This is a genomic window from Neorhizobium fuzhouense, from assembly GCF_042611105.1.
Taxonomy (GTDB): Bacteria; Pseudomonadota; Alphaproteobacteria; order Rhizobiales; family Rhizobiaceae; genus Neorhizobium; species Neorhizobium galegae_A.
The window spans coordinates 1-766,706 of record NZ_JBHFFP010000001.1; the positions used below are offsets into that span (position 1 = coordinate 1).

Annotated in this window: 748 protein-coding genes, 10 tRNA genes, 4 pseudogenes and 2 riboswitches; of the genes and pseudogenes, 348 read left to right on the forward strand and 414 right to left on the reverse strand. The window is 62.8% G+C overall.

Going from position 1 to position 766,706, the window contains the following annotated elements; all coding sequences use genetic code 11:
* From ACEXP3_RS00005 to ACEXP3_RS00015, 3 genes are all read right to left on the reverse strand, one after another.
* Positions 1-533 (reverse strand): GTP-binding protein (locus tag ACEXP3_RS00005; RefSeq protein ID WP_377295455.1); only part of this gene is annotated, 533 nt, incomplete at its 3' end.
* A 167-nt stretch (positions 534-700) separates the two neighbouring features.
* Positions 701-774, reverse strand: a tRNA-Gly gene (locus ACEXP3_RS00010).
* A gap of 28 nt (positions 775-802) precedes the next feature.
* Positions 803-887, reverse strand: a tRNA-Tyr gene (locus ACEXP3_RS00015).
* Positions 888-1,092: 205 nt separating this feature from the next.
* Between ACEXP3_RS00015 and rlmB the strand changes: the two genes are divergently transcribed.
* On the forward strand, positions 1,093-1,977 hold the full coding sequence (gene rlmB, locus ACEXP3_RS00020) for a 23S rRNA (guanosine(2251)-2'-O)-methyltransferase RlmB (protein ID WP_210102785.1): 885 nt from the start codon (positions 1,093-1,095) through the stop codon (positions 1,975-1,977).
* A gap of 28 nt (positions 1,978-2,005) precedes the next feature.
* Here rlmB and ACEXP3_RS00025 read toward each other — a convergent pair whose 3' ends face one another.
* The 5 genes from ACEXP3_RS00025 to ACEXP3_RS00045 form a co-directional block, all read right to left on the reverse strand.
* Complete coding sequence (locus ACEXP3_RS00025) at positions 2,006-2,437, reverse strand: response regulator (RefSeq protein ID WP_281067707.1); 432 nt, start codon at positions 2,435-2,437, stop codon at positions 2,006-2,008.
* 56 nt (positions 2,438-2,493) lie between these two features.
* Positions 2,494-3,555 carry an HD-GYP domain-containing protein gene (locus ACEXP3_RS00030; protein ID WP_210102787.1) on the reverse strand — a complete coding sequence of 354 codons (1,062 nt, stop codon included), beginning with the start codon at positions 3,553-3,555 and terminating at the stop codon, positions 2,494-2,496.
* A gap of 13 nt (positions 3,556-3,568) precedes the next feature.
* Entirely contained in the window at positions 3,569-5,863 is a 2,295-nt protein-coding gene (locus ACEXP3_RS00035; RefSeq protein ID WP_377295456.1) for an ATP-binding protein, read from the reverse strand.
* Complete coding sequence (locus tag ACEXP3_RS00040) at positions 5,863-6,369, reverse strand: putative pterin-binding protein (protein WP_210102789.1); 507 nt, start codon at positions 6,367-6,369, stop codon at positions 5,863-5,865. The genes ACEXP3_RS00035 and ACEXP3_RS00040 overlap by 1 nt, the downstream gene beginning before the upstream one ends.
* A gap of 69 nt (positions 6,370-6,438) precedes the next feature.
* Positions 6,439-6,891 carry a chemotaxis protein CheW gene (locus ACEXP3_RS00045; RefSeq protein WP_210102790.1) on the reverse strand — a complete coding sequence of 151 codons (453 nt, stop codon included), beginning with the start codon at positions 6,889-6,891 and terminating at the stop codon, positions 6,439-6,441.
* Between the two features lie 432 nt (positions 6,892-7,323).
* On the opposite strand from ACEXP3_RS00045, the gene ACEXP3_RS00050 reads away from it, so the two are divergent.
* Positions 7,324-7,399, forward strand: a tRNA-Thr gene (locus ACEXP3_RS00050).
* A 151-nt stretch (positions 7,400-7,550) separates the two neighbouring features.
* Positions 7,551-8,324 (forward strand): NAD kinase, encoded by a 774-nt coding sequence (locus ACEXP3_RS00055; RefSeq protein ID WP_210102791.1) that lies wholly within the window; start codon positions 7,551-7,553, stop codon positions 8,322-8,324.
* A 75-nt stretch (positions 8,325-8,399) separates the two neighbouring features.
* On the opposite strand, the gene prfB is transcribed toward ACEXP3_RS00055, so the two are convergent.
* From prfB to ACEXP3_RS00070, 3 genes are all read right to left on the reverse strand, one after another.
* Positions 8,400-9,531 (reverse strand): peptide chain release factor 2 gene (gene prfB, locus ACEXP3_RS00060; RefSeq protein ID WP_377295457.1). Its coding sequence is split into 2 segments (ribosomal slippage): positions 8,400-9,461 and positions 9,463-9,531, totalling 1,131 coding nucleotides; the frame shifts between segments, so codons are not numbered across the junction.
* Between the two features lie 112 nt (positions 9,532-9,643).
* Positions 9,644-12,097, reverse strand: coding sequence for a penicillin-binding protein 1A (locus tag ACEXP3_RS00065; RefSeq protein WP_377295458.1), 2,454 nt, complete (start codon positions 12,095-12,097; stop codon positions 9,644-9,646).
* A 270-nt stretch (positions 12,098-12,367) separates the two neighbouring features.
* The gene (locus ACEXP3_RS00070) at positions 12,368-13,561 is read right to left on the reverse strand and encodes an N-acetylmuramoyl-L-alanine amidase (RefSeq protein ID WP_377296043.1); all 1,194 of its coding nucleotides are present in this window, start codon (positions 13,559-13,561) and stop codon (positions 12,368-12,370) included.
* An 859-nt stretch (positions 13,562-14,420) separates the two neighbouring features.
* On the opposite strand from ACEXP3_RS00070, the gene ACEXP3_RS00075 reads away from it, so the two are divergent.
* From ACEXP3_RS00075 to aat, 6 genes are all read left to right on the forward strand, one after another.
* Positions 14,421-17,465, forward strand: coding sequence for an Rne/Rng family ribonuclease (locus ACEXP3_RS00075; RefSeq protein WP_377295459.1), 3,045 nt, complete (start codon positions 14,421-14,423; stop codon positions 17,463-17,465).
* A gap of 281 nt (positions 17,466-17,746) precedes the next feature.
* Positions 17,747-18,511, forward strand: a complete 765-nt coding sequence (locus ACEXP3_RS00080; RefSeq protein ID WP_377295460.1) for a DsbA family protein — start codon at positions 17,747-17,749, stop codon at positions 18,509-18,511.
* Between the two features lie 123 nt (positions 18,512-18,634).
* Positions 18,635-19,072 (forward strand): type II 3-dehydroquinate dehydratase, encoded by a 438-nt coding sequence (aroQ, locus tag ACEXP3_RS00085; RefSeq protein ID WP_210102797.1) that lies wholly within the window; start codon positions 18,635-18,637, stop codon positions 19,070-19,072.
* Positions 19,073-19,097: 25 nt separating this feature from the next.
* Entirely contained in the window at positions 19,098-19,568 is a 471-nt protein-coding gene (gene accB / locus ACEXP3_RS00090; protein WP_377295461.1) for an acetyl-CoA carboxylase biotin carboxyl carrier protein, read from the forward strand.
* A gap of 9 nt (positions 19,569-19,577) precedes the next feature.
* On the forward strand, positions 19,578-20,927 hold the full coding sequence (accC, locus tag ACEXP3_RS00095) for an acetyl-CoA carboxylase biotin carboxylase subunit (protein WP_210102799.1): 1,350 nt from the start codon (positions 19,578-19,580) through the stop codon (positions 20,925-20,927).
* 3 nt (positions 20,928-20,930) lie between these two features.
* Positions 20,931-21,548 (forward strand): leucyl/phenylalanyl-tRNA--protein transferase, encoded by a 618-nt coding sequence (aat, locus tag ACEXP3_RS00100; protein WP_377295462.1) that lies wholly within the window; start codon positions 20,931-20,933, stop codon positions 21,546-21,548.
* Positions 21,549-21,578: 30 nt separating this feature from the next.
* Here the strand turns inward: aat and ACEXP3_RS00105 are convergent, their stop codons facing one another.
* The 7 genes from ACEXP3_RS00105 to ACEXP3_RS00135 form a co-directional block, all read right to left on the reverse strand.
* Positions 21,579-21,818 (reverse strand): hypothetical protein, encoded by a 240-nt coding sequence (locus ACEXP3_RS00105; protein ID WP_377295463.1) that lies wholly within the window; start codon positions 21,816-21,818, stop codon positions 21,579-21,581.
* Between the two features lie 83 nt (positions 21,819-21,901).
* Positions 21,902-22,339: a DUF2155 domain-containing protein gene (locus ACEXP3_RS00110; protein ID WP_377296044.1), complete on the reverse strand. Its 438-nt coding sequence runs from the start codon at positions 22,337-22,339 to the stop codon at positions 21,902-21,904.
* Positions 22,340-22,424: 85 nt separating this feature from the next.
* The gene (locus tag ACEXP3_RS00115) at positions 22,425-22,823 is read right to left on the reverse strand and encodes an NADH:ubiquinone oxidoreductase subunit NDUFA12 (protein WP_377295464.1); all 399 of its coding nucleotides are present in this window, start codon (positions 22,821-22,823) and stop codon (positions 22,425-22,427) included.
* Between the two features lie 100 nt (positions 22,824-22,923).
* Positions 22,924-23,391: a GNAT family N-acetyltransferase gene (locus tag ACEXP3_RS00120; protein WP_377295465.1), complete on the reverse strand. Its 468-nt coding sequence runs from the start codon at positions 23,389-23,391 to the stop codon at positions 22,924-22,926.
* Positions 23,392-23,502: 111 nt separating this feature from the next.
* Positions 23,503-24,003, reverse strand: a complete 501-nt coding sequence (locus tag ACEXP3_RS00125) for a GNAT family N-acetyltransferase (protein ID WP_377296045.1) — start codon at positions 24,001-24,003, stop codon at positions 23,503-23,505.
* Between the two features lie 86 nt (positions 24,004-24,089).
* A complete protein-coding gene (gene gatB, locus ACEXP3_RS00130) occupies positions 24,090-25,592 on the reverse strand; it encodes an Asp-tRNA(Asn)/Glu-tRNA(Gln) amidotransferase subunit GatB (protein ID WP_377295466.1) in 1,503 nt (500 codons plus the stop codon).
* A gap of 150 nt (positions 25,593-25,742) precedes the next feature.
* Complete coding sequence (locus tag ACEXP3_RS00135) at positions 25,743-26,252, reverse strand: GNAT family N-acetyltransferase (protein WP_377295467.1); 510 nt, start codon at positions 26,250-26,252, stop codon at positions 25,743-25,745.
* 272 nt (positions 26,253-26,524) lie between these two features.
* Between ACEXP3_RS00135 and ACEXP3_RS00140 the strand changes: the two genes are divergently transcribed.
* From ACEXP3_RS00140 to ACEXP3_RS00150, 3 genes are all read left to right on the forward strand, one after another.
* A complete protein-coding gene (locus ACEXP3_RS00140; protein WP_377295468.1) occupies positions 26,525-26,782 on the forward strand; it encodes a YjhX family toxin in 258 nt (85 codons plus the stop codon).
* Between the two features lie 81 nt (positions 26,783-26,863).
* Positions 26,864-27,172 carry a BrnT family toxin gene (locus ACEXP3_RS00145; RefSeq protein WP_377295469.1) on the forward strand — a complete coding sequence of 103 codons (309 nt, stop codon included), beginning with the start codon at positions 26,864-26,866 and terminating at the stop codon, positions 27,170-27,172.
* A complete protein-coding gene (locus ACEXP3_RS00150) occupies positions 27,153-27,374 on the forward strand; it encodes a BrnA antitoxin family protein (protein WP_377295470.1) in 222 nt (73 codons plus the stop codon). Before ACEXP3_RS00145 ends, ACEXP3_RS00150 begins: the two co-directional genes overlap by 20 nt.
* A 45-nt stretch (positions 27,375-27,419) precedes the next feature.
* Here the strand turns inward: ACEXP3_RS00150 and ACEXP3_RS00155 are convergent, their stop codons facing one another.
* The 4 genes from ACEXP3_RS00155 to ACEXP3_RS00170 form a co-directional block, all read right to left on the reverse strand.
* Positions 27,420-27,911 carry a GNAT family N-acetyltransferase gene (locus ACEXP3_RS00155; protein WP_377295471.1) on the reverse strand — a complete coding sequence of 164 codons (492 nt, stop codon included), beginning with the start codon at positions 27,909-27,911 and terminating at the stop codon, positions 27,420-27,422.
* Entirely contained in the window at positions 27,905-29,386 is a 1,482-nt protein-coding gene (gatA, locus tag ACEXP3_RS00160; protein WP_377295472.1) for an Asp-tRNA(Asn)/Glu-tRNA(Gln) amidotransferase subunit GatA, read from the reverse strand. The genes ACEXP3_RS00155 and gatA overlap by 7 nt, the downstream gene beginning before the upstream one ends.
* A 61-nt stretch (positions 29,387-29,447) precedes the next feature.
* On the reverse strand, positions 29,448-29,735 hold the full coding sequence (gatC, locus tag ACEXP3_RS00165) for an Asp-tRNA(Asn)/Glu-tRNA(Gln) amidotransferase subunit GatC (RefSeq protein ID WP_210102810.1): 288 nt from the start codon (positions 29,733-29,735) through the stop codon (positions 29,448-29,450).
* A gap of 160 nt (positions 29,736-29,895) precedes the next feature.
* Positions 29,896-30,600 (reverse strand): metal-dependent hydrolase, encoded by a 705-nt coding sequence (locus ACEXP3_RS00170; RefSeq protein WP_377295473.1) that lies wholly within the window; start codon positions 30,598-30,600, stop codon positions 29,896-29,898.
* Positions 30,601-30,790: 190 nt separating this feature from the next.
* Here ACEXP3_RS00170 and ruvX point away from each other — a divergent pair, with 190 nt between their 5' ends.
* Entirely contained in the window at positions 30,791-31,276 is a 486-nt protein-coding gene (ruvX, locus tag ACEXP3_RS00175; protein ID WP_377295474.1) for a Holliday junction resolvase RuvX, read from the forward strand.
* Here the strand turns inward: ruvX and ACEXP3_RS00180 are convergent.
* The 3 genes from ACEXP3_RS00180 to ACEXP3_RS00190 form a co-directional block, all read right to left on the reverse strand.
* Positions 31,222-31,545, reverse strand: a complete 324-nt coding sequence (locus ACEXP3_RS00180) for a DUF6105 family protein (protein ID WP_377295475.1) — start codon at positions 31,543-31,545, stop codon at positions 31,222-31,224. The genes ruvX and ACEXP3_RS00180 overlap by 55 nt on opposite strands.
* Entirely contained in the window at positions 31,542-31,727 is a 186-nt protein-coding gene (locus tag ACEXP3_RS00185; protein ID WP_377295476.1) for a hypothetical protein, read from the reverse strand. The genes ACEXP3_RS00180 and ACEXP3_RS00185 overlap by 4 nt, the downstream gene beginning before the upstream one ends.
* A gap of 143 nt (positions 31,728-31,870) precedes the next feature.
* Positions 31,871-33,523, reverse strand: coding sequence for an acyl-CoA dehydrogenase family protein (locus ACEXP3_RS00190; RefSeq protein ID WP_210102814.1), 1,653 nt, complete (start codon positions 33,521-33,523; stop codon positions 31,871-31,873).
* Between the two features lie 124 nt (positions 33,524-33,647).
* Between ACEXP3_RS00190 and ACEXP3_RS00195 the strand changes: the two genes are divergently transcribed.
* From ACEXP3_RS00195 to dprA, 4 genes are read left to right on the forward strand one after another with little or no spacing between them, the layout of a single operon-like run.
* The gene (locus ACEXP3_RS00195) at positions 33,648-34,604 is read left to right on the forward strand and encodes an aspartate carbamoyltransferase catalytic subunit (protein WP_377295477.1); all 957 of its coding nucleotides are present in this window, start codon (positions 33,648-33,650) and stop codon (positions 34,602-34,604) included.
* Positions 34,601-35,893 (forward strand): dihydroorotase, encoded by a 1,293-nt coding sequence (locus tag ACEXP3_RS00200; protein WP_377295478.1) that lies wholly within the window; start codon positions 34,601-34,603, stop codon positions 35,891-35,893. The genes ACEXP3_RS00195 and ACEXP3_RS00200 overlap by 4 nt, the downstream gene beginning before the upstream one ends.
* 12 nt (positions 35,894-35,905) lie before the next feature.
* Positions 35,906-36,535, forward strand: a complete 630-nt coding sequence (gene plsY / locus ACEXP3_RS00205; protein ID WP_377295479.1) for a glycerol-3-phosphate 1-O-acyltransferase PlsY — start codon at positions 35,906-35,908, stop codon at positions 36,533-36,535.
* 6 nt (positions 36,536-36,541) lie between these two features.
* Entirely contained in the window at positions 36,542-37,693 is a 1,152-nt protein-coding gene (dprA, locus tag ACEXP3_RS00210; RefSeq protein ID WP_377295480.1) for a DNA-processing protein DprA, read from the forward strand.
* On the opposite strand, the gene ACEXP3_RS00215 is transcribed toward dprA, so the two are convergent.
* A complete protein-coding gene (locus ACEXP3_RS00215; protein ID WP_210102818.1) occupies positions 37,673-37,876 on the reverse strand; it encodes a hypothetical protein in 204 nt (67 codons plus the stop codon). The two genes, dprA and ACEXP3_RS00215, sit on opposite strands and share 21 nt — an antisense overlap.
* 245 nt (positions 37,877-38,121) lie before the next feature.
* On the opposite strand from ACEXP3_RS00215, the gene topA reads away from it, so the two are divergent.
* The 6 genes from topA to rpmG all read left to right on the forward strand — a co-directional run bounded on the left by topA (position 38,122) and on the right by rpmG (position 45,935).
* Positions 38,122-40,827: a type I DNA topoisomerase gene (gene topA, locus ACEXP3_RS00220; protein WP_377295481.1), complete on the forward strand. Its 2,706-nt coding sequence runs from the start codon at positions 38,122-38,124 to the stop codon at positions 40,825-40,827.
* Positions 40,824-43,187, forward strand: a complete 2,364-nt coding sequence (gene rnr, locus ACEXP3_RS00225) for a ribonuclease R (protein ID WP_377295482.1) — start codon at positions 40,824-40,826, stop codon at positions 43,185-43,187. Before topA ends, rnr begins: the two co-directional genes overlap by 4 nt.
* Positions 43,188-43,294: 107 nt before the next feature.
* Positions 43,295-43,765, forward strand: coding sequence for a DUF983 domain-containing protein (locus tag ACEXP3_RS00230; RefSeq protein WP_377295483.1), 471 nt, complete (start codon positions 43,295-43,297; stop codon positions 43,763-43,765).
* Positions 43,762-44,457 (forward strand): NUDIX hydrolase, encoded by a 696-nt coding sequence (locus ACEXP3_RS00235; RefSeq protein ID WP_377295484.1) that lies wholly within the window; start codon positions 43,762-43,764, stop codon positions 44,455-44,457. Before ACEXP3_RS00230 ends, ACEXP3_RS00235 begins: the two co-directional genes overlap by 4 nt.
* Positions 44,458-44,489: 32 nt before the next feature.
* A complete protein-coding gene (locus ACEXP3_RS00240; protein WP_377295485.1) occupies positions 44,490-45,674 on the forward strand; it encodes an MFS transporter in 1,185 nt (394 codons plus the stop codon).
* 93 nt (positions 45,675-45,767) lie between these two features.
* Positions 45,768-45,935 (forward strand): 50S ribosomal protein L33, encoded by a 168-nt coding sequence (gene rpmG, locus ACEXP3_RS00245; RefSeq protein ID WP_015915679.1) that lies wholly within the window; start codon positions 45,768-45,770, stop codon positions 45,933-45,935.
* A gap of 997 nt (positions 45,936-46,932) precedes the next feature.
* On the opposite strand, the gene ACEXP3_RS00250 is transcribed toward rpmG, so the two are convergent.
* Entirely contained in the window at positions 46,933-48,300 is a 1,368-nt protein-coding gene (locus ACEXP3_RS00250) for a PleD family two-component system response regulator (protein WP_377295486.1), read from the reverse strand.
* Between the two features lie 16 nt (positions 48,301-48,316).
* Positions 48,317-48,688, reverse strand: coding sequence for a response regulator (locus ACEXP3_RS00255; protein WP_210102824.1), 372 nt, complete (start codon positions 48,686-48,688; stop codon positions 48,317-48,319).
* 127 nt (positions 48,689-48,815) lie between these two features.
* Between ACEXP3_RS00255 and ACEXP3_RS00260 the strand changes: the two genes are divergently transcribed.
* Together ACEXP3_RS00260 and ACEXP3_RS00265 are read left to right on the forward strand one after the other, a co-directional pair.
* Positions 48,816-49,124: a DUF3572 domain-containing protein gene (locus ACEXP3_RS00260; RefSeq protein ID WP_377295487.1), complete on the forward strand. Its 309-nt coding sequence runs from the start codon at positions 48,816-48,818 to the stop codon at positions 49,122-49,124.
* Positions 49,121-49,765 (forward strand): hypothetical protein, encoded by a 645-nt coding sequence (locus ACEXP3_RS00265; RefSeq protein ID WP_377295488.1) that lies wholly within the window; start codon positions 49,121-49,123, stop codon positions 49,763-49,765. The genes ACEXP3_RS00260 and ACEXP3_RS00265 overlap by 4 nt, the downstream gene beginning before the upstream one ends.
* A 78-nt stretch (positions 49,766-49,843) precedes the next feature.
* Here the strand turns inward: ACEXP3_RS00265 and ACEXP3_RS00270 are convergent, their stop codons facing one another.
* The 4 genes from ACEXP3_RS00270 to ACEXP3_RS00285 form a co-directional block, all read right to left on the reverse strand.
* Positions 49,844-51,220, reverse strand: a complete 1,377-nt coding sequence (locus ACEXP3_RS00270) for an FtsX-like permease family protein (RefSeq protein WP_377295489.1) — start codon at positions 51,218-51,220, stop codon at positions 49,844-49,846.
* Positions 51,217-51,903: an ABC transporter ATP-binding protein gene (locus ACEXP3_RS00275; protein WP_377296046.1), complete on the reverse strand. Its 687-nt coding sequence runs from the start codon at positions 51,901-51,903 to the stop codon at positions 51,217-51,219. Before ACEXP3_RS00275 ends, ACEXP3_RS00270 begins: the two co-directional genes overlap by 4 nt.
* Before the next feature lie 3 nt (positions 51,904-51,906).
* Positions 51,907-52,371, reverse strand: a complete 465-nt coding sequence (locus tag ACEXP3_RS00280) for a hypothetical protein (RefSeq protein WP_377295490.1) — start codon at positions 52,369-52,371, stop codon at positions 51,907-51,909.
* 74 nt (positions 52,372-52,445) lie between these two features.
* The gene (locus ACEXP3_RS00285) at positions 52,446-54,200 is read right to left on the reverse strand and encodes an alkaline phosphatase (RefSeq protein WP_377295491.1); all 1,755 of its coding nucleotides are present in this window, start codon (positions 54,198-54,200) and stop codon (positions 52,446-52,448) included.
* 263 nt (positions 54,201-54,463) lie between these two features.
* Between ACEXP3_RS00285 and ACEXP3_RS00290 the strand changes: the two genes are divergently transcribed.
* Together ACEXP3_RS00290 and ACEXP3_RS00295 are read left to right on the forward strand one after the other, a co-directional pair.
* Entirely contained in the window at positions 54,464-55,756 is a 1,293-nt protein-coding gene (locus ACEXP3_RS00290) for a DNA polymerase IV (RefSeq protein ID WP_210102831.1), read from the forward strand.
* A gap of 129 nt (positions 55,757-55,885) precedes the next feature.
* A complete protein-coding gene (locus ACEXP3_RS00295; protein WP_377295492.1) occupies positions 55,886-57,175 on the forward strand; it encodes a L,D-transpeptidase family protein in 1,290 nt (429 codons plus the stop codon).
* A 48-nt stretch (positions 57,176-57,223) separates the two neighbouring features.
* Here the strand turns inward: ACEXP3_RS00295 and dnaE are convergent, their stop codons facing one another.
* Positions 57,224-60,730, reverse strand: coding sequence for a DNA polymerase III subunit alpha (gene dnaE, locus ACEXP3_RS00300; protein ID WP_377295493.1), 3,507 nt, complete (start codon positions 60,728-60,730; stop codon positions 57,224-57,226).
* Positions 60,731-61,419: 689 nt separating this feature from the next.
* On the opposite strand from dnaE, the gene ACEXP3_RS00305 reads away from it, so the two are divergent.
* On the forward strand, positions 61,420-62,028 hold the full coding sequence (locus ACEXP3_RS00305; protein WP_377295494.1) for a DUF2026 family protein: 609 nt from the start codon (positions 61,420-61,422) through the stop codon (positions 62,026-62,028).
* 269 nt (positions 62,029-62,297) lie between these two features.
* On the opposite strand, the gene ACEXP3_RS00310 is transcribed toward ACEXP3_RS00305, so the two are convergent.
* From ACEXP3_RS00310 to ACEXP3_RS00435, 26 genes and pseudogenes are all read right to left on the reverse strand, one after another.
* Positions 62,298-62,981: an ABC transporter ATP-binding protein gene (locus ACEXP3_RS00310; protein ID WP_377295495.1), complete on the reverse strand. Its 684-nt coding sequence runs from the start codon at positions 62,979-62,981 to the stop codon at positions 62,298-62,300.
* A 16-nt stretch (positions 62,982-62,997) separates the two neighbouring features.
* Positions 62,998-64,308: a lipoprotein-releasing ABC transporter permease subunit gene (locus ACEXP3_RS00315; RefSeq protein ID WP_210102836.1), complete on the reverse strand. Its 1,311-nt coding sequence runs from the start codon at positions 64,306-64,308 to the stop codon at positions 62,998-63,000.
* A gap of 47 nt (positions 64,309-64,355) precedes the next feature.
* On the reverse strand, positions 64,356-65,681 hold the full coding sequence (gene proS, locus ACEXP3_RS00320; RefSeq protein WP_377295496.1) for a proline--tRNA ligase: 1,326 nt from the start codon (positions 65,679-65,681) through the stop codon (positions 64,356-64,358).
* A gap of 471 nt (positions 65,682-66,152) precedes the next feature.
* Complete coding sequence (locus tag ACEXP3_RS00325; RefSeq protein WP_210102838.1) at positions 66,153-66,428, reverse strand: DUF1467 family protein; 276 nt, start codon at positions 66,426-66,428, stop codon at positions 66,153-66,155.
* Between the two features lie 143 nt (positions 66,429-66,571).
* The gene (gene mce, locus ACEXP3_RS00330) at positions 66,572-66,976 is read right to left on the reverse strand and encodes a methylmalonyl-CoA epimerase (protein WP_377295497.1); all 405 of its coding nucleotides are present in this window, start codon (positions 66,974-66,976) and stop codon (positions 66,572-66,574) included.
* Between the two features lie 346 nt (positions 66,977-67,322).
* Entirely contained in the window at positions 67,323-68,990 is a 1,668-nt protein-coding gene (locus ACEXP3_RS00335; RefSeq protein WP_377295498.1) for a ribonuclease J, read from the reverse strand.
* A 19-nt stretch (positions 68,991-69,009) separates the two neighbouring features.
* Positions 69,010-69,771, reverse strand: coding sequence for a biotin--[acetyl-CoA-carboxylase] ligase (locus ACEXP3_RS00340; RefSeq protein WP_377295499.1), 762 nt, complete (start codon positions 69,769-69,771; stop codon positions 69,010-69,012).
* Positions 69,771-71,213, reverse strand: coding sequence for an NADH-quinone oxidoreductase subunit NuoN (nuoN, locus tag ACEXP3_RS00345; RefSeq protein WP_377295500.1), 1,443 nt, complete (start codon positions 71,211-71,213; stop codon positions 69,771-69,773). Before nuoN ends, ACEXP3_RS00340 begins: the two co-directional genes overlap by 1 nt.
* Before the next feature lie 18 nt (positions 71,214-71,231).
* On the reverse strand, positions 71,232-72,743 hold the full coding sequence (locus ACEXP3_RS00350) for an NADH-quinone oxidoreductase subunit M (protein WP_377295501.1): 1,512 nt from the start codon (positions 72,741-72,743) through the stop codon (positions 71,232-71,234).
* Entirely contained in the window at positions 72,743-74,746 is a 2,004-nt protein-coding gene (gene nuoL / locus ACEXP3_RS00355; protein WP_377295502.1) for an NADH-quinone oxidoreductase subunit L, read from the reverse strand. Before nuoL ends, ACEXP3_RS00350 begins: the two co-directional genes overlap by 1 nt.
* Before the next feature lie 7 nt (positions 74,747-74,753).
* Entirely contained in the window at positions 74,754-75,062 is a 309-nt protein-coding gene (gene nuoK / locus ACEXP3_RS00360; protein ID WP_377295503.1) for an NADH-quinone oxidoreductase subunit NuoK, read from the reverse strand.
* 22 nt (positions 75,063-75,084) lie between these two features.
* Positions 75,085-75,699, reverse strand: coding sequence for an NADH-quinone oxidoreductase subunit J (locus ACEXP3_RS00365; protein WP_210102846.1), 615 nt, complete (start codon positions 75,697-75,699; stop codon positions 75,085-75,087).
* Between the two features lie 146 nt (positions 75,700-75,845).
* A complete protein-coding gene (nuoI, locus tag ACEXP3_RS00370) occupies positions 75,846-76,337 on the reverse strand; it encodes an NADH-quinone oxidoreductase subunit NuoI (RefSeq protein WP_377295504.1) in 492 nt (163 codons plus the stop codon).
* Between the two features lie 37 nt (positions 76,338-76,374).
* Entirely contained in the window at positions 76,375-77,418 is a 1,044-nt protein-coding gene (gene nuoH, locus ACEXP3_RS00375) for an NADH-quinone oxidoreductase subunit NuoH (RefSeq protein ID WP_377295505.1), read from the reverse strand.
* A 10-nt stretch (positions 77,419-77,428) separates the two neighbouring features.
* A complete protein-coding gene (gene nuoG / locus ACEXP3_RS00380; protein WP_377295506.1) occupies positions 77,429-79,510 on the reverse strand; it encodes an NADH-quinone oxidoreductase subunit NuoG in 2,082 nt (693 codons plus the stop codon).
* Between the two features lie 62 nt (positions 79,511-79,572).
* Positions 79,573-80,295 (reverse strand): helix-hairpin-helix domain-containing protein, encoded by a 723-nt coding sequence (locus ACEXP3_RS00385; protein WP_377295507.1) that lies wholly within the window; start codon positions 80,293-80,295, stop codon positions 79,573-79,575.
* Between the two features lie 4 nt (positions 80,296-80,299).
* Positions 80,300-81,604: an NADH-quinone oxidoreductase subunit NuoF gene (nuoF, locus tag ACEXP3_RS00390; RefSeq protein ID WP_377295508.1), complete on the reverse strand. Its 1,305-nt coding sequence runs from the start codon at positions 81,602-81,604 to the stop codon at positions 80,300-80,302.
* Positions 81,605-81,780: 176 nt separating this feature from the next.
* Positions 81,781-82,608: pseudogene (gene nuoE, locus ACEXP3_RS00395) on the reverse strand (NADH-quinone oxidoreductase subunit NuoE); the annotation flags it as partial.
* Between the two features lie 16 nt (positions 82,609-82,624).
* Positions 82,625-82,873, reverse strand: a complete 249-nt coding sequence (locus tag ACEXP3_RS00400; protein WP_210102853.1) for a hypothetical protein — start codon at positions 82,871-82,873, stop codon at positions 82,625-82,627.
* A complete protein-coding gene (locus ACEXP3_RS00405; protein WP_210102854.1) occupies positions 82,873-84,063 on the reverse strand; it encodes an NADH-quinone oxidoreductase subunit D in 1,191 nt (396 codons plus the stop codon). The genes ACEXP3_RS00400 and ACEXP3_RS00405 overlap by 1 nt, the downstream gene beginning before the upstream one ends.
* 60 nt (positions 84,064-84,123) lie before the next feature.
* Positions 84,124-84,443, reverse strand: a pseudogene (locus tag ACEXP3_RS00410) (four helix bundle protein).
* Between the two features lie 113 nt (positions 84,444-84,556).
* Complete coding sequence (locus tag ACEXP3_RS00415; protein WP_377295509.1) at positions 84,557-85,159, reverse strand: NADH-quinone oxidoreductase subunit C; 603 nt, start codon at positions 85,157-85,159, stop codon at positions 84,557-84,559.
* A 17-nt stretch (positions 85,160-85,176) separates the two neighbouring features.
* Positions 85,177-85,758, reverse strand: coding sequence for a NuoB/complex I 20 kDa subunit family protein (locus tag ACEXP3_RS00420; RefSeq protein ID WP_210102856.1), 582 nt, complete (start codon positions 85,756-85,758; stop codon positions 85,177-85,179).
* Positions 85,749-86,114 (reverse strand): NADH-quinone oxidoreductase subunit A, encoded by a 366-nt coding sequence (locus ACEXP3_RS00425; protein ID WP_210102857.1) that lies wholly within the window; start codon positions 86,112-86,114, stop codon positions 85,749-85,751. Before ACEXP3_RS00425 ends, ACEXP3_RS00420 begins: the two co-directional genes overlap by 10 nt.
* A gap of 624 nt (positions 86,115-86,738) precedes the next feature.
* A tRNA-Asp gene (locus ACEXP3_RS00430) sits at positions 86,739-86,815 on the reverse strand.
* 63 nt (positions 86,816-86,878) lie between these two features.
* Positions 86,879-86,955, reverse strand: a tRNA-Asp gene (locus tag ACEXP3_RS00435).
* 336 nt (positions 86,956-87,291) lie between these two features.
* Between ACEXP3_RS00435 and ACEXP3_RS00440 the strand changes: the two genes are divergently transcribed.
* Positions 87,292-87,367 (forward strand) — tRNA-Val (locus tag ACEXP3_RS00440).
* 136 nt (positions 87,368-87,503) lie between these two features.
* On the opposite strand, the gene ACEXP3_RS00445 is transcribed toward ACEXP3_RS00440, so the two are convergent.
* From ACEXP3_RS00445 to clpP, 8 genes are all read right to left on the reverse strand, one after another.
* Complete coding sequence (locus ACEXP3_RS00445) at positions 87,504-87,932, reverse strand: type II toxin-antitoxin system HicB family antitoxin (protein WP_210102858.1); 429 nt, start codon at positions 87,930-87,932, stop codon at positions 87,504-87,506.
* Positions 87,933-87,996: 64 nt separating this feature from the next.
* A complete protein-coding gene (locus tag ACEXP3_RS00450; protein WP_210102859.1) occupies positions 87,997-88,194 on the reverse strand; it encodes a hypothetical protein in 198 nt (65 codons plus the stop codon).
* A gap of 282 nt (positions 88,195-88,476) precedes the next feature.
* Positions 88,477-89,508, reverse strand: coding sequence for an NAD-dependent epimerase/dehydratase family protein (locus ACEXP3_RS00455; protein ID WP_377295511.1), 1,032 nt, complete (start codon positions 89,506-89,508; stop codon positions 88,477-88,479).
* Positions 89,509-89,631: 123 nt separating this feature from the next.
* Positions 89,632-90,534, reverse strand: a complete 903-nt coding sequence (locus ACEXP3_RS00460; protein WP_377295512.1) for a DMT family transporter — start codon at positions 90,532-90,534, stop codon at positions 89,632-89,634.
* 183 nt (positions 90,535-90,717) lie between these two features.
* A riboswitch (FMN riboswitch) is annotated at positions 90,718-90,877 on the reverse strand.
* A gap of 270 nt (positions 90,878-91,147) precedes the next feature.
* Positions 91,148-91,423 carry a DNA-binding protein HupB gene (gene hupB / locus ACEXP3_RS00465; protein ID WP_245365502.1) on the reverse strand — a complete coding sequence of 92 codons (276 nt, stop codon included), beginning with the start codon at positions 91,421-91,423 and terminating at the stop codon, positions 91,148-91,150.
* 191 nt (positions 91,424-91,614) lie between these two features.
* Positions 91,615-94,035 (reverse strand): endopeptidase La, encoded by a 2,421-nt coding sequence (lon, locus tag ACEXP3_RS00470; protein WP_377295513.1) that lies wholly within the window; start codon positions 94,033-94,035, stop codon positions 91,615-91,617.
* Between the two features lie 372 nt (positions 94,036-94,407).
* On the reverse strand, positions 94,408-95,685 hold the full coding sequence (gene clpX, locus ACEXP3_RS00475; protein WP_210102863.1) for an ATP-dependent Clp protease ATP-binding subunit ClpX: 1,278 nt from the start codon (positions 95,683-95,685) through the stop codon (positions 94,408-94,410).
* A gap of 282 nt (positions 95,686-95,967) precedes the next feature.
* Complete coding sequence (gene clpP / locus ACEXP3_RS00480; RefSeq protein WP_210102864.1) at positions 95,968-96,600, reverse strand: ATP-dependent Clp endopeptidase proteolytic subunit ClpP; 633 nt, start codon at positions 96,598-96,600, stop codon at positions 95,968-95,970.
* 243 nt (positions 96,601-96,843) lie between these two features.
* Between clpP and ACEXP3_RS00485 the strand changes: the two genes are divergently transcribed.
* The 4 genes from ACEXP3_RS00485 to ACEXP3_RS00500 all read left to right on the forward strand — a co-directional run bounded on the left by ACEXP3_RS00485 (position 96,844) and on the right by ACEXP3_RS00500 (position 100,141).
* Positions 96,844-98,073 (forward strand): GGDEF domain-containing protein, encoded by a 1,230-nt coding sequence (locus ACEXP3_RS00485; protein WP_377295514.1) that lies wholly within the window; start codon positions 96,844-96,846, stop codon positions 98,071-98,073.
* 74 nt (positions 98,074-98,147) lie between these two features.
* Positions 98,148-99,422, forward strand: coding sequence for a cytochrome P450 (locus ACEXP3_RS00490; RefSeq protein ID WP_377295515.1), 1,275 nt, complete (start codon positions 98,148-98,150; stop codon positions 99,420-99,422).
* A 69-nt stretch (positions 99,423-99,491) separates the two neighbouring features.
* Entirely contained in the window at positions 99,492-99,740 is a 249-nt protein-coding gene (locus ACEXP3_RS00495; RefSeq protein WP_377295516.1) for a type II toxin-antitoxin system Phd/YefM family antitoxin, read from the forward strand.
* Complete coding sequence (locus tag ACEXP3_RS00500; protein ID WP_377295517.1) at positions 99,740-100,141, forward strand: type II toxin-antitoxin system VapC family toxin; 402 nt, start codon at positions 99,740-99,742, stop codon at positions 100,139-100,141. Before ACEXP3_RS00495 ends, ACEXP3_RS00500 begins: the two co-directional genes overlap by 1 nt.
* Positions 100,142-100,153: 12 nt before the next feature.
* Here ACEXP3_RS00500 and ACEXP3_RS00505 read toward each other — a convergent pair whose 3' ends face one another.
* The 3 genes from ACEXP3_RS00505 to ACEXP3_RS00515 form a co-directional block, all read right to left on the reverse strand.
* Positions 100,154-100,498 carry a cupin domain-containing protein gene (locus ACEXP3_RS00505; RefSeq protein WP_377295518.1) on the reverse strand — a complete coding sequence of 115 codons (345 nt, stop codon included), beginning with the start codon at positions 100,496-100,498 and terminating at the stop codon, positions 100,154-100,156.
* A 219-nt stretch (positions 100,499-100,717) separates the two neighbouring features.
* Entirely contained in the window at positions 100,718-101,665 is a 948-nt protein-coding gene (locus tag ACEXP3_RS00510) for a DUF3829 domain-containing protein (protein ID WP_377295520.1), read from the reverse strand.
* A gap of 131 nt (positions 101,666-101,796) precedes the next feature.
* Positions 101,797-103,083: an O-acetylhomoserine aminocarboxypropyltransferase gene (locus tag ACEXP3_RS00515; protein ID WP_377295521.1), complete on the reverse strand. Its 1,287-nt coding sequence runs from the start codon at positions 103,081-103,083 to the stop codon at positions 101,797-101,799.
* Between the two features lie 264 nt (positions 103,084-103,347).
* On the opposite strand from ACEXP3_RS00515, the gene ACEXP3_RS00520 reads away from it, so the two are divergent.
* Positions 103,348-103,773 carry a DUF6455 family protein gene (locus ACEXP3_RS00520; RefSeq protein ID WP_377295522.1) on the forward strand — a complete coding sequence of 142 codons (426 nt, stop codon included), beginning with the start codon at positions 103,348-103,350 and terminating at the stop codon, positions 103,771-103,773.
* 35 nt (positions 103,774-103,808) lie between these two features.
* On the opposite strand, the gene ACEXP3_RS00525 is transcribed toward ACEXP3_RS00520, so the two are convergent.
* Positions 103,809-104,243 (reverse strand): CoA-binding protein, encoded by a 435-nt coding sequence (locus ACEXP3_RS00525; protein WP_377295523.1) that lies wholly within the window; start codon positions 104,241-104,243, stop codon positions 103,809-103,811.
* 111 nt (positions 104,244-104,354) lie between these two features.
* On the opposite strand from ACEXP3_RS00525, the gene ACEXP3_RS00530 reads away from it, so the two are divergent.
* From ACEXP3_RS00530 to rpsI, 3 genes are all read left to right on the forward strand, one after another.
* Positions 104,355-104,708 carry a hypothetical protein gene (locus tag ACEXP3_RS00530; protein WP_210102873.1) on the forward strand — a complete coding sequence of 118 codons (354 nt, stop codon included), beginning with the start codon at positions 104,355-104,357 and terminating at the stop codon, positions 104,706-104,708.
* A gap of 275 nt (positions 104,709-104,983) precedes the next feature.
* Positions 104,984-105,448 carry a 50S ribosomal protein L13 gene (rplM, locus tag ACEXP3_RS00535; protein ID WP_210102874.1) on the forward strand — a complete coding sequence of 155 codons (465 nt, stop codon included), beginning with the start codon at positions 104,984-104,986 and terminating at the stop codon, positions 105,446-105,448.
* A gap of 2 nt (positions 105,449-105,450) precedes the next feature.
* The gene (gene rpsI / locus ACEXP3_RS00540) at positions 105,451-105,918 is read left to right on the forward strand and encodes a 30S ribosomal protein S9 (RefSeq protein WP_377295525.1); all 468 of its coding nucleotides are present in this window, start codon (positions 105,451-105,453) and stop codon (positions 105,916-105,918) included.
* A gap of 101 nt (positions 105,919-106,019) precedes the next feature.
* On the opposite strand, the gene ACEXP3_RS00545 is transcribed toward rpsI, so the two are convergent.
* Positions 106,020-106,736 carry a carbonic anhydrase gene (locus ACEXP3_RS00545; protein WP_377295526.1) on the reverse strand — a complete coding sequence of 239 codons (717 nt, stop codon included), beginning with the start codon at positions 106,734-106,736 and terminating at the stop codon, positions 106,020-106,022.
* A 412-nt stretch (positions 106,737-107,148) separates the two neighbouring features.
* On the opposite strand from ACEXP3_RS00545, the gene speB reads away from it, so the two are divergent.
* The 5 genes from speB (at position 107,149) to ACEXP3_RS00570 (ending at position 111,326) form a co-directional block, all read left to right on the forward strand.
* Positions 107,149-108,102, forward strand: a complete 954-nt coding sequence (speB, locus tag ACEXP3_RS00550) for an agmatinase (RefSeq protein ID WP_377295527.1) — start codon at positions 107,149-107,151, stop codon at positions 108,100-108,102.
* A gap of 71 nt (positions 108,103-108,173) precedes the next feature.
* Positions 108,174-109,106 carry an N-acetyl-gamma-glutamyl-phosphate reductase gene (gene argC, locus ACEXP3_RS00555; RefSeq protein ID WP_377295528.1) on the forward strand — a complete coding sequence of 311 codons (933 nt, stop codon included), beginning with the start codon at positions 108,174-108,176 and terminating at the stop codon, positions 109,104-109,106.
* A gap of 53 nt (positions 109,107-109,159) precedes the next feature.
* Positions 109,160-109,558, forward strand: coding sequence for a VOC family protein (locus tag ACEXP3_RS00560; protein WP_377295530.1), 399 nt, complete (start codon positions 109,160-109,162; stop codon positions 109,556-109,558).
* Between the two features lie 2 nt (positions 109,559-109,560).
* Positions 109,561-110,421: an aminoglycoside phosphotransferase family protein gene (locus tag ACEXP3_RS00565; protein ID WP_377295531.1), complete on the forward strand. Its 861-nt coding sequence runs from the start codon at positions 109,561-109,563 to the stop codon at positions 110,419-110,421.
* 77 nt (positions 110,422-110,498) lie between these two features.
* Entirely contained in the window at positions 110,499-111,326 is an 828-nt protein-coding gene (locus ACEXP3_RS00570) for a DODA-type extradiol aromatic ring-opening family dioxygenase (protein ID WP_377295532.1), read from the forward strand.
* An 8-nt stretch (positions 111,327-111,334) separates the two neighbouring features.
* Here the strand turns inward: ACEXP3_RS00570 and ACEXP3_RS00575 are convergent, their stop codons facing one another.
* Positions 111,335-112,429: a COX15/CtaA family protein gene (locus ACEXP3_RS00575; protein ID WP_377295533.1), complete on the reverse strand. Its 1,095-nt coding sequence runs from the start codon at positions 112,427-112,429 to the stop codon at positions 111,335-111,337.
* Between the two features lie 141 nt (positions 112,430-112,570).
* Between ACEXP3_RS00575 and ACEXP3_RS00580 the strand changes: the two genes are divergently transcribed.
* Positions 112,571-112,780: a DUF2842 domain-containing protein gene (locus ACEXP3_RS00580; protein WP_210102882.1), complete on the forward strand. Its 210-nt coding sequence runs from the start codon at positions 112,571-112,573 to the stop codon at positions 112,778-112,780.
* 186 nt (positions 112,781-112,966) lie between these two features.
* Entirely contained in the window at positions 112,967-114,196 is a 1,230-nt protein-coding gene (locus ACEXP3_RS00585; protein WP_377295534.1) for a GNAT family N-acetyltransferase, read from the forward strand.
* A gap of 18 nt (positions 114,197-114,214) precedes the next feature.
* Here the strand turns inward: ACEXP3_RS00585 and ACEXP3_RS00590 are convergent, their stop codons facing one another.
* Positions 114,215-116,347, reverse strand: a complete 2,133-nt coding sequence (locus tag ACEXP3_RS00590; protein ID WP_377295535.1) for a GumC family protein — start codon at positions 116,345-116,347, stop codon at positions 114,215-114,217.
* A gap of 198 nt (positions 116,348-116,545) precedes the next feature.
* On the opposite strand from ACEXP3_RS00590, the gene ACEXP3_RS00595 reads away from it, so the two are divergent.
* The 8 genes from ACEXP3_RS00595 (at position 116,546) to ACEXP3_RS00630 (ending at position 122,380) form a co-directional block, all read left to right on the forward strand.
* Positions 116,546-117,124: a polysaccharide biosynthesis/export family protein gene (locus tag ACEXP3_RS00595; RefSeq protein ID WP_377295536.1), complete on the forward strand. Its 579-nt coding sequence runs from the start codon at positions 116,546-116,548 to the stop codon at positions 117,122-117,124.
* A gap of 3 nt (positions 117,125-117,127) precedes the next feature.
* Complete coding sequence (locus ACEXP3_RS00600) at positions 117,128-118,285, forward strand: glycosyltransferase family 4 protein (RefSeq protein ID WP_377295537.1); 1,158 nt, start codon at positions 117,128-117,130, stop codon at positions 118,283-118,285.
* Between the two features lie 110 nt (positions 118,286-118,395).
* Positions 118,396-119,940 (forward strand): undecaprenyl-phosphate glucose phosphotransferase, encoded by a 1,545-nt coding sequence (locus ACEXP3_RS00605; protein WP_377295538.1) that lies wholly within the window; start codon positions 118,396-118,398, stop codon positions 119,938-119,940.
* Positions 119,941-119,945: 5 nt separating this feature from the next.
* Positions 119,946-121,187, forward strand: a complete 1,242-nt coding sequence (locus tag ACEXP3_RS00610; RefSeq protein ID WP_377296047.1) for an O-antigen ligase family protein — start codon at positions 119,946-119,948, stop codon at positions 121,185-121,187.
* Between the two features lie 31 nt (positions 121,188-121,218).
* On the forward strand, positions 121,219-121,506 hold the full coding sequence (locus ACEXP3_RS00615; protein ID WP_377295539.1) for a helix-turn-helix domain-containing protein: 288 nt from the start codon (positions 121,219-121,221) through the stop codon (positions 121,504-121,506).
* A gap of 269 nt (positions 121,507-121,775) precedes the next feature.
* On the forward strand, positions 121,776-121,925 hold the full coding sequence (locus ACEXP3_RS00620) for a hypothetical protein (protein WP_210102888.1): 150 nt from the start codon (positions 121,776-121,778) through the stop codon (positions 121,923-121,925).
* A 105-nt stretch (positions 121,926-122,030) separates the two neighbouring features.
* Positions 122,031-122,219, forward strand: coding sequence for a hypothetical protein (locus ACEXP3_RS00625; RefSeq protein ID WP_377295540.1), 189 nt, complete (start codon positions 122,031-122,033; stop codon positions 122,217-122,219).
* An 84-nt stretch (positions 122,220-122,303) separates the two neighbouring features.
* Positions 122,304-122,380 (forward strand) — tRNA-Pro (locus ACEXP3_RS00630).
* Positions 122,381-122,572: 192 nt separating this feature from the next.
* On the opposite strand, the gene ACEXP3_RS00635 is transcribed toward ACEXP3_RS00630, so the two are convergent.
* The 6 genes from ACEXP3_RS00635 to ACEXP3_RS00660 form a co-directional block, all read right to left on the reverse strand.
* Positions 122,573-123,109: a MerR family transcriptional regulator gene (locus tag ACEXP3_RS00635; protein WP_210102891.1), complete on the reverse strand. Its 537-nt coding sequence runs from the start codon at positions 123,107-123,109 to the stop codon at positions 122,573-122,575.
* A 175-nt stretch (positions 123,110-123,284) separates the two neighbouring features.
* Positions 123,285-123,623, reverse strand: a complete 339-nt coding sequence (locus tag ACEXP3_RS00640; protein ID WP_210102892.1) for an integration host factor subunit alpha — start codon at positions 123,621-123,623, stop codon at positions 123,285-123,287.
* 86 nt (positions 123,624-123,709) lie between these two features.
* Entirely contained in the window at positions 123,710-124,681 is a 972-nt protein-coding gene (locus ACEXP3_RS00645) for a beta-ketoacyl-ACP synthase III (RefSeq protein WP_377295541.1), read from the reverse strand.
* Positions 124,682-124,700: 19 nt separating this feature from the next.
* On the reverse strand, positions 124,701-125,750 hold the full coding sequence (plsX, locus tag ACEXP3_RS00650; protein ID WP_377295542.1) for a phosphate acyltransferase PlsX: 1,050 nt from the start codon (positions 125,748-125,750) through the stop codon (positions 124,701-124,703).
* 95 nt (positions 125,751-125,845) lie between these two features.
* Positions 125,846-126,412 (reverse strand): YceD family protein, encoded by a 567-nt coding sequence (locus ACEXP3_RS00655; RefSeq protein ID WP_377296048.1) that lies wholly within the window; start codon positions 126,410-126,412, stop codon positions 125,846-125,848.
* Positions 126,412-126,960, reverse strand: coding sequence for a ubiquinol-cytochrome C chaperone family protein (locus ACEXP3_RS00660; protein ID WP_377295543.1), 549 nt, complete (start codon positions 126,958-126,960; stop codon positions 126,412-126,414). Before ACEXP3_RS00660 ends, ACEXP3_RS00655 begins: the two co-directional genes overlap by 1 nt.
* 274 nt (positions 126,961-127,234) lie before the next feature.
* Between ACEXP3_RS00660 and ACEXP3_RS00665 the strand changes: the two genes are divergently transcribed.
* A complete protein-coding gene (locus ACEXP3_RS00665) occupies positions 127,235-127,726 on the forward strand; it encodes an outer membrane protein assembly factor BamE (RefSeq protein ID WP_210102897.1) in 492 nt (163 codons plus the stop codon).
* A gap of 114 nt (positions 127,727-127,840) precedes the next feature.
* Here the strand turns inward: ACEXP3_RS00665 and ACEXP3_RS00670 are convergent, their stop codons facing one another.
* The 4 genes from ACEXP3_RS00670 to ribH all read right to left on the reverse strand — a co-directional run bounded on the left by ACEXP3_RS00670 (position 127,841) and on the right by ribH (position 132,346).
* Positions 127,841-129,979, reverse strand: coding sequence for a sodium-translocating pyrophosphatase (locus tag ACEXP3_RS00670; protein WP_377295544.1), 2,139 nt, complete (start codon positions 129,977-129,979; stop codon positions 127,841-127,843).
* A gap of 192 nt (positions 129,980-130,171) precedes the next feature.
* Positions 130,172-131,395 carry an MFS transporter gene (locus ACEXP3_RS00675; RefSeq protein ID WP_377295545.1) on the reverse strand — a complete coding sequence of 408 codons (1,224 nt, stop codon included), beginning with the start codon at positions 131,393-131,395 and terminating at the stop codon, positions 130,172-130,174.
* Positions 131,396-131,407: 12 nt separating this feature from the next.
* Positions 131,408-131,887, reverse strand: coding sequence for a transcription antitermination factor NusB (gene nusB, locus ACEXP3_RS00680; protein WP_377295546.1), 480 nt, complete (start codon positions 131,885-131,887; stop codon positions 131,408-131,410).
* Between the two features lie 3 nt (positions 131,888-131,890).
* On the reverse strand, positions 131,891-132,346 hold the full coding sequence (gene ribH / locus ACEXP3_RS00685) for a 6,7-dimethyl-8-ribityllumazine synthase (RefSeq protein ID WP_377295547.1): 456 nt from the start codon (positions 132,344-132,346) through the stop codon (positions 131,891-131,893).
* Positions 132,347-132,514: 168 nt separating this feature from the next.
* On the opposite strand from ribH, the gene ACEXP3_RS00690 reads away from it, so the two are divergent.
* Positions 132,515-133,051 carry a GNAT family N-acetyltransferase gene (locus ACEXP3_RS00690; RefSeq protein ID WP_377295548.1) on the forward strand — a complete coding sequence of 179 codons (537 nt, stop codon included), beginning with the start codon at positions 132,515-132,517 and terminating at the stop codon, positions 133,049-133,051.
* Between the two features lie 25 nt (positions 133,052-133,076).
* Here the strand turns inward: ACEXP3_RS00690 and ACEXP3_RS00695 are convergent, their stop codons facing one another.
* From ACEXP3_RS00695 to ACEXP3_RS00725, 7 genes are all read right to left on the reverse strand, one after another.
* On the reverse strand, positions 133,077-133,691 hold the full coding sequence (locus ACEXP3_RS00695; protein WP_377295549.1) for a riboflavin synthase: 615 nt from the start codon (positions 133,689-133,691) through the stop codon (positions 133,077-133,079).
* A complete protein-coding gene (gene ribD / locus ACEXP3_RS00700) occupies positions 133,673-135,097 on the reverse strand; it encodes a bifunctional diaminohydroxyphosphoribosylaminopyrimidine deaminase/5-amino-6-(5-phosphoribosylamino)uracil reductase RibD (RefSeq protein ID WP_377296049.1) in 1,425 nt (474 codons plus the stop codon). Before ribD ends, ACEXP3_RS00695 begins: the two co-directional genes overlap by 19 nt.
* A gap of 78 nt (positions 135,098-135,175) precedes the next feature.
* Positions 135,176-135,655, reverse strand: coding sequence for a transcriptional regulator NrdR (gene nrdR / locus ACEXP3_RS00705; RefSeq protein ID WP_210102905.1), 480 nt, complete (start codon positions 135,653-135,655; stop codon positions 135,176-135,178).
* A gap of 15 nt (positions 135,656-135,670) precedes the next feature.
* Positions 135,671-136,960, reverse strand: a complete 1,290-nt coding sequence (glyA, locus tag ACEXP3_RS00710; protein ID WP_377295550.1) for a serine hydroxymethyltransferase — start codon at positions 136,958-136,960, stop codon at positions 135,671-135,673.
* Positions 136,961-137,219: 259 nt separating this feature from the next.
* Positions 137,220-138,551, reverse strand: coding sequence for a L,D-transpeptidase family protein (locus ACEXP3_RS00715; RefSeq protein WP_377295551.1), 1,332 nt, complete (start codon positions 138,549-138,551; stop codon positions 137,220-137,222).
* Positions 138,552-138,930: 379 nt separating this feature from the next.
* Positions 138,931-139,443, reverse strand: a complete 513-nt coding sequence (gene ldtR / locus ACEXP3_RS00720; RefSeq protein WP_210104074.1) for a transcriptional regulator LdtR — start codon at positions 139,441-139,443, stop codon at positions 138,931-138,933.
* A gap of 232 nt (positions 139,444-139,675) precedes the next feature.
* On the reverse strand, positions 139,676-140,116 hold the full coding sequence (locus ACEXP3_RS00725; RefSeq protein ID WP_210102907.1) for a DUF6163 family protein: 441 nt from the start codon (positions 140,114-140,116) through the stop codon (positions 139,676-139,678).
* 146 nt (positions 140,117-140,262) lie between these two features.
* Between ACEXP3_RS00725 and hemB the strand changes: the two genes are divergently transcribed.
* The 5 genes from hemB to ACEXP3_RS00750 all read left to right on the forward strand — a co-directional run bounded on the left by hemB (position 140,263) and on the right by ACEXP3_RS00750 (position 143,494).
* On the forward strand, positions 140,263-141,276 hold the full coding sequence (gene hemB / locus ACEXP3_RS00730) for a porphobilinogen synthase (RefSeq protein WP_377295552.1): 1,014 nt from the start codon (positions 140,263-140,265) through the stop codon (positions 141,274-141,276).
* A gap of 122 nt (positions 141,277-141,398) precedes the next feature.
* A complete protein-coding gene (locus ACEXP3_RS00735) occupies positions 141,399-141,857 on the forward strand; it encodes an RDD family protein (protein WP_377295553.1) in 459 nt (152 codons plus the stop codon).
* Positions 141,858-142,048: 191 nt separating this feature from the next.
* Positions 142,049-142,831, forward strand: a complete 783-nt coding sequence (locus ACEXP3_RS00740) for an arginyltransferase (protein ID WP_377295554.1) — start codon at positions 142,049-142,051, stop codon at positions 142,829-142,831.
* A gap of 52 nt (positions 142,832-142,883) precedes the next feature.
* The gene (locus ACEXP3_RS00745) at positions 142,884-143,105 is read left to right on the forward strand and encodes an AbrB/MazE/SpoVT family DNA-binding domain-containing protein (protein ID WP_377295555.1); all 222 of its coding nucleotides are present in this window, start codon (positions 142,884-142,886) and stop codon (positions 143,103-143,105) included.
* Positions 143,102-143,494: a type II toxin-antitoxin system death-on-curing family toxin gene (locus tag ACEXP3_RS00750; RefSeq protein WP_377295556.1), complete on the forward strand. Its 393-nt coding sequence runs from the start codon at positions 143,102-143,104 to the stop codon at positions 143,492-143,494. Before ACEXP3_RS00745 ends, ACEXP3_RS00750 begins: the two co-directional genes overlap by 4 nt.
* Before the next feature lie 21 nt (positions 143,495-143,515).
* Here ACEXP3_RS00750 and parC read toward each other — a convergent pair whose 3' ends face one another.
* Positions 143,516-145,777: a DNA topoisomerase IV subunit A gene (gene parC / locus ACEXP3_RS00755; protein WP_377295558.1), complete on the reverse strand. Its 2,262-nt coding sequence runs from the start codon at positions 145,775-145,777 to the stop codon at positions 143,516-143,518.
* A gap of 189 nt (positions 145,778-145,966) precedes the next feature.
* On the opposite strand from parC, the gene ACEXP3_RS00760 reads away from it, so the two are divergent.
* Positions 145,967-147,154, forward strand: a complete 1,188-nt coding sequence (locus ACEXP3_RS00760) for an aq_1923 C-terminal domain (protein WP_377295559.1) — start codon at positions 145,967-145,969, stop codon at positions 147,152-147,154.
* An 89-nt stretch (positions 147,155-147,243) separates the two neighbouring features.
* Here ACEXP3_RS00760 and ACEXP3_RS00765 read toward each other — a convergent pair whose 3' ends face one another.
* From ACEXP3_RS00765 to ACEXP3_RS00785, 5 genes are all read right to left on the reverse strand, one after another.
* Positions 147,244-149,331: a putative bifunctional diguanylate cyclase/phosphodiesterase gene (locus tag ACEXP3_RS00765; protein WP_377295560.1), complete on the reverse strand. Its 2,088-nt coding sequence runs from the start codon at positions 149,329-149,331 to the stop codon at positions 147,244-147,246.
* Positions 149,328-149,978 (reverse strand): glutathione S-transferase family protein, encoded by a 651-nt coding sequence (locus ACEXP3_RS00770; protein WP_377295561.1) that lies wholly within the window; start codon positions 149,976-149,978, stop codon positions 149,328-149,330. Before ACEXP3_RS00770 ends, ACEXP3_RS00765 begins: the two co-directional genes overlap by 4 nt.
* Before the next feature lie 334 nt (positions 149,979-150,312).
* On the reverse strand, positions 150,313-150,642 hold the full coding sequence (locus tag ACEXP3_RS00775) for a DUF1236 domain-containing protein (protein ID WP_377295562.1): 330 nt from the start codon (positions 150,640-150,642) through the stop codon (positions 150,313-150,315).
* 88 nt (positions 150,643-150,730) lie between these two features.
* On the reverse strand, positions 150,731-152,521 hold the full coding sequence (gene aspS / locus ACEXP3_RS00780) for an aspartate--tRNA ligase (protein WP_377295563.1): 1,791 nt from the start codon (positions 152,519-152,521) through the stop codon (positions 150,731-150,733).
* A gap of 141 nt (positions 152,522-152,662) precedes the next feature.
* Positions 152,663-153,286 carry a TetR/AcrR family transcriptional regulator gene (locus ACEXP3_RS00785; protein WP_377295564.1) on the reverse strand — a complete coding sequence of 208 codons (624 nt, stop codon included), beginning with the start codon at positions 153,284-153,286 and terminating at the stop codon, positions 152,663-152,665.
* A 102-nt stretch (positions 153,287-153,388) separates the two neighbouring features.
* Between ACEXP3_RS00785 and ACEXP3_RS00790 the strand changes: the two genes are divergently transcribed.
* The 8 genes from ACEXP3_RS00790 (at position 153,389) to ACEXP3_RS00825 (ending at position 162,507) form a co-directional block, all read left to right on the forward strand.
* The gene (locus tag ACEXP3_RS00790) at positions 153,389-153,820 is read left to right on the forward strand and encodes an ABA4-like family protein (RefSeq protein ID WP_377295565.1); all 432 of its coding nucleotides are present in this window, start codon (positions 153,389-153,391) and stop codon (positions 153,818-153,820) included.
* 4 nt (positions 153,821-153,824) lie between these two features.
* Positions 153,825-154,655, forward strand: coding sequence for a hypothetical protein (locus tag ACEXP3_RS00795; protein ID WP_377295566.1), 831 nt, complete (start codon positions 153,825-153,827; stop codon positions 154,653-154,655).
* A gap of 142 nt (positions 154,656-154,797) precedes the next feature.
* A complete protein-coding gene (locus tag ACEXP3_RS00800) occupies positions 154,798-156,054 on the forward strand; it encodes an MFS transporter (RefSeq protein ID WP_377295568.1) in 1,257 nt (418 codons plus the stop codon).
* Positions 156,055-156,146: 92 nt separating this feature from the next.
* On the forward strand, positions 156,147-157,556 hold the full coding sequence (locus ACEXP3_RS00805) for a multicopper oxidase family protein (protein WP_377295569.1): 1,410 nt from the start codon (positions 156,147-156,149) through the stop codon (positions 157,554-157,556).
* Between the two features lie 33 nt (positions 157,557-157,589).
* Positions 157,590-158,501, forward strand: a complete 912-nt coding sequence (locus ACEXP3_RS00810) for an MBL fold metallo-hydrolase (RefSeq protein WP_377295570.1) — start codon at positions 157,590-157,592, stop codon at positions 158,499-158,501.
* A gap of 111 nt (positions 158,502-158,612) precedes the next feature.
* The gene (gene rnd / locus ACEXP3_RS00815) at positions 158,613-159,764 is read left to right on the forward strand and encodes a ribonuclease D (protein WP_210102925.1); all 1,152 of its coding nucleotides are present in this window, start codon (positions 158,613-158,615) and stop codon (positions 159,762-159,764) included.
* Positions 159,765-159,933: 169 nt separating this feature from the next.
* Positions 159,934-161,292: an esterase-like activity of phytase family protein gene (locus tag ACEXP3_RS00820; RefSeq protein ID WP_377295571.1), complete on the forward strand. Its 1,359-nt coding sequence runs from the start codon at positions 159,934-159,936 to the stop codon at positions 161,290-161,292.
* Between the two features lie 138 nt (positions 161,293-161,430).
* Positions 161,431-162,507, forward strand: coding sequence for an adenylate/guanylate cyclase domain-containing protein (locus ACEXP3_RS00825; protein WP_377295572.1), 1,077 nt, complete (start codon positions 161,431-161,433; stop codon positions 162,505-162,507).
* A 6-nt stretch (positions 162,508-162,513) separates the two neighbouring features.
* Here the strand turns inward: ACEXP3_RS00825 and ppx are convergent, their stop codons facing one another.
* The 4 genes from ppx to ACEXP3_RS00845 all read right to left on the reverse strand — a co-directional run bounded on the left by ppx (position 162,514) and on the right by ACEXP3_RS00845 (position 168,177).
* Positions 162,514-164,034 carry an exopolyphosphatase gene (gene ppx / locus ACEXP3_RS00830; protein WP_377295573.1) on the reverse strand — a complete coding sequence of 507 codons (1,521 nt, stop codon included), beginning with the start codon at positions 164,032-164,034 and terminating at the stop codon, positions 162,514-162,516.
* Between the two features lie 6 nt (positions 164,035-164,040).
* Positions 164,041-166,224 carry an RNA degradosome polyphosphate kinase gene (locus ACEXP3_RS00835; RefSeq protein WP_377295574.1) on the reverse strand — a complete coding sequence of 728 codons (2,184 nt, stop codon included), beginning with the start codon at positions 166,222-166,224 and terminating at the stop codon, positions 164,041-164,043.
* Between the two features lie 85 nt (positions 166,225-166,309).
* Entirely contained in the window at positions 166,310-167,020 is a 711-nt protein-coding gene (gene hdaA, locus ACEXP3_RS00840; protein WP_210102930.1) for a DnaA regulatory inactivator HdaA, read from the reverse strand.
* On the reverse strand, positions 167,017-168,177 hold the full coding sequence (locus tag ACEXP3_RS00845; RefSeq protein ID WP_377295575.1) for an AI-2E family transporter: 1,161 nt from the start codon (positions 168,175-168,177) through the stop codon (positions 167,017-167,019). Before ACEXP3_RS00845 ends, hdaA begins: the two co-directional genes overlap by 4 nt.
* A gap of 312 nt (positions 168,178-168,489) precedes the next feature.
* Between ACEXP3_RS00845 and purM the strand changes: the two genes are divergently transcribed.
* Both purM and purN read left to right on the forward strand, forming a co-directional pair.
* The gene (gene purM, locus ACEXP3_RS00850; RefSeq protein ID WP_377295576.1) at positions 168,490-169,563 is read left to right on the forward strand and encodes a phosphoribosylformylglycinamidine cyclo-ligase; all 1,074 of its coding nucleotides are present in this window, start codon (positions 168,490-168,492) and stop codon (positions 169,561-169,563) included.
* The gene (gene purN / locus ACEXP3_RS00855; protein ID WP_377295577.1) at positions 169,560-170,216 is read left to right on the forward strand and encodes a phosphoribosylglycinamide formyltransferase; all 657 of its coding nucleotides are present in this window, start codon (positions 169,560-169,562) and stop codon (positions 170,214-170,216) included. The genes purM and purN overlap by 4 nt, the downstream gene beginning before the upstream one ends.
* A 7-nt stretch (positions 170,217-170,223) precedes the next feature.
* On the opposite strand, the gene ACEXP3_RS00860 is transcribed toward purN, so the two are convergent.
* The 7 genes from ACEXP3_RS00860 to ACEXP3_RS00890 all read right to left on the reverse strand — a co-directional run bounded on the left by ACEXP3_RS00860 (position 170,224) and on the right by ACEXP3_RS00890 (position 176,323).
* On the reverse strand, positions 170,224-171,006 hold the full coding sequence (locus tag ACEXP3_RS00860; protein ID WP_377295578.1) for a sulfite exporter TauE/SafE family protein: 783 nt from the start codon (positions 171,004-171,006) through the stop codon (positions 170,224-170,226).
* Positions 171,006-171,437 (reverse strand): DUF6691 family protein, encoded by a 432-nt coding sequence (locus tag ACEXP3_RS00865; RefSeq protein ID WP_377295579.1) that lies wholly within the window; start codon positions 171,435-171,437, stop codon positions 171,006-171,008. Before ACEXP3_RS00865 ends, ACEXP3_RS00860 begins: the two co-directional genes overlap by 1 nt.
* Positions 171,434-171,841, reverse strand: a complete 408-nt coding sequence (locus ACEXP3_RS00870) for a YeeE/YedE family protein (RefSeq protein ID WP_377295580.1) — start codon at positions 171,839-171,841, stop codon at positions 171,434-171,436. The genes ACEXP3_RS00865 and ACEXP3_RS00870 overlap by 4 nt, the downstream gene beginning before the upstream one ends.
* Positions 171,838-172,185, reverse strand: coding sequence for a sulfite-sensing transcriptional repressor BigR (bigR, locus tag ACEXP3_RS00875; RefSeq protein ID WP_210102937.1), 348 nt, complete (start codon positions 172,183-172,185; stop codon positions 171,838-171,840). The genes ACEXP3_RS00870 and bigR overlap by 4 nt, the downstream gene beginning before the upstream one ends.
* The gene (blh, locus tag ACEXP3_RS00880) at positions 172,179-173,471 is read right to left on the reverse strand and encodes a bifunctional sulfur transferase/dioxygenase Blh (protein WP_377295581.1); all 1,293 of its coding nucleotides are present in this window, start codon (positions 173,469-173,471) and stop codon (positions 172,179-172,181) included. Before blh ends, bigR begins: the two co-directional genes overlap by 7 nt.
* Before the next feature lie 138 nt (positions 173,472-173,609).
* Positions 173,610-174,203, reverse strand: a complete 594-nt coding sequence (gene nudK / locus ACEXP3_RS00885; RefSeq protein WP_377295582.1) for a GDP-mannose pyrophosphatase NudK — start codon at positions 174,201-174,203, stop codon at positions 173,610-173,612.
* Complete coding sequence (locus ACEXP3_RS00890) at positions 174,200-176,323, reverse strand: molybdopterin-containing oxidoreductase family protein (protein ID WP_377295583.1); 2,124 nt, start codon at positions 176,321-176,323, stop codon at positions 174,200-174,202. Before ACEXP3_RS00890 ends, nudK begins: the two co-directional genes overlap by 4 nt.
* Positions 176,324-176,409: 86 nt before the next feature.
* Between ACEXP3_RS00890 and ACEXP3_RS00895 the strand changes: the two genes are divergently transcribed.
* The 4 genes from ACEXP3_RS00895 (at position 176,410) to ACEXP3_RS00910 (ending at position 179,639) form a co-directional block, all read left to right on the forward strand.
* On the forward strand, positions 176,410-177,276 hold the full coding sequence (locus ACEXP3_RS00895) for a 23S rRNA (adenine(2030)-N(6))-methyltransferase RlmJ (protein ID WP_377295584.1): 867 nt from the start codon (positions 176,410-176,412) through the stop codon (positions 177,274-177,276).
* Positions 177,277-177,397: 121 nt separating this feature from the next.
* Positions 177,398-178,015: a ribonuclease T2 family protein gene (locus tag ACEXP3_RS00900; protein ID WP_377296050.1), complete on the forward strand. Its 618-nt coding sequence runs from the start codon at positions 177,398-177,400 to the stop codon at positions 178,013-178,015.
* Positions 178,016-178,041: 26 nt separating this feature from the next.
* The gene (locus tag ACEXP3_RS00905) at positions 178,042-178,638 is read left to right on the forward strand and encodes a glutathione S-transferase (protein WP_377295585.1); all 597 of its coding nucleotides are present in this window, start codon (positions 178,042-178,044) and stop codon (positions 178,636-178,638) included.
* Between the two features lie 410 nt (positions 178,639-179,048).
* A complete protein-coding gene (locus tag ACEXP3_RS00910; protein WP_210102944.1) occupies positions 179,049-179,639 on the forward strand; it encodes a glutathione S-transferase N-terminal domain-containing protein in 591 nt (196 codons plus the stop codon).
* An 85-nt stretch (positions 179,640-179,724) separates the two neighbouring features.
* Here ACEXP3_RS00910 and ACEXP3_RS00915 read toward each other — a convergent pair whose 3' ends face one another.
* The gene (locus ACEXP3_RS00915; protein WP_210102945.1) at positions 179,725-180,363 is read right to left on the reverse strand and encodes an outer membrane protein; all 639 of its coding nucleotides are present in this window, start codon (positions 180,361-180,363) and stop codon (positions 179,725-179,727) included.
* A gap of 367 nt (positions 180,364-180,730) precedes the next feature.
* Between ACEXP3_RS00915 and ACEXP3_RS00920 the strand changes: the two genes are divergently transcribed.
* The 5 genes from ACEXP3_RS00920 to ACEXP3_RS00940 all read left to right on the forward strand — a co-directional run bounded on the left by ACEXP3_RS00920 (position 180,731) and on the right by ACEXP3_RS00940 (position 184,995).
* Positions 180,731-181,492, forward strand: a complete 762-nt coding sequence (locus ACEXP3_RS00920; RefSeq protein ID WP_377295586.1) for an SDR family oxidoreductase — start codon at positions 180,731-180,733, stop codon at positions 181,490-181,492.
* Positions 181,489-183,540, forward strand: a complete 2,052-nt coding sequence (gene uvrC, locus ACEXP3_RS00925; protein ID WP_210102947.1) for an excinuclease ABC subunit UvrC — start codon at positions 181,489-181,491, stop codon at positions 183,538-183,540. The genes ACEXP3_RS00920 and uvrC overlap by 4 nt, the downstream gene beginning before the upstream one ends.
* Positions 183,541-183,630: 90 nt before the next feature.
* Positions 183,631-184,218 carry a CDP-diacylglycerol--glycerol-3-phosphate 3-phosphatidyltransferase gene (gene pgsA, locus ACEXP3_RS00930; protein WP_210102948.1) on the forward strand — a complete coding sequence of 196 codons (588 nt, stop codon included), beginning with the start codon at positions 183,631-183,633 and terminating at the stop codon, positions 184,216-184,218.
* Positions 184,215-184,472: a molybdopterin converting factor subunit 1 gene (moaD, locus tag ACEXP3_RS00935; protein WP_210102949.1), complete on the forward strand. Its 258-nt coding sequence runs from the start codon at positions 184,215-184,217 to the stop codon at positions 184,470-184,472. Before pgsA ends, moaD begins: the two co-directional genes overlap by 4 nt.
* 58 nt (positions 184,473-184,530) lie before the next feature.
* Positions 184,531-184,995 (forward strand): molybdenum cofactor biosynthesis protein MoaE, encoded by a 465-nt coding sequence (locus ACEXP3_RS00940; protein ID WP_210102950.1) that lies wholly within the window; start codon positions 184,531-184,533, stop codon positions 184,993-184,995.
* Positions 184,996-185,016: 21 nt separating this feature from the next.
* On the opposite strand, the gene ACEXP3_RS00945 is transcribed toward ACEXP3_RS00940, so the two are convergent.
* Positions 185,017-185,913 carry an ABC transporter permease subunit gene (locus ACEXP3_RS00945; protein ID WP_377295587.1) on the reverse strand — a complete coding sequence of 299 codons (897 nt, stop codon included), beginning with the start codon at positions 185,911-185,913 and terminating at the stop codon, positions 185,017-185,019.
* Between the two features lie 70 nt (positions 185,914-185,983).
* Between ACEXP3_RS00945 and ACEXP3_RS00950 the strand changes: the two genes are divergently transcribed.
* The 3 genes from ACEXP3_RS00950 (at position 185,984) to ACEXP3_RS00960 (ending at position 188,239) form a co-directional block, all read left to right on the forward strand.
* Positions 185,984-186,532, forward strand: coding sequence for a CGNR zinc finger domain-containing protein (locus tag ACEXP3_RS00950; RefSeq protein WP_377295588.1), 549 nt, complete (start codon positions 185,984-185,986; stop codon positions 186,530-186,532).
* Entirely contained in the window at positions 186,529-187,026 is a 498-nt protein-coding gene (locus tag ACEXP3_RS00955) for a hypothetical protein (RefSeq protein WP_377295589.1), read from the forward strand. Before ACEXP3_RS00950 ends, ACEXP3_RS00955 begins: the two co-directional genes overlap by 4 nt.
* A 328-nt stretch (positions 187,027-187,354) precedes the next feature.
* A complete protein-coding gene (locus tag ACEXP3_RS00960; RefSeq protein WP_377295590.1) occupies positions 187,355-188,239 on the forward strand; it encodes a dihydrodipicolinate synthase family protein in 885 nt (294 codons plus the stop codon).
* Positions 188,240-188,304: 65 nt separating this feature from the next.
* Here ACEXP3_RS00960 and ACEXP3_RS00965 read toward each other — a convergent pair whose 3' ends face one another.
* Positions 188,305-189,318, reverse strand: a complete 1,014-nt coding sequence (locus ACEXP3_RS00965; RefSeq protein WP_377295591.1) for a zinc-binding alcohol dehydrogenase family protein — start codon at positions 189,316-189,318, stop codon at positions 188,305-188,307.
* Between the two features lie 104 nt (positions 189,319-189,422).
* Between ACEXP3_RS00965 and ACEXP3_RS00970 the strand changes: the two genes are divergently transcribed.
* Complete coding sequence (locus ACEXP3_RS00970; RefSeq protein ID WP_210102955.1) at positions 189,423-189,806, forward strand: winged helix-turn-helix transcriptional regulator; 384 nt, start codon at positions 189,423-189,425, stop codon at positions 189,804-189,806.
* 86 nt (positions 189,807-189,892) lie between these two features.
* Here ACEXP3_RS00970 and ndk read toward each other — a convergent pair whose 3' ends face one another.
* Positions 189,893-190,315, reverse strand: a complete 423-nt coding sequence (ndk, locus tag ACEXP3_RS00975) for a nucleoside-diphosphate kinase (protein ID WP_377295592.1) — start codon at positions 190,313-190,315, stop codon at positions 189,893-189,895.
* 115 nt (positions 190,316-190,430) lie between these two features.
* Positions 190,431-191,114, reverse strand: a complete 684-nt coding sequence (locus ACEXP3_RS00980; RefSeq protein ID WP_377295593.1) for a glutathione S-transferase family protein — start codon at positions 191,112-191,114, stop codon at positions 190,431-190,433.
* A gap of 141 nt (positions 191,115-191,255) precedes the next feature.
* On the opposite strand from ACEXP3_RS00980, the gene ACEXP3_RS00985 reads away from it, so the two are divergent.
* The 5 genes from ACEXP3_RS00985 (at position 191,256) to ACEXP3_RS01005 (ending at position 196,496) form a co-directional block, all read left to right on the forward strand.
* Positions 191,256-191,765: a DinB family protein gene (locus ACEXP3_RS00985; protein WP_377295594.1), complete on the forward strand. Its 510-nt coding sequence runs from the start codon at positions 191,256-191,258 to the stop codon at positions 191,763-191,765.
* A gap of 48 nt (positions 191,766-191,813) precedes the next feature.
* Complete coding sequence (locus ACEXP3_RS00990; RefSeq protein WP_377295595.1) at positions 191,814-193,697, forward strand: ABC-F family ATP-binding cassette domain-containing protein; 1,884 nt, start codon at positions 191,814-191,816, stop codon at positions 193,695-193,697.
* A 64-nt stretch (positions 193,698-193,761) separates the two neighbouring features.
* Complete coding sequence (locus tag ACEXP3_RS00995; RefSeq protein WP_377295596.1) at positions 193,762-194,007, forward strand: type II toxin-antitoxin system VapB family antitoxin; 246 nt, start codon at positions 193,762-193,764, stop codon at positions 194,005-194,007.
* A complete protein-coding gene (locus tag ACEXP3_RS01000; RefSeq protein WP_377295597.1) occupies positions 194,007-194,399 on the forward strand; it encodes a type II toxin-antitoxin system VapC family toxin in 393 nt (130 codons plus the stop codon). The genes ACEXP3_RS00995 and ACEXP3_RS01000 overlap by 1 nt, the downstream gene beginning before the upstream one ends.
* A 36-nt stretch (positions 194,400-194,435) precedes the next feature.
* Positions 194,436-196,496: a prolyl oligopeptidase family serine peptidase gene (locus ACEXP3_RS01005; RefSeq protein WP_377295598.1), complete on the forward strand. Its 2,061-nt coding sequence runs from the start codon at positions 194,436-194,438 to the stop codon at positions 196,494-196,496.
* A 157-nt stretch (positions 196,497-196,653) separates the two neighbouring features.
* Here the strand turns inward: ACEXP3_RS01005 and ACEXP3_RS01010 are convergent, their stop codons facing one another.
* The 4 genes from ACEXP3_RS01010 to ACEXP3_RS01025 form a co-directional block, all read right to left on the reverse strand.
* The gene (locus ACEXP3_RS01010; protein WP_377295599.1) at positions 196,654-197,058 is read right to left on the reverse strand and encodes a host attachment family protein; all 405 of its coding nucleotides are present in this window, start codon (positions 197,056-197,058) and stop codon (positions 196,654-196,656) included.
* A gap of 297 nt (positions 197,059-197,355) precedes the next feature.
* Positions 197,356-197,961: a nitroreductase family protein gene (locus tag ACEXP3_RS01015; RefSeq protein WP_210102964.1), complete on the reverse strand. Its 606-nt coding sequence runs from the start codon at positions 197,959-197,961 to the stop codon at positions 197,356-197,358.
* A gap of 106 nt (positions 197,962-198,067) precedes the next feature.
* On the reverse strand, positions 198,068-198,517 hold the full coding sequence (locus ACEXP3_RS01020; RefSeq protein ID WP_210102965.1) for a DNA polymerase III subunit chi: 450 nt from the start codon (positions 198,515-198,517) through the stop codon (positions 198,068-198,070).
* Positions 198,518-198,524: 7 nt separating this feature from the next.
* Complete coding sequence (locus tag ACEXP3_RS01025; protein ID WP_377295600.1) at positions 198,525-200,015, reverse strand: leucyl aminopeptidase; 1,491 nt, start codon at positions 200,013-200,015, stop codon at positions 198,525-198,527.
* Between the two features lie 170 nt (positions 200,016-200,185).
* On the opposite strand from ACEXP3_RS01025, the gene ACEXP3_RS01030 reads away from it, so the two are divergent.
* From ACEXP3_RS01030 to rsmA, 7 genes are all read left to right on the forward strand, one after another.
* Positions 200,186-200,962 carry a phosphatase PAP2 family protein gene (locus ACEXP3_RS01030; protein ID WP_377295601.1) on the forward strand — a complete coding sequence of 259 codons (777 nt, stop codon included), beginning with the start codon at positions 200,186-200,188 and terminating at the stop codon, positions 200,960-200,962.
* Between the two features lie 97 nt (positions 200,963-201,059).
* Positions 201,060-202,241: an LPS export ABC transporter permease LptF gene (lptF, locus tag ACEXP3_RS01035; RefSeq protein WP_377295602.1), complete on the forward strand. Its 1,182-nt coding sequence runs from the start codon at positions 201,060-201,062 to the stop codon at positions 202,239-202,241.
* On the forward strand, positions 202,238-203,326 hold the full coding sequence (gene lptG, locus ACEXP3_RS01040; RefSeq protein ID WP_210102968.1) for an LPS export ABC transporter permease LptG: 1,089 nt from the start codon (positions 202,238-202,240) through the stop codon (positions 203,324-203,326). Before lptF ends, lptG begins: the two co-directional genes overlap by 4 nt.
* Positions 203,326-205,656 carry an LPS-assembly protein LptD gene (locus tag ACEXP3_RS01045; protein WP_377295603.1) on the forward strand — a complete coding sequence of 777 codons (2,331 nt, stop codon included), beginning with the start codon at positions 203,326-203,328 and terminating at the stop codon, positions 205,654-205,656. The genes lptG and ACEXP3_RS01045 overlap by 1 nt, the downstream gene beginning before the upstream one ends.
* 178 nt (positions 205,657-205,834) lie before the next feature.
* Complete coding sequence (locus tag ACEXP3_RS01050) at positions 205,835-206,782, forward strand: SurA N-terminal domain-containing protein (RefSeq protein WP_377295605.1); 948 nt, start codon at positions 205,835-205,837, stop codon at positions 206,780-206,782.
* The gene (gene pdxA / locus ACEXP3_RS01055) at positions 206,779-207,852 is read left to right on the forward strand and encodes a 4-hydroxythreonine-4-phosphate dehydrogenase PdxA (protein WP_377295606.1); all 1,074 of its coding nucleotides are present in this window, start codon (positions 206,779-206,781) and stop codon (positions 207,850-207,852) included. The genes ACEXP3_RS01050 and pdxA overlap by 4 nt, the downstream gene beginning before the upstream one ends.
* A 2-nt stretch (positions 207,853-207,854) precedes the next feature.
* Entirely contained in the window at positions 207,855-208,682 is an 828-nt protein-coding gene (rsmA, locus tag ACEXP3_RS01060) for a 16S rRNA (adenine(1518)-N(6)/adenine(1519)-N(6))-dimethyltransferase RsmA (RefSeq protein WP_210102972.1), read from the forward strand.
* A gap of 86 nt (positions 208,683-208,768) precedes the next feature.
* On the opposite strand, the gene gmk is transcribed toward rsmA, so the two are convergent.
* From gmk to ACEXP3_RS01100, 8 genes are all read right to left on the reverse strand, one after another.
* Entirely contained in the window at positions 208,769-209,440 is a 672-nt protein-coding gene (gene gmk, locus ACEXP3_RS01065; RefSeq protein ID WP_210102973.1) for a guanylate kinase, read from the reverse strand.
* A 3-nt stretch (positions 209,441-209,443) separates the two neighbouring features.
* Positions 209,444-210,331 (reverse strand): YicC/YloC family endoribonuclease, encoded by an 888-nt coding sequence (locus ACEXP3_RS01070; protein ID WP_377295607.1) that lies wholly within the window; start codon positions 210,329-210,331, stop codon positions 209,444-209,446.
* Between the two features lie 47 nt (positions 210,332-210,378).
* Entirely contained in the window at positions 210,379-211,569 is a 1,191-nt protein-coding gene (gene mltG / locus ACEXP3_RS01075; RefSeq protein ID WP_210104077.1) for an endolytic transglycosylase MltG, read from the reverse strand.
* A gap of 141 nt (positions 211,570-211,710) precedes the next feature.
* Entirely contained in the window at positions 211,711-212,973 is a 1,263-nt protein-coding gene (fabF, locus tag ACEXP3_RS01080) for a beta-ketoacyl-ACP synthase II (protein WP_210102975.1), read from the reverse strand.
* A 118-nt stretch (positions 212,974-213,091) separates the two neighbouring features.
* Positions 213,092-213,328, reverse strand: a complete 237-nt coding sequence (locus ACEXP3_RS01085) for an acyl carrier protein (protein ID WP_003502080.1) — start codon at positions 213,326-213,328, stop codon at positions 213,092-213,094.
* A gap of 289 nt (positions 213,329-213,617) precedes the next feature.
* Complete coding sequence (gene fabG / locus ACEXP3_RS01090; protein WP_210102976.1) at positions 213,618-214,355, reverse strand: 3-oxoacyl-[acyl-carrier-protein] reductase; 738 nt, start codon at positions 214,353-214,355, stop codon at positions 213,618-213,620.
* Between the two features lie 17 nt (positions 214,356-214,372).
* Complete coding sequence (gene fabD / locus ACEXP3_RS01095; RefSeq protein ID WP_377295609.1) at positions 214,373-215,317, reverse strand: ACP S-malonyltransferase; 945 nt, start codon at positions 215,315-215,317, stop codon at positions 214,373-214,375.
* Between the two features lie 78 nt (positions 215,318-215,395).
* Entirely contained in the window at positions 215,396-216,682 is a 1,287-nt protein-coding gene (locus tag ACEXP3_RS01100) for an Nramp family divalent metal transporter (RefSeq protein ID WP_377295611.1), read from the reverse strand.
* 214 nt (positions 216,683-216,896) lie between these two features.
* Here ACEXP3_RS01100 and ACEXP3_RS01105 point away from each other — a divergent pair, with 214 nt between their 5' ends.
* Complete coding sequence (locus ACEXP3_RS01105) at positions 216,897-217,940, forward strand: aldo/keto reductase (protein ID WP_210102979.1); 1,044 nt, start codon at positions 216,897-216,899, stop codon at positions 217,938-217,940.
* 4 nt (positions 217,941-217,944) lie between these two features.
* On the opposite strand, the gene ACEXP3_RS01110 is transcribed toward ACEXP3_RS01105, so the two are convergent.
* Together ACEXP3_RS01110 and ACEXP3_RS01115 are read right to left on the reverse strand one after the other, a co-directional pair.
* The gene (locus ACEXP3_RS01110) at positions 217,945-218,304 is read right to left on the reverse strand and encodes a hypothetical protein (protein ID WP_377295612.1); all 360 of its coding nucleotides are present in this window, start codon (positions 218,302-218,304) and stop codon (positions 217,945-217,947) included.
* A 99-nt stretch (positions 218,305-218,403) separates the two neighbouring features.
* The gene (locus ACEXP3_RS01115; protein WP_377295613.1) at positions 218,404-218,919 is read right to left on the reverse strand and encodes a hypothetical protein; all 516 of its coding nucleotides are present in this window, start codon (positions 218,917-218,919) and stop codon (positions 218,404-218,406) included.
* Positions 218,920-218,996: 77 nt separating this feature from the next.
* Here ACEXP3_RS01115 and ACEXP3_RS01120 point away from each other — a divergent pair, with 77 nt between their 5' ends.
* The 6 genes from ACEXP3_RS01120 (at position 218,997) to ACEXP3_RS01145 (ending at position 224,406) form a co-directional block, all read left to right on the forward strand.
* A complete protein-coding gene (locus ACEXP3_RS01120) occupies positions 218,997-219,845 on the forward strand; it encodes a LytTR family DNA-binding domain-containing protein (protein ID WP_377295614.1) in 849 nt (282 codons plus the stop codon).
* A 311-nt stretch (positions 219,846-220,156) separates the two neighbouring features.
* Positions 220,157-220,630, forward strand: a complete 474-nt coding sequence (rpsF, locus tag ACEXP3_RS01125) for a 30S ribosomal protein S6 (protein ID WP_210102983.1) — start codon at positions 220,157-220,159, stop codon at positions 220,628-220,630.
* Positions 220,631-220,652: 22 nt separating this feature from the next.
* Entirely contained in the window at positions 220,653-220,901 is a 249-nt protein-coding gene (rpsR, locus tag ACEXP3_RS01130) for a 30S ribosomal protein S18 (RefSeq protein WP_210102984.1), read from the forward strand.
* Between the two features lie 146 nt (positions 220,902-221,047).
* The gene (locus ACEXP3_RS01135; RefSeq protein ID WP_377295615.1) at positions 221,048-222,013 is read left to right on the forward strand and encodes a DUF2232 domain-containing protein; all 966 of its coding nucleotides are present in this window, start codon (positions 221,048-221,050) and stop codon (positions 222,011-222,013) included.
* Between the two features lie 72 nt (positions 222,014-222,085).
* A complete protein-coding gene (gene rplI / locus ACEXP3_RS01140; RefSeq protein ID WP_210102986.1) occupies positions 222,086-222,661 on the forward strand; it encodes a 50S ribosomal protein L9 in 576 nt (191 codons plus the stop codon).
* Between the two features lie 248 nt (positions 222,662-222,909).
* Complete coding sequence (locus tag ACEXP3_RS01145) at positions 222,910-224,406, forward strand: replicative DNA helicase (RefSeq protein ID WP_377295616.1); 1,497 nt, start codon at positions 222,910-222,912, stop codon at positions 224,404-224,406.
* A gap of 90 nt (positions 224,407-224,496) precedes the next feature.
* On the opposite strand, the gene ACEXP3_RS01150 is transcribed toward ACEXP3_RS01145, so the two are convergent.
* Positions 224,497-224,889: a hypothetical protein gene (locus ACEXP3_RS01150; RefSeq protein ID WP_377295617.1), complete on the reverse strand. Its 393-nt coding sequence runs from the start codon at positions 224,887-224,889 to the stop codon at positions 224,497-224,499.
* A 537-nt stretch (positions 224,890-225,426) separates the two neighbouring features.
* Between ACEXP3_RS01150 and alr the strand changes: the two genes are divergently transcribed.
* The 16 genes from alr to ACEXP3_RS01230 all read left to right on the forward strand — a co-directional run bounded on the left by alr (position 225,427) and on the right by ACEXP3_RS01230 (position 240,466).
* Positions 225,427-226,584: an alanine racemase gene (gene alr, locus ACEXP3_RS01155; protein WP_377296051.1), complete on the forward strand. Its 1,158-nt coding sequence runs from the start codon at positions 225,427-225,429 to the stop codon at positions 226,582-226,584.
* Between the two features lie 65 nt (positions 226,585-226,649).
* On the forward strand, positions 226,650-226,940 hold the full coding sequence (locus ACEXP3_RS01160) for a type II toxin-antitoxin system ParD family antitoxin (RefSeq protein WP_377295618.1): 291 nt from the start codon (positions 226,650-226,652) through the stop codon (positions 226,938-226,940).
* On the forward strand, positions 226,936-227,253 hold the full coding sequence (locus ACEXP3_RS01165) for a type II toxin-antitoxin system RelE/ParE family toxin (protein ID WP_377296053.1): 318 nt from the start codon (positions 226,936-226,938) through the stop codon (positions 227,251-227,253). Before ACEXP3_RS01160 ends, ACEXP3_RS01165 begins: the two co-directional genes overlap by 5 nt.
* Positions 227,254-227,259: 6 nt before the next feature.
* The gene (radA, locus tag ACEXP3_RS01170) at positions 227,260-228,663 is read left to right on the forward strand and encodes a DNA repair protein RadA (RefSeq protein WP_210102990.1); all 1,404 of its coding nucleotides are present in this window, start codon (positions 227,260-227,262) and stop codon (positions 228,661-228,663) included.
* A 129-nt stretch (positions 228,664-228,792) separates the two neighbouring features.
* Positions 228,793-229,383, forward strand: coding sequence for a CvpA family protein (locus tag ACEXP3_RS01175; protein ID WP_210102991.1), 591 nt, complete (start codon positions 228,793-228,795; stop codon positions 229,381-229,383).
* A gap of 178 nt (positions 229,384-229,561) precedes the next feature.
* Positions 229,562-231,052, forward strand: coding sequence for an amidophosphoribosyltransferase (gene purF / locus ACEXP3_RS01180; protein ID WP_210102992.1), 1,491 nt, complete (start codon positions 229,562-229,564; stop codon positions 231,050-231,052).
* A gap of 54 nt (positions 231,053-231,106) precedes the next feature.
* A complete protein-coding gene (locus ACEXP3_RS01185) occupies positions 231,107-231,847 on the forward strand; it encodes an SDR family NAD(P)-dependent oxidoreductase (RefSeq protein ID WP_377295619.1) in 741 nt (246 codons plus the stop codon).
* A gap of 48 nt (positions 231,848-231,895) precedes the next feature.
* Positions 231,896-232,783 carry a DMT family transporter gene (locus ACEXP3_RS01190; RefSeq protein WP_377295620.1) on the forward strand — a complete coding sequence of 296 codons (888 nt, stop codon included), beginning with the start codon at positions 231,896-231,898 and terminating at the stop codon, positions 232,781-232,783.
* Between the two features lie 241 nt (positions 232,784-233,024).
* Complete coding sequence (gene cysS / locus ACEXP3_RS01195) at positions 233,025-234,563, forward strand: cysteine--tRNA ligase (RefSeq protein ID WP_377296054.1); 1,539 nt, start codon at positions 233,025-233,027, stop codon at positions 234,561-234,563.
* Between the two features lie 297 nt (positions 234,564-234,860).
* Positions 234,861-235,343: a GFA family protein gene (locus ACEXP3_RS01200; protein WP_377295621.1), complete on the forward strand. Its 483-nt coding sequence runs from the start codon at positions 234,861-234,863 to the stop codon at positions 235,341-235,343.
* Positions 235,340-235,810, forward strand: a complete 471-nt coding sequence (locus ACEXP3_RS01205) for a GFA family protein (RefSeq protein ID WP_377295622.1) — start codon at positions 235,340-235,342, stop codon at positions 235,808-235,810. The genes ACEXP3_RS01200 and ACEXP3_RS01205 overlap by 4 nt, the downstream gene beginning before the upstream one ends.
* Complete coding sequence (locus tag ACEXP3_RS01210) at positions 235,807-236,286, forward strand: GFA family protein (RefSeq protein WP_377295623.1); 480 nt, start codon at positions 235,807-235,809, stop codon at positions 236,284-236,286. Before ACEXP3_RS01205 ends, ACEXP3_RS01210 begins: the two co-directional genes overlap by 4 nt.
* 14 nt (positions 236,287-236,300) lie before the next feature.
* Positions 236,301-237,257: a prolyl aminopeptidase gene (gene pip / locus ACEXP3_RS01215; protein WP_377295624.1), complete on the forward strand. Its 957-nt coding sequence runs from the start codon at positions 236,301-236,303 to the stop codon at positions 237,255-237,257.
* A 213-nt stretch (positions 237,258-237,470) separates the two neighbouring features.
* Positions 237,471-239,087, forward strand: coding sequence for a citramalate synthase (gene cimA / locus ACEXP3_RS01220; protein WP_377295625.1), 1,617 nt, complete (start codon positions 237,471-237,473; stop codon positions 239,085-239,087).
* A 123-nt stretch (positions 239,088-239,210) separates the two neighbouring features.
* Positions 239,211-240,122: an EamA family transporter RarD gene (gene rarD, locus ACEXP3_RS01225; RefSeq protein WP_377295626.1), complete on the forward strand. Its 912-nt coding sequence runs from the start codon at positions 239,211-239,213 to the stop codon at positions 240,120-240,122.
* 14 nt (positions 240,123-240,136) lie between these two features.
* Positions 240,137-240,466 carry a DHCW motif cupin fold protein gene (locus ACEXP3_RS01230; RefSeq protein ID WP_377295627.1) on the forward strand — a complete coding sequence of 110 codons (330 nt, stop codon included), beginning with the start codon at positions 240,137-240,139 and terminating at the stop codon, positions 240,464-240,466.
* Between the two features lies 1 nt (position 240,467).
* On the opposite strand, the gene ACEXP3_RS01235 is transcribed toward ACEXP3_RS01230, so the two are convergent.
* Positions 240,468-241,088, reverse strand: coding sequence for an LOG family protein (locus ACEXP3_RS01235; RefSeq protein ID WP_377296055.1), 621 nt, complete (start codon positions 241,086-241,088; stop codon positions 240,468-240,470).
* 154 nt (positions 241,089-241,242) lie between these two features.
* Here ACEXP3_RS01235 and ACEXP3_RS01240 point away from each other — a divergent pair, with 154 nt between their 5' ends.
* From ACEXP3_RS01240 to ACEXP3_RS01260, 5 genes are all read left to right on the forward strand, one after another.
* A complete protein-coding gene (locus tag ACEXP3_RS01240; protein ID WP_377295628.1) occupies positions 241,243-243,015 on the forward strand; it encodes a LysM peptidoglycan-binding domain-containing protein in 1,773 nt (590 codons plus the stop codon).
* A gap of 108 nt (positions 243,016-243,123) precedes the next feature.
* Entirely contained in the window at positions 243,124-245,010 is a 1,887-nt protein-coding gene (locus tag ACEXP3_RS01245; protein WP_377295629.1) for an ABCB family ABC transporter ATP-binding protein/permease, read from the forward strand.
* A 211-nt stretch (positions 245,011-245,221) separates the two neighbouring features.
* On the forward strand, positions 245,222-245,920 hold the full coding sequence (locus tag ACEXP3_RS01250; RefSeq protein WP_210104082.1) for a phosphatidylserine decarboxylase: 699 nt from the start codon (positions 245,222-245,224) through the stop codon (positions 245,918-245,920).
* 18 nt (positions 245,921-245,938) lie between these two features.
* Entirely contained in the window at positions 245,939-246,793 is an 855-nt protein-coding gene (gene pssA, locus ACEXP3_RS01255) for a CDP-diacylglycerol--serine O-phosphatidyltransferase (RefSeq protein ID WP_377295630.1), read from the forward strand.
* 219 nt (positions 246,794-247,012) lie between these two features.
* Entirely contained in the window at positions 247,013-247,144 is a 132-nt protein-coding gene (locus tag ACEXP3_RS01260; protein ID WP_281067709.1) for a hypothetical protein, read from the forward strand.
* A gap of 24 nt (positions 247,145-247,168) precedes the next feature.
* On the opposite strand, the gene ACEXP3_RS01265 is transcribed toward ACEXP3_RS01260, so the two are convergent.
* Positions 247,169-247,930: an SOS response-associated peptidase gene (locus tag ACEXP3_RS01265; protein WP_377295631.1), complete on the reverse strand. Its 762-nt coding sequence runs from the start codon at positions 247,928-247,930 to the stop codon at positions 247,169-247,171.
* A gap of 57 nt (positions 247,931-247,987) precedes the next feature.
* Positions 247,988-248,314 (reverse strand): YnfA family protein, encoded by a 327-nt coding sequence (locus ACEXP3_RS01270; RefSeq protein WP_210103009.1) that lies wholly within the window; start codon positions 248,312-248,314, stop codon positions 247,988-247,990.
* A gap of 70 nt (positions 248,315-248,384) precedes the next feature.
* On the opposite strand from ACEXP3_RS01270, the gene ACEXP3_RS01275 reads away from it, so the two are divergent.
* From ACEXP3_RS01275 to ACEXP3_RS01310, 8 genes are all read left to right on the forward strand, one after another.
* Positions 248,385-248,837, forward strand: a complete 453-nt coding sequence (locus ACEXP3_RS01275; RefSeq protein WP_377295632.1) for an NUDIX hydrolase — start codon at positions 248,385-248,387, stop codon at positions 248,835-248,837.
* 7 nt (positions 248,838-248,844) lie between these two features.
* Positions 248,845-249,336 (forward strand): TIGR02301 family protein, encoded by a 492-nt coding sequence (locus ACEXP3_RS01280; RefSeq protein WP_377295633.1) that lies wholly within the window; start codon positions 248,845-248,847, stop codon positions 249,334-249,336.
* 106 nt (positions 249,337-249,442) lie between these two features.
* On the forward strand, positions 249,443-249,700 hold the full coding sequence (locus tag ACEXP3_RS01285) for a hypothetical protein (RefSeq protein ID WP_137132827.1): 258 nt from the start codon (positions 249,443-249,445) through the stop codon (positions 249,698-249,700).
* 91 nt (positions 249,701-249,791) lie between these two features.
* A complete protein-coding gene (locus tag ACEXP3_RS01290) occupies positions 249,792-250,523 on the forward strand; it encodes a hypothetical protein (RefSeq protein ID WP_377295635.1) in 732 nt (243 codons plus the stop codon).
* Between the two features lie 109 nt (positions 250,524-250,632).
* Positions 250,633-251,487, forward strand: a complete 855-nt coding sequence (gene ygfZ / locus ACEXP3_RS01295) for a CAF17-like 4Fe-4S cluster assembly/insertion protein YgfZ (protein ID WP_377295636.1) — start codon at positions 250,633-250,635, stop codon at positions 251,485-251,487.
* Between the two features lie 38 nt (positions 251,488-251,525).
* Complete coding sequence (locus tag ACEXP3_RS01300) at positions 251,526-252,107, forward strand: HD domain-containing protein (RefSeq protein ID WP_377296056.1); 582 nt, start codon at positions 251,526-251,528, stop codon at positions 252,105-252,107.
* Complete coding sequence (locus tag ACEXP3_RS01305; RefSeq protein ID WP_377295637.1) at positions 252,104-252,616, forward strand: tyrosine phosphatase family protein; 513 nt, start codon at positions 252,104-252,106, stop codon at positions 252,614-252,616. The genes ACEXP3_RS01300 and ACEXP3_RS01305 overlap by 4 nt, the downstream gene beginning before the upstream one ends.
* A 97-nt stretch (positions 252,617-252,713) precedes the next feature.
* A complete protein-coding gene (locus ACEXP3_RS01310) occupies positions 252,714-253,559 on the forward strand; it encodes a mechanosensitive ion channel family protein (protein WP_377295638.1) in 846 nt (281 codons plus the stop codon).
* 36 nt (positions 253,560-253,595) lie between these two features.
* Here ACEXP3_RS01310 and ACEXP3_RS01315 read toward each other — a convergent pair whose 3' ends face one another.
* The 3 genes from ACEXP3_RS01315 to ACEXP3_RS01325 all read right to left on the reverse strand — a co-directional run bounded on the left by ACEXP3_RS01315 (position 253,596) and on the right by ACEXP3_RS01325 (position 256,431).
* Positions 253,596-254,414: an ABC transporter permease gene (locus tag ACEXP3_RS01315; protein WP_377295639.1), complete on the reverse strand. Its 819-nt coding sequence runs from the start codon at positions 254,412-254,414 to the stop codon at positions 253,596-253,598.
* Complete coding sequence (locus tag ACEXP3_RS01320; protein ID WP_210103014.1) at positions 254,411-255,199, reverse strand: ABC transporter ATP-binding protein; 789 nt, start codon at positions 255,197-255,199, stop codon at positions 254,411-254,413. The genes ACEXP3_RS01315 and ACEXP3_RS01320 overlap by 4 nt, the downstream gene beginning before the upstream one ends.
* A gap of 200 nt (positions 255,200-255,399) precedes the next feature.
* Positions 255,400-256,431: an ABC transporter substrate-binding protein gene (locus tag ACEXP3_RS01325; RefSeq protein WP_377295640.1), complete on the reverse strand. Its 1,032-nt coding sequence runs from the start codon at positions 256,429-256,431 to the stop codon at positions 255,400-255,402.
* A 254-nt stretch (positions 256,432-256,685) separates the two neighbouring features.
* On the opposite strand from ACEXP3_RS01325, the gene ACEXP3_RS01330 reads away from it, so the two are divergent.
* Genes ACEXP3_RS01330 through ACEXP3_RS01340 form a run of 3 tightly spaced genes read left to right on the forward strand, consistent with a single transcriptional unit; the run spans position 256,686 to position 260,932 of the window.
* Complete coding sequence (locus tag ACEXP3_RS01330; protein ID WP_377295641.1) at positions 256,686-259,421, forward strand: DUF2339 domain-containing protein; 2,736 nt, start codon at positions 256,686-256,688, stop codon at positions 259,419-259,421.
* Positions 259,414-260,076, forward strand: a complete 663-nt coding sequence (locus ACEXP3_RS01335) for an HD domain-containing protein (protein WP_377295642.1) — start codon at positions 259,414-259,416, stop codon at positions 260,074-260,076. Before ACEXP3_RS01330 ends, ACEXP3_RS01335 begins: the two co-directional genes overlap by 8 nt.
* A gap of 10 nt (positions 260,077-260,086) precedes the next feature.
* Positions 260,087-260,932, forward strand: coding sequence for an MOSC domain-containing protein (locus ACEXP3_RS01340; protein WP_377295643.1), 846 nt, complete (start codon positions 260,087-260,089; stop codon positions 260,930-260,932).
* A 78-nt stretch (positions 260,933-261,010) separates the two neighbouring features.
* On the opposite strand, the gene ACEXP3_RS01345 is transcribed toward ACEXP3_RS01340, so the two are convergent.
* Entirely contained in the window at positions 261,011-261,589 is a 579-nt protein-coding gene (locus ACEXP3_RS01345; protein ID WP_210103019.1) for a LabA-like NYN domain-containing protein, read from the reverse strand.
* 286 nt (positions 261,590-261,875) lie between these two features.
* Here ACEXP3_RS01345 and rpoZ point away from each other — a divergent pair, with 286 nt between their 5' ends.
* The 8 genes from rpoZ (at position 261,876) to era (ending at position 268,549) form a co-directional block, all read left to right on the forward strand.
* The gene (rpoZ, locus tag ACEXP3_RS01350; protein WP_210103020.1) at positions 261,876-262,289 is read left to right on the forward strand and encodes a DNA-directed RNA polymerase subunit omega; all 414 of its coding nucleotides are present in this window, start codon (positions 261,876-261,878) and stop codon (positions 262,287-262,289) included.
* Between the two features lie 134 nt (positions 262,290-262,423).
* The gene (locus tag ACEXP3_RS01355) at positions 262,424-264,661 is read left to right on the forward strand and encodes a RelA/SpoT family protein (RefSeq protein ID WP_210103021.1); all 2,238 of its coding nucleotides are present in this window, start codon (positions 262,424-262,426) and stop codon (positions 264,659-264,661) included.
* A gap of 134 nt (positions 264,662-264,795) precedes the next feature.
* Complete coding sequence (locus ACEXP3_RS01360; RefSeq protein ID WP_210103022.1) at positions 264,796-264,948, forward strand: DUF3563 family protein; 153 nt, start codon at positions 264,796-264,798, stop codon at positions 264,946-264,948.
* A 61-nt stretch (positions 264,949-265,009) separates the two neighbouring features.
* Positions 265,010-265,591 (forward strand): DUF2062 domain-containing protein, encoded by a 582-nt coding sequence (locus ACEXP3_RS01365; RefSeq protein ID WP_281067717.1) that lies wholly within the window; start codon positions 265,010-265,012, stop codon positions 265,589-265,591.
* Positions 265,592-265,623: 32 nt separating this feature from the next.
* Complete coding sequence (gene acpS / locus ACEXP3_RS01370; RefSeq protein WP_210103024.1) at positions 265,624-266,031, forward strand: holo-ACP synthase; 408 nt, start codon at positions 265,624-265,626, stop codon at positions 266,029-266,031.
* Between the two features lie 84 nt (positions 266,032-266,115).
* A complete protein-coding gene (lepB, locus tag ACEXP3_RS01375; RefSeq protein WP_377295645.1) occupies positions 266,116-266,862 on the forward strand; it encodes a signal peptidase I in 747 nt (248 codons plus the stop codon).
* Positions 266,862-267,578: a ribonuclease III gene (gene rnc / locus ACEXP3_RS01380; protein ID WP_377295646.1), complete on the forward strand. Its 717-nt coding sequence runs from the start codon at positions 266,862-266,864 to the stop codon at positions 267,576-267,578. The genes lepB and rnc overlap by 1 nt, the downstream gene beginning before the upstream one ends.
* 8 nt (positions 267,579-267,586) lie before the next feature.
* The gene (gene era / locus ACEXP3_RS01385; RefSeq protein WP_377295647.1) at positions 267,587-268,549 is read left to right on the forward strand and encodes a GTPase Era; all 963 of its coding nucleotides are present in this window, start codon (positions 267,587-267,589) and stop codon (positions 268,547-268,549) included.
* A 261-nt stretch (positions 268,550-268,810) separates the two neighbouring features.
* Here era and ACEXP3_RS01390 read toward each other — a convergent pair whose 3' ends face one another.
* Entirely contained in the window at positions 268,811-269,200 is a 390-nt protein-coding gene (locus ACEXP3_RS01390; protein ID WP_377295648.1) for a hypothetical protein, read from the reverse strand.
* A gap of 143 nt (positions 269,201-269,343) precedes the next feature.
* On the opposite strand from ACEXP3_RS01390, the gene recO reads away from it, so the two are divergent.
* The gene (gene recO / locus ACEXP3_RS01395; protein ID WP_377295649.1) at positions 269,344-270,096 is read left to right on the forward strand and encodes a DNA repair protein RecO; all 753 of its coding nucleotides are present in this window, start codon (positions 269,344-269,346) and stop codon (positions 270,094-270,096) included.
* A 30-nt stretch (positions 270,097-270,126) separates the two neighbouring features.
* Here the strand turns inward: recO and ACEXP3_RS01400 are convergent, their stop codons facing one another.
* Complete coding sequence (locus ACEXP3_RS01400; RefSeq protein ID WP_377295650.1) at positions 270,127-271,347, reverse strand: MFS transporter; 1,221 nt, start codon at positions 271,345-271,347, stop codon at positions 270,127-270,129.
* Positions 271,348-271,540: 193 nt separating this feature from the next.
* On the opposite strand from ACEXP3_RS01400, the gene ACEXP3_RS01405 reads away from it, so the two are divergent.
* Positions 271,541-271,807 carry a hypothetical protein gene (locus ACEXP3_RS01405; RefSeq protein ID WP_210103030.1) on the forward strand — a complete coding sequence of 89 codons (267 nt, stop codon included), beginning with the start codon at positions 271,541-271,543 and terminating at the stop codon, positions 271,805-271,807.
* 58 nt (positions 271,808-271,865) lie between these two features.
* Here ACEXP3_RS01405 and ACEXP3_RS01410 read toward each other — a convergent pair whose 3' ends face one another.
* The gene (locus ACEXP3_RS01410; protein ID WP_377295651.1) at positions 271,866-272,837 is read right to left on the reverse strand and encodes a flagellin N-terminal helical domain-containing protein; all 972 of its coding nucleotides are present in this window, start codon (positions 272,835-272,837) and stop codon (positions 271,866-271,868) included.
* 403 nt (positions 272,838-273,240) lie between these two features.
* On the opposite strand from ACEXP3_RS01410, the gene ACEXP3_RS01415 reads away from it, so the two are divergent.
* The gene (locus ACEXP3_RS01415) at positions 273,241-273,528 is read left to right on the forward strand and encodes a hypothetical protein (protein WP_210103032.1); all 288 of its coding nucleotides are present in this window, start codon (positions 273,241-273,243) and stop codon (positions 273,526-273,528) included.
* An 86-nt stretch (positions 273,529-273,614) separates the two neighbouring features.
* Here the strand turns inward: ACEXP3_RS01415 and smpB are convergent, their stop codons facing one another.
* On the reverse strand, positions 273,615-274,091 hold the full coding sequence (smpB, locus tag ACEXP3_RS01420; protein ID WP_210103033.1) for an SsrA-binding protein SmpB: 477 nt from the start codon (positions 274,089-274,091) through the stop codon (positions 273,615-273,617).
* A 139-nt stretch (positions 274,092-274,230) separates the two neighbouring features.
* On the reverse strand, positions 274,231-275,115 hold the full coding sequence (dapA, locus tag ACEXP3_RS01425) for a 4-hydroxy-tetrahydrodipicolinate synthase (RefSeq protein WP_210103034.1): 885 nt from the start codon (positions 275,113-275,115) through the stop codon (positions 274,231-274,233).
* Positions 275,116-275,332: 217 nt separating this feature from the next.
* Between dapA and ACEXP3_RS01430 the strand changes: the two genes are divergently transcribed.
* Together ACEXP3_RS01430 and ACEXP3_RS01435 are read left to right on the forward strand one after the other, a co-directional pair.
* Positions 275,333-277,399: a lytic transglycosylase domain-containing protein gene (locus tag ACEXP3_RS01430; protein WP_377295652.1), complete on the forward strand. Its 2,067-nt coding sequence runs from the start codon at positions 275,333-275,335 to the stop codon at positions 277,397-277,399.
* Between the two features lie 87 nt (positions 277,400-277,486).
* Positions 277,487-278,359 carry an alpha/beta fold hydrolase gene (locus ACEXP3_RS01435; protein WP_377295653.1) on the forward strand — a complete coding sequence of 291 codons (873 nt, stop codon included), beginning with the start codon at positions 277,487-277,489 and terminating at the stop codon, positions 278,357-278,359.
* A 230-nt stretch (positions 278,360-278,589) separates the two neighbouring features.
* Here ACEXP3_RS01435 and ACEXP3_RS01440 read toward each other — a convergent pair whose 3' ends face one another.
* The 4 genes from ACEXP3_RS01440 to ACEXP3_RS01455 form a co-directional block, all read right to left on the reverse strand.
* Positions 278,590-279,663: a porin gene (locus ACEXP3_RS01440; RefSeq protein ID WP_377295654.1), complete on the reverse strand. Its 1,074-nt coding sequence runs from the start codon at positions 279,661-279,663 to the stop codon at positions 278,590-278,592.
* An 889-nt stretch (positions 279,664-280,552) separates the two neighbouring features.
* Positions 280,553-281,584 carry a porin gene (locus ACEXP3_RS01445; protein WP_377295655.1) on the reverse strand — a complete coding sequence of 344 codons (1,032 nt, stop codon included), beginning with the start codon at positions 281,582-281,584 and terminating at the stop codon, positions 280,553-280,555.
* A 397-nt stretch (positions 281,585-281,981) separates the two neighbouring features.
* Positions 281,982-282,071: transfer RNA gene (locus ACEXP3_RS01450), tRNA-Ser, on the reverse strand.
* A 115-nt stretch (positions 282,072-282,186) separates the two neighbouring features.
* On the reverse strand, positions 282,187-283,404 hold the full coding sequence (locus tag ACEXP3_RS01455; RefSeq protein ID WP_377295656.1) for an NAD(P)/FAD-dependent oxidoreductase: 1,218 nt from the start codon (positions 283,402-283,404) through the stop codon (positions 282,187-282,189).
* A 245-nt stretch (positions 283,405-283,649) separates the two neighbouring features.
* Between ACEXP3_RS01455 and ACEXP3_RS01460 the strand changes: the two genes are divergently transcribed.
* Together ACEXP3_RS01460 and ACEXP3_RS01465 are read left to right on the forward strand one after the other, a co-directional pair.
* On the forward strand, positions 283,650-284,003 hold the full coding sequence (locus ACEXP3_RS01460; protein WP_377295657.1) for a hypothetical protein: 354 nt from the start codon (positions 283,650-283,652) through the stop codon (positions 284,001-284,003).
* A gap of 120 nt (positions 284,004-284,123) precedes the next feature.
* On the forward strand, positions 284,124-285,236 hold the full coding sequence (locus ACEXP3_RS01465) for a pyridoxal phosphate-dependent aminotransferase (protein ID WP_377295658.1): 1,113 nt from the start codon (positions 284,124-284,126) through the stop codon (positions 285,234-285,236).
* Positions 285,237-285,312: 76 nt separating this feature from the next.
* On the opposite strand, the gene ACEXP3_RS01470 is transcribed toward ACEXP3_RS01465, so the two are convergent.
* Positions 285,313-285,579 carry a sel1 repeat family protein gene (locus ACEXP3_RS01470; protein WP_210103042.1) on the reverse strand — a complete coding sequence of 89 codons (267 nt, stop codon included), beginning with the start codon at positions 285,577-285,579 and terminating at the stop codon, positions 285,313-285,315.
* A 505-nt stretch (positions 285,580-286,084) separates the two neighbouring features.
* On the opposite strand from ACEXP3_RS01470, the gene ACEXP3_RS01475 reads away from it, so the two are divergent.
* Entirely contained in the window at positions 286,085-286,426 is a 342-nt protein-coding gene (locus ACEXP3_RS01475; protein ID WP_377295659.1) for a DUF2147 domain-containing protein, read from the forward strand.
* A 152-nt stretch (positions 286,427-286,578) separates the two neighbouring features.
* The gene (gene amn / locus ACEXP3_RS01480; RefSeq protein WP_210103044.1) at positions 286,579-288,078 is read left to right on the forward strand and encodes an AMP nucleosidase; all 1,500 of its coding nucleotides are present in this window, start codon (positions 286,579-286,581) and stop codon (positions 288,076-288,078) included.
* Positions 288,079-288,188: 110 nt separating this feature from the next.
* Here amn and ACEXP3_RS01485 read toward each other — a convergent pair whose 3' ends face one another.
* On the reverse strand, positions 288,189-289,103 hold the full coding sequence (locus ACEXP3_RS01485; RefSeq protein ID WP_377295660.1) for a lysylphosphatidylglycerol synthase domain-containing protein: 915 nt from the start codon (positions 289,101-289,103) through the stop codon (positions 288,189-288,191).
* A 285-nt stretch (positions 289,104-289,388) separates the two neighbouring features.
* On the opposite strand from ACEXP3_RS01485, the gene ACEXP3_RS01490 reads away from it, so the two are divergent.
* From ACEXP3_RS01490 to ACEXP3_RS01500, 3 genes are all read left to right on the forward strand, one after another.
* Positions 289,389-290,963, forward strand: a complete 1,575-nt coding sequence (locus tag ACEXP3_RS01490; RefSeq protein WP_377295661.1) for a glycosyltransferase family 39 protein — start codon at positions 289,389-289,391, stop codon at positions 290,961-290,963.
* Positions 290,964-291,125: 162 nt separating this feature from the next.
* Positions 291,126-292,118 (forward strand): glycosyltransferase family 2 protein, encoded by a 993-nt coding sequence (locus ACEXP3_RS01495; RefSeq protein ID WP_377296058.1) that lies wholly within the window; start codon positions 291,126-291,128, stop codon positions 292,116-292,118.
* Positions 292,099-293,619, forward strand: a complete 1,521-nt coding sequence (locus ACEXP3_RS01500; protein WP_377295662.1) for an ArnT family glycosyltransferase — start codon at positions 292,099-292,101, stop codon at positions 293,617-293,619. The genes ACEXP3_RS01495 and ACEXP3_RS01500 overlap by 20 nt, the downstream gene beginning before the upstream one ends.
* Before the next feature lie 19 nt (positions 293,620-293,638).
* Here the strand turns inward: ACEXP3_RS01500 and ACEXP3_RS01505 are convergent, their stop codons facing one another.
* Positions 293,639-295,006 carry an aspartate aminotransferase family protein gene (locus ACEXP3_RS01505; RefSeq protein WP_377295663.1) on the reverse strand — a complete coding sequence of 456 codons (1,368 nt, stop codon included), beginning with the start codon at positions 295,004-295,006 and terminating at the stop codon, positions 293,639-293,641.
* A 144-nt stretch (positions 295,007-295,150) separates the two neighbouring features.
* Between ACEXP3_RS01505 and ACEXP3_RS01510 the strand changes: the two genes are divergently transcribed.
* Positions 295,151-296,503 (forward strand): glutamine synthetase family protein, encoded by a 1,353-nt coding sequence (locus tag ACEXP3_RS01510; protein ID WP_377295664.1) that lies wholly within the window; start codon positions 295,151-295,153, stop codon positions 296,501-296,503.
* 6 nt (positions 296,504-296,509) lie between these two features.
* Here ACEXP3_RS01510 and ACEXP3_RS01515 read toward each other — a convergent pair whose 3' ends face one another.
* Entirely contained in the window at positions 296,510-297,469 is a 960-nt protein-coding gene (locus ACEXP3_RS01515) for a diacylglycerol/lipid kinase family protein (protein WP_377295666.1), read from the reverse strand.
* Positions 297,470-297,735: 266 nt separating this feature from the next.
* Between ACEXP3_RS01515 and ACEXP3_RS01520 the strand changes: the two genes are divergently transcribed.
* Both ACEXP3_RS01520 and ACEXP3_RS01525 read left to right on the forward strand, forming a co-directional pair.
* On the forward strand, positions 297,736-298,965 hold the full coding sequence (locus ACEXP3_RS01520) for an MFS transporter (protein WP_210103051.1): 1,230 nt from the start codon (positions 297,736-297,738) through the stop codon (positions 298,963-298,965).
* A gap of 108 nt (positions 298,966-299,073) precedes the next feature.
* Positions 299,074-299,487 (forward strand): DoxX family protein, encoded by a 414-nt coding sequence (locus tag ACEXP3_RS01525; RefSeq protein WP_377295667.1) that lies wholly within the window; start codon positions 299,074-299,076, stop codon positions 299,485-299,487.
* A 33-nt stretch (positions 299,488-299,520) separates the two neighbouring features.
* On the opposite strand, the gene ACEXP3_RS01530 is transcribed toward ACEXP3_RS01525, so the two are convergent.
* From ACEXP3_RS01530 to ACEXP3_RS01545, 4 genes are all read right to left on the reverse strand, one after another.
* The gene (locus ACEXP3_RS01530; RefSeq protein ID WP_210103053.1) at positions 299,521-300,147 is read right to left on the reverse strand and encodes a L,D-transpeptidase; all 627 of its coding nucleotides are present in this window, start codon (positions 300,145-300,147) and stop codon (positions 299,521-299,523) included.
* Positions 300,148-300,266: 119 nt separating this feature from the next.
* A complete protein-coding gene (locus ACEXP3_RS01535; protein ID WP_377296059.1) occupies positions 300,267-300,989 on the reverse strand; it encodes a pentapeptide repeat-containing protein in 723 nt (240 codons plus the stop codon).
* Between the two features lie 133 nt (positions 300,990-301,122).
* Positions 301,123-302,781: an electron transfer flavoprotein-ubiquinone oxidoreductase gene (locus ACEXP3_RS01540; RefSeq protein ID WP_377295668.1), complete on the reverse strand. Its 1,659-nt coding sequence runs from the start codon at positions 302,779-302,781 to the stop codon at positions 301,123-301,125.
* Positions 302,782-303,004: 223 nt separating this feature from the next.
* Positions 303,005-303,529 carry a DUF4334 domain-containing protein gene (locus ACEXP3_RS01545; RefSeq protein WP_377295669.1) on the reverse strand — a complete coding sequence of 175 codons (525 nt, stop codon included), beginning with the start codon at positions 303,527-303,529 and terminating at the stop codon, positions 303,005-303,007.
* A gap of 200 nt (positions 303,530-303,729) precedes the next feature.
* On the opposite strand from ACEXP3_RS01545, the gene ACEXP3_RS01550 reads away from it, so the two are divergent.
* From ACEXP3_RS01550 to ACEXP3_RS01585, 8 genes are all read left to right on the forward strand, one after another.
* Complete coding sequence (locus ACEXP3_RS01550) at positions 303,730-303,996, forward strand: hypothetical protein (RefSeq protein ID WP_377296060.1); 267 nt, start codon at positions 303,730-303,732, stop codon at positions 303,994-303,996.
* 132 nt (positions 303,997-304,128) lie between these two features.
* On the forward strand, positions 304,129-304,917 hold the full coding sequence (locus tag ACEXP3_RS01555; RefSeq protein WP_210103056.1) for an SDR family oxidoreductase: 789 nt from the start codon (positions 304,129-304,131) through the stop codon (positions 304,915-304,917).
* 162 nt (positions 304,918-305,079) lie between these two features.
* On the forward strand, positions 305,080-306,447 hold the full coding sequence (locus tag ACEXP3_RS01560) for an efflux RND transporter periplasmic adaptor subunit (protein ID WP_377295670.1): 1,368 nt from the start codon (positions 305,080-305,082) through the stop codon (positions 306,445-306,447).
* Positions 306,444-309,578, forward strand: a complete 3,135-nt coding sequence (locus ACEXP3_RS01565) for an efflux RND transporter permease subunit (RefSeq protein WP_377295671.1) — start codon at positions 306,444-306,446, stop codon at positions 309,576-309,578. The genes ACEXP3_RS01560 and ACEXP3_RS01565 overlap by 4 nt, the downstream gene beginning before the upstream one ends.
* Before the next feature lie 198 nt (positions 309,579-309,776).
* A complete protein-coding gene (locus ACEXP3_RS01570) occupies positions 309,777-311,072 on the forward strand; it encodes an Hsp70 family protein (RefSeq protein ID WP_210103059.1) in 1,296 nt (431 codons plus the stop codon).
* Positions 311,073-311,142: 70 nt separating this feature from the next.
* On the forward strand, positions 311,143-312,018 hold the full coding sequence (locus tag ACEXP3_RS01575) for a uracil-DNA glycosylase (RefSeq protein ID WP_377295672.1): 876 nt from the start codon (positions 311,143-311,145) through the stop codon (positions 312,016-312,018).
* A 151-nt stretch (positions 312,019-312,169) separates the two neighbouring features.
* Positions 312,170-312,361: a hypothetical protein gene (locus ACEXP3_RS01580; protein WP_377295673.1), complete on the forward strand. Its 192-nt coding sequence runs from the start codon at positions 312,170-312,172 to the stop codon at positions 312,359-312,361.
* 95 nt (positions 312,362-312,456) lie between these two features.
* On the forward strand, positions 312,457-312,600 hold the full coding sequence (locus ACEXP3_RS01585) for a hypothetical protein (protein ID WP_210103062.1): 144 nt from the start codon (positions 312,457-312,459) through the stop codon (positions 312,598-312,600).
* A gap of 21 nt (positions 312,601-312,621) precedes the next feature.
* Here ACEXP3_RS01585 and ACEXP3_RS01590 read toward each other — a convergent pair whose 3' ends face one another.
* Entirely contained in the window at positions 312,622-313,560 is a 939-nt protein-coding gene (locus tag ACEXP3_RS01590; RefSeq protein ID WP_377295674.1) for a DMT family transporter, read from the reverse strand.
* A gap of 270 nt (positions 313,561-313,830) precedes the next feature.
* Between ACEXP3_RS01590 and pepN the strand changes: the two genes are divergently transcribed.
* Complete coding sequence (gene pepN / locus ACEXP3_RS01595; RefSeq protein WP_377295675.1) at positions 313,831-316,479, forward strand: aminopeptidase N; 2,649 nt, start codon at positions 313,831-313,833, stop codon at positions 316,477-316,479.
* A gap of 227 nt (positions 316,480-316,706) precedes the next feature.
* The gene (locus ACEXP3_RS01600; RefSeq protein WP_377295676.1) at positions 316,707-319,079 is read left to right on the forward strand and encodes a PAS domain-containing sensor histidine kinase; all 2,373 of its coding nucleotides are present in this window, start codon (positions 316,707-316,709) and stop codon (positions 319,077-319,079) included.
* On the opposite strand, the gene ACEXP3_RS01605 is transcribed toward ACEXP3_RS01600, so the two are convergent.
* The 21 genes from ACEXP3_RS01605 to ACEXP3_RS01705 all read right to left on the reverse strand — a co-directional run bounded on the left by ACEXP3_RS01605 (position 319,003) and on the right by ACEXP3_RS01705 (position 341,680).
* A complete protein-coding gene (locus ACEXP3_RS01605; RefSeq protein WP_377296061.1) occupies positions 319,003-321,999 on the reverse strand; it encodes a bifunctional [glutamine synthetase] adenylyltransferase/[glutamine synthetase]-adenylyl-L-tyrosine phosphorylase in 2,997 nt (998 codons plus the stop codon). The two genes, ACEXP3_RS01600 and ACEXP3_RS01605, sit on opposite strands and share 77 nt — an antisense overlap.
* A 30-nt stretch (positions 322,000-322,029) precedes the next feature.
* On the reverse strand, positions 322,030-323,439 hold the full coding sequence (locus ACEXP3_RS01610) for a sensor histidine kinase (protein WP_377295677.1): 1,410 nt from the start codon (positions 323,437-323,439) through the stop codon (positions 322,030-322,032).
* A gap of 7 nt (positions 323,440-323,446) precedes the next feature.
* The gene (locus ACEXP3_RS01615) at positions 323,447-324,199 is read right to left on the reverse strand and encodes a response regulator transcription factor (RefSeq protein WP_281067718.1); all 753 of its coding nucleotides are present in this window, start codon (positions 324,197-324,199) and stop codon (positions 323,447-323,449) included.
* 90 nt (positions 324,200-324,289) lie between these two features.
* The gene (locus tag ACEXP3_RS01620; RefSeq protein WP_377295678.1) at positions 324,290-325,870 is read right to left on the reverse strand and encodes a Do family serine endopeptidase; all 1,581 of its coding nucleotides are present in this window, start codon (positions 325,868-325,870) and stop codon (positions 324,290-324,292) included.
* 241 nt (positions 325,871-326,111) lie between these two features.
* On the reverse strand, positions 326,112-326,555 hold the full coding sequence (locus tag ACEXP3_RS01625) for a cytochrome c-type biogenesis protein (RefSeq protein ID WP_377296062.1): 444 nt from the start codon (positions 326,553-326,555) through the stop codon (positions 326,112-326,114).
* A gap of 146 nt (positions 326,556-326,701) precedes the next feature.
* Positions 326,702-328,690, reverse strand: coding sequence for a heme lyase CcmF/NrfE family subunit (locus tag ACEXP3_RS01630; protein WP_377295679.1), 1,989 nt, complete (start codon positions 328,688-328,690; stop codon positions 326,702-326,704).
* Complete coding sequence (gene ccmE / locus ACEXP3_RS01635; RefSeq protein ID WP_210104093.1) at positions 328,687-329,136, reverse strand: cytochrome c maturation protein CcmE; 450 nt, start codon at positions 329,134-329,136, stop codon at positions 328,687-328,689. Before ccmE ends, ACEXP3_RS01630 begins: the two co-directional genes overlap by 4 nt.
* An 8-nt stretch (positions 329,137-329,144) precedes the next feature.
* A complete protein-coding gene (gene ccmI / locus ACEXP3_RS01640) occupies positions 329,145-330,317 on the reverse strand; it encodes a c-type cytochrome biogenesis protein CcmI (RefSeq protein ID WP_377295680.1) in 1,173 nt (390 codons plus the stop codon).
* A gap of 284 nt (positions 330,318-330,601) precedes the next feature.
* Positions 330,602-331,030 carry an RT0821/Lpp0805 family surface protein gene (locus ACEXP3_RS01645; RefSeq protein ID WP_377295681.1) on the reverse strand — a complete coding sequence of 143 codons (429 nt, stop codon included), beginning with the start codon at positions 331,028-331,030 and terminating at the stop codon, positions 330,602-330,604.
* 146 nt (positions 331,031-331,176) lie between these two features.
* A complete protein-coding gene (locus ACEXP3_RS01650) occupies positions 331,177-332,574 on the reverse strand; it encodes an ATP-binding protein (RefSeq protein WP_377295682.1) in 1,398 nt (465 codons plus the stop codon).
* Positions 332,564-333,235: a response regulator transcription factor gene (locus tag ACEXP3_RS01655; RefSeq protein WP_377295683.1), complete on the reverse strand. Its 672-nt coding sequence runs from the start codon at positions 333,233-333,235 to the stop codon at positions 332,564-332,566. Before ACEXP3_RS01655 ends, ACEXP3_RS01650 begins: the two co-directional genes overlap by 11 nt.
* Before the next feature lie 48 nt (positions 333,236-333,283).
* The gene (locus ACEXP3_RS01660) at positions 333,284-333,538 is read right to left on the reverse strand and encodes a hypothetical protein (RefSeq protein ID WP_210103074.1); all 255 of its coding nucleotides are present in this window, start codon (positions 333,536-333,538) and stop codon (positions 333,284-333,286) included.
* Positions 333,539-333,666: 128 nt separating this feature from the next.
* Positions 333,667-333,879, reverse strand: coding sequence for a hypothetical protein (locus ACEXP3_RS01665; protein WP_377295684.1), 213 nt, complete (start codon positions 333,877-333,879; stop codon positions 333,667-333,669).
* Entirely contained in the window at positions 333,879-337,688 is a 3,810-nt protein-coding gene (locus ACEXP3_RS01670; RefSeq protein WP_377295685.1) for a baseplate multidomain protein megatron, read from the reverse strand. Before ACEXP3_RS01670 ends, ACEXP3_RS01665 begins: the two co-directional genes overlap by 1 nt.
* 313 nt (positions 337,689-338,001) lie before the next feature.
* Complete coding sequence (locus ACEXP3_RS01675) at positions 338,002-338,442, reverse strand: NlpC/P60 family protein (protein ID WP_377295686.1); 441 nt, start codon at positions 338,440-338,442, stop codon at positions 338,002-338,004.
* Between the two features lie 8 nt (positions 338,443-338,450).
* Positions 338,451-339,326, reverse strand: coding sequence for a phage/gene transfer agent baseplate hub protein (locus tag ACEXP3_RS01680; RefSeq protein WP_377295687.1), 876 nt, complete (start codon positions 339,324-339,326; stop codon positions 338,451-338,453).
* A gap of 13 nt (positions 339,327-339,339) precedes the next feature.
* Positions 339,340-339,978, reverse strand: a complete 639-nt coding sequence (locus ACEXP3_RS01685; RefSeq protein WP_377295688.1) for a phage distal tail protein, Rcc01695 family — start codon at positions 339,976-339,978, stop codon at positions 339,340-339,342.
* A gap of 37 nt (positions 339,979-340,015) precedes the next feature.
* Positions 340,016-340,567 (reverse strand): phage tail tape measure protein, encoded by a 552-nt coding sequence (locus tag ACEXP3_RS01690; protein WP_377295689.1) that lies wholly within the window; start codon positions 340,565-340,567, stop codon positions 340,016-340,018.
* 32 nt (positions 340,568-340,599) lie between these two features.
* The gene (locus tag ACEXP3_RS01695; protein WP_377295690.1) at positions 340,600-340,797 is read right to left on the reverse strand and encodes a rcc01693 family protein; all 198 of its coding nucleotides are present in this window, start codon (positions 340,795-340,797) and stop codon (positions 340,600-340,602) included.
* 29 nt (positions 340,798-340,826) lie between these two features.
* Complete coding sequence (locus tag ACEXP3_RS01700) at positions 340,827-341,273, reverse strand: gene transfer agent family protein (protein ID WP_377295691.1); 447 nt, start codon at positions 341,271-341,273, stop codon at positions 340,827-340,829.
* Complete coding sequence (locus tag ACEXP3_RS01705) at positions 341,273-341,680, reverse strand: phage major tail protein, TP901-1 family (RefSeq protein ID WP_377295692.1); 408 nt, start codon at positions 341,678-341,680, stop codon at positions 341,273-341,275. Before ACEXP3_RS01705 ends, ACEXP3_RS01700 begins: the two co-directional genes overlap by 1 nt.
* A gap of 279 nt (positions 341,681-341,959) precedes the next feature.
* On the opposite strand from ACEXP3_RS01705, the gene ACEXP3_RS01710 reads away from it, so the two are divergent.
* On the forward strand, positions 341,960-343,189 hold the full coding sequence (locus ACEXP3_RS01710) for an MFS transporter (protein WP_377295693.1): 1,230 nt from the start codon (positions 341,960-341,962) through the stop codon (positions 343,187-343,189).
* On the opposite strand, the gene ACEXP3_RS01715 is transcribed toward ACEXP3_RS01710, so the two are convergent.
* The 10 genes from ACEXP3_RS01715 to ACEXP3_RS01760 form a co-directional block, all read right to left on the reverse strand.
* Entirely contained in the window at positions 343,155-343,553 is a 399-nt protein-coding gene (locus ACEXP3_RS01715) for a DUF3168 domain-containing protein (RefSeq protein ID WP_377295694.1), read from the reverse strand. The two genes, ACEXP3_RS01710 and ACEXP3_RS01715, sit on opposite strands and share 35 nt — an antisense overlap.
* Positions 343,550-343,885 carry a phage head closure protein gene (locus ACEXP3_RS01720; protein ID WP_377295695.1) on the reverse strand — a complete coding sequence of 112 codons (336 nt, stop codon included), beginning with the start codon at positions 343,883-343,885 and terminating at the stop codon, positions 343,550-343,552. Before ACEXP3_RS01720 ends, ACEXP3_RS01715 begins: the two co-directional genes overlap by 4 nt.
* Complete coding sequence (locus ACEXP3_RS01725) at positions 343,885-344,454, reverse strand: head-tail connector protein (protein ID WP_377295696.1); 570 nt, start codon at positions 344,452-344,454, stop codon at positions 343,885-343,887. The genes ACEXP3_RS01720 and ACEXP3_RS01725 overlap by 1 nt, the downstream gene beginning before the upstream one ends.
* Positions 344,455-344,531: 77 nt before the next feature.
* Positions 344,532-345,857 carry a phage major capsid protein gene (locus tag ACEXP3_RS01730; RefSeq protein WP_377295697.1) on the reverse strand — a complete coding sequence of 442 codons (1,326 nt, stop codon included), beginning with the start codon at positions 345,855-345,857 and terminating at the stop codon, positions 344,532-344,534.
* Positions 345,858-345,861: 4 nt separating this feature from the next.
* The gene (locus ACEXP3_RS01735; protein ID WP_377295698.1) at positions 345,862-346,434 is read right to left on the reverse strand and encodes an HK97 family phage prohead protease; all 573 of its coding nucleotides are present in this window, start codon (positions 346,432-346,434) and stop codon (positions 345,862-345,864) included.
* 65 nt (positions 346,435-346,499) lie between these two features.
* Entirely contained in the window at positions 346,500-346,823 is a 324-nt protein-coding gene (locus ACEXP3_RS01740) for a DUF6107 family protein (protein ID WP_377295699.1), read from the reverse strand.
* 267 nt (positions 346,824-347,090) lie between these two features.
* Positions 347,091-347,390 (reverse strand): type II toxin-antitoxin system RelE/ParE family toxin, encoded by a 300-nt coding sequence (locus tag ACEXP3_RS01745; protein WP_210103090.1) that lies wholly within the window; start codon positions 347,388-347,390, stop codon positions 347,091-347,093.
* Positions 347,390-347,653 (reverse strand): CopG family ribbon-helix-helix protein, encoded by a 264-nt coding sequence (locus ACEXP3_RS01750; protein ID WP_210103091.1) that lies wholly within the window; start codon positions 347,651-347,653, stop codon positions 347,390-347,392. Before ACEXP3_RS01750 ends, ACEXP3_RS01745 begins: the two co-directional genes overlap by 1 nt.
* Positions 347,654-347,746: 93 nt before the next feature.
* The gene (locus tag ACEXP3_RS01755) at positions 347,747-348,925 is read right to left on the reverse strand and encodes a phage portal protein (RefSeq protein ID WP_210103092.1); all 1,179 of its coding nucleotides are present in this window, start codon (positions 348,923-348,925) and stop codon (positions 347,747-347,749) included.
* Between the two features lie 120 nt (positions 348,926-349,045).
* Positions 349,046-349,693, reverse strand: a complete 648-nt coding sequence (locus ACEXP3_RS01760; protein ID WP_377295700.1) for a hypothetical protein — start codon at positions 349,691-349,693, stop codon at positions 349,046-349,048.
* 312 nt (positions 349,694-350,005) lie between these two features.
* Here ACEXP3_RS01760 and ACEXP3_RS01765 point away from each other — a divergent pair, with 312 nt between their 5' ends.
* Positions 350,006-350,140: a hypothetical protein gene (locus ACEXP3_RS01765; RefSeq protein WP_377295701.1), complete on the forward strand. Its 135-nt coding sequence runs from the start codon at positions 350,006-350,008 to the stop codon at positions 350,138-350,140.
* Positions 350,141-350,271: 131 nt separating this feature from the next.
* On the opposite strand, the gene ACEXP3_RS01770 is transcribed toward ACEXP3_RS01765, so the two are convergent.
* Positions 350,272-351,813: a DNA-packaging protein gene (locus ACEXP3_RS01770; protein WP_377295702.1), complete on the reverse strand. Its 1,542-nt coding sequence runs from the start codon at positions 351,811-351,813 to the stop codon at positions 350,272-350,274.
* A 52-nt stretch (positions 351,814-351,865) separates the two neighbouring features.
* The gene (locus tag ACEXP3_RS01775) at positions 351,866-352,465 is read right to left on the reverse strand and encodes a hypothetical protein (protein WP_377295703.1); all 600 of its coding nucleotides are present in this window, start codon (positions 352,463-352,465) and stop codon (positions 351,866-351,868) included.
* A gap of 371 nt (positions 352,466-352,836) precedes the next feature.
* Between ACEXP3_RS01775 and ACEXP3_RS01780 the strand changes: the two genes are divergently transcribed.
* Genes ACEXP3_RS01780 through ACEXP3_RS01795 form a run of 4 tightly spaced genes read left to right on the forward strand, consistent with a single transcriptional unit; the run spans position 352,837 to position 357,819 of the window.
* Positions 352,837-353,361: a (2Fe-2S)-binding protein gene (locus ACEXP3_RS01780; RefSeq protein ID WP_377295704.1), complete on the forward strand. Its 525-nt coding sequence runs from the start codon at positions 352,837-352,839 to the stop codon at positions 353,359-353,361.
* Positions 353,358-354,389: an FAD binding domain-containing protein gene (locus ACEXP3_RS01785; RefSeq protein ID WP_377295705.1), complete on the forward strand. Its 1,032-nt coding sequence runs from the start codon at positions 353,358-353,360 to the stop codon at positions 354,387-354,389. Before ACEXP3_RS01780 ends, ACEXP3_RS01785 begins: the two co-directional genes overlap by 4 nt.
* Positions 354,386-356,671 (forward strand): xanthine dehydrogenase family protein molybdopterin-binding subunit, encoded by a 2,286-nt coding sequence (locus ACEXP3_RS01790; RefSeq protein ID WP_377295706.1) that lies wholly within the window; start codon positions 354,386-354,388, stop codon positions 356,669-356,671. Before ACEXP3_RS01785 ends, ACEXP3_RS01790 begins: the two co-directional genes overlap by 4 nt.
* Entirely contained in the window at positions 356,668-357,819 is a 1,152-nt protein-coding gene (locus ACEXP3_RS01795; RefSeq protein ID WP_377295707.1) for a catalase family protein, read from the forward strand. The genes ACEXP3_RS01790 and ACEXP3_RS01795 overlap by 4 nt, the downstream gene beginning before the upstream one ends.
* Before the next feature lie 256 nt (positions 357,820-358,075).
* Here ACEXP3_RS01795 and ACEXP3_RS01800 read toward each other — a convergent pair whose 3' ends face one another.
* Positions 358,076-358,504 (reverse strand): endonuclease domain-containing protein, encoded by a 429-nt coding sequence (locus ACEXP3_RS01800; RefSeq protein WP_377295708.1) that lies wholly within the window; start codon positions 358,502-358,504, stop codon positions 358,076-358,078.
* A gap of 398 nt (positions 358,505-358,902) precedes the next feature.
* Positions 358,903-360,393, reverse strand: coding sequence for a protein adenylyltransferase SelO (locus ACEXP3_RS01805; RefSeq protein ID WP_377295709.1), 1,491 nt, complete (start codon positions 360,391-360,393; stop codon positions 358,903-358,905).
* Between the two features lie 234 nt (positions 360,394-360,627).
* Here ACEXP3_RS01805 and ACEXP3_RS01810 point away from each other — a divergent pair, with 234 nt between their 5' ends.
* Complete coding sequence (locus ACEXP3_RS01810; RefSeq protein ID WP_377295710.1) at positions 360,628-361,263, forward strand: outer membrane protein; 636 nt, start codon at positions 360,628-360,630, stop codon at positions 361,261-361,263.
* Positions 361,264-361,379: 116 nt separating this feature from the next.
* Here the strand turns inward: ACEXP3_RS01810 and ACEXP3_RS01815 are convergent, their stop codons facing one another.
* The 7 genes from ACEXP3_RS01815 to ACEXP3_RS01845 form a co-directional block, all read right to left on the reverse strand.
* Positions 361,380-362,204: a glycosyltransferase family A protein gene (locus ACEXP3_RS01815; RefSeq protein ID WP_377295711.1), complete on the reverse strand. Its 825-nt coding sequence runs from the start codon at positions 362,202-362,204 to the stop codon at positions 361,380-361,382.
* Positions 362,205-362,677: 473 nt separating this feature from the next.
* Positions 362,678-362,884, reverse strand: coding sequence for a heavy-metal-associated domain-containing protein (locus ACEXP3_RS01820; RefSeq protein WP_377295712.1), 207 nt, complete (start codon positions 362,882-362,884; stop codon positions 362,678-362,680).
* Positions 362,885-362,950: 66 nt separating this feature from the next.
* Positions 362,951-363,385 (reverse strand): Cu(I)-responsive transcriptional regulator, encoded by a 435-nt coding sequence (cueR, locus tag ACEXP3_RS01825; RefSeq protein ID WP_377295713.1) that lies wholly within the window; start codon positions 363,383-363,385, stop codon positions 362,951-362,953.
* Positions 363,382-365,967, reverse strand: a complete 2,586-nt coding sequence (locus ACEXP3_RS01830) for a heavy metal translocating P-type ATPase (protein WP_377295714.1) — start codon at positions 365,965-365,967, stop codon at positions 363,382-363,384. Before ACEXP3_RS01830 ends, cueR begins: the two co-directional genes overlap by 4 nt.
* 75 nt (positions 365,968-366,042) lie before the next feature.
* A complete protein-coding gene (locus ACEXP3_RS01835; protein ID WP_377295715.1) occupies positions 366,043-366,804 on the reverse strand; it encodes a class I SAM-dependent methyltransferase in 762 nt (253 codons plus the stop codon).
* Positions 366,805-367,069: 265 nt separating this feature from the next.
* Positions 367,070-367,963: an NAD-dependent epimerase/dehydratase family protein gene (locus tag ACEXP3_RS01840; protein WP_377295716.1), complete on the reverse strand. Its 894-nt coding sequence runs from the start codon at positions 367,961-367,963 to the stop codon at positions 367,070-367,072.
* Positions 367,964-368,390: 427 nt separating this feature from the next.
* Complete coding sequence (locus tag ACEXP3_RS01845; RefSeq protein WP_210103105.1) at positions 368,391-368,861, reverse strand: YcgN family cysteine cluster protein; 471 nt, start codon at positions 368,859-368,861, stop codon at positions 368,391-368,393.
* 183 nt (positions 368,862-369,044) lie between these two features.
* On the opposite strand from ACEXP3_RS01845, the gene ACEXP3_RS01850 reads away from it, so the two are divergent.
* Both ACEXP3_RS01850 and ACEXP3_RS01855 read left to right on the forward strand, forming a co-directional pair.
* Complete coding sequence (locus ACEXP3_RS01850) at positions 369,045-371,240, forward strand: transglycosylase domain-containing protein (RefSeq protein ID WP_377295717.1); 2,196 nt, start codon at positions 369,045-369,047, stop codon at positions 371,238-371,240.
* A 32-nt stretch (positions 371,241-371,272) separates the two neighbouring features.
* Positions 371,273-371,458, forward strand: coding sequence for a hypothetical protein (locus ACEXP3_RS01855; RefSeq protein ID WP_377295718.1), 186 nt, complete (start codon positions 371,273-371,275; stop codon positions 371,456-371,458).
* Between the two features lie 18 nt (positions 371,459-371,476).
* Here the strand turns inward: ACEXP3_RS01855 and ACEXP3_RS01860 are convergent, their stop codons facing one another.
* Positions 371,477-371,797: a HigA family addiction module antitoxin gene (locus ACEXP3_RS01860; RefSeq protein WP_377295719.1), complete on the reverse strand. Its 321-nt coding sequence runs from the start codon at positions 371,795-371,797 to the stop codon at positions 371,477-371,479.
* Between the two features lie 126 nt (positions 371,798-371,923).
* On the opposite strand from ACEXP3_RS01860, the gene ACEXP3_RS01865 reads away from it, so the two are divergent.
* Together ACEXP3_RS01865 and ACEXP3_RS01870 are read left to right on the forward strand one after the other, a co-directional pair.
* Positions 371,924-372,511 carry a DUF1214 domain-containing protein gene (locus tag ACEXP3_RS01865; protein WP_377295720.1) on the forward strand — a complete coding sequence of 196 codons (588 nt, stop codon included), beginning with the start codon at positions 371,924-371,926 and terminating at the stop codon, positions 372,509-372,511.
* The gene (locus ACEXP3_RS01870; protein WP_210103111.1) at positions 372,504-373,052 is read left to right on the forward strand and encodes a DUF1254 domain-containing protein; all 549 of its coding nucleotides are present in this window, start codon (positions 372,504-372,506) and stop codon (positions 373,050-373,052) included. The genes ACEXP3_RS01865 and ACEXP3_RS01870 overlap by 8 nt, the downstream gene beginning before the upstream one ends.
* Positions 373,053-373,094: 42 nt before the next feature.
* Here ACEXP3_RS01870 and ACEXP3_RS01875 read toward each other — a convergent pair whose 3' ends face one another.
* The gene (locus ACEXP3_RS01875; protein WP_377295721.1) at positions 373,095-373,295 is read right to left on the reverse strand and encodes a hypothetical protein; all 201 of its coding nucleotides are present in this window, start codon (positions 373,293-373,295) and stop codon (positions 373,095-373,097) included.
* A 796-nt stretch (positions 373,296-374,091) separates the two neighbouring features.
* Between ACEXP3_RS01875 and ACEXP3_RS01880 the strand changes: the two genes are divergently transcribed.
* Positions 374,092-375,141, forward strand: coding sequence for a DUF2336 domain-containing protein (locus ACEXP3_RS01880; RefSeq protein WP_377295722.1), 1,050 nt, complete (start codon positions 374,092-374,094; stop codon positions 375,139-375,141).
* Here the strand turns inward: ACEXP3_RS01880 and ACEXP3_RS01885 are convergent, their stop codons facing one another.
* Positions 375,142-375,480 (reverse strand): DUF1491 family protein, encoded by a 339-nt coding sequence (locus ACEXP3_RS01885; RefSeq protein ID WP_210103114.1) that lies wholly within the window; start codon positions 375,478-375,480, stop codon positions 375,142-375,144. It lies immediately after the preceding gene.
* Between the two features lie 140 nt (positions 375,481-375,620).
* Here ACEXP3_RS01885 and ACEXP3_RS01890 point away from each other — a divergent pair, with 140 nt between their 5' ends.
* Positions 375,621-375,854: a hypothetical protein gene (locus tag ACEXP3_RS01890; RefSeq protein WP_377295723.1), complete on the forward strand. Its 234-nt coding sequence runs from the start codon at positions 375,621-375,623 to the stop codon at positions 375,852-375,854.
* Positions 375,855-375,890: 36 nt separating this feature from the next.
* On the opposite strand, the gene ACEXP3_RS01895 is transcribed toward ACEXP3_RS01890, so the two are convergent.
* A complete protein-coding gene (locus tag ACEXP3_RS01895; protein ID WP_377295724.1) occupies positions 375,891-376,871 on the reverse strand; it encodes a peptidoglycan-binding domain-containing protein in 981 nt (326 codons plus the stop codon).
* Positions 376,843-378,423, reverse strand: coding sequence for a sensor histidine kinase (locus tag ACEXP3_RS01900; protein WP_377295725.1), 1,581 nt, complete (start codon positions 378,421-378,423; stop codon positions 376,843-376,845). The genes ACEXP3_RS01895 and ACEXP3_RS01900 overlap by 29 nt, the downstream gene beginning before the upstream one ends.
* A 447-nt stretch (positions 378,424-378,870) precedes the next feature.
* Between ACEXP3_RS01900 and ACEXP3_RS01905 the strand changes: the two genes are divergently transcribed.
* Together ACEXP3_RS01905 and ACEXP3_RS01910 are read left to right on the forward strand one after the other, a co-directional pair.
* Complete coding sequence (locus ACEXP3_RS01905; RefSeq protein ID WP_377295726.1) at positions 378,871-379,305, forward strand: DUF5330 domain-containing protein; 435 nt, start codon at positions 378,871-378,873, stop codon at positions 379,303-379,305.
* A 204-nt stretch (positions 379,306-379,509) separates the two neighbouring features.
* Positions 379,510-379,944 carry a SufE family protein gene (locus ACEXP3_RS01910; RefSeq protein WP_377295727.1) on the forward strand — a complete coding sequence of 145 codons (435 nt, stop codon included), beginning with the start codon at positions 379,510-379,512 and terminating at the stop codon, positions 379,942-379,944.
* 111 nt (positions 379,945-380,055) lie between these two features.
* Here the strand turns inward: ACEXP3_RS01910 and ACEXP3_RS01915 are convergent, their stop codons facing one another.
* The 10 genes from ACEXP3_RS01915 to ACEXP3_RS01960 all read right to left on the reverse strand — a co-directional run bounded on the left by ACEXP3_RS01915 (position 380,056) and on the right by ACEXP3_RS01960 (position 388,993).
* Complete coding sequence (locus ACEXP3_RS01915) at positions 380,056-381,009, reverse strand: DUF6456 domain-containing protein (protein ID WP_377295728.1); 954 nt, start codon at positions 381,007-381,009, stop codon at positions 380,056-380,058.
* Positions 381,002-381,511 carry a helix-turn-helix domain-containing protein gene (locus tag ACEXP3_RS01920; protein ID WP_377295729.1) on the reverse strand — a complete coding sequence of 170 codons (510 nt, stop codon included), beginning with the start codon at positions 381,509-381,511 and terminating at the stop codon, positions 381,002-381,004. Before ACEXP3_RS01920 ends, ACEXP3_RS01915 begins: the two co-directional genes overlap by 8 nt.
* Before the next feature lie 671 nt (positions 381,512-382,182).
* Entirely contained in the window at positions 382,183-382,611 is a 429-nt protein-coding gene (locus ACEXP3_RS01925) for a Ros/MucR family transcriptional regulator (protein WP_210103121.1), read from the reverse strand.
* A 417-nt stretch (positions 382,612-383,028) separates the two neighbouring features.
* The gene (gene mnhG, locus ACEXP3_RS01930; protein ID WP_377295730.1) at positions 383,029-383,367 is read right to left on the reverse strand and encodes a monovalent cation/H(+) antiporter subunit G; all 339 of its coding nucleotides are present in this window, start codon (positions 383,365-383,367) and stop codon (positions 383,029-383,031) included.
* Positions 383,364-383,738: a cation:proton antiporter gene (locus ACEXP3_RS01935; protein WP_377295731.1), complete on the reverse strand. Its 375-nt coding sequence runs from the start codon at positions 383,736-383,738 to the stop codon at positions 383,364-383,366. Before ACEXP3_RS01935 ends, mnhG begins: the two co-directional genes overlap by 4 nt.
* A complete protein-coding gene (locus tag ACEXP3_RS01940; RefSeq protein WP_210103124.1) occupies positions 383,738-384,211 on the reverse strand; it encodes a Na+/H+ antiporter subunit E in 474 nt (157 codons plus the stop codon). The genes ACEXP3_RS01935 and ACEXP3_RS01940 overlap by 1 nt, the downstream gene beginning before the upstream one ends.
* On the reverse strand, positions 384,208-385,800 hold the full coding sequence (locus tag ACEXP3_RS01945) for a Na+/H+ antiporter subunit D (RefSeq protein ID WP_377295732.1): 1,593 nt from the start codon (positions 385,798-385,800) through the stop codon (positions 384,208-384,210). Before ACEXP3_RS01945 ends, ACEXP3_RS01940 begins: the two co-directional genes overlap by 4 nt.
* Positions 385,801-385,818: 18 nt before the next feature.
* Positions 385,819-386,196 (reverse strand): Na+/H+ antiporter subunit C, encoded by a 378-nt coding sequence (locus ACEXP3_RS01950; protein ID WP_210103126.1) that lies wholly within the window; start codon positions 386,194-386,196, stop codon positions 385,819-385,821.
* Positions 386,196-386,615, reverse strand: a complete 420-nt coding sequence (locus ACEXP3_RS01955; protein WP_210103127.1) for a Na+/H+ antiporter subunit B — start codon at positions 386,613-386,615, stop codon at positions 386,196-386,198. Before ACEXP3_RS01955 ends, ACEXP3_RS01950 begins: the two co-directional genes overlap by 1 nt.
* Positions 386,615-388,993 (reverse strand): putative monovalent cation/H+ antiporter subunit A, encoded by a 2,379-nt coding sequence (locus tag ACEXP3_RS01960; protein ID WP_377295733.1) that lies wholly within the window; start codon positions 388,991-388,993, stop codon positions 386,615-386,617. The genes ACEXP3_RS01955 and ACEXP3_RS01960 overlap by 1 nt, the downstream gene beginning before the upstream one ends.
* Positions 388,994-389,200: 207 nt before the next feature.
* Here ACEXP3_RS01960 and msrB point away from each other — a divergent pair, with 207 nt between their 5' ends.
* On the forward strand, positions 389,201-389,608 hold the full coding sequence (gene msrB / locus ACEXP3_RS01965; RefSeq protein ID WP_210103129.1) for a peptide-methionine (R)-S-oxide reductase MsrB: 408 nt from the start codon (positions 389,201-389,203) through the stop codon (positions 389,606-389,608).
* A gap of 9 nt (positions 389,609-389,617) precedes the next feature.
* On the opposite strand, the gene ACEXP3_RS01970 is transcribed toward msrB, so the two are convergent.
* The 5 genes from ACEXP3_RS01970 to ACEXP3_RS01990 all read right to left on the reverse strand — a co-directional run bounded on the left by ACEXP3_RS01970 (position 389,618) and on the right by ACEXP3_RS01990 (position 392,227).
* Positions 389,618-389,920 carry a type II toxin-antitoxin system RelE/ParE family toxin gene (locus ACEXP3_RS01970; RefSeq protein ID WP_377295734.1) on the reverse strand — a complete coding sequence of 101 codons (303 nt, stop codon included), beginning with the start codon at positions 389,918-389,920 and terminating at the stop codon, positions 389,618-389,620.
* On the reverse strand, positions 389,917-390,183 hold the full coding sequence (locus tag ACEXP3_RS01975) for a type II toxin-antitoxin system ParD family antitoxin (RefSeq protein WP_377295735.1): 267 nt from the start codon (positions 390,181-390,183) through the stop codon (positions 389,917-389,919). Before ACEXP3_RS01975 ends, ACEXP3_RS01970 begins: the two co-directional genes overlap by 4 nt.
* Positions 390,184-390,391: 208 nt before the next feature.
* Positions 390,392-390,895, reverse strand: a complete 504-nt coding sequence (locus ACEXP3_RS01980; protein ID WP_377295736.1) for a GNAT family N-acetyltransferase — start codon at positions 390,893-390,895, stop codon at positions 390,392-390,394.
* 85 nt (positions 390,896-390,980) lie between these two features.
* The gene (gene trhA, locus ACEXP3_RS01985) at positions 390,981-391,649 is read right to left on the reverse strand and encodes a PAQR family membrane homeostasis protein TrhA (protein ID WP_377295737.1); all 669 of its coding nucleotides are present in this window, start codon (positions 391,647-391,649) and stop codon (positions 390,981-390,983) included.
* 167 nt (positions 391,650-391,816) lie between these two features.
* Positions 391,817-392,227 (reverse strand): universal stress protein, encoded by a 411-nt coding sequence (locus ACEXP3_RS01990; RefSeq protein WP_377295738.1) that lies wholly within the window; start codon positions 392,225-392,227, stop codon positions 391,817-391,819.
* Positions 392,228-392,424: 197 nt separating this feature from the next.
* Here ACEXP3_RS01990 and ACEXP3_RS01995 point away from each other — a divergent pair, with 197 nt between their 5' ends.
* Both ACEXP3_RS01995 and ACEXP3_RS02000 read left to right on the forward strand, forming a co-directional pair.
* On the forward strand, positions 392,425-393,294 hold the full coding sequence (locus tag ACEXP3_RS01995; RefSeq protein ID WP_377295739.1) for a VOC family protein: 870 nt from the start codon (positions 392,425-392,427) through the stop codon (positions 393,292-393,294).
* A gap of 67 nt (positions 393,295-393,361) precedes the next feature.
* Entirely contained in the window at positions 393,362-394,528 is a 1,167-nt protein-coding gene (locus tag ACEXP3_RS02000) for an AI-2E family transporter (RefSeq protein WP_210103136.1), read from the forward strand.
* An 88-nt stretch (positions 394,529-394,616) separates the two neighbouring features.
* On the opposite strand, the gene ACEXP3_RS02005 is transcribed toward ACEXP3_RS02000, so the two are convergent.
* A complete protein-coding gene (locus ACEXP3_RS02005; RefSeq protein ID WP_210104101.1) occupies positions 394,617-395,006 on the reverse strand; it encodes a DUF930 domain-containing protein in 390 nt (129 codons plus the stop codon).
* Between the two features lie 347 nt (positions 395,007-395,353).
* Here ACEXP3_RS02005 and ACEXP3_RS02010 point away from each other — a divergent pair, with 347 nt between their 5' ends.
* The 4 genes from ACEXP3_RS02010 (at position 395,354) to ACEXP3_RS02025 (ending at position 401,201) form a co-directional block, all read left to right on the forward strand.
* Positions 395,354-396,460 (forward strand): hypothetical protein, encoded by a 1,107-nt coding sequence (locus tag ACEXP3_RS02010; protein ID WP_377295740.1) that lies wholly within the window; start codon positions 395,354-395,356, stop codon positions 396,458-396,460.
* Between the two features lie 184 nt (positions 396,461-396,644).
* Positions 396,645-398,750: a S9 family peptidase gene (locus ACEXP3_RS02015; protein WP_377295741.1), complete on the forward strand. Its 2,106-nt coding sequence runs from the start codon at positions 396,645-396,647 to the stop codon at positions 398,748-398,750.
* A 309-nt stretch (positions 398,751-399,059) separates the two neighbouring features.
* On the forward strand, positions 399,060-400,763 hold the full coding sequence (locus tag ACEXP3_RS02020) for a GGDEF domain-containing protein (protein WP_377295742.1): 1,704 nt from the start codon (positions 399,060-399,062) through the stop codon (positions 400,761-400,763).
* Between the two features lie 159 nt (positions 400,764-400,922).
* Positions 400,923-401,201, forward strand: a complete 279-nt coding sequence (locus tag ACEXP3_RS02025) for a hypothetical protein (protein ID WP_377295743.1) — start codon at positions 400,923-400,925, stop codon at positions 401,199-401,201.
* Positions 401,202-401,248: 47 nt separating this feature from the next.
* Here the strand turns inward: ACEXP3_RS02025 and dmeF are convergent, their stop codons facing one another.
* From dmeF to ACEXP3_RS02040, 3 genes are all read right to left on the reverse strand, one after another.
* On the reverse strand, positions 401,249-402,355 hold the full coding sequence (gene dmeF / locus ACEXP3_RS02030) for a CDF family Co(II)/Ni(II) efflux transporter DmeF (RefSeq protein WP_377295744.1): 1,107 nt from the start codon (positions 402,353-402,355) through the stop codon (positions 401,249-401,251).
* Positions 402,356-402,415: 60 nt separating this feature from the next.
* The gene (gene dmeR, locus ACEXP3_RS02035) at positions 402,416-402,688 is read right to left on the reverse strand and encodes a Ni(II)/Co(II)-sensing transcriptional repressor DmeR (RefSeq protein WP_210103142.1); all 273 of its coding nucleotides are present in this window, start codon (positions 402,686-402,688) and stop codon (positions 402,416-402,418) included.
* Between the two features lie 131 nt (positions 402,689-402,819).
* Positions 402,820-403,611 (reverse strand): cation efflux transmembrane domain-containing protein, encoded by a 792-nt coding sequence (locus tag ACEXP3_RS02040; RefSeq protein ID WP_377295745.1) that lies wholly within the window; start codon positions 403,609-403,611, stop codon positions 402,820-402,822.
* 83 nt (positions 403,612-403,694) lie between these two features.
* Between ACEXP3_RS02040 and ACEXP3_RS02045 the strand changes: the two genes are divergently transcribed.
* Positions 403,695-404,108, forward strand: a complete 414-nt coding sequence (locus tag ACEXP3_RS02045; RefSeq protein ID WP_377295746.1) for a MerR family transcriptional regulator — start codon at positions 403,695-403,697, stop codon at positions 404,106-404,108.
* A 37-nt stretch (positions 404,109-404,145) separates the two neighbouring features.
* On the opposite strand, the gene ACEXP3_RS02050 is transcribed toward ACEXP3_RS02045, so the two are convergent.
* Together ACEXP3_RS02050 and ACEXP3_RS02055 are read right to left on the reverse strand one after the other, a co-directional pair.
* On the reverse strand, positions 404,146-404,856 hold the full coding sequence (locus ACEXP3_RS02050; RefSeq protein ID WP_377295747.1) for a nucleotidyl transferase AbiEii/AbiGii toxin family protein: 711 nt from the start codon (positions 404,854-404,856) through the stop codon (positions 404,146-404,148).
* 37 nt (positions 404,857-404,893) lie between these two features.
* Positions 404,894-405,112, reverse strand: coding sequence for a hypothetical protein (locus ACEXP3_RS02055; protein WP_377295749.1), 219 nt, complete (start codon positions 405,110-405,112; stop codon positions 404,894-404,896).
* Positions 405,113-405,347: 235 nt separating this feature from the next.
* Between ACEXP3_RS02055 and ACEXP3_RS02060 the strand changes: the two genes are divergently transcribed.
* Positions 405,348-405,836 carry a GNAT family N-acetyltransferase gene (locus tag ACEXP3_RS02060; protein ID WP_377295750.1) on the forward strand — a complete coding sequence of 163 codons (489 nt, stop codon included), beginning with the start codon at positions 405,348-405,350 and terminating at the stop codon, positions 405,834-405,836.
* A 25-nt stretch (positions 405,837-405,861) separates the two neighbouring features.
* Positions 405,862-406,434 carry a type 1 glutamine amidotransferase family protein gene (locus ACEXP3_RS02065; protein ID WP_377295751.1) on the forward strand — a complete coding sequence of 191 codons (573 nt, stop codon included), beginning with the start codon at positions 405,862-405,864 and terminating at the stop codon, positions 406,432-406,434.
* A gap of 9 nt (positions 406,435-406,443) precedes the next feature.
* Here the strand turns inward: ACEXP3_RS02065 and ACEXP3_RS02070 are convergent, their stop codons facing one another.
* The 9 genes from ACEXP3_RS02070 to ACEXP3_RS02110 form a co-directional block, all read right to left on the reverse strand.
* Complete coding sequence (locus tag ACEXP3_RS02070; protein WP_377295753.1) at positions 406,444-406,782, reverse strand: hypothetical protein; 339 nt, start codon at positions 406,780-406,782, stop codon at positions 406,444-406,446.
* Positions 406,779-407,585 (reverse strand): CbtA family protein, encoded by an 807-nt coding sequence (locus tag ACEXP3_RS02075; protein ID WP_377295754.1) that lies wholly within the window; start codon positions 407,583-407,585, stop codon positions 406,779-406,781. Before ACEXP3_RS02075 ends, ACEXP3_RS02070 begins: the two co-directional genes overlap by 4 nt.
* Positions 407,586-407,708: 123 nt before the next feature.
* Entirely contained in the window at positions 407,709-407,885 is a 177-nt protein-coding gene (locus ACEXP3_RS02080) for a CbtB domain-containing protein (RefSeq protein WP_377295755.1), read from the reverse strand.
* A 25-nt stretch (positions 407,886-407,910) separates the two neighbouring features.
* A riboswitch (cobalamin riboswitch) is annotated at positions 407,911-408,126 on the reverse strand.
* An 80-nt stretch (positions 408,127-408,206) separates the two neighbouring features.
* Complete coding sequence (locus ACEXP3_RS02085) at positions 408,207-409,076, reverse strand: c-type cytochrome (protein WP_377296063.1); 870 nt, start codon at positions 409,074-409,076, stop codon at positions 408,207-408,209.
* A gap of 147 nt (positions 409,077-409,223) precedes the next feature.
* Complete coding sequence (locus ACEXP3_RS02090) at positions 409,224-409,667, reverse strand: c-type cytochrome (RefSeq protein ID WP_210103153.1); 444 nt, start codon at positions 409,665-409,667, stop codon at positions 409,224-409,226.
* A 100-nt stretch (positions 409,668-409,767) separates the two neighbouring features.
* Positions 409,768-410,655: a metallophosphoesterase gene (locus ACEXP3_RS02095; RefSeq protein WP_377295756.1), complete on the reverse strand. Its 888-nt coding sequence runs from the start codon at positions 410,653-410,655 to the stop codon at positions 409,768-409,770.
* A gap of 149 nt (positions 410,656-410,804) precedes the next feature.
* A complete protein-coding gene (locus ACEXP3_RS02100; protein ID WP_377295757.1) occupies positions 410,805-411,407 on the reverse strand; it encodes a superoxide dismutase in 603 nt (200 codons plus the stop codon).
* 225 nt (positions 411,408-411,632) lie between these two features.
* Positions 411,633-412,508, reverse strand: a complete 876-nt coding sequence (locus tag ACEXP3_RS02105; RefSeq protein ID WP_377295758.1) for a branched-chain amino acid aminotransferase — start codon at positions 412,506-412,508, stop codon at positions 411,633-411,635.
* 228 nt (positions 412,509-412,736) lie between these two features.
* Positions 412,737-412,895, reverse strand: a complete 159-nt coding sequence (locus ACEXP3_RS02110) for a hypothetical protein (RefSeq protein ID WP_210103158.1) — start codon at positions 412,893-412,895, stop codon at positions 412,737-412,739.
* A 147-nt stretch (positions 412,896-413,042) separates the two neighbouring features.
* Here ACEXP3_RS02110 and ACEXP3_RS02115 point away from each other — a divergent pair, with 147 nt between their 5' ends.
* A complete protein-coding gene (locus tag ACEXP3_RS02115) occupies positions 413,043-414,599 on the forward strand; it encodes a phospholipase D-like domain-containing protein (protein WP_377295759.1) in 1,557 nt (518 codons plus the stop codon).
* 37 nt (positions 414,600-414,636) lie between these two features.
* Positions 414,637-415,284, forward strand: a complete 648-nt coding sequence (locus ACEXP3_RS02120; RefSeq protein ID WP_377295761.1) for an exopolysaccharide biosynthesis protein — start codon at positions 414,637-414,639, stop codon at positions 415,282-415,284.
* Between the two features lie 22 nt (positions 415,285-415,306).
* On the opposite strand, the gene ACEXP3_RS02125 is transcribed toward ACEXP3_RS02120, so the two are convergent.
* A complete protein-coding gene (locus tag ACEXP3_RS02125) occupies positions 415,307-416,215 on the reverse strand; it encodes a LysR family transcriptional regulator (RefSeq protein ID WP_377295762.1) in 909 nt (302 codons plus the stop codon).
* Between the two features lie 134 nt (positions 416,216-416,349).
* Here ACEXP3_RS02125 and ACEXP3_RS02130 point away from each other — a divergent pair, with 134 nt between their 5' ends.
* The 3 genes from ACEXP3_RS02130 to ACEXP3_RS02140 all read left to right on the forward strand — a co-directional run bounded on the left by ACEXP3_RS02130 (position 416,350) and on the right by ACEXP3_RS02140 (position 419,580).
* Positions 416,350-417,537, forward strand: a complete 1,188-nt coding sequence (locus ACEXP3_RS02130) for an MFS transporter (RefSeq protein WP_377295763.1) — start codon at positions 416,350-416,352, stop codon at positions 417,535-417,537.
* 40 nt (positions 417,538-417,577) lie between these two features.
* Positions 417,578-418,615 (forward strand): aldo/keto reductase, encoded by a 1,038-nt coding sequence (locus ACEXP3_RS02135; RefSeq protein WP_377295764.1) that lies wholly within the window; start codon positions 417,578-417,580, stop codon positions 418,613-418,615.
* A gap of 137 nt (positions 418,616-418,752) precedes the next feature.
* A complete protein-coding gene (locus ACEXP3_RS02140) occupies positions 418,753-419,580 on the forward strand; it encodes an aldo/keto reductase (RefSeq protein ID WP_377295765.1) in 828 nt (275 codons plus the stop codon).
* A 51-nt stretch (positions 419,581-419,631) separates the two neighbouring features.
* Here ACEXP3_RS02140 and ACEXP3_RS02145 read toward each other — a convergent pair whose 3' ends face one another.
* Both ACEXP3_RS02145 and ACEXP3_RS02150 read right to left on the reverse strand, forming a co-directional pair.
* Positions 419,632-420,219 carry a YqaA family protein gene (locus ACEXP3_RS02145; protein WP_377295766.1) on the reverse strand — a complete coding sequence of 196 codons (588 nt, stop codon included), beginning with the start codon at positions 420,217-420,219 and terminating at the stop codon, positions 419,632-419,634.
* A 724-nt stretch (positions 420,220-420,943) separates the two neighbouring features.
* The gene (locus ACEXP3_RS02150) at positions 420,944-421,402 is read right to left on the reverse strand and encodes a MarR family winged helix-turn-helix transcriptional regulator (RefSeq protein WP_210104102.1); all 459 of its coding nucleotides are present in this window, start codon (positions 421,400-421,402) and stop codon (positions 420,944-420,946) included.
* A 202-nt stretch (positions 421,403-421,604) separates the two neighbouring features.
* Here ACEXP3_RS02150 and ACEXP3_RS02155 point away from each other — a divergent pair, with 202 nt between their 5' ends.
* The 3 genes from ACEXP3_RS02155 to ACEXP3_RS02165 all read left to right on the forward strand — a co-directional run bounded on the left by ACEXP3_RS02155 (position 421,605) and on the right by ACEXP3_RS02165 (position 423,255).
* Entirely contained in the window at positions 421,605-422,027 is a 423-nt protein-coding gene (locus ACEXP3_RS02155; RefSeq protein WP_210103166.1) for an organic hydroperoxide resistance protein, read from the forward strand.
* A gap of 102 nt (positions 422,028-422,129) precedes the next feature.
* A complete protein-coding gene (locus tag ACEXP3_RS02160) occupies positions 422,130-422,534 on the forward strand; it encodes an antitoxin Xre/MbcA/ParS toxin-binding domain-containing protein (RefSeq protein WP_377295767.1) in 405 nt (134 codons plus the stop codon).
* Positions 422,494-423,255 carry an RES family NAD+ phosphorylase gene (locus ACEXP3_RS02165; RefSeq protein ID WP_377295768.1) on the forward strand — a complete coding sequence of 254 codons (762 nt, stop codon included), beginning with the start codon at positions 422,494-422,496 and terminating at the stop codon, positions 423,253-423,255. Before ACEXP3_RS02160 ends, ACEXP3_RS02165 begins: the two co-directional genes overlap by 41 nt.
* 6 nt (positions 423,256-423,261) lie before the next feature.
* Here ACEXP3_RS02165 and ACEXP3_RS02170 read toward each other — a convergent pair whose 3' ends face one another.
* On the reverse strand, positions 423,262-423,708 hold the full coding sequence (locus ACEXP3_RS02170; protein ID WP_377295769.1) for a MarR family winged helix-turn-helix transcriptional regulator: 447 nt from the start codon (positions 423,706-423,708) through the stop codon (positions 423,262-423,264).
* Between the two features lie 66 nt (positions 423,709-423,774).
* Between ACEXP3_RS02170 and ACEXP3_RS02175 the strand changes: the two genes are divergently transcribed.
* The 4 genes from ACEXP3_RS02175 (at position 423,775) to ACEXP3_RS02190 (ending at position 426,695) form a co-directional block, all read left to right on the forward strand.
* Positions 423,775-424,512: a DUF899 domain-containing protein gene (locus tag ACEXP3_RS02175; RefSeq protein ID WP_377295770.1), complete on the forward strand. Its 738-nt coding sequence runs from the start codon at positions 423,775-423,777 to the stop codon at positions 424,510-424,512.
* A 17-nt stretch (positions 424,513-424,529) separates the two neighbouring features.
* Positions 424,530-425,339: a VOC family protein gene (locus ACEXP3_RS02180; RefSeq protein WP_210103171.1), complete on the forward strand. Its 810-nt coding sequence runs from the start codon at positions 424,530-424,532 to the stop codon at positions 425,337-425,339.
* A gap of 305 nt (positions 425,340-425,644) precedes the next feature.
* On the forward strand, positions 425,645-425,947 hold the full coding sequence (locus ACEXP3_RS02185) for an alkylphosphonate utilization protein (protein ID WP_377295771.1): 303 nt from the start codon (positions 425,645-425,647) through the stop codon (positions 425,945-425,947).
* Positions 425,948-426,056: 109 nt separating this feature from the next.
* Positions 426,057-426,695 (forward strand): glutathione S-transferase family protein, encoded by a 639-nt coding sequence (locus ACEXP3_RS02190; RefSeq protein ID WP_377295772.1) that lies wholly within the window; start codon positions 426,057-426,059, stop codon positions 426,693-426,695.
* Positions 426,696-426,748: 53 nt separating this feature from the next.
* On the opposite strand, the gene ACEXP3_RS02195 is transcribed toward ACEXP3_RS02190, so the two are convergent.
* Positions 426,749-428,302, reverse strand: coding sequence for a helicase HerA-like C-terminal domain-containing protein (locus ACEXP3_RS02195; RefSeq protein WP_377295773.1), 1,554 nt, complete (start codon positions 428,300-428,302; stop codon positions 426,749-426,751).
* A gap of 147 nt (positions 428,303-428,449) precedes the next feature.
* Here ACEXP3_RS02195 and ACEXP3_RS02200 point away from each other — a divergent pair, with 147 nt between their 5' ends.
* From ACEXP3_RS02200 to ACEXP3_RS02210, 3 genes are all read left to right on the forward strand, one after another.
* Positions 428,450-429,418: a YihY/virulence factor BrkB family protein gene (locus ACEXP3_RS02200; protein WP_377295774.1), complete on the forward strand. Its 969-nt coding sequence runs from the start codon at positions 428,450-428,452 to the stop codon at positions 429,416-429,418.
* 194 nt (positions 429,419-429,612) lie between these two features.
* A complete protein-coding gene (locus tag ACEXP3_RS02205) occupies positions 429,613-430,002 on the forward strand; it encodes a hypothetical protein (RefSeq protein ID WP_377295775.1) in 390 nt (129 codons plus the stop codon).
* Between the two features lie 303 nt (positions 430,003-430,305).
* The gene (locus ACEXP3_RS02210; protein WP_377296064.1) at positions 430,306-431,751 is read left to right on the forward strand and encodes a serine hydrolase; all 1,446 of its coding nucleotides are present in this window, start codon (positions 430,306-430,308) and stop codon (positions 431,749-431,751) included.
* Positions 431,752-431,760: 9 nt separating this feature from the next.
* Here ACEXP3_RS02210 and ACEXP3_RS02215 read toward each other — a convergent pair whose 3' ends face one another.
* Positions 431,761-432,654 carry a LysR family transcriptional regulator gene (locus ACEXP3_RS02215; RefSeq protein WP_377295776.1) on the reverse strand — a complete coding sequence of 298 codons (894 nt, stop codon included), beginning with the start codon at positions 432,652-432,654 and terminating at the stop codon, positions 431,761-431,763.
* A 101-nt stretch (positions 432,655-432,755) separates the two neighbouring features.
* Between ACEXP3_RS02215 and ACEXP3_RS02220 the strand changes: the two genes are divergently transcribed.
* Positions 432,756-433,400: an NADPH-dependent F420 reductase gene (locus ACEXP3_RS02220; protein ID WP_377295777.1), complete on the forward strand. Its 645-nt coding sequence runs from the start codon at positions 432,756-432,758 to the stop codon at positions 433,398-433,400.
* A 62-nt stretch (positions 433,401-433,462) separates the two neighbouring features.
* Here the strand turns inward: ACEXP3_RS02220 and ACEXP3_RS02225 are convergent, their stop codons facing one another.
* Both ACEXP3_RS02225 and ACEXP3_RS02230 read right to left on the reverse strand, forming a co-directional pair.
* Entirely contained in the window at positions 433,463-434,191 is a 729-nt protein-coding gene (locus ACEXP3_RS02225; RefSeq protein ID WP_210103179.1) for a L,D-transpeptidase, read from the reverse strand.
* Positions 434,192-434,351: 160 nt separating this feature from the next.
* The gene (locus ACEXP3_RS02230) at positions 434,352-435,158 is read right to left on the reverse strand and encodes a L,D-transpeptidase (RefSeq protein WP_508436193.1); all 807 of its coding nucleotides are present in this window, start codon (positions 435,156-435,158) and stop codon (positions 434,352-434,354) included.
* A gap of 194 nt (positions 435,159-435,352) precedes the next feature.
* Between ACEXP3_RS02230 and ACEXP3_RS02235 the strand changes: the two genes are divergently transcribed.
* A complete protein-coding gene (locus ACEXP3_RS02235) occupies positions 435,353-436,066 on the forward strand; it encodes an SDR family oxidoreductase (RefSeq protein WP_377295779.1) in 714 nt (237 codons plus the stop codon).
* Positions 436,067-436,326: 260 nt separating this feature from the next.
* Here the strand turns inward: ACEXP3_RS02235 and ACEXP3_RS02240 are convergent, their stop codons facing one another.
* The 4 genes from ACEXP3_RS02240 to ACEXP3_RS02255 form a co-directional block, all read right to left on the reverse strand.
* A complete protein-coding gene (locus ACEXP3_RS02240; RefSeq protein WP_377295780.1) occupies positions 436,327-437,274 on the reverse strand; it encodes an alpha/beta hydrolase family protein in 948 nt (315 codons plus the stop codon).
* A gap of 70 nt (positions 437,275-437,344) precedes the next feature.
* Positions 437,345-438,985 carry a cisplatin damage response ATP-dependent DNA ligase gene (locus tag ACEXP3_RS02245; RefSeq protein WP_377295782.1) on the reverse strand — a complete coding sequence of 547 codons (1,641 nt, stop codon included), beginning with the start codon at positions 438,983-438,985 and terminating at the stop codon, positions 437,345-437,347.
* A gap of 244 nt (positions 438,986-439,229) precedes the next feature.
* Complete coding sequence (locus ACEXP3_RS02250; protein WP_377295783.1) at positions 439,230-440,240, reverse strand: ligase-associated DNA damage response exonuclease; 1,011 nt, start codon at positions 440,238-440,240, stop codon at positions 439,230-439,232.
* A 48-nt stretch (positions 440,241-440,288) separates the two neighbouring features.
* On the reverse strand, positions 440,289-441,797 hold the full coding sequence (locus tag ACEXP3_RS02255) for an MDR family MFS transporter (RefSeq protein WP_377296065.1): 1,509 nt from the start codon (positions 441,795-441,797) through the stop codon (positions 440,289-440,291).
* 193 nt (positions 441,798-441,990) lie between these two features.
* Here ACEXP3_RS02255 and ACEXP3_RS02260 point away from each other — a divergent pair, with 193 nt between their 5' ends.
* Positions 441,991-442,530 carry a MarR family winged helix-turn-helix transcriptional regulator gene (locus ACEXP3_RS02260; protein ID WP_377295784.1) on the forward strand — a complete coding sequence of 180 codons (540 nt, stop codon included), beginning with the start codon at positions 441,991-441,993 and terminating at the stop codon, positions 442,528-442,530.
* Between the two features lie 52 nt (positions 442,531-442,582).
* Here the strand turns inward: ACEXP3_RS02260 and ACEXP3_RS02265 are convergent, their stop codons facing one another.
* Positions 442,583-444,109, reverse strand: a complete 1,527-nt coding sequence (locus tag ACEXP3_RS02265; RefSeq protein ID WP_377295785.1) for a sensor domain-containing protein — start codon at positions 444,107-444,109, stop codon at positions 442,583-442,585.
* A gap of 483 nt (positions 444,110-444,592) precedes the next feature.
* Between ACEXP3_RS02265 and ACEXP3_RS02270 the strand changes: the two genes are divergently transcribed.
* Positions 444,593-445,258, forward strand: a complete 666-nt coding sequence (locus ACEXP3_RS02270; protein ID WP_377295787.1) for a glutathione S-transferase family protein — start codon at positions 444,593-444,595, stop codon at positions 445,256-445,258.
* Here the strand turns inward: ACEXP3_RS02270 and ACEXP3_RS02275 are convergent.
* Positions 445,206-445,862 carry a DUF2087 domain-containing protein gene (locus ACEXP3_RS02275; protein ID WP_377295788.1) on the reverse strand — a complete coding sequence of 219 codons (657 nt, stop codon included), beginning with the start codon at positions 445,860-445,862 and terminating at the stop codon, positions 445,206-445,208. The two genes, ACEXP3_RS02270 and ACEXP3_RS02275, sit on opposite strands and share 53 nt — an antisense overlap.
* Before the next feature lie 175 nt (positions 445,863-446,037).
* Positions 446,038-446,961, reverse strand: coding sequence for a LysR substrate-binding domain-containing protein (locus tag ACEXP3_RS02280; protein ID WP_377295789.1), 924 nt, complete (start codon positions 446,959-446,961; stop codon positions 446,038-446,040).
* A 101-nt stretch (positions 446,962-447,062) separates the two neighbouring features.
* Between ACEXP3_RS02280 and ACEXP3_RS02285 the strand changes: the two genes are divergently transcribed.
* The gene (locus ACEXP3_RS02285) at positions 447,063-447,284 is read left to right on the forward strand and encodes a hypothetical protein (RefSeq protein ID WP_377295790.1); all 222 of its coding nucleotides are present in this window, start codon (positions 447,063-447,065) and stop codon (positions 447,282-447,284) included.
* A 35-nt stretch (positions 447,285-447,319) separates the two neighbouring features.
* Here the strand turns inward: ACEXP3_RS02285 and ACEXP3_RS02290 are convergent, their stop codons facing one another.
* The gene (locus ACEXP3_RS02290) at positions 447,320-447,943 is read right to left on the reverse strand and encodes a glutathione S-transferase family protein (protein WP_377295791.1); all 624 of its coding nucleotides are present in this window, start codon (positions 447,941-447,943) and stop codon (positions 447,320-447,322) included.
* Between the two features lie 61 nt (positions 447,944-448,004).
* Entirely contained in the window at positions 448,005-448,364 is a 360-nt protein-coding gene (locus tag ACEXP3_RS02295) for a DUF4406 domain-containing protein (protein ID WP_377295792.1), read from the reverse strand.
* A 98-nt stretch (positions 448,365-448,462) separates the two neighbouring features.
* On the opposite strand from ACEXP3_RS02295, the gene ACEXP3_RS02300 reads away from it, so the two are divergent.
* Both ACEXP3_RS02300 and ACEXP3_RS02305 read left to right on the forward strand, forming a co-directional pair.
* Positions 448,463-449,218: a DeoR/GlpR family DNA-binding transcription regulator gene (locus tag ACEXP3_RS02300; RefSeq protein ID WP_377295793.1), complete on the forward strand. Its 756-nt coding sequence runs from the start codon at positions 448,463-448,465 to the stop codon at positions 449,216-449,218.
* Positions 449,219-449,376: 158 nt separating this feature from the next.
* Entirely contained in the window at positions 449,377-449,793 is a 417-nt protein-coding gene (locus ACEXP3_RS02305) for a hypothetical protein (RefSeq protein WP_377295794.1), read from the forward strand.
* Positions 449,794-450,075: 282 nt separating this feature from the next.
* On the opposite strand, the gene ACEXP3_RS02310 is transcribed toward ACEXP3_RS02305, so the two are convergent.
* Positions 450,076-451,083, reverse strand: a complete 1,008-nt coding sequence (locus ACEXP3_RS02310) for an asparaginase (RefSeq protein WP_377295795.1) — start codon at positions 451,081-451,083, stop codon at positions 450,076-450,078.
* Positions 451,084-451,245: 162 nt separating this feature from the next.
* Between ACEXP3_RS02310 and ACEXP3_RS02315 the strand changes: the two genes are divergently transcribed.
* Positions 451,246-451,983, forward strand: a complete 738-nt coding sequence (locus tag ACEXP3_RS02315) for a DUF3750 domain-containing protein (RefSeq protein WP_377296066.1) — start codon at positions 451,246-451,248, stop codon at positions 451,981-451,983.
* Positions 451,984-452,314: 331 nt separating this feature from the next.
* On the opposite strand, the gene ACEXP3_RS02320 is transcribed toward ACEXP3_RS02315, so the two are convergent.
* Positions 452,315-453,313 carry an NAD(P)H-quinone oxidoreductase gene (locus ACEXP3_RS02320; protein ID WP_377295796.1) on the reverse strand — a complete coding sequence of 333 codons (999 nt, stop codon included), beginning with the start codon at positions 453,311-453,313 and terminating at the stop codon, positions 452,315-452,317.
* 94 nt (positions 453,314-453,407) lie between these two features.
* Positions 453,408-455,213: a bifunctional diguanylate cyclase/phosphodiesterase gene (locus ACEXP3_RS02325; protein ID WP_377295797.1), complete on the reverse strand. Its 1,806-nt coding sequence runs from the start codon at positions 455,211-455,213 to the stop codon at positions 453,408-453,410.
* Between the two features lie 238 nt (positions 455,214-455,451).
* On the opposite strand from ACEXP3_RS02325, the gene betI reads away from it, so the two are divergent.
* Positions 455,452-456,063 carry a transcriptional regulator BetI gene (gene betI, locus ACEXP3_RS02330; RefSeq protein WP_377295798.1) on the forward strand — a complete coding sequence of 204 codons (612 nt, stop codon included), beginning with the start codon at positions 455,452-455,454 and terminating at the stop codon, positions 456,061-456,063.
* Positions 456,060-457,523 carry a betaine-aldehyde dehydrogenase gene (gene betB / locus ACEXP3_RS02335; RefSeq protein WP_377295799.1) on the forward strand — a complete coding sequence of 488 codons (1,464 nt, stop codon included), beginning with the start codon at positions 456,060-456,062 and terminating at the stop codon, positions 457,521-457,523. The genes betI and betB overlap by 4 nt, the downstream gene beginning before the upstream one ends.
* 223 nt (positions 457,524-457,746) lie before the next feature.
* On the opposite strand, the gene ACEXP3_RS02340 is transcribed toward betB, so the two are convergent.
* Both ACEXP3_RS02340 and ACEXP3_RS02345 read right to left on the reverse strand, forming a co-directional pair.
* Positions 457,747-458,097 carry a helix-turn-helix domain-containing protein gene (locus tag ACEXP3_RS02340; protein WP_377295800.1) on the reverse strand — a complete coding sequence of 117 codons (351 nt, stop codon included), beginning with the start codon at positions 458,095-458,097 and terminating at the stop codon, positions 457,747-457,749.
* Positions 458,098-458,100: 3 nt separating this feature from the next.
* Positions 458,101-458,298, reverse strand: a complete 198-nt coding sequence (locus tag ACEXP3_RS02345) for a type II toxin-antitoxin system RelE family toxin (RefSeq protein WP_377295801.1) — start codon at positions 458,296-458,298, stop codon at positions 458,101-458,103.
* A gap of 98 nt (positions 458,299-458,396) precedes the next feature.
* On the opposite strand from ACEXP3_RS02345, the gene betA reads away from it, so the two are divergent.
* The gene (gene betA / locus ACEXP3_RS02350) at positions 458,397-460,046 is read left to right on the forward strand and encodes a choline dehydrogenase (RefSeq protein ID WP_377295802.1); all 1,650 of its coding nucleotides are present in this window, start codon (positions 458,397-458,399) and stop codon (positions 460,044-460,046) included.
* 3 nt (positions 460,047-460,049) lie between these two features.
* On the opposite strand, the gene ACEXP3_RS02355 is transcribed toward betA, so the two are convergent.
* Together ACEXP3_RS02355 and ACEXP3_RS02360 are read right to left on the reverse strand one after the other, a co-directional pair.
* Positions 460,050-460,415: a type II toxin-antitoxin system VapC family toxin gene (locus ACEXP3_RS02355; protein ID WP_377295803.1), complete on the reverse strand. Its 366-nt coding sequence runs from the start codon at positions 460,413-460,415 to the stop codon at positions 460,050-460,052.
* On the reverse strand, positions 460,409-460,630 hold the full coding sequence (locus tag ACEXP3_RS02360; protein ID WP_377295804.1) for a ribbon-helix-helix domain-containing protein: 222 nt from the start codon (positions 460,628-460,630) through the stop codon (positions 460,409-460,411). The genes ACEXP3_RS02355 and ACEXP3_RS02360 overlap by 7 nt, the downstream gene beginning before the upstream one ends.
* A gap of 269 nt (positions 460,631-460,899) precedes the next feature.
* Here ACEXP3_RS02360 and ACEXP3_RS02365 point away from each other — a divergent pair, with 269 nt between their 5' ends.
* The 5 genes from ACEXP3_RS02365 to ACEXP3_RS02385 all read left to right on the forward strand — a co-directional run bounded on the left by ACEXP3_RS02365 (position 460,900) and on the right by ACEXP3_RS02385 (position 465,324).
* Positions 460,900-461,451, forward strand: coding sequence for an RNA polymerase sigma factor (locus ACEXP3_RS02365; RefSeq protein ID WP_377295805.1), 552 nt, complete (start codon positions 460,900-460,902; stop codon positions 461,449-461,451).
* Positions 461,441-461,947 carry a hypothetical protein gene (locus tag ACEXP3_RS02370; protein ID WP_377295806.1) on the forward strand — a complete coding sequence of 169 codons (507 nt, stop codon included), beginning with the start codon at positions 461,441-461,443 and terminating at the stop codon, positions 461,945-461,947. Before ACEXP3_RS02365 ends, ACEXP3_RS02370 begins: the two co-directional genes overlap by 11 nt.
* Positions 461,944-462,393, forward strand: coding sequence for a periplasmic heavy metal sensor (locus ACEXP3_RS02375; RefSeq protein ID WP_377295807.1), 450 nt, complete (start codon positions 461,944-461,946; stop codon positions 462,391-462,393). Before ACEXP3_RS02370 ends, ACEXP3_RS02375 begins: the two co-directional genes overlap by 4 nt.
* Before the next feature lie 76 nt (positions 462,394-462,469).
* Positions 462,470-464,098: a DUF1800 domain-containing protein gene (locus ACEXP3_RS02380; protein WP_377295808.1), complete on the forward strand. Its 1,629-nt coding sequence runs from the start codon at positions 462,470-462,472 to the stop codon at positions 464,096-464,098.
* A 2-nt stretch (positions 464,099-464,100) separates the two neighbouring features.
* Positions 464,101-465,324 carry a DUF1501 domain-containing protein gene (locus tag ACEXP3_RS02385; RefSeq protein ID WP_377295809.1) on the forward strand — a complete coding sequence of 408 codons (1,224 nt, stop codon included), beginning with the start codon at positions 464,101-464,103 and terminating at the stop codon, positions 465,322-465,324.
* 71 nt (positions 465,325-465,395) lie between these two features.
* Here the strand turns inward: ACEXP3_RS02385 and ACEXP3_RS02390 are convergent, their stop codons facing one another.
* Complete coding sequence (locus ACEXP3_RS02390; protein ID WP_377295810.1) at positions 465,396-465,821, reverse strand: hypothetical protein; 426 nt, start codon at positions 465,819-465,821, stop codon at positions 465,396-465,398.
* On the reverse strand, positions 465,818-466,072 hold the full coding sequence (locus tag ACEXP3_RS02395; RefSeq protein WP_377295811.1) for a type II toxin-antitoxin system Phd/YefM family antitoxin: 255 nt from the start codon (positions 466,070-466,072) through the stop codon (positions 465,818-465,820). Before ACEXP3_RS02395 ends, ACEXP3_RS02390 begins: the two co-directional genes overlap by 4 nt.
* A gap of 291 nt (positions 466,073-466,363) precedes the next feature.
* Here ACEXP3_RS02395 and ACEXP3_RS02400 point away from each other — a divergent pair, with 291 nt between their 5' ends.
* From ACEXP3_RS02400 to ACEXP3_RS02415, 4 genes are all read left to right on the forward strand, one after another.
* Positions 466,364-467,707: a chloride channel protein gene (locus tag ACEXP3_RS02400; RefSeq protein WP_377295812.1), complete on the forward strand. Its 1,344-nt coding sequence runs from the start codon at positions 466,364-466,366 to the stop codon at positions 467,705-467,707.
* 248 nt (positions 467,708-467,955) lie between these two features.
* On the forward strand, positions 467,956-468,990 hold the full coding sequence (locus ACEXP3_RS02405; protein ID WP_377295813.1) for a TRAP transporter substrate-binding protein: 1,035 nt from the start codon (positions 467,956-467,958) through the stop codon (positions 468,988-468,990).
* A gap of 117 nt (positions 468,991-469,107) precedes the next feature.
* A complete protein-coding gene (locus ACEXP3_RS02410) occupies positions 469,108-469,647 on the forward strand; it encodes a TRAP transporter small permease (protein ID WP_377295814.1) in 540 nt (179 codons plus the stop codon).
* The gene (locus ACEXP3_RS02415; protein ID WP_377295815.1) at positions 469,647-470,957 is read left to right on the forward strand and encodes a TRAP transporter large permease; all 1,311 of its coding nucleotides are present in this window, start codon (positions 469,647-469,649) and stop codon (positions 470,955-470,957) included. Before ACEXP3_RS02410 ends, ACEXP3_RS02415 begins: the two co-directional genes overlap by 1 nt.
* A gap of 262 nt (positions 470,958-471,219) precedes the next feature.
* On the opposite strand, the gene ACEXP3_RS02420 is transcribed toward ACEXP3_RS02415, so the two are convergent.
* The 6 genes from ACEXP3_RS02420 to ACEXP3_RS02445 form a co-directional block, all read right to left on the reverse strand.
* Entirely contained in the window at positions 471,220-472,611 is a 1,392-nt protein-coding gene (locus ACEXP3_RS02420) for a GNAT family N-acetyltransferase (RefSeq protein ID WP_377295816.1), read from the reverse strand.
* 376 nt (positions 472,612-472,987) lie between these two features.
* Complete coding sequence (locus tag ACEXP3_RS02425) at positions 472,988-474,037, reverse strand: sulfate/molybdate ABC transporter ATP-binding protein (RefSeq protein WP_377295817.1); 1,050 nt, start codon at positions 474,035-474,037, stop codon at positions 472,988-472,990.
* Positions 474,038-474,052: 15 nt separating this feature from the next.
* Positions 474,053-474,913: a sulfate ABC transporter permease subunit CysW gene (cysW, locus tag ACEXP3_RS02430; RefSeq protein WP_210103214.1), complete on the reverse strand. Its 861-nt coding sequence runs from the start codon at positions 474,911-474,913 to the stop codon at positions 474,053-474,055.
* Positions 474,906-475,757, reverse strand: coding sequence for a sulfate ABC transporter permease subunit CysT (cysT, locus tag ACEXP3_RS02435; protein WP_377295819.1), 852 nt, complete (start codon positions 475,755-475,757; stop codon positions 474,906-474,908). The genes cysW and cysT overlap by 8 nt, the downstream gene beginning before the upstream one ends.
* A 106-nt stretch (positions 475,758-475,863) precedes the next feature.
* Positions 475,864-476,886, reverse strand: coding sequence for a sulfate ABC transporter substrate-binding protein (locus ACEXP3_RS02440; protein ID WP_377295820.1), 1,023 nt, complete (start codon positions 476,884-476,886; stop codon positions 475,864-475,866).
* 236 nt (positions 476,887-477,122) lie between these two features.
* Complete coding sequence (locus ACEXP3_RS02445) at positions 477,123-477,572, reverse strand: RrF2 family transcriptional regulator (protein ID WP_377295821.1); 450 nt, start codon at positions 477,570-477,572, stop codon at positions 477,123-477,125.
* 365 nt (positions 477,573-477,937) lie between these two features.
* Here ACEXP3_RS02445 and ACEXP3_RS02450 point away from each other — a divergent pair, with 365 nt between their 5' ends.
* The 3 genes from ACEXP3_RS02450 to cysN all read left to right on the forward strand — a co-directional run bounded on the left by ACEXP3_RS02450 (position 477,938) and on the right by cysN (position 481,257).
* Entirely contained in the window at positions 477,938-478,681 is a 744-nt protein-coding gene (locus ACEXP3_RS02450) for a phosphoadenylyl-sulfate reductase (RefSeq protein ID WP_377295822.1), read from the forward strand.
* A 129-nt stretch (positions 478,682-478,810) separates the two neighbouring features.
* A complete protein-coding gene (cysD, locus tag ACEXP3_RS02455) occupies positions 478,811-479,767 on the forward strand; it encodes a sulfate adenylyltransferase subunit CysD (RefSeq protein WP_210103219.1) in 957 nt (318 codons plus the stop codon).
* The gene (gene cysN / locus ACEXP3_RS02460) at positions 479,767-481,257 is read left to right on the forward strand and encodes a sulfate adenylyltransferase subunit CysN (RefSeq protein ID WP_377295823.1); all 1,491 of its coding nucleotides are present in this window, start codon (positions 479,767-479,769) and stop codon (positions 481,255-481,257) included. The genes cysD and cysN overlap by 1 nt, the downstream gene beginning before the upstream one ends.
* Positions 481,258-481,349: 92 nt before the next feature.
* On the opposite strand, the gene ACEXP3_RS02465 is transcribed toward cysN, so the two are convergent.
* Complete coding sequence (locus ACEXP3_RS02465) at positions 481,350-482,375, reverse strand: LacI family DNA-binding transcriptional regulator (protein ID WP_377295824.1); 1,026 nt, start codon at positions 482,373-482,375, stop codon at positions 481,350-481,352.
* Positions 482,376-483,266: 891 nt separating this feature from the next.
* Here ACEXP3_RS02465 and ACEXP3_RS02470 point away from each other — a divergent pair.
* The 5 genes from ACEXP3_RS02470 (at position 483,267) to ACEXP3_RS02490 (ending at position 485,851) form a co-directional block, all read left to right on the forward strand.
* The gene (locus ACEXP3_RS02470; protein WP_210103221.1) at positions 483,267-483,620 is read left to right on the forward strand and encodes a hypothetical protein; all 354 of its coding nucleotides are present in this window, start codon (positions 483,267-483,269) and stop codon (positions 483,618-483,620) included.
* A gap of 226 nt (positions 483,621-483,846) precedes the next feature.
* A complete protein-coding gene (locus ACEXP3_RS02475) occupies positions 483,847-484,557 on the forward strand; it encodes a hypothetical protein (RefSeq protein ID WP_377295825.1) in 711 nt (236 codons plus the stop codon).
* Positions 484,558-484,827: 270 nt separating this feature from the next.
* Positions 484,828-485,037, forward strand: coding sequence for a cold-shock protein (locus tag ACEXP3_RS02480; protein WP_210103223.1), 210 nt, complete (start codon positions 484,828-484,830; stop codon positions 485,035-485,037).
* A gap of 178 nt (positions 485,038-485,215) precedes the next feature.
* On the forward strand, positions 485,216-485,437 hold the full coding sequence (locus ACEXP3_RS02485; protein ID WP_377296067.1) for a hypothetical protein: 222 nt from the start codon (positions 485,216-485,218) through the stop codon (positions 485,435-485,437).
* Positions 485,438-485,470: 33 nt separating this feature from the next.
* Positions 485,471-485,851, forward strand: a complete 381-nt coding sequence (locus ACEXP3_RS02490) for a DUF6481 family protein (protein WP_210103224.1) — start codon at positions 485,471-485,473, stop codon at positions 485,849-485,851.
* A gap of 39 nt (positions 485,852-485,890) precedes the next feature.
* Here the strand turns inward: ACEXP3_RS02490 and ACEXP3_RS02495 are convergent, their stop codons facing one another.
* The 18 genes from ACEXP3_RS02495 to ACEXP3_RS02580 all read right to left on the reverse strand — a co-directional run bounded on the left by ACEXP3_RS02495 (position 485,891) and on the right by ACEXP3_RS02580 (position 506,214).
* Complete coding sequence (locus ACEXP3_RS02495; protein WP_377295826.1) at positions 485,891-487,084, reverse strand: ABC transporter permease; 1,194 nt, start codon at positions 487,082-487,084, stop codon at positions 485,891-485,893.
* Between the two features lie 4 nt (positions 487,085-487,088).
* Positions 487,089-488,231 (reverse strand): ABC transporter permease, encoded by a 1,143-nt coding sequence (locus tag ACEXP3_RS02500; protein WP_377295827.1) that lies wholly within the window; start codon positions 488,229-488,231, stop codon positions 487,089-487,091.
* On the reverse strand, positions 488,231-488,983 hold the full coding sequence (locus tag ACEXP3_RS02505) for an ABC transporter ATP-binding protein (protein ID WP_377295828.1): 753 nt from the start codon (positions 488,981-488,983) through the stop codon (positions 488,231-488,233). Before ACEXP3_RS02505 ends, ACEXP3_RS02500 begins: the two co-directional genes overlap by 1 nt.
* Positions 488,980-490,050, reverse strand: coding sequence for an efflux RND transporter periplasmic adaptor subunit (locus tag ACEXP3_RS02510; RefSeq protein ID WP_377295829.1), 1,071 nt, complete (start codon positions 490,048-490,050; stop codon positions 488,980-488,982). Before ACEXP3_RS02510 ends, ACEXP3_RS02505 begins: the two co-directional genes overlap by 4 nt.
* A gap of 58 nt (positions 490,051-490,108) precedes the next feature.
* Complete coding sequence (locus ACEXP3_RS02515; protein WP_377295830.1) at positions 490,109-491,131, reverse strand: helix-turn-helix domain-containing protein; 1,023 nt, start codon at positions 491,129-491,131, stop codon at positions 490,109-490,111.
* A gap of 172 nt (positions 491,132-491,303) precedes the next feature.
* On the reverse strand, positions 491,304-492,035 hold the full coding sequence (locus tag ACEXP3_RS02520) for a glycosyltransferase family 2 protein (protein ID WP_377295831.1): 732 nt from the start codon (positions 492,033-492,035) through the stop codon (positions 491,304-491,306).
* Between the two features lie 135 nt (positions 492,036-492,170).
* On the reverse strand, positions 492,171-493,100 hold the full coding sequence (locus ACEXP3_RS02525; protein ID WP_377295832.1) for a glycosyltransferase family 2 protein: 930 nt from the start codon (positions 493,098-493,100) through the stop codon (positions 492,171-492,173).
* A complete protein-coding gene (locus ACEXP3_RS02530; RefSeq protein ID WP_377295833.1) occupies positions 493,097-495,262 on the reverse strand; it encodes a glycosyltransferase family 4 protein in 2,166 nt (721 codons plus the stop codon). Before ACEXP3_RS02530 ends, ACEXP3_RS02525 begins: the two co-directional genes overlap by 4 nt.
* Before the next feature lie 90 nt (positions 495,263-495,352).
* Positions 495,353-495,835 (reverse strand): hypothetical protein, encoded by a 483-nt coding sequence (locus ACEXP3_RS02535; protein WP_377295834.1) that lies wholly within the window; start codon positions 495,833-495,835, stop codon positions 495,353-495,355.
* Complete coding sequence (locus ACEXP3_RS02540) at positions 495,832-496,839, reverse strand: hypothetical protein (RefSeq protein ID WP_377295835.1); 1,008 nt, start codon at positions 496,837-496,839, stop codon at positions 495,832-495,834. The genes ACEXP3_RS02535 and ACEXP3_RS02540 overlap by 4 nt, the downstream gene beginning before the upstream one ends.
* Before the next feature lie 459 nt (positions 496,840-497,298).
* Complete coding sequence (locus tag ACEXP3_RS02545) at positions 497,299-498,273, reverse strand: class I SAM-dependent methyltransferase (protein WP_377295836.1); 975 nt, start codon at positions 498,271-498,273, stop codon at positions 497,299-497,301.
* A complete protein-coding gene (locus ACEXP3_RS02550) occupies positions 498,266-499,090 on the reverse strand; it encodes an FkbM family methyltransferase (protein WP_377295837.1) in 825 nt (274 codons plus the stop codon). Before ACEXP3_RS02550 ends, ACEXP3_RS02545 begins: the two co-directional genes overlap by 8 nt.
* A gap of 7 nt (positions 499,091-499,097) precedes the next feature.
* A complete protein-coding gene (locus ACEXP3_RS02555; protein WP_377295838.1) occupies positions 499,098-500,474 on the reverse strand; it encodes a glycosyltransferase in 1,377 nt (458 codons plus the stop codon).
* Entirely contained in the window at positions 500,471-502,414 is a 1,944-nt protein-coding gene (gene asnB, locus ACEXP3_RS02560; RefSeq protein ID WP_377295839.1) for an asparagine synthase (glutamine-hydrolyzing), read from the reverse strand. The genes ACEXP3_RS02555 and asnB overlap by 4 nt, the downstream gene beginning before the upstream one ends.
* On the reverse strand, positions 502,402-503,337 hold the full coding sequence (locus ACEXP3_RS02565) for an FkbM family methyltransferase (RefSeq protein WP_377295840.1): 936 nt from the start codon (positions 503,335-503,337) through the stop codon (positions 502,402-502,404). Before ACEXP3_RS02565 ends, asnB begins: the two co-directional genes overlap by 13 nt.
* On the reverse strand, positions 503,331-504,044 hold the full coding sequence (locus ACEXP3_RS02570; RefSeq protein WP_377295841.1) for an O-methyltransferase: 714 nt from the start codon (positions 504,042-504,044) through the stop codon (positions 503,331-503,333). The genes ACEXP3_RS02565 and ACEXP3_RS02570 overlap by 7 nt, the downstream gene beginning before the upstream one ends.
* Positions 504,044-505,348 (reverse strand): ABC transporter ATP-binding protein, encoded by a 1,305-nt coding sequence (locus ACEXP3_RS02575; RefSeq protein ID WP_377295842.1) that lies wholly within the window; start codon positions 505,346-505,348, stop codon positions 504,044-504,046. Before ACEXP3_RS02575 ends, ACEXP3_RS02570 begins: the two co-directional genes overlap by 1 nt.
* On the reverse strand, positions 505,348-506,214 hold the full coding sequence (locus tag ACEXP3_RS02580) for an ABC transporter permease (RefSeq protein ID WP_377295843.1): 867 nt from the start codon (positions 506,212-506,214) through the stop codon (positions 505,348-505,350). Before ACEXP3_RS02580 ends, ACEXP3_RS02575 begins: the two co-directional genes overlap by 1 nt.
* Before the next feature lie 321 nt (positions 506,215-506,535).
* On the opposite strand from ACEXP3_RS02580, the gene ACEXP3_RS02585 reads away from it, so the two are divergent.
* Positions 506,536-507,642: a glycosyltransferase gene (locus ACEXP3_RS02585; RefSeq protein WP_377295844.1), complete on the forward strand. Its 1,107-nt coding sequence runs from the start codon at positions 506,536-506,538 to the stop codon at positions 507,640-507,642.
* A 496-nt stretch (positions 507,643-508,138) separates the two neighbouring features.
* Here ACEXP3_RS02585 and ACEXP3_RS02590 read toward each other — a convergent pair.
* Positions 508,139-508,213: transfer RNA gene (locus ACEXP3_RS02590), tRNA-Gln, on the reverse strand.
* Between the two features lie 272 nt (positions 508,214-508,485).
* Here ACEXP3_RS02590 and ACEXP3_RS02595 point away from each other — a divergent pair.
* Complete coding sequence (locus ACEXP3_RS02595; protein ID WP_210103241.1) at positions 508,486-508,782, forward strand: cupin domain-containing protein; 297 nt, start codon at positions 508,486-508,488, stop codon at positions 508,780-508,782.
* A gap of 164 nt (positions 508,783-508,946) precedes the next feature.
* Entirely contained in the window at positions 508,947-509,858 is a 912-nt protein-coding gene (locus ACEXP3_RS02600; protein ID WP_377295845.1) for an MBL fold metallo-hydrolase, read from the forward strand.
* Positions 509,859-509,917: 59 nt separating this feature from the next.
* Here ACEXP3_RS02600 and ACEXP3_RS02605 read toward each other — a convergent pair whose 3' ends face one another.
* Positions 509,918-510,871 (reverse strand): DUF1499 domain-containing protein, encoded by a 954-nt coding sequence (locus ACEXP3_RS02605; protein WP_377295846.1) that lies wholly within the window; start codon positions 510,869-510,871, stop codon positions 509,918-509,920.
* 128 nt (positions 510,872-510,999) lie between these two features.
* Here ACEXP3_RS02605 and ACEXP3_RS02610 point away from each other — a divergent pair, with 128 nt between their 5' ends.
* Positions 511,000-511,269, forward strand: a complete 270-nt coding sequence (locus tag ACEXP3_RS02610; RefSeq protein WP_377295847.1) for a hypothetical protein — start codon at positions 511,000-511,002, stop codon at positions 511,267-511,269.
* A 28-nt stretch (positions 511,270-511,297) separates the two neighbouring features.
* Positions 511,298-512,380, forward strand: a complete 1,083-nt coding sequence (locus tag ACEXP3_RS02615; protein WP_377295848.1) for a glycosyltransferase family 4 protein — start codon at positions 511,298-511,300, stop codon at positions 512,378-512,380.
* On the opposite strand, the gene ACEXP3_RS02620 is transcribed toward ACEXP3_RS02615, so the two are convergent.
* The 9 genes from ACEXP3_RS02620 to ACEXP3_RS02660 form a co-directional block, all read right to left on the reverse strand.
* Positions 512,335-513,900 (reverse strand): GMC oxidoreductase, encoded by a 1,566-nt coding sequence (locus ACEXP3_RS02620; protein ID WP_377295849.1) that lies wholly within the window; start codon positions 513,898-513,900, stop codon positions 512,335-512,337. The genes ACEXP3_RS02615 and ACEXP3_RS02620 overlap by 46 nt on opposite strands.
* Positions 513,890-514,696, reverse strand: coding sequence for an aldo/keto reductase (locus ACEXP3_RS02625; RefSeq protein WP_377296068.1), 807 nt, complete (start codon positions 514,694-514,696; stop codon positions 513,890-513,892). The genes ACEXP3_RS02620 and ACEXP3_RS02625 overlap by 11 nt, the downstream gene beginning before the upstream one ends.
* Positions 514,697-514,901: 205 nt before the next feature.
* Positions 514,902-517,580 (reverse strand): pyruvate, phosphate dikinase, encoded by a 2,679-nt coding sequence (gene ppdK / locus ACEXP3_RS02630; protein WP_377295850.1) that lies wholly within the window; start codon positions 517,578-517,580, stop codon positions 514,902-514,904.
* A gap of 834 nt (positions 517,581-518,414) precedes the next feature.
* A complete protein-coding gene (locus ACEXP3_RS02635) occupies positions 518,415-518,879 on the reverse strand; it encodes an Ivy family c-type lysozyme inhibitor (protein WP_377295851.1) in 465 nt (154 codons plus the stop codon).
* A gap of 39 nt (positions 518,880-518,918) precedes the next feature.
* Positions 518,919-522,380, reverse strand: a complete 3,462-nt coding sequence (locus ACEXP3_RS02640) for a chromosome segregation SMC family protein (protein WP_377295852.1) — start codon at positions 522,378-522,380, stop codon at positions 518,919-518,921.
* A 195-nt stretch (positions 522,381-522,575) separates the two neighbouring features.
* Positions 522,576-523,280, reverse strand: coding sequence for a DsbA family protein (locus tag ACEXP3_RS02645; protein ID WP_210103251.1), 705 nt, complete (start codon positions 523,278-523,280; stop codon positions 522,576-522,578).
* Between the two features lie 203 nt (positions 523,281-523,483).
* Positions 523,484-523,981: a DUF721 domain-containing protein gene (locus tag ACEXP3_RS02650; RefSeq protein ID WP_210103252.1), complete on the reverse strand. Its 498-nt coding sequence runs from the start codon at positions 523,979-523,981 to the stop codon at positions 523,484-523,486.
* Positions 523,978-525,222: an O-antigen ligase family protein gene (locus tag ACEXP3_RS02655; RefSeq protein WP_377295853.1), complete on the reverse strand. Its 1,245-nt coding sequence runs from the start codon at positions 525,220-525,222 to the stop codon at positions 523,978-523,980. The genes ACEXP3_RS02650 and ACEXP3_RS02655 overlap by 4 nt, the downstream gene beginning before the upstream one ends.
* A gap of 126 nt (positions 525,223-525,348) precedes the next feature.
* Complete coding sequence (locus ACEXP3_RS02660; RefSeq protein ID WP_377295854.1) at positions 525,349-526,101, reverse strand: glycosyltransferase family 25 protein; 753 nt, start codon at positions 526,099-526,101, stop codon at positions 525,349-525,351.
* A 71-nt stretch (positions 526,102-526,172) separates the two neighbouring features.
* Here ACEXP3_RS02660 and mutY point away from each other — a divergent pair, with 71 nt between their 5' ends.
* Positions 526,173-527,258 (forward strand): A/G-specific adenine glycosylase, encoded by a 1,086-nt coding sequence (mutY, locus tag ACEXP3_RS02665; protein ID WP_377295855.1) that lies wholly within the window; start codon positions 526,173-526,175, stop codon positions 527,256-527,258.
* Between the two features lie 53 nt (positions 527,259-527,311).
* Positions 527,312-527,926 carry an HAD family hydrolase gene (locus ACEXP3_RS02670; RefSeq protein WP_377295856.1) on the forward strand — a complete coding sequence of 205 codons (615 nt, stop codon included), beginning with the start codon at positions 527,312-527,314 and terminating at the stop codon, positions 527,924-527,926.
* Positions 527,927-527,937: 11 nt separating this feature from the next.
* Here the strand turns inward: ACEXP3_RS02670 and ACEXP3_RS02675 are convergent, their stop codons facing one another.
* Positions 527,938-529,029, reverse strand: a complete 1,092-nt coding sequence (locus ACEXP3_RS02675) for an acyltransferase family protein (protein WP_377295857.1) — start codon at positions 529,027-529,029, stop codon at positions 527,938-527,940.
* 664 nt (positions 529,030-529,693) lie between these two features.
* Complete coding sequence (locus ACEXP3_RS02680; RefSeq protein ID WP_377295858.1) at positions 529,694-530,824, reverse strand: site-specific DNA-methyltransferase; 1,131 nt, start codon at positions 530,822-530,824, stop codon at positions 529,694-529,696.
* A gap of 144 nt (positions 530,825-530,968) precedes the next feature.
* Between ACEXP3_RS02680 and ACEXP3_RS02685 the strand changes: the two genes are divergently transcribed.
* Positions 530,969-531,265, forward strand: a complete 297-nt coding sequence (locus ACEXP3_RS02685) for a nucleotidyltransferase family protein (RefSeq protein ID WP_377296069.1) — start codon at positions 530,969-530,971, stop codon at positions 531,263-531,265.
* A 44-nt stretch (positions 531,266-531,309) separates the two neighbouring features.
* Positions 531,310-531,612: a HepT-like ribonuclease domain-containing protein gene (locus ACEXP3_RS02690; protein WP_377295859.1), complete on the forward strand. Its 303-nt coding sequence runs from the start codon at positions 531,310-531,312 to the stop codon at positions 531,610-531,612.
* 6 nt (positions 531,613-531,618) lie between these two features.
* On the opposite strand, the gene ACEXP3_RS02695 is transcribed toward ACEXP3_RS02690, so the two are convergent.
* Together ACEXP3_RS02695 and ACEXP3_RS02700 are read right to left on the reverse strand one after the other, a co-directional pair.
* Complete coding sequence (locus ACEXP3_RS02695; protein WP_377295860.1) at positions 531,619-531,951, reverse strand: antibiotic biosynthesis monooxygenase family protein; 333 nt, start codon at positions 531,949-531,951, stop codon at positions 531,619-531,621.
* Positions 531,948-532,277, reverse strand: a complete 330-nt coding sequence (locus ACEXP3_RS02700; protein WP_377295861.1) for an NIPSNAP family protein — start codon at positions 532,275-532,277, stop codon at positions 531,948-531,950. Before ACEXP3_RS02700 ends, ACEXP3_RS02695 begins: the two co-directional genes overlap by 4 nt.
* Before the next feature lie 72 nt (positions 532,278-532,349).
* Here ACEXP3_RS02700 and ACEXP3_RS02705 point away from each other — a divergent pair, with 72 nt between their 5' ends.
* Positions 532,350-533,045: an ArsR/SmtB family transcription factor gene (locus ACEXP3_RS02705; RefSeq protein WP_377295862.1), complete on the forward strand. Its 696-nt coding sequence runs from the start codon at positions 532,350-532,352 to the stop codon at positions 533,043-533,045.
* A 130-nt stretch (positions 533,046-533,175) separates the two neighbouring features.
* Positions 533,176-533,862: an HAD family hydrolase gene (locus tag ACEXP3_RS02710; RefSeq protein ID WP_210103263.1), complete on the forward strand. Its 687-nt coding sequence runs from the start codon at positions 533,176-533,178 to the stop codon at positions 533,860-533,862.
* A gap of 51 nt (positions 533,863-533,913) precedes the next feature.
* On the opposite strand, the gene ACEXP3_RS02715 is transcribed toward ACEXP3_RS02710, so the two are convergent.
* Together ACEXP3_RS02715 and ACEXP3_RS02720 are read right to left on the reverse strand one after the other, a co-directional pair.
* The gene (locus ACEXP3_RS02715; RefSeq protein ID WP_377295863.1) at positions 533,914-536,625 is read right to left on the reverse strand and encodes an autotransporter outer membrane beta-barrel domain-containing protein; all 2,712 of its coding nucleotides are present in this window, start codon (positions 536,623-536,625) and stop codon (positions 533,914-533,916) included.
* A gap of 307 nt (positions 536,626-536,932) precedes the next feature.
* Positions 536,933-537,502, reverse strand: coding sequence for a PilZ domain-containing protein (locus ACEXP3_RS02720; RefSeq protein WP_377295864.1), 570 nt, complete (start codon positions 537,500-537,502; stop codon positions 536,933-536,935).
* Between the two features lie 271 nt (positions 537,503-537,773).
* Here ACEXP3_RS02720 and thrC point away from each other — a divergent pair, with 271 nt between their 5' ends.
* Genes thrC through ACEXP3_RS02740 form a run of 4 tightly spaced genes read left to right on the forward strand, consistent with a single transcriptional unit; the run spans position 537,774 to position 544,070 of the window.
* A complete protein-coding gene (gene thrC, locus ACEXP3_RS02725; RefSeq protein ID WP_377295865.1) occupies positions 537,774-539,171 on the forward strand; it encodes a threonine synthase in 1,398 nt (465 codons plus the stop codon).
* A 27-nt stretch (positions 539,172-539,198) separates the two neighbouring features.
* Positions 539,199-540,497: a M16 family metallopeptidase gene (locus tag ACEXP3_RS02730; protein ID WP_210103267.1), complete on the forward strand. Its 1,299-nt coding sequence runs from the start codon at positions 539,199-539,201 to the stop codon at positions 540,495-540,497.
* A gap of 58 nt (positions 540,498-540,555) precedes the next feature.
* Positions 540,556-541,170, forward strand: a complete 615-nt coding sequence (locus ACEXP3_RS02735) for a GNAT family N-acetyltransferase (protein ID WP_377295866.1) — start codon at positions 540,556-540,558, stop codon at positions 541,168-541,170.
* On the forward strand, positions 541,167-544,070 hold the full coding sequence (locus tag ACEXP3_RS02740) for an EAL domain-containing protein (RefSeq protein WP_377295867.1): 2,904 nt from the start codon (positions 541,167-541,169) through the stop codon (positions 544,068-544,070). The genes ACEXP3_RS02735 and ACEXP3_RS02740 overlap by 4 nt, the downstream gene beginning before the upstream one ends.
* A gap of 106 nt (positions 544,071-544,176) precedes the next feature.
* Here ACEXP3_RS02740 and ACEXP3_RS02745 read toward each other — a convergent pair whose 3' ends face one another.
* The 3 genes from ACEXP3_RS02745 to ACEXP3_RS02755 form a co-directional block, all read right to left on the reverse strand.
* Positions 544,177-545,238, reverse strand: a complete 1,062-nt coding sequence (locus tag ACEXP3_RS02745; protein WP_377295868.1) for a zinc-binding metallopeptidase family protein — start codon at positions 545,236-545,238, stop codon at positions 544,177-544,179.
* Positions 545,239-545,330: 92 nt separating this feature from the next.
* A complete protein-coding gene (locus ACEXP3_RS02750) occupies positions 545,331-545,522 on the reverse strand; it encodes a CsbD family protein (RefSeq protein ID WP_210103271.1) in 192 nt (63 codons plus the stop codon).
* 92 nt (positions 545,523-545,614) lie between these two features.
* Complete coding sequence (locus tag ACEXP3_RS02755) at positions 545,615-546,256, reverse strand: YqgE/AlgH family protein (RefSeq protein ID WP_377295869.1); 642 nt, start codon at positions 546,254-546,256, stop codon at positions 545,615-545,617.
* Positions 546,257-546,447: 191 nt separating this feature from the next.
* Between ACEXP3_RS02755 and ACEXP3_RS02760 the strand changes: the two genes are divergently transcribed.
* From ACEXP3_RS02760 to ACEXP3_RS02780, 5 genes are all read left to right on the forward strand, one after another.
* On the forward strand, positions 546,448-547,266 hold the full coding sequence (locus ACEXP3_RS02760; protein ID WP_377295870.1) for a protein-disulfide reductase DsbD domain-containing protein: 819 nt from the start codon (positions 546,448-546,450) through the stop codon (positions 547,264-547,266).
* Positions 547,267-547,393: 127 nt separating this feature from the next.
* Positions 547,394-547,879: a peroxiredoxin gene (locus ACEXP3_RS02765; protein WP_210103274.1), complete on the forward strand. Its 486-nt coding sequence runs from the start codon at positions 547,394-547,396 to the stop codon at positions 547,877-547,879.
* Positions 547,880-548,087: 208 nt separating this feature from the next.
* Positions 548,088-548,945: a hypothetical protein gene (locus tag ACEXP3_RS02770; RefSeq protein WP_377295871.1), complete on the forward strand. Its 858-nt coding sequence runs from the start codon at positions 548,088-548,090 to the stop codon at positions 548,943-548,945.
* Positions 548,946-548,956: 11 nt separating this feature from the next.
* On the forward strand, positions 548,957-549,415 hold the full coding sequence (locus ACEXP3_RS02775; RefSeq protein WP_377295872.1) for a hypothetical protein: 459 nt from the start codon (positions 548,957-548,959) through the stop codon (positions 549,413-549,415).
* 334 nt (positions 549,416-549,749) lie between these two features.
* On the forward strand, positions 549,750-551,438 hold the full coding sequence (locus ACEXP3_RS02780) for an FAD/NAD(P)-binding protein (protein ID WP_377295873.1): 1,689 nt from the start codon (positions 549,750-549,752) through the stop codon (positions 551,436-551,438).
* On the opposite strand, the gene ACEXP3_RS02785 is transcribed toward ACEXP3_RS02780, so the two are convergent.
* On the reverse strand, positions 551,423-552,178 hold the full coding sequence (locus tag ACEXP3_RS02785) for an MOSC domain-containing protein (RefSeq protein WP_377295875.1): 756 nt from the start codon (positions 552,176-552,178) through the stop codon (positions 551,423-551,425). The genes ACEXP3_RS02780 and ACEXP3_RS02785 overlap by 16 nt on opposite strands.
* 190 nt (positions 552,179-552,368) lie before the next feature.
* Between ACEXP3_RS02785 and ACEXP3_RS02790 the strand changes: the two genes are divergently transcribed.
* The 6 genes from ACEXP3_RS02790 to ACEXP3_RS02815 all read left to right on the forward strand — a co-directional run bounded on the left by ACEXP3_RS02790 (position 552,369) and on the right by ACEXP3_RS02815 (position 556,224).
* Entirely contained in the window at positions 552,369-552,503 is a 135-nt protein-coding gene (locus ACEXP3_RS02790; RefSeq protein ID WP_377295876.1) for a hypothetical protein, read from the forward strand.
* Entirely contained in the window at positions 552,500-553,249 is a 750-nt protein-coding gene (locus tag ACEXP3_RS02795; RefSeq protein ID WP_377295877.1) for a metal ABC transporter ATP-binding protein, read from the forward strand. The genes ACEXP3_RS02790 and ACEXP3_RS02795 overlap by 4 nt, the downstream gene beginning before the upstream one ends.
* Positions 553,246-554,118, forward strand: coding sequence for a metal ABC transporter permease (locus tag ACEXP3_RS02800; RefSeq protein WP_377295878.1), 873 nt, complete (start codon positions 553,246-553,248; stop codon positions 554,116-554,118). Before ACEXP3_RS02795 ends, ACEXP3_RS02800 begins: the two co-directional genes overlap by 4 nt.
* A 17-nt stretch (positions 554,119-554,135) precedes the next feature.
* Positions 554,136-555,032: a metal ABC transporter substrate-binding protein gene (locus tag ACEXP3_RS02805; RefSeq protein ID WP_377295879.1), complete on the forward strand. Its 897-nt coding sequence runs from the start codon at positions 554,136-554,138 to the stop codon at positions 555,030-555,032.
* A gap of 338 nt (positions 555,033-555,370) precedes the next feature.
* Positions 555,371-555,931, forward strand: coding sequence for a hypothetical protein (locus ACEXP3_RS02810; RefSeq protein WP_377295880.1), 561 nt, complete (start codon positions 555,371-555,373; stop codon positions 555,929-555,931).
* Positions 555,928-556,224, forward strand: coding sequence for a hypothetical protein (locus tag ACEXP3_RS02815; RefSeq protein ID WP_377295881.1), 297 nt, complete (start codon positions 555,928-555,930; stop codon positions 556,222-556,224). The genes ACEXP3_RS02810 and ACEXP3_RS02815 overlap by 4 nt, the downstream gene beginning before the upstream one ends.
* A 54-nt stretch (positions 556,225-556,278) precedes the next feature.
* Here ACEXP3_RS02815 and ACEXP3_RS02820 read toward each other — a convergent pair whose 3' ends face one another.
* From ACEXP3_RS02820 to ACEXP3_RS02850, 7 genes are all read right to left on the reverse strand, one after another.
* Positions 556,279-556,587, reverse strand: coding sequence for a Dabb family protein (locus ACEXP3_RS02820; protein ID WP_210103282.1), 309 nt, complete (start codon positions 556,585-556,587; stop codon positions 556,279-556,281).
* 83 nt (positions 556,588-556,670) lie between these two features.
* Positions 556,671-557,114 carry a ribonuclease HI gene (gene rnhA / locus ACEXP3_RS02825; RefSeq protein WP_377296070.1) on the reverse strand — a complete coding sequence of 148 codons (444 nt, stop codon included), beginning with the start codon at positions 557,112-557,114 and terminating at the stop codon, positions 556,671-556,673.
* Positions 557,111-558,091, reverse strand: a complete 981-nt coding sequence (locus tag ACEXP3_RS02830; protein ID WP_377295882.1) for a homoserine kinase — start codon at positions 558,089-558,091, stop codon at positions 557,111-557,113. The genes rnhA and ACEXP3_RS02830 overlap by 4 nt, the downstream gene beginning before the upstream one ends.
* A gap of 128 nt (positions 558,092-558,219) precedes the next feature.
* Positions 558,220-558,654: a type II toxin-antitoxin system HicB family antitoxin gene (locus tag ACEXP3_RS02835; protein ID WP_377295883.1), complete on the reverse strand. Its 435-nt coding sequence runs from the start codon at positions 558,652-558,654 to the stop codon at positions 558,220-558,222.
* A gap of 5 nt (positions 558,655-558,659) precedes the next feature.
* On the reverse strand, positions 558,660-558,848 hold the full coding sequence (locus ACEXP3_RS02840; RefSeq protein ID WP_377295884.1) for a type II toxin-antitoxin system HicA family toxin: 189 nt from the start codon (positions 558,846-558,848) through the stop codon (positions 558,660-558,662).
* 263 nt (positions 558,849-559,111) lie between these two features.
* Positions 559,112-560,116, reverse strand: coding sequence for a 4-hydroxy-3-methylbut-2-enyl diphosphate reductase (ispH, locus tag ACEXP3_RS02845; RefSeq protein ID WP_210104112.1), 1,005 nt, complete (start codon positions 560,114-560,116; stop codon positions 559,112-559,114).
* Between the two features lie 159 nt (positions 560,117-560,275).
* Positions 560,276-560,881, reverse strand: a complete 606-nt coding sequence (locus tag ACEXP3_RS02850; RefSeq protein ID WP_377295885.1) for a TetR/AcrR family transcriptional regulator — start codon at positions 560,879-560,881, stop codon at positions 560,276-560,278.
* A gap of 72 nt (positions 560,882-560,953) precedes the next feature.
* Here ACEXP3_RS02850 and bdcA point away from each other — a divergent pair, with 72 nt between their 5' ends.
* Positions 560,954-561,667 carry an SDR family oxidoreductase gene (gene bdcA / locus ACEXP3_RS02855; protein ID WP_377295886.1) on the forward strand — a complete coding sequence of 238 codons (714 nt, stop codon included), beginning with the start codon at positions 560,954-560,956 and terminating at the stop codon, positions 561,665-561,667.
* Between the two features lie 39 nt (positions 561,668-561,706).
* Here the strand turns inward: bdcA and ACEXP3_RS02860 are convergent, their stop codons facing one another.
* From ACEXP3_RS02860 to coxB, 8 genes are all read right to left on the reverse strand, one after another.
* On the reverse strand, positions 561,707-562,429 hold the full coding sequence (locus ACEXP3_RS02860) for an SURF1 family protein (RefSeq protein ID WP_377295888.1): 723 nt from the start codon (positions 562,427-562,429) through the stop codon (positions 561,707-561,709).
* A gap of 16 nt (positions 562,430-562,445) precedes the next feature.
* A complete protein-coding gene (locus ACEXP3_RS02865) occupies positions 562,446-562,829 on the reverse strand; it encodes a DUF983 domain-containing protein (RefSeq protein ID WP_377295889.1) in 384 nt (127 codons plus the stop codon).
* A 74-nt stretch (positions 562,830-562,903) separates the two neighbouring features.
* Positions 562,904-563,779 carry a cytochrome c oxidase subunit 3 gene (locus ACEXP3_RS02870; RefSeq protein ID WP_210103290.1) on the reverse strand — a complete coding sequence of 292 codons (876 nt, stop codon included), beginning with the start codon at positions 563,777-563,779 and terminating at the stop codon, positions 562,904-562,906.
* A 58-nt stretch (positions 563,780-563,837) separates the two neighbouring features.
* Positions 563,838-564,443 carry a cytochrome c oxidase assembly protein gene (locus ACEXP3_RS02875; RefSeq protein ID WP_377295890.1) on the reverse strand — a complete coding sequence of 202 codons (606 nt, stop codon included), beginning with the start codon at positions 564,441-564,443 and terminating at the stop codon, positions 563,838-563,840.
* A 31-nt stretch (positions 564,444-564,474) separates the two neighbouring features.
* Positions 564,475-564,609 carry a cytochrome c oxidase system small membrane protein gene (locus ACEXP3_RS02880; protein WP_508436194.1) on the reverse strand — a complete coding sequence of 45 codons (135 nt, stop codon included), beginning with the start codon at positions 564,607-564,609 and terminating at the stop codon, positions 564,475-564,477.
* 2 nt (positions 564,610-564,611) lie between these two features.
* Positions 564,612-565,562, reverse strand: coding sequence for a heme o synthase (locus ACEXP3_RS02885; RefSeq protein WP_377295891.1), 951 nt, complete (start codon positions 565,560-565,562; stop codon positions 564,612-564,614).
* Between the two features lie 66 nt (positions 565,563-565,628).
* Positions 565,629-567,326, reverse strand: a complete 1,698-nt coding sequence (ctaD, locus tag ACEXP3_RS02890; RefSeq protein ID WP_377295892.1) for a cytochrome c oxidase subunit I — start codon at positions 567,324-567,326, stop codon at positions 565,629-565,631.
* A 15-nt stretch (positions 567,327-567,341) separates the two neighbouring features.
* Positions 567,342-568,214 carry a cytochrome c oxidase subunit II gene (gene coxB / locus ACEXP3_RS02895; protein WP_377295893.1) on the reverse strand — a complete coding sequence of 291 codons (873 nt, stop codon included), beginning with the start codon at positions 568,212-568,214 and terminating at the stop codon, positions 567,342-567,344.
* Positions 568,215-568,534: 320 nt separating this feature from the next.
* On the opposite strand from coxB, the gene ACEXP3_RS02900 reads away from it, so the two are divergent.
* From ACEXP3_RS02900 to ACEXP3_RS02920, 5 genes and pseudogenes are all read left to right on the forward strand, one after another.
* Complete coding sequence (locus tag ACEXP3_RS02900) at positions 568,535-569,209, forward strand: invasion associated locus B family protein (RefSeq protein ID WP_377296071.1); 675 nt, start codon at positions 568,535-568,537, stop codon at positions 569,207-569,209.
* A 135-nt stretch (positions 569,210-569,344) separates the two neighbouring features.
* Positions 569,345-570,760 carry a metalloprotease TldD gene (tldD, locus tag ACEXP3_RS02905; RefSeq protein ID WP_377295894.1) on the forward strand — a complete coding sequence of 472 codons (1,416 nt, stop codon included), beginning with the start codon at positions 569,345-569,347 and terminating at the stop codon, positions 570,758-570,760.
* A 9-nt stretch (positions 570,761-570,769) separates the two neighbouring features.
* Positions 570,770-571,237 (forward strand): annotated as a pseudogene (locus ACEXP3_RS02910) (GrpB family protein); the annotation flags it as partial.
* A gap of 12 nt (positions 571,238-571,249) precedes the next feature.
* A complete protein-coding gene (locus ACEXP3_RS02915) occupies positions 571,250-571,684 on the forward strand; it encodes a bleomycin resistance protein (RefSeq protein ID WP_377296072.1) in 435 nt (144 codons plus the stop codon).
* 11 nt (positions 571,685-571,695) lie between these two features.
* Complete coding sequence (locus ACEXP3_RS02920; RefSeq protein WP_377295895.1) at positions 571,696-572,382, forward strand: HAD family hydrolase; 687 nt, start codon at positions 571,696-571,698, stop codon at positions 572,380-572,382.
* Here the strand turns inward: ACEXP3_RS02920 and ACEXP3_RS02925 are convergent.
* On the reverse strand, positions 572,369-572,671 hold the full coding sequence (locus ACEXP3_RS02925) for a nucleoside triphosphate pyrophosphohydrolase family protein (RefSeq protein ID WP_377295896.1): 303 nt from the start codon (positions 572,669-572,671) through the stop codon (positions 572,369-572,371). The genes ACEXP3_RS02920 and ACEXP3_RS02925 overlap by 14 nt on opposite strands.
* A 217-nt stretch (positions 572,672-572,888) precedes the next feature.
* Here ACEXP3_RS02925 and ACEXP3_RS02930 point away from each other — a divergent pair, with 217 nt between their 5' ends.
* Both ACEXP3_RS02930 and ACEXP3_RS02935 read left to right on the forward strand, forming a co-directional pair.
* A complete protein-coding gene (locus tag ACEXP3_RS02930) occupies positions 572,889-573,680 on the forward strand; it encodes a sulfite exporter TauE/SafE family protein (protein WP_377295897.1) in 792 nt (263 codons plus the stop codon).
* Between the two features lie 82 nt (positions 573,681-573,762).
* The gene (locus ACEXP3_RS02935) at positions 573,763-574,818 is read left to right on the forward strand and encodes a polysaccharide deacetylase family protein (RefSeq protein WP_377295898.1); all 1,056 of its coding nucleotides are present in this window, start codon (positions 573,763-573,765) and stop codon (positions 574,816-574,818) included.
* A 67-nt stretch (positions 574,819-574,885) separates the two neighbouring features.
* Here ACEXP3_RS02935 and pdxH read toward each other — a convergent pair whose 3' ends face one another.
* The gene (gene pdxH, locus ACEXP3_RS02940; RefSeq protein ID WP_377295899.1) at positions 574,886-575,506 is read right to left on the reverse strand and encodes a pyridoxamine 5'-phosphate oxidase; all 621 of its coding nucleotides are present in this window, start codon (positions 575,504-575,506) and stop codon (positions 574,886-574,888) included.
* Positions 575,507-575,660: 154 nt separating this feature from the next.
* Here pdxH and ACEXP3_RS02945 point away from each other — a divergent pair, with 154 nt between their 5' ends.
* The 4 genes from ACEXP3_RS02945 (at position 575,661) to ACEXP3_RS02960 (ending at position 579,363) form a co-directional block, all read left to right on the forward strand.
* Complete coding sequence (locus ACEXP3_RS02945) at positions 575,661-576,023, forward strand: RT0821/Lpp0805 family surface protein (RefSeq protein ID WP_210104115.1); 363 nt, start codon at positions 575,661-575,663, stop codon at positions 576,021-576,023.
* Between the two features lie 290 nt (positions 576,024-576,313).
* The gene (locus tag ACEXP3_RS02950; RefSeq protein ID WP_377295900.1) at positions 576,314-577,603 is read left to right on the forward strand and encodes a DnaJ C-terminal domain-containing protein; all 1,290 of its coding nucleotides are present in this window, start codon (positions 576,314-576,316) and stop codon (positions 577,601-577,603) included.
* A gap of 143 nt (positions 577,604-577,746) precedes the next feature.
* The gene (fabI, locus tag ACEXP3_RS02955) at positions 577,747-578,565 is read left to right on the forward strand and encodes an enoyl-ACP reductase FabI (RefSeq protein WP_210103305.1); all 819 of its coding nucleotides are present in this window, start codon (positions 577,747-577,749) and stop codon (positions 578,563-578,565) included.
* A gap of 207 nt (positions 578,566-578,772) precedes the next feature.
* Positions 578,773-579,363, forward strand: a complete 591-nt coding sequence (locus ACEXP3_RS02960) for a histidine phosphatase family protein (protein ID WP_377295901.1) — start codon at positions 578,773-578,775, stop codon at positions 579,361-579,363.
* A gap of 28 nt (positions 579,364-579,391) precedes the next feature.
* Here ACEXP3_RS02960 and ACEXP3_RS02965 read toward each other — a convergent pair whose 3' ends face one another.
* A complete protein-coding gene (locus ACEXP3_RS02965; protein ID WP_210103307.1) occupies positions 579,392-579,655 on the reverse strand; it encodes a DUF1344 domain-containing protein in 264 nt (87 codons plus the stop codon).
* 328 nt (positions 579,656-579,983) lie between these two features.
* Between ACEXP3_RS02965 and ACEXP3_RS02970 the strand changes: the two genes are divergently transcribed.
* The 3 genes from ACEXP3_RS02970 (at position 579,984) to ribB (ending at position 585,474) form a co-directional block, all read left to right on the forward strand.
* A complete protein-coding gene (locus tag ACEXP3_RS02970; RefSeq protein ID WP_377295902.1) occupies positions 579,984-583,079 on the forward strand; it encodes a bifunctional diguanylate cyclase/phosphodiesterase in 3,096 nt (1,031 codons plus the stop codon).
* Between the two features lie 160 nt (positions 583,080-583,239).
* Positions 583,240-584,352: a chorismate synthase gene (aroC, locus tag ACEXP3_RS02975; RefSeq protein WP_210103309.1), complete on the forward strand. Its 1,113-nt coding sequence runs from the start codon at positions 583,240-583,242 to the stop codon at positions 584,350-584,352.
* 21 nt (positions 584,353-584,373) lie between these two features.
* A complete protein-coding gene (gene ribB / locus ACEXP3_RS02980; protein WP_210103310.1) occupies positions 584,374-585,474 on the forward strand; it encodes a 3,4-dihydroxy-2-butanone-4-phosphate synthase in 1,101 nt (366 codons plus the stop codon).
* A gap of 303 nt (positions 585,475-585,777) precedes the next feature.
* On the opposite strand, the gene ACEXP3_RS02985 is transcribed toward ribB, so the two are convergent.
* The 3 genes from ACEXP3_RS02985 to ACEXP3_RS02995 are packed head-to-tail and all read right to left on the reverse strand — an operon-like array spanning position 585,778 to position 587,947.
* Positions 585,778-586,251 (reverse strand): DUF5680 domain-containing protein, encoded by a 474-nt coding sequence (locus tag ACEXP3_RS02985; RefSeq protein ID WP_377295903.1) that lies wholly within the window; start codon positions 586,249-586,251, stop codon positions 585,778-585,780.
* Positions 586,252-586,265: 14 nt separating this feature from the next.
* On the reverse strand, positions 586,266-586,706 hold the full coding sequence (locus ACEXP3_RS02990) for a GNAT family N-acetyltransferase (protein ID WP_377295904.1): 441 nt from the start codon (positions 586,704-586,706) through the stop codon (positions 586,266-586,268).
* Positions 586,703-587,947 (reverse strand): winged helix-turn-helix domain-containing protein, encoded by a 1,245-nt coding sequence (locus ACEXP3_RS02995; RefSeq protein ID WP_377295905.1) that lies wholly within the window; start codon positions 587,945-587,947, stop codon positions 586,703-586,705. Before ACEXP3_RS02995 ends, ACEXP3_RS02990 begins: the two co-directional genes overlap by 4 nt.
* Positions 587,948-588,122: 175 nt before the next feature.
* Here ACEXP3_RS02995 and ACEXP3_RS03000 point away from each other — a divergent pair, with 175 nt between their 5' ends.
* The 6 genes from ACEXP3_RS03000 to ACEXP3_RS03025 all read left to right on the forward strand — a co-directional run bounded on the left by ACEXP3_RS03000 (position 588,123) and on the right by ACEXP3_RS03025 (position 591,925).
* Positions 588,123-589,049, forward strand: coding sequence for a manganese catalase family protein (locus ACEXP3_RS03000; RefSeq protein ID WP_377295907.1), 927 nt, complete (start codon positions 588,123-588,125; stop codon positions 589,047-589,049).
* 203 nt (positions 589,050-589,252) lie between these two features.
* Positions 589,253-589,933 carry an energy-coupling factor ABC transporter ATP-binding protein gene (locus tag ACEXP3_RS03005; RefSeq protein WP_377295908.1) on the forward strand — a complete coding sequence of 227 codons (681 nt, stop codon included), beginning with the start codon at positions 589,253-589,255 and terminating at the stop codon, positions 589,931-589,933.
* Entirely contained in the window at positions 589,927-590,532 is a 606-nt protein-coding gene (locus ACEXP3_RS03010) for an energy-coupling factor transporter transmembrane component T family protein (RefSeq protein WP_377295909.1), read from the forward strand. The genes ACEXP3_RS03005 and ACEXP3_RS03010 overlap by 7 nt, the downstream gene beginning before the upstream one ends.
* Before the next feature lie 39 nt (positions 590,533-590,571).
* Positions 590,572-591,135 carry a biotin transporter BioY gene (locus tag ACEXP3_RS03015; protein WP_377295910.1) on the forward strand — a complete coding sequence of 188 codons (564 nt, stop codon included), beginning with the start codon at positions 590,572-590,574 and terminating at the stop codon, positions 591,133-591,135.
* 39 nt (positions 591,136-591,174) lie between these two features.
* On the forward strand, positions 591,175-591,498 hold the full coding sequence (locus tag ACEXP3_RS03020) for a type II toxin-antitoxin system MqsR family toxin (RefSeq protein ID WP_245365528.1): 324 nt from the start codon (positions 591,175-591,177) through the stop codon (positions 591,496-591,498).
* Positions 591,499-591,502: 4 nt separating this feature from the next.
* Positions 591,503-591,925 carry a type II toxin-antitoxin system MqsA family antitoxin gene (locus tag ACEXP3_RS03025; RefSeq protein ID WP_245365529.1) on the forward strand — a complete coding sequence of 141 codons (423 nt, stop codon included), beginning with the start codon at positions 591,503-591,505 and terminating at the stop codon, positions 591,923-591,925.
* A gap of 13 nt (positions 591,926-591,938) precedes the next feature.
* Here ACEXP3_RS03025 and ACEXP3_RS03030 read toward each other — a convergent pair whose 3' ends face one another.
* Positions 591,939-592,340, reverse strand: a complete 402-nt coding sequence (locus ACEXP3_RS03030) for an acyl-CoA thioesterase (protein WP_377295911.1) — start codon at positions 592,338-592,340, stop codon at positions 591,939-591,941.
* A 148-nt stretch (positions 592,341-592,488) separates the two neighbouring features.
* Here ACEXP3_RS03030 and ACEXP3_RS03035 point away from each other — a divergent pair, with 148 nt between their 5' ends.
* The 3 genes from ACEXP3_RS03035 to ACEXP3_RS03045 all read left to right on the forward strand — a co-directional run bounded on the left by ACEXP3_RS03035 (position 592,489) and on the right by ACEXP3_RS03045 (position 593,876).
* Positions 592,489-593,424, forward strand: a complete 936-nt coding sequence (locus ACEXP3_RS03035; protein WP_377295912.1) for a histone deacetylase family protein — start codon at positions 592,489-592,491, stop codon at positions 593,422-593,424.
* 2 nt (positions 593,425-593,426) lie between these two features.
* Positions 593,427-593,681 (forward strand): exodeoxyribonuclease VII small subunit, encoded by a 255-nt coding sequence (locus ACEXP3_RS03040; RefSeq protein WP_210103318.1) that lies wholly within the window; start codon positions 593,427-593,429, stop codon positions 593,679-593,681.
* Between the two features lie 66 nt (positions 593,682-593,747).
* A complete protein-coding gene (locus ACEXP3_RS03045; protein ID WP_281067712.1) occupies positions 593,748-593,876 on the forward strand; it encodes a hypothetical protein in 129 nt (42 codons plus the stop codon).
* Between the two features lie 61 nt (positions 593,877-593,937).
* Here the strand turns inward: ACEXP3_RS03045 and ACEXP3_RS03050 are convergent, their stop codons facing one another.
* Complete coding sequence (locus ACEXP3_RS03050; RefSeq protein WP_377295913.1) at positions 593,938-595,206, reverse strand: ROK family protein; 1,269 nt, start codon at positions 595,204-595,206, stop codon at positions 593,938-593,940.
* Between the two features lie 179 nt (positions 595,207-595,385).
* On the opposite strand from ACEXP3_RS03050, the gene xylF reads away from it, so the two are divergent.
* The 3 genes from xylF (at position 595,386) to ACEXP3_RS03065 (ending at position 598,650) form a co-directional block, all read left to right on the forward strand.
* A complete protein-coding gene (gene xylF, locus ACEXP3_RS03055) occupies positions 595,386-596,426 on the forward strand; it encodes a D-xylose ABC transporter substrate-binding protein (RefSeq protein ID WP_377295914.1) in 1,041 nt (346 codons plus the stop codon).
* 110 nt (positions 596,427-596,536) lie between these two features.
* The gene (locus tag ACEXP3_RS03060; protein WP_210103321.1) at positions 596,537-597,850 is read left to right on the forward strand and encodes a sugar ABC transporter permease; all 1,314 of its coding nucleotides are present in this window, start codon (positions 596,537-596,539) and stop codon (positions 597,848-597,850) included.
* Between the two features lie 14 nt (positions 597,851-597,864).
* Positions 597,865-598,650 (forward strand): ATP-binding cassette domain-containing protein, encoded by a 786-nt coding sequence (locus tag ACEXP3_RS03065; RefSeq protein ID WP_210103322.1) that lies wholly within the window; start codon positions 597,865-597,867, stop codon positions 598,648-598,650.
* A gap of 306 nt (positions 598,651-598,956) precedes the next feature.
* Here ACEXP3_RS03065 and ACEXP3_RS03070 read toward each other — a convergent pair whose 3' ends face one another.
* Together ACEXP3_RS03070 and ACEXP3_RS03075 are read right to left on the reverse strand one after the other, a co-directional pair.
* A complete protein-coding gene (locus tag ACEXP3_RS03070; RefSeq protein ID WP_377295915.1) occupies positions 598,957-599,877 on the reverse strand; it encodes a homocysteine S-methyltransferase family protein in 921 nt (306 codons plus the stop codon).
* 890 nt (positions 599,878-600,767) lie between these two features.
* Positions 600,768-602,750, reverse strand: coding sequence for a DEAD/DEAH box helicase (locus ACEXP3_RS03075; protein ID WP_377295916.1), 1,983 nt, complete (start codon positions 602,748-602,750; stop codon positions 600,768-600,770).
* A gap of 262 nt (positions 602,751-603,012) precedes the next feature.
* Here ACEXP3_RS03075 and ACEXP3_RS03080 point away from each other — a divergent pair, with 262 nt between their 5' ends.
* On the forward strand, positions 603,013-603,936 hold the full coding sequence (locus ACEXP3_RS03080) for a pirin family protein (protein WP_377295917.1): 924 nt from the start codon (positions 603,013-603,015) through the stop codon (positions 603,934-603,936).
* A 102-nt stretch (positions 603,937-604,038) separates the two neighbouring features.
* A complete protein-coding gene (gene dxs, locus ACEXP3_RS03085) occupies positions 604,039-605,955 on the forward strand; it encodes a 1-deoxy-D-xylulose-5-phosphate synthase (RefSeq protein WP_210103326.1) in 1,917 nt (638 codons plus the stop codon).
* Positions 605,956-606,184: 229 nt separating this feature from the next.
* On the opposite strand, the gene ACEXP3_RS03090 is transcribed toward dxs, so the two are convergent.
* The 3 genes from ACEXP3_RS03090 to ACEXP3_RS03100 all read right to left on the reverse strand — a co-directional run bounded on the left by ACEXP3_RS03090 (position 606,185) and on the right by ACEXP3_RS03100 (position 609,352).
* The gene (locus ACEXP3_RS03090) at positions 606,185-607,639 is read right to left on the reverse strand and encodes a hypothetical protein (protein ID WP_377296084.1); all 1,455 of its coding nucleotides are present in this window, start codon (positions 607,637-607,639) and stop codon (positions 606,185-606,187) included.
* A gap of 664 nt (positions 607,640-608,303) precedes the next feature.
* On the reverse strand, positions 608,304-608,912 hold the full coding sequence (locus ACEXP3_RS03095) for an NAD(P)H-dependent oxidoreductase (protein WP_377295918.1): 609 nt from the start codon (positions 608,910-608,912) through the stop codon (positions 608,304-608,306).
* Between the two features lie 41 nt (positions 608,913-608,953).
* On the reverse strand, positions 608,954-609,352 hold the full coding sequence (locus tag ACEXP3_RS03100; protein ID WP_377295919.1) for a RidA family protein: 399 nt from the start codon (positions 609,350-609,352) through the stop codon (positions 608,954-608,956).
* A 134-nt stretch (positions 609,353-609,486) separates the two neighbouring features.
* Between ACEXP3_RS03100 and ACEXP3_RS03105 the strand changes: the two genes are divergently transcribed.
* The gene (locus ACEXP3_RS03105) at positions 609,487-610,080 is read left to right on the forward strand and encodes a TetR/AcrR family transcriptional regulator (RefSeq protein ID WP_377295920.1); all 594 of its coding nucleotides are present in this window, start codon (positions 609,487-609,489) and stop codon (positions 610,078-610,080) included.
* Between the two features lie 660 nt (positions 610,081-610,740).
* Here ACEXP3_RS03105 and ACEXP3_RS03110 read toward each other — a convergent pair.
* Positions 610,741-612,690, reverse strand: coding sequence for a methyl-accepting chemotaxis protein (locus ACEXP3_RS03110; RefSeq protein WP_377295921.1), 1,950 nt, complete (start codon positions 612,688-612,690; stop codon positions 610,741-610,743).
* Between the two features lie 541 nt (positions 612,691-613,231).
* Complete coding sequence (locus ACEXP3_RS03115; protein WP_377295922.1) at positions 613,232-615,268, reverse strand: methyl-accepting chemotaxis protein; 2,037 nt, start codon at positions 615,266-615,268, stop codon at positions 613,232-613,234.
* Positions 615,269-615,470: 202 nt separating this feature from the next.
* Between ACEXP3_RS03115 and ACEXP3_RS03120 the strand changes: the two genes are divergently transcribed.
* Together ACEXP3_RS03120 and ACEXP3_RS03125 are read left to right on the forward strand one after the other, a co-directional pair.
* Positions 615,471-616,277 carry a TlyA family RNA methyltransferase gene (locus tag ACEXP3_RS03120; protein ID WP_210103334.1) on the forward strand — a complete coding sequence of 269 codons (807 nt, stop codon included), beginning with the start codon at positions 615,471-615,473 and terminating at the stop codon, positions 616,275-616,277.
* The gene (locus ACEXP3_RS03125) at positions 616,274-617,533 is read left to right on the forward strand and encodes a class I SAM-dependent RNA methyltransferase (protein ID WP_377295924.1); all 1,260 of its coding nucleotides are present in this window, start codon (positions 616,274-616,276) and stop codon (positions 617,531-617,533) included. Before ACEXP3_RS03120 ends, ACEXP3_RS03125 begins: the two co-directional genes overlap by 4 nt.
* Before the next feature lie 345 nt (positions 617,534-617,878).
* On the opposite strand, the gene ACEXP3_RS03130 is transcribed toward ACEXP3_RS03125, so the two are convergent.
* From ACEXP3_RS03130 to ACEXP3_RS03140, 3 genes are all read right to left on the reverse strand, one after another.
* Positions 617,879-618,136, reverse strand: a complete 258-nt coding sequence (locus ACEXP3_RS03130; protein WP_377295925.1) for a hypothetical protein — start codon at positions 618,134-618,136, stop codon at positions 617,879-617,881.
* Positions 618,137-618,213: 77 nt separating this feature from the next.
* Complete coding sequence (locus ACEXP3_RS03135; protein ID WP_377295926.1) at positions 618,214-618,978, reverse strand: crotonase/enoyl-CoA hydratase family protein; 765 nt, start codon at positions 618,976-618,978, stop codon at positions 618,214-618,216.
* Between the two features lie 11 nt (positions 618,979-618,989).
* Positions 618,990-620,780, reverse strand: coding sequence for an acyl-CoA dehydrogenase (locus ACEXP3_RS03140; RefSeq protein ID WP_377295927.1), 1,791 nt, complete (start codon positions 620,778-620,780; stop codon positions 618,990-618,992).
* A gap of 273 nt (positions 620,781-621,053) precedes the next feature.
* Here ACEXP3_RS03140 and ACEXP3_RS03145 point away from each other — a divergent pair, with 273 nt between their 5' ends.
* The gene (locus ACEXP3_RS03145) at positions 621,054-622,055 is read left to right on the forward strand and encodes a transporter (RefSeq protein ID WP_377295928.1); all 1,002 of its coding nucleotides are present in this window, start codon (positions 621,054-621,056) and stop codon (positions 622,053-622,055) included.
* Between the two features lie 76 nt (positions 622,056-622,131).
* On the opposite strand, the gene ACEXP3_RS03150 is transcribed toward ACEXP3_RS03145, so the two are convergent.
* From ACEXP3_RS03150 to ACEXP3_RS03165, 4 genes are all read right to left on the reverse strand, one after another.
* Positions 622,132-622,638: a BA14K family protein gene (locus ACEXP3_RS03150; protein ID WP_377295929.1), complete on the reverse strand. Its 507-nt coding sequence runs from the start codon at positions 622,636-622,638 to the stop codon at positions 622,132-622,134.
* A gap of 230 nt (positions 622,639-622,868) precedes the next feature.
* On the reverse strand, positions 622,869-623,354 hold the full coding sequence (locus ACEXP3_RS03155) for a BA14K family protein (RefSeq protein ID WP_377295930.1): 486 nt from the start codon (positions 623,352-623,354) through the stop codon (positions 622,869-622,871).
* Positions 623,355-623,501: 147 nt separating this feature from the next.
* The gene (locus tag ACEXP3_RS03160) at positions 623,502-624,584 is read right to left on the reverse strand and encodes an FAD-binding oxidoreductase (protein ID WP_377295931.1); all 1,083 of its coding nucleotides are present in this window, start codon (positions 624,582-624,584) and stop codon (positions 623,502-623,504) included.
* 128 nt (positions 624,585-624,712) lie between these two features.
* A complete protein-coding gene (locus ACEXP3_RS03165; protein ID WP_377295932.1) occupies positions 624,713-625,957 on the reverse strand; it encodes an aromatic ring-hydroxylating oxygenase subunit alpha in 1,245 nt (414 codons plus the stop codon).
* A gap of 480 nt (positions 625,958-626,437) precedes the next feature.
* Here ACEXP3_RS03165 and ACEXP3_RS03170 point away from each other — a divergent pair, with 480 nt between their 5' ends.
* The 3 genes from ACEXP3_RS03170 (at position 626,438) to ACEXP3_RS03180 (ending at position 629,649) form a co-directional block, all read left to right on the forward strand.
* A complete protein-coding gene (locus tag ACEXP3_RS03170; protein WP_377295933.1) occupies positions 626,438-627,049 on the forward strand; it encodes a DUF6656 family protein in 612 nt (203 codons plus the stop codon).
* 45 nt (positions 627,050-627,094) lie between these two features.
* Entirely contained in the window at positions 627,095-628,072 is a 978-nt protein-coding gene (locus ACEXP3_RS03175; protein ID WP_377295934.1) for an L-threonylcarbamoyladenylate synthase, read from the forward strand.
* Between the two features lie 143 nt (positions 628,073-628,215).
* The gene (locus ACEXP3_RS03180; RefSeq protein ID WP_377295936.1) at positions 628,216-629,649 is read left to right on the forward strand and encodes an FAD-binding oxidoreductase; all 1,434 of its coding nucleotides are present in this window, start codon (positions 628,216-628,218) and stop codon (positions 629,647-629,649) included.
* A gap of 6 nt (positions 629,650-629,655) precedes the next feature.
* On the opposite strand, the gene ACEXP3_RS03185 is transcribed toward ACEXP3_RS03180, so the two are convergent.
* On the reverse strand, positions 629,656-631,959 hold the full coding sequence (locus tag ACEXP3_RS03185) for a DUF1217 domain-containing protein (RefSeq protein WP_377295937.1): 2,304 nt from the start codon (positions 631,957-631,959) through the stop codon (positions 629,656-629,658).
* 339 nt (positions 631,960-632,298) lie between these two features.
* Here ACEXP3_RS03185 and ACEXP3_RS03190 point away from each other — a divergent pair, with 339 nt between their 5' ends.
* Positions 632,299-632,865, forward strand: coding sequence for a DUF6101 family protein (locus tag ACEXP3_RS03190; RefSeq protein WP_210103348.1), 567 nt, complete (start codon positions 632,299-632,301; stop codon positions 632,863-632,865).
* A 96-nt stretch (positions 632,866-632,961) separates the two neighbouring features.
* On the opposite strand, the gene ubiA is transcribed toward ACEXP3_RS03190, so the two are convergent.
* From ubiA to ACEXP3_RS03205, 3 genes are all read right to left on the reverse strand, one after another.
* Positions 632,962-633,924 carry a 4-hydroxybenzoate octaprenyltransferase gene (gene ubiA / locus ACEXP3_RS03195; RefSeq protein WP_377295938.1) on the reverse strand — a complete coding sequence of 321 codons (963 nt, stop codon included), beginning with the start codon at positions 633,922-633,924 and terminating at the stop codon, positions 632,962-632,964.
* A 336-nt stretch (positions 633,925-634,260) separates the two neighbouring features.
* Positions 634,261-635,517, reverse strand: a complete 1,257-nt coding sequence (locus tag ACEXP3_RS03200) for a cyclopropane fatty acid synthase (protein WP_377295939.1) — start codon at positions 635,515-635,517, stop codon at positions 634,261-634,263.
* Between the two features lie 169 nt (positions 635,518-635,686).
* Positions 635,687-638,002, reverse strand: coding sequence for a Tex family protein (locus ACEXP3_RS03205; RefSeq protein WP_377295940.1), 2,316 nt, complete (start codon positions 638,000-638,002; stop codon positions 635,687-635,689).
* 195 nt (positions 638,003-638,197) lie between these two features.
* On the opposite strand from ACEXP3_RS03205, the gene purD reads away from it, so the two are divergent.
* From purD to ACEXP3_RS03220, 3 genes are all read left to right on the forward strand, one after another.
* Complete coding sequence (gene purD, locus ACEXP3_RS03210) at positions 638,198-639,466, forward strand: phosphoribosylamine--glycine ligase (protein WP_377295941.1); 1,269 nt, start codon at positions 638,198-638,200, stop codon at positions 639,464-639,466.
* A 126-nt stretch (positions 639,467-639,592) separates the two neighbouring features.
* Entirely contained in the window at positions 639,593-640,096 is a 504-nt protein-coding gene (locus ACEXP3_RS03215; protein ID WP_377295942.1) for a plant virulence effector HPE1-like domain-containing protein, read from the forward strand.
* Positions 640,097-640,337: 241 nt separating this feature from the next.
* Positions 640,338-642,179 carry a methyl-accepting chemotaxis protein gene (locus tag ACEXP3_RS03220; protein WP_377295943.1) on the forward strand — a complete coding sequence of 614 codons (1,842 nt, stop codon included), beginning with the start codon at positions 640,338-640,340 and terminating at the stop codon, positions 642,177-642,179.
* Positions 642,180-642,230: 51 nt separating this feature from the next.
* Here the strand turns inward: ACEXP3_RS03220 and ACEXP3_RS03225 are convergent, their stop codons facing one another.
* The 6 genes from ACEXP3_RS03225 to aroA all read right to left on the reverse strand — a co-directional run bounded on the left by ACEXP3_RS03225 (position 642,231) and on the right by aroA (position 647,191).
* The gene (locus tag ACEXP3_RS03225; protein ID WP_377295944.1) at positions 642,231-642,725 is read right to left on the reverse strand and encodes a 2-thiouracil desulfurase family protein; all 495 of its coding nucleotides are present in this window, start codon (positions 642,723-642,725) and stop codon (positions 642,231-642,233) included.
* Between the two features lie 4 nt (positions 642,726-642,729).
* Positions 642,730-643,029, reverse strand: a complete 300-nt coding sequence (locus ACEXP3_RS03230) for a type II toxin-antitoxin system RelE/ParE family toxin (protein WP_210103356.1) — start codon at positions 643,027-643,029, stop codon at positions 642,730-642,732.
* Positions 643,022-643,273: a type II toxin-antitoxin system ParD family antitoxin gene (locus ACEXP3_RS03235; RefSeq protein WP_377295945.1), complete on the reverse strand. Its 252-nt coding sequence runs from the start codon at positions 643,271-643,273 to the stop codon at positions 643,022-643,024. The genes ACEXP3_RS03230 and ACEXP3_RS03235 overlap by 8 nt, the downstream gene beginning before the upstream one ends.
* A 100-nt stretch (positions 643,274-643,373) precedes the next feature.
* Complete coding sequence (glyS, locus tag ACEXP3_RS03240) at positions 643,374-645,581, reverse strand: glycine--tRNA ligase subunit beta (RefSeq protein ID WP_377295946.1); 2,208 nt, start codon at positions 645,579-645,581, stop codon at positions 643,374-643,376.
* A 115-nt stretch (positions 645,582-645,696) separates the two neighbouring features.
* Positions 645,697-645,831 (reverse strand): hypothetical protein, encoded by a 135-nt coding sequence (locus ACEXP3_RS03245; protein WP_377295947.1) that lies wholly within the window; start codon positions 645,829-645,831, stop codon positions 645,697-645,699.
* A 79-nt stretch (positions 645,832-645,910) separates the two neighbouring features.
* Complete coding sequence (gene aroA / locus ACEXP3_RS03250; RefSeq protein WP_377295948.1) at positions 645,911-647,191, reverse strand: 3-phosphoshikimate 1-carboxyvinyltransferase; 1,281 nt, start codon at positions 647,189-647,191, stop codon at positions 645,911-645,913.
* Between the two features lie 295 nt (positions 647,192-647,486).
* Between aroA and ACEXP3_RS03255 the strand changes: the two genes are divergently transcribed.
* Positions 647,487-648,212: a pentapeptide repeat-containing protein gene (locus ACEXP3_RS03255; protein ID WP_377295949.1), complete on the forward strand. Its 726-nt coding sequence runs from the start codon at positions 647,487-647,489 to the stop codon at positions 648,210-648,212.
* 26 nt (positions 648,213-648,238) lie between these two features.
* Here the strand turns inward: ACEXP3_RS03255 and ACEXP3_RS03260 are convergent, their stop codons facing one another.
* Together ACEXP3_RS03260 and ACEXP3_RS03265 are read right to left on the reverse strand one after the other, a co-directional pair.
* A complete protein-coding gene (locus tag ACEXP3_RS03260) occupies positions 648,239-648,622 on the reverse strand; it encodes a hypothetical protein (RefSeq protein WP_377295950.1) in 384 nt (127 codons plus the stop codon).
* A gap of 96 nt (positions 648,623-648,718) precedes the next feature.
* Positions 648,719-649,654, reverse strand: a complete 936-nt coding sequence (locus tag ACEXP3_RS03265) for a glycine--tRNA ligase subunit alpha (RefSeq protein ID WP_210104121.1) — start codon at positions 649,652-649,654, stop codon at positions 648,719-648,721.
* Between the two features lie 161 nt (positions 649,655-649,815).
* On the opposite strand from ACEXP3_RS03265, the gene ACEXP3_RS03270 reads away from it, so the two are divergent.
* Positions 649,816-650,097 carry a hypothetical protein gene (locus ACEXP3_RS03270; protein ID WP_377295951.1) on the forward strand — a complete coding sequence of 94 codons (282 nt, stop codon included), beginning with the start codon at positions 649,816-649,818 and terminating at the stop codon, positions 650,095-650,097.
* A 69-nt stretch (positions 650,098-650,166) separates the two neighbouring features.
* A complete protein-coding gene (locus ACEXP3_RS03275) occupies positions 650,167-650,418 on the forward strand; it encodes a type II toxin-antitoxin system RelE/ParE family toxin (RefSeq protein WP_377296073.1) in 252 nt (83 codons plus the stop codon).
* A gap of 5 nt (positions 650,419-650,423) precedes the next feature.
* Here ACEXP3_RS03275 and ACEXP3_RS03280 read toward each other — a convergent pair whose 3' ends face one another.
* The 4 genes from ACEXP3_RS03280 to ACEXP3_RS03295 form a co-directional block, all read right to left on the reverse strand.
* Positions 650,424-650,615, reverse strand: coding sequence for a hypothetical protein (locus ACEXP3_RS03280; protein ID WP_377295952.1), 192 nt, complete (start codon positions 650,613-650,615; stop codon positions 650,424-650,426).
* Between the two features lie 70 nt (positions 650,616-650,685).
* Positions 650,686-651,576, reverse strand: a complete 891-nt coding sequence (locus ACEXP3_RS03285) for a S49 family peptidase (RefSeq protein WP_377295953.1) — start codon at positions 651,574-651,576, stop codon at positions 650,686-650,688.
* 89 nt (positions 651,577-651,665) lie between these two features.
* A complete protein-coding gene (locus ACEXP3_RS03290) occupies positions 651,666-652,448 on the reverse strand; it encodes a tRNA1(Val) (adenine(37)-N6)-methyltransferase (RefSeq protein ID WP_377295954.1) in 783 nt (260 codons plus the stop codon).
* 3 nt (positions 652,449-652,451) lie between these two features.
* The gene (locus tag ACEXP3_RS03295; RefSeq protein ID WP_210103366.1) at positions 652,452-652,685 is read right to left on the reverse strand and encodes a putative signal transducing protein; all 234 of its coding nucleotides are present in this window, start codon (positions 652,683-652,685) and stop codon (positions 652,452-652,454) included.
* 105 nt (positions 652,686-652,790) lie between these two features.
* On the opposite strand from ACEXP3_RS03295, the gene ACEXP3_RS03300 reads away from it, so the two are divergent.
* The 4 genes from ACEXP3_RS03300 (at position 652,791) to moaB (ending at position 657,563) form a co-directional block, all read left to right on the forward strand.
* Positions 652,791-653,807 carry a polyprenyl synthetase family protein gene (locus ACEXP3_RS03300; RefSeq protein ID WP_210103367.1) on the forward strand — a complete coding sequence of 339 codons (1,017 nt, stop codon included), beginning with the start codon at positions 652,791-652,793 and terminating at the stop codon, positions 653,805-653,807.
* A 159-nt stretch (positions 653,808-653,966) separates the two neighbouring features.
* Positions 653,967-656,087, forward strand: a complete 2,121-nt coding sequence (locus tag ACEXP3_RS03305; protein ID WP_377295956.1) for a tetratricopeptide repeat protein — start codon at positions 653,967-653,969, stop codon at positions 656,085-656,087.
* A 16-nt stretch (positions 656,088-656,103) separates the two neighbouring features.
* Positions 656,104-657,015, forward strand: coding sequence for a 4-(cytidine 5'-diphospho)-2-C-methyl-D-erythritol kinase (locus ACEXP3_RS03310; RefSeq protein WP_377295957.1), 912 nt, complete (start codon positions 656,104-656,106; stop codon positions 657,013-657,015).
* Positions 657,012-657,563: a molybdenum cofactor biosynthesis protein B gene (gene moaB, locus ACEXP3_RS03315; protein WP_377295958.1), complete on the forward strand. Its 552-nt coding sequence runs from the start codon at positions 657,012-657,014 to the stop codon at positions 657,561-657,563. The genes ACEXP3_RS03310 and moaB overlap by 4 nt, the downstream gene beginning before the upstream one ends.
* 4 nt (positions 657,564-657,567) lie before the next feature.
* Here the strand turns inward: moaB and ACEXP3_RS03320 are convergent, their stop codons facing one another.
* Entirely contained in the window at positions 657,568-658,080 is a 513-nt protein-coding gene (locus tag ACEXP3_RS03320; protein WP_210103371.1) for a glycosyl transferase, read from the reverse strand.
* Positions 658,081-658,211: 131 nt separating this feature from the next.
* On the opposite strand from ACEXP3_RS03320, the gene ACEXP3_RS03325 reads away from it, so the two are divergent.
* Entirely contained in the window at positions 658,212-659,369 is a 1,158-nt protein-coding gene (locus ACEXP3_RS03325) for a PA0069 family radical SAM protein (RefSeq protein ID WP_377295959.1), read from the forward strand.
* Between the two features lie 232 nt (positions 659,370-659,601).
* Positions 659,602-660,255: a ribonuclease HII gene (gene rnhB, locus ACEXP3_RS03330; protein WP_377295961.1), complete on the forward strand. Its 654-nt coding sequence runs from the start codon at positions 659,602-659,604 to the stop codon at positions 660,253-660,255.
* Between the two features lie 272 nt (positions 660,256-660,527).
* Here rnhB and ACEXP3_RS03335 read toward each other — a convergent pair whose 3' ends face one another.
* From ACEXP3_RS03335 to ACEXP3_RS03385, 11 genes are all read right to left on the reverse strand, one after another.
* The gene (locus tag ACEXP3_RS03335) at positions 660,528-661,013 is read right to left on the reverse strand and encodes a F0F1 ATP synthase subunit B (protein WP_377295962.1); all 486 of its coding nucleotides are present in this window, start codon (positions 661,011-661,013) and stop codon (positions 660,528-660,530) included.
* 5 nt (positions 661,014-661,018) lie between these two features.
* Positions 661,019-661,642 carry a F0F1 ATP synthase subunit B gene (locus ACEXP3_RS03340; protein WP_377295963.1) on the reverse strand — a complete coding sequence of 208 codons (624 nt, stop codon included), beginning with the start codon at positions 661,640-661,642 and terminating at the stop codon, positions 661,019-661,021.
* A gap of 79 nt (positions 661,643-661,721) precedes the next feature.
* Entirely contained in the window at positions 661,722-661,949 is a 228-nt protein-coding gene (locus ACEXP3_RS03345; RefSeq protein ID WP_137132375.1) for a F0F1 ATP synthase subunit C, read from the reverse strand.
* Between the two features lie 71 nt (positions 661,950-662,020).
* Positions 662,021-662,770 carry a F0F1 ATP synthase subunit A gene (locus ACEXP3_RS03350; RefSeq protein WP_210103376.1) on the reverse strand — a complete coding sequence of 250 codons (750 nt, stop codon included), beginning with the start codon at positions 662,768-662,770 and terminating at the stop codon, positions 662,021-662,023.
* A gap of 61 nt (positions 662,771-662,831) precedes the next feature.
* Positions 662,832-663,182 (reverse strand): AtpZ/AtpI family protein, encoded by a 351-nt coding sequence (locus ACEXP3_RS03355; protein WP_377295964.1) that lies wholly within the window; start codon positions 663,180-663,182, stop codon positions 662,832-662,834.
* A gap of 229 nt (positions 663,183-663,411) precedes the next feature.
* Positions 663,412-664,569: a cell wall hydrolase gene (locus ACEXP3_RS03360; RefSeq protein ID WP_377296074.1), complete on the reverse strand. Its 1,158-nt coding sequence runs from the start codon at positions 664,567-664,569 to the stop codon at positions 663,412-663,414.
* A gap of 241 nt (positions 664,570-664,810) precedes the next feature.
* Positions 664,811-666,724, reverse strand: a complete 1,914-nt coding sequence (locus tag ACEXP3_RS03365) for a potassium transporter Kup (RefSeq protein ID WP_377295965.1) — start codon at positions 666,722-666,724, stop codon at positions 664,811-664,813.
* A 15-nt stretch (positions 666,725-666,739) separates the two neighbouring features.
* Positions 666,740-667,711 (reverse strand): magnesium transporter CorA family protein, encoded by a 972-nt coding sequence (locus ACEXP3_RS03370; protein WP_377295966.1) that lies wholly within the window; start codon positions 667,709-667,711, stop codon positions 666,740-666,742.
* Between the two features lie 136 nt (positions 667,712-667,847).
* Positions 667,848-669,026 carry an Mrp/NBP35 family ATP-binding protein gene (locus tag ACEXP3_RS03375; protein WP_377295967.1) on the reverse strand — a complete coding sequence of 393 codons (1,179 nt, stop codon included), beginning with the start codon at positions 669,024-669,026 and terminating at the stop codon, positions 667,848-667,850.
* A 379-nt stretch (positions 669,027-669,405) separates the two neighbouring features.
* A complete protein-coding gene (locus ACEXP3_RS03380; RefSeq protein WP_210103380.1) occupies positions 669,406-670,137 on the reverse strand; it encodes a LuxR family transcriptional regulator in 732 nt (243 codons plus the stop codon).
* Between the two features lie 224 nt (positions 670,138-670,361).
* Positions 670,362-671,147 carry an IclR family transcriptional regulator gene (locus ACEXP3_RS03385; protein ID WP_377296075.1) on the reverse strand — a complete coding sequence of 262 codons (786 nt, stop codon included), beginning with the start codon at positions 671,145-671,147 and terminating at the stop codon, positions 670,362-670,364.
* A gap of 172 nt (positions 671,148-671,319) precedes the next feature.
* On the opposite strand from ACEXP3_RS03385, the gene ACEXP3_RS03390 reads away from it, so the two are divergent.
* The 5 genes from ACEXP3_RS03390 to ACEXP3_RS03410 all read left to right on the forward strand — a co-directional run bounded on the left by ACEXP3_RS03390 (position 671,320) and on the right by ACEXP3_RS03410 (position 675,352).
* On the forward strand, positions 671,320-672,093 hold the full coding sequence (locus ACEXP3_RS03390; RefSeq protein ID WP_377295968.1) for an SDR family NAD(P)-dependent oxidoreductase: 774 nt from the start codon (positions 671,320-671,322) through the stop codon (positions 672,091-672,093).
* Complete coding sequence (locus ACEXP3_RS03395) at positions 672,093-673,031, forward strand: 2-dehydro-3-deoxygalactonokinase (protein WP_377295969.1); 939 nt, start codon at positions 672,093-672,095, stop codon at positions 673,029-673,031. Before ACEXP3_RS03390 ends, ACEXP3_RS03395 begins: the two co-directional genes overlap by 1 nt.
* Positions 673,028-673,666, forward strand: coding sequence for a 2-dehydro-3-deoxy-6-phosphogalactonate aldolase (locus ACEXP3_RS03400; RefSeq protein WP_377295970.1), 639 nt, complete (start codon positions 673,028-673,030; stop codon positions 673,664-673,666). The genes ACEXP3_RS03395 and ACEXP3_RS03400 overlap by 4 nt, the downstream gene beginning before the upstream one ends.
* Positions 673,663-674,547, forward strand: coding sequence for an SMP-30/gluconolactonase/LRE family protein (locus ACEXP3_RS03405; RefSeq protein WP_377295971.1), 885 nt, complete (start codon positions 673,663-673,665; stop codon positions 674,545-674,547). The genes ACEXP3_RS03400 and ACEXP3_RS03405 overlap by 4 nt, the downstream gene beginning before the upstream one ends.
* 196 nt (positions 674,548-674,743) lie before the next feature.
* Positions 674,744-675,352 (forward strand): PRC-barrel domain-containing protein, encoded by a 609-nt coding sequence (locus tag ACEXP3_RS03410; RefSeq protein WP_210103386.1) that lies wholly within the window; start codon positions 674,744-674,746, stop codon positions 675,350-675,352.
* Positions 675,353-675,465: 113 nt separating this feature from the next.
* Here ACEXP3_RS03410 and ACEXP3_RS03415 read toward each other — a convergent pair whose 3' ends face one another.
* Together ACEXP3_RS03415 and ACEXP3_RS03420 are read right to left on the reverse strand one after the other, a co-directional pair.
* Complete coding sequence (locus tag ACEXP3_RS03415; protein WP_377295972.1) at positions 675,466-676,833, reverse strand: putative bifunctional diguanylate cyclase/phosphodiesterase; 1,368 nt, start codon at positions 676,831-676,833, stop codon at positions 675,466-675,468.
* A gap of 73 nt (positions 676,834-676,906) precedes the next feature.
* Positions 676,907-678,601: a response regulator gene (locus ACEXP3_RS03420; protein ID WP_377295973.1), complete on the reverse strand. Its 1,695-nt coding sequence runs from the start codon at positions 678,599-678,601 to the stop codon at positions 676,907-676,909.
* A gap of 289 nt (positions 678,602-678,890) precedes the next feature.
* Between ACEXP3_RS03420 and mutL the strand changes: the two genes are divergently transcribed.
* Together mutL and ACEXP3_RS03430 are read left to right on the forward strand one after the other, a co-directional pair.
* Complete coding sequence (gene mutL, locus ACEXP3_RS03425; RefSeq protein ID WP_377295974.1) at positions 678,891-680,819, forward strand: DNA mismatch repair endonuclease MutL; 1,929 nt, start codon at positions 678,891-678,893, stop codon at positions 680,817-680,819.
* 88 nt (positions 680,820-680,907) lie between these two features.
* Complete coding sequence (locus ACEXP3_RS03430) at positions 680,908-681,141, forward strand: DUF2093 domain-containing protein (RefSeq protein ID WP_210103390.1); 234 nt, start codon at positions 680,908-680,910, stop codon at positions 681,139-681,141.
* 297 nt (positions 681,142-681,438) lie between these two features.
* Here the strand turns inward: ACEXP3_RS03430 and lpxK are convergent, their stop codons facing one another.
* The 6 genes from lpxK to ACEXP3_RS03460 all read right to left on the reverse strand — a co-directional run bounded on the left by lpxK (position 681,439) and on the right by ACEXP3_RS03460 (position 687,221).
* A complete protein-coding gene (gene lpxK / locus ACEXP3_RS03435; RefSeq protein ID WP_377295975.1) occupies positions 681,439-682,488 on the reverse strand; it encodes a tetraacyldisaccharide 4'-kinase in 1,050 nt (349 codons plus the stop codon).
* 87 nt (positions 682,489-682,575) lie between these two features.
* A complete protein-coding gene (locus tag ACEXP3_RS03440; RefSeq protein WP_377296077.1) occupies positions 682,576-683,310 on the reverse strand; it encodes an HAD family hydrolase in 735 nt (244 codons plus the stop codon).
* A 2-nt stretch (positions 683,311-683,312) separates the two neighbouring features.
* A complete protein-coding gene (gene waaA, locus ACEXP3_RS03445; protein ID WP_377296078.1) occupies positions 683,313-684,629 on the reverse strand; it encodes a lipid IV(A) 3-deoxy-D-manno-octulosonic acid transferase in 1,317 nt (438 codons plus the stop codon).
* A 142-nt stretch (positions 684,630-684,771) separates the two neighbouring features.
* On the reverse strand, positions 684,772-685,011 hold the full coding sequence (locus tag ACEXP3_RS03450) for a DUF4170 domain-containing protein (protein WP_210103392.1): 240 nt from the start codon (positions 685,009-685,011) through the stop codon (positions 684,772-684,774).
* A gap of 60 nt (positions 685,012-685,071) precedes the next feature.
* A complete protein-coding gene (locus tag ACEXP3_RS03455) occupies positions 685,072-685,872 on the reverse strand; it encodes a 3'(2'),5'-bisphosphate nucleotidase CysQ (protein WP_377295977.1) in 801 nt (266 codons plus the stop codon).
* Positions 685,873-685,874: 2 nt separating this feature from the next.
* A complete protein-coding gene (locus tag ACEXP3_RS03460; protein ID WP_377295979.1) occupies positions 685,875-687,221 on the reverse strand; it encodes a TldD/PmbA family protein in 1,347 nt (448 codons plus the stop codon).
* 106 nt (positions 687,222-687,327) lie between these two features.
* Here ACEXP3_RS03460 and ACEXP3_RS03465 point away from each other — a divergent pair, with 106 nt between their 5' ends.
* Entirely contained in the window at positions 687,328-689,121 is a 1,794-nt protein-coding gene (locus tag ACEXP3_RS03465) for a monovalent cation:proton antiporter-2 (CPA2) family protein (RefSeq protein ID WP_377295980.1), read from the forward strand.
* Between the two features lie 76 nt (positions 689,122-689,197).
* Here ACEXP3_RS03465 and ACEXP3_RS03470 read toward each other — a convergent pair whose 3' ends face one another.
* The 3 genes from ACEXP3_RS03470 to ACEXP3_RS03480 are packed head-to-tail and all read right to left on the reverse strand — an operon-like array spanning position 689,198 to position 692,750.
* The gene (locus ACEXP3_RS03470) at positions 689,198-690,076 is read right to left on the reverse strand and encodes a patatin-like phospholipase family protein (protein ID WP_377295981.1); all 879 of its coding nucleotides are present in this window, start codon (positions 690,074-690,076) and stop codon (positions 689,198-689,200) included.
* Between the two features lie 10 nt (positions 690,077-690,086).
* Positions 690,087-690,647, reverse strand: a complete 561-nt coding sequence (rsmD, locus tag ACEXP3_RS03475; protein WP_210103397.1) for a 16S rRNA (guanine(966)-N(2))-methyltransferase RsmD — start codon at positions 690,645-690,647, stop codon at positions 690,087-690,089.
* A 3-nt stretch (positions 690,648-690,650) separates the two neighbouring features.
* A complete protein-coding gene (locus tag ACEXP3_RS03480) occupies positions 690,651-692,750 on the reverse strand; it encodes a pseudouridine synthase (RefSeq protein WP_377295982.1) in 2,100 nt (699 codons plus the stop codon).
* A 156-nt stretch (positions 692,751-692,906) separates the two neighbouring features.
* Between ACEXP3_RS03480 and ACEXP3_RS03485 the strand changes: the two genes are divergently transcribed.
* Positions 692,907-693,368, forward strand: a complete 462-nt coding sequence (locus tag ACEXP3_RS03485) for a nucleoside deaminase (RefSeq protein WP_377295983.1) — start codon at positions 692,907-692,909, stop codon at positions 693,366-693,368.
* A gap of 115 nt (positions 693,369-693,483) precedes the next feature.
* On the opposite strand, the gene ACEXP3_RS03490 is transcribed toward ACEXP3_RS03485, so the two are convergent.
* Positions 693,484-694,128 carry a hypothetical protein gene (locus ACEXP3_RS03490; protein WP_377296079.1) on the reverse strand — a complete coding sequence of 215 codons (645 nt, stop codon included), beginning with the start codon at positions 694,126-694,128 and terminating at the stop codon, positions 693,484-693,486.
* A 138-nt stretch (positions 694,129-694,266) separates the two neighbouring features.
* Positions 694,267-697,230 (reverse strand): isoleucine--tRNA ligase, encoded by a 2,964-nt coding sequence (ileS, locus tag ACEXP3_RS03495; RefSeq protein ID WP_377295985.1) that lies wholly within the window; start codon positions 697,228-697,230, stop codon positions 694,267-694,269.
* Positions 697,231-697,534: 304 nt separating this feature from the next.
* Here ileS and ACEXP3_RS03500 point away from each other — a divergent pair, with 304 nt between their 5' ends.
* Positions 697,535-697,819, forward strand: a complete 285-nt coding sequence (locus tag ACEXP3_RS03500) for a hypothetical protein (protein WP_377295986.1) — start codon at positions 697,535-697,537, stop codon at positions 697,817-697,819.
* The gene (locus ACEXP3_RS03505) at positions 697,816-698,103 is read left to right on the forward strand and encodes a type II toxin-antitoxin system RelE/ParE family toxin (RefSeq protein WP_377295987.1); all 288 of its coding nucleotides are present in this window, start codon (positions 697,816-697,818) and stop codon (positions 698,101-698,103) included. The genes ACEXP3_RS03500 and ACEXP3_RS03505 overlap by 4 nt, the downstream gene beginning before the upstream one ends.
* A 4-nt stretch (positions 698,104-698,107) precedes the next feature.
* Here the strand turns inward: ACEXP3_RS03505 and ACEXP3_RS03510 are convergent, their stop codons facing one another.
* From ACEXP3_RS03510 to chrA, 3 genes are all read right to left on the reverse strand, one after another.
* Positions 698,108-699,088, reverse strand: a complete 981-nt coding sequence (locus tag ACEXP3_RS03510; protein ID WP_377295988.1) for a bifunctional riboflavin kinase/FAD synthetase — start codon at positions 699,086-699,088, stop codon at positions 698,108-698,110.
* 12 nt (positions 699,089-699,100) lie between these two features.
* Positions 699,101-699,949, reverse strand: a complete 849-nt coding sequence (locus ACEXP3_RS03515) for a TIGR01459 family HAD-type hydrolase (protein ID WP_377295989.1) — start codon at positions 699,947-699,949, stop codon at positions 699,101-699,103.
* A gap of 129 nt (positions 699,950-700,078) precedes the next feature.
* Complete coding sequence (gene chrA, locus ACEXP3_RS03520) at positions 700,079-701,476, reverse strand: chromate efflux transporter (RefSeq protein ID WP_377295991.1); 1,398 nt, start codon at positions 701,474-701,476, stop codon at positions 700,079-700,081.
* Between the two features lie 198 nt (positions 701,477-701,674).
* Here chrA and groES point away from each other — a divergent pair, with 198 nt between their 5' ends.
* From groES to ACEXP3_RS03540, 4 genes are all read left to right on the forward strand, one after another.
* A complete protein-coding gene (gene groES, locus ACEXP3_RS03525) occupies positions 701,675-701,971 on the forward strand; it encodes a co-chaperone GroES (protein WP_210103405.1) in 297 nt (98 codons plus the stop codon).
* Positions 701,972-702,040: 69 nt separating this feature from the next.
* Positions 702,041-703,681 (forward strand): chaperonin GroEL, encoded by a 1,641-nt coding sequence (groL, locus tag ACEXP3_RS03530; protein ID WP_377295992.1) that lies wholly within the window; start codon positions 702,041-702,043, stop codon positions 703,679-703,681.
* Positions 703,682-703,904: 223 nt separating this feature from the next.
* Complete coding sequence (locus tag ACEXP3_RS03535) at positions 703,905-704,273, forward strand: hypothetical protein (protein ID WP_377295993.1); 369 nt, start codon at positions 703,905-703,907, stop codon at positions 704,271-704,273.
* A 180-nt stretch (positions 704,274-704,453) separates the two neighbouring features.
* Complete coding sequence (locus ACEXP3_RS03540) at positions 704,454-704,906, forward strand: DoxX family protein (protein ID WP_210103408.1); 453 nt, start codon at positions 704,454-704,456, stop codon at positions 704,904-704,906.
* Positions 704,907-705,200: 294 nt separating this feature from the next.
* Here the strand turns inward: ACEXP3_RS03540 and hisG are convergent, their stop codons facing one another.
* From hisG to hisS, 3 genes are all read right to left on the reverse strand, one after another.
* Positions 705,201-705,896, reverse strand: coding sequence for an ATP phosphoribosyltransferase (gene hisG / locus ACEXP3_RS03545; protein ID WP_377295995.1), 696 nt, complete (start codon positions 705,894-705,896; stop codon positions 705,201-705,203).
* Positions 705,893-707,017: an ATP phosphoribosyltransferase regulatory subunit gene (locus ACEXP3_RS03550; protein WP_377295996.1), complete on the reverse strand. Its 1,125-nt coding sequence runs from the start codon at positions 707,015-707,017 to the stop codon at positions 705,893-705,895. Before ACEXP3_RS03550 ends, hisG begins: the two co-directional genes overlap by 4 nt.
* Before the next feature lie 220 nt (positions 707,018-707,237).
* A complete protein-coding gene (gene hisS / locus ACEXP3_RS03555) occupies positions 707,238-708,794 on the reverse strand; it encodes a histidine--tRNA ligase (RefSeq protein WP_377295997.1) in 1,557 nt (518 codons plus the stop codon).
* A gap of 154 nt (positions 708,795-708,948) precedes the next feature.
* On the opposite strand from hisS, the gene ACEXP3_RS03560 reads away from it, so the two are divergent.
* The 5 genes from ACEXP3_RS03560 to ACEXP3_RS03580 all read left to right on the forward strand — a co-directional run bounded on the left by ACEXP3_RS03560 (position 708,949) and on the right by ACEXP3_RS03580 (position 711,848).
* The gene (locus ACEXP3_RS03560; RefSeq protein ID WP_377295998.1) at positions 708,949-709,128 is read left to right on the forward strand and encodes a hypothetical protein; all 180 of its coding nucleotides are present in this window, start codon (positions 708,949-708,951) and stop codon (positions 709,126-709,128) included.
* A gap of 181 nt (positions 709,129-709,309) precedes the next feature.
* Complete coding sequence (locus ACEXP3_RS03565) at positions 709,310-710,065, forward strand: hypothetical protein (protein WP_377295999.1); 756 nt, start codon at positions 709,310-709,312, stop codon at positions 710,063-710,065.
* A gap of 85 nt (positions 710,066-710,150) precedes the next feature.
* A complete protein-coding gene (locus ACEXP3_RS03570) occupies positions 710,151-710,543 on the forward strand; it encodes a hypothetical protein (RefSeq protein ID WP_377296001.1) in 393 nt (130 codons plus the stop codon).
* 69 nt (positions 710,544-710,612) lie between these two features.
* Positions 710,613-711,035, forward strand: a complete 423-nt coding sequence (gene copM, locus ACEXP3_RS03575) for a CopM family metallochaperone (protein ID WP_377296002.1) — start codon at positions 710,613-710,615, stop codon at positions 711,033-711,035.
* 96 nt (positions 711,036-711,131) lie between these two features.
* Positions 711,132-711,848: an HAD family hydrolase gene (locus tag ACEXP3_RS03580; RefSeq protein ID WP_377296003.1), complete on the forward strand. Its 717-nt coding sequence runs from the start codon at positions 711,132-711,134 to the stop codon at positions 711,846-711,848.
* Here ACEXP3_RS03580 and ACEXP3_RS03585 read toward each other — a convergent pair.
* A complete protein-coding gene (locus tag ACEXP3_RS03585; protein ID WP_377296004.1) occupies positions 711,845-712,474 on the reverse strand; it encodes a DNA-3-methyladenine glycosylase I in 630 nt (209 codons plus the stop codon). The genes ACEXP3_RS03580 and ACEXP3_RS03585 overlap by 4 nt on opposite strands.
* A 207-nt stretch (positions 712,475-712,681) precedes the next feature.
* Between ACEXP3_RS03585 and ACEXP3_RS03590 the strand changes: the two genes are divergently transcribed.
* Both ACEXP3_RS03590 and ACEXP3_RS03595 read left to right on the forward strand, forming a co-directional pair.
* Complete coding sequence (locus ACEXP3_RS03590) at positions 712,682-713,503, forward strand: L,D-transpeptidase (protein WP_377296005.1); 822 nt, start codon at positions 712,682-712,684, stop codon at positions 713,501-713,503.
* 95 nt (positions 713,504-713,598) lie between these two features.
* The gene (locus ACEXP3_RS03595) at positions 713,599-714,261 is read left to right on the forward strand and encodes an outer membrane protein (RefSeq protein ID WP_377296006.1); all 663 of its coding nucleotides are present in this window, start codon (positions 713,599-713,601) and stop codon (positions 714,259-714,261) included.
* Here the strand turns inward: ACEXP3_RS03595 and glcF are convergent.
* Genes glcF through ACEXP3_RS03610 form a run of 3 tightly spaced genes read right to left on the reverse strand, consistent with a single transcriptional unit; the run spans position 714,258 to position 718,285 of the window.
* Positions 714,258-715,562, reverse strand: a complete 1,305-nt coding sequence (gene glcF, locus ACEXP3_RS03600) for a glycolate oxidase subunit GlcF (RefSeq protein WP_377296007.1) — start codon at positions 715,560-715,562, stop codon at positions 714,258-714,260. The genes ACEXP3_RS03595 and glcF overlap by 4 nt on opposite strands.
* A gap of 6 nt (positions 715,563-715,568) precedes the next feature.
* Positions 715,569-716,774 carry a glycolate oxidase subunit GlcE gene (gene glcE / locus ACEXP3_RS03605; protein WP_377296080.1) on the reverse strand — a complete coding sequence of 402 codons (1,206 nt, stop codon included), beginning with the start codon at positions 716,772-716,774 and terminating at the stop codon, positions 715,569-715,571.
* Between the two features lie 56 nt (positions 716,775-716,830).
* Positions 716,831-718,285: an FAD-linked oxidase C-terminal domain-containing protein gene (locus ACEXP3_RS03610; RefSeq protein ID WP_377296008.1), complete on the reverse strand. Its 1,455-nt coding sequence runs from the start codon at positions 718,283-718,285 to the stop codon at positions 716,831-716,833.
* A gap of 305 nt (positions 718,286-718,590) precedes the next feature.
* Here ACEXP3_RS03610 and ACEXP3_RS03615 point away from each other — a divergent pair, with 305 nt between their 5' ends.
* From ACEXP3_RS03615 to ACEXP3_RS03635, 5 genes are all read left to right on the forward strand, one after another.
* On the forward strand, positions 718,591-719,058 hold the full coding sequence (locus ACEXP3_RS03615) for an NUDIX hydrolase (protein ID WP_377296081.1): 468 nt from the start codon (positions 718,591-718,593) through the stop codon (positions 719,056-719,058).
* A 196-nt stretch (positions 719,059-719,254) separates the two neighbouring features.
* Positions 719,255-720,787: an inorganic phosphate transporter gene (locus tag ACEXP3_RS03620; RefSeq protein ID WP_377296082.1), complete on the forward strand. Its 1,533-nt coding sequence runs from the start codon at positions 719,255-719,257 to the stop codon at positions 720,785-720,787.
* A 44-nt stretch (positions 720,788-720,831) separates the two neighbouring features.
* The gene (locus ACEXP3_RS03625; protein WP_377296009.1) at positions 720,832-721,569 is read left to right on the forward strand and encodes a 16S rRNA (uracil(1498)-N(3))-methyltransferase; all 738 of its coding nucleotides are present in this window, start codon (positions 720,832-720,834) and stop codon (positions 721,567-721,569) included.
* Between the two features lie 152 nt (positions 721,570-721,721).
* Complete coding sequence (locus ACEXP3_RS03630) at positions 721,722-723,095, forward strand: glutamate--cysteine ligase (protein ID WP_377296010.1); 1,374 nt, start codon at positions 721,722-721,724, stop codon at positions 723,093-723,095.
* Positions 723,096-723,209: 114 nt separating this feature from the next.
* The gene (locus ACEXP3_RS03635; RefSeq protein WP_377296083.1) at positions 723,210-724,103 is read left to right on the forward strand and encodes a DUF937 domain-containing protein; all 894 of its coding nucleotides are present in this window, start codon (positions 723,210-723,212) and stop codon (positions 724,101-724,103) included.
* A 107-nt stretch (positions 724,104-724,210) separates the two neighbouring features.
* Here the strand turns inward: ACEXP3_RS03635 and ACEXP3_RS03640 are convergent, their stop codons facing one another.
* The gene (locus tag ACEXP3_RS03640) at positions 724,211-724,522 is read right to left on the reverse strand and encodes a DUF1127 domain-containing protein (RefSeq protein ID WP_377296011.1); all 312 of its coding nucleotides are present in this window, start codon (positions 724,520-724,522) and stop codon (positions 724,211-724,213) included.
* 214 nt (positions 724,523-724,736) lie between these two features.
* Between ACEXP3_RS03640 and ACEXP3_RS03645 the strand changes: the two genes are divergently transcribed.
* Complete coding sequence (locus ACEXP3_RS03645; RefSeq protein ID WP_377296012.1) at positions 724,737-725,690, forward strand: LysR substrate-binding domain-containing protein; 954 nt, start codon at positions 724,737-724,739, stop codon at positions 725,688-725,690.
* A 436-nt stretch (positions 725,691-726,126) separates the two neighbouring features.
* Positions 726,127-728,868, forward strand: a complete 2,742-nt coding sequence (locus tag ACEXP3_RS03650; RefSeq protein WP_377296013.1) for an autotransporter outer membrane beta-barrel domain-containing protein — start codon at positions 726,127-726,129, stop codon at positions 728,866-728,868.
* Positions 728,869-728,922: 54 nt separating this feature from the next.
* On the opposite strand, the gene ACEXP3_RS03655 is transcribed toward ACEXP3_RS03650, so the two are convergent.
* The 7 genes from ACEXP3_RS03655 to ACEXP3_RS03685 all read right to left on the reverse strand — a co-directional run bounded on the left by ACEXP3_RS03655 (position 728,923) and on the right by ACEXP3_RS03685 (position 736,604).
* The gene (locus tag ACEXP3_RS03655) at positions 728,923-729,801 is read right to left on the reverse strand and encodes a dienelactone hydrolase family protein (protein ID WP_377296014.1); all 879 of its coding nucleotides are present in this window, start codon (positions 729,799-729,801) and stop codon (positions 728,923-728,925) included.
* A gap of 153 nt (positions 729,802-729,954) precedes the next feature.
* On the reverse strand, positions 729,955-730,737 hold the full coding sequence (locus ACEXP3_RS03660) for a 3-hydroxybutyrate dehydrogenase (RefSeq protein WP_377296015.1): 783 nt from the start codon (positions 730,735-730,737) through the stop codon (positions 729,955-729,957).
* A 68-nt stretch (positions 730,738-730,805) separates the two neighbouring features.
* Positions 730,806-731,918 (reverse strand): DUF3734 domain-containing protein, encoded by a 1,113-nt coding sequence (locus ACEXP3_RS03665; RefSeq protein ID WP_377296016.1) that lies wholly within the window; start codon positions 731,916-731,918, stop codon positions 730,806-730,808.
* A gap of 361 nt (positions 731,919-732,279) precedes the next feature.
* Positions 732,280-733,308 carry an alcohol dehydrogenase AdhP gene (adhP, locus tag ACEXP3_RS03670; protein ID WP_377296017.1) on the reverse strand — a complete coding sequence of 343 codons (1,029 nt, stop codon included), beginning with the start codon at positions 733,306-733,308 and terminating at the stop codon, positions 732,280-732,282.
* A gap of 134 nt (positions 733,309-733,442) precedes the next feature.
* Positions 733,443-733,862, reverse strand: a complete 420-nt coding sequence (locus ACEXP3_RS03675; protein ID WP_245365535.1) for an MAPEG family protein — start codon at positions 733,860-733,862, stop codon at positions 733,443-733,445.
* A gap of 174 nt (positions 733,863-734,036) precedes the next feature.
* On the reverse strand, positions 734,037-735,527 hold the full coding sequence (gene guaB, locus ACEXP3_RS03680) for an IMP dehydrogenase (RefSeq protein WP_377296018.1): 1,491 nt from the start codon (positions 735,525-735,527) through the stop codon (positions 734,037-734,039).
* Between the two features lie 225 nt (positions 735,528-735,752).
* Positions 735,753-736,604 (reverse strand): helix-turn-helix transcriptional regulator, encoded by an 852-nt coding sequence (locus ACEXP3_RS03685; RefSeq protein WP_377296019.1) that lies wholly within the window; start codon positions 736,602-736,604, stop codon positions 735,753-735,755.
* 98 nt (positions 736,605-736,702) lie between these two features.
* On the opposite strand from ACEXP3_RS03685, the gene ACEXP3_RS03690 reads away from it, so the two are divergent.
* Positions 736,703-737,590, forward strand: coding sequence for an SDR family oxidoreductase (locus ACEXP3_RS03690; RefSeq protein WP_377296020.1), 888 nt, complete (start codon positions 736,703-736,705; stop codon positions 737,588-737,590).
* 60 nt (positions 737,591-737,650) lie between these two features.
* On the opposite strand, the gene ACEXP3_RS03695 is transcribed toward ACEXP3_RS03690, so the two are convergent.
* Positions 737,651-738,655: an MBL fold metallo-hydrolase gene (locus tag ACEXP3_RS03695; RefSeq protein WP_377296021.1), complete on the reverse strand. Its 1,005-nt coding sequence runs from the start codon at positions 738,653-738,655 to the stop codon at positions 737,651-737,653.
* 197 nt (positions 738,656-738,852) lie between these two features.
* Between ACEXP3_RS03695 and ACEXP3_RS03700 the strand changes: the two genes are divergently transcribed.
* Positions 738,853-740,262 carry a DHA2 family efflux MFS transporter permease subunit gene (locus ACEXP3_RS03700; protein ID WP_377296022.1) on the forward strand — a complete coding sequence of 470 codons (1,410 nt, stop codon included), beginning with the start codon at positions 738,853-738,855 and terminating at the stop codon, positions 740,260-740,262.
* A gap of 21 nt (positions 740,263-740,283) precedes the next feature.
* On the opposite strand, the gene ACEXP3_RS03705 is transcribed toward ACEXP3_RS03700, so the two are convergent.
* Both ACEXP3_RS03705 and ACEXP3_RS03710 read right to left on the reverse strand, forming a co-directional pair.
* Positions 740,284-741,072, reverse strand: coding sequence for an RlmE family RNA methyltransferase (locus tag ACEXP3_RS03705; protein WP_377296023.1), 789 nt, complete (start codon positions 741,070-741,072; stop codon positions 740,284-740,286).
* Positions 741,069-742,112: pseudogene (locus tag ACEXP3_RS03710) on the reverse strand (Ppx/GppA phosphatase family protein); the annotation flags it as partial. The gene ACEXP3_RS03705 and the pseudogene ACEXP3_RS03710, both read right to left, overlap by 4 nt.
* Positions 742,113-742,517: 405 nt before the next feature.
* On the opposite strand from ACEXP3_RS03710, the gene ACEXP3_RS03715 reads away from it, so the two are divergent.
* The 3 genes from ACEXP3_RS03715 to ACEXP3_RS03725 all read left to right on the forward strand — a co-directional run bounded on the left by ACEXP3_RS03715 (position 742,518) and on the right by ACEXP3_RS03725 (position 744,999).
* Entirely contained in the window at positions 742,518-742,823 is a 306-nt protein-coding gene (locus ACEXP3_RS03715; RefSeq protein WP_377296024.1) for a hypothetical protein, read from the forward strand.
* An 800-nt stretch (positions 742,824-743,623) separates the two neighbouring features.
* A tRNA-Gln gene (locus ACEXP3_RS03720) sits at positions 743,624-743,697 on the forward strand.
* 180 nt (positions 743,698-743,877) lie between these two features.
* On the forward strand, positions 743,878-744,999 hold the full coding sequence (locus ACEXP3_RS03725; RefSeq protein ID WP_377296025.1) for a hypothetical protein: 1,122 nt from the start codon (positions 743,878-743,880) through the stop codon (positions 744,997-744,999).
* Between the two features lie 65 nt (positions 745,000-745,064).
* Here the strand turns inward: ACEXP3_RS03725 and ACEXP3_RS03730 are convergent, their stop codons facing one another.
* Together ACEXP3_RS03730 and ACEXP3_RS03735 are read right to left on the reverse strand one after the other, a co-directional pair.
* Positions 745,065-745,631, reverse strand: a complete 567-nt coding sequence (locus ACEXP3_RS03730) for a recombinase family protein (RefSeq protein ID WP_377296026.1) — start codon at positions 745,629-745,631, stop codon at positions 745,065-745,067.
* Between the two features lie 419 nt (positions 745,632-746,050).
* Positions 746,051-746,965 (reverse strand): LysR family transcriptional regulator, encoded by a 915-nt coding sequence (locus tag ACEXP3_RS03735; RefSeq protein ID WP_377296027.1) that lies wholly within the window; start codon positions 746,963-746,965, stop codon positions 746,051-746,053.
* A 118-nt stretch (positions 746,966-747,083) separates the two neighbouring features.
* Here ACEXP3_RS03735 and ACEXP3_RS03740 point away from each other — a divergent pair, with 118 nt between their 5' ends.
* Both ACEXP3_RS03740 and ACEXP3_RS03745 read left to right on the forward strand, forming a co-directional pair.
* Complete coding sequence (locus ACEXP3_RS03740; protein ID WP_377296028.1) at positions 747,084-747,620, forward strand: hypothetical protein; 537 nt, start codon at positions 747,084-747,086, stop codon at positions 747,618-747,620.
* Positions 747,621-747,631: 11 nt separating this feature from the next.
* Positions 747,632-748,618, forward strand: a complete 987-nt coding sequence (locus ACEXP3_RS03745) for an NAD(P)H-quinone oxidoreductase (RefSeq protein ID WP_377296029.1) — start codon at positions 747,632-747,634, stop codon at positions 748,616-748,618.
* Between the two features lie 370 nt (positions 748,619-748,988).
* Here ACEXP3_RS03745 and ACEXP3_RS03750 read toward each other — a convergent pair whose 3' ends face one another.
* The 5 genes from ACEXP3_RS03750 to ACEXP3_RS03770 all read right to left on the reverse strand — a co-directional run bounded on the left by ACEXP3_RS03750 (position 748,989) and on the right by ACEXP3_RS03770 (position 755,343).
* A complete protein-coding gene (locus tag ACEXP3_RS03750) occupies positions 748,989-749,792 on the reverse strand; it encodes an inositol monophosphatase family protein (RefSeq protein ID WP_377296030.1) in 804 nt (267 codons plus the stop codon).
* A 31-nt stretch (positions 749,793-749,823) separates the two neighbouring features.
* Entirely contained in the window at positions 749,824-750,882 is a 1,059-nt protein-coding gene (locus tag ACEXP3_RS03755) for an ABC transporter ATP-binding protein (RefSeq protein ID WP_377296031.1), read from the reverse strand.
* On the reverse strand, positions 750,879-753,110 hold the full coding sequence (locus ACEXP3_RS03760) for an ABC transporter permease (RefSeq protein WP_377296032.1): 2,232 nt from the start codon (positions 753,108-753,110) through the stop codon (positions 750,879-750,881). The genes ACEXP3_RS03755 and ACEXP3_RS03760 overlap by 4 nt, the downstream gene beginning before the upstream one ends.
* Before the next feature lie 77 nt (positions 753,111-753,187).
* The gene (locus ACEXP3_RS03765) at positions 753,188-754,213 is read right to left on the reverse strand and encodes an ABC transporter substrate-binding protein (RefSeq protein ID WP_377296033.1); all 1,026 of its coding nucleotides are present in this window, start codon (positions 754,211-754,213) and stop codon (positions 753,188-753,190) included.
* 107 nt (positions 754,214-754,320) lie between these two features.
* Complete coding sequence (locus tag ACEXP3_RS03770; protein ID WP_377296034.1) at positions 754,321-755,343, reverse strand: ABC transporter substrate-binding protein; 1,023 nt, start codon at positions 755,341-755,343, stop codon at positions 754,321-754,323.
* Between the two features lie 214 nt (positions 755,344-755,557).
* On the opposite strand from ACEXP3_RS03770, the gene ACEXP3_RS03775 reads away from it, so the two are divergent.
* Both ACEXP3_RS03775 and ACEXP3_RS03780 read left to right on the forward strand, forming a co-directional pair.
* Entirely contained in the window at positions 755,558-756,298 is a 741-nt protein-coding gene (locus ACEXP3_RS03775; RefSeq protein ID WP_377296035.1) for a response regulator transcription factor, read from the forward strand.
* Positions 756,295-758,445, forward strand: coding sequence for a sensor histidine kinase (locus tag ACEXP3_RS03780; RefSeq protein ID WP_377296036.1), 2,151 nt, complete (start codon positions 756,295-756,297; stop codon positions 758,443-758,445). The genes ACEXP3_RS03775 and ACEXP3_RS03780 overlap by 4 nt, the downstream gene beginning before the upstream one ends.
* A gap of 711 nt (positions 758,446-759,156) precedes the next feature.
* On the opposite strand, the gene ACEXP3_RS03785 is transcribed toward ACEXP3_RS03780, so the two are convergent.
* The 6 genes from ACEXP3_RS03785 to ACEXP3_RS03810 all read right to left on the reverse strand — a co-directional run bounded on the left by ACEXP3_RS03785 (position 759,157) and on the right by ACEXP3_RS03810 (position 765,608).
* The gene (locus ACEXP3_RS03785) at positions 759,157-759,621 is read right to left on the reverse strand and encodes a ricin-type beta-trefoil lectin domain protein (RefSeq protein ID WP_377296037.1); all 465 of its coding nucleotides are present in this window, start codon (positions 759,619-759,621) and stop codon (positions 759,157-759,159) included.
* A complete protein-coding gene (locus tag ACEXP3_RS03790; RefSeq protein WP_377296038.1) occupies positions 759,618-760,706 on the reverse strand; it encodes a hypothetical protein in 1,089 nt (362 codons plus the stop codon). The genes ACEXP3_RS03785 and ACEXP3_RS03790 overlap by 4 nt, the downstream gene beginning before the upstream one ends.
* Positions 760,707-760,848: 142 nt before the next feature.
* A complete protein-coding gene (locus ACEXP3_RS03795) occupies positions 760,849-762,681 on the reverse strand; it encodes a cell wall hydrolase (RefSeq protein ID WP_377296039.1) in 1,833 nt (610 codons plus the stop codon).
* Positions 762,668-764,002 carry a hypothetical protein gene (locus ACEXP3_RS03800; protein ID WP_377296040.1) on the reverse strand — a complete coding sequence of 445 codons (1,335 nt, stop codon included), beginning with the start codon at positions 764,000-764,002 and terminating at the stop codon, positions 762,668-762,670. The genes ACEXP3_RS03795 and ACEXP3_RS03800 overlap by 14 nt, the downstream gene beginning before the upstream one ends.
* A complete protein-coding gene (locus ACEXP3_RS03805) occupies positions 763,999-765,096 on the reverse strand; it encodes a hypothetical protein (protein ID WP_377296041.1) in 1,098 nt (365 codons plus the stop codon). Before ACEXP3_RS03805 ends, ACEXP3_RS03800 begins: the two co-directional genes overlap by 4 nt.
* Positions 765,093-765,608, reverse strand: a complete 516-nt coding sequence (locus ACEXP3_RS03810) for a hypothetical protein (RefSeq protein ID WP_377296042.1) — start codon at positions 765,606-765,608, stop codon at positions 765,093-765,095. Before ACEXP3_RS03810 ends, ACEXP3_RS03805 begins: the two co-directional genes overlap by 4 nt.
* Positions 765,609-766,706 lie beyond the last annotated feature (1,098 nt).

The following is a 766,706-nucleotide window of genomic DNA, read 5'->3' on the forward strand; positions in this document are numbered from 1 at the left end:
TCCGAATCTTCAAGAGCAGCCAGAGCCGAACCCTTGACGATCGGGATATCGTCGCCCGGGAAGTCGTAGGACGACAGAAGTTCGCGAACTTCCAGCTCGACGAGCTCGAGAAGTTCGGCGTCGTCAACCTGATCGACCTTGTTGAGGAATACGACGATGGCCGGAACGCCAACCTGACGGGCGAGCAGGATGTGCTCGCGGGTCTGCGGCATCGGGCCGTCGGCGGCGGAGCAAACCAGGATCGCGCCGTCCATCTGGGCAGCACCGGTGATCATGTTCTTGACGTAGTCGGCGTGGCCGGGGCAGTCAACGTGCGCATAGTGACGGTTGGCCGTCTCATACTCGACGTGCGCCGTCGAGATGGTGATGCCGCGCGCCTTTTCTTCCGGAGCAGCGTCGATCTGGTCGTACGCCTTGAACTCGCCGAAATACTTCGTGATCGCTGCCGTCAGAGACGTCTTGCCGTGGTCAACGTGGCCAATCGTGCCGATGTTCACATGCGGCTTGTTGCGCTCAAACTTGCTCTTTGCCATTGATGCTTCCTGTGATCAAAAAGAATGATGGACCCGCGCGTGCGGATTTGGTGTCGCCGTGTACGGCTTTCCCGTTCGATGCGCAAGATATAATTACGGTGTCGCCGTCTACAAGGCCCGGCGCTTCCGGCGCATCGTCAGAGTGGGTCTGTGGTGCCTGGGGAACTTGGAGCGGGTAGCGGGAATCGAACCCGCGTATTCAGCTTGGAAGGCTGCTGCTCTACCATTGAGCTATACCCGCGGGGTGGCTTGTCGGTCGAAGATCAGAATGGTGGAGGGAGTTGGATTTGAACCAACGTAGGCTGAGCCAACGGATTTACAGTCCGTCCCCTTTAACCACTCGGGCATCCCTCCAGTATTCTGTCTGGACCGAAGACCAAGCTCGTCTGTGTCTGCGGCGAAGTCGTTTGCCTCAGTCACGGCGGCGTATATGACTGCCCCGTTCGCCTCTGTCAACACGACTGGAAACGAAAAATGACAGAAAATTTAAATCTCTCCGGCGGCCTGTGGACAGAGGCCGGGACTATGCCGGATGGCGGCGCATCTGTATAAGGCGGCCATGAGCAAGGAAGATCGCCCCGACAAATCCGCCCGCGACACCCATTACGCGACGCTACGCCGACAGGTGCGCGACGCCAAGCGTGAGCGTGGCGAAATCCCGACCCCGCAGCAGGACCGCCGCAGTCGCCGCAAGGAAGACTGGACGCCGCCGCAACTGGCGCCCGACGTCGTCTATCTCTACGGCCTTCACACCGTGCGTGCCGCCCTCGACAACCGCGCGCGCAAGCTGATCAAGCTGTCGGTCACCCAGAACGCCTTTGCGCGCCTCGATATCGGGCAGCCCGAAAGCCTGCCCTACCCCGTCGAGTTCGTGTCGCCGCAGGATCTGGACAAGGTTCTGGGTCCTGATGCCATTCACCAGGGCGTCATGCTGGAAACCCGGCCGCTTCCGATGCGCCGGCTGGAGGCGCTGAAGGAGAGCCCGCTGCTGCTCGTGCTCGATCAGGTGACCGATCCGCACAATGTCGGCGCCATCATGCGCTCGGCTGTCGCCTTCGAGGCAGGCGCCATCATCACCACGCAGCGCCACAGCCCGACTGAATCCGGCGTGCTGGCAAAATCCGCCTCCGGCGCTCTTGAAATGATCCCCTATATCCAGGTGACGAATCTTGCCGATGCGCTCGGCGAACTGCATCGGCTCGGCTTCCAGACCATTGGTCTCGATTCGGAAGGACCGCAGCCGCTCGAGGGCACCTTTGCCGGATCGAAGGTGGCGCTGGTGCTGGGTTCCGAAGGCAAGGGACTTCGCCAGAAGACCCGCGAGACCTGCACAGCGCTTGCGCGTCTCGACATGCCCGGCGCCATCAAGTCGCTCAATGTCTCCAATGCCGCCGCGATTGCGCTCTATGCATCACGCCGGCATCTTGCCCAACCCACGGATTGATCGGCGCAGTCGCGCGCTCGACTGTCCATCACGCCGAAAAACGACGCATCCGCTCCGGCGGCAGCGCGTCGTTTCCGGCGCGCACCTCTGCGGCATACTGGATGGAGCCGATCAGCTCCAGATCGAACAGGGGTTTGGAAATGACGCCGAGCGCGCCGGGCACGCCGCCCGAAAGCGCTTCCGGGTTGGCCGTCATGAACACGACGGTCGCGCCCTTGGCGGCGAGGCTCCGACCGATGTCGGGGCCGGTCGGGCCATCCTGCAGCTGCACGTCGACAAAGGCGATATCGCAGGCATCGGAGTAGCGCAGCGCATCGGCGCGATTGGCCGCAATCCCGGCCACCTCGTGGCCGAGTGCAAGGACCGCTTCCTCAATGTGAAGCGCAATCAGCAGCTGGTCCTCTACGACCAGAATTCGAAACGCCATGGCCCCCTCGTTTTGCCTTATTTGTACGCGCAACGCGTGATCCCGGCAATGGTTCCCGCAACGGTTTGACCGTGGGCCGGCTTGGCCGGCTAGCCTGCCTCCGCCAGATCCTCGGACGCTTGATCCGGGTGGACGGCCATGATCTGGCGGATTGCCGGCAGGCTCTTGATGAAGGCGGCCACGCAGAGCGGATCATATTGCGATCCGGCGCGCTCCTGGATGTGCTGGACGGCGCGCTCCAGCGTCCAGGCTGCCTTGTAGGGTCGCGCAATGGTCAGCGCATCAAAACTGTCGGCGATCGCGACGATGCGCCCGGCAAGCGGGATCTCGTCTCCGGCCAGCCGCTCCGGATAGCCCTGGCCGTCATAGCGCTCATGATGGGCGCTGGCGATATCGGCGGCCAGCTGCAGCAGGCTGATGCGTGACTGGCCGAGGATATGTCCGCCGATGGCGCTGTTGCTTTTCAGATAGGTCACTTCCGGATCGACATAGGTGCCGCGCTTCAGCAGCATGGCATCGGGAATGCCGACCTTGCCGATATCATGCATCGGGGCGGCAATGCGGATATCGCTGCAGATGGCGGCAGGCAGGCCATAGGCCTTGGCGATCGCCTCCGCATAGGCGCCGACGCGCAGCGTATGCAGGGCCGAATCGGTATCCTTGTAGGTGGCGGCAAGCGTCAGGCGATAGATGATTTCCTGCTCGCGCTCGCGCAGTTCGTCCACCGCCTTTTCCACCTCGGTCTTGATCCAGATCGCCTTCTCCGCCAGCTGGTTGCGCGCCTGAACAAGCGCCACCAGATTGCGGATGCGCGCCTGGAATTCCGCTGGATTGATCGGCTTGGTCAGGAAATCGATCGCGCCGGCATTGATCGCCGTCATGCGGGTTTCCGTATCGCCATCGGCGGTCACCACGACGAAGGGCTTGTCGCGGTATTTTTCGAAGCGGCGGATTTCGACAAGCAGATCGACGCCGTTATAGACCGGCATCTGGAAATCGATGACGCCGATGTCGAAATCGAGATCCGGCATGGCGCCGAGCGCCTCTTCCGGGCCTGAAAAGGCGATGGCCGTGCAGCCGGACACTGTGCTGGCGAGCTTCTTCAGAAGGATGAGGTTTGTTTTGTTGTCGTCGACCACGAGAATTTTCATCGTCTCTCTGTCCTTAAGCAGCAACGGTCTGGTCTTGGGCGGCAAGGGACTGGCGCGCGGCGTTCACCATCTGCGCCAGCAAGTCGATATCGGCAGGCGACGGATCCGAGTGGCGCAGCGCCTGCGACAGGTCGGAAATGTCCATCAGCCCGATATTGGAGGCGGAGCCCTTCAGATTGTGCAGCAGCGGATCGAGCTTGTGCCGCTCGCCGCTTGCAAGCATCGCCTGAAGACCCGCCAGAATGTCCACGGCATCCTCGAAGAACGCATCCAGCAGTTCCTGGAACCCGTCCTCGCCGAGGATCTCGGCGATCTCCTGCCGGCGCGCCGAGACGGTGGCTGTGACAGAAGGCGTGGTTACCGGCGCAGCGGACACCACGGGCGCGGCGGGCGGCGCAGCGACCTGCGGTCTTGATACCGCGGCAGGCGGCGCAGCGGACACAATTCCCGCATCCTCGCCCAGTTCACGCTCCACCTCGCGGATCAGCCGGTGCAGAACGGCGATGCCGATCGGCTTTGCCTGAAAGCCGGTCATGCCGGCCTCCAGGCACAGGCGACGGTCTTCTTCCGAGGCATTGGCGGTAAGCGCCACCACCGGCACATCGCGGCATGGTCCACCGCCGGCGCGCACCTGTCGCGTCGCCTCGATGCCGTCCATCACAGGCATCTGCATGTCCATGAGGATGAGGTCGAAAGGTTCGGCCGCGGCCCTTTCCACGGCCAGCGCGCCATTTTCCGCAAGCGTCGCGTCCTGGCCGAGATGATCGAGGTAACCCAGAATCACCTGCTGGTTGACCTTGTTGTCTTCCGCCACGAGGATTCTGAGGCGCCTCAGCGCCGCAAGCGGTGCATTGCCCTTTTCGCCCTGCTGTGAGGTGACGGCCTCGGTGGCCTCGATCGGCATGTCGAACCAGAACGTACTGCCCTCGCCCACCGTGCTGTCGACGCCGACCGAACCACCGAAGCGGTCGATGATCTCCTTGCAGATGATGAGGCCAAGCCCGGTTCCGCCATAGCGGCGACTGATGCTAGCATCGACCTGCGAGAAGGGCTGGAAGAGTTTTGCCTTGCCCTCCTCGTCGATGCCGATGCCCGTGTCCTGCACCTCGACGCGCAGCCAGAGCCCGCCCTTGCGCCGTGTCTGGGACAGGCGCAGGGTCACCCGGCCGCCCTGGGTGAATTTCACCCCGTTGCTGATGAAGTTGAGAATGACCTGGCGCAGCCGCGTCGGATCGGACAGCACCGTGCGGGCATGCCACTCTCCGGCAATTTCCAGCGTCACGGTGTTTCCCGCTTCCGCCGCACGGCCGCGCATCATGTCGGTGCAAGTTTCGGCGAGCGCCTGCAGATCGACCGGGCGTCGTTCGAGTTCCAGCTTTCCGTGCTCGATCTTGGCGTAGTCGAGGATCTCGTTGATGATGTCGAGCAGTGCCTCGCCGGAACGGCGGATGGTGCGGATATGGGCGGACGTTTCTGCCGAAAGCCGGCCGAGTTCCAGGAGCTCCACCATGCCGAGGATGGCGTTGAGCGGGGTCCGGATCTCGTGCCCCATGGTGGCCATGAACTGCGATTTTGCCCGGTTGCCGGCCTCGGCCGCCTGGTAGGAAACGCTGAGTTGCTCGGCCATGGCCTCAAGACTGACGCCGGCGGCCTGGACACTGCGCAACTGGCGTTGCAGCGTCAGAATGAGGAAGGCGACCGACAGCACCAGCAGGCCGATCAGCACGATCGACTTGCGCTGCAGGCCCTCCAGCTCGATGCGGGCTTTCGCGCGTTCGCTCGAGACGAATGTATTGGTATAGACGAGAAGTTCGCTGGTGGAATCGACAAGCCGCGACCACTGGCCGCTGAGACCCTGCAGTTCCTCCAGCGACACCGGCTGGCCGGCTGCGATGGCATCGAAGACCGGCTGGCTTTCAAATATGATCTTCTGGATCTGGTTGAGGTGCTTGCCCACCTGGACATCGATGGCGAAATTCTTCTCGAACTGCGCCTTCTTCAGCATGTCCATGCGGGAAAACACAACGTCATAGCGCAAGGACAGTCCCTGCAGCCGATCCTCGCCCAGATTTCCGCTGGACAGCATCAGCTGCAGGTCGTGAACGAGTTCGCCGCTTTCCCGATTCAGCTGGTAGACGGACCACATGGCGTTTTCCCGCACCGCATCGCGCATGTCGCGCTGGCGGGTGGAAATATCCACATAGACCGAGACGAGGATCGCCAGCAGGACGACTGCGAATATCTGCAGTATCGCCGTGATCCGGCTCGCCTTGCGGATCACGTCACCGCTGAAAAGGGTGTGAGCCATCAGGGTTTTACCTCGATCTCCTTGATCTGCCAGACGGAGCGGGAGAAATAGGCTTCGTTGTAGAGGCCCGGCTCCAGATCGAAGGGATAGATGAGGAAGAGCGGCCCCTTGTCGCGCACCGACATCAGCTTGCCATTGGCGCGGGTGGCGAGAATCGTCTCATGCTTCAGCGCGTCCTCGGCCGGAACGGTGGCGAAATAGTCATTGATGGCGCGCACCAGCAAGGTATTGCCCTGTGCGCCGGCAGCCGTCAGCACCGAGCGCACCAGAGGTCCGGAAAACTCCGTTTCGCCTTCTGTCCACGGTGTCTTCATCTTGCCGGTGCGCCCGGCAAGCTTTTCCAGCATGGCAAGATCGAACTGGGCCGTTTCGCCGACATTGGGCGTGGCAAGTTTCCCCTTCACGGTGAGGATGACCGGCCCGGTCGGCTTGTCGAGCGACCAGGCGGCAGGGGCGGACACGGACAGGGCGGCAAGGAGAACGGCAAGATGTGCAAGGATACGCATGAGTCACTCGCTCGGGTCGATGGTTCGGGGAACAGGGTCAGGACAACCGCCATCCTGGCGGCAGCAGCGTCAGGCAGCGTCCGACAGGCCGTCGACGCCAAACAGGCGCTGGACATTGATGAAGCAGATCATTCCGTCTGCATGGGTGATGATGCCGTCGCAAAAGCGGCTGTCGAAGGAGGAGACGACATCGGGCACCGGCTGCAATTGGTCTTGCGAAACCGACAGCATGTCCGTGACGTGATCGACGAGCAGGCCGATGATCTCGCTTCCGGCCTCCACCACCACGATAGCGCTGCGTTCGCTGCGCTCGGCGGGCGACATGCCGAGACGATAGGCCAGATCGATGGTCGGGATGACGGTGCCACGCAGGTTCATCACGCCCAGAACATGCCCGGGCGCATTGGGGATCGGCATGGAGGGCGCCCATCCGCGGATCTCGCGCACGCTGGTGGTGCGAATGCAGAAGTTTTGCTCCCCGAGCCGAAAGGCAATGATCTCGAATATGTCGGATGACGCCATGGCGGACAGTCCCTCTCGTGTCGTTCGCGAACCGGTACCGCCGCAAGGCGGGCAGATCGGCGCAGGGCAGCGACCGCTCACCGGCCGCAGAAGCGCTTGCGAAAACTGTTGAAAAGCGAATGATCTGGGCGGCGCTCCGCTCTCCCGCCGGCCCGCGGTAAAAGGGCAGGCTCGTGCAGAGCATTCTCCAGGCCGGGTCCGCATTCATCTCGGAAGGGACGCAAGACCGCATCACCCGGCTTTCCAAATCTAGGGCAAGGTCTCTAACCAAGAGTGAAGGAAAAGCCTCAACTGCCTCTTTTTCTCAGTATTTCCTAATATGACACAGTCTGCGACATCGTCCCGGCACAGCCCCCTTCGCCGCTGCCGGGCCGGACTGGTGAACTTTCCTCTTTACACACACGCAGAATATGGTAACTCGCACCTCGGAATGCCCTTGTAGCTCAGTTGGTAGAGCACCTGATTTGTAATCAGGGGGTCACGAGTTCGAACCTTGTCGGGGGCACCATTCCACTTCCCAGTCCGGCGCCTCACCCTTTTACGCCCCTTCCGCTACCGCGTTTCAGGCGCGCACCGGCGACCACCTGCATTCCCCTGCCCAAGCACTTGTTTCCACCGCCGTTTTTCCTGTACCAAGGTGCACCAGAAGAGGTGCGCCAATGTCATCGAATTCCAAACGTCTTTGCTTCATGGCATCGTCGGCGCCCGAAGCGCAGATTGCGCTGTCGGAACTGACCGGGCTTTACGGCAATGCCAGCGTCGAGGACGCCGATGTCATCATTGCCCTTGGCGGCGATGGCTTCATGCTGCAGACGCTTCACCAGACGATCAACAGCGGCAAGCGGATCTACGGCATGAACTGCGGGTCGGTCGGTTTCCTGATGAACGATTACCGCGTCGACCTTTTGCAGGAGCGCATCGACAACGCGCTGGAAAACGACTTTCACCCGCTGCAGATGACGACAGTGAATGCCGACGGCACAAGCTCGGTGGCGCTTGCCATCAACGAGGTCTACCTGTTTCGCCAATCCTATCAGGCGGCGAAGCTCCGGGTCACCATCGACGGCCATGTGCGTCTGTCCGAACTGATCTGCGACGGGCTGATGATTGCCACGCCCGCCGGATCCACCGCCTACAACCTCTCCGCCCACGGACCGATCCTGCCGCTCGAAGCACCGCTTCTGGCCATGACGCCGGTGTCGGCCTTTCGTCCGCGCCGCTGGCGCGGTGCACTTCTGCCCAACAAGGTCTGCGTGGAAATCGATGTGCTGGAGCCGGAAAAGCGGCCCACCAATGCGGTGGCCGACAATACCGAGGTCAAGGACGTGCTGCATGTGCGCATCGCCCAGTCAAATGCGCGCACGGCCCGCATCCTGTCCGACCCCGACCATTCCTGGTCGGAACGCATCCTGGCCGAGCAGTTTTCCGACTGAGCAAGGCGCGCATGAAAAAATGGCGCGTCGCCCTTTCAGGAGACGCGCCACCTTGATGGATCAGGTCGAAGACCCTCAGTCGATATCGGCCACTTCGGCGCCGGCGCCGCCGCTGATGCGGTGGGCAAGGGCTGCCTCCATGAAATCGTTCAGCTCGCCGTTCAGCACGCTGTCCGGATCGGTGCTTTCGACACCCGTGCGCAGGTCCTTGACCAACTGGTAGGGCTGCAGCACGTAAGAGCGGATCTGGTGGCCCCAGCCGATATCCGTCTTCGATGCGGCTTCGGCGTTTGCGGCCTCTTCGCGCTTCTTCAGCTCGGCTTCGTACATGCGCGCACGCAGCATGTCCCAAGCCTTGGCCTTGTTCTTGTGCTGCGAGCGTTCCTGCTGGCAGGCCACGACAATGCCCGTCGGAATATGCGTGATGCGCACGGCCGAATCGGTGGTGTTGACGTGCTGGCCGCCGGCGCCCGACGAGCGGAACGTATCGATGCGGCAATCGCTCTCGTTGATCTCGATATTGATCGAATCGTCGACCACCGGATAGACCCAGATGGATGAGAACGAGGTGTGGCGGCGCGCATTGCTGTCATAGGGCGAGATGCGCACCAGGCGATGCACGCCCGATTCGGTCTTCATCCAGCCATAGGCATTGTGGCCCTTGACCAGAATGGTCGCGGACTTGATGCCGGCCTCGTCGCCGTCATGCACTTCGAGCAGTTCCACCTTGAAGCCCGAACGCTCGGCCCAGCGGGTGTACATGCGCAACAGCATGTTCGCCCAATCCTGGCTTTCGGTGCCGCCGGCGCCCGAATGCACTTCCACATAGGTGTCGTTGCCGTCGGCTTCGCCCGACAGCATGGCTTCCACCTGCCGGCGCGCCGCTTCGGACCGTAGCGCCTTCAGCGCATCCTCGGCCTCGCCGACGATGCCGTCGTCGCCTTCTTCCTCGCCAAGCTCGATCAGCTCGACATTGTCCTTCAGGCGCTGTTCGAGCGCCTTGACGCCGGCAATCGCATCGTCCAGCTGCTGGCGCTCACGCATCAGCTTCTGGGCTTCGCCCGCATCATTCCAGAGGCTCGGGTCCTCTGCCTTGTTGTTCAACCAGTCCAGTCGTCTTACCGCCTGATCCCAGTCAAAGATGCCTCCTCAGCAGGCTTATGGCCTGCTTGATTTCGTCGACAATATTCAGGGTTTCATTGCGCATCTGTGTATGCTTCGTCCTTTCGGGGGAAATTGCGCCGTCAATAGTGGCAGGCGCGGGCGAAGTAAACCCCGCGCGAGCCCGTGAGGCCGGCGCGGGGGGTGTCCGGTGGGGCTCAGAAAAGCCCGCCTGCCCCGGATGTCACCGCCTGCTGGGCCTGCGGCGACGTCTTCAGGATCTCTTCCGGCGGCAGCTGGTCGCCCATGCCGATGACCGAAAGCGAATCGGCCGGGCCGGTGCCGGGCTTGAAGGCTTCGATGATCGAGTCCGGCTCGCCTTCATAGGCAAACATGCCGGTCTTGCGGTTCACCGGAATGAGCTGCATGCCGGCCGGCACGATGAACTTGCTCGGCGCCGTCACCTTGGCGGCCTGGGCGAGGAAATCGCCGAAAATCGGCGCGGCAAGGCCACTGCCGGTGCCGGCACGGCCAAGCGGTGCGGGCGTGTCGAAACCGACGTAAAGGCCCGCCACCAGATCCGGCGTGAAGCCGACGAACCAGGCGTCCTTCTCGTCATTGGTCGTGCCGGTCTTGCCGGCGACGTCACGGTCCTTGACCGGGATCTTTCCGGCGGCGGTACCGCGGGTCACGACCCCTTCCATCATCGAGGTGATCTGGTAGGCGGTCATGGGATCAAGCACGCGTTCGCGGTTGTCCACCAGCGTCGGCTCGTCCTGATTGGCCCACTGGCTGAAATTGCAGCCCTCGCAGCCACGCTCCTCATGCCGGAAGATGGTCTTGCCGTAGCGGTCCTGGATGCGGTCGACGAGCGTCGGCTTGATCTGCTTGCCGCCATTGGCAATGACCGAATAGGCCGAGACCATGCGCAGCACGGTGGTTTCACCGGAACCCAGCGACATCGCCAGCACCGGCAGCATCTTGTCGTAGATGCCGAAGCGCTCGGCATATTCGGCGACAAGATCCATGCCCATGTCCTGCGCCAGGCGCACGGTCATCTGGTTGCGGGATTTTTCGATGCCGGTGCGCAGCGTCGAGGGACCGGCGCTGTCGCCGCCATAGTTTTCCGGACGCCACACCTGGCCGCCCGAAACCATTTCGATCGGCGCATCGAGAATGACGGAGGCCGGCGTATAGCCATTGTCGAGCGCTGCCGAATAGACGAAGGGCTTGAACGACGAACCCGGCTGACGCATGGCCTGCGTCGCGCGGTTGAATTCCGACTGGGCGTAGGAAAAGCCGCCGACCATGGCAAGCACACGGCCCGTATGCGGATCCATGACCACCATGCCGCCCTGCACCTTGGGCGGCTGGCGCAGCCGGAAGCTGCCGGTCTTGCCTTCAATCGGCTCCACATAGACCACATCGCCGGCTTTCAGCACGCCGTCCGGCGACCGGGCGGTTTTGCGCTCGCCCTTGGAATCGCGATAGGCCCACTTCATTTCGTCGGCGGGGATCTGGCCACGCACGCGCTCGTCGGCCACCTTGCCGGCCACGGTTTCCGGCTGCAGGCCGATGTCGACGCCGTTTGCCGAAACCGCGGTCACAACCGCCAGCTGCCATTCCGGCACGTCGCGCAGCGGCTGCAGCTTTGCAAGTTCCACGCCCCAGTCGCCGGTAACGGCGATCGTCGCAATGGGACCATGGAAGCCGCGGCGCTGATCGTATTCCACCAGCCCGTGCTGCAGCGCGGCGCGCGCCATGATCTGCATCTGCGGGTCAAGCGAGGTGCGCACCGAAAGGCCCCCCTCGTACAGAGCCTTTTCGCCATACTTACCGATGATCTGGCGGCGGACTTCCTCGGAGAAATAGTCCGAGGCAAACAGCGAGGTGCCGCCGCGACGCAGTTTCACGCCGAGCGGCTGGGCCTTGGCGTCGGTCGCATCGCCAACCGTAATGTAGCCGTTCTCGGCCATGCGATCGATGACCCAGTTGCGGCGCTCAAGCGCTGCCTTTTCATGCCGGAACGGATGGTAATTGGCCGGGCCCTTGGGCAGCGAGGCAAGATAGGCGGTTTCGGCAATCGTCAGCTCCGTCACCGACTTGTCGAAATAGGTGAGCGCTGCACCGGCAATGCCGTAGGCGTTGAGGCCGAAGAAGATTTCGTTGAGATAAAGCTCGAGGATCTTGTCCTTCGAATAGGTCTGCTCGATGCGGAAGGAGAGAATCGCTTCCTTGACCTTGCGGTCGATGGTCTGGTCGGCCGAGAGAAGGAAGTTCTTGGCCACCTGCTGGGTGATGGTGGAGGCGCCCTCCGGACGGCGGCCGGACCCGATATTCTGCACGTTGTTGAGGACGGCGCGGGCCAGGCCCCAGAAGTCGACGCCCGGATGATTGTAGAAATTCTTGTCTTCCGCCGACAGAAAGGCTGCCTTCACCCGGTCGGGAATGGCCTGGATCGGCAGGAAGAGGCGCTTCTCACGGGCATATTCCGACATCAGCGCGCCGTTTCCGGCATGCACGCGGGTCGCCACCGGCGGCTCGTAGGAGGCAAGCACCTCGTAATTGGGCAAGTCCCTGGATACGCCGCCGAGATAAACGGCAGCGACGGCGGCCACCACGAGGAACCCCGCGCAGGCCAGTCCGAACAAGTATCCAAGCAATCTGATCATCAGCAGCTACCGCTTTAATATCGTCTGGCGCACAACAGCACCATCTCATGTTTCGAGGCGTTTTGCACGGGCGGCCGGACAAGCGCAAGCCTGAAGCCTTGAAAACCGGGCCATCATCCGTGACGGTTAAGATCCGAGTAACCTTTCGAATGTGAGTAAAATAGGGCTCCCGCGCGCCTTTCACAGATCGTGACCGACACGCGGCGGTTTTAAAGGCCCATTTAATGGCTCGCTGTAGCAGCGGAAGCACGGTGCATGCGCTGCCCTTTGTCAGCCGCCGCCAGCCACCGTCTCGGCACGGTAGCGTCCCACCGCATCGGCCATCCGGTCGGCCACCTTCTGGCGCCAGGCCGGGTCGAGCAGCAGCGCCTCATCGGCCGGGTTGGACAGGAAGCCGAGTTCCAGAAGGATGGACGGCATGTCCGGGGCGCGCAAGACTTGGAAACCCGCCTGGCGATGCGGATTGTTGATGAGACCGATCTGGCCGTCGAAGGACTTCACCACCCGCTCCGCCAGCGAGATCGAAAAGGCCTGGGTTTCCCGCCGCGCCAGATCAAGCAGGATATCGGCGATTTCCGGCGGCCCGCTTTCGATCGAATAGCCGGCGAGCTGGTCGGACAGGTTTTCACGCGCCGCAAGCGCTGCCGCCATCCGGTCGGAGGCGGTGTCGGAGAGCGTATAGACGGTGGCGCCGCGGATGTTCTTCTGGCCGAGCGTGTCGGCATGCAGCGAGATGAACAGGTCGGCGCCGCCCTGGCGCGCCAGCGTCACGCGCTCCGAAAGCGACAGGAAGGTGTCGCTGTCGCGGGTCAGAAACGCCTTAACGCCCTTTTCCTGGTTGAGCCGGGCGGCCAGCGTTTCGGCAAAGGCCAGCGTGATCTCCTTCTCCGGCGTCTTCGACGTCGCCCCCATCGCGCCGGTATCGATGCCGCCATGGCCCGCATCGACGGCAATGGTGAACACGCCATCCGTTGCCGGATCGCGGGCGCTGGCGCCGAGCCCCTCGATGGCGGATCCCGATTGCGGCTGCACCCATTTCTGCTGCGCCACCAGATCGGCAAAAGCCTTCGGCGTTGTCATCTCCGCATCCAGGACCAGCCGGTAGCCGTGCCCCTCGTTCTTCTGCACTTCGGCCAGAACGAGCCGCACCGGGCGAATGCCGGTCAGGACGATACGTGCACTGCCCTGCCCCATCGTGCCGTAGCGGATGTCCTTGAACAGGCCGCGCGCGGAAAGGTCGGCGGCGGGAAAGCCGAAGGCGGTGGCCGGAAGATCGATGACGATGCGCTCGGGCGAGGCGACGTAATGCGCGCTGAATTCCGGCTTTCCGTCAAAATCGATCACCACACGCGTGCGGGCGTCGTCGCCGGCAATGCGGGCGCTGAAGGCCAGAAGCTTTTCGCCCTCGCCTGTCGCCGGCTCCGTCTCCGTGGCATGAGCGCGGGCGACGCAGACGACCATCATGAGCAACGCCAAAAGCAGCGCAGACAGCCGGGTGAAACGAAGCGATCCGCGAGCGGAACCGTGCCAAGCGCCCAAGAGGCCCGCCTGCCCGACTGGAAGTGCCGTCGAAAGCCGTTTCATCCGCGCGTCCGCTCCCCGTATCCGCCTGTCCATGCGCCGCAATTCTGAACGCCTGCTGTCAAGAACGCCTGCCCGAAGCGTTCCCTTCCGGCTTTTTCAAGGCCATTGCCATGCCTGGCGAAAGGCCGGCCGAAGCCCAACCATAAGGCGCGATTGGCCCGGCTCCTGCCCATCCCGGCCCGACGGCCGGGGGTCAGAGGCACAGCATGCGGCGCCACCGCCCGTTTGACCTCTGGCTTAAGGCGCGCAAATTGATCCATAATAAGGCAGAACCGGCTTTCCCCTTGCTATTGTTATCGAGAAAACATACAAGGCTTATGAGGGTTTAAGTGTCGACGGGATAGTATGTTGATAGGCTGCCAGCAAGTCAGTTCTGGCGCCAAAGACCGACAGACATCCGCCGTCTCTACATTTGGCCTGAAACTCTATCCGAACCGGCGGTGGCCGGAGACAGTACCGGATGGCTCGCCATCCACGCTCATCGGGAGCAAATTCATCGGACCCCTGGTCGGGTCTATTGTATCGTCTTTCTCGTCTGGTCTTTGATGTCGCGGCACGGATTGCATAAACTGGAACAGCGGAGGGAGCCCATGGCTCCGGTCTGCGTCCGGTTGATCCCCTCGCCGAGACGGCCGACGGGAATATTCTTATCCGGCGCCCCGTACGCGACGCATGATCGGCCTGTCCCTGCGACACGCCCCTCTGCCTCTGCGCGTCCGCGCCGAGGAGCAGAACTTTCATGGCAGACAAAATGCTTATCGATGCGTCTCACGAAGAGGAGACGCGCGTAGTCGTCGTTCGGGGAAACCGGATCGAGGAATTCGACTTCGAGTCGCAGCACAAGAAGCAGATACGCGGCAACATCTACCTGGCGAAAGTGACCCGCGTCGAGCCGTCACTGCAAGCCGCGTTCGTTGATTACGGCGGCAACCGCCACGGCTTTCTCGCCTTTGCGGAAATCCATCCCGATTACTACCAGATCCCGCTGGCCGATCGTCAGGCCCTGATGCAGGCGGAAGCCGAAGACCAGCGCCGCCACCCGGATTTCGATGTGGCCGATCCGGTCGTCGACCTTTCGAAGGAAGAGCAGCCGGACGTCGGCCCCGGTATTGGCATCGTGGCCCAGGTGGATGCCGCCCTCGGCTCCGAGACGCCTGAGCCCGCGGTTGCCGACGAGGCCGCCGTTGAAGCCGTCTCCGAAGTTTCCGAACCGTCTGCCGAAGAAAAGCCGAAGGCCAAGCCGCGCCGCAGCCGTTCGCGCAAGAAGCCGGCGGCCGAGGAACTGGCCGAAGCCGGCAGCGCTGCCGCCGACGCAGCCGACGAACAGATCGCAGCCGTTGGCCAGGACGACGACACCACGCCGGACACCATGGCGGCCATGGTGGAAACCGACGCCATTTCCGAAGAAGTCTCCGACCGTCGCAGCCGCGACGACGATGATGACGACGACGATGACAACCAGGAAAAGGAAGTCATCGAATCGGTCGGCGCCGAAGATGCGATGGAAGAGGTTCCGGATCGCGTCTACCGCAAGCCCCGCAAGCAGTACCGCATCCAGGAAGTCATCAAGCGCCGGCAGATCCTGCTCGTGCAGGTGGCCAAGGAAGAACGCGGCAACAAGGGCGCGGCCCTCACCACTTATCTGTCGCTTGCCGGCCGCTACTCGGTCCTGATGCCGAACACGGCGCGTGGTGGCGGCATTTCGCGCAAGATCACCCAGCCGACCGACCGCAAGCGTCTGAAGGAAATTGCCCGCGAGCTGGAAGTTCCGCAGGGCATGGGCGTCATCCTGCGGACCGCTGGTGCCAACCGCACCCGCGTCGAGATCAAGCGCGACTTCGAATATCTGATGCGCCTTTGGGAAAACGTCCGCACGCTGACGCTGAATTCGATTGCGCCGTGCCTCGTCTATGAGGAAGGCTCGCTGATCAAGCGTTCGATCCGTGACCTCTACAACAAGGACATTTCCGAGATCGTCGTCTCGGGCGAAGAAGGCTATCGTGAAGCGAAAGACTTCATGAAGATGCTGATGCCGAGCCATGCCAAGGTGGTTCAGCCCTATCGCGACCTGCATCCGATCTTTGCCCGCTCCGGTATCGAGGCGCAGCTTGACCGCATGCTGCAGCCGCAGGTGACGCTGAAGTCGGGCGGCTACCTGATCATCAACCAGACCGAAGCGCTGGTCGCCATCGACGTCAACTCGGGTCGCTCGACCCGTGAGCACTCGATCGAGGAAACCGCGCTGCAGACCAATCTCGAGGCCGCCGATGAGGTTGCCCGCCAGCTGCGCCTGCGCGACCTTGCCGGCCTCGTCGTGGTCGACTTCATCGACATGGAAGAAAAGCGCAACAACCGCGCTGTCGAGAAGCGCCTGAAGGACTGCCTGAAGAACGACCGCGCCCGCATCCAGGTCGGCCGCATCTCGCATTTCGGCCTTCTGGAAATGTCGCGCCAGCGCATCCGCGCCAGCGTGCTGGAATCGACCACGCAGATCTGCTCGCATTGCGGCGGAACGGGCCACGTCCGCTCGCAATCTTCGGTTGCCCTGCATGTCCTGCGCGGCGTTGAAGAGTATCTTCTGAAGAACACCACGCACGACATCACCGTGCGCACCACGCCCGACATCGCGCTCTATCTGTTGAACCAGAAGCGCGGCTCCGTGGTGGATTATGAGCGCCGCTTCGGCGTGTCCATCTTCATCGAATCCGATGCCGGCGTGGGCGCTGCCCACTTCGCCATCGATCGCGGCGAGCCGGTCGAAAACCCGGTCCGCATCGAAAGCCTCATGCAGTTTGCCGCCTTGCCCGTCGAGGACGAGGATGACGACTACGTGCCGGAGGTGGACGAAGACGAGGAAGAGGAGGTTGTTGCCGCAGCGCCTGCTGCAGCGCAGGCCTCTGCATCCACGTCCCAGGAAGCCCGTGGCGATGACGACCAGAACGGCCGCAAGCGCAAGCGCCGCCGCCGTCGTCGCAACCGCGATCGCAATGGCGCCGACCTTTCGCAGACAGCCCGCGGCGATGCAGAGGGTGACGAGGACGAGACGGACGAGGACGATGCAGCCGATGCCGGCGATGCATCATCCGAACGCGCCGAGGCAGGCGAAACCAGCCTCAACGACACCGAGGAAGGCCAGCGCCGCAAGCGCCGTCGTCGCGGCAAGCGCGGTGGTCGCCGCAATCGCAGCGAAGACGAGGAAAACGGCCTCTCTGCAGAGGGTCAGGACACGACCGGTGACGAGGGTGGCGAAGACAGCGGCGACGACGCCGATGACGCATCTGCCTCTCTCGACACCGCGGCGGATGCCGCCGTTGTCGTCGACGCCGAAGCATCTTCCGTTGAAGAAGCGGTTGCCGACGCGGACGTTGCAGCACCGGAAGCAAAGGCCCCACGGCCGCGCCGCAGCCGCAAGGCGAAGGTCGCCGAGGCTGCCCCGGCGGACGTTGCCGTCGCTGAAGACGTTGCCGTGACAGAAACGGCCGCTTCGGAAACGACGGAAGCCGCACCGGTCGAAGCACCGGCCGCCGTTGAAGCACAGGCCGCGCCTGTCGCAGAACCTTCCGCTGTTGAAACGGCCCCGGCCGAAGGCATCGAGCAGCAGGCAGAGACGCCAGCCGACACTGCATCGTCAGACGATGGCGAGTCCAAGCCTGCCCGCGCCAATCGCGCCTCCACCATCACCGCATCCGAACCGGTGATCAAATCCGCCGCCGCCCCCGAAGGCGATGGCGATCCGTCGAAGCCGAAGAAGGCCGGCTGGTGGCAGCGCCGCGGTTTCCTCTGAGAGACCGGATAGAGTGAGACGACAAGACGGCCGCGCATCCCGCGGCCGTTTTGTTTGGAAGCGGCTCCCCCCGCCGCTCTCGCACAATAGCTTTGCGCCCGTCTTGGCCGCCAAGTGTCTGCGAAATCCGCGCCATCTGCCTGCCATACACAGATGTGAGTTTATTTCGGGCGTTTTGTGCCTTTATGGTGGCCCGATTGGCGGTAGAACAAGACTTCCGGCCCGATTCGTCCTGGCGCGCGCCAGGCAGCGCCGGACGACGATGACAGACGAGGACAAAGATGAAGCCTTTTTCCAAAACCCTTTCGGCCCTTCTGATTGCCGGCACCGCCATGGTCCCCTTCGCGGGTGCAGCCTTGGCGCTGGACGACCAGCAGAAGAAGGAAATGGGTGCCTTCATCCGTGAATATCTGATCGCGAACCCGGAAGTCATGCTGGAAGTGCAGGATGCGCTGGAGAAGAAGCAGCAGGAGGCACGCGTCTCGCAGGCCACCAGCGGCATCGAGGCCAATCGCGAGGCGATCTATGCCTCGGCGAGCGACATCACGCTCGGCAATCCGAAGGGCGATGTCACGGTGGTCGAGTTCTTCGATTACAATTGCGGCTACTGCAAGCGGGCTTTGTCCGACATGGAAGACATTCTTTCGGAGGACAAGAAGGTCCGCTTCATCCTCAAGGAATTTCCCATTCTCGGCCCCGATTCGATGGCGGCGCACCGGGTTGCCAATGCCGTGCGCCTGACCGCGCCGGAAAAATATCCCGAGTTCCACCGGGCCCTGCTCGGCGGCCAGACGCGTGCCACGGAAGCGTCGGCCATTGCAGTTGCCGGTTCGCTCGGCATTTCGGAAAAGGCCTTGCGCGCCTCGATGGTGCAGAACCCCAATGACGCGCAGGTTCGCGCCACCTATGAACTCGCCAACAATCTGGGCATTACCGGCACCCCCTTCTATGTGGTCGGAAAGGAGGCGGTGTTTGGCGCGGTCGGCCATCAGGAACTGTCGGAAAAGATCGCCAATATCCGCGCCTGCGGCAAAGCCTCCTGCTGAACGTCGCGCTTCCCCTGTCAGAAACTGCCGCTCCCCCCGGTTATCAACGGCTTTCGTGGCCGGGGGCTTTCCCTTGGCGGCTGGCCGGTCTATAGGTGGCGCTGATTTTCTGACGGGTATTCCATGAGCAAAACGATCTTTGTCCTCAACGGACCGAACCTCAACATGCTGGGCAAGCGCGAGCCCGGCATTTATGGCGGCAAGACTTTGAAGGACATCGAAGAGGATTGCATCACGGCAGGCCAGGCACTCGGCTTTACCGTCGAGTGTTTCCAGAGCAATCACGAAGGCGCGCTGGTCGACCGGCTGCATGAGGCTGATGAGCGCGCCGTGGGCGTGATCATCAATCCCGGTGCCTATGGCCATACCTCCATTGCGCTGCATGATGCGATCCGGGCCATTTCCGTGCCGGTCGTGGAAGTCCATATTTCCAACATCCATGCGCGCGAGGAATTCCGTCATAAATCCATGATCGCGGCGGCCACCAAGGGCATGATCTGCGGATTGGGTCCGGGCGGCTACGTGTTGGCCTTGCAGGCCCTGCGCGACATCACCAGCTAAGAACAACAGAACATATAGGTTGACCATGTCTGAGAAGAAAACCGGTATCGACAAGGGGTTGATCCGCGATCTGGCGAACATCCTCAAGGATACCGATCTCACCGAAATCGAAGTGCAGCAGGACGAGCTGCGCATCCGCGTGTCGCGCAACATTCCGGCAGCACAGTATGTGCAGGCCGCCGTGCCGCAATACGCAGCGCCCGCCGCTGCCGCTGCAGCACCCGCTGCTGCCGCTGCACCAGCCGAAGCCGTCAAGGACCGCAGCAATGCCGTGACGGCCCCGATGGTCGGCACGGTCTACCTGTCGCCGGCACCCGGCTCGCGTCCCTTCGTCGAAGTCGGCGCTATGGTCAAGGAAGGCCAGACGCTGCTGATCATCGAAGCCATGAAGACCATGAACCAGATCCCCGCGCCCCGTTCGGGCAAGGTAACGGAAATCATCGTCAATGATGCGCAGCCCGTCGAGTATGGCGAACCGCTCATCGTGATCGAATAAGGCGGATCCATGATCTCCAAGATCCTCATTGCCAATCGTGGCGAAATCGCCCTGCGCGTGCTGCGCGCCTGCAAGGAACTCGGCATTGCAACCGTCGCCGTCCATTCGACGGCCGACGCCAATGCCATGCATGTCCGCCTTGCCGACGAAAGCGTGTGCATCGGCCCGCCGCCCTCGCGTGACAGCTATCTGAACATTCACCAGATCGTTGCCGCCTGCGAAATCACCGGCGCCGATGCCGTTCATCCGGGCTACGGCTTCCTGTCGGAAAACGCCAAGTTCGCCGATATTCTCGACGCCCACGGCATCACCTTCATCGGACCGACCGCGGAGCATATCCGCCTGATGGGCGACAAGATCACTGCCAAGAAGACGGCGGTCGAGCTTGGCATTCCGGTCGTTCCGGGCTCCGATGGCGAAGTGCTGCCGGAAAACGCGCTCGAGATTGCCCGCCAGATCGGCTTCCCGGTCCTGATCAAGGCCACCGCCGGCGGCGGCGGACGCGGCATGAAAGTGGCGCGCACCGAAGCCGAGCTGGAAGAAGCCGTCTCGACTGCCCGTTCCGAGGCGCTCGCCGCCTTCGGCAACGACGCCGTCTACATGGAAAAATATCTCGGCAAGCCGCGCCATATCGAAGTGCAGGTCGTCGGTGACGGCGCCGGCAATGCGATCCATCTCGGTGAGCGCGACTGCTCGCTGCAGCGACGTCACCAGAAGGTCTGGGAAGAGGCGAACTCCCCTGCCCTCAATGTTGAGCAGCGGATGAAGATCGGCGAGATCTGCGCCGCCGCCATGCGCAAGATGAAATATCGCGGCGCCGGCACGATCGAGTTCCTCTATGAAAACGGCGAGTTCTATTTCATCGAAATGAACACCCGCCTTCAGGTGGAGCACCCGATCACCGAGGCGATCACCAATATCGACCTTGTGCACGAGCAGATCCGCGTCGCCTCCGGCGCCGGCCTCTCCGTCACGCAGGACGAGATCGTCTTTTCCGGTCACGCCATCGAATGCCGCATCAATGCCGAGGATCCGCGCACTTTCGTGCCGTCTCCGGGCACGATCACGCATTTCCATGCGCCGGGTGGTCTGGGCGTTCGCGTCGATTCAGGCGCCTATGCCGGCTACAAGATCCCGCCTTACTACGACAGCCTGATCGGCAAGCTGATCGTGCATGGACGCACCCGCGTCGAATGCATGATGCGCCTGCGCCGCGTGCTGGATGAGTTCGTCGTGGACGGCATCAAGACAACGCTTCCGCTGTTCCAGGACCTCGTTTCCAACCAGGATATCGCCAATGGCGACTATGATATCCACTGGCTGGAAAAGTACCTGGCGGGCGACAAGCCCGAAGCTTGACGCATGGCAGGGCGGCGCGGCAGATACTATCCAGCCATCAGCCCGGATGTTCTGCTGCGCGCCTATTCCATCGGTCTCTTCCCGATGGCCGAATCGGCGGACGACCCGGAAATCTTCTGGGTCGAGCCGGAAATACGCGGCATCCTGCCGCTCGACGCTTTCCACGTCTCCCGCAGCCTGCAAAAGGCGATCAAACGCTCCCCCTTCACCATTCGCGCCGATACTGCCTTCGAAGCCGTCATGGCGGGCTGCGCGGCCGAAGCGCCCGCCAGGCCGAGCACCTGGATCAACAGCACCATCCGCACGCTCTATACGGAACTGCACCGCATGGGCCACGCCCATAGCGTCGAAGCCTTCGAGGGCGAGGAACTGGTCGGCGGGCTTTACGGCGTGTCGCTTGGCGCGGCCTTCTTCGGCGAAAGCATGTTCTCGCGCCGCACCAACGCATCCAAGATCTGCCTTGTCCATCTTGTCGAGCGGTTGCGCGCCAAAGGCTTTCGCCTCCTCGACACGCAGTTCACCACCGAGCATCTGAAGACATTCGGGGCAATCGATGTGCCGAAGGCTGACTATCTGAAGCTTCTGGCAAGCGCGATGGAAGGCGAGCAGCGGCAGTTCTGAAGGCGGCCGCTCAGGGAGAAGTGTCGGCCTTCAGTTGGCCGCCAGATCCGCCGTCTCGCCAAAACCGATGATCAGCTTGGGGCTCGACATGTCGCCGCTTTCCTCGTCCACCTGAACGGAATAGGCGGCAACGCCGATATGGCGGGCGGACATTGCCGTTGCGATCTTTTCCGCCGACGCTGCACTGGAGGCCTGGCGCATTTCACCGGGCACGATCTGGCCGCGGGTCTTCTTGAACGGCAGCACGATGAATTTTTCGGCGAGTGGCATGGGAAGGCTCCTTGGTGTCCCGATCGTCTTGCGCATCGCAATGACGAAATGACGACGCGCGGCGAGTAACGGGATCCGGGGCCTTACTTGCGGGCGGCAGCCGGTGGCGGAACGTCGGACTTCTGCTTGCAGCCGGTCAGCCACACGTCATAGATCGGATGCTCCAGGGCATTGAGGCCGGGGCTGTCGGCAAACATCCAGCCGGTGAAGATGCGACGGATCTTACGGTCGAGCGTGATCTCGTCGACCTCGACAAACCCGTCGATGCGCTGCGCCTCGCTATCATCGCGCGAATAGCAGACTTTCGGCGTCACCTGCAGCGCGCCATACTGCACCGTCTCGTTCACATAGACATCGAATTGGGTGATGCGGCCGGTGATCTTGTCGATGCCGGAAAATTCGGCCACCGGGTTTTCAATCCGCGCGGCAGAGGCCGGGGCAAGGCTGGACAGCAAAGTCGCCCCCACCGTCAGGCCCAGAAACAGCGGTCGAAGGAAAGTCTGTCGCATCGGCGATCTCACCACGATTAAACACCCATCCCGATCGAGAACCGGGACAGGCAGGGGTTATGCCGCAAATGTGGCGCGAAGGCGGAGAAAGAAAAGATCAGCCGCCGGGTGTCCAGGCGTCATAGTCGCCGGTCACGCGCGGACGCTCGCCGGTGGCTTCGAGCGAGCCCTTGGGACGGTAGGCAAGCGGCGAGCCGGTGAGGTTCGGCACATGCGACTTCTGCCACTCGCGGGCAACGTAGTTTTCCTTGCTCGGCGGCACGTCCGTGCGGTGATGCATCCAGCCATGCCAGCCGGGCGGAATGGCGGAGGCTTCCGCGTAGCCCTTGTAGATCACCCAGCGCTTCTGCACGCCGTAAGACGCCATCGGGCCTTCGTAATAGACATTGCCGAACTCGTCTTCGCCGACGCGGGTGCCCTTGCGCCAGGTAAACAAGCGGGTGCCCATGGTCTGGCCATTCCACCAGGTAAAGATTTGCAGGAGGAGATTTTTCATGCTGTTTTCCAACGTCCTCGCGAGAGACAAGGAATGTTTCCTTGATCTGCTTATGCAATCTCGGGCAGGCGATGTCCAGTGGTTCGGCGGCCACGCACTCTTATTTGAGCTTCATCTTGAAGCCTGCATGGGTGCGGGAAAAGCCTGCCCGCTCGTAGAAGCGATGGGCATCCGTGCGCGCCATATTGGAGGTCAGCTGCAACAGCCGGCAGCCGCGTCGGCGCGCCTCCTGCTCGGCATGGACCATCAGGGCCGCGCCAATGCCCTTGCCGCGCCAGTCGGCGCGCGTATGAACCGCCTCCACCTGCGCATCCACGGCGCCGCGTCCGCGCAAGGTGCGCAGAAACGTCATCTGGTAGGTGGCAACGATTTCGCCATTCTGCTCGGCAACGAAGAGCTGCTCCTGCGGCGCCTGATCGATCGCGTGAAAGGCACGCAGATAATCCTCGAAGGCTTCCGGCTCCGCCGTATCGCCATGCGAGCCGACCGTATCTTCCGCCAGAAGATGGATCAGCTGGGCAAGATCGTCTTCCCGCGCCTTGCGGATCACCAGGGTCTCGGCCGTCATTCGTCCACTCCTCCAGTTGCGAACACTGCTCAGCTTTTACCCCGTCCGCCGCCACACCTCCACCCTTGATTGCCGCCGGCAGCATTTAAGAGTGTTGGCCAGCCGGCCGGCTCAGCCGGCGAGCGGTTTTTCCATGATCACCGCCTCGATGCCGCTATCGGCGCTGCCGCAGTTTTGCGTGCGATCCACCTCGACGAAGCCGAGGCGCGTGTAGAACGAGATGGCGCGCGCATTGCGCGGCTCGACTTCCAGCCGCATGATCTCCGCATCGGGAAAGCAGGTTTCCAGTTCGGCAAAGAGATCGCGGCCGATGCCCTCGTTCTGGCAGGCTGGGCGCACGTAAAGCTGATGCAGGACGGCGGTCTTCGTCATCTTGGGCGACATGGCGGCATAGCCGACACCGCCGAGCTTGCGCCCGTCATCGGCCACCAGAAATTCGCCGTCGCGCCTGCCAATCTGCGCCTTGATGGCAGCAGCAGTGTGCCAGGCGGCGGTAAGCTCGCGCACCTTGTCGGCACCGTAGAACCCGTCATAGGTTGCATGCCAGGTTTCCTTGAGGAGCGCGCGGATGGCCTCCACATCCTCGTCACCGGCGGTGCGTACGAAAAACACCATATCCGTCATCCTTCTTCCTGAAACGACGGCACCGGCCCCGCGGCAGGCGCGGACCGGTGCCAGAGCAGTCCATAGAGGCCTGATCAGTCTTCGAGGCCGAGCTTTGCCTTCACCAGCGCCTGCACCGCCTGCGGGTTTGCCTTGCCGCCCGTTGCCTTCATCACCTGGCCGACGAACCAGCCGGCAAGCGTGGGCTTGGCCAGAACCTTGGCAACCTGATCCGGGTTGGCGGCGATGATCTCGTCCACGGCCTTTTCGATGGCGCCGGTATCGGTCACCTGGCGCATGCCGCGGGCTTCGACGATCTCGGCGGGGTCGCCGCCTTCGGCAAAGACGATCTCGAAGAGGTCCTTGGCGATCTTGCCGGAGATGGTTTCCGACTTGATGAGATCGATGATGCCACCGAGCTGGGCCGGTGATACGGGAGTCTCTTCAATGCCTTTGCCGGCTTTGTTCAAGGCGCCGAGCAAGTCGTTGATAACCCAGTTTGCCGCCGTCTTGCCGTCGCGACCGGTTGCCACGGCTTCGAAATAGGCGGCAATCGACTTTTCCGAGACAAGCACCGAGGCATCATAGACCGACAGGCCGAGTTCGGACACGAAGCGGGCCTTCTTGTCGTCCGGCAGTTCCGGCAGATCCTTTTTCAGCGCCTCAACAAACGAATCATCGAATTCAAGCGGAAGCAGATCAGGATCGGGGAAGTATCTGTAATCATGCGCATCTTCCTTCGAGCGCATCGAGCGCGTCTCGCCCTTGCCGGGATCGAACAGGCGTGTTTCCTGGTCGATGGAGCCGCCCTCCTCGAGGATTGCGATCTGCCGGCGTGCCTCGTATTCGATGGCCTGGCCGATGAAGCGGATCGAGTTGACGTTCTTGATCTCGCAGCGCGTGCCAAAGCCTTCGCCGGGACGGCGCACGGAAACGTTGACGTCAGCGCGCATCGAGCCTTCGTCCATGTTGCCGTCGCAGGTGCCGAGATAGCGCACGATGGAGCGCAGCTTCGTCATATAGGCCTTGGCCTCGTCCGAGGAGCGCATGTCGGGCTTCGACACGATTTCCATCAGCGCCACGCCGGAACGGTTGAGATCCACATAGGACATGGTCGGATGCTGGTCATGCATCAGCTTGCCGGCGTCCTGCTCCAGGTGCAGGCGCTCGATGCCGATCTCGATATCCTCGAAATTGCCCTGACGGTCGGGGCCGAGCGAAATCACGATCTTGCCCTCGCCGACGATCGGGTCCTTGAACTGCGAGATCTGGTAGCCCTGCGGCAGGTCGGGATAGAAATAGTTCTTGCGGTCGAAGATCGAGCGCTTGTTGATCTTGGCTTTGAGGCCAAGGCCGGTGCGCACCGCCTGCGCCACGCATTCCTCGTTGATCACGGGCAGCATGCCCGGCATGGCCGCATCGACCAGCGACACATTGGCGTTCGGCGCCTTGCCGAATTCCGTCGAGGCGCCGGAAAACAGCTTGGAATTCGACAGCACCTGTGCATGCACTTCCATGCCGATGATGACTTCCCAGTCGCCGGTGGCGCCGGGAATGAAGCGTTTCGGATCGGGCGTGCGAACATCGACAAGGGTCATGGAAAAAGCTCTTCATGCGGACGGATTGACGTCCCTGTCAGGTAGAGCAAATGGCGAAGGCGTGCAAGCTTTCCGGGCCGCCACAGCGCCCCATCCCGCCAGCCCCTTGTGCTTCTGACGTCTCCGGCCAGAGCGTCCGCGCTTGGTGGCTCAAAATTCCTGCCCGTAGGCCCGGGCCTGCGGCTCGACCAGTTGCTTCGACATGCCGACCGACTGCACATCCTGGTCCAGCTTTGGCGCATAGGCAACCGACAGCCAGTTGACGGCATAACCGCTCTTTTCAAAGAAGCTGACGGCATCGGTATTGTGGGCGTGCGTTTCGAGCCGTGCCGTCTCAAATCCCTGGTGGACGATCTCCTTTTCCACCTCGCCGATGAGGGCGGCGCCCAGCCCGCGCCGCTGGTGATCGGGATCGATCCAGAAGTCGCTGATCGTCTCGTCCAGCCCCTCGCGCGCCGCCCAGCCGGCGACGATACCATTGTCCTCGATGACGGTGATGGTCAGCCAGGAGGACTGGACGAAATTGGAAAAGGCGGACAGGGCACTCTCCTGCAACGCATCGCTGCCACCGATCGCGCCCATGGCCTGCGCCCAGGCGCGCAGCCCGATCTGCGTCAATAAGCCAGCTTCGTCTTCCCGAGCGTTGCGAATGGTCAGCATGACAGCCTCTGTGCGACGTCACGATTAGACCATCCGGGCTACGCTATCTCAAGAGGCTCGGCGCGCCGACCGCTTGATGGCCGGCAGCTTTCCCGGTAAATCTTAACAGTCAGCAGGAGTTTTGATGTTCAATTCGTCCGAGTCCCGGCACGGGGCAGCCTGAGAAGCCCTCTTCTCACGGCCGCCCGATGAAAACACCACGCCCCGGCGCAAGCCTTGCGTCCGGACCTGTTTTCTTGCGTCCCCAAGGGGACCTGTCGGACTTCACGACCATGGATATTTCCCGCGCCGAACAGCGCATTCTCCACCTGCTCGCCCAGGGCGGCAGGATCGACCTTATCCGCAATGACAACCGGAAGATCGAGGCGCTGCGGCTCATCACCCGCGAAGGCTGGGTCTTCTACGGGCTCGACCTCGAAACCTTCCGCAAGCTGAAGCATAAGAAGGCCGTCTCATCGCGCAACGGCCAGCCCTACCGCATCACCGAGCGCGGTCTGTTTCTGGTGCGCGCGCAGCAGGACAATTGCTGAACCGGAGGCCGGCGCCGGACACGTCCGCGCGCCGGTCTTCACCCGCCTTGCGAACAAGCCGCCGTGTCGTTACATTTGACAATGCATTTTGAATGGGACGAGGCCAAGAACGCGGCAAACTTGCGCAAGCACGGGCTTTCCTTCGAGGAGGCGCGGCTGATTTTCGACGGGCCTGTGCTCACGGTGCAGGATCGCCGCCAGGACTACGGCGAAGATCGTTTCATAACGCTTGGTGCCATCGCCGGATTGATCGTCGTCGTCGCCGTCCACACGGATCGCCACGGCATCACGCGGCTCATCTCGGCCAGACTTGCAAACAGGAAGGAACGGATACGCTACCATGTCCATATCACCGCAGAGACTGAAAGCCTTGGCGGACCGGACCGATGACCGGATCGACTACAGCGACATTCCCGAACTGGACGATGCCTTCTTCGAAACGGCACGTCTGGTGCAGCCATCGCAGAAGACACAGATCACCATGCGGCTGGATGCCGAGGTGCTGGACTGGTTTCGGGCGCAGGGAAAGGGATACCAGACCCGCATGAACGCGGTGCTGAAGGCCTATATGCTGACGCACGGAAAGCGCTGAAGCGCGGTTAACAGGTACCCCGGTTTTAACGACCAAGCGCCACCGCTACCCCAGCCCCTTCTCCATATGCACTTTCTCGAGCTCCGTCCCGGCGCTTTTGGAAAACTCCATGCCCCTCCAGACGATGCGAAAGCCCAGCCGCTCATAAAGCCGGATCGCGCCGGAATTGCTGGCATGGGTGTGGATGGTGACGCGGGAAATGCCTTGCCGGATCATCCGCTGCAGCAGGGTGTCGATCAGCGCCCGGCCGATCCCCTTGCTCTGATGCTGCGGATGCACCCACAGGTCGGAAATGTGGTTCTTATCGCCGTTCAACGCCGCCCAGCCGACGATCTGTCCGTCGAAGGCGGCGACCGTAATCCGGTCCGGCGCCTCCGCCGGAAAGGCATCGAAGGCGCATTTCACATGAGCAATGAGAGTCTCGTCCGGCCGGCCGGCATGCCAGGCGTCGCTGCTCATCCACGCGGCAAAGCCGATCTCTGCGACCGCCTGATGGTCGGCGGTCGCCATGTCACGAATGGTGAGGCCCGTTACCACCACACCTTCGGCGAAAACGTGCCCGCCGCCTGTTCGATGACATGCGCCGTCTTGAACAGCGTTTCCTCTTCAAACGGCTTGCCGATCAGCTGCAGGCCAAGCGGCAGTCCCTTGTGGTCAAGCCCCGCCGGAACCGAAAGCCCGGGAAGGCCCGCCATGTTGACGGTGATGGTAAAGACGTCCTGCAGGTACATTTTCACCGGATCGGCGGCCAGTTCCTTGTCGCCGATGGCAAAGGCCGAAGACGGCGTGATCGGCGCGAGGATGGCATCGACGCCGGCATGGAACACGGTTTCGAAGTCGCGCTTGATCAGCGTGCGCACCTTCTGAGCCTTCAGGTAATAGGCGTCGTAATAGCCGGCCGACAGCACATAGGTGCCGATCATGATGCGGCGTTTCACTTCCTTGCCGAAGCCGGCTGCACGGGTCTTCTCATACATGTCGGCAATATCGCGGCCCTCGACGCGCAGGCCGTAACGCACGCCGTCATAGCGAGCAAGGTTGGACGAGGCTTCGGCCGGTGCCACGATGTAATAGGCCGGCAGCGCGTATTTGGTGTGCGGCAGAGAGATGTCGACGATTTCGGCACCGGCCTCCTTCAGCCAGGCCATGCCCTGCGCCCACAGCTTTTCGATCTCTTCCGGCATGCCCTCGACGCGGTACTCCTTCGGAATGCCGATCTTCATGCCCTTCAGCGACTGGCCGAGCGCTGCCTCATAGTCCGGCACCGGCAGATCGACGCTGGTGGAATCCTTGAGATCGACGCTCGCCATGGATTTCAGCAGGATGGCCGCGTCGCGCACGTCGCGGGCGATCGGGCCTGCCTGGTCGAGCGAGGAGGCAAAGGCGGCAATGCCCCAGCGCGAGCAGCGGCCATAGGTGGGCTTGATGCCGACGGTGGCGGTAAAGGCGGCCGGCTGGCGAATGGAGCCGCCGGTATCGGTGGCGGTCGCGCCGGCGCAGAGGCGGGCGGCAACGGCTGCGGCCGATCCGCCGGACGAACCGCCCGGCACCAGCTTCTCGTCGGAGCCTTCGGCCTTCCACGGATTGACCACCGGACCGTAATAGGAGCTTTCGTTGGACGAGCCCATGGCGAACTCGTCCATGTTGAGCTTGCCGAGCAGCACGGCACCGGCGTTCCACAGGTTCTGCGTCACGGTCGATTCGTATTTCGGCTTGAAGCCATCGAGAATGTGGCTGGCAGCCTGCGTGTGGATACCTTCGGTGGCAAAGAGGTCCTTCACGCCAAGCGGAATGCCCTCCAGCGCACCGCCCTTGCCGGCTGCAAGGCGCTCGTCAGAAGCCTTGGCCATGGCAAGCGCCGTGTCGGGCGTCACGGCCACATAGGCGTTCAACGCGCCATTGGCCGCATCGATGGCGGACAGATAGCTCTCGGTCAGCTCGACGGCGGAAATGGCGCGGCTCTTCAGTCTGTCGCGGGCATCGGCAATGGTAAGGCTGGTCAGGTCGGTCATGATGTTCTCAAGGCTCGTTCGGGTGCGGATCGGGGCTGGAGCGTCGCTTCAAAGAGAGCGCTTACTCGACAACCTTGGGCACGAGGAAGAAATTCTGGTCGGTCGCCGGCGCATTTGCCACCACGGCAGCGGCCTTGTCGCCATCGGTCACCGCATCGCTGCGCTCTCTCATGCGGATCGGCGTTACCGACGTCATCGGTTCGACATCGGACACATCCACTTCCGACAGCTGTTCGACGAAACCGAGAATGCCGTTCAGTTCCCCCATCATGCGCTCGGCCTCCTCTTCGGTGACGGCGATGCGGGAGAGGCGCGCGACGCGCTTGACGGTTGCTAGGTCGACGGACATGCATTTTCTCCGGATGGAATTTCACTCCCGCTATAATGGCCCGCTCCGGCCTTCGCAACGGGTTTGGCCGCATCACGACCATTCGGACACGCAGAAACGGAAAAGGCGGCCGCAGGCCCTCGACCCGCAACCGCCTTCGACAGTCGTCTTCTGACAAAAATCAGAACGACAGCGTCGTGCCGACCTTCGGCGCTTCGACGCGCGTCTTCAGGCCTTCCATGCCCTTCACGAACTTTTCCGGCGTCTGGTCGATGATCGGGAAAGTGCCGTAATGGCAGGGAATGGCATGCTTGAAATCGAAGAAACGCTGGCAGGCAAGGGCAGCCACGGCACCACCCATGGTGAAGCGATCACCGATCGGCACGAGGCCGATATCGGGCTGGTGCAATTCGTTGACCAGGCCCATGTCGGTGAAGATGTCGGTGTCGCCCATGTGAAGCAGCGAGGGCTCACCTTCAAAGTGCAGCATCAGGCCGTTGGCACTGCCGAGCGCATGCGACACGCCGTCTTCGGTAATCTGCGCCGAGGAATGCAGTGCCTGGGTAAAGGTCGCGGTGAAACCGCCAAAACCGACGGTGCCGCCGGTATTGCCCATCTCGATCTTCTTGACGCCCCTGGAGCCGAGCCAGGCGGCAAGATCGGCATTGGCCAGCACCACGGCACCGGTGTCTGCGGCCAGAGCGATCGTATCGCCCACATGGTCGCCATGGCCGTGGGTCAGAAGAATATGCGTTACGCCGTCGGCCACATCCTTGCGGTCGAGGTCGGCGAAGGAGGCATTGCCAGTGAGGAAGGGATCGATGAGGATTTTGGCATCCTGGATTTCGATCTTGAAGGCGGAATGGCCAAGCCATGTGATCTTCATGAAAAACTCCTCTTTCTGCTAAAATGAAACTTGGGCTGGGAAAGCCGGACTTTACGACAGGGGACGCTGCGGTTACGCATCGCGCCGGCGATCGGATCTCAACGAACCACGCCCAAGGGTTAGCACATAGGGTTCCCCGGTGTTAATGGAAAGCAGCGCCCGGGCATTTCCGGCACGCGAAGGAGACACCATGGCAGCACTGACCATCGAGGAACTGGCAGAGATCCTGCAGCCGGGACAGGCCGTGGCCGGTCTCGACCTCGGCACCAAGACCATCGGCCTTGCCATGTCGGATCTCGGCCGGCGCTTTGCCTCGCCGCGTCCGGTCCTCAAGCGGGTGAAGTTCACGCAGGATGCGTTGACCCTTCTTGCCTTTGCCGAAAAGGAAAAGGTCGCGGCCTTCATCATCGGCCTGCCGACCAATATGGACGGATCGTCAGGCCCGCGCGTCCAGGCCACGCGCGCCTTCGTGCGCGCCATGGGAGAAAAGACCGACATTCCCTTCGTCTACTGGGACGAGCGGCTGTCGACGGTTGCCGCCGAACGGGCGCTCCTGGAAATGGATGTGTCGCGGGCCAAGCGCAAGGAGCGCATCGATTCGGCGGCCGCAAGCTTCATTCTTCAGGGGGCTCTCGACAGGCTGTCGTCGCTCGCCACGGCTGCGACCGAAAGCTGACGCGCCCACCACCAGGCGGCAATCTGCTTACGCTTGCGGAAGGCAACGATCGACAGCACGATCAGGCTGTCGACGGCAATGGCGCGTGCCACCAGCGGCGGCAGGTTTTCCGGCGGAATGCCGAGCACATTGCCATAGATCTGGAACACCAGGTCATGGGTCTGGCGCGTCAGCATGAAGAAGCCAAAACTCATGTCGTAGTAGGACAGGCCGTACCAGGCGCCCAGCAGCAGCACGGGCCCGGCCCAGAGGATGAGAAACCACTTCATGCGGCCTGCCCTTTCATCGGGAAATCATGCGGTGCGAGGTTTTCGGCAATGACCAGCGCCCACCGGATCGCCGCCATCAGCGTCAGCACCAGCGCCGGAACGGCAATGTCGAGCGCCAGCGTGGCAAAAAATGCCAGCGACACCAGAAGCAGGCAGGCATTGTATAGACGGTTGGCGGCCAAGGGCGTCACGCTCGCGGATGGTTAACAATCTGTTAACGCCACTTTAGCCCTCACCGCCGCCCACGCAACGCAAACCCCGCGACATGGTTAATCGCGGGGCGAAGACTGTGGACAAGACGGGTTTTGCCTGACCGGTGAAACAGTCAGCTGGCAGCGGGATAAAGCAGATCAACGATGTAGGAGGCATCGAAGCGCGAATCGAGCATGCCATAAGTGGCGCGCCATCCGCCGGCGAGACGCGTTTCCAAAAACGCATCGGCAATCTTGCCGGCACCGAGGCGAAACAGTTCGGCAGCACCCGCCGCCAGCGCCAGTTGCTCGACCAGAAGGCGCGAGGCGCCCTCGTCGCGTTCGGCAAGCGCCATGGCAGCGCGCAACACGTCGGTGGTCTTTCGTCCGCTCGGCCCCAGGTCGCGCTCGATGCCGGCAAGAACCAGATCGAACAGATCCTTGCCGCGCCCGAGAACGCGCAGCACATCGAGCGCCATCACATTGCCCGACCCTTCCCAGATGGCATTGACCGGGGCCTCGCGGTAATGGCGCGCCAACGGGCGTTCTTCCACGTAACCGTTGCCGCCGAGGCACTCCATCGCCTCGTAGATCAGCGAAGGGGCGATCTTGCAGGTCCAGTATTTGATGACGGGCGTCATCACGCGGGCATAGGCCGCATCGGTCGGGTTGCTGCCGGCCTTGTCGAAGGCTTCCGCCAGCCGATAGGACAGCGCCGTCGCGGCCGCCACGTCGAGCGCCATGTCGGCCAGCACCCGCGTCATCAGCGGCTGGTCGATGAGGTTCTTGCCGAACACCGAGCGTCCCCGGCAGTGATGCACGGCTTCCGCGAGAGACGCACGCATGATGCCGGACGAGGCCAGCGCGCAATCGAGGCGCGTCAGCGTCACCATGTCGAGAATGGTGCGCACGCCGCCGCCCGCTTCGCCGAGCAGATAGCCGAAGGCATCGGTGAACTCGACTTCCGACGAGGCGTTGGAGCGGTTGCCGAGCTTGTCCTTCAGCCGCTGGAACTGCAGGCCATTGGCGGTGCCGTCTTCCAGAAGGCGCGGCACCAGGAAGCAGCCGATGCCCTCATTGGTCTTGGCCAGCATGATGAAGCCGTCGCTCATCGGCGCCGACATGAACCATTTGTGGCCGGAGAGCCGGTAGACGCCCTCGCCCACCCGTTCGGCGGTGGAGCGGTTGGCGCGTACATCGGTGCCGCCCTGCTTTTCCGTCATGCCCATGCCGATGGTGATGGCATTCTTCTGCATGGCCGGGCGGTTGGACGAATCATACTTGCGCGACAGGATGCGCGGCGCCCATTCCTTGTGAACCCGGGGCGAGGCCATCATCGCAGCGACCGAGGCGCTCGTCATGGTGAGAGGGCACAGATGCCCGCATTCGAGCTGAGCGGTCAGGTAGAATCGGGCGGCGCGCGCGCGGTGCTGGGCATTGCGCGATTCGGGCGCGTTTTCCCAGATCGAGGAATTGAGCCCGCTCGCCATCGAGCGACGCATCAGCGCGTGCCAGGCCGGATGGTATTCCACCATATCCAGCCGCTCGCCGCGCGGGCCGTGCGTCTTGAGCTTCGGCGGGCTTTCATTGGCCATGCGGGCCAGTTCCTGCGCCTCCGGCGAGGTGACGTAACGGCCGAGCACGTCGAACTCTTCGCGCACAGCGCGGTGCAACCCGGCCGTCAGATCCACCATCAGCGGATCCGTGCGATAGGCATTGATACCGGACCAGAGGCTCGGCTGGTTCAGCTCGGATAAGGTGTCGTCGGTCCGGGTCATCTGATTCATGAGGGTGCTTCTAATCGAATTTTCGGCAAATTGCATGGGGATCGGAATTTCTGGTCGCCTGCTCCGCTTGCTCCCCGCGCACTCGTTCTCTATAGACCGCGGGAAACCAGCGGAGGACAATTTCGTGGTCTTCTTTCCCCACCGCCATCTCCTCGGGATCAAGGGCCTGACCGAGCAGGACATTACGTTCCTTCTCGACAAGGCAGACGAGGCGGTCAAGATCAGCCGGCAAAGAGAAAAGAAAACCTCGACGCTGCGCGGTCTGACCCAGATCAATCTCTTCTTCGAAGCCTCGACCCGCACACAATCGTCTTTTGAACTGGCAGGCAAGCGTCTTGGCGCCGATGTGATGAACATGTCGGTCGGAAACTCGTCGGTCAAGAAGGGCGAGACGCTGATCGATACGGCCATGACGCTGAACGCCATGCGCCCGGATGTGCTCGTCGTGCGCCATTCCTCGGCGGGCGCCGCAGCGCTTCTCGCGCAAAAAGTCGCCTGCTCGGTGGTGAACGCCGGCGATGGCCAGCACGAGCACCCGACGCAGGCGCTGCTCGATGCGCTCACCATTCGCCGCGCCAAGGGCAAGCTGTCGCGCATCATCGTCGCCATCTGCGGCGACGTGCTACATTCGCGCGTTGCCCGCTCCAACATCCTGCTTTTGAACGCCATGGGTGCTCGCGTGCGCGTCGTTGCCCCGTCCACGCTTCTGCCCTCGGGCATTGCGCAGATGGGCGTCGAAGTCTTCCATTCGATGGAAGAGGGGTTGAAGGATGCCGATGTGGTGATGATGCTGCGCCTGCAGCGCGAGCGCATGTCCGGTTCCTTCGTGCCGTCGGTGCGCGAATATTTCCACTTCTACGGGCTTGATGCCGAAAAGCTGAAGGCCGCCAAGGAGGATGCGCTCGTGATGCATCCGGGCCCGATGAACCGCGGCGTCGAAATCGCCTCGGAAGTCGCCGATGGCCCGCAGAGCGTCATTGAAAGCCAGGTCGAAATGGGCGTTGCCGTGCGCATGGCCGTGATGGAAACGCTGCTGGTCTCTGAAAACCAGGGTCCGCGCAGCGAGGGATGGAGCGCATGAATACTCCGCTTGTCTTGAAGAATGCCCGCATCGTCGATCCCTCTCGCAACCTCGATGAGACCGGCACCATTATTGTCGGCGCCGATGGCGTGATCCTTGCCGCCGGTCGCGATGCGCAGAACCAGGGCGTGCCAGACGGCGCAACCGTGCGCGATTGCGGCGGCCTCATCGCCGTGCCCGGCCTCGTCGATGCCCGCGTCTTCGTTGGCGAGCCCGGCGCCGAGCATCGCGAAACCATCGAATCGGCCAGCCGCGCGGCAGCTGCCGGCGGCGTCACCAGCTTCATCATGATGCCCGATACCGATCCGGTGCTGGATGACATCGCGCTCATCGAATTCGTCAAGAAGACGGCGCGTGACAAGGCGCTGGTCAATGTTCACCCGGCAGCCGCCCTGACCCGCGGCCTGAAGGGTGAGGAAATGACCGAGATCGGGCTTCTTGCCGAAGCCGGTGCCATTGCCTTCACCAATGGCCGCCATTGCCTTGCCGATACGCAGGTGCTGCGCCGCGCCATGACCTATGCCCGCGAATTCGGTGCCGTTGTCTCGCTCGAAGCCCGCGACCCCTATCTTGCCGTCAACGGCGTGATGAACGAGGGCCTCTATGCCAGCTGGCTCGGCCTCTCCGGCGCGCCGAAGGAAGCCGAGCTTCTTCCGCTCGAACGGGATCTGCGCATCGCACAGCTGACCGGTGCCGATTATCATGCGGCAAAGATTTCCGTGCCCGAATCGGCAGAGGCCATGCGGCTTGCCCGCAAGCGTGGCGCAAACGCCACCTGCGCCATCTCGATCAACCATCTGTCGCTCAACGAAAACGACATCGGCGAATACCGCAGCTTCTTCAAGCTGTCGCCGCCGCTGCGCACCGAAGACGATCGCCAGGCCATGGTCGATGCGCTCGCCGATGGCACGATCGATATCATCGTTTCCTCACACGATCCGCAGGACGTCGATACCAAGCGGCTGCCGTTTGCCGATGCCGCCGATGGTGCCATCGGGCTTGAAACCATGCTGGCGGCGGCCCTTCGGCTGCACCACGCCGGCCGGGTGCCGCTGATGCGGCTGATCCATGCGCTGTCGACGCGCCCCGCCGAAATTTTTGGCCTGCCCGCGGGCACGCTGAAGCCGGGGGCGAAAGCCGATATCACGCTGATCGATCTCGATGAGCCGTGGCTCGTCTCCAAGGACACCATCATCTCGCGGTCGAAGAACACGCCATTCGAGGATGCGCGCTTCAGCGGCCGGGCTGTCGCGACCTATGTCGCCGGCCGGCTCGTCCATTCGCTTTAAGAGGGCGCCACCATGACCGATCTTTTCACCTGGCAGATCACGGCGCCGATTGCGCTGGCAGCCCTTGCCTTCGGCTACCTGCTCGGCTCCATTCCGTTCGGCCTGATCCTCACGAAGGCGGCCGGCCTTGGCGATATCCGCGCCATCGGGTCGGGCAATATCGGTGCGACCAATGTGCTGCGCACCGGCAACAAGAAGCTGGCTGCCGCAACGCTTCTGCTCGATGCCTTGAAGGCAACGGCGGCCGCCTTGATCGTCTCGGCCTATTTCGGGCCGGAGCTTGGCCGGGAAGCAGGCGTCCTTGCCGGCTTTGCCGCCTTCCTCGGCCACCTCTTCCCCGTCTGGCTCGGCTTCAAGGGTGGCAAGGGCGTCGCGACCTATATTGGCACGCTGCTCGGCGTAGCACCTGCCATGGTGCTGGTCTTTGCCTTCGTCTGGCTGACGATCGCAAAACTCAGCCGCTATTCGTCGCTTGCCGCACTGGTTGCAACGCTTGTCATTCCGGTTGCATTGTGGATAGTGGGCGAACAGAAGATTGCCGTGATCATGGCCGTGATGACACTGATTTCCTACTGGAAGCACAAGGCCAATATCGAGCGTCTGATCAACGGCACCGAGAGCAAGATCGGCCAGAAGGGATAGACATTCATGCCATCCGACAGCGCAAGACGAAAGGGAGTTGCGCTATCGGACAAGCAGAGGATCGCCTGGCTGAGGCTGATCCGCAGCGACAATGTCGGCCCGTCCACCTTCCGCGACCTGATCAACCATTTCGGTTCGGCGGAAGCTGCCCTTGCGGCACTGCCGGAGCTTTCAAGGCGCGGTGGTGCCGCCCGCGCCATCCGCATTGCCTCGGTGGAAGACGCCGAGCGTGAACTGGACCGCGCCCGCGCCTTCGGCGCCCGCCTTGTGGGCATCGGCGAGCCGGATTATCCGGCAGCACTTCGCCAGATCGATGGCGCCCCGCCGCTTCTCGCCATGAAAGGCAACCGGACGCCCGCCTCTCCGCCCTCCGTCGGCATTGTCGGCTCGCGCAACGCCTCGATCAACGGAGTGAAGTTTGCAAGCCTGATTGCCCGCGATTGCGGCCGCGCCGGCTATGTCATCACCTCCGGTCTTGCCCGCGGCATCGATACGGCAGCGCACCGCGCAAGCCTGGAGACGGGCACGATTGCCGTCCTCGCCGGCGGGCTCGACAAACCCTATCCACCGGAAAATGTTGGCCTGCTGGATGAGATCACCTCCGGCAACGGCCTGGCGATCAGCGAAATGCCCTTCGGCTGGGAACCCCGCGCGCGCGATTTCCCGCGCCGCAACCGTCTCATTGCCGGCGTTTCGCTGGGTGTGGTCGTAATCGAAGCGGCGGAGCGTTCCGGCTCGCTGATCACCGCGCGCCTTGCCGGCGATTTCGGTCGCCTTGTCTTTGCCGTACCCGGCTCGCCGCTCGATCCGCGCTGCCATGGCACCAACGGGTTGCTGAAACAGGGCGCCATCGTTACCACCGGGTCCGCCGACGTCATCGATGCGCTGGCGCCGCTGTCGCAACTGGATCTACTCGACCAGCCGGTGATCGAGGAACCGGGCGGAGAGCGCCCGCCCGGCGACATGCTGCCCCCTGATGACAGCGACCGCGAGCGTATCGCCTCGGCACTCGGGCCGACGCCAGTGGAAATCGACGATATCATCCGACACACGGGACTTGCCCCGGCCACCGTCTATCTGGTTCTCCTGGAACTGGATCTCGCCGGTCGCCTGCACCGGCATGTCGGCGGGCTCGTCTCACTGGCCATGATGGATTGACAGACGACGGCGGCCCTGCTGCAGGTCCCCCGCCTCAACATAGGCCATCTCGATCAGGTAGCAGAGCATATCGGCGCCTTCTTCATGGGCGACGCGGTGCAACTCGCCCAGCATCTGGCGAATATATGCGATCTTGGCGCGGCTCTGATCATTGCTGCTGAAATCGCCTCTCTCTGAAACCATCGTCCCACCCACGCTTCGGGCAAAGATTTCCATCTTTGCGTGTATTTAACAAACAACACCCGCAAATCTACATTGTTTATTCTTGATTGCAATACTGATTATAGCTTGTAATGGTTGCAATGTCGCAGTGCATAAAATCAGGCCACCCTCTTGACCGCGAGGCAAACGCCCTCCATGTCGGGAGGTCAGTTTCCCGGCGAAGGCGTTGAGTGACACCGCCGTTTTGCCCGCTTCAGAGAACAAAGATGAATGTTGTAGTTGTAGAATCTCCGGCCAAGGCCAAGACGATCAACAAGTATCTTGGCCCCGGCTACAAGGTTCTCGCTTCGTTTGGCCACGTGCGCGATCTGCCCGCCAAGGACGGATCGGTGCTTCCCGACCAGGATTTTGAAATGTCCTGGGAGGTCGATGCCGCGTCGGCCAAGCGCATGAAGGATATTGCCGATGCCGTGAAAGGCTCCGACGGCCTCTTTCTCGCAACCGACCCGGATCGCGAAGGGGAAGCGATTTCCTGGCATGTGCTGGATCTGTTGAAGAAGAAGAAGGTGATCGGCGACAAGCCGGTCAAGCGCGTCGTCTTCAACGCCATCACCAAGAAGGCCGTGCTGGACGCCATGGCCAACCCACGCGACATCGACACGCCGCTGGTGGATGCCTATCTTGCCCGCCGCGCGCTCGATTATCTCGTCGGTTTCAACCTGTCGCCGGTTCTGTGGCGCAAGCTGCCCGGCGCGCGTTCCGCCGGCCGCGTGCAGTCGGTGGCGCTGCGTCTCGTCTGCGACCGCGAAAGCGAGATCGAGCGCTTCGTGCCGGAAGAATACTGGAACATTTCCGCCCTCCTGAAGACCCCGCGCGGCGACCAGTTCGAAGCTCGCCTCGTCTCGGCCGACGGAAAGCGCGTGCAGGCCCGGGGCATCAAGAACGGCGAGGATGCCGGTCGCATCAAGGCCATGCTCGAGGGTGCCGCCTATACGGTCGATACCGTCGAGGCAAAGCCGGTCAAGCGCAATCCCGGCCCGCCCTTCACCACCTCGACGCTGCAGCAGGCGGCCTCCTCCAATCTCGGCTTCTCCGCTTCGCGCACCATGCAGGTGGCGCAGCGTCTTTATGAAGGTGTCGATATCGGCGGCGAAACCGTCGGTCTCATCACCTATATGCGTACCGACGGCGTGCAGATGGCGCCGGAAGCGATCGATGCGGCGCGCCGCGCCATTGGCGACCAGTTCGGCGCGCGCTACCTGCCGGAAAAGGCCCGCTTCTATTCCACCAAGGCCAAGAACGCCCAGGAAGCCCACGAAGCCATCCGCCCGACCGATTTCAACCGCTCGCCGGACAAGGTGCGCCGCTATCTCGACGCCGACCAGCTGCGCCTTTACGAACTGGTGTGGAAGCGCGGCATCGCGAGCCAGATGGCGTCGGCCGAAATCGAACGCACCACCGTCGAGATCCTGGCCGAGAACGCCGGTGATCGCGCTGGCCTTCGCGCCGTCGGCTCCGTCGTGCGTTTCGATGGTTTTCTGGCCGCCTATGTCGACCAACGCGAGGAGGGCGAAGGGGGCGATGACGATGAGGACGGCCGTCTGCCGGAAATCAACGCCCGCGAAAAGCTCGACAAGAACAAGGTGAATTCCAGCCAGCACTTCACCGAACCGCCGCCGCGCTATTCGGAAGCCTCGCTGATCAAGAAGATGGAAGAGCTCGGCATCGGCCGCCCTTCCACCTATGCCGCCACGCTGAAGACGCTGAGCGACCGCGAATATATCGTCATCGACAAGCGCAAGCTGGTGCCGCATTCCAAGGGCCGGCTGGTGACGGCCTTCCTCGAGAACTTCTTCACGAAGTATGTGGAATATGATTTCACCGCCGACCTCGAAGCCAAACTCGACCAGATTTCGGCCGGCGAGCTGAACTGGAAACAGGTTCTACGCGAATTCTGGAACGACTTCTTCGCCCAGATCGAGGACACCAAGGAGTTGCGCGTCACCAATGTGCTTGATGCGTTGAACGAGGCTCTGGCGCCTCTGGTGTTTCCGAAGCGCGACGACGGGTCCGATCCGCGCATCTGCCAGGTCTGCGGCACCGGAAACCTGTCGCTGAAGCTTGGCAAATACGGCGCCTTCGTCGGCTGCTCCAACTATCCGGAGTGCAACTATACCCGCCAGCTGTCGTCGGACGGCAACGAGGCGGAAGCGTCGGGTCTTAACGAACCGAAGGCGCTCGGCGCCGATCCGATGACGGGCGAGGAACTGACGCTGCGCTCGGGCCGCTTCGGGCCCTATATCCAGCGCGGTGACGGCAAGGAGGCCAAGCGCTCATCGCTGCCGCGCGGCTGGAAGCCGGAGGATATCGATCACGAAAAGGCACTTGCCCTCATCAACCTGCCGCGTGACGTCGGCCAGCATCCGGAAACGGCCAAGATGATTTCCGCAGGCCTTGGCCGCTATGGGCCTTTCCTGCTGCATGACGGCGCTTACGCAAATCTCGAAAGCATCGAGGACGTGTTCTCGATCGGGCTTAATCGCGCCGTCACCGTCATTGCCGAAAAGCAGTCGAAGGGCGGCGGCCGTGGCCGGACGGCCGCAGCGCTGAAGGAACTGGGCGAGCATCCGAGCGGCGGCGCCATCACCGTGCGCGAGGGCAAATACGGCCCCTACGTCAACTGGGGCAAGGTCAACGCGACCCTTCCCAAGGGCCGGGATCCGCAGGCCGTCACCGTTGAAGATGCGCTGGCCATGATCACCGAAAAGGCCGGCAAGGCGCCGGCGGCCAAGGGCAAGGCGAAGAAGCCCTCCGCCAAGGCCGCCGCCTCTGCCGAGGGTGCCGAGAGCGCGCCCAAGGCCCGCAAGCCGGCCGCCAAGGCTGCAACGAAGACGGCGACCAAGGCCGCACCGAAGACGAAAGCAGCCGCCAAACCGAAGGCGGCCCCCAAGGCAAAGAAGACAGGCACGTGACGAGAGAACCGCGCGAAGGCAAACGCATCAAGGCCGGTGGCCGAACCCTTTCCCTTCGTGCGGAGAAATCCGCGCCAACCGAGCGGGCGACCATCATCCAGGGCGTCGTGCCGCCGCGCGACGTGCTTCTGGAATTCATCGCCGATAATCCGGACCGCGCCTCCAAGCGCGAGATCGCCAAGGCCTTTGGCCTGAAGGGCGAGACACGCGTCGAGCTGAAGGACGTGCTGCGCGATCTCGAGGACGAAGGTCTTCTGCAGAAAAGCCGCAAGACGCTAACGCGCCCTGGCGCGCTGCCGCCGATGACCGTGCTCGACATCACCACCCGCGACAAGGATGGCGATCTCATCGCCCGTCCCACCGATTGGCCGGAAGAGGCAGGCGTTGCCCCTGCCGTGCTGATCCGCCAGTCGTCGGACGCCCGCAGTAAAAGCAAGGCACCGGCTGCCGGCCTTGGCGACCGCGTGCTGGCGAAGATTTTTCCGAACAAGGATCGCGCCGGTCCGGCCTATACGGCCCGGGTGGTCAAAGTCATCGACAAGCGCCGCAATGCCGGCCTTGGCGTCATCCGCCTGATGCCGGAGGGTGGCGCGCGCCTGATGCCGATCGACCGGCGCGGCGAGGAAATGCAGATTGCCGCCAGTGACCTCGGCGATGCGAAAGACGGTGACCTGATCGAAGCCGATGTACTGACCGGCGCCCGCTTCGGCCTGCCGCGGGCCAAGGTGCTTTCGGTCGTCGGTTCGGTGGCGAGCGAAAAGGCGATCTCGATGATCGCCATCTATTCGCACGGCATTCCCCACATCTTTCCGCAGGCGGTGATGGATGAGGCAGACGCTGCAAAGCCTGCCAGCATGGCGCATCGCGAGGACTGGCGCCACGTGCCGCTCGTCACCATCGACCCCGCCGATGCCAAGGACCATGATGACGCGGTTTATGCCGAACCAGACCCATCACCCGACAATGAAGGCGGCGTCATCGTCACAGTCGCCATTGCCGATGTCGCCTATTATATCCGCACCGGCTCGCCCATCGACCGCGAGGCGCTGAAGCGCGGCAATTCGGTCTACTTCCCCGACCGCGTCGTGCCCATGCTGCCGGAGCGTATCTCTAACGATCTTTGTTCGCTGCGCGAAGGCGAAGACCGCCCGGCACTTGCCGTGCGTATGGTGTTTTCCAAGGATGGCCGCAAGGCAAGCCACACCTTCCACCGCGTGATGATGAAGAGTGCCGCAAAGCTCTCCTACCAGCAGGCACAGGCCGCCATCGACGGGAAGCCCGACGACAAGAGCGGCCCGCTTCTGGAGCCCATCCTGAAGCCGCTGTGGAGCGCCTACGAGATCATGAAGCGCGGCCGCGACCGTCGCCAGCCGCTCGAGCTTGATATGCCCGAGCGCAAGATCAAGCTGAAGCCGGATGGCACGGTCGACACCGTCATCATTCCCGAACGCCTCGATGCCCACAAGCTGATCGAGGAAATGATGATCCAGGCCAATGTCTGCGCCGCCGAAACGCTGGAAAAGAAACGCCAGCCGCTCGTCTACCGCATCCACGATGCGCCGACCCTCTCCAAGCAGGAAGTGCTGCGCGAGTTTCTGGCAACGCTTGGCATTCCCATGGCCAAGGGCGGCCAGATGCGCTCCAACTCGTTCAACGGCATCTTGGCGAAAGCGCAGGATACGCCGCACCAGATCATGGTCAACGAGATGGTGCTGCGCAGCCAGAGCCAGGCCGTCTACAGCCCCGACAATATCGGCCATTTCGGCCTCAACCTGATGAAATACGCCCATTTCACCTCGCCGATCCGCCGTTACGCCGATCTTATCGTGCATCGGGCACTGGTCGGTTCCCTCGGCCTCGGCGAAGGCGGCATCACGCCGGAACAGGAAGCCCAGCTCGAGGATATCGCCGCTGAAATTTCCACCTTCGAACGCCGCGCCATGGCCGCCGAGCGCGACACCATCAACCGGCTGATCGCACATCACCTGGCAGAACGCGTCGGCCAGTCCTTCGAGGGCCGCGTCTCGGGTGTCACCAAGGCGGGACTGTTTGTCGCACTGCCCACCTATGGCGCCGATGGTTTCGTACCCATATCTACGCTGGGCACCGATTATTTCCATTATGACGAAAGCCGTCAGGCGCTGATCGGCGACAGAACGGCCCTTGGCTTCCAGCTGGGCGATACGGTGGACGTGAAGCTGGTGGAAGCCATTCCGCTCGCCGGCGCGCTGCGGTTCGAAATGCTGAGCGAGGGCCAGAAGATGGGCGTCGCCACGCGGTCCTTCCACAAGTCGGGCCGCAAGCCCGGCCAACGCACCGGCAGAACGCCCGGAACGCGTCCGCCACGCCGCGGACGTTAAGGCATTTCGAAGTTGCCTGTGGCACTCTGCCGGCGCCGGAATGCGAAAAGCACATCAAGGACAGGGCGAGCGCCGCACGTCGGCGCATTGGCCCGGGAGAACGCGACATGACAGGTCACCAGGCATCCGCACCTCAGGCGCAAAAGCCGATCCTGCACTATGGCGAGGCCGAACGCCCCGAGCGTCCGCTCGGCCGCTCGATCTGGCGCGGCCTCTGCTGCACCTGCCCGGCCTGCGGCGAGGGAAAACTGTTTCGCGGCTTCGTCAAGCCGGTGGATCGCTGCGCCGCCTGTGGCGAGGATCTGCACCACCAGCGCTCCGACGACCTGCCGCCCTATCTCGTCATCTTCCTCATCGGCCACGTCACCATCGGCGGCTTCATGATGACGGACATGGTCTGGCAATTGTCGATGTGGACGCATCTTGCCATCTGGACGCCGATCACCATCGCGACAGCGCTTTTGTCGATGCAGCCGATCAAGGGCGGCGTCATTGGCCTGCAATGGGCCTTGCGCATGCACGGCTTCGGCAACGAGGACGAGACCTTTGATCCCGGCCGCGGTGGCCCTCTCGAATGAGCAAGCCCGACGGGCCCGAAACGACGGCGTCCGGGCCAAAACCCCGGCCGGGCCTTCGCCCGCGTCCCTCCGCCTCGCTGATCCTGATCGACCGTGCGGCGTCAACCCCGCGCATTTTGGTCGGGCGGCGCGGCAGCGGCCACGCCTTCATGCCGGATGTGTACGTCTTTCCCGGCGGGCGGCGTGATCCACGCGATTTCATCCTCCCCTTTTTCCGCGATCTTGCGCCGGCGGTTCTCCAGAAACTGCAGGCGGGACCTTCCGCTCCCCAGTCAACGGCCGGCGCCCGTGCGCTCGCCCTTGCCGCCGCACGCGAGCTTCACGAGGAAACCGGACTGACGCTCGGCCACCCGGATACCGTGGCAGAACGCGGCGTCGATCTCTCCAGCCTGCGCTACCTTGCCCGCGCCGTCACGCCACCCGGTGCCGTCAGGCGTTTCGACAACCGGTTCTTTGCCACATTTATCGACGAAGCTGAGATTGATCTTTCCCGATTGCGGGAAAGCGACGAGCTCAGCGACTTCCGCTGGCTCGATCTTTGCGACCTCCGGGCGGTGAAACTTCCGGAAATCGTTCTCGCCGTAGCCGATGACTTAAAAAAATCACTTGAGTCCGGCCGCTGTTTGCCGTTTGGAAGCGATGTGCAGGTATACACCAGTCGCAACGGCGCGTTTCTCCGGAGTCGGTTGTAAGAACGATGGATATTCATACGAAGGATCGTCAGATGTCCCAGGCGGCAGGTGGCCGTGATGACCACCCCGAAGAGATCCACTGGCCGTCCCTCGTCGCTGCCATTTCCGCCATCAGTGCGGTCGGCATCGCCATTGGCCTCGGGCTTCCGCTCCTCAGCATCATTCTCGAAAAGCGCGGCATCTCGTCCACGCTGATCGGGCTCAACTCGGCCATGGCCGGTGTTGCGGCCATGATTGCAGCCCCCATTACCACCCGCCTTGCCCATGAGTTCGGCGTGGCCCGCACCATGCTGTGGGCGGTGGTACTGTCGGCCATCAGCGCGCTCGGCTTCTATTATGCCAGCGCCTTCTGGATGTGGTTTCCGCTGCGCCTCGTCTTCCACGGCGCCACCACGACGCTGTTCATCCTGTCGGAATTCTGGATCAATGCGGCGGCACCGCCAAGGCGGCGCGGCCTGGTGCTGGGCATCTACGCGACCGTGCTTGCCATCGGCTTTGCCATGGGGCCGCTGATCTTTTCCGCCATCGGCAGCGAGGGCGTGCTTCCCTTCATCATCGGCGCCTGCGCCATTCTGCTGGCCTTCATTCCGATCTATATCGCGCGGGCCGAAAGCCCGGTTCTCGACGAGAAGCCGCAGAGGCATTTCCTGCGCTATGTCTATCTGGTGCCGATGGCTACCGCTGCCGTCTTCGTCTTCGGGGCCGTCGAAGCCGGTGGCCTGTCGCTGTTTCCGATCTATGCCAGCCGCATGGGCCTTCCCGAATCCAGCGCGGCCCTTCTCCTGACGGTGATGGGCATTGGCAACATGGTCTTCCAGATCCCCTTCGGCATGATTTCCGACCGCCTGAAGGACCGCCGCCCCATGCTCTTCCTGATGGCGCTTGCCGGCCTTGCCGGCGCTCTGGCACTGCCGTCGCTGATGGGCAACTGGTGGCTGATGGCGGGGGTGCTGCTGGTCTGGGGCGGTTGTGTGTCCGGTCTCTACACGGTGGGCCTTGCGCATCTCGGCTCCCGACTCACGGGTGCCGACCTTGCAGCCGCCAATGCGGCCTTCGTTTTCTGCTATGCCATCGGCACGGTTGCCGGCCCGCAGGCGATCGGCGCAGCCATTGATATCAGTGGAAATGACGGCTTTGCCTGGGCCCTGACGGGCTTCTTCGGCCTTTATGTGCTGATATCCGTCGGCCGGATGGCTTTCGGACGAGATGAGGCTTGACTTTTCGGGCGCGATTTGTAGTTTCGCGCCAGATTTGGCCGGGGACCGCGTGAGGCGTCCGCGGCATGATTTTTATTTAGAGGCAGGAAGACCATGGCGAAAGCTACGACCATCAAGATCAAGCTGCTGTCGACGGCCGATACCGGTTTCTTCTACGTCACGACGAAGAACAGCCGTACGATGACCGACAAGATGACCAAGACTAAGTACGACCCGATCGCACGCAAGCATGTCGAGTTCAAGGAAACCAAGATCAAGTAAGCCTGATCTTTTTCCTTTCTTCAAAAAGGCGTGGGTGCCACCGGCTCCCGCGCCTTTTTCGTTTTGATGCCTCTGCGATCACGCCCGCCTCGGCAGTTGATGGAGGTGCGCCCAGCCAGCACGGATCAGCCGCGCACACGCCAATAGCCGCCACTACCGCCCGTCTTGCTTAAGCACCCGCCATAGACCGCAAAGCCCCAGTGGCGCGCGACAGATGGCAGTTGGTGCAAACTGCCTCTCCGAGCCGCCTTACCCTGTGCCGGGCCCGTCCGAAGCCACCGCGACGGTTTCGTCACGGCAGCGTCCATTCCTGCGGCCTTTTCCGATCCGGTTCCCTATGGAGGCAAGCAGCGCACCTGCCGCCCACAGCGCGCCGCGCTGCCTCTCCAATCATCAGGTTTGGACTGCAGCGCCCGTTTCGTCAGAAAATGTCGACAGCAACTGGCGCGTATAAACCGGCTTAATTTTTATCAGTCTGAGGGAAAAGCCTTAGGGGGTCGGTCGGCGCGCAAAGCGGCACGAGGAACCGCGTGACATGCGAACCGACCGACCGACCCCACGACCCAGGAGATGCGGCGGACCTGAGCATCATGGGGTATTTGAGTTTCCGCACCCCCGAAAGAGGCAGAAACAATCTGGCTTGTCCTAGACTTGCCTAATTCAGATTTAAAATCAACCTATTCTTAACCAGCCAACACTTTTCCCCACGACATGGTTAAAAACATCACGGCCATTGCTATATTCAATCTGAATATTGGTAAGTATTATCTTGCCGGTCCTTGCCATCGCAGAGCGGTTCAAAGATCACTGCAGGCTGTAGAAAGCGCTAAAAAGCAAGCAGGGCGGGTTTGGCAACATCAGGAAAAGGTATTCAGAAAATAGAATATCGCTCGACATTCCGCAAACCTGTCTACCCGACGGTTTTTAGTTGTCAAAACCTGATGCACAATAATTTCGCCTGCCCGCCGACAGCGCTGCATTAATTTGAGGCGAATCGCTATGCTGCTGCGGCCACCACGCGATTGCGCCCGCCCGTCTTGGCGGCATAAAGGGCGCGGTCGGCCTGTTTCAGCAATTGCTCGGGCGTCTCGATGCCCTGCAGATTGGTGGCGATGCCGAGCGAAGCGGTGATGGAAAGGCGAAGCCCGGAGCGCTCGAGCACGAAGGGCGCGTTTTCAATGGTCGCGCGCAGGCGCTCGGCAATCGCTGCGGCCGTGATGGCATCCGTATCCGGCATCACCACGACGAACTCCTCGCCGCCATAGCGACAGGCAAGATCGGCCCCGCGCACCGTGGAGCGGACGCGGCGGGCAAACTCGCGCAGAACCTCGTCCCCCACATCATGGCCGTAAGTGTCATTCACCTGCTTGAAGCGATCGATATCGATCATGCAAAGCGAGAGAGCCCGGCTGCGGGCGGCGGCACGGGTAAACATCACCTTCAGCTGGTTGTCGAGGTAGCGGCGGTTGTTGAGGCCGGTGAGCCCGTCGGTGACTGCGAGTTCGATCGTCTGGCGCACATTGGTGCGCAGCCGGTCATTGTAGCGCTTGCGCTTGATCTGTGTCAGCGTGCGGGCCACCAGTTCGTTCGGATCGATCGGCCGCACGATGTAGTCGTTGACGCCGAGATCGAGCGCCCGGACGATCGCGTCCTCGTCGCCGAGGTCCGTCACCAGCAGCAGCGGCAGGAAGCGCGTGCGTTCCAGAAGACGCAGTTGTGCGCACAGCCGCAGCGGGTCGTAATCGTCGCCGGTGCCGTTGATGATCACCATGTCGATGGGATCTTCCGCCGCCTCGAACAGCGCCGCCTGCGGGTCGGACATGGCCGTCACCTCCGCCACCGGCTTCAGCGCCTTGACGATGCGTTCCTGGCTGCTGGCGCGGCTATCGACCAGCAGCACCTGCCCCGGCCCTTCCATCGCGTCCAGCCGCAGCGGTTCTTCCATACCGATGGTGCGGGCGGTTTCGGCCCGAAGGCGCAGCTCGTCGCCCAGCATCTTCAGCCGAACGAGGCTTTTCACCCGCGACACCAGTTGCAGATCGTTGACGGGCTTGGTCAGAAAATCGTCGGCACCGGCCTTCAGCCCCCGCACGCGATCGGCCGGCTGATCCAGAGCCGTCACCATGACGACCGGGATATGGGCGGTGCGCTGGTCGGCTTTCAGCCGCTCGCAGACCTCGAAACCGTTCATGCCGGGCATCATCACGTCGAGAAGGATGATGTCGACATGGGTTGCAAGCGCAATCTCGAGCGCCTTGAAGCCGTCCTGCGCGGTCAACACATCGAAATATTCGGCAAGCAACCTGGCTTCCAGCAGCTTCACGTTCGCCGGTATATCGTCGACCACCAGGATCCGTGCCGTCATCTGTCAAAAGTCCTGTTCAGGCGTCGCCCAGGTAAGTCTTGATGGTTTCAATAAACTTCGGCACGGAAATCGGCTTTGACACATAGGCTTCGCATCCGCCCTGGCGGATCCGTTCCTCGTCTCCCTTCATGGCAAAGGCCGTGACGGCGATGACCGGGATGACGTGCAGCTCATCGTCTTCCTTCAGCCATTTCGTCACTTCGAGCCCCGAAACTTCCGGCAGCTGGATATCCATGAGGATCAGGTCCGGCCGATGTTTGCGCGCCAGATCCAGCGCTTCCATGCCATTGCGCGTCTGGATCGTCGTATAGCCCGAGGCTTCGATCAGATCGCGGAAGAGCTTCATGTTCAGCTCGTTGTCTTCGACAATCATGACCCTTTTGGGCATAACATCATCCCCATCCAGCCTTGCAAGCCTCACCTTGAGATATAAGCTCGCATCATGGCCGATTCCATTCATTCGGTAGCGGTGACCTTAAGGCCATTTGGTTGAAGAAAAGGTAATTTATATAGCTATGCGCCTCGACACGGGAAAAACATCGGCTCTGCCCAAGCCGGAGGAAACGGCAGCTGCCGTTCTTCAATGGCTGGCAGAGGAGCCCGACATGTTCGGCCGCTTTCTGGCGCTGTCCGGCCTGCAGGTGGACCAGTTGCGCCATGCGGTCGGCGATCCGGGCTTTCTCGCCGGCATGATCGATTTCGTCATGGCGCATGAGCCGACGCTGCTTGCCTTCTGCGAAGCCCGCCAGTGGAAACCGGAGGCGGTGGTGGCCGCCTGGCATCACTATTCGGGGCCGGGCCTTGGTTCGGGAGAGTATGAATGAGCGAAATCGTCGATCTCGATCACGTGCGCCTTGCCGACCGCCCGCTTGCGGTGTGCGACGTCGATGACGTGGTGCTGGAATTCTTGACGCCGTTCGAAAGCTACCTTACGAGCCTTGGCCACCGGCTGGTGCCGCGCTCCTACCGGCTGCACGGCAACATCGTCTCCGCGCTTGATGAGGCGCCGCTTGCGGATCCGCTGGTGAGCAAGCTGATTCTCGATTTCTTCGAGGCGCAGGAAGCCTGGCAGGTGCCCTTCGGCGATGCGGTGTCCTCCTTGAAGCGCATCGGGGAAAATGCCGACGTGGTGTTTCTAACCGCCATGCCGCCGCGTTATACCGAGATGCGCCGCCGCCTGCTCGACCGCCTGGACCTGACCTTTCCGCTTCTTGCCACCGAAAGCCCCAAGGGCCCGGTGATCGAGCGGCTGCACGCCGGCCGCGCCCTGCCGCTCGCCTTCATCGACGACATGGCGCACAACCATGTCTCGGTGGCAGACGCCGTGCCGGACTGCCTGCTCGTCCACCTGATGCCGGCAAGCGAGATGCACCGCCACGCGCCGAAGCCCGGCCCGCATGTGGTGCAGGCGAGCGACTGGGCCGATGCGGAAGGCCATATCCTTCGCCATTTCGGCCACCGCTGAACCGGCGCCTCGCTCTCCTCGTCGCGGATCAAGACGCGGGATCAAGACGGGGGAGGCAAGCGGGCTGCTTCGAATGCCTCAGGACCGCAGGGCTGCCGCCGGGCTGAGGCGCAGCGCACCAAGAGCCGGCACCAGCGACACCACGGCTGCCGCCACCACGAAGCCGATGGCAAGGCGCCAGTCCTCCTGCGCAAATTCCACCGGCAGGTGCACCGCGGTTGCGGCGGTGAGTCTGGCGGAAATCAGCTGCGCTGTCGCAAGGCCGATCAACCCGCCAAGCCCGATGCCGGCAAGGAACAGCACGAACAGCTCTCCCCAGACGAGGATAACCACCGCACGCATGGGGGCGCCCAGCGCCCGCAGCGCACCGATCTGGCGCTTGCGCGCGCCGATATGCATGGTGGCCACCAGCAGGATGGCGGCAATGACGATGCCCTGCGTGCCGACGGCAATGGCCAGCAGCAGGCTTCGCGCATCGCCAAGTGTGGCATAGAGCCTCGTCAGCACCTCGGCCGGAAACACCGCAAGCGTCGTTTCGGAGCGGTATTCCTGCCGCAGCCGGTAGGCATCGGCGATGGTTTTCGGCTTGACGAGAACGGCGGGCACGCCCGGTGTCTGCGCATCGAAGTGCTCATCCAGCGGCGCATCGGCATCGACATGGCCGTGGACATGGCCATGCTCATCCGCTTCGTCATCCTCCTGCGGGCCGTGCGCCTCCGGATGGGCCGGCAGCCCATGCTCGCCGGCAGGTTCGCTGCCCGCCGGATGCTCGTCCCCTTGCCCATGCCCATGCGCATGCCCCGGTTCCTCATCGCCGTGCGTTTCTCCCTCATGGGCGTGCGCCTCGGCGCCCGCCATGCCGTGAAGGCCCCAGACGGCGCGGATCGGCACGAGGATGGCCCGGTCCCAGGCAGTTCCGGTCGGCTCCATGCGCCCCACCACGCGATAGACGATCTGCGTATGCGTCTCGCCGCCCGTCTCGACGCTGCCATGCATCGGCTTTACCTCGGCACCGGTCTTCAGCGGCACGTCGGCACCGACCACGGCGTCTGCGAGACGCGAAAACGGCAGGCCATCGGCAAGTTGCGGCGAGAGCGCCGAAATCAGGGCGGTGGTGGTTCCGACGATGGGGAAACCGAAACTGGAATCGCCGAAACCGACGGGGGCTGCAAGCGCGACACGCGGATCTGCGGCAAGCTTCGCCAGCACCTTGCCGGACATCAGCGGTAGGGGCGCCGGCTGCAGGAACACCGCCGACAGCGCAAGCTGCGTCTCGCTGCCCGGCGCCCCGACCAGCAGATCGAATTTTTCCGCCGCGCGGGCGCTTCCGAGCCGCACGGCCCTCTCCTGCAGCGTCACCGCAACGGAGAGAGCGACGGAGAGCGCAATGAGGATGACGACCGACAGCGCACCACCGCCAAACCGCCTGAGATCGGCGAGGATGAACCGGATCATGGCGACTGCACTCCTTCTTTGTCTTCCACGATGGCGCCGGCGACAAGCCGGATATGGCGGTCGAGCCGCGCAGCCAATGCCGGATCATGCGTGACGACGATCAGCGTTGCCCCCTCCTCGCGCGACAGCCGCACCAGAAGTTCGCCCACCTGCTCGCCCGCCTGGCTGTCGAGGCTTGCCGTCGGCTCGTCGGCGACAATGACGCCCGGCTTCAACAGCAGGGCGCGTGCCACGGCAACGCGCTGCATTTCGCCGCGCGACAGAGTTTCGATCCTCTGCTGCGGACGTGCAATGCCCGTCACGTCCAGCAGAAAGCGTGCGCGCTGCGCTTCCGTACTCGTCAGCCGGCGCGCCAGTCGCACCGGCAGCACGACATTTTCGAAGGCGGAAAGGCCGGGAAACAGATGGAAATCCTGCATGACCAGCCCGATATGGCGGGCCCGGAAGGCGTCGCGTCCGCCCGCAGACAGGCGGGTCAGGTCTGTTCCGTTCCAGGAGACGGATCCGTGGCGGATGCGCTCGAGCCCGGTCATGGCGTTGACGAACGTGCTTTTTCCCGAGCCGGACGCCCCGGTGATGCACAGGCGCGTGCCGGCCGGAACCTGCAGCCGGTCTATCGCAAGGACGGGCGCTGCAAGTCCCGGATACCGCATCTCCAGTCCATTGATATCAAGGGAAAGCATCACCTAGACCGTCTTGAATGAGGCATTGCGCAGGCGGATCTGGCTGACGAAGCCGGTTTCAGGATCCGACCAGGAGCCCAGGTCCAGGACGCCCTCGACCAGGATCGGCGCGTTGAACTGCACGAAGGTCTGCTTGCGCGCCAGATAGACAACCAGAATATTGTCCGGCCAGTCCGCATCGGAGGAGCAGAACGGGCAGAGCGACATCGGAATTTCGCTCAGCACGAAAAAGGCGGCCTCCGCCTTCAGTGGCGGGGCCATGAAGCCGGTGATGGACACGTCCTGTCCCTTGAGGCGATTGACCTTGTCGGAAAAGGACAGCCCGAGCACGCCGAAGCTCTTGTAGAGTTCGCCGAACCCCAGCCGTTCCTCGGCCCTCGCGCTCAACGGCGATGCAAGACAGGGCAATGCAGCCATTGCCCCGAGCACCTGCCGGCGCTTCAGCCCGCCTCTCACTGTCTGATTCATGACCGCACCTCTTTTAAAAGCGACAGGGACAGGCGGCAGATGCCGCCTGTCCCGTTCCTGAAGGCCTTTAGATTTTACTTCTTCACGGCACCGAGGGCAAAGGCATCGGCCAGTACGCGGTAGACATCGCTCTGCTCCATGTAGCCACGGAAGCCTTCGGCGCCCGGGCCGGCGGCCTGCAGCACGACATCGTCGACGGCATGAACGCCGCTGTCGCCATCCTTGGGGATATTGCCCTGCACAAAGACGGCGCCGGGAACATCCTTGTAAGCTTCGTTGGCGATGTATTCGCCCTTTTCATTCTTGATGGCCGGAACGAACGGACCGTCGAGCTTCGGACGGAAGGTTTCGTAATGGTCCGGGCCGTTGTTGGCGGCGATGAACAGGCGACGCGAAACGTCGATCTTGTCCGGATAGCCGTCGCCGTTCTTGTCTTCGTAGTTGGGGAAGCCGGCGGCGTCATAGGTGCCGACCTTTTCGCGCATTTCGGTGCCCGGCTTGTCGTCATCGACGGTGCCGATGATCGAGACGCCATGCGTATGGTCACCGGTGACGACGATCAGCGTATCGGGGTTCTTCTCGGCAAATGCGCGGGCAACGCCGATCGCCTTGTCGAACTCGATCGTATCGACAACCGCGCGGTCCCAGTCCAGCGGATGGCTCATCTTGTCGATCGATGCACCTTCCACCATCAGGAAGAAGCCGTCCGGGTTCTTCGACAGCTTGTCGAGGGCAGCCTTGGTCATGTCGACCAGGCCGGGCTGGTCGGGGAACTTGTCGACGGTGCCCTTCTTCAGGAACTCGCGGTCGAGCGTCACATCCATGTTGCCGGTATGGAAAAGGCCAAGCAGCTTGTCCTGGTTCGAACCGGACGCGGCAGCCAGTTCGGTCTTGTTGATCGCCAGGCCGTAGCCGGCCTCCTTGAACAAGGCGATGTAGTCCTTGTCGTCCTTGCGCTTGGAGCCGGGCACGTCCTTGGCGAGGAAGTAGGCAGAGCCGCCGCCGAGCAGGACATCGGGCTTCACGCCATACAGCATGCCGACGATCTCGGCCTTGTCATTGCGCGAGCGGGTATGGGAGACGAGGGCAGCCGGCGTCGCATCCTCGACTTCGGCCGTCGACACGATGCCGATCGACTTCTTCGTGGTGCGGCGCAGCGCTTCCGCAATGGTTTCGACCTTCGGGTCGTCCAGCGAAGCCGGCGTGCGGTCGGCATACACGCCAAGCGCGTTGACGCGCGACTTGTGGCCGGTCATGTAGGCCGACATCGTATTGGCGCTGTCGGTTGCAATGGCATGCGTCGAGGACGTGCCGATGAAGGCGACCGGGGGAACGTCATCCATGGCCAGACGACCGTTGGCCTTGCCCTCGGTCATGCCCTTCGACATGATGCGGGCAGCGGTGCGATGGGCAACCGACAGACCGTCACCGAGCAGGAAGATGATGTTCTTGGCCTTCGGGGCGGCAGCGGTGCCATACACATCCCAGCTGACCGTCTTCTTCTCGTCGCCGGCCGAAACGTCAACCTTGTAGGTACCGGCCTTGGCGATGGTCAGGTCGCGCAGGATGAGAGCGGAGCCCAGAACCTTGTCTTCCTTGCCATTCTCCTCGGCAACGAAATTCGCTGCCTTGCCGAAGACGGTCTCGTAGGCTTCGCCGTTGACGGTGACCTTGACGTCTTCCGGCTTCACGACCTTGGAAAACTCGACCTTGAAATCGAACGGCGAACCGACCAGCACGGTGGCGCGGTCAAGCGGATAGACCGTTGCGGCGCTGGCTGCACCGGCAAGCATGGTCGCAGATGTCAGAGCTAGAAACAGTTGGCGCATTGTGGTGTCCCTCTCACAAACTTGTGTCCGCTCCTTCCTAGAAAGTCGGGATGACAGTTATGTAACGGATGCGGCCTAAACGCGTAAAAAGTGCAGGCGGGGATGCAAATGGCCATCTGCTGATGCACACTGCCTTTGCCGGAAGCCGCCAGCGAGGGGGCTGTGCGGCCATCCACAGGCAGGCCTCGCGGCGCCGGCTGCGGTCGCTTGTGCGGCCACCTTTTCAGCGTTATGGTGCGGATGTTCAACATTTGTTCCTTGCGATGACGACTGCTGCGTCCCATGATCCAGGCTTCTGCCGCGACTGCCTGACCGGCCAGCCGGTCGGCAACCGGCGTTGCCGCGCCTGCGGCAGCCCGCGTCTCGTCTATCATCCGGAACTCTACGACCTGACGCTTGCCCATATCGACTGCGATGCCTTCTATGCCTCCGTCGAAAAGCGCGACAATCCGGAGCTTGCGGACAAACCGGTGATCATCGGCGGCGGCAAGCGCGGCGTCGTCTCCACCGCCTGCTATATCGCCCGCATCAGCGGCGTGCGTTCGGCCATGCCGATGTTCAAGGCGCTGGAGGCCTGTCCCGATGCAGTGGTAATTCCGCCCAATATGGAAAAATACGTCAAGGTGGGCCGCGAGGTGCGCCGGCTGTTCGAGGAGCTGACGCCACTGGTGCAGCCGATTTCCATCGACGAGGCCTTTCTCGATCTTTCCGGCACCGAGCGCCTGCATCACGATCCGCCGGCAAAGATTCTTGCCCGGCTGGCAAGGCGGGTGGAGAAGGAGATCGGCATCACGCTCTCGGTCGGGCTCTCCTATTGCAAGTTCCTCGCCAAGGTCGCGTCCGACTTGCAGAAGCCCCGCGGCTTTTCGGTGATCGGCCAGGAAGAGGCCGTGGCCTTTCTCGCCCCGCGCCCGGTCACCACCATCTGGGGTGTGGGCCGCGCGCTTGCCGCAACGCTCGAGGCCGACGGCATCCGCACCATCGGCCAGTTGCAGGTGATGCAGGAGGCCGACCTGATGCGCCGCTATGGAGCGATGGGCCAGCGGCTGTCGCGGCTGTCGCGCGGCATTGACGAGCGCACGGTGCATGCCAATGAGGCCGCAAAAAGCGTCTCTGCCGAAACCACCTTCTTCGAGGATATTTCGCGCTTCGAGGATCTGGTGCCGATCCTGCGCCGGCTGTCGGAAAAGGTTTCGGGCCGGCTGAAGCATCAGGAAATCGCCGGCCACACCGTGGTGCTGAAGCTGAAGACGGCCGACTTCAAGAGCCGCACCCGCAACCGGCGGCTGGAAGACCCGACTCAGCTCGCCGACCGGATCTTTCGCACCGGCCTCAGCCTGCTGGAGAAGGAAACCGATGGCGCCAAGTTCCGCCTGATCGGCATCGGCGTCAGCGACCTCACAGACCCGGCGCGCGCCGATCCGCCGGATCTCGTTGACGAGCAGGCCGGCCGACGGGCGGCGGCGGAAGCGGCCATGGACAAGCTGCGCCATAAATTTGGCAAGACCGCCGTCGAGACGGGTTATACCTTTGGGGTGATACGGCCAAAACGGTGACGGCGTGTTCCATCACCGGAACGTGATACCTGCCCCACAATCCGGCGCGGCGCTCGGAGGGCGTCCTAAAACTTCGTTAAACTTGTCTGCATAGGCTGGCTGCCTGTTTACTGCGTTATGAGGTTTGCCATGTTGAGATCTGCCACGCTGGCGCTTGTGCTGGTGTCGGGGACAGCCCTTCCGACCACGGCGGCCGAGGAAGCCCGCACCCTGCAGATCATCGTGTCGACCGACAGCCAGCAGCTGACGGTCTATGACGGCGACCGGATCGTGGCGCGTTCGAATGTTTCTACCGGCAAGCCGGGCCATGACACGCCGACGGGCATCTTTTCCGTGCTCGAGAAGCGCAAGTACCACGAATCCAATATCTATTCGGCAGCGCCGATGCCGTGGATGCAGCGGCTGACCTGGTCGGGCATTGCGCTGCACGAATCAAACAGCGTGCCGCGCTATCCCGCTTCGCATGGCTGCGTGCGGATGCCGGCGGAATTTGCAAGGCAGCTGTACCGCATGACAACCCGCGGCGTACATGTGATCATCAGCGACAGCGCCGTTGCGCCGCAGCCGGTGCGCCATGCCGCGCTGTTTTCGCCGCTCGCGGAAGCACCGCCCGACGAACTGCTGTCGGACGTGTCCCTGCGTTCGTCCGCCGCCCATGGCGGTGCGGGCGAGGTTCAGGTGGCGATGAACATGCCGCCCGCGCCGGTCCCCGTATCAGGCGCTCCGGAGAAGACCGTGACGCCACCGCAAGCGGGCAATCCCCCGCAGGCTGCCGCCGCGAGCGAACCGGCCCCTTTGCGCATTCTGATTACCCGGCGCGACGCCAAGGACACAGTGCGCGACGTACAGGACATGCTGAGCGAACTCGGCTTTGATGCCGGCACCGCCGATGGCATCATGGGGAGTGCGACGCGCAGTGCGCTTGCCGGTTTCAAGCGCTGGAAGGCGCTGCCGCTCAAGGGGCCGCAGCTGACCCCCGATCTTCTCGCCGCCCTCTATGCCTCGGCCGGCCGCACCCCACCGCCCGCCGGGCAGATCCTGGTGCGCCAGGGTTTTCAGGACATTCTCTCCGAACCGGTGGCCTTCAAGGATCCCGAGCGGGCGCTCGGTACGCATTTTCTGAGCGTCATCGGCATCGACCGCGACAAGGGCGATGCGGAGTGGCGCGGTCTTTCGCTGCAAAACGATCTCTCCGACGCCGACCGCAAGCGGCTTGCCATCACGCAAGCGGCGCCTGAGGGACCGGGTGCCTTGAGCGCCGTGCTCGACCGGATCAGCATTCCCGAAGATGTGCGGATGAAAATCAGCACCACGATGTCGACCGGCACGTCGCTGACGATCACCGATACCGGCAACGGCATCGAGACGACAGCCGGCACGGATTTCATCACCCTCACCCATCGCGGCCCCAGGGCCTGATACACAGCCGGATATCGGCATGCCCGGCACCGCGCCGAGCCGCGCCGATCAGACCAGTTCGACATCCAGCACGCCGGGGGCGGCGCGCAGGGCGGCGGCAATTTCCGGCGAGATGCGGTATTTCTCCGTCAGTTCCACCTCGATCTCGCGCCGCCCGTCTTCCTTGATGACGACGAAGGAGACAAGCCCGTCGCCACGGGCATTGAGATGGCGCGCGACGGTTTTGAGCGGGCCGGAATCGCGCACATAGACCCGAAGCGCCTTCTGCATCTGCACCGACTTTTCCTCAAGCGACTGCGCCGTCTGGATGCGAAGGCCGATGCCTTCCGGCCGCTCGTCGGCCTGTACGGTGATCACCAGCGATTTGCCGGGCTCCAGGAGGTCGCGGTACTGGGCAAGCGCCTCGGAAAACAGCACCGCTTCGAACTGGCCGGTGGCATCGGAGAAGGTGACGATGCCCATCTTGTTGCCGGTGCGGGTCTTGCGCTCCTGCTTGCCGGTGACGGTGCCGGCAAGGCGCCCGGCATTGGCACCGGCTTTGACGGCGGCGGAAAACTCGGCAAAGTTCTGTACCCGCATCTTGGCGAGCACGTCCTTGTAGCTGTCGAGCGGATGCGCCGAGAGGTAGAAGCCGAGCACCTGGTATTCGCGCATCAGCTTTTCAGACGGCAGCCACGGATTGAAGGCGGGCAGGCTCAACCGTTCCGGCGAAGCGCTGCCGCCGCCCGAGCCGAACATGTCGGACTGGCCGCTGGTCTTGTTTTCAGCCGCCCGCTGCGCATAGCCCATGATGCGCTCCATGCCGCCGATCAGTTCGGCGCGGTCGCGGCCAAAGCAGTCGAAGGCGCCGGCATAGATGAGGCTTTCCAGCACGCGGCGGTTCACCTGCTTCGGATCGATGCGCAGGCAGAAATCCTCGATGCTCTCGAAGGGTTTGTCGCCGCGCACGGCCACGATGTGCTCGACCGCCGATTCGCCGACCCCCTTGATGGCGTTCAGCGAGTAGAAGATGCAATTGTCGCCCGTCTCGAACATGCGAAACGAGGTCTGGATGGAGGGCGGCACGACCTTGATGCCGAGACGCGCCGCATCCTGACGGAAATCGTTGAGCTTTTCGGTGTTCGCCATATCGTAGGTCATCGATGCGGCGAGAAACTCGACCGGATAATGCGCCTTCATATAGGCCGTCTGGTAGGAGACGATGGCGTAAGCGGCGGCGTGCGACTTGTTGAAGCCGTAATTGGCGAATTTTGCCAGAAGCTCGAAAATGTTCTTCGCCTGCGGCTTCGACACGCCGTTCTTGACGGCGCCATCGATGAAGCGCTCGCTCTGCTGGTCCATCTCCGCCTTGATCTTCTTGCCCATGGCGCGGCGCAGAAGATCGGCTTCGCCAAGCGAATAGCCGGACAGGACCTGGGCGATCTGCATCACCTGTTCCTGGTAGACGATGACGCCCTGCGTTTCCTTCAGGAGATAATCGATCGTCGGATGAACCGATTCGATCTCTTCCTCGCCGTGCTTGCGGGCGTTGTAGGTCGGAATGTTTTCCATCGGGCCGGGCCGATAGAGCGCGACCAGCGCAATGATGTCCTCGATGCAGTCCGGCTTCATGCCGAGCAGCGCCTTGCGCATGCCGACACTTTCCACCTGGAACACGCCGATGGTTTCGCCGCGCGACAGCATCTCGTAGGTCTTCTGGTCGTCGAGCGGGATGGTGGCGAGATCGACATGGATGTTGCGCTTGGCAACGAAATCCACCGCCGTCTTCAACACCGTCAGCGTTTTGAGGCCGAGAAAGTCGAATTTCACGAGGCCGGCCTGCTCGACCCATTTCATGTTGAACTGCGTGACCGGCATGTCCGAGCGCGGATCGCGGTACATCGGCACCAGTTTCGACAGCGGACGGTCACCGATCACGATACCGGCGGCGTGGGTGGAAGCGTGGCGGTAGAGCCCCTCGATCTTCTGGGCGATATCGAGAAGACGGGCAACGACCGGCTCGCGGTCTGCCTCCTCCTGCAGCTTCGGCTCCTCCTCGATCGCCTTCGACAGCGGCGTCGGATTGGCCGGATTGTTGGGCACGAGCTTGCAGATCTTGTCGACCTGGCCATAGGGCATTTCGAGCACGCGACCGACGTCGCGCAGCGCCGCGCGGGCCTGCAGCGATCCAAACGTGATGATCTGCGCCACCTGCTCGCGTCCATACTTCTGCTGCACGTAGCGGATCACCTCTTCGCGGCGATCCTGGCAGAAGTCGATGTCGAAGTCGGGCATCGACACGCGTTCCGGATTGAGGAAGCGTTCGAAGAGCAGCGAGAAGCGCAGCGGATCGACATCGGTGATGGTGAGCGCATAGGCAACGAGCGAGCCGGCGCCCGAGCCCCGGCCCGGCCCGACGGGAATATCGTGCTGCTTTGCCCATTTGATGAAGTCGGAGACGATCAGGAAGTAACCGGGGAACTTCATCCGCTCGATGACCGACAGCTCGAAATCGAGCCGCTCGCGATATTGCTCCTCGGTATAGCCCGGCGCCATGCCGAGCGCCTTCAACCGGTTTTCCAGCCCTTCGATGGACTGGCGGCGAAGTTCCGACGATTCGGCACGTTCTGCCTCTTCGGCATCATCGGTGGCGCCGGTGAAGCGCGGCAGGATCGGCTTTCGCGTCTTCAGCACGAAGGAGCAGCGGCGGGCGATCTCGATCGTATTGTCGAGCGCTTCCGGCAGGTCGGCAAACAGCTTTGCCATCTCAGTGCGGCTTTTCAGATAATGGTCCGGCGTCAGGCGAAAGCGGCTGTCATCGGAGACGATGGCATTGTGCGCCACCGCCATCAGCGCATCATGGGCATCATAATCGGACTTGGCCGGAAAGAAGGCCTCGTTGGTGGCAACGATCGGCACGTCATGGGCATAGGCAAGATCGAGCAGCCTGCGCTCGTGGCGGCGGTCGTAATTGCCGTGGCGCTGCAGCTCGACATAGAGCCTGTCGCCGAAGACGGCGCGCAGGCGCAGCAGCCGCTGTTCGGCCTGAGCCCGGTGGCCATCCTTCAGCAGCGGATCGATCGGGCCGGAGGCGGAACCGGTGAGCGCAATGATGCCCTCCGCACCGGCCTCCTCCAGCCAGGACAGGCGGATATGCACCGCCTGGTTGCCGCCCTCGCCGCCGAGATAGGCGCGGCTGACGAGATCGACCAGACGCTCATACCCCGCGGCATTGGCCGCCAGCAGCACCAGCGATGGCAGCTTGACGAGTCCATGATTGGGACCGCCGCGCTTTTCATCGCCCTGGTCTTCCATGTCGATGGAGACCTGGCAGCCGATGATCGGCTGGATGCCCTCGCCCACCGATTTTTCGGAGAATTCGAGCGCGACGAAGAGGTTGTTGGTATCGGTGATGGCAATGGCCGGCTGGCCGTCCGCCGTTGCCTTGCCGAGGATTTTTTTCAGCGGCAGCGCGCCTTCCAGAAGCGAGAAGGCGGAGTGGACACGCAGATGCACGAACTGCGGCGTCGTCTCCGTCTGCCCGCCTGTTTCCGTCACTGCTGCTGCATCCGCCATGTCTTGCCGTCCCGCATTTCTGAATCGGCGCAATTGTCGGGCGGCAGCGTCCAAGAGTCCAGCGGAGCTTCAGACCATCAACGGAAAACGGCTGTCAATGACGGCGCTTTCACATGGCCATGACGAGAATGCCAAGGCTCGCGACGAAGGTCATGATGGAGGCGAAGGCTGCGACATCGCGGAGGAAATCAGTCATGATACATTCTCCTTTTCCGTTATGTTCACATTTGTTCTTATTTTGTTTCCGTTGTCAACAGCAATCTTTAAACAAGCAAAAGGAGAGATTTCAAACCTGTATCAGTTTTTTTTCGCGGGCCATCCGAGACGGGGAATTCGCCCCCGAGGAAACGGAAAGGACCTGTCCGGGGCCTGCCATTTCCCCCGTGTCGCCGGAGGGAGACCAGTTTCCGCGAACCCGGTGCATGAGGTTTTGCGTCTGACCCTTACGCCCCGCGCCGGCCCCGCATCGCCAGAACGCCTTATGGTGTATCCGCTGCGAGACGGAGCCATTGTAGGCGAGCCTCTGGGGGTGGGGACGGAAATAATGTATCCCGCTGATTTCAAAGGCAGGGCGTGCGCGGATATTCCCGCCCTGCCTGGCGGGCGACGGAAACGGACGTTTACATCAAGCCTCGCCTCGCCTACTCAACAGCCTTTCAGAAACACGACAATCAGGCGAGCCCCAGAACATGCTGATCAAGCAGAGCGACTACCAGCGGATCTACCGCGTCATCAACAGCCTGCTGATCAACGAAAATGCCGATCCGGCAAGTGCTGCCATGTATTTTTCGACCTTCGGGGCCTTTATCCTGAAGCAGCATTTTGGCGTCAGCGCCACGCCGAAGGGCGGGCTTGCGGCCTATAATCTCGGCGGCACGGTGGTGCTGTTTGCCGATCACCGCGAGGACGGCTTCGTGACCGGCGCGGGCGAGAATTTCCACTGCTGGGTGGAAGCCGAAGGCTGGGTACTCGATTTCATGGCTCCGGCCTTTCCCGAGCGGGCAGCCGGTTTGTCCGTGCCATCAAAAATGTTCCAGAAGCCGCTTGCCGCCATGGCAGCCTCGATCAACGAACTGCACCAGTCCGGCGATTTCTTCTACCAGTCGGAGCCCGAGGCGACGGCTGCCCGTTTTGCCGGCTGGCGCAACCAGGCGATGATCGGCGACCTCGCCACGATCGCCGCGCAATGGTTCCGCAAGGCGCCGAAACAGATGCAGACGGCGCTTGCCGTCAGCGACCGCGGCGGCGTGAAGCGCAGCATTCCGCTGGTGGGCAACGGGCTTTCCGGCAGTTGGTGAAGTTGGGCGGCGGGGTGTAACAAGCCCCCTCTGCCCTGCCGGGCATCTCCCCCACAAGGGGGGAGATCAGCAGAGCGGGAACCGTGTTGTGCTCAAAGTGGCTGTCCATTCGCGATGGCTAGCGATAGGGCAACATCAACTAGCCGGTGCTGGGCTGCGTAATCAACCTCCTGCGGTCTCCCCCCTTGTGGGGGAGATGGCGGCAGCCAGAGGGGGTCTTGTCCGCAAAAATCCAGAGACGGCCTTACTTCAAAGCCCCAACGCCCGTCTCAGAACTCGACGATCTTGCCGCCATCAATGGTGACGCGGCGGTCCATGCGGGAGGCAAGCTCGTGGTTGTGGGTGGCGATCAGGGCTGCAAGGCCGGATTGGCGCACCAGCGCCTCCAGCGCATCGAAAACGTAGGATGCGGTTTCCGGATCGAGATTGCCGGTCGGTTCGTCGGCCAGAAGCACCAGCGGCGCATTGGCAACGGCGCGGGCAATTGCCACGCGCTGCTGCTCGCCGCCCGACAGTTCCGACGGACGGTGCGAAGCACGGTGGCCGATGCGCATGTAATCGAGGAGCTGGGCTGCCCGTTCCTGCGCTTCCTTTTTCGACAGCCCGCCGATCAGCTGCGGCATCATGATGTTTTCAAGCGCTGAAAACTCCGGCAGCAGGTGGTGGAACTGGTAGACGAAGCCGATATCGCCACGGCGGATTGCCGTGCGGCGCTCATCGGGAAGATTGCCGCAGCTCTCGCCATTGATGAAGATCTCGCCGGCATCGGGATGCTCGAGCAGGCCGGCCAGATGCAGAAGCGTCGACTTGCCGGTGCCCGATGGTGCGACCAGCGCGACGATCTCGCCGGCCCGCAGCTCGAAATCCGCCCCCTTCAGGATCGACAGGACAGTATCGCCCTGACCATAATGACGGTCGACGCCGGAAAGCTTCAGAACTGTTTTGCGTGCCATGGACTTAAACGGAATCCTATTCGTAGCGCAGCGCCTGCACCGGATCGAGCCGGGAGGCCCGCCATGCGGGAAAGATGGTCGCGATGAACGACAGGACAAGGGCCATGATGACGACGGTGACGGTTTCACCCAGGCTCATTTCCGCCGGCAGCTGGCTTAGGAAATAAAGCTCCGGATCAAACAGGACCGTGCCGGAGATCCAGGAGAAGAACTGCCGGATCGATTCGATGTTGAGACAGACGAGCACGCCGAGCACCACGCCGGCAATCGTGCCGACAATGCCGATGGCCGCCCCGGTCATGAAGAAGATGCGCATGATGGCGCCGGCAGAGGCCCCCATGGTGCGCAGGATGGCGATATCGCTGCCCTTGTCCTTCACCAGCATGATGAGGCCGGAAATGATGTTGAGAGCCGCCACCAAGACGATCAGGGTGAGGATCATGAACATCACGTTGCGCTCAACCTGAAGGGCGGAGAAGAAGGTCTGGTTGCGCTGGCGCCAGTCGGTGATGAAGATCTGCCGTCCGGCCGCCTCCTCCACCTTGGGACGCAGCTCATCGACCGATTCCGGATGCTCGAGGAAAAGCTCGATCGACTGCACGAGGCCATCGGCATTGAAATAGGCCTGCGCTTCGGCCAGCGGCATATAAACGATGGAGGCATCATATTCCGACATGCCGATCTCGAAGATCCCGGAGATGACATAGGATTTGACGCGCGGGCTGACGCCCATCGGCGTCACATCGCCTTCGGGAGAGACGAGCGTGATGCGGTCGCCGGCGGCAAGGCCGAGCGAGGCGGCAAGCCGCGACCCGACGAGCACGCCGTCGCCCGTGGCAAAGCCGGTGAGATCACCCGAGCGGATATTGCCCGAGACTTCCTTCAGCTTTTCGAGATCTTCCGATCGGATGCCGCGCACCAGCGCGCCGGAACCGGCGCCCTGCTTGCCGGATGCCAGCGCCTGCCCCTCCACCAGCGGCAGCGCCATGGTGACGCCCGGAATGGCGGAGAAGCGCTTGGCGAGATCGGCATAATCATTGAGCGGCTGATCGATCGGCTGAATGATCATATGGCCGTTGATGCCGAGGATGCGCGAGATGAGTTCCGTGCGAAAGCCGTTCATCACCGCCATGACGATGATGAGCGTGGCCACCCCCAGCATGATGCCGACGAAAGAAAAGCCGGCAATGACGGAAATGAACGCCTCCTTGCGGCGCGAGCGCAGGTAGCGCCAGGCCACCATGCGCTCAAAGGCCGAAAAGGGCCCGGCGGAGGGAATGACATCCGCCTGCTTTACCGTTTCGGTCACCTTTGCGGCCTTGGCCATTGTCACTCCTGTCGCTCCCGCCTCAAGGCGGTGTTGTCGTCCTGGCCTCAGGCCGCCGTTAGGCGGTTGAGGGCTGCTTCGACGGTCATCGTCTCGCGCGCGCCGGTCTTGCGGTCCTTGACCTCCACCTCGCCGGTGGCGGCCGAACGGGGTCCGACGATCAGCTGCACCGGCAGACCGATGAGGTCTGCGGTTGCGAACTTCGTGCCGGCGCGATCATCCGTATCGTCGTAAAGCACGTCGAGCCCGGCTTTTGTGAGGCCGGCGTAGAGATCTGCGCAGACGCGGTCGCAGGCCTCGTCGCCGGGCTTCATGGTGATCAGCATGGCATCGAAGGGCGCAACGGACGCCGGCCAAATGATTCCGTTCTCGTCATGCGAGGCTTCGATGATGGCGGGAACAAGGCGGGTCGGCCCAATGCCGTAGGATCCCATGTGGACAAGGTGTTCCTTGCCATCGGGACCCTGCACCTTGGCGCCCATCGGCTCGGAATATTTCGTGCCGAAATAGAAGATATGACCGACTTCGATACCGCGGGCCGAGAGGCGGTCGCCTTCCGGGATCGCAGCAAACGCGTCGGCATCGTGCATTTCGGACGTGGCGGCATAGACCGAGGTCCACTTGTCGAACACGGCCTGCAGGCCGGCGACATCGTCGAAATCGGTGTTTTCGGCAGGGATTTCGAACTCGGTGAAGCTTCTGTGGGAAAACACTTCCGATTCGCCTGTATCGGCCAGAATGATGAATTCGTGGCTGTGATTGCCGCCGATGGGGCCGGTATCGGCGCGCATGGGGATGGCGCGCACGCCAAGGCGGGCGAAGGTGCGAAGGTAGGCCACGAACATCTTGTTGTAGGAATGCAGCGCGCCTTCCTTGGTGAGATCGAAGGAATAGGCATCCTTCATCAGGAATTCGCGCGAACGCATGGTGCCGAAGCGCGGACGGATCTCGTCGCGGAACTTCAGCTGGATATGGTAGAGGTTGAGCGGCAGGTTCTTGTAGGACTTGACCGACGAGCGGAAAATGTCGGTGATCATTTCCTCGTTGGTGGGACCGTAGAGCATGGGGCGCTCCTGGCGGTCCTTGATGCGCAGCATTTCCTTGCCGTAATCGTCATAACGGCCGCTTTCCTGCCACAGCTCGGCCGATTGCAGCGTCGGCATCGACAGCTCGATGGCGCCGGCGCGGTTCTGCTCTTCGCGAACGATCTTGTTCACCTTGTCGAGCACCCGCTTGCCGAGCGGAAGCCAAGAATAGATGCCCTGGCTCTGCTGGCGGATCATGCCCGCCCGCAGCATAAGGCGGTGCGAGACGATTTCCGCTTCCTTGGGATTTTCCTTCAGGATCGGCATGAAATAGCGGGATAGACGCATCACGGGTTCCGGGTTCTGGGGCCGTTCCTAAAGGCTTCAGGAATCGGCGCATGACTGGATGATAATGGGCTGGCTTCATAGCGGTTTCGCGGCTGCAAGGGAACCCGCATCGTGGGACCCCACAACCGCCAAGCAAATCAGCTCAGCTGTCGGCCGCCCCGATTGCGCCACGAATGTGACAAGGGGACATTTATTTTCGTCAACAGAATAATTTTAGCAAAGTGTAGCAAAACTGCCAAAAATCCTAGTGACAAAGCCCAAACGTTAAGCTAACTTCGGCTCATAAAAGAGGCAGGGAGTTCAAATTTCTGCCATTCGCGGTCAAGTCTTGGGAGGATCAGATCTTAGGCGCGCATGCACGCTGCCCCGGCAACGGTTAAGGATCACGCGACATTTAAACAAGGCTGCAAAGCCTTGTTTTTTTTTGATTATCACAAACCCGACCGAGTGATAGATCAGGCTTTTCGCACCTCAGGTGCGGCCGAAATCGGGAACGATGCGCGGCAGCGAATTCATCGAAAATCCGAAATAGGTCGAAGCCAAATACCAGGCGCCATAAATGAGCGCCGAGGCAATCGTGGTCATCAACACCACACGCCCGCCGCGAAAACGCGCCGGCGCACTTTCCACCGTTCCAAGCACCACGTCCTGCTCATCGCCCTGCGTGCGAAGGCCAATCGGCAGGATGGCAAACAGCGTGATCCACCAGATGACGAAATAGACGGCGAAGGCCGATAGGAACTGCATTTTTCTGAAATCTCCTGCCCGGGCGATCTGTAGCACGAGGCAGACAGACGGCGAAAGAGCGGATGGGTGGACGCGGTGTCACAGCTGCGTCAGTGCCGCCGGATGCGGCCACACCTTGGGGTGAGGCCTTCCCTTGCGTGAGGTCACACCTCTTCGAGTTCCACCAGCGTGCCCAGGAAATCCTTGGGATGCAGGAAGAGCACGGGCTTGCCATGGGCGCCGATCTTCGGGTTTCCATCGCCAAGCACGCGGGCACCCGCGGCCACCAGCTGGTCGCGGGCGGCCAGAATGTCGGCCACTTCGTAGCAGATATGGTGCATGCCGCCGGCGGGGTTCTTGGCGATGAAACCGGCAATCGAGGATTGGTCGCCGAGCGGTTCCAGGAGCTCCACCTTGGTATTGTCGAGCTCGACAAAGACGACCGTCACGCCATGCTCCGGCAGCGCCTGTGCCTGCGAGACGCGGGCGCCCAACGTATCACGATAGACGGTGGTGGCAGCCGCCAGATCCGGGACGGCGATGGCAATGTGATTGACGCGGCAGAGCATGGTGTTTTTCCTACAATCCTTTGGTCGAGGCGTTGGAGTACGACCAGTCCCAAGGCTGCCCCAAGTCCCTGGCCTTGCAAGGTCAAGTCAACAGCATAGGGGCAAAGACCCCTCCCAAACCCTCCCCACAAGGGGGAGGGCTTAACCCAGTCGCCCCCTCTGATGCAGGGCCAGACGCCTGCCGCGTCTGATCTCCCCCCTTGTGGGGGGGGCCGAAGGACGGGGCGAGACCCGTGGCTCGACCCCGGTTGGTCCGGCAGGCCGAGAGGGCCTTCTTTCCCGTGCTGTACCCCACACACGGGGAGATCAGATCGGGCAGTCCTTCAGCTCACCCACGGGCAAAGTATCAAACCTTGCTGACAAACACCGTGACCACCGGCTTCTTGCCCCAGGCGACGTTGGCCGTGGAGCGGATGGCGCGGCGCACGGCCTCCTTCAACGTGGCGAGATCCTTGCGGCGGCTGCGCGGAATGCTTTCGACGGCACCCAGCACGGCATCATAGAGCGTATCGGCCATGTCCTCGCCCTCGTCATCGAATTCCGGCAGGCCGAAGGGTTCGACATCGGGATCGGCGAGGAAGTCATATTTGGCGTCGAGGAGGATATTGACCGAGACATGGCCAACATAGGCCAGTTTCTTGCGGTCGGATATTCCCATTTCGTCGATATCGCCGATGAGCTTGCCATCCTTGAAGATGCGGCCGTGCGGCACATCGTCGACGACTTCGACCGGGCCGGGAGCAAGACGCAGGAGATTGCCGTTGCGCACCTTCGGCACGGTCTTGATGCCGGCAGACAGCGCAAGCTCGGTCTGCGCCGACAGATGCGCTGCCTCGCCGTGGACCGGCACGAGAACGGCCGGGCGCACCCAGTCATACATCTGCAACAGCTCGTTGCGGCGCGGGTGACCGGAGACGTGGACGAGGCCCTGCTGGTCGGTGACGATCTTGATGCCCTGCTCGATGAGGCCGTTCATGATTTCAAGGATCGGCTTCTCGTTGCCGGGAATGGCGCGCGAGGAAAACACCACCGTATCACCGGCCGTCAGCGCCACATGGCGCATCTCGTCGCGGGAAATCTTTGCCAGTGCCGCACGCGCTTCGCCCTGGCTGCCGGTGAGGATGATGACCACCTTGTCACGCGGGATATAGCCGTATTCGTCTTCGGCGATGAAGGGTTTAAGGCCCTCCATGATGCCGATATCACGCGCGACGCCGACGACGCGCTTCAGAGAAGAGCCGAGCAGCAGAACTTCGCGGCCGGCCGCTTCCGCCGCCTGGGCAATCGAGCGGATGCGCCCGACATTGGAGGAGAATGTGGTGATCGCCACGCGCCCTTCGGCACCCTCGATGATCTGGCGCAGGCCCTCCGACACTTCCTGTTCCGATGGCGAGACACCTTCGCGCATGGCATTGGTGCTGTCGCACATCATCGCCAGCACGCCCTCGTCCCCCACGGCACGGAAACGCGCCTCGTCAGTGAGCGGGCCGAGCGACGGATCGGCATCGATCTTCCAGTCACCGGTGTGGACGACATTGCCGAGCGGCGTGCGGATGACCAGCGACATCGGCTCGGGGATCGAGTGATTGACGCCGATGGCCTCCACCTCGAAGGGACCGACCTTGATGCGGTCTCCGGCGTTAAACAGCGTGATCGGGATTTCGGCGCGCGAGCCTTCATAGTCGCGCTTGGCTTCCAGCATGCCGGCGGTGAAGCGCGAGGCATAGACCGGCACGTTGAGACCCGGCCACAGATCGTTCAGCGCGCCATAGTGGTCTTCATGGGCGTGGGTGATGATGATGCCCTTCAGGCGGTCGCGCTGCTTTTCGAGAAAGCGGATATCGGGCAGCACGAGATCGACGCCGGGCAGATCGAGCCCCGCAAAGGTGACACCGCAGTCGACCATGATCCACTGGCGCTGGGAGGCTGGCCCATAGCCATAGAGCGCGAGATTCATGCCGATCTCGCCCACTCCGCCCAGCGGCAGAAAAACCAGTTCGTCCTGTTTGGCCATTCACATACTCATTTCGAATTCAAAGGAAAAAGACATCGCCGGCCGCAATCGGCATCGTGGCGTTTCCAGTATCGAGTAGCAGAAGTCCCCGATCATCGATACCGGCAAAACGCCCCTCGATGGAACGATCCGGCAAATTGACGCGAATCGGTTCCCCGATACCACAGGCGACACGGCGCCAGCGGGCCGTGACCTGATCCACCGCCCGCCCCTCGTCCCAGAGGTTCAGAACCTCGGTCACCTCGCGGTAGAGATGGGAGAACAGTTCCTCGGGCAGAAGATGAGCGCCCTGCTCCTCGAGCGAGGTGACGCCATAGGGTGCATCGGCCGGCCGGTGGCGCATATTGATGCCGATGCCGGCGACCAGCGCCCGGCGGCCATCCGAAAGCCCCTCACCTTCAAGAAGAATGCCGCAGGTCTTCTTGCGGCCGATCAGCACATCGTTCGGCCATTTGATCTCAAGCGCCTCGGCCCCTTCCGGCAGCACGGAGCGCAGCGCGCCATGAACGGCGAGTGCGACCGCAAGCGGCAGGGAGGCCAGCTGTTCGGGCGGGGCGGGATCGATGAGGAGAAGCGAGGCGTAAAGATTGCCGGTCTCGGAGGACCAGGAGCGGCCGCGGCGGCCGCGGCCTGCCGTCTGGCGCGTTGCGGTGACCCAGAGATTGCCCGGGTCACCCTGCCTGGCGCGCTCCAGGCATTCGGTATTGGTGGAGGTCACCTCACCCAGCGCCACATGGCGGAAGGCGTCGAGGGAGTAACGGCTCCCTCGTCTCGTCGTCATCAAAAGAAGGCCCTTGCCGCAGCCGTGGCCGCCGTGCCGACCGGTCCGCCGAAGAGGACATAGCCGGTGACGAAGAGGCCCGACAGGCCGAAGACCAGCCGCAGTTCGCCGGCCGTGCGGCCAAACTCGCCGGTGGCGGCATCGAACCACATGACCTTGATGACGCGGATATAGTAGTAGGCGCCAACAACAGAGGCCAGAACGCCGATGATCGCCAGCATGTAGAGCTTGGCTTCGATGGCCGGCAGGATGACGAACCACTTGGCCCAGAAGCCTGCGAAGGGCGGAATGCCGGCAAGCGAGAACATCAGCGCCGTCATGACAAGCGCCATGAAGGGATTGGTGGACGACAGGCCCGCCAGATCGTCGATGTTTTCGACAGCACCACCATCCTTGCGGCGCATCGACATGATGCAGGCAAAGGTGCCAAGCGTCATGACCATGTAGATGAGCATATAGAGGGCGACGCCGGAAATGCCGGTTTCGGTGCCCGACGCCAGACCGACCAGCGCATAGCCCATGTGGCCGATGGAGGAATAGGCCATCAGGCGCTTGATGTTCTTCTGGCCGATGGCGGCAAAGGAGCCGAGCAGCATGGAGGCAATCGAGATGAACACGATGACCTGCTGCCAGTCATGGAAGATCGGCATGAAGGCTTCGGTGACGACCCGCACCAGCACCGCCATGGCGGCGACCTTGGGGCCCGAGGCGAAGAAGGCCGTGACAGGCGTCGGAGCCCCTTCGTAAACGTCCGGCGTCCACATGTGGAAGGGCACGGCCGAGATCTTGAACGCAAGGCCTGCCAGCATGAAGACGAGGCCGAAGACGACGCCGAGCGAACGGGTTTCCGCCGTCAGAACCGAGGCGATGTTGTCGAGGCCGGTATTGCCGGTGAAGCCGTAGATCAGCGACATGCCATAGAGCAGCATGCCCGAGGACAGCGCGCCCAGCACGAAGTATTTGAGGCCCGCTTCCGTGGAGCGCAGGCTGTCGCGGTTGATGGCGGCGACGACATAGAGCGCCAGCGACATCAACTCGAGGCCGAGATAGACGGCGATCAGGTCGTTTGCCGAGATGAGCAGCATCATGCCCAGCGTGGCAAGGACGAGCAGGACCGGGAATTCGAAGCGGTCAAGCTGTTCCGAGCGCGCATTGCCGACCGTCATCACCATGGCGGTGATGGAACCGATGAGCGCGATCACCTTCATGAAGCGGCTGAAGGAATCAAGGATGAAGACGCCGCCCCAGGCTTCGCCTTCCACAGGCACGAGAACGAGCCAGAGGCCCGCGGCAATCAGAATTGCCACGGCAAGGCCGGTGACCGTCGGCGCCGACCGGTCACCCGAGAAGACGCCGATCATCAGAAGCGCCAGCGCGCCGACCGCAAGGATCAGTTCGGGCGTCGAGATCTGCAGGCTCGCAAGCAGGATTTCAGCAGTCATGTCCAGTCGTGTCCCGTCTCAGTGCACCAGGAGTGCAAGTTTCCCGGCTGCCTGCAGGGCAGCGGAGTAGTTATTGATCAGCATGTCGACCGAGGCGGCCGTCGCATCGAAGACCGGTGCGGGATAGACGCCGAAGAAGATGGTGAGCACGACCAGCGGATAGAGAATGACCTTCTCGCGGGTGGACAGATCCAGGAGCCCCTTCAGGCTTTCCTTTTCGAGCGCACCGAAGATCACGCGGCGATAGAGCCAGAGCGCATAGGAGGCCGAGAGGATGACGCCGGTGGCGGCAAACAGGGCGACCCAGGTGTTGACCCGGAAGATGCCGATGATCGTCAGGAATTCGCCGACGAAACCGGACGTGCCCGGCAGGCCGACATTGGCCATGGTGAAGATCATGAAGGCGACGGCATATTTCGGCATGTTGTTGACGAGGCCGCCATAGGCCGCGATGTCGCGGGTGTGGAGCCGGTCATAGATCACGCCGACGCAGAGGAAGAGTGCGCCCGACACGATGCCGTGCGACAGCATCTGGAAGATGGCGCCCTGCAGGCCCTGCTGGTTTGCCGCAAAGATGCCCATGGTCACGTAACCCATATGGGCGACCGAGGAATAGGCGATCAGCTTCTTGATGTCTTCCTGCATCATCGCGACCAGCGAGGTGTAGATGATGGCAAGCACCGACAGCGCAAAGACGAAGGGCGCGAAGTGTTCGGATGCCAGCGGGAACATGGCGAGCGAGAAACGGATGAACCCGTAACCGCCCAGCTTCAGCATGACGCCGGCCAGAATGACCGAGCCTGCCGTCGGCGCCTGCACGTGGGCATCCGGAAGCCAGGTATGCACCGGCCACATCGGCATCTTGACCGCAAAGGAGGCGAAGAAGGCAAGCCATAGCCAGGTCTGCAGACCGGCCGGGAAGCCGAACTTCAACAGTTCCGTTACGTCCGTCGTGCCGGCCTGCCAGTACATGGCCATGATGGCGACCATCATCAGCACGGAGCCGAGCAGCGTATAGAGGAAGAACTTGTAGGAGGCGTAGACGCGATCCTTGCCGCCCCAGACACCTATGATGATGAACATCGGCACGAGCGTCGCTTCGAAGAAGACGTAGAAGAGAACGATGTCGAGCGACACGAAGACGCCGACCATGACCACTTCCAGAAGCAGGAAGGCGATCATGTATTCCTTGAGGCGCTTCTCGACCGATTCCCAGCTTGCCAGCACGCAGAACGGCATGAGGAAAGTGGTGAGGATGACGAACAGCATGGAAATGCCGTCGACGCCGAGATGGTAGGAAATGCCGGTGCCGAGCCAGGAATGCTTTTCCACCATCTGGAAACCGGGGTTGGAATTGTCAAACCCGATCCAGATGAACAGCGAGACGAGGAAGGTGAAGACCGTCGTCAGAAGCGAGACGTTCAGAATATTGCGGCGGCCGAACGGGCCGTCCTCCCGGGTGAGCAGGAGAAGCACCACACCGACGAGCGGCAGGAAGGTGACCGTGGAAAGAATAGGCCAGTCGGTCATCAGATTGAACTCCCGAGCATCATCCAGGTGACGAGGGCGGCGATACCGATCAGCATCGCGAACGCATAGTGATAAAGGTAACCGGTCTGCAGGCGAACCACACCGCGGGTGATATCCGCAACGCGCGCCGCAATGCCGTTCGGACCATAGGCGTCGATGACGCCGACATCGGCCTTCTTCCAGAGGAACCGGCCAAGGGCCTTGGCGGAGCGTACGAAGAGGAAGTCATACAGCTCGTCGAAGTACCACTTGTTCAACAGGAACTGGTAGAGGACGCGGTGGTTTTCGGCCAGGCGCTTCGGGGTGGAAGGCGACTTGATGTACATGTACCAGGCGGTGACGAAACCGGTCAGCATGGCAATGAACGGGCTCCACTTCACCCAGACGGGCACGTGGTGGAACTCTTCGAGGATCTCATTGTGTTCCGAGGTGAAGAGCGCGCCCTTCCAGAACTCGGAATATTCCTCGCCGAAGAAATGGCCTTCGAAGACGACGCCGGCGAGAACCGCACCGATGGTGAGCACGGCGAGCGGGAACAGCATGATCATCGGGCTTTCGTGCACGTGATGCATGACATCCGACGAGGCGCGCGGCTTGCCGAAGAAGGTGAGGAAGGCGAGACGCCAGGAATAGAAGCTGGTGAAGAGCGCAGCAACCACAAGCAGCGTGAAGGCAAAACCCGACAGCGCCGAATGCGAGGCATAAGCCGATTCGATGATGACGTCCTTGGAGAAGAAGCCGGCAAAGCCGAACATCGTACCCGGGATGCCGACGCCGGTGAGCGCCAGCGTGCCGATCGTCATCGCCCAGAAGGTATAGGGGATGTGCTTCCTGAGGCCGCCCATATAGCGCATGTCCTGCTCGCCATCGACCGCGTGGATGACGGAGCCGGCGCCCAGGAACAGCAGGGCCTTGAAGAAGGCGTGCGTGAAGAGGTGGAAAACAGCCGCGCCGTAAGCCCCGACGCCGAGCGCCACGAACATATATCCAAGCTGCGAACAGGTGGAATAGGCGATGACGCGCTTGATGTCGTTCTGCACGAGGCCGACGGTTGCCGCAAAGAAGGCGGTGATCGCACCGATGAGGGTAACGAACAGCAGCGCGTTCGGCGACAGTTCGAAGATCGGCGACATGCGGGCGACGAGGAAGACGCCGGCGGTCACCATGGTTGCGGCATGGATGAGCGCCGAAACCGGCGTCGGGCCTTCCATGGCATCCGGAAGCCAGGTGTGCAGCAGGAACTGCGCCGACTTACCCATGGCACCCATGAACAGCAGCAGGCAGACGCCGGTGATCGCATGGGCCTTGTCGAGCTGCATGCCGAAGAGCGTGATGACGGCCTGACCGGCGTCAGCGGCACCTTCCGCCGGCAGATAGGTCGCGGCCGAGGCAAAGATCGTGTCGAAGTTGATCGAGCCGAACAGCACGAAGACGCCGGAAATGCCGAGCACGAAACCGAAGTCGCCGACGCGGTTGACGATGAAGGCCTTCATGGCGGCCGCAGAGGCCGAGGGCTTCTTGAACCAGAAACCGATCAGCAGATAGGACGCCAGACCCACGCCTTCCCAGCCGAAGAACATCTGCGCCAGGTTGTCCGACGTGATCAGCATCAGCATGGCGAAGGTGAACAGCGACAGATAGGCGAAGAAGCGCGGCCGATGCGGATCGTGGTGCATGTAGCCGATCGAATAGAGATGGACGAGCGTCGAGACGGTGTTGACCACGACGAACATAATCGAGGTCAGCGTATCGATGCGGAAGGACCAGTCGAATTCGAGGCCGCCGGACTGGATCCAGCGCAGGACCGAGACCTTGATGACCTCGTGGCCTTCGCCGCCATGGGCGAGCGCCACGTTGAAGAAGACCACCCAGGAAAGGATGGCCGCAACGATCATCAGACCGCTGGTGACATATTCCGATGCCTTGGCGCCGATCTGGCGGCCGAACAGGCCGGCGATCAGGAAGCCGATCAGGGGAAGAAAGACGATAGCCTTGTAGATCATGACCTGATCAGCCCTTCATCATATTGATGTCTTCAACCGCGATGGAGCCACGGTTGCGGTAGAAGACCACGAGAATTGCAAGACCGATCGCCGCTTCCGCTGCGGCAACGGTCAGGATGAACAGCGCAAAGACCTGGCCGGCAATGTCGTTGAGGAAGGACGAGAACGCGATCATGTTGAGGTTGACCGACAACAGGATCAGTTCCACCGACATCAGGATGATGATGACGTTCTTCCGGTTGAGGAAGATGCCGAAGACGCCGAGCGTGAAGAGAATGGCGCTAACCGTCAGGTAATGAGAAAGTCCGATTTCCATATTCGCTGTTCCTTGATCGCGCTCAGATGCCCTGGCCCGGCTTGACCTTGACCACCTCGACAGCCGTTGCCGGCGTGCGGGCGACCTGCTTGGAGATATCCTGGCGCTTGACGTTTTCCCGGTGACGCAGCGTCAGCACGATCGCGCCGATCATGGCGACGAGCAGAACGAGGCCGGAGACCTGGAAGAAATAGACGTAGTGCGTATAGAGCACGTCGCCGAGGGCTGCCGTATTGGTGCGCACCGCCGGCGACGGGATCGGCATGGTGATCGATTTGGCCGCTTCCGGCGACAGCACGCTGCCGCCGATGACCAGCACCAGCTCGGCGGCGAGGATGAGCCCGATCAGCGCGCCGACCGGCGCATATTGCAGGAAGCCGGAGCGCAGCTCTGCAAAGTCGATGTCGAGCATCATCACGACGAAGAGGAAGAGAACCGCGACCGCGCCGATATAGACGACGAGCAGGATCATGGCGAGGAATTCAGCCCCGGTGAGCAGGAAAAGCCCGGCGGAATTGAAGAAGACCAGGATCAGGAAGAGCACGGAATGCACCGGGTTCCTGGCCGAGATGACCATGAACGCCGACGCCACCGCGACGAAGGCGAACAGATAAAAGAAAACAGCCTGCAAACCCATTGTGGTGCCTTTTCGTCTTCCCCGGAAGGGCTCTTATCCCCGCCGTCAAAACCCGGCGGTCGCATACCAGCCAGGCCTCATGCTTGTGGTCGATCCGGCACCTTTTTCAAGCACCGGCAGTGTCAATCAGAACCGCGATCGGGCGATCAGCGGTAGGGTGCATCGATCGACAGGTTGCGCGCGATTTCGCGCTCCCAGCGGTCGCCATTGTCGAGAAGGCGCTGCTTGTCGAAGTAAAGCTCTTCGCGCGTTTCCGTCGAGAATTCGAAGTTCGGACCTTCGACGATGGCATCCACCGGGCAGGCTTCCTGGCAGAAGCCGCAATAGATGCACTTTACCATGTCGATATCGTAACGCACCGTGCGGCGGGTGCCGTCGTTGCGGCGCGGGCCGGCTTCGATGGTGATCGCCTGGGCAGGACAGATCGCCTCGCACAGCTTGCAGGCAATGCAGCGCTCCTCGCCATTGGGGTAGCGGCGAAGGGCATGCTCGCCGCGGAAGCGCGGGGAGACGGGTCCCTTTTCGAAGGGATAGTTGATCGTGGCCTTCTGCTTGAAGAAGTAGCGCATCGACAGGAAAAACGCCCCGACGAACTCCTTCAGAAACAGCGAACTGACGGATTGTGCCAGACTTGCCATGTTAGTCTCCAATTCAGCCGGGAGGCGGCGCCAGAAATCAGGCGCCGGCCGTCAGCTTCAGAACGAATGCAGTAATGATGACCATGACCAGCGACAGCGGCAGAAACACCTTCCAGCCGAGACGCATCAACTGGTCATAGCGATAGCGCGGAACGAAGGCCTTCACCATGGCGAACATGAAGAAGATGAAGGTGGCCTTGATCAGGAACCAGATGATCCCCGGAACCCAGTTGAGGAACCAGACATCCACCGGCGGCAGCCAGCCCCCGAGGAACAGGATGGTCGTCAGTGAGCACATGAGGAGGATGGCGGCATATTCGCCGAGCATCAGCATCATGTAGGGAGCCGAGGCATATTCCACCATGTAACCGGCGACCAGTTCCGATTCCGCTTCCGGAAGGTCGAAGGGCGGACGGTTGGTTTCGGCAAGGCCCGAGATGAAGAAGATGATGAACATCGGGAAGAGCACGAGCCAGTGCCAGTCGAGGAAGGACGGCGGCAGGCCGATCATGGTGCCGATGCCGGTCTTCTGGGCGAGCACGATGTCGCTGAGGTTCAGCGAACCGACGCAGAGCAGCACCGTGACGATGACGAAGCCGATCGACACTTCATAGGACACCATCTGCGCGGCAGAGCGAAGCGCACCCAGGAACGGGTACTTGGAGTTCGACGCCCAGCCGGCCATGATGATGCCGTAGACTTCAAGCGAGGAAATCGCAAAGACGTAGAGGATGCCGACATTGATGTTGGCGATCACCCAGTTCTCGTTGAGCGGAATGACTGCCCAGGTGGCGAGCGCCAGCGTCACCGAGACGAGCGGCGCCAGCAGGAACACGCCCTTGTTGGCGCCCGACGGAATGATCGGCTCCTTGAAGACGAACTTCAGAAGGTCGGCGAAGGACTGGAACAGGCCGAAGGGGCCGACCACATTCGGGCCGCGGCGCAGCTGGACGGCTGCCCAGATCTTGCGGTCGGCCAGAAGGATATAGGCGATGAAGACCAGAAGGCAGACGAGCAGCAACAGGGACTGACCGATCATCACGATCGCCGGCCAGAGATAGGTCGAGAAGAAAGAGTCCATGATTGTGCCTTTACTCTGCCGCAGCCTGGAAATTGTTGCGGGCCAGTGCCGAACACTCCGCCATCACCGCCGAAGCGCGTGCGATCGGGTTCGTGAGATAGAAGTCTTTGATGACAGACGCAAACCCGGACTTGCCCAGGCTCACCGGTTTTTTGGCAAGCGTTGCAATATCGTCCGCAGCACTGGCCGCGATCTCGTCGAGTTCGGCGAAATGCGGGTATGCGGCATAGAGCTTGGCGCGCAGCTGCGACAGCGAATCAAACGGCAGCTTCTTGCCGAGCACGTCCGACAGGGCGCGCAGGATGGCCCAGTCTTCGCGCGCCTCGCCTGGGGCGAAACCGGCTCGGTTGCCCATCTGGACGCGGCCTTCGAGGTTGACCCAGGTGCCGGACTTTTCCGTATAGGTCGCGCCCGGCAGGATGACGTCGGCATGGTGGGCACCGGCATCGCCGTGGCTGCCGATATAGACGGTGAACTTGGCGTGCTTGGAGGTGAATTCCATTTCGTCGGCGCCGAGCAGGAAGAGCACGTCCATGGAGCGCAGCATGGTGGCAGCATTGGAACCGTTCGGACCCGGCACGAAGCCGAGATCGAGACCGCCAACGCGCGAGGCTGCGGTGTGGAGGACGCCAAAGCCGTTCCACTCTGCCGAGACAGCGCCAACCGAGGCGGCAAGGCTTGCGGCTGCGGCCAGAACGCCTTCCGCATCGTCACGCACCAGCGCGCCGGAGCCGACGATGATCATCGGCTTCTTGGCGGCACGCAGTTTCTCGAGGAAGCCATGCGAACCGTTGACGAGGTCCGACAGGGTTTCGGTGCCGGCGCCGAGATACTCGTAACCGTAGCGCATGTCGCCCCCCTCCCCGATCACGCCGATCGGGAAGTTACCGCGACGCCAGCGCTTGCGGATGCGGGCATTCATCACGGCCGCCTCGTAGCGCGGGTTGGCGCCGATGAGGAGAAGCGCGTCGGCCTGTTCGATGCCTTCGATGGTCGGGTTGAAGATGTAGCTGGAGCGGCCGAGCGACGGATCGAGCTTGGCGCCGTCCTGGCGGCAATCGAGGTTCTGCGAGCCGAGCGCGGTCAGCAGTTCCTTCAGCGCATACATTTCCTCAACGGAGGCGAGATCACCGGCAATCGCACCGATGCTGTTACCGTTCGTGGCCGATACGGCCGTCTTGATGGCGGCGAAGGCTTCGCCCCAGGTTGCCGGCTGCAGGCGGCCGTCGCGGCGCACGTAAGGCCGGTCGAGGCGCTGCGTCTTCAGGCCGTCCCAGATGAAGCGGGTCTTGTCGGAAATCCATTCCTCGTTCACCGCCTCGTTGACGCGCGGCATGATGCGCATGACTTCGCGGCCACGCGTATCGACGCGGATGGCGGAGCCGACGGCATCCATGACGTCGATCGATTCGGTCTTGCCGAGTTCCCAAGGACGCGCCGTAAACGCGAACGGGCGCGAGGTGAGCGCGCCGACCGGGCAAAGGTCGATGACGTTACCCTGCAGTTCCGAGGTCATGGCATGTTCGAGATAGGTGGTGATTTCGGCATCTTCGCCGCGGCCGATCAGGCCGAGCTCGGAAATGCCGCCCACTTCCGTCGTGAAGCGGACGCAGCGCGTGCAGTGAATGCAGCGGTTCATCACGGTCTTGACGAGCGGGCCGATATACTTGTCTTCGACCGCACGCTTGTTTTCCGTGTAGCGCGAGGCATCCATGCCAAACGCCATGGCCTGGTCCTGCAGGTCGCATTCGCCACCCTGGTCGCAGATCGGGCAATCCAGCGGATGGTTGATGAGCAGGAATTCCATCACGCCTTCGCGGGCCTTCTTGACCATCGGCGTGTTGGTGTAGACTTCCGGCAGTTCGCCGTTCGGGCCGCCGCGGATGTCGCGCACGCCCATGGCGCAGGAGGCTGCCGGCTTCGGCGGGCCACCCTTTACCTCGACCAGACACATGCGGCAGTTTCCGGCCACCGAAAGGCGTTCATGGAAACAGAAGCGCGGCACTTCGGCGCCGGCTTCCTCGCACGCCTGCAACAGCGTGAAGTGATCCGGAACCTCGATCTCTTTACCGTCAACCTTGAGCTTTGCCATCGTCACTTACGTCCTGTTTCCAGTCCCCTGCCCTCATTGAGAAAAGGCAGCGACACATTCCGTCACCGCAGCAGTTTTTTTGCCTGCGCGATCCAACCATCTTTCGCAATGCGGCCATCGAGCTCAAGCTCGCGGTCGAAATGCGCTACGTCCTCGTCCGTCCAGGCGGCGATCTGCGCAAAGCGCGTCACGCCCATGCCGTTCAGCAGGTCTGCCAGTTTCGGACCGACGCCGGCGATCGTCTTCAGATCGTCGGCGGCCTTCTGTCTTTTCGGTGCAGCCTTTGCTGCGCCCTTTGTTCCTGCCAGCTTTTCCGGCTTTTCCGCCTTGGCCGGGGGAGCCACGGCGACCTTCGCCTTTGCCTTGGCGACGCGGACCGGCTTCGGCTTTGGCGCAGCCTTTGCAGTTTCAACCGCACTCTCGGCCTTGGCGGCAGGCTTTGCCGCCTTGCGCACCGGGGCGGGCTTTGCCGTGACCGGCGTCACCTGCGTCTCGGGCGCCGCGGCCTCCACCTTCGCTTCCGGCTGAGGCGCCGTCTCCGGGGCCTTCGCCTTTGCCTCCGGCCCGGGCCGGGTGGCTGCCTCCATGGAGGCCTGCATCATGCCGAAGAAGGCATTGGCAAACTGCGCGCCGATCGCCATGCCGGCGGCCGTTGCAGCCGCCATCGCCGCCATCGGATTGTGGAGAGACTTGGCAGAGGCCTCGTCGGCAAAAGGCAAGGTGAAGCCGAGCGGCGGTTTCTCCGCTGCCTGATCCTTGTCCTTCTTGTCCGGGCCGTCCGCCATGATCTTACTCCGCAGCCTCCAGAACGGCACCCTCGCGGGTGGCGTTTGCCGTGTACTGATCGATGCGTGCCTCGATTTCCGGACGGAAATTGCGGATGAGGCCCTGGATCGGCCAGGCCGCCGCATCGCCGAGCGCGCAGATGGTGTGGCCTTCGATCTGCTTGGTCACCTGCAGCAGCATGTCGATTTCGCGCTTCTGGGCATGGCCCTTCACCATGCGCTCGACGACGCGCATCATCCAGCCGGTGCCTTCGCGGCAAGGCGTGCACTGGCCGCAGCTCTCATGCTTGAAGAAGGCCGCGATGCGCCAGATCGCCTTGATGATGTCCGTCGACTTGTCCATGACGATCATGCCGCCGGTGCCGAAGGAGGATTTGACTTCGCGCATGCCGTCGAAGTCCATGATGGCATCCTTCATGTCCTCGCCCTTGACGACAGGACAGGAGGCACCACCGGGGATGACGGCGAGAAGATTGTCCCAGCCGCCGCGGATGCCGCCGCAATGATGCTCGATGATCTCACGGAAGGTGAGGCCCATCTGCTCTTCGAAGGTGCAGGGCTTGTTGACGTGGCCAGACACCATGAACAGCTTGGTGCCGACATTGTTCGGGCGGCCAAAGGACGAGAACCAGGAAGCGCCACGACGCAGGATGGTCGGGGCAACGGCAATCGATTCGACGTTGTTGACGGTGGTCGGGCAGCCGTAAAGGCCCATGTTCGCCGGGAACGGCGGCTTCAGGCGCGGCTGGCCCTTCTTGCCTTCGAGGCTTTCGAGAAGGGCTGTTTCTTCGCCGCAGATATAGGCGCCGGCGCCGTGGTGGACGTAGATGTCGAAATCCCAGCCGCACTTGTTGTTGGTGCCGAGAATGCCCGCGTCATAGCACTCGTCGATGGCGGCCTGCAGGGCTTCGCGTTCGCGCATGTATTCGCCGCGCACGTAGATATAGGCGGTGTGGGCACCCATCGCGAAACCGGCGATCACGCAGCCTTCGATCAGCGTATGCGGATCATGGCGCATGATTTCGCGGTCCTTGCAGGTGCCAGGCTCCGATTCGTCAGCGTTGACCACGAGATAATGCGGCCGGCCATCCGATTCCTTCGGCATGAAGGACCATTTGAGACCGGTCGGGAAGCCGGCGCCGCCGCGGCCGCGCAGGCCCGACGCCTTCATCTCGTTGATGATCCAGTCCCGGCCCTTTTCGATGATCTCGTTCGTGCCGTCCCAGTGGCCACGGCTCATGGCGCCTTTCAGCGACTTGTCCTTGAGCCCGTAGATGTTGGTAAAGATGCGATCCTGATCTTTCAACATGACCTATTCCACCAGTCCGCCGCCACTTTCGGCCGGCTTTTCAATTCTGTGATGCGCCCGGAGGCCGGGCGCGGTGCAAGGTTTTCTAAAAAACCTTACGCTCCGTCTGTCTTCGGCTTGTCGGTGCCGGCAACCTTGCTGCCTTCGGCAGGCGCGCCTTCGCCGGTGCTGCCGACCGCCTTCGGGTCCGGCTCGCTCTTCTTCGTGGCGGACGCCGCTTCTGCCGCCGTGTCGTTGGCCTTGGAGGCGGCAGGTGCCGTCACCGGCGTCTTCACGGCCGGGTTGGTTTCAGTTGCCGTATCCTTCGGCCGGCCGGCTTCCGCCGGCGGAACGGCGGCACCTTCGGCGGCCGGTGCGGCCGGCTGCGGATCGAGATTGGTGCGAACCGGCTTGATCTCGTCGTTGAGCGTCACCGGGCCACCTTCCGGCGCCGATGTCAGGCGGTCGATCTGCGGGCCGGTCTTCACCTCGGCGCCCTTGCCTGCCTCGAACGCATCGATGATCTCTTCCAGACGCTCGGGCGTCAGGTCCTCATAGGCATCCTTGAAGATGATGACCATCGGCGCGTTGACGCAGGCGCCCTGACATTCCACCTCTTCCCAGGACAGCGTGCCGGCCTCGTTGCGGTGCAGCGGCTCGTGATGGATCTTGCGCTTGCACACATCCATCAGCGCTTCGGAACCACGCAGCATGCAGGGCGTTGTACCGCAGACCTGGATGTGCGCCTTGGTGCCGATCGGCTTCAGCTGGAACTGGGTGTAGAAGGTCGCCACTTCGAGCACGCGGATATAGGGCATGTCGAGTTTCTGTGCGACGAACTCGATCGTCGCACGGGTAACCCAACCCTCCTGTTCCTGGGCGCGCATGAGCAGCGGGATGACCGCCGATTGCTGGCGGCCTTCGGGATATTTCCGGATCGTCGCCTCAGCCCACGCGGCGTTTTCCGCAGTGAAGGCAAAGGCTGCCGGCTGGAACTGATCTTCGGCTAGTCGACGAACGGACATTCTTTCTCACGCCTTATCAATTGACAGAACCGCACCGCGATTTCGTGAGAGTCACGAATTCGCAGGCATAGGCAGATGTACCCTTTTGCAGGAAAACGATGAACTTCGTTCCATTGGGCACGGCTGCCTTGATTTCATACTCTCTGGAAACGAGTTCCGCCATGGTCGTCGTCGATCTGCCTGTCTCGGTCGACGGCTGCACCGTCTGCGCCACGGCAGACGAGGCAAGAGCGACAAGACAGAGCGCAATCGACAGGCGTCGCATCAGCGGTCCACCTCTCCAAACACGATATCGATCGAGCCAAGGATGGCCGAGACGTCGGCCAGCTGGTGGCCGCGGCAGAGGAAATCCATCGCCTGGAGATGCGCATAACCCGGGGCGCGGATCTTGCAGCGATATGGCTTGTTGGTGCCGTCGGCCACGAGATAGACGCCGAACTCGCCCTTCGGCGCTTCGACGGCCGCATAGACCTCGCCTTCCGGCACGTGGAAACCTTCGGTGTAGAGCTTGAAGTGGTGGATGAGCGCTTCCATCGAGCGCTTCATCTCGCCGCGCTTCGGCGGAACCACCTTGCCATCCACAGACGAGACCGGACCGGTCTTGGCATCCGACAGCAGGCGGTTGACGCACTGCTTCATGATCTTCACCGATTCGCGCATTTCGATCATGCGGATGAGGTAACGGTCATAGCAGTCGCCGTTCTTGCCGATCGGGATGTCGAAATCGAGATCCGCATAGCACTCATAGGGCTGCGACTTGCGCAGGTCCCAGGCAGCGCCCGAGCCGCGCACCATCACGCCCGAAAAGCCCCAGGCCCAGCAGTCTTCCAGCTTCACCACGCCGATATCGACGTTGCGCTGCTTGAAGATACGGTTGCCGGTGATCAGGCTGTCGATATCGTCGAGCGCCTTCGGGAAGGCATCGCACCACTTGCCGATATCCTCGACCAGTTCCACCGGCAGATCCTGATGGACGCCGCCGGGACGGAAATAGGCGGCGTGCATGCGCGAGCCGGAGGCGCGCTCATAAAACACCATCAGCTTTTCGCGCTCTTCAAAACCCCAGAGCGGCGGCGTCAGCGCACCGACGTCCATGGCCTGCGTGGTGACGTTCAGAAGATGCGACAGGATACGGCCGATTTCCGAATAGAGGACGCGGATGAGCTGGCCGCGGATCGGAACCGTGATGCCGAGCAGCTTTTCCACCGCCAGACAGTAGGCATGCTCCTGGTTCATCGGCGCCACGTAGTCGAGGCGATCGAAATAGGGCAGCGCCTGCAGATAGGTCTTGCTCTCGATCAGCTTTTCCGTGCCGCGATGCAGAAGCCCGATATGCGGATCCACACGCTCGACGATCTCGCCGTCCAGCTCCAGCACAAGACGCAGAACGCCGTGCGCGGCCGGATGCTGCGGGCCGAAGTTGATGTTGAAATTGCGAACGTCGTGTTCAGTCATGGGCGCGCTCCGCGCTGGTGATTAGCGAATAGCGAATAGCGAATAGTCGATCTATGCCGCTCATGTCTTCTCCTGCAGGCTTCTGATCAACGCACGCATCATCCGGCCAATTTCGTCGCATTGTTGCATCAAGCTCTGAAACTGTTCCTGCGCAAGGATATCCACCCTTTGCGCGATGATCATATGCGTTTCCAGCTCTTTCAGCGACCCTTGAGAAACTCTCAGAAACTGCACGAAACTTCCGGTGTTGTCCCGACCATGCCTTCGGCAATGTTGGCGGCCACCGAGGTGGAGGCGCGCCTTATCTGGGATGTCAGTCCGTAAACTTCGCTCTTCGGGAAAGTCTCGGTGCAGCGGCAACACTCAACGGCCAGTTCAATAGCCTGCTTCCACACCTTGAGGTCCTTGTAGGAGCTGATCGTCTGCCTCTTCCTTTCGTTGTGGCGACAACTATTCGCTATTCGCTACTCGCTATTCGCCTCTAAACTTCAGTTTAGACCTTTGCCTTCTCATCCCCCGGCAGCACGTAATCCGTGCCTTCCCAGGGGCTCAGGAAGTCGAAGCTGCGGAATTCCTGGCGCAGTTCCACCGGCTCGTAGACCACGCGCTTGGCGCTGTCGTCGTAGCGGACTTCGACGAAACCGGTCGTCGGAAAATCCTTGCGCAGCGGGTGCCCCTCGAAACCGTAGTCTGTGAGGATGCGGCGCAGGTCCGGGTGGCCGGTAAACAGGATGCCGTAGAGATCCCAGGCTTCACGCTCGAACCAGTCGGCGCCCGGAAAGAGACCGGTGAGCGACGGCACGGGCACATCTTCGGCGGTTTCGACCTTGACCCGCACGCGCATGTTCTGGCGCGGCGAGAGCAGGTGATAGACCACGTCGAAGCGCTTTTCGCGCTTTGGCCAGTCGACGCCGCAGATGTCGATGAAATTGATGAACCCGCACTGCACGTCGTCACGCAGGAAGGTAACGAGCGCGATCAGCTTATCGGCATCGGTCTTCAGCGTCAGTTCGCCATAGGCAACCGAAGCCGAGGTGACCAGACCCGGCCGGGCTTCGGCAAGGTAGGCGGCAAATTCGTTCAGGGCTTCACTCATGATGCGTCCTCAAGCCCTTAGCGTTCGATCGTGCCGGTGCGGCGGATCTTTTTCTGCAGCAGAAGCACGCCGTAAAGCAGCGCTTCTGCCGTGGGGGGACAGCCGGGCACATAGATATCCACAGGCACGACACGGTCGCAGCCACGCACCACCGAATAGGAATAGTGGTAATAGCCGCCACCATTGGCGCAGGAGCCCATGGAAATGACGTAACGCGGCTCCGGCATCTGGTCATAGACCTTGCGCAGCGCCGGCGCCATCTTGTTCGTCAGCGTGCCGGCCACGATCATCACGTCGGACTGGCGCGGCGAGGCGCGCGGGGCAAAGCCGAAACGCTCCACGTCATAGCGCGGCATGGACACCTGCATCATCTCGACAGCACAGCAGGCCAGACCGAAGGTCATCCACATCAGCGAGCCGGTGCGCGCCCAGTTGATCAGCTCATCCGTCGAGGTGACGAGAAAGCCCTTGTCGGCAAGCTCGTTGTTGATCTCGCCAAAGAATGCGTCGTCGCTGCCGATGGGCTTGCCCGTGTTGGGATCGATGATCCCCTTGGGGCTTGGCGCGATCATGGTCGTGTTGTTATCCACTACTCCCATTCCAGCGCTCCTTTCTTCCATTCATAAATGAAGCCGATGGTGAGGACACCGAGGAACACCATCATGGACCAGAAGCCGAACCAGCCGATTTCACCGAAGGACACGGCCCAGGGAAACAGGAAGGCAACTTCCAGATCGAAAATGATGAACAGGATCGACACCAGATAAAAGCGAATGTCGAACTTCATGCGCGCATCGTCGAACGCGTTGAAGCCGCACTCATAGGCCGACAGCTTTTCCGAATCGGGCGCCTTGTAGGCAACGGCAAACGGCGCAATCAGAAGCGCCAGGCCGATCACCAGGGCAATACCGATAAAAATCGCGATCGGGACATAGGAACTGAGGAGCTCTGTCATGGTATTCGATCCCTGCTTGCCAAGCAGTGCCCGGGCGGCACTTAAGCGAATGCGCGGCAAGCGAACGTGCATTGCAACAAGCCGTGACTAGCGCAGCCACGAGCCGCGCGCAAGACTTTTGACGGCCACACCTCGAACCAAAACGGGACAAAATGTTGCGGCCGGAATTTGTTGATTCAGACTCACGCGCCCTGCCGCGGCAAAGGGCGCCGACGCAAGGCCGACAGGAGGAAAGTTGATGTTGTTCATCAAGTTGAAACGCCCGCCGCCGGAGAGCGACACGGGCAAGGATGCGGCGGGCCGACCAGATCGGAAAAGCCCTGCCCTCGCCGCAAAATGCAGATAGGGAAATTCGAGAGGCTCTTCAAGTCCGGTTGCGCCGCATTATTCGAATATTCTGATAAACACTTAGCTCCGGCGTTCGTAGCACCTCTGCCGCGCCCGCGAACGAGCAGCAACATTGGGTTTACGCCTGGTGAAGGCATCTTCGACGCCGACCGAGGCTGCAGCACAATCACGACAATATGAATGGGAAGGCCCCGGCATCCGCAGCGCTTGCGGCATAACGACACACCAGCGATGCTGGCGTCCACTTTGATGACAGTTACGCAGAGAAGTAAAAAATGGCGCGAGTGACGGGGCTCGAACCCGCGACCTCCGGCGTGACAGGCCGGCACTCTAACCGACTGAGCTACACCCGCGCATTTTGCAGACACCGTTCAGCGTCTGTTCGGCCAAAAGGCCTGTTTCTTTTTATCCAGGAATGGCGCGAGTGACGGGGCTCGAACCCGCGACCTCCGGCGTGACAGGCCGGCACTCTAACCAACTGAGCTACACCCGCTTATTCCTGAGTGAGGAAGAAACTTCCCCGGCGACCGGCGTAACCAGTCGATGAGCGGCTCTCTAAGGGGTTCGCCAAAGGGTGTCAAGCAGGTTTCAAGACAAAACGGTGACGCGATGCGCTTTCTCTTATCCAGTCCCGGACCTGCCCCTCCTGCCCTGTGGATGAATGATTATCCGCATTCGCTTAAATCCCCGTGTTTGCAGGGCTTTTGACGTTTTGCGGTCGGCATACGGCGAAAAAAATCAAAAAATCTTCACAAACACACTTGCGTCTTTTCCGCGATCCGCATAGATCACGGCCACCGACGCAGCGGACACGAACCGCAAGACGTCAGGGCGATTAGCTCAGTTGGTAGAGCGCCTCGTTTACACCGAGGATGTCGGCGGTTCGAGTCCGTCATCGCCCACCATTTTTCCTTTCTATTTGCTTGTGGACTTTGTGGCTTGGGCGCTGCGCACGTGGGCGCTTATGTGTGCCGTTTCTGCCGTGTGCACCCGGAAAACACGCTCCTGCGACAGGAGGAGCCTTGAACGCCCGCGCAGAACCTATTCTGCGGCCTCCAGTCCGATCACCAATCGTTTTCCCATGGCGGAAAGCGCCTGTGTGAGCGACTGCAGTTTCGTTCCGTGATTCGGATCAAGGATGCGCCGGACTTCCTTTTCATCCTTGCCAAGCTGACGCGCCAACTGCGTGCGCGTCATCCCACTTTCCCGAAACGTCTCGATCACGGCGATCTTTGCCGCGACATCGGGATCCGGCGTGATGAAGGTGCCCGTCGCGCTTGCCGGCGGCAAGGGCCTTCCCAGTTCGATATAGGTGAGGAGCGCCACACCCAGCGCGTCTGCCGCCATTTCGCGTGCATCGCGCAGGGTCTCGCCTTGGGTAATCGCTTCCGGAACATCCTCGAAGGTCACCAGAAAACCGCCTTCGGGCGCGAGTGGTTCGAAACATGCCGCATAGGCATAGATCTTCATGGCAGTCTCCTGTCTCCTGTCTCCAGCCTTGCCGATCCGCTTCCGGAGCGGCTGAAGGTCATGGTTATTTCAGCCCGAGCCCCTTGCGGATCTTTGCTGCCGTCTTCGGGTCGATGTCACGGCTGGGTAGCGTTGTGAACCGGTCACCGACAAAGACCGTGGCATGGCCACCCTTGCCCTTGGACTTATTGACCCGGAAGGACAGGTGCAGGGCCTTCGCCTCCTCCCGCAGTTCGGCAATAAAGCGATCGCGTTTGTCCATGCCTTCCCCCAAAGCATGGCACATGATATCGGACATTTTTGACCGAGTCAAAGCTGTCGGTTTGGTTTGCGCCCGCAGAAGCCTTCCCGACGCCCCCACTGGACACTCCACCCCGCCTCTGGCACAAGCGCGCCAGAACGCGACTGCCGTTATCTTTAGAATGGGGTCGGGCGGCAGATTGACGTCACGCTGCTGCCACGAGGATACGTGGCCGTTCTTTCATCCCGATTTCCTGATTCGATTCGATATGACTCGCGCGGCCGCTACCGGCAGCCGACTCGTTTACAGCTGAAGCGCTGCCCGGTGTTCCACATACCACTCGACAAAGGCCCGAACGCCCTCTTCCAGGCCGATCTGCGGCTTGCGGCCGGTGAGCGCCACCAGAAGGTCCGGGCAGGCATAGGTGCGCGGCACGTCGCCCTGCTGCATGGGCAGCATTTTCTTGGCGGCCGGCTTTCCCATCACCTTTTCGATCGTATCGATGAAATCCAGGAGCCCGACCGGCTGGCCACCACCGATATTGACGACGCGGAACGGCGCCTGGTGCGACAGCGTATCCTCGATGCCGGCGGTGGTCACGCGGGTGTCTTCCAAGGGCACCACATGCGACAGGTCGATAATGCCGGAGACGAGATCGTCGATATAGGTGAAATCGCGACTCATCAGGCCTTCGCCATAGATCTCGATTTCACTGTCTTCCAGCATCGCCTTGACGAACTTGAACAGCGCCATGTCCGGCCGGCCCCAGGGGCCGTAGACGGTAAAGAATCGGAAGGCGGTCGTCGGCACCCGGTAGAGATGGGAGTAGCTGTGCGCCATCAGCTCCATCGCCTTCTTGCTCGCCGCATAGAAGGTGAGCGGCTCGTCGGCCTTGTCGCCCTCGCTGAACGGGATTTTCTCGTTGGCGCCATAGACCGAGGAGGTGGAGGCGAGCATCAGGTGGCGCACGCCGGCGTTCTTGGCCAGTTCCAGCACGTTCCACGAGCCGACGAGGTTCGAATCAAGATAGGCCTTCGGATTTTCCAAGCTGTAGCGCACGCCCGCCTGGGCGGCGAGATGGATGATCACCTCCGGCGCCCCGACATCCGCAGAGGCCTCCAGCGTGCTCTCCAGCAGGCGCTGGTCCTCCAGCATGCCGATCACCGGCCGAAAGGCGGGAAACTGCGACAGCGCCGCGTGGCGGGCTTCCTTCAGGCGCAGGTTATAGTAGGGCGTCATGCCGTCAAAACCGGTGACGCTGTGCCCCTCCTCCAGAAGACGGCGGGCAAGATGAAAGCCGATGAAGCCCGCGGTTCCGGTGATGAGGTAATGCATGGGTCACTCCAGTCTTTGCGCGCGAATAGAAAGCATTGGCCACCGATGCGCAACCAGCCGGCCTGCGATTAGAACGACAGTCCCCGCTTACGGGCGCCTCCTTAGAGGCCGCAGGCGTCGTTCCTAGGCCCTGCCCGGCTCGCCGCGCGCCTCCTTCAGCATCAGCGTCAGCGAGGCCGACAGAATGAGAATCGCGCCGATCCACAGCGAGCCGCTCGGCGCATAGCCGAAAACGACGAAACCTGCGAGCACGTTGAGCGGCAGCTTCAGATCGTCGAACGGCTGCACATAGGCGGCATCGGCGGCATTATAGGCAAGGGTAAGCAGATACTGGCCAAAAGCCGTCAGCAAGCCCGCCAGAAGCAGCAGCCAGAAGACCGGGCCGGTGGGCACGACAAAACCTTCCGCCAGCGCCAGGCCGGCATTGATCGGCGTCAGCAGCACCAGCAGCCAGACGGTGACGGTCTCGGCACTTTCATGGCGCGTCAGGTTCTTCATGATGAGCGACGAGCCGCCCCACAGAAGCGCCGACAGGATGGGCAGGAAAGCGGCCGGCGAAAACTGATCCGACCACGGCTGCAGGATGATCATGGCGCCACAGAAGCCGGCAAGCGTCGCCAGCCAGCGATAGAGCCCCACCTGTTCGCCGAGAAACAGCCGCGCGCCGACGATGACGAAGAAGGGTGAGGTCATCACGAGCGCGATCGCCTGCCAGATCGGCACCGTCGCAAGTCCCATGATCCAGGCCTGCACGCCAAGCGCTGCCAGCACCACCCGCACCACATGGCGGCCGGGATAGCGGGTGCGCATGGCCGACAGGCCGAGACGCCGCAGAAGCGGCAGCGACAGCACAAGCGCAAATCCGTATTGCCAGAAAGCGATAGAGGCAGGCGCCACGGCAAGCTGCATGGAGAGCCACTGCGTGACGACATTCAACGCGGCAAAGGCCACGCCAGCGGCCACCATAAAGGCTGCGCCGGCAAAGGCGCGCGAGCGAAGGAGCGATGCGAATTTTGGCGGATTCATGCCATTCCTCTTCCAGTCTGTCGAAAAACGTCAACAGAAACGGCGAGGAGGATAGGGCCTGCGATTGCCGCCTCCACCGTCGTGGACGTTGGCGTGCGCAAAAAGACCCGAAAGCCTGTCGTTGCCGGTAAAGCCGGGACGACAGACCGAACAGGTAATGCCGGGATACCGGCAGGCCTTTCTCCCCGCTCTCTTTCATCCGGACTGTGACCGTCGGCTCCGGCATTCGACCGGATCTGCTGACCCCGCACGGCATCCTGAGACACCGTTCGGGCGCTCGCGGGCTTGAAGCCTCATGCTTCCTACCGCCGGTGGGGAGTTTCACCCCGCCCCGAGAACGTACCGGACAACCGGCCTTTGCATGATTAAGGATCGTGGCGGTGAAACACAAGGCGGGCGCGCCCGCGCGCGGCGCCACCCGCGCAAAATTCGACCGGGCGGCATCCGGCCAGGGGGTATAAAAAACTTCGGCCCAGCGAACGGTCGAACCGATCCTGGGCCGAGCTTTTGCCATGGTCTGGCAGGGTCACAGACGGGCGACATCGAAGTCGCGCCCATTCCCTGCCGAAGAGGCGGCCGGGGCTTTACGCCGCCGGCGGCCGCAGTCGACAGCTTAGCTGTTGACGGCGTCCTTCAGGCCCTTGCCGGCCGAGAACTTGGGAACGTTGCGGGCCGGGATATCGACCTCGGCGCCGGTCGAGGGGTTGCGGCCCTTCGAAGCTTCACGGCGGGAGACGGAGAAGCTGCCGAAGCCGGCGAGGCGGATGTCGCCACCGTTCTTCAGTTCGCCCTGGACCGTCTCGAACACGGCGTCAACAGCAGAAGCCGCGTCAGCCTTGGAAAGACCAGCCTTTTCAGCAACAGCGGTCACCAACTCGTTCTTGTTCATGTTTCCACCCCTTTCAATGGTTTCACACAATGGATCTGACGGGGCGACAACGGAACGCCGACCCCTTCGCAAACCCAAAAGCTCCGCGATTGCCTGAAAAACAAGGGCCTTTAGCGAATTTGCACAAAAAAGGCCGGCGTTTTGCCGGCCTTTTTGTCGTTTGGCTGTGATTTCCACAGGCGTCGCCCCGTTCAGTGGGCGACGGTTGCCCCGGTGTCGTCCACCCCGTCCACCGTTGCGATGACCGGCGTTTCCACCGTGCCGTCCCATTCTATGGCCTGCGGCTCGCGAACCAGCGCGTGGCGGATGACCTCGCCCATGCGCGAGACCGGGATGATCTCCATGTTGTTCTTCACGTTATCCGGAATATCCGCCAGATCCTTGGCGTTCTCTTCCGGGATCAGAACCGTCTTGATGTTGCCGCGAAGGGCAGCCAGCAGCTTTTCCTTCAGGCCACCGATGGGCAGCACCCGGCCGCGCAGCGTGATCTCGCCCGTCATCGCGACATCCTTGCGGACCGGAATACCGGTCATGATCGAGACGATCGCGGTTGCCATGGCAACGCCGGCCGACGGACCATCCTTCGGGGTTGCCCCTTCCGGCACGTGCACGTGGATATCCGACTTGTCGAAGCGCGGCGGCTCGATGCCGAAATCGACGGCGCGCGAGCGGACGTAAGAAGCCGCTGCCGAAATCGATTCCTTCATCACGTCCTTCAGGTTGCCGGTCACCGTCATGCGGCCCTTGCCGGGCATCAGAACGCCTTCGATGGTCAAAAGCTCGCCACCGACTTCCGTCCAGGCCAGACCCGTGACAACACCGACCTGATCCTCGCCCTCGGCCTCGCCATGGCGGAACCGGGGAACGCCGAGATAGTCGTGGATGTTTTCGGCCGTCACCTCGATCGACGTCGACTTGCCCTTGATGATCTCGGTGACCGCCTTGCGGGCGAGCTTCATCAGTTCACGTTCGAAGCTACGCACGCCTGCTTCGCGGGTGTACTGCTGGATGATCACCATCAGGGCCTCGTCCGTCACCGAAAATTCTTCCGGCTTCAGGGCGTGCTCCTTGATTGCCTTCGGCAGCAGGTGACGCTTGGCGATTTCGCGCTTCTCGTCTTCCGTGTAGCCGGCAATCCGGATGATTTCCATGCGGTCCATCAGCGGCGCCGGAATGTTGAGCGTGTTGGCCGTGGTGATGAACATCACGTCCGACAGATCGTATTCCACTTCCAGGTAATGGTCCATGAAGGTAGAGTTCTGCGCCGGATCGAGCACTTCGAGCAGGGCCGAGGACGGATCGCCGCGGAAATCCTGGCCCATCTTGTCGATTTCATCGAGCAGGAAGAGCGGGTTGGACTTCTTGGCCTTCTTCATCGACTGGATGACCTTGCCGGGCATCGAGCCGATATAGGTGCGACGGTGACCGCGGATTTCCGCTTCATCCCGCACGCCGCCCAATGCCACGCGGACATATTCGCGGCCGGTTGCCTTGGCGATCGACTGGGCAAGCGAGGTCTTGCCGACGCCCGGAGGGCCGACGAGGCACAGGATCGGACCCTTGATCTTGGTCGCACGGGCCTGAACGGCGAGATACTCGACGATGCGCTCCTTGACCTTGTCGAGGCCGAAATGATCGACTTCGAGGATCCTTTCGGCGCTGTTCAGGTCCGTCTTGATCTTCGACTTCTTCGACCACGGGATCGACAGCAGCCAGTCCAGGTAGTTGCGCACGACGGTGGCTTCCGCCGACATCGGGCTCATCTGCTTGAGCTTCTTCAGCTCCGCATCGGCCTTTTCCTTGGCTTCCTTGGACAGCTTCGTCTTGGCGATGCGGTCTTCCAGTTCGGCCATCTCGTCGCGGCCATCCTCGCCGTCGCCAAGCTCCTTCTGGATCGCCTTCATCTGCTCGTTCAGGTAATATTCGCGCTGGGTCTTTTCCATCTGGCGCTTGACGCGCGAGCGGATGCGCTTTTCCACCTGCAGGACGGAAATCTCGCCTTCCATGAAGCCGAGCGCCTTTTCAAGGCGCTGCTTGACGCTCACCGTTTCCAGCATTTCCTGCTTTTCGGTGATCTTGATGGAGAGGTGCGAGGCCACCGTATCGGCAAGCTTCGAATAGTCCTCGATCTGGCTGGCGGCGCCGACGACTTCTGGCGAGATCTTCTTGTTGAGCTTCACGTAGTTCTCGAATTCCGAGACGACGGAGCGCGACAGGGCTTCCACCTCGACGGCTTCATCCTCGGGTTCGGCCAGAACCTTGGCATGGGCTTCGTAAAACTCCTCGCGCTCGGTATAGGTGCTGATTTTCGCACGCGCGCGGCCCTCGACCAGAACCTTGACGGTGCCGTCGGGCAGTTTCAGAAGCTGGAGCACATTGGCAACCGTGCCTACCGTGTGGATGGCGGACGGTGCCGGATCGTCGTCGCCGGCGTTGATCTGGGTGACAAGCATGATCTGCTTGTCGGAACCCATGACTTCCTCCAGAGCGCGAATGGATTTTTCACGCCCGACGAACAGGGGTACGATCATGTGGGGGAAGACCACAATGTCGCGCAAAGGCAGGACCGGATAGGTATCACCGCCAGGTGCCGCAGACGCTGTATTCGTCATGTCATTTCCTTTCACTCGTCCCGCTTTGCGGGCTCTGGTCCAGAACAGATCCGGACTCATCTTGTCCCTCCAAACGTGGAGGTTTCGAATGGAGTTTTCAAGCCTTGAACGTCTGCACAATTGCGACGCACACCAGACAGCCATGATTAGAACAGGATGCTTACGCGTAACTGTAGGCTGCCGTGCCGCATCAGGCGGCCGTCGGTCCTCAAGGACCATGCCGGGATCGCAGCGCTACAGGAAGACAACAGACACATAGCCTGGGGAGCCAAACCCGAGGAGGCTCGATTACCACCCGATCTTTCACCGCAACCGGCAGAGCAAGGCGGAGTGGAGAAGGAGGCAGGCGCCCCCTTCCCCGATCATCGTTCATCAGGCCGAAACGTTCGCCTTCTCATCCTGGCGGTCGGCATAGATGTAGAGCGGACGCGCGGTGCCGCGCACCACGTCATCGGAGATCACCACTTCGCGCACGCCTTCGAGCGTCGGCAGTTCGAACATGGTGTCGAGCAGGATCTTTTCCATGATCGAGCGCAGGCCGCGCGCGCCGGTCTTGCGGGTGATCGCCTTGCGGGCAATCTCGCGCAACGCGTCCTCGTGGAAGTTCAGCTCCACGTCTTCCATCTCGAACAGGCGCTGGTACTGCTTGACGAGCGCGTTCTTCGGCTCCGACAGGATCTGGATCAGCGCATCCTCGTCGAGATCCTCGAGCGTTGCCAGAACCGGCAGACGGCCGATGAATTCCGGGATGAGGCCGAACTTGACCAGATCTTCCGGCTCCAGCTCGCGCAGCACCTCGCCGACGCGACGATCATCCTCGGCCTTCACGGTGGCGCCGAAACCGATCGAGGTCTTTTCGCCACGCGCCGAGATGATCTTGTCGAGGCCTGCAAAGGCGCCGCCGCAGATGAACAGGATGTTGGTCGTATCCACCTGCAGGAATTCCTGCTGCGGGTGCTTGCGGCCGCCCTGCGGGGGAACGGAAGCAACCGTGCCTTCCATGATCTTCAGAAGCGCCTGCTGCACGCCTTCACCCGACACGTCGCGGGTGATCGACGGGTTGTCGGACTTGCGGGAGATCTTGTCGACTTCGTCGATGTAGACGATGCCGCGCTGCGCCCGCTCGACATTGTAGTCGGCCGCCTGCAGAAGCTTCAGGATAATGTTTTCCACGTCCTCGCCGACATAGCCGGCTTCGGTGAGCGTGGTGGCATCGGCCATGGTGAAGGGCACGTCGATGATGCGGGCGAGCGTCTGGGCAAGATAGGTCTTGCCGCAGCCGGTCGGGCCGACGAGCATGATGTTGGACTTCGCCAGTTCCACGTCGCCGTTCTTGGAGGCGTGTGCGAGGCGCTTGTAATGGTTGTGGACGGCAACCGACAGGATCTTCTTGGCCTGTCGCTGGCCGATCACATATTCATCGAGAACCTTGATGATGTCCTGCGGCGTGGGAACGCCGTCACGGGATTTCACCATGGAGGTCTTGTTCTCTTCGCGAATGATGTCCATGCACAATTCGACGCATTCATCGCAGATGAACACGGTCGGTCCGGCAATCAGCTTGCGGACTTCGTGCTGGCTCTTGCCGCAGAACGAACAATACAACGTATTCTTGGAGTCGCCGCCGTTGCTGCCGCTGACTTTGCTCATATCACTTCCCTTCCAGCACACCGCTCACCCGTCATCGGGGCGCGGACACTTCTTTCGCCGGCTGGCAGGTTTCCACCGGAAATCCTGCCTGCTCCGCTCTTAAGGGTACTCTGCCGGTTGGGAACCATCGTCCCAGGCCCGGCGGCAACGAACCCCTTCCAGACCGATGCTATGTCATAAGAGTTCAACACAGCCTTAATATCAACTATTAGCGCTTTCCTCGCGAGATAAAACCCCTGTTTTCGGTCACAACGGGGTGAGACTGCGCGCGGCCCCGCCGCCTCAGGCGGCCGGAGCGCCTTCCAGTTCGAGCCGTGAGGTGAGGATCTTGTCGACCACGCCCCAGGCAAGCGCTTCGTCGCTGTCCATGAAGTGGTCACGATCAAGGGTCTTTTCAATCTCCTCGTAGGTGCGGCCGGTATGCTTCACGTACACGTCGTTCAGACGCTTCTTCATCTTCAATATGTCACGGGCATGGCGTTCGATATCAGACGCCTGGCCCTGGAAACCGCCCGACGGCTGGTGAACCATGATGCGCGAGTTCGGCATGGCAAAGCGCATGCCCTTTTCGCCGGCCGCCAGAAGCAGCGAGCCCATGGAGGCAGCCTGGCCGATGCACAGCGTCGACACGGCCGGACGGATGAACTGCATCGTATCGTAGATGGACATGCCGGCCGTCACGACGCCGCCCGGCGAATTGATGTAGAGCGCGATTTCCTTCTTCGGGTTTTCCGATTCGAGAAAAAGCAGCTGCGCGCAGATCAGCGAAGCCATGTGATCTTCCACCGGCCCCGTCACGAAAATGATCCGCTCCTTCAGGAGGCGCGAATAGATGTCATAGGAGCGCTCGCCGCGATTGGTCTGCTCCACGACCATCGGCACCAGAGCCATGGCGGTATCAACGGGATTTCTCATGTTGTTCCTTTGTTTCATCGGGCGCCCGACGGCGTTGCCGCGCCAGGAATCGTCTACACTTGGTCAACTCCCTACATAGAGTGTGGAAGGCCCGTACTTCAAGACGCGCGAGTGGATATCCTTAATCGCCGAGCGACGCAGCTAACAATTCGAAAACGACGACCGCGGCCTTTTTTGATACAAGGGGTTCTTAAGTGACGGCCGATTATGTTACGCAGAGTTATATTCGGGCGGGATATTTACTTGGACATCAAAACGGCAATGCTCCTCTGGGCAGTGGAATCGCTGACGCTTGCAGTCTTGCTGCTGGCGATGTGGTTCCGCGACCGCAGCATGAAGGTCGTTCTTGCCTGGAGTTTCGGATTTGCTGCCCACGGAACCGGTATAGCGCTGGTCGGCGCGCGCGGATTTGTTCCGGATATTCTGTCGATCATCCTGGGAAACCAGATGATGCTGTTCGGTATTATCTGCTGGTGCGCCGGGATGCAGCTCTATGACGGGAAAAAACTGCACGCCATGCTTCTTCTGCCGCTGATCATCTGGCTGGCGGCCATGCAAGTGCATCTGATCAACGCGCAGTTCTGGACACGGGTGCTGGTTTTCCAACTCTGTGGTTCCATCTGCTACGGGATGCTCGGATATCTGATGCTGCGCGCTTCAGCACCACCGCGCGGGCCGCGGCGCATTTTTGCCGGCGTCTGCGCCCTGCAGGCTGGCACGATGCTGGTGACGGCCCTGCGCAGCCCGATCGTCAGGCCGCAGAATTTTACCGAACTGCCGAACGTCACGCTCTACACGGTCATCGGCATTTTCTGTCTTGTTTCAGGAATCCTGCTCGGCGCCCAATTGCTGATGGCGCGTGGCGAGGAAAGGCTGCGCCAGCTCGTCATCACCGATCCGCTGACCGGCGTCCTCAACCGGCGCGGCTTTCTGGAAAAGTTCGACGACATGCGCCAGCGCCCGCCGGCCGGCAAGCTGATGCTGGCGCTGGCGATCTTTGACCTCGACCATTTCAAGGACATTAACGACCGTTTTGGCCACGTGTGCGGCGATGCCGTGCTGCTCGCCTTCTGCCACCTGGCACAGGAACAGATCGGCACGCGTGGCATCTTCGGGCGCTTGGGCGGCGAGGAGTTTGCCGGGCTCCTGCATGTGGCAAGCGCCGAGGAGGCGGTGGAACTCACCGAATCAATCCGTCTGGCGCTGCAGCGCCTGCCGATCCCGACCGGCAGCAACCTGCCCGCCATCTCGGCAACGGTAAGCGCCGGGCTGACGGCCGCTCCGCTGATGACCGCCGGGATCGATCAGCTTCTCGCCGTCGCGGACCGGGCGCTTTATGCGGCCAAAAGTGCGGGGCGCAACTCCACCGTGCTGGATGACGGGATGACCATCGCCGTGGTCAGCGGTCAGGAACTACGCCCTGCCGACTCGCAAACCGTGACGCCCTTTCCGGCCCAGACGCTTACGGCCTGACCCGGAGCGTTCGGCAGTGCGTTTCGGCAAAATCCCAATTCCGGTCCTGTGCATTTTGCAGTAGACCGGCTGCCATGACCCAGATTGCAGCCCTCTCCTCACCGCCCGCCCTCACCGACGTTCTGGCCATTGATCGACGGACGCGCCGCGTCCGCCTCGACGGGCGCAACCCCGCCTTCTTTTCGCAGCCGAACGCCGTCTACGCGGCTCTTCATGCCGAATGTCCGACCTTCTACTGGGAAGAGCAGCGGCAATGGTTCTTCACCGGCTATGACCATGTCAACGCGCTGCTGCGCGACCGCCGGTTCGGCCGGCAGATCCTGCATATCGCAAGCCGCGAGGAACTCGGCCTGCCGGAGCCGGCCGATCACACCCGGCATTTCGATCTTGCCGAGCGGCATTCGCTCCTGGAAATCGAACCGCCGGAGCACACACGGCTGCGCACGCTCGTCAACCGCGCCTTCGTGTCGCGCCATGTGGAGAAGATGACCGGCGAGATCGAGGACCTTGCCAACCGGCTGATCGACGGCTTCGAGAAGGATGGCGAGACGGAACTTCTGTCGCGCTTTGCCGACATCATTCCGGTTACCATGATCGCCCGCATGATCGGCATCCCCGAGGAGATGGGGCCGCAGTTGCTCAAGTGGAGCCATGACTATGTCGGCATGTATATGTTCAAGCGCTCGCGTGCCGACGAGGAGGCCGCCGACCGCTCGGCCAAGGAATTTGCCGATTACGTGAAGACGGTGATCGCAGAGCGGCGGGAGAACCCGCGCGACGACCTCCTGAGCCACATGATCCATACCGAGCACAAGGGCCAGTACCTCACCGACGACGAACTGGTTTCCACCACGATCGTGCTGCTGAATGCCGGCCACGAGGCGACCGTTCACCAGATCGGCAATTCGGTGCGGGTGATCCTCGACAGCGGGCTTGATCCGGCCGCGATGTTTGCCGATGCCAAGGCGACCGAGCGCACCGTAGAGGAAACGCTGCGCATCTGCGCGCCTGTCCACATCTTCCAGCGCTGGGCTCTGGAGGATGTCGAGGTCGATGGCGTGAGCCTCAAGAGAGGCGACAAGGTGAGCCTCATTCTCGCCGCCGCCAATCTCGATCCGCAAAAATTTGCCGATCCGCTGACCTTCAAGCCGGACCGCAACGAAGGCGCCAACCTTTCCTTCGGCGCAGGCATCCATTTCTGCATCGGCGCGCCGCTTGCAAGGCTCGAACTCAACATCGTGCTGCCGCTCCTCTTCCGCCGGCTTCCGGGGCTTCGCATCGCCCGCCCACCGGTCGTCAAGGACGTCTATCATTTCCATGGTCTGGCGCGGCTTGATCTGGCGTGGTGAGAGGTCGGCACATTTTGCCAGTTTTCCGCTTTGCGTGTAATCTGCCGCCACGCAGAGCGGAGAAGAGACATGCGCCATGTTTCGATTGCAGAGGCCCGGAAGCACTTCGATGAACTGATCGCGCTTGCGCGCCAGGGCGAGACCATTGTGCTCACCGAAGACGGGAAGACCGTGGTGGAACTGAAGGCGGCACCGGCGCCGCGCCAGCCGGTGGATATTGAGGCGCTGCAGCGGGATCTGGCGGAGCTGCGCAGTTCGATGCAGGGCGTCACGCTCGAGGAACTGATGAGCTATCGCCATGAAGGGCATGATCGTTGATGCCGCTGGTCATCGACGCATCCATTACCGCCTCCTGGCTTCTTCCCGACGAGCAGAGCGCGGGAGGACAGGCCTGGTTCGTGCAGACCCTGCGCCGGAGCGCGGCCGTGCCGGCCATATGGCAATATGAGGTGCGCAATATTTTGCGGGTCTGCGAAAAGCGGGGAAGGCTCGGTCCCGTCGGTATCGGCAAGGCACTGGAAACGCTTTCAACCCTTCCGATTGTCACGGCTGCCATGCAGGGATGGGATCATATCATGTGGCTGAGCGCGCACCACAACCTGACCATCTACGATGCGTGCTATCTCGAACTGGCGCTTCGGCTGGACGGCCAGCTTGCCACCTTCGACAGGGCGCTCGCCGCCGCCGCGCAGCAAAATGGCGTGCTGGCGACGGTCTAGGCGCGGCCGTTATTACAGCCGGATGACATAGTCCTTGCGGGTGGTTTCCACCACCTCCCAGGTACCGCGAAAACCCGGGCGCAGGATCATGCGGTCGCCGGCCTTCAGGTGGTGTTGCGTACCATCCTCTGCCGTGACGATCGAATGGCCCTCGAGAATATGAAAATATTCCCACTCGTCATAGACGATGCGCCAGGTTCCGGGCGTTGCCTCCCAGACGCCGGCATAGAGCCCGCCATCGGCTTCTTCAATGTTCCAGGTGCGGAAGACGGGGTTGCCGGAGATCAGCCGGTCGGGTGCAGGAGCTCCCTCTTCCGGCGTGATGGCCGCGAGATCGAAAGAAAGGCTGAGCGTCATGGTCTCCTCGTGCATGGTTGAGGACCGGCGGCGGAACCTTGGCCGTCCGGCGCGTCGTCATCCGGCAGAATGCCGCGTCCATCCATGGCAAAATCCGCATGGCAAGAAAAGCCGGCACAGCGGTTACGCCCTGCCGGTGATGGTTGACACAGCCGCTCCACCGGCCGGACACGCGGAAGGTGCCCGCGAGCCCAGCCGTGGACGTGCAGCGACGGGAGTTCAGTCCTTGGCGAAGGTCGTTGCGGTCTGCGATGTCGAAACCATGGTGTTGTAGTCCGAGATCAGCCATTCGAGATCGGCACCGGCGCCCTTGCGCGCATCGCCCTTGGCCTTCCGCAGCTTCTCGTCGAAATCGCGCAGCTTGGACAGAAGCGAGGCGGGCCGGGATTCAAAGACATGGAACGAATCCGGGTGCTCGAGCGCGTAATCGTCGAAATCCTTCACCGCTGAAGCATAGGCGTCGAGGCTTTTCTCGAACTCCGGCATGGCAACGACCGGCTTTTCGTTGGTCGGCATCAGGTCCATGATGGCTTCCGCGCGGAACATGACATTGCGCACGTGCCAGCGCGACTTGCGGCCTTCCGCCTTTTCAAGCGCCTCCAGACCGGCAAAGTCGAGCTTGACCTTTTCCGTTCGAAGCGCGGCGTCGGCCCTGGCGCGCCGTTCCGTGTAGACGGGAGCAAGGGCGGCGATCTCCTTGTGGAAAGCTTTGCCCGCTTCCATCTTGTCCGACTTGTAGTCCTGCCGTTCGTAATACTTGTTGGCGCGCTCAATGACCGGTGCCAGTTGCTGGTAGGTCTCGACATAGGCGACCATTGCCGCATCCAGATCCGGCATCTTCGGTTCGGCCCCCGCGGCAGCGGTGACGGCGGTTGCCTGCGCGCGCACGTCGTAGAGCGAATAGAGCCCGTAAATGATCCGCTCCTTGCCGGTCGGCCCCTTCTTCATATCCACCCAGCTGTCGTAGCGCTGCAGCGATTCCGAAGCGCGCAGGGTCCGGTTGAGGAACTCGACATAGGTGTTCATCTTGACCGTTGCCGCTTCCATGTCGGAGAGATCCTGCGCGGTCTGGGCAAACGCGGCGCTGCCGCCGAAGACCATGGGCAGCGGGGCCAGAGCCGAGAGGGAAAGGAACATGGCGGCGATCGCGGTTGTGCGCTTGAGCATTCAATCATCCCTGAACGTGACGTTTGGGAGGATTTGTAAGGCGGATCAAGGATTTCAAGCTCGCAGACGAAAGTTGCCCGCCGCAGTCGCATGACCACGGCGGGCGCAGACGGAGCAATCGGCAAGATGCCTCAGGCGATCCTCGCCAGCGACTGGTCGAGATCGGCGATGATATCGGCGATATCCTCGATGCCGACCGACAAGCGCACGACATCCGGGCCGGCGCCTGCGGCCACCTGCTGCTCGGCCGTCAGCTGGCGGTGCGTGGTGGAGGCCGGGTGGATCACCAGCGAGCGCGTATCGCCGATATTGGCAAGATGCGAAAAGAGCTTCAGCCCCTCGACAAAATTCTTGCCGGCCTCATAGCCGCCCTTCAGGCCGAAGGTGAAGACGGCACCGGCCCCTTTCGGCGAATAGCGGGTCTGCAATTCGTGGTTCGGGTCGTCTTCCAAGCCGGCGTAATTCACCCAGGACACCTTGTCATGGCCCTTCAGCCACTCAGCAACCGCGGCCGCATTGTCGCAGTGGCGCTGCATGCGAAGCGGCAGTGTTTCGATGCCGGTCAGAATCATGAAGGCATTGAACGGCGAGATCGCCGGCCCAAGATCGCGAAGGCCGAGCACGCGGGCGGCAATGGCAAAGGCGAAATTGCCAAAGGTCTGGTGGAGGACGAGGCCGGCATATTCGGGGCGCGGTTCCGACAGCATCGGATAACGGCCCGACGCCGACCAGTCGAACGTGCCGCCATCGACGAGGATGCCGCCCATGGAATTGCCGTGACCGCCCAGAAACTTGGTCAGCGAGTGGATGACGATATCGGCGCCGTGTTCGAGCGGGCGCACCAGATAGGGGCTAGCCATCGTATTGTCGACGATGAGCGGCAGGCCATGCGCCTGCGCGACCTCGGCAATGGCTGCGATATCGACAAAGGTGCCGCCGGGATTGGCAAGGCTTTCGATGAAGAAGGCCTGCGTGTTCTCATCGACCAGCGCGGCAAAGCTTGCCGGATCCGCGGGGTCTGCCCACCGCACCTCCCAGCCGAAATTTTTGAAGGCATGGCCGAACTGGTTGATCGAGCCGCCATAGAGGCGCTTTGCCGCGACAAAATTGCTGCCCGGCTTCATGATCGTGTGAAAGACCAGCATCTGTGCCGCATGGCCGGAGGCGACGGCAAGCGCTGCCGTGCCGCCTTCCAGCGCGGCCACCTTCTCTTCCAGCACCGCCTGCGTCGGGTTCATGATGCGGGTATAGATATTGCCGAATTCCTTGAGGCCGAAGAGGGCGGCCGCATGGTCGGCATCGTTGAACACGAAGGAGGTCGTCTGGTAGATCGGCGTGGCGCGGGCACCGGTTGCCGGGTCGGGCTTGGCGCCCGCATGGATGGCGAGCGTGGAAAAGCCCGGATGATTCGTCGTCATGTCTGTCCTCCCGAAATGTCGTGTCGCCTGCCCTTCGTTGGCTGCAAGCCCGGCAGGTCGCGCTGGACTATAGCCCGCCCCCTTCCCCGGCGACAGCGTTCTCAACGGCCAAGTGGCGGGATGCAGAAGAAGGATTTTGCGGCAAGGTGCGGCCGGCCGGAAAAATCGCTTCAACCGCGACCACAGCAACCCGTTGCTTGATGCGGATCAATGCAATCGCCTTAGCCTCTTTCATCCTGCAGAAAAGATGAAGGGAGAACGGCCATGACAGCATCAATCGAAGGCTCCACAGGCTTTGCCGCGCGACTTGCGCATCTTTACGGTCAATTCCGCAACTGCTTTACCGTCGAGGACGGTTTCGAGCGTCTCGACCGCGATCTTCAACGGCAGACGGCGCTCGATATCGGCGTGGCGCCCGATCGGCTTGCCGCCATCGCCGCCAAGGGTCCCGGCAGCGCCGAGGAGATGGATCGGCTGATGCATGCGCTTCATATCGATCCAGTGGAAGTGCGCCTGCTGCAGCCGGCCGCCTACCGCGAGATGCAGGCCAACTGCGCGCTGTGCGCCTCCAAGGCGACCTGCCGGCACGACCTCACCGAGGGCACCGCCGCTGCGGAATTTTCTACCTATTGCAACAATGCCGATCACATGAACGGCCTTCGCGCCGAGCCGGATCTTCTGGAAGACTGACCGGGCGACGTTGCGACCGCCCCGATGCGCTGCCTTCAGAAGAAATGGCGAAGGCGCGGATATTCCATGGCCGGGCAGCGGTTCATCACGACCTTGATGCCGGCCGCTTCCGCTCTTGCCGCCGCCGCATCGTCGCGCACGCCAAGCTGCATCCAGACAACCTTCGGCAGCGCTTCCAGCGCCAGCAGCTCGTCCATCAGGGCGCCGACATGGGCTGACGCCCGGAAGACATCGACCATGTCGACCGGTTCGGCAATATCCGCAAGGCGCGCCACCACCGTCTGGCCAAGGATGACCTTGCCCGCCTGCCCCGGATTGACGGGGATGACATGATAGCCTTTCGCCAGCAGGAAGGCCGAGACGCCGTGGCTCGGACGCGAGGGGTTGAGGGAAGCACCGACGACGGCAACCGTTTTCACGGTCTTCAGAATGTCGGCCAGATAGGCATCGTCATACTGGTCATGGTTCATGGTTATTCCTCCCGGCACATGAGGTTTGATCGCCACCCTTTTGGCACCACCCTTGGCCGTCAACAGAGTGTGCGCTAGTTACGTTCCCGGAGCCTTAAAAGGGAATAGACAATGCGAAAGATTCTCGCGACCGCAGTGCTTGCCGTGCTCGGCACCGCTTTCCTCGCCGGCGCCGAGGCGCAGGCCATCTCGCGCTACAATTCCACCGCCATGTCCTGCGCTGCCGTGCAGGATGCGATCGCCCGCGAAGGTGCGGCCATCCTGCGCTATCCCGGGCGCAACGGCATTACGCTTTACGACCGCTACGTCGCCTCCGGCCGGCTTTGCGCCTCCGGTGAATTTGCCAAGGCTTCCAGCGTTCCGACGACGGATCTGCGCAATTGCCCCGTGCGCCACTGCGAACGCCGGCCGGACCCGGAAGATTGCCGCAACTTCCTTGAACCCGGCTGTTTCGGCCTCGATTGAGCCGCGTTCCGCCGCGAAAACACGGATTTTGCCAGCCGAATTTGTGGTAACACAAAACCACACACCTAGGTCATTGATTTCATTGACCTATATTTCCACCAGCAAAAAGCCGGCTGCTTGACGCTTGCCGGCACCATCCGTATAAGCCGCGCCAGGCAGCGCCTCCCGAACCGGAGGTGCGCCATTGGCGTGAAAACGCCTTTTCAAGACAAGCAACAAGAAACGCCTGGGGTCGGGGCTTGCTCCACCTGGGATTATCGAGAAGAGAGCAACATATGTCTACCTTCGTTCAGAAGCCCGCTGAGGTGGAGAAGAAGTGGGTGCTGATCGACGCCGAAGGTCTCGTCGTCGGACGCCTCGCCACCATCATTGCAAACCGCCTGCGCGGCAAGCACAAGGCTACCTACACCCCCCACGTTGACGACGGCGACAACGTCATCGTCATCAATGCCGACAAGGTCGTCTTCACCGGCAAGAAGTACACCGACAAGACGTACTACTGGCACACCGGTTATCCGGGCGGCATCAAGGAGCGCACCGCGCGCGCCATCATCGAAGGTCGTTTCCCGGAACGCGTCGTTGAAAAGGCTGTCGAGCGCATGATCCCGCGCGGCCCGCTTGGCCGTCGCCAGATGAAGAACCTGCGCGTTTACGCCGGCTCCAACCATCCCCATGAAGCACAGCAGCCGGTCTCGCTCGACGTGGCCAAGCTGAACAGCAAGAACGTAAGGAGCGCCTGATCATGGCCGATCTCTCCTCCCTGAAGGATCTCGCTTCGGCGACCGAATCCCAGGCTCCGGTTCACGTCCGCAAGGTCGATGCCCAGGGCCGCTCCTACGCCACCGGCAAGCGCAAGAACGCCGTTGCCCGCGTATGGGTCAAGCCGGGCACCGGCAAGATCATCGTCAACGGCAAGGAATTCGCGGAATACTTCGCCCGCCCGGTTCTGCAGATGATCCTGCAGCAGCCGATTGTGGCTGCAGCCCGCACCGGTCAGTTCGACATCATCGCAACGGTTGCCGGCGGCGGTCTTTCCGGCCAGGCCGGTGCCGTTCGTCACGGCCTGTCCAAGGCCCTCACCTACTTCGAGCCGGGCCTGCGCGGCGTTCTGAAGAAGGGCGGCTTCCTGACCCGCGACAGCCGCGTGGTGGAGCGCAAGAAGTACGGCAAGGCCAAGGCCCGTCGTTCGTTCCAGTTCTCCAAGCGTTAATCGCTCGGGTCTGTCACAGACATGGAAAAGGCGGGGCTTCGGCTCCGCCTTTTTTGTTTCATCGCTTCCGAACCTGCGCCGGGCGGGACGAAAGCCGCGCGCTAGCCCAAAAACTCAACCGTTCCGGTGTCGAGGTCGTAGCGGCCGTAGACCACTTTCACCTTGCCCTCGTGCACGAACTCGGAGACGATCGGGCTTTCGGTGGCGATTTTCTGTGCGGTCCGGCGCGCGCTTTCCTTCACGACATTATCGACGAAATCGCCCGGCTTGCCGAGAAGATCGCGGGCGGCCGGCACCATGGCCTCCACCATCGGCCCGATGGAGCCAGGCAGTTTCGTGCCCTTTTCCGCCACTTCGCAGGCAGCCGAAATGGCGCCGCAGCGCTCGTGGCCAAGAACCAGAATCAGCGGCGAGCCGAGATGTTCGACACCGTATTCGATGGAGCCCATCACCGCCGTATCGGCGATATTGCCGGCATTGCGGCAGACGAAGAGTTCGCCGAGATTGACGCCGCCAAACAGAAGTTCCGGCGACAGCCGGCTGTCGGCACAGGTGAGCACCGTTGCCCACGGCTTCTGCCCCTTGGCGACCGTCGCGCGCGTGGCGCCGATATCGGCGGCGCAGAGCTGCGGGGCCGAGACGAATTTTGCATTGCCGGCCTTCAGGCGCGCCAGCGCCTCATCGGGCGACAGGCCCTTGGCAGCCTCGGCCGCTGCCGCCGGGCGGCCCAGACCACCGAACAGCGCAAGCCCCATGCCCGCCGCTCCCGCAACCGTCATCATCCGACGACGGCTCATCGTCACACAATCAAGACACATGGATGTTTCCCCCGGAAAATTGAGCGGCCCCCAACATCATGCCGCCGATGACAGAGTGTATCTGGCCCGCCGCCCATGTAAATCTGTTTTTCCAGTGCATAGTTTCCGATCTATTATTAAATACATTACGACCAACTATCGCATTACAACGTAATTATTTGTCATGTTTTCTATTTAATTTTATAAATCGGATTATATTTTTTGAAATTACTTACCAACAAAGTCTCACCTTTTGCGGTCGAAGCCGTCCCCGCAAGGAATGGCGGAGAACAGGCGCAACCCGCTGCAGCCGTCGCCCACCCTCACCTCTTCCAGCAATCGCCTGAGACGGCTAAAAACGGCGCTGGCGCGTCGGCAACCTTGCCGCCCCGCGCAGCCTGCAGCACTCCGGCGCCCTTTCAAGGATATCGTTATGGCCAGCAAAAGCATCGACCACGCCTTTTCCGCCACCGGCAACCGGGGCGCCGCGACAGACCCGACCTATGCCGGGGCGCTGTCCTTCATGCGGCGGCGCTTTACCAAGGATCTTGCGGGCGTCGATGCGGTGGTGCTGGGCATTCCCTTCGATGCGGCGACCTCCAACCGGCCGGGCGCGCGCTTCGGGCCGCAGGCGATCCGGCGCGCCTCGGCGATTTTTGACAACGACCCGCAATACCCGTTTGCGCGCGACCTGTTTGAGGACATGGCCGTCATCGATTACGGCGATGTACTGCTCGACTACGGCAATCACCAGACGACGCCGGGCCGCATCCGGGACGAGGCGGAGCACATTCTTGCCGCGGACGCCTATCTCTTAGGCCTCGGCGGAGACCATTTCGTCACCTGGCCGCTCTTGCAGGCGCAGGCGGCAAGACACGGACCGCTGGCGCTCGTGCATTTCGATGCCCATCAGGACACCTGGGAGGATGACGGGCAGCGGATCGACCATGGCTCCTTCGTGGCGCGCGCCGTGCGCGAAGGGGTGATCGATGCGACACGCTCGATCCAGATCGGCATCCGCACGCAGGCGCCGGAGGATTTCGGTATCCGCATCATCAAGGGCGATGCGGTGGAGGACATGCGCGCTGGCGAGATTGCCGACGCGATCCTTGCCCATGTCGGCGATGGCCCCTGCTACCTGACCTTCGACATCGACTGCCTCGACCCGGCCTTTGCACCCGGCACAGGCACGCCGGTGTCCGGCGGGCCGTCGTCGGCGAAAATGCTGTCGGTTCTGCGCAAGCTTGGGCGTCTCGACATCCGGGGCTCGGACGTGGTGGAGGTGGCCCCTGCCTATGACCATGCCGATATCACCGCCATTGCCGCGGCAACGGTCGCCATGTATATGCTGGGGCTGAGAGCCGAGCGTCTTGCGGCACGCCGTTAACAAACTGAATCAAGACGCGGGTAAACTGAATCCGGACCCTTTTGTAACACGCTGATTTTACAGGTAGAGACATGAGCGCGAAAATCTTCATCGATGGCGAACACGGAACCACGGGGCTGCAGATCCGCACCCGCATGGCCGGCCGCCGCGATGTGACGCTGCTCTCCATTCCCGAAGCCGAGCGGCGCAATGCAGCACTGCGCGAGGACCTGCTGAACAGCGCCGACATCGCGATCCTCTGCCTGCCGGACGACGCCTCGAAGGAGGCCGTCGCCATGCTTTCCGGCAATAACAGCGTGCGCATCATCGACACCTCGACGGCCTATCGCGTCGCCGAAGACTGGGCCTATGGTTTTGCCGAGATGGATGCCGCGCAGGCCGGCAAGATCCGTTCGGCGCGCACGGTCGCCAATCCCGGCTGCTACCCGACCGGTGCCATCGGCCTCATCCGTCCGCTGCGGGCCGCAGGCCTGTTGCCGGACGGCTATCCCGTCACGGTGAACGCCGTGTCCGGCTATACGGGCGGCGGCAAGCAGTTGATCGCGCAGATGGAAGACCAGACGCGCGCAGACGCGATCACCGCCAATAATTTTCTCTACGGGCTGACGCTGAAGCACAAGCACGTGCCGGAAATGAAGACGCATGGTCTTCTGGACCGCGCGCCCCTCTTCTCGCCCTCCGTCGGCCGCTTTGCCCAGGGCATGATCGTGCAGGTGCCGCTCTTCATCGACCAGCTTGCCGAAGGCACGACGCTGAAGACAATTCATGCGGCACTCGTGGCGCATTATGCCGGCCAGTCGATCGTGACGGTCGTGCCGCTTGAGGACAGCACCACGCTCGCGCGCATCGATGCCGAGGAACTGGTGGGTGAGGACACGATGAAGCTTTACGTGTTCGGCACCGAAGGGGGCGCGCATGTGAACCTGGTTGCCGTTCTCGACAATCTCGGCAAGGGAGCCTCGGGTGCTGCCGTGCAGAACATGGACCTGATGCTGTCAGCCTGATGCCGTTTGCCTGATTCTGGCGGCATGACGCCTCATCGGGAGGGAGGACCCGCATGATTGATCATCTCGGACTTTCGGTCGCAGACTTTGCCCGCTCGCGCGCATTCTATGATGCGGTGATGCCGACACTCGGCGCCGCCTGCGTGATGGCCGTGACGGCCGAGGAGACCGGCTGCACCTATGAGGGAGCCGGCTATGGCCGAGGCGGCAAGCCGTCCTTCTGGATCGGCAGCGGCGGCCGCACCAAAGGCAGCCTGCATGTGGCCTTCGTGACCGACAGCCGGGACGCCGTCGATGCCTTTTATGCGGCAGCCATGGCGGCGGGTGCCACGGATAACGGCGCGCCGGGCGTGCGGGAGCATTATCATCCGAACTACTATGCCGCTTTCGTGCGGGATCCGGACGGCCACAACATCGAGGCCGTCTGCCATCTGCCACCGGCCGACGCCTGACCATGGACGAGGGCCCGCAGCCCGCTGAAGCGCTGCTGCGCGCCGATCTCATGGCTGCCTGGCGGCTGCAGGCGCCGAGCCTGCTTGCCGATACGCATTCGAGCCTGCTCTATCGCGTGACACGCACCGATGGCCGCGGCGCGATCCTCAAACTGCTGAAGCCCGAGGGGCTTGGCGAACGCGCAGGCTTTGCCTATCTCGGCTGGCGCGACGGCCTGGGCGCCGTGCGTCTGCTGGAGCAGACGGATGATGCCTGCCTGCTGGAGGATGCCGGCCACCAGAGCCTTGCCGACCTGCACAGAACGGCAGGTGACGACGCCGCAACGCCGATCCTCTGCGAGCTTCTGCCGCTGCTGCATGCGCCGTCCGACCGGGTGCCGCCGTCGGATCTCATCCCGCTGGAGCGGCATTTCCGCAGCCTGTTCCAACTCGCGGAAAAGGACGGCCCGTACCGGGAGATGGCGGTCTGGGCAGCCTGTCACGCCCGCGAGCTCATCGATCACCAGAGGCGGCAGATCCCGCTGCATGGCGACCTGCACCATGACAATGTGATGCGGGACGCAGGCGGCAACTGGCGCGTCATCGACCCGCAGGGGCTTTTCGGCGATCCGGCCTATGAGGTGGCCAATGTTTTCGGCAATCCCGGCGGCGCGCATCTGTTCGACCCGGGCCGCGTGATGCGGCTCGCCAAAACCTTCGCCCCGGTGTTGGGCTGCGAGCCCCTGACCGTGCTGCGCTACGCCGGCGCCCATGCCATGCTGTCGACCGCCTGGTCGCTCAACGAACCGGACAACGCGAATGCGGCGGAGAATATCCGTGAGCGGGTCGCCGTTGCAGGCTATGTTCGTTCACTGATCGCGTAACAATCTGTTTGAAATTTGTGTTGTAGTGTGAACAGCAGATCGTCGCTATGATCGTGTCAGGATCGGAGAGCACTTTCATGCCACAAACGCGGTTTCCCGTTTATTTCATCCCCCATGGCGGTGGCCCCTGGCCCTTCATGGAGTTTCCGAAGGACAGCGCGGGCAAGGGCCCATGGGACGAACTGGGCGCCTTCCTGCGCGGACTGGAGGGAGAAATCGGCCGGCGTCCGAAGGCGGTTCTGGTCGTTTCCGGCCACTGGGAGAAGGAACCGGTGCCGACGCTCAGCACTGCGCCGAAGCCGCCGATGCTGTTCGACTACTATAATTTCCCGCCGCATACCTACGAACTTTCCTACCCAGCGATGAACTCGCTGGAGCTTGCCGCCCGCGCGCGTCAATTGCTGTCGGACGCGGGTATTGCCTCGGCGGAAGATCCGGCGCGCGGCTTCGACCACGGCGTCTTCATTCCCTTCATGCTGATCTATCCCGATGCGGATGTGCCGATCACCATGATTTCGCTGAAGAACACGCTCGACGTGGAAAGCCATGTGGCGATCGGCGAGGCGCTGGCACCGCTGCGCGACGAGGATGTGCTGATCATCGCCTCGGGCATGACCTATCACAACATGCCGAAATTCCGCAAAGCCGATGCCGAGCATGTGGCCGAGGCGGTGCGCTTCGACGACTGGCTGGCCGATGTGATTGCCGAGCCCGACCCGAAGGCCCGCGCCGGCCGTCTGGCGACCTGGCAGGACAATCCCGATGCGAGGGCCTGCCATGTGCCCGACCATGACCATCTGGTGCCGCTGTTCGTGGCGGCAGGTGCTGCCGGCGGCGATCAGGGCGCCCGCATCTTCACGACGGATTTCCTCGGCAAACCCTATTCGGCCTATCGCTTCGGTTAATACCAAGCTCAGAGGCGGCGCGGCACCGCCTCGTCGCGGGGGAATTCACCGTAAAAGCCACGCCAGTGGCTGATGGCATAGGCGAGCACGATAAGGCCACCTGCCTGATGCAGCAGCCCGGCCTCGATCGGTACGTGCGTCAGAAGCGTGATGATGCCGATCGTCGCCTGGGCGCAGACAAGACCGAACAGCACCATGGCGCCCTTGGCATGCGTGCTGCCTGGCGCCTTGTTCACCGAAACGATCATGTGGATGAAGGTGAGCGTCAGCAGCAGATAGGCGCCGCAGCGGTGGACGAACTGCACCGTCTTGGGGTTTTCGAACAGGTTGATCCAGGCCGGCGTGTGGGTGAACAGATCGCCCGGAACCAGCGCGCCATCCATCAGCGGCCAGGTATTGTAGGAAAAGCCGGCATCGAGCCCTGCCACCAGCGCACCGAGATAGATCTGGAACAGCACGAGGAAGGCAAGGCCGGCAGCGGCCAGATGCGACTTCGGCGTCGGCGGCACATCGACCTTCTGCGGTGTGAGCCCGCGCATGATGAAGGTGGAGGCGGCAAAGATCAGGCAGGCGATGGTCAGATGCGTGGCCAGCCGGTACTGCGAGACATCGACGCGCTGCGTGAGGCCCGACGAAACCATCCACCAGCCGACAAAACCCTGAAAGCCGCCAAGCGCCAGAAGCCCGACCAGCGGCCAGCGCAGCCGCTTCTCGACGCGGCCCGTCAGCCAGAAGTAGGCGAGCGGCAGGGCAAAGACGAGGCCGATGGCGCGCGCCAGCAGCCGGTGCGCCCATTCCCACCAGAAGATCGTCTTGAACTCGTCGAGCGACATGCCGCGATTGATCTGCTGGTATTGCGGAATCTGGCGGTAAAGCTCGAGTTCCTCTTCCCATTCCTTCACAGAGAGCGGCGGAATGACGCCGTGGATCGGCTTCCATTCGGTGATCGACAGGCCCGAATCGGTGAGCCGCGTGGCACCGCCGACCAGCACGAGACAGAAGAGCGTGAACAGCACGACCTGCAGCCAGCGCCGAAGCGCGGTGCGATTTTCCGCCACGCGGCGGTCCGTGCCGCCAAGGCCGATGACATCCGAGGTCGCCATGTGATCTCCTGCCTGTTGCAAGCCTGACATTTATCAACATTGTCCGCTTGCCGTTGATTTGCCTGAGGCGCCGGTGCAAAACAAGCCCTTGCGGTTTGCGGCATGCCGTCGCGCCCCTTAAAGACCAGAGCGAGGATCACGATGCCCCTGCGGCTCAAAAAGTTCATCGGCACCATCCTCATCATCATCCTCGTGCTGACCTATGCGCTGCTCGCCACAACCATCGCCTCGCTGACGCTCGCAGCCTCGCCCTGGTGGGTGCATTTCCTCTATTTCCTGCTCACCGGACTGTTGTGGATCCTGCCGGCCATGCTGATCATCAAATGGATGGCCGGCCCGCGCCCGCGCTAGAGTATTTCAGGACGGAAAACCGTTTCACGCTTTTCCTGGAAATGCTCTAAGCGCGCATTTACCCTTCCTTCACCACGGGCGGCGGCTGCAGGGCCCAATGCGCACCTGATAAACATCTTGTTTCCCCAGACCTTCTAGGCTGCGCCGGTTGAGACGGATCCGGCATCAGACGAAGGAATGGAAATGATGGCGCAAGACCTTGTCCTGGAAGCGGACGCGGGCCGGGACAGCGCCGCAGCAAAGGCCATTCCCGTCGAGCAGGCTCGCATGGGAGACATGGTTCTGTCGCTGGCCGAGCGGATGGAGGATCTCGAGCCCGCCTGGCGCCGGCTGCAGGCGCTGCCGCGCAATTCGCTGCATCAGGGTTATGACTGGTGCAAGGCGTGGGCTGACAGTGCGGGCTCTGAGCTTGCGCTGGTCGAGGGACGGATCGATGGCCGCACGGTGATGATCCTGCCGCTGGACATCCACAGGCGTGCCGGCCTGCGCATCGCCTACCCCCCGGCGCATGGCTACAACAATTTCAACAGCGGTCTGTTTGCGCAGGATTTTCAGCTGACGGCGCAGGAGCAGGCGCAGTTCTGCAGAAAACTTGGCCAATGCCTTGCCGGTCGCGCCGACCTGGTGGTGATCGATGCGGTGCCGCTTGTCTGGCGCGGGCTTCGCCACCCTTTCGCCGATCTCGCCACCATTCCCCACCCGAACAATTCGTTCCAGCTGCCGATCCTCGACACGTTCGAACGGACGCTCAGCCAGCTGAACGCCAAGCGGCGGCGCAAGAAATTCCGCATCCAGACGCGCCGGATGGAAGAGGCCGGCGGCTTTGAACACTACATTCCGGCCACGCGCGACGAGAGCCATGCGCTGCTTGATATTTTCTTTGCCCAGAAGCGCCGGCGCTTCGAGGCGCATGGCCTGCCGGATGCCTTTGGCCGGCCGGCGGTGCGCGCCTTCTTTCACGCCCTTCTCGACGCGCCGGCGAATGGCTCTGACCAGCCGCTCTTCCTGCATGCGCTGAGGCTTTCGGGCGATGCGGAAAAGCCGGTCGTTGCGGTCTCCGGCATGTCGCGCAAGGGCGACCACCTGATCTGCCAGTTCGGCTCCATCGACGCGGTGCGGGTGCCAGACGCCAGTCCCGGCGAACTGTTATATTGGCTGATGATCGAGCAGGCGGGGGCGCAGGGCATCGGCCTGTTTGATTTCGGCGTCGGCGACCAGGGCTACAAGCGCAGCTGGTGCCCGGTGGAAACGGAACTGTCCGACATCCTCATACCGCTCACGGCAATGGGCCGGCTGGCGGCCCGTCTCCATGCCGGTGTCGTGCGCCTGAAGGGCCGCGTCAAGCGGAGCCCGATGCTCTACCGGCTGCTGCAGCGGCTGAGGGCCGGCAAAGGCCGTGCCGATTCCGAGGCGTGACCGGCGGCCGCAAGGCCGTCAGGCGGCATCGCGACCCCGGCGCCTTGGATCATCCGACGGATCGGCCATCATCACCAGCGCGTCCGGATAGCCGGCCGTGGCATAGCGCGCGGACACGGCCGCGATTTCGTCGGCGGATGCATTCGCCACCGACAGAATGACTTCGGCGGTGCTTGCCCGTGTGAGGCGCTCGAGCATGGTCATGTCGGTCGCGCCGCAATCGACGAGGACGATTTCATAGGCGCCCGCAAGCGCATCGATGATCATGCCGAGGCGGTCGGCGGCGCGCATCGCCTCGACCGGATCGGCATTTCCGGCCGGGATGATGTGGACGCCGGACAGGCGGTCCGGATGAATGGTGTCGCCAAAGGCTGCAGCACCGCAGAGAAGATCGGTAATGCCCGGCAATTGCGCCGACTGCGCCATCAGGCGGGTGGCACAGGCCGTGCCCGACAGATCGAGAAGCACGACGGAGCGGCGCGCGCCGGCGAGGTGGCGCGCCAGGCTGACGGTCGTCGCCGAGCCATCGTCACCCTTGGGCGAGACGATGACCGCCAGCGCATCGCGACGGCGCATCAGATAATCGCTGACCGATGCCAGACCGGATGGCTGAACGCCGTCGCTTGGGAGGCCGGACAGAGCGAGCTCCGGAAGGGGTGGCGGGATCGGCACCGGACCTGCTGTTTTTTCCTGAAGCACCACGACCGGCTCCGCCACGGCCGGCGCCGGTTGCAGCGGCCGGGCGGCCGGAAGCCGGCTCTCCGTCGGACGCAGGCCGCGGCCGGAAAACAGCGCAACGACGATGATGCCGATCACCTGCAGGAGAAGGCTTGCGAGCGCAATGACGATGGTGATCGGGATCACCTTCGGGAAATAGGGCTCGGGCGGCTCCATCGCAGTCGAGACGATACGCGCATCGGCGGGCGTTGAATTGCCATCGACGCGCGAGGCGGCGGCCCGGTAGCGGGCGAGATAGGTTTCGAGCAGCTGGCGTTCGGCGGCAGCCTCGCGCTCGAGCGCCCGAAGCCCCACTTCCTCTTCGCCGGCCTGCGCCGACTGGGCCTTCAGACCACTCAGCTGCTGCATCAGCTCCTGTTCACGCAGGCGTGCCACGGAGGCTTCGTTTTCGAGGCTGGCGAGGATCTTGCGGCTTTCCGTCTCGATCTGCCGGCGGATGCCGGCAAGCTGCGCCCGCAGCGCCTTCAGCCGCGGGTGGCCGTCGAGAAGCGCGATGGACGCCTGGGCGATCTCGCCCTCCACCTGCGACTGGCTTTCCTTCAGCCGCTGGATCATCGCGGAGCCGACGATATCGCCCAGCGTATCATAGCCGCTGCCGGCCTGCAGGGCCGCGCGCACGTTCTCGGCACGCGCCTGCGCATTGGCGCGCTCGCCGCGCACGCGGGCAAGCTCGCTCGACATGCCGCTCAGCTGCTGTGCGGTAAAACTGGTATTGTCGCTCGACTGGAAGAGGCCCGCCGAAGCCCGGTAGTCGGCGACCTTCTTTTCCGCATCCGCCACCCGGGTGCGAAGGGTGGCGATTTCCGGCTCCAGCCAGCCGGCTGCCTGCGAATGCGTGTCGCGCTTGGCGCCGCTCTGCATGGAGAGATAGAGATCGGCCATGCGGTTGGGAATGTCGGCCGCAAGTTTCGGATCCTGCGAACTGAATTCGATCGCGATGACTCGCGACCCCTCCAGCGGATAGACCTGCAGCTTGTCGCGGAAGGTTTTCACGATGCGGTCTTCTGCCGGAAGCGAAAGCGGGTTCTGCTTGAGCCTCAGAAGCGCCAGCGGATCCGGCAGCAGCGAATAGGCCTCCGGATCGAATTCCTTGCGCGAGGCCAGATCAAGATCGCGCACGATCTGGCGGATAAGATCGGCCGACTGCAGGAGCTGGGCCTGGCTTGCAATGTTGAGCTGGTCGAGAACCGGTTCGCTCGCCCCCTGCCCCGTCTCTCCGGTCACGCCCCCGCGCGCTTCGATGAGGATGCGTGTCTCGGCCTTGTAATCGGGGGTGAGCAGGCTCGACACCCCGAAGGCAAGCACTGCAGATAGCGCCGTGGTCGCGACAATGCGACGCCGCCTTTGCCACACTGCGGCAAACAGCTGTCCGATATCGATATCCGCATCCTGATGGCCATCAATGCCGGACATCACGCACTCCCATTCCATGTCATCGGCGGAGATTATGCGATCATGGTAACCCCGACGTTAATGGGTGAATAAGAATGTTCGCACACACGAACTGAGCGGGGCTTGCGTGCAAAACTTGCACAGGTTCTTTACCCGCCATTAACCATAACCGGAGGATAAGGATGACACTTGCCCTTCCCATCCGGAGTTACCCGCGACATGCGGTTTGCACGACAAAGACCTGTTTTGTCCATGGCTCTTGCGGCCTGCATTTCGGCAGGTCTTGCCAGCTGCTCGTCCTATGCGCCGGCACCGAAGGCGTTTCACGAGGCAACCATCCAGCCCTACCGGCTGGACAGCGGCGACCGGCTGCGGGTGACCGTTTTCGAGCAACCGAACCTCTCCAACACCTATACGGTGGACCAGGCGGGCTATCTCTCCTTCCCGCTCGTCGGCCAGGTGCCGGCACGCGGCCAGACGATCGCGGCGCTGGAAGGTGCCATTGCCGCAAAGCTGAAAAAGGGCTTTCTGCGCGATCCGGACGTCACCATCGAGGTCGACCGCTACCGCCCCGTCTTCGTGATGGGTGAGGTTGGCCGCCCGGGACAGTATTCCTATGTGCCGGGGATGACGGCGCAGAATGCCATTGCCGTTGCCGGCGGCTTTACCGCGCGCGGCAACCAGCGCGACATCGACGTGACACGCAAGATCAACGGAGAGGTTCTGACGGGCCGCACCACGATTTCGAGCCCGGTTCTCGCGGGCGACACCATCTATGTCCGCGAACGGCTGTTCTGATCCATGGATGCCGGCCGGCCGCTTCGCATCATTCACTGTTTCCGCTCGCCGGTCGGCGGCATCTTCCGGCATGTGCGCGATCTGGTGGAGGAACACCACGCCGCCGGCCACGAGATCGGCATTCTCTGCGACAGCTCGACGGGCGGGGCGCATGAGGAAAAGCTTTTCGAGGCGATCCTGCCCAAGCTGTCGCTCGGGCTGACGCGCCTCCCCATCCGGCGCTCCATCAGTCCTTCGGATCTGGCGGCGCTCTACAGAAGTTACAGGCATATCAAAAGTTTGCGGCCGGATGTCTTGCACGGTCACGGCGCCAAGGGTGGCGTCGTCGCAAGATTGATCGGCTCAGGTCTGCGGGTGAACAGGTATTGCGTAGCCCGCCTCTATTCGCCGCATGGCGGCAGCCTGCATTACGACCGGGCAAAGCTGTCCGGCCAGGTGGTGCTGCGGCTCGAACGCTTCCAGGAGCGGCTGACCGACAGCCTCGTCTTCGTCTGCGATTACGAGAGACGCACCTATGCGGCAAAGGTCGGAACGCCGAGAACGGCGTCGCAGGTGATCCTGAACGGCATCAGCGACACGGAATTTTCGCCCGTGCCGGCAGCCCCGGATGCGGCCGATTTTCTCTATATCGGCATGATGCGCGACCTCAAGGGACCGGACGTGTTCATCGATGCCTTTGCCCGCACCGAGCGTGCGCGGGGGCGGCCGCTTGCGGCCGTGATGGTGGGCGACGGTCCGGACAAGGAGCGCTACCAGGAGACCATGACGCGGCTCGGCCTTGGCCGGCGCATCCGCATGCTGGACGCCATGCCGGCGACGCAAGCCTTTGCACTTGCCCGCACCGTGATCGTGCCCTCGCGCGCCGAGGCCATGCCCTATATCGTGCTGGAGGCGCTCGCGGCCGAAAAGCCGCTGATCGCCAGCCGCGTCGGCGGGATTGCGGAAGTTCTGGGCAGTGACAGCCGGGCCCTTGCCATCCCCGGCGATGCGGCGGATCTGTCTGCCCGCATGGTGGAGACAATGACCGAACCCGGCTGGCAGGCCGAGGTCATGCCGAAGCCGGAAGCGTTTCGCGCCACCTTTTCCGCCTCCGTGATGGCGCGCGACATGCTGGCGCTCTATCGCAGCCTTCAGCGTAACGCCCCCGCAAAGCTTTCTTAGCTTCTTGCTGCTAATGCTCGGCCAAGCCGCCCCGTGCGACCCCGTGCCCGCGCGCGGAGGCCGGACGCGGGCGCCAAGGGCGCTTTGATGACGGGCGGGATCTACAGACGATGAGCGAACCGGCACAACAGGACGACCGGGCCCGTGACACCGTGGCGGAGCGCCTGCGCCGCAGCCCTGCGGTGGCGGCAGATACCGGAGCCGCAGACGCCGCGCAGCTCAACCCGTTCGCCCGCGAGATCGCCGAGCAGTTCCGCCAGACCGCAACCGCGCCGGCGCTTCTGATCGGCCAGATCCGCCTCCTGGAATTCCTGCTGCTGCTCGCGCTCAACCTTGCCATGGGACTTGTCTTCGGCGAGGAGACATTCCTTATGCACGCCGGCCTCAGCGCCGGTTGCGCCGGCCTCACCATTCTTCTCCTGCAGATCACGGATGCCTATCAGATCCCGTCGCTGCGCGCGGCTGGCCGCATGACGCGCCGGATCGTTGCCGCCTGGAGCATCGGCTTCCTGGTTCCGCTCGCCGGTGTCTGGCTTGGCCTTGCCGGCGCCTTCCCCTCGACCTTCCTTGCGATCTGGTATGGCGCGGGCCTGCTGCTGCTTCTGGCGCTGCGCCGGCTGATGGCCTTTGCCATTCGCCACTGGGCGCGCAACGGCACCATGGAGCGGCGCGCCGTGATCGTCGGCGGCGGCAAGCCGGCGCGCGATCTCGTGCGGGCGCTGGAGCGGCAGGCCGACAACGACATCCGCATCTGCGGCATCTTCGACGATCGCGGCGATGACCGCTCTCCCGACGTGGTGGCAGGCTACCCGAAGCTCGGCACCTTTGCCGAACTGGTGGAATTTGCCCGGCTGGCCCGCATCGACATGCTGATCATCGCGCTGCCGGCAACGGCCGAAGAGCGCATCCTGCAGCTGGCGCGCATGCTCTGGGTGCTGCCGGTGGATATTCGCCTTGCAGCGCATGCCAGCCAGCTGCGCTTTCGGCCACGCGCCTATTCGCGTATCGGCACCGTGCCGATGCTCGACATGTTCGACAAGCCGCTGCGCGATTGGGACGAGGTGGCCAAGCGCATCTTCGACATCGGCTTTTCGCTTTTGGCGCTCGCCCTTGCCTGGCCGATCATGCTGGCCGCCGCGATTGCCGTGAAGGCAAGCTCGAAGGGGCCCGTGCTCTTCGTGCAGAAGCGCCATGGCTTCAACAACGAGGTCATCAACGTCCTCAAATTCCGGTCGATGTATACGGAAATGTCGGACCCTACGGCAAAGCGCGCCGTGACGAAGAACGATCCGCGCGTCACCCCTGTCGGGCGCTTCCTGCGCAAATCCTCGCTGGACGAGCTTCCGCAGTTCTTCAACGTGCTGCGCGGCGAGCTCTCGCTTGTCGGCCCTCGCCCGCACGCCGTGCATGCCCAGACCGGCGACCGGCGCTATGTCGACGTGGTGGAAAGCTATTTCGCCCGCCACCGGGTGAAACCCGGCGTCACCGGCTGGGCGCAGATCAACGGCCTGCGCGGCGAACTGGACAGCGACGACAAGATCCGCGCCCGCACCGCCTTCGACCTCGACTATATCGAGAACTGGTCGCTGCTGTTTGACCTGAAGATTCTCTTCCTCACGCCGATCCGCCTTCTCAACACGGACAATGCCTATTGAGCCCGCTGGTGCCGGAACAGCTGCCGGAGCGGGTATTTTACCCGCAAAGGGCAGCGCTGCGGCTGATCGGCTCGGCGCTGCTCGCCCTCGGCGTCTTCCTCTCGGGCTTCGTCATTTCGGAGCCTGCGCCCTACGAGCTGATGCTCTCGGTGCAGATCGCCCTGTTTTTCCTCGCCGGGCTTAAAATCTCGCGGGCGGTCGGGCCGCTTCTCATCCTGCTTCTGCTGTTTAACGTCGGCGGCATGCTGTCGCTGATGGTGATGGCGGATCTGTCCGGCGCGCCGATGTATATGGCGGTGTCGCTGTTCCTGGCGCTCACCGCCGTCTTTTATGCCGCCATGATCGAGGACGACCATCGCCGGCTGGGGCTGATCTTCCGGGCCTGGGTTGCGGCTGCGGTGATCACGGCGCTGCTGGGCATTCTCGGCTACTTCCATGCCTTTCCCGGCGCAGACGTGTTTACGCTCTATGACCGGGCGAAGGGCGCCTTCCAGGACCCGAATGTCTTCGGCCCCTATCTGGTCGCTCCAGCGCTCTATCTGATGTACCGGCTGCTGACGGGCGGGCTTGCCGCAGCGCCGCTGACGCTTGCGGGCCTGCTGGTGCTGACGCTTGGCATCTTCCTGTCTTTTTCGCGCGCCGCCTGGGGCCTCTATCTGTTTTCGGCGCTGGCGCTCATTGCCGTCATGTTGCTGAAGGAACGTACGGCCGCCTTCCGGCTCAAAATCTTCACGCTGGCGCTTGCCGCCCTGCTTCTCGCCATGCTGTCGGTGGGGCTCGCCCTGCAGTCGAAGAAGGTCTCCGACCTCTTCCTCAACCGCGCCAAGCTGGTGCAGGATTATGACGGCGCGCGGCTTGGCCGTTTCGAACGCCACAAGATGGGCTTCCTGATGGCCATGGAGCGGCCGCTCGGGCTCGGCCCCATGGTGCTTGGAAAAATGTTCGGCGAGGACGAGCACAATATCTGGCTGAAATCGCTCACCACCTATGGCTGGCTCGGCTTCGTGTCCTACCTTCTGCTGGTGTGGTCGACGCTTGTCATCGGCTTTCGCGCCCTCCTGCGCGACAGACCCTGGCAACCCTACCTGATGATCGCCTGGATCGTGCTGGCCGGCCATACCATGATCGGCAATGTCATCGACCTCGACCACTGGCGCCATGTCTATATGCTGTTCGGCCTGATCTGGGGCTGTTTCGCCCTGGAACAGGCGCATGGCCGCAAGGCTTCGGCAGCGCATCCGGCTTGACTTTGCCGCAGACCGTTCCACATTTTGAAGCATGATCACAGCAGAGCAAATTCGCGCCGCGCGCGCCATGATCGGGATGCCGCTTGAGACACTCGCCCGCGAAAGCGGCCTGTCCGTTTCCGACGTCGAAGGCCTCGAACGCGGGGTGGCGGTGGGGGTCGATACGGCGCGCCTGCGCCAGTGCCTGGAACATCATGGCATCGTGTTCCTCGCCACCGGTGAGGACGATCCGGGCGTCGGGCCCGGTCTTCGCCTGCGCCACGCCCCCGCCGACGAAGGCATGCGCCCGGAAAACCTCAACGCCGATAACGACGGCTAAGGCGAGCGAAACGCTTCGCTTTCCCGAAAAAGAGCGAGCAGCGGCCGAAGTGCCGCCGCGTCCCCTTGCCTGCGCCGAAAATTGCGCGGCTCGGCGCAGCCGTCCCGCATCCCGAAATCTCCCCCTGCCCTGTCCTTTCGTGAGCAGCTCCCCTCGGTGTCCTGTAAGTCCCGCCGTGCAAAAAATCCTTTTCAACCGGGCCGTCGAATGCGCGGGAACAAAATCGCCGGATCGTCGTTGTCGCACGCAAATTACGAAAAGGATTTCCCATGGCACGCAGCAACAGCCTCTACTTCGTCATCGGTGCCCTCGTCATCGCGGTGGCCGGTCTTGGTGCCTATGTCATCCGCGAGGAGACGAAGCCCAAGGGCGTCGAGATGAGCATCACCGGCAACGGCGTCAAAGTGGAACAGAATTGATTTCCCGCAAGGAACCCCGTTTGCGTAGGTGCAAATATTCGGATATACAATCAACCGGGGAATAAATGAAAGCTTCAACGGCTTTCCAACAAAAGAGGGTGGCAGATGACCAAGCATATCGACCAGCAATCGACGGAAAAATCCGCGTTCAAGAAGGTCTGGAACGTCAGCGAATTTGCGCGACGCTACCGGCTGGATGCGCGCGAGGAAAACCGTCTGTTAAAGCTGCTCGGTCCGTTTGCCTCCGAACAGGAACTGCTGATGAACGCCACCCGCACGCCGATCTTTCGCTAGGCATTCTTTCCACAGCCCGCCACTTTTGCCCTTGCACCCTGCGCGGCAAGTCAGTAATGAGAGCGTGCTTCGAAAGAAGCGGGTCGGGGCGTAGCGCAGCCCGGTAGCGCACTTGACTGGGGGTCAAGGGGTCGTCGGTTCAAATCCGGCCGCCCCGACCAATTTAAAGAACCGCAGCATCCCCCAGATGTCGGTTCACTCTCTCCCAGAAAGACAAGCTTCTTCCGCCACGGGGCAATAGCCAGCGCGGCAGGCATTGATACGCCGACGCCTCACTCGCAGGCAGACGGCCACAGTCGTGTGTCAGGCGGCCACATCGGCGCAAAAATCGAAAATCTATGGCGAAACAGGAATCAGCGAACCTGATCGAGCAGGCGCTTGCATTCCAGAAGGTCGAACAGCGCTTCCTGCAACAGCGCGCGGTCTTCCTTGGCAATCGAGCTTTTGCCGATGGAGACTTCCAGCCCGTCATCCTCCGAGCCGCCGCCGAAGCCGAAGAAACGGCCACTGGGCTTTGCCTTCGGGCGCCCGACGATCTGGTCGTCCTCGGGATTGGCAACCTTCGGTTCGGCCGGGCGGTCGCTGTTGGCCGCCATGATGGCTTCCATCGTGGCAAGATCGCCGGACGCGATGGCGGAGACGAACTTGTTGCCATTGGTGCGCAAGAGCTTCTGCACGCCCTTGATCGTATAGCCATGGTCGTAGAGCAGGTGGCGGATGCCTTTCAGAAGATCGACATCTTCCGGGCGATAGTAGCGGCGCCCGCCGCCGCGCTTCATCGGCTTGATCTGCGGAAACCGGGTTTCCCAGAAGCGAAGCACGTGCTGCGGCAGGTCGAGGTCGTCGGCAACTTCGCTGATGGTGCGAAAGGCGTCCGGGCTCTTGTCCACGTCTTCATCTCCGGCAGTCAGCGACTCAACGCCACGTCAAATGTATTCGTCAGACCGCATTTCAACGGTTTGCAGCGTCGAACTCAAGCGATTTGAGAGAGAATGAACAGCTAAGTGGCCGCAGGCTCTGCGATGCCGGGACAGATAGACCGGCCGGACTGAAAAGGCAGGCCGATCAGCTTGCCGGATTCGCGGGCTTGGCCTTCGCCTTGCGCTGCAGATGCGACTTCAGGATGCGCTGCTTCAGCACGTTGGAGGCCTTGAACGTCATCACCCGGCGCGGCGAGATCGGCACTTCTTCACCGGTCTTCGGATTGCGGCCGATGCGCTCGTTCTTCGAGCGCACCTGGAAGGTGGCGAAGGAGGAGAGCTTGACCATCTCGCCCCGCACGATGGCGTTGCAGATCTCGTCGATCACCGTTTCGACAAGCTCGGCCGACTCGGTCCGCGAAAGACCGACCTTGCGAAATACCGATTCCGCCAAGTCTGCTCGTGTCACTGTCTTGCCGGCCATGAGCCCCGCCCGTCAAAGTTCGATTTCAAACGCGTGCAAACTCTATGTCCCTTGGAGTTCGGGGTCAAGCGCTTGTAAACACGAGATTACCAGCGAACGAGCAGCGCCCCCCAGGTGAAGCCGCCGCCCATGGCTTCCAGCATCACCAGATCGCCCTTCTTGATGCGTCCGTCCGCTGCCGCCACCGAAAGCGCCAGCGGAATGGAGGCGGCCGAGGTGTTGCCGTGCAGGTCGACGGTGACGACGACCTTTTCGGTCGGAATGCCGAGCTTCTTGGCCGAGCCATCGATGATGCGGCGGTTGGCCTGGTGCGGCACCAGCCAGTCGAGGTCGTCGGCGGTGGTGCCGGTCGCCGTAAAGGCCGCCTCGATGACGTCGGTGATCATGCCGACGGCATATTTGAACACCTCACGGCCTTCCATGCGCAGATGACCGACGGTGCCCGTGGTGGAGGGGCCGCCATCGACATAGAGCTTGTCCTTGTGGGAGCCGTCCGAGCGCAGATGCGCCGTCAGGACGCCGCGATCGGCAATCGTTCCCTCGCTCTCCTGCGCTTCGAGAACCAGCGCGCCCGCACCATCGCCGAAGAGCACGCAGGTGGTGCGGTCCGTCCAGTCGAGAATGCGCGAGAAGGTTTCCGCGCCGATGACCAGCGCGCGCCTCGCAAGACCGGCCTTCAGATGCGCATCAGCCGTCGCCATGGCATAGACGAAACCGGTACAGACGGCCTGCACGTCGAAGGCATAGCCCTGCGTCATGCCAAGCCGGTTCTGGATATTCACCGCCGTTGCCGGGAAGGTGTTGTCGGGCGTCGATGTCGCGACAATGACGAGATCGATATCGGCGGGCGTCAGGCCGGCCTTGTCAAGGGCCGCGCGCGCCGCCTGCTCGCCAAGGGAAGCCGTGGTTTCGCCTTCGCCGGCGATGTAACGCTGGCGGATGCCGGTGCGCTGCACGATCCAGTCGTCAGACGTTTCCACCAGGCTTTCGAGTTCCTTGTTGGTGACCTGGCGCTGTGGCAGCGCGGCACCGAATCCCAGAACCACTGAACGGATCATGCGCGTCATTCCTGATTCCTTACGCCGCTTCTTCCGGACCTGCCGGCGGCAGACGGCGGGCATGATAGTCTTTGAGATCCTGCAGGATCTTGTCATTCAACTGATTGCGCACCATGTCATAGCCGACGTCGATGGCAGAGGCATAACCTTCCGCATCCGTGCCGCCATGGCTCTTGATGACGATGCCGTTCAGCCCGAGAAAGACGCCGCCATTGACCTTGCGCGGGTCCATTTTCTCGCGCAGGCGATCGAAGGCGCCCTTGGCGAAGAGATAACCGATCTTCGACATCAGCGTGCGCGACATGGCAGACCGCAGAAGCTCCGCCATCTGCTTGGCGGTGCCTTCGGCGGTCTTCAGCGCGATATTGCCGGTAAAGCCTTCGGTCACCACCACATCGACCACGCCGCGGCCGATATCGTTGCCCTCGACAAAGCCGTGATAGGCGATGGTCGACAGGTTCGCCTCGCGGATCATGCGGCCGGCCTCGCGCACCTCTTCCTGTCCCTTGACCTCCTCGACGCCGACATTGAGGAGGCCGACGGTCGGGCGCTCGATCTCGAAGAGCGAGCGGGCCATGGCGCCGCCCATAAGGGCAAAATCGAGCAGCTGTCGGGCGTCCGCCCCGATGGTGGCGCCGATATCGAGCACGATGCTTTCGCCGCGCAGCGTCGGCCAGATGCCGGCAATGGCCGGACGCTCGATGCCGGCCATGGTGCGCAGGCAAAATACGGCCATGGCCATCAGCGCGCCGGTATTGCCGGCGGAGACGGCCACATCGGCATCGCCGCTTTTGACCGCATCGATCGCCCGCCACATGGACGAGACATGCCGGCCGCGGCGCAGCGCCGCACTCGGCTTCTCATCCATGGTGATGGCGACGTCACAATCGTGAAACACCGTCTTTGCGGCAAGTTTTGGATATTTCGCAAGCAGCGGCTCGCACACCGCCTTCTGCCCGAAAAGCAGGAAGGTCACATCCGGGTGCCGGTCGAGCGCCTTGGCCGCGCCGGGGATGACGACTTGCGGACCAAAATCGCCGCCCATGGCATCGAGAGATATCCTGATCACGCGTTCCTGATCCTTCTGTCCCGCGCTTGGCGAAATCGCGGCCAAAATACTGTTTCTGCCGCCGCATACAACTCATTGCTGGAGAAATGCAAACGCTATTCCTTGGTTTTCCAGTCCTTGAGCACGGCAAAGGGGTTCGGCTTGCCCCCGTTTGGCGTGTCGTCGGCCTCGATATGGTCGGCAAATTCCGAGCCAGGCTTGCGCGGGTAAGGGTTGATCGCAAGCGCTGCAAACTCCGCCACCACAGCACCGGCATCGATCGTATCGCCGACGAAGGTCTCGGGAAGGTCGGGGCCTTCCGGATCGAGCACCATCTCGGCCGTATCACTGGTGATCAGGCGGGCAAGCTTTGAACCTTCCGGCACGAAGATCTGTTCCAGAACCTCGTCGATATCGGCTTCCACCGGCTCCAGCGTCACGACGCAGGCCTGCACGATATGGGCCTCGACTCGGCCCTTCAGCCGGACGCCATCCTTCTTCCAGCGGGCAATCTGCAGATCGGCCTTCAACGACGTGACCGACAGCACCTGCCACAGCTCGGCAAGCGCCGCACGCTCGCGCTCATCCGCCTCGACATGGACGGTGACGGCATTGGCTGAAATATGGCCGACCTTGACCAGATAGGAAAAGGGCGGCTTTTCGCTGGGATCGTGCGGTGTCATCATGACTGTTCTTTCTTTCCGGGCTCAGGCAGCGTCAGAAGGCCACGCGCGATATCGTCTTCGGTGACGGCGGCAAGCGCGACCTGCGCCCGCATCATCCAGCCACCCAGACCATCCATCGACGGGGCATCGGCGTCCGAGGGATAAAAATTGCGCCGCAAGGCGGCAGACAGAGCCGGCGCATCGCCGGCCTCGAGGGCTTTTCCATAGGATTCCAGCCGGCCATAGAACATGCCGGCGAGCTTCTTCATGCGCTTCGGCACCGCCTGATCGCCAATGCCCAGTTCCCGGATCGAATGGTCGATGTCCTGGAAGAAGGCATCCATGATCTCCTGGGCCAGTTCCTGACCGCTGATGCCCGACTTCGCCGTGCGGCGGAAAAACAGGATCATCACCACGGACAGCATCTCGAACCGGCCCATCACCGTGTCCGGCACATCAAGATCCGTATAGAAGAAAGGAATGCGGGCTGCCGAGGTCAAGCTGGCATATTGCCGGTCGACGATGGCGCGATTGCGATTTTTCTTTGCGAAAAGACCGAAGATCATGAAAGCCTGCACTTCTTGGCCGCCAAAGCGGATGCTGGTCAAGCCAGCCGTGTTGCATGGAAACGAAAGCTGGTTTACCGAAGCAGGCACGAATTGCAATGCCGTTCCGGCGTCGCAGCGATGAGGCGGGCGGATTTCAGGCCCTCGCCGACCGAAACATGCCGGTGTTCGCGGAATAGCCACAATGCTATCGCAGCACGGACCAACCGGTTGGCGGGATGGAACACATGAGGACAGGGTGTTGAAGAAGCAGGTGTTTGGGTCTCATTTGGGTATGGCCGGCAAGGCTGCGATCGTGGCGGTCACCGTGACACTGGGACTGTCCGGCTGCACGACGGGGATCGGCGAAACCCTGCACAACGGCTACGTGCTGGACAAGGATGCGCTGGACCTGACGCCGGAAGGTTCGAGCCGCGAGCAGGTTCTGCTCTCCATGGGCACCCCCTCGACGACCGCGACCTTCGACGGCGAAGTGTTCTACTATATCTCTCAGAAGCGCGAACGGCCGGTGGCCTTCATGAAGCCGCGCCTTGTTGAACAGACCGTGGTGGCCTTCTACTTCAACAAGGATGGCGTGGTTGCCCGGCGCGCCGTCTATACGCTGAAGGACGGCCAGGTGTTCGACACGATTTCGCGCACGACGCCGACGGGCGGCCGCGACCTCACCTTCCTGCAGCAGCTGCTGTCCGGCGGCACGGGCGGTGGTGCCGGTGCGGCGGCCAACACTTTCCGCAATATGATGGGCGGCGGCAACAACGGCATGTAAGCGGCATCGGGGGCGCCCTGCCCCGACGACCGATGCGCAAGAAACCGACATACGAAAGGCCCGCGGCTTCGTTTCAAAGCCGCGGGCCTTTTTTTCAATGCTGAGCGTCAGGCGTCAGGCCGCCAAGATCGCCAGCAGCAGCAGCGCCACGATATTGGTGATCTTGATTGCCGGATTGACCGCCGGGCCTGCCGTATCCTTGTAGGGATCGCCCACCGTGTCGCCGGTGACGGAAGCCTTGTGGGCGTCCGAGCCCTTCAGATGCCGCTGGCCGTCCTTGTCGACAAAGCCATCCTCGAAGCTCTTCTTGGCATTGTCCCAGGCGCCGCCGCCGGACGTCATGGAAATGGCGACGAAAAGGCCGTTGATGATGACGCCGAGCAGCGAGGCGCCGAGCGCCGCGAAGGCCGAGGCCTTGGAGCCGGAAATCAGGAGAACGCCGAAATAGACGACGACCGGCGCCAGCACCGGCAGAAGCGACGGCACGATCATTTCGCGGATCGCGGCCTTTGTCAGGATATCCACGGCGCGGCCGTAATCCGGCTTCTCCGTGCCGGCCATGATGCCCGGGCGGTTGCGGAACTGGGCGCGCACCTCCTCGACGATCGAACCTGCCGCCCGCCCGACGGCCGTCATCGCCATGCCACCGAAGAGATAGGGAATGAGGCCGCCAAAGATGAGGCCGGCCACGACATAAGGATTGGCCAGGCTGAAGGAGATATCGCCGACATCGGCGAAATACGGATACTGCGCCCCGTTTGCGGCGAAATAGGCAAGATCGTTCGCATAGGCGGCAAACAGCACCAGCGCGCCAAGGCCGGCCGAGCCGATGGCATAGCCCTTGGTGACGGCCTTGGTGGTGTTGCCGACCGCATCGAGCGCGTCGGTCGACTTGCGCACTTCCGGCGGAAGGCCCGCCATTTCCGCGATGCCACCGGCATTGTCGGTGACGGGGCCGAAGGCATCGAGCGCCACGATCATGCCGGCAAGGCCGAGCATGGTGGTGACGGCGATGCCGGTGCCGAAGAGGCCACCGAGCTGATAGGTGGTGATGATGCCGCCGACGATGACGATGGCCGGAAGCGCGGTTGATTCGAGCGACACCGCCAGCCCCTGGATGACATTGGTGCCGTGGCCGGTGACGGAGGCCTGCGCGATGGAATTGACCGGGCGCTTGTTGGTGCCGGTATAATATTCGGTGATCACCACGATGAGCGCGGTGACGACAAGGCCGAGGATGCCGCAGAAAAACAGGTTGGTGCCGGTGATATCCATGCCGGCGACCGTGCCGATCGAACCCCAGCCGATGGTGAAGGACGTGGCAACCGCAAGGCCTGCGATCGACAGAGCGCCGGTGGCGATCAGCCCCTTGTAGAGCGCGCCCATGATGGAGCCGTTGGTGCCGAGCTTCACGAAGAAGGTACCGGCAATCGAGGTGAGGATGCAGACCGCGCAGATGGCCAGCGGATAGGCCATGATGACCCCGAGCGTCGGCACACCGGCAAAGAAGATTGCCGCGAGAACCATGGTGGCAACGACGGAGACGGCGTAGGTTTCAAAGAGGTCTGCCGCCATGCCGGCGCAATCGCCGACATTGTCGCCGACGTTATCGGCAATAGTTGCGGGATTGCGCGGATCGTCTTCCGGGATACCGGCCTCGACCTTGCCGACAAGGTCGCCGCCGACGTCAGCGCCCTTAGTAAAGATGCCGCCGCCGAGACGGGCGAAGATGGAGATGAGCGAGGCACCGAAGCCGAGAGCCACCAGCGCATCGATCACGTGCCGGCTGCCCGGCGCATTGCCGAGACCGTAGACCAGGATGGCGTAGTAGATGGAGACGCCGAGAAGTGCGAGGCCTGCCACCAGCATGCCGGTGATGGCGCCGGACTTGAAGGCGATGTCGAGGCCGGCGGCAAGGCTGTGCGAGGAGGCCTGGGCCGTGCGCACATTGGCGCGCACCGACACATGCATGCCGATAAAACCGGCCGCCCCTGAGAGAACCGCGCCGATGACGAAACCGATGGCCGCAAGCCCGGACAGAAGCGCCCAGGTGCCCACAGTCACCACCGCGCCGACGATGGCGATGGTCATATACTGGCGCGTGAGGTAGGCCTGCGCCCCCTCCCGGATATAGCCGGCAATTTCCTGCATGCGCGCGTTGCCCTGATCGGCCGCCAGCACCGAGCGCGTTGCCCAGGCCGCATAAGCGATCGACAGGAGACCGCAAACGATCACACCCACTATCACTGTCATACGATTTTCCTCTCCCAAAATACCGGCCACAGCCTGTGTGCCGGACGAGAACCGCGCGCCTCCCCTCCCAAGGAGCCTGTGACACGGTTCACCACCCAAGAGTGCGGTGATGAGGAAAGGGCGTCAAGGGTTTACCCGGCAAGGGTTGCTCAACAGCCTAACTTCGTCTGTATTTGAAGGATGTGAGGCAGATCAAACGGCGCGCGAGGGCTTCTGCCGGAGAATCAGCGCGCCGATCAGCAGCAGGCAGAGGATGGCAACCGGCCAGATGGCAAGGTTGATGAAGGACCAGCCATAGGAGGTGAAAACCTTGCCGGAGGAAAAGGACGACAGGGCCACCGAGCCGAACAGCACGATATCATGAAAGCCCTGCACCTTGTCGGCCTCGTGGGGGCGATAGGTGGAGGCGATGATGGCGGTGGAGCCGATGAAGCCGAAATTCCAGCCGATGCCGAGCAGCACCAGCGCACCCCAGAAATTCCAGAGCTCGATGCCGAGATGGGCAATGACGGCGCAGGCCATCAGCGTGACGAGCCCGAGCGCCACGACCCGCTCTGCCCCGAGCCGCGCGATGATCATGCCGGTAAAGAAGCTCGGGCCGAACATGGCCAGCACATGCCACTGAATGCCGAGCGTGGCGAGTTCCGTCGGAAAACCGCAGCCCACGACCATGGCAAGCGGCGCCCCGGTCATCACGAAGGTCATCAGCGCATAGGTGCCGATGCCGCAGATCATTCCGGTGGCGAAGCGCTGCGTCGCGACGATTTCGCGCAGCGGCCGTGCCGCACCGCTCTTTTCCGTCACCTTCGCCGGCTGCGGCAGCTTCAGGAAGGCAAGAATGGCGATGGCGATGAGGCTCAAGGGCAGGATCGCGAGGAACGTGCCGGCAAAGGTGACCGGCGAAAAGAGATCCTTGGCCCAGATGGCCAGCTGCGGGCCGATGATGGCCGAGACGATGCCGGCGCCGAGGATCCAGGAAATCGCCTTGGGCTTGAACATCGAGGGCGAGGCATCGGCGGCGGCAAAGCGGATCTTCTGGGTAAAGCCGCCGCTGATGCCGATCATCATCAGGCCAAAGGCGAACAGCCAAAAATTGCCGTTGAACAGCGCGATGGCGGCAAGCGTGCCGCCACAGGCACCGATCAGCGCCCCGGTCATGAAGGCGGCCTGGCGTCCGAGAACGCGCGAGACAAGGGCAATGCCGATCGCGCCAAGCGCAGTTCCGACATTAAAGCCGGTGACCGGTGCCGTCGCCAGCGACTTGTCGGCGGCAAGCAGCTGGTAGCCGGCCAGTGCGCCGACGGAGATGGACAGAGGGGCTGCCGCCCCCATCACCGCCTGGGCGCCGGCCAGAAGGAAAACATTGCGGCGCGCCGCCGAAAGCTGCCGTTCCAGTCCCTCGCCGCCCGTATCCATCTGCCTTACCGCCTATTTCCTGGCTTCGACCCGAACCTGCTTTGCAATGCGATCGAGAACCGCATTGACGATCTTGGGCTCTTCGCCGTCGAAGAAGGCCTGCGCGATCTCGACATATTCCGTCACGATGACCGCGACCGGAACATCCTTGCGCTCGAGGATCTCGAAGGTGCCGGCGCGCAGGATGGCGCGCAGCGTCGAATCGAGGCGCGACAGCGGCCAGCTTTCGAGAAGCGAGGAGCGCACGAGCGGATCGATCTTCGTCTGGTCGCGCACGACGCCCGAGACGATGGAGCGGAACCAGGACGGATCGGCCTTCAGATAGGTGTCGCCGTCGAGCTCCTGGCCCAGACGATGCGCCTCATATTCCGCCACGACTTCCAGAACGCCAGTGCCGCCGATATCCATCTGGTAAAGCGCCTGCACGGCCGCCAAACGGGCCGCGCCGCGCTGGTTGGCCGGTTTTACCGGCTGCTGCAGATCCTTCGCCATGGCTCAGGCGCCCAGCTTTTCGCGAAGTTCGATCATGGAAAGCGCCGCGCGCGCCGCAAAGCCGCCCTTGTCCTTCTCGCTCTTCTTGACGCGCGCCCAGGCCTGATCGTCGTTTTCGACGGTCATGATGCCATTGCCGATGGCAAGCGATTCCGACACGGCAAGATCCATCAGGGCACGGGAGGATTCGTTGGAGACGATATCGAAGTGATAGGTCTCGCCGCGAATGACCATGCCGAGCGCGACAAAGCCGTCATAGTTGACGCCGCCCTGCTCGGCCGCGTCAAGCGCCATGGCAATCGCCGGCGGGATCTCGAGCGCGCCTGGAACCGTCACCACGTCATAGGTCGCACCGGCTTCGGTGAGCGCGGACGTCGCGCCATCGAGCAGCGCATCGGCCATGTCGTCATAGAAACGAGCTTCGACAATGAGGAGGTGAGGCTTCAAAGAATCGGTCATGGGTCGTCCTGGTCGCAATTCTGCGAAATGATCTGTTGGGAATTGCGGCGGTCAAACCACGCCACGCGCGCCTTGGCAAGCGATTTTCGAGTTTGGCTGCTGTTCAGCGCGCCCGCAGGTCCTATAGAAAGGCGCCAAAGCCTGCCATTGTTCAACCGGAATGACCTCATGTCCCCGATCCCGACGATCGAAACGCAGCGTTTGACGCTTCGCCCCCACCACCTTGATGACTTCGACAGTTTTGTTGCGCTCTGGGCCGATCCGGCCGTTTCGCTCTATGTGGGCGGCAGGCCGGCGACGCGCGAGGAAGTCTGGCAAAAGCTGATGCAGCGCACCGGCATGTGGCACCACATGGGTTTTGGCTTTCTGGTCATCGAGGAGAAAGAAAGCGGAAAACTGGTGGGCGAAGCGGGCTTTCACGAGGCGCGCCGCCCGCTCACTCCTTCGATCGAGGGCACGCTCGAAACCGGCTGGATGGTTTCGCCCGAGCATTGGGGAAAAGGCTATGCCAGCGAGGCGGTGGCCGCCCTCATCGCGTGGGGCGAGCAGAATTTCAGCGCCATGGACATGAGCGCCATCATCCATCCCGATAACGGCGCCTCGCTTGCCGTGGCGCGCAAGGCCGGCTTCTTCGAAATCGCCCGCACCGAATACAAGGGCCCGTGCGTGGTTCTCCTGCGCCCACGCCGGGAAGACGCCGCCTGAGGCGGCGGCGTAGCCTCAGTCTGCCTCAGCGGCTTGCCGGAAACTCCGCAAGGCGTGCGGCATAGCGCGCCATCGTATCGACTTCGAAATTGACGAAATCGCCGGCCTTGAGATCGCCCCAGGTGGTAACTTCCAGCGTGTGGCGAATGAGCAGGACATCGAAATCAGCGCCATCAACGGCATTGACGGTGAGCGAGGTGCCGTCCAGCGCGACGGAGCCTTTTGGCGCGACGAAACGGGCCAGCGCCTCGGGCGCGCGCAGGCGGATGCGCACGGCCTCGCCTTCGGCGGTGATCGACAGTACTTCCGCCTTGCCGTCGACATGGCCGGAGACGATATGGCCGCCCAGTTCGTCGCCGATCTTCAGCGCCCGTTCCAGGTTGATGCGGCGCCCGGGAGCCCAGGAGGAAATCGTCGTCAGGCGCAGCGCCTCTTCCCAGGCTTCCACCTCGAACCAGCGCTCGTTGCTGCCGTCCTCGGGCAGTTTCGTCACCGTCAGGCACACGCCCGAATGGGAAATGGAGGCGCCGATATCGATGGTTTTCGGATCATAGGCGGTGTTGACGCGAAGGCGCACGCCCTCATCGAGCGGCGAGAGGTCGGCGACAGTGCCGACATCGGTCACGATACCTGTAAACATTGAAAGTCCCTCTCATATTCCGAGCAGCAGTCCTCGCCGAAGCGAAGCCGGCGGACGGCGCTGTATTCCTGCGGGATATCGGTGCGGGCAAGCGGCGATTCAATGCCGCCCTCGCCGATCTCGACCGGCCCTTCGAGAAGAAGGATGCGATCCACCAGCCCGGCCTCCAGGAAGGCGCGGGCAACAGTGGCGCCGCCCTCCACCAGAACGGAGGACAGGCCGCGCGTGGCAAGCGCCGTCAGAAGCGATGCGAGATCATCTACCTCAAGGATTTCGACCCCGGCCTCGACCAGATGCTGGCGGCGGGTGGAAAGTGCCTGCGCGGTGTCAGACGCCGGCGTTGGTGCAGGTGCGGCATCGGCTGACGGATGGGCCGGCGTCGGCGCAAGTACGCCCTCGGCCGATGGATACGCAGGCGTCGGTGCAAGCGCGCCCCCCTCTGCCCTGCCGGGCATCTCCCCCACGGAGGGGGAGATCAGGGAGGACATGACCTGCCCGTCTGCAGGCGTGCGTGCGGCGGAAACGGCTGACGGGTTCGCGGAAGTGGGGTGCGGGGTGGCGGACGAAGCTTGCGCCGAGGGGGCGGAAGCGGCGTGGGGGCTATTGGGGGACGGACGCGCTGGCGGCGGGGTGATCTCCCCCCGTGTGGCGGAGATGCCCGGCAGGGCAGAGGGGGGTGTGCGCAGCGCAGCCACGATGACCGGGACATTGCGCGCGCTCTTCACCAGCTTCGACGTCAGCGGCAGGCGCAGGTGGTGGTCGAGCACGATGCGCATCGGCGAGCGATGCTCCAGCCCGTGCAGACGCACCGTCAGTTCGGGATCATCAGCGATCGCCGTGCCGATGCCGACGAGGATGGCATCCGTTTCGGCCCGCAGCGCCTGCATGTTGGCGCGCGAGACGGGTCCGGTAATGGCGACCTGCCCGGCCCCCGTGCGGCCGATCATGCCATCCTTCGACACGGCAAGCTTCAGCGTTACATGCGCCCGCGCGCGGGTCTGGCGCATCAGATAGGCGGCAAGCGTCCGGCGACCTTCGGCCTCCAGCACGCCCGTCTCCACGGTGATGCCGGCCTCGCGCAGAATGGCAAACCCGCGACCGGAGACACGCGGATCGGGATCGGCAAGGCACACGACCACGCGGGCGATGCCGGCGGCGACCAGCGCATTGGCGCAGGGCGGCGTGCGGCCATAATGGGAGCATGGTTCCAGCGTGACATAGGCGGTGGCGCCGCGCGCCGCCTCCCCCGCCTTGGCAAGCGCCTGGGTTTCGGCATGCGGGCGACCGCCGACGGCGGTCACGGCAGCGCCGATGATGACGCCGTCCTTGACGATCACACAACCGACGGAGGGATTGGTGCCGGTCTGGCCGGTGTGCTGGCGCGACAGCGCAAGGGCTGCGGCCATGAAGCGCTGGTCGTCCGAATAATTGTCGTCAGCATCCGGCCCCAAGGGCCGGCAATCTGCGGCCGCCCCGCCCATGGCTCAGGAATCCACGGTGGAATCGCGGCCGATACGGGCGCTGATCTCGGCAATCACCTTTTCGAAATCCTCCGCATGGGAGAAATCGCGATAGACCGAGGCGTAGCGGACGAAGGCCACGTCATCGAGGCTTTTCAGGGCCTCCAGAACCTGAAGGCCGATCTGTTCGGACGAAATCTCGCTTTCGCCCGAACTTTCGAGCCGCCGCACGATGCCCGACACCGCCCGCTCGATGCGGTCGTTGTCGACGGGCCGCTTGCGCAGCGCGATCTGGAAAGACCGCACCAGCTTGTTGCGGTCGAAAGGCACCTTGCGGCCGGTCTTCTTCGTCACCATGAGCTCGCGCAACTGCACGCGCTCAAACGTGGTGAAGCGACCGCCGCAATCGGGGCAGATGCGCCGCCGGCGGATGGAGGTGAAATCCTCGGCCGGACGCGAATCCTTGACCTGGCTGTCTTCGGAACCGCAATAGGGGCAGCGCATCCGTTCAAAGGCCTCTTACATATAGGGGTACATCGGGAAACGATCGGTGAGCGTGACGACCTTGTCGCGCACCGAGGCTTCCACGGCGGCATTGCCCTCATCCGAATTGGCAACCTTCAGGCCATCGAGAACTTCGACGATCAGATTGCCGATTTCGGCGAATTCCGCTTCCTTGAAGCCGCGCGTCGTGCCGGCCGGCGTGCCGAGACGGATGCCGGAGGTGACGAAGGGCTTTTCCGGATCGAACGGGATGCCGTTCTTGTTGCAGGTGACGAAGGCGCGGCCAAGCGCTGCTTCCGCCCGCTTGCCGGTGGCGTTCTTCTTGCGCAGATCGACCAGCATCAGGTGGTTGTCGGTGCCGCCGGACACGATATCGAGATTGTGGCTGATCAGGGTATCGGCCAGAACCTTGGCGTTCTTCACCACCTGGGCGGCATAGTCCTTGAATTCAGGCTGCAGCGCTTCGCCGAAGGCAACGGCCTTTGCGGCAATCACATGCATCAGCGGGCCGCCCTGCAGGCCGGGGAACACGGCCGAATTGAACTTTTTCGCCAGCGCCTCGTCATTGGTGAGGATCATGCCGCCACGCGGGCCTCGCAGAGACTTGTGCGTGGTGGTGGTGGCCACATGGCAATGCGGGAACGGCGACGGATGCACGCCACCGGCCACGAGACCTGCGATATGCGCCATGTCGACCATCAGGTATGCGCCGACGGAATCGGCGATCTCGCGGAACCGCTGCCAGTCCCAGATACGGGAATAGGCGGTGCCGCCGGCAATGATCAGCTTCGGCTTGTGTTCTTCGGCCTTGCGGGCGACTTCATCCATGTCGAGCTGGTTGTCGTCTTCGCGCACGCCGTAGGAGACGACGTTGAACCACTTGCCGGACATGTTGACCGGCGAACCATGCGTCAGGTGACCGCCGGAGTTCAGATCGAGGCCCATGAAGGTGTCGCCCGGCTGCAGGAGCGCCAGGAACACGGCCTGGTTCATCTGCGACCCGGAGTTCGGCTGAACGTTGGCAAAGCCGACGCCGAACAGTTTCTTCGCGCGCTCGATGGCCAGTTCTTCGGCAATATCGACAAACTGGCAGCCGCCATAATAGCGCTTGCCCGGATAGCCTTCCGCATACTTGTTGGTCATGATCGAGCCCTGGGCTTCGAGCACGGCGCGCGAGACAATGTTTTCGGACGCGATCAATTCGATCTCGTGACGCTGGCGACCCAGTTCCTTCTCGATCGCACCAAAGATATCCGGATCTGTATCGGCGAGCGAACGGGAGAAGAATGCATCTCTATGCGACATGTCGGGGCTCCTGGAAGAAACTGATGCGAAGGCGTCTTAGCGGCACGCCTTCAGAAGGGCAATACGCAGCGCGATATTTGCAGATCAATCCGCCGCATCGGGCTCTCACAAAGGCGCTTTCGCGCCCGATTGCGACACCATGACCCGGCCCGGCCGGTTTTCGCTGAGGAGAGCCGACAGTCGCGCCGCAACCACAAACGGCGGCCCCTTTCTTCAAGGAACCGCCGTTCGGGGCGTGCCTGAGGCAACAGGCCGCGTCTTATTGCGGCAGCATGTCGTCGTCGAGCGAGCCAGCCGGCTGCTCGATGCCGGTCTTGGTCTGCAGTGCAAGCTCGGTTGCACCGTCGCGCTGGTAGATGTCGTCGCGGAACTGCACGACGCCATCCTTGGCCGACCAGGCGGTGATGTAGACGAAATACACCGGCACTTCCTGCGCAAGCTTGATCGGGTTGTTCTGGCGAAGCGCAATGACGCGCTCGATTTCCTGGCGCGTCCAGGGGGCCGTGTCGCGCAGCAGCCAGGTGACGAGGTCGCGCACGTTCTGCACGCGCACGCAGCCCGAGGATTCAAACCGCATCAGCTTGTTGAACAGGCCCTGCTGGGGCGTGTCGTGCATGTATTCGTTGTTCGGGTTGTGGAAGTTGATCTTGGTGGACGCCATGGCGTTGTTCTTGCCCGGATCCTGACGGAACATCAGGTTCGGAGCCTTCGGCGCATTCCAGTCCACCGCTTCCGGCGGCACTTCCGTGCCCTTGCCGTCAAACAGGCGAATGTTGTTGCGCGTCAGATAGGTCGGATCCTTGCGCATCAGCGGCACGATGTCCTTCTCGATGATCGAGCGGGGCGCCGTCCAGTAGGGGTTGAGGATGACCTCGTAGATCTTGGAATTGATGATATGTGTCGGGCGGTCGATACGACCGACCACGGCGGTGTTGCGCAGCACGACGCGCTCATTTTCCACCGCCTCGATGGAAGCCGCGGGAATGTTGACCATCACATGACGCAGACCCAGATCACCCGACATCGACTGCAGGCGCACGAGATTCGTCTGCAACTGGCCAAGGCGGGTTTCGGCCGGGATATTGAGCGCCTTCAGCGTGTATTCGCCAAGAACGCCATCCACCGGCAGGCCGTGGCGGGCCTGGAAGCGCTTGACTGCGCTATCGACATAGCTGTCGAAAGACGAAGACATGCCCGCCGAGCGCGGCAGGTCACCCACAACCATCAGGCGCTGGCGAAGCTGCTGCACGACGGGATCGGCCGTGCCAATGCGCATGCCGGCCTGGCCCGGCATGACCTGCGGCCAGCCGCCATTGGCGACAATGTTCTGGTATTCGACAATCGCCTGCTGGATATAGGCAGGCGAGCCTTGGCCGAGCACCGGATTGTTGGACATGACGTTGACGGCCGAACGGGAGGATGCATTGGCGTCGAACTGGTCATCCCAGGTGCCGCGTTGCGGTGCGGAGATGATATCCTGCAGGGCGCTTTGGGCCAGCGCTGGCGCCGCCAGCGACACCGCGCCAAGCGAGGCTGCCGAGCGCAGGATCGCGCGACGGGAGAAAAATTCGGATTCGCTCTTTTTCGACATCATTCGATCCACGTTATCCGTCTTCACTTCAGGGAAAGTGACTACAGGGATATGGTTAACAAAGCGTCGCGAACATTCTTGTCCGCGTGCCCCCGGCGGCCCCGGCCAGGGCTTTGACAAGCCCCTGGGCAGCCGGATTTCCCACCACATTTAAACTTCGCGGTCCCATAGCAATATGGCCAATTCTTGTCAGCAGCCATGCACTCACGGCAGCGTGTGCAACCGTGACTTTTTCGCTTCAGTTGCAGACGTGCACAGGAGGACCGGAAACGGAAAAACCGGACGCGCGGGCGCATCCGGTTTGTGCGGCGACTGGAGGGTGCCGAAAAGCTGGCCTGGCGGTCCGGTGGATCGAAGGCGCCGGCCGGAAGGAGACCGCTCAGAGGCGGTACATGATCTGGTCGTTCCAGAAACGGTCGAGGCGCTGCAACAGCTTGTTCATCTGGGCAAACTCGCCCTCGCCGATGCCGCCGACCTTTTCGATGGAGCCGATATGGCGCTCGTAGAGCTTGGCAACCACTTCGGCAATGTCCTGACCGGCCTTGGTGAGGCTGATGCGGACCGAGCGGCGGTCGATGCGCGAGCGCTGGTGGTTGATGAAGCCGAGATCGACCAGTTTCTTGACGTTATACGAAACGTTAGAACCGAGGTAGTATCCACGGGAGCGCAGTTCGCCGGCGGTCAGCTCGGAATTTCCGATGTTGAACAGCAGGAGGGCCTGCACGGCGTTGACATCGTCGCGACCCTGACGGTCGAACTCGTCCTTGATGACGTCGAGTAGACGGCGGTGAAGGCGCTCGACCAGATGCAGCGACTCCATGTAGAGACCGCGAATGGTTTCGTCCTGGGCATCGGCCACGGGTGCAGCCTGCGGCTTGATCTTGGTGTTCAACATGTCTGCCTCACTGTTTGTTTGGCGGTGTGTTTGTTGTCTCCCGCCTTGTGAGTGACACTACCGGCAGCCCATAAAATTCGACTTAAAACATACGACTAACGGTCACTTAACAGGATAAAACCGCCAGATGGCCGGCTGTCGACCGCGCTTGCCGATCCTCGTCGATATTAGTAATATCAATGGCTTATCCTGAAATTCCGCGCGGAATATCCGCTAAAAGGCGTGACAATCAGGGTAAATCAACCCTTACCCTTTCCTCCATCTTGCGGCGTTCATCGAGAAAAATCGCCAGACGGAAGACGAGATAGAGCGCCGCCACCAGCCCATGCAGCAGCGGCACCAGGATATTGTGGCCGAAGATATCGGGCCAGACCTGGTACATCAGCAACTGGCAGCCGGCGGCAATCACCCAGAGCACCGGGCCCCAGGAGACGGCAAGCCAGAGACCGAGGGCCGCCACGGGAAAAACCACCGCCAGCACCGAGGCCGCCGCCCGCCAGGGCAGGTTCAGGAGATCAAAGCGCGCCCGTCCCTCGAAGGAATAGCCGACCAGCATCGCCCAGTATTGCAGGCCGAACCACAGGCATACGGCTGCAATCAGCCGCAGGAAGATCACGAACAGGATTTCGGTGAGGCTGAGTTTCGGCTGGGCGGGTGAATCAGGTTCCATGCGGCAAAGGATAACCCGGTTTGATGCCCCCCGCCAGACATGCCGTCCGCCGAGGCCCGGCCTGCGGCAGGCTGTCCCTTCGCAAATCTTTCCCCATCGTGTTAAGCCACGGACAAAATCGAACTGCACGAAAGCGAGCCCCCGCCATGACCGACAAGACCCATCTCGTGGACGAAATCACCGGCCACCGCCGCATGCGCCGCAACCGCAAGGCAGACTGGACGCGGCGCATGACGCAGGAGAACCGGCTTTCGGTCGATGACCTGATCTGGCCGATCTTCATCGTGCCGGGCGAAAACATCGTGGATCCGATCCGCGCCATGCCGGGCGTCAACCGGATGAGCGTCGACAAGGCGGTCGAAGCGATCCGGGAAGCGGCAGACCTCGGCATTCCCGCCATTGCCCCCTTCCCCGACGTGGAAATGGACAAGCGCGACGAGACCGGATCGGAAATTCTTGAGCGCGACAACCTGATCAACCAGTTTACCCGCGCGGTCAAAAAAGCCGTGCCCAATATCGGCCTCATCACGGACGTCGCACTCGACCCGTTTACTAGCCATGGCCATGACGGCATCTTGCGCGACGGCATCATCGTCAACGACGAGACGGTGGACCAGGTGGCGCGTGCGGCCGTGATGCAGGCGGATGCCGGCGCCGACATTATTGCGCCCTCAGAAATGATGGACGGGCGCATCGGCGCGATCCGTCGCGCGCTCGATGCGGCGGGTCACCAGGATGTCGGCATCATGTCCTATGCGACGAAATTCTCCTCCGGCTTCTACGGTCCCTATCGCGAGGCGATCAACACCGGTGGCCTGTTGAAGGGCGACAAGAACAGCTATTACATCAGCCCCGCCAATGGCACGGAAGCGCTGCGCGATGCGGCACTCGACGTGGAAGAAGGCGCCGACATGCTGATGGTGAAGCCCGGCATCGCCTATCTCGACATCTGCTGGCGCATGAAGGAAGCCTTTGGGCTTCCGACCTTCGCCTATCAGGTGTCGGGCGAATATACCCAGATCAAGGCCGCCGCGATGAACGGCTGGATCGACGGCGAGCGGATCATGATGGAAACGCTGCTCTGCTTCAAGCGCGCCGGCTGCGACGGCATCCTCAGCTATTTCGCCGTGGAAGCGGCCCGCAAGCTGAAGGGCGCCTGAGACCGGCCGCGGACTTTTCACAGCAGGCCTGCCCAAAAAGCCGGCCTGCAGCCGCAGGGCCATTGTGCACGGGGCGGGTATTTCCCATATTGTGGTCGGGAACACACGAAGGAGACCCGACAATGTCGTTCGACAATACGCCTGTGGTTGCAGCACCGGAAGACTGGCGCGCCTATAGCGGTGTGCTGTCGCGCCGGGTGTTTGCCTTCATCATCGACTACATGATGGTGCTGCTTCTATGCATTCCCGCCGCCGTCGTTGTCTTCTTCCTCGGCATCATCACGCTGGGCCTCGGCTTTTTCCTCTATCCGGCGCTCTTCGTCATCGTGGCCCTGCTCTATTTCGGCCTGTCGCTCGGCAGCAGCGCCCAGGCAAGTCCCGGCATGCGCATGATGGGCATTGCCATCGTGCGCCTCGACGGCCGTCGCATGGATTTCCTGACGGCCGTGGTGCACATGGTGCTGTTCTGGATCCTGAACTCGGTGCTGACGCCGCTCATCCTGCTCGCCGGCCTGTTCATCGACCGTTCGCGCCTCGTGCATGACCTCCTGCTCGGCACCGTGGTGGTGCGTACAACCTGACATCTGCACGATAGCGCAGAGAGCCCGGTTGACGTTTTGCGAAGTTGCGCCATGCTATCCTTGGGAGCGGCAAAGCAAATCAGTCACGATTGCGCGTGGCCACGGCCCGAATTCTTGTCGGGGCCTCTTTCTTGCAGCGGCTCCACGTCTTGCAGCGGCCCACTTCTTGCAGCGAAGGTGATATTGCGCGGATGAACACCCAGGCGACGCCATCTCCGCAGTTCTATCTGACGGCTCCGGCAGCATGCCCTTACCTGGCCGGCGAAATGGAGCGGAAGGTTTTCACTCACCTCGTCGGCCATCGCGCCGCCGAAATGAACGACCTTCTGACGCAAGGCGGTTTTCGTCGCTCGCAGAATATCGCCTACCGGCCGGCCTGCGAAGGCTGCCGCGCCTGCGTGTCCGTGCGCATCCTGGCGGGCGAATTCGAGCCCGGCCGCACCATGCGCAAGCTGATCGCCAGCAATCGTGACATCGTCGGCACGATGCTGCCGCCCCAGCCCACTACAGAACAGTTTTCGCTGTTTCGCCGCTATCTCGACGACCGCCACCAGCGTGGCGGCATGTCGGACATGTCCGCACTCGATTATGCGATCATGGTGGAGGATACCCACGTCAACACGCGGTTGATCGAATATCGTATCCGCGCGCCCGGCGACGGCATCGGCGACAAGCCGAAGGGCGAACTGGTCGGCGTGGCGCTAACGGACATGATGAGCGACGGCCTGTCCATGGTCTATTCCTTCTTCAACACCAGGCTCGAGAAGCGCTCTCTCGGCACCTACATGATCCTCGACCATATCAGCCGCACGAAGACGCTCGGCCTGCCGCACGTCTATCTCGGCTACTGGGTCAAGGGGTCGTCGAAGATGAACTACAAGACCCGCTACCAACCGCAGGAGCACCTGACGCCGCGAGGCTGGGAACGCTATCGGCCGGAAGAAGACGCGCTGGAAAACGCGTTCCTGCGCTGATTGCAGGCGGGACTCCCCCATGTTATAATCACGTTATAACATGGAGGTTCCGATGAACATCGTCGTGCGCAAGATCGGCAATTCCGAAGGCATCATCATCCCGAAGGAGGTTCTGGACCGCGTTGGCGTGCGCGCCGGCGACAGCCTGGAACTGCGCGAAGAGGATGGGAAAATCATTCTTGTCTATCAGGACGCGGATCTGGCGGAGCAGTTGAAGGCTGCCCGGCTCGGCATGGAAAAATACAAGGTTGCCTTGCGCGAGCTTGCCAAATGAGCGCCGTCCGGTGGCTCAGTCGGGATGCCGTCGAGCGGATGCACGACGAGCAACTTGCCGAACATGGCGGGCTTCCCGGCCTGAAGGACGACAACGCGCTGGAAGCAGCGTTGGCGCGGCCGCGGCACAAATATGCCTATGGCGAGGAAGACATCGTGACGCTGGCGGCGGCATACCTGTTCGGTTTGGCCCGCAACCACCCGTTTTCCGATGGCAACAAACGCATCGCCTTTCTCGCAGCCTTCACCTTTCTCTACCTGAACGGCTTCCTGCTGGAGGCAGAACAGGCTGAGGTCATTGCCTTCGTCCTCGCCGTCGCCGCCGGCGAGATCGACGAGGACGGTGCCACGCGCTTCCTGCGCGATCACATCGTTCCGCTCGGCGCCTGACAGGGCCGAGCGGCCAAAACGTCAGCCGCTGAATTTTCCGCTGCGGGGAAAGCCCTTCGGTACGGCGCGGCCGGCGGTGGCGCGGTCGCCGAGCCATTCCAGGAGTTCGTCCTTGTTGCGGGTAAACACTCGGCCTGCCGTATCTTCCCAGGTCAGCCCCTCAGACAGCGCAAAGCATTTCACATCGGAAATGCCGCCATCCTTGTAGCGTTGCAGGCGCACGCCCTTGCCGCGGGTCATTTCCGGCAGCTGCGCGAGCGGGAAGACCAGAAGCTTGCGGTTCTCCCCAACGACTGCGACATGGTCGCCCGAGACGGGCACGACCAGCTTTGCCTCGTCGGGCATGGCGACATTCATCACCTGTTTGCCCTTGCGGGTATTGGCGACCAGTTCCGTTTCGGCCACCACAAAACCGTTGCCGGCGGTCGACGAAAGGATGAGCTTGCGCGACGGATCATGCACGAAGGCGGTGAGCACGTCCTGGTCGTTTTCCATGTCGACCATGATGCGGATCGGCTCGCCATGGCCGCGCCCGCCGGGCAGCTTGTCGGCGCCGAGCGTATAGGCCTTGCCGCCGGTGGTGAGCAGCAGCAGCTTGTCCGTGGTCTGCGCCGGGAAAGCCAGCCGCAGCGCGTCGCCCTCCTTGAAGGTAAGCGCGGCGGTATCGGCGATATGGCCCTTCAGCGCGCGGATCCAGCCCTTCTGCGAAATGACGACGGTGACTGGCTCCTTCTCGATCATCGACTGCTGGATGGCGTCGAGATCGGCTTCCGGTGCGTCGGCAAACTGCGTCAGGCGCGCAAACGGCTTGCCGCGCCCCTTGGCAAATTTCTTGCGCACGTCCTGGATCTCGTGCTCGACCACCTTCCACTGCTTCTCGTCGGACGCGAGCAGCGATTCGATATCGGCCTTCTCCGCCGTCAGCTCGTCGAATTCCTTGCGGATCTCGAACTCTTCCAGCTTGCGCAGGTTGCGCAGGCGCATGTTGAGGATGGATTCGGCCTGCACGTCGGTGAGCTGCCACTTGGCGATCATCACCTGCTTGGGCTCGTCCTCCTCGCGGATGATGCGGATCACCTCATCGAGGTTGAGATAGGCAATCAGCAGGCCGCCGAGAATTTCCAGGCGCCTATCGATGGCGGCCAGACGGAAGCGCGAACGGCGGATCAGCACCTCCTTGCGATGCGCCAGCCATTCCAGCAGCACCTCGTTCAGCGCCATCACCTTTGGCACGCGCCCCATGGAGAGCACGTTCATGTTGAGCGGGATGCGGTTTTCCAGTTCCGTCAGCCGGAACAGCGATTCCATCAGGAGCGTCGCGTCCACCGTGCGGCTCTTCGGCACCAGCACGACGCGGATGTCTTCCGCCGATTCGTCGCGCACGTCTTCCAGAAGCGGCAGCTTGCGGGCAATGAGCAGTTCGGCGATCTTTTCAATGAGCCGCGACTTCTGCACCTGATAGGGAATTTCGGTGATGACGATCTGGTAGCCACCGCGCCCGAGATCTTCCATCTCCCACTTGGCGCGCACGCGAAAACCGCCGCGGCCGGTGCGATAGGCCTCGATGATCGCTTCGCGGCTGTCGATGATGATGCCGCCGGTCGGCAGATCGGGGCCGGGTATGAAATCGACGAGCTTTTCGATCGTCGCATCCGGGTGGCGGATGAGATGAAGCGCCGCATCGCACAGCTCATGGGCATTGTGCGGGGGTATGGAGGTCGCCATGCCGACAGCAATGCCGGAGGCGCCGTTGGCGAGCAGGTTCGGGAAGGCGCCCGGCAGAACCGTCGGCTCCTCGTCTTCCTCGTTATAGGTGGCGCGAAAATCCACCGCATCCTGGTCGACGCCTTCCAGCAGAAGGGCCGCAACCTCGGTCATGCGCGCTTCGGTGTAACGATAGGCGGCCGCACTGTCGCCGTCGATATTGCCAAAGTTGCCCTGCCCGTCGACGATCGGATAACGCTGCGAAAAATCCTGCGCCAGACGCACCAGCGCGTCATAGACCGACTGGTCGCCATGCGGGTGGAACTTACCGATGACGTCACCGACAATACGGGCGCATTTTTTGAACGCCGAGTTGGGGCGGATGCCCATCTCGCTCATGGCGTGGATAATGCGCCGATGCACCGGCTTCAGCCCGTCGCGCACATCCGGCAGCGCACGGTGCATGATGGTCGACAGCGCGTAGGCGAGATAGCGCTCCTCGAGCGCCGCCTTCAGGTCAACCGGCAGGATATTGTCGCCGCCATCGTCACCGGGCGGAGGTGTCAGATTTTTTCCCATGGGTCTTGACTATCGGAAAGCCTGATTCCCGGCAAGAAATCCGGGCAAAGCGCCTGTGGATGACCGGCCCGGATTGACCGCTTCGCGGCATTTTTTGTCTTTGAAAAGCCGTGGACGTTAACCACCCTAAGCATATAAGAGTTTTGACGAAGAACCGCCGCCTAAAAGGCGGTCCCCAAGGAGGACCAGATGACGTTTACCCGTTCGACCCGCCTGCTGCTTGCCAGCGCCGCCCTGGCCATTGCAGCAACGCCGGCCCTTGCCCTGGATGGCAACGACCTTCTGCGCAAGCTGTCGGCAGCGGCCAATCTGCAGCCGGGCAATCTGGATGTGAAGGGTATCGACGTCACCGGTTCCACTGTCACTCTGAAAGGGCTCTCCGTCGGCGAAGCGGACCCGGCCAAGCGCGTGACCGTCGGTGACGTGACCCTTCAGGGCGTGGTGGAAGAGGACGACGGCAGCTACTCGATCGAGAAGGCGGTCTTCCCCAACGTCAACTTTTCCGAGGAAAATACGACGATCACGGCATCGGACATGTATCTCTCGGGGCTGGTCGTTCCGGCGGAACCGGGCACCTCGCCTGATGCGATGCTGTTCTACGAGGAAGCCCATGCCGGCCCGATGAACATCACCGTCGAGGGCCGCCAGGTCGCCGCCATCAAGGAGATCCAGGCCACGATGGAGCGCACGGAAGACAATTCCGGCATCAGCTTCGACGCCACGGTCGATGGCTTTGCAGCCGATCTGTCCACCGTCGACGATGCGAAATCGCGCGAGGCGATCGACAGCCTCGGCCTCCAGACCATCAAGGGCACCATGACCATGAAGGGCAGCTGGGAAGCGGAGCCCGGCACGGTGGATGTGGAAGAATATGCGATCGATCTGGACAAGGTCGGACGGCTCAACATTGCATTGAGTCTGTCCGGCTACACGCCCGCCTTCATCAAGTCGATGCAGGACATGACGCGCGCCATGGAGGACAATCCCAACAAGGAGGCCGCCCAGCAGGCGCAGATGCTGGCTCTCTTCGGCCTTCTCCAGCAGCTGACTTTCAACAGCGCCGAGTTGAGCTTCACCGATGCCGGCATCACCAAGCGCGGCCTCTCCTATGCCGGCAAGCAGCAGGGCGTGAGCGGCGACCAGATGGCCCTGATGCTGAAGGGCATGGTACCGCTGGTGGTGGCGCAGTGGAACATTCCCTCCCTGCAGAACAGCCTGTCTTCAGCGCTGAACAGCTTCCTCGACAAGCCGAAGAATTTCACCGTGACGGCTCAGCCTGCAGCACCGGTGCCGCTGCCGATGATCCTTGGAGCGGCACAGGCTGCTCCCAACACGCTGCCGGACGTTCTGGGCGTGACCGTTTCGGCAAACCGCTGAGATCCTGTTTCAGCGCCGCGGCACCCTGCGGCGCTGAACAACGGGCAAGCCGCCAGAGGCGCGACTTGCGCCTTTGACAGGAGGCGGGCTCAGTCGACGGTTTCGGGCATGGGCCGCCGGCAGGCCGCCTGTCGATCGCGCTCCAGCATGATTTCCAGTTCCGCCACCGGCACCGGCCGGCTGTAGAGATAGCCCTGCAGTTCATGACAGCCATTGGCGCGCGCCCAGTCGGCAGCACACTGGTTTTCGATGCCTTCGGCCACGATTGTCACCTGCATGAACTTGCACATGGCAATGACCAGCCGGACGATTTCCTCATTGCGCGGCAGGCCGCTGATCAGGCTGCGATCGATCTTGATGCAATCCACAGCCATGTCGTTGAGGCGGGCAAGATTGGAATAGCCGGTGCCGAAATCGTCGATGGCGATGCGGATGCCGAGCGCGCGCACCTGATCGAGATTGTCGTGCACCGTCGGATTGCTTTCCAGAAGCAGGGTTTCCGTAAGCTCCAGCTCCAGCATGGTGGGATCGGCGTCGTAAAAGGCGAGCAGGCGCCGCACCATGCCGGCGAAATCGGCTTCGCAGAGCTGACGGACCGACACATTGACGGACACCGAGATGGGAAAGCCCGCCTTCGCCCAGAGGCTCTGCTGGCGGATGGCCTGTTCCATCATGCAGGCGCCGACCTGTGCGATGAGTCCTGCCTTTTCGGCCAGCGGAATGAACACATCCGGGGCCACGATCCCCTGTTCCGGATGCACCCAGCGCGCCAGTGCCTCGGCCGACACGATGCGGCCATCGCCGGGCGCGACACGCGGCTGGTAATAGGCGACGATCTGTCCGCGGCGCAGGCCTTCGCGAAGATCTGCCAGCAAGGCGACCTCGTCTTCCCGGCGGTTGCGCATGCCGTCGTCATAGGTGCAGGCCTGGTTGCGCCCGGCAGCCTTGGCCTCGTACATGGCAAGGTCCGCCCTTCGCATGAGGATCTGCACATCCGCACCGTGGTCGGGATAGCGCGCGATGCCGACACTTGGCGTCACCATCAGCTTGCGCCGTTCCGCCTGCACCGGAAGCGCCAGACGCTCCAGAATACGCCCGGCAAGCGCTTCGATGCGGCCTTCCTCAGTTCTCTCCTCGGTGGCCAGGAACAGGAACTCGTCGCCGCCGAGCCGGATGACGGCATCATCCTTGCCGCGCAGTTCGAACAGCCGGCGGGAGACCTCCATCAGCACGGCATCCCCCTGCAGGTGGCCGAGTGTATCGTTGATGGCCTTGAACTGGTCGAGATCGATGAACAGGACGCCGATGCGCGCCCCGGACCGTTCCGCCTGACGCGACAGGCGCTCGAACAGGGCCGGCATGGCGAGACGATTGGGCAGCCCGGTCAGAGGGTCGTGGTTGGCGCGCATATGAGCAAGCGCCTCCGCTTCCTTCAGCTCGCTGACATCCGTCTCGCTGACAAGAACCGACGGGCGCCCGGAGGCCGGATCGTGGCAGGACCGGGCGGTCAGCTCATGCCAGCGAATGCCCTTCGACGTATAGACCTCGGCGATCAGGCTGATTTCGCCGGCATCGCGGATGGCTGCCAGCAAGCGCCGCAGATCATCGGCGTGCACGAAGCGCGAGGCGAGATCGTCGCTGCCTTCGAAACTCGCCCGGGCGGCGGGATTGCAATAGAGCGTGCGCCCATCCAGATCGTGCAGGGAGATCATCAGCTGCGTGTGCAAAAGCGCATCGGCACTGCGGATCGCCTCGGGCAGCTGGCCGGTCTCGTCGAGGCCCTCGCACAGCATTGCCATGCGTCCGTCGCTGAGGCGAATGCCGCTGAACCGCACCCGAAGCGGACGCGGCACACCGCGCGGATAGAGCGTCCACATCTCGGAAAAGCTCGCGTCGCGCTCGATGAAATCGGTCTGGTACTGCGCCAGGCGCCGGGCGACGGCCGGCGACATTCCGGGCTTCATCTGGCGGGCGCGCAATTCATCCAGCGTGTCGGCCGCCCAGATATTGAGCGCCGAGGCATTCGCCCAGACCACCTGGCCTGCGTCGATATCAAAGACCCAGACGGCTGTATCGAGCCGGTCCAGCATGAAACGGCTGACATCGTGCGCGTCGCACCGCTGCATGACGCAGGCCGGCAGCGGCGGATGCGCTGTCCCGGTCCCGGGCGGTGTCATGCGACGCGCTCGCGCTCGAGAAATGGGCGTGCCCGGGCGCAAAGCTTTGCCAGCGGCACGAAGCCGGGCGTCTGACTGACCCGGTCGATCCAGGCCTGCACGCTCGGGAAGATGCGCATGTCGATGCCTGCCTCGTCGGCCACATGGACATAGCCGAAGAGGGCGACATCGGTGATGCCATAGCGATCGCCGACGAGAAAATCATGCCTGCGCAGATGCGCATCCAGAACGGCGAGGCCGGCCTTGGCCTTGTCCCGCCAGGCGCTGATCTCCGCCTCGCGACCGACGCCGAGATGCGGCGCGATATGGCCGAGAAAACGGGCGGGCGAAATGAACGGCTCGAGCTTGGATTGTTCAAAGAACATCCACTGCAGGCTCTTTGCCCGCAAGAGCGCCGTCTCAGGCACGAGGTGGGAGCCATCGGCAAGCAGCCACAGCATGGCATTGGATTCCCCGACGCCGACCCCATCCTGCGTCATCAGATAGGGAACGGCACCGGCCGGATTGACGCCGAGATACGCGTCGCCACGCGTTTCACCGCGCAGCACGTCCACCTCAAGAACATCGAAGTCAATTCCAAGCTGACACATGATCAGGAACGGCTTCATGCAATTGCCGGAACCCTTCGTTGCGTACAGCGTATACATAAACCACCTCCGGAATTTCTTAGTCCCGGAATATACACGTTGCGTCTTGAACATTCATTGTGAAATCTTGTCGATCACAAGTGAGGTCCGCCAGCTTTTATTAAGCATCGTGCACGAAAACACAGACAATCAGCGGTTTTATTTTCCAATAACGTCGCGCCCTGTACAGGGTTGCGATAGCGATTGGCTGGGCGATCTGGGGGTGGTTCATGCCACGGCCCGGATGGCGCGTCATTGGAACGGGTGGAGCCGAACCGCCCCTCACCTGTCCGGACATGAAAAAGGGGCGGCCTGCGCCACCCCTGCTCATCCTTGCCGTATCGGCCAGAAAAAATCAGTCGAGAACCTGGATCACTTGCCGGGTCTGCGGATCGACCACGACGCGGCGCTGGTTGACGACGGTATAGGCGTAATCGCCATAGCCATCCACGACATGCACTTCGACATCCTGCGGCAGAACGCGGCCAACCATGATGTCACCCTCGTACGGAATGGACTGCACGTCCTGCTCCATCACATAGGTGCGCACTTCGCGCGGCATTTCGCGCACGACGACGGTGCCCGCCGGCGGAGCCGGCTGCTGCGTGACGATGACGGTCTGCTGCGCAAAGGCGGCAGTGGAGATAAAAATGGCCGCAGATGCGGCCATGAGGGTCTTCAGCATGATGCTCTCCTCGGGGGCGTGATTGCTGGGCAGACAATGCCCGGCCCCGAAGAAGGTTCCCGCCCGTAAAACCGGGCGGGAAGAGAGATCAATCCTTTTTCTGCGGCGGCAGAACCCGAAGCGACAGCTCCATCAACTGCTTCGGCTGGGCCGGTGCAGGCGCGTTCATCAAGAGATCCTGTGCCTGCTGGTTCATCGGGAAGAGCGTGATTTCGCGCAGGTTCTTCGCCCCGACGAGCAGCATGACGACGCGATCGATGCCGAAAGCACAACCGCCATGCGGAGGCGCGCCATACTGGAAGGCCCGGTACATGCCGCCAAAGCGCTCTTCCACATCCGCCTTCGACAGGCCGACCATTTCGAACGCCTTGACCATCAGCTCCGGCGACTGGTTACGGATCGAGCCCGAGGCGATTTCGAAGCCGTTGCAGACGGCATCATACTGGAAGGCCTTGATCGTCAGCGGATCCTGCGTTTCGAGCGCCTCAAGCCCGCCCTGCGGCATCGAGAAGGGGTTGTGGGCGAAATCGAGCTTCTTGTCCTCGTCGCTCCATTCGAAGAACGGGAAGTCGACGATCCAGCACAGTTCGAACCGGTCGCGGTCGACGAGGTTCAGCTCCTCGCCGGCGCGCGTGCGGGCTTCGCCGGCAAACTTGTAGAACTTGGACGGTTCGCCCGCGACGAAGAAGCAGGCATCGCCAGCGTCAAGGCCGAGCTGGGTGCGCACGGCTTCGGTACGTTCCTCGCCGATGTTCTTGGCAAGCGGGCCGGAGCCGGCAATCTTGCCGTCTTCTTCCTTCCAGAAGATGTAGCCGAGACCGGGCTGGCCCTGCCCCTGCGCCCAGGCATTCATGCGGTCGCAGAAGGCGCGGGAGCCGCCGGTCTTTGCCGGAATGGCCCAGATTTCGACCTTCGGGTTCGACGCGATCATGCCGGCAAACACCTTGAAGCCGGAGCCGGCAAAATGTTCGGTGACATTTTCCATGACGATCGGGTTGCGCAGGTCCGGCTTGTCGGAGCCATACTTGCGGATCGCCTCGTCATAGGGGATGCGCGGCCAGTCCTTGGTGACCGGCTTGCCTTCGGCGAATTTTTCGAACACGCCCGTCATCACCGGCGCCATGGTGTTCCAGACGTCTTCCTGGGTGACAAAGCTCATTTCGACGTCGAGCTGGTAGAATTCGCCCGGCAGGCGGTCGGCACGCGGGTCTTCATCGCGGAAGCACGGCGCGATCTGGAAATAGCGGTCGAAGCCGGCGACCATCAGCAGCTGCTTGTACTGCTGCGGCGCCTGCGGCAGCGCAAAGAACTGGCCGGGATGGATACGGCTCGGCACGAGGAAGTCGCGCGCGCCTTCCGGCGACGAGGCGGTGAGGATCGGCGTCGTATATTCGGCAAAACCGGCCCCGTTCATGCGGTTGCGCATGTCGGAGACGATCTGCGTCCGCTTGACGATGTTCTTGTGCAGCGTATCGCGGCGCAGATCGAGGAAGCGGTATTTCAGGCGCACGTCTTCCGGATAGTCGGGCTCGCCGAAGACCGGCAGCGGCAGTTCCTTGGCGGCGGACAGGATCTCGATTTCCTGGGCGTAAAGTTCGATTTCGCCGGTCGCCATCTGCTTGTTGACGGTTTCGTCGGAGCGGGCCTTGACGACGCCGTCGATGCGGATGACCCATTCGCCGCGCACGGTTTCGGCCACCTTGAAGGCCGGGCTGTCCGGGTCGGCCACGACCTGCGTCATGCCGTAATGGTCGCGCAGATCGATGAAGAGCACGCCGCCATGGTCACGGACGCGATGAACCCAGCCGGACAGGCGAACGGTCGCGCCGACATCGGACTTTTTCAGGGCGGCACAGGTGTGGCTGCGGTAACGGTGCATGTGGAGTTCCTGGAATCACGTGTGCCGGCACGAGAAACGGGTCCTGACCGGCAAGGGGAAAATCGGGCGGAAAAGCGCATGGCCGGCCGCCTTTGTCAAGCACAAGTGCCCAAAGCGTGCCAGATCTGCGCATCCTGCGGTTTATGTCTTTGCGTCCGCCGGCTCGCCCGGCAGCAGAAAATTCACCAGATCGGGCAAAGGCACGCTGTTTGGCGCGTGGCAGGCGCTATCGACCTCGATTTTCCCGTCGATGACGAGATGGGCGTATCCATGCGCCTGCGACCAGACGAGATGCTCGATCGACACGCGCCCCTCCGGCGTCTCGATCCCGAGGCGATCTGCGACCGGGCGACAGATCGCGGTCAGCACCTGGCGCGCCGCCTCCCCGGCCGCACCCAATGCCGGATCTTCCCAGTCCAGCCGGTTGCGGTTGAACATCAGCCGGAAGAGATGCGGCTTTTCTGTTGCAAAGGCCAGATACCCGCGGAGCGCTGCGCGCAGCTGATCGGCGGGGTGCAGCGGGGCGGCCTGCATGTGCGACAGCATCCCCTCGCGAAAACTGCCAAAACCTTCCGCCGCCAGCGCATTCAAGAGATGCCTGAGGCTCGGGAAGTGATGTTCCGGCGCCGCATGCGATACGCCGATGCTTGCTGCGATCTTGCGCAGCGAAAGATCTTCCAGACCGAGTTCCTCCAAGAGGGAGAGCCCCGTGTCCACCAGCGCCTTGCGCAGGTCGCCGTGATGATATGCCGTGCGTCTTGCCATGCCCCCTTCATAACGGCCCCCGCCGCAGCCTGTCAAAAGTAATCTTGACAATGCCTGGATTTGCGCCATGTTCAATCTTGTCACCGCCAAGATGAGGGTTTCATGCCGTTCGATACCGTCTTTTCCGCAGCCAGCACGGCGGCCATGGCCGGCTGGATCGCCCTCATCCTCCTGCCGCGCTGGCCGCTGCTGATCGCTGTCCTGCGCCATGCGCTGATCGGTCTTTTGTCGGCCCTCTATGCGAGCCTGATCTTCGTCTATTTCTTCCGCGTCGAGGGCGGCGGCTTCGGTTCCATCGGCGAGGTCCGTGCGCTGTTTGCAAGCGATCCGGTGCTGGTGGCCGGCTGGGTCCACTATCTCGCCTTCGATCTCTTCATCGGCAGCTGGATTGCCGTCGAGGCCGACAGTCGTGGCTTTAACCGGGTGCTGCAGGCGCCGATTCTAGTCGCGACATTTATGTTCGGGCCGCTCGGTCTGCTTTTGTTTTACGTGACCGCTGCCGTGCAATCGGCGCTGCCAACGGGGAAGGCCTGATCCGATGACACTGCTTTTAAATGACGCACCGGTGCTGTCGGGCATCAAAACCCAGTCCGCAAGCCGCATCCTGATCGTGGCGATCGGTCTCTCGGCCGCACTCGCGGTGCCAAGCCTTGCCGCGCTTGTGGTGGATGATCGCCTGTTGAACGGCATCAGCGTCTGGTCAAAGCCGCTGAAATTCCAGGCGTCGATGCCGCTGATGCTGGCAACCTTGCTCCTGCTGTTGCCGCTGATCGCGCGCGCCAGCAGGACCGGCTGGGGCGTCTGGCTGGCGTGCCTGACGGCCGCCGTGACCGCAACCGGCGAGGTTGCCTACATCACCCTTCAGGCGGCCCGCGGCCGTGCCTCACACTTCAACTCCGAGACGTCCCTTGAGGCGATGGCCTATGGCATCATGGGGATTGGCGGCGTCTTGCTGGTGTTGTCGAGCCTCGTCATCGGCCTCTACCTCATGATGCGCCCCGCGCCATCTGCGCCGCGGGGCCTGCGGCTCGGCGGTGCCTGGGGCCTGATCCTCGGCAGCCTGCTGACGCTGGTGACGGCGCTTGCGCTGGGCAGCGGCGAGATCGCCGGTCCCGGCCACTGGGTGGGCGGCGTCAGAAGCGATGCGGGCGGGCTGTTTCTGTTCGGCTGGTCGCGCAGCGGCGGAGATTTGCGCGTGCCCCATTTCTTTGCGACCCACATCATGCAGGCGCTGCCGCTCATCGGGCTGATGCTTGATCGTTTCGCCAGTCGCTGGGTCACGCCCGCTCTCGTCGCAAGCTCTCTCCTTGCCATCGCCGTCGTCGGGTTCACCTTTGCCCAGGCGGTCAGCGGGCGGGCGTTCTTCTGACCAGCGCCATCGACCGATTGAATTTCCTGATCGAACTATTCACGCTTCGGTCTGTCGCGACCAGCGTTTGATCGGTAAGACAGCAGTAGCGCTTCGGGGACGAACCCCGAGTCGTGCCGTTCCTGCAGGAAAATCGATCCCGATGTCGACCATCCGCCCGCTCGTTCCCCTTCTCGTCACCGCGGGCATCCTGATCGGCGGCAATGGCCTGCAGGGCACCTTCATTGCGCTGCGCGGCACGGCGGAAGGGTTTTCCCCCTCCACCATCGGCCTGATCGGTGCCGGCTACAGCATCGGTTTTGCCATCGGCTGCCTTTACGTCACCCGCATCCTGCGCGCCATCGGCCACATCCGCACCTTTGCCGCCATGGCCGCCATTGCCGCCTGCTGTTCCATCCTGATGCCGCTTGTCACCTCGCCTTTGTTCTGGGCGCTGATGCGCTTCATCATCGGCATTTCGGTCGCCAGCCTGTTTGCCGTGGTGGAAAGCTGGATCAATGCCAAGGTGACCAACCAGAACCGGGCGCGAACGCTCTCGGTCTATCGTCTGGTGGATCTCAGTTCCGTGACGGCTGCGCAATATCTCATCCCGACCGTCGGCATCGAGGGACCGGTGATCTTTTCGCTGGTGGCGATGGCCATGGCGCTGTCGCTGGTGCCGATTTCGGTTCTCGACCGCTCAAGCCCTGCCCCGCCGGAAGCGATCAGCACCGATATCCGCGCCGTCTGGCGCATTTCGCCGTTGTCGGTTGTCGGTGTCATCGCGGTTGGTCTCAGCATGGCGGCCTTTCGCAATATCGGACCGATCTATGCGCAGGAGATCGGCATGAGCGTGACGGCAATTGCCACCTTCATGAGCGCCGGCATCATCGGCGGCGTCGTGCTGCAATATCCGCTGGGGATTTATTCGGATCGTCTTGACCGGCGAAAGGTGATCATCTGGGCGACGATCGGCGCCATCCTCACCGGCGGATATCTGTCGTTCTTTGCCGGCACGGATGAGACGGCCAATATCATCGGCATCTTCGTCTACGGCGCCTTTGCCATGCCGCTCTATTCGCTGTGTTCGGCGCATGGCAATGATTTTGCAAAGCCCGGCGAACATGCGCTGGTTTCGGCGGGCCTTCTGTTCTTCTGGTCGATCGGCGCCACCATCGGGCCCCTGCTCGCCTCGCTTCTCCTGCAGTTCATCGGCCCTTCGGTGTTCTTCATCTACACCTCCTTCATCTTCATGGGCTTTCTGTTCTTCACCGTGGTGCGCATGCGCAGCCGCCCCGCCGTGCCGCCGCAGGAGCGGCCGGGCCGCTTTCGTGCGCTGTTGCGCACCTCGGCCTATTTCAACCGGCTGGCCGGCGGCGCCGCGGACGAGCGCAAGGACAACCGCAGCGACCGGCGGTAGTCCCCTGCGGCAATATCGCGGATCGCACTCCATTGATGATTGCCGCACTCAGCTTTAAGAGGGGGAACACAAACAGTTCCAGAGCAAGTCCCATGGTCTCCCTGTCGCGCCGAACCCTCCTGAAGTCTGTCGCCGGCCTTGGCGGTGCCTATGGATTGGGGCTTGGCGCGGCCTCCCTGTTCGGTGGCCCGGCTTCGGCGGAAAATGCGGTGCATCTGGAAGCGCGCCTTACCGATGCCCTGCTCGACGGCCAGCACCTGACACGCGGCGTCATGAGCTACGGCATGGCCGGATCGCCCGACACCGCCATGCCGCCAACGCTTCGCCTGCGCCGTGGCGCACCGTTCAACGCCCGGATCACCAACCGGCTGGACGAGCCGACCACCATCCACTGGCATGGACTGCGCATCGACAACCGCATGGATGGCGTGCCCTTCCTCACCCAGCCTTACGTCTATACCGGCGATACGTTCGACTACAGTTTTACGCCGCCCGATGCTGGCACCTTCTGGTATCACCCCCATTGCAATACGCTGACCCAGATGGGCCGCGGCATGACGGGCCTGCTGATCGTCGAGGACCCGAAGGACCCGGTTTTTGATGCGGAAATCGCGCTCAACCTGCGCGACTGGCGGCTCGGCGGCGACGGCCAGTTCATCGAGCAGTTCAAGCCGCGCGATGCCGCCCGCAACGGCACATTCGGCACCGTGCGCGGCGCCAACTGGCAGCTGGAGCCGGCCTTTGACGCGCCGAGCGGCGGGCTTGTGCGGGTGCGGATCGCCGATACGGACGTCACGCGCCTCTACCAGCTGACGCTCTCGGGCGCGCAGGCGCTGATCGTCGCACTCGACGGACAGCCGCTACCAAAGCCTCTGGCGCTTGAGACGAGCGTCATCGGTCCCGGCCAGCGGCTCGATCTCGTTCTGCGGATGCCGGAGAGCGAGGGCGAAGTCGTGACGCTCACCGATACACGGCCATCGACCGCGAAAACCGTCGCGACCTTTCGCAGCGTTGGTGCGAATCGCAAGCGCAGCCTGGGCGACGTGCCGCCGCTTGCCGAAAATCCGTTCGAAAAGCCGGATCTCGCATCGGCTGAGGAAATTCCGCTCGTCCTCAGCGCCACCGCCGAAAATGCTGCGCGCGATTCGATCTGCGGCACGCTCGGCTATTCCTTCTGGGCGATCAACAAGGTGCCGTGGCCGGGCGATGTGCCCGATCCTTCGGCGCCGCTTGCCGAGATGAAGCGCGGCAAGTCGTATGTGTTGAACCTCGTCAACAACACGCCGCACCTGCATCCCATTCACCTGCACGGCATGAATTTCCAGGTGGTTTCATCCTCTGCGCGACCGGTGAGCCCGCTGATTTCCGATACCTATCTGGTGGCGCCGGACGAAAAGGTGCAGCTTGCGCTGGTGGCAGACAACCCGGGCGACTGGGTTCTGCACTGCCACATCATCGAGCACCAGAAGACCGGCATGACAAGCTATGTCCGCGTCGTCTGAGGCCTCCTGCCCTCTCCGCCCGTGGATGCTGCCATGACCGACCTTTGCGCCACCCTTCGCATCCTGGAGCCCTATCCGGGCCTTTACGCCTATTATGACGGCCGCATCGCAGGAAAGCGCCTGCATTCGCCGAAGCGGAACTGGCTGGACGACGGCGCCTATGCGCTCGGTATCGCCAGCTACGCGCTCGTCTCGGGCGATCAGGCGCTGGTCTACGACACGCATATGTCGCTCAGCCACGCTCGCGCCATCCGCACCCATCTTGAAGCGCAGGGAGTATCCGACATCACCGTGATCCACAGCCATTGGCACACCGACCACATTGCCGGAAACGCCGTCTTTGCCGATTGTGAGATCATCGCCAACCGGCTGACGCTCGACACCATGACGTTGAATGCAAAGGCGCTTGCCGAACGCGACCCGCCGATCCATCCGCTCATCCTGCCGAACCGGATCTTTGAGGACAGGCTGGAGCTTGCGCTTGGCGATCGGTCGGTCCATCTCCTGCAGTTTGACATTCACAGTGCAGATGGCACGGTGCTGTGGCTTCCCGCAGAGCAGCTGCTGCTCGCCGGCGATACGCTGGAAGACACCATCACCTATATTTCCGAACCTCTCGGCGTTGACCGCCACATTGCCGAGCTCGGCAGGCTCGCGGCGCTGCCGATCCAGCGCATCCTGCCCAATCACGGCAGCGAGGCGCGCATTGCCGCAGGCGGATACGGGCCGGACCTCATCGACGCCAACCGCGCCTATCTGGAGCGGCTCACCGCCCGGATCGCCGATCCGGCACTCGAAGAAGAGCCTCTCTCCGATTTCGTCGCGGCGGAAATCGCGTCCGGCTCAATCGACTATTTCGCGCCCTACGAGACCGTTCACCGCGACAATATCGAGGCACTGCGCACCGGCCGCTCCGATGAAGGCCCGCCGGCTCTTGCGCAATAATGGCGGCGCGGCCGCAATGACGGTGCGCAAGGCGGCTGTCTCTGTTGACATCTTCTGGCGAAAGAGAAAGGAAGGTTGAACGATTTTTCTCCCATCCGACGACCGAAGCTGATGATTGAAACAACTGCCGCTCTTCAAGACGCCTGCCGCAAACTGGCCCAATCGGAATTCGTGACTGTCGATACGGAGTTCCTGCGCGAAACCACCTTCTGGCCGATCCTCTGTCTCATTCAGATGGCAAGCCCGGATCTGGAAGTGATTGTCGATCCGATGGCCAAGGGCATCGATCTGACACCCTTCTTCGAACTGATGGCCGATACGTCCGTCGTGAAGGTGTTCCATGCGGCGCGCCAGGATCTGGAAATCGTCTATCATCTCGGCAAGCTGATCCCGCATCCGATCTTCGACACGCAGGTTGCCGCCATGGTCTGCGGCTTTGGCGATTCGATCTCCTACGACCAGCTCGTGCAGCGCACGAAGAATGTCCAGATCGACAAGTCCTCCCGCTTTACCGACTGGAGCCGCCGGCCGCTGTCGGACAAGCAGCTGGATTATGCGATGGCCGACGTCACGCATCTGCGCGATGTCTATCTGAGCCTCAAGGCCAAGCTCGAAAGCGAAGGCCGCACGACCTGGGTCGCCGAGGAAATGGCGGTTCTGGAATCGACCGAAACCTATGACATGCATCCCGACGATGCCTGGCTTCGGCTGAAATCGCGCCTGCGCAAGCCGCAGGAACTGGCGGTGCTGAAATATGTGGCGGCCTGGCGTGAACGCGAGGCGCGCAGCCGCGACGTGCCGCGCTCGCGCGTGCTGAAGGACGATGCGATCTTCGAGATTGCCCAGCAGCAGCCGAAGGACAGCGAGGCGCTGGGGCGGCTTCGCACCATCCCCAAGGGCTGGGAACGCTCGTCGTCCGGAACTGCCATCCTCGATGCCGTCAACACCGCTTTGGCGCTGCCGAAGGCCGAGATGCCGCAGGCGCCAAAACATTCCCATACGCCGGAGGGCGCCCAGTCGGCGGTCGAGCTTCTGAAGGTGCTGCTGCGCCTCATCTCGGAAAAGCATGGCGTTGCGGCCAAAGTCATCGCCAACAGCGACGATCTCGACAAGATCGCCACCGAAGGCGAAAAGGCCGAGGTGGCAGCACTGACCGGCTGGCGGCGCGAGCTGTTCGGCGAACCGGCCCTGAAGCTCATCTCCGGCGAGGTTGCCCTCCGCTTCATCGACAAGAAGGTCGAGACGGTCGACATGCCAGCCTGAACGGGGCGGGTGCGCGATCCGGATCAAGCCCGCAGGCCTGTGCCTTCGGACCGGCCCGGTATCTTGCTCTGTCATTGAAACTTCATTGGAATTTCAATCGGGCGTGATCGCGCCGTCATCTGCTGCACGTAGGAGGATAGTGTTCTTCTCCCTCATGCACAGGTGTTCCATGACCCGAACTCTCCTTGCCTCCGTTGCGCTCCTTGCCGTTCTGGCAGGACAGTCCCACGCCGAAGAAAAGGCCTTTCCGGCCAAGCTCGTCTCGCAGGCGATCCTTCCTTCCGATACGATGGTAGCGGCTCCTGCCGATGCACCGGCAACGCTGAAGACCTCCGGCAAGTTCACCACCGCGGACCGCAAGCGCACCGACAAGCTGGGCACCATTCCCGGCAAGGACGGCGCGCGCCTGACCGGTCTTTCGCTTCCCTTCGACGGCCAGCCCCTGCAGGGCTTTTCCGGCATCAAGACCATGGCCGACGGCACGTTCTGGACACTGTCGGACAACGGCTTCGGCTCGAAGAACAATTCGAGTGACGCCATGCTGATGCTGCACCACATCAGGATCGACTGGGCCGCCGGCAAGGTCGAACGTCTCGGCACCCTCTTCCTCTCCGACCCGGACAAGAAGGCCCCCTTCCCGATTGCCATGGAAGGCGCCGACAAGCGCTATCTCACCGGCGCCGATTTCGACGTCGAATCGATCCAGCCGGTGGCGGACGGATTTTGGGTCGGCGAGGAGTTCGGCCCCTACGTGCTGAAGTTCGACACCGAAGGCCGCCTGACCGCCGTGATCGCAACCGTGGTCGACGGCAAGCCGGTAACGTCTCCGGACAATGCCCTGATCAGCCTTCCGGCCAACCCCGCCGCCAAAATGCCGGTGTTCAACCTGAAGCGCTCCGGCGGCTTTGAAGGTCTTGCCCTGTCGAAGGACGGCGCCAAGCTTTACGGCCTGCTGGAAGGTCCGCTGTTCCTCGAAGACGGGTCCGGCGAAAAGACCGACGGCCAGACGGCGCTGCGCATCATCGAGCTGGATGCCGCCTCCAAGGCCTGGACCGGCCGCAGCTGGCTTTACCCGCTGAGCGAAGGCGGCGTTGCCATCGGCGATTTCAACATGGTGGATGCAACGACCGCGCTCGTCATCGAACGCGACAATGGCGCGGGCTCCGCGGCCCTTGCCTGCGCCGACCCGAAGAAGCCGGAACCGACCTGCTTTGATGCGCCGGCCAAGCACAAGCGCATCTACAAGATCGAAATGTCGGATGAAAACGTCGGCAAGGCCGCCCGCAAGATCGGCTATATCGACCTCATGAACATTGCCGATCCCGACAAGAAGGCACTGCAGGGCAGCAAGGATGGTATCTACACCATGCCCTTCGTCACCATCGAAAATGTCGATGTGGTCGATGCCAGCCACATCGTTGTCGGCAATGACAACAACCTGCCCTTCTCGGCGGGTCGTGCCGTCGACAAGGCCGACGACAACGAATTCGTGCTGCTGGATGTCGGCGCGTTCCTCACCGCCAAGTAAGGTTCTGGCAAACACCGCATGACGATGGGCGCCGGCTTCCGGCGCCCACCTGGTATTACGCACTTGCGCAAACCCTTATCGCTCGTATCGTGGCGCGACCGGCTGGCGAACGCCCGACGGGGAGGATAAGGGATGGGCATGCGCGAACCTCACCGAAAGACGCTGCGGGGCGGGCCGCTGCTCGCCGGCCTTCGCTGGCTGCTGCTGGCGCTGCTGATCGCCTTTACCGGCGTTCTCTATATGCTGCTGTTCGAGATCAACGGCCCCCTCCTCATTGGCGCCGTCTATGCGCTCGCCTGCAGCATGCCGCTCATCGCCTTCGAAAGCGGACGGCTGATGCCGCGCCTGCAGGTGCGTCTGCGGCGTTTGGCGACGCCGGCCTATTTCCTGTCGACGCTTGCCCTCTACCTCCTGCTGTCCGGCCTCGGATTTGCGCTTGCGGGTGTGGTGCTGAAGACAACCGGGATTTTTGAGGCGGGCTGGAAGCAGGTTCTCGTCATCCGCCCGCCGGCCTTTCTCTACACGCTGGTGATGTTCTTCTTCGGCATCACCGTGTTGCGCGTCCTGCAGTTGCTGGGGCGTCGCGTGTTTCTGAGCCTACTGACGGGCCGCTATCGGCACCCGGTCGAGGAGGAGCGCGTGTTCCTGTTTCTCGACATCGTGGGGTCGAGCGCCTATGCCCGCCAGTACGGCGACCTGAAGGCGCAGGCGTTTATCGGCGCGGTGTTTGCCGCCCTTGCTTACCACGTGCGGCGCCATCGGGGCGAGATCGATGACTATGTCGGAGACTGCGCCATCATCACCTGGCCGATGAAGGAGGGCGTGGAAGAGGCGCGCTGCGTGCGCTGCATCTATGACATGCTCAACGAAGTCGACCACGAGCGCGACTGGTGGATGGCGCATTTCGGCCTTGTTCCGCAGCTGTCGGCCGCCCTGCATGGCGGCTCCATCGTCACGGCCGAGATCGGTGTCTTCCACCACAAGATCACCTATTTCGGCGATGTGGTGAACACGACCTCGCGCATCGAGGGGCTTTGCAAGACGCTGAAGAAACCGCATCTGATCTCGGCGGATCTTCTCGCGCGGCTGACACTGCCGCCGGATATCGTAGCAGAACCGCAAGGCGAGCACATGGTCAAGGGCCGCGACGAACCGGTCTGCGTTCTGGCACTGCGGCGTCTGACGGCGGGCGCGCAGTTCTCGCGCGCCTCCTGATCGGCTCTATTCGAAGACGAAGGCCAGGCGCTTGCCGGTGAGCTTCGACAATTGCTGCAGGCGCCCATCCAGACGCTCGCCGGCGAAATCGGCATAGTCGTGCGGTACGACGAATTCCAGATCGAGATCCGGATTGCTCGAGCGGCGGAACGACAGGTGGTCGACGATGCCCGGCATCGAGGCGGAGAAGAGATAGACGACGCGCAGAAGACCGCCCAGCAGCTTGGCGAGGCTGAGCAGGCGCGGCGTCGAGATCTGCGCCAGCGGGCCGGTCGCGCCATCGTCGTGCAGGCCTTCGAAGCGGTAGTAATTGGCGAGCGCCAGATAGGCCCGCCCCGGATGGGTGATGCCGGCAAGCGAGGAATGGGCAATCAGGTTCAGTGCCTGCAGGCCGCGGTAATCGGGATGCGCGCGCCAGCTGATATCGGCGAGAAGGCAGGCGGCCTGGCGGTAGCGGGCTTCCTCGTCGGTTTCCTCGATGCCGAAATGGGAGACCATGCGGCCGGTCCAGTCGGCAAGCTCGCGCGCATGTTCGGGCGAGCGGGCTCTGAGGATCGCCAACTGATCAGCGGCTTCCAGAAGCGGGTCCAGCTGCTGCTCGCTTTCGGAAAGCTGCGCGTAGAGATAGCCTTCGCGCACGCCTTGCGCGGAAAACACTACGCGGGCCGGCTTCATGACCGACAGCACTTCCTGCATGGCAATGGCGCCGAACGGCAGAAGCGCGCGACGGTTCTTCGACACCGACTGCCAGGCGGGATCCTTGCTGTCCTTGGCCGTCAGAACCAGTTCGAGGAAATTGAGCATGTCGCCGGTCGGCAGTTCATAGCCCTGCATCATGTGCAGCGGATACTGCGTCATTTCCATGTGCAGCTTGGCAATGTTGCGCCAGGTGCCGCCGACGGCATAGAAGGTGCGCCCCTCGCCGTTGGCGAGAAGCTTTGCATCCTTCACCAGGCTGCGCGCCAATGTGCGCGCCTTGGCAAGAGAACCGCCGGAGGTTTCCGACAGGCGCAGGCCACCGAGCGGCAGCGTGATTCCCTTGCCGCATTCGCGGCCCTTGATATCGATGAGTTCGAGCGAGCCGCCGCCGAGATCACCGGCAATGCCATCCACGCCGTTGAAGCCGCTGATCACGCCGAGCGCCGAATAAAGCGCTTCCTCCTCGCCGGAGAGTACCTGAACCGGCTGTCCGAGAATGGCCTGCGCTTCGGCAATGAAGGCTGCACCATTGCTCGCTTCGCGGGCGGCAGCCGTGGCCAGCACGTAGACATGCGTGGCACGCGCCTGGTCCGACAGGGCGCGGAAACGACGAAGAGCATGCAGAGCGCGCGCAACCGCTTCCTCGTCCATGCGGCCGGTGGAGCCAAGCCCTTTGCCGAGACCACACAAGACCTTCTCGTTGAAGAGAACCGCAGGCGCGCGCGACAGGTCTTCGTAAACGACCAGGCGAACCGAATTGGAGCCGATGTCGACAACGGAGACAGGAGCGCTTCCGGGGAGACGCCCCTGAGCTTCAGATCGTACCATGCATCACTATTTCTTGCGTCCGGACATAACGCCAGCAATCAGCTTCGGCGCGCTTGACTTCAGGGCTTCCCCGCGCCCCGAAAGGCTGGGATTGGTCATAAAATAGTGTTGCGCGTTGAAAGGTTCCTCGCCCTTTCGGACCTCCATACGGCGCGACGTACCATCCGGCAATATCTCGTAGCTCTGCTGGTTGTCAATCAGGTTGCCGAGCATGATCTGCGAAAGCACCTGCTCATGCACAGTCGGGTTGGTGAGCGGCACCAGCGTCTCGACGCGCCGGTCGAGATTGCGCGGCATCATGTCGGCCGAGCCGATATAGACGAGCGCATTCTCCGAGGGCAGGCCATGGCCGTTGCCGAAGCAGAAGATGCGGCTGTGCTCGAGGAAACGCCCGACGATGGATTTGACGCGGATATTGTCCGACAGTCCCGGGACCTGGGGTCTGAGGCAGCAGATGCCGCGGATGACGAGATCCACATCGACGCCGGCGCGGCTTGCGCGGTAAAGCGCATCGATGATTTCCGGATCGACCAGCGCATTCATCTTCATCCAGATGGCAGCCGGCCGGCCTTCCTGCGCATGCACGATCTCCTCCTCGATATGCTTGAGGATGCGCGGGCGCAGCGTATAGGGCGAGACGGCGAGCTTCATGCTTTCGGCCGGCTCGCCATAGCCGGTGATGAAGTTGAAGATGTTGGACATGTCATGGGCAATCTTCGGATTGCAGGTGAAGAAGGACAGGTCAGTGTAGATCTTGGCGGTGACCGGATGGTAATTGCCGGTGCCGAGGTGGCAATAGGTGCGCAGCTTGCCGTCCTCGCGGCGCACGACCATCGACATCTTGGCATGCGTCTTCAGTTCGATGAAGCCGAACACCACCTGCACGCCGGCGCGCTCGAGGTCGCGCGCCCAGCGGATATTGGCCTCTTCGTCAAACCGCGCTTTCAGTTCGACCAGCGCCGTCACCGACTTGCCCATTTCGGCCGCGTCGATGAGGGCGCGCACGATCGGGCTGTCATTGGATGTGCGGTAGAGCGTCTGCTTGATGGCGAGCACGTCCGGATCGCGGGCGGCCTGGATCAGGAACTGCACAACCACGTCGAAACTTTCGTACGGATGATGGACCACCATGTCCTTTTCGCGGATGGCGGCAAGGCAGTCGCCAGCGTGTTCACGGACACGCTCGGGAAATCGGGCGTTGTAAGGTTCAAACCGCAGGTCGTCGCGCGGCGCCTTGGTGATTTCCGACAGCGTATTGAGCGCAAGAAGCCCCGGAAGGACGGCGACGCGATTGTCGGGGACGCCCAGTTCCTGCACGACGAACTGGCGCAGCGAGGCCGGCATTTCCGAATCGGTCTCGATGCGGATGACCTTGCCGCGGCGGCGGCGCTTCAGCGCCGTCTCGAAGAAACGCACGAGGTCTTCGGCCTCTTCCTCCACCTCGATATCGCTGTCGCGGATGATGCGGAAGGTGCCGGCGCCCTTCACGACATAGCCGGGGAACAGCCGGTCGATGAACATCGACACGACGTCTTCCAGCGTGATGTAACGAATGGTCTGGCCCTCGTCGGGCAGCCGGATGAAGCGGTCGAGCGCCGGCGGCAGGCGCAAGAGGCCGGTCATCGGCTCGCGGCCGCTCTTGCTGTCGAGCTGCAGGCCCATGGTGAAGCCGAGATTGGGGATGAAAGGGAACGGATGGGCCGGATCGATGGAAAGCGGCGTCAGAACCGGGAAGAGGTCGTCCTCGAAATCAGTCGCCAGCCAGTTTCGATCCTCTTCGGAGAGCGCTGCCGGACGAACGATGAGAATATCTTCCTTGGCCATATACTGCTGGAGAACGGCAAGCGAGGCCTGCTGCTCCATCTGCAGGTTGTCGATTTCCTTCAGGATGTCTTCCAGCTGCTCGGCAGGTGTCTTTCCGTCATGGCTGCGCACGACGATACCCTGGCGGATCTGGCCTTCGAGACCGGCGACGCGCACCATGAAGAATTCATCGAGATTGGCAGCGGAGATGGACAGGAAGCGCACGCGCTCCAGCAGCGGGTGGGCCGTGTTCAGTGTCTCTTCCAGAACGCGGCGGTTGAACTGCAGCCAGGAAAATTCACGGTTGACGAACCGTTCCGCACTGTTCAGCAGATCGACGGCCTCGGATGCGGACTCTGCCGGCTGCGTTTCGGAAATCTGGTCCATCACTACCCCCTCTGTAAGCCGGGCACCGGCCAAACGGATTGCCCCAGCGCCCGCCTACAATGTTTCAACGACGAAACAATGACAGTCAATCATCGCCGTCGCGTCTGGCGAAGCTTTCCAGCACTTCGGCCGCCAGCATGCGCGTGATGCGCGTGCCGCGCGCCAGCGCCAACCGGTCGAGTCGGTCGACCACGCCCTGTGCTGCCTCCATCGAGCGCTCCATGCGCTGGACGATATAGGCGACAATCCGGTCGTCGATGTGGAGCTGGCGGTCGGCAAAGAGCTTGATGATCACCTGCCCGAGCAGGTCCTCGTCCGGCTCGCCGATCTCGACCACGGTCGCCGCCTTCAGCCGCGAGCGCAGGTCCGGCAGGCTGACCGACCATGACATCGGCCAGAGCCGCGCCGTCATCAGAAGGCTGGTGCGATGTTCCTTGACGCTGTTGATGACGTGAAACAGGGCGTTTTCGTCAAAGCCGCTGCGGTCGGCATCCTCAAACAGCACCGGTCCGGCCGCTGCCTGCATGGCCGCGTCGCCGCCCGCCATCGGATGGATGGCGGTGGCGCCGGATTTTTCGCGCCAGATGCTGGCGAGATGCGACTTGCCGCTGCCGGCGGGCCCCGTCAGGATCACCACCGGCGACGGCCAGTGCGGCCAGGCATCGATGATGGCGACGGCGGCGCTGACGGGCGCTGCAATCAACAGGTCGTCGCGGCCGGTTGCCGCATCATGGGTCAGCGCCAGCGGCAATTGTTCCGCGCGCTGACGCTTCAGTTTGTCCAGCGTCTCTGTCATGTGGATGTCGGGGGCTCGTCACGCTCACTGAGGACCCTGCCCTCCACACTGCGCTTGTCGTCCCAGGGCAGCGCGGAGGAATGGCCGAAATAAATGTCGCTTTGAAGATATCGCGAGATCGCAAACCGGACAAGCACGCCGACGACGGCGGCCGCCGGCACGGCGATCAACAGGCCGACGAAGCCGAACATGGCGCCAAAGGCCAGAAGCGCAAACATCAGCCAGACCGGATGCAGGCCGACGCTGGAGCCGACAAGCTTCGGCTGCAGAATATTGCCCTCAATGAACTGGCCGAGGAAGAAGACGCACATGGTGGCAATGACCCACCCATAGTCCGGCCAGAACTGCATGAGCGCCACGCCGACCGCCATAACCAGCCCGACAAGCGACCCGATATAGGGAATGAAGGAGATCATGCCGGCGACGAAACCGATGAGCAGGCCGAAATTGAGCCCGACCAACGACAGGCCGACCGCATAGAAAATGCCGAGGATGAGGCAGAGCGAGCCCTGCCCGCGGATGAAGCCCGACACCGCCTCGTCCATCTCGTGGGCGAGCTGGCGCACGGTAGCCACCTGATCGCGCGGGATCCAGCTGTCGACCTTGGCGACCATGCGGTCCCAGTCCAAGAGGATGTAGAAGGCAACGACGGGCGTGACAACGAGCAGCGAAATGATGTCGACAATGGTCTTGCCGGAATTCCAGATCTGGTTGAGCAGGCTGCCGAGGAAGCCGGCACCCTCCGTCATCAGGCTGGAAAAGTTTTCCTTCACCGCCTCGATCTGCGTCACCATCCACTTGGGCAGGAAGGAGTTCTGCGGGCTTGCGATCAGCTGCTGCAGCTGCGTCACATATTGCGGCAGGCTCTGGGCGAACTGGTTGAACTGGCTGATGATGAGCGGGATCAGCACCATCAGCGCCACGGTGAACATCAGCACGAAACTGATGAGGATGACGACCGTTGCCATCAGGCGGCTCAAGCCCCGCCGCTCCAGCCAGTCGGCTACCGGATCGAGGAAATAGGCAAGCGCCATGCCCGCCACGAAGGGCAGGAGGATGGTGCGGAAGGCCAGGAGAAAGATCACGAAGGCAAGAAGCGCCGCGAGCCAGAACAGCACGTAACGCCTGAGGCTTGCGCCACTGATATGATAGGCCATGTGCATCCGGTCCCTTTGCGTCACTTCACGAGAAGTGGGATAGGCCGGTGCCGACGGCAAGGTCAAGACGGTTGCGAAATGCCCCGGCAATCACGATTGGACACCTTGGAAAACAGGGGTTTCGCCGGCCAGGTGCTTGCATATCGCCGCGTCCCGTGCAATGGCGACCGCTTCCGGGCAGATCCCGCGACCGGCCGGCCGTTTCAGTGCAGGCTTCCGGAGGCGGAATGGCCTTTTTCATTGGCGCAGGTTCTTGTCGCACCCGCGAGCGCTGCCTTTCGAGAACCTGCCGGGCACGAGCGGAGACAGGCGATGAGCACAGCAGGCAAGAACGGTCTCACCTACAGCGATGCGGGCGTCGATATCGATGCCGGAAACCTGATGGTGGAAAAGATCAAGCCGGCCGTGCGCTCCACGCGCCGCCCCGGCGCCGATGGCGAAATCGGCGGTTTTGGCGGGTTGTTCGACCTGAAGGCTGCAGGTTTTACCGATCCGGTTCTGGTGGCTGCCAATGACGGCGTCGGCACCAAGCTGAAGATCGCCATCGACGCCGACCGCCACGACACCGTAGGTATCGATCTGGTGGCCATGTGCGTCAACGACCTCGTCGTGCAGGGTGCAGAACCGCTGTTCTTCCTCGATTATTTCGCAACCGGCAAGCTGAACCCTGACCAGGGTGCGGCGATCGTTCTCGGCATTGCCGATGGCTGCCGCCAGGCCGGCTGCGCGCTGATCGGTGGCGAGACCGCCGAAATGCCCGGCATGTACCGCGATGGCGATTACGATCTGGCAGGTTTTGCCGTCGGCGCTGCCGAACGCGGCCAGCTTCTGCCGACCGGCGACCTGCAGGCCGGCGACCTCATTCTCGGCCTTGCCTCCTCGGGGGTACATTCCAACGGTTATTCGCTGGTGCGCAAGATCGTCGAGCTTTCGGGCCTTGGCTGGGATGCGCCGGCCCCGTTTGCCGAAGGCAAGACGCTTGGCGAAGCACTGCTGACGCCGACCCGCATCTATGTAAAGCCGCTCCTGAAGGCGATCCGCGAGACGGGAGCGCTCAAAGCGCTGGCCCATATCACCGGCGGCGGTTTTCCCGACAATATTCCGCGCGTCCTGCCGGATCATCTGGCCGCCGAAATCGATCTCGACAGCATTCCTGTGCCGCCGGTGTTCTCGTGGCTTGCCAAAACCGGTGGCGTCGAAGCCCATGAAATGCTGCGCACCTTCAACTGCGGCGTCGGGATGATTGCCGTCGTTGCGCCGGAGAATGCGGCTGCCGTGACCGAGGTTCTCAACGCAGAAGGCGAGATCGTCGTGCCGCTCGGCCGCATGGTGGCGCGCACGGAAGGGGCCGCCGGCACGATCTACACGGGCACGCTTGCCCTATGAGCCCGGTCCGCAAGCGCGTCGTCGTTCTGATTTCCGGCGGCGGCTCCAACATGCTGGCGCTGGCGGAGGCGATGGCGGCTGCCGATTTTCCAGCCGAGATCGTCGGTGTGATCGCCGACAAGAAAACCGCCGGCGGTCTTTCGAAGGCCGAGGCGCGCGGCATAAAAACCTTTGCCTTCGAGCGGCGCGATTTTGCCGACAAGGCAGCCCATGAGGCGGCCATTCTTTCCGCACTTGCCGGGCTTCAGCCGGATCTCGTCTGCCTTGCCGGTTATATGCGGCTTCTGTCGGCGGATTTCATCCGGCCCTATGCGGGCAAAATTCTCAACATCCACCCGTCGCTGCTGCCGCTGTTTCCCGGCCTGCACACCCATCAGCGGGCGCTCGATGCCGGCATGCTGGTCACCGGCTGCACGGTGCATTTCGTCACCGAAGGCATGGACGAAGGCCCGGTGATTGCCCAATCCGTCGTGCCGATCCTGCCCGGCGACACCGCCGAGACGCTGGCGGCGCGACTGCTTGCCGTCGAACACCGCACCTATCCGCTGGCGCTGAAACTGGTGGCGGAAGGCCGCGTGCAGATGCTGACGGATGGCAGCGTCCAGCGCGACGGCGCCGTGGTGGATGCCGGCGCAAGCCTGATCAGCGCCTGAGAAAACCTCAGGCGCCAAGCGCGCCAAGGCTGCGATAGATCACATAGGCGGCGACGACAAAGATGACGCCGGCAAAGATACGGTTCAGCACGTTTTTGTAGGTGCAGAGCCAGGTTGAGGCGATTGTGCCGATGACACCTCCGATCACGCCGCCCAGAATGAATTCGCCGGCCAGCGGCCAATCGACCAGCCCCGAGAGCGCGTAATTGAACGCCGTCGCAAGCCCGAACGCCGTAACCGCCATCAGCGATGTGCCGATGGCATCGATCATCGGCATGCCCGTTGCAAACATCAGCGCCGGAACGATGAGAAAGCCGCCGCCGATGCCGAAGAAGCCGGAGGCTGCCCCGGTTGCGACGGCAACGGCTGCCGTCAGCGCGCAGGTGGCAAGATCATCCTTGCGCACAAGGGTTTCCACCGCGACAGGTCGCTTGCGCAGCATCAACACGCCGACGACAATCATCACGAGGCCGAAGAGCAGCAGAAGCTTGGAGCCGTCTATGGCCTTGCCAAGCGTGGAGCCGCCAAAGGCGCCCGCCACGCCGAACACTGAAAATACCAGCCCGCAGCGCCAGCGGACATGGCCCTTCATGGCATGGTTGGCAAAATTGGCCGCCGCGTTGACAGCAACCGCGAGCGCACCGGTGCCGATCGCCACATGCGGTGAGGTGACCCCCACCACGTAGAGCAGGAGCGGCGTGGCAAGGATCGAACCGCCACCGCCGAGAAGTCCGAGCGTGAAGCCGACGAGACTGCCCGAGCCGATAGCGGCAACCAGCATATCCGTCATCACACGCGCCCCGATAGGAAGCGGTCGTGGATGACCATGCCGGCGATCATGGCCAGAACGAAGACGGCAATCGGCATGAGGCCGAGCGAGAGCGCCGCAAGCGCCGGCCCCGGGCAGAGGCCGCCAAGCCCCCAGCCAATGCCGAAGATGGCCGAGCCGAGAACCAGCGGCCGGTCGATCACCCGATTCGTCGGGATCTGGAATTTTTCAGAAAGCACGGGCTTTGCCATGCGGCGCACCAGAACCATCCCGGCCATGGCGACCGAAACGGCACCGCCGAGCACAAAGGCAAGGCTAGGATCCCAGGCGCCGAACAGATCGAGGAAGCCCTGGACGCGAGCCGGATCGAGCATACCCGAGAGCGACAGCCCGAAGGCAAACAGAGCGCCGCAGCCGAGGGCGGCGAGAGGTTGGCGAAGATCCACGCTCATCCGACGATCCTCAACAGGGTGACGGTGGCGATGCCGCTTGCAAGAAAAGTTGCGACGGCCACCATGGAGCGGGGCGAGAGCCGGCCAAGGCCCAAAACGCCATGGCCGCTGGTGCAGCCCGAGCCCATGCGCGAGCCGATGCCGACGAGAAGTCCCGCAACGATGAGAAGCGGCGTCGAGGCGACAAGCGTGACGGAGGGCAACGCCCCGAAGACCAGCGCATACAGCAAAGGACCGATGACGAGCCCCAGCACGAAGGCACCGTTCAGGAGAACGGTATGACCGCCGGCCAGTCGGCCCAAAATGCCGCTGATGCCGGCGATACGACCGGTCAGGATGAGATAGGAAATGGCGGACAATCCGATCAGCAGGCCACCGCAGAGGGATGCAACATAGCCGATCATGGCGACACCTCATCGGCGCAGAAGATCGTGAAGAGGGCAGCGATCAGCTGCGCCGTCTTTGCCTCCGTCAGGCGGTAGAACACCTGCTTGCCCTCCTTGCGTGTTTCCACGATGCCGGCTTCCCGAAGCACGGTCAGCTGCTGGGAGAGTGTCGGCTGGTGCAGGTCGAGTTTTTCTTCGAGCGCGCCGACGGAGTATTCACCCTCGACCAGGGTGCAGACCAGCATCAGGCGCGCCGGATGGGCGAGCACCTTCAGATGGCCGGCCACTTCCGTGGCGCGCGCCTCCATGGCCTGCGGGGTCATGCCGGACATGGCCTTAAGGCTTGAAAAGTCCATCACCATACGGCCCCTTCCAGTGCGTCGAGCGGGATCTTCAGATAGCGCCGGCCATTGTCTTCCGGTTCCGGCAGGCGTCCGCCGCGCACATTGACCTGAAGCGCATGCAGGATGAGCTTGGGCATCGGCAGGGTGCGGTCGCGCGCCTCGCGCAGTTCAACGAAACCTGCCTTGTCGATTCCCGCCAGATGCGGGTTCTGCGCCTTCTGCTGCGCAACCGTGCTTTCGTAGCGCACATGGCGCCCGCCCGGCTGGTAGTCATGGCCGGTAAACAGCCGGGTCTCGTCCGGTAGGGCAAGGATTGCGGAAATCGATGCATACAGGGCTTCGGAACTGCCGCCCGGGAAATCGGCGCGCGCCGTGCCGCTGTCGGGCATGAACAGCGTATCGTGGACGAAGGCGGCATCGCCGATGACATAGGTGATGGAAGCCAGCGTATGGCCGGGCGAAAACATGACCCGCGCAGAAAGCGTGCCGATGGAAAAGGTTTCACCGTCGCCAAACAGCCGATCCCATTGCGAGCCATCCGTGGCGAGAGAAGGCCAGTTGTAAAAACCCTTCCAGAGCTTTTGCACCTCGACCACATGATCGCCGATGGCAGACGGTGCGCCGGTTTTTTGCTTCAGGTAGAAGGCTGCGGAAAAATGATCGGCATGGGGATGCGTGTCGAGGATCCACTCCACCGTCAGCCCTTCGGCGGCAATGTAAGCGAGGATTCGGTCGGCGTTTTCGGTCGAGGTCTGGCCGGATTTTTCGTCATAATCGAGAACCGGATCGATGATGGCGCATCGGCGGGTCGCCGGATCGGAGACGACATACTGGACGCTCCAGGTGCGCGGATCGAAGAAGGCCTTCACCCGGGGGCTCTTGCCGGCGCGGTTTTGCAGCCAGTTGACGGCAGGTGACAGGTCGAAACCGTGGGTCTCGCCAAAGGCCGTAACATCCGCCAACGCCATGCGCCCGTCGATCACCTCGACCAGAACATAAAGCAGAAGCGCCCGCATGCCGCTTTTGCAATGGGCAAGCACCGGCCCCTTGCTCTCAGCAAGGGCTGCGCGAAAGGCATCGACATCAGCTTCGGTCAGATCGGCAACGGTCACGGGAATGAAGCGGTAGTTGAGGCCTGAATCCTCGGCCGCCCGCTTTTCCGCCTTGCTGCCGGGCGCACCCTCCTCCGCATCCGGCCGCAGGTTGATCAGGCAACGGGTGCCGTTTGCGCCAAGGTCTGCAATCTCCGCCAGCGCCGGCTGGTCGGAAATGCTGAAGAGTAAGTTGACGACAATGGTCTTCATGGCGACGTCCTCAATATACATTATATAATTTCATATAATGTATATTGACATGAGGCGCAACCACGATGTCAAACGAAAAAGGTCCGCCGGGGGGCGAGCCGCAGACGGCAAAACGAGTGCGGCGCGCCGCCCTTGAACTCAGGCCAGCGTCTGGCGGTTCAGCACCAGCCAGTGCAGGAGCATGATGGTCTTGCCATCACAGATTTCGCCGCTCTCGATCATCGAAAGCGCCTGCGAGACCGGAACTTCCATCACTTCGATATCCTCGTTTTCGTCGTCCAGGCCACCACCCTCAGCAACCCGGTCGCTGGTATCGATGGCGGCCGCAAAGAAATGCACGAGTTCCGTGACGGCACCGGGCGACATGAAGCACTTGAACAGGAACTTGACGTCGCGCACCTGATAGCCGGTTTCCTCGATCGCCTCGCGGCGGATCGCCTCTTCCGGCTGGTCGCCGTCCAGAAGGCCGGCCGGCGTCTCGATCATCCAGCCGGAATGGCCGTTGAGGAAGGCGGGCATACGGAATTGGCGCACCAGCACCACCACATCGCGCCTGAGATCATAAAGTAGGATGGTGGCGCCATTGCCGCGATCATAGACCTCGCGGTCGAGCCGATGGGTGCGGCCTTTGGCATCGGTGTAATCGAAGGTCACCTTGTTCAGAAGATACCAGTTGTCGGAAAGAAGCTTCTTCTCGACGATCTCGATCTTCACCTTATCCGCATTCGTCATGCATTGTCCTTTAAAAGCCAGACGCGATTGTCGTGGACTGCCGCGCCACCATAGGGGGCAACCGGATCGGCACCGGTCAGGATGTTGATGCCCTCGCCATCGAGATGCGCCTTGTTCGGCCAGAGCCCTTCGGCCACCAGAACGCCGCGCCGGGCGCCGGATGTGATCTTCGCATGGATGCGGAGCGAGCCGCGGGGATTGCCGATGCGGACAATATCTCCATCAGCGATCGAAAGCGCTGCGGCATCATCGGGATGCACCATCACCTCCGGGCGGCCTTCCTTGTCGCGCGAGGTCTTCGTCTCGGCAAAGGTGGAGTTCAGGAAATTGCGCGCGGGCGACGTTGCCAGGCGGAAGGGATGCGCCGCGTTGGCCACCTCGATCACGTCCACCTGGTCGGGGAACGTCGGCAGTTGCTGATAGGGGCCAAGCGCCCCAAGGCTTGCCGGCGTCTTGTTGGGAGACGGGCCATTTTCCCAATCTGGGCAGAAGCGGAATTTCCGGTCCGCATAGCCAAAACCGTTCAGATAATGCGCGTCCTCGAAGGCCGGCTGACAGTCGATCCACTTGTCGACAAGAAGCTGTTCATAGCCCGGATAGCCGTTGGGCAGCAGCATGCGGTCAATATGTTCGCGCTCGGTGAGGCCGAATCCCGGATAGTCCGAGACGCCGAGGCGCTTTGCCAGTTCCTCGATGACGAAGAGATTGGTGCGCACCGTCGCCGGCGGCTCGACCAGTTTCGGGCCGAGAAGGATGTGGTTCTGCCCACCGGCGCGGTAGAGATCGTCATGTTCGACGAACATGGTGGCGGGAAGCACGATATCGGCCATCTCGGCCGTTTCGGTCATGAAATGCTCGTGGACGGCGGAAAACAGGTCCGGCCGGGCAAAGCCCTCGCGCACCAACCGCTGTTCCGGCGCAATATTCATCGGATTGGTGTTCTGGATGAGAAGCGCCGTCACCGGGCCGCGATGGCGAAGCGCCACAGCATCACCGGTCAGCACGCGGCCGATCTGCGACTGGTCGAGCATGCGCACGTCAGGGTCCATGTAGGACGTGCCCATCAGTTCGCGCTTGTCGAGCTTGAAGATTTCGCCATTGTTATGAAAAGCGCCGCCGCCTTCATATTGCCAGGAACCGAGAACGGTGGCGAGAGACAGCGCCGCATGCATGGCAACGCTGCCGTTGCGCTGGCGGGTAAAACCGTAGCCGAGGCGGAAGAAGGTCTTTTTCGTTGTGCCGACCAGCCGGCCGAACGCCTCGATCTCTTCCACCGAAAGCCCTGTTATGGCCGAGGCCCAGTGCGGCGTCCGGGTTTCAAGATGCGCTTCAAGCCCTGCCGGATCGTCGGCGAATTTCTGCATATAGGCGTGGTCGGCATACCCGTCGCGGAAGGCGATATGCATGAGCGCGCAGGCAAGCGCTGCATCCGTGCCGGGCTTCAGCACGATCTTCACGTCCGCCTGCTTCATCGTCGGGCTGTCATAGACATCGACCACGACGATCTTTGCGCCGCGCTCCTTGCGGGCCTTGATCGCGTGGGTCATCACATTGACCTGGGTGGCGACCGGATTGGTGCCCCAGATGACGACGCAATCGGATTTCGCCATTTCGCGCGGATCGGGGCCGCGCAGCGCACCGGTTCCCATCACATAGCCGGTCCAGGCCATGTTGGTGCAGATCGAGCCGAAGAAGCCGGAATAGCGCTTGGCATGGCGCAACCGCTCGATGGAATCGCGCTGCACCTGCCCCATCGTGCCGGCGTAGAAATAGGGCCAGATGGCCTCAGGCCCGTGTGCGGCCTCCGCCTTGACGAAGGCATCTGCAATCTCGTCGAGCGCGGCTTCCCAGGAAATCTCCTGCCAGGCGCCCTCCCCCTTGCCGCCCAGCCGACGCTTCGGCGTCATCAGGCGGCCGGGATGGTAGAGACGCTCGGCATAACGGGCGACCTTGGCGCAGATGACGCCGGCCGTATAGCTGTTGGCGTTCGCGCCCCGCACCCGGCCGATGCGGCCATCGGGCGTCAGATCGATATCGAGCGCACAGGCGGAGGGACAGTCATGCGGGCACACCGTATGACCAATGGCAGATTTGGCGGAGATCGGGGTCGTCACGTTCATGCCTTTCCTATAGGACAGGACAAGCGTCGCCAAAAGCGCCTTTTGCGATGCATCAATTCTATTGACGCCACCCAGCAGGCTTTCTCATGAACTATCGGCATATCTATCACGCCGGCAATTTTGCCGATGTCCTCAAACACGCGGTGCTGTGCCTTCTGGTGCGCCACATGCAGAAGAAGGACAAGGCCTTTCGCGTGCTCGATACCCATGCCGGCATCGGCCTCTACGACCTGTCGTCGGAAGAAGCGCAGAAGACCGGCGAATGGCGCGACGGCATCGGCCGGCTGATGGCGGCTGATCTGCAGGCGCCGGTCGCCGCCGTTCTGTCTCCCTATCTCGACGCCGTGCGCGAACTCAATCCAACCGGCGACATCTCCCGTTATCCCGGCTCGCCAAAAATTGCGCGCATGCTGTTTCGTCCGCAGGACCGGCTGGCGGCGATGGAACTGCACCCGGAGGATTACGGCCGCCTGTCGCGCCTGTTCGAGGGGGATTATCAGGTGCGCGTCACCGAACTGGATGGCTGGCTGTCGCTCGGCGCCCATCTGCCGCCAAAGGAAAAGCGCGGCATCATCCTCGTCGATCCGCCCTTCGAGATCGACGGCGAGTATGACCGGCTGGTGAACGGGCTTGCCACCGCCTATCGCCGTTTTCCCGGCGGCACCTATTGCCTCTGGTATCCGCTGAAGAAGGGGGCGCCGATCCGCCGCTTCCACGAGGACCTGCAGGCGCTTCAGATTCCAAAGATGCTGTGCACGGAGCTTTCCGTGAAAAGCGACCGCGACGGCACCGGTCTCTCCGGCTCCGGCCTTGTCATCGTCAACCCGCCGTTTACGCTGAAAGCCGACCTGCATGTGATCCTGCCGGTGATCAAGGATGTGCTGGCGCAGGATCGCTATGCCTCGCAGCGCGCCTTCTGGCTGCGCGGCGAAGAGGCGCCCGAAGAGACCTGACCGGCCGACCTCATCGCGCGGCCCGACCGGTGGCTTGACCGGGCGGGCCGGGCTGGGACATGGTGCCGGCATTTCCTGGGAGGTTTTCATGGTGTTCCGTCCCGTTTGCGCCCTGCTCGTGATGCTTCTTGCCGCAATTGCCCTGCCGGCGAGCGCTCAGGATCGCCCGTCCGGCTTCGACTTCTATGTGCTGTCGCTGTCGTGGTCGCCGTCCTATTGCGGTTCGGCCAAGGGCAAGACCAGCCCGGAGCAATGCGGGCCGGACAAGGCCTTCGGTTTCATCGCGCATGGTCTGTGGCCCCAGAACGAAAAGGGCTATCCGGAAACCTGCGCCACGAAAGAGCCGCGGCGCGTACCGGAAGAGCTTGGCCGCGCCTATTTCGACATCATGCCGTCGATGGGGCTGATCGGCCATGAGTGGCGCAAGCACGGCTCCTGCTCGGGCCTCTCCCAGAAAGCCTATCTCGACACCACCCGCGCAGCCTTCGAGCGCATCAGGCTTCCTGCCGAGATTGTCGCCGCAGACAGCGCAAAAACCTATTCGGCAGAAGCCATCGAGCAGAGTTTTATCGCCGCCAATCCGGGGCTTCGCCCGGAAGGCATTGCGGTGACCTGCGAGGCAAGCCGCCTTGAGGAAGTGCGCATCTGCCTTGCCAAGGATCTTTCCTTCCGCACCTGCCCGGAGGTGGATGCCAAGGCCTGCTCGCTCAAACGCATCACCGTGCCGCCGGCACGCTGACCTTTACGACCCACAGGACAGACAAGATGAAACTGCTCTACTCCCCCGCCTCGCCCTATTCGGCCAAATGCCGCATGGCTGCCCGCCATCTCGGCATCACGATAGACGAGGTGAAGACCGACACCGGCGCTGCGCCGGCCGAACTGATCGACAACAACCCGCTCGGCAAGATCCCCGTCCTGATCCGCGACGGCGAAAGCCCGATCTATGACAGTGTCGCCATCATGCATTATCTCGACCGGCTGTCGGAGGGTAAGCTCTATCCGGCCAAGGACGAGAAGCGCACCGATGCGGAAGTGCTGGAAGCGCTCTGCGACGGTATTACCGACTGCCTGCTTGCCATCGTTTATGAACGGCGCGGCCGCCCGGCCGAGATCGTCCACCAGCCATGGATCGACAAGCAGTGGTCGAAAGTGGAGCGCGGCCTGGATTACCTTGAAAACAACCTGCCGAAGACGGAGAAGAAGCTGAACGGCGGCCATTTCGCGCTTGCCGCGCTGATTGGCTATCTCGATCTGCGCTTTGCCGGACAATGGGCCGATGGCCGCCCCAACCTTGCCGCCTGGCCGCAGAAGTTTTCAAAGCTGTTTGCCGACTACGACAGCATGAAATCGGTCGCATAAGACCCATTGCGCCTCCCGGCGCCCCATCTCTTGCCGGTACCGTCATCTTGAGGTGCAGACATCCGCAAAGGTGAAGGCAGTGCGTGGCATCGCCTTCACCTCGCGCAATTGATCGCCGCAACAGGCACCGGACAACCGCGCGCAACTCAAATGGCACAGAAGGCCTCAAGCGCAGCAGCAGACCGGGCCGCCCCTGTCGATTCTTGACACATGGGGCGGCAGCATAAGCGCCTTAAGTATTATTCCGAAACATTCATATATAACTAAAACATTATTTGGTGATGCACAATAAATTTGAATATTAATGGCTATCTAGAAGTATAAATTGCGACTCATTGAAAAGAGTCGTATTCCTTCTTGCGTACCCGTTCTATAAAGGCCGACAGAGCAACAATTGCCAGGATCCTGTCGTGCGTCTTCTCTACACCCCCGCTTCGCCATTTTCGGCAAAGTGTCTTATGGCAGTTCGCCATTTAGGAATTGCGGTCACGGAAGTGAATGCAGCCGTTTCCGCGCCACCGCCGGAACTTATCGGCAGTAATCCTCTTGGCAGGTTTCCCATGCTGATCCGCGATGGGGAACTGCCGCTTTGCGACAGTGTCGCCATCATGCATTTCTTCGACCGGCTGACGGATGGGCAGCTCTATCCGCGCAACCCGAAGAAGCGGGCAGAGGTCGACATGCTGGAGGCGCTCTGCGACGGCATTACCGACAGCCTGATGCAGATCACCTATGAGCAGCGTTTTCGCCCGGAAGAGAAAGTTTACCAGCCCTGGCTGGACCGCCACTGGGTGAAGGTGGCGCGGGGCCTGGATTTTCTGGAATGCCATGTTCCCCGGACCGACAAGAAGCTGAATGGCGGCCATTTTGCGCTGGCGGCCCTGATCGCCTATCTGCACGTGCGCTATGCCGGACGGTGGGATGTCGGTCGCCCGCGGCTTGCCGCATGGCCGCGCGCCTTCTCGCAACTGGTCCACACGCGCACCAAGGCGGCCGCCTGAGGCAACCGGACACAACGCGCGCGAGACAAAAAGAAAGGCCGGAGGCTTCCCCCCGGCCCTTTTTCGTCGATCCGAAGATCGAAGATCAGAACTTCACGCCGATGCCGAGCTTGACCGACTGGTCGTCGAAGCCGCGCGAAACGTTGGTGCCGCCCAGGTTGTAGTCCTTGTCCTGGTAGTCGGTGTAACGGTATTCGACGCGTGCGGTGATGTTCTTGGTGACCATGGTTTCGACACCGGCGCCGACCGTGTAGCCGACCGAGGTGTTGCTGTCGGAACCGGCAGCGCTCGAGACCTTGTGATCGGCAATGGCGACACCGCCCGTGCCATAGATCATGAAGGGGTTGAAGTCATAGCCGAGGCGGGCGCGAACCGAGCCGTTGAGCTTTTCTTCGCCGGTGATGCCGTTCGAAGTGCCCTTCTGGTCGTTGTAGCCGAGGTCGGCTTCCGCACCGTAGACGATCTGGCCGCTCTGCCAGTTGTAACCGCCGTAGATGCCACCGCCCCAGCCGTCAGCGCTCGGCTCACCGGCGCCGCCCTTGACCTTGCCCCAATCGTAGGAGCCGGTGCCGCCGAGGTAGAAGCCGGACCAGTTGCTGACGGGAGCCGGGGCGTCATAGGCGGCCGGGGCTTCCGGAACCTGGGTGACGGCGTCAGCGGCCTGTGCCGATACGGCTGCAAGGCTGGCTGCGGAAACCATCAGGGTAGCAATGAGAGTACGCATAATTTTCTCCTTTTCGATGCCGGCCGGGAGGCGCTGTTTCAGTCAATGACAACGCCATTGCTCCCTGCTCGTTGAGATCGAATTTGGTGGGCAATTGAGGAATTGAAAGTACCGAATTGTGAATTGATTGCGGCAACGGGATGGCCGAATCTGGATGTTGCTTTGCCGCCACAGGCACTTTATTAACCCTAACCAAAGGTTAAACTCAGTATAAAAATGCCAATATTTCTCACGCCCGCGTGAATACATAAATACATTCCCGTAATGAAAAGCCTCGCGCATTCCGGCAATCCAGCCTCTTGATCCCGGCGTAAAGCACCGGCAAGCAATGGTGCATGCGCAACAGGCAAAAGAGGCGGGACAGACCATGGAACATTTGCCGACCGTACTTGTAACCGGCGCCGCCAGACGCATGGGACGGGCGATTGCCGAGGATCTGGCCCGCCATGGCTATGGCGTTGCCATTCACGCCGACCGCTCGTTTGCCGAGGCCGAGCAGCTTGCAGCGGAGTTGAGGGCGGAAGGTCACCGCGCCGCAGCCGTCGAGGCCGATCTTCTCGATTCGCAGGCGACGGACTCGCTGATCGATCAGGCGGCACAACAGCTCGGGCCGATCACCGGCCTCGTCAACAATGCCTCGCTGTTCGTGAGCGATACCGCAGATGCCTTCGACGCGCAGTCGTTCGACCGCCACTTTGCCATCCATGTGCGGGCGCCCTCCATCCTGTCGGCGGCGCTGCTGCGCCAGTTGCCGGAGGCGGCGAACGCCCTCATCGTCAACATCATCGACCAGCGGGTGTGGAAGCTCACGCCGCAATTCTATTCCTATACGCTCTCCAAGACGGCGCTCTGGACGGCCACGCAGACGCTGGCGCAGGCCTATGCGCCGCGCGTGCGCGTCAACGCCATCGGCCCCGGCCCCTCCTTCCGCAGCGCCCGTCAGGCGCCCGAGGATTTCCAGCGGCAGATCGATGCGCTGCCGCTGAAACGCGGTCCCGGCCCCGATGAATTCGGCCGCACGATCCGATTTCTTTTTGACACTCCGTCCATCACGGGCCAAATGATAGCCTTGGACGGAGGCCAGCACCTGGCCTGGCAAACGCCGGATGTGGCGGAGATCATTGAATGAATGGAACGAAACTGCCTGACGGTGGCGTTCTTTACGACGAAACGGACGAGGATGACGACGAGGTTGTAGCGGCCCCGGGCGAGGCTGCGCGCATGCTCTCCGGCATCGAATGGCATGCGGGGCTTCGCAACGAAAGCGGCCTCAAGGGCGCCGATCTGATTGCCGAATTCGTCAAGCACCTGCCGAACGCGCCGGGCGTCTACCGCATGTTCAACGAGGCGGGCGACGTGCTCTACGTGGGCAAGGCCCGCAGCCTGAAGAAGCGCGTGACGAATTATGCGCAAGGGCGCGTGCATTCCAACCGTCTGACCAAGATGGTGCGCGAGACCGTGCAGATGGAGTTCGTCACCACCCGCACCGAGACGGAAGCGCTGCTGCTCGAGGCGAACCTCATCAAGCGCCTGCGCCCGCGCTACAACGTGCTTCTGCGCGACGACAAGAGCTTTCCCTATATCATGCTGACCGGCGACCATCGGGCGCCGGCCATCTACAAGCATCGCGGCGCGCGTGCCCGCAAGGGCGATTATTTCGGCCCCTTTGCCTCGGCAAGCGCCGTCGGGCGCACCATCAACTCGCTGCAGCGCGCCTTCCTGTTGCGCACCTGCACCGACAGCGTCTTCGAGGCCCGCACGCGGCCCTGCCTGCTCTACCAGATCAAGCGCTGTTCCGGCCCCTGCACCCACGAGATCTCGGATGCGGACTATGGCGAGCTGGTCAACGAGGCCAAGGACTTTCTCTCAGGCCGCAGCCAGGCGGTTAAGGCAACGATTGCCCGCCAGATGACGGAAGCCTCCGACGACATGGATTTCGAGCGCGCCGCCGTCTACCGCGACCGGCTGTCAGCGCTGTCGCATGTGCAGAGCCACCAGGGCATCAATCCGGCGGGCGTAGAGGAAGCCGACGTGTTTGCCATCCATCACGAGGGCGGGCTCACCTGCATCCAGGTGTTCTTCTTCCGCGCCGGGCAGAACTGGGGCAACCAGGCTTATTTTCCGAAGGCGGATCCGCAGCTCACCGGATCGGAAGTGCTGAACGCCTTCCTCGCGCAGTTTTATGACGACAAGCCGGCGCCGCGCCAGATCCTTCTGTCCGAAACGGTCGAGGAACAGGACCTGCTGAGCCTTGCGCTGTCGGAAAAATCGACCGGCAAGATCACCATCCAGGTGCCGCAGCGCGGCGAGAAGAAGGATCTGACCGACCATGTCCTGGCCAATGCCCGCGAGGCGCATGGCCGGAAGCTGGCCGAAACGGCCTCGCAGGAGCGGCTGCTGAAAGGCTTTGCCGAGACCTTCGGCCTCGCTTACGTGCCGCGCCGCATCGAGATCTACGACAACTCCCACATCATGGGCACCAATGCGGTGGGCGGCATGGTGGTGGCGGGGCCGGAAGGGTTCGTGAAGGGCCAGTATCGCAAGTTCAACATCAAATCGACCGACATCACCCCCGGCGACGATTTTGGCATGATGCGCGAGGTGATGACGCGGCGCTTTTCGCGCCTCCTGAAGGAGGAAGGCCTGCCGGACCGCAGCGCCGCCGCCACGCAGACGGCGGACGGGCCGGACGAGGTGATCGACAGCGGCTTTCCCGCCTGGCCGGATGTCATCCTCATCGACGGCGGACAGGGCCAGATGTCGGCGGTTCGCAAAATCCTGGACGACCTCGGCATCCGTGACGTGGTGACCGCTATCGGCGTTGCCAAGGGTGTTGATCGCGATGCCGGGCGCGAGCGATTCTTTGCCGACGGCCGCAGTGATTTTTCGCTGCCGCCGCGCGATCCCGTTCTCTACTTCGTCCAGCGCATGCGCGACGAGGCGCACCGCTTTGCCATCGGCTCGCACCGGGCGCGGCGCAAGAAGGAGATGGTCAAAAATCCGCTGGACGAGATTTCCGGCATTGGCCCCGGCCGCAAGCGGGCGCTTCTGCAACATTTCGGCACCGCCAAGGCCGTGTCGCGTGCCGGCATCTCCGACCTCATGGCAGTGGAAGGGATTTCCGAAACGGTGGCCAAACAGGTCTACAACCACTTCCATGAAAACCGTACCGGCTGAGGATGCAAAGCCGCCACATTTCACACCGAGGGTGTTGACGCCTCGTCTCTGGCGTATCACTTAACAGCACATATCAGGGTAAGGTCCGTCATGGCTTCGCGCGCATACAACATTCCCAATCTTCTGACCTATGCGCGCATCCTGGCGGTTCCGCTGATCGTGGTCTGCTTTTTCATCGAGGGCCGGCTGGAAAGCTCGGATTTTGCCCGCTGGACGGGGCTTGCCATCTTCGCGGTCGCCTCGATTACCGATTATCTCGACGGTTATCTGGCCCGCATCTGGAACCAGACATCGAATATCGGACGCATGCTCGATCCGATCGCCGACAAGCTGCTGGTCGCCTCGGTGCTGCTGCTGATGGCCGCCGACGGCACGATTGCCGGCTGGTCGCTCTGGGCGGCGATCACGATTCTCTGCCGCGAAATCCTCGTTTCGGGCCTGCGCGAATATCTGGCGGCGCTGAAGGTGGCGGTGCCGGTGACGCGGATTGCCAAGTGGAAAACCGCCATCCAGATGGTGGCGATCGCCTTTCTGCTGGCCGGTCCCGCCGGCGACAAGTTCGGCTTTTACACCACCGCCACCGGCATCACCCTGCTGTGGCTTGCCGCAATCCTGACGATCTACACCGGATATGATTACTTCAAGGCCGGCCTCAAGCATGTGGTGGACGAAGAATGAAGGTTCGCATCGTCTATTTCGCCTGGGTGCGCGAGCGCATCGACAAGCCGGAGGAAGAACTGGACCTGCCGGAGACGGTGGTGACGGCGGGCGACCTTCTGCTTCATCTGAAGACGCTGGGTGATGGCTACGAGGCGGCGCTGCAATATCCCGACGTTATCCGCGTTGCCGTCAACCAGGAGCATGTCGACCACGACGAGCCGATTGCCGGCGCCCGCGAAATCGGCATCTTTCCACCGATGACGGGCGGATGAGGCCGCAAGACGCATCGCACAGAACGGCCTATCGCCGCACAACGCTGAGGCATTGTCCATGACGACCCCGATCATCCATGTCCAGCGCGAGGATTTCGACCTGCAGACGGAAATCGACCGACTGACGGCCGGGCGCATGGATATCGGCGCGGTCGTCACCTTCAGCGGCCTCTGCCGCGATGAAGGCGGCAGTCTCGACGCGCTGGAACTGGAACATTATCCCGGCATGGCAGAGGCCGAAATGCGCCGGATCGGAGCGCTTGCGATCGAGCGTTTTTCGCTCATGGGCATGACCGCCATCCACCGCTACGGCAAGATTCTGCCGGGCGAAAACATCGTTCTCGTCATCGCCTGCGCCCCGCACCGGCAGGCCGCCTTCGACGGCGCCAATTTCGTGATGGACTTCCTGAAGACCGCAGCGCCCTTCTGGAAGAAGGAGCATCTGGCAGACGGTACCGCCGGCGGCTGGGTCTCGGCCAAGGATGCCGACGATGCGGCGCGCGACAAATGGGCAAAGGGCTAAGCCCGCTCACACCGGCCTCCCTCACACCGGCCCCCTTTCCCGCCGGCTGATCACCAGCAGCGTTGCAAGAGCCGCCAGCATCGCCGCATCGCGCCAGAGGGCCGGGCCGTATCCGCTCCACAGCGTTTCGCAAAGGCCGAAGAGGGCGGCACCGGCGGCCGATCGGAGCGGCTGGCTGTGCCCTCCCACGGCGGCGATCAGCACCACTTTCAGGCCAAAGGCGAGGCCGGCGCCAAAATCCATCGTGCCGTAATGGGCCGTCGCCAGGAGCCCGCACAGGGCAGCAAAGAGCGCCGCCAAGCCGTAGGCGCCGGCGCAGATGCGGGCCGAGGCCACGCCGCAAAGTTCGGCCGCCAGCGGATCGTCGCAAACCGCACGCCAGTTGCGCCCGAAGCGGCTCACCGCCAGAAACCATCCGCCGCCGGCCACCAGCATGAGAAGCAGAACACTGTTCAACGCCTGTAGGAGCGTGAGGCTCACCCGCATGTTTCCCTCGGTCCAAAGGATGAGCGGCCCGTTGAAAAAGGGGGCAAGCCAGAGTTCGCGCGTTCCGGACAACAGGCGCGCCCCCTCCATCAGCACCAGAAGCAGGCCGAGCGCAGCAACGGTCAGTGCATTGGGCGACGTCCGCGACAAGGGCGCCACCACCTGCCGTCCGATCAGCACGCCGCTTCCCGTTCCAACGAGCACCGCCAGAAGCGCACCGAGCCCCAGGGCCGCCGGAAAGTTGAGGAACAGCCGGTTCCAGCCCCAATGGGCGCCCAGCAGGAAGACGTGGCCGGAAAAGGCAAACAGCGCACCATAGGTGATATCCGCCCGCTTCGTGACGGCAAAGGCAATGACATAGCCAAAGGCGAGCGCCGCATAGAGGCTGGCGATCGGCAGGGCATTGAGCAGCTGTTGCAGGGCGTAGAGCATGGCACCTCCCCGTTCGACCGGCTTGATGAATTATAACTGGTAAAATGCCTTTTACCAGTTATATTGGCGCATGAGTTTTTCCTGGACCCCTCACCGTTTTGCCGGCGGCGCACTGGCGCTCGATGTCGCCAACAGCGTGATCCTGCGCTTTGACGCTGCCCGCAGCATCGACCGTTTCGCGGAGCCGGCACAGCTCCATGCATTTCCGCAGGCGGCACGGGAATTCTGCGCCGAACGGGCGTTGTTCGGCGAGGTGAAGCCGATCGATCCGGCAAGCAGCGAAACCTTCCTGGCGTTTCGCGAGGCGATCGACCGTCATTTCCGCGCCGACGTGCTCGGGACGCCGCAAGTGCCGCTTCTCGCCGATCTTCTGGATTGCGGCGCCCGCCTGCTGCGGCAGAACCCGGATCCGCTTGCGCTGGAATCGGCCACAGTGCATTCGGCGCTGCGGCTGCTTTCCCTGCCGCAGAAGGATCGGCTGAAGATCTGCGGCCATTGCGGCTGGCTGTTTGTCGACCGCTCGAAGAACAGGAGCCGCTTCTGGTGCGACATGACCGTCTGCGGCAACCGCGCCAAGGCCGCCCGCCATTATCGTCGCCAAAAAGGGGAACCGGAATGAACAAGAAGATGACCGTTGCGGCTCTGTGCCTGCTGATGCTTGGCGGTTGCCAGCGCGAGGTGGAAAAACTGGCCGAATTTTCCGGCCACATCTTCGTCTTCAACTACCGACTGTCGAAGGCCAATTACGTGGTGACGCTACGCCCGACAGGCCCGCTTCCGCAGGGAGGCGTGGCGATTGCCCGGTTCGACAACCCGCGTGGCGGCGCGGCGCTGGAGACACGCCAGACGCTTTACCCGGCCATGGAAAAGATCGTGCTCGAAAGCCCGGATGTGCAATGCGTGCGCGAGGGGCGATCCTACGGCGTCCACGTCGAGCTTGCCGACGGCAGCGGCAAGGTGTTGCAGCAGATGGACACGAAGGTTCTCGCCACCATCGACCAGAGCATTCTGCCGGCCCATTCCATCGTGGTCGGCCCAGCCTATGACATGAACCCGAACGTGTTCAAGGCCGGTGGCGTGATGGACCTTTCACCGGTTGAGTGCCCCTCATAAGCTGTTTCACCGCGCCCCGGCGCGGTGTTATACCAAGTGTCGATGATAGAAACCTATAGGACAGGTTTATCGAGTTTTCTGGCTAGGAGGGGTTTGAAGAGCGATGCTTTCGCATCGGTCAAGAACCTCGACAACGCCAGAAAGCTCGATAAGCCTGCCGACGGTGGGTCACGACCGGCCCCTGCCGTCGTTGCGGCGCTTGCCCGATGCGGCAGCATCGCGCTGCGCACCGCGCCTAGCCAGAAACCGGTCGTGACCCATCCTATAGGTTCCTATCATCGACACTTGGTATTACGATGGAGCGGCAAACCGCATTTGAGGAAGCATCATGCTGCGTGGCCTTTCCGCCTTCCCCCCGACACCGACCGACACGAACGGCACCGTTGACACGCAGACGCTGGCGCGGCTGATCGAACGCCTGAGCGCGGCCGGCGTCGATTCCATAGGCCTTCTCGGCAGCACCGGCGGCTACGCCTATCTGTCGCGACAGGAGCGTCGCCGGGCGGTGGAGATTGCCGCTGAGACGCTTCAGCGCCGCACGCCGCTCATCGTCGGCATCGGCGCGCTTCGCACCGACGAGGCGCAGGCGCTGGCGCGCGATGCGGCAGAGGCCGGCGCAGACGGGCTTCTGCTGGCGCCTGTCTCCTATACGCCGCTCACCGAGGACGAGGTTTTTGCGCATTTTTCCGCGGTCGCCGAAGCGACTGACCTGCCGCTCGTCATCTACAACAATCCCGGCACGACGAAATTCACCTTCAGCCCGGACCTCATCATCCGGCTGGCGGCCCTGCCGAGAATTGCCGGCGTGAAAATGCCGTTGCCGGTGGATGTAAGCTTCGAGGCCGAGATAGCCGTGCTGCGGGCGCGCCTGCCGAGCGGCTTTCCGATCGGCTATAGCGGCGACTGGGGTGCGGCCGAGGCGCTGCTGTCCGGCGCCGATGCCTGGTACAGCGTGGTTGCCGGACTTCTGCCCGCACCAGCACTGGCGCTCACTCGAGCAGCACAGGCCGGCGATACGGCAGAGGCGCACCGGCTGAACGACAGCTTCCAGCCGCTTTGGACCCTGTTTCGCCAGTTCGGCAGTTTTCGGGTTATGTATGCGATCGCCGCGGAACTTAACCTTTTCCACGCTGCCCCGCCCCGGCCGGTGCTGCCGATCCCGGCAGAGGCGATGCCGCGGGTGGTCGAGGCGCTCTCGGCCCTTAATGCCTGACAGTTTTGCAGGAGGCGGTGCACCCGCCTCCTGCCTTTGCGTCTGCTGGCCAGCAACCTTACAGCTCAAAACCCTTCCAGCACGATCTTGCCGCGTGCCTTGCCGCTTTCGAGGATCGCATGGGCGGCCTTGAGATTGGCGGCATTGATTGGCGTCAGCACCTCGGTGACGGTGGTTGCAATGCGGCCGGCATCGATGAGCGCCGAGACCTCGTCGAGGAGCTTGCCCTGCGCGTCCATGTCTGCGGTCTGGTAGAGCGAGCGGGTAAACATCAGCTCCCAGTGCAGCGAGACGGATTTGCGCTTGAAGGGCGTTGCATCCAGAACGGCCGGATCATCGATCAGACCGAAGCGGCCCTGCGGTGCGATGAGATCGGCGATGTCGGCGACATGCAGATGCGTTTCGGTGGTGGAAAACACAAAGGCCGGCGCTCCAAGCCCCAGCGCCTCGACCTGTGGCGCGAGCGGCTGCGCGTGATTGACGACATGATGCGCGCCAAGCTCGCGCACCCAGGCCTGCGTTTCCGGCCGCGATGCGGTGGCAATCACCGTCACGTCGGTCAGCGCCCGTAGCAACTGGATGGCGATGGAACCGACCCCACCCGCCCCGCCGATGACGAGAATGGCATTGGCGGCACCCGGCACCGGCCGGCGCACATCCAGTCGCTCGAACAGTATTTCCCAGGCGGTAATGGCCGTCAGCGGCAGGGCGGCCGCCTCTGCGTCCGAAAGTGTCTTGGGCTTGTGGCCGACCAGCCGCTCATCCACCAGATGAAACTGGCTGTTGGCACCCGACCGGTCCAGCGCGCCGGCATAGAACACCTGGTCGCCCGGCTTGAAGCGGGTCACCGCCTCGCCTGTCTCGACGACCTCGCCGACCGCATCCCAGCCGAGCACCTTCCAGCCATCGGGAGCGGCCGACACGCCACGACGGATCTTCGTATCGACCGGATTGACCGAAACGGCGCGCACTTCCACCAGCAGGTCCCGCCCGCTGGCCACCGGCCGTTCCTGTTCGATATCGACAAGGGCCTCCGGCCGATCGAGGGCTCCTGCGGCCTGATATGCAACTGACTTCATCGGATAGTTCCTTTCTAGGCGTTGTGTCAGCCCTCATATGTTTCTATGTTTCCAAAAAGCCAATACGTACAAAACAAGCCTATAGTGTCGAAAAGGATACCGTCATGGCCAAGGCACGCCATTCCCGCTTCGATTGCAGCCCCGGCTGCGCCGTGGAGGCGGCCGTCGGCCTTATCGACGGCAAATGGAAGTCGGTGATCCTCTTTCATCTTCTCTCCGGCACGCTGCGCTTCAACGAGATCCGCCGCATCATCGCCAATGTCACGCCGCGCATGCTGACCAACCAGTTGCGCGAACTGGAGGAGGATGGGCTGATCATCCGCACCGTCTATGCGCAGGTGCCGCCGAAGGTGGAATACAGCCTGTCGCCGCTCGGGCGCAGCATGGAGCCGGTGCTGCTGGCGCTGAAGGGATGGGGCGATGCCCATATCGGGCTCTACGGCAAGCCGAAGGGGCATGATCCGCGCGAGACGGACGTGGCCGCCTGAAATGCAAAACGCCCGCGACAGGCACTGTCACGGGCGTTTCGAAAAGCCTGAAGGCGCCGGTGAAACGACGCCTGCGACTGACACAATCAGCCGACGATTTCGGTTTCGGCGAACCAGTAGGCGATTTCCTGGGCAGCGGTTTCCGGAGCATCCGAACCGTGAACCGAGTTTTCGCCGATGGACAGCGCGAAGGTCTTGCGGATGGTGCCTTCGTCGGCGTTGGCCGGGTTGGTGGCGCCCATGATTTCGCGGTTCTTCAGGATGGCGTTTTCGCCTTCGAGAACCTGAACAATGGTCGGGCCGGACGTCATGCCTTCAACCAGTTCGCCGAAGAAGGGGCGTTCCTTGTGAACGGCGTAAAAACCTTCGGCTTCGCGCTTGCTCATCCAGACGCGCTTGGAGGCGATGACGCGCAGGCCATTGTCTTCGAAGACCTTGGTGATGGCGCCGGTCAGGTTGCGCTTGGTTGCGTCGGGCTTGATCATGGAGAAGGTGCGTTCGATCGCCATTGCCAGAAATCCTTGTTTTCTAGGGATAAGTGGGCGGTGTTTAGCCGCCCCGAATCACGAAGACAAGAGGGCCTATTGGAATTTCACGCCGCTGTCATGTGAAAGCCCGGCGCGATCAGGCAACCGCCCGGCCGACGGCGCCGTGCAGATCCAGGCACCGTTCGAACCAGAGGCTCACCGGATCATCCGCGCGAAGAGCGGCAAGCCCGGTCGTGATGCGCAGCCACTGCAGCGCGCCGAAGAGGATGTAATCGGCAAACAGCGGGCCGTCGCCGCCAAGGAAGGGCTGGAATTTCAGCATATGCCGCAAAGGCTGCAGCCGCGCCGAAAGAACTTCCGTTTCCGCCTCGCGCTCCGCCTCGAAGTCTTCAAGCTTGCGCCCGAGATACTGCTCGCGGCTCTCGCGGAAATAGACCTGATCGGTTTCGGCCAGCATGTCGTGGATGTTCTTCACCGCAAGCTTCGAGAGCACCGGATGCACCAGCGTCTGCGAAACGCCCTCGACAAAGCGCGACAGCGCCTTGCCGCCCTCCCCGGCAAACAGCGTCGGGCGATCCGGATAGGTATCTTCCAGATAGAGCGCGATGTCGAAACTGTCGCGCACCAGCAACTGCCCGTCGCGCAGGATCGGCACGGTTTTCGAAAAGCCGTTTTCGATTTTCGGCACTTCGGTAAACGGCACCGGCTTTTCGACGAAATCGAGCCCCTTGTGGGCAAGCGCCATCGACACTTTCCAGCAATGGGGCGAAAATGGCCGGCGCGGATCGCTGCCGCAGAGCGAGTAGAGAATTCTGGTCATCGGGCACCTTTGCTGTTCCTGCGTGCCATTGGACCGCGCTCACTTGCAAAGATCAAATCAGGAAATTTCATAGCAACCATCACACCTGTTTGACCGTGCCCGCGATAGGTTCGGATCCTTCAACCGACACTGGAGCCCCCCATGCCCGATCATTTCCGCATGTTTGCCGATTATAACCGCTGGGCCAATGACCGTCTCTATGAGGCCTGCGCGACGCTCAGCGACGCCGAATTTCGCGCAGACAAAGGCGCGTTCTTTCGCTCCGCCGCCGGCACGCTCAACCATCTTCTGGTCGCGGACCGGATCTGGCTCAAGCGCTTTACCGGGCAAGGCTCTGCCCCGACCTCGCTTGACGCCCCGCTCTACGAGACATTCGCCGACCTGCGCGCCGCCCGTGCAATCGAGGACCAGCGCATCATCGACTGGGTCGATACCTTGAGCGAAGCCGATCTTGCCGCCACCATTTCCTATTCGCCGGTCTCGATGCCGGGCAAGGTCGAGCTACCGCTCGGCCCGCTTCTGTCGCATGTCTTCAACCACCAGACCCATCATCGCGGCCAGGTGCACACCATCTTCACCGCCCTTGGGCACCCTTCGCTGACGCTCGATCTCGTCTATTTCCTGCTCGGGGACGGCAAGCGCTGGCAATAGGCGTGTGCCTCTCTTGCATCGCAGCAGGACTTCGGCCAAAACGCCGTCATGATCACCATTACCGACCTTTCCGCCCGCATTGCCGGCCGCCTGCTTCTCGATCACGCCAGTCTCAGCCTGCCGACCGGCATCAAGGCGGGGCTGGTGGGTCGCAATGGCGCTGGCAAATCCACCCTGTTTCGCGTCATCACCGGCGATCTGGGCTCCGAAAGCGGTTCGGTCACGCTGCCCAAGGCAGCACGTATCGGCCAGGTGGCGCAGGAGGCGCCGGGCACGGAAGATCCGCTGATCAACATCGTTCTGGCCGCCGACAAGGAGCGCACGGCGCTGATGGCGGAAGCGGAAACCGCAACCGACCCGCACCGCATCGCCGATATCCAGATGCGGCTTGTCGATATCGACGCGCATTCGGCCGAAGCGCGGGCCGCCAGCATTCTGGCCGGCCTCGGCTTCGATGCCGCAGCCCAGCTTCGCCCGGCCTCTGCCTTTTCCGGCGGCTGGCGCATGCGCGTGGCCCTCGCCGCCGTGCTCTTTTCCGAGCCCGACCTTCTGCTGCTCGACGAGCCGACAAACTATCTCGATCTCGAAGGCACGCTGTGGCTCGAAGATTACGTGCGCCGCTATCCGCACACCGTCATCATCATCAGCCATGACCGCGACCTGTTGAACAATGCGGTCAACGCCATCGTGCATCTCGACCAGAAGAAGCTCACCTTCTATCGCGGCGGCTATGACCAGTTCGAGCGCCAGAAGGCCGAGAACGACGAATTGCAGATGAAGTCCAAGGCGAAGAACGAGGCCGCGCGCAAACATTTGCAAAGCTTCATCGATCGCTTCAAGGCAAAGGCGACCAAGGCCAAGCAGGCCCAGAGCCGCGTCAAGGCGCTGGAGCGCATGGGAACGGTTGCCGCCGTCATCGAAGACCATGTGCAGCCGATCACATTTCCCGAACCGGAAAAGCAGCCCGCCTCGCCGATCATCGCCATCAATGGCGGCGCCGTCGGCTACGAGCCGGGAAAGCCGATCCTGAAAAACCTCAACCTGCGCATCGATGCGGACGACCGCATTGCGCTTCTCGGATCGAACGGCAACGGCAAGTCCACCTTCGCCAAGTTCATTTCCGGCCGCCTGCCGCCCGAAAGCGGTGACCTGCGCCTGGCGCCGAGCCTGAAGATCGGCTTTTTCGCCCAGCACCAGCTGGATGATCTCGTGCCGGAAGACACGCCGGTGGAACATGTGCGCCGCCTGATGCCGGCCGCGCCGGAAGCCAAGGTGCGCGCCCGCGTGGCGCAGATGGGCCTTGCGACGGAAAAGATGAACACCGCCGCCAAGGATCTGTCGGGTGGCGAAAAGGCGCGGCTTCTGATGGGTCTTGCCGCCTTCCACGCGCCGAACCTCCTGATCCTCGACGAGCCGACCAACCATCTCGACATCGACAGCCGCCGCGCCCTCATCGAGGCGCTCAATGATTACGATGGCGCCGTCATCCTGATTTCGCATGACCGCCACCTGATCGAGGCGACCGTCGATCGGCTCTGGTTGGTCAACAACGGCACCGTCACCACGTTCGAAGGCGATATGGAGGAATACCGCGACCTCATCGTGTCTTCGGGCAAAAAAAAAGACGAAAAGGTTGAAGTCTTAGCCGACGCCGGCAACAAGGCCGATCAGCGCAAGGCGAATGCCGAAAAGCGCGCGTCGCTTGCGCCATTGAAGAAAAAGATCAACGAAGCCGAGGCCTTGACGGCGAAACTGGAAAAACTGATTCAGGCGCTTGATCAAGAACTTGCAGATCCGGCGCTCTACGAGAAGTCTCCGGCGAAGGCGGCCGAAAAGGTCAAGCAACGGGGCGAGGCCGCCGCCAAGCTTTCGCAGGCGGAAGAGCAGTGGCTTGAACTGTCGGCCGAATACGAAGAGGCGATGGCCGGCTGAGCCTTGCTTGTGGCAGGGCCGAATATACACTACCTTGTACCTGTATATTCAAAGGGGTGAGGCCATGCCGCTTTATGTGCGCGACGAACGGGTCAACCAGCTCGCCGAACAGGCCCAGAAAATCCTGAAGGCGCCGACCAAGACCGACGCCATTCGCCAGGCGCTGGAGCGCGTGGTGAAAGAGGACGAGCAGCGCCCGCCGCTGGCCGAGCGGCTGGAGAAGATCAAGCAGCGCTATCAGGGCATGGGAACGGTCGATCCTGATTTCGATGAGAAAGCTTTTCTCGATGAAATGTGGGGCGACATCTGATGTTCCTCGATACATCGGCCATCATCGAATATTTTCTGGATGGGCCGGAATATGACCGGATTGCCGCGGCCTTGGCAAAAAGCGAAGCCGGCTTTTACGTATCGCCCACGGTCATTTTCGAGGCTACGACAGTTTTGGCCGGAAAACGTCAGATCGCCGTCGATGATGCCACAAGGCTGATCGCCAATTTTCTCGATGAACTGAACGCCGAAATCCTGCCGATCACCGGCGAAACGGCGCGCTCAGCACTTGAGGCCTTTTCGCGCTACGGCAAGGGTCGCCATCCGGCGCGCCTCAATTTCGGCGACTGTTTTTCCTATGCAGGCGCCAAGGCATCCGGTGCGGCCCTCATCTATGTCGGCGAGGATTTTCGCCGTACCGACCTCGCCTGAGCCGATACACCTCATACTTCTACAAGGAGACGCGCCATGGATCTCTTTCTCGAAAAGGACGACGATCCGCAGACGCTGGCCTTCGTTGCCGAGCGAAACGCACGCTCCGAAGAGGTGCTGACGACGCCGCAGATGCAGGCTGATGCGGCGGCCATTCAGGCCATGCTGGAGCGGCAGGACCGGTTGATCATCCCCACCCGGCGCGGCAACTGGCTGTTTGATTTCAACCGCTCGGCGGACAATCCGCTCGGCGTGCTGCGTCGCCTGCCGGCGGATCTCGCACCGCGTGCCGATGCGCCGTGGGAGACCGTCCTGGATGTGGACCAGTTCTGCGCCCGCGAAGGCAAGCGCTGGATCTTTGGCGGCTGCGTCACCTGCCCCTTCGAGCCGACGCGAGTGCTGTTGCGCCTGTCGGACGGCGGATCGGATCTGACGCGCTTTCTGGAATTCGACCTGGAGACGAAACAGGTGGTGGATGGCGGCTTCGACACACCGACCGTGCGCGCCCATGCGAGCTGGCTGAGCCGCGACGAAATCGCCTATTTCGGCTCGATCGATGCCTTTTCCGCCACGCAGTCCGGCTGGCCGCGCGTCGGCCGGCGTCTGCGGCGCGGCGAAGCACCGGCAGATGCCGAGATCCTGTTTGAAGCCGCCGAGAGCGATGTCACCGGTTATGGCTTCGTCATCGACCCGGCGCTCGGCGGTTATGAGGGGGCAGACCCACGGCAGATCCTTGTGTTCGTGAAAAGCCATGAGATCGGCAAGGTCAGCATCCATGTGGTGGATGGCGAAGGCGATGCGCGTCGCCTGCCGCTCCCGACCGAGATCGGCTTCGACATCAACCACAGCCATTGCCTGTGGCTGGCGAAGAACGACGAACAGGTGCCAGGCGGCAGTCTCGTCCTGCAGTCGCTGACGCCATTCGGTGCGCAGCCGCTGTCTTCCGAGCGTCGCATTCTGGTCGCGCCTGCGCCGGGACGTTCGGTCCATCATTTCGCGCTCCTGCGCAATTTCGCCGTCTATTCGGTCAACGACCGTCTCACGCCCTCGCTCTACGTGCTGGACATCACGCGACCGGACGCGGAGCCGCAGCGCATTGCCTTGCCCGACGGCGTCGAGGCGCTCTATTTCACGCCGCTCTATGCGGATCTGCATCTGGGCGACGACACGCTGTCGGTGATCGGCTCGGGTTTCCTGACGCCGCCCACCCGCTATACGCTGTCTTTATCCGATGCGAGTGGGCGCCCGATCACGACGCCACCGCTCCTGGTGCCGGAAGACACTTCGCCCGCCTATTTCGATGCCGAGGGCATGACGAGCGAACTTCTGGAAGCCACGTCGGAAGATGGTACCCAGGTGCCCTATCACCTCGTCCTGCCCAAGGCGTGGGCGAAGGGCGATCTGCCGGTGCTGATCTATGGCTATGGCGGCTTTTCCGCCTCGCTTGGCCCGCATTACTCCGGCACCATCGGCCGGTTTGTGGAACAGGGCGGCGCCTATGTGCAGGCCTATATCCGCGGCGGCGCGGAACTCGGGCCGCAGTGGCACACGCCCGTCAAGCGCCATGGCCGTCACAAGGCTTACGAGGATTTCGTTGCCATCGCCCGTGATCTGGTGAAACGCGGCTATTCAAAGCCGTCGCGCATTGCCGCAACTGGCGCCAGCAATGGCGGCCTGCTGACCGGCGTCATGCTGACGCGCTATCCGGACGACTTCGGCGCCATCTGGTGTCGCGTGCCGGTTCTCGACATGACGCGCTTTCATCTCTTCCCGGCCGGAAAAGCCTGGATGGACGAATATGGCAATCCGGACGATCCGGACGACCGCGCCTATCTCTTGAGCTATTCGCCGCTGCATCAGATCACGCCGGCATCGGACAAGGCCTATCCGCCGCTCTACATCGAAAGCTCGAGCAATGACGACCGGGTGCATCCCTCGCATGCGCGCCGCTTTGCCAAGGCGCTGGAAGCGGCCGGTCATCAGCCCCTCTTCCACGAATTCGGCTCCGGTGGCCATGGCGGCGCCGGCAACTCGGCGGAAATGGCGCGGCGCACGGCGATGGGCTACAGTTTCCTGCGTCAGACCATTTTGAAATGACCATCTGCCTGCGGCAGCTTACACTTGTGCATCGCCATTTCGGCCGATGAGTATTAGCCAGATGCGCGTCAGGCCAACGGCCTGACGCCGCTTTGCATCCCGTTTGCGGCGCTACCCTCTGTCTGAGAAGGAGGAAGGCCGAACGCGGATCCTTCGCCTAGGCCGCAGCCAGCGCTTTCTCGATATCCTGGATCGAATGGCCGGTCAGGTCCTTGTCGACTTCGCCGATCAGCACATCCGTGAGTGACTTGTGATAGCCCTTGCGCATTTCGCCAAGTGTGCGTGGCGATGCGACGATCACGAGGCTCTTGATCTTGCCGCTGAGCACATGGCTGTTCAGCATGGATACGACGCCGGAGCCGAACGCATCCTCGTTCTGCTGGCTGTCATCCGGATTGGCAGCGCTGCTGGGATGGCGGGCGCCGGATGAAATGACCGAATCATCGATCTCCTGCGAGTCCATGGACTTCAGCTTCGGATTTTGCGCGTCGCCATTGTTCTGGAAAAGGCTGAGTTTTTCGCCGTCTGCGACCGCAATAACCGTGTTCTGGGGAAGTTGCATCTGGGTTCTCCCTGTTCAGCAAGGCGCGTCCCGACGGGGCGGCCTTTGCCAAGTATCGATGCAAATGTAATCCCCGGGATCGTGATCCGTTCCCTGCGCCCGGTCGTTTCCCAGCGTGCATACCCGTCGAATGCGGCTGATGCGTTAGCCGCCTGCTTTGAAACGGCGCGCGCGACCAGAAGGATTTCTGCGCAGGCGCCTGCAGAACTCGTGCAAGCGAGTTCATACCGGGATGGAGAACCGGAAACCGGTTCTCCATCCCGTCCCAACGATCTGTTATGCTCCCGACGATCCGGCTCAGGCCTTGAAGACGCCGTGGACGGCAAGGGCCGACAGCGGCTGGCGCGGGCTTGGCACTTCGCGGGCTTGCAGCCCTTCAGGCAGAAGATCGGCCGGACCCTGCGTGCCGATGGCAACGGCTGCGTGCAGCACATGGTCTTCCGGCAGGTTGACGGCCTTGGCCATGGCGGCCTTGTCGAAACCGGCCATGGCATGGGCGGCAAAGCCTGCGATATGGGCCTGCAGGGCAAGATAACCCCAGGCAGCGCCGGCATCGAAGGTATGGCTGCCGTTGTCGCTGGCTTCCGTCTTGCCGGGGGCGATGAATTTCGTCGCGCTGGCAATGATCACGAGCGCCGAGGCCGTCTTTGCCCAGGTCTGGTTGAACGGCATGATCGCATCAAGGATCGGCTGCCAGACGTCATCGCCCCTCAGCGCATAGATGAAGCGCCAGGGCTGGGCATTGAAGGCGGACGGCGCCCAGCGGGCGGCTTCGAGAAGGGCCAGCAGCTCCTTCTCACTCATCGTCGCATCGGTAAAAGCCCGCGGCGACCAGCGGGCGGGAAAGACGTCTGCGACCGGGTGATCGGCCTTGCGGGTGTTGACCGGGATATTCGCGTTCATGGCATCCAGCTCCGAATGGAAAACGACCCATCAGCTAGCAAGCCCTATTGCAGCGCACAAGGGGAAAGCCGCGCGACGGGCGAACTCAGAAACGCCCCGCCGCCGATCAGGCCTTCTTGACCCAGCGCCCTTCCTGCGACTGCTGCCAGTAGGTGAGCTGGTGGCCTTGCGCCTTCAGCACCTTCCAGTGGCCGCGCGCGCCCGAAAGCTGGGCCGCGTCATACCCGTCGAAAAGGAAGACGACGCGTTCATAGGCGGAAAGATCGGCCGGCTCGGCGCCATCCACCAGAAACCGCACCGTTGCCCCATTATGGTTGGCGTCCGTCACGGTCAGGAGAACCGGCTGATGCTCGGCCATCTCCCCCTGGTCGGTGCCATGCGGGAGAAAACTTTCCTCCCGATAGGTCCACAGATGCTGGTCGAGCGCATCGCGGCGCGCCTCTCCCACCGTCTGAAGCACGACGCGCCAGCCCCGTTCGACGCTTTTTTCGAGAAGCGCCGGCAGCGCTTCTTCGAGCTTCGATTCGGTCAGATGGTAGAAGAGGACTTCGGTCATTCAGCCATCACGCCTCGTAGCGGTCGCGCACCAGCTGGTCGAGCAGGCGCACGCCATAGCCGGATCCCCAGGACTGGTTGATCTCGTTCAAGGGCGAGCCCATGGCGGTGCCGGCGACATCCAGATGCGCCCAGGGCGTTTCGCCGACGAAGCGCTTCAGAAACTGCGCAGCGGTGATCGAGCCCGCATAGCGCCCGCCACTGTTCTTCATGTCGGCGAATTTCGAATCGATGATCTTGTCGTAATCCTTGCCGAGCGGCATGCGCCACAGCTTCTCGCCGCTTTCCTCGCCGGCGGCGATGAGGCTGTTGGCCAGGTCGTCGTCGTTGGAAAACAGTCCCGCCTGCAGGTTGCCGAGCGCCACCAGGATCGCGCCGGTGAGCGTCGCCAGGTTGATCATGAAGCGCGGCTTGAAGCGCTCCTTGGTGTACCAGAGCGCATCGGCCAGAACGAGGCGGCCTTCCGCATCGGTGTTGATGATCTCGATCGTCTGCCCCGACATCGAGGTGACGATATCGCCGGGGCGCTGGGCATTGCCGTCAGGCATGTTTTCCACAAGCCCGATGATGCCGATGGCATTCACCTTCGCCTTGCGGGCGGCAAGCGTGTGCATGAGGCCGGTGACGGCGGCAGCGCCGCCCATATCGCCCTTCATGTCTTCCATGTTGGCGGCCGGCTTGATCGAGATGCCGCCGGTATCGAAGACGACGCCCTTGCCGACAAAGGCAAGCGGCGCCTCGCCGTCTGCCCCGCCGTTCCACTGCATGATGGCCATGCGGGCGGGACGCGCCGAGCCCTGGGCAACGCCGAGCAGCGCGCCCATGCCGAGCTTCGCCATCTCGGTTTCCGTGAGGATTTCCACCGCAACGCCCAGCGATTCGAGCGCCTTGGCGCGCTCGGCAAATTCGACGGGACCGAGCACGTTCGGCGGAAGGTTCACCAGCTCGCGGGCGAGATTGACGCCATCGGCCACCGCCTGCGCCGAGACCATGCGCTCCGAGGCCGCCTGATGGGCCGCCGTGACGATGGTGACGGTGACGGATTTTGCCGCCTTGTCCTCGTCATCCTTCTTCTTTGTCTTGTAGGCGTCGAAAGCATAGGCGCGCAGCAGGAGGCCGGTTGCGAAATCCACAGCCTTTTCCGGCGTGATGTCCGTGCCCGGGGCGTCGAGAAACACAGTGACAGTCTCGGCGCGCTTGACGACGCTCGATGCCTTGCCACCAGCGCGCAGCCAGTCATAGGCCGTCAGTTCGTCCGCCTTGCCAAGCCCGATCACCACGACCCGGTCGAAGGGCGACTGATGCGGCGCCAGAAGGTCCAGCACGCCCATCTGCTTGCCCGAAAAGCCCGCAATACCGGCCGCACGCGTGATGACACCGGCGGGATCAGTGACGGAATGGCCTGACGGCGCGTGATCACCCGACAGCTGCAGCGCGATGGCAAGGCCGCCATCGGCAGGAGCGGAGGGCGCGAAACGGATCGTATACTGAACAGACATGGTATCTCCGGAGGCAGAGGATATGGTCACTCGCAAGGGGCCAATCTGGGACGATGGCGCGTGAACGGCAAGGGTTGCGGCAAAAAGGTTCCACACCGGCGTCGCAATATTGTCATCGAGCTCTCTTACCCGCTAATATGACGTGCACCGATTTCCGAGGCTTACCTGTTTTGACATACACGTTCCAGTCACGCGGTCAGTTTTCGGGACGCCGCGTCCTCGTCCTCTTCCGGCGACCTGCAACCTGGCTGATGACGCTGATGGCGGCCTGGTGGTTTCTGCTTGCGATCTTTTATGCCTTCCCCACGCTCGACATTCACGTGGCGCGCACCTTCTTTACCGAAACCGCCTGCGGCGGCGAGCTGGTCGCCGGGCGGATCTGCGGCCTGTTTCCCTATTCGCAGCAATGGCTGCTGATCATCCTGCGCAAGGTTTTCTTCTACCTGCCGGTCACGGTCGCCGGTCTGCTGCTGATCCTGCTCATCCGCAACCTGCAGCACCATGGCGCGACCTATGACGCGGGCGCGACACGCCGCTATTCGATTGCGCTCTTGTCCTTCGTTGCCGGCCCCTATGTGCTGGTCAACCTCGTCCTGAAGACGATTTCCGGGCGGCCACGTCCTTACCAGACGGACCTGTTCGGCGGGGCGGACATCTTTACCGCTGCCGGCACGCTCGATGGCGCCTGCACCAACAATTGCTCGTTCATCTCGGGAGAAGCGGCCGGTGCCGGCTGGCTCGCCTGTCTGATCGTCCTGATGCCGCCGCCGCTGCGCCCGATCCTCGGGCCGCCGCTGTTTGCCATCTGCCTGATCCCGCCGGCGCTCAGGATTTCCTTCGGCGGCCACTATCTGTCGGACGTGATGCTCGGCTTCCTGTCCTCCTGCGTCGTCTATGCCGCCGTTGCCACCTATTTCCAAATGACACAGCCGGAAAAAAAACAGTGAGCACAAACGGCTTTGTGAAAAAGTCACTGTCGCCATGGCGGCGCAAATTGCATAGAACGCACATCGTGGCCGCAGTGAAGCGACGTACCGGATCAGAATGAAGCTCCTCGAACTCTACATATTGCGGCGATCCTTCCAGATGTTCCTGGTCACCCTCGTTCCGGTGCTGACCATCATCTGGACCATCCAGGTTCTGGGCCGCATCAACCTCGTCACCGATACCGGCCAGTCGATGGGGTCGTTCGCGACGCTGGCGACGTTCATCCTGCCCACCATCATCCCCGTCGTCCTGCCTTTTGCCGTGGTCATCGGCATCACGCAGACGCTGAACGCCATGAACAACGATTCGGAAATGGCCGTCATCGACGCCGCCGGTTCGCCCCGCATGGTGCTCTATCGGCCGGTGATGATGATGGCTGTCGGTCTTGCGGCACTTTCTTTCCTCATCACCAATTTCGTCGAGCCGGCCTCGCGCACCAGTGCCCGCGAAATGGTGGCAGAAGCCTATGCGGACCTTCTATCCTCGGTCATTGAGGAAAAGACCTTCCGCAGCATCGAGGACGGTCTGTATGTCCAGATTTCCGAGCGCCATTCGGGCCGCGTGCTGAAGGGCCTGTTCCTCGTCGATTACCGCGATCCCAACTGGGATCTCATCTATTATGCCCGCGAAGGCTCCATCGACGACAGCGGAACGACGCTGACCATGCGCGACGGCGAGGTGCACCGCAAGGCAAAGGACGGCCGCATTTCCGTGGTCAAGTTCCTGTCCTATGCCTTCGACCTCTCTTCCATGACCGAATCGACAGGTAACGCCACCGTCTATGCCGGCGACCGCAGCCTCCGCTTCCTGATCAACCCGGATCCGACCGACAAGGCCTTCCTCGCCTCGCCCGGAAGCTTCCGCGCCGAGTTTCATCGCCGCATGTCCGACTGGATGCTGCCGGTGGTGTTCGCGCTGGTCTCGCTGGTGGTGGCCGGCAGCGCCCGCTCCAGCCGTCGGGCGCGCCTGCATCCGATGGTGTCTGCGCTGATCATCGCCTTTGCCATCCGCTGGTTGAGCTTTTACGTGTCGAACGGCGCAAAGAACGACGCAAGCTTCGTGCCGCTCGTCTATCTGGTGCCGATCGCCTCGGCGCTGATTGCGATTTTCATGCTGGCCACCAACCGCCAGCTGAAGATGCCCGCATTCGTCTCCCATGCCGCCGGCCACTGGATGAACCGCGCCGAACGGCGCCTCACACGGGTGATGGCCGGCACAAAGGGGAGCGACAGCCGATGATCTCGCGCACCCTCAGCTGGTATTTCTTCAAACGCTACATCATCACCGCGCTCTGGTTCTTCCTCGGCGTCTGCGGCATCATTTTCCTCGCCGACTTTTCCGAGACGAGCCGGCGCATGTCGAATTTCGTCGGCTATACGGTGCCGGGTGGCCTGCTGATGAGCGCGCTTCGCCTGCCGCTGATCTTCCAGCAGACGGTTCCGACGCTGACCCTCTTCATCGGCATGACGACGCTGATCACGCTCAACCGCCGCTCCGAATTGGTGGTGGCGCGCGCGGCCGGGCTTTCCGTCTGGCAGTTTATCATGCCCTTCGTCGCCGGTGCTTTCCTGATCGGGCTGTTTGCCACCATGGCCATCAATCCGCTCGCCGCCTGGGGGCAGAATCAGGCCTCGAACATCGAGACGGACTGGCGCAAGGCAAGCAATGCCGAACGCAGCAGCAATTTCCTGCCCTGGCTGCGCCAGATCAGCAAGGATGACGACACGATCATTGGCGCAAAAAGCTACACGAAGGGCGGCAGCGAACTGAACGGCGTGGTGCTTTTCCACTTCGACCGCAACGCTCGCGTCATTCTGAGACAGGATGCGGCGACGGCGACCTTGGAGAATGGTTACTGGAAGCTTAACGACGTTCTCGAAACGCGCAGCGACGCGCCGCCGTCCCGCAAACCGGTCGTCGAAGTGCCGACAAATCTTCGCAAGGAATTCCTGCAGGAATCGCTCGCCAAGCCGGATAGCGTTGCTTTCTTTGACATTTTAAGAAAAATTGAGGTAGCCCGCTCGTTCGGTATCTCCACCAAACCGCTGGAAACGCAATTTCATTCGCTTCTGTCGATGCCACTTCTTCTGGTGGCAATGACATTGATCGCCGCAACCGTTTCTCTCCGTTTCAGCCGTATGGCGCAGTCGCGCTCGGTGATTCTGGGTGGCATCGTCTGTGGCTTCGTGCTTTATGTTGTAACCGTGCTCGTAAGGGCATTCGGGAGCAGCGGGGTTGTTCCGCCATTCGTGGCCGTCTGGATTCCAGTCGTCGTCGCAATGGCGCTCGGGGCAACGATCCTGCTTCATCAGGAGGATGGCTAGTGGCGGTAATTGACCGCGGGAATATCAGACGGCTTTTTGCGGCCCTGCTGACCAGCACGGCTGTGACACTTGTCGTTGTTGGCCCCTCACCTGTCATGGCCCAGAGCGCGCCTCTGGTGCCGGAGGCCGCGGATGGAGCGAAGATGCTCCTGCGCGCCAATGAACTGACCTATAACCAGGATATCGAGCGCGTCACCGCCGTGGGCGGCGTGCAGATCTATTACAATCGCCACCGCATGGTCGCCCAGCGGGTGGAATATGACCAGAAGACCGGTCGCGTCATGGCGACGGGCAATATCGAGCTGATCGAGCCCGACGGCGCGCGCATCTATGCCGATTCGATGGACGTCACCGACAATTTCGGCGAAGGCTTCGTCAATGCGCTGCGCGTCGAGACGACAGACAATACGCGCCTGGCTGCCGAAAGCGCCGAACGCCTGCCCGACGACAAGATGGTGCTGAACAACGGCGTCTATACCGCCTGCCTGCCTTGCGCGCAGCGGCCGGACAAGGCGCCGCTCTGGCAGGTGAAGGCGCAGCGCGTCATCCGCGACGGCAAGAACCACACGATTCGCCTCGAACACGCCAAGTTCGAACTGTTCGGCATGCCGATCGGCTATGTGCCCTTCGTCACGGTTCCCGATGAAACGGTCGAGCGCAAGTCGGGCTTCCTGTTTCCGCGCATGAGCCTGACCGACAAGCTCGGCTTCGGCACGACGGTTCCCTATTACCAGGTCTTCTCGCCCAGCATGGACGCGACGATCAGCCCGACCTACTATACCAAGCAGGGGCTGCTGCTGCAGGGCGAGATCCGCAACCGCTTCGAGACGGGCGACCACATCCTGCGCTTTGCCGCCATCGATCAGCAGAGCCGCAACACCTTCGACGCGGGCACCAGTGACCAGCGCGCCAGCACGCGCGGCATGATTGCCTCCAAGGCGCATTTCCAGATCAATCCGCGCTGGGCCTTCGGCTGGAACGTCATGGCGCAGACGGACAACAACTTTTCCAAGACCTACCGGCTGACCGGCGTCAACTCGACGCCGTTCACCAACGACATCTACCTGACGGGCCTTGGCAACCGCAATTCGTTTGATCTGCACAACTACTATTTCGACGTGCAGGACAACACCTATTCGCGCTTGGCCGAAAAGCAGCAGGCGATCGTCTACCCGGTCATCGACTACAAATACTATTCGCCGGAGCCGGTGCTGGGCGGACAGCTGTCGATCACATCGAACTTCACCAACCTGTCGCGCCGCGAAGACGACTTCTACCAGGAAGGCGGGGCGACCCGCTTCCGCGGCCTGGAGGGCAGCTACAGTCGCTTCACCACCGAGGCGGAGTGGGAGCGCACCTTCACATCGGACGAAGGCCTGCTGCTGACACCGCTTCTGGCAGCCCGCGGCGATGCGCTGCGCGCCACCGGTTCCTCGACGCCGAGCTTCAACGGCGTGACCTATGATGGCGATTACAGCGGCGACAATGCCGACACGCGCTACATGCTGACGGCTGGCCTGGAGGCTCGCTACCCGATCCTGATGACCACCGGCAGCAGCACGCATGTGATCGAACCGATCGCCCAGCTGTACGTCCGTCCCGACGAGCAGCTGGCCGGCGGCCTGCCCAACGAGGACGCGCAGAGCTTCGTCTTTGATGCGACCTCGCTTTTCGAACGCGACAAGTTCTCCGGCTACGATCGCATCGAGGGCGGCACGCGCGCCAATGTCGGCCTTCGCTACAACGGCTCCTTCGACAATGGCATCGGCCTTCGCGGCATCGTCGGCCAGTCCTACCAGCTGGCGGGCCTCAATTCCTTCTCGACGCCGGATCTCGTCAATGCGGGCGCCGAATCGGGCCTTGAATCGGATGTCTCCGACTTTGTCGGCATGGCTGCCATCGACCTGCCCAAGGGCTACAGCCTGTCGCTGCAGGGACGCTTCGATGAAAAGAGCCTCGACCTTCGCCGCGCCGACGCCGCCTTCAGCTACAACATGGCGCGCATGAGCGGATCGCTGGTCTACACCAATATCCAGCCGCAGCCGGAATACGGCTCGGTGGACAAGGGCGAATACCTGAAGTCCAGCAACAACCTGCGCGTCAACGAAAACTGGTCTCTGGCGACGTCTGCGACCTGGGACATGAACAAGCAGGAAGTGATCCGCCGCGGCATCGGCATGACCTATGCCGACGAGTGCACGGTCTTCACGCTGGCCTATAGCGACGAGCCGGCCAATACCGATCCGAATGACTGGACGATCACGGCACGCCTCACCTTCCGCACGCTCGGCGAAATCGCCGTTGGATCGGAAGACAGCAGCGATAACTGACCGGCCTTGGCAAAGACCGGCGCTTTTGCGGAGCCTTCGGGCAAAACGCAGGGCACCGGTCCTGCGGGCCTTGCGAAGGTCATTGTTTCGCCGCATGAATTATGCAATCGAACGCCATGGACAATACCGCATGAGCGGGCGGCCCCTGAAGGGGACGCCCCACCGCAGGAAGGGACGAATGATGTTTGCCAGCATAGCCTTGCGCCGGATGGCACTTGCCGCGACCGCACTCGCTGCCTCCCTCGTCGTGGCACCGCTAGAGCAGCAGGCTCTCGCCGCAAGCCAGATCGCGGCCGTCGTCAACAAGACGCCGATCACCAGCACCGATGTCAGCAAGCGCGTCGCCTTCCTGAAATTGCAGCGCAAGACCGGCAATCTGCAGAAGATGGCCCGCGACGAACTGGTTGACGAAGCGCTGAAGCGCGAAGAGATCGCCCGCGTGCGCATGTCGGTGAGCACCGACGAGGTGGACAAGGCTTTTGGCCGCTTCTCGGCCAGCAACAAGATGTCGCCGGACCAGATGGCGCAGATCCTCGACAAGGCCGGCGTCGGAGTCGATCACTTCAAGGCCTTCATCGCCGTGCAGATGAGCTGGCCACGCCTCGTCAACGCGCGCTACGGCTCGGGCGGCAAGATGTCGTCGGAAGAACTGGTCAAGCGCATGATGCAGAACAAGGAAAAGCCGGTTACCACCGAGTATTTCCTGCAGCAGATCATTTTCGTCGTGCCGCCGGCCAAGCGCGGAGCGATCCTCGGCAAGCGCAAGGCGGAAGCCGAAGCCTCGCGCTCGCGCTATCCGGGTTGTGATCAGGCCAAGGACTTTGCCAAGAGCATGCGGGACGTGTCCGTGCGCAGCCTCGGCCGCGTGATGGATCCGGAACTGCCGGGTGAATGGCGTCCGCTGATCGAAAAGGCCTCTGCCAACGGCACGACGGCCACGCGCGAGACGGAGCGTGGCATCGAGTTCCTGGCGATCTGCAACAAGCGCCAGGTGTCTGATGATGCCGCCGCCGAAGTCGTCTTCCGCGCCGAAGATATCGGCAAGCAGGAAAAGAACGGCGCCAACCCGAACGACGCCAAATACCTCGAGGACCTGCGCAGCAAGGCGCAGATCGTCTATCCTTGAGCGCGCTCAAGGACGTCTCGTCCGGGGCTCTTGAAGGCGACGACCGGCCGCTGGCGCTGAGCCAGGGCGATCCGGCCGGCATCGGCCCGGATATTGCGCTGGCCGCCTGGGCACGGCGCCTCGAACTCGGCCTGCGACCTTTCCTTTACATCGGCGATCCGTCAGTGCTGGCGGCGCGCGCCCATCTCATCGGCATGGACGTGCCGTTTCGCGAAGCGGATACCGGGAGCGCCACCTCGCACTTCGCCGATGCGTTTCCCGTGCTTCCCGTGCCGATCGGTGCAGAGATCGAGGCGGGACGGCCGCATGTCGCCTCCGCCCGCAGCACGATTGCAGCCATTGAAACCGCCGTCAGCCTCTGCCTTGCCGGCAAGGCCTCGGCGGTCGTCACCAATCCGATTGCCAAGTCCGTGCTCTACGAGGCTGGTTTCGGCTTTCCCGGCCATACGGAATTTCTCGCCGATCTCGCCGCAAAAGCGACCGGAACGCCCGTCACTCCGGTAATGATGCTGGCCGGCCCGAAGCTGCGCGCCATTCCGGTGACCATCCATATTCCGCTGAAGGACGTGGCAACGGCGCTGACGCAGGATCTCCTGCTTGAGACCTGCCGCATTGCCGATCACGATCTGCGCCACCGCTTCGGCATGGCGCATCCACGGCTGGCGGTGGCCGGGCTCAACCCGCATGCGGGCGAGGATGGCGCCATCGGCCTTGAGGATCGCGATCTCATCGAGCCCGCCATCACGCTGCTGCGCCAGGAGGGCATCAATGCCTTCGGCCCCCTTCCCGCCGACACGATGTTCCATGACGAGGCGCGCGGCCGCTATGACGTGGCGATCTGCATGTATCACGACCAGGCCCTGATCCCGGCCAAGGCGCTCGGGTTTGACGATTCGGTGAATGTCACGCTCGGCCTGCCCTTCATCCGCACCTCGCCCGACCACGGCACCGCCTTTGGCCTTGCCGGCAAGGGTGTGGCACGCGAAACGAGCCTCGTTGCCGCGCTGAAACTTGCAAGCCGGCTGAGCGATACCGCGCTCCACAGCGGCGCACCGCAGGGCCAATCCTGACAATGGCGACACTCGACGGTCTTCCGCCGCTGCGCGATGTCATCGATCGCTTCGGCCTTGATGCGAAAAAGGCGCTCGGGCAGAACTTTCTGCTCGATCTCAACCTCACCCAGAAGATTGCCCGCACGGCAGGCCCGCTGGAGGAGACAACCGTCATCGAGGTCGGCCCCGGCCCCGGCGGTCTCACGCGCGCCATCCTGTCGCTTGGTGCCAAGAAACTGATCGCCATCGAGCGCGATGCGCGCTGCCTGCCGGCGCTTGCCGAAATCGGTGCTCACTATCCCGGTCGCCTCGAGGTGATCGAGGGCGATGCGCTGAAGACGGATTTTGCGTCGCTCGTACCGGAAGGCCCGGTCAAAATCATTGCAAACCTGCCCTATAATGTCGGCACGCAGCTTCTGATCAACTGGCTGCTGCCACCCGTCTGGCCGCCCTTCTGGCAATCGCTGACGCTGATGTTCCAGAAGGAAGTCGGCCAGCGCATCGTTGCCGGCGGCAATGACGACCATTTTGGCCGGCTCGGCGTCCTCTGTGGCTGGCGCACGCAAGCGCGCATGGCCTTCGACGTGCCGCCGCAGGCATTTACGCCGCCGCCGAAAGTCACCTCCACCGTGGTGCATCTGACACCGCGCGAAACCCCGATGCCCTGCGACGTCGCAAAGCTGGAGCGTGTGACGCAGGCCGCCTTCGGCCAGCGCCGCAAGATGCTGCGCCAGAGCCTGAAGCCGGTTGGCGGCGAGGCGCTTCTCAACCGCGCCGGCATCGATCCGGCCCGGCGCGCCGAAACGCTGTCGGTCGAGGAATTCGTCACGCTCGCCAACCTGATCTGAGCCTTGATGTCTTACGGAAAAGGGCACCGCATCGCAGGATGCCGGTGCCCTTTCTATTTGTGGCGGAAACGATGTGGCTGGACCTCTCAGCGGGCGGAAAGCTCCGGCTCTTCCTGCAGAAGACTTTCGACAAAATCGAACAGGCCGTAGCGGCGGTCGCGGCGGATGCGCTCTGCCTTGACGATGCAGCTCACATGGCCGAATGCCTCATCCAGGTTGTCATTGACAATGACATAGTCGTATTCGCGCCAGTGGGCTATTTCGGCGCGCGAATTGAGGAGACGGGTGCGGATCACCTCCTCGGTATCTTCCGCCCGCCGGTGCAGGCGCGACTGCAGCTCCGCCATCGAGGGCGGCAGCACGAAGATCGAGACGATGTCGGCCTTCATCTTGTCCTGCAGCTGGAGGGCGCCCTGCCAGTCGATGTCAAACAGCATGTCGCGGCCGGCCGCCATGGCGGCTTCCACGGGCTCGCGCGGCGTGCCGTAGAAATTGCCGTGCACCTCGGCCCATTCCAACAGTTCGCCGTTGTCCCGCATGCGCTCGAACTGCGGGATGGTGATGAAGTGGTAATGCTTGCCGCCGATTTCGCTGGAGCGCTTGGCGCGCGTCGTGACGCTGACCGAGATTTCCAGGCTATGGTCGTCGCGCAAGAGATTTCCGGCGATCGTCGACTTGCCCGCCCCCGATGGCGAGGACAGGACCAGCATCAGGCCGCGACGGGCAATCTTGACGGGTGATGATGGCGCCTGGCTCATGCGCTACTCCAAATTCTGGATCTGTTCGCGAAACTGGTCGATGACCACTTTCAGCTCTATACCAGCAGCCGTGACCTGAGCCGAGTTGGATTTGGAACAGATCGTGTTGGATTCACGGTTAAATTCCTGGGCCAGAAAATCGAGCCGCCGGCCGATCGGGCCGCCCTTGGCCAGAAGCTCGTCGGCGGCTGCGACATGCGCCTTCAGCCGGTCCAGTTCCTCGCGCAGATCGGCCTTGGTGGCCAAAAGTGCGGCTTCCGCGTAGAGCCGGTCGCGGTCAAGGCCGCTTCCGGCGTCGAGCAGCGGCGCAAGCTGCGCAGACAGCCGACGCAGCGCCTCCTCGGGCGTGCGCGACGGGTCCTTCTCGATCGCCTGCGTCAGGCTCTCGATGCTGCGAACCTGCTGGTCGAGAATGGCGGCAAGGGCTGCCCCTTCCCCAAGCCGCATGTCCACCAGATCATTGAGCGCCGCTTCGAGCCCGGCCATGACGGCAAGGTTGCGCGCCTCGGTGGCGTCCGGTCCGTCTTCGGCTTCGCGGATATCCACCAGTCCGCGGATCGACAGAAGGCTGTCCAGCCTGAGCGGCGAAGCATCGACGAGATCGCCAAGCTCGGTGCGCAGCGCCAGAACCGCGTCGAGCGCCTCGCGGTTGACGACCGCCTCCATGCGCGCCTCGGCAACCGACAAGGACAGGCTTGCCTGGACATTGCCGCGGTTGAGGCGCGCCGAAATGGCCTTGCGGATGTCGTTTTCCAGAGGCTCGAGGCCGGGCGGCAGGCGCAGGCGCACATCCAGCCCCTTGCCATTGACCGAGCGCAGCTCCCAGGCAAAGCGATAGCGCCCGACCGCGCCCTCATGCCGGGCAAAGCCGGTCATGGACTGAACGTTCATGCGATAGTCCTCAAAACGCTGGCGGCAGCCACAGGGCTGCCGCACTGTTAATTGTTGGCGGGCTTTTCCGCCTCGGCGCCGCCGGGCTGGCCGTCAATCACTTCCGAATCGGCCGTGCCGGCGGCGGGGCGCTGCGCCTCGATCTGGCGCCAGCGGCGCACATTGGCATTGTGCTCGTCAAGCGTTGCCGCAAAGGCGTGGCCACCGGTGCCGTCCGCCACGAAATAGAGGTCCTTGGTGCGCCACGGATTGGCGACGGCCTCCAGGGCGGCGCGTCCCGGATTGGCGATCGGGGTCGGCGGCAGGCCCTTGATCTGATAGGTGTTATACGGCGTCTGCTTGTCGAGATCGGCGCGCGTGATCGGACGGTCGGCCGGTTTCCCGGCCCCTCCGAAGATGCCATAGATGATCGTCGGATCGGACTGCAGGCGCATGCCCTTGTTCAGACGGTTGATGAAGACGGAGGCGACATGGGCGCGCTCGTCGTCCTTGCCGGTTTCCTTCTCGACGATCGAGGCCAGCACGATGAATTCCTGCTTGGACTTGATCGGCAGATCCGGATCGCGCTTGGCCCAGATCTGGTCGATCAGGCGCTCCTGTGCGGCCTTCATCTGCGACAGGATTTCCGCGCGCTTGGTGCCGCGGGAGAATTTGTAGGTGTCCGGACGCAGGCTGCCTTCCACCGGCTTTTCCTGGGGCAGATCGCCTTCCAGGACCGGATCTTCGGCAAGGCGCGCAAACATCTGCTGCACCGTCAGGCCCTCGGGCAGAGAGACGGAATAGAGAATGGACTTGCCCGATTCGAGAACTGCGGCGACGTCCTTCATCGAGGCGCCGGCCTTGATCTCGTATTCGCCGGCCTTCAGCGTCTTGGTATCGCCGAGATAGGTATCGGTGACGTAGCGGAAGATGCGCGCATCCGAGATGATGCCGTTGCGCTCCAGCGTCTGGGCGATCTCGACGAGGCCTGCGCCCTGGCGGATCACTACATGGCTGTTGGTCTCCAGCGGGCCGGGCTTCTGATAGGTGTTGATGATGTAATAGAACCCGGCAATGCCGACGACGCAGGCCAGCACCACCATGGTCATCAGGAAATTCAGGAAGATGACGATCTGGCTGCGGGCCTTCTTCGAACGCCGCGGCGGCTCCGGCACGCGTTCCGGCTTCAGCGCCTCGTTCGGCGATTTCGGAATGATGGGGCCGCGGCCGGTCGGATCGGCGGCGCGCCCTGAAGCCATCTCGCTGCTGTTGTTCGGATCAGTCACCGGCACTCCTTCTGAGACTTGCGCATTGCATGAGCTCTTGCTCAAGCAATGCGGCAAAAACAGGGTTCAGAAGACGACAGCCCGGCAGAGACGTCTACCAGACCCGTCTGTCGTTCAGCCTTCGTAACGGCGCAGCACGAGCGAAGCGTTCGTGCCGCCGAAACCGAAGGAGTTGGAAAGTGCCACATCGATCTGGCGCTTGCGCGCCACATGCGGAACGAGGTCAATCTTCGTCTCGACATCGGGATTGTCAAGATTGAGTGTCGGCGGAGCGACATTGTCGCGAATGGCGAGCGCCGAGAAGATCGCCTCGATGGCGCCTGCCGCCCCCAGAAGATGGCCGACGGCCGACTTGGTGGACGACATCGACACCTTCGACGCCGCATCGCCGACAAGACGCTCGACGGCGCCAAGCTCGATCGTGTCGGCCATGGTCGAAGTGCCGTGGGCGTTGATATAGTCGAGATCGGACGCCTTCAGCCCGGCGCGCTTCAAAGCAGCGGTCATGCAGCGGAAAGCACCATCGCCGTCCTCGGAGGGCGCGGTGATGTGATAGGCATCGCCCGACAGGCCGTAACCGATCACTTCGGCGTAGATCTTGGCGCCGCGTGCCTTGGCATGCTCCAGCTCCTCCAGAACCACGATGCCGGCGCCCTCGCCCATCACGAAACCGTCACGGTCACGGTCATAGGGGCGCGAGGCCTTGGTCGGATCGTCATTGTGCTGGGTGGAGAGCGCCTTGCAGGCGGCAAAGCCCGCGAGCGAAATGCGGCTGATCGGGCTTTCCGCACCGCCGGCCACCATCACGTCCGCATCGCCAAAGGCAATAAGACGGCTGGCATCGCCGATGGCATGGGCGCCTGTCGAGCAGGCCGTCACCACCGAATGGTTCGGGCCGCGCAGCTTGTGCTTGATGGAGACGTGGCCGGAGACGAGATTGATCAGGCGTCCCGGAATGAAGAAGGGTGAGATGCGGCGCGGGCCCTTGTCGCGCAGCGTATAGCCGGCCTCGACAATGCCTTCGATGCCGCCGATACCCGAACCGATCAGCACGCCGGTGGCACACTGGTCCTCGTTGCTTTGCGGATGCCAGCCGGCATCGGCCAGCGCCATGTCGGCGGCGGCAATGCCGTAGACGATGAACGGATCGACCTTGCGCTGCTCTTTCGGCTCGACCCAGTCGTCGGCGATGAAAGCGCCTTCAACCGCGGCATCCGTGGGGATGCGGCAGGCAATCTTTGCCGGAAGATCGTCGGTTTCGAATTCGGTGACCCGGCGCGCGGCATTCTGGCCAGCGATCAAGCGTGACCAGCTGATTTCCGTGCCGCAGCCAAGAGGAGATACCATCCCGGTACCGGTGATAACGACACGCCTCATGCCAGCGTCCCACCCCCGCATGTACTAGCTTATATCAGAATATCGAAGCGGCCCGAGCATGCCGGGCCGCCCATGAACCATCACCCGAAAGGGCGTGTTCTTCAGATATCGATCGAAATCAGGCCTGGGCCTTCTCGATGAACTTGACGGCGTCGCCGACCGTCAGGATCGAGTCAGCAGCGTCGTCCGGAATTTCAACGCCGAATTCTTCTTCGAAAGCCATGACGAGTTCGACGGTGTCGAGCGAGTCGGCGCCCAGATCGTCGATGAAGCTCGCGCCTTCGACAACTTTGTCGGCATCGACGCCGAGATGATCAATGACAATTTTCTTAACGCGCTCTGCGATATCGCTCATGTCGGTTTCCTCGACCTTTATCTTTCCGGACTGCCACACAGGCATCCGCACCCTGTTGAAACCCTTGACCGCCTTTTGCTGAGGCCGGCTCGAGGGCAAACTCGCTCACCCGAAACAAGACTTTAAACTTTCAATGCGCAATTTGCACCAAGTCCGTCAATATTCGGGGTGACTGTTCACAGTCATGGCCCGCTTAACACGGTTTTAACGTACCGCAAAGCCAGAAATTGTCCCGCCGCCCCGCCACCAACAGGCAATGCTGCTCGAGCGCGCGGCAGGTCCAACCCATTCAGATCATTGCCATGCCGCCGTTGACGTGCAGCGTCTGACCCGTGACGTATCCGCCTTCGTTGGAGGCAAGATAAAGAACGGCGGCAGCGATATCGGCGCCGACGCCCATGCGCTTCATCGGGATGACACCGAGGATGCCTTCCTTCTGCTTGTCGTTGAGCTTACCCGTCATCGCGCTTTCGATGAAGCCGGGCGCCACACAGTTGACCGTGACGTTGCGGGTGGCAATTTCCTGGGCGAGCGACTTCGAAAAGCCGATCATGCCGGCCTTGGAGGCGCAGTAATTGGCCTGGCCCGGATTGCCCGTCACGCCGACGATGGACGTGATGTTGATGATGCGGCCAAACCGGCGGCGCATCATCGGATGCGTCAGTTCGCGCGTCAGGCGGAAGGTCGCCGTGAGGTTGACTTCCAGCACCGAATCCCAGTCCTCGTCGCTCATGCGCACGAAGAGGCCATCCTTGGTGATGCCGGCATTGTTGACGAGAATGTCGACGCCGCCCATCTCCGCTTCGGCCTTTTCGCCGAGTGCCTTGACTTCGGCGCGGTCGGCAAGGTTTGCCGGGAAGACGAAAACGCGCTCGCCAAGCTCGGCGGCAAGCGCCTCGAGCTTTTCGGCGCGCGTGCCGTGCAGGCCCACAGTCGCGCCCTGCTTGTGCAGCATGCGGGCGATTTCTTCGCCGATGCCGCCGGTTGCACCCGTTACCAGGGCCTTGCGGCCGGTCAGATCAAACATGGTTTATCCCTTTGCAATCAGCCGAGGAGTGTCTTCAGAACGGTGTCGATATCGGCCGGCGTGTTGACGGCGATGCCGGTCACCGACTTGTCGATGCGTCGCGCAAGGCCGGTCAGCACCTTGCCGGTGCCGATCTCGTAGAGCGTCGTGACATCGTTTGCGCCGAACCATTCGACGGTTTCGCGCCAGCGCACCTGGCCGGTCACCTGGCTGACCAGAAGCTGGGCAATCTCGTCGGCATCGCGAACCGGGGCCGCGCGCACATTGGCAATCAGCGGCACGACCGGATTGTGCTTTTCCACCTTGTCCAGCGCATGGCGCATGGCATGGGCCGCCGGCGCCATCAGGTCGGAATGGAAGGGTGCCGAGACGGGCAGCATGATGGCGCGCTTGGCGCCCTTTTCGGTGGCAAGTGCTGCGGCCTTTTCGACGGCAGCCTTCGAGCCGGAAATCACCAGCTGGCCGCCGCCATTGTCATTGGCGATCTGGCAGATGCCGGCATCGCGGGCGGCTGCGCAGGCAGCTTCGACATCGGCATGCTCCAGCCCGATGATGGCGGCCATCGCGCCTTCGCCGACGGGTACCGCCGACTGCATGGCGTCACCGCGGATGCGCAGGAGCCGCGCCGTATCCGAGAGCGAAAACGTGCCGGCGGCACACAGCGCCGAATATTCGCCGAGCGAATGGCCGGCCACGTAGGACACCTTTTCGGCAAGCTTCAGGCCACCGGCCTCCAGCACGCGCAGGACGGCGATCGACACCGCCATCAGGGCCGGCTGGGCATTGGCGGTGAGCGTCAGGGTTTCTTCCGGTCCGTTCCACAGAATGTCGGAGAGCTTCTGGCCCAGCGCCTCATCGACTTCGTCAAAGACGGCACGGGCTTCAGGAAAGGCCTCGGCCAGATCCTTGCCCATGCCGACAGTCTGGCTGCCCTGGCCGGGAAATGTGAATGCAATGCTCATGGGATGTAATTCCTTCCCTTTTTTGCCTTTCCATTCACATTCTGCGCGCCCAAGTCAAGGCCGGAGGGCATTTCCGCCCTATGCGACGAGCCCGATCACCTCGTTGATGCACAGGACAATGAACAGAAGGGCGGCGATCCCCAGCAGGCCGTTCGACAGCCAGCCGCTGCGCCATTCCTTCGGCACACGCGAGGAATTGAGCAGCCAGATCAGGGTAAGCGCCAGAAACGGCATGAAGAAGGCCCCGAGCGCGCCATAGATGATGACGAGCAGGAAAGGCCGGCCAAAATACAGAAGCACCATCGGCGGGATCGTCAGCCAGAACAGGTAAAAGCGAAAGGCGGGCGTCTTTTCCAGGCCCTCGCGCGTGCCGGTCTCGCCGTGGATATGATTGCGCACGAAATCGGCAAACAGCAGCGAGACACCGTTCCACACGCCGAGGATCGACGAGACGGAGGTGGCAAAGAAGCCGACGAGGAAGAGTTTTGACACGAAAGGCCCGAACCGTTCCTCCAGCACCCGGTCGAGATCGAGCAGGCCGCGATCACCCGTCGAAAGCGCAATCTGCGCCGTATAGAGCATTTCGGCACCGATGATCAGCATGGCGATGACGAAAATGCCGGTGACGATATAGGCGACGCGATTGTCGAGACGCATGATGCCCATCCAGGCCGGCGTGCGCCAGCCCTTGGCATTCACCCAGTAGCCATAGGAGGCCATGGTGATGGTGCCGCCGACGCCACCGATGAGGCCGAGCGTATAAATGGCCGAGCCTTCCGGGATGGTGGGGATGAGGCCCGTGACGGCTGCGCCGAGATTGGGCACGACCATGATGGCCACGCCGACAACGATGACGAACATGATGCCGATCAGCACCTTCATGACGTTTTCGAACATCTCGTAGCGATTGAAGGCAACGAAGGTCGCGCAGGCGAGACCAGAGATCATCGCCCAGGCCCAGAGCGGCAGGATGGGAAAGAGCGCCGCCAGCGGCAGCGCCGTGGCGCTCATCGCCGTTGCGCCATACACGAAACCCCAGACGATAATGTAAAGGCCGAAATACCAGCTGGTCCAGCGCCCGAGCGAGCGCCAGCCGTCGAGCATGGTGGAGCCGGTGGCGAGATGATAGCGCGCCGAGCCTTCGGCCAGCGCGATCTTGACGATACAGCCGATGACGGCGGCCCACAGCAGCGCATAACCAAAGCGCGATCCGGCAATCAGCGTTGCCACAAGGTCACCGGCGCCGACGCCCGTGGCAGCGGCCACGATCCCGGGTCCGATCAGCTTCCACTGCCCCCGCGACGGTGGTGCCGACAGATCCGGCCGCTCTGCGGAAACATTGCCCGATGTATTCACATCCGCCATTCAGTCCTCCCATTTCGATGGGGGCGGTCATCGCCCCAAATGGACAGAATGTGCACCCCATGGAATGGTTGCATCTGTCAAGGCAGTCCATCTGCGCGATTGCGCATCTCGCCGGGAAATGCTCCGAGACCTCGTCAGTTTGTCTTGCGTTGCAGCAAAAGCGGCCTACATTCGCCTCGCCTTTCACCACAGCCTGCCAGGACGGGAACCTCTCATGAAATTCAAGACACTCGGCCGCACGGATATCAGCGTGTCCGAAATCTGCCTCGGGACGATGACCTGGGGCTCGCAGAACAGCCAAGCCGAAGCCTTCGAGCAGATGGATTACGCGCTCGACCACGACGTCAACTTCTTCGACACCGCCGAACTTTACCCGACGACGCCGCTTTCACCGGAGACCTATGCCGACACCGAACGGCTGATCGGCAACTGGTTCGAAAAGACCGGCAAGCGCGACAAGGTGGTTCTTGCCACCAAGGTGGCCGGTGCCGGCCGGCCTTACATCCGCGGCGGCGCGCCGATTACCGCCAAGGCCATTCACGAGGCGGTGGATGCGAGCCTTGCGCGCCTCAAGACCGACTATATCGATCTCTACCAGATCCACTGGCCGAACCGCGGCCATTTCCATTTCCGCGGCGCCTGGGGCTACAATCCCTTCAACCAGGACAAGACGCAGACGCTCGCCGAGATCTCGGAAAAGCTGGAAGCGCTCGGCGACTGCGTGAAGGCCGGAAAGATCCGCGCCATCGGGCTTTCCAACGAAACCACCTGGGGCACGCAGAAATTCCTGACGCTTGCCGAACAGAAGGGCCTTCCCCGCGTCGCCACCGTGCAGAACGAATACAGCCTGCTCTACCGGCATTTCGATCTCGACATGGCGGAGCTGTCGCATCACGAGGATGTCGGGCTTCTGGCCTATTCGCCGCTTGCCGGCGGCATTCTGTCCGGCAAATATCTCGACGGGCAGCAGCCTGCGGGGTCGCGCGGTTCGATCAACGGCAATATCGGTGGGCGCCTGGTGCCCGAACAGGAGCCGGCGACGCGCGCCTATGTGGAGCTTGCCCGCGCCCATGGCCTTGATCCCTCGCAGATGGCGCTCGCCTTCTGCCTGACGCGGCCGTTCATGGCGGCCGCCATCATCGGCGCGACCTCGATGGAGCAGCTGAAGCTCAACATCGGTTCGGCCGACGTCAAGCTCTCGGATGAGGTGATGAAGGCGATTGCCGCCATCCACCGCCAGTATCCGATGCCGATCTGAGGCCTCACGCCACCTGCCGCCGGGCCGCCTCGCTGGCCCGGCGCTCTCCGTACTCAAGCCACAGTGCGCGGACCGTGGCCCAGTCCGGCATCCGTTCGGCCTCGAAGCCGAAGGCATAGCCGGCGCCGATCTCGGGAAAGACCCGCATCGCCTGCCGGTGTGCACCGGAGGTCATGAAGGCCAGCATGGCGGCGCGGTCCGTCCAGGCCGAACGCGTGTGCTGGACGCCCGCCATGCTGCGGGCATCCGCCTTGACAAGGCCGGGCGCTGCCTTCACCTGCTGCATCGCCGCGACGGCATGCCACCAGAAGCGAGGCATGTGCCAGACGGAATGGGCCCGGAAACCGGTAATCGAAACATACATGCGCAGTCGCCCTCGCGGATGGTGATGCACCTGTCTACGACGGCTTCGGCCTGCCGGACCTGCGGCTCCGAGACTGGCGCTCGGCGGACTGGCGCTCCCTCATCCCTTTGCTGCCTCGGGAGGCTGCAGGCGCTGCGCCTTGCGCAGATGGGCGAGGCTGCGGCAGAGCATGAACCCCGTGGAGAAGAAGTTGAGGAGCGACAGGACCAGCCGGGCGGTCGGCGTCGCGATCGCAGCCGGCGCGATCACCGCCATCACCGCATAGGCATAGTTCGTCCAGAACAACAGCAGGATCAGCGCCAGCGAGTGCCATTCGCCGGCGATGAGCATGCGGCCGTCCGGCAGCAGCGCCGTCTGGCGCTCGGGCTTGACCACGGCCACTGCCGTAGCCCCGATGAGGGCGCCGAGAAAGGCACCGGCCAGCGCCGCGGGATCGCCGTGCGTGGCGATCAGCTTGCTGCAGGCGAGCAGCACGAAGATCACCGAGGGCAGAAGCAGGCGCAGCGGCGACACCCGGCTGTCGCGCAGACGCGCGGCACCGAGAAGGCATAGAAAAACCAGCAGGAACCACACCCAGACCGGGGCGCCCGTGATGACTTTGACGAGGAATTGCATTTTATACTCCCTGCACAGCAGCCGGCGGCCGCAACCGGCGGCAGACAGCAGGAAAGCGGGACGGGAATCAAAACGGCATGCGTGAACAGCCGGAAAAATCCGCAGGCGGAAGCAGTCTGCGACTGGCGCTTCGTGAAATGCAGGCCGATCTCGCCTCGGCAAAGACGCATGTGCTACTGGCCGGCGCGATCATCATCCTCAGCCTATCCGGCCCTTTCGGCACCTATGAAGCTCTGTCGCCGGTCGGGCGACTTCTTTACTGGGCGGCGATGGTTCTCCTCACCTTCGGTCTGGCGAATTTCGCCGGCACGCTGACGGGCATTACCCTTTCCCGCCGCGGCATCCGCCGACGAAGCGCGCTGGTGCCGATCGGTCTGGCGGCCGGGCTTGCCGCCGGTCTCGGCGTCACGCTCATCGAAGGTGTGGTCTTCGGCTTGAGGCCCGATCCGCTGCGCACGCTAACCACCATGTTCGGTTATGCCCTGGTAATCGGCATGACGATCACCGTGATCTCCTTCGTGTTCCGGCGCGCCGATGCGACGCGGCAGGAAAAAGAGCGGGAGATGACGGTGGCGCAACCGGACAGGCCGGCGGCCCCCGCTGCGGCCCCCACCCCGGCTCTGGTGCGCCGCCTGCCGCTCGACAAGCGGGGACGCATCGTCAGCCTCACCGTGCGCGACCACTATGTCGAGGTTACCACGCTGAAGGGCAAGGCGCTGCTGCTGATGCGCCTCAGCGACGCCATCGAGGAAGCAGGCGCGGTGAACGGCGTGCAGCTGCATCGCTCGCACTGGGTGGCCGTCGATGCGATAAGAGCAATCCACCGGGTCAACGGTCGCCTCGAGGTGGAGACGCTGACCGACGAGCGACTGCCCGTCAGCCGCACCCATGCGGCCCGCCTGCGCGACGCGGGCCTGCTGCCCTGACGACCGGACATCGGGCGTGGCATTGCCGCACGCGGCGGAGAAAATCGACAAATGCCTTGCGTTCCGGGAAAATGCGCGTATAAGCGCGCCTGTTCGAACCGCCCGGTCTTCTGGCTGGTGGCTGTACGGAGGGCAGGTGCGCCGACAAGGCGAACCGCAGGAACCAAAAGGTTCCGGTCTCCCGTGTCTCCGCTCTCGACCGTCTCGATCACACGCTTTTCTTGCCGGGGGCAACCCCATCCAAGACCAGTCGTTGAGGCTTAGCCGCCGAATTCCGGGCACACGACAACAGCAAGAAAGGCAAAGCTACCATGGCTCTTTACGAACATGTATTCCTTGCCCGGCAGGATATGTCCGCACAGCAGATTGACGCCCTCGTCGAACAGTACAAGGGTGTTATCGAAGCAAACGGCGGCAAGGTCGGGCGCGTAGAAAACTGGGGCCTCAAGTCCCTGACCTACCGCATCAAGAAGAACCGCAAGGCTCACTACGCCCTGATGGACATCGATGCACCGGCAGCCGCCGTGCATGAGATGGAACGCCAGATGCGCATCAACGAAGACGTTCTTCGCTACATGACGATCGCCGTCGAGAAGCACGAAGAAGGCCCGTCTGCCATGATGCAGAAGCGCGACCGCGACGACCGTCCGCGTCGTGACGGCGACCGTCCGGAACGTTCGTTCGGCGACCGCGATCGCGGCCCCCGCTCCGACCGTGGCCCGCGCGAAGATCGTGGTCCCCGCGAAGGTGGCTTCGAGCGTCGCCCGCGCGAAGACCGCGCGTAATTGAGCACAAGGAGAACACACAATGGCTGATACATCCTCTGCTCCGGCACGCCGCCCGTTCCACCGCCGTCGCAAGACGTGCCCCTTCTCCGGCGCAAACGCTCCGAAGATCGACTACAAGGACGTTCGTCTCCTGCAGCGCTACATTTCCGAGCGTGGCAAGATCGTACCGTCGCGCATCACGGCCGTTTCCCAGAAGAAGCAGCGCGAACTGGCCCAGGCCATCAAGCGCGCCCGTTTCCTCGGCCTGCTGCCCTACGTTCTGTCCTAAGACCTGATTTTGGGGATGGCATTCGTGCCGTCCCCGTCTCTCCCTTCCGCGTTGGGCGCGGATCGGAACCCTTCTAGAAAACCCATGTTGGGGACGACCGGCCAAAAGGCCTCTCCCCTAACTGCTCGACAGCAGGACAGCGAGACGTGACCGGATTGAACCAGACAGTGCTGACCACCGGCATCCTTGCCGGCATTGCCGCCGCCCTGCTTGTGCTGGGCGCCAATGCGCAGCCGTCCTTTGCCTCCGTGCTCTACGCCTCCTCCGCCCTTCCCGTTCTCGTCGCCGGCCTTGGCTGGGGCAACCGCACCGCCATCATCGCGATCCTAACGGCTGCCTTGATCGGCGCGTTACTGATCTCGCCGCTCTTTGCGCTTGCCATGGCGATCTTCACGCTGATCCCGGCCGGCTGGCTGTCGCATCTGGCAAATCTTGCGCGCCCGGCCTCCGAACTCGGCGGCCCGGACGATCTCGTTGCCTGGTACCCGATCTCTGACATCCTCCTGCACCTCTGCGGCCTCGTCACCGTCGCCGTCATCATCCTGGGCGCCGTCATCGGCTACGGCCCCGAGCTGACCAACCGCATGGTCGATGCCATGGTGGAAAACTTCAACCAGCAGAACGCCGATCTGGTGCCGGATGCCGCAGCGCTTACGCAGACGAAATCGATGATCGTGCTGATGCTGCCGCTGATCCAGGGCGGCATCTGGGTGCTGATGTTGTTTGCCGCCTTCTATTTTGCCGTGCGCATCGTGTCGCGCAGCGGCCGGGCACTGCGCCCGCGCGAGGACATGCCGTCTGCGCTGCGCATGAACCGCAATGCCATCTTCGTTTTCCTCGCCGGCATCGTTCTGACCTTTGTGGGCGGCGTGCCGGCAATGATCGGCGCCACCATCTGCGGCACCTTCGGCGCGGGCTTTCTGATGGCGGGTTTCGCCGGCCTGCATTTTCGCCTGAAGGGCAAGGATTGGCGCGTGCCGGGCCTCATCCTCGTCTATCTGTCGACGATGCTGCTGTTTCCGCTTCTGGCCATTCTTTTTGTCGGCCTTTCCGATACCCGCCGCACGATTGCGCTGACGCCGACGCGCAATCCGGACAAACCGCTTCCCTGACAGGACAGGCACCGCCCCCTCTCAGGACAGACCACACACCAACACACCGATTGACACCGAAAGGATACCAAAATGGACGTCATTCTTCTTGAACGCATCGCCAAGCTTGGCCAGATGGGCGAAACCGTCAAGGTTCGCGATGGCTACGCCCGTAACTACCTGCTGCCGCTCGGCAAGGCTCTGCGCTCGAACGCTGCCAACAAGGCCCGTTTCGAAGCCGAGCGTTCGACGCTCGAAGCCCGCAACCTGGAACGCAAGTCGGAAGCCCAGAAGGTTGCCGACGTTCTCGACGGCAAGTCCTTCATCGTCGTACGCGCTGCCGGCGAAACTGGCCAGCTCTACGGTTCGGTTGCTGCCCGTGACGTCGTCGACGTTCTGGCTGCCGAAGGCTTCAACATCGGCCGCAACCAGGTCGACCTCAACAACCCGATCAAGGCCATCGGCCTGCACAAGGTTGTTCTGCACCTGCATGCCGAAGTCGAAATCTCCGTCGAGCTGAACGTTGCCCGTTCGGCCGAAGAAGCCGAGCGCCAGCTGAAGGGCGAAAGCCTCACCTCCGCTGATGCCATCTACGGCGTTGACGAAGACGCTCTGCGTCCGGAAGACTTCTTCGATCCGGAAGCCGACCTGGACGGCGACGACGAATAAGACCTGGCCTCTTAGGCCGGATCGGGCGCCCGGAGTTTTCTCCGGGCGTTTTTTTTGTGGGCGATGTATAAATATCCGTGCAGCCTCAGCCGATTCGCGGGCCCTGACAACAGTCAAACGGAATCGTGCAGGATGCCAATAATGCCGTGGATGGCCTGTGAATCCCTGTGGGTAGAGGATCGGGACGTATCCCGCCTCGGCCTCTGGGTCTAGGGTGCCGCCGGCAACCGATGAAATGGAAGATCTCGATGAATGAAGTAGCGCGCAAGCTTGGCAATGCCGCGCCGGCAGAGCCGCATTACCGCGAAGCCCCGAACAATCTCGAGGCGGAGCAGGCTCTTCTGGGTGCGATCCTCGTCAACAACGACGCCTATTACCGGGTGTCGGACTTCCTGAAGCCCGTGCATTTCCACGAGCCGCTGCACCGTCGCATCTTCGAGGTGGCCGGCGACATCATCCGCATGGGCAAGATCGCCCATCCGGTGACGATCAAGACCTTCCTGCCGGCCGACACAAAGGTCGGCGATCTGACGCTTGCGCAATATCTCGGGCGCCTCGCCGGCGATGCCGTCACCATCATCAATGCCGAAGACTATGGCCGGGCCATCTACGATCTGGCGCTGCGCCGAGCGCTGATCACCATCGGCGAGGACATGGTCAACATCGCCTATGATGCGCCGCTCGACATGCCGCCGCAGACGCAGATCGAGGATACCGAGCGGCGGCTGTTCGAGCTTGCCGAAACCGGCCGCTACGACGGCGGCTTCCAGGCCTTTTCCGATGCGGTGGCGCAGGCGATCGACATGGCCGGCCAGGCCTTCGAGCGTGACGGCCACCTGTCGGGCATTTCCACCGGCATCATGTCGCTCGACGGCAAGATGGGCGGGCTGCAGCGCTCCGACTTGATCGTGCTGGCGGGACGCCCGGGCATGGGCAAGACCTCGCTTGCCACCAATATCGCCTACAACATTGCCGCGGCCTACGAGCCGGAGGTGCAGCCGGACGGCTCGTTCAAGGCCAAGAACGGCGGCGTCGTCGGCTTCTACTCGCTCGAAATGTCCTGCGAGCAGCTGGCAACCCGTATCATTTCCGAGCAGACGGAAGTCTCCTCGTCAAAAATCCGCCGCGGTGACATTACCGAGGCCGATTTCGAAAAGCTCGTCGCCTGCAGCCAGATGATGCAGAAGGTGCCGCTCTATATCGACCAGACCGGTGGTATCTCGATTGCGCAGCTTTCTGCGCGCGCGCGCCGCCTGAAGCGCCAGCGCGGCCTCGATTGCCTGGTGGTGGACTATATCCAGCTGATGACGGGGTCTGGAAAATCCGGCGAAAACCGCGTGCAGGAAGTGACCCAGATCACGACGGGCCTCAAGGCGCTCGGCAAGGAGTTGAACGTCCCGATCATCGCGCTCTCGCAGCTGTCGCGTCAGGTGGAAAACCGCGAGGACAAGCGTCCCCAGCTCTCCGACCTTCGCGAATCGGGCTCGATCGAGCAGGACGCCGACGTGGTGCTCTTCGTGTTCCGCGAGGAATATTACGTCAAGAACCTCGAACCGCGCGACATCAACGACCCGAAATATCCGGAATGGGAGGCGCTGATGGACAAGGTGAAGGGCACGGCCGACGTGATCATCGCCAAGCAGCGTCACGGACCGACCGGCACCGTCAAGCTCGCCTTCCAGTCGGAATATACCCGCTTTGCCGATCTCGCCGATCCGAGCTTCACCCAGTACGAGGAACACTGATCCTGAAGACAGCGCCCCGCCGAAAAGCGGGGCGTTTTCATAAGAGGCGAACGTCAGGCGCGCGTCTGACGCTTCAGGCAGTGCCAGCGCTTAGCCGGCCTTGCACTTCGTGGAGCCGGAGGCCCAATCAACGATGTTGTCGATATAAGCCTGCTTGACCCAGTTGTTGCCGCTGTAGATCGTGACCTTCGAACCCGTGCCCGCCTTTTCGATTCTGGCGGAGAAGGTGTACTTGGGCGCAATGCCGAAGGTGTTGATCAGGTCCACTTGCCCATACGCCTGCTCGGGATAGAGCGTGCCTGAGGCGACATGGCAGAGAAAGCCCTGCTTGGCGATGCGCGCATAGACGACCTCATAGCTTTCGGGAAAGGTGTGAACCGCCTTCAACGTGGCCGGATCATTGCGCAGGCTGTCCAGACTCGAGCCCGTCGAGCAAGCGGCCAGCAGGGCGAAGATGGGAACAAGGGGGATAAGGCGTTTCATCGGCAAACATCTCTCACGCAACGGAAACAACAGGCCTGCCGGCCGCGTGAGCCTTGCGGCGGACAGGATCCCTGCAGGGCAAACGGCGCCCTGCCCCCGCAGAAGGGCATAAGCGGCCTTACAACTTTGAAAACAGGCGGGCGCCAGATCTTGCAATCAGGCCATAAGGACCCGGCCTGCGCAGGGCGGCAAGCGCCTCGACGGAGCAGGCCAGGGTTTCGCCATGCCGGCGGCAAACGCACTGGCTGCCACCACCACTGTCAGCACGGCATGCGGAATGATGGATGCGGCAAGGCGTTCCAGATGGCCGAAGCATCGATCGCGCCAGAAGCGGGTCCGGTCCGTGGCCGGGGCTCTCCGCCAGCCTGCCGCTCAGAAACCTTGTGCATAGACACAGTTTCTCCTGCTTCGTCATGACCGTCTTCAACAAAAGTGATAGCCTTAAGCCATTGCCCGAACAGGGCGCCAGACTGACCAGACGGATAATGCCAGGCCATGACCGAATTTGACGACGCCGATTTTGACGAGACCGATGCGATGGCTGCCCTCATCGACGAGGCCGATAATTTCGATGTCGCGCCGCTGAGGCTGACGGTCGATCTGGCAGCACTCTGCGACAACTGGCGCGATCTTTCTCGCCTCTCGGGACGGGCGCGGGCTGGCGCCGTTGTCAAGGCCGATGCCTATGGGCTCGGCATCGAGGACTGCGGGGCAAGCCTCTACCATGCCGGTGCCCGCGACTTCTTCGTGGCCGCGGCAAGCGAGGGGGCAACGCTTCGCGCCTATGCGCCGGAGGCCCGTATTTTCGTGCTCTCCGGCATCTGGCCGGGCCAGGAAGAGCATTTCTTCGACAACGATCTGGTGCCCGTCCTTGCTTCGGAAGAGCAGTTGGCCTTCTGGATGTCGGTCCTTGCGGATCGCGGCGACCACCCTTGCGCGCTGCAGGTGGATACCGGCTTCAACCGTCTTGGGCTTTCGGTGGAAGAAGCGATGGAATTGGCTGAGGACGTGTCGCGCCCAGCCAGTTTTTCCCCCGTTCTGGTGCTCTCCCATCTTCACAGCGGCGACACCCCCTCGGCCGAGGCCAACCGGGCGCAATTGCAGCGGTTCCGGGAGGTGAGCACCGCGTTTGAAGGCGTCGAGGCCAGCCTTTCGGCCTCGGCCGGCATTGCGCTTGGGGCAGACTACCATTTCGATCTCACCCGTCCGGGCATTGCCCTTTACGGCGGCGAGGCCGTGAACAGCGTAGCAAACCCGATGCGGCCTGTGGCAACCGCCGAAGCCCGCATCCTGCAGATCCGCACCGCAAGCGCCGGTGAAACGGTAAGCTACGGCGGTGCGCACCGCCTCGCTCGCGACAGCCGTCTTGCGGTGGCAAGCGTCGGTTATGCCGATGGTTACCTGCGCAATCTCTCCGGCGCCGGCATCGCCCTGCGCGACAGCGTCAAAACCGGGGCTTTCGGCTTCATCGCCGGCCACCGCGTGCCGGTCGTTGGCCGCATCACCATGGATCTTACCATTTTCGACGTGACTGACCTGCCGCAGGGCGCCATCGCGGCCGGCGACTACATCGAGCTCTTCGGACATAACATGGCGCTGGACGAGGTGGCGCGCGCCGGCGGCACCATCGGCTACGAACTTTTGACCTCCTTGGGGCTGCGCTACGAGCGACGTTATCTCGACGGCAAGATCTGAGACTTGAAATGCCCTCTGGTCAGCGGCCTGAGGCCGCGCTATAAAGAGAACAAAAGGAGATCGAAATGACTGAGATCCAGCTTTCCGACGAAGACCGCGCCTTCATCGAGGCCAAGCTGCGCAGCGGCGTCTACAAAAGCGCCGAGGACGTGGTGCGTGCCGGCCTGCGCTTGCTTAAGCGTCAAGAGAACGAAGCCGAGGAACTGCGCCGGCTCGTTGGGCAAGGCCTTGAGGATCTTGAAGCCGGGCGGCTGCACGAATATGCGACGGCATCCGACCTGCTGCAGGATGTGAGGCAGCGGGCCGCGGATGACGCTCCGGCAAAAAGACTGAACGCGAAGGGACGCAGCTATTAAATCGCGCCGCCTTTTCTGGACCGAGACAGCCAGGGCCGATCTGGCCAGTGCCCATCGCTACATTTCGCAAGACAATGAAAAGGCGGCCGATCGGCTCATTCTCGATCTTGAGGCCAAGGCGAGAGCGCTGGCAAAAAGTGGCCTCAGCGGCCGCGACCGCAGCGAACTGGGCCCAAACATCCGCAGCGTTGTCCATCGGTCGCGCATCCTGTTTTTTCATGTGACGAAGGACGCCATCGTCATCCTTCGCGTCCTGCACGGCCACCAGCAGCTGTCCTCCGATCTATTTCCGCAAGAACAACAACAAGACTGACATTTCATGGCAAAGCCCAAAACCCAATTCGTCTGCCAGAACTGCGGCACGGTGCATTCCCGCTGGGCGGGCAAGTGCGATGGCTGCGGCGAGTGGAACACCATCGTCGAGGAAGACCCGATGGGCGGCATCGGGTCGGGCCCCGGCAAGGTGCCGAAGAAGGGGCGTGCGGTCACCCTCACCACGCTGTCGGGCGAGACCGAGGAAGCGCCGCGCATCTTCACCGGCATTGGCGAACTCGACCGGGCAACCGGCGGCGGCTTCGTGCGCGGGTCGGCCGTGCTGGTCGGCGGCGATCCGGGCATCGGCAAGTCGACGCTTTTGATGCAGGCGGCCGCAGCCCTCTCGCGGCGTGGACACCGCATCATCTATGTCTCGGGCGAAGAGGCCGTCGCCCAGGTGCGCCTTCGCGCCCAGCGACTGGGGGCCGCCTCCACCGACGTGCTGCTGGCGGCCGAGACCAATGTCGAGGACATCTTGGCCACCATCGGCGAAGGCAAGCGGCCGGACCTCGTGATCATCGATTCCATCCAGACGCTGTGGAGCGATACCGCCGATTCGGCGCCCGGAACGGTGACCCAGGTGCGCACCGGCGTGCAGGCGATGATCCGCTTTGCCAAGCAGACGGGGGCGGCCATGGTGCTGGTCGGCCACGTGACGAAGGAAGGCCAGATCGCCGGTCCGCGCGTCGTCGAACACATGGTGGACGCGGTTCTTTATTTCGAAGGCGACCGCGGCCATCACTACCGCATCCTGCGCACGGTGAAGAACCGCTTTGGCCCGACCGACGAGATCGGCGTGTTCGAAATGTCGGATATCGGTCTTCGCGAAGTGTCGAACCCGTCGGAACTGTTTCTGGGCGAGCGTAATTCCAAGGCGCCGGGGGCTGCCGTCTTTGCCGGCATGGAGGGCACGCGGCCGGTTCTGGTAGAGGTACAGGCGCTCGTCGCTCCGACCTCGCTCGGCACGGCGCGCCGCGCCGTCGTCGGCTGGGATTCCTCGCGGCTGTCGATGATTTTGGCCGTTCTGGAAGCCCATTGCGGCGTCCGGCTTGGCCAGCACGACGTCTATCTCAACGTCGCCGGTGGCTACAGGATTACCGAACCGGCCGCCGACCTCGCGGTCGCGGCCGCTCTCGTCTCCTCGCTTGCCAATACGCCGCTTCCGGCCGAATGCGTCTATTTCGGCGAAGTGAGCCTGTCGGGTGCGGTGCGGCCGGTGTCGCAGACGGCGCAGCGGCTGAAGGAGGCAGAAAAGCTCGGCTTCTCCTCGGCGGTCCTGCCCGCCTCGTCGGCCGAACTGCCCAAGGGCAGCAAGAGCCGCTGGGGCGAGATCGAGGGACTGCCGGATCTCGTCGTAAAAATAGCCGGTTCCGCGAAGAACCTGGGGAAGCAGCCGGAGGAGGATTGATCTTCCACCGGCGGGCGCGCTGTTGTAAGAGGAGCCGCAACGGCGGGCCGCAGCCATGGCCTTGCCCCCGTGCAGCCACCCGTGTACCCCTTGGCCGGAAGGCCGGGTCCGTCTTGGAGTAGACCATTTATGCCCATCACGATTTTCGACGGCATTGTCATCGGCGTCACCCTGTTTTCGGCAGTACTCGCCATGGTGCGCGGCTTCTCCCGCGAGGTGCTGTCGATTGCCAGCTGGGCAGGCGCGATCGCCGCGGCCTATTACCTGCATCCGCTGCTTCTGCCCTATGCCAAGAACTACACGACCGATGATCGCATCGCACTTGCCGGTTCGGCCGGCGTGATCTTCCTCATCGCGCTCATCATCATCACCTTTATCACCAGCCGCATTGCCGATTTCATCATCGACAGCCGCATCGGGGCGCTGGATCGCACGCTCGGCTTCCTGTTCGGGGCTGCCCGCGGCATCCTGCTTCTGGTCGTCGCCGTCGCCTTCTGGAACTGGCTGGTGGATGCGCGCTCGCAGCCGGCCTGGATCACACAGGCGAAATCAAAGCCCTTCCTCGATGGCCTCGTCGGGCGTCTGGAAGCCGTGCTTCCGACCGATATGGAACCGCAGATCCGCGCCCGCATTCTCGGCCGTGGCGACAAGGTGCAGGCGCCGGGCGCCGAACAGACGCCCTCTGATGACGCTCCGGCAACCACGACGCCAAATAATTGACGCTTTGTTACCGTTCTAAGGGAAGCCAAGCATCGTCGCTTGTGATATAGCGCAGCTTAAGAAGGCCGGATGAGAGGATGAAGCGATAGCGCTCCCCGCCGGCCTATTTCCGTTTCAACCGACAACACCCATATTCGCGACACACCCCGTTCCGAACCAGCCCCAAGGACCTGCAGACATGAATCAGCCGGTTGCCCATGATGTTTTTCTCGATCTGGATGGTGATACCCTGCATGAAGAATGCGGCGTATTCGGCATTCTCGGCCATCCCGATGCGGCAACGCTGACGGCGCTTGGCCTGCATGCGCTCCAGCACCGTGGCCAGGAAGCCGCCGGCATCGTGTCTTTCGACGGTACGCAGTTTCATACCGAAAAGCATATGGGACTGGTCGGCGATCACTATACCAACCCGGTGACTCTGGCAAAACTGCCCGGCGCCATGGCAATCGGCCACACGCGCTATTCGACGACCGGCGAAGTGGCGCTGCGTAACGTGCAGCCGCTGTTTGCCGAACTGGAAGTCGGCGGCATTGCCGTTGCCCATAACGGCAATTTCACCAATGGCCTGACGCTGCGCCGCCAGCTGATTGCCGGTGGTGCCATCTGCCAGTCCACCTCCGATACGGAAGTGGTGCTGCACCTTATCGCCCGCTCGCGCTACGCCTCCACCACGGACCGCTTCATCGACGCGATCCGCCAGATGGAAGGCGGTTATTCGATGCTCGGCATCACCCGCACCAAGCTGATTGCCGCACGCGACCCCACCGGCATCCGCCCGCTGGTGATGGGTGAACTCGACGGCAAGCCGATCTTCTGTTCGGAAACCTGCGCGCTCGACATCATCGGCGCAAAGTTCATCCGCGACGTGGAAAACGGCGAAGTCATCATCTGCGAGATCCAGCCGGATGGCTCCATCGAGATCGAATCGCGCAAGTCCACCAACATGCAGCCGGAACGGCTCTGCCTGTTCGAATATGTCTATTTCGCCCGTCCCGATTCCGTCGTCGGCGGCCGCAGCGTCTATGTGGCGCGCAAGAACATGGGCATCAATCTGGCGAAGGAATCGCCGGTGGAAGCCGATGTCGTCGTGCCGGTGCCCGATGGCGGCACGCCGGCAGCGCTCGGTTACGCCCAGGAAAGCGGTATTCCCTTCGAATACGGCATTATCCGCAATCACTATGTCGGGCGCACCTTCATCGAGCCGACGCAGCAAATCCGCGCCTTCGGCGTGAAGCTGAAGCACTCGGCCAACCGCGCCATGATCGAGGGCAAGCGCGTCGTTCTGGTCGATGATTCGATCGTGCGCGGCACGACCTCGCTGAAGATCGTGCAGATGATCCGCGACGCCGGCGCCAAGGAAGTGCATCTGCGTGTGGCCTCGCCGATGATCTTCTATCCGGATTTCTACGGCATCGACACGCCGGACGCCGACAAGCTGCTCGCCAACCAGTATGACGGCGCAGAAGCCATGTGCCGCTATATCGGCGCCGATTCCCTGTCCTTCCTCACCATCGACGGGCTCTACCGCGCCGTTGGCGGCGAAGCCCGCAACCCGGCCCGCCCGCAGTTCACCGACCACTACTTCACCGGCGACTATCCGACGCGCCTGCTTGACAAGCATGGCGAACCGATGGGACGGAAGGTCTCGGTTCTCGCCAGCAACGGTTGAGGAGGACCGGCGAAGGCAAAAACCTTCGCCGGACAGGACGGTACGGGACGGGTAATGACGATTGATCTCAAGGGACGCATCGCGCTAGTCACTGGCGCCTCGCGCGGCATCGGCTATTTCACGGCACTTTCGCTTGCAAAGGCCGGCGCGCATGTGATTGCCTGCGCGCGCACGGTGGGCGGGCTCGAAGAACTGGATGATGCCATCCAGGCGGCAGGCGGCACGGCGACCCTCGTTCCGTTCGATCTGACCGACATGGCCGCCATCGACCGGCTGGGCGCCTCGATCCACGAGCGCTGGGGCAAGCTCGATATCCTGGTCGCCAATGCCGGCATTCTTGGCGTCATCTCGCCGGTCGGCCACATCGAAGCAAAGGTCTTCGAAAAGGTGATGCTGACCAATGTGACGGCCACCTGGCGGCTGATCCGCTCCGTCGAGCCGCTGCTCCTGCAATCGGATGCCGGCCGCGCGCTGATCCTGTCATCGGGCGTTGCCAATGATGCGCGTCCCTTCTGGGGCGCCTATGCCGCCTCCAAGGCAGCCGTCGAAATGCTCGGCCGCATCTGGGCTGCCGAAACGCAGAAGTCGAAACTGCGCGTCATCAACGTCAATCCGGGTGCCACCCGCACCGCCATGCGCGCCCAGGCCATGCCCGGCGAAGACCCGGCAACGCTGCCGCACCCCTCGGAGGTCGCCGCGAAACTCCTGCCGCTCTGCGCACCCGAGATGACGGAAACCGGCCGGCTTTTTGTCGTGCGCGACAATACATTCCGTGATTACCGACTGCCGGAATAGTTTTGCCAGCAGTCCTCGTCGCCTCCTCACTCCAGCGGATTTTCCCGCATGCGCCCCCGTGACATTGCTGCCTATCTGTTTCTGGCTCTCGCCTGGGGCCTTTCCTTCCTGCTGCTCCTGAAGGTGGTGGCAGCCTTCGGCTGGGTGGGGGCCGTGACGTTTCGCTGCTTCATCGCCGCTGGCATCCTTCTGGTGCTGGCCCGCAGCACCGGGCGAAAGCTTTGCTTTCCCGCAAGCTGGGTGCCGCTTGCCGTGGTGGGCGCCACCACCGTTGCCGGCCAGCTGATCGGCCTCTCCTACGCCACCCCGTTGATCGGCACCGCGATGGCGGCGATTTTCGTCGCCTCCATTCCGCTGTTTTCGATGGTGATCGCGCAGGTCTGGGGGCTGGAGCGGATCACGCCGGTCAGGGTCGCGGGCCTGCTGCTCGGCACGCTCGGCATCGTCATGCTGGTCGGATTTCCGGCCGTGCCTGTCACCTTCGCGTTCGTGCTCGGCTGTCTGGCCATGGTGTTTTCCACCTTCTGCGCCGCCTTCGGCAGCAATTATGCCAGCCGATTCCTCAAAGATACCGGCCCCTGGGAAGTGACCATCGGGGCGTTTCTGGCGGGCGGCGTCATCGCGCTGCCGCTGATCTGGGTCGTGCCGGTGCCGGTTGCGCCGCAGCCGATCGATTATCTCTATCTGGTGGCGCTTGCCGGCCTCATGAGTTCGCTCACCTACGTGCTCTATCTCGGGCTTGTGGCGAGCATCGGCGCGACGCGGGCGATCAGCGTCGAATTTGCCGTCACCGTGGTTGCGGTGCTCGTCGGCGCGCTTGTCCTTGACGAGCCGCTGACGCTCGTGCAGCTGGCGGGCGGCGCCGTCATCATCGCCGGCTGTGCGCTGGTGCTCGGCCTTCTGCCGGCCAAGGACAAGATCCCGCTGCAGCCCTGAACCGTGTGGAGCGCGGCTGAACGAATATTTCACGCGCAAGCCCCGGCGCGAACAAATGCGCCTTGCCCTCCCCTTGACCGCGGCAGGCGCGCGCGCCATAACCGTTTCCATGAAAAACGGCCTCTGCATCATCTGCGGGAAGATTATTCGCTAGCGCACCGCTGGCCTGGCCGTTCTCGTCTCTCGAAATTCAAAGAAGACACAGGAACCGGTCCGGCCGGATCATACCTGTTTCGGGAGAATTTCGATGAGCGACACGCTCAAGCTCTATAATACGCTGACCCGCGAGAAGTCGGATTTCCAGCCCATCGACCCGGACAACGTGCGCCTCTATGTCTGCGGCCCGACAGTTTATGATTTTGCCCATATCGGCAATGCCCGGCCGGTCATCGTGTTCGACGTGCTCTATCGCCTGCTGCGCCATGTTTACGGTGAAGACCACGTCACCTATGTGCGCAACATCACCGACGTCGACGACAAGATCAACGCGCGGGCGCTGCGCGATTTCGGCCAAAACATCGCCGATGGCTCGATGAGCCTCAACGAGGCGATCCGCGCCGTGACCGGCACGACGGAAAGCCAGTTCAAGGCGGATGTGGCGCGCCTCGGCTGCCTTGCCCCGACGCATGAACCGCGTGCGACCGAAAACATTGCCCAGATGATCGCCATCATCCAGCGCCTGCTGACGCAAGGGCACGCCTATGTGGCCAAGGGCTCGGAAGGCCATGAGGTGCTGTTTGCCACCGCTTCCATGGCCGATTACGGGCAATTGTCGAAACGCCGGATGGAAGACCAGCAGGCCGGCGCGCGCGTGGCCGTGGAAGCCCACAAGACGAACCCGGGCGATTTCGTGCTGTGGAAGCAATCGGCCGATACCGAACCCGGCTGGACGGCGGAATTTACCTTCGAGGGCGAAACCTTTGCCATCTACGGCCGCCCCGGCTGGCATATCGAATGCTCCGCCATGGCCGACCGCTATCTCTGGGAAGAGATCAAGGACCGGCTGTCGCCGAAGGGCAAGGCGCTCCCGCACCAGTTCGACATTCACGGCGGCGGCCTCGACCTCATCTTCCCCCACCACGAAAACGAAATCGCCCAATCCTGCTGCGCCTTCGACACCGACGTGATGGCAAGCGTATGGATGCACAACGGCTTCGTGCAGGTGGAAGGCCGCAAGATGTCGAAATCGGACGGCAATTTCGTCACGATCAACGAACTGCTGGAGACGGAAAAGTTTGGCGGGCAGCGGTGGCACGGCCATGTCTTGAAACTGGCAATGCTGATGACGCATTACCGGCAACCCATCGACTGGACGGCCGATCGCTTGTTCGAAACAAGAACGATGCTCTACGATTGGCACCGCCAATGTTTTGCGGCGCCTATGCAGCCTGTTCCTCAGGCTCTGCTCACTGCGCTCATGGATGATTTGAACACGTCGGCTGCGATCGCCGTGCTTCATACTCTCAGCAAGGCAGTCAGAACTGCGGCCAGCGGAGCGGAGCAAGCGACTGCTGCCGGAGAATTGCGGGCCGCGTTAGCGTTTTTGGGAATTTACGAAGAGACCGACTCTGGGACGCTTCTGGCCCAAACTGTTGTTGATCGCGTTCTTGAGAATGAAGTCAAGGTTGCCGTTGCGGCCCGCCTCGAACTCCTCAAAGCCAAAAACTTCGCCGAAGCCGACAAGATCCGCGACGAGCTGCTGGCACAAGGCATCCAGTTGAAGGACGGCAAGGATCCGGCAACCGGCGAGCGGGTGACGACCTGGGAGATGAAGCGCTAGCCATGGCTGCTTCGCCCCGCCATACCCCCCTCTGCCCTGCCGGGCATCTCCCCCACACGGGGGGAGATCAGCAGAACGGCTTGCCTTCTGCCACGCAAGACGGAGATCGGCAGAGCGGACGGCCTTCTGCCGCCCAAGAGGCGGGCCGGCGGAGCGGATGGCCTTTTGCCACAGACCGACAAAGCGCCTTGCCCTCTCCCGAGCAAATGGAAGCAGGACGGCGCGGCACGATAATCCCCCCCGTGTGGGGGAGATGTCCGGCAGGACAGAGGGGGGAAACCACGGAGGAGAGACGACATGACCAGCAGCTATTCCGGCGGATGCCAGTGTGGCGCCATTCGATTTCGGGTGAGCGGCCCGTTGAGGGATGCCTCGATCTGTCATTGCCGCATGTGCCAGAAGGCCTTTGGCGGTTACTACGCGCCACTGGTTTCGGTGCGCGGCACCGATTTTGAATGGACGCGGGGGACGCGAAAAATCTTCCGGTCCAGCAATGTCGTCTCGCGCGGCTTCTGCGGGGATTGCGGCACGCCGCTCACCTACGAGGCGCCGGATGGCGTGGCGGTGGCGGCCGGTGCGTTTGACGATCCGGCGGCCTTTCCGCCCACCACGCAGTTCGGCATCGAATGCAAAATCGCCTTTGTCGATCATCTGCATGCGCTTCCCGGGCATCCGACGGAGGAGGACCTCGAACAGGCGCCCTACCTTGCCGACATCGTCTCCTACCAGCATCCCGACCATGACACGGCCGATTGGCCAGAACAGGGACTTGAGCCATGACCATGACAGGCGTGTTTACCGGCGGATGCCAGTGCGGCGCAGTAAGGTTTCGGGCGGAAAAGCTCGGGCGCCCGTCGATCTGCCACTGCCGCATGTGCCAGAAGCAGTTCGGCGGCTTTTTCGGTGCCTTCGTCACCGCCGATCAGGCGCATCTTGCCTGGACTCGCGGCCAGCCGAGCCTCTACCGCTCGTCTGCCAAGGTGAAGCGCGGCTTCTGCAGCAAATGCGGAACGCCGCTTGCCTATCTGCATCCCGGCGGCGTGGAACTGGCCATCGGCGCATTCGATCATCCGGCTGCGCTGGAGCCGCAGGTGCAGGTCAACCACGACAAGCGGCTGCCGTGGATCGATCATCTGTTCGAAAAGCCGGCCTATACCAGTCCCGAAATGGAGGCCTTCTTTGCCTCCATCGAAAGCTATCAGCACCCCGACCACGATACGGACCAGTGGCCACCGGAGGAGGCATGAGCACGTATTTATCCGGCGGCTGCCAGTGCGGCGCCGTGCGCTACCGCATCCGTGGTGTACCGACCAATCCACATCTGTGCCATTGCCGCATGTGCCAGAAGGCGTCCGGCAATTATGCCCTGCCGCTCGGCTTCGTGGCGCACCAGGATTTTGAGCTGACGCGCGGCACACCGGCCTGGTTTCACTCGTCCGGCCTGGTGCGGCGCGGCTTCTGCGCCGCCTGCGGCACGCCGCTGTTCTTCGAGCCGCTCGACGGCGACGGGCTGAATGTGACGCTTGGCGCGCTGGACGAACCGGAACGGGCCAAACCGGCCTTGCAATCCGGTCAGGATTCACGCCTCTCCTTCTTTCATGCGCTGGCGGACCTGCCCGAGGAGGCGGCGACGGTGTCCGCCGACTGGATGGCGGCGGTCGCGAGGAAGACCCACCAGCACCCCGATCACGATACGGCGGCATGGCCGCCGAAGGACGACTGAGCAGGACAACCGACATGAGCGAATTGCGCACCTTCTATCCCGAGATCGAACCCTATGAGACCGGCTTCCTGGATGTCGGCGATGGTCACCGCGTCTATTTCGAGCGCGTCGGCACGAAAGGCGCAAAGCCGGCCGTCTTCCTGCATGGCGGCCCGGGCGGCGGCAGCGGCCCGACGCAGCGGCGCCTGTTTGACCCGGCCCTTTACGACGTGATCCTGTTTGACCAGCGCGGCTGCGGCAAATCCACGCCCAATGCCTCGCTGGAAGCCAATACGACCTGGCATCTGGTCGCCGATATCGAGCGGCTGCGCGAGATGATGGGCGTGGAAACATGGCTGGTGTTCGGCGGCTCCTGGGGATCGACGCTGGCGCTCGCCTATGCAGAAACCCATCCGCAACGGGTGTCGGAACTGGTGCTGCGCGGCATCTATACGCTGACGAAAGCCGAGCTGGACTGGTATTATCAGTTCGGCGTCTCGGAAATGTTTCCCGACAAGTTCGAGCGTTTCCAGGCCCCGATCCCCGAAGACGAGCGCCACGAAATGATGGCCGCCTATCGCCGCCGCCTGACCGGCGACGACCGCAAAGAGCAGGTGCGGGCAGCACTGGCCTGGAGCCTCTGGGAAGGCGAAACCATCACGCTTCTGCCGAACCCCGAATATTCCGGCGGTTTTGGCGAGGAAGATTATGCGCTGGCCTTTGCGCGCATCGAAAACCATTACTTCGTCCATGCCGGCTGGCTGGAGGAAGGCCAGCTGCTGCGCGATGCCTACAAGCTCAAGGACATTCCGGGTGTCATCATTCACGGCCGCTACGACATGCCCTGCCCGGCGAAATATGCCTGGGCGCTGCACAAGGCCTGGCCGAAAGCGGATTTCCACCTGATCGAAGGCGCCGGCCATGCCTATCTCGAGCCCGGCATTCTCGACCAGCTGATCCGCGCCACGGACCGGTTTGCGGGCAAGAACTGAATTCTGGGATAACCCCCTCTGCCCTGCCGGGCATCTCCCCCACAAGGGGGGAGAAACCATGCCGCGGCGCCCTCCCCCCGGAACGGGAAGGGACGCTTGTGGTGTTGGGTGAACGGCAGCCGCTCTGCGGCTCTCCCCCCCTTGTGGGGGAGATGGCCGGCAGGCCAGAGAGGGAAATACGGCAAGACAAAAGCTGCCTGGGGAGGCACCGACATGACACGGGAAAAGATCTATCTCTTCGACACCACGCTGCGTGACGGCCAGCAGACGCCGGGTATCGATTTTTCCGTCGAGGACAAGATTGCCATCTCCACGCTGCTCGATAATTTCGGCATCGATTACGTCGAGGGCGGCTATCCGGGAGCAAACCCCACCGATACGGCCTTCTTTGCGCAAAAGCGTACGCAGACCGCAAAATTCACCGCCTTCGGCATGACCAAGCGGGCGGGCATTTCGGCTGCCAATGATCCGGGGCTTGCAACGCTTCTGCAATCGAAAAGCGATGCCATCTGTCTTGTGGCGAAAAGCTGGGATTATCACGTGCGCGTGGCGCTCGGCTGCACCAACGAGGAAAATCTCGGCTCGATCCGCGACAGCGTTGCTGCCGTCATCGCGTCCGGCCGCGAGGCGCTGATCGATTGCGAGCACTTTTTCGACGGCTACAAGGCCAATCCCGATTACGCGCTCGCCTGCGCGAAGGCGGCCTATGAGGCGGGCGCCCGCTGGGTGGTGCTCTGCGACACCAATGGCGGCAGCCAGCCGCAGGAGGTGCGCGACATCGTTTCTGCCGTCATCGCTGCCGGCATTCCCGGCACCTCGCTCGGCATCCACGCCCATGACGATACCGGCCAGGCCATCGCCAATTCGCTTGCCGCCGTCGAGGCCGGCGTGCGCCAGATCCAGGGCACGCTGAACGGCATCGGCGAGCGCTGCGGCAATGCCAATCTCATTACCCTGATCGCGACGCTTGCGCTGAAGGAAGCCTATGCCGAGCGCTTCGACACATCGATCGACCGCGAGCGGCTGAGCGGCCTTACCCGGCTGTCGCATGCCTTCGACGAACTGCTCAACCGCTCGCCCAACCATCAGGCGCCGTATGTCGGTGCCTCCGCCTTTGCCACCAAGGCTGGCATCCATGCCTCGGCACTGCTGAAGGACCCGCGCACCTACGAACATGTGCCGCCGGAAACGGTCGGCAATTTCCGCAAGGTGATGGTGTCGGATCAGGGCGGAAAGTCCAACTTCCTCAACGCCCTGAAGCGGCGCGGCATCGAGGTGGCCAAGGACGATCCGCGCCTCGATACGCTGATCACCATCGTCAAGGAGCGCGAGGCTGAAGGCTATGCCTATGAAGGGGCCGATGCGAGCTTTGAGCTTCTGGCACGCCGCACGCTCGGCACCATCCCGGATTTCTTCGCCATCGAAGGGTTTCGCGTCATGGTGGAGCGTCGGTTCGATGCCAATGGCCAGATGAAGACCGTCTCGGAAGCCGTGGTGCGCCTCGTGATCGATGGCGAACGGGTGATGTCGGTTGCCGAAGGCGATGGCCCGGTCAATGCGCTCGATCTGGCGCTGCGCAAGGATCTCGGCAAGTTCAACGCCGAAATCGTCGATCTGGAGCTGGTGGACTACAAGGTGCGTATCCTCAACGGCGGCACCGAGGCAATCACCCGCGTGCTCATCGAATCGACCGATGGCGAGGGCACCCGCTGGTGGACGGTCGGCGTATCGGAAAACATCATCGACGCCTCCTTCCAGGCGCTGATCGATTCCATCGTCTACAAGCTGATGAAGAACCGCCACATGGCCGGACGGCTGGCGGCGGAGTGACCAGTCAAGCGCCTGCCCCTGCGGCTTATTCACACCTGCGAATAGACGCTTCAGCGAAATGAATTGGTCAGCGGCCCGCTTGGGTCGTAGACGGACGTCACTGACGTGAAGGAATGACCAATCATGGCGACCGAAACCGCTCCACCCCAGGCTCAGACGGGCGACGCGCCACAGGGCTTTGCCTATGCGTTTGCCGCCTATGCGTTCTGGGGCGTCATGCCGCTGTACCTGAGGGCGCTCGGCCATATGCCGCCCTTCGAGGTGCTGGCGCACCGGATCCTGTGGTCTGTGCCTTTTGCGGCCCTTATCCTGCTCGTCACCCGCCGCTTCGGCGATATTCGCCGGGCGGTCAGTTCCCCGCGCACCATGGTCATGGCGACCGTCACCGCGCTGCTGATCACCGTCAACTGGCTCACCTACGTCTATGCCGTCGGCTCTGGCCAGGCGATCGAAGGAGCGCTCGGCTATTTCATCAATCCGCTGTTCAGCATCCTCCTGGGCGCCATCCTGCTCAAGGAACGATTGGCGCCGGTGCAGATGGCGGCCATTGCGCTCGCCTTCGTCGCCGTCGGCATCCTGACCTATGACGCAGGGCGCCTGCCCTGGATCTCGCTGACGCTGACCGTGAGCTGGGGTGCCTATTCCTTCCTGCGCAAGACGCTGCCGGTCGGCCCCAACCAGGGCTTCTTCCTGGAGGTGGCGCTGCTGTCGGTGCCCGCCCTTCCCTATGTCATCTGGCTTGAAATGAACGGCGTCGGGCACCTGACGCGCGGCACCGCCAGCGATGCGTGGCTTCTGGCGGCCGCGGGCCTCGTCACCTCGGTGCCGCTGATGCTCTATGCCAATGGTGCAAAACTGCTGCGCCTCTCCACCCTCGGCATCATGCAATATCTGACGCCGACCATCATTTTCCTCCTCGCGGTCTTCGTGTTCCACGAGCCGATGAACCCGGTCAAACTGTTTGCCTTCGCGCTGATCTGGGTGGCGCTTGCGCTCTATACCTGGTCGATGCTGCGTGCCTACCGCGCCCGCTGAGAAAGGAACTTTCGATGCGCATGACCGACATTCCCTTCGGCACCACTGACTGGACAACCATCACCCCCACGCAGCATGCCGGCGACACCGGCATGGCAAGCTGGCGTACCCAGACGTTTGGCGATATCCGCGTGCGCATGGTGGAGTATACGCCGGGCTATCTGGCAGACCACTGGTGCGAGAAGGGCCACATTCTGTTGTGCCTTTCCGGTGAACTGACGACGGAACTGGCCGATGGACGCATCTTCGTGCTGAAGCCCGGCATGAGCTATCAGGTGGCGGACGGGGCCGAGCCGCACCGCTCGTCGACAGAGATCGGCGCGACCCTGTTTATCGTGGATTAGCTCAAAGCTTCCCGATCACCGCTGGCGTGCCATCATCGACCGGGGCGTCGCCCTGCGCGTCGAGGATGGCCGGTACGATGTCTTCTACCGCGTCGATGACAAGCGGGCGTACCAGATTGGCGTTGTGGATGAAACCTTGCGCGCGCATGTGATCGACCAGTTCCAGCATCGGATCCCAGAAGCCGCCGATATTGGCAAACACCATCGGCTTGCGGTGGCGGCCGAGCTGGCCCCAAGTCATGATCTCGACGATTTCCTCCAGCGTGCCGATGCCGCCGGGAAGCGTGACGAAGGCATCGGCGCGCTCGAACATCGCATGTTTGCGCTCATGCATGTCCTTGGTGATGATCAGCTCGCTCAATTGTCCGAGAGAATGGCGCGTTGCCTCCATATCGACAAGAAATTCCGGAATGATGCCGGTAACCTTGCCGCCGTTCGACAGGGTGCCGGCCGCCACGGCACCCATGATGCCCTTGGTGCCGCCGCCGTAAACGAGTCGCAGACCATGGGCCGCGATGGATTTGCCCAAAGCCCGACCTGCCGCGACATAGGCGGGATCACGACCGGGCTGCGAGCCGCAGTAAACACAAATGGATCGAATTGGCACAAGAGTCTCCGTGATGCATGCGAGGCGGACGCAAAGCAGCGGTCCGCCCTGTAAAAGTGACGGGAAATCAAGTCCCGGGCAAGCGAAAAGGGCCTAAAAGCTTGTTAATACGGCATGAAACCTGTAATTCCGTGTTGTTTGGCGGGTTTCCGTCTGGAGAGGTCTGATAATGAAGAACCGCGCCGTCTGGCTGGCTATTTCCGCACTCGCGATTGCAACCCTGCTCATGGTTTTCTTCGTCATGCCGCGTCTGTCGACGAACGATCATCCGGTGGGCGAAGCCATCAACGATGCCGGACGCGAGATCAAGGAAGCGGTTAACGGACAGGCCGATGCGACCCGCGAGCTGGTCGATCCGACACCGGACACGCCGCCGGCCAAGGCGCCCGCAACGACGGCCAAAGGCGACGTGCCGGCAGAACCGAAGGCCGCCACAGCGTCCGCCGAGCTGAAGCCGTTGATCGTGCCGACCTTCGACGTGCTGCGCGTCGAACCGGACGGCACGGCCGTCATTGCCGGGCGCGCCGAACCCGAAGCCCGGCTTGACGTCAACGACCAGGCCCTGACGGTTGCCACCACGGCCGTGGACAAGGCCGGTGAATTCGTCGCCATCATCGACAAGCCGCTGGCCCCCGGTGACCATCAGCTGGTGCTGAAGGCAACCGCCAAGGATGGCCGCACGGTGATCTCCGAAGAAATCGCCACCATCTCCATTCCCGACAACAAGGCCGGCGAACTGCTGGCCATGGTAACCAAGCCCGGCGAGGCGAGCCGCCTGATGGCGGTGCCGAACATCAACCAGAAAACCAAGACGGAGCGCGTGGCGCTGTCTGCCGGCGATGCAACGGCAGCCCCCCAGGCGCCGGCTTCTTCAGCCACCGTGCCTGCCCCGGCCGCAGCACCTGCCCAACCGGCACCCTCCGGCACGAACGTGGCAACCGCTCCGATACCCGCGGCACCGGCCACCGCCCCTTCGGAAAAGCCGGCACTGCAGGTCAGCGCCGTCGAAATCGAAGGCGACCGCATTTTCGTCGCCGGCATTTCCAAGCCCGGTGCCAAGCTGAAGGGTTATGCCGACTCAAGCATCATCGGCGAAACGCTTGCCGGCGCCGACGGTCACTTCGTCATCGACGGAACCCTTTCTCTGACGGTTGGCCAGCACCGCATCGCGGTCGACCAGATCGGCCCGAACGGCCAGGTGATCGTGCGCGTCGAAGTGCCGTTCAACCGGCCGGCCGGCGATCAGGTGGCCGCCGTTGCAAGCCCGCTTGGCGCAACGAACAGCCTGTCGCCCATTGACGACGGCGCGTTTGATCGTCTGCGCAACGAGGTGTCGCGCGGCTTCGACCTCTTGCAGAAGCTCTATGCCAATGGCGCAACGCCGACGGACGAACAGGTGGCTGCTGCCCGCTCCTCGACCAGCATCGCGCTGCGTTCGCTGACCGAATACCGCCTACCGGCTGGCGCCGACGAAACGACGCGGATGATTGCCGACAACACCGTGCGTGAAGCGGCAGCCGCCCTCTCCGCACTCGACGCCCTGCCGCGCGATGTGGGCTCGGTTGGCGCCAAGCTCGGAACGATCGGCGAGATGATTGCCCGCGCCGTTGGCCCCATCCTGCCGAACGGCACCGTCGCACCGCTGCCGGCCGCAGCCGCTGAAGCACAGGTCGCGGCTGGCGCCCGCACCATTGCGCAGGCGCCGCTGACCCAGAGCGAGGCCTCCTCCGTCATCATCCGGCGCGGCGATACGCTGTGGCAGATCTCCCGCCGCGTCTATGGCGGCCAGGGCGTGCGCTACACCACGATCTATCTCGCCAACCAGGACCAGATCGCCAATCCCGACGTGATCCAGCCCGGCCAGATTTTTGGCGTGCCGAAAGAGGCGCTGCCGGACCCGGAAGCGGAAAAGATCCACCGCCAGCGCCTGAAGAAGGGCTGATCGGGAAACGACCGGCCGGCAGAGAGAGGATCTTTGCCGGCAAGGCCAAAGCTGCGTTGCAATGGCCGCCCATGCAGCCTATGTGCTGGTCTCCTTGCGGAGGCATTCATGGCAGACAGACGAAAGACCGTTGCGGCGGACACCAGCAATCCGCTGGCGACCATCGTGAACCTTTGGCCCTATATGTGGCCCGCCGACAGGCCGGACCTCAAGGCGCGCGTGGTCTGGGCAACGCTTCTGCTACTGGCGGCAAAATTCGTTCTGATCGGCGTGCCCTATTTCTTCAAATGGGCAACCGATGCGCTGAACGGCAAGCTGGACATGGCGGGCCTGGTGCCGGCCTTCCTGCTTGGCGCCGTGGTTCTGGTCATTGCCTATAACCTCACCCGCATCATCCAGCTTGGCCTCAACCAGCTGCGCGACGCGCTGTTTGCCAGCGTCGGGCAACATGCCGTTCGCCAGCTGGCCTACAAGACCTTCGTGCACATGCACCAGCTCTCGCTGCGCTTCCACCTGGAGCGCAAGACGGGCGGCCTGTCGCGCATCATCGAGCGCGGCACGAAGGGCATCGAGACCATCGTGCGCTTCACCATCCTCAATTCGGTGCCGACGCTGGTCGAATTCCTGCTGACGGCGGTGATCTTCTGGCTGTCCTACGGCTTTGCCTACGTGGCGGTGACGGCGGTGACGGTTGCGGCCTATATCTGGTTTACCATCCGTGCCAGCGACTGGCGCATTGCCATCCGCCGCTCGATGAATGCCAGCGACACCGACGCCAACACCAAGGCGATCGATTCGCTGCTCAACTTCGAAACGGTCAAATATTTCGGCAACGAGGACATGGAGGCGAGCCGCTTCGATGCCTCCATGGCACGTTACGAAAAAGCCGCCACGCAGGTCTGGACCTCGCTCGGCTGGCTGAACTTCGGCCAGGGCCTGATCTTCGGCGCCGGCACGACGGTGATGATGGTGATGTCGGCGCTTGCCGTGCAGCGCGGCACGCAGACGATCGGCGATTTCGTCTTCGTCAACGCGCTGCTCATTCAGCTCTCGGTGCCGCTCAATTTCATCGGTTTCGTCTATCGCGAAATCCGCCAGGGCCTGACTGATATCGAGCAGATGTTCGATCTGCTGGAGGTGGACGCCGAAGTCGTGGACCAGCCGGGCGCCGCACCGCTTGCCGTACGTGACGCCAGCATTGCCTTCCGCGACGTGCATTTCGCCTACGATCCGGAACGCCCGATCCTGAAGGGCATTTCCTTCGTGGTGCCGGCCGGCAAGACGGTCGCCATCGTCGGGCCGTCGGGCGCCGGTAAATCCACGATCTCGCGCCTGCTCTACCGGTTCTACGACGTGCAGCAGGGCTCCGTCGAGATCGACGGCCAGGACGTTCGCGACGTGACGCAAAAGAGCCTGCGCGCCACGATCGGCATGGTGCCGCAGGATACGGTTCTGTTCAACGACACGATTGCCTACAACATCCGCTACGGCCGCCTGAGCGCGACCGAAGAGGAAATGCTGGCGGCGGCAGACATTGCCCAGATCGGCCATTTCATCACCAGCCTGCCGGACGGGTTCCAGACCATGGTGGGCGAGCGCGGCCTCAAGCTGTCGGGCGGCGAAAAGCAGCGCGTGGCGATTGCCCGCACCGTCCTGAAAGCCCCGCCGATCCTCATTCTCGACGAGGCAACCTCGGCGCTCGATACGACGACGGAACAGGAAATCCAGGCGGCTCTCGAACTCGTGTCGAAAAACCGCACCACGCTGGTGATCGCCCACCGCCTGTCGACGGTCATCAATGCCGACGAGATCATCGTCCTGCGCCACGGCGAAATTGCCGAACGTGGCACGCATGCCGGCCTTCTTGACCAGAACGGCCTCTACGCCTCGATGTGGAACCGCCAGCGCGAGGCAACGCAGGCCGAGGAACACTTGCGCCAGGTGCGCGAAAGCGACGAAGAAGGCGTGGTGGTGCGCAAGACACCGGCGGTCTGAGGGGCGTCAATCGTTCCCTGGGGCTGCGGGCTCGGTCCTGTGTTCGGACGACTGGATGATGAGACCATGCTTGCCATCACCCGCTCGCTTGCGGTGTTTCTCGGCATCGGCTGAAAGGCGCGCCACGGAACCACATTGCTCCTGAAACGGTTTGCCTGTAGTCACCTAGGTTCGTGATCCAAGGCTGGACAATCTGGAGAGACACCCGTTGATCAATCTGTTCGACACCATTCGCAACACGCTCGTGCCGATCCACAAGGAAGGCTATATCTTCGTTATCGCCTTTTTCGTCGTATCTCTGGTCGCGGGCCTGATTGCGGCACCCCTGTTCTGGATCGGCCTCGTGCTGACGCTGTGGTGCGCCTATTTCTTCCGTGACCCCGAGCGCGTCGTTCCGCAGGATGACGACGTGATCATCAGCCCTGCCGATGGCCGCGTGTCCTCCGTTCAGATGGTGGTGCCGCCGGTGGAGCTTGATCTGGGAAGCGAGCCGATGCTGCGCATTTCCGTGTTCATGAACGTCTTCGACTGCCATGTGAACCGCGCGCCGGCGCGTGGCCGCGTGTCGCAGATCGTCTATCGCCCCGGCCAGTTCGTCAACGCGGAGCTCGACAAGGCAAGCGTCGACAACGAGCGCAACGGCATGGTCATCGAAACCAAGCACGGCAAGCTCGGCGTGGTGCAGATCGCAGGCCTCGTCGCCCGCCGTATCCTCTGCTTCGTGCATGCCAACGAGCCGCTCGATGCGGGCGAGCGTTTCGGCCTCATCCGCTTCGGCTCGCGTCTCGACGTCTATGTGCCGGAAGGTGGCCAGCCCCGCGTGTCACTCGGACAGCGCACCATCGGTGGCGAAACCGTGATTGCCGAATTCGGCTCGTTCAAGGGCCCGACCATCAGCCGCCGCAGCTGATAAAACCTGGAGAATGCCATGCAGCCGCTGGACGATCACCGCGACGCAGACCACGATGTGCATCCGAAAAGTGCCGAACACCGCACGGATGACGATGCGGCCCGTGGGCCTCGCCTGCGGGAAATTCCGCTGAGGCTTATGGTGCCGAACTTCATCACGGTTCTTGCCATCTGCGCGGGCCTCACCGGTATACGGCTCGCGTTTGAAAATCGATTCGAGCTCGCCGTCGCCATGGTTCTGCTGGCGGCCTTCCTCGACGGCATCGACGGGCGCGTGGCGCGGGCGCTGAAGGCCACGTCGAAATTCGGCGTGCAGATGGATTCGCTCGCCGACATCATCAATTTCGGCGTAGCCCCTGCCCTCGTTCTCTATGTCTTCGTGCTCGATCAGGTCGGCTCCATCGGCTGGATCGCCGCGCTCATCTATGCGATTGCCGCCGGCCTGCGTCTTGCCCGCTTCAACGTGATGGCGGATCGCGAATACAAGGCGAAATGGCAATCGGAATTCTTTGTCGGCGTTCCGGCGCCGATGGGCGCGCTTCTGGTTCTGCTGCCGGTCTATCTCGGCTTCTTGGGCCTCGAAACCAATCGCGGCATCGCCTGGTGCGCGACGGCCTATACCGTGCTGATCGGCTATCTTCTCGTCTCGCGCCTTCCCGTCTGGTCCGGCAAGTCGGAAACTCGTGTGCGCCGCGACCTCATGCTGCCGGTGATCCTGTGCGTCGTCATCTATGTCGCTTTGCTGATGAGCTATACGTGGCAGGTGCTTGCAGTGACTACAGTTGCCTATCTCCTGGTTCTGCCGTTCAGCGCGCGGGCCTGGAAGCGTCGCTACGGCACGCTCACCATCGAAGACGACCACGCCAACGTCTGATCCTCCGGCGGATCGCCGATACTGCTGCGTTGCAAGATCAGGTTGCAACGCAGCATAACTGCGCTTTTTCGACAACAGTTTCCCGCAAGCTCGCCGGTGCAGGATCACGTATGATCGGTTCGCGTGCGCAGCGCCAAATTTCCGCCCTGTTTTCTGCCGAGAGCCGCTGTGACGCACGGATGCGATCACGAAAAGTGCTTTATGGGGAAGGAAACCGACATGACTGAACAGAAGACCACCACGACGGCTGCCGCCAAGCAGGACCTGCATGCACCGCAGCGCCCGCTCGCCATCAAGGCCGTCGTTGCCGCAGCCCTGATGCTGAAGCGCACGACGCTGAAATCCGCCTGATCTGAAAAGGCCTCCGCCGGGGCATCAGAACAGCGAGAGCTGCCCGTCGCCCTTTTCGGGCGGCGCCGATTTCGGGGAAACGACCGGCATCACCGGCACCTGGATCTCAGGCCCCATATTGGCGACCTTGTTGACCCGGTCCGAGACCGGGATCATCTCGAACAGATCCTCCTGCGCCGGCGTCATCAGGTCGGCGACATCGCGCGGCTCCTGCGTCTTGCAATCGAGCCAGCGGGAAAAAGCCTGCGGATCGATCACCACCGGCATGCGATCATGGATCGTTCCGACCAGCCGGTTGGCCCGTGTCGTCAGGATCGCGGCGGTATCCACTTCCGAGCCGTCAGCGGAGGACCAGGTTTCCATGAGGCCGGCAAAGGCAATGAGACCGCCCTGCTTGGGGCGAATGTAATAGGCCTGCGCCTTGCCGCCCTCGTCCTTTTGAGGCCTGTGCCATTCGTAAAAGCCGGTTGCCGGAATGAGCACGCGGCGATGGCGCATGGCGGCGCGAAACGAGGCCTTGCCGATGGCGGTTTCGGCCCGGGCATTGATGAGAAGCGGAAACTCCTTCGGATCCTTCACCCAGCCGGGCAGGAAACCCCAGCGGGCAAGCACGGCCTGGCGCGCTGGAAGATTGCTGCCGGGCACCTGTCGATCCGTGGCCATGACGAGAAGAATCGGCTGCGTCGGCGCGATATTGTAGCGCCGGGGAAAATCGTCGATCTCGATGACGCTCAGGAATTCGAGGATCTCGTCCGGCGTCGCGGTCAGGGCGTAGCGTCCACACATGCTCTGTTGATCGCACCCGAAGACGGAGGCGTCAAGCAAAGGGGACCGTCAGCAATGTCAGCTGCTGCGCGGCGCAAACAGGATAACGGCGCAGCCGATGAGGCAGAGTGCGCCGCCTGCGAGGTCGAACCGGTCGGGCGCCTTGCCTTCCACCAGATAGAGCCACAGGAGCGAAGCGGCCACATAGAGGCCACCATAGGCGGCAAAGGTGCGCCCTGCCGCATTGCTATCGACCAGCGAGAGCAGCCAGGCAAACAGAACCAGAAACAGCAGGCCGGGCGCCAGCCACCACGCCGGTTTCTCCAGCCGCCACCAGGCGTAGAAGGCAAAGCAGCCGGAAATTTCCGCAAAGGCTGCAAGGACGAAGAGGAAGGTGCTTTTCATGGACGACAGTCGTTGCAGAGCGCGGCTGCTTGCGCAAGACGCGTCAGCCGGTCAAGGTGGCACTATGACGATGACTGACAAGACCGCACACCTTCCCCGCCCGCGCGCGGCCTCCTCCGCCATTCTGGAACGGGAGGGCCGCTATCTCCTGATCCGGCGACGCAATCCGCCCTCGGCTGATCTGTTTGCCTTTCCGGGCGGACGAGCCGAGCCCGGAGAGACGCCGGCTGACACAGCAGTGCGGGAATTTTTCGAGGAAACCGGAATCATGGCCCGCGAGCCGGAGCTGTTTGCCACCTATGACCTGGAAACCCGCGACACCTCCGGTGCGTTGCAAAGCCATTTCTTTCTGTCGGTTTTTCGGGTGAAGGCCGATGCGGATCGCGCGGCGATTGCCGCCGATGACGCTGCCGACGCCGGCTGGTTCACGCTGGAGGAGATCCGTGCGCTGCCGGTGCCAGAGAGCGTGCTGGATTGCGTCGAACGGCTGGCCGCGCAGCGCAAACTCCCCTCCGCGTCTTGATAGACCCATGGCGCGCCTCACCGGGAACATCATGATATTGAAAGCCTTTTGCCGCCCGATCCTGCCGTCTCTGCTCCTGAGCCTTGCCCTCGCCTGTCCTGCATCGCTTCTGCCGGCAACTTCCATTGCGGCGCCGGCGCAGAAGAAGGGCGCCGAATCGCAGCCCATAAGCCCGCCGCAACAGCCCGTGGAGCGGCCGGCGCCCTATGATGCGCAACTGCTGCGGCTTGCGGAAATCCTCGGCTCCGTCCAATACCTGCGCACGCTGTGCGCCTCCGATTCGGATGAGTGGCGGGCATCGATGCAGTCTTTGCTGGACGCGGAAACCGGCGCGGAACCCAAGCGGCGCGAGCGACTGACGGCGGCCTTCAACCGCGGATATCGGGCGTTTGCTGCGGTGCACAGTACCTGTACCCCGGCTGCCCGGGTTGCGGAAGAACGCTACCGTAACGAAGGTGCAACACTGTCGGGCGAAATTGCTGCACGCTACGGAAATTAGGCTTTTATTTACCTCTTTCGCGCTGGGGGCGTGTGGTTTTGATAAAAGGCTGCTAGTGTTGTTAACGTGCCGGTAACAACGGACACCCCTTGCAAGAGGAATACACATGCAGACAGCGCGCAACGACATCGACGACATGATTGTGCACGAGAAGATGCAGGCGGCGCTCGAATACCAGAATGAAGCCTGGGCCGACGGACGTGCAGACGGCATCGAGCCGGAGATCATTGCCGACGCAGCCATCGCGCTCGCCATGCGGGAAACCATCCGCATTCACGGCGAAGACGGCGCGGAAGCCATGCTGGAATCGCTGCGCGCGCGCATGCTTGCCGGCGAATTCTCCCCTGAGCGTACCGTTCAGTAAGCGTAAGGGCCGGGCACGCATGGTGCTCGCATCCCGTTCTTGCGAATCATGCCACCCACGGCCCAAGCCCGAAGAAACCGAGGCTTTTTCCATGAAGACCCAAGCGGCGAAGATTGCTCGCCCCTCAGCCCTGCAGATGGCGCTGGCTGCGGCAGGCGTTCTGCTGTCCGTGACCGTCGTAACGGACACCGCCTTTGCCCTGTCCGGCGCAAGCGTGACGGAGGCAAGCGGCCCCGCGCCGGCCGCCGGAACCGGTTCAGGCGCTGACCCGGCCTCCGGGCCGTTATCGAACCCGCCGGGCAATGGTGCCGCCGCCCCTGAGGCCGCGCCCCAGGATGCGCAGGCGGCAACGCCGGCACCGGCAGAGATCATTCGCGACCTCGAGCTTCTTCCCGAACCGGTGAAGGCCGCCCGGCGCGCGCTTGTCGAAGCGGCAACCTCCGGCGAGTTCGAACGCCTGCGTCCGCTGGTGCATTTCGACGTGGACCAGATGCGCCAGCTCGGTGCCGATGGCGCCGACGCGCTCGATGCGCTGAAAAGCCTGTCGGGCGATCCGGAAGGGCTGGAAATCCTCGCCATCATGCTGGATCTTCTGCAGACGGGTGCCGCCCGTATCAATGCCGGCACGCCGGACGAGATGTATGTCTGGCCCTATTTCGTCGGCAAGCCGCTCGATACGCTGTCGGCGCCCGAGCGCGTCGAACTCCTGCGGATCATCACCGCGGGTGATCTCGCCGCCATGGAAGAGACCAACAATTACAACTTCTACCGGCTTGGCATTACGCCTTCCGGCGAATGGAAGATGTTTACCGGCGGCGATTGAGCCGCAGGTTCGCTCCGCGCACCAGACCCGGCTCCGCCTCGGCCTGCCGGCATTTTGAAAAATGTCGGCGGCGCTGTATGTCTGGAAGGCAGAACCAGACAGGATTGCCATGACCACCGCCACTCTCTTCACCCGCCGCCTGATCCGCATCGAAGGTGCCGACGCGCAGTCGTTCCTGCAGGGCATCGTCACCACCGATATCGACGGGCTTGCCGAAGGCGAGGCCCGGCCCGGCGCGCTTTTGACGCCGCAGGGCAAGATCCTCTTCGATTTCATTATCTGGCGCGCCGATGGCGGTTTCCTGGTGGAATGCGATCAGGCGCTCTCAGAGGCATTTTTGCGCCGGCTGACGATGTACCGGCTGCGGGCTGCGGTAACCCTTACGCAGGAGGAGGCAAGCGTTAGCGTCACCTGGGGAGAAGCGGCAGACTCTGCGGCAGGCGTGACCGACATGGCATTTGCCAAGGCCGGCCGTCTTCTGAAGCGCGCACCCATCGCCCTGGTCGAAGCGGCCGATGCGGAGAGCGAAGCAGCCTATGATGCGGTGCGCATCGAGGCAGGCCTTGCCCAGTCTGCCAAGGATTATGCCCTGCAGGATGCCTTTCCGCACGATATCCTGCTGGATCTCGATGGCGGCCTGTCCTTCCGCAAGGGCTGCTATGTCGGCCAGGAAGTGGTCTCGCGCATGCAGCACCGGGGCACGGCCCGCCGGCGTCTGGTGAAGGTCACGGCGACAACCGACCTTCCGGCGACCGGCACGGAGCTTTTCGCCGGCGGCAAGCCGCTTGGCACGCTCGGAACCGTGGTCGGCGGCAAGGGGCTTGCCATTGTGCGCACCGATCGGGTGGGCGATGCGCTGTCTTCGGACCTGCCGATCCTTGCCGGCGATGTCGCCGTCGATCTTGCGCTGCCGGCCTGGACCGGCCTCTCCTTCCCGACGGGCGCAGCCGAGGCGGACGCGTGACCACCACTCCGTCTCCTTCCGTGCGCGCCTGGCAACGCATGCTGTCGGGCCGCCGTCTCGATCTTCTCGACCCCTCGCCGCTCGATGTGGAAATCAGCGACATCGCCCATGGCCTTGCGCGCGTGGCGCGCTGGAACGGCCAGACGCGCGGCGACCACGCCTTTTCGGTGGCCCAGCACAGCCTGATGGTGGAGACGATCTTTCGCGAGGCAAATCCGAGTGCTTCCGCCTGTGACCTGATGATGGCGCTTTTGCACGACGCGCCGGAATATGTGATCGGCGACATGATCTCGCCGTTCAAGGCCGTGGTCGGCGGCGGCTACAAGGTGGTGGAGAAGCGGCTGGAGGCGGCCGTGCATCTGCGCTTCGGCCTTTCGGCCCATCCGAGCCGCGATCTGAAGGCGCGCATCAAGAAGGCCGATACGGTGGCGGCCTTTTTCGAAGCAACCGAGCTTGCCGGATTTTCCGTTGCCGAGGCGAGGAAATTCTTTGGCCTGCCGCGCGGCATCACCCGCGACCGGCTGCCGGTCGAACCGATGGCGGCGACCGAAGCGCAGGCACGGTTCCTCGAGCGTTTTCACGCGCTCGATGCGCTTCGTCCAAGGGCCACGACACCATGACCGGCATCGTCGTTGGTCCACTTGAGAAGATCGCGGAGCTTGCCGTGCGCCACAAGGCGCGCGAGATGGTGAGCCTGATCGCCGAGGGCCATGATTTTCACCGCCCCGGCGTCATCCGCGCCGAGCGACACCTGACCCTTGCGATGAACGACATAACGTTTGCCGGCACCGGCAATCTGGTGGCGCCGAGCGAGCGGCATGTGACCGACCTCATCGCCTTTGCCCGGGACTGGGACCGCACCGCCCCGCTCCTCGTCCATTGCTGGATGGGCGTGTCACGCTCGCCGGCCGCCGCGGTGATCGCAGCACTGGCGGTCGATCCGGATCAGGATGAATTTGAACTTGCCGCGCGCCTGCGCTCGGTTGCACCGCACGCCACCCCCAATACGCGTCTTATCGAGATCGGCGACCGCGCCCTTCAGCGCGACGGCCGCCTGACGGCCGCGATAAAATCCATCGGGCGTGGTGCCGAAACGGACGGGCGGGCAAGCTTCGTCCTGCCGCTTTAACGCCCGAAGAGGTGCGGCAGCCTGCATCCTCAGAACTTGACCTTGCCGGCGCTGGCGCCAGTTATGTTTCGTCTAGCAAGATGGAGCAGTTTCACGCATGGACGAACAGGCCTCGCAAATCGTGGTCGCCACACAGGCGGCCCTCGCACAGCTTTCGGCGCTTGCCGTGCAGTATTCCTTTTCGGTGATCGGGGCGGTGGTGCTGCTGGCCATCGGCTGGTTTGCATCGGGCATGCTGAGCCGCTGGGCGCGGGAAGGCCTCGGCAAGATCCACGGCATCGATGCGACGCTTGCGCAGTTCTTCTCCAATATCATCCGCTATGCGATCCTGGTCATCGTTCTCGTGATGGTGCTCGGCCAGTTCGGCGTGCAGACCGCCTCGATCCTGGCGGCCCTCGGCGCCATCGGCCTTGCAATCGGTCTTGCCCTGCAAGGCACGCTGCAGAATATCGCCGCCGGCATCATGCTTCTGGTGCTGCGGCCCTTTCGCATTGGCGAATACATCGAAACCGGCAATGTCAGCGGCACCATTGTCGATGTCGGCCTTTTTGCCACGGAACTGAAAACCGCAGAGGGCGTCTACCGGCTGGCGCCCAACCAGACGCTGTGGAACGTGCCCATTACCAATTACAGCCGCCTGCCGAACCGCCGCAACGATATCAGCATCGCAACCAACGACACCCTGACCATCGAGAAAGCGCAAAAGATCCTGATCGGGACGGCCGAGGCGGATGACCGCGTGCTGAAGGCCCCGGCGCCCACCGTCTTCGTCGCCGAATTCGGTGAGACCTCCGCCACCGTCACCCTGCGCTACTGGAGCAAGAGCCGCGACTGGTGGACCGTCAGCCGCGACCTTTCCCAGGCGGTGAAATTCGCGCTCGACCGCGAGCGCGGTGTGGGCAAGGTGCAGGTGGACAATCACGCAGACGGCGGTAACGGCTGAGAGCCGCCCGCCGCACAGGCAGTTTCCCAATCGCTTCTACTGCGCCATCGTCGAGCGATGCGCCCAGCCGGTCATGCGGCGCTCCAGAAGAGCCATCAGCGCATACATGACGATGCCTTCGACGGCGAGCATCAGCAGGCCGGCAAAGACCAGCGGCACGTTGAACTGGCTCTGCGCCGAACTCATCATGTTGCCGAGGCCGTAATTGGAGGCCACCGTCTCCGACACGACGGAGCCGACGAAGGCGAGCGTGATGGCGATCTTCAGCGAGCCGAAGAAATAGGGCATGGAGCGGGGAATGCCGACCTTCAGCATGATATCCATCTTGCGGGCGCCAAGCGCGCGCAGCACGTCTTCCGTCTCCGGCTCGATGGTGGCAAGGCCGGTCGCCACATTGACGACGATGGGGAAGAAGGAAATCAGGAAGGCCGTCAGCACGGCCGGCACTGTGCCGATGCCGAACCAGATGACGAGGATCGGCACCAGCGCCACCTTGGGGATGGCGTTGAAGCCAATCATCAGCGGATAGAGCCCCGCATAGATCGTCTTCGACCAGCCGATGAAGAGGCCGATGGCAAGGCCCGCCACCACGGCAATCGCAAAGCCGACCGTCGTGGTGTAGAGCGTCTGCAGGGAATTCTTCCAGATCGGCGACCAGTATTGCACGATCGCCTGGAACACCCGCGTCGGCGACGGCAGAATGGTGAGCGGCATGTCGAGCGCCAGTACCAGGAGTTCCCAGAGAAGGAACAGCGCCAGCGTATAAAGGAAAGGGGCGGCGCGCACCCAGTTGATGCGCGCGAGAAGCGGCTTCTTCGCAACGGGCGTGACGGCGGTTTCGATGATGCTGGTCATGCCACAGCCCTCGCCTTGGCTATTTCGCCGTGCAATTCATGCACCATGTCGTTGAATTCGGTCTGATACATGATGTCGAGGTCGCGCGGGCGCTGGAATGGAACGCGGTGCTCCTTCAGGATGCGGCCGGGCCGTGCGCTCATTACGAAAATCGTGTCGGCCAGGAACACCGCCTCGCGCAGATCATGGGTGACCAGCACAATGGTCACCCCCTGCGCGGCATGGAGGTCGCGGATGACGCACCAGAGTTCCTCGCGCGTGAAGGCATCGAGCGCGCCGAAGGGTTCGTCCAGCATCAGGAGATCCGGCTCGTGGATCAGCGCCCGGCAGAGATTGGCGCGCTGCTGCATGCCGCCCGATAACTGCCAGGGAAATTTCTGGCCAAAGCCCTTGAGGCCGACCGTTTCCAGGAGGTGTTCGGCCTTTTCGACATATTCCTTCTTGTTCGCCCGCAGGCGATGGCGATGCCGTTCGACGATTTCGAGCGGCAGGAGAATGTTGTCGAGCGTGGTGCGCCACGGCAGCATGGTCGGGTTCTGAAACGCCATGCCGACGATGGACACTGGCTTCGTCACCTGGGCGCCAGCCACCACCACGACACCGGTTTGGGGAATATGCAGGCCGGTCACAAGCTTCATGAGCGTGGATTTTCCGCAGCCGGAGGGACCGACGACGGCAGCAAACTCGCCCTTGTCGACGCGCATGGTGAGGCCGGAGACGGCAAGCGTGCCATCGGCACCGCCATAGCGCATGTCGACCTGATCGATGGAAACGAGATGGGACATGTGTTCTCCGTCCGTGATCGTGCGGGGGGGGGCAGCAAGACCCCCTCTGGCCTGCCGGCCATCTCCCCCACAAGGGGGGAGATAAGGCGTGGCACCGTCCAAACCCGTCATGCAGACTTACGTCAGATGGCTACGCAAGGACCGTGCGGCAGGGTAAGCCCCTCCCCCTTGTGGGGAGGGGTTTGGGGAGGGGTCTTGGTTCAAGGCAGCATGCGCTCGGCCTTGGCCGGCAGGTAGCTGGCATCGAACACCTGCTCGGCCTTGACCGCGCCCTTGAGGCCCATCGACACTTTCAGCGTCTCGATGGAGGCAGCAAGACGTGCCGGATCGACGCCGCCGAATCCGTTTTCGACGACATAGGGCGTCTTGATGTTCATGGCGTTCGCCATGTTGAGGCGTTCGAGTTCGATCGCGCTGTCGAGCGTCTCGTTGCGCTTCAGGACGGCGGCGACACCCTCTTCAGGCTTGGCGACGGAGGCGATGAAGCCCTTGGTCAGCGCCTTCAGGAAGCCCTTGACGGCCTCCGGATTCTTGGCGGCGAAATCGGAGTTCACCAGAACTGCGTTGCCATAGAGGTTGAGGCCATGCTCGGCCATCAGGATGGTGGCGATATCCTCGTCCTTGATGCCCTGCTTCTTGAGGTTGAGGATCACCGAGAAGGCAAAGCCGAAGACGGCATCGACATCGCCCTTGGCGAGCATTGGTTCGCGCACCGGAAAGCCGATCGATTCGATCTTGATCTTGCTGTCGTCGATCTTGGCGACCTGCTTGAAGGCCTTCCACTGGGCAAAGGCGCCATCCGGCGGCGGTGCGCCGAGCTTCTTGCCTTCCAGCGATTTCGGATCGGTGGTGATCCCGAGCGACTTGCGGCCGACAACCGCAAAGGTCGGGCGCTCATAGACCATCAGCACGGCCTTGATCTTCTGGCTCGGGTCCTCGTCGAGGAACTTGATCAGGGAGTTGATGTCGCCAAAGCCCATCTGATAGGCGCCGGTTGCGACGCGCGGAATGGCCTCCACCGAGCCGTTTCCGCTATCGATCGTCACATCAAGGCCTTCCGCCTTGAAATACCCCTTGTCGAGCGCCAGCAGGAAGCCGGCGGCCGGGCCTTCGAATTTCCAGTCGAGCGTGAACTTGATCGCCGTATCGGCATGCGCCGGCGCGGAAAATCCGGTGGCAAGCGCCAAGGCGGCAATGGCCGGAAGGCGGGTAAAGAGGCGGCGCGTGATCATTGAGTGTTTCCCCCTGGAATGATGCGGATGCACGCCATCAAAGCCAGTCTTTCGCCGAGTTGCAAGTCGAAATTGCACATAATATGATCACGACAACTTGCCTGCGCATCCTTTGGGCAGTCTGCCCGCAAGCACTCCGGAACCTGCCCACATATTAAGCCAGCGGCGCACCAGACCGGCATCAACAGCGCCGGCCTTCCCTTTATCGGCGCGGCAACGATATAAGCAGGCCCAACCTCTATGGCGGAGCAATCATGCTGGAACTTTTACTTCTCGTCCTGCTGCTGGCTCTTCTGGCATCGCATCGACGGCTGGGCCAACGGCTGCAGGCGCTGGAAAAGGACGTATCGGCGCTTCGCGCGGCCCAGACTGACGGCGTGGGGCAGGCTGGCGAGATCGCCTCTGCCACCTCGCCCGCGATGACCGACAAGGATGAGACGCGCCTTATAACCGCGCCAATGGAAGAGGTCGCCGCGCAAGAGCCAAATATTGCGGACGATGAAGCGCCGGCAGCGCCGGCAAAGCCCGCCACCGCCAAGCCGGCCGAGAGCTTCGAAAACCGGCTCGGTGCGCGCTGGACGGTGTGGGTCGGCGGGCTTGCGCTGGCGCTCGGCGGTGTCTTCCTCGTGCGCTATTCGATCGAGAGCGGGCTGCTAGGCCCGGAAGTTCGGCTGATGCTTGCCGCCGTGTTCGCCTTGTTGCTCGCAGCTTTCGGCGAAATCCTGCGGCGGCGGTCCTTTGCCCACCGGCTGGAGGCCTTTTCCAATGCAATGATCCCGGGCGTGCTGACGGCTGCTGCGAGCGTCACGTTGCTTGCAACCATCTACGTCGCCTATGGCGTCTATGGGTTCATCGGCCCCCTGCCCGCCTTCCTTCTGCTCGCAGCCGTTTCCCTGGCAACACTTGCCCTGTCGCTGCTGCACGGGCAGGCGCTGGCGGGCCTTGGCCTTGCCGCATCGCTCGTCACGCCGGCGCTCGTCTCCACCGAGGCGCAGAATATCGCCGCCCTGTTCGGCTTCCTCTCGCTCGTCTGGCTTGCCGCCAATGCCGCCGCCCGCCTGCGCCGCTGGCATCTGCTGCCGATCCTCTCCAATGCCGGCCTGTCGATGTGGGTCATCGGCTATTGCCTCTATGCCGACCTGCGCGATCCTATACCGCCGGGCATCGCGCTTCTGGTGATGATCGCCGGCACGGCCTTCCTCTGGCCCGGCAGCCTGTTTGAGGATGCAGCCGAAGCGCAAGCGGCAGCGGCCGGCAGGTTTCGGCGCATTCGCCATCTGCTTGGCCGCCGGCCGCGCGGCATCATGCTGTCGGTGTCGCTTGGTACGCTTTTGTCCATCATGACGCTTCTAGCCACCGCCAACGGGACGAACGGCGACCCGATGCTGATCTTCGTGGCAGCAACAGGCCTGCTGGCAAGCCTTGGCGCAGGCCGCAGGCCCGGCGCCTGGCCGGCCCTGTTTTCGACCCTCGCGGCTCTTTGGGGGATGACGCTGGTGACGCTGATGAACCTCAGCGTTGATCTCACCGACCCTCTGCAGCTTACCGATACGGCGGCCCGGCTGCCGCTGCCGGGCAGCACCGTTCTTGGCGGCCTCACCCTTGCCGCCATTCTCGCCGCCTGCGGCCTGCTGTTCCAGCACCGCCGTGGCCACACGGACCGGGAGATGGCGGGCCTGTGGGCCATCATCGTGGCAATCGTTCCGGTCACGCTTGCGACAATCACCTTTCTGGCCGAGGGGACGCTGGGCCGCGACTGGCTACATGGCGCGTTTGCGCTGGCCCTCGGGCTCGCCATCCTGTGGAGCGTTGACCGCGAGGCCCGACGGCAGCCAGCGGGCGCGGGCGACCTTCTGGCACGCGACATCCTCATTCTGGGGGCGTTCGGCGCCTTCACGCTTTGCCTGCACACGCTGACTCACGGCCTTGTCACGACGCTCGGCGTGGCCATGCTCGGCTTTGCCTTCGTTCTTGCCACGCGCCGTCGCGCCTGGCGGGGCCTACCCTGGGCCATGGTGGCAGCAAGCCTGGTGGTGATGGCGCGCATCGCCTATGAGCCGACCATCGTCGGCCCGCAGAACCTGTCCACGACGCCGGTCTTCAATGCGCTGCTGCCCGGCTATGGCGTGCCGGCGCTGCTTCTCGTGGCCGCCTGCTGGCTGTTGCGCCGCTGGCCCGGCCGGCGCGCGCTCAATGCGCTGCAGGGCCTGGCCGCCCTGATGGGGTTGCTGACGCTTGCCATTCTGGTGCGCCACGCAGCCTCCGGCGGCGTGCTGGATGACCGTGTGCCGACGCTTGGCGAGCAGTCGATCTACACGCTTCTGACCATCGGTCTCTCGGGTGTGCTGATGACGCTCGACATCAAAAGCCCGAGCCGCGCGCTGCGTTACGGCTCGATGCTGGCGGGCATCATCGCCACGCTCAATGTGCTGACGCTGCATCTGGGGGCGCTCAACCCGTATTTCTCAGGAGAAAACACCGGAGGCTGGCCGCTCCTCAACCTGCTGGCGCCGGGCTATCTCCTGCCGGCACTCGCCTATGCGGGGCTTGCCACCTTTGCACGCCAGAGGCGGCCGGCGCCCTATGTCACCCTCATTGCCATCACCGCCGCCCTTCTCGGCTTTGCCTGGGCGACGCTTTCCGTGCGCTGGTTCTGGCAGGGGGAAAACCTTGCCTCCTGGAAAGGATTTATCGAGGGCGAGACCTATACCTATTCGGTGGTCTGGCTGCTGATCGGCGTCGGACTGCTCGTCATCGGCTCCTGGCGCAATCTGCGCAGCCTGCGGCTCGTTTCGGCGGGCCTGGTGCTGGTTACCGTGCTCAAGGTGTTTCTCATCGACATGGCCAATCTGGAAGGGATCCTGCGCGCCTTGTCCTTCATCGGCCTTGGCGGCGTGCTGATCGGCATCGGGCTTTTCTATCAGCGCATTCTGGCGCAAAAGAGCGACACGGAAACTCTGGCCGACAAGAAAGAAGCAGCCGATGCCTGAGGCAGAATTGAGCCCCATCGTTCAGCGTTTTGCACCGTTCGAAGCGCTGGCGGAAGGGCTTCTCGCCCACGCCGTGGAAGAGGCAGACGGCGCCCACGATCTCGCCCATCTTCTGCGCGTGTTCCACAACGCCCTTCGCATCCAGGCGCAGGAAGGCGGCGACGGTGAAATCCTTGCCGCCGCGGTCCTGTTGCATGATTGCGTATCCCTGCCCAAGAACCATCCCGAGCGGGCGCAGTCGTCACGGCTTGCCAGCGAAAAGGCGAGCAGCATCCTGCGGGACATGAACTGGCCTTCGGAAAAAATCGCGGCGGTGGCCCATGCCATCCTCACCCACAGTTTTTCGGCAGGCCTTGCGCCGCAGACGCTGGAGGCGAAAATCCTGCAAGATGCCGACCGGCTTGATTCGCTCGGCGCCATCGGCATTGCCCGCACCTTCTATACGGCCGGCCGCATGGGCTCGAAACTCTATGAGCCGGCCGATCCGAAAGGAGAATACCGCGTGCTGGACGACAAGGCGTTTTCGCTCGATCATTTCGAGTTGAAGCTGCTGCGGCTGGCCGATGGTTTCCAGACCCCGACCGGACTTCAGCTGGCAAGCGAGCGGCACCGGCGCCTTGCCGAGTTCCGCGATCTGTTTCTCGACGAAATCTGAGGATTTTTTCATGCGCATCTCAGCCCTTGGCATCTATCCCTTGAAGAGCGCGCGCGGCGTGGCGCTCGCCGAAAGCCCGATCGATGCCTGGGGGCTTGAGCATGACCGCCGCTGGATGCTGACCGATCCCTCCGGCACCTTCATCACGCAACGGCAACTGCCGGCGCTGGCGCAAATCTCGGCAGCTCTGGGCGACGCGCGACTGACACTGTCCATCGACGGGCAAGAGGCCTTGGACGTGAAGACGCCGCCGGTCGATCGGCGGCTGGACGTGACGGTCTGGGATACGCCTGTCAGCGCGGCACTTGCCGATGATGCGGCGAATGCCACGCTGTCGCAGTGGCTCGGCCGCCCGGTCAAGCTTGTCCATTTCGACGCGATGTCACGCCGCAGCGCCAGCGCGGACTGGGCCGGCCCTGACACCCCGGTTGCCTTTGGCGATGGCTACCAGATCCTGGTGACCACAACCGGATCGCTGGCCGCGCTCAATGCCGACATGGCAGCCCATGGCGAGGAACCGGTCGGCATGGACAGATTTCGCGCCAATGTGGTGATCGACCATGACGAGCCCTTTGCCGAGGACGGCTGGGGCTCGATCGAGATCGGCGGCGTGGTGCTTTACCTCGTCAAACCTTGCGCACGCTGCATCATGACGACGCAGGACCAGAAGACCGGCTCGCGCGAGGGCGCAAGCCCGATGCCGGCCATGGGCCGCATCCGCATGTCGGCAGACCGGCGCGTGCCGGGACCGCTGTTCGGCTGGAACGCCGTCCCGGTGGGCTCGGGCAGGATTGCCGTCGGAGATGCCGCAAAAGTCCTCGACCGGCGCGCGCCCTGGCCGATCAAGCGCCGCTAACACCTGTCCCAACGCCATGCGGCATGCTGGGATAGGCGCTCTCCCGTATAAGACGCATTTTGCGCCTGACGCCGACGATCAGACCTCGGCCTGCTCGGGCGTCGGCTCCACCGGGCGCTGCACGCGCTCGGAGGGATCGCGCCCGATTTCGGCCTTCAGCGAGATGAGGTCGATGAAGTGGTCGGACTGGCGGCGCAGGTCGTCGGCGATCATCGGCGGCTGGGTGGCCATGGTCGAGACGACCGAGACCTTGCGGCCCTTGCGCTGCAGGGCTTCCACCAGCGTGGTGAAATCGCCGTCACCGGAAAACAGGACCAGGTGATCGACGGTTTCCGACTGCTCCATGGCATCGATGGCCAGCTCGATATCCATATTGCCCTTCACCTTGCGGCGACCCATGGAATCGGTGAATTCCTTGGCGGGCTTGGTCACGACCTTGTAGCCATTGTAATCCAGCCAGTCGATGAGCGGCCGGATGGACGAGTATTCCTGATCCTCGATCAGCGCCGTATAATAATAAGCGCGCAGCAGATAGCCCCGCTTCTGGAACGCCTTCAGAAGCTTGCGGTAATCGATATCGAATCCAAGACTGCGCGAGGCGGCATAAAGATTGGCGCCGTCGATAAAAAGGGCAATTTTTTCCCTGGGGTCAAACATGGTTTCCTCCATTCATTCTCAAATTAATTATGAGTCACCGGCCTCTCCCTGGCGCCCCCTACGCAAAATGGGCGAGGCTGGATCTGCAACATTACTATATCTTCATATAAAAGACGTGTAATTCACGATTCGGCTTTATCAAAGCAATTTCGAACGCTTATCCCGGCCTCATTTGGTCGTGGGCGGGATGGAGCGCAAGGGCGGACGAGGAAAAACTTGAATTCCTCGCCCATTGCCTGTATCCGGCGTCCTAATCATCTGAATACCGATCGTAGAAGGACAGGCAATGGCCCGCGTCACCGTAGAAGATTGCATCGACAAAGTCGATAACCGTTTCGAGCTGGTGCTGCTCGCCAGCCATCGCGCCCGCCAGATTTCGCAGGGCGCCTCGATCACCATCGACCGCGACAACGACAAGAATCCGGTCGTGGCCCTGCGCGAAATCGCCGACGAGACGCTCTCGCCCGACGACCTGAAGGAAGACCTGATCCACTCGCTGCAGAAGCATGTGGAAGTGGACGAGCCCGAGCCCGATCCGTCGACGCTGATCGCCGCCAATGCCGGCGCATCGGCTGGCGCCGACAAGGGTCTGGACGAAGACGACCTGCCGGAAACGCTGACCTTTGACCAGATGTCGGAAGAAGACCTGCTGGCTGGTATCGAGGGTCTGGTCCCGCCGGAAAAAAGCGACGACTATTGAGGATCGGTGACGATTACCGATCGTCAATGATCTCGCCATAATCTTGTTGTCTGAATAATGATGGCTGCGCCAATCTCACGGTTGGCGCGCCTTTTTCTTTTTTGTCCGGGCCATATCAAAGGATCTTCTACAGCATGATGCGGCAATACGAGCTTGTCGAGCGGGTCCAGAAATACAAGCCCGACGCAAACGAGGCTCTGCTCAACAAGGCCTATGTCTATGCGATGCAGAAGCATGGCCAGCAGAAGCGCGCGAGCGGCGATCCCTATATTTCGCATCCGCTGGAAGTCGCCGCGATCCTCACCGAGATGCATCTCGACGAGTCCACCATTGCTGTCGCACTGCTGCATGACACGATCGAGGATACGACCGCCACGCGCGCCGAGATCGACGAACTGTTCGGCGAGGACATCGGCCGCCTGGTCGAGGGCCTGACCAAGCTCAAGCGGCTTGATCTCGTCTCGAAAAAGGCCAAGCAGGCGGAAAACCTGCGCAAACTGCTGCTCGCCATTTCCGACGACGTGCGCGTTCTCTTGGTAAAGCTTGCCGACCGTCTGCACAACATGCGCACGCTAGAGCATATGCGCGACGACAAGCGCGCCCGCATTTCCGAAGAGACGATGGATATCTATGCGCCGCTTGCCGGCCGCATGGGCATGCAGGACATGCGCGACGAGCTGGAGGATCTCTCCTTCCGCTATCTCAACCCGGAAGCCTATGAAACGGTGACCAAGCGGCTGGCCGAACTGTCGGCCCGCAACGAAGGGCTGATTGCCAAGATCGAGGATGAGCTGCGCGAACTCATGGTGGCGAACGGCCTGCTGAACGCCACCGCCAAGGGGCGACAGAAGAAGCCTTATTCGGTTTTCCGCAAGATGCAGTCAAAGTCGCTGTCCTTCGAACAGCTGTCGGATGTCTATGGCTTCCGCCTGATCGTCGATGACGTGCCAGCCTGCTATCGGGCGCTCGGCATTGTCCACACCCGCTGGCGCGTCGTGCCGGGCCGGTTCAAGGATTATATCTCGACGCCAAAGCAGAACGACTACCGCTCCATCCACACCACGATCGTTGGGCCGTCACGCCAGCGTATCGAGCTGCAGATCCGCACGCGGCGCATGCATGACATTGCCGAATACGGCATTGCCGCCCACAGCCTCTACAAGGATGGCGAGGGCGGCGAGCCGGGCGAACTGCTGTCGCGGGAGAGCAATGCCTATTCGTGGCTGCGCCATACCATCGAGGCGCTGGCCGAAGGCGACAACCCGGAAGAGTTTCTCGAACACACCAAGCTCGAACTGTTCCAGGACCAGGTGTTCTGCTTCACGCCGAAGGGCAAGCTGATCGCCCTGCCGCGCGGCGCAACGCCGATCGATTTTGCCTATGCCGTTCACACCAATATCGGCGACACCACGGTCGGCGCAAAGATCAACGGCCGCATCATGCCGCTCGTCACCCGACTTGCCAATGGCGACGAGGTGGAGATCATCCGCTCCGGCGTACAGGTGCCGCCGGCGGCCTGGGAAGAGATCGTCGTCACCGGCAAGGCCCGCGCGGCCATCCGCCGCGCCACCCGCATGGCGATCCGCAAACAATATGCCGGGCTTGGCCACCGCATTCTGGAACGCACCTTCGAGCGGGCGGGCAAGGCCTTTTCGCGCGAGGTGCTGAAGCCTGCGCTGCACCGGCTCGGCCAGAAGGACGTGGAGGATGCCATCGCCTCCGTCGGGCGCGGCGAATTGTCGTCGCTCGACGTGCTGAAGGCTGTCTATCCGGATTTCAAGGACGAGCGCACGACGATCAAGCCCGCCGCCGACCAGGGCTGGTTCAACATGCAGAGCGCGTCGGGCATGATGTTCCGTCTGCCGGGCGGCGAGCGTACGGCCCATGATGCGACAAAGGCCGCAAGCGAGATCGACGGCCCCGATCCCCTGCCGATCCGCGGGCTCTCCGGCCATATGGAGGTACATTTCGCGCCCGCCGGCGCCGTTCCGGGCGACCGTATCGTCGGCATCATGGACGAAGGCAAGGGCATGACGATCTACCCGATCCAGGCCTCGGCCCTGCAGCGCTTCGACGACCAGCCGGAGCGCTGGATCGACGTGCGCTGGGATCTGGACGCCGCCAACAAGCAGCGGTTCTCGGCCAAGATCGCCATCAATGCGCTGAACGAGCCGGGCACGCTTGCCACCATCGCCCAGAAGATCGCCGGCCTCGACATCAATATCCGCACCATGACGATGGGACGGGTGGCGGCCGATTTCTCCGAGCTTGCGCTGGAAGTCGAGGTCTGGGACCTGCGCCATCTGAACCAGCTTCTGACACAGTTGAAGGATCTCGACTGCGTTTCCACGGTCAAGCGTGTCTACGACTGACCACCTGTTAAGCACTGCGGCAGGATGATGTCCTGCCGCTATGCACTAGACGCAAGGCTGATGAGGGAAGGTCGCGTTGGTGGAACGCACGGGCATCGACTATATGTTGTGCAACGCAACATTAGGAGATAACAATGTTCAAGCCGCTTCGCACTATCGCCCGCGCCCTTCGCGCTCCCACTGTTCAGGATCGTGAAATGGCCTATCTGAATGAATCGAACGATGCGATCGAACTCGAATATCGCATGCGCCAGGTCGATCGCGGCATGTTCCGCAAGGGCCTCTGATCGCGCAAGCGAAGCGCCGGGCCCTGCCGGCAAGGACCGGTAGACACCCATGCGCGCTTTCATGCCGTTCAGTCTTTTCAAGAAAGCTCATCCCGCCCCTTCCCGCGGGCTGAAGAACAGACGTCGCAAGGGCCTCTTGCGAACCTGGCGCTATGTCCGGGCAAGAGCCTTGCGAATGGGTGGATCCCCCCATGCGGTAGCCGCAGGTCTGTCCATCGGACTGATGTCCGCCTGGACGCCGTTTTTCGGCTTTCACATTGCCATGGCGCTCGCGCTTGCCTTCCTGTTTCGGGCAAGTCTCATTGCCGCGACGCTCGGCACCGCGTTCAGCAATCCGCTGACCATTCCCTTCATTCTGCCGATCACCTGGCAGATCGGCCACGAAATGCTCGGTCGCGCGCCCAACGCCGCGACCTCCACGAGCGATCTTCTGCATCTGCTTGAAGGCTTTCATGTGCGTGAATTGTGGCAGCCGGTGTTCGAACCGCTGGCCATCGGCGCACTTCCTCCCGCGATTTTGACCGGCCTCTGCTGCTATATCGCCACTTTTGTGGGGATCAGAAGGTACCGTGCCGCGCGACGGGCAAATTTCCTCGCGCGCAGTCACGCCACCCAGGCGGTGGACAATGAGCGCGCGCCCTGACATCAGTCAGACCGGCCGCAGGGAGAACGGGCATGATCATTGGCATGGGAAGCGACCTCATCGATATCCGGCGGGTGGAAAAATCCATCGCACGCTTTGGCGATCGCTTTACACATCGCTGTTTCACCGAGATCGAGCGGAAAAAATCCGACGGGCGCAAGATGCGCGCGGCCTCCTATGCCAAGCGCTTTGCCGCCAAGGAGGCCTGTTCCAAGGCGCTCGGCACCGGCCTTGCGCAGGGCGTGTTCTGGCGCGACATGGGTGTCGTCAACCTGCCCTCCGGCAAGCCGACCATGGCGCTGACCAACGGCGCGGGCGAGCGCTTGCAGAGCCTTCTCCCCGAGGGCCACGAAGCCATCATCCACCTCACCATCACCGATGAATTTCCCTATGCGCAGGCCTTTGTCGTGATCGAGGCCCGGCCGCTTCCGGCGGTGTGAAAAGGCCCTTACGGTCAAGCCCATTGCCCGCCTTGGGTTAAGAGTTTAGAGAAGCGCAAAACGCTGGAAACGAAAGACGCACACGTGGCAGAACGAACCGACAAGAAGCAGAACGCCCTCTGGGAAAACATCAAGGTCATCGTCCAGGCGCTGCTGCTCGCCATGGTGATCCGCACCGTGCTGTTCCAGCCCTTCACCATTCCCTCCGGCTCGATGATGCCGACCCTGCTCGTGGGCGACTACATCTTCGTCAACAAGTTCGCCTACGGCTATTCGAAATATTCGCTGCCGTTCTCGCCGAACCTGTTTTCCGGCCGCGTGCTTGAGTTCTCGCCTCCCAAGCGCGGCGACGTCATCGTCTTCCGCCTGCCGACCGATCCGGATGTCGATTACATCAAGCGCCTCGTCGGCCTGCCCGGCGACCGCATCCAGATGATCAACGGCGTGCTGCACATCAACGGCCAGCCGGTTCCGAAACAGGCCGATGGCACCTTCACCTCCGATTACCGCCTGGATCCGGGCGCCGACGTGCCCGTGTTCCGCGAGACGCTCGACACCGGCAAGACCTATGACACGCTCGACCAGTCGCCCGTCTCGCGCGGCGACAACACCCGCGAATTCATGGTGCCGGAAGGCCATTACTTCTTCATGGGCGACAACCGCGACAACTCGCTCGATAGCCGCTTCGATGTCGGCTATGTTCCGGCGGAAAACCTCGTCGGACGCGCCAGCGTGATCTTCTTCTCGCTCGGCAACGATACCTCGTTCCGCGAGATCTGGAACTGGCCGGCCAATATGCGCTGGGATCGTCTGTTCAAGGTGGTCAACTGATGAAGTCGACATCGCTATCCGGGGAAGAACGCCAGAGGCTTGAGAAAGTCATCGGCCACGCTTTCTCGGACAAGCAATGGCTGGACAGGGCGCTGACCCATGCCAGCACCGGCAGCGCAAAGGTCGCGAATTATGAGCGCCTGGAGTTCCTGGGCGACCGTGTTCTCGGCCTCTGCGTGGCGGAAATGCTGTTCACGACCTTTCGCAGCGCCACCGAAGGCGAGCTTTCCGTCCGCCTGAACCAGCTGGTAAGCGCCGAAAGCTGTGCGGGCATTGCCGATGAGCTTGGTCTGCACGAGTTCATCCGCACCGGCGCCGACGTGAAGAAGCTCACGGGAAAGCGCATGTTGAACGTGCGCGCCGACGTGGTTGAAAGCCTGATTGCCGCACTTTATCTCGATGGCGGCCTGGAGGCTGCGCGCGGCTTCATCCTGCGCAACTGGCAGGCCCGCGCCACCCGCGCCGATGCGGCCAAGCGCGATGCCAAGACCGAGCTGCAGGAATGGTCGCATGCCCGTTTCGGCACGACGCCGCTTTATACGGTTGACGACCGCTCCGGCCCGGATCACGATCCCCGCTTTACCGTCACCGTGTCGATCAAGGGCGTTGCCCCGGAAACCGGTGTGGAACGCTCCAAACGCGCGGCCGAACAGGTGGCGGCGACGAAAATGCTCGAACGTGAAGGCGTGTGGCAAAAGCCCGCCAACGAAGGCTGAAGGACTTGATGACGCAAGAAGACAACATTCCCGCCGAAGACGCGGTGAGCGAAACCGATACGCCCGTGGACGAGCGCCCGACGCGCTCCGGCTTCGTGGCGCTGATCGGCGCCACCAATGCCGGCAAGTCGACGCTCTTGAACCGCCTGGTGGGCGCAAAGGTATCGATCGTCAGCCACAAGGTGCAGACGACGCGCGCCATCGTGCGCGGCATCGCCATTCATGACCGCACGCAGATCGTCTTCATGGACACGCCCGGCATTTTCAAGCCGCGCCGCAGGCTCGATCGCGCCATGGTCACGACCGCCTGGGGCGGTGCCAAGGATGCCGACCGCATCATGCTGCTGATCGACAGCGAGCGCGGCATTCGCGGCGATGCGGAAGCCATTCTGGACGGGCTGAAGGATGTCCACCAGCCGAAGATCCTCGTTCTCAACAAGATCGACCGGGTGCGCCCGGAAGACCTGTTGAAGCTGGCGCAGATCGCCAATGAAAAGGTCGCCTTCGAGCAGACCTTCATGATTTCGGCAACAACCGGTTCGGGCTGCACGCACCTCATGGATTATCTGGCCAAGGAATTGCCGGAGGGACCGTGGTATTATCCGGAAGACCAGATTTCCGATCTTCCGATGCGCCAGCTTGCCGCCGAAATCACCCGCGAAAAGCTGTTCCTGCGCCTGCACCAGGAGTTGCCTTACGCCTCCCACGTCGAAACCGAAAAGTGGGAAGAGCGCAAGGACGGATCGGTGCGCATTGAGCAGGTGATCTATGTGGAGCGCGACAGCCAGAAGAAGATCGCGCTTGGCAAGAACGGCGAGGCGATCAAGGCGATTTCCACCGCATCGCGCAAGGAAATCTCCGAAATCCTCGAGCAGCCGGTGCACCTTTTCCTGTTCGTGAAGGTGCGCGAAAACTGGGGCGACGACCCGGAGCGTTTTCGCGAAATGGGGCTGGAATTTCCGCGCGGCTGATGGGTTGGTTGGGGTGGCAAACGCCAGCCCCGCCCTTCAGGCAACTGGCCATGCTCGCAATCATGGATCATGCGCCTTGCGGCCCGTTAGATTGCTGATACGGTCGTCTCATTCCCCCGGCGTCATCCTCGGCCTTGTGCCGAGGATCCATAAAGTTCAATGATATCATGGCGTTGCAGATGCTCGGGACAAGTCCGAGCATGACGGAAGAAAGCTGAAAGCTCCTTCTGCCAGCAGTCTGACGGCGTCTTGCGGCCCGTTTTACTTCTGACGGTCCATCAGCGCCTTGACCTCCAGATAGCGGCGGCGATGTTCCGGCTCTTCCTCAGTGGACGAATAGCAGGTGCTGGAGATGCAGAAGCGCGTAAGGCCGTACGGTGGCTCGGCCTTGTTGAACTCGCATTCGATTTGATTGGTGAAATCGACCGGCTGCGGATTGTCGCGCGTCGCATAGGTGAGGCGCGCGCCGGGCGGATCGAGTTCCGGGAAGGACTGCACGACGCCGGTGGTCAGCTTGGGCGACAGGAGAAAGTTCTTCGCGACATTGACGCAGGCCTGTTCAAGCCCGGCAGATTGGGCGGATGCCGGCGGTGCGGCGACAACGATGGTCGGCATGGCGAAGAGAAAGGCGGCGGCAATGGCGTGGCGCATGGGAACTCCCTGTCTTGTTTTCGCGCCAGCAACACCCGGCACCGGCTTTTTGTTCCATGGCTCCAGCCGATGCCGGACAAATCGGTTCAATGCCGTATCGCGATGGGCTAACATGCGGATAGACTGACAGGAATTTGGCCGGCATGCAGTGGCAGGACGAAGGCATCATCATCGGCGTGCGTCGCCACGGCGAAACCAGCGTCGTGGCCGAACTGATGACGCGCACGCGCGGCCGCCACATGGGCCTGGTGCGCGGCGGGCGCTCGCGCAGCATGCAGCCGGTGCTGCAGCCGGGCAACCGCGTGGAGGCCGTGTGGCGCGCCCGGCTCGACGAGCATCTGGGCGATTTCAAGCTGGAACCGGTCAATCTGCGCGCCGCCCGCCTGATGGAAAGCGCCACCGCCCTTTACGGCGTGCAGGCCATGGGCTCGCTGCTGCGGCTTCTGCCGGAACGCGATCCGCATCCGCATCTTTTTGAGGCGCTCGATCTCATCCTCGACCACATGGACGATCCGGCCGGCGCCGGCGAACTCTTCGTGCGCTTCGAGCTTGCGGTGCTGAACGATCTCGGCTTCGGGCTGGATCTTGCCGAATGTGCGGCGACGGGAACGCTGGAGGATCTGGTTTATGTGTCGCCGAAAAGCGGGCGGGCAGTCAGCCGTGCCGCCGGCGCGCCCTATGCGGACCGGCTTCTGGCGCTGCCGGCCTTTCTTGCGCCGCAGGCAAAACTTAGCGCCGATCCGCAAAGCCTCGCCGCCGCCTTCCGCCTCAGCGGCTTCTTCCTCAACCGGCATGTCTATGAGCCGCGCGGCATCACTGAAAACGCCGCTCGCCACGGTTTCGTGCAGGCGGCGCTGAAGGCGCTTTCACGCCTTCCCGCCGCGCCGCCTGAGTGAGTCTTCAGGAGTAAGGCTTCGGAGCGAGGCTTAGAGCGCCGGCACCAGGGGCCGCTCCACCGGCCGCTCGCGGATCGGCCAGTGGACGACCGCTGCAAACAGGCCGAGGGCGACGCCGAGCCACCAGACCGCATCGTAGGAGCCAAAGCGGTCATAGAGAAAGCCGCCCATCCAGACGCCGAGGAACGAGCCGATCTGGTGCGACAGGAACACCATGCCGCCGAGCAGGCCGAGATGGCGCGTGCCGAACATGATGGCGACCAGCGCATTGGTGGGCGGCACGGTGGAAAGCCACAGCAAGCCCATGACGATGGCAAAGACGACGACGGAGGTGGGCGACTGCGGCAGAAGCAGGAAGGCCGTCACGGCAATCGACCGGGCGACATAGATCAGCGCCAGAAAGTAAGGCTTGGAATAGCGCTGGGCAATGACGCCGGCGGCGAGCGATCCGATGATGTTGAAGAAGCCGATACAGGCCATGGCGATGACCGCATAGCGCGCATCGATGCCGATATCGCCGAGATAGGCCGGGAAATGCGCGGTGATGAACGCCACCTGGAAGCCGCAGACGAAAAACCCGCTGACAAGCAGGAGAAAACTTTGGTGGGCAAAGGCTTCCTTCAGCGCGCCCGCCACGCTCTGCTCGAACTGCGCCTTGCTCTGCGTGCCCGAGAGCGCATTGCCGCGCAACGGATAGGCGAGAAGCGGCACGGCCAGCATCATGACGCCCATGATGACCAGACTGTCCGACCAGCCATACAGGCTGATCAGCGTCTGGCTGATCGGCGCAAACAGGAACATGCCGGCAGAGCCCGCCGCCGTGCCGATGCCGAACGCCATGGAGCGTTGCTGTGGCGTGACATTGCGGGCAAAGGCCGACAGGATGACGCTGAACGAACCGGCGCCGATCGCCGTGCCGACCAGAATGCCGCCGCCGACATGCAGCCAGAGAGGGGCCGCCGCATGGGCCATGACGAGAAGGCCCAGCGCATAGAGCACGCCGGAAGCGGCAAGGACGCGCCCGGTGCCGTATCGATCCGCCATGGCGCCGAAAAACGGCTGGCTCAATCCCCAGAACAGGTTCTGGAAGGCCATGGCGAGCCCGAAGGTCGAGCGGTCCCAGCCCTTGTCCGCCAGCATCGGCAGCTGAAAGAAGCCCATGGCCGAGCGCGGCCCGAAGACCAGCAGCACGATCAGCGATCCGCTGGCGATGATTGGCCAGGGCAGGCCCGGCGCCGTTCTGTCCGACATTTTTGAAGCTCCCGTTTGCGCGAACAATAGCGGAACATGCAGCGGGGCTAAAGCAAGTTTTGCTGGCGCATCCATCAGCGAAATTGATTGCAGACACGAACCGTGCCGCGCAAATACAATTTATAATTGCGTTAATGGTTGTAAATCACTATAGAGAGTGTGGGCGGATCCACTCCCACAAAAGGAAAGCCAGATGGTTTGGGTCCAAATCTATTTCAGAAATTTCAACGTGGCGCCGCTGACGCTTGGCGGAGTTGCGGTGAACGATGGCGTGGCTGTTCAGATCGACGAGCAGCCGACGCCGTGCACCTGGAACAACAATCACAGGTTCAACTACGCGGCGGGCACTTTTACCGGCAACAGCCGGCAGCCCGGCACCTATCAGATCACGCAGGCGGATGATGCGGGGCTCGTCTTCACGCCCAACGGCTCCGGCTCAAAGGTGACCTACCGACCGTAATCGTCATCGAGGGGCCGTCATCGGCCCCTCACCTTCCCGATGGCGCGTGGACCGCCGGTCAGCGGAACAGCGACAGAACGTTTTGCGGCTGGGTATTGGCGATGGAGAGCGCCTGGATCGCCAGTTGCTGCTGCGTCGTCAACGCCTTGAGGCGGGTGGTTTCCTCGTCCATGTTGGCATCGATCAACGTGCCGATGCCGCCCTTCATCCAGTCGCGGAGTTTAAAGGTATAGTCGAGCTGGGTATCCACCCGCGACTGCACCGAACCGATGGTCGCGCCGGCATCAGCCATCATCTGCAGCATATCCTCGACGACCGTGATCATGTCGTCCAGCTGGGCGTTGGTGGTGCTGCTGGTGAGCGCGATTTCCACACCCGACGTGCTGTTGCTCTGGTTGACGACCAGAACATAATTGGCGCTTGCCCCCGCATTGATGGCAAACTGCGTGTTGGTGAAAATGCCGGCACCGCCATTGGTACCGGTCGAGCGGTTGTCGACCAGCGTGGTGATGGTACCGTCTCGGGCCACCAGATCGAATTCGATCATATCCATGAAGACGCTGCGGTTGAGGTCGCGGTAGAAGGAGGCGGCGACCTTTGCCGTGGTGGCGGCACCATCGTTGAGCTTCAGCCAGTTGACGCCGTTGAAGCTTGCCGAATCGGTAATCGAGACGAGCTGCTGTTTCAGCTGGTCGATTTCCTTGTTGACCTTTTCCTTGTCGACGCCGGGCTCTCGGGCGGCAATCAGCTTGGACTTGATCTCATCGACCACATCGATGGAGGCGGTGAGGCCGGCATAGGCGGTGTCTGCCGTGGCCGCGCCAAGATTCATCGCGTCCTGAACGGCCGCCAGCGCCTTGTCGTCGGATTTCATCGTGGCGGCAATCGACCAGTAGGCGGCATTCTGCTTCGACTGGCCGATACGCTGACCACTGGCCATCCGGTCTGCCGTCGTCTCCAGACCGCGATTGATGTCGCGCAAGGTGGCAAGCGCCGCCATGGCGCCCGTATTGGTCATGATACTCGTCATACGACACTCTACTCAAACGATACACGAACACAGGGGGGCCGAACCGGTAAAAAAACATGGTTACCGGTTCGGTAATTTGCTGATGTCCAAATTTATGCATCGCTAACCTTAATGGCCGTTTAAAGCGTGACGAGAATTCTGATCGCAGACAGGTCCGCCGTGCTCTGTGTGGTGACCGGCCCGGTGCCTGCGCCCCTTCCTCGTCGGGTGACGGCCCGGGAGCAGGATCAATCCGGCTGATGGATATCATTCAAAACATTTGCTGGACGAATGGGTCCTTCTGCGACAATTTCCCGCAGCCGCCCTGAGGCGATACCCGCAACCCCCAACCCATCACCGTTGCCCGCTGCCCCACCGGCAGAACGGGAACACTATTTCGTGCCTCATCGACAAGGAGTGAGCCATGCGCACGATCGACCAGACCGCAGAAATCTTGCCAGCAACCGAGACGATGCCGGGCAACCGCATCCGTCGCCTCTTTGCTTTTCCCGGCCTGTTCTGGATCGTTCGCCGCCGCACCAAACGCAATTCGACCGTGGGGCTCAATGATTATCAGTTGCGTGATATCGGGCTTGAGGACGGCCGCGAGGGGTTTCACGACGCAAGAGACCGCGCCCGCCGGCAGGATGAACTTCTGCGCGAGGCACACCGGGCCGCATCGATGATGGCGATGGGGTTTGGCGGGCGTTAAAAGGAGCCAGCTCCAAAAAACATGAAAAAGGCCGTGGGGCACATCGCACCACGGCCTTGATGATGACATGGAAAGCGGCAGAAGCGTCAGCCGGTTTTCAAGAGCCGGCTCTTCTGCCGGTTCCAGTCGCGTTCCTTCTCGGTCTCGCGCTTGTCGTGCAGTTTCTTGCCCTTGGCCAGCGCCAGTTCCAGCTTCGCCCGACCCTTTTCGTTGAAATAGATCTTCAGCGGCACGAGCGTCATGCCCTCGCGGTTGATGCCGACGCGCAGCCGGTTGATCTCGCGCTTGTTGAGCAGAAGCTTGCGGCGTCGGCGCGGCTCATGGTTGAAGCGGTTCGCCTGCAGATATTCCGGCAGATGCGAATTGATCAGCCAGATTTCCTCGCCTTCATCGGACGCATAGGATTCGGCGATATTCGCCTTGCCGTCCCGCAGGGATTTGACCTCCGTGCCGGTCAGCACGATGCCGGCCTCGTAGGTGTCGATGATCTCGTAGTTGAAGCGCGCTTTGCGGTTTTCCGCAACGATCTTGTTTACGACGCGCTGGCTGCCCCTGGGTGCCATGGAAGCTCATCCGATCCGTCTGAGTGTCTGAGGAAGTCCGTTTGGGCCGCCGGAGCGGCCGTCCTCCCCTATGTAGTGTGGCGCAGGGCGGAAGAAAAGCCGGGCCGCAAAACCGCGGCCCTTCTGCGCGAAGACGCCGTCAGTTCAACAGGCCGGCATGGCGCAGGGCGTTATCGATGGCCGCTTCCGTGGACGCTTCGAGGCTCGACATGAGCGGCGAGCGCACCGTGCGGTTCAGCCCCCGGATACGCCAGAGGGCATATTTTGCCCCGCAGACGCCAGGCTCCATGAAGATCGCCTTGTGCAGCGGCATCAGCCGGTCCTGATAGTCGAGCGCGCGCGCGTAATCACCGGCAAGCGTCGCCTGCTGGAATTCGGCACAGAGCCGTGGCGCGACATTGGCGGACACGGAGATGCAGCCGACGCCGCCATGGGCGTTGAAGCCGAGCGCGGTCGCATCCTCGCCCGAGAGCTGCACGAAGGACGGGCCGCAGGTCATGCGCTGCTCAGAGACGCGCTCGATCTTGCCGGTCGCATCCTTGACGCCGACGATGTTCGAATGCGCCTTCACCAGCGCACCCATCGTCTCCGGCGTCATATCGATGACGGAACGGCCGGGGATGTTGTAGATGATGATCGGAAGCGACACGGCATCGGCGATTGCCGCATAATGGGCGATCAGCCCCTTCTGCGTCGGCTTGTTGTAATAAGGGGTGACGACCAGCAGGCCGTCGGCGCCGGCCTGTTCGGCATGCTGGGCAAGCTCGATCGCCTCGCGCGTGTTGTTGGAGCCGGCGCCGGCCACGACGGGCACGCGCTTTGCCGCAACCTCGATGCACAGTTCGATGACGCGCTTGTGCTCCGCATGCGACAGCGTCGGCGATTCGCCGGTCGTGCCGACCGGCACGAGGCCGGTGCTGCCCTCGGTGATCTGCCACTCGACGTGAGCGGCAAAAGCATCCTCGTCCACCGCGCCTGCGTCGGTGAACGGCGTGACAAGCGCGGGCATGGACCCCTTGAACATGCGATAACTCCCGAACGACCGCTCTTCATGCTTCGGCCGTATTGTCTGATAATGTGGCGGGCACCATAGTGCGGCCAATAGGTTGAAACAAGCAGGGTCTTTCCGGTTTCTGAGCGGATCGTGATCGGGAAATCCGCCCCCCGCCGTGTTTTGGTAAGCCTCTGTTAATCATCACGTCAACTAATAGGATAGAAGAATTCTTGCCGCGGATTGAGGGATGAGAAAGTCGTTTCTGTCAGGAGGCCTCGGGCTTTGCCTTTGCGCGGGAAGTCTTCCGGCCGCACCGTTGCCGGATGGGTCCGTGCCGCTGCCGATCGAGCGGCCGGCGGCGCTGGAGCGCGTGTCCGTGCCGGAATATACCGGTTCCATTTCCCGCACCGCCGTGCGTCCCGAAGCCACGCTACCGACCACCCAGCTGAAGGCGGGGCTGGACTTTCTGTCGGCCAATGACGTTGCCAATGCGCTTGCCGTGCGCGACGGGCTTCCGGAGGGATCGCTCGACCGCCATCTGATGACCTGGGCGATCGTCACCTCCGGCCTTCGCACCGTGCCTTCGCAGGAGATTGCAGCCGCCGAAAGCGAGCTGCAGGGCTGGCCGGGTCTTGGCCGGCTGCGCGGCGCTTCCGAGCGGGCGCTGTTTAACGAGAACCCCTCGACCGGCGAGGTGCTGGCAGCCTTTGGCCGCACTGCGCCGGAAACGCCGCAAGGCGCCATTCTTCTTGCCCGCGCGCTGGTTGCGACCGGAAAGGCGGCGCAGGCATCCGCGACCCTTCGGCCGTTCTGGACGGGCTACGGTCTCGACAAGGATCTGGAGGATCGCATCCTTGCCGAATTTCTGCCTTTGATCTCGATCTCCGATCACCGGGCGCGGATGGATTACCTGATGTATCGCGGCCGCACGGCGCAAGCGAAGCGGTTTGCCGGGCTTGGCCATGCCCAGCCGCTCTACGCCGCCTGGAGCGCGGTGATCGGCAAGGCCAAAAATGCCGGTGCACTTCTTGATGCGGCCGGCTCCGGCTTTGCGCGCGATCCGGCCTACCAGTTTGCCCGCATCGAGTATCTGCGCCAGCAGGATCGCTATGCCGAGGCGGCGGCCGTGATGGAGCGGACACCGCGCGACCACAGCGAGCAGGTAAACTCCACCGAATGGTGGAATGAGCGACGCATCATCGCCCGCGGCCTTGCCGACAAGGGAGACCTCCGCGAAGCCTACCGCATCGCGGCCGGTCATGACGCCAAAAACACGGTGGATGTCGTCGACGCCGAATTTCATGCCGGCTGGTATGCGCTGCGCGGGTTGAACGACCCCGCCACGGCTGCAAAACATTTCGAACGCATCCTTTCCGCCTCCTCGCGACCGCTATCGGCCTCGCGCGCGCTCTACTGGCTGGGCCGCGCGGCAGAACAGGGCGGCACGGGCCACGCGTCGGAATTCTACGCCAAGGCTGCCCGCTATCCGGCAACCTTTTATGGTCAGCTGGCGGCGGCGCGCCTGAAGACGAAATCGATCAACGTCTCCTATCCGGTGCCGACGCCGAGCGACCGGCGGACCTTTGATGCGCGCGAGGCGGTGCGGGCGATCGACCGGCTGGATGCGAGCGGCCACAACGAGCGGGCCGACGCCCTCTACCGGGCCCTTGCCGACCAGCTGACGAGCCCCGGGGAACTCGCGATTCTCGCCGCCCGCGCCGAGCGCAATTTCAACCATGCGCTCTCGCTGCAGATCGGAAAGTCCGCCTTCAACCGCGGCATCGATGTGGCGGCACTCGCCTTTCCGATCGGCGTCATTCCGGCGAGCGCCCATATCGAAGGCTCCGGCAAGGCGCTGGCCTATGCGATCGCGCGCCAGGAAAGCGCCTTCAACCCGGCCGCTGTTTCATCCGCCGATGCACGCGGCCTCCTGCAGATCCTGCCGGGCACGGCAAAGGGTGTCGCCACCCGTCACGGCATGACGTTCACACCGGCAAGGCTGACCAACGACCCCGGCTATAACGCCACGCTCGGCGCGCATTATCTCGGCGAACAGATCGACAGTTTTGGCGGCTCCTACATCCTCACCTTCATTGCCTATAATGCCGGCCCGCGCCGCGTTCCCGAATGGATCGAGCGATACGGCGATCCGCGCGGCAAGTCCCTGGACGAGGTGGTCGACTGGATCGAGCGCATTCCTTTTCCGGAAACCCGCAACTATGTGCAGCGCGTGATGGAAAACTATCAGGTCTACAAGACACGCCTTGGCCAGAGCGCCGATATCGAGGACGACCTCCGATTCGGCCGGCGCTGACGCCATCCCTTACGCGATCAAATTCGCCCTGCCCTTCCAGCCTCTGATCGGCTAGCCTTGGGGAATGGCAATGGGAGGCAGCGTGTCATGGAATGGCTGCAGCAGTATGTCACGGCCGGGGACGGCTTGAGGCTCGGCTACCGGATCTACGATGCGCGCGCCGGATCGGACGGGCTTCCCCTCGTTTGCCTTCCGGGGCTCACCCGTAACGCTCGCGACTTTCACGAGATCGCCGAAACGATTGCAGAAGATAGCGAGAAGCCGCGCCGGGTGATCGCCATCGATTACCGCGGGCGCGGCAGTTCGCAGCGCGCCACCGACCCGGCCACCTATACGCCGGTCGTCGAAGCGCAGGACCTGCTCACGGTGCTCGACCGCTGCGGTATCGACAAGGCCGCCTTTATCGGCACCTCGCGCGGCGGTCTCATCCTGCATGTGCTGACGGGTCTTGCGCCGCAGCGGATCTCTGCCGTCATCCTCAATGATATCGGACCGGAACTGGGTGTGGAGGGACTGCGCCAGATCCAGGACTATCTGCGCTCACCGGTACGGCCGACATCCTGGGCCGAGGCGGCGGCGCTGCTGAAAAGCATACACGGAACCGACTTCCCGGCCCTTGCCGAGGCCGACTGGAGAACCTTCGCCCACGCAGTCTATGTGGAGCGAGAGGGCGGACTGGAGCCCGACTGCGACCCGGCGATTGCCGAAGGCTTTGCAAGTCTCGACCTCACCCAACCGCTCCCGGCGCTCTGGCCCCAGTTCGATGCGTTTCCAGACGTGCCGATGATGGTGATTCGCGGTGCGCATTCAAAGCTTCTGACGCCGGAGACGGTTATACGCATGAAAGAGCACCGCCCTTCCCTCACCGTTATCACGGCATCGGGCCAGGGCCACGCTCCGCTGCTGCATCTTGGCGAGTTGCCCGCCGCGATCAGAACCTTTTTGTATCAGGTGGACTGACGCCCGGCGCATGAGGTCGCGGCGCCACGACGATCAGGGAGCCGAAATTGCCTTTGCATTCCTCCGTCATGCTCGGGCTTGTCACGAGCATCTCCAACGCTTTGCCTTTATTGGGCCGTCGCAACGCCGAGGATCACATCGCGGTAGGAGATAACAACAAAAAACCCGCCCTTGTGAGGCGGGTTTCGAAGTTTGGGCACTGAAGGCATCAAGCCTTCCTGAGGCTGACCTCAGAAGCCGCGCTGCAGACGGAAGAAGCCCGTCCAGGAGTCGCCGCCGCCGTTTGCACGCGAACCATCGATATCCTGATAGTTGGCAGCAATCTTGGTGGTGAGGTTTTCAGCCAGCTTGTAGTCCAGCGTTACGCCAGCGCGCCATGCATCGCGGCTGCCGGTGAAGTCGCCCGAAGAATTGACGTCAACCGTGCCGAAGTACTGGAAGCCGGGGGTGATGCTGAGCTTGTCGTTGACGGCAAGAGCGTATTCAGCTGCAACCGTCCACTCGGATTCTTCGTAGTAGGCGTTTGCGCCGCTTGCCCATGCAGCAGCGATGCTTGCCGTGCCGGGGCCGATCTTGGCCGAAGCGATACCGCGGATCGCGCCGTTTTCAGCGTCGGTGTCGTAGGAGCCGATCAGGTTAGCCGTGACCGGGCCTGCAGCAAAGCCTACCGTGCCGCTGATGCCGACATTGTTATCAGCCTTAGCAATGTATGCGCTCGGAACGCCGAGGTTGTTGAAGCTTCCCGTCACGTCGCCAGCAAGGCGGCCTTCCAGCTCTTCAGCAGCGATACCAGCGTAGAAGGCGCCAGCCGTGTAGGTGTAACGAACGGCATTGTACTGCGTCGTGTTGGACGACAGGATATCCGTTTCGCCGGACAGATCGTCATCCCACCAGCTGTAGAAGTAACCAACCTTCAGGCCAGCAACTTCGATGAAGGCCTGGTCGACGTTGACGCCGCGATCGGACGAATTGTCGGCATTGCCGCGCAGGCCAATGAAGCCACGAACGGCACCGAGTTCGGTGTCAGAGCGGGTATCGAGCTCAAGCTGAGCGCGGGTGAAGGAGTTCCAGTCAGACGTGCCCGACAGAGCGCGGCCGAAATCGGTCTGGAAACGAACGTAACCGCCGATCTTGAGGCAGGTTTCCGAGCCCGGGATGTAGAAGAAGCCGGCGCCGAAGGCGTCGCAAACACGGACATATTCCATGGGCTCAGGTTCTGCAGCCACGATGGCATCAGCGGCGTAGGAGACGGAGCCGAACGACAGTGCGGCAACCGAGCTCAGGACGACAGCTCTAAAGTTCATGATTTTTCCTCGGGACGTTGTTTAGAAACAATCAGGTAACGAACCGTCGCCTGAATTGCTGTTATCTAACCACCGATCGCCGGACGGGGAAAATTAAAAACGTCCCGAATTTGTCGCTCCACGTTCCGCAGCAGACAATGTGTTGCGCTTTCGTGACAGAGTCACCCACCGCCGCCTTTTTTTTAGGCATTCAGCCTTACTGCAGCGCACAGTGCCGCCACATTTGCGCCTAACCTGTTAAATTCCTTAAGGATATCGTTCACCCTCAGCACATTGTGACGGCAATTCGTTCATCAATAGCGGACGCATTTTCGCAAAATTGTCAGCCGACTCGCGGGCTGCGGCTCTGGCTGCCGACTCAGTTGCACGACTCACCGGTGAGTTCAGCAAGCGGCAACGCATGCACCAGCCTCTGGCGCTCAGCCGCAAACGCATGACGTTCGTCATGCACGGCTCTCCACGCGCAACCTGCACCGCGAAGAATCGATGCCAAACACTCGACAAGATGTCATACATCCACGTGGACCCTGAACAAGAGCAAAATCCGTAAGCGTGAATTGCATGGTCCTCGTCCACGAGGTCGCAGGTGTCGGGTAAGCAAGCGTCATGGGCCTGAGGTAGCTTCGCAATGGACGCAGCCAGGCGTCTACGCGCACGACCCATTGGACACGCCGCTGCCAGCTTTTACGAATCTCAAGGGCGCCCACCAAAAAGCAGCCGATAATATTCCTCGATCTAGCCAGAGTGGCCAGTTTTGGCCTACAGGCTGGCGTGAGGGCCGCCGCGCAATCGGGATTTGCGTGCGACATCCCGCCCGACGTGCCCCGATCCAAAAGCAAAAAGCCCGGCATGAAGCCGGGCTTTCCGTTCATCCGATGGTGAGATCAGATTAGAATGCGCGCTGCAGGCGCAGGTAGCCAGACCAGCTTTCCGAAGCGTTGTCCGGATCGAGGTACTGAACCGAAGCCTTGGCGGACAGGTTCTTGGCGAGCTGGTAGTCGAACGTCAGACCAGCCTTCCAAGCGTTGTTGTCGCCGAAGTCAGTGCCGGCAGCATTCTTCAGGCTGTCGTAGTACTGGAAGCCGGGGGTGATCTTGAACTTGTCGGTGACCTTCACAGCGTATTCAACAGCGACTGCCCACTCCGACGTGTCGTAGTAAGCGTTCGGGCCACTTGCCCATACGCCAGCCAGGCCGAGAGTGCCCGGGCCGAGGTCAGCCGTAGCGATAATGCGAACGGCGCCTTCGCTCTGGTCGGTGTCGTAGCCGCCGAGCAGCGCAACAGCAGCCGGACCGAACTTGCCACCAACGATGGCTTCGATGCCGACGTTGTTGTCGGTTTCGCCCGGACGAGCAACGCCTTCGAGTTCGTCAACAGCCACACCAGCGTATGCAGCGCCAGCCGTGTAGGTGTAACGAATGGAGTTGAAGCGGGTCGTGCCAGCTGCCAGATCGTCGGTTTCGCCAGAGAGACCATCGTCCCACCAGTTGTAGTAGTAACCAACCTTCAGACCACCGATTTCGATGAAGGCCTGATCGACGTTTACGCCGCGGCTCGAAGAGCTGTCAGCATCGCCACGCAGGCCGATGAAGCCGCGCAGGGCACCGAATTCGGTGTCCGAACGGGTGTCGATTTCGAGCTGGGCGCGCGTGAAGGAATCCCAGTCCGACGTGGAAGTGGCGCTCGGCGTACCACCGTTGGAAGCGTCACGACCGATGTTCGTCTGGAAACGAACGTAGCCGCCGATCTTGAGGCAGGTTTCAGAACCCGGGATGTAGAAGAAGCCGGCGCCGAAAGCGTCGCAAACGCGAACGTATTCCAGGGGCTCGGGCTCAGCAGCCACGATAGCGTCAGCAGCCTGTGCGCCAGATACTGCAGCGAGGGCTGCAGCGGAGCCGAGAAGAAGGCTCTTGATGTTCATATTGACCTCCAGTCAAAGTTTCGTAAGGGTCTGGGTTTTTTGGCTGAAGGACAGCATTCCCTGCCCCATCCCCGTCGGTTCTTTAGAAGACAACGATCCACCGCCGCTTCTGATGGTGAACATACAAGAGAGACTTACTCATGCAATCGTGAACTGAACCCGTTCCGTTCCGATGCAGATGCTTAAGAAACCCCTGTTGCGAAAAGGACACAAAAGCGTGAGGCGACGGGGAGAGAAATTTACGTTTGCTTAAGAAAGTCCTTAAGCCACAGGATGTTACGCGCGACGCGCGATATCCGGGTTTACGGATGGCGCACTATCAGTGGCACGGAACAACTAAAGAAACAGGAAAATGGAGAACCGCGTTCTGGCGGGCTTTTGCCACGCAAAAATTGCGTGGCGGAGAGGATGGGATTCGAACCCACGATACCATTTCTGGTATACTCCCTTAGCAGGGGAGCGCCTTCGACCACTCGGCCACCTCTCCGGTGGGGAGGTGATTATTGCGGTCGGCCGGCGATTGCAAGGCATTTTCCGGCGTTTCGACACAAATCCCAAAGGAAAGCCCGCAAATCCCGGGAAAGCACCAGACCAAAAGGCTTTCAGGCGAGCAGCAGCTTCAGGTCTTGCGCCGCATCGGCCAGAATCGCTGCATCCGGCTGCCGGCCAAGCTCGAGCAGTTTCTTGCCCGTCACATAGGCTTTCGCATCATTGATGGCATCAACGGCGATGAACCGGCCCTCTCGAAAATACCAGACGGAGGCTGCCCCCTCGCGTGCGCCCGGGCGTAGGCGCGTTTCATCATATCCCTGGTTGAAGCCGGCAATCTGCAGCTTGACGTCATACTGATCCGACCAGAACCAGGGCTTGGGCAGATAAGGTGTTGCGGCACCGGCAAGCGTGGCCGCGGCTGATTCGGCCTGGTCGACGGCGTTCTGCACTGATTCGAGCCGAATCTGCGCCCCTTCATAGGGAAGGCTCACGCAATCTCCGACCGCAAGGATCTGCGGATCGGAGGTGCGGGCAAACGAATCGACCGAAATCCCGTTGGCCATCTCAAGGCCGGCGGTCTTTGCCAGCATGTCGTTCGCCGTCACACCGATGCCGACAATGACGAAATCCACGTCGAGAACCGTTCCATCGGAAAGCTCGGCGCCGCTGACATGGCCGTTCGTACCGATCAGGCGGCGAAGCCCGGTCGATTCGCGCAGATCCACGCCGTGGTCCAGATGAATGGCGCGGATGATGTCGGCGGTTTCGCGGGCGGCGACGCGGTTGAGGATGCGCTCGGCCATTTCGATGAGTGTCACCTCGAGCCCCTTGTGACGGGCAACCGCCGCCGCCTCGAGCCCGATATAGCCGCCGCCGATGACCAGCACCCGGCGTCCGGCGAGCATTTCGCCGGCGAGACGGTCTGCGTCGCGCTTGTCGCGCATGACATAGACACCGTCGAGATCGCCGCCGATGGCCGCCGGCAGGGTGCGCGGCGTTGCCCCCGTTGCCAGAACCAGCGTGCCGTAATCGAGCCGCGTGCCATCCTGCAGGCGCACCGTGCGGGCGGCCCGGTCGATCTCCTCGACAAAGGTTGCAAGCCGCAACTCCACGGCATTCTCATCAAACCAGCTTGGCGGACGCAGCAGCAGTCTTGAAAACTCCATCTCGCCCAGGAGATATTTTTTCGACAGCGGCGGGCGCTGGTAGGGCGGCACGGCTTCCGCGCTGATCATGGTAATGGGACGTTCGTCCTTCAGCGCACGCAACTTTGCGGCCAGCGAAAAGCCTGCCTGCCCGCCCCCGATGATCACCAGCTTGTCCGACACTGTCTTTTCTCCTTGGCAAAGCCGGTGCCGAACCGCGCGGCAGATGGCGTGCACGGCCTCTGGGGTACCGCCCTGCCCGGCCTTCGTCAACCGCGCCGCTCAGAGACAGTCAAGGCATGGAAACCACTGACAAAAACTGACCTGTTCAGCGGTATTTTATCATTCACCTTCAAGATGTATCATCACTATACGGTCAAGATCGGATCGTCGCAGTCATTGGATTGTCGCAGTCATGGGAGGGTTCCATGCCCTTGAACATCGTCAGAGATACAAAACCGTTCATTCCTCATGACGAGGTGTTTGAAAAATTCGACATCGACCGCCCCGGCAAGATCATTTTCGTCGGGCATCGCCTCAGCACCGCGCAGCAACTGCGCTGCCTGGTGCGCAAGATCTCGCTGTATGGCGCCCAGCTGGAGGTGAGCCCCAGCCTCTCGGTGCCGAAGAACTTCTTCCTGGAGATCCTCGGCATTCGCGACGAGATCGGCTGCACGCTGATTCGCCGCGAAGAGGAGAAGGTCACCGTCGGCTTCAACATGCTGATCGACGCCGATTTTCTCCACCATGTCATCCGCGTGAGCTTCGATTTGAATCATTGATGCGCTGATGGGAGGCCGGTCTTGCGACGTTGGGCGAACCGCCCAGCGCCACAGCGGCCTTGCACGGGCGTCAAACGCACCTATGCTGGCGTCAGGTCTTCCTTACATCGGACGTTCAGCATGTCGGCGTTTACGCGTTTCACTCCCCTTGTCAGCCAGCTGCCCGCAACCGTGCCCTTTGTCGGCCCTGAAGCCATCGAGCGCAGCCGCGGACTGAGCGTCAAGGCGCGCATCGGGGCCAATGAAAGCGGCTTCGGCCCGGCGTCTTCCGTGCTGCGGGCCATCGGCGAGGCGGCGTCCGAGACGTGGAAATATGCCGACCCGGAAAACTTTGCGCTGAAGCAGGCGCTTGCGGCGCATCTCGGCTGCGGGGCAGACAATATCGCCGTGGGTGAAGGCGTCGATTCGCTGCTCGGCCACATCGCCCGCATGATCGTTCAGCCGGGAACGCCGGTCGTCACTTCGCTCGGCGCCTATCCCACCTTCAACTTTCATGTGAACGGCTATGGCGGCCGACTGGTGACGACGCCTTATGTGGAGGACCGCGAGGATCTCGCCGGCCTCCTCGACCTGGTGCGCCGCGAAAATGCGCCGCTGGTCTATCTGGCCAATCCCGACAATCCGATGGGAAGCTGGTGGGATGGCGAAAGCGTTGCAGCCTTTGCCAGGGCCCTGCCGGAAACCTGCCTTCTCATCCTGGACGAAGCCTATTGCGAAACGGCGCCTGCGGGCACGACGCCATCCATCGCCTCCCTTCTCGATCAACCGAACGTCATGCGCACGCGCACCTTCTCCAAGGCCTATGGGCTTGCCGGCGCGCGTGTCGGCTATGTGGTGACGACGCCGGAGAATGCGAAATCCTTCGACAAGATCCGCCACCATTTCGGCATGGCGCGCATCAGCGTGGCCGCAGCACTTGCGGCGTTGCAGGACCAGGATTATCTCGCGGAGGTGACGGCGCGCATTGCCCGCTCGCGCGAAACGATTGCCGCGATCGCGCTTGAGAACGGGCTTTCGCCGCTGCCGTCCGCCACCAATTTCGTGGCGATCGATTGCGGACGCGACGGCACCTATGCGCGTGCGATCGTCGATGGGCTGATGGACCATGGCGTGTTCATCCGCATGCCGGGTGTCGCCCCGCTCAACCGCTGCATCCGGGTGAGCACCGGGCCGGAAGCGGATATGGCTCTGTTGGCAGAGGCGCTGCCGCAGGTTCTGGCCTCGTTCGGCTGAGTATCCCCAAACAGGCAAAAGCCGCGACGATGCGCGGCTTTTGAACAAGATCCGATCCGGGCGGTTGTCGCCCGGTTCAGTGCATGGTCATCCAGTCGCGGGCGGCCCGCAGCGCTTCGGCCAGCTGCATCTTCGTCATCGACTGCGACAGATCGGCGCGAAGCTCGGCCGCCCGGTCGGAGCCGCGGATCGCGGCGATGTTAAGCCACTTGTGCGCCGCCACCAGATCGACCGGACAACCGCGCCCGGTCGCATATTTCAGGCCCATGTCGCAGAAGGTCTCGGCGCGAGCTTCCGTGCCCATGGCGGTTATATCCGAATTGTTCATGTCAAAGTGTGCCATTGCGTCGATCCCTGTTTCAGTGCCTGTTGTAACGAACCCTGTTTGTCTTGCCCTTGAAGGGCGCCGTCCGGATCTGCCGTCTCTGCGGCTTTTGCGATCCTTCCGACCGGCAGGTTTTCCTGCTCGTTTGATGACTTCAGTGTGCCGTACGGGCTTCAAAATTTGTCTAAAATGCATGCTTAATTTGCTGAAAACAAAATCTAAACGGCTGGTAAACCTCGCTTTTCGTTAAACATCGCAGCCCTTGCAAATTAAGGATTTTCGGATCCGGTTTACCCGCTGTTCACCATGGCATCTTTACCCTTTGCTCACCGTGTTTTGCGCCGGGCCGGCAAAGGCGAGGCGCGACACCATCGCAAAGGGCTGAAACCGCCCGCAATTCCTGTTTACCTTTACGTGAGCGTCAGCTAGCTTTTTGACGTCGCGCGGGGACGATCTTCTGGAGGAGAGGAACGGCCACACGCGTCGATGCCGGAAGGCGGGGATATCAGAGAGGAGAGACGGGATGTTTCGCAAAGCAATGCTGGCCGCTGGCCTTGTCCTGGCACTGGCCCCGGTTTCGCAGGCGGCGGAGCCGATCGAGGGCAGCTGGAAAACCGCAAGCGGCGAGACGGCCGTCATCGCCCCCTGCGGCAAGTCCTTCTGCGTGACGCTGAAGACGGGCAAGTTCGCCGGCCGGCAAATCGGCCGCATGGACGGCAAGGGCAACGACTATACCGGCGAGATCACCGACCCGGAAAACGACAAGACCTATGCCGGCTCCGGCGCCATCACCGGAAATGCGCTGAAGATGAAGGGCTGCGTGCTTGCGGTCTTCTGCAAGGCGCAGACCTGGACCCGGCTTTAAGGGCCATCGCGGGACCCGGACGTAGAAAAGGCGTGAAGCGCGCCGTGGCCGTCCTGTTACACGGCCAGCGTCACGCAAAGCGCCATCAAAGATCCTACAAAACGACGGAAAAGCGTAATTTGCTTGTTAGCAAGAGCGCCTTATAATGCATCATGAGCAAACACATCCTGCCTTTCGCACCCGCCCACTGCATCAGCCCGGAGCCTTTCGAGGCGCAAAGCTTTGACGATCCCGTCAAGGCGGTCGATGCCCTTGCCGCCCTTTACGAGCGCAACACGGCCTTCCTGATCAGCGGCTTCGATGATCTGGCGCAGGGCGGTGCCGTGCGCGGCCGCTACCGCGCCTGCTATCCCCAGGTCAGCATCGAAACCAGCAGCTTCGGCCATGTCGATTCGCGCCTGTCCTATGGCCATGTCACGGCGCCCGGCGTCTACACCACCACCATCACCCGGCCCAAACTGTTCCGCCATTACCTGAAGGAGCAGTTGGGCCTTTTGATGCGCAACCACCATGTGCCGGTGACGGTGTCGGAATCGACCACGCCGATCCCCCTGCACTTTGCCTTCGGCGAAGGCGCCCATGTCGAGGCCTCGTCTTCGACGGTGCTGAACGATATGCCGCTGCGCGACCTGTTCGATACGCCGGACCTCAATACGACCGACGACCTGATTGCCAATGGCGAATATGACCAGGTGCCCGGCGAACCGGCGCCGCTTGCGCCGTTTACCGCCCAGCGCATCGATTATTCGCTGGCGCGCCTCAGCCATTATACGGCAACCAGCGCGGAGCATTTCCAGAATTTCGTGCTGTTTACCAACTACCAGTTCTACATCGACGAATTCGCAGCCTTTGCCCGCGAACTGATGGCGAATGGTGGCGAGGGCTATACGGCCTTTGTCGAGCCGGGCAATCTCGTCACCCTGCCGGGCAGCGGCACGGCACCGGAGCCGATTGCCCGCCTGCCGCAGATGCCGGCCTATCACCTGAAGAAGAAGGGCCATGCCGGCATCACGCTGGTCAATATCGGTGTCGGGCCGTCCAACGCCAAAACGATCACCGATCATATCGCGGTGCTGCGCCCGCATGCCTGGCTGATGGTCGGCCACTGTGCAGGCCTTCGCAACAGCCAGCGCCTGGGCGATTACGTGCTGGCGCATGCCTATATGCGCGAGGACCATGTGCTGGACGACGACCTGCCCGTCTGGGTGCCGATCCCGGCACTTGCCGAGGTGCAGAAGGCGCTGGAGGATGCGGTGGAGGAAATCACCGGTCTTGAAGGCTTTGAGCTGAAGCGCATCATGCGCACCGGCACCGTTGCCACCATCGACAACCGCAACTGGGAACTGCGCGACCAGCGCGGACCGGTGAAACGCCTGTCGCAGGCGCGCGCCATCGCACTCGACATGGAATCGGCAACGATTGCGGCCAACGGTTTCCGCTTCCGCGTGCCCTATGGCACGCTGCTCTGCGTCTCCGACAAGCCCCTGCACGGCGAACTGAAGCTGCCGGGCATGGCGACGGAATTTTACCGCACGCAGGTGCGCCAGCACCTGAAGATCGGTATTCGCGCCGTGCAGAAACTGGCGGCCATGCCGACGGAAACGCTGCACTCGCGAAAACTGCGCAGCTTTTACGAGACGGCATTCCAGTAAGCGACGGCCGGTGCGGCTAAGGCGTGGGGATCACGCCCGGCCGCCTCCCGCGTCTGCCGTTGCGAAAGACGGAACCACGCGGATGACGAAGAGGCGTGGGCCCGCCGAGCCTATGGCGCGGTTTTCGTCCGCCCGGCGACCATCATCGCCAGCAGGGTTCCGGCAACGGATGTCATGATGATCATCAGATGGGCGTTGACGGCGGCCTTGCCCAGCGCCGCCATCGCCTCCCCGTCATGCGGGCTGCCGAAGGCCAGCGCACCGGCGGTGATGCCGGCCGGATAGGTTCCCACGCCGCCCGGCGCATGGAGCGGCAGGACGGAGGAAAGCTCACCGCCGAGCGCGCCGCCGAAGCCGGCGGGAACGGCAAGTCCGCCCAGAAGCACCAGCACCCAGGCCACCACGATGATCTTGACGAACCAGTTGATCAGCGTCGCCGCCCAGGCGCGCAGGAAGGCGGTGGTGGTGGGCGGCAGGCCCGCCTCGATTTCCACCAGCAGCGCCTCGAGCCTTGCCGGCAGGCTGCCGTGCAACAGGCGAAACAGCGGCCTTCGGGCGGCAAAGCCCAGGGCTGGCATCAGCGCAAACAGGCACCACGCCAGCCAGGCGACGGCATGCGTTGCCTGGAGCGCAAGGCCGATGCCGGCCGCCGCCAGCAGCGCATGCAGGTCCAGCAGCCGCATGACCAGGAGCGCCGAACTGGCTCTGGCAATGGAAAGGCCAAATTCGCGCTTCATCAACAGCGGAAAGCTCATCTCGCCGCTTCGAAAGGGCAGCATGATGTTGAGGAGGTTGTGGACCTGCACCAGCCGCAGCAACAACCTGAAATGCCCGCCCGTCTCGCGCGGAAAATAATCGCGAATGCGCCAGGTGCGCAGCACATAGGTGACGAGGAGAAGCGCCATCGCAACCAGCGGCGTCGTCCAGCCGGTCTCCCGCCAGAGCCCGATGATCTGCCCCCAGCCAAAGAACCACTGGATGAACAGGATATAAGCCACGATGGCAATGACCGTCACGAGGGTCATCGCATGGCGCACTATCCAAGGGTTTTGGCTCGCAAGCCCATCACTCTTCATATAAAAGCCGCCTGGAATGTCAGATCGGAGATCGACGGGGACTGGCAATAGCAAAACGCCCCACCATGTATCACTGACCTTTAGGAGAAAGGCAGGGCATCGACAACTGCAGCCGCGCAGAGAGCGTGGACGGTTTTGACGCCCAAGCCGTCTTCCACCCCTGGATGCTTGCGACAAGGCCGGTGAATGCCGGATGAAGAGCCTTGTCCGCAGACGTCAAAAAGAACTGTGCTGATGAAACCTGACTTGTCTTCTCCCGCCTCCTCCGCGGACGCTTCGCCGGAACAGGCCTCTCGCCCTGCAGCGGGCGCCGGCGGTTTCGTTTCCTGGGATATCCTTCTGCCGCTGCTGCTTGCCGGTTATTTTCTGGTGAACCTGCTGGTGCGCCTGACCGTGTCCGATTCACTGGAATATGACGAGGCCGAACAGGTCCTCGTCACGCAATGGCTGGCGCTCGGCTATGCCACCCAGCCCCCGCTCTACAACTGGCTGCAACACCTGGTTTTTTCGATCGGCGGCATATCCATCGCCACGCTTGCCATCTGGAAGAACACCATCCTCTTCAGCCTTTACCTGATCTCGTGGAAGACGGCCAAGCTGCTGCTGCCGCGCAAGGAGCATGCGGCCATCGCGACGCTCGGGCTTTTGACCATCCCGCAGGTAGCGTTCGAATCGCAGCGCGACCTCACGCACACGGTCGCCGTGATCTTCTGCGCGGTCCTCTTCCTGTCCGGCCTGTTCTTCACGTTGAAAAAACCGAGTCTCGCGAGCTACGCCATCACCGGCCTTGCCACCGGGCTCGGGCTTCTGGCGAAATACAATTTTGCTCTTCTGCCGGCTGCCGCCTTTCTGGCGGTGCTGTCCCATCCGCAGTGGCGCCGCCGCATCTTCGACCGACGCTTCCTCCTGACCGCCGTACTGACCGTGATCGTCGTTGCGCCGCATGGCTGGTGGCTTCTGCAAAATCTCTCCGTCGCGTCGCAGGGCACCCTGTCGAAATTGCAGGACACAGGCGCGACCGCGACACGCTTTCCCTTCCTTGAGGGACTGACCTCGCTGGTCATCGCCATCATCGGCTTTGCCGGCCTCACTATTCTCGCCTACTGGATTGCCTTCGGCCGTGATTTCGTGGCGAGCCTGCGCGCCGGCGGCAACGACTGGACACGCTTTATCGAACGCATGCTGCTTGCCCTGGCCTTCGTTCTCATCCTGATGCTTCTCGTGACAGGCGCCGAACACATCAAGGACCGTTGGCTGGCCCCCCTGCTCGTCGTGCTGCCGCTTTACCTGACGCTGAAGCTTTCGGCCGCCGGCCGGCTTTCGGAGACCGGGGCACGGCGCTTCCTCACGATTGCGCTCGCCGTCATGGTCATCATCCCGACCATCCTCGGCGTGCGGCTTCACCTGCCGCAATGGACCGGCTCCTACGAGAAGCTGAACTACCCCCAGCGTGAACTTGTCGAACGGCTGGTCAACGAGGTGGGCACGCGCCCGGGCCTGCTGATTGCAAACGATTCCCACATCGGCGGCAATATGCGCCTCTACCTGCCGGATGTGCCCGTCTACTCGATCTATTTTCCGGCCTTCCAGCCGAAATACGAGTTCAGCGCGCAAAGGCCGATCCTTGCCGTCTGGAACCGCCGCACGGCAGACCCGCTCACACTGCCCGACAATCTGCGCCCGTCCATCGACCGCTTTGCCGGTGCCGGTGCGCGCATGAAGACCGGCGTTGTCGACGTGCCCTACATCAACGGACGGCCGGGGGACGTGTATCACTTGGGTTACGCCGTTCTCTATCCGGCAAATTGACGATGGCCTGCGCTGGCAAGAGCGATGCTCTTGCTATACAGGGCGTCAACAAAGACGTGGCAGGCCTCGGGCGCCTGAGCCGCAGCGTGAGCCTGTGGCGGAAAGAGCAGCCCGGCGGATCAAGGAGAATGTCAGGTGCAGACAGTTGCGGAACGGGCCGGGATGCCGGCGACGGATGCTTCGGCCGTGGAGCTTTCCCTGGTGGTGCCGATCTTCAATGAAGAGGAAAGCGTTGGCCCGCTGATTGCTCGCATCGAGGAGGCCATGGCCGGCATCGCTTACCGCTGGGAGCTGATCCTCGTGGACGACGGCAGCACCGATGCCACGCTTGCCAATGCCCGCTCGGCTATCGGCCGTCCCGGCCTTGACCTGCAGGTGGTGGCGCTGCAGCGCAATTTCGGCCAGACGGCCGCCATGCAGGCCGGCATTACCCAGGCCCGCGGACGCCTGATCGCGACCCTCGACGGCGACCTGCAGAACGATCCGCGTGACATTCCGGAGATGGTGAAGGAACTGGAGCGGCGCGAGCTGGATCTTCTGGTGGGCTGGCGCAAGAACCGCCAGGACGGACTTGTCCTGCGCAAGATCCCCTCCTGGATCGCCAACCGACTGATCGGTCGCATCACCGGCGTGCGTCTGCATGATTATGGCTGCAGCCTGAAGATCTACCGCGGCTCGGTGATCAAGCAGGTGCGGCTGATGGGTGAAATGCACCGCTTCATCCCCGCCTGGGTGGCCGGCGTCGTGCCAAGCTCGCGCATCGGCGAAATGCCGGTGACCCATCACGCGCGCCAGCACGGCACCTCCAAATACGGCATCTCGCGCACCTTCCGCGTCATCCTCGACCTCCTGTCGGTGATGTTTTTCATGCGCTTCAAGGCACGGCCGGGGCATTTCTTCGGATCGCTGGGGCTGGCACTGGGCGCGCTCGCCGGTCTGATCCTCGCCTACCTGTTCGTCGACAAGTTCATCATGGGCAACAATATCGGCACGCGGCCGCTGTTTCTCGTCGGCATCATGCTGTTTCTGTCGTCCATGCAGCTGATTACCACGGGCATCCTCGCCGAAATGCTGGCGCGCACCTATTACCGAGACGAAAATTCCCTGAGCTATATCGTGAGAGATGTTTTCAGCGGTGAGCACCCGAATTCATAAATTCCTCGTCCGCCGCCCGGACATCGTCATCTGGCTTGTTCTTGGCTATTTCGTGCTGTGCGTGCTGCTGCGGGTCATCCGTTCCGACAGCCTGCAGAACGACGAGGCCGAGCAGGCCTTCCAGGCGCAGATGCTGCTTCTCGGCTATGGCCGGCAGCCACCGCTCTACAACTGGCTGCAATATGGCGTGGTCCATGTCTTCGGCCTGTCGGTGGCCACCATCTCCCTATTGAAGAACGGGCTTCTCTTTCTCTGTTGCCTGTTTTATCTCGTCGCCGCCCGCATCGTGGTGCGCGACAGGCGCCTGCCCTTCGTCGCCATGCTCGGCGTGCTGGCCGTTCCGTCGGTGACGGTCCTTGCGCAGCGTGACCTGACCCATGCGGTGGGAACGCTCTGTCTGGTCTCGCTGTTCCTGTGTGCCCAGCTCTCCGTTTTGAAGCGCCCGGGCCTCTTCGGCTATCTCGCCCTGGGCGTGACGGTCGGCTTTGGCATCATCACCAAGTACAACTTCGTCATCCTGCCGGTCGCGGCCATTCTCGCCATGCTGACAGATGCACAGTTTCGCCGCCGCCTCTTCGATTGGCGCGTCATCCCGGCGGTTCTCATCGCAATCGCCATCGTCACGCCGCATCTGGTGTGGGTTCTCTACCACCTCGACCTTGCAACCACCGGCACCGTACAGGCCATGCACGATGGTGCATCGGGCAATGCGGCAAAGGATACGATGCGGGGTCTCATCTCGATTCTCGAATCAACGCTTGCGGGCTCCATCCCGGTGCTCGCCGTCTTCGCTTTGGTATTTTATCGCGATATCGGGGCCGCCTTTCGGGCGCAGAGCCGCTGGACGCGCCTCATTGGCGGCATGATCATCGCCTCGCTCGTTCTGGTGGCCTTGATCGGCATCGGCTTTGGCGCGTCCAGCATCCGCCAGAAGTGGCTGTCGCCCTTCCTCCTGCTCCTGCCGCTATACCTCGTGCTGAAGCTCGATGCGATCGAAGGCGACATGCGCCAGAGCGTGGCGCGCATGGCGCCGCCGCTCCTTGGTATCGTCACCGCCTTCTCCCTCTATCTGGCGCTCAGCAACCTGATCGGTCCTCTGATCGGCGACTATGGCAAGGAACACATTCCCTACCGGTCTTTTGTGGAGCAGGTCGTCAAAGAACGGGGCGAACGGCCCGCCTATGTGATCACCGACGACCTGATGCTTGCCGGCAATCTGCGCCTGCAATGGCCAGACGTGCCGGTGATCATGCCGGACACGCCGCTTCCGGTCTCGCTTGAGGCCGCGGCCCAAATCGGTAGCGGCCTGATCGCTTGGCCGGCGAAGGCGGGCGAGCCGCTTCCCGTATCGGCGGCCGCCCTTCTGGCGGCGCATGGCCTCATTCTAGAGGCGAACGGCAACGCCCGCCAGATGGCGGTGCCCTACCTGTTCTCGCGTGGCCGGGCGACCTTTCCCTTCGGCTATGCTTTCGTAAAGCAGGCACCCTTGCCCGTTCGTTGAACCGTGGTGCTCCGCCAGCTTACCGGGAAACCGTGTCGCGCAGATGGTCGAGGCCGGCCCGCAGCGTCTCGATGATCTGGTCCACCTCGCTACGCGTGATGACGAGCGCCGGCGAGGCCAGCATGCGGTCACCGGTGGCGCGCATCACGAGCCCGTTCTCCAGGCAATGGTTGCGCACGGTCATGCCCGCATCATCGGGCTTTTCAAAGCGCCGGCGCGTTGCCTTGTCGCTCGCAAGCTGTACGCCGGCGATCAGCCCGACCGCATCGACCGCCCCGACGACCTCGTGATCCTCCAGCGATTTCAGGGCGGCAGCGAAATAGGGACCGATATCGGTTGCCACACGCTCCACCAGGCCCTCCTCCTCGATGATGCGCAGGTTTTCGAGCGCTGCGGCAGCACAGACCGGATGGCCGGAATAGGTGAAGCCGTGGTTGAAATCGCCGACCTCCTCGATCATCACCCGCGCGACGCGGTCGCTCACCAGCACGCCGCCGATCGGCAGGTAACCGGAGGACAGGCCCTTGGCGATCGGCGCCAGATCCGGCTCGAAGCCGAAATGCTGGTGGCCGAACCAGCGCCCGAGCCGGCCGAACCCGCAGATCACCTCGTCGGCCACCAGAAGAATGTTGCGCGCCTTGCAGATGCGGGCCACTTCCGGCCAGTAGCTGTCCGGCGGCACGATGACGCCGCCCGCCCCCTGGATGGGTTCGGCGACGAAGGCGGCGACATTCTCCTCGCCCAGCTCGTCGATCCGCGCCTCCAGTTCGCGGGCCATCTTCAGGCCGAATTCGTCCGGCGTCAGATCGCCGCCATCGGCATACCAGTAGGGCTGGCCGATATGGGAAATGCCCTCGATCGGGAGGTTGCCCTGCTCGTGCATGGGCTTCATGCCGCCGAGCGACGCGCCGGCAACGGTTGAGCCGTGATAGCCGTTGCGGCGCGCAATCACATGGGTCTTCGTCGGATGGCCGAGCGTCTTCCAGTAGACGCGCACCATGCGAAACCAGGTATCCGTCGCTTCAGACCCGGAATTGGTGAAGAAGACGTGGTTGAGGCTTCCCCCGGCATGGCCGGTGATCTTTTGCGCGAGAAGCGTGGCGGGCTCGTTCGTTGTGCCGAAGAAGGTGTTGTAATAGGGCAGTTCGTTCATCTGCCGCGACACCGCCTCTGCGATCTCCCGGCGGCCATAACCGACATTGACGCACCAGAGGCCGGCAAAGGCATCCAGATATTTCTTGCCCTGCGCATCCCAGATGTGAACGCCCTCGCCGCGTGCGATGATCCGGGTGCCCTTCTCGTTCAGCTGTTTCATGTCGGAGAAGGGATGCAGATGATGGGCGGCATCGATGGCAGACAGGTTGGACAGGGTGGTCAAGGCGGTCACGGCATCCCTCCACACATGCGCCTTTCCGCACGCAGGCGGCGGGCGATGTGCCTGATTGTAAGGCGGTTTCTGATCGGCTACGAACATGGCCTGACGACACCATGTTTGGCAAGGCTGAGCCTGCCCGACGAACCGGGGCACCGCATGACCGACACGCCTTTGTCCACACCGACCATAGCGCCCGAACCGCGCATCGAAATCCTGCTGGTCGGAATGAACGGCGACCTGCGCGGCAAGCAGATCCCGCTTTCGGCGCAGAAGAAGGTGTGGGACGGGACCGTGCGGCTGCCCTCCTCCACCCAGTCGCTCGATATCTGGGGCGACGACAATGACGACATTACCGGGCTTTCCCTGACGATCGGCGATCCGGACGGGCTCTGTATCCCCGATCCACGAAGCACCGCCCCCATGCCTTGGGCGCCCGAGGGGTCGCTGCAGGTGCTGGCCACGATGCACGAGATGGACGGCAGCCCCAGCTTCATGGATCCACGCGCCATCCTTGCCGCCATGCTCAACCGCTACAAAGCGCGCGGGCTGACGCCAGTCGTGGCGACGGAACTGGAATTCTATCTGGTGGAAGATGATTTTCGCGAGACGGGACGGCCGCGCCCGCCGCAGCGCCTCACCTATCGCGGCGATCCGAACGGGTTTCAGCTCTACGACATGGGTGCAGTCGACGCGCTTGCCGACTACCTGACGACGCTGCGCGCCTGGGCAAAAGCGCAAGCCCTGCCTGCCGATGCGACGACGGCCGAATTCGGACCCGGCCAGTTCGAGATCAACCTTCTCCACCGCGCCGATGCGCTGGCGGCCGCCGACGACTGCATCTACTTGAAACGGCTTGCCGAACAGGCAGCCCGCCGGCATGGCCTCAAATCCACCTGCATGGCCAAACCCTATGGCGATCATGCCGGGTCCGGCCTGCATGTGCATGCCAGCCTCATTGATGCCGACGGCCACAATATTCTGGACGCAAAAGGCGGCGAACCGGTGCGGCTGAAATCCGTCTGCGCCGGCATGCTCGACACGATGCGCGAGGCGCAGCTGATCTTTGCCCCCTTTGCCAATTCCTACCGGCGCTTCCAGCCCGGCTCTTTTGCGCCTGTCGATATCGACTGGGGCTTTGGCCATCGCGGCACCGCGATCCGCATCCCCGACAGCAACGGACCGGCAGCCCGCATCGAGCATCGCGTCGCCGGTGCCGACGCCAATCCCTACCTGCTGCTGACGGCCATTCTCGGCGGCATGCTGCGCGGCCTCGATGAAACGCTCGATCCGGGGCCGGCGACGGAACCGGGCGGCGAGCCGCCCGGCAGCCGCAAGCTGACGCATGATTTCCTGACGGCGGTCGACGAATTTTCGGCCTCGCCCTTCATCGCGGATATTTTTGGCGCCCGCTATGCGAAGCTTTATGGCGACACCAAGCGCAAGGAAGCCATCGCCTACCTGCGCACGGTGTCGGATTTCGACTATCGCACCTACCTGCCGCGCATCTGATCGCCGTCAGAGTGCTGCCGGTGCATCCGCCTGGCCTTCCTGGGCCTGAACCTGGATGCCCGGCTGCTGCGGCTGGCGCACCAGCACCTTCAGCTCGCCGGCATGGATCTTCAGAGACACATCCGGGTCCATCGGCAACAGCTCGCCATCCATGACGCAGCGGATGTCCTTATGGGCGCGCGGAAAATGCAGCTCCAGCTCCGTCACCGTTACGGCCGTTACTGCCTCATTGTCCGTCATGCGCCCGCGCAGGATATCGAAGGTCAGGCGCGCAACGCCGATCGGCGTCAGCGCATCGGCCGTGTAGAAGCCGAGATGGCCGCCCGTGACGCTTTCGGCATACATCAGCGAATCGCCGCCGAACTCATTGTTGGACACCGAGATGGCCGATACCTTGCGCACGCCGCGCTTGCCTTCGGCATTGAATTCCACCTCGAAGACCGGCGGGTTGAACATTACGCCGAGCGCTGCCCGGGCGCTCGCCCGCATTTTTCCAAGCCGCGAGGCATAGGTCATCTTGTTACGATAGCGGATCATGCGCGAATGCAGGCCGGCGGAGAACTGGTGGACGAAGCTGCGACCATTGGCGCTGGCAATATCCACCGCCAGAACCTCGCCTTCCGCCAGCACCTCCAGAGCCTGCCAGATATCGAGCGGCAGTTTCAGCGAGCGCGCAAAAAGGTTCATGGTTCCGGCCGGCACGATGCCGAGCGTCAGCCCGCTTCTCCAGGCAATGCCGGCGGCCGCCGAAATCGTGCCGTCGCCGCCACCGGCGATCAGCCCGTCGATGCCGGGCGTGTCCGCCACCCTCTCCATCGCCTCCACCACCTCGTTACCGGCAACGACGCGGCACTCGATATCGTGGCCTCCGTCCCGGAACGCCTGTTCGGCGCGTGCACAATAAGCCTCCATGTCTGTCGTCTTGAAGGTACCGCCGTCGCGGTTGAAGATGGCAATGAGCTTCATGGCAGGGTTCCGAGTTGGCAGCGCCACAGAACGGCGCAGCCTGGGAAATGGTTGCGTCTGCCGGTCGGGGCAAGGGCCCGACAGATATAAGGCATGATCATGATAATCTCGCGATTGTCATTTCGGCTCTCCCGCACTGCAAAATAGTATGGTAGCCTTAGCAAATACTGACATATCTCTCCGGCCGCCTGCCAATTTCGGCCAGATCCCAATCACGGACAGCCCCTGAACGCCGGCCCGGCGCTCGGCTCATGCTTGCGAACATCATGACAGATATCACTGCCCCCTCCGCCACCGCTTCCGAAACGGCACGCCCCTCTGCCCCCGGCACGCTTTCGCCCCTCACCATCGCCCTGATCGAATGCGCGCTGGCCGTCGGCGGCTTCGGCATCGGCACGGGCGAATTCGCCATCATGGGCCTGCTTCCGGATGTCGCCGACACCTATGGCGTCACCATCCCGCAGGCGGGCCACGTCATTACCGCCTATGCACTAGGCGTGGTCATCGGTGCGCCGGTGATTGCGGCGCTTGCCGCGCGGCTCAGCCGGCGCACCCTGCTGCTGATGCTGATGTCGCTGTTTGCGCTGGGCAATATCCTGAGCGCGGTTGCGCCGGAATTTTCCAGCTTCACGCTTCTGCGCTTCATCTCCGGCCTGCCGCACGGCGCCTATTTCGGCGTGGCGGCGCTGGTTGCGGCCTCCATGGTGCCGCCGAACCGGCGGGCGCGGGCAGTCGGCCGCGTCATGCTGGGGCTGACCATCGCAACACTTGCCGGAACGCCGGTTGCCACCTTTGCCGGCCAGATGCTGAGCTGGCGGGCCGCCTTCCTGCTGGTCGGCGGCATCGGGCTTGTGACCATGGCGCTTCTCTGGTTCTTCCTGCCGCAGGACAAGGTGCAGGAAGGAGCAAGCATCCGCCGGGAACTGGGGGCGCTGAAACGCGTGCAGGTGTGGCTGGCGCTCGCCGTGGCCGCCACCGGCTTTGGCGGAATGTTTGCCATCTTCAGCTATATCGCCGCCACGACGACCCAGACGGCGATGATGCCGGTCGCCATGGTGTCCATCGTGCTTGCCCTCTTCGGCATCGGCATGAATGTCGGCAATGTCGTCGGCTCGCGGCTGGCAGACCTGTCGCTCACCGGCACGATCGGCGGCGTGATGGTGTTCAACATCGTCGTGATGACCGTCTTTGCGCTGACGGCGAGCAATCCGATCATGCTGTGCCTCTGCGTCTTTCTGATCGGCTGCGGCTTTGCCGCCTGCCCTGCCGTCCAGACGCGGTTGATGGACGTGGCCGCCGATGCGCAGACGCTGGCAGCCGCCTCCACCCACTCCGCCTTCAACATTGCCAATGCGCTCGGTGCCTGGCTTGGCGGGCTGGTGATTGCCTGGGGCTACGGCTTTGCCGCCACCGGCTATGTCGGCGCCGCCCTCTCCGTCATCGGCCTTCTCGTCTTCCTGGTCTCTGTGGCGCTTGAGCGCCGTCAGGCCGCCTGAAAGGGCGGTTTCCGGCGGATTTTCTCGCGCTCAGTGTGCAGTTACCCTTTTGCAATCTGAACATTTGTCATTTATGATGTCCTCATAGAGCAGAGGGGGACAACTGCCATGGCAATTTCAGAGAGCGCAAGCCTGTCGCCGGTCGCGGGCCTGTTCGGCACACGCTGGTTCGGCTACGTGGCGCGAACTGTGCTGACATTCATGTTCTGGGGAAGCGGCCTGTCGAAACTGATCGACTTTCAGGGCGGCGTGGCGGAGATGGCCCATTTCGGGCTCCAGCCGGCCGTGCTGTTCAACATCGCCGTCATCATCACGCAGCTTGGCGGATCGGCGCTGATCATCCTCAACCGGCATGCCTGGATCGGTGCCGGCGCGCTTGCCGTCTTCACCCTGCTCACCATTCCCATCGCCCATAACTTCTGGGCGATGCAGGAGCCGCTGAAGACGCTCGAATTCTACGTGGTGGTCGAACATGTCAGCATCGTCGGCGCGCTGATGCTGGTGGCCTGGAAAAGCCGCTGAGGCACCCGGCAGAGCGGGCGCCTCCCGTCTTGGTCAGACCTTCGCTTCCTGAATGACCACCACGCGGTCGCCCACCTTGACGTGGGTGTAGAGATCGATGACGTCGTGGTTCATCATGCGCACGCAGCCGCTCGACATGGCGTGGCCAATCGATTCCGGCTGGTTGGTGCCGTGAATGCGGAAATGCGTGTCATTGCCGGCGCGGTAGAGATACATGGCGCGCGCGCCGAGCGGGTTGTTGGGTCCGCCCGGCATGCCGGCGGCATATTTCAGGTTCTTGTGCGGATCGCGGCGGATCATGTTGGCGGTCGGCGTCCAGCTCGGCCATTCGGCCCGGCGACCCACATAGGCATTGCCGGACAGGGCAAGCCCTGCGCGGCCGACACCGATGCCGTAGCGCAGCGCGCGGCCGTTTTCCAGCACGTAGTAGAGCCGGCGCGCCGGCGTATCGACAACGATCGTGCCCGGCTTTTCGGTCGTGACGTAATCCACTTCCGTGCGGCGCAGCTCAGGCTTGATCTTGTCAATCGGAACCTGGCGCAGGGGAAATTTTTCATCCGGCAGGGCGGCGTAGTTCAGTTGCGGATTGATGGTCGTTGAAGAGCAGCCAGCCAGAAACAGCGGAAGGCCGAACATCAGGCCGCGGCGCGAGATCGACATGAATGTGTCCTTGTTGCGGTGATTTCGTGATCCGCCGCAACTTAAGGACTTCATGGTTAACGAATATCTAACGGTGGCAGGCTCGAGCGCCCGACCGTTAATTTTCTTGGAGGCCAGCCCTATTCGTCAGGGCACGGCCACCCGGCTGGTGCGGTAAGGCCCTGCGGCAGCTTGGTGGTCTCGTCGCCGCAGGCAAGGGCGATCTGCTCCTGCTTGAGGCCTGTCGCGCGCGTCAGGTCGACGCCCTCGATGCGGGTGAGGAACATGAAGGCGTCGGTGAAATCCACCGGGCCGGCAAAGCTCGTATTGTGGAACAGCGCCCGCGACAGATTGGCCATGGCAAAATGGGTGTTTTCGAAGGTCGCGCGATAAAAGATGGCACGGCCGAGTTCCGCCTTGGTGAAATCGGAGTTACGCAGATCGGCGCTGCTGAAATTGCCGCGCTGCAGCTCGGCGGCCACGAAGCTTGCCCCCGTTGCCTTTACCGCCGTGAAATCGCTGCGATAGCCTTCCGCCTTGGAGAAATCGGCGCCGGTGAGGTCCGACTGGGCAAGCGAGGTGCGCACGAGGCCTGCCTTGGTGACGTTGGCGCCCTTCATGCTGCTGCGGCCGAGATCCGTCATGCTGAAATCGGCATTGGAGAGATTGGCCCCGTCGAAATTGCTGCCGTCGAGCATCAGCATGCGCTTCTTGCAATCGCTCCAGTCGATGGAGGGTCCGGCATCCTGGCGGCACTTGCCGACGGCGCTTGTCTGCTTGGCGGGAAAGATCACCAGAAGGCCGCCGGCCACGGCAATGACCGGCACGAAAGAGCGCAAGCGGCTGCGGCGACATGTTGCCATCCACAGCCTGAACCGTCTGCCGAACACCGCCTTTTTCACGCCAACCGTCCCTTTCAGGTTCTTGCCGCTACCTCATATCCTGTCGTCATGAAGATCTTACGGCATTAATTCCGATCTGCATAATTCTCTCGCGTCACATGCTCGGATAGACAGGACCTTCGCCGCCCTGCGGCGGCACCCAGGTGATGTTCTGGTTCGGATCCTTGATGTCGCAGGTCTTGCAGTGAACGCAGTTCTGCGCGTTGATCACAAAAACCTCGTCGCCATCCTTTTCCACCCATTCATAGACACCGGCCGGACAGTAACGCGCCGAAGGGCCGGCATAGACCCCAAGCTCCGAACGCTTCTGAAGTTCCATATCCTTGACCTTCAGATGAACCGGCTGGTCTTCCTCATGGTTGGTGTTGGAGAGGAAAACCGAGGAAAGCCGGTCGAAGGTCAGGACGCCGTCGGGTTTCGGATAGGCTATTCTGCTGTGCTGTGCCGCCGGCTCCAGCGAGGCCGCATCGGTCTTGCCGTGCTTCAGCGTGAACGGCGAGGAGCCGAAAATCTGGTTGATCCACATGTCGATGCCGCCAAGCGCCACGCCGAGCGCCGTGCCGAATTTCGACCACAGCGGCTTGACGTTGCGCACCCGCTTCAGGTCACGCCCGATATCGGTCGAACGCCATGCATTTTCGATCTCGACCGGTTCGTCATTTGCCCGGCCCGCGGCAATCGCTTCGGCAATCTTGTCGGCCGCCAGCATGCCCGACAGAACGGCATTGTGGCTGCCCTTGATGCGCGGCACGTTGACGAAGCCGGCGGAACAGCCGATCAGCGCGCCGCCCGGGAAGGACAGCTTCGGCACCGACTGGTAGCCGCCTTCGGTGATCGCGCGCGCGCCATAGGAGAGGCGCTTGGCCCCCTCGAACGTGTCGCGAATGGCCGGATGCGTCTTGAAGCGCTGGAATTCCTCGAAGGGCGACAGGTAGGGGTTCTTGTAGTTGAGGTGGACGACAAAGCCGACGGCCACCAGATTGTCGTGCAGGTGATAGAGGAAGGAGCCGCCGCCGGTCTTCATGCCGAGCGGCCAGCCGAAGGAGTGCTGCACAAGGCCCTCTCTGTGGTGCTCCGGCTTGACCTCCCACAGTTCCTTGAAGCCGATGCCGTATTTCTGCGGCTCGCGGCCCTCGTCCAACTTGAACTTCGCGATCAACTGCTTGGCCAGCGACCCGCGCACGCCCTCGCCGATCAGCACATATTTGCCGAGCAGCGCCATGCCGCGGGTGTAGTTGGGGCCGGGCTCGCCGTTCTTTTCGATGCCCATGTCGCCGGTTGCCACGCCGATGACAGCGCCGTCGTCATTGTAGAGCACTTCGGTGGCGGCAAAGCCGGGATAGATGTCGATGCCAAGGCCCTCGGCCTTTTCGGCAAGCCAGCGACAGACAAGTCCGAGCGACACGATGTAATTGCCGTGATTGTTCATCAGCGGCGGCATCAAGGCATTGGGCAGCCGGACCGAACCGGCCGGGCCGAGAAACAGGAAATGGTCGTCGGTCACCGGCGTCGTGAAAGGATGCCCCTCCTCCTCGCGCCAGCCCGGCAGAAGCCGGTCGATGCCGATCGGATCGACCACGGCACCGGACAGGATGTGGGCGCCGACTTCCGCCCCCTTCTCGAGCACGACGATGGAAAGCTGCGGATTGACCTGTTTGAGGCGGATCGCTGCCGACAGGCCTGCCGGCCCCGCGCCGACGATCACCACGTCGAATTCCATGCTCTCGCGCTCAGGAAGCTCCATATCGCTCATTCTTGTACTCCGCTCGACCTGTTCCCCATTTTGTGCCCTCCTCCTTGTCAAAACAAACACCGCTTGTCGAGCCAAGTTGCGACAGGGGCTCGCAGTTGTGGACAGGCTCCTCCTCGTTTTCCATAAAAAGCTATCTTACGTTTACGTCCACGTCAATATTGCGCAACGGCGAAGGTGTTGACCGGCGCCAAAGCCTGCAATGCCTTGCGGTAGCGAGTTTTCCTTACGCCTCCTCGCCCTTCACGCGATCAAGCCAGAAAAAGTAATGCCGCGTATCGCCCGCAATGCTCATGACGCCGAGGAGACGGTCATCATCGAGTTTGCGGAAATGATCGATAATCGGCTGGCGGTCATAGGCCATGGCCGCGCTTGCGACGCCGCGAAAGCGCTGGGTTCTGAGGGCAGCGACGGTTGTTCGCGCACGCAGCGCCTTTATCAGATAGGAAAACAGGTTTCGCGCGATCGGGCGGCGCCCGAACCGGGAAAAGCGCAGGCCAAGGCGCAGCGGCACGCCGGCCGGATCGACCGGGATCAGCCGACGATCATCCCAGAAGAACAGCAGCGCGTCGGCGCGCCCGTCAGGATGGAACCGCTTGCCGTACCAGCCCAGATTTTCGAGAACGCCATCGAGCGGATGGCCGGTCGCAAGACCACGGCCGCGCCAGAGCCCGTGGATCGCGCCGGGCTCGACCGGCTGAAGACTGTCGAATAGCGCAAATGCCTCGTCTTCGTCTTTCGGGATACTCATCCTCACCCATGTCCGTTTGATGTCGCCCGTGCCGCAAACGAGCTCTATGAACGAGGCCAAACGCGCAGGCCCTCGAAAAGATGCGCGACCCTCTTGGCATTTGGCGGATGATAACCGGGTATCGCGTCCGCTTGCAGCTTGCAATCGTCGGGCGTTTTGCCTCCTATCGCAGCACCTATGAAATTCAGGAACGCCCCCTCATGGCCAAGGAACCGAAACTCGAACATTCCGAATTCTCCGGCGAATTCGAAGATGACGGCATCACGGTGCTTGTGGATATCTTCCGCCCCGCCGGCACCCAGCAGGACTGGCAAATGGAGGTGGTGAGCCAGGATGATGACGTCACCTCCTGGGAAGAACCCTTTGCCACGGACCGCGACGCCTGGGAGGAATTTCTGGCAACCGTGGAGCGCGACGGCATTCGCTCGTTCCTCGATGCCGACGAGCCATCCGGCTCCACCCATTGATCGCAGCAGGACACCGTCCTATGCCCCCGGCTGACGTGCCGCTGCACCGTTAGCGGGGCTGGCCGCGTTGAAACCGGAGCTGCCGCTTGGTAAGCTTGGCGCAGCAGATTTAGTCTCAGGAAGGATTATTTGATGGATTTCGGCATTTCCGGCAAGCGCGCCCTCGTGCTTGCCTCTTCGCGCGGCCTTGGCCTTGGCATTGCAACCGCTCTTGCCCGCGAAGGCGTACATGTACTTCTGAGCGGACGAAGCGGCGACCGGCTTCAGGCCAATTGCGATGCGATCAACGCCGAGGGCAAGGGCAAGGCTGACTGGATCTGGTCCGATCTCGCCGAACCGGATGCGGTCGAAGCCCTGAAGAAGGCCGTTTCCGAAAAGCTCGGCGGCGTCGACATTCTCGTCAACAATACCGGTGGCCCGACGCCGGGCACGGCCGAAGACATGAATGCCGACAAGCTGGAACTGTTCTTCCAGAGCATGGTGCTGAGCGTGATTTCGGTCACCAACGCCTTCCTGCCGGCCATGAAGGAACAGGGCTGGGGCCGCATCCTCACGGTCGCCTCATCCGGCGTCATTGAACCGATCGGCAATCTTGCGCTCTCCAACACGCTGCGCGGGGCGCTCGTCGGCTGGAACAAGACGCTGGCAACCGAAATCGCCGGCCATGGCGTCACCGCCAACCTGATCCTGCCCGGCCGCATCCATACCGACCGTATCGATGAACTGGACGGCGCCAATGCCAAGCGCCAGGGCAAGTCGCTGGACGAGGTGCGCAGCGCCTCCATCAAGACCATCCCCGCCGGCCGGCTCGGCACGGTCGAGGAATTCGCCTCTGTCGGCGCCTTCCTCTGCTCTGCGCCGGCCGCCTATCTGACGGGTTCGATGATCCGCGTCGACGGCGGTGCAGCAAAGTCTCTCTGACGAAAGTAACCGCCGCGAAAGCACATTTCGCGGCGGCCGTTCATCTTTCTACGACATTACCGGAATTTAAGGTGATTTCGCCAGGCTTTGGGCGTTTTCTTCTGTCGACGTTTCGCAGTGCGGAAATGTCGACAGAAGATCATCGACGCACCGGGCCCCTTCATGAAAAAGCTCTGGACCTTTACCGGCATTATCGCAATCGGCGCAGCGGGCGCCTGGTATTTTCAGGATGCCCTGCCATCCTACCTGCGCATCCCCTCCGTCAAGCAATTGGCCGCAGCCGCCGGCTTCGGCAGCATTCCGGGCGACAGCTCAGCGGCGGCTTCGAAGGGCGACGGCGGTGAACAGGCCCAGGGCCAGCGTCGCAAGGGCGAGCAGGCAGCAGGCCAGGGCGGAGAACAGGCGCAAAATCAGGGCCAGGGTCAGGGCGGTGGCAAACCCGCAGGCCAGGGCCGGCGTGGCGGCGGACCATCCGTCGTCAAGACCATTCCCGCCACCACCGGCATTCTTGCCCTCGACGTTGCCGCAACCGGCTGGGCCGAGGCCGATGAAACAACCACGATTGCAGCGCTTCAGCAGGGTCTCGTCGTCTCTGTTGCCGCAAAGGACGGCGACGAGGTGAAAGCCGGCACGCTGATCGCAAAGCTTGACGATCGCACTGCTGCTGCAACCGTTGCCAAGGACAAGGCCAATATCGTCAGCGATGAGGCAAGCCTTGCGGAACTGGAAGCCGCGCTTCAGCGCGCTGAAAACCTGCTGAAGCAGAATGTCCAATCGCAGCAGAGCTTCGAACAGGCCAAGGGAGCGCGCGACCAGGCCGCGGCCAAGGTGGATGCCGACCGCGCAACGCTTGTGGTCGATGAGGTCGCACTCGAGCACACCGATATCCGCGCCCCGTTTGACGGGCGCCTCGGCGACATCGCCGTCAGCCAGGGCGCCTATGTCAGTGCCGGCGCCACCATCGTCACCATCACCCGCTACGACCCGATCTCGGTCGCCTTCCAACTGCCGCAGCGTTACCTGCCGCAGTTGCGTGTCGGCATCGATACGGGCGCCGCGGTCGATGCAGATCCGGCCGCAACGGGCGGCGTGGTCGACAGCGGCAAGCTGATCTTCTTCGACAATGCCGTCAACCAGAGTTCCGGCACCGTGCTGGTCAAGGCACAGTTCAAGAACGACAAGGGGCTTCTCTGGCCGGGCCAGAGCGTCAATGTCACCGCCCATTTCACCCCGAGCGACCGCTCGATCATCGTGCCGACAGTGGCCGTACGCCCCGGCGCCGACGGCTCCTTCGTCTATACGGTGGATGGCACCGGCAAGGTGCATGCAACGCCAGTTACCGTGATCCGCGCCAATGGCGACAAGACGGCGATTGCCGAGGGTCTGCGCGACGGCGATCATGTCGTGGTGGAGGGTCAGGTCCAGCTCGCCAACGGCCAGTCGGTCATTGAGCAGTTCTCCGGCGACGATGCCAACCGGCCGCTGCCCGTCGCCGATGCGACCTCCATGACGGGAGGCATCAAACCATGATCCCTGCCTTCTGTATCAACCGGCCGGTTGCCACCATTCTTCTGGCCGTCGGCCTTGTTCTGGCAGGCCTTGCCGGCTACCGGCTGCTGCCGGTCGCAGCCCTGCCGAAGGTCGATTTTCCCACCATCAACGTGTCGGCCTCGCTGTCGGGTGCCTCGCCGGAAACCATGGCAACCTCGGTTGCCACGCCGCTCATCAAGAAATTCGAAACGATCCCGGGTGTGAGCGAAATCAGCGCCACCAACTCGCTCGGCAATACGTCGATCGTCCTGCAGTTCGATCTCAACCGCGACATCGATGCCGCCGCCGCCGACGTGCAGGCCGCCATCTCCCAGGCCACCCGCCAGTTGCCCAGCAACATGACGACGGCCCCGAGCTATCGCAAGACCAATCCGGCCGATGCGCCGATCCTGCTGCTGACCATCAATTCGAATGAAATGCCGCGCTCGAAGGTGGATGATATCGCGCAGAACGTCATCTCTCCGCTTCTGTCCACCCTGTCCGGCGTCGCAGAAGTCAGCATCTACGGCTCGCAGACCTATGCCGTGCGCGTGGAACTCGACCCGGCCAATCTGCAGGCCCGCGGGCTTGGAGTCGATACCGTCACCTCCGCCATTTCCGACGCCAACAGCCAGACCCCGGTCGGCTCGCTGCAAAACACCAGCCAGCAGCTGACGATCAACGCCCATACCCAGCGCACCAATGCCGACGAGTTCAAGTCGCTGGTGATCGCCACGAAGAACGGTTCGCCCGTCCATCTGGGCGATGTCGCCGTGGTGAAGGACAGTGTCGAGAATCTCGATGCCGGCAGCTGGTATGACGGCAAGCAGGCGATCGTTCTCGCCGTCCAGCGCCAGCCGGACGCCAACACGGTGGATGTGGTCAACGAGATCAAGGCCAAGCTGCCGGCGCTCATGCAGCAACTGCCGCCATCCGTTCATATCAACGTGATGAACGACGCCTCTACGTCCATCAAGGACGCCATCAGCGACGTGCAGTTCACGCTATTCCTCACCATTGCCCTGGTGGTGCTGGTGATCTACCTCTTCACCGGCCATCTGACGGCAACCCTCATTCCGGGCCTTGCCGTGCCGCTGTCGCTGATTGCCACCTTCGGCGCCATGTATGTGATGGGCTACAGCATCGACAACATCTCGCTTCTCGGGCTGACGCTCTCCGTCGGCCTTGTCGTGGACGATGCCATCGTCATGCTGGAAAACATCCTGCGGCTTTCCGAAGAGGGCATGTCGATGCGCGAGGCGGCGCTGAAGGGCGCCTCGGAAGTCAGCTACACCATCCTGTCCATGTCCATCTCGCTGGTGGCCGTGTTCATCCCGATCCTTCTGATGGGCGGCGTCGTCGGGCGCCTGTTCAACGAGTTCGGTATGGTCGTCACGCTTGCCATCATGGCATCGGCGCTGGTGTCGCTGACCGTGACGCCGATGCTCGGCGCACGGCTGTCCGCCCATTCCAGCCGCCCGCCCGCCATCATCCGCTGGTTCGATGCGGGCTTCAATCGCACGCTTGCCGGTTACGGGGCAGCCGTTGCCTGGTGCCTGCGGCACCGCTTCATCGTGCTGATGAGCTTTCTCGCCTCGCTTGGCGCGTCCGGCTGGCTGTTTGCCACCCTGCCCTCCAGCTTCTTCCCGCAGGAAGATATTGGCCGCCTGTCGGTGTCCACCCGTTCGCGCGAAGACATTTCCTACACGGCCATGCGGGATCTGCAGGCACAGGTGGCGGCCATCATCGGCAAGAACCCGGCGGTCAAGCATGTCACTTCCATCGTCGGCGGCAGCTCGCGCAGCCCCCTCAACAATGGCTCGATGTTCGTCGAACTGAAGGACAAGGATGAGCGCGCGCCGCTTGCCCAGACCATTGACGAGCTGCGCCGGGCAACCGGCAAGATCGCCGGCATCAAGACCTTCATCACGCCACAGCAGAGCCTGCGCTTTGGCGGCCGCAGCACGGCCAGCCAGTACCAGCTGGTCATCCAGGCGCTGAATGCCAGCGCCACCGACGAATGGGCCGATAAGCTGCAGACCGCCATGCGTCGCGACGGCAGCTTCACCGACGTCACCTCGGACGCGCAGAATGGTGCGATTGCCGCCGACATCACCGTCGATCCGGAAAAGGCAGCCGCCTATGGCGTTGCCAACAACCAGCTGCGCCAGACGCTCGAAATGGCGTTCGGCGGCTACACGGCCGCGCAGATCCAGTCCACCGGCGACAGCTATGACGTCATCGTCGAATTCGACAAGGACAAGCCCTGGAACGACGAGTTCCTGCGCGACATCAATGTGCTGTCGTCCAATGGCAGCCTGGTGCCGCTCTCCAACTTCGCCTCCGTGCAGCGCAAGAAGGCGCCGGTGACCATCAACCAGACCGGCCAGCTGGTCTCCACCACCGTCTCCTTCAACCTGCCCGACGGCGTTTCGCTCAGCCAGGCAACCGCTCGCATCGACGAGATCAAGGCAGGCCTTGCCATGCCGGCGGACGTCTTCACCTCCTATGGCGGCACGGCGGCGATCTTCAAGGATTCGCAGGGCAATACCGGCCTTCTGATCCTTGCGGCCGTGCTGACCATCTATGTGGTGCTCGGCGTGCTCTATGAAAGCTTCATCCACCCGCTTACAATCCTGTCCGGTCTTCCGGCGGCGGCCTTCGGTGCACTGCTCGCCTTGAAGATCATGAACTTCGACCTCTCCGTCATCGCGCTGATCGGTCTTCTGATGCTGATCGGCATCGTCAAGAAGAACGCCATCATGATGATCGACGTGGCGGTCGAACTGATCCGCGACAAGGGCGAGACGGCAGCCGTTGCCATCCACGAAGCCTCCGTGCGGCGCTTCCGGCCCATCATGATGACGACGTTCTGCGCGCTGCTCGGGGCACTGCCCATCGCGCTCGGCTCCGGCGCCAGCTCGGAACTGCGCCAGCCGCTTGGCATTGCCGTGGTCGGCGGCCTGCTCGTCTCGCAGCTGCTGACGCTGTTCATCACCCCGGTCATCTTCGTGGAGATGGACCGCATGGGGCGGGCGGTGACGCGCCTGTTTACGCGCCGGCCACATTCCGAAGCCCCGGCCAATTCCGAAGGACTTGGCCACCACACGCCGGCAGCCGCCGCCGAATAGGGGAGCCCCCAAGTCAATCCGCGCCGTCTTGGAACAAGCGCGGATTGACGCCCTTTGCAAAGAGAGCGACTTGCCAAGTCCCTTGTCCTGTGCGATCAGCGCCCCCTCACCATAAAGGCGGGGCGCCGGTCGCCCCTTTGCGTTCGGCGCGCTTGCGGCGCGCCGCCTCAGGCATATTTGACAGGAAGGATGACGGCCATGGCACGTGCGCTCGGGCTCGACTTCGGCACGACCAATACCGTTCTGGCGCAGGCTGAAGCCGGCGGTAGCACCACCCGCTCGCTGGATTTCACCAGCAGTGCCGGCGTGACGGACAGCATGCGCACGGCGCTATCCTTCATGAAGGATCAAAACCTCGGCGCCCAGGCCTTGAAAGTGGAAGCGGGACAGGCGGCGATCCGCATGTTCATCGACAATCCGGGCGATTGCCGCTTCCTGCAGTCGATCAAGACCTTTGCCGCCAGCGCCGCCTTCCAGGCCACCCAGGTGTTTGCGCGCCGCCAGCAGTTCGAGGATCTGATGGAGATCTTCCTGCGCCGCCTGCAGACCTATGCCGGCGACGGCTGGCCTGAGGAGATCTCGCGCCTGATGGTCGGGCGTCCCGTGCGCTTTGCCGGCGGCAATCCGGATGAAAAGCTGGCGATCGAGCGCTACCAGGCGGCGCTGACCCGCTTCGGCTTTCCCGAAATCCATTATGTCTACGAGCCGGTGGCGGCCGCCTACTACTTTGCCCAGTCGCTGGAGCGGGATGCAAACGTGCTGGTCGCCGATTTCGGCGGCGGCACCACCGACTATTCGCTCATCCGCTTCGAGCGCCACGCCGGCCAGTTGCGCGCCGTGCCCATTGGCCATTCCGGCGTCGGCATCGCCGGCGATCACTTCGATTACCGGCTGATCGACAATCTCGTCTCGCCGGAGATCGGCAAGGGCAGCCATTTCAAGAGCTTTGGCAAGCTGCTCGACGTGCCGGCCGGCTACTATGCCAATTTCGGCCGCTGGAACCAGCTGTCGATCTTCAAGACGACGCGCGAATTTGCCGATCTGCAATCGCTGGTGCGCTCGGCAAGCGAGCCGGAAAAGCTGGAACTCTTCATCGAACTGATCGAGCACGATGAGGGCTATCCGCTCTACCAGGCGATCTCGGCCACCAAGATGGCCCTGTCGAAGGAGGAGGAAGCGGAGTTCAATTTCTCGCCGCTTGGCAAGGCCGGCAGAAAGCTGGTGAAGCGCGCCGATTTCGAAACCTGGATTGCCGACGATCTGGCCCGCATCGAAGAGGCGCTGGACGAGGTTCTTCAGAAGACCAATACGCCGGCCGATGCCGTCGACAAGGTCTTCCTAACCGGTGGCACCTCCTTCGTGCCCGCCGTGCGCCAGATTTTCACGCGCCGTTTCGATGCCGGGCGTATCGAAAGCGGCGGCGAGCTGTTGTCGATTGCCCATGGCCTGGCGCTGATCGGCGAGAGCGGCGACATTGCGCAATGGGCCGCCTGAGGCAAGTTCGCCGGGGAGAACGGCTGCCAGGCGGGTTTAACCGGCAGGGCAGATCGGCTAGAGTGGCCGCATGATCGAAGCCAGCCACCTTGCCCCGGCAGAACTTGCAGCCCTTTTGCATTTCTATGCCGATTCCGGAGTCGAATGGCTGCTTGAGGATGCGCCCGTCGATCGCATTGCAGCCTTTGCCGAGCAACAGGCGGCCCGCGCCGCCCAGATGCGCGATCGCACGCCGCCGCCGGCAGCGGCGCCTTCGGACAACGGCCGCCGTGGCCCGGGACAGACAGAGGCGCGGGCGCCTGCGCCGCGGTCGCCGGCACCGACGGCCGCCGTTGCCATTCCCGATGCGGAGGCGGTCGCCGCGGCGCGCCTTGCGGCTGAGGGCGCAAGCTCGCTGGAGGAGTTAAAGACCGCGCTTGAAGCGTTTTCCGGCTGCAACCTGAAGAACGGCGCACGGTCCACCGTCTTTGGCACCGGCAATCCGTCCTCCGGCATCATGGTTATCGGCCCGATGCCGTCTGCCGACGATGACCGTGACGGCACGCCGTTTGCCGGACGCCAGGGCCAGTTGCTGGACCGCATGCTGGCCGCCATCGGGCTGTCGCGCGAGAGTGTTTATCTATCGAACGTCGTGCCGTGGCGCCCGCCGGGCAACCGTCCGCCCTCTCCCGCCGAAATCGAAATCTGCCGGCCCTTCATCGAGCGACAGATCGCGCTTGCTAGGCCGCAGCACCTGCTGCTGCTCGGCAATTTCACCGTGCGCTTCTTCTTTGACAGCGACGGCACGATTTTCAGCCTGCGCGGCGAATGGCGCGACCTCGTCCTGGGCGGCCTTTCGGTGAAAGCGCTTGCCAGCCTGCACCCGCAGGATCTTCTGACGGCGCCGGCCAACAAGGCGCTCGCCTGGCAGGATCTTCTCAGCTTCAAGCAGGGCCTCGCAGGCTGATTGCCGCGAAATTGCGCAGCGTTAATGTTTTATGAAGCGAGCCATGCGCTAAACGCAGGGCAGCGAACCGTTCTCTCCCGTTGCCGAATCCATACCGCAGTGCAATATAAGCACTGTGTCTTGGGAGGAAAACGGTACAGGAACCAAGGCCATGACCACGCGCATTCGCCCCATTCATTCCGGCTTCGAGACCCTTCGTCTCGCCGGTCTTTCGCCCCGCTCCACGCAAGGGTATCACAGCTTCGGCTCTGCGACGCATGAGCAGCTGACCGCGCGCGCCTTGTCGCGCCGTGGCAGCTTGACGCGTCCGACCGCAGTCTTTGCCGATTTTCGCGAGCGCTGAAACCGGTCGAAAAGACTGAAGCGCCGCAGTGGATTGCAATTTAAGGTCCGGACTAGGCTTATCAGCGCTGCCGGACATGCCGGAGACCACAGTCGATGAAGCATTCGATCCGCCCCCTGTTGCGCATGTATGATGCCTTTGCCTCTATCGGCGCCGCCGTGCGCGCCAGCCGCGAGTTCACCTGCGCGGCCAGCGCCTGCGAGCGCACCGTGACGCAGTCGAGCGGCATTCCACTCTGAACAATTATCCCCTGTGAAAAGTCAGGCAGGCGGCGCGGATGCCTTTCGCGCTGCTTTGCGTTCCAGCCCCAGCTGGTGTTCACGGTAGATGATGAAGATGCCGGCCGAAATGGTGATCGCCGTCCCGATCAGCATGGAGATCGTCGGCACGTCGCCAAACAGCACATAGGCAATGATAATGCCGAGAATGATCGAGGAATAATCGAACGGCGCGACGGTGGAGACATCCGCATGCCGATAGCTTTCCGTGAGAAAGATCTGTCCCAGGCCGCCGAAGAAGCCGGAGGCAATGAGAAAGATCTTGACCTCGGTCGACAACTCCGCCCAGCCGAAGGGCAGGCTCAGCAGCGAAAGCACCGCAGCCGTCAGCGAGAAATAGACGACGATGGTCGAGGTTTTCTCGGTGCGCACCAGCTGGCGCGTCTGCACCATGGCGAGCCCCCCAAGCACCGCCGCCAGCAGCACGGAGGCCGCCCCCATGGCCGGACCGCTTTCCATGCCGCCATGGCTGAACAGCGAAAGCTTCGGCCAGGAAATGATCAGCACACCGAAGATGCCGATGGCAACCGCCGTCCAGCGATAGACGCGCACCGTCTCCTTCAGGATCAGCGCAGCGAAGATGACCGCCATCAGCGGCGAGGCATAGCCGATGGCAATCGCATCGGGCAGCGGCAGATGAATGAGTCCGTAAAAGCCGCAGGCCATGCCGCCAATCCCGAGCACGCCCCGCTTCAGGTGTCCGAACGGGCTACTGGTGCGAAAGGCGGTATTGAGGTCGCCGCGCATGGCGAGATAGATCAGGATCGGCACCAGCGCAAAGGCGGACCGGTAGAAGGTGATCTGGCCGGCGGGAATGCCGTCGCCGGCCGCCTTGATGCATGTCTGCATGCCGAGAAAGACGATGACGGACAGAATTTTCATGGCAATCCCCCGCAAGGGATCATGGGCCTCGGGACTCATAACGCTAACTCGCCGCCGGACCTGACAGAACCGACCAAAGAAATATAAGGACTCAGGAAGTCTCGACAGTAACCCAAACTGCCGCCCTGAATCATCATCTCTTGTGATGAATCGATCAATCTGGAAAAATTGCGGCTGCAGGCCTCGACATCGGTCGCCTTTGGGCCGAGTTTTAGCAATCATTCAGTTTTCAGTGCAATATTCGTGGCCGCTTCCTCACCGTCGACGAAATATTCGGCCCCATTTGCCAAGTCCAGACCAGGAAATAACATGCGCACAGATACGGGTCAGATCGTCCATCTGGCAGACTACCGCCCCACTGACTTCGTTCTGGAACGTGTCGATCTGACCTTCGAACTGGATCCGACGGCCACGCGACTGGAAGCCCGCCTGATCTTTCACCGTCGGCCCGGTGCGGACGGCAAAGCACCGCTCATCCTCGATGGCGATGAGCTGACGCTTGCCGAACTGCGGCTCGACCAGAACGAACTGCCGGCCGCCCAATTCGACGTGACGCCGGATAGCCTCGTGATCCGCGACCTGCCGGAGACGGCTCCCTTCGAGGTGACGGTCATCACCGTCATCAACCCTGAAGCCAATACGCAGCTGATGGGGCTTTACCGCACCAGCGGCGTCTATTGCACCCAGTGCGAGGCGGAAGGCTTTCGCCGCATCACCTATTTCCCCGACCGGCCGGATGTGCTGGCGCCCTACACGATCACCATCATTGCCGACAAGGCGACCAATCCGGTGCTGTTGTCGAACGGCAATTTCCTCGGTGGCGGCAATTATGACGAGGGGCGCCATTTCGCCGCCTGGTTCGATCCCTTCCCCAAGCCGAGCTATCTGTTTGCGCTGGTCGCCGGAGATCTCGGCGTCGTCGAAGATACCTTCACCACGCAATCCGGCCGCGAGGTCGCGCTGAAGATCTATGTGGAGCACGGCAAGGAGCCGCGCGCCGCCTATGCCATGGATGCGCTGAAGCGCTCGATGCGATGGGATGAGGAACGCTTCGGGCGCGAATATGATCTCGACATCTTCATGATCGTCGCCGTGTCCGACTTCAACATGGGCGCCATGGAGAACAAGGGCCTCAACGTCTTCAACGACAAATATGTGCTGGCCGACCCGGATACGGCAACAGACCAGGACTATGCCAATATCGAAGCGATCATCGCGCATGAGTATTTCCACAACTGGACCGGCAACCGCATCACCTGCCGCGACTGGTTCCAGCTCTGCCTCAAGGAAGGCCTGACGGTTTACCGCGATCACGAATTTTCAGCCGACCAGCGCTCGCGCGCCGTCAAGCGCATCGCCGAAGTGCGCCACCTGAAGTCGGAGCAGTTTCCCGAGGATGCCGGCCCGCTGGCGCATCCGGTGCGCCCGACGACCTATCGCGAAATCAACAATTTCTACACGACGACCGTCTATGAAAAGGGTTCGGAAGTCACCCGCATGATCGCCACCATTCTCGGTCGCGATCTCTTCAAGCAGGGCATGGACCTCTATTTCGACCGGCACGATGGCGAGGCGGCGACCGTCGAAGATTTCGTCGCGTGTTTTGCAGAGGTGAGTGGTCGCGACCTGTCGCAGTTCTCGCGCTGGTACCATCAGGCGGGAACGCCGCGGGTCACCGTCTCGGCACGCTACGATGCCGCAGCCCAGAGTTTCAGCCTGTTGCTGGAGCAGGCGATTCCCGCCACGCCCGGCCAGCCGGTCAAGGAGCCGATGCACATCCCCCTCTCCTTCGCGCTGCTTCTGGACAATGGCGCCATTGCCGAGCCGGCTTCGGTGTCGGGCGGCGAGGCAACAGGCGACGTGCTGCATCTTCAGGAGCGCGCGCAGACCTTCACCTTTGCCGGCATCGCCACGCGCCCGGTCCTGTCGCTCAACCGCGGCTTTTCGGCGCCAATCAATCTCGATTTTGCCCAGACGCCGGAAGACCTTGCCCATATCGCCCGCCACGACAGCGACCTGTTTGCGCGCTGGCAGGCGCTTACGGACCTGGCCCTGCCGAACCTGATGCAGGCCGCGCGCGATGCCCGCGCCGGCAACGACATCACCTGCGATCCGGCTTTGCTGTCGGCCCTACTGGAAGCCGTCGGTGACGAGAGCCTGGAGCCGGCCTTCCGCGCGCAGGTTCTCGCCCTGCCGAGCGAAGCCGACATTGCCCGTGAACTCGGCGGCAATACGGATCCGGACGCGATCCATGCCGGTCGCCAGGCCATCTTGGCCCTGGTGGCAGAGGCCGGCGCGAAAACCTTTGAACAGCTGTTCAACACCTTGCGCGGTTCGGGCCCGTTTACACCCAACGCGGCAAGCGCCGGCAAGCGGGCGCTGCGCAACAGCGCCCTCTCCTACCTGTCCTATCTGGATGGCGGCGTCGATCGTGCGTCGAGCGCCTTTGCAGAGGCCGACAACATGACCGACATGGTGCAGGCGCTGACGGTGCTTGCGCATCGCTTCCCCGGTCAGGCCGCCACGGCCAATGCGCTCGGAGCCTTCCTCAAGCGGTTCGAAGGCAATGCGCTGGTGCTCGACAAGTGGTTCTCGCTGCAGGCGACCATTCCCGGCAACGCCGCGCTGGCGCGCGTGCGCGCGCTGATGGAAGATCCGAACTATGTCGCCGGCAACCCGAACCGGGTGCGTGCGCTCATCGGCGCCTTCGCCTTCTCCAACCCCACCGGCTTCAACCGTGCCGATGGCGAAGGCTACCGCTTCCTTGCCCGCCAGATCCTTGCCATCGATCCGCGCAATCCGCAGCTTGCCGCACGCCTCCTGACGGCCATGCGCTCGTGGCGGTCGCTGGAACCGGCGCGCGCCGAGCATGCGCGGGCGGCTCTTTCAGAGATCAGCGGCACGGCCGGCCTCTCCACCGATGTGCGCGACATTGTCGAGCGCATGCTGAAGGAATGACGTTCAGCGGGCTCCGACTGCAATCTTTTCAGTTGTAGCGCCCGTTTCCGCAGCCTCTGATTCCGCGAAAACACGCGAAATTGCGCGAAAACGACTCAAACGCAAAAACCGGACCATATGGTTAAGATTTTATGACCACATGCTCTGGACAAGGCGAATCGGCTTTGATTCACTGTGCATAGTTCGCAAGCGGCATTGCGAATCACGACGAGGGATCAATCAGAGCTATGGCGAACGTGCAGCGGGAGACCGCAGCCGAGGAACGGCTGCGCTTCAAATTTCCGGACGGCCTCACTCTACCGGCCATGGATGGAAGCATGCTGTCGGCGCTCAGGCATCGGCTGGACCGCCTGCCGAGCGCCGAGCTTTGGCTCAAACGCTCGATCCCGATCCTGATCATTGCCTTTCTGGCCGTCGTTGCCGCCTCGCGCCTGCTCGGGCTCGTGTCGGAACGGGCGCGCATGGAAGAGGCCGCGCGCCAGTCGACGGCGCTTCTTGCAGCGGCGAGTGCCGCCGCCTTTGCCGGTCACGAACAGCCCTTTGCCAGCGCCGATCGCAAGGCGGCCGAGGAGCGGCTCGCCCTCTTCCTGCCGCAGACCAAGCTGCAGCCGGGCGCCTTCATCGTCCTGGTCGATGCAACGGGACGCATTTTCGGCAGCAGTTTCCAGGCACGCCCCTATATCGGCGAGCGCCTCGACACGCTCCTGCCGGAAATGGTGGCGCTTCGCCGCTTCGGCGACGATGACGGTGTCATCGAGACCCGGTTCAACGACATTCCCCATTATGCCGCCATCAAGGCCATTGGTGGTCCGGCCGGCGGGCTCGTGGTCGCCGGCCACTCGCTGGAAGCCGCCGATCAGTTCTGGCGCCAGCAGGTTTCGCTCAACGTCACGCTGTTTACCGGCATCTCCTCGGTGCTACTCGTCATCCTCTATGCCTATTACATGCAGGTAAAGCGCGCCCGCGACGCCGACGAAATCTTTCTGGAATCCAACATGCGCGTGGAAACGGCGCTGTCACGCGGCCGTTGTGGCCTCTGGGATTTCGATCTCGCCAACCGCCGCCTGTTCTGGTCGCGCTCCATGTATGAAATGCTCGGCCTGCCGCCGGGCAACAACATGCTGTCCTTCAGCGAAGCGGCCCGCATGATGCACCCCTCCGACGGAAATCTCTTTGCGTTGGCGCGCTCTGTCGGGCGCGGCCATGAAAAGCAAATCGACCAGGTGTTTCGCATGCGCCATGCCGCCGGCCACTATGTGTGGATGCGCGCCCGTGCCCAGGTGATGAAATCGAGCAGCGGCCGCACCCACGTCATCGGCATCGCCATGGACGTGACGGAACAGCATCGCCTTGCCCAGCGCTATGCCGAGGCCGACCAGCGCCTGGCGGACGCCATCGAGTGTACGTCGGAAGCTTTCGTGCTCTGGGACAAGAACGACCGTCTGGTCATGTGCAACACCCACTTCCAGCAGGCCTATGGGCTGCCGGACAGCGTGCTGGTGCCCGGGACGGAAAAGAACGTCGTCACGGCGGCCGCGGCCCGCCCCGTCATCGAACGGCGCATTGCCGACCCCGATCACAACGGCTTTTCGCGCACCACCGAAGTGCAGCTGGCCGATGAACGCTGGCTGCAGATCAACGAGCGGCGCACAGCAGATGGCGGCATGGTTTCCGTCGGCACCGATATCTCGCTTCTCAAGCGCCACCAGGAGCGCCTGCGCGAATCCGAGCGCCGGCTGATGGCAACCATCGGCGACCTCTCGTCGTCGCAGAAGAAGCTCGAGCGCCAGAAGGCGGAGCTTTCGGTCGCAAACGCCAATTATCAGGCCGAGAAGGAGCGCGCCGAGGCCGCCAACAAGGCAAAATCGGAATTTCTGGCAAATATGAGCCATGAGCTGCGCACGCCGCTCAACGCCATCCTGGGCTTTTCGGAAATCCTGCTGAACGGCATGTTCGGCCCGGTCGGCTCGCCGAAATACAGCGAATATGCTCGCGACATCCACGACAGCGGCAAGCACCTGCTGAACGTCATCAACGACATCCTCGATATGTCGAAGATCGAGGCCGGCCACATGAAGATCGTCTGCGAGACGATCGATCTGGCGCCGCTGATCGAAGAGAGCATCCGGCTGACCTCCATGCCGGCCGAGGAGAAGTCGATCACCGTAACCCAGCGCGTCGATGCGGGCCTGTGCATGAGCGGCGATCGGCGCGCCATGAAGCAGATCCTGCTCAACCTTCTGTCCAATGCGGTGAAGTTCACCAACGAGGGCGGCCGTGTCGAATTGCGCGCCCATCAGTCGGAGCGTGGGCTGCAGCTTACCATTGCCGATACCGGCATCGGCATCCCGCGCACGGCCATCGGCAAGATCGGCCAGCCTTTCGAGCAGGTGCAGAGCCAGTATGCCAAGAGCAAGGGCGGCTCGGGTCTCGGCCTTGCCATCTCCCGCTCGCTCGTGGCGCTCCATGGCGGCTCGATGCGCATCCGCTCCAAGATCGAATGCGGCACCGTCGTCGGCCTGTTCATCCCCCAGGAGAAGACCGCCGCGGCGATAGCGCAGACAGCAGAATTGCCCGAACCCGCTTCGACAGCCGCTTGATCTCGGCTTCGACAAGCTTGAGGCTCGGGGCGTCGGCCGCCGTCAGCAACCGCTCGATCAGCCCTGCCGGCGCGTCCTTCGGCTCGAAGGAGCCCTCCACGCACAGCCGCACGATCTGCGAGAGCTCCGTGTAGAGGTGCAATGCCGCAAGGCAGGTCTCCAGGTCGTCGGGCGACAGAACCGAAGGGCCGTGATGCTTGAGCGCCGCCTCGGTGCCGTTCGTCTGGCTCTCGTCCCCGCTTTCATCGTCGCCGAGCGGGGGTTCGCTGCCGGCCACCAGCCGCAGATATTGCGCCAGAAACTCGATATCGATCAGCCCCCCGGGGATGAGCTTCAGATCCCAGAGGTCGCGCGGCGGCTTCTCCTTGTCGATGAGCCCACGCATCTCGGCGACGTCCGCTGCAATTTTTGCCCGATCCGCGGGCTCTGCCAGCACCTCGGCAATGACGCCGGACGCCTCGGCCATCAGGCTTTCCTCGCCGCACACCATGCGCGCCCGCGACAGCGCCATATGCTCCCAGGTCCAGGCCTCTTCCAGCTGGTACTTGCGAAAAGCGTTGATGCGGGTGGCAACCGGCCCCTTGTTGCCGGAAGGGCGAAGCCTGAGGTCGACCTCGAATATGATGCCCTCGGCGGTCGGCGCCGACAGCGCCGCAATCAACCGCTGCGTCACCCGGGTAAAATAGCGCATCGCATCGAGCGGCTTTGCGCCGTCCGATTCCGCCACGTCGTCGGGATAGTCGTAGAGCAGGATGAGGTCGACGTCGGAACCGGCGGTCAGCTCGAAACTGCCGAGCTTGCCCATGCCCATAACGGCCACCCGTCCGCCCGGATAGCGGCCATGGGTCTGTTTCATCTCCCGCAGAACGGCTGAAAGTGCCGCATCGATGACAAGGTCGGCGAGATCGGTGAAAGCGCGCCCCGCCTGTCTTCCGGTAATGGCGCCCGTCAGCAGCCGGATGCCGATCAGGAAGCGCTGCTCGGCGGCAAAGATGCGCAGCCGGTCCAACACCTCCTCGTAATGGCGGGCCGCGCCAACGAAGGATGCCAGCCGGTCCGAGAGATAGGTCCGCGTCGGGATTTCCTGCATCAGCCCCGGATCGAGCATGCCGTCGAAGACATGCGGGCGCGCCGCCACGATATCGGCCAGCCGCGGCGCCGCCGACATCACCATAACGAGCAGCGAGAGAAGACCCGGATTGGTGTTCAGCAGCGAAAACAGCTGGATGCCGGCTGGCAGCGCCTTCAGGAAGCCGTCGAAGCGCAACAGCGCATCGTCGGCTCTTTTGCTGCGCCCGAACGCGCTCAGAAGCTCGGGCATCAGCTCCGTCAGCCGCTCGCGCGCCTCCACCGATTGCGTCGCCCGATATCGCCCGTAATGCCAGGTGCGGATCACCCGCGACATGTCGGCCGGTCGCTCGAAGCCGAGGCGTGACAATGTCTGCAGCGTTTCCGGATCGTCGTTCTGCCCGGTGAACACCAGATTGCCATCGCCCGCCGAGAGCTTGTTTTCCTGCTCGAAGAGTTTGGCATAGCGGCGCTCCACCGTGCGCAGCACCGCCTCCAGCCTTTCCGAGAAGGCGGCCGTATCGGCAAAGCCCAGCATGAAGGCGATGCGCTTCAGCTCCGCTTCGCTCTCGGGCAGGCGATGCGTCTGCTCATCGCGCACCATCTGGATGCGGTGCTCCACATCGCGCAGGAACCAGTAGGCCTGCGTCAGCTCCTCGGCGATCTCGGGGCGGATCCACCGCGCATCGGCAAGGGCCTTCAACGCCTTCTCGGTCTCACGCTCGCGAAGTTCCGGCATGCGGCCGCCGGCAATCAGCTGCTGGGTCTGGGCGAAGAACTCGATTTCGCGGATGCCGCCGCGTCCGAGTTTCACGTCATGCCCCTTCACGGCAATCGCGCCATGCCCCTTGTGGGCGTGGATCTGCCGCTTGATCGAGTGAATATCGGCAATCGCGGCGTAGTCGAGATATTTGCGGAACACGAAGGGCACCATGTCGCGCAGAAAGGCCTCGCCGGCAGCAAGATCGCCCGCCATCGGGCGTGCCTTGATATAGGCTGCGCGCTCCCAGTTCTGCCCGCGTCCTTCGTAATAGATGAGGGCGGCCTCCACCGGCACGGCAAGCGGCGTCGAACCGGGATCCGGGCGCAGCCGCAGATCGGTGCGGAACACATAGCCGTCGCCGGTGCGCTCCTGCAGGATGCGGATCAGCCGGCGCATCATGCGCCCGTAAAGCTCCGTCACCTCCAGCGGATCAATGACGCTCGCCGCATCCGGATCGAAAAATACGACGATGTCGATATCGGAGGAATAGTTGAGCTCGTAGGCGCCGAGCTTGCCCATGGCGAGCACGATCAGCCCGGAATTTTCCGCAGGATTTGCCGGATCGGGCAGTCTCAGCTTGCCGCTCTGGTGATGGGCAAGCAACAGGTGGTCGATGGCAGCGGCTACCGCGGCATCTGCCAAGAGGCTCAGCCACCGGGTCGTTTGCCTGCATTCGATGAGGCCTGCAAGATCGCCGAGCGCCAGCAGAAAGCTCACCTCCCGCTTGGCGTGGCGCAGGGCCGTCATCACCTCGCCCTCGCCAGGTATCCTGTCTTGTCCATCGGGCTGCCAGCTCACACGCGCGCGCCGGATCGCCTCTTCGATCAGGACGTCCAGCGGAGCTTTAAGCGCGCGTGCCAGAAGCTCCGGGCTGATCGCTGCAAGGTCGCGCAGATAAGGCGATAGCGAAAAGGCGGCGACCAAAAAATCCTTAAGCGCCCCGGCCTCAGCCAGCATGCCGGCAATCGCAGGCTCCCGGCTTCCCATCTCCTTCAAGGCGGCAAGAGCCGCCTTCGCCTCCGTCTGGTTGAACGGCTTCAACGCATCCGCCGCCACGTCGCCGAGGCCTATCGCCTGTGTCGCCACGATCTCTTCCTCCCTGATCCCTTGCGGGATTAGTTAGGGCTTTTGGGCGGGAAAGACCATCGTTACGGTCAAACCGGGGCGGCCTGCATCCTCGCCATGCGTGTCGGAGAGCTCCAGCCGCCCGCCATGCAGTTCCATTACGGCCTCGACGAGCGAGAGGCCAAGGCCGGTGCCGGGCTTGGAACGGCTCTCGTCCAGCCGCACGAAGCGTTTCTTGACCTCCGTCCGCTTGTCGGCCGGGATGCCGGGGCCATTATCGGCGACCGCAAGCTGCAGACTGTCGCCGGAGCGCGACAACAGGACACGGATTGCCGGCTCGTGCCCGCCGTCGCAGGCATATTTGATGGCATTGTCGAGCAGGTTGAAGATCGCCTGCCCGATCAGTTCGCGATTGCCCTGCACGATCAGCCCCGGCTCGATCTCGGTCGTCAGCAAAAGCCCCGCCTCCTCGGCCACCGGCTCGTAGAGTTCGGCACTGTCGGCTGAGATCGCCGACAGATCGACGGCGCTCATTTCGGCGGCGATCGAACCTGCCTCGACGCGGGAAATCATCAACAGCGCGTTGAAGGTGCGGATCAACTGGTCGGATTCGCCGATAATGCCCTCGAGCGCCTGGCGGCGAATGTCGGCGCTGTCCTCGGAGAGGGCATCGGCTGCCTTGTTGCGCAGGCGTGTGAGCGGCGTCTTCAGGTCGTGGGCGATGTTGTCGGAAACCTGACGAAGGCCTTCGTTCAGCTTTTCGATGCGCTCCAGCATCAGGTTGAGCGATTCCGACAGACGGTCGAACTCGTCGCCGGAGACGCCGACTGGCAGGCGCTGCGACAGGTCACCCGCCATGATCTTGGTGCTGGCTGCCGACATCCGGTCGATGCGGCGCAGCGCATTGCGGCCGATGCCGAACCAGATGAACAGCGCACCAAGACCCATGATGGCAAGCGCCACCATCAAAGCGCGGCGCACGATGCCCCGAAACCGTCCCGGTTCGCCAAGATCGCGGCCCACCATCACGCGCAGGCCATTGTCGAGAAAGAACACGTTGGCGGTTGCCAGATGCGGACGCGGCGGGCCGTTCTCGGTATAGGGCTCGTAGCGGAACGGCATGCCCGTCCAGCCCTCCTTGTCGAGAACGCCCGGCTGCACCGATTGCACGTTGCCGGCGAGCATTTCGCCGGTCGGACCGGCAATGACGTAGAGATTGGCGCCGGGCTGGCGCGCGCGCCGCTCCATCATGCGCAGCAGCAGATTGATGCCGCCGCGATCATAGGCCCCGCGTATGTCGGTGATTTCCTGGTTCAGGCCCTCGCGCACCTGCTGCGCCAGAATCCGCTCGGACATCGCCGTCACATAGACGACGAGAAAGACGGCGCAGAGCGCAAAGAGGACGATGTAGAGCGCCGACAACCGCACGGCGGTGGAGCGGAACAGCATGCGCAGGCGGCTCATGACGGGATCACGCCTCGTCCTTGATCATGTAGCCGGCGCCGCGAATGGTCTTCAAAAGCGGCTTGTCGAACTCCTTTTCGATCTTGGAGCGCAGCCGCGACACATGCACGTCGATGACATTGGTTTGCGGATCGAAATGGTAATCCCAGACATTTTCCAGGAGCATGGTGCGCGTCACCACCTGGCCGGCATTCTTCATCAGATATTCCAGCAGGCGAAACTCGCGCGGCTGCAGGAGAACCTCCTTGCCGCCACGGCGCACCTCATGCGACAGCCGGTCAAGCTCCAGGTCGCCGACCCGGTAGATCATGTCCTGCTCGGGTGCACCCTTGCGCCGTCCCAGCACCTCGACGCGGGCCAGAAGCTCGCTGAAGGCATAGGGTTTCGGCAGGTAGTCATCGCCGCCGGCGCGAAGCCCGGTCACCCGGTCATCCACCTGTCCGAGCGCCGACAGGATCAGCACCGGCGTGTTGATGTTGCGCTTGCGCAGCTCGCTGATGACGGAAATTCCGTCGCGGCGCGGCAGCATGCGGTCGATGACCATCACGTCATAGGTGTTCTCGCAGCCCATGAAGAGGCCGCTTTCGCCATCGCTGGCGTGGTCCACCACAATGCCGGCCTCACGAAAAGCCTTCGTCATGTAGGCGGCCGCTTCAAGATCGTCTTCAATCACCAGAATCTTCATGTGCGGAACAATAGACCGAGGCTGGCCCTCGGTAAAAGCGGTTTCACCGCTCAACGGGGTCTCGGGCGAATTCATCTGCATCTGTGAATGTCTCCTCGACTGACGACAAGGGGGCGCCGCGCTGACCAGCCCGACGCCCCCGCCTTTAACCGTTGACGGGACCGGTCAGCCTTCGTTGATCGGCAGTGCGATGAAGCGGCTGCCGTTATCGGACTGCACCTGGAACAGTGCCCGGGTGCGGCCATCCTTGCGGGCCTGCTCGATCGCCTTGCTGATATCGGCGGCCGAGGAAACCTCCTGGTTGTTGACCGAGGTGATCTTTTCGCCCTGACGCAGGCCCTTGGCGGCAGCATCGGAGTCGGGATCGACATCGGTCACCGCAACGCCGGTGCCGTCTTCGGCGGGGGCAACCGTGATGCCGAGGCTTGCCAAAGCCTTTTCAGTCGAGGGCTGTGCCTGTTCCGGCGCCTTGCCGCTGTTTTCCGCCTTGGCGGCATCGTCGCTCGCAAGATTGCCGAGCGTGACGGCGACCGACTGCGCCTTGCCGTTGCGCCAGATGGAGACATCCACCTTATGGCCGGGGCCGAAGGCTGCCACCTTCTTGGCCAAGTCGCGGGCATCCTTGATCGGCTCGCCGTTGACGGCCGTGATCACGTCACCCTGCTTGATGCCGGCCTTGGCGCCCGGGGAATTCTCCTGCGGCGACACGACGAGCGCGCCCTTGGCTTCCGAAAGGCCAAGCGAATCGGCGATATCCTGCGTCACCGGCTGGATCTGCACGCCGAGCCAGCCGCGTTCAACCTTGCCATCCTTCATGAGGTCGGCGATCACGTCCTTGGCGGTGGAGGCGGGAATGGCAAAGGCAATGCCGACGCTGCCGCCGGACGGCGAGAAGATCGCCGTGTTGATGCCCACCACTTCGCCGTTCAGGTTGAAGGTCGGGCCACCGGAATTGCCGCGGTTGACGGCCGCATCCACCTGGATGAAATCGTCATAGGGACCGGAGCCGATGTCGCGACCGCGGGCCGAAACGATGCCCGCCGTTACCGTGCCGCCCAGACCGAAGGGGTTGCCGACAGCCACCACCCAGTCGCCGACGCGGGTCTTGCTGTCATCGGCAAACTTCACATAGGTGAACTTGCGGTTGGCATCGACCTTCAGGAGAGCGAGATCCGTGCGGCTGTCCTTGCCGACCAGCTTGGCGTCAAGCTCGGTGCCGTCTTCGAGCACGACCGTATAGGCCGAACCGTCGGAGACGACGTGGTTGTTGGTGACGAGATAGCCGTCTTCGGAGATGAAGAAGCCGGAGCCCTGCGCCGTCGGGCGCAGATGATGCGGACGGTTGGGGTTCTTGTCGGCGCGCTGCTGGTTGCGGCCGCCCTGATCGCCCTTGCCGCCCGGGCCATTCTGACCGCCGAACTCGCGGAAGAAGCGCTTCAGCGGATGGTCGTCCGGCAGCTGGTCGAGGCCGCGACCGCCGAAATTGAACGAGAAATTGCCCGGGTCATCATCGGATACCGGCGTTGAATCCGACTGAACACGCACGGACACGACGGCAGGCGAGACGGCCGACACGACATCGGCAAAGCTCGGAGCCTGCGGTGCATTGACGGTCACCGGGTTCGCATAGGTCTGCGCGACATAGGCGGGAACACCGGTGGAGAGCATGACAGCCGCGAGGCCCGCCACGGTCGAGCCCTTCAGCACTGTCTTCAACGAGGGACGTCCGATCTTGCTCTTGAGCATTGTGAGATACCTTCTTCTTCAGGTCATTCAGACTGGGGTGCCGGAGGTCCGGCGGCGGTGGATGACTGAAGATATAGGAGCCCCGACCTTAACTGCACGTGTCCGACCCATGAATTGTTTGTAATGTTTGCCGACAACCGGAGGGACTGCCGGCTGGCCGGTGAAAACTTTGCGCAAGCCAAGGCGCAGTGCGCAGTTAAGCGGCTGTATCGAAACGACTTTATGAATGGGCAGGTAAAAATCAGTCGCCCAGCAGTCTGTCCAGTCGGCCCTGCTCGTCGGAGCTCAGCGCGCGTTCCTCGGGCGCCTCTCTGCGGCGCCTCGACATCATCACCACCGTCACGCCGCCGATCATCAGAAGCACCACGGGCATCGCCCACAGCGCCATTGTCTTGCCGCTCAGGCGCGGCTTCAACAGCACGAACTCGCCGTAGCGGGAAACGACGTAATCGATCACCTGCGCGTCGCTGTCGCCGCCTTCGATCCGCTCGCGGACCAAGAGCCGCAGGTCGCGCGCCAGTTCCGCGTTGGAATCGTCGATGGACTGGTTCTGACACACCATGCAGCGCAGCTGTGCCGACAGATGTCGTGCCCGCTGCTCGAGCGCCGGATCCTTCAGCACCTCGTCCGGATTGACCGCAAGCGCAGGAAGCGCCGTCAGCCCGATGAGCGCAGCAATCGCCAGTCCATTCCACCACCCCCTGATTTTGTGGCGCCTCGTTAAACGCGAAAAATCCCCTCTCCCCGCCTGCGGGGAGAGGGTTAGGGTGAAGGGCACCCTCGGCGTCAGGTACAATAGGAGAGTAAGAGGCAGGCGCCCGATACGAAGCATCATTCGGCCGGCTCCAGTGCAACCTTTGCCATCTTGGCGCGGCGACTGGGCGCACCGACGCGCAGGCGGCGGTCCGACAGCGACACGAAGCCGCCGATCATCATGATGACTGCGCCGCCCCAGATGCACAGGATGAACGGCTTCCACCAGATGCGCACGACAAGGCCGCCGTCTTCCATGTGGTCGCCCAGCGAGACGTAGAGCTGGCTTGCGCCAAAGCTCAGAATGCCCGCTTCCGTCGTCGGCATGCGGCGCGCCGTGTAAAGCCGCTTCGACGACCAGACATCGGCGACCGCGACGCCGCCGCGGCTGACGGTAAAGTGCCCGCGCTCCTCGGTGAAGTTTGGTCCGACCGCCTCGCGCATGCCGTCAAACAGCAGCGTGTAGCCGCCCGCCTCTGCCGTCTCGCCCTGGCGCATCTCCACCACATGTTCCGTCTGGAAGGTGGTGACCGCAACGATGCCAAGCACGGTGACGCCAAGCCCCAGATGCGCCAGTGCCGTGCCGAACGCCGAGCGCGGCAGGCCCTTCAGGCGCGCAAACGCCACCTTGAAGGAAAGCTTGCCGAAATTGGCGCGGTACCAGAGATCCGCCAGCGCCCCGAAGACGAGATAGAAGCCGATGGCAAGGCCGAGGGCGGCCAGAACGGGGCCACCGCTTTGCGCATAAAGCAGGCCGAATCCTGCCGCGAGCGCAAGTCCCGCCGCCACGTAGAGCCGCTGCAGCGCGCCCAGAAGATCACCACGCTTCCAGGCGAGCAACGGCCCGAAGGGCACGGCAAGCAGCAGCGGGATCATCAGAAGCCCGAAGGTCAGGTTGAAGAAGGGCGCGCCGACCGAGATCTTTTCGCCCGTCAGCGTTTCCAGCACCAGCGGATAGAGCGTGCCGGTCAGCACGGTTGCGGTCGAAACGGTCAGGATGAGGTTGTTCAGCACCAGCGCCCCCTCGCGCGAGATCGGTGCAAACAGGCCGCCGCTTTTCAGCGTCGGCGCGCGCCAGGCAAACAGCACGAAGGCGCCGCCGATGAAGAAGGTCAGAATCGCCAGAATGAAGATGCCGCGCGACGGATCGGTCGCAAAGGCATGCACCGATGTCAGCACGCCCGAGCGCACCAGAAACGTGCCGAGCAGCGACAGCGAAAACGTCATGATGGCCAGAAGCACGGTCCAGATCTTCAGCGCCTCGCGCTTTTCCATCACCAGCGCCGAATGCAGAAGGGCCGTTCCGGCGAGCCAGGGCATGAAAGAGGCGTTTTCCACCGGATCCCAGAACCACCAGCCGCCCCAGCCCAGTTCGTAATAGGCCCAGTAGGAGCCCATGGCGATGCCGGCGGTCAGGAACGTCCAGGCGGCGAGCGTCCAGGGCCTCACCCAGCGCGCCCAGGCTGCATCGATGCGTCCTTCGATGAGGGCCGCGACGGCAAACGAGAAGCAGACCGAAAAGCCGACATAGCCGAGATAAAGAAGCGGCGGATGGATGGCGAGGCCGAAATCCTGCAGGACGGGGTTCAGGTCCTGTCCTTCCGCCGGTGCCGGGTCCAGCCGCAGGAAGGGGTTGGAGGTCAGCAGAATGAACAGCAGGAAGGCAACCGTGATCCAGGCCTGAACGGACAGCACCGTGGCGCGCAGCGTGTCGGGCAGGTTACGGCCGAACAGGGCGACCATGGCGCTGAACAGCGTCAGGATCAGCAGCCACAGCAGCATCGAGCCCTCGTGATTGCCCCAGACGCCGCTCACCTTGTAGATCATCGGCATCAGCGAATGGGAATTGTCCCAGACGTTCAGTACCGAAAAATCCGAGACGGCATAGGCCCAGGTCAGCACGCCGAAGGCAAAGGCCACCAGCACGAATTGCACCACGGAACCGACCGGCGCAAAGGCCATCAGCGCCGCATCGCCGCGCCGCGCCCCCATGAGCGGCAGCACCGACAGCAAAAACCCCGTCGCCAGCGCCAGAACCAGCGCATAATGGCCGATCTCGATGATCATGGCTTCGCCCCCTCGCCTTCCTTCCAGACGCCCTTCTTCTTCAGGCCGTCCGCCACTTCCTTGGGCATGTAATTCTCGTCGTGCTTGGCAAGCACCGAATCGGCGACGAAGGCATGGCTCCCGTCGAAGGCGCCTTCGGTCACCACGCCCTGTCCCTCGCGAAACAGGTCCGGCAGGATGCCGGTATAGGTGACGGGAACGCTTGCGCCGCCATCGGTCACGTGAAAGCTGACGGTCGAGCCCGCGCCACGCTTCACCGAGCCCTCCTCCACCAGTCCGCCGAGCCGGATGCGGGTGCCCGGCTGCACGGCGGCCTTCTGCAGGTCGCTCGGCATGAAGAAATAGGCAACCGACTGGCTGAAGGCGAACATCACCAGAAGCACGGCGACCAGGATGAAGCTCATGCCGCCGAGGATCACGGCAAGGCGCTTCTGCTTGCGGGTCATCCTGCGGCTCATGGCGTCACTCCCTCGGCGGAAAGGCCGGTTTCTTTGGCCAGCGCCAGCAGGCGCCTGCCGGCCTCCTGATCAGTCGGAAAGGTTTTGAGCCCGGCCTTCAGCGCATCGGATGCCTTCGCCTTGTCGCCCAGCACCATGTAGGATCGCACCAGCCGCAGCCAGCCCTCGATATTGTCGGGATCGTCGCGAAGCCTCGCCGCAAGCGTGTCGACCATGCCGGCAATCATCTGCTGGCGCTCCTGCGGCGAAAGCTGCTGCATGGCCTCGACCTGTGCCGCGTTCGGATTGCCCGGCGCCTTCTGAGCGGCCGCAGGCGCGGTCGGGGCCGCGGCAAGCGGCGCACCGCCATTCTTGCCAATATGCTCGCTGACGAGTGCAATCCAGGCGGCACCGGGCGGCGAATCCTTCAGGATCGCCTCGAAGGCGCGGCGCGCGTCATCGGTGCGGCCGGCCTGCTCCAGCGCAAGGGCTGCATAAAAGCGGGCGCGCATATTGCGGCCGTCGAGCGCCACCGCCCTGTCGAAGGCGTGGCGGGCATCCTCCGTCACCACGCCTTCATTGGACGCCACCAGCGTCTCGCCCAGACCCGCCAGCCGTTCGGAGCTTTCGCCATTGAGGCGGATGGCGTTGCGATAGGCCATTTCGGCGTCGCCGAGCCGCATGGCGCGGAAATAGATCGGCGCCAGAAGGTCCCAGCCGGCACCGTCATCGGGTTTTTCGGCCAGATGACGCTCGGCCTTGGCCACCAGAAGCGCCATGTTATTGCCGGGATTGGCCAGCCGCGCTTCCAGCGGCTGGGCGGGAAGGTCGGGATTTCCGAGAAACAGATAAAGACAGAGCCCGATGAGCGGCACACTGAGGATCACCGACAGCGGCGCCAGGCGATGGCGTGCGCGGGATGCGGCCCCGCCACCTGTTCCCTTGTCATCGGCGCGCTTGTCGGCCAGCGCCAGCAACCGCCGGCCGATCTCGGCCTTGGCATAACCCGCCTCCTCGACGCCGATCAGCCCTTGCGCCCGGTCGCGGTCCACCTCGCGCAGCTGGTCGCGATAGACCGCCGCCTCATCCTCGCGCAACTCTTCAACGGGCCGCGCAGAGGTCATCAGCGGCCAGATCAGAACCGCCGAAACGCCCGCGGTGATAACTGCAAGAAGGATCCATAAAGTCATGAAGGCCAATTACTGCACTCGGGCCCCCATTCCAATCGGAAGGCAGGCGATGACACGAATTTGAGGCCATGACGACACCGGCCCCCCTCCGGCATGTCCACCGGACACGCCGGGCCGCGAGGCCCGCACAGGCTCACCCCACCTCTTGCCACCGACTGTGACGGCAGCCTTGATCTACGTCAATTGGCAAGAACGCCTCACGCGCTTTGCGCGCATCACTTCGGATAAAAACAACCCAGAATTTCGCGAGCAGAGCCGGTCCTCGTGGCCAAGGCGGCACCGCCTCAGGTCAGCGGCGTCCAGGTGCCATCCTCGTTGCGGCAGGCGGCGCCCCGTTCCTTGGCTTCGCGCCCGTCGATCGTGACGGTATGGGTATACTGGCGGCAGTTTTGCGATCCCACCTGATAGGGGGCGGCCGCCACCACCTCGCCGCGCACATTGCTGCCGGTCCAGGCGACCGGCTGGCCGACGGCGGCCTGTTCCAGGGCGCGATATTCCGCCTCGAGCGCGCGCTGCCGGTCGCTGCTGGAGATCTTCACCGGAATGCGCCCGATGATGCCGCCCTGCAATGCACTGATATAGTCGACGCCGGGCGCGGCACGGCCGAAGAACATCCCGCTGCGGGAACCGCTGGTTCCCGTGGTGGAACAGCCGTTCAGAATGCTGACTGACACAAGGGCGGACAAGACGAGTGTGGCAAAGCGCAAGTGCATTCTTCTCCAACATATTCTCAAAAACAGCGATGCGGACCAGACGTCCGAACCTGCCTCACCAGTTCTTTTAGCGTTTTCGTGGGCAAGGTCGAGCCCGAACCTGCCTTACCCCGTGCTGGCACCGTGTTTATCGGCACCGCTCTTGCTCAGACGATCTCCCTGGCGGGCCCCGGCAGCGTCAATCGGGCGCGCAACCCACCGCGCTCGCCGCGCGACAGTTCGAAGGCGCCCTGATATTCCCGGGTAATTTCGCCGACAATCGACAGGCCGAGCCCGGTGCCCGGCTTGCTCTCGTCCAGCCGCCGCCCGCGCTTCAGCGCCTCCTTGATCTCGTGCGGCTCAAGACCGGGCCCGTCGTCCTCGACGATGATCTCGACCCAGCTGCGCTTGGCGGCTTCTGCCCCTTCCGGCCCCTGCGCCGGATGAACCGACAGCCAGACCGTGGTTGACGCATGGCGCGCGGCGTTTTCCAGAAGGTTGCCGACGGTTTCCTCGACGTCCTGCTGCTCCATGGCCAGCGCCAGACCGGGCGGGCTCACCTCCAGCTGGAACTCCCGCTCGGAGTTCAGCCGGCGCATCACCCGCACCAGCCGTTCCAGAACCGGCTCGGCTTCGGTGCGCGCCAGAAGCGATTCGCGCTGGGCGGCAATGCGGGCGCGGTTCAGATAGGATTGCACCTGCCCCTGCATGGCCTCGGCCTGGCTGCGCACCAGCTCGCCCTGCGGCCGTTCCAGAAGGCGCGATTCGTTGAGGAGAACCGCAATCGGCGTTTTCAGCGAATGGGCAAGATTGCCGACCTGCATGCGGGCGCGCTCCACGATGCGCCGGTTGCTGTCGATGAGGGCGTTCATCTCGACGGCAAGCGATTGCACCTCGCGCGGGAACTTGCCTTCCAGGCGCTCCACCTCGCCGCGCCGCACCTTTTCGAGAGCCCGGCGCGCCTCGTCGAGCGGGCGAAGGCCGAAGAGAATGGCAAGGCCGTTCACCACCAGGCTGCCCAGCCCGAAGACGATGAGGGCGATATAGAGATTGCGGGTAAAGCCGCTGATATCCTCGTCCACCACCGAGAGATTGCCGGAGACGCGAAAGCGCGCCGCGCGTCCATCGGCATCCAGCACAACCTCCGTCTCGGCCACCAGCACATGGTTTCCATAGGCGTCGGTGGCCGGGTAGAAGCGCTCGTAGCGATTGTTGAACGGCACGCTGAGGATCGACGGCACCTGGATATTGGAGGTGCCGAGCGAGGAGGAGGACAAAGGCGTGGCGGCAAAGGTGCCGAGCGGTTCGACGATCCAGTACCAGCCGGTCTCGGGCTGCGAGAAGCGCAGGTCGCCGAGCTGCGGATTGCCGGCAAGGCTGTTGTCGTCGCCGATGGTGATCGAGTTGATCACGTTGTAGAGCTGCGCCCGCAACAGGTCGGTAAAGGCGCGTTCCGAGGATTTGGCATAGAGCGCCGAGATCACCAGCGCGATCACCACCAGCGCCAGCGCCGACCAGGCGGTCGCCAGCAGCAGAACGCGCGCTGTGACCGATTTAATGTACATCGTCGGGCGCTTGCATCCGGTATCCCAGCCCGCGCACCGTATCGATGAGGTCAACGCCGATCTTCTTGCGAAGCCGACCGACAAAAACCTCGATCGTATTGCTGTCTCTGTCGAAATCCTGGTCATACATGTGTTCGATCAGCTCGGTTCGCGACACCACCTGGCCCATATGGTGCATCAGGTAGGAGAGAAGCCTGAATTCGTGGGAGGTGAGTTTCAGCGTAACGCCGTTGACCGTTGCCTTGGACGCCTTGGTGTCCAGACGCACCGGCCCGCAGGCAAGCTCGGAGGAGGAATGGCCGGCGGCGCGGCGGATGAGCGCCCGCACCCGCGCCAGCACTTCCTCCACATGGAAGGGTTTTGCCACGTAGTCGTCGGCGCCCGCATCGATGCCGGCCACCTTGTCGCTCCAGCGGTCGCGCGCTGTCAGCATCAGCACCGGCATGCCCTTGCCGGCCTGCCGCCATTTTTCCACGACCGTGATCCCGTCCATTTCCGGCAGGCCGATATCGAGAATCACCGCGTCATAGGGCTCTGTCTCGCCGAGAAAATGCCCCTCTTCGCCGTCGAATGCCTGATCCACCACATAGCCGGCCTCCCGCAGCGCATCGGTGAGCTGCCGGTTGAGGTTGACGTCGTCTTCGATCACCAGAATGCGCATGTGAGACCTTTGGAAGGCTTGGGCGTGAGGGTTGCGAGCCGTCTTCTACTACATCGGCACCCGGACCGTCACCTTGCGGGGACGCTCGCCGCTGCCCTGGACCAGAACGGTGACGATGCAGGTGCGGCCATCGTTGGAAGGCTGGGCGGAGAGGAGTTGCCCACCGGTGTCACGCACCACTTTGGAGGCGGCATCACCGCAATCACCGGCAACCAGAACGAGGTAATCGCGTGCTGAGGCTTGCCCTGTCGAAAGGGTAAAGAGGGCCGCGGCAAGTATCGCGATCATCCTGTTTGATGCCATGACTACAACTTTCACTCGCGGTGACGCACGGTTTATGAACCGAACCATTGGTGGAATTATGTAACGAAAGGCGGCTGAATGGCAAATGAATGCGCCATTCAGCCGTCCAACTTTGGGTCACGAATGCATTAATTCCCTGTAATGCTTGTCTTGGCCGAGAGGCGCCCGTAGACGGCCAGAAGGCCGCCGACCGCACCGGCAAGGCTGGTGGCCGCCGCCGTGAGATCGCCCTGGGCAACCGGCGAAACCTCCGTGCCTGTGGCCTGAAGCACGGAGGCGGCAATCGCGATCAGGCCACCCCAGACGGCCTTCGACTGATACCAGGCTTTCGAACTTTCCATCATTCATCTCCTTGGTTTTTCACGATGATGTCCGTGACGAGAGGAAGTCCGAGCGGCACGGCCCGCCCCAGTTGGCAAAGCCTGATGCGAAACGTGCTCGCGGCTGCGCCAAAGTCGCCGATTTCATCTGCTGCCGGATAGAGGAAGGCAGGCTCTGCCACCTCCACCATCCGCACCACGGTTGCGCCGGACAAAAGTTCGAGCCGGTAGCGTTCATCCGGCTCGTCGAGCGGAATGTCGCTGGCGTCCCAGTCGTCGGCATTGACGCGTCCGCGCCGCACCCAGGAAAACAGCACGCCGGCACCCTGGCGCACCGCCCTTGGATGCACAGGCGAAAGCGGCGTTTCGGCGCGCACCCCGCCGGCAAACGAATAGGGGCCGGCCCGTCCGCCGGAGGATGCAATGGCTTCGGCAATCCAGTTGTAGACGACGCCGCGCTCGTCGCTGCCAAGGGAGAGCGACCCAACGCCCGCCCCGAGCACCACCACCGGCGCGCCGATGACGGCACCGGCCGCCATCGCATCCTCCGTGCCGGCAAGTCCCCGCAGCAGCACCGTCAGGCGAAAATGTCCCGGCGCCGTTTCCAGCGCCTCGGCAAACGACAGGATCTCCCAGGCGCCGTTGGCAGAGAGGATCGCCAGGCGGTTTTCGCCCGAAAGCACCCCCGCCTCGCCCACCGATGACAGGCCGTCGAAGAAGAGATCCAGCTCGACGGTATTCGTCCGATCGAAACGACCGGAGACGCCGCCCGCAAGCGCCGCCGTCAGCCGCCCCATCTGCGCGGGCCGGTCAAGGGTGGTGCGGGCACGGTATCCTTGCGTGGTTGCCGAACTCGAGACAAGAATGCGCCGCCACGGGCTGCCATAGGCGGCCACGCGGGCAAAGCTTTCCGCCTCCCCCGCCTCGAAGCGCGGCAGGTCCATCAGGTGAAGAATCGGTGAGAACCCGGCAGAGACCGCCCCGCCGCCCGTCGAGCGGCCGCCGGCCGCCGCCGCGCTGGCCAGAAGTGCGGCAGGCTCATGGCGCTTTGCCTCGACCCGCCGCACCGCCCCTTCCTCGATCCGCGTCACCAGATAGACACCGTCCGGTCCGTCGGTCAGCCGCAGCGCATCGCCGGGCGCAAGTGCCACATCGGCGGGCGAGAGGGCAAAGCTCAGGCTGCGCCGCGACAGATGATTGTCGCGCAACAGGCTTTCCGCCGCCGCCTGTGCGGCTTCCTCGTAAAGTGTCGCGGCAAGGTCGGCGCGCAGGATACGGTTGCTCGTGCCGGCAATCTTGCGCGAGCGCACGGCAGCCTGCTCGTAATCCAGAACCGGATTGGCAAAGCTTGCGACGGCCTCTGCGGCAAAATCGCTGTCATGGCCGCGCACCTCTGTCCAGGCCGGCTCCTCCTCCTGCTCGGCCAGCACATCGATGACGCGGGCGACGCGGCTTGCCCGCGTGCGCGAGCGGAACCGCAAGCCTTCCGGCTCCTCGATGACATCGATGAGGAAAGCATTGGTCAAGGGTTCGATCAGCGCCCGCGCCGAAACCGTGTCCCCCTGCACATAGCCGATCAGGTCGCCGCTCACCTCGGAGACGTCGAAGGCGGTGAATCCGTGGTCGGTGAGGATGGCGGCAATCGCATCGGCAAGCGTGGTGGCGCCCAGCCGCCCGTTCAGCCAATGCCCGGTCTTCCAGTTGTCGCCGTCGCTCCAGACGGACAGCTCGTTGGGAAAGGCCGGGTAAGGCCGCGTATCCCAGGACCAGAGAAAGATATGGTTCGGGTCCACCATTCCCGCTGGCGCCTGCGTGCCCTGCCACCAGCCGTGGTGGGCCTCCAGAAAGCGGCGCTGCATGCTGTCGCTGCGCGCGCCGTTCGAAAAATGCGGCGTGCCGCTGTCGGCCGATTTGGCGTCCGGAAACAGGTTCGGCTGGTTTGCCGCCTTGTCGATGGCAGAACAGCCAAGCTCGGTGAACCAGATCGGCTTTGCGCCGGGAACCCAGGCGGTCGGAACCGTCTTTTCGACGCCGCCCACCCGCTCGTAATGGTAATGGCTCCACCAGCCGGCAAGGTCCTTGTAGCGAAACACCCAGGGTTTTGCCGCAAGCCCGTCAGTGATCGGTGTGCGCGCACGCAGCGTTCGCGCTGTGTCGCTTGCATAATACCAGTCAAATCCCTCGCCGCCGGCAATGGCGGCGGTCAGGGCCACCGGATCGTCCGCGAGGCGCGCGCCGTCGGGATTGGCATTGCCGAGATCACTGTCGCGCCAGTCGCTAAGCGGCATGTAATTGTCGATGCCGACCGCATTGATGGCACTTGCGGCCCAGAGCGCATCCAGCGGAAAATAGACGTCACCCGAACCGTCGGCCGGATGATAGCCGAAATATTCACTCCAGTCGGCGGCATAGGTCAGCTTCGTGGCGGTTCCGAGCAGCGCGCGCACGTCACCCGCCAGTGTGATCAACTGCTCGACAAAGGGAAAGCGGCCGCTTTCGCCCCTGATCCGCGTCAGCCCGACAAGTTCGGAGGCCAGGATCAGTCCGTCGATGCCGCCCGCATCTCTTGCAAGCGTTGCGTAATGCAGCACCATGCGGCGGTAACCATCGGTCCTGTTGCAGAAGGTCTCCACCTGCAGCCGGGCGGCACTTGTCTTGTCCGGCGAGCCCGCCACGCCCGGCGCCGGATGGCAGGTGATGCGCCCGCGCCAGGGATAGGCGGCCTGCCGGCTGCCGCCATAGGGGTCCGGCAGGCTGTTTGCGGCCGGCACATCCATCATCACGAAGGGATAGAGATAGACCTTGAGGCCTCGCGCCTTGAGGTCGCGGATCGCCTGGGTGACGCTCTGATCACAGGGCGTACCGCCAAAAGCGGGGCCATCGCCGCTGTCGCTCACCAGATGCGCACCGGCGCGCGAGATCCCTACCACCTGCCAGGGCATGCTGAGCCCGGATCGAGCGGCAACCTCGACGCCCGGCAGGATACGGCACTCGCCGGCGCGCAGGTCCGTGCCGAACCAACTGACCACCAGCGCCACCCGCTGCAGATTGGGGCAGACCGCCTGCAACTCGTCGAGCGAGGCCTGCCAGTCGGTCGCCGCCGTCAGCGTGTGGCGGTTGAGCAGCCGTGCCGTGCCCGAGCCGTCGTCATCGCTGACGGCCACCGTCGCATAGCCGAATTCGGTCGCCCCGGGGATCAGCGTGACGGCCCGCACCTGGCTTTCCAGCACCCCGACCGGTCGCACCACCTCGAACTGCAGGAGCGGAATGCGGTTGCCGAAATCGTCGATCGGCAGGCGCTCGAACACCACATAGGCAAGGCCACGATAGGCGGGCGCCTTGCCGGTGCCCTGCTTGGCCTCGATGAGGGGGTCCGGCAACTGGCTGTCGGTGCCGCGATAGACGCGCATCTCGATCGCCGTCAGGTCCAGTTCGCGCCCGTCAGCCCAGACGCGCCGCACATGACCGATCTCGCCCTCGCACAGCCCGACGGCAAGGTTGGCATAGTATTTGAAGTTTTCCACGCGCGAGCCGCTGGCCTTGCCGCCCTGCCGCTCTGTCGTCACCTCCTCCTCGAAGCGCGTGGCCCAGATCAGCGTACCGGCAATGCGCGCGGTACCGTAGACGCGGGCAATCGGCGTGCCCTCGTCGGCCCCCGGTACACGGGCGGTGGAAAGCCGTGATCCGGTCACCGTCGTAAAGCTTGAAATGAGCGCCTGGTCGACGGCGGCGCCGGCAAGACCGCCCGCCGCCCTTCCGAGTACAGCCCCGATCGGTCCGAACACGGAACCGAGCGCAGCCCCTGCCGCCTGAAACAGAATGGTGGCCATGGCTCATCCCCCGCACGTCTTTGCGCACGCTAAAATTGTGTTAATCTGGAAAAACTCGGCAGCATGAAGCAGCACGCGGCGCGCCAGCCGCCGCATCAGCGAGGACGGGCCACGCTGACCTCGGCATAGGCCTTGCTGTCGATCATGGAGGAAGTGCTATGAGGCTCACGCCGATTGGTATTTCGCTTATGCTCAGAAAAACCCGGACGGGCTGGTTACTCTCCGTCCGGATAATAGTCTGGGTATAAAGAAAGGGTGGGCGGGCTAGCCCCCGCTCACCACTCCATCACCATACCCCCGAAACCCCTTGTTTTCAAGCATCCAGCGGGTCTGGAAAGCGATGCACCGCTGCAATGCGCCTGCGCCAGGAAGGCACCAGAACGGAGCGGATGACCGATCCCTGCTCATAGGCGTGGATGAAGTGCTGCGGCCCGGCAAGGATCCCGGCATGCTTTGCCGCGCAGCCCACCCGCCAGCGAAACAGGAGGAGATCGCCCGCGGCCATCTCCGACGGCGGGATCGGCGCCCCGAAAAGCCGGATGCCTGCCGCAAGCAGCCGCTCCTCGCCGGATCGTTCCGCCCAGTCGGGCGCATAGGGCGGCACCGTCTCCTGTTCCTCTCCATAAAGCTCCCGCCAGATGCCGCGGATGAGGCCGATGCAGTCGCAGCCGATCCCCTTCGTGGCGCCCTGATGACGATAGGGCGTGCCGAGAAAACCCTCGGCAATCGCCACCACTCTATCGCCGGTCGTCATCGGCCCGCTCATTCAAACAGCGCGCCGCCGTCGTGCACGCGCTCCCCGTCCACATAGGAATAGGCAAAATCACTGCCGGGCACATGCGGAAAGCCGCGAAAGTTCAGCCCATTGCCATAACGCGTGCGACAGGTGGCAAAGCTCTTGTCGCAGCCGGCGGTGATCGAGAAACTTTCGCCGGCAGAAACCGCCCGCTCGAGCGGCAGCCACAGCGTCAGGCGTGCCGTGCCGTCCGCCTCGCGCACATGCGCCTCCACCTCGGCACTGTCGCCGGAGGTGAGCGTCAGCACGCCCCGATCGAAGAAGCCGGTCGCCGAAGCGCCAAGGCCGCCGACGACGAGATGGCTGCGGTCGTTCATGGCAAGAATGGTGCCGGTGCCGCGATAGGGCGCAAGGTTCACACCGCAGCGATTATCCCCCAGGCTTGCATCGCAGCGGCGATTGTAAAGCCTGCCCTGCGGCTGGTCGAGCCGGTTGGCGCGGCTGCGCAGCTCGGCGCTGAATTTGTCGCCCGCCCGCGTTACCTCGCCCACCTCACGTACGCTGAGCAGCACATGCTGTGTCGGATCGGCCCAGTTGACGCGGAAAAGTTCCACCATAGCGCCGTCGTAGCGCCCGGCAGAAAGATCCGCCGCATTGATCACCTCGCTCGAGAAGCCGCCGGCGACATCGCTCGCGCTTGCGGAAAAGCCCTGCTCCTCCTCGCCGTCGCTGGCCAGAAAGCCGCTTGCGGCGGCAAAGACGGTCGAGGCGAAGGAGAGGTCTCGGTCGTGGTCGGTAAAGCCCTGCACCACGCCATCGCGCCGCGTCAGGCGCCAGGCATTGCAGGTGGTCGTCGCATCGCCGCCCAGATGGGCGGCAAGCGCCGGCGGGATCGTTCTCATGGCAGGATCCTCCTCAAGGCAGGATTTCGGTGATCGGGATGGCGGGAATGCTGCCGGCGTTGAAGTTCGACAGGTTCACCTCGATACGGTCGGTCGCAAACCGCACCGGCACGTCGAATTCGTAACCGGCGCGCACCGCAGCCCCGGCTGCCGGCACATGGCCTGCCGCAAAGGTCACGAGACCGGTTGTTGTGTTGCAGGTAAAGGCGGTTGCGGCTTTCGTCACCCCGTTGACCGAGACGGTCACCGTGCCGGCCACCGGCTTTGCAATCAGCCGTACCGATCCTGCCGCCGCATCCGCATAGGTCTTCGACAGCGCAAAGGCCGCCGTCACGCCGTCGCCGGTGCCGATCAACTGATCGACGGAGGTGATCGTTGCGGCCGGTGCACAGGATTTCCAGTCAAGCGGATCGCGAAAGCGAAAGCCGTAAAGCTCGCCGCAGCGCGCCTCGAAAAACGCCAGCACCTCGTAAAGGTCACCGAGCGACTTGATCCCGGAACCGGCGTCATAGCTGCGTCTCGAAAAGCGCCAGCGGGCATTGCGCTGCTCGCGGCCGTTCGACAGGTTGACGATATCGGTGCGCCGCACCGGCCCGCCGGTCACCCCCAGCGCCAGCCGCAGCGGAAACCGCACCTCGTGAAAGCCGCTCATCCAAACCCTCCGTCCTGTTCCGCTTCAAGGCCCGCCCTCAAAGCCCGCGCCGCCCGCGCGACACGCTGCGCGCCAGCATGGCCGAGATCTGCCCTTCGCTTTTTCGAAAGCTTGCCGCATCCGTTGCCGTCACGTTGAAAACGATCTGCGAGGCCCCGGCTCCGCCGCCGGCTGCAACGCCCAGGCTGCCATCAGCACCGCGCTGCAGGGGCAGAATGGCCTCTGCTCCCGCCTCGCCCATCAGGCCAATATTGCCACCCATTGGAAAATAGCTCGGCGCGCGCACCACGCCGCCATCGGCAAAGGCCGTCACCGATGATCCGGAAGCGGACCCGAACAGGCTGCCGACAGCGCCGGAAAGCGCCGTATCCAGCGGTTTCAGCGCGGAAGACAGGGCGATATCGGTCAGCCGCGTACCAAGCCCCTTCAGCACATCCTCCAGGCTCTTGCCGCTCACCGCCGCCGATTTGAGCGCGCCGGACAGTGCCGTGCCGAAGCGCTGCGAGCGGCCCTCCAGATCGCTGATCGCCGTTGCCAGCGCCTGCGTCGAGGCAAGGGTCTCTGCAACGGAACCTTCATCCGTTTCCATGGTGGTCTCCAAAGATCATGAGAAAGCTGCAATCAGGCCTTGGCCAACCCATCATCGGGATAGGCCCGCATCAGTGCCGCAAGCCCGTCGCGGGAAAACGCCGGTGCGCGCGGCACAACCCCACCAGATGCGGCAAAGAACTCGCGCGGCGTCATCGCCCAGAAGTCTTTCGGGGAAAGCCGCAGCAGGCAAAGGCCGGTGTGGATCACCCGCGCCCAGGGAAACGGCACGACCGCCGTTCCTTCACCCGCTGCGGCTCTCAAGGGTTTGCCCCGACACCCCTGGCGCCGGCTGCGTCCGCTGCCGGCTGCTCCGAAGCTCGCCGCACCTCCGAAGCGCCGGAGGCGCTGGAGACCGGGTCGTCCTCGCCGCCAAACGTTGCCGCCAGAAGATCGGCCACCACGCGCGCATAGGCCGGAACGCCGCCCTCGATGCTCATCGCCGCCACGTCCTCGTCGGACAGAAGATTGCCGCCGCCGCGCAGGCCGGCGCCGATGATGCGGGCAAGATCGAGCGCCTTGAGCCGCCCCTCGGCAAAGCGCATGGCGAGCCCCGTCAGGTCGTCGACGGCAAAGGCCGTTTCCAGTTCGGCAAGAGCTGCAAGCGTCAGGCAGAGGATGCGCCGCTCGCCGTCGATCACCGCCTCGATCTCGCCCCGGCGCCGATTGGCCCGGCCGAGGACGCCTCCGGAAAAGGTCGCGCCCATCAGATCGCTCCGAAGGTCAGGCTGCCCGCCGATTCCAGCGCCAGCTCGAAACGGATTTCGCCGTTGTGATCGCCGGAATATTCGAGCGCCGTGATCTGGAACGGGCCGCTCACCGTGCCGAAGGCCGGGATCAGCACCTGCCAGGACAGGATCGTGCCTGCAAAGAAGGTCGACCGGACCAGCAGATCAGACGTCTGATCCTTGAAAATGCCACCGCCCGACAGCGCGGCCCGCTGCACGCCCGCGCCCGCCAGCAGTTCACGCCAGCGGCCGGCGCTTTCGGCATCGGTCACATCCACTGTCTCGGCATTGAAGGCGAGCCGCCGCGACCGCAGCCCCGCCACCGTCAACCAGCTGCCGCCATTATCCACCTTCAACAGCAGATCCTTACCCTTCTGCGCCACCATGCGATCTCTCCATCTGTTTCCGTTGCGTCATCGCGTGCCATCGGTCACAAGGGGCTAAGGCAGGGCGCCCGCAGCAAACGCAGGCACAGCGAGACGAGCGCAACAAGCCAAGCCCCGCATTTCCCGCTTCCTCACTCAGACCGAATCCGCTAGCCCATCGTCCGGACAGCTATTCGCTATTCGCTATTCGCTATTCGCTATTCGCTATTCGCTATTCGCTATTCGCTACTGCCTACTGCCTACTGCCCACCCCCTGCCCCTTTCCCCCGGAACCTCCCCATGTCCCTCACCTTTCGCCGTATCCGGCTGATCGCGGCCGTTTCCGTCTCGCAGATCATCGGCTGGGGCACGAGCTTCGACATGCCGGCGGTGCTGGGGCCACGCATCGGGGCAGAGCTTGGGCTGTCCAATGCAGTCGTCTTTTCCGGCCTCACCATCATGATGCTGACGAGCGGGCTTGCCGGTCCCGCGGTCGGGCGCCTGCTGGCGCGCCATGGCGCCGCACGGGTACTTTCCATGGGCTCGGTCTCGCTGGCGCTCGGGCTGCTGCTCTTGAGTGCCTGCCATTCGCTGCTTGCCTATGCGGCAACCTGGCTGGTTTTCGGCTGGGGCGGCGCGCTTTCGCTCTCCACCGCCGCATATGCGGCCATCGTCGAGCGGGAAGGTGCCGACGGAAAGCGTGTCATCGCGCTCACCATGATCTTTACCGGCCTATCGGCCACCGTCTTCTGGCCGGTCAATACCTGGCTTGCGGATGGCTTCGGCTGGCGCAATACGCTGATGGTGCTTTCGGCGCTGCAGCTTTTCGTCTGCCTGCCGCTGCATCTGTTTGCCCTGCCCAAGCCCGTCGCGAGCCAGGCGGAAAAGACCGCGCAGGACATGGCACCCGTGGCGCTATCACCTGCACAGGCTAGCTTTGCCTTCCTGCTGATTGCCGCCGCCATCACCATGGCCGCTTTCGTGTCCTTCGGCCTGTCGGCCACTTTCCTGCAGTTGCTCCACCAGTCGGGCGCAACGCCGGCGCTCGCGCTACAGCTCGGCATGGCGCGCGGCGTGCTTGCCATTCTGGCGCGCGGCGTCGATTTCCTCTTCGGCCGGCGCGGAAATCCCATCCTGACGGCGCTTGTCGGCATGCTGCTGACGCTTGCCTCCTACATCCTGCTTCTGGCGCTTCCCGCCTCGTCACCCGTCCTCGTCACCTTTGTCGTATTGCAAAGCCTCGGCTCCGGCATCATGGCGGTGGCCCGCGCCGTCCTGCCGCTTGCGGTGTTCTCGCCCGCTGCGTTCGGGCTGCAATCGGCGCGCATCTCGCTGCCGCAGAATTTTGCCATCGCGGCGGCCCCCGTCGCCTTTGCGGCGCTGATGGATGGCGCCGGTGCATCGGCCGCCCTTTTCATGGCAACCCTCCTCTCCGGCATCGTCATCGTCCTGCTTCTCCAGCTTCGCCGGCTGGCAGAGGCCGCTCGCGCGGCGCCTATTCCGTCACCGCCCGAAACCGAAGATCGATGACGAAGAGCCTCGTCTTCGGCTCGCGCCGGCTACGGCTCGATTGAAAGGTAAGGCTCACCAGAACAGCCGCTTCCAGCGCAAGCGCCTGATCGGCCAGCAGCAGTTTTACGCGTGCGGCAAGCGCTTGCGCGGTCCGGCGTCCCTCGCCGTCCGCCCAGACTTCAAGGGTCAAAAAATGCTCGGCCCCGGGTTCGGTGGCGGTCGAGTAGTCACGCGTCTCGATTTCGCCGAAGACGATCGCCGGCAGGCGCATGCGGGGCAGCAGACGGTCGAAAATGCCGTCAGCCCCCACCTGGGCGCTCAGCGTCGCATCGGTCGAAAGCCGCGCAAAGACTGCCTTCATCAATGCGTTTTCGGCACTCATGTCGCCTCCTCCTCGCAGTCGCAGACGAGATAGCGACCGCTTTCATCCGGGTCGCGCACCAGAAGAATGGAAAAGATCCGGGCCCCCTTGCGCAGCCGCTGTCCGGCCGCCACGCCCGTCTGGGCCGCGATCCAGATGCGATGGGTCACGACCTGTCGTTCGGCACCGGCAAGTTCCGAGCCGGTATGCGACACCGGTTCCACCCGCGCCCAGAGCGCCCCTGATTGGGCCCAGGTCACGGTCGCGCCACCCTGCCCGTCCGCGGTGGTTGCCATCACCTCGCGGATGAGGCGCGTCGTCCGCTGGCCGGGATCGAGAAACAGCGCGCCCATCACAGCCTCCGCAGCCGGTAGGCGGCGATCAGCCGCTCATAGCCGTCGGGAATGCCGGCCGGCTGCTGGTCGCTCGACAGCACGCCGCGAAAGGCGTGCATATAGCCGACATGGATCAGCATGGCGCGTTTGAGCGGCCCCGGCACGTCGGTTGCCGCCTCGCCGAAACCGGCGGCAAACGTCACCTCGATGCCGTTCAACGCCCGCCCCGGCAGCGGCCGGTTCTTCAGCCACAGCCGCGCCGGCCTCTTCTGGCCGTCGAGCACATGGCCTTGAAGCGACACATGAACGACGGTGCCATTTTCATCGTAATAGCAAACGTCCTCAATGGCTTGCACCGGCCCCCTGGCAATCTGAATCACGCCCGTCGCCGGCCAGTCGTCGAGGATGAGGCGCAGGGTCTGCGCCATCAGGCAGAGGCCCGTCTCGCGCTCCAGATGTTGGCGCGCGACGGCAATCAGCGCCTGAAGGCCCGCATCCTCGTCCGTCTGGTCGATGCGCAGATGCGCCTTCACCTCGGCAAGCGTCAGCGGCTCCGCCTCCGGCGGTTCGGTCAGCATAATGGTCATGACAGGTCCTTGTCGATCGAAGGAGAAAACCGGCGGGCCGCAACCCGGCCCGCCAGACAGCAGACGACAGCCGGCCGTCAGCTTGCGGAAAACTTCACCAGCTTGATCGCCTCAAAGTTCTGCACGCCGCCCCCGACGCGCTTGGTGGTGTAGAACAGCACATAGGGCTTGGCCGAATAGGGATCGCGCAGGATGCGCACGCCGGCGCGGTCGACGATCAGATAGCCGGCACGGAAATCGCCGATGGCAATCGACAGCGAGCTTGCGGCGATGTCGGGCATTTCTTCCGCTTCGGCCAGAGGATAGCCCATCAGCGTTGCCGGTTCGCCGGCCGTTGCCGGCGGGCGCCAGAGGTAATTGCCCTGGGCATCCTTGAACTTGCGGATCTCCCCTTGTGTCTTGCGGTTCATCATGAAGCTGGCGTTCTGGCGATGCCCGGCCTTCAGCGCATAGACGGCATTCAGCAGAAGATCGGAGGGATTGCTGGCCGCAAAGCCGCCGGCCACGCCGGTTGCCAGATAGCCGAGGCTCCCCCAGGTCCAGCTCGCATCGGCAACCGTGGTGTAGGAGAGGAACCCCTTCGGCTTGTTGGTGCCATCGCCGCGAATGAAGGCATCGCCTTCCTGCTCGGCAAACACGATGTCCACTTCGCTGGCAATCCAGTCCTCGACATCGACGGCAGCGTCGTCGAGCAGCGCCTGGGTGGCGGCCGGCATGGCGTAAAGCTCCATCGTCGGGAAGGCCAGTTCCACCAGCGCATTGGTCGTGGTCTGCGGCCGGCTTGCCGTTTCAGCCACCCAGCCGGTGGAAAGCCCGGCGGTGGAAAACGGCTTCTTCAGCACGGAGGCAGATACCGTGCGCACGCTGGACAGCGCCCGCATCGGCGAAACCACCGAGACGCGCCGGCCGATCTCGCTGTCGGTCTCGGCCGGCACCAGATAGCCACCATCGGCAGAGGTGCCGACGGAAAACGCCTTGGCCTCGATCTCGCGCAGCGCGCCCTCGTCGCCGCGGCGCATATAGGCCTCAAACGCCGCCTTGTGCTCAGCCGCATCCGGGCCCTGTTCGCCGCGGCCCGACAGCGGCGGGCGCGCCTTCTTCAGCACCAGCTGATCCAGCACCTTCTTCTGCTCGTCCATGGCGCGGTTGATGCGGTCCATCTTGTCGCGCGTCACCACGTCGGCCGTCAGCTTCTGCTCGATTTCGCCGAGCCGTCGGTCGTTGACGTCCTTGAAGCTCTCGAAGGCTTCCATGAAGTCCTCGAAGGCCGCCGTCACCGTGTCGGGCACCGCCTTCACCTCAGGCGCAATCTTTTCGGCCCGGCCCGCCTTGGTGCCCGTCTTGGCGCCCGTCTGTGAGCCCGGCACGGCCTCGGGTTCGCGGTTCATCATCATCTCGCTCATGTCGTCATCCCTTGAAGGTGGTTGCCATCATCAGTTTCGCCGTTCGCCGCAGGCTGCGGACGAGTTCGGTTTCACGGTCGCGGAAGAACCGCGCATGCTTGACGTCGGAGACCCTGGCCGATGGCAGCATCGGAAAGGTCACGACGGAAATTTCCCAGAGATCGGCTTCCAGAATGCGCCGCACGCCGGTCTTGGCGTCCTGTCTGGCCTTGACCGTACGAAAGCCGATGGAGAGCCCGTCGAGCGCGCCGCTCTTCATCAGCGCAAAGACCTCCCGCGCCCGCTCGACGCCGGGCGACAGCATGCCCTCGACATAGAGCCCACGGCTGTCCTCGCGGATGGTCGTCCAGCAGCCGATCGGCTCGTTCGGATCGTGCTGGTAGAGCATGCGCACGCCCGACGCGCTGCGCTCGACGAGCGAATTGGCAAAGGCGCCATGCTCGATCGTGTCCTTGCCGAGATCCACCTCGCCGAACACGCTGGCATAGCCGGAAAACGTCCCGTCGCCGCCAAGCCCCGACAAAGCGAGGCTGGCAAATTTGCGCGCATTGGGCCGTGGCCCGCGATAAACGTGCATGACATGCTCCAAAATCGTGATGAGAGAAAAACAGCCCGCGCGGGGCCGGACCCGAAACGCTGCCGTCAGCCCTCGCCGGGCTTTGCCCCATAACGGCTGGCGATGCGCCCGAGCGCGCCGAGCACCCACCAGGCGGAGAGGCTTGCCGCCGCCGATCCCGTCAGCGTCACCTCAAGCGGCGACAATTGCCCGACAAGGTCCAGACGCGCCTCGAGCCAGAGCCCGGCCGGTCCGCCAAAAATCAGCCCGCAGGAAAGGCCGGTCAGAAACCGGCTTGCCGCCTCGCGCCGCCCCTGCGGCAGCATGTAGACGAGCGATACCCAGGCGCCGGCGGTCGCCCCGATCACCTTTGCGGCCATCAGGCCGCCATCATGGCCAAGATCCGCCATTGCCTCACCTCATGATTTTCGATGAATGCCCGCCTGCCGCGGCAAGCAGTGACCGCCTGGAAAACGCCGCACGCGCTGGCCGCGGCCGGGCAAGACCGGCGCGTTTCCAAAAAATCCTATGATTTCAAGGATGCTGCGGCCCGTTGCTGACAGGTTGAGTCCGCATGTTCAGAAGTTGATTCAATTCGTAAGCCCGGACCGACAATTGAAGGCGGCCACCCTCCCCCGTCAGGCTGTGGCCCCGTGCGGCCGGTCGTCATCCTGGCCTCAGTCGGCCAGGTCGTCGTCCCGCTCGAGGTCCGGATCCAGCTGGCGTCCATGACGCATGTGGGAGATGAGGATGCTCTTGGCATCGACGCGGTAGTCAATCACGTAAGCGCCGGATACGAACCGCCGCCGGCCCGGCAGGGGCAGCGGCGCCCCGATGCCGGGATAGTCCCCGATCATCCTGATGCTTTCCCGCAGCTGCTGCAGCGTGGCGACTGCCGCACGCGGGTTCTGGCTCTCAAGGTACTCTGCTTCCCGTCGCAGAAACTGCCGGACACTCTTCGACAGAAGGGTGCGCATCAGGCAGCATCGGATCTGGAGGTGCCGAGCAGTTCGTCGAACACATCCTCCGCGTCGCTGAACTCACCGTTTCGGATCTGCTCCTCGCCCTTCAGGATCTGGAGAATCTCGTTACCCTCCGCCATCAGATAGTATTTCAGCGCCCGCACGATCACCCAGCTGCGGCTGCGTTCCGTGGCTTTGGCAATCTGTTCCACCTCGGCCAGAATATCCTCGGGAATGCGAAGTGTGATCGGGTCGGAAAGTGCGGCTTTGTCGCTCATGACGGGCTCCTCTGTCATACGCCGTATTACAAGAGAATACGCCTTCACCGCCGATGTCTCAAGGCCCGCGCTTCCGGCGCGCCCGGCGCCTCGTCAATAGCCCACCGCCTGGCGCTTTTCATCATCCGTCAAAAACTCGGCAGCGCCCACCCGTGCCCAGAGCGCATCGCGTTCGCCGGAAAGCCCCGGCACCTGGTCGAGATCCGGGCGAAGGCTTAAACGATCGCCGTAAGCCTCGGAAAGCCATGCAGAAAAGCTCGCCGCCGTGCGCATCAGCAATGGCACCACCGTCAGCCGGTAGAAGGCGCGGTTGGCCTCCTGGTAATTGGCGTAGGTGGCATCGCCGGGAATACCGAGCAGCATCGGCGGCACGCCGAAGGCGAGCGCGATGTCGCGCGCGGCGGCATTTTTGGCCTCGATGAAATCCATGTCCTTCGGCGAAAGTCCCATCGCCTTCCAGTCGAGCCCGCCTTCCAGGAGAAGCGGGCGCCCGGCATTGACGGCGCCGCTATAGCCGCTCTCCAGCTCCGCCCGCAGCCGCTCATACTGGTCGGGCGACAGGTTGCCGCCTTCCTTGGGCTGGTAGACGAGCGCGCCGGAGGGACGCGCCGAATTGTCCAGCAGCGCCTTGTTCCAGCTGGCGGCGGCATTGTGCAGGTCAAGTGCGGCTCCTGCCGCCCCAAGCGGCGAAAAGCCGCCATGGTCGTCGAGCGGGTGAAACAGTTTCAGATGCAACAGTCCCAGCCCGTGGTCGCCACCGGCCGCCAGACGCCGCACGGCGCCGCCGACGCGGTATTCATAGGCAACCGGCCAGCCATCGGCCCCCACCACCACGCTCACCCGGTCGGGCCGCAGCAGATGCAGCTCGGCCGGCCTTGCGCCTAGAACCACCCCGTCCACATAGGCATTGCCGGAGAGCAGCAGATGGCCAAACAGCGTTTCGAGAAAATCCGGGCCGCCCATGCGCGGGTTCGGTCTTGCCAGCAGTGCCAGCGCCGGATGCGTCGACATTTCCCGGTCGCCCTCATAGGCGAGAAACGGCACGGAGGCGGAGGCTTCCGAAATCATCCGGATGGCGCGGTAGACCACCGGGTTCTTCATGAAACCCGCACGCGACAGCGCCCCATAGGACCGCCCGGACCAGTGCGCCGCCCCCTCTGCAGAGACGATGGCAAAGCCTGCGCCCTGCGCTTTTGCGTCGGAAACCGGCGTCTCGCGCACGCGCCTGTCCACCGCGGCGCGCCGCCACGGCAGGGAAAACATCGATGTCATGGAAGCTCTCTCTTTTTTCGAAGGAGAATGGTCTTGCGGGAGAACGGCCCGGACCCTCATCCGATTGACCGCCTTCTTCCCGGGAAAGAAGCGGCCGTCAGCCGGTTGAGGGGAAAACCGTCACGCCGCCTTCGTGTAGCTTATGCTGGCATAGAAGGCGCGCGCATAGCGGGCCACGTCATCGGCGCGGTCCATGCGGTTGATGATCTGGCGGGCGCCACTCCAGTCCTCGGTTCTGTCGTTGAAGAAATCGCCGAGCGATTTTCCGGTAAACCGTCCATGGATCATCCCGTCGAACAGGATGCGGGTGGCGGTAGCGTCATCGAGCGCCGCATCGGGCGTCTGTTCGATGCCATAGGTGCGGTAGTTTGCCCGCCCGGTGATCTGCACCAGGCCGCGCCCGCGAAAGGTCCAGCCATCGCCGCTTGCCTCATTGCCATTGCCCAGCCGGTTGGCATAGGCGCGATTGGCGATCTTTTCCGGCTTGCGGGCATAGGCTGCGGCTTCTGCCGGCGTGAAGTAGCGCGGAAACGTCTTCAGCAGGCCCGGCGCGCCATAATTCAGGTTCTCGCTCACCGGCTGCATGGCAGCACCGGTTTCGTGATAGGCCGTCGCCAGCACATAGGCCAGCCAGCGGTCGTCGCTCTGTGCATGCTGGCCTTCCCAATAGGCGAGGATGGCCTCAAGCCCCTCGCCCTGGCTCGGCGACATTCCCGTCTTAAACAGCGTATCGGCAATGTGATAGAAGAAAAACGTGTGGTTGATCATTGCTCCCATCCCCTTTATCGCGCCTGCCTCATGCAGGGTCGTCCGGCGCCCGGCGCCGCAACCATGATGCCACATCTGCGGCCGTTTGCACGCACCATTGCGGGACGTCCGCTGCCTCTTTTCCGGTCAGCCACCTGTCTCTTTACAAGGCAGATGCCGCAGCGCAGCATTCATCGAAAAATTTCAATCGATTTTTAATTTTGCTAATCGGTTTAGACCCTTAGTCGTCCTTTACAAACTCCTAACGCTATGGAACCTAGCGGTCACAGGTTCGTTATATGGCCCGGCAATCACCAGAAGGAGATCATGATGATGCAGCAGACCGTCCCCGCCGCAGGCAGTGCCTCCAGCACCAAGCAGCAGATCCCCCAGCATCTGGTCGAGCGTCTGGAATCCGAATGGAAGCAGATGCGCGAAACCGCAGCCGTGCCGGTCCCCGCGCGCTGATTTCCAGCCTGAGATCGTCCGTTGCCGGCCCGCCTCGTGCGGGCCGTTTCCGTTTGGGTGGGGCCGCCTCGTGCGGGCCGTTTCCATTTGTGGTGCCGTCTTGTTGTGGGCTGTTTCCCTTGGCCGGGCCATCACAGCCCGCGCACCCGCGGCTCGCCCTGCCCGTCCAGCATCAGCGCCGTCAGTGCCCAGACCAGCGCATCCAGCCGGTCGGGGGAACGGCCGGACGACAGCCCGTCCGGGCCGAAGTCGCACATCTGGTCTTCCAGTTCGCGAAAGCGCGCCGCATGCAGCACGCGGCCCTGCTCGTAGAGCGCGGCCACCGGCTCGGCGCGCAGGAACTTGCCGCGCGTCGCCCTCACCTGCGTCAGCGGCAGCTGTTCGTCGATGCTTTTCAGCATGGCCGCCACCATCTCGCCACCCTGGTTGACTTCGGCAACGACGCGATCGGCGCCGAAGCGGTGAAACACCTTCACCACCGCCCGTGCCCAGCCGGAGGGGCTGAACCCCTCGACCGAACAATCGGCCAGCACCACCGCCCTCTGGCTGCCCTTTGCGCCTGCCCCGCCTTCCGCAACGGCCGCCGTCTCGAGCCCCGCCACGACAATGCCGCAGCACGACGCAGCCCCCATGCCGGACGGCGGGTCGACCGCAACCACGATCCGGCCGAGCGCTGCCGGCACGCGCTGCGTCAGCGCCTCCAGCTGCGCCCGTTTCCACAGCGCATCGTCCCGGTCCTCGATCAGGTCGCCATCCAGTTCCTGGCGTCCGAGCCGCGTGCCGCCATAGCGTCCTTCGAGCGCCGAGAGGAACCCGGGAGCGAGGTTTTCCGCATTGTCCCGCGTCGAGATCTTGACGAGCCGCGTGCCGGCATCGGCGATCAACTGTTTAAGGATCGGCACCGGCCGCGGCGTCGTCGTCACCAGCTGGCGCGGATCCTGCCCGAGCCGCAGCCCGAACTGCAGCATGTCGAAGGTTTCCTGCGCATGCTTCCACTTCGCCAGCTCATCGCACCAGGCATAGTGGAACTGCGGCCCGCGCAGACTTTCCGGATCTTCCGAGGAAAAGATCTGCGCCACAGCCCCGTTTCGCCAGACAAGCCGGCGGCGGGAAATCTCGAAATCCGGCGCCTTGCTGCCGGCAATCCGGCAGATGCCGGACACGCCGTCGATCATCACCTCGCGCGCGTCGCCCAGCGTCTCGGCCACCAGCGCAATGCGCAGGTCGGAGCGGGATCCGGCACTGGCCAGCGACTGGACCCATTCGGCGCCAGCACGCGTCTTGCCGGAGCCGCGCCCGCCCATGATCAGCCAGGTGCGCCAGTCGCCTTGCGGCGGCTGCTGCTCTGTGCGCCCGGCAACGGACCAGCTCCGCTGCACGCGAAGCGCATGCCGCTTGACGAGCGCCGGAAGGTAAAGCACCTCGGCAACCGCCTCGACGGCGGGACCGGCAGGCACCGCGCAGGCATTTTTCGCGCTCCCGCCACCCGCCGCCTGAGCCGCTTGAGCCGCCTGAGCCGCCTGAGCCGCCTGAGCCTCCGGCTCTTCCGATGCACCAGCCGTTGCGACAGGATTGGCCGTGACAAGGGTCGCGCCATGCATCTCCTGGGCAAGGGTGCGGCCGGCGTCTTCCGCCGCCCTCTCCTGCCGCCAGACCTCCTGAAACGTCGTCATGTCCCGCCTATACCCGGCCAAAAGGTCCAACACGTCGTCCAGTCGTTTCTGCTCATCCGCTGTCAGCGCCACCGGGCAGGGCCCAAGCCGCACCGCCCGGCTCGCCACCATCAGCGCTCCGTGCGCGCTGCCATTCCAGAAAGAGCGCATGCGCCCGCTCGCCGGCCCTAGCCTCGATAAGCGCCTCGATAGTGCGCATGGCTTCCTCATAATCGCCCTCGTCCGCTTGCCGCTCCGCCTCTGCGGCCCGGTCGCGCGCCAGCTGGCGCTGCAGGCTGTCGACCTTTTCGAGCGTGCGCACGATGAGCGACATGGCATCGGTTGCCGCCTTCAGGTCGGCGCGCGCCAGCTTCTGCGCCGCATCGTCGCCCCCTTCGGTGCCACCTGCGCCCGTCGTCTGTTCGGCAGCGGTGCGAAGCGCGCGAAACGCTAGAAACTGCGCCCGCATTTCGCGCGTCATCTCGTTCAGCAGCAGCCGAAGCTCCTCGGCGCCGGAGGCGTCGCAGGCCGCAGCCAGCGCATCGGCCGATTTTTTCTCAAGCTGCACGCGCTCGGACGTCTGCGCCGCCGTCTCGATGGCAAGGGGCGCCGGCACCGCGTCTGCGTCAAAGCAGCCGAACAGCGAAAGATCCACCGTCGCAAAGTCCTGCATGACCCCCGCATCCTTCCTTCGATCCACAGCCCACCCTCCGACACGGCCGAACGCCGGCCGCGCACCACCGCACGCACCCTGCCATTGCCGATATCGCTGGATAAAAAAAACGGCCCCAGGTCGGGAAAACCTGAAGGCCGTAGACTGGAAGCATCTGGCGTCCGACGTCTGCGGCCGGTCGCAATTCTTCGACTATGGCAAGACCCTATCAAACCACCGTCACGCCGTCAAGGATTATTTTCCTATCACGGAAAAGTTTTTTTGTGAGCCTCAATCACGACCAATGCCATTTCCGCCGGAACAAAGCCGCCGGACCTCCCGTTCTGGCTTCCATGACCCCCAAGCGCAGACCTCAAGAAAAGGATGATGCCATGGATCTCGGCCCGGCGCGTGCGCCCTCGCCCACCATTCCCGTCACACTCACCGTCAATGGCAGGCGCCAGCAGCTGGAGCTTGCGCCCTTCGTCACGCTGCTCGATCTGCTGCGGGGCGATCTGGCGCTGACCGGCACCAAGAAGGGCTGCGACCACGGCCAGTGCGGCGCCTGTACGGTGCTGGTCAACGGCGTGCGCATCAATTCCTGCCTGAAATTCGCCGTCAGCCTGGATGGCGCCGAGATCACCACGATCGAAGGGCTCGGCACACCGGATAACCTGCATCCGCTGCAAAAGGCCTTTGTCGAGCATGATGCCTATCAGTGCGGCTATTGCACGCCCGGCCAGATCTGTTCCGCCGCGGGCCTTCTGTCGGAAGGTCACGCGCATTCGCGGGAAGAGATCCGCGAACTGATGAGCGGCAATCTCTGTCGCTGCGGCGCCTATACCAACATCGCCGATGCGATCGAGGAGGTGATGGCTGCGGACAGCGGGACCACCGTGCGGGAGGCTGCCGAATGAGACAGTTCAGCTATCTGCGCCCGACAGGCATTTCCGATGCCGTGGCAGCACTTGCCGCCGAACCCACCGCCCAGCTTCTGGCCGGCGGCACAAACCTCGTCGATCTCATGAAATACGATGTCGCCCAGCCAAGTGCCGTCATCGACATCAACGGCCTGCCGCTGAAGGAGATCGAGGTGCTGGAGGACGGCGCCTACCGCATCGGCGCGCTGACCACCAACAGCCAGGTCGCCTATGATGCGGGCATCGCGCGCGATGTGCCGCTTCTGTCCTCGGCCATCCTTGCCGGCGCCTCGCCGCAGCTGCGCAATGCCGCCACCTCCGGCGGCAATCTCCTGCAGCGCACCCGCTGCTATTATTTCTACGATCCGTCGACGCCCTGCAACAAGCGCGAGCCGGGCTCCGGCTGCTCGGCCATCGGCGGCGTCAACCGCATCCACGCCATTCTCGGCGCCTCCGATGCCTGCATCGCCACCCACCCCTCCGACATGTGCGTGGCGCTTGCCGCACTCAACGCCACCGTCGAAGTCACCGGCCCGACCGGGGCCCGCACCATTCCCTTCCTCGATTTCCATCGCCTGCCCGGCGATCATCCCGAGCGCGACAACACCCTTCAGACCGGCGAGATCGTCACCGGCATCCGCGTCGAGGGTGGCCGCTTTGCCGCCCACCACAGCTATCTGAAACTGCGCGACCGGCTCTCCTACGCCTTTGCGCTGGTCTCGGTCGCGGCAGCGCTTGATCTCGATGGCGACACGATCCTCGACGCCCGCGTGGCGCTTGGCGGGGTCGCCCACAAGCCCTGGCGCGATCCGCTTGCGGAGGCGGAACTCTCGGGACAGCCCGCCACCCGCGACACCTTCGAGGCCTTCGCAAGCCGTCTTCTCTCCGGCGCCAAGGGCCAGGGCCACAATGATTTCAAGATCCCGATGGCGAAGAAGGCCATCGTGCGCGCCCTGATGCAGGCAGCCTGCGGCCGTCCACAGGTGCAGTCGGAAAAGCGCGTGCGCGAAGGAGAAAGCCTATGACCAGACAGCCCAGAACCGGACCGCTCGAGACCGCCGATCGCGTCATCGGCTTTCCGCTGTCGCGCATTGAGGGGCCGCTGAAAGTCACTGGCACGGCACCCTATGCCGCCGAACACCAGAGCGCCGACATGCTGCACGGCTTCGTGGCACTTGCCACGATCGCCAGCGGCGGCATCGCCCGCATCGACACCGCCGATGCGGCGGCCTTCCCCGGCGTCGTGAAAATCTACACCCACGACAACCGCCCGCGCACCGCCTGGTGGGACAGCGCCTGGAAGGATGAGGTGGCGCTTCCCGGCCATCCGTTCCGCCCGCTTGAAAACGACCGCGTGCTGTTTGACGGCCAGCCCGTCGCCTTCGTCGTCGCCAAAACCTTCGAGGCCGCCCGCGATGCGGCCGCCCTCATCCGCATCGCTTACGAGGCAGATCAGCCGAAGACCAGCATCGAGGTCGAAAGCGAAAAATCCTACGTGCCGAAGGAAAAGCGCTCCGGCATCGCGCCGCCGCCTTCTCCGCGCGGCAATGCCGACGAGGCCTTCGCGGCCGCCCCCTTCAAGCTGTCGTCCACCTATACGCTGGAAGGCGAGCACCACAATCCGATGGAGCTGTTCGCCACCACCGTCCTCTATGAGGGCGAGGGCCGCCTCACCATCCATGACAAGACGCAAGGCTCGCAGAACAGCCAGGGCTATGTCTGCGGCATTTTCGAGCTGAAGCCGGAGAATGTGCGGGTGTTCAACACCTATGTCGGCGGCGCCTTCGGTTCGGGCCTTCGCCCCAAGCACCAGCTGTTTCTCGCCACCATGGCCGCGCTGGATCTGAAACAATCGGTGCAGCTGGAACTCAGCCGGCGCGAGATGTTCTATCTTACCTGGCGCCCGGCCACGGTGCAGACGGTCAAGATGGCCGCCGATGACAACGGAAGGCTCACCGCGATCCTCCACCACGCCGTGCAGGCCACCTCGCTCTACGAGGATTATCAGGAAGTGGTCGTCAACTGGTCGGGGCTGCTCTACCGCTGCGACAACGTCAAGCTCACCTATGAACTGGCCGAAATGACCGTCTCCACCCCCGGCGATATGCGCGCGCCCGGTGCCGCCACCGGCGTTTTCGCGCTGGAATCGGCCATTGACGAGCTGTCCTACCAGGTCGGTCTTGATCCGCTCGACATGCGCGTGCGCAATTTCGTCCATGTCGACCAGAACCAGGATCTGCAGCTAACCTCGAAGGCGCTGCATGCCTGTTACCGTCAAGGCGCCGAACGTTTCGGCTGGGAGAAACGCCTGCACGCCCCCCGCTCCATGCATGACGGGCCAGATCTCGTCGGCTGGGGCATGGCAACCGGGGTGTGGGAGGCACAGCTGACGGAGGCGACCGCCCGGGCGCGGCTCAGTGCGGATGGCAGCGTCACCGTCTCCGCCGCCGCTTCCGATATCGGCACCGGCACGATGACGATCCTTGCCCAGATCGGCGCGGAAGCTTTTGGCGTTGACGCCGAACACGTCACCGTTCGGATCGGCGACAGCCAGTTGCCCAAGACCTCGGTCGAGGGCGGTTCATGGACGGCAGCCTCCACCGGATCGGCGGTTGCCGCGGCTGCGACTGCCGTGCGCCAGACGCTTCTCGATGCGGCAAAGGACATGGATGCCTCGCCCTTCGGCAAGGACGTGACGGTCGAACAGACCGCGATCCGCGACGGCCGCCTCGTGCTTGATGTCAACGATCAGGTCGGCATTGCGCTCACCGATATCCTGGCATCGAAAAACCTTACCTTCATCGAGGAAGAGGCAAAGGTAGCGCCGGATGCGCAGCAGGCGAAGAAATTCGTCAGCTACACCCATGCTGCCCATTTCGTCGAGGTGATGATCGACGAGGAGCTGGGCGTCATCCGCGTCACCCGCGTCGTCACCGCCGTGGCCGCCGGCCGCATCCTCAACCCGAAGACCGCGCGCAGCCAGATCCTCGGTGGCGTCGTCATGGGCATCGGCATGGCGCTGCATGAGGAGGGCATGATCGACCATCGCACCGGCCGCATCATGAACCACAATCTCGCCGAATATCATGTGCCGGCCCATGCAGACATCCACGATATCGAGGTGATCTTTGTCGAAGAGCATGACGACAAGGCAAGCCCGATCGGCGTCAAGGGGCTCGGCGAGATCGGCATTGTCGGGATCGCCGCCGCCGTCGCCAATGCCATCTACCACGCCACGGGCACGCGCGTGCGCCACCTGCCCATCACGATCGACAAGGTATTTTACGCCAAGGAGGCAGCCGAATGACCCGCCATCTCCCGGACAATCCGCTGCGCTACACGCCCGATGTCGAGGATATCCACCCCGACGAACCGCAGCTGGCGCAAGCGCTGGCAGACACGCTGCTGTCGATTTCCTACAAGACCTATGCCGACAGCGCCCATGCCATCCGCGCCGTGCATGCCAAGAGCCACGGCCTCTTGAGCGCCGAGGTGGAGGTGCTGGACAACCTGCCGCCCGAGCTCGCGCAGGGCGTGTTTGCCGAACCCGGCACCTATGAGGCGATCATCCGGCTCTCCACGACGCCCGGCGATATCCTGCATGACAGCGTCTCGGCCCCGCGCGGCATGGCCTTAAAAATCCTTGACGTGACGGGCGAGCGACTGCCGGGCTCGGAACGGTCGCGGTCGCAGGATTTCGTCATGGTGAACGGCAAGGTTTTCAACTCACCGAGCGGCGAGGCGTTTCTGGCGAGCCTCACGCCGCTTGCCGCCACCACCGACCGGATGGAAGGCGCCAAGAAACTCGTCTCGAAAGTGCTGCGTGGCGTGGAAGGCGCGCTCGAAGCCGTCGGACGCGAAAGCACGACGCTCAAGGTCATGGGCGGCCAGCCGCTCACCCATATGCTCGGCGAAAGCTTTTTCACCCAGGTGCCGGTCCGCTTTGGCGATTATATCGCAAAGCTCGGCGTGGTGCCGGCTTCCGACAACCTGAAGGCGCTGGTCGACCGCAGCATCAGCGTCGGAAACGATCCCGACACGCTGCGCCACCTCATGGCGGAGTTTTTTGAAACCGAAACGGCGGTCTGGCACCTGCAGGTGCAGCTCGCCACCGACCTTGAGGCCACGCCGATCGAGGCGCCGATGACGCCGTGGGACGAGGAGAAAAGCCCCTACATCACCGTCGCCACCATCACCGCCGGCCCGCAGACCGCCTGGAGCGAGGAGCGCTCCCGCCAGGTGGATGACGGGCTGAAATTCTCCCCCTGGAACGGCCTTGTCGCCCACCAGCCGCTCGGCCAGATCATGCGGCTGCGCAAGCTCGCCTACGAACGCTCCTCCGCCTTCCGCTCCGAGCGCAACCCCACCGCCGTCACCGAACCCATCACCTGCCCCTTCGCCCCCAAGACACCGGCAAGCGTGGTGGAGGAAACGGGGGCAAGGGTGTTTCCGTAAGGCATATCGCCCACAGCCGGCTTTGCTGCCCCTCACCCTAACCCTCTCCCCGCCTGCGGGGAGAGGGGACGAGATTGCCGAGACCGCGGCAGCCCAGCTGAAACCTCTCGATACCTGGAAAGCCATCAATCGCAAGATCAGAAGCGGGAGCCGGGAGTTAGGAGTTAGGAGTTAGGAGTTAGGAGTTAGGAGTTAGGAAACAAAGCAGTAACCCCCACCGCAACAGGTCCCCTCTCCCCGCCAAGCGGGGAGAGGGCTAGGGTGAGGGGCAATCCTCACCCCGCAGCTCTTCGAAAGCCGGATAGAACCGCAGGTCATAAGCGTCGACCTTCTCAATCAGGCGTCCATCGAGCACCGCAAGAACAGTCTCCAGAACCTGCGGCATCGCGCGCAAGACATCGACATTCCAGAACCGCAGCACCGACCATCCGCAACGGCCCATGAACGCGTTGCGAACCACATCCCGGTGATTGCCGGCATGCTGACTTCCATCCACCTCCACGACCAGCAGCTTTTCGCGACAGGCAAAATCCGCGAAATAGGGACCGATCGGAAGCTGTCGCACGAACTTGCATCCGCCCAGTTGCCGATTGCGCAACTGCGACCACAGCTTCAGTTCCCCATCATTCTCCACCTGCCGCAATGCCCGCGCCCGCGCCGTGGTCGTCTCCCGTCGCCCCCGCATCCGCTCCCCCTTCCATCGCAGACCGAAGGGTACGCCGGCCCAGCCTTTTCGCAAGTGGGCACGGCATCGACGCGCTGAAGACTGCATCCTTCCGAAGCCGGCCCCTCACCCTAACCCTCTCCCCGCCTGCGGGGAGAGGGGACGAGATTGCCGACACCGCGGCAGCCCACATGAACGTCTCCACAGCAGGACAACCGTCACCCGTCAGGCAGGACGTAGGACGTGGATCGTAGGAGGTGGGAGGCAGGAGGTAGGAAGTAGGAAGTAGGAAGTAGGAAGCAGGAAGCAGGAAGCAGGAAGGGGAAACCGAACGGCGGCGGCAACCGCAACAGGGTCCCCTCTCCCCGTGGTGACGGGGAGAGGGCTAGGGTGAGGGGCAATCTTCAGCAGGCAGGAAATCACGTCCCGCAGAATGTCCGCAGCACCCGCTCCTCGTCGCGTGGTGCCTGCGTCAGGGCGGTAAATTCCGGCCGGTCGGTATAGGGGTCGGCGACGGCTGCAACCAGCGTTTCGAAGGGTGACAAATCGCCGGCCATGGCGGCCACGATCGCTTCCTCGATGCGGTGGTTGCGGGCAATGAGCGCCGGATTGACGCGGCGCATCAGGGTGCCGGCGTCGCCGGCCTCTCGGGCAAGGCGGGCGCGCCAGAGGGGGAGGAAGCGTTCCGCCTTGTCCCAGGGCGCAAAGCCTTCGAGGAAGGAGGCTTCCGCGTCCAGCCGCACCTTCTCGTCGCCACCCTGCGCATCGGCAAGCGCAAGCTTTGTCAACCGCCGGAAGGTGAGCGTAAAATCCGCCCGCCCTTCGTGCATGGCAGACAGCAGCGCCTGGATGAGTTCGCCATCGCCCTCCTCGGGCGCGCCGGCAATGCCGATCTTTTGCGAAAACACCGACAGCCAGGCGGCCTGGAACCGTTCGCCGAACGCTTTCAGCACGCCGTTTGCCGCCTCCACCGCCTTTTCCTCGTCGGCATCAAGCAGCGGCAGCAGGCATTCGGCCAGCCGCGCAATGTTCCATTGGCCGATGCCGGGCTGGTTGCGATAGGCATAGCGGCCCTGCTGGTCGATGGAGGAAAATACCTTCATCGGGTCGTAGTCGTCGAGAAAGGCGCAAGGGCCGAAATCGATCGTCTCGCCCGACACGGTCATGTTGTCGGTGTTCATCACGCCATGGATGAAGCCGACGCCGAGCCAGCGCGCGATCAGCTCCGCCTGGCGGGCCGAGACGGCATCCAGCAGCGCAAGATAGGGATTGTCCGCCTGCTTCAGCGCCGGATAATGCCGCTCGATGACATAATCGGCAAGCGTGCGCACTCCGTCCGTGTCGCCCTGGGCGGCAAAATACTGGAATGTGCCGATGCGCACATGGCTTGCCGCCACCCGCACGAAGACGGCGCCCGGCAGAACCGTTTCGCGCTGAACGCCCTCGCCGGTCAAAACGGCGGCAAGCGCGCGCGTTGCCGGGATGCCAAGGCCCGCCATGGCTTCGGAGACGATATATTCGCGCAGCACGGGGCCAAGTGCTGCGCGCCCATCGCCCCGTCGGGAAAACGGCGTCGGCCCGGCGCCCTTCAGCTGGATGTCGCGCCGCACGCCCGTCTCATCCACCACCTCGCCCAGAAGAATCGCCCGGCCATCGCCCAGCCGCGGCACGAAATTGCCGAACTGGTGGCCCGCATAGGCCATGGCAAGCGGTTCTGCGCCCGGCGGCAAGACATTGCCGGAAAAAATTGCCGCCAGCCGCGCCGTATCCGCCTCGTCAAGGTCGAGCTTCAGTTTTTTCGCAAGCGGCGCGTTGAATTTGATCAGCACCGGCCCTTTGACGGCTTCGGGATAGACCGCTGAGTGAAACTTCTCCGGCAGGCGCGCATAGGAATTATCAAAAGGAAACAATGAATTACTCCTTGATCGGCAAGAGTGGCCGCAACCCTTCCGCCCTCTGGTTCACCCCAGCATATGGGGTCGCGCGGCCCGCCCGCAAGCCATGGGTGGCGGCGCCCGCCGTCGCCTTTTTCTTGGGCGTTCGATTCATTTTCGGGCATTCATGACACCCTGTTGTATTTTAGCTACAGCTTTTTCTTCGGCGTGCACTACATGCCCCCTTGTCTCCAAGAAAGGGAATGCACCATGAAAAAGATCCTCTTCCTCGCATCGAGTGTCGCACTCTTCGGCTCTTCCGCTGCCTTTGCCGCTGATGCCATTTACGAAGCACCGCAGGCGCCTGTGGCTCAGGAAGTTGCCGCACCGGCCTTCTCCTGGACCGGCGCGTATATCGGTGTTCTCGGCGGTTACGGCTGGGGCAACGGCGATTTCGACGGCGGTGTCAACGGTTCGGAAGATTTCGACGGCGGCCGCATCGGCGGTTTCGTCGGCTACAACTGGGAACTGTCCTCGGGCTTCCTGGTCGGTCTTGAAGGCGACGTGAACTACGACTGGAACGAAGAAACCGTTGCCGGCGCCGATGTCGGCACCGACTTCTCCGGCTCCGTACGTGGCCGCGTTGGCTACGCCATGGACCGTGCAGTGATCTTCGCAGCCGGCGGCTGGACGGCCACCAACGGTTACGTCGATGGCGCAGGCGTTGATGAAAACAAGACCTTCAGCGGCTGGACCGTTGGCGGTGGCGTCGATTACGCCTTCACTGACAAGATGTTCGGCCGTCTGGAATACCGTTACAACGATTACGGCGACAAGAACATCGCCGGCACCAATGTCGATTTCGACCAGCACGTGGTCAATGTCGGCCTCGGCGTCAAGTTCTGATCGCCTGACGTCAGGCATCTGAACAGAATCGGAAAAGCCGGGCCGGCACTTGCAGGCCCGGCTTTTTCGCGTCCGGATTTTTTTCCGCGGCGACGCCTCAGACCAAGGCCCGGGCCTCACATCTCCATGCCGAACTGCGCCCGGCGCGCGTAATCGAGACGGCGAAGGGCAAGCGCATTGCGCAGCAGGCGGCGCGGATGCGACAGCGTCTCGCGGTTGAGGAGATGCGCCCGCAGCACCCCTTTCGAGCGGCTATGCGCCTCGCCATGGCCGACGCGGTAGATCGCCCCGGCAAACGGCAGCGGCTCAAGAGCGCATCCGCGCGCGCGCAAAATACTCTCTATCTTGATATGGCTGCCCATCATCGCCTTCACCCAGTCGATCGGTGCGTCCTCGGCGCGCTCCGGCAGTTCGTAAAGGTCGGCGCGCACCAGATGCGAGGTGCCGCAGAGCGTGTTGAAGCCGCTCTGACGCATCAGGAAGGAGCTGCCCTCACTCCACAGATAGCCGTGGTCGACATACCAGCCGGGCAGGTCGGGCTGGCCTTCGGCAAAGGAGACGATGTCGCGGCTGACGAAATCATCATCGTCCACCACCATGAAGAAGCGCGCGCCGCGCGCCGCCAGCATGCCGGCCAGCACCCGCCTGCCCTTGTCGGTGCGCACGGCCTCGTAGATCGCCTCGCGGTTGGAATGATCCATCTCGTAAAGCGGATTGGGCGGAAGATCGACGCGCACGGCAAAAAACCCAGCAGGCAGCTCCGGCAGTTGCGCCTCGCGATTGGCAACGATCACGCACAGCCAGTCGGGCGAGCGCTGCGCGGAAATCGATCGCATCGTCTCCGACAGGCGCTCGATCAGCCGCGGCCAGTCGCGGGCATTGGCGGGATGGCGCACCGGAATGATGAAGGCAACGCTCTTGCCGGCGGCAAGCCGTGGCATCGGTGCAGGAGTTGCAGGAGTTTCGCTTCTCGACAGGACATGAACCATAGGCACTTCCCCGGGTTTGCGAAGGCGACAGGCAGCAACGGGCCGCAGAGAGCCGTCGCCGGCGCGCGGTCGCACCGACGGGAAGACGGCCTGTCGTCCTTCAGAACATCCTTGGCCACAAGGGGCATCGCGGATGGGTTGCGCTTCGCCACCGGATACGCGGCATGAAATATCGTACCCGAAGCAGGCAGATGAAGCCGCCGGAATACGTCAAAATCATGCCGATATAGAATTTCTATTCTAACGCGATGTGGCAGCGGACGTCCGCTTGCCGCAGATTGCAGGCCCAGGCAGTAAGAAGAGCGTCGTGGGAGGGGTGCCGAAAGGCGGCTAACCCAGCGTCGCGCCGCAAGATCCGGGCGGAGGGTGTCGCAAGAAAAATCCCTTCCCCCGTCGACACGGGGAAAGGGCAACGAGATTGCCGTTCAGGCGTTGGCGAGCTTCTCCGGCGTATAGCCGGCCTCGCGAATGGCCGCTTCCGCGACCGCGGCATTGCCGCCGTCGAGCGTCACCCGGTGTTCGGCGAGATCCACCGCCACCGGCACGCCGGGAAGCGCCTCGGAAAGGGCTACCTTCACCGCCTTTTCGCAATGGCCGCAGCTCATGTCCGGCACGAGGAAAGTTGTCGTCATGATCGATGTCTCCTGTTCATGGTCGTCTGTGTGTGTTCGCGTCTAGTCCCTGCCCTTGCGGCAAGGTCAACCGTCCCGCGTGTGGGCGAAAGATGGCTCTGCGCCTTCCGCCCCGTTGCCGGCGAGATCCTCCAGGATGGGGCAATCGGGCCGCGAATTGCCGCTGCAGCAATGGGCGAGATGTTTCAAACTCTTGACCATGGTCTGCATCTCGCCGATGCGCCGTTCCAGATCGGCAATATGGCTTGTCGCCACCGCCTTCACGGCGGCACTTTCCCGCTCGCGGTCCTGCCAGAGCGCCAGCAGGCGTTCGGTTTCCTCCAGCGAAAAGCCGAGCGAACGGGCCCGCTTGATGAAGCGCAGCACATGCACCTCATCCTCGCTGTAGATCCGGTAATTGTTGGCGGTGCGGGCACTTGGGCGGATCAGCCCGATCTCCTCGTAATAGCGGATCATCTTGGCCGAAACGCCCGATGCGCTTGCTGCCTGCCCGATATTCATGCGACCTCCTTCTGGATCGTGAGGCGCTTCAGCCTCAGCGCGTTGGAGAGAACAAAGATGCTGGAGAGCGCCATGGCGCCCGCCCCGATCATCGGCGATAGCTGGATGCCGAAGGCCGGATAGAGCGCGCCGGCCGCCAGCGGGATCAGCGCGACATTATAGCCGAAGGCCCAGAACAGGTTCTGGCGGATGTTCTTCATCGTCGCCCGGCTAACCGCAATGGCCGAGACGACGCCCGTCAGCGCGCCGTTCGACAACACCACGTCGGCGCTTTCGATGGCGACATCCGTACCCGTGCCGATGGCAATGCCGATATCGGCAAAGGCAAGCGCCGGCGCATCATTGATGCCATCGCCGACAAAGGCGATTTTTGGCTCCGCGCCTGCCGCGCCCTGCGCGGCACGGATCGCCCGGATCGCCTCCACCTTGCCGGCCGGCAGAACCTCGGCCACCACCTCTTCGATGCCGACCGCACGGGCAATCGCCTGCGCCGTGCGGGCATTGTCGCCGGTCACCATGGCAACCGATAGGCCCATGGCCTTCAGCTCAGTAATCGCCGCCATGCTTGTCGGCTTCACGGGATCGGCAACCGCCAGGATCGCCGCAAGCCTGCCGCCGATTGCCGCATAAAGCGGTGTCTTGCCCTCGTCGCCGAGCCGCGCCGCCCCTTCCGCAAACTCTGCCACCGAAAGCCCGAGTTTTTCCATGAAGCGATCAGCACCGACGGCAACGGTGACCCCATCCACCACGGCTTCGATGCCATAACCCGGTTCAGCCTTCACCGCCTGTGCCTCGCTGATCGCAAGCCCGCGCCTTTCAACCGAGGCGACGATCGCCTCTGCGACCGGATGTTCCGACCGCGCCTCGACGGCGGCCACTTGGACAAGAACCGCGTCCGTCTGGAACCCGTCCGTCACCACGATATCGGTGAGTTCCGGGCGCCCTGCCGTCACCGTGCCGGTCTTGTCGAGCACCACGGCGGTCACACCGGAGAGCGCCTGCAGCGCATCGCCCTTGCGAAACAGCACGCCGAGATCGGCCGCCCGCCCGGTGCCAACCATGATCGAGGTCGGCGTTGCAAGCCCCATGGCGCAGGGGCAGGCAATGATCAGCACGGCCACGGCCGCCACCAGCGCATGCGGCAGCACCGGCTCCGGCCCGACCAGCATCCAGATGGCGAAGGTGAGGACTGCCACCGCAATCACCGCCGGCACGAACCAGCCGGTCACCCGGTCCACCACCGCCTGGATGGGCAGCTTTGCCCCTTGCGCCTGTTCCACCAGCGCGATGATCTGGGAAAGAACCGTGTCTTTGCCCACCTTTTCGGCGCGAAAGCGAAAACTGCCGCTGCCATTGATGGTGCCGCCGATGACGATCGTGCCGACCGTCTTTTCCACCGGCAGCGGCTCGCCGGACATCATCGATTCGTCGACAGAGGAGGCGCCGTCGATCACCGTGCCATCCACCGCCACGCGCTCGCCCGGCCGCACGATCACCACGTCGCCCGGCACCACCTCGTCGGTTCCAATGTCGAACACGGAACCATCGCGCTCCACCCGCGCCGTCTTTGCCTGCAGGCCCATCAGCCGGCGGATGGCGGCACCCGTGCGTCCGCGGGCACGCGCCTCCAACAGTCGTCCGAGCAGGATCAGCGTCACGATGACGGTTGCTGCCTCATAATAGACGAAGCGCGATTGTTCCGGCAAAAGCCCGGGCAGGAAGGTCACCACCAGCGAATAAAGATAGGCGGCGGTTACCCCGACAGCCACCAGCGAATTCATTTCCGGATGACCGCGGAAAAGGGCCGGAAAGCCGGCCTTCAGGAAACGCCATCCCGGCCCGAAGATGACGGCCGTCGCAAGCGCCGCGTAGATAGAATAGAGCACCTGCGTGTCCACCGCCCCCATCAGGACATGGTGGAACGGCGGATAGAGGTGGCCGGCCATTTCCAGCGCAAAGAGCGGCAGCGTCAGCACGGCGGACAGTACGAGATCACGCTTCAGAAGGCCCGCATCCTCGTCATGATGGTTGCGCGCGTGGCCCTCTGCCGTTCCGTCATGACCTTGGCCGTGAGACGATCCGGCGGGCATGCCCGCCTCCGCCGCGGCGGCAGCTTTTGGCGCGGCGAGCGCAAACCCCGCCGCCTTGAGTGCCGTAATTAACGCCCGCTTGCCGTCGCGGCCAAACATTTCGGCTGCGATCTCGGCCCGTCCCGGCGCAATGTCGGTCAAGACAACGCCCTCAACCGCCCTCAGCGTTGCCTCCAGCCGGGCAACTTCCTCGGCCTGCGGGGCGTTGGCAAGCGTCAGCGCGATACGCTCCGCCTTCGGCTCATAGCCGGCCTTGCGGATGGCGGCGGCAAGTTTTTCGGCGGAAAAGCCGGCGCCGGGCTCCACCGTCAGGCTTTCGGTGGCAAAATTGACCGCGCTTGCGGCGACCCCTTCCACCTTGGCCGCCGCCAGTTCCACGCGGCGCACGCAGGAGGCGCAGGTCATGCCCTCGACCGGGATGACGATCGGGTCTTGCGCGGGGCGGCCGGCGGGCGCGGCAGTGAGGGATAGGTGAGACGGCACGGAAGTCATGGGCGGGGTCCTTGGATTACCCGCCCCATGTAGGGCTTCCCATCATGGGAAGGTCAAGGGCACCCGGCGCAAAAACTATCCCATGCGATAGAGAAAGAGCTGCGTGCGGCGCCGGTCGGAAAGCTCCCAGACTTCGTCCGGCTCGACACCGTCCACGGCAAAGCTGTTGGAGACGAGCAGGCTCTCGGGCTTCATTTCGGCGCGGGCCTTTATGTAAAGCGCCGCCATCGGCTCGGGGGACAGAAAGGCGTAAGCGACATCGATCTCGGCAAGATCGGCCGCCCAAAGATCCTGCCGCCGGATCGTGCCCCGGTGCGTCAGCGCCGACAGCGCGCGCGCAATCATGAAGGCCATGGGCGCCGTCTCGACGCCCGACGCCTGAAATCCCGCCGCATCGAGCGCCCGCACCACGCCGCCAAAGCCGCAGCCGAGATCGATGAAGCGGTCTGCCCCCCGGTCGCGCATCAGCTGGCAGAGCGCCTGCGCGGTCGCACGGTTGCTGAGGTAGAGCGGCACGCGCTCGCGCGCCGTGTTGGAAAAGAACAGGTAGAGCAGCACGAACCCTGCCGCAAACGGCCAGGCCGGCAGATCGCCGAGATGAAGCCCGAGAAAAACCGCCGGCGGAAACAGAAGCGCAATCCACAGCCACCAGACCGGCAGGCGCAGCAAGACACTCACCCCCGCAGCAACGCAGGCCTGCACGGCAACGAGCACCGCCATCCCCACTCCCGGCCCCATCCGCCCCGCCAGCATCACCGCCAGCCCAAACGTCACCACCCCCGCCATCAGCTGGGCAAGGGTTGCGGCAAGGATAGGATAGCGGCGAATCGTGTTCATCGGGCAACCGGCGTGTGTCTGCCACGGTTGTGCGAAAACGCAGGGCGCAACACAAGGGATTTTGCGGCTGCCGCTCTTCGGGGTGACCGCGCGGGCCTAAGGTGACGCATGGTAACCGAACAGGCGTTCGTGGCAGAGGCTACCCCGCAATGCCAACCAAACTGGCCTTCGCGCGAGAGGTTACCCCCTCTGCCTTGCCAGGCATCTCCCCCTCAAGGGGGGAGACAGAGGGGGCACCCTTACGTTTCCCCCGACACGTTCCTCATTAGTCGTTCACATAATTCCGCCAGTCATGCTCCTCGACAAAGCCCAGCACAGTGCGGATCTTGGCATTGCTGATCGGCGCGGCATAACCTTCGAGTTCGCCGGTGATCGGCGTGCCGGGGGCGTATTTGGCCAAAAATTCGCGGGTGGGTTCGCGCGCGGTGATGGTGTCGTTGACCGCGTTGAACACCTGGAAACCCAGGCCGTCCGTCTCGAGGCCGCGCCAGACGATCTGGCCGAGATCGCGCGCGTCGATATAGCTCCAGGCATTACGCTTGCGGCTTTCCGGCTTGGCGAGGAAGCCCGGGAAATTCGCGTAATCCTCCGGCGAGATGACATTGCCGATGCGAAGCGCGTAGATATCGGACTTGTAGCGCATGGCAAAGGCGCGGGCGGTCTTTTCGTTCACCACCTTGGAGAGGCCATAGCTGTCCATCGGGTCGACATCATACTCTTCGGTGAGCGGAAACTGGTGGTAATCCTTGTCGCCCTCGGCAAAGCACACACCAAAGGTCGTCTCGCTGGAGGCGATGATGACCTTGCGGATACCAAGCTTCATCGCCGCCTCGATGACGTTGTAGGTGGAGAGCGTGTTGGCGGCAAAGGTGGTGTTGTCGGGCTTCAGCAGAATGCGCGGCACGGCGGCAAAATGCACCACCGCATCGACCGGCGCCGGCCCCTTGCCGGTTTCGAGGCCTGAAAAATCAAAATGCATGGAGAGCGCATTGAACACCTGCCCGCTGTCGGTCAGGTCCACATTCAGCGTCGTCACGCCCTCGCAGTCGAGTGGCACGAGATCGAGGTTGAACACCTCATAGCCCTTGGCCGTGAGATAAGGCACCGCATGACGCCCCGCCTTGCCGCTGCCGCCGGTAAAAATGACCCGCTTGCCCATCACCAAAAATCCTCCCGTATGTGTCTGGCTGGGCAAGACATAGGGTGCCGGGCGCAAAATGGGAATGGCCGAGCGGCGGATGATCGCTTGCCATGGACGCGAGCGGCCAGCCGCTCTGCCGATTTCCCTCCTTGTGGGGAGATGTCCGGCAGGACAGAGGGGGGTGGACCCCGCATGCCAACCCAACAGACGTTCGCGCCAGACGTTAACCCCCTCTGCCTTGCCAGGCATCTCCCCCACAAGGGGGGAGATCACTGTGCCGAAGCCTCTTCAGCCTCTTTGGCCGGGGCGCAAAGGCCTCGTTGCGTGGGCCCTAATCACTTCATCTGCCATGGACGCGAGCGGCCAGCCGCTCTGCCAATCTCCCCCACAAGGGGGGAGATCAGCGTGCCGAAGCCCCTTCAGCCTCATTGGCCGGGGCGCACTCTCATCGCCGCGCCTGCGCCGTTTCGCCCACATGCAGCGGCCAGTCGATGAGGTAGTCTTCGAAATCCTCGACATCCACGTCCAGCTCGCTCACCGTGCGGTTCCTCGCCGAAATGCCGGCCTGGTGGACGGTGTCGGGGCTGCCGGAGACGAGCGGGTGCCACCAGTAGAGATCCTCGCCGTCGCGCACCAGCCGATAGCCGCAGGTGGGCGGCAGCCAGCTGATTTCGTCGACGGCCGAAGGCGTCAGCTGGATGCATTCGGGAACGGTCGCCTGGCGGTTCTCATAGTCGGAGCAGCGACAGCTTTCCCCGTCCAGCAACCGGCAGGCAACGGAGGTGAAGGCCACTTCGCCGGTGTCCCAGTCCTCCAGCTTGTTCAAGCAACAGAGACCGCAGCCGTCGCAGAGGCTTTCCCATTCCGCCTGGCTCATCGCCTCCAGGCTTTTCGTTTTCCAGAACTGATTTTCCATCTTGTCTTTTTTAGCACCGGCTGAACATAGTTTGCCGAACGGTTTTGTGAATGGCTCGCGCCGGCGGCATAAACCCCGCGTCAACCATTTATCAGCCATTGCTGCCTAAAGCAGTCCCCGAGGCTTTTCGTCGTTTGTTTGCCAAGCGTCAAGCTCTTGAGGTCCAGACGAGGAAGATCCACGGTGCAGGACGATCCCGCTCCCCCGCAACGATCGAAGAGACCGCGCACCCGGCGCCACCTTCTGCTGCGCGCCGACAGCTGGATCGATTCCACCGTCTGGAACCTCGGCTTCAAGCTGTCAGAACTCTGGGAAGAGATCACCATCTTTTCCCGCAAGTTTCGCGTGCGCGGCTGGAAGCGCGTGGTGGTGGAGCTCGCAGACGAGGCGATGACGTTTGGCACGGCCGGCTTCGTGCTGCTTTTGGCCTTGGCGCTTCCGGCCTTTGAGGAAACCAAGGAAGACTGGCGCTCGCGCGGCGATTTTGCCGTAACGTTTCTCGATCGCTACGGCAACACGATCGGCCATCGCGGCATCATCCATGAGGATTCGGTGCCCGTCGACCAGCTGCCGGATCATCTGGTAAAGGCGGTTCTGGCCACCGAAGACCGCCGCTTCTTCACCCATTTCGGCATCGATTTCTTAGGTCTTGCCCGCGCGCTCAATGAAAATGCCAAGGCCGGCGGCGTCGTGCAGGGCGGCTCGACGCTGACGCAGCAGCTGGCGAAAAATCTCTTCCTCACCAATGAGCGCTCGCTGGAGCGCAAGATCAAGGAGGCCTTTCTGGCGCTCTGGCTGGAAGCGAACCTGTCGAAAAAGGAAATCCTGTCGCTCTATCTCGACCGCGCCTATATGGGTGGCGGAACCTTTGGGGCGGCGGCCGCCGCGCAGTTCTATTTCGGCAAGAACATCACGCAGGTGAACCTCGCCGAGGCTGCCATGCTTGCCGGCCTCTTCAAGGCGCCGGCGAAATACGCTCCCCATGTCAACCTGCCCGCCGCGCGCGCCCGCGCCAACGAGGTTCTGACCAATCTCGTGCAGGGCGGGCTGATGAGCGAGGGACAGGTGATCGCCGCCCGCCGCAACCCGGCCAGCGTCATCGACCGGGCCGCGACCACCGCGCCCGACTATTTTCTCGACTGGGCATTCGAAGAGGTGCAGAAACTTGCCGATGCCGGCAAGCTGAAGAAGCATTCCGTCATCGTGCGCACCACCATCGACATGGGCCTGCAGCAGGCCGCCGAAGAGGCGATGGAATCGGGCCTTCGCGAATATGGCGAGAGCTACCGCGTCAAGCAGGGCGCGCTGGTGATGATCGAAAACGGTGGTGCCGTGCGCGCCATGGTCGGCGGGCGCGACTATGGCGAAAGCCAGTTCAACCGCGCCACCAAGGCACTGCGCCAGCCGGGCTCCTCCTTCAAGCTCTATACCTATACGGCCGCCATGGAGAAGGGCTTTACACCGGAAACGATGATTTCGGATGCGCCGATCACCTGGCGCGGCTGGTCGCCGCAGAATTATGCCCGCTCCTACAAGGGCCGTGTTACGCTTCTGTCGGCCATGGCGCAATCCCTGAACACCGTGCCGGTGCGCCTTGCCAAGGAGGAGCTCGGCACGGAAATCATTGCGGAAACGGCGAGGAAAATGGGCGTCGAGACGCCGCTTCGCACCGACAAGACGATTCCGCTCGGCACGTCGGAAGTCACCGTCATGGATCAGGCGACCGCCTATGCGGTGATGCCGGCCGGCGGCGTGCAGTCACGCCGGCACGGGGTGGCGCAGGTGGTCGATTACGACGGCGACGTGCTCTACGATTTCGAGCGCGACGAACCGGCGCCGGCCCGCGTCGTCTCCGAACAAGCCACATCGTCGATGAACCGCATCCTCACGCAGATCCCGGTCATCGGCACCGCCAAGCGCGCAGCCCTTGACGGCGGCATCGTCACCGGCGGCAAGACCGGCACCTCGCAGAGCTACCGCGATGCCTGGTTCATCGGCTTTACCGGCAATTACACCGCCGCCGTCTGGTTCGGAAACGATGATTTCACCTCGATGAACAACATGACCGGCGGCTCGCTGCCGGCCATGACCTTCAAGAAGCTGATGGATTACGCCCATCAGGGCATCGAGCTGAAGCCCATCCCCGGCATCGACAATCCGTTGCCGTCGGGCACTCATGTCAAAGGTCCGGCGCTCGCCGACAAGGGCGAGGCAAACGGCCTGCCGGCGCTGTCCCGCCCCCGCTCGCTCTCGGCCGATACCACGCGGCTCTTGCGCCGCATCGCCCAGTCCTTCGCAGCCGCCCCTCCGCTCAAGGCCCCGCCGCAGACGCTTGCCGGCGGCAAGGCGCAGGTGGTGAAGGTGAAGAGCGCGCCGTGAGGGGATGATGCCGTGGCACAAAGGAGATCCGCATGACAGACCGCAAATCGAAAGAATTTCGTGCTGACTCCGGCTATAGCCGCGAGGAATGGGAAAGCGTCGATTTCCCTGAACTCACCGACGAGGAGCTCGCCGCCATGCGTCCGGCCCGCGAGATGATGCCTGAAGCCTTCTTCAAGGAACTGGAGGCACGGCGGCGCAAGACAACCGGGCCTTGAGCCAGGTTGACGCTCACCTCACGCTGCGCAGGGCTTGATGCGCTCCAGTTGTGCCCCAAGCGCGCGGCGGCGGTTCATCAGGTCGTAATCGCTCTGCAGGCCGAGAAAAAAACCGTCGGACATGCCAAACAGACGCGCCAGCCGAAGATCCGTGTCGGCCGTCACCGCCCGCTTTCCAAGCACGATCTCGTTGATCCGGCGCGGCGGCACGGCAATGGCGCGGGCAAGCAGGTACTGGCTGAGCCCCATGGGCTTGAAGAACTCCTCCAGCAGGATTTCGCCCGGATGCGGGTTGGGCAAGAGTTCGTCATCAGCCATGATCATCGACGATTTCGACATGTGAGGCGCTTCCGGATCTCCAGAATGACGCATCGCCTTATCAATGGCAAACGCTCCCTTCGCCATTTTCTCGACCCGTAAACAGTGCTATCCGTCTGAGCTGATTTGCAAAAGGTTTTGCCGCGCTTGTTTCGCCTTCCCTTTCTCGTGCTCGTCGCGCTGGTCGTCGCCTTTGGTGGTGGCATCTGGTCGACGCTGGTGGCGCTCGATGCCACCACCGGCTTCGGCGCGATCAGGCTCGGGGCCTGGGAGGCGTTTCCGCAGGCGCAGACGGCCGATGCCGATCCTTATGCCAAGGCGCACCGCGCCAATGGCGGCCGCCTGCTCTATGGCACGGCCGAGGGCTTGAGCTTTACCGCAAGTGTCGATCAGACCGGTCAGCGGCTGTCCGGCCGCTGCACCTATCTCCTCTCCGGCCAGACGCCGGTGGCCCGTGCCTGGACGCTGTTTGCGGCCACCGTCAAGGGAGCGGCGCCGCTGACCGGTCAGGATCTGCCGGTGGCGCTCAATTCACGCACGGTTCTGCGCGATGCAACGGGCGCCTTCATCATCACGCTGTCGCCAGACGCCAGCGCCGGAAACTGGCTGGCGGTGCCGCGGGACGGATCGTTTTATCTGACGCTTACCCTGCTCGACACGCCAACCGCCGGCAGTTCCGGCCTCATCGACCTTGCCATGCCGCGCATCGACCGCATCGGATGCGCCCATGCTTAAGCTTATGCTGGCCGTCATCATCGGGCTTGTCGGGGCGGGCCTGCTGCATCTCGTCATCATCCTGTCGCTGCCGGCCTTCAGCGAACGCGATGCCTATAGCCGGGTGCTCGGCGAAGGGCCGCCGCACCGCTTTCATGCGCTTGCCGCGCGGGAGGATGCCGCCGGCCTGCAAAAGACCGATCCGTTTCTGGATCTGGCGGTCTGCGCCTTTGATCTTTCGGAAAATCCGGTGCGGCTGACGGCCCGCGGCGCCCTGCCCTTCTGGTCGCTCTCCGCGTTCGACAGCGCCTCCAACGAGATCTTCAGCATCAACGACCGCACCTCGGTCGGCAGCGGGCTCGATGTGCTGCTGGCAACGCCGGTGCAGGCAACGGCCCTGCGCAAGGCGCAGCCTTCGCCGCTTGCGCAATCGATCATCGTCGAAACCCGCGCCGTCCAGGGCTATGCGGTGCTGCGCGCCATGGCGCCTCAGGCAAGCTACCGGCCGATGACGACACAGTTTCTCGCCGGGGCGGATTGCAGCCCCGTGGAACTGCGCTGACCCAGCAACGCAGCGCGCAGATGACGATCCCCGCGGCAGCGCTCAATGGCTGTCGAGGCGCAGCGCCGTCTCGTCGAGGACGCGATGCGTCAGTTCCGCCGGCCGCTCGTAGCGCACGCCGGTAAACATCAGCAAGGCCGCCCCCGATCGGGTGGTCACCACCGTCTTGTCCTGCCGCTGCGGCAAGGCTCCCCGCTGCGGGTGAGCATGCCGCCATGTGTTCATGCAAACAATTTCTGCCATGCTCGTCTCCTCAAAAGGGTTCGAGACGGATGAAGGACAAGAACCGATTTCACCCTGCCCGCAAGGGGCCGGCGCATCCTCCTCAAGAGGCATTCTGCGCCTTTCTCGTCGGGCCCGTGGCAAATTCTGCCACAGGCACCAGCGACTCCAACAACACATGAAACGGCAGGCGGTTTCACCGGGATGACGCGGGACAGGCGACCGGGTTCAAACCGGGTCTCTTGCCGCGCTGCAAGGCTTTTTAAGCCCTCATCCAGGCCCGAACGGCCTTGATTCGTGTCATGCTGTCTGTCGCGGATTGGGCCACAGGCAGGTTAACGACAAGTAAATGCTCATAAACCCCGGCGCACCCGTGAGAACTTGGGGAGAGCGATGTTGCCGGGCTTATCCCAAGGCCGTTTCGCCGCTGCCCTGCCTGTCCTGCCGCGCGATCGTCGGCGTAATCCCCTCATGCGCATCAAAGAGGACGGCACATGTCGGTAAAAATCGCTGACGCGCTTTGATACGGCGGCTGGGGATAAGTCCCGCTCTGCCACACTCCTTCACCAGACATTAACCTCGTTCCGGTAGCGTGTTTTTAACCATGCCGGAATGTGAAGGACGCCGTGCCGCGCCGCCTGTCGGCCGCCCCAGTGCTTCCTTCGGCCGGCATGCCCGCATGAGCGTCTTCGTGGCGGTCCCCGCCACGCCGAACCTTGAAGTCTGTATCTTGTGTAGTGCGTCGGTGGATATGACCGTGGATCGGTATCGTGAACTTGAAAGGCCGCAGGCCATGCGCAGGAAGGATGTGGTGCTCATGGCGACCGTCACGAGTTTCGAGGAACTCGAGCATCCGACACGATCCGAACTGCGCCAATTCGCCGAGCTGTTCCTGCCGCTATTTCACGCCTCCAGCGACGAGGCAAGACGCCAGGCGGTGGCGGCTCTGTCGCAGTCGCGCCATGTGCCGCCGGCCGTTGCCTTTTTCATTTCCAGCCAGCCAATCTCGATTGCCGCCCCCTTCCTCGTCAGTTCCGCCTGCCTCGACGACGAGACGCTGATTGCCATTGCCCGCATGCAGGGGGCAGAACATGCCCGCGCCATCGTGCGGCGCGAAAACCTGTCGCCGATGGTGATCGATGCGCTGGTCGGCATGCGCCATGCCCGCCAGACGGTGGCAGAGATCCAGGACGACCTGACCGGCCAGCTGGCTGCCGGAACGCAGGGAACGCCAGACGCCAGCCTGACCAACGTAAGCCTGACAGATGTAAGCCTGCCGGATGTTGCCCCGCCAGAGCGGACAGCCGAGGAGGCAGAAGCCGAGGCGCGGCGTGAGCGCGAAGAGGTCCTTCGCCAGCAGATCAAGCGCATGGCAGCCCATCTTCACCGCGCCCCGGAGGATCGGCTGGGGCTGCGCACGCTGACCGACGTGCAGGAGGCGCTGCTGGTGCGCTTTGCCCGCGCCCGCGAAGCCGATGGCTTTGCCACCACGCTTGCCGATACGCTGTCGGCCAGCCGCTGGCTTGCCGAACGCATCATGCTCGATCTGTCCGGCCTGCAGCTTGCGACCACGCTGAAGGCGCTCGGCATGCGCGAGCCCGAAGCGCTTGCCGTGCTTCAGCGCTTTTACGAGCCCCTGCAGGAAGAGATCGGCGGCACGCGCCGCAGCCAGATCCTTTGGCAATCGCTGCAGGAAGACGAATGCGCACGGCGCGTGGAAGCCTGGCGCCGCGCCGACCGCCACAGCACGGCGGATCCGGCAACCGGCGCGGAAGATCAGGGCTTTGCCGGCACTGCGCCGGCCAATCGCGGCACGGTCATCCGCACCGAGGCAACGCCCGTCCCCCGCCTGCGCGCGGCGCGCTGATCACGTCCCGTCGATCACCGTCAGCAGATCGCCCAGCGCATCCGTCTCGATTTCCACCAGCCAGAGATCGCTGTCGAAGCGGCGCTCGCGCGCGATTGCCGCATCCACCTCGTCCCGCTCGGCAAGGCTCAAGCGCTTCTCGAAGCGGCGCTCGCCATCCTCCTCGATCATCATCTGCGGCGCCGGGCCATACAGATCCTCGCGGCCGTCGCGGAAACGCAGGCGCACGAAAATGGCGCCGGCCTGATCGGCGCCACGCTGTTCGACGGCGGCAAAGCCGCCTTGAGAAAACACGCGGCGGGTGAGCGCTGCCACAAAGATATCGGATCTCAAACGCATGAGGTTACGCTTTAGAGGCTTTTGAAGGCAAAGGAAATGCCGGCGCCGCCCCCCCGCATCGCGCGCCTCGCGCCTCGGGCAAGCTTCGACCGCTATGGCAGGGAAAGCCGCAGGCTCCGCATCCCGAACCAGGAGGTGACATGGCGAAATTCAAATATGACGAGCATCTGGTCCAGACCAATGTTCCGGCCTTCGACAAGCAGTGGCTGCCGGGCCAGACGCCGCCGAATGCCGGCATCTATCGCTGCAAGAACTGTGGCGACGAGGTTGCCGTGGCAAAAGGTCAGCCGCTGCCGAACAGCCATCACCAGCATACGGTGCTTGGCCCCGTCATCTGGACCATGCTGGTCTTTGCCCAGGAACACCCGAAATAACGCCAGCGCCTTATACCAAGTGTCGCAAAGCCGGCGTCAGAGCGCGCCGATGGATTTCAGCTTGGCCAGCACCGCCTCGGAGGGCTCACCGTCCACCGGTAGGCGGTAATGCTTCTGGAAGTGGCGGATGGCGGCACGGGTCTGCTCGCCGGCCACACCATCGATCGAGACATCCGAATAGGCGATGTTGGAGAGGCCCTGCTGGATCTGCAGCACAAGCTCGGCTTGCGAGCCCATCGAAACCGGCATGGCCTTGAGATCGGCGCTCTCGCGCGCCTTGCTGGCACGGGATGCGGCCGGAATGTCGGCGGGCGGCACGCCAGCCGATTGGGCAAGAGCGGCTTTTGGAGAGGACGGCCGCTGAGATTGGCCAGCCGGTGAAGTGGTGGTTCCTGATCCGGTGCGGGCGACCGGCACCGGCAGATTTCCGGCAGCCCGGATGGCCGCAGCCACCGGATCGGCATCGGCAGGGGCGTGTGCGCCGGCCGATTTTGCAGCCGGGGCCGCAGCCCCGGCGGGCGCCGCATTCGCCACAGCGGGGCGCGGCAGCGGAACGACCGAGGCACCGGCAGCCGGCGTATCGTCGCCGATCACCGTCTGGGACGTCATCGGCGCTGCATGGCCGGACGTCCCGCGTGCGCCTGTCCCGGAAGGATCCGTAGACGGCGATGCCGGGACGCCCGCCACCTCGTCCGTCGGCAGATCCGCTGCCCGCTCGATGCGGAATGTCGTGACGGTTTCGGGCGCTGCGCGCCGCTGCGGCCGGTAGCCGGCAATCGCGTTCGGATCCAGCGGATCGCGCGTGGCGAGGAAGGGGTGGGGATGGTTGCGCGGCTGATACCAGAGCGCATTGGCGGCGATGAAGGAAAAGATCACGAAAAGCGCGGTGCTTCCGCCGAGCGTGCGCGGATAACGCGCGCCAAGCCCTGCCACCCCCGAAAGGGCCCGCAGGACAAGACCCGGCCGCTTGGCCGGCGCCCGTCTGCGTTCAGCCGGTTTTCGCTTTCGCGCGGTCATGCGCCAATCCCTGTCTACCCGTTACGCTGCCCTTTGCCGGTTGGCGCAGGCGTGGCGGAAACTCCAGCGGCTCCACGCTCCGTGGCAGGCCGTCCGGCGCATCCGCACCGTCGAGCGGCCGCTCATCGGCCGGTTTTCCATCGAGTGGAAAGCTCACCGTTACCACAGTTCCCTCGCCAAGGCGACTTTCGATGCGCATCTGTCCACCGTGCAGAGAGACGAGGCCCTTGACCAGCGACAGGCCAAGCCCGGTTCCCTCATAGGCGCGGGCAAGGCTGCCTTCCACCTGCATGAAGGGCTGGCCGAGAAGCTCGATCTTGTCGCTTGCAATACCGATGCCGGTATCGCTGACGATGAGCTTCAGCAGACCCTCTTCCGCAAGCGCATCGATGGTCACGGCGCCGCCGGCCTCGGTAAACTTGATGGCATTGCCGGCCAGATTGATGAGGATCTGCTGCACGGCGCGGCGATCCGCCACCACATCGCCCAGCCCGCGCGCGATGCGGGTGGCAAGCGTGACGCCCTTGGTGCGGGCCTGCAGGTCGAGCATCGCCCGGCAACTTTCCACTGCGTCCGCAATCCGGAACGGCTCGGTCAGCAGCGCATAGCGGCCGGCCTCGATACGGCTCATATCCAGCATGGTGTTGACGACGGAGAGAAGATGCGCGCCCGACTGACGGATCAGCGCCACATATTCCCGCTGACGGTCATTTTCGAGCCGGCCGAAATATTCGCCCGCCAGCACATCGGAAAAGCCGAGAATGGCATTGAGCGGCGTGCGCATTTCATGGCTGACGGCGGCGAGGAAGCGCGATTTCGCCTCATTGGCCGATTGTACCTCGATGGCGCAGGCTTCCACCTCGTCGCGCAGGCACTGCTCTTCGGACATGTCGGTCAGTTGCACCAGAACCTGCTGCAGGCACCCGTCGCTGCCGGCAATTGGCGACAGGTCGAGCCGCACCGCCAGAAACTGCCGGCCGCCGATGGGGCAGATGCCCTGCTCGATGCGCACATCCGCAACGGCAGACGCCTCCCCCTGGCGCAGGCTGTCCAGCGCCTGCAGAACGGTAATGCGATCCGAGACATGCACGAGTTCGGCAAGGACCAGCCCCTGGCGCTCGCTCAGCGCAGAGGGCAGGAGATAGCGGTCGCGGCCGCCGGTGCGCAGAATGCTTCCCTGCGGATCGCAGGCGAAAACAACGCCGGGGCAGGCTTCAAAGACAAGATCAGAGAAGTCAGTCGGCTCGGCGGCCCCATCCGCCGGCTCGCTGCGGCAAAGCCTGGACAGGGCAAGGGCGGCGGCCGAAGCGGAGAGCATGCCGGCCACCACGACGGCCGCCCCGAGCGGCAGCGCAAGGGCTGGACTGACGACAAGGGCGAGCGTCGACGGCACGGCGATGAGGCAGGCAATCCCCGCGCCCGCCACCACGCGCAGTGTCGTCACGTCGGATGCACGCGGTGCATCGCGATCGCCAACCTGCTGCAGCCAGCCGAGCGCCAGATGATCCAGACCCTGGATTGCCCTTGCGCCGATGGAATTGAATACGCGCACGCCTATACCTTACCGCGAACTCTGTAAGGCCCGACCATAGGCGTCATCGACTTAAGGAAACTATAAAAATCCGCGCCCCGCGGGCCCCGAAAGCCGCCAAACCGGCGCTTTGGCTGTTTCGGTACGATGCAGTTTCCAATATGGTTAACAGGGCGTAAGCATTGGAACTTTTTCAGTTTTATCGATCGTGTTAGGTTTTGGAGCAGGCGGCGAAAAGAATCCGATTGTTTTTTGGGACAACTGCCATAAATATGGTGAACATGGATGTGTAAAGTTTGATTGAAATGCCGCTTGAAAGGGTTCGGGCGGCGGATATTTAAAATGCAGATCAAATTGCGATTAAACTTTAGCGGGCGTTGTAACGGCGTGTTTTTCCAATGTTCCTAAGCTTCACGAAAGGGTTCCGGGTGAGACCGGAGGGCTTCTGAAGCGGGCAGGTGAAGGCGGATGTGGTTTCTGATCAAGGGTAGCGTGTTCTTTGCGATGGGTCTGGTGGTGCTGTCTTATTTCAGCACGAACCCGCACATCGCTGCGCCCGACGAGAAGCCGGTTCCGCTGACCGACACGCTGTCTGCGTTAACCGATGCCTATCACTATGTCAGCGCGCTCTGCGTCCAGAAGCCGGATGTCTGCGAAAAAGGTGCCGAAACCTTCACCGCTCTCGGCTACCGCGCCAAGGAAGGCGCCCGCGTTGCCTTTGAATTGCTCGACAGCCAGTTCTCCAGCGGCGAGACCGCCAAGCCCGATGCCCGCGGCCAGGCCGTTCGCCAGCCCATGCCCGACAAACTGGTGAGCAACCAGAGTTTTGGCCAGGCGGCCGCGACCGGCGATGGCCTGTTGACCGGTTCCGTGCCGGTGCCGCTGAAGCGCCCGCTGCACTAAGGAACGCGCGTCGCCCATATCGCGCCCTTCGGCGCAGCTTTCCTCTTTTTCATTTCCGTCTCAGGCTTTGGTGCCTATATGAACGTCAAACCCAAGACCGCGCAGCCATCCTGCGGCGACGCCTTCCACTTGGGACCGTGACGTGACTGAGGCCCGTTCCGCCCGATGCGGCGTGAAGGGGTGCGCCCAAAGCTGGAGCCTTGCATGACGACCGCTTCCCTTCCTGGCATCGACCAGATCATCGACGATTTCGCCTATCTGGAGGAATGGGAAGACCGCTATCGCTATGTGATCGAGCTCGGCAAGGCGCTGCCGGACTTGTCCGAGGACAAGCGGACGGCGCAGAACAAGGTGAACGGCTGCGCAAGCCAGGTCTGGCTCGTATCCCATCGCGGCGAAGGCGAGGATCCCATTCTGACTTTCGAGGGCGATTCGGACGCCCATATCGTGCGCGGTCTGGTGGCCATCGTGCTGGCCGCCTATTCCGGCAAGCATGCCTCCGAGATCGCCGAGCATGACGTCATCGACACGTTCAACCGCATCGGGCTCGTGGAAAACCTGTCGGCGCAGCGGGCGAACGGACTGCGTTCGATGGTGAAGCGCATTCGCGACGAAGCCCGGCTGGCAGCGGCCGCCTGATAGTGGAATGCGGCCGGTGCGCGCCCTTCCGCCCCGGCCCTCCCGACCTTCGACACCTCTTCCACCGCCTTCATCCCACTCGCCCTCACGCGGCCCGTCACGCTCCTGCCGTCAAAGCTGCGGGCGAAAACCGTCCGCACCCCAGCTGCGGGTGCCGGTCCGCACCGGTGGCGGCGCATAATGGCGCGCAAGCGCCAGAAGTGCGGTGCGCAGCATCAGCTTTGCCGAGCGCACCGGCCAGCCGCGCTCCCGCTCCACCAGTTCCAGCCCTTTTTCGAAGCAGCAGATATCGAGCGCCACGCCGGCAAGCTCCGGCCCCATGGCATCGATGGCGCGGTTGACGCGCGCCCTTGCCGCCATGGCGCTTTCGGCAAGCTCCACCTTGCCCCCTGCCCCGCCCTTGCCGCGCACCGACAGCCGCGGCTCCCAGCGGGCGGTGATGCCGGGCTGCAGATGGCCGCGGTCGAAATCGCGCGCCAGCCGCTCGCCGGCGGCGATAGCATCGGCGCTCAGAAACGGCGCGCCGTCGCGGTCCTTCAGACGAACAAGCGCTGACAGCGGCGATTCCAGGCGGTTGCGCCGCACGGTTTCGCGCCGCCCGTCGTCCAGCGCCACCGTGTCGGGAACGATATCGCGGTGCTGGTCGCCATAGAGATTTTTGGCTGTTTCGGAAGAGATGTCCGCCGTCAGGCTTTTGGGCGGGCGTCCGCTCACGGCCCTGCTGCGGGACGTCCCGGCAGAGTGTTTCCCCGTGGCATGCGCCGCGGTCGTCTGGTCCGCGCCGGGATAGCCCGGATCACCGAGATGCCGGCGCAGATAGGTCAGGGTTTCGGGGCGGCGGAGAAGTTCCGTGCCCCGCCGCTCGGCAAGACCTGCCGTCACCGCCGCCTCGATCAGCCGCGCGGGATGCCTGTGACGGACATCGCCGCGCGAGAGGATCACCTCCGCTGTCCCTTCGCCCGCCTCGATCCTGCAGGTGCCGCGCGAGACCTGGCGCAGGAGGCGCAACAGCGGGCGGCTCGGCTGCAAAAGCCCGCTTTCGGGCGCGTCTCCTCGCCTAGTCATGCCGCGGCACCTCGCTCAACCCGAACATGGCGTTCGCGATCCGCTCGATGGTGGCGACGAAATCGTCGAAGGCGGCATTTTCACGCCGCTCCTCCACCACGGCGCAGGCATGGCCGACGGTGGTGCGATCGCGCCCGAAGGCCTCGCCGATCTCGCTCTGCGGGATGCCGAGCGACACATGGCAGACATACATCGAGATCTGGCGGATATGGATGAGCGCGCGGCGACGGTCGCGCCGCATCTGCGGGCGGTCGCCCATCAGCATCAGCACCTCGCCGACGAGGTGGCGCACGACGCCGCAGGCCCGCTGCGGCGGCATGGCAGAGGGCACGGCAAGCGGCACCGGATCCGAGAGGCCAGTCGCATCGCTTTCTGCGCGCGCCTGGCCGGCAAGATCAGACACCGGCCCCTCATCGGGGATGGCAAAAGCCGCACCGCCATGGGGAACGGGCGGGCCAGGGCGGGGGGAGACAAAGGCCTCCGATTTTGCTTCAAGAGACATGAACAACTCCTTTGATAGGAATTAATTCATACACCCTATGCACAGAGCGGGGATGAACGAAAGCCCTGCTCTGAAATTTCCCATTGTTTTTCGTGAACTATTTCGTCCGGCGCGTGAAAAGTATGGGATTATTTTCCTCACCCTCGCAAGCCACCTCCGCGATCGCCGCTCTTCTCCCTCTCGTCCGGATCAGTAGGCACAGGGCCCGCCGTGGGGGCGCGGGACCGCACGGTCAAGCCGTTGGCGGCCCTCGGCCATCAATCGAACGTGAGGCGCAACGGAGCGGGAACGGGCACTGCCCAAGGGATCGGCAGGCACGACAAAGGGACGAGCGGGCTGGACGCGGCAGATGTATCAACCGTTCGATGCCGGCCGCTTCCGCCGTTGCGGCAAGGGCGCTGGTGCGCAAAGACAATGAGGTAGAACGAGCCGTCGTCAGGACAACGACCAGCGAGCGGAGCATGCTGACCTGCGGTGTACACGACCGTGCCGCCCGCCTTCACTGCTGGACCGACTTCGCCAAAAATCTCGCCGGCCAGTTTGCCTGGTCCGGGCGCGCGACGTGCGAAAAATCTCGCATGCGGCGGAAGAGAACCGTGTGCTGGCTTCAGAGCCAGCACCGGCGATTGTCAAAAACAGCGCGGTTATTGGGCGCTGTTTACTGGCACGACTTACTTGGCGCGCTTGCGGCGCTGGCCGAGGCCCATTTCCTTGGCAAGGCGCGAACGGGCTTCGGCATAGGCCGGTGCCACCATCGGATAGTCGGACGGCAGGCCCCACTTTTCGCGATATTCTTCGGGCGTCATGTTGTAATGGGTCATCAGGTGGCGCTTCAGCGACTTGAACTTCTGGCCGTCTTCCAGGCAGATCAGGTAGTCGTCTTCGATCGACTTGCGGATCGGCACGGGCGGCTTCGGCTTTTCGACGGTGGCGGGAACCGCAACCGGCGATGCCGTATTGTTCAATGCGCCATGAACGTCCGAGATCAGGCCGGCCAGATCGCCGACCGGTACAACGTGGTTGCTGACATAAGCAGCAACAATATCGGCGGTCAGTTCAACGAGAAGATCCGACGCCTTGCCTGCAATTGATTCTGTCATGTGTTATCTCCTGTTCGTTCCACTGGAGTTGTATCACCTTGATACACAAACTCCGTAGAGCGACGCTGGAAAGGCCTGAACCGCGTTCCGTTCTTCCCGCAGGAAGCGGGATCCACCCCTAGATCCCGACTGATACGGCCGTTCTTACCAACGTTTTCGGCAATATCGACCTTTTGAAGGCCTCGTCTTTGCTTCAGACCATCGCGCAGGATGCCAATTCCGCAGAGAGAGGCACGGCGAATGTCATCGATATTCGTGCTCTACTGACATGCGATTAACATTGTTTGCCGCAAAGTCCAAATACAATCTTCGAATATTTGCTCTATTGTGGAGATGAGCGGGCGTTCTCCACACTTACTGATTGATTATCGGACAGGAGCGGGAGGGAACAAGTAATTGTGTCAGGACCCCCGATAATCAAGGGGAGCCATTCCTCAGTTCATCGATCACCGTCGAGGAATGCAGCGGATAGCCCACGTGATGGGCGGCGCGGGCGAGCAGATGGGCCGATATCGGGGCTGTCAGGATGAAGAAGACGAAGCCGGCCAAGGCTCTGACAAATATGGATATATCGCCTGAATGAACGCCAACGGCAATCAGCAACAGCCCCGAAGCGACGGTTCCCGCCTTCGAAGCGGCATGCATGCGCGAAAAGACGTCGGGCAGCCGCAAAAGCCCGATGGAGGCAACAAGCGCAAACAAACCGCCAGTAATAATCAAAAGGACTGTCAGAAAGGTAAAGAACCAGCTTATCATCTGTGATCCTGTATCGTTTTGACGCGATCCGGCGCCGGAGAACCGGCCGATCCGCCGTCGAGCGGGCGGCCGTGCGCCTCTCCCTCCTCGTCGGCGGTGCGGCGCGACAGGATAAAGCGGGCAAAGGCGACTGTCGCCAGGAAGCCAACAAGGCCAAGGGCTATTGCAACATCGATATAAAGCACGAAGCCGGTCTTGATGGCGATGAGCGCAATGAAGCCGATGGCGATCCCCACCAGCATGTCGAGCGCCACCACCCGGTCGGCGAGCGTCGGGCCGCGCACCACGCGCGCCACGGTAAAGAGGAAGGACAGCGCCAGCAGGCCGTTGGCGACAAAGATGGCGGCGGTCAGCAGACCCTGTTCGGTCATCAGCGGAAGGCCTCCATGATCTTGGCCTCGAAGCCGTCGCGAATGTCGCGCCTGGTGCCTTCGACATCGGAGCAGTCGAGCGCGTGCACATAGAGAAAACGGCGATCGGACGAGACATCGACCGACAGCGTGCCGGGCGTCAGCGTGATGAGATTGGCAAGAAGCGTAATCTCGAAATCGCGGTCCACCGTCAGCGGATAGGCAAAGATGCCGGGCTTCACGTCAAGCTTTGGCCGCGTGACGAGCACGGCGACCTTCCAGGCCGACAGCGCCAGTTCCTTGAGGAAGAGAATGAGCAATGAGACGATGCGCCGGATGCGCTTCAGATAGCTGACGCCCTGTGCCTGCTCGCGGATGAGGCCGATGGATAGCGCGGCGATGAGGAAGCCGAAGGCGAAATTGAGCAGCGTCGCGCTGCCGCTCACCGCCACCCAGACCACAGCAAAGACAACATTCATGGTAAAGGCGGTCATGGGCGCCCTCCTGCGGGAAAGACCGAGCCGATATAGGCGGCCGGTTCCATGAGCCCGATCGCCGCCGTCTGCGACAAGGACATCGGCGCTTCGGGAAACAGGCCGAACAGGGTGATGATCACGGTGAGGCCGACAAGCGGCCCGAAGGAGAGCCAGCCGGCGCTACCGCCCGGGCGATCCGGCCCGGCCGCCGCCGCCGGCATTTTCCCCTCAGCCTGCGCCGGGGCCGGTCGCCAGTAGGCGATGAGAAACACGCGCCCCAGCGCGACCGTCGACAGGAAGCCGGACACGAGAATGCCGGCCGCCAGCCACCAGGCGCCGATATCGATCGAGGCCTTCACCAGCATGATCTTCGGCCAGAGCCCGGAAAACGGCGGCAGACCGGCAACCGCCAGCATCAGCGCCAGCGAGACGAAGGCAAAGCCCGGCGCGCGCTGATAAAGCCCGCCAAGCGACGAGAGGGTAAACTGGCCGGAGAGCGCCGCAGCGCGGCCGACGGCTAGATAAAGCGCGGTCATGGCGAGGATCGAATGCAGCGCATAGAGCACGGCACCGGCCAGCCCGGACACGGTGCCCGTCGCAATGCCGGCCAGCATGTTGCCGATGCCCAGAATGACGGCATAGCCGGCGAGCTGGCGCAGATCGTTCTGCGCCAGCATGCCAAGGCTTGCCAGCACCATGGTCAGAAACGCCACCACGCCGATCACGAAGCTCCAGGCCTCATGCTGCACCGGAAACAGCATGATCATCACCCGCATCAGCGCATAGATGCCGACCTTGGTCAAAAGTCCGCCGAACAGCGCAGACACTGTGATACGCGGCGTGTGATAGGAGGCCGGCAGCCAGAAATTGACCGGAAAGGCGGCCGCCTTCATGGCAAAGGCCAGAAGAAACAGCCCGGCAAGCGTCATCAGCGGCGCGCCGGACATCTCCCGCGCCCGCACCGCAAGATCTGCCATGTTGAGCGTGCCGAAGATCGCATAGGTATAGCCGACGGCAATCAGGAAGAAGGTCGTGCCGAGCAGGTTGAGCACGGCATATTTCAGCGCCCCATCGATCTGTTCGCGCTCCGATCCCAGGATCAGGAGACCGAAGGAGGAGATCAGCAGAACCTCGAACCAGACATAGAGGTTGAACAGATCGCCCGTCAGGAAGGCGCCGGAGACACCCGCCATCAACAGCATCAGGAAGGGAAAGAAGCCGTAGCGACGTCCCGTCTCGCTGATGTCGGAGAGGGCAGCGATGCCCGCGGCAAGGGCGGCCATGGCCGAGACGAGCGCCAGCAGTGCCCCGAACACATCCACGGTAAAGGCAATGCCGAAGGGCGGCAGCCAGCGGCCCATCACCATTGTGATCGGTCCCTCCACCGCGACCTTCCACAACAGAAGCGCATCCAGCACCACCAGCGCCGCAAGGCCCGGCACGGCCACCAGCCCGTGCAGGCGGGTGGCGTGGCGCATCATCATCAGCACGGCGCCGAGCGTAATCATCAGCACCGGCGGCAGAATGACCAGCCAGTTGCCGAGCGGCGGCGGCGTCAGGACGAAGGCGAGAGACAGGTCGACGGGCGTCGAAGGCGTGGCAGCCATGGGTGTGTGAAAACCTCCTCAGTAGCCGATGGGCGGCATGGGTTCATCCTTCGGCTCGGCCAGCCGCATCTCGTCGGTATTGTCGGTGCCAAGCTCCTGATAGGCGCGGTAGGTCAGCACCAGCAGGAAGGCAAAGAAGGAAAACGAGATGACGATGGCCGTCAGGATGAGCGCCTGCGGCAGCGGATTGGCGGCACCGGCCGGCAGCGTCTCCATGCCCGCCCCGATGATCGGCGGCACTTCGCGCGTCAGCCGCCCGCCGGTAAACAGCAGAAGGTTGACGGCATTGCCTAGAATGGCGATGCCGAGCAGCATGCGCACCGAATGTTTGGACAACATCAGATAGATGGCGGCGGAAAAGAAGGTGCCGACCAGGATGGCGAGCGGAAACTCCATCAATCGCTCTCCTTTTCTTCAAGCGCCAGCGCAATCGAGGTGATGGCGCCGACCACGACGAGATAAACCCCGATATCGAAGGACATAACGCTCGACAGCGCGATTTCGACGCCGAACAGATGCGGTGTGATCCAAAGGCCCGTCATGAAGGGCACGCCGGCAAGGATCGACAGCAGGCCCGACAGGGTCGAGACGAAAAGCCCGAAGCCGGCAACCGCCATCGGATGAAACCAGAGGGCCCGGCGCACGGCGGCCACGCCATAGGCAATCCCGTAGATGGCAAAGGCAGAGGCGGCGATCAGCCCGCCGATAAAGCCGCCGCCCGGCTCGTTATGGCCGCGCAACAGCACGAAGACGGAAAAGACCAGCATCAGGGCGGTGAGAAATGGCGCGATGGTGCGAAAGATCAGCGTGTTCATCAGCGTCCTCCCGCCTGCCCGGCCGGCTCTGGTCTATGGTCCGGTTCATGGGCATCCGGATCGTTGTCGGCCGGCTTCTGTGCACCGACGCGCACACGGATGAGCGCCAGGATGGCAAGTCCCGTCACCATGACCACGGCGATCTCGCCCAGCGTATCCGTGCCGCGGAAATCGACGATGATGACGTTGACCACATTGGCGCCGTGGGCGATCACCTTCGAATAGGTGTTGAAGAAATCGGTGAGCGCCGTGTTGAAGACGCCCTCGACGGATTTCATCAGGAGAAGCATGAAGCCCAGCCCGCAGGCAATGGCGATCGCTGCATCCCATAGCATCTGGCCGATCGGCCGGTGATCCGACGGCAGGAGACGAAGCCGCGTCATAGCAAGCGCCAGAATGACGACCGACAGCGTCTCCACCATGAACTGCGTGAACGACAGGTCCGGCGCGCCAAACAGCAGGAAGATGACGGCCACGGCAAAACCCTGGATGCCGAGCGAGACGATGGCCGTCAGCCGGTTGCTGGCGCGCAGCACCGCGACAAGCCCGATCAGCGCAATCGCCAGGAAAGCCCATTCCTGCACCATCATGTCGCCCGGCCAGGAGGGCATGGCCGGCAGTTCGCCATAAAGCACCGGTGGCACGAGAAGGGTGAGCGCCAGAAGCAGGAAGGTCGCCGTCACATAGATCTCGAGGCGTCCGGGCTGGACAAAGCGCGTCACCTTGACCGAAAGCTTCACCAGGCCCGCGATGGCCGCATCGAAACCACGGTCCGGCCCCGGCCCCAGCGCATCGATGAAACGCACCATCAGGGCGCGGATGCGGGCAAGCTGCAGATAGACGACAAGGCCGAAGGCAACCGTCACCAGCGACAGCGCAAGGGCTGCCCCCCAATGCGGAATGGTCGAGATCGTCACTTCGACCGGCACGCCCTTGACGGCGCTTGCCATGGGCGAAGAGACGAAGCGGTGCGCAAAGCTTGAAAAGACGCCCGCCAGCAGGCCGAGGGCGGAAAGCACCAGCGGCCCGATCCACAGGAGCGCCGGCCCCTCATGGGCGTGCTTCGGGGTTTCGCGCTTTTTGCCGATGAAGGGTTTCAGGCCGACGGCAAAGGCGAGCGCAAACATCAGCCCGTTGCCGATGACGGCAACCGTGGTGAAGAGGATGGAGCGCAGGTCGCCGGCATAGAGCGCATGATAGATTTCTTCCTTGGCAAGGAAGCCGAAGAACAGCGGCAGTCCGCCCATCGACAGCGCTGCCAGAACGGCCGCCACGAAAGTGATCGGCATGGCCTTCGCAAGTCCCGACAATCTGGTCGCGTCGCGCGTGCCGGTCTCGTGATCGATGAGGCCCGCCACCATGAACAGCGCACCCTTGAAGAGAGAATGCGCCACCAGATAGAGCACGGCGGCTGCAATGGCATGTTCGGAATCAAAGCCGGTCAGCATCACCAGAAGCCCGAGCGAGGCCATGGTCGTATAGGCGAGCATCAGCTTCAGATCGGTTTGGCGAAGCCCGAGAAACGTTCCGACGATCAGCGTCACGCCGCCGAAGAAGGGCAGAAGGATTTCCCAGGCGGGCGTGCCCCCGAGCGTCGGGTTGAGCCGCATCAGGAGATAGACGCCGGCCTTCACCATGGTCGCCGAATGCAGATAGGCAGACACGGGCGTCGGCGCTTCCATGGCGTTCGGCAGCCAGAAATGGAAGGGAAACTGCGCCGACTTGGTAAAACAGCCGCCGAGCACCAGCAGAAGGGCTGCCAGATAGAACGGGCTCTGGCTGACCACATCGCCCTGGTGGACGATGAGCGACAGCTGCGTGACGCCGGTGATGTTCCACAAAAAGATGAGGCCGGCGAGCAGGCAAAGCCCGCCGCCGCCGGTCACCACCAGCGCCTGAAGCGCCGAACGGCGTGCTGCTTCGCGTGTGTGATCAAAGCCGATCAGCAGGAAGGAGGTGATCGAGGTCAGCTCCCAGTAGACGAAGAGCATCAGGAAACTGTCGGAGACGACGACGCCCAGCATGGCGCCCATGAAGAGCAGGATAAAGGCGAAGAACCGGCCCTGCTGCGGATGACCCTTCAGGTAACCGCCGGAATACAGCACGATCAGCGTGCCGATGCCGGTGATGAGCAGCGCAAAAGTGAGCGACAGGCCGTCGATGAACCAGGAAAACGACAGGTTGAAGCTCGGAACCCAGGCATAGCCGCCCGTCACCACCTCGCCTGCGGCAATTTCGGGAAGGTATCCGGTGAAATAGGCGAAGGAGACGGCCGGCGCCAGCGCCAGAACCCAGGCGGCATTCGCGCCGAGCGCGCGCGTCAGAAAAGGAGCAGCCAGCGCCGCGACGAATGGCAGAAACAGACAGACCATGGTCATTGCGGCGATATCGGCCTCCTGTCGGCACGCGGCATCATGCTTTCAATCTCCGCAACCGGGCAGCGAGAGGCAACCGGACCGAGACAGCGTGGCCCTACTTAAGCCAAGGGTTTGCCAGCCTCAACGCTTGTTCGATGAAAAACGACGGAAACACCACCTTTTTGATCGATCCGTGAACGCCTATATCAAGACAAACAGGAGTGACCGATGACAGACATCAACACAACCAAGGTTGAAAAGAGCGATGCGGAGTGGCGCGAACAGTTGACGCCCGAGCAATACCGCATCCTGCGTCAACAGGGCACGGAGCGAGCCTTTACGGGTCCTTACTGGAACAGCAAGGACAAGGGTCTTTACCGCTGCGCCGGCTGCGACGCGCCGCTGTTCATTTCCGATACGAAGTTCGATTCCGGCTGCGGCTGGCCAAGCTATTTTGCGCCGGTGACACCCGATGCGGTGGTGGAACTGAAGGACATGAGCCACGGCATGGTGCGCACCGAAATCCGCTGCGCCACCTGCGACGGCCATCTCGGCCACGTCTTCCCGGACGGCCCGAAACCGACCGGCCTGCGCTACTGCATCAACGGCCATTCGATGGTGTTCGAGCCGGTGTGAAGTGGCGGCTCACTCGCCTTCGCCAAACAGCATGCGGTCAATGTCACGGGCCGCATGCAGCACATGGATGATCTCGATGCGATCGGCCAACACCCGGTAGAAGATCAGATAATTGCTGTGCGGCACGCGGCGAATGCCGCTTGCCGAATAGCGCCTGACTTCGGCAAAGCGAAAAGGCATCGTGGCGAGGCTTTCCGCAAGATCGATCAGTTCTTCGACGAAGCTCGTCGCACGGCCCGGATTTTCGTGAGCAATCGCCTGCCAGATTGTCTCCAGATCGTCTCTGGCACGATCTGAAAAGACGACCGTCATCGGGTTGTCCGGGTGACCGCGCTCTGGCGCCGTTTCGCGCGAAAATGGGCCCGCATATCCGCAGACGCGGTGACGCGTCCGGCTTCTGCGTCGGAAATCCCCTCCGCGATGGCAGCATCAAGCTCTGAAAGACGTTTCTCCTGCATCTCCAGCAACCGGACGCCCTCCTGAAGCGCTTCGTCGCGCGAGCGAAACCGCCCTTCCCTGACGAGGGAGGCTACAAAGTCTTCCAGCGGTGGACCAAGATCTGCCTTGATGCTCATCTGAAGCTCCTCAGAGCGCCTGACGTCGTTTTTGACGCGCAAAGGTCGGTCCGATATTCTCACTCACGCATCGTGCTTTCAAAATCGATTGGATTTTCGCGCCGATCCGCTGGGAGCAAGCGTAACACCAAAGGCAATAGCGTCAAAGCGCTCGTGCACCGCGCTGTGCACCCCGTCAATGAAACTACGGGACGCCTCGTCCCCCTGATCAGCCCAGTCGCTTCTCCATGCAGGTCAGATCGAGCCAGCGGCCGAACTTGGTGCCCACTTCGAAAAACGTGCCGGTGGTGCGAAAGCCGAGGCTTTCGTGGAGCCTGATGGAGGCGTGGTTTTCTGCCTCGATGCAGGCCACCATCACATGGATTTGGCGCTCCGTGGCGCGCACGATCAGCGCCTGCATCAGCTGCCGGCCAAGGCCGAGGCCCCGGTGATCCTTCTCGACATAGATGGAATGCTCCACCGTATGGCGAAAGCCTTCGAAGGCCCGCCAGTCGCCATAGGAGGCGTAACCGCCAATCACCCCGTCCACCTCTGCCACCAGAACCGGAAAGCCGCGCGCCATGCGCGCCGCATACCAGTCGCGCCGGTTGTCCAAATCGACAAGCGTGTCGTTCCAGATCGCCGTCGTGTTGGCGACTGCATCATTGTAGATGTCGCGGATCGCGTCGAGATCTGCCGGGGTCGCGTCGCGGATGAGAAGGTCGGCCGCCATGGGGTGTCCACTATCGTTTACGGATCGTCTCCCATAGCAGACGATCCGCCCGCGCGTCCAGCGGCGTGCGGCAGAACCGCTCCGGTCAGATGGTGGGAGACGGCAGGCTGAAGCAGGTGATGACGGCCGAATAATGCACGGCGGCGGCAGCGATGACGAAGGCATGCCAGATGGCGTTCTGGAAGCGCAGCCGTTCCCAGACGTGGAAAATCACGCCGAGCGAATAGATGATGCCGCCCGCCACGATCAGCCACAGCGTGATCGACGGCAGCAGTTCCGACAAGGGGGAGATCACCACCACGCCGCTCCAGCCCATGCCGAGATAGAGCAGGATCGTCAGCCGGTCGAAGCGGCCGGGAAAGACGCATTTGATCGTGATGCCGAACAGCGCCACCGCCCAGACGAAGATCAGCATGAAGAAGACCAGCGGATCGGACGAACCACGCTCGAGAAAGGGCGTGTAGGTGGCCGCGATCAGCACGAAGATCGCCGAATGATCGAAGCGCCGCAGCAGCCATTTGGTGCGCGAATGCGGCCAGATATTATAGGTAAACGACACGGAGAGGCACAGGACGAGGCCGATCCCGTAGGTCCAGGCGGCAAACAGCTCGCCATGGCTCGACCAGACGGTCGCATAGAAGATGAGCGCCGTTGCACCGATCAGCGCCAGCACGATGCCGATGCCGTGGACAACGCCATCGGCAACGATCTCGTGAAAATCATAGGTCCGTCCGAATCGCAACAGGTCGCTCATGAATGCCAGGTCTCCTTGCCCCCACCATGAAGGTCGGGGGCCAAAGACGCAACCGGCGCGGCGCGACCGGCGCCATCACATTCGGTAATCAGCGTTTACGACACTTCAACAGACCGTGAGGTTTCTTTCAGGCTGTCTTCATAATGCCGTCATGAAGGGTCTGCCGTTCAGCGCTCCACCAGCACCGAGCAGCGGGCATGGCGCACGACACGGTCGGCCGTTGCCCCGATCAGGTAGTTGGAAAAATCTGGCACATGCGAGGCGAGCATGATCAGATCGGCGTCGTTGGCGGATGCGGCGGCAAGGATTTCATGGGCGGGCGCGCCCTGCCGTATCTCGACCTGTGCCTTCAGACCGAATTTGTCACGCAGGGCCGTCAGCTTTGCCTGGCCATCGGCCCGCGCCTGTCCCATCAGATCGGCAGGAATGTCGATGCTGAGATAGCCGGGCACCTCCTCCACCACATTGACGAGCGTGATCTTGCCGCCCGCATCGACCAGCGTCGCCGCCTTGACGATCAGCCGCTCGGCCTTTTCCAGTTGCGCGACATCGACGGCAATGAGGATGGATTGGTACATGGTTCGCTCCCTTGACTGTATGCCGGGATCTTGCGCGCCTTGCATGCCTGCGCCTTGAGCCAAGTCAAACATCGGGAAACGTCCCCGCGAAGACCGTTCTCTATTGCTGAACGATTCGTCTTCCACTCGGGATCTTCCGTGAACGACGGTGAGCAGGCATAGTGAAGGCTGACCCTCTCTCGAGTGAGACCTGCCGCATGACCGAGACCGCCGCTGCCAAAGCCTTTGCCCTCACCCGCCCTGCCCATGTCGGCACGGCCCATCTGCAGGTGACGGATCTCGACCGCACGGCCGCCTTCTATCGCCAGATCATCGGCCTGTCGGTGCTGGAGGAAGCCCCAAGCGGCACGGTGCTCGGCGTGGATGGCACGCCGCTCCTGACGCTGTCGACGGGCAAGGACGTCGCGCGCGCCCCGCGCAACGCCGCCGGCCTGTTCCACACCGCCTTCCTCGTGCCGGACCGGGCCGAGCTCGGCGCATGGCTTGCCCATGCGGTGCATCACGGCGTGCGCCTCGACGGCGCCTCCGATCATCTGGTGAGCGAAGCGATCTACCTGTCGGACCCGGAAGGCAACGGCATCGAGATCTACCGCGACCGCGCGCCGCTCGAATGGTCCTACCAGCAGGACGGCACGGTGACCATGGCGACCAACCGGCTCGACCTGCAGGCGCTCTACGACGGCGCCCGCAAGGAGGGCTGGGCCGGCATGGCGGCGGGCACCGCCATCGGCCATATCCATCTGCAGGTGGGCGCCATTCCGGAAGCCGACGCCTTTTACCGCGACGTGCTGGGACTGAAGATCATGGCGCGATATCCGGGCGCCAGCTTCTTTGCAACCGGCGGCTACCACCACCATGTCGCGGCCAATATCTGGAACAGCCGCGGCGCCGGTACCCGGCAGAAGACGATGAGCGGCCTTGCCGGCTACACGCTGAAATTCGAAGACAAGGCAGCGCTTGAAACAGCCCGCCAGGCGCTCGAAAAGCTGGAGATTGCCACCAGCCGCAGCGCCGAAGGCCTCTCGCTCGTCGATCCCTGGGGGATCGGTCTCACGCTTGCCGCCTGAACCTTTCGCAGCCTCTGGAACCGCTGCAACCCTCGCGCGTTGAGGGCGCGCAAGAGGGATCCCGAACATGGCAACCATAGCGGCCCGACAGGGCAGGCAGAACGTCAAGAGCAAGCGGCGCACGATCGAGCACGAAGGTGCGCGCCAGGACGAAATCGCCGGATACAGTAGCGACACCACCGAATTCATGCCGCTTGGCCGCGATGCGCTGGAAGTGGCCAAGGCCTGGGCGGTGATCGGTATTTTCCTCGTCATCGGCTTTTCCGTCATCCACCAGTTGTCGCTGGTGATGAAGCCGGTGGCGCTTGCCATCGTCATCGGCATGATCCTCGGCATGGTGGCGGACCGCATGGGCGAGTTCGGCATTCCCCGTTTCGGCATTGCCCTTATCCTGTCGACGCTGGTCATGGCCTGCCTGTTTTTCCTCGCCAATGCACTGGCCGAGCCGGTCGGCACACTGATCCAGGACGGGCCGCGCGTCGTGCAGGAAACCCTGGATCGCGTGACACCCTTCCTGGAGCGTCATCACTGGCTGAACATCACGCCGGCAAGCTTCAACAGCGGCCCGATGTCGATGGACAAATTCCTCGAAAACAGCGGCAATGTGCTGAGCGTGCTGTCGGCCAACCTGACGCCGGCGATCGTGCAGGGGTTGATCTTCTTTGCCGCCCTGCTGCTCTTCCTCTATGGACGCCTGCGCCTGCGCCGCACCATCATCATGGCCTTCCCGACGCGCCGCCAGCGCCTGCTCGCCATCCGCATCTTCAATGCGGTGGAAGAAGTGCTCGGCTATTATTTTGCCACCGCCAGCATGATGTATCTCGGGCTTGGCGTGGTCATGACGCTGATTGCCTATGCGGGCGGGCTTGCCATGCCGCTGCTCTGGGGCGTCTTTGCCTTCCTGTCGAGCTTCATCCCGTTTCTCGGCATTACCGTGATGACGCTGTCGGTTGCGATTGCGGGCATCATCACCCATGACACGCTGATCATTGGGCTTCTGCCGGCAGCCATATTCTTCCTCGTCCACCTGGTGATGGAAAACCTGCTGTTTCCGGCCGTCATGGGCCGCCAATGGGAAATCAACCCCTTCGTGGTCTTCGTCGGCATCCTGTTCTGGACCTGGATGTGGGGGGCGGTCGGCGCGATGCTCGCCCTTCCCATCCTGCTCATCATGATGACCATGTTCAACGAGCTGTTTCCCGACCGCAAGACCGTGCCGCAACTGCCGGCCTGAGACGACAAATCTCTCGACGACAAAGCCCGGCGATCCAGATGGACCGCCGGGCTTTCGTTTTGCGTGCCCCTGCCTGAGGCGGCAGAGCTCAGTCGTAGAGATAATATTCCGGCCACTGGTCGCGCGGAATTTTCGAGCCCACCTTGTAGTCGAAGGTGGTAATCGCCAGGCCATCATTGGCCGTCTGGCACTTGTATTTCAGGCGATACCAGTCGCCGCCGCTGCGAAACACCGCACCGGGCGCGCGGATCAGGTCACCTTTTTCGATCGTGTCGCCAAACGTGTAGGCGATCACCTTGTCGGGCTTGAAGCCGGCTTCCTCCTTGGCGATGCGGTTCATCGCTTCGATATCGCACCGCTGCTCGCGCCGCTCCTCCGGCGTCAGGGCATCGAGCTGACGGGCAATGCGGCTGTCGATGGCATGGGCTGGAAGGGCGGCAAAAGATGCGATCGTCAGGAGGACGATCCTTGCGGTCATTGTCATGGCATTCTCATCCAATAGAGGTCGGACGCGGGGGAAACTAGGAAAGCGATGGCCGCTTGACCACCCACCGGAGCGAGAATTCCCGCCTTGACACCCGCTTTGCACCGGAAACTGCAAGAGGTCCGGCAGAGCCCGCTTACGGCGCGCCGCCAGCTCGGACAGCCGGACGACACGTCTTATTTCAGCCGAATGGAATACAAAGACGGCCATATTGAGATCACCGGTTGTGCCTCTATATGCCGCCGCTCCTGCCTTTGCACACAACCGCCCGGCTGCCGTTCAGGCCGGGTCATGCCCTTCTCGCGGGGAGCTTTCCCTGCTGCATATTCGTGGCCAGACCTATGACAGTTCATATTCCGGACCTTCCCTCGCGCCCGCTGCGGCTCAGCCGCAGCGCCGTTTCCATCCCCCTTGCCAGCTATTTCGCGACGCCCGTCCTCATCGTACTCATCGTCTTCATGGTGGTGAGCGAAGGCCCCGGCCTGCTGCGCGATTACGAGATCAGCCGTAATCCTGTCGTCGTCGAGAATGCAACCATCGTCGACGGCAAATGCACCACGCGGAAGGCGGTCTTCACCACCTGCAAGGCGGGCCTTGTCTATGACCGGGACGGGAAGCGTCAAGAAAGCGATGTGGAGATCATGTTCGTCGATCTCCATTCCGGCGATTACGAGACGGAGGTGGTGGTCTCTGGCGACAATCCGGCGCTGGCCACCTTGAGCCTTGGTCTCGACAAGCTGGCAAACCGCGCCATCAGCTTTGCGATCCTGCTGTTCCTGCTGGTGTTCGGCATCATCGCGCTTGTGCTGCAGGCGTTGCGCGCAGCCGCGACACGTCGGCGCATAGCCACGCCGGCTCTGCTTACGCCCATTCCGGTGCTCCTCACCTCCGTACAGCGCAAGAACGGCCGCTTTGCCGTGGCCTATGCCGACCGGCTGGCGGCGGACAAGACCGGCCGGGTCGCCAACACCCGGTTCGCGCGGGGCGAGGAACCGCTGATCATCGGCGAGGAAGGCAACACGCCGGTGGCGCTTGCCGTGCGCCATCCGGCAGCGCCGCTTCCCGTTCTCCTCGACAGCGACCTCAAGCGCATCGACCTCACGGACCAGGAGCGTCGCGCCCTCATCGGCGCCGAAGAGATCGGCGACACGGCCGAACAACCGGTGCAGCTGTCGCAGACGAAGCAGTACCGCAAACCGGGACAGACGATCGGCCAGCGCATCGGCGTGTTTTTCGGCGTCCTCCTGATGATCTTGGTCGGCGTCATCGGCTACTGGCTCTGGTATGTGCTGGCCTCGCCCTCGCAGTTCAATTCGCCGGGCATGGATATCAACCACATGATGCCTGCGCCGATCAACCGCTGGGGCTGCGAGCGGCTGCAGAGCCGGTTCGGCTCCGAGCGGGCGCCCTTCGGCTGTACCGCGCCCGATCACATGAACTGGAAGTAACGCGAAATGCCGGCCTCCCGCACCTTCATGAAAGCCGGAGGCCGGCAGCCGCCGCGCTTGAAAAAAATCTCCTTACCCGACACAGCCGGCCATGCTTTTGGCCGGCGGCAGCAGCGGGCGCCTTGCCCTTCGTGTCCGCCCCGCCTATCTCTGGCTCTCCCGATCCCTGATGCCGGAGTGTCCCTTGGCCCGTTCCAAAGCCGTTTTCCAGAACCTCCCCACCCCGCCGAATGCCCCGAAGAAGCCGGTGAGCGATACCCATCACGGGATCACCCGCACCGACGACTATGCCTGGATGCGCGCCGACAACTGGCAGGCCATGTTCAAGGATCCGAGCCTGCTCGATCCAGCGATCCGCGCCCATCTGGAGGCGGAAAACGCCCATATGGAAGCAGCACTCGGCGATACCAAAGATCTGCAGAAGACGCTGTTTGCCGAGATGAAGGGCCGCATCAAGGAGGATGACAGCTCGGTTCCGATGAAGGATGGGCCCTATGCCTATGGCACGCTGTTTGTGACCGGCGGCGAGCAGGCGCATTACTTCCGCACGCCCCGCGACGGTGGCGACCGCGAACTGCTTCTCGACGGCGACCGCGAGGCGACGGGCAAGGATTATTTCCGCCTGTCCGGCATCGACCATTCCTCCAACCATGCGCTCGGCATCTGGGGTTATGACGACAAGGGTTCGGAATATTTCACACTGCGGGTGCGTGACCTCTCGACTGGAGAGGATCTGCCGGATGTCATCGAAAACACCGCCGGCGGCGGCGTCTGGGCGCCCGATGGCAAAAGCTTCTTCTATACGCTTCAGGACGAGAACCACCGTCCTTCCAAGGTTTTCCATCACATTATCGGTGAGCCGCAATCGGCCGACCGGCTGGTGTTCGAGGAAGCCGATCCGGGCTTCTTCATGGGCGTCGGCGGCTCGCTGCTCGACGATGTCATCTATATCGACATCCACGACCACGAGACGTCGGAATACCGCATTCTCTCGACAAAGGATCTGACCGCCGAACCGGTTCTGGTGGCCGAGCGCGAAGAGGGCATCGAATATTCGATGACCGAGGGCGGCGATGTCTTCTACATCCTCACCAATGCCGATGGCGCCAAGGACTTCAAGATCGTCGAGGCCCCCTTCGAGGCGCCGGGCAAGGAGAACTGGAAGGATCTGGTGGCGCACGAGCCGGGCCGGCTGATCCTTTCCCACATGGCCTTTGCCCGCCACCTCGTCTGGCTGGAACGCCGCGACGGCCTGCCCCGCATCGTCGTCCGCGACCGAAAGAGTGGCGAGGAGCATTCGATCGCCTTTGCCGAGGAGGCCTATTCGCTCGGCCTGTCGGGCGCTGCCGAATACGACACCGACGTCATCCGCTTTTCCTACTCTTCGATGACGACGCCCTCGCAGCTCTTCGACTACGACATGGCGACGCGCCAGCGCACGCTTTTGAAGACGCAGGAAGTGCCCTCGGGCCACAATCCGGACGACTATGTGACGCGCCGGGTGATGGCAACATCGCATGACGGCGCGCTGGTGCCGATCTCGCTGCTTTACCGCAAGGACACGCCCCTCGACGGCTCCGCGCCCTGCCTGCTCTACGGCTACGGCGCCTATGGCATCAGCATTCCCGCCTCGTTTTCCACCAACAACCTGTCGCTGGCCGATCGCGGCTTCGTCTACGCCATCGCCCATGTGCGCGGCGGCAAGGACAAGGGGTTTTCCTGGTACGAAGACGGCAAGATGGCGCTGAAGGAAAACACCTTCAAGGACTTCATTGCCGCAGCCGACCATCTCGTGGCGGAAGGCTTTACCGCCTATGACAACATCATTGCCGAGGGCGGCTCTGCCGGCGGCATGCTGATGGGGGCGATTGCCAACATGGCGCCGGAAAAATTTGCCGGCATCATCGCCGCCGTGCCCTTTGTCGACGTGCTCACCACCATGCTCGACGACACGCTGCCTCTGACGCCGCCGGAATGGCCGGAATGGGGAAATCCGCTCGAATCGGAAGAGGAATACCGCTGGATCGCGGCCTACTCGCCCTATGACAACGTAGGAACAAAATCCTACCCGCCCATTCTCGCCATTTCCGGGCTCACCGATCCGCGCGTGACCTACTGGGAACCGACGAAGTGGGTGGCCAAGCTGCGGGAAAAGGCCCCGGAGGCTGGCCCCTACCTGCTGAAGACCAACATGGCGGCAGGCCATGGCGGAAAATCCGGCCGCTTCCAGCGGCTGGAGGAAATCGCCTTCGAATATGCCTTTGCCCTGAAGGTGGCCGGCCGGATGTAATCCGGACCACAGCAGCCGGTGGCGCCCGCCACCGGCCGAACCGCCGAACGACCATTTTTCTCGCCCCGGGACAGGTGGCCGCGGCCACCCGTCCGCCCTGAGACACACGCCCTACGCTTGGCTGACGACCTGTCTGCAACCTTGCCGATCCGGCACCCTGTGCCGCAAGGACACCTGTCTTGACACAGCCATCGCCGAGGCATGTACTCGGCAACGTTCCAACAAATCATGCAGTGATTCATCGGCCGTGCTATAGGGCTGGCAAGACACGACCGGATCAACGGTTGGACAAGGGCGGGGTTCAAGGTTTTGGGTGGTGTTTCGATCTGGCTGCTTGTCGCAGCGATCGTGATGGGCTTGGTGATCATTGCCGGCACACTGCGTGCGCCGAATGCACCGGGGCGCAAGGCCTTTGCCCTGTCGATCCTGATGGCGCTCTGGTGGATGAGCTGCGTCCTGCTGCGCCACAGCGTCGAGGATTTTTCAACCAAGCTCTTGCTCCTGAAGCTCACCTGGCTCGGCATCACGGGCACGCCGCTGTTCTGGTCCCTGAGCTTCCTGGCCTATGCGCGCGGCCGTGATTCGGAAAAGCCGTGGCAGCTGCTGGCCATTGCCGTCACCGCGGTCTTCTTCTGCGTCATGGCGCTCACCAATGACTGGCACCATGGGCTTTACCGCGAACTGATCGATCCAGCCAGCATGCTCTACCGCCACGGCTGGGTCTATTCCCTGGCCATGCTGGTTGCCTATTCCGCCATGGCGATCTCCTGCTGCTCCGGCATCGTGCTGACCTTGCGCTCGCGCGGCATTCATCGCTGGCAGCTCTGGGCGCTTTTGATGTCGGCGCTGTTACCGCTAACGGCCAATGTGTCCTACACGGCCTATGGCTTCATGCTGTTCAACGACGACCCGACGCCCTTCGTGTTTGCCGGCACCGGTGCCTTCATGCTGGGGGCGCAGCTGTTCGGCCGGCTGTTTGTGCTGCCGCCCATCGGCCGCGATGCGATCTTTGCGCTTCTGCCCGATCCGGTGATCGTGCTGGACGAGGCGGGGCGCATTCTGGAACTCAACCCCGCGGCGGCACGCCTGCCCGGAATTCCGGCTCAGCCAATCGGCAAGTTCCTGCGCGAACCTTTTGAAATCACCCGCTTTCTCTTTACCCTTGCAAACGGCGACGGCGAACGCCACGAGCTGAAACTCTCCAGCAATGGCTGCACCTACGAACTCTCCTGCCATTCGCTGAGGCCCTGGGGCCGCATCGGCGGACGCATGCTGGTGATGCGCGATATTTCGCTGCGCAAGGCCGACCAGTTGCGGCTTGCAGATCTGTCGCGCGATCTGGAGGAGCGGCTTTCGGACAATCTGCGCCTGCAGGCGCTGTTGCGCGAAGAGGCCATCCGCGACCACCTGACCGGACTTTACAACCGCCGCCATGCCCAGGACATTCTGCCGGCGGCGATGCGGCAGCCTGTCGAACCGGTGCCGGCGGGACAGCAAGCGGCCGCGTCTCCGCTGCTTGCCCTTGCCATTGTCGACATCGATCACTTCAAGTCGTTCAACGACCGCTTCGGCCACCAGACCGGCGACCAGGTGCTGCAGGTGTTTGCACGCCTTCTGCAGGAGAAGCTCGGGCCCCTCGACAGCCTGTTTCGCTGGGGCGGCGAGGAGTTTCTGGTGCTGATGCCGCAGACCAGCCGCCTTGAGGTGGAAGCGCGCTGCGCACAGTGGAAGGCAAGCCTTGCCCGGACAAGCCTTGCCGGTCTCGACGATGCGAAGCTGACCTTCTCCGCCGGCATATTCCTGTCTGCCGGTGGCGCAACCACCATGGACGAGGCCGTGAAGGCCGCAGACATGGCGCTTTACCGCGCCAAGGCGACGGGACGCGATTGCTACTGCATCCACGGCGATGAAGAACCGGCCGCCGAGCCGGTGTGCGGCCCGGCTTTGTCCGTGGTGCCGGCACTCGCCATGATAAACGACGATGCCGCAGCCACCCTTGCCGCATCCGGCTGATCGCCCGCCCCTCACCGATCCTGGCGAAGCAGGCCGCGCAACCGTCAGAAGCGAGCGCCTGTCAATGGCCGCTTCCTTGCGTTTGCAAGCACCCGCAAGCCTCGCACAAGCTTGATCCATTAACACATTCTTAACGATAACAACCACGGACAGACCGCCATGCAGATTGACAGCGGACTGAGCGGGTATGGATATTCCGGGCGAACCTATGGTGTCGACCGCCGGACCGAAGAACCCGCACAAAGCCAGCCGGAAACGCGCAAGCGTTCCGCCTCAGCGCTCACCGGCAGCAGCACGCTTCTGTCGTCCTCGCTGTCCAACGCGCTTTGGATGGTCGAAAACGCGCGTGCCGGAACGGATGCAGCCGACGCCTCCTCGATCCACCAGGCCCCTGCGCCATCGGTGGCGCAGGTGGAAGACGTCTATTCCGAATTCTGACTGAAGACAGGCCTTGGCGGATACCGGTCGCCCCGGCCTGCGGCGCGTCATCCCGGCTGCAGGACCCCACCGGCCGGCACGCCACCAACCTCCCCATCGTCTGAAATCCGCGTCACCTCCACGGTGACATGCGACAGGCTTTCGAGATCCCGCAGCCTTTCCTTGTAGACTGAAGGCTGCAGCGGTTCGCGGGCGCAGACCGCAAGAATGGCCGCGTGATGGCCCGGCCCCACCTGCCAGACGTGCAGGTCCGTGATCCTCTCATCAGGATTTTCCACGAGGGCGCGGATCTGGTCGGCAAGCCTGCCTTTTCCCGGCACGGCATCAAGCAGAACCGACGACGTATCGCGCACCAGCCCGAAGGACCAGCGGGCAATCACCAGCCCGCCGACAATCCCCATCACCGGATCAAGCCAGATCCAGCCATAGGCACGCCCGGCAAACAGCGCGACGATCGCCAGAACAGAGGTCAGCGCATCCGCCAGCACATGGAGATAGGCCGCCCGCAGATTGTTGTCGCCGGGCCTGGCGGCGCCATGATGCCCATGGTGACCGTGATGGCCGTGGTGGCCGTGGTGGCCGCCGTGATCGCGGTGTGGGGCGGACGCATGAGGATCATCGGCGTGGTCGTGGGCGTGATCTTCGGCGTGGCCGTGATGATGGGCATGATCGTCCTTCAGCAGCCGGGCGCTCACAAGGTTGACGCCAAGCCCGAGGGCGGCGACGATGATGGCCTGATTGAATTCGATGGCCACCGGATCGGCGAGCCGCACCAGGCTTTCGCCGGCAATCAGAAGCGCAATCAGGGCGAGCACGACGGCGCTGGCAAAACCGGCCAGATCTCCCAGCTTGCCGGTGCCGAAGGTGAAGCGGCCGCTCTCAGCCTCGCGCCGCGCATACCAGTAGGCAAGCGCTGCAATCAGCATGGCGCCGGCATGGGTGGACATGTGCCAGCCATCGGCCAGCAGCGCCATGGAGCCGAACAGCGTGCCGGCGACGATTTCCGCCACCATCATGGTGGTGGTGAGCCCGATCACCAGCCAGACCTTTTTGGCATTGCGGTCATGGTCCTCGCCCAGGAAGACGTGGTCGTGGGACGCGGGATCGAACTTCCGGGAGGCTTCCGGCCGGTGCGTGTGCGGGGTGGAGTTCATGGGCAGTTCTCCGGACATGAGCGCGGATTGAATGGGTGAGGTTCGGGCACGGACAGGGCGTCAGCGGATATAGCTGCGCAAGGCGGCGGCCAGTTCCTCGGCAGCATGGGCCCGCTCGACCTCGTCGCCGGCATGCAGCACATGCTCGTGCAGATGCGCCTGCATCACCTCGCCGGTGAGGCCGTTCAGCGCGCCGCGAATGGAGGCGAGCAGTTGCAGCACTTCCCCGCACGGCTTTTCCGCTTCGAGAGCCCGCTCCACGGCCTCCATCTGGCCCTTCAGGCGGCGCACCCGCGCCAGAAGCTTTTCGCCATCGCGAATGGTGTGGGACATGCGGCCTTCTCCAATAATATACCCCCCTACCCTATCAGCCCGATCAGACCGCGCAAGGATTTTCCCCTCACCCGCAAACGGCAACGCCTCCCCCGATGAGGGAGAGGCGCTGGCTGCCGGGGCAAAGCTGATCAGTGTTGGTGGGCGTGGCCGTCATGGCCGGCACGCGCGTGACCTGAATGATCGTGGCTGGCGTGATTGTGGGTGGCATGATCGTGGCCGGCATGATCATGACCGGCGCAGCAGGCATCGGCATGGCCGGCAGCCTCGCTGCCATGGTCATGCGGATCGAGATTCGGGTCGATGCTGCCCTTGGCTGTCCACTCTGCCCAGGACTGGCGCACGATCTGCACCGCCGAGGTCAGGAAAAGCCCGGCCATGACGCCGGCAACCACCAGATCCGGCCAGGCCGACGCCGTGCCCCAGACGCCTGTTGCCGCCAGCATGACGACGACATTGCCGATCGCATCATTGCGCGAGCAGAGCCAGACGGAGCGCACATTGGCATCGCCATCCTTGTAGTTGATGAGCAGCAGCACGCTGAAGAGGTTGGCGGCGAGCGCCAGAAAGCCGATGACGCCCATCACTTCCGCCTGCGGCACCCCCACCGCAAAGACGCGGTAGACGGTCGATCCGAACACCCAGAGGCCGATGAAGAACAGGCTCGCACCCTTGGCGGCGGCGGCCAGCGTGCGCACCTTGAGAGACGCGCCGATCACCGCAAGCGAGATGCCGTAGGTGACGGCATCGGCAAAGAAATCCAGCGCATCGGCCTGCAGCGCCTGCGAGCGGGCCATGTGGCCGGCCGTCATTTCGACGAAGAACATTGCCGCGTTGATGATGATGACCGCCCAGAGACGGCGCCGATAATCGTCGGAAAGCCCCTCGAACGTGCCGTGATGATGCCCGCAGGACGCACTCATGATGTCACCTTTTGCTTGATCTCTCGTGGTGACAGCCTACATAATTGCTCTAGCCACTAGAGGTTCAAGCGGAATTTTTAAAAATGCTGTCGATTGGCGAACTTTCCAAACGCACCGGCGTCAAGGTGCCGACCATCCGCTACTATGAGCAGATGGGACTGCTGGCCGCGGCCGAACGCTCCGGCGGCAACCAGCGCCGCTATAGCCGCACGGATCTCGAACGGCTGGCCTTCATCCGCCATGCCCGCGACTTAGGCTTCGAGATCGAGCGCATCCGCGAGTTGATCGCACTCAGCCACCACCCGAAGGACGCCTGCGAGGGCGCCGACCGCATCGCGCTTGCACATCTCTCAGACGTGCGCGACAAGATCGACCGGCTGAAGAAGCTGGAACACGAACTGGAACGCATCGTCTCCCACTGCTCCGGCCACACGGTGGAGGACTGCTATGTGATCCGCGCGCTGTCGGATCATGGCCTGTGCGACCACGAGCATTGAGGTTTTTCGCAGCGGCGCAGCCGGGCGTCAGAGCCCGTCAATCAGCATCGCGGAAATGCGCGTCCACCTCTTGCCTCAGGGCCGCAATGGCCTCCAGCGCAACCGCCGGATCCATGTCCAGCGTCGTTGCGGCATATGCCACCTCGCCTGGGTTCTGGCCAAGGTGGTGGACGATGCCCCTCAGCTTGCGGCCGATATCGGCGCCGTAAGCATCCTCAGCCTTTTCACGCGCAACCGGCGGAATGGTCCCATGCATGCGAATGAGGCGGCCAAGATCGATCGCATCCCGATAAGCAACCGCCCGGTCGTAGCAGCGATCGGCATTGGCCAGAAGCTTTTCCGTAAACATGTCGTCAAGCGACAAGGTCGGCACATGCAGCAGACCGTGGCGGCTGCCGCTGAGATCGACACGCCCCTCGCGGACGATTTCGAACTTCAGCACCAGCCCCTGATAGTCAAGAAGGGTACGGATCCCATAGGTATCGGCGATCGGCTCACGCAACAGCGTGACCGTGGAGGGAAACAACGTTCCGTCTTTCATCTCGAGAAAGCGGCTGCGCAACTGCCGATAGCCGTCGCGGTCGGCGCAGAGGAAATCGACGTCGAGAGACCGACGATATTCTCCATGCGTCAGGACGATTGCCGTGCCGCCGCCGAACCAGCACCGGCAGTCCATCAGGAGGTCATGATCCAGCGCCCGCAGGAGAGATGCGATCACCATATGCTCGGGGCGATGAAACTCTGTCACGGGCAGCTTTCCGGCATAGGCCGACGAAGGATGTGGATCAGATCAGCAGCCGGCCATGGCCGAACCGGTTGGCAAGGTCGCGAATGAGACCGCTCTCCCTGTCGGTCAGCCGCTGGCGATCGACGAAACGCCAGTTCCGCTCGTAAAGCGCAAAGGCCTCGGCGGCGGGCAGCGGACGCTGCGGATCCCGGCTCCAGGCCAACAGTTTCAGCTCGGGAAAATCGTCAGGGACGATATACTGCAACTCCGCTCTCATGGCACATATCCTATCATCGATCCGGGGCGAAGTCAGCACCCCCTTGACATCCACCCTAATCCGGCGCATCAATCCCGCCATGATGATCGTACACGCACCCATCGCTGCCATGTATTTTTGGGCCTACCGGTAACGGGCGGCTCGGACAGATCACAATGTCAACAAGCCGCCGTCAGGCGGCTTTGTTGTTTCAAGACGGCACCTGACGGCACGAATGAACCAGAGGATGCCGCACATGCCTGAAGATACCGAAATTTCGCTGATCCGCCCGCCCGTGGTCAATATCCGGGCTGCCAAGCCGCGTGACCTGCCGCAACTGAACGAGATGATTGCGCTTCTCGCAGCCCATCACGGCGATGCCGCCGCCATGACGCCGGAAACGCTGGAGCGCGACCTGTTCGGCGCCCATCCCTGGATCCAGGCTCTGGTGGCCGATACCGGTTCGGAGCTTATCGGCTATGCCATTCTCGTGCCGCTCTACCGCGCCCAGGAAGGCAAGCGCGGCATGGACCTGCACCATCTCTTCGTGCGCGACGGCCATCGCGGCCACGGCATCGGCCAGCATCTGGTCAACCGGGCGCGCGATTGTGCAAGGGCACTGGGCTGCGGCTACCTGTCGGTGAGCGCCGCCACCGGCAATTTCGCTGCCCACCGCTTCTACGAACAGATGGATTTCACCGCGCGCCCGGTGACGGGCATGCGCTTCCTGCAGGCGCTCGCCTGAACGTCGATACCCCCAGGAGGACGACATGACACGGATTGCGATTGCTCTGACGCCCGACTATGCGGATTGGGAAATCGGGCTGCTGACCGCCGTTGCCCGCAGCTTTCTCGGCACCGATATCCTCACCGCCTCGCCGGACGGTGCGCCGCTCACCTCGATGGGCGGCTTGCGGGTGACGCCCGACCTTGCCTATCGCGACCTGGCAGTGGGCGACTTCGACGCGCTGGTCATTCCGGGCGGCATGAGCTGGGAAAAGGGCACTGCCCCGGATCTTACCGACCTGGTCGCGGATTTTGCCCAGCGCAAGGCCGTCATCGGCGGCATCTGTGCCGCCGCAAGCGCGCTTGCCGGCACCGGCCTCCTCAATGACGTAGCCCATACCGGCAACGCGCTTTTATCCCACAAGGCCTATCCCGCCTACCGGGGCGAGGCGCTCTACCGCGACCAGCCGCAGGCCGTCAGCGACAAGGGCATCATCACCGCTCCCGGCACCTCCCCCTTCACCTTTGCCGTGGAAATCCTGAAAGCGCTCGATCTGTGGACGCCGGATGCGCAAGCGGAAATGGTGGGCTTTTCCGCCGAGCATCATCCGGGCTGATAGCCCGTCTCAGCCGGTCAGCACCCGGCAGGCCTTCGGTACACCATCGGAAACGTCACCCGCTATTGCGCGACGGATATCGCGACTATTGAGATGAAGGTTATGGCCGGGGGCCAAGCCGAGGCGCGTCACTTTTGACTTGGCGGCAGCTTCGAAATGTCGGCTTTCCCTGAAGAAAAATTCAAGGCAGGCCTGCCGGGAAAGACCTTCCGCTGGGGCTGACGGCAGAAGTGCCCTAAAGGCGAGCCGATGCACAAGGCAGAGACTGCCCTCTCCCGGCACGCCAAATTGCAGGGCGTCAAGATCGTCGCGCCAGATGGCGCGCCGATCCGGCTCGGTCTGGCTCACCGCGCCGCCTCGAAACGCTGCATCAGGAAGCCGCTCAGCGAACCGAGAAGCGCCCAGAACAAGAGGCTTGTGAGCGTTGCCGCCACGATGAACTGGCGTTCGAGCCCAAGCGGAGCAAGCGCATGCTCGCCATCTGGCGGCAGCGGTGCGCCGATGGCATGTGGTGCCGCGATGAGCGCGATGGCCGCGACCGCCGATACCGCATCGCGTCGAAACGCCAGCAGCGCGATGCCGAGTGCAGTAGCAAAGGCCGTCGACAGCCACCAGATCTGCCGCGCGCCAAGATCGCCGGCCGGAGATCCCGGCAGTTCCGGCGGAAGCCCCACCATGGGCGCCAGCATCACAGAGGCAAAACCGGCAAGGCCGAAGAATAGACCCGTGCGCCAGTCGATAGTTTTGGCAAGCCCGCTCTGGCTCGCAACCGCCAGCAGCCCCGAAAGCACCAGCGCATAGCCGATGGCCGTCAGGATATTGGCCGCGGCCGTATAGGACAGCCGTTCCAGACCGTCGGCGGGCGTCCAGCCTGCCCCGTGGTCTTGCCCCCCATGATCATGACCTTCCTGATCATGACCTTGTGCATGTTCATGCGCTGCCGTTCCGGCGGCATGGCTATGAGACGTGGAGTTTTCGGCAACAAGCGGGGCCTCTGCCGCCGGCGCGTGATCATGACCGACGGAAGCCGCACTTTCATAGGTTTCGGCAGACAGAATGAGCGGCGTGGTGCCGACCATCTGAATCAGCGAGACGGCAATACCGCTCACGATCCCCACCATCACGGCGGAGAATACAATGGATCTGAACATGGAGAAAAACCTTATCCCCGGCGGCACCGGCCTTGACCGCGCTCGGCCTCAACAGGCGCGATGCCCCGAAATCACAATGCAGGAATGGACTTCAAACCTCTTTAAAAGAGGCAGTGGAGCGCGCTAGTGGCAGGGAAAGGCATTGGCGTGGCGCGTATCGTGGGCGGCATTGTGAACAACCTCCGCGTGGGAGAAACCGACGAAGCCGACGATGAACAGGCCAAGCGCGACCGCAAAGACGGCCTGAAGCTGGGATGTGGATTTCGCCGAAGTCCCGGCGACGGATGTTTGGATCGACATGCAAAAACCCCTCGTTGCATATGCGTTGACGACAGATGCGGCGGCAGGTCTCCTGGCTCGCGGGTCACCGTTCAACGACCAGACCTTCCCGGTTTCCCAGTGGCCAGAACAGTCGATGAACTCACCGCTCACAGTTGCGGGGGCAGCCACGAATGAGGCACCGCTGACAATGCCCTATCGTATTCCCTTTTCATCCCGACGGATCTTTCATCCGGCAGGAACCGTCACACGCCCTTCTTGTCGCCTGCCACCGGGGGTCTGTCAATACGCGTCGCAACCCTCCGGCTTCTTCGCTTGTGCGCAGGTCCGCAGTTGCGCTGTTCAGCGCGCCGGAACCGCCTTCAGATAGGCCGCGATTGCCGCAAGATCGCTCTTGGGCAGGTGCGACAGGTTCTGCTGCACCTCGACCATCGAGCCGCCGGCGCTGTCGAAGTCGGGCGTGAAGCCGGTTTCCAGATAGTTGGCGATGTCACCCTCGCTCCAGCTGCCGATGGTCTGCGAGCCCGGCGTGATGTCGGGGATGCGTCCCTCGCCTTCCGGGTTGGGGCCGCCGGCCAGCCACTGGTCCGTCTGCAGCCCGCCCAGCGCATTGCGCGGCGTGTGGCATTCGCCGCAATGGCCGGGGCCTTCGACGAGATATTGCCCGCGCTTGACGATGTCGCTCGGGGCGTTCAGCGCCACCCGCGGTTCGGCACTGAAGAACAGCAGTTTCCAGCCGCCGAGCGTCACGCGCAGGCTGAACGGAAAGGAGAGATCATGCGGCGGCGCGACATTCGGGCTTGCCGGCAGCGTCTTCAGGTAACCGAAAAGGTCGTTGACGTCTTTTGGCGTCATGCGCGCATAGGAGCTGTAGGGGAAGGATGGATAAAGGTGCTCTCCCTCCGGACCGACGCCGCGCGTCATGGCATTGCCGAACTCCGCCAGCGTCCATGCGCCGATGCCGGCCTTTGGGTCGGGTGAAATATTGGGCACGTGGAAGGTGCCGAACGCCGTCGGCAGCGCCCGCCCGCCTGATAGCACCTTCTGCTCTTCGCCCTTGGCATCCTTTTGCGCATGACAGCTGACGCAGCCGCCCGCCCAGAACAGCGTTTCGCCATTGGCGACATCCGGCGCCCCAAGCCCTGCCCAGTGCTCGGCGGGATAAGGCTGCGGCCGCGTCAGCCCATAGGCGACGGCAGCACCTGCCACCACGACAATTGCGCCGGCCAATGCCAGCTTGGCTGTTATCGATGCCACGGCCGCACTCCGCTACCGAGAAAGATTTACTGTGAAAGGATTGGCAGACGGGCACCCCGCCGCGCAAGACGAAAATGCGCGGCGGCGATGGCAGGAGAGCCCTTACCGCTTCAGGCGATAGGCCTGGTGGCAGGTGCCGCAATCGGCGCCCAGCGTCTGCAGGGCCTGGCCGACGGAGGCCTGGTCGGTCGGCATGGAGGCGAGAACCGTATCGGCATCGGTGGAAAGCTTCATCGCCTTGGCCTTGAAGTCCGCCATGTTCTGCCAGATCGCCGGCGAGGCAGCCGTGTCCATGCCGGTTTCGGAGCCGGCCGGGAAATGGTTGGGAAAATCCTTGGCCGAAGCGCTGATTGTCGAGACGGCCGTCTTCACGGTTGCCGCATCATAAGGCTTCTGCCCCTTGGCGATGGCGCCCAGTTCGCCCATGGAACCGCCGATCTTCTTCATCAGCGCCTGACGCTCTGCCTGCGGCTCGCCGGCGGCAAAAGCCATGCCGGCGCCAAGACAGAGGGCCATCACGGCCGTGGAAACCCGCTTCAAATTCATGTCCATACTCCCTTGTGCGCAAGCCATAGTGTGGCGCGACGCTCTGACGACGGCGCCATGATTACACCGTATGCATTTGAGAGAAATGGCATTTCAGTGCTCACACAGAGATGTGAAGAGCTGCGACATCATGCATCAGGCTGGCCGGGCGGCAGGCCAGCACGTGGGTGCCCTGACGCCCGTAACCCTTGATTTCAAGCCGGTCGCCATACACGTCCACGAGCGCAAAGGCATTGCTCGCCTCGGTATCCACCATGCCGCAGAAATTGACGAACCAGCAGCCGCCGGCGCGGGCGATCCGGCCCGCATGATAGTGCCCGCAGAGATAGGCGATCACCTGCGGCGAGGCGGTGAGAAGATCGACCAGTTCGCCGCTGTCCCAGAGCGCATGGTCGCTTTCGGGATAAAGCGGAAAATGCCCCATGACGATCACCGGCTGGGACTTCTCCTCAGCCCGCTGAAGCTCGCGGCGGATCCAGGCAAACTGCCGGCGGGAAATCCCCGCATTCCAGTCCATGGCATTGATGGCGCCGCAGGCACGCAGCCGCGACAGCCGGGCCTTGGCTGCCGCATGCGCCTGCGGATCGGCAACGGTTGAAAACAGGCTTTCCTCGCAGCCGTCGATGACCAGGAAGCGGATGCCCGAGCGGGTAAAGGCATAGTACGGCGCCGGCATGCCGAGCTTTTCAAACACCTGCGGCAACCGGTCGGGTGCGACGAGAAAATCGTGATTGCCGGGCAGGAACAGGCATTCGTGGCGCGAGCGGCCATAGATTTCGAGCGGCGCGTCAAAACTTGCGAAATCGCGGTCGATGAGGTCGCCGAGCGTCATGACGAAGGAGAGATCCTCCCCCTCGAAGGTCGCGATCGCTTCGGCAAGCTTGCCGAGGCTGTTGCGAAAATGCCGGTCCAGACCCGTGTTCGGCTCCAGATCGGCATATTGCGGGTCGGCGATCACGCCGAAGCGAAGAAGCGGCTGATGTGACATGGCGTTGCAATAGCCGGGCGGCGTGACAGGGACATGACAGGCGGTCGGATGTGGGGGCGTTGCGCCGGTGGGCGGTGGCCTCCGCCAAGACGCAAAACGCCCGGCGGGAAAACCCGCCGGGCGTTTTGCATTCGACAGAAACGAGCGACTTACTTGGAAGCGGCTTCGTACATTTCCAGAACGTGGTCCCAGTTGATCAGGCTGTCGACGAAGGCTTCGAGGTACTTCGGACGGGCGTTGCGGTAGTCGATGTAGTAGGAATGTTCCCACACGTCGACGCCGAGGATCGGGGATGCGCCGTGGACCAGCGGGTTCTCGCCGTTCGGGGTCTTCGAGATGACGAGCTTGCCGTCCTTCACCGAAAGCCAGGCCCAGCCGGAGCCGAACTGCGTGGTGCCGGCGGCGATGAAATCGGCCTTGAACTTGTCGTAGCCGCCGAGATCGCTGTCGATGGCGGCCTGCAGCTTGCCGGGCAGCTTGTTGCCGCCGCCGTCCTTCTTCATCCACTTCCAGAAGTGGATGTGGTTGTAGTGCTGGGCGGCATTGTTGAAGAGGCCGGCATTGGTGCCAAACGACTTCTTCACGACTTCTTCGACCGACAGATCGCCATAGCCTGCTTCAGCGGCCAGCTTGTTGCCGTTGTCGACATAAGCCTTGTGGTGCTTGTCGTGGTGATATTCGAGCGTTTCCGCCGACATGTAGGGGGAAAGCGAATCGTAGGCATAGGGGAGTTCGGGAAGTTCAAAAGCCATGATCTTACTCCTTTTCGGCAAAACGGCGGTCTGAGTGGTGATCGGGAACATAGGTGTGCGCGTCCCAAGAGGCAACGGGCCACGGCGCAAAATTACCGGACGGAACTGTTCTTTAGAGAACGCTGCAACGGGCGTTCGGTTCACCCGGTGTCTGCCGATTTTCCTGGCGCCTGGACGCAAGGGTCGAAGGCGGCGGCCACCTTCGCTCCGTCTGCCGTCAGGCGATCAAGCCGCCGCGCGGGCCCAGTCCATGTACAGTTCCAGAGCCTTGCGGGCGAACGGCCCCTCCTGGAATTCCTGGTCGTCGAGCCGGTTGACCGGCACGATCTTGGAATAGTTGCCGGAGGTGAAGATCTCGTCGGCGGCCTTGAAATCCTCAACCGTCAGCGTGCATTCACGCACTTCGACGCCGGCGCTGCGCAAGAGGTTGATGATGCGCGAGCGGGTGATTCCGGCGAGGAAGGTGCCGTTGGCAATCGGCGTCATCACCACGCCGTCCTTGGCGAGGAAGACATTCGACGAGGCGGTTTCGGCGACATTGCCGTTCATGTCGCGCGCCAGCGCATTGTCGAAGCCGCGGCCGCGCGCCTCGATGATCATGCGGCCGCTGTTGGGATAGAGGCTGCCGGTCTTGGCGCCGGTCATGGCCACTTCCGGGTTGGGGCGGCGATAGGGCGAGACGGTGAGCGAAGACGGCTTTGCCGTGTGCATCGGCGCCTCGAACAGGCAGAGCGCAAAGCGGGTCGATTCGGGATCCGGCGCCACAACCGAATAAGGCAGACCATGTTCGGCCCAGTACATCGGCTTGATGTAGATCGCCGTCTTGCCGTCGAACTTCTTCACCCCTTCCAGCGCCAGCGCCTCGATGGCCTTGGCTTCCATCACCGGCGTCATGCCCATGTTGATGGCGGACCGGTTGACGCGCTCGCAATGCAGGTCGAGATCGGGCGAAATGCCGTCGAACCAGCGCGCGCCGTCAAACACCGTGGAGCCCAGCCACATGGCATGCGAGGTGGGGCCGATCAGCGGCGGATTGCCGGCCACCCAGTCCCCATCGACAAAGGTGAAGGTGGCACTGCGGGGCGCGGTATCGACGGGCATGTCATTCTCCTTGAAGCGGCTATTTTGGCGAGGATGAAGGCGCGCACCGGCCGCAAGGTCAAGGATTTTTTAATCCCGCCGCAGTGATCGAAAGATTATTGCTTAAAGCATGCCGCCGGCGTTCAAGGACGTGCATAAGCCAGCAGCCACTCACAGGAAACCATCACCGAATGTGATGGTGTGGCGCCCGCCGCTTCGGGCCGCCCCAGGCCGCCGCTTCAGGCCGCCTCAGGGACGTTGCTGTTGCGGCACGGGCAGAAGCGGCGCTTCCTGGCCCGGCGCCGTCACCGTCGAGCGGGATGGCAGCACGCCCCGTTCGATCAAGGGAATACAAAGGACAATGGCGATCAGCACCGCCAGCCACACAATACACCAGGAAATCCTCATCAGCCCTCATGCTTTCTCATCAACGCCACCCTAGCCGCCTCATGCGGCATAAATTCGATGGTCCCGTCTGATTTCCCGGAACAAAGCTGCAGCGATGCGCGTCTTGGCACCAACCTCCGGTTCACCATAGCAGCTTCGGAACCCATCATGACATGCTTTCCCGCAAAGGGAACATCCGATCCGGCCAAGGCGACGCCCGATTTGTCCCCCGAGAGCCTTGTCGTGGAAAACGAGACCTGCTGGCGCATCGCCCGAGCCGACAAATTGTCGGTGATCGTCGATGCCGCAGACTTCTTTCGCCATGCCAAGGACATGATGCTGCAGGCGCGCCGCTCCATCCTGCTGATCGGCTGGGATTTCGACACGCGCATCCGCCTCGTGCCGGACGCCAAAACCAGGGACCATCCGGATAAGCTCGGCCGGCTTTTCGAGCATCTCTCGAAACGGAATCCGGACCTGCAGATCCGCATTCTCAAATGGGATGTCGGGCTCGTCCACTCCATCACGCGCGGCGAAACGCCGCTGCACATGCTGCGCTGGATGTTTTCAAAGCGCATCAACCTGAAACTCGACCGCGCCCATCCGGCAATGGCCGCCCACCACATGAAACTGCTGGTCATCGACGATGCCGTGGCCTTCTGCGGCGGCATCGACATGACCGTCGGGCGCTGGGATACGCGCGACCACATGGACGACGATCAGAACCGCCTCTCGCCCTATGGCCGGCCGGAGCCGCCGTGGCATGATGCGACGAGCTGCTTTTCCGGCCCCGCCGCAAAGGCACTCGGCGACCTTGCCCGCGCTCGCTGGCAGACGGCAACCGGCGAGACGCTTCAGCCGGTGTCCGCCACCGGCCCGCTCTGGCCAAAGGACCTGCCAGCCGATTTCAACGGCATCGATATCGGCATTGCCCGCACCGCCCCCGAATATGGCGAGCATCGGCAGGTGGTGGAAATCGAAACGGCGACACTCGCCATCATCGCGGCGGCCCGAAAGACGCTCTACATCGAGAGCCAGTATTTTGCCTCGCGCCGTATTGCGGAAGCCATGGCCAAGCGGCTGGAGGAGCCGGACGGCCCGGAAATCGTCATCGTCAACCCGATGAGCGCCAGCGGCTGGCTGGAGGAAAAGACCATGGATACGGCCCGCGCCCGGCTGATCAAGCTGGTCAAGGCCGCCGACCGGAACGGCCGGTTCCGCATCTTCTATCCGGTCAACCATGCCGGCAAGGAGATCTATGTCCATGCCAAGATCATGATCGCCGACGACCGTATCCTGAAGCTCGGCTCGGCCAATCTCAACAACCGCTCGATGGGTTACGACACCGAATGCGACATTCTGGTGGAGGCCGCAGAGGGCGGGACGGCGGACAGCCGCACCATCCTTGCCCGCCGCAACGACCTTATCGCCGAGCATCTGGGCCAGCCGGCCGAGGCTGTCGAGGACACGCTTGAGCGGCATGGCGGATCGCTCATCAAGACCATCGCCGCCCTTAATGCGCCGGCACCAGGCCACCGCGGCCTGAAACCGGTCGAGGAGCGCGAGATGGGGATCGACGACGAATGGGTGGCCGAATCGGACCTCGTCGATCCGGAGCGCCCGGCCGGCCTGCGCTACCGCACCTCCGCCTATCTGCGCCAGCGCTTCGGCCGTCGCCTGTTTGGCCGGCACAGCGAAAAGCCGATTGCCGAGGCAAAGACCTGACGCCCGTCCCGGCGCACTCAAAAGGATGACGCCTGCCATGGACGCAAGGACGAACGACACTGCGCCCGGACAAGCCCCCGGCCGCCCGCGCGAAGACGCTCACGAGCCGCAAAGCCTGACCGAGGTGCTGGATGCGATTGCCGGCCTTGCGGATGACAGGGACACGGTCAGCATCCATGACGTGCGCGAAGAAATCGGCGAGCGCAGTTTTGGCCCCTTCCTGCTGGTGCCGGCGGTGATCGAGATCAGCCCGATCGGCGGCATTCCGGGACTTCCGACGGCCATCGCCGTGGTCATCGCGCTGTTTGCCGTGCAGATCCTCATCGGGCGAAAGCACCTGTGGCTGCCGGGCTTCGTCGAGCGGCGCACCATCGGTGCAGGCAAGCTCGGCAAGGCGATGGAGAAACTGCGGCCGGTGGCGCGTGTCACCGACAGGCTGTTCAAGCCGCGGCTGAAATGGCTGACGAAACCGCCATGGCTGCAGGGCATGGCCGCACTCTGCATCGCGCTCTGCTTCACCGTACCGCCGCTCGAACTGATCCCCTTTGCGAGCACCGCCCCGATGGGCACGATCGCCCTCTTCGGCCTCTCGCTCGTCGCCCGCGACGGCCTGATTGCAAACCTTGCCGCCCTCACCTCGCTTGCGGCGATCTATCTCGTCTCGACGGTGGTCTTCGGCGGCTGAGGCCAGTCGAGCTTGCGTCCGCTCATGGTCCGACGCGGCCGTGCTCGGCCAGGAAATCGAGAAGCGCGCGCACCCGCGACGGCAGCGGACCGCCCTGCCCGACATAGACCGCATAAAATGCCTCGCGATGGCCGGGATCATACTCTTCGAGCAGAGGAACCAGACGCCCGGCCGCGATGTCACCGGCGACGGCAAAGGCGCCCATGCGGGCAATGCCGATGCCGGACAGCGCCAGCTGTCGCATGCCCTCGCCATCATTCACCTGCACGGCGCCCGCCGGCGAGATGGAAAACTCCTCCTCCTTGAGCCTGAACGTCCAGTCGCGAATGCTGCGCGTATAGGAAAAGCGCAGGAGCGAATGATGGGCAAGCTCTGCCGGATGGCGCGGCGTGCCGGCCCGGTCCAGATAGGCCGGAGCGGCCACCAGCACGAGGGGCGTTTCGCCAAGCTTTCGCGCCACAAGGCTGGAAGTCTTGAGCGGCCCGGTGCGCACCGCCACATCCGCATGGTCGGCCAGAAGGTCGATCACCGCATCGGTCTGGGCGATATCGAGCGTCACGCCCGGATAAAGCGCCAGGAATTGCGGCAGCAGGCGGTTGAGCACATGGGTGCAATAGACCGAACTGCTGTTCAACCGGATGCGTCCCACCGCCTCGACGGCCGCGCCGGCCGCCCGCTCGGCATCCTCGATGCTGGCCAGAATGGCCGTGGCGCGATCAAAGAAATCCTGTCCCTCCGGCGTCAGGCGGAACTGGCGGGTGGAGCGGGCGATCAGCCGGGCGCCAAGCCGCTTTTCCAGCCGCATCACCAGCTTGCTGATCGCTGACGGCGTCATCGACAGGCGCCGGGCAGCCGCCGAAAAGCCTTGCGCCTCCACCACCGCGACAAACACTTCCATTTCGCCGGAGCGGTTGATGTCGGGACGCGCCATTGGTGAACCCATGTCACAAGTGCTGTTCTTGACGGCATTCTAGTTCACATCGCGTTCCGGGTCTATCTCAAGCCTCGAACCCGATCTCTGCGCCCCCGAAACGGAGCGTTTCCTCATCGTTTGAGAGAAATCCGATGCCTGCTGCCCTTCTTGCGCTGACGATCGCCGCTTATGCGATCGGCACCACCGAATTCGTCATCGTCGGCCTTTTGCCGACGGTCGCCTCCGATCTTCACATCACCCTGCCGCTTGCCGGCATGATCGTCTCCATCTATGCGCTCGGCGTCACCTTCGGTGCGCCGGTGCTGACGGCGCTGTCCGGACGGATCGCGCGAAAGCCGCTGCTGCTTGGCCTGATGGCGCTGTTCGTCCTCGGCAATCTCGTCGCCGCCTTTGCCTCCGGTTACGGCATGCTGCTCGTCGGGCGGGTGCTGTCGGCCTTTGCCCATGGCGTGTTCTTCTCCGTCGGCGCCACGATTGCCGCTGACCTCGTGCCGGAAAACCGCCGCGCCTCGGCAATTGCCCTGATGTTCATGGGGCTGACGGTTGCCATCGTCACCGGCGTTCCGCTCGGCACGCTGATCGGCCAGAATTTTGGCTGGCGCGCGACATTCCTCACCGTTTCCGGCCTCGGCGTCATCGCCTTCCTCGCCATCCTGGCGCTCTTGCCGTCCAAGCTGTCGAAGGCGGCGCCGGCAAGTCTCTTCGACCAGGTGCGTGCGCTCGGCTCCGGCCGGCTGCTCATCGTCTACGCAATGACGGCCTTCGGCTATGGCGGCACATTTGTCACCTTCACCTATCTCGCCGTGATGCTGCAGGAGGTGACCGGCTTTTCGGAGGCAAGCGTCAGCCTCGTGCTGGTGCTCTACGGGCTTGCCATTGCGTTCGGCAACCTGGCCGGCGGGCGCATTGCCGACCGCAATCCGGTAAAAGCGCTCGCAATCCTGCTTGCGCTGCAGGCGCTGGTGCTTGCCGTCTTTACCCTCACCGCCCATTACGCCGTGCCGGCCCTCGTCACGCTTGCAGCGGTTGGCTTCCTCTCCTTCGCCACCGTGCCGGGCCTGCAGCTTTACGTCGTCCAGCTTGCCCGCATCCATCGCCCCGGCGCCGTCGACGTCGCCTCCGCGCTCAACATCGCCGCCTTCAACCTCGGCATTGCCGGCGGCGCGTGGATCGGCGGGCTGGTGGTTGCCTCGCCGCTCGGCCTTGGCGCCACGCCGGCGGTCGGCGGCGCCCTCGTTGCCATCGCCTGCGCACTGACGCTCGTCAGCGGCGCCCTCGACAGACTGCCTGCCAAGGCTGCCGCCGCCCCCGCCGCCTGACCTTTCGTCACGCCCATTCCCTTAAGAGAAGGATCCTGCCATGGAGTATCGCAATCTCGGAAAATCCGGCCTGAAAGTGCCGGTCTTGAGCTTTGGCGCCGGCACGTTCGGCGGCTCCGGGCCGTTGTTCGGCGCCTGGGGCAACACGGATGTCGAGGAGGCAGGCCGCCTCATCGACATCTGCCTGGAGGCGGGCGTCACCCTCTTCGATACCGCCGACGTCTATTCCGACGGCGCCTCCGAAGAGGTGCTCGGCAGTGCCATCAAAGGCCGGCGCGACCGCGTGCTGATCTCCACCAAGGCCGGCCTGCCGACAGGGTCTGGCCCGAACGACTGGGGCACCTCGCGCGCCCGCCTCATCGCAAGCGTCGATGCGGCACTCAGGCGGCTCGGCACCGACCACATCGATATCTTCCAGCTGCACGCCTATGATGCCTCGACCCCCGTCGAGGAGGTCGTCTCGACCCTCGACCAGCTGGTGAAGGCCGGCAAGCTGCGCTATATCGGCGTCTCGAACTTTTCCGGCTGGCAGATCATGAAATCGCTTGCCGCAGCCGATCGCCACGGCCTGACGCGCTATGTGGCCAACCAAGTCTATTATTCGCTTGCAGGGCGCGATTACGAATGGGACCTGATGCCGCTTGGGCAGGATCAGGGGCTCGGCGCGCTGGCCTGGAGCCCGCTTGCCTGGGGCCGCCTCACCGGCAAGATCGGCCGAGCCAAGCCGCTGCCGGCCGGCAGCCGCCTGCACGAGACGGCCGGTTTCGGCCCGCCCGTCGAAGAGGACTACCTGTACCGTGTCATCGATGCGCTGGAGGAGATCGCGGCTGACGTCGAAAAGACCGTACCGCAGGTGGCGATCAACTGGCTGACGCAGCGGCCGACCGTATCCTCCGTCATCATCGGCGCGCGCAACGAGGCGCAGCTGCGCCAGAACCTCGGCTCCATCGGCTGGCAGCTGACGGGCGAGCAGATCGCAAGGCTTGATGCCGCAAGCGCGGTGACGGCGCCCTACCCGCATTTCCCCTATCGCCGGCAGGAAGGCTTTGCCCGCCTCGATCCACCGCTTGCCGGCTGAGCCACGGACTTATCCCGGGCCGAACGGGGTAGGGCCCGCGCGGGCCGGGTTGAAGTCCGGCCCCGCCTGCCCATGTAGAACACACCGCCTTTCCTGCGGCAAAGTGCAGGAAAGGCCAATTCCCGAGGAGCATATTCATGCATACAGTCACCGCCAATGGCGCCCATATTCCAGCGCTCGGCTTCGGCACGTTCCGCATGCCGGGCGCCGATATCCTGCGCATCCTGCCAAAGGCGCTCGAGCTTGGCTTCCGCCATGTCGATACCGCCCAGATCTATGGCAACGAGGCTGAGGTAGGCCAGGTGATCGCCGGCTCCGGCATCGCCCGCAGCGATATCTTTCTCACCACCAAGGTCTGGGTCGACAAATATGCCAAGGCCGACTTTGCAGCCTCCGTCAATGAAAGCCTCAAGAAGCTGAAGACGGATTATGTCGACCTTCTGCTGCTCCACTGGCCGCAGAGCGATGTGCCGCTTTCCGAGCGGATGGAGAGCCTGAACGCGGTGAAGAAGGCCGGCAAGGTGAAAAACATCGGCATTTCCAACTTCAACATCGCCATGATGGAAGAGGCCGCAAAGCTTTCGGAGGCGCCGATTGCCACCAACCAGGTGGAATTCCATCCCTATCTCGACCAGTCGAAGCTTCTTCAGGCCGCACGGGAAAAAGGCATTGCGCTCACCGCCTATTACCTGATGGCCGACGGCAAGGTGCCGAACGATCCGCTGCTGAAGGATATCGGGGCGCGCCACGGCAAGACGGCGGCGCAGGTGGTTCTGCGCTTTGCCGTGCAGCAGGAGGGTATCATCGCGCTCTCCAAGACGGCGACGGAAAGCCGCCTTGCCGAAAACTACGACATCTTCGACTTTACCCTGTCAGCCGACGAGATGGCGGCGATCGAGGGGCTGGCACGGCCCGATGGCCGCATCGTCAATCCCGGCCATCTGCGCCCGCCGCACTGGGATTGATCGACGTCGAAGCCTTTTTCACGCGGCAGGCCCTGCCGCGTGAAAAGCCGCTCAATGCAGCAGGACGTAGGCGCCGTAGATGACGATGAGCGCCCCGGCGACGATGGCCGAGATCAGCGACAGGCGCTTTTCGATGAAATGGCGCATCTCCTCGCCATAGGTGTTGAGCAGCCAGGCGAGCGCGAAGAAGCGGCCGCCGCGCGCGATGATGGCCGAGAGGATGAACAGGCCGAGATTGAAATTGGCAACGCCCGACAGGATCGTCACCACCTTGATCGGCGGCAGATGCGCAAGGCCTGACGTGACGAGCAGGATGAGAATGGTCTTCCAGTCCACCGACTGCGCCAGCCCCTCGAACGTCTCCAGCTTGCCGTAGAAGACAAGCACCGGCCGGGCAATCGCCTCGAAGGCATAATGCCCGATGGTCCAGCCGAGAATGCCGCCCAGAACCGAGGCGATGGTGGCAATGGTGGCATAGAAATAGGCCCGGCGCGGCCGCGCCAGCACCATGGGCACAAACAGCACGTCGGCCGGCACGAGGAAGAACGAACTTTCGACAAAGGCAATGATGGCCAGCCACCAGGCGGCGGCCTTTCGCGCGGCAAGCGCCATGGTCCAGGCGTAAAGATTGCGAAGCATCGGGAAAAATCCTCTGGCATGGGCTAAAAGGCCGCAACGGCGCTTGGGCTCACCGGCGGCGGTTTCATCATCAAAAACGCATGGTCACGGTTACCTGCCGCTCCGGCCCGATGCAAGACGCCACGGCGAAGAGCGGCCGGTTGGCCGCAATTTCGACTTTTGCGGCGGGATGCAGCTCGGCACAGACTTCCCCGTGAGGCAGAGCGGGCCATTATCGAGACAGAAAGAAAGTCCCCTCCCAAACCCTCCCCACAAGGGGGAGGGCTTAACCCGGCCGCACCGTTTGATGCAGGAAGAGGAGGCTTTTGACGCCGCTTCTCCCCCCTTGTGGGGGAGATGCCCGGCAGGGCAGAGGGGGACCTGTCTGAAATGCAACAGCCCTTCCCCTGTTTTGGGAGGGGACCTTCTTGCTAGGGCTTAACCCGGCCGCACCGCTTGATGCAGGAAGAGGACGCTTGTCACGTCGGTTCTCCCCCTTGTGGGGGAGATGCCCGGCAGGGCAGAGGGGGACTTGTCTGAAATGCAACAGCCCTTCCCCTGTTTTGGGAGGGGACCTTCTTGCTAGGGCTTAACCCGGCCGCACCGCTTGATGCAGGAAGAGGACGCTTGTCACGTCGGTTCTCCCCCCTTGTGGGGGAGATGCCCGGCAGGGCAGAGGGGGACTTGTCTGAAATGCAACAGCCCTCCCCTGGTTTGGGAGGGGACTTTCTGCGTGGCCGCGCCCCTACCGGCTGCCGCTTTCGACCAGCACCGTCTTCAGCGTCGCAAGGCTTTCGCGCAGATCCTCCGCCTCCTGGCGGGTGCAGCCCGTGGCAGCGGCGATGGCCGAGGTGACGCCCGCCGCCTCCTGTTGAAGGCGGCGCCCCTTGTCGGTGAGGAAGATGATCACCTGCCGCTCGTCCTGTTCGGCGCGGGTGCGGGTGACGAGGCCCGCCTGTTCCAGCCGCTTCAGAAGCGGCGACAGGGTGCCGGAATCGAGATCGAGTGCGGCGCCCAGCCCCTTTACCGGCTGGCCATCCGCCTCCCAGAGACTGACCATCACCAGATATTGCGGATAGGTGAGCCCGAGCGGCTCCAGGAGTGGCTTGTAGGCGCGCGAAAAGGCGTGCGAGGCGCCGTAAAGCGCAAAGCACAGCATCTCATGCAGGCGGATGCCGCTTTTTTCTGCCAGATCCTCGTCCATGTTTTCCCAATCTTTCCGGGCATTTGCCGGCGCTTGGCCGCACTTTTGCATGCATGCGTCCTGACATCCGGCCAAAGCGCCCTAACTTTCCGATTGTCGCAGGCTTGACGCGGGACTTCAATGCGCATAATTATATTGCGCGCAATTCAATAATACACAACACATCATCCCGCGACAACGGACATCAACCAAGGAGACGATCATGGCTATCCTCTACACGACCAAGGCATCCGCAACCGGTGGCCGCGCCGGCCGCGCCGTATCCGAAAACGGCGTCCTCGACGTCACGCTGACGGTTCCGAAGGAACTCGGCGGTGACGGCGCAACCGGCACCAATCCCGAACAGCTGTTTGCCGCCGGCTATTCCGCCTGCTTCCTCGGCGCGCTGAAGAATGTTGCCGGCAAGGCAAAGGTGAAGGTGCCGGAAGACACCAAGGTCACGGCTTCCGTCGGCATCGGCCCGCGCGATGACGGCACCGGCTTCGGCATCGAAGTCTCGCTCGTCGTCGATATCCCCGGCATGGACAAGGCACAGGCCGAAGACCTCATCGCCAAGGCCCATATCGTGTGCCCCTACAGCCACGCCATGCGCACCTCGACCGAAGTTCCGGTCTCGGTTGCCTGAGCGAAAAACTCCGCATGATTTCGGAAGGGCCGCCCTACGCGCGGCCCTTCTTGCATTTGAAGGCTTTTGCTCTACATTCTTTCTGAAGAAAGAAGGTGGCCGATGAACGACCCATCCCTTGTTCACAAACCGGACACACCGGCGCAACGGCAAAAGCTTGCGGATGCTGCCGTGGTCGGCAAGGCTGCGGTGCGCGCGGCAGAGCGGCTTGGCCTCAACGGTCGGCGGCTCGGCGCCATTCTCGGCCTGTCGGAAGCCTCGATCTCCCGGCTGAAGCGGCAGGAGCTGGCGCTCCAGCCGACAGACAAGGCCTTCGAACTGGCGCTTCTGTTCATCCGCCTGTTCCGGTCGCTCGATGCCGTCACCGGCGGCGACGAAGCCACGGCACGCGCCTGGATGCAGAACCGCAACACCGCACTGGAGGCCGTGCCGGCCGACAAGATCCTCACCGTTTCCGGGCTCATCGATGTCCTTGCCTATCTGGACGCCAGACGCGCTCTCGTCTGAAAAGTCACCCGTTCACGGATGTTTCTGGCGCCTGGTCGAAGCTCAGCATCAGGTGTCGACGATGAAGCTGGTCGATACCACCGACGAGCAGTCACGCCTGGAGGACCTGCTGGAGAACACCAAGCCGACCCTGCCGCCGGATGCCCGCGGGCTTGATTATCTGCTGGCAACCCCCTTCCGCTACGGCGCGCCCTACCCGACCGGATCGCGCTTTCGCCGGGCGGGAAAAACACCGGGCGTCTTCTACGCTGCCGCCACGCTTCAAACGGCTGTGGCGGAAATGGCCTTTTACAGGCTGCTGTTTTATGCCGAATCTCCGGCAACCCCGCTTCCGGCCAATGCCAGCGACTACACGGCGTTTTCTGCCCGAATCGACACGGAAAACGGCCTCGACTTGACCTTGCCGCCGCTCTCACGCGATGCAAAGGCCTTCGAGCATCCGACCGATTATACCGCCTGTCAGGCGCTTGCCGATACGGCCCGCGCGGCAGGTCTCGACGCCATTCTCTATCGGTCCGTGCGCGACCCTTGCGGCGGGCAGAACCTGGCGCTTCTCGAGCCGCGTGGCTTTGGCGCCCGCGAACCGGTGGAGCGGCAGGCCGTGCGCCTGCACCTGTCGGCGCACCACGTGCAGGTGCTTTGCGATTTTCCACGTCAGCGCTTCGGCTTTGCGCTCGCCGATTTTCGTGCCGATCCGCGCATCGCCGCCCGATTTGGCTGAAATACCCTAGCGGATATTGGAAAGATCGCCGCGCAGACGCTGCGGGCCGCCCTCGCCCAGCCCCTCATCCACCTGCGCATGCGTGGCCGTCCAGATCGGCACGGCAGCGGCAAGGACTGCCATGCCCTCCGGCGTCAGCGTCAAGAGCCGGCTGCGGGCATCCTTCGGATCGGCGATCACATGGACCAGCCCGCGCCGCTGCAGCGGCTTCAGCGCGGCCGTCAGCGTCGTGCGGTCCATGTCAAGCAGCGTCGCGACCGATCCCATCGGCGCCGGCTGAGGCCGGTTGAGCGACATCATCAGCGAGAACTGACCATTGGTGAGACCGAGCGGGCGAAGCGCCGCATCGAATCTGCGCGCAAGCGCGCGGGCGGCGCGCTGCACATGCAGACAAAGGCAGGTGTCGCGAACATGAAGGGTTGTCGAAAAAGGAATCACTTGGGGGTTTGACATGACTGATTTATGTTGATATCAACCTAAATGTCAAGACGAGCCACACATCATTGCCGGGAGGGCGATATGGAGCATGCCGTAGTCTCGAAGGAAGAATGGCTGGAGGCGCGCAAGGCGCTTCTGCTGAGGGAAAAAGAGGTGACGCGCCATCGCGACGCCGTCAACCGCGAGCGCCTGGCGCTCCCCTGGGTGAAGATCGACAAGGACTACCGTTTCGAGACGCCCAAGGGGCAAAGGTCGCTCGCCGACCTCTTCGACGGGCGCAGCCAGCTGATCATCTACCATTTCATGTTCGGCCCCGACTGGGAGGCCGGCTGCCCCGGCTGCTCCTTCTTTGCCGATCATGTCGACGGCACGCTGGTGCATCTCAACCATCACGACGTGACGCTCGTCTCGGTGTCTCGCGCACCGCTTGCCAAGATCGAGGCCTACAAGCGCCGCATGGGCTGGCAATTCCCCTGGGTCTCGTCCTTCGGCAGCGATTTCAATTTCGATTTCGGCGTGTCGTTTACCAAGGAACAGCTGGCGAGCGGCTCCGTCATCTACAATTACCGAGAAACGCCGAGCGACAAGGCGCATGACGAGCTGCCGGGCACATCGAGCTTCTACCGCAACGACAAGGGCGAGATCTTTCACACCTATTCGAGCTATGCCCGCGGCGGCGAGGAAGGGCTCGGCACGCTGATGATCCTCGATCAGGCGCCGCTCGGGCGCAACGAAAGCTCGACGATGAATTTCGTCCGGCGCCACGACGAATACGAGCCCGCGCCCGTCTTCATTCCCCCCGCCAGCTGCTGCCAGTGACAAGAGGATCCCGCTCCATGCCGTCTGAAACCCACGGAAAATTCATCTGGTGCGAGCTGATGACCAGCGACACCGACGCCGCCGCCCGCTTTTATCAAGCCATAACCGGCTGGACAGTGGGCTCCATGCCGATGCCGGCCGCAGCCGATGGCATGCCCGGCATGACATACCACATCTTCAACACGCAAGCCGGAAGCCAAACCTGCGGCGTGGCGGGCATGATGGACATTCCCGAAGCGATGAAAGGCCAGCTGCCGCCGAACTGGACGGGCTACGTTGCCGTGGACGATGTCGACGGCATGGCCCGGGACTTTGCGCAGGCCGGCGGCGCGATCATGCGGCCGCCGGAGGATATTCCAGGCGTCGGCCGCTTTTCGGTGGTGGCCGATCCGCACGGCGCAGTTCTCTGCCTGATGACGCCGGCCCCGATGGACACGCCGCCGCCCGAACCGGAACCGGGCACGCCCGGCACCTTCGGCTGGCACGAACTGATGGCCGGCGATGGCGAGGAAGCCTTTGCCTTCTATAGCAAGATGTTCGGCTGGACGCTGGACCATGCGATCGATATGGGCGCGATGGGCCGATACCTGATCTTTGCCCATCAGGGCCAAGCCATTGGCGGCATGATGACGCGACCGCCGCATGTGCCCGTTGCCTGCTGGTCCTATTACATCAACGTCCCCGCCATGGCCCCGGCCGTCGCGGCCATCACCGAAGGCGGCGGCCAGGTGGTGAACGGCCCGATGCCGGTGCCCGGCGGCAGCGTCATCGTCAATGCGCAGGACCCGCAGGGGGCCTATTTCTCACTGGTGGCAAGCGCCGCGTAAAACCTTCGGGCAGACCGGTGATGCCGCTTGTAGCGACTTTGCGCCTGCGGCCATCACCGCCCCACCCGAAGCGCATGCCCCGACCGCCCGCCGTTTGCATGTTCTGACGGCCCGAGCAATTCCCCGCCAGTCTGCCCGCACCCCCTTGTCGGTGTGGGCACCGCGCTGTGTCCCGCTGCCCCCAGATCTCTCCTGCGCCCTCCCCGGGCCATCCTTGCAAAAAGCCCGCTTTGACTTCTGCCCTTCAGGCGCTTAAGGCCGCTTATCCGATTTTTTCAAACAGGCGATCAGGGAGCACGCGGGCCATGGCAGGCGATGACGACGACTATATCTATGACGAAGCCACCGGCGAATGGCGTCCGGCCTCGGAACTGGCCGCAGCGGCGGCAAAAGCTGCCCAGGTGGTCGATGCCGTCGGCACCGTGCTGCAGAACGGCGACAGCGTCACCCTCATCAAGGACCTCAAGGTGAAGGGCGCCGGCCAGACCCTGAAACAGGGCACCGTGATCAAGTCGATCCGCCTCACCGACAACCCGGAAGAAATCGACTGCCGCCACGACGCCATCAAGGGCCTCGTTCTGCGCACGGAATTCGTGCGGAAGCGGTAAAGCGTGGAATTTGGGGCGGGGGTGATGTCTGAGCTGCCTTGGCATGAACGATCATGGATGCGGCTTACCTTGGATCCCAAGGCATTCGCAACGACACGAAGGTAAGCAAATGACAGCACCGCCGCGCCTCTTCGGAGCAGATTACAGCGTTTACGTCCGGATTGCTCGACTGTGCCTTATCGAGAAAGGCATCGAATACCAGCTTGTTCCGATCGATATTTTTGCAGCTGATGGACCTCCAGCCGACTACCAGGCAAGGCACCCGTTCGGGCGTATTCCGGCCTTCGAGCATCAGGACATCAGCCTCTATGAGACGAGTGCAATCACTCGATATATCGATGAAGCTTTCGGGGGGCCGCACCTTCAGCCCTCGGACCCGCTGCAGCGCGCAAGATGCAATCAGCTCATCAGCATTGCTGACAACTATGCCTATCCTCACCTGGTGTGGGGAGTTTATGTGGAGCGGGTATCGAAGCCCGGCAGAGGCGTTCCCACAGACGAGGACACGTTGGTCGCGGCGCTCCCGAAAGCACGAAACTGCTTGATGGCGATGTCTCAGTTGATGGGAGATGCCCGATGGCTCGTTGACGAGCAACTGACGCTCGCCGATTTGTATGCCGCTCCCATGTTCGACTATTTCCTGATGGCACCCGAGGGAGCAGACCTCATCCGCGAGCACGCAAACCTGCAGGAATGGTGGGCCCGCATGGCATTGCGGCCCTCAATGGCCGCAACTCAACCGTCTTAGTTTTCATACGGTGAGTGATCTCGCACATCTGACAGCCCGCCCTTAAGGCTAGCCTACCGCTTCAAGCTCCCCAAGATCCCGCGCACCAGTGCCCGGCCCACCTGGCTTGCAACGGAGCGGGCAGCACTTTTCATGGCGGCCTCTATGATGGTTTCGCGTTGAGAACCGCCGCGTCGGGCGGGTGGGGTGCGGCCGTCCGGCTGTTCGTCGCCGGTGTCGAAGCCGGGCAGTTTCCAGCGGCTGGCAGCGCTCTCGTCTTTCGCGAGTGCCTCCTCGCCGGTGGCGGTGCCGGAGTGCGCGGCTTTTCCCGCCCGCGCCGCCAGGATCTCGAAGGCCGATTCCCGGTCGAGGTCTTCGTCGTAGAGGCCGGCGACCGGGCTTTTGCCAAGGATTGCGGCGCGTTCAGTGTCCGTCAGCGGCCCGATGCGGGCCGACGGCGGGCGGATCAGCGTGCGGGCAACGATCGAGGGAGCGCCCTTGTCCTCGAGCGTCGAGACCAGCGCCTCGCCGGTGCCAAGCGTGGTGATTACCTCTGCGGTTGAAAAGTCCGGATTGGCGCGAAACGTCTCGGCGGCCGTCTTCACCGCCTTCTGCTCGCGCGGCGTATAGGCGCGCAGCGCATGCTGCACGCGGTTGCCGAGCTGCGCCAGCACGGTTTCGGGCACATCGAGCGGGTTCTGCGTGATGAAATAGACGCCGACGCCCTTGGAGCGGATGAGGCGCACCACCTGTTCCACCCGCTCCAGGAGCACCTTCGGCGCCTCGGAAAACAACAGATGCGCCTCGTCGAAGAAGAAGACGAGCCGCGGCTTTTCCGGGTCGCCCACCTCCGGCAGTTCCTCGAAGAGTTCCGAGAGAAGCCAGAGCAGGAAGGTGGCATAGAGCCTCGGGTTCATCATCAGCCGTTCGGCGGCAAGCACGGAGACTACGCCGCGCCCATCGGGCGCCACGCGCATGATATCCTCGATCCTCAAGGCCGGTTCGCCGAAAAACTGCGCGGCGCCCTGCTGTTCCAGGACGAGCAGACCGCGCTGCAGCGAACCGATCGAGGCTTTCGAGACGAAGCCGAAGCGCGCGGAAATCTCCGACGCCTGTTCGGCCATATAAGAGAGCAGCGCCTGCAGATCCTTGAGATCCATCAGCGGCAGGCCACCCTCGTCGGCTATTCTGAAGGCGATGTTGAGGACGCCCTCCTGCGCCTCGCTGGCATCCATCAGGCGGGCCAGCAGCAGCGGGCCCATTTCGGCGACGGTCGAGCGGACGCGGTGGCCCTTTTCGCCGTAGAGATCCCAGAAGATCACCGGAAACGCGGCATTGTCATAGTCCGAAAAGGCAATCTCCTCGGCGCGCTTCAGCAGAAAATCCTTCGGCTCGCCAAGCGCTGCGATGCCCGACAGATCGCCCTTGATGTCGGAACAGAAGACCGGCACGCCGGCCTCTGAAAAACCTTCGGCCAGCACCTGCAGCGTCACGGTCTTGCCGGTGCCGGTGGCGCCGGTCACCAGGCCATGGCGGTTGGCGAATTTCAGCGCCAGATACTGCGCCTTTGCCAGCGTATGATCGGGATTGCGGCTGGCGCCGATGAAGAGTTTTCCCTGATTGACCATGCAACCGGCCTCCTGACGTAAGCGTTAGCGCGTATTCGGTTTTATAGGGGCGACAGGCATGTTCGGCAATGTGAGGTGTTTTGGAGACAGGGCGTTTCGGCGCGGCACGGCCGGCGGCGGCGTTTCGGATGTGAGAGGGACGCGCGCATGAACCAGACAGGCGAGGCCGATCTTCGCGGACGAAGCGCCAAAACCCCCTCGGCGATCCCCTGGAAGGGGCTTCTCGATGTCGCCTACCGCGTCTATCTGTCGATCATCGAGGACCGGGTGATGCTGGTCGCCGGTGGCGTCACCTTCTATCTGCTGCTCGCCGTCTTTCCCGCCATGACGGCGCTCGTCTCGCTCTATGGCTTCGTGTCCGATCCGGCAGCGATCACCGAGCGCCTGGGCTTCTTGCGCGAGGTCATGCCGTCGGACGGGCTGGAGATCTTCTTCAAGCAGTTGCAGACGCTCGCCGGCGAGGAGCGCAGTTCCTTAAGCTACGGTCTGGTGATCGGTCTTGGCATTGCGCTGTGGAGCACCAACAATGGCGTCAAGGCCATGTTCGAGGCCATGAACATCGCCTATGGCGAGGATGAGAAGCGCAGCTTCATCCGCCTCAATCTGGTGTCGCTGTTCTTCACCTTCGTGGCGCTGATTGCCGCCATCGTGCTGCTTGTCGGGCTCGGCGTCATCCCCGCCATGATCGCCTTCCTGCCGCTCGGCGGCTTTGCCGAAACGCTCCTGTCGCTCGCACGCTGGCCGGTGCTTCTCCTCATGGCCGCTATCGGCATCAGCCTGCTCTATCGCTATGGTCCGAGCCGCGAGCCGGCCAAGAAACGCTGGATCAGCTGGGGGGCGTCGCTTGCCGCCCTCTTCTGGCTCGGCGGTTCGCTGGGCGTGTCCTTCTATCTCTCGCATATCGCCAATTTCAACGTCACCTACGGGACGCTCAGCGCGCTCATCGGCTTCCTGTTCTGGGTGTGGATCTCCTCGATCATCATCATCCTCGGCGCCGAGATCAATGCCGAACTTGAGCACCAGACGAAGCGCGACAGCACCACCGGCCCCGAACAGCCGATGGGCCGGCGTGGCGCCTATATGGCCGACACGCTTGGCAAAAGCTGGGGCAGTTGATCCGGTGGCCGCCGTACCGGCACTGTGCTTGAGATCGAGATGGGGATCGCCGCCTCTCGTCCCCTGATCGCGGTGGCAGGATAGGCCCGGCGGTGATAGCACGCATTATTCGCAAGCCACAGGCGGCCTTCGGCTTGCATCCGGTCGCGCCATAATTTACGTTGACGTTAACGTCAAACATCGAGGAGAATGTGATGAACGAACTGGTCACCCGCGTGGCGGACAAGGTGGGCATTGCGCCCGAAATCGCCGAAAAGGCCGTCGGCATGATGCTGGGTTTTCTCCAGCGCGAAGCCGATGACGCCGCCGTGGCGCGCATGATCGAGGCGATCCCCGGCGCGCCCTCGCTGGTGGCGCAGTTCAACGGCGAAGGTTCTGGCGGCGGCGGTCTGCTCGGCGGTCTGATGTCCACCTTCGGCGGCGGCGTCATGGCGCTTGGCCAGCAGCTGATGTCGCTCGGCCTCGGCATGGGCGAAATCACCGCGCTCGCCCGCGAAACCATCGCCGTTGCCCGCCAGCATGCCGGCACCGAGACCGTGGATGAGGTGGTCAATTCCGTTCCGGGCCTTTCCCAGTTCGTCTGACACGCCGACCGTTGCGCGCCTGTCCGCTCAAGTCGCGGGCGGGCGCTGCCCTTGCGACAGGACGTCCAGGAGCGCCTTTCGCACGACGGGCGATGATCGACCCCGCCAGGGGCCGGCGGATGCGGCATCACGGTGCCGAAAAGCACCAGAATGAAACAGCGTCCCGGCCTGGTTCATCCTTTATTAAGCCCATCAATAATCTCTAAAATTGTTTCTACTGTCCCGCCATATTGTGCCGTTATGCGTCGTATTGACGTCACAGCGGGGTATGGAATGTCGATCACAGCGCGCGCCTACGCGATCATGCCATCGCTTGCCCTCGGGCTTGCCTTGATGTTGAGCGCGCTTGTCGCCTTTGCCGGTCCGGCACGGGCCGGTTACGCGCATTTCGTCGTGGATGCGGCAACCGGCAAAGTGCTTGCGGCGGAAAATGCCGATACGCTCAACCATCCGGCCTCGCTCACCAAGATGATGACGCTCTACATGGTGTTCGAGGCGCTGCGCGATGGCCGTCTGCGCTGGGACCAGCAGATCGTCATGTCCCGCAATGGCGCAGCCACCATCCCCACCAAGCTCGGCGTTCCGGCGGGCAAGACCTACACGGTGCGCGAGGCCGTCTATGGCATGGCGGTCAAATCCGCCAATGACGTTGCCGAAGGCATCGGCGATCATCTTTACGGATCGCAGGAAAAATTCGGTCAGGCCATGACGCGCAAGGCGCGCCAGCTCGGCATGAGCCGCACGGTGTTCCGCAACGGCTCGGGCCTGCCCGACGAAAGGCAGGTGACGACGGCGCGCGACATGGCAACGCTCGGTCTGGCGCTGATGCGGGATTACCCGAAGGAATACCAGGTCTTTGCGCTGCGCTCCTTCAGCTTTCGCGGCAAGACCATTCGCGGCCACAACAATCTCATGTACCGCTACAAGGGCATGGACGGCATCAAGACCGGCTTCATCAATGCGAGCGGCTTCAATCTGGTGAGCGCCGTCAACGACAGGGGCCGCCGCGTGGTGGGCGTCGTGTTGGGCGGACGCACGGCAAGTGCCCGCGATGCCCGCATGGCCGCCCTTCTGGACGATGCCATGCCGCGCGCCACCGTGCGCGGCGGGGCTCTGGTTGCCGCGATCGGCGCGCCCAGCCTGCCCCGCTCGGGCGTGCCGAAACCGGTCGGGCGGGCGGTTTCGGAACCGGACGCCACGCTCACCGACGCCATGGATCCGGTGGCCGCACAGATCGCCCATGCCGAAACGCTTGCCCGCACGCAAGCCGGGGAAAACCTCGGCATGACGGCCGGCGCGACCGATCATTTCCCCGCCGTGCCGGATCGCCCGGCCGCCGAGACGCGGATGCGCAAACGCGCGCCCGCCGCCCGCACCGTCGCCATCGAACCGACCGCGCCGTCGGCGGGACAGGCCTTTGCCTATGCGAGCGGGCCGGTGCCGCAGGCTGCCATTCCAGCCCCGCCCGGCGGCCTGCCCTTTGCGATCGCCTCCCATGCCGGCTGGACCGTGCAGCTTGCCGCAGCCCCAAGCCAGGCGGAGGCGATTGCACTTCTGTCGCGGGCGCTTCCGGCGCTCGATCACCGCTTTTCCGGCATCACGCCCTATACGGAAAGTGTCCAGGGCCGCTCCGGCCTGCTGCACCGAGCCCGGCTCTCCGGCTTTGAGGATCGCGCCGCCGCCCAATCCGCCTGCAAGGCGCTCACCGCCCGATCCTTCTCCTGCCTGGTGGTGGACGGCAACGGCTGACAGTTCGGTTCAGGCTGCGCCGAATTCCTCAACGACGGCCTCGACAAAGCTGCGCACCTTGACCGTCGGGCGGCGTCCGGCCGGATAGAGCACATGCATCGGGCGCACCGGCCCTTCATAATCGCCCAGCACCCGCACCAGCCGACCGGCGGCAATTTCACCGCTCAGCACGCTTTCCGGCCCAAGTGTTACGCCAAAACCCTCGATCGCCGCATGCAGAAGCGCCTTCCAGTCATTGCTGCGCATGCGCCCGCTGGCGCGCACCTCTTCTTCCCGGCCGTTGCGGGTAAACACCCAGCGGCAGGGAATGGACGGCGACCAGTAGGCATAGGCCAGACAATCATGGCGTTCGAGATCGGTCGGCGTTTCCGGCACGCCGCGGGCGGCCAGATAGGCGGGGGCGGCACAGGCGATCACCCGGTAGGGCGCCAGGGCATGGGCGATCAATCCGCTTTCCTCGACAGGGCCGATGCGCACCATTACATCGAACCCCTCCTCCAGCGGATCGACAAAACGGTCGTTCAGCGTCAGATCCACCTGCATGTCCGGATAGCGGGCGAGATAGCGGGTGACGAAGGGCGCCAGGCTGAAGGCACCAAAGGTCATCGGCGCATTGACGCGCAGCATGCCCTGCGGGCGCGAGCGCATGTCGCTTGCCAGCGCATCGGCGGCATCCGCCTCGGCCAGCACCAGCTTGCATCGATCGTAATAGGCGCGCCCGACATCGGTGAGGCTCTGGCGCCGCGTGGTGCGGTGAATGAGGGCGGCGCCGACACGGTCTTCCAGAAACACCACATGCTTGGCCACCATCTGCGGCGACATTCCCATGGTTTCGGCCACCGCCGCAAACGACCCCAGATCGGCCGCGCGCACGAATACCGCCATACTGGTCAGGCGATCCATGCCATTATCCCCTCTGAGTTTTGAATGTCGGTTGATCTTGACGATTTATCACCATCTGGAAGGCAATTAAAGCTCTCTCATCCAAGCAATGGAGAGACAAGATGAACATCGGAATTATCGGCGCCGGCTTTGTCGGGCGCGCCATCGGCAAGCTTTCTGTTAAGACCGGCCATCGGGTCATGCTCAGCAATTCACGCGGGCCGCACACCCTGTTCAGCCTGCGCCACGGCGTGGGAGCGGAGGTCGGCACTGTGGAGGAGGCGATTGCGTTTGGCGACATCGTCGTCATCGCCATCCCGCTTGCGGCCTACCGCAGCGTGCCAGCAGATGCGCTTGCGGGGAAAATCGTCATCGACACCAACAATTATTACCCGGACCGCGATGGCCGGATCGCAGAACTCGATGCGTTGGAAACAACCACCAGCGAACTGCTGGCAGCGCACCTGCCACAGTCGCGCATCGTCAAAGCCTTCAATGCGATCACCATGAACGACCTGGAAAAGGACGACCGCGCCCCAGGCTCCGCCGACCGGCGCGCGCTACCGCTTGCCGGTGACGACGCGGATGCAAAGACCGTAGCGATGCGCCTCTACGAGGAATTCGGTTACGACGCGGTGGATGCCGGCCCGCTCGCTGAAGGATTTCGTTTCGAACGCGCCACACCGGCCTATTGCGTGGCGATGACGAAACTGCAGCTTCAACAGACGCTTGCGCAAACCACACGCGCGGGCAAGCGCGCCGCATGATGCGCCGCACAGTAAAAAGGCGCCACGCGGCGCCTTTTTATCTATCTGGGGAAATCTCTGGCTTACTGCCAGACGACGATGCGGGCCTTGTTCGGCACGCGTTCGTAGAGGTCGATGATGTCCTGGTTCATCAGGCGCACGCAGCCGGACGAGACGGCCTTGCCGATGGAGTTCCATTCGGGATTGCCGTGCAGGCGGTAAAGCGTGTCCTGGCCGTTGCGGAAGATGTAGAGCGCGCGCGCGCCGAGCGGGTTCATCAGGCCGGGCGCCATGCCGCCATTGCCGGCGGAGTATTTGACCAGTTCCGGCTGGCGGGCGACCATTTCCTGCGGCGGGGTCCATTTCGGCCATTTCTGACGCCACTGGATGACGCCCTCGCCTTCCCAGGCAAAGCCTTCGCGACCGATGCCGACGCCGTAGCGCATGGCCGAACCGCCGGCTTCCACCACATAGAGAAACCGCGAGGCCGTATCGACGACGATGGTGCCGGGACGCTCGCCGGTCGGGTCGACGACGCGCTGGCGATAGAAGCGCGGGTCGATGCGCCAGTAGGGAATGGCCGGAATGACGAAGCCGCCATCCACCATTTCGCCATACATGGCGTCGAGTTCAGGCGTGCGGCCGCGCATGGGCGGGCTTGCCGGCGCAAAGGCCTCACCGCCATCGCGGTAGGTGATGCTGAGGCCGCCCGGACCGGGTCTGGACGAGGCGCAGCTCGCAAGTGTGGAAGCAGTGCCGACGGCCAGAAGACTGAGGAGGCGGCGGCGGCTGAAAAGATCGGATGTGGTCATGAGGGCGGTTTTACTTCTTTACTGGAAAGGCAGGGCACTCGGAATGCGCATCAACGAACGTTCCCGAAACTTGTTCCCGCATTATGTCTGAAAGAAGTATAGGCAGCCACAGTTTGGCGGCCAGTGTGGCCGCCAGCACCTTATCGTGACGCAGGTGTGATCAGATAACCACAATCGGCGTGCCGGCCGGCACCCGCTCGAACAGGTCGATGACATCCTGGTTGAGCAGGCGCACGCAGCCGGACGAGGTTGCGCGCCCGACTGATTGCCAGTCCGGCGTGCCGTGGACGCGGTAGAGCGTGTCCTTGCCATCCTTGAAGATATAAAGCGCGCGGGCGCCGAGCGGATTGTTGAGGCCCGGCATGGCGCCACCTTCGGCGGCGGCAAACGGGCGAAGATCCGGCTGGCGCGCCACCATCTCGGCCGGCGGCGTCCAGCGCGGCCATTTTGCCTTCCACTGGATGACGCCGCGTCCCTTCCAGGCAAAGCCGTCGCGGCCAAGGCCGACGCCGTAGCGGATGGCGCGGCCATTCGGCTGCACGAGATAGAGGAAGCGATCCTTCGTATCGACAACCAGCGTGCCCGGCGCCTCCTGCGAGGCATAATCCACCTCCTGGCGCAGATAACGGGCATCGATGCGCGAGAAGGGAATGGCCGGCAGCGTATGCCCGTCATCCCGGATGGCGGCGTAATAGATGCGGTGCACGGGGTTGGACACCGGCAATCCGTAACTCTGGTGGAACTGCGTCTGGTAAAGCTGGCGTTTCTGCGGAATGGCCTGCTGTTTCTGTGTCGGCTGCGGCTGCGCTTCCGGCGGCGCGGAGGGATTGTAGAACACAGGCGCGGTTTCCTGCACGAAGACATCCGGGTTCATGCGGCTGGTATCGGTCACCAGAATGCAGCCCGACAGGCTTGATGCGCCAAGGAGAAGAAGCGCAAGCGGGGACAGTCGGGCGATACGGCGCAGGATCTGGAACATGAGAACGGAACTTCCGGCAGATGACATCGAGCTCCACCCTGCACGCTGCGGCTGGCGCGAGGCTTTCCATCACCCCGTGGGCGACCTTCGGCCAAGTGTGGGCAGAAAGTTTCATGCCGCATTCAGGCTTGCCTGCCGGCGCCGGCGGTGAAACAGTCCGCCTCAAAACGGAGGACGACAGCATGAGCGATACGACGGGCGACAAGGTTGCCATCATCACGGCGGGCGGAAGCGGCATGGGTGCGGGGGCGGCGATAAAACTCGCAGCCGACGGCTTCAAGGTTGCCATCCTCTCCTCCTCCGGCAAGGGCGAGGTGCTCGCCGCCGAACTCGGCGGCATCGGAGTCACCGGCTCCAACCAGTCGAACGACGACCTGAAGCGGCTGGTCGATCTCACCATGGAGCGCTACGGCCGCATCGATGCGCTGATCAACAGCGCAGGCCACGGTCCGCGGGCGCCTCTGCTGGATCTTTCCGACGAGGACTGGCATCGCGGCATGGAGGTGTATTTCCTGAATGTCGTGCGCCCCACCCGGCTGGTGACGCCGATCATGCAGGCGCAGAAATCCGGCGCCATCGTCAACATCTCGACGTTTGCCGCCTTCGAGCCGGATCCGGTTTTTCCGACCTCCGGGGTTTTCCGCGCCGGTCTTGCCGCCTATACGAAACTGTTTTCGGACCGCTATGCGCCCGACAATATCCGCATGAACAATGTGCTGCCGGGCTTCATCGACAGCCTGCCGGAAAAGGCGGACTTCAAGGCACGCATTCCGATGGGCCGCTACGGCACGGTGGATGAGGTGAGCGAGCTGATCGCGCTGCTTGCCTCGGACCGCGCCGCCTATATCACCGGGCAGAATATCCGCATCGACGGCGGCATCACTCGCTCCGTCTGATAAAGACGCCGGGCGGGAATTCCCCGCCCTAAGACTGCTGACAAAGGGCTTCGTGCATCTTCCGTCATGCTCGGGCTTGTCCCGAGCATCTACAACATATTGATTTGATTGGCCCTCGACTGATTTTGTTGGACCTTGGCAGATCCTCGGCACAAGGCCGAGGATGACGTCGTGGTCGGAGGCAGCTTTGTCAGCAAGCTGCGAGCGGGAAATCCCCGCCTCTCCTTTTCCGCAATACCGAGGCGGCGGCCGGTGCGATCTCAGGCGCCGTGGCTCTTGAAGAAGCGGATGCTTTCGGCAACGGCCCCCGGCACGACGCCATTATGCGTGCCGGGCAGGATCTTCTTGTCGATGGAGATGCCGGCCGATTGCGCCCGCTCGATGAAAAGCAGGTGGTTCTGGTCGAACGGCCGCTCCTCGCTGCCGCGCAGAAGCAGCGTCGGGCATTTGAGGCTCGGGGCAAAACACACCGAGGAGCGCATGACGAATTCGCGCGGATCGTCCCAGTCGAAGCGGATTTCCTTCTCGTAGCGGCCGAAATAGCGCCAGGCATCGACGCCGGCCGACATCGGCGCTGCCGCCTTGAAACGGCGCGTCATGGCCGCGAGAAGCGCCAGCGTGCCGCCATTGCTGTGACCGGCGAGGAAGAAACGGTTCTTGTCGACGCCGGGCAGGTTTTCGAGGTAATCGGCGGCCGCCAGCGCATCGGCCGTTTCGTCATAGAAGCCGGAATAATTGCCGGCCTGGCCGTTTTCGCCGCGAAACGACGGCAGCATGGTGACGAAGCCCGCCTCCGCATAGGCCCGGATCTGCTCCCAGTGTCCATCGCCGGTGGCATTGCCGCCATGCAGGAAGAGCACCGCCGGCTTCAGATCGGCCGACGGCTCGTAATGCGACACCCAGCCGACCAGTTGCAGCGAGCGATCCGGCCCGCCGGGATAGGTAACGCGGGTGGCGCCGGGCGGCGTGCCAAGCGGCGGCGCCGTCTCGGGCGACGGCCCCTTGCGCAAAAGATTGGTGCGAAAGGCGCGGCGCGCCTCACCGTAATCCGTGGCCTCAAGCGGCGGCACCTGAGGGACCGGAAAAGGCGTATCGATGACCGGCGGCGGTGAAGCCGTCTGCGCGCGCGCCCCATGGCTCACCAGGGAAGGCGCAAGGGCTGCGGTGGCACTCAATCCGAAAATCATCTGTCGGCGGGAAAACGGCATGAAATCACCATGTTGAACACGATAGGCCGGATCGTAGCATTCACATTTACGCTCGCAAGTGCTTGCCGGATCACGCTTTCTCGATGGGCGGAGGCTGGGCATCCATCATCGCAATCAACGTCGACAACCGGTCGGCATCGCGGGGCTGCTTGTCGGCGCGAAGCCTTGCGATGCGGGGAAAGCGCATGGCGACGCCGGATTTGTGGCGCGTCGAGCGGTTGATGCCCTCGAAGGCGACTTCCAGCACGAAGCCGAAATCCGGTTCGGCGCGCACGGCCCGCACCGGTCCAAACCGTTCCGTCGTATTGTCGCGCACGAATTTGTCGAGCACGTCGAGTTCGGCATCGGTAAAGCCGAAATAGGCCTTGCCCACCGGCACCAGCTGGTCGCCCGCCTCGCCTTCGGCCCATACGCCGAAGGTGAAATCGGAATAATAGCTCGACCGCTTGCCGTGGCCGCGCTGGGCATACATCATGACGGCATCGACATTGAACGGATCGCGCTTCCACTTGAACCACGGGCCTTTCAGGCGACCGGCCTGATAGACGCTGTCCTTGCGCTTGATCATCACGCCTTCGACGACGGGATCGGGCGGGGCAAGGCGCAACCGGTCGAGGGTTTGCCAATCGCTGAACGGCACGAGGGCGGACAGATCGAAACGGTCATGCGGGGCCTTGTCGATGAGGGCGGACAGGCGTTCGCGCCGGGCAAGAAAGGTCTCGGCCCGGATATCCTCGCCGCCCGCGAACAACAGGTCATAGGCGCGCACGAAGGCCGGATACTCGGCCAGCATGCGGGCATTCACCGTCTTGCGGTTCAGCCGCTGCTGCAGGTCGGAAAAGCTGCGCGTGGCGCTGTTGGAGCGCGCGGTGCCTCCGACCAGCAGTTCGCCATCCACGACGCCCTCGAAATTGATCGCCGCGATGATATCGGGAAAGGCGCCGGAAATATCGTCGCCGGAGCGGGAATAGAGTTTTCGGGTGCCGCCATGGCTCGACATCTGCACGCGGATGCCATCCCATTTCCACTCGGCGGCGTAATCGGCCGGATCGAGCTTTTCCAGATCGCCGTCCTCCACCGGATTGGCGAGCATGACGGAGTGGAAGATGGCGGGACTTGCCAGAACCGGCTTCTCCGCCCTGCCCTCCAGCCAGGAAAACAACGAGACGTAGGGCGGCTCCAGCCCGTGCCAGAGCGTTTCGATTTCGGTGACATCGCGCCCGCTCATCTGCGACAGCGCCTGCTTGGCAAGCCGGGCCGAGACACCGATGCGAAGCCCGCCGGTTGCGAGTTTCAGGAAGGCAAAGCGGCTGGAATGATCGAGGTGATCGAGCAGATCGCGCACGGCGGCGCGCACTTCAGTGCGCCCGAGCGCATTCATCCGCGCCACCACGTCGCCGAGCCGCGGCTGACCGCCTTCCGCCACTTTTTCCTTGGCACCTCCATCCCAGACCAGCGCGATCGTTTCGGCAAGGTCGCCGACATAATCATAGGAATACTGGAAGAGAACCGGATCGAGCCGCTCCAGCGCCAGCTCCTTCAAGAGCGCCGGCTTGACGCCCTTGAGGTCCAGCGTTCCGGCAAGCGCAGCCAGACCATAGCCGCGATCCGGATCGGGTGTGTCGCGAAAATAATCGGCCAGCAGCGTGAGCTTGCCGTTGCGCGATGGCGTGAGGACGAGGCGGTCGAGGAGGGTTGCGAAGGGTTTCATGGGCGCCTCCGGGTGGCCGCCAGCGACAGGGGATGTTGGGAGATGTGAGCGCGAGAAAGATTGCCCCTCACCCTAACCCTCTCCCCGCACGCGGGGAGAGGGGATGCGTTGTGCCTGAGGAAAAGTCTTCTCCTGCAAAGAGCGGTGCTGGAGAAACACGGTGCGGCATATCCCCTTCTCCCCGTCAAAACGGGGAGAAGGTGCCGGCAGGCGGATGAGGGGCTAAGCCGAACTGGAGCCATCCTCAATCCCCCTCATCCTCGTAGCCCACCAGATGCAGCGGTTTGGCGGCGATGCCCTGCATGTCGCACCAGCGCACCAGCGCTTCCTCGCGCCCATGCGTCACCCACACTTCGGAAGGTGCGATTTCGGTGATGGTGTCCAGAAGTTCCGGCCAGTCGCAATGGTCGGAAATGACCAGCGGCAGTTCCACGCCACCCTGCTTTGCCCTTTGCCGCACCATCATCCAGCCGGAGGCAAACGAGATCAGCGGTTCGTTGAAGCGGCGCGCCCAGCGATCCTGGAAGGCAGATGGCGGGCCAACGACGATGGCGCCGTGGAAGGCCGAAGGATTGCTCTTTTCAAGCGTTGCCGGGCGAAGTTCGCCAAGGTCGATCCCTTGGGCCCCATAATAATCGCAGAGCTTTTGCAGCGCGCCGTGGATGAAGATCGGCCGGTCATAGCCACAGTCGCGGATGAGGCGGATCACCCGCTGCGCCTTGCCGAGCGCATAGGCGCCGACCATGTGGGTGCGCTCGGGAAACTGCAGAAGCGAGGCGAGCAGCTTTTTCGTCTCGGCCTTCGGGTCCGGGTGGTGGAAGACCGGCAGTCCAAAGGTCGCTTCGGTGATGAAGACATCGCAGGCGACGGGCTCGAACGGCGCGCAGGTCGGGTCGATGCCGCGCTTGTAATCGCCAGACACGACGATGCGCAGCCCATCCTTTTCGAGCGCGATCTGTGCCGAGCCCAGCACGTGGCCGGCCGGATGAAAGGTGACCGCAACACCGTTGACGTCGATCGCCTCTCCGAAGGCTGCAGCCTGCTCGGCGCCGGCAAAATCGCTTCCGTAGCGCAGCGCCATGATATCGAGCGTCTGGCGGGTGGCCAGCACATAGCCATGGCCGGCGCGGGCATGATCGGAATGACCGTGGGTGACGAGCGCCCGTTCGACCGGGCGCACCGGATCGACATAAAATCGGCCGGGCGGGCAATAGAGCCCGGCCGGTGTGGGGTGAAGGAGCGCCTCGGGTTTCATGCCTTCAAAGATAGGCCGAAATTGCCCGAGGAAAAGACGCGGCGCGGCTTATCCGGCGCGTTTCGCATCCGCCGTCGGCAGGCGCACCGGCTTCAGCATCAGGGCGGCGATGAGGCCGACGGCTGCAAAGCCGGCCGCGGTCAGGAACATCGGCTCGAAGGCCTGGCCATAGGCGGTGGCGATCGCAGCGCGTGCCGCCTGCGGCAGCGCCGACAGCTGGTCGGGCGTCATGGCGCTGGGATTGCTGACACCCTCCACCTGAACGCCTTCCATATGCGCCGCAATGACCGCGCCATAGACCGAGATCGCAATGGCGGCACCGCCCATGCGCGTCAGCGTCACCGCGCCGGTGGCCGAGCCCATGTCGGCCCGCGGCACGGAATTCTGCACGCCGATGATCGGGGCCTGCTGGCCAAGGCCAACGGCAAGCCCCTGGAACAGCAGCACGAGCGCCACCAGCCAGAGCGGGGTTACCGCCGAAAACTGCGAGAACACGACAAGCATCGCAACATTGAGGATGAGGCCCGCCACGCAGAAGGGCTTGTAACGGCCATGGCGGGAAATGATGCGCCCGGCCGACAGCGAGCCGACGACCATGCCGCCGGTGACGGCAATGAAGAACAGGCCGGCATGGGTGGGCGAGAGGCCGCCCGTCGTCTGCAGGAAGAGCGCGAAATAGTTGACCATGCCGATCGCCACTCCGCCGGTCATCAGCGACACGATGAGAAACAGCGAAAACGTGCTGTCCCGGAACAGGCGAAGCGGAATGATCGGTTCCGGCGCGCGCCGTTCAACCACGATCCAGGACAGGATCGCAGCGACCCCGATCGCAAGCACCGTCAGGCTCTGCCAGGAGACGAGCGAGCCGAACAGCGACAGGCCGTCGGTCAGGAGCACCACGGCGGTGCTGGCCATCGCCAGAAGCACGGCGCCGAGATAATCGATCTTCGGCTGGCGGGCAGGCCTGCGGTTCGGCAACAGGAAGATGAGACCGGCCAGCACGAACAGTCCGATCGGCAGGTTGATCAGAAAGATCGAACGCCAGCCGAAGAGATCGCTCATCGTGCCGCCGATCAGCGGCCCGACGCTGCCCGACGCCATGATGACGAGGCTGGAATAGCTCTGGTAGCGGGCGCGCTCGCGCGGCTCGAAGAGATCCGCATTGACGGCAAAGATCGACACCATGATGCCGCCGCCGCCGAGGCCCTGGAAGACGCGCGCGGCAATCAGCGAATTCATCGACCAGGCAAAGCCGCACAGCGCCGACCCGATGGTGAAGATGGTGACGGCCGCGATCATCACGTATTTGCGGCCGAACAGATCGCCGAGCTTGCCATAGACCGGCATGACGGCCGAGGTAGCAAGCAGGAAGGCCGAGCCGACCCAGCCAAACCGCTCGAAGGCGCCGAACTCGCCGACAATGGTCGGCAGCGCGGTGGAGACGATCTGGTTGTCCAGCGTTGCCATGAACATGGCCGTCATCAGAAAAAGAAAGAGGGTCAACCGCAGGCGCTTGTCTGTGACGAGCGGTTGCGGGGCTTGCAGCGGCATATCCATGGGGCGTTCCTGGGCGGCGGTCTTGAGGCAGGGGCGACGGGATGTCGTCATGGCACGCAGCCAGCCACGGGGCTGGCCACTGTGGTCCTGCGCTGCGCAAATTCATGTGCTTTTAGCATATAATTGTCAACCGCAGATTTTTGATGAGGGCATGTGCTTGAATGCGGGCAGACATCTGATATACGACAAACCCATGACGCAGGATCACGCCACACTCGAGCCACTGGAGCTCTCAGAAGACATCGCTCGCATCGGGCACAGCATGTCGATGATGCGCGTGATGATGGGCCGCCGGGTGATCGGCCGCATGGCAATTGCCCGTGCCGCTCCCGGCATAGACCTGTCGCAGCTCGATATCCTCGACGCCGTCAATCGCATCACGTCAGACGGCGGTGAGCCGACCGTCGGCGCCATTGCAGAGGCCATGCGCATAGACCCCTCGCGCGGCAGCCGGCTGGTGGCGGAACTGGTGACGCGCGGTCTTCTGAAACGCGATGCCTCGCAGGAGGACGGCCGCCGTTCGCTGATCCTGCTCACCCCGTCGGGTGCGGCCGTGCTCGCCGAAATCCGCGCTGTCAAGCATTCCATTATCGAGACGGCAACGGCCGACTGGACGGCCGAGGAACGCGCCATCTTCGGCGAGCTGTTCGAACGCTTCATCGCCGGCTTCTACCAGGCCGCACAGGGCACGGACCGCAGCGAGTGCGAGGAGACGGTGCAGGCCGCCTCCTGACCCGACGGGGATTGCCGTCATGCAATAGGCAAGCGGGAGCCGGCCCACGCCCTTAGCCGAAGGCTGGATCCGGGGTGCGGCTCACCTGCAGCGCATCGCGGCCCATGGCCTTTGCCGTGTACATGGCGCGGTCGGCGGTCGCCAGAAGCTCTTCCGGTGTGTCGCCGTCGCGCGGATAGAAGGCGACCCCCATGCTGCAGGTGATGGGGATCTCGATGCCGTCGACATCGACCGGCTGCGACAGGATGGAGCGGATTTCGCGCAGGCGCTTCAGCACGCTCGCCTCGTTCTGGTAGATATGGCTGAAGACGATGGCGAATTCGTCGCCGCCGAGCCGCACCACCAGATCGGCCGCCCGCACCAGATGGGTGAGGCGCCCGGCAAGCTGCTTCAGCACTTCGTCGCCCAGCGCATGGCCAAAGCTGTCGTTGATCCCCTTGAAATTGTCGAGATCGACATAGGCGACCGTCACCTTGCGGCTTTCGCGCGCGGCCTCGCTCAGCGCGCGGCTGAACTGCGCCCAGAACAGCGTGCGGTTGGGCAGGCCCGTCAGCGGGTCGTGATAGGCCATGTGCTGGATGCGCGCTTCGTTCTGCGCCCGCTCGATGGCAATGCCGCCGAGATCGACCGCCACGGCGGTGAGATCCATCTCGCGCTGCGTCGGCTGGCGGATCGTTTCGGAATAGAGCGCAAACGTGCCGAGCAGCCGCCCGTCGGCACTCATGATCGGCGTGGACCAGCAGGAGCGCAGGCGAAACACGGCCGCCAGGTCCCTGAAATCCGACCAGAGCGGATCGGTCTCGATATCATCGACCACGACGGCGGCGCGCCGCCAGGCGCAGGTGCCGCAGGAGCCGACGCGCGGGCCGATCGCCACCCCGTCGACAAGCTTGGTATAGGCCATCGGCAGGCTCGGTGCTGCACCATGGCGCAAATGCTCGCCGGCGTCATCGAGCAGCAGAACGGAAGCGGAAATGCCCTCGAGCTGGCCTTCGATCACCTGGCAGAGGGCATCCAGCACCAGAGGCAGCGGCTTGCCGCGCGCCACCATTTCGAGCACGCCCGCATGGCCGCGCTGCAGGTCCGCATGGCGCCGCGCCTCGGTGATGTCGCGTGAAAGGACCATCAGGCCGGCGATGGCGCCATCGCTGTCGCGCAGGCAGGTGCGGGTCGTCGCAAGCCAGAGTTCGCGGCCGTCCGCCAGCCGCAGCAATTCCTCGCGCTCGCTGTTTTCGCCGCTCGACATCAGCTGCTGTTCCAGCGTGAAGCGTTCGCGGGCAACCTCATCATCCAGAAAATCGAATTCGGTGCGCCCGATCACGCCGGACAGACGGTAGCTGCCGGCAAAGGCCAGCACCGCGGCATTGGCGAAGATGAAGCGACCACGGCGATCCTTCAGGCAGAAGAATTCCGGAAAACTATCCAAGAGCGTCGTAGTCTCGAGCGAACGCAGCAGCGAGGCACTGTCGATCCCGTCGATATCATGGGAGGTGGCGACCTGAACGAGATACCGGCAAAGCGGATCGAGCAGATCGGCAGACGCATCCTGCCCCGCCCGCTGCCCCATGGGTTCGTTCATCCCTCAGTCTCCCTCATTCGTCTGCCTTGTCCCCGCGCACCAGCCTTGTGGTCGGTGCAGGGTTACATGAGAAGTCCGAAATAAGTCTTAGGCTCCATGGTTTGCCGAAGATTGGGATGGAATGGCTTATGCTTTCTTAACATCCGACCACCCCGGACCGGCCGCTGCGGCGCGGCCGGGGGAAGGACTAAGCGGTGCCGTACCGGATCGGCACAGCGGCGCGGGCGCCAGTGCCTGCCCGTGCCCGACCGCCCGCCGGAACCCGACGCATCATTCGAAACATTGAAGATGATTCGCGCCCCGCAGCGACGATCCGGCATGAAAAAATCCTGCCGCATGGGAGAGCGAGGCGGGGTTTCCCGGCTTGCGATCCGGCGCCAAACATTCTCTAACACTGTTTCGCGCCGGCACGCTGCGACAGCCGGCTCCGGCTCTTGCGCCAGACCGTAACGACCGGCGACAACTGACATGAGGGTGTGATCCATGCTGAAAATCTATGGTGCCTATCGTTCGCGGGCCACCCGCACGCTGTGGCTTGCCGAGGAACTGGGCCTTGCCTTCGAGCATGTGCCGGTGCTGCAGGCCAAGCGGCTCCCCGACCCGACAGGCGCCGATGCGCCGATCAACACGGCCTCTGCCGCCTTTCTTTCCATCAACCCGATGGGCACCATCCCCTCGATCGATGATGACGGCGTGATCGTGCATGAATCGCTTGCCATCAACCTTTACCTTGCCCGCAAATATGGCGGCGCGCTTGGGCCGAAGGATCTCGTCGAAGAGGCCGCCATGCTGCAATGGTCGCTGTTTGCCGCAACCGAAATCGAGGCGGTGGCGCTGAAGATCTCGTCCGCATCGACGCTTGCGCCCTCCGAGGAGACGCGCGCGGTGATCGAGACGGCAGCAAAAAGCCTCGTGAAGCCGTTCGATGTTCTGGAAAAGCATTTTGCCGACAAGAGCTTCACCGTCGGCGACCGCTTTACCGTCGCCGACGTGAACCTTGCCGAAATCGTCCGCTACGCCCAGCCGCACGCACCGCTGTTTGAGGCACGGCCGGCGCTGAAGGGCTGGCTGGAGCGGGTGCAGGCCCGCCCCGCCTTCAAGGCGATGTGGGCAAAGCGGCTGGCCGAGCCGGCGGCCGGGCCTGTCTGAACTCCGCTCTCCGGTCCAGCCGGTTTGACACCCTTGGCACCGCCCTTGCCCTTATCCGCGCTTGCAGATGCTGGATCAGCACAAGGGCATCGGCCGGCGGCCGGACTTCCGTTCGCCGGTAGAGCCTGCAATCGGTCGAGCGGGTCATCATGCCCCAGTCGACCATTTCGCGGCGCATCAGCACATGATCGCCAAAGCCGTTCAGCCGCTTGAGGAGCTCGTTGACCTGCGGTTCCGGCAGTTCGGTGCGCCCCGGCATCAGCGACCAGCACCACCAGAGCGCCAGTTTCTGCTGCTGCGTTTTCTTCGGCCAGCGGACAAGGACGCCGTTCTGGTCGAAGCAGCGCAGCACCTGCTCGATGCGCCGGTGATCGACCGCCTCCGGTTCCGGCTGCGGAGGCGGCTCGGGCGCGGCAAGGCGCATTTCAGCACTGTGCGAGGCCTTCAGGTGCTGGAAATTGCGAAAGCCTGCACCGCGCGCCAAAATGTTGAGCAGCTCGACATGGCCGGGCTTTCGGCTCTCGTCGGCCTCCAGCGCATGGCGGATGGCTTTCGCCAGTGCCGACACGTCGGGCACGGTGATGGACAGGGGAATTCTCGACATCGTTTCATCCTCGATATCGTGCCGGACATTCTGTCGGTGGTCACCGTCTTTCCGACCCGGCACGCGGGGACAAACCTCATGCGTTTTCGGGAAAAGATCCTGGCAGGTTTAGCACTTGACTCTGCGACAAGCGGTGACGCCTGGGTGAACTGCCGACCCCTGGACGAGGATGTTTTTACAAGGTGGCGGCCTTTGCGTCAATCTGGGCCCAGTCGGCCATGGCGTCTGCGAGTTCCTGACGCAGCCAGGCGTCGAAAACGCGCACCTTCTGCGGCCGCCGCGCACCGGCGCGGGTCACCAGATAATGGCCCATTCCCGTCGGCGCCCGTTGCGGGAAGGGCACGACAAGGCAGTTCTGCCGCACGGCCGCCAGCGCCAGCAGATGCCAGGCGAGCATCACGCCCTGCCCGGCAATCGCCGCTTCCAGGCAGAGCGATGCCTCGCTGAACACATGGCGCGGCGTCACCCGGCAATCGCCAAGGCCGGCCGCGTGAAGCCAGAGATCCCAGGAGAACATGGCCTGCCCATCCATCAGGATCGGCAATGTCAACAGATCAGCCGGCTGCGTCAAACCTTTGGCAAGCGCCGGCGCGCAGACCGGAAACACCACCTGCGGCAGCAGCAGATCCGCCGTGACGCCGGGCCATTCCCCGCGCCCGATCCGCACCCCCACATCGACATCGTCACGGGTGAAATCGGCAAGCTTCGACGTCGCGTCGAGCCTGAGGCGGATATCCGGGTAAAGCGCTGCGAACCGGTCGAGCCGCGGCAGGATGAAACGGGAGGCAAAGACCGGCGCGACCGTGACGGTGAGCAGCGTATCATCCGTTTCCCGCCCGATGGCGACGGCCTGCGACAAGGCTTCGAAGCCGTCCCGCAGCCGCGCCACGAGCGGTTCGGCACCGGGCGCCAGCACCAGCCCGCGCGAGGTGCGGGCAAAGACCGGCCGGCCCAGCTGCGCCTCGACCTTGATCACCTGCTGGCTCACGGCGCCGACGGAGACCCCAAGCTCGGCGGCGGCCGCCTGCATCGAGCCGAGACGGGCAACGCTTTCCAGCGCCCGCAGACCGTTGAGATGGACGAGGTTGAGGTTCTGCATATAGTTTTTCTACAGCAGACGCCTGCTTTCTTCAATTGAAGACGATGCCCGGTTCGCGGATAACGAGCCTGCAAATAACTCTTGTTTGCGAGGTAGCCGCGATGGCAATTTCAACCCTTTTCCGCAACATCCTGACCTTGGCAACGTGGGCGACCCGCATCGACGGCGCGAACGGCGAGGACATCCTGCAACATCCGCAGATCCGCCGCATGAGCCTGCGCGATCTCGCCGATCTTCCGCTCGGCCAGGTCGCTTTTCAAGTCACGTCTCAGGCCGCGCCGCCGGCCGCGCAAAACACTCTGCCGCTGTCACGCTGCGCCTGAAGAAAATCTGAACCGCCCGACGGACACCTGTCCGCTCAGGCAGCCGCCTCGTCGGCGAGCGCCTTCTGCACCGACGGACGCTCCTGCATGCGCCGATAGTGATCCTCGACGCGCGGAAACTCGGCGATATCGACGCCATCGCCCTTCAGCCAGCCAGACATCACGAAGAGATAGGGGTCGGCGACGGAATAGGCTTCGCCCAGCACCCAGGGGCCGGCCAGCATGCCCTCCTCGATCAGGCGGAAGCAATCGCGCATGGTGGCGGGCACCTTGCGCTTCATGTCCTCGATCGAGGTCGGCTCATCGGCCCAGCGGGTGGCGCGGCGGCCATGCGCGTGGTTCACATGCACGGTGGAGGCGATGAAGCTGTTGAAGCCCTGCAGCCGCGCCAGCTCGAAAGGATCGTCGAGCGGGGCCAGCCCCTTGTCCGGCGCCGTCTGGGCGATGAACAGCAGGATCGCCAGCGTTTCCGTCAGCGTGCCCTTCTCCGTCACCAGCGCCGGCACGCGGCCCTTCGGGTTGACCTTCAGATAATGTGCCGAACGCTGCTCGTTTTCCGCAAATTTCAGCCGATGCAGCGCAAACGGCAGGCCGGAATCGATCAGCGCGATATGGGCGGCGAGCGAACAGGCGCCGGGCGAGAAGAAGAGCGTCAACATCAGCAGTCCTCCAGAATATCGAGGGCAAGGAGTAGCCCATCACCCGGCGCCGGGAAAGTGCCTATTCCGTGACGCCCGGAACATCCTCCAGCCGGTACCAGACGGGCAGGCCCCGCTCCCGGGCGATGCGCACGTCATTGTCGGCCCCCTTGGATTCGCCCGGAAGGCGCAGCACGCCCTCGCAAAGCGCCAGAAGCCGGTGCGCCACGGGATAGAAGATTTCCTCGTAGAGCGCATCGCCCACCCTCTGTCCGCCGGCGGAGCGCCAGATCGGCAGCGCCACCCATTCGCCGATCATCGGCACATGGCCTGCCTTGAACAGGGCATGCGAGGGCGCTTCGAGGCGATGCAGGTTTTCCGCCATCTTCCGGGGATCATCCCCGGTTCCGGAACGATAGGGGCCGGCAATCAGGATCAGCATGGTGTGTATCTCCGCACGAAAAATCTTGTTTTCTTGCCTTCAGGACTCAATTCAGGCAATATCACTAGGTTTCGTGCAATTTCGTGAAGAGTCAAGCCATGCTGACCAGCCAACGCAAAGCCGTGATCCTCGACCTGCTGCGCCGCGACGGCCAGGTGATTGCCCGCGATCTGGCGCAATCGCTCTCTCTGTCGGAGGATACGATCCGCCGTGACCTGCGCGAGATGGCGGCGGAGGGACTGTTGACCCGCGTGCATGGGGGGGCGCTGCCGCTAGCGCCGGGGCTGCCGGACCTGACGGCCCGGCGTGGCCTTGCAAGCGACGTGAAGGATCGGCTCGGCCGCGCCGCCGTGGCGCTGGTCCGGCCGGGCATGACGATCTTTGTCGATGGTGGTAGCACGCATGCCGCGCTGCTGCGGCACCTGCCGCGCGACATGGCCGTCACCATCCTCACCCACAGCCCGACGATTGCGGCGGATCTGGAGCATCATGCGGCCAGCGTGGTCCTGATCGGCGGCACGCTCTACAGGCATTCCATGGTGGCGGTCGGCGCGCAGGCCGCCGCGCAGATCGCGTTTCTCAGCCCAGACATCTTCTTTCTCGGCGTGACCGCGATCCATGCGACACGCGGCCTCTCGACCGGCGATTTCGAGGAAGCCGCGATCAAGCGGCAGATCGCCGGCCGCGCCGGGGAAACAATTACGCTTGTTACACCGGAAAAGCTGGATGCCACCTCACCGCACGTGATCATGCCCACCGCGCAGCTTTCGACCCTGGTGGTGCCGGCGGAGACCGGCGAGGATCGCCTTCTCCCCTATCGGCAGGCCGGCATCAAAATCATCGCCGCCGACTGATCCGGCACCGCAACGTCTGCGTTAGTGAGCGCATCCGGATGGTTTGCGACGCCTGGCCCCAGGTCGGCGATGGCATGGTGTCCGGACGATCCGCGGCGCATCGGGACGTCTGCCCCGGACCGCGGCGCATGATGCGCCCCTGCCACAGGAGATTGCCGATGTTGACCCGCCTGCCGCCCCTTCTTCGCACCCTGCCGCTGGTGCTTGCCATTCTCACCGCTCTTGCGCTGCCGGCGCGGGCCGAGGGGAACCGATTTTCCAACAGCGACATAGAGCGACTGATCGTCGGCAAGCGCATCTATCTGGCCGCACCGCTGGGCGGCGAGTTTCCGCTCAACTATCGCCGCTCCGGCACGGTGGATGGCTCCGGCGAAGCGGTCGGCCTCGGGCGCTTTGCGAAGCCGAACGACACCGGCAGATGGTGGATTCGCGAAAACCGCCTCTGCCAGCAGTTTTCCACCTGGTACAAGGGCGCGCCGATGTGCTTTGAACTCTACCGGACCGGCGAGCGGACGCTGAAATGGATCCGCGACAACGGCCAGACCGGCACGGCGCGGATTGGCGGGGAAATATGAGATTTGGGCCGTGACGTGGCGTGGCCGTCAGAACTCTGTGACACCCCCCTCTGTCCTGCCGGACATCTCCTCCTCAAGAGCACCTGTTGCATTTAAGACAAGACCCCTCCCAACCCTCCCCACAAGGGGGAGGGCTTTAACCCAGCCGACCCGCCGAAGCAGGGGAAGCCGGGTGGGTGCCGCAGCGCGCCCCTCGTGGGGAGATGGCGGCAGCCAGAGGCGGCAAACCACACGACACAACGCCACCCTGGTGCGGCCGATCACGCCATCCCGGCTAAAACCTCACGCAAACAGCGCATCCGTCACGCGGATATCGCCCACGGGAATACCGTTCCAGTTCTTCATGGTGCGGTTGGCCATGCCCAGCAATGTCTCACGGATCGTGCTGCCCGGCTCGAACTGGCGGGCGATGAGCGCAAAGATCATGGCCTCGGCGGCGCGTGTCGTGCCGTCCTCGCATTTGACGGCAATGGCCACGCCCTGGTCCGGCAGCGCTGCGACGAAGACGCCTTCGGCACCGGTCTTGGCAAAGATCTTTCCGGGCGCCACCTGCATCAGGCGCGTGCAGGCGCGCCCGGTGCCGGCCACGTAAAAGGGTTCGGCCATGCAGGCCTCCATCAGCCGGCGCGAGGCCTTTGCCCGAGAGGCTGAGATCCCCTCGCCCGTCAGCATCCTGGCAAAGCCATGCGCAAGGCCCTTCAACGGCACGGCATAGGTCGGGATCGAGCAGCCGTCGGTGCCGCAATTATCGGTGTCGAGGGATGCACCGGTCAGATCCGCCATCACGGCGCGGATTTCCACCTGCAGCGGATGATCGTAGCCGACATAGCCCTTCGGATCGAAACCGGATTGAACGCAAGTACAAATGAAGCCGGAATGTTTTCCCGAACAATTGTTGTGCAGCGCCGTCGGCGCATCGAGCGTGCGGGCCTGGTGGATCAGCGTCTGCTGGTCGGACGACCAATGAGCGCCGCATTCCAGCACGGTGAGATCATGGCCGGCCTTTTTCAGCATGCCGGCGGCCGCTGCCACATGCGCCTCCTCGCCCGAATGCGAGGCACAGGACAGCGCCAGTTCCGACGCCGTGAGCCCAAAGGCATCGGCCGCGCCGCTTTCGATGAGCGGCAGCGCCTGCATGGCCTTGCAGGCCGAACGGGGAAACACCGGCTGATCGACATCGCCGAGCGAAAAGACGTTTCTGCCCGCTCCATCCACCACCACGGCAATGCCGCGATGGCGGCTTTCGACGCGATTGCCGCGGGTGACTTCGACGGTAACGGGATTTTGCATGGGAATGCCCTGATGTTGCTGCTTTCGTCAGGTCATAGCGCGATTGCGTAAGCGGCGCAAAACGATATGGCGGCTGCGCTGGACCTTTCCCTGAAGGCAAAGGCCGGACGGTTGCCCGGACCGCGCGGCTGTCAGCGAAGAACGGACATGGAAACGCTCAAGATGAAGGCTGTGAAGCGGTTGTTGCTGGCCATTCTGGTGATCTATCTTCTGCCGACCTTTGCGGCTGCCGGCTGGTGGGCGCTGCAGGACCGGCCGGCCCGCTGGAGCGAGGCGAACTGGAGTTCAGCCGGCATTCTGCCGAGGCCGGATGCCGACGAGGACGCCGCCATCTACGTGTTTTCGGCCGCAACCGGCGGGCTGAAGGGCTCCGTGGCCAGCCATGCCTGGATCGTCACGAAGGAAAAGGGCGCGAAGGCCTATATGCGCTACGACAAGGTGGGCTGGGGCAATCCGATCCGCCGCAACCATCGCCCCGCCGATGCCTTCTGGTATTCCAACCGGCCGCAACAGGTGGTGGCCATCACCGGCCGGCAGGCCGAACTGCTGATCCCGAAGGTCGAAAGCGCCATTTCCGCCTATCCGTATGCGGAACCGGGTGGCTATACGATCTGGCCGGGGCCCAATTCCAACACCTTCGTTGCCTTCGTGCTGCGCAGCGTGCCCGAGCTTGGCGCGGTGCTGCCGCCGCATGCGGTGGGGCGCGACTATCTGCCCGACGGCGAATTTTTCCACATCGACGATGACTGGCGCGACGTGCATGTGACGCTGCGTGGCCTCATCGGCCTGTCGGCCGGTCTGCGCAGCGGTTTCGAGGTGCATTTTATGGGGCTTGTCGCCGGTCTCGATCTTGCCCGTCCCGGCATCAAGATCCCGGCCTTCGGCCGGATCGGCGTGTAACACTGCCAAACGGGAAGCCTGAAAAAGGAAAAGGGCCGCTTTCGCGACCCTTCCATGAGTTTGGTCTGTATCACCAGACCGGGACGGCAGCCAGGCTGCGGGCCCCGAGGAAAGTGTGGATCAGGCCGAGGGCTGCCCCGTCAAAACCGTAACCTTTCCATTGTCCGACTTGCAGACCGAAATCTCACTCGACATTGGATCACCTTCCTTTCGTTACGTTACTGTTGAGAAGAAGGTAGGATCGATCGGGCTTCCATGCAAGGCACGTTATATGACAAAGTTCGGAAAGGCGTTACCGACCGATCCGGCGCGCCCTCTGCGGGGGCGCTGATTAAAGTTTCAGCACGATCTTGCCGATATGGTTGCTCGTCTCCATCAGCTCATGGGCTTCAACGACGGCTTCGAACGGCAGCACCGTATGGATGACCGGGGCAACGGTTCCGGCTTCCAGAAGCGGCCAGACATGGGTGGCGAGATCGTCGCGGATCGCGCGCTTTTCTTCTGCCGTGCGCGGGCGCATGGTGGAGCCGGTCACCGTCAGGCGCTTGACCATGATCGGCGACAGATTGACCTTGTCGGCCACTGCTCCGCCGAGGAAGGCGATGATCGAGAGGCAGCCGTCCTTGGCCAGCAAGGAGAGGTTCTTTTCGAAATAGGCCGCCCCGATCATGTCGAGCACCACATCGACGCCGGCGCCGCCGGTCGCATCCTTCACCACCGAGACGAAATCCTCCGTCTTGTAGTTGATCGCCTTCGTTGCGCCGATGGTTTCGCAGGCGGCGCATTTTTCCGCGGAACCCGCGGTGGTGAAAACGGTCGCGCCAAACGCCCGCGCCAGCTGGATCGCGGTGGTGCCGATGCCGGAGGTGCCGCCATGGATGAGCACGCTTTCGCCCTCCGTCAGCCCGGCCATCTGGAAGAGGTTTGCCCAGACGGTGAAGAAGGTTTCCGGAACGGCCGCGGCCTTTACCGCATCATAGCCCTTGGGAAAGGCCAGCGCCTGGCCGGCCGGAATGACCGCATATTCGGCATAGCCGCCGCCGTTCGCCAGACCGCAGACCGGATCGCCGAGGGAAAAGTCGCTGACGCCCTCGCCAAGCGCTGCCACCGTGCCGGCAACTTCAAGCCCCAATATCGGGCTTGCATCCTTCGGCGGCGGATAGGTCCCCTGCCGCTGGGCGACATCCGGGCGGTTCACGCCCGCCGCCTCGACCTTCACCAGAATTTCGCCGGCGCGCGGACGCGGCACCGGCCCCGTGGCAAAGGTCATCACCTGAGGCGCGCCGAAAGACGGCAGGTCGACATGGCGCATGGTGTCGGGAAGGGTCATCAGCTTGTCCTCTCGTTCGGCTTCCTGATGTAGGACAGGGGGGACCGGTTGAAAAGGCGGCGCGCTGACGCGGGGGGCAGCCGGCGGTGTCGCGCTAGCCTGCCCCGTGCAGGAGCGAAAACACCAGCCCGCTCTCGCAATCCTTGGCCTGCGCCTTCACCGCGGCAATGGCCGCGCTGATGCGCCCGACATCATCGAGCAGCAGGCCGGCCGGCAGTTCCACCACGCCGATGGAGCAGCGCAGAAGCGGAAAGTCCCGTTCCGTGCCGCTGCGGTCATTGGCGCGAATGCTGCCGGCAACGCGATCCTCGGCCGAATACAGCTCCACGACATCCGCATGGAAATCCGACAGCAGGCGCCCGAGGATTTCCGACAGTTCCTCCCGCGTCCAATCGGAAAGGCCGATGAAGAAATCGTCGCCGCCGACATGGCCGAGAAAATCGCCTTCGGAGAAGAAATAGCGCTTCATCAGCGCGGCAAACAGCGACAGCGCATGATCGCCCCTCTGGAAGCCGTAATGATCGTTGAACGGCTTAAAGTGGTCGAAATCGCAGTAGCAGAAGAAGCGCGTCTGGTCGTCGTCGCGGCCCACTTCCTGCATGAAATCGCGGATGGCGCGATTGCCGGGAAGGCCGGTCAGCGGGTTCTGGTCCTGCGCCACCTTCAGCTGCTTCTCGTTGATGACCTTGATCAGCGAGGCCGCCGACACAATGCCGGCATAGCGCATGTTTTCGGTGAGGATGACGCAATCGCTGCCATCCATATTGGCAAAGATATGCATCAACCGCTCGGCATTGGCATCGAGCCCGACAATCGGCGCGCCCTCGACGAAATGGGCGATGGAGCGTTCGTAGATCTTGTTCTTCAACAGGTCGCGGCCGAAGGGACGGTAGATATATTCCTTCAGGTGATATTCGCTGATGATGCCGCGCGGCTCGCCATTGGCGTTGAGCACCGGAAAGAAGGCCTGGCGCGGATTGGCGCGAAACAGCTCGAACACCGTATCGACGCTGTCGTTCTCAAATACCGTCGGCAGCATCTCGATCTGCTTGCGGATGAGGATCTCGTCCAGCGACTGGCTGGAACGGCGCCCGCGCCCGAGATGGACGAGATGGGGAAAGGCCGGCTGCAATTCGCTGAGAAAGGCGGTGGGCCGGGCAATGAACCAGCCCTGCACCAGATCCACCCCGAATTCGCGGCAGGCCAGGCACTCCGCCTCGCTTTCCACCCCTTCGGCAATCACCCGCACGCCGAGCACATGCGCAATGTTGACGATGTTGCGCACCAGGTGGCGCTTGCGCGGGCTGGTCTCCAGTCCGTTGATGAAATGTCGGTCGATCTTCAGGTAATCGACGGGAAATTCGCACAGGAGCTTCATTTCGGCGTGGCCAACGCCAAAATCGTCGATGGCAAGCTTGAAGCCCGATTTGCGCATGGTGGCAATCAGGGCGGCAAATTCCGGCGCGCTGGTGTTGTCGAACCGCTCCGACAGTTCAAAGCAGATGGAGGATGGCGGAATATCGGCCTTCGAGAGGTGGTGCACCAGCTTTTCCACCACGAGCTGGCCCTCGCGGATGAGGCGCGCATCCAGATTGATGAACAGCGTGTGGCTGGCAAAATCGGGCAGCGTGGCAAACTTGGCAAGCGCCCGCCCGGCCATCATCTGCTCCAGCCCGAGCAGCTGGTTGGCTTCGGCTGCCGTATCCAGAAGCTCCAGCGGCGAGCGGAAGCCCAGCCGCTCCTGTCCGCGCATCAGCGTTTCGTAACCGAAGACCCGGCCGGTCGCCAGTTCCACGATCGGCTGGAAGGCGTTTTCCAGCGCAAGCTTGGCAAGCGGCAACAGCTGGTCGTTCGCATAGCGTCTCAAGACAGGGTCTTCCGGCGTGACAACGCGCGACATAACGATCTTCCAAGCTCGGACGCAAACGATAAAAATACGACAGACAATCACCTGCCATTCGTCAAAGAAGTCTTGCCGCCAGATGAAGGTTTGATGACAGTCCCCAGTTTCGTTCGAGCATGCCGGCCCTCCAGCGGAAGCGGGAAGGCTGCGGCCGCCTGACAAGCCGAGAACCTGCGCGATTTTTATTGATTGATCAGTCAATCAAAAATATACTGCCGGCCATCAGGAGACACACATGCCCAAGCTTGGAATGGAACCGGTGCGCCGCAAGGCGCTGGTGGAAGCGGCCCTGCGCACCATCGGCAGCCAGGGTTCGCTGGATGTCACGATGTCGCAGATCGCCCGCGAGGCCGGCGTTTCGGCAGCGCTTGCGCATCATTATTTCGGCAGCAAGCAGCAGCTGCTGATCGCCACCATCCGGACGCTGCTCAGCCAGCTGCGCGCCGATGCGGTTTCGGCGCTCGCTCAGGCATCGACACCCCGGGAGCGCATCTCGGCCGTCATTCGCGTCTCCTTCGACGCCGACCAGTTCGCCCCTGATGTGGTGGCCGCCTGGCTTGCCTTCTATTCGGAGGCGCAGCGCTTTGAAGAGGTGCGCCGCCTGCTGGTGCTTTACGCGCGCCGGCTTCATTCCAACCTGATGTCGGGCCTGACGCCAATCTGCGGCCGCGCCGAGGCCGGACGCATCGCCGAAGGGGCCGCAGCCCTCATCGACGGGCTCTACATTCGCCGCAGCCTGCGCACCGCCACGCTCTCCATCGAAACCTCCGTCACACTGGTGGAGGATTATGTGAGCGGGCAGCTTGCCCAAAAGACCGCCCCTTCCCCGTCTGGAGACCGGATATGAAAGCCCAACCGCCCGCCTCCCATTTCATCGATGGCGCCTATGTCGAGGATACCGCCGGCACGGTGATCGAGAGCATCTACCCGGCAACCGGCGAGGTGATTGCCCGCCTGCATGCGGCAACGCCGGGGATTGTCGATGCGGCCGTCGCGTCCGCAAAACGGGCGCAAAGGGAATGGGCCGGTTTCAGCCCTGCCCAGCGCGGCCGCGTGCTGAAAAAGGCCGCCGACCTCATCCGCGAGCGCAACCGCGCGCTGTCGGAACTCGAAACGCTCGACACCGGCAAGCCGATCCAGGAAACCATCGTCGCCGACCCCTCCTCCGGCGCCGACAGCCTGGAATTCTTCGGCGGCATCATCGCCACGGCGCTGAACGGCAGCCAGATCCCGCTCGGCGGCGACTGGGCCTATACGAAACGCGTGCCCTTGGGCGTGGTTGTCGGCATCGGCGCCTGGAACTATCCCCAGCAGATCGCCTGCTGGAAGGCAGCACCAGCGCTTGCCGCCGGCAATGCCATGGTGTTCAAGCCCTCCGAAGTCACGCCGCTCGGCGCCCTGAAGATTGCCGAGATCCTGATCGAGGCCGGCCTGCCGAAGGGCGTCTTCAACGTCATCCAGGGCGACCGCGATACGGGGCCTCTTCTGGTGAACCACTCAGACGTCGCGAAAGTGTCGCTGACCGGTTCCGTGCCGACGGGCCGCAAGGTAGCGGGTGCCGCCGCGGCCCAGCTCAAACACGTAACGATGGAGCTTGGCGGCAAGTCGCCGATCCTCGTCTTTGACGATGCCGATCTGGAAAGCGCCATTTCCGGCGCCATGCTCGGCAATTTCTATTCGTCGGGCCAGGTCTGCTCCAATGGCACCCGGGTCTTCGTGCAGAAAAACCTGCGCGACACATTCCTCGCGCGCCTGAAGGAGCGCACCGAGGCGATCGTCATCGGCGATCCGGAAGACGAAGCCACCCAGATTGGGCCGCTCGTTTCGTTCACGCAGCGCGAAAAGGTGCTGGCCTATATCGAAAAGGGCAAGGCGGAAGGCGCAACGCTCATCTGCGGCGGCGGCATTCCCAACACCGTATCCGGCGAAGGTTTTTACATCCAGCCGACGGTATTTGCCGATGTGACCGACGAGATGACCATCGCCCGCGAGGAAATTTTCGGGCCCGTCATGTGCGTTCTGGATTTCGAGACCGAAGAAGAGGCCATCGCCCGCGCCAATGCCACCGAATTCGGCCTGTCGGCCGGCGTCTTCACCCGCGACATCACCCGCGCCCACCGCGTGGTGGACAGGCTGGAGGCGGGCACGCTGTGGATCAACACCTACAATCTCTGCCCGGTGGAAATCCCCTTCGGCGGCTCCAAACAATCCGGCTTCGGCCGCGAGAATTCGGCAGCAGCGCTGGAGCATTATTCGGAACTGAAGACGGTCTATGTCGGCATGGGCCCGTGCGAGGCGCCGTATTGAGATGACGGGGAGCGCCGGAATGCCCCCTCTGTCGGCGACGCCGACATCTCCCCCACAAGGGGGGAGATCGGGCTGGATTGGCCGTTTCGGCTCCGTCGAAAGTCCGGTCGAATGGCCGGCGAGAGGTCTTCAAGGCACAACGTCGGCGGCCAGTCTCCCCCCTTGTGGGGGAGATGTCGGCGTCGCCGACAGAGGGGGCACCGCCGGTCACGGCACCCGCCCCTCACATCACGATATCGTCGAGATCCACTTTCAGGACCGCCGCAATGCGCTTCAGCACATCGACGGAACCGGTCTTCTTGCCGCTTTCGATCTCGGACAGGTAGGGCTGCGAAATGCCGGCGGCTTCGGCAAGCTCGGAGACGGTGAGTTTGCGGTAGGTGCGGTAGGTGCGGATGCGGCTGTCGGTTTGGCTGAGTTCGTAAACGAGTTCCGCCGGCCAGGTCTCCTCTCCGGCTTCGATCCGAGCCATGATTTCCTTGGCCATAATGATATCCATCATGTCCTCGAACTCTTCCTCCGGGACGAGGACAAATGGCTGACCGTCGATGACCGTTCTGTTGAAAACACCCATGGCCTAATCCTTGTAGATCCCACCTCTCGGGCCGACATTGACCACGAGGACGAGGTTCGTACGTTCGTCGATGATGACCCGGTCGTCGCCGATCCGGATCCGCGCCAGCGAGCTTCCGGCCAATCGCTTCAGATCGACACGCTCCCCACGGGCGAACGCATCGACCTTCGCCTTGATGGCAGCCTCTCGCTTCGGCTGCATCCGGCTCAGGCTCTTCTTCGCGGCGTTAGAATACTCAACCGGCTTCATCGCATCAACATAGCTCCGAGCTATAATTAACGCAACCATGGATTGCTGACATGCAGGCAGATTTCGTCATTATCGGTTCCGGCTCCGCAGGGGCGGCCATGGCCTACCGCCTGTCGGAAGATGGCAGGCACACCGTCATCGTGCTGGAATTCGGCGGTTCCGATGTCGGACCCTTCGTGCAGATGCCGGCAGCGCTTGCCTATCCGATGAACATGGAGCGCTACAACTGGGGATACCTCTCCGAACCCGAACCGCATCTCAACAACCGGCGCATGATCGCGCCGCGCGGAAAGGTGGTCGGCGGGTCCTCCTCAATCAACGGCATGGTTTACGTGCGCGGCCATGCGGAGGATTTCAACCGCTGGGAGGAGATGGGCGCGCAGGGCTGGGCCTATGCCGATGTGCTGCCCTATTTCAAGCGCATGGAACATGCCCATGGCGGCGATGACGGCTGGCGCGGCACCGACGGACCGCTGCATGTGCGCCGCGGCGAGATCCGCAACCCGCTGTACCGCGCCTTCATCGAGGCCGGTCGTGAGGCCGGTTTTCCGGTGACGGACGATTATAACGGCAGCCGGCAGGAAGGCTTTGGCCTGATGGAGCAGACGAGTTGGCAGGGCCGCCGCTGGTCCACCGCCAATGCCTATCTGAAGCCGGCGCTGAAACGCGACAATTGCCACCTGATCCGCTGCTTTGCCCGCAAGGTGGTGATGGAAGGCCGTCGGGCCATCGCCGTGGAAGTCGAGATGGGCGGCAAGATCGCGATGATCCGCGCGAACCGCGAGGTCATCGTCGCGGCCTCCGCCTTCAACTCGCCCAAAATCCTGATGCTGTCGGGCATCGGGCCCGCCGCCCATCTGAAGGACATGGGAATTTCCGTCGTGGCGGACCGGCCGGGCGTGGGTGAGAACCTGCAAGACCATCTCGAATATTACCACCAGTTCAAATCAAAGCTGCCGATCACGCTGCATTCGAAGAACAACTGGTTCTGGAAGGGCGTGGTCGGGGCCGAGTGGCTGTTCTTCAAGACCGGGCTTGGCACGTCGAACCAGTTCGAAGCCGCCGCCTTCATCCGCTCGGCCGCCGGCATCAAATGGCCTGACATTCAGTATCATTTCCTGCCGATTGCGGTGTCCTACGACGGAAAATCCTCGGCCGAGGGCCATGGTTTCCAGGCCCATGTCGGCTACAACATGTCGAAATCGCGCGGCACAGTCACGCTTCGCTCGCCGGATGCGAAGGACGCGCCGGTGCTGCGCTTCAACTATATGAGCGACCCGGACGACTGGGTGAAATTCCGCCATGCAGTGCGGGTGACCCGCGAGATCTTTGGCCAGAAGGCGTTCGATCCCTACCGCGAGGCGGAATTGGCGCCGGGCGACCGTGTGCAGAGCGACGAGGAGATCGACGCCTATCTCGCCGAACATCTGGAAGGCGCCTACCACCCCTGCGGCACGGCGAAAATGGGCCGCGCCGATGATCCGATGGCGGTGGTCGATCCGCAGTGCCGGGTGATCGGCGTAGAAAACCTGCGCGTCGCCGACAGCTCCATCTTCCCCCACGTCACCTACGGCAACCTCAACGGCCCCTCGATCATGACCGGCGAAAAGGCCGCCGACCACATTCTCGGGAAAGATCCCCTGCCGCGCAGCAATCAGGAGCCGTGGATCAACCCGCGCTGGCAGGTGAGCGACCGGTAAGGGTTACAGACGGTAGGGAATTCGAATGCCGGGATGTTCTGTCGGCATATCCTTGATATCGCGGGTTACCAGAAGGCGATCCTGCACCTGGGCGCTGGCCCACACGATGGCATCCGGCAGTTTCAACCGATGCTGACGGCGCAGGGCCACGGCTTTGTCTGCAACAGCCCGGTCGATTTCCACCAGATGAAAACGGGCGAGAAATGCCTCGGTTGCCTCGCGGTGAGGTTCCCGCGCGCCCACCATCACCTCCATCCAGGTGATCATGCTGATGGCACGGTCGTCGTAGAGACCTATTTCGTGTCGCGCCGCCTCGATGCCATTGAGGTAATCGATCAGGATATTGGTGTCGAAAAGCGCCTTCACCATTCTGCCCTGAGCGCGCGCTGGTACTGCAGGCCATCCGCGCACGCATCATCCGATGCCCAGAGGCCGAACGCTTCATCGAAATCGGGCCTCAGGCGTTTTTCAAGGAGTGCCGCAACGGCCTCGCGCACCAGCGCGCTGCGAGACACGTTCTCGTCGCGGGCGATGCGATCGAGAGCCGCAATGGCGGTATCGTCAAAATCGATGAGCGTGCGCATCACAGTCTCCATAACATATATCAGCATATGATATACACATTCTGCATCCGCTCTCAAGTACATCATTTTTCCTGAAATCCGCCGACGGAATTTTGTGTTTGCTGCGTTCAATAGGCATGATGCGGACCCAAGAGGTCATGACGCGGCAGGAGAATGCAAATCGCCATCCAGTCGAGACGGATGCAAGAGACACGTTGCCTGCGGTCCGCCCGCCAGCGCGCTGGACAGCGCTGCCCGCTTGGCGCACGCGTGGCATCGGGCAGCATCCGATGACCGCCGATCCCGATGCAGATCTCGTCAAGGCCGTGGCGTCAGGCGATGCGGCCGCCATGCGGGCGATGGTTCACAAAAAGCTGCCGCGGCTGCTGGCGCTGGCCAGCCGCATGCTGGGCGATGCGGCGGAAGCGGAAGATGTGGCGCAGGAAACTTTTTTGCGCATCTGGAAACAGGCGGGCAGCTGGCGGCAGGGGCGTGCGCGGTTCGATACCTGGGCGCACCGGGTGGCGCTGAACCTCTGTTACGATGCGCTGCGCAAGCGCCGCGACGTGCTGGTGGCAGAGCCGCCCGAGCAGATCGATGACGCCCCCCTGCCGGATGACGGCATTGCGGGCCGGGAAGCGGAAAGCCGGCGGGTGGAGCGCGCGCTGCAACAAATTGCGCCGCGCCAGCGCGAGGCGATCATCCTGGTCTATTATCAGGAGATGTCGAATATCGAGGCGGCCGAGGTGATGCAGGTGCGCGTCGATGCGCTCGAAAGCCTGCTGTCGCGGGGACGGCGCGCATTACAGGCCATCCTGAAGGGAGAAGACGATGACGAATGAGACGCCCCCAATGACCCCGCAGGAATTTTACGCGCTTGTCGATGCCTATGGGGCAGAGGAGCGCCGCTGGCCGAAGGAGAGGCGCGCCGCCGCCGCGCGATGTGCCGAAACCCCGGAGGGTGCGGCCTATCTGCAAAAGGCCGCAGGGCTGGATGCAATCCTGTCGCGTTATCAGGCACCCTCGCCTTCGCCCTCCCTTGTCGCCCGCGTGCTGCCGCCGGAAGCGCTTGCCGCAGCCTCCCGGCGTGCGACCTGGCAGAGGCGGCTGCGCGCCTCATGGATGGGGGCGGGCCTTGTCGGCCTTGGCCTTGCCGGCGGGCTAACGGGGGCTGTTGCGGTCTCCGTCATCATGCCCGGCCAGCCGTTGCCGTTTTCCGATGGCGTGGTGCCGGCCGCACTGACGCTCGGAACGGCCGGCACGGCCGAAACCGCCTTCGGCACGATTGCCGGCGACCCGGCCGGCGAGACGAATGGGATGATCGGAACGATGCAATGAACGAGACGCGTTTTCGCCGCCTGGCCGTCGGACTTCTTCTGGCCAATACCTTTCTTCTCTGCGCGCTTGCCGGTGCAGGCGCCGTCTACCTCAACGCCCGCGGTGCAGCCCCCCTCACCCGTATGCCGCTCGCCGGCGAGCAGTTGCCGAGCGATGTGCGGGGCGACTTCCAGAAGGCGCTGTCGGATGCGCGCCGCGAGGTGCGTTCCACCGTGCAGGAGGCCCGTCAGGCCCGCGTCGAGGCTGCTGCCCTGATGGGCAAGCCGGTTCTGGATGCGCAGGCTCTGTCGGATGCGCTGGAGCGGGCGCGCGATGCGGAAATGGCCGTGCGGGCGGCCACAGAAAAGCGCGCCGTGGATTTTGCCGCCGGCCTCACCCTCGATGAGCGCCGGCGCCTCGCCGACGGGCTGGTCCAGCGCGAGGCACCGCGCCCCGCCACGAAATGATCACATTTCAGAACCGACGGATTTTTGGCGCGCTGCCCGTTGAAGGAGCAGTCACGCAACGGAGTTCGGTTCTCTCATGGCCAATCCTCAGGATATCGATGCCGCCCTTGCGCTCTGGCGTTTTGGGCTCGGCGCACAGGAAGGCAGCATTGCTGCGATCAAGGCGGATCCGCGCGATCTGCTGAGACAGGAAATCGTCGAACAGGCGGTACCGACGCCTGTCGGCGCGGAGCTTCGTTCCCATGCCGATCTGCTGGTCTCGCTTTACGACTACAACGAACAGGTCAAGGCCGAGCGCGAGCGCCCGCAACCGACCCAGGTTTCCGCAAAACCCGGCGAGGCGGCAATGGCGGCTGCCGGATCTCCTCCTCCCCCATCTGCCGCAAAACCCGCAAACGCCGGCCCCGGAATGGGTGGTGCGGACATGGCCGCGGGCGCCATGGGGGCTGGGGGAATGGGCGCTGGCGGAATGGCCGGGGGTGGAATGGGTGGAGGCGCAGCGGCTCCCGGCAACAGCGCGGGGCAGACCATGCCCGGCGCAGGGACTGCGAAACCCGCCGGGCAACAGGCCGATTCCGTCTCAAAACGCCCCTATTATCCCCAGCAGATCCTGCTTGCCGAAGCCGACGCCCGCTTCAACGGCACCATTCACCAGCCGCTGATCGGTTTTGGCGAGCGGCTGGCGCAGTTCTGGGCGAACCACTTTTCCATCGCTGTCTCCAAGGGCGGCGAGGTGCACATCCTTGCCGGCTGTTTCGAGCGGGAAGCCATCCGCCCGCATGTCTTCGGCCGTTTCGAAGATATGCTGGTGGCGGTGGAAACCCATCCGGCCATGCTGGTCTTTCTCGACAACCGCCAGTCCATCGGCCCCAATTCGCCCGCCAACAAGAACGGCAAGCGCGGCCTCAACGAAAACCTCGCCCGCGAAATCATGGAACTGCACACGCTCGGCGTCGGCAGCGGTTACTCCCAGGCCGATGTCACCTCGCTTGCCCGCATCATCACCGGCTGGACGGTGTTTCGCGATGAGAAGAAGCCGGGCCCGCAGGGCACCTTCGTCTTTAATGCCTATGCGCATGAACCGGGCGACCATGCGGTGATGGGCATCACCTATGCGGAAGGCGGCGAGGAACAGGGGCGCGCGGCGCTGCGCGATCTTGCCCGCCACCCGGCAACCGCCCGCCATCTCGCCACAAAACTGGTGCGCCATTTCGTGGCAGATCAGCCGCCACCGGCGCTCGTGGCAAAACTGGCCGCTGCCTATACCAAGACCGGCGGCGATCTCTCGGCGGTCTACATGGCACTGGTCGATGCCGAAGAGGCATGGAACCCGCAACTGACAAAGATCCGCACGCCGCTGCAATATGTCACGGCCGTGCTGCGCACCACCGGCATCAAGCCGAAACCGCAGCAGATCATCTCGGTGCTGAATGCACTCGGCCAGCCGCTGTGGAACCCCTCGGGGCCGAACGGTTTTTCCGACGCAAGCGACGCCTGGGCCTCCTCCGAAGGGCTTGCCACCCGGATTGATGCGGCAAGCCTGTTTGCCGGCCAGGTGCCGGGAGCCATTGATCCACGCGCCTTTGCCGGTGACCGGTTCGGGCCGCTTCTCTCCGATGACACGCTGCAAGCAATCTCCCGGGCGGAAACGCGGCCACAGGGCCTCTCCATCGCCTTCCTTTCCCCCGAATTCCAGAGGGCCTGATCATGCTGTGCGAAAACATTTCTCCCACCCGCCGTGCCGTGCTCGGTGCTTCCGGCGCTCTCTTTGCCTGGGCCTTCATGCCGCGCTTTGCCCATGCGGCGGGCGGGCGTGATCCGCGCTTCGTCACCATCATCCTGCGCGGCGCGCTGGATGGGCTGACCGCGGTGCCGCCGATCGGCGATCCGAACTATGAGGGCCTGCGCCAGCAGATCGCGCTGCGGTTCGATGGTGACAAGCCGGCGCTGCCGCTCGACGGCTTTTTCGGGCTCCACCCGTCCATGCCGAAATTCCAAAAGATGTTTCAGGCGAAGGAGGCAGCCGTCGTCCATGCCAGTGCCACCGCCTATCGCGAGCGTTCGCATTTCGACGGGCAGGATGTGCTGGAATCGGGCTATTCAACCCCCGGCCATGTGGAAACCGGCTGGCTGAACCGCCTGCTGGAAGGCCTGCCGGCCGGCGAAAAGATCGCTCCCGGCGCCTCTGAGCGGGTGCGCGGCCTGTCGGTCGGCGCCAATGCGCCGCTCGTCATCCGCGGCAAGGCGCCGGTGCTCGGCTGGGCGCCCTCTGTGCTAAAGGCCGCCGATGGCGATCTTGCCCCGCGCCTTGCCCAACTTTACGGCAGGACCGATCCGCTCCTGTCGGAGCTTCTGAAGGAAGGCATCGAAACCGGCAAGATCGCCTCCGGCCTTGACGTGAAGGCACGCGGCGGACCGGGCGATCCGAACGGCATGGAGCAGATGGCACGCGGGGCGGCACGGCTTCTCGCACAACCGGAGGGACCGCGCGTCGCAGCCCTTGCCTTTGAAGGCTGGGACACGCATGCGCAGGAAACAGAGCGTCTGGCAAAACTCCTGTCAGGCCTCGATAATTCGCTCGCCGCCTTCCGCGAGGAACTGGGGCCGGTGTGGAAGGATACCGCCATTGTGGTCGCCACCGAATTTGGCCGCACCGCCCGCATCAACGGCACCGAAGGCACCGACCACGGCACCGGCACCACGGCCTTCCTGGCCGGCGGAGCGGTGGCCGGTGGCCGCGTCATCACCGACTGGCCGGGCCTCAAGGACAGCCAACTCTTCGAAGCCCGCGACCTTGCCGCCACCACCGATATCCGCGCGGTGGTGAAGGGCATGGCGGTCGATCTCTTAGGCGCCAGCGCCGGTCATCTGGCCGATGTTGTCTTCCCCGGCTCGCAAGCCGTTCAGCCGATGAAGGGGCTGATCGTCTGACGGGAGGCCGCTGCCGGTCTCATCCCCTGCCCCGAGACCGGCAGCCGCTCACGTGGTCAACGCCAACAGGTTCAGCGTCTTGTCGAGGGGATGCGCCCCCTCATCATCGCCTGATAGAGCCGGGCCCTGATCTCCTCGTAGAATTCCTGGGGAATCATACCGTAATCGAAGCGGCTCGGGTCAGAAGGCAGGGAGCGCAGGTGAATGCCGGGCCATACGAACCTGTTGACCTCGCTCATACGTACCCAGCTAATCTCATCATCCAGACCGAGCTGTCGCCTCAGTTCCGCGGGAACCTCAATGGAAAGCTCCTCCTCGCCGGGCTCTGGAGGCGAATGGGTAATCGGCACGACAATGGTGTCCTGGCTCTTCGAATGATAGAGGATGATGGCGCAGGGCCTGTCCTTGCGCCCAGCCGTCCGACCCTCTTCTTTTTCCTGATCCCAAAGATAGTTGTAGCGGATGACAAGACCGGGAACCGGGATCGGAGGCTTCACGGGGATGCTTTGCCGTATTGGGCGCCCATGATCTGTGCCATGGTATCATCATCGATATCGCCTGCGCGGATGACCTCGCGTTCGCGCTTCTTCATGTCCTGATAGTGCTTAAGTTCAGCCGCAGACAGGAAGGCGCCGATCGTGCGATTATGCGCCGTGACCTCGATCACCCCGGCCGTCTGCACCTGCTCACGGAATGTCGTGAACTTGCGGGCAAATTCTGTGGCGGAAACTTTAAACGGCTGCGCCATGATAACGTGTCTCCTGTCGTTGTAAAATACGCAATTTACAACAATTGGTCAAGGACAGAGGCACGGAGAAGACCGTCCCACCGTTCCTTCAGAAGGCCTTATCCTCCTGGCGCGGTACCGGCAGGTGGATAAGGGGAGGATGCCATTCGGAGGCTATTTCCCTCTGAAAAGGGCAAATCTGCCTTAAAGATCCGTCATATAAGCCGCATCGCTGCGGGATAAGGCTTGCATCCCCCTGCATCGGAGGCGTTAAAGGGGCCTGCCTTTCCGAAAATAAGCCCCGAGCCTGCCATGCCCCTCTCCTATCGCAAGTCCCGAATGTTTCGCCGGTCACGCGTCATGCGCGGGTCATGGCGGGTGTGGAAGCCGCGCATCGTATTCTGGATCGGGGCGGTGGCGATCGGGGTGGTAAGTGTCGGCTTTGCCATGGCAGCCGATCAGGCGCAGCATCTGTTCAAGGCGCTGACCTCGGCCGGGCCATACGCCTTCCTGCTGCCGCTTCTTCTGACGCCGGCGGGGTTTGCGCTGAGCGCCTTCATGGCGCTCTCCTGGTTTCCCAATGCGCAGGGCAGCGGCATTCCGCAGGCGATTGCGGCCCGGCACCTGAGCCATGAGGCGGCGCGCGGTGCCCTGTTGTCGCTGAAACTTGCCGTCGGCAAGGTCATCCTCACCATTGTCGGCCTGTTCTGCGGAGCCTCCATCGGACGCGAGGGGCCGACCGTGCAGGTGGGCGCGGCAATCATGCTGGCAAGCGGGCGCATCGGCGGCATGGCGCAGGCGAAGGGGCTCATTCTTGCCGGTTCTGCGGCCGGTATCGCTGCGGCCTTCAACACGCCGCTTGCCGGCATCGTCTTTGCCATCGAGGAAATGAGCCGCAGTTTCGAATCCCGCGCCAACGGGCTGGTGCTGGCCGCCGTCATCCTGTCCGGCCTTGCGGCCCTGGGTCTAGTCGGCAGCTACACCTATTTTGGCGAAACCTCCGTTGCCGCCTCGGGCACGCGCGACTGGCTGCTGGTGCTCGTCTGCGGACTGGCGGGCGGCGGACTGGGTGCCTGCTTCAGCGCCGGCGCACTCTCCGTTGCGCGCCGCGTGCGCCGTTTCGTGCAGCCGAACCCGCTGAAGAAGACAGTGATGCTGGCGGCCGTCTGCGGGCTGGTCGTCGCCGTCATCGGCATTCTCTCGCACGGGCAGACCTTCGGCACCGGCTATGAACAATCGCGCGCCATCCTGAACGGCGAGGCGCCCGATCCCTTGCTCTTCCTGGAAAAATTCGCCTCCACCTTCCTCTCCATGGCCTCCGGCATTCCCGGCGGCATCTTTGCCCCGTCGCTGACGGTCGGCGTCAGCCTCGGGGGAACGCTGGCCGGCCTCATCGGCGGCAATATCGCGCTCGGTGCCATTCTCGGCATGGCCGGCTATTTTGCCGGCGTCGTGCAGGCACCGATGACCGCCTTCGTCATCATCATCGAAATGACCGGCAATCATCAGGCCGTCATCCCGATCATGGCCGCCTCGATGCTCGGTTATGTGACGTCCCGCATCATCAGCCCGGAACCGCTCTATCACGGCCTGTCGCGGGCGTTTCTGGCTCAGGCCCTGCGCGCCCAGCGCAACGAGCAGCGCGCCCTCCCGTGACGGCAGCGGCCGGCCATCGCCCGGCTCTACCGGTAATACATATCCATATCGTTATGTATTGCGTGATTGTTTTTATTTGCGCGGCGGGTTTGCTTCTGTAAGCATAACCAGCATGGGGGAAGGATGCGACCGTGGAGGGGTCCGTCCGGTTCGGGATATGGCACGGGGCCCATCGAGGCGCCGGAAGCCGCCGGCAGGATGGGACCGCAGCAGATCTCCCCTGACATTCAGCGCGAATGGAGGAGATCATGTTGCGCAAGTTTCTGTTGGCCGGGCTAGCCGGTGCCGCCGTTTCCCTGACATCCTACGCGGCCTTTGCCGCTGACGTGGTGCTGAAACTGCACCATTTCCTGCCGCCGCAGGCGACCATTCCCTCCAAGGTGCTGACACCGTGGGCGGAAAAGATCAAGGCCGACAGCGGCGGCCGCCTGCAGGTGGAAATCTATCCGGCCATGCAGCTGGGCGGCAAGCCCGGTGAAATCGTCGACCAGGTTAAGGACGGCGTGGTGGATCTCGGCTGGACGCTGATCGGCTATACGCCGGGCCGCTTCCCCAAATCTGAAGCCTTCGAGCTGCCCTTCATGGTGACGACCGGCGAGGCGACCTCGCTTGCCTTCAACGATTACTACGAAAAGCACCTGAAGGACGAGTTCAAGGACTTTCACGTTCTGGCCGTCCACACCCACGGGCCGGGCCTTCTGCACACGATTGCCGCCAAGCCGATCAAGTCCCTGTCCGACATGAACGGGCTGAAACTGCGCGGCACCTCCAAGGTGGTCAACCAGATGCTGGAAGCCATGGGCGCCTCTGCCGTCGGCATGCCGGTGACGACGGTTCCGGAATCGCTGTCGAAGAGCGTCATCGATGGTACCGTCGTTCCCTGGGAAGTGACGCCGTCGATCAAGATTGCCGAACTTGCGCCCAACCATACGGGCTTTTCCGGCAAGACCGGGCTTTACACGGCCGCCTTCGTCTTTGCCATGAACAAGGACAGCTATGACGCGCTGCCGGCGGATCTGAAAAAGGTGCTGGACGACAATTCCGGTGCAGCGCTCGCCGCCAAGTTCGGCGCGGCCATGGATGCCGGCGACGTGCGCGGCAAGGAACTGGCCGACAAGGCCGGCAACAAGACCTATATTCTGGACGAGGCCGAAACCGCCCGCTGGAAGGCCATCGGCGACAAGGTGACCCAGAAATGGGTGGCGGAAATGGATGGCAAGGGCCTCAATGGCACCGCGCTTTACAAGGACGCCGTCTCGATGATTGCCGCCCACTCCAAGTAAATCCGCCCTCTCCCCTGTCCAGGCGCCACCCCGCGCCTGGACAGCCGTGTGCGGACCGACCTTTTTCGACACTCACGTTTCGACACACTCAGGTATCGACAATCAAGGATGTCTCCGATGGCAACCGAAACTTCCTCTTCCTTCGCCGCCCTGGAGCGCGCGGCCCACCGCCTGGCGGGCGTGCTCGTCGGTTTCGGCGGGGTCTGCCTCGTCATCGCCTGCGCGCTCACCGGCTTTTCCATTCTGGGTTCGCTCACCATCCGGCCCATCCCAGGCGAGATCGAACTGGTGGAAGCCTTTTGCGGCCTCGCCGTCTTTGCCTTCCTGCCCTATTGCCAGCTGAAGCGCGGCCATGTCGGGGTCGACCTGATGATCGCCCCCTTCGGCACGCGGGCGATGAACGCCACGCAGCTTGCCGGTGACATCATCATTGCCGTTCTCTTTGCGCTTCTCACCTGGCGCCATGGCGTCGGCCTCATGGACAAGTTCGGCAATGGTGAAACCACGCCGCTGCTGCTCCTGCCGGTCTGGTGGGGGCTTGCCATCGCCATGGTCCTGCTCGTCGCCAATGTCCTCATTTGTCTTTTCGTTCTTGTGGCCGACCTGCGCGACATCCGCCGGGGCCGGGCCATCACAGTCTCCATGGGAGCCCATTGATGAGCAGTATCGAAATCGGGCTCTGGTCGTTTCCGGTTCTCATTCTCCTGATTTTCCTGCGCGTTCCGATCGGGGCCGCCATGCTCGGCACCGGCATTGTTGGCACCTACATCGTGCTCGGCAAATGGATGCCGATCCTGTCGCAGCTGAAATCGATCAGCTGGGCGACCAATGCCAATTACTCGCTGTCGATCATTCCGCTGTTTTTGCTGATGGGCCAGTTTGCCGCGCGCGGCGGCATGAGCCAGGCCCTGTTCAACGCCGCCGCGGCCTTTGTCGGCCACCGCAAGGGCGGCGTTGCCATGGCAGCCGTGGGCGCAAGCGCCGGCTTCGGCTCGATCTGCGGCTCGTCGCTGGCAACGGCTGCCACGATGGCGCAGGTCGCCCTGCCGGAACTGCGCCGCCACGGCTATGCCGGCGGTCTTGCCACGGCAACGCTTGCCGCCGGCGGCACGCTCGGCATCCTCATTCCGCCCTCCGTCGTGCTCGTCATCTATGCGATCCTTGCCGAGCAGAACATCGCAAAACTATTTCTCGCCGCCTTCGTGCCCGGCATCATTGCAGCGATCTCCTATCTCGTCGTGATCGCCATCTATGTGCGCCTGAAGCCGGAAAGCGCCGGCCAGGCGCCGCGCGTGCCATGGTCTGAACGGCTGCCGGCCGTGATCGCCGTCTGGCCGGTCGCCGCCATCTTCTTCCTCGTCGTCGGCGGCATCTATCTCGGCTGGTTCACGCCGACGCAGGCCGCAGCGGTCGGCGCCGCCAGCGCCGGGCTCGTTGCCTGGAAAAACGGCGGGCTCGACCGCGCCTCGCTGCTTGCCTGCTTCAAGGAAACCGCCGTCTCCACCGGCATGATCTTCTTCATCGTGCTCGGCGCCTCGGTGTTCAACTCGTTCCTCGCCTTCTCACGCCTGCCGCAGGTGGGCGCCGAATGGGTGACAGCGCAAGGCTTTGCGCCGATGACGGTGCTGATCCTCATCCTCGTCCTCTACATCATCTTCGGCTGCATCATGGATTCGCTGTCGATGATCGTGCTCACCATCCCGATCTTCTTCCCGATCGTGACCGCGATGGACTTTGGCCTCTCGCCGGAACATTTCGCCATCTGGTTCGGGATCCTGGTGCTGATGGTGGCCGAGATCGGCATGATCACGCCGCCTGTCGGGCTCAACCTCTTCATCATCTCGGCCATGTCGCGGGAAGTGCCGGTGCGCGAAACCTACAAGGGCATCGTCCCCTTCGTCACCGCTGACCTGTTGCGCATCATCCTGCTCACCGCCTTTCCGATCATCTCGATCTTCCTGGTGTGAGGGGGCCGTAGCGTAGCGGCTGGTGTTTTACCCCCCTCTGCCCTGCCGGGCATCTCCCCCACACGGGGGGAGATCAGCCTGAAGCCGGCGCAGAATTCCAAACCTACCTCAGCAAGTGCCGCAAACGCTCATAAGGGACGCAGACATCGGCCGCACGATAATCTCCCCCCGTGTGGGGGAGATGGCCGGCAGGCCAGAGGGGGGTACGGCAAACGCAACGGCAACGGCAGCAGCAACCGCCGCACCCTGCGCGCCCAAACCCTCACCGCCGAAGCATGTTTTTCAACCCGCCGCCGATCAGCATGGTGACGTCGTAGAGCGAGCCGATCGGCACGTCGCCGCCCACGGCGAGGTAGCGCGGCTGCCAGGCGGGATCGAATTTCGACTTGAACGACAGCACGCCCTGGAAATTGTAGAAGCGCTCGCCGTGGCGAAAGATGCGGCGGCCGATATGGTTCCACAAGGGGGCGGCCTGGTGGTCGCTGAGGCCGGCAAGCGGCGCCATGCCGAGGTTCATCGTCGAAAAGCCGTTTGCCTTCAGGCGCTCCATGGTGCGCACGAAGAGAAGGTCCATCATGCCGCGATGGGTGCCGGGCACATGGCGCATCAGGTCGATGAAGGCTTCGCGGCCGTTATTGGCGGTGAGGATATTGGCGAAGGCGACGATCCGGCCTTCGATGCGCACCACAGCCACCGGACTTGCCGCCACATAGGCCGGCTGGAAGGTGCCGAGCGAAAAGCCCTTTTCGCCGGCCTTGTGGGCCGCCAGCCACTGGCGCGAGACCGACAGAAGCTCGTCCAGCACCGCCGGCACCTCGCACGGCTGCAGAAAGGCGAATTCCAGGCCGTCGCGTTCGGCGCGGTTGATCGAGCGGCGCAGTTTCAGCCAGGCGCCGCCCTTGAGGTCGAAGCGCGTGAGATCCACCACCGCCTGTTCGCCGAGCTTGTAGGGCTTGAGCCTTGCATCGACGGCCGAGGGCAAAAATTCCGGCGAGACCTGGTAGAAGACCGGCCGGCAGCCATCGGCACGGGCGGCATCCATGAATTTCATCACAAGCGCCGGCCATTCGGACCGCGGCCCGACCGGATCGAACAGCGCAACCCACGAGCGGCCATGGCAGGCATACATGATGAAGGTTTCGCGGCTATCGGAAAACAGCACATGCTTGTCGCCCAGCCGCACGAGGCCGGCGCTGGCGTTGGGCTGGCCGGCGACGATTTCGGCGGCGCGCGCCAGATCCTCGGGCGCGGGGCCGCGTTTTGGCTCCGGCGCCGGGCGCAGGAAGCGCCGTCCCGCCCAGGCGCCGGCGAGAAGGGTCAGCGACAGCGTCGGACCAGTGCCATCCGGCAGCGTCTCGGAAAGATTGAGCGGCAGGGCAAGCACGCCCTCATCCAGAAAGAGGTCGCCCAAGACGCTTGCGGTAAAGGCCAGAAGACAGGCAAAGCCAAAAGTGGGGCGGCCGGGCCGCACACGCAGCAGCAGGGCGGCGAAAGCCAGCAGACCTGCGACCATGCGCAGCGCCTGGCTCGGCGGTCCAGATGGCGCGCGAACCGGACGGCCACGCGCAAAGCCCGATTGCCGCCCAGGCGCCTGCTGGTCGTGCATGTCATCCAGCAGCATTATCTCGTCAGGATCTGTCGAAAGCATATCCATGTCTGGCCCGTCAAAGCGTCAAGTCCGGCAGTGGCCATAAAGGTCCTGCATGGTCTCAAGCTTATCGCACGCAGACGTAAACCAAGGCGTAAGCGCCAAGGTTTCGAATGCGTGAAAGCCGGCCGCCAGCATGGTCCCCATACGCCGCGTCACTGGTACTGCGCCATTCCCCCAAGTCTTGGCCCGCGACAATGCTGTGGCAGAACACGCGCAGACAGACCGTCACCAGGCGCTATAGGCATAAGACATCGTTAAAGACAGTCAATATCTGACCACCGTCGATCTTGAACATCTTATACTGCGCTGCACGCTTGGACGCCGTGCGACACCCCGCCAAACCCGGCGCGAGACACGCCCAAGACCGGCTGCCCGCAGATCAGCTTTCGAGAAACAGGCGCCAGCGGGTCGGGCGGAAAGACAGATCGCCGCCCAGCGTCACCGGTGCATCGAGCGGCACCTCGATTTCGACGTGATGCGCCTTGTCGGGACTTCCCGCGCCATGGGCGATGTCGATCTCGGCAATGCGCGTGCCGGCAAGGCGGCGACAGGCGGTGACCTTGCCCGACAGCGCCTCCGCGCCATCGGTCAGCACCACATCCTGCGGGCGGAAGAACAGGCGCGCGCGCCCCTCTCCCTGATCGGCGATGCCGATCGGACGATCGTTGAAATGAACGGCACCCTGCTTCAGCGTTACCGGCAGTTCCGACGAGGATCCGATGAAGGAGAAGACGAAGGGTGAGCCCGGCCGGTCATAGACATCGTCGGCAGTGCCCACCTGCTCGATCTTGCCCTGGCTCATGACGACGACGCGGTCGGCAAGCTCCAGCGCCTCTTCCTGGTCATGGGTCACGAAGACGGTGGTGTGGCCGGTGCGGTCGTGAAACTCGCGCAGCCAGCGGCGCAGTTCCTTGCGCACCTTGGCATCCAGCGCGCCAAAGGGCTCATCCAGCAAAAGCACGCTCGGCTCGATCGCCATGGCACGCGCGAGGGCCACGCGCTGCCTCTGGCCGCCGGAGAGCTGGTTCGGATAGCGCTTTTCCAGCCCGGACAACTGCACCATGTCGAGAAGATCGGTCACACGTTTGCGGATCTCGGCCTTTGGCGGACGGGTGGCGGACGGGCGCACCTTGAGACCGAAGGCGATGTTTTCGGCAACCGTCATGTGGCGGAAGAGCGCATAGTGCTGGAAGACGAAACCGATATTGCGCATCTGCACGCTTTTCAGCGACGCGTCCTCGTTGCCGAAGAAGATCTGGCCTTCGGTGGGCTGTTCCAGGCCGGCGATGAGCCGCAGCAACGTGGTCTTGCCCGAACCGGAGGGCCCCAGCAGCGCGATCAGTTCACCGGAGGCAATGTCGAGCGACAGGTCATGCAGGGCCGGAAAGCGCGCGAATTCCTTGCGGATATTCTTGATTTTAACGTCCATCGTCTTCAAAAATCCTCAGTGTTTCCGGCCAGCCGCGATCTCGTCGCCATAGCGCAGTTCCAGAACGGTCTTCAGCGCAAGCGTCACGAGGGCGAGCAGTGCAAGCAGGGTCGCAATCGCAAACGCGGCCGCGAAGTTGTACTCGTTGTAAAGGATCTCGATGTGCAGCGGCATGGTCTCGGTCAGGCCGCGCACATGGCCGGAGACCACGGACACGGCGCCGAACTCGCCCATGGCGCGCGCATTGCAAAGCAGCACGCCATAGAGCAGGCCCCATTTCACGTTCGGCAGCGTCACGTACCAGAAAGTCTGCCAGCCGCTGGCGCCCAGCGACAGCGCCGCCTCCTCATCGCCGGTGCCCTGCTCCTGCATCAGCGGGATCAACTCGCGCGCGATGAAGGGAAAGGTGACGAAGATGGTGGCGAGCACCATGCCCGGCAGGGCGAAGATGATCTGGATGCCCTGCGATTTCAGGATCGGCCCGAGATAGCTCTGCGCGCCGAACAGCAGCACATAGACCAGACCGGAAATGACCGGCGAGATGGAAAACGGCAGGTCTATCAGCGTGACCAGAAAGGTCTTGCCGCGAAATTCGAACTTGGCGATCGCCCAGGCGGCGGCCACGCCGAAGACGAGGTTGAGCGGCACGGCAATCGCCGCAACCGTCAGCGTCAGCCGGATGGCCGCAATGGCATCCGGCTCGTCAAAGGCCGCGATGAAGGCGCCTGTTCCCTTGCGGAAGGCCTCGTAGAACACGGTCACGAGCGGCAGGACGACGACGATGCCGAGAAAGGCGACCGCAAGCAGGATGAGGATCAGGCGCCATGACAGCGTTTCGCTGGCCGGATCGCGGTAGCGGGAGGCGACCTTAGACATTCGAGTACCTCCTGCGGCTCCACATCTGCAGCATGTTGATGATCAGCAGCATGACAAATGAAATGATCAGCATGATGCAGGCAATCGAGGTGGCGCCCGCATAATTGAACTCTTCCAGCCGGATGACGATCAGGAGCGGGGCGATTTCCGACACGTAAGGCACATTGCCGGCAATGAAGATGACGGAGCCGTATTCCCCCACGGCCCGCGCGAAGGCGAGCGCGAAGCCGGTCAGAATGGCCGGCACCAGCGTCGGCAGCACAATTCTCGTCAGGGTCTGCAGGCGGCTGGCACCCAGCGTGGCCGCGGCCTCTTCCATCTCGCGGTCCAGTTCCGCCATGACCGGCTGCACCGTGCGCACCACGAAGGGCAGACCGACGAAGATCAGCGCGATCACGATGCCGAGCGGCGTGAAAGCGATCCTGATGCCGAGCGGCGCGAAGATTTGCCCGATCCAGCCCTTGGGCGCATAGAGCGCGGCAAGAGAAATGCCGGCGACGGCGGTCGGAAGCGCAAACGGCAGATCGATGATGGCATCAAGCAGACGACGGCCCGGAAACTGGTAACGCACCAGAACCCAGGCGACGACAACACCAAATATGACATTGATGGCAGCGGCGATGAGGGCCGCCCCGAAACTGACGCGCAGCGCCAGAAGCGTGCGCTGATCGAAGGCGAGCGCCCAGAAGGCATCCCATCCGATCCCGGTGGAACGCCAGACCAGGGCTGCCAGGGGAACCAGGATGATCAGCGTCAGATATAATACGGTGTATCCCAGCGTCAGACCAAAGCCTGGAAGGATGCTCGGCTGGCGCCAGCTTTTCATCAATCTACCTGTCGTCATGGATCGGGGGGCCGCAGCCCCCATATTGCCCGTCTTTACACTTGCGACAAGACCCGGCTTGACACCGGGGCTTCTCGCGTTTTGCGATGGGAGGCGTTTGGAAGGATTACTTGCCCGGCTTGTACAGCTGGTCGAAGACGCCGCCGTCGTCGAAATGCTTGGCCTGCGCCGTCTTCCAGCCGCCGAACAGCGGATCGTCGATGGACACAAGATCAACCTTGGGCAGCGCCGCCGCACCGGCCTTCACCAGTTCCGGCTTGGAGGGGCGATAGAACCACTTGGCAGCCAAGGTCTGGCCTTCGGCGGAGTAGAGGTAGTTTAGATAGGCTTCCGCGACCTTGCGCGTGCCCTTGGCGTCGGCATTGCCATCGACCAGCGAGACTGGCGGCTCGGCAAGAATCGAAAGCTTCGGTACGACGATCTCGAAATCGCCATCGCCGAATTCCTGCTTGGCGAGATAGGCCTCGTTTTCCCAGGCAAGCAGGACGTCACCCAGCTGGCGCTGCGCGAAGGTGACCGTGGAGCCGCGCGCACCGGTGTCGAGAACCGGGGAGTGCTTGTAGATGTCGCCGATATAGGCCTTAATCTTGGCATCGTCATTATTGTACTGCTTGGCAGCCCAGAGCCATGCGGCCAGATAGTTCCAGCGGCCACCGGCAGAGGTCTTCGGGTTCGGCGTGATGATCTGCACGCCATCCTTGACCAGGTCCGACCAGTCCTTGATGCCCTTGGGGTTGCCCTTGCGCACCAGGAAGACGATGGTGGAGGTGTAGGGAGCCGAAGCATTCGGCAGGCGCTTGCGCCAATCGGCCGGAATCTTCTTGGTCTTCGAGGCGATGGCATCGATGTCGCTTTCCACACCAAGTGTTACGACATCGGCATCAAGACCATCGATGACGGAACGCGCCTGCGCGCCGGAACCGCCATGCGACTGCTGGATGGTGACGGTCTCGCCCGTCTTCGTCTTCCAGTCGGCGGCAAAGGCAGCGTTGAATTCCTTGTAGAACTCGCGGGTCGGGTCGTAGGACACGTTGAGCAGCGTGGTGGCGGCAAAGGCCGGTGCGGCAGCACCTGCGATCAGCGAAACGCCAAGGGCCAAGACGCCCAGTCCTTGGATGAAATTGCGCATGTGGAACCTCCGGTTGACGTGACGGTAATGTCTACCGGAGTGGTCGACTTGGTCAATCGGGGGCCGGAAGAAGGCAAAACTGTTTCCCCCCGTCCGTGAACGCGGCAAAGAATGCCGTGGGGGATCTGCCGATCACGGAAGATATATTCGCGAAACGAAGCGGGAGTGCAAAGTCTATCCGGCCAGCCGGCGGGTTTTGCCCGTTCTCGCAGAAGATTTTTCCGCAAAATGACCGTTCAGGCGCTCATCAGCTCTGTTGCCTTGGCCTCTTCGACGCCGCCCAGCGCATCGGCGATGGTGGTGGAAAACAGCACGTCACGGCTGGCCGTCGCGACCCGGGCAAAGACGTGGCGGATTTCGCAGAGATGTTCGCCATCGCAATCCTCGCAGCGGCGATAGGCCGTCTGCGACAGGCAGGGCAAGGGCGCGATCGGTCCATCGATCAGCCGCAGGATTTCGCCGAACGTGATGTCGCCGGCCGGCTTCAGCAGCAGATAGCCGCCCTGCTTGCCGCGCCGGCTGTCGACGATGCCGTTGCGCTTCAGCTCCAGCAGGATCTGCTCGAGGAATTTTTTCGGAATGGCCTGCTGCGTGGCGATCTCTGAAATCATCAACGGCCGTTCGGTATCGGCTTGCGCCAGGGCCGTCAGCGCCCGCAGGGCATATTTGGCTTTCTGCGAAATCATCAAAATTCCATCAGCGAGATCGACATGCACCTGACCTCAAGAGGACTCCGGCGACGGCATCGGCGGAGGGACTGTCGGCAGGGTGTGGAGAGGCATGCGGACGGCCCGTCCTGCGCCGCCGGGCTGCTGCCGGACACGCATTTGAACCGCGACTTCGCACTAACCCAAATCCGCCGGAAATACAAACGGATCAAGCCCCTCAAATCTAAGGGATGCGGGCTTTTGCGTGCAGCGCCCGAAGTTTTCTCGCCAAGCGGCGTTTTCTAGAGATATTTGCTCTCGCGCACGTATGCATGAAATCCCTGTTTCTGTCCGCGCCGGCCGCCCCATGGCATAAGGTCAGGCAACACAGCGGATTTGACCTCATGACCTTGCATCAGACATTGCCGGATATCGCCTCACTCGATGCACAACTCGCAGCCCTTTCCCTGGCCGGCCGGCTGTCGCTCGCCGCAAGCCTGGGGCGGGCGGTGTTTACCACCTCTCTCGGCATCGAGGACCAGGTGATCACGGCAGAGATCGGCACGCACCAGCTGCCGATCGCGGTCTCGACGCTTGAAACGGGCCGTCTATTTGCCGAGACGGTGGCGCTGATCGGCGAGACCGAGGGGCGCTACGGCCTTGCCATACAGCGTTTTTATCCCGATGAGGCCGATGTCGACGGCTTTGGCGCGCAATACGGCCTCAACGGCTTTTACGACAGCATCGAGGCCCGTCATGCCTGCTGTCACGTGCGCAAGCTGAAGCCGCTTGCCAAGGCTCTGGCTGGCGCCGAGATCTGGATCACCGGCCTTCGTCGCGGCCAGTCCGACAACCGGGCGACCACGCCCTTTGCCGAGTATGACGCCGAGCGCGGCCTCATCAAGATCAACCCGCTGGCCGACTGGTCGCTCGAGGCCATCAAGGCCCATGTGGCAGCACTCGACATTCCGGTGAACCCTCTGCACGCCCGCGGCTATCCCTCCATCGGCTGCGAGCCCTGTACGCGCGCCATCAAACCCGGCGAAAGCGAACGCGCCGGCCGATGGTGGTGGGAAAACGACGAAAAGCGCGAATGCGGCCTGCATGTAGCAGAGCCCGCCGGCTCAAAAATCCCTACACCCGCCTGACGAGGCCAGATTTTACTGTCCTTCCCTCCCCCTCCCGCCGGGATCTTGTCCCGGGCGACACGAGGCCGGCGCAGCGGAGGGGCTTCACTGAACACGACATGGGGGCGAAAGCTCTTAAGGAAAGCAAAGATGCATATCCATACATCCGAATACGATCCGCATTCCAAGGACCAGATTGCCAAGCCGCCGCTCGATCCGCACCTCAAGGCACTTGAAAACGAAGCGATCCACATCTTTCGCGAAGTGGCCGCCGAATTCGACAAGCCGGTCATGCTCTATTCCATCGGCAAGGATTCCTCCGTCCTCCTGCATCTGGCGCGAAAGGCCTTCTTTCCCGGTCGCGTGCCCTTCCCGCTCCTGCACATCGATACCGGCTGGAAATTTGCCGAGATGATCGCCTTCCGCGATCTGATGGCGGAAAAATACGATCTCGACCTTGTCACCCACACCAATCCGCGCGGCAAAAGCGAGGGTGTAACCCCGTTCACCCACGGCTCGGCGCTCTATACCGACATCATGAAGACCGAGGCGCTGCGCCAGGCGCTCGATGCCGGCGGCTATGACGCAGCCTTCGGCGGCGCGCGCCGCGACGAGGAGGCAAGCCGCGCCAAGGAGCGCATCTATTCCTTCCGCACGCCCGAGCATCGCTGGGATCCGCGCAACCAGCGCCCGGAACTGTGGAACATCTATAACGGCATGATCCGCAAGGGCGAAAGCGTGCGCGCCTTCCCGCTGTCCAACTGGACGGAAGTGGATATCTGGCGCTACATCCAGGCGGAAAACATTCCGCTGGTGCCGCTCTATTACGCCGCCGAACGCCCTTACGTGGAACGCGACGGCATGATGATCCTGGCCGAAGACCCGCGCCTAGAACTTCTGCCCGGCGAGACCGTGCAGCACGGCATGATCCGCTTCCGCACGCTCGGCTGCTTCCCGCTGACCGGCGCCATCCGCTCGACGGCAACGACGCTCGACGCCGTCATCGCGGAACTCGAAATCGCAACCGTCTCCGAACGGCAGGGCCGCGCCATCGACCGTGACCAGTCCGGCTCGATGGAAAAGAAGAAGCGCGAAGGATATTTCTGATGACAGCCCCGAAATCCGCAACCGCGCCGCTTTCCGCCAGCAATGTCGTACCCTTCGTTGAACCTGCAAAGGCCGTGCGCGACAGCCGCCCGCTGCGCCTCATCACCTGCGGCTCCGTCGACGACGGCAAGTCGACGCTGATCGGCCGTCTACTGTGGGACACGAAGGCGGTGAAAGAAGACCAGGCGGCCACGCTGAAGCGCGACAGCGGCAGCCAGAACGATCTCGGCCTGCCTGATTTTGCCCTGCTGCTCGACGGCCTTCAGGCCGAGCGCGAACAGGGCATCACCATCGATGTCGCCTATCGCTATTTTGCGACCGACCGCCGTTCCTTCATCGTCGCCGATACGCCCGGCCACGAACAGTATACCCGCAACATGGCAACCGGCGCCTCGACGGCGGATCTGGCCATTCTGCTGGTCGATGCACGCGCCGGCCTTCTCGAACAGACCCGCCGCCATGCCACCATCGCCTCGCTGATGGGCATCAAGCAGTTCGTGCTTGCCATCAACAAGATCGACCTCGTCTCCTACGACAAGGCGATCTTCGAGAAGATCAGCCATGACTTCAAGGAACTGGCGCTGTCGCTCGGCGTGCGCCACGTGACCGCCATTCCGATGTCGGCGCTGAAGGGCGAAAACGTCGTCTATGACGGACGCGCCGCCATGCCCTGGTACGACGGCCCGACGCTCGTCGAAACGCTGGAGCTTGCCACCACGCGCTCGGCGCAGGCCGGCGCCTTCCGCCTGCCCGTGCAGCGCGTCTCGCGTCCCGGCGAAAGTTTTCGCGGCTACCAGGGCACGGTTGCCGGCGGCTCGGTGAAGCCCGGCGACAGCGTCACCATCCTGCCATCGGGCATGGTGGCAAACGTCAAGCAGATCGTCACCTTCGACCTCGTGCGCAATGCGGCCGTGGCGGGCGATGCCATCACGCTGGTGCTCGACCGCCAGGTTGACGTGTCGCGCGGCGACATGATCGTTTCCATGGACGGCCAGCCGATGACCGGCCTCAATTTCGATGCGCATCTGGTGGCGCTGCAGCCGGGCGGCATCGAGCCTGCCAAGCGCTACTGGCTGAAGAGCGGCGCGCGGCGCCAGCGCGTCACCATCACGCCGGTCTCGCAGCTGGAGCTTTCCTCGGGCAAGTGGAAGCCGCATCACGAAACGCTCGCGATGAACGCCATCGGCAAGGTGCATCTGAGTTTTGACGAAGTGGCCGTCTTCGACCCCTACGAGCAGAACCGGGCGACCGGCGCCTTCATCATCATCGATCCGGACACCAACAACACGGTGGCCGGCGGCATGGTGACGGCCAAGCGCGCCGATCTCGGCGGCATTCACCGCGAAGGCGAGCGCGTTCTGCTGTCGCTTCCGGCCGATCTCGCCGACGAGCTGATGGCAAGCGAGGCCTTTTCGGCCCGCCGCGACGACGTCGACATCCGCCGCGTAAGCGCCGCCCGCGCCGCCGACATCCTGGACGAGATCGAATAGGGTCTGCCACCGAATGATCAAGCCGGCCGCAGCAGTGCTTCGGCCGGTTTTTGTTTCCGACAGAAAAAATTCAAGTTGCCGGTCGCGTGCCTTTACCCGGCAGGGCGGCGGGTGGTGCGGCGCTCGATCAGTTCGAAGCCGAGCCTGATTGTCTGGCGTTCCATGGTGCGGCCGTCGGCGCTGCGGATCAGAAGGTCGCCGGCGCGGTATCCCATTTCGAAGAGCGGAAGCCGCACGGTGGTGAGCGGCGGGTTCATCACGGTGGCAAAGTCGAGATCGTTGTAGCCGCAGATGCCAAAATCGTCCGGCACGCGCCTGCCCAGACGCTGCGCCTCAAACAGCACGCCGAGCGCCAGGTCGTCGTTCTGGCAGAAGACGGCATCTATATCCGGGCGCGCCTTCAGGGCCCGGCGCAGCAGGCGGCAGCCCATTTGCGTGGATGTCGCGGCATTTTCCGTGTGGATGAGGTCGGGGTCATAGAGGCCGGCCTGCTGCAGGACGCGGGCATAGCCTTGCGTGCGGCGGCCTCCACGCACATCCGGCGCCACCCCGAGAAGCGCGATGGCGCGGTAGCCGCAGGCGAGCAGATGCCGGGTCGCCGCTTCGGCAGCGGCGGCGTGATCGACGGCGATCGCCGTGGCTGCCGTCTCGATGCCGACATCCACCACCTGGATGACCGGGCAGTTGGCACGGCGGATCAAGTCGCTGACTTCCTCGAGGCCCTCAAGACCGCCGAGCACGATGCCGGCGGTGTTCTGCGACATCAGGAGACGCACCTGCCGCTTTTCCTCCTCCACGGAATTGTGGGTATTGGCATACTGGATGCGAAACGTGCTGTCGCGCACCCGCTCCTCGACGCCCTGCATGAAATTGAGGAAGGCACGGCTGGTCAGCGAGGGAACGAGGACGCCAAAGGTGGAATTGTGGCGGCTGGCCAGCGCCCGCGCCGCCTGATCGGGCACATAGCCCATGTCCTCGATGAGATCCAGAATCCGCTGGCGAAGGCTGGGGGAGACCTTTTGCGGTTCCCGCAGAACCCGCGAGACGGTGATGGCGCTCACCCCGGCCCGAACCGCCACATCCATCAATGTCGTGCGCTCGCTGCGTCCCCGCCTCACCGCACACTCCCGTTGCTGCAGGAGCGACCGATTCGCGGAAAGCGAGCGATCCCACCCGCATGGCAACGCGCACTCACGGCGGAAGATGAAGGCCGCTCGGGCGCCAGTGAACAAAGTCTATCGAACATGCGTTGCCTACCGAACCATCATCGCAACCATAGGTGATTGCAACCAGTATCTCCGGAAGCCGGCAATACGCAACGCTAAGCTGGAAGAAAAAAACAGGACCCTCAGTAATCCTGTTGACAACAACGTGAATATTAATATGTAATTTTACAATTACGTATCCGTGATGCACTTGTATCGGTCAAGAATGTTCGCCATTCACGAGTATTGACACAGTCTGCATCACGGAAACTTGGCATTCACTGTCAGACATGCACCGCGGTCAAAAGACCAAACGGTACAGGGACCATATGATCACCGCCCACATCAGAATCGAGATGTTGAGCGAGAGAACATAGGGGGAGTGGTAAAGTTTCAGCATCATGATTTATCCTCCTCCGCAACGGCACGCCTCCACACGACGCCGTCACAGAAATGAAATATAGCCGCAAAGGTTCCACGACGCAACAATAAGAGCCTTACATAGCAGTCATTTCGACACAGCCACAGCCGGCGATTGCCTCAGTGTGGTACGGCCATCCGCCGGGCGGAAATGTCAACCAGCGCGACAAAAATGCGCCAGCGCCCAATAAAAATGCAGAACCTGCAGTTTATTTTCCGTGAGCGCCCGTCGCCCCCTCGGCAAGCCCGCCTCAAATCTGCTAGTGCGCCTGATCCGGCGCGACGGCCGGGCGCCGGCATCCCTTGCGCCCTGCCCTGCCGCGTCGATGCGCTGCCGACGGCATTATGAGCGCCGTCTTACGAGATGAGAAGGGTTTCCAGGACATGAACTACCGCTTGATCGCGCTTGCAACGCTTGCCGGCGTGCTGACCGGCTGCGCCACCACGCCGACGCCACCCTCGCCGATCGAGACGCGCTGGAAAGGCCAGTCGGCCGGCGCCTTCTTTGCCCGATTCGCGCCGCCCTACAGCGACACGACGGAAGGTGGCGAGACGACCTATAGCTGGCGCGGCGGTTTCCAGCGCATCAAGACGAAGGAAGGCCAGTCGATCAGCGTCAGCTGCAGCGCCCAGATCGTCACCGACAAGGACTACCGCATCCGCGCGATCCGGGTGCTGGCCGACCGCCCCGGCGCCAACGGCCCGAGCTACTGCACCGAACTTCTGACCGCACAGTAAGTCTTGGACGACCTCCGGCGGCGCGAGACCTTGCGCCGCCGGAGGCCGGTTCAACCACCGGCCGGCCGGCGGCCACGAAAAAGCCCGGAAGTCGCCGATGCTGGCTCCAAGCGAAACGGCCGCAACCGCGCCCAAAAAACGCCCTGCAGAGGTGGAGATGGCGTATAGTCCTCTATGCATTCGGCAAGACTGCGTGGCAGATGCTGCGGCAGAAGAGGACCAAGGCTTGACGCCGGAGCCTGTCGCCACCGGACGCCCTGCCTCACGCCCGACCCTCGGACAGGCAGCCCAGAAGGGCGGCCTCGTCGGCTTTGCTCTGGCCACTCTCGCCCTGACCGCTCTGATCCCCCTCCCCGGCCTTACATCTACGGCATGGTCCGCCGAGGTGTCGGCGCAGGAGATTGCCCCGAACTTTGCCCTGATCAGCCTTCGCGGCCCAATCGAATCCGGCGACGACAAACGCTTTGCCGCCATTGCCGGCCGCTACCGGGCAGCAACGGTGAGGCTCGAGAGCCCGGGCGGCGAGCTGGAACCGGCGCTTGCGATCGGCAGGCTGATTGCGGGCAAGCGGTTTGCCACCAGCGTTGCCCCCTCCCGCCTATGTGCCTCGGCCTGCGCGCTTGTGTGGCTCGCCGGCGCACCGCGCATCCTGTCCACCACATCGCTGATCGTCTTTCACCGATCCTACCGCCTGCAAGCCGACGGTCAGGCCGTGCGCAGCGAACGCGGCATCGCCCGCACCCGTCAGTATCTTTCCCGCCTTGGCCTGCCACCGGCCGCCATCGCCTTTGCGACGCAGGAGGATGCCCGGCGCGCGCCCGACGAAAGCCTTGCCGCACTTGACCCGCGCACGGCAAAAACCCTTGGCCTTGCCGTCACCCTGCAGGAGGCTCCGATGAGCGGGGCGCCCTTTCCCGAGCGACCGGCGCGGCGCTGACCGGGGCGTGACCGGCTGCGGCTTGCCCGCCTTCAGGCGATGGACCGACGGCCGCCTCATCCGGCATTTTCGAAAATAGCGAAATAAAAATTTGACATCGGCACCTCAAGCCCTTAGGTATGGGTCATCGATATTTTGCTTGCTGAGCTTTGGTTACTGCGCGATTGGCACCGCGCCCTGAACGAACCTTTCCTTTCAAAACAATCGCTATCACCGTCCGCAGGGCTTTCTGTCCTGTGGTTCCTCACGCATGCTTTGAAAGGGTTCATCATGACCACGGGCACAGTTAAATGGTTCAATTCCACCAAGGGCTTCGGCTTCATTCAGCCTGACAACGGCGGCGCTGACGCCTTCGTTCACATCTCGGCTGTCGAACGCGCCGGAATGCGCGAAATCGTCGAAGGCCAGAAGGTGTCCTACGAACTGGAGCGCGACAACAAGTCGGGCAAGATGTCGGCCTGCAATCTCCAGGCTGCTTAATTCGGTATCTGCTTTCCCTTGACCACGGATGTACTGGCACTGTTGAAAGCACGGGTACCAAGCGAGGTCAGGCAAATCATTGCCTGGCCTTTTTTATTGCCGTGGCCGCCAAGGCCCGGCCCTCCTCCTGGATACTTCGGCCGCGCGCCTTCGCCGGCCCTCCCGGGAAAGGACCATGATGACACAAACATACAGCAAATCCCGCCAGCGGGCCGAAATCGCCTTTGGCGCCACGCAAACGCAGGTCCTTGCCAAGGCTCATGCCGTGGACGAACAGACCTCGCTTGCGAAGTCCCGCGAGGACAAGACGGCGCGGTTGCGCCAGGCGCGCCTCGAGCGGGATAGCATCGAGAGCCAGAAGCCGGCGGCAACGCCATCGAAACGTGTCAGGACCCCCTGATTTTTGGTCAAGACACACAACCGGGATAGAGATTTGAAAAACATTCGAAACAAAGAGATATCCGAGCGTCGCGGCACGGCCGCCGAGGCAAAGGCGGCCCAGCTTGCTGCTTACCGGGCCGCAAAGGAAGCCGCAGAACCGAACCGCGAAGCGCGCATGGCTGAACAGCGTGCCATTGCCGAAGCCCGCGACGCGCGCCGCGCCGAACGCGAGCAGGCAAAGCGTGACGAAAAGAACCGTCTGGAAGCGGAAGCTGCCGAACGCGCCGCAGCCCTCGCCGCTGCCGAAACGGCAGAAGCCGATGCCCGCGAAGCCGCCAACAAGACCCGCGTCAGCCGCGTACTCGACGACGAAGCCGCCCGCAAGGCAGAACGCGACCGCCGCTATGCCAACCGCAAGGCGCGCCAGCGCTGAAGCGTCAGGGCCTGAAAACGTCAGCCCCTTCGCCAAAGGTCAGCCCCTTCCCCCCAAGGCCGCCGCAAGCGGCTGGCGCGTGGCGGCAAGGGCTGGCAAGGCCCCGCCGACGAGGCCGATCACAAGGCCGATGAGGCCGGCCGACAGCATCACGTCGGGCGTGACGGCGAGATCAAACGCCATGCGCGCATTGTTGGCGCCAATCGTGCTGGCCTGCCAGTCGTTGAAGGCGATCAGCGAGAGACCAAGCCCGAGCACCGTTCCCAAAAGCGCCAGCACCATGGCCTCCACCCCGGTGGCAATGAAGGCGGCAAGCCGGCTGAAGCCGAGCGCCCGCACGGTTGCGATCTCCACGGCTCGCTCGGAGACAGAACTCATCATCGTGTTGAGCGCCCCCGCACTGGCGCCAAAGCCCATCAGCCCGGCAAGCGGCCAGCCGAAGAGGCGGATGAGGCTTGCCGTTCGCTCCGATTGCCCCGCATAGAGATCCGCTTCGCTGACAGCGACAAGCGGCGTTTCGGCAAAGCCCGCAAGGCTTTGCTGCAGCTGTTCGAGCGCCATCGGATCGTTCAGCCGCAGCTTGACGCTCTGCACCTCGCCCTGCCGGTCGAAGGCGGCGCGCACAGCCTCCAGATCCGCCCAGATTTCACTTTCAAACGCACTGCCGCCGGCCGAGAATTCGCCCGACACCGTCCAGTCGACCGGGCCGAGCCGCAGCACATCCCCGACATGCAGGCCAAGGGCGCGCGCGATCTTAGCGCCGATGACGATATCGCGCCGACCGCCTGAAAACATCAGCCCCTGGGTCAGCGTGACGGTATCGCGGATGGCGGCACCGGTCGCATCCATGCCGCGCAGCGCAAGCGTGCGGGAAGCGCCGCTCATGACGTCTGCCACATCGACGGGAACGACGATTTCCCGCGACAGGAGAAGATCACCGGCGGCATTGCGTGCAAGGCCCGGATCACCGCTCAGCGCCGACAGCGCGTGCAGGGCGCCCGGCGGAATGGCAGAGCCGCTTTCCTGGTTGGTGCCGCCGCCCAGCATGACGGCCACGCGTGGCGAGCCGGCGCCGGCAAGCGCCACCTCAAAACCCTTGGCCATGGCGAGAAAGCCGGCAAGGGTCATCACCACCAGAGCCACCGATAGCGCCATCGACGCCGAGAGGGCAAAGCGCCGGGGAAGGCTTGCAAGGCTTGCGTGGATCATCACGCGGGTTTGCTGGAAGAGCATGCGGTCACCTCGTTCTGAAAGCGGAAACAATGGGCATGCGCCAGGCGCCAAGCGCCGGAAGGGCGCCCGCCGCAAGGCCAAGCCCGATGATGAGGCCAAGTGCCCGGGCGAGGATGGCGGGCGTCAGCACAAGGCCAAGTGCCGGCCCGGCGGCAAGCGTGCCGAGCTTTGCAAGCACGAGGCCGATTGCGCCGCCAAGCGCCAGCAGGAACAGCGTTTCGAAGAGGATAAGCGTCAGGATCGCGCTTTGCGAAAAGCCGAGCGTCTTCAGAACGCCGATCTCGAAGCGGCGTTCGCGCACGGCAAACACCATGGTGTTGACGACGATCATCATCAGCGTGACGAAGGCCGCCCCCACGACAAGGTTCACGATGAGCCCGACATCGGCATACTGGCGCAGGAACGCCTCGAGAAACTGCTTTTCCGACTGCGTGCGCGTCGGCGAGGCGGAGTTTCGAAACAGCGCATCGATGCGCGCGGCAAGGTGCCCCACATCGGCGCCGGCCTTCGGGCGCACCACGAAGGCATCCACCGTATCGCTGCCCCTGGCGCGTGCCGCATTGACGTAATCCAAGCGGGCAATGGCGAAATAGGTGTCGGTGGAGGCGTTTTCGCCCTCGAAAATGCCGGCAATGGTGAAGCGCCAGTCGCGCCCGCCCTCCTTTTTCAGCATGTCGAAGGCGCTCACCGTCACCGACTGGCCGACCTTGAACCCTTGCGCCTCGGCAAGCGCCCGCCCGACCAGCAGCGTATCGCGCGCCGCGCCCAAGGCTTCGACCTGAGGCGTGCCGAGGCCGAGGCCCTTGCCGTTCACGGCCATCATCCGCGCCGGATCGGCAGCGCTGACGGCCACAACATTCCTTTCCGTGCCGACAAGACCGCGCATCCGCACGAGGGGGGCAATATCTGCGACATCGGGATCACCCTTCAGCCGCTCGCCAAGAGCCATCGGCAACGCCTGGCCGCGTCCGCCCGCACTCATGACGCCGAGAATATCCTCGCTTGCGGCCGAGGCACCTTGCGAGCCGGCGAGAAAGCTCGACGTCAGCCCGTAGATCAGGAAGGCAATGGCGATGCAGACGAGGAGCAGCACGGTGCGCAGCGGCTTTCGCCAGGCATTGCGGCGGGCAAGATCAAACAGCGTCATCAGGCGGCCCTCGCCTCTTCGATGAAACGGCCCTTGTCGAGGATGAGCGTGCGGCGGGCATAGAGGGCGGCCTGCGGATCATGCGTCACCATCACGATGGTCTTCTTCATCTCGCTGTTGAGGAAGCGCAGCATGTCGAGCACCGCATCGGCCGAGGCCCGGTCGAGATCGCCGGTCGGCTCGTCACAGAGCAGAAGCGGCGGATCGGACACGATGGCGCGCGCAATGCCGACACGCTGCTGCTGGCCGCCGGACATCATGCCCGGTCGATGGTTTTCCCGCCCGGCAAGGCCAACGAGATCAAGCACCTTCTCAACCCGTGCCCGCCGCTCCCGGCGCGACAGCGGCTTCAGGAGGAGCGGCAATTCGACGTTTTCCGCCGCGCTCAGCATCGGCAAAAGATTGTAGAACTGGAAGACGATGCCCATGTGATGCGCCCGCCAGGCCGCCCGCGCGCCCTCCCCCATCTGGTCCAGACGGCTGTTGCCAATGCGCAAGATGCCGCCATCCGGCCGGTCGATGCCGGCGAGCAGATTGAGAAGGGTCGACTTGCCGGACCCGGACGGCCCCATGATGGCGACGAAATCACCTTCCGCTATGGCAAGGTCGAGGCCGGCAAAGATCGGGATCGCCTGCTGGCCGATCCGATAGGCCTTCCGCAGGTTTTCCAGCGCAATGTAGGGCGCGTCCGGCAGCGGTTCCGGCACGGGCGACGCGGGTGAGAGGGTATCGATGGTGTCCGGTTGGCTCATGGCAGTCGGTCTCCGGTGTCGTTGAGGAAAAGGCGGATGCGCGCGGCCATGTTCGGCCGGATGCCCGCCGGCGGATTGGTGAGGGAGAGGCGCAGCGACAGCGTGCCCTTCTCCGCCGAGGCAACGGGGGAAAGCCGGCGGACGGTGACGGCAAACGGCCGGTCTGGAAATCCATCCAGCACCGCCTGCCCGGCAAGGCCGGGTGCCAAGGTCGCGATCTGGCGTTCGGCCACATCGGCATCGATCACCAGATCCGTCATGTCGGTGAGTGCAAGAAGGTTCTGGCTTTCGCGCACGCTGTCGGACCGGGCGAGAACGCTATCGCCGACATGGGCATCGAGCCGGGTGACGGTGCCGGCAAAGGGCGCGCGCACGGTGAGCGCATCGACCCGTTCCTGTGCGACCCGAATGGCAAGATTCGCGCTGTCGATCGACTGGTGCGCCTGCGCCACGGCGTTTTCCGCCTTCAGCATCGCCGTCTGCGCCTCTTCCAGCGCCTGGCGTGTGGCCGCATCGCGCAAGGCAAGAGTTTTGATGCGCGAGAGGGAGGCGTCAGCCTGGGCAAGATCAAGAGCAGCCGCCTTGGCCTGCAGCTCTGCCTTGTGCCGATCAAGAAAAGCCTGATCGAGGGCCGAGCGGGCGGTGGCATCGTCGAGCACGACCAGCACGTCACCGGCCGAGACGAGATCGCCTGCCGCCACCGCGACCCGGACGACCTGCCCCTCATATCGGGAAAACACTAAAGTCTTCTGCGGCGCCGTGACGAAGCCGGACCCGGTGATTTCACGCGCGGCAGGCGGCGTGGACACTGCCGCTGCGGGTCTCTCCGCCACCGGCACCGGCTCCGGGACGGGTTTGCGCAGGGGCAGGATAGGCGGCTGGAGGATCAGCACAAGGCCGGCGGCAGCACCGGCAAGCGCCATGGCCAGAGCAGCGAGAGAGAGGCGCCGTGCCGGCGGCTTGGGTTTTGGTGAAACGGGCTCTTCAAACAGAGACCGGAGTGCCGCATCGCGCGACACGTCGCGCGGCGGGACACAGGGGTGCGGAGTGCGGTTTGGCGTGTTCATGCCGCAAGACTGGCGGCACGGCGGCCGCTGCGCGACCTGAAACGCGATGTGCTGCGTGCTAGATCGCGTTCGAGGACGCCCTCTCGGCGCGCCATTCGAGCGGCGTCCTGTCGGTCACGCGGCGAAATTCGCGGTTGAAATTGGATTTCGTCTGGAAGCCGACGGCAAACATGATCTCGGTCACCGGCCGGTTGCTCTCCTCCAGAAGCGCGCAGGCTTCCGCGATCCGCTGCTCGTTGACATATTGCGAGACATTCTTGCCCGTCGCCCGGTTGATGGCCGCAGAAATCTGCCGGGACGGAATTCCGGCCTTGCGCGCCAGCCGGTCGAGATTGAGATCGGCATCGCGATAGACGCGCTTGACGCGCATCAGGCTCTCGATCGCGGCAAGCGTCTCTGCATCCTCCGGCAGGGCGACGTCTGCCACGGGCTCGGCCTTTTCCACCGGCACGGCGGGGGCGCCGGCGCTTGCTGCTGCAACAGCGATGATGGCAAGCAGCGCCAGATTGCCGACGGCCACCACCGGGCGCACATAGGCACCCTGGGTCATGGCGAAATCGAGAAAGACCAGCGTATCGATGGTGGCGGAAAACAGGAGGGCAAAGGCTGCAAACAGAATGGCGCGATAGGCCCGCGCGCTGCCCTCGAACGGCGCAAGCTTCAGCGCATCCGCCCCCTTGCGCATCAGGAGAAGAATGGCCACCGCATACGCGACAAAGATCGCCACCAGCACAAGGTCGATCCGCTCGCGGCCGAACAGCAGAAGCACGATGATGATGAGCGCCGGAAGCGCATGCAGGAGAAGCCGGCGCGTGACCGGTGCCCGGCTCTGGCGCACCAGCCGCAGCACGCCCGCATAGGCAAGCGGCGGAACAAGCGCCGCCCCGACCGGCGCCAGATACATGACCGCCGTCACCCCATAGCCCCAGCGCAGGCCCGAGAGGATCGACTGGAAGACGCTCAGCAGAATGAGCGCCAGGAAGGGCCCGTTGCGCACGCCTTCCTCGTCCCGCCGGATGACGTGCACGAAGACGAGGGTGAGAAGAATGGCAACGACAAAGGGAAGCGGAATGAACGGCATGAAGGACACTGTGACGAAAGCGATCCGCCCATAATGACCGCGAACCGAGCCGAAGGCGACCTCAAACGTGATCGAGAACTTTTAGGCGACCATTCAGCGACGTCGGGAAAGGAGCAGGTCTGTCACTTTGAACCAAGGGCCTGCACAAGCTCAGACTGTCGCTTGAGATCGGTCAGTACGGACGGATTGACTTGAACCAGACAGCGTAAGGTTGGGCGAGCCACCACTTCAGCGGAACGGATCCATAGTGACGACGCACCACATCGATGGCTTCTCGATAGTGGCGGGCACGTTGCGTATTGGTCTTCGTCTCGGCGTGAACCCGGTTGACCGCAATGAACTCGTCCGAGAACCACGGCGTCCCGAATTGTTTGTAGATTCTCCACCACAGATCATAATCCATGGCCATGTGCAGTTTTCCGTTGGCGCCGCCGACTGCATTCCAAACGCTGCGCCGAATGAGTGTCGCAGGCTGAGAAATGATGCAACGCAAGGCCATTCGCCTCTTGGAGAATGGCTCTACCCACACCGGATAACGCCTCTCTGAACCGTCTACGACATTGAGGGCGCGACCGTACACCATGGGAGCCTGTGGATGGCTTTCCAGGTCCCTGACCAGACGCGGGAGCCCCCCGGGAAGAAACCAATCGTCGCTGTTGAGCCAGCAGACATAGGGCGCGCTGCCCTTTGCGATACCTTCGTTGATGGCAGCGGCCTGGCCATCATCCCTGTGACTGCGCCAGCCCGCAAGGCGGTGCTCCCACCGTTGGATAACCTCTTGCGTGTTATCCGTGGAACCGCCGTCCAGAACAAAAACTTCCACGGGTATGTCCTGCTGGAAGATCGAGCCCAGCGCGTCGTGAAGAAAACGTCCCTGATTGAATGACGGTACGACGACCGTCACCACCGGCTCCTGCCCCATGGCGTCACGCCTCTCTCATCGCAAGAAAGCCCTTACAGGCGACAAACCCATCCTGAAACGACGCCCTACGAGGCAAGCGCCATCCTGGCGAGAAGCGCCGGTGATGAGGGGTCCCCCTCATATCGATTCACCCTGTTTGAGCGCCTTATCAAACGCTGCATCCGCGATCCGATGGGCATAGAGAAACCGTCCATGGTGCAGAAGACGCGCCATTTTTCCCTGGGTCGCTCCATAGCTGCCGCGGCGCAGGGTGCCGATTTCATGGGCGCCATGCCGGACGAAATCCGCCTGTGACTTCTGCGCGCCGTGAACCCTGAAGACACCGATCAGCCGCGGGACATGACGGAAAACAGCACCTGCGTCCGCAAAACGCAGAATGAGTTCCCAGTCCATGGCAAAGCGCAATCCCGCATCGACCCGCGAACCCGCCTTGTCCCAAATTCGCCGTCGCCAGAACATCGATTCCTGCGGGACATAGTCAATATGGCGCAACACCTGCCCGTCATGTCCGGGCAGGATCCATCGCCCGATTTCCCTGCCCTGCTCATCTATGATGAGCCTGTTGCCGTAAATCACATCCACTTCGGGATGATCCCTGAAATATGTGCCGACGGTGTGGAGCATGCCGGGCAGCAGCAGGTCGTCCGAGTTGAGATAGCCCATGATTTCGCCAGACGTACGAGCAAAGCCACGATTCAACGCGTCCGCTTGACCGCTGTCACGCTCGATATGGATTTCGAGAGGGCGACCATCGAAGCTCCCGAGGATTTCGGCGCTGCCGTCGTTCGAGCAGGCGTCTTGCACAATATATTCAAGGTCCGGATAGCCTTGAGACAAGACGCTTTCGATGGTTTTTCCGACGAAGCTCGCCTGATTGAACGAAGGCGTCACCAAGGATATGCGCGGCAGCCCTCCGATATCTCCCGCAAAGCCGATCGCCGTCACGGACATCGGCTGTGGACGGTGCTGATGCAGGCGACCGAGGCGCACGCCAAGAAGTCGGCGCAGGTGGCCACCGAGGCCCCAAGCGGAAAGCCGTGTTCTCATTGAGGCTGCTCTCCCAGCAATTCGGCATACAATGCCGAGTACCGGGCGCTCATCACGTCAAGACTGTATTCATCCAGCGCCTTCCGGCGCGCAGCATTGCGCAACCCCTCACGATCGGGATGATGCGTGAGCCACTCTATCCCTGCGGCCAGATCGGCGGGATCGAACGGCTTTGCCAGCCAGCCGTCCAATTTATGCGTGATCATGTCCGGCAGCCCGTTTGCCGCGAACGCCACGCAAGGTGTTCCGCATGCCATGGCTTCGGCAACCGTGTTGGGCAGGTTGTCCTCGCGCGAGGGACAGATGAACACGTCGGCTGCCGAATACATCACGGCCAGGCTGACATCGTCCTGCAGTGTGCCGAGCGCCCTTACGGTGAGGTTCGGGTTGCCATCCAGAAAAAGCCGCCCTTCGCCGAAGGTGAGGAGTGTGCAGCGGAATTTTAGATTGCCGAGAGCTTCGGCGAGCAGGTCACCGCCCTTGCGACGATCCGTCAGCCACTGAGCACCAAACAGCAGAACGGGTTCTTCGGTATCTATGCCGAGAAACGCCTTTGCAGCACGTCTGTCGAGCGGACGGTACACGTCTGTATCCAGGCCGTTCGGGATCACCTCGATGCGCCGGCCAGCAAACAGACTGCTCTGCCGGGCGACATCGGCGAGCCAGCGGCTCGGGGCGACGACCGTGAGGTTAAGGTCGGCATAGGTATCCCGCTTCCGCTTCCAGATCCTGCGGGAGAGGTCGTCATCGCGGGCACTGACGAGTTGTGGACACTGGCCACATTGCTGTCGAAAGCCGCCACACTCGCCGGTGTAGTGGCAACCGCCGGTAAAGGCCCAGGTGTCGTGCAGGGTCCACACAACCGGCGCCTTGATACGCTTCAGATCCTCGATCCGCAGCAGGCTCGAGGCCAGCCAGTGCAGGTGTACCAGGCGTGGCCTGAAGCGGCGCAGCGGCACGCGCAACGGGTTGATCCATGCGGCGGGCGTAAACGTCACCGGCAGTCGGTTTGGGTAGCGCAGCATGGGAAGCCGGTCGAGCGACGCGAAACGGACCGCCAACAGGCCCTTGATAGACCACTGGTAACGACCGAAGACATCGGGCCGCAGGTCTTCCTTCACCAGCGTCAGGTAACGGGCGCGGGGATAAAGGCGGCTTATCCCCAGATAGGTTCGCCATGCAGCCCGTGCCGCACCGCCGTTTTTCTGCACCGTATTGACGACGAGGATGTCCACATCCTGTACCGGAGGAAACAGCTGACGGCGAACGCGGCCGGCAAAATACCGTCCGCGATCCCGCATGATGCGTGCAAGACTGCGAGCCTTGCGCAGCACCACCCGTGGCGTCAAACGTTCCGGCTCGGGCGCCGGGGGGCAAAAGGCCTGATAGAAGGCGGCGCTGATCTCCGGCACGATCTTGCCCGCAGGACAGAAGGCCTTGGGCTGGAAACTCTCGTCCAGAGCTTCATGCTGCCGTCCCGGGTCCACGCCGCAATGCACGCCGCTATTGTCCAGGCCGATATTGTTGACCAGGGTTTTGACCGGGTAGATGCAGTTCATGTCATTGGAAAAATGCGCATGGCAAAAGCGGATCGCCCAGGAATCGATGCGTCCTTGATGCTGATGCATCAGCATCTGAGACATGTCCGGACCGCCACGATCGAAGCGCGCCTGAGCCTGCGGATCCGCCATGAAGGCATCGAAATACCCCATGTCCCAATCGACTTTTTCCCACCGATCCTGCCAGGTTGCCCATCCCCAGGAGCAGCCACGATACGACGAATAGGTATCGTAACCATAGCCTTTCGGGATCGCCATGGTGCGATCCGGGAACTGGTAGCCACCAATGGAGAACGCCTTCGGATCGCTTTCGTAGTGATTGAGAGTGTCGTTCATGTACTGCAGGAAAAACCGCGAGGTCACGAGATCATCTTCGAGAACGATCACCCGTCCGTGCGCCTTGATGATCTCGGTCACGCCGGCAATCACGGATCTTGCAAGGCCCATATTACGCTCGCGCCGCACGATGCGCACGGAGGCAAAGCCCTTGAGATCGGTCAGCAGAGCGCGCACGGCATCGACGCCCGCAGCTGCGGCATCGTTCTTTGGCGCATCGGAAAAGACGATCAGGTCCGACTGACCGGCAAGCGTGTTGAGCGCCAATGCCTCCAGTGTGGCTTTGGTATGATCCGGCCGATTATAGACAAAGAGGACAACGGGGGCCGTCATGACAACTTTCAAGTGGTTTCTCTCTCAAGGAGCTCGCAACACGTAATAGCCTGTCCAGCCGGTTATGCCACTGCGAATTGTTGCCATGGCCGGACTGTCAGCTGCGAAAGTGCGGCCCTGGTCTGATCGATACCCGGAGTCGATATTGAGCCAATCGCTTTCATCGACAAGGTTTCCGAGAATATTCCATTGCGATACCTTGATAACGCCGAACAGAATCGTCGTCTGGCGCGGTGGTGATTCCGAGTTCAGATTGCTGCAATACAGGTGAAGGTTGAAAACGGGAAACCATGTCGTCGCGGAGAACTCGCCAAAATCTTTTCCGAGAACCGTCAGGGGCAGGACGGTTTGCGTACCCCAGTTCTTGCTCAACCGGATTTCTTCATCACCATTGAAGCCTGATGCCGAAAATGTGATGGTGTAACGGACGGGAAGGACCAGAGCAGCCCCGACAGCGAGGGAAATCGCAAAGAAAGCGACGAAAACAATCAGTAGCCTACCGGTCATAGCGGCAATCTGACTTCGACATTATTGGCGCTTGAAGCCCTATCATGACCGGTCAGCGAGACTATCGGAAGGCAGTTCTGAGGTTGGAAGACGGCGAGGCCAGGATTGCCCTCGCCGGCGAGCCGACATAGCGAAGAAGGGTGCCAATCGCCGCCCGCGCTCCATCTTTCCAGCATCTGCGGCAGTTCGTATGCGAGGCCATTGATTGTCACGTCATAGACGCGCAAGGCATTGCTGGACGCCCAGTTTTCGAAGTCGGACGAAACACCGGTCGCGCTCGCAAAATACAGCGGGAACTGCTTCATCTGTTCGTCGAGCAAATCAAGACGGGCCGGCACATCGCTGTCTGAGAGAATGTCAATGAAGCCAGTCCCCTCGTCCTGCGTTTTGGCGGCTGCCATGAGGTTGTTGGTTGGATCCAGAAAATAGGCTTTGCCTTCCTCCGGATCATACGCATCCACGAACATATGCCCTTCGATTGCGGGAGTATTCCACGCGATGGCCCTTGCCTGAATGGAAAACAGGTCGAGAAGCATCAGCAGGCGAACGGTCAGATCTCCGCAATTGCCTTCCTGCGAAGTCAGGAGCTCGGTGAGCGAGCCGGACAAGGGGCGAACCTCGAAGTTTGGAAAGCTGCCGTTCACTCTGATCATCAGGTAAGCGATGAAACGTTCCCGATCGGAACTGAAAGTGGCCCATTGATCAAGGAGCGGACCATCCTTCTGATAGCCGGCCAGAAGCGCCTGGCGAATATCCTTTTTGTGTTTCAGATCGAAGGGGCCGGAGTCGGAGAAAACCGGCATTCGCATCCGGGAGACGAACGCGGCCTGCTCCTTGCTGAGGCCAAACTGGTCGAGCGGCACCGGCACAACCCGGTTATCCTGGTCGACAATGTATTTTTCTGCACTTCCGGCATCCAGAAATCGGCTGGAAGCCCATGTTCCCGTAAAGAGACCAGCCAAGCCGAACAGAACCAAGAGCAGATAATGAACTGGCTTTTGCATATGACCTGCCACCATATTCCTGGGATGAGCCAAGCCAGCAATAACGTTCCGATTTTGTATCAATCCACTTTGCCTTGCTGCTGAAATGCGTGGTCCTGACCTTCATGAAGACAGAATTTATTTTTAGAAAAAATCGGGCGTGGAGCACAGCCACACGGCAGTCTGTCGTCGGACAAGTCTCTCATCTCGACCTGTCATGTTAGCGCAATCACGGAACGATGTCTGAAGGTCTCCGCCCGCCCCTCGCGATGCCTCCGAGGGGATTTCGCGCTATCCATGCACGGCATCCGTTCTTCGAACCAACGTCATTGCCACCTTCCATTTATGAACGGCAAGCGCCTGCCGCAGACGCTGGATAGATGTACATCCGGCGGTGCCTCTCCTGCCCGCCTAGAGAGGTCCGCCAGGTCGAATAAACCAGCGTAGAGATTATAAACCGATTTTTGTACGGCGATATTCTCAGATATAGGGGTTTCGCGGCAGATCGGCGACATCCCATCCCGCGTTGGAAAAACTCCGTTTGGTCTCGTTGTTCATCTGTTCAACGAAAAACCCGGCCATGATCAGGTTGGAATCCGACTTTCCCGTCCGGCATAATTCGTCTTTTCCGCGAATAACGGAGACCCATTCGCGAAACACCGATGAGCGTTTCTCGTCCGCCGGCTCAAATTCGCAACCTTTGATATAGTGGTCGTTCAGGCCCTTCACGACGGTTTGCGGCAAGTTCAGTCCCAGAGCGATCTTTTCAATTTCACGTCTGGAAATCGCATAAACATAGTTGCCGCTGGTTTCCCAATCTGCAGGATTGTAGACAACAGGAGGGCGCTTCTCTTCCTCTTTAGGGCGTTCAGGCGGGATCCCCCGAAGCAATAGCCGCAATCCAGCGATTATTCGCGTCTTTCGTCCAAAACGGGGTGCTGCGTGGCTGAGGGGCAGAACGACATCGTAGGTATCGTTTGGTTCAATGATGAATACCGCTTTGCGAGCAACCCGTATCATTTCGTAGAGCGCGACGTATGGGCGGGGAAAGTGATGCAATGCTTCCTTGCAAAACACATAATCGAAGGAATTGTCGGGAAAGCTCAGCCGTTCGGCATTTTCAACAGCATATTCCTCAATCAGCCCCTTTTCGCTGGCGGCCGACAGAAGTGCTTCACTGATATCGGTCGCCATGACGGAGGAAAAGCCATGCTTTCGAATGCGGATCGAATCCAATCCCCATCGACCGTCGCCAACCGTGAGCCAGGTGCTGTCGGTGTCTCCACCCGCAAGAATCTGCGCGCATTCATAGGCACGGGAATGTCGCCAATAATCGGCAGTCGTTTCATCGAACCAGGATGCGGATATCCGCTTTCGTTCTTCGTCAACGAGATCGTTTTGGAAGTGGGTTGCGTGCCGCGCGTAATGCTGCTGGATGAAGCTTTCCTTATCCATGGGAATTCTCCGTTCTGCGAACCAGCGTTATGTTGCTGCCTTCAGCCGCGATGCACCGCATTCCGGCGTCCACGAGCATCCCGATATGCTTGCCGATCCGTCCAAGCGCGCCCGCGTCCTGGGGAACATGCGTTTCATCGAACTCGATCAGCAAGATACGCGGAAGTGGGCCGGCCGAGGCAAGGTCGCTGATCACATCGTATTCGCCGCCTTCGATGTCCATCTTCATGAGATCGATATGCGTGTCGCCCTGCTGGGCCATCAGGGTAGACAGGCGGTGGCACTGCGCAACGAAATAATTGTCGGTCTTCTGCAGGTTAGCGGTGGAGCACGATACGTGACTGGGGTCTTTCGGCATGTAGAACTTCAGTTCCACGTCCTGACTTGCGAGCCCCACCGGCAGGAAGGTTAGTCGAGCCAGTTGTTCCGGCGTCAGGTCATAAAAATCGGTTGTGCTGTTGTTGACCGGAAAGCGGTTGCCGGCGCGTACAGCCTCGCTCAGCTGACGAAAATGCTCGATGGCGCGTGGCGTCGGATCTACGATGCGCGCCTTGCAACCGAACTGCTTGACCAGCGCGCAATCGAAACTGATATCCTCTCCGGCTCCTGCCAGATAGCAGATGCTGTCCGGTCCGAGAGCCGCATCAGCCGGAATGATCCAGCCGCCATACTTGGTGCCGAGGCGGGCAAGCGCCTGCTGTGGCAGAAGGTCTTTGGGATTGACAAGGGCAAGCAGTGGCGAGGCGTCCTGAAGGGGTGCCGCCGCGCTGACGCGGTGGAACAAGGAACCCACGAGCTTTTTGACATGATCCTTCATGATGACCTCACTTCGAGCATTTTTGGAGGAAGTTCTCGAGCCGGTGCACCAATTCCTTGGCGCTGAAATCTGCGCGGTAGCGAGAAAAGCCCTCTTCTGACGGTGGATGACTGATAGCAGTGACAAGGCCGGACAGAATGGAAGCGGCGTCGTCTTCGTCGACGGCACAGCCAATACCATATTGCCTGACCCTCTGCCCCAAAAGATACCTGTCGCTGACGAGGATCGGTTTGCGAAAATGCGCCGCCTTGCCGAGCAGGTTGCTGCTGATACGGAAGTCTCTGTAAACAGCGAAGATCACGTCCGAGACGTTGATGGCTTCGTTGAAAACCTTTTCATCCGCAAGATACTCGGGATGAAGAAGAAGATTATCCGGAGGTGCGGCAAGGGTCTTATCCAAAGCGGCAATATCGTCTGCAGTGAGCGTATTCCGGTGGATCTCGCCAAGCTGGACGAAAAACCATTTCTGCGGATCGGCCAGGTCGATCAACTCGATCCAGCGCGCTAGGTTCTTCTGACCGCCGATGGAACCGCCGAGGAAGACAATCCTGCGACCGTTGGCCCGTCGAACGATCTCCTGCGTGATGGCGGATTGCCGCTCCGGCAAGGCCGCCTCCGTAATATCCGGCAGATACTCGAAGCACTTGTCCGGCAATGCCTGGGAATAGCTGCGGCACACCTCCTCGTCGAGCACGCACGCTCCCCGCCACAACGGTACGCCATACCAGGGATCCTCAGCCTCGGCCGGTGGGACAAAACGAATTCCAGCCCAGCGCAAATTGTTTACCCGGCCGAATTCACTCCATCGCGATGGGCTCCTGCTGTAGGTGTCCATATACATGTTGAAGGCTACAGCGGGAGACCAACGGGCCTTGCCCAAGGCCCGGACGACACGCTGGGACATGACCAACGGGCAATCCCCGTAGTCTTGGCGGGTGTCCGACGTCTCTTGCCCATTGTTGCGCGTACGCAGACGCAGGTAGCGCGTGTAGATAAAATAGGAGAGGCGAAACAGGAAAGGTACGGTCGCCTGAAAGAATCTGCGCTTCCAGATCTCGAGAAAGGGCAGATCCGCAGATGCTTCCGATCCGGGCCTGCGATAGAAATACAGATCGCCGAACTTGTCCCAGCGCTTCCACAGGTCTCTCAGAGAGTTGACCAATCGGTGGCGGTCAGAGTTCCAGTCCAGTATTTGCAGGTTGCGGCTGGCCGCCAGCCCTTTTTGCTCCAGTCGTTGGGAAAGGGCAACGGGATCCGGGGTCAGCGCAAGAACACGCCATCCGCGCTCGAGCAGCAGTGCGACGAACAACGCGTTCCACGAATCGAGATGGCCATGCCCCGAGACCGGATTATAGATCAGTACGGCTCGGCGTGCAGATGTCATCCCGCCACGACCTTTCGAAACCACATTTCGAGCAGAACCAGTTTGTAGGCAAAGAAAAGCCCGGGCCAGCCCTGCTTCACCATGTCGGCCAGAATCCGGTCGACCTTTGCCGCGCTGATGATGCCCTCCTTTACGAGTTCCCCATCGCGCAGGCTCTCACCGTATGCCTTGACCACACCGGACAGCCAATCATGCACCGGCGGCTGGAAACCGGCCTTGGGACGGGAGAGGACTTCGTCTGGCAGAACGCCTTTCAATGCAGCACGCAACCAGGTCTTCTGACCCAGCTTGTGGTCCGGGGTTTTCTCCCGCAGGGCCATCACTCTTTCGATCAGTTCGACATCCAGAAACGGCAGTCGGGACTCGACGCCCACACTCATGCTCACGCGGTCGCCAAGGGTGACGGCGTTGGAAACCATCCAGGTGTCGAAAAGCATGCGAATAATGGCCGCAGGGATTTCTTCGGCCCTGCGAAGTCCGATCTCGGTCGGCCGGAACGGATTGTCGGCCGGCAGTGCTTTCATCGCGTCGCCGTAGACGGTCTGCTTGAAATCGAACGCGGCGGGGAAGTTGCTTTCGGCCATGTAGAAGCGCAGTTGGTCTTTCGGCGTGCGAGCGTCTCCCAGATCACGCAGCAGCCCGGCCCAACGGCGCATGCTGCCGGGCATGCGAGGATGGGACGCCAGTTGCGACAGTCTGCGCTGTGCGACAGGAGACCCTGCCCATACAGAAAGCGTCGCCAGTGATGGTCTTTGGACAAGCAATTGGTTCGTAGAGGCCGTCTGCGTGACCCAGTTGTATCCCCAGAAAATCTCGTCACCGCCGATGCCGGTGAGCAGCACCTTGATGCCGTTTTCCGCCGCGGCCTTCGGAACCGAGTAGTGGCCGAAGGCAGCAGGATCGGCAATCGGCTCGTCCATGATGCGCACGAGCTCCGGGAAAAAGTTAACGAAACTCTCCACCGGCAGCTCGACCTCGTGTACGATCATGCCGAGCGTTTCGGCCAGCGCACGCGCCTGTTCGCGTTCGTCGTAATGCGGACGCCCGGGATAGCCAACGCAGAACGCGTGCATGGGTTCAGGATATTGCTTCTGAGCCATCGCGGCGATCACGCCGGAATCGATGCCGCCGGACAATGCAACCGCCACGGGGACATCGGCACGCAACGTCATCTTGACCGCGTCTTCAAGGCCATTCTTGATGGATGCGAGAATGCCCGCGGTATCGGTCGGAACCTTTTCATTGAACTGCGAAGCGCAGGTTTCCACGTTCCAGTAGGGCTTTGGAGCAGCCTGCCAATCGGCGGAGGACAGTATCAGCGTGTGCGCGGCAGGCAGCTTGTAAACGCCGCTGAGCAATGTGTAGGGCTCCGGGACAAACTGGTAGTGCAGATACATGTCGACGACGGCCGGATCCAGTGCCGGACGTGTGTCCAAGAGCGGAACCAGCGCCTTGATCTCGGATGCGAAAACCAGCTGCTTCTCGTCCCTGTAGTAGAACAGGGGCTTTTCGCCGCACCGGTCCCGGGCAAGGAAGATGGTTTTTTCGACCTCGTCCCAAAGGGCAAAGGCGAACATTCCGCGGAAGCGGCAGACACAGTCAGCCCCCCAGACCTTGTAGGCGACCAGCAGCACTTCCGTATCCGATTGGGAGTAGAACTGCTCTCCCAGTGCCTCAAGTTCGGCACGCAATTCGAGATAGTTGTAAATTTCGCCGTTAAAGGTGACGACGTACCGGCCATCGCTGCTCGACTTCGGCTGCCGCCCACCTTCAGAAAGGTCGATGATGGACAGTCTCACATGGCCAAGCTGAACCTGACCGCTTGCAAAGATCCCTCGGGCATCTGGACCACGATGAGCCAGGGGCACCAGGTCGGCGTCATCGAGCCGCTTGTGAGATGAGCCTGGTGCAGAACTGACGAGACCGATTATGCCGCACATGTGTCTTCGAGCCGCGTGAGAATGATGGAGTTGAAAAGCCTGGCCGTTGGAACGAAACCTTTCTCGTGGAGAAAAGCTATGACCGGGTTCTCGTTCAGGTTGGAAAGGGGCGTATCGAGCGCTTCAACGATCACGATGCCCGGCTTGTACTTGTTCCAGTCGTTTGATCTGAGCACATGCAGTTCCTCGCCTTCGACATCGATGCTCATGACGTCGATCTCCTGTCCGGTGCCAACATGCCTGTCCAGGACATCTGCCAACGTCTCCGGAATGATATCGACCGTTCCACGCGCTTCCCAGCCACTGGCGACGTAGCTTTGCGCCAGCTCCCTGTCGAAGGTATTGAGTGCGCCCTCCTTGAACATGTTGAAGGACAGTGGATCCTTCTTGTCCGAGATCGCAAGCTCAAGGTTTGTGTCATCCGGCCGGAAGGCATTGAACGATACCATACTACCCGGAGTGGCGTCGATGTTCACGCCACGCCAGCCCTTCCTATAAAGGGCATAGGTGTTGGAAAAGCGTCTGGCGTGATGAGCGCCGATATCGACGAAGAAACCGTTTTTTTTCTCGCCGACGAGGCGTTCCAGCAGGATGTCCTCTCCCTCCTGGCTATAATGCACGCTGCCGCCCAAGGCCGCCTGGCAGGCGGTAACGGCTTCCTCTGAAATAGGTGTGCCTTCGAGCGCGCGGCAGGCGATCAAGAACAGCCGTTCTTGTTCCGAGGTGCTGAGTTCCTGCCTGGACATTTGATCGGTGATGACGTCGATAAATACCGCCTTCTCCGCACGTGATAAGTTTTCCAGAAGACGCTGGATGAAAGCAACCCTTTGCTCATCAGATGAAGCACGGACGACCCGATTGACCAGACGCAAGACCAGACTTTCAGCCCGTCTCTGCAGAGTGTGTTTGAGAAGGGTCACCATTTATCGTTCTTGCTTGCCTCGATACCGCCCACCGGCTTCGGCTGATGAATGCGGTCTTTCAATGAAGAGTTGAAAGGAAACAGGATCGACGTCGTCCAGCAGTAGTTGTTGATCGGACCGAACCCATTGAAATCGATCTGAAAGAACCCCTCACCCTTCAGGTGGTCGGAAACGTCCGTATACCAGTCGGAATTGTCCAGAATGATCGCGCCTCCGGAGCGCAGGAACGGAAGTGCTGCCTTTGCGCACGCATTGCGCCACACGCCATCGACGATGATCACGTCGAAATCGCCGCCGGGTTCGGTGATGGCGGCAGCATAGTCCTCTGGCGTCTGCCTAAGATAAAGGCCCTTCAGCTGCGCAGACCGAGCCGACATATTCTCATACCATTCCGGATCGTGCTCGACCGACCAGACTTCGGCGCCTCGCCTTGACCAGTAGAGTGAGGAATGGCCACTGCCATATTCGAAGACCCTCAGGTTTCGCGCATCCCACTGATTAAAGTATTCTATCGCTGGGTAGGTGTACCACGGAATCGGTGCGCCATCGACGCCGACCGGCAGCTTCGTTGCAAGCGTGCGCGCATAGCCCTGACGCTCAAACAGGATCTCGACGGCATCCGGAACCGGTTTCTCTTCAACCTTGGGCATCGCATCGGCGACAACGCGGTCTATGTAATTGCGTAGTTTTGCCTTGATGAAAAACATCAGCGTTCCTTCGTGCTGCCGGCGTCGGTGTCAGAGCGTGATTGTTTGAGCTGATATTCAGCGTTCAACTGCAGCGATGCACGATACTCGGCGTAGAAAAATATGTCTGCCGGATGGGCGATAACGAGCGACGCGTGATTCTGCTCGTAAAAAATGTGCACCCCCACATCCTTGTCGACGATCGCGGCACTGAAATAATAGAGGCCCGGGCGGAGATTGGGAGCGCGTACGTGGATATCGATGACATGAGATCCCTGCTCCATGTCGATCAGTTTTCGATGAACCTCGTAGTTATCGATAATCGCCAGCGCCTTGTTGATTTCGCTGTCGATAAGAACACGCAGGATTCCCTTTTCGATCCGCTCTCTGATCGTCAGGTGATAGCGAAGAATGAAATCCTCTGAATAGGTAATGGTGTCCGTGGCAGTGCCATTGCCGTCCAGGACCTCAACCTTTTCGATAAATGCGGTTCCGGCCCCGCCGCGCAATCCACCATAGTCTTTCGGCACCTCGGTCGATTTGTGGCCGGCATCCCTGTTCAGGCGATCGAGGACATTGTTGTGCTCGTAAAGCTTGCATGCGTCCTCTACCGAGGTGATCCCGAGGGAATGTCCCTTGTGTATGACGATGCCCTTGTTGCAAACGGCCCAGACCTGGCCCGGAGAATGGGAAACGAGCAGGATGGTCGTGCCATGTTGTTTCAGCATCCGGATCCGTTCGAAGCATTTCTTCTGGAAGGAAATGTCGCCGACGGCCAGCACTTCATCCACGAGCAAAATCTCCGGCATGCCGATCACCGCGATGGCGAACCCCAGCCGAACGGACATGCCGCTGGAGTAGTTGCGGACCGGCATGTCGATGAATTCGTCGAGTTCCGAAAAATTGACGATCTCGTCGAACTTTGCGTTGATTTCGCGCGGGGTCATCCCCAGCAGGGTGCCGCTGATGTAGATATTCTCCCTGCCGCTCAGCATCGGAGAAAAACCGGCCCCCGCAGCGATCAGCGCACCGATGCGACCTCTCATCGTCACCTTGCCGAGATTGGGGCTGTACGTGCCGTTCAGAATGCGCAGCAACGTGGTCTTGCCGGAGCCGTTCACGCCCATGATGCCCAGAGCGTCACCTGGTTCAAGGCTGAAGTTTATGTCTTCCAGGGCCCAGAACTCGCCGTTGCGCAGATGGTGAGCCGTTTGCCGCCCTGTCATGCGGCTCATGCTGTCCATCAGGCCGTATTTCAGTGCGCTTTTGAGCGATAGCCCGAATTTCTTGCTGACACCTTCGACCAGAACGCTGGGTTTGCTCATTACAGCCGCTCCGCAACAAGGTCTTCAAGAAGATAAAACACCCGCAATCCGAGCGTGACCATGACCACTGTGGCGAGCGCTACCAGCATATATGTCGCGGCATTGTCGGCGGTCCCCAGGCAGATCAGCGAGCGGGGGATATCGACGAGGTAGGTGACAGGATTCCAGTTGATAATCGTCTTCACCAACGGGTTCTGAATGGTGGACTGCAGGTAGATGACCGGCGTCACATACATGGCAAGCGACAGGGCTTGCGTGACAAGCGGTGTCAGATCTCGTGCAATGGTTCCCAGCACCGACAGGACAAGGCCCATGGCGGTGCCCAAAAGAACCATCGGCAGCACAAGCAGGGGGTAAAGGAGAAACCACCACGTCGGCGTCATGCCAACGAACAGCAGAACGATGGTCATCGTTATCATGCTGATGGCGATGCTGTAGACCACGCCAGCCAGCGAGCTGATGGCCAGCGCCAGTTTCGGAATTCGCGTGCGCAGGATCAGGTCGGCCTGATTCTGCAGGCCGCTGCTCACGGCACCCATGGCGCCGGGAAGACAGCCCCAGATGGTGCTTCCGATCAACACATACACAGTGTAGGGGATCTCGCCTTCGCCCGGCTTGAGCACCCCGATGAAGAAAAGAAACAGAAAACTGACGATGCCGAACAATGGTCCAAGCAGCGCCCAGAAGTACCCCAGGATTTTCTGCCGGAACTGGGCGATAAAATCCCTCCAGAACAGCTTCGTGATGACGTGACGGGAGGCCGACACATCTTCGATTGCTTGCCTTATTCCCCAAAGCAGGCCGCCTCGCCGTTCATTCGGCTGATAAACGGTCACCGGAATACCATCGTCGTCTATATACCGCATATCTCTCGGATCTCGAATATGCCATTACAGGCGGGAACTTAGCTGGGGTAGATACCCCGTTTCACCACCGGGGCCAAACATTAATTTCCTGCCTGCCATGTGGGCGCCGGGAAAGGCGAGGGCGAAAGGTGCGTTCCACAGGCTTTCGAAAAAAGGGGCATGCACGCCTTGGGAACAAAGCTTATGGATGCATCATGACATGGGCACACGCACGAGCCACGCTTTTGCTTGGCAGGCCTGGTGTAATCCTCTAGGTATCGTGCCTTCAGGTTTCGATCCGCATCGCCGGTGCGGAGACCGCATCGGAAGCCGAATGCCGGAATGAACGTTCTCCATTTTTTCAAGACCTACTGGCCGGACACGTTCGGAGGGATCGAGCGCACAATCCATGCCATCGCCACGGGAACAAGGCAGTACGGCATCGAAACGACCGTCCTGTCGCTGAGCCGCAAGCCTACGGAGAATTCTGTCGATTTCGACGGTCACAGGGCGCTGAAATCAAAACTCGACCTGGATGTCGCCTCGACCGGATGTTCGCTGAGCGTGTTCCGTCGGTTCAAGGAGCTGAGTGCACAAGCCGACATCATTCACTACCATTTTCCGTGGCCGTGGATGGACCTGGTTCATCTTGCCGTACGCCACGGCAAGCCGTCGGTCGTCACCTATCACTCCGATATCATCAAGCAGAAGCATCTCCTCAGGCTCTATACACCGCTAATGCTGCGGTTTCTCGCAGATGTCGATCATATCGTGGCGACCTCTCCCAACTACCTGCGGTCAAGCGACGTGCTGCAGCGCTTTGCGGCCAAGACGAGCGTTGTGCCGCTGGGGCTGGACGAGAGGGCCTATCCGCCCGTCGACACGGCAGTGAGCGCGGCATGGAGAGCGAAATTACCGCCGCGGTTCTTTCTTTTCGTGGGGGTTCTCCGATATTACAAAGGGCTCCACGTCCTTGTCGAAGCCGCAAGAAAATCCGGCCTCGACGTTGTTCTTATCGGCGATGGACCGATGAAAGGTGAACTGGAAGAGCAGATACGCCGCGGAAGATTGACCAATGTTCATCTTCTTGGTGCCTTGCCCGACAGCGACAAGATGACCATCATCGATCTCAGCCTAGGCTTGGTCTTTCCCTCTCACCTGCGTTCGGAGGCGTTCGGTCTGTCGCTCGTGGAGGCGCAGATACGCTCGAAGCCCATGATCTCCTGCGAACTGGGGACTGGCACGAGTTACGTCAATCTCGACAGAGAAACCGGGCTGGTTGTCCCGCCGTCCGATGCCGATGCATTGGCTGCCGCGATGACGACATTGTGGAATGACGAAGCATCCGCGTTTCGTTTCGGCGTCAATGCGAGAAGGCGCTATGAGAAAAATTTCACAGCCACCGGCATGTCGACCGCCTACAAGCGGATTTACGAGGCGCTCCTTTAGCGAAAGCGCCACAGGCCTAGCCTTCACGGCCGCCGAATAGAAGAAGAGGACCTCCCTTCGGACGGTCGACTGGACCAAAAGAGCCGAACCTGGCAGCAGGACCATAGCGGCCTCTCCTGAGCGCTCAATCTGCCGCAGCCATCAGGCTGCGCCGTTGGTTGACAGTGGCTTGCCCCGCCCCAGAAAAATGTGGCCTGCCTTGCACCCGGCCACCCCTATGCCCGATGTCACTGGGCTGACTGTCTAGCTTGGGCAGCAGCAAGGCTTTGATGCCATGTCCCGGAAAATCTTTCTTCACGGCGGCCAGCACGGCGAGGCGGATCACCAGGGGCGACCGGGTCGTGGCTCGAACTTGTCGCGAATGACCCGCGCTCCATCCTCCACCAGGGCAAATCGTGGCTCTCCAGCGAACCCGCTGTACGAACAAAGTCCGGCGCCACCGTCCAACGTGCGTCGAAGACGTTTGCCCATTGCTAAAGTTTCGGCGAGGAAAAAATGGCTGGGGCGCCAGGATTCGAACCTGGGAATGCCGGTACCAAAAACCGGTGCCTTACCGCTTGGCGACGCCCCACCGTGGATGGCGTTGAGGCAGGGGTGCCGCCTTGGCCGTCCGGGTGCGCCTGCATTAGCAAAGCTCCCGGCGCGTCACAATCACTAAGTTTATCGCCTGAAAAGTTTTCTGTGCGCGAAAACCACCTGCATGGTAGAGCATGTCCAGCAGAACTGCATGGGTGGTTTTGTGTCCAGACCGCGTAAAACCCGATGGAGCGGAGACTGTCGGTTACCGGTCTTCACCGGAATTCTCTTTCCTCTTTCAGAACCATCACCATTCCTGGAGACGTCATGAGCCAGTACCGCGCCCGACCGCCGGCCATTGCCACCACACTTGTGGATGATGCCGTGGTGCGGATCATCCGCTGGGATTTCGAGCCCGGAGCCGATACCGGCGTGCATACCCATGGCCTCGGCTATGTGGTGGTGCCGATGACCGATTGCTCCTTCCTGATCGAGGAAGGGGGCAGCGAACGGCGGGTGGAAATCGAAAAAGGGGCGGCATACCGGCGCGATGCCGGTACCGAGCACAATGTCGTCAATGCCGGGACCGAACCCATGTCCTTCATCGAGATCGAGTACAAGTAAGGGGAAGCGCCAGCCCGGCAGGCGAGGCAGCGGCATCAGGCGATAGGGTTCGGTCGGTCAGCTTCAGGGGGCCGGGTGTCGACCCGGCCGGGCAAATTGCGGGTTTGAACGCCAAAGTCCCGCCGAGTGGCGGCAACAGACATCGTAAAACAGGTTTGCAAGGCATGGACACGCCGCATTTCGATCTTGATTTTGAGCCCGCCTATGGCGAGGCGGTAAAGGTGGCAGAGGGTGTGTGGCGTATCACCTGCAACAACCCTTCGCCGTTTACCTTTGCCGGCACCAATTCCTATCTCATCGGGCGCGGCCGCGACGTGGCGCTGATCGATCCGGGGCCGGAGAACGAGGCGCATTTCGAGGCGCTGATGCGGGCGCTGAAGGGGCGTCGGCTGACCCATATCCTGGTCAGCCACACGCATCGCGACCACTCGCCGCTGGCCGCCCGCATCAAGGCGGAAACCGGCGCGATCACGGTGGCCGAAGGGCCGCATCGCGCCGCCCGCCCCTTGCATGCGGGGGAGGTCAATCCCTTTGCCGAAAGCAGCGACACCGCCTTTATCCCCGACCTTGCGCTTGCCGATGGCGCGGTGGTGGAGGGCGACGGCTTTACGCTCTCGGCGATCCACACCCCCGGCCACACGGCAAACCACACCGGCTTTGCGCTGGAGGACAGCGGCATCCTGTTTTCCGCCGATCATGTGATGGCCTTTGCAACGACCGTGGTTGCACCGCCGGACGGATCGATGGGCGATTTCATGGCCTCGCTTGAAATGCTGCTCGGCCGGCAGGACCGCATCTTCTTTCCCGGCCATGGCGGGCCGGTTGCCGACCCACCGGCCTTCCTGCGCGGGCTTCGCACCCACAGGCGCATGCGCGAGCGCGCCATCCTGGAACGGGTGAAGGCTGGAGACACCGCGATTGCTGACATGGTGGCGACCATTTACGCCTCCACCGACGTGCGCCTGCATGGCGCAGCTGCCCTCTCCGTTCTGGCGCATCTAGAAGATCTGGTGGCGCGCGGTCAGGTGATCTGCGAGGGGCCACCCGGCCTTTCCAGCCGCTACCGCCCCGGCTGACGGTTTTTTTCGATTTTGCGGCTGGCCGACAGGACGGGCAATGGCCGGCCGATCAGTGCCTACTCGGCGGCAATTCCCAAAAGTTCCGCATCAAGCGCGCGCAGGAAGGATTGCGCGATCTCGGCGCCCTCTCCCAGGTCATGCGGGCCGTAGCGCACCGCAACGCGCATGTCGACAAAGGTCGTTTCTGCCTCCTCGCTGAGGCGGATCACCACATCGAAGGGAAAGCCGAGGATCAGCGTGCGGGTTTGCCCCTGCAAAATGAGATCGCCGCCCTGCGCCGGATCAAGACCCGCACCCTGCAGCGGCACGGCGATGCCGAAGGAGGGACGCGGCAGCGGAATGGGAATGACGTCCGGCATGCCCGATGCCGCACCCTTTCGTGCCGTCCCGGCGCCTGGAGCGGCCGGCAGCGCCTCCACCACCGGGGTTTCGGGAACGGCCGGCTTTTCCCGCGGCACCGGCCGCTCCGTGTGGAGCGTCATGCGGTTGGCGCGGGCAACCGTGATCACGGCCTGGTAGACACGGTCGAGCGCGCCCTCGTAACGCCGTCCGGTGAGGCCGGGATAGGCCTTCTCCTGCGCCTGCCGATCCGCCGCGGAAACCGCACTCGGCCGCGGCAGCCAGATCTGGCGGGCGACCGGCGGGGTTTTCCAGGCCGGCGGATCGATGATGTCGGTCGTCACATCGAAGAGGCACGGCCGCGTTTCATAGAGAAAGCCGGCATAGGCGAGAAGGCCGAGCGGCAGCGCTGCATAGACGAGCGCCTTGGCAGACGCGGTGCCGGCGCGCGCGCCAACCTGCCAGAGGCTGAGAAGGCCGATGATTGCAAGCGGCACGCTCAATGCTGCCATGGCACCCGCCATCAGCACCAGTGCGGCAAACTGCGGCGTGGCGAGCGGCCCGAATCGGTGGCCGAGCCCCGACAGCACGAGAAGCAGGAGCGATGCCTGGGCAAGCCATTTTCCGGCATAGGCTGCCCTCGACACCGGTCTGACGAAACGTACGGTCATGGCATGGTCTCTGCTCTTCACGGCGGACGGAAATCTGCGACGGGCGCTTTCCGTCTTGTCATTCTCTCTATCTTCTATGACATGCGCGCGGTTGCGTCACCTGCCGCCCTTGAACAAGGAGTTTTGCCATGCGCCTTCCCCGCCCCCTCCTGCCGCTGCTGATCTGTGTCGCGGCCGGTCTCGCCGGCTGCCAGACGATGACGCCGGAGGAACGGCGGGCCGCCGACGAGCGCATCTGCGCCGGCTATGGCTTCCGCCCGGCAACCGATGCCATGGCACGCTGCCTGCTCGACCTCGATCTCGACCGCCGCGCCGACATGCGCGCCTTCCAGACCCGCAGCATGATGTTCGATCAGCCGGTGATCCTCGAGCGGCGGGTGATCGTAGATCGGCGGTAACCTGCCCGCGCTTACCCGGAGTTTCCGTTTGTCTTCTTCCGCGCCTGTCCCGGTCGCCTTTCTCGCCAGTGCCGATTATGCCCCGTTGACGGGCGGCTATGTCTACAATGCCAGGCTCATCGAGGCGCTGACAGGCCAGCACGGTGCGCCGGTGCCGATCACGCTCGACACGGGCTTTCCGACCGTCCCGCTCCAAGAACGCGCAAGCCTTGCCGAATGCTTGAGCGCGCTGCCGCAAAACACCGTCATCCTGACCGACCATCTCTATCTGGTGGATCTCCAGGAGGTATTTCAGGCCATACAGAATCCGGTGGTGGCGATCTTTCACCATTCGCTGGTCGAGGAACAGGGCGGGCCGGCGCAGACCGATCCGGCGCTGCGTGAGCGTGAAGCACAGGCGGTCTCTCGCGCCAGCCGGATCCTTGTGACCTCGCCGCAGACGGCGTACTACCTTCAGCAGCATTACGGCGTGGCCGAACACCGCATCCGCGTCGCCGTTCCGGGAAATCGCCCGGCAGTCCGGGGCACGGCGGGCAAGGACCGCTCTCATGGCATGGCCGGGCCGCGCCATCTCCTCTCGGTCGGGGCGGTGATTGCCCGCAAGCGCTACGACTATTGCCTGGATGTGGCAGCTTTTTTGCCGAAGACCGGCTGGCGCTGGACGATCGTCGGCGATCCGGCCCGCGATCCGGCGCTTCTGCGAGCCCTTCAGGAGAACGCGCTGGCGCTTGGCCTTCACGATCGCCTCGTCTTTTCCGGTGATCTAAGCCACGAGGCGCTCGAAACGGTGTGGCAAGAGACCGATCTTTATATCGCCGCCTCCCGTTTCGAGGGCTATGGCATGGCGATTGCCGAAGCCTTTCGCCATGGCGTGCCCGTGATCACCACCGCATCCGGCGCCGTCGCCACCTGGGCTTCCGGCGGCATCATCGAAGCGCCGGACGACGATGCAAAAGCCATGGCCGGAAAGATCGCGGCCCTTCTCGAAAACCCGGGACGGCTCCAGGACCAGGCGGACCGAGCGTGGACCTTCGGCACAACGCTACCGACCTGGGAGGAGACGTTTCAAGGCATCGCGGACTGGGTGGCGGGGGACGAAACATCATGCTGAGCAACGCAGCGCATAGCCAGAAGCAACAGCATCATTGTTGGATTAGCTCCGCCGCCTGTTGGGAGCACCGATGTCGCCAAAAGCTGGACCTGAGGCGCACCAAACATGCGCAGATCCTGGTCAACTACCCCCGACTGGCGGTCTTCCCCCATGCGGGTTGAACCGGTTGGATGGAAGATGCCGCCCGAATGCGTCAACTTCTGGCCGATTTCGCTTTTTGGATAGCCATTCCATGTCCCAAACCGAGTGAAGCCGGCGGTATTCCAGGTCTTCTCGAAAGCGTCGCTGACATCCTGAAGTTTTTGAATGTCCGCTTCGCTGATCTGCCATCTGATTTCCGCCAGAGGCACTCCATAATCGTCAACCCGGTCACCACTGAGCGCGATGAAATTGTTCGCCTCAGGCGTTTGCTCGATGACGACATGTGTCACCAGACGAGAGGCATCCGGATACAGCAGTCGCTTATGCACGAACCGCCACCACATTGCGCGGATAAGCCAAGGCAGTCCCTTGGCAAGGTCAACAATTACGTGGGGTGGCGGAAACCGCCGCTGTTGCAACCAGCGGAAAACTTCCCTAAGGGCATCAAACCCTCCGGGCTTGTCAACTTCGAAGCCCACATGGACGAAGCTTGGAGGCAGGTCCGACCGTAATTCTGCCTGATTGGAGAACTCGAACCTGATATTACGCATAGCGCCGCCAGGTTCGAACCGAAACCCCACAACCTTGTTCAAAGCCGTCGCGTCGGCAGGACGTATTTCGGCTACTCCGATAGAAATATGATCGGTAAAATAATGTCCGATCAAGGGGCTCAAGGCACCGGAGATTGGGGTATTCTGCTCACGAATGAGAAGCGCAAGGCGAGTGGTCTCAATGGCGCCTGCAGCAATGATAAGGCGCGGAGCTGATGCTTTGAGCAGATCGCCGGATGCTGTCTCTGCAACAACATCCACCGATGCGCCGGATGCTTCGCAATGAATGCCCGTTACTGTTGCGTTAAGCCAGACCTGCAGATTTTGCAGGCTCTGCGCTTTGTCTCCTACCACATTGACGACGTTGCGCTTCTTGAACGACGGCCATTTTGCAAGTCGCGCAACGTAATTGGGGGCAAGTTCCAACGGAAAGGCCTCATCCACATAGGGACCGCCGGTGAGCCCGAACATTTGCTCGACCTTGGGAACATACGGAAGGAGATCATCAAGGCTCACCGGCCAGCCCGCGTTGGCAAGATCCGCGTGCTGGAAGGGGATCAGGGCGCCACCCCAGCGACTAGAAGTTCCACCCAGGCACCGGAATCTGCCCTTCTGTGCACCCTCATAAGGCTGAGCCAGATGCACCACGTCATTTAACGGATGCGTTTCCTGATCCTGGCTTTGCCCGCCCGATTCGATACAAATGACCCGGCGGCCTGTGACGGACGCAAGTTCCGTACAAAATGGGAGGCCCACGGTGCCCGCACCGATGACGATAAAGTCAGCGGTCTCCTCCAACAGTCCTTTGCCTGTGAGATCATCGATCACGCTCGACCTCCGTCAGAAGGGCAGCATATTGGCCAAGGCGCGAGATCTTCGTCGAACTGACAATCACAGCTCCTTCGCTGTTGCGCTGAAGCGCCTGCCTCAGTACCTGCGGCACAGAGGTAGCCGTTCCCGCGTGGAGAGCAGCGGACACATAGCCGTAAGTGATCTGAAAGGGCCGTCCATTCAGAGGCAGGATATCTGCCTCCTTTTTATCAAGACTGTCGGCAACCTGGACAAACGGTCCAACATCCAGCCCTTTACCAAGAATACCTTCCAGTCTATCGGCCGTGAGAGCCGCCCCGAAAGTCCGCACCTTTCCCTCAACGACGCAGGCCTCCATCCAGTTGCGCCATTCGTCAAACTGAACAAGCGACGCCTCCGGTTCGTGAAGTGTGTAGATGTCGATGCAGTCTCGCCCTAGGCGTCGAAGACTACCCTCCAAAGTACTCTTGGCTCGGGCAATCGAGAAATCAATTTCCGGGCGCGAAATTGATTTCACCAGACGTCCCGCCGCCTTCCTCAGAAAAACGCCGGGGTGACTCTGGGCCTCACCTCCCGGAGAATATATTCCAACCTTTGTTGTTACAGTGACGTGGGGGTTGGCCTTCAATACCGGCGCCAGATCTCTCTCGGCAAATCCAAAGCCGTAGTAGGGTGCAGTGTCGAAATGCGAAAAGCCAGCATCAACCACAGCACTGAGCAGATTGAGACGCTCTTGGGCCCGCCCAACGTTGAATAAACTTGCGGTGCCGAAAACAAAACGGGAGACACTCACACTCGTGTTCTTCAAAATCACCGTTCGCAAATCAAAAGCTCTCTATTATATCGAAATTTAGACCACAATTACCATACCATCGCGGAGGCGTCGAGCCTGTTTGGCAGCGTGATACCGTCCGCAGCGGGATTGAATTTTTGGATGCCCCGGTGGTTCCCATTACAACAAGGATCTTGTCCTTGTGATAGAACTATCCGAAAACAACGACGGCCAGCAACGAAGAGCGTTATTCCCGCCCCTTGCGCCGCTCCTCGATTGCCGCCTGGGCTGCTGCTAGCCGTGCGATCGGCACACGGAACGGCGAGCAGGAGACGTAGTCGAGGCCCACCTCTTCGCAGAAGCGGATGGAGGCCGGATCGCCGCCGTGTTCGCCGCAGATGCCGAGCTTCAGGTCCGGTCGCGTCTTGCGGCCGCGTTCGGCGGCAAGGCGGATGAGTTCGCCGACACCGTCGAAATCCAGCGAGATGAACGGATCATGCACGATGATGCCCTTGCGCTGGTAGGTGGGGATGAAGCTTGCCGCATCGTCACGCGAAATGCCGAAGGTCGTCTGGGTCAGGTCATTGGTGCCGAAGGAGAAGAATTCGGCGGTTTCGGCAATCACATGGGCGCGAAGGGCGGCCCGCGGCAGCTCGATCATCGTGCCGGCGAGATAGCCAATCGCCATGCCGGTTTCCTTCGATACATCGGCAGCCACCGTGTCGATGCAGGCCTTGACGTAATCGAGCTCCGTGCGAAGGCCGACCAGCGGCACCATGATTTCGAGCGCGACGGCAGCGCCGGTGGCCTTGGCTGCAGCGGCGGAGGCCTCGAAGATGGCGCGCGCCTGCATTTCGACGATTTCCGGATAGGAAATCGCCAGCCGGCAGCCGCGATGGCCCAGCATCGGGTTGAACTCGTGCAGCGCCTCCACCCGGCGCGACAGAAGCGCCGGCTCCATGTCCATGGCGGCGGCCACTTCCTCGATCTCCTGCGCCGTCTTCGGCAGGAATTCATGGAGCGGCGGATCAAGCAGGCGGATCGTTACCGGAAGGCCCGACATGATGGTGAAAAGCTCGGTGAAATCCGAGCGCTGCATGGGCAGAAGCTTCTTCAGAGCCGCCCGGCGGCCGGCCTCGTCTTCGGCCAGGATCATCTCGCGCATCACATGGATGCGGCCGCCCTCGAAGAACATGTGCTCGGTGCGGCAGAGCCCGATACCTTCGGCGCCAAAAGAGCGGGCGGCGCGCGCATCCGTCGGTGTGTCGGCATTGGTGCGCACCGTCATGCGGCGCCCCTTGTCCGCCCAGGCCATCAGGCGGCCGAAATCGCCCGACAGAGCGGGCTGGATCATCGGCACCTCACCCTTCATCAGATGGCCGGACGAGCCATCGACGGTGACGATATCGCCGCGCTTCAGCGTGAAGCCCGGGCCGATCAGCAGCTCGTTGCGCAGGTCGACACGCAGACCACCGGCTCCGACGACGCACGGAATGCCCATGCCGCGCGCCACCACCGCCGCATGGCTGGTCATACCGCCGCGCGTGGTGAAGATGGCTTCGGCCACATGCATGCCATGAATGTCTTCCGGGCTGGTTTCGATGCGCACCAGCACCACCTTGCGCCCCTCGGCTTCGGCTTCCACCGCAGCCTCCGAGGTAAAGACGATTTCGCCCGACGCCGCGCCCGGCGAGGCCGGCAGGCCCGATCCGATCACCACCCGCTCCACGCGCGGATCGATGGTCGGATGCAGCAGCTGGTCAAGTGAGGGCGGGTCGATGCGGCAGATGGCGTCTTCTTCCGAAATCAGCCCCTCATCCACCATGTCGACCGCCACCTTCATGGCGGCCTTCGTGGTGCGCTTGGCCGCGCGCGTCTGCAGCATCCACAGCGTGCCGCGCTCGACGGTGAATTCCACGTCCTGCATATCGCCGTAATGGCGCTCGAGCCGGGCGCAGATCGCCTTGAACTGCGAAAACACCTCCGGCATCAGCTTTTCCATCGAGGGCTTTTCCGAGCCGGAGGCGATGCGCCCCTCCTCCGTCAGCGATTGCGGCGTGCGGATGCCGGCCACCACATCCTCACCCTGGGCATTGGTGAGGAACTCGCCGTAGAGGGTCTTTTCGCCCGTCGAGGGATTGCGGGTGAAGGCAACGCCGGTGGCGGACGATGAGCCGAGATTGCCGAACACCATGGTCTGCACGGTGACGGCCGTTCCCCACTCGTGCGGGATCTTGTGGAGCGTGCGATAGGTCACGGCGCGGGCATTGTTCCAGCTGGAAAACACCGCGGCAATCGCCCGCCACAGCTGCACATGCGGATCCTGCGGAAAGGCTTCGCCCAGTTCCTCGACGATCACCTGCTTGTAGAGCGAGACCACATGCTGCCATTCGACGGCCGACAGATCGGTGTCGTAGTCATGGCCGAGCCGCGCCTTCTCGTCCTCGAGAATTTCCTCGAACACGTCGTGATCGAGCCCCATGACCACATCGCCATACATCTGGATGAAGCGGCGGTAGCTGTCCCAGGCAAAGCGCGCATCGCCGGCATCGTGGCCAAGCGCCTGCACCGTCTGGTCGTTGAGGCCAAGGTTCAGCACCGTGTCCATCATGCCAGGCATGGAGGCGCGCCCGCCGGAGCGCACGGAGAGAAGCAGCGGATGCGACGCCCCGCCAAAAGTGCGTCCGGTCAGCGCCTCCATCTCGGCAAGCCCTTCCAGCACCTGCGCTTTCAGCGTGTCGGGAAGGATGCGGCCGCTTGAAAAGTAATGCAGGCAGGCGTCGGTGACGATCGTCAGCCCCGGCGGCACCGGCAGGCCGAGTGCTGCCATCTCGGCCAGATGCGCGCCCTTGCCCCCCAGCAAGGCGTTATCACTGGCCCGTCCGTCCGCCTTGCCTCCGCCGAAACGATAGACCCATTTGCTCATGTCGCTCCTCCAGCCGAGCATGGACTGCTTCTTGTTTTACCAAGCATTTACAGGATCGCACGGCACTTGGAAACCGGCATCATGCTGCATCGCAGCAGAAACGCCTCTCCGACGTGTTTCCGCCCCCCCCCGCAGACATCGTGCACGACGGCAAGACCAGTGTTCTGGAAAAAGCGCAGCCGGCCCACTCGCCATGGGGAATCGCCCGCTATCGAGACAGGACAGGGCGCGCGGCCGATGCGGTGATGTGGCGAAGACAGGTGGCGGTGTTTTTTTAGAGCGCGGCGCGCAGACCCGCGGCTTGTCTGGCTTGAGATGGAGCCGCTCAAAATGTCCTGAAGCCGCCTCAAGCGGCCCTGACAACCGGGCAAAACGAATTCATTACGGGAGAAAGTCAGACTTTGCGGGGCCGCCTGCTCCGGCCCCGCAAAGTCTTCCGGCAGGTACAGGAACCCCGCCGGGGGGTACGTGAAACGTTAAGACAGGGTGTGCCCCTGATGGATTTCATTATAGTGTAATATAGCAAAACATCAAACATTTACATGGATGACGCTTTGGGGCTGCCTAGCCTCAAACAGCGCATGTCGTCTCGCCCGAAGCCGTCAAGGGCGTGCTATAGGCATACAACGTCGACAGAGCTTTGCGCAACGGCAATTTTCCGATTTTCGTGTATATCCAAAAATGGATCCACCTTTGGTTGGTGGCGTGCGGGGTCGGGACACGCGGCTCGCACTGATCGTCCCGCAACGGATCAGCCGGCGCCGGGTCTGACGGCAAAGCGCAGGCCGATTGCCCATGCAGAAGCGGGAGATCGATGCGGCCGCCATGCGGCGGTCAGATGCCCGGCTTTCGCAGCAGGGTGAGCACCGCCGGAGGCGGGCTCCCGAGGAGGATTTCGCCGTCGCGCGCATCGGCAATCAGTGCCATGGCCTGACGTCCATCGGGGGAAAAGACGAGACGCATGCGGCTTTCCGCGCATTGGCGGGGAAGGCAGGCCCCGAACAGCTCGAACGGCTGCCCGTCCACCTCGACGGCCTCCGAGGCGCCAGAAACATAGCGCGTGGTGGCGACCATGTTGCGCACCCAGCTCGGCAATTTCGGCGCCGGGCGCAAAAGCTGACGCAGCGTCGCCTCATGCGCGGGCGAGCTGGCGATGACCTCATGAAGGTAGCGACCGGATTTCACCGCCTGCGTTGAAGCCGCCGTCGGCGCTGGCGCCGAGACCGCAGGGGCCGGGCCGGCCGGCTGCGCGAGGGCAAGGGTCGGCGCCAGCAAGGCAAGGGCCATGGATTTGAACATGCGGCTCCTTCCGGGTTCGGGTGCTGCCAGACGATGCGGTCAGACTGCCTCGCGCAGCAGTTCAGCCGTCTGCAGATCGACCGACACCAGCTGGCTTACCCCCTGTTCGGCCATGGTAACGCCGAACAGGCGGTTCATCCGCGCCATGGTGATCGGGTTATGGGTGATGATGACGAAGCGGGTCTCGGTGGAAGCCGCCATCTCGTCCATCAGGTTGCAGTAGCGTTCCACATTGTGGTCGTCGAGCGGCGCGTCCACTTCGTCCAGCACGCAGATCGGGGCCGGATTGGTGAGGAAGACGGCAAAGATCAGCGCCATCGCCGTCAGCGCCTGCTCGCCGCCGGACAGCAGCGTCATGGTCTGCGGCTTCTTGCCGGGCGGACGCGCCAGAATTTCCAGACCGGCCTCCAGCGGGTCGTCGCTTTCAATGAGCTGCAGTTCGGCCGTGCCGCCGTTGAAGAGATGGGTAAACAGCCGCTGGAACTGCGCGTTCACCACATCGAAGGCGGCAAGCAAGCGTTCGCGCCCCTCGCGGTTCAGGCTCTGGATCGCCGAGCGCAGCTTGCGGATGGCATCGATGATATCGTCGCGTTCCTTGATGAGGGCGGACAGCTTGTCGGAAAGCTCCTTCTGCTCCTCCTCGGCGCGCAGGTTGACGGCGCCCAGCCGCTCGCGCTCGATCTTCAGCCGGTCGACGTCGCGCTCGACGATCGCCGTATCGGGAAGGGCTGCCCCCGGCGCAAGGCCCGCCAGCCGGAAGGCCTCGTGCGGCTCGACGTTCAAGGCCTGACGAATGGCGTTTTCCATGTCGTGGCGACGCTCGGCGGTGGAGACCAGCCGCTCCTCGGCGCGCCCGCGCTTTTCGCGTGCATCGGCAAGCGCCGCAAGCGCGGTCGCGGCAAGCCGGTCTGCCTCGCGCTGGCGGGTTTCGGCCTCGGCCAGCGCATCGCCGGCCGCCCGCCTTGCGGCCTCTGCCTTGTCCAGCTCGTTGATCAGCGCGCGGCGCTTGTCGTCAAATTCCTCCGGCGCCAGATCGAGATCGGCCACCTCCTCGCGGGCCTCCTCCTCGCGTTCGCGAAGGGTGGCGATCTGGTGTTCGGCGCTCGCCGCCCGGCTCGTCCAGCTCTGGCGCTCCTGGGCAATGGCGGAAAGACGGCGGCGACGGCCTTCGATCTCGCGCGCAAAGCCTTCGTGGCGGGCGCGCGCCTCGGCAAGGCTTGCGCGATCGGTTGCCACGGCAAGCTGCTGTTCCGCCAGCCGGCGCTCGACTTCGGAAAGATCCGGGGCGTCTTCCAGCTCGGCGCGGGCCCCCTCTTCCTGCGCCTTCGATTCCTCGACTTGGCTTTCGAACTGCCGCACCGCACTGTCCACCACGTCGCGGCGGCGCATCAGGTCGCCGGCGGCGCGCTCGGCCTGCGCCAAGAGCTCACGGGCATCCGACAGTGTCCGCTGGAGAAGGCGCGACCGCTCGCGCGCTTCGGCGAGCCGATCCTCCTCGACGCGGATGGCAGCGCCGGCGTCCGCCAGCAGGCTTTCGGCCTCCGACAGCACGATCTGCGCCTCGTCCACCTCCGCTTCCAGTTCCGACAGCCGGTTCTTCTGGGCAAGGCGAAGGGCAGACGCACTCGGCGCTTCCGACCCGGTGACATGCCCGTCCCAGCGGTAGACGGCACCGTCCCTAGTGACGAGACGCTGACCGGGTTTCAGAAGCGGCAGAAGGCGCGCCGCATCACCCGCATCGATCACGCCGATCTGGTTGAGGCGGCGGGACAAGGGCTGGGGCGCGATCACATGGCGGGCAAGCGGGGCAACGCCCTCCGGCAGGGCGGGATCACCAGCGCCATCGCCATTGCCGGCCCAATAGGCAGGTGCTTCGGCATCAAGGGGGCTGTCGAGATCATCGCCAAGGGCGGCCCCCAGCGCCGTCTCGAACCCACGATCGACGCGGATCAGTTCCGCGGCCGGCGTAAAGCTTCCGGCGGCGGTGCCGGCGGCCAGCATGCGGCGAATGGTGCGGGCTTCGGTTTCAAGGCCGTTGAGGCTGGCGCGGGCGGCCTCCACCGGACGGCGTGCCTCCATCTCGCTCTGGCGCGCGCGCGCCAGGGACGCATCGACATCCTCGATGGCAAGTGCCGCCTCCTCGACGGCGCTCTCGGCCGCCTCCACCGCCTCGCGGCGTTCCTCCGGATCGGGCAATTGCGAAAGCTTCTCGCCAAGCGCATCGGCCTCCGCCTTCGCCTCGGCAAGCTGGCGGTCGAGCCGCCCGCGCCGGTCGGCGATCTCGCGGATCGTGCGCTCCAGCTGGCTGCGGCCGGCGGCGGCCTCGGCGCGCTCGGCCGTGACGGCGGCAAAAAGACGTTCGCTTTCGGCAAGTCGCGCGGCAGCCTCCGCAAACAGTTCGCGGGTTTCCTCCGCCTCCTCGCCCGATTGCGCCAGAAGCGCGCCGAGTTCCTCTTCCTCGCCATCAAGACGGGCAATCACTTCGGCATTTTCCGCCATCAGCTGCTCTTCGCGGCGGATGTCTTCGGCAAGCTGGGCGAGACGGCGGGCAAGATCGTCGCGGCGGCGCAGGAGGCGGCCGGCTTCTTCTTCCAGCTGGCTGCGCGCGATCTGCAGACGCTGGAGGGCGGCTCCGGCAGCGGCTTCCGCCTCGCGCAGTTCCGGCAGTTTCAGGCTGGCGATGGCTTGCGCCTTGGCCGCCTCCATCTGCTCCTGCGCCCGTTCCGCCACCAGCGAGGTTGCGATGTTGAGCGCGCTCATTGCCTCGTTTTCGGCGTCGCGCGCCAGAACAAAGCGGATATGCAGGAGCATGGCCTCGCGCTCGCGGATATCGGCCGACAGCATCTTGAAGCGGTTGGCCTGCCGCGCCTGGCGCTTCAGGCTCTCGATCTGGCTTTCGAGCTGGGAGGTCACATCCTCCAGCCGCTCCAGATTGGTTTCGGCGGCGCGCAGGCGCAGTTCCGCCTCGTGGCGCCTGGAATGCAGGCCCGAAATGCCGGCCGCCTCTTCCAGCAGCTGGCGGCGCGCCTGCGGCTTTGCCTGGATCAGTTCACCGATACGCCCCTGCCCCACCATGGAGGGGGAGCGGGCACCGGTGGAGGCATCAGCAAACAGCAGTTGCACATCCTTGGCGCGCGCTTCCTTGCCATTGATGCGGTAGAGCGAGCCCTGCTCGCGCTCGATGCGGCGCGACACCTGGATTTCATCACTGTCGTTGAAGCCCGACGGCGCGGTGCGATCGCTATTGTCGAGATAGAGCGCCACTTCCGCCGAATTGCGCGCCGGACGATGGCCGGAGCCGGAAAAGATCACGTCGTCCATGCCGGAGGCGCGCATGTTCTTGTAGGAATTTTCGCCCATCACCCAACGCAGCGCCTCGACCAGGTTCGACTTGCCGCAACCGTTCGGCCCGACAACGCCGGTGAGGCCCGGTTCGATGACGAATTCGGTCGGTTCCACGAAGGACTTGAAGCCGACGACACGCAGCTTGTTGAATTTCATCGGGCACCCCCGATGGCAGGTGTGTGGACGCCGGAAGGACGATGGTTTCCGCTGTGGCTGAGATTTACCCCCCTCTGCCCTGCCGGGCGACCGGGGGTAATCCCACACGCCAACCTGCCCGCAAGCTCCCCCGCCACCCCATAAAAAACGGGCGCACGGCTTTCGCCGGCGCCCGCTGTGATGAAAACGGTCGGATCAGAGAAGGCTGTCGATGAGGGCAGACATGACTTCAACCGACATGTCTCCAGAATAATGTTTGCCATTGATCAGGAAGGTGGGCGTGGAGTTCACCTTGAACTCGTCGGCACCGCGCTTCATCGTGGCGTTCACATCATCGAGAAGCTTCTGGTTCGTCAAGCAGGCTTCGAAGCTCTCCTGTGTAAAACCGGCAAGTTTCGAGTTTTGCAGGAGTGCTGCGCGCACATTGCCGTCGGCCGGCGCTGCCCAGGCGCGCTGCTGCTTGAACAGCATCGAGACCATGGCGAAATAGGTGTTGGCGTCGGACAGCTCCGACGGCTTCTGCGGGTTGCAGCGCGCCAGCATGAAGGCAGCCGTCGCGACCGGATCGAAGGGGAATTCGCGCACGATGAAGCGCACCTTGCCGGTGTCGATATACTTCTGCTTGATCGGCTCGAAGGTGGTGGTGTGGAAATGGGCGCAGTGCGGGCAGGTCATCGACATGTATTCGACGATGGTGACGGGCGCATTGGCCTCACCCAGCGCCATTTCCGGCAGCGGACCGGGCTTCAGCACGGCTGCCATATCCACCGAGCCGGTCGAATCGGGCAGGTCCACCGCAAAAGCCTTGGAAGCCATGCCGACGACCGGCAGGCTTGCGGCGGTTGCGGCCACGCCGCCCATCAGATGGCGCCGGGAAAGAGAAAGGGAGCTGATCGGCATGAAGGACACCTATTGTTCAATGAAATGCTGACATCTGACGAATTCCGTACCGCGCCGCAAAGACGGCGACAAGCACAACCAAGGCCACTCTTCTCAAACAATTGTGACAGAGTGGCGATGGATGCAAGAAACCTGAGGCCTCCTGAAAAGCCCGCCGCCGCTTGCGCGGGGGCGGGAAAGAGCAGTGCGGCGGGTGGCTCCGGTCACCGCTTGCGGGCCGCCGGCTGCAGAACGGCGGTGCCCAACCGGGTGACGGCGCGGCGCAGCGCCTCGTTCTCGATGCCGTCCATCATGTCGGACAGGCGCTTTGCCGCATCGCCCTTCAGCGGTTGCGGCGCGCGGCGATGGCGGGCCGCCACACTCACCGGCTTTTGCACGATGCGTACCTGGCGGATGGCAGGAAAGCCGAAAAAGCCGTTGATGCGCTCGATGAGTTCGCCCTGTGCATGGGAGAGAAACAGCGCACGCGCCCCCTCGCAGGCAATGGTGAGCACGCCGGCCTGATACCCCGCCTCCTCCGCCCCGTCGCGGCGCGGCCAGGCGATCTTTTCAGGCCGCGTGCAATCGGCAAACTCCTCGCCGGCAATCTCGTCCCAGGAGCCGAGAAGGGCCGTCGAAATGCCGGCGCGCCGCGCCAGCACCGGGTCCATCAGGCCATTGGCGATTTCGGCGATCTGCTGGGGTATCGGGCGTCTGCTCATGCGGGATGCTTGCGTTTTTGCGCCTGCGGCGTCAAGAGCCGCAGGCGTTGAACCTGCGCCATGGTCGAGCAACTGAACAGCATGATCGTCGACATGCAGAGCTCGTGATAGAAGGGATCATGCAGCATGCCGAAGGCTGCGACCGTGAAAGCGACATAGAGCACGCCCCGCTTGGTGCTGTCGTCGAGACCGCTTGCGATCACCGCCCGCAGATGTCCGACCAAGATGGCAAGCATGAAGCAGAGGCCCAGCACACCGTTTGCCAGCAATTCCTGCAGCACGACATTATGCGGATGCTTGAACCCGTCCAGCATGGGCGACGCCGGACCGGCCACCGCCTTCATCTCGGTGAACATGTCCATCAGGCCGACACCGGTCAGGAGATGCTGCCGGATGACAGCCACCGCCGACTGCCACATGACAAGCCGGATATCGCCCGATTTCATGTCCGGATCGGGCGCGCCCGCGACATAATACTCGTAGACGTTGACGAAGCGCTCCATCAGCATGGTCTGCACCGGCGGCAGCAGAAGCATAAGAACGATACCGATTGCGGCCGCGACATAGGCGCGGTTGCGCAACCGCGGCCGCCAGTCGAGGCTGCACATCAGGAATTCGACGAGGCACAGCACAGGCATCACAATGAGAACCGCGCGTGTCTGCGTCAGGAATATGGGAAAGCACGCCAGCAGCAGGTACATCAAGCCGTTCGGCAGGAACCGCGGCGGCGCCTTCAGCCGGATGGTTCCGATTGCCGCGGCCAGCGCGATAAGGAAGGCAACAATCGCAGCATTGCCGTGGCCGTCGTAGCGCTCGGCAAGGCTGCCCGCCTGGATGGCGGCAAAAAGAGCAAGAAGAACGGCGCAACAGATGCCGATCCGCGCGCCCAGCACGATATGCCTCAGCGGCCGTTGCACGAGACAAAGCCCCGGCGTGATGAAGGAGAGGGCAAGCAGCAGAAGCATGAAACCGAGCTGCCGGTTCCCGGTCTCGAACTCTCCCCGCCAGGCGATCAATGCAACCGAGAACAGGGCATAGACCGAGATAAGGCCATTCCACGACCACAGGTGGCGCCGCAGCCGGGAGCGGCTGGACAGTACCACGTAAAGACCTGCCCCACCAAACAGGCAGGCAACGACCACAGCAACCGAGACATACAAGGGGAAGGTCGCCGCGGCCGCCGTTACCAGCCAGCCGTCGATGCGCCGGCGATAGAGCAGGATCTGCTTGAAGGTCGGCATCACCGCTCCTCGCACATGTGCGGTGACAAAGGCATCATCGGCAATGCAGTCTCCTTGGGGCACCCCCGCACAAACAGGGGCGCACTTCTGACAAACTAGCGCCAGCTTCGATCATGTCGAGCAATCTCACGCGAAAAACCCCGCCCGCGCCCGCGCCCAGGCCTCGCCGGTGCGAAACAGATGCGTCGGCATCTTCTGCCATCCGCGGAGCTTGTGCTGGCGATAATCGACCCGGTGGGCAATCATCGTATCCTGGCGCATGCTGCCGAACGACAGAAGATTGTCCTTGGCCGAAAGCACCGGCACCTGATGGCTCCAGACCCGCTCCAGCGCCATGTCGAACGGCAGCGACATCGGCAACAGGCGGGCAAGAAGCCTTTGCGCCGCGCCGCGGGTGACCAGATAGCAGGCGGCAGAGCCCTGCGGGCCGAACAGGCAGCGCCCGACAGGATCGCCCAGCGCGCTTACCGCAGTCTCGCGAAAGGCAACGATCCGGTGGTTGACCAGCTTGACCACCGCATCCCCGGGCACGACATCGCGGATGGCCGCGGCCCGCTGCATGAGATCCTGCGACAGCGCCACATCATCCTCGATGATGATGGCAGCCTCCTGCCCGCTCTCGACCAGATGCGCCAGCGCGTTGAGGTGGCTGCGATAGCAGCCGTATTCGCCGGGCATCATCGGACGTCCATTGCGGCGGCGGAAGAGATCGAGGTCGACATCCTGCCATGCCTCCTGCGGCACCGCTGCGCCATCGACACCGGCAACGGCCACAAGGCGGATACCGAGTTCCTGAGCCTGGCTCTCGATCAACCGGCGTCTCGCTGCCGCCCGCTCGATGTTGATGAGGAGGACCGGCAATTGTGTCTCTGTCGCCATTGGCTTCAACGTCACCGCGCTTTATCTCTGGGGCTCGATCAACCGATCGCTCGAACCCTATATCGGATTCCATGCCCGTTTCACCTTACCCAAGCCTCACAGCCGCGCTGCTTGCCTGGTACGACCGCCACCACCGCGACCTGCCCTGGCGCGTCTCGCCGCTCCGGCAGGCACGTGGCGAGCGAGCCGACCCCTACCACATCTGGCTATCGGAAGTGATGCTCCAACAGACAACGGTGCAGGCGGTCAAGCCTTATTTTCTGAAATTCCTGTCGCTGTGGCCAACCGTCAAGGATCTGGCGGCCGCCCCGGTGGAGGACGTGATGGCCGCCTGGGCGGGGCTTGGCTATTATGCGCGGGCGCGAAACCTGAAGAAGTGCGCCGAAGCAGTGGCTGCCGGGCATGCCGGCATCTTTCCCGATACGGAAGAGGGTCTGCGGGCGCTGCCGGGCATCGGCGATTATACCTCCGCCGCCGTTGCCGCCATTGCGTTCGATCGACCCGCTGCCGTGATGGACGGCAATGTGGAGCGCGTGATCTCAAGGCTTTACGCGATTTCCGATCCCCTGCCCGGCTCAAAGCCTGCCATGAAGGCAAAGGTGCGCACCCTGACGCCCGAGGAGCGGCCCGGCGATTTTGCGCAAGCCATGATGGATCTCGGCGCCACCATCTGCACGCCCAAACGCCCGGCCTGCGCGCTCTGTCCCTTCAACGGCGACTGCCTGGCGCTGAAGGAGCACGATCCGGAGCGCTTTCCGGTGAAGGCGGCGAAGAAGGAAAAGCCGGTGCGGCAGGGGGCGGCCTTCGTGGCGGTGTCGCAAGAGGGCAGGATACTCCTGCGCCGGCGCATCGACAGCGGCCTGCTGGGCGGCATGACGGAAGTGCCGACGACCGCCTGGACCGCACGGGCCGACGGCGGATCCACGCCCGACCATGCGCCCTTCGATGCCGACTGGCAGATGGCCGGCGTCGTCACGCATGTGTTTACCCATTTCGAGCTGCGCCTGACGGTGTTTCGCACGCGCACCGAAACGGAGATCGCCACGGACGGATGGTGGCACGCGGTAACCGATCTCGACAGCCAGGCCTTGCCGACCGTGATGAAAAAGGCGATCACACAGGCCATTCCGCTTGCTTTCGCACGGGACGGCGGCTGATCCCGTCCGCCGCCACTTCCCGCAGAGATGTTTTTTGATCCAAGGAGTTTTTGATGCCCAGGTCCATCGAGCACATCGTTTTCGACATCGGCAAGGTGCTGATCCATTACGATCCGAACATTCCCTTCAGACGGATCATTCCGGATGCCGAGGAGCGGCGCTGGTTCTTTGAAAACGTCTGCACCCACGAGTGGAACCTGGAACAGGACCGGGGCCGCGAATGGGCGGTGGCCGAAGCCGAACTGATCCAGAAATTTCCCGAACGCGCCGAGCATATCCGCGCCTTTCGAAAGCACTGGCCGGAAATGGTGTCGCACGCCTATGACGGCAGCGTCGCCATCCTGGAAAAACTGATCGCCGACGGCCGTGACGTCACGATGCTCACCAATTTCGCCGCCGACACCTTTGTCGAAGCCAGACACATCTTTCCGTTTCTCAACGCGCCGCGCGGCGTCACCGTCTCGGGCGAAATCTTCCTGATCAAGCCGGATGTGGAAATCTACCACATGCACGCCAACAATTTCGGCCTCGATCCGGCCCACACGCTGTTCATCGACGATGCACCGGCCAATGTCGAAGGCGCAAAGGCCGCCGGCTGGCAGGCGGTGCATTTCTCCGGCGCCGAGAAGCTGCGCGCGGATCTGGCCGGGTTTGGGATCTCGGTGTGAGGCACCCGGATCTACGCCGCGCTTCGGGCGGGCGGAGCCAGGATTTTTCCGGTCAGCCTGTTGAGCAACGGGACCCACCACGCTTCCAGGTAGATAAGCGGCAGCATGGCCAGAGCGCTGCCGACCACCGTGGCAACGGCCGCAAGCGGAACGCCGCCGATCAGAAAGGCGTAGCTCGACAGGCTGAGGATGACCAGCGTGTGCACGAGGTAGAGGGGGAAGGAGATCTTCCCCAGACCGCGCCCCACCGGACCGGCAAACCGGCTTGCCATGGTGGGCATGACGACGAAGCCGCAAATCAGGACCAGCGACACGATGATCTGGATCGGCGTGTCGCTGACACTCATGCCGACGGCGGCGATGAGGAGCAGGGTTTTCGGGTATTCCCGCCGCGGCTTCGTCAGGTGGGGCCACCGTGCAAGGACATAGGCCAGGATGGCACCGGCCAGAAACGGAAGCAGAAAACTGGCAAACAGGGCCGAACAGACGGCGCAGAGGACAAGCACCAGCAAGGCCGTGTGGCGGGACGATAGAAACCCGACCGTCGCTGCGGCAAAGACTGCGAGGGACCCGAGATATTCGGGCCGCATCGTCCACAAATTGCTGTTGAAATAGAAGTTGTTCGGCAAGAGGAACACCAGGAACATCTGCCTGACCGCATCAAGCGCTTCCACCGGATGTCCGGCCGGAAGGTTGGCGTAGGCGAAGGCCGCAAGCCACTCCGATCCAGTGATCGCTGCCGCTTCGCGATGAAAGACCAGACCCTTGTCCAACAGCAAAAAGCCGCACAGGATCGTGACCGCTGCCGGCAGGAACAGACGGGGAAACCGCTTGAGCGATGCGCCCAGGAGATAAGTGCGGCTCGGTGCCTGGAAGAATTTGTAGACCAGCACAAAGCCGGAAAGGACGAAGAAGAAATTGACCGCGGCACCGCCATTGATGACAAAATAAAGCGGCGATCCCCTCAGACCATCCGGAAATTTCTGCCGCGCGATGGGCAGGAATGCCAGGCAAAAGTGGTGGAAGACCACGATGATGGAGGCAAGACCGCGCAGCGCCTCCAGATACAGCATTTTGCCATTGCTTGCTTTTACGCTCGTCATGTCATGTTTCTAAATTGATGAACTATAACCGTTTCCGTCCTCAACGAGGCTAGCACAGGCGCCTTTTCGCAAACAGGCCTGCGACGACTATCCTCCAAGATCTGTGGGCGCAGACGACAAGACGCAGGTATTTTGCAAGCTTCACGGGCGTCCGGCACCGAAAATTCAGCGTGCGGATATGGCGGTGTTGCCCGCTTCAGATGTCAGGCAACAAAAACGCCCGCCACAGTGTCGTGCGCGGGCGTCCTGCCATCCGGGACTGGAGCCGGATGAAAATATCATCGTCGGAGGCGGTGGATCAGGTCTTCGGCGATGAGACGGAACCAGACAATACCCCGGATGTGGCAAAGGCGAGGCAGCGAATCAGGTTTTTGAGACTTCACGTGGGTGCAGCAACAGGCGCTCTGCCTGTTCGCTGCTCTCTGTCCTGCCGGACATCTCCCCCAACACGGGGGGAGATTGGATGGGGCAACCGGTGGCATTGTTTTGCCTAAACGGCATCACCAGGATGCGAACAGGCGAAGGCGCACCTCGGCAAGACGGCAACCGGAAGACCGGCCGTTCTGCTGATCTCCCCCCATGTGGGGGAGATGCCTGGCAAGGCAGAGGGGGGTAAACCCAGAACGCCAAGGGTCAACTCGGAGGCCCGCACCCCCAAAAAAACTCAGCCGAGCTTGCCCATGCCGGCACGCACCACGGCGCGAAGATCATCGATCGGCTTCAGCACGCCCTGATCCTCGAAATGCCAGAAGGTCCAGCCGTTGCAGGTATCAAAGCCCTGCACCTTGGCGCCGACACGGTGGATGGAGCCGGCCTCTCCGCCGGCGACCAGCGTGCCGTCTGCCCGCACGATGGCGCTGACGCGGCGTTTGGCATCCGTCAGCACCTGGCCGGGCTTGATCATGCCGCTTTCCACCAGCGTGTTGAAGGCAACCCGCACTTCCGCCTTCTTGCCGGAGAGCACCGTGAGTTCGACCTTGCCAAGCGGCTCGACGGCGGCAATGCGCTCGGCGGCTGCATCGATATAATCCTGCTCGCGCTCGATGCCGACGAAATTGCGCCCGAGACGCTTTGCAACGGCGCCCGTGGTGCCCGATCCGAAGAAGGGATCGAGAATGATATCGCCGGGCTTGGTGGAAGCCATGATGATGCGCGCGAGAAGCGCTTCCGGCTTCTGCGTCGGGTGCACCTTCTTGCCGTCATCGCCTTTTAGCCGCTCATGGCCGCTGCAGATGGGAAACAGCCAGTCGGAGCGCATCTGCACGTCGTCATTGGAGGCCTTCAGCGCATCGTAGTTGAAGGTATAGGCCTTGGCCTTGGCATCGCGGCTCGCCCAGATCAGCGTTTCATGCGCGTTCTGGAAGCGGCGGCCCTTGAAATTCGGCATGGGGTTGGTCTTGCGCCACACCACGTCGTTCAACAGCCAGAAGCGCAGGTCCTGCAGCATGGAGCCGACGCGGAAGATGTTGTGGTAGGAGCCGATCACCCAGATCGTGCCGTTCGGCTTCAGCACGCGCCGGCAGGCGAGCAGCCAGGCGCGGGTAAAGGCATCATAGGCCTGGAAACTTTCGAACTGATCCCACTCGTCATCGACCGCATCGACCAGCGACTGGTCGGGCCGGTGCAGCATGCCGCCGAGCTGGAGATTGTAGGGTGGGTCGGCAAAGATCACGTCGACGGACTGATCGGGAAGCGCATCCAGGGCGGCCACGCAATCGCCCTTGATGATGGAGTTGAGCCAGGCGTCGGGACGCACTTCGGCCTTCAGGTCTACAAGCGGGAGAACGGCTGCCATCTGATACTCGCTGTACGCTTACTCGGATACGTTTACTGACTGTTATGGTTACCTAGTTTGGTTACCAAACCCTGAAGCGGAGACCTCAAAAGCGCAGAAATAATCAGGATGGCGGCAATGCCGGGATCGGATTATGTTAACGGCATGAGGAAACAGGATGCGATCCGATTGCTGCGCGAACGGGCCGAGGCCATACGGGCCCTCGGTGCAACCTCGCTGTACCTGTTCGGCTCGGTGGCGCGGGACGAGGCCAGGGATGAGAGCGACCTGGATCTGTTCATTGATTACGATCCGAAGTCCCGTTTCAATGCGCTGGATCTCGTCGGCATCAAGCTCTTTCTCGAGGAAAGCCTGTCATTGCCTGTCGATGTCACGACGCGCGACAGTCTGCATCCCGTCTTAAAGGACCGGATCGTCGCTTCTGCTCAGCGCGTTTTCTGATGGTCAGAGAACTTCATCATTTTCTGTACGATATAAGTTTTGCCATGACGGCCATCGAGGACGCAGTAGCCGGCAAGACCCTTACTGATTATCAATCCGACATCTTGCTGAAACTGGCGTCGGAACGGGCGATTGAAATCATTTCCGAGGCTAGCCGTCGCATACCGGAAGAGGTCCAGAATCTTCGCCCGGAAATTCCATGGGCGAAGATTCGAGGCATCGGAAACTTTTTAAGGCACGAGTACTACGGCCTGTCCGATGCAATCCTCTGGGGCGTGATCCAGGATGAATTGCCGAAGCTCCGCATGGCGATTGACGCCATTCAGCGCCAACTTGATCCGACCTGAAAGCCTCTACTCCCCCTCCCCCGGCGCCTCGCCCCGCTCGAACATGCCATAGTCGCGCAGCACATGGCCGATGCGCAGGCGGTAATCGGCAAAGAGGGTTGCGCGCCCCTCGCGCTGGGCTGCCCGGTGCGCCTCGACATTGCGCCAAGCCTTCACCGCCTCCTCATCGCGCCAGAAGGAGAGCGACAGGATCTTGCCGCGCAGGGTCAGGCTTTCGAAACGCTCGATGGAAATAAACCCGTCGATCTGTTCCAGCTCGACGCGCAGCGCGCCGGCAAGATCGAGATAGCGGTGGCGTTCGCCCATATAGGGCACCACCTCGAAGATGACGGCGATCATGCCGAAACCTTCGGGCCGTGCGGCAGCGACAGGTTTTTGAGGAACAGCCGGTCCTCCTTCAGGATGAACCGTTCGCGCCTCGCAAATTCATAGTTTTCGCGACCGAGCGGATCGTCACGCAACCGCGCCCGATAGGCTTCATAGGCGGCGAGGCTATCGATATTATAGACGCCGTAGGCGGTCGTGGCAGAGCCCTCATGCGGGCCGAAATAGCCGACGAGATCGGCGCCGCAGCGGGGAATGGCCTGCCCCCAGGCTTTCGCATAGGCGGCAAAGGCATCGCCCTTGAAGGGGTCGATGTCATAGCGGATGAAGCAGGTGATCATGAATGTCTCTCCGTTGAAGATGGTGCATCATGCCCCGTTGCGCCACGGCAATGCTTCGTCTACCATCGAAGCATGAAAGAAGGACCAGACATTGCCCGCATCGGAACGCTGATCGGCGATCCCGCCCGCGCCAATATGCTGACCGTGCTGATGGGCGGTGAGGCGCTGACCGCAAGCGAGCTGGCGCAGGCGGCCGGCGTGAGCCTGCCGACGGCAAGCGCGCACCTGTCCAAGCTGGAGGACGGCGGGCTCCTCAACCAGCGCAAGCAGGGCCGCCACCGCTATTTTGCGCTTGCCCCGGAAACGGCAGCGCTTCTGGAAACCATCATGGGCTTTGCCGCCAGCCGCGGGCATCTGCGCCACCGCCCCGGCCCGAAGGACCCGGCGCTGCGGCAGGCGCGCATCTGCTACGACCATCTGGCCGGGGATTTTGGCGTGCGCATGCTCGACAGCATGTTTGAGCATGGCGCGATCGAAGCCGATGGCGAGGCTCTCGAGCTGACTGCGCGGGGCAAAACCTTCATCTGCGACATGGGCATCGATGTGGATGGGCTTGCCTCCCCGCGCCGTCCGCTCTGCAAGGCCTGCCTCGACTGGAGCGAACGGCGCTCGCATCTGGCGGGGACGCTTGGCAAGGCGCTTCTGGCGCATTTTCTTGAGACGGGCCTTGCGAGACGCCAGCCCGGCAGCCGCGCCATTCTGTTCACCGCGAAGGGCAAAAGCCGTTTTCTTGCCCTGTTTCCGGTCAAGGACGCTGAAGCGGCCTGATCGCTGAAGTCACGCCTGATCCGCGATTGTGAAAAACACCTGCCTCGTGTAGGTGGCAGGTCAGGCGCTAGCGGCATTTTCCCCAAAAGGGCCGGCTTACGGCCCGCAACACGTAGAAGAGCTTTTCATCATGAGCGGTTTCGACCTCATCATCTTCGACTGCGACGGCGTTCTGGTCGATTCGGAAATCATTGCGGCGCAGGTGGAATCGCGCCTGCTGACGGAAGCCGGCTACCCGATCAGCGTCGAGGAAATGGGCGAGCGCTTTGCCGGCATGACCTGGAAGAACATTCTTCTGGCCATCGAAAAGGAAGCGGATATTCCGCTTTCGGCCACCCTCATCGACAAGTCGGAAAAGCTCTTGGACGCTCGCCTCGCCCGCGACGTGAAGGTGATCGAGGGCGTGAAATTCGCGCTCTCCAAGCTGACGACGCAAAGCTGCATCTGCTCCAATTCCTCAAGCCAGCGGCTGGACATGATGCTGACCAAGGTGGGGCTGAAACCCTATTTCGAGCCGAACGTGTTTTCGGCCAAGGATCTCGGGCCCGACCGGGTGAAGCCTAAGCCCGATATTTTCCAGCATGCGCTCAGCGTGTTCGGCGTTGCGCCGGAGCGCGCCGTGGTGATCGAGGATTCGGTGCATGGCGTCCACGGTGCGGTTGCCGCCGGCTGCCGCGTCATCGGCTTTACCGGTGCCTCGCACACCTATCCGAGCCATGCCGACCGGCTGACCGATGCCGGCGCCGAGACCGTCATTGCCCGCATGAGCGACCTGCCGGCGACGATTGCGGCTCTTGCCGAATGGGTCGTCGTTTAACAGCTGCCCGGAACGGCGGGATCAACCCCGTCCTGACGGCACTAGCCGCGGTCAGAACGAGCCGGCGAGCAGGATGGTCGCGCGATTGCTGACCATATGGTCGGAGAAAAGGCCGTTCCAGTTGAGCGTGAGGCGGATGGCCGGGGCAAGTTGCGCCTCGATCCCGGCCTTCAGGATCACCGCATCGCGGGCAAGCGGTACGCCCTCGATGCTGAACGACGAGCCGCCGGCATAGCCGACCTCGGTTGCCGGCGACACATCGCCGATCGAATGGCGCCAGCCGAGTTCGCCGGTCAGCGTCACCGGCACGGACCCCATCGCAAAGGTGGTGGCGGTGCGGATGCCAAGTGTCGTCAGCGTCGCCTCATCCTCGCTTCGTCTGCCCGTCAGCGCCGCAATGCCGCCCTCCTCCGCAAAACCATCGGAGTAGAGGCGCACATGGGCGAGGTTGGCAAAGGGCTGCAGGGTGGTCATGTCGCCGGCGCGAAGATCCGTCGACACTTCGGCAAATACCTGCGCGGTATCGCTGTCATCATCGCTGGTGAGATGGTTCGAGACGGAGCCGAAATTCACCTGCCGGTCGACGGAGGCCCGATTGCCGGACCAGGCCGCGCCGGCGCTGACGGTGATCGGACCGAGCCAGGTGCTGGCATAAAGCCCGGCATGGTAGCTGTCGACATCGGCGCTATCGCCGCTTTCGGGTTCGGTGACGGTCTTGCGGCTTGCCCCGACCACGACGCCGACGCGGGCGCCGTCAAAACGGTCATTGTCGAACAGGATCCCGTCGGCGCCGATGAGCGCGCCGGTGAGCCGGCTTTTCACCTCCTCGGCATTGCCGTCGCTTCCCATATGCGTGCTTGCACCGAAGACGGCCGCCCAGAACGTATCCTTGCCCGCTTCATCGGTGCGCATGCGCTCCAGCAGTTGATCGCGCAGGAACTGGCTGTCTTCCAGAAGGGTGGATTTGAGCGAGGCATGCAGATCGCCGTCGAGCTGCTCGAAGGCGCCGGGAGCCTCGGAGCGCGACAGCGACACGGCGGCCAGATAGAGCGGATCGGTCGCAGAAAGCGCGTCCGCCGCAGACGCTGCCGCACGCCCGTTGGCCGTTTGCGCAAGGGACGCGAACGAGACGGCATTGCGGTCGAGATCGACGCTGACCTGCGTTGCGCCATAGGTCAGGAGAGGCGACAAAAAGGCAAAATCGGAAATGACCGAGGAGAACTGGCCCGAGATGGCATTGGCGGTCAGAACCGTGTAGCCGGTGCCCGGCTGATAGACCTGGCTTGCCGCGACAAGCTGCAGGGTCGCGCCGGAAAGCTGCGCCGTCCCGCCGACGGTCACCAGATCGGAGGCACCGGTGGAGGCAATATCGGCCGCATAGGTTGAGCCCGCACCGAGCGTCAGGTCGCCGGTGACGGATAGCGTCGCAAGCCCCGGCCCCGGCGAAAGGATGCCGCCCGCCCCGACAGACAAAAGGCCGACGCTGCCGGTGCCTGACAGCATGCCGGTGCCCGAGACGAACAGCGTGCCGGCAACCGTCCCGTCATTGACCAGCGTGCCGCCCGACACGCTGGCTGATCCGGTAATCGTTCCGCTGTTTTCAAACAGGCCATCGGTATTGGTCAGCGAGGCAACCGTGCCGCCGTTGGAAAAATTGCCGGCATTGGAGACGGCACCGGCTGTGGCGCCGGTATTGTTGACGACGCGGCCATCGCCTACGACGGCGACATTCGCAAGGCCTGCATTGTTGGTAAGCGTGCCGCCAAGCACCGTGGTCGTGCCCGTCACCGTGCCGCCGCCATTGTTGGTGAAGACGCCACCCGTGTTGGACAGCGACGCGATCGTCCCGGCATTGGAGGCCGTGCCGGCATTTGACACGGCGCCGGCTGTCGCCCCGGTATTGTTGGTGAAGATGCCCGCCGCATAGACCGAGACCGCGCCAAGCGTGGCATTGTTGGTGACGGTGCCGCCGGAAACCTGCGTTGCGCCCGTAACCACGCCCCCGGAATTGTTGGTGAAACTGCCGCCCGTATTGGCAAGCTTTGCGAGCGTGCCGGCATTGGAGGCGGTGCCGGCATTGGCAAGATCACCCGCCACTGCCCCGCTGTTGTTGACGAAGATCGCGCCGGAGGAAACGCTGACATCTGCCGCCGTACCGTTGTTGGTGAGGCTGCCGGCAGACACGACCGTATCGCCGGTAATCGTGCCGGTCGCATTGTTGATGACGATGCCGCCGGTCTCGACGGTGAGCCCGGCCAGCGTGCCGTTATTGGTCAGAGGTGCATTGGAAACGGTGGTGTCGCCGGAAATTGTGCCGTCATTGACGGCGCTGCCGCCCATGAGGACGAGATCGCCGCCCAGCAGGCCGGAGACGGAGAGCACCCCGCCCGTGACCGTGAGGCCGGAAGACAGGGTTCCGCCGACCAAAACCTCGATCTGCCCGGCACTCAAAAGCGTGCCATTGCCGACCGTCAGCTGATCCTGAACGCGAAGTGTGCCGCCGCTCACCGCAAGGGTTGCGACGGCGGCATCCGGCGAGACGATGGCAACGCCGCTCGCAATCTCGGCCGCGTCGCCGGGTCCCGGTGCCAGAGGGGCCGTCGACCAGTTGCCGCCATCGGAAAATGTGGTTCCGGCATTGCCGGTCCACTGCGCCGGCGCCGATTGGGCCAGCGCATCGACGCCCGGCAGCAGGGCAATACCGGACACAAGCGCCGTGGAAAGCCGCAGGCATGGCCTTAACGGTTCCCGTCTGCCCGCCATATTCTGCCTCCCCGATCAGATCTGTGAAGCCATAGCGCTCCCGCCGATCAGTTGAACCTAGAATTGAAGGGTTAATGCTTGCTTAAATTATCGACAATGCAAGTGTATCTGTCACATTTCAGGAACGGCACGCGGGGCCGCAGGTGAAGGCCGGCGCGGGATAGGCCCGCCCCTGCCCTTTCAAACTCTGCCGATGGCAAGCGGGCGCGCAGCGCGAAAACTGCGCGCCGGGTAAAAAAATCTCAAAGGAAAATCCCCCGATGATCACCGGGGGGAAGGCCCGCTGGCCTGAGAAACTGCTGCGGGATCAGCGCTTCTTGCGCGCCGGCTTTGCCACGGACCCGTCGTCGAAGCCGAGACGGACGCGGGTGAAGCGGGCATCGCCGCTGGCGGCCGTGTTCGGGATGGAAACATCGGCCTTGTTGAAGATGAACTGCGTCGATCCTTCGGCTGGCACATCCACCGGATAGCTGACCTTTTGCGAATAGATGACATTGTCGCCATCGACCACTTCCACCAGGATCGGCAGCGTCACGCGGCCGGATTTCCCGGCCGGGCCGAGGATGAGGCGGCCCTGCGCCACGACATTGATCGTCATGGTGGCTTCGTTTGCGGTGCAGGCGCGGGTCGCATCGGCAAGCGAGGCGCGGTAGATCAGCTTGTCCGGATCTTCCTTGGCATTGCCGGTATAGGAACTGCGCACCGCCGTTTCGTCCCGCAGCACGACGGGCGGGCAATAGGCCTGCACGACAGGCGCGACCGGAGCGGCGGCAGGTTGGGCGGGCGTAAGGCCGGCCGATGTTCCGGAGGAATTGCAGCCGGCAAGAATTGCAAGAAGCGAAACCGAGACAAACTTGAGCGATGACTTGCCAGACACGTAATGCAACCCTTTTCTTCCCAACCGTCCCTGAATAGGCATTCCGGGCTTTCACGGCCAATTTCGATGGTCTATATCAGCGGCGCACGGAAAAATCGATTGGGATTGCAGCCGAATTTTGTCTGACGCGTTGTTTGGGGGAGACTGGCCGGATTTGGCCAAGGTGAGCCCTTCGCGACAGAAGACGAGAGTGCGCTTGTGCCGTCTCCTTCGAAAGCCTGCGCCGCCGTCCGGCACGGACAGATGAACACGCCACCCTGGGACAGATATCTTGGAATATATTTCTACTCGCGGCGATGCACCCGCTCTCGGTTTTCGCGATGCGCTTCTGGCGGGCCTTGCCCGCGACGGCGGGCTTTACCTGCCGCGCGAATGGCCGCAGCTGTCGAAGAAAGATATCCGGGCCTTCCGTGGCAAATCCTACCAGCACGTGGCCTTCACCATCCTGTCCGTCTTCGTCGATGGGGAAATTCCCGGTGAAGCCCTGCGCAAGATGATCGACGAGGCCTATGCCACCTTCCGGCACCCCGCCGTGGTGCCGCTGGTGCAAGTCGGCCCGAATGATTTCGTCGCCGAGCTTTTCCACGGCACGACGCTTGCCTTCAAGGACGTGGCGATGCAGCTGCTCGCCCGGCTGATGGACTATGTGCTGGCCGAACGGGATGAGCGCGCCACCATTGTCGGCGCAACCTCGGGCGATACCGGTGGCGCTGCCATCGATGCCTTTGGCGGGCGCGAGCGCACCGATCTCTTCATCCTCTTTCCGCATGGCAAGGTCTCTGCAGTGCAGCAGCGCCAGATGACGACGTCCGGCCATGCCAATGTCCACGCACTGTCCCTGAACGGCAATTTCGACGATTGCCAGGACCTGGTGAAGGCGATGTTCAACGACGTCCCCTTCCGCGAAGGCGTTAAACTGTCGGGTGTCAACTCCATCAACTGGGGACGCATCATGGCGCAGGTGGTGTATTTCTTCACCACCGCCGTCTCGCTCGGCGCGCCGGACCGGAAAGTGTCGTTCACGGTGCCGACCGGCAATTTCGGCGATATCTTTGCCGGCTATGTGGCCAAGCGCATGGGTCTTCCCATCGACCGGCTGGTGATTGCAACCAATGACAACGACATTCTGGCGCGCACGCTGCGGACCGGGCGCTACGAGATGAAGCCGGTGATGGCCACGACCTCGCCCTCCATGGACATCCAGATCTCGTCCAATTTCGAGCGCCTGCTGTTTGAAGCCTATGGACGCGATGCAGGGGCTGTGCGCACCGCCATGTCCGGCCTTCGCCAGTCCGGCGCCTTCGAGATCGAGGCCGAGGCGCTGAAGGTGATCCGCCGCGACTTCCGCGCCGGCCGCGCCACGCAGAAGCAGGTGGCTGAAACGATCCGCGCGACCTTGTCCGCCACCGGTTACCTTCTCGATCCGCATACGGCGACCGGCGTTTTCGTCGCGGCAAAATATGCAAAGCCCGCAAGCCCGATGGTGACGCTGGCCACCGCCCACCCGGCCAAGTTCCCCGCCTCGGTAGAATCCGCTTGCGGAATTCATCCGGCGCTCCCATCATGGCTCGCTGATTTGATGACGAGGGAGGAGCGCTTCGACCTGTTGGAACCCGAGCTTAAGGCGGTCGAGACCTATATCGGCCAGCATGCGCGGGCGAAGGCTTAAAAGGCTGCAGCGCCGGAAAGACCGACAATGAATGTTGAAATCACCCGGCTTGCCTCCGGGTTGACTGTCGTAACCCAGAACATGCCGCATCTGGAAAGCGTGGCGCTCGGTGTCTGGATCAAATCCGGCGCCCGCAACGAGACGAGCGACGAGCACGGCATCGCCCATCTTCTCGAACACATGGCCTTCAAGGGCACCGCGCGCCGCTCGGCGCGCGACATTGCCGAGCAGATCGAGAATGTCGGCGGCGAACTCAACGCCGCAACCTCGACCGAAACCACGTCCTATTATGCCCGCGTGCTTAAAGACCATGTGCCGCTCGCCATCGACATCCTGGCCGATATCCTGACCGAATCGGCCTTCGATGAGGACGAGCTGGAACGCGAAAAGCACGTCATCCTGCAGGAAATCGGCGCGGCGAACGATACGCCCGACGATGTGGTGTTCGACCGCTTCTCCGAGGTTGCCTATCGCGACCAGACGATCGGCCGGCCCATTCTCGGCACGCCGGAAACTGTCAAATCCTTCACGCCGGACCAGATCCGCGGGTATCTGTCGCGCAATTACACGACGGACCGCATGTTCATCGTGGCAGCCGGCGCCGTCGATCACGACACGCTGGTCAAGCAGGTCGAGGACCGCTTTTCGCTGCTGCCGACGAAACCCGCAACCACACCGATCTTCGAGCCCGCGCGCTATCTCGGTGGCGACGTGCGCGAAACCCGCGACCTCATGGACACGCAGCTGCTTCTCGGCTTCGAGGGCAAGGCGTATCACATGCGCGACTTCTACTGTTCGCAGATTCTGGCCAATATTCTGGGCGGCGGCATGTCATCGCGCCTGTTCCAGGAAGTGCGCGAGCATCGCGGCCTCTGCTATTCGGTCTATGCCTTCCACTGGGGCTTTTCCGATACCGGCATATTCGGCATCCACGCAGCGACCGGCGGTGAAGACCTGCCGGAACTGGTCCCCGTCATCATCGACGAGCTGCGCAAGTCCTCCGAAGTGATCCACCAGCAGGAAATCGACCGCGCCCGCGCGCAGATCCGCGCCCAGCTTCTGATGGGCCAGGAAAGCCCGGCCGCCCGCGCCGGCCAGATCGCCCGCCAGATGATCCTCTACGGCCGGATCATTCCGAATGCGGAAATGATGGAAAGGCTGGAAGGCATCACGACTTCGCGACTGACCGATCTTGCCGGACGGCTGTTTTTCGATACAGTTCCGACGCTGTCCGCCATCGGCCCGGTTGAAAAGCTGGCCTCGCTGTCGGACATCACGGCGGCGCTGTCGGCGCCGGACGTCGGGCGACACAAGGCAATCGGCTGAGCACGGCGCAATCCCGCTCCGTCGGCCGCATTGCGACGGGCGGGACGGAACGCATAGGATGACGCGGTCGGTGTTTCGGTTCTTGCAACGTCAGCCGGAGATGCCCGAGCTTTACGGCGATCACCACATGCTGCGTCTTGCCCGCTATACGGATTACCGCGCCTGGTACAAGCTGCGCTCGGAAAGCCGGCAGTTCCTGCAGCCCTGGGAGCCGACCTGGCGCCATGACGAGCTGACGGAAGCCTCGTTTCGCGCCCGCGTCACACGTCATACACAGGAATTCTCGTCCGGCCTTGCCGTGCCGCTTCTGCTGTTTCACCGCGACGACATGAGCCTCTTGGGCGGCCTTACCATCGGCTATATCCGCCGCGGCGCGGCCCAGAGCTGCATGGTCGGCTACTGGATGGGCGAAAAACAGGCCGGCCAAGGTCATATGTTTGCCGCACTCCGCCTTGTAGTACCCTACATCTTCACCGGGCTTCAGTTGCACCGCATCGAGGCTGCCTGTATCCCGGACAACTGGAAGAGCGTAAGGCTGTTGGAAAAAGCCGGTTTCGAACGGGAAGGTCTTTTGCGGAAATATCTGAAAATCAACGGCGAGTGGCGGGATCACACCCTCTATTCCCTGCTGTCGTCGGACCCGGTGGACGTGAAGGCGCAAGCCCCACGATGACAAGGCCAGGCACGCGCGTTCCCCCTCTGCCGACCCGGCTGGCACTGCTGTTTGCCTGCCTGTTCATGCTGCTGCCCGGCGCGGCTCTCGCCTTCGAGCCGGTCAAGATCTCCCGCGACGACCGGGCGCTGGACCTCACGGCGACCACCGATATCTATGCAAACCAGGGCGAGGCTTTCCAGGTCTCGACCGCGGCCGGCACCGACGGCATTCGCCGGCGCATCGAGGTGCGCTCGGCAACGCCCGGCCACCAGGGCGACTGGGCCGTGTTTGCACTGGCCAACGTTTCGGAGGAACAGCTGGAGCGCGTCATCGTCGCCCCGCATTTCCGCCTGGTCGGCTCGCGCCTCATCTGGCCGGATCTCGGCTCGCAACGCATCACGGCCATCACGCCGTCTGAAGGCTTCGCGCTCGACAGGGTGCCGAGCCCGGATGCGGATGTCTTCCGCATCACGCTGAACCCGGGTTCGGTCATCACCTTCGTGGCCGAACTGACATCCCCCAACCTGCCGCAGATCTATCTGTGGGAGCCGGACGCCTACAAGGACACCGTCAACTCTTTCACGCTCTATCGCGGCATCGTGCTCGGCATTGCGGGCTTGCTTGCGGTGTTCCTTACCATTCTCTTCGTGGTGAAGGGCACGTCCATGCTGCCGGCGGCGGCAGCGCTTGCCTGGGCGGTGCTTGCCTATATCTGCGTCGACTTCGGCTTCCTCGAAAAGCTCATCAGCATCACCTCCAGCGACGAGCGAATATGGCGGGCCTGCGCGGAAGTGGCGCTGGCCTCCTCGCTCGTCATCTTCCTGTTTGCCTATCTCAACCTCAACCGCTGGCACGTGCATCTGGGCTATGCCACGTTTGCCTGGGTAATCGGCCTTGCGCTTCTCTTCGGCGTTGCGATCTACGACCCATCGATTGCTTCGGGCATTGCCCGCATTTCGCTGGCACTGACGGCAACGGCCGGCATCCTGCTCATCATCTATCTCGGCCTCAACCGGTTTGACCGCGCCATTCTTCTGGTGCCCACCTGGGCGCTGATCCTCGTCTGGCTGTTCGGCGGCTGGATGACGGTGACGGGCAAGCTCGACAATGACATCATCCAGCCGGCGCTCGGCGGCGGCCTCGTGCTCATCGTCCTCCTCATCGGCTTTACCGTGATGCAGCACGCCTTTGCCGGCGGCGCCTATCAGCAGGGCCTGTTCTCCGATCTGGAACGCCAGTCGCTGGCGCTGATGGGCAGCGGCGATACGGTCTGGGACTGGGACGTGGCGCGCGACAGGCTGGTGACGACACCCGACATTTCGCTGAGGCTCGGCCTGTCGCCGGGCACCATGCACGGGCCGGCGCGCAACTGGCTGCCACGCCTTCACCCCGACGACCGCGACCGCTTCAAGGCAACGCTCGACGTGCTTCTGGAACACCGCCGCGGCAAGCTGAACCACGAGTTCCGCATCCGCGCCGAAGACGGCCATTTCCACTGGCTGCAGATCCGGGCGCGGCCTGTGCTTGGTTCGAACGGCGAAATCATCCGCTGCGTCGGCACGATCGTCGACGTGACGGAGCCGAAGAATTCCGTCGAACGGCTGCTGGCCGATGCGCTCCACGACAACCTGACCGGCCTGCCGAACCGCCAGGTGTTTCTCGACCGGCTGCAATCGGTGCTCACCATTGCCGCGGCAAGCGACGCGGTGCGCCCGACGGTGATGGCGATCGACATCGACCGCTACAAGCAGGTGAATGACAGCCTCGGCATTGCCGCCGGCGACAATATCCTCATCGCGCTGACGCGGCGCCTGCGCCGCCTGTTGAAGCCGCAGGACACGCTGGCGCGCATTTCCGGCGACCAGTTCGGCCTCATTCTCGTCTCCGAACGCGATCCCGGCAAGGTGGCCGATTTTGCCGATGCCGTCAGCAAGGCGATCATGGTGCCGATCAACTTTGCCAATCGCGAGGTGATCCTGACCGCCTCCATCGGGCTCTCCTCCTGGGTGGACCAGCAGGAAAGCGCCGCCAGCCTGCTCGGCGATGCGGAACTGGCCATGTACCGGGCCAAGCGTGCCGGCGGCAACCGCGTCGAACCCTTCCGCCCGGCCTTCCGCAGCAATGGCACGCCGGACCGGCTGCAGATCGAAACGGATCTTCGCCGCGCGATCGAGCGGCGCGAGCTGTCGCTCGCCTACCAGCCGATTATCCGGCTCGACAATGGCGAGATCGCCGGCTTTGAAGCGCTGATGCGCTGGGAACATCCCAAGCGCGGCACGATTGCGCCGGCAGAGTTCATCCCGATTGCCGAAATGACCGACCTGATCGGTCCGCTTGGCCTGTTTGCGCTGGAAAGCGCCACCGCCGACCTGATGGCGTTTGAAAAGCAGACGGGCGAGCTGCCGATCTTCATGGCGGTCAACCTGTCGAGCGCGCAGCTGCTGAACGCCGATCTTTATGCGGAAATCCGCTCGCTGCTCAGCCGAACCCATTTCGACCCGCAGCGCCTGAAGCTCGAACTCACCGAATCGATGATGCTGGAAAACCCGGAACAGGCGCGGCTTGTTCTGTCCAAGCTCAAGGAAACCGGCATCAGCCTGGCGCTCGACGATTTCGGCAGCGGCTATTCTTCGCTGTCGCACCTGACGCAATTCCCCTTCGACACGATCAAGCTCGACAAGTCGATCGTCGCCAATCCGTCCGATCGCGGCGCGGTGCTGCTGCGCTCGGTGATCGCCATGGCGCGGCAGATGGAGATGGTGGTGGTGGCGGAGGGCATTGCGAGCGACGAGGATGCAGGAGAGCTTGCCAAGATGGGCTGCCAGTTCGGCCAGAGCTTCCTCTTCGGCGCGCCGATGCCACCGGATGCCGTGCAGCGCCTTCTGAAGGAGCGTTTTCCGCTGACCAAGCGGGCCTGACGGGCAAACGTTTCCGCGGCACCCTTCTCCCCGTCATGACGAGGAGAAGGGTGATTGCCGATCCCGTCCCTGCCCAACGAAACGGACAGGGCTGGAGCGTGCTTTTTCAGTGCTTGCCGTGGACCAGTCCGTGGATGAATTCCAGCTTGGCGACCACGGTCGGGGTGAGGATGAAGGGATAAAGGTCGGGTACCCCCATCGAGCGGTGGATGCTGTTCATGGCGACCGTAAACGGCACCCAGGCTTCCACCAGCTGCGCGGCATCATGGGCACGGTAGGGATTGAAATCGACCTCCGAGGCAAGCTCCGAATGGCCGCGCGGCTCCACCACCATGCCGAGCGAGCGTGCCATTTCCAGCGTATCGACCATATGCACATAATGCGCGAAGCACTCGGCGAAATCCTCCCACGGGTGGGTGCTGGCATAGGTGCTGATGAAATGCTCCTGCCAGTCGGCGGGTGGTCCTTCTTCGTAATTGCGCTTCAGCGCCTCGCCATAATCGATCGTCTCGTCGCCGAAGGCCAGACGGAACGGGTCGAGCCTACCCATGTCGCGCACCAGCTTGTCCCAGATGTAGTGCCCGGTTTCGTGGCGGAAATGGCCGAGCATGGTGCGATAGGGCTCCTTCATCGACACCCTTATCTTTTCGCGCGTGTCGTCATCGGCTTCGGCGGCGCGGATGGCGATGAGGCCGCTTTCGTGGCCGGTCATGGCTGGCACCACCGTGCCATCGGCCTTCACCTCGTCCACCAGAAAATCGAAGACCAGGCCGCCTTCGGGGTCTTCGGCGCGGGTGGTGCGCGGCAGGTCCCACTTCAGCATCGAATAGAACAGATGGCGCTGCGCCTGGCTGATGGTGCGGAACTGGCGCAGGCCGTCGGCGGTTGCGGCATCCGGCACCAGCCGGTTATGCCGGCAGGCGACGCAAAACGTCTCCTCGCCTTCGGCCGGCAGCGTCCAGTTGCAGATGTCGTTGACCTCGTTGGCGCAGAGCCGCAGCGCGTGTCCCGGATCCGAAACCAGCCGCCACGATCCGTCCTGGCCCTCGCTCAACGCATGCATGGTCAGCCGTTCCGGCACGAAAGCCAGCCTGTGGCCGCAATTGATACAGACACGGTTGTCGAAATGGATGGATTGGCCGCAGCTATCGCATTCGAAAAGACGCATGGATCAGGTCCGTCAAACAGCAGGTCTACACATGGAAAGCCTGCCCCGACTGACGACGGGACAGGCTTCAAAATTCTTCGGATTGGGCTTGATCAGGCCCGGTCGATGACGCCCTTGGCGCCTTCCTTCAGCTCGCCCTTGGCGTGCTGGGCCTTGCCCTTGGCTTCCTGGGCGTGACCCTTGGCTTCCAGGGAATGGTTGTCGGTCGCATCGCCGACAGCCTGCTTGACCTTGCCGGATACTTCATTGGCCTTGCCGGCTACTTTATCGCTCATGCTACCCATGGGTCTTCTCCTTGGTTTACCGCAGTTATTCTGGTTTGCTGCGGTTTCTGACAAGAAGAACGCAAGAGCTGCGACTTGGTTCCGCCGCTTAATCAGGCGTGGCCGGCTTCGCTCGACAGCATTTCGGGGCGCACCCCCATCAGCGCCAGCGCCCGCTCATACTTATCCTCGAGCGTGCGGTCGAAGATCAGCGCCTCGGCCGCCGGGCAGTTGAGCCAGCCATTGGCGGCGATTTCCGCTTCCAGCTGGCCCGGTCCCCAGCCGGCATAACCGAGAAGCATGGTGGCGCGCGTCGGCCCGCGCCCCTCGCTGATGGCCCGCACGATATCGAGCGTTGCCGTCAGCGAAATATCGTCGCTGACCGGAATGCTGGATTCGCTCACGTAATCATCCGAATGCAGCACGAAGCCGCGCCCGGTTTCAACAGGGCCGCCGTTGAGGATCGGAAAGTCGCGCGCCGCATTCGGCAGCATGATCGCATCGGCCTGGTCCACCATCTTCAGGTGCAGGAGGATTTCGGCAAACGAGATGGACTGGGCGCGGTTGATAATGAAGCCCATGGCGCCCGCCGGGGAATGGGCGCAGATATAGACGACCGACCGGCTGAAATTGCCGTCCGGCATGCCGGGCATGGCAATGACGAACTGGCCGTCGAGAAAGCCGCGCTCGCGCTTGTCGGCGGGCTTCTGCGCCAGCTGTTCTGCCAGTTTATCCGTCGGCGTCGACAATGGCATCGTGCCTCCTGCTCGGTAGGCCCGGCCCGGGAGCGGGCGAGCGGTTTTCTTTCAAGCGACCGTCTCACCTCAAGATGGGGCAGCACGCCTCATCAATCAACCGAAAATGATCCGGCTGAAGCGCAAGTGACTGGAACGCGGCGCGGGCATCGCCTAAATCTGCCGGCATGATCGTCAAAGGCCTCGCAACCATGCCCCGCCATGCATATGTGGCATTTCTCATATGCTCCGCCCTGCTCTGGGCTCAGGGCGCCTCGGCGGCCATGAGCGCCTGGGCGGAAAACGAGGGCGGGCGGATGCGAATCATCGCGCTGCCGGCAGAGCCCGACGGCACCGTGCGCGGCGCCCTGCAGATCGAGCCGAAGAATGGCTGGATCACCTATTGGAAGGAGCCCGGCCAGGCCGGCATTCCGCCGCAGATCACGATCTCGCCCGGCGACGGCATCCGCCTTCAGAAGGTGGAGTTTCCGGTGCCCCGGCAATTTATGACCGGCGATGTGCGCGACCTGGGCTACGACCATGCCGTGACGCTGCCCTTCACGCTTGCGGTGGAGGACAAGGCAAAGCCGCTGATGCTGAATGCCAGCGCCTTTGTCGGGCTCTGCCGCAATATCTGCATTCCCTTCCAGGCCGATTTCCACATGGATATGGCAAGCGCAAAGGGCCTGCCCTTCGAGGAGAACCTCATTCTGGACGAGGCCAGGAAAAGCCTGCCGGAACAACCCTCCGAGGATTTTGCCGTCGCGCATCATGCCCTGACCGATGGCAAACGAAATTTGCGCGTGGGCCTGCGGCTGCCGGCGGACAGCCCGCCGCCGCAGATCTTTGTCGCGACGCCGGCCGGCCATGTGCTGTTTGACCAGACGGGTGCGCAGATGGTGGATGGCACCTATGTGGTGACCATGCCGCTTGGCAAGGGGGCAGACAAGGCGGTGGTGGCCGGGCGCAACTGGGACATTCTGGTGATTGCCGGAAGCCGCGCCATGGAAACCGCGCTTGCCTTCGATTGAGGCCGTTCTATAGTGCGCCAAACGCTGAAAGGCCGGCAGGCCTTGCCCCTTCGCAGGCCTTTCAGCCGAGCCGGTCCTGCCTGAACTTCATCCCCATTCCTGTCTGACCATCCACGAGGAGACGACCATGACGATTTCCGTCGGCGAAACGCTGCCGCAAGCCACCTTCAAGGAAAAGACCCCGGACGGCCCGGTGGAAGTGACCACCGAAGGTCTGTTCAAGGGCAAGAAGGTCGTCCTGTTTGCCGTGCCCGGCGCCTTCACACCCACCTGCTCGCTGAACCACCTGCCGGGCTATCTGGAAAACCGCGATGCGCTTCTGGAACGCGGCGTCGACGACATTGCCGTCGTGTCCGTCAACGACTGGTTCGTAATGGGCGCCTGGGCCGAAAAAAGCGGCGGCGCCGGCAAGATCCATTTCCTCTCGGACTGGGACGCCTCCTTCACCAAGTCGCTCGGCCTCGACATGGACCTCTCCGCCGCCGGCCTCGGCGTGCGTTCCAAGCGCTATTCGATGCTGGTGGAAGACGGCGTGGTGAAAAGCCTCAACATCGAGGAAAGCCCCGGCCAGGCCACCGTTTCGGGCGCCGCTGCCATGATCGAGCAGCTCTGAGCCTCATCCAGACACGACATTTTCGACCAAGGCGGCTCCCGGGCCGCCTTTTTGTTTGCAAGTACCGCCTGAGGTCATCAGCATTACGACTGCCGCGCATTATACGACAATATACTGCATAAAATTGACAAAACCAAATACAACTACAGATTTACATCTTAAGAATTTTGTGAAAAAGTATAATAGCATTAGAACTTAGGCGGCTCCGATGAAAGTCAGATTTTTTCCGCTTACTTTTGCTTTATTGACCGGGTGCGCTGATCTTTCGGCAGTCAGCGACATCTCGAAGAATTTGAAAGATGCATCCAGCGCTTGGGGAGATGTGGGAGCAGAGCTTGCCGCTTCCTGCAAGCGAGAGATCAAGCTCAATCCAAGTCTTACCAATTGCTCTGTGGAAATCGCGGCCTCTGCCGGTCTGGCGCAGATGAACGACGTACTCTCCGGCTATTTCCAGGCGCTGGGAGACGTCGCAGCCGAGACGAAATTTACGATAAAACCGGGCCTGGACAAGGCAACGGCGGCGGTGGCCAAAATTCCAAAGATCGACTCCGACCGGGTCAAGGCGGTTTCCGGCGTCGTCGCCCTGCTGACGAAGCTCGCCAATGAAGGCGCGCGCGAGAGGACGGTGCAGGACCTTATCGAAAATGGCGCGCCACCTGCTCGCAAGATCATCGGCGGGCTGGATTCATTGCTCGCGGTCCGCCTGATCCGACAGCTGGAAACAGAACGAACGCAGCTGACGTCCCAATTTTCAACCTGGATCGCGAGTGAGCGGGGAGACTTGTCCGAAAAGCCGGAGGCGGTCTGCTCCGGCTCGAAGGCTTCGACATTCAATGGACCCGGCTATCTGCTTTCACTCGAATATTGTCGCCAGCTCGATGTCATCAACGGGCGTATCAAGGCCGTCGAGAGCTACCGGCAATCTCTGAAGAAGGCCGATGCAGCACTTGCAGAGCTGCAATCCACCGACATCCGGTTCAACACCAAGGCACTGGCCAAAAATCTCTATGCCATCGGCTCGGAAATTCATGATGACGTTGCCGCGATCCGTAAGGCGTTCGACTGAGGGGTGAACACATGTCAGTTTCAGGGGATCTCGATGACCTTGCCGATTTTTACGCCCAATGCGCCCAACAGGCGCTGAAAGTAAAGCTCAAGCTGGGACCCAAACCCCGGGATGAAGCGGGAGCCTTGCTGTGGGAACAGCAAGTGACGCGCCTGCAGGGCCAGATCAACAGCTTTTCCGCCCTCGTATCAAAACTGACGGCCGCCGCCGTCCTTGCGAGCCTGCAGGACTATGCCGTAGAAATCCAGCAGGTTGCGAAGGTGGCGAAAGCCGCCAAGGCGAAGATTGCGGGTATCGAGCGGGTTTCGGCGCTTCTGACGACGCTTGCGGCAGTTCTCGACCTGGGGCTTGCCGTGCTGGCCGCCGCTGCCACTCCTTCGTTGGAGACCATCGGCGCGGTTGTGAGCGCCGGAACGGCATTGAAGGACTTGGTGGACAAGACCGACGACACTGCGCCGGCGAGCGGCTAAAGGGCTGAGGTAAGTGGCTGCAAGCTCTTGACACGGCAACGGAATTTGTCCCTCTTCCCGCTGCCGCCACCTTCTCGCCGTCATGACGGGGAGAAGGGCAATCGCCGCCATCCGTCACTCCGAATCTTGAAGTGAGGAAGGTCTGTCTGCACGCTGAAGGCAGCACGGCAGCGTCGAGGTTGTCTTGCTGCATTGAAGTGTTCTCTACTCTCTCTCTGATCTCCGCCACCCCACCTGCGCCGTATACACGACCAGGCGGAACAAGCGGCCCTCTGCGACATTGTCCATCCGACTGCGCGAGATGTCCTTCGCGCTTCTCCGGATCGAGATACAGATGCAAGACAGAGTAGCCATTATCGGCAGCGGGCCGACGGGTCTTTATACCCTGAAGGGCCTGATCGGCGCGGCGCGTCCCCTCTCCATCACGATTTTCGAAGCGGAAGCGGAGCCGGGCAAGGGCACGCCCTACCATCCGGACATCAACGATCCGGCGATGCTGTCGAATATTCCGAGCATCGAGTTCCCGGCGCTCACCGAAACGCTGGTCGAATGGTTGTCGCGCCAGGAGGATGCCGAATTGCAGCGTCTGAGCATTTTGCGCGAGGCGATCGATGCGCGTGAATTTTATCCGCGCGTCGTGCTGGGCGATTACATGCGCGCGCAGTTCCTGCAGCTTGTCGCCATCGGCACCCGCAACGGCCACCGCATCGAGGTGCTCGATCGCCACCGGGTGATCGACATCGCGCTGCAGGACGCAGACATCCGGCTTTCTGTGACCGGCCGTGACGGACAGCGGTTCGAAGCGGTGTTCGACCATGTGGTGATGGCAACCGGCCATAACTGGCCGGACAGTACCGAGACCCGGCCGGGTTACTTCATCTCGCCCTGGCCGGCGGCAGCCTTGAAGACCATTCCGGATGGATCGATCGGCATTCTCGGCACGTCGCTCAGCGGCATCGATGCGCTGATGAGCGTGGCCACAGCCCGCGGCACCTTCCGGCTGGATACGGCCGGCGACCTGCAATACCAGCCGGCAACCGGCAGCGAGGCGTTTTGCGCCACCATGATGTCCCGCAAGGGGCTTTTGCCGGAAGCCGACTTCTACTGTCCGCTGCCCTACCGCACGCCGCAGGTCTTGACCGAGGAGGCCGTCGCTGCGCTGATCGCCACCGGCCGCCATAACCTTCTGGATGCGGTGTTCGATCTCTTCCGCCAGGAAATTCTCGTGGCCGATCCGGATTATGCGGCAAAGATCGGGCTTTCGGAGCTTACGGTCGAGACCTTTGCAGAAGCCTATTACCGCGAGCGGCTGGCATCGGATCCCTTCGTGTGGGCCGCCCGCAACCTTGCCGAAACGGAAGCCAATCGCGACCGTGAGTATACGGTGCCGTGGCGTTATGCGATCCTGATTACCCATGAGATCGTGGCGCGCGCCATTCCGCATCTCGATGACACCGATCTCAAACGCTTCCATCGCCACTTCAAGTCGATCTTCGTTGACGATTATGCGACCGTGCCGCTGATGTCGATCCGCCGGCTTCTGGCGCTGAAACGGGCCGGCAAACTCAGCATCCTGGCGCTCGGGCAGGACTACGAGATTTCGAGCGACGGGGTGGAGCGCGGCGCGGTGGTGACCGCCCATGGCGAGCGATATGTCTTCGATGCCTTCATCGATGCGACCGGTCAGGCAACGCTTTCGGCCACCGACCTGCCATTTCCGACGCTCGTAGCGCAGGGCGGCGTGCAGAAATCGGCAACACCGATGGCACAAGGTTTTATCACCGACGACAGCCCCGTGCCGATGATCCGCACCGGCGGCATCGACATAGATGAGCTTTACCGCCCGAGAACCACGGCCCCGCTGTGCAACAATCTCTATTGTGCGGCGATCTCCTTCCTCCTGCACAAGCATCCCTTCGTGCAGGGCATCACCAGTGCGGCGGAAATCGGCGAGACTGTTTCCGGCGCCATTCTGGAGGCGGTGGCGGAAAAGTCCGGAAGCGTGCTTCAGCTTTCGGCGTAAACCGCATCGCCGGGGGAGATCGTCACCGGGCCGGCGATCTCCTCGCCAAGCCGGCCATAAACGCCGAGATGACGGGCATTGTGGCGCATGATGGCGCGCAGCACATTGGCGTCTTCGGCAAGGCCCGGCTGGGCGGCAAGCGTCATGCCGCAGCGGCGGGTTGCTTCCGTCACGGCAATGCGGTGCTCGCCGATCCGCACGGCCTGTCCCACCCAGCGGTTTTCCTCGAACCCTTCGATGCCGCCATCCGTTTCGATGAGCACCGTCGGGCGAAAACGGCGCGGATCCGGCGATGAAAGTCCGCCGAGCGTGCCAAGCTTTGCAAGGGACGCCGTGGTGAGGAGATGCAAGGGGGAGACCGCGTATCGCGGGGCAATGCGCGCCATCTGGGCCGGCACCTCTTCCGCAAACGCATCATGCACGCCAAAGACCACGGCAAAGCCGAAATGCGCCCGCAGATGGTCGCCAAGCTCTTCCGAGAACGCGCCAAACACCCGCCCATCCGGGAAGGAAATCTGCGGCAGGCCGTCAGGCCCTGCAGAGGCCTCAAGCAGCAGCGCCGGTCGCCAGCGCGGCTCCTGCTCGGGGGCGGCCGGGCGGCCGGTCTGCGGATCGAAGAGGGCAAAGCGGCGATCCGAGAGAACGCCATCCTTTGACACGGCAATCGATGCCGGCGTCTCGCCGCCGAGGGAGCTTACCGGATAGCGGAACACCTTTGCCACAACCCCGATTTTCCGCATTCATCCATCCCTTGCTGTTGCGCCTGCGCGACCGACCGGCTGCCGGCCTATGGCGCCCGAGAGGCCTGCGGAGGGAAGAAGACACTTCTCCCGCCAGAGTTCCAAAAGAACAGTGGCGGGGCTTGCCATTTTTTCGCCGCGATTGTTATAACATAACAAAATTCATACTACCCATCCGAGACACCTGCTCATGCCCACTCCCCTGCCGACGCCTGCGCCTGCCTCTCGTATTCTCCAGCATTCGGCGCTTGCTCGGCTGGCTGTGGTTGCTGTCGTGATCGGCGGCCTCTGGCTTGCCATCTCCTGGGCGGTCGTTCTGCCATGAGCGCCCATCCGGAACCCGTGATCCGCCTGCACAATCTGACCCTTGCCTATGACCGGCATCCGGCTGTGCATCACCTTTCCGGCACGCTGAAGACGGGCAGCCTGACGGCAATTGCCGGTCCAAACGGGGCCGGCAAATCGACGCTCATGAAGGCCATCGTCGGCGAATTGAAGCCGGCGGAAGGCCGCATCGAGCACAGGCTTGGCCGCACCGAGATCGGCTACCTGCCGCAGGCGGCCGAGATCAACCGGCGATTTCCGATCGATGTGCTGGATACGGTGCTTTTGGGAGACTGGAAGGCGAGCGGCGCCTTTGGCCGGGTGCGCCACGCCGCGATGGAGCGTGCGCGCCAGGCGCTGCAGACGGTCGGCCTCGACGGGTTCGAAACGCGGCCGATCGGGTCGCTCTCGGCCGGCCAGTTCCAGCGCGTGCTCTTTGCCCGCCTGCTGCTGCAGGATGCCCGCGTGATCCTGCTCGACGAACCGTTTACCGCCATCGATGCCCGCACCACCCGCGATCTTCTGGAAATCGTGGCCAACTGGCATGGCGAAGGCCGCACCGTGGTGGCGGTGCTGCATGATTTCGACCAGGTGCGCAGCCATTTCCCCGAGACGCTGCTGATTGCCCGCGAACTGATCGGCTGGGGACCAACAGCCGAAGTAATGGCGCCGGAAAACCTCTTGCGCGCCCGCGCCATGGCCGAGCGTTTTGATGAAAACGCCGAAATCTGCGAGCCGGCCGCATGAGCGCCTACGACATCTTTTTCGCGCCCATGGTGGATTATGGTTTTATGCGCCGCGCGCTGGTCGCCTGCCTGTGCCTCGCGCTCGGCTCCGGCCCCATCGGCGTTTTTCTGATGATGCGGCGCATGAGCCTGATGGGCGATGCGCTGAGCCATGCGGTGCTGCCGGGCGCTGCCATCGGCTATCTAGTGGCCGGCTCGCTCTCGCTGACGGCCATGGGCCTTGGCGGGCTGGTGGCGGGGCTTTCGGTGGCGCTTCTGTCGGGTGCCGTCAGCCGGGCCACCGTGCTGTCTGAAGATGCAAGCTTTGCCAGCTTCTATCTCGCCTCGCTTGCGCTTGGCGTTCTCATCGTCTCGCTGCGCGGCTCCAATATCGACCTCCTGCATGTGCTCTTCGGCACGATCCTCGCCATCGATGCCCCTGCCCTCACCCAGATCGGCGCGATCACCTCGCTCACCCTTGTGGTGCTGGCCGTCATCTATCGCCCGCTGGTGGCGGAATGTTTCGACCCCGGCTTTTTGCGCGCCGTCGGCGGGCGCGGGCCGCTCTATCACGTCGCCTTTTTGCTGATGGTGGTGCTGAACCTTGTCGCCAGTTTCCAGGCGCTCGGCACGCTGATGGCCGTCGGCCTGATGATGCTGCCGGCCGCCATTGCGCAATTATGGGCGAAGAACCTGCCCGCCATGCTGGCGGTTGCCGTCGGCACGGCGCTTGTCTCCGGCTATTTCGGCCTCATCGCCTCCTACCATCTCGAAATCGCGTCCGGCCCGACCATCATCATGACGGCGGCGATCCTCTACGGAATTTCGATCTTCATCGCGCCCTCCGGCATTGCCCGGCGCTATTTCCCCCGCCCGCACCTCAAGGGTTAACCGCAAGGAGCCTGCCCATGTTCTCCCGCACACTCTGCCTGTCTGCCGCACTGCCGGCCCTCATCGCCTTTGCCGCGCCTGTTTCGGCGGCCGAGCTGAAGGCCGTCGCCTCGTTCACCGTTCTCGCCGATGTCGTCCATCAGGTCGGCGGCGACAAGGTGAAGGTGACGAGCCTCGTTGGCCCCGACGGCGACCCCCATGAATTCGAACCCTCGCCGAAGGACGCCAAGGCGCTCAAAGCCGCCGACGTGGTGTTTGTGAGCGGCGAAGGCCTGGAAGGCTGGCTCGACCGGCTGATCTCGGCCTCCGGCACAAAGTCGAAGCCAGTCACCGTTTCGGAGGGCATCAACACCCGCACGATGGAAGAAGACGGCAAGACGGTGACCGATCCGCACGTGTGGAACAGCCCGGTCAACGTCAAAATCTGGGTCGCGAACATCGAAAAGGCACTTTCCGCCGCAGACCCAGCCGACGCCGCCACCTTCAAGGCAAACGCCGAAGCCTACACGAAAAAGCTCGACACGCTCGACGCCTATGCCCGCGAAAAATTCGCAAAAATCCCGGAAGACCGCCGCAAGGTGCTGACCAGCCACGACGCGTTTGGCTATTTCGGCCGCGAATACAAGGTGACCTTCCTGTCGCCGCTTGGCGTTTCGACCGAAACCGAAGCCTCTGCCGCCGACGTTGCCAAGCTGATCGACCAGATCAAGGCCGAACACGTCAAAACCTATTTCTTCGAAAATTCCAACGACCCGCGCCTGGTCAAACAGGTCGCCAAGGCAACCGGCGCTGAGCCGGGCGGCGAGCTCTACGTCGAATCCCTGTCAAAGCCGTCTGGCCCTGCGGGCACGTATGAAAAAATGTTCCGGTTCAATGTGGATCATCTGGCCGGCGCGATGAAGGCGGGGAGCTGAGGTTTTCGTTTTTGGGGGTGGCTTGGCGGGCCTTTTAAGGCTGCCCCTCACCCTAACCCTCTCCCCGCAATGCGGGGCGAGGGGACGCATTTGCCGAAACCGCCCGCCCCACCAACCGCTCTGCGGGCCGCGAGGGCAGCGGCACATCCCTTCTCCCCGCCCAGCGGGGAGAAGGTGGCGGCAGCCGGATGAGGGGCTTTGCGCTTGATAAGATTCACCACTCTACATTCTCTCCTAAAATTATCAATATTATTTAAATAGACTTCGAATAAATAATAATATTGAAATCAAAACAGAAATATTTACATTATTAATTAAGTCCAATCCGGCATTTCCCGATGAAGAATATTTGGAAAGCGATCCTGAAAATCATCCCGATTTTATTCAGTCGTGGATGCGGGAGGTTTGCCTTAGGTGTGATTGGTTTGGGCGTAGGCGCAATTTTTTCCGGACCCTGGTGGGCCCCTCTTTTAATGTCTGCCGCCGAACAGTATTTAGAACTACATACTATACCTGCGTTTATGACACCAATTTGGCTATCAACTCCACTTGGGCTTGCTCTAATAGTTTCTGGATTTTTCGTATTTTACTTCTGCCCCCATCAGAACGGCCACTCGGATCCGCCCGTGGATCCGCGTGGCGTACGATTTCGTATCGGCTCTCCCACTGCATTTAAGGAGTTCGCGGAGCGATTGTGTAGACAAGAGAGGCTCGAAATTGAATTACGAGGCTTCCATGATGAGGAATGCAACACGAGGCTGCGAGAAACTGAAGAGCGCCATCACACCTCTCTTGAAGAAGCATTATTAGAGCTGCGCAAGTTCTCCATAGATTTGGTAATTCGGCCTTACACAGTTCGCAGGATGTCTCAAACCATGGTCATGGAAGTAGTCCGATGACGACTCTGTCATTCCCCAAACCTCCCGGGGGTATCCTCACCTACCCCAATAATACAAGCCCGATTATTAACAAGGACCAGACAACTGGCGAAATAAATGCGGAATGTTATATTCCTTTAAGTGGCGCGGGATTGCAGGCGATGAAGAATGGTATTCTCTCTCGTATCTTCGGCGAAGAAAGAAGTTCCGAAACCGTCATAACTGCTGCGGAAGATTCTATTCTCGCTTCCGGCGAATATTACAATCCTCATCTCGGCTTGTTTTGGTTCAAAGTATCAGACACGCAGTTTTAGCAAGGCGATAGGCGACATTGCATACTTTGGATGTTCAGCGCCAATGCCCCCCCCTCACACCTCCAGATCAAACACCAGCAGCCCCGCCAGCCCGCCGTCGCAGGCCGCCACGATGCGTTCGCCGACTGCCTTGTGGTCGGGGTGGATGAGGTAGGCGTCGCGGGCGTCGGCTGTTTCGAAGGTGACGGCAAAGCCGTCCTGAAAACCGCCGCTCAGGCCTTCGGGCGAGACATTGGGGCCGACCTTGATCGAGACGATACCGGGGATGATATCCTTGAGGGCAAGGACCGCATCGAAGATCGATTGCTTGTCGGCCGTGCCAAGGGCTGATTTGAGGCGCAGGAAGACGCAGTGCAGGATCATGGTGTTCTCCGTGGTGGGTCTCTTCCGGTTTCTGGCGATGCGAAGGAGGGCGGCCGGCGCTCGCCATCCTTGTTTTAAAAAATTCAGCGTTTCTTGAAGGGCGTCATGCCGAGGCGCGCCAGTTCATCGGCGCGTTCGTTTTCCGGGTGGCCGGCATGGCCTTTGACCCAGTGCCAGGTGACCTTGTGGCGCTGGTTTGCCGCGTCGAGCTGCTGCCACAGCTCGCCGTTCTTCACCGGCTTCTTGTCGGCGGTTTTCCAGCCGTTCTTCTTCCAGCCAAAGATCCATTTCGAGATGCCGTCCATGACATATTTGCTGTCGGTATGGAGGCTGACCTCGCAAGGGGTTTTGAGCGCATTGAGCGCGGTGATGGCGGCGAGCAGCTCCATGCGGTTATTGGTCGTATCCGCTTCGCCGCCGTAAAGCTCCTTCAAGGTTTCGCCATAGCGCAAAATGGCGCCCCAGCCGCCGGGGCCGGGATTGCCGGAACAGGCGCCATCGGTAAAGATTTCCACCTGTTTCATCAGATCCCCTCCCCGCGCGGCGCAAGGCCATATTCCCCGGGCGAGACGATGGCGCGGTGGAAGCGCAGCTTTCGCAGATATTCGAGCGGATCCTTCTTCACTACCAGCGCGCCCGCGGGCGTCGTCAGCCAGTCATAGAGGCGGGTGAGGAAGAAGCGCAGGGCAGAGCCACGGCAAAGGATCGGAAGGGCTGCCGCCTCCGCATCCAGGAGCGGCCGCACCGACTGGTAACCGGCGAGCATGGCCGCGCCTTTTGCGAAATTATAGGCGCCATCGGCCTCGAAACACCAGGCATTGAGGCAGATCGCCACGTCATAGGCCAGGAGATCATTGCAGGCGAAATAGAAATCGATAAGGCCGGAGAGCGTGTTATTGAGGAAGAACACGTTGTCCTGAAAGAGATCGGCATGGATGACGCCGGCCGGCAGATCGCGCGGCCAGTGGGCGGAGAGAAAATCCAGTTCATCGCCGATTTCCGCCTGCAGCCCCGCCAGAACCTCGTCGGCGCGCGGGCCGGCCTTTGCCCAGAGTTCCACCCACCCATCCAGCGAAAGGGCGTTCGGCCGCCTTATGGAAAAATCCGCAGCCGCCAGATGCATCTCGGCCAGCGCCTTCCCGACGTCATGGCAGTTCTGCGCCTCGGGCTTGCGCAGCCACACACCTTCCAGGAAGGAAATCAGCGCGGCCGGCCGGCCGGAAAGCTCGCCCGTCAACGCCCCGTCGCGGCGCGGCAGAGGCAGCGGGCAGGAGAGGCCCCGCTTAGCCAGATGCTGCATGAGGCCTAGGAAGAACGGCAGGTCGCCCGCATCCACCCGCTTTTCATAGAGCGTCAGGATCAGCGGCTCCTTGGTGGTGTGCAGCAGGAAATTGGAATTTTCAACGCCTTCGGCAATCCCCCGATAGGAGGTGAGCTCGCCCACATCATATTGCGCCAGAAAGGTCTTCAGGTCGGTTTCGGAAATATCGGTATAGACGGCCAAATCTGTATGTCCTGCGCTTCGGGCTTTGCGACGTCATGCCCGCAAAGGCATACAGCGGCAGGCGCCGGCATGGCTAGCCCCTTGGGCCCCATGGGCACAGGATTTGGCGGGGACGCGACCATGCGCAACTAGGCAGACAATGGATATCCGCGAATATTGTTTGGGTTGTCATCGTCTTGCATCTGCCGCCGTGCGGCCTGCGCCAGAAACCCTGAGCGCGTCAGGCCATGGGTTTCGGAATAGGCATCAATGGCGCGCAGCACATCTTCCGGCAGCGTGATGTTGAGCCGCACGGCTTTGGCAGAGCGGGTTTTCAACGCCACCAGAACCGCAACCCCCTCGCGATTGTCAGGGTCTTGCATGATCGCCTCCAGCGACGAGGGTTCCGGCAGCGCCTCGCCATCCTCGATCAGGCCCTCCACATGGAAATTCAGCGCCTCCTCCGCCATCCGCCGCGCCTCATCCAGATCTGTGCCCGCCGTAATGACGCCCGGGAAATCGGGAAAGGAAACGCCGTAATCGCTGCCTTCATCCTTGTGGATCAAACCGATGTAATTGCGCATGCCTGTTACCTCAGCTTCAGCCCGGACTGCTTCTCGATGCTCTTCAGCGTCCCAATCGGGATCTCGCGCTTCGGGTGCGGCACCGTCACCCTGCCCGGCTTGTCTGGATGCTTGAACTGCACGTGGCTACCCCTGGTCGCCACCTCGCGCCAGCCGTTTGCTTTCAGCACCGCGATGATGTCCGCGCTTTTCATAAAGGTGATCTATACACACTTCGTGTGTATGATGCAAGAAATCCGAAGACTGGATCTAGGCCTCGCGCTGGCTACGCCCTGGCCCTTCGCTTTGGGCTCAGGGCGTTCGGCGCTGAAATCGATTCGCTGGATCGATTTCTCCGGGCGCGAGAGCGCCCGGCCGTCGCGCTGGGCTTAAGCCCCCGGCCCTTCGCTTTGGGCTCAGGGCGTTCGCGGCTCAAAACGTGCCACTGGCACGTTTTGCCGGCTGGCGCCGTCGCCGCTCACCCATTCACCCAGGCCATGTCTTCGCGGGTGAGTTCGACGTTGCGCAGTTCACGGTTGACGAGGAAATGTTCGTTTTCTTCTGCTGTGATCGCAAGCTCCACCGTCGCATCGAAGCGCTCGCGAAAAGCCTCGATGATTTCGTCGACGATGACTTCCGGCGCAGAGGCGCCGGCGGAAATGCCGAGCGTGCGGATCGGTCCCACCTCGTCCCAGGCGATTTCGGCGGCGCGCTGGACGAGCAGCGAGCGGGTGGCGCCGGCGCGAAGCGCCACTTCCACCAGACGCTTGGAATTGGACGAATTGGGTGCGCCGACGACGATGAAGAGATCGCAGCCGGGGGCCGCCTGCTTGACCGCTTCCTGCCGGTTGGTCGTCGCATAGCAGATACTGTCGGCCGAGGGCGCCGTGAGGTTCGGAAACCGTTCCTGAAGCTTTGCAATCACGCCCGCCGTATCATCGACCGACAGCGTCGTCTGCGTCACATAGCCGAGATTGTCGGGATCGATCGGCTGATAGGCTTCCGCGTCCGCAATCGTATCGATGAGCGAGACCGTGCCTTCCGGCAGCTGCCCCATGGTGCCGATCACTTCCGGATGGCCGGCATGGCCGATGAGGATGACGTGGCGGCCGAGCCGCTGGTGGCGCATGGCCTGCTTGTGAACCTTCGACACCAGCGGGCACGTGGCATCGAGATAGAACAGGTTGCGGCTCTCAGCATCCTCCGGCACGGATTTCGGCACGCCATGGGCGGAAAACACCACCGGCTGGGCACGGTGCTCTTCCGGGATCTCGTTCAGTTCCTCGACAAAGACGGCGCCCTTGGCCTCCAACCCTTCCACAACATAGCGGTTGTGGACGATCTCGTGGCGCACATAGACCGGCGCGCCATAGGCCTTCAGCGCCAAAACGACGATCTGGATCGCCCGGTCGACGCCGGCGCAGAAACCGCGCGGGCCACAGAGGCGGATGGAAAGGGGCGGTTTCGACACCTGGATGTTCATAATCATTCCGGCTGAATGTCCATGTTCGCCCTCATATAAGCGAGCCGGGCGCCATGCGCCATGCAAAAAGACAAACGCCGCGTGCAAGGGCTGCGCCGGCCATGGCCCATCGCCGCCATCCCGCTGCGCGGTCGCCCGGAACCGGACGAAAACCGACGCCTACCCGGCTTTTCCGGAAAGCTCCTGCGCCACCGCCCGGCCGGCCATGCGCGCGATGGCAAGCAGCCGGTCGGCGTCGAGGCCGTTGCGGGCCTTGGCCGACAGGCCGGACATGGTGGAACTGACGAAGTCGGTCATGCGGTCGGCAGCTTCAGGATGTCGCGCGGCAATGAAGGCGCGGATAACCGCCTCGGCATGGGCCTGCGCGGCGCAGGCGGCGTCGCGCGCACCCGGATCGTCGCAGCGCGTCCCCTCGACCACGAGGCAGCCAGTGGCAACCGGATCTGCGACATACTGCCGGGCTGCCGCTTCCAGAACCGCCGCCAGGCATTCCGCCACCGGCTGGTCCGGCCGCAGGAGATCGGCAAGCGGAACAGCGCCGGTCGCTGCGTAGCGATCAAGCACGCGGGCGTAAAGCCCCGCCTTGCTGCCAAAGGCGGCGTAGAAACTCGGCGGATTGATGCCCAGCGCCTCGGTCATATCGGCCACACTCACGGCATCGTAGCCACGGGCATGAAACAGCTGCTGCGCGGTTGCGACCCCTTCATCGGCATCGAACCGGCGCGGGCGGCCGCGGGATCGGGACGTATTTTTTGTATCACTCACTACATAAACCTTGACGCTGATGTCTCACCTATTTATGTAGCACTCGTTACGTTAATTCACAAGGATGTACATATGACCACGTTCAAGGGAAAATCCGTGCTGGTGCTGGGCGGCAGCAGGGGTATCGGCGCCGCCATCGTCCGGCGCTTCGCCGCCGACGGCGCGACGGTGACATTCACCTATGCCGGATCGCAGGGGGCAGCCGAGCAACTGGCCGCAGAAACCGGAAGCACGGCAGTCTTCACCGACAGCGCTGACCGTGACCAGGTGATATCCCGCGTGCGCGACAGCGGGCCGCTGAATATTCTGGTGGTCAATGCCGGGATTGCCTTCTTTGGCGATGCTCTGGAGCAGGATCCGGATGCCGTTGACCGGCTTTTCCGCATCAACATTCAGGCGCCCTACCATGCCTCGGTCGAGGCGGCGCGGCAGATGCCGGAGGGCGGGCGCATCATCGTGATCGGTTCCGTCAACGGCGACCGGATGCCGGTGCCGGGCATGGCATCCTACGCCGTCAGCAAGTCTGCCCTGCAGGGCCTGGCGCGCGGTCTGGCCCGCGATTTCGGGCCGCGCGGCATCACCATCAACGTGGTGCAGCCGGGCCCGGTCGATACGGACGCCAATCCGGAAAACGGTCCGATGCGGGAGCTCATGCACAGCTTCATGGCCATCAAGCGCCATGGCCGGCCGGAGGAGGTCGCCGGAATGGTCGCCTGGCTTGCCGGCCCGGAAGCCGGCTTCGTCACCGGCGCCATGCACACGATCGACGGTGCCTTCGGCGCCTGATCACCGGGTGCGAAGGGGCGGCGCGTCAATGGCCCCGTGCTAGCGCCGCCGCCCCTTCCACCAGAGGCTTCCCGTCACCAGCACCAGCGCAAAGGCAAGGCCATACCAGGTCACCGCATATTGCAGGTGGTTGTTGGAAAGCTCGAACTGGGTCACGCCGCCTTCCGGAATGCCGCCGGGGTTCTTTACCGCGTCGTCCACATCGACAAAGAAGGGCAGCACGTTTTGCGGATCGAACCCGGTTGAAGACACCATGGCATCGAGATCCTTCCAGTAGAAGATGTTCTTTGCCAGATCGTTGTCGGGCACCAGCCAGGACGGCTTTTTCGAGAGCCGGTTGCGGAAATAGCCGGTGAGCGCGACCCGCCCTTCGACCTGGCCTGCCTTGCGCGTTTCGGCCGATTTCATCTCGTAGGGCACGAAGCCGCGATTGACGAAGAGGGTCTTGCCGCCCGCCAGCATCATCGGCGTATAGATGTAAAAGCCGCTGCGGCCCTGATGGGTGGCAAAGAAATGCCGCTCGCGGCTGTGATCGAACACGCCTTCGATGCGCACGCGGGCATATTCCTCATCCGTCCCCGCGCCTTGCTTATCCGCCACCACCGAAAGCGCGACGGGATCGGCCTCACGGCGCTCGGCGATCTGCGCCAGAAGCGCCTCCTTCCAGTGCAGCCGCTGCACCTGCCAGGTGCCGAGCGACAGGAGGAGGGCAAGCACCAGACAGACGGAGATCGCGGTCGCCAGACGCTTGGCCGCGCTCATGGGGGGCTTTTGCGGCTCAGTCACGGTCGATCCGGCCTTCGCTTGCGCTATGCCTGTATTGCAGCGAAATCAGCAGGCCCTTCAGCAGCCGCAGCGACACAAGGCATGTGATGACGGCAAAGGGCAAGGTCACCAGAAAATGCCAGATCACGCTCGGATGGAAGGTGAACTCGAACCACAGGGCAAAACCGACGACGAGAAAGCCGACCAGCAGCATGACGAAGACGGCCGGCCCATCGCCCGAATCGGCAAAGCCGTAATCCAGCCCGCAGGCCGTACAGCGCGGACGCACCGTCAAAAGGCCGTCGAACAGCTTTCCCTGTCCGCAACGCGGGCAAGAACCGCGAAGGCCGGTCGCCACGGCATCCTGCGGCGGAAAATGTGCTTCATCCTGTGGCATGAAAAACCTTCCGGCACGGGTTCCAAATGAAAAGGGCGGCAGGTGCCGCCCTCCTCTCATCTTTCAGGCGGCGCTCAATGCGCCAGCGGCGCGCCCCAGCCGCCCCAGACATAGATAGCGAAGAAGAGGAAGAGCCAGACGACGTCGACGAAATGCCAGTACCAGGCAGCCGCCTCGAAGCCGAAATGCTTGGTCGGGGTAAAGCCGCCATTGGCCGCCCGGATCAGGCAGACGAGCAGGAAGATGGTGCCGACAAAGACGTGGAAGCCGTGGAAACCGGTCGCCATGAAGAAGGTCGCGCCATAGATCGAGTTGCTGAACTCGAAGGGCGCATGGGCGTATTCGTAGGCCTGCACGAAGGAGAAGAACAGGCCGAGTGCCACCGTCAGTGCCAGGCCGTTCACCACGCCCTTGCGGTCGTTGTGCAAAAGCGCATGGTGCGCCCAGGTCACGCAGGTGCCGGAGAGAAGCAGGATCACGGTGTTGTAGAGCGGCAGGTGCCAAGGATCGAGCACTTCGATACCCTTTGGCGGCCATTGGCCACCGGTGGCCGTCACGCGGCTTGCCTGGATCGCCTCATTGGCAAAAAGGCTCGCATCGAAGAAGGCCCAGAACCAGGCGACGAAGAACATCACTTCCGACGCGATGAACATGATCATGCCATAGCGCAGGTGCAGCGATACGACCGGCGTGTGATGGCCCTCGCGGCCTTCCTTGATCGTATCGGCCCACCAGCCGACCATGGTGTAGATCAGGATCGCCAGGCCGATGAAGAACAGCCACGGATGCGCAAAATCCAGACCGAACAGGTGGAACTGCCCGCCATGCAGGTAGCGCATGTAGCCAACGCCACCGAAGGTCAGCACGAAGGCGCCGAGCGAGGCCATGAGCGGCCAAATGCTCGGGTCGATGATATGGTAGTCGTGGTTCTTTTGATGCGCTTGCGCCATGCCAGCAGTCCCCGATGTTTCTCCTCAAGCCTCCCCGCGCAAGCGGGCAGGCCCTCTCTCACAACTTCTTCGCGCTGCCTTCGCCCTTATCCTTCAAACCGGCAACCGGTTTTGCCCCCTGGCTGGGATAGAAGGTGTAGGACAGCGTGATATTCTTGATATTCTTCGTTTCCTCAGCCTTGACGATTTGCGGGTCGATGAAGAACACCACCGGCATGTCGAGCGTCTGGCCCGGCTGAAGGGTTGTCTCGGTAAAGCAGAAGCACTCCACCTTGTTGAAATAGGCGCCGGCTTCCATGGGCGTCACGTTGAACACCGCCATGCCGGTGACGGGAACAGGCGAGCGGTTGGTGGCCTGATAGGCGATCTGCACCGTTTCGCCGATTTTTGGCTCGATGGAGCGGTTGACCGGCTTGAACTCCCAGTTGAGGCCGGGCGAGATATTGGCGTCGAAGGTGACGCGCATCGTGGTGTCGAGAATGGTCTCGGAATACTGCTCGACGCGCTGCGTCGTGCCGTTATAGCCGGTGACCTGGCAGAACAGCCGGTAGAGCGGTACGGAGGCATAGGCCGCGCCGACCATGCCGCCGACGAAGACGAGGCAGGCGACCAGGATCGCGCCGTTGCCGACCTTCTGTTTCCTCACGGTGCTGTCAACCGTCATGCCGTACTCCTCCATCCCCCTCAAAGACGCTTCAGCCGGTCCCACTGATCTTGATCAGCGTCACCACGTAGAAGATCACCACCAGCGCGCCGAGCACCAGGCCAAGCGCGATATTGCGCCCGCGACGGGATTTCTTCTGCGCCTCGTTGATCTTGACGGTCTCCACCATCACAGACCTCCGGCAAGGCCGGCAAACGCCCCGGCATAATGGCTGGCAATCAGGCCAAGGAAGATCGCAAACAGATAGACCAGCGAATAGGCGAACATGCGCTTGGCCGGCAGCATTTTCTCGTCGCCGTCGGCCATGCGCCAGACGGCGATGGAACAGAGCACGAAAAGGGCGCCGAGAATGGCAGCAAAGGCACCGTAGACCCAGCCGACAAGGCCGGTCAGCGCCGGCGACACGCCGACGATGGCGGTGGCGACGGCATAAACGACGATCTGGTTCTTAGTGGCCCGCTCACCGGCAACATTGGGCAGCATCGGCACGCCGACGGCGCCATAGTCGCGCATCTTGAACAGCGCCAGGGCCCAGAAATGCGCCGGCGTCCACAGGAAGATGATGAGAAAGAGCAGGATGCTGTCGAGCGAGACGGAACCGGTGACGCAGGCCCAGCCGATCATCGGCGGAAAGGCGCCGGAGGCTCCGCCGATCACGATGTTCTGCGGCGTCGAGCGCTTCAGCCACATCGTATAGACGACGGCATAGAAGAAGATGGTGAAGGCCAGGAAGCCCGCGGCAAACCAGTTGACCGCAAGCCCGAGGATACAGACGGAGAAGGTCGAGAGCGTCAGCCCGAAGGCGAGCGCTTCCTGCGGACGGATGCGGCCGGCCGGAATGGGGCGGCGCGCCGTGCGCGTCATCACCGCATCGATATCGGCATCGTACCACATGTTGAGCGCACCCGAGGCGCCGGCGCCAACGGCAATGCACAGGATGGCGATGAAGCCAATGACCGGATTGATCGAGCCCGGCGCCAGCAGCAGGCCGGCAAAGGCCGTGAACACCACCAGCGACATGACGCGCGGCTTCAACAGTTCGAAGAAATCGCGCGCGCCTGCTTCCGACAGATAAAGATCGTCGTCTGCAAGGGTGGCGTGATGATCGATGGCGGTCATGCAATTGGTCCTGTTGTCTCAAGCGGACCATGGCGCGGCAACCGCGCCATGGCATTGGCAAAACGCTTACTTGATGCGCGGCAACTGTTCCCACTGGTGGAAGGGCGGCGGCGAAGAGAGCTGCCATTCCAGCGTGGTCGCACCTTCGCCCCACGGATTGTCGCCGGCGACGCGCTTCTTGGCAAAGGCTTCCCAGACGCTGAAGAGGAAGATCAGCACGCCGACAAACGAGATGTACGAGCCGATGGACGACACGTAGTTCCAGCCGGCAAAGGCATCCGGATAGTCGATGTAGCGGCGCGGCATGCCGGCAAGGCCGAGGAAATGCTGCGGGAAGAACACGAGGTTCACGCCGACGAACATCACCCAGAAATGCAGGTTGCCGAGCTTTTCCGAATACATGTAGCCGGTCATCTTCGGGAACCAGTAGTACCAGGCGGCAAAGATCGCAAAGACGGCGCCGAGCGACAGCACGTAGTGGAAGTGGGCCACCACGTAATAGGTGTCGTGCAGCGAGCGGTCGAGACCGGCATTGGCAAGCTGGACGCCGGTGACGCCACCGACGGTGAACAGGAAGATGAAGCCGATCGCCCAGATCATCGGCGTGCGGAATGACAGCGAACCGCCCCACATCGTCGCAATCCACGAGAAGATCTTGACCCCCGTCGGCACCGCGATGACCATCGTGGCGAAGACGAAATAGCGCTGCGCATCAAGCGACAGGCCGACAGTGTACATGTGGTGGGCCCAGACGATGAAGCCGACGGCGCCGATCGCCACCATCGCATAGGCCATGCCGAGATAGCCGAAGACCGGCTTCTTGGAGAAGGTCGAGACGATGTGGCTGATGATGCCGAAGCCGGGCAGGATCAGGATGTAGACTTCCGGATGCCCGAAGAACCAGAACAGGTGCTGGTAAAGGATCGGGTCGCCGCCGCCTTCCGGCGCAAAGAAGGTCGTGCCGAAATTGCGGTCGGTGAGCAGCATGGTGATGCCGCCGGCCAGAACCGGAAGCGACAGCAGAAGCAGGAAGGCGGTGACCAGCACGGCCCAGGCAAACAGCGGCATCTTGTGCAGCGTCATGCCCGGAGCGCGCATGTTCAAAATGGTGGTGATGAAGTTGATCGCGCCAAGGATCGACGAGGCCCCCGCCACGTGCAGCGAGAAGATCGCCAGATCCACAGCCGGTCCCGGCTGGCCTGAGGTGGCCAGCGGCGGATACATGGTCCACCCGCCGCCGACGCCGTAAGCCCCTGCCGGGCCTTCGACGAACATCGACAGAAGCAGCAGGAAGAAGGCCGGCACGATCAGCCAGAAGGAGATGTTGTTGAGGCGCGGAAACGCCATGTCCGGCGCCCCGATCATGATCGGGATCATCCAGTTGGCAAAGCCGCCGATCATCGCCGGCATGACCATGAAGAAGATCATGATCAGCGCATGCGCGGTGGTGAACACATTGTACATGTGCTTGCCGCCGTCGATCGCCGCATCGCCCTCGAAACCGTAGACCATGGAGGCAAGGCCATGGAAGATCTGGATGCCGGGCTCCTGCAGCTCCATGCGCATGGCAACGGAGAGAAGGCCGCCGATGATGCCCGCGATGATCGCGAAGATCAGGTAGAGCGTGCCGATATCCTTGTGGTTGGTCGACTTGAACCAGCGATCGAAGAAGCTCAGCGTGTGGTCGTGATGATGGTCGTCGCCGGCATGCGCCTCGTGGGCAGCATGGGCGTGGTGACCGTCGTGTGCGGAATGTCCAGCCATTGTCCTAACTCCCCCTTACTTGGATGCGACCGTGAGCGCCGGCGCATCGGCAGACGCCGTCAGCACCTTGTAGGCACCCGGCAGGTCACTTGCGGCGGCCGTCAGCCAGGCCTTGTACTTGTCCTCGGACACGATGCGGATGGCGATCGGCATGAAGGCGTGGTCCTTGCCGCAGAGCTCGGAGCACTGGCCATAGTAGAGGCCTTCCTTCTCGGCGCGGAACCAGGTCTCGTTGAGGCGGCCGGGCACCGCATCGATCTTGACGCCGAAGGCCGGCATGGCGAAGGCGTGGATCACGTCGGTCGGAGCGGCCGTCACCAGCATGCGCACGGTCTTGTTGACCGGCAGCACCATCTCGTTGTCGACGGCCAGGAGGCGCGGATAGACCTTCATGTCGGTCTTTCCGGCGGTCGCGCGGTCGCCGTCATGCAGCATGTAGCTGTCGAAGGCCACCGGCGTTTCGCCGCCCTCGTATTCGTAATTCCACTGCCACTGCGTGGCGGTAGCCTTCACCGTCACGTCGGGATTTTCCGGCATGGTCAGCTGGGCGTTCAGAAGGTTGAACGAGGGAATAGCCAGGAACAGCAGCACCAGAACCGGGCCGAGCGTCCAGGCAACTTCGATGGCCGTATTGTGGCTGGTGCGCGAGGGCACCGGATTGGCGCTGGCGCGGAACTTCACCACGACCACCACCAGAAGCGCCAGCACGAACAGCGTGATGGGCACGATGAACCAGAGGCTGTAATGGTTGAACCACTTGATCTCGTGCATGATCGGCGTCACCGCCTGCTGCTGGTCGATCTGCCATGGAACCGGTTGGTCTGCAGCCGCCCCCGAGGCGCAGAGCAGACAGATCATCGCAGCGAAAGCTGCATAGGCTCTGTTCATCACTATTTCTCTCCCCAAGCATTTGATCTGGATCAGATCGAAACGCAGAATCCCAAGCTATAGGCTATCGGTTCAATCACAGTTTGCCAACTGCCGCAATATGCGCCAGTTGCATCTGGCGTTCGCGCCCGTGCGGCATTTTTGCGCGTTGTCAATTCCGCGACGATCCGCCCGGGCGTATCGCACCCGCATTATCCCCTTGCAACAGCGCCAACCGGCAGGAAACTCGGCCTTCGCGCGGCTCCGCATTTTTGCCGCACTCGCCTGAAAAGAGGGTAAGGGCTTTTCATTAACCCTCCCCGGCGACAAGATTAGCACGACTGATTCGAAAGACAGAGGTATTCATGCGTTTCTCCCTCCTGCGCGCCGCAGCGCTGGCCGCTCTGCTGCCCGGCGCCCTGCTCGCCAGCCCGGTCCTGGCGCAAGCGCCGCAGACGGGGGAAAAGCAGGCAAGACCGCAGCAGAGCGCGCCCCAGCAACCCTCTGCGCAGCAGACGCCGGCGCTGACGCCCGGCGCCCAGCAGCCGGCTGCACCCGGCGCGTCCCCGGCCGGCGCTCCGCCCGCCGGCACCGTGCGCGGCAATCATGGCGCCTGGTCCGTTCTCTGCGACAAGCCGGCCGGAAGCTCCGTCGAACAATGCGCGCTGATGCAGAATGTCATTGCCGAGGACCGGCCGGAGGTCGGCCTTTCCGTCGTCGTCCTGAAGACGGCAGACCGCAAGGCCAAGATCCTGCGCATTCTCGCGCCGCTCGGCGTACTCCTCAAGGACGGCATGGATCTCTTCGTCGACGGCAACAATATCGGCCGCGCCTATTTCACCCGCTGCTTCTCCGAGGGCTGCTATGTGGAGGTGGAGATCGACGACGAGCTGATGAAGATCCTGCGCGCCGGCAAGAACGCCGTCTTTGCGCTGCGTGAATCCGTCGACCAGGACCGCGTCGGCATTCCGATCGAGCTTGCCGGCTTTGCCGATGGTTATGACGCGCTGCCCTGATCTCGGTTGACGCCCCACAAGGGCGTGGCTGCGCGGTCCGCGGCGGCGAAGATAAACTTGCGCCGCCGTTCTGACAGACCTACATCGGACGTGAAAGCCGGATGCATCCCAAGCGTCCGCCACAGGAGCGCCACGATGACCACCGACCTCATCAACCTTTTCGATTGCGACGAGACGCGGCTGCGCGAGATGGTGGCCGCAGCGCTTGCCGGCGCCGATGATGGCGAACTGTTTCTCGAGCATGCGCAGGCCGAATCGCTCTCCTTCGACAACGGGCGCCTGAAGGGCGGCTCCTTCAACACCGACCAGGGTTTTGGCCTGCGCGCGGTGGCGGGCGAAGCCGTGGGCTATGCCCATGCGGGCGAGCTGTCGGTGTCTGCCCTGTCGCGCGCGGCCGATGCGGTTGGCGCGGTCACCCGCGGCTATTCCGGCTCCTATGCGGCCGCGCCGCAGCGCACCAACAGACGCCTTTACGGGGACGAAAACCCGATCGGCTCTCCGACGTTCGAGCAGAAGGTGGCGCTTTTGACTGAAATCGACGCCTATCTGCGCGCCAGGGATCCGAAAGTCCGCCAGGTGACGGCCTCGATTGCCGCGAGCTGGCAGGTGGTCGACATCCTGCGCGCCGATGGCCACCGCGTGCAGGACGTGCGCCCGATGACGCGGCTCAACATTTCCGTCGTGGTGGGCGAAGGCGACCGCCAGGAGAGCGGCTCCTTCGGCACCGGCGGGCGCATCGGCTTTGGCGATTTCATCGCGAACGGGAACTGGCAAACGGGCGCCGACGAGGCGCTGCGCCAGGCCTTCGTCAACCTGGAAGCCATCGAGGCGCCGGCCGGCACCATGGATGTGGTGCTCGGCAACGGCTGGCCGGGCGTGATGCTGCACGAGGCCGTCGGCCACGGGCTGGAAGGCGATTTCAACCGCAAGAAGACATCCGCCTTTGCTGGTCTGCTCGGCGAAATGGTGGCAAGCCCCGGCGTCACCGTGGTCGATGACGGCACGATCGACAACCGCCGCGGCTCGATCACCATCGATGACGAGGGCACGCCGTCGGCTTATAACGTGCTCATCGAAAACGGCAGGCTGGTCGGCTACATGCAGGACCGGCAGAATGCCCGCCTGATGGGCATGACGCCGACCGGCAACGGCCGCCGCCAGGGCTATGCCCACCAGCCGATGCCGCGCATGACCAACACCTACATGCTCTCGGGCGATAAGACGCCGGAGGAAATAATCGCCTCCGTGAAAAAGGGCATCTATGCCGTCTCCTTCGGCGGCGGTCAGGTGGACATCACCTCCGGCAAGTTCGTCTTCGGCTGCACGGAAGCCTATCTCATCGAAAACGGCCGGATCGGCGCGCCCATCAAGGGCGCCATGCTGATCGGCAACGGCCCGGATGCGATGAAGCGCGTCTCGATGGTCGGCAATGATTCCAAGCTCGATACCGGCATCGGCAATTGTGGCAAGGCGGGCCAATGGGTGCCGGTCGGCGTCGGCCAGCCGCATCTCCGGATGGACCAGATCACCGTCGGCGGCACCAAGGCCTGACGGAGCGCCATGGCGAAGCGGGTTAAGATCAGCGATTACGACCCCGCCTGGCCGCTGGCATTCGAACGGGCAGGCGCCGAACTGCAGCGGCTTCTGTCCCTGCCGGCCTCAGCAATCGAGCATGTAGGCAGCACGGCCGTCCCCGGTCTCGCCGCCAAGCCGCTGATCGACATCGATGTGACGGTGGCGGATCCGGGCACCATTCCGGATCTTGCGACACGCCTGGAAAACGCCGGATACCAGCCGCGCGGATCGCGCCACGGCGATGGCGTCTTCGCCTTCCTGATGCCGGGTAATCCCGGCTGGCGGGTCTATCTCTGTCCGCCCGACAGCCGGACCCATCGCGACCGCGTCACCTTCCGCGACGCACTGCGGGCCAATCCGCATCTCGCCTTTGCCTATCGCGTCCTGAAGCAGGAGCTGGCCGGCCTTTATGCCGAGGATGGCGACCGCTACACCGCTGCCAAGGGCGACTTCATCCGCGACGCCATAGCCGGGACAACCGCCTCCGAAAACGCGCTGGTTCCGGAGCTTGCCGTCACCGACTGGGCGGCAAGTCGCGCTTTCTACCTTGATCTCATCGGCTTTACGGTCCTCTACGAGCGCCCGGACGAGGGCTTTTCCTTTCTGACGCTCGGAAACGCCCAGCTGATGATCGACCAGATCGGCACCGGCCGCACCTTCGATGACGCGACACCGCTCGCACCCCCGCTCGGCCGCGGCCTCAACCTACAACTTCGCGTGCCGGACCTTTCGGCCCTCGTCAGACGTCTGGAACGCGCCGGTCATCCGCTTGTCCTGCCGGTCGAGGACACATGGTATCGCCGCGACGACCACGAGGTGGGCAACCGCCAGTGCCTCGTCGCCGATCCCGACGGCTACCTCTTGCGGCCCTTCGAGGATTTGGGTATCCGGCGTTTTTGAAGGCAAGTTCCATGCTCACACTTCCCCGCCTGCCGCAGGCCGTCATCTTCGATATGGATGGCCTGTTGCTCGATACCGAAATCCTCTATCGCCGCTCGATCATTTCCGCCGCCACGGAGAAGGGTCTTCCGATCGGTCCGTCGATCTATGAGGGGATGCTGGGCAGGCCCTGGGTCAGCATCGCGGGCCTTTTGCGGGAGCATTACGGCGAAGCGTTCGATGCCGATGGCTTTAGGGCGGTATGGCTTGCGCATTTCGACCGGCTGCTGGAAACCGACCTGCGGCTGAAGCCGGGGGTGACGCAGATGCTGAATCTGCTCGACACCCTGTCCATTCCGCGCGCCGTCTGCACCTCCTCGGCCCATTTCCAGGTCAAGCACCACCTCGGCGAACTCGGTATTCTCGGGCGCTTCGACCATGTGGTGGCGCATGGCGATTATGCCCGCGGCAAGCCGGCGCCAGATCCCTATCTGACGGCCACGGCACGGCTCGGCGTCGCGCCGGCGCTTTGTCTGGCGCTCGAGGATTCCCACAACGGCATCCGCAGCGCGGCCGCCGCCGGGACCATGGCGGTGATGGTGCCCGACATGCTGCAGCCGACAGAGGAAATCCGGGCGCTCTGCGCGGCCGTGGCCGACAGTCTTGACCATTGCCGCGCCTTCTTCGATCGTCACCCGGCCGTCGTTACGCCGGCCTGAACAGCCATTTGCGCTCCACCGCCGCGGCAAGATCGAGACCGTTGGCATGGGCAAACAGCAGGATGTGGCCGAGCACATCGGCGGCTTCGTCGGCCAAGTCGCGCTGCATGTCCTCGACACTGCGGCCCTTGGGCCGACCGCGGCCGCTGAGACGGTTCCAGCTTTGCGTGAGTTCGCCCACTTCCTCGTGCAGTTTCAGCACGAACCAGTCGGGATCGCGCGTCACGCCATGCGCCTCGGCATAGCGCCGGGAGGCGGTTTCGAATTCATCGATCAGCTGGCGAAGCATCCTGTTCTCCTTTTGTTTCATTCACAGAACACCGATTCGCCGCCAAGGTCCATCCGCTCGCGTCAGGCGCATCAGGAGTCGCCCTGCCCGGCGATGACGTGTCGGAACGGCTCTCCGCCCCGCATTCGCTTGACAGACCTTTGCGGCGGACGCAGAACCGGCGCTCACATTCCTCCATCCGCCCCTTCAGAACGCCCTCCCCCGACCCGGCCCGCCCATGACCCTTTCCGACATGCTTGCGGCAGATGTCGCGGCCTTTCCTGCCCTGCATCCGCTGGGGCAGATCCTCGCCCTTCTCGCCACCGCCCTGGTGGCGGGTCTGGCGCGCGGGTTTTCCGGTTTCGGTGGCGGCCTGATTTTCATTCCGATGGCCAGCGCCATTGCCGGGCCGCAGGCCGCCTCGCCGCTTCTTCTGGTGGTCGACTGGGTGATGACGCTCGGAATGTTGCCGCAGGGGTGGCGGCGGGCGAACCGGCGCGAGGTGGCAACGCTTCTCATCGGTGCGCTTGCCGGCGTGCCCGTCGGCACGGCACTTCTCGCCTTTGCCCCGCCGCTCGTGCTGCGCTGGATCATTTCGGTGACGGTTATTGCCCTTCTTGCCTTCCTCATCAGCGGCTGGCGCTACAAGGGCCGGCCGAAGGCACCGCTTGGCGTTGCAACCGGTGCGGTTGCCGGCCTCTTCGGCGGCGTCGCGCAACTGTCCGGCCCGCCGATCGTCGCCTATTGGCTGGGCGGGGCGAGCGACCGGGTGGTGGTGCGCGCCAATATCGTGCTTTATTTCGCGCTCGCCTCCCTGATATCGGCCACCGCCTATGTGAGCGCCGGCCTGTTGCGGGTCGATACGCTGCTTCTCGCGGCAGTCGTCGGCCCCGGTTACGGTCTTGGCATCGCGCTTGGTTCGCGCCTGTTCGGCTTTGCCGACGAGGCGACGTTCCGGCGCATCTGCTTCTGCCTGATTGCCGGCGCCGGCCTCCTCAGCCTGCCGGTGTTCGACGCTCTGCTGCACTGATGGTATTTGCAGTGCTTCATTAGCAAGGCTTAAAGGTCTCAGCGCTAGCGTGCCGCGAACAACTGGCGGTGAAGCAGTGCAGATGAACGGAAAGATCGACGCCCTGTGGCGCCGCAGTGTCAAGCGTGGCCTGATTGCCGGCGGGCTTGAAACGGCGGGCATTCTGGCGCGGGCTGGCCTGATGCGCGAGGCGCGCGGTCGCGGCGCGATTTTCACCCTGCATCACGTGCGCCCGCCGGAGCCGCGGCTTGCCGCGCCGAACGCACATCTGGAAGTGACGCCGCAATTTCTCGATGCCGCCATCAGCCGGCTTGCCGAGGATGGCTATGATTTCGTCGCCCTTCAGGACGTGCCCGCGCGCCTAGCCGAACCGCCCGCGCGCCCCTTTGCCTGCTTCACGCTGGATGACGGCTACCGCAACAATGTCGAGCACGCTTTGCCGGTGTTCGAGCGTTACCAGGTGCCGTTCACGATTTTCATCAATGAGGGCTTTGCCGACCGCACCCACACCATTTGGTGGGAAACGCTAGCCGAGCTGTTGAACGAGACCGACAGGCTGAGCTTCGATTTCGGCGCCGGGCCGGAAACGCTTGATCTGACCGCCGGCAGTGCCCGGCTCGATGCGTTTGACCGCTTTGCGCTTTATGTCGAACGCGACAACGAAGCCGATGCGGTGGCCGAGCTTGATGCGCTGGCGTGCCGCCATGGGATCGAGCCGCTCGACATCACACGCCGGCTGACACTCGGCCGCGAGGATCTGTCAAAACTGTCGCACCATCCGCTCGCCTCGCTGGGCGCCCATACCGTCAGCCACCGGGCGCTGAAACGCCTGTCGGATGCCGATGCCGGCGCCGAGATGAAGCGCTCCGCCGACTGGCTGGAGGCCCTCACCGGCACACGTCCGGCCGCAATCGCCTATCCCTACGGCACGCAGGCCGCCGTTTCCGAGCGCGACCAGGCGCTGGCGCAGGCACTCGGCTTCACGGTGGCCGTGACAACGCAGCCGGGCACGGTCTGCGCGGCCGACACCGAACGGCTGACCGCCCTGCCGCGGATTTCGCTGAACGGCTATTACCAGGAGCCCCGCTACGTCGCAGCCCTTGCCTCCGGCATTCCCTTCGCCATGGGCACGCCCTGATCAGAACGCCCTGACGGGCGCGCCTTGACTCCGGGGAAACCCGGTGACGGAAGGGCAGCCCCTCCTGTCACGGATACATGCGGACCTTCGACCAGCCTTCGGCCTCGCCCTCGCGGCGAAACTCCACCCGGTCATGCAGGCGGAACGGACGGTCGTGCCAGAACTCGATCGAGCTCGGGACAATGCGAAAGCCCGACCAGTGGGCCGGACGCGGAATGTCGCCGATGGCATAGCGGGCGGTATATTCGGCCACGGCCTTTTCCAGCGCAAAGCGTCCCTCGAGCGGACGCGACTGTTTCGATGCCCAGGCGCCGATCCGGCTGCCGCGCGGGCGGGATGCATAATAGGCATCCGCCTCGTCGTCGGACACGACGCTCACCGGTCCGCGCAGCCGCACCTGCCGGCGCAGCGACTTCCAGTGGAAGCACATCGCGGCCTTGCCTTGCCCTAAGATCTCCCGGCCCTTCTGGCTTTCGAAATTGGTATAGAAGACGAAGCCGCGCTCGTCGAAGCCCTTGAGCAGCACCATGCGCACATTGGGCAGGCCGTCTGCATCCACCGTCGCAAGCGCCACGGCATTGGGATCGTTGAGTTCGGAACCTTCCGCATCCTTCAGCCATTCAGCAAACAGGGCGAAGGGCTCGTTTTCCTCGGTGAAGTCACCGCTTGTTAACCGATCTTGCGACATATTGACTAAAATGCTCCCGATCTGATCAAATGGACCCGTGAACCTTTTCCGGACTGGACGCAAGGTGGCAGTGACAGACAAGACAAAATATCGCATCCGATCGCCGCTGTCGCTCACGCTCAAAGCAGCCCTGTTGGTTACCCTTTCGACGGCAATGTCGGGCTGCACGAGTGGCGCCTTCGACCTGTTCGACAGCTCTGCTAAGGTGGACCGCAGCCTCTCCACATCCACCATTCCCAAACGTTCGCAGGAAGCGGTCTCCGACGAAGTGACGGTGCGCAATGCCGTCACCTCCGCCGACCTTTCCAAGGTGTCGGGCGCAGCACTCCCCTGGGCCAATACGGCAACCGGCAGCGCCGGTGTCGTCTCCGGCATCCGCGAAGCCAATGTGGCGGGCGTCGTCTGCCGCGGCTTCGTCACCACCCGCCATTCCTATGAAGGCATTGCCAAGTTTACCGGCCAGGCCTGCATGGCAAACAGCGGCGACTGGATGCTGACCTCCTTCGAACGGCAGTAATATCCTTCCTCTTTCCGGTAGAGACCCGCAGCGCAACCCCGCGCTGACGGACAGACATGCCGTCGCCGCACCTGTCATTGCTGAGGATCGGCTGGTTACTGCGCGGTAATCTTAATTCCAACTCGCCGGCGCGCGTAAATTCTCCTTAGAGAGTGTCACGATTATATTTCTTCACCATAGGCCAAAAGGGCGATGTTCCGGCAGCGGAACCCTTCGCCGACGGCAAGAGTTGTTGTCGAAAGCAGCCGCCGGGCGTTCCGGTGAGGCTGCAAACATAAGCGGTGGACGGTATGCGCGATCCCTATTCCCTTCTCGGCGTGAAGAAAGATGCCGGTGCCGACGAGATCAAGGCTGCCTGGCGTTCCAAGGCGAAATCGCTGCACCCGGACCATAACCAGGAAGATCCGGCCGCCACGCGCCGCTTTGCCGAGATGGGCCAGGCCTACGAGGTCTTGAAGGATCCCGAACGCCGCAAGCGCTACGACCGCGCCTATGAGACCCACCAAACCATCCTGCAGCAGCGCGAAAACGCCCGTCAGGCGGAAGAGCGCGCCAAGGCTGCCCGCGCCAAGGCCGAACAGGTGATGGAGGAACTGGCGCGCGCCAATGCGCAGCGCGCCCAGAACCAGGCCAACCAAAACCGGGCGAATGCCACGGCCGGCGCAAGCACCCTTGGCGGTGCGGAGGAAAACCCGGAGGACCTGATCAACCGCATTTTCGGTCCCGCCCCTTCGGCGGCCTCCTCCACTGCCTCGCAGGCAGGAACGGCCGGCACCCGCCGTAGCAGCGCTGAGGCAGGCGCGCAGGGTGGACAGGAGCAAGCCCGCACGGAGCGGCCGCAGCCCTCTTCCGCCAAAGCACAGGCAGGCAGCGGACCGGCGAATGCCGGGACGGCAGGCGCCGCACAGGCCCAACGGCCCGCAGCCGAAAGCGGCAATCCGGATGCGGCACGGCCCGAACCGACCCGCCCCGAACCAACTGGCCAGAAAGTGCCGCCGCCGCTTCCGCTTCAGGCGATCGAGCTTCTTTCCGGTCTCATGCGGCGGATCCGCGGCACGACCCAGCCCCCGGAAAAGGCGCCCGACCTCTCAACGACCGCCACCGTGTCTCTTCAGGACATGCTGGCCCTCAACACGGCAACGGTCATCTTGTCCGACGATCGCGAAGTGCGCTTTCCGCTGGAGGCCGGCATGACCGACGGCCAGGTGCTGCGTCTCATCGGACAGGGGCTGCGGCTTCCCGGCGCCCAGCGCGGCGACCTGCTGGTGACCCTGAAGATTGCCCGCGACAATCGTTTTCATGTGGAAGGTTTCGATCTCCACACCGTGTTGCCGATCTCGCTGGAGGATGCGGTTCTGGGAACCGAGGCCGAGGTGGAGACGCCGGGCGGGCGCGTTCCCGTCTCCATTCCGGCCTGGACCGGATCGGATCAGAGCGTGCGGATCGATGGTCTTGGCCTGGCAAACGATGCCGGCGGACGCGGCGATCTGGTGGTCGAACTGCGGGTGGTGTTGTGGGAAAAGCCCGACCCGAAGGTCATCGATCTGATGCGCCACATGCGCCACGGCCTCTTCGTGTGACGCCATTGTGACGCTATCCCCAGGCGGTTGCGTCTGCGCACCCATTGTTACACCCCCTTACAGGAGATGATCTCACGCCTGCTTGAACGTGGGGACGGCCTATGCCATAGGCAACTTTCGTCTTAAGTCTTAGAGGATAGAGTATGGCTCAGGCATCCGGCCTCATGGCAGGCAAACGTGGCATCATCATGGGTGTCGCGAACAACCGTTCCATCGCGTGGGGGATTGCCAAGGCCATTCATGCCCAGGGCGGCGAAGTGGCGCTCACCTATCAGGGCGATGCGCTGAAGAAGCGCGTCGAGCCGCTGGCCGCCGAAATCGGCGCTTCGCTTGCCGGCCATTGCGATGTCAGCGACGAATCGACCATCGATGCCGTCTTTGCCGATATCGAGCAGCGCTGGGGCAAGATCGACTTTCTCGTGCATGCCATCGGCTTTTCCGACAAGGACGAGTTGACCGGCCGCTACGTCGATACGACCGCCGACAATTTCGCCAAGACCATGCAGATCTCCGTCTACTCCTTTACCTCAGTTGCCCGCCGCGCCGAAAAGCTGATGACGGATGGCGGCTCCATGCTGACGCTGACCTATTACGGCGCCGAAAAGGTCATGCCGAACTACAACGTCATGGGCGTGGCGAAGGCCGCGCTGGAAGCCAGCGTGAAGTATCTCGCGGTCGATCTCGGCCCGAAGAACATCCGCGTCAACGCGATCTCGGCCGGCCCGATCAAGACGCTCGCCGCCTCCGGCATCGGCGATTTCCGCTATATCCTCAAGTGGAACGAATACAACGCGCCACTGCGCCGCACCGTCACCATCGAGGAAGTCGGCGATGTCGGCCTCTACATGCTGTCGGACCTGTCGCGTTCGGTGACGGGCGAAGTGCATCACGCCGACAGCGGCTATCATGTCGTGGGCATGAAGGCGGTCGACGCGCCTGACATTTCCGTCATCAAGGATTGATGACACGAGGCCTTGGGCCTTAAATCGGTATTGGACTTTCGCCTTTCATTGGGTAGGCTCGGATCAAGGTTTCGGCAGAATACTGCCGGGACTTTCAACCGGGCGCCCTGCCATTTGTGCTGGACGGGACCCGGAAAACCGGAGAGACCGGCTACACAATCGGCGCAGCACGAGCGTGCAGCCAAGGCATGAAAGAGGGTTTTACCCGTGCTCATCTACATGATCCGCCACGGACAGACCGACTGGAATGCCGAAGGACGCCTGCAGGGCCAGAAGGACATCGGCCTCAACGACACCGGCCGGGCCCAGGCTTTTCAGAACGGCGAAACGCTGCGCGGCCTTTTGGGGACAGACGTCTTAAACTTCGATTTCGTCGCCTCCCCCCTCTCGCGCACCCGCGAAACCATGCAGATCGCCCGCAAGGCGATGGGGCTTGACCCCATGGGCTACCGCACCGACGAGCGGCTGGTGGAACTGTCCTTCGGTGACTGGGAAGGCCATACGCTGGACGATATTCGCGCCGTGGCACCGGAGCGGCTCAAAATGCGCTCGCGGCAGAAATGGAACTTCATTCCTCCCGGCCCTTCGGCCGAAAGCTACGAGATCCTTTCCTGGAGAATCGGTGCCTGGCTGCAATCGGTGGAGAGGCCGACCGTCTGCGTCAGCCATGGCGGCGTCATCCGCTCCATTCTGAAACTGGTCGGCGGCTGGGACGAGGCGGACGCGTCACGCTGCGACATCCACCAGGACCGCGTGCTGATCATCGAGCAGGACAAGGGCCGCGCGGAGTGGTTGTGACGGTTTCGGCGCAGCAAGCGCCGGCCTGTTACTGCTGGACGATCTGCAGGTCGTCGATCACCCGGTGGCCGTCAACGACGGTATAGAAGACGACGACCTTCACGCCCGACGACAGGCCGTCGAAGTTGAACTCCTCAGGCACCTTGTAGGTCTTTCCGTCGTCCAGCGTCAGGCTGAGCTTCTTCACGTCCACGGACTTGATCGTGGCTTCGACATCGACGCTTTGCGCCAGCGCGGAGAGCGGGGAAAGCATACTGGCGGTTGCGAGCAGCGCTGCGATCAGGAGGCGCATCGTATAAGCCTTTGGCAGATCAAGGAATGTTTTGTTTCGAAACATGATTTGCCTTTCGATTGTGGCAAAAGTTGCCCGGCTTGATGTCAATTCGCGTCTCATTGATGAACAGGATTTTAACCAATTGCAACCACTTGCCCCGGAAAGCCCGAAAGGCCGGGAAAACCGGCCATTCCGACGGCAGCATCCCGTGACGAAATGCCATCGAGTTTGCGTTTGCCGGTGCAATAGGAAATTAACCCGCGCTGTCTAGCCTGTGGATAAGCGATTGGGGGCAACGCGTTTGACAATGAGCTTGATGGCAAGATGGCGGACAACGGCCGCACAGATGCGCTGGCGCCTGCCGGTGGCTGTGGCCGGTGCCCTTGCGCTTTCCGTGATCGCAACCACCATCCTTCTCGATCGCCAGCATCGCCACGATTACCAGGAGTTTCTGCGCGGCGCGACCGAACGCACGATGATCATCCTTCGCCAGCGACTCGCAAGCCGCCTGCAGGGAGACCTTATCCTTGCCTCCCATCTGGGGCAGTTGCTGGGCGATCCGTCGGCTTTCGACCTCGCCCAATTTGCGCCGGCCGCGCACGACATCCTGCTGCGCAATCCGCATCTGGTTGCCGTGGCTCTGGCGCCGGACAACAAGCTCGGCCCCATCATCACCGCGCAGGCGCAAGCCCCGGATGCCGGGCCCAGAGCCGCCGTCGATCGGGGAGCACTATCGCAGGCCATCCTTGCCCATCGCCTGCCGGGCCCAGCGCTGCTCAGCCAAGGGGCCGGTGACGGAATGATGGTGCTTGTGCTGCCCGTCTCCGCCAACAACACGCCCTGGGGCAAGCTGGCCCTGGTGATCGATCACCACCGCTTCCTCGCCGAGGCCGGTATCGAACCTCAGACATCCACCATTGCCCTTCACGAGAGCCCGCACGAAAGTCTGCTGGACATCACCATCCGCCATGTCGGGTCCGACGCGAACCGGCTGCTGACCGGTCCGGAGACCATTGTCGACCGGGAGCCGGACGTGTCCACGCTGCCGATCTCCGGCGGCCACTGGGAACTGTCGGCCGCGCCGCCCGAGGGCTGGTCGGCCGCGCCGAACGACCAGCCGTCCTTTCGCCTGTTGCTCGCCGCTGCCGGCCTGGGAATGATCCTGCCGATCCTCGCTGCGGGCGTGCTGATCGGCGAACGCAACCGTCACATCGCCATGCTGAAGGCGCGCGAGGCCAAGCTGGTGGCGTTGTCGCAGCGCTTCAGCCTGGCCATGGAAACGTCCAGCATGGGCATATGGGAGGTCACCGACGACAATAACCTCACCTGGGACGCGCGCGCGGCCGCCCTGTACGGCTATCCGGAACAACCCGGCGGCAACCGGCTCGAGGATTGGGTTGCTTCAATTCATCCCGACGATGTCGGCACGGCGGAAGCGCATTTCTTCGGCTGCATCTGTTCCACCCGCTCGCGCGTCGATGATTATCGCATCTGCCTTGGCGACGGCACCATCCGCACGCTTCGCTCGACCGGCGCCACCTTCGTCGATCCTGACGGCAGCTGCCACACCACCGGCATCGTCTGGGACGTCACGGCGGATGCCGAGACCACCCAGGCGCTGCGCGCGGCCAAGGAAAGCAGTGAAATCAAGAACGCCGAACTGGAACTGGCGCTGGACGAGCTGTCGCACCGCGAGCGGGAACTGGAGGAGCTGTCGACCAAGCTCGACCTGGCGCTTGCCTCCTATGACTGCGGCATCTGGGAAACCTACCCGCAGGAAGGGCTGGAAGTGTGGGACAGGCGCATGTGCCAGCTCTACGGCATCGCCTATACGGACGGTCGCCTGAGTACGCAGCAGTGGCTCGGCCTCATCCACCCGCAGGACCGCCCGCGGGCCGAACGCCTGATGAAGGGCGCGGACGACAGCAACAAGACATCGCTTGTCGTGCGCGTGCCGCAGGCGGATGGCAGCATCCGTTTCGTCCGCACGATCGGCAGGCGGCACGGCGATCGCGATGGCGCCTACAAGTTTCTCGGCATTGCGCTTGACGTGACGGAGGACATGCAACTGACGGCAGCGCTGCAGGCCGCCAAGCAGGACGCCGAGGCCAAGAATATCGAGTTGCAGCTTGCCCAGCGCCGCATCGAGCACAATGCACTCCACGATCCGCTGACGATGCTCGCCAACCGGCGCAAGCTGGACGTGGCGCTCGACGCTCTGTCGCGGGAAAGCCAGACCGAGCGCCGCCATGCCTCCCTCCTCCATCTCGATCTCGACCGGTTCAAGCAGATTAACGATACGCTGGGTCACGCCGCCGGCGATGCCATGCTGGTGCATGCGGCGCAGATCCTCACCCGCAATGTGCGCAATGAAGACGTGGTGGCGCGCATCGGCGGCGACGAGTTCGTCATCCTCGTCGCCAACACGGCTGACCCCGCCGAAATGGCGGCGCTCGCCGCACGCATCGTCAGCGAGCTCCACCAGCCGATAGAGTTCGAGGGGTTTTCCTGCCGCTGCGGCGTTTCCATCGGCATTGCCCAGGAAAGCGGCCGCAGGATCGATGCGCGCAAGATGCTGATCAACGCCGATATCGCGCTCTACCGGGCAAAGCATCTCGGCCGCAACCGCTTCGAGTTTTTCACGCAAAACCTCCAGGCCGAAGTGATCAACAACAAGCGTATGGCAGACGAGATCCTCGTCGGCATCGAGCAGGGCCAGTTCGCCACGTTCTACCAGCCGCAGTTTTGCGCACGGACCTATCAGCTCGTGGGCGGTGAGGCGCTGGTGCGCTGGCGCCATCCCGACCGCGGCCTTCTGACGCCGGATGTCTTCCTGAAGATCGCCGAGGATCTGAACGTCGCGGCCACGCTCGACCAGCTGGTGCTGGAAACCGTGCTGCGCGACCAGATGCTGTGGGCCGCCGCCGGCATCGACGTGCCGCGCGTATCGGTCAACGTGTCTGCCAAGCGCCTCCACGACCGGACGCTGGCCGACACGCTGAACACGCTGTCCATCTCGCCCGGCAAGATTGCCTTCGAGCTGGTGGAATCGATCTTCCTCGACGAAAGCGACGACGTGGTGACGGACAATCTCAACCGCATCAAGGCGCTGGGCATCGACATCGAGGTCGACGATTTCGGCACCGGCCACACCTCCATCGTCAGCCTGCTGAAGCTGAAGCCGAAGCGGCTGAAAATCGACCGGCAGCTGGTGATGCCCATCCTGTCGTCGCAGCAGGAACGCGGGCTGGTGCGCTCGATCATCGAGATCGCCCGCTCGCTGGGCATCGAAACCGTGGCGGAGGGCGTGGAAACCATTGAGCATGCCGCGCTTCTGAAGGAGCTGGGCTGCGATCTTCTGCAGGGCTTTGCCTTTTCGCAGCCGCTGGCCGGCGCCGAATTCGCCGTCGCCGCGCGCCGTGGGTTTATCACTGCGGCGTAAAAATCCCGGATCGGGGCAGCCGGCAGCGGCCGGCGCGGGAGCCCGGCGTGCGGCACAAAAAGGGCTTCCCCCCCGCCCCCCTTTTCCACTATGACAAGTGCGCTTCACGTCACGACGGCTTCCCGCCACGGGGTTTGCCGGCGCTCAACGGTCAGGGTTCATGTCGCATAATACATTCGGTCATCTGTTCCGTGTCACCACCTGGGGCGAAAGCCATGGCCCGGCGCTTGGATGCGTCGTGGATGGCTGCCCGCCCGGCATCCGCTTCACCGCCGCCGAAATCCAGGCCTTCATGGACAAGCGCAAGCCCGGCCAGTCGCGCTTCGTGACCCAGCGCCGCGAGGACGATATCGTCAAGGTGCTCTCCGGCGTGATGCTGGACGAGGACGGCGTGACGATGACGACGACCGGCACGCCGATTTCGATGCTGATCGAAAACACCGACCAGCGCTCCAAGGATTATGGCGAGATCGCCAAGCGCTACCGTCCCGGACACGCCGATTTTGCCTATGACGTGAAATACGGCATTCGCGACTATCGCGGCGGCGGACGCTCTTCCGCGCGCGAGACGGCGGCCCGCGTGGCGGCCGGTGCGCTTGCCCGCAAGGTTCTGCCCGGCGTCACCGTTCGTGCAGCACTCACTCAGATCGGCATTCACAAGATCGACCGCAACCGCTGGGACTGGGCGGAAGTCGACAACAACCCCTTCTTCTGCCCTGACAAGGCAATGGTGCCTGTCTGGGAAGAGTATCTGGACGGCGTGCGCAAGGCGGGCTCCTCCATCGGCGCTGTCATCGAAGTGGTGGCGGACGGCGTTCCGGCAGGCCTTGGCGCGCCGATCTACAGCAAGCTCGACCAGGACATCGCTTCGCTGCTGATGTCGATCAACGCGGTGAAGGGCGTCGAGATCGGCGACGGTTTTGCCGCAGCAGAACTGTCTGGCGAAGAAAATGCCGACGAGATGCGCATGGGCAATGACGGCAAGCCGCTCTTCCTGTCCAACCATGCCGGCGGCGTGCTTGGCGGTATTTCCACCGGCCAGCCCATCGTGGCGCGCTTTGCAGTCAAACCCACCTCCTCGATCCTGACCGAGCGCCAGTCGATCGACAGCGACGGGCAGAATGTCGATGTGCGCACCAAGGGCCGGCATGACCCCTGCGTGGGCATTCGCGCCGCCCCCATCGGCGAAGCCATGGTGGCCTGCGCGCTGGCCGATCATTTCCTGCGCGACCGGGGCCAGACCGGACGCATCCGCTCATTGCCGACAGAGTAATTTTCAAAAGGATTGACTGCCATGCCCTTCGACCAAAAGCGCGTTGTCGATGCCATCCGGGCCTTCGAGGCCGGCGAAATCATTGTCGTGACCGATGACGACGACCGCGAGAATGAAGGCGATCTGATCGTTGCAGCCGTTCACTGCACGCCGGAAAAGATGGCCTTCATCGTGCGCCACACGTCGGGCATCGTGTGCACGCCGATGCCGCGCGAGGAGGCCAAGCGCCTGAACCTCAACGCCATGGTGGCCGAAAACGACAGCGCCCACACGACGGCCTTTACCGTCAGCGTCGACTTCAAGCATGGCACGACGACCGGCATTTCCGCCGACGACCGGACGCTCACCGTGCGCAATCTCGCCAATTCGAATGTGGGCGCCGCCGATTTCGTGCGCCCCGGCCATATCTTTCCGCTGATCGCCCGCGAGGGCGGCGTTCTGATGCGGTCAGGCCATACGGAAGCAGCGGTCGATCTGTGCAAGCTTGCCGGCCTGCCGCCGATCGGCGTCATCAGCGAACTGGTGAACGACAACGGCACCGTGATGCGCGGCCCGGACGTCGCAGCCTTTGCCGCTGAGCACAAGCTGACGCAGGTCTCCGTCGCCGATCTCATCGCCTACCGCCAGCGCAAGGAAACGCTGATCGAGCTGCAATCAAGCTTCGACGTCGCAACGCCGGTCGGCAAGGCCAAGGCGCATGCCTACTCGCTGCCCTGGGATCCGATGCAGCATCTGGCAGTGGTGTTCGGCGACATCCGTGACGGCGTCGATATTCCCGTGCGCCTGCATCTGGAAAATGTCGCAAGCGATGTCTTCGGCACCGACCGCAGCATCGGCCGCTACATGGACAAGATCGCCGAGGCCGGGCGCGGCATCATCATCTACCTGCGCGAAGGCTCCGTCGGCGTCGGCCAGAAAGGCCTCAACCGGCGCACCCGCATGGGCACCGAAGACCACGGCCAGGCCCAGAGCCGCGATAGCGAATGGCTGGAAATCGGGCTCGGCGCGCAGATCCTGAAGGATCTCGGCGTCACCTCGATCCGCCTCTTTGCCTCGCGCGAGCGCCACTATGTCGGCCTGGAAGGCTTCGGCATCAAGATCAGCTCGACCGAGATTGTTTGAAGCGTCTGACCGGTCGGCAGCCGGTCAGGCTACCGCCATCTTCCCAACATAAGGGGTAAATCTCTTCTAGAGGAAGAAAGACCCCTCCCAAACCCTCCCCACAAGGGGGAGGGCTTAGCCCGGCCGCACCCTCTGATGCAGGAACCGGGCGCGTTCCCAACATCTACAAGAACTGGTCGGAGATCAACCCGACGCTGTCGAAGGGCCCGATCGCTGCCTCCATCGGGTCTCCCCCCTTGTGGGGGGAGATGGCGGCAGCGAGAGGGGGTTTAAAGTCTAATCAACGCCATAGCCGCACCGCCTTCAGGCAATCACCAGGCCGCCGTGATAATCCAGCCGGTAGACCGCGCGGTCCTCGAATATGATCTGCTCGACGCCGGTGAAAGACGTATGGTCGCCGTCGCTCGCATCCAGATAGCGATACGGGCCGGCATCGTGCGCAAAACCGCCGAGAAACCGCCCCTCGGCATACATCCGCGGCAGCGCCGCGCGCAGCACATTGGCGGCACGGCTGCCGTCGATGGCCGCGCCATCCAGCACCCGGCCATAATAGTTCATCGCCCAGACCGGCGCCCCGTCACGCCAGACGACTTCCTGGCCCAGAAAATCCGTTCCACCGAAATAGCTGTCGAGATAGGACCACGCACCCCGCCGATAGGGGATATCGCGCGAGCCCGGCCGGCATGATCCCTCACCCAGCTTTCCGCCGATATAGGCCGCCGCCTTGGCCTCCACGATGAACGGCAGGAGCCCATCCAGATTGACACCTTTCTCCATCGGCTCTGCCTCCGCTACCGAACAATCTTCATGGCCATGCCGACAGAGCGCGGGGCCGTTTCGGCAAAGCCGAACTGGGCATAGAGCCGATTGGCCGGCACGTCGGCGATGAGGCTCACATAGGCGCTTTCGGGCGCATTCGCCTTCAGGTGATCGGTGAGCGCCGCCATGATACGCTTGCCAAGGCCGCGGCCCTGGTGGGCCGGATCGACGGCAATGTCCGTGATCTGGAAAAAGCAGCCGCCGTCACCGATAATGCGGCCCATGCCGACGATCTTGTCCTCCCACACCAGCCGCACGCCGAAAACCGTGCCCTTGAGGCCAAGGCTTGCGGCTTCCGGCGTAAACGGGCTGAGGCCGGCCACCTGGCGAAGACGCAGATAATCGCCAAGCGGCGGGGCCTGCGGCTCCAGGCGATAGTCGTCCGGCAACCGTGTCGCAACGTCGTCAGTCACTCTGTCATGTCTCCCGTTTTCGGATCCCGCGACCTCTGGCCGCCCCGGTTGTCCGTAAGTATCCAGTTCTTTGCGTAGTCTACCCGCTCCACACCGGTGAAGCGGGCCAGCCGCTGCAGTTCCGCATCGAGCTTTTCCAGCCGCCCGGCCGAGGCGCGCACGTCAGGCTCCAGCCAGAGCCGCTTGACGGCAAGCACGCCCGCCTTGCGATCCGCCTTCATGTCGATGCGCCCGATCAGCCGGTCGCCTTCCAGAAGCGGAAACACGTAGTAGCCGAACTGTCGCTTCGGTTCGGGCACGAAGACCTCGATGCGATAGTTGAAGCCGAACAGGCGCTCCGCCCGGTCGCGGTCGCGCAGCAGCGGATCGAAAGGGCTCAGCACCCGGATGCGCGCCGGTGGCTGCGGCGGTTCGAGAAGCCCCGGCAACCGGTCGGGCAGCGCGTAGGAGGGGCGCCGGCGGCCATCCACCGTGACGACCTCCACCGGTTGCAGGTCTTGCGCCTCGCGGGCAACCCAGTCTTTCGCCTCCTGCGGCGTGATGAGGTCGAAGAAAGCGGCGATCTCGCCGGAGGTGGCAAAGCCCAGCCGTGTGAGAGCCGCGCGGCAGGCCCAGTCGACGAATTCGTCATGGCTCACCTCCGGCTCATGATGATGGGCCGGCACGACACGCTCGGTGAGATCGTAGACCTTCTGGAAATTCACCCGTCCGGCAATCGCCAGACGGCCGGTGCGCCAGTGATATTCCAGCGCCGTCTTGGACGGATGCCAGTTCCACCAGCCGCCAGAGGTATGATCGGCGTGGCGGATCTCGCGGGCCATCACCGGCCCACCCTCCTTTACCCGGGCATAGGTTTCCTCGAACACCGCATCGAACCCCTCGCCGCGCCATTTCTGCCAGCGCGCCAGAATGGCCGCCTCCTCTCTCAGGAAGCGGTGCTTCCAGTAGCGGAAGAAGCCGGAGGGGATGATCGCTGCATCATGCGTCCAGTGCTCGAAGAGCGCCCGATCCGTTTCCAGAAGTGCGGCCAGATCCTCGCGGCGATAGGTCTGGTTGCGGGAAAACAGGATCTGGTGATGGGCCCGCTCCACCGTCTGGATGCTGTCGACCTGCACGAAACCCAGATCCTCGATGAGGCCGAGCAGCGCCTGCTTGTCAAGCTTCAGGTTCGGCGCGCGCGAAAGCCCCTGCCGTTCGAGGAAGGCCAAGCGTGCCGTGCGATTGTCGATCAGAATCGTCATGGAGAGAGGCTAGCGCCCGTTCGTGTTTTGTTCAACCGAAAACGCAGCACGCTGGGGTCCGTGAGGAGAGACGGCAGGAGCGATATTCCGCTGATTGTCACAGCCGCAAGATTTGCGGGGAACATCGGCCATAACCCACGGTTGGGCCAATGTACTCCAACCAAAGGAACGCCTTATGTTCATGAGAGTAGACCAGCTGCAGGCCAATCTGCCTGCGCCCGCGCGGGCAGATCCCAATGCCGCCGCCGCCCTCCAGGAATTGCTGGGAGGAAAGTACGGCGAAATGTCCACGCTCGGGAACTATATGTTCCAGAGCTTCAATTTTCGCAGCAAGGAAAAGCTGAGGCCCTTCTATTCGCTCGTCGCCAGCATTACGGCCGAAGAACTCGGCCATGTCGAGCTGGTGAGCAACGGCGTCGTCATGCTGAACAACGGCCCTGACATTCCCGATGGCGATGCAGGCGATGGCGGCGACATTTCCGACGCGCCCTGGGAGGGCATGAAGGATATCCGGCTTGCCGCAGCCTTTTTGTCGGGCGGTGGTGGCGCAATGCCCGTCAACAGCAATGGCGTGTCGTGGAACAACGACTTCATCACCACGACCGGCAATGTCGTGGTCGATCTTCTCCACAACTTCCATCTGGAATGCGGCGCACGCCTGCACAAGCTGCGCGTCTATGAGACATTGTCGGACCCGACGGGCCGGGAAGTCTGCGGCTATCTTCTGGTGCGCGGTTCCGTCCATGCCCACGCCTATGCGCTGGCGCTCGAAAAGATCACCGGCGTCGACGTGAAAAAATTCCTGCCGACCCCCAACATTCCGCTCGACAAGATCCCGGAGTGCCAAAAATATCTCGACGAGGGCTCGCATCGCCGGCTCTACACGTTCAGCCCCAACGACTACAAGGAAATGTCCGGCATCTGGGGCAATGGCGAAGTGGCCCTGCCGAACGATCCGCCCGGCGAGCTGGAAGTGGTGGACGGCATGCCTGAAGGCGGCAAGATCCACCAGTTTGTCGGCGTGCCCTCGGCATTCACCCCGGACTATTCGCCGGAGGAAATGTTCGAAATCGCCGAAAAGCTCTACAAGAAGTCCAGATAACGGACGAAACGACAACCGTGTCGGGGCATTTTACCCCGGCACGTCTCCCCCGGGCACGTCTCCGTTGACGAAAGCCCTGTCCCGGACTGCAAGGCTCTGGCACATTCGATCGCGGCGTCGCAGACCGAAATTGCCGGTCCAGCGCTTCCCCACCGCCACCTTCGCGGTTTATAGAGGCCTCAAGACCGGAAGAGGCCCGCCCTTTGCACATCATCTTCGACAAGGCCGAATTGCGCTTCGGCGAGCGCGTGGCGCTTCATCCGCTGAGCCTTCAGCTGTCAGAGCCGCGTATCGGCGTGATCGGCCTCAACGGCTCGGGCAAGACGAGCTTTGCCCGGCTGGTGAATGGGCTTGCCAAGCCGACAAACGGCCGCGTGACGCTGGACGGGATGGATACGGTGGCGGATGCCAAAGCCGTTCTTGCCGCCACCGGCTTCATCTTCCAGAACCCTGCCAACCAGATCATCCTGCCGCTGATCCGCGACGACATCGCCATGGGACCGAAAGCCCGCGGCCTGAAGGGCAAGGCGCTGGATGAAGCGGTGGAGGCCGTGATGGACCGGTTCGCCATCGCCGAGCTTGCCGAGCGTCGCCCGCACGAACTCTCCGGCGGGCAGCTGCAGCTCGCAGCGCTCGCCGCCGTGGTGGTGACGGAACCGAAGCTCATCCTGTTCGACGAGCCGACCAACCAGCTGGATCTCAAAAACCGCGCGCTGGTGATGCGGGCGATCGCCGGGCTGGCGCAACAGGCCATCGTCATCAGCCATGATCTGGATCTCGTCTCGGGCTTTGGCCGGGTGCTGGTGTTTCACGAAGGCCGGCTGGCCTTTGATGGAGACGGCGCGGAAGCCATTGCCCGCTACCGGGAGCTTGCCGCATGCTGACCAGCCTTTATGTCGAAGGCACAAGCCTTCTCCACCGCCTCGGCGTGCGGACCAAGCTTGCGGGTCTGATGATCATCGGCCTTGCGCTTTTCCTCGTCGCGAACCCCGTGGCGCTGGGCCTTGCCCTTCTCGTCACCGCCACGCTCTATCTGCGGCTGGGGCTCGGGGTGGGAGAGGCCTTTCGGCGGCTGCGTCCGGTGCTGATGACGATTGCCTTTTTCGGGCTCGTCAATGTCGTCGTGCTGTCGCCGCACGAGGCGCTTACGTCCACCTTGCGCCTGCTGGCGATCCTGTTTCTGGCCGCAAGCGTGACCGCCACCACGACGATTGCCGACTTCATCGACACCATCACCGCGCTTCTGGTGCCCCTGGAGCGGCTTGGGCTGATGAAGGCCGCAGACGGCGGGCTGGCCTTCGGGCTGGTGCTGCGCTTCGTGCCGGACATTGCGCTACGCTATGCGGTGCTCAAAGAAGCGCATGCGGCGCGCGGCCTGACGCTGAAGCCGCAGACCATCCTCGGCCCGCTCATCATTTCAACCCTCAAGGAAGCAGACAGTATTGCAGAGGCAATTGACGCGCGCGGCATTCGGGGCCAGTAGAAGCATCGGAAGACCTGTACCCCTCAACCGGAGTGTTTCATGACCACCAGGGATCTCGTTCTGTCGGCATTGTTTGCCGCCATCATCATCGTGCTGGGCCTCATCCCGCCGGTGACGCTCGGCTTCATTCCTGTGCCGATCACGGCGCAATCGATGGGCGTCATGCTGGCCGGTACGATCATCGGCGCCCGGCGCGGGGCGCTCGCCTATGTGCTCCTCGTGGTGCTGGTCGCCGTCGGCCTGCCGGTTCTGTCGGGCGGCCGCGGCGGGCTCAACGTCCTGATGGGACCGACCGGCGGTTATATCCTCGGCTGGATCCTCGGCAGCTTCGCCACCGGCTATCTCAGCGAGCGCCTGGTGCGCGATGGCCAGCCGGCACTTGTGCAGGCCGCCGGCTTCTTTGCCGCAAGCGTCGCCGGCGGCATTATCGTCGTCTACGCGATCGGCATGCCATGGGTTTCCCTGATGACCGGCACGCCCTTCAGCAAGGTCATCTTCGGCTCCCTCGCCTTCATTCCCGGCGACCTGCTGAAGGCCGCCATAGCCACACTCGCCGCCCGCGCGGTGATGGTCGGCTACCCTCTTCTGCCGCAGCGGGCATAAACCGCCTCCAGAGCAGACAGCACTTGAAATGCCACCTTTATGGTGGCATTTTTCGTCATGGAGAAGAAGCGGCCAACCTATCACCTTGAGGCAATACAGGCGGCACTGGGCACGGTAAACGCGCTTGCCATGACGTCCTCGGCCCTGCGTGATGCGCTGGCACTGGGTTTTGACCGACAAGGGGTCGTCGAGACGATCGCAAGCATTCGTCCTTCGATGTTCTACAAGTCGATGACGACGGTCCTTGATCACAGGGTCTGGCAGGACGTCTACCACGTACCGGCGAAGGGCTACATTCTCTACGTGAAGTTCCAGGCAGACGTGATCACCCAGTTCACGGTCATGTCGTTCAAGGAGAAGTAAGCGCATGACCGTTGCAGGGCATAGACCTGAAACCATGATCTCCCCGGAAACCGGCGCTCTCTTGCGCCGTGGCTCACGTCCTTTTGCCGTCTCCTACAAGGGTGAAACTGTAACCGTCGATCTGCCCGGCTATTATCCCGATGATGACGGAGACGGGCTGCATGTGGGCGATGACATGCGCGCTGCGGATGAAGCCTTGCGGCTTCTGAAAGAGCGTATGGACGGCCTTCCCTCGCCCGTCAGCATCCGCAAGCTTCGCCACAAGCTGCAACTCTCCCAGCGCGAGGCCGGCCAGCTGCTGAAAGTAGGGGAAAGCGCGTTTGACAAGTACGAGCGCGGTCTTGCAGAGCCCAGCGGCCCGACCGTACAACTCTTAAAGCTGCTGGATCGACATCCGCACCTTGTTGAGGATCTGCGCACGGTCTGAGCCGGGCAAAGCATCACTCCAGATACTGATAAAGCCAGTCGCGAAGAGTTTCCGGCAGCGCCAGCGCCTCGCCGGTGTCGGGATCGCAGGCGGTCCAGACGATTTCGGCTTCGGCCACGAGAGCGTCGCTGCGGAAAAGCAGGATGGCAAAGCCTGCGGATTTGCCGCCGATCTTGCTGACGCGCACGGCGGTCGAGACGTCGTCGCCGAAGCGCAGGGCCTTGTGGATGACGCAGGCGACCTTGGAGACGTAGAAGGTGGGGTCGGTCTCTTCCGTGGCGCGGGCGCTCCAGAAGCGCGCCAGCGCCTCTTCCGCATAGGTGATGTAGGCGGCGCTGTGCATCTCGCCGCGCAGGCTGACATCGCGAAACGGCACGATGAACGCGTAATGACTGTATCGAACGGTCTCTGCCACGCAACCCCCACTCTGTTTGGCGGCATTTAAGACCAGACCGGCCGGAGGAACAAGCTGCAAAGCCTTGTCGGACGCTTGAAAAACGGCGGTGTTTGCGCCATTTCGATGAGACCCGCCGCTCGCATCCGGCGCGGCAGGAGCTTTGGCCATGACCACGCGTCTTTACGAACACAAGATTTTTCTCGAGCACAACACGCCCGCCGGCCATCCGGAGCGCGCCGACCGGCTGCGCTCGCTGGCGATTGCGCTGGAGCATCCGAATTTCGACCGGCTTGAGCGGCTGGAAGCGCCGCAGGCCAATGAGGATATGGTGCTTCTGGCGCATCCGGAAAGCCATCTTCTGTCGGTCATGCGCGAGATCCCCGAGGAAGAGGATCGCATCCGCCAGATCGAGGCCGATACGCATGTGAGTGCCAAGAGCCTGCAGGCGGCGCTGACCGGCATCGGCGGCGCGCTGGCCGCCGTGGACGACGTGTTTGCCGGCCGCGCCGACAATGCCTTCGTCGCCTCGCGCCCGCCCGGTCACCACGCGGAAAAGACAAAGGCCATGGGCTTTTGCCTGTTCAACAACGTAGCGATTGCCGCCCGCCATGCGCAAAAGACCCATGGCGTGGAGCGCGTCGCCATCGTGGACTGGGACGTCCATCACGGCAACGGCACACAGGATATCTTCTGGGACGATCCTTCCGTGCTGTTCTGCTCGACCCACCAGATGCCGCTCTACCCCTGGACGGGAGACCGCCACGAGACCGGCGCGCATAAAAATATCGTCAATGCGCCGCTCGAAACCAATTCCGCCAGCGAGCATTTTCGCGAGGCCTTTTCCACCCGCGTGCTGCCGGCGCTCCATGAATTCCGCCCGGATTTCATTCTGATCTCGGCGGGCTTTGATGCCCATCACCGCGACCCGCTGGCGCAGATCAACCTCGTTGGCGACGATTTCGACTGGGCCACCGGCCGCCTGATGGAAATCGCCGGCAAATACGCCGGCAACCGGGTCGTCAGCCTTCTGGAAGGCGGCTATGATCTGGAAGGTCTCGCCGAATCGGCAGGCCTCCATATTTGCAGACTGATGAGAGGCTAAGAATGTCGCAGAGCCCGGACGGCAACGACGTCAACGGCTACAGCTTTGAAAAGGCCGTGGCGGAACTGGAAAGCATCGTGGCGCGGCTGGAGCGCGGCGATGTGGCGCTGGACGAATCCATTGCCATCTACGAGCGCGGCGAAGCGCTGAAGAAGCATTGCGAAAAGCTGTTGAGTGCTGCCGAAAACCGCATCGAGAAGATCCGCCTTGATCGGGCCGGCGCGCCGCAGGGCGTGGAGCCGCTCGACCAGGCTTGAGGATAAGGCGCGGTCGCGCCACGCCGGCCGGCTGGAACAAACAGGCGCGTTTGCCGTTGACGCGCCATGGCAAAAGATACCGGACCCAAAGCCCGCAGCGGCATGCTCACCTTCGTTCTTCTCATCCTTGCCGTGGCGCTCGTGCTGGCAGGGATCTACATGATCGGCTTCACGCCGGGCGAAACCAATCCTTAAGCGGCCTTTGCGGCAGCAGCTTTGCCGCTGATCCACCGCGCGCCACGCACCGGTAATCCGCTTACCGCGACGCCGTCAGCCGCTCGTCCACTGCCGTCAGCGCCCGATCCAGATGCCCCTCGAAGACCAGGGACTGCTCGTCAGGGATCGTCTCGATCACCGGCGGGCCGTTGAGGCGCACGTGCAGGGATTGCGAAAGCCCCTCCTCCATGCCGGCCTTCAGGAGATCGAAAAAGCGCGTTCCCGGACCGGTGACGACGATCGGCAGATTGCCGGCAAGGCTCAACACCCGCGACAGCCCCTGCCCCAGCGTCAACCCGGCCTGGCGGAAGGCATATTGCGCCATGCGGTTCGACTGGCGGGCGGCGGTTGCGATCTTCTCCATTTCTGACAGCGGCACGAATTTTGCCGGAATGGTATTTTCCGGCACCTGGAAGGCAAGCCGCAGGATGCCGTAAAATCCGGCCGTCGCCTCCACGCAGCCATAGGCGCCGCACCGACAGAGCCGGTTGTCCACCGTATTCAGCATATGGCCGAAATTGGGGGCGGTGACCGAGAGCACGCCGCCCGGCCCCTCGCTGCGCGCAATGCCAAGCCCGATACTATGGCCAAGCGAAAGTGCCACGAGGCCCGTGCTTCCATCCGGCCCGGCAAGCTGCGGCAGGTTCCGCCGCGACAGGGCCTGGGCGACCAGCAGCGTCTCGTTTTCCACGCCAAGCGCTGCCTGCGGAAACGCTGCCAGCAGCGGCTGGAAATCCACCGGATCGCGGCCGAACACCGGCGACCACAAAAGCCGTCCCCCTTCCGGGTCGACGATGCCCTTGCTGCACAACGACAAGAGCGCAATCGACGAAGGGTGCAGCCGCGAGCGCTGCAGCAGCCGCTCCAGGGCACCAGCCATCTCCGCGAGAAACCGGTCCGGCCGGCTGCTCATGGCATCGCGCGCCAGGCTGAACCGGTCGATTAGCGTGCCGCGAAAATCCGACAGCGCATAATGCAGGGCATCGGAGGCGATCTGCACCGCAACCACATGGGCAAAGGCGGCGGAGCGGGAAAACAGAACGCGCGGCCTGCCGCGGACACCCGCCACCGTCTGCTCCTCGCGCCCGATCGCGCCGAGCTTTTCAAGGTCGGCCGTCAGGGCGGTCACCGTCGCCGAGGCAAGCCCGGTAAGGCTCGACAGGTCCGTATGCGACAGCGATCCGTTGAGGCGAAGGGCGGACAGAACCGAGCGCAGGTTTTGGCGCCGCAGCAGTTCCGTTCCCGGCCGAACCGGGTTTGCGGGCACCGCTGCATCCGGTGCGCCGGGCAAGAGGGAGCGGTTCCGCATGGGCATTAAATTCATTCGAGAGAGGGCTGTTGACAGGTTCATCATCATCTGCCAGATATTTTCTCGACTGTCGAGAAAAACAATCTTTCTCAGGGGATCGGGGGTTTGGCCGACGGTTATTTCAAGCGGGCATGGGCGGACGAGGAGGTTCGCGGCCCGCGTCACTCGGGAGGTTTAAAATGAAATCCGTCTTGAAGCTGATGGCCGCTGCTGCCGTCATCACATCCGTGCATGTTCCGGCCCAGGCCAAGGATCTGGTCGTTGGCGTTTCCTGGTCGAACTTCCAGGAAGAGCGTTGGAAAACCGACGAAGCCGCCATCAAGGAAGCCCTGAAGGCTGCAGGCGCCAAGTATATTTCCGCTGACGCCCAGACCTCTGCCGCAAAGCAGCTGACCGACATCGAAAGCCTGATCTCGCAGGGCGCCAACGCCCTCATCGTGCTGGCGCAGGATTCCGGCGCCATTGGTCCTGCCATCGAAAAGGCAGCCGCCGAAGGCATTCCGGTCATCGGCTATGACCGCCTGATCGAGAACCCGAACACCTACTACATCACCTTCGACAACAAGGAAGTCGGTCGCCTTCAGGCCAAGGAAGTCTTCAAGGTCAAGCCGACCGGCAATTACGTGTTCATCAAGGGCGGCTCCACCGACCCGAACGCCGATTTCGTCTTCTCCGGCCAGCAGGAAGTGCTCAAGGCCGCCATCGACAGCGGCAAGATCAAGAATGTCGGCGAAGCCTATACGGATGGCTGGAAGCCGGAAATTGCCCAGAAGAACATGGAGCAGTTCCTGACCAAGAACGGCAACAAGGTTGACGCGGTCGTCTCCTCGAACGATGGCATGGCCGGCGGCGTCGTGGCAGCGCTCGAAGCCCAGGGCCTTGCCGGTTCCGTTCCGGTCTCCGGCCAGGACGGCGACAAGGCAGCGCTCAACCGCGTGGCCCTTGGTACGCAGACCGTGTCTGTCTGGAAGGACAGCCGCCTGCTCGGCAAGAAGGCCGGTGAAGTGGCCGTAGCGCTCGCCGGTGGCAAGAAGATCAGCGAGATCCCGGGCAGCACCAAGTTCAAGGGCGGCGCGAAGGGCGTGGAAATCACCTCGCAGTTCCTGACGCCCCAGGCCATCACCAAGGATAACCTGAACGTGGTTCTCGATGCCGGCTGGATTTCCAAGGCCGAGCTTTGCCAGGGCGTCAAGCCCGGCGCCGTTCCTGCCTGCAAGTAAGGCAGCGACCGAAGGCCACCCGTTTAAGACCGGGCAGGACGCCGCAACCCGTTGCGGCGTCTCTTGCCTGACTGTGGCTTTGAAAAATAACAAAGGGGAGTAGAAGGGTCATGACGGATCAGACGATCGCCGTGCCTTCCAGCAGCGCACGCCATGCCAAGGGCAACCTGTGGCAGCGTTTCTTTCACGCAACGGAATTGGACACGCGACTTCTGGGCATGGTGTTTGCCCTTGTCGTCATCTGGGTGGGATTTGACATCCTGTCCGGCGGATTGTTCCTCTCATCGCGCAACCTGTGGAACCTTTCGGTGCAGGCGGCCTCAGTGTCCGTGATGGCCACCGGCATGGTGCTGGTCATCGTCACGCGCAATATCGATCTCTCGGTCGGCTCGATCCTCGGCTTTGTCGGGATGATCATGGCCGTTACCCAGACGAAATTCCTGCCGGCCATCCTCGGCTTCGACCATCCGCTCACCTGGGTGCTGACGCTGATCATCGGCATCGCGCTCGGTGGCGCAATCGGTGCCTTCCAGGGTGCCATCATCGCCTTCTTCGGCGTGCCCGCCTTCATCGTCACGCTCGGCGGGCTTCTGGTCTGGCGCGGTGCGGCCTGGATGGTGACGAGCGGTGCCACCGTTGCCCCCATGGACACGACGTTCCGCCTGATGGGCGGCGGTGCCGACGGCTCGATCGGGGCCACGGCAAGCTGGATCGTCGGCGTCATCGCCTGCATCTTCATCGTGCTGTCGATCCTTCATTCGCGCCGCCAGCGCAAGCGCTTCGGTTTCCCGCTGAAGCCGATGTGGGCTGAATATTTCACCGGCATCGTCGGCTGCGGCGTGGTGCTTGGCGCGGTCAACGTGCTCAACAGCTACTACATGCCGGTCAACCTTGCCCGCCGCTATGCGGAGGCGAACGGGATTGCCTGGCCCGAAGGCGGCCTCGACATCTCGCTCGGCATTGCCATCCCGGTCCTCATCGCGCTTGGCATCGCCGTGGTGATGACCTTCCTCACCAACCGCACGCGTTTCGGCCGTTACGTATTTGCCATCGGCGGCAATCCGGAAGCAGCAGAACTTGCCGGCATCAAGACGCGGTGGGTCACGGTGCGCATCTTTGCCCTGATGGGTGTTCTCTGCGCCGTTGCCGCTGCCATTTCCACCGCCCGCCTCAATGCCGCCACCAATGCGCAAGGCACGCTGGACGAGCTTTACACCATCGCCGCGGCCGTCATCGGCGGCACCTCGCTTGCCGGCGGCATGGGCACGATTGCCGGCGCCGTGCTGGGTGCGGTCGTCATGCAGTCGCTGAATTCCGGCATGGTGCTGCTCGGCATGGATGCCCCGCTGCAAAGTATCGTGATCGGCCTGGTGCTGGTGTTTGCCGTCTGGCTCGACACCGTCTATCGCGCCCGGGCACGCTAAGGAGGACTGGAGACATGACGCAACAACGCACACCTCTCGTGGAAATGCGCGACATTTCCATCTCCTTCGGCGGCATTCACGCAGTCGACAGCGCTTCCGTCGATCTGTTCCCCGGTGAAGTCGTGGCTCTTCTCGGCCATAACGGCGCCGGCAAGTCGACGCTGATCAAGATCCTGTCGGGCGCTTACCGCCGCAATGCCGGCGAGATCCTGATCAATGGGCAGCCGGTCGAGATCAACAATCCGCGCGATGCCAAGCAGTTCGGCATCGAGACGATCTACCAGACGCTGGCAGTTGCCGACAATGTCGATGCCGCCGCCAACCTTTACCTCGGCCGCGAGCTGCGCACCCCCTGGGGCACGCTGGACGACGTGGCGATGGAAGCCAAAGCGCGTGAGGTGATGGGCCGCCTCAACCCCAACTTCCAGCGCTTCAAGGAGCCGGTGCGCGCACTCTCGGGCGGCCAGCGGCAGTCCGTCGCCATTGCCCGCGCCATCCTGTTCGATGCCCGCATCCTCATCATGGACGAGCCGACGGCAGCGCTTGGACCGCAGGAAACCGCGCAGGTGGGCGAACTCATCACCCAGCTGAAGCGCGAGGGCATCGGCATCTTCCTGATCAGCCACGACATCCACGATGTCTTCGATCTGGCAGACCGGGTCTTCGTGATGAAGAACGGCCGGGTCGTGGGCCATGCCCGCACGCAGGATGTGACCAAGGACGAAGTGCTCGGCATGATCATCATGGGCAAGGTGCCGCCGGGCGCGGTGGCAGGACCGGGCGCGGCACAGATGGCGTGAGGGAACCGGCGGGAACTTTTCCGGCACAACGCTCGTGCCGGAGGCCGCCCACCGTTGTGCCGGAGGCCGCCCCCCTCTGTCCTGCCGGACATCTCCCCCACACGGGGGGGGGGGGGAGATTATCGTGGCGCTGCCGTCCCGCCCGCCATTGTAGAGGGATGAAGCCCTTCACGCGATCAAGGGACTTGGTCGATAGAGAGGGAGCTGGACGCATCCCCATCTGATCTCCCCCCTTGTGGGGGAGATGCCCGGCAGGGCAGAGGGGGCGCACTGGTCTCCGCCTCACCCCTCAACCGCCCCAAACCCTCACCGCCCGCGCAACACCCCGGCGATCGTGTGGATATGGGCGGCGCCGATGCCGCAGCAGCCGCCGATGAGGCTTGCACCGGCGTCCGCCCAGCTGCAGGCAAAGCGCGAATAGGCGTCGGTGGTGAGGTCCGCGCGGGTTTCGTGCAGGCCTTCGTTGGCAGCCGTTTCGTCGGTGTCGCTTTCGAAGGCATTGGCATAGACGCCGATCCTGATATCGACGCCCTCATCGGCAAAGACGGCAGAGGCAGTGGCGACAGCCTTTTCCATCACCTCGGGTTTGGCGCAGTTGAACAGCAGAGCCTCGGCGCCGGAACGGGCCGCCCAGAGGGCTGCATCGCGCACGCTTTCGCCCGAGCGCAGGCGCGCCTCGCCGCCGTCTGCCTGCGCTGCCACCTGCGCCTGATCGTCGGCCAGCGTGAACGAGATCCAGAACGGTTTGCCCGTCTCCTTCACCGCCACCCGCACGGCCTCGCCTTCCGCAATGAGGCTCAAGGTTTCGCCGAGCCAGACATCGACATGGGGGGCAAGGTTTTCGACCAGCACCGACAGGTAATCCTGCACGGTGGCGGGATCAAACCTCTCCGGCTCGTAGGACCCGAAAATCGGCGGCAGGCCGCCGGCGACAATGACCTTGCGACCGGCCTTGTCGGCAGCCTCGCGCGCCAGACGTCCCGACAGATCGATGAGGGCCGCGCCATCCCGGGCGAACCGCTCCTCGCCGATATGAAACGGCACCAGCGCATAGGAATTGGTGGTGATCACATCGGCGCCGGCGGCGATGAATTCCGCATGCACCTGGCCGACAATCTCCGGCGAATTCATGAGCGCCAGCGCCGACCATTCCGGCTGCACGAGCTCGGCGCCGAGACGCAGCAGTTCACGGCTCATGCCGCCATCGAGAATGAGAAGTCTGTCCATCGCCCCTGCCCTTTTGCCCGCCCCAAACCGATCCCGACGGGCTGAAAATCCCGTTTAAGCAATTCTTCAGACAGTTGAAAGGGATTTGTCTTCGGCGTCTGCGGCGGTGGAGAGCCGTCTGATCGAAGGGTGTTCAGTGCGTGGGCAGGCCATGGCGTAGGGCAAATCTCTTGAGATAGCGGCAGGGATTACCCCCCTCTGCCCTGCCGGGCATCTCCCCCTCAAGGGGGGAGATTGTCGGGTGGCCGAGGTGCTCGTCCCATATGAGCCGTTTGCGGAACCACATCAGCCGTTGTCGGCATCTGCTAAGCTGGGTTCGGAATCCAGCGCCGGCTTCCGGCTGATCTCCCCCCGTGTGGGGGAGATCATCGTGTGGCCGATGTGCTCTTCTAATATGAGCCGTTTGCGGAACCACATCAGCCGTTGTCAGCATCTGCTGAGCTGGGTTTGGAATCCAGCGCCGGCGTCCGGCTGATCTCCCCCCGTGTGGGGGAGATGTCCGGCAGGACAGAGGGGGGTAATCCCGGCCGCAGCGCTTGCGTCACTTTGCGCCCAGCCCGCCGGGTGAGTCCGGTTCGATGAGATTTTGAGCGGCAGATGGACGCGCCTGCCTCGGCGCAAGTACGCCCCCTCTGCCCTGCCGGGCATCTCCCCCACACGGGGGGAGATTAGCGGGTGGCCGATGTGCTCGTCCCAGATGAGCCGTTTGCGAACCACATCAGCCGTTATCGGCATCTGCTGAGCTGGTTCGGAATTCAGCGCCGGCTTCCAGCCGATCTCCCCCCGTGTGGGGGAGATGTCCGGCAGGACAGAGGGGGGTATTTTTGCGCGCAGACGCGCCAATTCCCCCTCCATTCCGACCATCAAAAAACCGCCCCAGCCGGGCCGGATCAGCCGCGCGGCTTGGCGCCGGCGGGCTTGGGGGACTTCTTCTTGGCAAAGGGCTTGCCGTCGTTGGCGTAAGGCTTGGCGTCCTTGTTGAAGGGTTTCCCCTCCTTCTTGAAGGGGGCCTTGTCCTTGAACGGGCGATCGCCGGCCGGCTTGTCGCGGAAGGGCTTGTCGAAGCTTTTTGCGCCGTCACCGGCATAGGCGGGCTTGCCCTTTGGCTTCTTCGACCACTCTTCGCGGCCACCTTCCCGCGCGCCATCGCGCGGGGCTTCGCGGGCCGGGCGGTCCTCATACGCCTTCTTGGCATAGGGCTTGGCGTCGGCCTGGCGCGACAGATCGGGCGCGCCGTCCAGCCGGGTCACGCGGATGCCGCGCTCCAGCGTCTTGTTCGAGCCGATGGCTTCGGAAAACACCGCCGCATGATCGGCAGAAATTTCGACAAAGGTCTCTTCCGCCTGCATCTTGATGGCGCCGATCTGCGCCTTGGTGAGATTGCCGTTGCGGCAGAGCATGGGGATGAGCCAGCGCGGTTCGGCATTCTGCTTGCGCCCGACAGACAGCGAATACCAGACGGAGGGGCCGAATTCGCTGCGCGGGGTGCGCGGCGTCGCATCAAATTCCTGCCGTTCGAAGGCGCCGTCGCGCGGCTTCTTCTGGCCGCCCGGCTGCACGGAAATCTCGATCAGGTCTTCCGGCGCGGACTGGCGCGAACGGTAAAGATTGACGAAGGCGGCCGCCAGCTTTTCAGCACCATGCGCCTCGACCAGACGGGCGATGATATCCTGTTCTTCCTCGCGGGCCTCTTCGGCAAAGATCGGGTCGGAGAGCAGGCGTTCCTGATCGCGGCCGATCACCTCTTCGGCAGACGGCGGGCGGGCCCAGGTGGGGGTGACGTCGGCGCCGGCGAGCAAGCGCTCGGCCTTGCGGCGCTGGTTGATCGGCACGATCATCGCGCTGATGCCCTTGCGGCCGGCGCGGCCCGTGCGGCCCGACCGGTGCAGCAGCGTTTCCGAATTGGTCGGAAGGTCCGCGTGGATGACGAGATCGAGGCCCGGCAGGTCGATGCCGCGGGCAGCAACGTCGGTTGCGATACAGACGCGGGCGCGGCCGTCGCGCATGGCCTGCAGCGCGTGCGTGCGCTCGTTCTGCGTCAGTTCGCCCGATAGCGCCACGACGTCGAAATTGCGGTTGTTGAAGCGGGCGGTCAGATGGTTGACGGCCGCACGCGTCGAGCAGAACACGATGGCGTTCTTGGCATCATAGTAACGCAGCACGTTGACGATGGCGTTTTCCCGGTCGGCCGGCGCCACGACCAGCGCGCGGTATTCGATATCGGCATGCTGCTTTTCCTCCGTGGTGGTGGAAATGCGCACGGCATTGCGCTGGTAGCGCTTGGCAAGCTTGGCAATACCGCTCGAGACGGTTGCCGAAAACATCAGCGTGCGGCGGCTTTCCGGTGCTGCTTCCAGAATGAATTCCAGATCCTCGCGGAAGCCGAGATCCAGCATCTCGTCGGCCTCGTCGAGCACGGCGACGCGCAGTTCCGACATGTCGAGCGCATTGCGGCGGATATGGTCGCAGATACGGCCGGGCGTGCCGACAACGATATGGGCGCCGCGTTCGAGCGCGCGCCGTTCGTTGCGGATGTCCATGCCGCCGACGCAGCTGGCAATGACGGCACCGGTCAGCTCGTAGAGCCATTCCAACTCGCGCTTCACCTGCATGGCAAGTTCGCGGGTGGGGGCAATGACCAGGGCGAGCGGCGCGCGGGCGGTCTCGAAGCGATCGGCCTCTTCCAGAAGCGTCGGTGCAATGGCGATGCCGAAGGCCACCGTCTTGCCGGAACCGGTCTGGGCCGACACCAGCGCATCGGAGGTGACCAGCGCTGGATCGAGCATCGCCTGCTGGACGGGGGTGAGGGTTTCGTAACCGCGCTTCGTCAACGCCTTGGCGATCGCCGGAACGGCGCCATTCAATTCGGACATCTACCTGTCTTTCGGATTTTCATGCGCATTGCCGCGCGGGCTGCGAGGGTCGCAGCGGGATATGGCCTCTCCCTACTGATTTGCGCGCGAAATGTCAAAGCGCATGCGCCACCGGCGCATTGTCTTCTCCCACAGGGTAAATGGACAAGACGGGGGAAACCGGAAGTGGCATAGTGGCAGGATGCGCGGGGCCGATATGGCCGTGCAGCTGACGCAGACGAATGAGGCGCGGAGAAGAGACGCGCAGACTGGAGAAAAGCTGATGTCCTTCTTTCCCGGCAACGACCCGACGCCCGGCGATGCCTTTGCCTGCGACGCCATCGAAAACCTGATCATTCCCCGCTCGTCCGATATCGGCGGCTTTTCCGTGCGCCGGGCGCTGCCCACCCGCCAGCGCCGTCTTGTCGGGCCATTCATCTTCTTCGATCGCATGGGACCGGCGGTGCTGAAGGCCGACGAGGCGCTGGATGTGAAGCCGCATCCGCATATCGGGCTTTCCACCGTCACCTACCTGTTCGACGGCGAGATCAAGCACCGCGACAGCCTTGGCACCGAGCTTGTGATCCGTCCGGGCGACATCAACCTGATGACGGCCGGGCGCGGCATCGTGCATTCGGAACGCACGCCGGAAAACCTGCGCGGGCATCCGCTCTCCATGTCCGGCCTGCAGACTTGGCTTGCGCTTCCCGATACGCATGAGGAGATCGACCCGGCCTTTGCCCACACGGCGCGCGAAAAAATGCCGGTGATCGACATGCCCGGCGTGTCCGGCCGGGTGGTGATCGGCGCGCTCGACGGGCTCTCCTCCCCCGTTTCCACCTTCACCGACACGCTATACGTCGATCTTGCGCTGGAGCCGGGCAAGAACTTTCCCTTTTCCGCCGCCCATGAAGAAAGGGCGATCTATATTCTTTCCGGGGAACTTTGGATTGCGGGGGACTGTTTTGCCAAAGACCAGCTGCTGGTGCTGCGCCCCGGCGACGAGATTACGCTGAAAAGCGGCGAGACGGGTTGTCACATCATGCTGTTTGGGGGTGCCGCCTTGAACTCCAAGCGCTATATCTGGTGGAATTTCGTGTCGTCCTCGAAGGAACGCATCGAGCAGGCGAAAGAAGAATGGCGCACCGGCCGCTTCGATATCGTGCCGGGTGACGAAGAAGAGTTCGTGCCTTTGCCAAGTCCATGAATTCGTCTAGAAGCGCGTTCTGAGAGACTTGAAAAAGCCGCGTTGCATCTCATCTTGGGAAAAAACGAAGGCTCGGGACAAGAGCAGAAAAGGCCATCATTCGTGACATCCAGCCCTCAGACGCCGCTGCTTGACAAGGTGAAGCTGCCGGCCGACCTTCGTCAGACCGAAGACCGTGACCTGCCGCAGCTGGCGCGCGAACTGCGCGACGAGATGATCGATGCGGTGTCGAAAACCGGCGGGCATCTGGGCGCGGGCCTTGGCGTGGTGGAACTGACGATTGCCATCCACAAGGTGTTCAACACGCCGCATGACCGGCTGATCTTCGATGTCGGCCACCAGTGCTATCCGCACAAGATCCTGACCGGCCGGCGCGAGCGCATCCGCACGCTGCGCCAGGAAGGCGGGCTCTCCGGCTTCACCAAGCGCACCGAGAGCGAATACGACCCCTTCGGCGCGGCGCACTCCTCCACCTCGATTTCCGCCGGCCTCGGCATGGCGGTGGCGGCCGAGCTTTCCGGCACGCCGCGCAACGTGATTGCCGTCATCGGCGATGGCGCGATGTCGGCCGGCATGGCGTATGAGGCACTCAACAATGCCGGCGCGCTCGATGCGCGCCTGATCGTCATCCTCAACGACAACGACATGTCGATTGCCCCGCCGACAGGGGCGATGAGCGCCTATCTGGCGCGCCTTGCCTCGGGCCGCAGCTACATGGGCTTTCGCGAGTTCGGCAAGAAGCTCACCGCCTATCTCGGCAAGAATGTCGACCGGGCGATCACGCGGGCCGTGGAACATGCGCGCGGCTATGTGACCGGCGGCACCATGTTCGAGGAGATGGGTTTTTACCACATCGGCCCGATCGACGGCCATTCCTTCGAACATCTTCTGCCGGTGCTGCGCAATGTGCGCGACAATGCCAAGGGCCCGGTGCTGATCCATGTGGTGACGCAGAAGGGCAAGGGCTATGCGCCTGCGGAAGCGGCCGCCGACAAGTATCACGGCGTTAACAAGTTCGATGTGATCACCGGCGCGCAGGCGAAAGCCAAGCCGAATGCGCCAAGCTATACCGCCGTCTTTGCCGATGCGCTGGTGGAGGAAGCCCGCCACGACGACAGGATCGTTGGCGTGACCGCCGCCATGCCCTCCGGCACCGGCCTCGACAAGCTGCAGGAGCTCTATCCCGCCCGCACCTTCGATGTCGGCATTGCCGAACAGCATGCGGTAACCTTTGCCGCCGGCCTTGCCACCGAAGGCTACAAGCCCTTCTGCGCGCTCTATTCCACTTTCCTGCAGCGCGGTTACGACCAGGTGGTGCATGACGTGGCGATCCAGGGCCTGCCGGTGCGCTTCCCCATCGACCGCGCCGGTTTCGTCGGCGCCGATGGCCCGACGCATGCCGGCTCCTTCGACACCGGCTTCCTCGCCTCGCTTCCCGGCTTCGTGGTGATGGCCGCCGCCGACGAGGCGGAGCTGAAGCACATGGTGCGCACGGCCGCCGCTTACGACGACGGCCCGATTTCCTTCCGCTATCCGCGCGGCGAAGGGGTTGGCATCGAGATGCCGGCACGCGGCGACATTCTGGCCATCGGCAAGGGCCGCGTCATCAAGGAGGGCGCCAAAGTGGCGCTTCTCTCCTTCGGCACGCGGCTCTCCGACTGTCTGCTCGCCGCCGAAGATCTGGATGCTGCAGGCCTTTCCACCACCGTTGCCGATGCGCGCTTTGCAAAGCCGCTCGACCACGACCTCATCCGCCAGCTCGCCCGCCACCACGAAATCGTGGTGACCGTGGAAGAAGGCGCCGTCGGCGGTTTTGGTTCACAGGTCATGCACTTCCTCGCCAACGAGGGCCTGCTCGACACCGGCCTCAAGATCCGCTCGCTGGTTCTGCCCGACCTCTGGATGGACCAGGCCAAGCCCGAAGTGATGTACGCCAAGGCCGGGCTGGACCGCGCCGGCATCGTGAAGACGGTGTTCAGCGCGCTGGGGCGTGGGGTTCAGGTGGGGGCTGCGGGGTGATGTGACGGGGGGCAGCGGGTTCGCGACTTTCCGTATAGCAGCTCGCCGAAGCCTGATGTCGGCCGAAAGCCGTATTGGGGACCAATAGCTGGCAGGCGGCTACGCGACTTCATTTTGGTCGTTGGGCGCTCCTGTGGCTTTTTCACAAAGCGGACCTACCTTCTGTGCTTCCGCCCGGCCTGCCGGCCAGGACAAGATTGACTAATTCGAGCTTTAATTGGTCGAATGCCTAATCGAGGATAGACTCGGCTACCTGAATCCCATCTGCAGCCTCGCCAGCGAAGACCGGAATATCCGGGAATCTTACAATGCCTGACATTTCGATCATGGCCAAACGGCAGCGACGAGCAAATTCGTCGTCTGAAGTGCCGGAAAGATACTGTGCGGCGGCGTATAGTCGGTCGGTCGACACTAATCCGTATGACATTGATGTGGCCGAGGTGATACACTTCTCGGTGAACTGCTCCGCGCGCTCACCCGGCTTCGTAAGGCGATAGCCGTTTCCGAATAGAATGCCTTTGGCCGGTTGACTGACTTCTTCGCGCTGCAGGTCTTCGTGCAGGTTGGTTGACAGCTGACGCAGCTTCTCGATGTTTACTGCCTTGTTGTCCTTGCCTTCAGCTTCACCGAGAAGGCGGCCTTCCTCGCTCTCAAAGACTGCATCGAATTCCGATTTCCCGTCCTCATATGGTTCCGCTTTGAAGCCGAGCACCGTCAACGCGGTGATGATCGCCGCCTCCAGCGGCTTGCCTTTCTCGAATAGCAGCGCGCGCAGCTGTCCTGCGTCCTTTAGCTGGTTGGATAGATCGTCCTTCACGCGCTGGGCTTTCTCCAGTTCTGTCTCTGCCTGGAGCAATTGCTGGCGAAGCTCGACCTCGGGGGCGAGTGCGAATTCGTCAGCCGACGCCCATTCGGGTTGCGGCGTTTTCTCTCCGTCGCTGGCAATTGCCTTCGACAGAGCGACAATTTCCCCAATTAGTGACGAGCTGAATTGCTGGCCTGCTTGAGACCAGACCCAATGGCCATCTTTATTTTTTTCGCTAAACTCGTCCCGGTCGAAATCCATGTCGGGGAGGAGCAGAAGCGCACCGGTGGAAACCTTGCTTCTCAGAAATAGCCCCACGGGGATGTGTCCGGTCTGTGTTTGAACACACACACCTTTGCTGGTTACTGGCCAGACGACGTTATAACGTGAGTCTTTTCCAAACTTTTGCCAGTACGCCGCGAACAGTTCTTGCGTGCCTTGGTTGAGCGCCATTGAAGATCCCTGCGTCGCAGTCCAGTTGGACGCGATCGGAAGCGCGTTGTAGCTTGTGCATAATTCGACGTGTCGCGTCACCTTTTGATTGCGACCAGTCCCGGAAGTAGATTTCGACCCGGTCGCGGCATATACCTCGGTTGGCGGGGAAAGAAAGGCAACAACTAGTTTGCCCGCATCTACAGCCTGCGTGATCTCTCTCCGCCAGTGCGCGCACGCTTCCCGGAGCGCAAATGATTTGCTGTCATTCAGGCAGAGTTTGCCGAGATACTCGTCATTGCCAAAATCGTAGGTAGTGATCTGGGAAATATTAGGTCTGAATAGGACGATGTCCCAATCGAGTAGCGAGTTTTTATCACTGAAAGTTGCGCTCTCGATGTTGTCCCCTACCAAGTCGAAGCCGACGGTCAAAATTTTCTTAGGCATGCAACCCCGCCGTCCCGTTGATCGCTCCGAATGTACTGCCGGCCAAACACCCATTCAAGGTTGGCGGCTGCGGCCATCCCCGAAAATGTGACCTTTGAGGGTAAAACTTGCTGTAACTGTGTGGTGGTAAGTGTATTACCCCCACCAGTAATTTCACCCTGACCGCGTTCAGCCTAGTCATGCCTAAAAAGTCGCGAATTGACCACATGTTAAACTGCACAGATCAGGGTCTTCGTTCCGCGGCGAAAAGAGGGAGCAAACTTCGACGCTTAATCGCAGCCCGCTTCTGGCCCCGGAATGCGCCTTAGCCCGCGTGAATACGGTGAATGTCTGCTTACTTGCGTCCGCCATCACGGAGCCGGCATCCGCTCCCGGCCCCATCACGGCCGTCAACTCCGAAGCAGTTTATGTCTCCTATTGGCGCAAATCCGCCATTTCCTCACTCCCTTCGCATCCCCTCCCACCTCTCCTGCACCTGCCCTCCCGCGTCCCGCAACGCCTGCCCGCCCTCCGGCAGATCGCCACGCTCCAGCATGGACCTCAACACCGCAGGGGCATCGGTTTTCGAGCCATCAATGCCGGGACGCCCTTCACCGCGGCCGGGACAACTGTTCCCCGCTGCCCTCCTCACAACCCGCCTGTTCCGCACCTCTCCTGCAGCGCGCTACTCGCCGGCCGCTTCCCTCACTACTGAACTGAGGTTTGCGCCAATGGCCCGCGCCCGCTGGAGCCCGGCCTCAGAGGACGCAGCGTCGAGCGGGAGCAGGAGGTCCGATCCCACCCTGCGCGCGCCGGCATAGCCGAAAATGCCCTCGTCGATCTGTGTCCGGAGTGCCTGCGCATAACCGCGCTTGTCGTAGGTGCGCTGCGTTGCGCCGCCAACCGCCACCGTCTGGACCGCAAGCCGCCCGAGAAGACGTGTCGTTTGCTCGCCCTCGGCATCGATATAGGCCCAGCCATTGGTGAAAACGCGGTCGATCCAGCCTTTGAGGATGGCAGGCATGGACCACCAGTAGACGGGAAAGATCAGGATCAGCAGATCGGCGCGGTCGATCCTTGCCTGCTCGGCGACAGTGTCGGCCGGCAAAACCATTCCGTCGCGAAAGGCCCGATAGTCCGCGCCTGTATAGCGAGGATCAAAACCCTCGGCCGTCAGGTCGGCGATTTCCACCGTGTTCTGCGGGTCTTCCTGCAGGCCGGCGATGACCTGTTCGGCCACGGCATGCGTGTAGGACAAGGCTTCGGGATGCGCAATGACGATGAGAGAATGCATGGCAGGTTTCCATCTGAAGGCGTTTTGGGATTGGCCCGGTGCTAAACCGCCTGCGGGATGCGGGCGATGACCTTGATTTCGAAATCGAACCCGGCAAGCCAGGTGACGCCAACGGCAGTCCAGTTCGGAAAAGGCGGCGCCGGAAAAAACGCGTCCTTGATCGGCATCAGGATCTCGAACTGGTTCTGCGGGTCGGTGTGGAACGTCGTGACATCGATGATGTCGTCAAAGCTGCAGCCTGCGGCCTCCAGCGTTGCCCGCAGGTTCCGGAATGCCAGCCGGACCTGCGCACCGAAATCAGGCTCTGCCGTTCCGTCCTCCCGGGCGCCGACCTGACCCGAGACGAACAGGAGGTCGCCGGATTGAATGGCCGCGGAATATCCATGCTGCGTGTAAAGCGCGTGCCGGTCGGCGGGAAAAATGGCTGTGCGGGCGGTCATGGGTCTTCCTTTCTGGGGACGCTGCCGAAGCTTCTTCCAACGGCTGGTCATTTCAGATACTGTGCGTATGTGAAATAACGAGATACGCTGCGTATGTCAAATCAAATACGCATCGTATGTGAAACGAGGGTGTGATGGCGAAAACGCGTGCGCAAACCATGGAGGAAAACAGGGCAAAGCTCATTGCGGCTGCACGCAGGGCTTTTGCCGAAAAAGGCTATGCCGCCGCCTCCATGGATGAGCTGACGGCGGAAGCGGGCCTGACGCGCGGCGCGCTCTACCACAATTTTGGCGACAAACGCGGGCTGTTTGCCGCCGTCGTCAACCAGATCGATTCCGAGATGGCGGCGCGCGCAAAGGCGGTGGCGGCCTCAGAACCCGACGAGTGGAAGGCGCTGCTTGCGGAGGGAATAGCCTATATCGAAATGGCGCTTGATCCCGAGGTGCAACGCATTGTGCTGCTCGATGGACCCGCGGTGCTCGGCGATCCGTCCAGATGGCCAAGCCAGGACAATTGCCTGCAGGTGACAAGACAGGCCGTCGAGCGGCTGATCGCGCATGGCACGATGAAGCCGCTCAATGCCGAAGCCGTTGCCCGCCTCATCAGCGGCGCCTCCCTCAACGCCGCCCTCTGGGTGGCGGCGAGTGATGATGCGGAAGCCGTGCTGACGAAGGCTGTCGAGGCGTTTTGCGCAATCGCCAGCGGGGTGCTTGCGCGGCAGGACTGATAGGCTTGCGGTTTTCGGCGGGTGCCTCACCGGCAGCCAGAGACGCACAGGCTGTGTTTGGCGCAGGGACGAAAGGACTGGCGCAGGTCTTAGCGCGGCGTGTCTGGTTCACCCCCCTCTGTCCTGCCGGACATCTCCCCCACACGGGGGGAGATTGGCGTGGGGCCGATGTGCTCGTCCCTTATGGACCGTTTCCGCATGCACATCCGCCAAGTTCGGATCCCACAAACACTGTTCCGGCAATCGCTGCGGTAAACTTGGAATGTGGCGCCTGCTTCCAGCCGATTTCCCCCTTGTGGGGGAGATGCCCGGCAGGGCACAGGGGGTAAACTCTTGCCGCAGCGAGGGCGTGACCGGGGGCGGCACTGCAGTCTGCGGGGTAAATTCATGTGACTGAATTCTTTCAGGGACAGACATGCATGTTGCGTGCGCGGTTCCACCCCCCTCTGTCCTGCCGGACATCTCCCCCACACGGGGGGAGATCATCGTGTGGCCGATGTCGCCGTCCCAATGCCGCACGCACTGCACTCTCGTCCCCCCCCAACAAAAAGCCGGCTCGGCCCTGCGGACGCGCCCCGCGCTCAACCGCGCCCGACCTGCCATGCAAAAAGGGGCGGCCTTTCGACCGCCCCTGGATCTCATGCCGTTGCCCGCCTCGGCTCAAAACTCTTCCCAGCTTTCGGCGGCCGCTGCCGGAGAGCCGCCGCCGAGGCCGACGGCGCCGGCGACTTTGGCGATCATGCGGCGCGCCGGCGAGGCAACGGGCTTTGCCGTCGCCCGGGCGGCTTCCGGACGACGCCCGGCGGGTGCTTCGGAGGCGCCGCCGACGCGGAACTGGCCGATGATGTCGCGCAACTTGTTGACCTCATTGGCAAGGGCGGCGCTGGCGGCGGTGGATTCTTCCACCATCGCGGCGTTCTGCTGGGTAACCTGGTCCATCTGGTTGACGGCGGTGTTGACTTCGGCAAGACCGACCGACTGTTCCTTGGCCGAGGTGGCAATGGCGTCGAGCTGGGTGTTGATCGTCACCACCTGCTGCTCGATCACCTTCAGCGCCTCGCCGGTTTCCTGCACCAGCCGCACGCCGGTCGACACTTCGTCGACGGAGTTGCGGATGAGATCCTTGATCTCCTTGGCCGCCTGGGCGGAACGCTGCGCCAGTTCGCGCACTTCCTGGGCAACGACGGCAAAGCCCTTGCCCGCTTCCCCGGCGCGCGCCGCTTCCACGCCCGCATTCAGGGCGAGAAGGTTCGTCTGGAAGGCGATTTCATCGATGACGCCGATGATCGAGGAGATCTGGTTGGACGACTGTTCGATGCGCTGCATGGCATTGACGGCGCTCGAGACAACCTCGCCGGAGCGACGCGCCGAGCGGTTGGCTTCCACGGCCACGTGACGGGCCTCTTCGGTGCGCTTGGACGAGTTGGTGACATTGGTGGTGATCTGGTCGAGCGCTGCGGCGGTTTCCTCCAGCGAGGCGGCCTGCTGTTCGGTGCGCTTGGACAGATCCTCGGCACTCTGGCTGATTTCGCGCGTGCCGTTGCCGATGCTGCCGGTGGCGACGGAAACCGAGCGCAGGCTGTCTGCCAACTGTCCGACGGCAGCGTTGAAATCGGAGCGGAGGGCTTCGAAATCGCGGGCGAAGGGCTCGGAGAGACGGAAGGTCAGGTCGCCATCCGACAGATGCTTCAGGCCCTGCGCGAGGCCGGACGTGGCCTGCGCCATTTCCTCCGCACGCACGCGATCGGCTTCCAGCGCGCGGGCCTTTTCGGTTTCGCTGGCCGAACGGGCCTGATCGGCTTCCTGTTCCAGCTGGCGGGCACGAAGGCCGTTGTCCTTGAACACCTGCACGGCCTTTGCCATGCCGCCGATTTCGTCGCGGCGATCCGTGCCGTCGACCATGACACCGAGATCGCCATTGGCAAGCGTGACCATGGTGGCCGACATCGCGCGGATCGGCTGCACCAGCCAGGCGCGGATCAGGAAGAAGCCGGCCAGAAGAACCAGCACAAGGCCGCCGATGACGATCGAGAGCGTCACCATCACGGTGGCATTGGTCTTGTCGGTCAGATCGTCGCTGGCCTTTGCGGCGGCTTCGACCAGTTGCGTCGTGAGGGCGCTGAACTTGGGCGAAACGGCCGCGAAAGCCGGCTGGCACTGCTCAAGAAACAGAGTCTGCGAAGTGGCAATCTCGGCTTCCGTGGTGGACGCCTTGCCGGCAGCGATAACGGCGGCACAGGTGGTGTTGAGGATGCTCAGAACCTCGGTGCGCAGTTGTTCGACCTGCGGATTCCCCGGCAAGGCCTTGGCCACCACATCCATGTACTTCGTAAAATTGGCCTTGCCGTCTTCGACTTCCTTGGCCGACCTGGCATTCTGCTCTTCCGAGCGGGCCATCATCAGGTCGCCGATCGCGGCGCGCATGTTCTGTACGGTGCGGTTCGAGCGCGCCATGTACAGCGCGCCCTGGCTCGGGCCATCCAGCAGTTTGCTGTATTCGTCATCCGTGCGCGAGATCTGCTGCGTGGAGTAGAGCGCCATCCCCAGGGTGAACAGGCCAAAGCCTGCCATGATGATCAGAAATTTGCCGATAATTGAAACGTGCTTCACATGCCACTCCCGCAAGAACCTGGCGTTCAACTGAGTGAGCCGCGTGCAAATCATTTGCCGGGCAAACGCGAAAGAGCGTGACGGACGTCTCGGCATCGGCCCGGGGCGGGCCGAAACGGGCTGCAAAGGTGCTGCGCCTCATCGCTCTGTTCGGACGCACACCTTGAATCGGCGCCGATCCGAACGGTCTATTTATGTCAATAGATCGTTACATCTGCGTTAATTATCATGTCTTCATATATAGATAGGACTTCAAATTCGTCGCCACGCGACGAATCCCGTATACGTTTGTCGATATGAGGGGCGGAACGAAAAAGGGGCGGACCCCGATCCACCCCGTCTGCTGATGACAACACTATCTGCGACCACAACGTCATCCTCGGCCCAGCGCCCAGTAATAAAAGCTCCATGAAATCCGAGCGTTGTAGATGCTCGGGACAAGCCCGAGCTGACCAAAGAAGCGCAAGGCCCTTTGTCAGCGATCTGACGAGGCGGATGCAATCCACCCCGTTCTGCCGTTCACGGCAATTGAATAACCTGCTCAAAACTCTTCCCAGTTCTCGGCAGCAGGCTTTGCCGCAGGCGCAAAGGCGCTTGCCAGCTTGCTGCGCAGGGCACCCGCCGGAGACGGTCTGGCGCGCGCGCCGGCAGGTGCCGCAACCGGGCCTTTCAGGCGGGCAGGTTGCGGAATTTTTGTGCGGCCTTCCGTGGGCTTTGCTGCGGGCGCAAAGCGTGGCGCATCAAGGGAAGCGGCACCTTGCACCGGCCGGGCGGCCGGCCGGCTGTCCTGTCCAGGCGAGGCGGCGGCATTGCCCAGCCGGAACTGGCGCAGCAGCGCATCCAGTTCGCTTGCCTCGCGCGCCAGCGCATGGCTTGCCGCCGTCTGCTGTTCCACCATGGCGGCATTCTGCTGGGTGTTCTGATCCATGGAGGAGACGGCGGTATTGATCTCCTGCAGACCGGTCGCCTGTTCGCGCGAGGCGGTGACGATCGCCTTGATGTTCTCGTCGATCTCCTGCACCTCGACCACGATGGCCTGCAGCGCCTCGCCGGTTTCGCCGACGAGAGAAACCCCGGCATCCACCTGCTGGCTGGATGTGGTGATGAGCGTCTTGATCTCCTTGGCGGCATTGGCCGAACGCTGCGCAAGCTCGCGCACTTCCTGCGCCACCACGGCAAAGCCCTTGCCCGCTTCGCCGGCACGCGCCGCTTCCACGCCGGCATTCAGCGCGAGAAGGTTCGTCTGGAAGGCGATGTCGTCGATCACGCTGATGATATTGATGATTTCGCTGGACGATTTCGAAATACCTTCCATCGCCGCCACCGCACGGCGCACCACCGCGCCGGACTTTTCCGCTCCTAGCCGCGCCCGCTCGACGCGCTCGCCGACATCTTCGGCGCGACGGGCGGAATCCTTCACCGTCGTCGTCACCTCCTCCACGGCGGCCGCCGTCTGCTCGACGGAGGCGGCCTGCCGCTCGGTGCGTTTTGCCAGATCGTCCGTGGCGCTGCGGATTTCCATCGCGCCGGCATGGATGGCAGACGTGTTGCGCCCGACGCCCTGCAGCGCATCCTGCAGCTTTTCGACGGCCTGGTTGAAATCGCCGCGCACGCGGTCGAGATGGCTGGCAAAAGGCTGTTCGAGCCGGTTTGCCACATCACCTTCGGCGAGCCGCGACAGGCCTTCGGCCAGCGCATTCATGGCAAACTCGATCTCGGCGGCCTCATGCGCCTTGCGGCTGTCATTGTTCTGGCGTTCCTGTTCGCTGGCCACGCGCAAGCTTTCGGTCTCCTGCGCCAGCCGCAGCTTTTCGATCGCCGCATCCTTGAACACGGCAACGGCCTTTGCCATGCGGCCCACCTCGTCGCCCCGGTCGAGCGCCGGCACGGGGATTTCGTGGCGACCGGAGGCGAGCGCCGACATGGCTTCCGTCATGCCGACAATGGGGCTGACGATGGCGCGCGACAGGAGCCAGATCAGGGCCACCGAAATGACACCAGCAACCGCACCACCGATCAGCAGCGTCCAGAGAAGATTGGTGTGGGCGTTGAGCTGCGTCCCGGCCGTGGCGCGGATCAGATCGTCCGCCTGCGCCTTGATGCGGGCGGCGGCGGCACGGAAACCGGCAAGCGGATGGGCGGCCTGGTCGCTAGCCGTCGCTGTGCCCGCGGCCGCCTCACGCGCCTTCACCTGCGGATCCACCACCTGCCGCTGGTAGGCATCGGCGGACGACTTCATCTCGTCAAGCGTTGCGACCATGGCCGGAAAGCCGGTCGCCTGCTTGCGCGCCTCGTCAAGGGCCGACACCACGCTGTCGCGGGCGACTGCCATGGCTGACAGGAGGGCCGGATCGCCGGACAGAAGATAGCCGCGCTGCAGGTAGCCTTGTTCCATCTGCGCCTCGAGCGCCTGGCCGACGGCAGCGGCAATCGCCTGCGCCTGCATCTGCTCGCGCGAGGCGGCAGCCGATTTCAGCCCCTGCCAGTAGACCACCGCAGATGCGATGAGGCAGACGGACATGAGCGCGAGAAATGTGCTGATCAGCTTTTTGTTGAGAGACAGGTTCTTGAACGACATGGAGTGTGCTGCGGTTTCTTCTGGAACGACAGGAAGGCGCACCGGCGCCGGCGACGAACCCCAAAAAGAGCGCACGCGCCTTAACATCGGATTGAGAAAATCGGCAGGATTTCACCCATCGCGCGGCCGAAATTGCGCTTCGTCAAGGCCGGAAACGCAAAATCCCTTGCCAGCCTGCGCATTCGCCGTCATGGACTGGCGCATGACATCTTCACACGATCAAAGACTGGACCAGCTGCTGGTCAACCGCGGCCTGTTTGCCAGCCGTTCGCGCGCCCGCGATGCGGTGCTGCGCGGCACCGTCAAGGTGAACGGCCAGACCGTTCTGAAACCCAGCGCCGTAGTGCCGGGCAATGCGAGCTTCACCATCGACGATCCGGCGCAGGATTACGTGTCGCGCGCGGCGCTGAAGCTGGTGGCCGCCCTCGACCATTTCGGCCTTGATCCGGAGGGCCTCAACTGTCTCGATATCGGCGCCTCCACCGGCGGCTTCACCGAAGTGCTGTTGAAGCGCAAGGCGGCCTATGTGGTGGCCATCGATGTCGGCCACGGCCAGATCCATGACCGAATTGCCGGCAGCCCGCGCGTCTTGAGCCTCGAAGGCCTCAATGCCCGCGCCATGACGCGCGACGATGTGGGCGACGAGGACTTCGGCATGGTCGTGTCGGATGTCTCGTTCATCTCGCTGAAGCTTGCGCTGCCGCCGGCACTCGACATGGCCGAGCCGGGTGCAACATGCGTGCTTCTGGTGAAGCCGCAATTCGAGGCGGGGCGCGATTTCGTCAGCAAGGCCGGTCTGTTGAAGGATCCGGAGACGGCGCCGGACGTGGCAGCCGAGCTGGAGCGCTGGCTGGTGGAGGACATGGGCTGGGAAAGCCTTGGCCTCATCCCCTCCCCGATTGCCGGCGGCGACGGCAACCAGGAATATCTGCTGGCCGGCCGCAAGCCGCTCGTGGATGATGACGACCTGGACGACGACGATCTGGACGAAGAGGCAGACGAGCAATGAGCGCGCCCGGTTCCGGCACCCAGACCGTCACCATCGCGCGCCTGGGCGCCCAGGGTCACGGCATTGCCCATGGCGAGGACGGGCCGATCTACGTGCCCTTTGCGCTTCCCGGCGAAACCGTCTCCATCGCCCGTGTCGGTGCGCAAGGCACGGTCATGTCGACCGCCACCACCTCGCCGGACCGCGTGGCACCGGTCTGTCGCCATTTCGGCCCCGACAGCGATGCCTGTGGCGGCTGTTCGCTGCAGCATCTGGCCGATGCGCCTTACCAGGCCTTCAAGCGCCAGCTGGTGGTTGATGCGCTGAAATCGAAAGGTTTGACGCCGGAGGTCAAGGATCTGGTGACGGCCGCCCCCGGCGAGCGCCGCCGCGTCGTCTTTTCCGCCCGCATGACGGAGAAGGGCCTGCTGCTGGGCTTTAACCGCGGCGAAAGCCATCAGCTGTTTTCGGTCGTGGAATGTCCGATCACCACGGCGGGCATCGTAGGGCGGCTCGACGTGATCCGCCGGGCCGCCGGCGAGCTGGCACAGGGCACCGATGTGTTTCGCCTCACGGTTCTCGAAACCCGCACCGGACTTGACCTGTCGGCCGAGGGGCTGAAGGCGCTGACGGATGCGCAGCGCCGCCGGGCGACGGAAACCGTGCTGGCGCTGAAGGGCGTCGTGCGGCTTTCGGTGAACGGCGAAATCCTGATCGAGAAGGAAAAGCCGCTGCTCGACTTTGGCAGCGTTCCCGTCTCGCCGCCGCCGGGCGGCTTTACCCAGGCGACGCGCCAGGCCGAAGATGCCATGGCCGCCATCGTCATCGGACATCTCGGCAAGGCAAAGCGCGTGGCGGACCTCTTTGCCGGCTCCGGCACCTTTGCGCTCCGGATCGCGGCAAAGGCCCGGGTGCATGCGGTGGAAAGCGATGCCAAGGCGATTGCGGCACTTGACCATGCCGCCCGCCACGCCCAGGGCCTGAAGCCGGTCAGCATCGAGCGCCGCGATCTCTACCGCCGTCCGATGATGGCGCAGGAACTGAAGGTGTTCGATGCCGTGGTGTTCGATCCGCCCCGCGCCGGCGCCGAAGTCCAGATGAGCGAACTCGTCCGCTCCGGCGTCAAGAAGATCGTCGCCGTCTCGTGCAACCCGCTGACGCTAGCGCGCGATCTGGCCATCCTCATCGCCGGCGGCTACCGCATCACCAGCGTCACCCCCGTCGACCAGTTCCTGTGGAACCCGCATGTGGAAGCGGTGGCGCTTCTGGAGAAGTGACACCCGCGCTTTCTGCAATGCCTTTGCGGGTGACGCCATCGCTGCGGCCTGGATTACCCCCCTCTGCCCTGCCGGGCATCTCCCCCACACAGGGGGAGATCGGCTGGAAGCAGGCGCGGCATTCAAAGTTTACCGTAGCGATTGCCGGCAACGGTTCTTGTGGACTGCGGAAATGGCTGATGTGCTTGCGGAAGCGGTTCATGTGGGAGGAGCACATCGGCCCCACGCTAATCTCCCCCCTTGAGGGGAGATGCCTGGCAAGGCAGAGGGGGGTGAACCGCACACGCGACATGCCTGTCTGCCCTCAAAGCAAACGCGACACCTCAAGATATCAATCGAACACCTTCACCCCGCCGGTTGCAACGTGCCGTTGCCGGTGACGCCGTCGCAGCGGCAGCGTCCGCCGGCGCGGCCTTCCGGGGCGCGGCAGATGTAGGGGCGGGTGCGGTCGGCGCTTTTGGGCGGCTCGATGATGCAGACGAAGCGTTGGCGCGGCTTGAACTGGTTGTCGTTATAGACCCGCGTATCGGGGCCGGACGATTGGGCGAGAACGCCGGAAGTGCCGGAAAGCAGGATGAGGATGCCGGCGGCGAGCCTGAACATGGCGATGTCTCACAAGAGGATGCGGAACGGATGGCTCCATCCTTGGCCGACCCCGCTTAACGCCCGGTGAAGACGCCTTAGCGCTTGCCGCGCTGCAGGAAGGCCTCGAAAGCGGCCCGCGCTTCCGTGCTCTTGAGCTGGCGTGCAAAATGCGCCATCTCCTCGTCCATCCGGGCCAGAACCTCCTGCCCGTTGCCACGCAGAAGATCACGGGCAATCTTCAGGGCGCCGGCAGGCTTTGCCGCAAGCGCAGCGGCCAGCTTCAGCGTTTCGGCCTCGACATCGGCCGCCTCGACCACCTCCCAGATCAGGCCCGCTTCGCGCGCGGCCTCGGCCGAAAATCCTTCGCCTGCCACCAGCAGGGCAAAGGCGCGCTGATGACCCATGAGGCGCGGCGCAAGCAGGCTGGAGGCCGCCTCCGGCACCAGCGCCAGATCAACGAAGGGCGTGCGAAACAGGCTGCGCGACGAGGCGACCGTCAGGTCGCAGTGCAGGTGAAGCGTCGTGCCGATGCCGATGGCCAGACCATCGACGCCCGACACCAGCGGCTTGTCGAAACCGGCCAAGGCTTTCAGAAATTCCACCGCCGCCGGCGGCTCCGTCGTGCCGGACATGGCATGGGCAAGAAAATCGGCCATGTCGTTGCCGGCGCAAAAGCACCCGTCCGAGCCGAGAAAGGCGACCGCGCGGATGGCGGGGTCGGCGCTTGCCTCCCGAAGGGCCGCCACCATCGCGCGATACATGGCAGAGGTGATGGCATTCTTCTTCTCCGCCCGGTTGAAGCGGATGACGGCAACGCCTTCAAAGGCCGGCGGATGTTCGATCAGGATGTGCTCGCTCATCGGTCTCTCCTTCAGCCGAACACGGCGCGGGCGCTAGCAAGGCTTGGGGCCCCGTTCACCACCCGGTCCTTCAGCGCTGCTGTTTCGGCAATGAGGTTTTCGGCGGCAAAGCGGCAGAGTGCCACGCGCTCTGCCCTGCCCTGCGCCTCATCCGCCAGCGCCCCCTTGGCGAGATAGATGCCGGTGAGGGCAAGCCCGAACAGCCGCAGATAGGGCGTGGCGCCGGAAAGCGCTGCCACCATGTTTCCCTCGGCCTGCTGCGCAAGAAGCCATTCGGTTGTCGTTTCGAGATCATCGAGGCTATGCGCCAGCCGGGCGGCCGTCTCGCCGAGACCATCCAGATTGGTGTTGCGCACCGTGTCTGCCACCGTGCGCAACTCGGCGATAAAACCACGCACCTGCCCGCCGCCGGAGAGCGGCAGCTTTCGCGTCACAAGATCGATCGCCTGGATGCCGTTGGTGCCCTCGTAGATCGGCGCGATGCGCGCGTCGCGCAAGAATTGCGCCGCCCCGGTTTCCTCGATGAAGCCCATGCCGCCATGCACCTGGATGCCGAGCGAGGCGACATCGACGCCGATATCAGTGGCAAAGGCCTTGGCAATCGGCGTGAGAAGAGCCGCCCTCTCCTGCCAGGAACCCCCGTTTTCGCCGGCATGCGAGAAATCGATGGCCTTGGCGCAGGCATAGCAGATGGCGCGTGCGCCCTGCGTCAGCGCCTTCATGGTCAACAGCATCCGCACCACATCCGGATGCTCGATGATCGGGCTCATGCCGTTGCCTGAGGGCTTTTCGCCCGTCCAGGCGGGCGCCTTGCCCTGCGTGCGCTCGCGCGCATAGGCAACCGCCTTTTGCGTTGCCGCTTCCGCAACCGCCACGCCCTGCATGCCGACGGCCAGGCGCGCATTGTTCATCATGGTGAACATGCAGGCGAGCCCGCGGTTTTCCTCGCCGACCAGCCAGCCGATGGCGCCCGGCTCCTCGCCGTAACGGCCATCGCCGTAGATCATCGTGCAGGTGGGCGAGCCGTGAATGCCGAGCTTGTGCTCCAGCGAATGGCAGAACAGATCGTTGCGCGCCCCCGGCGTGCCGTCCTCATTGGGCAGAAACTTCGGCACGAGAAACAGCGAAATGCCGCGCGTGCCGGCCGGCGCATCGGGAAGCCGCGCCAGCACCAGATGGATGATGTTGTCGCTGGCATCATGCTCGCCCCAGGTGATGTAGATCTTCTGGCCGAAAATGCGGTAGGTGCCGTCGCGGCTCCGTTCCGCCCGGGTCTTCAGCACGCCGAGATCGGAACCGGCATGCGGTTCGGTCAAATTCATCGTGCCGGTCCATTCGCCCGAGACCAGCTTTTCGAGATAGGTCTGCTGCAGCGCCCGGCTGCCATGCGCCTTCAGCGCCTCGATGGCGCCGACCGTCAGCGTCGGCCCGAGTGCAAAGGCAATCGAGGCGGAATTCCACATCTCCAGCGTGGCGACGTTCAGCATGTTGGGCAGGCCCTGCCCGCCGAACTCTTCCGGTGCCGTCAAGCCGTTCCAGCCGCCGGCGCACCAGTCCTTGTAGAGCTTGACCCAGCCATCCGGCGACAGAACCCTGTCCCCCTCGACGAGCCGCGCGCCCTGCCGGTCGCCGATGGCGGCAAGCGGCGCTATTTCGTCGCTGGCGAAACGGCCAGCCTCCGACAGGATGGCCTCGACCAGATCCGCGGTCAGATCGCCGAACCGGCCTTCGCCGATGGCATCGGCAAGGCCAATGACATGGTTCAGGGTGAAGGCGATCTCCTCGACCGGTGCCTTGTACATGAGAACTCCTCCTCCGCCGTTCCGGCCGCGCGCCTCCCGCGCACCGCCTCCCATTGCTTTTTACGTAAACGTAAGATGGCTTGTCAATCGCCAAGCGCGGGCGCCCGGCGTCTGCCGGTCGCGGCAAAAGAGGTGTTGCACGACAAAGACCGTCACAGAGAGGCGTTATGGAGAAGACAACGGCGACATTCGTCTGCTGCTGCCGGCCGTCTTCCTTGCCAGACGCGACAGGCAGCGGCAGGATGCCGCTTCCCGCCTTTTCCGGATGTCTGCATGGCGCTTCTTACCCCTTCCGTACCGGGCCTCGTCTGGGCCTATCAGTTCCATGGCCACTCGAAGACCTGCCGGCGGCTGCCGACAGAGGCGGGCCGCGATGACCTGACAACACCGGACAGCGGCGATTTTCTCTGGCTGCATCTGAACCTCGCCGACCAGCGGGTGCCGGCTTTCCTGGAAGGGTTTCAGGATCTTGATCCGGCCGTGGTGACGGCGCTGACGACCCATGAAACGCACGCCTCGATGACCCTCGACGACCGGATGGTCTACGGCACGCTTGTCGATTTCCAGCGGGATTTCGATGCCGATACGCGCGATATCGGCTGGCTGCACTTTGCCGTCTGCGGCAACCTCATCATCACCACCCGCCTGCAGCCCCTGCGCTCCATCGACCGGGTGCGGGCGGCGGTGGAAAAGAACCCGGCGCGCTTTCACCAGCCGATCGACGTCTTCGAAGCGATCGTTGCGGAATTCCAGCGCACGCTGATCTCGCTGGTGATGGAACTGACGGAGGAACTGAACCAGATCGAGGATGTCGTCTATGGCAATGATTCGCGCGACGAGAGGCGGCGGCTGGCGCCGGTCCGGCGCGTCGTCGTGCGCCTGCATCGCCATCTGCGCACCGTGCTGACGCTGATGCGACGGGCCGCAGCCGCCGACGACGACGAGATGCCTGCGGGTTTTGACGACGTGGCCGGGCGCCTGACGAGCCGGCTGGAAGCGGTGGATCACGATGTCTACGCGCTGCAGGATCGTGCACGCCTGCTGCACGAAGAAATCGATTCCAAGCTCTCCTCGGAAACCAACCGCCACCTCTACATCCTGTCGCTGATGACGGCCTTCCTGCTGCCGCCCTCGCTGGTGACGGGGTTTTTCGGCATGAACACGGCGGCCCTGCCCTTTGCCCATACCGATAGCGGCACCGGCTGGGCGTTTGCCTTCATGCTCCTGTCGGTGGGCTTTGCCTGGTGGCTGTTGAAGCGCGCCGGCATCCTGTGACGGGTGCTGTCTGGCACAACGAAAAACCGCCCGGCGGCATGGCCGGGCGGCGTGTTCGTTTCAGACGTTCAAGGCCTCAGTAGTAAGGCGACAGACACTGCTGGCGCGGGCCTTCATAGGGCTGGAACGTGTTCGAATAACTGTCATAGGTGCGGTAGCGGGCCGCGCAATATTCGTAGTGGCGCGGGTTGAGCCCCGTGCGCACGGGTGCGACTTCCCGATATTCCGGTACGTAACGGGGTGCGGGAACATAACGCGGCTCCGGGCGCGGCTGGGCAAGCGCGCCGCCAATGATGGCGCCGGCGGCAAAGGCTGCCAGCGGATACCAATAGCCATCGTGGTAGCGGTGGTTGGGGCGATGCTCGCGGTAACCGCGATAGCCGCCGTAGTAACCGGGGCGATCATAGCCGCGGCCATAATAGCGCGGCGGCGGCGGGCCATCGCGCCAGTACTGCACCTGAACCACATCGCCGGCCGTGGCAGGCGCGGCCACCAGCGGCATGGCCTGCGACGGCAGGATCGACGCCGACAGCAGCGCGGCGGACAGTCCGGCAATGGACAAACTCTTCATCAGCGTCATCATCTTCGGTCTCCCTTTCTGGGTCACGCGGGCAAAGGCGGCATCCGCCACCCCCCGGCGTTTATGAGAAAAACCTATCGTTTCTCACCTGAACCGCCGATTAACATGGGGATTGCGCGACACCGGCAAAAGACCATGCGGCAAGACGGCAGGCACAGATGTGCCGAACGCGAAACCCGGCCCGCACAAGGCAGGACCGGGTCATCAGCAGTCATTCCGGCGAACGCGCCCGATCAGTAGGGCGAGTTACAGCTCAGACGCTCGCCACGGCTGTTGGCCACGAACGTGTTGTCGGAGGCGCGGTAGGTCTTGTAGCGGTTCTGGCACCAGGCATAGTGGCTCTGCGAATAGCGGCCGGGCGTGACACGCTGCGGCTGCGCAACCGCGCCGCCGATGATCGAGCCTGCCGCAAAGGCTGCCAGCGGGAACCAGAAGCCGTTGTGATAACGATAGCCTGCGCGGCGTTCACGATAGCCACGGTGACCGTTATAATAGCCCTCGCGGACCGGCGGGCGGCGATAATCGCGACGACCATCGTAATGGCGGCGATCGTTCCAGTGACGGCGGTCATCACGACGCCACTGAACATCGGTTGCCTGCGTCTGCGCGCTCTGGCGGTCAACCGCGACCACCGGCATCGCCTGGACCGGCGCCAGACCGGTGAAGGTCACGGCAAGCGTCGTTGCCAGGATGGCGAATTTCTTCCTGATAGAACCCATGGGTGCTTCCTTCCGTCTTTTTATCGACAGTCAGAACGCGCACCCCACCTTGGAAGTTCCCGTCAAAGGCTCAGAAACGTAAGCGTTTCTTGACCGACAAGCTTACGCGCCCGCAGCATTCGGCCGGCGAAGGGTCGGCAGACGGTGTCAGACCTCGATCTCGACATCGCCCTTCGGACGCGAGCAGCAGGCAAGGATGTAGCCCTCCTCGATCTCCTCGTCGAGAATGCCGCCATTGTGGTTCATGTCCACTTCACCCGACAACAGCATGACGCGGCAGGTGCCACAGAGGCCGGATTCGCAGGCCGCCCCGATGCGCACGCCATTGGCGCGTGCCGTCATGAGGATGGTTTCGCCTGGCTTGCAGGGCGCCTGCTTGCCGGCAATGGCAAAGGACACCATGGCAGGCGCCTCGCCTTCGGCAAGCGCCACCGCCTCTTCCTCGACGGTCGCAACGGCCGGCTGAAAACTTTCCTGGTGGTAGCGGCTCATGTCGAAGCCTGCCCCCTCCAGCGCCGAACGCACGGCGGCCATGAATGGCTCCGGTCCGCAGCAGAAGATCGTGCGGTCGAGGAAATCCGGCGACAGAAGCGAGATCTTGGCGCGATCGACAAAGCCGCGCAGGCCGGACCACGGTTCGGCCTTGCCGCAATGCTCTACCACGAAACCGAGATTGAGCTTCGGCATCAGCCGCGACAGGTTTTCAAGCTCATGGCGGAAGATGATCTCAGAGGGCGAGCGGGCGCAATTGATGAAGACGATATCCGACAGCGGCGCCCGGTCGGCCATGTCACGCGTCATCGACATCATCGGCGTGATGCCGGAGCCGGCCGAGATGAACAGGTATTTTTCGCCCGGATGCTTCACATAGGAGAAATCGCCGAGCGGGCCGTAGGCCCGCATCCTCATGCCGGGCTTCAGATTTTCAAACATCCAGCGCGTGCCGATGCTATCCTTCTGCGCCTTCACCGTGACGGCCAGTGCATAGGGCCGCGACGGGCTCGAAGAAAGCGTATAGGTGCGCATCACCGGCTCCGGCCCGACCGGGATTTCGAGCGTCACGAACTGGCCCGGCAGATAGCGGAACCAGACGGAGCGCTCCGCCTTGAAGGTGAAGGTCATCACGTCCGGCGCTTCCAGCGTTACCGAGGTGCATTCGAGCAGATGCAGCCTGTCGCTCCACGGCACCATCTGGTCGAAATGCTGGTAGGTCGTCACGGCCATGTTCATCTCACGTCATTCCGTCTGCGGGCAGGTTGTTCGGTTATCTCGTCGCTCACAGTCTGTTCAAGAATTCTCTTCGGCGCGGCGCAGAAATCGCCATGTCAGCCCGCCGGAGAGAATGATGGGACAGGCTGTCAGGCAACGGCCGAAAGCTTTGCCTTGTCGCCCTGCAGGCGGTTCAGCATGAAGGTCGTGTACCAGTCGACGAACTGCATCACGCCACCTTCGTGATCCGGCGAATAGGGGCCGGGCTCATAGGCGGGCGAGCGGATGCCGAAGGCGTTTTCTTCCACGATGGAGCGGTCCTGGTCGTTCGTCATGTTCCACACATGCGTCAGTTCTTCCAGGTCGTAATCGACGCCTTCCACCGCATCCTTGTGGACGAGCCATTTGGTGGTAACGGCGGTTTCTTCCGCCGAGAGCGGCAGCACGCGGAACGAGATGGCATGGTCGCCCAGCATGTGGTTCCAGGTGGTGGGGTAATGGAAGAGCAGCATGGTGCCGATATGGCTGATCGGCACGTCGTCGGACAGCGGACGCTTTACCGCCCGCTTGCCGGACATGGTGTAGCTTTCGGCCTCTTCGACGAGCGGCATGCGCGCGACGCGGAACTGGCCGCTCTCATGCATGGCGAATGTGCTCGGAAGGCCTGCCGCCTCGCAGCGCTGCCAGTGTTCGGAGATGAACGGGTCGTCGCCTGCGCCCTGCACGCCGGTTGCCGTCGGCGCTTCCGGATAGGTGCGGCACAGTTCCGGATGGTTGCCGGCGCAGTGGTAGCATTCGCGGTTGTTTTCCCAGACGAGCTTCCAGTTGCCCTTCTCGATGATGGTGTTCTGGTAGGCGACCTTGGCCTCCGACAGCCGGTGCGGCGCCATGTAGGGCTCGACCATCTGGCGTACGGGAGCAAAATCCGGCGCGACCTCGGCAAGGCAGATGAAGATATAGCCGGCGACCGTTTCGCAGTGCACCTGCTTCATGCCGAACTGCGCCTTGTCGAAATCCTCGCCCATCTGGCGGGCAAAGACCAGCGAGCCGTCGAGATCGTAGGTCCACTGGTGGTAGGGACAGACGAGCTTTGCAGAGGCGCCGCGCTCCTGCGTGCACACGCGGTGGCCGCGGTGGCGGCAGGTATTGTGGAAGGCGCGGATGAGCTTGTCGCGGCCGCGCACCACGACGACGGGATAATCGCCCACCTGCAGCGTGACGTAATTGCCGGCGCGCGGGATTTCGCAATCATGGCCGATGAACAGCCAGTCGCGATACCAGATGGTTTCGAGATCCAGCTTGTAATAATCCTGATCGATGTAGAACGGCTGCTCCAGGCTGTAGCCCGGGCGGTGGTTCTTCAACTGCCGCAGCATGGTGTCGCGAATATCCATCTTCCGTTCCTTCGATGGCGGGGATGCGAAGGCAGGCATGGGAGGGTGCCGCAAAGGGCCGGGCCTTGTCCATCCCCGTCGCCCACCGCGATGGGTCAACCTGTCACTCGGGCTCTTGTCTGCGTGGCACCGGCGGCTTCCTGCAAGGGCCGGTACCCCGGTGGTCTCCACCGCTTTTTACGGTAAAACCTCGAATAGGAAAGATATAACCGAGGCCCTCCCGGCTGAGCGGATGCAATGCGACATGTCATCCTGCATTGACGACAAAACGCGACATCGGTTGCATCGGGCCGGCAGCATCCCCGGGACGGCATTCCATCGGGCGCGCAAGCCTTTGCCTTGAGCCCCAGGCCTTCGCGCCACAGGCCCGGCGGCGAAGGCTGGACGGCGCAAATGGAACATCGCATGCCCTTTCGCGGCGCAAGCCACCGTTAAGGATGATGCCCTACACTTTGCCTGACGCACAGGGAGTGAACGGACGTGGACGCCAAGGCGAAGCTCAGATATTTCGATGCCCGCGCCGAGCGGCCGCCGGCGCCGCAGGCAAAAACCTCTGCCCACTCGGAATTCCTGCGCACCGGGCGCATTTCGCGCGACCGGCGCGACTGGCTGCCCGATGAACGACGCTACCTCACCTATGAGGAAGTGGCCGAGCGCACCGAGCGCAAGCTGGCCCTTGCCGGCGAAAAGACCCATGAGCGGATCAATGCCGTTCACCGCAGGATTACCTTTCCCAAACTTCTGTTCAGCCGGTCGCTGAGCGAGACCCCGCATCTCGGCTATTGCCATGTCACGGCGGCGCGCACCTTCTTTTCCCCCAGCCAGCCGGTCAGCTGGTCCTTCTACATCTGCAATTTTTCCGCCGAGATCGGCGAGGCCGAACAGTTTTTCGGCCAGATCCGCACCGATTACGCCCGCATGTATTTTGCCGTCGCCATCGAGCGGCAGGACACGGGCGAGACGCGCATCAACCGCGCCGTGCGTGGCAACGGCGTCCTGTTTCGCACCAGCGATCCGGCCGAGGCGCTGAAGAACGTGCTGATGCTCGGCGCGCCCGAGCCCTCCTTGCGCGAGGTCATCGCGAAGGCCTGAAAGAATTTGCTTCGGGGCGCCGTTTGGCGTTATGGAAGCGCCATCATGGCAGCACGCATCATCGACATTGCGACAGACCGCGACGCGGCGGTGACGGAAGCCTGCCGGGTGCTGGCGGAAGGCTTTCCCGTCGCCATACCCACGGAAACCGTCTACGGCCTTGCCGCCGACGCCACCAATCCGGTCGCGGTGACCCGCATCTACGAAACGAAAGGCCGGCCGCGCTTCAATCCGCTGATCTGCCACATGTCGGATCTTGAGATGGCCGAACGCTATGCGGTGTTCGACCCGATCTCGCGTCAGCTGGCAGAAGCCTTCTGGCCCGGTCCGCTGACGCTCGTGCTGCCTTTGCGGCAAGGCTGCGGCATCCATGCGTTGGCGACCGCCGGCCTCGACAGCGTCGGCATCCGCGTGCCGAAGGGATTTTCCGCAGAGCTGATTGCCGCCTTCGGCAAGCCGCTTGCCGCCCCGAGCGCCAACACGTCCGGTAAGGTGAGCCCGACATCGGCGCGCCACGTGGCCGACGATCTCGGTGAGAAGCTGCGTCTCATCCTGGATGGCGCCAGTGCCGGGGTGGGTGTGGAATCCACCATCATCCGCGTCGAGGGCGAGCGGCTGCGGCTGCTACGCCCCGGCGGTCTTGCCGCCGAAGACATCGAGGCGCTCACCGGCCGCATGGTCGAGCGCCAGGACGGCCCCGCCCCGGCCATCGAGGCGCCGGGCATGATGGCCTCCCATTATGCGCCGGGCGCTGCTGTGCGGCTGAACGCCGCTGCCGCTGAACCGGGCGAGGCGCTGATCCGTTTTGCGGGCATGCCGCTTTCCGCAACCAAGGCCCACGCCATCTTCGACCTCAGCCCGTCCGGCGATCTTGCCGAGGCCGCGGCCAACCTGTTCGACACCTTGAAACGCGCCGATGCGACGGGCGCCGCATCCATCGCGGTTGCACCCATCCCCGACCACGGGCTTGGCGAAGCCATCAACGACCGCCTGTTTCGCGCCGCAGCGCCCCGCGAGGGATAGGGACCGGGGAGGATGGGACGCAGGATGATCGTTATGCGCTTGCGGTGTTACCGCACGCACACCCTTCCCGAGCCGTTTACCAGCGGCGCGATGCCGACAGTCCGCAGCCTGACCTTTGAACGAACCACCCCAAGGAGACACCCATGGACGCCCATCAGTCCCTCAGCCGCGACCTTCTCTCCCGCTTCACCGCCATCGTCGGCGAGGCGAATGTGGTGACGGGCGACGCGGACATGGCGCCGCATCTCGTGGAAAACCGCGGCCTCTACAAGGGCGCCTCGCCGCTGCTCCTGAAGCCCGGTTCGACCGAGGAGGTCTCGGCGATCCTGAAACTTGCCTCCGAGACCGGCACGGCGATCGTGCCGCAGACCGGCAATACCGGTCTCGTCGGCGGCCAGACGCCGAGTGCCGACGGCACGCAGCTGATCCTGTCGCTGGAGCGCATGAACAGGATCCGCGACATCGATCCGCTCGCCAATGTGATGGTGGTCGATGGCGGCTGCATTCTGGCCGATGTGCAGAAGGCGGCAGAGGAGATCGGGCGGCTGTTTCCGCTCTCGCTCGGTTCGGAAGGCTCCTGCCGCATCGGCGGCAACCTCTCGACCAATGCCGGCGGCACGGCGGTTCTCGCCTACGGCAATATGCGCCAGCTGTGCCTTGGCCTTGAAGTGGTGCTGCCGACCGGCGAGATCTGGGACGGGTTGCGCCGGCTGAAGAAGGACAATACCGGCTATGACCTGCGCGATCTCTTCATCGGCGCCGAAGGCACGCTTGGCGTCATCACCGGCGCGGTGCTGAAACTTTTTCCGCAGCCGGCCGGCCATCAGGTGGCCTTTGTCGGGCTTGCCTCGCCGGAACAGGCGCTGCATCTCTTCGAGAAGGCGTCCAACCTCTGCGGCACGGCGCTCACCGGCTTTGAACTGATGCCGCGCATCGGCATCGAGTTTACCACCCGTCATATTCCAGGCGTCCGCGACCCCTTGGGCTCGGTCCACGACTGGTATGTGCTGGTCGACATCTCCACCAATGATTCAGCCGACACCGCCCGGGTGATGGTGGAAACGCTGCTGGAACAGGGGCTGGAGGCAGGCCTGATCGAGGATGCGGTGATCGCCTCCTCCGTTGCCCAGCAGACGGCGCTCTGGCACATGCGCGAAAGCATGTCGGATGCGCAAAAGCCGGAAGGCGGCTCGATCAAGCACGATGTCTCGGTGCCGGTGTCGAAAATCCCCGCTTTCATGGCTGCGGCGGAAAAAGGCGTGCTCGCCGCCATGCCCGGCGCGCGCATCTGCGCCTTCGGACATCTCGGCGATGGCAATATCCATTACAACATTTCCCAGCCCGTCGGCGCCGACAAGGCGGAGTTTCTCGGCCGCTGGCGCGAGATGAACGCCATCGTGCATGGCATCGTGCTTGCCGCAGGCGGCTCGATTTCGGCCGAGCACGGCATCGGCCAGCTGAAGCGCGACGAGCTTGCCAGGATCCGCCCCGAAATCGAGATCGAGCTGATGCGCCGCATCAAGCGCGCCTTCGATCCGGCCGGCATCATGAACCCGGGCAAGGTCGTGTCCGTCTGACGGGCGTCAGCGGCTCTGCGACAGCGAGTAGAGAAGGTCGGCGCTGATGCCGCCATCCGAGCCGCTGCCGGTGAGGATGGACAGCGCCGACGAACTGGCATCGGAATTCTGCACGTCGTACATGACGGTAAACTTGTCGACCATCTTTGACACCTTTTCGGGATCCTTCAGGTCTTCGAGGTTCATGTATTTCTTCACCAGCGCCGCCTGCTTGTCGACGTCGAGATTGCTGAAACTGTCGGGCAGCTGGTAGCTGACGCGGAAGAATTCCAGAAGAGCGGTATCACCGAGAATATCGTAGGCGCTGGTGATGGAATGCGACAGGCGCTCGAAATAGAGCGCAAGCCGCACGCCGGCATTGCTCTCGCCCTGCTCCTGCTCGAGCGTCTGGCGGGTGTATTTGTTCTGGGTTTCGAGAATCTTGCCGGTGCTCTGTGCGCCGGTCTCGCGCGCCGCAGTCAGCTTGCCGCTGCTATCGAAATTGAAGGTACCGAGGATTTCGGCCCAGACCGAATTGGTCTGCTTGTTGACGAAGCTCTTGGGATCATTGAGGTCCGAGGCAAACACCTGCTTGAGGAAATCCTTGGTGACGGATTTCGGATCGACGTCATAGGAGGTCAGCAGCACGTTGACGAGGCGATCGTCCTTGATGAAGTCGGACGCGGTCTGGATCGTCTGCATCTGGGTGGAATAATACTTGACCTCGGCAGACGCGGCCGTCTTGGCGGCCGTCTTCTTGTCGTCCGCCAGGAAGCGCGTCATCTTGATCGTATATTCGGCGGCGACAGAGGTGATGGTGCCCTGCGCCTGCGCCGTCAGCGGCACCGTCACGTCACCCTTGGTGTTAAAGTTGAACGCTTTCGCCAGTGTCAGGTAGCGATCGTCCTTCAGCTTGTAGATATAGCTGTCCGGATCGTTGAGATTGCTCATCAGCGCCTGGCGCACCGTAAACTTCGACACCTTGTCCGGATCAAGCCCCACTGCCTTCAGGGCAAAATCAAGAACGTCACTCTTGCCCATGAACTCGTCGACAGAGGTGATTCCCGAAATCGCCGCCTTGTAGAGGGCGGCGGCCTTTTCATCGGCGGTGTCCTGCACATCGTTATAGGTGCTGTAATAGCGGTTGACGGTTGCGGCCTGCTGCGTCGCGGTCTGGGCCGCGCCGGCCGTGACCGTGCCATCGGTCTTAAATCCGAAATCCTTTGCCAGTTGCAGATAGGCCGGGTTGCTCTTGCCGAAGCGGTTGGCATAGCTGTTGGGGTCATTGAGATCGCTGGTGAGGATCTGCTCGATGGTGGAACTCACCACGTTGATGCCCGAAAGGCCGTAGGAGGTCTTGATGAAATTGTAGAGCCGCCGGTCCGCGATGATATCGGAGACATTGTCGACGGAGGCCATCTTTTCCTTGAAATAGTCGGCCTCATTGATGGCCGTGGCGGTCGAGACGCGCGTCTGCCTGCTCAGATACAGGTCGTTGATGGTTTCCTTCTGTACCGCGGTCTGCGCGCCGCCGGCCGGGGTGGTGCCATCGGCCTTGAAGTTGAACGCATCGGCCATGTCATAATAGGTCTGGAGACCGGACAGCTTGGACTCGTAGCCGGAAATTTCCGTATTGATCTTCGTCTTTTCCGCCGTCGTGGTGGCCGCGGCAAGCCGCGTCTGCGCATCGGCCACCTGTGCGTTCAGCGCATCGCGCTCAGGGCCAAGCGTCTGGTTGATATAGCTTGCGCTGTCACCGGTATCGCTCGACAGGACGCCGCGCAGGAAGCTGCGTGAATAATAGCTGTCCGAGACGCCATAGGAGGTGAAGAGATAGCTGCGCAGACGGTCGTTGTTCAACAGATCGTCGACCGAGCCGATTTCGCCCATCATCGCGTTGAAATAGTTCGTCTCGGTGGTCACCGCATTGCCTTGGCTCACCATCGTGCTGGTATAGAGCCCGACCATGGCATCCACCTGCGTCGATGACTGGGCGGCTTTCTCTTCCGACGAGAAGTTGAAGGCTGTGGCAAAATCACGGTAGCGGTGGTCGGTCAGCTTGTTGGCAAAGCTGTTGTCGTCCGACAGATCGCTTTCCAGCACCTTGCGCATGAAGGCCTTGGCATAGGTCATGTCTTCCAGGCCAAAGGCCTTCATCGCGTAGGAATAGAGCCGGTAGTCGCCGAGCAGATCGTCGACCGAGGTAACCTTTGAGATGTTTTCCTTGTAGTAAGCGGCCTCACGCGAGACGTCCGACTGCTTTGCAACGCGCTTCAGGCTGGCCTGTAGGTCGCGATTGACAAGATCGTAGCTCAGATAGGTCGATACCATTCGGGTGGCCTCTTCTCTCCCGGGGCGCTGAAGGTTGATGCGCCCATCCTACGTCAACGAAACTTAAAGAATTGCTGTCCGGGCTTTGCACACAGGGCTTGCCCCGGCCTGACCTTAACCCAAAACCTGTCTTGAACTCACGCAGACGCGCCGAAATTCATCTTCAGGAAACCCTGACGGATTCACTTTTGCTAACCATCAGGGGAGGCAAAGATTTCTTAACCGCAATTTTTAAGTGGTTCTGGAAAGGCCCCGCCTATGTTGGCCCCATCAGAGGACAAAAGTCCCGGCAAGAGATCCGGCAGCGGCTCTCGGGTAAAACAAGGGTAGCAATTGACGATGACTAATACGGTTCTGAAGCCCTCTTGGGCAGGTGCAACACTTCGGCTCGATCCGTCGCGTTTCCCCCAGCAGATCACGTACGGGCTGCATGATGCCGCCGGCGATGTCACCATTACCATCGACGAACGCGGCGCAGTCCTGCGCAAGATCCTTCCCGGCAGCGGGCTTCCGCTGTCGTTCGCTCTTCCGGCCCGCGCCTTCAAGGGTGTCGCGGCCCGGGCCATCGACCACGGCAATGGCGAGGTCACCGTGACGCTCGAACTGCATCACGACGATCCGGATCTGTGCATCCCGCTGCTCGTTGCCCACGACCTTTGCGACATCGCCGCCGACTGGCGCAGCTGGTCGGAAGCCTTCCGCATTCCCATGCTGATGGTGGAAGCCGATGGCGTTGCCCGTCCGCTGGAAAATCATCTCGGCGAGGTGCGCATGCAGGACACCAAGCCGCGCCGACGCCACTCCTATTTCGCCGCCCGCCGCCCGCGCTTCCTGGTTCGCCGATCCACCGGCAGCCTGGGTGTCGCCATGCGCATCGAAGGCAAGGAGATCATCGCACGGCGCTGATCGCTCCGGCCGACGCCAGGCCACCCTTACTCATCGATCTCCAGCAGAAGAGCCCGGCACCCCTGCCCGGGCTCTTTCGTTTTCAGGCACGGACACTCAGCCGCCGAGGCTGACGAGCGATGCGACGAGGCTTGCGAAAATCACCGCGCCGACACGGCCGTTGAACTTGAAGAGCCGCATGCAGTGATCCGGATTGTCGATATCCAGGATCAGGATCTGCCAGGCAAACATCAGGGCGGCGATGAAAAGCCCGAGATAGCCAAGCACGTTCACCTGCGCCGCCATGAAGGCAAACAGGAGGAAGATCAGCGCCAGCGCATAGATGCCGCAGAGCCAGGCCTTGGTGTTTTCGGCAAACAGGCGCGCGGTGGAGCGCACGCCGACCAGCGCATCGTCCTCCTTGTCCTGGTGGGCATAGATCGTGTCATAGCCGACCGTCCAGGCAATCGCGCCGAGATAGAGCCAGATCGGTGCCCAGGACAGGCTTGCAAAGACGCCCGCCCAGCCCATCAGCGCGCCCCAGGAAAAGGCAAGCCCGAGGAAAAACTGCGGCCAGTCGGTAAAGCGCTTGGCAAAGGGATAGATCGCCACCACCAGCAGCGAAGCAAAGCCGAGAAAAATGGTGAAGCGGTTGAACTGCAGGAGGACGACAAGCCCGACCAGCGCCTGCAGGACGAGAAAGATCTTTGCCTGCAGCCGGGTTGCCCGGCCCGACGGCAGCGGGCGCGAGCGCGTGCGCGCCACTTCGCTGTCGATGTCGTGGTCGACCAGATCGTTATAGGTGCAGCCGGCACCGCGCATGGCAACCGCGCCAACGAAGAACAGGAACAGATGCGCAAGCTTCAGTTCCAGCGAAAAGCCGCCGTCGGGAGCCGCATCGGCATTGGCCGCCAGCGCTGCCGACCAGAAGCAGGGCCACATCAGCAGCTCCCAGCCGATCGGCCGGTCCCAGCGGGCAAGCTGCGCAAAGGGCCACAGGGACCGCGGCAGGAACCGGTAAACCCAGTTGTCGGAAGGGGCATCGGCCACGCGGCCGGAAACATCATGTGTCGAGCTCATGGCTGAAACTTCTAAAAGCTTTGCCGCCAAAAGCAATCGTGTGGATTGTCACGCAAGGATGGAGATAGCAGGTTGTGGGTGCCGAGTTCGAGGCTCGCCCCCGTTGCGTTTGGGGCCCACCCCCCTCTGTCCTGCCGGACATCTCCCCCACACGGGGGGAGATCATCGTGTGGTTTATGCGCTCGTCCCTCATCAGCCGCTTTCGGAACACACATCAGCCGTTGCCGGCAGGCACTGCGGTAAACTTGGAATAAGGCGGTGGCCTCCTGCTGATCTCCCCCCTTGTGGGGGAGATGCCCGGCAGGGCAGAGGGGGTACCCTCCCCAAACACCGACCTCAGAAAATCACCGGCTCAAGCGGCGCCCGTCCGGCCTCGAAGGCTTTCAGCGCCTCCTCGCGCCGCGCAATGTAGTCGCGGTCGTGCGGAACGCTGTCGCGCGCCTTCTTCAGCTGGATCTGGAAGATGAAGAAGTTTTCGTGGGTAAACGCCATTTCTGAACCGGCGAGGTAGAATTCCCACATGCGGAAGAACCGCTCGTCATAGAGCGCCAAAACCTCTGCCTTGCGCGCCAGAAACCGTTCGCGCCAATGGCGAAGGGTGATGCCGTAATGCATCGGCAGGATCTCGATGTCGGAGACCAGAAGTCCGGCCCGCTCGATCTGCGGCAGCACTTCCGACAGCGCCGGAATATAACCGCCGGGAAAGATGTATTTTTCGATGAAGGGATTGGTGACGTAGACGATCTCAGGCTGGCCGATGGCATGCAGCACCATCACGCCATCATCGGCCAGCACCTCGTTGACCTTGCGGAAGTAGCGGCCGAAATTGGTGCGGCCGACATGCTCGAACATGCCGACGGAGACGATCCGGTCGAATTTTTGCGGCGGCGTCAGGTAACGATAGTCCTGAAGCTCGAAACGCACACGGTCCGAGAGGCCGCGCTTTGCCACCCGCTCGCGCGAAATCTTCAGCTGCTCGCGCGACAGCGTGATACCGGTGACATCGGCCCCGGAGGATTCCGCCAGATACATGGCCATGCCGCCCCAGCCGGACCCGATTTCCAGCACCCGCTGGCCGGGCTCGACCAGAAGCTTTGCCGCAATATGGCGCTTCTTGGCGAGCTGTGCTGCATCGAGCGACAGGTCGGGCGGATTGAAATAGGCGCAGGAATATTGCCAGTCCTCATCGAGGAACAACGAAAACAGCCGCTCGTCGAGATCGTAATGATGGGCGACGTTGCGGTGGTTGCGGTTGATCGGCACGCGGTTTCGAACCTGCGACACGGCGATGCGCAAAAGCCCGCGCCAGATCATGCCGAAGGTCAGGCCTTCGCTTAAGGTATTGTCCTTCACCAGCGCGAGGAATTCGTAGATGTCGCCCTCCTCGACGATCATCCGGCCATCCATGTAATGTTCGCCGAGCTTCAGCGCCGGATCGGCCGCCAGCTCCTCCTCGGCCTTGTCATCGGTGAAGCGGATCGCCACGCGACGTCCGCCGCCGGATCCGAAGGACTGTTCTCCGGCCGGGCCCCGCACGACAAGCGTTCCGACCTTGATGATTTTTGCAAGCAGGCGACGCAAGGACGAGGCCATACAACCCTCTAGATACTAAGGATGCCTTACTATTTCCCGGTGAAGGTAATACGGATTTTTCCGCTGACAAGGAAAAAATTCGGCGCAAGCCCGCACGCAGACAGCCCGCCAAACCGGATTTGGCGGGCTGAAGTTCCAGGCAGTTGATCAGGACAGGACCGGGCGGGCCTCAGCGCTTCTTCATGGCTTCGGCAAGAGCCGCCCCCAGCCCGCCGAGCTGGGACGTTTCGGCCTTGGCCGGCCTGGCGCTCGCATGGCGCATGGCATTGCCGGGGCCGCGCGGCTCGCGCATCGAAGGCGCTTCAGCCTCGCCGCCATCCTTTCGCATGGTGAGCCCGATGCGCTTGCGCTTCACGTCGACCTCGACCACGCGCACCTTCACCACATCGCCCGCCTTCACCACCTCATGCGGATCTTTCACGAAGCGATCGGCAAGCTGCGAGACGTGGACGAGCCCATCCTGATGCACGCCGATATCGACGAAGGCGCCGAAGGCGGCAACGTTCGTCACGGTCCCCTCCAGCGTCATGCCGGGCTTCAGGTCGGTGATCTCGTCGATCCCCTCCGCAAAGGTTGCGGTCTTGAAGCTCGGGCGCGGGTCGCGGCCGGGCTTTTCCAGCTCGGCAATGATGTCCTTCACCGTCGGCAGACCGAAGGTGTCGTCGATGAACTGGCGCGGATCGAGTTTCTTCAGCGCCGCACTGTCGCCCATCAGCGCACGCAGGTCCCGCCCACAGGCAGCGACGATCTTCTTGGCCACGCCATAGGCTTCAGGGTGAACGGCCGAGGCATCGAGCGGCTCCTTGCCGTCGGGAATGCGCAGGAAGCCGGCGCATTGCTCGAAGGTGCGCGCGCCAAGACGCGCCACCTTCAACAGGTCCCGGCGGCTGGCAAACGGGCCGTTCTGGTCACGATGCGCAACGATGGAATCGGCGATGCCACGGGAAAGGCCGGCGACGCGCGCCAGAAGCGGCGAGGACGCGGTGTTCAGATCGACGCCCACGGCATTCACCGCATCTTCCACCACGGCATCGAGCGAGCGCGACAGTTTTTGCTGGTCGACATCGTGCTGGTACTGGCCGACGCCGATGGATTTCGGCTCGATCTTGACGAGTTCCGCCAGCGGATCCTGCAGGCGGCGGGCAATCGAGACGGCCCCGCGCAGCGAGACGTCGAGGTTCGGAAATTCCTGGGCGGCAAGTTCCGAGGCCGAATAGACGGACGCGCCGGCCTCCGACACGATCACCTTGGTCGGCTTCTTTGCGGTTGCCGGAAACTGCGCCAGCATGTCGGCCACCAGCTTTTCCGTCTCGCGGCTGCCGGTGCCGTTGCCGATGGAGATCAGATCGACATTGTGCTTGCGGATGAGGCCGGCCAGTTCCGCCTGTGTGCCGCGAATGTCGTTCTTCGGCGGAAACGGATAGACGGTCGACGTTTCCAGCACTTTTCCGGTGCCATCCACCACGGCCACCTTGACGCCGGTGCGGATGCCCGGATCAAGCCCCATCGTGGCGCGCGAGCCCGCGGGTGCGGCCAGAAGCAGATCCTTGAGGTTGCGGGCAAAGACGCGGATCGCCTCTTCTTCCGAGCGCTCGCGCAATTCGCGCATCAGGTCGAGCGACAGCGACATGGAGAGTTTCACCCGCCATGTCCAGCCGGCGACATCCATCAGCCAGCGGTCGCCCGGCCCCTTTTCGCCGATCCCGAAGGCAATAGCGATCTTGCGCTGCACGGGCTTCACCGGCGACGGATCGTCCTGGTCCACATCGATGGTAAGCGTCAGGACCTCCTCGTTCCAGCCGCGCAACATGGCCAGCGCCCGGTGGCCCGGCGTGCCGGACCAGCGTTCTGTATGATCGAAATAGTCGGAAAACTTGGCGCCGGCCTCCTGCTTGCCATCGACCACCTTTGCCCGCAGCGTGGCATTGTCGCGCAGATACTGGCGCAGCGTCTTCAACAGGTCGGCATTTTCCGTGATGGCTTCGGCGACGATATCGCGCGCGCCGTCGAGCGCCGCCTTCACGTCGGCGACGTCTGCCGAGAGATAGGCGGCCGCCAAAGCATGCGGATCGGCGCTGCGGTCGGCCCAGATCGCGTCGGCCAGCGGCTGCAAGCCGCGCTCGCGGGCAATCTCAGCCTTGGTACGACGCTTGGGCTTGAACGGCAGGTAAAGGTCTTCCAGCTCGGCCTTCGTCGTGGCCCGCGCGATCTTCAGGGACAGCTCGTCGGTCATCTTGCCCTGCGAGCCGATGCTGTCGACGATGGTCGAGCGGCGGGCTTCCAGTTCGCGCAGGTAGACGAGACGTTCGGCAAGATTGCGCAGCTGCGTGTCGTCGAGCCCGCCCGTCACTTCCTTTCGGTAGCGCGCGATGAACGGCACCGTCGCGCCTTCGTCCAGAAGCCCGATCGCAGCGACCGCCTGGTCCGGGCGGGCATTGATCTCGGCGGCAATGGTTGCGGCAATGGAACGGATGTCGGCGGCCATGGGCATCTTCTCTTCGTTGTTCGGGCGCGACCATAGCGACAGATCGTGGCAAGGCAACGCCGGCGGGGGCGATTCCACAGGATCTGGCGACCCAGGAGGGGCAAGGCCCCTGTGTGACCGGGCAAAAGCCTTGACCTTTCTCCCCGCGCCCCTTAACCGCGCAGGCTTATCCTAGACCTTTTAAAGGGGGCGAATGTGAAGGTTCTTCTGATCGGATCCGGTGGCCGCGAGCATGCGCTGGCCTGGAAACTGGCGCAATCGCCCCTCATGACAAAACTTTACGCCGCCCCCGGCAATCCCGGCATTGCCGAGGAAGCCGAACTGGTGGCGCTTGCCGTCGAGGACCATGCCGCCGTCATCGCCTTCTGCCGCGACAAGACGATCGATTTCATCGTCGTCGGCCCGGAAGCGCCGCTGGTGGCCGGTCTCGCCCATGACCTGCGCGAGGCCGGCTTTGTCGTCTTCGGTCCCTCGAAGGCCGCCGCCCAGCTCGAAGGCTCCAAGGGTTTCACGAAGGATATCTGCGCCCGCTACAACATCCCGACCGGCGCCTACCAGCGCTTTACCGCAGCCGAACCGGCAAAAGCCTATATCCGCGAGCAGGGTGCGCCGATCGTGGTGAAGGCCGATGGCCTTGCCGCCGGCAAGGGCGTAACAGTTGCCATGACGCTGGACGAAGCACTTCTGGCCGTCGATGACTGCTTTGCCGGTGCCTTTGGCGCAGCCGGCGCCGAAGTGGTGGTGGAAGCCTATCTCGATGGCGAAGAGGCAAGCTTTTTCTGCCTGTCGGATGGCAAGACCGCCCTGGCGCTTGCCACTGCCCAGGACCACAAGCGCGTCGGCGATGGCGACACCGGCCCCAACACCGGCGGCATGGGCGCCTATTCGCCGGCGCCGGTGATGACGCTCGACATGGTGGAGCGCACCATGAAGGAGATCATCCAGCCGACGATTGCCGGCATGGCCGACAGCGGCATGCCGTTTACCGGCGTTTTCTTCGCCGGCCTGATGATCACCGAAAAAGGTCCCGAACTTATCGAATACAATGTGCGTTTCGGCGATCCGGAAACGCAGGTTCTGATGATGCGGCTGAAAAGCGATCTTCTGCCGATCCTCTATGCGGCCTCGACCGGCACGCTCGACCAAGTGAGCGCCGAGTGGCGCGACGAGGTGGCGCTGACGGTGGTGATGGCCTCCAAGGGCTATCCGGGCACTTATGAGAAGGGCACGCCCATCGCGTCCCTTCCGCAAGCGCAGGACGGCGCACAGGTGTTTCATGCGGGCACGGCACTTCAGGATGGCCGGCTTGTCGCCACCGGTGGGCGCGTGCTGAACCTCACCGCTCTTGGCGAAACGGTGAAGGAGGCGCAGTCGCGCGCCTATGACCTCGTTGATGCGGTGCAATGGGACAACGGCTTTTGCCGCCGCGATATCGGCTGGCGCGCCATCGAACAGGACGCGTGAGGCGGGCTGCCGGCATTCAGGAAGCGTTAACCGCTTCCCCTGACCGGTTTGAAAGGAAACGGCGCTAGCCTTGCTCCGAGAAGTCGAAGCCCGAGACATCAAGGCACGACATCAAGGAACGCGCCGATGCCAAGCCCTGTGCCATTGCTGTTGATGATGCTTGCCGCCACGCCCGCGTCTGCCGGCTCGATCGAGCGGATTGCGGCGGCATCCGAACCGGCACGCCCGACGGGAAGCATCGTGACGCTCGACTGCCTGTCCTGCCCGCCGGTTGAGCGGCGCCGCCCCTCGATGACGGCCCCCTTCGAGCTTGCGCCCGGCCAGCAGATCCTGTCGCTGCAGGAGCGCAACGGCAAGCCGGTGCTGCTGCGCACCGAAGCCTGGATGGGCGGCTCGCCGGTCACGTTTGTGAGCCTCAACCCGGTCTGGATCGACAAGGAGGAACAGGCGATCGTCGCCCGCGCCAGGCCAGCCTCCCCCCTGGATCCGGCAGCGCCCTCCGATCCGCTGGATACCGGCACCACGGCAGCCGTGCCGGCACCGCCGACGCAGGCCGCGCCACGCCTGCCGTCTGCCGCTCCCGCTCCCCTCCCGGATTTCTCCGGCGTGGCCCTGCGCCCGGCACTTTAAAGCCGACGCCTTCATCTTGCCATCCGGCAGGATGGACTGTCCCACCGGGCGATTTTCTCTGCGCAGTGCTGCAGGAGAACAGGGATAATCGATCCATTAGAGCTTTATTTATAGTTAAAGACTAAAACTCTCGGTGGGGCGTGGTCAGCGTCCGTCAAGCGCAGGAGCGCGATAACGAAACATGTTGTCGCCCGCTCTCCGTTCCATGGGCCCCCGGCGACGACCAAGGGCGGTGGTACCAATGAAGAACATGAAGATATCCACCCAGCTGTTCCTGCTGGTGGGCGCCATGATGGTGGTGTTTGCAGCCATCACCTTCTTCCAGATCAAATCCTCGACGAACGCCATCTATCGCGAACGCTATGAAATGCTGCGCACGCAGGTGGAAACGGCGATATCGGTGATGAGCGATTTCAACGATCGCGCCAAGGCCGGAGAGTTTTCCAAGGAAGAGGCGCAGAAGCGCGCCTATGCCCTCATCAACAAGATGCAGTTCCAGCCGGACGGATATTTCTTCGGTTACGACTATGACGTCGTCCTGGTCTTCCATCCCACCTCTCCGAGCGTCGGCAAGAGCAACAAGGGCAAGGGTGACCCGACCGGCAACATGTATCGCGACGACCTCGTCAAGCTGGGTCGCGCCGGCGGCGGTTACGTCGAATTCATTGGACCCAAGCCCGGCAAGGACCCGAACGACTACAGCTACCCGAAGGCCGCCTATGGCAAGGTGTTCGAGCCGTGGCAGATCGTCGTCGTCACCGGCCTTTATACCGATGACCTGAGGGCAGAGGTGCGCGACAACATCATCAAAACCGTCGGCGGCTCCTCGCTGCTGTTCCTCATGGCCCTGGCCGGTGCCTTCTTCGTCATTCGCGGTATCACCGGCCCGCTCAACGCCATTCACGATGCGCTGGGGGCCGTGGCCGACGAGGACACGTCGAAAACCATTCCCCATACCGACATGGGCAATGAAGTGGGCATGATGGCAAAGGCCACGAAAGCGCTGCAGGAAAAGATCCGCGAGCGCCATGCGATGGCCGAGCGCCAGAAGGCACAGGAGCAGGAACTGGATGCCGAGCGCCAGCGCAACATAAAGGCCCAGCACGACGAGGCCGAGCAGCAGGCGCATGTGGTGGCCACCATCGGAGCAGCACTCGAACAACTGGCCGATGGCGACCTCACCATTCGCTGCAACGATCTCGGACGCAAATACGAGGGCCTTCGGCAGAACTTCAACGATGCGCTGTCGCGGCTCGAGCAGGCCATGGCCCGCGTCAACCTCAAGGGCAACGATATCGGCGTCTCCAAGGAAGAGATCCGCCGCGCCTCCAGCGAGCTTGCCCAGCGCACCGAGCGCCAGGCGGCCAATCTGGAGGAAACCTCCGCAGCGCTCGACGAACTGACGGTTGCCGTGCGCCAGACGGCGGACGGTGCCCGGGAAGCCGCCCAGCGCGTGAAGACGATCAGCACCGAGGCGCGCCAGAGCGACAGCATCGTCGAACAGGCCATCGGCGCCATGAGCGGCATCGAGCAATCCTCGTCGGAGATCACCAAGATCATCGGCGTGATCGACGAGATCGCCTTCCAGACCAACCTTCTGGCGCTGAATGCCGGCGTCGAAGCCGCCCGTGCCGGCGAAAGCGGCAAGGGCTTTGCCGTCGTGGCCCAGGAAGTGCGCGAACTGGCCCAGCGCTCCGCCGCTGCCGCCAAGGAGATCAAGGACCAGATTTCCCGCTCCACCGGCCAGGTGGAACAGGGCGTGCAGCTGGTTGCCCAGGCGGGCGAAGCATTGAAGCGCATTTCCGCCCAGATCGAAGGCGCAAACGATATTGTCGGCAAGATCTCGCACAGCGCCCAGGAGCAGGACACCACGCTGCGCTCCATCTCGGCGGCACTGAACCAGCTGGACAGCGCCACCCAGCAGAATGCCGCCATGGCCGAGGAAACCACGGCATCCGCCGAGGTTCTGGCCAATGATACCGGCGACCTTCTGGATCTGATCCGCAGCTTCCGCACCGGCGACGTGCGCGATGCGGCGGGCAACCTGCAGGGGATGGGCCAGAAGATGCGCCGCGCCGGCTGATCTTCACTCGCATATGCAAAGAGCGCCGGCCCCGTGGCCGGCGTTTTGCGTTCAAGGGGACGCGGCAAGCTCCGCCAGCAACCGCTCGATCTCGTCGCCTGCAAAGACGGCAATACCGTTCTGCCGCAAAAGCGCGGCGGTGACGCCGGACCCTGCATGCCGGCGCCCGGCAAAGGCACCGTCATAGATGAAGAGCGACCCGCAGGACGGGCTGCCGTCGATCAGAAGCGCGTGGCGGCATTGATGGTCGATAGCAACCGTCAACGCTTTCTGCGCACCGGCCACGAAGGCAGAGGTGACATCGCCGCCGGTTAACTCCAGCACCCGCGCGCGCCCCAAAAGCACATCCTCGCCTGTCAGGCCCGCCTCGATTTCCGCCGGCGGGCGCGGCACGCTCATGCCGCCCGCCAGCTCCGGACAGAACGCGACCACCCGCCCCTCCTCCTGCAGACGCGTGAGGGCCGCATGGGACAGCAGCTTTCCCTTGCCGTCATAACGGACCGGCTGGCCGAGAAGGCAGGCGCTGACGAGGATTTTGGCGGGCATGGTCTTACACGTCCAATCGGCGCGGGATATCGGATCGTTCATGAAGAATGCGGACAACTTCGACCAGATCGTCCCCAGAAATGACATAGAAGATCAGGTGAGAACCGGCTCTCCTTCGCCGATAGCCGGGCCGCACCCAGTCCACTTCGCCACCCGCGAATGGATGACGGCCGATCTCGGCAATCATCTCAAGTATCTCTTTCAGATAGCGCTCTGCCTGGGCTTTCGACCATCGATCTCGCGTCTCGTCGCCAATATCCAGGAAATCGTTTCGCGCCGCGGGACGAAGCCGGACCTCAGCCACGAGCCTTCCATCTCTCCCGTGCCAAATCCATCAGCTCATCAGGGTCGAAGGGAACCGAAGGGCCACTGTTCTCACCCTCAGTCAGAGCATCGCGCAAAGCTGCTAGTTTCGCCTGTTCCTTCTCGAGCAGCCGAAGTCCCGCTTCCACGACTTGCTGCGGCGAGGAAAAACGGCCGCTTTCGACCTGCTCATCGACGAAGCGGTCGAGCGGTGTATCGAGAAGGATCGAGAAGGGCTTGTTCATGGGAAGCGTCCAACACTGAACTGATGGGATCACTCTAGCCCAGAGAGCCGAAAACTGGAAGGCAGATGCAAAGGCCCCGCCGAAGCAGGGCCTTCATCAATCATCCCGCGATCTTGGAAAAATCCGCAACCGTGCCGGTGGCTTCGCGCACCGCGTAGAGCAGGGCCAGACGATTGGCGCGGATATCCGGGTTTTCGTCGTTGACCAGCACATCCTCGAAGAAGGTATCGACCGGGCCGCGCAGGTTGGACAGGGCCTGCATGGCGGAGCGGAAATCCTCCTGCACGATGGCGTCGGACGCTTCGGCCGAGGCGGCGCGCACGGCGGTGTAGAGCGCCTTTTCAGCGTCCAGCACCAGAAGCTCGTCGGAGACGCCATCGGCGATGACCGCGCCTTTCTTTTCCTCCGCCGCCAGAAGCTGCGTGGCGCGCTTGGTGCCGGCCAGCAGGTTCTTGCCGTCCTCGGAGGTGATGAAGGCCGTCAGCGCCTCGACCCGGCGAGCCACCAGCAGCAGATCGTCGGCAGCCGGCGTCAGCACCGCATCGATCAGATCGTGGCGGGCGCCCATATCGCGGAGATAAACCTTCAGGCGGTCGTGGAAGAAGGAGAGGAGGTCTGCAGCAACGTCAACCGATCCGAACCGCTCACCCTTTTGGTTACGATACAACTGAAGTCCCGCCGCAAACTGCGGCATCAACTTCAACCGGAGCGTATTCTCCATGATCAGGCGCGTGACACCCAAAGCGGCACGTCGCAGTGCATAGGGATCCTTGGACCCAGTTGGCTTTTCATCGATGGCCCAGAAGCCGATCAGTGTATCCAGCTTGTCGGCGAGCGCGACGGTGAGGCCCACCGCACCTTCCGGCAAGCGGTCAGACGGCCCCTGCGGCTTGTAGTGATCCTCGATAGCTGCGGCAACCTCGGCCGACTCCCCCTGGAGCAGGGCATATTTGCGGCCCATAAGGCCCTGCAACTCGGGAAATTCTCCGACAGCTTCAGTTCGCAAATCAGCTTTGGCAAGGACACCTGCTCTCCGTGCTGCCTCGCCGTCCGCACCCGTCACGGAGACAAGATCATCGACCTTGCCGAGAATGCGCGCCACCCGCTCCCCCTGCGTGCCGAGTTTGGCATGGAAGGTCACGTTCAGCGCGTCGAGCTTGGCCATGCGCTGGTCGAGCGGCTTTTTCAGGTCCAGGCCGAATTTTTCGGCAGAGGCCTTCAGCGTGTCGAGATCCGGCAGGTTGGCCTGGTCGCGGGTCCAGAAATGCTTGGCATCCGACAGGCGGGCGCGCACGACCTTGCCATTGCCATGGATGATTTCGTCACCGCCATCCTTCGCCTCGATATTGGAGACGAGGATGAAGCGGTTCGACAGGCCTTCGCCGCCCTGTGGGCGGGTGACGAAGCATTTCTGGTTCGTCTTGATCGTCAGGCGGATGATTTCGGCCGGGATCGCGAGGTACTCTTCCTCGAAGGTGCCCATCAGCACATGCGGCCACTCGACGAGGCCGGAGACTTCCTCCAGCAGGCCCTCGTCTTCCACGAGGTCGAGACCGCTTGCAAAGGCTCGATCGCGCGCATCATGCAGGATCACGTCCTTGCGGCGCTCGGCATCCAGCATGACCTTCGCTTTTTCAAGGCTCGTCACATAGTCGTCGAAGCGGCGCACGGTGATGGCGCCAGGCGCATGAAAGCGGTGACCATAGGTGATGTTGGAGGCCTTGATGCCATCGACCTCGAATTCTACCACCTGCGTTTCGTCATGTTCCGGGCCGAAGACGCAGAGGATGGATTGCAGCGGGCGCACCCAGCGCAGGCTTTCCGAGCCCTTGCCCTCGATGCCGCCGAACCGCATGCCCTTCGGCATGGAGGCAAAGCCGGAGCGCATGCTTTTCGGCCAGGGAAAGGTGCGGATGATGGCAGGCATTACCTCGGCGATGATCTCTTCCGCCGGCCGGCCGGGCTTGGAGACGACGGCGACATAAAAATCACCCTTCTTCGGATCCGACACGACCCGCGCCTCGGACACGTCCGACAGGCCCGCCTTGCGCAGAAAACCGTGCACGGCCTGTTCCGGCGCCTTGGTGGACGGGCCCTTGATCTCTTCGCGCTGATCGGCCGAACGGGCATTGAGGCCGCGGATATCGAGTGTGAGACGGCGCGGCGTCCAGTATTCGCGGGCACCCTCATAGGTCAGCCCCTGATCCACCAGCGCATCGGTGACGAGCTTTTTGAGGTCGCCGGCCGCCTTGCGCTGCATGCGGGCAGGAATTTCCTCGGAGCGAAGTTCGAGCAGAAGATCAGGCATGGCACTCGGCTTGTAATAGAAATGACATTGCGCCGGGACTTAGCAAGCCCTCGGGCAAAAGTCATCTGCCGAGTCACGCAAAATGCAGGCGACGGGCCGATGCAGGCACAAAGCCTCACCGGACCGGGCTGCCGGCGATGAGCGCCTGTTGCAGGAGATCACTGCGGACCTTGTTCTTGTGCTGAGCCACCATGCCCGGGATCAGGAAGGCGTCGACCAGGACCCATATTCCGACCGCAATCAGCGGCACTGCTCCCACGCCAAAAGCGTGACGCGCGGGCAATGCCAAATGACAGGCTGCGATGTGAGGAGCAGAGCGTCCCCTGCCCTCATCCCCGCTGCAGGGAGACGCCGAGCGACGTCAGCGCATCCCAGTAGCCGGGATAGGTTTTACCCACGCAATCCGGGTCGAGAATGGTGATGCCGTTGATCTTCAGCCCGGCGAGCGCAAAGCTCATGGCGATGCGGTGATCGGCAAAGGTGTCGATCTCAGCCGGCAGGGTCTGGCCGGCAAGCGCCGGGTCGGAAGACACGATGAGGTCGTCGCCCTCTTCGGCCGCCAGCCCTTCGCGAATGGCGTTGAGGCCGGTCGACAGCGCCCGGATGCGGTCGCATTCCTTGACGCGCAGATTGGCGATGCCGACAAAGCGCACCGGCGTTTCGTTGAAGGCGGCAAGCACTGCAATCGTTGGAATGGCATCCTGCATCTGGCTGCCGTCGATGACGGCCGGCATGTGCGGAAAGGCGGCAATGACGGCATGGGCCTTGGCATCCGGCTGGGTGAAGGCCTGCGCCGGCGTGCCGATATCGATCTGGCCGCCGGTCAGCACTTCCGCACCCCAGAGATAGGTGGCGGCCGAGGCGTCCGGCTCGATGTGGAAATCGGTGGCCGTATAGCCGGTCGGCTTGACGCGCCAGGTGGCGCTGTCCAGCTCTTCGACCTCAGCTCCAAAGGCCCGCATGGCATCCAGCGTCAGGTCCACATAGCCGCGCGCGCCGATCTCGGTGCCGGTGAGTGCCACGGTCACCAGCGCATTGGCGCCTTCAGGGGCAAGCGGCGCGGCCATCAGCAGCGCCGAGACATACTGGCTGGAGAGGCCCGCATCGATTTCGACACGGCCGGAGGCGAAATGACCGGTGCCCTTGACCGTCACCGGCGGGCAACCGGTCGGCGCTTCGGCGGAAATGCCGAGTGCGTTAAGGGCCGAGACCAGCGGCGCGATCGGGCGCTTGCGCATATGCGCATCGCCATCCACCACCACCGTGCCCTCGACCGAGGCCACGGCTGCCGTCAGAAAGCGCGTTGCGGTGCCGGCATTGCCGAGGAAGAGCGGCGCAGACGGCGCCGTCAGCCGGCCGGTGCCGGTCACGACGAAGGTCGTTGCATCCGGCTCCTCCACGGTGACGCCCATGGCGCGCAGGGCCTCTGCCATGTAGCGGGTATCGTCGCTTTTCAGCGCCCCGGTCAGCCGGCTTGTTCCACGCGCAAGACCCGCCAGAAGCAGCGCCCGATTGGTGATCGACTTGGAGCCGGGAGGCGCGACATGGCCGGTCAGGGGATGGCCGGGGGGAAGGATGGTCAGCTTGTCGAGTTGCTTATCGGGGGTCATGGCGGTCTCGTCAGTCTCGGATGGCACGCGGGACGGATGGGTGCAGCATGGCGAAAGGCGCACGGGCATCCGTTTCGGGTTGATGTCGTGACAAGGCTTGTTCACCAAACCGCGCCGGCTGGCAACAGGCTTTGGCCCCAAACCGCAGGAATGACGCAAGGCATCGCGCGGGTTTCAAGCCGCCAGCGCTGGCTTGCCACCCAACGGAGGCTGTGCAGCAGGGCACCGGACCTGTAAGAAGAACGCCCGGCGCACCATGCGTCTGGCGCAAAGGCCCGACGGGAGGAGGAACCGCATGCAGCCCCTTCAGGACAGACTGGCCGGCAGCGGCCCGATCATCGACGCCCGTTTCGACGGGGAAGAGATGCAGGAGGCCCATATTGCCGAGGCGGAATTTCGCAATTGCCGGTTTTCAAACTGCGCGTTTGACGAAGCCACGTTTCGCAATTGTCGGTTTTTCGGCTGCGTGTTTGACCATTGCAGCTTTCGCGAAACGATCATCGAGGACTGCCAGTTCTGCGAGGGCGAGACCGGCACGCAGTGGCGCTATTGCGATCTCTCCAAGGCAGAGATCCGCCGCAGCAATCTCAGCCTCAACACCATGATCGGCAGCACCGCCTATCTGACTACCTTCAGCGATTGTTCGGCCGCTGGCATTCGGCTCGACCTCGAGACCCAGCGGAAAATCCGCACGCAGATTCTGGCAGGCGGCGTCACCTTCCGCAAATGCAAGCTGCAATATGCCGTCTTTTCAGCAGCGGATTTTCGCGAAAGCGTGTTTGAAAGTTGCGACCTGCGCGATGCAAGCCTTTCGGGCTGCAATCTGTCGGAGGCAAGCTTTCGCGGATCGAGCCTTCACAATATCGATCTTGTCGGCGCAACGCTCGACCATGCGGACCTGTCGCATGCAAGCTTCGATACGCTGGAGCTGACGAGCCTCGCCTCGTTTCATGCCGCCGTGGTGACGCGCGACCAGCACGAGGCGCTTCTGGCCTCGCTCGGGATTTTGACGGCGGATTGACCATCAGCCGCCGTCAGCACCGCCTCTCATCTGTTATAGACGGTGCAGAACAGCTTCAATCGAGACTTCTCCCGGATGAAAGTCGTATAAGATGCGAGGCTGTACCCCTTTTCGGCCCAGTATTTCTTGTTCTCCTCCAGATTGTTCCAGCCGTCGATCTGCCAGTCGAGGTGCTTGGTATTCTGGCTATAGTGCAGACGAACAAGGGCGCTTTCAACACCAAGTTCCCGCGAACCACTGTCTTTGCACTCCATCTTGGTAACGATCAGCCCCTGATCATCAAGCTTTTTTGCATATCTGAAGACGACTTCGCCTGACATCCATTCGGATACTTCTGCATGCGCCGCTTGTGCCGTGACGAAAGTTGCAGTGACCGACGCGATGATAAAAAACTTGCGGAGAACCTTCATAATACTACCCCCAAACAACCCAGAGTACTTTATGTTCGGTTCTTGTACTACGCAAGGCGCTATGGCAGCAGCTTCGGATCGCTCCGCTATCTTTCGTCAGGCGACAGCCTTTTCGATGTTCACACCGCCGGCGTCGGTCAGCAGAAACGCTTCGCCGCAGGCCTTGGCAAGCGTTCTGACCCGCAGGATATAGCTCTGGCGTTCGGTGACGGAAATCACGCCGCGCGCATCGAGAAGGTTGAAGACGTGGGAGGCCTTGATGCATTGGTCATAGGCCGGGAAGACGCATTTGTGCAGGCGCTGGTTGGCACTGTCGCCCGGCGCGCCGAAGGCAAGCAGGCTTGCGCATTCGCGCTCGGCATCCTCGAAATGTCGCAGCAGCATGTCGGTATTGGCATATTCGAAATTGTGCCGCGAATATTCCTGCTCGGCCTGCAGGAAGACATCGCCATAGGAGATCTTCTCCTCGCCCTCGCGGCCGTTGAAGTTGAGATCGTAGACATTGTCGACGCCCTGGACATACATGGCGAGGCGCTCAAGACCATAGGTCAGTTCGCCCGCGACCGGCGAGCATTCGATGCCGCAGACCTGCTGGAAGTAGGTGAACTGCGAGACTTCCATGCCATCGCACCAGCATTCCCAGCCAAGACCCCAGGCGCCAAGCGTCGGGCTTTCCCAGTCGTCTTCGACGAAGCGCACGTCATGCAGCAGCGGATCGAGACCGATTGCGGCGAGCGAGCCGAGGTATAGTTCCTGCAGGTTCGAGGGGTTCGGCTTCAGGATGACCTGATACTGGTAGTAATGCTGCAAGCGGTTCGGGTTTTCGCCATATCGACCATCGGACGGGCGCCGCGACGGCTGCACATAGGCGGCCTTCCAAGGCTTCGGCCCGAGCGCGCGCAGCGTCGTTGCCGGATGAAAGGTGCCGGCGCCCACTTCCATGTCATAGGGCTGCAGCACCGCGCAGCCCTTGTCGGCCCAATAGGCGTGGAGCGTCAGGATCAGCGCCTGGAAGGAGCGCTTGGGGTCCATATGCGGAGCAAGGGGCGTGGTCATGGCACTATCCGGAACTTCAATGAAACGTCGCCCGTCTGGTGCCACGGCGGGCCGGAAGGGTCAAGTGCGGCGGGGAAAGGACGGGACACGGAGGCAAAGTTCGGCTAAAATGAAGCGGCGAGATGCAAGGAGCGAAGATGAACGTCAAGACCACGATCGAGCTTCCTGAACCCCTGTTGCGTGCAGCCGAACGGCTTGTGACAGAGGGACGCTATCCGTCCGTAGACAGCGTGGTATCGGCCGGCATCGAGAAGATGCTGTACGCCGATGATGAGGCTGGACAGATGGACGATGGACTTCTTGGCATGGCCGACGAAATCCGGCGCCGAGCCAACCTGCCTGCAGACGAATGGGTGGAGTGGAACGCCGAGGCCTTGTCTTCACGTCTAAAGGCTCGCCTTGACGAGAAATATCGATAGCGCAGATGAGCTACAGGATCATCCTGCATCCCTCGGTCGAAAAAGATCTATTCGAAAATTACGGACTTCATCGCGGCATATGCCGGACGTCACGTCGCACATCTGAAGATAGACGAAATCATCGGCTTCATTGGCAAGCTGGCGGACTTTCCGAAAATCGGCAGCATACGAAACGATGTGCTGGAAGGCATGAGAGCGGTTCCAGCCAGTGCAAAAGCAGTCGTTTGCTTTACGGTAGATGACACAACAATGACCGTCACGGTACTGTGTATCAGCTACGCAGGACGTGACTGGGCGGCGCGAATCGAAAAGCGTCGCTAGGCGCCCTACTCGTCGTCGCGGCGCACCCTGTATTCGCCCGTTACCTCGTCCTTGACCAGCGTGCCGATGGCGTTGGTCTGGCGCTCACGCTCCTGCTCGCGCCGGCGGATGGCGAGCTTTTCGGCGTCGGCCACGAACTTTTTATAAAAATACCAGCCCCCGCCGATGACGAGGGCGAGAAACAGAAGTTGCGGCATGGATGGTTCTCCCCCTTGCAAGCGGTTCGGGGAGACACGGACCGCGTTCCCTGACAATCACGAACGGGACTTAAAGCCCGTAACGGCTCCACAATGCCCGCTCTTCGAGGCTCGCGGCAAGGCCGGATACGGCAGCAGAAGCAATTTCCCCACCGGATCCGATGCCAGGAGCGCCCGAAACCTCGCCCGAGATCACGCCCGGCAGGCGCCGGCCGAAGAGGCTGCGGGCACCGCCGATGAGTTCCAGCTTGGTGTTCTTGCCATAGCGACGCTTCAGGACCTCGCGCATTTCGCCGATCCCGTCGACAAGACCAAGCTCGACGCCGCGCGTGCCGGTCCAGAACAGGCCGGAAAAGATCGTTTCCTCTTCCGCCAGCCGCTCGCCGCGGCGTGCCTTCACCATGTCGATGAACACCTTGTGGATATCGAGCTGCAGCGTTTTCAGATATTCGATGTCGGCTTCCTTTTCCGGCTGGAAGGGATCGAGGATCACCTTGTTTTCGCCGGCCGTATAGACGCGCCGTTCGACGCCGATCTTCTTCAACAGTTCGGGAAAACCGAAACCGCCGGAGACGACGCCGATCGAGCCGACGATGGAAGTGGGATCGACGAGGATCTCGTCGCCGGCAATCGCGATCATATAACCGCCGGAAGCGGCGACATCTTCCACGAAGACCAGCACGCGCTTGTTCTTTTCCTCCGCCAGTGCCCGGATGCGCTGGTAGATGAGGCGCGACTGCACCGGCGAGCCGCCGGGAGAATTGACCGACAGCGCAACGGCTGGCGCATCCTTGCGCGAAAACGCCTTTTCCAGCATGGGGGCTACGGTTGCAAGGTTGAGCGCCGGGCGAAACTGGCTGCCGCCCGTCATGATGGCGCCATGCAGGCGCACGACGGGAATGGCGATGCCTTCATCCTTGCGGAACCGCTTCGGCACCAACCGTTTCAAAACACCAGCCATTTCATCTCCTGCTTCATCACGTTGCTGATCGAGGATGTATGCAACGGAATGGCCGGCGCAATGGTTGCCATGGATAAATTCCGCGTCATTCAGCGGCTTGTGCGGCGATAGGCGGCACGGCCGTTGTTGAGATCGTCGACAAAGGGGGAAAAGGCGTGGCCCTCGTCGGCATGCATGAAGAGCGGCGCGCGAAACCGCGCCCGCGCCCGGGATCCCTTGATGGCGGTGACGAGAAGCCGGATCGCATCCTCGCCCGGGCGTGGATGGACAAGCGTCAGTTCGAGCCCGCCAAAGCGTTTGCCACAGGCGGCAAGGATGTCGCCCACCGATTGCGGCCGCGCAATCAGCGACAGCTGGCCGCCCGGCACCATGATGGCGCCGGCGGTGCGGATCCAGCTCTCGAACAGGTCGTCGGTCATCGCATGGGCCTCCGCCTTCAGCGCATCCGGCGTCTTGCGGTCGCGTCCGTCGTTGAACGGCGGGTTCATGATGACATGGTGGAAGTGATCGTCCAAAAGACCCGCCGCGATCCGCGCCTTGCCGCGCAGCGTCACATCCGCCTCGATCACCTGTGCGCGGGCGGCAAGGAACGCGTTCTCGTCAAGGGCAAGCGTGCGCCGGGCATAGTGCGCCATCTCGGCGGAACGCTCCACCAGCACCACTTCGGCGGCGACAAGACGCGCGGCAACGGCAAGACCGGCGGCCCCGGCGCCGGCGCCGAGATCGGCCACCCGCACCGGACGATCCGCATCGACCAGGGCTGCCAGAAGCATGGCGTCCATGCCCGCCCGGTGCCCGCCATCGCGCGGCTGCACCAGAAAGAACTGCCCGCGATGGAAGGCGTCGACCGTCTCGCTGATCGCCCTGTCCATCGCTCACATGTCTCCCGGATCTCTGAGCTCCGCCGACAGGCCGGCGTCGGTCAGAATGCGGCGCGCCGCCTCGATGCGGTCGCCCTCCACCAGCAGCCGGCGCGGCAACAGGCCGAGCGATCCTTCCAGAATGCTCATGGACTGGTCCGCGATGAGACAATGAATGCCCGCATCCTGAAGCAGGCTCTGGGAGAAGGACAGCACAACCGCATCATTGGTGCGGATCAGTTCTTTCATGGGCTTAAAACACCTCAATTATCAGTCATCCGTCCGATTGCCTCTTGCCGGGCCATCCGCCCCTTTCTATTGTCCGGCACAAAATTTGAACAGGAGGCCACATCATTGGGCGTCGTTATTCCGCTCGAAGAGGGCAAAAACAAGCAGGCATCCGTGAAGCCGCTGGTCGATCTGACCAAGGCGGACATGGATCGGGTCAACCAGCTGATCCTGTCCAAGGCAGGATCCGATGTGCAGATGATCCCGGAAGTGGCCAATCACCTGATCTCGTCGGGTGGAAAACGGCTGCGCCCGATGCTGACCCTCGCCTCCGCCCAGATGTTCGGCTACGAGGGCGAAGGCCATGTCAAGCTTGCGACCAGCGTCGAGTTCATGCACACGGCAACACTGTTGCATGACGACGTGGTGGACGAAAGCGATCTTCGCCGCGGCAAATCCACCGCCCGCATGATCTGGGGCAACCAGGCGAGCGTTCTGGTCGGCGACTTCCTGCTCGGCCAGGCCTTCAAGATGATGGTCGATGTCGGTTCGCTCGATGCGCTGGACGTGCTCGCCACCTCCGCATCCGTCATTGCCGAGGGCGAGGTTTTGCAGCTCTCGGTCGCCAAGAACATGGAGACCACGGAAGACGACTATCTCTCCGTCATCCGCGCCAAGACCGCGGCGCTGTTTGCCGCGGCCGCCGAAGTCGGCCCAATCATCGCCAATACGGACCGGGCCAGCCGCAATGCGCTCAAATCCTACGGCATGAATCTCGGCCTTGCCTTCCAGCTGGTCGATGACGTGCTGGATTACGGCGGCAAGGCGGCCGATCTCGGCAAGAATGTCGGCGACGATTTCCGCGAGGGCAAGATCACGCTGCCGGTGATCCTCTCCTATCGCCGCGGCACGGCGGAAGACCGCGCCTTCTGGAAAACCGCCATCGAACAGGGCGACAGCAGCGACGAGAACCTTGAAAAGGCGCTCGGCCTCATCGCCAAATACAATGGCCTTGGCGACACCATCACCCGCGCCAGACATTATGGCGAAATGGCCCGCGATGCCCTGTCCCCGCTTGCCGCCACCCCCCAGAAGGCGGCCCTGATGGAAGTGATCGACTTCTGTATCGACCGGGTCAATTGACGACCGTCAGGAGAGGCATGCGCACTCTCCTGTGGATGTCGGGTGCCGGGGTGATTTTCTTGCGGATTTGCTCCAAAAAAGCCATTCTGTGGTGAATCATCGGCACGGGATTCATGGCGGCCACACGGCCGCCCACCGCTTTTCATGAGAGGCACCTTCATGCGGCAGAAATTCGCCCATCGTCTGCTATCGGGCACGGCATTCGGGGCAGCGCTCCTGCTCGCGCAGGCAATGCCGCACATGGCCCGGGCCCAGCAGCCGCCGGTGACCGAGCCTGCACCGGTTACAGAGCCTGCCCCGGCGCCTGAGACCAATCCGGCGACCAGCCCTGCACCGGCCACCGAGCCGGCGCCCGTCACGGCGGCGGCGCCGGTTGCCCCTCCCATCCTCGACCAGCCGGAATTTTCCACCGCGAAGGTCAACAGCTTTTCGGGCGCCTTCCTTGCCGCCCGCACCGCCGATGTCGATCACGATTACGTAACCGCGATTGCGCTCTACCAGAAGGCGCTGCAGTTCGAGCCGGCCAATGTCGACATCCGCGAACGCCTGATGATCTCGCTTCTGATGAACGGCGAGTTCGACGAGAGCCTGAAGCAGGTGGATGCGCTGAAGGAAGACACCGCCGTCGACCGGATCACGAAGATCGTGCGCGGGCTGGACGCCATCCGCCGGGCAGACTACGCCGAGGCCGAAAAGGTCCTGGCCTACAAGGGCCTCAACGATCTCGACCGCATGACGCAGGCGCTGATGACCGCCTGGGCCAAGGTGGGTGCCGGCAAGGGCAAGGATGCCTTGAGCCTCGCCAAGAGCCTCAAGGGGCCGGAGTGGTTCAAGGTGTTTACCGATTACCATATCGGCACCATGGCCATCGTGATCGGCGACAAGGCCACGGCCCGCACCTATCTGAAGGCGGCGATCACCAGCGAGGAGGCGGTGGCGACTTCGCCCGACACCTTCATGCGCGCCGTCATGGCGCTCGCCCGGCTGGAAGCTACCGACGGCAACAAGCAGAAGGCGCTCGATGCAATTTCCGTGGCCGAGCGGCTGATCACCAATTACGCCCCGCTGAAGGCGCTGCGCCAGGCGATCGAGAAGGGCGAACAGCCGCCGCAGCAGGTGACCAATGCCACGGAGGGATCGGCAGCCGTGCTGTTTTCCGTCGGCAGCGCGCTCAACCGCCAGGGCGCCGAGGAAATGGTGTCGCTCTACCTGCAGATCGCCTATGCGCTCGACCCCAAAAGCGCCGATACGCTGATCCTGCTCGGCGGCATTGCCGAAAAGATGGAACAGCCCAAGCGGGCGATCGAGCTTTACAGCCGCGTGCCGGAAGGCTCGCCGATGCGCCGCATTTCCGAGCTGCAGCTTGGCCTCACGCTGGCGCAGACCGGCGATATCGCTGGCGCGCGCGAACACCTGAAATCGCTGATCGACAGCGATCCGACCGATATCCGCAGCTACATCGCCTATGGCAGCGTCCTGTCCGACGCCAAGGACTACAAGGCGATGGCCGAAACCTATGACAAGGCAGTAGAGGTGGTTGGCCCGGTCCCGCGCCCGACCGACTGGACGGTGTTCTTCCAGCGCGGCATTGCCTATGAACGGCTGAAGGAGTGGGACAAGGCCGAGCCGAACTTCAAGAAGGCGCTGGAGCTGAACCCGGACCAGCCGCAGGTGCTGAATTATCTCGGCTATTCCTGGGTCGATATGAACCGCAACCTGGAAGAGGGATTGGACCTCATCCGCAAGGCCGTGGAACTGCGCCCGGATGACGGCTACATCGTCGATTCGCTTGGCTGGGCCTATTATCGTCTCGGCCGTTACGACGAGGCGGTGGAGGAACTGGAGCGCGCCGTGCAGCTGCGCGCCGGCGATGCCGCCATCAACGACCATCTTGGCGACGCCTACTGGCGCGTCGGGCGCAAGCTGGAAGCCGGCTACCAGTGGCAGCGGGCGCTGACCATGAAGCCGGAACTGACGGAAATTCCCAAGATCGAGCAGAAGATCCGCGAAGGTCTGGTGGAAGCCGGCCCGCCGCCGGTAAAGACGGCCATGGCCTCGCCTGCCGCAACGGCACCCACCGTGCCGCAGCAGGATCCGGCAGCCGCCGCCAAGTCGAACTACATCGTGGGTGCCGGCGATACGCTGTGGAAGATCGCCAACGACACGCTGGGCGACGGCGACCGCTTCCGCGAGCTGATCGAGATCAACCCGGAGCTGAAGCGCAATCCGAACCGGCTCTATCCCGGCCAGGTGCTGGAGCTGCCGGGCCCGGCCAACTGACGCTGTCTTGTCGGGCATGACCGCATCCGGCCTGGCGCCAGACAGCATGGCCGCCGGCGTGACCGAAAGGGCGCCGGCAAAGGTCAATCTGTGCCTGCATGTGACCGGGCGGCGGCCGGATGGCTATCACCTTCTCGACAGCCTGGTGACCTTTGCCACCCATGGCGACACGCTCACCTTTAGCCAGAGCACATCCGACAGCTTTGCCGTGACGGGCCGGTTTGGCGAAAGCCTCTCGGCGGAGGCCGACAATCTCGTGGTGCGGGCGCGCGACCGGCTGCGCTCAGCCATAGAGGCTTTGGGGCTGGAGGCCCCGCCGGTCGCCATTACGCTGCAGAAGGACCTGCCGATTGCCTCCGGGATCGGCGGCGGTTCGGCCGATGCGGCAGCGACGCTTCGCGGCCTCCAGCGCCTCTGGTCGGTTCGCCTTCCGAAAGAGCCGCTGGCGAACTTGGCCCTTGCGCTTGGCGCCGACGTGCCGATGTGCCTTTCCTCGCGTCCGCTGATGGCGCGCGGCATCGGCGAGGAGCTTGTTGGCGTCGAAAACCTTCCGGCGCTGTTCATGGTCCTGGTCAATCCGCTGGTGTCGGTATCGACGCCGGACATTTTTCGCCGCCTGACACGCCGCGACAATGCGCCCGTGCCGCCGCTGCCAGAGCGCAGCGATGACGACTGGCTGTCCTTCATCGCGACCTTGCGCAATGATCTGGAACCTCCGGCACGCGCTGCGGTTTCAGAGATCGGGGTGGTATCGCAGGCGCTTGCCGACACCGGCGCACCACTGGTGCGCATGTCCGGCTCCGGGGCCACCTGCTTTGGCCTTTATGCGACCCCGGATGCGGCACAAAGTGCGGCAAGAACCCTGACGAGCCGCCACCCCGCCTGGTATGTTCAGGCAACCACCACGATTGCAGGAGAGGCCGCATGAGCCGGATCGACGAAACCCGCCCGTTCCTTCCCGTCGGCATTGCGGTGCTCACCGTCTCCGATACCCGCACGCCGGAGACGGACAAATCCGGCGACACGCTGGTGGCCCGCATCGAAGAGGCCGGCCACCGTCTCGTCGCCCGCGCCATCGTGCCCGACGACAAGACGGCGATTTTCGAGCGCGTGCGCGACTGGACGCGGATGGACGAGATCGACGTGGTGATCACCACCGGCGGAACCGGCTTTACCGGCCGTGACGTGACGCCCGAAGCGCTGGAGCCGCTGTTTGAAAAGCGAATGGACGGCTTTTCGGAGGTCTTTCACCGGATTTCCTACGACAAGATCGGCACATCGACCATCCAGTCGCGGGCAACCGGCGGCGTGGCGAATGCCACCTTCATCTTCGTGCTGCCCGGCTCTCCCGGTGCCTGCAAGGATGCCTGGGACGGCATCTTGAAGGCGCAGCTCGACTACCGCCACATGCCCTGCAATTTCGTGGAAATCATGCCGCGCCTCGATGAACACCTGAAACGCGGCGGCAAGGCTTGAAGCCTCAGCTGCGTGCCGCCCAGGCCGGCACCATTTCGCTGGTGAGGCGAAACGGCTTTCTCCCCCGGGCGAGATCCGACAGACGCTGGGCGGTGCGCGCCTGCGCGAGCGCCTCCGACTTGGCGAGGATCAGCCCCTGCTCGAGCGGCTTTGCCGCTCCGGTGAGGCGCGCCAGCAGCGGGCGCCGATGATGGCGCGACGGCGAAAACCGCGCTGACTGACGATTGAGCGCGATGTGCTCGGCCACTTCATCGATCCACCCCATCAGCGGGCGCGCGCCCGGCTCGATGAGAAAGAGCCATTCGCCGCGCGTGGCCCGCAGCACCTCCTCGATCGACCAGCCGGTATGAAACCGGCAGCCGGCGGCATCCGCCACCCGCGCGGACGCATCCGTCGAGCCGTGATCGAGCACGGCCACATCGCTCACCAGCCCCTCCACGGCCCCTGCCACCAGCACAGACAGGGTCTGCGCCAGTTGGGATTCCTGGTCATGGCATTCCATCAGCACACTCAGCATGACCCATGCTTACCGCATCGCAACAGGAATTGCCACAAAACTGACATGGCGATTTTGTTCTTGCAATGTTCTCTTTTTGGCTTTAACAATGAGGGCGTGGCGAACAGGGATGTGACGCCGAGGAGTTTCCCATGAACGAGCTGAACCAGCTGCGGCAGGGCGCGTTTGCGCCCGCCCATACGGCAGATATTGCCGATGCCCTGGTGGAAACCTCGGGGCTGCGCATCGAGATCGACCGCCGGCGCGGCCGCGGCGCGGGGCTGAACCCCAGCGGCCGTTTCGAGACGGAACGGCGCGAGGCGTTTGACGACGGCTGGCAGACGCTGGAGGAGCTTGCGCCCTTCAAGACGGAAGTGCAGGTGGAAAAGCCGCGCACGATCATCAGCCGCAACGAATCCCCCGATATTCCCTTCGACCGCTCGATCAATCCCTATCGCGGCTGCGAGCACGGCTGCATCTATTGCTTTGCAAGGCCCACCCACAGCTATATGGGCCTGTCCGCGGGACTGGATTTCGAAGCCAAGCTGTTTGCCAAGCCCGATGCGCCAAAGCTTCTGGAACGGGAGCTGAGCCGTCCGGACTACCGGCTGCGCACGATTGCCATCGGCACCAATACCGACCCCTACCAGCCGATCGAGCGGGAATGGCGGGTGATGCGCCAGATTCTCGAGGTTCTGGCCAAGGCCAATCATCCGGTGATGATCGTCACCAAGTCGGCCCTCGTCACCCGCGACATCGATATCCTGTCCGAGATGGCCGCCAAGGGGCTCGCCAAGGTCGGGATATCGGTGACGACACTGGACGGCAAGCTTGCCCGCACCATGGAACCGCGCGCCTCGACGCCGGCCAAGCGGCTGGAGGCGATCAGCAAGCTGACAGCCGCCGGCATTCCGACCAGCGTTCTCGTGGCACCGGTCATTCCGGCGCTCAACGACCACGAGATCGAACGCATTCTGGATGCGGCAAAGGCGGCCGGCGCCAGCGAGGCAAGCTATGTGCTGCTGCGTCTGCCGCTGGAGGTAAGCCCGCTCTTTCGCGACTGGCTGCTGCGACACTATCCGGATCGCTACCGCCACGTGATGTCGCTGGTCCGCTCCATGCGCGGCGGCAAGGATTATGACGCCGAGTTCGGCAAGCGCATGAAGGGGGCGGGTCCCTATGCCTGGCAGATCTCGCGGCGCTTTGAACTGGCGACCAAGCGACTCGGCCTTGGCCGGCGTGGCATGCCCTTGCGGGACGACCTGTTTATTCCGCCGGCCGGAACCGGCATCCAGCTGTCGCTGCTTTAAGGGTTTGACAGCGTTCGGCCTGCAGTCCTCCGTCTGAGGAAGGCCGTGATCAAATACCGCTCGCACTGAAAGGTGGCGGGCGGCGAGACATAAAAATTCGGCACGGTCCACCGCCTCAATCCGTGCTGAACAGCCCCGGGCCGCCCTTCCCCTTGGGTGGTTCAAGCGATGCCGCAATCAGCGCTTTGCCGGGGCTTGCAGGAGATCGGGTGCGCGTGCGAGTTTCCGCCGCATGTTACAGAGCACGCCACCCGATTCTCCAAGCCTTTTCGAGCTTGCGCCGCCCGTTCCGGATTTCAGCCTGGAGCTTGCGGCACGAAAGGCCGGCCATTGGCCGGTGGCCGGAACCGACGAGGCCGGGCGCGGGCCGCTGGCCGGTCCGGTGGTTGCCGCCGCCGTCATTCTCGATCCGGAGCGGATACCGGAGGGGCTGAACGATTCCAAACAGCTGAGCCTCAAGGAACGGGAGCGGCTGTTTGACGACATCCTGGCGACCGCCCATGTCTCGATTGCCGCCTCCGGCCCCCGCCATATCGACGAGAAGAACATTTTGCGCGCGAGCCTTGATGCCATGCGCCGGGCCATTGCCGGCCTCAGCGTCACGCCGGCGATGGTGCTTGCCGACGGCCGCGACGTGCCGCCCGGCCTTTCTTGCCCCGGCAAGGCGGTCATCAAGGGCGACGCCCGCTCCGTCTCGATTGCCGCAGCCTCGATCATTGCCAAGGTCACCCGCGACCGGATGATGGTGCGCGCCGGCCTCGTCCACCCCGGCTACGGGTTTGAAGTCCATGCCGGCTACGGGACCGCCCGCCACCGCGCCGCCATCGATGCCGCCGGCCCCTGCCCGCTGCACCGCATGACCTTTCGGCCGCTGCGCAAGGATTGAGTTTTTGCGGCCGTTGGGGTGCCGCCACTAAGGATGATGCTCGGCCATTGGTCGCGCCCTACGTCAGAAACCACAGACGTGGGCCTGCCCCGGCTCGCTCATCAAGGTCGTGCAGCCCGCTCCGGATCGGCCTATGTCCTGTCGACCATACCGCCCAGGTTGGGAGGATTGAGGGCATCGCTGGCGCAAGGCGAGGTGGGATCACGGCGACCGAAATGCAAAAAGGCCGGACAAAAGCCCGGCCTTTTGGAAATCTTCGCAGGAGGCAAATCTCAGTTGAGGCGAGTCTTAACCTGGCTGATCGTGTCGGCGAACAGCGCCTGCTGGGCGCCGGCATCGGCCTTGGCGGCGATGACTTTTTCGGCAGCGGCAATAGCGATGTCGACGGCTGCGGCGCGCACGGCGCCGATGGCGTCGGCTTCGGCCTGGCGGATCTTCTGTTCCGACAAAGCGTTGCGGCGAGCGACAAATTCCTCGGTCTTCTGGCGGGCTTCCTCGGTCAGCATGGCGGCTTCGCGTTCGGCGGATGCCAGAATGCCGGCGGCTTCCGCTTCGGCTTCCTTGCGCTTGCGCTGGTATTCCGCCAGCAGCGCCTGGGCTTCCTCGCGAAGACGCTTGGCTTCGTCCAGTTCGTCACGAATGTTGTCGGCGCGCTTGTCGAGCGCCTTTGCCATCATGCCCGGCACCTTCACATAGGCGAGCAGCACGAAGAACAGGATGAGGCCGACAAGGGCAAAGAATGTTGCATCGAATGCCATGGTGATCAGGCCTCCACTTTGGCGCTTGCAACGGCGGCCCGAACGTCCTCGGCAGAGGCCTTCGGTCCGATCAGCTGCTCGACGATGGCGCCGGCTGCCTCTTCGGCAATGGCACCCACTTCGGCAAAGGCCTGCGCCTTGATCGTTGCGATGCTCGCTTCGGCGGCGACAAGCTTTTCAGCAAGTTCTGCTTCGATGGCGGCGCGGTCGGCGGCAGCCTTGGTGCGGGCGGCTTCGCGGGCGGTCTCGGCAATCGTGCCGGCCTTGGCGCGAGCAGCGGCCAGTTCCTTTTCATAGGTCTCGACGGCGGCGTCAGCTTCCGCCTTCAGGCGCGATGCTTCGTCCAGATCCTGTGCGATCCGGTCATGACGGTGTTCGAGAATGCCGCCAACGCGCGGCACGACCACCTTCTGCATGATCCAGTAGAAAAAGCCGAAGGTGATGACCAGCCACAGCAGCTGCGACGAATAGGTTGTGTGGTCGAAGGGCGGGAACACGCCACCGCCGTGCGCGTCATGCGCCACACCGGTTTCGGTATGCACTTCGCCCGCCGGCGCGGTGCCGGTTGCTGCATTCGGATCGCCATTGGCCGGCGCGCCTTGCGCGAATGCCGGTGTCACGAACATCATCACCTCCAGGGGTATTCAAATACGAAGAATCACGGCGCGCCTTTTTCGAGACGGCCGTGATCCGAAGTCCAGGCCGCTCTTAGACAGCGAACAGGAGGAGGAGAGCAACGAGCAGCGAGAAGATGCCCAGAGCTTCCGTAACGGCGAAGCCGAATACCAGACGGCCGAACTGGCTGTCGGCAGCAGAGGGGTTGCGCAGTGCGCCGGTGAGGTAATCACCGAAGATACGGCCGAGTGCCAGCGACGTACCAGCCATGCCGAGGCATGCGAGACCTGCGCCGATGAACTTTGCTGCTTCCGCTTCCATATGGATACTCCTTCGAAATGGTTGTTGCGGCAGTTGAGGACCCAGGGCTGCCGGGTCCTGCGACTATATTCTCAGTGCCCGCCGTGCACGGCGTCGTTCAGGTACATGCAAGTCAGTACCGCGAAGACATATGCCTGCAGGAAAGCGACGAGAAATTCCAGACCGGTCATGGCGACCGTCATCAAGAGAGGCAGGATCGCGCCGCCGACGCCCAGTGCGCCCATGGCGCTCATGGAGGCGACGAACCCGGCAAACACCTTCAGCGTGATATGGCCTGCCAGCATGTTGGCAAACAGACGAACCGAAAGGCTGATCGGGCGCGACAGGAAGGAAATGATCTCGATGGACGAGACCAGCGGCAGCAGAACCTTGGGCACGCCGGCTGGCGCAAACACACTGAGGAAATGCAGGCCGTGCTTGTAGAAACCGTAGATCAGAACCGTCAGGATGACGAAGAGCGCCAGCGCGAAGGTGACGATGATCTGGCTGGTGACGGTGAAGAAATAGGGGAACATGCCGAGCAGGTTTGCCGTCAGCACGAACATGAACAGCGAAAACACCATCGGGAAGAACTTCATGCCCTGGCTGCCGGCGCCTTCGCGCAGCATGGAGGCGATGAATTCATAGGACATTTCCGCAACCGACTGCATGCGCGTCGGGATGAGGCCGCGATTGGCCGTGGAGAAATAGAGAAAGCCGGAGGCGGCCGCAACGGTTGCCACCATGAACAGGGAGGCATTGGTGAACGAGAAGTCCATGCCGCCGATTTCGATCGGGACGATCTTGAAGACCTGGAACTGATGCGTCGGATCGTTGGCCACCGCTCTACCTTCTTTCTACCTTACACCCGCCGCATTCGGCGGATTATCTCACCCTGCAGTCTCACCTGTCGTCCTTGTCGCTCTGATCCTTGAAGGGACCGGGCTGGGCAACCATGCCAAGCGCACGCAGGACGTTCAGTATTCCGGCGCAGAAACCAAGGAGGAGAAGAACGATCATCCCCCACGGCGTCGTACCGGCAAAACGGTCGAGAAGATAGCCAAGCATGGTGCCGACAGCGATGGCAGCGATGAATTCCGAAGAAATCTTCAGCCCGAGAGCCATGCCTTTACGGCTTTCCTCGGAACTCTTTTCCTTAGCGGTCTCCGCTGCATCGCCCCGCTTCCGGTCCGCAAGCTTGGCGGAAAGGGATTTGCGGCGCTGCTCAAGACTATCGTCGCGGTCTTCCGTCACTTAAGTCCCCCCTCAAGCTTCCGTTGCCCTGACCGGAGGTCAAAGCCTCTCTCGAAGCCCGGGAATAAGCGCCTTCCGGCCGTTTTGAAGTCGGCGCACCATAGTTTTGCGCGAACCCATAGTCAAGGCAGCACAGGGCGCTCATCCAGAACTAATTTAATTCGGAAATTCAATCGTTTAAGTCACAACCAGACGAAGTCGTGATCGGTTGTTGAGCAAATCACACATTTCAACTCCATCCGCCGCCATAGGTGCGGTAGAAGATGTGGAGCCCGATGCGGCCGACCTTCTCCATGCTGCGGGCCCATTTGGGGCGCACATAGACGGCGTGATAATGGGTGGCAGAGCCCACTTCCGGCAGCCAGATCTTGCCCGCCGTCACGGCGATGGCGACCTCGCGGGCCATTTTCCAGTGCTCTTCGGAACGGATGCGGTCCTTGATGTCGTCGCAGGCAAAGGAGAACTGGCAGCGGTTGCGCCAGTCCTCGTTCTGGTAGACGACGCCGCAGATGGTTTTCGGATAGGCGGGATTGCGCACCCGGTTGAGGATCACCTGCGCGACCGCCGCCTGGCCCTTCACCGATTCGCCGCGCGCCTCGAAATAGATGCCCGACGACAGGCATTGCTGTTCGGCGGCGGAGAAGACTTCGGCCGGCAGCGCCGTTGCCGCCCAGGCATGGTCCTTCGGGCCGATTTCGGGCACGAAGCGCCCCTCCTCCGGTTTCTTCAGGATCGCATCGAAGGGCGACTGGCGGGAAAAATCAGGTTTTTGCGGCGCAAAGGCCGTGGCAAGACTATCCGCGTGCGTATTGGTGACAAGGCTTGCCACCATGGGCGAGAGATCCGGCTCGCGCGGCTTTTCTTCCTTCTTGCGGAAATAGAAGGCGGCAAGCTTGATCTCGTTGCCGGCCTTGCCCGGCTTTGCAAGGGCGGTGCGCTCGCCGGATGCGGCAGGCGGCAAGAGCAGCGAACTCTGCCGTTGCAGAACCGAGCCTGCGGTAAAATCCTTAGGGGGCTGCATCCGCTCCACCGCAATCACGCGGCCGCGTTTTATCGAACGATTGACGCGCTCTTCATCGGTTGACGCCTCATCGCCGGCCTTGGTTGCGGCGGCAAAGGCAATGCGCCTGCCGTCCGGCAGGCTCATGCCGGCGCCGCGGGCAAGACGCTCCTCCCCTTCCGGAAAGGCAAGTTCTGCCGCGTGCAGCGACCCCGCCGGCGAATCGGTCAGAACCATGCGCCACTGGCTGCCGGCCCGGTCAAAACCGGAAAGCATCTCGGCAAGATCGGCCTTGCCCGGAAGAGAGGGAAAGATCAGCCAGGCGGCAAGACCAAACAGCGCCGGCGAAGTCCACCGGTCCAGGCGCGTGGGCGAACCACGCTTGATAGACTTGCCACGCACAGCCACAACTCCAACACGTCAACTCTTATCCGCGAAAGATCTGATATTAACCTAAACGGAGAGTTAACGGGGCCGATGTTCCAGGCTTTTAAGGGATTTTACCGACCTGAAGGCTTAAGTTGGCGAAAGAGGAGCCGCCGACGTTAAGCATGTTTTCGCGACGGCCCGCTGCCTGCTGCAGAATGACTGGCGCCACGTGCCCTGCAAGGGACTTGTGGTGAGGCCGTCAGATGATGACGTGGGATCCAAGCTCAACCACCCGGTTGGCCGGCAGGTGGAAATAGTCCGACGGATCGGTTGCGGCATTGGCAAGGGCGATGAACAGCCGGTCCTGCCAGATCGGCATGCCCGATTCGGCATCCGGCACCAGCTTGCGGCGGCCGAGATAGAAGGAGGTCGACATGATGTCGAACTTCAGCCCGCATTTGCGCAGGTAGGCAATGGCCTGCGAGACATTCTGCGACTGCATGAAGCCGAAACGCAGCTCGATCAGCGTAAAGCGGTCGGAAAATTTCTCCACATGGAAACAGTGTTCCTGGGAAACGCGCGGCTTGTTCACCGTCTTGATGGTGAGGATGACATTCTTTTCATGCAGCACGTGATTGTGCTTGAGATTGTGCATGAGCGCCGCCGGCGCCGATTCCGGATCGCTGGTAAGAAAAATCGCCGTGCCCGGGACGCTCACGGGGGCATGGGCGCTCTTGCCGCTGATCGATTTTTCGATGGAGGCGGCGAAGGCCGCCAGCGGCACGTCGGAGCGGCGGGTTTTTTCCGCCAGAATTGCCGTGCCGCGCTTCCATGTCCACATGACCACCGTGAAGGCCACCGCCATCATGACAGGCACATATCCGCCGTCATGGATCTTCAGAAGGTTTGCGCCGAGGAAGACCAGTTCCAGCGCCAGAAGCGGCGCGAGAGCAAGCGCCGCCACGGTGCGCGGCCAGCGCCAGCGCGCGCGCACGAATTCGAACGCCATCAGCGTCGTCACCACCATCGCGCCGGTGACGGAGATGCCATAGGCGGTGGCAAGCGCATCGGAGCTTTCAAAGCCCAGCACCAGCGCCAGAACGCCGATCAAGAGCAGCATGTTGACGCCTGGCAGGAAGATCTGCCCGGTATTGGTTTCCGAGGTGAAGAGGATTTCCATGCGCGGCAGATAGCCGAGATGGATCGCCTGGCGTACTAGCGAGAAGGCGCCGGTAATCACGGCCTGGCTCGCAATGATGGTGGCAGCCGTTGCAAGGATGACGACAGGCAGCAGCGCCCAGCTCGGAAACATCAGGTAGAACGGGTTTTCCATCGCCTCCGGATGCTTCAGCACCAGCGCGCCCTGCCCGAGATAGTTCAGCGTCAGCGCCGGAAAGACCACCACGAACCAGGCCCACTGGATCGGCCGGCGACCGAAATGGCCAAGATCGGCATAGAGCGCTTCCGCGCCGGTGACGGTGAGGAAGACGGCGCCCAGCACGACGACGCCGACATAGCCCTCGTCCAGCATGAAGGTGACGGCATAGATGGGGTTGAAGGCGCGGAAAATGCTCACATCATCGGTGATATGGGCAATGCCGCCGGCGCCCATGACGATGAACCAGACCAGCGTGATCGGCCCGAAGAAGCGCGCGACGAGCCCCGTGCCCTGCGACTGGATGGCAAAAAGGCCGATGAGGATGACGATGGAAATCGGCAGCACCGCCTCGCTGAGGGCGGGCGTGACAAGCTTCAGCCCCTCGACGGCCGAAAGCACCGAAAGGGCCGGCGTAATCATCGCGTCGCCCAGGAAAAGCGCCGCCCCGATGAGGCCGAGCATCATCAGGACTGCCTTGTTGCCGCCGGCCGTCTTCATCAGCATGGCCAGAAGCGACAGCGTGCCGCCTTCGCCATGGTTGTCTGCGCGCAGCAGGAACAGCACGTATTTGATGGTGACGATGATCGTCAGCGTCCAGATCATCAGCGAGATGATGCCGATGATTTCTGCCTGGGTCAGGCCATCGGCCGAGACCGGGCGTAACGCCTCGCGAAAGGCATAGAGCGGGCTCGTGCCGATATCGCCATAGACGACGCCCACAGATCCCAGCGTCAGCGCGAGGAAGTGTTTCAGGCTTTTGTTTTCGGCGATTTGGTCGTCAGCTGCGTGTGACATCCGGTTTCCTGGCGCTTAGAGCCAGCCCTTCCAGCGGAAAAAGTAAAACGGAACGATGGCGGAGATCAACATGCCGACAAGGGCCATGGGATATCCGAACGTCCAGTCCAGTTCGGGCATTGCGCGAAAATTCATGCCGTAGACGGAAGCCACCAGCGTCGGCGGCAAAAACACCACCGAGGCGATCGAGAAGATCTTGATGATGGCATTCTGCTCGACATTGATGAGGCCGAGCGAGGCATCGAGAAGAAAGGCGATATTGCCGGCAATGAAGGCGGCATGTTCCGAGAGCGTTGCGACATCCTTCACAACCGTGGCGCAGAGGCTGACCACCTTGGTGTCCTCCTGGACGGCGGGCACGTTGAGAAGGAAGGAGAGAACGCGCGAGAGCGAGCTCAGACTGTCGCGCACCTTGCCGACGAGGCGATGGCACTCGGCGATCTCGGCCAGCTTGTGCTCGAGGAATTTCGGAGGGCGGCGCTCGTCGCGGCCGCGAAAGATGTCGTTCGACAACTGGTCGACGCGCGCGACCACCGTTTCGAGAATTTCTGCCGTGCGGTCGGCGATCGTCTCGATGAGGTGGGCAAGCAGCATCCGCCCGTCGCAGGTCTCGTCCGGAGCCCGGCCCAGCGCTGCGATGAACAGGTTGAAGGATTTCGGCTCCGCATAGCGCACCGTCACCAGCCGCCCGCCGGCGAGGATGAAGGCGACATCGGTGATCTGCGGATTGTGGGTATCGGCCTTGAAGACCAGCGAAGCCGTCATGAAAACGGCATCCTTTTCCACATAGAGACGGCTGGAGGGCTCGATATCCTTCAGGTCGTCGCGGGTCGGCACCTCGATCCCGAGAAGATCTTCCACCAGCCGGTCTTCCTCGTGCGAGGGCGCGACGAGATCGATCCAGACGATATCGCTCGTCAGGCTCTGGCCGGGAACGTCCGGAGAAAGCACCGTATGAAGGCCATTGGCACGATAGGCATTGATCAAGCAGCGTCTCCGCGCCGGCGCCCGATCGACCGACACAATTGAACGTAAAGGGCCAACATACAGTTCCCCCGTCCCAAGCGAGACGGGCGTATAAGACCACTCAATGACGAATGCAAGCGAAACGAATCAGATACGGCTAGTCGAAGACGATGGACGGCGCCGGTCGCGGCTTCATTCCCGTCAGTTCCTGCGCCACGCGCCGGGCGATGTCACGGTAGATCTGTGCGGAGGCGCCGTTGGGATCCGAGACGACGACCGGCGTTCCCGCATCCGAACGTTCGCGGATATCCATGGTGAGGGGCACTTCGCCGAGGAAGGGCACGCCGATGCGGGCCGCTTCCGCCTGTGCGCCGCCATGACCGAAAATATCGTAGCGCGTGCCGGTATCGGGGGCGAGGAAATAGCTCATGTTCTCGATGATGCCGAGCAGCGGCACCTCCACCTTGCGGAACATGGCAATGCCCTTGCGGGCATCGATGAGGGCAAGGTCCTGCGGCGTCGAGACGATGACGGCGCCGGCAAGCGGCACCTGCTGGGCAAGCGTCAGCTGTGCATCGCCGGTGCCGGGCGGCATGTCGACGACAAGCACATCCAGCTCACCCCAGGCCACTTCGCGCAGCATCTGCAGGATCGCCGATTGCACCATCGGACCGCGCCAGATCATCGCGGCCTCTTCATCGACCAGAAAGCCCATGGACATGGCTTTCAGGCCATAATTTTCCATCGGCACGATGATGCGGTTCTCGATCTGCTGCGGCCGGCCGGAAATCTTCAAGAGACGCGGCACGGAGGGGCCGTAGATATCGGCGTCCAGAAGGCCGACCTTCAACCCGTTCGCCATCATGGCGAGCGCGAGATTGACGGCCGTGGTGGATTTGCCGACGCCGCCCTTGCCGGAGGCGACCGCAATGATGGCGCCGACGCCCGGCACGCCGGCCTTCTGCGCCCGCTGGGGCGGCGCCGGCTGGCCGGGGCTACGTGCCTGCGGCGCGTGGCTGTGGCCGTGGCCGGCATGGTCATGCGGGGCGGTGGGCTGTGTCGGACGGGCGGGCGCGGCACCGGCCTTGCGGTCGGCCGTCAGCGTCACCAGCGCACCGCGCACGCCCTCGATCGCCGTCACCGTCTTTTCGGCGGCAACTCGCAGCGGCTCCAGTTCCTTGGCCCGCTCGGCCGGCACGGTGATCGAGAAATAGACCTTGCCATCGGCAATGAAGACGTCGGACACCATGTTGCGCGATACGATATCGCCTTCCAGATCCGGCCCGCGCACGCGCGACAGCGCCGCAAGCACGATATCCTTGGTAACCTCGGCCATATCAAACTCCCTTGCCCCGTGCATCACGCCACATCCTCCCTTTCGGGGACGCCTCCTGCAAGGCATCTGGCGCAGCGTGTCCGGTCGGACTTATAGGTGGTGCATCGGGCGGCGGGCAACAAGTATTAAAGCCGCCGCCTGAGGCCTGCAGCAGTCGGATCGACGCGCGAAGCTCAGACGACGGCTTTTGTTGCATGCGTCTCTTGGGACGCTTTTTGTCCCCTCTGGACATGCCGGAGAGGATGCAGGATGCGTGCCAGTTGTAGAAACAGGCGTTTATGGAGGAAAGCGGCCGGAATCCGGGCCGCAAGTAGATGTTCCCGGCCCGTCATGACTAAAACTTGAGCGTGAATGAAATAAAGGCAGCTCGAACTGCCTCTCAAGCGATCAGTTTCAGGCGCAGTGCCTTGGCAACGGCCTGTGTGCGGTTGACTGCATCGAGTTTCTTGGTGGCGCGATTGAGATAATGGTTAACCGTGTGTTCCGACAGGGTCAGGATCTCAGCGATTTCCGCACTGGTCTTTCCGGCAGACGTCCAGTTCAGGCAATCGAGCTCGCGGTCGCTCAAATGCTCGGTGACCTTGATGTCGATATCGCGGATCTCGGCCAGGCGCTGGTAGACGTGCACCGATATATAGAAGAGCTCCAGCATCTGCAGCACGGTAAACAGCACGCCTTCGCCAGAAAACCCGACGGTGCCACGCTTGCCTGCGGCATCATGGACGGGGAAGAAGACGCCGCCGCCCATGCCGAACCGCTGGAAAATCTCGCAGGAGACCATGTTGCCGCGCGCCAGCGCAATCTCGGCCATGGAATAGGTGACCGGCAGCGTGGAGGTGCGCAGACGCTGCAGCACCGGGCTCGTCTGCAAAAGGCCCGCCTGATCGAAATTCGACATCAGTTCGGACGGCCAGTTGGTAATGATCGTATTGCCGGAAAGCTCCAGCGTCGTCGTGGACGGCAGCTCGCACACGATGAACATGCGGCATCCGTAACTTTCGGTGATGCGGCGCATGAAGCGGAAAATGTCGAATTGCGTCGGAAGGGATTTGAGTTCCGCCACACGGGCGGCCACGCTGGAGGTGGCGTCGAAGCTTTCGGTCTTATCCATCTTTCATGACAATCTTGGTTAGAGCGTCCCCGAAAGCCGGTCTTTGATGCCTTAACAGGCAGAACAGGTCTTCGGGGTGACATCGAGCCGGCAACCAACAGGCCGGTCTTGCGTAGATGCCATCATGGCCGCAATCATCATGCCCCAATCATGCCATGATTGGTTGTATTTGACAAACACTCAGTTCCGGATTTTTGACAGTTTTCGTAAAATCCGAGCGTTTTTCAGCGTCGCGGCCCAAGGCGGCGGGCGATATCGGCCACAATGGCGCTGGCCGCCGCGCAAACCGGCCCGGCCCAGGCCTCCAACTGCTCCGGCCCGGCGCGAAAGGCCGGCGCCGTGACGGAAATCCCCCCGACAATTCCGGCCGCCGGCGCATGAATGGCCGCAGCCACGCAGCGGATGCCCGGCTGGTGCTCCTCCAGGTCATAGGCAAAGCCGCGGCTGCGGATTTTTTCAATTTCCGCCAGAAGCGCCGCGGCATCGGACAGTGTCGCTTGTGTATAGGCGTCGAAGGCCATGCGCGCGCAGCGACGATGGAGATCCTCGTCGGAAAGACAGGACAGCGACACCTTGCCGACGCCGGTGCAATAGGCGGGTGCGGAATTGCCCACCTGCGAATGCATGCGCACCGCCTGCCGGCTTTCGATCTTGTCGAGATAGACGATCTCGCAATCGCGCAGCACACCGAGATGCACCGTCTCGCCAGTCGTTTCGTGAAGGCGCGTCAGGTGCGGCTCGGCCACCAGCCGGAACGAGTTGCGCGCCCAGGCACGCGAGGCAAATTGCAGGAGGCGAAGGCCCGGCGTGTAGACGCCGTCCGGCGACAGGTCGATCAATCCCTCCAGCACCAGATGCCGCAATTGCCGGTGCAGGCTACCGCGCGGCTGGCCGGTCTGCTTGAGGAGATCGGTAAAGCGTGGTGGGGTATCGGCCCGGGCGACGAGATCCAGCAGCGCCACGGCCTTGCCGAGTGTGCCGGTATCACCGGCGGCGTTTTGCGGCTCCAGTTCTGCCGCGTCGGGGCGATCAGGATCTGACGAGAGGTGAGGCAATGGGCGGTCCCGGCCAGTGGTGGAGAAGGATCGGCCGCAAAGGCGGCTTGACACATCCCCCGGTTTATTCTCTTTATTCCATTTAGTCAAACAGAGTTCCATATATTGGAACATCAGGATCCTACCCGTGAGCCTCAATCCCTCCTTCCGCTTTGCCGATCTGGAAGACCGCGGCGTGCTGATTACCGGCGGCGGTTCCGGCATCGGCGCCGCCTTCACGCGCGCCTTTGCCCGTCAGGGCGCCCGCGTCGCCTTCATCGACCGGGCGGAGGGGCCGAGCGAGGCGCTGGTTTCCGACCTTCTCCGCGACAGCCGCCATCCGGTCACCTATCTGAAGGCGGACCTGCGCGACATGAACGCCGTCGAAGATGCCGTTGCAACGGCCGCTGAGCGCTGCGGCGGCCTCGGCGTTCTGGTCAACAATGCCGGCTGGGACGACCGGCATGAGCTTTTCGACGTGACGGAAGCCTATTGGGACGACAACCAGGCGATCAACCTCAAGCAGATGTTCTTTGCCGCCAAGGCCGCGGCGCCCCATCTGAAGGCGGATGGTAATGGCGCCATCGTCAACCTGTCGTCCATCGCGTTTCTGCTCAACATGGGCAGCCTGCCGAGCTATGCGACGGCCAAGGCCGGCATTCTGGGGCTGACGAAAAGCCTTGCAGGACGGCTGGGTCCCGACAATATCCGCGTCAACGCCATCCTGCCCGGCATGGTGGTCACGGAGCGGCAGAAGGAATTGTGGCTGACGGACGACAGCATCCGCGCGATGATCGATCGCCAGTGCCTGAAACGCAGCCTGATGGCCGAGGACATGGTGGGGCCATGCCTGTTTCTCGCCTCCACCGCATCCGCCGGCATGACGGCGCAATGGCTGACCGTAGATGGAGGAACGCTCTGATGGCTGAGGCCGCCTATATCGCCGTGGACTGGGGCACCAGCAGTTTCCGGCTCTGGCTGATGGATGCCGGACATACCGTTCTTGCCGAACGCCGCAGCGGCGAAGGCATGACGACCGCCGCCGAAACCGGCTTTGCAAACGTGCTCAACGCTCATCTTGCCGCCGTCTCGGCGCCGGCAAACCTGCCGGTCATCATCTGCGGCATGGCCGGCGCCCGCCAGGGCTGGGTGGAGGCCGGCTATGCCGATGCGCCTGCCCCGCTCTCCTCTGTTCTTGAGGGCGCGGTTTCCGTGCCCGGCGAGAGCCGCGACATCCGCATCCTGCCCGGCATTGCCCAGCGCGCAGCCGACGCACCGGACGTGATGCGCGGCGAGGAAACCCAGCTTCTCGGTGCGCTCGGCACCGCCTCCCGCGGCAAGCAGTTGGTCTGCATGCCCGGCACCCATTCGAAATGGGTGAATGTCGAAGACGGCCGCGTCACAAGCTTTGCCTCCTTCATGACCGGCGAAGTTTTTGACGTCTTGTCAAAACAGTCGATCCTGAAACATGCGGTGGCCGGTGCCGAAGGGTTCGATGGCACGCATCCGGCCTTTCTGTCGGCGGTCGCCAAGGCCTCATCCGCCCCTGCCATGCTGACCAACCTCGTCTTTACCGCCCGCTCCAGCCAGTTGCTGAACGGGCTTGATGCGACAAGTGCCGCCGCACGCCTCTCCGGCACGCTGATCGGCGCGGAAATCGCCGGTGGCCTGTTTGCCGCCGGTGGCACGGTCGATACGGTCGAGCTGGTCGCGTCGGGTCGCCTGCAGGGGCTCTACGAGGCAGCCTTTGCCGCACTTGGCCTTGCCTATCGGACAGTCGATGCCGATCTTGCCGTGCGAAACGGCCTGGCCGCTGCCGCCCAAACCCTTTTCTTTCCCGATGCAAGGATATCCGCATGACCCGCGTTCCCTTTCCCCCGATGCAGCGGCCGCTGGTCGCAATCCTGCGCGGCCTGACGCCCGGCGAAACGGAAGCCGTCGTCGGCGGCCTGATCGAGGTGGGCTTTACCGCCATCGAGATCCCGCTCAATTCACCCGATCCGTTCCGCTCCATCGAGATGGCGGCAAAGCTTGCGCCGGCCGAGTGCCTGATCGGTGCCGGCACCGTGCTGACGGTCGAGGATGTCGAAGCGCTGGAGGCGGCCGGCGGACGTCTGATGGTCAGCCCCAATGTCGAGCCGGCGGTGATTTCGCTTGCCGCGCAAAAGGGCATGGTAACGCTTCCCGGCTGCTTTACCGCAACCGAGGCGCTCGCCGCCGCCCGCGCCGGCGCGACCGGGCTTAAATTCTTCCCCGCAAGCGTGCTTGGCCCCTCCGGCATCAATGCCATCCGCGCCGTGCTGCCGAAGGATCTGATCATCGCGGCCGTCGGCGGCGTATCGGACGCCAATTTCGGCGAGTACATCAAGGGCGGCATCACTGCCTTCGGCCTTGGCTCCAGCCTTTACAAGCCGGGCATGACGCCAGCCGAGGTCGTCGCCAAGGGCCGCATCACCATCGAGGCCTATGATCGGGCCATGGAGGCGCGCGCATGACGCAGGTGATCGATTTCAACGGCTCGGTTCTCTCGTCGCAAGGCCTGGAGCTCGGCGAAGGCCCGACCTATGACGCGGCAACCGATACGCTCTGGTGGTTCAACATTCTGGGGCAGCAACTGCATGAGCTGAACGTGACGAGCGGTGCCGCGCGCATCCACGCGCTGCCGTTTAGGGCCAGCGTTCTTGCCCGCATCGATGACGGGCGCCAGCTCATGGCATCCGAAAAGGGCCTCTTCATCCGCGATGTCGCAACGGGCGAATTGACCCTCTACCGCGAGCTGGAACCGGCCCATATGGGCACCCGCTCGAATGACGGTCGGGTTCACCCCTCCGGCGCGCTCTGGATCGGCACCATGGGGCTGAAGGCCGAAGACGGCGCCGGCTCCATTTATCATGTCGCCAGGGGCGTCATCACCCGGATGTTTGCCGGTGTCAGCATCCCCAATTCCATCTGCTTCTCGCCCGATGGCGCAACCGGCTATTATACGGATACCCGCATCGGCAAGATCATGCACGTAGCGCTCGATGCGGCAACCGGCCTTCCGGCTGGCAAGGCCGAAGTGTTCGTCGAAAGCGGCCCCTCCGGTGGCCCGGATGGCTCCGTCTGCGACGCCGAGGGCAATGTCTGGAATGCCCGCTGGGGCGCATCGGCGGTGGATTGCTACCGTCCCGATGGCAGCCATGCCGCCCGCTATGCGCTTCCGACTGCCCGTACCTCCTGCCCCGCCTTCTTCGGCAAGGATCTGGATCGCATCGCCGTCACCACCGCCTATGAAGGGGCAAGCGCCGAGGAACGCGAAAGCGATCCGCAGGCAGGCTTCCTGTTTGACCTCGGCATTACGGTGAAGGGGCGGCCGGAACCGGCCTACATCCTGTAAGGCAACCGCTTTCACCCTCCCTGCGAAGGCGGGCACAAACAAAGATCAGGCGAAAACGTTCCCGCGTTTTCGCCTATTTTTTTGGCAGATGCCTTCGGAACTATCGAGCCTCCTCCGCATTCTCTCCTCGAACCGACACGGAAGACCACTCTGGTCACCGCGTCAGATCGAAAACAGATAAAAAGGTAGGTACGATATGAAGAAGACCCTTAGCACCATGGCAGCCGCTGCCGTACTGATGGCCTCCACAGCAGTCGCACCCGCGCTTGCTCAGACCGCAACCCCTGCGGCCCCCTCGGCCCAGACCCAGACCACGATGCCGTCGGCTGCGACGACCGGAACGACGTCCGCTGCTGGCGCTGGAATGACCGGCGAATACCTGACCGAGCAGGCGCAGAACCAGATCAGCGCCAATGATTATATCGGCAAGTCGATCTATAACGGCGAAGACAAGAGCATCGGCAGCGTGACCGACCTCATTCTGGAACAGGATGGCGGCATTGTCGCAGCCGTGGTCGGCGTCGGCGGCTTCCTCGGCATCGGCCAGAAGAACGTCGCAGTTCCGATGGACAAGATCACGGTCACCCGCGAAGCCGACAGCAACGACATCCGTCTGACGACGGCTGAAACGGCTGATGCGCTGAAGGCCGCACCGGAATTCAAGACGCTGGATGATCAGGCCTCCACGGCTTCGACCAACGGCGCAACGGACGCCACAACCACCTCGTCCACCGGTGGCGCTGCAACGACCCCGGCCCCTGCTGCAGGCGGTGCAACTGCCCCGTCGACGACCACCCAGCCGTAATCTTTACGGCGGGTCCCGGAACGAGAGACGCATTGCCTCACAGGGACAAGCGGATGAGGGCGGCACGCAGGTGTCGCCCTTTTTCTATGGATGCACCTGGAGCAAGCGCAGCGTCAGGCGGTTTCGCGGCTCTCGCCGGAGCGGTCGCCGATACGCAGGTGCTGTTGCAGATAATGCTGCGTTGCCGCCGCATCGACCGGGCGACCGTAATAATAGCCTTGCCCCATGGCGCAGCCGAGGGCTCTCAGCTTCTCGGCATCGGCCTGCTCCTCGATGCCTTCCGCAACCACTTCAAGACCGAGCCCGTCACACATGGCAATGATCGCCCGGACGATATGTTCGGTGGCACGATCAACGGTGATGCGGGATATGAAGGCGCGGTCGATCTTCACCTTGTCGAAGGTAAAATCGCGCAGGCGCCCGAGGCTCGACTGGCCGGTGCCGAAATCATCGAGCGCGATGCGCACGCCGACACGGCGAAGATCGGCAATGATCCGCTCGGCCGTATCGGCCGATGTCATTACCGCCGTCTCGGTGATTTCCAGTTCCAGCCGGGCAGGGTCGAGCCCGACGCGCGAGAGTGTGCTCAAAATGGCGCCGGCCGTGCCGCTATCCATCAGTTGCGCGGAAGACAGGTTGAACGACAGGAACAGCTCGCGCGGCCAGGACAGGGCCGCTTCCGCAGCCTTTCGCAACAGCGCGTGCGACAGCGCATCGATGAAGCCGCGCTCCTCTGCAAGGGGAACGAAGACGGCAGGCGAGACGAAGCCGAGATCCGGATCGTTCCAGCGGGCAAGCGCCTCGAAGCCGACGACAGAGGCATCACGAATGCGCACGATGGGCTGGAAATACACCTCGACGGCGTCGGCGATGATGGCATTGCGCAGCGCCTGTTCGAGCTGCGTCGACCGCTTCATTTCCTGGGCGATTTCGCGCGAATAGACGGTGATCTGCCCGCGTCCACGCCGCTTGGACCGGTAAAGCGCGGTTTCGGCACTTTTCAGCAGTTCCTCGAACTCGGCTCCAGCGAAGGGGTAGACGGCAAAGCCCAGCGAAGCCGACAGGCGCACATGGCGATCGCCGAGGTCATAGGGGGCCGACAGCACGTCCTTGATCATCTGGCCCAGCCGTTCGGCGCTCAGCTTCTCGAACACCAGAGGCAGGAGCACGGCAAACTCGTCGCCCTCATGGCGGGTGACGGTCGCGCCATCGGGGATGCAGGCTTTCAGGCGAAAGGCAACCTGGCAGAGGATCTCGTCCCCGGCTTCCGATCCGAAAAGGTCGTTGATCGGCTTGAAGCCATCGAGATTGACGATGCCCAGGGTGAAGGGCGCCGGGTCATCGGCCCGCTCGGCGGCAATCAGACGCACCTTGTCGCGCAGCCGATAACGATTGCCCAGGCCCGTCAGAGGATCCCGGTACGCCATCGCCTGCAGTTCAATCTGACTGACGTCTGGCAACGGATCGCCCGCCGACTTCATAAAACCGTGTCCCCCGGATGTCTGGCCTTGGCGCACAATGCTGGCGAAAGATTAACAAAGCATGGCTTTGCGACTAGCGGTATTCCCTTTGCGCTAAACGCACGCCGTCGCGGTGGCGCCTCTCGGCGCCATCGTCTGCCAGATGCCGGCGAAATGTCTCCTCCAAAAGATCAGGACTCAGCGGTTTCATCACCACATCGTCCATGCCGGCCGCCCAGCAGGCGTCGCGGTCGCCTTCGACAGCCGGCGAGAGCACGCCGATGATCGGCACCGCGCCGGGCACCGTCTCCAGCTCGCGGATCGCCGATGCGGCCTCGAAGCCGTTGAGGCGTGGCAGCGTGATATCCATCAGGACGATGCGCGGCTGAAGTTCGCGAAACAGCCGAACCGCCTCCTCGCCGTCGGACGCAATCGCGTAGCGATAACCAAGACCTTCGAGGATCTGCGAAAAGACGATCTGGTTGACGGCATTGTCCTCCGCCACCAGGACATCGACCGGCGTGGCGGTGGAGATCTGCCATTGATCCTCCGGCTCCGCCTTTGGGGCGCGCGGCTGGCGGAAGCGCCGCTTGACCGAGGGGACTAGCTCGCGGGCGATCTGGAAGGCTTCGAGCACTAGAACGTCGATGCCGGACGCCCGGGCCGCCTCCAGGCAGGCGAAATCCATGGCTGCATCGACCACGATCAGATCAACCGACACCTGCCTGTCGCGAACGACGGCGAGGAGCGCGGCAAGCTCGCGACCATTGCGGGCAGCGGTCGCATCAAAACCTGCAGCAAGGAGCAGCGAGACCCCTTCCTCCTCTACCGCCCGGTCGTCGGTAACCAGCAGAACCCGGCAACCGGCGATGCTCGCCGCCGTCACGCCCTGCGGCCCCTGCTCCTCGCGCCTCTGCCGGCCGAGATCCGAGACGATGAAATCGACACCCTCGAGACCGGCGAAATTCCATTCCGGCTGCCCGCCGCTTGCCAGCACATCGGCCACGTCCTCCATCACCGTCACGACGCAGTAGCGGCCGGGCTTGCCGACGCGGAATTTGCGCAGGAGATAGCAGGAGGGCTGCTCATCCGGGGGAATGATCTGGACCCCGATGGAAAACGGCACGCCGGTCTCCAGAACCTTCCGGTTGGTGGCATCGATATGGACCGCGGGCTCCGACGCATGCAGTTCATCCGCCCGGCGACCGAGAATTTCATCCACCGGGCGGCCATACAGCCGTTCCGCCGCCTTGTTGACAGCCACGCAGACGAGATGGCGATCCCGAACGATCACCGGGAAAGGCAGCGTATCGAGGATTTCCTCCGTGAGCTGGACCCGTTCGAGGTCCGTTCGCCACTGATCTTCGCGGCGGCGCAGTTCCGAGACATCGCGGATGACGCAGGTGCCATGGCCGGACGGCAGGCGGCGGCGGGAAAGGCTCATCCAGCGGTCGCCGTCGCGGCGCACCACCGTTTCGCAGCGCTCGCGCCAGAGGGCGGCGATCTCGCCGGAAATCCAGTCCTCGCGGCGGATGCAGCGATGCTCCACGCCACCGGACAGATCGCCACTATAGCCGCCACCGTCGTAGATGGCGCCCAGAAGATCGCGAAGCCGCGTGCCGGGCGCGGGTGCGACCGAAAGCGCCGGCAGGAAGCTCAAGACCTGCGGACTTGCAAACACGATCATATCGTCGCGATCATAGATCAGCACGGCCCCGGAGATCGCGTCGGCAACCATGTCCATCATCAAGGAGGCGGCAAGGCCTTCCGTCTGCCCGGGAACGGTCATGGCAGGACCGTCTGCAGGGTCCGGTTGGCTCCCGCCCGAGGGAGCCGGCTTTGGTCAGCTGCCGGTTGCATTGCGTCCTGTCCTGTCGTGCGGGCAGCGTGCCGAGCGCAACCCGATCTTGCATGTTCCATAGGGGAAACCGCAGTGACTGGCGCGACGCCGTACGGCAGGGTATCCTGTTGCAAACGATTACCGATTCCGCGTTAAGGTGCGCTTAACGCTGCGTTCTTCGGGGGACAAGGCGCCAGACGGGCTTTTCCCGAGGCGGAAAATCCAGGAAAATGGTGCAATGTCCGTCAAACAGCTTCCCGAAACGCTCATCAACCAGATCGCTGCCGGCGAGGTGATCGAGCGCCCCGCCAGCGCCGCCAAGGAGCTGATCGAAAACGCCATCGATGCCGGCGCGACGCGCGTGGAAATCGCCACGGCCGGCGGCGGCAAGAGCCTGATCCGCATCACCGACAATGGCAGCGGCATGGATGCCGACGACTTGAGCCTTGCGGTGCGCCGCCACTGCACGTCGAAGATTTCCGAAACGCTCGACGATATCCGCACCCTCGGCTTTCGCGGCGAGGCGCTGCCCTCGATCGGCTCGGTCGCCAAATTGTCGATCACCAGCCGGCGGGCCGGTTCGGCGACGGGTGTCGAGATTGCGCTTGCCGGCGGCAAGCTGACGCCGGTGCGTCCGGCAGCGGCCAATGTCGGCACGGTGGTGGAGGTGCGCGACATTTTCTTTGCAACGCCTGCCCGCCTCAAATTCCTCAAGACGGAAAAGGCAGAAGCTGGCGCCATCACCGAGGTGGTGAAGCGCATGGCAATCGCCTTTCCGCATGTGCGCTTCGTGCTGTCGGGATCGGACCGGTCGACGCTGGAATTTCCCGCCTCGCCCGGCGATCCGCTCGCCCGCATGGCGCAGGTGCTGGGCGCCGAGTTCAAGGACAATGCCATCGAAATCGATGCGACGCGCGAAGATGTCGGCCTCAAGGGCTTTGCCGGCGTGCCGACCTTCAACCGCGGCAATTCGGCCCATCAATATGCCTTCGTCAACGGTCGCCCGGTGCAGGACAAGTTGATCCTCTCGGCGATCCGCGGCGCCTATGCCGAAACCATTCCGTCCGGCCGTTATCCGGTCGCTGTCCTGTCGATCACGCTCGATCCGGCGCTCGTCGACGTCAACGTCCATCCAGCCAAGGCCGATGTGCGCTTTCGCGATCCGGGCCTCGTGCGTGGCCTCATCGTCGGCGCGCTACGACAGGCCTTGGCGCGCGAGGGCGACCGGGCGGCAACGACTGGCGCCGATGGCCTGATCCGCGCCTTTCGTCCGGGTTTCGGCGCGGGCTTCGGCACAGGACTTGATACGGGCCTTGATACTGGCGCGGTCGATACGGCCGCAGCGCAGGCCAGTGGTTCCAAGGGCTATTTTACCGGCCACCGCAGCGGCAATCTCGGCTGGACGCCGGCCGCCTCGCCATTTCGGCCAATGGCCATGCCGGAGAAGGCCGGTCTCTCTGCGGGAGGTTTCGCAGAACGCCGCCAGGCCGCCTTCGACGCGGTGCTGACGCCGAGTGCGCGCGCCGACGCCGTGATGGCGCACGACACCGAAAACCCGGCAGCACCTGCCGGCGACCCCGCCACGCAGTTCCGGCTCGGCGCGGCGCGCGCGCAGCTGCACGAAAACTATATCATCGCCCAGACCGAGACCGGCCTTGTCATCGTCGACCAGCACGCCGCCCATGAGCGGCTGGTCTTCGAGGCCATGCGCAAGGCGCTGGAAAAGGACCGCCTGCCCTCGCAGGTCCTGCTTATTCCGGAAATCATCGACCTGCCCGAAGAAGAGTGCGACCGGCTGATTTCGCATGCGCCGGAGCTTGAAAAACTGGGGCTGGCGCTGGAGCGATTTGGTCCCGGTGCCGTTGCAGTGCGCGAAACGCCGGCTCTCCTCGGCAGCGTCGATGCGGCCGGCCTCGTGCGCGATCTGGCCGATGAAATCGGCGAGTGGAACACGTCCGATGGCTTGAAAAGCCGGCTGGAACATGTGGCGGCCACCATGGCCTGCCATGGCTCGGTGCGTTCAGGCCGCAGGCTCCGCCCGGAGGAAATGAACGCGCTCCTGCGCGAGATGGAGGCAACGCCAGGCTCTGGCCAATGCAACCACGGCCGGCCGACCTATATCGAACTGAAGCTCAACGACATCGAGCGCCTGTTCGGCCGCAGCTGACTTTTTAACCGTGCCCGCGCCGGCGGCTCTGGCCAAGGGACGGCGCGTGGGGATAGATGAAACGATGAATCTACGCAGGAGACGACCGATGAACCGTTTTGAAGGCGGCAGCCACCGCGAGGCGAAAATCCGCTATCTCGACGGCGATTTCCAGATCCTGTCCGCCGGCGCCTATGTCACCTGCGCCATGACGGGCGCCCAGATCCCGGTCGATGAGTTGCGCTATTGGAGCGTCGCCCGCCAGGAACCCTATGTCGATGCCGCAGCCTCGCTCGAAGCCGACAAGCGGGCGGGGATTTTGCCGAACCAGGGCCGGGGATAGGTTTGTGGTGGTGGTGACTTGGGGCTGAGGCCGCCGAGTATGCCGCCAAGACCCTCTCTGCCCTGCCGGGCATCTCCCCCACAAGGGGGGAGATCAGATGGGGCCACCGCCCAATTTCATCGATATCGACCAAGTTTCTCGGGAGTATAAAGGGCAGCGCCCCTCTGCAATGGGAGCCGCGACGGCAGCGCCACGCTCATCTCCCCACCTGTGGGGGAGATGCCCGGCAGGGCAGAGGGGGACTTTGCGGCAGATTGAAAGATCTCGCCGCATGCCGAACACCTTCGATCCGCCGCGTCAAACCGGCCCGCTGCCTCGCTTCTCCCGTAACACCCGCTTCCGGCAATGAGCAATCGCGTCCTCGATCATCAGCCACGGCGCATGGGGGTCATCAAAAACCATGTCGACCTCCACCACCCGCAGCCGGTCCAGCAGCGTTTTGGCCGCGCCCGGCCGGCCGGCAAGGCGCACGGCATCTTTTGCCGTGGTGACGAGCTGCAGATTTTTGGCGTCGGCCTCGCGCAGGAGGTCGGCCAGTTCCTCGTCGTTGAAGGCATGATGGTCCGGGAAGGAGCGTTCGACCGCGATCTCCCCGCCGATCGACACCACCGTGCGGTAAAATTTCTGCGGATCGGCAATGCCGGCAAAGGCGAGGACACGCTGTCCTTCGATCTCAGGGTCGGGGCGCGCAACGAGGCGCGCCACGCGCAGCGGTTTTCCGGCCCGTGCCGTGCGGCGCACCAGCGGATCGGCCCCGGTGCCGTCGCCCACCTTCAACAGCGCAGACATCTGGCGGATCTGTTCGGCAAGCGGGGCGCGCAGCGGGCCGGACGGCACCAGATGGCCGTTGCCGATGCCGCGCACCGAATCGATCACCACCAGCGCGAAATCGATCGTCAGGCGGGCGCTCTGAAAGCCGTCGTCCATGATGATGAGGTCGCAGCCTTGCGCGACCAGCATGTTTGCCCCTTCAAGCCGGTTGCGGGCAATCACCGTCAGCGTCTCGCGGGCCAGAAGCAGAGGCTCGTCGCCCACATCAGCGGCGCCATGGCTCTGCGGATCGACCACCACCGGCCCGACGAGCCGGCCGCCATAGCCGCGGCTCAGAAAACCGGGGGTGAGGCCTTTTTCCCGGGCGGCGCGGGCAATGGCAAGGGCGGTCGGCGTCTTTCCGGCGCCGCCCACGGTGAAATTGCCGACGCAAAGAACGGGCACCGCAACGCTTGGGCGCGCAGAGCGCGCCATGCGCCGGCTGGCAATGCGGCCATAGATGAGCGAGATGGGCCACAGGGCAAAGGCGTACCAGCTTGCGCGTGTCCACCAGAAGGATGGCGCCTTGGAAACCATGTTCGTCCTCTTCACCGGCTTGGGGTCCGCCCCGCCTGACGATCCTCCGGTGCAACCGTCAACCGAGGCATGACGGAAAGCGCTTGCTCAGGCGGGCAGGCTTTGCGGCAAAAGCGTTTCAAGTCCGGTAATATCGTCCAGCACGTGATCGGCAGCACCCGCCAGTGTCTCGGGCGAGCCGGTGCCGGTCAGCACCGCAATCTTGAGGCCCGCGCCGGCCGCAGCCCCCATATGCAGATCGTGATTGTTATCGCCGACCATCGCCACTTCGAAAGGCTGCAGGCCCACCGCCTTGCAGAAACCGAGCACCATGCCCGGCTCCGGCTTGCAGCCATGGCCGCTGTCATAGCCGGCAATGAAATCGAGATGATCGAGAAAGCCGAAGCGGCGCGCCGTCTCGCGGATCGAACGCTCGTTGTCGCTGGAGGCCACGCCGAGCCGGAAGCCGCGCGCGCGCAGGCGGGCGAAGAAGCCGGCAAGATCGGTCACTGCGACGGAAAAATCCGAAGCCCGCACGAACAGTTCGTCCAGCGCAACGGTGAGCGGTCCAACGGCAAGCGGCGATCCGGCGGCGGCGAAGCCGGCGGCGATCTGGGCTGCGGTTCCGGCCGCAAACAGGCTGTCGGCCCGCGTTAGCCCGGTCACCGGGTCCATGCCGCAGGCAATCAGCAGCCGGTTCTCCATCGCTTCGCCGGCGCCGTCGGCGGCAAGCTTTGCCGCCTGCCGGTTCACCGGCCCCCAGCTTTCGTCATAACGCAACAGCGTTCCGTCCTTGTCGAACAGAAGGCCCCGGATCGCGGCAAGCGGGTTGTCGCTTTTCATCATCAGCCAGCTGCTCCGGCCGGGCGCAGACGTGCGGTGACCGTCAGCGGGTTGAGATAGGGTTCGAGCGCCTTGATCGTGGTGGAGAGCGCGCCGCGCATGTCCTGCACGGCCTCATGGCCACAATCGATCATCTTCTGGCGGGCCGGATCATTGGTCAGCAGGTAATGCACGGCTTTCGCCAGCATTTCGGTGTCGCGCACCATGCGCGCGCCGCCGCGGCGGATCACCTGCTGATAGGTCTCGCGGAAATTCTGCACATTGGGGCCGGTCAGCACCGCGCAGCCCAGCATGGCCGATTCGAGCGGGTTCTGGCCGCCTTCGGCCGTCAGCGAGCGGCCGACGAAGGAAATTTCGGTCAGCCGCAGGTAAAGCCCCATTTCGCCGATCGAATCGCCGAGGAAAACATCGGTTTCCGGCGTGATGCGGTCGTTGCGGCTGCGGCGTGCCACGACAAGACCCTGGCCAACCAGCATCGCCTCGATATCGTCGGCCCGTTCGGGATGGCGCGGAACGAGAACCGTCAGCTGTCCGTTGCGCGGCTTCAGCGCCCGGTGAACGAAGGCCGCCGCCTCTTCCTCGCCCTGGAACGTGCAGATCGCAGCCCAGGTCTTGCGCGTGCCGATGTCCGAGAGATAGCGCGACAGGACCGCCTCATCGACCGGCGGCGGATCCGTATCGCCCTTCAGGTTCCCCGACACGACCACCGGCCAGGCACCAAGATCGCGAAAACGCTCCGCATCGACATCCGAGCGTGCCACCACCAGCGCCAGCTTGCCGAACAGCAGTTCGGCGATCGCCGAGCGGCTGCTCCAGCGGGCAAAGGAACGGTCGGAAATGCGCGCATTGACGCGGATCTGCGGAATGTTGCGCCGCGTCAGTTCCGCCATGGTGGTGGGCCAGATCTCCGATTCGGCGGTGATTGCCGCATCCGGATGCCAGTAGGCGACGAAGCGCTTGATGGGGAACTTCACGTCGAGCGGCACATACTGGTGGATGACCTCGTTGCCGAGGCGTTTTCGGCTGAGTTCCGCCGAGGTCACGGTACCGGTCGTCAGGAGAACGTGGATCTCGCGGCGCACAAGCTCGCGGATGAGCGGGATGACGGCAATGGTTTCGCCGACGCTTGCCGCATGCACCCAGATCAGGGGACCGCGCGGGCGCGCCACGCTGGCATAGCCGAAACGCTCCAGCCGGCGCTGGCGCTCTTCTTTGCCCTTGAGGGATCGGTAGGCAAGATAGGGGGATGCCAGAGGATATCCGCAAATTCCGGCCATGCGATATCCCAGCAAGGCCATGCGCGCCAAGCCATTGCTCAATGCCATCGCCCTTCTTTGCTTGCCATCCGCACCATCCCCGGTCGCAGCCCTATTTTACACACTGGTGCATGCCTGACAAATGCGTCGAAAACACAGCCGTCGATTGCTTGAGGGCGGCCGGGCCGCCGCGTGGGGCTTAAGCTCAGCCCTTCGTCTCAGGGTCCAGCAGGCGGTGCATGTGGACGATGAAATAGCGCATATGCGCATTGTCCACGGTCATCTGCGCCTTGCTTTTCCAGGCTTCCAGAGCGCTTGCATAATCGGGAAAGATACCGACGATGTCGAGGGCTGCCAGATCCTTGAATTCCAGGCCCTTCAGGCTTTCCAGCTCGCCGCCGAAAACCAGGTGTAGGAGTTGTTTCTTGCCGCTTTGCTCGGTCATGGTATGCCTCGTCTCTTCGTCTCCCCCGCCCCTTCCTCCTGCGGCATTCCGCATCAAAGGTCAACCCGAGGCAAGGCCTGCCACCAAGCTTTCCAGAACATGTTCGGCGCCGCCGCACAGAACGCTCTGCGTGACCGCCTGCCGGTTGTAGACGAGGCGATGCCCGGCAAGATCGACCAGCCGGCCGCCGGCGCGCTCCAGAATGATGTCGGCGGCGGCCAGATCCCATTCATGGCTGTTGCGCTTCACCACCGTTCCATCGATACGACCATCGGCCACCATGGCCAGCCGATAGGCGAGCGAGGGCACGTGGCGGATGCGGTGCAGGGTCTGGCGGAAGCCCGGCGCAAACTGGCCGAGCATGTCTTCGGCAACCGCGATCTGGCGCGCCTCGCCAGGTTTTTCCGCGGAAACCGAAATCTCCGATCCATTCTTCATCGCCGGCCCGGTGGCTGCCGCCCAAAACTCTTCCTTCAGCGCCGGCGCATAGAGAACGCCCGCCACCGGCTTTCCCCGGTGAACCACCGCCACGCTGACGCACCAGGTTTTTTCGCCGTTGATGAAGGCCCGCGTGCCATCGATCGGATCGACCACGAAGAGCGTGTCGCGCGAAAGCCGCCCGGCATCGTCATCGGTTTCTTCTGACAGCCAGCCATAGCCGGGACGGTTCCCAAGAAGCAGCGTCTGCAGCCGGTCATTGGAGGCAAAATCGGCAGCGCTGACCGGTGAGCGACCCTCGTTCTTCCACCAGACCTCCGGCGAGCGCCCGAAATAGCCAAGCGCGATATCACCCGCCTCGCGCGCAGCGCGGCGGATCAGCGCCAGGTCGTCGTCGAAAGTCTGCCGCGTCTCCTGCTCCAAGATCACCGCCCCGCCAGTGTCATGCCCTCGATGGCAATCGTGGGTGCGGCAACGCCGTATTTGCGGTCGATGTCATTTGCCGGCGTCAGCCGCATGAACATGTCCTTCAGATTGGAGGCGATGGTGACTTCGGAGACGGGAAAGGCAAGCTCGCCGTTCTCGATCCAGAAGCCGGTGGCGCCGCGGCTGTATTCGCCCGTCAGCATGTTGACGCCCTGTCCGATCAACTCGGTCACGTAAAGCCCGGTGCCGATGCTGCGGATGAGGTTTTCAGGCGAAATGTCGCCCGGCTCCAGTGCCAGATTGGTCGAGCCCGGCGAGACGGAGGTGCCGCCGCGCACGCCGCGCCCGTTGGTGGAAAGGCCAAGCTCGCGCCCTGTCGCCGTCGACAGGAACCAGTGGTTCAGCACACCGTCCTCGATCATGAGAAGCCGGCGACCCGAGACACCTTCGCCATCGAAGGGACGCGAGGAGGAGCCGCGCACGACCAGTGGATCGTCGGTGATCGACAGACCGGCCTTGAGAACCTGCTGGCCCATCTTGTCGCGCAGGAAGCTTGTCTTGCGGGCAACCGATGCGCCGTTGATGGCGCCGGCGATGTGACCGACAAAGCCGCGGGCAAGGCGCGGATCAAACACCACGGTGACATTGGCACCGGTTTCCACCTGGCGCGGGTTGAGGCGTTTCACCGTCCGCTCGCCGGCACGCCGTCCGATGAGGTCCGGCGCGGCAAGCTCTGCGGCATAGAGGCGGCTGTCGAAATCATAGTCGCGCTCCATCTTCGTGCCCTCGCCGGCAATGACGCTGACGGAGCGGCTGAAACGGCTGGCCATATAGCTGCCGGAAAAACCGTGCGAGGTGACGAGGACGAGGCCACCGGCGCCCGCGGAGGCACCGGCGCCGGACGAATTGCTGATGCCCGCAACGCCCAGCGCGGCCTCTTCCATGGCAAGCGCGGCTTCTGTCAGCTCTTCGGCCGACATTTCTGTCGGATCGAACAGGTCGAGATCCGGATAATCGCGCGCCAGGTCGGCCTCGTCGGCCAGACAGGCGTAAGGGTCATCCGGCGAGACGCGCGCCATCGCAACGGCGCGTTCGGCAAGGGCTGCAAGATCAAAGCCCGGATTGGCCGAGACGCTGGCCACGCGCTGTCCGACAAACACCCTCAGCGAAAAATCGTCACTTTCGGATGCTTCCGTGCCCTCCACCTTGCCAAGGCGAACGCTGACGGAACGGGAGCGGGAGCGCACGATGACCGCATCGGCCTGATCTGCACCGGCCTTTCGTGCAAGATCGACAAGCTCACCGGCGCGAGAAAGCAGGGCGCTGGTGCCAATTTCAGAGGACATGGGAAACCCTTTCATTCCTGTTCCATGTATTGTGCACTAAAGGAAGCATCAAGGGCGGCTCAGCGATTCTTGACGATCGGCCGCCGAAAGGTCCCCGCGAGGTTTTATGGCAACCGCAGATCCCCTGTTCAACGAAACGCTGCTGCTTCTCGCAGGCGCGGTTCTGGCCGCTCCCCTGTTCAAGAAGCTCGGCCTCGGCACGGTGCTGGGCTATCTTGCCGCCGGCATCGTCATCGGCCCCATCCTGCAGCTGATCGCCGATCCGGAAGAAGTGCTGCATGTGTCGGAACTCGGCGTCGTCTTCCTGCTGTTCATCATCGGGCTGGAGCTGAAACCCTCACGCCTGTGGCAGATGCGCGGCGATATTTTCATCCTCGGCACCGCACAGGTGCTCGCAAGCGGACTGGTGCTGACGGGACTTGCCTGGGCGACCGGTATCGCCAGCTGGCAGGGTTCGGTGATTGCCGGCTTTGGCCTTGCACTCTCGTCCACCGCCTTTGCGCTGCAGATCCTCAATGATGCCGGCGACACAAACTCCGCGTATGGGCGGCGGGCCTTCTCCATCCTGCTCTTCCAGGATCTCGCCATCGTGCCGCTTCTGGCGCTGGTGACGCTGCTGCGGTCCGGCCCCGGCGTTGCCGAAAGCTCGTTCGTCAGCGATTTTGCCATTGCAGCGGGTGCCGTCATCGGCATGATCGTGGCCGGCCGCTATCTGCTGACGCCACTCTTCCAGGTGATTGCACGCACCGGCGCACGCGAGGTAATGCTGGCGGCAGCGCTGCTGGTGGTGCTTGGATCGGCGGTTCTGATGCAGCTTGCCGGGCTCTCCATGGCCATGGGCGCCTTTCTCGCCGGCATCATGCTGGCCGAATCCTCCTATCGCCATGAGCTGGAGGCCGATATCGAGCCGTTCCGCGGGCTGCTCTTGGCCATGTTCTTCATGGCCGTCGGCCTCTCGCTCGATCTCGATGCCATCCTCTCCAATCTGGCGCTGATCGTCATCGGCGTGCCGCTGTTCATGGCGGCAAAAGGCATCGTCATCTATCTGCTCTGCCGCATCGGCGGGTCCCGCCGGGACGATGCCGCAAGCATTGCCGTGCTTTTGCCGCAGGGCGGCGAATTCGGCTTCGTGCTGTTTACGACGGCCGTCAGCGCCGGCCTCCTGTCGCCCGCGACGGCCTCGCTGCTGATTGCAAGCGTCACCCTGTCCATGGCGCTGACGCCGCTTGGTTCGGCCATCGCCAAACGTCTTCTCGTGCGCGATGAGGGTCGCGAGGAAATCCCGGAGGATTTCGAGGGTGCCGGCTCCGACGTGCTGATGGTGGGCTTTTCGCGCTTTGGCCAGATCGCCTCCCAGATCCTGCTCGCCGGCGGACGCGACGTGACGGTGATCGACGATTCGCCCGACCGTATCCGCCAGGCGGCGACCTTCGGCTTCCGCATCTATTTCGGCGACGGCACGCGCCGCGAAGTTCTCTTGGCGGCCGGCATCGAACGGGCGAAGATCGTGGCCGTCTGCACCCAGAAGCGCGAAATCACCGACCGCATCGTCGATCTCATCCGGGCCGATTTCCCCGATGTGCGGCTGTTCGTGCGCTCCTATGACCGCATCCACACCATTTCGCTCAGGGCCCGCGAGGTGGAATACGAGCTGCGCGAAACGCTGGAATCCGGTCTGCTGTTTGGCCAGAAGACGCTCGAGGCGCTCGGCACATCCGAAGCGGAAACGAGCGAGATCGGCGCCGACATTCGCCGGCGCGACGAGGAGCGGCTGCAGATCCAGGCCGCGCAAGGCATTTCCGCCGGTGCCCACATGCTGCACACGCGCCCTGTCCGCCCCGAACCGCTGACCAAGCCGAAACGCGCCACGATGGTGACGGAAGAGCAGGAAGACGCCTGACAGCCTGTCCGATAACTCCCTATGGCGGGCTGCAAATGGCGATTGTCAGGGTCTGAAGGCCCGTGTCCGCGGCAGGTCAAACGCGGGCAGCGGCAAGCAGGCCTTCCAGCCCGCGCTTCAGCTCGTCCTTGATCGGCGCCGATTCCTCGAGGATCTCGCGGGCCTTCAGAAAGTCCATCACGCCGAAGCGGTTGACCGAGGGGCGCAGGAAAAGATGCGGCGGATGCAGCTTCATCTTCAGGGCGATCGCCGCCTGCATCATCAGCTGGCTTGCGCCAAAGACGCTGTCGATACGGTTCGGCGGGTGCGTTCCATCGCCTTCCGGCGCGCCCACCACATCGACGCCGATAACGATATCGGCATTGTCCATGACATGTTCGTAAGGGATCGGGTTGAACACCCCGCCATCGATCATCACCCGGCCATGGATCATCACCGGCATGAAAAGTCCGGGAATGGCGGCGGAGGCGGCAATGGCCGGGCGCAGCTCCCCCTCTTCCAGGATGACTTCGGACTGGCCGTAATAATCGGTGACGGCGATCTTCAGCGGGATCTTCAATCCTTCGAAACCGGCTGGAATGTCTGCCGGCAGAAACGCTTCCAGGATGCGTTCCAGGTTGAAATGGCCAAGCCGGAAACCGCCCACGACATCGCGCATGCTGGAGGGACCGAGCGACCAGAGACGGTTGAGGACCGCTGTCCGATTGCCGACGGTTTCCAGCGTATGCTCGCGGATGGCAGCGCCGGTGAGGCCGGCCGCCATGCCGGCGCCGAAGATGGCCCCGATGGAGGAGCCGGCAATGGCGACGGGCGTGATACCCATCTCGTCCAGCGCCTCGATGACGGCGATATGGGCGATGCCGCGCGCACCGCCACCACCAAAAGCCACCGCCACCCGCGGTGCGCCGCCCTCAAGCGGCAGACCATGTTCGGGAAGCGAGAGTTTCGTCGTCATCGCCCCGGCCTCAGACCGGCCTGTAACGGTAAAAATCGACGCGCGTATCGCCAAATACGCGCTGTTCCAGTGGCTGGAACACCGGTGCGACGGCCGGCGTCACATCGGCGCGTTCTTCCAGCACCACCAGCGCGCCGGGCAGAAGCCAGCCGCCCTCATGGGCCGAAACGAGCGCTGCCTCGCCGAGCCCGCGCCCATAGGGCGGATCGGCAAACAGGAAATGACAGGGCTCCATCGTACCGACGGTGCCAAGCTTGGTGGCATCGCGGCGCAGGATGCGCGCCCGGCCGTGCAGGCCAAGGCTCTCGATGTTTTCCCACAAGAGCCCGCGGCCCTCGACGCCGTTTTCGACAAACAGCGCGCTGCGACAGCCGCGCGACAGGGCTTCAAGCCCCACCGCGCCGGTGCCGGCAAACAGGTCGATCACCCGCGTGCCTTCGATGGCATCGGGATAGACATGCCCGATGATGTTGAACAGGCTTTCGCGCGTCCGGTCGATGGTCGGCCGGATCGCGTCTGTCTTGGGCGCGGCAAGATTGCGGCCACGAAATTCACCGCCAACGATGCGCAAGGATCAGCCCCTCGGTGTTCTGGAACGATTGCCGCCGCCCTTCGGGCCGGAGCCCGGGCCACGACCGCCGGATGGCTTTCCACCGGAAGGCTTTCCGCCAAACGGTTTTGCACCACCGGGTTTTCCGCCGAAAGACTTGCCGCCGCCGGGCTTACCGCCAAAAGGCTTTGCACCACCGGGCTTGCCCCCGAAGGGCTTGCCACCGGCTGGCCTGTCACTGAAACCGCCGCGTCCGCCTTCGGACCGTTCACCGGCCGGGCGACCCGAATAGGGCCGTGCGCCGCCGGGCTTGCCGCCGAAGCCGCCGCGACCACCTTCGGCGCGATCGCCTTCAGAACGGCCAACTTCGAAACGGCCTTCCGAGCGGGGACCGGAGGGGCGGAATGCCCGTTCGGCATTTTCGCGCGGCGAGCGGCCGGGGCCGGCACCAGCGCCGTAAGGCTTGGAACGGCCACCCTCTTCGCGCGGCTTGCGATCCCCGAAGGAACGGTCGCCCCTGGGGCGATCTCCACCGGGCCGATCTCCTGAAGGACGGGCTCCTGCCGGGCGGGCGCCGCGCGGACGGTCGGAGAAGCTGCGCTCGCCGCCTTCGCCGCGGGCGGGACGATCGCCGCGCGGCGGACGATCACCACGGGCCGGACGGTCACCACGATCACCCCGATCTCCACGGCCTTCGCCACGACCGCCGGAGCGATCGCCACGGCCGCCGGCAGGCGGTTCGTCGGCGCGGATCCAGTCGCTGTCACCCTGTACCCGGTTCACCTGCACGCGCAGGCTTGCATCATCCGTGCCCTTGGCAAAGAGACGCTCGGCCTCGGCGCGGGCAGAGGACTTGCCCTTCTGATCAGCGGTCGGACGTGCACCGGGCGCCATCCAGACATTGGCCGTGCGCGAGGTGCCGAGCGGCGGGCGCTTCTTCGGCTTGTCCTCGTCGAAGGCGGGCGCCCTGTCGAACTTGCCGCCGAATTTGGCGCCGCCCTTGTCGAATTTTCCGGCAGGCTTGCCCGAGGGCTTTGAAAAGGCGGGGCGCTTGCCCTCACCGGCAGCCTCGGAGCGCTCGCGCCGTTCGACGGCAAAGCCACGCTCTTCGCGGTCGCCCTGCTTGCCAAACGGCTTGCCGAGCGGCTTCTCCGCCGAGCGGGCGGTGGCCACATCCTCTTCGACGGGACCGTTGTTGCTATAGATAGGCGCGTCGAAATTCGCCTTGGATTCCTCGATGAGGCGAGGGCCGAGCTGGTCGCGCAGCATGCGGCCGCGCACTTCCACCACCTGGCCTTCCGGCAGGTCGCCCAGCTGGAACGGGCCGTAGGAGAGACGGATCAGGCGGTTCACCTCAAGGCCGAGCGCGCCGAGCACGTTCTTGATCTCGCGGTTCTTGCCTTCGCGAAGCCCCATGGTGATCCACACATTGTGGCCCTGGGTGCGGTCGAGCGTCGCATCGATTGCGCCATAGAGCACGCCATCGACGGCAATGCCGTCCTTCAGCGTGTCGAGCTTTTCCTGGCTGATATCGCCATAGGCGCGCACGCGGTAGCGGCGCAACCAGCCGGTGGTCGGCAGTTCCAGAACGCGCGACAGGCCGCCGTCATTGGTCAGCAGCAGCAGGCCTTCGGTGTTGATGTCAAGACGGCCGATCGACATCACGCGCGGCAGGTCTTCCGGCAGGTTGTCGAAGACCGTGGGTCGGCCTTCCGGATCGGAATTGGTCGTCACCAGGCCGGCGGGCTTGTGGTAGAGCCACAGGCGCGTGCGCTCGATGCCGCGGATCGGCTGGCCATCGACCTCGATGCGGTCGGCAAGCGTGGCGTTCAGAACCGGCGTCTCCAGCTGCTTGCCGTTGACGCTGACGCGGCCTTCCATGATCATCCGCTCCACGTCGCGGCGCGACGCAATGCCGGCGCGGGCGAGGATCTTGGAAATACGTTCGGGCTTTGCGGAGGCGGATGCCGCGCCGTCCGTTGCCACCGGCGCCGGCTTGCGCGCAGCACGCGGCTCGCCATCCGGCGCGCTTCTGCTCGGCGTCTTCTTGGGGGCGGAGGTGGATTTCCGGTCGCGATCGAAGGACTTGGTCCCCTCGCGCTTCGGCTTGTCTTTGAAGCTCATTTGTTGTTTGCCTGAAGCGTGTGTCGGACAATGCTGTCCATGACATGCGTGTTTGACTGAAATTAAAGTCTGTCGCGTTGCGAAAGACGGCTGACGCAACGCAGGTTGGACCGTTCCTACCAGTTCGCGTTGCCCTGGTTAAGAGGAAATCGCCGCATGGGCGGGACAAATCGCTTCATGGACGAAGCATTGATCGAGGCGCAGCAGGCGGCAGAGCGCAACGAAGTGCCGATCGGCGCCGTCGTGGTGCTGGATGGAACGATCGTCGGACGCGGCGGAAACCGTACCCGAGAGATGCACGACGTGACGGCACATGCCGAAATTCTCGCCATCCGCATGGCCTGCGAAGCGCTTGGCCAGGAACGGCTCTCAGGCGCCGATCTCTATGTGACGCTCGAACCCTGCACCATGTGCGCCGCCGCCATTTCCTTTGCCCGCATCCGCAGGCTCTACTACGGCGCAAACGATATAAAGGGTGGCGCGGTGGAAAGCGGCGTGCGCTTTTTCAACCAGTCCACCTGCCATCATCAGCCGGACGTCTATTCCGGCATCGGCGAAACGGCAGCAGCGGACATTCTGGTGGAATTCTTTAAAGGCAAGCGCGGGGATACGATCTGATTTTTTACGACGGGCTGAGAAGGCGCGGAGCAAGCGCTCCTTCATCCGCCAAGATCAAATGTCGATCAAACCATACTGCAGTCGGATTGGGCTGACCGCTCCCTGCAAAATCACCTTACTGGAACGGCTTCCACCAGGACGATGACTTGGTACCTGCTTCCTGGGCGGCCTTCTTGCGTTCGCGTTCCTTCTTCAGCTCCGGCTCGCCCAGATCGTTGAGCTGGTCGGTATCGGCGATGCGATATTCGGCCGGCGGATCGGTCAGCGAGCGGCGGGCGCCGGCGATGCCGGGATTTTCGGCATTCTGGCGCGCCTTGCGGAAAGCGTCCCATTTCTGGCTTTCCGTCAGCGTGCCGGCGGTGCCATTGCCGGCCAGAAGCGGCGAGCGGTAGTTCGGGTTGTCCTTGTTGGCATCGGCCTCGTCGCGCAGGCGGGCGCGGGTTTCTTCCGGCGATTCAACCCAGTTGGGATTGTTTTCGCGGCTGGCGAGCGAGGTCTGCGGCGCCGGCAGGGTCTGCGTGACGTTCTTGTTCACCACCAGCTGCGGGCGCGGATTGTACTTGGTGTTTTTGTTGGCCGGTTCAGAACCCAGCGATACCGCCTGTCCGAGGTCATCGACCAGCTGTTCGGATGCCGTCTTGTTCGTTCCGTAAGTCGGGCCGGTGGTGCAACCCGATGCAGCGAGAGCGGCTGCGGCAACGGCAAGAAGCCCCGCGCGCGCGCGAATTGCAGCTGCCCGTGCGCCCATGACAGTGGTCATTTTCATCAAAACCCTTCCAGCCGCGCCCGTCCGTGACGCTTGCGAGATCCATCATCTCCCGTTGGCCGAAAATTCCGGCCAATTTCAGGCAGATTTACCGGATGACGCGGCAAAGCGCAATCATCCGGTATCAAGGCTTTAGTTCAGCGCGGCAAGTTCACGCAGAGCTTCCGCATCACGGGCAGACACATCCGGATAGTCGGGATCGGAGCCGACATCCTTGGTGATCTTCCACGAGCGGGCGCATTTGACGCCTTCGGCAAGTTTTGGCTCGACAGCAACCTTCGTGCCGTCCTCCAGGCGGAACGCCTCTGCCGGCCCCTCGCCCGCCACCACGGAAATATCCGAGGTGATGCAGATTTCGGCCATGTCGAGGCCCTCCAGCGCCGCAAGAAGTTCGGCATCCGCCACATGGACGACCGGAGCCGCCTCCAGCGACGAGCCGATGCGCTTGTCCTTGCGCTCCACTTCCAGCGCGCCGGTGACGGTACGGCGCACGGTGCGCACGCGCTTCCACTTGTCGGCGAGCGCCTCGTTCAGCCACTCGGCGGGAATTTCTGGGAATTGCTCCAGATGCACCGAGACGGCGGACGGATCGCGGCTCAACCATGCCTCTTCCGTGGTAAACGGCATCATCGGGGCAAACCACAGAACCAGGCAGTCAAACAGCTTGCGGATGACGTGCAGGGCGGAGCGGCGGCGCAGAGACGACGGCGCATCGCAATAGAGCGCATCCTTGCGGATATCGAAATAGAAGGCCGACAGTTCCACATTGGCGAAATCGGTGAGCGCGCGGGTGATGCGCTTGAAGTCGAAATCGTCATAGGCGCGGCGCACCAGCTGGTCGAGCTCGGCCAGACGGTGCAGCATCAGCTTTTCGAGTTCCGGCAGATCGGCGTAGGCGATCTCCTCGCCTCTGTCGTGGGCGAGCGTGCCGAGCATCCAGCGGATGGTGTTGCGGATTTTCCGGTAGGCATCGATGTTGGTCTGGATGATCGTCTTGCCGACGCGCAGGTCCTCGGCATAATCGGAACTCATCACCCAGAGGCGCAGGATATCGGCGCCGGCATCGTTCATGATGGCTTGCGGGGCGGTCACATTGCCCTTCGACTTCGACATCTTCTCGCCCTTCTCGTCCATGATGAAACCATGGGTGACAACGGCGTTGTAGGGCGCGCGGCCGCGCGTGGCGCACGATTCCAGAAGGGAGGAATGGAACCAGCCGCGATGCTGGTCGGACCCTTCCAGATAGACATCGGCCGGCCATTTCAGATCCGGGCGGTCTTCCAGCGTAAAGGTGTGGGTCGAGCCAGAATCGAACCAGACATCGAGAATGTCGGTGACCATCTGCCATTGTTCGCTATCATGCGCATTGCCGAGGAAACGCTCCTTGGCACCTCTAGCAAACCAGGCGTCGGCCCCTTCCTTCTCGAAGGCGTCGAGGATGCGGGCATTGACGTCCTCGTCCTGCAACACGTTTCCGGCCTTGTCGGCAAACACGCAGATCGGCACGCCCCAGGCGCGCTGACGCGACAGCACCCAGTCCGGACGACCTTCGATCATGGCGCGCAGACGGTTCTGGCCAGCGGCGGGCACGAAGCGGGTGTCATCGATGGCAGACAGCGCACGCGAGCGCAGCGTCGTGCCATCGGACAATTCCTTGTCCATATAGACGAACCATTGCGGCGTGTTGCGGAAGATGACCGGCTTCTTGGAGCGCCAGGAATGCGGGTATTCATGCTTGATGCGGCCGCGGGCAAACAGGTTGTTGGCCGCGATCAGCGCCTCGGTGACGCGCTTGTTGGCATCGCCCTTCTTGCCGTTGTCATCCAGCACACGCGCCGCACCACCCTCGGCCGACGGGCCGAAGCCGGGGGCTTCATCGGTGTAGAAGCCGGCATCATCGACCGGGAACGGGATTTTTGTGTCGATGCCGCGCAATTCGAGATTGCGGGCATGAGACATCCACGCCTCAAAGTCCTCGCGACCGTGTGATGGCGCCGTATGGACGAAGCCTGTGCCGGTATCGTCGGTGACATGATCGCCATCAAGCATAGGCACGACGAAATCGTAGCCAGAAACAGTCGATGCCAAAGGATGGGCAAGCTCAAAAGTACTAAGCTCGTCGTATTCAAGATCGTATTTGTGCTCAAAGATGATTTTAGCTTTGCGAGCGCAATCTTCCGCGAGCTTGTTGGCTAAAATGATAAACTCACCGGGCTGTGGCCCATATGAGTTCTCAGCCTCGACCACTTGATGAACACCATAGCTTACCTTGGTGGAATAGGAGACCGCCCTATTCCCTGGAATCGTCCACGGTGTCGTAGTCCATATCAAAACGAACGCATTTTCAAATTCAGCGAGCCGCTGCTTGGCCAACTCCGGGCCTAAAGAATTTAACCGCGCTCCGCTCAATGTTGCCTTTGCCACAGGAAACTTCACCCAGATCGTATCGCTCTCGACCTCGTGATATTCCACCTCGGCTTCGGCGAGCGCCGTGCGCTCCACCACAGACCACATGATCGGCTTGGAACCGCGATACAGCTGGCCGGACATGGCAAGCTTTAGCAGCTCGCCGGCGATGCGGCTTTCGGCGTGAAAATTCATCGTCGTGTAGGGGCGCTCGAAATCGCCCTCGATGCCGAGGCGGCGGAATTCTTCCGACTGGATGTCGATCCAGCCTTGCGCGAACTCGCGGCATTCGCGGCGGAATTCGTTGACCGGGACCTCGTTCTTGTCCTTGCCCTTTTCGCGGTATTTTTCCTCGATCTTCCATTCGATCGGAAGGCCGTGGCAATCCCAGCCGGGTACGTAATTGGCATCAAACCCGCGCATCTGGAACGAGCGGGTGATGACATCCTTCAGCACCTTGTTCAGCGCATGGCCGATGTGGATATTGCCGTTGGCATAAGGAGGGCCATCGTGCAGCACGAATTTTTCGCGCCCGGCGGCGGAGGCGCGGAGCTTCTTGTAAAGCTCCATCTCCTTCCACTTCTTCGCCATTTCCGGCTCCTTGGCAGGCAGGCCGGCGCGCATCGGAAACTCGGTCTCGGGCAGATAGAGGGTCTTGGAATAGTCAGGCTTTTCAGCGGTCTCGGTCATGGATCAACCATCGGAAAGGCGACCGGTCGCGGTCGCAGAATAAACAATTTGGATTGGCGACGGACGCGCAAGGGAAAACCCAAGCGCCAAAAACCCGGACCTTCCCGTCGGCTTTTCAAGCCGTGGGGAAAGCCGGGCCAATAATTCGAATGACACGGGCCGCCGAAAGATAGGTCATGGTGGCGCATTCTTTAGGGGTTTTCGCGCCCGAAAGGAAGAGGGGATTGGCATTGCGGCGGATGGATGTATTGTTGGGGCCGCAAGGTTTGAAATGTGGCGGGCGGCGGAACGAACGGAAAATGCCATGGCACCGAAAGCACAGCTGACCATCGACATGGACGCGACGCTGGCAGCCGAATTTGCCGCAGCAACGAGATCGGCGCGGACCTCCGAAACGGAAGTGCTGCGCGCCATGGTGCGCGACTATGTGGAACGTCAGAACGTGCCCGAAGCCTATCGATCGTTTGTCGAGACCAAGGTGGAGCGGGGACGCGCCGATGTGACGGCCGGCATCACACAGTCTGCCGAAGACGTCGAACGGGAATTTTTGCAATTGCGCAACCGCCTGATCGACACAGGCCAGCAATGATTATCCGGTGGACGCTGCAAGCCACCGAAGACCGCCTTTCCATTTTCAATGACATCAAGGACCACCATCCGCCGGCAGCGCTTGCGATGGATCTGCTCTTCGAGCAGGCCGCGAAACATCTGGCGCAGTTCCCAAGGCTTGGCAAAGCCGGGCTGGTGGCCGGCACGCGCGAACTCTTGCCGCACCCAAGCTACCGACTGGTCTATGAAATCGATGGCGACACCCTGTTCATCCTGACCATCGTTCATACGGCGCGCGCATGGCCGCCTGTCAAGGACGGCTGATCGCTCAGAACGCGATTTTGCCGTCCACCGCACTCAGCGGCTGAACGCCGGACAGCAGCGCGCGCGCTTCTTCCTCGTCGCGCTTCATCTGTACGACAAGCGCATCGAGCCCGTCGAATTTCAGTTCGGGGCGCAGGTAACCGAAGAAGGATACCGAACAGATTTCGCCGTAGAGACTGCCGGAAAAGTCGAAGACGAAGGTTTCCAGAAGCGGTGCGCCGTTTTCCGTCACCGTCGGGCGCCGGCCATAGCTTGCCACGCCATTATAGAGCGTGCCGTCCGGACGGCGGAAGCGGACGGCATAGATGCCGGGTTTCAGCTCCACCTCGGGTGCGAGCGCCATGTTGGCGGTGGGGTAACCGAGCGTGCGGCCGAGCTGCTCGCCGCCGACGATTTCGGCCTCGACGGTATAGCGATAGCCGAGCAGGCCGGCGGCCTCGCTGACCTCGCCCTCTGCGATCAGCTCGCGGATGCGGCTGGAGGAAATCACCTCGGCATTTTCATCGCGGAAGGCATCGACCAGCGTCACGTCGAAGCCGAAGCGGCGCCCGGCATCCATCAGGAAGGCCGGCCCACCCTCGCGGCCACGGCCGAAATGGAAATCGAAACCAGTGACGACGGCGCTCGCCTTCAGCCAGCCGGAGAGAATGTTTTCGACGAAATCCTCGGCGGAGCGCTGCGAGAACGCGCGGTCGAACGGATATTCGATCACCGAGTGAAAGCCCATGGCCTCCAGCACCCGCGCCTTCAAGGGCGCCGGCGTCAGGCGAAACACCGGCTGCTCGGGCTTGAAGACGGTGCGCGGATGCGGCTCGAAGGTCAAGACCAGCGCCGGGACGCCACGCTCCGCAGCAAGCGCCAGCGCCCGGTCGAGCACGCTGCCATGGCCGCGATGCACGCCATCGAAATTGCCGATCGCCACGACGCCGCCCTTAAGGTCCTGCGGCAGCGGCTCCTTCATTTCATTGCGGTGAAATACGCTCATCTCGTCCATCCCTCAGGCAAGCCGCGGCATCCACCATTTGGGCGTGGCATTCTCGCGCTCCAGATAGGCGTTGAGGATCGCCTCGTCGGTCTCGCCATTGATGGTGTATTCGGCCGCATGGATGCCGCCGGAGATGTAGAGAAGGTCGAGGCCGTAGCTGAGGGCGCCCTTCACATCGGTCGGCATGCCATCGCCGACGGCAATGATCTTCGACAGGTCGATTTCGCCCTTCACGTCGCGGGCATTGGCAAGGGCCGCCTCGTAGATCGGCCGGTGCGGCTTGCCGCCGAAGCGCGTATGGCCGCCCAGCTGGTGGTAATAGGCGGCAACGGCACCGGCGCAGGGGATGATGCGATGACCGCGCTCAACCACCAGATCCGGATTGGCGCAGATCATCGGCACGTCACGCCCGATGAAGCGCAGCAGCATGTCGTGATAGTCTTCCGGCACCTCTTGTTCGTCATCGAAAAAGCCGGTGCAGACAACGCAATCGGCATCCGCCTCGCCGGTCACCGTCACATCGAGACCTTCGAACAGCGGCATGTCGCGCTCCGGGCCGAGCAGAAAGACCTTTTGCGGTCCTTCGGCGATCAGCTTGCGGGTGACGTCGCCGGAGGTCACGATGCGGTCATAGGTCTCGTCCGGCACGCCGAGCGCCCGCAACTGGTCGATGACGCCGGGTGCCGGCCGCGGCGAATTGGTGATGAGGACAACGGCAAGGCCCGCCTTGCGGGCGTCTTTCAGGGCTTCGCAGGCAGCCGGAAAGGCGGTGATGCCATCGTGCAGCACGCCCCAGACATCCGAAAGCACGAGATCGTAGCCAGCGGTGATTGCGCTGAGGTTCTTGATGCGGTCTGCCATGATCACCCTGATGCGTTGCAACAACTGGCGCTGACATGACAAAGCTTGCCTGCAATGGCAAGGAGTTTTAGGCCATGCCGCGCGTGGAAGCCCCTGCCTCTTCCTGCAGAAGACGGCCCAACGAACCGCTCAAAAGCCTGCAAGCCGCCAGCACAGACCGGCGGAGGCTGAAAGCGCCAGTACCTTCACCATGCCGAGTTTCAGCCGCAGCAGGAGGAAAGCCGAGACGGCAAAGAGGACGGCAGCGGCCGCATCGAGCGAATGCAGATCCGGCCACCAGAGGCCGGGCGCGCCCTCGCCGGCCCAGCCGGGAAAGAGGGCGATGCGCTCGACGCGCGCAAACAGCACATGCAGCCCGAACCACAGGGCAAGATTGAGGATGACGCCGACGACGGCCGCCGTAATGGCAGAGAGGGCCGCGGAAATCGCGGCATTGCCGCGCAGCCGCTCGATATAGGGTGCACCGGCAAAGATCCAGATGAAGCTCGGGACGAAGGTTGCCCAGGCCACCAGAAGCGCGCCGACAGTTCCCCCAACGATCGGATCGAGCCCCGGCACGGTGCGGAAACCGACGAGATAGCCGACATAGGAGAGAACGAGCACCAGAGGGCCGGGCGTGGTTTCGGCAAGCGCCAGCCCGTCCAGCATCTCGCCGGGCTGCAGCCAGCCGTAATTTTCCACCGCCACCTGCGCCACATAGGCGAGCACCGCATAAGCGCCGCCGAAGGTGACGAGCGCCATCCTCGAAAAGAAGGCAAACATCGCCGCAAGGCTTTCGGCGCCGGAGATCAGCGACAGGACCAGAAGCGGCAATTGCCACACGCCGATCCAGAACAGCAGGGAGCCGATGGAGCGCAGAAGCGGCGGGCGCGCTGATGCAGACGGCAAAATCTCTTCCCGCGCATTGCTGCGGTTGAGGGAGCCGGCCTCATCGCGCCTTGCGTGAAAAAGGCCGGCAAGACCCGCCAGCAGCACGACAAGCGGAAACGGCAGCGCCAGCACGAAGAGCGCCAGAAAGGCCAGAAGCGCCAGCGCCCGCAGGAACCGCGTCTTCAAAGTCTTCCCGGCGAGCCGGATCACCGCCTCCACCACCACCGACAGGACGGCTGCCTTCAGCCCGAAGAACAGGCCGGCAAGCCAGCCCGCCTCCTGGTACAGCCCATAGGCGGTGGACAGCCCGATGATGACGAAAAGCCCGGGCAGCACGAAGAGAAGGCCAGCGACGATTCCGCCGCGCACGCCGTGCAGGAGCCAGCCCGTATAGGTCGCCAGTTGTTGCGCCTCCGGCCCTGGCAGAAGCATGCAGTAATTCAACGCGTGCAGAAACCGGTCTTCCGACAGCCAGCGGCGCTCCTCGACGATGGCCCGGTGCATCATGGCGATCTGGCCGGCCGGGCCGCCAAAGCCCAGGCAGCCGATGCGGGCAAAGACCAGCGTCAGCTCCTTCAGCGAGGGGTTTTCCGGCACAGCCGACGGAGCCGCGCCGGGGGTGATTTTTGCCGCCGGCGGGGTCGAAAGGCCGCTCACGCCATCCCTCCGCCGCAAAGACGCGCCACGGCAGAGGCCGGCCCAAAAATCGCGACAGATTTTTTAGAGGCCCGTTCTTGACTCATCCGCCCACCGGTCTTATTTCGAGGCCGTTAGCACTCCCAAGGGGTGAGTGCTAACAAAGGGACACGGGCCTCCTCAAAGCCCGTAAAGGTCATTTGATCGAGGGATTAGACAATGGCAAGCACCAATTTCCGTCCGCTTCACGACCGCGTCGTCGTTCGTCGCGTTGAATCCGAAGCCAAGACCAAGGGCGGGATCATCATTCCCGACACCGCCAAGGAAAAGCCGCAGGAAGGCGAAATCGTCGCTGTCGGCACCGGCGCTCGCGATGACAGCGGCAAGATCGTTGCACTCGACGTCAAGGTTGGCGATCGCGTTCTGTTCGGCAAGTGGTCGGGCACGGAAGTGAAGCTCGACGGCGAAGACCTTCTGATCATGAAGGAAGCCGACATCATGGGCATCATCGGCTGATTTTCAGTCCGATCTTTTCCATCAGATTATCAATTCAACCAAAGGGCGTGATGCCCGGGAGTTTTGAACATGGCAGCTAAAGAAATCAAGTTCGGCCGCACTGCGCGCGAAAAGATGCTGCGCGGCGTCGACATCCTCGCAGACGCAGTGAAGGTCACGCTCGGCCCGAAGGGTCGCAACGTCATCATCGACAAGTCCTTCGGCGCTCCGCGCATCACCAAGGACGGCGTATCGGTCGCCAAGGAAATCGAACTGGAAGACAAGTTCGAGAATATGGGCGCCCAGATGGTGCGCGAAGTGGCGTCCAAGACCAACGACATCGCTGGTGACGGCACCACGACGGCAACGGTTCTGGCCCAGGCCATCGTTCGCGAAGGCAACAAGGCAGTTGCTGCCGGCATGAACCCGATGGACCTGAAGCGCGGCATCGATCTGGCCGTTTCGGAAGTCGTGAAGGATCTCCAGGCCAAGGCCAAGAAGATCTCCACGTCTGAAGAAGTTGCCCAGGTCGGCACGATTTCGGCAAACGGCGACGCACAGGTTGGCCGTGACATTGCTGAAGCCATGCAGAAGGTCGGCAACGAAGGCGTTATCACCGTCGAAGAAGCCAAGACCGCAGAAACCGAACTCGAAGTCGTCGAAGGCATGCAGTTCGACCGCGGCTACCTCTCGCCTTACTTCGTCACCAACCCGGAAAAGATGGTTGCTGACCTGGAAGACGCCTACGTTCTCCTGCACGAAAAGAAGCTTTCGAACCTCCAGGCCATGCTGCCTGTTCTCGAAGCTGTCGTTCAGACCGGCAAGCCGCTCGTCATCATCGCTGAAGACGTTGAAGGCGAAGCTCTTGCAACGCTCGTCGTCAACAAGCTGCGTGGCGGCCTGAAGATTGCTGCCGTCAAGGCTCCGGGCTTCGGCGATCGCCGCAAGGCCATGCTGGAAGACATCGCGATCCTGACCGGTGGTACGGTGATCTCGGAAGACCTCGGCATCAAGCTCGAGTCCGTCACGCTGGACATGCTCGGCCGCGCCAAGAAGGTGTCCATCACCAAGGAAAACACCACCATCGTTGATGGCGCCGGTGCAAAGACCGACATCGAAGGCCGCGTTGCCCAGATCAAGGCGCAGATCGAAGAAACCTCTTCGGACTACGACCGCGAAAAGCTGCAGGAACGCCTTGCAAAGCTTGCTGGCGGCGTTGCCGTGATCCGCGTTGGCGGCTCGACGGAAATCGAAGTCAAGGAACGCAAGGACCGCATCGACGACGCGCTGAACGCAACGCGCGCTGCCGTTCAGGAAGGCATCGTCCCCGGCGGCGGTACCGCTCTCCTGCGTTCTTCCACGAAGATCACCGTCAAGGGTGCAAACGACGACCAGGAAGCCGGCATCAACATCGTTCGCCGCGCCCTGCAGTCGCTGGTTCGCCAGATTGCTGAAAACGCAGGCGACGAAGCCTCGATCGTTGTCGGCAAGATCCTCGACGGCAACAGCGACAACTTCGGCTACAACGCCCAGACGTCCGAATATGGCGACATGATCGCCATGGGTATCGTCGACCCGGTCAAGGTTGTCCGCACGGCCCTGCAGAACGCAGCTTCGGTTGCTTCGCTGCTGATCACCACGGAAGCCATGATCGCCGAACTGCCGAAGAAGGATGCCCCGGCCGGCATGCCTGGCGGCATGGGCGGAATGGGCGGCATGGACATGATGTAAGACCTTTTGGGTCTTGCATCTGGGCCATCCGGTTCAGACTACGGAAAAGGCGTCGGGAAACCGGCGCCTTTTTTCGTTGTGTGGTGGGGTGCGGCCCAAACTTGGATTGCCTGCAGATCGACCTCCACATTAAAGAAGCGGACTTCCAAGATTGTTTACACATTCATTCGATGAATATGTATCCTCGTGAAACGGCTCTGACCGCTTCCCGGGAGACTTTATTATGGACCTGGATGACAAATCCTACGCCTACCTCTCCGAAATTGCGCTGTATTCGACCATTGCTTTTGGTCTTATCATTCTTGGCGCCTCCGTCGTCATCGCTCTTGCTTTGTATCGAACACAGTCAGGGGGAGCTGCTGTTCTGGCACGCATGATTGAGCGCGCCGGCACTCTTCAGATGATCACAGTCATCGTTATTGTCGTAGGCGCCTGCATATTGGCCACCGTGGGAAGAATAAAATCGGAAGGCATAGTTTCGATTCTGAGCGGCATAGCGGGCTACGTGTTAGGCAACAGTTCGCGACCCAGCGATCATACTCCACGACCAAAGCAGGCAAGCGGAGCAAAAGACGGAATTGAGGAAATTTGACGGAGTGCATATCTCTCTGTTGATCATATTCGGGTAAAGCAGAAGAGACTTGACGATAGTCGTTCATCAATATCGAACAATTTGTCTTCGATTGTTCATCTTTCGTGGCGAGACGATCTGGCGCATATCAGAGGTCAGAAAGTTAACGGCCACCTGGCCCTGCCCCCCGGAGATCCTCCCATGTCTACTCCCAGCAATGCACTCCTGCTTCTTGCCCGCATCCTCCTCTCCTTCATCTTCATCCTGTCCGGTTTCGGCAAGCTGGCCGATCCGTCGGCCACTGCCGGCATGATCACCGGCGCCGGCCTGCCGGCCGCAACCGCCCTTTCCTATCTCGCCGGCCTGTTTGAACTGGTCACCGGCCTTGCCGTTCTCGCCGGCTATCAGGTGAAGATCGTCGGCTGGGCACTCGCCCTCTTCTGCATCTTCACCGGTGCCGTCTTCCATTCGGGCACGGTTGCCGTTCCCGGCTGGCCGGATGCCGCTCTCGGCTGGATCAACGCGCTGAACAGCATCATGATGATGAAGAACTTCACGCTGGCTGGCGCTTATATCCTGCTCGCCACCGTCGGCGCCGGCGCCTACTCGGTCGATGCCCGTCGCGGCGCTGCACCGGCGCTTGCCACCCGCTAATCCCTGCCCCCAAGGCAAAAAGAAACCCGCTGGAGCGATCCGGCGGGTTTTTTCGTGGGGAAATTTTTATCGGCGCACTCAGCCAGGCCCCCTCTGGCCTGCCGGCCATCTCCCCCACAGGTGGGGAGATCAGCAAGAAGCACCCTCGCCGCCAGAGCAGCAAGGTCGATGATTGCCGCACTTTTATCCCTTCTGTTGTAGGAAACGCGAGGGCCGCGGCACGGTGATCTCCCCACCTGTGGGGGAGATGGCCGGCAGGCCAGAGGGGGCTTGGCAGGCACTGGCGTTACCGCCTCACAAAGCTCCGCGCACTGCCTCGACAATCCTGGCGACCGTCGCATTACCCTCGTGCTCCGGCTTTCTCGCCCGCACGAGGCAGGCCTCGGATTTGAGGATCACGCCGTCCGACAGCACCTTCAGATGATTGGCGACGAGCGTCGAGCCCGTCGAGGTGATGTCGACGATGATATCGGCCTGCCCGGCGGCCGGGGCGCCTTCGGTAGCGCCGAGGCTTTCCACGATGCGATAGAGCTGGATGCCGTGGCTCCCGGAAAAATGCTGCTGGGTGAGCCGCCAGTATTTGGTGGCGATCGCTAGGCGCCTGCCGTGACGGGCGCGAAAATCCGCCGCCACATCGCCGAGATCCGCCATGCTTTCCACGTCGAGCCAGATGTCCGGCACCGCCACGACCACATCCGCATGGCCAAAGCCCAGGCGGGCGGAAATTTCCATGCGCCGGTCGGCATCCGCCAGTTCCTCGCGGATGAGATCCTCGCCGGTCACGCCGAAATCCACCGTGCCGTTGCCGATCTCGCGCGAGATTTCCGAGGCCGAGAGGAAGGCGATTTCGATATCGTCTGCCCCTTCGACGCGGCCGCGATAGGAGCGCTCGTTGCCGATGGCCGAAATCACAAGGCCAGCCCGGGCAAAAATCGCCGAGGCATCGTCCTTCATGCGGCCCTTGGAGGGAAGCCCGATGGTGATGGTCATCGCGCGCCCCCCTTGGCCTTTTCGATGCGGTCCAGCCAGAGGGCAAAGCCGACGGCGGGGATATGGTCTTTTGCGCCAAGCAGCGTCAGCATGCGGTCATACCGCCCGCCGCCGGCCAGCACGTCATGATCGCCCCGCGCGGTGATTTCGAACACGAGGCCGGTGTAATAATCGAGCGGACGCCCGAAGGCAGCGCGCCAGGTGATATCGGCAAGCGAGGCGCCGGCATTGGCAAAGGCGGCCACCCGCGCATCAAACCCTGCAATCGCCTTTTCGAGCGGCAGGCCGGCAGAACGGGCGAAATCGGCAAGCACGCCCGGCGCATAACGCAGCGAGACGTTGAGCGACAGAAACTCCTTCAGCGCATCGAGCTTGGCCGGTTCGAGCGAGGCGCCGGCCAGCAGGCGCTTCTCTTTGAGCCGCCGCACGATCTCGACCGGCGCGCGGCTGGCATTGGTGAGGTAGCCGGTGCGCTCCATCTGCGCTTCGACATGGGCGACAAGGGCTGCCTCGTCTCCCGCCTCCAGAAGCGCTTCCACTTCGCCCGACAGGCCCGACACGGGCTGCGGGCGTGCCAGCCGTGCAATCATCGCTTCCAGCAGATCCGTCTGGCCAAACGCGCGCACGAGGCGCTTCTGCCAGCCGGCCGGAAGGCCAAGCGCTGCCACCACGGCCTCGAACACCGCCTGATCGCCGATGGTGACGGCAAGGCCCCGGTTCGGCAGGACCTTGGTGAGGCATGACAGCGCATCGACCACCACGCGCGCATCGGCGCTTGCCACGTCCCGGTCACCCAGATCCTCGATGCCGGCCTGATAGAACTCGTTTGCCCCTTCGCGGCGCTGGCGAAACACCTGGCCGAGATAGGCATAGCGCTTTGGCGTGCCGGTTGCCGTTTCGATGTGGCGCAGGCAGACCGGAATGGTGAACTCCGGGCGAAGGCAAAGGCTTGCCCCGCGCTCGTTCTCGGTCAGAAAAATACGCCGGCGCAGGTCTTCGCCGGCCATGTCGAGAAAGGGTTCGGCGGGCTGGATGACGGGCGTATCCACCCGCGTGGTATTGCGCGCGGCAAATTCTTCGAGCAGCATGGGCGCGAAATCGGGCATGTCGGTCAGCGGCATGAGGTAAGGCCTTGGGTGAAATACCCCCTCTGGCCTGCCGGCCATCTCCCCCACAAGGGGGGAGAAGACCTGGAGCAAGCGCCCGTTACCAATCTAGCGCCCCGGTCAGGACGAACAGTCTGAGCGCGCAAATTGAACAGATGGGAAAACGGCACGCGCCGACCGGCTCCCTCCCCCTTGTGGGGAGGGTTGGGGAGGGGAAAAACCACAGACGCCAACATCAAACACCCTTTGCCCGCAGACGATCTTCCGCCTGCTGGCCCAGAATTTCCTTCACCTTTTCGACCAGATCCGCCTCCGGCACGACCACCTGCGCAACGCGGGCCTCGCGCCATTCGGTGTTGTCGGAAATCTCGCCGGAGAGGCGTTTTCCCTCGATGAGGTCCTTGATCTGAACGACGCCTTGCGCCCGCTCGTCACCGCCCTGGATGATGGCGATGGGGGAACCGCGACGATCGGCATACTTCAGCTGGTTGCCGAATTTCTTCCAGTTGCCCTGGTACATTTCGGCGCGGATGCCGGCATTGCGCAGGTCCTGCGCAAATTTCTGGTAACGGCCCATGGCCTCCACATCACCATCCATGACGGTGACGAGAACCGGCGCCAGAACGTCGTCCTGCCCCAGTTTGCCAAGGTTTTTCAGCGCCGTCATCAGGCGCGACACGCCGATGGAAAAGCCCGTGGCCGGCACCGGCTGGCCCATGAAGCGGGAGACGAGGCCATCATAGCGACCACCACCGCCGACAGATCCGAAGACGACCTTTTCGCCCTTTTCGTTGGTGACATCGAAGGTGAGTTCGGCTTCGTAGACAGGGCCGGTGTAATATTCGAGGCCACGGACGACGGAGGGATCGATCTTGATGCGGTTGATGCCGTAGCCAGCCCTGCGTACCAAATTCCAGATCTGTTCCAGCTCTTCCAGCCCGGCAACTGCTAGCGGAAAATCGTAGAACGAAGCCTTCATCTCATCCAGAATCTGAAAATCTGCTTCATCGTCTTCAACGCCTTCTTTGGCAACACTGGCAGCTGTAACAACAAAACTGATGATACGGTGTATCTGCTCCGCGTTTAGCCCCGCACCCTTGGTGAAGTCACCGGACTCATCCTTGCGACCTTCGCCGAGCAACAACTCGACACCTTCCGGGCCAAACTTATCGAGCTTATCAATCGCCCGCAGCACGTTCAGCCGCCGCGCCGCATTCTCCTCGCCGCCGAGGCCAATGGCTTCCATCACGCCATCCAGAACCTTGCGGTTGTTGACGCGGATGACGTAATCGCCGCGCTTGATGCCCAAGGCTTCCAGCGTATCGGCCATCATCATGCACATTTCGGCATCGGCAGACACGCCGGGTGCGCCAACGGTATCGGCATCGAACTGCATGAACTGGCGGAAACGGCCGGGGCCCGGCTTTTCGTTACGGAAGACATAGCCGGCGCGATAGGTGCGGTAGGGCAGCTGGATCTCGTTAAAGTTTTCCGCGACGTGGCGGGCAAGCGGCGCCGTCAGGTCGTAACGCAGGCTCATCCACTGGTCGTCGTCGTCGGTCAGCGAAAACACGCCCTCGTTCGGGCGGTCGCTGTCGGGCAGGAATTTTCCGAGCGCATCGGTATATTCGAACAGCGGCGTCTCGATCGGGTCAAAGCCGTAGCGCTCGTAGACCTCACGGATTTTTGCCACCATCTCGTTGGTGGCATGGATGTCGGTTGCTGTACGATCGCCAAACCCGCGCGGCAGGCGGGCCTTGAGTTTCTGCGTTTTTTGCTTCTTGTCGCTCATGATCGTCTTCCTTGGCCGCGGCACATGAAAAAGGCCGGAAATGTGTGCGGTTTCTTAGAGGATGCAGGCGAAGGCGGCAAGCCTTGAAGCGGGCGCAACGGCTGGCCGCACACGCTGCGGCCTGCTAGGATGGCGCGGTGTCGGAGATTGGGCGATGAACCAGCAAATAACCCTCGATATGCCGGATGAAACCTATGCGCTCCTCTCAATGGCAGCGGAAAAATGCCGCCTTACGGTCGAGGAATTTATACTCGACCTCATCAGGAGCGATATCGGGCGCGAGGTGCACGAGGCGGAGAGTGCCGACGACCGGCAAGAGCGACCGGTTGCCTGACGCAGGTTCAGGCACCTCTCCATCGCGGCGTAAGCGCGCCCCCCTCTGCCCTGCCGGGCATCTCCCCCACAGGTGGGGAGATCAGCCTGCACGCCACCCTCGCCTTTCATCAATGATGCGGTGGGATAAGCAGCGGCGCACTTCCCGCCACCTCCATGATGAAAAGTGATCGCAATCGGCCATGATCCTCGAAGCCTTCAATTATGCCGCAAGCTGGCCGCTGACGCCAAAGCCGTTTCGCCCCCACATCGCCTCCTCCATCAGCCTTTTGGCGCGCGCCAACCGCTGTCGGGCTGCCTGGGGGCACCATGAGGACAACAGCAAGGCGCATGTGCTTTCCGCCATCAACAGCCTGAAGCAGCGCCGCACCGCCGTCGTGCTCGGCTCCGGCCTGTTGCGCGATGTGCCGATCCTGGAACTGTCGCGCGCGTTCGATACGGTGGTGCTGGTCGATCTCGTGCATCTGGCAAGCGTGCGCACCTTTCTTGCCGCACGACGGCTTTCCAACACGCGGCTGATCTGGCGCGATCTTTCGGGCCTTGACGAGGCCGTTGCGGGAAAAATGCCGGAACCGCTCGGCTTCCTGCGGCAGGTGCCTTATCTCGATCTCGTCGTCTCGGCCAATATCCTGTCGCAGATCGGCGTCGGCGCCCGCGCCCGGCTGGAGGCGACCGGGCAGAGTGCGAGCGCGGAGACGGTGCTGCCCGCCCTTGTCGGCGCCCATCTGCACGCGCTTGCCACGGTTGCCGCGAAAACCTGCCTGATCACCGATGTCTCCTACCGCATCGAGGACAGGGGCGGCAAAATTCTCGAAGAGCACGATCTTCTGGCCGGCGTGCCCGTGCCCGCGCATGACAAAAGCTGGGACTGGCCGGTGGTGCCGCTCGAAGAGGCGCGCGGGGCGTATCGGGCGGTGCACCGGGTGGTCGCGGGGTGAAGAGGCCGCGATTACCGGCCCCGACACCGCCCGCCAAAACAGCAAACGAGTTGTTCGGCCGATGCAATGCGCTTATAGTTCGACCATGCGCCACATCGCCCGGCTTTTCATGGTTGTTGCCGTTCTCCTGCAGGGGATGATGCCGGTGCTTGCCGTGCAGCCGATGGCCCTAATACCGACAATGGCCTCAATGCCGCATCATGATGCCTTTTCGTCCATGGCCATGGACGATGGTCACGCGCCGCATGGCCCGCATCACGCGCATGCGACACAGAAAATGGCTCCCTGTCCCGGCTGCAAGCCGATGCCGATGATGAACTGCTGCGCCGAAGCGTTTTGCGCGGCCTGCCTGTCGCCGCTGCCGGCGCCGCTTTTTGCCGATGTGCGCAAAACGCTTCCGCTGAGCTATCCGGCTTCCCGCGTGGCACAGATGCGGGCCGGCGCGCCCGATCCGCTGGTGCCGCCTCCCCGCGCCTGACCTTTGCGATGAACGGGCCGATCCGGCCCCTTTTCCATCCATAAGCGTCAGATAAAAGGGAAATCCCCCATGATCACCAGACTGCTCAACGCAAGACTGATTCCGGCTGCGCTTGCCGCAGCGCTTGCCTTCACCGCGCCAATTCTATCCATCGCCAGCGCACAGGACATGCCGGCCCATGCCGGGCATGGCGAGATGAAGGGCTCCATGATGAGCCAGGTGCCAAAGGCGGCCGACACAGCCTCCACCCGCGCCTTCGAAGCGGCCAACCGCAAGATGCACACGGATATGGCCGTGACCTATACCGGCGATGCCGATGTGGATTTCGTCCGTTCGATGATCCCTCATCATCAGGGTGCCATCGACATGGCTCGCGTCGAGCTTGAACACGGCAAGGACCCAAAGATCCGCGCGCTGGCGCAGGACGTGATCAAGGCGCAGGAAGCCGAGATTGCCGAGATGAAGGCCTGGCTGAAGAGCCACGGCCGTTAAGCACGGGCACGACCGACGCAATGGCGCTTTCCCGCGCCATTGCTTTGCCTCACCGCCGGGTTACACTTCAATCGGTTGAACATTCGGAGGCTGCCCATGACGATCCGCCGCTTGTCCGTGATCGGTTTCGATGCCGATGACACGCTCTGGCAGAACGAGCAGTTCTATCGCCTGACGGAAGGCCATTTTCGCGCGCTGCTGGCCGACTTTGCGGAAGGAGAGCAGATTTCCGAACGGCTGCTGGAGGCGGAAAAGCGCAACCTTGCCCATTACGGCTTCGGCATCAAGGGCTTTACCCTCTCGATGATCGAGACGGCGCTGGAGGTGACCGAGGGCAAGGTGTCGAGCGAGGTCATCGGAAAAATCCTCACGATCGGCCGCGATCTGCTGAGCCACCCGGTGGAATGCCTGCCGCAGGCCCGGGCCGCGCTGGAGGCGCTTCGCGGGCGCTATTTTCTGGTGCTGATCACCAAGGGCGACCTGTTCGACCAGGAACGCAAGCTTGCCCAATCCGGTCTTGGCGATTTCTTCGATGCGGTGGAAATCGTCTCCGACAAGACCGCCACCACCTATCGCCGGATCTTTGCAAAACATGGCGAAGGCGCCGAACAGGCGATGATGGTGGGCAATTCGCTGAAATCCGATGTGGTGCCGGCCATTGCAAGCGGCGCCTGGGGCGTGTTCGTGCCGCACGAGCTGACCTGGGTTCTGGAACATGTGGAACGCCCGCTCGAGGCGCCGCGCTTTCGCGAGATCGAAACGCTGGGCGAACTGCCCGACCTCATCGCGCAGATCTGTTCGGCACCGGATTAAGGCCGCACGAAAGCATCCTTGAGCGCCTGCACCTCCGGCTGGCGATAACAGCCGTCCAGATGATCGTTGACGAGGCCCATGGCTTGCATGAAGGCATAGACCGTGGTCGGGCCAACAAAAGTCCAGCCGCGCTTTTTCAAGTCCTTTGACAGCCGCACCGAGGTGGGCGTCGTCGGATTGGCCCGCAGCGTGTCGAGATCCATCACCGCCGGGCGTTCGGAGGTATCCGGCTCATAGGACCAGAAAAACTTGGCAAGCGAGCCGAATTCATCGCGCAGCTCCACCGCCCGACGGGCATTGTTGATGGTGGAAACGATCTTTCCGCGGTGGCGGATGATGCCGGCATCGGCCACGCAGCGTTCGATATCCGCCTCATCGAACAGCGCGACCTTGTTAAAATCGAAGCCGGCAAAGGCTGCGCGAAAATTGTCGCGCTTGCGCAGGATGGTGAGCCACGACAGGCCCGACTGAAAGCCCTCAAGGCAGATCTTTTCAAACAGCCGGATATCGTCGACCACCGGCAGGCCCCACTCCGCATCGTGGTAGCGCTCGTAATCGGCAAGGCCCTGATGCCAGCTGCAGCGGCAACGTCCGTCCGCCCCCTCGATGATCCCCGGCTTCTGCATGATCGATATCCCTCCCGACGCGCCCCCTCGTTTAGCCGGGATAAACCATGTCTGCCAACCAGAGATTAACCGTGACGGCAGAGTTTGCGCCAAAACCTGACAGGCAACGGGAGCGCATTTACGTTTCGCTTGCACCTTTCCCGCACGGTCAGGCCATCGCCGGGTGAAGGCGATCAATGGGTTAAGCATTTGCAAAGGATAAGGCCGATGAAGACGATGTGGCTGATCGGTGCGCTGGGTCTTGCAAGCCTCTCGGGTCCGGCACTGGCCGAGGACCGGTATGCGGAGCGCCCGCCCGTCATCGTCAGCCCGGATCTCACCGCGCCCTGGATCACGCAGCTCGGCGGCACGCCGCGTCGCACGCCCATACCCTCCGGCATTCGCGCCGCTCAAGTGCCACCACCGCCCGGCCTGCGCGTCCTCTACCGCCAGCCGCCGCCCTTGCCGCGCACCCAGTCCACCCAGATCCGCCCCCGGGAACCGCAAGTGGCACCGGAGCCGCAGGCGCAAGGCGTGCGGCCGGTGCAGACGGCGGTGGCCGGACGGCCTCTTCCGGTCATCCGCGGGCGCATCGAGCCGCAATTCCTGCCGCAGATCGTGTCCTTCGACACCAGCCACGCGCCCGGCACGATCATCATCGATACGACCAGCCGCTTTCTCTATCTCGTGCTGCAGGATGGCAAGGCGAAGCGCTATGGCGTCGGCGTCGGCAAGCCCGGCTTCGAATGGGCCGGCGCCCATACCGTGACCCGCAAGGCCGAATGGCCAAGCTGGCATCCGCCACAGGAGATGATCAGCCGCGAGGCAGAAAAGGGTCATTACCTGCCGGCCTCCATGGAGGGCGGGCCGGAGAACCCGCTCGGCGCCCGTGCGCTCTATCTCGGCTCGACGCTCTACCGCATTCACGGCACAAATGCCCCTTGGACCATCGGTTCCGCCGTCTCCTCCGGCTGCATCCGCATGCGCAATGAAGACGTCACCGATCTTTACGGCCGCGTGCCCGTCGGCACAAAGGTCATCGTCATCTGAGTTCAAGTGATGCCGCCGCGCCACAGCCGCGTCATCACCCTGTCATCGACGCCCGCTTAGCTCCATCCCAAGCTTTGGGGATCGGGGTCAACATCATGTCTTTTCGCACGGGTCTTACTGCTGCCGTGTTGGGCGGCTGTCTTCTTGTCGGTGTCGCGCATGCGGGCGATTTCGAGATTTCCGCCTATGGCGGTTACCAGACCGCGCCGCATAGCAAGGTAGAGGTGTCCGACCAGGCGGATTTCACCGCCGGCTGGGAGGGAAAATCCTTCGCTTCGCCGCCCTACTGGGGCGTGCGCGGCACCTACTGGTTCGAGGGCGGTGCGCTCTCCAATCTCGGCATCTCGCTCGATTACACCCATGACAAGGTCTATGCCGACGACGACACGCTGCAAAAATCCGGCTGGTCGCATTTCGAGTTCACCGATGGCCTCAATCTCCTGACGCTGAACGCGCTCTATCGCTTTCCGCTGGAGAGCATGCCGGCGTTGACGCCTTATGTCGGTGCCGGTGCCGGCATCAACGTGCCGCATGTGGAAGTGACGCGTGCCTCGGGCAAGACGTTCGAATACCAGTTCGGCGGCGCGACGCTGCAGGCGCAGGCCGGCGTGAGTTACGCCATCACCAGGAACTGGTCGACCTTTCTGGAATACAAGGGCACTTATTCCTTCGTCGACGTCGATATCGACAGCGGCGCGTCGCTGAAGACCGACGTGAAGACCAATGCGGTCAATTTCGGCGTCGCCTACAAGTTTTAAGCCCGTTCAAGACCGGCAAGCTTGGCGGGTTTCGGCCCGCCATAGGCCCAGTCCAGCAGTTCCACCGTGTGCAGGATCGGCATTGTCGCAGCGGTGGCAATCTGCGTGATGCAGCCGATATTGCCGGTGGCGATCAGATCGGCGCGGGTCGCCTCGATATTCTTCACCTTGCGCGCCTTCAGCTGCGCGGAAATCTCGGGCTGCAGGATATTGTAGGTTCCGGCCGATCCGCAGCAGAGATGGCCTTCGGCCGGATCCTTTACCGCAAACCCCGCCGCCTTCAGGAGAAGTTTCGGCTGCATCGTGATCTTCTGGCCGTGCTGCATCGAGCAGGCGGAATGATAGGCGACGGTGAGGTTCTGCGGGGGAAGGCGCGGCAGGTCAAGCAGCGCGAGGAATTCGGTGACATCCTTGGCAAGCGCCGAGACCCGTGCGGCCTTTTCAGCATAGGCCGGATCAAGCCGCAGCATATGGCCATAGTCCTTGATCGTCGTGCCGCAGCCCGAGGCGGTGATGAGAATGGCATCGAGCCCGCCCGCCTCGATCTCGCGCGTCCATGCATCGACATTGGCCCGGGCAAAATCAAGCGCCGCCGCCTCGCGGCCCATGTGATGCACCAGCGCGCCGCAACAGCCCTCTCCCCTGGGTGTCACGATCTCGACCCCGAGCCGGGACAGCAGTCGCACGGTTGCCGCATTGATGCCGGGATCGAGCACCGGCTGGGCGCAGCCGGCAAGGATGGCGACGCGCCCGCGGACCGGTTGTTCCACTGGGACCGGACCCGCAGGTGCGGCCGGAAGCGGCCTTTGCGGCGCAAGCTCCAGCATGGCGGCAAGCGGTTTTAACGCCCTTACACGGCCAAGAACGGACGCTAGCGGCCGGGCCAGACGGGCAAGCGCCAGCGCCAGCCGGAAGCGCTGCGGATGGGGCAGCACCGCCACAAGCACGCCGCGGATCAGCCGGTCGATCAGCGGGCGGCGATAGGTGTTTTCGATATGGGCCCGCGCATGGTCGATGAGGTGCATGTAATCGACGCCGGAGGGACAGGTGGTGGTGCAGGCAAGGCAGGAGAGACAGCGGTCGATATGGGTCACCACCTCGCGGTCCGCCGGCCGGTCGTTCTCCAGCATGTCCTTGATGAGGTAGATGCGCCCGCGCGGACTGTCGAGTTCGTTGCCGAGCGTCACATAGGTCGGACAGGTGGCGGTGCAGAAGCCACAATGCACGCAGCGCCGCAGGATTTTTTCCGATTGCGCCACATGCGGGTCGGCAAGCTGGGCCTCGGTGAAATTGGTCTGCATCGGCGGTTACGCCCCCATCTTTCCCGGATTGAAAATGCCGGCCGGGTCCAGCTTTTGCCTGACCCGTTCAGACAGGGCCGCAAGTGGCGCCGGCTGCGGCTCGAAGGCGGGCGTCTGGTCGCGCACGGCATCGCCGGCGCGCAGCAGCGTGGCATGGCCGCCGCCGAACCGGGCAATGAGGGCACGCAACAGCGCGGCCTCCGGGTCTGCCTCCATGCGCATCCACACAAGACCGCCCTGCCAGTCGTAAAACGCATCGACACCGGCTTCGAGCCTGAGGGCCGCCACCAACGGCGCTCCGGCACCGGGCGAAACCGAGACCCGCCAGAGCGGTTTGCGGCTGCGATCGGCATAGGGCAGCACGTCGCGGATCTGCAGCCACAAATGCGCGCTCGCCTCGGCCTCGACGCGCGAGACCGGGCCGAACCGGTGAAGGGCAGCCGAGAGTTTTTCGGCGCGCACGGGAACGGAGGCGGACAGGCCCTCGAGCCGCAGAACGGTTGCCGCACCCTCCGGCAGGCGGCCGGAAAGGAAGCGGCCGCGCACGCTTTCCGGCAGGTGGGCAGCGCCGGACACCTCGACGGAAAGGCCCATGGCAAGCGCCATGGCGCGGGCGCCCGCGTCATCCTCAAGGCCGCTCACGATGAGCGTCTGTTCCGTCTGGGGGCGGGGCGCCACGCGAAACGTCACTTCGGTGAGGAAGCCGAGCGTGCCGAAGGAACCGGCCAGCAGCTTGACGAGATCGAGCCCGGTGACATTCTTCATCACCCGTCCGCCGGCGCGGATCACCTCGCCCTCCCCGTTGATGAAGCGGATGCCGAGAAGGCTGTCGCGCGCGGCGCCCGCCAGGATCCGGCGCGGACCGGAGGCATTGGTGGCAAAGACGCCGCCGATGGTGGGCTCGCCTTCCGTGCCCATCACCGCCCGGTGATCCATGGGCTCGAAGGAGAGCATCTGATTGTTTTCGAGCAGGATGTCCTCGATTTCGGCAACCGGCGTGCCGGCCCGTGCCGTCATCACCATCTCGGCCGGATCATAGGCGACGATGCCGGACATGGCCGCCGAGCGCAACACTGCATCGGCGTCCACGCGGTTGCCGAAGCCGGAGCGGGTATTGCCTCCGGAGATCGAAAGCCGGCGCCCCGCCCCGGCCGCCGCGCGGATCATGCCCGCCGCCTCCTCCTCGCAGATCGGAACCAGGATGGCGCTCATCGCGCCGGTATCGAGCGGATTGGCGGTGATGGACGTCGTTTCCGTCGAAATCGCACTCATGCGGAAGCCGCCCCCAGGACAGGCCGCCCGTCGAGCGGAAACACCTTTGACGGGTTCATCAGCCATTGCGCATCGAAGGCGGCGCGCACCGCCATCTGCTGGTCGAGATCGGCTTTCGAATACTGGTGGCGCATCAGGTCGCGCTTTTCGATGCCGACGCCATGCTCGCCGGTGAGGCAGCCGCCCGCATCGACACAGAGCTTCAGGATCTCGTTGCCGGCCGCCTCCGCGCGGGCTGCCTCGTCGGGATCATTGGCGTTGAACAGGATCAGCGGATGCATGTTGCCATCGCCGGCGTGAAAGACATTGGCGACGCGAAGACCAAAACCTTCAACGATCTCGCCGGTGCGCTTTAGCACATAAGGCAGTTGGCTGAGCGGCACGGTGCCGTCCATGCAGATGTAATCGGCAATGCGGCCGGTGGCGCCGAAGGCGGATTTGCGGCCCTTCCAGATGAGCGCGGCTTCCGTCGCCGACTGGCATTCGCGCACGGTTTTCACCCCATGGCGGCGGGCGATCTCGACGATCAGCGCCAGCATGGCGTCCATCTCGGCCTCCGAGCCCTCGACCTCGACGATCAGCAGAGCCTCGACATCCAGCGGATAGCCGGCCTTGGCAAAGGCTTCACAGATCTCGATGGCGGGCTTGTCCATGAATTCGATCGCAACGGGAATGATGCCCGATCCGATGACATCCGCCACGCAGGCGCCCGCCCCTTCCGACGTGTCGAAGCCGAACAGCACGGGCCGCGCGCCCTCCGGCTTTGCGATGAGGCGCACCGTCGCTTCCGTGACGATGCCAAGCTGGCCTTCCGAGCCGCAGACAAGGCCGAGCAGATCATAGCCGCCGGCATCCAGATGCTTGCCGCCGAGTTCGATCACCGTGCCATCCACCAGCACCAGTTTGACGCCGAGCAAATTATTGGTGGTGACGCCATATTTCAGACAGTGCGCGCCGCCGGAATTCATGCCGATATTGCCGCCGATGGTGCAGGCGAGCTGCGAGCTCGGGTCCGGCGCGTAAAAGAACCCCTCCGGCGACACGGCATCGGAAATCGACAGATTGGTGACGCCCGCCTGCACGGTTGCCGTGCGGTTGAACGTGTCGATCTCCAGGATCTGCGTCATGCGAGACAGCCCGATCACGACCGCATCCTCCTGCGGGATGGCGCCGCCGCAGAGCGACGTGCCCGCCCCGCGCGGCACGACCGGGATGCCATAGCGGTGACAGTATTTCAGGACAGCCGCCACCTCGGCCGTGGTCTTGGGCAGCGCGACGGCCAGCGGCAGGCGGCGATAGGCGACAAAGGCATCCGTTTCAAACGGCACCAGTTCGCGCACCTCATGCACCAGACACTCCGGCGGCAAAAGATCCGCCAGATCGGCAATGATGACCGAGCGGCGAGCCAAAACCTCGGCCCGCGGCTTCAGGAATGCGATGACCTCCGACACGTCGTCTCCTCCACCTGTCCGCCAGTCGTCTCACACATGGCCCATCCGCATCAAGGGCTTCGCGCAAAGAGAGTGGAGGTCGAAAAAATCGCTCCATTCCCCAAGCAAATTCTCATATATTCAGGTTGGTGCAATCCAGAGAGTGTAAAAGAGTTTTGAGATTGCCGCACTTCGAATCAATTTTTCCGCTAACGTCGCAAATGAACAGCTGTGCAATGGCCTTTTCTGCTAGGAGCAATTCAGCATATCCGGAGTGAACCAGGACCGTGAACCTTCTAAACCAACTCGTTTCGAACCTTTCCCTGATGCTGCGGCGTCCACCGCGCCAGCAATATGCCGCGCTGTGCTATCGGTTCGATGCGGCGCTGGGGCTTCAGGTCCTGCTGCTGACCAGCCGTGAAACCCGCCGCTGGGTCATTCCCAAGGGTTGGCCGATGAAGGGCAAGAAGGCCCATGCGGTCGCCGAACGCGAAGCCTATGAAGAGGCCGGCGTGCGCGGCAAGGCGGAAAAGGAGCCCTTCGGCTATTTCGCCTATATGAAGAAGCGCAAGAGCGGCGTGGAAGTGCCGGTGCGGGTGCAGGTCCATGCGCTGCGCGTCGACGAGATGCTGACGGACTTCCCCGAAAAGGACAGCCGGACACTGGACTGGACATCCTGCGCCGAGGCGGCATTGCGGGTGAACGAGCCGGAACTGCGCGCCCTGTTCATGGCCTTTGAAAAGCGCATGGCGTCGCCGGCACCGGTGAAACTGAGGGCGGCTGCCGGTCGCTAAGGCAGGCCGCACGGCAAAATACGTTGCGCCGCAGCCCTTGCGGCCAGGATATTCATAAACATCGACCGGCGCAGGCGAGATTGTCGCACAGTGCATCCATATTGTCTGACATCCCGGCGCTGCCGCGCATCGGCGATGATTGACCTCAAGAAAATTTTGCGAAGGCGGCATTTAATCCGTGAATACAGGCTCCGACATCGGCAGTGACCGACCGCAGAAGGCGCGCGCTCAAAAGGCCCGCACGGCGACGCTCGACAAGGATCTCGACAAGATCAGCTCGGTCGAGGATGCCTCCAAGCATCTCGGCCGGCGGCTGGCGGGCTCGGGTGCTGGCTTTCTGTTTCTCCTGGCGGTGATGATCTTCACGCTCGCCTCCACCGCCGGCCATCCGGATACGCTGGTGGCGATTGCAGCGGCCGTTCTTGCCGGCTACATGGCCATGAACATCGGCGCCAATGACGTGGCCAACAATATTGGCGCGGCCGTCGGCTCCAAGGCACTCAGCCTCGGGCTCGGCCTTGCCCTTGCTGCCGTCTGCGAAGTTGCCGGCGCGCTCATTGCCGGAAACAAGGTCGCGGGCACCATCGCCAACGGCATTCTCTATGCGGACCGCGTGGCAAACCCGGATCTCTTCGTCTGGGCGATGATGGCAGCACTGCTTGCCGCCGCGATCTGGATCAACATTGCCACCTGGATCAGCGCGCCGGTATCGACCACCCATGCCATTGTCGGCGGCGTCATGGGGGCCGGCATTGCCGCCGCCGGTGTCAGTGCCGTCAACTGGACGGTGCTGGCCGGCATCGCCACCAGCTGGGTCGTCTCCCCGCTTCTCGGGGCCGCGGTGGCGGTTGCCATGCTCGCCTTCATCAAGACCTTCATCATCTATACGCCCGACAAGATTGCCGCCGCCCGCCGCTGGGTGCCGGTGCTGATCGGCGTCATGGCCGGCTCCTTTGCCGCCTATCTGATGCTGATGCTGCCGATAGAAATCCTGAGCGTTTCCCTGCCGCAGGCGCTTTTGGTCGGCCTTGCCTTCGGCGCAACAGTGACCCTCATGTCCCGCCCGCTGGTCAGGCGCCAGTCGGAGGGTCTGGACAACCGCAACCAGTCGCTGCGCAAGCTCTTCCAGCTGCCGCTGATCTTTTCGGCCGCCCTTCTCTCCTTTGCCCATGGCGCCAATGACGTGGCCAACGCCATCGGGCCGCTGGCCGCCATTATCGGCACGCTGAACGACGGCCCGCTGGTGGCCGATGCGCCGCTGCCGCTCTGGGAGCTGCTGATCGGCGGCCTTGGCATTTCCATGGGCCTGCTGCTGTTCGGACCAAAGCTGATCCTGCTGGTCGGCAAGGAAATCACCAAGCTCAACCCGATGCGGGCCTATTGCGTGGCGCTGTCTTCGGCCGTCACCGTCATCCTTGCCTCCTCCATCGGCGCCCCGGTCAGTTCCACCCATATCGCAGTGGGCGCCGTCTTCGGCGTCGGGCTGTTTCGCGAATGGCACCACCGGCATTCGAACCAGCGCAAGGCCTATCTCGCCCAGATCGCGCCGGGCAGCGGTGACGGTTCGGAAAAACCGGTCGGCGAGGTCAACACGGCGGAACTGCGAAGGCGTTACCTGGTGCGGCGATCGCATCTGCTGACCATCGTCGGGGCCTGGACGATTACCGTTCCCGTGTCCGGTGCCCTTGCGGCGCTCATCGCGATGCTTATGTTCCGCCTGTTCGTGTGACCGCACGACGTTGAATAAAACGACACCTGAACGGGGCATTCCGGATGCGCGCCAATTTCCGCATGCAGCGGCTTTTCATCGACACGCCGCTTTCAGCCGGCCGGGCCCTGGAGGCAACGAGCGACCACTTCAACTATCTCGTCAACGTGCTGCGCATGACGGAAGGCGACGAGGTTCTTGTGTTCAACGGCCATGACGGCGAATGGCGGGCAAGACTTCTTCTTCCGACCCGCAAGAAGTTGCTGCTTCAGCCGATCGAGCAGACGCGGCCGCAATCGCCGCTGCCGGACCTCCATTACCTGTTCGCGCCCCTGAAGGTCGGCCGGCTGGATTACCTCGTGCAGAAGGCCGTGGAAATGGGCGCCGGGCTGCTGCAGCCGGTGATGACCCAGCATGTGCAGGGCAAGATCACCAGCCTGGAGCGGCTTCAGGCCAATGTGGTGGAGGCGGCCGAGCAATGCGGCGTGCTGGCCGTGCCGCAGGTGACGGCACCGGTGAAGCTGAAGGATCTCCTCGACACCTGGCCCGCCGACCGGCGCATCATCTTTTGCGACGAGGGCGAGGAAAGCCAGAACCCGCTGCCGATCCTCAACGAGATCAAGGAGCGCAAGCTGGCGCTGCTGATCGGCCCGGAAGGCGGCTTTTCGGAAGAAGAGCGGACACTGCTGCGCAGTCTGGCCTTCGTGACCGCCATTCCGCTCGGGCCGCGCATCCTCAGGGCCGATACCGCAGCGGTGGCAGCCCTTGCACTCGTGCAGGCCACAATCGGCGACTGGCGATGACGGGGCGAGAACGAAGACGCGTGCCGACACACTTCAGAGAAATTCACTTGCGCCGCCGCTAGATCCGGTACAAGCAGCATTCCCGAAGGCGATTGCCGCCTTCGGACCGTGCCCCACTTTCAAGAGCCCGTATCCCAGACAAGGTCGACTTCATGGCCCGCGACACCACCGATCACACCCCCCTTACCTCCGTCTCGGAGATGGCCGACTATCTGGCCGGGGGCTGCAAGCCGGAAAACACCTTCCGCATCGGCACAGAGCACGAGAAATTCGCCTTTTTCCAGAAGGACCACACGCCGGTTCCCTATTTCGGCGAGGCCAGCATTTCAGCGCTCCTGAAGGGCATGCAGCAGAAGCTCGGCTGGGAGCCGATCATGGATGGCGACAACATCATCGGGCTCGGCGAGACCGGCGGCATGGGGGCAATCTCCATCGAGCCGGGTGGCCAGTTCGAGCTGTCGGGCGCCCCGCTTGAAACGCTGCATGAGACCTGTCGCGAATCCAACCAGCATCTGGCCGTGCTGCGCGAGGTGGCCGAGCCCATGGGCATCCGCTTCCTCGGCATCGGCGGCAGCCCGAAATGGACGCTTGCCGAAACGCCGGTCATGCCGAAATCCCGCTACAAGATCATGACCCGCTATATGCCGAAGGTCGGCCGCCACGGGCTGGACATGATGTACCGCACCTGCACCATCCAGGTGAACCTCGATTTTGCCTCCGAAGCCGACATGGCGCGCAAGATGCAGCTGTCGCTCAAGCTGCAGCCGCTGTCGACGGCACTGTTTGCCGCCTCGCCCTTTACCGAGGGAAAGCCGAACGGGCTTCTGTCCTGGCGCGGCGAGATCTGGCGCGATACGGACAATGCCCGCGGCGGGCTGATGCCGAAGGCGTTCGAGCCCGGCTTCGGTTTCGAGACCTATGTGGAATGGGCGCTCGACGTGCCGATGTATTTCATCGTACGCGACGGCAAATATCATGACTGCACCCACATCACCTTCCGCCAGTTCATGGCCGGCGCGCTGAAAGGCGAGGTTGCCGACTGGCAGCCGACGCTCGGCGACTGGACGAACCATCTGGGCACGCTGTTTCCCGATGTACGGCTGAAGCGCTACCTCGAAATGCGCGGCGCAGACGGTGGCCCGTGGCGGCGCATCTGCGCGCTTCCGGCCTTCTGGGTGGGTCTTCTGTACGACGATGCGGCGATGAGTGCCGCCGAAGAGGTCACCCGCGACTGGACCTATCAGGATGTGCTGGCGCTGCGCGATGCGGTGCCGGCCGGCGGCCTTGCCGCAACGATTGCCGGCCGCCCGCTGATGGAGGTCGCCCGCGACATCATCGCCATCTCGCGGCAGGGCCTGAAGGCCCGCAACCGCCTGAACGGCGACGGCGCCGACGAAACGCTGTTCCTCCAGCCGCTGGAGGAAATTCTCGCCAAGAAGAAGGTGCTGGCGCAAGAACTTCTGTCGCTCTACGAGGGCCGCTGGAACGGCTCCGTCGAACCGGTTTTCGAGGAATACCAGTATTGAGCGTCACGCCTTCCCGGCACGGGACAGTTTAAAGCTGAACAAACCGGTTCCGTCCCGGATTTTTCCAGTTATAGTGGCTGGACAAAAGGGGATTCCAGAAAGGAGCCGGTGACGATGCTGCCGCTGTTCGACATGATGCTGAAGGCGCAGAACGGCGCCGCAATGGACACTCTGGCCAAGCAGTTCAATCTGGCACAGGAGCAGGCGGCACAGGCGATGGCGGCGCTCCTGCCGGCCTTTTCCTCCGGCCTCAAGCGCTCCAGCAGCAATCCGTATGATTTCAGCGCGCTGATGAGCGGCATGTTTTCCGGCGCCTACGGCAAATATTTCGAAGACATCAACAAGGCATTCACGCCGCAGGGCATGGCCGACGGCAATGCGGTTCTGGAACGCCTGTTCGGCTCCAAGGACGTTTCGCGGGCGATTGCGGCGCAGGCCGCGCAACTCACCGGCATCGGCCAGGACGTGCTGAAGCAGATGATGCCGGCCATGGCCGACACGATCATGGGCGGCCTCTTCAAGCAGATGACCGGACAGGTCGGCACGAACCCGTTTTCGCCGGAAGCCATGGGCCAGGCAACGCAGCAATGGCTGCAGGCGATCGGTTTCCAGGCCAAGCCCAAGCCGCAGCCGGCGACCATCCCGTTCGACAATCCGATGTTCCAGGCCATGCGCAGCCTGTGGGGGCTGGAAAAGCCCGCAGACGCGCCAGCGCCCAGCAACCCTTTCACCGACAATCCGTTTGCCAAGGCCTTCCAGGACATGATGAGCGGCAGCTTCTCCACGCCCGAGGCGGCGCCTCAACCGGCCAAGGCCGCAGCACCGAAGGCTGAGGCACCCTCAGCCCCCACCGGCAAGCCGGAGATCGAAAAGTTTCAAGCCGTTCTCTCCAGCATGTTCGACAGCGGCGTCGAAGTGCAGAAAGCCTACCAGAAGAACATGGAAGCGATCTTCGAGGGTTATGTGCGCGCGCAACAGGCCGGCGAGGCTCCCAAGGCCTCCGTCTGATCACGGCGGTCGGCGGTCGCAAATGTGGACATAAAAAAGCCCGGCGCGGTTAAACCGGCCGGGCAAGTATGCAGGGCGATTGGCGTTTACCCTGCGGGGAAAACGGGTCAGGGGCGGCTTTGCCCCCAAGGTGCGCGCCGGCCGCGAAGGCGGGCATGCGGCGGCAGAAGCGCATGAGGATCCTGCAACAGGCCGGACTGGCTCATGGCGCGTTCGACCTCCAGCCGCGTCAGGCCGATGTCGAACAGCTGGTGATCTTCAAGCTCGCAGATATGCGTCAGCGCACGGCGGTTGCGAAGCGCACGAAGAACGGTTTTGCTCCAGTCCGCGGCAGAGGCGATCACATCGGCAAAAAGGCGCACATTGCCTTTCCGGGTGGCGGAAAGAGTGCGGGTCATGGTCCGTTCAGTCGTGCTCATGGGAACTTCCTTTCTTCAGGCACGAAAATTCATTCCTTAAACAGTGTCAGGCCGCCCGCATCGGGCCGCCGTATCCGAAAAGGAAGGCAGGGACGACGCTTTTCAAAAGCGCCCTCTGTTTGGCTTTGCCCTTGCGTTATGCGAATTCTCCATTGATCAGTCCAACGAATGTTTCTAATGATTAGCATCAACCTCACTGATGGATGTGTCGCCGATGTCTGCTCCCCTTGATACTGACCAGTTGCAAACCTTCGTCGCCATCGTGGACAGCGGCAGCTTCACCAAGGCCGCCGACCGCGTGTTCAAGACGCAGAGCGCCGTTTCCATGCAGATGCGAAGGCTTGAGGAACGGGTGGGCAAGCAGCTGTTTACCAAGGACGGGCGCGGCAACCGGCTGACGCTGGAGGGTGAAAAGCTCTTGAACTATGCCCGCCGCATTATCCGGCTGAACAACGAGGCCATTGCCGCCTTCGACGACAACCGGCTGGAGGGGACGCTGCGCATCGGCACGCCCGACGATTATGCCGACCGCTACATGCCCGAAATCATTGGGCGTTTTGCCAAGACGCATCCGAATGTCGAGCTGTTCATTGTCTGCGAACCCTCGGTGGATCTGGCCGAAAAGATGGCGCGGGGCGAGCTGGACATTGCGCTTGTGACGCATAATCCGCGCGCGCGCCAGTCGGACGTGGTGCGCACCGAGCCGCTCTGCTGGGTGGCCTCTGCCAATCACCCGCTGCGCGACGACGCACCGGTGCCGCTGGCCGTTGGCCGGCGCGATTGCAACTGGCGCCAGCTGGCCTGCTCGGCGCTCGATGCCGATGGACGCGAATACCAGATCCTGTTTACCAGCTGGTCGTCAATGGTGGTGGCCTCGGCAGTTCTGGCCGGCATGGCCGTCTCCATCCTGCCCGAATCGGCCCTTCGCCCGGGCATGAAGGTGCTGTCGCAGTCGGATGGTTTTCCCTCGCTGCCGCCGGTCCAGATCGGCCTGATGAAGCGGCCCGGCCTGTCGCCCTCGCTGATGACGGCGATCACCGACCATATCACCGCCTGCCTCGACAACATCTCGCCAGCCGTCGCTCCCGACGACCTCGACGGCGACATGAAGGCCTTTGGCCGGGCTGCCGCCCGCCTGCGCACCGCCCAGATGATGCCGGGCTGGTAATCGCCGACCCCCCGCCGTCCGGGACAAGCCGGCCTTGCAAAGCGTTTCCGGCTGATGCGGTCTGACGCCTTCCGGTGACGCACGAGCGCACATAAAATCGCACCCCCCGCATGTTCCGGGCCGATCCCCAATCGATGGACGGCCCGCAAGCAGTGCCTATGACGTCGTGTCTGAAGGCACCCTCGCCTGGCGCGACCGCCGCTCTGCCGAGCTCAGCACCCCATCACTGTGCCCCTTTCGCACAATGTGCGACGCCGCGCCGCCAAGTCGCATCCAGCATATTTACAATGATCTATTCGGCGTATTATCTAGAATAAAATATCAACGATTCCCCAAATTTGCATGAATACTAAATATTAAATCCGGAAAATCTCCGAAATATATTTATATTCGAATAATTTGAGCTCATCGTTGATCAAAAACGAGGGAGGAAGCTATGCATTCATTTTTATATTCGCAGCGTCGCGGACACGATCCTTTATATACGGGATCATATAATTCCTGTCGCCGGCTCGCCCTGCGCCACTCGCTCCTGATGACGACGGTTTGCGTGCCGCTTTCGCTTCTCGCGCTGGCGGCAGCCGGCGTGCGGACCGCGTCTGCGCAGTCCATCACGGCAACCGGGGATATCAGCCCGACACTACCGGGCCCAACCGGCTCCTGGTCGCCGTCCGGCCGGCTCGAAGTGGGTGCAACGAGCACGGGGGCGCTCAGCGTCACGGACGGCGCAACGCTGAACTCAATCGATTCCGCACTTGGCCTGGCCGCCGGCAGCAACGGCAGCATCACCATCAGCGGACAGGGCTCCACCTGGGTCAACCAGGGCGGCATCCTGATGAACGATGTCGGTACCAGTTCGCTCACCATCTCCGACGGCGCGCGGATGGAGACCGTCAACGGCAGCCTCGCTATGGGGGCAAATTCAAGCCTCACCATCACAGGCCCCGGCACATCGGTCGATCTTGGAACCCTGACCGCAACGGATCCGCCAAACTGGACGTCCGCAGCGGGTTATCTCAGCCTCAACGAGGGAACGGCGACGCTGTCCGATGGTGCAACCCTGCATGACGATGGTGGCTATGTCGGTGGCGACGGCGCAACCTGGGCCACAATGACCGTGACGGGCCAAGGCACGCAGTGGACGAACAGCCTCAACGTCTATGTCGGCGGCAGCGGAAACGGCACAGTCGGTTATGGGCGCCTGACCGTCTCCGACGGCGCCGTGGTATCGGCCCATACCGGCGCTGTTGGCACCGATACCGGCTCCTTCGGCGAGATGACACTGACGGGCGCAGGCACGCGATTTGAATCTCTGTCGAATACGTATTTTTCTGGAAACATGCGCGTCGGCTTCAACGGCACTGGCATCGTGACCGTGACGGATGGCGCAGAACTGCTGGTCAGCAACCAGCTCGATATCGCAACCTATACCGGCAGCACCGGCACGCTGAACATCGGGGCGGCGCAAGGGTCGGCTGCGGCTGCTGCCGGCACGATTTCGGCAACCAACGGCATCTATTTCGGCGATGGCACGGCGACACTGGTGTTCAACCACACCAGCGACGCCTATGAATTCGACCAGAAACTGTTCGGAAATGGCGGCGATATCCTGCAGATCGCGGGTACAACCATCTACACCGGCGATGGATCGGGCTTTACCGGCACAACGTATGTGGAAGGCGGAACGTTCGTGCTGAATAGCACGCTCGGCGGGACGATCGAAATCGGAACCGGCGGCACGCTGAAAGGGTCAGGCTCCATCGGCGCGATCGAGATTGCCACCGGCTCCACCGTGGCACCGGGCAATTCCATCGGAACGCTCACCACCTCGGGCACCTATGTCCAGCAGGCGGGCGCACTTTATGAAGTCGAACTCGACCCCACCTCGACGGCCTCGGACCTGATCAATGCGGGCGGCACCGCCACGCTGCAGCCCGGAGCGCTGATCTCCTGGTCCCGCGGTGCGGCCGGAAGCTTCGTGCCCGGCACGCAATACACCATCCTGACGGCAGCCGGCGGTCTCACCGGAACCTTCGACTGGTCCGGCTCGCCTGCCGTTTCGGCCTTTTACGATCTGGTTGATTCCTACGACGCCAACAATGCCTACCTGACCGTCACCCAGACGACGGCGTTTACCGACGCCGCCCAGACGCCAAACCAGATCGCCACGAGCACCGTTCTGCAATCGCTTGCCAGCACCAACAGCCTGCGGGCAGCCGTCGGTATGACGGCCGATTTCGATGCGGCGCGGGCTGCTTTCGATCTGGTTTCGGGCGATGTCTATGCCTCCCTGCGGTCGCAGATGCTGGATCACGCCCGCGTTTCCAGCCAGGCTGCCTTTGCGCGACTTGCCGATGACGAAGAGGGTTTTTGGGCCACCACCCATGGCGGGCGCCTTTCCCTGTCCCGCGACGGCAATGGCGGCGCAATGGCCGCCAACAGTTTTGACATGATCGCCGGCATGGATCGCAGCATCAGCGACTGGCGCCTTGGCGTGTTGATCTTCGGCGCCACGCAGCACATCTCTGCCGGCGACCGGGACATGACCGGCACGCTGAACACCGGCGGACTTGGCGCCTATGCCGGCGCCGACTGGGGTGCAACGGCCTTCGATCTGGCGGCAAGCTTCGGCTACAACGGCATCGACACCACCCGCAATGTGACCATCGGCAGCTTTTCCGATCACCTGACAGGAGATTATGGCGGGCTTTCCGGCCAGGTGTCTGCCCGCCTGTCGCAGCGCATCAGCACGCCGCAGTTTGACATCGTGCCTTTCGGCGAGGCCATCTACCTGACGGCCTCCACGCGCGACCTGCGTGAAAGCGGCGGCCTTGCCGCCCTGTCTGTCGATGGCGATACCGATCACGCGCTGATCGCCACGATCGGCACCACGGTCGAAAAAGGCCTGACGCTGGAGAATGGGCGAAAGGCGGATCTGAAGCTGGGGCTGGGCTGGCAGCATGCCGATGCTGACACGCCGCAATCGCGCAATGCCTTCTCCACCGGCAATGCCTTCACCGTGTCAGGCGTTGCCTTGCCGGAGAATGCGCTGGCGCTCAATGCAAGCTTCGGTGTTGCCGTCAGCGAGAAGGCAGCTTTCGGGGTGAGCTACAATGGGCTTCTGAGCGGCGACGGCGATGCCCATGCCGTGAAGATCAACTTTAACAGCCGCTTCTGACGATAAGGGCGGTGCGCGGCAATTCTGCGTGCACCGCCGGCATCGCAGCCCCGATCAGCCGAGATATTTCCGGAAGAACGCCACCGTTCGGCTCCAGGCGAGATCTGCTGCTGCCTTGTCGTAGCGGGCGGCCGAGGTATCGTTGTTGAAGGCGTGGTTCGCGCCGTCATAGATAAAGATCTCGAAGGTCTTGCCGCCCGCCTGGAGCGCCTTGCGATAGGCGTCGATGCCGGCATTGATGCGCTCGTCGAGCCCGGCATAGTGCAGCATCAGAGGCGCCTTGATCTTGGCAACGTCGGCTGCCGGCGGCTGGGCGCCGTAATAGGCGACGCCGGCATTCAGATCCGGCGACGCAACCGCCAGACGGTTTACCAGGCCGCCGCCCCAGCAGAAGCCGATGGCGCCGACCTTGCCGTTTGCCCCTTCGCGCTTCGACAGGAATGTCCGTGTCGCCTCGCCATTGGCGACGGTTGCGCCCATGTCGAGGGTGGAAAACATCTGGCGGGCCTGATCCTCGTCGCTCGGCGTGCCGCCGCTCAGTGACAGAAAGTCGGGGGCGAGCGCCACAAAGCCCTCAAGCGCCACGCGGCGCGCCACATCGCGGATATGGTCGTTGAGGCCGCGATTCTCGTGGATGACGATGACCGAGCCGAGCGGACCGGCCGGATTTTTGGGCGCGACCAGATAGCCCTTCATCTCGCCGCCGGCGCCGGGATAGGTGATGTCTGCACCGGTCAGGCGGGCATCATCTGCCGGCACGAGCGCTGCCTGCGCATGGCTTGCCGCCAGCATCGGGGCAATGGCGGCAGCCGCCGCACCGGAGCCGGCAAGCAGGGTCAACCGCTCCATGAACTTTCGCCGGTCAAGGCTCAGATGGGTGTATTCATCATAGGCATCGATCATCGCCTGGGTGATCTTCGGCGTCTCGGTCATGGCATGTCCTCCCTGGAAAGACCCTCTGGCTCGCATTGTGGTGGGCACAGGACGACATGTCGGACGCAATCCGGCAACAGCACCCGTCACACATGTACGTGATGAGTGCGGCACCGGATCAAGCCCTGCGGGCGTATGGGCCCGGCAAAACGGTCAGCCCATGTGCCAGCCGTGGCTGACGGTGATCGACTGGCCAGACAGCGCATTGGTCTTGAATGCGGCGAGGAAGAGGGCGACGTCTGCCACATCCTCCACCGTGGTGAACTCACCATCGACGGTTTCGCCTAGCATCACCCGCTTCACCACCTCATCCTCGGAAATGCCCAGCGTTTTCGCCTGTTCGGGGATCTGCTTGTCGACAAGCGGCGTGCGCACGAAACCGGGGCAGATGACATTGGCGCGAATGCCAAACTCGCCGCCTTCCTTGGCGAGCACCCGGGCAAGGCCTAGAAGCCCGTGCTTTGCGGTAACATAGGCGGATTTGAGCGGCGAGGCTTCGTGCGAGTGGACGGACCCCATGTAGATGACCGCGCCGCCGCCGTTCGCCTTCATGTGCGGCACGCAGGCCTTGGTGGTCAAAAAGGCTCCGTCCAGATGGATGGCCAGCATTTTCTTCCAGTCGGCAAAGGGAAAATCCTCGATGCGGTGGACGATCTGGATACCGGCATTGGAAACAAGGATATCCACGCGGCCGAAGGTTTCGACGGTCTTTGCAACGCCGGCATTCACCGCCGCCTCGTCCGTCACATCCATGGCAACGCCGATTGCCCGGCCGGGGCCGATGGCGGTGAGTTCCTTTGCCTTTGCGTCCGCCGCATCGAGCCTGAGATCGGCGATGACGACATGGGCGCCCTGTTCGATATAACGCCTGGCGATCTCGGCGCCGATGCCGCTTGCCGATCCGGTGACAATGGCGATTTTTCCGTTGAGTGTCATGGTGCGGTCTCCTTCAAATCATTCGGGCCGCCCCGTCGGCGTGTCTTTTACCGGCTGAGGGTCCGTCGTTAGTCGTCTCGCTGCCTGTCCTGGGCGAGATCGAAGATCTGGATGCCGTCCTTCGGGCGGCCGCGTCTTGTCCATTTGGGGTGTTTGAGCGTGTGCATTACGTCGTCATAGCCAGCCTTCCAGTTGGCCTCGACACTGGCGCGGGAAAACTCGGCATCCATGGCGTGCGAATCGTAGGCGGCGCTGCGGTGAATGAGATGGACGAGCGTCACGTCATATTCGATGCCTACTGAGCGCAGCAGTTTTACATCTTCGTCGTCGTGAAGCTCCGGCGGCAGTTTTTCGAGAAGGCGGCGGGCGGCGCGGCGAAATATCTGCTTGCGGGCAAACTCGTCGGTATTCATGCGCGTGCGGCTGGAATAGCGGATTTCCTTGATGCGGGCGTCCACCTCCATGAGGTCGCGGGGCATCTCGCCGCGGGCGGGAAACAGGTCCACCTGGAAGATGCACAGATCCGCGTCGAACCCATCCTCCGCCAGCACATATTGCAGCGGCGTGTTGGAGACGAGGCCGCCATCCCAGTAGAACTCGCCCTCGATTTCCACCGGCGCAAAGCCCGGCGGAAGCGCACCGGAGGCTGCCACATGGCGGGATGTCAGCCGAATGTCGCGATTGTCGAAATAGGCGAAATTGCCGCTTTTGACATTGACGGCGCCGAGGCTGAGGCGAATGTCGCCACGGTTGATGCGATCGAAATCGACGAGCCTGTCGAGCGTCTTCACAAGCGGTTCCGTGTCGTAATGGCTGATCATCACGTCGCGGTTGAACAAAAGCTGGTAGGGGGTCTGCAGGCGCGGCGAGAAGAAGCCGGGAATGCCGGTCACGGCGCCGGCCAGCACCGACCAGTCCTTCAGAAGCCGCCTGGCATCGTCCTGAACCACCGGGCCGAAATCGAGGCCGGAAGACACCATCTCCCAGAACTGCCGAAGATTGTCCACACGCCGCTCTTCCGGGCTTCCCGCAATGATGGCGGAATTGATGGCGCCGATGGAAATGCCGGCCAGCCAATCCGGCTTGATGCCCTGTTTGTGCAGCGCCTCGAACGTGCCCGCCTGATAGGCGCCCAGCGCACCGCCGCCCTGGAAGACAAGAATATTCTCGATAGACCGCATGCCAGATAACTCCCGATGCTTTCTGCTCTTCGCACATGCAGCATCATCATCTTCACATGGGGCGGCACAAGGCGATTGTCATGGCCTTGAACATTAAACTTCGTTCATGGGGGAGAGGCTTAGGCGAACAGGCCGCCCCGTGCGTAGGGCTATCGCATATGCAGAAAGTCCCCTCCCAAACCCTCTCCACAAGGGGGAGGGCTTAACCCGGCCGCACCTTCTGATGCGGGAACGGGACGCTTGCCGGATCGAATCTCCCCCCTTGTGGGGGAGATGCCCGGCAGGGCAGAGAGGGTCTTATTTCAAATGCGATAGCCGTACCCCCCTGCGGGGTGGCAATCGGGATGGGCTGAAAGTCAGCTCAGCCGGCAAGATCCAGCACGATGCGGCCGTCGATCTTGCCTTCCTCCATGCGCTGGAAGATGGCGTTGATATTCTCGATCTTGTCCCAGGAGAAATGCGAGGCGACCTTGCCTTCGCCGGCAAACTGCAGGCTTTCCTCAAGATCCTGGCGCGTGCCGACGATGGAGCCGCGCACTGTGATGCGCTTCAAGACGGTGTCGAACACCGGCAGCGAAATGAAGCCCGGCGGCAGGCCGACCAGCGCCATGGTGCCCTTGGAGCGCAGGAAGCCATAGGCCTGTTCCATGGCTTTCGGCGAGACGGCCGTCACCAGCGCGCCATGCACGCCGCCGGTCGCCTTCTGGACCTGTGCGATGGCATCGGCGTCGCGACCATTGACCACCACGTCGGCGCCAAGTTTCTTGGCAAGCTCCAGCTTGTCGTCAAAAATGTCTGCGGCCACCACATGCATGCCCATGGCCTTGGCATATTGCACCGCCATGTGGCCAAGGCCGCCGATGCCGGAAATGACCACCCATTCGCCGGGGCGCACTTCGGTTTCCTTCAACCCCTTGTAGACGGTGACGCCGGCGCAGAGGATGGGGGCAGCCGCCCCGAATTCGAGATTGTCCGGCAGACGGCCGACGAAATCGGGATCGGCCAGGCCATATTGGGCAAAGGTGCCGTTCACCGAATAGCCGGTGTTCTGCTGGCTGCCGCAGAGCGTTTCCCAGCCGGTGCGGCAGGGATTGCAGCAGCCGCAGGCCGTGTGCAGCCACGGCACGCCGACGCGATCGCCTTCCTTGATGCGGGTGACGCCTGCCCCGAGCTTGGCGACGTAGCCGACGCCCTCATGGCCCGGGATGAACGGCGGATTGGGCTTGACCGGCCAGTCGCCGTTTGCCGCATGAAGATCTGTGTGGCAGACGCCGGTCGCCTCGTATTTGACGAGGATCTGGCCGGGGCCGGGTTCCGGGATCGGCATTTCCTCGATGGTGAGCGGCTTGCCGAACGTGCGCACCACTGCGGCCTTCATCATTGCTGCCATCTGTCTTCTCCTCGAACCGATGGCGGCACCGCCCGGGTGCCGCGCGTTTATCCTGCAAGCGTTTTTCCGCCTGCAACGGTTCTAGAGGACCGGACCGTGTGACAGTTTGATCTGCCGCAAAACCCGTCAATCTCTCAGGTCAGCGCCAGCCAGACGATCAGCCAGCCCCAGATGCCGAGGAGGCTTGCCACGCCCAGCATGAAAAGATTGCGGCGCAGGAACACGCGGTTGCTCGTCACATGCACATAGGAATGGGCATAGCGGGAGGCGACGAACAGCCAGGCCAGGATGACCGTGCCGAGATTGTCGCCATCCACGGCAAACAGCGTCAGGCAGCCGATGTGGAAGAACATCGGCAGTTCGAACTGGTTCTTGAGGTTGTTGTGGACGTAAAGACTGTCTGCCGGCTCCTGCAGATTGTCGCGGAACTGCTCCACGGTGGCCCGCCCCGCCTTCACCGCCGCCACGCGCCGCCTGGACAAGAGGATATAGAGCACAAGGACGAGCGCCGCATGTGCGACCATTGGCCAGATCATGGCTTCATTGGAAATCATCAGTCATTCTCGCGGTTCAGCGTAATCGTCGGCGCGTCTTAGCCGAAGGATACCCGGAAGGGAAAGCCTCGCGGCGGGTTAATCACGCCAAGATCAGGCGGCGCACCGCGAGGAAAGACTGGGCGGCCGGCAGATATTGCCAACCGCGTTCCTGTCGGACGGATGGTGAAACCCTCAGGCACCGCCCGGGTAATTCGGGCTTTCGCGGGTAATCGTCACGCCATGCGGATGGCTTTCGCGAAGGCCGGCGCCTGAAATGCGCACGAACGTCGCCTTTTCCTGGAAATCGACGATGTCCTTGCCGCCGACATAGCCCATGGCGGCCTTGAGGCCACCGGCCAGCTGATGCAGCACGGCCGAAACCGGGCCCTTGTAGGGAACCTGCCCCTCGATACCTTCCGGCACCAGCTTCAGCGTGTCGCGCACTTCCGCCTGGAAGTAACGATCCGCAGAACCGCGGGCCATGGCGCCGACCGAACCCATGCCGCGATAGGCCTTGAACGAGCGGCCCTGGTAGAGATAGACCTCGCCCGGGCTTTCGTCCGTGCCGGCGAGCAGCGAGCCGACCATGACGGCCGAGGCGCCGGCGGCAATGGCCTTGGCGACGTCGCCGGAAAACTTGATGCCGCCATCGGCGATCACCGGAATGTTGTGCTTGTTGGCTTCGTTGACGGCGGCCATGACGGCGGCCAGCTGCGGCACGCCGACGCCTGCGACGATGCGCGTGGTGCAGATCGAACCCGGGCCGATACCGACCTTGATGCAATCTGCGCCGGCATCGATGAGGGCGCGGGTGCCGTCACCGGTTGCGACATTGCCGGCGATGATGCGCACGGCATTCGTCATCTTCTTCACCTCAGCCACCGCATCCAGAACCTTCTGGGAATGGCCGTGGGCAGTATCGACGACGATCACGTCGACGCCGGCCTCGATCAGGCGCTCGGCGCGCTCGCGACCGTCCTCGCCGGTGGAGATGGCGGCGGCCACCCGAAGGCGTCCCTGCACATCCTTGGAGGCATGCGGGTTGAGCTGCGACTTCTCGATGTCCTTCACCGTGATAAGGCCGACGCAACGGCCTTCATTGTCGACCACCAGCAGCTTTTCGATGCGGTGGCTGTGCAGGAGCCGCTTGGCCTCCTGCTGTTCGACGCCGTCCTTGACCGTCACGAGGTTTTCGCGCGTCATCAACTCGTAGATCTTCTGGGACGGATCGGAGGCAAAGCGCACGTCGCGGTTGGTGAGGATGCCGACGAGGCGGCCGGGGCGGCTGGCGCCCTCGACAACCGGAATGCCGGAAATGCCATGCGCGCTCATCAGCGCCTTGGCTTCGGCAAGGGTTGCTTCCGGGCCGATGGTGACGGGGTTCACCACCATGCCGCTTTCAAACTTCTTGACCTGGCGCACCTGCTCGGCCTGCTCGATGGGCGTCAGGTTGCGGTGGATGACGCCGATGCCGCCGGCCTGCGCCATGGCAATGGCAAGGCGCCCTTCCGTCACCGTGTCCATGGCGGACGACAGGATCGGCAGGTTCAGCTCGATGTCATGGGCAATGCGGGTGGCGATATTCGTCTGGCCCGGCATGACCTCCGAATGCCCCGGCTGCAACAGCACGTCGTCGAAGGTAAGCGCGTCCGCGCCGGTTGCTGATTCTACAATGCGAGCCATGGCCAATTTCCTTTAATGAATGGAAGTTCGGTCCGGCGGGAGGTTAACCGGAGGCGATCTTCAGGAATGGGAAGTTGGCGAGGGCAGGTAACACGGTTATGACGGGAAGGGAATAGGAAAAACCGTGGACCGGGATCTGGCTACGGCCTTCACTCTCACCGCCCTTTCAAGGCGGCCGCGACGGGGCGTCGCTCCCCAAGCATCCCGAGCGTTGCGGATTGCGCTTTAGCCGGCGCCCTCCCCGGCTGCGGCGGCCTGCCGCTTCCGGACGAGCCCGCGAATACGCTCGGCATCCTGGCTGCGCACCGGATTGTAGACGACGAGGCCGAGATCGGGACGGCCATCCACGGCAAAACCAGAATATTCAAGCTCGATCGGCCCGAGGATCGCATGGTTGAGCCGCTTGGTGCCTTCCCCATGCAGGCCGACATCGTTGTCGTTCCACAGGCGCTCGAAATCCGGGCTACGGGCGCTGAGCTCGCTGACCAGATCGGTGATCTCGGCACTGGCACCGGCACGCGCCGCATCGGCCCGGAAGGCGGCCACCACGAAGCGGGCAATGCCGTCGAAATCCTGTTGCGCGGCGCGGACACGAGGATTGCAGAACACCAGCCGCAGGATATTGCGCTCCGTCGGCGGCAGGGTGGCGTAATCGGTCATCACCACGCAGGCGGCCCCGTTCCAGGCCACGACATCCCAGGTGGCGGTGCGCACGATGGCGGGCGTCGTATCCATGGCATCGAGCAGGCGTTGCAGGCGGGGTGAAATGCCCTCGACCGGCCGATAGCGGGCCTCGGGCGGATGGCCGAGCCCCAGCATGAACAGGTGCTGGCGCTCCGGTTCCGTCAGCATCAGGCCATTGGCGATGCGGTTCAGCACGTCTGCCGAAGGCGCGCCGCCGCGTCCCTGTTCCAGCCAGGTGTACCAGGTGGGGCTGATATTGGCGCGCTGCGCCACCTCCTCGCGGCGCAGGCCGGGTGTGCGTCGGCGGCTGCCGGAAAAACCCAAGCTTGCCGGATCGAGCCGCAGGCGGCGGTCGCGCAGATAGGTGCCAAGTGTATCCGGGGCTTTGGTCATCGCGAACCTGTTAGGTCTTATACCATGATAAAGTCACTACTTTAACAGGATCAAGTCTACGTGCATCAGGCTCTCCAGACAAGACAGGAGACGAATCCATGCGGATCTTTCTAACCGGCGCAACCGGCTTCATCGGCTCGGAAGTGGCACGCAATCTCATCGAGGCAGGACATCAGGTGCTCGGGGTCACCCGCTCAAGGACCGGCGCAGAGGCACTCGCGGCGCTGGGTGCGGAGGTTTTTCGTGGCGACCTCAGCGACCCCGATGGTTTGGCCGAGGGTGCCGCCAGCTGCGACGCCGTCATCCACACAGCCTTCGATCATGACTTTTCGAACTTTGCCGCAAACTGCGAGAAGGATGCGCGGGTGATCGGAGCGCTTGGTGCCGCCCTCGACGGCTCGGACCGCCCCTTCGTGATCACCTCGGTCACGGGCCTTGGCATGGTGGCGCCGGGACAGCCGGCCATCGAGGATCATTTTGACACTCACAATCGAAACCCGCGGATTGCCTCGGAACGGGCCGGCCGCACGCTTCTGGATCGCGGCCTCAACGTATCCTTCGTGCGTCTGTCGCAGATTCACGACACCCGCAAGCAGGGCCTGGTGACGGCCCTGATCGATCTTGCCCGGCGCACCGGGGTCTCTGCAATGCTGGGCGATGGGGCCGGCCGATGGTCAGCGGCTCCCCTTGAGAGCACGGCCCTGCTTTATCGTCTGGCGCTTGAAGAGAAAAAGCCCGGCGGGTGTTACCATGCGGTGGCCGAGGAGGGTGTTCCCCTTCACGCGATTGCCACAGCCATCGGCGAGCGCCTCAATCTTCCCGTCGTGTCTCTGGAGCATGAGGCGGCGGCCCATTTCGGCTGGCTGTCGCATTTCCTGGAAAGCGACTTCGTCGCATCGAGTGCGGCGACGCAAAAGCGGCTGGGCTGGCATCCGCAGGGGCCAAGCCTGCTGGACGACATCCGCAACCTGGATGATGGCGCCTGATCTGCCCAATCGTCTTCACCTGACCCCGCGGACAAGGACCGCAGGGTCAGGTGCAGGCCATCAGATGTCGAACTGGTAGGACTTGGGCACGAAACGGTATCCCGTCTCATGCTTTTCCGCATAGCCGACGGCCGGGAACGGCATGTGATAGCCGAGGAAGGCAATCCGGTCGGTCGCGATCATGTCGAACACCGTCTTGCGGCTTGCGGCGGCCGCCTTCTTGTCCATGTCGAACTTTACTTCCCAGTCCGGCCGCTGCAGCGACAGCACGAAATGGTTGGCCGTATCGGCCGTCAGAACCAGGCGACGCCCGCCCGATTCGATATTGTAGATCATGTGGCCGGGCGAATGGCCGAAGGCTTCCAGACTGGTAATGCCGCTGACCACGGTTGCGCTCTTGCCGATGAAAGTGGCCTTTTCGGCGAGCGGCTTGACATTGGCAAGCACCGCCTTGTGGCCGCCTTCCGCTGCCGTTCCCTGGCGCGCCGAGCTGCTCCAGAAGTCATATTCCACCTGGCCGATGATGTAGCGCGCATTCGGAAAGGCCGGCTTGCCGCCTTCCATCAGGCCGCCGATGTGATCGCCGTGCAGATGCGTCAGCACCACCACGGTCACATCTTCCGGGCGATAGCCGGCGGCTTCGAGGCCCTCCAGCAGACGGCCATTGCCGGCGGCTCGGCCGCTTTCACCAAAGCCGGTATCAAACAGCACCCGGTCGCTTCCAGTATTGATCAGTGTCGGCGAGAAGGAATTGACGAAATTGTCCTTGGGCAGGAAATTCTGCTCCAGAAGCGCAGAAACCGTCTGCTCCTTCTGGTTGGTGCAGAAGGTTTCGCCGGGCTTGCCGGAGGCGCGCGCGCCATCCTTCACCACCAGAACCTCAAACTCTCCAAGCTTGAAACTGTGCGTATCTGCCGGCAGGACTTTTGTCATGTGTCTATCCGTCGAGGTTTGTGTGCTGCTGGCTTGCGCCAGGGCGCGTCCGGACAGAACCGCCGGTGCAGCAAGAAAGCCCACCCCCGCCGTGCCCAGAAGCGCGCGCCGCCCCATTTGAAACTGCGTCATTGCCACCTCCCATGCGCAGACCGAATGCGCGTGTGCCGTCGTGACCGGTCGCAGCAACAGATATGGCAAAGACATGCAAAGGAGAACGCCTGTCACGTAGTCGTGATAGCCATGCCAGAGCCCCCGAAATCCAGTAGCCGGACGCCCAAACGAGGCGTAGGAAGACGCCAGCCGAAGTTTCGCAAAGCATGCCTGCCATGAACCGCATTGTGCCTCTCATCCTTGCCGTCGCTCTTTTCATGGAGCAGATGGATTCCACCGTCATTGCCACCGCCCTTCCCGCCATTGCGACGGATCTTGGCGTCGGGCCGATCACGCTGAAGCTGGCGCTGACCTCCTATATGGTGGCGCTTGCGGTGTTCATCCCGATCAGCGGCTGGATGGCGGACAAGTTCGGCGCGAAAAGCATTTTCCGCGTGGCAATCCTCGTCTTCGTGGTGGGTTCCATCTGCTGTGCGGTTTCCTCGTCGGTCGTGGAATTCGTTCTGGCGCGCTTCCTGCAGGGCATGGGCGGGGCGATGATGACGCCGGTCGGGCGGCTTGTTCTGTTGCGAACGACGGAGAAGAAGGACTTGGTCTCGGCCATGGCGCTTCTGACCATTCCAGCCCTTGTCGGCCCGCTGACAGGGCCGCCGGTCGGCGGCTTCATCACCACCTATTTCACCTGGCACTGGATCTTTCTCATCAACGTGCCGGTCGGTCTTGTCGGTGTCTGGCTTTCCACCATCTACCTGCCCGACATCGAACGGCGCGCCGCGCCGCCGATCGACCTTTACGGTTTCCTGCTGATTTCGCTGACGGCCGCCGGCACCGTGTTCGGGCTTTCCGTCGTCAGCCTTCCGGCGCTGCCGCCGATCGTGGGCATTGTCACCACCATGATTGGTCTCGTCTGCGGCGGCCTTTACCTGCGCCACGCCCGCACGCACCCGGCCCCGATCCTGAAGCTGACGCTGTTTCGCAATCAGGCCTTTCGCGCCGCCATCACCGGCGGCACGCTGTTTCGCATCGCAACCGGTGCCGTGCCCTTCCTGATGCCGCTGATGCTGCAGCTGGCCTTCGGCATGACGCCCTTCCAGTCCGGCCTCACCACCTTTGCCGGTGCGCTCGGCGCACTGACGGTGAAATTCGTTGCCCGGCGGCTGTTTGCCTCGACCGGCTTCAAGATGACGCTGATCGGCGCAAGCGTGGCGGGGGCTGCGACCACGGCCGTCAACGGCTTCTTCACCGCCCAGACGCCGCAGGGCGTGATCATTCTCTTCCTGTTTGCCTCCGGCCTTGCCCGCTCGATGTTCTTTACCGGCACCAATGCGCTCAGCTACTCCGAAATCGAGGATGACGAGGCAAGCCAGGCGACCTCGATCAGTTCGGTGCTGCAGCAGGTGAGCCTTGCGCTCGGCGTGGCCTTTGCCGCCTTCGTGCTGGAAGCCTCGTCCTATCTGTCGGGCTCGCACCTGCAGCTGGCGGATTTCCACCTTGCCTTCTTCCTGGTGTCGGTGGTGTCGCTCGCCTCGCTTCTACCGCTTCTGCCGCTCGATGCCGGCGCCGGTGCCGGCGTTTCCGGCCATCGCCGCTATGCGGCGCGCCCAGTGGAAGCGCCGGGCGAATAGACCTGAAACCCGCCCGAAAGCTCAGGCCTCGTCGTCCTCGTCCGGATAAGGCCGGCGAGGATCGCCGGCGTCTTCCAGAAGACCGTTTTCGCGGTGCATCTCGTCGCGGTAGCGGCCCATGACGCTGCCGTCCTTGCGGCCCTTGAACCCCTTGGCGAGCAGGAACATTTCCACCGATTCCTGGCGCGACGAAGCCGGCTTGATATGCAGCACCTGGCGGAAATTCTGCTTCAGCATATTGAGCAGGTCCTTTTCCGTGCCGCCCTGGAAGGTCTTTGCGAGGAAATGCCCGCCTTCGGCCAGCACTTCCACGGCAAAATAGGCTGCGACTTCGCACAGATGCATGGTGCGCAGATGGTCTGTCTTCTGGTGGCCGGTGGTGGGGGCCGCCATGTCGGAAATGACGAGATCCGGCGTGCCGCCGACGGCCTCCATCAGAAGCGCCGGGGCATTCTCATCCAGAAAGTCGAGCTGCAGGATTTTCACCCCCGGCAGCGGCGCCATTTCGAGAAAATCGATCGCGGCGACACGGATATCGCTATCGGTGGAGCCGGTGACCTTGGCGGCGATCTGCGACCAGCTGCCGGGGGCGGCCCCCAGATCGATGATGCGGCGCGCGCCCTTCAGCACCTGATGCTTCTCGTCGATCTCCAGGAGCTTGAAGGCGGCGCGGGCACGATAGCCCTCGATCTTGGCGCGCTGCACGTAAGGATCGTTGATATGCCGCTCGAGCCAGCGGCGCGAGGACGCCTTCAGCTTGCCCTTGTGGACCTTCTGGCCGAGCTTGCGGCCGATGGGAGCCTTGGTCATCGATGGTTCTCCGTGGCACCGCGTGCCGCATTATCGCCGGGGCGGCGGCCGCGAAAGCGCCGCCAGACGCCGTCATCCGCCATCATATCGGTCAGAAGGCCTTCGCGCAGGCCGCGATCGGCAACCCGCATGCGCTGGCTTGGCCAGCGTCGGCGGATCGCTTCCAGAATGGCGCAGCCGGCAAGCACCAGATCGGCGCGATCCGGCCCGATGCAGGGGTTGGCCGCGCGGCCCTCGAAATCCCAGGACAGGAGCTTTTCCTGCATCGCGCTCACTTCCGCATCCGAAAGCCACAGGCCATCCACCTTGCGCCGGTCATAGCGCGGCAGATCGAGATGCACGCCGGCAAGCGTCGTGACCGTGCCAGATGTGCCGATCAGGTGAAAATCCTCCTCCGGACGGGCGCTTTCCCCGCCAAGCGCCGGGCATTCGAAGCCGGCAAGCATGCCCTCGACCTCTTCGACCATGGCCGAAAATACCGCGGGCGTGACATTCTGCCCGCCATGGCGTTCCGACAGTGTCACGACCCCGACCGGCAGCGAAGTCCAATGGGTGATGTGATTGGCAAGCCGCGAGGAGCGGTTGTCGCGGATGCGGATGACGGCGATTTCTGAGGATCCACCGCCGATATCGAAGAGCACGACGGAGCGCGCCTCGCGCCCGACCAGCGACGAGCAGCCGGAGACGGCCAGCCGCGCCTCGGTTTCCCGGTCGATGATTTCCAGCTCCAGCCCGGTTTCGCGGGTGACGCGCGCCAAAAACTCCTCGCCATTGGCGGCAGCCCGGCAGGCTTCCGTCGCAATCAACCGCATCTTGCGGATCGGCCGGTTGGCAAGTTTTAGCGCGCAGATGCGCAGCGCTTCCACGGCCCGGTCCATCGCCTCGGTGGAAAGCCGTCCCGTCGCGGCAAGCCCTTCCCCCAGCCGGACGATGCGCGAAAACGCATCGACGACGCGAAACTGCCCCGGCCGCGTCGGCTGGGCGATCAGAAGGCGGCAATTGTTCGTGCCAAGATCAAGCGCTGCATAAAGATCATCCGGAGCACCACGATCGGCGCCGGTGCGGCCCGACGCCCCGTGCGGCACCGACAGCCCCGGATGCCCGCCATGCGCTCCATGATGGCCCCCCTGATGCGCCCCGGCACCGCCATGTCCGTTGCGCCCGCGGGCGTCGTGCGGGCCCCCATGGGCGGGCTTTGACGGCAACCCCTTGGCCGAAGCCGCAGGGGCATGCCCACCGTGGGCGCCATGAGACGGACCACCCGCCCGGCCACCGTGGCTGCCCTGCCCTGCTTTTCCGGAGGAACCTTGGCCGCCTGCAGCCTGCACTCCACCCCTATGGGCCGATCCGTGCGGACCACTCCGCTCGACGGCGCCACCCGGCTGAGGGCCATGCCTGTTTCCACCGGAGGATTGTGACTCTGCGTGAGAAAGGTGCGACGCGTCATGATGGTGTGCCGCAGCCCCTGGCGCCTGCCCGTGAACCGCGGCATGCGCCCGGCCATGGCCCGGCGCACCGCTGTGACCGCCCGCCGCAAGGTCAGCGGCCTGCCCGCCACCCTGGCCAGCATTCCCCTGGTCGGCATGACCACCATGACCAGGGCCGCCGTGACCGCCCTGCCCCTGTCCACCGTGACCGTGTCCACCATGACCGTGCCCGGACCGCCCCCCGCGCCCGGAGGCGGCAAGCGGACGTCCCTGCAGGCTGCGCGCTTCGCTTTTGCCGCGGCCACGCCGGCGTTTGCGCCCTGACGGCGCACCCCGTTCGTCCGGTGTCTGAGTGTCGACCTTCGGGCCCAAGGCCACACCCGCGGCGAGGGCCGCTACGGTCGAATGAAGACGGTGCGGTTGCGTCACCACCGGTTCACCGTCCGCCGCCCCGGTTTGCGCCTTGCCGGCCACATCCTTCGGCGCGCGCGCACGACGGCGCTTTCGCTTGCGCGGTGGTGCACTGTCCGTGCTTTGCGGGCGTCGGGCATCCGGGCGCTCGCCCTGGTCGATGCCATGCGCAACTGCTGCGGACGGCGGCTTGCCGCTCCGCTTGGCCTTTCGGCGACGTCCGGCCTTCTTGTCCGGTCGTCCTGCTGCTGACGCCCCGCCTTCGGGCGGCTTGCCGCCGCTGTCGGGGTTCATCACTGATCTATCCATCATGCCGCGCAAGAGCCGTTAGGCCCGCTGCGGCGTTAATCGTTTCGTTGGCAAGAGGATAACAGCCGCAGACGATTTCGCCAATGGCTTTGTCAAAGCCGCTGCGCGCCGTTTTGCCCACACCCTCGCCTGCGCCAATGGCCCGGCACCCCGCGCCAACGCGAATAGGATGCAAGTGGGGCCCTCAAAGCACAAAGGACACCCGACCCGCCACCGTCCCCGGCAGGCAACCGACCCTCGACCTCGTCCTCACAACCTTTGCGCACACGAGCGAAAAAGTCGGAAATCGCCCCTTGATCGACCCGGAAAATCTGTTACAAGGCGCCCACCGACACGGTTCGGCCTTCGGGACCCACCCGAAAGCCATCAACCGCACAGTCCGAAGCGCTCACGTTTCGAGGGACTGGGGAATAGTTCAATGGTAGAACGACGGACTCTGACTCCGTTAATCTTGGTTCGAATCCAGGTTCCCCAGCCAATCTTTTTCAGACTAACTTTTTCTCATAAAATCAGAGTGTTAGGGCGCCCTAATCGCTGAGTGCGTACCTCTGAAGGTACCTCTGAAAGTACCTCAACAGTTGAGTTATCCACCTTCGCGCGTGCGCCAACTTAGCTGCCGAATGCCGCCTACATATACATAACCGGCTAAGTGGTAGCTATGAACCAGGCGACCTCGATTTCTGCAGATCAATGGCTGCCCTCGGGAATGTGGTACGGCCAATTGAATGGCACCCTCTCCGGAAACCTGTTTCTTCAAATCACCGATGGTGATCAGCCGCTCGTGATAGCCCGCACCAATCTGGGTGGGGAACTTGTAGTCGGGGTGGGAACACTGAGAGTGGAGGGTTCACTTGAGGTTCGCCTCACTCCACCCAATTCAGGCAGCGCTACTCAGGGTGATGGATACGCCGATGTGGTGTTCTTGGAAGTAACACCCGCAAGGCTACGAGGCCGCTGGTCCACCCCAGAGGGACATGCAGGCGTGTTCATTGTCGTACCCGGCGAACCTGTGCAGGCCGCACCGGAACGCGAACAACCAGCGCAGCATCCACCTGCTCCCGACGACGAGACGGCTCCGCTACAAATGATCCAGCGGACGGGGCGCCTACCGAAGCTTCAGCTTTTCAGAGATGACGTGAAGGAGCTGGCGGACCTGATAAAGCACCTTCTTCCGACACCCTTCGAGGTTGTTTTTGCGGCTGATGTTAATGGCGAAGAGGTCCGTCGTATCGGGAACCACTTCTGGAGCCTGCCCGCTTTGCCGACAAGAACAGCAATCATGTCACTTTCACTTACGGAGCCCGGCTCAGCTCTAGTTCGCTCGATCAACGTCACATTCAGCGCGGATAACTCGTCATTCGTTGTTTCCGGTCCTGACGATGTGTGGGTAGCTGGGACATTCCGGAAGCTGGAAACGGTCCTGGCAAGCAAATATGGGCGCTGGCGTTGGCCCATCGAAAAGTATGCGCTCAACATCAACGGGCTCTTCCTTTTAGCAACTCTTGCCTATCTTCCCGAACTTACCTTGGGTCAACGTCTTGCCGCTCTCACGGCGGTCGTGGGTGTCGCAGCCCTGTTCAAGTTGGCCTACGATGCTGTCACCACTGTAAGGGTTTACCTGAAGACGGATAAGAAGGACGGCAGGCTCTTCGAACTCCCTCGATACATCACGGCTCTGGCCAATGCGCTGACATGGGCGCTCTTAGGTTGGATGATGCTACAGGTAAGTGAGAGGACACTTAAGGAATGGCTCCTGCGCCTCTTGTCTCCGACTGACTAGCTGAGGCTGCACGCACCAGATTGCGCGAAAACAAATAGATACCCCCACGAACAAGGACGGGCTGATTAGCCCTCCTGCGCCGCAGCAAGAACCTTCTGGACAGTTGCTTTCGAGAAGCCGACCTCGGCTGCAATCTTGCGGATGCTTACGCCCTCACGGTGAAGGCGCACCATGGTCGCTTCAACTTCCTCTGTGACCAACTTGGGCCGACCACCAACCCGACCTTCGGCCTTTGCTTTGGCTATCCCCTCCATCTGGCGCTCTCGCCTGATCTCGGTCTCGAACTCAGCGATCAGAGCCAGAATGCCCATCACCAACTTTCCAGTGCGCGTAGAGGTATCAACCGCCTCATCGTCCAACACCTTGAAGGCGACACCTTTCGCCTCCAGCTGCGTGACGATTTTGTAGAGGTCAGCCGTAGAGCGGGCCAATCGGTCCAGCTTAGTCACCAGCAGGGTGTCGCCTTCACGGACGTATTCGATACAACGGGCTAGCTCTGGCCTGTCACCGTCCAACCCTGAGCGTTTCTCGGTGAACACCTTTGTTGCACCCGCTGCCTTCAGGCGATCGACTTGAGTTTGATAGTCTTGTTGTCCGGTTGAGACGCGGGCGTAGGCTACAATTGCGGTCATGGTGTCCACTATCCTCTAAGGCTATGATGTCCGCCTAGATAGTGGACGCTAAGTGTACAGTCAAGTGAGGTGTGCCACGAAGGTATCCTTGGGAGAGGACTTCTTCGTCGAGCCACCGAAGATTCACAAATCTCAGCTCAGCGAGGTTCCCCACTTCGGCGCAGCGACGATCCCGCTGTATCGCGATACGACACCAAGTTACTATTCCGGGCGGGCCTTGAAAGGATGGGCCTAAGATCAGCCTCTGCGAAAACATGTCTGCTTTCAGGTACGCGCGATCATGACTTCGACGACCGAAATAAGGCGCAAAACCGCCTTCTTAAACGAGACAGACAGGCTCCTCACCACACAAGGCTTCAGTCGGTGATTGACGCATGAGCCGCGAAACTCCTGGTTCACGAGCCTTCCGCCTAAAGCGTTCAACTCCAGCAAGGTGGGGTTCCGATGTGATCCTTCAGCGCCTGCGTGAATGCCTTCACTTTGGCAGGCGGTGCCTGGAGGGCGCGCAGGAGATAGATGCCGGAGGGCCTCTCGTTCCATCTCTCCCCCGCCATCGGCAGGCGTACAAGATCGCCCGCTTTGACGGATGGTCCGGAAACCCAGCTTGGCATAAACGCAATGCCCATACCTGCCAAGGCAGCGCCGTTCAACGCTTCAAAATCGTCCGACCGGAAGACAACTTGTGCACAAGCCTCCCCCGTTGGCGCGCCTAGAACTGCAGACCATCCCAGAAGGTCGTTGCCATGCAGCTTGTCGAGAAGGCGATGATTGCGCAGGGCTGCCACAGTTTCCGGCGCGCCATGCTGCTCAAGATAGGCAGGGCTTGCAACGAGAATACGATCGTGCGGTGCCAGTTTGGTGGCGATCAGTGTGCTGTCCGATAGCTCGCCCATTCTCACCACAAGATCCAGACGCTCCGCCACCGGGTCGGCCAGCCTTTCCGTCAGATCCAGCTCGACATGTAAGTCTGGATATTGCTGTGAAAGTGATGCCAGAACAGGAATGACATATCGCTTTCCGAAGGTCGGGAAGCAGGCGATCCGTAACGTACCGCTAACAGCGCCATCGAAGGCCGCCACTTCGGCATGCGTATCGGCCAGGTCATCAAGCAGGCGCTGGGCGCGCTCAAAAAGGTGACGCCCCGCATCCGTTAACGACAAGGCCCGTGTCGATCGAACAAGCAGCGGGACGCCTAAGTCCTGCTCAAGCGCATCGATCTGACGAACGATAGCCGAGGGCGTGACAGCACGACGCCGAGACGCAGCCGAAAAGCTGCCTGCCCGGACGACGTCGACGTAAACCGCCAGATGTTCGGCGAAGCGTGGGTCTTTCATCTTTGCCTACGACGCAAAACCGTTCCGACCATTCAGTTGGTTATCATCCACGGTCATCAGGCACACATTTCTTCTCGTCAACGGGCAATTGCGCTCACAAAACTGAAGGAACACTCCGATGGTCAAGGTCCTCGATACAATTCTCTCACAATCCGCCTATTCGGCCGAGATCGACATTCCGCTCGAAAAGGTCGACATCGCCGACTGGCTCTTCAATTTGTCGGAAGCGGAATATCTGCGCTGCTGCCCACCCGACCACATTGCAGCAGGCGTCACCTGGACCGATGACGGCCGTCGCATGTCGATCAACGTCGAACAGATCGGCTCCGGTCTTGTCGTACAGCACTATGTCGCCGAGGTCGCCGAACCAACCTATTGCCGGATGAACTCCATCTCGGATGTCTTCACCGCCAGCGGCAGAACCCAGGTCAATGTCATATGGGAACTCTCCGTGGAGAAGATCGACGACAGCAGGACGCGTTACACCAACAAGGTCACAGCCCATCCGACCGATGCGTTCATGACCTTCATTCAAGAGCATGGGGTCACTTACGAGGATGCGGCAGCAGCTCGTCAGGCTGCAGGCGCAGACCATAACCGCCGCGAAACTCCGCTGTTTGCCGCCAGCATCGCCCGTCGCGCACTTTCGAAATAAGGAGCCTTGCGATGAAAGCGATCATCTTCGATGATTTCGGAAACGCCGATGTTCTGCGGCTCGCCGACGCCCCTATGCCCGAAATACGCCCAGACGATCTCCTGGTGAAGGTGATGGCGGCAGGTGTGAACCGGGCTGACCTTCTTCAGCGCGAAGGTGTCTACGGCTCTCAGACCTACGGTGATAGCAGCATTCTCGGCCTTGAGGTCGCAGGAGAGGTGGTTGCTGTCGGAAGCACCGTTAGCGGCTTTGCCATTGGCGACCGCGTGATGGGGATTGTCGGCGGCGGCGCCTATGCCCAGTATGCGCGGCTCGACAGCGGCATGGCCGCTGCCATTCCGCATGGTATGTCCTTTACTGACGCGGCCGCCGTCATGGAAAGCTTCGTGACGGCCTGGGAAGCTTTGGCAAATCTCGGAAAAATAGCGGCGGGAGAAACCGTTCTCGTTCACGCTGCTGCGGGCGGTATCGGATCGGCTGCGGTTCAACTTGCAAAATCCCAGCGCGCCACGGTGCTGGCCACTGCGTCCGGCAACAACATCGAGAACGTTCTGGCTCTCGGTGCGGATGCGGTCTTCGATTACAGGCAGGCCGACTTTGAGGCTGAGATCGTTGACGTGACTGCATCACGCGGCGTGGACCTCATCATCGACTTTGTCGGCGGATCCTATCTCGCCCGCAATATCCGAAGCCTAGCGCCTGGCGGTCGGCTTGTTCAGGTCGGGCTGTTGGGGCGAGATGACAATGCCATTATCCCCCTCGAGGCTGTGCTTCACAATCACCTGCAACTGCTGGGAACGGTCATGAAATCCAGATCTCGTGCCGAGAAGAGAGCCATGGTCCATCGCTTCACCGATCAGGTTCTGCCGATGATGGGCAAGGAACTTCAGCCCGTCGTTGGCGCGCTCTATCCGCTTTCGGCTGCCTCGGATGCCCATCGTCGAATGGAAGCCGGCGGCGTGTTCGGCAAGATTGTTCTTGGCGGTTTTGATGAGTGAAGTCGGAAGACGAAGGTTCTGTGCAAAAGGATAGGCTTGACGTCCTATCCATCACATCACGGCCTCAAGTCGATGCTGTGTCTCCGCCGGCGCGTCTGCCTTTGCCAGGGGGGCGAGATGAACTCCATGACCGAAAAAATGGAAATGCAAATGCCGGATTCTCCATAGCTCCGGCACCGCAACTGGAGGTTCGAAGCGGAAATAATTGCCGCCCCAACCGGCTAACGCGACGACTTCGACTCGTGCTACAACGTCCGCGTTTATGCAGAAGAGCCCGCCGCCATTTCGGATGGCTTTGGCCCCAGTTTACAACGCAACGGTCAATTGTCCGCGTAGTTGGCCGGAAATCGTCATCGTGACCTCGTTCGCGTTAAAGATTGTTCAGGTGAAGCTGAAGTAGCTCATCGTAGCAGGACTGGTTTGCGGCAAGAACCGGATGCCCATTCAGGAACTCGGGACCACGTCCGGGGAACTGAAGGGTCTTGCCGCCGGCTTCGCGGACGAGGCAGAAACCGGCCATGCAATCCCAGGCCCGCATGTGAGGTTCATAATAGCCGACGAGGCGACCCGCTGCGACATAGGCGAGCATCAGTGCACCTGACCCGTTGCGTATGAAATTTCCGCCCTGCGCCATAAGGCCAGCGATGATCGCACCGATGCGTTCGGGGGTGACGTAGTTGTTGCAGCCTATCCCCGTCATCGCATTCTGCAGATTGCGGGTAGGATCGAGGCGCAGGGGCTTGTCGTTCAGCGTCGCACCAAAACCGAGGGCCGAGGCGTACAGCTCATCTGAGCAGGGTACATGGATCACGCCCACGACCGGCTCACCATCCCGCACGATTGCAACTGAGACACACCAGGTCGGCATGCCGTTAACAAAAGGAGCCGTGCCATCGATCGGATCCACAACCCAGGTAAAGCCGGAGCTACCCTCGTCATGGCCGAACTCCTCTCCCAAGAAGCCGTCACTCGCATAGATTTCGGCTACGCGGTCCTTGAGGAAGGTTTCAACATTGCGGTCGGCGACCGACACCACGTCCTGGAGGTCGCGCTTCGTTTCGATCACCAGCGTATCGCGCCGATTGAAGTAGTCGAGCGCCATAGCCCCCGCTTCGGCTGCCAGCGCTTTGGCCAGGGCAAAACGCGCTGCGAGCGCCGCATCATTCACTGTCATTCTTTTATTCCTTGATCTTCTGGAAAACTCATCAGCCGCTGATGACGGCAATGCCACGGTTCTTGAACGCCAATGTCACGTCGCTTGGGGCGGCATGGGCATGATCGACATCGTGGTCGATGACGAAGAGCGTCCCGACATCGGTCTCGACTTCATATTCGACATGGCCGCCGAGATAGGCGGAATGAAGGACGCGCCCCTTCAACCCTTCAGCGCTAGCGGAACCTATGCGGATGGAACCGGGTCGGACCGCGAGTTTGGCTGGGCCCTGGCCGGCTCTGGACTGCAGGCGATGCTCGATATTGCTGACCCGTACGAGCACCTCCGTGCCATTGGAGTGGAGGATTTCACAGGGGAGCACATTCGCCTCACCCATAAAGTCGGCGATGAAGGGCGAGGCAGGGGCTTCGTAGAGTTCCCGCGGTGCGCCGGATTGGGCGATCTCGCCGTCTTTCATCACGATGATCCGGTCGGAGACCGCCAGCGCCTCGTCCTGATCATGGGTGACATAGACGGCGGTGAAACCAAGCCGCTGCTGGAGGTCGCGGATTTCCGTGCGGACCCGGCGGCGAAGCCTTGCATCGAGGTTGGAGAGCGGCTCGTCGAGCAGCAACACCTGCGGTTCCAGAACGAGCGCACGGGCGACGGCGACACGCTGCTGCTGGCCGCCCGAAAGTTCGGCCGGCAGGCGATGGCCCATGCCGGCGAGGCCGACGAGCTTCAGGCCTTCTTCGGCCTTCTCGCGCGCTTCCTTCTGGCCTATGCCCGACGATTGGAGGCCATAGGCGACGTTTTCCAGCGATGTCATGTGCGGAAAGAGCGCATAGGACTGGAAGACCATGGAGACGTCGCGCTCATTGGCCGGCAGCATGGTGACATCCTTGCCGCCGATCAGGATCTTCCCGGAGGTCGGATGCTCCAGGCCCGCCAGCATGCGCAGCGTCGTGGTCTTGCCGCAGCCGGAGGGGCCGAGCAGTGTTACCAGCGTGCCCGGTTCGATGGTGAGCGATAGATCGTGGATGGCAGTGAAGGCACCAAAGGTCTTGCGGACGTTCTGGAAGGTGACGGATCCGGCTTTGACGGTGATCATGCGGTTTTCTCCTGACCAAGAGGAACGAGACTTTTGTTGGCGAGGCCGGCGACACGATTTTCACGGCGGAGCCTGCGTTCGCCGACGAGGAGTTGGAAGCCGGCAATAATGGCAATCATCACGACGATCAGCATTGAGGAGTAAGCGATTGCCACACCGTATTCGCCGTTTTCGACAAGGCCGACGATATAAGAGGTCGCCATGTTGTGTTCGGCGCTGACGAGGAAAATCACGGCGCTGATCGAGGTGATGGCGCGGACGAAGGAGTATACGAGCGCTGCCGTAATTGCCGGGCGGAGCAGCGGCAGGATGATCTTTCGCACCGTGCGGAAGCTGTTCGCCCGAAGCGTCAGCGAAGCCTCGTCCAGGCTCTTGTCGAGCTGGCTCATCGCCGCAATCCCGCCGCGCACGCCGACCGGCATGTTGCGGAAGACGAAGCAGGCGATCAGGATCAGCGCCGAGCCGGTCATTTCGAGCGGCGGCAGGTTGAAGGCCAGGATGTAGCTGACGCCGATGACCGTGCCGGGGATGGCGAAGCTCATCATCAGGGCGAATTCGAAGAGGTTCCGGCCGGCGAATTTCTGCCGGACGATGATATAGGCAGTCAGCAGACCAACAGCTGCGGTCAGGGGCGCGGAGATGAGCGCAATCTCCATAGTTGTCCAGAAGGAATTCCAGGCAACGCCCGTCCAGGCGATCGAGCCGTTCTCGATGTTCACGGAGAAGGCGCGGGCGTAGTGGCTGATCGTCAGCGTGCTATCGAGGCCCCAGGTGGTGACGAAGCCGCCAACGAGGATCATGCCATAGACGACGACGGTGAAGATCATCCAAGGGATGACAATGGCATGGACGCCGATCGACAGCCCGCGTGGCAGCGCGATATGCGCCCCACTGTCTCCCTTGCCCGTGACGGTTGCGAAGTTCTTGCCTGACAGCCAGAGGCGCTGGGCAAGGAAGGCCGAGAGCGTGAAAAAGAGCAGGACGAGGGCCAGGACGGCAGCCCGTGAGGGATCGTTTTGCGAGCCGACCACGGCAAAGAAGATTTCTGTCGAGAGCACGCCATTGCTGCCGCCGAGCACGAGCGGATTGCCGAAATCAGCCATGCTTTCGATGAAGCCGATCAGGAAGGCATTGGCGAGGCCCGGTTTCATGAGTGGCAGCGATACCCGCCAGAAGGTGCGCCAGCGGTTGGCGCGCAGCGTCTGCGACGCCTCTTCCATCGACGGGCTGACGCCCTCGACGACACCGATCAGCACAAGGAAGGAGATCGGGGTGAAGGACAGGACCTGGGCAATCCAGATGCCGGTCAATCCATAAAGCCAGCGACCGGGTTCGATGCCGAAGAGGCTGGACAGCGTCTGGGTGACCACACCGGCACGACCGAAGAGCAGCACGAGCGCGAGACCGATGACGAAGGGCGGCGTGATGATCGGCAGTACGGTGAGCAGTCGCAGCCCCTTCTTGAAGGGGAAGCGGGTGCGGGTGGCCACAAGCGCGAAGGCAAGCCCCAGCAGGGTGGAGGCGGACGCCGTCATGATGGCGAGCGTGAAGGTCCGCCAGGCGACGCCGCAACGTCCGTCGCCGATCGCGCAACTCAGGCTCCAGATGCCGGGATCCTGCAGATTTTTGATAAAACCGTCCGGCTTGAAGGAGCCATCGAAATCCTGAACGGCAGCCACCAGCATGCTGCCGATGGGATAAAAGACAAAGACGAAGACGAGGAAGACAAGCAGCGAGATCGATCCGACGACGAAGGCATCCCCCTTCATCACGCCGCGTTGGACCAGTCCGAAGGCGAACATGAGAACGAAGACAATTGCCATGGAGACGGCGCCGGCTCCCATGGAGGCTTGCCCGTCAGACAGGGGTCCGAAAAGGGCTTCGCTGATCGCCCAGGTCCAGCCGGAGAAGCCCACCGCCAACCCCTGCAGGCAGAGATAGACGAGCCCTGCGGCACCGGCAGCCGCGAAGAATGCGCCTCGCCGCATTGGATCGGCGATGAAACGGGCCGCGAGCCCGAGCCCGAAGAAGAGGACGACACCAAGAAGCCAGAGGCGGCCGTAACTGATAAGCTGCAAAATGCCTGGCGCGGCTTGCGCCGAAAACGGGAAGTCACGGAGCCAGTTCAGGCCGAAAAAGCCGGTCTCCTGCCTGTACCAGGGAAGCAGAAGGAAGGACGCGGCGCCAAGGGCCAGCAACAGGTCCAGTCTGCGGTTGCCATGTCTCATGGTCGACCTCATTCGAAGGAATGCAAGAATAGGAGGTGGCCGGCAATCGTCAGACCGCCGGCCGGAACGAGGTCGCATCAGTTGGCGACGGCGCCGATTTCGCGATCCCAGCGCTCAAGCAGCGCCTTGCGCCGGTCGGAATCCCCGTAGGTCTTGAAGTCGTAATCGATCAGCTTGATGTCTTCGAAGCGCGGCGCTTCCTTGGGGATCTCCGCGCTCTTGTTCGATGGAAGCTGGAAAGACTTGGCATCCTTCATGCGCGACTGAACGTCAGGCTTCAGAGACCAGTCGTACCAGGTCTTGGCGTTTGCCATGTTGCGGGCACCCTTGACGATCGACATGGAGCCGATTTCGTAGCCGGTGCCTTCGCAGGGTGCGATGGTCTTGACAGGGAAGCCTTCGGCGGTCTGTGCGACGGCGTCATGCATGAAGACGATGCCGAGACCAGTCTCGCCGCGGGCGGCCGCCTTCACCGGCGCGGAGCCTGACTTTGTGTATTGCGAGATATTGGCATTCAGCGACTTCAAATATTCGAAGGCCTTGTCTTGCCCCATGATCTGCACGAGCGAGGCAAGCGCCGTATAGGCGGTCCCCGACGAGTTCGGGTTGGCGATCTGGATCTCGCCCTTCAGTTCGGGTGCCAGAAGATCCGCCCAGCAGGTGGGCTCCTTGTACCCCTTCCGCTTGAAGATCTCGGTGTTGTAGCCCCAGCCGAGCGCACCGGCATAGACGCCGACGGTCCTGAAGCCCGAGCTTTCGGCCTGCTTCTTGGCCCAATCCTGCAACTGGTCCAGCATCGGCGACTTGTATTCCGCGCTCAGCCCTTCGGACGCAGCCTGGAGGTGGGGATCGCCGGTACCCGCCCACCAGAGGTCGGTCTTCGGATTGCGCGCTTCGGCGCGGATCTTGGCGTAGGCCTCGCCCGAGGACATGCGGACCATGTTGACCTTGATGTCATGAGCCTTTTCGAAATCGCCCTTCATCTGTTCGCAGATGACGACATCGGCGGCGCAAATGAGGTTGAGCTCGCCGGCAGCCATGGCCGAACCGGCAGCCAGGCTCGTGCCTGCAAAGAGAAGAGTTGAAAGAAGTTTCAGTCGCATGGGTATCCTCCTGTTGCTTGTGTTTGATGGAAGTCGCAGAAAAGGGACAAGCCTTCGGCGGCGGCGCCGAGAAAGCACCGTGTCCGGGATGGTCCGGTCGTAGGAAATCAGTTGGTTGGATTGATCTCGCGATCGAAGCGGCTCAAGAGCCGATCTCGCTGTTCGGGCGAACCGAAGGTGGCGAAATCATAGTCCACCATCTTGATCATCGAAATGTCCGGAGCGGCAGGCGGAAGCTTTGCCCTGGCATTGGATGGCACCTGGTTCTGTCCAGCGGCAGCACCGGTTGCCTGTCCTTCGGGGCTCAGCGCAAAATCGACGAAACGGCGTGCCTCTTCCACATTTCGGCTGCCCTTGACGATGCTGACCGCTCCGATTTCGTAGCCGGTGCCTTCGCAGGGCGCGACGATCACAAGGGGAGCGCCTGCCTCCTTCTGGGTGACGGCATCGTGCATGAAGGCGATGCCGATCGTGATCTTTCCTCTGCCCGCCGCCTTGACTGGCTCTGAACCGGCCTTGGTGTATTCGGCGATATTGCGGCCAAGCTCGCGCATATAGGCGAAAGCCTCGTCCTCGCCGAGGAGCTGCACCAGCGTGACGAGGGTCGTAAAGGCCGTGCCCGACGAGTGCGGATTGCCGGACAGGATATGGCCGCGATAGATCGGCTTGGCGAGATCCTTCCAGCAGTTGGGCGCCGGCAATCCTTCCGCCGAGAGAAGATCCGCATTGTAGGCGAAGCCGAGCGCCCCGGCGTACAGACCGACGGATGTGCCACCCGACAAAGAGTAGAAGTTCCGTGCCCAGGGCAGAAGATCTGCTTCCTGTCGAGGCCGATGGCGTTCGAGGAGACCTTCATAGGCTGCCTGCAGATGCGTGACCCCCGTGCCGCCCCACCAGACATCGACGGTCGGCGCATCCTTCTCGGCCCGGACACGATCGAGGATCTCGCCGGTGCTCATCCGGGCCATGGTGACATGAAGGCCAGTCTTCGCCTCGTAGGTCTTTTCCATGACCGCGCACCACGCCTCATCGACACCGCAGAGGATGTTCAGCGTGCCGGCAGACCGGGAACCCGTAGCCGTGGCGAATGTCACAAGGACGCCGGCACCGATGGCGGTCAATAATCTCACGTCTTCCTCCCTTGGAACCTCCCCGTTCCAATGAATGAAGCATGATCATATCAGTCCGGGCTGGCAACCCACAGAATGGTTACTGATCTTTCAAGCCGGGAGCGTCACGCATTGCAGAGATTGCAAATATTACAATTGTGACACTCGCCGATAACCAGCAAGTCTTTGGCGTTTTTCCACCGTGCGGTTATGATGACGGTGGGAGGACTGCAACGTGTTGAACCAGAAGGTAAAAATTCTGATCGTCGAGGACGATCCGGATATGGCGGAGCTTATTTGTGATCTTGTGGAGGCTGAAGGCTGGATACCATTGACGGCACCCTCCGCCGAGGCTGCGCAGGAGCGATTGCAGCATGAGGCGGTTCAACTGGTTCTCGTTGACCATAATCTGCCAGGTCTCTCGGGCCGTGCCTTCGCGCAGCGTTTGAGGGCGCAAACCGACGTCGGCATCGTCATGGTCACGGCAGCGGGGAGCGCGACGGATCGGGTTCTGGGCCTCGAGACGGCGGCGGACGATTATGTCGTAAAGCCGTTCGAACCGAACGAGCTGACAGCACGGATCAAGGCAGTTCTCCGTCGCACGCATCCACAATTGCGCTACGATAGAGAGGGCGACCGCGACCATGCCGCCGCAACGCTTAGGCTCGGCGATTGGGCCGTCGATCTGGGTCAGCGCCGTGCCGTTTGCCTTGCCGATCCCACCAAGACGTTGACGTCAGCAGAGTTCGCCCTGCTCGAGATCCTCGCCGAGATGCCGAATACGCCCGTCAGCCGTGCACAGATTCTCGATCGCATGGGCGCCGACTCTGATCGTTTCGTCGATCGTAACGTCGATGTTCTGGTGCTGCGTCTGAGGCGCAAGATCGAACGGAATCCCGACCTTCCACGCCATATCCAGACCCGGCGCGGCAAGGGTTATGTCCTGCACACCGGTGATGCTGGATTGTTGCCTTGATCAACCGCGCCTTCGTCTCCTCGATCGCCTTCCGGTTGCCATTTGCAATCGCCTTCATCTGCGTCTCGGTTCTCCTTCTGTCGACCGTTGCCATCTATGGCCTGCAGAGGGCACGCAGTGAAATGTCGGCCTACAGTGTACAGGCCTTTTCGAGCCTCGCCAAGGCCTCGCTGGTGTCGAGGCAAGTGTCCGATCTTGTATCGAGTGCGCCATTCCTGATGAATGCCACGTCTCCCTATCGTGTCTCAAGCGAGAGTCGCGCGGTGGTGGCGCAGGTTGAGACGCTCCTCAAGACAATGGCGCCGGAGCAAACGGGTGTGACCAGCCAGGGCGGCGGTGCGCGCCGGATCATCGAACTCCTCGAAGATATCGAAACGCAGACACTGGCACTTGCGACCAATGCCGATGCCGCGCAAGAATATAGGGCTGAAGCGGCGGTGGCGCTCGGAGAGATCGCAACGGCTCGGGCCATCCAGGATCAGGATCTGCGTCAGCGTCTGAACAGCATCGCACAATCCGCATCGACATCGGATAGCCTCTTTCAGCTTGGCGAACTTCAACGACGCTTCGTGGCCGAGACGACGGTCCCCATGCTGGCCGCGGGACCCGACTTGCAGATCTCGCCTGAACAGCTCGAACCGTATCGAAGGATCTTCGAGGCGCAGACACGCTACCTCCTCGAGATGTTCACCATCCGCGCATCCGTCTCACGTCTGCATACCGTGTCGCGCGACCTCTCACATGCAACCGAAACCCAGAGCACATTCGTTGCCAATGCGCTGAACCAGAACCTCGAAGCCACTTCAAGCGCGTTGCGTCAGTTGCTTGGCATGACGGTGATCGCTTCCTTTGCAGTCGTGATCCTGGCCATTGTCTCCATCCGCTCGGTCATGCGCGTGTCTCATGGGATCGGCGATCTCTCGCGCGGCATGAATGCGCTGGCACGCGGAGAGGAAAATGTCGGACCACCCGTTTATGCGGGGACGGAAACGGAACTGATCCGCCTGCTCGACGCCTTCCGCGCCTTCAAGGAGAGCGTCGACCGCGTATCACGCCTCAGACGTACGGCCGAAGCGGCTGCGCGCACTATCCGATCGACGTTCCGGACGATGAACGAAGGCATCGCCCTCTTCGATCCTGGCGGTCAACCGATCACCATGAACCGGCGCATTATCGAACTGATGCGGCAGACAGGATCCTCGCGGAAAATGTCACTACGCCGGTTCGTCGCAACCGTACCGGAGATTGATCCTGTGCTGCTGCCTGCCGAAAATGAGCGTGGCGCACTTTTTGAGCGTCAGGTTCTTCGGCACCGTTTTGTCGACGACCAGGTGGTGGAGATTTCCGCGTCAAGGCAGCCGGACGGAGGGGTTGTTCTGCTCGCCCGCGACGTGACGGCCATGGACCGCCAGGAGATGGAAGCGGCCCGTGCCCAACGCCTGGACGTGGTAATGCGGATGACGCACCAGGTCAGCCATGAAGTCGGCAACATGATCGGCATTATTACCGGCAGCCTTGGCCTGCTCGAACGGGAACCCGATTTTACGGAACGGCAGAAGCGGCACCTGGGGCGCATCCGCAAAGCCGCCGAGCGCGGGCGAGCCCTCGCCTCCAGCATGTTATCCATCGGCAGTCAGCAGCAGATCCGTCCGGCCTCAATCGAGATTGCAACGATCCTTCAAGGGATGGCCGATGTCTTGGAGATGGCGATAGGCACCCGCAATCGACTGGAACTGGACCTTGCAGCCAGTCTACCAACAGTCTGCCTCGATCCTGCGCTGCTTGAGCAATCGATACTCAACCTTTGCCTGAACGCATCGGCTGCCATGCCGGATGGCGGAACGGTCAGAGTGGAAGCGTCTGGAACCATCGAAGCCGTCATCATCGCAGTCATCGACGAAGGTGTTGGCATGTCGCCCGAAGTCCTCGACCAAGCGATGGAACCTTACTTCACCACGAGATCAAGAACCGGGGGGTCTGGCCTCGGGCTCGCTATGGTCTATGGGTTCGTCCGCCAGTCTGGTGGTGAAGTCAGAATCACCTCTCGCTTAGGGGAAGGTACACGCGTGGAGCTTTGTTTCCTTCCGTCGAAGTCGGAGTCCACCCCATGTCAGGCAGGACACGAACGGGTCCAAGCTCCCCTTTGAAAACCTTTGGCCCTCATCATGTAATCGAGCATGACAGAAACTTGGATAACCAAAAATCGGAAATAATTACCGCTCAACGGGCCCGTTGAATGAAGCCCAGAGCCAGGGCACAAAGGTGACATCCACGGTCGCTCGCGATGGGAAAATATAGCGAATTCAAGGGCTGGTTCGTTAAGTCATTGAAATCATGTGAGAATCCAGCTCCCCCAGGGAACTCATTTTGACCCTGCTTTTTACCTAAACTGGCTATCAACTCCCAGACGAAAAAGTGGCGTCGTCTCAATAAGTTGAGCGATCTCTACCGTAGTTTCTTGGGCTATCCGTCGAGTTCGAAGACGCCCGGAAAGTTGGCTGGGAACCCGCAAGCGATGTGTGTTATCGGACCGGCGGCAGACTGTCTGTTAGTCGTAAGCGGATTGCTGATAGCGGACATTAGCTCGTTGCCAGGAGGCTGACCATAAGCACAATTTTCGATGCGTCGGAGCGAGTATACTGGCGTCAGCCGTCGCCGGTATAGCTTAGGACTGGCTGTATTTTGGGTTTTGATCCCGCCGGTCCGGGGCACGCTCCCCGGTTCGTCCGTTTTCCAATACGGCGAGGCTCTATTTAGAAGAATTCAATGATAATTGTCCACACGATGCCTTGGAAGGGAGCTTTCCAAATTGGCCAGGGCGTTCTTCAAGACTGCCTCTGCTGGGTCGGCCTCGTTGTTTATCCAGGGGCGCCGATCATCCATTGCTGGGTAAGCTGCTGCGGGCTGCATTTTTCCATAACGATCTCTATTTCCTTTGAACTCAAGGGCTTTTTTCGCGTCAGACATGCATGCGCGTCATTGTTATGTAGCATGAAGCCACTATCCGCTTTCGCCCTACGCCACTGGTAATGCCAATTGCGGCATTGCGACAACAAGAGTTGCTGATTGTTGTAATAGAGGCAGTTTCCGTTGCTTGTCAGGATGTAATCCTCCTTACTGATCCGGCTGTTTTCAAGCCGAAATGCGCTTTGACCGAAACATCCGCCAAGATTGACGAATATTGCTCCGGAAGGCGATTTCCAGAACTCTGTGCATTTTCCGCTTTCAAGAAGAAATGGGGTCGTCTGCTCCGACAATGCCTCCTGGTGCACGACGATAACAGACATGCAGTTGAGCAGGATGCCAAGAATGACGGCTCTCATTGTACGGAACCTCCGGCTTTTTTTGTGTCGCCATCGACCTGATTGAAAAATTGTGTTGCACGGCGTCCAAGCGTGGATGGCAAGGCCTGTTCGCCGATGCCGCAAAACAACCCGACGACAAGCGCCACCTGAACAGACGACAGGATCGCCGTCGTATCGAGCGTGCCGATCTTGAAGGTGACGATCTGCACGACAAACAACGCAGTCAGCACCAGCGACAACAATCCGGTAAAAACCAACCGGACAGGAGGTGTCATCAGGTCGGCTTCCAACCCGCCGAGATTTTCGAAGGGAATTTTGATATTCCGGATCCCGAAAGAGAGCCATGCTCCCATCATCGTTCCCGACCAAACCAGCAGAAGTTTTGAATAATCGGTTTCTGCATCGATGAGATAAGGCGAGATGATGAAATAGACCATAAATCCGGCAACGAATGATCCGGCTGCCCACTGGCCGAGGTTGATCATGTACTTGTTTTTAACACCGGGTCCTTCGACATATTCGATATATTTCTGCAGATCCCGCAACGCGGACCAGGCGGCTTTCGAAGGTGTTTCTGCCTCAAGCCCAGCCTTGGCGATCAGGACTAGCCTGTCGATATAGGTAACCAGTTCGGCATTGCTGGCATTTTTAGAGCGGGTTTTCCGCAGGCTTCTGATGATCCACTCCGTCAACTCGACCGCATTCTTGAATTCGAGAAGCTCCGCCGATGGATCCACGTCGGCAACTGCAATCGAGACGGTCGGCAAGTCCTTGTCTTCGCGACGTGTGACCACGAAGCCACTTTTCGCAAAATCCAAGGGTTTCTCTTCGGGTTCCGTCACGGCGGCGCCTTGCGCCGCAGCGCCAATGTCTTGACCTGAAGCGACACCGCCCTGCGCAGCGGCGGCAGGGGCTGCCATGTCGGCGGCGTTGGCGTTTTCAGGAGCTGCAGCTGCTATGGCAGCGCCGTTGACTTCGTTGCCATTTGCAGGCGCAGGGGCCTGCACTGCAACGGCGTTGCAATCGCCCACTTCTGCAGCGTCATGAATCTGAACGGGAACAACCCCGCCGTCGGCGGCCGGCACAGTTTGCGGATCTGGCATGGTTGGTAGCTTCCAAGGATAGGGTTGAAGAAGAGGTCGATGTCTCCATCATACCTCGTCCGGCGAATGATGCTGAATCTCTCCGATTGCCTTTCAATTTTTACACACTCGCGAGTGTTCAGGTTGCCTTGCCGCCCGCACCTCACCCCGTCTTTTTATAAAATATGTGCGCACCGATATGCGCCGTCGGCGTCATCGTCGCCGCCCAGTCGGGGAAGCGTTTCATGGTGTCGGCGTGAAAATGTGTGGCGCCGCCGGTTTGATCGACAAGCGTGCCGGCGATGGCGTCGCCGGCGATCGCGAAACACTGGTCGAAGATCGCGTCGCCGCTGTTGGGCTGAAGGTTGACGATCTTGGCGCGGTTGATGTCACCTGCATTCCAGCAGGAAAACTGCTTGTTTTTCAAACACACGTGCTCGACCGTCTTGCCGAACCAGCTCTTGGCCTTGGCCCGGTTCATCACGACATTTGCGACTGCCTCCAGCCCAGCCTTACCCTGGTCGCGCGCCTCGCCATACAGCGTGCGCGCCAGGATGATCCGGTTGCGGGTGTCGTGTCCGCCGGGAGCCGGCCCCGGAAGGGGCAGTTCCGGGGCGGGGTTCAGCGTGCTCAGCCAACGGATCGCGACAATCTTGCCGCGCGAGGCCGGAATGGTCGTCACGAGATCGGACTGGTTGCCCCCGAGAATCTGGATCTGGTCGGTGGAAAGCTTTTTATCAAAGAACGCCACATGCCCGCTGCCGCTTGTGTTGTCCTGAGGTGATAGAACAACGATCGCACCGCGGGGAATGCTGTCGTAATCCCGCTGCCGCAGCTCGAGATCGCCCCATTGCGTCCAGTGGGAAGCAACTTCCGGTTCGAACACTTGATACTGCTCGGCGCCGCCCTTTTCCAGGCACCAGGCGGCAAATGCGCCGCACCATGGCTCGCTGGATGTATGCGGATTGGTCGCGGCGTCAAAATACTGGCTCACTCGTTGCTGACCCGCACCGGATGTTTCCACGAAGCCTCCGGTCTTCCAGTCCGCGAACTCCTTGTCCGCCGCGGCCATCCAGTCAGCGGCAACCGTGGCGTCTACGACAGGCGTGATAAATTCGGGAACATATTGTTCGATAAGATCAAATGCCTTCTCCAAGCCGGTCTCAAGCGCCGTGGACGTGGCAGTGACAAAAGCATCGACGGTTGCATAACCGGTTCCGGCGGCATCGCCGATAAATTTTTTGCGGTCCTTCAGCAACTGGTCGATCTTCGACTTGTCGTACCGGCAAGCGGAAAAAATCTCGTCCATCTTTGTGGCCGGCGTCTTGGCGTTGATCGCCTTTTGAACGGCCACGGCTGCATCCACGCCGATCAGCCGGGAATGAAAGATGTTCAGAAGACTGGTGATATAGTCCCGGCTCGCCATCCCCTCGCCAAAACTTTTGGCATCCCGCTCGGCCATCCAGGCGGCGCAATCGACCTGCGCATATCCCGAAAGGCGCCCGTCCGGCCCGAACGTGACATTCAATCCGGAGGCGACATAGGCGTCCCATTCGGTCGTCGAGATCTGAAACGGACCGAGCGCGGTTGGATCGCTCAGCTGCGCCGCGAAATTCGTGAGCGACGTTTCGATCAGCGCCCACGCGATGAGATAATCGCAGCCGACCGTGCCGCCATCCGCATCCGCCAGTTCGCAGCGGATACATTCGGAAACAAAAGCCCCCTCATCGACCGGAGGAACAACGGCTGCACCGTCATCAGCCGGCGCTCCGAGGAACGTGGCGAGTATCCATCCTGTAAGAGGTAGGGCGACCGGGTTTGTCTGATAGCTGATTTCGATCCAGGTACCACGTTCGGCACTCTTGCCGGTCGGAGTGACGATATCGCCCCCCAACAAGCGCGGAGCACCCTCAACATGTGGCGAGGATTCCGAAGGCAGGACGTAAAATTTGACGAGTTGCAGGGTCTGGTTCTGGACAAGCTTATATCGGGACACAGGGTTGATCCTCCCCTTTATCGGCCCACTCGAGGACCTTGTAGAAGAAAGCTTTTGAGACTGTCGACGCATCATTCGTGTCCTGCGCCGACATGTTGCATTTCTGCCTTGCCGTTACGACAGCATTGCGGACCGCTCTGTCTTCAAGATTTTGCCCCTCGGTCAAAACCTTGACCTTCTTGAGCGCTTCAATGAATTGCTTTTCTCTTGACGGATATTCCTGGAACAGCAGGCTCTCGGTGATATTCAGATATCTGCCTTGCTGACACTGGGGCATATCCCGCACGCCCCGCAGCTGGCCCTGTCCGTCCCATTCCGTGTCGTTGATACGTCCATCCGGCCCCGCAGCGCCCGCGGAATAAACGAACGCCTCCCAAAGCTTCACCGCCGCCATGGTGAGGGAATTGTCGGGGTCCGAACGCGACACACAAAGGTTTCGCCGCAGAAGACGGAGATCAGCATCCGTATACGTTCTCTTCCCGTTGAAGATCTGCGCAACGGCTGTCGAGGGCGTCAGCGGCCGCCCCGGTCGTGCTATACCCGGATCGTTCGGCCTGCGCGGCGTATCGAAAACCCGCCGCTCGATCTCGAGATTCTCCACCTGCGGCGGTTCCACGCCGGTGACTGCGGCCCGCGCGAAGCTGTTGACATCCATGGTGATGGTCTGCGGCGTGCAGAGTTTCAGATAGGAACGCAGCACCGCGACGACATCCACCTTCTGCAGGTAACGCGCGGTGAGAAATCTATCGCGAAATTGCAGGCGCCGGCTTTCCACCGTCAGCTTGATGGTGGAAGGCTCCAGCCCTAAAAGCGCGCGGGTGTAATAGGCATCGTAAGCTTGCGACGCCAGACCGAGCGCGATGCTGACATATTTGAACGCATCGTCATTGCCCGGCACGGCGACGGCAAGCGCACCGGCGGCCGTGGTCGTCAGGCTGACCAGGGTCGAATTGACGAAAGGCCTTTCGTTGCGTTTGTTTTCCAGCCAGGCCAGATAAAGATCGCACCGGTGGTCGATATCGTTCATCCCGGCCTTCACGACCGTATTCCACCTATATTCGTCAAATCCCGACGAGAGGCACCGGAGCCGATGCCCCGCGGCAACCGGAAGATCCGCCTGTCTGCAGATCTCGCCAAAGTAACTTTCGAGCGAATCCGTGGCGATTGCCGTCTCCTCGCTCATCAGATCCGGGCCCGCCCCGGCCTCGATAAACTGCCGCTCCGCCGGCGTGCAGCCCGAAAGCAGAACGCCCGAGAGTAGAAGACCCAACACCGAGCGGACCAGAAAGCGAAAAAGCGAAGACCAAAAAAGCTCGCTCATTTCGACTTCCCCACGATGCTTTCGATGATCTTGATATTCTGCTGGATAAACCGCGCATTGGTTCCGGTGCGGGCCGGACCGGGCACGGTGCCGATGGCGGATCGCGCCGCATCCACGGTACTGCGAATGTCCTGCGTCTGTTCATCGGTCAGGCCGGCGCCCGGTTTGGCAGCGTTGGAAGCAAGCTGTGCCGCGCACCAGGTCACGCTTTCCTTGATGCGCAGCGTCAGGCTTCCGGCCGGGTCGATACGCGCCTTTTCGGGATCGGTGAAAGTGTTGAAATCGCTGTCGGGACGCCGGAACCGGGAGCAGGCAAAATCGCGATCCGTGCTGCGCGCCGCCTGCAGGCGCCCGATTGCCGCCTCGTAGATCGTCGCATTCGAGCCCTGCAGCTGCTTGAGAAGCGTGTCCACGGTCGCGCGTGGAACGCTTTGATAGAGGAATGCCCGGTTGGGCAGCTTGCTCATCCAGGCGGCGGCCTCGAGCACGGTATTTCCGGGCTGATAATAATATTGCTTGGCCAGATCGGCCGCCGCAAACAGAAGCCAGTAGGCAATGCCGACATCGTCGCCATTCGGGCCTCTGTTGGCAAGCTGCTTCAGCCGCTCCTGCCAGAGGCGGCTGGCCCTTTGATACAGTAGCGACGAGCTCCCATAGCTGAAACCCGGCTGGCCCATTTCGGCCAGAAACGGCCCCACGCCTTCAAGATCGCTTGTCGGGTCATTGGCGATCGCCGTCGCAAGGGGATAGTCCTGGTCGCGATCGGCAAAAAACGGGATCTGGAAATTCATCTGTTCGCTTTGATAACCGGCCGGTGGCGATGGCACCGTGATCGATACCGGAATGCTGATCGCCGGCCTTGAGCGCAGATCGAACGCCCATCTGCCGTCCGTGGCGGTGCGCGGAAACGCGGTGTCGCGGGATTTGACCTCGGCCGAGGCCGCAACCCCGGCCCTGCTCTGGACTTCGACGGTCAGATCCCCCGCCGCCAGCCGGGCCGGCGACGCCATCACGGCGAACATCGCCAACAGGACAGCGCGGTACCATGAGGGAAAATGGGCCGTATCGAACATGCGGCGGTGTTTCTGCGTCATGACTTATCCTTCACCAGCATGGCCAGATAAGAGCCCTGTATGGCCATCAGGCCGCCGAAAAGGGCCCGCATCTGCTTCAGAGAAGCGTCCTGGGCCTCCGCCGGAAACACGCCAGACCAGTCTCCGGTGCTGATCAGGAATATGGAGACGACTGAAAACAGGATGCCGGCGGCCAGAAGAAGAATGAAGGCGTGGCCCACGCCGTTCAAAACGCTCCCTGCCTTTGGCGGAGCGCCATCGGCGGTCACGTTGACGAAACAGACCGAGGAAAGCACCGTCGGAATGACCGCGCTGAGCCCGGTGACGAAGGTTCCGAACGCACTGTCGAACGGAAAGGAAATCGCCTGCATGAACAGGTATTTCCAACGGTCGCTGGAAACGAAGCCCGAACTGCTGTGATCGATCGTCAGTCCCATGAACACCAGGCAGACAACCACGATGCCGGCGCCGATCGCCAATAGAAATACCTGCGCGAGCCGTCTGACAAAGACGTCGGTTACCAACTTCTTCACAATATGCCTCTTTCAGAGCAAAGATCTCATGACGCAAAGCACATAAAGTGCTGCGGAGCGTCCCATCGATCAGTTTGCATGTAGAAAAATCTATGCCACAGCAGACATTTACTCTGCCGTGCAGCCTGCCACGCAGGTGTTTTGCTCAAATCCCCGCCACAACCTATTCGATAATCTCAAATGTCGTCAATAAATTTTTAATGATTGCCGGGCCGCAGAAAACGAATTGCCTGTTACCGAAGACGCGGCCCTCGGAGGCTAACTCCGTTGATAGTGACTGGTAGCAACACGAAACCGAAATTACTGGCATCCATATTGCCGATCTGCGGAACGCGCTGCGGGAAGGAGGACAGGATTTCGCGGTATTGGCCGCTGGTGAAGACCAAATTAGATGGCTCGCGAATAGCTGCGTCTGCCCGGAAATGAGAAGCCTGGTAAGACTCCCAACAGTATGAAAGCGATTTGTGCGATACTTGGCCGCTATCGCGACTTCTTGGAGCGGAAGGAAAGATCCAAGCGCTACAGGCCCGAGAGCCCGCGGCCGTTTGTCTGCTGTCTGGCGTCTGGGTAGCGAGGTCCTCATTACGATGCGCTGTCGATGGCATCATGTCCAAGACAACGCACGCTTTCAGGCATGCGCCAAAACGCCGTGCACGAACGACAGATGGTACGAAATGGCAGCGCCGTAGTGGCCGCTGGAAGGAAAACTCGCAGTCAACCAGCGGAAATACTTGCTGCTGTACTCTCATGTTGACTGATGCCCAAAGCCAGGGCACAATGGTGGCATCCACGGTCGCTCGCGGCAGAAAGCGGCAGAAAACAGAGGGAATTTCAATACTTTTTCAACTAAGCCATTGAAATCATGTGAGAATCCAGGTTCCCCAGCCAATCTTTTCAGATTAATGTTCTCTTATAAATCAGAGTGTTAGGGCACCTAAGCGGCTGAGCGCGCACCTCTGTAAGTACCTCACGAGTTGAGTTATCCACCTTCGCGCGTGCGCCAACTTAGCTGCCGAAGGAAGGATTGGAGGTCTATCCCGTTGTCGATGCGGTTGCAGGAACCTCTCAATGCGCGCATGCTGCAGGTCTTGATCGGAT

Excerpts from the sequence above, each read along its gene's own strand:
- rlmB (WP_210102785.1), top strand. The coding sequence starts at position 1,093 with ATGAGCAAGGAAGATCGCCCCGACAAATCCGCCCGCGACACCCATTAC.
- ACEXP3_RS00030 (WP_210102787.1), bottom strand. The coding sequence starts at position 3,555 with ATGAAAATTCTCGTGGTCGACGACAACAAAACAAACCTCATCCTTCTG.
- ACEXP3_RS00035 (WP_377295456.1), bottom strand. The coding sequence starts at position 5,863 with ATGGCTCACACCCTTTTCAGCGGTGACGTGATCCGCAAGGCGAGCCGG.
- ACEXP3_RS00040 (WP_210102789.1), bottom strand. The coding sequence starts at position 6,369 with ATGCGTATCCTTGCACATCTTGCCGTTCTCCTTGCCGCCCTGTCCGTG.
- ACEXP3_RS00045 (WP_210102790.1), bottom strand. The coding sequence starts at position 6,891 with ATGGCGTCATCCGACATATTCGAGATCATTGCCTTTCGGCTCGGGGAG.
- ACEXP3_RS00055 (WP_210102791.1), top strand. The coding sequence starts at position 7,551 with ATGTCATCGAATTCCAAACGTCTTTGCTTCATGGCATCGTCGGCGCCC.
- ACEXP3_RS00065 (WP_377295458.1), bottom strand. The coding sequence starts at position 12,097 with ATGATCAGATTGCTTGGATACTTGTTCGGACTGGCCTGCGCGGGGTTC.
- ACEXP3_RS00070 (WP_377296043.1), bottom strand. The coding sequence starts at position 13,561 with ATGATGGTCGTCTGCGTCGCCCGCGCTCATGCCACGGAGACGGAGCCG.
- ACEXP3_RS00075 (WP_377295459.1), top strand. The coding sequence starts at position 14,421 with ATGGCAGACAAAATGCTTATCGATGCGTCTCACGAAGAGGAGACGCGC.
- ACEXP3_RS00080 (WP_377295460.1), top strand. The coding sequence starts at position 17,747 with ATGAAGCCTTTTTCCAAAACCCTTTCGGCCCTTCTGATTGCCGGCACC.
- aroQ (WP_210102797.1), top strand. The coding sequence starts at position 18,635 with ATGAGCAAAACGATCTTTGTCCTCAACGGACCGAACCTCAACATGCTG.
- accB (WP_377295461.1), top strand. The coding sequence starts at position 19,098 with ATGTCTGAGAAGAAAACCGGTATCGACAAGGGGTTGATCCGCGATCTG.
- accC (WP_210102799.1), top strand. The coding sequence starts at position 19,578 with ATGATCTCCAAGATCCTCATTGCCAATCGTGGCGAAATCGCCCTGCGC.
- aat (WP_377295462.1), top strand. The coding sequence starts at position 20,931 with ATGGCAGGGCGGCGCGGCAGATACTATCCAGCCATCAGCCCGGATGTT.
- ACEXP3_RS00105 (WP_377295463.1), bottom strand. The coding sequence starts at position 21,818 with ATGCCACTCGCCGAAAAATTCATCGTGCTGCCGTTCAAGAAGACCCGC.
- ACEXP3_RS00115 (WP_377295464.1), bottom strand. The coding sequence starts at position 22,823 with ATGAAAAATCTCCTCCTGCAAATCTTTACCTGGTGGAATGGCCAGACC.
- ACEXP3_RS00120 (WP_377295465.1), bottom strand. The coding sequence starts at position 23,391 with ATGACGGCCGAGACCCTGGTGATCCGCAAGGCGCGGGAAGACGATCTT.
- gatB (WP_377295466.1), bottom strand. The coding sequence starts at position 25,592 with ATGACCCTTGTCGATGTTCGCACGCCCGATCCGAAACGCTTCATTCCC.
- ACEXP3_RS00135 (WP_377295467.1), bottom strand. The coding sequence starts at position 26,252 with ATGCTGACCATTCGCAACGCTCGGGAAGACGAAGCTGGCTTATTGACG.
- ACEXP3_RS00140 (WP_377295468.1), top strand. The coding sequence starts at position 26,525 with ATGGATATTTCCCGCGCCGAACAGCGCATTCTCCACCTGCTCGCCCAG.
- ACEXP3_RS00145 (WP_377295469.1), top strand. The coding sequence starts at position 26,864 with ATGCATTTTGAATGGGACGAGGCCAAGAACGCGGCAAACTTGCGCAAG.
- gatA (WP_377295472.1), bottom strand. The coding sequence starts at position 29,386 with ATGACCGACCTGACCAGCCTTACCATTGCCGATGCCCGCGACAGACTG.
- gatC (WP_210102810.1), bottom strand. The coding sequence starts at position 29,735 with ATGTCCGTCGACCTAGCAACCGTCAAGCGCGTCGCGCGCCTCTCCCGC.
- ACEXP3_RS00170 (WP_377295473.1), bottom strand. The coding sequence starts at position 30,600 with ATGAAGATCACATGGCTTGGCCATTCCGCCTTCAAGATCGAAATCCAG.
- ruvX (WP_377295474.1), top strand. The coding sequence starts at position 30,791 with ATGGCAGCACTGACCATCGAGGAACTGGCAGAGATCCTGCAGCCGGGA.
- ACEXP3_RS00180 (WP_377295475.1), bottom strand. The coding sequence starts at position 31,545 with ATGAAGTGGTTTCTCATCCTCTGGGCCGGGCCCGTGCTGCTGCTGGGC.
- ACEXP3_RS00190 (WP_210102814.1), bottom strand. The coding sequence starts at position 33,523 with ATGAATCAGATGACCCGGACCGACGACACCTTATCCGAGCTGAACCAG.
- ACEXP3_RS00200 (WP_377295478.1), top strand. The coding sequence starts at position 34,601 with ATGAATACTCCGCTTGTCTTGAAGAATGCCCGCATCGTCGATCCCTCT.
- plsY (WP_377295479.1), top strand. The coding sequence starts at position 35,906 with ATGACCGATCTTTTCACCTGGCAGATCACGGCGCCGATTGCGCTGGCA.
- dprA (WP_377295480.1), top strand. The coding sequence starts at position 36,542 with ATGCCATCCGACAGCGCAAGACGAAAGGGAGTTGCGCTATCGGACAAG.
- ACEXP3_RS00215 (WP_210102818.1), bottom strand. The coding sequence starts at position 37,876 with ATGGTTTCAGAGAGAGGCGATTTCAGCAGCAATGATCAGAGCCGCGCC.
- topA (WP_377295481.1), top strand. The coding sequence starts at position 38,122 with ATGAATGTTGTAGTTGTAGAATCTCCGGCCAAGGCCAAGACGATCAAC.
- ACEXP3_RS00230 (WP_377295483.1), top strand. The coding sequence starts at position 43,295 with ATGACAGGTCACCAGGCATCCGCACCTCAGGCGCAAAAGCCGATCCTG.
- ACEXP3_RS00235 (WP_377295484.1), top strand. The coding sequence starts at position 43,762 with ATGAGCAAGCCCGACGGGCCCGAAACGACGGCGTCCGGGCCAAAACCC.
- ACEXP3_RS00240 (WP_377295485.1), top strand. The coding sequence starts at position 44,490 with ATGTCCCAGGCGGCAGGTGGCCGTGATGACCACCCCGAAGAGATCCAC.
- rpmG (WP_015915679.1), top strand. The coding sequence starts at position 45,768 with ATGGCGAAAGCTACGACCATCAAGATCAAGCTGCTGTCGACGGCCGAT.
- ACEXP3_RS00250 (WP_377295486.1), bottom strand. The coding sequence starts at position 48,300 with ATGACGGCACGGATCCTGGTGGTCGACGATATACCGGCGAACGTGAAG.
- ACEXP3_RS00255 (WP_210102824.1), bottom strand. The coding sequence starts at position 48,688 with ATGCCCAAAAGGGTCATGATTGTCGAAGACAACGAGCTGAACATGAAG.
- ACEXP3_RS00260 (WP_377295487.1), top strand. The coding sequence starts at position 48,816 with ATGCGCCTCGACACGGGAAAAACATCGGCTCTGCCCAAGCCGGAGGAA.
- ACEXP3_RS00265 (WP_377295488.1), top strand. The coding sequence starts at position 49,121 with ATGAGCGAAATCGTCGATCTCGATCACGTGCGCCTTGCCGACCGCCCG.
- ACEXP3_RS00270 (WP_377295489.1), bottom strand. The coding sequence starts at position 51,220 with ATGATCCGGTTCATCCTCGCCGATCTCAGGCGGTTTGGCGGTGGTGCG.
- ACEXP3_RS00275 (WP_377296046.1), bottom strand. The coding sequence starts at position 51,903 with ATGCTTTCCCTTGATATCAATGGACTGGAGATGCGGTATCCGGGACTT.
- ACEXP3_RS00280 (WP_377295490.1), bottom strand. The coding sequence starts at position 52,371 with ATGAATCAGACAGTGAGAGGCGGGCTGAAGCGCCGGCAGGTGCTCGGG.
- ACEXP3_RS00285 (WP_377295491.1), bottom strand. The coding sequence starts at position 54,200 with ATGCGCCAACTGTTTCTAGCTCTGACATCTGCGACCATGCTTGCCGGT.
- ACEXP3_RS00290 (WP_210102831.1), top strand. The coding sequence starts at position 54,464 with ATGACGACTGCTGCGTCCCATGATCCAGGCTTCTGCCGCGACTGCCTG.
- ACEXP3_RS00295 (WP_377295492.1), top strand. The coding sequence starts at position 55,886 with ATGTTGAGATCTGCCACGCTGGCGCTTGTGCTGGTGTCGGGGACAGCC.
- dnaE (WP_377295493.1), bottom strand. The coding sequence starts at position 60,730 with ATGGCGGATGCAGCAGCAGTGACGGAAACAGGCGGGCAGACGGAGACG.
- ACEXP3_RS00305 (WP_377295494.1), top strand. The coding sequence starts at position 61,420 with ATGCTGATCAAGCAGAGCGACTACCAGCGGATCTACCGCGTCATCAAC.
- ACEXP3_RS00310 (WP_377295495.1), bottom strand. The coding sequence starts at position 62,981 with ATGGCACGCAAAACAGTTCTGAAGCTTTCCGGCGTCGACCGTCATTAT.
- ACEXP3_RS00315 (WP_210102836.1), bottom strand. The coding sequence starts at position 64,308 with ATGGCCAAGGCCGCAAAGGTGACCGAAACGGTAAAGCAGGCGGATGTC.
- proS (WP_377295496.1), bottom strand. The coding sequence starts at position 65,681 with ATGCGTCTATCCCGCTATTTCATGCCGATCCTGAAGGAAAATCCCAAG.
- ACEXP3_RS00325 (WP_210102838.1), bottom strand. The coding sequence starts at position 66,428 with ATGCAGTTCCTATCGGCCTTCGCCGTCTATTTCGTCATCTGGTGGATC.
- mce (WP_377295497.1), bottom strand. The coding sequence starts at position 66,976 with ATGCTCTGCCGCGTCAATCACATTGCCATCGCCGTCCCGGATCTGGCG.
- ACEXP3_RS00335 (WP_377295498.1), bottom strand. The coding sequence starts at position 68,990 with ATGGCCAAACAGGACGAACTGGTTTTTCTGCCGCTGGGCGGAGTGGGC.
- ACEXP3_RS00340 (WP_377295499.1), bottom strand. The coding sequence starts at position 69,771 with ATGACGACGAGACGAGGGAGCCGTTACTCCCTCGACGCCTTCCGCCAT.
- nuoN (WP_377295500.1), bottom strand. The coding sequence starts at position 71,213 with ATGACTGCTGAAATCCTGCTTGCGAGCCTGCAGATCTCGACGCCCGAA.
- ACEXP3_RS00350 (WP_377295501.1), bottom strand. The coding sequence starts at position 72,743 with ATGACCGACTGGCCTATTCTTTCCACGGTCACCTTCCTGCCGCTCGTC.
- nuoL (WP_377295502.1), bottom strand. The coding sequence starts at position 74,746 with ATGATCTACAAGGCTATCGTCTTTCTTCCCCTGATCGGCTTCCTGATC.
- nuoK (WP_377295503.1), bottom strand. The coding sequence starts at position 75,062 with ATGGAAATCGGACTTTCTCATTACCTGACGGTTAGCGCCATTCTCTTC.
- ACEXP3_RS00365 (WP_210102846.1), bottom strand. The coding sequence starts at position 75,699 with ATGGGTTTGCAGGCTGTTTTCTTTTATCTGTTCGCCTTCGTCGCGGTG.
- nuoI (WP_377295504.1), bottom strand. The coding sequence starts at position 76,337 with ATGGCAAGTCTGGCACAATCCGTCAGTTCGCTGTTTCTGAAGGAGTTC.
- nuoH (WP_377295505.1), bottom strand. The coding sequence starts at position 77,418 with ATGGACTCTTTCTTCTCGACCTATCTCTGGCCGGCGATCGTGATGATC.
- nuoG (WP_377295506.1), bottom strand. The coding sequence starts at position 79,510 with ATGGCAAAGCTCAAGGTTGACGGTAAAGAGATCGAGGTTCCGGATCAC.
- ACEXP3_RS00385 (WP_377295507.1), bottom strand. The coding sequence starts at position 80,295 with ATGGCGGACGGCCCGGACAAGAAGGACAAGGATCAGGCAGCGGAGAAA.
- nuoF (WP_377295508.1), bottom strand. The coding sequence starts at position 81,604 with ATGTTGAAAGATCAGGATCGCATCTTTACCAACATCTACGGGCTCAAG.
- ACEXP3_RS00400 (WP_210102853.1), bottom strand. The coding sequence starts at position 82,873 with ATGCGACGCCTGTCGATTGCGCTCTGTCTTGTCGCTCTTGCCTCGTCT.
- ACEXP3_RS00405 (WP_210102854.1), bottom strand. The coding sequence starts at position 84,063 with ATGACTGAACACGACGTTCGCAATTTCAACATCAACTTCGGCCCGCAG.
- ACEXP3_RS00415 (WP_377295509.1), bottom strand. The coding sequence starts at position 85,159 with ATGAGTGAAGCCCTGAACGAATTTGCCGCCTACCTTGCCGAAGCCCGG.
- ACEXP3_RS00420 (WP_210102856.1), bottom strand. The coding sequence starts at position 85,758 with ATGGGAGTAGTGGATAACAACACGACCATGATCGCGCCAAGCCCCAAG.
- ACEXP3_RS00425 (WP_210102857.1), bottom strand. The coding sequence starts at position 86,114 with ATGACAGAGCTCCTCAGTTCCTATGTCCCGATCGCGATTTTTATCGGT.
- ACEXP3_RS00445 (WP_210102858.1), bottom strand. The coding sequence starts at position 87,932 with ATGAAGATCTATGCCTATGCGGCATGTTTCGAACCACTCGCGCCCGAA.
- ACEXP3_RS00450 (WP_210102859.1), bottom strand. The coding sequence starts at position 88,194 with ATGGACAAACGCGATCGCTTTATTGCCGAACTGCGGGAGGAGGCGAAG.
- ACEXP3_RS00455 (WP_377295511.1), bottom strand. The coding sequence starts at position 89,508 with ATGCATTACCTCATCACCGGAACCGCGGGCTTCATCGGCTTTCATCTT.
- ACEXP3_RS00460 (WP_377295512.1), bottom strand. The coding sequence starts at position 90,534 with ATGAATCCGCCAAAATTCGCATCGCTCCTTCGCTCGCGCGCCTTTGCC.
- hupB (WP_245365502.1), bottom strand. The coding sequence starts at position 91,423 with ATGAACAAGAACGAGTTGGTGACCGCTGTTGCTGAAAAGGCTGGTCTT.
- lon (WP_377295513.1), bottom strand. The coding sequence starts at position 94,035 with ATGACGAATACAGCGTCTGCGGCACCTGGCGGTGATACCTATCCGGTC.
- clpX (WP_210102863.1), bottom strand. The coding sequence starts at position 95,685 with ATGAGCAAAGTCAGCGGCAGCAACGGCGGCGACTCCAAGAATACGTTG.
- clpP (WP_210102864.1), bottom strand. The coding sequence starts at position 96,600 with ATGAGAAATCCCGTTGATACCGCCATGGCTCTGGTGCCGATGGTCGTG.
- ACEXP3_RS00490 (WP_377295515.1), top strand. The coding sequence starts at position 98,148 with ATGACCCAGATTGCAGCCCTCTCCTCACCGCCCGCCCTCACCGACGTT.
- ACEXP3_RS00495 (WP_377295516.1), top strand. The coding sequence starts at position 99,492 with ATGCGCCATGTTTCGATTGCAGAGGCCCGGAAGCACTTCGATGAACTG.
- ACEXP3_RS00500 (WP_377295517.1), top strand. The coding sequence starts at position 99,740 with ATGCCGCTGGTCATCGACGCATCCATTACCGCCTCCTGGCTTCTTCCC.
- ACEXP3_RS00505 (WP_377295518.1), bottom strand. The coding sequence starts at position 100,498 with ATGACGCTCAGCCTTTCTTTCGATCTCGCGGCCATCACGCCGGAAGAG.
- ACEXP3_RS00510 (WP_377295520.1), bottom strand. The coding sequence starts at position 101,665 with ATGCTCAAGCGCACAACCGCGATCGCCGCCATGTTCCTTTCCCTCTCG.
- ACEXP3_RS00515 (WP_377295521.1), bottom strand. The coding sequence starts at position 103,083 with ATGACGACGAATCATCCGGGCTTTTCCACGCTCGCCATCCATGCGGGC.
- ACEXP3_RS00520 (WP_377295522.1), top strand. The coding sequence starts at position 103,348 with ATGACAGCATCAATCGAAGGCTCCACAGGCTTTGCCGCGCGACTTGCG.
- ACEXP3_RS00525 (WP_377295523.1), bottom strand. The coding sequence starts at position 104,243 with ATGAACCATGACCAGTATGACGATGCCTATCTGGCCGACATTCTGAAG.
- ACEXP3_RS00530 (WP_210102873.1), top strand. The coding sequence starts at position 104,355 with ATGCGAAAGATTCTCGCGACCGCAGTGCTTGCCGTGCTCGGCACCGCT.
- rplM (WP_210102874.1), top strand. The coding sequence starts at position 104,984 with ATGTCTACCTTCGTTCAGAAGCCCGCTGAGGTGGAGAAGAAGTGGGTG.
- rpsI (WP_377295525.1), top strand. The coding sequence starts at position 105,451 with ATGGCCGATCTCTCCTCCCTGAAGGATCTCGCTTCGGCGACCGAATCC.
- ACEXP3_RS00545 (WP_377295526.1), bottom strand. The coding sequence starts at position 106,736 with ATGTGTCTTGATTGTGTGACGATGAGCCGTCGTCGGATGATGACGGTT.
- speB (WP_377295527.1), top strand. The coding sequence starts at position 107,149 with ATGGCCAGCAAAAGCATCGACCACGCCTTTTCCGCCACCGGCAACCGG.
- argC (WP_377295528.1), top strand. The coding sequence starts at position 108,174 with ATGAGCGCGAAAATCTTCATCGATGGCGAACACGGAACCACGGGGCTG.
- ACEXP3_RS00560 (WP_377295530.1), top strand. The coding sequence starts at position 109,160 with ATGATTGATCATCTCGGACTTTCGGTCGCAGACTTTGCCCGCTCGCGC.
- ACEXP3_RS00565 (WP_377295531.1), top strand. The coding sequence starts at position 109,561 with ATGGACGAGGGCCCGCAGCCCGCTGAAGCGCTGCTGCGCGCCGATCTC.
- ACEXP3_RS00570 (WP_377295532.1), top strand. The coding sequence starts at position 110,499 with ATGCCACAAACGCGGTTTCCCGTTTATTTCATCCCCCATGGCGGTGGC.
- ACEXP3_RS00575 (WP_377295533.1), bottom strand. The coding sequence starts at position 112,429 with ATGGCGACCTCGGATGTCATCGGCCTTGGCGGCACGGACCGCCGCGTG.
- ACEXP3_RS00580 (WP_210102882.1), top strand. The coding sequence starts at position 112,571 with ATGCCCCTGCGGCTCAAAAAGTTCATCGGCACCATCCTCATCATCATC.
- ACEXP3_RS00585 (WP_377295534.1), top strand. The coding sequence starts at position 112,967 with ATGGCGCAAGACCTTGTCCTGGAAGCGGACGCGGGCCGGGACAGCGCC.
- ACEXP3_RS00590 (WP_377295535.1), bottom strand. The coding sequence starts at position 116,347 with ATGTCCGGCATTGATGGCCATCAGGATGCGGATATCGATATCGGACAG.
- ACEXP3_RS00595 (WP_377295536.1), top strand. The coding sequence starts at position 116,546 with ATGCGGTTTGCACGACAAAGACCTGTTTTGTCCATGGCTCTTGCGGCC.
- ACEXP3_RS00600 (WP_377295537.1), top strand. The coding sequence starts at position 117,128 with ATGGATGCCGGCCGGCCGCTTCGCATCATTCACTGTTTCCGCTCGCCG.
- ACEXP3_RS00605 (WP_377295538.1), top strand. The coding sequence starts at position 118,396 with ATGAGCGAACCGGCACAACAGGACGACCGGGCCCGTGACACCGTGGCG.
- ACEXP3_RS00615 (WP_377295539.1), top strand. The coding sequence starts at position 121,219 with ATGATCACAGCAGAGCAAATTCGCGCCGCGCGCGCCATGATCGGGATG.
- ACEXP3_RS00620 (WP_210102888.1), top strand. The coding sequence starts at position 121,776 with ATGGCACGCAGCAACAGCCTCTACTTCGTCATCGGTGCCCTCGTCATC.
- ACEXP3_RS00625 (WP_377295540.1), top strand. The coding sequence starts at position 122,031 with ATGACCAAGCATATCGACCAGCAATCGACGGAAAAATCCGCGTTCAAG.
- ACEXP3_RS00640 (WP_210102892.1), bottom strand. The coding sequence starts at position 123,623 with ATGGCCGGCAAGACAGTGACACGAGCAGACTTGGCGGAATCGGTATTT.
- ACEXP3_RS00645 (WP_377295541.1), bottom strand. The coding sequence starts at position 124,681 with ATGATCCGTTCAGTGGTTCTGGGATTCGGTGCCGCGCTGCCACAGCGC.
- ACEXP3_RS00655 (WP_377296048.1), bottom strand. The coding sequence starts at position 126,412 with ATGACACCGCACGATCCCAGCGAAAAGCCGCCCTTTTCCTATCTGGTC.
- ACEXP3_RS00660 (WP_377295543.1), bottom strand. The coding sequence starts at position 126,960 with ATGATCTTCGGTCTTTTCGCAAAGAAAAATCGCAATCGCGCCATCGTC.
- ACEXP3_RS00665 (WP_210102897.1), top strand. The coding sequence starts at position 127,235 with ATGGCCGGCAAGGCTGCGATCGTGGCGGTCACCGTGACACTGGGACTG.
- ACEXP3_RS00670 (WP_377295544.1), bottom strand. The coding sequence starts at position 129,979 with ATGACAGTGATAGTGGGTGTGATCGTTTGCGGTCTCCTGTCGATCGCT.
- ACEXP3_RS00675 (WP_377295545.1), bottom strand. The coding sequence starts at position 131,395 with ATGGATACGGGCGGCGAGGGACTGGAACGGCAGCTTTCGGCGGCGCGC.
- nusB (WP_377295546.1), bottom strand. The coding sequence starts at position 131,887 with ATGGCGAAGGATCTGCAGCAGCCGGTAAAACCGGCCAACCAGCGCGGC.
- ribH (WP_377295547.1), bottom strand. The coding sequence starts at position 132,346 with ATGACCGATTCTTTGAAGCCTCACCTCCTCATTGTCGAAGCTCGTTTC.
- ACEXP3_RS00690 (WP_377295548.1), top strand. The coding sequence starts at position 132,515 with ATGTCCCCGATCCCGACGATCGAAACGCAGCGTTTGACGCTTCGCCCC.
- ACEXP3_RS00695 (WP_377295549.1), bottom strand. The coding sequence starts at position 133,691 with ATGTTTACAGGTATCGTGACCGATGTCGGCACTGTCGCCGACCTCTCG.
- ribD (WP_377296049.1), bottom strand. The coding sequence starts at position 135,097 with ATGGCCGCAGCCCTTGCGCTGTCGCGCCAGCACACCGGCCAGACCGGC.
- nrdR (WP_210102905.1), bottom strand. The coding sequence starts at position 135,655 with ATGCGCTGCCCCTATTGCGGTTCCGAAGACAGCCAGGTCAAGGATTCG.
- glyA (WP_377295550.1), bottom strand. The coding sequence starts at position 136,960 with ATGTCGCATAGAGATGCATTCTTCTCCCGTTCGCTCGCCGATACAGAT.
- ACEXP3_RS00715 (WP_377295551.1), bottom strand. The coding sequence starts at position 138,551 with ATGTCGAAAAAGAGCGAATCCGAATTTTTCTCCCGTCGCGCGATCCTG.
- ACEXP3_RS00725 (WP_210102907.1), bottom strand. The coding sequence starts at position 140,116 with ATGGAACCTGATTCACCCGCCCAGCCGAAACTCAGCCTCACCGAAATC.
- hemB (WP_377295552.1), top strand. The coding sequence starts at position 140,263 with ATGACCGACAAGACCCATCTCGTGGACGAAATCACCGGCCACCGCCGC.
- ACEXP3_RS00735 (WP_377295553.1), top strand. The coding sequence starts at position 141,399 with ATGTCGTTCGACAATACGCCTGTGGTTGCAGCACCGGAAGACTGGCGC.
- ACEXP3_RS00740 (WP_377295554.1), top strand. The coding sequence starts at position 142,049 with ATGAACACCCAGGCGACGCCATCTCCGCAGTTCTATCTGACGGCTCCG.
- ACEXP3_RS00745 (WP_377295555.1), top strand. The coding sequence starts at position 142,884 with ATGAACATCGTCGTGCGCAAGATCGGCAATTCCGAAGGCATCATCATC.
- ACEXP3_RS00750 (WP_377295556.1), top strand. The coding sequence starts at position 143,102 with ATGAGCGCCGTCCGGTGGCTCAGTCGGGATGCCGTCGAGCGGATGCAC.
- parC (WP_377295558.1), bottom strand. The coding sequence starts at position 145,777 with ATGGGAAAAAATCTGACACCTCCGCCCGGTGACGATGGCGGCGACAAT.
- ACEXP3_RS00760 (WP_377295559.1), top strand. The coding sequence starts at position 145,967 with ATGACGTTTACCCGTTCGACCCGCCTGCTGCTTGCCAGCGCCGCCCTG.
- ACEXP3_RS00765 (WP_377295560.1), bottom strand. The coding sequence starts at position 149,331 with ATGACACCGCCCGGGACCGGGACAGCGCATCCGCCGCTGCCGGCCTGC.
- ACEXP3_RS00770 (WP_377295561.1), bottom strand. The coding sequence starts at position 149,978 with ATGTATACGCTGTACGCAACGAAGGGTTCCGGCAATTGCATGAAGCCG.
- ACEXP3_RS00775 (WP_377295562.1), bottom strand. The coding sequence starts at position 150,642 with ATGCTGAAGACCCTCATGGCCGCATCTGCGGCCATTTTTATCTCCACT.
- aspS (WP_377295563.1), bottom strand. The coding sequence starts at position 152,521 with ATGCACCGTTACCGCAGCCACACCTGTGCCGCCCTGAAAAAGTCCGAT.
- ACEXP3_RS00785 (WP_377295564.1), bottom strand. The coding sequence starts at position 153,286 with ATGGCAAGACGCACGGCATATCATCACGGCGACCTGCGCAAGGCGCTG.
- ACEXP3_RS00790 (WP_377295565.1), top strand. The coding sequence starts at position 153,389 with ATGCCGTTCGATACCGTCTTTTCCGCAGCCAGCACGGCGGCCATGGCC.
- ACEXP3_RS00795 (WP_377295566.1), top strand. The coding sequence starts at position 153,825 with ATGACACTGCTTTTAAATGACGCACCGGTGCTGTCGGGCATCAAAACC.
- ACEXP3_RS00800 (WP_377295568.1), top strand. The coding sequence starts at position 154,798 with ATGTCGACCATCCGCCCGCTCGTTCCCCTTCTCGTCACCGCGGGCATC.
- ACEXP3_RS00805 (WP_377295569.1), top strand. The coding sequence starts at position 156,147 with ATGGTCTCCCTGTCGCGCCGAACCCTCCTGAAGTCTGTCGCCGGCCTT.
- ACEXP3_RS00810 (WP_377295570.1), top strand. The coding sequence starts at position 157,590 with ATGACCGACCTTTGCGCCACCCTTCGCATCCTGGAGCCCTATCCGGGC.
- rnd (WP_210102925.1), top strand. The coding sequence starts at position 158,613 with ATGATTGAAACAACTGCCGCTCTTCAAGACGCCTGCCGCAAACTGGCC.
- ACEXP3_RS00820 (WP_377295571.1), top strand. The coding sequence starts at position 159,934 with ATGACCCGAACTCTCCTTGCCTCCGTTGCGCTCCTTGCCGTTCTGGCA.
- ACEXP3_RS00825 (WP_377295572.1), top strand. The coding sequence starts at position 161,431 with ATGCGCGAACCTCACCGAAAGACGCTGCGGGGCGGGCCGCTGCTCGCC.
- ppx (WP_377295573.1), bottom strand. The coding sequence starts at position 164,034 with ATGGTACGATCTGAAGCTCAGGGGCGTCTCCCCGGAAGCGCTCCTGTC.
- ACEXP3_RS00835 (WP_377295574.1), bottom strand. The coding sequence starts at position 166,224 with ATGGACCAGATTTCCGAAACGCAGCCGGCAGAGTCCGCATCCGAGGCC.
- hdaA (WP_210102930.1), bottom strand. The coding sequence starts at position 167,020 with ATGACAGAGACGCTGGACAAACTGAAGCGTCAGCGCGCGGAACAATTG.
- ACEXP3_RS00845 (WP_377295575.1), bottom strand. The coding sequence starts at position 168,177 with ATGGCCTATCATATCAGTGGCGCAAGCCTCAGGCGTTACGTGCTGTTC.
- purM (WP_377295576.1), top strand. The coding sequence starts at position 168,490 with ATGAGCACAGCAGGCAAGAACGGTCTCACCTACAGCGATGCGGGCGTC.
- purN (WP_377295577.1), top strand. The coding sequence starts at position 169,560 with ATGAGCCCGGTCCGCAAGCGCGTCGTCGTTCTGATTTCCGGCGGCGGC.
- ACEXP3_RS00860 (WP_377295578.1), bottom strand. The coding sequence starts at position 171,006 with ATGACGGATATGCTGGTTGCCGCTATCGGCTCGGGCAGTCTCGTCGGC.
- ACEXP3_RS00865 (WP_377295579.1), bottom strand. The coding sequence starts at position 171,437 with ATGAGCGTGGATCTTCGCCAACCTCTCGCCGCCCTCGGCTGCGGCGCT.
- ACEXP3_RS00870 (WP_377295580.1), bottom strand. The coding sequence starts at position 171,841 with ATGATCGGCTATGTTGCATCCCTCTGCGGTGGCCTGCTGATCGGATTG.
- bigR (WP_210102937.1), bottom strand. The coding sequence starts at position 172,185 with ATGGTGATGGACTTTTCAAGCCTTAAGGCCATGTCCGGCATGACCCCG.
- blh (WP_377295581.1), bottom strand. The coding sequence starts at position 173,471 with ATGAAGACCATTGTCGTCAACTTACTCTTCAGCATTTCCGACCAGCCG.
- nudK (WP_377295582.1), bottom strand. The coding sequence starts at position 174,203 with ATGACGAATGCGGATAAGGTGAAGATCGAGATCGTCGAGAAGAAGCTT.
- ACEXP3_RS00890 (WP_377295583.1), bottom strand. The coding sequence starts at position 176,323 with ATGAACGTGACGACCCCGATCTCCGCCAAATCTGCCATTGGTCATACG.
- ACEXP3_RS00895 (WP_377295584.1), top strand. The coding sequence starts at position 176,410 with ATGAACTATCGGCATATCTATCACGCCGGCAATTTTGCCGATGTCCTC.
- ACEXP3_RS00900 (WP_377296050.1), top strand. The coding sequence starts at position 177,398 with ATGCTTCTTGCCGCAATTGCCCTGCCGGCGAGCGCTCAGGATCGCCCG.
- ACEXP3_RS00905 (WP_377295585.1), top strand. The coding sequence starts at position 178,042 with ATGAAACTGCTCTACTCCCCCGCCTCGCCCTATTCGGCCAAATGCCGC.
- ACEXP3_RS00915 (WP_210102945.1), bottom strand. The coding sequence starts at position 180,363 with ATGCGTACTCTCATTGCTACCCTGATGGTTTCCGCAGCCAGCCTTGCA.
- ACEXP3_RS00920 (WP_377295586.1), top strand. The coding sequence starts at position 180,731 with ATGGAACATTTGCCGACCGTACTTGTAACCGGCGCCGCCAGACGCATG.
- uvrC (WP_210102947.1), top strand. The coding sequence starts at position 181,489 with ATGAATGGAACGAAACTGCCTGACGGTGGCGTTCTTTACGACGAAACG.
- pgsA (WP_210102948.1), top strand. The coding sequence starts at position 183,631 with ATGGCTTCGCGCGCATACAACATTCCCAATCTTCTGACCTATGCGCGC.
- moaD (WP_210102949.1), top strand. The coding sequence starts at position 184,215 with ATGAAGGTTCGCATCGTCTATTTCGCCTGGGTGCGCGAGCGCATCGAC.
- ACEXP3_RS00940 (WP_210102950.1), top strand. The coding sequence starts at position 184,531 with ATGACGACCCCGATCATCCATGTCCAGCGCGAGGATTTCGACCTGCAG.
- ACEXP3_RS00945 (WP_377295587.1), bottom strand. The coding sequence starts at position 185,913 with ATGCTCTACGCCCTGCAACAGCTGCTCAATGCCCTGCCGATCGCCAGC.
- ACEXP3_RS00950 (WP_377295588.1), top strand. The coding sequence starts at position 185,984 with ATGAGTTTTTCCTGGACCCCTCACCGTTTTGCCGGCGGCGCACTGGCG.
- ACEXP3_RS00955 (WP_377295589.1), top strand. The coding sequence starts at position 186,529 with ATGAACAAGAAGATGACCGTTGCGGCTCTGTGCCTGCTGATGCTTGGC.
- ACEXP3_RS00960 (WP_377295590.1), top strand. The coding sequence starts at position 187,355 with ATGCTGCGTGGCCTTTCCGCCTTCCCCCCGACACCGACCGACACGAAC.
- ACEXP3_RS00965 (WP_377295591.1), bottom strand. The coding sequence starts at position 189,318 with ATGAAGTCAGTTGCATATCAGGCCGCAGGAGCCCTCGATCGGCCGGAG.
- ACEXP3_RS00970 (WP_210102955.1), top strand. The coding sequence starts at position 189,423 with ATGGCCAAGGCACGCCATTCCCGCTTCGATTGCAGCCCCGGCTGCGCC.
- ndk (WP_377295592.1), bottom strand. The coding sequence starts at position 190,315 with ATGGCGATCGAACGCACCTTCTCCATGATCAAGCCCGACGCAACCAAG.
- ACEXP3_RS00980 (WP_377295593.1), bottom strand. The coding sequence starts at position 191,114 with ATGACCAGAATTCTCTACTCGCTCTGCGGCAGCGATCCGCGCCGGCCA.
- ACEXP3_RS00985 (WP_377295594.1), top strand. The coding sequence starts at position 191,256 with ATGCCCGATCATTTCCGCATGTTTGCCGATTATAACCGCTGGGCCAAT.
- ACEXP3_RS00990 (WP_377295595.1), top strand. The coding sequence starts at position 191,814 with ATGATCACCATTACCGACCTTTCCGCCCGCATTGCCGGCCGCCTGCTT.
- ACEXP3_RS00995 (WP_377295596.1), top strand. The coding sequence starts at position 193,762 with ATGCCGCTTTATGTGCGCGACGAACGGGTCAACCAGCTCGCCGAACAG.
- ACEXP3_RS01000 (WP_377295597.1), top strand. The coding sequence starts at position 194,007 with ATGTTCCTCGATACATCGGCCATCATCGAATATTTTCTGGATGGGCCG.
- ACEXP3_RS01005 (WP_377295598.1), top strand. The coding sequence starts at position 194,436 with ATGGATCTCTTTCTCGAAAAGGACGACGATCCGCAGACGCTGGCCTTC.
- ACEXP3_RS01010 (WP_377295599.1), bottom strand. The coding sequence starts at position 197,058 with ATGCAACTTCCCCAGAACACGGTTATTGCGGTCGCAGACGGCGAAAAA.
- ACEXP3_RS01015 (WP_210102964.1), bottom strand. The coding sequence starts at position 197,961 with ATGAACGCGAATATCCCGGTCAACACCCGCAAGGCCGATCACCCGGTC.
- ACEXP3_RS01020 (WP_210102965.1), bottom strand. The coding sequence starts at position 198,517 with ATGACCGAAGTCCTCTTCTACCATCTGACCGAATCGAAGCTCGAAGAA.
- ACEXP3_RS01025 (WP_377295600.1), bottom strand. The coding sequence starts at position 200,015 with ATGTCTGTTCAGTATACGATCCGTTTCGCGCCCTCCGCTCCTGCCGAT.
- lptF (WP_377295602.1), top strand. The coding sequence starts at position 201,060 with ATGAAGCTCCTCGAACTCTACATATTGCGGCGATCCTTCCAGATGTTC.
- lptG (WP_210102968.1), top strand. The coding sequence starts at position 202,238 with ATGATCTCGCGCACCCTCAGCTGGTATTTCTTCAAACGCTACATCATC.
- ACEXP3_RS01050 (WP_377295605.1), top strand. The coding sequence starts at position 205,835 with ATGATGTTTGCCAGCATAGCCTTGCGCCGGATGGCACTTGCCGCGACC.
- rsmA (WP_210102972.1), top strand. The coding sequence starts at position 207,855 with ATGGCGACACTCGACGGTCTTCCGCCGCTGCGCGATGTCATCGATCGC.
- gmk (WP_210102973.1), bottom strand. The coding sequence starts at position 209,440 with ATGAGCCAGGCGCCATCATCACCCGTCAAGATTGCCCGTCGCGGCCTG.
- ACEXP3_RS01070 (WP_377295607.1), bottom strand. The coding sequence starts at position 210,331 with ATGAACGTTCAGTCCATGACCGGCTTTGCCCGGCATGAGGGCGCGGTC.
- mltG (WP_210104077.1), bottom strand. The coding sequence starts at position 211,569 with ATGGCTTCAGGGCGCGCCGCCGATCCGACCGGCCGCGGCCCCATCATT.
- fabF (WP_210102975.1), bottom strand. The coding sequence starts at position 212,973 with ATGAGGCGTGTCGTTATCACCGGTACCGGGATGGTATCTCCTCTTGGC.
- ACEXP3_RS01085 (WP_003502080.1), bottom strand. The coding sequence starts at position 213,328 with ATGAGCGATATCGCAGAGCGCGTTAAGAAAATTGTCATTGATCATCTC.
- fabG (WP_210102976.1), bottom strand. The coding sequence starts at position 214,355 with ATGTTTGATCTGACCGGCCGCAAGGCCCTGGTAACGGGTGCAACCGGC.
- fabD (WP_377295609.1), bottom strand. The coding sequence starts at position 215,317 with ATGAGCATTGCATTCACATTTCCCGGCCAGGGCAGCCAGACTGTCGGC.
- ACEXP3_RS01100 (WP_377295611.1), bottom strand. The coding sequence starts at position 216,682 with ATGGCGGATGTGAATACATCGGGCAATGTTTCCGCAGAGCGGCCGGAT.
- ACEXP3_RS01105 (WP_210102979.1), top strand. The coding sequence starts at position 216,897 with ATGAAATTCAAGACACTCGGCCGCACGGATATCAGCGTGTCCGAAATC.
- ACEXP3_RS01110 (WP_377295612.1), bottom strand. The coding sequence starts at position 218,304 with ATGTATGTTTCGATTACCGGTTTCCGGGCCCATTCCGTCTGGCACATG.
- ACEXP3_RS01115 (WP_377295613.1), bottom strand. The coding sequence starts at position 218,919 with ATGCAATTCCTCGTCAAAGTCATCACGGGCGCCCCGGTCTGGGTGTGG.
- ACEXP3_RS01120 (WP_377295614.1), top strand. The coding sequence starts at position 218,997 with ATGCGTGAACAGCCGGAAAAATCCGCAGGCGGAAGCAGTCTGCGACTG.
- rpsF (WP_210102983.1), top strand. The coding sequence starts at position 220,157 with ATGGCTCTTTACGAACATGTATTCCTTGCCCGGCAGGATATGTCCGCA.
- rpsR (WP_210102984.1), top strand. The coding sequence starts at position 220,653 with ATGGCTGATACATCCTCTGCTCCGGCACGCCGCCCGTTCCACCGCCGT.
- rplI (WP_210102986.1), top strand. The coding sequence starts at position 222,086 with ATGGACGTCATTCTTCTTGAACGCATCGCCAAGCTTGGCCAGATGGGC.
- ACEXP3_RS01145 (WP_377295616.1), top strand. The coding sequence starts at position 222,910 with ATGAATGAAGTAGCGCGCAAGCTTGGCAATGCCGCGCCGGCAGAGCCG.
- ACEXP3_RS01150 (WP_377295617.1), bottom strand. The coding sequence starts at position 224,889 with ATGAAACGCCTTATCCCCCTTGTTCCCATCTTCGCCCTGCTGGCCGCT.
- alr (WP_377296051.1), top strand. The coding sequence starts at position 225,427 with ATGGCTGCCCTCATCGACGAGGCCGATAATTTCGATGTCGCGCCGCTG.
- ACEXP3_RS01160 (WP_377295618.1), top strand. The coding sequence starts at position 226,650 with ATGACTGAGATCCAGCTTTCCGACGAAGACCGCGCCTTCATCGAGGCC.
- radA (WP_210102990.1), top strand. The coding sequence starts at position 227,260 with ATGGCAAAGCCCAAAACCCAATTCGTCTGCCAGAACTGCGGCACGGTG.
- ACEXP3_RS01175 (WP_210102991.1), top strand. The coding sequence starts at position 228,793 with ATGCCCATCACGATTTTCGACGGCATTGTCATCGGCGTCACCCTGTTT.
- purF (WP_210102992.1), top strand. The coding sequence starts at position 229,562 with ATGAATCAGCCGGTTGCCCATGATGTTTTTCTCGATCTGGATGGTGAT.
- ACEXP3_RS01185 (WP_377295619.1), top strand. The coding sequence starts at position 231,107 with ATGACGATTGATCTCAAGGGACGCATCGCGCTAGTCACTGGCGCCTCG.
- ACEXP3_RS01190 (WP_377295620.1), top strand. The coding sequence starts at position 231,896 with ATGCGCCCCCGTGACATTGCTGCCTATCTGTTTCTGGCTCTCGCCTGG.
- ACEXP3_RS01200 (WP_377295621.1), top strand. The coding sequence starts at position 234,861 with ATGACCAGCAGCTATTCCGGCGGATGCCAGTGTGGCGCCATTCGATTT.
- ACEXP3_RS01205 (WP_377295622.1), top strand. The coding sequence starts at position 235,340 with ATGACCATGACAGGCGTGTTTACCGGCGGATGCCAGTGCGGCGCAGTA.
- ACEXP3_RS01210 (WP_377295623.1), top strand. The coding sequence starts at position 235,807 with ATGAGCACGTATTTATCCGGCGGCTGCCAGTGCGGCGCCGTGCGCTAC.
- pip (WP_377295624.1), top strand. The coding sequence starts at position 236,301 with ATGAGCGAATTGCGCACCTTCTATCCCGAGATCGAACCCTATGAGACC.
- cimA (WP_377295625.1), top strand. The coding sequence starts at position 237,471 with ATGACACGGGAAAAGATCTATCTCTTCGACACCACGCTGCGTGACGGC.
- rarD (WP_377295626.1), top strand. The coding sequence starts at position 239,211 with ATGGCGACCGAAACCGCTCCACCCCAGGCTCAGACGGGCGACGCGCCA.
- ACEXP3_RS01230 (WP_377295627.1), top strand. The coding sequence starts at position 240,137 with ATGCGCATGACCGACATTCCCTTCGGCACCACTGACTGGACAACCATC.
- ACEXP3_RS01240 (WP_377295628.1), top strand. The coding sequence starts at position 241,243 with ATGAAGAACCGCGCCGTCTGGCTGGCTATTTCCGCACTCGCGATTGCA.
- ACEXP3_RS01245 (WP_377295629.1), top strand. The coding sequence starts at position 243,124 with ATGGCAGACAGACGAAAGACCGTTGCGGCGGACACCAGCAATCCGCTG.
- pssA (WP_377295630.1), top strand. The coding sequence starts at position 245,939 with ATGCAGCCGCTGGACGATCACCGCGACGCAGACCACGATGTGCATCCG.
- ACEXP3_RS01260 (WP_281067709.1), top strand. The coding sequence starts at position 247,013 with ATGACTGAACAGAAGACCACCACGACGGCTGCCGCCAAGCAGGACCTG.
- ACEXP3_RS01265 (WP_377295631.1), bottom strand. The coding sequence starts at position 247,930 with ATGTGTGGACGCTACGCCCTGACCGCGACGCCGGACGAGATCCTCGAA.
- ACEXP3_RS01270 (WP_210103009.1), bottom strand. The coding sequence starts at position 248,314 with ATGAAAAGCACCTTCCTCTTCGTCCTTGCAGCCTTTGCGGAAATTTCC.
- ACEXP3_RS01275 (WP_377295632.1), top strand. The coding sequence starts at position 248,385 with ATGACTGACAAGACCGCACACCTTCCCCGCCCGCGCGCGGCCTCCTCC.
- ACEXP3_RS01280 (WP_377295633.1), top strand. The coding sequence starts at position 248,845 with ATGGCGCGCCTCACCGGGAACATCATGATATTGAAAGCCTTTTGCCGC.
- ACEXP3_RS01285 (WP_137132827.1), top strand. The coding sequence starts at position 249,443 with ATGCAGACAGCGCGCAACGACATCGACGACATGATTGTGCACGAGAAG.
- ACEXP3_RS01290 (WP_377295635.1), top strand. The coding sequence starts at position 249,792 with ATGAAGACCCAAGCGGCGAAGATTGCTCGCCCCTCAGCCCTGCAGATG.
- ygfZ (WP_377295636.1), top strand. The coding sequence starts at position 250,633 with ATGACCACCGCCACTCTCTTCACCCGCCGCCTGATCCGCATCGAAGGT.
- ACEXP3_RS01300 (WP_377296056.1), top strand. The coding sequence starts at position 251,526 with ATGCTGTCGGGCCGCCGTCTCGATCTTCTCGACCCCTCGCCGCTCGAT.
- ACEXP3_RS01305 (WP_377295637.1), top strand. The coding sequence starts at position 252,104 with ATGACCGGCATCGTCGTTGGTCCACTTGAGAAGATCGCGGAGCTTGCC.
- ACEXP3_RS01310 (WP_377295638.1), top strand. The coding sequence starts at position 252,714 with ATGGACGAACAGGCCTCGCAAATCGTGGTCGCCACACAGGCGGCCCTC.
- ACEXP3_RS01315 (WP_377295639.1), bottom strand. The coding sequence starts at position 254,414 with ATGACCAGCATCATCGAAACCGCCGTCACGCCCGTTGCGAAGAAGCCG.
- ACEXP3_RS01320 (WP_210103014.1), bottom strand. The coding sequence starts at position 255,199 with ATGTCCCATCTCGTTTCCATCGATCAGGTCGACATGCGCTATGGCGGT.
- ACEXP3_RS01325 (WP_377295640.1), bottom strand. The coding sequence starts at position 256,431 with ATGATCACGCGCCGCCTCTTTACCCGCCTTCCGGCCATTGCCGCCTTG.
- ACEXP3_RS01330 (WP_377295641.1), top strand. The coding sequence starts at position 256,686 with ATGCTGGAACTTTTACTTCTCGTCCTGCTGCTGGCTCTTCTGGCATCG.
- ACEXP3_RS01335 (WP_377295642.1), top strand. The coding sequence starts at position 259,414 with ATGCCTGAGGCAGAATTGAGCCCCATCGTTCAGCGTTTTGCACCGTTC.
- ACEXP3_RS01340 (WP_377295643.1), top strand. The coding sequence starts at position 260,087 with ATGCGCATCTCAGCCCTTGGCATCTATCCCTTGAAGAGCGCGCGCGGC.
- ACEXP3_RS01345 (WP_210103019.1), bottom strand. The coding sequence starts at position 261,589 with ATGTTTGACCCCAGGGAAAAAATTGCCCTTTTTATCGACGGCGCCAAT.
- rpoZ (WP_210103020.1), top strand. The coding sequence starts at position 261,876 with ATGGCCCGCGTCACCGTAGAAGATTGCATCGACAAAGTCGATAACCGT.
- ACEXP3_RS01355 (WP_210103021.1), top strand. The coding sequence starts at position 262,424 with ATGATGCGGCAATACGAGCTTGTCGAGCGGGTCCAGAAATACAAGCCC.
- ACEXP3_RS01360 (WP_210103022.1), top strand. The coding sequence starts at position 264,796 with ATGTTCAAGCCGCTTCGCACTATCGCCCGCGCCCTTCGCGCTCCCACT.
- ACEXP3_RS01365 (WP_281067717.1), top strand. The coding sequence starts at position 265,010 with ATGCCGTTCAGTCTTTTCAAGAAAGCTCATCCCGCCCCTTCCCGCGGG.
- acpS (WP_210103024.1), top strand. The coding sequence starts at position 265,624 with ATGATCATTGGCATGGGAAGCGACCTCATCGATATCCGGCGGGTGGAA.
- rnc (WP_377295646.1), top strand. The coding sequence starts at position 266,862 with ATGAAGTCGACATCGCTATCCGGGGAAGAACGCCAGAGGCTTGAGAAA.
- era (WP_377295647.1), top strand. The coding sequence starts at position 267,587 with ATGACGCAAGAAGACAACATTCCCGCCGAAGACGCGGTGAGCGAAACC.
- ACEXP3_RS01390 (WP_377295648.1), bottom strand. The coding sequence starts at position 269,200 with ATGCGCCACGCCATTGCCGCCGCCTTTCTCTTCGCCATGCCGACCATC.
- recO (WP_377295649.1), top strand. The coding sequence starts at position 269,344 with ATGCAGTGGCAGGACGAAGGCATCATCATCGGCGTGCGTCGCCACGGC.
- ACEXP3_RS01400 (WP_377295650.1), bottom strand. The coding sequence starts at position 271,347 with ATGTCGGACAGAACGGCGCCGGGCCTGCCCTGGCCAATCATCGCCAGC.
- ACEXP3_RS01405 (WP_210103030.1), top strand. The coding sequence starts at position 271,541 with ATGGTTTGGGTCCAAATCTATTTCAGAAATTTCAACGTGGCGCCGCTG.
- ACEXP3_RS01410 (WP_377295651.1), bottom strand. The coding sequence starts at position 272,837 with ATGACGAGTATCATGACCAATACGGGCGCCATGGCGGCGCTTGCCACC.
- ACEXP3_RS01415 (WP_210103032.1), top strand. The coding sequence starts at position 273,241 with ATGCGCACGATCGACCAGACCGCAGAAATCTTGCCAGCAACCGAGACG.
- smpB (WP_210103033.1), bottom strand. The coding sequence starts at position 274,091 with ATGGCACCCAGGGGCAGCCAGCGCGTCGTAAACAAGATCGTTGCGGAA.
- dapA (WP_210103034.1), bottom strand. The coding sequence starts at position 275,115 with ATGTTCAAGGGGTCCATGCCCGCGCTTGTCACGCCGTTCACCGACGCA.
- ACEXP3_RS01430 (WP_377295652.1), top strand. The coding sequence starts at position 275,333 with ATGAGAAAGTCGTTTCTGTCAGGAGGCCTCGGGCTTTGCCTTTGCGCG.
- ACEXP3_RS01435 (WP_377295653.1), top strand. The coding sequence starts at position 277,487 with ATGGAATGGCTGCAGCAGTATGTCACGGCCGGGGACGGCTTGAGGCTC.
- ACEXP3_RS01440 (WP_377295654.1), bottom strand. The coding sequence starts at position 279,663 with ATGAACTTTAGAGCTGTCGTCCTGAGCTCGGTTGCCGCACTGTCGTTC.
- ACEXP3_RS01445 (WP_377295655.1), bottom strand. The coding sequence starts at position 281,584 with ATGAACATCAAGAGCCTTCTTCTCGGCTCCGCTGCAGCCCTCGCTGCA.
- ACEXP3_RS01460 (WP_377295657.1), top strand. The coding sequence starts at position 283,650 with ATGCCCTTGAACATCGTCAGAGATACAAAACCGTTCATTCCTCATGAC.
- ACEXP3_RS01465 (WP_377295658.1), top strand. The coding sequence starts at position 284,124 with ATGTCGGCGTTTACGCGTTTCACTCCCCTTGTCAGCCAGCTGCCCGCA.
- ACEXP3_RS01470 (WP_210103042.1), bottom strand. The coding sequence starts at position 285,579 with ATGGCACACTTTGACATGAACAATTCGGATATAACCGCCATGGGCACG.
- ACEXP3_RS01475 (WP_377295659.1), top strand. The coding sequence starts at position 286,085 with ATGTTTCGCAAAGCAATGCTGGCCGCTGGCCTTGTCCTGGCACTGGCC.
- amn (WP_210103044.1), top strand. The coding sequence starts at position 286,579 with ATGAGCAAACACATCCTGCCTTTCGCACCCGCCCACTGCATCAGCCCG.
- ACEXP3_RS01485 (WP_377295660.1), bottom strand. The coding sequence starts at position 289,103 with ATGACCCTCGTGACGGTCATTGCCATCGTGGCTTATATCCTGTTCATC.
- ACEXP3_RS01490 (WP_377295661.1), top strand. The coding sequence starts at position 289,389 with ATGAAACCTGACTTGTCTTCTCCCGCCTCCTCCGCGGACGCTTCGCCG.
- ACEXP3_RS01495 (WP_377296058.1), top strand. The coding sequence starts at position 291,126 with ATGCCGGCGACGGATGCTTCGGCCGTGGAGCTTTCCCTGGTGGTGCCG.
- ACEXP3_RS01510 (WP_377295664.1), top strand. The coding sequence starts at position 295,151 with ATGACCGACACGCCTTTGTCCACACCGACCATAGCGCCCGAACCGCGC.
- ACEXP3_RS01515 (WP_377295666.1), bottom strand. The coding sequence starts at position 297,469 with ATGAAGCTCATTGCCATCTTCAACCGCGACGGCGGTACCTTCAAGACG.
- ACEXP3_RS01520 (WP_210103051.1), top strand. The coding sequence starts at position 297,736 with ATGACAGATATCACTGCCCCCTCCGCCACCGCTTCCGAAACGGCACGC.
- ACEXP3_RS01525 (WP_377295667.1), top strand. The coding sequence starts at position 299,074 with ATGGCAATTTCAGAGAGCGCAAGCCTGTCGCCGGTCGCGGGCCTGTTC.
- ACEXP3_RS01530 (WP_210103053.1), bottom strand. The coding sequence starts at position 300,147 with ATGTCGATCTCGCGCCGCGGCCTGATGTTCGGCCTTCCGCTGTTTCTG.
- ACEXP3_RS01535 (WP_377296059.1), bottom strand. The coding sequence starts at position 300,989 with ATGGCAACATGTCGCCGCAGCCGCTTGCGCTCTTTCGTGCCGGTCATT.
- ACEXP3_RS01540 (WP_377295668.1), bottom strand. The coding sequence starts at position 302,781 with ATGAGCGATATGGAGCTTCCTGAGCGCGAGAGCATGGAATTCGACGTG.
- ACEXP3_RS01545 (WP_377295669.1), bottom strand. The coding sequence starts at position 303,529 with ATGAGTATCCCGAAAGACGAAGACGAGGCATTTGCGCTATTCGACAGT.
- ACEXP3_RS01550 (WP_377296060.1), top strand. The coding sequence starts at position 303,730 with ATGGCCAAGGAACCGAAACTCGAACATTCCGAATTCTCCGGCGAATTC.
- ACEXP3_RS01555 (WP_210103056.1), top strand. The coding sequence starts at position 304,129 with ATGGATTTCGGCATTTCCGGCAAGCGCGCCCTCGTGCTTGCCTCTTCG.
- ACEXP3_RS01560 (WP_377295670.1), top strand. The coding sequence starts at position 305,080 with ATGAAAAAGCTCTGGACCTTTACCGGCATTATCGCAATCGGCGCAGCG.
- ACEXP3_RS01565 (WP_377295671.1), top strand. The coding sequence starts at position 306,444 with ATGATCCCTGCCTTCTGTATCAACCGGCCGGTTGCCACCATTCTTCTG.
- ACEXP3_RS01570 (WP_210103059.1), top strand. The coding sequence starts at position 309,777 with ATGGCACGTGCGCTCGGGCTCGACTTCGGCACGACCAATACCGTTCTG.
- ACEXP3_RS01575 (WP_377295672.1), top strand. The coding sequence starts at position 311,143 with ATGATCGAAGCCAGCCACCTTGCCCCGGCAGAACTTGCAGCCCTTTTG.
- ACEXP3_RS01580 (WP_377295673.1), top strand. The coding sequence starts at position 312,170 with ATGACCACGCGCATTCGCCCCATTCATTCCGGCTTCGAGACCCTTCGT.
- ACEXP3_RS01585 (WP_210103062.1), top strand. The coding sequence starts at position 312,457 with ATGAAGCATTCGATCCGCCCCCTGTTGCGCATGTATGATGCCTTTGCC.
- ACEXP3_RS01590 (WP_377295674.1), bottom strand. The coding sequence starts at position 313,560 with ATGAGTCCCGAGGCCCATGATCCCTTGCGGGGGATTGCCATGAAAATT.
- pepN (WP_377295675.1), top strand. The coding sequence starts at position 313,831 with ATGCGCACAGATACGGGTCAGATCGTCCATCTGGCAGACTACCGCCCC.
- ACEXP3_RS01600 (WP_377295676.1), top strand. The coding sequence starts at position 316,707 with ATGGCGAACGTGCAGCGGGAGACCGCAGCCGAGGAACGGCTGCGCTTC.
- ACEXP3_RS01610 (WP_377295677.1), bottom strand. The coding sequence starts at position 323,439 with ATGAGCCGCCTGCGCATGCTGTTCCGCTCCACCGCCGTGCGGTTGTCG.
- ACEXP3_RS01615 (WP_281067718.1), bottom strand. The coding sequence starts at position 324,199 with ATGAATTCGCCCGAGACCCCGTTGAGCGGTGAAACCGCTTTTACCGAG.
- ACEXP3_RS01620 (WP_377295678.1), bottom strand. The coding sequence starts at position 325,870 with ATGCTCAAGAGCAAGATCGGACGTCCCTCGTTGAAGACAGTGCTGAAG.
- ACEXP3_RS01630 (WP_377295679.1), bottom strand. The coding sequence starts at position 328,690 with ATGATCATCGAGATCGGCCATTATGCGCTGGTTCTGGCGCTGGCGACG.
- ccmE (WP_210104093.1), bottom strand. The coding sequence starts at position 329,136 with ATGACCCGCAAGCAGAAGCGCCTTGCCGTGATCCTCGGCGGCATGAGC.
- ccmI (WP_377295680.1), bottom strand. The coding sequence starts at position 330,317 with ATGACTTTATGGATCCTTCTTGCAGTTATCACCGCGGGCGTTTCGGCG.
- ACEXP3_RS01645 (WP_377295681.1), bottom strand. The coding sequence starts at position 331,030 with ATGCACTTGCGCTTTGCCACACTCGTCTTGTCCGCCCTTGTGTCAGTC.
- ACEXP3_RS01650 (WP_377295682.1), bottom strand. The coding sequence starts at position 332,574 with ATGTACATTAAATCGGTCACAGCGCGCGTTCTGCTGCTGGCGACCGCC.
- ACEXP3_RS01655 (WP_377295683.1), bottom strand. The coding sequence starts at position 333,235 with ATGCGCATTCTGGTGATCGAAGACGACGTCAACCTCAACCGGCAGCTC.
- ACEXP3_RS01660 (WP_210103074.1), bottom strand. The coding sequence starts at position 333,538 with ATGGCATCAAACAGGATGATCGCGATACTTGCCGCGGCCCTCTTTACC.
- ACEXP3_RS01665 (WP_377295684.1), bottom strand. The coding sequence starts at position 333,879 with ATGGAAAGTTCGAAAGCCTGGTATCAGTCGAAGGCCGTCTGGGGTGGC.
- ACEXP3_RS01670 (WP_377295685.1), bottom strand. The coding sequence starts at position 337,688 with ATGGCCACCATTCTGTTTCAGGCGGCAGGGGCTGCGCTCGGTTCCGTG.
- ACEXP3_RS01675 (WP_377295686.1), bottom strand. The coding sequence starts at position 338,442 with ATGACGACCGGCGATAGAGTGGTGGCGATTGCCGAGGGTTTTCTCGGC.
- ACEXP3_RS01680 (WP_377295687.1), bottom strand. The coding sequence starts at position 339,326 with ATGAGAACGATCCCGCCGGCGCTTGCCGCCCATCTGGGCGGCGATGCG.
- ACEXP3_RS01685 (WP_377295688.1), bottom strand. The coding sequence starts at position 339,978 with ATGAGCGGCTTTCACGAGGTGCGGTTTCCGCTGCGGCTGGCGCTGGGG.
- ACEXP3_RS01690 (WP_377295689.1), bottom strand. The coding sequence starts at position 340,567 with ATGGAAACGGATGAAGGTTCCGTTGCAGAGACCCTTGCCTCGACGCAG.
- ACEXP3_RS01700 (WP_377295691.1), bottom strand. The coding sequence starts at position 341,273 with ATGGGCGCGACCTTTTCCGGAGGCGTCCTCGGCCGGGCCAATCGGCGC.
- ACEXP3_RS01705 (WP_377295692.1), bottom strand. The coding sequence starts at position 341,680 with ATGGTGGCGCAGAAGGGTAAGGATCTGCTGTTGAAGGTGGATAATGGC.
- ACEXP3_RS01710 (WP_377295693.1), top strand. The coding sequence starts at position 341,960 with ATGTCCCTCACCTTTCGCCGTATCCGGCTGATCGCGGCCGTTTCCGTC.
- ACEXP3_RS01715 (WP_377295694.1), bottom strand. The coding sequence starts at position 343,553 with ATGAGTGCCGAAAACGCATTGATGAAGGCAGTCTTTGCGCGGCTTTCG.
- ACEXP3_RS01720 (WP_377295695.1), bottom strand. The coding sequence starts at position 343,885 with ATGGGCGCGCTGTTTCTCGATCCCGGCCAGCGGACGACGCGCCTCATC.
- ACEXP3_RS01725 (WP_377295696.1), bottom strand. The coding sequence starts at position 344,454 with ATGACCATTATGCTGACCGAACCGCCGGAGGCGGAGCCGCTGACGCTT.
- ACEXP3_RS01730 (WP_377295697.1), bottom strand. The coding sequence starts at position 345,857 with ATGAGCGAGATGATGATGAACCGCGAACCCGAGGCCGTGCCGGGCTCA.
- ACEXP3_RS01735 (WP_377295698.1), bottom strand. The coding sequence starts at position 346,434 with ATGCACGTTTATCGCGGGCCACGGCCCAATGCGCGCAAATTTGCCAGC.
- ACEXP3_RS01740 (WP_377295699.1), bottom strand. The coding sequence starts at position 346,823 with ATGGCGGATCTTGGCCATGATGGCGGCCTGATGGCCGCAAAGGTGATC.
- ACEXP3_RS01745 (WP_210103090.1), bottom strand. The coding sequence starts at position 347,390 with ATGCGCACCCTTCTGTCGAAGAGTGTCCGGCAGTTTCTGCGACGGGAA.
- ACEXP3_RS01750 (WP_210103091.1), bottom strand. The coding sequence starts at position 347,653 with ATGAGCGACAAAGCCGCACTTTCCGACCCGATCACACTTCGCATTCCC.
- ACEXP3_RS01755 (WP_210103092.1), bottom strand. The coding sequence starts at position 348,925 with ATGACATCGATGTTTTCCCTGCCGTGGCGGCGCGCCGCGGTGGACAGG.
- ACEXP3_RS01760 (WP_377295700.1), bottom strand. The coding sequence starts at position 349,693 with ATGATCAACCACACGTTTTTCTTCTATCACATTGCCGATACGCTGTTT.
- ACEXP3_RS01765 (WP_377295701.1), top strand. The coding sequence starts at position 350,006 with ATGCAGCAGACCGTCCCCGCCGCAGGCAGTGCCTCCAGCACCAAGCAG.
- ACEXP3_RS01770 (WP_377295702.1), bottom strand. The coding sequence starts at position 351,813 with ATGACGACGTTTCAGGAGGTCTGGCGGCAGGAGAGGGCGGCGGAAGAC.
- ACEXP3_RS01775 (WP_377295703.1), bottom strand. The coding sequence starts at position 352,465 with ATGCAGGACTTTGCGACGGTGGATCTTTCGCTGTTCGGCTGCTTTGAC.
- ACEXP3_RS01780 (WP_377295704.1), top strand. The coding sequence starts at position 352,837 with ATGGATCTCGGCCCGGCGCGTGCGCCCTCGCCCACCATTCCCGTCACA.
- ACEXP3_RS01785 (WP_377295705.1), top strand. The coding sequence starts at position 353,358 with ATGAGACAGTTCAGCTATCTGCGCCCGACAGGCATTTCCGATGCCGTG.
- ACEXP3_RS01790 (WP_377295706.1), top strand. The coding sequence starts at position 354,386 with ATGACCAGACAGCCCAGAACCGGACCGCTCGAGACCGCCGATCGCGTC.
- ACEXP3_RS01795 (WP_377295707.1), top strand. The coding sequence starts at position 356,668 with ATGACCCGCCATCTCCCGGACAATCCGCTGCGCTACACGCCCGATGTC.
- ACEXP3_RS01800 (WP_377295708.1), bottom strand. The coding sequence starts at position 358,504 with ATGCGGGGGCGACGGGAGACGACCACGGCGCGGGCGCGGGCATTGCGG.
- ACEXP3_RS01810 (WP_377295710.1), top strand. The coding sequence starts at position 360,628 with ATGAAAAAGATCCTCTTCCTCGCATCGAGTGTCGCACTCTTCGGCTCT.
- ACEXP3_RS01815 (WP_377295711.1), bottom strand. The coding sequence starts at position 362,204 with ATGCCACGGCTTGCCGCCGGCAAGAGCGTTGCCTTCATCATTCCGGTG.
- ACEXP3_RS01820 (WP_377295712.1), bottom strand. The coding sequence starts at position 362,884 with ATGACGACAACTTTCCTCGTGCCGGACATGAGCTGCGGCCATTGCGAA.
- cueR (WP_377295713.1), bottom strand. The coding sequence starts at position 363,385 with ATGAATATCGGGCAGGCAGCAAGCGCATCGGGCGTTTCGGCCAAGATG.
- ACEXP3_RS01830 (WP_377295714.1), bottom strand. The coding sequence starts at position 365,967 with ATGACTTCCGTGCCGTCTCACCTATCCCTCACTGCCGCGCCCGCCGGC.
- ACEXP3_RS01835 (WP_377295715.1), bottom strand. The coding sequence starts at position 366,804 with ATGAACACGATTCGCCGCTATCCTATCCTTGCCGCAACCCTTGCCCAG.
- ACEXP3_RS01840 (WP_377295716.1), bottom strand. The coding sequence starts at position 367,963 with ATGGGCAAGCGGGTCATTTTTACCGGCGGCAGCGGCAAGGCGGGGCGT.
- ACEXP3_RS01845 (WP_210103105.1), bottom strand. The coding sequence starts at position 368,861 with ATGGAAAATCAGTTCTGGAAAACGAAAAGCCTGGAGGCGATGAGCCAG.
- ACEXP3_RS01855 (WP_377295718.1), top strand. The coding sequence starts at position 371,273 with ATGACAGACCGCAAATCGAAAGAATTTCGTGCTGACTCCGGCTATAGC.
- ACEXP3_RS01860 (WP_377295719.1), bottom strand. The coding sequence starts at position 371,797 with ATGTCGAAATCGTCGATGATCATGGCTGATGACGAACTCTTGCCCAAC.
- ACEXP3_RS01870 (WP_210103111.1), top strand. The coding sequence starts at position 372,504 with ATGCTTAAGCTTATGCTGGCCGTCATCATCGGGCTTGTCGGGGCGGGC.
- ACEXP3_RS01875 (WP_377295721.1), bottom strand. The coding sequence starts at position 373,295 with ATGGCAGAAATTGTTTGCATGAACACATGGCGGCATGCTCACCCGCAG.
- ACEXP3_RS01880 (WP_377295722.1), top strand. The coding sequence starts at position 374,092 with ATGGCGACCGTCACGAGTTTCGAGGAACTCGAGCATCCGACACGATCC.
- ACEXP3_RS01885 (WP_210103114.1), bottom strand. The coding sequence starts at position 375,480 with ATGCGTTTGAGATCCGATATCTTTGTGGCAGCGCTCACCCGCCGCGTG.
- ACEXP3_RS01890 (WP_377295723.1), top strand. The coding sequence starts at position 375,621 with ATGGCGAAATTCAAATATGACGAGCATCTGGTCCAGACCAATGTTCCG.
- ACEXP3_RS01895 (WP_377295724.1), bottom strand. The coding sequence starts at position 376,871 with ATGACCGCGCGAAAGCGAAAACCGGCTGAACGCAGACGGGCGCCGGCC.
- ACEXP3_RS01905 (WP_377295726.1), top strand. The coding sequence starts at position 378,871 with ATGTGGTTTCTGATCAAGGGTAGCGTGTTCTTTGCGATGGGTCTGGTG.
- ACEXP3_RS01910 (WP_377295727.1), top strand. The coding sequence starts at position 379,510 with ATGACGACCGCTTCCCTTCCTGGCATCGACCAGATCATCGACGATTTC.
- ACEXP3_RS01915 (WP_377295728.1), bottom strand. The coding sequence starts at position 381,009 with ATGACTAGGCGAGGAGACGCGCCCGAAAGCGGGCTTTTGCAGCCGAGC.
- ACEXP3_RS01920 (WP_377295729.1), bottom strand. The coding sequence starts at position 381,511 with ATGTCTCTTGAAGCAAAATCGGAGGCCTTTGTCTCCCCCCGCCCTGGC.
- ACEXP3_RS01925 (WP_210103121.1), bottom strand. The coding sequence starts at position 382,611 with ATGACAGAATCAATTGCAGGCAAGGCGTCGGATCTTCTCGTTGAACTG.
- mnhG (WP_377295730.1), bottom strand. The coding sequence starts at position 383,367 with ATGATAAGCTGGTTCTTTACCTTTCTGACAGTCCTTTTGATTATTACT.
- ACEXP3_RS01935 (WP_377295731.1), bottom strand. The coding sequence starts at position 383,738 with ATGACCGAACAGGGTCTGCTGACCGCCGCCATCTTTGTCGCCAACGGC.
- ACEXP3_RS01940 (WP_210103124.1), bottom strand. The coding sequence starts at position 384,211 with ATGACCGCCTTTACCATGAATGTTGTCTTTGCTGTGGTCTGGGTGGCG.
- ACEXP3_RS01945 (WP_377295732.1), bottom strand. The coding sequence starts at position 385,800 with ATGGCTGCCACGCCTTCGACGCCCGTCGACCTGTCTCTCGCCTTCGTC.
- ACEXP3_RS01950 (WP_210103126.1), bottom strand. The coding sequence starts at position 386,196 with ATGGAGTTTCCGCTCGCCATCCTGGTCGGCACCTTCTTTTCCGCCGCC.
- ACEXP3_RS01955 (WP_210103127.1), bottom strand. The coding sequence starts at position 386,615 with ATGAACACGCTGATCTTTCGCACCATCGCGCCATTTCTCACCGCCCTG.
- ACEXP3_RS01960 (WP_377295733.1), bottom strand. The coding sequence starts at position 388,993 with ATGACCATGGTCTGTCTGTTTCTGCCATTCGTCGCGGCGCTGGCTGCT.
- msrB (WP_210103129.1), top strand. The coding sequence starts at position 389,201 with ATGACAGACATCAACACAACCAAGGTTGAAAAGAGCGATGCGGAGTGG.
- ACEXP3_RS01970 (WP_377295734.1), bottom strand. The coding sequence starts at position 389,920 with ATGACGGTCGTCTTTTCAGATCGTGCCAGAGACGATCTGGAGACAATC.
- ACEXP3_RS01975 (WP_377295735.1), bottom strand. The coding sequence starts at position 390,183 with ATGAGCATCAAGGCAGATCTTGGTCCACCGCTGGAAGACTTTGTAGCC.
- ACEXP3_RS01980 (WP_377295736.1), bottom strand. The coding sequence starts at position 390,895 with ATGGCGGCCGACCTTCTCATCCGCGACGCGACCCCGGCAGATCTCGAC.
- trhA (WP_377295737.1), bottom strand. The coding sequence starts at position 391,649 with ATGAGCGACCTGTTGCGATTCGGACGGACCTATGATTTTCACGAGATC.
- ACEXP3_RS01990 (WP_377295738.1), bottom strand. The coding sequence starts at position 392,227 with ATGTACCAATCCATCCTCATTGCCGTCGATGTCGCGCAACTGGAAAAG.
- ACEXP3_RS01995 (WP_377295739.1), top strand. The coding sequence starts at position 392,425 with ATGACCGAGACCGCCGCTGCCAAAGCCTTTGCCCTCACCCGCCCTGCC.
- ACEXP3_RS02000 (WP_210103136.1), top strand. The coding sequence starts at position 393,362 with ATGGCAACCATAGCGGCCCGACAGGGCAGGCAGAACGTCAAGAGCAAG.
- ACEXP3_RS02005 (WP_210104101.1), bottom strand. The coding sequence starts at position 395,006 with ATGACCGCAAGGATCGTCCTCCTGACGATCGCATCTTTTGCCGCCCTT.
- ACEXP3_RS02010 (WP_377295740.1), top strand. The coding sequence starts at position 395,354 with ATGACAGTTCATATTCCGGACCTTCCCTCGCGCCCGCTGCGGCTCAGC.
- ACEXP3_RS02025 (WP_377295743.1), top strand. The coding sequence starts at position 400,923 with ATGCAGATTGACAGCGGACTGAGCGGGTATGGATATTCCGGGCGAACC.
- dmeF (WP_377295744.1), bottom strand. The coding sequence starts at position 402,355 with ATGAACTCCACCCCGCACACGCACCGGCCGGAAGCCTCCCGGAAGTTC.
- dmeR (WP_210103142.1), bottom strand. The coding sequence starts at position 402,688 with ATGTCCCACACCATTCGCGATGGCGAAAAGCTTCTGGCGCGGGTGCGC.
- ACEXP3_RS02040 (WP_377295745.1), bottom strand. The coding sequence starts at position 403,611 with ATGAGTGCGTCCTGCGGGCATCATCACGGCACGTTCGAGGGGCTTTCC.
- ACEXP3_RS02045 (WP_377295746.1), top strand. The coding sequence starts at position 403,695 with ATGCTGTCGATTGGCGAACTTTCCAAACGCACCGGCGTCAAGGTGCCG.
- ACEXP3_RS02055 (WP_377295749.1), bottom strand. The coding sequence starts at position 405,112 with ATGAGAGCGGAGTTGCAGTATATCGTCCCTGACGATTTTCCCGAGCTG.
- ACEXP3_RS02060 (WP_377295750.1), top strand. The coding sequence starts at position 405,348 with ATGCCTGAAGATACCGAAATTTCGCTGATCCGCCCGCCCGTGGTCAAT.
- ACEXP3_RS02065 (WP_377295751.1), top strand. The coding sequence starts at position 405,862 with ATGACACGGATTGCGATTGCTCTGACGCCCGACTATGCGGATTGGGAA.
- ACEXP3_RS02075 (WP_377295754.1), bottom strand. The coding sequence starts at position 407,585 with ATGTTCAGATCCATTGTATTCTCCGCCGTGATGGTGGGGATCGTGAGC.
- ACEXP3_RS02080 (WP_377295755.1), bottom strand. The coding sequence starts at position 407,885 with ATGTCGATCCAAACATCCGTCGCCGGGACTTCGGCGAAATCCACATCC.
- ACEXP3_RS02090 (WP_210103153.1), bottom strand. The coding sequence starts at position 409,667 with ATGAATTTGAAGCGGGTTTCCACGGCCGTGATGGCCCTCTGTCTTGGC.
- ACEXP3_RS02095 (WP_377295756.1), bottom strand. The coding sequence starts at position 410,655 with ATGTCACATCAGCCGCTTCTTCGCTTCGGCGTGATCGCCGACCCGCAA.
- ACEXP3_RS02100 (WP_377295757.1), bottom strand. The coding sequence starts at position 411,407 with ATGGCTTTTGAACTTCCCGAACTCCCCTATGCCTACGATTCGCTTTCC.
- ACEXP3_RS02105 (WP_377295758.1), bottom strand. The coding sequence starts at position 412,508 with ATGCCCGTCGATACCGCGCCCCGCAGTGCCACCTTCACCTTTGTCGAT.
- ACEXP3_RS02110 (WP_210103158.1), bottom strand. The coding sequence starts at position 412,895 with ATGAGGATTTCCTGGTGTATTGTGTGGCTGGCGGTGCTGATCGCCATT.
- ACEXP3_RS02115 (WP_377295759.1), top strand. The coding sequence starts at position 413,043 with ATGACATGCTTTCCCGCAAAGGGAACATCCGATCCGGCCAAGGCGACG.
- ACEXP3_RS02120 (WP_377295761.1), top strand. The coding sequence starts at position 414,637 with ATGGACGCAAGGACGAACGACACTGCGCCCGGACAAGCCCCCGGCCGC.
- ACEXP3_RS02125 (WP_377295762.1), bottom strand. The coding sequence starts at position 416,215 with ATGGCGCGTCCCGACATCAACCGCTCCGGCGAAATGGAAGTGTTTGTC.
- ACEXP3_RS02130 (WP_377295763.1), top strand. The coding sequence starts at position 416,350 with ATGCCTGCTGCCCTTCTTGCGCTGACGATCGCCGCTTATGCGATCGGC.
- ACEXP3_RS02135 (WP_377295764.1), top strand. The coding sequence starts at position 417,578 with ATGGAGTATCGCAATCTCGGAAAATCCGGCCTGAAAGTGCCGGTCTTG.
- ACEXP3_RS02140 (WP_377295765.1), top strand. The coding sequence starts at position 418,753 with ATGCATACAGTCACCGCCAATGGCGCCCATATTCCAGCGCTCGGCTTC.
- ACEXP3_RS02145 (WP_377295766.1), bottom strand. The coding sequence starts at position 420,219 with ATGCTTCGCAATCTTTACGCCTGGACCATGGCGCTTGCCGCGCGAAAG.
- ACEXP3_RS02150 (WP_210104102.1), bottom strand. The coding sequence starts at position 421,402 with ATGGACGAGGATCTGGCAGAAAAAAGCGGCATCCGCCTGCATGAGATG.
- ACEXP3_RS02155 (WP_210103166.1), top strand. The coding sequence starts at position 421,605 with ATGGCTATCCTCTACACGACCAAGGCATCCGCAACCGGTGGCCGCGCC.
- ACEXP3_RS02160 (WP_377295767.1), top strand. The coding sequence starts at position 422,130 with ATGAACGACCCATCCCTTGTTCACAAACCGGACACACCGGCGCAACGG.
- ACEXP3_RS02165 (WP_377295768.1), top strand. The coding sequence starts at position 422,494 with ATGTCCTTGCCTATCTGGACGCCAGACGCGCTCTCGTCTGAAAAGTCA.
- ACEXP3_RS02170 (WP_377295769.1), bottom strand. The coding sequence starts at position 423,708 with ATGTCAAACCCCCAAGTGATTCCTTTTTCGACAACCCTTCATGTTCGC.
- ACEXP3_RS02175 (WP_377295770.1), top strand. The coding sequence starts at position 423,775 with ATGGAGCATGCCGTAGTCTCGAAGGAAGAATGGCTGGAGGCGCGCAAG.
- ACEXP3_RS02180 (WP_210103171.1), top strand. The coding sequence starts at position 424,530 with ATGCCGTCTGAAACCCACGGAAAATTCATCTGGTGCGAGCTGATGACC.
- ACEXP3_RS02185 (WP_377295771.1), top strand. The coding sequence starts at position 425,645 with ATGGCAGGCGATGACGACGACTATATCTATGACGAAGCCACCGGCGAA.
- ACEXP3_RS02190 (WP_377295772.1), top strand. The coding sequence starts at position 426,057 with ATGACAGCACCGCCGCGCCTCTTCGGAGCAGATTACAGCGTTTACGTC.
- ACEXP3_RS02195 (WP_377295773.1), bottom strand. The coding sequence starts at position 428,302 with ATGGTCAATCAGGGAAAACTCTTCATCGGCGCCAGCCGCAATCCCGAT.
- ACEXP3_RS02200 (WP_377295774.1), top strand. The coding sequence starts at position 428,450 with ATGAACCAGACAGGCGAGGCCGATCTTCGCGGACGAAGCGCCAAAACC.
- ACEXP3_RS02205 (WP_377295775.1), top strand. The coding sequence starts at position 429,613 with ATGAACGAACTGGTCACCCGCGTGGCGGACAAGGTGGGCATTGCGCCC.
- ACEXP3_RS02210 (WP_377296064.1), top strand. The coding sequence starts at position 430,306 with ATGCCATCGCTTGCCCTCGGGCTTGCCTTGATGTTGAGCGCGCTTGTC.
- ACEXP3_RS02215 (WP_377295776.1), bottom strand. The coding sequence starts at position 432,654 with ATGGATCGCCTGACCAGTATGGCGGTATTCGTGCGCGCGGCCGATCTG.
- ACEXP3_RS02220 (WP_377295777.1), top strand. The coding sequence starts at position 432,756 with ATGAACATCGGAATTATCGGCGCCGGCTTTGTCGGGCGCGCCATCGGC.
- ACEXP3_RS02225 (WP_210103179.1), bottom strand. The coding sequence starts at position 434,191 with ATGACCACATCCGATCTTTTCAGCCGCCGCCGCCTCCTCAGTCTTCTG.
- ACEXP3_RS02235 (WP_377295779.1), top strand. The coding sequence starts at position 435,353 with ATGAGCGATACGACGGGCGACAAGGTTGCCATCATCACGGCGGGCGGA.
- ACEXP3_RS02240 (WP_377295780.1), bottom strand. The coding sequence starts at position 437,274 with ATGCCGTTTTCCCGCCGACAGATGATTTTCGGATTGAGTGCCACCGCA.
- ACEXP3_RS02245 (WP_377295782.1), bottom strand. The coding sequence starts at position 438,985 with ATGAAACCCTTCGCAACCCTCCTCGACCGCCTCGTCCTCACGCCATCG.
- ACEXP3_RS02250 (WP_377295783.1), bottom strand. The coding sequence starts at position 440,240 with ATGAAACCCGAGGCGCTCCTTCACCCCACACCGGCCGGGCTCTATTGC.
- ACEXP3_RS02255 (WP_377296065.1), bottom strand. The coding sequence starts at position 441,797 with ATGGATATGCCGCTGCAAGCCCCGCAACCGCTCGTCACAGACAAGCGC.
- ACEXP3_RS02260 (WP_377295784.1), top strand. The coding sequence starts at position 441,991 with ATGACGCAGGATCACGCCACACTCGAGCCACTGGAGCTCTCAGAAGAC.
- ACEXP3_RS02265 (WP_377295785.1), bottom strand. The coding sequence starts at position 444,109 with ATGAACGAACCCATGGGGCAGCGGGCGGGGCAGGATGCGTCTGCCGAT.
- ACEXP3_RS02270 (WP_377295787.1), top strand. The coding sequence starts at position 444,593 with ATGCTGAAAATCTATGGTGCCTATCGTTCGCGGGCCACCCGCACGCTG.
- ACEXP3_RS02275 (WP_377295788.1), bottom strand. The coding sequence starts at position 445,862 with ATGTCGAGAATTCCCCTGTCCATCACCGTGCCCGACGTGTCGGCACTG.
- ACEXP3_RS02280 (WP_377295789.1), bottom strand. The coding sequence starts at position 446,961 with ATGCAGAACCTCAACCTCGTCCATCTCAACGGTCTGCGGGCGCTGGAA.
- ACEXP3_RS02285 (WP_377295790.1), top strand. The coding sequence starts at position 447,063 with ATGGCAATTTCAACCCTTTTCCGCAACATCCTGACCTTGGCAACGTGG.
- ACEXP3_RS02290 (WP_377295791.1), bottom strand. The coding sequence starts at position 447,943 with ATGTTGACGCTCTTCTTCTCGCCCGGCGCCTGTTCGCTCGCCGCCCAT.
- ACEXP3_RS02295 (WP_377295792.1), bottom strand. The coding sequence starts at position 448,364 with ATGCTGATCCTGATTGCCGGCCCCTATCGTTCCGGAACCGGGGATGAT.
- ACEXP3_RS02300 (WP_377295793.1), top strand. The coding sequence starts at position 448,463 with ATGCTGACCAGCCAACGCAAAGCCGTGATCCTCGACCTGCTGCGCCGC.
- ACEXP3_RS02305 (WP_377295794.1), top strand. The coding sequence starts at position 449,377 with ATGTTGACCCGCCTGCCGCCCCTTCTTCGCACCCTGCCGCTGGTGCTT.
- ACEXP3_RS02310 (WP_377295795.1), bottom strand. The coding sequence starts at position 451,083 with ATGCAAAATCCCGTTACCGTCGAAGTCACCCGCGGCAATCGCGTCGAA.
- ACEXP3_RS02315 (WP_377296066.1), top strand. The coding sequence starts at position 451,246 with ATGAAGGCTGTGAAGCGGTTGTTGCTGGCCATTCTGGTGATCTATCTT.
- ACEXP3_RS02320 (WP_377295796.1), bottom strand. The coding sequence starts at position 453,313 with ATGACCCTTCCCGACACCATGCGCCATGTCGACCTGCCGTCTTTCGGC.
- ACEXP3_RS02325 (WP_377295797.1), bottom strand. The coding sequence starts at position 455,213 with ATGTCGCGCGTTGTCACGCCGGAAGACCCTGTCTTGAGACGCTATGCG.
- betI (WP_377295798.1), top strand. The coding sequence starts at position 455,452 with ATGCCCAAGCTTGGAATGGAACCGGTGCGCCGCAAGGCGCTGGTGGAA.
- betB (WP_377295799.1), top strand. The coding sequence starts at position 456,060 with ATGAAAGCCCAACCGCCCGCCTCCCATTTCATCGATGGCGCCTATGTC.
- ACEXP3_RS02340 (WP_377295800.1), bottom strand. The coding sequence starts at position 458,097 with ATGGGTGTTTTCAACAGAACGGTCATCGACGGTCAGCCATTTGTCCTC.
- ACEXP3_RS02345 (WP_377295801.1), bottom strand. The coding sequence starts at position 458,298 with ATGCAGCCGAAGCGAGAGGCTGCCATCAAGGCGAAGGTCGATGCGTTC.
- betA (WP_377295802.1), top strand. The coding sequence starts at position 458,397 with ATGCAGGCAGATTTCGTCATTATCGGTTCCGGCTCCGCAGGGGCGGCC.
- ACEXP3_RS02355 (WP_377295803.1), bottom strand. The coding sequence starts at position 460,415 with ATGGTGAAGGCGCTTTTCGACACCAATATCCTGATCGATTACCTCAAT.
- ACEXP3_RS02360 (WP_377295804.1), bottom strand. The coding sequence starts at position 460,630 with ATGCGCACGCTCATCGATTTTGACGATACCGCCATTGCGGCTCTCGAT.
- ACEXP3_RS02365 (WP_377295805.1), top strand. The coding sequence starts at position 460,900 with ATGACCGCCGATCCCGATGCAGATCTCGTCAAGGCCGTGGCGTCAGGC.
- ACEXP3_RS02370 (WP_377295806.1), top strand. The coding sequence starts at position 461,441 with ATGACGAATGAGACGCCCCCAATGACCCCGCAGGAATTTTACGCGCTT.
- ACEXP3_RS02375 (WP_377295807.1), top strand. The coding sequence starts at position 461,944 with ATGAACGAGACGCGTTTTCGCCGCCTGGCCGTCGGACTTCTTCTGGCC.
- ACEXP3_RS02380 (WP_377295808.1), top strand. The coding sequence starts at position 462,470 with ATGGCCAATCCTCAGGATATCGATGCCGCCCTTGCGCTCTGGCGTTTT.
- ACEXP3_RS02385 (WP_377295809.1), top strand. The coding sequence starts at position 464,101 with ATGCTGTGCGAAAACATTTCTCCCACCCGCCGTGCCGTGCTCGGTGCT.
- ACEXP3_RS02395 (WP_377295811.1), bottom strand. The coding sequence starts at position 466,072 with ATGGCGCAGCCGTTTAAAGTTTCCGCCACAGAATTTGCCCGCAAGTTC.
- ACEXP3_RS02400 (WP_377295812.1), top strand. The coding sequence starts at position 466,364 with ATGCCCCTCTCCTATCGCAAGTCCCGAATGTTTCGCCGGTCACGCGTC.
- ACEXP3_RS02405 (WP_377295813.1), top strand. The coding sequence starts at position 467,956 with ATGTTGCGCAAGTTTCTGTTGGCCGGGCTAGCCGGTGCCGCCGTTTCC.
- ACEXP3_RS02410 (WP_377295814.1), top strand. The coding sequence starts at position 469,108 with ATGGCAACCGAAACTTCCTCTTCCTTCGCCGCCCTGGAGCGCGCGGCC.
- ACEXP3_RS02415 (WP_377295815.1), top strand. The coding sequence starts at position 469,647 with ATGAGCAGTATCGAAATCGGGCTCTGGTCGTTTCCGGTTCTCATTCTC.
- ACEXP3_RS02420 (WP_377295816.1), bottom strand. The coding sequence starts at position 472,611 with ATGGATATGCTTTCGACAGATCCTGACGAGATAATGCTGCTGGATGAC.
- ACEXP3_RS02425 (WP_377295817.1), bottom strand. The coding sequence starts at position 474,037 with ATGGACGTTAAAATCAAGAATATCCGCAAGGAATTCGCGCGCTTTCCG.
- cysW (WP_210103214.1), bottom strand. The coding sequence starts at position 474,913 with ATGTCTAAGGTCGCCTCCCGCTACCGCGATCCGGCCAGCGAAACGCTG.
- cysT (WP_377295819.1), bottom strand. The coding sequence starts at position 475,757 with ATGACGACAGGTAGATTGATGAAAAGCTGGCGCCAGCCGAGCATCCTT.
- ACEXP3_RS02440 (WP_377295820.1), bottom strand. The coding sequence starts at position 476,886 with ATGCGCAATTTCATCCAAGGACTGGGCGTCTTGGCCCTTGGCGTTTCG.
- ACEXP3_RS02445 (WP_377295821.1), bottom strand. The coding sequence starts at position 477,572 with ATGATTTCGCAGAAAGCCAAATATGCCCTGCGGGCGCTGACGGCCCTG.
- ACEXP3_RS02450 (WP_377295822.1), top strand. The coding sequence starts at position 477,938 with ATGACCTTGCATCAGACATTGCCGGATATCGCCTCACTCGATGCACAA.
- cysD (WP_210103219.1), top strand. The coding sequence starts at position 478,811 with ATGCATATCCATACATCCGAATACGATCCGCATTCCAAGGACCAGATT.
- cysN (WP_377295823.1), top strand. The coding sequence starts at position 479,767 with ATGACAGCCCCGAAATCCGCAACCGCGCCGCTTTCCGCCAGCAATGTC.
- ACEXP3_RS02470 (WP_210103221.1), top strand. The coding sequence starts at position 483,267 with ATGAACTACCGCTTGATCGCGCTTGCAACGCTTGCCGGCGTGCTGACC.
- ACEXP3_RS02480 (WP_210103223.1), top strand. The coding sequence starts at position 484,828 with ATGACCACGGGCACAGTTAAATGGTTCAATTCCACCAAGGGCTTCGGC.
- ACEXP3_RS02485 (WP_377296067.1), top strand. The coding sequence starts at position 485,216 with ATGACACAAACATACAGCAAATCCCGCCAGCGGGCCGAAATCGCCTTT.
- ACEXP3_RS02495 (WP_377295826.1), bottom strand. The coding sequence starts at position 487,084 with ATGCTCTTCCAGCAAACCCGCGTGATGATCCACGCAAGCCTTGCAAGC.
- ACEXP3_RS02500 (WP_377295827.1), bottom strand. The coding sequence starts at position 488,231 with ATGACGCTGTTTGATCTTGCCCGCCGCAATGCCTGGCGAAAGCCGCTG.
- ACEXP3_RS02505 (WP_377295828.1), bottom strand. The coding sequence starts at position 488,983 with ATGAGCCAACCGGACACCATCGATACCCTCTCACCCGCGTCGCCCGTG.
- ACEXP3_RS02510 (WP_377295829.1), bottom strand. The coding sequence starts at position 490,050 with ATGAACACGCCAAACCGCACTCCGCACCCCTGTGTCCCGCCGCGCGAC.
- ACEXP3_RS02515 (WP_377295830.1), bottom strand. The coding sequence starts at position 491,131 with ATGCCGTTCATTCCGCTTCCCTTTGTCGTTGCCATTCTTCTCACCCTC.
- ACEXP3_RS02525 (WP_377295832.1), bottom strand. The coding sequence starts at position 493,100 with ATGAGAACACGGCTTTCCGCTTGGGGCCTCGGTGGCCACCTGCGCCGA.
- ACEXP3_RS02535 (WP_377295834.1), bottom strand. The coding sequence starts at position 495,835 with ATGACCGGTAGGCTACTGATTGTTTTCGTCGCTTTCTTTGCGATTTCC.
- ACEXP3_RS02540 (WP_377295835.1), bottom strand. The coding sequence starts at position 496,839 with ATGCAAAAGCCAGTTCATTATCTGCTCTTGGTTCTGTTCGGCTTGGCT.
- ACEXP3_RS02545 (WP_377295836.1), bottom strand. The coding sequence starts at position 498,273 with ATGGATAAGGAAAGCTTCATCCAGCAGCATTACGCGCGGCACGCAACC.
- ACEXP3_RS02550 (WP_377295837.1), bottom strand. The coding sequence starts at position 499,090 with ATGAAGGATCATGTCAAAAAGCTCGTGGGTTCCTTGTTCCACCGCGTC.
- ACEXP3_RS02555 (WP_377295838.1), bottom strand. The coding sequence starts at position 500,474 with ATGACATCTGCACGCCGAGCCGTACTGATCTATAATCCGGTCTCGGGG.
- asnB (WP_377295839.1), bottom strand. The coding sequence starts at position 502,414 with ATGTGCGGCATAATCGGTCTCGTCAGTTCTGCACCAGGCTCATCTCAC.
- ACEXP3_RS02565 (WP_377295840.1), bottom strand. The coding sequence starts at position 503,337 with ATGGTGACCCTTCTCAAACACACTCTGCAGAGACGGGCTGAAAGTCTG.
- ACEXP3_RS02570 (WP_377295841.1), bottom strand. The coding sequence starts at position 504,044 with ATGTTTTTCATCAAGGCAAAACTACGCAATTACATAGACCGCGTTGTC.
- ACEXP3_RS02575 (WP_377295842.1), bottom strand. The coding sequence starts at position 505,348 with ATGAGCAAACCCAGCGTTCTGGTCGAAGGTGTCAGCAAGAAATTCGGG.
- ACEXP3_RS02580 (WP_377295843.1), bottom strand. The coding sequence starts at position 506,214 with ATGCGGTATATAGACGACGATGGTATTCCGGTGACCGTTTATCAGCCG.
- ACEXP3_RS02585 (WP_377295844.1), top strand. The coding sequence starts at position 506,536 with ATGAACGTTCTCCATTTTTTCAAGACCTACTGGCCGGACACGTTCGGA.
- ACEXP3_RS02595 (WP_210103241.1), top strand. The coding sequence starts at position 508,486 with ATGAGCCAGTACCGCGCCCGACCGCCGGCCATTGCCACCACACTTGTG.
- ACEXP3_RS02600 (WP_377295845.1), top strand. The coding sequence starts at position 508,947 with ATGGACACGCCGCATTTCGATCTTGATTTTGAGCCCGCCTATGGCGAG.
- ACEXP3_RS02605 (WP_377295846.1), bottom strand. The coding sequence starts at position 510,871 with ATGACCGTACGTTTCGTCAGACCGGTGTCGAGGGCAGCCTATGCCGGA.
- ACEXP3_RS02610 (WP_377295847.1), top strand. The coding sequence starts at position 511,000 with ATGCGCCTTCCCCGCCCCCTCCTGCCGCTGCTGATCTGTGTCGCGGCC.
- ppdK (WP_377295850.1), bottom strand. The coding sequence starts at position 517,580 with ATGAGCAAATGGGTCTATCGTTTCGGCGGAGGCAAGGCGGACGGACGG.
- ACEXP3_RS02635 (WP_377295851.1), bottom strand. The coding sequence starts at position 518,879 with ATGTTCAAATCCATGGCCCTTGCCTTGCTGGCGCCGACCCTTGCCCTC.
- ACEXP3_RS02640 (WP_377295852.1), bottom strand. The coding sequence starts at position 522,380 with ATGAAATTCAACAAGCTGCGTGTCGTCGGCTTCAAGTCCTTCGTGGAA.
- ACEXP3_RS02645 (WP_210103251.1), bottom strand. The coding sequence starts at position 523,280 with ATGCCGATCAGCTCCCTTTCTCTTTCCCGGCGCCATCTGATGGGCGGC.
- ACEXP3_RS02650 (WP_210103252.1), bottom strand. The coding sequence starts at position 523,981 with ATGAGCAGACGCCCGATACCCCAGCAGATCGCCGAAATCGCCAATGGC.
- ACEXP3_RS02655 (WP_377295853.1), bottom strand. The coding sequence starts at position 525,222 with ATGCCGACCTTCAAGCAGATCCTGCTCTATCGCCGGCGCATCGACGGC.
- ACEXP3_RS02660 (WP_377295854.1), bottom strand. The coding sequence starts at position 526,101 with ATGGCGACAGAGACACAATTGCCGGTCCTCCTCATCAACATCGAGCGG.
- mutY (WP_377295855.1), top strand. The coding sequence starts at position 526,173 with ATGCCCGTTTCACCTTACCCAAGCCTCACAGCCGCGCTGCTTGCCTGG.
- ACEXP3_RS02670 (WP_377295856.1), top strand. The coding sequence starts at position 527,312 with ATGCCCAGGTCCATCGAGCACATCGTTTTCGACATCGGCAAGGTGCTG.
- ACEXP3_RS02675 (WP_377295857.1), bottom strand. The coding sequence starts at position 529,029 with ATGACGAGCGTAAAAGCAAGCAATGGCAAAATGCTGTATCTGGAGGCG.
- ACEXP3_RS02680 (WP_377295858.1), bottom strand. The coding sequence starts at position 530,824 with ATGGCAGCCGTTCTCCCGCTTGTAGACCTGAAGGCCGAAGTGCGTCCC.
- ACEXP3_RS02685 (WP_377296069.1), top strand. The coding sequence starts at position 530,969 with ATGAGGAAACAGGATGCGATCCGATTGCTGCGCGAACGGGCCGAGGCC.
- ACEXP3_RS02690 (WP_377295859.1), top strand. The coding sequence starts at position 531,310 with ATGACGGCCATCGAGGACGCAGTAGCCGGCAAGACCCTTACTGATTAT.
- ACEXP3_RS02695 (WP_377295860.1), bottom strand. The coding sequence starts at position 531,951 with ATGATCGCCGTCATCTTCGAGGTGGTGCCCTATATGGGCGAACGCCAC.
- ACEXP3_RS02700 (WP_377295861.1), bottom strand. The coding sequence starts at position 532,277 with ATGATCACCTGCTTCATCCGCTATGACATCGACCCCTTCAAGGGCGAT.
- ACEXP3_RS02705 (WP_377295862.1), top strand. The coding sequence starts at position 532,350 with ATGAAAGAAGGACCAGACATTGCCCGCATCGGAACGCTGATCGGCGAT.
- ACEXP3_RS02710 (WP_210103263.1), top strand. The coding sequence starts at position 533,176 with ATGAGCGGTTTCGACCTCATCATCTTCGACTGCGACGGCGTTCTGGTC.
- ACEXP3_RS02715 (WP_377295863.1), bottom strand. The coding sequence starts at position 536,625 with ATGGCGGGCAGACGGGAACCGTTAAGGCCATGCCTGCGGCTTTCCACG.
- ACEXP3_RS02730 (WP_210103267.1), top strand. The coding sequence starts at position 539,199 with ATGAATGTTGAAATCACCCGGCTTGCCTCCGGGTTGACTGTCGTAACC.
- ACEXP3_RS02735 (WP_377295866.1), top strand. The coding sequence starts at position 540,556 with ATGACGCGGTCGGTGTTTCGGTTCTTGCAACGTCAGCCGGAGATGCCC.
- ACEXP3_RS02740 (WP_377295867.1), top strand. The coding sequence starts at position 541,167 with ATGACAAGGCCAGGCACGCGCGTTCCCCCTCTGCCGACCCGGCTGGCA.
- ACEXP3_RS02745 (WP_377295868.1), bottom strand. The coding sequence starts at position 545,238 with ATGCGTCTTTTCGAATGCGATAGCTGCGGCCAATCCATCCATTTCGAC.
- ACEXP3_RS02750 (WP_210103271.1), bottom strand. The coding sequence starts at position 545,522 with ATGGGTAGCATGAGCGATAAAGTAGCCGGCAAGGCCAATGAAGTATCC.
- ACEXP3_RS02755 (WP_377295869.1), bottom strand. The coding sequence starts at position 546,256 with ATGCCATTGTCGACGCCGACGGATAAACTGGCAGAACAGCTGGCGCAG.
- ACEXP3_RS02760 (WP_377295870.1), top strand. The coding sequence starts at position 546,448 with ATGCCCCGCCATGCATATGTGGCATTTCTCATATGCTCCGCCCTGCTC.
- ACEXP3_RS02765 (WP_210103274.1), top strand. The coding sequence starts at position 547,394 with ATGACGATTTCCGTCGGCGAAACGCTGCCGCAAGCCACCTTCAAGGAA.
- ACEXP3_RS02770 (WP_377295871.1), top strand. The coding sequence starts at position 548,088 with ATGAAAGTCAGATTTTTTCCGCTTACTTTTGCTTTATTGACCGGGTGC.
- ACEXP3_RS02775 (WP_377295872.1), top strand. The coding sequence starts at position 548,957 with ATGTCAGTTTCAGGGGATCTCGATGACCTTGCCGATTTTTACGCCCAA.
- ACEXP3_RS02780 (WP_377295873.1), top strand. The coding sequence starts at position 549,750 with ATGCAAGACAGAGTAGCCATTATCGGCAGCGGGCCGACGGGTCTTTAT.
- ACEXP3_RS02785 (WP_377295875.1), bottom strand. The coding sequence starts at position 552,178 with ATGCGGAAAATCGGGGTTGTGGCAAAGGTGTTCCGCTATCCGGTAAGC.
- ACEXP3_RS02790 (WP_377295876.1), top strand. The coding sequence starts at position 552,369 with ATGCCCACTCCCCTGCCGACGCCTGCGCCTGCCTCTCGTATTCTCCAG.
- ACEXP3_RS02795 (WP_377295877.1), top strand. The coding sequence starts at position 552,500 with ATGAGCGCCCATCCGGAACCCGTGATCCGCCTGCACAATCTGACCCTT.
- ACEXP3_RS02800 (WP_377295878.1), top strand. The coding sequence starts at position 553,246 with ATGAGCGCCTACGACATCTTTTTCGCGCCCATGGTGGATTATGGTTTT.
- ACEXP3_RS02805 (WP_377295879.1), top strand. The coding sequence starts at position 554,136 with ATGTTCTCCCGCACACTCTGCCTGTCTGCCGCACTGCCGGCCCTCATC.
- ACEXP3_RS02810 (WP_377295880.1), top strand. The coding sequence starts at position 555,371 with ATGAAGAATATTTGGAAAGCGATCCTGAAAATCATCCCGATTTTATTC.
- ACEXP3_RS02815 (WP_377295881.1), top strand. The coding sequence starts at position 555,928 with ATGACGACTCTGTCATTCCCCAAACCTCCCGGGGGTATCCTCACCTAC.
- ACEXP3_RS02820 (WP_210103282.1), bottom strand. The coding sequence starts at position 556,587 with ATGATCCTGCACTGCGTCTTCCTGCGCCTCAAATCAGCCCTTGGCACG.
- ACEXP3_RS02835 (WP_377295883.1), bottom strand. The coding sequence starts at position 558,654 with ATGCGCAATTACATCGGTTTGATCCACAAGGATGAAGGCAGCGATTAC.
- ACEXP3_RS02840 (WP_377295884.1), bottom strand. The coding sequence starts at position 558,848 with ATGAAAAGCGCGGACATCATCGCGGTGCTGAAAGCAAACGGCTGGCGC.
- ispH (WP_210104112.1), bottom strand. The coding sequence starts at position 560,116 with ATGAACATCCAGGTGTCGAAACCGCCCCTTTCCATCCGCCTCTGTGGC.
- bdcA (WP_377295886.1), top strand. The coding sequence starts at position 560,954 with ATGACCACGTTCAAGGGAAAATCCGTGCTGGTGCTGGGCGGCAGCAGG.
- ACEXP3_RS02860 (WP_377295888.1), bottom strand. The coding sequence starts at position 562,429 with ATGAGCGCGGCCAAGCGTCTGGCGACCGCGATCTCCGTCTGTCTGGTG.
- ACEXP3_RS02865 (WP_377295889.1), bottom strand. The coding sequence starts at position 562,829 with ATGCCACAGGATGAAGCACATTTTCCGCCGCAGGATGCCGTGGCGACC.
- ACEXP3_RS02870 (WP_210103290.1), bottom strand. The coding sequence starts at position 563,779 with ATGGCGCAAGCGCATCAAAAGAACCACGACTACCATATCATCGACCCG.
- ACEXP3_RS02875 (WP_377295890.1), bottom strand. The coding sequence starts at position 564,443 with ATGACGGTTGACAGCACCGTGAGGAAACAGAAGGTCGGCAACGGCGCG.
- ACEXP3_RS02885 (WP_377295891.1), bottom strand. The coding sequence starts at position 565,562 with ATGACCGCCATCGATCATCACGCCACCCTTGCAGACGACGATCTTTAT.
- ctaD (WP_377295892.1), bottom strand. The coding sequence starts at position 567,326 with ATGGCTGGACATTCCGCACACGACGGTCACCACGCCCATGCTGCCCAC.
- coxB (WP_377295893.1), bottom strand. The coding sequence starts at position 568,214 with ATGAACAGAGCCTATGCAGCTTTCGCTGCGATGATCTGTCTGCTCTGC.
- tldD (WP_377295894.1), top strand. The coding sequence starts at position 569,345 with ATGACCACCGACCTCATCAACCTTTTCGATTGCGACGAGACGCGGCTG.
- ACEXP3_RS02920 (WP_377295895.1), top strand. The coding sequence starts at position 571,696 with ATGCTCACACTTCCCCGCCTGCCGCAGGCCGTCATCTTCGATATGGAT.
- ACEXP3_RS02925 (WP_377295896.1), bottom strand. The coding sequence starts at position 572,671 with ATGCTTCGCCAGCTGATCGATGAATTCGAAACCGCCTCCCGGCGCTAT.
- ACEXP3_RS02930 (WP_377295897.1), top strand. The coding sequence starts at position 572,889 with ATGACCCTTTCCGACATGCTTGCGGCAGATGTCGCGGCCTTTCCTGCC.
- ACEXP3_RS02935 (WP_377295898.1), top strand. The coding sequence starts at position 573,763 with ATGAACGGAAAGATCGACGCCCTGTGGCGCCGCAGTGTCAAGCGTGGC.
- pdxH (WP_377295899.1), bottom strand. The coding sequence starts at position 575,506 with ATGTCGCAAGATCGGTTAACAAGCGGTGACTTCACCGAGGAAAACGAG.
- ACEXP3_RS02945 (WP_210104115.1), top strand. The coding sequence starts at position 575,661 with ATGTCGGGCTGCACGAGTGGCGCCTTCGACCTGTTCGACAGCTCTGCT.
- ACEXP3_RS02950 (WP_377295900.1), top strand. The coding sequence starts at position 576,314 with ATGCGCGATCCCTATTCCCTTCTCGGCGTGAAGAAAGATGCCGGTGCC.
- fabI (WP_210103305.1), top strand. The coding sequence starts at position 577,747 with ATGGCTCAGGCATCCGGCCTCATGGCAGGCAAACGTGGCATCATCATG.
- ACEXP3_RS02965 (WP_210103307.1), bottom strand. The coding sequence starts at position 579,655 with ATGCGCCTCCTGATCGCAGCGCTGCTCGCAACCGCCAGTATGCTTTCC.
- ACEXP3_RS02970 (WP_377295902.1), top strand. The coding sequence starts at position 579,984 with ATGCGCTGGCGCCTGCCGGTGGCTGTGGCCGGTGCCCTTGCGCTTTCC.
- aroC (WP_210103309.1), top strand. The coding sequence starts at position 583,240 with ATGTCGCATAATACATTCGGTCATCTGTTCCGTGTCACCACCTGGGGC.
- ribB (WP_210103310.1), top strand. The coding sequence starts at position 584,374 with ATGCCCTTCGACCAAAAGCGCGTTGTCGATGCCATCCGGGCCTTCGAG.
- ACEXP3_RS02985 (WP_377295903.1), bottom strand. The coding sequence starts at position 586,251 with ATGGAGAAAGGTGTCAATCTGGATGGGCTCCTGCCGTTCATCGTGGAG.
- ACEXP3_RS02995 (WP_377295905.1), bottom strand. The coding sequence starts at position 587,947 with ATGACGATTCTGATCGACAATCGCACGGCACGCTTGGCCTTCCTCGAA.
- ACEXP3_RS03000 (WP_377295907.1), top strand. The coding sequence starts at position 588,123 with ATGTTCATGAGAGTAGACCAGCTGCAGGCCAATCTGCCTGCGCCCGCG.
- ACEXP3_RS03010 (WP_377295909.1), top strand. The coding sequence starts at position 589,927 with ATGCTGACCAGCCTTTATGTCGAAGGCACAAGCCTTCTCCACCGCCTC.
- ACEXP3_RS03015 (WP_377295910.1), top strand. The coding sequence starts at position 590,572 with ATGACCACCAGGGATCTCGTTCTGTCGGCATTGTTTGCCGCCATCATC.
- ACEXP3_RS03020 (WP_245365528.1), top strand. The coding sequence starts at position 591,175 with ATGGTGGCATTTTTCGTCATGGAGAAGAAGCGGCCAACCTATCACCTT.
- ACEXP3_RS03025 (WP_245365529.1), top strand. The coding sequence starts at position 591,503 with ATGACCGTTGCAGGGCATAGACCTGAAACCATGATCTCCCCGGAAACC.
- ACEXP3_RS03035 (WP_377295912.1), top strand. The coding sequence starts at position 592,489 with ATGACCACGCGTCTTTACGAACACAAGATTTTTCTCGAGCACAACACG.
- ACEXP3_RS03040 (WP_210103318.1), top strand. The coding sequence starts at position 593,427 with ATGTCGCAGAGCCCGGACGGCAACGACGTCAACGGCTACAGCTTTGAA.
- ACEXP3_RS03045 (WP_281067712.1), top strand. The coding sequence starts at position 593,748 with ATGGCAAAAGATACCGGACCCAAAGCCCGCAGCGGCATGCTCACCTTC.
- ACEXP3_RS03050 (WP_377295913.1), bottom strand. The coding sequence starts at position 595,206 with ATGCGGAACCGCTCCCTCTTGCCCGGCGCACCGGATGCAGCGGTGCCC.
- xylF (WP_377295914.1), top strand. The coding sequence starts at position 595,386 with ATGAAATCCGTCTTGAAGCTGATGGCCGCTGCTGCCGTCATCACATCC.
- ACEXP3_RS03060 (WP_210103321.1), top strand. The coding sequence starts at position 596,537 with ATGACGGATCAGACGATCGCCGTGCCTTCCAGCAGCGCACGCCATGCC.
- ACEXP3_RS03065 (WP_210103322.1), top strand. The coding sequence starts at position 597,865 with ATGACGCAACAACGCACACCTCTCGTGGAAATGCGCGACATTTCCATC.
- ACEXP3_RS03070 (WP_377295915.1), bottom strand. The coding sequence starts at position 599,877 with ATGGACAGACTTCTCATTCTCGATGGCGGCATGAGCCGTGAACTGCTG.
- ACEXP3_RS03075 (WP_377295916.1), bottom strand. The coding sequence starts at position 602,750 with ATGTCCGAATTGAATGGCGCCGTTCCGGCGATCGCCAAGGCGTTGACG.
- ACEXP3_RS03080 (WP_377295917.1), top strand. The coding sequence starts at position 603,013 with ATGTCCTTCTTTCCCGGCAACGACCCGACGCCCGGCGATGCCTTTGCC.
- ACEXP3_RS03090 (WP_377296084.1), bottom strand. The coding sequence starts at position 607,639 with ATGCCTAAGAAAATTTTGACCGTCGGCTTCGACTTGGTAGGGGACAAC.
- ACEXP3_RS03095 (WP_377295918.1), bottom strand. The coding sequence starts at position 608,912 with ATGCATTCTCTCATCGTCATTGCGCATCCCGAAGCCTTGTCCTACACG.
- ACEXP3_RS03100 (WP_377295919.1), bottom strand. The coding sequence starts at position 609,352 with ATGACCGCCCGCACAGCCATTTTTCCCGCCGACCGGCACGCGCTTTAC.
- ACEXP3_RS03105 (WP_377295920.1), top strand. The coding sequence starts at position 609,487 with ATGGCGAAAACGCGTGCGCAAACCATGGAGGAAAACAGGGCAAAGCTC.
- ACEXP3_RS03115 (WP_377295922.1), bottom strand. The coding sequence starts at position 615,268 with ATGTCGTTCAAGAACCTGTCTCTCAACAAAAAGCTGATCAGCACATTT.
- ACEXP3_RS03120 (WP_210103334.1), top strand. The coding sequence starts at position 615,471 with ATGACATCTTCACACGATCAAAGACTGGACCAGCTGCTGGTCAACCGC.
- ACEXP3_RS03125 (WP_377295924.1), top strand. The coding sequence starts at position 616,274 with ATGAGCGCGCCCGGTTCCGGCACCCAGACCGTCACCATCGCGCGCCTG.
- ACEXP3_RS03130 (WP_377295925.1), bottom strand. The coding sequence starts at position 618,136 with ATGTTCAGGCTCGCCGCCGGCATCCTCATCCTGCTTTCCGGCACTTCC.
- ACEXP3_RS03135 (WP_377295926.1), bottom strand. The coding sequence starts at position 618,978 with ATGAGCGAGCACATCCTGATCGAACATCCGCCGGCCTTTGAAGGCGTT.
- ACEXP3_RS03140 (WP_377295927.1), bottom strand. The coding sequence starts at position 620,780 with ATGTACAAGGCACCGGTCGAGGAGATCGCCTTCACCCTGAACCATGTC.
- ACEXP3_RS03145 (WP_377295928.1), top strand. The coding sequence starts at position 621,054 with ATGGCGCTTCTTACCCCTTCCGTACCGGGCCTCGTCTGGGCCTATCAG.
- ACEXP3_RS03150 (WP_377295929.1), bottom strand. The coding sequence starts at position 622,638 with ATGATGACGCTGATGAAGAGTTTGTCCATTGCCGGACTGTCCGCCGCG.
- ACEXP3_RS03155 (WP_377295930.1), bottom strand. The coding sequence starts at position 623,354 with ATGGGTTCTATCAGGAAGAAATTCGCCATCCTGGCAACGACGCTTGCC.
- ACEXP3_RS03160 (WP_377295931.1), bottom strand. The coding sequence starts at position 624,584 with ATGAACATGGCCGTGACGACCTACCAGCATTTCGACCAGATGGTGCCG.
- ACEXP3_RS03165 (WP_377295932.1), bottom strand. The coding sequence starts at position 625,957 with ATGGATATTCGCGACACCATGCTGCGGCAGTTGAAGAACCACCGCCCG.
- ACEXP3_RS03175 (WP_377295934.1), top strand. The coding sequence starts at position 627,095 with ATGGCAGCACGCATCATCGACATTGCGACAGACCGCGACGCGGCGGTG.
- ACEXP3_RS03180 (WP_377295936.1), top strand. The coding sequence starts at position 628,216 with ATGGACGCCCATCAGTCCCTCAGCCGCGACCTTCTCTCCCGCTTCACC.
- ACEXP3_RS03185 (WP_377295937.1), bottom strand. The coding sequence starts at position 631,959 with ATGGTATCGACCTATCTGAGCTACGATCTTGTCAATCGCGACCTACAG.
- ACEXP3_RS03190 (WP_210103348.1), top strand. The coding sequence starts at position 632,299 with ATGACTAATACGGTTCTGAAGCCCTCTTGGGCAGGTGCAACACTTCGG.
- ubiA (WP_377295938.1), bottom strand. The coding sequence starts at position 633,924 with ATGAGCTCGACACATGATGTTTCCGGCCGCGTGGCCGATGCCCCTTCC.
- ACEXP3_RS03200 (WP_377295939.1), bottom strand. The coding sequence starts at position 635,517 with ATGGCCTCGTCCTTGCGTCGCCTGCTTGCAAAAATCATCAAGGTCGGA.
- ACEXP3_RS03205 (WP_377295940.1), bottom strand. The coding sequence starts at position 638,002 with ATGGCCGCCGACATCCGTTCCATTGCCGCAACCATTGCCGCCGAGATC.
- ACEXP3_RS03215 (WP_377295942.1), top strand. The coding sequence starts at position 639,593 with ATGCCAAGCCCTGTGCCATTGCTGTTGATGATGCTTGCCGCCACGCCC.
- ACEXP3_RS03220 (WP_377295943.1), top strand. The coding sequence starts at position 640,338 with ATGAAGAACATGAAGATATCCACCCAGCTGTTCCTGCTGGTGGGCGCC.
- ACEXP3_RS03225 (WP_377295944.1), bottom strand. The coding sequence starts at position 642,725 with ATGCCCGCCAAAATCCTCGTCAGCGCCTGCCTTCTCGGCCAGCCGGTC.
- ACEXP3_RS03235 (WP_377295945.1), bottom strand. The coding sequence starts at position 643,273 with ATGAACAAGCCCTTCTCGATCCTTCTCGATACACCGCTCGACCGCTTC.
- glyS (WP_377295946.1), bottom strand. The coding sequence starts at position 645,581 with ATGCCTGATCTTCTGCTCGAACTTCGCTCCGAGGAAATTCCTGCCCGC.
- aroA (WP_377295948.1), bottom strand. The coding sequence starts at position 647,191 with ATGACCCCCGATAAGCAACTCGACAAGCTGACCATCCTTCCCCCCGGC.
- ACEXP3_RS03255 (WP_377295949.1), top strand. The coding sequence starts at position 647,487 with ATGCAGCCCCTTCAGGACAGACTGGCCGGCAGCGGCCCGATCATCGAC.
- ACEXP3_RS03260 (WP_377295950.1), bottom strand. The coding sequence starts at position 648,622 with ATGAAGGTTCTCCGCAAGTTTTTTATCATCGCGTCGGTCACTGCAACT.
- ACEXP3_RS03265 (WP_210104121.1), bottom strand. The coding sequence starts at position 649,654 with ATGGACCCCAAGCGCTCCTTCCAGGCGCTGATCCTGACGCTCCACGCC.
- ACEXP3_RS03270 (WP_377295951.1), top strand. The coding sequence starts at position 649,816 with ATGAACGTCAAGACCACGATCGAGCTTCCTGAACCCCTGTTGCGTGCA.
- ACEXP3_RS03280 (WP_377295952.1), bottom strand. The coding sequence starts at position 650,615 with ATGCCGCAACTTCTGTTTCTCGCCCTCGTCATCGGCGGGGGCTGGTAT.
- ACEXP3_RS03285 (WP_377295953.1), bottom strand. The coding sequence starts at position 651,576 with ATGGCTGGTGTTTTGAAACGGTTGGTGCCGAAGCGGTTCCGCAAGGAT.
- ACEXP3_RS03290 (WP_377295954.1), bottom strand. The coding sequence starts at position 652,448 with ATGGACAGGGCGATCAGCGAGACGGTCGACGCCTTCCATCGCGGGCAG.
- ACEXP3_RS03295 (WP_210103366.1), bottom strand. The coding sequence starts at position 652,685 with ATGAAAGAACTGATCCGCACCAATGATGCGGTTGTGCTGTCCTTCTCC.
- ACEXP3_RS03305 (WP_377295956.1), top strand. The coding sequence starts at position 653,967 with ATGCGGCAGAAATTCGCCCATCGTCTGCTATCGGGCACGGCATTCGGG.
- ACEXP3_RS03310 (WP_377295957.1), top strand. The coding sequence starts at position 656,104 with ATGACCGCATCCGGCCTGGCGCCAGACAGCATGGCCGCCGGCGTGACC.
- moaB (WP_377295958.1), top strand. The coding sequence starts at position 657,012 with ATGAGCCGGATCGACGAAACCCGCCCGTTCCTTCCCGTCGGCATTGCG.
- ACEXP3_RS03320 (WP_210103371.1), bottom strand. The coding sequence starts at position 658,080 with ATGCTGAGTGTGCTGATGGAATGCCATGACCAGGAATCCCAACTGGCG.
- ACEXP3_RS03325 (WP_377295959.1), top strand. The coding sequence starts at position 658,212 with ATGAACGAGCTGAACCAGCTGCGGCAGGGCGCGTTTGCGCCCGCCCAT.
- rnhB (WP_377295961.1), top strand. The coding sequence starts at position 659,602 with ATGTTACAGAGCACGCCACCCGATTCTCCAAGCCTTTTCGAGCTTGCG.
- ACEXP3_RS03335 (WP_377295962.1), bottom strand. The coding sequence starts at position 661,013 with ATGGCATTCGATGCAACATTCTTTGCCCTTGTCGGCCTCATCCTGTTC.
- ACEXP3_RS03340 (WP_377295963.1), bottom strand. The coding sequence starts at position 661,642 with ATGATGTTCGTGACACCGGCATTCGCGCAAGGCGCGCCGGCCAATGGC.
- ACEXP3_RS03345 (WP_137132375.1), bottom strand. The coding sequence starts at position 661,949 with ATGGAAGCGGAAGCAGCAAAGTTCATCGGCGCAGGTCTCGCATGCCTC.
- ACEXP3_RS03365 (WP_377295965.1), bottom strand. The coding sequence starts at position 666,724 with ATGTCACACGCAGCTGACGACCAAATCGCCGAAAACAAAAGCCTGAAA.
- ACEXP3_RS03375 (WP_377295967.1), bottom strand. The coding sequence starts at position 669,026 with ATGGCCGAGGTTACCAAGGATATCGTGCTTGCGGCGCTGTCGCGCGTG.
- ACEXP3_RS03380 (WP_210103380.1), bottom strand. The coding sequence starts at position 670,137 with ATGGATAAGACCGAAAGCTTCGACGCCACCTCCAGCGTGGCCGCCCGT.
- ACEXP3_RS03395 (WP_377295969.1), top strand. The coding sequence starts at position 672,093 with ATGGCTGAGGCCGCCTATATCGCCGTGGACTGGGGCACCAGCAGTTTC.
- ACEXP3_RS03400 (WP_377295970.1), top strand. The coding sequence starts at position 673,028 with ATGACCCGCGTTCCCTTTCCCCCGATGCAGCGGCCGCTGGTCGCAATC.
- ACEXP3_RS03405 (WP_377295971.1), top strand. The coding sequence starts at position 673,663 with ATGACGCAGGTGATCGATTTCAACGGCTCGGTTCTCTCGTCGCAAGGC.
- ACEXP3_RS03410 (WP_210103386.1), top strand. The coding sequence starts at position 674,744 with ATGAAGAAGACCCTTAGCACCATGGCAGCCGCTGCCGTACTGATGGCC.
- ACEXP3_RS03415 (WP_377295972.1), bottom strand. The coding sequence starts at position 676,833 with ATGAAGTCGGCGGGCGATCCGTTGCCAGACGTCAGTCAGATTGAACTG.
- ACEXP3_RS03420 (WP_377295973.1), bottom strand. The coding sequence starts at position 678,601 with ATGACCGTTCCCGGGCAGACGGAAGGCCTTGCCGCCTCCTTGATGATG.
- mutL (WP_377295974.1), top strand. The coding sequence starts at position 678,891 with ATGTCCGTCAAACAGCTTCCCGAAACGCTCATCAACCAGATCGCTGCC.
- ACEXP3_RS03430 (WP_210103390.1), top strand. The coding sequence starts at position 680,908 with ATGAACCGTTTTGAAGGCGGCAGCCACCGCGAGGCGAAAATCCGCTAT.
- lpxK (WP_377295975.1), bottom strand. The coding sequence starts at position 682,488 with ATGGTTTCCAAGGCGCCATCCTTCTGGTGGACACGCGCAAGCTGGTAC.
- ACEXP3_RS03440 (WP_377296077.1), bottom strand. The coding sequence starts at position 683,310 with ATGAAAAGCGACAACCCGCTTGCCGCGATCCGGGGCCTTCTGTTCGAC.
- ACEXP3_RS03450 (WP_210103392.1), bottom strand. The coding sequence starts at position 685,011 with ATGACCGAGCAAAGCGGCAAGAAACAACTCCTACACCTGGTTTTCGGC.
- ACEXP3_RS03460 (WP_377295979.1), bottom strand. The coding sequence starts at position 687,221 with ATGTCCTCTGAAATTGGCACCAGCGCCCTGCTTTCTCGCGCCGGTGAG.
- ACEXP3_RS03465 (WP_377295980.1), top strand. The coding sequence starts at position 687,328 with ATGGCAACCGCAGATCCCCTGTTCAACGAAACGCTGCTGCTTCTCGCA.
- ACEXP3_RS03470 (WP_377295981.1), bottom strand. The coding sequence starts at position 690,076 with ATGACGACGAAACTCTCGCTTCCCGAACATGGTCTGCCGCTTGAGGGC.
- ACEXP3_RS03480 (WP_377295982.1), bottom strand. The coding sequence starts at position 692,750 with ATGAGCTTCAAAGACAAGCCGAAGCGCGAGGGGACCAAGTCCTTCGAT.
- ACEXP3_RS03485 (WP_377295983.1), top strand. The coding sequence starts at position 692,907 with ATGGGCGGGACAAATCGCTTCATGGACGAAGCATTGATCGAGGCGCAG.
- ACEXP3_RS03490 (WP_377296079.1), bottom strand. The coding sequence starts at position 694,128 with ATGACCACTGTCATGGGCGCACGGGCAGCTGCAATTCGCGCGCGCGCG.
- ileS (WP_377295985.1), bottom strand. The coding sequence starts at position 697,230 with ATGACCGAGACCGCTGAAAAGCCTGACTATTCCAAGACCCTCTATCTG.
- ACEXP3_RS03500 (WP_377295986.1), top strand. The coding sequence starts at position 697,535 with ATGGCACCGAAAGCACAGCTGACCATCGACATGGACGCGACGCTGGCA.
- ACEXP3_RS03505 (WP_377295987.1), top strand. The coding sequence starts at position 697,816 with ATGATTATCCGGTGGACGCTGCAAGCCACCGAAGACCGCCTTTCCATT.
- ACEXP3_RS03510 (WP_377295988.1), bottom strand. The coding sequence starts at position 699,088 with ATGAGCGTATTTCACCGCAATGAAATGAAGGAGCCGCTGCCGCAGGAC.
- ACEXP3_RS03515 (WP_377295989.1), bottom strand. The coding sequence starts at position 699,949 with ATGGCAGACCGCATCAAGAACCTCAGCGCAATCACCGCTGGCTACGAT.
- groES (WP_210103405.1), top strand. The coding sequence starts at position 701,675 with ATGGCAAGCACCAATTTCCGTCCGCTTCACGACCGCGTCGTCGTTCGT.
- groL (WP_377295992.1), top strand. The coding sequence starts at position 702,041 with ATGGCAGCTAAAGAAATCAAGTTCGGCCGCACTGCGCGCGAAAAGATG.
- ACEXP3_RS03535 (WP_377295993.1), top strand. The coding sequence starts at position 703,905 with ATGGACCTGGATGACAAATCCTACGCCTACCTCTCCGAAATTGCGCTG.
- ACEXP3_RS03540 (WP_210103408.1), top strand. The coding sequence starts at position 704,454 with ATGTCTACTCCCAGCAATGCACTCCTGCTTCTTGCCCGCATCCTCCTC.
- hisG (WP_377295995.1), bottom strand. The coding sequence starts at position 705,896 with ATGACCATCACCATCGGGCTTCCCTCCAAGGGCCGCATGAAGGACGAT.
- ACEXP3_RS03550 (WP_377295996.1), bottom strand. The coding sequence starts at position 707,017 with ATGCCGCTGACCGACATGCCCGATTTCGCGCCCATGCTGCTCGAAGAA.
- hisS (WP_377295997.1), bottom strand. The coding sequence starts at position 708,794 with ATGAGCGACAAGAAGCAAAAAACGCAGAAACTCAAGGCCCGCCTGCCG.
- ACEXP3_RS03560 (WP_377295998.1), top strand. The coding sequence starts at position 708,949 with ATGAACCAGCAAATAACCCTCGATATGCCGGATGAAACCTATGCGCTC.
- ACEXP3_RS03565 (WP_377295999.1), top strand. The coding sequence starts at position 709,310 with ATGATCCTCGAAGCCTTCAATTATGCCGCAAGCTGGCCGCTGACGCCA.
- ACEXP3_RS03570 (WP_377296001.1), top strand. The coding sequence starts at position 710,151 with ATGCGCCACATCGCCCGGCTTTTCATGGTTGTTGCCGTTCTCCTGCAG.
- copM (WP_377296002.1), top strand. The coding sequence starts at position 710,613 with ATGATCACCAGACTGCTCAACGCAAGACTGATTCCGGCTGCGCTTGCC.
- ACEXP3_RS03580 (WP_377296003.1), top strand. The coding sequence starts at position 711,132 with ATGACGATCCGCCGCTTGTCCGTGATCGGTTTCGATGCCGATGACACG.
- ACEXP3_RS03585 (WP_377296004.1), bottom strand. The coding sequence starts at position 712,474 with ATGCAGAAGCCGGGGATCATCGAGGGGGCGGACGGACGTTGCCGCTGC.
- ACEXP3_RS03590 (WP_377296005.1), top strand. The coding sequence starts at position 712,682 with ATGAAGACGATGTGGCTGATCGGTGCGCTGGGTCTTGCAAGCCTCTCG.
- ACEXP3_RS03595 (WP_377296006.1), top strand. The coding sequence starts at position 713,599 with ATGTCTTTTCGCACGGGTCTTACTGCTGCCGTGTTGGGCGGCTGTCTT.
- glcF (WP_377296007.1), bottom strand. The coding sequence starts at position 715,562 with ATGCAGACCAATTTCACCGAGGCCCAGCTTGCCGACCCGCATGTGGCG.
- glcE (WP_377296080.1), bottom strand. The coding sequence starts at position 716,774 with ATGAGCGCCATCCTGGTTCCGATCTGCGAGGAGGAGGCGGCGGGCATG.
- ACEXP3_RS03615 (WP_377296081.1), top strand. The coding sequence starts at position 718,591 with ATGCTGCGGCGTCCACCGCGCCAGCAATATGCCGCGCTGTGCTATCGG.
- ACEXP3_RS03625 (WP_377296009.1), top strand. The coding sequence starts at position 720,832 with ATGCGCGCCAATTTCCGCATGCAGCGGCTTTTCATCGACACGCCGCTT.
- ACEXP3_RS03630 (WP_377296010.1), top strand. The coding sequence starts at position 721,722 with ATGGCCCGCGACACCACCGATCACACCCCCCTTACCTCCGTCTCGGAG.
- ACEXP3_RS03635 (WP_377296083.1), top strand. The coding sequence starts at position 723,210 with ATGCTGCCGCTGTTCGACATGATGCTGAAGGCGCAGAACGGCGCCGCA.
- ACEXP3_RS03640 (WP_377296011.1), bottom strand. The coding sequence starts at position 724,522 with ATGAGCACGACTGAACGGACCATGACCCGCACTCTTTCCGCCACCCGG.
- ACEXP3_RS03645 (WP_377296012.1), top strand. The coding sequence starts at position 724,737 with ATGTCTGCTCCCCTTGATACTGACCAGTTGCAAACCTTCGTCGCCATC.
- ACEXP3_RS03650 (WP_377296013.1), top strand. The coding sequence starts at position 726,127 with ATGCATTCATTTTTATATTCGCAGCGTCGCGGACACGATCCTTTATAT.
- ACEXP3_RS03655 (WP_377296014.1), bottom strand. The coding sequence starts at position 729,801 with ATGACCGAGACGCCGAAGATCACCCAGGCGATGATCGATGCCTATGAT.
- ACEXP3_RS03660 (WP_377296015.1), bottom strand. The coding sequence starts at position 730,737 with ATGACACTCAACGGAAAAATCGCCATTGTCACCGGATCGGCAAGCGGC.
- ACEXP3_RS03665 (WP_377296016.1), bottom strand. The coding sequence starts at position 731,918 with ATGCGGTCTATCGAGAATATTCTTGTCTTCCAGGGCGGCGGTGCGCTG.
- adhP (WP_377296017.1), bottom strand. The coding sequence starts at position 733,308 with ATGGCAGCAATGATGAAGGCCGCAGTGGTGCGCACGTTCGGCAAGCCG.
- ACEXP3_RS03675 (WP_245365535.1), bottom strand. The coding sequence starts at position 733,862 with ATGATTTCCAATGAAGCCATGATCTGGCCAATGGTCGCACATGCGGCG.
- guaB (WP_377296018.1), bottom strand. The coding sequence starts at position 735,527 with ATGGCTCGCATTGTAGAATCAGCAACCGGCGCGGACGCGCTTACCTTC.
- ACEXP3_RS03685 (WP_377296019.1), bottom strand. The coding sequence starts at position 736,604 with ATGACCAAAGCCCCGGATACACTTGGCACCTATCTGCGCGACCGCCGC.
- ACEXP3_RS03690 (WP_377296020.1), top strand. The coding sequence starts at position 736,703 with ATGCGGATCTTTCTAACCGGCGCAACCGGCTTCATCGGCTCGGAAGTG.
- ACEXP3_RS03695 (WP_377296021.1), bottom strand. The coding sequence starts at position 738,655 with ATGACGCAGTTTCAAATGGGGCGGCGCGCGCTTCTGGGCACGGCGGGG.
- ACEXP3_RS03700 (WP_377296022.1), top strand. The coding sequence starts at position 738,853 with ATGAACCGCATTGTGCCTCTCATCCTTGCCGTCGCTCTTTTCATGGAG.
- ACEXP3_RS03705 (WP_377296023.1), bottom strand. The coding sequence starts at position 741,072 with ATGACCAAGGCTCCCATCGGCCGCAAGCTCGGCCAGAAGGTCCACAAG.
- ACEXP3_RS03715 (WP_377296024.1), top strand. The coding sequence starts at position 742,518 with ATGATGGTGTGCCGCAGCCCCTGGCGCCTGCCCGTGAACCGCGGCATG.
- ACEXP3_RS03725 (WP_377296025.1), top strand. The coding sequence starts at position 743,878 with ATGAACCAGGCGACCTCGATTTCTGCAGATCAATGGCTGCCCTCGGGA.
- ACEXP3_RS03730 (WP_377296026.1), bottom strand. The coding sequence starts at position 745,631 with ATGACCGCAATTGTAGCCTACGCCCGCGTCTCAACCGGACAACAAGAC.
- ACEXP3_RS03735 (WP_377296027.1), bottom strand. The coding sequence starts at position 746,965 with ATGAAAGACCCACGCTTCGCCGAACATCTGGCGGTTTACGTCGACGTC.
- ACEXP3_RS03740 (WP_377296028.1), top strand. The coding sequence starts at position 747,084 with ATGGTCAAGGTCCTCGATACAATTCTCTCACAATCCGCCTATTCGGCC.
- ACEXP3_RS03745 (WP_377296029.1), top strand. The coding sequence starts at position 747,632 with ATGAAAGCGATCATCTTCGATGATTTCGGAAACGCCGATGTTCTGCGG.
- ACEXP3_RS03750 (WP_377296030.1), bottom strand. The coding sequence starts at position 749,792 with ATGACAGTGAATGATGCGGCGCTCGCAGCGCGTTTTGCCCTGGCCAAA.
- ACEXP3_RS03755 (WP_377296031.1), bottom strand. The coding sequence starts at position 750,882 with ATGATCACCGTCAAAGCCGGATCCGTCACCTTCCAGAACGTCCGCAAG.
- ACEXP3_RS03760 (WP_377296032.1), bottom strand. The coding sequence starts at position 753,110 with ATGAGACATGGCAACCGCAGACTGGACCTGTTGCTGGCCCTTGGCGCC.
- ACEXP3_RS03765 (WP_377296033.1), bottom strand. The coding sequence starts at position 754,213 with ATGCGACTGAAACTTCTTTCAACTCTTCTCTTTGCAGGCACGAGCCTG.
- ACEXP3_RS03785 (WP_377296037.1), bottom strand. The coding sequence starts at position 759,621 with ATGAGAGCCGTCATTCTTGGCATCCTGCTCAACTGCATGTCTGTTATC.
- ACEXP3_RS03790 (WP_377296038.1), bottom strand. The coding sequence starts at position 760,706 with ATGCCAGATCCGCAAACTGTGCCGGCCGCCGACGGCGGGGTTGTTCCC.
- ACEXP3_RS03800 (WP_377296040.1), bottom strand. The coding sequence starts at position 764,002 with ATGAGCGAGCTTTTTTGGTCTTCGCTTTTTCGCTTTCTGGTCCGCTCG.
- ACEXP3_RS03805 (WP_377296041.1), bottom strand. The coding sequence starts at position 765,096 with ATGACGCAGAAACACCGCCGCATGTTCGATACGGCCCATTTTCCCTCA.